General features: G+C 36.3%; 840 protein-coding genes, 43 tRNA genes, 15 rRNA genes, 22 pseudogenes, 8 riboswitches and 1 other annotated feature (1 of these 929 running past the window's edge). Of the genes and pseudogenes, 673 read left to right on the top strand and 247 right to left on the bottom strand.

The window, feature by feature from the left end; all coding sequences use genetic code 11:
* The first annotated feature begins 67 nt into the window (after window positions 1-67).
* Both LPC09_RS01525 and LPC09_RS01530 read left to right on the top strand, forming a co-directional pair.
* A complete protein-coding gene (locus tag LPC09_RS01525; protein ID WP_098798933.1) occupies window positions 68-517 on the top strand; it encodes a tripartite tricarboxylate transporter TctB family protein in 450 nt (149 codons plus the stop codon).
* Between the two features lie 18 nt (window positions 518-535).
* The gene (locus LPC09_RS01530) at window positions 536-2,038 is read left to right on the top strand and encodes a tripartite tricarboxylate transporter permease (RefSeq protein ID WP_098798941.1); all 1,503 of its coding nucleotides are present in this window, start codon (window positions 536-538) and stop codon (window positions 2,036-2,038) included.
* An 84-nt stretch (window positions 2,039-2,122) separates the two neighbouring features.
* Here LPC09_RS01530 and LPC09_RS01535 read toward each other — a convergent pair whose 3' ends face one another.
* The gene (locus LPC09_RS01535) at window positions 2,123-3,301 is read right to left on the bottom strand and encodes a sensor histidine kinase (protein ID WP_231308833.1); all 1,179 of its coding nucleotides are present in this window, start codon (window positions 3,299-3,301) and stop codon (window positions 2,123-2,125) included.
* A gap of 348 nt (window positions 3,302-3,649) precedes the next feature.
* Between LPC09_RS01535 and LPC09_RS01540 the strand changes: the two genes are divergently transcribed.
* The 8 genes from LPC09_RS01540 to rrf (LPC09_RS01575) all read left to right on the top strand — a co-directional run bounded on the left by LPC09_RS01540 (window position 3,650) and on the right by rrf (LPC09_RS01575) (window position 17,084).
* A complete protein-coding gene (locus LPC09_RS01540; RefSeq protein ID WP_098798935.1) occupies window positions 3,650-4,618 on the top strand; it encodes an AAA family ATPase in 969 nt (322 codons plus the stop codon).
* Entirely contained in the window at window positions 4,615-5,829 is a 1,215-nt protein-coding gene (locus tag LPC09_RS01545) for a DUF58 domain-containing protein (protein WP_098798936.1), read from the top strand. The genes LPC09_RS01540 and LPC09_RS01545 overlap by 4 nt, the downstream gene beginning before the upstream one ends.
* Window positions 5,829-8,042, top strand: a complete 2,214-nt coding sequence (locus tag LPC09_RS01550) for a transglutaminase domain-containing protein (RefSeq protein WP_231308834.1) — start codon at window positions 5,829-5,831, stop codon at window positions 8,040-8,042. Before LPC09_RS01545 ends, LPC09_RS01550 begins: the two co-directional genes overlap by 1 nt.
* Before the next feature lie 26 nt (window positions 8,043-8,068).
* A riboswitch (purine riboswitch) is annotated at window positions 8,069-8,170 on the top strand.
* Window positions 8,171-8,383: 213 nt separating this feature from the next.
* Window positions 8,384-9,925, top strand: coding sequence for a glutamine-hydrolyzing GMP synthase (gene guaA, locus LPC09_RS01555; protein ID WP_231308835.1), 1,542 nt, complete (start codon window positions 8,384-8,386; stop codon window positions 9,923-9,925).
* Between the two features lie 85 nt (window positions 9,926-10,010).
* Window positions 10,011-10,112: riboswitch (purine riboswitch) on the top strand.
* A 147-nt stretch (window positions 10,113-10,259) separates the two neighbouring features.
* Window positions 10,260-11,582: an NCS2 family permease gene (locus tag LPC09_RS01560; RefSeq protein ID WP_098798939.1), complete on the top strand. Its 1,323-nt coding sequence runs from the start codon at window positions 10,260-10,262 to the stop codon at window positions 11,580-11,582.
* Between the two features lie 319 nt (window positions 11,583-11,901).
* Window positions 11,902-13,452, top strand: a 16S ribosomal RNA gene (locus LPC09_RS01565).
* A 364-nt stretch (window positions 13,453-13,816) separates the two neighbouring features.
* Window positions 13,817-16,747 (top strand): 23S ribosomal RNA (locus LPC09_RS01570).
* Window positions 16,748-16,968: 221 nt separating this feature from the next.
* Window positions 16,969-17,084: ribosomal RNA gene (gene rrf / locus LPC09_RS01575) — 5S ribosomal RNA — on the top strand.
* The 16S, 23S and 5S rRNA genes sit together here, the layout of an rRNA operon.
* A gap of 699 nt (window positions 17,085-17,783) precedes the next feature.
* Here the strand turns inward: rrf (LPC09_RS01575) and istB (LPC09_RS01580) are convergent.
* Both istB (LPC09_RS01580) and istA (LPC09_RS01585) read right to left on the bottom strand, forming a co-directional pair.
* Window positions 17,784-18,539, bottom strand: coding sequence for an IS21-like element helper ATPase IstB (gene istB, locus LPC09_RS01580; protein ID WP_231308836.1), 756 nt, complete (start codon window positions 18,537-18,539; stop codon window positions 17,784-17,786).
* Window positions 18,532-19,821, bottom strand: coding sequence for an IS21 family transposase (istA, locus tag LPC09_RS01585; protein WP_098798502.1), 1,290 nt, complete (start codon window positions 19,819-19,821; stop codon window positions 18,532-18,534). The genes istB (LPC09_RS01580) and istA (LPC09_RS01585) overlap by 8 nt, the downstream gene beginning before the upstream one ends.
* Before the next feature lie 489 nt (window positions 19,822-20,310).
* Here istA (LPC09_RS01585) and LPC09_RS01590 point away from each other — a divergent pair, with 489 nt between their 5' ends.
* The 10 genes from LPC09_RS01590 to fosM all read left to right on the top strand — a co-directional run bounded on the left by LPC09_RS01590 (window position 20,311) and on the right by fosM (window position 36,594).
* Window positions 20,311-21,984, top strand: coding sequence for a DUF6044 family protein (locus LPC09_RS01590; RefSeq protein ID WP_231308837.1), 1,674 nt, complete (start codon window positions 20,311-20,313; stop codon window positions 21,982-21,984).
* Window positions 21,985-22,005: 21 nt separating this feature from the next.
* Complete coding sequence (locus LPC09_RS01595) at window positions 22,006-23,016, top strand: glycosyltransferase family 2 protein (RefSeq protein WP_231308838.1); 1,011 nt, start codon at window positions 22,006-22,008, stop codon at window positions 23,014-23,016.
* The gene (locus LPC09_RS01600; RefSeq protein WP_098799751.1) at window positions 22,988-23,407 is read left to right on the top strand and encodes a GtrA family protein; all 420 of its coding nucleotides are present in this window, start codon (window positions 22,988-22,990) and stop codon (window positions 23,405-23,407) included. The genes LPC09_RS01595 and LPC09_RS01600 overlap by 29 nt, the downstream gene beginning before the upstream one ends.
* A gap of 283 nt (window positions 23,408-23,690) precedes the next feature.
* Window positions 23,691-25,240 (top strand): 16S ribosomal RNA (locus LPC09_RS01605).
* Window positions 25,241-25,475: 235 nt separating this feature from the next.
* Window positions 25,476-28,405 (top strand): 23S ribosomal RNA (locus tag LPC09_RS01610).
* Between the two features lie 221 nt (window positions 28,406-28,626).
* Window positions 28,627-28,742, top strand: a 5S ribosomal RNA gene (rrf, locus tag LPC09_RS01615).
* A 1,623-nt stretch (window positions 28,743-30,365) separates the two neighbouring features.
* Window positions 30,366-31,916 (top strand): 16S ribosomal RNA (locus tag LPC09_RS01620).
* Between the two features lie 364 nt (window positions 31,917-32,280).
* A 23S ribosomal RNA gene (locus tag LPC09_RS01625) occupies window positions 32,281-35,210 on the top strand.
* A gap of 219 nt (window positions 35,211-35,429) precedes the next feature.
* Window positions 35,430-35,545 (top strand): 5S ribosomal RNA (gene rrf, locus LPC09_RS01630).
* A 629-nt stretch (window positions 35,546-36,174) separates the two neighbouring features.
* Window positions 36,175-36,594 carry a FosM family fosfomycin resistance protein gene (gene fosM, locus LPC09_RS01635; protein WP_098797718.1) on the top strand — a complete coding sequence of 140 codons (420 nt, stop codon included), beginning with the start codon at window positions 36,175-36,177 and terminating at the stop codon, window positions 36,592-36,594.
* A 114-nt stretch (window positions 36,595-36,708) separates the two neighbouring features.
* Here the strand turns inward: fosM and LPC09_RS01640 are convergent, their stop codons facing one another.
* A complete protein-coding gene (locus tag LPC09_RS01640) occupies window positions 36,709-37,467 on the bottom strand; it encodes a CPBP family intramembrane glutamic endopeptidase (RefSeq protein WP_176551101.1) in 759 nt (252 codons plus the stop codon).
* 286 nt (window positions 37,468-37,753) lie between these two features.
* Between LPC09_RS01640 and LPC09_RS01645 the strand changes: the two genes are divergently transcribed.
* The 13 genes from LPC09_RS01645 to purD all read left to right on the top strand — a co-directional run bounded on the left by LPC09_RS01645 (window position 37,754) and on the right by purD (window position 51,305).
* Window positions 37,754-37,954 (top strand): NETI motif-containing protein, encoded by a 201-nt coding sequence (locus tag LPC09_RS01645; protein WP_098797716.1) that lies wholly within the window; start codon window positions 37,754-37,756, stop codon window positions 37,952-37,954.
* A gap of 87 nt (window positions 37,955-38,041) precedes the next feature.
* Window positions 38,042-38,143, top strand: a riboswitch (purine riboswitch).
* A gap of 172 nt (window positions 38,144-38,315) precedes the next feature.
* On the top strand, window positions 38,316-38,804 hold the full coding sequence (purE, locus tag LPC09_RS01650) for a 5-(carboxyamino)imidazole ribonucleotide mutase (RefSeq protein WP_098797715.1): 489 nt from the start codon (window positions 38,316-38,318) through the stop codon (window positions 38,802-38,804).
* Window positions 38,791-39,921 (top strand): 5-(carboxyamino)imidazole ribonucleotide synthase, encoded by a 1,131-nt coding sequence (gene purK, locus LPC09_RS01655; RefSeq protein WP_098797714.1) that lies wholly within the window; start codon window positions 38,791-38,793, stop codon window positions 39,919-39,921. Before purE ends, purK begins: the two co-directional genes overlap by 14 nt.
* A 15-nt stretch (window positions 39,922-39,936) precedes the next feature.
* A complete protein-coding gene (gene purB, locus LPC09_RS01660; protein ID WP_231308839.1) occupies window positions 39,937-41,229 on the top strand; it encodes an adenylosuccinate lyase in 1,293 nt (430 codons plus the stop codon).
* Window positions 41,230-41,353: 124 nt separating this feature from the next.
* Entirely contained in the window at window positions 41,354-42,085 is a 732-nt protein-coding gene (purC, locus tag LPC09_RS01665; protein WP_231308840.1) for a phosphoribosylaminoimidazolesuccinocarboxamide synthase, read from the top strand.
* Window positions 42,073-42,327 (top strand): phosphoribosylformylglycinamidine synthase subunit PurS, encoded by a 255-nt coding sequence (gene purS / locus LPC09_RS01670; protein WP_098797711.1) that lies wholly within the window; start codon window positions 42,073-42,075, stop codon window positions 42,325-42,327. Before purC ends, purS begins: the two co-directional genes overlap by 13 nt.
* On the top strand, window positions 42,324-43,007 hold the full coding sequence (gene purQ / locus LPC09_RS01675) for a phosphoribosylformylglycinamidine synthase subunit PurQ (RefSeq protein ID WP_231308841.1): 684 nt from the start codon (window positions 42,324-42,326) through the stop codon (window positions 43,005-43,007). The genes purS and purQ overlap by 4 nt, the downstream gene beginning before the upstream one ends.
* On the top strand, window positions 42,991-45,219 hold the full coding sequence (purL, locus tag LPC09_RS01680; RefSeq protein WP_098797709.1) for a phosphoribosylformylglycinamidine synthase subunit PurL: 2,229 nt from the start codon (window positions 42,991-42,993) through the stop codon (window positions 45,217-45,219). The genes purQ and purL overlap by 17 nt, the downstream gene beginning before the upstream one ends.
* Window positions 45,195-46,607 (top strand): amidophosphoribosyltransferase, encoded by a 1,413-nt coding sequence (gene purF / locus LPC09_RS01685; RefSeq protein ID WP_098797708.1) that lies wholly within the window; start codon window positions 45,195-45,197, stop codon window positions 46,605-46,607. The genes purL and purF overlap by 25 nt, the downstream gene beginning before the upstream one ends.
* Window positions 46,608-46,721: 114 nt before the next feature.
* Window positions 46,722-47,759 carry a phosphoribosylformylglycinamidine cyclo-ligase gene (purM, locus tag LPC09_RS01690; protein ID WP_098797707.1) on the top strand — a complete coding sequence of 346 codons (1,038 nt, stop codon included), beginning with the start codon at window positions 46,722-46,724 and terminating at the stop codon, window positions 47,757-47,759.
* A complete protein-coding gene (purN, locus tag LPC09_RS01695) occupies window positions 47,759-48,325 on the top strand; it encodes a phosphoribosylglycinamide formyltransferase (RefSeq protein ID WP_098797706.1) in 567 nt (188 codons plus the stop codon). The genes purM and purN overlap by 1 nt, the downstream gene beginning before the upstream one ends.
* A 19-nt stretch (window positions 48,326-48,344) precedes the next feature.
* The gene (gene purH / locus LPC09_RS01700) at window positions 48,345-49,883 is read left to right on the top strand and encodes a bifunctional phosphoribosylaminoimidazolecarboxamide formyltransferase/IMP cyclohydrolase (protein WP_098797705.1); all 1,539 of its coding nucleotides are present in this window, start codon (window positions 48,345-48,347) and stop codon (window positions 49,881-49,883) included.
* Between the two features lie 153 nt (window positions 49,884-50,036).
* Complete coding sequence (gene purD, locus LPC09_RS01705; RefSeq protein WP_231308842.1) at window positions 50,037-51,305, top strand: phosphoribosylamine--glycine ligase; 1,269 nt, start codon at window positions 50,037-50,039, stop codon at window positions 51,303-51,305.
* Here purD and LPC09_RS27485 read toward each other — a convergent pair.
* Entirely contained in the window at window positions 51,286-51,387 is a 102-nt protein-coding gene (locus tag LPC09_RS27485) for an EYxxD motif small membrane protein (protein ID WP_331275793.1), read from the bottom strand. The two genes, purD and LPC09_RS27485, sit on opposite strands and share 20 nt — an antisense overlap.
* 70 nt (window positions 51,388-51,457) lie before the next feature.
* The gene (locus tag LPC09_RS01710; RefSeq protein ID WP_176551100.1) at window positions 51,458-51,736 is read right to left on the bottom strand and encodes a YgaP family membrane protein; all 279 of its coding nucleotides are present in this window, start codon (window positions 51,734-51,736) and stop codon (window positions 51,458-51,460) included.
* A 117-nt stretch (window positions 51,737-51,853) separates the two neighbouring features.
* Here LPC09_RS01710 and LPC09_RS01715 point away from each other — a divergent pair, with 117 nt between their 5' ends.
* The 8 genes from LPC09_RS01715 to pruA all read left to right on the top strand — a co-directional run bounded on the left by LPC09_RS01715 (window position 51,854) and on the right by pruA (window position 63,465).
* Entirely contained in the window at window positions 51,854-53,596 is a 1,743-nt protein-coding gene (locus LPC09_RS01715) for an adenine deaminase C-terminal domain-containing protein (protein WP_231308843.1), read from the top strand.
* Window positions 53,597-53,634: 38 nt separating this feature from the next.
* Window positions 53,635-54,687: a DUF3048 domain-containing protein gene (locus LPC09_RS01720; protein ID WP_231308844.1), complete on the top strand. Its 1,053-nt coding sequence runs from the start codon at window positions 53,635-53,637 to the stop codon at window positions 54,685-54,687.
* Between the two features lie 24 nt (window positions 54,688-54,711).
* The gene (locus tag LPC09_RS01725) at window positions 54,712-55,023 is read left to right on the top strand and encodes a YerC/YecD family TrpR-related protein (protein ID WP_098797700.1); all 312 of its coding nucleotides are present in this window, start codon (window positions 54,712-54,714) and stop codon (window positions 55,021-55,023) included.
* A gap of 388 nt (window positions 55,024-55,411) precedes the next feature.
* Window positions 55,412-56,104, top strand: coding sequence for a heptaprenylglyceryl phosphate synthase (locus tag LPC09_RS01730; RefSeq protein ID WP_098797699.1), 693 nt, complete (start codon window positions 55,412-55,414; stop codon window positions 56,102-56,104).
* Between the two features lie 81 nt (window positions 56,105-56,185).
* Complete coding sequence (gene pcrA / locus LPC09_RS01735; RefSeq protein WP_098797698.1) at window positions 56,186-58,414, top strand: DNA helicase PcrA; 2,229 nt, start codon at window positions 56,186-56,188, stop codon at window positions 58,412-58,414.
* A gap of 55 nt (window positions 58,415-58,469) precedes the next feature.
* Complete coding sequence (ligA, locus tag LPC09_RS01740; protein WP_098797697.1) at window positions 58,470-60,491, top strand: NAD-dependent DNA ligase LigA; 2,022 nt, start codon at window positions 58,470-58,472, stop codon at window positions 60,489-60,491.
* Window positions 60,492-60,537: 46 nt separating this feature from the next.
* On the top strand, window positions 60,538-61,728 hold the full coding sequence (locus LPC09_RS01745) for a CamS family sex pheromone protein (protein WP_231308845.1): 1,191 nt from the start codon (window positions 60,538-60,540) through the stop codon (window positions 61,726-61,728).
* Between the two features lie 189 nt (window positions 61,729-61,917).
* Window positions 61,918-63,465, top strand: a complete 1,548-nt coding sequence (gene pruA / locus LPC09_RS01750) for an L-glutamate gamma-semialdehyde dehydrogenase (protein ID WP_098797696.1) — start codon at window positions 61,918-61,920, stop codon at window positions 63,463-63,465.
* A gap of 53 nt (window positions 63,466-63,518) precedes the next feature.
* On the opposite strand, the gene LPC09_RS01755 is transcribed toward pruA, so the two are convergent.
* Window positions 63,519-63,938 carry a hypothetical protein gene (locus tag LPC09_RS01755; protein WP_098797695.1) on the bottom strand — a complete coding sequence of 140 codons (420 nt, stop codon included), beginning with the start codon at window positions 63,936-63,938 and terminating at the stop codon, window positions 63,519-63,521.
* 559 nt (window positions 63,939-64,497) lie between these two features.
* Here LPC09_RS01755 and putP point away from each other — a divergent pair.
* The 5 genes from putP (at window position 64,498) to gatB (ending at window position 69,974) form a co-directional block, all read left to right on the top strand.
* Window positions 64,498-65,961: a sodium/proline symporter PutP gene (gene putP, locus LPC09_RS01760; RefSeq protein ID WP_098797694.1), complete on the top strand. Its 1,464-nt coding sequence runs from the start codon at window positions 64,498-64,500 to the stop codon at window positions 65,959-65,961.
* 117 nt (window positions 65,962-66,078) lie between these two features.
* Window positions 66,079-66,465 carry an Hsp20/alpha crystallin family protein gene (locus LPC09_RS01765; RefSeq protein ID WP_098797693.1) on the top strand — a complete coding sequence of 129 codons (387 nt, stop codon included), beginning with the start codon at window positions 66,079-66,081 and terminating at the stop codon, window positions 66,463-66,465.
* A 302-nt stretch (window positions 66,466-66,767) separates the two neighbouring features.
* Window positions 66,768-67,058, top strand: a complete 291-nt coding sequence (gene gatC, locus LPC09_RS01770; protein ID WP_098797692.1) for an Asp-tRNA(Asn)/Glu-tRNA(Gln) amidotransferase subunit GatC — start codon at window positions 66,768-66,770, stop codon at window positions 67,056-67,058.
* A gap of 13 nt (window positions 67,059-67,071) precedes the next feature.
* On the top strand, window positions 67,072-68,529 hold the full coding sequence (gatA, locus tag LPC09_RS01775) for an Asp-tRNA(Asn)/Glu-tRNA(Gln) amidotransferase subunit GatA (RefSeq protein ID WP_098797691.1): 1,458 nt from the start codon (window positions 67,072-67,074) through the stop codon (window positions 68,527-68,529).
* Window positions 68,530-68,543: 14 nt separating this feature from the next.
* On the top strand, window positions 68,544-69,974 hold the full coding sequence (gene gatB / locus LPC09_RS01780; RefSeq protein WP_098797690.1) for an Asp-tRNA(Asn)/Glu-tRNA(Gln) amidotransferase subunit GatB: 1,431 nt from the start codon (window positions 68,544-68,546) through the stop codon (window positions 69,972-69,974).
* Between the two features lie 37 nt (window positions 69,975-70,011).
* Here the strand turns inward: gatB and LPC09_RS01785 are convergent, their stop codons facing one another.
* Window positions 70,012-70,773, bottom strand: a complete 762-nt coding sequence (locus LPC09_RS01785; protein WP_098797689.1) for an AAA family ATPase — start codon at window positions 70,771-70,773, stop codon at window positions 70,012-70,014.
* Window positions 70,774-70,996: 223 nt separating this feature from the next.
* Between LPC09_RS01785 and LPC09_RS01790 the strand changes: the two genes are divergently transcribed.
* A complete protein-coding gene (locus tag LPC09_RS01790) occupies window positions 70,997-71,908 on the top strand; it encodes a diacylglycerol kinase (protein WP_098797688.1) in 912 nt (303 codons plus the stop codon).
* A 90-nt stretch (window positions 71,909-71,998) separates the two neighbouring features.
* Entirely contained in the window at window positions 71,999-73,384 is a 1,386-nt protein-coding gene (rlmD, locus tag LPC09_RS01795) for a 23S rRNA (uracil(1939)-C(5))-methyltransferase RlmD (protein WP_231308846.1), read from the top strand.
* Between the two features lie 6 nt (window positions 73,385-73,390).
* On the opposite strand, the gene LPC09_RS01800 is transcribed toward rlmD (LPC09_RS01795), so the two are convergent.
* Together LPC09_RS01800 and LPC09_RS01805 are read right to left on the bottom strand one after the other, a co-directional pair.
* Window positions 73,391-74,881: a recombinase family protein gene (locus LPC09_RS01800; protein WP_231308847.1), complete on the bottom strand. Its 1,491-nt coding sequence runs from the start codon at window positions 74,879-74,881 to the stop codon at window positions 73,391-73,393.
* Window positions 74,878-75,030 (bottom strand): hypothetical protein, encoded by a 153-nt coding sequence (locus LPC09_RS01805; protein WP_180956570.1) that lies wholly within the window; start codon window positions 75,028-75,030, stop codon window positions 74,878-74,880. The genes LPC09_RS01800 and LPC09_RS01805 overlap by 4 nt, the downstream gene beginning before the upstream one ends.
* Before the next feature lie 256 nt (window positions 75,031-75,286).
* Between LPC09_RS01805 and LPC09_RS01810 the strand changes: the two genes are divergently transcribed.
* Together LPC09_RS01810 and LPC09_RS01815 are read left to right on the top strand one after the other, a co-directional pair.
* Window positions 75,287-75,895: a DUF4352 domain-containing protein gene (locus LPC09_RS01810; protein ID WP_231308848.1), complete on the top strand. Its 609-nt coding sequence runs from the start codon at window positions 75,287-75,289 to the stop codon at window positions 75,893-75,895.
* Window positions 75,896-75,956: 61 nt separating this feature from the next.
* Window positions 75,957-76,286 (top strand): hypothetical protein, encoded by a 330-nt coding sequence (locus tag LPC09_RS01815; protein ID WP_019155240.1) that lies wholly within the window; start codon window positions 75,957-75,959, stop codon window positions 76,284-76,286.
* Between the two features lie 337 nt (window positions 76,287-76,623).
* Here the strand turns inward: LPC09_RS01815 and LPC09_RS01820 are convergent, their stop codons facing one another.
* A complete protein-coding gene (locus LPC09_RS01820) occupies window positions 76,624-77,442 on the bottom strand; it encodes a hypothetical protein (protein ID WP_231308849.1) in 819 nt (272 codons plus the stop codon).
* A gap of 198 nt (window positions 77,443-77,640) precedes the next feature.
* On the opposite strand from LPC09_RS01820, the gene LPC09_RS01825 reads away from it, so the two are divergent.
* Entirely contained in the window at window positions 77,641-79,092 is a 1,452-nt protein-coding gene (locus LPC09_RS01825; protein WP_231308850.1) for an IS1182 family transposase, read from the top strand.
* A 138-nt stretch (window positions 79,093-79,230) separates the two neighbouring features.
* Here LPC09_RS01825 and LPC09_RS01830 read toward each other — a convergent pair whose 3' ends face one another.
* Together LPC09_RS01830 and LPC09_RS01835 are read right to left on the bottom strand one after the other, a co-directional pair.
* A complete protein-coding gene (locus LPC09_RS01830) occupies window positions 79,231-79,497 on the bottom strand; it encodes a hypothetical protein (protein WP_231308851.1) in 267 nt (88 codons plus the stop codon).
* Window positions 79,494-79,661, bottom strand: coding sequence for a helix-turn-helix domain-containing protein (locus LPC09_RS01835; protein ID WP_231308852.1), 168 nt, complete (start codon window positions 79,659-79,661; stop codon window positions 79,494-79,496). The genes LPC09_RS01830 and LPC09_RS01835 overlap by 4 nt, the downstream gene beginning before the upstream one ends.
* Window positions 79,662-80,453: 792 nt before the next feature.
* On the opposite strand from LPC09_RS01835, the gene LPC09_RS01840 reads away from it, so the two are divergent.
* Together LPC09_RS01840 and LPC09_RS01845 are read left to right on the top strand one after the other, a co-directional pair.
* Window positions 80,454-81,374: a nuclease-related domain-containing protein gene (locus LPC09_RS01840; protein WP_231308853.1), complete on the top strand. Its 921-nt coding sequence runs from the start codon at window positions 80,454-80,456 to the stop codon at window positions 81,372-81,374.
* An 888-nt stretch (window positions 81,375-82,262) separates the two neighbouring features.
* Entirely contained in the window at window positions 82,263-83,231 is a 969-nt protein-coding gene (locus LPC09_RS01845) for a tRNA dihydrouridine synthase (RefSeq protein ID WP_098797722.1), read from the top strand.
* Between the two features lie 277 nt (window positions 83,232-83,508).
* Here LPC09_RS01845 and LPC09_RS27255 read toward each other — a convergent pair whose 3' ends face one another.
* Both LPC09_RS27255 and LPC09_RS27260 read right to left on the bottom strand, forming a co-directional pair.
* Window positions 83,509-83,964: a formate/nitrite transporter family protein gene (locus LPC09_RS27255; RefSeq protein ID WP_331275804.1), complete on the bottom strand. Its 456-nt coding sequence runs from the start codon at window positions 83,962-83,964 to the stop codon at window positions 83,509-83,511.
* A gap of 1 nt (window position 83,965) precedes the next feature.
* A complete protein-coding gene (locus tag LPC09_RS27260) occupies window positions 83,966-84,364 on the bottom strand; it encodes a formate/nitrite transporter family protein (protein WP_269217414.1) in 399 nt (132 codons plus the stop codon).
* A 248-nt stretch (window positions 84,365-84,612) separates the two neighbouring features.
* Here LPC09_RS27260 and LPC09_RS01855 point away from each other — a divergent pair, with 248 nt between their 5' ends.
* Window positions 84,613-84,918: a hypothetical protein gene (locus LPC09_RS01855; RefSeq protein ID WP_231308854.1), complete on the top strand. Its 306-nt coding sequence runs from the start codon at window positions 84,613-84,615 to the stop codon at window positions 84,916-84,918.
* Window positions 84,919-85,097: 179 nt separating this feature from the next.
* On the opposite strand, the gene katG is transcribed toward LPC09_RS01855, so the two are convergent.
* On the bottom strand, window positions 85,098-87,278 hold the full coding sequence (gene katG / locus LPC09_RS01860) for a catalase/peroxidase HPI (protein WP_231308855.1): 2,181 nt from the start codon (window positions 87,276-87,278) through the stop codon (window positions 85,098-85,100).
* A 486-nt stretch (window positions 87,279-87,764) separates the two neighbouring features.
* On the opposite strand from katG, the gene LPC09_RS01865 reads away from it, so the two are divergent.
* The 3 genes and pseudogenes from LPC09_RS01865 to LPC09_RS01875 all read left to right on the top strand — a co-directional run bounded on the left by LPC09_RS01865 (window position 87,765) and on the right by LPC09_RS01875 (window position 90,900).
* Window positions 87,765-88,262, top strand: coding sequence for a YehS family protein (locus tag LPC09_RS01865; protein ID WP_098797676.1), 498 nt, complete (start codon window positions 87,765-87,767; stop codon window positions 88,260-88,262).
* Window positions 88,263-88,272: 10 nt separating this feature from the next.
* Window positions 88,273-88,983 (top strand): M48 family metallopeptidase, encoded by a 711-nt coding sequence (locus LPC09_RS01870; RefSeq protein WP_098797675.1) that lies wholly within the window; start codon window positions 88,273-88,275, stop codon window positions 88,981-88,983.
* A 396-nt stretch (window positions 88,984-89,379) separates the two neighbouring features.
* Window positions 89,380-90,900 (top strand): annotated as a pseudogene (locus LPC09_RS01875) (glycine betaine uptake BCCT transporter).
* Between the two features lie 57 nt (window positions 90,901-90,957).
* On the opposite strand, the gene LPC09_RS01880 reads toward LPC09_RS01875, so the two are convergent.
* On the bottom strand, window positions 90,958-92,451 hold the full coding sequence (locus LPC09_RS01880; RefSeq protein ID WP_098797674.1) for a peptide MFS transporter: 1,494 nt from the start codon (window positions 92,449-92,451) through the stop codon (window positions 90,958-90,960).
* Between the two features lie 260 nt (window positions 92,452-92,711).
* On the opposite strand from LPC09_RS01880, the gene LPC09_RS01885 reads away from it, so the two are divergent.
* The 6 genes from LPC09_RS01885 (at window position 92,712) to LPC09_RS01910 (ending at window position 100,721) form a co-directional block, all read left to right on the top strand.
* Window positions 92,712-94,259: a glycosyl hydrolase 53 family protein gene (locus tag LPC09_RS01885; protein ID WP_231308856.1), complete on the top strand. Its 1,548-nt coding sequence runs from the start codon at window positions 92,712-92,714 to the stop codon at window positions 94,257-94,259.
* Window positions 94,260-94,579: 320 nt separating this feature from the next.
* A complete protein-coding gene (locus tag LPC09_RS01890) occupies window positions 94,580-95,872 on the top strand; it encodes an ABC transporter substrate-binding protein (protein ID WP_098797672.1) in 1,293 nt (430 codons plus the stop codon).
* Between the two features lie 89 nt (window positions 95,873-95,961).
* Entirely contained in the window at window positions 95,962-96,627 is a 666-nt protein-coding gene (locus LPC09_RS01895) for a carbohydrate ABC transporter permease (RefSeq protein WP_331275794.1), read from the top strand.
* 182 nt (window positions 96,628-96,809) lie between these two features.
* Window positions 96,810-97,652, top strand: a complete 843-nt coding sequence (locus tag LPC09_RS01900) for a carbohydrate ABC transporter permease (protein ID WP_098797670.1) — start codon at window positions 96,810-96,812, stop codon at window positions 97,650-97,652.
* A 42-nt stretch (window positions 97,653-97,694) separates the two neighbouring features.
* Entirely contained in the window at window positions 97,695-99,785 is a 2,091-nt protein-coding gene (locus LPC09_RS01905; RefSeq protein WP_231308857.1) for a beta-galactosidase, read from the top strand.
* A 96-nt stretch (window positions 99,786-99,881) separates the two neighbouring features.
* Entirely contained in the window at window positions 99,882-100,721 is an 840-nt protein-coding gene (locus LPC09_RS01910) for an AraC family transcriptional regulator (protein WP_098797668.1), read from the top strand.
* Window positions 100,722-100,921: 200 nt separating this feature from the next.
* On the opposite strand, the gene LPC09_RS01915 is transcribed toward LPC09_RS01910, so the two are convergent.
* On the bottom strand, window positions 100,922-101,101 hold the full coding sequence (locus LPC09_RS01915; RefSeq protein WP_231308858.1) for a hypothetical protein: 180 nt from the start codon (window positions 101,099-101,101) through the stop codon (window positions 100,922-100,924).
* Window positions 101,102-101,368: 267 nt separating this feature from the next.
* Here LPC09_RS01915 and LPC09_RS01920 point away from each other — a divergent pair, with 267 nt between their 5' ends.
* The 12 genes from LPC09_RS01920 to LPC09_RS01975 all read left to right on the top strand — a co-directional run bounded on the left by LPC09_RS01920 (window position 101,369) and on the right by LPC09_RS01975 (window position 117,827).
* On the top strand, window positions 101,369-103,345 hold the full coding sequence (locus LPC09_RS01920; RefSeq protein ID WP_231308859.1) for a methyl-accepting chemotaxis protein: 1,977 nt from the start codon (window positions 101,369-101,371) through the stop codon (window positions 103,343-103,345).
* A gap of 720 nt (window positions 103,346-104,065) precedes the next feature.
* Window positions 104,066-105,304, top strand: coding sequence for a serine/threonine transporter SstT (sstT, locus tag LPC09_RS01925; protein WP_231308860.1), 1,239 nt, complete (start codon window positions 104,066-104,068; stop codon window positions 105,302-105,304).
* Between the two features lie 180 nt (window positions 105,305-105,484).
* A complete protein-coding gene (locus tag LPC09_RS01930) occupies window positions 105,485-107,848 on the top strand; it encodes a polyprenyl synthetase family protein (protein ID WP_231308861.1) in 2,364 nt (787 codons plus the stop codon).
* An 85-nt stretch (window positions 107,849-107,933) separates the two neighbouring features.
* Complete coding sequence (locus tag LPC09_RS01935; protein WP_231308862.1) at window positions 107,934-109,403, top strand: protein adenylyltransferase SelO; 1,470 nt, start codon at window positions 107,934-107,936, stop codon at window positions 109,401-109,403.
* Window positions 109,404-109,663: 260 nt separating this feature from the next.
* Window positions 109,664-110,230: a TetR/AcrR family transcriptional regulator gene (locus tag LPC09_RS01940; protein ID WP_231308863.1), complete on the top strand. Its 567-nt coding sequence runs from the start codon at window positions 109,664-109,666 to the stop codon at window positions 110,228-110,230.
* 42 nt (window positions 110,231-110,272) lie between these two features.
* Entirely contained in the window at window positions 110,273-111,721 is a 1,449-nt protein-coding gene (locus LPC09_RS01945; RefSeq protein WP_231309712.1) for a DHA2 family efflux MFS transporter permease subunit, read from the top strand.
* Window positions 111,722-111,883: 162 nt separating this feature from the next.
* Window positions 111,884-113,248, top strand: coding sequence for a 23S rRNA (uracil(1939)-C(5))-methyltransferase RlmD (gene rlmD / locus LPC09_RS01950; protein ID WP_231309713.1), 1,365 nt, complete (start codon window positions 111,884-111,886; stop codon window positions 113,246-113,248).
* A gap of 224 nt (window positions 113,249-113,472) precedes the next feature.
* Window positions 113,473-113,802 carry a PadR family transcriptional regulator gene (locus LPC09_RS01955; RefSeq protein WP_098797660.1) on the top strand — a complete coding sequence of 110 codons (330 nt, stop codon included), beginning with the start codon at window positions 113,473-113,475 and terminating at the stop codon, window positions 113,800-113,802.
* Entirely contained in the window at window positions 113,789-114,355 is a 567-nt protein-coding gene (locus LPC09_RS01960; protein WP_176551099.1) for an HAAS signaling domain-containing protein, read from the top strand. Before LPC09_RS01955 ends, LPC09_RS01960 begins: the two co-directional genes overlap by 14 nt.
* The gene (locus LPC09_RS01965) at window positions 114,352-115,245 is read left to right on the top strand and encodes a DUF4097 family beta strand repeat-containing protein (protein WP_098797658.1); all 894 of its coding nucleotides are present in this window, start codon (window positions 114,352-114,354) and stop codon (window positions 115,243-115,245) included. The genes LPC09_RS01960 and LPC09_RS01965 overlap by 4 nt, the downstream gene beginning before the upstream one ends.
* Before the next feature lie 180 nt (window positions 115,246-115,425).
* On the top strand, window positions 115,426-116,433 hold the full coding sequence (gene asnA, locus LPC09_RS01970; protein WP_098797720.1) for an aspartate--ammonia ligase: 1,008 nt from the start codon (window positions 115,426-115,428) through the stop codon (window positions 116,431-116,433).
* A 389-nt stretch (window positions 116,434-116,822) separates the two neighbouring features.
* Window positions 116,823-117,827, top strand: coding sequence for a sensor histidine kinase (locus LPC09_RS01975; RefSeq protein WP_231308864.1), 1,005 nt, complete (start codon window positions 116,823-116,825; stop codon window positions 117,825-117,827).
* Between the two features lie 37 nt (window positions 117,828-117,864).
* Here the strand turns inward: LPC09_RS01975 and LPC09_RS01980 are convergent, their stop codons facing one another.
* Window positions 117,865-119,922: a methyl-accepting chemotaxis protein gene (locus tag LPC09_RS01980; RefSeq protein WP_098797657.1), complete on the bottom strand. Its 2,058-nt coding sequence runs from the start codon at window positions 119,920-119,922 to the stop codon at window positions 117,865-117,867.
* 702 nt (window positions 119,923-120,624) lie between these two features.
* Here LPC09_RS01980 and LPC09_RS01985 point away from each other — a divergent pair.
* A complete protein-coding gene (locus tag LPC09_RS01985) occupies window positions 120,625-121,587 on the top strand; it encodes a calcium/sodium antiporter (protein ID WP_098797656.1) in 963 nt (320 codons plus the stop codon).
* A 34-nt stretch (window positions 121,588-121,621) separates the two neighbouring features.
* On the opposite strand, the gene LPC09_RS01990 is transcribed toward LPC09_RS01985, so the two are convergent.
* Complete coding sequence (locus tag LPC09_RS01990) at window positions 121,622-121,924, bottom strand: DUF5634 family protein (protein WP_231308865.1); 303 nt, start codon at window positions 121,922-121,924, stop codon at window positions 121,622-121,624.
* Between the two features lie 75 nt (window positions 121,925-121,999).
* The gene (locus tag LPC09_RS01995; RefSeq protein ID WP_098797654.1) at window positions 122,000-122,758 is read right to left on the bottom strand and encodes a uracil-DNA glycosylase family protein; all 759 of its coding nucleotides are present in this window, start codon (window positions 122,756-122,758) and stop codon (window positions 122,000-122,002) included.
* 177 nt (window positions 122,759-122,935) lie between these two features.
* On the opposite strand from LPC09_RS01995, the gene LPC09_RS02000 reads away from it, so the two are divergent.
* On the top strand, window positions 122,936-123,547 hold the full coding sequence (locus LPC09_RS02000; protein ID WP_098797653.1) for a flavodoxin family protein: 612 nt from the start codon (window positions 122,936-122,938) through the stop codon (window positions 123,545-123,547).
* On the opposite strand, the gene LPC09_RS02005 is transcribed toward LPC09_RS02000, so the two are convergent.
* The gene (locus tag LPC09_RS02005; RefSeq protein WP_098797652.1) at window positions 123,514-123,717 is read right to left on the bottom strand and encodes a hypothetical protein; all 204 of its coding nucleotides are present in this window, start codon (window positions 123,715-123,717) and stop codon (window positions 123,514-123,516) included. The two genes, LPC09_RS02000 and LPC09_RS02005, sit on opposite strands and share 34 nt — an antisense overlap.
* A 143-nt stretch (window positions 123,718-123,860) precedes the next feature.
* Here LPC09_RS02005 and LPC09_RS02010 point away from each other — a divergent pair, with 143 nt between their 5' ends.
* The 6 genes from LPC09_RS02010 to LPC09_RS02035 all read left to right on the top strand — a co-directional run bounded on the left by LPC09_RS02010 (window position 123,861) and on the right by LPC09_RS02035 (window position 129,090).
* Entirely contained in the window at window positions 123,861-125,213 is a 1,353-nt protein-coding gene (locus LPC09_RS02010; RefSeq protein ID WP_231308866.1) for a nitrate- and nitrite sensing domain-containing protein, read from the top strand.
* Between the two features lie 35 nt (window positions 125,214-125,248).
* Window positions 125,249-125,968, top strand: coding sequence for a methyl-accepting chemotaxis protein (locus LPC09_RS02015; RefSeq protein ID WP_269217436.1), 720 nt, complete (start codon window positions 125,249-125,251; stop codon window positions 125,966-125,968).
* Window positions 125,969-126,081: 113 nt separating this feature from the next.
* A complete protein-coding gene (locus LPC09_RS02020; protein WP_098797649.1) occupies window positions 126,082-126,654 on the top strand; it encodes a TetR/AcrR family transcriptional regulator in 573 nt (190 codons plus the stop codon).
* 48 nt (window positions 126,655-126,702) lie between these two features.
* Window positions 126,703-127,650 carry an SDR family NAD(P)-dependent oxidoreductase gene (locus LPC09_RS02025; protein WP_098797648.1) on the top strand — a complete coding sequence of 316 codons (948 nt, stop codon included), beginning with the start codon at window positions 126,703-126,705 and terminating at the stop codon, window positions 127,648-127,650.
* 209 nt (window positions 127,651-127,859) lie between these two features.
* Window positions 127,860-128,558 (top strand): PAS domain S-box protein, encoded by a 699-nt coding sequence (locus LPC09_RS02030; protein WP_231308867.1) that lies wholly within the window; start codon window positions 127,860-127,862, stop codon window positions 128,556-128,558.
* Window positions 128,545-129,090, top strand: a complete 546-nt coding sequence (locus tag LPC09_RS02035; RefSeq protein WP_231308868.1) for an ATP-binding protein — start codon at window positions 128,545-128,547, stop codon at window positions 129,088-129,090. The genes LPC09_RS02030 and LPC09_RS02035 overlap by 14 nt, the downstream gene beginning before the upstream one ends.
* 54 nt (window positions 129,091-129,144) lie before the next feature.
* Here the strand turns inward: LPC09_RS02035 and LPC09_RS02040 are convergent, their stop codons facing one another.
* Entirely contained in the window at window positions 129,145-129,666 is a 522-nt protein-coding gene (locus tag LPC09_RS02040) for a YpiB family protein (RefSeq protein ID WP_231308869.1), read from the bottom strand.
* Window positions 129,667-129,895: 229 nt separating this feature from the next.
* On the opposite strand from LPC09_RS02040, the gene LPC09_RS02045 reads away from it, so the two are divergent.
* From LPC09_RS02045 to megL, 5 genes are all read left to right on the top strand, one after another.
* A complete protein-coding gene (locus tag LPC09_RS02045; protein WP_098797646.1) occupies window positions 129,896-130,498 on the top strand; it encodes a class I SAM-dependent methyltransferase in 603 nt (200 codons plus the stop codon).
* A gap of 97 nt (window positions 130,499-130,595) precedes the next feature.
* A complete protein-coding gene (locus LPC09_RS02050; RefSeq protein ID WP_231308870.1) occupies window positions 130,596-131,564 on the top strand; it encodes an aromatic acid exporter family protein in 969 nt (322 codons plus the stop codon).
* Window positions 131,565-131,764: 200 nt separating this feature from the next.
* Window positions 131,765-132,574, top strand: coding sequence for a bifunctional DNA-formamidopyrimidine glycosylase/DNA-(apurinic or apyrimidinic site) lyase (mutM, locus tag LPC09_RS02055; RefSeq protein ID WP_098797644.1), 810 nt, complete (start codon window positions 131,765-131,767; stop codon window positions 132,572-132,574).
* 109 nt (window positions 132,575-132,683) lie between these two features.
* Complete coding sequence (locus tag LPC09_RS02060; RefSeq protein ID WP_098797643.1) at window positions 132,684-133,595, top strand: aldo/keto reductase; 912 nt, start codon at window positions 132,684-132,686, stop codon at window positions 133,593-133,595.
* A 165-nt stretch (window positions 133,596-133,760) separates the two neighbouring features.
* Window positions 133,761-134,948 (top strand): methionine gamma-lyase, encoded by a 1,188-nt coding sequence (gene megL / locus LPC09_RS02065; RefSeq protein ID WP_231308871.1) that lies wholly within the window; start codon window positions 133,761-133,763, stop codon window positions 134,946-134,948.
* Between the two features lie 150 nt (window positions 134,949-135,098).
* On the opposite strand, the gene LPC09_RS02070 is transcribed toward megL, so the two are convergent.
* Window positions 135,099-135,269, bottom strand: coding sequence for an aspartyl-phosphate phosphatase Spo0E family protein (locus LPC09_RS02070; protein ID WP_098797641.1), 171 nt, complete (start codon window positions 135,267-135,269; stop codon window positions 135,099-135,101).
* Between the two features lie 253 nt (window positions 135,270-135,522).
* Here LPC09_RS02070 and LPC09_RS02075 point away from each other — a divergent pair, with 253 nt between their 5' ends.
* From LPC09_RS02075 to LPC09_RS02090, 4 genes are read left to right on the top strand one after another with little or no spacing between them, the layout of a single operon-like run.
* Window positions 135,523-135,759, top strand: a complete 237-nt coding sequence (locus tag LPC09_RS02075) for a hypothetical protein (protein WP_231308872.1) — start codon at window positions 135,523-135,525, stop codon at window positions 135,757-135,759.
* 2 nt (window positions 135,760-135,761) lie between these two features.
* Complete coding sequence (locus tag LPC09_RS02080) at window positions 135,762-136,871, top strand: GerAB/ArcD/ProY family transporter (RefSeq protein WP_098797639.1); 1,110 nt, start codon at window positions 135,762-135,764, stop codon at window positions 136,869-136,871.
* Window positions 136,868-138,472, top strand: a complete 1,605-nt coding sequence (locus LPC09_RS02085; RefSeq protein WP_231308873.1) for a spore germination protein — start codon at window positions 136,868-136,870, stop codon at window positions 138,470-138,472. The genes LPC09_RS02080 and LPC09_RS02085 overlap by 4 nt, the downstream gene beginning before the upstream one ends.
* Entirely contained in the window at window positions 138,465-139,688 is a 1,224-nt protein-coding gene (locus LPC09_RS02090; protein WP_231308874.1) for a Ger(x)C family spore germination protein, read from the top strand. Before LPC09_RS02085 ends, LPC09_RS02090 begins: the two co-directional genes overlap by 8 nt.
* A gap of 92 nt (window positions 139,689-139,780) precedes the next feature.
* On the opposite strand, the gene LPC09_RS02095 is transcribed toward LPC09_RS02090, so the two are convergent.
* Together LPC09_RS02095 and LPC09_RS02100 are read right to left on the bottom strand one after the other, a co-directional pair.
* Window positions 139,781-140,644 carry a Cof-type HAD-IIB family hydrolase gene (locus LPC09_RS02095; RefSeq protein WP_231308875.1) on the bottom strand — a complete coding sequence of 288 codons (864 nt, stop codon included), beginning with the start codon at window positions 140,642-140,644 and terminating at the stop codon, window positions 139,781-139,783.
* Entirely contained in the window at window positions 140,637-141,425 is a 789-nt protein-coding gene (locus LPC09_RS02100) for a DeoR/GlpR family DNA-binding transcription regulator (protein WP_098797635.1), read from the bottom strand. Before LPC09_RS02100 ends, LPC09_RS02095 begins: the two co-directional genes overlap by 8 nt.
* A 154-nt stretch (window positions 141,426-141,579) precedes the next feature.
* Between LPC09_RS02100 and dcuS the strand changes: the two genes are divergently transcribed.
* Entirely contained in the window at window positions 141,580-143,244 is a 1,665-nt protein-coding gene (dcuS, locus tag LPC09_RS02105) for a DcuS/MalK family sensor histidine kinase (RefSeq protein WP_098797634.1), read from the top strand.
* On the opposite strand, the pseudogene LPC09_RS02110 reads toward dcuS, so the two are convergent.
* From LPC09_RS02110 to LPC09_RS02145, 8 genes and pseudogenes are all read right to left on the bottom strand, one after another.
* Window positions 143,239-146,113 (bottom strand): annotated as a pseudogene (locus LPC09_RS02110) (Tn3 family transposase). The gene dcuS and the pseudogene LPC09_RS02110 sit on opposite strands and share 6 nt — an antisense overlap.
* A 374-nt stretch (window positions 146,114-146,487) precedes the next feature.
* On the bottom strand, window positions 146,488-147,015 hold the full coding sequence (locus LPC09_RS02115) for a GNAT family N-acetyltransferase (protein WP_098797276.1): 528 nt from the start codon (window positions 147,013-147,015) through the stop codon (window positions 146,488-146,490).
* A gap of 42 nt (window positions 147,016-147,057) precedes the next feature.
* A complete protein-coding gene (locus LPC09_RS02120) occupies window positions 147,058-147,759 on the bottom strand; it encodes an MFS transporter (protein WP_231308876.1) in 702 nt (233 codons plus the stop codon).
* Complete coding sequence (locus tag LPC09_RS02125) at window positions 147,752-148,312, bottom strand: MFS transporter (protein WP_231308877.1); 561 nt, start codon at window positions 148,310-148,312, stop codon at window positions 147,752-147,754. The genes LPC09_RS02120 and LPC09_RS02125 overlap by 8 nt, the downstream gene beginning before the upstream one ends.
* Window positions 148,313-148,367: 55 nt before the next feature.
* A complete protein-coding gene (locus LPC09_RS02130; protein WP_098797278.1) occupies window positions 148,368-150,329 on the bottom strand; it encodes a carbamoyltransferase family protein in 1,962 nt (653 codons plus the stop codon).
* A 2-nt stretch (window positions 150,330-150,331) separates the two neighbouring features.
* A complete protein-coding gene (locus tag LPC09_RS02135; protein ID WP_098797279.1) occupies window positions 150,332-151,045 on the bottom strand; it encodes a 2OG-Fe(II) oxygenase in 714 nt (237 codons plus the stop codon).
* Window positions 151,046-151,107: 62 nt separating this feature from the next.
* Window positions 151,108-151,392: a hypothetical protein gene (locus LPC09_RS02140; protein ID WP_098797280.1), complete on the bottom strand. Its 285-nt coding sequence runs from the start codon at window positions 151,390-151,392 to the stop codon at window positions 151,108-151,110.
* 853 nt (window positions 151,393-152,245) lie between these two features.
* On the bottom strand, window positions 152,246-155,284 hold the full coding sequence (locus LPC09_RS02145; RefSeq protein ID WP_098797281.1) for a Tn3 family transposase: 3,039 nt from the start codon (window positions 155,282-155,284) through the stop codon (window positions 152,246-152,248).
* A 139-nt stretch (window positions 155,285-155,423) separates the two neighbouring features.
* On the opposite strand from LPC09_RS02145, the pseudogene merA reads away from it, so the two are divergent.
* Window positions 155,424-156,577 (top strand): annotated as a pseudogene (gene merA / locus LPC09_RS02150) (mercury(II) reductase); the annotation flags it as partial.
* A 248-nt stretch (window positions 156,578-156,825) separates the two neighbouring features.
* On the opposite strand, the pseudogene LPC09_RS02155 reads toward merA, so the two are convergent.
* Window positions 156,826-158,063 (bottom strand): annotated as a pseudogene (locus LPC09_RS02155) (IS110 family transposase).
* A gap of 526 nt (window positions 158,064-158,589) precedes the next feature.
* Between LPC09_RS02155 and LPC09_RS02160 the strand changes: the two are divergent.
* From LPC09_RS02160 to LPC09_RS02170, 3 genes are all read left to right on the top strand, one after another.
* Complete coding sequence (locus LPC09_RS02160; protein WP_231308878.1) at window positions 158,590-158,772, top strand: helix-turn-helix domain-containing protein; 183 nt, start codon at window positions 158,590-158,592, stop codon at window positions 158,770-158,772.
* A gap of 477 nt (window positions 158,773-159,249) precedes the next feature.
* Window positions 159,250-159,423, top strand: coding sequence for a hypothetical protein (locus LPC09_RS02165; RefSeq protein ID WP_231308879.1), 174 nt, complete (start codon window positions 159,250-159,252; stop codon window positions 159,421-159,423).
* A gap of 252 nt (window positions 159,424-159,675) precedes the next feature.
* Window positions 159,676-160,233 (top strand): recombinase family protein, encoded by a 558-nt coding sequence (locus LPC09_RS02170; protein WP_231308880.1) that lies wholly within the window; start codon window positions 159,676-159,678, stop codon window positions 160,231-160,233.
* Here the strand turns inward: LPC09_RS02170 and LPC09_RS02175 are convergent.
* Together LPC09_RS02175 and LPC09_RS02180 are read right to left on the bottom strand one after the other, a co-directional pair.
* A complete protein-coding gene (locus LPC09_RS02175) occupies window positions 160,167-160,955 on the bottom strand; it encodes an abortive infection system toxin AbiGii family protein (protein ID WP_231308881.1) in 789 nt (262 codons plus the stop codon). The two genes, LPC09_RS02170 and LPC09_RS02175, sit on opposite strands and share 67 nt — an antisense overlap.
* Before the next feature lie 3 nt (window positions 160,956-160,958).
* Window positions 160,959-161,348 (bottom strand): abortive infection system antitoxin AbiGi family protein, encoded by a 390-nt coding sequence (locus LPC09_RS02180; RefSeq protein ID WP_309247716.1) that lies wholly within the window; start codon window positions 161,346-161,348, stop codon window positions 160,959-160,961.
* A 244-nt stretch (window positions 161,349-161,592) separates the two neighbouring features.
* Between LPC09_RS02180 and LPC09_RS02185 the strand changes: the two genes are divergently transcribed.
* From LPC09_RS02185 to LPC09_RS02240, 12 genes are all read left to right on the top strand, one after another.
* Window positions 161,593-162,393: an SDR family oxidoreductase gene (locus LPC09_RS02185; RefSeq protein WP_231308882.1), complete on the top strand. Its 801-nt coding sequence runs from the start codon at window positions 161,593-161,595 to the stop codon at window positions 162,391-162,393.
* A 135-nt stretch (window positions 162,394-162,528) separates the two neighbouring features.
* Window positions 162,529-164,448 (top strand): BglG family transcription antiterminator, encoded by a 1,920-nt coding sequence (locus LPC09_RS02190; RefSeq protein WP_231308883.1) that lies wholly within the window; start codon window positions 162,529-162,531, stop codon window positions 164,446-164,448.
* Window positions 164,449-164,557: 109 nt separating this feature from the next.
* Window positions 164,558-164,983: a transcriptional regulator GutM gene (locus LPC09_RS02195; protein ID WP_231308884.1), complete on the top strand. Its 426-nt coding sequence runs from the start codon at window positions 164,558-164,560 to the stop codon at window positions 164,981-164,983.
* A gap of 15 nt (window positions 164,984-164,998) precedes the next feature.
* On the top strand, window positions 164,999-165,544 hold the full coding sequence (gene srlA, locus LPC09_RS02200) for a PTS glucitol/sorbitol transporter subunit IIC (RefSeq protein ID WP_269217415.1): 546 nt from the start codon (window positions 164,999-165,001) through the stop codon (window positions 165,542-165,544).
* 12 nt (window positions 165,545-165,556) lie between these two features.
* A complete protein-coding gene (srlE, locus tag LPC09_RS02205; protein ID WP_231308885.1) occupies window positions 165,557-166,567 on the top strand; it encodes a PTS glucitol/sorbitol transporter subunit IIB in 1,011 nt (336 codons plus the stop codon).
* A 49-nt stretch (window positions 166,568-166,616) separates the two neighbouring features.
* Window positions 166,617-166,979: a PTS glucitol/sorbitol transporter subunit IIA gene (locus LPC09_RS02210; protein WP_231308886.1), complete on the top strand. Its 363-nt coding sequence runs from the start codon at window positions 166,617-166,619 to the stop codon at window positions 166,977-166,979.
* A 103-nt stretch (window positions 166,980-167,082) separates the two neighbouring features.
* Window positions 167,083-167,766, top strand: a complete 684-nt coding sequence (locus LPC09_RS02215; protein ID WP_231308887.1) for a fructose-6-phosphate aldolase — start codon at window positions 167,083-167,085, stop codon at window positions 167,764-167,766.
* 17 nt (window positions 167,767-167,783) lie between these two features.
* Window positions 167,784-168,443 carry an HAD family hydrolase gene (locus tag LPC09_RS02220; RefSeq protein WP_231309717.1) on the top strand — a complete coding sequence of 220 codons (660 nt, stop codon included), beginning with the start codon at window positions 167,784-167,786 and terminating at the stop codon, window positions 168,441-168,443.
* Between the two features lie 67 nt (window positions 168,444-168,510).
* Window positions 168,511-168,777, top strand: a complete 267-nt coding sequence (locus LPC09_RS02225) for a phosphocarrier protein HPr (protein ID WP_231308888.1) — start codon at window positions 168,511-168,513, stop codon at window positions 168,775-168,777.
* Between the two features lie 1,025 nt (window positions 168,778-169,802).
* Entirely contained in the window at window positions 169,803-170,516 is a 714-nt protein-coding gene (locus LPC09_RS02230; protein WP_098797805.1) for a response regulator, read from the top strand.
* Window positions 170,517-170,791: 275 nt separating this feature from the next.
* Window positions 170,792-172,057: a 2-hydroxycarboxylate transporter family protein gene (locus tag LPC09_RS02235; RefSeq protein ID WP_442920028.1), complete on the top strand. Its 1,266-nt coding sequence runs from the start codon at window positions 170,792-170,794 to the stop codon at window positions 172,055-172,057.
* A gap of 114 nt (window positions 172,058-172,171) precedes the next feature.
* Window positions 172,172-173,074, top strand: a complete 903-nt coding sequence (locus tag LPC09_RS02240; protein ID WP_231308890.1) for an AEC family transporter — start codon at window positions 172,172-172,174, stop codon at window positions 173,072-173,074.
* A 107-nt stretch (window positions 173,075-173,181) separates the two neighbouring features.
* Here LPC09_RS02240 and LPC09_RS02245 read toward each other — a convergent pair whose 3' ends face one another.
* On the bottom strand, window positions 173,182-174,057 hold the full coding sequence (locus LPC09_RS02245; RefSeq protein ID WP_098797802.1) for a sulfite exporter TauE/SafE family protein: 876 nt from the start codon (window positions 174,055-174,057) through the stop codon (window positions 173,182-173,184).
* Between the two features lie 246 nt (window positions 174,058-174,303).
* On the opposite strand from LPC09_RS02245, the gene LPC09_RS02250 reads away from it, so the two are divergent.
* The 4 genes from LPC09_RS02250 to LPC09_RS02265 all read left to right on the top strand — a co-directional run bounded on the left by LPC09_RS02250 (window position 174,304) and on the right by LPC09_RS02265 (window position 178,644).
* Window positions 174,304-174,534, top strand: a complete 231-nt coding sequence (locus LPC09_RS02250) for an excisionase family DNA-binding protein (RefSeq protein ID WP_141549695.1) — start codon at window positions 174,304-174,306, stop codon at window positions 174,532-174,534.
* A 90-nt stretch (window positions 174,535-174,624) separates the two neighbouring features.
* Entirely contained in the window at window positions 174,625-175,587 is a 963-nt protein-coding gene (locus LPC09_RS02255) for an alpha/beta hydrolase (RefSeq protein ID WP_098797800.1), read from the top strand.
* A gap of 233 nt (window positions 175,588-175,820) precedes the next feature.
* A complete protein-coding gene (locus LPC09_RS02260) occupies window positions 175,821-176,822 on the top strand; it encodes a BMP family ABC transporter substrate-binding protein (RefSeq protein WP_231308891.1) in 1,002 nt (333 codons plus the stop codon).
* A gap of 19 nt (window positions 176,823-176,841) precedes the next feature.
* The gene (locus LPC09_RS02265; protein WP_231308892.1) at window positions 176,842-178,644 is read left to right on the top strand and encodes a sensor histidine kinase; all 1,803 of its coding nucleotides are present in this window, start codon (window positions 176,842-176,844) and stop codon (window positions 178,642-178,644) included.
* A 32-nt stretch (window positions 178,645-178,676) separates the two neighbouring features.
* On the opposite strand, the gene LPC09_RS02270 is transcribed toward LPC09_RS02265, so the two are convergent.
* Window positions 178,677-180,353 carry a glutamine--tRNA ligase/YqeY domain fusion protein gene (locus tag LPC09_RS02270; protein WP_098797798.1) on the bottom strand — a complete coding sequence of 559 codons (1,677 nt, stop codon included), beginning with the start codon at window positions 180,351-180,353 and terminating at the stop codon, window positions 178,677-178,679.
* Window positions 180,354-180,574: 221 nt separating this feature from the next.
* Between LPC09_RS02270 and LPC09_RS27265 the strand changes: the two genes are divergently transcribed.
* The 9 genes and pseudogenes from LPC09_RS27265 to LPC09_RS02310 all read left to right on the top strand — a co-directional run bounded on the left by LPC09_RS27265 (window position 180,575) and on the right by LPC09_RS02310 (window position 189,554).
* The gene (locus LPC09_RS27265) at window positions 180,575-180,700 is read left to right on the top strand and encodes a hypothetical protein (RefSeq protein ID WP_255301632.1); all 126 of its coding nucleotides are present in this window, start codon (window positions 180,575-180,577) and stop codon (window positions 180,698-180,700) included.
* 172 nt (window positions 180,701-180,872) lie between these two features.
* Window positions 180,873-181,187, top strand: coding sequence for a hypothetical protein (locus LPC09_RS02275; protein ID WP_231308893.1), 315 nt, complete (start codon window positions 180,873-180,875; stop codon window positions 181,185-181,187).
* A gap of 104 nt (window positions 181,188-181,291) precedes the next feature.
* A riboswitch (SAM riboswitch) is annotated at window positions 181,292-181,397 on the top strand.
* Between the two features lie 115 nt (window positions 181,398-181,512).
* On the top strand, window positions 181,513-182,640 hold the full coding sequence (locus LPC09_RS02280) for a sugar ABC transporter substrate-binding protein (RefSeq protein WP_231308894.1): 1,128 nt from the start codon (window positions 181,513-181,515) through the stop codon (window positions 182,638-182,640).
* A gap of 114 nt (window positions 182,641-182,754) precedes the next feature.
* On the top strand, window positions 182,755-184,260 hold the full coding sequence (locus tag LPC09_RS02285) for a sugar ABC transporter ATP-binding protein (RefSeq protein WP_231308895.1): 1,506 nt from the start codon (window positions 182,755-182,757) through the stop codon (window positions 184,258-184,260).
* Window position 184,261: 1 nt separating this feature from the next.
* A complete protein-coding gene (locus LPC09_RS02290) occupies window positions 184,262-185,260 on the top strand; it encodes an ABC transporter permease (protein ID WP_231308896.1) in 999 nt (332 codons plus the stop codon).
* Window positions 185,261-185,678: 418 nt separating this feature from the next.
* Window positions 185,679-186,505 (top strand): annotated as a pseudogene (locus tag LPC09_RS02295) (basic amino acid ABC transporter substrate-binding protein).
* A gap of 75 nt (window positions 186,506-186,580) precedes the next feature.
* On the top strand, window positions 186,581-187,237 hold the full coding sequence (locus tag LPC09_RS02300) for an amino acid ABC transporter permease (protein WP_212138083.1): 657 nt from the start codon (window positions 186,581-186,583) through the stop codon (window positions 187,235-187,237).
* Entirely contained in the window at window positions 187,234-187,956 is a 723-nt protein-coding gene (locus LPC09_RS02305; RefSeq protein ID WP_231308897.1) for an amino acid ABC transporter ATP-binding protein, read from the top strand. Before LPC09_RS02300 ends, LPC09_RS02305 begins: the two co-directional genes overlap by 4 nt.
* A 236-nt stretch (window positions 187,957-188,192) precedes the next feature.
* Entirely contained in the window at window positions 188,193-189,554 is a 1,362-nt protein-coding gene (locus LPC09_RS02310) for an aspartate kinase (protein WP_231308898.1), read from the top strand.
* Between the two features lie 45 nt (window positions 189,555-189,599).
* Here LPC09_RS02310 and LPC09_RS02315 read toward each other — a convergent pair whose 3' ends face one another.
* A complete protein-coding gene (locus LPC09_RS02315) occupies window positions 189,600-190,619 on the bottom strand; it encodes a DUF3231 family protein (protein WP_231308899.1) in 1,020 nt (339 codons plus the stop codon).
* Window positions 190,620-190,731: 112 nt separating this feature from the next.
* Between LPC09_RS02315 and LPC09_RS02320 the strand changes: the two genes are divergently transcribed.
* Window positions 190,732-191,706 (top strand): carbohydrate kinase family protein, encoded by a 975-nt coding sequence (locus tag LPC09_RS02320; protein ID WP_231308900.1) that lies wholly within the window; start codon window positions 190,732-190,734, stop codon window positions 191,704-191,706.
* A gap of 34 nt (window positions 191,707-191,740) precedes the next feature.
* Here LPC09_RS02320 and LPC09_RS27270 read toward each other — a convergent pair whose 3' ends face one another.
* Window positions 191,741-191,875 (bottom strand): hypothetical protein, encoded by a 135-nt coding sequence (locus tag LPC09_RS27270; RefSeq protein ID WP_255301631.1) that lies wholly within the window; start codon window positions 191,873-191,875, stop codon window positions 191,741-191,743.
* 23 nt (window positions 191,876-191,898) lie between these two features.
* Window positions 191,899-192,117 carry a hypothetical protein gene (locus LPC09_RS02325; protein ID WP_098797787.1) on the bottom strand — a complete coding sequence of 73 codons (219 nt, stop codon included), beginning with the start codon at window positions 192,115-192,117 and terminating at the stop codon, window positions 191,899-191,901.
* Between the two features lie 412 nt (window positions 192,118-192,529).
* On the opposite strand from LPC09_RS02325, the gene LPC09_RS02330 reads away from it, so the two are divergent.
* From LPC09_RS02330 to LPC09_RS02345, 4 genes are all read left to right on the top strand, one after another.
* Complete coding sequence (locus LPC09_RS02330; protein WP_098797786.1) at window positions 192,530-193,228, top strand: Na-translocating system protein MpsC family protein; 699 nt, start codon at window positions 192,530-192,532, stop codon at window positions 193,226-193,228.
* A gap of 251 nt (window positions 193,229-193,479) precedes the next feature.
* A complete protein-coding gene (locus LPC09_RS02335; RefSeq protein WP_231308901.1) occupies window positions 193,480-193,899 on the top strand; it encodes a hypothetical protein in 420 nt (139 codons plus the stop codon).
* 111 nt (window positions 193,900-194,010) lie between these two features.
* A complete protein-coding gene (locus LPC09_RS02340) occupies window positions 194,011-194,751 on the top strand; it encodes a Na-translocating system protein MpsC family protein (protein WP_231308902.1) in 741 nt (246 codons plus the stop codon).
* A 15-nt stretch (window positions 194,752-194,766) separates the two neighbouring features.
* A complete protein-coding gene (locus LPC09_RS02345) occupies window positions 194,767-195,420 on the top strand; it encodes a Na-translocating system protein MpsC family protein (RefSeq protein ID WP_231308903.1) in 654 nt (217 codons plus the stop codon).
* A 60-nt stretch (window positions 195,421-195,480) separates the two neighbouring features.
* Here the strand turns inward: LPC09_RS02345 and LPC09_RS02350 are convergent, their stop codons facing one another.
* Together LPC09_RS02350 and LPC09_RS02355 are read right to left on the bottom strand one after the other, a co-directional pair.
* Window positions 195,481-196,812, bottom strand: coding sequence for a sensor histidine kinase (locus LPC09_RS02350; protein ID WP_231308904.1), 1,332 nt, complete (start codon window positions 196,810-196,812; stop codon window positions 195,481-195,483).
* 359 nt (window positions 196,813-197,171) lie between these two features.
* A complete protein-coding gene (locus LPC09_RS02355) occupies window positions 197,172-198,332 on the bottom strand; it encodes a 3D domain-containing protein (protein ID WP_212138073.1) in 1,161 nt (386 codons plus the stop codon).
* Between the two features lie 351 nt (window positions 198,333-198,683).
* On the opposite strand from LPC09_RS02355, the gene LPC09_RS02360 reads away from it, so the two are divergent.
* On the top strand, window positions 198,684-198,833 hold the full coding sequence (locus LPC09_RS02360) for a hypothetical protein (RefSeq protein WP_231308905.1): 150 nt from the start codon (window positions 198,684-198,686) through the stop codon (window positions 198,831-198,833).
* A gap of 140 nt (window positions 198,834-198,973) precedes the next feature.
* On the opposite strand, the gene LPC09_RS02365 is transcribed toward LPC09_RS02360, so the two are convergent.
* The 3 genes from LPC09_RS02365 to LPC09_RS02375 all read right to left on the bottom strand — a co-directional run bounded on the left by LPC09_RS02365 (window position 198,974) and on the right by LPC09_RS02375 (window position 202,257).
* A complete protein-coding gene (locus LPC09_RS02365; RefSeq protein ID WP_098797781.1) occupies window positions 198,974-200,212 on the bottom strand; it encodes an MFS transporter in 1,239 nt (412 codons plus the stop codon).
* 138 nt (window positions 200,213-200,350) lie between these two features.
* Entirely contained in the window at window positions 200,351-201,517 is a 1,167-nt protein-coding gene (locus tag LPC09_RS02370; protein WP_098797780.1) for an ABC transporter permease, read from the bottom strand.
* On the bottom strand, window positions 201,517-202,257 hold the full coding sequence (locus LPC09_RS02375; RefSeq protein ID WP_212138072.1) for an ATP-binding cassette domain-containing protein: 741 nt from the start codon (window positions 202,255-202,257) through the stop codon (window positions 201,517-201,519). The genes LPC09_RS02370 and LPC09_RS02375 overlap by 1 nt, the downstream gene beginning before the upstream one ends.
* Before the next feature lie 163 nt (window positions 202,258-202,420).
* On the opposite strand from LPC09_RS02375, the gene LPC09_RS02380 reads away from it, so the two are divergent.
* Both LPC09_RS02380 and LPC09_RS02385 read left to right on the top strand, forming a co-directional pair.
* On the top strand, window positions 202,421-203,122 hold the full coding sequence (locus tag LPC09_RS02380) for a LytR/AlgR family response regulator transcription factor (protein ID WP_231308906.1): 702 nt from the start codon (window positions 202,421-202,423) through the stop codon (window positions 203,120-203,122).
* A 10-nt stretch (window positions 203,123-203,132) separates the two neighbouring features.
* Window positions 203,133-204,119 (top strand): sensor histidine kinase, encoded by a 987-nt coding sequence (locus tag LPC09_RS02385; RefSeq protein WP_231308907.1) that lies wholly within the window; start codon window positions 203,133-203,135, stop codon window positions 204,117-204,119.
* 13 nt (window positions 204,120-204,132) lie between these two features.
* On the opposite strand, the gene LPC09_RS02390 is transcribed toward LPC09_RS02385, so the two are convergent.
* Entirely contained in the window at window positions 204,133-204,681 is a 549-nt protein-coding gene (locus LPC09_RS02390; RefSeq protein WP_098797776.1) for a CBO0543 family protein, read from the bottom strand.
* 333 nt (window positions 204,682-205,014) lie between these two features.
* On the opposite strand from LPC09_RS02390, the gene LPC09_RS02395 reads away from it, so the two are divergent.
* The 10 genes from LPC09_RS02395 (at window position 205,015) to LPC09_RS02440 (ending at window position 216,707) form a co-directional block, all read left to right on the top strand.
* Window positions 205,015-206,745, top strand: coding sequence for an ABC transporter ATP-binding protein (locus LPC09_RS02395; RefSeq protein ID WP_098797775.1), 1,731 nt, complete (start codon window positions 205,015-205,017; stop codon window positions 206,743-206,745).
* The gene (locus LPC09_RS02400; protein ID WP_098797774.1) at window positions 206,726-208,561 is read left to right on the top strand and encodes an ABC transporter ATP-binding protein; all 1,836 of its coding nucleotides are present in this window, start codon (window positions 206,726-206,728) and stop codon (window positions 208,559-208,561) included. The genes LPC09_RS02395 and LPC09_RS02400 overlap by 20 nt, the downstream gene beginning before the upstream one ends.
* Window positions 208,562-208,863: 302 nt before the next feature.
* Window positions 208,864-209,460, top strand: a complete 597-nt coding sequence (locus tag LPC09_RS02405) for a glycerol-3-phosphate responsive antiterminator (RefSeq protein WP_098797773.1) — start codon at window positions 208,864-208,866, stop codon at window positions 209,458-209,460.
* Between the two features lie 21 nt (window positions 209,461-209,481).
* Window positions 209,482-210,603, top strand: coding sequence for an ABC transporter ATP-binding protein (locus tag LPC09_RS02410; protein WP_098797772.1), 1,122 nt, complete (start codon window positions 209,482-209,484; stop codon window positions 210,601-210,603).
* Window positions 210,600-211,538 carry a carbohydrate ABC transporter permease gene (locus tag LPC09_RS02415; protein ID WP_098797771.1) on the top strand — a complete coding sequence of 313 codons (939 nt, stop codon included), beginning with the start codon at window positions 210,600-210,602 and terminating at the stop codon, window positions 211,536-211,538. The genes LPC09_RS02410 and LPC09_RS02415 overlap by 4 nt, the downstream gene beginning before the upstream one ends.
* Entirely contained in the window at window positions 211,535-212,347 is an 813-nt protein-coding gene (locus LPC09_RS02420; RefSeq protein WP_098797770.1) for a carbohydrate ABC transporter permease, read from the top strand. Before LPC09_RS02415 ends, LPC09_RS02420 begins: the two co-directional genes overlap by 4 nt.
* 24 nt (window positions 212,348-212,371) lie before the next feature.
* Window positions 212,372-213,751 carry an ABC transporter substrate-binding protein gene (locus LPC09_RS02425; RefSeq protein ID WP_098797769.1) on the top strand — a complete coding sequence of 460 codons (1,380 nt, stop codon included), beginning with the start codon at window positions 212,372-212,374 and terminating at the stop codon, window positions 213,749-213,751.
* 124 nt (window positions 213,752-213,875) lie between these two features.
* Window positions 213,876-214,598 (top strand): glycerophosphodiester phosphodiesterase, encoded by a 723-nt coding sequence (locus LPC09_RS02430; RefSeq protein WP_098797768.1) that lies wholly within the window; start codon window positions 213,876-213,878, stop codon window positions 214,596-214,598.
* A gap of 379 nt (window positions 214,599-214,977) precedes the next feature.
* The gene (locus LPC09_RS02435) at window positions 214,978-216,432 is read left to right on the top strand and encodes an alanine/glycine:cation symporter family protein (RefSeq protein ID WP_231308908.1); all 1,455 of its coding nucleotides are present in this window, start codon (window positions 214,978-214,980) and stop codon (window positions 216,430-216,432) included.
* 119 nt (window positions 216,433-216,551) lie between these two features.
* A complete protein-coding gene (locus tag LPC09_RS02440; RefSeq protein WP_176551215.1) occupies window positions 216,552-216,707 on the top strand; it encodes a hypothetical protein in 156 nt (51 codons plus the stop codon).
* Window positions 216,708-216,759: 52 nt separating this feature from the next.
* Here LPC09_RS02440 and LPC09_RS02445 read toward each other — a convergent pair whose 3' ends face one another.
* The 3 genes from LPC09_RS02445 to LPC09_RS02455 are packed head-to-tail and all read right to left on the bottom strand — an operon-like array spanning window position 216,760 to window position 220,016.
* A complete protein-coding gene (locus tag LPC09_RS02445; RefSeq protein ID WP_231308909.1) occupies window positions 216,760-218,757 on the bottom strand; it encodes a hypothetical protein in 1,998 nt (665 codons plus the stop codon).
* A complete protein-coding gene (locus LPC09_RS02450) occupies window positions 218,732-219,634 on the bottom strand; it encodes an ABC transporter ATP-binding protein (protein ID WP_098799247.1) in 903 nt (300 codons plus the stop codon). The genes LPC09_RS02445 and LPC09_RS02450 overlap by 26 nt, the downstream gene beginning before the upstream one ends.
* Window positions 219,609-220,016 (bottom strand): GntR family transcriptional regulator, encoded by a 408-nt coding sequence (locus LPC09_RS02455; protein WP_098799248.1) that lies wholly within the window; start codon window positions 220,014-220,016, stop codon window positions 219,609-219,611. The genes LPC09_RS02450 and LPC09_RS02455 overlap by 26 nt, the downstream gene beginning before the upstream one ends.
* Before the next feature lie 182 nt (window positions 220,017-220,198).
* Between LPC09_RS02455 and LPC09_RS02460 the strand changes: the two genes are divergently transcribed.
* From LPC09_RS02460 to LPC09_RS02475, 4 genes are all read left to right on the top strand, one after another.
* On the top strand, window positions 220,199-221,467 hold the full coding sequence (locus tag LPC09_RS02460) for a globin-coupled sensor protein (protein ID WP_231308910.1): 1,269 nt from the start codon (window positions 220,199-220,201) through the stop codon (window positions 221,465-221,467).
* A gap of 236 nt (window positions 221,468-221,703) precedes the next feature.
* Window positions 221,704-223,599, top strand: coding sequence for an ABC-F family ATP-binding cassette domain-containing protein (locus LPC09_RS02465; protein ID WP_098799250.1), 1,896 nt, complete (start codon window positions 221,704-221,706; stop codon window positions 223,597-223,599).
* A 389-nt stretch (window positions 223,600-223,988) separates the two neighbouring features.
* Complete coding sequence (locus LPC09_RS02470) at window positions 223,989-224,714, top strand: 5-formyltetrahydrofolate cyclo-ligase (RefSeq protein WP_098799251.1); 726 nt, start codon at window positions 223,989-223,991, stop codon at window positions 224,712-224,714.
* A gap of 85 nt (window positions 224,715-224,799) precedes the next feature.
* Window positions 224,800-225,891 carry a nitric oxide synthase oxygenase gene (locus tag LPC09_RS02475; protein ID WP_231308911.1) on the top strand — a complete coding sequence of 364 codons (1,092 nt, stop codon included), beginning with the start codon at window positions 224,800-224,802 and terminating at the stop codon, window positions 225,889-225,891.
* A 46-nt stretch (window positions 225,892-225,937) separates the two neighbouring features.
* On the opposite strand, the gene LPC09_RS02480 is transcribed toward LPC09_RS02475, so the two are convergent.
* Window positions 225,938-226,069: a YflJ family protein gene (locus tag LPC09_RS02480; protein ID WP_098799252.1), complete on the bottom strand. Its 132-nt coding sequence runs from the start codon at window positions 226,067-226,069 to the stop codon at window positions 225,938-225,940.
* Between the two features lie 349 nt (window positions 226,070-226,418).
* On the opposite strand from LPC09_RS02480, the gene LPC09_RS02485 reads away from it, so the two are divergent.
* Window positions 226,419-227,897, top strand: coding sequence for a methyl-accepting chemotaxis protein (locus LPC09_RS02485; protein ID WP_231308912.1), 1,479 nt, complete (start codon window positions 226,419-226,421; stop codon window positions 227,895-227,897).
* Window positions 227,898-227,950: 53 nt separating this feature from the next.
* Here the strand turns inward: LPC09_RS02485 and LPC09_RS02490 are convergent, their stop codons facing one another.
* Window positions 227,951-229,228 (bottom strand): MDR family MFS transporter, encoded by a 1,278-nt coding sequence (locus LPC09_RS02490; RefSeq protein WP_098799255.1) that lies wholly within the window; start codon window positions 229,226-229,228, stop codon window positions 227,951-227,953.
* Between the two features lie 252 nt (window positions 229,229-229,480).
* Here LPC09_RS02490 and LPC09_RS02495 point away from each other — a divergent pair, with 252 nt between their 5' ends.
* Both LPC09_RS02495 and LPC09_RS02500 read left to right on the top strand, forming a co-directional pair.
* Window positions 229,481-230,146 (top strand): hypothetical protein, encoded by a 666-nt coding sequence (locus LPC09_RS02495; protein WP_231308913.1) that lies wholly within the window; start codon window positions 229,481-229,483, stop codon window positions 230,144-230,146.
* 229 nt (window positions 230,147-230,375) lie between these two features.
* The gene (locus LPC09_RS02500; protein ID WP_231308914.1) at window positions 230,376-231,308 is read left to right on the top strand and encodes an alpha/beta hydrolase; all 933 of its coding nucleotides are present in this window, start codon (window positions 230,376-230,378) and stop codon (window positions 231,306-231,308) included.
* Between the two features lie 180 nt (window positions 231,309-231,488).
* Here the strand turns inward: LPC09_RS02500 and LPC09_RS02505 are convergent, their stop codons facing one another.
* The 6 genes from LPC09_RS02505 to LPC09_RS02530 form a co-directional block, all read right to left on the bottom strand.
* Window positions 231,489-232,292, bottom strand: coding sequence for an ABC transporter ATP-binding protein (locus LPC09_RS02505; RefSeq protein ID WP_231308915.1), 804 nt, complete (start codon window positions 232,290-232,292; stop codon window positions 231,489-231,491).
* Complete coding sequence (locus tag LPC09_RS02510) at window positions 232,282-233,289, bottom strand: ABC transporter ATP-binding protein (protein WP_121664431.1); 1,008 nt, start codon at window positions 233,287-233,289, stop codon at window positions 232,282-232,284. Before LPC09_RS02510 ends, LPC09_RS02505 begins: the two co-directional genes overlap by 11 nt.
* A 4-nt stretch (window positions 233,290-233,293) precedes the next feature.
* Window positions 233,294-234,130, bottom strand: a complete 837-nt coding sequence (locus LPC09_RS02515) for an ABC transporter permease (protein WP_212138046.1) — start codon at window positions 234,128-234,130, stop codon at window positions 233,294-233,296.
* Window position 234,131: 1 nt separating this feature from the next.
* The gene (locus LPC09_RS02520; RefSeq protein ID WP_231308916.1) at window positions 234,132-235,142 is read right to left on the bottom strand and encodes an ABC transporter permease; all 1,011 of its coding nucleotides are present in this window, start codon (window positions 235,140-235,142) and stop codon (window positions 234,132-234,134) included.
* Between the two features lie 100 nt (window positions 235,143-235,242).
* A complete protein-coding gene (locus LPC09_RS02525; RefSeq protein WP_231308917.1) occupies window positions 235,243-237,042 on the bottom strand; it encodes an ABC transporter substrate-binding protein in 1,800 nt (599 codons plus the stop codon).
* A gap of 380 nt (window positions 237,043-237,422) precedes the next feature.
* A complete protein-coding gene (locus tag LPC09_RS02530) occupies window positions 237,423-237,917 on the bottom strand; it encodes a GNAT family N-acetyltransferase (RefSeq protein ID WP_212138043.1) in 495 nt (164 codons plus the stop codon).
* Between the two features lie 132 nt (window positions 237,918-238,049).
* Here LPC09_RS02530 and LPC09_RS02535 point away from each other — a divergent pair, with 132 nt between their 5' ends.
* Window positions 238,050-238,565, top strand: a complete 516-nt coding sequence (locus LPC09_RS02535; protein WP_231308918.1) for a type 1 glutamine amidotransferase domain-containing protein — start codon at window positions 238,050-238,052, stop codon at window positions 238,563-238,565.
* A gap of 59 nt (window positions 238,566-238,624) precedes the next feature.
* On the opposite strand, the gene LPC09_RS02540 is transcribed toward LPC09_RS02535, so the two are convergent.
* Together LPC09_RS02540 and LPC09_RS02545 are read right to left on the bottom strand one after the other, a co-directional pair.
* On the bottom strand, window positions 238,625-238,780 hold the full coding sequence (locus LPC09_RS02540; protein WP_212138041.1) for a hypothetical protein: 156 nt from the start codon (window positions 238,778-238,780) through the stop codon (window positions 238,625-238,627).
* A 58-nt stretch (window positions 238,781-238,838) separates the two neighbouring features.
* Window positions 238,839-239,066, bottom strand: coding sequence for a DUF1128 domain-containing protein (locus tag LPC09_RS02545; protein WP_098799261.1), 228 nt, complete (start codon window positions 239,064-239,066; stop codon window positions 238,839-238,841).
* A gap of 201 nt (window positions 239,067-239,267) precedes the next feature.
* Between LPC09_RS02545 and LPC09_RS02550 the strand changes: the two genes are divergently transcribed.
* From LPC09_RS02550 to LPC09_RS02560, 3 genes are read left to right on the top strand one after another with little or no spacing between them, the layout of a single operon-like run.
* On the top strand, window positions 239,268-239,738 hold the full coding sequence (locus LPC09_RS02550; RefSeq protein ID WP_231308919.1) for a low molecular weight protein-tyrosine-phosphatase: 471 nt from the start codon (window positions 239,268-239,270) through the stop codon (window positions 239,736-239,738).
* A gap of 18 nt (window positions 239,739-239,756) precedes the next feature.
* The gene (locus LPC09_RS02555; protein ID WP_212138039.1) at window positions 239,757-240,089 is read left to right on the top strand and encodes a YtxH domain-containing protein; all 333 of its coding nucleotides are present in this window, start codon (window positions 239,757-239,759) and stop codon (window positions 240,087-240,089) included.
* 9 nt (window positions 240,090-240,098) lie between these two features.
* Window positions 240,099-240,923 carry a YihY/virulence factor BrkB family protein gene (locus tag LPC09_RS02560; protein ID WP_231308920.1) on the top strand — a complete coding sequence of 275 codons (825 nt, stop codon included), beginning with the start codon at window positions 240,099-240,101 and terminating at the stop codon, window positions 240,921-240,923.
* Window positions 240,924-241,173: 250 nt separating this feature from the next.
* On the opposite strand, the gene LPC09_RS02565 is transcribed toward LPC09_RS02560, so the two are convergent.
* Together LPC09_RS02565 and LPC09_RS02570 are read right to left on the bottom strand one after the other, a co-directional pair.
* Window positions 241,174-241,320 (bottom strand): BH0509 family protein, encoded by a 147-nt coding sequence (locus tag LPC09_RS02565; protein WP_121665164.1) that lies wholly within the window; start codon window positions 241,318-241,320, stop codon window positions 241,174-241,176.
* 152 nt (window positions 241,321-241,472) lie between these two features.
* Window positions 241,473-242,669: an MFS transporter gene (locus tag LPC09_RS02570; protein ID WP_231308921.1), complete on the bottom strand. Its 1,197-nt coding sequence runs from the start codon at window positions 242,667-242,669 to the stop codon at window positions 241,473-241,475.
* Between the two features lie 148 nt (window positions 242,670-242,817).
* Between LPC09_RS02570 and LPC09_RS02575 the strand changes: the two genes are divergently transcribed.
* A complete protein-coding gene (locus LPC09_RS02575; protein ID WP_231308922.1) occupies window positions 242,818-243,207 on the top strand; it encodes an OsmC family protein in 390 nt (129 codons plus the stop codon).
* Between the two features lie 44 nt (window positions 243,208-243,251).
* On the opposite strand, the gene LPC09_RS02580 is transcribed toward LPC09_RS02575, so the two are convergent.
* The gene (locus LPC09_RS02580; protein ID WP_212138035.1) at window positions 243,252-243,671 is read right to left on the bottom strand and encodes a pyridoxamine 5'-phosphate oxidase family protein; all 420 of its coding nucleotides are present in this window, start codon (window positions 243,669-243,671) and stop codon (window positions 243,252-243,254) included.
* Between the two features lie 391 nt (window positions 243,672-244,062).
* On the opposite strand from LPC09_RS02580, the gene LPC09_RS02585 reads away from it, so the two are divergent.
* Window positions 244,063-244,668 (top strand): YczE/YyaS/YitT family protein, encoded by a 606-nt coding sequence (locus tag LPC09_RS02585; protein ID WP_231308923.1) that lies wholly within the window; start codon window positions 244,063-244,065, stop codon window positions 244,666-244,668.
* A 112-nt stretch (window positions 244,669-244,780) separates the two neighbouring features.
* Window positions 244,781-245,575, top strand: a complete 795-nt coding sequence (locus LPC09_RS02590) for a YfkD famly protein (protein ID WP_098799269.1) — start codon at window positions 244,781-244,783, stop codon at window positions 245,573-245,575.
* A 23-nt stretch (window positions 245,576-245,598) separates the two neighbouring features.
* Here the strand turns inward: LPC09_RS02590 and LPC09_RS02595 are convergent, their stop codons facing one another.
* Both LPC09_RS02595 and yfkAB read right to left on the bottom strand, forming a co-directional pair.
* Window positions 245,599-246,447: a mechanosensitive ion channel family protein gene (locus LPC09_RS02595; RefSeq protein WP_098799270.1), complete on the bottom strand. Its 849-nt coding sequence runs from the start codon at window positions 246,445-246,447 to the stop codon at window positions 245,599-245,601.
* Between the two features lie 9 nt (window positions 246,448-246,456).
* Window positions 246,457-247,578 carry a radical SAM/CxCxxxxC motif protein YfkAB gene (gene yfkAB / locus LPC09_RS02600; RefSeq protein ID WP_098799271.1) on the bottom strand — a complete coding sequence of 374 codons (1,122 nt, stop codon included), beginning with the start codon at window positions 247,576-247,578 and terminating at the stop codon, window positions 246,457-246,459.
* A 161-nt stretch (window positions 247,579-247,739) separates the two neighbouring features.
* Here yfkAB and LPC09_RS02605 point away from each other — a divergent pair, with 161 nt between their 5' ends.
* From LPC09_RS02605 to LPC09_RS02635, 7 genes are all read left to right on the top strand, one after another.
* Entirely contained in the window at window positions 247,740-247,928 is a 189-nt protein-coding gene (locus tag LPC09_RS02605) for an SE1561 family protein (RefSeq protein WP_098799272.1), read from the top strand.
* 192 nt (window positions 247,929-248,120) lie between these two features.
* Window positions 248,121-249,659, top strand: coding sequence for a fumarate hydratase (locus LPC09_RS02610; protein WP_141549738.1), 1,539 nt, complete (start codon window positions 248,121-248,123; stop codon window positions 249,657-249,659).
* Window positions 249,660-249,886: 227 nt separating this feature from the next.
* A complete protein-coding gene (locus LPC09_RS02615) occupies window positions 249,887-252,928 on the top strand; it encodes an efflux RND transporter permease subunit (RefSeq protein WP_231308924.1) in 3,042 nt (1,013 codons plus the stop codon).
* 111 nt (window positions 252,929-253,039) lie between these two features.
* Complete coding sequence (gene pdaA, locus LPC09_RS02620; RefSeq protein WP_442920011.1) at window positions 253,040-253,840, top strand: delta-lactam-biosynthetic de-N-acetylase; 801 nt, start codon at window positions 253,040-253,042, stop codon at window positions 253,838-253,840.
* Window positions 253,841-253,926: 86 nt separating this feature from the next.
* The gene (locus tag LPC09_RS02625) at window positions 253,927-254,793 is read left to right on the top strand and encodes a DNA-3-methyladenine glycosylase family protein (RefSeq protein ID WP_231308925.1); all 867 of its coding nucleotides are present in this window, start codon (window positions 253,927-253,929) and stop codon (window positions 254,791-254,793) included.
* Between the two features lie 16 nt (window positions 254,794-254,809).
* Window positions 254,810-256,213 carry a 23S rRNA (uracil(1939)-C(5))-methyltransferase RlmD gene (rlmD, locus tag LPC09_RS02630; RefSeq protein WP_098799283.1) on the top strand — a complete coding sequence of 468 codons (1,404 nt, stop codon included), beginning with the start codon at window positions 254,810-254,812 and terminating at the stop codon, window positions 256,211-256,213.
* Window positions 256,214-256,414: 201 nt separating this feature from the next.
* On the top strand, window positions 256,415-257,131 hold the full coding sequence (locus LPC09_RS02635; protein WP_098799277.1) for a response regulator transcription factor: 717 nt from the start codon (window positions 256,415-256,417) through the stop codon (window positions 257,129-257,131).
* 1 nt (window position 257,132) lies between these two features.
* Here the strand turns inward: LPC09_RS02635 and LPC09_RS02640 are convergent, their stop codons facing one another.
* Entirely contained in the window at window positions 257,133-257,267 is a 135-nt protein-coding gene (locus LPC09_RS02640) for an anti-repressor SinI family protein (protein ID WP_098799278.1), read from the bottom strand.
* A 115-nt stretch (window positions 257,268-257,382) separates the two neighbouring features.
* Between LPC09_RS02640 and LPC09_RS02645 the strand changes: the two genes are divergently transcribed.
* The 32 genes from LPC09_RS02645 (at window position 257,383) to LPC09_RS02800 (ending at window position 275,988) form a co-directional block, all read left to right on the top strand.
* A complete protein-coding gene (locus tag LPC09_RS02645; protein WP_231308926.1) occupies window positions 257,383-262,563 on the top strand; it encodes an ATP-binding sensor histidine kinase in 5,181 nt (1,726 codons plus the stop codon).
* Window positions 262,564-263,095: 532 nt separating this feature from the next.
* Window positions 263,096-264,645, top strand: a 16S ribosomal RNA gene (locus LPC09_RS02650).
* A gap of 197 nt (window positions 264,646-264,842) precedes the next feature.
* Window positions 264,843-267,795 (top strand): 23S ribosomal RNA (locus tag LPC09_RS02655).
* Window positions 267,796-267,998: 203 nt separating this feature from the next.
* A 5S ribosomal RNA gene (gene rrf, locus LPC09_RS02660) occupies window positions 267,999-268,114 on the top strand.
* A gap of 29 nt (window positions 268,115-268,143) precedes the next feature.
* Window positions 268,144-268,218: transfer RNA gene (locus tag LPC09_RS02665), tRNA-Glu, on the top strand.
* 63 nt (window positions 268,219-268,281) lie between these two features.
* Window positions 268,282-268,357: transfer RNA gene (locus LPC09_RS02670), tRNA-Val, on the top strand.
* A gap of 182 nt (window positions 268,358-268,539) precedes the next feature.
* A tRNA-Thr gene (locus LPC09_RS02675) sits at window positions 268,540-268,615 on the top strand.
* A gap of 36 nt (window positions 268,616-268,651) precedes the next feature.
* Window positions 268,652-268,727: transfer RNA gene (locus LPC09_RS02680), tRNA-Lys, on the top strand.
* Between the two features lie 12 nt (window positions 268,728-268,739).
* A tRNA-Leu gene (locus tag LPC09_RS02685) sits at window positions 268,740-268,825 on the top strand.
* A 37-nt stretch (window positions 268,826-268,862) separates the two neighbouring features.
* A tRNA-Gly gene (locus LPC09_RS02690) sits at window positions 268,863-268,937 on the top strand.
* A 9-nt stretch (window positions 268,938-268,946) separates the two neighbouring features.
* A tRNA-Leu gene (locus LPC09_RS02695) sits at window positions 268,947-269,035 on the top strand.
* Window positions 269,036-269,094: 59 nt separating this feature from the next.
* Window positions 269,095-269,171, top strand: a tRNA-Arg gene (locus tag LPC09_RS02700).
* A gap of 104 nt (window positions 269,172-269,275) precedes the next feature.
* Window positions 269,276-269,352: transfer RNA gene (locus LPC09_RS02705), tRNA-Pro, on the top strand.
* A gap of 18 nt (window positions 269,353-269,370) precedes the next feature.
* Window positions 269,371-269,443 (top strand) — tRNA-Ala (locus LPC09_RS02710).
* A 156-nt stretch (window positions 269,444-269,599) separates the two neighbouring features.
* Window positions 269,600-269,673, top strand: a tRNA-Met gene (locus tag LPC09_RS02715).
* Window positions 269,674-269,715: 42 nt separating this feature from the next.
* A tRNA-Ile gene (locus LPC09_RS02720) sits at window positions 269,716-269,789 on the top strand.
* 8 nt (window positions 269,790-269,797) lie between these two features.
* A tRNA-Ser gene (locus LPC09_RS02725) sits at window positions 269,798-269,890 on the top strand.
* Window positions 269,891-270,066: 176 nt separating this feature from the next.
* A tRNA-Met gene (locus tag LPC09_RS02730) sits at window positions 270,067-270,143 on the top strand.
* A 56-nt stretch (window positions 270,144-270,199) separates the two neighbouring features.
* Window positions 270,200-270,276, top strand: a tRNA-Asp gene (locus tag LPC09_RS02735).
* 347 nt (window positions 270,277-270,623) lie between these two features.
* Window positions 270,624-270,699: transfer RNA gene (locus LPC09_RS02740), tRNA-Phe, on the top strand.
* An 18-nt stretch (window positions 270,700-270,717) separates the two neighbouring features.
* Window positions 270,718-270,801 (top strand) — tRNA-Tyr (locus LPC09_RS02745).
* Window positions 270,802-270,815: 14 nt separating this feature from the next.
* Window positions 270,816-270,891, top strand: a tRNA-His gene (locus LPC09_RS02750).
* A 299-nt stretch (window positions 270,892-271,190) separates the two neighbouring features.
* Window positions 271,191-271,265 (top strand) — tRNA-Gln (locus LPC09_RS02755).
* A gap of 10 nt (window positions 271,266-271,275) precedes the next feature.
* Window positions 271,276-271,349, top strand: a tRNA-Cys gene (locus LPC09_RS02760).
* A 15-nt stretch (window positions 271,350-271,364) separates the two neighbouring features.
* A tRNA-Gly gene (locus tag LPC09_RS02765) sits at window positions 271,365-271,438 on the top strand.
* A gap of 4 nt (window positions 271,439-271,442) precedes the next feature.
* Window positions 271,443-271,516, top strand: a tRNA-Ile gene (locus tag LPC09_RS02770).
* A gap of 21 nt (window positions 271,517-271,537) precedes the next feature.
* Window positions 271,538-271,612 (top strand) — tRNA-Asn (locus LPC09_RS02775).
* Window positions 271,613-271,624: 12 nt separating this feature from the next.
* A tRNA-Ser gene (locus tag LPC09_RS02780) sits at window positions 271,625-271,715 on the top strand.
* Between the two features lie 18 nt (window positions 271,716-271,733).
* Window positions 271,734-271,807 (top strand) — tRNA-Arg (locus LPC09_RS02785).
* A 438-nt stretch (window positions 271,808-272,245) separates the two neighbouring features.
* Window positions 272,246-273,568 (top strand): cytochrome P450, encoded by a 1,323-nt coding sequence (locus LPC09_RS02790; protein ID WP_098798562.1) that lies wholly within the window; start codon window positions 272,246-272,248, stop codon window positions 273,566-273,568.
* A gap of 16 nt (window positions 273,569-273,584) precedes the next feature.
* Window positions 273,585-274,559, top strand: coding sequence for an NAD(P)/FAD-dependent oxidoreductase (locus tag LPC09_RS02795; protein WP_231308927.1), 975 nt, complete (start codon window positions 273,585-273,587; stop codon window positions 274,557-274,559).
* A gap of 310 nt (window positions 274,560-274,869) precedes the next feature.
* On the top strand, window positions 274,870-275,988 hold the full coding sequence (locus LPC09_RS02800; RefSeq protein WP_231308928.1) for an NAD(P)/FAD-dependent oxidoreductase: 1,119 nt from the start codon (window positions 274,870-274,872) through the stop codon (window positions 275,986-275,988).
* Between the two features lie 37 nt (window positions 275,989-276,025).
* On the opposite strand, the gene LPC09_RS02805 is transcribed toward LPC09_RS02800, so the two are convergent.
* On the bottom strand, window positions 276,026-276,199 hold the full coding sequence (locus tag LPC09_RS02805) for an asparagine synthase (RefSeq protein WP_098798565.1): 174 nt from the start codon (window positions 276,197-276,199) through the stop codon (window positions 276,026-276,028).
* Window positions 276,200-276,628: 429 nt separating this feature from the next.
* Between LPC09_RS02805 and LPC09_RS02810 the strand changes: the two genes are divergently transcribed.
* From LPC09_RS02810 to LPC09_RS02835, 6 genes are all read left to right on the top strand, one after another.
* On the top strand, window positions 276,629-277,663 hold the full coding sequence (locus LPC09_RS02810; protein WP_231308929.1) for a LacI family DNA-binding transcriptional regulator: 1,035 nt from the start codon (window positions 276,629-276,631) through the stop codon (window positions 277,661-277,663).
* A gap of 193 nt (window positions 277,664-277,856) precedes the next feature.
* Complete coding sequence (locus LPC09_RS02815) at window positions 277,857-278,579, top strand: ThuA domain-containing protein (RefSeq protein ID WP_098798567.1); 723 nt, start codon at window positions 277,857-277,859, stop codon at window positions 278,577-278,579.
* 61 nt (window positions 278,580-278,640) lie between these two features.
* On the top strand, window positions 278,641-279,672 hold the full coding sequence (locus LPC09_RS02820; RefSeq protein ID WP_231308930.1) for a Gfo/Idh/MocA family protein: 1,032 nt from the start codon (window positions 278,641-278,643) through the stop codon (window positions 279,670-279,672).
* A gap of 5 nt (window positions 279,673-279,677) precedes the next feature.
* The gene (locus LPC09_RS02825) at window positions 279,678-280,691 is read left to right on the top strand and encodes a Gfo/Idh/MocA family protein (RefSeq protein ID WP_231308931.1); all 1,014 of its coding nucleotides are present in this window, start codon (window positions 279,678-279,680) and stop codon (window positions 280,689-280,691) included.
* 76 nt (window positions 280,692-280,767) lie between these two features.
* Window positions 280,768-281,736 (top strand): sugar phosphate isomerase/epimerase family protein, encoded by a 969-nt coding sequence (locus LPC09_RS02830; protein ID WP_231308932.1) that lies wholly within the window; start codon window positions 280,768-280,770, stop codon window positions 281,734-281,736.
* 106 nt (window positions 281,737-281,842) lie between these two features.
* The gene (locus tag LPC09_RS02835; RefSeq protein WP_231308933.1) at window positions 281,843-283,036 is read left to right on the top strand and encodes a class I SAM-dependent rRNA methyltransferase; all 1,194 of its coding nucleotides are present in this window, start codon (window positions 281,843-281,845) and stop codon (window positions 283,034-283,036) included.
* A 226-nt stretch (window positions 283,037-283,262) separates the two neighbouring features.
* Here LPC09_RS02835 and LPC09_RS02840 read toward each other — a convergent pair whose 3' ends face one another.
* Entirely contained in the window at window positions 283,263-283,460 is a 198-nt protein-coding gene (locus LPC09_RS02840) for a hypothetical protein (RefSeq protein WP_231308934.1), read from the bottom strand.
* 666 nt (window positions 283,461-284,126) lie between these two features.
* Between LPC09_RS02840 and LPC09_RS02845 the strand changes: the two genes are divergently transcribed.
* The gene (locus LPC09_RS02845; RefSeq protein ID WP_231308935.1) at window positions 284,127-285,260 is read left to right on the top strand and encodes a DEAD/DEAH box helicase; all 1,134 of its coding nucleotides are present in this window, start codon (window positions 284,127-284,129) and stop codon (window positions 285,258-285,260) included.
* Between the two features lie 192 nt (window positions 285,261-285,452).
* Here the strand turns inward: LPC09_RS02845 and LPC09_RS02850 are convergent, their stop codons facing one another.
* From LPC09_RS02850 to LPC09_RS02880, 7 genes and pseudogenes are all read right to left on the bottom strand, one after another.
* Window positions 285,453-286,028 (bottom strand): peptidoglycan-binding domain-containing protein, encoded by a 576-nt coding sequence (locus LPC09_RS02850; RefSeq protein WP_231309719.1) that lies wholly within the window; start codon window positions 286,026-286,028, stop codon window positions 285,453-285,455.
* A 35-nt stretch (window positions 286,029-286,063) separates the two neighbouring features.
* Window positions 286,064-286,364, bottom strand: a pseudogene (locus LPC09_RS02855) (N-acetylmuramoyl-L-alanine amidase); the annotation flags it as partial.
* Between the two features lie 214 nt (window positions 286,365-286,578).
* Complete coding sequence (locus LPC09_RS02860) at window positions 286,579-286,770, bottom strand: YfhD family protein (RefSeq protein ID WP_231308936.1); 192 nt, start codon at window positions 286,768-286,770, stop codon at window positions 286,579-286,581.
* A gap of 78 nt (window positions 286,771-286,848) precedes the next feature.
* On the bottom strand, window positions 286,849-286,977 hold the full coding sequence (locus LPC09_RS02865; RefSeq protein WP_098798575.1) for a YfhE family protein: 129 nt from the start codon (window positions 286,975-286,977) through the stop codon (window positions 286,849-286,851).
* Between the two features lie 120 nt (window positions 286,978-287,097).
* Complete coding sequence (locus LPC09_RS02870; protein WP_231308937.1) at window positions 287,098-287,655, bottom strand: GNAT family N-acetyltransferase; 558 nt, start codon at window positions 287,653-287,655, stop codon at window positions 287,098-287,100.
* 525 nt (window positions 287,656-288,180) lie between these two features.
* Window positions 288,181-289,308, bottom strand: coding sequence for an amidohydrolase (locus LPC09_RS02875; protein ID WP_231308938.1), 1,128 nt, complete (start codon window positions 289,306-289,308; stop codon window positions 288,181-288,183).
* Between the two features lie 64 nt (window positions 289,309-289,372).
* A complete protein-coding gene (locus LPC09_RS02880) occupies window positions 289,373-290,275 on the bottom strand; it encodes a TIGR01777 family oxidoreductase (protein ID WP_231308939.1) in 903 nt (300 codons plus the stop codon).
* 122 nt (window positions 290,276-290,397) lie between these two features.
* On the opposite strand from LPC09_RS02880, the gene recX reads away from it, so the two are divergent.
* The 3 genes from recX (at window position 290,398) to LPC09_RS02895 (ending at window position 293,011) form a co-directional block, all read left to right on the top strand.
* Window positions 290,398-291,198: a recombination regulator RecX gene (gene recX / locus LPC09_RS02885; RefSeq protein WP_231308940.1), complete on the top strand. Its 801-nt coding sequence runs from the start codon at window positions 290,398-290,400 to the stop codon at window positions 291,196-291,198.
* Window positions 291,199-291,219: 21 nt separating this feature from the next.
* Window positions 291,220-291,537: a YfhH family protein gene (locus LPC09_RS02890; RefSeq protein ID WP_231308941.1), complete on the top strand. Its 318-nt coding sequence runs from the start codon at window positions 291,220-291,222 to the stop codon at window positions 291,535-291,537.
* A gap of 122 nt (window positions 291,538-291,659) precedes the next feature.
* Window positions 291,660-293,011, top strand: a protein-coding gene (locus LPC09_RS02895) for an IS1182 family transposase (protein ID WP_176551265.1) whose coding sequence is annotated in 2 segments (ribosomal slippage) — window positions 291,660-292,227 and window positions 292,227-293,011 — 1,353 coding nt in all. Because the reading frame shifts where the segments join, the coding sequence is not laid out codon by codon here.
* A gap of 145 nt (window positions 293,012-293,156) precedes the next feature.
* Here the strand turns inward: LPC09_RS02895 and LPC09_RS02900 are convergent.
* Window positions 293,157-293,318 (bottom strand): YpzG family protein, encoded by a 162-nt coding sequence (locus tag LPC09_RS02900; protein ID WP_231308942.1) that lies wholly within the window; start codon window positions 293,316-293,318, stop codon window positions 293,157-293,159.
* Between the two features lie 39 nt (window positions 293,319-293,357).
* Window positions 293,358-293,522, bottom strand: coding sequence for a small, acid-soluble spore protein K (locus LPC09_RS02905; protein WP_231308943.1), 165 nt, complete (start codon window positions 293,520-293,522; stop codon window positions 293,358-293,360).
* Window positions 293,523-293,632: 110 nt separating this feature from the next.
* On the opposite strand from LPC09_RS02905, the gene LPC09_RS02910 reads away from it, so the two are divergent.
* Window positions 293,633-293,902, top strand: coding sequence for a YfhJ family protein (locus LPC09_RS02910; protein ID WP_231308944.1), 270 nt, complete (start codon window positions 293,633-293,635; stop codon window positions 293,900-293,902).
* A gap of 151 nt (window positions 293,903-294,053) precedes the next feature.
* Here the strand turns inward: LPC09_RS02910 and LPC09_RS02915 are convergent, their stop codons facing one another.
* Window positions 294,054-295,034: a metal-dependent hydrolase gene (locus tag LPC09_RS02915; protein ID WP_231308945.1), complete on the bottom strand. Its 981-nt coding sequence runs from the start codon at window positions 295,032-295,034 to the stop codon at window positions 294,054-294,056.
* 246 nt (window positions 295,035-295,280) lie between these two features.
* Here LPC09_RS02915 and mutY point away from each other — a divergent pair, with 246 nt between their 5' ends.
* Window positions 295,281-296,378 carry an A/G-specific adenine glycosylase gene (mutY, locus tag LPC09_RS02920; RefSeq protein ID WP_231309720.1) on the top strand — a complete coding sequence of 366 codons (1,098 nt, stop codon included), beginning with the start codon at window positions 295,281-295,283 and terminating at the stop codon, window positions 296,376-296,378.
* A gap of 15 nt (window positions 296,379-296,393) precedes the next feature.
* Here the strand turns inward: mutY and LPC09_RS02925 are convergent, their stop codons facing one another.
* Entirely contained in the window at window positions 296,394-296,618 is a 225-nt protein-coding gene (locus LPC09_RS02925; protein WP_098798584.1) for a hypothetical protein, read from the bottom strand.
* A 129-nt stretch (window positions 296,619-296,747) separates the two neighbouring features.
* On the opposite strand from LPC09_RS02925, the gene fabL reads away from it, so the two are divergent.
* The 5 genes from fabL (at window position 296,748) to LPC09_RS02950 (ending at window position 301,207) form a co-directional block, all read left to right on the top strand.
* Window positions 296,748-297,503: an enoyl-[acyl-carrier-protein] reductase FabL gene (gene fabL / locus LPC09_RS02930; protein WP_098798585.1), complete on the top strand. Its 756-nt coding sequence runs from the start codon at window positions 296,748-296,750 to the stop codon at window positions 297,501-297,503.
* A gap of 122 nt (window positions 297,504-297,625) precedes the next feature.
* Window positions 297,626-297,826: a gamma-type small acid-soluble spore protein gene (locus LPC09_RS02935; protein ID WP_098798586.1), complete on the top strand. Its 201-nt coding sequence runs from the start codon at window positions 297,626-297,628 to the stop codon at window positions 297,824-297,826.
* 211 nt (window positions 297,827-298,037) lie between these two features.
* Entirely contained in the window at window positions 298,038-298,292 is a 255-nt protein-coding gene (locus tag LPC09_RS02940) for a YgaB family protein (protein ID WP_098798587.1), read from the top strand.
* A gap of 504 nt (window positions 298,293-298,796) precedes the next feature.
* Window positions 298,797-299,327, top strand: a complete 531-nt coding sequence (gene ntdP, locus LPC09_RS02945; protein WP_098798588.1) for a nucleoside tri-diphosphate phosphatase — start codon at window positions 298,797-298,799, stop codon at window positions 299,325-299,327.
* A gap of 161 nt (window positions 299,328-299,488) precedes the next feature.
* Entirely contained in the window at window positions 299,489-301,207 is a 1,719-nt protein-coding gene (locus LPC09_RS02950; RefSeq protein WP_231308946.1) for an ABC transporter ATP-binding protein, read from the top strand.
* Between the two features lie 76 nt (window positions 301,208-301,283).
* Here the strand turns inward: LPC09_RS02950 and LPC09_RS02955 are convergent, their stop codons facing one another.
* Entirely contained in the window at window positions 301,284-302,351 is a 1,068-nt protein-coding gene (locus tag LPC09_RS02955; protein ID WP_098798590.1) for an aromatic acid exporter family protein, read from the bottom strand.
* Window positions 302,352-302,532: 181 nt separating this feature from the next.
* Window positions 302,533-303,822, bottom strand: coding sequence for a glutamate-1-semialdehyde 2,1-aminomutase (locus LPC09_RS02960; RefSeq protein WP_231308947.1), 1,290 nt, complete (start codon window positions 303,820-303,822; stop codon window positions 302,533-302,535).
* 166 nt (window positions 303,823-303,988) lie between these two features.
* Here LPC09_RS02960 and LPC09_RS02965 point away from each other — a divergent pair, with 166 nt between their 5' ends.
* From LPC09_RS02965 to perR, 8 genes are all read left to right on the top strand, one after another.
* The gene (locus tag LPC09_RS02965; RefSeq protein ID WP_231308948.1) at window positions 303,989-305,005 is read left to right on the top strand and encodes an ABC transporter ATP-binding protein; all 1,017 of its coding nucleotides are present in this window, start codon (window positions 303,989-303,991) and stop codon (window positions 305,003-305,005) included.
* Window positions 305,006-305,014: 9 nt separating this feature from the next.
* On the top strand, window positions 305,015-305,806 hold the full coding sequence (locus LPC09_RS02970; RefSeq protein WP_231308949.1) for an ABC transporter permease: 792 nt from the start codon (window positions 305,015-305,017) through the stop codon (window positions 305,804-305,806).
* 4 nt (window positions 305,807-305,810) lie between these two features.
* On the top strand, window positions 305,811-306,596 hold the full coding sequence (locus tag LPC09_RS02975; RefSeq protein ID WP_098798594.1) for an ABC transporter permease: 786 nt from the start codon (window positions 305,811-305,813) through the stop codon (window positions 306,594-306,596).
* 114 nt (window positions 306,597-306,710) lie between these two features.
* Complete coding sequence (locus LPC09_RS02980) at window positions 306,711-307,109, top strand: potassium channel family protein (RefSeq protein WP_098798595.1); 399 nt, start codon at window positions 306,711-306,713, stop codon at window positions 307,107-307,109.
* A gap of 68 nt (window positions 307,110-307,177) precedes the next feature.
* Window positions 307,178-307,648 (top strand): thioredoxin-dependent thiol peroxidase, encoded by a 471-nt coding sequence (gene bcp, locus LPC09_RS02985; protein ID WP_098798596.1) that lies wholly within the window; start codon window positions 307,178-307,180, stop codon window positions 307,646-307,648.
* Between the two features lie 71 nt (window positions 307,649-307,719).
* A complete protein-coding gene (locus LPC09_RS02990; RefSeq protein ID WP_098798597.1) occupies window positions 307,720-308,829 on the top strand; it encodes an aminopeptidase in 1,110 nt (369 codons plus the stop codon).
* Between the two features lie 195 nt (window positions 308,830-309,024).
* Complete coding sequence (locus LPC09_RS02995; protein WP_098798598.1) at window positions 309,025-309,978, top strand: D-2-hydroxyacid dehydrogenase; 954 nt, start codon at window positions 309,025-309,027, stop codon at window positions 309,976-309,978.
* 137 nt (window positions 309,979-310,115) lie between these two features.
* Entirely contained in the window at window positions 310,116-310,553 is a 438-nt protein-coding gene (gene perR, locus LPC09_RS03000; protein ID WP_098798599.1) for a peroxide-responsive transcriptional repressor PerR, read from the top strand.
* Window positions 310,554-311,186: 633 nt separating this feature from the next.
* On the opposite strand, the gene LPC09_RS03005 is transcribed toward perR, so the two are convergent.
* A complete protein-coding gene (locus tag LPC09_RS03005) occupies window positions 311,187-311,543 on the bottom strand; it encodes a YgzB family protein (protein ID WP_098798600.1) in 357 nt (118 codons plus the stop codon).
* Between the two features lie 253 nt (window positions 311,544-311,796).
* Between LPC09_RS03005 and LPC09_RS03010 the strand changes: the two genes are divergently transcribed.
* The 20 genes from LPC09_RS03010 (at window position 311,797) to LPC09_RS03105 (ending at window position 319,994) form a co-directional block, all read left to right on the top strand.
* Entirely contained in the window at window positions 311,797-312,669 is an 873-nt protein-coding gene (locus LPC09_RS03010; RefSeq protein ID WP_098798601.1) for a nucleotidyltransferase-like protein, read from the top strand.
* A 268-nt stretch (window positions 312,670-312,937) separates the two neighbouring features.
* A 16S ribosomal RNA gene (locus LPC09_RS03015) occupies window positions 312,938-314,487 on the top strand.
* Window positions 314,488-314,723: 236 nt separating this feature from the next.
* A 23S ribosomal RNA gene (locus tag LPC09_RS03020) occupies window positions 314,724-317,654 on the top strand.
* A gap of 247 nt (window positions 317,655-317,901) precedes the next feature.
* Window positions 317,902-318,017: ribosomal RNA gene (rrf, locus tag LPC09_RS03025) — 5S ribosomal RNA — on the top strand.
* Window positions 318,018-318,027: 10 nt separating this feature from the next.
* Window positions 318,028-318,102 (top strand) — tRNA-Asn (locus tag LPC09_RS03030).
* Between the two features lie 4 nt (window positions 318,103-318,106).
* Window positions 318,107-318,198, top strand: a tRNA-Ser gene (locus tag LPC09_RS03035).
* 18 nt (window positions 318,199-318,216) lie between these two features.
* Window positions 318,217-318,291: transfer RNA gene (locus LPC09_RS03040), tRNA-Glu, on the top strand.
* A gap of 63 nt (window positions 318,292-318,354) precedes the next feature.
* Window positions 318,355-318,430: transfer RNA gene (locus LPC09_RS03045), tRNA-Val, on the top strand.
* Between the two features lie 10 nt (window positions 318,431-318,440).
* Window positions 318,441-318,517: transfer RNA gene (locus tag LPC09_RS03050), tRNA-Met, on the top strand.
* Window positions 318,518-318,521: 4 nt separating this feature from the next.
* Window positions 318,522-318,598, top strand: a tRNA-Asp gene (locus LPC09_RS03055).
* A gap of 180 nt (window positions 318,599-318,778) precedes the next feature.
* Window positions 318,779-318,851: transfer RNA gene (locus LPC09_RS03060), tRNA-Phe, on the top strand.
* Window positions 318,852-319,026: 175 nt separating this feature from the next.
* Window positions 319,027-319,099 (top strand) — tRNA-Thr (locus LPC09_RS03065).
* A gap of 11 nt (window positions 319,100-319,110) precedes the next feature.
* Window positions 319,111-319,194, top strand: a tRNA-Tyr gene (locus tag LPC09_RS03070).
* A 5-nt stretch (window positions 319,195-319,199) separates the two neighbouring features.
* Window positions 319,200-319,273, top strand: a tRNA-Trp gene (locus LPC09_RS03075).
* A gap of 17 nt (window positions 319,274-319,290) precedes the next feature.
* Window positions 319,291-319,366, top strand: a tRNA-His gene (locus LPC09_RS03080).
* 126 nt (window positions 319,367-319,492) lie between these two features.
* Window positions 319,493-319,567: transfer RNA gene (locus LPC09_RS03085), tRNA-Gln, on the top strand.
* A 60-nt stretch (window positions 319,568-319,627) separates the two neighbouring features.
* Window positions 319,628-319,699, top strand: a tRNA-Gly gene (locus LPC09_RS03090).
* A gap of 14 nt (window positions 319,700-319,713) precedes the next feature.
* A tRNA-Cys gene (locus tag LPC09_RS03095) sits at window positions 319,714-319,787 on the top strand.
* 15 nt (window positions 319,788-319,802) lie between these two features.
* Window positions 319,803-319,891, top strand: a tRNA-Leu gene (locus tag LPC09_RS03100).
* A 21-nt stretch (window positions 319,892-319,912) separates the two neighbouring features.
* Window positions 319,913-319,994, top strand: a tRNA-Leu gene (locus tag LPC09_RS03105).
* A gap of 182 nt (window positions 319,995-320,176) precedes the next feature.
* Here LPC09_RS03105 and LPC09_RS03110 read toward each other — a convergent pair.
* Together LPC09_RS03110 and LPC09_RS03115 are read right to left on the bottom strand one after the other, a co-directional pair.
* Window positions 320,177-320,440: a YrhK family protein gene (locus tag LPC09_RS03110; RefSeq protein WP_231308950.1), complete on the bottom strand. Its 264-nt coding sequence runs from the start codon at window positions 320,438-320,440 to the stop codon at window positions 320,177-320,179.
* A 112-nt stretch (window positions 320,441-320,552) separates the two neighbouring features.
* Window positions 320,553-321,704: an ROK family protein gene (locus LPC09_RS03115; protein WP_231308951.1), complete on the bottom strand. Its 1,152-nt coding sequence runs from the start codon at window positions 321,702-321,704 to the stop codon at window positions 320,553-320,555.
* 210 nt (window positions 321,705-321,914) lie between these two features.
* On the opposite strand from LPC09_RS03115, the gene LPC09_RS03120 reads away from it, so the two are divergent.
* The 12 genes from LPC09_RS03120 (at window position 321,915) to LPC09_RS03175 (ending at window position 336,896) form a co-directional block, all read left to right on the top strand.
* On the top strand, window positions 321,915-324,065 hold the full coding sequence (locus tag LPC09_RS03120; protein WP_231308952.1) for a glycoside hydrolase family 52 protein: 2,151 nt from the start codon (window positions 321,915-321,917) through the stop codon (window positions 324,063-324,065).
* A 230-nt stretch (window positions 324,066-324,295) separates the two neighbouring features.
* A complete protein-coding gene (gene xylA / locus LPC09_RS03125; protein WP_231308953.1) occupies window positions 324,296-325,627 on the top strand; it encodes a xylose isomerase in 1,332 nt (443 codons plus the stop codon).
* 147 nt (window positions 325,628-325,774) lie between these two features.
* Window positions 325,775-327,274, top strand: a complete 1,500-nt coding sequence (gene xylB / locus LPC09_RS03130; protein ID WP_231308954.1) for a xylulokinase — start codon at window positions 325,775-325,777, stop codon at window positions 327,272-327,274.
* Window positions 327,275-327,471: 197 nt separating this feature from the next.
* Window positions 327,472-328,128 carry an SGNH/GDSL hydrolase family protein gene (locus tag LPC09_RS03135; protein ID WP_231308955.1) on the top strand — a complete coding sequence of 219 codons (657 nt, stop codon included), beginning with the start codon at window positions 327,472-327,474 and terminating at the stop codon, window positions 328,126-328,128.
* Between the two features lie 63 nt (window positions 328,129-328,191).
* The gene (locus LPC09_RS03140) at window positions 328,192-328,803 is read left to right on the top strand and encodes a polysaccharide deacetylase family protein (protein ID WP_098798198.1); all 612 of its coding nucleotides are present in this window, start codon (window positions 328,192-328,194) and stop codon (window positions 328,801-328,803) included.
* Window positions 328,804-329,024: 221 nt separating this feature from the next.
* On the top strand, window positions 329,025-330,782 hold the full coding sequence (locus tag LPC09_RS03145; protein ID WP_231308956.1) for a sensor histidine kinase: 1,758 nt from the start codon (window positions 329,025-329,027) through the stop codon (window positions 330,780-330,782).
* Complete coding sequence (locus tag LPC09_RS03150; protein WP_231309721.1) at window positions 330,782-331,567, top strand: response regulator transcription factor; 786 nt, start codon at window positions 330,782-330,784, stop codon at window positions 331,565-331,567. The genes LPC09_RS03145 and LPC09_RS03150 overlap by 1 nt, the downstream gene beginning before the upstream one ends.
* Before the next feature lie 136 nt (window positions 331,568-331,703).
* Window positions 331,704-332,999 carry an extracellular solute-binding protein gene (locus LPC09_RS03155; protein ID WP_231309722.1) on the top strand — a complete coding sequence of 432 codons (1,296 nt, stop codon included), beginning with the start codon at window positions 331,704-331,706 and terminating at the stop codon, window positions 332,997-332,999.
* A 128-nt stretch (window positions 333,000-333,127) separates the two neighbouring features.
* Window positions 333,128-334,003 (top strand): carbohydrate ABC transporter permease, encoded by an 876-nt coding sequence (locus LPC09_RS03160; protein WP_098798176.1) that lies wholly within the window; start codon window positions 333,128-333,130, stop codon window positions 334,001-334,003.
* Between the two features lie 18 nt (window positions 334,004-334,021).
* Window positions 334,022-334,918, top strand: a complete 897-nt coding sequence (locus LPC09_RS03165) for a carbohydrate ABC transporter permease (protein ID WP_098798177.1) — start codon at window positions 334,022-334,024, stop codon at window positions 334,916-334,918.
* A gap of 291 nt (window positions 334,919-335,209) precedes the next feature.
* Window positions 335,210-335,872 carry a hypothetical protein gene (locus tag LPC09_RS03170; protein ID WP_231308957.1) on the top strand — a complete coding sequence of 221 codons (663 nt, stop codon included), beginning with the start codon at window positions 335,210-335,212 and terminating at the stop codon, window positions 335,870-335,872.
* Window positions 335,873-336,059: 187 nt separating this feature from the next.
* Window positions 336,060-336,896 (top strand): STAS domain-containing protein, encoded by an 837-nt coding sequence (locus tag LPC09_RS03175; RefSeq protein WP_098798179.1) that lies wholly within the window; start codon window positions 336,060-336,062, stop codon window positions 336,894-336,896.
* Between the two features lie 63 nt (window positions 336,897-336,959).
* On the opposite strand, the gene LPC09_RS03180 is transcribed toward LPC09_RS03175, so the two are convergent.
* The 3 genes from LPC09_RS03180 to LPC09_RS03190 form a co-directional block, all read right to left on the bottom strand.
* Window positions 336,960-338,564 (bottom strand): MDR family MFS transporter, encoded by a 1,605-nt coding sequence (locus LPC09_RS03180; protein ID WP_231308958.1) that lies wholly within the window; start codon window positions 338,562-338,564, stop codon window positions 336,960-336,962.
* Window positions 338,564-339,460 (bottom strand): TetR/AcrR family transcriptional regulator, encoded by an 897-nt coding sequence (locus tag LPC09_RS03185; RefSeq protein ID WP_176551128.1) that lies wholly within the window; start codon window positions 339,458-339,460, stop codon window positions 338,564-338,566. Before LPC09_RS03185 ends, LPC09_RS03180 begins: the two co-directional genes overlap by 1 nt.
* A gap of 147 nt (window positions 339,461-339,607) precedes the next feature.
* Window positions 339,608-340,849: a two-component system sensor histidine kinase NtrB gene (locus LPC09_RS03190; RefSeq protein ID WP_098798182.1), complete on the bottom strand. Its 1,242-nt coding sequence runs from the start codon at window positions 340,847-340,849 to the stop codon at window positions 339,608-339,610.
* A gap of 190 nt (window positions 340,850-341,039) precedes the next feature.
* Here LPC09_RS03190 and LPC09_RS03195 point away from each other — a divergent pair, with 190 nt between their 5' ends.
* On the top strand, window positions 341,040-341,312 hold the full coding sequence (locus LPC09_RS03195; RefSeq protein ID WP_098798183.1) for a hypothetical protein: 273 nt from the start codon (window positions 341,040-341,042) through the stop codon (window positions 341,310-341,312).
* A 50-nt stretch (window positions 341,313-341,362) separates the two neighbouring features.
* Here the strand turns inward: LPC09_RS03195 and LPC09_RS03200 are convergent, their stop codons facing one another.
* Complete coding sequence (locus LPC09_RS03200; protein WP_176551129.1) at window positions 341,363-341,707, bottom strand: hypothetical protein; 345 nt, start codon at window positions 341,705-341,707, stop codon at window positions 341,363-341,365.
* Window positions 341,708-342,026: 319 nt separating this feature from the next.
* Here LPC09_RS03200 and LPC09_RS03205 point away from each other — a divergent pair.
* Window positions 342,027-342,100, top strand: a tRNA-Gly gene (locus LPC09_RS03205).
* A 124-nt stretch (window positions 342,101-342,224) separates the two neighbouring features.
* Here LPC09_RS03205 and LPC09_RS03210 read toward each other — a convergent pair.
* Window positions 342,225-342,890 carry a B3/B4 domain-containing protein gene (locus tag LPC09_RS03210; protein WP_098798184.1) on the bottom strand — a complete coding sequence of 222 codons (666 nt, stop codon included), beginning with the start codon at window positions 342,888-342,890 and terminating at the stop codon, window positions 342,225-342,227.
* Between the two features lie 94 nt (window positions 342,891-342,984).
* On the opposite strand from LPC09_RS03210, the gene queG reads away from it, so the two are divergent.
* The 18 genes from queG to LPC09_RS03300 all read left to right on the top strand — a co-directional run bounded on the left by queG (window position 342,985) and on the right by LPC09_RS03300 (window position 366,615).
* Window positions 342,985-344,124 (top strand): tRNA epoxyqueuosine(34) reductase QueG, encoded by a 1,140-nt coding sequence (queG, locus tag LPC09_RS03215; RefSeq protein WP_231308959.1) that lies wholly within the window; start codon window positions 342,985-342,987, stop codon window positions 344,122-344,124.
* A gap of 207 nt (window positions 344,125-344,331) precedes the next feature.
* Window positions 344,332-345,234: an amidase domain-containing protein gene (locus LPC09_RS03220; RefSeq protein ID WP_231308960.1), complete on the top strand. Its 903-nt coding sequence runs from the start codon at window positions 344,332-344,334 to the stop codon at window positions 345,232-345,234.
* Window positions 345,235-345,291: 57 nt separating this feature from the next.
* Window positions 345,292-345,789: a tRNA (uridine(34)/cytosine(34)/5-carboxymethylaminomethyluridine(34)-2'-O)-methyltransferase TrmL gene (gene trmL, locus LPC09_RS03225; RefSeq protein WP_098798201.1), complete on the top strand. Its 498-nt coding sequence runs from the start codon at window positions 345,292-345,294 to the stop codon at window positions 345,787-345,789.
* A gap of 423 nt (window positions 345,790-346,212) precedes the next feature.
* Window positions 346,213-348,108, top strand: coding sequence for a PrkA family serine protein kinase (locus tag LPC09_RS03230; RefSeq protein WP_231308961.1), 1,896 nt, complete (start codon window positions 346,213-346,215; stop codon window positions 348,106-348,108).
* 124 nt (window positions 348,109-348,232) lie between these two features.
* Entirely contained in the window at window positions 348,233-348,385 is a 153-nt protein-coding gene (locus LPC09_RS03235; RefSeq protein WP_231308962.1) for a hypothetical protein, read from the top strand.
* 313 nt (window positions 348,386-348,698) lie between these two features.
* Window positions 348,699-349,868, top strand: coding sequence for a sporulation protein YhbH (yhbH, locus tag LPC09_RS03240; RefSeq protein WP_231308963.1), 1,170 nt, complete (start codon window positions 348,699-348,701; stop codon window positions 349,866-349,868).
* Window positions 349,869-349,998: 130 nt separating this feature from the next.
* Window positions 349,999-351,327: a hemolysin family protein gene (locus LPC09_RS03245; RefSeq protein WP_231308964.1), complete on the top strand. Its 1,329-nt coding sequence runs from the start codon at window positions 349,999-350,001 to the stop codon at window positions 351,325-351,327.
* A gap of 255 nt (window positions 351,328-351,582) precedes the next feature.
* Window positions 351,583-352,965, top strand: coding sequence for an ABC transporter substrate-binding protein (locus LPC09_RS03250; RefSeq protein WP_231308965.1), 1,383 nt, complete (start codon window positions 351,583-351,585; stop codon window positions 352,963-352,965).
* 184 nt (window positions 352,966-353,149) lie between these two features.
* Entirely contained in the window at window positions 353,150-354,229 is a 1,080-nt protein-coding gene (locus LPC09_RS03255; protein WP_098798189.1) for a carbohydrate ABC transporter permease, read from the top strand.
* Between the two features lies 1 nt (window position 354,230).
* A complete protein-coding gene (locus LPC09_RS03260; RefSeq protein ID WP_098798190.1) occupies window positions 354,231-355,313 on the top strand; it encodes a carbohydrate ABC transporter permease in 1,083 nt (360 codons plus the stop codon).
* Between the two features lie 93 nt (window positions 355,314-355,406).
* Entirely contained in the window at window positions 355,407-357,686 is a 2,280-nt protein-coding gene (locus tag LPC09_RS03265; protein ID WP_231308966.1) for a glycoside hydrolase family 65 protein, read from the top strand.
* 5 nt (window positions 357,687-357,691) lie between these two features.
* Window positions 357,692-358,363: a beta-phosphoglucomutase gene (gene pgmB / locus LPC09_RS03270; protein ID WP_231309723.1), complete on the top strand. Its 672-nt coding sequence runs from the start codon at window positions 357,692-357,694 to the stop codon at window positions 358,361-358,363.
* Between the two features lie 15 nt (window positions 358,364-358,378).
* Window positions 358,379-359,857, top strand: coding sequence for a glycoside hydrolase family 32 protein (locus tag LPC09_RS03275; RefSeq protein ID WP_231308967.1), 1,479 nt, complete (start codon window positions 358,379-358,381; stop codon window positions 359,855-359,857).
* A 128-nt stretch (window positions 359,858-359,985) separates the two neighbouring features.
* Entirely contained in the window at window positions 359,986-361,194 is a 1,209-nt protein-coding gene (locus LPC09_RS03280) for a multidrug effflux MFS transporter (RefSeq protein WP_231308968.1), read from the top strand.
* 89 nt (window positions 361,195-361,283) lie between these two features.
* A complete protein-coding gene (locus LPC09_RS03285) occupies window positions 361,284-361,673 on the top strand; it encodes a ribbon-helix-helix domain-containing protein (protein ID WP_098798195.1) in 390 nt (129 codons plus the stop codon).
* A 188-nt stretch (window positions 361,674-361,861) separates the two neighbouring features.
* Entirely contained in the window at window positions 361,862-362,569 is a 708-nt protein-coding gene (locus LPC09_RS03290; protein WP_098798196.1) for a hypothetical protein, read from the top strand.
* Window positions 362,570-362,653: 84 nt separating this feature from the next.
* On the top strand, window positions 362,654-363,832 hold the full coding sequence (locus LPC09_RS03295) for an IS256 family transposase (RefSeq protein WP_231308292.1): 1,179 nt from the start codon (window positions 362,654-362,656) through the stop codon (window positions 363,830-363,832).
* Between the two features lie 758 nt (window positions 363,833-364,590).
* Window positions 364,591-366,615, top strand: a complete 2,025-nt coding sequence (locus LPC09_RS03300) for a GAF domain-containing protein (protein WP_231308969.1) — start codon at window positions 364,591-364,593, stop codon at window positions 366,613-366,615.
* 78 nt (window positions 366,616-366,693) lie between these two features.
* Here LPC09_RS03300 and LPC09_RS03305 read toward each other — a convergent pair whose 3' ends face one another.
* A complete protein-coding gene (locus tag LPC09_RS03305) occupies window positions 366,694-366,993 on the bottom strand; it encodes a 4a-hydroxytetrahydrobiopterin dehydratase (RefSeq protein WP_442920012.1) in 300 nt (99 codons plus the stop codon).
* Between the two features lie 295 nt (window positions 366,994-367,288).
* Between LPC09_RS03305 and LPC09_RS03310 the strand changes: the two genes are divergently transcribed.
* Window positions 367,289-369,193, top strand: coding sequence for a CheR family methyltransferase (locus LPC09_RS03310; protein ID WP_231308971.1), 1,905 nt, complete (start codon window positions 367,289-367,291; stop codon window positions 369,191-369,193).
* A gap of 9 nt (window positions 369,194-369,202) precedes the next feature.
* The gene (locus tag LPC09_RS03315) at window positions 369,203-370,861 is read left to right on the top strand and encodes a PAS domain-containing protein (protein ID WP_231308972.1); all 1,659 of its coding nucleotides are present in this window, start codon (window positions 369,203-369,205) and stop codon (window positions 370,859-370,861) included.
* Here the strand turns inward: LPC09_RS03315 and LPC09_RS03320 are convergent.
* Both LPC09_RS03320 and LPC09_RS03325 read right to left on the bottom strand, forming a co-directional pair.
* Window positions 370,844-371,473: a hypothetical protein gene (locus tag LPC09_RS03320; protein WP_231308973.1), complete on the bottom strand. Its 630-nt coding sequence runs from the start codon at window positions 371,471-371,473 to the stop codon at window positions 370,844-370,846. The two genes, LPC09_RS03315 and LPC09_RS03320, sit on opposite strands and share 18 nt — an antisense overlap.
* 25 nt (window positions 371,474-371,498) lie before the next feature.
* Complete coding sequence (locus LPC09_RS03325) at window positions 371,499-372,155, bottom strand: cobalamin B12-binding domain-containing protein (RefSeq protein ID WP_231308974.1); 657 nt, start codon at window positions 372,153-372,155, stop codon at window positions 371,499-371,501.
* A gap of 543 nt (window positions 372,156-372,698) precedes the next feature.
* On the opposite strand from LPC09_RS03325, the gene LPC09_RS03330 reads away from it, so the two are divergent.
* The 6 genes from LPC09_RS03330 to LPC09_RS03355 all read left to right on the top strand — a co-directional run bounded on the left by LPC09_RS03330 (window position 372,699) and on the right by LPC09_RS03355 (window position 378,027).
* The gene (locus LPC09_RS03330; protein ID WP_231308975.1) at window positions 372,699-373,652 is read left to right on the top strand and encodes an ABC transporter permease; all 954 of its coding nucleotides are present in this window, start codon (window positions 372,699-372,701) and stop codon (window positions 373,650-373,652) included.
* A complete protein-coding gene (locus LPC09_RS03335) occupies window positions 373,642-374,595 on the top strand; it encodes an iron chelate uptake ABC transporter family permease subunit (protein WP_231308976.1) in 954 nt (317 codons plus the stop codon). The genes LPC09_RS03330 and LPC09_RS03335 overlap by 11 nt, the downstream gene beginning before the upstream one ends.
* A complete protein-coding gene (locus tag LPC09_RS03340) occupies window positions 374,592-375,359 on the top strand; it encodes an iron ABC transporter ATP-binding protein (RefSeq protein ID WP_231308977.1) in 768 nt (255 codons plus the stop codon). The genes LPC09_RS03335 and LPC09_RS03340 overlap by 4 nt, the downstream gene beginning before the upstream one ends.
* 217 nt (window positions 375,360-375,576) lie before the next feature.
* Window positions 375,577-376,626, top strand: a complete 1,050-nt coding sequence (locus LPC09_RS03345) for a siderophore ABC transporter substrate-binding protein (protein ID WP_231308978.1) — start codon at window positions 375,577-375,579, stop codon at window positions 376,624-376,626.
* A 144-nt stretch (window positions 376,627-376,770) separates the two neighbouring features.
* Window positions 376,771-377,352 carry an NAD(P)H-dependent oxidoreductase gene (locus LPC09_RS03350; RefSeq protein WP_231308979.1) on the top strand — a complete coding sequence of 194 codons (582 nt, stop codon included), beginning with the start codon at window positions 376,771-376,773 and terminating at the stop codon, window positions 377,350-377,352.
* Between the two features lie 93 nt (window positions 377,353-377,445).
* Complete coding sequence (locus LPC09_RS03355; protein WP_379053214.1) at window positions 377,446-378,027, top strand: class D sortase; 582 nt, start codon at window positions 377,446-377,448, stop codon at window positions 378,025-378,027.
* 60 nt (window positions 378,028-378,087) lie between these two features.
* Here the strand turns inward: LPC09_RS03355 and tatC are convergent, their stop codons facing one another.
* The 4 genes from tatC to LPC09_RS03375 form a co-directional block, all read right to left on the bottom strand.
* Window positions 378,088-378,804: a twin-arginine translocase subunit TatC gene (tatC, locus tag LPC09_RS03360; RefSeq protein WP_442920029.1), complete on the bottom strand. Its 717-nt coding sequence runs from the start codon at window positions 378,802-378,804 to the stop codon at window positions 378,088-378,090.
* A 100-nt stretch (window positions 378,805-378,904) separates the two neighbouring features.
* A complete protein-coding gene (locus LPC09_RS03365; protein ID WP_231308981.1) occupies window positions 378,905-379,135 on the bottom strand; it encodes a twin-arginine translocase TatA/TatE family subunit in 231 nt (76 codons plus the stop codon).
* Window positions 379,136-379,155: 20 nt separating this feature from the next.
* Window positions 379,156-380,598, bottom strand: a complete 1,443-nt coding sequence (locus LPC09_RS03370; RefSeq protein ID WP_098798656.1) for an alkaline phosphatase PhoX — start codon at window positions 380,596-380,598, stop codon at window positions 379,156-379,158.
* Window positions 380,599-380,776: 178 nt separating this feature from the next.
* Window positions 380,777-381,676 carry an RluA family pseudouridine synthase gene (locus LPC09_RS03375; protein WP_098798655.1) on the bottom strand — a complete coding sequence of 300 codons (900 nt, stop codon included), beginning with the start codon at window positions 381,674-381,676 and terminating at the stop codon, window positions 380,777-380,779.
* A gap of 168 nt (window positions 381,677-381,844) precedes the next feature.
* Between LPC09_RS03375 and LPC09_RS03380 the strand changes: the two genes are divergently transcribed.
* Window positions 381,845-382,249 carry a DUF5365 family protein gene (locus LPC09_RS03380; protein ID WP_098798654.1) on the top strand — a complete coding sequence of 135 codons (405 nt, stop codon included), beginning with the start codon at window positions 381,845-381,847 and terminating at the stop codon, window positions 382,247-382,249.
* Window positions 382,250-382,315: 66 nt separating this feature from the next.
* Here LPC09_RS03380 and LPC09_RS03385 read toward each other — a convergent pair whose 3' ends face one another.
* Window positions 382,316-382,786: a thioredoxin family protein gene (locus LPC09_RS03385; RefSeq protein WP_231308982.1), complete on the bottom strand. Its 471-nt coding sequence runs from the start codon at window positions 382,784-382,786 to the stop codon at window positions 382,316-382,318.
* Window position 382,787: 1 nt separating this feature from the next.
* Complete coding sequence (locus tag LPC09_RS03390) at window positions 382,788-383,219, bottom strand: disulfide oxidoreductase (RefSeq protein ID WP_231308983.1); 432 nt, start codon at window positions 383,217-383,219, stop codon at window positions 382,788-382,790.
* Between the two features lie 255 nt (window positions 383,220-383,474).
* Between LPC09_RS03390 and LPC09_RS03395 the strand changes: the two genes are divergently transcribed.
* From LPC09_RS03395 to LPC09_RS03420, 6 genes are all read left to right on the top strand, one after another.
* Entirely contained in the window at window positions 383,475-383,879 is a 405-nt protein-coding gene (locus tag LPC09_RS03395) for a CBS domain-containing protein (RefSeq protein ID WP_442920030.1), read from the top strand.
* 182 nt (window positions 383,880-384,061) lie between these two features.
* On the top strand, window positions 384,062-385,600 hold the full coding sequence (locus tag LPC09_RS03400) for a bifunctional GNAT family N-acetyltransferase/carbon-nitrogen hydrolase family protein (RefSeq protein ID WP_231308985.1): 1,539 nt from the start codon (window positions 384,062-384,064) through the stop codon (window positions 385,598-385,600).
* A 287-nt stretch (window positions 385,601-385,887) separates the two neighbouring features.
* Window positions 385,888-387,633 carry a phospho-sugar mutase gene (locus LPC09_RS03405; RefSeq protein WP_231308986.1) on the top strand — a complete coding sequence of 582 codons (1,746 nt, stop codon included), beginning with the start codon at window positions 385,888-385,890 and terminating at the stop codon, window positions 387,631-387,633.
* A gap of 145 nt (window positions 387,634-387,778) precedes the next feature.
* Entirely contained in the window at window positions 387,779-388,903 is a 1,125-nt protein-coding gene (locus LPC09_RS03410) for a GAF domain-containing sensor histidine kinase (RefSeq protein ID WP_231308987.1), read from the top strand.
* Between the two features lie 12 nt (window positions 388,904-388,915).
* Window positions 388,916-389,566, top strand: a complete 651-nt coding sequence (locus LPC09_RS03415; protein WP_098798647.1) for a response regulator — start codon at window positions 388,916-388,918, stop codon at window positions 389,564-389,566.
* 14 nt (window positions 389,567-389,580) lie between these two features.
* Window positions 389,581-390,105 carry an NADPH-dependent FMN reductase gene (locus LPC09_RS03420; RefSeq protein ID WP_098798646.1) on the top strand — a complete coding sequence of 175 codons (525 nt, stop codon included), beginning with the start codon at window positions 389,581-389,583 and terminating at the stop codon, window positions 390,103-390,105.
* Window positions 390,106-390,159: 54 nt separating this feature from the next.
* Here LPC09_RS03420 and LPC09_RS03425 read toward each other — a convergent pair whose 3' ends face one another.
* Window positions 390,160-390,396, bottom strand: coding sequence for a YhdB family protein (locus LPC09_RS03425; RefSeq protein WP_212136016.1), 237 nt, complete (start codon window positions 390,394-390,396; stop codon window positions 390,160-390,162).
* Window positions 390,397-390,557: 161 nt separating this feature from the next.
* Here LPC09_RS03425 and LPC09_RS03430 point away from each other — a divergent pair, with 161 nt between their 5' ends.
* Together LPC09_RS03430 and LPC09_RS03435 are read left to right on the top strand one after the other, a co-directional pair.
* Window positions 390,558-391,532: a M14 family zinc carboxypeptidase gene (locus tag LPC09_RS03430; protein WP_231308988.1), complete on the top strand. Its 975-nt coding sequence runs from the start codon at window positions 390,558-390,560 to the stop codon at window positions 391,530-391,532.
* A gap of 63 nt (window positions 391,533-391,595) precedes the next feature.
* Window positions 391,596-391,946 (top strand): DUF3889 domain-containing protein, encoded by a 351-nt coding sequence (locus tag LPC09_RS03435; protein WP_176551164.1) that lies wholly within the window; start codon window positions 391,596-391,598, stop codon window positions 391,944-391,946.
* A 14-nt stretch (window positions 391,947-391,960) separates the two neighbouring features.
* Here LPC09_RS03435 and LPC09_RS03440 read toward each other — a convergent pair whose 3' ends face one another.
* Window positions 391,961-392,401, bottom strand: a complete 441-nt coding sequence (locus LPC09_RS03440) for an RrF2 family transcriptional regulator (protein WP_098798642.1) — start codon at window positions 392,399-392,401, stop codon at window positions 391,961-391,963.
* A 199-nt stretch (window positions 392,402-392,600) separates the two neighbouring features.
* On the opposite strand from LPC09_RS03440, the gene hmpA reads away from it, so the two are divergent.
* From hmpA to arsC, 13 genes are all read left to right on the top strand, one after another.
* The gene (hmpA, locus tag LPC09_RS03445; RefSeq protein WP_231308989.1) at window positions 392,601-393,821 is read left to right on the top strand and encodes an NO-inducible flavohemoprotein; all 1,221 of its coding nucleotides are present in this window, start codon (window positions 392,601-392,603) and stop codon (window positions 393,819-393,821) included.
* An 81-nt stretch (window positions 393,822-393,902) separates the two neighbouring features.
* The gene (locus LPC09_RS03450) at window positions 393,903-395,321 is read left to right on the top strand and encodes a SpoVR family protein (RefSeq protein ID WP_231308990.1); all 1,419 of its coding nucleotides are present in this window, start codon (window positions 393,903-393,905) and stop codon (window positions 395,319-395,321) included.
* A gap of 239 nt (window positions 395,322-395,560) precedes the next feature.
* A complete protein-coding gene (locus LPC09_RS03455; protein ID WP_098798396.1) occupies window positions 395,561-395,824 on the top strand; it encodes a metal-sensitive transcriptional regulator in 264 nt (87 codons plus the stop codon).
* An 82-nt stretch (window positions 395,825-395,906) separates the two neighbouring features.
* Window positions 395,907-396,134, top strand: coding sequence for a sulfurtransferase TusA family protein (locus LPC09_RS03460; RefSeq protein WP_098798395.1), 228 nt, complete (start codon window positions 395,907-395,909; stop codon window positions 396,132-396,134).
* Between the two features lie 47 nt (window positions 396,135-396,181).
* The gene (locus LPC09_RS03465) at window positions 396,182-396,661 is read left to right on the top strand and encodes a DsrE/DsrF/DrsH-like family protein (RefSeq protein WP_231308991.1); all 480 of its coding nucleotides are present in this window, start codon (window positions 396,182-396,184) and stop codon (window positions 396,659-396,661) included.
* 45 nt (window positions 396,662-396,706) lie between these two features.
* A complete protein-coding gene (locus tag LPC09_RS03470; protein WP_098798393.1) occupies window positions 396,707-397,069 on the top strand; it encodes a rhodanese-like domain-containing protein in 363 nt (120 codons plus the stop codon).
* Window positions 397,070-397,084: 15 nt separating this feature from the next.
* Window positions 397,085-397,381 carry a rhodanese-like domain-containing protein gene (locus tag LPC09_RS03475; protein ID WP_098798392.1) on the top strand — a complete coding sequence of 99 codons (297 nt, stop codon included), beginning with the start codon at window positions 397,085-397,087 and terminating at the stop codon, window positions 397,379-397,381.
* 49 nt (window positions 397,382-397,430) lie between these two features.
* A complete protein-coding gene (locus LPC09_RS03480) occupies window positions 397,431-398,006 on the top strand; it encodes a sulfurtransferase TusA family protein (protein WP_098798391.1) in 576 nt (191 codons plus the stop codon).
* A 239-nt stretch (window positions 398,007-398,245) separates the two neighbouring features.
* Complete coding sequence (locus LPC09_RS03485) at window positions 398,246-399,373, top strand: MBL fold metallo-hydrolase (protein WP_098798390.1); 1,128 nt, start codon at window positions 398,246-398,248, stop codon at window positions 399,371-399,373.
* Window positions 399,374-399,437: 64 nt separating this feature from the next.
* Complete coding sequence (locus tag LPC09_RS03490; RefSeq protein ID WP_231308992.1) at window positions 399,438-400,214, top strand: sulfite exporter TauE/SafE family protein; 777 nt, start codon at window positions 399,438-399,440, stop codon at window positions 400,212-400,214.
* 134 nt (window positions 400,215-400,348) lie between these two features.
* Window positions 400,349-400,720, top strand: a complete 372-nt coding sequence (locus LPC09_RS03495) for an ArsR/SmtB family transcription factor (protein ID WP_442920013.1) — start codon at window positions 400,349-400,351, stop codon at window positions 400,718-400,720.
* Window positions 400,721-400,734: 14 nt separating this feature from the next.
* Window positions 400,735-402,033: an arsenic transporter gene (locus LPC09_RS03500; protein WP_098798387.1), complete on the top strand. Its 1,299-nt coding sequence runs from the start codon at window positions 400,735-400,737 to the stop codon at window positions 402,031-402,033.
* Between the two features lie 24 nt (window positions 402,034-402,057).
* Complete coding sequence (gene arsC, locus LPC09_RS03505) at window positions 402,058-402,477, top strand: arsenate reductase (thioredoxin) (protein ID WP_098798386.1); 420 nt, start codon at window positions 402,058-402,060, stop codon at window positions 402,475-402,477.
* Between the two features lie 57 nt (window positions 402,478-402,534).
* Here the strand turns inward: arsC and LPC09_RS03510 are convergent, their stop codons facing one another.
* Both LPC09_RS03510 and LPC09_RS03515 read right to left on the bottom strand, forming a co-directional pair.
* Entirely contained in the window at window positions 402,535-402,933 is a 399-nt protein-coding gene (locus LPC09_RS03510; RefSeq protein ID WP_141549709.1) for an ArsI/CadI family heavy metal resistance metalloenzyme, read from the bottom strand.
* A 71-nt stretch (window positions 402,934-403,004) separates the two neighbouring features.
* Window positions 403,005-403,325, bottom strand: coding sequence for an ArsR/SmtB family transcription factor (locus LPC09_RS03515; protein ID WP_098798384.1), 321 nt, complete (start codon window positions 403,323-403,325; stop codon window positions 403,005-403,007).
* Window positions 403,326-403,500: 175 nt separating this feature from the next.
* Here LPC09_RS03515 and LPC09_RS03520 point away from each other — a divergent pair, with 175 nt between their 5' ends.
* The 3 genes from LPC09_RS03520 to LPC09_RS03530 all read left to right on the top strand — a co-directional run bounded on the left by LPC09_RS03520 (window position 403,501) and on the right by LPC09_RS03530 (window position 405,356).
* A complete protein-coding gene (locus LPC09_RS03520; protein ID WP_098798383.1) occupies window positions 403,501-404,277 on the top strand; it encodes a hypothetical protein in 777 nt (258 codons plus the stop codon).
* 18 nt (window positions 404,278-404,295) lie between these two features.
* Window positions 404,296-404,769 carry a hypothetical protein gene (locus LPC09_RS03525; protein ID WP_098798382.1) on the top strand — a complete coding sequence of 158 codons (474 nt, stop codon included), beginning with the start codon at window positions 404,296-404,298 and terminating at the stop codon, window positions 404,767-404,769.
* A 101-nt stretch (window positions 404,770-404,870) separates the two neighbouring features.
* On the top strand, window positions 404,871-405,356 hold the full coding sequence (locus LPC09_RS03530; protein WP_098798397.1) for a PCYCGC motif-containing (lipo)protein: 486 nt from the start codon (window positions 404,871-404,873) through the stop codon (window positions 405,354-405,356).
* A gap of 60 nt (window positions 405,357-405,416) precedes the next feature.
* On the opposite strand, the gene LPC09_RS03535 is transcribed toward LPC09_RS03530, so the two are convergent.
* Complete coding sequence (locus tag LPC09_RS03535) at window positions 405,417-406,274, bottom strand: Cof-type HAD-IIB family hydrolase (protein ID WP_098798381.1); 858 nt, start codon at window positions 406,272-406,274, stop codon at window positions 405,417-405,419.
* Between the two features lie 445 nt (window positions 406,275-406,719).
* On the bottom strand, window positions 406,720-408,159 hold the full coding sequence (locus LPC09_RS03540) for a DDE-type integrase/transposase/recombinase (protein ID WP_098795475.1): 1,440 nt from the start codon (window positions 408,157-408,159) through the stop codon (window positions 406,720-406,722).
* Between the two features lie 164 nt (window positions 408,160-408,323).
* Here LPC09_RS03540 and LPC09_RS03545 point away from each other — a divergent pair, with 164 nt between their 5' ends.
* Complete coding sequence (locus LPC09_RS03545; RefSeq protein WP_098795242.1) at window positions 408,324-409,307, top strand: Gfo/Idh/MocA family protein; 984 nt, start codon at window positions 408,324-408,326, stop codon at window positions 409,305-409,307.
* 51 nt (window positions 409,308-409,358) lie between these two features.
* On the opposite strand, the gene LPC09_RS03550 is transcribed toward LPC09_RS03545, so the two are convergent.
* The gene (locus LPC09_RS03550) at window positions 409,359-411,050 is read right to left on the bottom strand and encodes a catalase (protein WP_098795243.1); all 1,692 of its coding nucleotides are present in this window, start codon (window positions 411,048-411,050) and stop codon (window positions 409,359-409,361) included.
* Window positions 411,051-411,251: 201 nt separating this feature from the next.
* Here LPC09_RS03550 and LPC09_RS03555 point away from each other — a divergent pair, with 201 nt between their 5' ends.
* The 6 genes from LPC09_RS03555 (at window position 411,252) to LPC09_RS03575 (ending at window position 416,033) form a co-directional block, all read left to right on the top strand.
* Complete coding sequence (locus LPC09_RS03555) at window positions 411,252-411,812, top strand: RNA polymerase sigma factor (protein WP_098795244.1); 561 nt, start codon at window positions 411,252-411,254, stop codon at window positions 411,810-411,812.
* Window positions 411,809-412,543 carry an anti-sigma factor gene (locus LPC09_RS03560; RefSeq protein WP_098795245.1) on the top strand — a complete coding sequence of 245 codons (735 nt, stop codon included), beginning with the start codon at window positions 411,809-411,811 and terminating at the stop codon, window positions 412,541-412,543. The genes LPC09_RS03555 and LPC09_RS03560 overlap by 4 nt, the downstream gene beginning before the upstream one ends.
* 92 nt (window positions 412,544-412,635) lie before the next feature.
* Window positions 412,636-412,764, top strand: a complete 129-nt coding sequence (locus LPC09_RS27275; protein WP_255301522.1) for a hypothetical protein — start codon at window positions 412,636-412,638, stop codon at window positions 412,762-412,764.
* A gap of 116 nt (window positions 412,765-412,880) precedes the next feature.
* Window positions 412,881-413,837 (top strand): hypothetical protein, encoded by a 957-nt coding sequence (locus tag LPC09_RS03565; RefSeq protein ID WP_231308993.1) that lies wholly within the window; start codon window positions 412,881-412,883, stop codon window positions 413,835-413,837.
* Between the two features lie 135 nt (window positions 413,838-413,972).
* Window positions 413,973-415,328: a copper amine oxidase gene (locus tag LPC09_RS03570; protein ID WP_231308994.1), complete on the top strand. Its 1,356-nt coding sequence runs from the start codon at window positions 413,973-413,975 to the stop codon at window positions 415,326-415,328.
* A gap of 66 nt (window positions 415,329-415,394) precedes the next feature.
* Entirely contained in the window at window positions 415,395-416,033 is a 639-nt protein-coding gene (locus LPC09_RS03575; RefSeq protein WP_231308995.1) for a class F sortase, read from the top strand.
* Window positions 416,034-416,141: 108 nt separating this feature from the next.
* Here the strand turns inward: LPC09_RS03575 and LPC09_RS03580 are convergent, their stop codons facing one another.
* Both LPC09_RS03580 and LPC09_RS03585 read right to left on the bottom strand, forming a co-directional pair.
* On the bottom strand, window positions 416,142-416,885 hold the full coding sequence (locus tag LPC09_RS03580; protein WP_231308996.1) for an STAS domain-containing protein: 744 nt from the start codon (window positions 416,883-416,885) through the stop codon (window positions 416,142-416,144).
* Window positions 416,886-416,890: 5 nt separating this feature from the next.
* Window positions 416,891-417,541 carry a cobalamin B12-binding domain-containing protein gene (locus LPC09_RS03585; RefSeq protein ID WP_231308997.1) on the bottom strand — a complete coding sequence of 217 codons (651 nt, stop codon included), beginning with the start codon at window positions 417,539-417,541 and terminating at the stop codon, window positions 416,891-416,893.
* A 283-nt stretch (window positions 417,542-417,824) separates the two neighbouring features.
* Here LPC09_RS03585 and LPC09_RS03590 point away from each other — a divergent pair, with 283 nt between their 5' ends.
* The 5 genes from LPC09_RS03590 to LPC09_RS03610 all read left to right on the top strand — a co-directional run bounded on the left by LPC09_RS03590 (window position 417,825) and on the right by LPC09_RS03610 (window position 422,297).
* A complete protein-coding gene (locus LPC09_RS03590; protein WP_231308998.1) occupies window positions 417,825-418,721 on the top strand; it encodes a YitT family protein in 897 nt (298 codons plus the stop codon).
* A 131-nt stretch (window positions 418,722-418,852) separates the two neighbouring features.
* On the top strand, window positions 418,853-419,449 hold the full coding sequence (locus LPC09_RS03595) for an undecaprenyl phosphate transporter UptA (RefSeq protein WP_098795250.1): 597 nt from the start codon (window positions 418,853-418,855) through the stop codon (window positions 419,447-419,449).
* A gap of 199 nt (window positions 419,450-419,648) precedes the next feature.
* On the top strand, window positions 419,649-421,277 hold the full coding sequence (locus tag LPC09_RS03600; protein WP_098795251.1) for an MDR family MFS transporter: 1,629 nt from the start codon (window positions 419,649-419,651) through the stop codon (window positions 421,275-421,277).
* An 86-nt stretch (window positions 421,278-421,363) separates the two neighbouring features.
* The gene (locus tag LPC09_RS03605) at window positions 421,364-421,525 is read left to right on the top strand and encodes a transcriptional regulator SplA domain-containing protein (RefSeq protein WP_176550953.1); all 162 of its coding nucleotides are present in this window, start codon (window positions 421,364-421,366) and stop codon (window positions 421,523-421,525) included.
* 100 nt (window positions 421,526-421,625) lie between these two features.
* Window positions 421,626-422,297, top strand: coding sequence for an HAD family hydrolase (locus tag LPC09_RS03610; protein WP_098795252.1), 672 nt, complete (start codon window positions 421,626-421,628; stop codon window positions 422,295-422,297).
* 88 nt (window positions 422,298-422,385) lie between these two features.
* Here the strand turns inward: LPC09_RS03610 and sda are convergent, their stop codons facing one another.
* From sda to LPC09_RS03645, 7 genes are all read right to left on the bottom strand, one after another.
* Window positions 422,386-422,550 carry a sporulation histidine kinase inhibitor Sda gene (gene sda, locus LPC09_RS03615; RefSeq protein ID WP_098795253.1) on the bottom strand — a complete coding sequence of 55 codons (165 nt, stop codon included), beginning with the start codon at window positions 422,548-422,550 and terminating at the stop codon, window positions 422,386-422,388.
* Window positions 422,551-422,732: 182 nt separating this feature from the next.
* Window positions 422,733-423,779 carry a ribonucleotide-diphosphate reductase subunit beta gene (locus LPC09_RS03620; RefSeq protein ID WP_098795254.1) on the bottom strand — a complete coding sequence of 349 codons (1,047 nt, stop codon included), beginning with the start codon at window positions 423,777-423,779 and terminating at the stop codon, window positions 422,733-422,735.
* 63 nt (window positions 423,780-423,842) lie between these two features.
* The gene (locus LPC09_RS03625; RefSeq protein ID WP_231308999.1) at window positions 423,843-426,128 is read right to left on the bottom strand and encodes a ribonucleoside-diphosphate reductase subunit alpha; all 2,286 of its coding nucleotides are present in this window, start codon (window positions 426,126-426,128) and stop codon (window positions 423,843-423,845) included.
* Between the two features lie 126 nt (window positions 426,129-426,254).
* Window positions 426,255-426,434, bottom strand: a riboswitch (cobalamin riboswitch).
* A gap of 178 nt (window positions 426,435-426,612) precedes the next feature.
* Complete coding sequence (gene nhaC, locus LPC09_RS03630) at window positions 426,613-427,980, bottom strand: Na+/H+ antiporter NhaC (protein WP_231309000.1); 1,368 nt, start codon at window positions 427,978-427,980, stop codon at window positions 426,613-426,615.
* A 203-nt stretch (window positions 427,981-428,183) separates the two neighbouring features.
* Complete coding sequence (locus tag LPC09_RS03635) at window positions 428,184-429,494, bottom strand: globin-coupled sensor protein (protein ID WP_231309001.1); 1,311 nt, start codon at window positions 429,492-429,494, stop codon at window positions 428,184-428,186.
* 130 nt (window positions 429,495-429,624) lie between these two features.
* Window positions 429,625-430,149 (bottom strand): universal stress protein, encoded by a 525-nt coding sequence (locus tag LPC09_RS03640; protein WP_176550955.1) that lies wholly within the window; start codon window positions 430,147-430,149, stop codon window positions 429,625-429,627.
* A 159-nt stretch (window positions 430,150-430,308) separates the two neighbouring features.
* The gene (locus LPC09_RS03645; protein WP_098795259.1) at window positions 430,309-430,626 is read right to left on the bottom strand and encodes an HPr family phosphocarrier protein; all 318 of its coding nucleotides are present in this window, start codon (window positions 430,624-430,626) and stop codon (window positions 430,309-430,311) included.
* A gap of 219 nt (window positions 430,627-430,845) precedes the next feature.
* Between LPC09_RS03645 and LPC09_RS03650 the strand changes: the two genes are divergently transcribed.
* The 3 genes from LPC09_RS03650 to LPC09_RS03660 all read left to right on the top strand — a co-directional run bounded on the left by LPC09_RS03650 (window position 430,846) and on the right by LPC09_RS03660 (window position 433,025).
* On the top strand, window positions 430,846-431,049 hold the full coding sequence (locus LPC09_RS03650; RefSeq protein ID WP_231309002.1) for a hypothetical protein: 204 nt from the start codon (window positions 430,846-430,848) through the stop codon (window positions 431,047-431,049).
* The gene (locus LPC09_RS03655) at window positions 431,030-431,347 is read left to right on the top strand and encodes a YbjQ family protein (RefSeq protein WP_098795261.1); all 318 of its coding nucleotides are present in this window, start codon (window positions 431,030-431,032) and stop codon (window positions 431,345-431,347) included. The genes LPC09_RS03650 and LPC09_RS03655 overlap by 20 nt, the downstream gene beginning before the upstream one ends.
* Window positions 431,348-431,858: 511 nt before the next feature.
* A complete protein-coding gene (locus tag LPC09_RS03660; protein WP_098798984.1) occupies window positions 431,859-433,025 on the top strand; it encodes an IS256 family transposase in 1,167 nt (388 codons plus the stop codon).
* Between the two features lie 793 nt (window positions 433,026-433,818).
* On the opposite strand, the gene LPC09_RS03665 is transcribed toward LPC09_RS03660, so the two are convergent.
* Entirely contained in the window at window positions 433,819-434,439 is a 621-nt protein-coding gene (locus tag LPC09_RS03665) for an NAD(P)-dependent oxidoreductase (RefSeq protein ID WP_231309003.1), read from the bottom strand.
* 164 nt (window positions 434,440-434,603) lie between these two features.
* Between LPC09_RS03665 and LPC09_RS03670 the strand changes: the two genes are divergently transcribed.
* Window positions 434,604-436,043 carry a DDE-type integrase/transposase/recombinase gene (locus LPC09_RS03670; protein ID WP_098795475.1) on the top strand — a complete coding sequence of 480 codons (1,440 nt, stop codon included), beginning with the start codon at window positions 434,604-434,606 and terminating at the stop codon, window positions 436,041-436,043.
* A gap of 341 nt (window positions 436,044-436,384) precedes the next feature.
* Here LPC09_RS03670 and LPC09_RS27280 read toward each other — a convergent pair whose 3' ends face one another.
* Complete coding sequence (locus tag LPC09_RS27280) at window positions 436,385-436,507, bottom strand: hypothetical protein (protein ID WP_255301523.1); 123 nt, start codon at window positions 436,505-436,507, stop codon at window positions 436,385-436,387.
* A gap of 166 nt (window positions 436,508-436,673) precedes the next feature.
* A complete protein-coding gene (locus tag LPC09_RS03675; protein ID WP_098795263.1) occupies window positions 436,674-436,892 on the bottom strand; it encodes an alpha/beta-type small acid-soluble spore protein in 219 nt (72 codons plus the stop codon).
* A gap of 395 nt (window positions 436,893-437,287) precedes the next feature.
* Here LPC09_RS03675 and LPC09_RS03680 point away from each other — a divergent pair, with 395 nt between their 5' ends.
* Both LPC09_RS03680 and LPC09_RS03685 read left to right on the top strand, forming a co-directional pair.
* Window positions 437,288-437,530, top strand: coding sequence for a hypothetical protein (locus tag LPC09_RS03680; protein ID WP_098795264.1), 243 nt, complete (start codon window positions 437,288-437,290; stop codon window positions 437,528-437,530).
* A gap of 357 nt (window positions 437,531-437,887) precedes the next feature.
* Window positions 437,888-439,471, top strand: coding sequence for an IS1182 family transposase (locus tag LPC09_RS03685; RefSeq protein ID WP_231307734.1), 1,584 nt, complete (start codon window positions 437,888-437,890; stop codon window positions 439,469-439,471).
* A gap of 130 nt (window positions 439,472-439,601) precedes the next feature.
* Here the strand turns inward: LPC09_RS03685 and LPC09_RS03690 are convergent, their stop codons facing one another.
* The 8 genes from LPC09_RS03690 to LPC09_RS03725 form a co-directional block, all read right to left on the bottom strand.
* Complete coding sequence (locus LPC09_RS03690; RefSeq protein ID WP_098795265.1) at window positions 439,602-440,714, bottom strand: ABC transporter ATP-binding protein; 1,113 nt, start codon at window positions 440,712-440,714, stop codon at window positions 439,602-439,604.
* Between the two features lie 128 nt (window positions 440,715-440,842).
* Entirely contained in the window at window positions 440,843-441,745 is a 903-nt protein-coding gene (locus LPC09_RS03695; RefSeq protein ID WP_231309004.1) for a PucR family transcriptional regulator, read from the bottom strand.
* 163 nt (window positions 441,746-441,908) lie between these two features.
* The gene (locus LPC09_RS03700; protein WP_098795267.1) at window positions 441,909-442,100 is read right to left on the bottom strand and encodes a hypothetical protein; all 192 of its coding nucleotides are present in this window, start codon (window positions 442,098-442,100) and stop codon (window positions 441,909-441,911) included.
* Between the two features lie 58 nt (window positions 442,101-442,158).
* Window positions 442,159-442,368 (bottom strand): YheE family protein, encoded by a 210-nt coding sequence (locus LPC09_RS03705; protein WP_098795268.1) that lies wholly within the window; start codon window positions 442,366-442,368, stop codon window positions 442,159-442,161.
* Between the two features lie 64 nt (window positions 442,369-442,432).
* On the bottom strand, window positions 442,433-443,476 hold the full coding sequence (locus LPC09_RS03710) for a YheC/YheD family endospore coat-associated protein (protein ID WP_231309005.1): 1,044 nt from the start codon (window positions 443,474-443,476) through the stop codon (window positions 442,433-442,435).
* Window positions 443,463-444,836, bottom strand: a complete 1,374-nt coding sequence (locus LPC09_RS03715) for a YheC/YheD family endospore coat-associated protein (RefSeq protein WP_231309006.1) — start codon at window positions 444,834-444,836, stop codon at window positions 443,463-443,465. Before LPC09_RS03715 ends, LPC09_RS03710 begins: the two co-directional genes overlap by 14 nt.
* On the bottom strand, window positions 444,829-445,926 hold the full coding sequence (locus LPC09_RS03720; protein ID WP_098795271.1) for a YheC/YheD family endospore coat-associated protein: 1,098 nt from the start codon (window positions 445,924-445,926) through the stop codon (window positions 444,829-444,831). Before LPC09_RS03720 ends, LPC09_RS03715 begins: the two co-directional genes overlap by 8 nt.
* A 49-nt stretch (window positions 445,927-445,975) precedes the next feature.
* Window positions 445,976-447,331 carry a YheC/YheD family endospore coat-associated protein gene (locus LPC09_RS03725; protein ID WP_231309007.1) on the bottom strand — a complete coding sequence of 452 codons (1,356 nt, stop codon included), beginning with the start codon at window positions 447,329-447,331 and terminating at the stop codon, window positions 445,976-445,978.
* Between the two features lie 119 nt (window positions 447,332-447,450).
* On the opposite strand from LPC09_RS03725, the gene LPC09_RS03730 reads away from it, so the two are divergent.
* The 3 genes from LPC09_RS03730 to LPC09_RS03740 all read left to right on the top strand — a co-directional run bounded on the left by LPC09_RS03730 (window position 447,451) and on the right by LPC09_RS03740 (window position 450,086).
* Entirely contained in the window at window positions 447,451-448,587 is a 1,137-nt protein-coding gene (locus tag LPC09_RS03730) for a DUF445 domain-containing protein (RefSeq protein WP_176550957.1), read from the top strand.
* Window positions 448,588-448,677: 90 nt separating this feature from the next.
* On the top strand, window positions 448,678-449,025 hold the full coding sequence (locus LPC09_RS03735) for a YlbF/YmcA family competence regulator (protein ID WP_098795274.1): 348 nt from the start codon (window positions 448,678-448,680) through the stop codon (window positions 449,023-449,025).
* Window positions 449,026-449,213: 188 nt separating this feature from the next.
* Window positions 449,214-450,086, top strand: coding sequence for a Cof-type HAD-IIB family hydrolase (locus LPC09_RS03740; protein WP_231309008.1), 873 nt, complete (start codon window positions 449,214-449,216; stop codon window positions 450,084-450,086).
* A gap of 36 nt (window positions 450,087-450,122) precedes the next feature.
* Here the strand turns inward: LPC09_RS03740 and LPC09_RS03745 are convergent.
* Window positions 450,123-450,563, bottom strand: a pseudogene (locus LPC09_RS03745) (hypothetical protein).
* Between the two features lie 154 nt (window positions 450,564-450,717).
* On the opposite strand from LPC09_RS03745, the gene LPC09_RS03750 reads away from it, so the two are divergent.
* Window positions 450,718-451,560: a phosphatidate cytidylyltransferase gene (locus tag LPC09_RS03750; protein ID WP_098795306.1), complete on the top strand. Its 843-nt coding sequence runs from the start codon at window positions 450,718-450,720 to the stop codon at window positions 451,558-451,560.
* A gap of 59 nt (window positions 451,561-451,619) precedes the next feature.
* Here LPC09_RS03750 and LPC09_RS03755 read toward each other — a convergent pair whose 3' ends face one another.
* On the bottom strand, window positions 451,620-451,934 hold the full coding sequence (locus LPC09_RS03755; RefSeq protein ID WP_098795277.1) for a hypothetical protein: 315 nt from the start codon (window positions 451,932-451,934) through the stop codon (window positions 451,620-451,622).
* A 199-nt stretch (window positions 451,935-452,133) separates the two neighbouring features.
* Here LPC09_RS03755 and LPC09_RS03760 point away from each other — a divergent pair, with 199 nt between their 5' ends.
* From LPC09_RS03760 to LPC09_RS03775, 4 genes are all read left to right on the top strand, one after another.
* Window positions 452,134-452,598, top strand: coding sequence for an STAS domain-containing protein (locus tag LPC09_RS03760; protein ID WP_098795278.1), 465 nt, complete (start codon window positions 452,134-452,136; stop codon window positions 452,596-452,598).
* Window positions 452,599-452,713: 115 nt separating this feature from the next.
* The gene (locus tag LPC09_RS03765; RefSeq protein WP_098795279.1) at window positions 452,714-454,210 is read left to right on the top strand and encodes a coproporphyrinogen III oxidase; all 1,497 of its coding nucleotides are present in this window, start codon (window positions 452,714-452,716) and stop codon (window positions 454,208-454,210) included.
* A gap of 145 nt (window positions 454,211-454,355) precedes the next feature.
* A complete protein-coding gene (locus LPC09_RS03770; protein WP_231309010.1) occupies window positions 454,356-455,132 on the top strand; it encodes an enoyl-CoA hydratase in 777 nt (258 codons plus the stop codon).
* Between the two features lie 251 nt (window positions 455,133-455,383).
* Window positions 455,384-456,714, top strand: a protein-coding gene (locus LPC09_RS03775; protein WP_231309011.1) for an IS3 family transposase whose coding sequence is annotated in 2 segments (ribosomal slippage) — window positions 455,384-455,756 and window positions 455,756-456,714 — 1,332 coding nt in all. Because the reading frame shifts where the segments join, the coding sequence is not laid out codon by codon here.
* Between the two features lie 60 nt (window positions 456,715-456,774).
* Here LPC09_RS03775 and LPC09_RS03780 read toward each other — a convergent pair.
* Window positions 456,775-456,960 carry a YhzD family protein gene (locus tag LPC09_RS03780; RefSeq protein ID WP_231309012.1) on the bottom strand — a complete coding sequence of 62 codons (186 nt, stop codon included), beginning with the start codon at window positions 456,958-456,960 and terminating at the stop codon, window positions 456,775-456,777.
* Window positions 456,961-457,268: 308 nt separating this feature from the next.
* Here LPC09_RS03780 and LPC09_RS03785 point away from each other — a divergent pair, with 308 nt between their 5' ends.
* The 4 genes from LPC09_RS03785 (at window position 457,269) to LPC09_RS03800 (ending at window position 462,920) form a co-directional block, all read left to right on the top strand.
* Window positions 457,269-458,507 carry a metallophosphoesterase family protein gene (locus LPC09_RS03785; protein ID WP_231309013.1) on the top strand — a complete coding sequence of 413 codons (1,239 nt, stop codon included), beginning with the start codon at window positions 457,269-457,271 and terminating at the stop codon, window positions 458,505-458,507.
* 10 nt (window positions 458,508-458,517) lie between these two features.
* The gene (locus tag LPC09_RS03790; protein WP_231309014.1) at window positions 458,518-461,505 is read left to right on the top strand and encodes an ATP-binding protein; all 2,988 of its coding nucleotides are present in this window, start codon (window positions 458,518-458,520) and stop codon (window positions 461,503-461,505) included.
* A gap of 165 nt (window positions 461,506-461,670) precedes the next feature.
* Window positions 461,671-462,615 (top strand): 3'-5' exoribonuclease YhaM, encoded by a 945-nt coding sequence (yhaM, locus tag LPC09_RS03795; protein WP_098795284.1) that lies wholly within the window; start codon window positions 461,671-461,673, stop codon window positions 462,613-462,615.
* Window positions 462,616-462,701: 86 nt separating this feature from the next.
* A complete protein-coding gene (locus LPC09_RS03800) occupies window positions 462,702-462,920 on the top strand; it encodes a sporulation YhaL family protein (RefSeq protein ID WP_098795285.1) in 219 nt (72 codons plus the stop codon).
* 57 nt (window positions 462,921-462,977) lie between these two features.
* Here LPC09_RS03800 and LPC09_RS03805 read toward each other — a convergent pair whose 3' ends face one another.
* On the bottom strand, window positions 462,978-463,853 hold the full coding sequence (locus LPC09_RS03805; protein ID WP_098795286.1) for a peptidylprolyl isomerase: 876 nt from the start codon (window positions 463,851-463,853) through the stop codon (window positions 462,978-462,980).
* A 348-nt stretch (window positions 463,854-464,201) separates the two neighbouring features.
* Between LPC09_RS03805 and LPC09_RS03810 the strand changes: the two genes are divergently transcribed.
* The 4 genes from LPC09_RS03810 (at window position 464,202) to LPC09_RS03825 (ending at window position 464,807) form a co-directional block, all read left to right on the top strand.
* Complete coding sequence (locus tag LPC09_RS03810) at window positions 464,202-464,285, top strand: YjcZ family sporulation protein (RefSeq protein WP_098795287.1); 84 nt, start codon at window positions 464,202-464,204, stop codon at window positions 464,283-464,285.
* Window positions 464,286-464,384: 99 nt separating this feature from the next.
* Window positions 464,385-464,468, top strand: a complete 84-nt coding sequence (locus LPC09_RS03815; protein ID WP_098795289.1) for a YjcZ family sporulation protein — start codon at window positions 464,385-464,387, stop codon at window positions 464,466-464,468.
* A gap of 117 nt (window positions 464,469-464,585) precedes the next feature.
* The gene (locus LPC09_RS03820) at window positions 464,586-464,669 is read left to right on the top strand and encodes a YjcZ family sporulation protein (RefSeq protein ID WP_098795290.1); all 84 of its coding nucleotides are present in this window, start codon (window positions 464,586-464,588) and stop codon (window positions 464,667-464,669) included.
* A 54-nt stretch (window positions 464,670-464,723) separates the two neighbouring features.
* Window positions 464,724-464,807, top strand: a complete 84-nt coding sequence (locus LPC09_RS03825; protein ID WP_098795291.1) for a YjcZ family sporulation protein — start codon at window positions 464,724-464,726, stop codon at window positions 464,805-464,807.
* 205 nt (window positions 464,808-465,012) lie between these two features.
* Here LPC09_RS03825 and LPC09_RS03830 read toward each other — a convergent pair whose 3' ends face one another.
* Window positions 465,013-465,192: a hypothetical protein gene (locus LPC09_RS03830; protein WP_098795292.1), complete on the bottom strand. Its 180-nt coding sequence runs from the start codon at window positions 465,190-465,192 to the stop codon at window positions 465,013-465,015.
* A 312-nt stretch (window positions 465,193-465,504) separates the two neighbouring features.
* Here LPC09_RS03830 and LPC09_RS03835 point away from each other — a divergent pair.
* A protein-coding gene (locus LPC09_RS03835) for an IS3 family transposase (RefSeq protein ID WP_231307539.1) occupies window positions 465,505-466,835 on the top strand; the annotation gives its coding sequence in 2 pieces (ribosomal slippage) (window positions 465,505-465,877 and window positions 465,877-466,835; 1,332 coding nt in all).
* 57 nt (window positions 466,836-466,892) lie between these two features.
* Here LPC09_RS03835 and LPC09_RS03840 read toward each other — a convergent pair.
* Entirely contained in the window at window positions 466,893-467,432 is a 540-nt protein-coding gene (locus LPC09_RS03840; RefSeq protein WP_231309015.1) for a DUF3267 domain-containing protein, read from the bottom strand.
* 234 nt (window positions 467,433-467,666) lie between these two features.
* On the opposite strand from LPC09_RS03840, the gene LPC09_RS03845 reads away from it, so the two are divergent.
* Complete coding sequence (locus tag LPC09_RS03845; RefSeq protein ID WP_098795294.1) at window positions 467,667-467,996, top strand: DUF1878 family protein; 330 nt, start codon at window positions 467,667-467,669, stop codon at window positions 467,994-467,996.
* Window positions 467,997-468,006: 10 nt separating this feature from the next.
* Here the strand turns inward: LPC09_RS03845 and LPC09_RS03850 are convergent, their stop codons facing one another.
* On the bottom strand, window positions 468,007-468,591 hold the full coding sequence (locus LPC09_RS03850) for an HTH-type transcriptional regulator Hpr (RefSeq protein WP_098795295.1): 585 nt from the start codon (window positions 468,589-468,591) through the stop codon (window positions 468,007-468,009).
* 209 nt (window positions 468,592-468,800) lie between these two features.
* Window positions 468,801-469,154, bottom strand: a complete 354-nt coding sequence (locus LPC09_RS03855; RefSeq protein WP_231309016.1) for a YtxH domain-containing protein — start codon at window positions 469,152-469,154, stop codon at window positions 468,801-468,803.
* Between the two features lie 293 nt (window positions 469,155-469,447).
* Between LPC09_RS03855 and LPC09_RS03860 the strand changes: the two genes are divergently transcribed.
* Window positions 469,448-469,642 carry a membrane protein YhzF gene (locus LPC09_RS03860; RefSeq protein ID WP_231309017.1) on the top strand — a complete coding sequence of 65 codons (195 nt, stop codon included), beginning with the start codon at window positions 469,448-469,450 and terminating at the stop codon, window positions 469,640-469,642.
* A 100-nt stretch (window positions 469,643-469,742) separates the two neighbouring features.
* Here the strand turns inward: LPC09_RS03860 and LPC09_RS03865 are convergent, their stop codons facing one another.
* Both LPC09_RS03865 and serC read right to left on the bottom strand, forming a co-directional pair.
* Window positions 469,743-470,267, bottom strand: a complete 525-nt coding sequence (locus LPC09_RS03865; protein WP_231309018.1) for a tryptophan transporter — start codon at window positions 470,265-470,267, stop codon at window positions 469,743-469,745.
* Between the two features lie 181 nt (window positions 470,268-470,448).
* On the bottom strand, window positions 470,449-471,528 hold the full coding sequence (gene serC, locus LPC09_RS03870; RefSeq protein ID WP_231309019.1) for a 3-phosphoserine/phosphohydroxythreonine transaminase: 1,080 nt from the start codon (window positions 471,526-471,528) through the stop codon (window positions 470,449-470,451).
* A 279-nt stretch (window positions 471,529-471,807) separates the two neighbouring features.
* On the opposite strand from serC, the gene LPC09_RS03875 reads away from it, so the two are divergent.
* Window positions 471,808-473,334: a sensor domain-containing diguanylate cyclase gene (locus LPC09_RS03875; RefSeq protein ID WP_231309020.1), complete on the top strand. Its 1,527-nt coding sequence runs from the start codon at window positions 471,808-471,810 to the stop codon at window positions 473,332-473,334.
* A 27-nt stretch (window positions 473,335-473,361) separates the two neighbouring features.
* Here LPC09_RS03875 and LPC09_RS03880 read toward each other — a convergent pair whose 3' ends face one another.
* Window positions 473,362-473,784, bottom strand: a complete 423-nt coding sequence (locus tag LPC09_RS03880; RefSeq protein ID WP_212136070.1) for an HIT family protein — start codon at window positions 473,782-473,784, stop codon at window positions 473,362-473,364.
* Between the two features lie 924 nt (window positions 473,785-474,708).
* Here LPC09_RS03880 and LPC09_RS03885 point away from each other — a divergent pair.
* The 3 genes from LPC09_RS03885 to LPC09_RS03895 are packed head-to-tail and all read left to right on the top strand — an operon-like array spanning window position 474,709 to window position 477,372.
* On the top strand, window positions 474,709-475,455 hold the full coding sequence (locus LPC09_RS03885; RefSeq protein WP_098795302.1) for an ABC transporter ATP-binding protein: 747 nt from the start codon (window positions 474,709-474,711) through the stop codon (window positions 475,453-475,455).
* Window positions 475,442-476,668: an ABC transporter permease gene (locus tag LPC09_RS03890; protein ID WP_231309021.1), complete on the top strand. Its 1,227-nt coding sequence runs from the start codon at window positions 475,442-475,444 to the stop codon at window positions 476,666-476,668. Before LPC09_RS03885 ends, LPC09_RS03890 begins: the two co-directional genes overlap by 14 nt.
* A gap of 2 nt (window positions 476,669-476,670) precedes the next feature.
* Complete coding sequence (locus LPC09_RS03895; protein WP_231309022.1) at window positions 476,671-477,372, top strand: EcsC family protein; 702 nt, start codon at window positions 476,671-476,673, stop codon at window positions 477,370-477,372.
* An 87-nt stretch (window positions 477,373-477,459) separates the two neighbouring features.
* Here LPC09_RS03895 and LPC09_RS03900 read toward each other — a convergent pair whose 3' ends face one another.
* Entirely contained in the window at window positions 477,460-478,668 is a 1,209-nt protein-coding gene (locus LPC09_RS03900; RefSeq protein WP_231309023.1) for a M20 family metallopeptidase, read from the bottom strand.
* Window positions 478,669-478,846: 178 nt separating this feature from the next.
* On the opposite strand from LPC09_RS03900, the gene LPC09_RS03905 reads away from it, so the two are divergent.
* The gene (locus LPC09_RS03905) at window positions 478,847-479,491 is read left to right on the top strand and encodes a phosphatase PAP2 family protein (protein ID WP_231309024.1); all 645 of its coding nucleotides are present in this window, start codon (window positions 478,847-478,849) and stop codon (window positions 479,489-479,491) included.
* Window positions 479,492-479,565: 74 nt separating this feature from the next.
* On the opposite strand, the gene LPC09_RS03910 is transcribed toward LPC09_RS03905, so the two are convergent.
* The gene (locus tag LPC09_RS03910; protein ID WP_231309025.1) at window positions 479,566-480,120 is read right to left on the bottom strand and encodes a DUF3231 family protein; all 555 of its coding nucleotides are present in this window, start codon (window positions 480,118-480,120) and stop codon (window positions 479,566-479,568) included.
* Between the two features lie 165 nt (window positions 480,121-480,285).
* Here LPC09_RS03910 and LPC09_RS03915 point away from each other — a divergent pair, with 165 nt between their 5' ends.
* Complete coding sequence (locus tag LPC09_RS03915; RefSeq protein WP_098794880.1) at window positions 480,286-481,269, top strand: aldo/keto reductase; 984 nt, start codon at window positions 480,286-480,288, stop codon at window positions 481,267-481,269.
* A gap of 66 nt (window positions 481,270-481,335) precedes the next feature.
* Here the strand turns inward: LPC09_RS03915 and LPC09_RS03920 are convergent, their stop codons facing one another.
* Together LPC09_RS03920 and LPC09_RS03925 are read right to left on the bottom strand one after the other, a co-directional pair.
* Window positions 481,336-482,721 carry a hypothetical protein gene (locus LPC09_RS03920; RefSeq protein WP_231309026.1) on the bottom strand — a complete coding sequence of 462 codons (1,386 nt, stop codon included), beginning with the start codon at window positions 482,719-482,721 and terminating at the stop codon, window positions 481,336-481,338.
* Between the two features lie 246 nt (window positions 482,722-482,967).
* On the bottom strand, window positions 482,968-483,477 hold the full coding sequence (locus LPC09_RS03925; protein WP_231309027.1) for an antibiotic biosynthesis monooxygenase family protein: 510 nt from the start codon (window positions 483,475-483,477) through the stop codon (window positions 482,968-482,970).
* A gap of 130 nt (window positions 483,478-483,607) precedes the next feature.
* On the opposite strand from LPC09_RS03925, the gene LPC09_RS03930 reads away from it, so the two are divergent.
* The 9 genes and pseudogenes from LPC09_RS03930 to LPC09_RS03970 all read left to right on the top strand — a co-directional run bounded on the left by LPC09_RS03930 (window position 483,608) and on the right by LPC09_RS03970 (window position 497,226).
* Complete coding sequence (locus LPC09_RS03930; protein ID WP_231309028.1) at window positions 483,608-485,752, top strand: transglycosylase domain-containing protein; 2,145 nt, start codon at window positions 483,608-483,610, stop codon at window positions 485,750-485,752.
* Between the two features lie 186 nt (window positions 485,753-485,938).
* The gene (gene hemE, locus LPC09_RS03935; RefSeq protein ID WP_098794876.1) at window positions 485,939-486,991 is read left to right on the top strand and encodes a uroporphyrinogen decarboxylase; all 1,053 of its coding nucleotides are present in this window, start codon (window positions 485,939-485,941) and stop codon (window positions 486,989-486,991) included.
* Window positions 486,992-487,029: 38 nt separating this feature from the next.
* The gene (hemH, locus tag LPC09_RS03940; protein ID WP_231309029.1) at window positions 487,030-487,965 is read left to right on the top strand and encodes a ferrochelatase; all 936 of its coding nucleotides are present in this window, start codon (window positions 487,030-487,032) and stop codon (window positions 487,963-487,965) included.
* A 150-nt stretch (window positions 487,966-488,115) separates the two neighbouring features.
* Window positions 488,116-489,587, top strand: a pseudogene (locus LPC09_RS03945) (amidase).
* A gap of 157 nt (window positions 489,588-489,744) precedes the next feature.
* Window positions 489,745-490,365 carry a hypothetical protein gene (locus LPC09_RS03950; RefSeq protein WP_231309030.1) on the top strand — a complete coding sequence of 207 codons (621 nt, stop codon included), beginning with the start codon at window positions 489,745-489,747 and terminating at the stop codon, window positions 490,363-490,365.
* Between the two features lie 92 nt (window positions 490,366-490,457).
* Window positions 490,458-491,030, top strand: coding sequence for a TetR/AcrR family transcriptional regulator (locus LPC09_RS03955; protein ID WP_121664644.1), 573 nt, complete (start codon window positions 490,458-490,460; stop codon window positions 491,028-491,030).
* Window positions 491,031-491,105: 75 nt separating this feature from the next.
* Window positions 491,106-493,334: a YhgE/Pip domain-containing protein gene (locus tag LPC09_RS03960; RefSeq protein WP_231309031.1), complete on the top strand. Its 2,229-nt coding sequence runs from the start codon at window positions 491,106-491,108 to the stop codon at window positions 493,332-493,334.
* Window positions 493,335-493,509: 175 nt separating this feature from the next.
* On the top strand, window positions 493,510-495,795 hold the full coding sequence (gene amt / locus LPC09_RS03965; protein WP_231309032.1) for an ammonium transporter: 2,286 nt from the start codon (window positions 493,510-493,512) through the stop codon (window positions 495,793-495,795).
* Window positions 495,796-496,209: 414 nt separating this feature from the next.
* Window positions 496,210-497,226, top strand: coding sequence for a LacI family DNA-binding transcriptional regulator (locus LPC09_RS03970; RefSeq protein ID WP_121664647.1), 1,017 nt, complete (start codon window positions 496,210-496,212; stop codon window positions 497,224-497,226).
* A 753-nt stretch (window positions 497,227-497,979) separates the two neighbouring features.
* Here LPC09_RS03970 and yhfH read toward each other — a convergent pair.
* Window positions 497,980-498,114 (bottom strand): protein YhfH, encoded by a 135-nt coding sequence (yhfH, locus tag LPC09_RS03975; protein ID WP_098794870.1) that lies wholly within the window; start codon window positions 498,112-498,114, stop codon window positions 497,980-497,982.
* Window positions 498,115-498,343: 229 nt separating this feature from the next.
* On the opposite strand from yhfH, the gene LPC09_RS03980 reads away from it, so the two are divergent.
* The 5 genes from LPC09_RS03980 (at window position 498,344) to LPC09_RS04000 (ending at window position 504,007) form a co-directional block, all read left to right on the top strand.
* Window positions 498,344-499,081: an MBL fold metallo-hydrolase gene (locus tag LPC09_RS03980; protein ID WP_231309033.1), complete on the top strand. Its 738-nt coding sequence runs from the start codon at window positions 498,344-498,346 to the stop codon at window positions 499,079-499,081.
* 347 nt (window positions 499,082-499,428) lie between these two features.
* A complete protein-coding gene (locus tag LPC09_RS03985) occupies window positions 499,429-500,985 on the top strand; it encodes a fatty acid--CoA ligase family protein (protein WP_231309034.1) in 1,557 nt (518 codons plus the stop codon).
* 228 nt (window positions 500,986-501,213) lie between these two features.
* Window positions 501,214-502,230: an ABC transporter substrate-binding protein gene (locus LPC09_RS03990; RefSeq protein WP_121664650.1), complete on the top strand. Its 1,017-nt coding sequence runs from the start codon at window positions 501,214-501,216 to the stop codon at window positions 502,228-502,230.
* Between the two features lie 12 nt (window positions 502,231-502,242).
* Window positions 502,243-503,238, top strand: coding sequence for an ABC transporter permease (locus tag LPC09_RS03995; RefSeq protein ID WP_121664651.1), 996 nt, complete (start codon window positions 502,243-502,245; stop codon window positions 503,236-503,238).
* A complete protein-coding gene (locus LPC09_RS04000; protein ID WP_231309035.1) occupies window positions 503,213-504,007 on the top strand; it encodes an ABC transporter ATP-binding protein in 795 nt (264 codons plus the stop codon). The genes LPC09_RS03995 and LPC09_RS04000 overlap by 26 nt, the downstream gene beginning before the upstream one ends.
* A 61-nt stretch (window positions 504,008-504,068) precedes the next feature.
* On the opposite strand, the gene nagB is transcribed toward LPC09_RS04000, so the two are convergent.
* On the bottom strand, window positions 504,069-504,812 hold the full coding sequence (gene nagB / locus LPC09_RS04005; RefSeq protein WP_231309036.1) for a glucosamine-6-phosphate deaminase: 744 nt from the start codon (window positions 504,810-504,812) through the stop codon (window positions 504,069-504,071).
* Between the two features lie 61 nt (window positions 504,813-504,873).
* Window positions 504,874-506,088 (bottom strand): N-acetylglucosamine-6-phosphate deacetylase, encoded by a 1,215-nt coding sequence (gene nagA, locus LPC09_RS04010; RefSeq protein ID WP_231309037.1) that lies wholly within the window; start codon window positions 506,086-506,088, stop codon window positions 504,874-504,876.
* Window positions 506,089-506,354: 266 nt separating this feature from the next.
* Between nagA and nagE the strand changes: the two genes are divergently transcribed.
* Complete coding sequence (gene nagE, locus LPC09_RS04015; RefSeq protein ID WP_212136093.1) at window positions 506,355-507,800, top strand: N-acetylglucosamine-specific PTS transporter subunit IIBC; 1,446 nt, start codon at window positions 506,355-506,357, stop codon at window positions 507,798-507,800.
* A gap of 240 nt (window positions 507,801-508,040) precedes the next feature.
* On the top strand, window positions 508,041-508,766 hold the full coding sequence (locus LPC09_RS04020; protein ID WP_212136094.1) for a GntR family transcriptional regulator: 726 nt from the start codon (window positions 508,041-508,043) through the stop codon (window positions 508,764-508,766).
* 30 nt (window positions 508,767-508,796) lie between these two features.
* Here LPC09_RS04020 and LPC09_RS04025 read toward each other — a convergent pair whose 3' ends face one another.
* Window positions 508,797-509,546 (bottom strand): SIS domain-containing protein, encoded by a 750-nt coding sequence (locus LPC09_RS04025; RefSeq protein WP_212136095.1) that lies wholly within the window; start codon window positions 509,544-509,546, stop codon window positions 508,797-508,799.
* Between the two features lie 153 nt (window positions 509,547-509,699).
* On the opposite strand from LPC09_RS04025, the gene LPC09_RS04030 reads away from it, so the two are divergent.
* The 6 genes from LPC09_RS04030 to aceA all read left to right on the top strand — a co-directional run bounded on the left by LPC09_RS04030 (window position 509,700) and on the right by aceA (window position 515,835).
* Window positions 509,700-510,251: a helix-turn-helix domain-containing protein gene (locus tag LPC09_RS04030; protein WP_098794863.1), complete on the top strand. Its 552-nt coding sequence runs from the start codon at window positions 509,700-509,702 to the stop codon at window positions 510,249-510,251.
* 32 nt (window positions 510,252-510,283) lie between these two features.
* Window positions 510,284-511,009, top strand: a complete 726-nt coding sequence (locus tag LPC09_RS04035; protein WP_098794862.1) for an AzlC family ABC transporter permease — start codon at window positions 510,284-510,286, stop codon at window positions 511,007-511,009.
* Entirely contained in the window at window positions 511,002-511,310 is a 309-nt protein-coding gene (locus LPC09_RS04040; protein ID WP_098794861.1) for an AzlD domain-containing protein, read from the top strand. Before LPC09_RS04035 ends, LPC09_RS04040 begins: the two co-directional genes overlap by 8 nt.
* Before the next feature lie 102 nt (window positions 511,311-511,412).
* A complete protein-coding gene (locus LPC09_RS04045; RefSeq protein WP_098794860.1) occupies window positions 511,413-512,672 on the top strand; it encodes a M48 family metallopeptidase in 1,260 nt (419 codons plus the stop codon).
* Window positions 512,673-512,931: 259 nt separating this feature from the next.
* Window positions 512,932-514,482: a malate synthase A gene (aceB, locus tag LPC09_RS04050; RefSeq protein WP_218012725.1), complete on the top strand. Its 1,551-nt coding sequence runs from the start codon at window positions 512,932-512,934 to the stop codon at window positions 514,480-514,482.
* A gap of 69 nt (window positions 514,483-514,551) precedes the next feature.
* Window positions 514,552-515,835, top strand: coding sequence for an isocitrate lyase (gene aceA, locus LPC09_RS04055; protein ID WP_098794858.1), 1,284 nt, complete (start codon window positions 514,552-514,554; stop codon window positions 515,833-515,835).
* A gap of 90 nt (window positions 515,836-515,925) precedes the next feature.
* On the opposite strand, the gene LPC09_RS04060 is transcribed toward aceA, so the two are convergent.
* On the bottom strand, window positions 515,926-516,159 hold the full coding sequence (locus LPC09_RS04060; protein WP_098794857.1) for an IDEAL domain-containing protein: 234 nt from the start codon (window positions 516,157-516,159) through the stop codon (window positions 515,926-515,928).
* A gap of 153 nt (window positions 516,160-516,312) precedes the next feature.
* Here LPC09_RS04060 and LPC09_RS27285 point away from each other — a divergent pair, with 153 nt between their 5' ends.
* Both LPC09_RS27285 and LPC09_RS04065 read left to right on the top strand, forming a co-directional pair.
* A complete protein-coding gene (locus tag LPC09_RS27285; RefSeq protein ID WP_255301510.1) occupies window positions 516,313-516,438 on the top strand; it encodes a hypothetical protein in 126 nt (41 codons plus the stop codon).
* A 130-nt stretch (window positions 516,439-516,568) separates the two neighbouring features.
* Window positions 516,569-516,796, top strand: coding sequence for a competence protein ComK (locus tag LPC09_RS04065; RefSeq protein ID WP_231309038.1), 228 nt, complete (start codon window positions 516,569-516,571; stop codon window positions 516,794-516,796).
* Here LPC09_RS04065 and LPC09_RS04070 read toward each other — a convergent pair.
* From LPC09_RS04070 to LPC09_RS04080, 3 genes are all read right to left on the bottom strand, one after another.
* Window positions 516,789-518,222 carry a recombinase family protein gene (locus tag LPC09_RS04070; protein WP_231309039.1) on the bottom strand — a complete coding sequence of 478 codons (1,434 nt, stop codon included), beginning with the start codon at window positions 518,220-518,222 and terminating at the stop codon, window positions 516,789-516,791. The genes LPC09_RS04065 and LPC09_RS04070 overlap by 8 nt on opposite strands.
* Before the next feature lie 311 nt (window positions 518,223-518,533).
* Window positions 518,534-518,905 carry a helix-turn-helix transcriptional regulator gene (locus tag LPC09_RS04075; protein ID WP_231309040.1) on the bottom strand — a complete coding sequence of 124 codons (372 nt, stop codon included), beginning with the start codon at window positions 518,903-518,905 and terminating at the stop codon, window positions 518,534-518,536.
* Window positions 518,889-519,272 carry a helix-turn-helix domain-containing protein gene (locus LPC09_RS04080; RefSeq protein ID WP_231309041.1) on the bottom strand — a complete coding sequence of 128 codons (384 nt, stop codon included), beginning with the start codon at window positions 519,270-519,272 and terminating at the stop codon, window positions 518,889-518,891. Before LPC09_RS04080 ends, LPC09_RS04075 begins: the two co-directional genes overlap by 17 nt.
* Window positions 519,273-519,425: 153 nt before the next feature.
* Here LPC09_RS04080 and LPC09_RS04085 point away from each other — a divergent pair, with 153 nt between their 5' ends.
* The 12 genes from LPC09_RS04085 (at window position 519,426) to LPC09_RS04140 (ending at window position 526,684) form a co-directional block, all read left to right on the top strand.
* Window positions 519,426-519,671 (top strand): helix-turn-helix domain-containing protein, encoded by a 246-nt coding sequence (locus LPC09_RS04085; RefSeq protein ID WP_231309042.1) that lies wholly within the window; start codon window positions 519,426-519,428, stop codon window positions 519,669-519,671.
* 172 nt (window positions 519,672-519,843) lie between these two features.
* Window positions 519,844-520,125, top strand: coding sequence for a hypothetical protein (locus LPC09_RS04090; RefSeq protein ID WP_231309043.1), 282 nt, complete (start codon window positions 519,844-519,846; stop codon window positions 520,123-520,125).
* Window positions 520,126-520,173: 48 nt separating this feature from the next.
* Window positions 520,174-520,344: a hypothetical protein gene (locus LPC09_RS04095; RefSeq protein WP_231309044.1), complete on the top strand. Its 171-nt coding sequence runs from the start codon at window positions 520,174-520,176 to the stop codon at window positions 520,342-520,344.
* A 295-nt stretch (window positions 520,345-520,639) separates the two neighbouring features.
* Window positions 520,640-520,885, top strand: coding sequence for a YqaI family protein (locus LPC09_RS04100; RefSeq protein WP_231309045.1), 246 nt, complete (start codon window positions 520,640-520,642; stop codon window positions 520,883-520,885).
* Between the two features lie 95 nt (window positions 520,886-520,980).
* Window positions 520,981-521,166: a hypothetical protein gene (locus LPC09_RS04105; protein ID WP_231309046.1), complete on the top strand. Its 186-nt coding sequence runs from the start codon at window positions 520,981-520,983 to the stop codon at window positions 521,164-521,166.
* Window positions 521,153-521,719: a host-nuclease inhibitor Gam family protein gene (locus LPC09_RS04110; protein WP_231309047.1), complete on the top strand. Its 567-nt coding sequence runs from the start codon at window positions 521,153-521,155 to the stop codon at window positions 521,717-521,719. The genes LPC09_RS04105 and LPC09_RS04110 overlap by 14 nt, the downstream gene beginning before the upstream one ends.
* A gap of 12 nt (window positions 521,720-521,731) precedes the next feature.
* Window positions 521,732-522,001 carry a hypothetical protein gene (locus tag LPC09_RS04115; RefSeq protein ID WP_231309048.1) on the top strand — a complete coding sequence of 90 codons (270 nt, stop codon included), beginning with the start codon at window positions 521,732-521,734 and terminating at the stop codon, window positions 521,999-522,001.
* Between the two features lie 18 nt (window positions 522,002-522,019).
* Entirely contained in the window at window positions 522,020-522,721 is a 702-nt protein-coding gene (locus tag LPC09_RS04120) for an AAA family ATPase (RefSeq protein WP_231309049.1), read from the top strand.
* A complete protein-coding gene (locus LPC09_RS04125; RefSeq protein WP_231309050.1) occupies window positions 522,721-523,200 on the top strand; it encodes a DUF669 domain-containing protein in 480 nt (159 codons plus the stop codon). Before LPC09_RS04120 ends, LPC09_RS04125 begins: the two co-directional genes overlap by 1 nt.
* A gap of 67 nt (window positions 523,201-523,267) precedes the next feature.
* On the top strand, window positions 523,268-525,607 hold the full coding sequence (locus LPC09_RS04130; protein ID WP_231309051.1) for a phage/plasmid primase, P4 family: 2,340 nt from the start codon (window positions 523,268-523,270) through the stop codon (window positions 525,605-525,607).
* 304 nt (window positions 525,608-525,911) lie between these two features.
* Window positions 525,912-526,340 (top strand): hypothetical protein, encoded by a 429-nt coding sequence (locus LPC09_RS04135; RefSeq protein WP_231309052.1) that lies wholly within the window; start codon window positions 525,912-525,914, stop codon window positions 526,338-526,340.
* Window positions 526,337-526,684, top strand: coding sequence for a hypothetical protein (locus tag LPC09_RS04140; RefSeq protein WP_231309053.1), 348 nt, complete (start codon window positions 526,337-526,339; stop codon window positions 526,682-526,684). The genes LPC09_RS04135 and LPC09_RS04140 overlap by 4 nt, the downstream gene beginning before the upstream one ends.
* A gap of 35 nt (window positions 526,685-526,719) precedes the next feature.
* Here LPC09_RS04140 and LPC09_RS04145 read toward each other — a convergent pair whose 3' ends face one another.
* The gene (locus LPC09_RS04145) at window positions 526,720-526,878 is read right to left on the bottom strand and encodes a ribbon-helix-helix domain-containing protein (protein WP_231309054.1); all 159 of its coding nucleotides are present in this window, start codon (window positions 526,876-526,878) and stop codon (window positions 526,720-526,722) included.
* A gap of 109 nt (window positions 526,879-526,987) precedes the next feature.
* Here LPC09_RS04145 and LPC09_RS27535 point away from each other — a divergent pair, with 109 nt between their 5' ends.
* The 45 genes from LPC09_RS27535 (at window position 526,988) to LPC09_RS04360 (ending at window position 551,878) form a co-directional block, all read left to right on the top strand.
* Window positions 526,988-527,143, top strand: a complete 156-nt coding sequence (locus LPC09_RS27535) for an HNH endonuclease (protein ID WP_442920014.1) — start codon at window positions 526,988-526,990, stop codon at window positions 527,141-527,143.
* 22 nt (window positions 527,144-527,165) lie between these two features.
* Window positions 527,166-527,705: an ERCC4 domain-containing protein gene (locus LPC09_RS04150; RefSeq protein WP_231309055.1), complete on the top strand. Its 540-nt coding sequence runs from the start codon at window positions 527,166-527,168 to the stop codon at window positions 527,703-527,705.
* A gap of 25 nt (window positions 527,706-527,730) precedes the next feature.
* Window positions 527,731-527,886 carry a Fur-regulated basic protein FbpA gene (gene fbpA / locus LPC09_RS04155; protein WP_231309056.1) on the top strand — a complete coding sequence of 52 codons (156 nt, stop codon included), beginning with the start codon at window positions 527,731-527,733 and terminating at the stop codon, window positions 527,884-527,886.
* Window positions 527,887-527,906: 20 nt separating this feature from the next.
* Window positions 527,907-528,260 carry an organic solvent tolerance protein OstA gene (locus LPC09_RS04160; RefSeq protein WP_231309057.1) on the top strand — a complete coding sequence of 118 codons (354 nt, stop codon included), beginning with the start codon at window positions 527,907-527,909 and terminating at the stop codon, window positions 528,258-528,260.
* A 183-nt stretch (window positions 528,261-528,443) separates the two neighbouring features.
* Window positions 528,444-528,701, top strand: a complete 258-nt coding sequence (locus tag LPC09_RS04165; RefSeq protein WP_231309058.1) for a DUF3310 domain-containing protein — start codon at window positions 528,444-528,446, stop codon at window positions 528,699-528,701.
* Window positions 528,694-528,960, top strand: coding sequence for a helix-hairpin-helix domain-containing protein (locus tag LPC09_RS04170; protein ID WP_231309059.1), 267 nt, complete (start codon window positions 528,694-528,696; stop codon window positions 528,958-528,960). The genes LPC09_RS04165 and LPC09_RS04170 overlap by 8 nt, the downstream gene beginning before the upstream one ends.
* Window positions 528,917-529,471 carry a dUTP diphosphatase gene (locus LPC09_RS04175; protein ID WP_231309060.1) on the top strand — a complete coding sequence of 185 codons (555 nt, stop codon included), beginning with the start codon at window positions 528,917-528,919 and terminating at the stop codon, window positions 529,469-529,471. The genes LPC09_RS04170 and LPC09_RS04175 overlap by 44 nt, the downstream gene beginning before the upstream one ends.
* Window positions 529,472-529,486: 15 nt before the next feature.
* Window positions 529,487-529,651: a hypothetical protein gene (locus LPC09_RS04180; protein WP_231309061.1), complete on the top strand. Its 165-nt coding sequence runs from the start codon at window positions 529,487-529,489 to the stop codon at window positions 529,649-529,651.
* Between the two features lie 34 nt (window positions 529,652-529,685).
* A complete protein-coding gene (locus tag LPC09_RS04185) occupies window positions 529,686-529,823 on the top strand; it encodes a hypothetical protein (RefSeq protein ID WP_231309062.1) in 138 nt (45 codons plus the stop codon).
* A gap of 134 nt (window positions 529,824-529,957) precedes the next feature.
* Window positions 529,958-530,728 carry a hypothetical protein gene (locus tag LPC09_RS04190; protein ID WP_231309063.1) on the top strand — a complete coding sequence of 257 codons (771 nt, stop codon included), beginning with the start codon at window positions 529,958-529,960 and terminating at the stop codon, window positions 530,726-530,728.
* Between the two features lie 158 nt (window positions 530,729-530,886).
* Window positions 530,887-531,036, top strand: a complete 150-nt coding sequence (locus tag LPC09_RS04195; RefSeq protein WP_176550969.1) for a hypothetical protein — start codon at window positions 530,887-530,889, stop codon at window positions 531,034-531,036.
* A 32-nt stretch (window positions 531,037-531,068) separates the two neighbouring features.
* Window positions 531,069-531,338, top strand: coding sequence for a hypothetical protein (locus LPC09_RS04200; RefSeq protein WP_231309064.1), 270 nt, complete (start codon window positions 531,069-531,071; stop codon window positions 531,336-531,338).
* An 81-nt stretch (window positions 531,339-531,419) separates the two neighbouring features.
* Window positions 531,420-531,593 (top strand): hypothetical protein, encoded by a 174-nt coding sequence (locus LPC09_RS04205; protein ID WP_176550970.1) that lies wholly within the window; start codon window positions 531,420-531,422, stop codon window positions 531,591-531,593.
* A 17-nt stretch (window positions 531,594-531,610) separates the two neighbouring features.
* Complete coding sequence (locus LPC09_RS04210) at window positions 531,611-531,763, top strand: DUF3983 domain-containing protein (protein ID WP_141549643.1); 153 nt, start codon at window positions 531,611-531,613, stop codon at window positions 531,761-531,763.
* Window positions 531,753-531,938 carry a hypothetical protein gene (locus LPC09_RS04215; protein WP_231309065.1) on the top strand — a complete coding sequence of 62 codons (186 nt, stop codon included), beginning with the start codon at window positions 531,753-531,755 and terminating at the stop codon, window positions 531,936-531,938. The genes LPC09_RS04210 and LPC09_RS04215 overlap by 11 nt, the downstream gene beginning before the upstream one ends.
* A gap of 71 nt (window positions 531,939-532,009) precedes the next feature.
* The gene (locus LPC09_RS04220; RefSeq protein WP_231309066.1) at window positions 532,010-532,468 is read left to right on the top strand and encodes an ArpU family phage packaging/lysis transcriptional regulator; all 459 of its coding nucleotides are present in this window, start codon (window positions 532,010-532,012) and stop codon (window positions 532,466-532,468) included.
* A complete protein-coding gene (locus LPC09_RS27540) occupies window positions 532,465-532,578 on the top strand; it encodes a YuiA family protein (RefSeq protein ID WP_442920015.1) in 114 nt (37 codons plus the stop codon). The genes LPC09_RS04220 and LPC09_RS27540 overlap by 4 nt, the downstream gene beginning before the upstream one ends.
* A gap of 204 nt (window positions 532,579-532,782) precedes the next feature.
* Window positions 532,783-532,971 carry a hypothetical protein gene (locus LPC09_RS04225; RefSeq protein WP_231309067.1) on the top strand — a complete coding sequence of 63 codons (189 nt, stop codon included), beginning with the start codon at window positions 532,783-532,785 and terminating at the stop codon, window positions 532,969-532,971.
* Window positions 532,971-533,363: an HNH endonuclease gene (locus tag LPC09_RS04230; protein ID WP_231309068.1), complete on the top strand. Its 393-nt coding sequence runs from the start codon at window positions 532,971-532,973 to the stop codon at window positions 533,361-533,363. Before LPC09_RS04225 ends, LPC09_RS04230 begins: the two co-directional genes overlap by 1 nt.
* Before the next feature lie 104 nt (window positions 533,364-533,467).
* Window positions 533,468-533,929: a phage terminase small subunit P27 family gene (locus tag LPC09_RS04235; RefSeq protein ID WP_231309069.1), complete on the top strand. Its 462-nt coding sequence runs from the start codon at window positions 533,468-533,470 to the stop codon at window positions 533,927-533,929.
* Window positions 533,926-535,605 (top strand): terminase large subunit, encoded by a 1,680-nt coding sequence (locus LPC09_RS04240; RefSeq protein ID WP_231309070.1) that lies wholly within the window; start codon window positions 533,926-533,928, stop codon window positions 535,603-535,605. Before LPC09_RS04235 ends, LPC09_RS04240 begins: the two co-directional genes overlap by 4 nt.
* Window positions 535,606-535,620: 15 nt before the next feature.
* Window positions 535,621-536,868, top strand: a complete 1,248-nt coding sequence (locus LPC09_RS04245) for a phage portal protein (RefSeq protein ID WP_231309072.1) — start codon at window positions 535,621-535,623, stop codon at window positions 536,866-536,868.
* A complete protein-coding gene (locus LPC09_RS04250; protein ID WP_231309073.1) occupies window positions 536,852-537,457 on the top strand; it encodes an HK97 family phage prohead protease in 606 nt (201 codons plus the stop codon). The genes LPC09_RS04245 and LPC09_RS04250 overlap by 17 nt, the downstream gene beginning before the upstream one ends.
* Before the next feature lie 2 nt (window positions 537,458-537,459).
* Window positions 537,460-538,623 (top strand): phage major capsid protein, encoded by a 1,164-nt coding sequence (locus LPC09_RS04255; RefSeq protein ID WP_231309074.1) that lies wholly within the window; start codon window positions 537,460-537,462, stop codon window positions 538,621-538,623.
* A gap of 45 nt (window positions 538,624-538,668) precedes the next feature.
* Window positions 538,669-538,947, top strand: coding sequence for a hypothetical protein (locus tag LPC09_RS04260; protein ID WP_231309075.1), 279 nt, complete (start codon window positions 538,669-538,671; stop codon window positions 538,945-538,947).
* On the top strand, window positions 538,947-539,234 hold the full coding sequence (locus LPC09_RS04265) for a head-tail connector protein (RefSeq protein ID WP_231309076.1): 288 nt from the start codon (window positions 538,947-538,949) through the stop codon (window positions 539,232-539,234). The genes LPC09_RS04260 and LPC09_RS04265 overlap by 1 nt, the downstream gene beginning before the upstream one ends.
* 12 nt (window positions 539,235-539,246) lie before the next feature.
* On the top strand, window positions 539,247-539,822 hold the full coding sequence (locus tag LPC09_RS04270; RefSeq protein WP_098795508.1) for a phage head closure protein: 576 nt from the start codon (window positions 539,247-539,249) through the stop codon (window positions 539,820-539,822).
* Window positions 539,822-540,247, top strand: coding sequence for an HK97 gp10 family phage protein (locus LPC09_RS04275; protein WP_098795509.1), 426 nt, complete (start codon window positions 539,822-539,824; stop codon window positions 540,245-540,247). Before LPC09_RS04270 ends, LPC09_RS04275 begins: the two co-directional genes overlap by 1 nt.
* Window positions 540,244-540,684 carry a phage tail terminator family protein gene (locus tag LPC09_RS04280; RefSeq protein WP_098795510.1) on the top strand — a complete coding sequence of 147 codons (441 nt, stop codon included), beginning with the start codon at window positions 540,244-540,246 and terminating at the stop codon, window positions 540,682-540,684. Before LPC09_RS04275 ends, LPC09_RS04280 begins: the two co-directional genes overlap by 4 nt.
* On the top strand, window positions 540,666-541,730 hold the full coding sequence (locus LPC09_RS04285; RefSeq protein ID WP_231309077.1) for a phage tail sheath subtilisin-like domain-containing protein: 1,065 nt from the start codon (window positions 540,666-540,668) through the stop codon (window positions 541,728-541,730). The genes LPC09_RS04280 and LPC09_RS04285 overlap by 19 nt, the downstream gene beginning before the upstream one ends.
* A gap of 13 nt (window positions 541,731-541,743) precedes the next feature.
* Window positions 541,744-542,178 (top strand): phage tail tube protein, encoded by a 435-nt coding sequence (locus tag LPC09_RS04290; RefSeq protein ID WP_231309078.1) that lies wholly within the window; start codon window positions 541,744-541,746, stop codon window positions 542,176-542,178.
* 3 nt (window positions 542,179-542,181) lie between these two features.
* Window positions 542,182-542,556 (top strand): phage tail assembly chaperone, encoded by a 375-nt coding sequence (locus tag LPC09_RS04295; protein ID WP_231309079.1) that lies wholly within the window; start codon window positions 542,182-542,184, stop codon window positions 542,554-542,556.
* A gap of 14 nt (window positions 542,557-542,570) precedes the next feature.
* Entirely contained in the window at window positions 542,571-542,714 is a 144-nt protein-coding gene (locus tag LPC09_RS04300; RefSeq protein ID WP_231309080.1) for a hypothetical protein, read from the top strand.
* Window positions 542,715-542,718: 4 nt separating this feature from the next.
* Window positions 542,719-544,416, top strand: coding sequence for a hypothetical protein (locus tag LPC09_RS04305; RefSeq protein WP_231309081.1), 1,698 nt, complete (start codon window positions 542,719-542,721; stop codon window positions 544,414-544,416).
* Complete coding sequence (locus LPC09_RS04310; protein ID WP_231309082.1) at window positions 544,416-545,036, top strand: LysM peptidoglycan-binding domain-containing protein; 621 nt, start codon at window positions 544,416-544,418, stop codon at window positions 545,034-545,036. Before LPC09_RS04305 ends, LPC09_RS04310 begins: the two co-directional genes overlap by 1 nt.
* Window positions 545,033-545,953: an XkdQ/YqbQ family protein gene (locus LPC09_RS04315; RefSeq protein WP_231309083.1), complete on the top strand. Its 921-nt coding sequence runs from the start codon at window positions 545,033-545,035 to the stop codon at window positions 545,951-545,953. The genes LPC09_RS04310 and LPC09_RS04315 overlap by 4 nt, the downstream gene beginning before the upstream one ends.
* The gene (locus tag LPC09_RS04320; RefSeq protein ID WP_231309084.1) at window positions 545,950-546,240 is read left to right on the top strand and encodes a DUF2577 family protein; all 291 of its coding nucleotides are present in this window, start codon (window positions 545,950-545,952) and stop codon (window positions 546,238-546,240) included. Before LPC09_RS04315 ends, LPC09_RS04320 begins: the two co-directional genes overlap by 4 nt.
* Entirely contained in the window at window positions 546,240-546,668 is a 429-nt protein-coding gene (locus LPC09_RS04325; protein WP_098795518.1) for a DUF2634 domain-containing protein, read from the top strand. Before LPC09_RS04320 ends, LPC09_RS04325 begins: the two co-directional genes overlap by 1 nt.
* Window positions 546,658-547,689: a baseplate J/gp47 family protein gene (locus LPC09_RS04330; RefSeq protein WP_231309086.1), complete on the top strand. Its 1,032-nt coding sequence runs from the start codon at window positions 546,658-546,660 to the stop codon at window positions 547,687-547,689. The genes LPC09_RS04325 and LPC09_RS04330 overlap by 11 nt, the downstream gene beginning before the upstream one ends.
* Entirely contained in the window at window positions 547,679-548,212 is a 534-nt protein-coding gene (locus LPC09_RS04335) for a putative phage tail protein (RefSeq protein ID WP_231309087.1), read from the top strand. The genes LPC09_RS04330 and LPC09_RS04335 overlap by 11 nt, the downstream gene beginning before the upstream one ends.
* 1 nt (window position 548,213) lies before the next feature.
* Complete coding sequence (locus LPC09_RS04340) at window positions 548,214-549,887, top strand: hypothetical protein (protein WP_231309088.1); 1,674 nt, start codon at window positions 548,214-548,216, stop codon at window positions 549,885-549,887.
* Window positions 549,888-549,963: 76 nt separating this feature from the next.
* Entirely contained in the window at window positions 549,964-550,227 is a 264-nt protein-coding gene (locus LPC09_RS04345) for a hypothetical protein (RefSeq protein ID WP_231309089.1), read from the top strand.
* A gap of 121 nt (window positions 550,228-550,348) precedes the next feature.
* Window positions 550,349-550,645: a hypothetical protein gene (locus LPC09_RS04350; protein WP_231309090.1), complete on the top strand. Its 297-nt coding sequence runs from the start codon at window positions 550,349-550,351 to the stop codon at window positions 550,643-550,645.
* A gap of 73 nt (window positions 550,646-550,718) precedes the next feature.
* Window positions 550,719-551,126, top strand: coding sequence for a phage holin family protein (locus tag LPC09_RS04355; protein WP_231309091.1), 408 nt, complete (start codon window positions 550,719-550,721; stop codon window positions 551,124-551,126).
* Window positions 551,126-551,878: a peptidoglycan recognition protein family protein gene (locus LPC09_RS04360; RefSeq protein WP_231309092.1), complete on the top strand. Its 753-nt coding sequence runs from the start codon at window positions 551,126-551,128 to the stop codon at window positions 551,876-551,878. Before LPC09_RS04355 ends, LPC09_RS04360 begins: the two co-directional genes overlap by 1 nt.
* Here the strand turns inward: LPC09_RS04360 and LPC09_RS04365 are convergent.
* Window positions 551,788-552,156 carry a YhjD family protein gene (locus LPC09_RS04365; RefSeq protein ID WP_231309093.1) on the bottom strand — a complete coding sequence of 123 codons (369 nt, stop codon included), beginning with the start codon at window positions 552,154-552,156 and terminating at the stop codon, window positions 551,788-551,790. The genes LPC09_RS04360 and LPC09_RS04365 overlap by 91 nt on opposite strands.
* Window positions 552,157-552,553: 397 nt before the next feature.
* On the opposite strand from LPC09_RS04365, the gene LPC09_RS04370 reads away from it, so the two are divergent.
* The 5 genes from LPC09_RS04370 to LPC09_RS04390 all read left to right on the top strand — a co-directional run bounded on the left by LPC09_RS04370 (window position 552,554) and on the right by LPC09_RS04390 (window position 557,151).
* Window positions 552,554-552,826, top strand: coding sequence for a hypothetical protein (locus LPC09_RS04370; RefSeq protein ID WP_231309094.1), 273 nt, complete (start codon window positions 552,554-552,556; stop codon window positions 552,824-552,826).
* Between the two features lie 157 nt (window positions 552,827-552,983).
* A complete protein-coding gene (locus LPC09_RS04375) occupies window positions 552,984-553,343 on the top strand; it encodes a glycosyltransferase (protein WP_231309095.1) in 360 nt (119 codons plus the stop codon).
* Between the two features lie 11 nt (window positions 553,344-553,354).
* Window positions 553,355-554,044 (top strand): M23 family metallopeptidase, encoded by a 690-nt coding sequence (locus LPC09_RS04380; RefSeq protein WP_231309096.1) that lies wholly within the window; start codon window positions 553,355-553,357, stop codon window positions 554,042-554,044.
* Window positions 554,045-554,057: 13 nt separating this feature from the next.
* Complete coding sequence (locus LPC09_RS04385) at window positions 554,058-556,721, top strand: ATP-binding protein (RefSeq protein ID WP_231309097.1); 2,664 nt, start codon at window positions 554,058-554,060, stop codon at window positions 556,719-556,721.
* Window positions 556,714-557,151, top strand: coding sequence for a competence protein ComK (locus tag LPC09_RS04390; RefSeq protein ID WP_231309098.1), 438 nt, complete (start codon window positions 556,714-556,716; stop codon window positions 557,149-557,151). The genes LPC09_RS04385 and LPC09_RS04390 overlap by 8 nt, the downstream gene beginning before the upstream one ends.
* Window positions 557,152-557,548: 397 nt before the next feature.
* On the opposite strand, the gene LPC09_RS04395 is transcribed toward LPC09_RS04390, so the two are convergent.
* On the bottom strand, window positions 557,549-557,947 hold the full coding sequence (locus LPC09_RS04395) for a YhjD family protein (RefSeq protein ID WP_098794854.1): 399 nt from the start codon (window positions 557,945-557,947) through the stop codon (window positions 557,549-557,551).
* Between the two features lie 158 nt (window positions 557,948-558,105).
* Between LPC09_RS04395 and LPC09_RS04400 the strand changes: the two genes are divergently transcribed.
* The 3 genes from LPC09_RS04400 to LPC09_RS04410 all read left to right on the top strand — a co-directional run bounded on the left by LPC09_RS04400 (window position 558,106) and on the right by LPC09_RS04410 (window position 561,202).
* Window positions 558,106-558,723 (top strand): TVP38/TMEM64 family protein, encoded by a 618-nt coding sequence (locus LPC09_RS04400; protein ID WP_098794853.1) that lies wholly within the window; start codon window positions 558,106-558,108, stop codon window positions 558,721-558,723.
* Window positions 558,724-558,738: 15 nt separating this feature from the next.
* Window positions 558,739-559,242, top strand: coding sequence for a signal peptidase I (lepB, locus tag LPC09_RS04405; protein WP_098794852.1), 504 nt, complete (start codon window positions 558,739-558,741; stop codon window positions 559,240-559,242).
* 787 nt (window positions 559,243-560,029) lie between these two features.
* Entirely contained in the window at window positions 560,030-561,202 is a 1,173-nt protein-coding gene (locus LPC09_RS04410) for a thiolase family protein (protein ID WP_098794850.1), read from the top strand.
* A 31-nt stretch (window positions 561,203-561,233) separates the two neighbouring features.
* Here LPC09_RS04410 and LPC09_RS04415 read toward each other — a convergent pair whose 3' ends face one another.
* The gene (locus tag LPC09_RS04415; protein ID WP_218012724.1) at window positions 561,234-562,367 is read right to left on the bottom strand and encodes an MFS transporter; all 1,134 of its coding nucleotides are present in this window, start codon (window positions 562,365-562,367) and stop codon (window positions 561,234-561,236) included.
* Window positions 562,368-562,599: 232 nt separating this feature from the next.
* Here LPC09_RS04415 and addB point away from each other — a divergent pair, with 232 nt between their 5' ends.
* The 7 genes and pseudogenes from addB to LPC09_RS04450 all read left to right on the top strand — a co-directional run bounded on the left by addB (window position 562,600) and on the right by LPC09_RS04450 (window position 577,399).
* On the top strand, window positions 562,600-566,091 hold the full coding sequence (addB, locus tag LPC09_RS04420) for a helicase-exonuclease AddAB subunit AddB (RefSeq protein WP_098794848.1): 3,492 nt from the start codon (window positions 562,600-562,602) through the stop codon (window positions 566,089-566,091).
* Window positions 566,084-567,415, top strand: a pseudogene (locus tag LPC09_RS04425) (UvrD-helicase domain-containing protein); the annotation flags it as partial. The gene addB and the pseudogene LPC09_RS04425, both read left to right, overlap by 8 nt.
* Before the next feature lie 593 nt (window positions 567,416-568,008).
* Window positions 568,009-569,815 (top strand): annotated as a pseudogene (ltrA, locus tag LPC09_RS04430) (group II intron reverse transcriptase/maturase).
* 116 nt (window positions 569,816-569,931) lie between these two features.
* A pseudogene (gene addA, locus LPC09_RS04435) lies at window positions 569,932-572,334 on the top strand (helicase-exonuclease AddAB subunit AddA); the annotation flags it as partial.
* Between the two features lie 78 nt (window positions 572,335-572,412).
* On the top strand, window positions 572,413-573,594 hold the full coding sequence (locus tag LPC09_RS04440) for an exonuclease SbcCD subunit D (RefSeq protein ID WP_231309101.1): 1,182 nt from the start codon (window positions 572,413-572,415) through the stop codon (window positions 573,592-573,594).
* On the top strand, window positions 573,591-576,992 hold the full coding sequence (locus LPC09_RS04445) for an AAA family ATPase (protein ID WP_231309102.1): 3,402 nt from the start codon (window positions 573,591-573,593) through the stop codon (window positions 576,990-576,992). Before LPC09_RS04440 ends, LPC09_RS04445 begins: the two co-directional genes overlap by 4 nt.
* 98 nt (window positions 576,993-577,090) lie before the next feature.
* The gene (locus LPC09_RS04450) at window positions 577,091-577,399 is read left to right on the top strand and encodes an HNH endonuclease (RefSeq protein ID WP_231309103.1); all 309 of its coding nucleotides are present in this window, start codon (window positions 577,091-577,093) and stop codon (window positions 577,397-577,399) included.
* Window positions 577,400-577,521: 122 nt separating this feature from the next.
* On the opposite strand, the gene LPC09_RS04455 is transcribed toward LPC09_RS04450, so the two are convergent.
* The 7 genes from LPC09_RS04455 to LPC09_RS04485 form a co-directional block, all read right to left on the bottom strand.
* Window positions 577,522-577,740, bottom strand: a complete 219-nt coding sequence (locus tag LPC09_RS04455; RefSeq protein ID WP_231309104.1) for a spore germination protein — start codon at window positions 577,738-577,740, stop codon at window positions 577,522-577,524.
* A 107-nt stretch (window positions 577,741-577,847) separates the two neighbouring features.
* The gene (locus LPC09_RS04460; protein ID WP_098794842.1) at window positions 577,848-578,213 is read right to left on the bottom strand and encodes a spore germination protein GerPE; all 366 of its coding nucleotides are present in this window, start codon (window positions 578,211-578,213) and stop codon (window positions 577,848-577,850) included.
* Window positions 578,210-578,386, bottom strand: coding sequence for a spore gernimation protein GerPD (locus tag LPC09_RS04465; protein WP_098794841.1), 177 nt, complete (start codon window positions 578,384-578,386; stop codon window positions 578,210-578,212). Before LPC09_RS04465 ends, LPC09_RS04460 begins: the two co-directional genes overlap by 4 nt.
* Before the next feature lie 14 nt (window positions 578,387-578,400).
* Entirely contained in the window at window positions 578,401-579,003 is a 603-nt protein-coding gene (gene gerPC, locus LPC09_RS04470; RefSeq protein ID WP_231309105.1) for a spore germination protein GerPC, read from the bottom strand.
* An 85-nt stretch (window positions 579,004-579,088) separates the two neighbouring features.
* On the bottom strand, window positions 579,089-579,328 hold the full coding sequence (locus LPC09_RS04475; protein WP_231309106.1) for a spore germination protein GerPB: 240 nt from the start codon (window positions 579,326-579,328) through the stop codon (window positions 579,089-579,091).
* 84 nt (window positions 579,329-579,412) lie between these two features.
* A complete protein-coding gene (locus LPC09_RS04480) occupies window positions 579,413-579,634 on the bottom strand; it encodes a spore germination protein (protein ID WP_231309107.1) in 222 nt (73 codons plus the stop codon).
* Window positions 579,635-579,807: 173 nt separating this feature from the next.
* Window positions 579,808-579,990, bottom strand: coding sequence for an aspartyl-phosphate phosphatase Spo0E family protein (locus tag LPC09_RS04485; RefSeq protein WP_231309108.1), 183 nt, complete (start codon window positions 579,988-579,990; stop codon window positions 579,808-579,810).
* A gap of 226 nt (window positions 579,991-580,216) precedes the next feature.
* Between LPC09_RS04485 and LPC09_RS04490 the strand changes: the two genes are divergently transcribed.
* From LPC09_RS04490 to LPC09_RS04510, 5 genes are all read left to right on the top strand, one after another.
* Window positions 580,217-580,984 carry a TatD family hydrolase gene (locus LPC09_RS04490; RefSeq protein WP_231309109.1) on the top strand — a complete coding sequence of 256 codons (768 nt, stop codon included), beginning with the start codon at window positions 580,217-580,219 and terminating at the stop codon, window positions 580,982-580,984.
* A gap of 23 nt (window positions 580,985-581,007) precedes the next feature.
* A complete protein-coding gene (locus LPC09_RS04495; protein ID WP_231309110.1) occupies window positions 581,008-581,910 on the top strand; it encodes a fumarylacetoacetate hydrolase family protein in 903 nt (300 codons plus the stop codon).
* A 166-nt stretch (window positions 581,911-582,076) separates the two neighbouring features.
* Window positions 582,077-582,436 carry a YisL family protein gene (locus LPC09_RS04500; RefSeq protein WP_231309112.1) on the top strand — a complete coding sequence of 120 codons (360 nt, stop codon included), beginning with the start codon at window positions 582,077-582,079 and terminating at the stop codon, window positions 582,434-582,436.
* 249 nt (window positions 582,437-582,685) lie between these two features.
* Window positions 582,686-582,835, top strand: a complete 150-nt coding sequence (locus tag LPC09_RS04505) for a hypothetical protein (RefSeq protein ID WP_231309113.1) — start codon at window positions 582,686-582,688, stop codon at window positions 582,833-582,835.
* A 6-nt stretch (window positions 582,836-582,841) separates the two neighbouring features.
* Window positions 582,842-583,003, top strand: a complete 162-nt coding sequence (locus LPC09_RS04510; protein WP_231309114.1) for a hypothetical protein — start codon at window positions 582,842-582,844, stop codon at window positions 583,001-583,003.
* A gap of 19 nt (window positions 583,004-583,022) precedes the next feature.
* On the opposite strand, the gene LPC09_RS04515 is transcribed toward LPC09_RS04510, so the two are convergent.
* On the bottom strand, window positions 583,023-583,583 hold the full coding sequence (locus LPC09_RS04515) for a DUF2777 family protein (RefSeq protein WP_098794835.1): 561 nt from the start codon (window positions 583,581-583,583) through the stop codon (window positions 583,023-583,025).
* A 212-nt stretch (window positions 583,584-583,795) separates the two neighbouring features.
* On the opposite strand from LPC09_RS04515, the gene asnB reads away from it, so the two are divergent.
* The 4 genes and pseudogenes from asnB (at window position 583,796) to LPC09_RS04535 (ending at window position 589,668) form a co-directional block, all read left to right on the top strand.
* Entirely contained in the window at window positions 583,796-585,646 is a 1,851-nt protein-coding gene (asnB, locus tag LPC09_RS04520; RefSeq protein WP_098794834.1) for an asparagine synthase (glutamine-hydrolyzing), read from the top strand.
* Between the two features lie 208 nt (window positions 585,647-585,854).
* Window positions 585,855-587,381: pseudogene (locus tag LPC09_RS04525) on the top strand (phytoene desaturase family protein).
* Entirely contained in the window at window positions 587,378-588,844 is a 1,467-nt protein-coding gene (locus LPC09_RS04530) for a phytoene desaturase family protein (protein ID WP_231309116.1), read from the top strand. The pseudogene LPC09_RS04525 and the gene LPC09_RS04530 overlap by 4 nt, the downstream one beginning before the upstream one ends.
* Window positions 588,832-589,668 carry a phytoene/squalene synthase family protein gene (locus LPC09_RS04535; protein ID WP_098794831.1) on the top strand — a complete coding sequence of 279 codons (837 nt, stop codon included), beginning with the start codon at window positions 588,832-588,834 and terminating at the stop codon, window positions 589,666-589,668. Before LPC09_RS04530 ends, LPC09_RS04535 begins: the two co-directional genes overlap by 13 nt.
* Before the next feature lie 129 nt (window positions 589,669-589,797).
* On the opposite strand, the gene LPC09_RS04540 is transcribed toward LPC09_RS04535, so the two are convergent.
* The 3 genes from LPC09_RS04540 to LPC09_RS04550 are packed head-to-tail and all read right to left on the bottom strand — an operon-like array spanning window position 589,798 to window position 592,715.
* Window positions 589,798-591,270 carry a phytoene desaturase family protein gene (locus LPC09_RS04540; RefSeq protein ID WP_098794830.1) on the bottom strand — a complete coding sequence of 491 codons (1,473 nt, stop codon included), beginning with the start codon at window positions 591,268-591,270 and terminating at the stop codon, window positions 589,798-589,800.
* A gap of 19 nt (window positions 591,271-591,289) precedes the next feature.
* Window positions 591,290-591,949 (bottom strand): lysophospholipid acyltransferase family protein, encoded by a 660-nt coding sequence (locus tag LPC09_RS04545; protein WP_098794829.1) that lies wholly within the window; start codon window positions 591,947-591,949, stop codon window positions 591,290-591,292.
* A 10-nt stretch (window positions 591,950-591,959) separates the two neighbouring features.
* On the bottom strand, window positions 591,960-592,715 hold the full coding sequence (locus LPC09_RS04550) for a carotenoid biosynthesis protein (protein WP_231309117.1): 756 nt from the start codon (window positions 592,713-592,715) through the stop codon (window positions 591,960-591,962).
* A gap of 188 nt (window positions 592,716-592,903) precedes the next feature.
* Between LPC09_RS04550 and LPC09_RS04555 the strand changes: the two genes are divergently transcribed.
* Complete coding sequence (locus tag LPC09_RS04555; protein WP_098794827.1) at window positions 592,904-594,472, top strand: histidine kinase N-terminal 7TM domain-containing diguanylate cyclase; 1,569 nt, start codon at window positions 592,904-592,906, stop codon at window positions 594,470-594,472.
* 637 nt (window positions 594,473-595,109) lie between these two features.
* On the opposite strand, the gene LPC09_RS04560 is transcribed toward LPC09_RS04555, so the two are convergent.
* The gene (locus LPC09_RS04560) at window positions 595,110-596,468 is read right to left on the bottom strand and encodes an MATE family efflux transporter (protein WP_231309118.1); all 1,359 of its coding nucleotides are present in this window, start codon (window positions 596,466-596,468) and stop codon (window positions 595,110-595,112) included.
* Between the two features lie 120 nt (window positions 596,469-596,588).
* Between LPC09_RS04560 and LPC09_RS04565 the strand changes: the two genes are divergently transcribed.
* On the top strand, window positions 596,589-597,449 hold the full coding sequence (locus tag LPC09_RS04565; RefSeq protein WP_231309119.1) for a helix-turn-helix transcriptional regulator: 861 nt from the start codon (window positions 596,589-596,591) through the stop codon (window positions 597,447-597,449).
* Window positions 597,450-597,479: 30 nt separating this feature from the next.
* Here LPC09_RS04565 and LPC09_RS04570 read toward each other — a convergent pair whose 3' ends face one another.
* Window positions 597,480-599,231, bottom strand: a complete 1,752-nt coding sequence (locus LPC09_RS04570) for an alpha-glycosidase (protein WP_231309120.1) — start codon at window positions 599,229-599,231, stop codon at window positions 597,480-597,482.
* Window positions 599,232-599,400: 169 nt separating this feature from the next.
* On the opposite strand from LPC09_RS04570, the gene LPC09_RS04575 reads away from it, so the two are divergent.
* Window positions 599,401-600,738, top strand: a complete 1,338-nt coding sequence (locus tag LPC09_RS04575; RefSeq protein ID WP_098797899.1) for an alpha-amylase family glycosyl hydrolase — start codon at window positions 599,401-599,403, stop codon at window positions 600,736-600,738.
* 41 nt (window positions 600,739-600,779) lie between these two features.
* Here LPC09_RS04575 and LPC09_RS04580 read toward each other — a convergent pair whose 3' ends face one another.
* Both LPC09_RS04580 and LPC09_RS04585 read right to left on the bottom strand, forming a co-directional pair.
* The gene (locus LPC09_RS04580; protein WP_098797898.1) at window positions 600,780-601,652 is read right to left on the bottom strand and encodes an SDR family oxidoreductase; all 873 of its coding nucleotides are present in this window, start codon (window positions 601,650-601,652) and stop codon (window positions 600,780-600,782) included.
* Between the two features lie 140 nt (window positions 601,653-601,792).
* On the bottom strand, window positions 601,793-602,218 hold the full coding sequence (locus LPC09_RS04585) for a MarR family winged helix-turn-helix transcriptional regulator (RefSeq protein WP_231309121.1): 426 nt from the start codon (window positions 602,216-602,218) through the stop codon (window positions 601,793-601,795).
* Between the two features lie 154 nt (window positions 602,219-602,372).
* On the opposite strand from LPC09_RS04585, the gene LPC09_RS04590 reads away from it, so the two are divergent.
* On the top strand, window positions 602,373-603,077 hold the full coding sequence (locus LPC09_RS04590) for a DUF3231 family protein (protein ID WP_269217416.1): 705 nt from the start codon (window positions 602,373-602,375) through the stop codon (window positions 603,075-603,077).
* Window positions 603,078-603,088: 11 nt separating this feature from the next.
* Complete coding sequence (locus LPC09_RS27290; RefSeq protein WP_269217417.1) at window positions 603,089-603,376, top strand: DUF3231 family protein; 288 nt, start codon at window positions 603,089-603,091, stop codon at window positions 603,374-603,376.
* 279 nt (window positions 603,377-603,655) lie between these two features.
* Here the strand turns inward: LPC09_RS27290 and LPC09_RS04595 are convergent, their stop codons facing one another.
* From LPC09_RS04595 to LPC09_RS04610, 4 genes are all read right to left on the bottom strand, one after another.
* The gene (locus LPC09_RS04595; protein WP_098797895.1) at window positions 603,656-604,282 is read right to left on the bottom strand and encodes an FMN-dependent NADH-azoreductase; all 627 of its coding nucleotides are present in this window, start codon (window positions 604,280-604,282) and stop codon (window positions 603,656-603,658) included.
* A 370-nt stretch (window positions 604,283-604,652) separates the two neighbouring features.
* A complete protein-coding gene (metH, locus tag LPC09_RS04600) occupies window positions 604,653-608,075 on the bottom strand; it encodes a methionine synthase (protein WP_098797894.1) in 3,423 nt (1,140 codons plus the stop codon).
* Entirely contained in the window at window positions 608,068-609,921 is a 1,854-nt protein-coding gene (locus tag LPC09_RS04605; protein ID WP_098797893.1) for a bifunctional homocysteine S-methyltransferase/methylenetetrahydrofolate reductase, read from the bottom strand. Before LPC09_RS04605 ends, metH begins: the two co-directional genes overlap by 8 nt.
* A 725-nt stretch (window positions 609,922-610,646) precedes the next feature.
* Window positions 610,647-611,138, bottom strand: a complete 492-nt coding sequence (locus LPC09_RS04610; protein ID WP_231309122.1) for a YajQ family cyclic di-GMP-binding protein — start codon at window positions 611,136-611,138, stop codon at window positions 610,647-610,649.
* A gap of 181 nt (window positions 611,139-611,319) precedes the next feature.
* Here LPC09_RS04610 and LPC09_RS04615 point away from each other — a divergent pair, with 181 nt between their 5' ends.
* The 3 genes from LPC09_RS04615 to LPC09_RS04625 all read left to right on the top strand — a co-directional run bounded on the left by LPC09_RS04615 (window position 611,320) and on the right by LPC09_RS04625 (window position 614,952).
* Complete coding sequence (locus LPC09_RS04615) at window positions 611,320-612,183, top strand: CvfB family protein (RefSeq protein WP_098797891.1); 864 nt, start codon at window positions 611,320-611,322, stop codon at window positions 612,181-612,183.
* Between the two features lie 138 nt (window positions 612,184-612,321).
* Window positions 612,322-613,290, top strand: a complete 969-nt coding sequence (locus LPC09_RS04620; RefSeq protein WP_176551111.1) for a BMP family lipoprotein — start codon at window positions 612,322-612,324, stop codon at window positions 613,288-613,290.
* A 9-nt stretch (window positions 613,291-613,299) separates the two neighbouring features.
* Window positions 613,300-614,952: a methyl-accepting chemotaxis protein gene (locus LPC09_RS04625; protein WP_231309123.1), complete on the top strand. Its 1,653-nt coding sequence runs from the start codon at window positions 613,300-613,302 to the stop codon at window positions 614,950-614,952.
* A 71-nt stretch (window positions 614,953-615,023) separates the two neighbouring features.
* Here LPC09_RS04625 and LPC09_RS04630 read toward each other — a convergent pair whose 3' ends face one another.
* The gene (locus LPC09_RS04630; RefSeq protein WP_098797889.1) at window positions 615,024-615,155 is read right to left on the bottom strand and encodes a DUF3941 domain-containing protein; all 132 of its coding nucleotides are present in this window, start codon (window positions 615,153-615,155) and stop codon (window positions 615,024-615,026) included.
* A gap of 61 nt (window positions 615,156-615,216) precedes the next feature.
* Window positions 615,217-616,074 (bottom strand): DegV family protein, encoded by an 858-nt coding sequence (locus LPC09_RS04635; protein ID WP_098797888.1) that lies wholly within the window; start codon window positions 616,072-616,074, stop codon window positions 615,217-615,219.
* A 145-nt stretch (window positions 616,075-616,219) separates the two neighbouring features.
* Between LPC09_RS04635 and LPC09_RS04640 the strand changes: the two genes are divergently transcribed.
* The gene (locus LPC09_RS04640) at window positions 616,220-617,062 is read left to right on the top strand and encodes a YitT family protein (RefSeq protein WP_098797887.1); all 843 of its coding nucleotides are present in this window, start codon (window positions 616,220-616,222) and stop codon (window positions 617,060-617,062) included.
* 4 nt (window positions 617,063-617,066) lie between these two features.
* On the top strand, window positions 617,067-617,549 hold the full coding sequence (locus LPC09_RS04645) for a BsuPI-related putative proteinase inhibitor (protein WP_098797886.1): 483 nt from the start codon (window positions 617,067-617,069) through the stop codon (window positions 617,547-617,549).
* 15 nt (window positions 617,550-617,564) lie between these two features.
* Here LPC09_RS04645 and LPC09_RS04650 read toward each other — a convergent pair whose 3' ends face one another.
* From LPC09_RS04650 to LPC09_RS04660, 3 genes are all read right to left on the bottom strand, one after another.
* The gene (locus tag LPC09_RS04650) at window positions 617,565-617,759 is read right to left on the bottom strand and encodes a DUF3813 domain-containing protein (protein WP_098797885.1); all 195 of its coding nucleotides are present in this window, start codon (window positions 617,757-617,759) and stop codon (window positions 617,565-617,567) included.
* Window positions 617,760-617,909, bottom strand: coding sequence for a hypothetical protein (locus tag LPC09_RS04655; protein ID WP_176551110.1), 150 nt, complete (start codon window positions 617,907-617,909; stop codon window positions 617,760-617,762).
* Between the two features lie 148 nt (window positions 617,910-618,057).
* Window positions 618,058-618,870 carry a Cof-type HAD-IIB family hydrolase gene (locus LPC09_RS04660; RefSeq protein WP_098797884.1) on the bottom strand — a complete coding sequence of 271 codons (813 nt, stop codon included), beginning with the start codon at window positions 618,868-618,870 and terminating at the stop codon, window positions 618,058-618,060.
* A 166-nt stretch (window positions 618,871-619,036) separates the two neighbouring features.
* On the opposite strand from LPC09_RS04660, the gene LPC09_RS04665 reads away from it, so the two are divergent.
* The 11 genes from LPC09_RS04665 (at window position 619,037) to LPC09_RS04715 (ending at window position 633,539) form a co-directional block, all read left to right on the top strand.
* The gene (locus LPC09_RS04665) at window positions 619,037-619,804 is read left to right on the top strand and encodes a prolyl oligopeptidase family serine peptidase (protein ID WP_098797883.1); all 768 of its coding nucleotides are present in this window, start codon (window positions 619,037-619,039) and stop codon (window positions 619,802-619,804) included.
* A 206-nt stretch (window positions 619,805-620,010) separates the two neighbouring features.
* The gene (locus tag LPC09_RS04670; protein WP_098797882.1) at window positions 620,011-620,319 is read left to right on the top strand and encodes a metal-sulfur cluster assembly factor; all 309 of its coding nucleotides are present in this window, start codon (window positions 620,011-620,013) and stop codon (window positions 620,317-620,319) included.
* A gap of 253 nt (window positions 620,320-620,572) precedes the next feature.
* Window positions 620,573-621,610, top strand: coding sequence for an N-acetyl-gamma-glutamyl-phosphate reductase (argC, locus tag LPC09_RS04675; protein ID WP_098797903.1), 1,038 nt, complete (start codon window positions 620,573-620,575; stop codon window positions 621,608-621,610).
* 59 nt (window positions 621,611-621,669) lie between these two features.
* Entirely contained in the window at window positions 621,670-622,902 is a 1,233-nt protein-coding gene (argJ, locus tag LPC09_RS04680) for a bifunctional ornithine acetyltransferase/N-acetylglutamate synthase (protein WP_269217418.1), read from the top strand.
* A gap of 11 nt (window positions 622,903-622,913) precedes the next feature.
* The gene (argB, locus tag LPC09_RS04685) at window positions 622,914-623,696 is read left to right on the top strand and encodes an acetylglutamate kinase (RefSeq protein WP_231309124.1); all 783 of its coding nucleotides are present in this window, start codon (window positions 622,914-622,916) and stop codon (window positions 623,694-623,696) included.
* Complete coding sequence (locus LPC09_RS04690) at window positions 623,693-624,853, top strand: acetylornithine transaminase (protein WP_098797879.1); 1,161 nt, start codon at window positions 623,693-623,695, stop codon at window positions 624,851-624,853. The genes argB and LPC09_RS04690 overlap by 4 nt, the downstream gene beginning before the upstream one ends.
* A gap of 120 nt (window positions 624,854-624,973) precedes the next feature.
* Window positions 624,974-626,044 (top strand): carbamoyl phosphate synthase small subunit, encoded by a 1,071-nt coding sequence (locus LPC09_RS04695; protein ID WP_098797878.1) that lies wholly within the window; start codon window positions 624,974-624,976, stop codon window positions 626,042-626,044.
* Window positions 626,037-629,126, top strand: coding sequence for a carbamoyl-phosphate synthase (glutamine-hydrolyzing) large subunit (locus LPC09_RS04700; protein WP_098797877.1), 3,090 nt, complete (start codon window positions 626,037-626,039; stop codon window positions 629,124-629,126). Before LPC09_RS04695 ends, LPC09_RS04700 begins: the two co-directional genes overlap by 8 nt.
* Before the next feature lie 33 nt (window positions 629,127-629,159).
* The gene (argF, locus tag LPC09_RS04705) at window positions 629,160-630,098 is read left to right on the top strand and encodes an ornithine carbamoyltransferase (protein ID WP_098797876.1); all 939 of its coding nucleotides are present in this window, start codon (window positions 629,160-629,162) and stop codon (window positions 630,096-630,098) included.
* A gap of 436 nt (window positions 630,099-630,534) precedes the next feature.
* Complete coding sequence (locus tag LPC09_RS04710; RefSeq protein ID WP_098798984.1) at window positions 630,535-631,701, top strand: IS256 family transposase; 1,167 nt, start codon at window positions 630,535-630,537, stop codon at window positions 631,699-631,701.
* Between the two features lie 671 nt (window positions 631,702-632,372).
* Window positions 632,373-633,539 (top strand): IS256 family transposase, encoded by a 1,167-nt coding sequence (locus LPC09_RS04715; RefSeq protein WP_098798984.1) that lies wholly within the window; start codon window positions 632,373-632,375, stop codon window positions 633,537-633,539.
* 578 nt (window positions 633,540-634,117) lie between these two features.
* Here LPC09_RS04715 and LPC09_RS04720 read toward each other — a convergent pair.
* Window positions 634,118-634,926, bottom strand: a pseudogene (locus LPC09_RS04720) (undecaprenyl-diphosphate phosphatase).
* 139 nt (window positions 634,927-635,065) lie between these two features.
* On the opposite strand from LPC09_RS04720, the gene LPC09_RS04725 reads away from it, so the two are divergent.
* A complete protein-coding gene (locus tag LPC09_RS04725) occupies window positions 635,066-635,245 on the top strand; it encodes a YjzC family protein (protein ID WP_098798716.1) in 180 nt (59 codons plus the stop codon).
* 69 nt (window positions 635,246-635,314) lie between these two features.
* On the opposite strand, the gene LPC09_RS04730 is transcribed toward LPC09_RS04725, so the two are convergent.
* A complete protein-coding gene (locus LPC09_RS04730) occupies window positions 635,315-635,506 on the bottom strand; it encodes a DUF2929 family protein (protein ID WP_098798715.1) in 192 nt (63 codons plus the stop codon).
* A gap of 261 nt (window positions 635,507-635,767) precedes the next feature.
* On the opposite strand from LPC09_RS04730, the gene LPC09_RS04735 reads away from it, so the two are divergent.
* From LPC09_RS04735 to LPC09_RS04750, 4 genes are all read left to right on the top strand, one after another.
* A complete protein-coding gene (locus LPC09_RS04735) occupies window positions 635,768-636,502 on the top strand; it encodes a hypothetical protein (protein WP_231309125.1) in 735 nt (244 codons plus the stop codon).
* A 124-nt stretch (window positions 636,503-636,626) separates the two neighbouring features.
* A complete protein-coding gene (locus tag LPC09_RS04740) occupies window positions 636,627-637,418 on the top strand; it encodes a hypothetical protein (RefSeq protein ID WP_231309126.1) in 792 nt (263 codons plus the stop codon).
* Between the two features lie 72 nt (window positions 637,419-637,490).
* Window positions 637,491-638,444: a BMP family ABC transporter substrate-binding protein gene (locus LPC09_RS04745; RefSeq protein ID WP_121664720.1), complete on the top strand. Its 954-nt coding sequence runs from the start codon at window positions 637,491-637,493 to the stop codon at window positions 638,442-638,444.
* Between the two features lie 69 nt (window positions 638,445-638,513).
* On the top strand, window positions 638,514-638,696 hold the full coding sequence (locus tag LPC09_RS04750) for a ComZ family protein (protein WP_098798711.1): 183 nt from the start codon (window positions 638,514-638,516) through the stop codon (window positions 638,694-638,696).
* Between the two features lie 36 nt (window positions 638,697-638,732).
* On the opposite strand, the gene LPC09_RS04755 is transcribed toward LPC09_RS04750, so the two are convergent.
* The gene (locus tag LPC09_RS04755) at window positions 638,733-639,044 is read right to left on the bottom strand and encodes a hypothetical protein (RefSeq protein ID WP_231309128.1); all 312 of its coding nucleotides are present in this window, start codon (window positions 639,042-639,044) and stop codon (window positions 638,733-638,735) included.
* Window positions 639,045-639,261: 217 nt separating this feature from the next.
* On the opposite strand from LPC09_RS04755, the gene LPC09_RS04760 reads away from it, so the two are divergent.
* The 4 genes from LPC09_RS04760 to LPC09_RS04775 all read left to right on the top strand — a co-directional run bounded on the left by LPC09_RS04760 (window position 639,262) and on the right by LPC09_RS04775 (window position 643,356).
* On the top strand, window positions 639,262-640,194 hold the full coding sequence (locus tag LPC09_RS04760) for a beta-ketoacyl-ACP synthase III (protein ID WP_231309129.1): 933 nt from the start codon (window positions 639,262-639,264) through the stop codon (window positions 640,192-640,194).
* A gap of 105 nt (window positions 640,195-640,299) precedes the next feature.
* Entirely contained in the window at window positions 640,300-641,541 is a 1,242-nt protein-coding gene (gene fabF, locus LPC09_RS04765) for a beta-ketoacyl-ACP synthase II (RefSeq protein WP_231309130.1), read from the top strand.
* Between the two features lie 126 nt (window positions 641,542-641,667).
* The gene (locus LPC09_RS04770) at window positions 641,668-642,435 is read left to right on the top strand and encodes a DUF2268 domain-containing putative Zn-dependent protease (RefSeq protein ID WP_231309131.1); all 768 of its coding nucleotides are present in this window, start codon (window positions 641,668-641,670) and stop codon (window positions 642,433-642,435) included.
* Between the two features lie 171 nt (window positions 642,436-642,606).
* On the top strand, window positions 642,607-643,356 hold the full coding sequence (locus LPC09_RS04775; RefSeq protein WP_231309132.1) for a YjbA family protein: 750 nt from the start codon (window positions 642,607-642,609) through the stop codon (window positions 643,354-643,356).
* Window positions 643,357-643,433: 77 nt separating this feature from the next.
* Here the strand turns inward: LPC09_RS04775 and trpS are convergent, their stop codons facing one another.
* On the bottom strand, window positions 643,434-644,423 hold the full coding sequence (gene trpS, locus LPC09_RS04780) for a tryptophan--tRNA ligase (RefSeq protein ID WP_231309133.1): 990 nt from the start codon (window positions 644,421-644,423) through the stop codon (window positions 643,434-643,436).
* Window positions 644,424-644,510: 87 nt separating this feature from the next.
* Window positions 644,511-644,714 (bottom strand) — a binding site (T-box leader).
* Between the two features lie 47 nt (window positions 644,715-644,761).
* A complete protein-coding gene (locus LPC09_RS04785; protein WP_231309135.1) occupies window positions 644,762-645,121 on the bottom strand; it encodes a DUF3899 domain-containing protein in 360 nt (119 codons plus the stop codon).
* 402 nt (window positions 645,122-645,523) lie between these two features.
* Between LPC09_RS04785 and LPC09_RS04790 the strand changes: the two genes are divergently transcribed.
* The 7 genes from LPC09_RS04790 to spxA all read left to right on the top strand — a co-directional run bounded on the left by LPC09_RS04790 (window position 645,524) and on the right by spxA (window position 653,067).
* Complete coding sequence (locus LPC09_RS04790) at window positions 645,524-647,212, top strand: peptide ABC transporter substrate-binding protein (protein WP_231309136.1); 1,689 nt, start codon at window positions 645,524-645,526, stop codon at window positions 647,210-647,212.
* A 199-nt stretch (window positions 647,213-647,411) separates the two neighbouring features.
* On the top strand, window positions 647,412-648,341 hold the full coding sequence (opp3b, locus tag LPC09_RS04795) for an oligopeptide ABC transporter permease (RefSeq protein ID WP_231309137.1): 930 nt from the start codon (window positions 647,412-647,414) through the stop codon (window positions 648,339-648,341).
* Window positions 648,341-649,372 (top strand): oligopeptide ABC transporter permease, encoded by a 1,032-nt coding sequence (opp3C, locus tag LPC09_RS04800; RefSeq protein WP_231309138.1) that lies wholly within the window; start codon window positions 648,341-648,343, stop codon window positions 649,370-649,372. The genes opp3b and opp3C overlap by 1 nt, the downstream gene beginning before the upstream one ends.
* A gap of 18 nt (window positions 649,373-649,390) precedes the next feature.
* Entirely contained in the window at window positions 649,391-650,434 is a 1,044-nt protein-coding gene (locus tag LPC09_RS04805) for an ABC transporter ATP-binding protein (RefSeq protein ID WP_231309139.1), read from the top strand.
* Complete coding sequence (locus LPC09_RS04810) at window positions 650,435-651,376, top strand: ABC transporter ATP-binding protein (RefSeq protein ID WP_231309140.1); 942 nt, start codon at window positions 650,435-650,437, stop codon at window positions 651,374-651,376.
* A 470-nt stretch (window positions 651,377-651,846) separates the two neighbouring features.
* Window positions 651,847-652,422, top strand: a complete 576-nt coding sequence (locus LPC09_RS04815) for a GNAT family N-acetyltransferase (protein ID WP_231309141.1) — start codon at window positions 651,847-651,849, stop codon at window positions 652,420-652,422.
* Between the two features lie 249 nt (window positions 652,423-652,671).
* On the top strand, window positions 652,672-653,067 hold the full coding sequence (gene spxA, locus LPC09_RS04820) for a transcriptional regulator SpxA (RefSeq protein WP_098798697.1): 396 nt from the start codon (window positions 652,672-652,674) through the stop codon (window positions 653,065-653,067).
* A gap of 64 nt (window positions 653,068-653,131) precedes the next feature.
* On the opposite strand, the gene LPC09_RS04825 is transcribed toward spxA, so the two are convergent.
* Window positions 653,132-653,812, bottom strand: coding sequence for a TerC family protein (locus LPC09_RS04825; protein ID WP_231309142.1), 681 nt, complete (start codon window positions 653,810-653,812; stop codon window positions 653,132-653,134).
* Window positions 653,813-654,363: 551 nt separating this feature from the next.
* Here LPC09_RS04825 and mecA point away from each other — a divergent pair.
* From mecA to pepF, 5 genes are all read left to right on the top strand, one after another.
* A complete protein-coding gene (mecA, locus tag LPC09_RS04830; protein ID WP_098798695.1) occupies window positions 654,364-655,035 on the top strand; it encodes an adaptor protein MecA in 672 nt (223 codons plus the stop codon).
* A 194-nt stretch (window positions 655,036-655,229) separates the two neighbouring features.
* Window positions 655,230-656,741 carry a cardiolipin synthase gene (gene cls / locus LPC09_RS04835; RefSeq protein WP_098798694.1) on the top strand — a complete coding sequence of 504 codons (1,512 nt, stop codon included), beginning with the start codon at window positions 655,230-655,232 and terminating at the stop codon, window positions 656,739-656,741.
* Window positions 656,742-656,864: 123 nt separating this feature from the next.
* The gene (locus LPC09_RS04840) at window positions 656,865-658,058 is read left to right on the top strand and encodes a competence protein CoiA (RefSeq protein ID WP_176551168.1); all 1,194 of its coding nucleotides are present in this window, start codon (window positions 656,865-656,867) and stop codon (window positions 658,056-658,058) included.
* Between the two features lie 62 nt (window positions 658,059-658,120).
* Entirely contained in the window at window positions 658,121-658,294 is a 174-nt protein-coding gene (locus LPC09_RS04845) for a hypothetical protein (protein ID WP_162987558.1), read from the top strand.
* Between the two features lie 140 nt (window positions 658,295-658,434).
* A complete protein-coding gene (gene pepF / locus LPC09_RS04850) occupies window positions 658,435-660,261 on the top strand; it encodes an oligoendopeptidase F (RefSeq protein WP_098798721.1) in 1,827 nt (608 codons plus the stop codon).
* 52 nt (window positions 660,262-660,313) lie between these two features.
* On the opposite strand, the gene LPC09_RS04855 is transcribed toward pepF, so the two are convergent.
* Complete coding sequence (locus LPC09_RS04855; protein ID WP_098798720.1) at window positions 660,314-660,472, bottom strand: hypothetical protein; 159 nt, start codon at window positions 660,470-660,472, stop codon at window positions 660,314-660,316.
* Between the two features lie 321 nt (window positions 660,473-660,793).
* Between LPC09_RS04855 and LPC09_RS04860 the strand changes: the two genes are divergently transcribed.
* Both LPC09_RS04860 and LPC09_RS04865 read left to right on the top strand, forming a co-directional pair.
* Entirely contained in the window at window positions 660,794-661,024 is a 231-nt protein-coding gene (locus LPC09_RS04860; protein WP_098798691.1) for a hypothetical protein, read from the top strand.
* Window positions 661,025-661,485: 461 nt separating this feature from the next.
* Window positions 661,486-661,923 (top strand): NUDIX domain-containing protein, encoded by a 438-nt coding sequence (locus LPC09_RS04865; protein WP_098798690.1) that lies wholly within the window; start codon window positions 661,486-661,488, stop codon window positions 661,921-661,923.
* A gap of 122 nt (window positions 661,924-662,045) precedes the next feature.
* On the opposite strand, the gene LPC09_RS04870 is transcribed toward LPC09_RS04865, so the two are convergent.
* The 4 genes from LPC09_RS04870 to LPC09_RS04885 all read right to left on the bottom strand — a co-directional run bounded on the left by LPC09_RS04870 (window position 662,046) and on the right by LPC09_RS04885 (window position 664,857).
* Window positions 662,046-662,921 carry a ClpXP adapter SpxH family protein gene (locus tag LPC09_RS04870; protein WP_231309143.1) on the bottom strand — a complete coding sequence of 292 codons (876 nt, stop codon included), beginning with the start codon at window positions 662,919-662,921 and terminating at the stop codon, window positions 662,046-662,048.
* A complete protein-coding gene (locus tag LPC09_RS04875) occupies window positions 662,908-663,318 on the bottom strand; it encodes a globin domain-containing protein (protein ID WP_231309144.1) in 411 nt (136 codons plus the stop codon). Before LPC09_RS04875 ends, LPC09_RS04870 begins: the two co-directional genes overlap by 14 nt.
* 313 nt (window positions 663,319-663,631) lie before the next feature.
* Window positions 663,632-664,261 carry a lytic transglycosylase domain-containing protein gene (locus tag LPC09_RS04880; RefSeq protein WP_442920031.1) on the bottom strand — a complete coding sequence of 210 codons (630 nt, stop codon included), beginning with the start codon at window positions 664,259-664,261 and terminating at the stop codon, window positions 663,632-663,634.
* Between the two features lie 11 nt (window positions 664,262-664,272).
* Window positions 664,273-664,857, bottom strand: a complete 585-nt coding sequence (locus tag LPC09_RS04885; protein ID WP_231309145.1) for a CYTH domain-containing protein — start codon at window positions 664,855-664,857, stop codon at window positions 664,273-664,275.
* 149 nt (window positions 664,858-665,006) lie between these two features.
* On the opposite strand from LPC09_RS04885, the gene LPC09_RS04890 reads away from it, so the two are divergent.
* The 4 genes from LPC09_RS04890 to LPC09_RS04905 all read left to right on the top strand — a co-directional run bounded on the left by LPC09_RS04890 (window position 665,007) and on the right by LPC09_RS04905 (window position 667,886).
* Window positions 665,007-665,384: a UPF0738 family protein gene (locus tag LPC09_RS04890; protein ID WP_231309147.1), complete on the top strand. Its 378-nt coding sequence runs from the start codon at window positions 665,007-665,009 to the stop codon at window positions 665,382-665,384.
* A 118-nt stretch (window positions 665,385-665,502) separates the two neighbouring features.
* Window positions 665,503-666,132 (top strand): GTP diphosphokinase, encoded by a 630-nt coding sequence (locus tag LPC09_RS04895; RefSeq protein ID WP_231309148.1) that lies wholly within the window; start codon window positions 665,503-665,505, stop codon window positions 666,130-666,132.
* A 45-nt stretch (window positions 666,133-666,177) separates the two neighbouring features.
* Complete coding sequence (locus LPC09_RS04900) at window positions 666,178-666,981, top strand: NAD kinase (RefSeq protein ID WP_098798684.1); 804 nt, start codon at window positions 666,178-666,180, stop codon at window positions 666,979-666,981.
* A complete protein-coding gene (locus LPC09_RS04905; RefSeq protein ID WP_231309150.1) occupies window positions 666,981-667,886 on the top strand; it encodes an RluA family pseudouridine synthase in 906 nt (301 codons plus the stop codon). Before LPC09_RS04900 ends, LPC09_RS04905 begins: the two co-directional genes overlap by 1 nt.
* Before the next feature lie 36 nt (window positions 667,887-667,922).
* Here the strand turns inward: LPC09_RS04905 and prpE are convergent, their stop codons facing one another.
* Together prpE and LPC09_RS04915 are read right to left on the bottom strand one after the other, a co-directional pair.
* The gene (gene prpE / locus LPC09_RS04910; protein WP_231309152.1) at window positions 667,923-668,666 is read right to left on the bottom strand and encodes a bis(5'-nucleosyl)-tetraphosphatase PrpE; all 744 of its coding nucleotides are present in this window, start codon (window positions 668,664-668,666) and stop codon (window positions 667,923-667,925) included.
* Between the two features lie 62 nt (window positions 668,667-668,728).
* Window positions 668,729-669,904, bottom strand: coding sequence for an FtsW/RodA/SpoVE family cell cycle protein (locus LPC09_RS04915; protein WP_098798680.1), 1,176 nt, complete (start codon window positions 669,902-669,904; stop codon window positions 668,729-668,731).
* Window positions 669,905-670,264: 360 nt separating this feature from the next.
* Here LPC09_RS04915 and mgtE point away from each other — a divergent pair, with 360 nt between their 5' ends.
* The 10 genes from mgtE (at window position 670,265) to fabI (ending at window position 680,074) form a co-directional block, all read left to right on the top strand.
* On the top strand, window positions 670,265-671,632 hold the full coding sequence (mgtE, locus tag LPC09_RS04920) for a magnesium transporter (protein ID WP_269217419.1): 1,368 nt from the start codon (window positions 670,265-670,267) through the stop codon (window positions 671,630-671,632).
* Between the two features lie 128 nt (window positions 671,633-671,760).
* Complete coding sequence (locus LPC09_RS04925) at window positions 671,761-673,608, top strand: monovalent cation:proton antiporter family protein (protein WP_231309153.1); 1,848 nt, start codon at window positions 671,761-671,763, stop codon at window positions 673,606-673,608.
* A gap of 91 nt (window positions 673,609-673,699) precedes the next feature.
* Window positions 673,700-673,808, top strand: a riboswitch (TPP riboswitch).
* A 43-nt stretch (window positions 673,809-673,851) separates the two neighbouring features.
* On the top strand, window positions 673,852-674,505 hold the full coding sequence (locus LPC09_RS04930) for a thiamine phosphate synthase (RefSeq protein ID WP_231309154.1): 654 nt from the start codon (window positions 673,852-673,854) through the stop codon (window positions 674,503-674,505).
* Window positions 674,489-675,607, top strand: coding sequence for a glycine oxidase ThiO (gene thiO / locus LPC09_RS04935; RefSeq protein ID WP_098798677.1), 1,119 nt, complete (start codon window positions 674,489-674,491; stop codon window positions 675,605-675,607). The genes LPC09_RS04930 and thiO overlap by 17 nt, the downstream gene beginning before the upstream one ends.
* Window positions 675,608-675,611: 4 nt before the next feature.
* The gene (gene thiS, locus LPC09_RS04940) at window positions 675,612-675,815 is read left to right on the top strand and encodes a sulfur carrier protein ThiS (RefSeq protein WP_098798676.1); all 204 of its coding nucleotides are present in this window, start codon (window positions 675,612-675,614) and stop codon (window positions 675,813-675,815) included.
* Between the two features lie 4 nt (window positions 675,816-675,819).
* A complete protein-coding gene (locus LPC09_RS04945) occupies window positions 675,820-676,587 on the top strand; it encodes a thiazole synthase (RefSeq protein ID WP_098798675.1) in 768 nt (255 codons plus the stop codon).
* The gene (locus LPC09_RS04950; protein ID WP_098798674.1) at window positions 676,587-677,603 is read left to right on the top strand and encodes a thiazole biosynthesis adenylyltransferase ThiF; all 1,017 of its coding nucleotides are present in this window, start codon (window positions 676,587-676,589) and stop codon (window positions 677,601-677,603) included. Before LPC09_RS04945 ends, LPC09_RS04950 begins: the two co-directional genes overlap by 1 nt.
* Window positions 677,604-677,618: 15 nt before the next feature.
* Window positions 677,619-678,431 carry a bifunctional hydroxymethylpyrimidine kinase/phosphomethylpyrimidine kinase gene (gene thiD, locus LPC09_RS04955; protein WP_098798673.1) on the top strand — a complete coding sequence of 271 codons (813 nt, stop codon included), beginning with the start codon at window positions 677,619-677,621 and terminating at the stop codon, window positions 678,429-678,431.
* Window positions 678,432-678,561: 130 nt separating this feature from the next.
* Window positions 678,562-679,200 carry a thiamine phosphate synthase gene (gene thiE / locus LPC09_RS04960; protein ID WP_098798672.1) on the top strand — a complete coding sequence of 213 codons (639 nt, stop codon included), beginning with the start codon at window positions 678,562-678,564 and terminating at the stop codon, window positions 679,198-679,200.
* Between the two features lie 103 nt (window positions 679,201-679,303).
* On the top strand, window positions 679,304-680,074 hold the full coding sequence (fabI, locus tag LPC09_RS04965) for an enoyl-ACP reductase FabI (protein ID WP_098798671.1): 771 nt from the start codon (window positions 679,304-679,306) through the stop codon (window positions 680,072-680,074).
* Window positions 680,075-680,135: 61 nt separating this feature from the next.
* Here the strand turns inward: fabI and LPC09_RS04970 are convergent.
* Both LPC09_RS04970 and LPC09_RS04975 read right to left on the bottom strand, forming a co-directional pair.
* A protein-coding gene (locus LPC09_RS04970; RefSeq protein ID WP_231307539.1) for an IS3 family transposase occupies window positions 680,136-681,466 on the bottom strand; the annotation gives its coding sequence in 2 pieces (ribosomal slippage) (window positions 680,136-681,094 and window positions 681,094-681,466; 1,332 coding nt in all).
* 133 nt (window positions 681,467-681,599) lie between these two features.
* On the bottom strand, window positions 681,600-682,562 hold the full coding sequence (locus LPC09_RS04975; protein WP_098799821.1) for an EAL domain-containing protein: 963 nt from the start codon (window positions 682,560-682,562) through the stop codon (window positions 681,600-681,602).
* A gap of 278 nt (window positions 682,563-682,840) precedes the next feature.
* Here LPC09_RS04975 and LPC09_RS04980 point away from each other — a divergent pair, with 278 nt between their 5' ends.
* Window positions 682,841-683,341: a CotO family spore coat protein gene (locus LPC09_RS04980; RefSeq protein WP_098799822.1), complete on the top strand. Its 501-nt coding sequence runs from the start codon at window positions 682,841-682,843 to the stop codon at window positions 683,339-683,341.
* A gap of 712 nt (window positions 683,342-684,053) precedes the next feature.
* On the opposite strand, the gene LPC09_RS04985 is transcribed toward LPC09_RS04980, so the two are convergent.
* The 5 genes from LPC09_RS04985 to LPC09_RS05005 all read right to left on the bottom strand — a co-directional run bounded on the left by LPC09_RS04985 (window position 684,054) and on the right by LPC09_RS05005 (window position 686,725).
* Window positions 684,054-684,455: a CotY/CotZ family spore coat protein gene (locus LPC09_RS04985; RefSeq protein ID WP_231309155.1), complete on the bottom strand. Its 402-nt coding sequence runs from the start codon at window positions 684,453-684,455 to the stop codon at window positions 684,054-684,056.
* 140 nt (window positions 684,456-684,595) lie between these two features.
* Window positions 684,596-685,081, bottom strand: coding sequence for a CotY/CotZ family spore coat protein (locus tag LPC09_RS04990; RefSeq protein WP_121664748.1), 486 nt, complete (start codon window positions 685,079-685,081; stop codon window positions 684,596-684,598).
* 287 nt (window positions 685,082-685,368) lie between these two features.
* Complete coding sequence (locus tag LPC09_RS04995) at window positions 685,369-685,857, bottom strand: spore coat protein (protein ID WP_098799444.1); 489 nt, start codon at window positions 685,855-685,857, stop codon at window positions 685,369-685,371.
* A 93-nt stretch (window positions 685,858-685,950) separates the two neighbouring features.
* Window positions 685,951-686,232 (bottom strand): hypothetical protein, encoded by a 282-nt coding sequence (locus LPC09_RS05000; protein WP_098799445.1) that lies wholly within the window; start codon window positions 686,230-686,232, stop codon window positions 685,951-685,953.
* Window positions 686,233-686,308: 76 nt separating this feature from the next.
* The gene (locus LPC09_RS05005; RefSeq protein ID WP_098799446.1) at window positions 686,309-686,725 is read right to left on the bottom strand and encodes a spore coat protein; all 417 of its coding nucleotides are present in this window, start codon (window positions 686,723-686,725) and stop codon (window positions 686,309-686,311) included.
* A 337-nt stretch (window positions 686,726-687,062) separates the two neighbouring features.
* On the opposite strand from LPC09_RS05005, the gene LPC09_RS05010 reads away from it, so the two are divergent.
* From LPC09_RS05010 to LPC09_RS05030, 6 genes are all read left to right on the top strand, one after another.
* Complete coding sequence (locus LPC09_RS05010) at window positions 687,063-687,413, top strand: DUF1360 domain-containing protein (RefSeq protein ID WP_098799447.1); 351 nt, start codon at window positions 687,063-687,065, stop codon at window positions 687,411-687,413.
* Window positions 687,414-687,604: 191 nt separating this feature from the next.
* Window positions 687,605-687,730 carry a hypothetical protein gene (locus LPC09_RS27295; protein ID WP_255301696.1) on the top strand — a complete coding sequence of 42 codons (126 nt, stop codon included), beginning with the start codon at window positions 687,605-687,607 and terminating at the stop codon, window positions 687,728-687,730.
* 141 nt (window positions 687,731-687,871) lie between these two features.
* Window positions 687,872-688,588, top strand: coding sequence for a DUF421 domain-containing protein (locus LPC09_RS05015; protein ID WP_098799448.1), 717 nt, complete (start codon window positions 687,872-687,874; stop codon window positions 688,586-688,588).
* Window positions 688,575-688,784 carry a hypothetical protein gene (locus tag LPC09_RS05020; protein WP_098799449.1) on the top strand — a complete coding sequence of 70 codons (210 nt, stop codon included), beginning with the start codon at window positions 688,575-688,577 and terminating at the stop codon, window positions 688,782-688,784. The genes LPC09_RS05015 and LPC09_RS05020 overlap by 14 nt, the downstream gene beginning before the upstream one ends.
* 90 nt (window positions 688,785-688,874) lie before the next feature.
* A complete protein-coding gene (locus tag LPC09_RS05025) occupies window positions 688,875-688,994 on the top strand; it encodes a YjcZ family sporulation protein (RefSeq protein ID WP_098799450.1) in 120 nt (39 codons plus the stop codon).
* Window positions 688,995-689,192: 198 nt separating this feature from the next.
* Window positions 689,193-689,447 carry a sporulation-specific transcription regulator SpoVIF gene (locus LPC09_RS05030; protein WP_098799451.1) on the top strand — a complete coding sequence of 85 codons (255 nt, stop codon included), beginning with the start codon at window positions 689,193-689,195 and terminating at the stop codon, window positions 689,445-689,447.
* A 73-nt stretch (window positions 689,448-689,520) separates the two neighbouring features.
* On the opposite strand, the gene LPC09_RS05035 is transcribed toward LPC09_RS05030, so the two are convergent.
* On the bottom strand, window positions 689,521-691,794 hold the full coding sequence (locus tag LPC09_RS05035; RefSeq protein ID WP_098799452.1) for a UvrD-helicase domain-containing protein: 2,274 nt from the start codon (window positions 691,792-691,794) through the stop codon (window positions 689,521-689,523).
* Window positions 691,795-691,973: 179 nt separating this feature from the next.
* Here LPC09_RS05035 and LPC09_RS05040 point away from each other — a divergent pair, with 179 nt between their 5' ends.
* Together LPC09_RS05040 and LPC09_RS05045 are read left to right on the top strand one after the other, a co-directional pair.
* Window positions 691,974-692,216, top strand: coding sequence for a hypothetical protein (locus LPC09_RS05040; protein WP_098799213.1), 243 nt, complete (start codon window positions 691,974-691,976; stop codon window positions 692,214-692,216).
* A gap of 22 nt (window positions 692,217-692,238) precedes the next feature.
* Window positions 692,239-693,150 carry an MBL fold metallo-hydrolase gene (locus LPC09_RS05045; RefSeq protein ID WP_098799214.1) on the top strand — a complete coding sequence of 304 codons (912 nt, stop codon included), beginning with the start codon at window positions 692,239-692,241 and terminating at the stop codon, window positions 693,148-693,150.
* A 26-nt stretch (window positions 693,151-693,176) separates the two neighbouring features.
* Here LPC09_RS05045 and LPC09_RS05050 read toward each other — a convergent pair whose 3' ends face one another.
* Window positions 693,177-693,851, bottom strand: coding sequence for a YetF domain-containing protein (locus LPC09_RS05050; protein ID WP_098799215.1), 675 nt, complete (start codon window positions 693,849-693,851; stop codon window positions 693,177-693,179).
* A 152-nt stretch (window positions 693,852-694,003) separates the two neighbouring features.
* Between LPC09_RS05050 and LPC09_RS05055 the strand changes: the two genes are divergently transcribed.
* Complete coding sequence (locus LPC09_RS05055; RefSeq protein WP_098799216.1) at window positions 694,004-695,023, top strand: DUF3231 family protein; 1,020 nt, start codon at window positions 694,004-694,006, stop codon at window positions 695,021-695,023.
* 422 nt (window positions 695,024-695,445) lie between these two features.
* Here the strand turns inward: LPC09_RS05055 and LPC09_RS05060 are convergent, their stop codons facing one another.
* The 3 genes from LPC09_RS05060 to LPC09_RS05070 all read right to left on the bottom strand — a co-directional run bounded on the left by LPC09_RS05060 (window position 695,446) and on the right by LPC09_RS05070 (window position 697,187).
* Window positions 695,446-695,871, bottom strand: a complete 426-nt coding sequence (locus LPC09_RS05060; protein ID WP_231309156.1) for a GNAT family N-acetyltransferase — start codon at window positions 695,869-695,871, stop codon at window positions 695,446-695,448.
* Window positions 695,872-696,390, bottom strand: a complete 519-nt coding sequence (locus LPC09_RS05065; RefSeq protein WP_231309157.1) for a YjcG family protein — start codon at window positions 696,388-696,390, stop codon at window positions 695,872-695,874. It lies immediately after the preceding gene.
* A gap of 71 nt (window positions 696,391-696,461) precedes the next feature.
* Complete coding sequence (locus tag LPC09_RS05070; RefSeq protein WP_231309158.1) at window positions 696,462-697,187, bottom strand: esterase family protein; 726 nt, start codon at window positions 697,185-697,187, stop codon at window positions 696,462-696,464.
* 172 nt (window positions 697,188-697,359) lie between these two features.
* Here LPC09_RS05070 and LPC09_RS05075 point away from each other — a divergent pair, with 172 nt between their 5' ends.
* The 7 genes from LPC09_RS05075 to metC all read left to right on the top strand — a co-directional run bounded on the left by LPC09_RS05075 (window position 697,360) and on the right by metC (window position 703,864).
* Complete coding sequence (locus LPC09_RS05075; protein ID WP_231309159.1) at window positions 697,360-697,626, top strand: hypothetical protein; 267 nt, start codon at window positions 697,360-697,362, stop codon at window positions 697,624-697,626.
* Window positions 697,627-697,774: 148 nt separating this feature from the next.
* A complete protein-coding gene (locus LPC09_RS05080; RefSeq protein ID WP_231309160.1) occupies window positions 697,775-698,563 on the top strand; it encodes an ABC transporter ATP-binding protein in 789 nt (262 codons plus the stop codon).
* Window positions 698,547-699,302, top strand: coding sequence for an ABC transporter permease (locus LPC09_RS05085; protein WP_231309161.1), 756 nt, complete (start codon window positions 698,547-698,549; stop codon window positions 699,300-699,302). Before LPC09_RS05080 ends, LPC09_RS05085 begins: the two co-directional genes overlap by 17 nt.
* A 142-nt stretch (window positions 699,303-699,444) precedes the next feature.
* Window positions 699,445-700,449, top strand: coding sequence for an aliphatic sulfonate ABC transporter substrate-binding protein (locus LPC09_RS05090; protein WP_231309162.1), 1,005 nt, complete (start codon window positions 699,445-699,447; stop codon window positions 700,447-700,449).
* Window positions 700,450-700,458: 9 nt separating this feature from the next.
* Window positions 700,459-701,031 carry an SCO family protein gene (locus tag LPC09_RS05095; RefSeq protein WP_231309163.1) on the top strand — a complete coding sequence of 191 codons (573 nt, stop codon included), beginning with the start codon at window positions 700,459-700,461 and terminating at the stop codon, window positions 701,029-701,031.
* 69 nt (window positions 701,032-701,100) lie between these two features.
* Window positions 701,101-701,186: riboswitch (SAM riboswitch) on the top strand.
* Between the two features lie 382 nt (window positions 701,187-701,568).
* The gene (locus LPC09_RS05100; RefSeq protein WP_231309164.1) at window positions 701,569-702,693 is read left to right on the top strand and encodes a methionine biosynthesis PLP-dependent protein; all 1,125 of its coding nucleotides are present in this window, start codon (window positions 701,569-701,571) and stop codon (window positions 702,691-702,693) included.
* Entirely contained in the window at window positions 702,680-703,864 is a 1,185-nt protein-coding gene (gene metC / locus LPC09_RS05105) for a cystathionine beta-lyase (protein ID WP_098799226.1), read from the top strand. The genes LPC09_RS05100 and metC overlap by 14 nt, the downstream gene beginning before the upstream one ends.
* Window positions 703,865-703,987: 123 nt before the next feature.
* On the opposite strand, the gene LPC09_RS05110 is transcribed toward metC, so the two are convergent.
* The 5 genes from LPC09_RS05110 to LPC09_RS05130 are packed head-to-tail and all read right to left on the bottom strand — an operon-like array spanning window position 703,988 to window position 706,307.
* Window positions 703,988-704,287, bottom strand: a complete 300-nt coding sequence (locus LPC09_RS05110) for a spore coat protein (RefSeq protein WP_098799227.1) — start codon at window positions 704,285-704,287, stop codon at window positions 703,988-703,990.
* Between the two features lie 17 nt (window positions 704,288-704,304).
* Window positions 704,305-704,505, bottom strand: a complete 201-nt coding sequence (locus LPC09_RS05115) for a hypothetical protein (RefSeq protein ID WP_231309165.1) — start codon at window positions 704,503-704,505, stop codon at window positions 704,305-704,307.
* Window positions 704,506-704,522: 17 nt separating this feature from the next.
* The gene (locus tag LPC09_RS05120; RefSeq protein ID WP_231309166.1) at window positions 704,523-705,659 is read right to left on the bottom strand and encodes a zinc-dependent alcohol dehydrogenase; all 1,137 of its coding nucleotides are present in this window, start codon (window positions 705,657-705,659) and stop codon (window positions 704,523-704,525) included.
* Between the two features lie 17 nt (window positions 705,660-705,676).
* Window positions 705,677-706,045 (bottom strand): spore coat protein, encoded by a 369-nt coding sequence (locus tag LPC09_RS05125; RefSeq protein ID WP_231309167.1) that lies wholly within the window; start codon window positions 706,043-706,045, stop codon window positions 705,677-705,679.
* A 16-nt stretch (window positions 706,046-706,061) separates the two neighbouring features.
* Complete coding sequence (locus LPC09_RS05130; RefSeq protein ID WP_098799231.1) at window positions 706,062-706,307, bottom strand: spore gernimation protein GerQ; 246 nt, start codon at window positions 706,305-706,307, stop codon at window positions 706,062-706,064.
* Between the two features lie 200 nt (window positions 706,308-706,507).
* Here LPC09_RS05130 and ftsZ point away from each other — a divergent pair, with 200 nt between their 5' ends.
* The 3 genes from ftsZ (at window position 706,508) to LPC09_RS05145 (ending at window position 709,154) form a co-directional block, all read left to right on the top strand.
* On the top strand, window positions 706,508-707,665 hold the full coding sequence (gene ftsZ, locus LPC09_RS05135) for a cell division protein FtsZ (protein ID WP_098799232.1): 1,158 nt from the start codon (window positions 706,508-706,510) through the stop codon (window positions 707,663-707,665).
* Between the two features lie 208 nt (window positions 707,666-707,873).
* Window positions 707,874-708,881, top strand: a complete 1,008-nt coding sequence (locus LPC09_RS05140) for a TAXI family TRAP transporter solute-binding subunit (protein ID WP_098799233.1) — start codon at window positions 707,874-707,876, stop codon at window positions 708,879-708,881.
* A gap of 201 nt (window positions 708,882-709,082) precedes the next feature.
* Window positions 709,083-709,154: transfer RNA gene (locus LPC09_RS05145), tRNA-Val, on the top strand.
* Window positions 709,155-709,426: 272 nt separating this feature from the next.
* Here the strand turns inward: LPC09_RS05145 and LPC09_RS05150 are convergent.
* The gene (locus LPC09_RS05150; RefSeq protein WP_176550990.1) at window positions 709,427-709,915 is read right to left on the bottom strand and encodes a CBO0543 family protein; all 489 of its coding nucleotides are present in this window, start codon (window positions 709,913-709,915) and stop codon (window positions 709,427-709,429) included.
* 432 nt (window positions 709,916-710,347) lie between these two features.
* On the opposite strand from LPC09_RS05150, the gene LPC09_RS05155 reads away from it, so the two are divergent.
* The 14 genes from LPC09_RS05155 (at window position 710,348) to LPC09_RS05220 (ending at window position 727,761) form a co-directional block, all read left to right on the top strand.
* The gene (locus LPC09_RS05155) at window positions 710,348-711,898 is read left to right on the top strand and encodes a response regulator (protein ID WP_231309168.1); all 1,551 of its coding nucleotides are present in this window, start codon (window positions 710,348-710,350) and stop codon (window positions 711,896-711,898) included.
* On the top strand, window positions 711,895-713,583 hold the full coding sequence (locus LPC09_RS05160; protein WP_098795779.1) for a cache domain-containing sensor histidine kinase: 1,689 nt from the start codon (window positions 711,895-711,897) through the stop codon (window positions 713,581-713,583). The genes LPC09_RS05155 and LPC09_RS05160 overlap by 4 nt, the downstream gene beginning before the upstream one ends.
* 23 nt (window positions 713,584-713,606) lie before the next feature.
* Complete coding sequence (locus LPC09_RS05165; RefSeq protein WP_098795780.1) at window positions 713,607-714,992, top strand: ABC transporter substrate-binding protein; 1,386 nt, start codon at window positions 713,607-713,609, stop codon at window positions 714,990-714,992.
* Between the two features lie 261 nt (window positions 714,993-715,253).
* A complete protein-coding gene (locus LPC09_RS05170; protein ID WP_098795781.1) occupies window positions 715,254-716,267 on the top strand; it encodes a LacI family DNA-binding transcriptional regulator in 1,014 nt (337 codons plus the stop codon).
* Between the two features lie 284 nt (window positions 716,268-716,551).
* On the top strand, window positions 716,552-717,718 hold the full coding sequence (locus tag LPC09_RS05175) for a substrate-binding domain-containing protein (protein WP_098795782.1): 1,167 nt from the start codon (window positions 716,552-716,554) through the stop codon (window positions 717,716-717,718).
* Between the two features lie 72 nt (window positions 717,719-717,790).
* Window positions 717,791-719,290: a sugar ABC transporter ATP-binding protein gene (locus tag LPC09_RS05180; RefSeq protein WP_098795783.1), complete on the top strand. Its 1,500-nt coding sequence runs from the start codon at window positions 717,791-717,793 to the stop codon at window positions 719,288-719,290.
* Window positions 719,271-720,251 carry an ABC transporter permease gene (locus LPC09_RS05185; RefSeq protein ID WP_098795784.1) on the top strand — a complete coding sequence of 327 codons (981 nt, stop codon included), beginning with the start codon at window positions 719,271-719,273 and terminating at the stop codon, window positions 720,249-720,251. The genes LPC09_RS05180 and LPC09_RS05185 overlap by 20 nt, the downstream gene beginning before the upstream one ends.
* 50 nt (window positions 720,252-720,301) lie before the next feature.
* The gene (locus LPC09_RS05190) at window positions 720,302-721,480 is read left to right on the top strand and encodes a Gfo/Idh/MocA family protein (protein WP_098795785.1); all 1,179 of its coding nucleotides are present in this window, start codon (window positions 720,302-720,304) and stop codon (window positions 721,478-721,480) included.
* Entirely contained in the window at window positions 721,477-722,445 is a 969-nt protein-coding gene (locus LPC09_RS05195) for a sugar phosphate isomerase/epimerase family protein (RefSeq protein WP_098795786.1), read from the top strand. The genes LPC09_RS05190 and LPC09_RS05195 overlap by 4 nt, the downstream gene beginning before the upstream one ends.
* A gap of 37 nt (window positions 722,446-722,482) precedes the next feature.
* The gene (locus LPC09_RS05200; protein WP_098795787.1) at window positions 722,483-723,511 is read left to right on the top strand and encodes a zinc-dependent alcohol dehydrogenase family protein; all 1,029 of its coding nucleotides are present in this window, start codon (window positions 722,483-722,485) and stop codon (window positions 723,509-723,511) included.
* 55 nt (window positions 723,512-723,566) lie between these two features.
* Window positions 723,567-724,409, top strand: coding sequence for a sugar phosphate isomerase/epimerase family protein (locus tag LPC09_RS05205; protein ID WP_098795788.1), 843 nt, complete (start codon window positions 723,567-723,569; stop codon window positions 724,407-724,409).
* A gap of 108 nt (window positions 724,410-724,517) precedes the next feature.
* Window positions 724,518-725,339, top strand: coding sequence for a sugar phosphate isomerase/epimerase family protein (locus tag LPC09_RS05210; RefSeq protein WP_098795789.1), 822 nt, complete (start codon window positions 724,518-724,520; stop codon window positions 725,337-725,339).
* Window positions 725,340-725,367: 28 nt separating this feature from the next.
* On the top strand, window positions 725,368-726,546 hold the full coding sequence (locus LPC09_RS05215) for a substrate-binding domain-containing protein (protein WP_098795790.1): 1,179 nt from the start codon (window positions 725,368-725,370) through the stop codon (window positions 726,544-726,546).
* Between the two features lie 30 nt (window positions 726,547-726,576).
* Complete coding sequence (locus LPC09_RS05220) at window positions 726,577-727,761, top strand: levoglucosan dehydrogenase (protein WP_098795791.1); 1,185 nt, start codon at window positions 726,577-726,579, stop codon at window positions 727,759-727,761.
* Window positions 727,762-727,989: 228 nt separating this feature from the next.
* Here the strand turns inward: LPC09_RS05220 and LPC09_RS05225 are convergent, their stop codons facing one another.
* Window positions 727,990-728,421, bottom strand: a complete 432-nt coding sequence (locus LPC09_RS05225; protein ID WP_231309169.1) for an Rrf2 family transcriptional regulator — start codon at window positions 728,419-728,421, stop codon at window positions 727,990-727,992.
* Between the two features lie 194 nt (window positions 728,422-728,615).
* On the opposite strand from LPC09_RS05225, the gene LPC09_RS05230 reads away from it, so the two are divergent.
* From LPC09_RS05230 to LPC09_RS27550, 4 genes and pseudogenes are all read left to right on the top strand, one after another.
* Complete coding sequence (locus LPC09_RS05230; RefSeq protein WP_098795793.1) at window positions 728,616-729,488, top strand: SDR family oxidoreductase; 873 nt, start codon at window positions 728,616-728,618, stop codon at window positions 729,486-729,488.
* Between the two features lie 534 nt (window positions 729,489-730,022).
* Complete coding sequence (locus LPC09_RS27545; RefSeq protein ID WP_098795794.1) at window positions 730,023-730,163, top strand: transposase; 141 nt, start codon at window positions 730,023-730,025, stop codon at window positions 730,161-730,163.
* Window positions 730,139-730,519, top strand: a complete 381-nt coding sequence (locus LPC09_RS05235) for a helix-turn-helix domain-containing protein (protein ID WP_098795795.1) — start codon at window positions 730,139-730,141, stop codon at window positions 730,517-730,519. Before LPC09_RS27545 ends, LPC09_RS05235 begins: the two co-directional genes overlap by 25 nt.
* 169 nt (window positions 730,520-730,688) lie before the next feature.
* A pseudogene (locus LPC09_RS27550) lies at window positions 730,689-730,805 on the top strand (IS3 family transposase); the annotation flags it as partial.
* Window positions 730,806-730,874: 69 nt separating this feature from the next.
* Here LPC09_RS27550 and LPC09_RS05240 read toward each other — a convergent pair.
* A complete protein-coding gene (locus LPC09_RS05240; RefSeq protein WP_098795797.1) occupies window positions 730,875-731,738 on the bottom strand; it encodes a LysR family transcriptional regulator in 864 nt (287 codons plus the stop codon).
* Window positions 731,739-731,858: 120 nt separating this feature from the next.
* On the opposite strand from LPC09_RS05240, the gene LPC09_RS05245 reads away from it, so the two are divergent.
* The 4 genes from LPC09_RS05245 to LPC09_RS05260 all read left to right on the top strand — a co-directional run bounded on the left by LPC09_RS05245 (window position 731,859) and on the right by LPC09_RS05260 (window position 734,464).
* Window positions 731,859-732,827 carry a cupin domain-containing protein gene (locus LPC09_RS05245; RefSeq protein ID WP_098795798.1) on the top strand — a complete coding sequence of 323 codons (969 nt, stop codon included), beginning with the start codon at window positions 731,859-731,861 and terminating at the stop codon, window positions 732,825-732,827.
* 213 nt (window positions 732,828-733,040) lie between these two features.
* Complete coding sequence (locus LPC09_RS05250; RefSeq protein ID WP_176550993.1) at window positions 733,041-733,283, top strand: DUF1450 domain-containing protein; 243 nt, start codon at window positions 733,041-733,043, stop codon at window positions 733,281-733,283.
* A gap of 117 nt (window positions 733,284-733,400) precedes the next feature.
* Entirely contained in the window at window positions 733,401-733,775 is a 375-nt protein-coding gene (locus tag LPC09_RS05255) for a CidA/LrgA family protein (RefSeq protein WP_212136230.1), read from the top strand.
* Window positions 733,772-734,464: an LrgB family protein gene (locus LPC09_RS05260; RefSeq protein ID WP_098795800.1), complete on the top strand. Its 693-nt coding sequence runs from the start codon at window positions 733,772-733,774 to the stop codon at window positions 734,462-734,464. Before LPC09_RS05255 ends, LPC09_RS05260 begins: the two co-directional genes overlap by 4 nt.
* A 152-nt stretch (window positions 734,465-734,616) precedes the next feature.
* Here the strand turns inward: LPC09_RS05260 and LPC09_RS05265 are convergent, their stop codons facing one another.
* From LPC09_RS05265 to LPC09_RS05280, 4 genes are all read right to left on the bottom strand, one after another.
* Window positions 734,617-735,948: a (Fe-S)-binding protein gene (locus tag LPC09_RS05265; RefSeq protein ID WP_098795801.1), complete on the bottom strand. Its 1,332-nt coding sequence runs from the start codon at window positions 735,946-735,948 to the stop codon at window positions 734,617-734,619.
* The gene (gene glcD / locus LPC09_RS05270) at window positions 735,945-737,357 is read right to left on the bottom strand and encodes a glycolate oxidase subunit GlcD (protein WP_098795802.1); all 1,413 of its coding nucleotides are present in this window, start codon (window positions 737,355-737,357) and stop codon (window positions 735,945-735,947) included. Before glcD ends, LPC09_RS05265 begins: the two co-directional genes overlap by 4 nt.
* Before the next feature lie 111 nt (window positions 737,358-737,468).
* Entirely contained in the window at window positions 737,469-738,602 is a 1,134-nt protein-coding gene (locus tag LPC09_RS05275; RefSeq protein ID WP_098795803.1) for a CdaR family transcriptional regulator, read from the bottom strand.
* A 92-nt stretch (window positions 738,603-738,694) separates the two neighbouring features.
* A complete protein-coding gene (locus tag LPC09_RS05280; RefSeq protein WP_098795804.1) occupies window positions 738,695-740,491 on the bottom strand; it encodes an L-lactate permease in 1,797 nt (598 codons plus the stop codon).
* Between the two features lie 285 nt (window positions 740,492-740,776).
* Here LPC09_RS05280 and LPC09_RS05285 point away from each other — a divergent pair, with 285 nt between their 5' ends.
* The 6 genes from LPC09_RS05285 (at window position 740,777) to ppdK (ending at window position 748,319) form a co-directional block, all read left to right on the top strand.
* On the top strand, window positions 740,777-741,505 hold the full coding sequence (locus LPC09_RS05285; RefSeq protein WP_098795805.1) for a FadR/GntR family transcriptional regulator: 729 nt from the start codon (window positions 740,777-740,779) through the stop codon (window positions 741,503-741,505).
* A gap of 126 nt (window positions 741,506-741,631) precedes the next feature.
* Window positions 741,632-742,348 (top strand): (Fe-S)-binding protein, encoded by a 717-nt coding sequence (locus LPC09_RS05290; RefSeq protein WP_098795806.1) that lies wholly within the window; start codon window positions 741,632-741,634, stop codon window positions 742,346-742,348.
* Window positions 742,349-742,366: 18 nt separating this feature from the next.
* Window positions 742,367-743,797 carry a LutB/LldF family L-lactate oxidation iron-sulfur protein gene (locus LPC09_RS05295; RefSeq protein WP_098795807.1) on the top strand — a complete coding sequence of 477 codons (1,431 nt, stop codon included), beginning with the start codon at window positions 742,367-742,369 and terminating at the stop codon, window positions 743,795-743,797.
* Window positions 743,794-744,516: a LutC/YkgG family protein gene (locus LPC09_RS05300; RefSeq protein ID WP_098795808.1), complete on the top strand. Its 723-nt coding sequence runs from the start codon at window positions 743,794-743,796 to the stop codon at window positions 744,514-744,516. Before LPC09_RS05295 ends, LPC09_RS05300 begins: the two co-directional genes overlap by 4 nt.
* Window positions 744,517-744,820: 304 nt before the next feature.
* Window positions 744,821-745,645, top strand: coding sequence for a pyruvate, water dikinase regulatory protein (locus tag LPC09_RS05305; protein WP_098795809.1), 825 nt, complete (start codon window positions 744,821-744,823; stop codon window positions 745,643-745,645).
* Window positions 745,638-748,319: a pyruvate, phosphate dikinase gene (gene ppdK / locus LPC09_RS05310; RefSeq protein WP_098795810.1), complete on the top strand. Its 2,682-nt coding sequence runs from the start codon at window positions 745,638-745,640 to the stop codon at window positions 748,317-748,319. The genes LPC09_RS05305 and ppdK overlap by 8 nt, the downstream gene beginning before the upstream one ends.
* Window positions 748,320-748,899: 580 nt before the next feature.
* Here the strand turns inward: ppdK and LPC09_RS05315 are convergent.
* The 4 genes from LPC09_RS05315 to rpsN form a co-directional block, all read right to left on the bottom strand.
* On the bottom strand, window positions 748,900-750,051 hold the full coding sequence (locus LPC09_RS05315) for a metal ABC transporter solute-binding protein, Zn/Mn family (protein WP_098795811.1): 1,152 nt from the start codon (window positions 750,049-750,051) through the stop codon (window positions 748,900-748,902).
* A gap of 278 nt (window positions 750,052-750,329) precedes the next feature.
* Window positions 750,330-750,686 carry a Fe-S cluster assembly sulfur transfer protein SufU gene (gene sufU / locus LPC09_RS05320; protein ID WP_231309170.1) on the bottom strand — a complete coding sequence of 119 codons (357 nt, stop codon included), beginning with the start codon at window positions 750,684-750,686 and terminating at the stop codon, window positions 750,330-750,332.
* Between the two features lie 45 nt (window positions 750,687-750,731).
* A complete protein-coding gene (locus tag LPC09_RS05325) occupies window positions 750,732-751,118 on the bottom strand; it encodes a (2Fe-2S) ferredoxin domain-containing protein (RefSeq protein ID WP_231309171.1) in 387 nt (128 codons plus the stop codon).
* A gap of 87 nt (window positions 751,119-751,205) precedes the next feature.
* Window positions 751,206-751,475: a 30S ribosomal protein S14 gene (gene rpsN / locus LPC09_RS05330; RefSeq protein ID WP_098795818.1), complete on the bottom strand. Its 270-nt coding sequence runs from the start codon at window positions 751,473-751,475 to the stop codon at window positions 751,206-751,208.
* Window positions 751,476-751,714: 239 nt separating this feature from the next.
* Here rpsN and LPC09_RS05335 point away from each other — a divergent pair, with 239 nt between their 5' ends.
* The 14 genes and pseudogenes from LPC09_RS05335 (at window position 751,715) to LPC09_RS05400 (ending at window position 767,453) form a co-directional block, all read left to right on the top strand.
* Complete coding sequence (locus LPC09_RS05335; protein WP_098795819.1) at window positions 751,715-752,872, top strand: FAD/NAD(P)-binding protein; 1,158 nt, start codon at window positions 751,715-751,717, stop codon at window positions 752,870-752,872.
* 324 nt (window positions 752,873-753,196) lie between these two features.
* Entirely contained in the window at window positions 753,197-754,819 is a 1,623-nt protein-coding gene (cntA, locus tag LPC09_RS05340; RefSeq protein WP_098795820.1) for a staphylopine-dependent metal ABC transporter substrate-binding lipoprotein, read from the top strand.
* Between the two features lie 80 nt (window positions 754,820-754,899).
* Window positions 754,900-755,832, top strand: coding sequence for a nickel/cobalt ABC transporter permease (gene opp1B / locus LPC09_RS05345; RefSeq protein WP_098795821.1), 933 nt, complete (start codon window positions 754,900-754,902; stop codon window positions 755,830-755,832).
* A complete protein-coding gene (cntC, locus tag LPC09_RS05350; protein WP_098795822.1) occupies window positions 755,833-756,729 on the top strand; it encodes a staphylopine uptake ABC transporter permease subunit CntC in 897 nt (298 codons plus the stop codon). It begins immediately after the preceding gene.
* Window positions 756,730-756,732: 3 nt separating this feature from the next.
* Window positions 756,733-757,542 (top strand): staphylopine uptake ABC transporter ATP-binding protein CntD, encoded by an 810-nt coding sequence (cntD, locus tag LPC09_RS05355; RefSeq protein WP_098795823.1) that lies wholly within the window; start codon window positions 756,733-756,735, stop codon window positions 757,540-757,542.
* A pseudogene (locus LPC09_RS05360) lies at window positions 757,543-758,289 on the top strand (ABC transporter ATP-binding protein).
* Window positions 758,290-758,340: 51 nt separating this feature from the next.
* Window positions 758,341-759,519, top strand: coding sequence for a staphylopine family metallophore export MFS transporter CntE (gene cntE, locus LPC09_RS05365; RefSeq protein WP_098795824.1), 1,179 nt, complete (start codon window positions 758,341-758,343; stop codon window positions 759,517-759,519).
* A 535-nt stretch (window positions 759,520-760,054) separates the two neighbouring features.
* Window positions 760,055-761,254: a GTP-binding protein gene (locus LPC09_RS05370; RefSeq protein ID WP_098795825.1), complete on the top strand. Its 1,200-nt coding sequence runs from the start codon at window positions 760,055-760,057 to the stop codon at window positions 761,252-761,254.
* Window positions 761,255-761,795: 541 nt separating this feature from the next.
* Window positions 761,796-762,551 (top strand): TerC family protein, encoded by a 756-nt coding sequence (locus LPC09_RS05375; RefSeq protein WP_442920032.1) that lies wholly within the window; start codon window positions 761,796-761,798, stop codon window positions 762,549-762,551.
* Window positions 762,552-762,761: 210 nt separating this feature from the next.
* Window positions 762,762-763,142, top strand: coding sequence for a MerR family transcriptional regulator (locus LPC09_RS05380; protein ID WP_442920033.1), 381 nt, complete (start codon window positions 762,762-762,764; stop codon window positions 763,140-763,142).
* Window positions 763,143-763,189: 47 nt separating this feature from the next.
* The gene (locus LPC09_RS05385) at window positions 763,190-764,512 is read left to right on the top strand and encodes a hemolysin family protein (protein ID WP_098795827.1); all 1,323 of its coding nucleotides are present in this window, start codon (window positions 763,190-763,192) and stop codon (window positions 764,510-764,512) included.
* 230 nt (window positions 764,513-764,742) lie between these two features.
* Window positions 764,743-765,357, top strand: coding sequence for a TetR/AcrR family transcriptional regulator (locus LPC09_RS05390; RefSeq protein ID WP_231309173.1), 615 nt, complete (start codon window positions 764,743-764,745; stop codon window positions 765,355-765,357).
* Window positions 765,358-765,595: 238 nt separating this feature from the next.
* A protein-coding gene (locus LPC09_RS05395) for an IS3 family transposase (protein ID WP_231307522.1) occupies window positions 765,596-766,716 on the top strand; the annotation gives its coding sequence in 2 pieces (ribosomal slippage) (window positions 765,596-765,878 and window positions 765,878-766,716; 1,122 coding nt in all).
* Window positions 766,717-766,778: 62 nt separating this feature from the next.
* The gene (locus LPC09_RS05400; RefSeq protein ID WP_098795834.1) at window positions 766,779-767,453 is read left to right on the top strand and encodes a GTP pyrophosphokinase; all 675 of its coding nucleotides are present in this window, start codon (window positions 766,779-766,781) and stop codon (window positions 767,451-767,453) included.
* Between the two features lie 274 nt (window positions 767,454-767,727).
* Here LPC09_RS05400 and LPC09_RS05405 read toward each other — a convergent pair whose 3' ends face one another.
* Window positions 767,728-769,167, bottom strand: a complete 1,440-nt coding sequence (locus LPC09_RS05405; RefSeq protein ID WP_098795475.1) for a DDE-type integrase/transposase/recombinase — start codon at window positions 769,165-769,167, stop codon at window positions 767,728-767,730.
* A gap of 164 nt (window positions 769,168-769,331) precedes the next feature.
* Between LPC09_RS05405 and LPC09_RS05410 the strand changes: the two genes are divergently transcribed.
* The 6 genes and pseudogenes from LPC09_RS05410 to LPC09_RS05435 form a co-directional block, all read left to right on the top strand.
* Window positions 769,332-769,760 carry a DUF5392 family protein gene (locus tag LPC09_RS05410; RefSeq protein WP_098795829.1) on the top strand — a complete coding sequence of 143 codons (429 nt, stop codon included), beginning with the start codon at window positions 769,332-769,334 and terminating at the stop codon, window positions 769,758-769,760.
* A gap of 185 nt (window positions 769,761-769,945) precedes the next feature.
* On the top strand, window positions 769,946-772,588 hold the full coding sequence (locus LPC09_RS05415; RefSeq protein ID WP_098795830.1) for a sensor domain-containing protein: 2,643 nt from the start codon (window positions 769,946-769,948) through the stop codon (window positions 772,586-772,588).
* Between the two features lie 168 nt (window positions 772,589-772,756).
* On the top strand, window positions 772,757-773,515 hold the full coding sequence (locus LPC09_RS05420) for a DeoR/GlpR family DNA-binding transcription regulator (RefSeq protein WP_098795831.1): 759 nt from the start codon (window positions 772,757-772,759) through the stop codon (window positions 773,513-773,515).
* Window positions 773,516-773,673: 158 nt separating this feature from the next.
* Window positions 773,674-775,125, top strand: a complete 1,452-nt coding sequence (locus LPC09_RS05425; RefSeq protein ID WP_231308761.1) for an IS1182 family transposase — start codon at window positions 773,674-773,676, stop codon at window positions 775,123-775,125.
* Window positions 775,126-775,503: 378 nt separating this feature from the next.
* Window positions 775,504-776,337: an FxLYD domain-containing protein gene (locus LPC09_RS05430; protein ID WP_231309174.1), complete on the top strand. Its 834-nt coding sequence runs from the start codon at window positions 775,504-775,506 to the stop codon at window positions 776,335-776,337.
* Between the two features lie 67 nt (window positions 776,338-776,404).
* Window positions 776,405-776,602: pseudogene (locus LPC09_RS05435) on the top strand (6-phospho-beta-glucosidase); the annotation flags it as partial.
* Between the two features lie 63 nt (window positions 776,603-776,665).
* Here the strand turns inward: LPC09_RS05435 and LPC09_RS05440 are convergent.
* Window positions 776,666-776,821 carry a YpzG family protein gene (locus LPC09_RS05440; RefSeq protein ID WP_098799364.1) on the bottom strand — a complete coding sequence of 52 codons (156 nt, stop codon included), beginning with the start codon at window positions 776,819-776,821 and terminating at the stop codon, window positions 776,666-776,668.
* 493 nt (window positions 776,822-777,314) lie between these two features.
* Complete coding sequence (locus tag LPC09_RS05445; RefSeq protein ID WP_176551223.1) at window positions 777,315-777,857, bottom strand: GbsR/MarR family transcriptional regulator; 543 nt, start codon at window positions 777,855-777,857, stop codon at window positions 777,315-777,317.
* A 258-nt stretch (window positions 777,858-778,115) separates the two neighbouring features.
* Here LPC09_RS05445 and proV point away from each other — a divergent pair, with 258 nt between their 5' ends.
* The 4 genes from proV (at window position 778,116) to LPC09_RS05465 (ending at window position 783,071) form a co-directional block, all read left to right on the top strand.
* A complete protein-coding gene (gene proV, locus LPC09_RS05450; RefSeq protein WP_098799363.1) occupies window positions 778,116-779,357 on the top strand; it encodes a glycine betaine/L-proline ABC transporter ATP-binding protein ProV in 1,242 nt (413 codons plus the stop codon).
* A 10-nt stretch (window positions 779,358-779,367) separates the two neighbouring features.
* Window positions 779,368-780,207, top strand: coding sequence for an ABC transporter permease (locus tag LPC09_RS05455; RefSeq protein WP_231309730.1), 840 nt, complete (start codon window positions 779,368-779,370; stop codon window positions 780,205-780,207).
* Complete coding sequence (locus tag LPC09_RS05460) at window positions 780,207-781,118, top strand: glycine betaine ABC transporter substrate-binding protein (RefSeq protein ID WP_098799362.1); 912 nt, start codon at window positions 780,207-780,209, stop codon at window positions 781,116-781,118. The genes LPC09_RS05455 and LPC09_RS05460 overlap by 1 nt, the downstream gene beginning before the upstream one ends.
* Before the next feature lie 318 nt (window positions 781,119-781,436).
* Entirely contained in the window at window positions 781,437-783,071 is a 1,635-nt protein-coding gene (locus LPC09_RS05465; protein ID WP_098799361.1) for a Na/Pi cotransporter family protein, read from the top strand.
* A gap of 111 nt (window positions 783,072-783,182) precedes the next feature.
* On the opposite strand, the gene sleB is transcribed toward LPC09_RS05465, so the two are convergent.
* From sleB to LPC09_RS05485, 4 genes are all read right to left on the bottom strand, one after another.
* A complete protein-coding gene (gene sleB, locus LPC09_RS05470; protein ID WP_098799367.1) occupies window positions 783,183-783,911 on the bottom strand; it encodes a spore cortex-lytic enzyme in 729 nt (242 codons plus the stop codon).
* A gap of 227 nt (window positions 783,912-784,138) precedes the next feature.
* Window positions 784,139-784,423, bottom strand: coding sequence for a hypothetical protein (locus LPC09_RS05475; protein ID WP_098799360.1), 285 nt, complete (start codon window positions 784,421-784,423; stop codon window positions 784,139-784,141).
* A 312-nt stretch (window positions 784,424-784,735) separates the two neighbouring features.
* Window positions 784,736-784,939, bottom strand: coding sequence for a Spo0E family sporulation regulatory protein-aspartic acid phosphatase (locus LPC09_RS05480; protein ID WP_442920016.1), 204 nt, complete (start codon window positions 784,937-784,939; stop codon window positions 784,736-784,738).
* A gap of 176 nt (window positions 784,940-785,115) precedes the next feature.
* Window positions 785,116-785,544, bottom strand: a complete 429-nt coding sequence (locus LPC09_RS05485) for an ASCH domain-containing protein (protein ID WP_098799358.1) — start codon at window positions 785,542-785,544, stop codon at window positions 785,116-785,118.
* 251 nt (window positions 785,545-785,795) lie between these two features.
* On the opposite strand from LPC09_RS05485, the gene LPC09_RS05490 reads away from it, so the two are divergent.
* Window positions 785,796-787,751 carry a lipoteichoic acid synthase gene (locus LPC09_RS05490; RefSeq protein WP_098799357.1) on the top strand — a complete coding sequence of 652 codons (1,956 nt, stop codon included), beginning with the start codon at window positions 785,796-785,798 and terminating at the stop codon, window positions 787,749-787,751.
* Window positions 787,752-787,964: 213 nt separating this feature from the next.
* Entirely contained in the window at window positions 787,965-788,762 is a 798-nt protein-coding gene (locus tag LPC09_RS05495) for a fumarylacetoacetate hydrolase family protein (RefSeq protein WP_098799356.1), read from the top strand.
* A gap of 393 nt (window positions 788,763-789,155) precedes the next feature.
* Here the strand turns inward: LPC09_RS05495 and istB (LPC09_RS05500) are convergent, their stop codons facing one another.
* On the bottom strand, window positions 789,156-789,911 hold the full coding sequence (gene istB / locus LPC09_RS05500) for an IS21-like element helper ATPase IstB (protein WP_098798503.1): 756 nt from the start codon (window positions 789,909-789,911) through the stop codon (window positions 789,156-789,158).
* Entirely contained in the window at window positions 789,904-791,193 is a 1,290-nt protein-coding gene (gene istA / locus LPC09_RS05505) for an IS21 family transposase (protein ID WP_231309175.1), read from the bottom strand. The genes istB (LPC09_RS05500) and istA (LPC09_RS05505) overlap by 8 nt, the downstream gene beginning before the upstream one ends.
* Window positions 791,194-792,160: 967 nt before the next feature.
* On the opposite strand from istA (LPC09_RS05505), the gene LPC09_RS05510 reads away from it, so the two are divergent.
* From LPC09_RS05510 to LPC09_RS05535, 6 genes are all read left to right on the top strand, one after another.
* Window positions 792,161-792,328, top strand: a complete 168-nt coding sequence (locus LPC09_RS05510; protein ID WP_231309176.1) for a glycoside hydrolase family 2 protein — start codon at window positions 792,161-792,163, stop codon at window positions 792,326-792,328.
* 334 nt (window positions 792,329-792,662) lie between these two features.
* Window positions 792,663-794,042 carry a VWA domain-containing protein gene (locus LPC09_RS05515; RefSeq protein WP_098796496.1) on the top strand — a complete coding sequence of 460 codons (1,380 nt, stop codon included), beginning with the start codon at window positions 792,663-792,665 and terminating at the stop codon, window positions 794,040-794,042.
* Between the two features lie 166 nt (window positions 794,043-794,208).
* On the top strand, window positions 794,209-796,134 hold the full coding sequence (locus LPC09_RS05520; RefSeq protein WP_231309177.1) for a BglG family transcription antiterminator: 1,926 nt from the start codon (window positions 794,209-794,211) through the stop codon (window positions 796,132-796,134).
* Window positions 796,135-796,272: 138 nt separating this feature from the next.
* A complete protein-coding gene (locus LPC09_RS05525; RefSeq protein ID WP_098796495.1) occupies window positions 796,273-798,192 on the top strand; it encodes a PTS fructose transporter subunit IIABC in 1,920 nt (639 codons plus the stop codon).
* Between the two features lie 27 nt (window positions 798,193-798,219).
* The gene (manA, locus tag LPC09_RS05530; protein WP_098796494.1) at window positions 798,220-799,176 is read left to right on the top strand and encodes a mannose-6-phosphate isomerase, class I; all 957 of its coding nucleotides are present in this window, start codon (window positions 798,220-798,222) and stop codon (window positions 799,174-799,176) included.
* A gap of 345 nt (window positions 799,177-799,521) precedes the next feature.
* A complete protein-coding gene (locus tag LPC09_RS05535) occupies window positions 799,522-799,680 on the top strand; it encodes a hypothetical protein (protein ID WP_231309178.1) in 159 nt (52 codons plus the stop codon).
* A 150-nt stretch (window positions 799,681-799,830) separates the two neighbouring features.
* On the opposite strand, the gene LPC09_RS05540 is transcribed toward LPC09_RS05535, so the two are convergent.
* The 3 genes and pseudogenes from LPC09_RS05540 to hxlA form a co-directional block, all read right to left on the bottom strand.
* Window positions 799,831-800,547 carry a 3-ketoacyl-ACP reductase gene (locus LPC09_RS05540; RefSeq protein ID WP_098796493.1) on the bottom strand — a complete coding sequence of 239 codons (717 nt, stop codon included), beginning with the start codon at window positions 800,545-800,547 and terminating at the stop codon, window positions 799,831-799,833.
* Between the two features lie 77 nt (window positions 800,548-800,624).
* Window positions 800,625-801,182, bottom strand: a pseudogene (hxlB, locus tag LPC09_RS05545) (6-phospho-3-hexuloisomerase).
* A 7-nt stretch (window positions 801,183-801,189) separates the two neighbouring features.
* A complete protein-coding gene (gene hxlA, locus LPC09_RS05550) occupies window positions 801,190-801,834 on the bottom strand; it encodes a 3-hexulose-6-phosphate synthase (RefSeq protein WP_098796491.1) in 645 nt (214 codons plus the stop codon).
* A 216-nt stretch (window positions 801,835-802,050) separates the two neighbouring features.
* Here hxlA and LPC09_RS05555 point away from each other — a divergent pair, with 216 nt between their 5' ends.
* The 12 genes and pseudogenes from LPC09_RS05555 to LPC09_RS05610 all read left to right on the top strand — a co-directional run bounded on the left by LPC09_RS05555 (window position 802,051) and on the right by LPC09_RS05610 (window position 820,353).
* The gene (locus tag LPC09_RS05555) at window positions 802,051-802,413 is read left to right on the top strand and encodes a transcriptional activator HxlR (protein ID WP_098796490.1); all 363 of its coding nucleotides are present in this window, start codon (window positions 802,051-802,053) and stop codon (window positions 802,411-802,413) included.
* 157 nt (window positions 802,414-802,570) lie between these two features.
* Complete coding sequence (locus LPC09_RS05560) at window positions 802,571-803,473, top strand: acetamidase/formamidase family protein (protein ID WP_098796489.1); 903 nt, start codon at window positions 802,571-802,573, stop codon at window positions 803,471-803,473.
* Between the two features lie 835 nt (window positions 803,474-804,308).
* A complete protein-coding gene (gene ilvA, locus LPC09_RS05565) occupies window positions 804,309-805,568 on the top strand; it encodes a threonine ammonia-lyase (protein ID WP_098796488.1) in 1,260 nt (419 codons plus the stop codon).
* Window positions 805,569-805,690: 122 nt separating this feature from the next.
* Window positions 805,691-807,052, top strand: a complete 1,362-nt coding sequence (locus LPC09_RS05570; RefSeq protein ID WP_231309179.1) for a response regulator transcription factor — start codon at window positions 805,691-805,693, stop codon at window positions 807,050-807,052.
* 119 nt (window positions 807,053-807,171) lie between these two features.
* The gene (locus LPC09_RS05575; RefSeq protein ID WP_098795475.1) at window positions 807,172-808,611 is read left to right on the top strand and encodes a DDE-type integrase/transposase/recombinase; all 1,440 of its coding nucleotides are present in this window, start codon (window positions 807,172-807,174) and stop codon (window positions 808,609-808,611) included.
* A gap of 253 nt (window positions 808,612-808,864) precedes the next feature.
* Window positions 808,865-809,089, top strand: a pseudogene (locus LPC09_RS05580) (helix-turn-helix domain-containing protein); the annotation flags it as partial.
* Window positions 809,090-809,104: 15 nt separating this feature from the next.
* On the top strand, window positions 809,105-810,871 hold the full coding sequence (locus tag LPC09_RS05585) for a sensor histidine kinase (RefSeq protein ID WP_231309180.1): 1,767 nt from the start codon (window positions 809,105-809,107) through the stop codon (window positions 810,869-810,871).
* A gap of 204 nt (window positions 810,872-811,075) precedes the next feature.
* Window positions 811,076-812,368 (top strand): ABC transporter substrate-binding protein, encoded by a 1,293-nt coding sequence (locus LPC09_RS05590; protein WP_098796486.1) that lies wholly within the window; start codon window positions 811,076-811,078, stop codon window positions 812,366-812,368.
* Window positions 812,369-812,495: 127 nt separating this feature from the next.
* The gene (locus LPC09_RS05595) at window positions 812,496-813,419 is read left to right on the top strand and encodes a carbohydrate ABC transporter permease (RefSeq protein WP_098796485.1); all 924 of its coding nucleotides are present in this window, start codon (window positions 812,496-812,498) and stop codon (window positions 813,417-813,419) included.
* On the top strand, window positions 813,412-814,230 hold the full coding sequence (locus LPC09_RS05600; RefSeq protein ID WP_442920017.1) for a carbohydrate ABC transporter permease: 819 nt from the start codon (window positions 813,412-813,414) through the stop codon (window positions 814,228-814,230). Before LPC09_RS05595 ends, LPC09_RS05600 begins: the two co-directional genes overlap by 8 nt.
* Before the next feature lie 18 nt (window positions 814,231-814,248).
* On the top strand, window positions 814,249-817,296 hold the full coding sequence (locus LPC09_RS05605; RefSeq protein ID WP_231309181.1) for a beta-galactosidase, LacZ type: 3,048 nt from the start codon (window positions 814,249-814,251) through the stop codon (window positions 817,294-817,296).
* 828 nt (window positions 817,297-818,124) lie between these two features.
* The gene (locus LPC09_RS05610; RefSeq protein WP_231309182.1) at window positions 818,125-820,353 is read left to right on the top strand and encodes an alpha-galactosidase; all 2,229 of its coding nucleotides are present in this window, start codon (window positions 818,125-818,127) and stop codon (window positions 820,351-820,353) included.
* Window positions 820,354-820,410: 57 nt separating this feature from the next.
* Here LPC09_RS05610 and LPC09_RS05615 read toward each other — a convergent pair whose 3' ends face one another.
* Both LPC09_RS05615 and LPC09_RS05620 read right to left on the bottom strand, forming a co-directional pair.
* Window positions 820,411-820,650, bottom strand: coding sequence for a stage VI sporulation protein F (locus tag LPC09_RS05615; protein WP_231309183.1), 240 nt, complete (start codon window positions 820,648-820,650; stop codon window positions 820,411-820,413).
* A 33-nt stretch (window positions 820,651-820,683) separates the two neighbouring features.
* On the bottom strand, window positions 820,684-821,742 hold the full coding sequence (locus LPC09_RS05620; protein ID WP_098796498.1) for an LLM class flavin-dependent oxidoreductase: 1,059 nt from the start codon (window positions 821,740-821,742) through the stop codon (window positions 820,684-820,686).
* Between the two features lie 189 nt (window positions 821,743-821,931).
* Here LPC09_RS05620 and LPC09_RS05625 point away from each other — a divergent pair, with 189 nt between their 5' ends.
* The 3 genes from LPC09_RS05625 (at window position 821,932) to bglB (ending at window position 824,607) form a co-directional block, all read left to right on the top strand.
* Entirely contained in the window at window positions 821,932-822,255 is a 324-nt protein-coding gene (locus tag LPC09_RS05625) for a hypothetical protein (protein WP_098796481.1), read from the top strand.
* Between the two features lie 319 nt (window positions 822,256-822,574).
* Window positions 822,575-823,132 carry a thioredoxin family protein gene (locus tag LPC09_RS05630; RefSeq protein WP_098796480.1) on the top strand — a complete coding sequence of 186 codons (558 nt, stop codon included), beginning with the start codon at window positions 822,575-822,577 and terminating at the stop codon, window positions 823,130-823,132.
* A 371-nt stretch (window positions 823,133-823,503) separates the two neighbouring features.
* Window positions 823,504-824,607: a beta-galactosidase BglB gene (gene bglB / locus LPC09_RS05635; protein ID WP_098796479.1), complete on the top strand. Its 1,104-nt coding sequence runs from the start codon at window positions 823,504-823,506 to the stop codon at window positions 824,605-824,607.
* A gap of 247 nt (window positions 824,608-824,854) precedes the next feature.
* Here the strand turns inward: bglB and LPC09_RS05640 are convergent, their stop codons facing one another.
* Complete coding sequence (locus LPC09_RS05640; RefSeq protein ID WP_098796478.1) at window positions 824,855-825,736, bottom strand: LysR family transcriptional regulator; 882 nt, start codon at window positions 825,734-825,736, stop codon at window positions 824,855-824,857.
* A gap of 183 nt (window positions 825,737-825,919) precedes the next feature.
* Between LPC09_RS05640 and LPC09_RS05645 the strand changes: the two genes are divergently transcribed.
* The gene (locus LPC09_RS05645) at window positions 825,920-827,641 is read left to right on the top strand and encodes a SulP family inorganic anion transporter (protein WP_098796477.1); all 1,722 of its coding nucleotides are present in this window, start codon (window positions 825,920-825,922) and stop codon (window positions 827,639-827,641) included.
* A gap of 42 nt (window positions 827,642-827,683) precedes the next feature.
* On the opposite strand, the gene LPC09_RS05650 is transcribed toward LPC09_RS05645, so the two are convergent.
* Window positions 827,684-828,907: an AraC family transcriptional regulator gene (locus LPC09_RS05650; protein WP_098796476.1), complete on the bottom strand. Its 1,224-nt coding sequence runs from the start codon at window positions 828,905-828,907 to the stop codon at window positions 827,684-827,686.
* A 165-nt stretch (window positions 828,908-829,072) separates the two neighbouring features.
* Here LPC09_RS05650 and LPC09_RS05655 point away from each other — a divergent pair, with 165 nt between their 5' ends.
* The 7 genes and pseudogenes from LPC09_RS05655 to LPC09_RS05685 all read left to right on the top strand — a co-directional run bounded on the left by LPC09_RS05655 (window position 829,073) and on the right by LPC09_RS05685 (window position 839,526).
* The gene (locus LPC09_RS05655; RefSeq protein WP_098796475.1) at window positions 829,073-831,373 is read left to right on the top strand and encodes a glycoside hydrolase family 3 C-terminal domain-containing protein; all 2,301 of its coding nucleotides are present in this window, start codon (window positions 829,073-829,075) and stop codon (window positions 831,371-831,373) included.
* 788 nt (window positions 831,374-832,161) lie between these two features.
* Window positions 832,162-833,418, top strand: coding sequence for a group II intron reverse transcriptase/maturase (gene ltrA, locus LPC09_RS05660; RefSeq protein ID WP_098796497.1), 1,257 nt, complete (start codon window positions 832,162-832,164; stop codon window positions 833,416-833,418).
* Between the two features lie 107 nt (window positions 833,419-833,525).
* Window positions 833,526-834,224 (top strand): phosphatase PAP2 family protein, encoded by a 699-nt coding sequence (locus tag LPC09_RS05665; protein WP_176551026.1) that lies wholly within the window; start codon window positions 833,526-833,528, stop codon window positions 834,222-834,224.
* Window positions 834,225-834,249: 25 nt separating this feature from the next.
* The gene (locus LPC09_RS05670) at window positions 834,250-834,921 is read left to right on the top strand and encodes a serine/threonine protein kinase (RefSeq protein WP_098796473.1); all 672 of its coding nucleotides are present in this window, start codon (window positions 834,250-834,252) and stop codon (window positions 834,919-834,921) included.
* A gap of 374 nt (window positions 834,922-835,295) precedes the next feature.
* Window positions 835,296-836,649, top strand: a pseudogene (locus LPC09_RS05675) (MFS transporter).
* Between the two features lie 135 nt (window positions 836,650-836,784).
* Window positions 836,785-837,234, top strand: coding sequence for a DUF3237 domain-containing protein (locus LPC09_RS05680; protein ID WP_098796471.1), 450 nt, complete (start codon window positions 836,785-836,787; stop codon window positions 837,232-837,234).
* 90 nt (window positions 837,235-837,324) lie between these two features.
* Window positions 837,325-839,526 (top strand): helix-turn-helix domain-containing protein, encoded by a 2,202-nt coding sequence (locus LPC09_RS05685; protein ID WP_231309184.1) that lies wholly within the window; start codon window positions 837,325-837,327, stop codon window positions 839,524-839,526.
* A gap of 381 nt (window positions 839,527-839,907) precedes the next feature.
* Here LPC09_RS05685 and LPC09_RS05690 read toward each other — a convergent pair whose 3' ends face one another.
* Entirely contained in the window at window positions 839,908-841,308 is a 1,401-nt protein-coding gene (locus LPC09_RS05690; RefSeq protein ID WP_098799487.1) for an IS110 family RNA-guided transposase, read from the bottom strand.
* Between the two features lie 256 nt (window positions 841,309-841,564).
* On the opposite strand from LPC09_RS05690, the gene LPC09_RS05695 reads away from it, so the two are divergent.
* The 10 genes from LPC09_RS05695 (at window position 841,565) to LPC09_RS05740 (ending at window position 852,332) form a co-directional block, all read left to right on the top strand.
* A complete protein-coding gene (locus LPC09_RS05695; protein ID WP_098795372.1) occupies window positions 841,565-842,419 on the top strand; it encodes a 3-hydroxyacyl-CoA dehydrogenase family protein in 855 nt (284 codons plus the stop codon).
* 17 nt (window positions 842,420-842,436) lie between these two features.
* Complete coding sequence (locus LPC09_RS05700) at window positions 842,437-843,216, top strand: enoyl-CoA hydratase-related protein (RefSeq protein ID WP_098795371.1); 780 nt, start codon at window positions 842,437-842,439, stop codon at window positions 843,214-843,216.
* A 34-nt stretch (window positions 843,217-843,250) separates the two neighbouring features.
* On the top strand, window positions 843,251-844,426 hold the full coding sequence (locus LPC09_RS05705; protein ID WP_098795370.1) for an acetyl-CoA C-acetyltransferase: 1,176 nt from the start codon (window positions 843,251-843,253) through the stop codon (window positions 844,424-844,426).
* A gap of 166 nt (window positions 844,427-844,592) precedes the next feature.
* Window positions 844,593-846,149 (top strand): class I adenylate-forming enzyme family protein, encoded by a 1,557-nt coding sequence (locus LPC09_RS05710; RefSeq protein ID WP_231309185.1) that lies wholly within the window; start codon window positions 844,593-844,595, stop codon window positions 846,147-846,149.
* A gap of 20 nt (window positions 846,150-846,169) precedes the next feature.
* Window positions 846,170-846,589, top strand: coding sequence for an acyl-CoA thioesterase (locus LPC09_RS05715; RefSeq protein WP_098795368.1), 420 nt, complete (start codon window positions 846,170-846,172; stop codon window positions 846,587-846,589).
* A 3-nt stretch (window positions 846,590-846,592) separates the two neighbouring features.
* Window positions 846,593-848,290, top strand: coding sequence for an acyl-CoA dehydrogenase family protein (locus LPC09_RS05720; RefSeq protein ID WP_098795367.1), 1,698 nt, complete (start codon window positions 846,593-846,595; stop codon window positions 848,288-848,290).
* A 25-nt stretch (window positions 848,291-848,315) separates the two neighbouring features.
* Entirely contained in the window at window positions 848,316-849,428 is a 1,113-nt protein-coding gene (locus LPC09_RS05725) for a cupin domain-containing protein (protein ID WP_098795366.1), read from the top strand.
* A gap of 25 nt (window positions 849,429-849,453) precedes the next feature.
* Window positions 849,454-850,311, top strand: a complete 858-nt coding sequence (locus LPC09_RS05730; protein WP_098795365.1) for a fumarylacetoacetate hydrolase family protein — start codon at window positions 849,454-849,456, stop codon at window positions 850,309-850,311.
* Window positions 850,312-850,519: 208 nt separating this feature from the next.
* A complete protein-coding gene (locus tag LPC09_RS05735; protein ID WP_231309186.1) occupies window positions 850,520-851,749 on the top strand; it encodes an FAD-dependent monooxygenase in 1,230 nt (409 codons plus the stop codon).
* A gap of 31 nt (window positions 851,750-851,780) precedes the next feature.
* Window positions 851,781-852,332 carry a hypothetical protein gene (locus LPC09_RS05740; RefSeq protein WP_098795363.1) on the top strand — a complete coding sequence of 184 codons (552 nt, stop codon included), beginning with the start codon at window positions 851,781-851,783 and terminating at the stop codon, window positions 852,330-852,332.
* A 37-nt stretch (window positions 852,333-852,369) separates the two neighbouring features.
* Here LPC09_RS05740 and LPC09_RS05745 read toward each other — a convergent pair whose 3' ends face one another.
* Window positions 852,370-853,146 carry an IclR family transcriptional regulator gene (locus tag LPC09_RS05745; RefSeq protein WP_098795362.1) on the bottom strand — a complete coding sequence of 259 codons (777 nt, stop codon included), beginning with the start codon at window positions 853,144-853,146 and terminating at the stop codon, window positions 852,370-852,372.
* A gap of 151 nt (window positions 853,147-853,297) precedes the next feature.
* Here LPC09_RS05745 and LPC09_RS05750 point away from each other — a divergent pair, with 151 nt between their 5' ends.
* The 16 genes from LPC09_RS05750 (at window position 853,298) to LPC09_RS05820 (ending at window position 867,081) form a co-directional block, all read left to right on the top strand.
* Window positions 853,298-854,083 (top strand): IclR family transcriptional regulator, encoded by a 786-nt coding sequence (locus LPC09_RS05750; RefSeq protein WP_231309187.1) that lies wholly within the window; start codon window positions 853,298-853,300, stop codon window positions 854,081-854,083.
* Window positions 854,084-854,222: 139 nt separating this feature from the next.
* On the top strand, window positions 854,223-855,173 hold the full coding sequence (locus LPC09_RS05755; RefSeq protein ID WP_231309188.1) for a fumarylacetoacetate hydrolase family protein: 951 nt from the start codon (window positions 854,223-854,225) through the stop codon (window positions 855,171-855,173).
* Window positions 855,170-855,670 carry a DinB family protein gene (locus tag LPC09_RS05760; RefSeq protein ID WP_231309189.1) on the top strand — a complete coding sequence of 167 codons (501 nt, stop codon included), beginning with the start codon at window positions 855,170-855,172 and terminating at the stop codon, window positions 855,668-855,670. The genes LPC09_RS05755 and LPC09_RS05760 overlap by 4 nt, the downstream gene beginning before the upstream one ends.
* A gap of 11 nt (window positions 855,671-855,681) precedes the next feature.
* A complete protein-coding gene (locus LPC09_RS05765; RefSeq protein ID WP_098795358.1) occupies window positions 855,682-856,794 on the top strand; it encodes a cupin domain-containing protein in 1,113 nt (370 codons plus the stop codon).
* Window positions 856,795-857,078: 284 nt separating this feature from the next.
* On the top strand, window positions 857,079-857,834 hold the full coding sequence (locus LPC09_RS05770) for a sensor histidine kinase (RefSeq protein WP_098795357.1): 756 nt from the start codon (window positions 857,079-857,081) through the stop codon (window positions 857,832-857,834).
* A gap of 1 nt (window position 857,835) precedes the next feature.
* Window positions 857,836-858,420, top strand: coding sequence for a response regulator transcription factor (locus LPC09_RS05775; protein ID WP_231309190.1), 585 nt, complete (start codon window positions 857,836-857,838; stop codon window positions 858,418-858,420).
* A 20-nt stretch (window positions 858,421-858,440) separates the two neighbouring features.
* The gene (locus LPC09_RS27555) at window positions 858,441-858,551 is read left to right on the top strand and encodes a helix-turn-helix domain-containing protein (RefSeq protein WP_442920034.1); all 111 of its coding nucleotides are present in this window, start codon (window positions 858,441-858,443) and stop codon (window positions 858,549-858,551) included.
* Window positions 858,552-858,564: 13 nt separating this feature from the next.
* Entirely contained in the window at window positions 858,565-859,596 is a 1,032-nt protein-coding gene (locus tag LPC09_RS05780) for a hypothetical protein (protein WP_098795355.1), read from the top strand.
* Window positions 859,597-859,678: 82 nt separating this feature from the next.
* Window positions 859,679-861,283 carry an ABC transporter substrate-binding protein gene (locus tag LPC09_RS05785; protein WP_231309191.1) on the top strand — a complete coding sequence of 535 codons (1,605 nt, stop codon included), beginning with the start codon at window positions 859,679-859,681 and terminating at the stop codon, window positions 861,281-861,283.
* 82 nt (window positions 861,284-861,365) lie between these two features.
* The gene (locus tag LPC09_RS05790; RefSeq protein ID WP_098795354.1) at window positions 861,366-862,313 is read left to right on the top strand and encodes an ABC transporter permease; all 948 of its coding nucleotides are present in this window, start codon (window positions 861,366-861,368) and stop codon (window positions 862,311-862,313) included.
* 12 nt (window positions 862,314-862,325) lie between these two features.
* Window positions 862,326-863,237 (top strand): ABC transporter permease, encoded by a 912-nt coding sequence (locus tag LPC09_RS05795; RefSeq protein WP_098795353.1) that lies wholly within the window; start codon window positions 862,326-862,328, stop codon window positions 863,235-863,237.
* A 30-nt stretch (window positions 863,238-863,267) separates the two neighbouring features.
* A complete protein-coding gene (locus LPC09_RS05800; RefSeq protein WP_098795375.1) occupies window positions 863,268-864,152 on the top strand; it encodes a DUF1028 domain-containing protein in 885 nt (294 codons plus the stop codon).
* A gap of 5 nt (window positions 864,153-864,157) precedes the next feature.
* Complete coding sequence (locus LPC09_RS05805; RefSeq protein WP_098795352.1) at window positions 864,158-865,144, top strand: ABC transporter ATP-binding protein; 987 nt, start codon at window positions 864,158-864,160, stop codon at window positions 865,142-865,144.
* Window positions 865,144-866,106 carry an ABC transporter ATP-binding protein gene (locus LPC09_RS05810; protein ID WP_098795351.1) on the top strand — a complete coding sequence of 321 codons (963 nt, stop codon included), beginning with the start codon at window positions 865,144-865,146 and terminating at the stop codon, window positions 866,104-866,106. Before LPC09_RS05805 ends, LPC09_RS05810 begins: the two co-directional genes overlap by 1 nt.
* Before the next feature lie 171 nt (window positions 866,107-866,277).
* The gene (locus tag LPC09_RS05815; protein WP_098795350.1) at window positions 866,278-866,769 is read left to right on the top strand and encodes a DUF2798 domain-containing protein; all 492 of its coding nucleotides are present in this window, start codon (window positions 866,278-866,280) and stop codon (window positions 866,767-866,769) included.
* 114 nt (window positions 866,770-866,883) lie between these two features.
* A complete protein-coding gene (locus tag LPC09_RS05820) occupies window positions 866,884-867,081 on the top strand; it encodes a cupin domain-containing protein (RefSeq protein ID WP_098795349.1) in 198 nt (65 codons plus the stop codon).
* A 101-nt stretch (window positions 867,082-867,182) separates the two neighbouring features.
* On the opposite strand, the gene LPC09_RS05825 is transcribed toward LPC09_RS05820, so the two are convergent.
* The 3 genes from LPC09_RS05825 to LPC09_RS05835 all read right to left on the bottom strand — a co-directional run bounded on the left by LPC09_RS05825 (window position 867,183) and on the right by LPC09_RS05835 (window position 869,561).
* On the bottom strand, window positions 867,183-867,509 hold the full coding sequence (locus tag LPC09_RS05825) for a LysR substrate-binding domain-containing protein (RefSeq protein WP_231309192.1): 327 nt from the start codon (window positions 867,507-867,509) through the stop codon (window positions 867,183-867,185).
* 175 nt (window positions 867,510-867,684) lie between these two features.
* On the bottom strand, window positions 867,685-868,878 hold the full coding sequence (locus LPC09_RS05830) for an ISL3 family transposase (RefSeq protein ID WP_231307480.1): 1,194 nt from the start codon (window positions 868,876-868,878) through the stop codon (window positions 867,685-867,687).
* A gap of 65 nt (window positions 868,879-868,943) precedes the next feature.
* Entirely contained in the window at window positions 868,944-869,561 is a 618-nt protein-coding gene (locus tag LPC09_RS05835; RefSeq protein WP_231309193.1) for a LysR family transcriptional regulator, read from the bottom strand.
* A 140-nt stretch (window positions 869,562-869,701) separates the two neighbouring features.
* On the opposite strand from LPC09_RS05835, the gene LPC09_RS05840 reads away from it, so the two are divergent.
* The 4 genes from LPC09_RS05840 (at window position 869,702) to rpoN (ending at window position 873,953) form a co-directional block, all read left to right on the top strand.
* A complete protein-coding gene (locus LPC09_RS05840; RefSeq protein ID WP_098795347.1) occupies window positions 869,702-870,889 on the top strand; it encodes an acetyl-CoA C-acetyltransferase in 1,188 nt (395 codons plus the stop codon).
* An 18-nt stretch (window positions 870,890-870,907) separates the two neighbouring features.
* Entirely contained in the window at window positions 870,908-871,597 is a 690-nt protein-coding gene (locus LPC09_RS05845) for a CoA transferase subunit A (RefSeq protein WP_098795346.1), read from the top strand.
* A gap of 25 nt (window positions 871,598-871,622) precedes the next feature.
* Complete coding sequence (locus tag LPC09_RS05850; protein ID WP_231309194.1) at window positions 871,623-872,279, top strand: CoA transferase subunit B; 657 nt, start codon at window positions 871,623-871,625, stop codon at window positions 872,277-872,279.
* A 339-nt stretch (window positions 872,280-872,618) separates the two neighbouring features.
* Entirely contained in the window at window positions 872,619-873,953 is a 1,335-nt protein-coding gene (gene rpoN / locus LPC09_RS05855; protein WP_231309195.1) for an RNA polymerase factor sigma-54, read from the top strand.
* Between the two features lie 18 nt (window positions 873,954-873,971).
* On the opposite strand, the gene LPC09_RS05860 is transcribed toward rpoN, so the two are convergent.
* Window positions 873,972-875,390: a sigma-54 interaction domain-containing protein gene (locus LPC09_RS05860; RefSeq protein WP_231309196.1), complete on the bottom strand. Its 1,419-nt coding sequence runs from the start codon at window positions 875,388-875,390 to the stop codon at window positions 873,972-873,974.
* A 206-nt stretch (window positions 875,391-875,596) separates the two neighbouring features.
* On the opposite strand from LPC09_RS05860, the gene LPC09_RS05865 reads away from it, so the two are divergent.
* The 30 genes from LPC09_RS05865 (at window position 875,597) to LPC09_RS06010 (ending at window position 915,661) form a co-directional block, all read left to right on the top strand.
* Window positions 875,597-876,928: an aminotransferase family protein gene (locus tag LPC09_RS05865; RefSeq protein ID WP_231309197.1), complete on the top strand. Its 1,332-nt coding sequence runs from the start codon at window positions 875,597-875,599 to the stop codon at window positions 876,926-876,928.
* Window positions 876,929-876,939: 11 nt separating this feature from the next.
* The gene (locus LPC09_RS05870; RefSeq protein ID WP_231309198.1) at window positions 876,940-878,361 is read left to right on the top strand and encodes an aldehyde dehydrogenase family protein; all 1,422 of its coding nucleotides are present in this window, start codon (window positions 876,940-876,942) and stop codon (window positions 878,359-878,361) included.
* A gap of 131 nt (window positions 878,362-878,492) precedes the next feature.
* Window positions 878,493-879,902, top strand: a complete 1,410-nt coding sequence (locus LPC09_RS05875) for an APC family permease (protein ID WP_231309199.1) — start codon at window positions 878,493-878,495, stop codon at window positions 879,900-879,902.
* A gap of 340 nt (window positions 879,903-880,242) precedes the next feature.
* Window positions 880,243-880,454: riboswitch (cobalamin riboswitch) on the top strand.
* Between the two features lie 187 nt (window positions 880,455-880,641).
* Window positions 880,642-882,198: an ABC transporter substrate-binding protein gene (locus LPC09_RS05880; RefSeq protein WP_231309200.1), complete on the top strand. Its 1,557-nt coding sequence runs from the start codon at window positions 880,642-880,644 to the stop codon at window positions 882,196-882,198.
* A gap of 8 nt (window positions 882,199-882,206) precedes the next feature.
* Entirely contained in the window at window positions 882,207-883,136 is a 930-nt protein-coding gene (gene nikB, locus LPC09_RS05885; RefSeq protein ID WP_231309201.1) for a nickel ABC transporter permease, read from the top strand.
* Between the two features lie 12 nt (window positions 883,137-883,148).
* Window positions 883,149-883,973: a nickel transporter permease gene (nikC, locus tag LPC09_RS05890; RefSeq protein WP_231309202.1), complete on the top strand. Its 825-nt coding sequence runs from the start codon at window positions 883,149-883,151 to the stop codon at window positions 883,971-883,973.
* 1 nt (window position 883,974) lies between these two features.
* Complete coding sequence (locus LPC09_RS05895; RefSeq protein WP_231309203.1) at window positions 883,975-884,697, top strand: ATP-binding cassette domain-containing protein; 723 nt, start codon at window positions 883,975-883,977, stop codon at window positions 884,695-884,697.
* A complete protein-coding gene (locus LPC09_RS05900) occupies window positions 884,694-885,467 on the top strand; it encodes an ABC transporter ATP-binding protein (RefSeq protein ID WP_231309204.1) in 774 nt (257 codons plus the stop codon). Before LPC09_RS05895 ends, LPC09_RS05900 begins: the two co-directional genes overlap by 4 nt.
* A 16-nt stretch (window positions 885,468-885,483) precedes the next feature.
* Window positions 885,484-885,999 carry a GNAT family N-acetyltransferase gene (locus LPC09_RS05905; protein WP_231309205.1) on the top strand — a complete coding sequence of 172 codons (516 nt, stop codon included), beginning with the start codon at window positions 885,484-885,486 and terminating at the stop codon, window positions 885,997-885,999.
* Window positions 886,000-886,184: 185 nt separating this feature from the next.
* Window positions 886,185-887,558: a PepSY-associated TM helix domain-containing protein gene (locus LPC09_RS05910; protein ID WP_231309206.1), complete on the top strand. Its 1,374-nt coding sequence runs from the start codon at window positions 886,185-886,187 to the stop codon at window positions 887,556-887,558.
* Window positions 887,551-888,060 (top strand): FixH family protein, encoded by a 510-nt coding sequence (locus LPC09_RS05915; protein ID WP_231309207.1) that lies wholly within the window; start codon window positions 887,551-887,553, stop codon window positions 888,058-888,060. The genes LPC09_RS05910 and LPC09_RS05915 overlap by 8 nt, the downstream gene beginning before the upstream one ends.
* A gap of 798 nt (window positions 888,061-888,858) precedes the next feature.
* On the top strand, window positions 888,859-892,647 hold the full coding sequence (locus tag LPC09_RS05920) for an S-layer protein (protein ID WP_231309208.1): 3,789 nt from the start codon (window positions 888,859-888,861) through the stop codon (window positions 892,645-892,647).
* A gap of 196 nt (window positions 892,648-892,843) precedes the next feature.
* Complete coding sequence (locus tag LPC09_RS05925; protein ID WP_098796626.1) at window positions 892,844-894,319, top strand: potassium/proton antiporter; 1,476 nt, start codon at window positions 892,844-892,846, stop codon at window positions 894,317-894,319.
* A 169-nt stretch (window positions 894,320-894,488) separates the two neighbouring features.
* Window positions 894,489-895,493 (top strand): LacI family DNA-binding transcriptional regulator, encoded by a 1,005-nt coding sequence (locus LPC09_RS05930; protein WP_231309209.1) that lies wholly within the window; start codon window positions 894,489-894,491, stop codon window positions 895,491-895,493.
* 26 nt (window positions 895,494-895,519) lie between these two features.
* Window positions 895,520-896,470 (top strand): sugar kinase, encoded by a 951-nt coding sequence (locus LPC09_RS05935; RefSeq protein WP_231309210.1) that lies wholly within the window; start codon window positions 895,520-895,522, stop codon window positions 896,468-896,470.
* 66 nt (window positions 896,471-896,536) lie between these two features.
* Complete coding sequence (locus tag LPC09_RS05940; RefSeq protein WP_218012738.1) at window positions 896,537-897,184, top strand: bifunctional 4-hydroxy-2-oxoglutarate aldolase/2-dehydro-3-deoxy-phosphogluconate aldolase; 648 nt, start codon at window positions 896,537-896,539, stop codon at window positions 897,182-897,184.
* 98 nt (window positions 897,185-897,282) lie between these two features.
* Entirely contained in the window at window positions 897,283-898,353 is a 1,071-nt protein-coding gene (uxuA, locus tag LPC09_RS05945; protein ID WP_231309211.1) for a mannonate dehydratase, read from the top strand.
* Window positions 898,354-898,355: 2 nt separating this feature from the next.
* On the top strand, window positions 898,356-899,204 hold the full coding sequence (locus LPC09_RS05950) for an SDR family oxidoreductase (protein ID WP_231309212.1): 849 nt from the start codon (window positions 898,356-898,358) through the stop codon (window positions 899,202-899,204).
* A gap of 1,130 nt (window positions 899,205-900,334) precedes the next feature.
* Window positions 900,335-901,099, top strand: coding sequence for a DeoR/GlpR family DNA-binding transcription regulator (locus LPC09_RS05955; RefSeq protein ID WP_098796603.1), 765 nt, complete (start codon window positions 900,335-900,337; stop codon window positions 901,097-901,099).
* A gap of 127 nt (window positions 901,100-901,226) precedes the next feature.
* On the top strand, window positions 901,227-901,982 hold the full coding sequence (gene kduD, locus LPC09_RS05960; protein WP_098796602.1) for a 2-dehydro-3-deoxy-D-gluconate 5-dehydrogenase KduD: 756 nt from the start codon (window positions 901,227-901,229) through the stop codon (window positions 901,980-901,982).
* Window positions 901,983-902,039: 57 nt separating this feature from the next.
* Complete coding sequence (gene kduI, locus LPC09_RS05965; RefSeq protein WP_098796601.1) at window positions 902,040-902,870, top strand: 5-dehydro-4-deoxy-D-glucuronate isomerase; 831 nt, start codon at window positions 902,040-902,042, stop codon at window positions 902,868-902,870.
* 389 nt (window positions 902,871-903,259) lie between these two features.
* A complete protein-coding gene (locus LPC09_RS05970; protein WP_098796600.1) occupies window positions 903,260-903,880 on the top strand; it encodes a YesL family protein in 621 nt (206 codons plus the stop codon).
* Between the two features lie 108 nt (window positions 903,881-903,988).
* The gene (locus tag LPC09_RS05975) at window positions 903,989-904,927 is read left to right on the top strand and encodes a carbohydrate ABC transporter permease (RefSeq protein WP_098796599.1); all 939 of its coding nucleotides are present in this window, start codon (window positions 903,989-903,991) and stop codon (window positions 904,925-904,927) included.
* Between the two features lie 12 nt (window positions 904,928-904,939).
* Window positions 904,940-905,773: a carbohydrate ABC transporter permease gene (locus LPC09_RS05980; protein ID WP_098796598.1), complete on the top strand. Its 834-nt coding sequence runs from the start codon at window positions 904,940-904,942 to the stop codon at window positions 905,771-905,773.
* Window positions 905,774-905,911: 138 nt separating this feature from the next.
* Window positions 905,912-907,279, top strand: a complete 1,368-nt coding sequence (locus tag LPC09_RS05985; protein ID WP_098796597.1) for an ABC transporter substrate-binding protein — start codon at window positions 905,912-905,914, stop codon at window positions 907,277-907,279.
* A gap of 77 nt (window positions 907,280-907,356) precedes the next feature.
* Window positions 907,357-909,171 (top strand): cache domain-containing sensor histidine kinase, encoded by a 1,815-nt coding sequence (locus tag LPC09_RS05990; protein ID WP_231309213.1) that lies wholly within the window; start codon window positions 907,357-907,359, stop codon window positions 909,169-909,171.
* Window positions 909,171-910,790, top strand: a complete 1,620-nt coding sequence (locus LPC09_RS05995; RefSeq protein ID WP_098796595.1) for a response regulator transcription factor — start codon at window positions 909,171-909,173, stop codon at window positions 910,788-910,790. The genes LPC09_RS05990 and LPC09_RS05995 overlap by 1 nt, the downstream gene beginning before the upstream one ends.
* Window positions 910,791-910,809: 19 nt before the next feature.
* Window positions 910,810-911,949, top strand: a complete 1,140-nt coding sequence (locus LPC09_RS06000; RefSeq protein ID WP_098796637.1) for a glycoside hydrolase family 88 protein — start codon at window positions 910,810-910,812, stop codon at window positions 911,947-911,949.
* Window positions 911,950-911,973: 24 nt separating this feature from the next.
* Window positions 911,974-913,824 (top strand): DUF2264 domain-containing protein, encoded by a 1,851-nt coding sequence (locus tag LPC09_RS06005; protein ID WP_098796594.1) that lies wholly within the window; start codon window positions 911,974-911,976, stop codon window positions 913,822-913,824.
* A gap of 16 nt (window positions 913,825-913,840) precedes the next feature.
* The gene (locus LPC09_RS06010) at window positions 913,841-915,661 is read left to right on the top strand and encodes a heparinase II/III family protein (protein WP_098796593.1); all 1,821 of its coding nucleotides are present in this window, start codon (window positions 913,841-913,843) and stop codon (window positions 915,659-915,661) included.
* 49 nt (window positions 915,662-915,710) lie between these two features.
* Here the strand turns inward: LPC09_RS06010 and LPC09_RS06015 are convergent, their stop codons facing one another.
* The 7 genes and pseudogenes from LPC09_RS06015 to LPC09_RS06045 form a co-directional block, all read right to left on the bottom strand.
* Complete coding sequence (locus LPC09_RS06015; protein ID WP_331275805.1) at window positions 915,711-916,721, bottom strand: HD-GYP domain-containing protein; 1,011 nt, start codon at window positions 916,719-916,721, stop codon at window positions 915,711-915,713.
* Window positions 916,701-917,372: pseudogene (locus LPC09_RS06020) on the bottom strand (DUF4956 domain-containing protein); the annotation flags it as partial. The pseudogene LPC09_RS06020 and the gene LPC09_RS06015, both read right to left, overlap by 21 nt.
* Before the next feature lie 78 nt (window positions 917,373-917,450).
* Window positions 917,451-918,122: pseudogene (locus LPC09_RS06025) on the bottom strand (polyphosphate polymerase domain-containing protein); the annotation flags it as partial.
* 193 nt (window positions 918,123-918,315) lie between these two features.
* Window positions 918,316-918,414 carry a hypothetical protein gene (locus LPC09_RS06030; protein ID WP_331275806.1) on the bottom strand — a complete coding sequence of 33 codons (99 nt, stop codon included), beginning with the start codon at window positions 918,412-918,414 and terminating at the stop codon, window positions 918,316-918,318.
* A gap of 104 nt (window positions 918,415-918,518) precedes the next feature.
* A pseudogene (locus LPC09_RS27490) lies at window positions 918,519-919,343 on the bottom strand (sensor histidine kinase); the annotation flags it as partial.
* Window positions 919,340-919,618: a hypothetical protein gene (locus tag LPC09_RS06040; RefSeq protein WP_231309215.1), complete on the bottom strand. Its 279-nt coding sequence runs from the start codon at window positions 919,616-919,618 to the stop codon at window positions 919,340-919,342. The gene LPC09_RS06040 and the pseudogene LPC09_RS27490, both read right to left, overlap by 4 nt.
* Entirely contained in the window at window positions 919,611-920,297 is a 687-nt protein-coding gene (locus tag LPC09_RS06045) for a response regulator transcription factor (protein ID WP_098796590.1), read from the bottom strand. The genes LPC09_RS06040 and LPC09_RS06045 overlap by 8 nt, the downstream gene beginning before the upstream one ends.
* A 610-nt stretch (window positions 920,298-920,907) precedes the next feature.
* Here LPC09_RS06045 and LPC09_RS06050 point away from each other — a divergent pair.
* Window positions 920,908-922,746: the 5' portion of a carbohydrate-binding domain-containing protein gene (locus tag LPC09_RS06050; protein ID WP_098796589.1), read on the top strand. It continues 258 nt past the right edge of the window; 1,839 of the gene's 2,097 nt are visible here — the first part of the coding sequence; it begins with the start codon at window positions 920,908-920,910; its stop codon lies off the right edge, out of view.

A 922,746-nucleotide genomic window follows, 5' to 3' on the forward strand; every position in this document is an offset into this window, starting at 1 on the left:
GGAAGGTTAACTTTTCATAAGTAAGAATACTTTAGTTAGAAATAAATAGAGAAAGGGGCGAGTTCTAATGAAAATAATTAAAATGGGAATGCCGATCTTTTTGATCCTACTAAGCGTTGTTTTCTTAATCGGATCTTTCAATCTACCAAAAGCAAATTTAGGCAATCCAAATGGTCCTCTTTACTTTCCAATCGGATTAAGTTTTTTATTATTGATTTTTAGTGTTTTATATCTCTTCCAAGAACTTAAAACATTAAATAAAGAAAACAAGAAAATCACACAAATGCTTTCCGGGCGCACTCCTAAACTTATTGGTTTAACCGTTTTATTAGGTGTAGGGTATGCGTTCATTTTTGAGATCATTGGATTTTTATTTTCTACAGTTCTGTTTCTAGGCGCACTATTATTTTTCGTGAATGGCAAACAAAAGTGGAAAGTTAATTTGATTGTAACGGTTTGTTTCTCATTTTTATCCTGGTATGCATTTAGTGTGTTACTAGGTGTTAGCTTACCATAGGAGGTGACTTAAATGGATATGAATAATTATCTCGAAGGATTAATGACATCCTTAGAGCCAATGAATATATTATGGGTTATTGTTGGCGGATTTTTAGGAACAATCGTAGGGATGTTACCAGGGCTTGGGCCAGCAACAGCTGTAGCGGTATTGATACCCATTACTTTTGGAATGGAGCCGATCAGTGCAATCATCTTAATGGCTGCAATTTACTATGGTGCCATGTACGGTGGATCTAGGAGTTCGATTTTATTAAACACACCTGGTGATGGATCAGCTATTGCCGCAACCTTTGATGGATATCCTATGGCTAAAAAGGGTCAAGCGGGTGAAGCAATGGCCATTTCAGCGGTAGCTTCCTTTATTGGTGGAATTATGGCTGTTATAGGATTTGTCTTCCTTGCTGAGCCACTTGCAAATTTTGCTTTGAAATTTGGACCAGCGGAATACTTTCTATTAATGCTTCTGACACTTTCTGCAATCGTATCACTTTCAATTGGCAAAATGATCAAAGGGTTTTTAGCCATGTCACTGGGATTGCTATTAAGTACAGTCGGAATTGATACGCAAACAGGTGTTTACCGTTTTACTTTAGGGATCCCTCATTTCAGTGAAGGAATCGATTTCCTAATTGTGATTATTGGGGTTTATGCAATTGGAGAAGTGTTGTACAATTTTCTCACAATTGATCAGCTTAAGAAAGAGAAGAAAAAGGTAGGGAAAATTTGGTTTAACAAAGAACAATGGAAACGTTCAAAGTGGCCTATTCTAAGATCTGGACCACTTGGTTTTATTATTGGGGTGCTTCCTGGAGCAGGTGGTTCTATTGCGTCCATGATCAGTTATTCCACAGAAAAGCAAATGTCTAAAAAGCCTGAGGAATTTGGTAAGGGTGCTGTTGAAGGACTTGCTGCACCGGAATCTGCCAATAATGCTGCATCTGTAGGTGCGATGATTCCGTTATTAACAATGGGAATTCCGGGGTCTGGAACAACAGCAGTTATGCTTGGGGCACTTATTATGCTAGGAATTAAACCCGGACCACTTCTATTCGAAAATGATCCAACAACTGTTTGGTCTTTAATTAATAGTATGTTTATAGGGAATATTGCCTTAGTAATAATTAATATTTTACTAGTGGGTGTTCTTGTCAAAATTCTTGATACACCAGCGAAGGTGCTTTATCCAATCATCGTGTTACTAGCTTTCATTGGGACCTATACACTAAGTTATAGTGCTATTGACTTCTTTTTATTGCTAGTTTTCGGATTATTCGGACTCATGCTTAAAGTATTGGATTTTCCAATTGCCCCACTTGTTTTAGCTTTAATTGTTGGAGCGGATATGGAGCAAAACTTCCGAAAGGCCGTATTATCATCTAATGGAAGTATCGACATTTTCTTTGCATCACCAATTTCAATTACACTCATTTTCTTAACGATCCTATCAATTAGCTATCCAGCTATTATAAAGTTCTTTCAAAAACGTAAAGAGAGAAAAAATATCAATATAAATATGTAAGGAAAAAGCCAGTGTTATTTTGTATTTAGCAGAATACACTGGTTTTTTAGGCTCCTGTGATCAGGACATAGGAGCCTTTATATCTTATACCCTCACTCTCACTTCAAAGGAAGTCTTTCCATTTAACGACTCAACTATAATTCTCCCATTATATTTCTCAATAATTTGCTTTACAATATAAAGTCCTTGTCCTCTCACTTGAGTATTTTCCCCTGATTTCGTCGAGTATCCTGGTATGAAGATCTTCGTTAATTCTTCTTTAGATATCTCAGATCCTGAGTTTATTACTCTAAAGATATACTCATCATTTCTTTTCTCACAATACACCTCAATTGATCTATTTTCCTTTGATATCTGTTTAGTCGCATCAATTGCGTTATCAATGAGATTCGATAAAATTTTAACTAAATCAGTTGGTTGGATCAACTCAAATGAAGCGTTTGAGTTATGAAATCGAATATTGATGTTATGACTTTGTGCCGATAGAGATTTTGTTTGAAAAAGAACAGATAATGCTGGATTATTGGATTGAATTGGAATTTTATAGAGTAATTGTGCCTCTTCGCGCATTGAGTTGGAATAATCAATCGCTTCCTGCTGCTTTCCTAGCTTTAACAATCCGTTGAGAACTTGAATGTGATTAGCAAAATCATGTCTTAACGAGCGTACAAATTGTATTAATGAATGAATTTCAGAATGATAGGTCTCTTCTGTGTCATCCACTTGTTTTTTTAGCTCATGGTTATACCATTTTTGAATAAGCATGAATGATGATACTAATACGATGATTAACAGTCCACTTAGAATGAAACTTAGAGTGCTATTTTTAACAACAGTATGATCAATTCGGTCCAGCATCGTTGTTTCGATATCAATGCTTAGAAAGCCTATGGTTTCCCCAGTTTTATTTACAATTGGTGCTCCAGCTGAAATATATTCTCCATAATGAGGATCATTAATCTTCCCTGTAAAGTAAGGATGACCAGCATATGCCTCTTTAATTTGATCGAGAGGAACAAGACAATCCATGCCTATATCATAATAGTCGCCATCATCTAATGGAAACCCAGCAATCATTACTTTAGGACGTGAAGTGGGATCCTCAAACGACAAAGTGTACACATATAAAGCAGCGATATGATGCTTTGCTTCATTTAACGATTTTCTTATCTTCCAGTAGTCTGTATTTCTTTCTGGATTTTCAAGGAAACGCTCATAAGCCTCTACATCAATCGATTTAGCGATTGAACTTGCCATTTCCATTGCGTTATTTGCTACGGAAACTTCTGCTGCTTTTTTCGCTGTAAAATATGAAACTAGTATGTTAAGAGTAATTAAGCATAGAAGGATTGTTATCGATAGGAAAATGATAAATTTAATTTTTTTGTTTTGCTTAATAATTGGAACCTCCTATCGTCTATTATACTAATAACGAAATTCTACATAATTATACAAGATACTACAATAGGAAGGTATGAGCACGACAAATTTCATCAAATTTATTAATTATATGTAAAATTAGAACATATTGCTAAATACAAAAGGATTTTGTTAACTTTTTCAGAATACTATAATAGAAGATAAGGAGAAATTCACCCTAGGAGGATAATCATGTCTCAATATGAAGCAATGCATCCAAAACTCGGTCGAGTTATTGAAAATATTGAAAATGTAATGGTAGGAAAACGTGATGTTAGTATTCTAAGTCTTGTGGCCATTCTTGCTGGAGGCCATGTGTTGCTAGAAGATGTTCCAGGTGTCGGAAAAACGATGATGGTTCGTGCTCTTTCAAAATCGATAGGAGCAGAATTTAAGAGAATTCAGTTTACACCAGACTTACTTCCCTCGGATGTGACGGGAGTTTCTATTTATAATCCAAAAGAATTGAAATTTGAGTTCCGTGAAGGACCTATCTTTGGAAATATCATCTTAGCAGATGAAATCAATCGTACTTCTCCAAAAACGCAGTCCGCATTGTTAGAAGGAATGGAAGAAGGAAGCGTTACTGTTGATGGTACAACGAGAATTCTTGCGAAACCATTCTTTGTAATGGCTACACAAAATCCAGTTGATTATGAAGGAACATATCCGCTTCCGGAAGCGCAGTTGGATCGCTTTTTATTCAAGTTGAGGATGGGATACCCAACTAAAGCAGAAGAGTTTGAAGTGTTAACATTAGCAGAAAGAGAAAGACCTATCTATAAAATAGATAGTGTAATCAGCAAAGAAGAATTAGCTGAGTTACAAAATGAAATTCAGTTTGTCTACGTGGATGAAACAATTAAAAGCTATATCATTGAAATAACTGGAAAATCAAGGAAGCATCCATCTGTTTATCTTGGGGCAAGTCCACGTGCATCAATTGCTTTAATGAAGGCAGCACAAGCCTATGCTTTTATTTTAGGTAGAGATTATATTATTCCTGATGATATTCAATACCTTGCTCCATATACGTTAGCACACCGGATTATTTTAAGGTCAGAGGCAAAATTTGAGGGGAAATCTGCTGATGATCTTATACATGAGATTATTTCTAAAACACCAGTGCCGGTTCAAAGGTCTTTAAGTGGTAAATCATGACGTTATTGACGAGACTTAAAGCTGGCTGGAAGGTCTTATCCCTCTTATTTCTTACCTTAGCAGCATTTAGTTATGCGATGTTTCAAGGTGGATTTGTAAGCTGGTTTCTCTTTTATAGCTTTCTACCATTTGCTCTCTATTCTTTCTTATTAATGATCTACCCAATCCGCTCTTTCCAAGTAACCCGGAGGATTAATCAGGAACAATTTTCGGTTGGACAGAGGTTTATTGGTACAATAACGGTTAAAAGATCTTTCCCTTTCCCGTTATTTTATTTACTAGTTGAAGATGAGCTTAATGATAAATTAAAGGTTGCTCAAAAACTTAAAGAGCCTAAAAAACTTTTTTTTCCATGGTTTAAGAAATCGATCTCCTTTAGTTATGCTCTCCTCGAGATGCCACGTGGCGAACACCACTTTAAATCCGTCCGCTTAAGAACAGGGGATTTATTTGGTCTTATTGAAAAGGAAGTCACTTTAGAGGTAGAAAACTATTTTCTTGTTTACCCTTCAACTGTAGATTTAGCCTATCATTCAAATCAAAAACAGTATGAACAAGGATCAGCATCAACATTAACTAAGTATTGGCAGGATTCAACAATGGCTGTCGGTGTAAGGGAATATCAGCCAGGCGATAAATTTGCTTGGATTGATTGGAAAGCTACGGCGAGAAGAGATTCGATTATGACAAAGGAATTTGAACAAATGCAAAGTCATGATGTTGTTGTATTTATTGACCGGTCACAGTCAGAGCTATTTGAATCAATTGTTTCCTATTCCGCATCATTGATTCGCACTATTGTTAAAAGTGGCGCTAGGGTAGGGGTAGTTTCAGTTGGGCAGCAGCAAAAAGTGTTTCCGCTCCAGGCTGATGAGCAACATGTAAGCAGCATCTTTTATCATTTGGCAAAAGTTGATTGTGATAGTCAAACACCTTTTTCTTCTGTTCTTGGAGGGAGCTTTTTAAATACGGAAATGAAACAAGTTACCAGTATTCTTGTTACTTCAACTCTAAACTTAGAGGTCGTAAGAAAGCTCGAGTTTTTATCAGCTCGTCAGCAGACATTTATTTTATATTTTGTTAAAGAGAAGCATCACGGGCTTTCAAAAGAAGAGTCTGTATTAGTTGAAAGATTGAAGCAACGTCAAGTTCATGTAAATGTAGTAATAGAACAGGATGCAAATAAGCGTTTTAAAGAGGTGAATATCTAGTGACAACACCTAAGGACCAAGAAGGGATATCTGTTACTCTTCTATATTATCTGTTTGCATTTATCCTGCTATGGGAATGGTTAAGGCCTCTTGGAGAATTTACTGATACAGCGAACACATTTATTTTCGTGTTTTTTATTGCTGTTAGTTTTGTAATGACATTTTTCAGATTGCGTTGGTTCATCACATTCCCGGTAAAAATGCTCATTATTTTGTTTATGCTTCACGGGTTATATTTTGAAGGAATGTTTTTTAGTTTTCTTTGGGTAAAGGATTTAATTGGTGATATTGCCTTCAATCTTTCGTTAGTACCAAGTGCAGAATGGATGGGGATGACTTCATCTTTTCGTTCATTGTTATTTTTTATTTTGCTTTGGTTACTTGTTTATTTAATTCATTATTGGATTCTTTTTCAAAAGAGAATTTTCTTTTTCTTTGTGTTAACGCTCCTTTATATTACAGTGTTGGATACCTTTACTCCATACGATGCATCCTATGCAATTGTTAGAGTTGTTTTAATAGGTTTCTTTATGCTTGGTCTCCTGTACTTTGATCGATTAAAGAAACTGGAGAATTTAAAAATGAAAAAGCTAGCTTCCCTTAGATGGATAATGCCACTACTTGCTTTTATAATGCTTTCGATGATTCTAGCCATTTTAGCTCCTAAGGCATCACCTCAGTGGCCTGATCCAGTTCCATATATTACAGCTGTTGGGCGAGAAGATGAGGGTGGAACTGGTACGAAAAAAATTGGGTATAGTCCAAATGATGAAAATTTAGGAGGATCATTCGTAGGAGATGATACTGAAGTTTTCACCCATATATCTAGTGATCGACATTATTGGCGAGTGGAATCCAAGGATGTTTATACAGGGAAGGGATGGGAGGCTTCCGACCCTGATGCAGAACGTGAATTAATCACATCAATTCAAGATGAAGTTATTTGGACAGATGAGCGTGTAGAGACAAAAAGTTTGGAATCGACCGTTACAATAAATGAGGAATACCGTTATTTGCATGTTATTTATCCTTTAGGTTTAACAGCTATAAGCACAGAGGTAAATTTACCAATTTACCTAAACCGAAATACAGAGTTAATCTCCCCTTTTCAGAAGCAGGGTGACGGATCTAGAGAGGAATTTCTAACTTATCAGGTTGAGTATGAACTTCCCTCTTATCCATTAAATGAGATGAAAAAAGCACAGGTTTTTGAAAATGTACCTGAAGGGTTTGTTGAAAGATACACACAATTACCTGAAACATTACCTGAACGGGTAAGAGAACTTGCTGTATCTCTTACAGAAACAGAATCTAATCAATATGATAAAGTGAAGGCGATTGAAGACTACTTAGGAAGGCCGGAATTTACGTATGATAAAGAAGATGTGGCCATTCCTGAAGGTGAGCAAGATTATGTAGATCAATTTCTCTTTGAAACATTCAAAGGTTATTGTGATAATTTTTCTACTTCTATGATCGTTTTATTAAGATCACTTGATATTCCTGCAAGATGGGTGAAAGGATATACAGAAGGTGACTTTGTTCAAACTGTAGAGAACAGTAAAAGTGAATATCAAGTTACAAATAATAATGCCCATTCGTGGGTTGAAGTGTATTTCGCTGGAGTAGGATGGGTTCCGTTTGAACCTACTAAAGGCTTTGTAAACCCTTATGATTTGGTAAGTGACTACAAAGATACACCTGGTCAGGAAGAGGTAGAAGAGGAGAAGGAGCCTGTTGAAGAAGAGGAAAAGGAACCTGAAGCAACTCCAGAAAAGCCTGAGCAAACTAACACAGAAACATCTTCTTCTACAAATGATTTCTTCGGTTTCTTTAGTCTGCGTCTAGGAAGTACTGGTTTATATGGTTTTATGATCGTTACAGCAATTCTAGCTTTTGTGATTTTCAAAACTAGGACGAGATGGATACCAAAGCTTATCATTTTAAAATATAAAAACCGTAACGATGACCAAGTATTCTTTCAAGCTTATGAGTCACTACTAAAACAATTTGCCCGCCGTGGTATTAAAAGAAAAGAAGGACAAACCTTGAGGGATTATGCCCGTTATATTGATCGATATTTTCATATGGTCCATATGACAGCTTTAACGGAAAACTATGAAAGGGCATTGTATCGACGCGATGATGCAAAACAAGAATGGAATAAGTCAGTTGAATTGTGGGAAAATTTAATTAAAAGAACATCGTCTTGACCAATTGTATAAGAGATTGATAGAATAGAAAAAATTAATAGACCCTTCATATATCCTCGATAATACGGATCGAGAGTCTCTACCGGGTAACCTTAAAACACCCGACTATGAAGGCAGAATAAGTTCGAAAGTCAGCTGGATTCTGCCTTCTTTTTATATAAGGAAATTAGACTCTTACCTATAATTGGTGATAAGTCCTGTTTCTTTATTGAAGGTGGATTCAGTTTTTTTGCTATATAGACATATTAGTAAGTATTTCCTGGGTTATGATACTTTTTGTATGATCTTGATAGTCTTTATAGCATACTAACAATAGTGCATGAAAATACGATGAGGTGACGATGGTGGCAAACATTCATGAAATGGTAGTAGTTTTAGACTTCGGTAGTCAGTATAATCAATTAATCACAAGACGTATCCGTGAATTTGGTGTATACAGTGAGTTACACCCTCACACATTAACGGCTGAAGAAATTAAACAAATGAATCCTAAAGGAGTGATCCTTTCAGGTGGACCGAACAGTGTTTACGGTGAAAATGCTTTTGATTGTGATGAGGCTATCTTTGATTTAGGTATCCCTGTATTAGGTATTTGTTACGGTATGCAGCTGATGACTCATAAGCTTGGCGGAAAAGTAGAGCCAGCAGATCACCGTGAATACGGTAAAGCAACAATTGATGTTCATGGAAAACCAGCATTATTTGCAGAGTTACCGGAACAACAGGTTGTGTGGATGAGTCACGGTGACTTAGTTAAAGAAATTCCAGCAGGATTCCATGTAGATGCTACGAGTACATCTTGTCCATTTGCTGCAATGAGTAATGAAGACCGTAAGTTTTATGGTGTTCAATTCCATCCAGAGGTACGTCACTCTGAATATGGTAATGACCTTTTGAAAAACTTTGTTTTTAACATCTGTGGTTGTTCTGGTAACTGGTCAATGGAGAATTTCATTGAAATGGAATTAGATAAAATCAAACAAAAAGTAGGCAATAAAAAAGTGCTTTGCGCGTTAAGTGGTGGTGTTGATTCTTCAGTTGTTGCCGTGTTAATTCACAAAGCGATTGGTGATCAACTAACATGTATCTTTGTAGACCATGGACTGTTACGTAAAAACGAAGCTGACAGTGTTATGAAAACATTCACTGAAGGTTTTAATATGAATGTTATTAAAGTTGACGCAAAAGATCGCTTTATGAATAAGTTAAAAGGCGTTTCAGATCCAGAGCAAAAACGTAAAATTATTGGTAATGAGTTCATCTATGTATTTGATGACGAGTCAGCTAAATTAGAAGGAATCGAATTTTTGGCACAAGGTACTCTTTATACAGATATTATTGAGAGCGGAACAGCAACAGCTCAAACGATTAAATCTCACCATAACGTTGGTGGGCTACCAGAAGATATGGAATTCGAACTTATTGAACCTCTAAATACATTATTTAAAGACGAAGTTCGTGCATTAGGAACGGAACTTGGTATTCCAGATGAAATCGTTTGGAGACAACCATTCCCAGGTCCAGGATTGGGAATTCGTGTTCTAGGTGAAATTACGGAAGAAAAACTAGAGATTGTTCGTGAATCAGACTATATTCTACGTAATGAAATTAAAAAAGCTGGATTAGATCGTGATATTTGGCAGTACTTCACGGTCCTACCTGATATTCGTAGTGTTGGTGTAATGGGTGATGCTAGAACTTATGATTACACGATTGGTATTCGTGCAGTTACATCAATCGATGGAATGACTTCGGATTGGGCAAGAATTCCTTGGGATGTACTTGAAGTGATTTCGACAAGAATTGTAAATGAAGTAAAGCACATTAATCGTGTAGTTTATGATATTACAAGTAAACCACCTGCTACTATTGAGTGGGAGTAAAAAACGAACGAAACGAACATTATTTTGAATAATGTTCGTTTTTTGTATTGACGAAAAAACGATACACTGATAAAATAAAAAAGTAATCAATATAGTCGAAATACGTCGTATAATGTCGAGGATATGGCTCGAAAGTTTCTACCAAGCTACCGTAAATGGCTTGACTACGAGGTATTAATAGCAGAGGTAACTACTGTTTGTTACCGGCCATTAATATTTTCAAAGTCAAGCGCTCACGTATAGGTGTGCGCTTTTTTATTTGGAAATATTACTGGGGGACAATGTATTTGGTAGTAAAAGCTTTTGAACTAATACTGAGGAGGAACACCTATTTATGAAGAAGTTTTTTCAGTTTGATGAATTAGGTACAAATTATCGACGTGAAATTATTGGTGGTTTAACAACGTTCTTATCAATGGCTTATATTTTATTTGTTAATCCTAACACATTAGCAATGACTTCAATTCCAGATCTACCTGCAGAAATGCGAATGGATACAGGAGCTATCTTCACAGCAACTGCTATTGCTGCGGCTGTAGGTTCGTTGTTAATGGGTCTTATAGCCAAATATCCAATTGCTTTGGCGCCGGGTATGGGGTTAAATGCATTTTTCTCATTCACAGTTGTCTTAACAATGGGAGTACCTTGGCAAACAGCTTTATCAGGGGTTTTAGTATCAGGACTTATTTTTATTCTTCTTACTTTATCAGGTCTTCGTGAAAAGATAATTAACTCAATTCCAGCTGAACTAAAGTTTGCTGTTGGTGCCGGAATTGGATTATTCATAACATTTGTAGGTTTTCAAGGTGCAGGCATTATTGTTAATAATGATGCTACTTTAGTTGGGTTAGGTGACTTCACTGATCCTCAAACACTTTTAGCTATATTCGGTATTATTGTGACCGTTATTTTAATGGTTCGTGGAGTAAATGGTGGTATCTTCTACGGAATGCTAATTACAGCAATTGTAGGAATGATCTTTAATCAAATTGCTGTTCCGACAGAAATTGTTGGTCAAATACCAAGCTTAGCGCCAACGTTTGGACAAGCATTTATGAACTTAGATCAAATCTTTACTGTTCAAATGTTAGTTGTTATTTTGACATTCTTATTCGTAGATTTCTTTGATACAGCTGGAACACTTGTTGGAGTAGCTAATCAAGCTGGTTTAATGAAAGATAATAAGTTACCTAGAGCAGGAAAAGCATTATTCGCAGATTCAGCTGCAACAGTTGTAGGTTCTATCTTAGGAACATCAACAACAACTTCATATATTGAGTCTTCTGCGGGAGTAGCTGCTGGAGCTCGTTCAGGTTTCGCATCAGTCGTAACTGCGGTACTATTCTTATTGGCTTTATTCTTCTCACCACTTTTAGGAGTTATTACTTCAGCAGTTACTGCACCTGCATTAATAATTGTAGGGGCACTAATGGTTTCGTCTCTAGGACAGATTGACTGGAAACGATTTGAAATTGCTGTACCAGCATTCTTAACGATTATTACAATGCCTTTATCTTATAGTATTGCAACAGGTATTGCGGTTGGATTCATCTTCTATCCAATTACAATGATCATGAAGGGTAGAACAAAAGAAATTCACCCGGTTATGTACGGATTGTTTGTCATCTTTGTACTATATTTTGTATTCTTAGCTTAATAATAGGAAAAAGAAGAGGGGGGACCCTCTTCTTTTTTTGTATAATTTATTTTAATGAAAAATGTTGACTCTAATCTTTTTTGTTGTTATAGTAATAAAAGTCATTCGACGAGGTCATATTAACTTTTAGTCGAATGAAAGTTTTTTAAAAAACATGTTGACTTAAAACGAGTTGATGTGTTAAATTAATAAAGTCGCTTCTGAGAGAGCGGCATTAAATGATCTTTGAAAACTAAACAAAACCGAGCGTGCCAACGTTAATTTCGATTAACAAAACAACGTACTATATAGTACAAACTTTATGAGCTATATCAACTCTTTATTGGAGAGTTTGATCCTGGCTCAGGACGAACGCTGGCGGCGTGCCTAATACATGCAAGTCGAGCGAATCGAAGGGAGCTTGCTCCCGGAGATTAGCGGCGGACGGGTGAGTAACACGTGGGTAACCTGCCTGTAAGATTGGGATAACTCCGGGAAACCGGAGCTAATACCGGATAACATTTCGAACCGCATGGTTCGGAATTGAAAGATGGTTTCGGCTATCACTTACAGATGGACCCGCGGCGCATTAGCTAGTTGGTGAGGTAACGGCTCACCAAGGCGACGATGCGTAGCCGACCTGAGAGGGTGATCGGCCACACTGGGACTGAGACACGGCCCAGACTCCTACGGGAGGCAGCAGTAGGGAATCTTCCGCAATGGACGAAAGTCTGACGGAGCAACGCCGCGTGAACGATGAAGGCCTTCGGGTCGTAAAGTTCTGTTGTTAGGGAAGAACAAGTACCAGAGTAACTGCTGGTACCTTGACGGTACCTAACCAGAAAGCCACGGCTAACTACGTGCCAGCAGCCGCGGTAATACGTAGGTGGCAAGCGTTGTCCGGAATTATTGGGCGTAAAGCGCGCGCAGGCGGTTTCTTAAGTCTGATGTGAAAGCCCACGGCTCAACCGTGGAGGGTCATTGGAAACTGGGGAACTTGAGTGCAGAAGAGGAGAGTGGAATTCCACGTGTAGCGGTGAAATGCGTAGAGATGTGGAGGAACACCAGTGGCGAAGGCGACTCTCTGGTCTGTAACTGACGCTGAGGCGCGAAAGCGTGGGGAGCGAACAGGATTAGATACCCTGGTAGTCCACGCCGTAAACGATGAGTGCTAAGTGTTAGAGGGTTTCCGCCCTTTAGTGCTGCAGCAAACGCATTAAGCACTCCGCCTGGGGAGTACGGTCGCAAGACTGAAACTCAAAGGAATTGACGGGGGCCCGCACAAGCGGTGGAGCATGTGGTTTAATTCGAAGCAACGCGAAGAACCTTACCAGGTCTTGACATCCTTCGCTACTTCTAGAGATAGAAGGTTCCCCTTCGGGGGACGAAGTGACAGGTGGTGCATGGTTGTCGTCAGCTCGTGTCGTGAGATGTTGGGTTAAGTCCCGCAACGAGCGCAACCCTTGATCTTAGTTGCCAGCATTCAGTTGGGCACTCTAAGGTGACTGCCGGTGACAAACCGGAGGAAGGTGGGGATGACGTCAAATCATCATGCCCCTTATGACCTGGGCTACACACGTGCTACAATGGATGGTACAAAGGGCTGCAAGACCGCGAGGTCAAGCCAATCCCATAAAACCATTCTCAGTTCGGATTGCAGGCTGCAACTCGCCTGCATGAAGCCGGAATCGCTAGTAATCGCGGATCAGCATGCCGCGGTGAATACGTTCCCGGGCCTTGTACACACCGCCCGTCACACCACGAGAGTTTGTAACACCCGAAGTCGGTGGGGTAACCTCACTGGAGCCAGCCGCCTAAGGTGGGACAGATGATTGGGGTGAAGTCGTAACAAGGTAGCCGTATCGGAAGGTGCGGCTGGATCACCTCCTTTCTAAGGAAAATGAGGCACGCTTGGTATTTTGTTTAGTTTTGAGAGATCATTAGATCTTTCTATATAAGCAAGACTCAACACATAGGAGTCTAAATGCATCACGCATTTAAATGTCCTGTGTTTTATGTTCCTTGAAAACTAGATAACGAAAACAATTCAAGTAATTCACTGAGTTTAAACGCTTAGTTTAGTGATTCTCTTAATAAATGTTAATCAAGATATTGAGTTTGATCTTATGTCTTGAGACAAAGGAGAAGCGAGAAGTTCGAGGCGACGACCTGATGAGGAGCGGAGTGTACGAGAGTACATGAGCACCGGAAGAAGGGAAGTCAACGAAGAAATTCGAAGCTTATCGTTTGTCGAAGGTTAAGTTGTTAAGGGCGCACGGTGGATGCCTTGGCACTAGGAGCCGATGAAGGACGGTACTAACACCGATATGCTTCGGGGAGCTGTAAGTAAGCTTTGATCCGGAGATTTCCGAATGGGGAAACCCACTACTCGTAATGGAGTAGTATTTTTACCTGAATACATAGGGTATTAAAGGCAGACCCGGGGAACTGAAACATCTAAGTACCCGGAGGAAGAGAAAGCAAACGCGATTTCCCAAGTAGCGGCGAGCGAAACGGAAGAAGCCCAAACCAAGAGGCTTGCCTCTTGGGGTTGTAGGACACTCTATACGGAGTTACAAAGGAACGGAGTAAATGAAGAGGTCTGGAAAGGCCCGTCAAAGAAGGTAACAACCCTGTAGTTGAAACTTCGTTCCCTCCAGAGTGGATCCTGAGTACGGCGGGACACGTGAAATCCCGTCGGAAGCAGGGAGGACCATCTCCCAAGGCTAAATACTCCCTAGTGACCGATAGTGAACCAGTACCGTGAGGGAAAGGTGAAAAGCACCCCGGAAGGGGAGTGAAAGAGATCCTGAAACCGTGTGCCTACAAGTAGTCAAAGCCCGTTAATGGGTAATGGCGTGCCTTTTGTAGAATGAACCGGCGAGTTACGATCCCGTGCAAGGTTAAGTTGATAAGACGGAGCCGCAGCGAAAGCGAGTCTGAATAGGGCGAAAGAGTACGTGGTCGTAGACCCGAAACCAGGTGATCTACCCATGTCCAGGGTGAAGTTCAGGTAACACTGAATGGAGGCCCGAACCCACGCACGTTGAAAAGTGCGGGGATGAGGTGTGGGTAGCGGAGAAATTCCAATCGAACTTGGAGATAGCTGGTTCTCTCCGAAATAGCTTTAGGGCTAGCCTTGAAATGAGAGTCTTGGAGGTAGAGCACTGATTGGACTAGGGGCCCCCATCGGGTTACCGAATTCAGTCAAACTCCGAATGCCAAAGACTTATGTTCAGGAGTCAGACTGCGAGTGATAAGATCCGTAGTCAAGAGGGAAACAGCCCAGACCACCAGCTAAGGTCCCAAAGTATACGTTAAGTGGAAAAGGATGTGGAGTTGCTTAGACAACCAGGATGTTGGCTTAGAAGCAGCCACCATTTAAAGAGTGCGTAATAGCTCACTGGTCGAGTGACTCTGCGCCGAAAATGTACCGGGGCTAAACGTATCACCGAAGCTGTGGACTGTTCTTTTAGAACAGTGGTAGGAGAGCGTTCTAAGGGCTGTGAAGCCAGACCGTAAGGACTGGTGGAGCGCTTAGAAGTGAGAATGCCGGTATGAGTAGCGAAAGAGGGGTGAGAATCCCCTCCACCGAATGCCTAAGGTTTCCTGAGGAAGGCTCGTCCGCTCAGGGTTAGTCGGGACCTAAGCCGAGGCCGAAAGGCGTAGGCGATGGCCAACAGGTTGAAATTCCTGTACCACCTCCTCACCATTTGAGCAATGGGGGGACGCAGAAGGATAGGGTAAGCGCGCTGTTGGATATGCGCGTCCAAGCAGTTAGGCTGACAACGAGGCAAATCCCGTTGTCACATAAGGCTGAGCTGTGATGGCGAGGGAACTATAGTACCGAAGTTCCTGATTCCACACTGCCAAGAAAAGCCTCTAGCGAGGTGAGAGGTGCCCGTACCGCAAACCGACACAGGTAGGCGAGGAGAGAATCCTAAGGTGAGCGAGAGAACTCTCGTTAAGGAACTCGGCAAAATGACCCCGTAACTTCGGGAGAAGGGGTGCTTTTTAGGGTGAATAGCCCGGAAAAGCCGCAGTGAATAGGCCCAGGCGACTGTTTAGCAAAAACACAGGTCTCTGCGAAGCCGCAAGGCGAAGTATAGGGGCTGACGCCTGCCCGGTGCTGGAAGGTTAAGGGGAGAGGTTAGCGCAAGCGAAGCTTTGAACCGAAGCCCCAGTAAACGGCGGCCGTAACTATAACGGTCCTAAGGTAGCGAAATTCCTTGTCGGGTAAGTTCCGACCCGCACGAAAGGCGTAACGATCTGGGCACTGTCTCAACGAGAGACTCGGTGAAATTATAGTACCTGTGAAGATGCAGGTTACCCGCGACAGGACGGAAAGACCCCGTGGAGCTTTACTGTAGCCTGATATTGAATTTTGGTACAGCTTGTACAGGATAGGTAGGAGCCTGAGAAGCCGGAGCGCTAGCTTCGGTGGAGGCGTCGGTGGGATACTACCCTGGCTGTATTGAAATTCTAACCCACAGCCCTGATCGGGCTGGGAGACAGTGTCAGGTGGGCAGTTTGACTGGGGCGGTCGCCTCCTAAAATGTAACGGAGGCGCCCAAAGGTTCCCTCAGAATGGTTGGAAATCATTCGTAGAGTGTAAAGGCACAAGGGAGCTTGACTGCGAGACCTACAAGTCGAGCAGGGACGAAAGTCGGGCTTAGTGATCCGGTGGTTCCGCATGGAAGGGCCATCGCTCAACGGATAAAAGCTACCCCGGGGATAACAGGCTTATCTCCCCCAAGAGTCCACATCGACGGGGAGGTTTGGCACCTCGATGTCGGCTCATCGCATCCTGGGGCTGTAGTCGGTCCCAAGGGTTGGGCTGTTCGCCCATTAAAGCGGTACGCGAGCTGGGTTCAGAACGTCGTGAGACAGTTCGGTCCCTATCCGTCGTGGGCGTAGGAAATTTGAGAGGAGCTGTCCTTAGTACGAGAGGACCGGGATGGACGCACCGCTGGTGTACCAGTTGTCTTGCCAAAGGCATAGCTGGGTAGCTATGTGCGGAAGGGATAAGTGCTGAAAGCATCTAAGCATGAAGCCCCCCTCAAGATGAGATTTCCCATCACATTAGTGAGTAAGATCCCTGAAAGATGATCAGGTTGATAGGTCAGAGGTGGAAGCGCGGTGACGTGTGGAGCTGACTGATACTAATCGATCGAGGACTTAACCTAATAAAAGCGCGTTAGCTTAGTGAATTGAATTGTGATTCGTTATCTAGTTTTGAAGGAATATAATATTCTTGAAAACTTTATACAAAGTGAAAGGGTTTCGAGGAACGAACAGTTCAAGGAATCGATTGAGGAGACACCGGAGCGTACTTCAGTACGTGAGGATGTTGACGAATGAGATGACGCAGAAATGTGAAGTTCATCGGAAGCCGTAAACCACATTATTTGGTGATGATGGCGAAGAGGTCACACCCGTTCCCATGCCGAACACGGAAGTTAAGCTCTTCAGCGCCGATGGTAGTTGGGGGTTTCCCCCTGTGAGAGTAGGACGTCGCCAAGTAAGATGAAGGAAAGATCAGTAGAGATACTGATCTTTTTTTGTGTAGTTATAGGTTGTTAAACCGAAGGTTTGAATATAAGAATTAGAGACAAATTAAAACTACTAGCCTGAGGCTTGGGAGAAGCAAGAAGGTCAAGGAAGCGCAGGGAGTGAAGACCGGAGTGTGCGGTCTTGGCACATGAGGATCTGAACGAACGAGCTGACGCGGAGATTCGCCGCTTATCGCAAGCCGATAGTCCGAACGCGGAAGTTAAGCTCTTGCGCCGATGGTAGTTGGGGGTTTCCCCCTGTGAGAGTAGGACGTCGCCAAGTAAGAAGAGAAAAAGATCAGTAGGGATACTGGTCTTTTTTGTGTCGTTAAAGGTTGTTAAACCGAAGGTTTGAATATAAGAATTAGAGACAAATTAAAACTACTAGCCTGAGGCTTGGGAGAAGCAAGAAGGTCAAGGAAGCGCAGGGAGTGAAGACCGGAGTGTGCGGTCTTGGCACATGAGGATCTGAACGAACAAGCTGACGCGGAGATTCGCCGCTTATCGCAAGCCGATAGTCCGAACACGGAAGTTAAGCTCTTAGCGCCGATGGTAGTTGGGGGTTTCCCCTGTGAGAGTAGGACGTCGCCAAGTAAGAAGAGAAAAAGATCAGTAGGTGTAAATGTCAAGCTAACGATGTACAATTTTGATCGTTTAAGAATGTACAAAATTAATCATCATCTTCTTTTTGTAAATGATCCTTAATTCTATAAGAGGGACCAACAATATTGACAACTGTTGCGTGGTGTAATACACGATCTAATATTGCATTTGCTAATTTAGAATCCTGGAACACCGCATCCCACTCTTTAAAGCTAATGTTTGTAGTTAAGATTGTACTTTTCTTTTCATATCTCAAATCAATTAGCTGAAAGAATAGTTTGGCATCTTCTTTGTCAATTGGAAGGTAACCAATTTCATCAATAATTAGTAATTTATATTTCCCATAGTGCTTTAATCGAGACTCTAAGCGATCTTCTAGCTTTGCCTTTTTCAAGTTTAAGATAAGTTCATTACATTTAATAAAATAGGTACTTGTTCGTTTTTTGGCTGCAGCGATTCCAATCGAAGTCGCTAAGTGAGTTTTGCCAACACCACTAGTTCCCATGAAGATAATATTCTGTTTATCTTCGATAAAACGCAGAGAAAGAAAATCAAGAATTTGTTGTTTATTTATCGTTGGTTGAAAATCAAAGTTAAACTCATTTATCTCACTACGGTGGGGAAAAGCCCCCACCTTAACCATTGAATTTATCATTGTTTTCTCACGAACATCTATTTCATAGTTTGTTAATTTCATCAATGTGTCAACGAGAGATAATTCATTCTTGGTACTAAAATCAATGGTATCGTTAAGATGAGTAATCATCTGTTTTAAGTTTAAATATTCTAAATTACTTACTAATTGTTGATAACTACTATTCAATTTTATACACCTCATCCATTGCCAGTAGATTCTTTTTAGCTAGCTCATCAATATCAGGATAGTCTGGCATTCCCCGTGACAATACGTCTGTATAATGTTCTTCCTTATAATTCAGCACCTTACTACTGATTCGATGTTGAGCGATCAAATCCGTGTTATAATATACATGTATGTGATCGTCATAGACTTGTAAACCAACGGTTTTCCCTTTGTATTCAGCTGGTACTGAATACTGGTTTGATTTGTACGTAATCATGCTCGCAGGGTTAACCTTTACAAGCTTGTGTTTGATCTTATAAGAGTCTCTTATTTCTTTCCTTGGTAGGGGGAGTAAGTGACTCTTTTCTTGTTTTAAAGCAAGTATTGGAATCTTTCTATTTCCTTGATTAAAACTTTGATTATGGCGTTCACAAAGCTTTTGAACAAATTGGTGAAGTCCTTCGTAAGTGAATTTACCCTGATAAGCATGAATCTCATCTAAGAGCTTCATAATACTCTCTACTTTCCCTTTTGTCCTTGGCCTTCCTGCAATACAAGGTTTGATTTCAAATCCACTATCACTGGCAAACTGTTCAAATCGTTCATTAACCACTCCTTTTGAATACTCTGTTCTATGTTCATCCATTACTGTTTTCATATTGTCCGTTAAAATGATCTTTGGTACTCCACCAATTGCTTCAAAGCACTCCATCAAAAAGGACATTAATATACTTTGTGATTTGGACATGGTTAAACCATAAGACTTAAACCTTGAATTTCCTAACACCAACACTCCTACATTAACGTGTATAATCTCCCCATCACACGTTATGTATTTTATGTTCTCCTTCCAGTCGAATTGAGCCTGTTCCCCCGGAGGGGTTTCATAACGAACAACAGATTGTGTTGCTTGAGTTCTTTTACCATCGGTAAAATATGCTTGGAACTCAGGTTTGTTTGATATGTATCGTCGGAAAGATGACTGGGAACAGTTCAAACTATGGTTATCCTTTAAGTACTCCCAAAGAACTCTCTTGTAGTAAAAAGTTTGTATTGAATCCTTTGAGAGTAGGTCTGATATAACACCATATAACTCATCTATTCTAGATTTTCTATTACGGGTTTTACTTGGCCCCTTTCCATTTAAATATCGATCCACAGTCCTCCGATCTACTCCCAATTCTCGCCCTATCTTACTTTTATTTATTTTCATGTTTAAGCTCTCCATTAGAAATTTTAACTTTGGTAAATCTTCTAGACTTTTTACTTCTATCTCTGTCGTTAAATCTAGCTGTACATGCATTCTCTCCACCTCAAACTAAGTATGCATGTACATCACAAAACTGTACATTCTTATGTAATCATCTTTGTTCATTTTTAAATTAGCATTTATAAGTAGGGATACTGGTCTTTTTTGTTTTGTTAAATGGTAGTTAAACCGAAGGTTTGTATGTGAAAATTAGAGACAAAGTAAAAACAAGCTGACGTGGAGATATTCTCACTTTCTCAACACACTTTTATCGTTCATTCCCCTTATGAACGACACTGCACGCCCTTTTCCAACCACTTTTAATGTTCATTCCCCCTGTGTGAGAGTTGGGCATCGCCAAGTAAGATGTTAAAAGAAAGTGTAATGGACTTTAGATATCGACAAATTTCTCCAAATATCGGGTAGTGACAGGCACCAAAAAACAAATTCCCTCACCATAAACATTTTTAGTATTATTATCCTGTTTTAGTAAATCTTAATAAGTACAAATGTAGAAATGCTATTTAGTCAGAGGTGTAAATTTTGTTTTTAGATAGGATTACTAGTGAGAGTAGATTACTTATATTTGCCTTTTTCATCATATGTTTGTACCTTTCTCCTCTCTTTGTGTTAGGTGAGAATGCACATATAAGGGTGCATGATAATCTTGACTCCAATTTAGCATGGTATAAGGTGTTGAGTGAGAGTGGGCAAATGCTTGGTTCAAGCGAAGCGAAGATTCCTCAGGTTATAAATGGATTACCCAGAAATGCATATGGAACAGAATTTAGTCTTATTGTTTGGCTCTATGCTATTTTCCCAACTATGGTTGCTTATGCTTTAAGCCAAACCATAACAAGGGTTTTTGCCTTTATAGGAATGTACTTATTATTAAAGGATCATCTTCTAATGCACAAGGAATATACCCTGATTAATGTTGGAGTGGCATTAGCATTTGCATTAACACCATTCTGGCCCTCGGGGATGCTTAGTACACTAGGTATGCCTTTAGCTTTATGGGCATTTTTACATATAAGAAATGGGAAAAGCACTTGGAAGCAGTTTCTGGTATTAACTTTACTGCCTCTATATTCAAGTATTGTATTAGGGTTTTTCTTTTTTTTATTTGGAATGGGCGTATTTTGGTTAGTTGATTTTATAAGAGGAAAACGCAATTATTATTTTCTGTTAGCTCTTATATATATGACTGGTATGTTCTTGGTTGTTGAGTATAGATTGGTTTATTCATTTTTGTTTGATGATGAGCCTAATAGTAGAGATGAATATTTTCATGCGAGGCTATCGCTATGGAGGGTCATTCGATTAACCTTTAAGAACTTTGTGCTAGGTCACACACACGTAATGACAGTTCATGGGATCTTTATCCTGACAGTAACTCTGATTTCGTTATATATAGTCATAAATAAGAGGTTATGGAAAGAAGAAATGGTGTTTCTCTTTCTCTTTATACTTAATTTTGCATTATCTGCATGGTATGCCTTTTGGTTTTATAAGGGCTGGCTTCCACTAACAGAGAAATTTCATGTTATGGATACTTTTAATTTTGCTAGATTTCACTTCTTGAGACCTCTAGTTATATATGTTGGCTTTGCGCTAGGTCTAAAAATTATTTGGAACCACAGAAAGAGCTGGAAGCCCTATGCTTTTTTCTTCATTATAGCACAGATTGTTTTACTTCTAGGATTTAATGATGAGGTTATTTATCATAAAAAGCCTTCTGTTAAAGAGTTTTATTCTGAGTCACTTTTTAATGAAATTAAATCTTATATAGGATTACCTCAAAAAGACTATAGAATTGCTAGTATTGGTATTCATCCGGCAATTCCGCAATATAACGGTTTTTATACATTAGATACATATAATAATTTTTATCCCTTGAGCTATAAGTATGAATTCAGAAAAATTATCGAAAAAGAACTCGAAAAAAACAAAACAATAAGAACTTATTTTGATGAGTGGGGTGGACGTTGCTATATCTTCACCGATGAACTTGGTAAGCATTATATGTTTAAGAAGAATTCTAAAAAAACGTTAAGAAATCTTGAATTAAATACAGAAGCATTTAAAAACCTAGGAGGTTCATTTATTTTTTCAACTGTTCCAATAGATAATGCAACTGAGAATAATCTAGTACTAGAGAAGACATTTCAAAGTGAATCTTCAGTTTGGAAAATCTATTTATATAAAGCAATGTAAAATCTGGGAGGTATTACATAGATGGAACCAATACTTACAATAGTCGTACCCTGCTATAACGAAGAAGAAGTCTTACCTGAAACTTTAACTGTATTAATTGATAAATTAGATCATCTTATAGAAGTTAGGTTAATATCAGATCAGAGTAATATATTACTTGTAGACGATGGGAGCAAAGATCAAACATGGTCTATTATCTATAAAGAAAGCTTAAAAAATAAAAAAGTACATGGTTTAAAACTAGCAAGAAATGTTGGACACCAAAGTGCGTTATTAGCAGGATTAATTGCAGCTAAAGATTCATCAGATTGTGTTATATCTATTGATGCAGACTTACAAGATGACGTAGATGTTATAAAAGATTTTATCTTAAAATATAATGAGGGCTTTGATATTGTATATGGTGTAAGAGATAAACGAGATACGGATCAACTATTTAAGAAAACAACTGCAGAAGCATTCTACAAAATAATGCAGAAACTAGGTGTCAATTTAATCTATAATCATGCTGATTATCGCTTAATGAGTAAAAGGGCTGTTGAGGAGTTAGAAAAATTTGAAGAAGTAAATTTATTTTTAAGAGGAATAGTTCCTTTGATTGGGTTTCCATCTACAGCTGTTTATTATGATCGAAAAGAAAGATTTGCTGGAGATACCAAATATCCTTTAAAGAAAATGATTTCCTTTGCTTTTGAAGGCATAACCTCTTTTTCAGTAACACCAATAAGGTTTGTTTTACTTCTAGGATTCCTCTCTTTTTTTACTAGTTTGTTGTTTGGATCATATTTTGTAACTTTAAAGTTTATTGGAGAAACAGAGACAGGGTGGACATCATTAATTACATCTATTTGGTTAATTGGCGGACTACAGTTAATAGCCATTGGATTAATTGGAGAGTACATTGGGAAGATTTATAAAGAGTCAAAACGACGACCAAGATATAGTATTGATATAAATACTTTAGGTTTAACAAAACAACTTATTAAAAGGAATATTGAAACTGATGCTTCAGACCATAAAGAATTATTATAATAAGTCAAACACAATTATACGATTTATTGGAGTCGGGCTAATAAATACTATCATTGGAATCTCTTCGATATTCTTGCTATTAAATGTATTTGGTTTTTCTTATTGGGTATCAACTTTTATAGGTAATGGTATAGGAGCTATTATTAGCTATTTTCTTAATCGAAATTTTACGTTTAACAGCAATGTTAATAATAAAAAAGGAATTGCTCTTTTCTTATTTGTCATTTTAGTAAGCTATTATGTTTCTTATAATATAGGGTACAGTTTGATAAATAAGAACGTTTTAAGTACCAATATATATGGAGAAGAGTTATCAATATTGTTGGCTGCACTTATCTATACAGTATTGAACTATTTAGGGCAGAGATATTTGACGTTTAAACAAGTATGAAATTATTACCAGTTGATAGTTATGAATATTATTGGTATGATGTAAATCCAGTCACGAATTATAAGTGATTGAGTAATTCTAACAATCATCTTCTAAAAAACATTTTAAAAATGTTTGACATAATTTTTATTACGTGTTAAGATGATAGTCCAGTCGTTGAGAGATACGAATTGGACAAGATATGATCTTTGAAAACTAAACAAAACCAAGCGTGCCAACGTTAATTTCGATTAACAAAAAAAACGTACTATATAGTACAAACTTTATGAGCTATATCAACTCTTTATTGGAGAGTTTGATCCTGGCTCAGGACGAACGCTGGCGGCGTGCCTAATACATGCAAGTCGAGCGAACCAATGGGAGCTTGCTCCCTGAGGTTAGCGGCGGACGGGTGAGTAACACGTGGGTAACCTGCCTGTAAGATTGGGATAACTCCGGGAAACCGGAGCTAATACCGGATAACATTTCGAACCGCATGGTTCGAAATTGAAAGATGGTTTCGGCTATCACTTACAGATGGACCCGCGGCGCATTAGCTAGTTGGTGAGGTAACGGCTCACCAAGGCGACGATGCGTAGCCGACCTGAGAGGGTGATCGGCCACACTGGGACTGAGACACGGCCCAGACTCCTACGGGAGGCAGCAGTAGGGAATCTTCCGCAATGGACGAAAGTCTGACGGAGCAACGCCGCGTGAACGATGAAGGCCTTCGGGTCGTAAAGTTCTGTTGTTAGGGAAGAACAAGTACCAGAGTAACTGCTGGTACCTTGACGGTACCTAACCAGAAAGCCACGGCTAACTACGTGCCAGCAGCCGCGGTAATACGTAGGTGGCAAGCGTTGTCCGGAATTATTGGGCGTAAAGCGCGCGCAGGCGGTTTCTTAAGTCTGATGTGAAAGCCCACGGCTCAACCGTGGAGGGTCATTGGAAACTGGGGAACTTGAGTGCAGAAGAGGAGAGTGGAATTCCACGTGTAGCGGTGAAATGCGTAGAGATGTGGAGGAACACCAGTGGCGAAGGCGACTCTCTGGTCTGTAACTGACGCTGAGGCGCGAAAGCGTGGGGAGCGAACAGGATTAGATACCCTGGTAGTCCACGCCGTAAACGATGAGTGCTAAGTGTTAGAGGGTTTCCGCCCTTTAGTGCTGCAGCAAACGCATTAAGCACTCCGCCTGGGGAGTACGGTCGCAAGACTGAAACTCAAAGGAATTGACGGGGGCCCGCACAAGCGGTGGAGCATGTGGTTTAATTCGAAGCAACGCGAAGAACCTTACCAGGTCTTGACATCCTTCGCTACTTCTAGAGATAGAAGGTTCCCCTTCGGGGGACGAAGTGACAGGTGGTGCATGGTTGTCGTCAGCTCGTGTCGTGAGATGTTGGGTTAAGTCCCGCAACGAGCGCAACCCTTGATCTTAGTTGCCAGCATTAAGTTGGGCACTCTAAGGTGACTGCCGGTGACAAACCGGAGGAAGGTGGGGATGACGTCAAATCATCATGCCCCTTATGACCTGGGCTACACACGTGCTACAATGGATGGTACAAAGGGCTGCAAGACCGCGAGGTCAAGCCAATCCCATAAAACCATTCTCAGTTCGGATTGCAGGCTGCAACTCGCCTGCATGAAGCCGGAATCGCTAGTAATCGCGGATCAGCATGCCGCGGTGAATACGTTCCCGGGCCTTGTACACACCGCCCGTCACACCACGAGAGTTTGTAACACCCGAAGTCGGTGGGGTAACCGTAAGGAGCCAGCCGCCTAAGGTGGGACAGATGATTGGGGTGAAGTCGTAACAAGGTAGCCGTATCGGAAGGTGCGGCTGGATCACCTCCTTTCTAAGGAAAATGGAGTACGCTTGGTATTTTGTTTAGTTTTGAGAGATCATTAGATCTTTCTATATAAGTAAGACTCAACACATAGGAGTCTAAATGCGTAGAGCATTTGAACATCCTGTGTTTTATGTTCCTTGAAAACTAGATAACGAAAACAATTCAAGTAATTCACTGAGTTTAAACGCTTAGTTTAGTGATTCTCTTAATAATTGATTTAAACGACATCTTCGATGTCAAAGGTTAAGTTGTTAAGGGCGCACGGTGGATGCCTTGGCACTAGGAGCCGATGAAGGACGGTACTAACACCGATATGCTTCGGGGAGCTGTAAGTAAGCTTTGATCCGGAGATTTCCGAATGGGGAAACCCACTGCTCGTAATGGAGTAGTATCTTCACCTGAATACATAGGGTGTTGATGGCAGACCCGGGGAACTGAAACATCTAAGTACCCGGAGGAAGAGAAAGCAAACGTGATTTCCTAAGTAGCGGCGAGCGAAACGGAAGAAGCCCAAACCAAGAGGCTTGCCTCTTGGGGTTGTAGGACACTCTATACGGAGTTACAAAGGAACGGAGTAAATGAAGAGGTCTGGAAAGGCCCGTCAAAGAAGGTAACAACCCTGTAGTTGAAACTTCGTTCCCTCCAGAGTGGATCCTGAGTACGGCGGGACACGTGAAATCCCGTCGGAAGCAGGGAGGACCATCTCCCAAGGCTAAATACTCCCTAGTGACCGATAGTGAACCAGTACCGTGAGGGAAAGGTGAAAAGCACCCCGGAAGGGGAGTGAAAGAGATCCTGAAACCGTGTGCCTACAAGTAGTCAAAGCCCGTTAATGGGTAATGGCGTGCCTTTTGTAGAATGAACCGGCGAGTTACGATCCCGTGCAAGGTTAAGTTGATAAGACGGAGCCGCAGCGAAAGCGAGTCTGAATAGGGCGAATAAGTACGTGGTCGTAGACCCGAAACCAGGTGATCTACCCATGTCCAGGGTGAAGTTCAGGTAACACTGAATGGAGGCCCGAACCCACGCACGTTGAAAAGTGCGGGGATGAGGTGTGGGTAGCGGAGAAATTCCAATCGAACTTGGAGATAGCTGGTTCTCTCCGAAATAGCTTTAGGGCTAGCCTTGAAATGAGAGTCTTGGAGGTAGAGCACTGATTGGACTAGGGGCCCCCATCGGGTTACCGAATTCAGTCAAACTCCGAATGCCAAAGACTTATGTTCAGGAGTCAGACTGCGAGTGATAAGATCCGTAGTCAAGAGGGAAACAGCCCAGACCACCAGCTAAGGTCCCAAAGTATACGTTAAGTGGAAAAGGATGTGGAGTTGCTTAGACAACCAGGATGTTGGCTTAGAAGCAGCCACCATTTAAAGAGTGCGTAATAGCTCACTGGTCGAGTGACTCTGCGCCGAAAATGTACCGGGGCTAAACGTATCACCGAAGCTGTGGACTGTTCTTTTAGAACAGTGGTAGGAGAGCGTTCTAAGGGCTGTGAAGCCAGACCGTAAGGACTGGTGGAGCGCTTAGAAGTGAGAATGCCGGTATGAGTAGCGAAAGAGGGGTGAGAATCCCCTCCACCGAATGCCTAAGGTTTCCTGAGGAAGGCTCGTCCGCTCAGGGTAAGTCGGGACCTAAGCCGAGGCCGAAAGGCGTAGGCGATGGCCAACAGGTTGAAATTCCTGTACCACCTCCTCACCATTTGAGCAATGGGGGGACGCAGAAGGATAGGGTAAGCGCGCTGTTGGATATGCGCGTCCAAGCAGTTAGGCTGACAACGAGGCAAATCCCGTTGTCGCGAAGGCTGAGCTGTGATGGCGAGGGAACTATAGTACCGAAGTTCCTGATTCCACACTGCCAAGAAAAGCCTCTAGCGAGGTGAGAGGTGCCCGTACCGCAAACCGACACAGGTAGGCGAGGAGAGAATCCTAAGGTGAGCGAGAGAACTCTCGTTAAGGAACTCGGCAAAATGACCCCGTAACTTCGGGAGAAGGGGTGCTTTTTAGGGTGAATAGCCCGGAAAAGCCGCAGTGAATAGGCCCAGGCGACTGTTTAGCAAAAACACAGGTCTCTGCGAAGCCGCAAGGCGAAGTATAGGGGCTGACGCCTGCCCGGTGCTGGAAGGTTAAGGGGAGAGGTTAGCGCAAGCGAAGCTTTGAACCGAAGCCCCAGTAAACGGCGGCCGTAACTATAACGGTCCTAAGGTAGCGAAATTCCTTGTCGGGTAAGTTCCGACCCGCACGAAAGGCGTAACGATCTGGGCACTGTCTCAACGAGAGACTCGGTGAAATTATAGTACCTGTGAAGATGCAGGTTACCCGCGACAGGACGGAAAGACCCCGTGGAGCTTTACTGTAGCCTGATATTGAATTTTGGTACAGCTTGTACAGGATAGGTAGGAGCCTGAGAAGCCGGAGCGCTAGCTTCGGTGGAGGCGTCGGTGGGATACTACCCTGGCTGTATTGAAATTCTAACCCACAGCCCTGATCGGGCTGGGAGACAGTGTCAGGTGGGCAGTTTGACTGGGGCGGTCGCCTCCTAAAATGTAACGGAGGCGCCCAAAGGTTCCCTCAGAATGGTTGGAAATCATTCGTAGAGTGTAAAGGCACAAGGGAGCTTGACTGCGAGACCTACAAGTCGAGCAGGGACGAAAGTCGGGCTTAGTGATCCGGTGGTTCCGCATGGAAGGGCCATCGCTCAACGGATAAAAGCTACCCCGGGGATAACAGGCTTATCTCCCCCAAGAGTCCACATCGACGGGGAGGTTTGGCACCTCGATGTCGGCTCATCGCATCCTGGGGCTGTAGTCGGTCCCAAGGGTTGGGCTGTTCGCCCATTAAAGCGGTACGCGAGCTGGGTTCAGAACGTCGTGAGACAGTTCGGTCCCTATCCGTCGTGGGCGTAGGAAATTTGAGAGGAGCTGTCCTTAGTACGAGAGGACCGGGATGGACGCACCGCTGGTGTACCAGTTGTCTTGCCAAAGGCATAGCTGGGTAGCTATGTGCGGAAGGGATAAGTGCTGAAAGCATCTAAGCATGAAGCCCCCCTCAAGATGAGATTTCCCATCACATTAGTGAGTAAGATCCCTGAAAGATGATCAGGTTGATAGGTCAGAGGTGGAAGCGCGGTGACGTGTGGAGCTGACTGATACTAATCGATCGAGGACTTAACCTAATAAAAGCGCGTTAGCTTAGTGAATTGAATTGTGATTCGTTATCTAGTTTTGAAGGAATATAATATTCTTGAAAACTTTATACAAAGTGAAAGGGTTTCGAGGAACGAACAGTTCAAGGAATCGATTGAGGAGACACCGGAGCGTACTTCAGTACGTGAGGATGTTGACGAATGAGATGACGCAGAAATGTGAAGTTCATCGGAAGCCGTAAACCACATTATTTGGTGATGATGGCGAAGAGGTCACACCCGTTCCCATGCCGAACACGGAAGTTAAGCTCTTCAGCGCCGATGGTAGTTGGGGGTTTCCCCCTGTGAGAGTAGGACGTCGCCAAGTAAGATGAAGGAAAGATCAGTAGAGATACTGATCTTTTTTTGTGTAGTTATAGGTTGTTAAACCGAAGGTTTGAAAATAAAAATTAGAGACAAAGTAAAACTACTAGCCTGAGGCTTGGGAGAAGCAAGAAGATCAAGGAAGCGCAGAGAATGAAGACCGGAGTGTGCTTCTTTGCACATGAGGATCTGAATGAACAAGCTGACGCGGAGATTCGCCGCTTATCGCAGGCCGATAGTCCGAACACGGAAGTTAAGCTCTTAGCGCCGATGGTAGTTGGGGGTTTCCCCCTGTGAGAGTAGGACGTCGCCAAGTAAGATGAAGGAAAGATCAGTAGAGATACTGATCTTTTTTTGTGTAGTTATAGGTTGTTAAACCGAAGGTTTGAAAATAAAAATTAGAGACAAAGTAAAACTACTAGCCTGAGGCTTGGGAGAAGCAAGAAGATCAAGGAAGCGCAGAGAATGAAGACCGGAGTGTGCGGTCTTGGCACATGAGGATCTGAATGAACAAGCTGACGCGGAGATTCGCCGCTTATCGCAGGCCGATAGTCCGAACACGGAAGTTAAGCTCTTAGCGCCGATGGTAGTTGGGGGTTTTTTCCCCCTGTGAGAGTAGGACGTCGCCAAGTAAGATGGAAAAGATCAGTAGAAATGCTGATCTTTTTTTGTATCACTCTAGGAACTGAATGCTGATGTTGTAGAATATCAGTTAATATGAATCTTACCAGATTGAAACACCGTTTTTTTATTGCTTTCAAAGTTAGAGGAATACCACCGTCATTTAAATAGGATAGTCATCATTGAGATTGTCTTAAAATAATAGAAAGAATAAATTTCTTATTAATATGTTTCAACATATGGAAGATATAAGATACGTGATGTAATATCTGATTACTTAACCTGACTTTTTAAGTCCTCCAAGTATATATTGTTGTTAATTAGCATCGATCTTTCTTTATTCTGATACTTTCTAGAGACTTGAAAAATGAACTAATCTCCTATAGATGTATATATTGAATTATGGAGGTGTTTGATTTGTCATCAAAGAGAGGGCAAAACCTTAACTGTCCACGGTGTAAAATATTAATGATAGAACTTCATCAAAGAAGCTTTGGTGATATGGGAATATTGTACGAATGCCCTAAGTGTAAGGGTGTTATCCAAAAGTAATGTCTATTAATTTAGGTGATTTTAATAAATAATGTTTTTAAATGACTTCCGCATCCAAAGGATATGGAAGTCATTAATTTGTTGTAACACTTTAGGTGAAAGTCCATAATGTATTATGAGTTGTTTGGCGGTAACGATAGTTAGAATTCGGATATGAATCAAACTTAAGTGTAAATATAGTTGTGAAAAATGTTGTTAATAAGGCTTGACTTTAAATATGATATCCTTTATTATTAACTTCTGCTGTTACAACAGTAATGGAAGTTATCTCGAAATAATTTATTTCAAAAAGGTTGTTGACTTCGTTACTTGTTGATGGTATGATAAATACCTAGTCGTTAATGACTGGTTAAATGATCTTTGAAAACTAAACAAAACCAAGCGTGCCAACGTTAATTTCGATTAACAAAACAATGTACTATATAGTACAAACTTTATGAGCTATATCAACTCTTTATTGGAGAGTTTGATCCTGGCTCAGGACGAACGCTGGCGGCGTGCCTAATACATGCAAGTCGAGCGAACCAATGGGAGCTTGCTCCCTGAGGTTAGCGGCGGACGGGTGAGTAACACGTGGGTAACCTGCCTGTAAGATTGGGATAACTCCGGGAAACCGGAGCTAATACCGGATAACATTTCGAACCGCATGGTTCGAAATTGAAAGATGGTTTCGGCTATCACTTACAGATGGACCCGCGGCGCATTAGCTAGTTGGTGAGGTAACGGCTCACCAAGGCGACGATGCGTAGCCGACCTGAGAGGGTGATCGGCCACACTGGGACTGAGACACGGCCCAGACTCCTACGGGAGGCAGCAGTAGGGAATCTTCCGCAATGGACGAAAGTCTGACGGAGCAACGCCGCGTGAACGATGAAGGCCTTCGGGTCGTAAAGTTCTGTTGTTAGGGAAGAACAAGTACTAGAGTAACTGCTGGTACCTTGACGGTACCTAACCAGAAAGCCACGGCTAACTACGTGCCAGCAGCCGCGGTAATACGTAGGTGGCAAGCGTTGTCCGGAATTATTGGGCGTAAAGCGCGCGCAGGCGGTTTCTTAAGTCTGATGTGAAAGCCCACGGCTCAACCGTGGAGGGTCATTGGAAACTGGGGAACTTGAGTGCAGAAGAGGAGAGTGGAATTCCACGTGTAGCGGTGAAATGCGTAGAGATGTGGAGGAACACCAGTGGCGAAGGCGACTCTCTGGTCTGTAACTGACGCTGAGGCGCGAAAGCGTGGGGAGCGAACAGGATTAGATACCCTGGTAGTCCACGCCGTAAACGATGAGTGCTAAGTGTTAGAGGGTTTCCGCCCTTTAGTGCTGCAGCAAACGCATTAAGCACTCCGCCTGGGGAGTACGGTCGCAAGACTGAAACTCAAAGGAATTGACGGGGGCCCGCACAAGCGGTGGAGCATGTGGTTTAATTCGAAGCAACGCGAAGAACCTTACCAGGTCTTGACATCCTTCGCTACTTCTAGAGATAGAAGGTTCCCCTTCGGGGGACGAAGTGACAGGTGGTGCATGGTTGTCGTCAGCTCGTGTCGTGAGATGTTGGGTTAAGTCCCGCAACGAGCGCAACCCTTGATCTTAGTTGCCAGCATTCAGTTGGGCACTCTAAGGTGACTGCCGGTGACAAACCGGAGGAAGGTGGGGATGACGTCAAATCATCATGCCCCTTATGACCTGGGCTACACACGTGCTACAATGGATGGTACAAAGGGCTGCAAGACCGCGAGGTCAAGCCAATCCCATAAAACCATTCTCAGTTCGGATTGCAGGCTGCAACTCGCCTGCATGAAGCCGGAATCGCTAGTAATCGCGGATCAGCATGCCGCGGTGAATACGTTCCCGGGCCTTGTACACACCGCCCGTCACACCACGAGAGTTTGTAACACCCGAAGTCGGTGGGGTAACCTCACTGGAGCCAGCCGCCTAAGGTGGGACAGATGATTGGGGTGAAGTCGTAACAAGGTAGCCGTATCGGAAGGTGCGGCTGGATCACCTCCTTTCTAAGGAAAATGAGGCACGCTTGGTATTTTGTTTAGTTTTGAGAGATCATTAGATCTTTCTATATAAGCAAGACTCAACACATAGGAGTCTAAATGCATCACGCATTTAAATGTCCTGTGTTTTATGTTCCTTGAAAACTAGATAACGAAAACAATTCAAGTAATTCACTGAGTTTAAACGCTTAGTTTAGTGATTCTCTTAATAAATGTTAATCAAGATATTGAGTTTGATCTTATGTCTTGAGACAAAGGAGAAGCGAGAAGTTCGAGGCGACGACCTGATGAGGAGCGGAGTGTACGAGAGTACATGAGCACCGGAAGAAGGGAAGTCAACGAAGAAATTCGAAGCTTATCGTTTGTCAAAGGTTAAGTTGTTAAGGGCGCACGGTGGATGCCTTGGCACTAGGAGCCGATGAAGGACGGTACTAACACCGATATGCTTCGGGGAGCTGTAAGTAAGCTTTGATCCGGAGATTTCCGAATGGGGAAACCCACTGCTCGTAATGGAGTAGTATCTTCACCTGAATACATAGGGTGTTGATGGCAGACCCGGGGAACTGAAACATCTAAGTACCCGGAGGAAGAGAAAGCAAACGCGATTTCCTAAGTAGCGGCGAGCGAAACGGAAGAAGCCCAAACCAAGAGGCTTGCCTCTTGGGGTTGTAGGACACTCTATACGGAGTTACAAAGGAACGGAGTAAATGAAGAGGTCTGGAAAGGCCCGTCAAAGAAGGTAACAACCCTGTAGTTGAAACTTCGTTCCCTCCAGAGTGGATCCTGAGTACGGCGGGACACGTGAAATCCCGTCGGAAGCAGGGAGGACCATCTCCCAAGGCTAAATACTCCCTAGTGACCGATAGTGAACCAGTACCGTGAGGGAAAGGTGAAAAGCACCCCGGAAGGGGAGTGAAAGAGATCCTGAAACCGTGTGCCTACAAGTAGTCAAAGCCCGTTAATGGGTAATGGCGTGCCTTTTGTAGAATGAACCGGCGAGTTACGATCCCGTGCAAGGTTAAGTTGATAAGACGGAGCCGCAGCGAAAGCGAGTCTGAATAGGGCGAATAAGTACGTGGTCGTAGACCCGAAACCAGGTGATCTACCCATGTCCAGGGTGAAGTTCAGGTAACACTGAATGGAGGCCCGAACCCACGCACGTTGAAAAGTGCGGGGATGAGGTGTGGGTAGCGGAGAAATTCCAATCGAACTTGGAGATAGCTGGTTCTCTCCGAAATAGCTTTAGGGCTAGCCTTGAAATGAGAGTCTTGGAGGTAGAGCACTGATTGGACTAGGGGCCCCCATCGGGTTACCGAATTCAGTCAAACTCCGAATGCCAAAGACTTATGTTCAGGAGTCAGACTGCGAGTGATAAGATCCGTAGTCAAGAGGGAAACAGCCCAGACCACCAGCTAAGGTCCCAAAGTATACGTTAAGTGGAAAAGGATGTGGAGTTGCTTAGACAACCAGGATGTTGGCTTAGAAGCAGCCACCATTTAAAGAGTGCGTAATAGCTCACTGGTCGAGTGACTCTGCGCCGAAAATGTACCGGGGCTAAACGTATCACCGAAGCTGTGGACTGTTCTTTTAGAACAGTGGTAGGAGAGCGTTCTAAGGGCTGTGAAGCCAGACCGTAAGGACTGGTGGAGCGCTTAGAAGTGAGAATGCCGGTATGAGTAGCGAAAGAGGGGTGAGAATCCCCTCCACCGAATGCCTAAGGTTTCCTGAGGAAGGCTCGTCCGCTCAGGGTTAGTCGGGACCTAAGCCGAGGCCGAAAGGCGTAGGCGATGGCCAACAGGTTGAAATTCCTGTACCACCTCCTCACCATTTGAGCAATGGGGGGACGCAGAAGGATAGGGTAAGCGCGCTGTTGGATATGCGCGTCCAAGCAGTTAGGCTGACAACGAGGCAAATCCCGTTGTCGCGAAGGCTGAGCTGTGATGGCGAGGGAACTATAGTACCGAAGTTCCTGATTCCACACTGCCAAGAAAAGCCTCTAGCGAGGTGAGAGGTGCCCGTACCGCAAACCGACACAGGTAGGCGAGGAGAGAATCCTAAGGTGAGCGAGAGAACTCTCGTTAAGGAACTCGGCAAAATGACCCCGTAACTTCGGGAGAAGGGGTGCTTTTTAGGGTGAATAGCCCGGAAAAGCCGCAGTGAATAGGCCCAGGCGACTGTTTAGCAAAAACACAGGTCTCTGCGAAGCCGCAAGGCGAAGTATAGGGGCTGACGCCTGCCCGGTGCTGGAAGGTTAAGGGGAGAGGTTAGCGCAAGCGAAGCTTTGAACCGAAGCCCCAGTAAACGGCGGCCGTAACTATAACGGTCCTAAGGTAGCGAAATTCCTTGTCGGGTAAGTTCCGACCCGCACGAAAGGCGTAACGATCTGGGCACTGTCTCAACGAGAGACTCGGTGAAATTATAGTACCTGTGAAGATGCAGGTTACCCGCGACAGGACGGAAAGACCCCGTGGAGCTTTACTGTAGCCTGATATTGAATTTTGGTACAGCTTGTACAGGATAGGTAGGAGCCTGAGAAGCCGGAGCGCTAGCTTCGGTGGAGGCGTCGGTGGGATACTACCCTGGCTGTATTGAAATTCTAACCCACAGCCCTGATCGGGCTGGGAGACAGTGTCAGGTGGGCAGTTTGACTGGGGCGGTCGCCTCCTAAAATGTAACGGAGGCGCCCAAAGGTTCCCTCAGAATGGTTGGAAATCATTCGTAGAGTGTAAAGGCACAAGGGAGCTTGACTGCGAGACCTACAAGTCGAGCAGGGACGAAAGTCGGGCTTAGTGATCCGGTGGTTCCGCATGGAAGGGCCATCGCTCAACGGATAAAAGCTACCCCGGGGATAACAGGCTTATCTCCCCCAAGAGTCCACATCGACGGGGAGGTTTGGCACCTCGATGTCGGCTCATCGCATCCTGGGGCTGTAGTCGGTCCCAAGGGTTGGGCTGTTCGCCCATTAAAGCGGTACGCGAGCTGGGTTCAGAACGTCGTGAGACAGTTCGGTCCCTATCCGTCGTGGGCGTAGGAAATTTGAGAGGAGCTGTCCTTAGTACGAGAGGACCGGGATGGACGCACCGCTGGTGTACCAGTTGTCTTGCCAAAGGCATAGCTGGGTAGCTATGTGCGGAAGGGATAAGTGCTGAAAGCATCTAAGCATGAAGCCCCCCTCAAGATGAGATTTCCCATCACATTAGTGAGTAAGATCCCTGAAAGATGATCAGGTTGATAGGTCAGAGGTGGAAGCGCGGTGACGTGTGGAGCTGACTGATACTAATCGATCGAGGACTTAACCTAATAAAAGCGTAAGCTTAGTGAATTGAATTGTGATTCGTTATCTAGTTTTGAAGGAATATAATATTCTTGAAAACTTTATACAAAGTGAAAGGGTTTCGAGGAACGAACAGTTCAAGGAATCGATTGAGGAGACACCGGAGCGTACTTCAGTACGTGAGGATGTTGACGAATGAGATGACGCAGAAATGTGAAGTTCATCGGAAGCCGTAAACCACATTATTTGGTGATGATGGCGAAGAGGTCACACCCGTTCCCATGCCGAACACGGAAGTTAAGCTCTTCAGCGCCGATGGTAGTTGGGGGTTTCCCCCTGTGAGAGTAGGACGTCGCCAAGTAAGATGAAGGAAAGATCAGTAGAGATACTGATCTTTTTTTGTGTAGTTATAGGTTGTTAAACCGAAGGTTTGAAAATAAAAATTAGAGACAAAGTAAAACTACTAGCCTGAGGCTTGGGAGAAGCAAGAAGATCAAGGAAGCGCAGAGAATGAAGACCGGAGTGTGCGGTCTTGGCACATGAGGATCTGAATGAACAAGCTGACGCGGAGATTCGCCGCTTATCGCAGGCCGATAGTCCGAACACGGAAGTTAAGCTCTTAGCGCCGATGGTAGTTGGGGGTTTCCCCTGTGAGAGTAGGACGTCGCAAAGTAAGTGAAGAAAAGATCAGAAATGCTGGTCTATTTTTTTGTGTGTAGTTGTAGAAGTTGAATGCATATAATTTTGTAGAATTGCAGATGAAGATCTCAAAATCGTAGATAGGGTATTATGAGTCGAAAATAAACTACCAGAAATCGTAGATAAAAACAATCTAACCCGATTAGATCAGCATTTTGTATCCTCCACTTTTAAATTAAGATGTCTCTATTAAAAGAGGCCCGACAGAAGCCATCTTCTTAATTTTTACATAGATATGATATATTTATCCGGTATGAGACGTTTAAGTCAATAAAGATGGGGGAAATTAGTATGATTAAAGAAATTAATCACTTTCTGTTTTCAGTTTCAGATTTAAATCAATCAATAGAATTTTACCAGAGTGTATTTGGTGCTAAATTATTAGTAAAAGGTCGTAGTACTGCATATTTTGATTTGAATGGTTATTGGGTAGCATTGAATGAGGAGAAGGATATTGCGCGAAATGAAATAGCACATTCTTATACACATATTGCTTTTTCTATAGATGAAAAGGATTATGATCAAGTTTACAACAAATTAAGTGAATTAAATGTAACAATTCTTTCAGGACGTCCAAGAGATGAAAAAGATAAAAAATCGATCTATTTTACTGACCCAGATGGACATAAATTTGAATTTCACACGGGAACATTAAAGGATCGTTTAGACTATTATAAGAAGGAAAAGCTGCATATGGAGTTTTTTTATTAATTATAAAAATTAATCTGAATAGGAGAGATTTTTAAAATATAGAATTATTGAAAAAAACTGATGTGGAAAGCTCAAACCTTTTTATTTAGGTTCTGAGCTTTCTGTTAGAGAGTATCAGATTATAAAACCGCTGAATACCATTCCGATATTAATGATGATATGAAAAACAATACTAGGATAGATGCTGTTCGTTTTAAGTGTGATTAATGCGTAAATTACTCCTGCAATTGAAATTAACAAACTAAGAGAAATGGAAAAACCAATTGCTAGATGAAGAAGTCCAAAACCAACACTTGTAACAAAAATTGCAAAACCTGTAGATGTGTATTTCTTAAGGCTGGAAAGCATGATTCCTCTCCAAATAACTTCCTCAAAAATAGCATTTATTAGTGAGAAAATTAAGGAAAACAATAGAAGCGATTGGATATATTCTATATCTTTTTGAATAATAAAAATTAGATATATAAACCCATTAACGATGATTCCTATTATCCAAAACCAGAATGTATTAACTTTATGGAACGGTAAAATAATGGGATTTTGCCAATCTGGTTTCTTATTGTACCAAGAAATTGTGTTATTGAAGAATACATGGTTTAAAATGATCCCTATTATGATAAAAACAAGGAAAGTCCGATTTAGAATTACTTTTGTTTCCTTTGAGATATTTAACTCTCCAATGAAATCATTAGTAACCATAAATACCACAAAACCAATTAGAAACGATAACAATAGAGATATAATGAACCGTCTTTCTTTATTTGTTATTAACAAAACCAATAATCCAATAAAAACAATTGTAGAGAACATTACTTGCTGATAAGCAATAGAAATAATTCCTAAAAAATACAAAATAGCAGTAGTAATTAACAAAACAAAGACTCCCATTCAAATTTAATTAGGTAAGATAAAACAGATGTAAAATAATTTTACCATAAATAACCAAGGTCTCTTGTAATTTAGAAGTTACATTTTATGAACTGCCACATGCTAGGTACTCAAAATCACACCCTGTTAGTCCCCAGCCTCCTTTTTCTCCTTTTATATGGTATATGTCTTTCAAAATTACCCGGAAATAATAAGTAGAGGTATTAAAAAAGTGGTAAAATGAGAGTACTTTTTTTATGAAATTGGGATTGTACTTTATGGAGGTTGAAGAATGACAAGTAAGCCAAAAAAGAAAAAATTTATAGTAGAAGAAAATGAAACGATTGAAGATTGTTTAGCTAGAATGAGTAAGGAAGGGTACTTTCCTGTTAGAAGAACGGAGCAGCCTATCTTTAAGGAAGAAAAACGAGATAATGTTGTTGAACATGTTCCATGTGGTAGAAGTATTACATTTGAAGGGAAATTAATGTAAAACACGAACATTAATGTGTCAATAAAATAAATCGTTCGATTTTACGTTGACATCGAAAAGCTTCATTGTTAATATAAAACATGTAAATAATTGATGAACGATAAACCTCATATATAATTGGGAATATGGCCCAGAAGTTTCTACCCGATGACCGTAAATCACCGGACTATGAGGGAAAGTCATGTATATACGATTCGGAAATAGACCTATAATCCGAGCTCGATATACTGAACTTTCTCTATGGATTAGAGAGAGTTTAGATATCGAGCTTTTTTAGTATCAGAGTTTATTTAAAATAGGGCTTTCGCCGTTGTACTTAGCGACAAGCCAAGTTTTCTAGTTTTGTAAAGGTGGGGAAAAGATGGAGCCGGTTGTAGGAGTTATCATGGGAAGTACGTCTGACTGGGAAACAATGAAAGCTGCATGTGATATTCTTGATGAGTTGAATGTTCCCTATGAAAAGAAGGTTGTTTCAGCACATCGCACACCAGATTACATGTTTGAGTATGCTGAAAATGCTAGAAAAAGAGGTTTAAAGGTTATTATTGCTGGTGCAGGAGGTGCTGCACATTTACCGGGGATGGTAGCAGCAAAAACATCTTTACCAGTCATTGGAGTTCCAGTACAGTCAAAGGCTCTAAATGGTCTTGATTCATTGTTATCGATTGTTCAAATGCCAGGAGGGGTCCCAGTTGCAACGGTTGCGATAGGAAAAGCAGGAGCAACGAATGCGGGTTTATTAGCTGCTGAGATTCTTTCAACAGGTGATCAATCTCTAGCAGATAAATTAGATACAAGAAGAGAAGAACTTCGACTAAAGGTGTTAGAAAGCAGTGATGAACTTGAGTAACCAAACGATATTGCCAGGAGGAACAATTGGGATAATTGGTGGAGGTCAGCTTGGCAGAATGATGGCCATTGCAGCTAGACAGCTTGGCTATCGTATCGCGGTATTGGATCCAACAGAAGATTGTCCTTGTGGTCAAATTGCAGATATAGAGATTACAGCAGGTTATGAAGATTTAAATGCAATTAAGAGACTTGCTGAAGTTAGTGATGTTATTACCTATGAATTCGAGAACATCGATTACACAGCACTGCGTTGGTTAGAAGAAAATGCGGCATTACCACAGAAAAGCTCATTGCTTCTTTTAACGCAGGATCGTGAAACAGAAAAAGCAGCCATAGAGAAAGCAGGTTGTGAGGTAGCGCCTTATCAAATCATCCATAATGATGAGGAGTTATACAAGGCAGTTGAAAAGCTTGAGTATCCAAGCGTGTTAAAAACATGTAGAGGTGGTTATGACGGTAAAGGACAAAGAGTCCTCCGTAGTGATCAAGATCTTGAGGAAGCGAAACAATTACTTTCTCATGGAACATGTATATTAGAAAAATGGGTACCTTTTGAAAAGGAAATATCCGTTATTGTGACACGATCTGTTAGTGGCGAGACAAAGACATTTCCAGTGGCTGAAAATGTTCATAAAGACAATATTCTTTATCAAAGCATTGTACCTGCAAGAGTGTCAGATGAAGTTATTCAAAAAGCAGAACAGTTAGCTATAAAGCTATCAAATAGCTTTGAGCTTGTAGGAACACTTGCAGTAGAAATGTTTTTAACGAAAAATGGAGATATCTATATTAATGAGCTTGCACCTCGCCCACATAATTCAGGTCATTATACAATCGACTTATGTGAAACAGATCAATTTGAACAACATATCCGGGCTGTCTGTGATCTGCCTTTAGGGAGAACTACATTGCTTCAAAGCGGTATGATGGTGAATCTATTAGGAGAAGATTTATCCATAGTGAGTGATCATCTCTCATTACTAAAAGATGCAAAGCTTCACCTATATGGAAAGAAGGAACCTGCTGCAAAACGCAAAATGGGACATATCACGTTTATTAGTGAAACAATAGAAAAAGACATAGATAAAGTAAATCAAATTTGGGGTTATAAATAGAACGGAGGCAAAAACATGATTGAACGTTATACAAGACCAGAAATGGGCGCGATTTGGACGGAAGAAAATAAATTTAAAGCTTGGTTAGAGGTAGAAATTTTAGCATGTGAAGCATGGGCAGAGCTTGGAGTTATTCCAAAAGAAGATGTTGCACTTCTTCGTAAGAATGCATCATTTGATGTGAACCGCATTAACGAAATTGAATTAGAAACTCGTCATGATGTTGTTGCGTTCACTAGAGCGGTTTCGGAAACTCTTGGTGAAGAACGTAAATGGGTTCATTATGGCTTAACGTCAACTGATGTAGTAGATACTGCTTTATCTTATATACTTAAACAAGCAAACGATATTCTGTTAAAAGATATTGAAAACTTTATTCAAATTTTAAAAGAAAAAGCACAAGAGCATAAATACACAGTCATGATGGGACGTACTCATGGTGTACATGCTGAACCAACAACTTTTGGTTTAAAGCTTGGATTATGGTATGAAGAAATGAAACGTAATTTAGATCGCTTTAAGCGTGCTGCAGAAGGTGTTGAATATGGAAAGATCTCTGGTGCTGTTGGAACTTATGCAAACATTGATCCTTTTGTTGAATCATATGTGTGTGAAAAGCTAGGAACAAAACCTGCTCCAATTTCAACACAAACTTTACAACGTGACCGTCATGCAGATTATATGGCTGCTATTGCATTAGTTGCAACGTCAATTGAGAAGTTCGCTGTAGAAATTCGTGGTCTACAAAAGAGTGAAACACGTGAAGTGGAAGAATCGTTTGCAAAGGGTCAAAAAGGATCTTCAGCAATGCCTCATAAACGTAACCCGATCGGTTCAGAAAATATGACAGGTCTTGCACGTGTTATTCGTGGGTATATGTTAACAGCTTACGAAAATGTTCCTTTATGGCATGAAAGAGATATTTCTCACTCTTCAGCTGAACGTATTATCTTACCAGATGCTACGATTGCTCTTAACTATATGTTAAATCGCTTCGGTAATATTGTGAAAAACTTAACAGTATTCCCTGAAAACATGAAGCGTAATATGGATCGTACACAAGGTCTTATCTACTCTCAACGTGTGTTATTAGCGCTAATTGATACTGGTATGACAAGAGAAGAAGCGTATGACCTTGTTCAACCAAAAGCAATGGAAGCATGGGAAAAACAAGTACCTTTCCGTGGATTAATAGAAGCAGAAGAAAAGATTACTTCTCGTCTTTCAGCTGAAACAATTGCAGACTGCTTCGATTATAATTACCACTTAAAAGGTGTCGATACTATTTTCGAACGTCTAGGATTATAAAAAGCAAATAGCAAGGGCTAAAAAGTCCCTTGCTATCTATTTGATAAAAAAATATGGTTAGAAAATCTAACAAATAGTTTGTATATACTTAAGGTTCCCAATATTCAGTTTAGGAGGGCTTTCATTGAGTACAGAAAAGCTTGAATTACTATATGAAGGTAAAGCAAAAAGAATTTATAAAACAAACGAACCTACTATTTTATGGGTCTCATACAAAGATTCTGCAACAGCCTTTAATGGTGTGAAAAAGGAAGAGATTACAGGTAAAGGTCGTTTAAATAATGAGATTTCTACATTGATTTTTGAAAGGCTAACAGCTAACAACATTGAAAATCATTTTGTTAAAAGACTTTCAGCTACTGAGCAACTTGTCAAAAAGGTAGAAATTATTCCTTTAGAAGTAGTGGTAAGAAATGTTGTGGCAGGCAGCCTTTCTAAACGTATTGGAATTGAAGAGGGAACAGAAATTAAACATCCACTAGTAGAGTTTTATTACAAAGATGATGATTTAGGTGATCCATTAATTACCGAAGATCATATTGCTCTATTAGAAGTTGCAACACCAGAGCAAGTTGAAACATTAAAAACTCTAGCTAAAAAGGTAAATGAAGTGCTTAAAGCTCATTTCCTTTCATGTGATGTTCGTCTGATTGATTTTAAACTTGAGTTTGGATTAACTGAAGATGGAAATATCATTCTTGCAGATGAAGTTTCACCGGATACATGCCGTTTATGGGATATCAATACAAATGAGAAGTTTGATAAAGATGTGTTTCGTCGAGATATTGGTAGTTTAACAGATGCATATGAAGTTATTTTAACTAGACTTGGAGGCCAATCAACATGTACAAAGTAAAAGTTTATGTCACTTTAAGAGAAAGTGTATTAGATCCACAAGGAAGCGCAGTGAAAAGTGCATTACACAGCATGGATTACAAAGAAGTTCAAGATGTTCGTATCGGAAAATATATGGAGCTTACAATTGAAAAATCAGATCGTGATTTAGATGTAGCTGTTCGTGAAATGTGTGAAAAACTACTTGCTAATACAGTGATTGAAGACTTTAGCTATGAGGTACAGGAGGTTGTCACAAAGTGAAATTCGCTGTGATCGTTTTCCCAGGGTCTAACTGTGATGTTGATATGTACCATGCAATTAAAGATGAGCTTGGTGAAGAAGTAGAATATGTTTGGCATGATGAAACGGATTTAAGTGGGTTTGATGGCATTCTTCTACCAGGTGGATTTTCTTACGGAGACTACTTACGCTCAGGTGCGATTGCTCGCTTCTCAAACGTAATGAAAGAAGTTGTAAAAGCAGCTGAAGTTGGTAAGCCTGTCCTTGGTGTATGTAATGGATTCCAGATTTTATTAGAAGTTGGTTTACTGCCAGGTGCAATGAAGAGAAATGAAAATTTAAAGTTTATGTGTCGACCAGTTAATTTAAAGGTTGAGAACAATGAAACAGCCTTTACTTCAGCTTATGAAAAGGATGAGGTTATCTCAATTCCGATTGCACATGGAGAAGGGAACTATTATTGTGATGAGCAAACACTTCAAACGCTTAAAGAAAACAATCAAATCGTGTTTACGTACGAAAAAAATCCAAATGGCAGCTTAGTTGATATTGCAGGCATTACAAACGAGCGCGGAAATGTATTAGGGATGATGCCTCACCCTGAGCGTGCAGTTGATGAATTATTAGGAAGTGCTGACGGATTAAAATTATTTCAATCGATCGTAAAAAACTGGAGGGAATCTCATGTCACTACTGCTTGAACCAACAAACCAGATGATAAAAGATGAAAAAATCTACAGACAAATGGGTGTAAGTGATGACGAGTTTGCCCTGATTGAAAAAATTATTGGACGTCTTCCAAATTACACAGAAATCGGTATTTTTTCGGTTATGTGGTCGGAGCACTGCAGCTACAAAAACTCTAAACCAATTCTAAAGAAGTTTCCTGTTACAGGTGAAAAAGTACTACAAGGTCCTGGTGAGGGAGCTGGGATCGTTGATATTGGAGACAATCAAGCGGTTGTATTCAAGATTGAGAGTCATAACCATCCATCTGCAATTGAGCCTTACCAAGGTGCAGCAACTGGTGTAGGTGGGATCATCCGTGATGTATTCTCTATGGGAGCTAGACCTATTGCGATTTTAAATTCTTTACGTTTTGGAGAACTAAAAACACCTCGTGTGAAATATTTATTTGAAGAGGTTGTTGCAGGGATCGCTGGTTACGGTAATTGTATTGGTATTCCAACTGTAGGTGGAGAAATCCAATTTGATGCTTCTTATGAAGGAAATCCACTTGTTAATGCAATGTGTGTTGGGTTAATTAACCATGAAGATATTAAAAAGGGTCAGGCAAAAGGTGTTGGCAACACAGTCATGTATGTTGGTGCCAAAACTGGCCGTGACGGAATTCATGGTGCAACATTTTCTTCTGAAGAATTAACTGACGATTCTGGTGCAGATCGTTCTGCTGTGCAAGTAGGCGATCCATTCATGGAGAAGCTTTTATTAGAAGCTTGCTTAGAAGTTATTAAGAATGACGCTTTAGTTGGAATTCAAGACATGGGTGCAGCTGGATTAACAAGTTCATCAGCAGAGATGGCAAGTAAAGCTGGTTCTGGTATTGAAATGGACTTAGATCTCATTCCACAACGTGAAACTGGTATGTCAGCTTATGAAATGATGCTTTCTGAATCACAAGAAAGAATGTTGCTTGTTATTGAAAAAGGAAGAGAGCAAGAAATTGTTGATCTTTTTGAGAAATATGATTTAGAAGCTGTTTCAGTTGGTAAAGTAACAGATGATAAAATGCTTCGTCTTTTCCATAAAGGTGAAGTGGTATGTGAGCTTCCAGTTGATGCTTTAGCAGAAGAAGCACCTGTTTACCACAAACCATCTAAAGTACCTGCTTATTATGAAGAGTTCCAACAAATGAACGTAGCACCTCTTCAAGTAGATAACTATAAAGAAACACTTGTGAATCTATTAAAGCAACCAACGATTGCATCTAAAGAATGGGTTTACGATCAATATGATTATATGGTTCGTACAAATACAGTTGTAGCACCAGGTTCTGATGCTGCAGTAGTACGTATTCGTGATACGAAAAAAGCTTTAGCGATGACAACTGACTGTAACTCTCGTTATCTCTATTTAGATCCTGAAGTTGGTGGGAAAATTGCGGTAGCAGAAGCAGCTCGTAACATCGTATGTTCTGGTGCAACTCCACTTGCGATTACAGATAACTTGAACTTCGGTAACCCTGAGAAACCAGAAATTTTCTGGCAAATTGAAAAAGCGGCTGATGGAATTAGTGAAGCTTGCCGTGTATTAAATACACCAGTTATCGGCGGTAACGTGTCTTTATATAACGAAACAAATGGAACAGCGATCTATCCAACACCTGTTATCGGTATGGTTGGATTAATTGAAGATACAGATTATATTACAACTCAAGACTTTAAAGCAGCTGGAGATCTAATCTATCTTGTTGGTGAAACAAAGCCGGAGTTTGGTGGTAGTGAGCTTCAAAAGTTAACACAAGGCGAAATCTTTGGTCAATCACCGGAGCTAGATTTAGAGAAAGAAAGCAACGTTTTAGGACAAATTTCTGCTGCAATTCGTGCGAAGTCAGTAGCATCTGCTCATGATGTATCTGAAGGTGGTGTAGCGGTTGCGTTAGCTGAACCATTATTCGGTGGTGAAGGATTAGGAGCTACTGTTACTCTTCAAGGTGATGCAACGGCAGCATTATTTAGTGAATCTCAAACAAGATTTATCCTTTCTGTGAAAAAAGAAAACAAAGAAACATTTGAAAGTTTAGTAGATGCAGTTTGTATTGGAGAAGTAACAGATTCTGGCAAACTTATCATTTCAAACGAGAAGAACGAAACACTTGTCGATGCATCTGTTAAAGAATTAAAGGATGCATGGAAAGGAGCAATCCCATGCTTGCTGAACTCAAGGGATTAAACGAAGAATGTGGCGTTTTTGGAATTTGGGGTCATCCTGAAGCAGCACAAATCACTTATTATGGTCTGCACAGTCTACAGCATAGAGGTCAAGAAGGTGCTGGGATTGTAACAAGTGATGGCGAGAAGCTTACAGGAATGAAGGGATTAGGCCTCATTAACGAAGTATTTGCGGGCGGAAAATTAAATGAACTATCAGGTAAAGCAGCAATCGGTCACGTTCGTTATGCAACAGCTGGTGGAGGCGGATATGAAAATGTCCAGCCTTTGCTTTTCAAATCACATAGTGGCGGATTAGCTCTTGCTCATAACGGTAACTTAGTAAATGCGACACAGCTTAAGCATCAGCTTGAGAGCCAAGGAAGTATTTTTCAAACAACTTCTGACACAGAGGTGCTTGCCCACCTTATTAGAAGAAGTGGTTATCAAGATTTGAAAGAAGCTGTGAAAAACGCATTAACGATGATTAAAGGAGCGTACGCCTTTTTAATCATGACAGAAACAGAAATGATGGTTGCTTTAGATCCTAATGGCTTACGTCCATTATCGATCGGAGTTATGGGTGATGCCTATGTAATTGCATCTGAAACTTGTGCGTTTGATGTTGTCGGAGCGAAATATGAAAGAGATGTTCAGCCTGGTGAACTGCTTATTATCAATGATGAAGGTATTCGTTCTGAACGTTTTTCAATGAATATTAATCGTTCTATATGCAGTATGGAATATATTTATTTCTCTCGTCCGGATAGTAATATTGATGGAATTAATGTTCATACTGCCCGTAAAAATTTAGGAAAACGATTAGCTGTTGAGTCTGAGGTAGATGCAGATGTTGTAACAGGTGTACCTGATTCAAGTATCTCAGCTGCGATTGGTTTTGCAGAGTTAACGGGTATTCCTTACGAATTAGGGTTAATTAAAAACCGTTATGTAGGTCGTACGTTTATTCAGCCATCTCAATCTCTTCGTGAACAAGGGGTTAAAATGAAGCTTTCTGCTGTACGTGGTGTTGTTGAAGGAAAGCGCGTTGTAATGGTTGATGATTCGATCGTTCGAGGAACAACAAGTCGACGGATTGTTAATATGCTTCGTGAAGCAGGTGCAACTGAGGTTCACGTGCGAATTAGTTCACCACCTATTGCAAATCCATGTTTCTATGGAATTGATACGTCAACACATGAAGAGCTCATTGCCTCTAACCATTCAGTCGAAGAAATCCGTCAAATCATTGGAGCAGACAGCTTAGCATTCCTAAGTGTCGAAGGTTTACTCGAAGGACTGGGCCGCCCATATGAAGGTGAAACAAGAGGTCAATGCTTAGCTTGTTTCACAGGACGCTACCCAACTGAAATTTACGCGGACACGGTACTGCCGCATGAGAAGGCGTAAATAGAAAATGCTGATAGGAATCGAGTGGTCGATTCCTGTCTTGTTTTCGGTACGTGTTTTTGTGGTGCCTGGCACCACCCGAAATTTGTCGAATTAATAAGGAGGATCACACACATGTCTGACGTTTATAAGCAAGCCGGTGTTGATATAGAAGCAGGATATGAAGCTGTTTCAAGAATGAAAAAGCATGTTGCCAAAACAATGCGCACAGGTGTATTAGGTGGCCTTGGTGGCTTTGGTGGGATGTTTGATTTAAGTGAATTAAATTATAAAAAGCCTGTACTTGTTTCAGGTACAGATGGTGTTGGGACAAAATTAAAGCTTGCTTTTATGGCTGATAAGCATGATTCAATTGGAATTGATGCAGTTGCGATGTGTGTGAATGACATCTTAGCTCAAGGAGCTGAGCCTTTATTTTTCTTAGATTATTTAGCTCTTGGAAAAGCAAAGCCTGAAAAAATTGAACAAATTGTAAAAGGGATCGCTGATGGCTGTGAACAATCTGGCTGTGCGTTAGTTGGTGGAGAAACAGCGGAAATGCCTGGACTTTATGAAGAGGATGAATATGATGTTGCTGGTTTCTCAGTAGGTGTTGTTGAAAAAGATAACATTGTAACAGGCGAGAACATTAAACCAGGACATGTGCTAATCGGTCTTGCATCAAGTGGTATTCATAGTAACGGTTTTTCTTTAGTTCGTAAAATACTACTTGATGATCAAAAGCTTAATTTAAATGAGGTATATGCGCCGTTTACACAAAGCTTAGGTGAGGTATTATTAACTCCAACAAAAATTTACGTAAAGCCTGTTCTTGAAGTGATTAAAAAGTATCAAGTTGATGGAATGGCTCATATCACTGGTGGTGGATTCATTGAAAACATTCCTAGAATGCTACCGGAAGAAACAGCTGTTGAAATCGACCTTGGTGCTTGGCCAATGCTTGATATTTTTAACTTCCTGAAGGAAAAAGGACAATTAAGTAGTGACGATATGTATAATGTGTTCAATATGGGAATTGGTTTTGTACTTGCTGTAAAAGAAGAGCTTTTACAAGATGTTATGAAAGAGTTAGAAGCTAACAATGAAAAAGGCTTTTGTATTGGGCGTGTTGTAGAAGGCTCTGGTGTTACGTTTAATGGAGGAGCACGTTAATGAAGAAAATAGCCGTATTTGCGTCAGGGAATGGCAGTAATTTTCAGGCAATCCTTGATCAAGTTAAGCTTGGTGCAGTAGATGCTGAGATTGGTTTTGTTATTTGTGATAAGCTTAAAGCAGGTGTTATTGAGCGTGCAAAATCAGCTAACATTCCTGTTTTTAGTTTTGTACAAAAAGACTTCGAAAACAAAGCACAATTCGAAGAGGAAATTTTAACTCATTTGCGTGATCACCAAATAGATTTCGTTATCCTAGCAGGTTATATGAGATTAATTGGGGATACGTTATTACAGGCTTACGAAAATAAAATTGTGAATATTCATCCATCTTTACTACCAGCTTTTCCAGGTAAAGATGCGATAGGACAAGCTTATCGTGCAGGAGTGAAGGTAACTGGTGTTACCGTACATTATGTGGATGCAGGAATGGATACAGGCCCGATTATTGCTCAACAAGCAGTTGAGGTTGCTTATGGTGATACAGAAGATATGATTGCAGAAAAAATCCATAAAGTTGAACATGTTTTATATCCGAAAGTCATTCAAGAATTAGTATCAAAATAATGTGTAGAGGTGAAAATTGATGGCAGTGAAACGTGCGCTAGTTAGTGTGTCAGATAAAGAGAATCTTGTCCCATTTGTTAAGGAATTAATTGAATTAGGGGTTGAAGTTATTTCAACTGGCGGAACAAAGAAATTACTTGAAGAAAACGGCTTAAATGTTATCGGAATTTCTGAAGTAACAGGATTTCCGGAAATCATGGATGGTCGTGTAAAAACTCTTCATCCAAACATTCATGGGGGTTTACTAGCGGTACGTAATAACCCTAGTCATATGGATCAATTAAAAGAAAATAACATTGATACAATCGATATGGTTGTTGTAAACCTTTATCCTTTTAAAGAAACAGTTTCTAAGCCGGACGTTCAATTCCAAGATGCTATTGAAAATATCGATATTGGCGGACCATCAATGCTTCGTTCTGCAGCAAAAAATCATGAAGATGTAACAGTTCTTGTTGATCCGCAAGATTACAGTACTGTTTTAGAAGAGCTAAAAGCTTCAGGTGAAGTATCACTAGCTCAAAAACAACGTTTAGCTGCAAAAGTTTTCAGACACACAGCTGCTTATGATGCTTTAATTGCAGAATTTTTAACAAAAACAATTGGTGAAGAAGATCCTGAAACAGTTACTTATACATTTGAGAAAAAGCAATCTCTTCGTTATGGGGAAAACCCTCATCAAAGTGCTACTTTCTATCAAAAACCATTCGTTCCAGTAGCATCTATTGCAAACGCGGAGCAGCTTCATGGAAAAGAGCTTTCTTTTAACAATATTAAAGATGCCGATGCAGCTCTTCAAATTGTACGGGAATTTACAGAGCCAGCTGCAGTAGCAGTTAAACATATGAACCCATGTGGAGTAGGGGTAGGTACTTCAACATTAGAAGCATTCACTCGTTGCTTCGAAGCAGATCCAACGTCAATTTTCGGTGGTATTGTTGCACTGAATCATGAAGTTGATGTAGAAACAGCTAAAAAGCTACACGAAATCTTCCTTGAGATTGTCATTGCCCCATCATTCAGTCAAGAGGCATTAGATGTTTTAACAGCAAAGAAAAACCTTCGTTTATTAACAATTGATGTGTCAGCTGCTTCTAAGCCTGAAAAAGTTCTTCAATCTGTTCACGGTGGCTTACTTGTTCAAGGTGAAGACACACTATCTTTAGATGATGTGGAAGTAACAATCCCAACAAAACGTGAACCATCAGAAGATGAATGGAAAGACTTAAAATTAGCTTGGAAAGTTGTTAAACATGTAAAATCAAACGCCATTGTATTAGCAAAAGATGAAATGACAGTTGGAGTTGGTGCAGGGCAAATGAATCGTGTTGGCGCTGCTAAAATTGCAATTGAGCAGGCTGGTGAAAAAGCACAAGGTAGCGCAATGGGCTCTGATGCTTTCTTCCCAATGTCAGACACAGTTGAAGCAGCTGCAAAAGCAGGTGTAACAGCAATCATCCAACCTGGTGGCTCAATCCGTGACGAAGATTCCATCCGCATGGCTGACGAATATGGAATCACAATGGTATTCACAGGAGTACGTCATTTTAAACACTAAAATACTTAATCAAGCAATTGGCAGTTCGCCAATTGCTTCTATTCTCACCTCTAATATCTGACATCTATTAGAACTTAATATTACAAGAGGAGAATAGCTTTTAGCATATAAACGTAATACCAAAGGGAAATAAAATTCAAGTGGGGTGTATTCATGAAGGTACTGATTATCGGACAAGGCGGACGTGAGCATGCGTTAGTTTGGAAGGCAGCACAAAGCAATCTTGTAGAAGAGGTCTTTGTTGCACCTGGCAATGATGGAATGAATGAGTTTGCAACAAGAGTAGCTATTAGTGAAAATGATAATGAAGCACTAGTTGCCTTTGCAAAAGAGCAAAACATCGATTTAACAATCGTAGGCCCAGAAGTTCCATTACTAAACGGAATTGTGAATGAATTTGAACGTGAAGGCTTAAAAATATTTGGTCCAAGAAAAGAAGCTGCACTTATTGAAGGTAGCAAAAATTTCGCGAAAGAACTTATGATTAAATATAGAATTCCAACAGCAGAGTATCAAACGTTTACGAATGTAGATGAGGCAAAATCTTACATTGAACAAAAAGGTGCACCTATTGTTATTAAAGCTGACGGGTTAGCAGCTGGAAAAGGTGTAACTGTTGCTGAAACACTAGATGTTGCTTTAGACAGTGTGACAGATATGCTTGAAAATGCAAAATTTGGTGATGCTTCAAGCTCTGTTGTTATTGAGGAATTTCTTGCTGGGGAAGAATTTTCATTAATGGCATTTGTGAAGGGTGAAAATGTTTATCCAATGGTCATTGCTCAAGATCATAAACGTGCTTATGACAATGATGAAGGGCCAAACACTGGTGGAATGGGTGCATATTCTCCTGTACCACAAATTTCAGATGAAGTAGTAAATACCGCAGTTGAAACAATATTGAAGCCTGCTGCAAAGGCACTTGTAAGTGAAGGTCGTTCATTTACAGGAATTTTATATGCTGGTCTTATTTTAACAAATGATGGCCCTAAAGTAATTGAATTTAATGCTCGCTTTGGTGATCCGGAAACTCAGGTTGTTTTACCAAGGTTGAAATCGGATTTAGTATCATCATTATTATCAATTTTGAATGAAGAACCTGTGGAATTAGAATGGTCAGAAGAAGCTGTTCTTGGTGTTGTACTTGCTTCAAAAGGTTACCCTAATGACTATGAAAAAGGTCTTCCAATTGGACAACTTTCTGAGAAGCATGAAAAAGCAGTCATTTTCCATGCAGGAACAAAGAAAGTTGAAGATCAGTTTGTGGGTAACGGTGGACGTGTGCTTGTTGTCTCTGGATATGGTGAAACAATTAGTGACGCACAAGAGCAAGCATATGCATTAGTTGAAAAGATTTCTGCACCAGCTTTATTCTATCGTAAAGATATTGGTAATAAAGCGATTAAGCACGGCGTTTCTTAATAAAGACGAAAAGTAATGCAACAATCCCGCCGATTAGTGCAATAAGAATAAAAGACATATCTGTTAAATATTCTAAAAACATTTTATACACCTCCTGTTAAATAAGGGACTGGCTACTAATGGCCAGTCCCATTTTTCATTTTTTAAAGTCGTTATGAAGGATTGTACGTAACAGCATCTTCTTCATCGTCAAAGTAATCTTCTTCATCATCATCAAAGAAGAAAGTTGATGATGAATTTTCAAATAAATAGGTGATCGGACAGAAGCGTAAAATACCTTCACCAACCTTCATTGCACCTAGGATGATGGCAATAAGGTAGGAATCTCTCCATGGCTTTTTACAATATTTTGAAGTAGCCCATGATAAAACAGAAAGGCCACATGTTATACGAATTAAAGCATTAACAATACCTATATTTGGTCGTACCATAATAAATCAATACCTCCCATATTTGTCATTAAATTGAAATAAAACTTTAATGCGTTAATAAGTTTCCTGTGTTAACATAGTATTTAAATAGTCTTACAAAAATTGGGGGGATTTTTTATGCCCGAACAAAAATTTCTATGGAAAAACAGTCAAATACGTAAGCAGATAGATGTTTTATCAAACAAATTATCATCTACAACAATTTTGAAAAACGTCACATATCTTAACTCATATTTAAGACAATGGATTAAAGCTAATATCTGGATCTACGATGATCGCATCGTCTATGTGGGAGACAATTTACCTGAACAAACAACAGAAACAGAAGTAATTGATTGCTCTGCTAAAGTGGTAGTACCAGGATATATTGAGCCACACGCTCATCCATTTCAGTTATATAATCCCCACACATTAGCAAAGTATGTGTCACAAACGGGTACAACAACCTTAATAAGTGATAACCTTTTTCTGCTATTACGTTGCAACAAAAAGAAAGCGCTTACTTTTATTGATGATATGGAAAAGTTGCCTTACCATTTTTATTGGTGGGCAAGATTTGATCTACAAACAGAAGTGCATTCTGAAGAAAAAATCTTTTCATATGATTTTGTGAAAAAATGGTTAGAGCATCATTCAGTCTTACAGGGCGGTGAGTTAACGGGCTGGCCTAAGCTTAGAGATGGTGATGATTGGATTCTTTATTGGTTACAGGAAACAAAGCGAAAAGGGAAAAGGCTGGAAGGTCATTTTCCTGGTGCCTCGGAAAATACATTAACAAAGATGAAATTATTTGGTGTTGATAGTGATCATGAATCAATGACCGGAAAGGATGTAATGAACCGGTTAAAAATGGGATACACAGCAGCATTAAGGCAATCATCTATAAGACCAGACTTAAGTAAGTTGATAAAAGAGGTTCAGGATGAGGGTCTTACAACTTACGATCATTTATACTACACAACAGATGGAGCGAACCCTGATTTTTATGAAAAGGGGATGATTAATCGTTGTATAGAAATCGCACTAGATAGCAATGTTCCTGCAATTGATGCTTATAATATGGCGGCCTATAATGTTGCAAAATATTATCAAATAGAAGACAGAATCGGGGTTATTGCTCCAGGAAGGGTGGCAACGCTTAATATTCTTGATTCAATTGATTGCCCTGATCCTATATCGGTTATGACAAAGGGTAGATGGATATTAAAAGATGGAATACCTCAACAAGAAGAACATGAGGTAGATTGGAATCAATATGGTCTTGAACCGGTTGATTTTAAATGGGATTTAACAATGGACGATCTACAATTTTCTATGCCACTAGGTATGAAAATGCGAAATGCGGTCATCATGGAACCATACTCTGTTACAATTGATAGTTCAGCAAATGATTTGTCCGAAAAACATGATGAAAGCTTTTTAGCTTTAATTGACCGTAATGGTGAGTGGCGAATTAATACGGTGATAAAGGGCTTTGCCAACCATGTTCAAGGCTTTGCAAGCTCCTATTCAACAACTGGAGATATTATTATCATTGGAAAACGAAAAACAGAAATGCTTGCTGCTTTTGAAAGAATGAAGGAAATTGGTGGAGGTATTGTCCTAACAGAAAACAATGAAGTGATTTTTGAAATGCCTCTTCAATTAAATGGGGGAGCTTCAAATGAAGAGCTTACACATGTTATTGATAAGCAAGCAAAATTGACCTCTTTATTACAAGAAAGAGGATACAGTTTTGATGATCCTATTCATTCATTGCTATTTCTGTCATCTACTCATTTACCATATATACGAATTACACCAAGAGGGATTTTTGATGTGATGAAAAAAACGGTACTCTTTCCATCTATAATGCGTTAAAATATAAAAGTGTAATAATAAGATAAGGTTGTGTTAGTTTGATTAAGGGTAAGTATTCATTGGTTATCGTATCATTACTTGTTTTCTTAAGCGCATGTAATCATAACGAGGACCAAGCCGAAAGCATTGTTAAAAAAGATGATGTTGTTCAGCAAGAAGATGAACCAGTCGTTGCAGAGGTTGAAGTTGAAGAAAGCGTTATCTATCCTCTAACCGGAATAGCAACAGAAGAGCAGAATATTTCACAACGTCCAGTTGCTGTGATGATTAATAATCATCCTAAAGCGAGACCACAATCAGGATTAACGAAAGCAGATGTTGTATATGAAGTACTTGCAGAAGGGAATATTACAAGGTTTTTAGCTGTATTTCAAAGTGAAGTACCTGATATAATAGGACCGGTTAGAAGTGCTAGGGATTATTATATTGATATAAGCAAAGGATTTCATGCCCTATATATTAGCCATGGATGGAGTCCTTCGGCAAAAGAGAGGCTTGTAAGTAATGAGGTTGATCATATAAACGGCATGTTACACGATGGCACTCTTTTTTGGAGGGCAGATCATCGTAACGCGCCTCATAATTCATATATCTCAAAGGACAATATCTTACAAGGTGCAGAGTTAAAACAATATACGATGACGGAAGATGTGATCCCATTCAATTTTCTTACTGAGGAAGAAATGAAGGAGATAAAGGGAGAGCAGGTAAACAAATTTGTTATAAAATATGACAAATCTGAAACATGGCAAAGCACATACGAGTATAATCAAACTGAACAAACCTATAAAAGATATAGTGGAAATGAAGAAACGGTTGACTTAGAAAGTGGAGATTCTGTAGAGCTTTCAAATATCTTTGTTGTTCAAATGGACCATAAAGTGATTGATAAAGAAGGCAGGCGTGCAATTGATATAACATCAGGAGGAAATGCTCTACTACTGCAAAAGGGTATGATGCAAGAGGTAGAATGGGAGAATCATGATGGCCGGATTGTGCCAGTGAAAGACGGAAAGATCGTAAAACTAGTGCCGGGTAGAACATGGGTGAATGTTGTTCCTTCATTAGATCAATTTCTAATTCAATCGTAATAGTAAAAGGAGAATGAATAGATTATGCAAATAGAAAAGCTTCGTGGAAAAGAATTAGATCAACTTTTTCAATCTATTTTGTCATTAAAAGATTTAGAAGAATGTTATCGCTTTTTCGATGATTTATGTACAGTAAACGAAATCCAATCACTTGCACAGCGACTTGAAGTTGCTAGAATGCTACGTGATGGATATACGTATCATAAAATTGAGACAGAGACTGGAGCGAGTACAGCAACGATTTCTCGTGTTAAACGTTGCTTGAATTATGGAAATGACGCTTATACAATGGCTCTAGAACGTGTTCATGGTGAGAAAGAAATAGAAGAAGAATAAAATGAAAAGCACCGATTATAACGGTGCTTTTTATTTTTTACTATTAAATAAAAAAGACTGAGGCTTTCGCTATTAGGACTTAGCGAAAGCTTTAGTTTTCTAAAAAGGTAAGAAAGTATAAAATTTTGTACGTAGTTTTAGTGTCTAGCTCCAGCAGTCTGACTTTTTGGCAAAAAAGTCAGATGCCTAGCCCCTCGAGGTCATAAGCCAATTTGGAATATAAGGCAAAGAGCGCCTTCTATTCCAAATCGTCTTATGCTTGTCGGGGCTGACCAAGGCGCTTGCGCTTTTCTTATCTTCAAGTATCTTCCTCCCCTTTTAAGTTTTTTGCCATCATGTAATTTGCTATAATAGGGAAATGGATGTTTTTGAATGGAGGAGTCCAGTAATGTATGATATTACCGAGTGGAAACATGTTTTTAAACTCGATCCTGATAAAGATATAAGTGATGAAGATTTAGAAAAAATATGTGAGTCTGGAACAGATGCGATTTTAGTTGGTGGAAGTGATAATATAACAGAAGATAATGTGTTAAACCTAATGTCCCGGGTTCGCCGTTATCTTATTCCTTGTGTGTTGGAGGTTTCCACAACCGAATCTATTATTCCTGGTTTTGATCTATATTTTATTCCAACAGTCTTAAATAGTCGTAAAACGAAATGGATGATGGACCTTCATCAAGAAGCTGTGAAGGAATATGGAGATGTCATGAACTGGGATGAAATTATTGTAGAAGGATATTGCATCCTAAATCAAGACTGTAAGGCTGCAGCTTTAACAGATGCTAATACCGAGCTTTCGATTGAAGATGTAAAAGCTTATGCCCGTGTAGCGGAAAATCTGTTTCATCTTCCAATCTTTTACCTGGAATACAGTGGGATGTTAGGGGACCTTGCTGTTGTTGAAGCAACGAAAAAGGTACTTACCAATACAAAACTATTTTATGGTGGAGGAATTACCTCACCAGAAGAAGCTAAAAACTTTGCTAAATATGCTGATGTAGTAGTCGTAGGGAATGTGATCTATGATGACTTAAAGTCAGCACTAAAAACGGTTGATGCAGTGAAAGAAGCAAAATAAATTTCTCCGTCAGCATTATTGAATGATGATAGAGATGACGATAAAATAGAACATATGTTTTAGAAAAGGGTGGTGGACTGGTTGCAATTTTTATCAAATCAGTTACTTGAAGGTTTGAATGATAGGCAACAACAAGCGGTAAAAACAACAGATGGTCCTTTATTGATTATGGCTGGAGCTGGAAGTGGAAAAACAAGAGTATTAACTCATCGAATTGCTTATTTAATGACAGAAAAGCAAATAGCTCCGTGGAATATACTAGCGATTACGTTTACAAACAAAGCAGCAAGAGAGATGAGAGAGAGAATTCAAGGGATCCTCGGTTCTGGCGGAGATGAAATTTGGATTTCTACTTTTCACTCAATGTGTGTAAGAATTTTACGTCGTGATAGTGACAGAATGGGAATTAATCGTAACTTTTCTATTCTTGATACGACAGATCAATTATCAGTTATTAAAACCATTTTAAAAGAGAAAAACCTTGATCCGAAAAAACATGATCCTAGAAGCTTACTAGGGTCCATTAGTAGTGCCAAAAATGAACTGATTACACCAGAAGAATTTGAGAAACAAGCGGGTAGTCATTATGAACAAATTGTTAGCGATATTTATAAGGATTATCAAAAGAAGCTTCGTAAAAATCAGTCGCTAGATTTTGATGACCTCATTATGACAACCATTCAATTATTTCAACGTGTACCAGAAGTGCTTGAATCTTATCAACGAAAATTTCAATATATACATGTTGATGAGTATCAAGATACGAATAGAGCCCAATATATGCTTGTAAAACTATTAGCTGCTCGTTTTCAAAATTTATGTGTTGTTGGTGACTCGGATCAATCGATTTATCGCTGGCGTGGTGCTGACATTGCTAACATTCTTTCATTTGAAAAAGATTATCCTCAAGCAAATGTGATTTTACTGGAACAAAACTATCGTTCTACACAGTTAATTTTACAAGCGGCGAATGAAGTGATTAAACAAAATTCTAACCGTAAAGCTAAAAATCTATGGACAGAGAATCAGCCGGGCTCCAAAATCACCTATTATCGTGCTGACAGTGAATCAGCCGAAGGGCAGTTTGTTGCCGGAAAGATTAAGCAGTTAGTTGATTCAGGTCAAAGAAAGCTTTCTGACATTGCGATTTTATATCGTACAAATGCTCAATCTCGTATTATTGAGGAAGTTTTGCTGAAGTCGAACTTGAATTATACAATTGTTGGAGGTATTAAGTTCTACGATCGTAAAGAGATTAAAGATTTACTTGCTTACCTTCGATTAATTGCTAATCCAGATGATGATATTAGCTTAGCTCGTGTTATAAATGTGCCAAAACGTGGTGTTGGTTCAACTTCCTTTGATAAAATCGCAAATTATGCAATAGACAATGACTTATCAATCTTTCGGGCTTTAGAGGAAATTGAGCAAATTGGTGTGAGCGCAAGAGTAATCAATGCTCTTACAGATTTCCGTGAATTGATACGAAATCTAGGGAATATGCAGGATTATCTGTCGGTAACAGAGCTTGCTGAAGAAATTATTGAGAAGAGCGGATATAGAGAAATGCTTAAACAGGAAAAAACGTTAGAGGCACAAAGTCGCTTAGAAAATATCGATGAGTTCTTATCTGTTACTCAAACCTTTGAAAAACAAAATGATGATAAGAGTCTTGTTGCCTTTTTAACTGATTTAGCACTTGTTTCAGACATTGATAAACTAGATGAAGAAGAGCAGGAGCAAAGTGATGCACTTGTATTAATGACGCTTCACTCTGCAAAAGGTCTTGAATTCCCTGTTGTCTTTTTAATCGGACTTGAAGAAGGTGTCTTCCCTCATAGTCGTTCCTTAATGGAAGAAGATGAGATGGAGGAGGAGCGCCGTCTTGCCTATGTAGGAATTACGAGAGCAGAGCAGGAACTTTTCCTTTCGAATGCTCAAATGCGTACGTTATTTGGTAAGACGAATATGAATCCAGAATCTCGCTTTATTAGAGAAATTCCAAGTGAATTAATTGAAAATCTGAACGAACAAGCAAAGAAATCTGTTTCATCCTTCAACGCAGCACGTCGTCAAGAACGTCAAGAAAAGCGTCCACCTGTATCTAGACCTGTAGTCACACCTTCATCAACAGGGGGAGAAGCTTTTTCTTGGGCTGTTGGTGATAAAGCTGAACATAAAAAATGGGGAATTGGTACAGTCGTGAGTGTAAAAGGCTCCGGAGAAGGAAAGGAATTAGATATCGCTTTTCCAAGCCCAGTCGGAATAAAACGACTATTAGCTGCATTTGCACCTATTAATCGGGTTTAAAAATAGACGTAGTAATTTACAAACCAATTTTCGGTAGAAAGGATTGGATATCTTAATGGATAAACAATCAGCACAAGAGAGGGCTCATGCTCTTCATGAGTTATTAAACACGTATAATTATGAATATTATATACTTGATCAACCAAGCGTTTCGGATGCAGAATATGATCGGCTTATCCAGGAACTTTCAAAGCTTGAGGCAGATTATCCAGAACTGAAAACACCAGATTCACCTACACAAAGGGTAGGCGGTGGTGTTCTTGACTCTTTTCAAAAGGTTGTGCACAGAACACCAATGCTTAGCCTTGGAAATGCCTTCAATGACCAAGACTTACGTGATTTTGACCGACGAGTAAGACAAGCAGTTGGTGATGATGTTCAATATGTTGTTGAATTAAAAATTGATGGCTTGGCTGTTTCTCTACGCTACGAAAATGGGTTGTTCGTTCAAGGAGCAACGCGTGGAGATGGGACAACTGGTGAGGATATAACGGAAAACTTAAAAACGGTTCGTTCTATTCCACTAAAACTTAAAACAAATGTTTCTCTTGAGGCTCGAGGAGAAGTATTTATGCCTAAGTCCTCCTTTGAGAAATTAAATGAGCTCCGTTTACAGCTTGAAGAAGAGCCGTTTGCCAATCCAAGGAATGCAGCTGCTGGGTCTATAAGGCAGCTCGACCCTAAAATTGCTGCAAAAAGAAATTTGGACATTTTTGTTTACAGCATTGCGGATTTAGGTGGAACAGGTATTGATAGACATAGCGAAGCGTTAGACTTTTTAGAAAAAGAAGGTTTTAAAACAAATAAAGAGCGAAGAAAATGTGATAGCATTGACGAAGTCATCTCTCTAATTGAAAACCTTCAAGAAAAAAGAGCCTCTCTACCCTATGATATTGATGGAATCGTAATAAAGGTGGATTCTCTCGCTCAACAAGATGAATTAGGATTTACAGCAAAAAGTCCTCGGTGGGCTGTTGCCTATAAGTTTCCTGCAGAAGAAGTAACAACGAAGCTGTTAAATATTGAATTAAGTGTAGGAAGAACAGGTGTGATCACACCAACGGCTATTTTAGAGCCAGTTCGAGTAGCGGGGACAACTGTTCAACGTGCTTCTCTTCATAACGAGGATTTGATTAGGGAAAAAGATATTAAAATTGGTGATACAGTTGTTGTGAAAAAAGCTGGTGACATTATTCCTGAGGTTGTTAATGTGTTAGTAGAACAACGTACCGGAGAAGAACAGACTTTTACTATGCCGACGAATTGCCCTGCCTGTGAGAGTGAGCTTGTTCGAATCGAAGGAGAAGTTGCACTACGTTGCATAAACCCTCAATGTCCAGCTCAAATCCAAGAGGGGTTAATTCACTTTGTTTCAAGAAATGCGATGAATATTGATGGCCTTGGAGAACGTGTTGTTGCTCAATTGTTTCAAGAGGGATTAATTAAAGATGTTGCTGATTTATACCGACTAACAAGAGAACAATTGCTTCAACTTGAAAGAATGGGTGAAAAATCAACAGATAACCTATTAAATGCGATTGAACAATCAAAGGGAAATTCCCTTGAGCGACTGCTTTTTGGGTTGGGGATTCGCCATGTTGGAGCGAAAGCAGCGAAAACTTTAGCACAACAATATGAGACGATTGAAAATCTTCAACAAACAACTTTGGAAGAGCTAATTGCCATAAATGAAATTGGTGAAAAAATGGCGGATGCTATTACAACTTACTTCCAAAATCCTGATGTGGAGCATCTTATTAGTGAGCTTCAGTCACTAGGTGTTAATACAGCCTATAAAGGGACGAAGCTAGTTAAGCCTGAGGATAGTGACTCTTATTTTGCTGGAAAAACAATTGTTCTAACAGGAAAGCTAGAGCAATTATCAAGGAATGAAGCAAAAGAAAGAATTGAAGCCTTAGGTGGGAAAGTCACAGGAAGTGTTAGTAAAAGCACAGATCTTGTTATTGCAGGTGAGGCAGCAGGAAGCAAGCTTAAGAAAGCGGAAGACTTAAAGATTGAAGTATGGGATGAAAACAGACTAGTAGAAGAATTAGATAACGAGGGTCAGTCATCATAACAAACAGTCCTAGCGAAATGTATAAAATAAGAGGTGTGGACTTAAATTGAAAAAGAAACTATTCATGGTGTTAACAAGCGTGTTTCTATTAACTGCCTGTGCACCTAATTTTGGAGAGCAAGAGGAAATCGTGCAGGAAACGGAGGATGAATCAAAGGAAACAGCGATCATCCCTAAATATAATATTTCAGATAGTTACTACAGAATGATCTTACCTTTCAAACCAGGGGAAGCGAGAGGACTTGTTTCACAGCAGTTAAACACACGCCTGGATATTGATGAATTTGAAACAGGATTAATGAGAGTGGCGCAAGATACATTCCCAACTGAAAAGGAGTACTTATATCAAGAGGGACAGTACTTAAAAGGTGATGTAATTAACAGCTGGTTAAAAAGAAAGTTAACAGGAAAAAAATTAGAAGAGACCCAGGCCGAAGCCAAAGAAGATGATAAGGAATATATAGAGCTTGGCCTAAATCCAGCACTTCCTGAGGGTACTGACAACCTGGAACAAAAAAATAAAGAAAATCCAATTTACTTAGCTCACATGCTTGAGCATAACTACTTAATTCGTAAAGACGATACAGTGGAATTGGGCGGCGTTGTGATCGGGTTAGCAATGAATTCTGTTTACTATTTTAAACAAGAAGATGGATATGCTAGAGAGCATAAAATTAGTAGAGAAGAAATACTATCTAAAGGGAACGAAATAGCACAGGAAGTTATTAATCGAGTAAGAAAAACAAAAGGATTAGAAAATGTTCCAATTGTAATTGCTTTATATGAGCAAGAAGAAAAATCCTCGATTGTACCCGGTAACTTTATTGCTAAAAACGTAGTAAAACAAGGTAGCAATTCTTTAAGTAAATGGGAAGAAATTGATGAAGAATATTACTTTTTCCCATCAACAGAAGCAACAAGCGTTTATCGTGATGATGCACAAATGTTTAACCGATTTAAGCAGGATATTGAAGAGTTTTTCCCTAATTACACCGGGGTGATCGGAAAAGCATTTTATAAAAATGGTGAATTAAACTACTTGGATATTGAAATTCCAATGCAATTCTATGGAAAAGCTGAGGTTGTTGCTTTTACCCAATTTGTTACAGGAAAGGTAATGGATTACTTCCCAGATTACATTTCGCTTGAAGTGAATATCATGTCCAACTCTGATCAAGAAGCTCTTGTTCTAAAAGAACCAAATCAAGAAACTCCAACAGTTCATATATATAAATAAAAAAACAAGCTAAGATGTGCTCTTAGCTTGTTTTTTTATGCTTGAAAATAGATTTGATGTATTTATCATTTCTATATATATGGCTGCATACGAATGAAGCATGAATGGTTAAAGGCATGGAAATGTTTTTAACTATTCTTTTTTGGTCCGATAACTTTCAGGTTATTTTCTCTTAGGAGGCGAAGGAATATGGTAGTACCTTACAAGCACGAACCGTTTACTGATTTTTCTGTAGAAGAAAATAAACAGGCACTAGAGGACGGCTTTCATGTTGTTAAATCTTATTTAAATAATGATTATGATTTAGTGATTGGTGGAAAGCGCTATTCAACAAAAGATAAAATTGTTTCAGTAAATCCGGCAAATAAGCAGGAAGTGGTAGGTACCGTCTCAAAGGCAACGAAAGAACATGCGGAGCAAGCGATGCAAATTGCTGATCAAACATTTAACACATGGCGTAAAACAAAGCCTGAAATGAGAGCGGACATTTTATTCCGTGCAGCAGCTATTGTTCGCAGACGTAAGCATGAGTTTTCCGCATTATTAATAAAAGAAGTAGGGAAACCTTGGAATGAAGCTGATGCTGATACAGCGGAAGCCATTGATTTCATGGAATATTACGGACGGCAAATGCTAGATTTAAAAGATGGTATTTCTGTAGAAAGTCGCCCAATTGAATACAACCGATTTAATTACATACCACTTGGTGTTGGTATTGTGATTTCTCCATGGAATTTTGCCTTTGCTATTATGGCAGGAATGACAGCCGCAGCTCTTGTGTCTGGTAACACGGTATTGTTGAAGCCTGCAAGTGCAACTCCTGTTGTTGCGGCAAAGTTTATTGAGGTTTTAGAGGAAGCTGGCTTACCTGCTGGTGTTGTTAATTATGTACCTGGAAGTGGTTCGGAAGTTGGTGACTATTTAGTTGATCACCCTCGTACTAGATTTATTAGCTTTACAGGCTCTAGAGATGTAGGTGTGAGAATTTATGAACGAGCGGCCAAAGTACATGAAGGGCAAAAATGGCTCAAGCGTGTGATTGCAGAAATGGGTGGTAAAGATACGATCGTTGTAGACCAGTCAGCTGATTTAGAATTGGCTGCACAATCCATTGTGGCATCTGCCTTTGGCTTCTCTGGACAAAAATGTTCTGCTTGTTCTCGTGCTGTCATTCTCGAAGATGTATACCAACCCGTGTTAGACAGAGTAATTGAACTTACTAAAAATCTTTCAGTCGGAGAAACAAAAGATCGTTCTGTAAATATGGGACCTGTTATTGATCAAGCAGCCTACGATAAGATTATGAGTTATATTGAGATTGGAAAAGAAGAAGGGCGTCTAGTAGCAGGAGGAAAAGGGGATGATTCAAAAGGCTACTTCATTGAGCCGACCGTGTTTGCCGACGTAGATGAAAATGCACGCCTTATGAAGGAAGAAATCTTTGGCCCTGTTGTTGCATTCTGTAAGGCTAAGGATTTTGACCATGCTCTTGAAATTGCTAACAATACTGACTATGGTTTAACAGGTGCAGTGTTAACAAATAATCGGGAGCATATTGAAAAGGCAAGAGAAGATTTCCATGTTGGAAACCTTTATTTTAACCGTGGTTGTACAGGTGCTATTGTTGGTTATCAACCGTTTGGTGGATTTAATATGTCTGGAACAGATTCTAAAGCAGGTGGACCAGATTATTTACTTCTTCATATGCAAGCAAAAACAACATCCGAAATGCTATAAAAGACAAAGGGGCTGTCCATTTCTCTGGACGCCCCTTTTAATTGTCTATATTTTTACCCATTCCAATAAAGGCGTTCTTCACCGTTCTCCTGTTGAGTATAGGGTTCATATTCAACAGCCTCATTTATTTCCTCATTCAACTGTGGCTTTATTTGCTTGTTGTTCGATCTGGTTTCTTCAATAGGGGCTTGTCTTTGTGTTGAAAGAGCTTTAATAAGTTCGGAGGTAAGCTCACTACGCTTTTGGTACTCCATAATAAACGCAGCGAGGGCAATAATTAATCCACCGCCTACTAAACAAGTTAAATATGGTCCAAGAGATCCAATCAATTGTAACAGCATAAATTGAACAGAGCCGCCGTACATCTCTCTTTCTTCCTCTACAGCTTTAAATGCCATGGATACATGATTTATTATACCGCCTGCTCCAAGCAGGATTAATAACCCACCAAAGCCAATTAAAAATTTTTTCAACGATATCACTCCTGACGGAAATTATCCTTGTCCAATTTTATCATGAATGGAGAGTTTCCTCCAGAAATTCAAAAAAACCCCATTCAATAAAAAAGGAAAAAGTGAAAAAAATCCACCTATAAATCTAAATAAATTAGGAACGAGATAGACAATTCTCATCAAAAATCATGTGCAAAACCTCGACTTTTGCGAACTTAATTTTATAAATTTTTATGAATAGATATAATCTATAGTAGGATATTCTGCCTATTTAATGCGCTTTTATGAATATTTATTCATTTCCCATTTTTGTCCCAATCGGAAAATTTGTTCGGTTTGTCAAACTATGTTAACATATTATACGAGTTTTGCCTGTAGTTGTCCTATTAAACTCTTTTTATTCATTCATCATGAAATTGCATAAGCCTGCATAAGGATTTGGTGATAGCTCATTTAGGAGGTGAAGCATTCATGGAACATGCATTATCTGGAGCAACGTGGTTTTGGTTATTTGTCCCAATGTTAGCATTAGTGGCACTATCAATCATTACAAACTTTACAGAAAGGGAGTGAGGAATTAGTGGAAACAGGTGTTTTAGTAACATTTATCATTTATTTAGTAGGTATGTTAGGAATCGGGATCGCTGCATACAGAATGACTAGTAATCTTTCAGATTATGTTTTAGGTGGTAGACGACTTGGACCTGGTGTTGCAGCACTTAGTGCCGGTGCATCGGATATGAGTAGTTGGTTACTGTTAGGTTTACCTGGTGCGGTTTATGCATCTGGTGGTATGAATCAAATTTGGATTGCAGTAGGTTTAGCAATTGGTGCGTATTTAAACTGGCAATTCGTTGCAAAACGTCTTCGTACGTATACAGAAGTTGCTAACGACTCGATTACAATTCCAGATTTCTTTGAAAATCGTTTTAAAGATGGCTCTAAGCTATTACGTGTTATCTCGGCATTAGTTATTTTGTTATTCTTTACGTTCTATACTTCTTCAGGTATGGTTGGGGGAGCGAAGTTGTTTGAAGCTTCATTCGGCCTATCTTATACACAATCACTTTGGATTGGTGCAATTGTTATCATTTCCTACACATTCCTTGGAGGTTTCTTAGCGGTAAGTTGGACTGATTTTATTCAAGGAATTTTAATGTTCTTAGCATTAATTGTTGTACCGATTGTTGCGGTTAACAAGCTTGGTGGCTGGGGTGAAACAGTAAGCTCAGTTGGTGAAATTGATCCAATTTATCTTGATGCATTTTCGGGTATGTCAGCATTAGCGATTATTTCTTTACTTGCATGGGGATTAGGATACTTTGGTCAGCCTCATATTTTAACTCGTTTTATGGCATTACGTTCTAAAAAAGATGTACCAAAAGCACGTATGATCGGTACAATTTGGATGGTATTTGCTTTATTCGGAGCGATCTTCACAGGATTCGCTGGTATCGCTTACTTTGCGGATGCTCCAATTGCGGATGGAGAGCAAGTATTCATTATGTTCACACAAGTTCTATTTGATCCTTGGGTATCTGGTATTCTATTAGCTGCGATCTTAGCTGCTATTATGAGTACAATTGATTCACAGCTATTAGTATCATCAAGTGCTGTAGCAGAGGATTTCTATAAATCTATTTTAAGAAAAGAAGCTTCTGAAAAAGAACTAGTATGGGTTGGTCGTATCTCAGTTGCGGCTATTGCATTGATTGCTATTTTACTAGCTTCAAATCCAGACAGCTCTGTATTAGATTTAGTAAGTTATGCTTGGGCAGGATTTGGCGCTGCATTTGGTCCTGTAATCATTCTCTCCCTTTTCTGGAAACGAATGAATCGTTGGGGAGCATTGGCTGGAATGATCGTAGGAGCAGTTACAGTTGTAGTATGGAAACAATTAACGACTTCAGGGGCTATTTCATTTAGCCTTTATGAAATCGTACCAGGTTTCATCTTAGCATGGATTGCTGTCCTAGTTGTCAGCTTAGCGACAGGAGCTCCTTCTAAAGAAATTGAAGAAGAGTTCGAACAAGCAAAAGCATAAATTTCATGAAAAAGTAGGGGCCTCAGTCAGGCTCCTACTTTTTGTTATTGTTTAATAGGGGCAAATTCCTCAATGCTTCATAAGATATAGTAATGATAATTTGAGGAGGGGTGTGCCATGAGGAATAATGATCCGATGAGGATGATCAATGAGTTTTTTCAAAGTCGTCCAAAGCGTACACTTTTAGATTCCATTGATGATGCGTTTCGTAAAACAGCATCAACAGCAGGTTTTTCAGTTGATGTTAAGGAAACATCTGAACACTTCAATATTCTTGCTGAATTACCTGGTGTGCCGAAAGAAGATATTAATGTAGAAATTCGGGGTGACGATGTGGTAATTGAAGTAAAAGAACAAAGCCATCAAGACAGGAACGTCGGTGGAGTTCAAAGTGTATCATTGCCTCATTATGTATTGAGACGAAATATGAAGGCTAGTTATAAACATGGCTTGCTGAAGATTCAGCTAGATAAAAAGAAGCCGAAGAAGATTGAGATTGAATAATTGAGGAGCCGCTAGCATGGTGCTAGCGGTTTGTTTGTGACGTGGCGATTTTGTCGAAAAACTATTATATTTAGGAATTTGGCTAATAAAAGTACTAAAACAGCAAATAAACTCTTAAGAGACGTCAAATAAAACATTTAAAGAAACAGCAAATAAATCGTGAAAATTGGTAAATAAAAATACGAGGAGACAACTTTGCCCCAACTGTGGTTGCTTTTCTCTACAATTGTTGATTAAATATATGTTCATTTGGTATCATCAGAGTATTGTGATTGTACGATTTTGTGGAGGTGAGAGGAAAGATGTCTAGAATTTCGACAGATCAAGTAAAGCACGTTGCAAATTTAGCTCGTTTAGCCATTACTGAAGATGATGCAGAGCTTTTTGCCAAGCAATTAGATGCCATTATTACGTTTGCTGAGCAGTTAAACGAAGTAGATACAGAAAATGTGAAACCAACATCTCATGTGTTAGACATGAAAAATGTGATGAGAGAAGATGTTCCGAAAAAAGGTTTAGACAATGAAGAAGTTGTTAAAAATGCGCCAGATCATGAAGATGGATATATTCGTGTACCATCTATCTTAGAATAAGGGAGGGACAAGCATGGCACTTTTTGATCACAAAATATCAGAATTAAAAGAACTTTTACATAAAAAAGAAATCACTGTTTCTGATTTAGTTGACGAATCTTATAAACGAATTCAAGAAGTTGACGATAAAGTTGGTGCGTTTCTTGCGTTAAATGAAGATCAAGCACGTACATATGCGAAAGAATTAGATGAAGCATTAGATAGCCGAAATGAATTCGGGTTATTATTTGGTATGCCGATCGGTGTAAAAGATAATATCGTTACGAAAGGTCTACGCACAACATGTGCAAGTAAAATCTTAGAAAACTTTGATCCTATTTATGATGCAACAGTCGTAAAGCATCTTCAAAATGCTGAGGCTGTTACAATTGGAAAATTAAATATGGACGAGTTTGCAATGGGCTCTTCAACAGAAAACTCTAGCATAAAGCCAACACGTAATCCATGGAATCTTGAAACTGTTCCAGGGGGATCAAGTGGTGGTTCTGCGGCGGCGGTTGCAGCAGGAGAGGTTCCGTTCTCATTAGGATCTGATACAGGTGGTTCCATTCGTCAACCTGCAGCATTTTGTGGAGTTGTTGGCTTAAAACCTACATATGGACGTGTGTCTCGTTTTGGTTTGGTAGCATTTGCGTCATCACTAGATCAAATTGGACCTGTAACACGTTCTGTTGAAGACAACGCATTTCTTTTACAAGCCATTTCTGGAGTTGATGAAATGGACTCAACATCAGCAAATGTAGAAGTACCAGATTTTCTGTCTTCTCTAACAGGTGATGTAAAAGGCTTAAAAATCGCTGTGCCGAAAGAATACCTAGGCGAAGGTGTAACCGAAGAAGTAAAGCAATCTGTACTTGATGCTCTTAAAGTATTAGAAGGACTTGGTGCAACATGGGAAGAGGTATCGTTACCACATTCTAAATATGCACTGGCAACTTATTATTTATTATCTTCATCAGAAGCATCTGCCAACTTAGCTCGTTTTGATGGTGTTCGTTATGGCCATCGTTCAGATAACGCAGAGAACTTAATTGAATTATACAAGCAAAGCCGTGCAGAAGGCTTCGGTAATGAAGTAAAACGTCGTATTATGCTTGGAACATATGCATTAAGCTCTGGATACTATGATGCTTATTATAAAAAGGCACAAAAAGTTCGTACATTAATTAAAAAAGACTTTGAAGATGTGTTTGAAAAATATGATGTAATTATTGGACCTACTACTCCAACACCTGCGTTTAAAATTGGTGAAAACGTTAAAGAACCGATGACAATGTATGCAAACGATATTTTAACTATTCCTGTTAACTTAGCAGGTGTGCCAGGAATCTCTGTTCCATGTGGCTTATCAAATGGATTACCACTAGGATTACAAATTATCGGAAAGCATTTTGATGAAAGCACAGTTTACCGCGTTGCACATGCGTTCGAGCAAGCAACAGATCATCATAAAGCAAAACCTGAATTGTAAGGGGTGAGAAAATAATGGAATATGAAACGGTCATAGGACTTGAAGTTCACGTTGAGTTAAAAACAGATTCAAAAATCTTTTCAAGTGCGCCTAACCACTTTGGTGCAGAACCAAATACAAATACAACAGTTGTCGAGCTAGGGTATCCTGGTGTTTTACCTGTTTTAAATAAAAAAGTAGTTGATTTCGCAATGAAGGCTTGTATGGCATTAAACTGTGAGGTTGCGACTGAAACAAAATTTGATCGTAAAAATTACTTTTATCCAGATAACCCAAAAGCTTATCAAATCTCTCAATTTGATAAACCGATCGGTGAAAACGGCTGGATTGATATTGAAGTAAATGGTGAAACGAAACGTATCGGGATTACTCGTATTCATATGGAAGAAGATGCTGGTAAATTGATTCACTCAAATGATGGCTATTCTTTAGTTGACTTAAACCGTCAAGGAACACCACTTATTGAGATCGTATCTGAGCCAGATATCCGTACACCAGAGGAAGCATATGCTTATTTAGAAAAGCTAAAAGCAATCATCCAGTATACGGAGGTTTCTGATTGTAAAATGGAGGAAGGCTCACTTCGTTGTGATGCAAACATTTCTCTTCGTCCTGTTGGTCAGGAAGAATTCGGAACAAAAACGGAGCTTAAAAACCTAAACTCCTTTGCGTTTGTTCAAAAAGGATTAGAATATGAAGAAAAGCGTCAAGAAAAGGTTCTTCGTTCAGGTGGTGTGATTGAACAGGAAACACGCCGTTATGATGAAGCAACAAAGAAAACAATCTTAATGCGTGTAAAAGAAGGTTCTGATGATTACCGTTACTTCCCAGAACCAGATCTTGTTGAGCTTTACATCGATGATGAGTGGAAGGAAAGAATTCGTGTTTCCATTCCTGAGCTTCCAGACGCACGTCGTAAACGTTATATCGATGAGCTGGGGTTACCTGAATATGATGCGCAAGTATTAACGATGACAAAAGAAATGTCCGATTTCTTTGAAGCAACATTGGCCGTTGGTGCTGAAGCAAAACAAGCTTCAAACTGGGTTATGGGTGAAGTTTCTGCCTATCTGAACGCTGAAGGAAAAGAACTAAACGATGTAGCTCTTACACCAGAAGGTTTAGCTGGTATGATTAAACTCATTGAAAATGGGACAATTTCTTCAAAAATTGCGAAGCAGGTTTTCAAGGAGCTAATTGAAAACGGTGGAGATCCGGAACAGATTGTAAAAGATAAAGGCTTAGTACAAATTTCTGATGATGAAACTCTACGTAAATTTGTAAACGAAGCAATCGATGCAAATCCACAATCTGTTGATGACTTCAAAAACGGTAAACAAAAAGCGATTGGTTTCTTAGTTGGTCAAATTATGAAAGCAACTAAAGGTCAAGCTAACCCACCAATGGTAAACAAGCTGTTGATGGAAGAAATTCAAAAAAGATAAGAAAAAAGAGAGATCTGCAACAAAGTAGATCTCTCTTTTAATGGGGATCATCATGAAATAAGTGGTGAAGAAGTCTTTCTTTATTTGTAAAAAATTGCTTCATTATTGAATAATGATTTGTGTTTTCAAGTGTGGTCTCATGGATTCCATCTTCGGTTAATTCAAGAATCTTTGCTGAAGGGTAGGCCATAATCAACGGTGAATGGGTAGCAATAATAAATTGAGATTGATCTTTGACGAGCTCATCAATTCTTGTGATCATTGATAGCTGACGCAATGGGGAAAGGGCCGCTTCTGGTTCATCTAATAAATAAATGCCTTGTCCGCGAAATCGATTCATAAAGGTAGCAAAAAAAGATTCGCCATGTGATTGCTCGTGAAGCGAAACACCACCAAAAGAATCAATAACATGAGGAGCATCACCTTCTCTATCCATTTCTTCTATACTTGAAGCCACGTTATAAAAACTTTCAGCACGAAGGAAGAAGCTATCTTTAGGTTTGACAGTCCCTTTAATTAGTTTAAGGTAGTGATCTAGTTCAGAGTGAGAATCATAAGTTGAAAAGTTAAAGTTAAGCGAACCACCTTCAGCATTAAACCCAATTGCAAGGGCAATAGCTTCTAATAGAGTAGATTTGCCCATTCCATTTTCTCCAACTAAAAAAGTAACATGAGGATGAAGCTCTAACTCATCAAGAGATTTCACACTAGGAAGGTTAAATGGATACTTTCTAAATGAAGGAACTTCCTCTCTTTTTAGTTGAATTCGACGTATATATTGATCATTTAATCCATCCATAGATTTCCCTTCTTTCCGGCTTTAATTGCTTTATATTGTAACAATTTTACAATGATTTAGCATGAAAAACTTTACTTTTTATATAAAACATGGTGATAATGGTAGTTGGGTTATCATGTTTCGTTAGCATAGAAATGGGAGACAATGATAACAGAACATAATCATAATGAATATAAATTATATAAATATCGATACATTTCTTTGAAAATAGGATGATGTGTGAATGAAAAGAGCAAGAATTATTTATAACCCTACCTCAGGGAGAGAGCTGTTTAAAAAACATTTGCCAGAGGTGCTACAAAAATTTGAACAAGCTGGCTATGAAACCTCTTGTCATGCAACAACAGGTGAAGGAGACGCGATACAAGCGGCAAAGGCAGCATCTGAGCGAGGCTTTGACTTAATAGTCGCAGCAGGTGGAGATGGGACAATCAACGAGGTTGTGAATGGGATCGCTGAATTGGAAGAGCGCCCACAGCTTGCTGTTATTCCAGTAGGAACAACAAATGACTTTGCAAGGGCTATTGGTATTCCATTAAATAATGTCATTGCAGCGGTAGATGTGATCTTAGAAGGTGAACCGAAGAAGATTGATATCGGAAAGGTTAATGACCACTATTTTATTAATATTGCAGGTGGAGGTCGTCTTACTGAGCTGACGTACGAGGTGCCGAGTAAGCTGAAAACAATGGTAGGACAGCTAGCTTATTATTTAAAAGGAATGGAAATGTTGCCATCCATACGTCCTGCTGAGGTAGAAATTGAGTATGATGGTAAGCTTTTTCAAGGTGAAATCATGTTATTTCTTGTTTCACTAACAAACTCAGTTGGTGGCTTTGAGAAGCTTGCACCTGATTCAAAATTAGATGATGGGATGTTTGACCTTCTTATTTTGAAAAAGGCTAATCTAGCGGAGTTCATCCGAATTGCAAGCCTAGCGCTAAGAGGCGATCATATAAACGATGAACATATTATCTACACAAAGGCAAATCGAGTGAAGGTAGTAAACAAAGATAAAATGCAGTTGAATTTAGATGGTGAATACGGTGGCATGCTACCGGGTGAATTCGTTAACATGTATCAGCATATTGATGTTATCATGTCAGCTGAAAAAGTAAGACAAATGGAAGAATAGGAACTTGGCAGAACATAATAGCCAAGTTTTTTTTATTGAAATTGTTATGGTAAAATGAATGAAATAATTTGTACGAAAAGGAAGAACAACATGGCAAAAATTCAAGCACCTGTTATGAAAAATGAATATTACGATGTGGTCTTTGAGGACTTAACGCATGAAGGTGCGGGTGTCGCAAAGGTAGAAGGCTTTCCGATCTTTGTTGAAAATGCACTGCCGGATGAACGAGCAAAAATAAAAGTTATCAAAGTAAACAAAGGCTTCGCGTTCGGACGACTAATTGAGCTCCATGAACAAAGTAAAAACCGAATTGATGCGCCTTGCCCAATCTATTCTCAATGTGGGGGCTGCCAGCTTCAGCATCTTAGCTATGAAGGACAGCTTGATTTTAAACGAAAACAAGTGGAGCAGGTCCTTGCTAGAATAGGCAAACTAGATTTAAACAAAGTAACCGTACATCCGACTCTAGGCATGGAGAATCCTTGGAATTACCGAAACAAAGCTCAGGTTCCAGTAGGTGAACGTGAGGGTGGTCTAGTCGCTGGCTTCTATCAAAAAAGAAGCCATGACATCATTGATATGGAAAGATGCCTTATTCAGCAAGCTGAGAACGATGATGTTGTTCAAGCGGTGAAAACCATTTGTGAAAAATATGGCATTCGTGCTTATAACGAAGAAAAGCACAAAGGCTGGCTTCGTCATATTATGGTTCGTTATGGGCTAGTCACGAGCGAGATCATGGTTGTATTTGTGACAAGAACGGCTGACTTTCCACATAAAAGTGAGGTTATCACTGAAATAACAAATCAACTACCACAAGTGAAGTCTGTTGTGCAAAATATTAATAACAAAAAAACAAATGTCATCTTTGGCGATGAAACAAATGTACTTTGGGGAGAAGAGTATATTTACGATAAAATTGGTGACGTAAAGTTCGCAATATCTGCACGCTCTTTTTATCAAGTAAACCCAGAGCAAACAAAGGTGCTATATGACAAAGCTTTAGAATACGCAGAATTAACAGGTGAAGAATCAGTTATTGATGCTTACAGTGGAATTGGGACGATTTCGTTGTTTCTAGCCCAAAAAGCAAAGAAGGTTTTTGGGGTGGAAATAGTTCCAGAAGCAATAGAAGATGCAAAGCGAAATGCAGAGCTGAATGGCATTGCTAATGCAGAGTTTGCCGTTGGTGAAGCGGAGGTTGTCATTCCTGAGTGGTACAAGCAAGGTAATCAGGCAGATGTAATTGTTGTCGACCCTCCACGTAAGGGCTGTGACGAAGCATTATTAAAGACAATCTTGGATATGAAGCCTGGGAAGGTTGTTTATGTTTCGTGTAATCCTGGAACGCTTGCGAGGGATTTGCAGGTGTTGGAGTTAGGTGGATATAAAACGGTTGAGGTGCAGCCGGTGGATATGTTTCCGCATACGACGCATGTGGAGTGCATTTCACAGTTAGTTTTAAAAAATGATTGAGGGGGATTATAACCCCTCAACCTGTGCAAACTTGTAGTAAATCTTAACATCTTTGTTTTCGGTTACTTCGATTTTATCAACGAAACGTAGTAACATCTCGGATGTTAACTTGTTGAACTGTAAAAACCCTTTGAGTTGTTCTATGATGGCAGAGATTTTACTTGTTTCTTGACTTTCTGCCATCTCCTTTTTTATCTCTATTTTTTCTAATTCTAGTTGTTGCAGCTTTTCCTGTACCATACTTACAAAGTCATCATAATCCTGTTTAGATATATCCTCGCTAATAAACTTTTGTAAGGCATTCCGCTTTAGTTCCACTTGTTTCTGAACTTGTTTTTCAATAGACTCTAGTCTAGACTCGTTCTTTTTTGCGGTAGCCTTGACCTTTTTTTCAATCTTATTTTCTAGGTTCGGATGGTCTAAACTATTAGACATGTTTTTGAGGTCATCAAGGATTATTTCAGTTAGTTCTAGTTCCTTAACTGCATGGTTAGTACATGCTTTATTACCATGCTTGGCATAAGTACCACAAATATAACCTTTACGGTTGGCACGATACCACATTCCGTTACCACATTCAGAGCAGTAAGCGATATTAGTGAAAAGGTGCTTTTTCTTTCTAGTACCGCCCCGACCTCTTTTAGCTTTTTGAACAAGTAACTTTTGTACTTGTTCAAACATATCTCTTGAAATGATAGGCTCGTGAGCGTCAGAAATGGTTATCCATTCGCTTTGGTCGTTTACTTTACGTGTCTTATTAGTCACGTTCATAGTGGTTTCCCTGCCCTGTACAAGGTCTCCTACATAGTGGGGGTTCTTTAATATTTTCTTAACAGTAGAACCTTGCCAATATAGACCTGCATTAGCTTTCTCTATTAGTTTGGAAGGTGTCGGAATATCTCTATTTGTGAGATACCTTGCTATTTTGTCATGCCCCCAACCTTCTAAATACTTGTCAAAGATGTCACGTACAATATCTACAGTGTAGTCATCTCTAAGAAGTAACTTATTCTTATGAAGGATGTAACCATATGGGGCAATACTCCCCATGAATTTTCCACTCTTGTATTTCATTCGATAAACAGACTTTATACGGTCACTAATTCGTTGACTTTCACTTTCATAAATCCAAGCATAAAGTCCGAACATTGCTTGTTTTGAGTAGTCTTGTGTATCAACTTTCCCATCTAAAGTAATTAAGCGAACTCCTTTTGTTTCTGCAACTCGCTTTAGTTGATACAATAATTCAACGTTACGACCTAATCTGCTTAGTTCCTTCGCTACAATTACATCAAATTCCTTGTTCTCAGCGTCTTGTATGAGTCTTTTTAACCCCTCACGATTGTCAGTAGTACCTGTTTGAACATCTGTATAGAAGTCTTGTAGGTCAGCTTGATTTTCCGTGATGTAGTCTAAAATCATGTGCTTTTGATTTTCAGGTGACTCTTTTTGACCCTCACTGTTAGTTGAAACTCGAATGTATCCTGCTATTTTCATTTTTGTCGCCCTCCATTATTGATGGCGACTATATCTACTTGTCTATCATTGTAAGCGGCAGATACAATCTTTTCAATCTCTTTCTCTAATTGATGAACGATTAATGATTTAAAATCCTGTGTCCCTGTAAAAACTCGTTGAATATTCATATTATCTCCCCTTTCAACCGTAGCAATCGTTCTATGTTGGGGATTAGTTGCGATAATTTTTTCAGTTTTTGTAATTGATAGAAGTTACTAGAATTAGGTCGAGTTAAGTATTCAACCTCGTATGTTGTCTGATAGTCCCGATGTTGTGTCATATCTTGAAAGTAATTGGTAAAAATGGTGGTTATATTTTCCTAATAGTGGTATAATGGACAAGGATTTTATTACATTAATATTACAAAAATTAGGGGGATTAATGATGGCTGAAAAGGTAAAGAAACCATTTTATAAAAAGTGGTGGGTTTGGTTAATCGCAGTTATTATCGTTATAGCTATTGCAGGTGGCGGTGAAGATACAGCAGAACAAGCAAGTACAGAACCTGCTGACACTGAAACAAGTTCTAATGATACTGCTAAAGAAGAAAACAAGGAAGAACCTAAGGAAGAAGAAAAGAAAGCGTTTGGTATGGGTGAAGAAGTTGCAGTTGAAAGCCTAGCATATACAGTGAACGGTGTAGAAGAACTAACAGAGATTAAAAGAGAGTATATGGACAGTCTTACTACAAGCGGTAAATTTTTAATCGTTGACCTTACTATCAAGAACAGTGATAAGAAAGCGAGATTTATTGATAGTGAGATGTTTAGATTAGTAGACGCTGACGGAACGGAGTTCAGTTCAAACACAGAAGCGGATATGTACATTAACAATGGCGATTTAGGTTTCTTTATGCAAGAAATTAATCCTAAAATGGACATGACAGGTAAGGTAGCTTTTGAAGTACCTGCTGACGCTACTGACTTACAACTACAGGTTTCAAGTGGATTTGGTTGGAGCGGTGGAAAATACGAGGTTATTAATCTTAAATAATCATCTAGGCACTTCTTTTTATAAGGAGTGCCTTTTTAAATTAACATACGAGGTGGTAAAAGTGAAAAGAACTACAGAGTTTGTTTTAGGTTTGCTTGGTGGTATTTTTGGGTTTGGTGGGTCATTTTTTGCTTTGTTTGTAGGGGTATGGTCAGAAGAGATTTCAAATTTAGGAAGTATGGCTTTTCTGTTCTCGATTTTAGCTATTGTAGGTTCTATAGTAGTTAAGTTCAAAGCTAAAATTGGTGGTTGGATGTTGTTAGTAAGTGGAATAGGAATTTTAATCTCAATTAGTTTATTCGGTGTTTTACCTGCATTATTATTAGTTCCAGCAGGACTAATGGGACTTCTTAGGAAGGACAAGAACAATAATATAGAAGTACAAGCATAAGGGTCATTTTTAAATTGGTGTACTTGCCCTCCGCTCCGCTACGGTCAAGGTACACAGGTCACTCGCTACGCTCGTGCCCTAATATAGTTCCGGAGCGACCCTGTTAATTATAGGTGTGTATCCACGTAGCAAAGCGGAGGGGATACTCACAAATTTTAACCCATTGTTTTATAATTTATCTAAGAATAAAGAGTCAGTGTAAAACAGAAAAACCTAGAACCCCTTGTGGCTCTAGGTCTAACAAGCATTTTTACTTAGTCTAATAGGGTCGGTTTTTCCTGTATAGAATGCCTAAAACAGTCGGTTTTCCTCGTACGTACAAAACACTATTTTAGAGTTATTCATCTTTTAAATGTTCCTCAAACATTGCCCTTAAACCGCTTGTATAGTCGTCCTGTCCGTCACTGTCCTTTCTATACATTAGGTCAGGGTGTACATAATACATTAAACTACCACAACTTTCAGTGGTCATAATCAATCCTTTCTTTGTCAGGTTATTGACAATTTTAGTAAGTTCATCAGGGTCATGATTAATAGCTTTAGCTAAATCCCCTCTGTTCATTTTCCTGATGATACTAAAATCTGTTTCATAGGGGTTATGACAAAGAAAGCACTTTTCAAAGTGGAAGTAGGGCAAAATCTTATAAAGAAAACCTAACTGATTAAGTGGCAGCACATCTATAATCGTACTTAACCGCCCCTTTAATAGCTTTGTAAAAGGTTTCCTTAACAATTTCCCCATACAGTGGAAGTCTTCATTAATATAAAAGACTTTAGAACGCCCTTCTTTTATTGGAATTAGTATAGAAAGGTATTCAAGCTTTTTTACTATTAGTTTTGTCTGTGTTGCTCCCCTGCATAGTATTACTTGTAGGTCTTTTTGTAATAAGGGTTTACCTGCTTTAGATAGTTTACCCTTGCCATTTTGCTTTAAATAGTGGAGTAGTTTCATAACCGCTCCACTTTCTATTAATGAAAGATGTTGTGTAACCTCTCTTATAGGGTCATGATAACATGCAACAAACGGAATATTGTTCTTATTCCTATAAGCGGTTTTCCTTTTTCTTTCCTGACTTGCCCTTTTTCCTTCTTCTGTCATATAACTCGCTACATTAACCATTTCACCTGTAAGTGTGTTTATCATTGGAATACTCATTTCAAAAACCTCCTGTAAATTGTCGTAGTCTTTTTAGTAATCGTTTCATGTGTTATAGTAGTTGCGTAAAAAAAACCACCGTCAGGTGGGGAGGCCACTGAAAAAGTCCAAGTAAAAGGTAGAAAGATTCACTTAGGTGAACCTTTCTACCTTTTTTACTTTATAATTAAAATTATAAATATAAGTGGGTGGTTTCCAATGATACAACAACAACAAACAATGATGTTTAGTCCATATGTGGCTCTATATGATATCGTCGTTCCTCAGGATAATATGTTACGAAGAATTAAGGATCTAATTGACTTTTCTTTTATTTACGAAGAATTAAAGGATAAATATTGTCTAGATAATGGGCGGAATGCGATAGATCCTATTCGCATGTTTAAATATTTGTTTTTGAAAACCATTCATGATGTTTCAGATGTTGATATTATCGAGCGTTCAAAATATGATATGTCCTTCAAATATTTTTTGGATATGGCTCCGGAGGAAGCCGTTATTGATTCAAGTTCTTTGACAAAGTTTCGTAAGCTTAGGTTAAAAGACATGAACTTATTAGACATGCTTATCAATAAGACAGTGGAGATTGCCATTGAGAAAGAGATTATTAAAAGCAAGTCCATTATTGTAGATGCCACCCATACAAAGGCGAGATATAATCAAATGACTCCAAAAGAAATACTAATGGAGCGCTCCAAAAACCTCAGAAAAGCAATTTATAAAATTAACGAGAGTATGAAGAAGAAATTCCCCGTAAAGCCAAACAATGATCTACTTGAAGATGAGATTACTTATTCCCAAGAGCTCATTGAAGTGATTGAAAAGGAAGAAAGCCTTTTAGAGTATCCAAAAGTCAAGGAACATCTTAATCTCCTGAAAGAAGCCGTTGCAGATGATATCGAACAGCTACAGTCCATGAATGATCTAGATGCCAAAGTCGGACACAAAGCAGCTGACTCATCATTCTTTGGCTATAAAACTCATCTGGCGATGAGTGAAGAGCGAATTATTACAGCCGCAACGATTACAACCGGAGAAAAAAATGATGGAAAAGAGCTACAGACACTTGTTGAGAAAAGTATAGATGCAGGAATGGAAATTGAAACGGTTATTGGGGATACTGCGTATTCTGAGAAAGACAACATTCAATATAGTAAGGAAAATGGAATTAAACTGGTCTCAAAATTAAATCCTTCCATAACTCAGGGTACCCGAAAAAAAGAGGATGAATTTGAATTCAATAAGGATGCGGGCATGTATGTCTGCAAGGCAGGGCATATGTCTGTACGGAAAGCTAGGCAAGGTAAAAAAGGAGTAGGCAAAAACCAAGTTGATACCTACTATTTTAATGTTGAAAAATGCAAGAGATGTCCTTTCAGAGAAGGGTGCTACAAAGAGGGAGCCAAAAGTAAAACATATTCTGTTTCCCTTAAGTCTGATCAACATTCATCCCAAGCACAATTCCAGAAAAGTGTATATTTTAAGGAAAAGTCTAAAGAGCGTTATAAAATTGAAGCGAAAAATAGTGAATTAAAACACAGACACGGGTATAATGTGGCAAAATCCTCGGGTCTAATTAGCATGGAGTTGCAAGGCGCCATGGCTATATTTACGGTAAACATTAAAAGAATTCTAAAGCTACTAGGGTAAAATTAGAGAAAATATGTGGCTAATGCAAAGAAAGAGCCGACTTTAATTCCTAAAAAAGGAAAAAAAGTCGGCTCTTTTTAAACTCACATGAATAATCTTTAAAATCGTCAGATTTTCAGTGGCCTCTCAGGTGGGGGATTAGATTTCAACGCCATCAGGTAAAGCGTCATTTATGTCGTTATCTGAATAGCCTTTATCTCTCAGGTAATCCACTAAAGAATTAATTAGAACTAGGTAAGGATATCCTGAATATCTTCTGTCCTCATATGGTTTGGAAATGGCGGTTAGTTGGTGTAGTTGTATCTTTGTCTTAACCCCTTCAACCGTGAATACAATGTTAAACTTTCCAAGTGCCCTAGCTACCTGTTCAAGTGTCAAGGTATGAGATAGATTTTTTATAATCATTTAACCTCACCGCCTTTTAAATGGTTTTCTAGTTCTTCTTGAACAACTCTAATTGAACCTCCGATTTTAACTATTGGAATTTCTCCGCTCTTAGCAAGTGCATAGACTTTACATTTTGATAATTTGAGCAGTTCAGCTACTTCGAGTATTGTTAGTATTTTCATATAATCCAACCTTTCTAGTTTTAATTACTCGCTATCAATATAAGAAAAGGTATATAAAAATTTAACAAAGAACGTAAAATAGAATATATGTTACTAATTCTGCTAAAGATTAGAAAAAAAGGACGGTTGTACGTCATAGGGAAATATATTTTAGGCGTTGGGGTAGGACGAACGTAGGTATTTTATAAAGGATAACGGAGGTATCTAAGCATAATTGTTTATAGTTACTAACAGGATAAAAAGGGAAGTCATACAAAAAGTGGAGAGAAGAGAAAAGGGACACCCATTTTAAAGTTTTCATAATGGTATAGTTAGGTGAATAAACGTACAAGATATTTTATAAAAATTTGGTACGGAGGGAACAAGGGTTACAGTTATGGATTAACATAAAAGCAGTTCATTCGTTAGTGGGTGGGGTTAAAAAGGTTTATAGGGGGTTATGTTCTTTTAAAGAGTTAAAATAAATAAGGAGCGGTTTATATTTACCGCCCCCAATAGATTAAGTAGTATAGTCACCATTATTATTAATTTGTCTGTGAAAAGTACACAACACATGTGGAGTGTGTGGCGAAACTTATTTTGAAAGAAGGCAACTAACCCTTGTGGTTGTTGCCTTTTGGTCTTTATAGGTAGTAACAAACTTTAATGAGTTTTGGCGAATTATTGACAAAATTAATCAATCATGAAACTATAAAGACAGCCACATAATGCCTCTATATCTAGATCATTTTCATACACCTCTTTCACAGTAAATTTTTAAAAATAGACTAAGTTTAGAAAGGAATGCTTAAAATGATTCTTAAACCAAGAAAAATTCCCGCGTCCTTACAATTACGGCACTACTTAAGGCATAGAATGTCGTTTACCGATGGAGAATTAAAAAAGTTACAAGCTGATGAAAAGGGCTTCGAAGGTGAGTGCCACTTTGATGAGCTAATCAGTCAATCCCCCGTCTCTACTTATCTTCAGCTAAATGATCTTCTGCTTGAATGGCGAAATACAACTTTTCAAATTGATTCACTTCTAATTTCTCCATATAAAATTTATCTTTTCGATATCAAAAATTATGAAGGAGAATTTTATATCGAAGGTAATCGATGGTATTTATCATCCGGCAATGAGATAAAAAATCCCATCCCCCAAATACATCGCTTAGAATCCTTTCTTAGACCACTAATTCAAACTTTAGGTATTAATCTCCCTATCGAGGCAAGTGTTATTTTTGTTAATCCCGACTTCACACTTTATCAGGCTACTAGACATCTACCAATTATCTTACCTACACAGATTAACTCTTTTATAAAAAGATTAGGTTCGGTTTCTATGAATTCAAGTGGACATTTGATAGATTTAGCAAAAAAATTAGGCTCGCTGCACATTGAAAATTCCCCTTACGATGGTATGTATATCCCTGAATATACCTATGAATCCTTGAATAAGGGTGTTTTATGCTTAAATTGTGGGTTACTCTCGGTTCGATTAAATGGTAGAGGGCTTATGTGTGAGAGATGTGGGGAGAAAGAGGAGCTACATGTTGGTATAATGCGTACTATTAAAGAATATAGGATGCTTTTTCCACAAAGGCAAATCACCGTTTCCGCTGCTAATGATTGGTGCAGGCTTGGTATGACTAGGCTTAGAATGCAAAAAATATTAAAAGAGCAACTTGTGATGGTTAAGGGTGGGAAGTCTACGTATTACTGCTTTAGGTAATAGTTTTGGGTAGGATAAGTGTAGAGTAAAAAGTTAAAAGAGGAATGTGAATGCTTTTATAAAGGTAGGCAGTGTAAAAGCATACGTAAAACCCCAAAAAAAGGGAAAGTTGACCGTGGAAAGGCTAGGAATTGTATAAAATACCCATTTGTGTATTGTTTTTAGCTGAAAAAGTGACAAAAGCATACGTGAAAAAGAAATGTGGATGCTTTTATAAAGGTAGGCAGTATAAAAGCATACACAAAATCCAAAAAAAGTAAAAATGACCATGGAAAGGCTAAAAATTGTATAAAATACCCATTTGTGTATTGTTTTTAGCTGAAAAAGTAACAAAAGCATACGTAAAAAAGAAATGTGAATGCTTTTATAAAGGTAGGCAGTATGAAATCATACAAAAAATCCAAAAAAAGTAAAAATGACCATGGGAATGCTAAAAATTGTATAAGATACCCATTTGTGTATTGTTTTTAAGTGAAAAAGTGACAAAAGCATACGAAAAAAAGAAATGTGAATGCTTTTCTATAGAAAGGAAGTACAAAACCATACGCAAAATTCTATATAAGAGCAAAAAGCCATCCCGACCCCGATTGCGTTAAAATGCTCTAACGATTTCCGGGTCTTATTCCTGTTCCTGTTAACCCTCTATGTCAATGTAGTATTTTCCTGATACTCTTGCTAGTCTTTTTTACCAAAACTTTATTAAACAGGAACAGCTAAACACTAATAGATAGAGTAGATAATAAAGAAGTAAAAATTAACAAGTCAAATCAATTTGATAAAAAGTGCCCAAGCATGGTATAAGTGTTAAAGGAGCAGAACCATTTGCTTTTTTAATTTTGGGATAAGAGGTTAATCTAATATCCCATAATGAGAGGATTTGAGTTTAACATGACCGAAAATTTTTGGCGTGATTTACCACGACCATTTTTTATACTAGCACCAATGGAGGAAGTGACGGATGTTGTTTTTCGCCATGTAGTGAGTGAAGCAGCAAGGCCGGATGTGTTTTTTACAGAGTTTACAAATTCGGAGAGCTATTGTCATCCAGAGGGGAAAAAAAGTGTTCGTGGGCGTCTGACCTTTACAGAGGATGAACAACCAATTGTAGCCCATATATGGGGGGGCAAGCCTGAATACTTCAGGCAAATGAGTATTGGTATGGCGGAACTAGGGTTTAAGGGAATCGATATCAATATGGGTTGTCCTGTGCCTAATGTGACACAACATGGAAAGGGAAGTGGCCTGATTCGTCGTCCAGATGTTGCAGCAGAATTAATACAAGCTGCAAAAGCAGGGGGATTGCCTGTAAGTGTTAAGACAAGGCTTGGATTTTCTGAATTAGAAGAATGGCGCGAGTGGCTGGCACACATTTTGAAACAAGATATTGCCAATCTTTCCATTCATCTGCGTACAAGAGACGAAATGAGCAAAGTGCCTGCTCATTGGGAACTAATCCCGGAAATTAAGAAACTTCGTGACGAGGTGGCTCCAGAGACACTCTTGACGATTAATGGGGATATCCCAGACTATCAAACTGGTTTAAAGCTTGCTCAGGAATATGGTATTGATGGCGTTATGATTGGACGGGGTATATTCCATAATCCCTTTGCCTTTGAAAAAGAGCCGAGAGAACATAGTAGTGAGGAATTGCTGGATCTCTTAAGATTGCATATGGATCTTCATGATAAATATTCAGGTTTAGAGCTTCGTCCGTTCACGGCCCTTCATCGCTTTTTTAAGATCTATGTCAAAGGATTTCGAGGGGCAAGTGAACTAAGAAATCAATTAATGAATACAAAGTCAACAGATGAAGTCCGTGCATTGCTCGATAACTTTGGATTAAAAAATTTTGATTGAGTGATAGATCAATAAAAGTACCGACATGTAGAGTGTATAGCAAAACTAACACAAAAAATGGAACAGTAGATAAATACTGTTCCATTTTTTGTGTAAATAAATTAATAAGAGAAAAGCCTGTTTCTCCTACTGAAACAACCATTTTCCTGTTAAGTTTCTGGTTTCAAAGGAAGTTTGTTTTTGTTAGGTAAACATATTTCAATTAAGAGAAAATATGTATAAAAAGGGAAGGAAGAAACCTAGGAATCTTCTCGTCTCTTTTTGATAAAAGGAACTATTATTTAATCTTATTTTGAATCTCGTCATTATACGCAAATGAGAATAATAATGCGACCATAATCGCTCCACCAATAATGTTTCCAATACTAGCAGGTATTAGGTTATAAAAAAATTGATACCAATCGAATGTGTGATTACTGAAGATTCCAATACTAAAATATCCCATGTTTGCTGCGCTATGTTGAAAATTTCCGGCAACAAATAAGATGACTGGGAGTAGCGTTCCGATAATTTTACCGGTAATATCACGGGCAGCGGTTGTTAGAAAAGCAGCCATACCAATCAGCCAGTTGGCAAGGATACCTGAAATCATAATCTCAAAAAATCCCCATGCTCCATCTGATAAAAAACTCATTTTGTTGTGATTGATGTAGTAGTTTAGATCTTGAAAGAACTCGGGGGAGAGTGATTTCGATAAAACGATAAGTGTTCCAACAAATAACGCCCCTATGATATTACCGAGGTAAGTCGCTAGCCAAAAACTTTATAATCTTTAAGCTCATAAGGGAAGGTTTTTGGAATAAATAACTTGGTAATAAAACGTTAACCTCAGTAAAGAGAATCGCACCTGAAAGAAATACCATTGCATACCCTGTGGCAAATCCTATACCAGCCATCAAATGAGATACTCCCTTTATGTCAATTCCCATTGAAAGCAAGATAGAAAAGGCAGCACCAAAAGCCATAAATGCTCCAGCCTGTAAGGATAATATAAATTGGGAGCTCGTCTTCCGATTAAGGTGGTCACGCCCCTTTTGACTAAAATTATGTACAATTTGAGCTGGGTTAAAGTATTGTCTTGATGGTTCGTGGAACGCTTCATTATCTTGTTTCTTAGTGGTGTTTTCAATCATATTTTGTCGCCCCTTTGTCAAAGGTTGTTTCTACCTTATACCCGTTTGGGCGTTAATCTAACTTAATTTTCTTTTGTGTAATGAAGTTGAAATATAAGATCATCTACACAAAGGACCATAAAGTTAAGTAGTTGTTAAATCAATAAAGAATTTGTAATATGTCTAGGTGTGGAACTTTAATTATTAATCAATGAAAAAAGAACTAAGATATAACAGCCAACTAATATAGTAAAAAGGAAGATATATAAATGGCAAAAAAGAAAAATGATAAAGCTTGGCTAGAGGCTAAAAAACAATGTAGGCTTAATGAAGCTGACATAAGAATGGCGAAGGAGCTGGGGATGTCACCAAAGAGTTTAATTAAAAATATTCCTGCCCCTAATCAAAAATGGAAAACACCTGTTAAAGTTTGGATTCGCGATTTATATGAGGGAAAGTTTGGTAGGGTTCTAACAGTCAAACCTGCTCTCAACAGTAAAGAGAATAGAATACCAACAAAGCAAGAAAAGCCAGTAGCTGAAGATTTTCTAAAAGATGATGATTTACCGTTTTAATGCATTCAAACAGATTTGATATAACTGCCTAACAGGTGTCCTAATTGTAGGACATATGTTTTCTTATTTTGGACAGTGAACCTGTCCCTATGGTATGTTAAAAAAGCACTCAAAAATCCATTGAATAGGAATTTTCGAGTGCTTATTTTATTAACATAAGTCAATTTTGATAATATTGTTTACTTAAGATCAAAACGATCCGCATTCATTACTTTAACCCAAGCAGAAACGAAGTCTTTAACAAATTTCTCTTTGTTATCTTCTTGAGCGTAAACTTCTGAAATCGCAAGTAGAACTGAGTTTGAACCGAATACTAGATCAACTCTAGTTGCTGTTCGTACCACTTCACCAGTGTTGCGGTCACGGCCTTCGTATACGCCTCCGTCTACTGGCTTCCATTCTAATCCAATATCTAGTAGGTTTACGAAGAAGTCATTAGTAAGTGTACCTACACGATCAGTGAATACACCATGCTTTGTGCCGCCGTAGTTTGTACCTAGAGCGCGCATACCACCGATAAGAACAGTCATTTCTGGTGCAGTTAGACCTAATAGTTGAGCTCTATCTACAAGAAGCTCTTCTGGACTAACACTGTACTCTTTCTTTTGATAGTTACGGAAACCGTCAGCAACAGGCTCTAACACGTCAAAGCCCTCTACTTCAGTTTGTTCTTCTGTTGCATCGCCACGTCCTGGAGCGAAAGGAACTGTTACATCAAAGCCTGCATCTTTTGCCGCTTTTTCTACTGCCGCAGTACCACCTAGTACAATTAAGTCAGCTAGGCTAACTTTTTTCTCAAGATGACTTTGGATGTCCTCTAGTACAGAAAGAACTTTTGAAAGCTGTTCAGGTTGGTTTACTTCCCAATCCTTTTGTGGAGCAAGGCGAATACGTGCACCGTTTGCGCCACCACGATTATCAGATCCACGGAATGTGCTTGCTGAAGCCCAAGCAGTTGTAACTAACTCGCTAATTGTAAGTCCTGAGTCTAGGATGAGTACTTTGATTTTTTCTACTTCATCTTCTGTTAATTTATAATCAACAGTTGGTACAGGATCTTGCCAGATAAGATCTTCTGCTGGAACCTCTGGACCAAGATATCTTGATTTAGGACCCATGTCACGGTGTAAAAGTTTGAACCATGCGCGAGCAAATGCATCAGCAAACTCATCAGGGTTTGTGTGGAAACGACGTGCGATTTTCTCGTAGCTTGGGTCATGACGTAATGCTAAATCAGATGTGAACATAACTGTTGGAACTTTCTTAGATGAATCAGCTGCATCTGGTGCAAGATCTTTTTCGTCAGGATCTACAGCCATCCATTGGTATGCTCCAGCTGGACTCTTAGTTAGCCACCATTCATATCCGAATAATAAATCAAAGTATCCATTATCCCATTGTATTGGGTTAGCTGTCCAAGCGCCTTCAAGACCACTAGTGATTGTGTCGCCACCTTTTCCACTTCCGTGTGTGCTTAACCAACCTAAGCCTTGTGCTTCAATTGGAGCTGCTTCTGGTTCTGGACCAACATGTGCTGCATCTCCTGCACCGTGTGCTTTACCGAATGTATGTCCACCTGCAATAAGTGCAACAGTTTCTTCATCATTCATTCCCATACGTCCGAATGTTTCGCGAATGTCGTGTGCACTTTTTAGTGGATCAGGTTTACCGTCTGGACCTTCTGGATTAACGTAAATAAGTCCCATCTGAACAGCAGCAAGCGGATTTTCAAGCTCGCGGTCTTCAGAGTAGCGGTTATTTCCTAGCATTTCAGTTTCAGTACCCCAGTAGATGTCTTCTTCTGGATGCCAAATGTCTGCACGTCCGCCACCGAATCCAAAAGGCTTTAGACCCATTGATTCAAGTGCAACGTTTCCTGTTAGAAGCAATAAGTCAGCCCAAGAGATCTTGTTGCCATATTTTTGCTTAATAGGCCATAGTAATCTACGTGCTTTATCAACGTTCGCGTTGTCAGCCCAGCTATTAAGTGGAGCAAAACGCTGATTACCAGTTGAACCACCGCCACGACCGTCACCAGTACGATATGTACCAGCAGCATGCCATGACATACGGATAAACATTGGACCATAGTGACCATAGTCAGCAGGCCACCAATCTTGGCTGTCTGTCATTAAGTCATGAAGATCCTTTTTAAGAGCTTCATAGTCTAGCTTTTTAAATTCTTCAGCATAATTAAAGTCTTCTCCCATAGGGTTAGATTTTTTGTCATGCTGATGAAGAATATTTAAGTTTAACTGGTTAGGCCACCAGTCTTGATTTGTTGTACCACTAGTTTTAGGACTAGTCGCGCCACCGTGAAACGGGCATTTTCCAGTTCCTGTTGTATCAAAAGATTCCATTTTTCTAATCTCTCCTTTTTGTAAACTAAATATTAGTTAATCATTTATACTAAATTATAATAATTCTTACATTATCATTATAATAACATATTATAAAAAATGAAAGAAATAAATTCTTAGAATACAAATTTTTTTTGAACAAGCCTATTTTAACGGGATTTTCAAAAGAAAATAGTAGAGATGCGACAATTAATAATATATGTTTCTATTTAAATAATAGAAGTCTGACCTTAATGAAAAGGGGAATTAATAATTGAGAAAATATAATAGAATGGTAGAAAAACAATAGGACTTCAAGTTGATAGAAGCTCTACTAACGATAATAATCTTCTATATATTGATGAGCGAATGAGATGGGGTTAGATAGCAAATCCACCCATTTCCCTGATTTAGGCTAAATAATGAATGTAAGGATTTTTATTCTAATAGCCTAATGTGGTATAAATAAGGGTAACTAAAATAACAGATATTATAGGAGCTAATATAATGGATAATAACGATATTTTAATACGGTTAAGGTATGCATTGGAAATCAAAAATAAAGAAATGGCAGAGATGTTTCAACTTGGTGGAGTGGAATTATCAGTACCGGAAGTGGTAAAGGTTTTGACAAAGTCTAACGATGAAGATGAAAATGAAAATGAGGATCAAATAAAGTGTACAAACAGTATGCTAGATTCTTTTCTTAATGGCCTAATTATCTCTAAGAGAGGAAGACAGGAACCTAAACCAGGACAAAACCCAACAGAGTTGTCCTCTACTAAAATTGAGAACGTTAATAATTTACTTTTAAAGAAAGTAAAAATTGCCATGTCATTAACAACAGAGGATATGCTTGATATATTCGAACATGCTGGAATTATGGTAACAAAAGGAGAATTAGGAGCGTTATTACGAAAAGAAGGACATAAAAATTATAAGGAATGTGGAGATAAATTCGCCAGAAACTTTTTGAAAGGCTTAGCCTTTAAGTATAGAAAATGATGGTGATATCATGAAACATACATACTTAGGTAGAACGATACATTTTGAAATTCGTTATAAAAACCGAGCTTCGGTAGGAATTTCAATAGATCGTTATGGAAATATTGAGGTGCTTGCCCCTAAAAGAACACTTGATGAGACGGTGTTTCAGGCATTAGAGGATAAATGGGATCTCATTCAAGATAAAGTAAAAGAAATGCATGATCGGTTGAAGGGACCACAAGATAAGGTTTATCAAAATGGAGAGAGTTTTCTTTACCTAGGAGAAACATATCCAATAGAGATTATACAGGATAATAAAAGTTTATCACAAGATTCAGTTGTTTTTGATAATGGAAAGTTGCTCATCTATGTACAGCAACATGATGCTGAAAAAAATAAAGTAGTATTGAAAAGATTTTATTATCAACAGTGTAAACAATTAGTGGAGCAAAGTGTTTCTTATTATCAACGCTATTTTAAAACCAAGCCGCGTTCTATCCGTATTACGGACAGTAAAACGACATGGGGAACCTGTGATAGTAAGCATCAATTAACCTTTAATTGGAGGCTGGCTATGGCACCTCGTGAAGTGATCGATTATGTAGTTGTTCACGAGATGTGCCATATGGTCCACCTAAATCACGACCGCTCCTTCTGGCGCCTTGTTGGAAAGATTGTACCTGATTTCAAAGAAAAAGAGCGTTGGTTGGCTTTAACAAACTGGAAAATGACTGTTTAATCAATATAAGATGAAATACGAAGAAGCTTAAATTCATGGAGGATTTAGGCTATTTCTGTTCCTTATTAGTGAGACATGATACTTCAGTTTCAGATATTTTAACCAATGAATAAATCATAAGAACAGATAGAACACCTCGTTTGTGTTAAACTGTAGAAGTTGATCATTATTTGTCGATGAATGTAGATGTTTCTTAAAATGTTTTGGTTGGCTATGGAAAGGGTATTTTAACATTACTTTTCTGCTATAAGGTGTTTAAATAAACGAAGGAATTTTCAAAGTTCAGACTTACAAATAAGATGACATAAAGAAAATATTCTAAAAGTATCATAGGTAGAATATGAGATTAATAGGATTTTTCTTTGAATTTAAATTGAATAAAGAAAGGAACATTCGATGAAGAAAATATCAAACGTGTTTTGGATTACTGTGGCAATTGTCCTAGCGGCAGTAATATTTGGTGTTTCAGCACCAGAAAGTTTTGAAAAGGCTGCGGGCAATCTACAGGCATTTTTTACAACAGCCTTTGGATGGTATTATCTAATATTGGTAACGATTATTGTGATTTTTTGTGTTTTTCTTATTTTTAGCCCGGTTGGAGCAATTAAATTGGGTAAACCAGATGAAAAGCCTGAGTTTTCGAAAGGTTCATGGTTTGCCATGTTGTTTAGTGCTGGTATGGGAATCGGTCTTGTATTTTGGGGAGCGGCAGAACCCCTTTCCCACTATATAAATCCTCCATTAGCAGAGGGAGCTACAGCAGTTGCTCATAAAGAAGCAATGAGATACACTTTTTTCCATTGGGGGATCCATGCTTGGGCAATATACGCTATAGTGGCTCTGGCGCTAGCTTATTTTCAATTTCGCAAGGATGAACCAGGACTTATTTCAGCTACTTTAAAACCTGTATTAGGGAAAAGCATGGAAGGGTCTTTAGGGACGGTTGTAGATGTGCTTGCAGTTTTTGCCACAGTAATAGGGGTTGCAACAACTCTTGGGTTCGGGGCAGCGCAGATTAATGGTGGTTTATCTCTTTTATTAGGAGTACCTAATAATTTTACCGTTCAATTTTAAATTATCCTAGCTGTTACAGTTCTTTTTATGATTTCAGCGTGGTCGGGGTTAGGTAAAGGAATAAAATATTTAAGTAACACAAACATGGTTTTAGCCATCGCATTATTTATTTTAATGTTCATAGCAGGACCTACAATTCTTATATTAAACATGTTCACCGATACAATTGGTGGATATATACAAAATATTGTTTCTATGAGTTTTCGAATCGCTCCGCTAAATGAGGAACATCGCTCTTGGATAAATGGTTGGACCATTTTCTATTGGGCATGGTGGATTTCCTGGTCTCCATTCGTTGGGATCTTTATTGCTCGGGTATCAAGGGGTAGAACGATTCGAGAATTTATTATTGGTGTATTATTACTACCCGCACTTGTAAGCTTTTTATGGTTTGCCGTCTTCGGTAGTTCTGCGATTGAAGTTCAAAATGCTGGAAATGTAGATTTAACAAGCTTTGCTACAGAAGAAGTCTTATTTGCGATATTTAATGAAATGCCTTGGTCAACACTTTTATCAATTGTAGCGATAACACTTATTTGTACATTTTTTATCACATCTGCCGATTCAGCGACTTTTGTATTAGGAATGCAAACAACATATGGCTCGCTTACACCTCCAAATTCCGTGAAACTTACTTGGGGAGTTGCTCAGTCTGCTGTAGCGTTGATTCTTTTGTATAGCGGAGGACTACAAGCTCTACAAAATTCATTAATTGCTGCTGCGTTTCCGTTTTCGATTATCATTGTTTTAATGATGGTATCTCTGTACCGTTCATTATCAAAAGAAAAAAAGGAACTTGGTTTATATTTCAAACAAAAGCCGATTAAGAGTAAAAAACTTTAATAGATAGAAAGGGTGCAGTTCATGATGAACTGCACCCTTTTTATCTTTAATTTTTATTTATCTTACACCTTTCATGAAGACCTGAATTTTTGGTGAGAGTAGGAAAAGAATAATCGCAAGAAGAATTGCTACTCCTCCAATCGTCCCAAAGTAAAGGTTCTCAGTTTCTGGTGTGTAGAATCCTACAATTTGTGCATTAATAGCCTGTGCAGCTGCACTAGATAAGAACCATAAACTCATTGTCTGTGCTGAAAAGGCATTAGGTGCTAACTTAGTCGTTGCTGATAATCCTACAGGTGATAAGCATAGCTCACCAAGAACAACAATGAAATAACTTAGAACAAGCCATAGTGGACTAACTAATGCATCTTCTCCAGATAGGTAGCCCGGTACGAGAATAACGATAAAAGATAAACCTGCAAACAGTAACCCAAGTGAAAACTTTTGAGGAACAGATGGTTGGCGGTCCCCAAGTTTTACCCAAAGCCCTGCAAATACTGGTGCTAAGATGATGATAAACAATGGGTTTAATGATTGAAACCAGGCAGGTGAAATTGTAAATCCTAGAAATTCTAGATTAGTTCGTTTATCGGCATAATGGGCAAGGATAGTTGAACCTTGTTCTTGTATAGCCCAAAACATAACAGCAGCGATAAATAACGGAATATAAGCGATAATTCTTGAACGCTCAGTTTCAGTTGTTTTCGGACTACGATACATAACAATGAAATAAATTGTAGGAATTAAAATTCCTAAAATACCTATAAGTGCAATAAATGTCTCAATTGTAAGAATCCCCATTGAGATCGTAACTGCAATTAGTATCGCTAATACAATAGCACTGAAGCCTATTGTAGAAAAAACTTTTTTCTTTTCAGAAGCCGATAATGGGTTTGGGACCACTGTACCAGCAAGACCAAGGTTTTTCTTTTTAGTAAAAATAAATACTAATAATCCAAAAAACATTCCAATAGCCGCGATACTAAAACCTAAGTGGAAGTTATGTTTCAATCCAACTTCTCCAACAATTAGTGGCGATAGAAATGCACCAAAGTTAATGCCCATGTAAAAGATACTAAAACCTGCATCACGGCGGTGATCGCCTTCGCTGTAAATATCACCAACAACGCTTGATACGTTTGGCTTTAGTAAACCTGTACCAATTACAATCAACACCATGGAAACAAAGAACATCGACACACTTCCAGGTATTGCTAATGCAATATGACCAAGCATAATAAATATGCCACCATAAAAAATAGACTTAGATGTACCGAATATCCTGTCAGCAAGCCATCCGCCTATAATTCCTGACATATAAACGAGCGCTCCGTAAATAGACATAATGGCCAAAGCGGTGTTTTCGTCCAGTCCTAATCCGCCTTTTGACACTTCATAGTACATATAGTAAACGAGAATAGCACGCATCCCATAATAAGAAAAACGTTCCCAAAACTCAGTGAAGAAAAGAGTGAACAAGCCTTTAGGGTGTCCAAAAAAACCTTTTTGGGGAACGCTTGCCACAATTTTCTGTTTATTTATATCTGACATTACTATAACCTCCTTATTCTATTAATATAGTATATTTTGTGGTTTTAGTTTGTCAAAAGACAGAAAATTGGAAAATTATCTCGATTTTAACTTGTTTAAATACTTTTCTGGAAAAGTAACTGCCTTGGTGGTGTCCCAGGCTTGGACATCAAAGTACTTCCAAAATCTTATATAGTGCTTTCGGAATATTATATTAGTTTTTTGTTGAAAGCGTTTTACAATAAAGGTGCGGTAAATACTGAAAATATGAGGAGGTACTTATGTTTAAAAAGCATCTTAAAAGATTAATTTTGAATGTATTTTGTTTGTCCCTGGTTTGTTTTAGTTTTGCTTTTTTGGGGTCACAAGAAAGAGTAGAAGCATCATCATTTTCTTACGGAGCAGATATAGGCTGGATGAAACAATTAGAGGATGAAGGTGTAACTTGGGTAGATGATAATGGAAGCCTGGCAGATCCATTACAAATTCTCAAAAATCATGGAATCAACTCTGTGAGATTAAGAGTTTTTGTGAACCCTCCGAGTGACTATTATTGGTTAAAGGATGGAACAACTTGGACTATGCTTGGTTATAGTGATAAAGATGGAGTACTTGCAGCGGCAAAAAGGGCTAAGAATTTAGGTATGAGAGTTATGGTTGATTTTCATTATAGTGATGTTTTTGCAGACCCAGGACATCAGATAAAACCAAAGGCCTGGAGTAGCTACTCGCATACTCAGTTGCAAACAGCTGTATATAACCATACACATGATGTTATGAATGAACTAGCGAAAAATGGTATATATCCTGAATGGGTACAAATTGGAAATGAAATGAACTCTGGTATTATGCATCCAGATGGTAGCACAGATAATTTTAGTAAGTTAACTGCCTACCTTAATAAAGGTTATGATGCAGTTAAGGCTGTAAGTCCATCTTCAAAGGTTGTTAGTCATTTAGCTCATGGGACTGATAACAGTTTATTTAGATGGTGGTTCGATCAGTTTTTTAGCAATGGTGGAAAGACCGATGTAATTGGTGTATCTTTTTATCCATACTGGGATGGTCAACCTTATTGGGAAATTACAGATGAATTGTCCTATAACTTGAATGACATTGCTTCTCGTTACAATAAGGAAGTTATGGTTGTAGAAGTAGGTGGGGATGAGAGCAATCCTAATGATTCTTATTGGACGATTAACGATACAATTAATGTAGTAAAAGGTGTACCGAATGGGAAAGGGATTGGAGTATTTTATTGGGAGCCTCAGTCACACTCAAGTGTTCTCCCTGATGGTTATCCATTAGGTGCAAGCAAAGAGGTAGCAACAAATGTCTTACAATATACTACAGCAATTGATGCTTTTCTTGATGCGGCAACTAGTCAAGGGGTGAACCTTGTTATTAATCCTGGATTTGAAACTGATGGAGCTACACAGACTCCTTCAGGCTGGTCTACTTGGTCAAATTCAAATGATAATGCCAATTATACTGAATTTGGAGGGTATTCTGGAAGCTACAGGCTTTCTCATTGGAAAAGTACTCCTTATCAGGTCAGTACCTATCAGATTAAAGCAGGGTTAATGAACGGGACCTATACAATGAGAGCATGGGTAAAGAGTGGTGGGGGCTTTAACACGAGTCAAATGTATGTAAAGAACTTTGGAGGGACAGAAAAAAATATTGCAATACCCACAACAAATACTTGGACTCAACTTACTATAAATAATATTAATGTTACTAATGGTCAAGCAGAATTTGGATTTTGGACAGATGCTAATGCAAATAATTGGATTAATGTGGATTATGTTGAGTTCTATAAAAATTAATCATGGTATTCGGATATACATTTAAAAGGTAGAGGAGGTGTCGAGATTTTCGGCTCCTCTTTTTTACGATGTAGGGACATGGTACCTGTCCCTATTTATATAAAAAAATGAAAGAATTTCAAAGTAGGCTTATAAGAATATGAAATAGGGAATTACTGCTTTCATATTCTTATATTATTTAAATAGAATCTTATATTTTAATCTAAATGTAACCGTTTTATAATGAGATCAACCTTAATAAACAAGGGGTAATGAAACAGACGTTAGTAAGTTAGTTACCTTAAGTTTTTTATAGTTATAACAAAGAGGGGGAAGAAAGTATGAAAAAATTATCACCATTATTTAGTTTTATTTTAATTGCAATTCTTTTACTTGGTGGTTGTAGCAGTGGGTCTTCAGGATCATCTGAAGAAGGAAAAGGAGAAGGTGCGGAGGCATCTAGTGAAGAGCTTACAATTTGGGCAACAAATATCAATGTGCCAGTATTAGAAAAAGCTGGTGAGTTATATAAAGAAGAACATCCAGACTTTAAATTAAATGTTGTTGAAATGAATAATACGGATATTGATCAAAAATTAAAGATTGGCCTGCAAGCTGGTGGAGAAGGTTTGCCAGATGCAATGTTAAATGTTGATGATGGTTTATCAGGTTTATTTAGTAAGTTTCCAGATTCATTTGTGAACTTATCTGAAAAAGGCTTTGATGAGCATAAAGATCAATTCCCTGAATACAAACTGGGGAGTGTAACTCATGATGGAAGTATCTATGCATTTCCGTTCGATGCTGGCCCAGTTGGATTATTCTACCGCACAGATTTATTTGAAGAAGCTGGTGTAGATGCTAACTCAATTAAGACGTGGGATGACTACATTGAGGCAGGAAAGAAGATTAAAGAAAAAACAGGTGTAAGCATGTTAAGTTATGATGCTAATGAGTCTACAGTTTACACAATTTTATTAAGTCAACAAGGATTAGGTTACTTTGATAATGATGGAAATGTCGTATTAGGTTCTAAAGAATCAGTTAATGCTTCTACATTAATGAAAGATTTAGCAAAAAATGATCTATTACTTGGAACAAATGGTTGGAGCCCATGGGTTGCTTCACTTGCAGATGGACAAACTGCAACAGCAATGGCTGGTGCTTGGTTAATTGGTACGCTACAACAACAAGTTCCTGATTCAGCAGGAAACTGGGGAACGATGGCTCTTCCAACTTTCGGTGAGGGGGGAGCTGGAGCTGCTAACCAAGGTGGTAGTTCATTTACAATTACTTCAAATAGTCCAAATGTTGATTTAGCTTATGATTTTCTAGCATTTTTCACAACTTCATTTGAAGTTCAAGAGCTTGCTATGGAAGGTGGCTTATTCCCAACATACGCACCAGTTTATGAGTCTGAATTATTTAGTCAACCTCTAGAGTACTTTGGTGGTCAAAAGGCATGGGAATTCTTTGCTGGTCAAATGGAAAAAATTCCAACTGTAAATTATACGGAAAATGATGTTGTTGCTCGTGAAGAAGCAATTAAATCCCAGGCAGAAGTTGTTAATGGTTCAGAAGTAAAAGAATCACTTGAAGGTGCAAAACAAAGAGTTGAAACTCGTCTTCAATAGTTTGTTACTAAGTTAGTAAAGAAGTTATCAAAAGAGATATTTTCTTTTGATAACTTCCCTTTTATCTGTACGGTAATGGAGGATCTGATATGTCATCTAATAGGTATACACCTTATTTGTTCTTAGCTCCAGCACTCATATTGTTTCTCGTTTTCACGGCTTATCCTATACTGTCATCTTTATTATTAAGCTTTCAAACTTTAGAAAATGGAACATATGTCTTTGCTGGTCTATCAAACTATGCACGTTTAATGAAAGATACTGTCTTCTTTGAAGCGTTAAAGAACACTTTTATATTTTTAATCATTCAAGTTCCGATTATGTTAGGTTTAGCGTTAATTCTAGCAAATGCTCTGAACAGTAAGCTGCTTAAATTTAGAGGTTTTTTCCGTGTTGGTTTCTTTATGCCTGCTGTAACCTCTTTAGTTGCATACGCTATTTTATTTTCGATCATGCTGCAAGATTCAGGTTTGATTAATCAGTTTTTGTCTTATTTTGGGGTAGACCAAATTAAGTGGTTATCTCACCCGTTTTGGGCAAAGGTTTCTATTATTATGTCCATGACTTGGAGATGGACTGGATATAACATGGTTATTTATTTAGCCGCCATGCAAAACATACCAGATGAGCTTTATGAAGCTGCTTCTTTAGACGGTGCTGGTAAAGTAAGACAATTTATAAATATTACTGTCCCGCAATTAAAACCGGTCATTTACAGCAATCATTTCCACTATTTCAACACTACAGTTATTTGATGAACCATTTAACTTAACAAAAGGTGGACCTGCTGATTCTACCTTAACATTAGGATTGTATATTTATCGCGTAGGTTTTAGTTATTTTGAATTTGGCTACGCATCTGCTGTTGCCTATGTCATTGTATTGATCGTGGCAGCTCTATCAATTTTTCAGCTAAAAGTAATGGGAGATGAATAGAATGGCTGAGAACAACCGTAAAAACAAACAACGATTACAGAAGTTTTTCTTATATTTTTCACTTATCATCTTTCTAATCATATCCATCTTTCCGTTTTATTGGATGTTTGTTGGATCGACAAACCATACGAGTAAGATGTTCACGAACCCTCCGACATTAACAGTTGGTAATGAATTTATGACTAACTTAACAAATTTAAATGATGCTATAGGAATTAGTCGTGTTGTGTTCAATTCCTTGTTCGTATCGTTGGTATTTGTCTTCCTTTCTTTAATTATTAGTACATTAGCTGCATATGCATTATCAAAGTTTTATTTTAAAGGAAGGAATGTCATCTTTTTAGCCTTTATGTTATCAATGATGGTTCCGTATCAAGCAACGATCATTCCTTTGTTTCGAATGATGACACATTTTGAGTTACTTAATACTTATTTTGCTTTGATTGCACCACAATTGTGTTTTCCATTTGCGATTTTCTTAATGAGACAAAACTTTTTGGCTTTCCCAAGCTCATTAATTGAGTCAGCACGTATTGACGGCGCAGGAGAGCTGAGAATTTTTTTAACAGTCGTTTTACCTTCTATGAAACCTGCATTAGCGGCTACGGCCATATATCTATTTATGATGCAATGGAATAACTTTATGTGGCCGTTAGTTGCAACAACATCTGAAGAAATGTACACCATCCCGGTTGCATTATCGAGTTTAATAGGTATTTCTATGATTGACTATGGACAGATTATGGTAGGAATTACAATTGCGACAATACCAATCATAATCTTTTTCTTGTTGCTGCAAAAACAGTTTATTTCTGGAATGCTTGGTAGTGCGGTGAAGGAGTAGTGCTTAACTTAATACTGAATTTTTAGCATGAGGAGACTTAATATGGTAAATAGATATCCAACCATCCATGAGCGAGTAAAAGGTTTTATGCATGGTGGTGATTATAATCCTGATCAATGGCTGCGATATCCTGAAATCATTCAGGAAGACTATCGATTAATGAAACTTGCAAATTGTAATACTTTTTCTTTAAATATTTTTGGATGGAGTGCTATCGAACCAGAAGAAGGTGTCTATAACTTTGTATGGCTTGATCGAATTATGAATGATTTGGCAGAGCGAGGCTCCAATGTAATATTGGCAACTCCTAGTGGAGCACGACCAGCCTGGTTGTCACAGCAGTATCCAGAAGTGTTGCGTGTTGAAAAAAATCGCAAGCGAAATTTACATGGGTTAAGGCATAATCATTGTATAACATCACCCGTTTACAGAGAGAAAACACAGCAATTAAATAGACTATTAGCGGAGAGGTATAAAGATCATCCTGCCCTTGTGATGTGGCATGTATCCAATGAGTATGGTGGGGAGTGTCACTGTGATATGTGTCAGGAGGCATTTAGAGATTGGCTTAAGAAACAGTATAATCATGATTTAGATGAACTAAATCATGCATGGTGGGCAGGCTTTTGGAGTCATGCTTTTAATGATTGGTCACAAATTGAGTCACCTGCTCCGCATGGAGAAAATCAAGTACATGGACACAATTTAGACTGGAAACGGTTTGTCACTGATCAAACGATTGATTTTTACAAAAATGAAATTATACCACTAAGAGAGATCACTCCCAATATTTTAGTTACTACTAACTTTATGGGGAATTATCCGGATATGGGGCCATATCTCGGTTTGGATTATAATAAATTTGCAAAAGAAGTTGATGTTGTTACATGGGATAGTTACCCTGCTTGGCATGGAGATTATCAAGAAACATGGGAGCTTGCAGCAGACGTTGGTTTTGTTCATGATATTTTTCGTTCTTTGAAAAATGGAAAGCCATTTCTAATTATGGAATCTACGCCAAGTTTAGTGAATTGGCATGAGGTGAACAAAGCTAAGCGACCTGGCATGCATTTGTTATCATCTTTGCAATCAGTTGCTCATGGTGCAGACTCCATTTTATATTTTCAATGGAGAAAAGGTCGAGGTGGATCTGAAAAATTTCATGGAGCGGTTGTAGACCACCTTGGAAATGAGAATAATCGAGTATTCCGTGAAGTAGCTGAGCTAGGAGATCATTTATCTCGAATACAAGAAGTGGTAGGAACATCTGTAAAGTCGGAGGTAGCAATTGTTTTTGATTGGGAAAATCAATGGGCTATAGATGATGCGCAGGCTTTAAGAAAAGCGAGCAAAAAATATATTAAAACTTGTCAATCTCATTACCAATCCTTCTGGAAAAAGGGGATACCTGTAGATGTGATCTCGATGGATAAAGATTTTTCTCAGTATAAACTATTAATCGCCCCAATGTTATACATGGTTAAGCCAGGTGTTGCAGAACGAATTGAAGAATTTGTATCAAATGGTGGGATATTTGTAGCAACGTACTGGAGTGGCATAGTCAATGAAAACGATCTTTGTTTCTTAGGTGGCTTCCCAGGTCCTCTTAGAAATGTACTTGGGATCTGGTCTGAAGAAATTGATACACTATACGAAAATGATTATAATGAAATTACATTCTTTTCTGATAACACTCTTGGTTTACATGGTACCTATCGAGCTAAAGATTACTGTGAAGTGATTCATACGGAAGGGGCTCAAGTTTTAGCTGAATATGAGCATGACTTTTATGTTGATACACCAGCTGTTACAGTGAATCAATTTGGTAACGGTCAAGCTTACTATCTGGCATCAAGAAATCAAAGTGATTTTTATGATGCATTCTACGGGAAGTTAGTAGATCAACTAGGAATAAATTCAATAGTCGGTGAAGATCTTCCAAATGGTGTAAGTGTACAAGTGCGAACGGATGGAAGCGAAGCTTATATTTTTGTTATGAATTTTAACAATACAGTTAAAAAGCTTACTTTAGTAGATGATCATAAATATTATGATTTACTAACACAAAAATATATAAATACAACTTTTGAAATTAAACCATATGGTGTTTATGTTTTAAAGAAAAATAATTAGAGATTATTAAAAAGTAAGAACTTCTATGAACTAAGCTTCCTATTAGTTCTTGCTTTTTGTTTATTTTGTAATCGGTTACTTTTGGGAGGGGCTATTATGAAGCAAGGTAAAATACGCTATACATTCTCTTCCTTTGACAAATCATTACCTTTATTTATTGAGAGTATTGGCTATAATCCACAAGAAGAAGATTTTGCTCGACCAGAAGGATATCCATATTTTCATTGGTTGCAAACAGTAAGAGGGGAAGGGACTTTTTCATTTTTAGGGGAAAGACATTTATTGACACCCGGAAGAGGCATTTTATTAACACCTTTCACTCCTCATTCTTATTACTCCACGCACACAGAGTGGTCAACTTTATATATAACATTTGGAGGCGCTTCAGCTGAGTCTATATTAAATTCTTTGGACATAAATTTTAATGCGTTATATTCAGAATCAAAAGAATTACCGTTTTCTAAACAGGTTGAAGGGATATTAAAAAATGTCGAAAGAGATACAGAATTTTCGAAGCTGGATCTATCAAGTGATTTATATAGTTTTATTATTATGCTAAAGAAATATGGAAAACTTAAGAATCAACAATCATTATCAAATAATTATGATAAGGTAAGGCCGGTTGTTGAGTGGTTAGAGCATGTTTATCAAGAAAATATCGGGCTTAATGAGATGGCTAAAAAAGCAAATATGAGTCCGCAAAATTTAAGTGCTTTATTTAGGAGTACATTCGGTACAAGCCCATATTCTTTTCTTATTAACCTTAGAATTCGTGAAGCAAAGAAGAAATTAGTATCTAATTCAGAACAGTCACTAAAGGAAATTGCCAGTTCAATTGGTTTTAACGATGTTAGTCATTTTGTGGCAACGTTTAGAAGAGTAGAAGGAATAACCCCGAAGAAATATCGAAACTTATACAATGAAAAGCTAATGTAAAAGAACATAATAAAGGAGGAAAGGAATTTAAGGCCTTTCCTCCTTTTATGTTTGGAGGATTCGTTTCATCTGTACAATTTTTGTGCTTGTAATATCATTGCATTTTGGTAAATATCGCTTTAAGAATGGTAGAATAGCGTTTACATATTCTTCAACATTTTTATTTTGATGATCCTCTGGAATGTATAAACAGAACTTTGCTAGTACATTTGTTTCAAGAGCTTGATTTTTCGATTTATCTGTGGATCAGAAATGGAGACAATTTTTTCTGTGATAATTTCGTTTGAAAGATTCATCAACATGTTTGTTACCAATTGTTCATAATTTTCTTTTATGTTTAATCGTAGAACACACTCTGCATAGGTAATTACTTCAATCATCAAGATCCCCTCCGACACTTTGTCTACTGCTTATTATACTATATATTGAAGCATTTTCTAACAAAAAAGAAAAAAGTGATAACGTTTCTCACCTCTTTTTTATTTGTTGGTAATTATCGGGAAAATATATAGGTATGCCACTAAGCAGTGAAAAATATTATCTCTAGTATGTATACAATATATTAAAATAGCAGGTTAATTATCCGATATAATAAATAGATTTATATGAGCTTACTTATAAATTATGAAGACTAGGAGAGTACATCTGTGAGATTAGCAATAAAAAATACAATCGTTATTAGTGTGTTAATTACAATTTCAATGATTAGCATCTCGGTATTTGGCTATATGAAGGCAAAGGATATCATTTATGATAGATTTGAAGACCAAGCATATAGTCAGCTTGAGTCAGTTAAAGCAAATATTGATATTTGGATTAAAGGGAAGCAGGAAACGATGCAGTACATAGCCGAAGCAGGTGGATTAAAAGTGGGAAATGTGGAAGAAGCTGACTCGCTAGGTACTAGAATCGCAGAAAGATTGGATAATCCAGATGCATTTGCCTTTATGGATGCTGCAGGATTTCTTTATCTTGGAGGAGCGAAAATCCCTGTTTCAGATTATGAACATTATAAAGGTGGAATGAGTGAGCTTACAAAAACTTATAATCCAGTTCCATCTCAAACACCGAGCTTAAATGGAGCTCCAATTGTTTTATCATCATCACCAATATACGGAAATGACGGAAAGGTTGTTGGGGTTGCTTCGGGTGGCCATCAAATTGAAAGTTTAATGAATATTATTTCGAACGTGTCTTTAGGTGAAAGTGGATATGTCACGATTTTCACAAAGGATGGAACGATTGTTGCGGGGCAAAATAAAGAAGATGTTCTTAATAAAAAAATGGCAGACTATAAAAATAGTGACTTGGACAAGTTAGTTGATACAAGTATGAATGGTGAAACTGGTGTAATCGAGACTGATATTAACGGTGAAAACAGTTTGGTTTTCTACAGTAAGGCATCAGAAATGGACTGGGGGATCATGATTTCAGTACCAACAAAAGAAGCTTACGCTGATGCGCAGTCACTGTTGAATTATTTCATTGCTATTACTGTTATTTTTATCTTAATAAGTGCTGTTATTAATTATTTTATTAATAATAATTCGTTAAAGCCGATAAAAGAGGTTAATGAGAAAATTGAAGAGCTTGCTAATAATGAGGGAGACTTAACGCAAAGATTAAATATAAATAGAAGAGATGAAGTAGGTAAATTAGCAACTAACTTTAATGCATTATTAGATAGTTTACAAGATTTAATGGGTGGAATTCTTAACAAGGGCAAAGTTGTTTCAGAAAGTACGCTCATTTTATCAGAGAGCGCGGAAGAGATGGTGCAAACAACTGGTATTGTTACAGAAAATGTGCAACAAGCAGCAGAGCTTTCTACCGAACAAGAAAGAGGAAACAAAAAGAATCTGGAATCTATAAATGATATCACAAAAGGTGTGTCAGACATTAAAGACCACTCTTCTGTTGTTTCAGTTAAAACAAAGAATGCATATAAAGAAGTTGAGGAGGCAAATGAACAAATAAAAACATTGATGCATCAGATGACTGATATTCAAAAGTCTGTTCAAAGTTCATCTATGATTGTCAAGAAGTTAGGTAACAGATCTTCTGAAATTGGCAATATTGTTGAGATGATTACTGATATTACAGCCCAAACCAATTTACTCGCCCTAAATGCTTCAATCGAGGCTGCTAGAGCAGGTGAACATGGAAAAGGCTTCGCAGTTGTGGCAAATGAAGTGAAAAAACTAGCAGAGCAATCTGCTCAATCAGCTAATCAAATTTCTGAGTTAGTAAATGAAATATTAGCTGAAACTTCACATGCTGTTGTGCAAATAGAATCGAGTACAGATCAGTTTGGAACAGGAATGCAAAAGTTAGAAGGAGTAAATGACCGCTTACAGCTTGTGCATCAATCCTCTGAAGAGAGTTCATATGAAGTTGACAAGATTTTCATTGAAATTGAAAATCTGCTTTCGAAAGTTAAAGATGTGGAACATGTTATTAAAGACAATTCTCAGAAATCAATGGAGTCATCAAACTATATTCGCGAAGTTGCTGCTTCTTCAGAAGAACAGCTACTATCTATTCAAGATATTACGACTTCTATTGAAAAGACAGCCCAATTTGGCGAAGAATTAAGAGAGTTACTGAATCGATTTAAGATATGATGTTTTAATGACAGGGTGAGAAGAGATGAAGGCTATCATTGAGTTCAACAGTGGCGAAGATGGTCTTCAGAGGGGAGATGAAGACTATTATTGAGTGCGAAAGTGGCGAAGATGGTCTTCATGAGAGAGATGAAGACCATTATTGAGTGCGAAAGTGGTGAGAGATGAAGACCATTATTGAGTGCGAAAGTGGTGGAGATGGTCTTCATGAGAGAGATGAAGACCATTATTGAGTGCGAAAGTGGTGGAGATGGTCTTCATGAGAGAGATGAAGACCATTATTGAGTGCGAAAGTGGTGGAGATGGTCTTCATGAGAGAGATGAAGACCATTATTGGGTGCGAATGTGTTGGGAATGGTCTTCATAAGAGTAATGAAGCCCATTATTGGATCTAACAACAAAAAAGATCTTCATAAAGGTACTTGCATATTTGCAGGTGCTTTTTTGTTACTATGAATACTTTCCTCATATATTAATCGCTTACATAAATTAATAAAATGAGTAATTATATAACGTGTATAATAATTAGAATATTTAAATATTTAAGACTTTTTAAAATTAAACAAAAAGTATTGTAATATATCAAAAAACTCACTATAATACTACTTATCGAAAAGACAGTTGTCTTTGTGCAGTGGAATATATTTCTGGAAGTCCATTTTAAGAATAACAAGGTAATAGATTTTAAAAGGATTTTCAATTTTATAGTGGGGGATTATTGTGAAAAATTTATTGGAAAACTGGAATCGGTTGAGTCTAGTTAAACAAATCATTGTCGTCTTACTCATTGGAATTATCTTGGCTGTTACAATTCCAGATGTAGCACAGCCTGTTGTTATTTTAGGTTCTTTATTTGTAGGTGCTTTAAAGGCGATCGCACCTGTTTTAGTTCTTTTCTTAGTTATGTCTGCGATCACTCAGCATAAAAGTGGTCAGCAAACAAATATGAAATCGATCGTAGTACTGTATCTTGTTGGAACGTTTTTAGCAGGATTAGTGGCAGTTATTGCAAGTTTCATCTTCCCGGTCGGCTTAACACTAGCGAATAGTCCTGAGGGTTTCACAGCTCCAGGTGGTGTGTCAGAAGTTCTTAAAACGTTGCTTTTAAACATAGTGGATAATCCGGTTAATGCTATTGCCAATTCAAACTATATTGGGATCTTAACGTGGGCTATTCTAGTCGGTTTAGCATTAAGAAGTGCACCTGAAACGACAAAAACAATGATCTCTAACTTCTCTGAGGCAGTATCTAAAATTGTAACTTGGGTGATTAAGTTCGCTCCGTTAGGTATCATGGGTCTAGTATTTGAATCAATTTCAACAAATGGAATTGACTCATTATTAAGCTATGGAAAATTACTTGCTGTTTTACTAGGATGTATGGCTTTTGTTGCATTAGTTGTTAATCCAATTATTGTGTTTTTAGCTATAAGACAAAATCCGTATCCACTAGTTTTGAAATGTATAAAGGAAAGTGGAATTACAGCTTTCTTTACTCGTAGTTCTGCAGCAAATATCCCTGTTAATATGAAATTGTGTGAAAACCTTGGCTTAAATAAGGATAGTTATTCAGTATCGATCCCACTAGGAGCAACAATCAATATGGCTGGGGCAGCAGTAACAATTTCCGTATTAACATTAGCGGCAGTTCATACTTTAGGTATTGAAGTAGATTTTGCTACAGCCTTAATTCTTAGTGTATTGTCAGCTGTATGTGCTTGTGGAGCGTCCGGAGTTGCTGGTGGATCTCTATTACTCATTCCTCTTGCATGTAGTTTGTTCGGAATTCCGGCAGAAATTGCGATGCAAGTGGTTGGTGTAGGCTTTATCATTGGTGTTTTACAAGATTCTTTTGAAACTGCTCTTAACTCATCAACTGACGCCATTTTTACAGCAGCTGCTGAATTCAAGGAATGGCGTAAAGAAGGCAAGAAAATAGATATTTCAAAAGTAGCATAAAAATAGAAAGCACTTCATTGTAGCAAAAGAGCTAGCAGTGAGGTGCTTTTTTAATTGGGGTTCCTTTTACCTCTGTGCGACGGTCATAAAGATCATACATTTAGCTTATATTTAAATATACTGATAGTATGATAGATAATAACTGAATCGAAAATGAGTTTAAACTGAGGGAATGAATACATGAATGAAAAAATAATGTTTGATACTGATAAAACTTATCAGAAGGCGGAACGAAAGGCTTTAGATTATTACCAATCTCTTTATGAGCAAATCACCCGCAAAACCTATATTCCTGCTTTAACAAAAGATTTTCAAACCTGGAAGCAAAACCATGTTTACCGAAAATCACTATTCTCTGTTTTTACACGTAAAAATAACAAGCCAGAGGCACAGGATTATGACATTTATATTCAATGGCTCAAATATACAGGCAAGCTAACTCCCTACCTAGAACGCAGCATTTCTTACCTTTTTTTGCGTGATCTAGGAAAAGACTTAAGTTCAACTAAAACACAGGAAAGAGTTAACCGAGTAGTTAAAAGTTTAACAAAACATCTAACGAAAAAAACAGATAAGACAGATACGTTCAACATGGCTGGATTATACCGAATAGCTCAAAAGGAAAGCATTGAAACGACCATGATCTGGCTCGTCAATAAGTTAAAGACAGTAACATCAAATATTCCTGAGGAAATTGACCCTGAGCAAGCACGGAGAAAGTTAATAAAAATCATTGCAGGGGTTGTCATGCATGTTGTGGAAGAAATGGATGATGGGGTTGAACCTACTGAACGTGCTCAGAAACTCGATCAAGCCATTCGCTTAGGGTATTGTTATGGTTTAACTTATCCTTTTGTTGATGATTTGCTTGATGTAAATCTTTTATCGCTTGAGGAAAAGAAGAGATATTCAAACTTGATACGAACAACACTTATCACTGGTTCTGTGCCAGAACTAGGGCAATGGGACGGAAATAATGCAGGGTTACTACAATATATTCATTCAGAACTACGAGAAGCCTTTGAATATATTAAAGGAAATCAGCAATCGGAAAATGTGCAGTCATTTTTGGAGCAAGCATATATATTTTTTCAATCACAGGAAGTGGACCGTGTAAAGGACCTTTCTAACCCAGATTACACAAATGAAGACCTTTATATTCCAGTTATTCTAAAATCCGCATCTTCGCGATTAATTGTTCGTTCTGTTCTTAGTGCCTCTGAAGACGAGGGTTTCAATGATCGAACATATTATTATGGAATTTACAATCAGCTTGCTGATGATTTCGCTGACATGTTTGATGACTTAGAGGCAGGTGCTGTTACTCCTTATACGTATTATTTGAAATATCATGTTCAACGTCCCGACCTTATTAATCCGTTTGAATTATATTGGACGGTTATATCAAACTTGATTCACAATGTGTACAAATCAGATTCGAAAACACGCGAGGTTATCCTTAATCGAGCAATAAATGGGTTAAAACGATATAAAAGTAAATTGGGAACTGAAAAATATAATGAAGTGATGGAGTTATTTTCACCTGATTCTTCAAGTTTTACACAGCTTATTCAGAAGATGGTGAAAAAAGCAGATGATGTAGATTTCTTTGATAAGCTGCTACGCGACCATATGTTGAATAATATGAGAAATGAGCGGAATGAACAGGAAGAATTTTTAGAAACAATTAAATTTGTTCGTAATCAACTAAATGATACATTACATGTTTCTCAGAGTGATGAAGAGGTGAATAGTTCCATTGTTGAGGCTGCAAACTATAGTCTTGAAGGTGATGGAAAGCGATTGAGGCCTATTGTTACTTGGGTAATGGCAATTAAGGTATACGGTTTAGATCAATCTGTGATCATGCCATTACTTAAATCATTAGAATACATGCATACAGCGTCTTTAATCTTTGACGATCTTCCATCACAGGATAATGCATCGATTCGAAGGGGGCGTCAAACACTGCATCAGGCTTATAATACTGCTATTGCCGAACTAACCGGTCTTTTTTTAACCCAGAAAGCGACCTGGGAACAAGCATCACTTAAAAAATTTGATCCAAATACTGTCCTGAAATTAATACAATATTCCTCATATATGACAGCCGAGATGTGCAAGGGACAGGCAATGGACTTAGAATCGAAAGGCAAGCCGTTATCTCTAGATCAATTAAATCTAATGTGCTTTTATAAAACTGGAATGGCATTCGAAGCATCTATTATTATGCCAGCGATCCTAGCACATGCTGATGAGACAGAAATAGAGGTGTTAAAGAAATATGCGTATCATGCGGGTATTGCTTTTCAGATTAAGGATGATTTACTCGACTTTGAAGGAGATCCTGCACTGCTTGGAAAAACAGTTGGAAAAGATAGAGAAAATCAAAGTTCAACATTTGTGTCAATCTTGGGCCAAGAAGAAGCTAGAAAAAAGATGTGGGAACATTACTGTCAAGCAATCGAAGTTCTACAGAAAATACCACGAGACATTCCTTTTCTAAAGCATTTTTTGAATTATATAATCAACCGAGATCATTGAGGATAATAACGTCTATAAAAGCAGACAATATGGATATGTGTGAACAACGAAAAGAAAAATATATATAAGGTAAAAAGGAGATCACATGACAAAGGAACAAGACTTAAAAACAGGTTGGAAAATAGACAATAGCTATGCGCGCCTGCCAAAAAAGTTTTTTACTGAACAAAAGCCAACTCCTGTTAGCAATCCTGAGTTAATCATACAGAATGATCAGCTAGCATCATCGCTAGGTCTGAATGTCGAAGAGTTACGAAGTCATGAACAAGTAGAGGTTTTTGCAGGTAACCGAATTCCAGAAGGTTCAACACCTCTAGCACAAGCATATGCGGGACATCAATTCGGTCATTTAAACATGTTGGGAGATGGTCGTGCAGTTCTGCTTGGGGAACAATTAACACCTCAAGATGAGCGGGTTGATATCCAACTTAAAGGCTCAGGAAGAACACCTTATTCACGAGGTGGAGATGGAAGGGCTGCGCTTGGCCCAATGCTTCGAGAATACATTATTAGTGAAGCGATGTATGCCTTAGGAATACCGACTACGAGAAGTTTAGCTGTAATAACAACTGGTGAGAATATTCTCCGAGAAACAGAACTTCCCGGTGCCATTTTAACTCGTGTTGCTGCAAGTCATATTCGTGTTGGAACGTTCCAATTTGCTGCACAATTGGGAACAGATGAGGAGCTTCAAGCTCTCGCTGATTATACAATAGAGCGACATTATCCGGATATTGAAAGAGATGATAACAGGTATCTTTCATTGCTTCAACAAATGATACAAAGGCAAGCTTCATTAATTGCAAAGTGGCAACTTGTTGGTTTTATCCATGGAGTAATGAACACTGATAATATGACAGTTAGTGGAGAAACGATTGATTATGGTCCTTGTGCCTTTATGGATACGTATGATCCTGAAACTGTTTTTAGCTCAATTGATGTTCAGGGCCGTTATGCCTATGGTAACCAACCATTCATAGGTGGATGGAATTTAGCACGATTTGCCGAATCTCTTATCCCGCTAATTCATGAAGATCAAGATAAAGCAGTTGAAATAGCTCAGGAAGAAATATCTAAATATATGGACATTTATGAAACAAATTGGCTTAGAGGAATGAGAGCTAAGTTAGGTCTTTTTTCTGAAGAAAAAGACGATAAAACATTAATTGAAGACCTTCTTACCTTAATGCAGAAGCATAAGGCGGATTATACAAATACCTTTGTTGCTTTAACGTTCGACAAACTGGACGGAATGGAGCTTTTCCGTTCTTCTGAATTTGAACAGTGGAAAGAGCGTTGGCATGAAAGATTAAGTAAGCAAAAAGAACCTAAAGTAGAATCACAAAAGTTAATGAGGGATCATAATCCTGCAGTAATTCCTCGTAACCATCGTGTGGAAGAAGCACTGGAAGCTGCGGTAAAACATGGGGATTATACTGTAATGGAAAGATTATTAGATGCTCTTACCAAACCTTTTGCACACACTACTCAACAGGAAAAATACTGCAGTCTGCCTCCTTCAGGTCAGCCTTACCGGACTTATTGTGGGACTTGAGCGGTGAGAGTAGAGGAATTGATAGGGAGCTTGTCATTCAGATGATTATGAACGACAAAAGTGAAATAGAAGATAGAAGAAATGTCGTTCATCGAGCTTATGAACGACATTTTCAATGTAGATAGCTTTTAAAAGGAGTTTAAGTTATCCTATCAAATTATATTTCAACTAAATAAGCAAAAAGATTTGACATTACCAATGCTACTCTAATAATATTATCTAGACCGGTTGTTATAATTTTGTGAGGTGCAAACGTAAAAATGGCAAAAAAGGAGAGTACAAAGGAAATTATCCTTAAAACAGCAACATGCTTATTTCAGCGCCAAGGCTATCATGGAACTGGATTGAATCAAATCATTGAGGAAAGCGGGGCACCAAAAGGCTCCATCTATTATCACTTTCCAAATGGTAAAGAGGAAATTGCCTTGGAGGCTATTCATCAAATGAAACGGGATATATTGGAGCGGGCACAGGAAGATTTGAGTGGGGGAGAAACAGCTGCTGAAGCATTTCAATTTTATATTAATAAGATTGCGTCTATTTTTGATCACCCTAAAACAATGGAAGGATTATCAATAGGTCTTATTGCTTCAGAAATATCATCAACACACGAAAATCTACGGTTAGCATGTGAAGCTGCTTTTATGGATTGGCAAGCTTTGTATGTTAATAAGCTTAAAGCATATGGTATGGAAACAGAGAAAGCAGAAGAATTAGGCTTAACAATAACTGCATTGATTGAAGGAGCCTGCACACTATCTGCTACGCACAAAAATGGGGACCCTCTACGTGTAATTGGAAAACAATTGCCGTTATTGTTGTCATAAAGAGAGAAGAAAGAAACCTAGTAGGAGGAAACAAATATGGAAATGAATGCACAAGCAAATGGTAAGGGAGTAACTGATACGAGTGAGTTGAAAGTTGTTCCGATTATCATTTCTTTTGTTGTTGCTGGTTTTATTGGTTTGTTTAGTGAAACAGCCTTAAACATGGCATTGAATAATTTGATTACAGGCTTTGGTATTAAAGAAACCACTGCTCAGTGGTTAACGACAGGTTATTTGCTTACACTTGGAATTTTGGTTCCAGTTTCAGGACTTATTTTACAATGGTTTACGACGAGGCAGTTGTTTATTACATCTCTTATTGCTTCTATAATTGGTACGTTCATTGCGGCAGTTGCCCCAACCTTTAGTGTTCTGATGATTGCCCGAGTTGTTCAAGCGGTAGGAACAGCATTACTGCTTCCATTAATGTTTAATACAATTTTATTAATTATCCCTCCGCATAAACGTGGTAAAGTTATGGGGATTATTGGGCTAGTGATTATGTTTGCTCCTGCGGTAGGACCTACTATTTCAGGATTAATACTTAAGACACTATCATGGCATTGGATCTTTTGGATTTCATTACCATTACTCATTGCAGCACTTATTTATGGTATTATTTTTATGCAGGATGTAACAAAGCCAACCAAACCTAAAATTGATATCTTATCAATTATCTTATCTACTATAGGATTTGGTGGTATTGTATTTGGATTTAGTAATGCAGGAGAAGGTGGCGGTTGGGGAAGTCCAACTGTTATAGTTTCAATGGTTGCTGGAGGAATAGCCTTAGTCTTATTCACTATTCGACAATTAACAATGAAGCAACCTATTCTAAATTTACGAGCTTTTAAATATCCGATGTTTACAGTTGGCTTACTAATGGTTGTTGTATGTATGATGGCCATTCTTTCTTCAATGATTTTATTGCCACTTTATTTACAAACATCGTTGGCTCTAAGTACGTTTGCAGCTGGTCTTCTATTACTTCCTGGTGGAATCATTAATGGAATATTATCACCTGTAATGGGAGGACTATTTGATCGTTTTGGTCCTAAATGGCTAACGATTATAGGAATGACCATAGTAACAGGCTCAATGTTTGGTTTTTCTACCATATCAATGGAAACATCTTCATCCCTTATTATAGGACTTCATATTGTCATGATGGTTGGAATTTCTATGGTTATGATGCCTGCGCAGACGAATGGATTAAATCAATTACCACCTGAGCTTTATCCAGATGGAACGGCTATAATGAACACACTACAGCAAGTAGCCGGAGCAATTGGAACAGCTGTTGCAATTTCAATCCTATCATCTGGAACAAGTAACTTTATGGAAACAGTAGAAGATAAACAAAATCCATTAAACCAAGTACTTGCCTTCACTGAAGGTGTCCAAGACGCTTTTGTATTTGCGATTATCTTATCAGTTGTTGGTTTGGTTATTTCGTTGTTTATTAAGCGAGTGAATGTAGAGCAAGTTTAATGGTGCCTGTCACCACCCGAATTTTCTTGTTTCACATGTGAAACGGTGTAATCAAACTGCTACTCAGAATTTGGGTAGCAGTTTTCGAGTTGAATAGGGTTAAGAGAAAACTAGAGTAATAAATAAAGGGAGGAAATTTTTACCTTGACTAAAGCAGAAACAATGATTGCTGAAATACGTCATTTAGATGACAGGGGTTCAGGACAAGCTGTTATTTGGCGGGAAAACGAACTTGGTAATCCGAAGAAATTAAAACTAACTATTCCACAAACGCTTCCAGGGGAGAAGGTACGTGTAACGGTTGATCAACCAGAAAGAAGAAGAAGAAAGGTTCTACCTGAGGAGATCTTAGAAGCTCATTCTGATAGATTGGCACCACCATGTCCTCATTTTGATAAATGTGGTGGATGTGTGTGGCAGCATTGGCAATACACAGCCCAATTAAAACAAAAAACTGAGCATGTAAAACATGCAATCGAGGAACAAGGATTTAATCCTGTGCTAGTTAAAGAAACAATTGGGATGGATCAGCCTTGGCACTATCGCAATAAAATGGAGTTTACATTTGCTCCTGATGGTTCTCTTGGGTTACATGAGCAAGGGAATTTCCGTAAAGTAATCTCGCTTGAATCATGCTTAATTGCAAGTAAAGAAATGGTCGAGGCTGCTATGGAAGTAGCAGTTTGGGTAAAAGATTATCAATTAAAAGGCTACAATAAAGATACCCACGAAGGATTGCTTCGTCATTTAATGGTTCGACAATCTTTCGCAACTGGAGAAATGATGCTAGGGCTTTTTGCAACAGAAGGACCAAATGATACCCTTCAAAAGGCTGTGGAAGATTTGGTTTCGAGAATTGAGGCAAAGTATCCACAAGTAAAAAGCTTGTTATGGCTTGAAAATACACAATGGGCAGATCGTACACAGTCTGAAAAAAGTCATACATTAGCAGGACGAGATTTCATTTATGATGAAATGGATGGCTACCGTTTTCGTCTTTGGTTTGATACATTCTTCCAAACAAATCCGACTCAAGCTCAAAAATTAGTTGATTTAGCAGTTGAAATGGGTCAACCGAAAAAATCAGAAAGCATGATTGACCTTTTCTGTGGAGTTGGGACATTCTCGCTCCCATTTGCAAATAGAGTCGGAAAGCTTGCGGGTATTGAAATTGTAGAGAGTTCTATTGAATCAGCTAAAAGAAATGCAAGTGATAACGGGATATCTAACACGTATTTTCTAGCTAAGGATGCTAGAAAAGGAATTGATTCAGTATTAGAAACGTTTGGTAGCCCTGAACTGCTTCTTTTGGATCCTCCTAGATCAGGTGCTGGCGGAAAAGTCATGAGAAGAATTGGACGTTCTAAACCAGAAAGAATTGTGTATGTATCTTGTAATCCTGATACATTTGCGACAGATATTAAAGAACTTGAACAATTTGACTATGAGTTAAAAATAGTACAACCTGTTGATCTATTTCCTCATACAGTTCATGTGGAATGTGTAGCATTATTAGAGCTAAAATAAGAATCTGTTTTGTTTTTAAGGTGGATACCCATAGCGGGTTGTCTGCCTTTTTTGTGGTGCCTGTCACCACCCGAAATTTGTAGAATCATGTCGTTTGTTAAATAATATTATCCAGTACCTTGCATTGTTCACTAGGATGGTATATTATGTTAATTGTAGTTATTGAATAATGTCTACTACCTTATAATGTTCAGTACCGGGTTATACTGCTTAGGAGGAATATAATGAATGTGCAATTTAAAAAAGGAGCATTGGAGCTATGTGTGTTAATTCTAATTTGTAGAAAAGATCAATACGGTTATGAATTGGCTCAAAATATATCGAGTAAAATTCAAGTGGCAGAAGGAACGCTATACCCTTTATTAAGAAGATTAACAAAAGAAGAATATGTGACAACGTATCTAGCCGAATCATCAGAGGGACCTCCAAGAAAATACTATTCACTAACTGATAAAGGTAAGGGGTATATGAATATTCTTATTGAAGAGTGGACTCAATTTTCAAATGCTGTGAATGAATTTATTTTGGAGGGTACCAAAAGTGAAGAAAAATAACTTTATGAGGAAATTAGAGGAGCTTTTATCAAGTGTTCCAGAGGTAGATCGAAAAGAGATGCTCTATGATTATGAAGAGCATTTTACTGTAGGCCTAGAGGATGGCAGAACAGAGGCTGAGATTGTCAATGAATTAGGTGATCCACATTCTATTGCTAGGGATTTGCTTTCGGAATACAAGTTAACAAGATTGGATCATCAAAAACAAGGAACGAATACATTAAATGTCATTTTAACGGCAATTATGATGGGCTTTTTAAACCTGGTTTTTGTTTTAGGGCCTGCGTTGGGTATTTTTGGAGCATATATTGGTTTAGTTGCAGCATCATTCATACTTATTATTTCACCTTTAGCTATTATAGGATCAGTTATATTTAATGGACTTGAAGATCTTGCAATTGTTTTCTTTTTATCTATGATTACATGCGGATTAGGTATTTTACTAGGGATTGGCATGTTGAAAACAGGGAAGTTCCTATTAAAAGCATTCCTTAAGTATATGAACTTTAATAAAAAAGTAATTTACGGAGGAAAAGGGGTAAAAGCGGCATGAAAAAAGCGGTGATGTTTGCATTTTTCTTAATTGTTGTTGGTATTGCAGGTTCTGTTGTTACGGCAGCTACGACCGATGTATTTTCACTTGAAAAGAGAGAGATTGTTCAACAGGAAGAGGTAAAAGGGACTGAAATTCAGCAAATAGAGGTTGGTACATCTTCAACAAACATAAAAATGGTTCCTTCAAAGGGAGATTCTATCGAAGTAAAATTAACTGGGAAAGTTAGTGAGAAGCTTAAAGATAAATATAAGCTGGTTATTACAGAAGAAGGAGATAAAGTAAACATTCATGTGAAAAATCAGGATTTATACTTCTATGTTGGTTTTTCCTTTATCGAACTGAATTTAGAGATTGAAGTACCTGAAAAGGATTACCAGTCCTTAGTTGTTGAAAGCTCTTCAGGAGATATAGACATTTCTCAGCTTAAGGTTGAAGAATTTAGTGCAGAAGCTAGCTCTGGTGATATTACGATTGATCAAATGTCAGTTAGCACTAATAATAAAATGGAAGCAAGCAGTGGAACAATAAATGTGAAAAATTCATCAGCAAAAGCTTTTGATGTAGGAGCTAGCAGCGGAGACATTATTCTCCGGAACGTTGACGGTCATGTTGAAGCTGAAACCTCTTCAGGTAGTATTGAGATGAACAATAAACAGGTTACTGGTAATATAAATGCAGTGGCATCAAGTGGAGATGTTATTATAGGTTTTGATGAATCTCCTAAGTCGCTTTCTGTTGACTTTAGGGGAAGCTCAGGAGATGGAATCATTGAGCTGGAAGGCTTCAGTTATGAAGACAAATCAGAGAATAGTATTAACGGGAAGATTGGTAGCGGGGAATATGAGCTTAAGGTAAGAACATCATCCGGTGATTTTCAATTGAAGTAAGGTATTTTTTATAAAGGGGTGCTACTATGCGTGGCATCCTTTTTGGGTCATGTATCACTTAAAATAGGCTATTATTTAGTTCACAATCATACTGGACTTTCATACTTTAAATTAGTTATTACCCTAGGGATTAAAAAGCAAAGAACAGCGCTGTTTCTTTTAAATGTTGGAGGCCTATTAATGAGTAAAACGTATGCTTCATCGAGATATTGTTCGTTACTAAGTTTAGTAGAAACAGAAGAGGCAATAAGGAAGCTTAAGGATTTTTTTGTTATGAACCTTTCCCAATCGTTAAATATCATGAAAGTTTCTGCCCCGATCATGGTTAAATCGGGAAATGGAATAAATGATAATTTAAATGGAATAGAACGTGTCGTTTCCTTTGATGCCTTAGATTCTGACAGCAGCATTGAAATTGTGCAATCTTTAGCAAAGTGGAAAAGGATGGCAGTAACTCGCTATGGCTTTCAAAATGATGAAGGCTTATATACGGATATGAATGCGATTAGAAGAGATGAAACCTTGGATAACACTCATTCTCTATACGTTGATCAGTGGGATTGGGAAAAAGTAATCTCAGAGGGACAGCGGAATGAACAAAAATTAAAGGAAGAAGTCCAAAAAATTTATGAATCAATTAAGATAACTGAACAATATATGTTCGGTTTATATCCAAAGCTTACTCCGACTCTACCAAACAATATTGCGTTTATTACAGCTCAGGAGCTTGAACAACTATATCCTCAAATCTCCCCGAAAGAAAGGGAGGATGAGATTGCTAGAAAATATGGGGCTGTATTTATTATGGGCATTGGTGGAGATTTGCCTTCAGGTGAAAAGCATGATGGGAGATCACCAGATTATGATGATTGGACTTTAAATGGCGACATTATCCTTTGGAATCCTGTATTAGAAAGAGCGTTTGAGGTATCTTCTATGGGGATTAGAGTTGATCGGCATGCACTTTTAAAGCAATTAAAAGAATCTAACTGTGAAGAACGTAAATCACTAGACTATCATAAAGCCATCTTGAATGAAGAACTTCCTTCTACAATTGGAGGAGGAATTGGGCAATCAAGATTATGTATGTTCTTATTGAAAAAAGTTCATATTGGCGAGGTGCAAGCTTCTGTTTGGAGTGAACAAATAATAAAAGAATGTGAGGATAACAATATTCCATTACTATAAATTAAATGAACGTGCCTTAATAGGTACGTTCATTTAATTATTAACTTTTAACGGAGCAAGGGATATAATAATGTATTGAACGTCTTTGTGAAAATTAACTAGACGATCAAATTATGTGTTAGTTAACCTCTTTAAGGAAATACTTAATGAGGTCAAATAATCAAAAAGGTGTTTTTATGAAGAAGTTAAAATTACATATCAATAAAACTTTATACTATATTTCAATTCTAATAATTATTCTAGTTATGGTTACGGGGCTGATGGTCGGAAACACTCATCTTGATACTTTTAACTCTGGGATACTGTTACATATAATTCTTGTTACTATGTTTTCAATTTGCTTGATACTCTACCCGAGCTTTGAAACACACTATTTTAGAATGGTGATCATGCTAACAGCTTCTGCATATTTCTATGGTCTCTTTTTCATATACCCGGAAACCTGGTCAACATTTGTGTTTATTTGTTTAATTCCAGCAATCTCAATTTTATTTTTTGATGCAAGACTTTTTTATTTCTCACTTTTTTTAAATGTAGTGCTAACATCAGCAACATTTGCTTATATTATTTTTATTGATCAAGGTAAATTATATCCTCATATAAAACTTGATATTGTAGGAAATGTTATTAATTTTGTTGGTATACAGGCAGTTCTCTATCTACTTTTTTACATTTCCTATTTTAGAATTAAGCAATTAAAAGGCTATTACGAGCAAGTTCAGCAGTCTGAACGGTTAAAGACGGCGGGTCAACTTGCTGCTGCGGTAGCCCATGAAATTAGAAACCCTTTGACCGTTGTAAAAGGGTTTCTACAGTTGTATAAAAAAGAGGAATCATTCGATGAACAGGTAAAGAGAAATTTTTCTTTAATGATTGATGAATTGGATGCTGCTGAGCATGTTATTTCTCATTTTTTAACGATAGCTAAACCAGACAAAGAGGTTAAATTAGAGAAAATAGATGTAAGGGATGCCCTTCAAAGTGTGGCTGATTTACTAAATTCCTATGGCCTTTTGAATGATAACAAAATTGAGTTGCATGTAGAAGACAACTGTTATATTGCTATTAATTTAATAGAATTTAAACAGTTAACAATCAATTTAATGAAAAATGCAATAGAAGCCTCCAGTCATGGTTCCAAGATTTCTGTAGTAGGCAAAAAGGTAAAGAATTCAGTTGAAATAAGGATTGTTGATGGAGGGATAGGTATGTCTGAGTCAGAAATTAAGAATCTCGGCACACCTTTTTATTCGTTAAAAACGAAGGGTACTGGATTAGGGTTGATGATATGCTTTAACATAGTTGAGAAGTATAACGGAACAATTGAGTTTGTGAGTGTTGAAGGGGACGGAACAACTGTTATCATTCGTTTTCCTTTCGTTCGTATAAATTAAAAAGGAGGGTGAAGACAATCACCCTCTTACCTTGACATTAAATTTGGAATCGTCGAATTTGTTCTGAGAGTTGATCAGATATCTGTGATAATTCACCCGCTCTATTTGATACTTCTTCCATTGAGCTTGTGGATTGCTGTGAAGAAGCTGCTGTTTGTTCAATACCTGCCGCTGCTTCTTCTGAGACAGAGGCAATTTCTTCAATAGAATTGTTCATTTCACGGCTGCTATCAACAATTATTTTTAAATTAGTCGAGATGTGTTTAATATTTGTGACCATTTCTAATACAGATTGAGAAATGGTTTCAAATGTTTTACCTGTTAACTCAATTTGTCTAGAACCCTCATCAACCTCTTTATATCCTACCTGAAGTGATTGTACAACATGAGAAGATTCATTTTGAATTTTATTTACGATGTTTGTAATATCAACGATAGATGCTTTTACTTGCTCTGCTAGTTTTCTTACTTCATCGGCTACAACGGCAAATCCCTTTCCGTGTTCACCTGCTCTGGCTGCTTCAATCGCAGCATTTAGAGACAATAGATTTGTTTGTTCTGCAATTTCTTGAATGACTAGAACTAATTTTGAAATTTCTTTTGATTGTTGATCTAGACCTTGTACTTTATTGACAGCATCCTTAACAATACTGTCAATTGTCCCCATTTGATCAACAGACTGACTCATTAATAGGCTTCCTTCCTTTGTCATAGACAGAACTTCATTTGATGTTTCAGAAACATTTTCACCACTTATGTTTGCTTCTTGTATTTTTCCAACGAAAGTTTCCATCATTTCTAATAAGTTTGTTGAGCTTGTAGCTTGGGATTCTGCTCCAAATGAAAGCTCTTGCATTGTTGTAGCAATTTGCTCGCTTCCCTCTTTTACTTCATTTGCTGAGTGGGTTAGCTCAATACTTTGATTGGATAAATTCTCTGTCACATGTGTAACGCTCTCAATCATTTCCTTTAAGCTTCTTTGCATTTCATTTAAAGCAATAGCCAATTGGCCAATCTCTGTTTTAGGATTGAAATTTAATTCATTGTTCGTTAAATTTCCATTAGCTATCTCTTGGATATGTTTCAGGATCTTCTTAATCGGCTCAGTAATGGAACGACTAGTAAAGATTCCGAATAAAATAAGAGCAACTGTTATCACTAGTAAAACAACAATGTACGTAATTAACTCAGCTTTTGCACTGCTTTGAAGGTTATTGGATTGATCTGTAAGGGATTCGGCAATCGCATCTTCAACCTCTTTGAAAAGATTGATTTTAGTTGTCATTTGTGTGTACCAATTCTCACTATCAACATTAAAATTTTCAGAAGTATTAAATGCTTTTTCCCTCATCTGTTTAACATCTTCTACTACTTGATTGCTTAAATGCTGTTCAAGCAAAGATAATACTTTGTTATTGGTTTCAGCATTTTGAAACAAGGATAAATATGTATCCTGTTGAGCAATAAGTGAGATAAACTTTTGATATTCCCCGCTTGAAAATGAATCTCTTGCAAAAACATTACTCATTAGAGCACGTTCAATACCTGTTTTTTCCTTAGCATTCATAAATAACACATAAGCATTTACTGATTTTGCAAGATCAGCATTAGGTGAAATTTTAGAAATATAGCTCATAACACTAAGCATTTTTTCGTTATGATGAGTGTAGTAGCTAATCCCTATCGAATCCTCAATTTGTTGATTACTTACATTTTCCCTGTGCTCGGACAATTGATCTTTAATTTTTATCGCTTCTTGTAGTTCTTTTGTAAAATCTTCACCATATGGTTTTGGATCAAAGCTACCGAGGAATTTATTAAGATCATTTAGTTTTGTATCTGTTACTTTTCGCTGTTGGGCTACCTCTGAACTGAATTTCTGACCATCACTACCCATGAATACCCCGGTAGCACCTCGTTCTTTTTGCATTTCATGAACAAATGCACTGATTGTTGTTGAAAGGTTGATTAACTCACCTAACTGTGATGCTTCTTTGACTGTTTTACTTCGTTCAATTGTACTAATACCTGCTAGTGCTAATATAACAAGTAGAGGTATCGTAATAAGAATAAATAACTTTCTGCTGATTTTCATTGACTTTCCCCACTTATCGTAATGATATATGCATATTATAAATGCAATAAAATCATATCTGATTTATGTGTAAAAAGTAACGGGAATAGATTCCTATTATGAGGGTTAACTAGTAATAAGGTACTATTAATTCTTTAGGTGCATCAATAAAATTAGCAGAATAGCTGCTGCAGTTTCCGAATACAAAAAACGAAATCAGCACACTTAAGTTTTTGTCAGCATAAAAATTCGCAAACTCACTGTTATTCCAATTGGGTGCTAAAAATAATATCTAACTACCAGAGGGTGGGTTATGATTCTGAGAGGCGGATAAATAAAGCAACCTTCTTGAATTAAGTAACCATTATATAAATAAGCGGAATTTTTCTGGTTAGACTGAAGGATAGAACCGATTTTTGGGATATAAGCGGAGTTCTTCCGGTTAAGCAAAGGAAAATGGTCCATTTTCATCTTTTTTGATTAAATAGGCGGAATCTTTCCGTCTATTTAATCTGTTTTTCATGATATTTCCTCAATAAAAGGAATTTCTCCACTTATTTTCTGGAGATTGATGAAGGTTTGCAAATTGCTTTCTTTTTAATTTTAGTACGAAGAAAAGCAATGTAAATTCGATTTTTGTACTTCATCATTGAACCTATTAGTGGCAAATACGACTGTTTTACTAATACAATATTAGTAATAAATAGAAAAGGAGTTGAATAAATGTCCTATCTTTTATTAATCGTAGGTATTGCTTTACTTATTAAGGGGGCAGATTTTTTCGTTGATGGGGCATCAAGTATTGCTCGTGCTTTACATGTGTCGCCATTACTAATTGGGTTGACGATCGTTGCTTTTGGAACTAGTTCACCGGAAGCAACTGTAAGTATCATTGCTGCATTAGAGGAAAATGCAGGAGTTGCAATAGGGAATGTAGTGGGAAGTAATATTTTGAATATCACCTTTGTTGTTGGGGTAACAGCACTTATAAACCCCTTAAAGGTAGAAAATGAAACAATTAGAAAGGAAATTCCTTTTACATTATTAGCGAGTGTGGCCCTCCTTATTTTAGTAAGTGATGTGACGCTTCAATCCTTAGAAGCTAATTTCATTACAAGAAGTGACGGATTAATATTCTTGTTATTTTTTGCAGTGTTTTTATATTACATTTTTGAGGTAGCGAGAAATAGTCGGGAAAAGATAAAAGAAGAAGCTTCAGTATCTAAAACAAGTCCACCTTCATGGGGGAAAAATAGTATTTACACAATAGGTGGCTTAGTAGCTATTATTATCGGGGGAGACTTGGTCGTTGATCATGCCACTGTTATTGCTTATTCATTTGGGATGAGTGAAACATTAGTCGGTTTAACGATTGTAGCGATTGGTACATCATTGCCTGAGTTAATAACTTCAATTACGGCTGCTATTAAAAAAGAAGGAGATATTGCACTTGGTAACATTGTTGGAAGTAATATTTTTAACATATTATTTGTCCTTGGTGCAGCCTCTGTTATTTCTCCATTAGCCGTGGATAGCAAGATATTTGTTGATCTTATCCTTATGATTGTCTTAACGCTTATTTTACTTGTGTTCTCAAGAACAAGCTTCAGAGTCGGCCGTCGTGAAGGGACATTTCTTGTAGTGGCATATATTCTCTATATGATTTATATCATAATTAGAAATTAAAAATTCAAAGAGGGGATTGATCCCCTCTTTGAACCTAAATTGAACGTAAAGCGTCATCTAAATTATCAAACCCGCTAACATCGTCAGTGTTTGCCTCATCTGTTTCAACAGTCCAGAGATCTCTACCAGGAGCTAATTGTCCTTCTTCGTTCTTAAGATACGGGGTATGTATCATATACGTTTTTCCTTCTTTTCGTATTGTGTAGCCCATATGATAAATATCTTTCTGTCCTTGCTCTTCAAACACACCAATATCCTCTATCCCATATTTAGTCATAAGAGGCTGAAAAGAATGCTGTAACTCTCTAACTACATCGTCTCGATTAGTATATTCCATCATCATTGCTCCTTTCATCTAGCTATTCTTAATATGTCTGACAAGCCTTGATTTCATAATGAAAACTTAGGTGTTTTAAGAAAAAAGAGTTGCCCATTCCAACACAGTTGATATAAAAGATTGCTTGTTTTCTGTGAATTGTTTTATTCTATGTCCATTTGCACCAGATGGATGGGGAAAATTAAATAAATAAATATGATCATTAAGCTTATTATTTTTTATTAGGTTTTTCAAAACCTCTTCCACCATTTTGCCTAAGGGAATGACTAATGCAGGTGCTTTTATCTGTGATAGCTCCTTGGGAAACATTTCATATGCGTAAGAAGTTAATAGTGAAGAATGGTTAATTTTGGGTCGATGTCCAGTATAGTTTCTCCCTTGATAGAAAACAGGGTATTTTATGATTGATGTTGTATGGAGAAAGTCGCGATTTTTGCTAAACAAATAAGAAGAGCTTTTTATTTGAAAAACATTTTGAATTCCACAATGATCGAGCATGTTGATTAAATTCTTCCTCATAGCTCCTGAAAAGCTTGCAGCTATTTTAGCTTTTTTTAGTGTCTGTTCGAGTGTGGAAGACTCTGAAATAGGTAAGCAGTCAATAACTTGTTCAAAGGCTGCCTTCATTTGAGTCCAACCTGGTGTAATTCCTATTATGACAATCTTAGCTTGATGGTTGATGTATTCATTATGTGGTGAATAGTACATGGTCAACTCGTTATCTCGGTCGTGATCAATCAAAAATGACGTTGTTAATAAATCTTGTTTTTTTAGTGGTTTAATAAGATTTGATGATTGGATAACAGGTAAGAAGGATTGTAGCTTGGATTCCATGATTTCTCTCCCATTTGTTATTGAAGTCTTATTTTATGTACTTTTCTAAAAGACATACATCCAAGGAATCTGGGGGAATTTGCTGTAGGGTTATTTCTGAAATTGTCGAAAAAAGGTTTTAATATAGGCTCGATGTGGAATGAAAGAAACAACACCCATAATAAAGGAGCTGTTGATATGAAAGCATTGTATTTAAATACATCATTAAAAAAGAGTAATCAGGAATCTAACACAAGTGCACTTATGAAAGAGTCAAGATATTGGTTGGAAAATAAAGGTGTTACAACCGAGGAATTAAGATTAGCAGATTATCAGATTGCATACGGTATGGAATCCGATATGGGTGAGGGAGACCAATGGCCTGAGGTATTAGAAAAAGTAAAAGAAGCAAATATTGTTGTCATTGGGACACCGATTTGGTTAGGTGAAAAAAGTAGTATTGCCACTTTATTAATGGAAAGATTATATGCTTCAAGTATGGAAAAAAATGATAAAGGGCAGAGTATTTTTTATAATAAAATTGGTGGAGCAGTTGTAACGGGAAATGAGGATGGTGCAAAGGAGTCTGCAAAATCACTTCTGTACGGACTTCAGCACATTGGTTTTACTGTTCCGCCAAATGTTGACGCCTATTGGGTAGGAGAGGCAGGTCCAGGTCCCTCATATATAGAAGAAGGAAGAGGTAATGACTTCACGAACGGAAAGGTCAAAACATTATCTTATAACCTTGTTCATTTTGCAAAGCTACTAGTGAATCATCCTATTCCAGCTGAGGGTAATACACTATAAATGAATTTTAAAAGGCTTCCGAATATATGGAAGCCTTTTAAAATTGAATAGAAGTTAGCGGTTAAAGTGGAAAGACAGTAAGAGTCCTTTACCCTCGTAAACAAAGCACTACCCCTCATTAAAGCTTCTTGTGCTTCTTGTAATTTTTCTTCTGCTTGTTGCTCATTCATTCCCAACCCACCATTTTTTAAATTAGTATAAAATTCCACCAATGAAATGCAGTGATAAACATCACTGTTTATATTATTGATTTATAGTAAAAAAGTATTAAGTGATAAATAAACCATTAGAATCATCAAGAGGAGAACATAATATGAAGAAATTACTGACACCTGCTATTGCCTTATTAAATCGATTTTCATTCTCAAAAAAGTTCCTACTACTGTTTGTTATTATCTTCTCGATAGTAGGCGTATTAGTTGGAAGTGTGGTTGTGAAAATTAATAGTGAGCTCTCATTCGTAAAACAAGAGCAAGTTGGTACCAAGGTGTTGTCGGAATTATATCCATTAATTCAACTAACACAGCAGCATAGGGGATTAACAGTTAATGTGATCTCAGGAGATCAATCAGCAGAGTCCAAGCTACAAGAGGTTCGAGGGAAAATCACAACACAAATGGATTCTTTTCAAGCAGCTTTGTCTAAAGAAACTTCTATGGAAAAAGTAAGTGATGATGTTAAAGGTGTTGTTCAAGAATGGGAAAAAACTAAAGATACAACACTTACTATGAGTGTTGGAGATTCAGTTGCACAGCACAATCAGTTGATTTCATTAATGCTCCAAATGCTTCTGGATATTGCAGACGAAACAAATCTTACTCTGGATTCAGATCTTGTTAATAACCATATGAATAATTTATTAGTTCAAACTCTACCACAAATAACAGAATTCATGGGGAAATCAAGGGCTGTTGGAGTTGGAGTTGCAACTAAGCAAACGATGACAGAGGATGAGCGAATTCAACTAATTTATTTAATGAGGATGATGGATGAATACATCATTACAGCAGACAGGACTTATCAAAGAATCTTTGAACTAGATCCTTCCATAAAAGACTCAATGGGACCGTATGTAACAGAGTCAATTACAAATGCAAAAGAAATTGTTGAGATTATTAATAAAGATATACTAGAAGCATCAAAGATTACAATAGAACCGAATGTTTATTTTGAAAAAACAACGATGACGATTAATAAGATTTATGAGTTATTATCGTATCAAACTGATGGATTAGATAAAGTTTTAGATGAAAAAGTAATTTCACTTAGTACTGAGCGTTTCGTGACAATTGGTGCGGCAATCTTTGTGTTACTTATCCTAATTTACTTAGTTACTGGTTTTTATTTTGGAATAAAAGATTCGGTGCGAAAAATACAGCATGCGACAAACAAAATTGCTCACAAGGATTTGTCTGCAACACTTGATATTACCTCAAAAGATGAATTTGGGATGATTTCAACTTCTCTAAATTCAATGATTGTTGCTGTAAGAGAAGTTATTCAGAATAGCCAGCAGGTTTCTCAAGAAGTTGCCTCAGCAAGTCAAGAGCTGCTTTCTATAACAGAGGAAACAACTCAGGCGACAAATACAATTACATCTTCTGTTGAAGAAGTTGCGATGATTGTTGAGCAGCAGTCCACTCATCTAAGGATAATGTTGAATTAGTTCAAAACCTTTCAGAGAAACTAAACTCAATTTCTATTGTTACATCTGAAGTATCATCTTCCTCTACTACTTCAGCGGAAGAAGCAGAAAAAGGGAATCGTAATGTAAATGAGACGATTACACAGATGAAGGTCATTCAAGACGCAGTAAAAAGAACGTCTGATGTTATTCAGAGATTGGGAGAAAGATCAAATGAAATTGGTTCCATTTTAGACGCGATTACATCAATTGCCCAACAAACAAATCTATTAAGCTTAAATGCAGCAATTGAAGCAGCCAGAGCTGGGGAACATGGAAAAGGATTTGCGGTGGTTGCAGGAGAAGTGAAAAAACTAGCAGATGAATCATCACAATCTGCAAATAAAATCCGTCAAATTATTAGTGAAATACAAGCTGATACAAAGGATACCATGGGAGCAATGGAAAGTGTGGCTGCAGAAACAAATGAAGGAATGAACTTAGTAGAATTAACTGGTACTTCATTCTCGCATATCTTTGAAAGTACAAAAAAGGTAGCAAAAGAGATCGAAGAAATAGCAAATTCAGCAAACGGGATGCTAAACAGGGTAGATCAATTATCTTCATCAATACGAGAGTCAGCGAAACAAACAGAAATAACAGAAGAGAGTACACAAATGGTAGCTGCATCTACAGAAGAGCAGCTAGCATCAATGGAGGAAATTACTTCCTCAGCTAATGAATTAAGTACAAGAGCTCAACATTTACATGATATTGTTGAGGAATTTAAATTATAAAGGTGGGTGTCCAGAATTAGAAAACTAATTCTGGATTTTTTAATATTGACATGTGGTAAATTATGGTATATTATTTTATTGAACAGTGGTTAATAAAGAGTGAGGAGAGTAAAATGTCACCTAGAAAATCAGTGGATAAAGAATTATCAAGAGAAATGATCCTAGACGTAGCCAGAATTCTTTTCGTAAAAGATGGATATGAACATGTTTCAATGAGAAAGATTGCAAAAGAACTTGGGTATAGCCATGGAGCACTTTATTATCATTTTAAAAACAAGGCAGAGTTATTTTATGCACTAGTCGCGGATGGTTTTTTCTTGTTAGATCAAAAGTTAGAAGAAGTCATGGCAAAGGAGCTTTCAAAAGAAGATAAACTAAAAGAAGTATTTCTAGCTTATATTCACTTTGGAATAACCAATCCGAGTCATTATGAAACGATGTTTCTTACAAAAGACCAAGAATTAAAGAGCTTTTTACAAGAAGAGCCTAATAACAGTTTTGAAAACTTTGCACAGGCAGTTCATTCTTTAGTGAACACAAAAATTACACCGAAGGATATTTATTCAATCTTTTTGTCTCTCCACGGCTTTGTTACACATTTCATTTTTAAGGGTCAGGAATATGAGGATAGTAAAGATCTTGCAGAATCGCATATCCAATTAATTTTGCGTTCGATAGAGTCATAATTTTTTTTGGTATTAATTGAACAGTGGTTAATTAAAGGAGGATGAATAATGAAAAAAGCATTAGTACTTGGTGCATCTGGTGGTATGGGGAGTGCTATTACATTTGAGTTAATCTCTCGGGGAATTAAAGTAATTGCTTTTGCTCGGAATATAAAAAAGCTAAAAGCATTATATGAAGGAAACAACCTTGTAGAAATCAAAGAGGGAGATGTTTTTAACTATTCTCAATTAAAGGATGCAGCAAAGGGTGCAGAGTGTATTTATCATGCAGTAAATTTACCTTATCAGGAGTGGCAAACAAAACAAGAACCGATGATAAACAATATTTTACAAGTGTCAGAGAATGTTGGGGCTAAACTTGCAGTTGTTGACAATATTTACTCTTATGCTGAAAGTACAGGAGAAAAAGCATCTGAGGAGTATGAGAAAAATCCACAAACGAAAAAAGGGAAAATTCGTTTGAAAATTGGGAAGAAGGTAATGGACTCAAAGGTTCAAGCATTTATAGCGCATTTTCCTGATTTTTATGGACCATATGCTGAAAGTACAGTTCTCCACTATTTCCTTCAGTCAATAATCGATCATAAAAAGGCAATGTTTGTTGGGGATAAAAAAGTACCAAGAGAGTATATTTATACTCCAGATGGAGCGAAAGCACTGGTAGAGCTTTCTTTACATGAAAAAGCTTACGGACAATGCTGGAATATTCCTGGTACAGGAGTGATAACAGGTGAAGAAATCATTAAGATCATACAGGGAATAACAGGCTATTCAAGGAAGGTTTCAACAGTAACAAAAAATATGGTGCGTTTTATCGGGATTTTTGACCCTAGCATGAAAGAGTATGTAGAGATGTATGATCTGACTCAAAAACCGCTAATTTTAAATGGAGAAAAATTAGAATGTTTAATAGGACCAATTCAAAAAACCTCTTATAAAGAGGGTTTAGAAGGAACATTAAATACCATGAAGGAAAAAGGTCTAATTACTATATAATTCTGGAATAAAAAAGATGTCTTGAAATTTTGACATCTTTTTTAATTACATTGTTAGAATATCTTTCATTTTACTAGATACTGAGAGAAACATATTATAAGATTTTATATACATCATTAAAATTGTGTAAATTTTCCTAATTTTTTCACTAGTAAAGTACATATAGTGCTATTATATAAGTAAAATTCTGACAAAAATGAGGATAATTCATGAATAAGATTGGGCAAATTTCTCTAGTAATGATATCAATATTGTATACAGGAATTGAAAAGATTTTATACAATGAGGCATTTTTTTCATTGGATTTTTTCGTTTTTACTATTATTGCCTGGGTATGTGGAAGGCAATATGATGTAGCAAGATATTATACAAAAAAGGCACGTGCAAGTGAAGAGAGTTATAAACAATTGATTGACTCTTTACCTGAATCTATTATTATTCATCAAAACCAAAAGATTATCTATATAAACAATGCAGCTGCTCAGATGGTAGGAGCTAAAATTAAAACTGATGTTATTGGTAAATCCCTTTTTGACTTCATCACACCCAGATATCAGGAACGTGTATATGAGCGTATGAAATTGATTAATAAAGAAAAACAGCCATTAAGTAATATTGAATATGAAGTTCAACGTTTAGATGGAGTGAGGTTTTTCTTTGATGGTACATCTATGTCGATCACATTTGGTGAAAGAGATGCAGTGTTGACGATTGGAAAAGATATTACGGAGAAAAAAGAACATACAGAACGCTTGCTATTAAAATCAGAAAAGCTTGCCTTACTAGGTCAAATGGCTGCAGGAATTGCCCATGAGATAAGAAATCCCCTTACATCAATAAAGGGGTTTATTCAGTTATTTAAATCAAATCAGTTAGAAGAAACGTATTATAATATTGTTTTATCTTGACCGAATCAATTCAATCGTTGGAGAGTTTCTTGTTCTTGCTAAACCAAGTGCTTCTATTTTTGTAGAAAAAGATATAAAAGAGTTAATAAAAGACGTTATAACATTAATGAACACTCAATCAATTATCAATAACATTCAAATCTTTTCAGAGTTTGATCCTGATCTACCTAAGATATGCTGTGAAGAAGCTCAACTAAAGCAGGTATTTCTAAATTTATTTAAAAATGCAATTGAAGCGATGCCAAATGGAGGTCAAATTGAATTAAAAGTTAAGCTGATAGAAGCTGGAACAATATCTGTTCAACTTATTGATCAGGGGGTAGGTATTTCACCAGAAAGATTACCGACCCTTGGTGAGCCCTTTTATACCACGAAGGAAAAGGGCACAGGTTTGGGACTAATGACTTGTTATAAGATTATAGAATCACATAAAGGCGGTATGACTATTCAAAGTGAAGTGAATAAGGGCACAACCATTCAACTTACTTTACCGACTATGACTCAGTCCTTATTAAAAAGGGAATTTGTATAGGAAATGAGATAATAAAATAACAGAGGGTTACTTAAAGGCCCTCTGTTATTTTATTTATTTCTGAATTTCTTTTAATTGATTAACCAACTCATGAAACAGTTCTTCGTCTCGGTCATCCAATGCCTTATTGATCCTGCTTTTCAATAAAGCAATTTCAACAACTGAATCTGTTGCTTTTGCATCTTTTTCTGATTGTTCGTATTGTTTAATAGAATGAATTCGATGTGTTTCAACAAGCTGTGTATAGCGGTGATCAGAATGTTTACCAAAGTAGTGGAGGATGAGATAAACTTTTTCAGAAGGGCTGCTCATTAGTGAACCAAAAGCCCGTGAAACATCTTCTGTCTTATGACCATTAGTGTAAAAGAGAAACCCAGATTCATCAGAATTAATACTTGAAACAACAATCGTACGGTCTTTTGAATGAACATAATCAGTAAAAGATAAGTTCTTAAGAATATGATGGTTTTTCTGAATATATTCTATAAGTCTCCGAGCTTCTTTATTTTTTAACTGATGGTTGTTCAAAAACCATTTTAGAAATTCGTCTTTCTTACTAGTTGAGATCCAGTTCATAATATCCTCCTTTCTAGCACTCTTTACTTCTATCATAACAGATCTATTATAGTAAATTACATACTTATCATGATAAAGGTATAATTTTTAACATGATGATGGTAAGTTTCCTTACATAAGTTGATTAATAACAGAATAGTGATCTTTGCAATTATATATCGGTTAGTTAATTATGTTATGATCGGGTAAAAGACAATCATTATAATCAGGCTTTAAAAGGGAGAAAAGAATGGAAGAGAAGGATTATGAACACTTGCTTAATATTTGTACGTCAGGAGATCAGAAGGGGTTTCACAAGTCCTTTCATTATCATCGTTATGAACCTACTCCTTATAATGGATTAAAGCAGTTATTTTCTCAATATCAGTTGCAAAGTAATGACCGAATCGTTGACTTTGGATGCGGTAAGGGCAGGTTGCCATTTTACGTTCACTACTTATTTGGGTCTTCTGTAGCCGGAGTCGAGATGAACAAGGACTTTTATGAAATGGCAGTAAAAAATCGTTCCTGTTATTTTAAAAAAACGAAAAAGAATGGTAACAATATTATTTTTCACAATTGCCTTGCCGAACACTACCCAGTTAAACAGGCTGACAATATTTTTTATTTTTTTAATCCATTCTCTATTCAAATCTTTATGAAGGTTATGAATAACATTATGTACTCCTTTGAGAAATGTGAACGACACCTTGAGTTGATCTTATATTATGCGGCTGAAGAATACATTTATTACTTAGAAAATCAGACTGCTTTTTCCCTTAAACAAGAGATTAAGATCAATGGACTATATGAACTAAATCAGAATGAGAGATTTTTAATATATGAACTGTAACTAAGATCGTCCTTTAAACTTGAACGTATTTAGAGATTTCTACTTGATACGTTATAATCAGTATATAACTGTTTATTTTAAGGGTTGAAGAAGCGTTATGGATACCATTAGAAAAGCAAAGTATTTGGTTGGCGGAAGGATCATCAAAACAGGAATAGCAGTTTTTCTGACTGTTATGATATGTGAATGGTTAAATTGGCCGGCAATGTTTGCTGCCATTACGGCTATAATTACAATTGAACCAACTGCCGCTAATTCAATAAAAAAAGCATTTGTACGTTTTCCAGCAGCAGCGATAGGAGCGGCATATTCAATTGCATTTAATGTTGTGCTTGGGGATCACTCATATACTTATGCATTAGTAGCAATAGCAACAATTATGACATGTCATAAGCTACGTTTAAACGAGGGAACACTTGTAGCAACTCTTACAGGTGTCGCGATGATCTCAACAGTCCATGATCACTTTATTGCTTCTTTTTTCATTAGATTAGGTGCAACAAGCATTGGTTTGCTCGTTTCTACATTAGTAAACCTGTTTGTTATGAGTCCAAATTATTCTCCAGCCATTCTTAATAAAATACGTAATCTCTTTTTAGAAACAGGAGATTTTATTGAAAGTCGTGGATTAGAGTTAGTGGACTTACATTCGAAAACAAATAGGAATGAGTCGAGAAGTTGGTTTCAAAAATTAATGAAGAATATTGAAGCAATTGAGGTGCTTTGTCGCTATCAAAAGGAAGAATGGAAATATCACCGTTTTAGCCGTCAGGATATGAGAACGTTTCATTATGAGTATAAAAAGCTAAATATTCTACGGCAAATCCTTTACCACGCAGGAAACTTACTTACGAATTCAAATCAAAAGGTTAAGGTAAGTGAAAAAAATAAAGATCTTGTGGTAGCAATCGTTTGCTCAATAAAGGATATTCTTCATCATCCACAATATGAAATAGAGACCTCACATTTTGAGAAAATAAATCGGGTCACAGAGTTATTTTGGGATAGGAAACCTGATCATTATGATAGTCATCATTGTTTTGCGCCGGAAACTGTTATTTTTTAGGAACTCATTTCGATTTCTGATTTATTAGAGGAGTTACATCATATCCAATCGTTAGAGCTTCGTCACCAAAAATTATATCAAAATGAATGATCTTATTAGGCTTGCCAAGTGGTGAGCCTTTTTTGATTTCTTCCTACATGATTGGTCATTTTTTTAGCAATACTAACTTACAATATTATGTTCAAGGAAGGGTGTACATATTGCCTGAGTTACCTGAAATGGAAAATTATAAACGTATTTTTGACCAAAAGCTTGTTGGTAGAACAATTGAAGCGGTTGAAGTTACAAGAGAGAAATCAATCAATAAGCCTGTTTTAGAATTTGTTGATGCTGTTCAGGGGAAAACATTAGTAGCAGTGGAACGACGGGCAAAGCATTTGATATTCAAGCTGAATTCTGGAGAAAATCTATTATTACATTTGATGCTTGGAGGTCTCATGTACATTGGAAGTGACCAGGATAGTCCAGATCGCACAAAGCAGGTCACCATTTCTTTCGGAAATGATTTATTATTTTTTATCGGGCTGCGTTTAGGATATCTTCATCTATTATCAAACGAAGAATTGGAAAAGGATTTTCATGATTTGGGACCTGAGCCACTTAGTCCAGACTTCACGCTTGAAGCTTTTGATCAAAGTATACAGAAGAAAAGAGGTGCTTTAAAAACAACCTTAGTCAATCAAAGTTTCATTGCAGGTATTGGAAATCTTTATTCCGATGAAATTTGCTTTGAAGCGAAGCTGTTACCATCTAGAAAAGGAAATGAGCTATCAGTACAGGAACGCTCTGCACTTTTTCATGCCATACAAACAATTTTAAATAGAGGTCTTACGTATGGTGGATATATTGATATGCCTGTATTTAAAACAGACAATTTAACAGGAAGTTATGATCATCACTGTTACGTCTATAATAGAGAAGGGGAGCCTTGCCCTAGATGTCAATCTTCTATCATTCGAGATGAGATATCATCAAGAAAAACGTTCTACTGCGTACAATGCCAAAAATAGAAGTGTTCTTTCATTGAGAGCTATATTCTTGAATTAATCATGGTTCTTAGATATGATAGATTAAGGGAATGAAACCGGTTTCCTAATTGTGGATAATGGGGTGTTTTAAATGAAATACAGACGTTTAGGAAGTACTGATTTAAAGGTTTCTGTAGTAGGGGTAGGAACATGGCAGTTTGGAGGAGATTGGGGAAAAGACTTTTCTCAAGCTGAAGTTGATGCGATTCTTTCACATGCAAAAGGTTTAGGAATTAATTTGATTGATACAGCGGAATGTTACGGACCGCATCATATGTCTGAAAAATTCATAGGTGATTTTCTCTCTAGAGATCGTCGTGAGGACTGGGTACTTGCCTCGAAATTTGGTCATAAATGGCATGACAATTGGGAGCATGCATGGAGTGCAGAGGCAGTGCAAGTACAATTAGAGGAATCGCTTAAAGCATTAAAGACAGATTATATTGATCTATATCAATTTCACTCAGGTCCTGATGACGTTTTTAATAATGATGATTTATGGACAATGCTTGATAAGCAGGTTCAAGCGGGTAAAATCCGTAATTTAGGAATTTCTATTGGTGCAAATGACAATATCTATCAAACATCAAAAGCTAGTGAGTTAAATGCTAAAGCAATACAGGTTGTTTATAACCGAATTGATCAAGTACCTGAAGAAGAAGTATTTCCTTCGTGTATAGAGCAGGATTTAGGTGTATTAGCAAGAGTACCATTAGCAAGCGGATATTTGAGTGGGAAATATAACCCTGGTGCAACATTTAGTGACAATGTCAGAAAAAATCATGAACAACAAGAAATCGATGAAAAGCTGAAACTAGTTGCAAAGATAAAGGAGCAAGAAGTGCCAGAAGGAGTAAACATGGCAACTTGGGCTTTAGCATGGTGTCTTCAGCATCCTGCAGTCACAACTGTTATTCCTGGATGCAAAAGCCCAGAGCAAGTGGAAGCAAATGCAAAGGCTGCAGATTTAATCACGGAAAACCATCCATCAGATATAAAGTAATACCGAGAAGGTAGGGGGATTCCCTATCTTTTTTGTTTTCAAAAACAATGATAAGGAAGGTATTCAATATATAAAGGAACCTGACAAACTTGGTTTAAATAGTCTATATAAAGGAGCCTAGGATAGTGTACAGGTGCTCTTTACAAAGTTTGAAGGGGGAGTACTATGGATCGAAACATTCATCATCAGTTTTCTACAAAAGCAATTCATGGTGGATATGACCCGAAGGAACATAAAGATAGCTTAACACCACCAATTTATCAAACATCCACCTTTACATTTCCTACATTAGAGCAGGGAGCAAAGCGGTTTGCTGGAGATGAAGAAGGGTATATCTATTCCAGGCTTTCAAATCCTACAGTTACGGTGTTAGAAGAGAGAATAGCTCAGTTAGAAGACGGGGAAGCGGCTCTTGCCTTTTCATCAGGAATGGCAGCAGTTTCTGCCGCTCTTATTGGTTTAACAAAAAATAATGACCATATTTTATGCTCAAAAGGAATATATGGATGCACCTTTGGACTACTCCAATTGTTGAAAAATAAATATCAGATCGAGTATTCGTTCTCAGATCTATCTACGACTGAAGAGATATGTTCGCAAATAAAAGAAAATACAGCGTGTATTTATATTGAAACACCAATAAATCCTACAATGAGATTAATTGATTTAGAAAAGGTAACTGCAATTGCAAATGAAAAGGGAGTCAAAGTGATAGTAGACAACACTTTTTCAACTCCTTATTTGCAAAAGCCCATTTCTTCAGGATGTGACCTTGTTATTCATAGCGGCACGAAATATATTGGTGGTCATAGGGATGTTGTAGCGGGTGTAGTTGTTGGCAGTCACGATCTGATTAAGACTTTAAAGAGTACGGTACAAAAGGATATAGGCGGCGTTATTGCACCGTTTGATGCTTGGCTGTTGTTAAGAGGAATAAAAACATTAGCTGTTAGAATGGATCGACATAGTGAAAATGCCGAGAAAATTGCTTTAAGCCTTAAGAAACACTCTAAAATTAAGAATGTCTATTATCCTGGAGATTTAGATCATCCTGACTATCACATTATGAAAAAACAGATGAGAAATGGTGGAGGATTACTTTCTTTTGAAATTAAAGGCACATACGAAGATACGGTGAGATTTGTTAATCATCTTAAGCTTATCCCAATAGCAGTAAGCTTAGGTGATGCGGAAACACTTATTCAGCATCCTGCATCGATGACACATTCTGTCATACCTGATGAAGTGAGGATTAAAATGGGTATAACAAATCAGCTATTAAGACTATCTGTTGGTCTGGAGGCTTGGGAGGATATTTGGGAAGACATAAATACTGCCTTAAAGGCTATTTAAAGACTAGTAGTGATAAGCTGCTAGTTTTTTATTAATGATATCTCACGGTTTTGTGGTATCACATTCAGCCAAGAAAACACAAGAGTTAGGCTAGTAAAAAGGACAGGTAATTTCTAGATTGGATACACATGTAGCTACTGTCCTTTTTACCTAGCTGCAGGATTTTAGTAGTAATTGTGTTTCGAAAATTAGACGATCCAATTCTTGGCTATATTTAATTGTTTCAGGACTATTTATTCCTTTTGTTTGTGCCGAAGCAATCATCAACTTTCTTACTAAGTCAATTTTATGGCCGAGTTCTGGATTTATCGTATCATTCATTATGCATAACCCCTATACTAAACAAATCTTATATTTCTATTATTATAGATAATTGCTAATTATGGATTGCCTTCGACAATCAATCTATGTATCAGACAAAATTTTTATTTCTTTTGACAAAATTTTAACACCCAACTTCTTGTCTAGTTCTATTTATTCAACTAAAAACTTAACTAGATCATACTAAAAAATTCTCTTTTGACCATAATAATCCATATATCCAAATACAAATATGGATGTAGGATGTGTTGTGATGAGAACTCTAATGTTATTTACAATTTTTACAATCTTAAGTATATTAGTCGCACAAATTGACGCAGTGCTCTATAAAACAGATCTTTGGACGGAGCTTAAAACATTGTTAGGAATAGATCCAGGATCTAATAAATGGATGGTTTATGCTTTTTTACTGATAGGATTTATCTATTCTATCGCAAATGGAATAAAAGAAAAGCTTCAAAAACTCAAGAAAATTGGAAGTTTTAAATAGGTATGAAACAAAATGTAGAAAAAATCTCACTTTGGCAGTTATATATCCTTATCATTTGTTTTCAAATTGGAAGTGCAGCACTTGTTAGTATTGGAGATGAGGCAAGGCAGGATGCTTGGATTGCGATTATATTAGCTACTGTTATTGGAGTTGGTCTCATTTTTTATTATTTCTTTTTGCTTTCAAGATTACCGGGAAAGAACTTATTTGAGATATTTCACTTTTGTTTTGGGAAATGGATTGGAAAGTTTTTGACTTTGTTGTACGTTATTTATTTTTTTTATATTTCCGCAAGGGTTTTACGTGATTTTGGTGAGCTTCTTGTTTCAACGATTTTTGAAGTAACACCATTGGAAGTCATCTCGATCACGATGATGTTGGTGATCATTTATATGCTTCAACATGGACTGGAAGTGCTTGGTAGAACGAGTGAGGTTTTTTTTCCTTATGTTGTAACGTTTATATTAGTAACCGGTATTGCTATTTGGCTTTCAGGGGGCATAGAAATTAATAATTTAAAGCCAGTGTTGGGGGATGGATTTCAACCGATTATGAAAGCATTATTTCCACAATTAATAACTTTTCCATTTGGTGAAGTTATTACATTTATGATTGTTGGAGCTTATATAGGTACTAAGAAGGGTGTAGGGAAAGTTAGTGCTGCTGCTGTTATAACTAGTGGACTTATTCTTACATACGGTTCATTTATTCAAATTGCCACATTAGGAGCAGATTTAAAGGAAAGAGCAACATTTCCTTTATTAAGTGCATCAAGGGAGATTTCATTACTTAACTTTATAGAAAGAGTGGACTTAATTATTGTCTTCTTTGTCATGTTCGGAATTATTGTAAAGGTAAGTTTGTTTTTTTATGGGGGACTAAAAGGGCTTGAGTACATCATTAATAAACCGTATCGAAGTATGACGTTACCGATGGGGGCATTAGTTGCTTTTATATCTGTGGTGATTAGTCACAATTTTATTGAGCATATAGAAGAGGGATTAGTATTTGTCCCCTTTTATTTACATCTTCCATTTCAGTTTGGAATCCCGATTCTCATTCTTCCTATTTTGTTGTGGAAAACAAAGAAAAAGGAGACGACTAGCTTATGAGTATACTTTCGACACTATTTAGAAGAAAAGTTAATAAAAATAGTGGGAAAACATCAGAGAAGGAACTCTATGATAAAGAAGGTATACCAAAGCAATATGATTTTTCACTAGAGAAGAATAAGAAAAGTATAAAAGAAATATTTAATTCAACGTCCGATTATGAGGTAATTAACATAAAGGTTGGAAACCTTGAGGGGTGTGTTTGTTACTTAGGAACGACTTTAAGTAAGAGTGATTTGAATTCTCTAGTCTTAGAACCACTGAGGTCTGCCTTTCAAAAGAATGAGGAAACTTATCAAGATATGAATTCATTAAGAGAAGCATATTTTCCAGCAGTATCTTATGAATTTGCAGAAACACTGCACCAGCTTATTTGGCATATGCTGAATGGTTTTGCAATTGTGATGGTTAACCAACATACGAAAGCTTTAGCTTTAAATATTGGTGGTACCGAGAAGAGGTCAATAGTAGAACCGAGCACACAGACAATTATCCGTGGCCCTAAGGATGGCTTTGTTGAGGATCTTCAAACAAATATTGGACTGGTCCGTAGAAGAATTAAAAATCCCAGATTGATATTTGAAGAGTTCAATGTAGGAAGAGATTCTAATACACAATTGGTCATTGGCTACATGAAGGGAATTGTGAACGAGGATATTCTGAGCGAGGTAAAGCAAAGAATTAATAAGATTAATGCTTCTGGTTTATTGGACACAGGAAATGTAGAGGAGTTTATAACAGATCAAACTTTTACCTTTTTTCCACTAGTTTTTAATACAGAAAGACCAGATAGCATAAGCGGGAATATCCTTGAGGGGAAAATTGCTATCTTTTTAGATGGAACACCCTTTGTCTTAGTTGTTCCCAGTGTCTTTACTGATTTTTTTCAGTCTACTGAGGATTATTATCAGCCGTTTTTCATGACAAGCTTTATCAGAGTAATTCGTTATATTGCGTTTATGATTACACTAACATTTCCTTCTTTATATGTTGCCATTACAACTTTTCACCATGAATTACTTCCCACACCCTTATTGATAAGTGTGCAAAGTCAAAGAGAAGGAGTTCCATTTCCAGCTGTTATTGAGATTTTACTTATGGAGCTTACATTTGAAGTGTTAAGAGAGGCTGGTGTTCGAATGCCTCGTGCTGTTGGTCAAACATTATCAATTGTTGGTGCTTTAGTTATTGGGCAAGCTGCTGTTGAAGCTGGCCTCGTTTCTAATGTGTTAGTCGTTGTTGTTGCATTTTCTGCCATTGCAAGCTTTGTTACACCAATCTATAATTTTTCAATTGCGGCGCGGCTAATTCGATTTATCTTAATATTAATGGCTGCTTCTTTAGGGTTATATGGTATTTTCTTATCACTCATTGTAATGGTTATCCACTTGGTAAGTTTACGAACGTTTGGAATTCCTTATTTAACACCAGTGGCTCCATTTAAATTGAGAGATCAAACAGATGTGTTTTTTCGTATTCCTTTATGGGCAGATAAATTTAGGCCATCTTATTTAATGTCGAAATCACCAGTGAAAATAAAGGATACTAGGAAGCCGTCACCTCCTAAACAACAATCAGAAGGGGAAAAGGAAAATGAATAAGAAATGGATATATTTATTTCTCATTCTGTCTTTTTTTATGACAGGTTGTTGGGATCGTGAAGAATTGGATGAAATATCAATTGTGTCAGGTATTGCAGTAGATCCAGGGGAAGAAAAAAAGTATCGCTTGACAGTAGAAGCTATTATCTCGTCTGAATTTGGAAAACAAAGTGCTCAAGGTAATACACCGGTCGTTACGTATACTATGGAGGGGAATTCTCTTTCGGAGCTATCAAATAAAATGAATAAGGGACTAACTCGTAAGATGGTTTATTCCCATACAAGGGTATTATACATAAGTGAGGAGGTTGCGAGGGAAGGTCTATTTGGTTTCCTAGACTTTTTGGATCGCAGTGGACAATTCCGAAATGATTTTAACATTATGATCACAAAAGGAAGCCCTGCTTCTGAGTTCACAAAAATTACCTATCCAACACAGAAAAGTCCTTCCCTAAAGGTTAATTCTCAAGCGGAGACATTTACTGAGGAGTGGGGAGGAGATCCTAATGTTAAGTTATATGATTTTATATCTACAATTATTTCAAAAGGAAAGAGTCCAGTTGCTGCATCGCTCTCAATAAAAGGTAATGCAGAATCAGGAAAAACAGTTGAGAATAATAAGTCTCTAGATCCTGAAGCGCTAGTTGTTATGGACGGTATGGTAGTTTTTGATGATGAGAAGATGATTGGTGAGTTATCTCTAGAAGAAACAAGGAACTATTTATGGACTCAAGATCTAATGCAAACCAGTCTAAGTATCCCATGTGGAGAAAATTCTGAAGAAGCTAAAGGTTATTTTTTAGATGCGCGAATAACAATGTCTAAGTCAAGTCTAGAAGCTGATTATAAGAATGGTTACCCACATATTAAAGTAAATATAAATGGTGAAGCAAGAATTCAAGGGCTACATTGTCCTCAGGATTTAACAAAGTTAGCTGTTTTTACAGATTACGAAGAGAGAATTGAAGATTATATAAAGAAAGAAATGAGCTCTCTCATAACGAAAGTACAGGAAGAATATGGAGTTGACATATTTGGGTTTGGTGATGCTCTAAATCGTCAGAACCACAAGAAATTTCTAGAAGTACAAAATCAATGGGATGAAGAGTTTGCCAAAGCTGAACTGGATGTATATGTTGATATGCATCTCATGAGATCTGGAATAAAAAATAAAAGTTTTAATGAGGATATTGAAAAAAAAGAAAAAGAAAAATAAATAGAAAAGCCAACCCCTTCGTCACGCCACAAATGAAAGTGTTACGCCGAAGAAGGTTGGCTTATTAAAATTGTATCATGTTTTCATTGCATTTATACCTTGCTTAAAACAGATTGAATAAAGTGAGCAACACCATTTTCATCATTTGTTACTGTCACCAAATCGGCTGCTTCTTTAATAGAATTTTTTGCATTCCCCATAGCTATACCTATTCCTGCACGAGATAGCATGGATAGGTCATTCATGCTATCACCAATTGCTGCAGTATGTTCTAGAGCAATACCTAGTTTTTCAGATAGTAATTCAAGAGCAATTCCTTTTGATGCATGCTGATGCTCTAATTCAAAGTTATGATTGGCTGAAGATACAATCGTAAGACCCTCAATTTGACCATATTTTGACCAGCCTTCTTTTAATCTCTCTTCAAAAAAGGAAAACGCAAGAATGTTATAAACGGGTGTGCCAGCTTCTTTAATATCTTTGTAAGAATCAATAAATGTAAATCCCGTTTGACTAAATTGCTTTGATAAGGCTTCCTCCAAATTTTGAATAGAAACATCAGGATTAGCACTTTGGATGCGATCTATTTCAATTTGTAATAGCTTTCGCCCGCTAGTAGGAGTATAAATACATGAAGAACTAAAAACCTCATAATAAAAGCCGTCCTGTTCTAATGCATGTAGCACTTTATATGCAGTTGAAGGATCAATTGGTTGATGGTGATAAAGATTACCTTCCGGATCATAGATTGTTGCTCCGTTCGCTGCAATGATCCATGTTTTTATGTCTGTATCCTTAAAAATTGCCTGAACATCGAAATGGGCACGACCTGTTGCGATAACAATCTCAATACCAGCATTTTGCGCTTCTTTTATCGCTTGGATATTTTCAATGCTGATTTCATTCTTACTACTTAGCAATGTTCCATCAAGGTCAATAGCTATAAGCTTAGTCATTAAGTATTTCCCCTTCCTCATTATGAGATGTAATGAATATTTCAACTCCATGAGAATCTAATAAATCTTGAAATTCCTTATTGGGCTCTCGATCAGTGATAAGTAAATCAATCTCGTTAAGTTCCGCACATCGAAAATACCCCGTAATACCGATTTTTGTATGATCTGCTAGTAAAATAACCTGCTCAGCTTGCTGAATCATTTTTTGCATCACTTTCCCATCTTCCTCATGAGCTACTGTGACACCTTTCTCGGATATTCCGGCGCAACCTACAAAGGCCTTATCAACATGGTAATAAGATAGTTTTTCGATCACAGAACTTCCATATAAATAGCGGTGTTCTTTATGGAGTTCTCCTCCAAGCAGTTGAATATGTGCTTGTGAATTTTTAATTAGTATGTCTGCCAGATTAATTGAGTTTGTAATAATCGTACATTTTACATCTTCCATCTGCTCCGCACATGCCTGAACAGTTGTTGAAGTGTCAAGAATAATGTAATCACCAGGATGAATAATAGATGCTGCTTTTTTGCCAATTTGTCTTTTTTCTTCTGATACCATGCTTAAACGATTAACGTAATCTTTGATTTCATGTTTAGGTGAAGGAAGGATGGCACCACCCCGAGTACGGATAATAGCTTTATCTTCTTCTAATTTCACAAGATCTCTTCTGGCTGTATCTCTAGATACGTCAAACAACTCGCATATTTCTTCAATTGAAATGCGCTTGGATGTTTTTAGGTGTGCAAGGATTGATCTTAATCGTTCTTCTTGGAACATTATGTTACCCCTTCTTTAAGTGTTTATAAGTATTTGTAAGTTATTATAAGTTATTGTAAGTGGATTTTCAATTACTTATTTCATCTCTAAGTATTTTCGTGTTTATATTAAGAGGTATATTGTCTGTTATAATAAATTTCTGGGAGGTGAAGACATGATAAAGCAAAAATATAAGCTAAGTACAATCATTATTTTGTTCGTTTGTTTAGTCGTGCTTCTTTCGCTGCTCCTGACTGATTTGTTAATAAGTCATACAGTAAGCAAGACCATACGAGAAAATCAAGAAGAAAAGGCAAAGATTGTCTCAAGAACAGTTGCGAAGTCTGTGATTGTAAAAAATGGACTAGAAAATAACCAACCTTATTCGAGTGAGATTCAAGATTATACTGTTGACATTCAAAAAGCAGCAGATGTTATGTTTGTCGTTGTAATGGATATGAAAGCAGTAAGAAAATCACACCCTAACACTGATTTAATTGGAAAAAAATTTAAAGGGGGAGATGAGGAAGCTGTTCTTAACGGTAAAGAGCATGTTTCGGTTTCAGAAGGGACGTTAGGACAATCATTAAGAGCTTTTACACCTATATATAATCATGAACAAGAACAGATAGGGGCAGTTGCTGTTGGTATTTCATTGAATAATGTGGAACAAGCATTAGAAAGAGGGCATCGTACCATCATAATTGCCTCTATTATTGGTGTTTTAGTTGGGATCTTAGGTGCAATATTATTAGCTCGATATATAAAAAAGATTTTATTTGGTCTTGAACCATTTGCCATTGCTAAAATACATGAAGAAAGAAATACGATGCTGCAATCTGTTCATGAGGGTATTATTGCGGTTGATAATGAGGCGAATATTACTCTAGTAAATAGATCGGCTTTACACATTTTTAAAAATACTGGACTACCAGCACAGCCTATTGGGATGAAGATAACAGAGTATTTACCATCTTCAAACTTGGATCGTGTACTTAAAACAGGAAAAGCAGAGCAAGATGTTGAGTTAACGATTAATGGGGTTTCAATATTGGTTAATCGAGCACCTCTAATAGTCAACGATCAAATTGTTGGAGCTATTTCCACCTTTAGAGATAAAACAGAGATGAATCAATTAGCTGAACAATTAACAGGGGTTCGTACCTATGCAGATGCATTACGAGCTCAATCTCATGAATTTATGAACAGACTTCATGTTATTTTAGGTATGATTAAAATGGAAAGCTATGAAGAGCTAAGGAAGTTCATTGCTCAGGTTGTTAATCATGGTGCACATGAGGTTGGACAAGTGACAAAAAATATTAAAGATCCAGCACTAGCAGGCTTTTTACTTGGGAAGCTTAGCTTTGCAAGGGAAAATAAAGTAGAAATGATCATTGATTGTGATACGCTTATTCCTGAACCGGTTGATCCAAGAATTACCCATGAATTAATTACGGTTATTGGCAATTTAGTAGATAATGCGATTGAAGCGATGGCTCAATATGATAATAAAGTCTTGCAAGTCAAATTTCATTATGAAGACTCTTCTTTACAAATAAAAGTTAGGGATTCAGGTCCTGGACTTCATAAGGATCAATTTCCACATCTATTTACCAAGGGGTATTCCACAAAGGGAGATAATCGTGGGTTTGGATTATATTTAGTCAACAAAAGTATGGAACATATAGAAGGAACACTTCAAATTAATTTAAGTATCAAAACAGGAGCAGAATTTATTGTTCAAGTTCCTTATAAAGGGGGTACCGTCAGGAAAATGCGGATTTACAACGCTAAGCCTATTTTTCTGACGATTCCCACGTTTTTAACAACGTTATGAAAGTTTTAGTGGTCTTAAAGAATCTAATGAGACCATTTTCTCCGAATTAAAATGGTATTCTCCTAGTAAATTAATATGTTCCCAGCCTAAAGGTGACATATGGTGTAATAAGTCCTCATTAAAACTACCTGCCTGTTTTTGATATTCAACTGCTTTGGTCAGATGTAGAGTATTCCAGATACTGATGGCATTGATAATTATGTTTAAAGCACTGGCTCTTTGAAGCTGATGCTGTATGGTTCGTTCCCTAAGCTCTCCTTGTTTTCCGAAGAAAATAGCTCTTGCCAGTCCATTCATGGCTTCTCCTTTATTCAATCCTTTTTGTATTTTTCTTCTTAATGATTCATCCGAAATATAATTCAAAATAAAGATCGTTTTTTCTATTCGGCCCATCTCACGTAAGGCTGTAGCCAAGCTGTTTTGTCTTGAATAAGAACCTAGTTTCCCCATAATAAGGGATGCTGAAACTTTTCCTTCCTTTATAGAATGAGCTAATCGCAAAACATCCTGATAATTTTCTTTAATGACCTTTGTATTTATTTGTCCACGTAAAATGGCTTCTAATTTTGGATATTCACTTGCTTTATCTATTGTAAATAATTTCGAGTCTGATAAATCTCGTATTCTTGGAGCAAATTTAAATCCTAATAAATGAGTCAGCCCGAATATTTGGTCTGTGTAACCAGCAGTGTCTGTATAATGCTCTTCTATATTTAGATCCGTCTCATGGTGCAACAATCCATCCAAAACATGAATCGCATCCCTTGAATTTGTATGAATAATCTTTGTGTAATAAGAAGAGAATTGATCACTAGTAAAACGGTAGATGGTGGTTCCTTTTCCAGTCCCGTAATGTGGGTTTGCATCTGCATGCAGTGATGAAACACCTATCTGCATTCTCATACCATCTGACGAGGATGTTGTACCGTCGCCCCAATAGGAGTTTATGATGGAAATTTACTAATATGGCTTGGGCCTTATTCATTGCATCTTCATACAGGCGCCATTGAGATACATTGGCTAGTTGCTTATATGTAAGTCCGGGTGTGGCTTCGGCCATCTTGCTTAAGCCAATATTCATTCCCATTCCTAAAAGGGCAGCCATGATAATGATTGTTTCCTCCTTATCTGGTTTTCGAGTATTGGAAGCATGAGTGAATTGCTCATGAAATCCTGTTATATGAGCAACATCCATAAGTAAATCAGTTAATTTTATTCTTGGTAGCATTTGATAAAGGCTTGCACTAAATTTTTTTGCTTCTTCTGGAACATCTTTTTCTAAGCGTGCAAGTGACAGTTTTCCTTTTTCAAGAGAAACCCCATCTAACTTGTTGGAATTGGCAGCTAACCATTTTAACCTTTCATTAAGGCTACTGGTTCTCTCTGTTATATAATCTTCGAATGATAAACTAACTGATAATCTCGTATTCCCCTTCGATTGATTCCATATATCTTCCGAAAACAAATATTCCTCAAAATCCCTATATTGTCTGCTGCCAACAATAGAAACATCTCCTGCCCGAACATGCTCCCGAAGTTCTGTTAAAACAGCCATTTCATAGTAATGACGATTAATTGTTGTACCATCATCCTGGTATAAATGCTTTTTCCATCGTTTTGAAATAAAATCCACAGGTGAGTCATCAGGCACTTTTCGCTTTCCGGATTCGTTCATTCCTCGAATAATCTCAACAGCCTGTAAAAGTGGCTCATTTGCCTTTGTAGAATGGAATTCCAATACTCTTAATAGCGTTGGCGTATATTTTCTTAGTGAATAAAACCGTTTTTGCAGTAAGTCCAAATAATCATAGTCGGCAGGACGTGCAAGCTCCTGAGCCTCTTCTACTGAAGAGACAAAGGTATTCCATTCAATAATCGATTCTAAAACCTTAAAAACGTCTAATTTTTCCTCTCTTGCTTTAATTAATGCTTGTCCGATGTTCGTAAAGTGTATAACTTTCTCATTTAGTTTTTTACCGTTTTGTTTCTGGATTTCCTCTTGAGCCTTACGACCTTTTGATAACAAACTAAGTATTTGCCTATCATGAATTTCAAACGCATTATCTGTTAGCTCCTGAGTAAGTTGTAATAAATAGACGGTTAATATCGAATAACGTTTATTTTCTTGAAAGTCACGGAATGCATACGGCTCGTATCTTGAACCTAAGCGAGATAGCTGTAACAGACGATTGCGATGCAAATGGCTAATTTGTACCGTTTCTAATTCTATTTCTCGTATGTATTCAAGTCGTTCTATTACTTTTAGAAATGTTTCGGGCGAAGGATGACCCGGTGGTTCCTTTAACCAACCCAATATCGTTTTATTGGATTCGGATGGATGCTGCGAAGTAATGATCTCTTCAAGCTTTTCTTTTTGTTCATTTGTAAGAGATTTACTTACCGTATTAAATAGCTTCTTTTCAGCCATTGCCCTTGCTTCCCACACCATTCTTTCAAGTGTAGTGATAGCAGGGAGTATGATTTTGTTTTTTCTTAGAAAATCTATGCATTCATGCAGTAGATGAATGGCATCACCATTTTCCAAAGCTAATTGATGAAGGCGCTTAAATGTCATTCGATATTCACTCAGGGTAAAAGTTACAAAGTCGTATTCACTTCGAATTTCTTTCAAATGATCCCAAAGTGTATTTTCCCTTTGAGGATAATAGCTAAGCGAGGATGGACTAGCACTGATTTGTTTCGATATATATTGTATAACCGAATCTGGGATGCTTTTAATATGAGTGTATGGCCAACCGGGATACCGAAGAACAGCAAATTGAACGGCAAACCCTAAACGGTTTTCTTCCCTCCTTCGCTTATTAATTATTTCTAAATCACGTTTGGAAAAGGTGAAGTAGGTCCCCAATATCCATTCATCTTCAGGGATTTGCATAAAAGCCTGTCTCTGTTCCGGTGTAAGCAATTCTCTACCTCTCGCAATTTTCATTCAGTATCATCCCATTTCTGTATTTTTCAATTTATTAGCTCAATTATATATCAATAGAGTGTACCCTATTGATAATAAAAAAATAGACTAATCGGTTCTTACCGTTCAGTCTATTTTTTACTATCTTACTCCAGACAAGCACGCGCCCTGTTATTGAATAACATTAAAGCTTCTAATGGCTACCATTACAGTGGTCCATCACATGTAAAAAGGCACCACTCTTGTTCAGAAAGACGTCTGAATTATTTTTCACCTATTTTGATCTCAAGATCCTAAATAGGAAATATGTGTATTTATTTATTCCATTCCTCTGTTTTCAAGGCAAATATATATTCGTCGCTGGTAGAACCTTTAAAAAAATCCGCATTCTTTTCAAATCCAATTTTTTTAAATCCTAGCCTTTCAACTAATTTAATTGATTTAATGTTCCTTGTATCAATATATGCATGAAACATCTTTATTTTATAATTTGAAATTAGTATATTAATCATCTCTGTTACTGCTTGTTGTGCATATCCCTTTCCCCAGTACTTAGAAGGTAAGACATATGCTATTGAAGCTTTTAAATCTTTACTATAAATAGTTGCTTGAACCGTTCCAATATATTCCTTTAAATTTTTATTATAGATTGCAAAATTTAACCAGATTTGCGAAAGGTGAATTGGTGCACCTTCTGCCAACCTTTCGAATTTTTCAGACAATTCACCTGAACTCTCAGGAGGATTTTCAGGGATATAGGTATATATTTTTTCATCTTTTAAAACTGAAAATAACTCCTCAGCATGATACTTGTTTAATGGTTCTAGATTCATATTAGTCATTTTATAACTCCCCGAAAGCCATATATTTTTTATTATAATAGTTTAACCATTACTATTAGATATCGAACTTTTATCTACATTGTTATTAATTTTGTTTTTATTGAAGTAACTTTTTGTAAAGTAATATAAACCTATTAATGTAATTATTAACCCACTAATTCCAAAAAGAATTCGAACATTCTCGTTTGATTGTATTAGACCCCCGATAAAAAGGCCAGGAATAGAAAAAATACCTATTATCATCTGGAATGATCCAAAAACACTTGCCCTACTTGATGCTTCTGTGGTTTTTTGTAGAATTGAATTTGATAATATTGATATTTGAGCTCCAACTGTACCGGTTAGTAACCCTAAGAATAAAAATGAGAACATAGAATCTATTGAATAATGTAAACCAATACATATTCCATCCACAATTGTACATAAACTCAAAAGAGGTAGATAACCTAATTTATTTTGAAGATGTTTAACAATAAGACTACCTATGAATAATCCTACAGCTTCTATAACCATTAAAACGGAATAAAAGGATTCCTCCATACCTAATACTTCTGTTACAAAAACAAGATATAGTACGTTTATAATTCCACTGACACCTGAGATAACCCCTACCAGAATAGTTACTCTTAGAGCATCCTTAACATCTATCAATTTTACAAAGCCCTTTATTAAATTCCCTAAAAGATTCTTTTTATCAGTATTTATGCTACTTTCTTCTTCATTTATGGTAGATGGTTTAGTCAAGATAGTTAAAAACGAAGCTATAAAAATACAAATAGCATAGATCAAGAAACCATACTGCATCTAATTTAGCCACTACAAGTCCAGAAATAAGCATTCCAATGATTGTTGTTATAGACGTCCCTGATTGGAGGCGAGAGTTAGCAGTTAAAATGTAATTTTCCTCGACTATTTCCGGTATATAACTTCCTCGACTTGGACCAGATAATATTCTAATTGAGGATACAAGGAAACTTAGAAAGTATATATAAGTAGTAAAAGGAAACAAGAACATAAATAAAGCAAAAATACCAATTAAGATATTAGAGATAGTAATTACGAGCTTCTTAGGAATCTTGTCACCTATTACTCCTCCAAAAGGTGGTAAGATGATTGAGGGAAGTAATAATACAATCATAAAAAAAGCAATAGACTTTGGATCATTATTTGATTCATTATAAACATAGACAGTTGCTGCAATTTCAAAGAGTGAACTTCCTAATGCATTTAAACTAGTTGCTGGTAAGTAAAATGAAAAAGAGCGATTGATAAATAACTCTTTAAAAAAAGGAGACAAAATATCCCTCCTAAAATGTAATTAACATACACTCGTAAAGGAGTGTATGTTTTTATTAAGTAGTAATTGTATGCTTTTCAAAAGTGAAATTTAAATAGTTTAGTTGTTCAAATGCCTCACACAATTTAAGGTGTTTTTCTAATTGAAATTCTGAATCAACTAACTCATTTAATGTCTTTTGTCCGTTATTTAAAAGGAGTGTCCTAGCTACTTCAAACTCTTCATGTTTTAAAGGAGTGATCTTTTTCCCATTTGATATTCCGAGCAATTGGTATCCTTGTGATTCCTCAGAAATAAGGGTAATAGAAGGGCGAAAAACCGGGTACGAATTGACTTTTGATTGCCTGTCTAATTCTTTCTTTGTAATAATCCAATTTTCAATAACTAAAACATCTATATCAGTTGATAAAAAGCAATTTATAGCATCCTCTGGTGTTTCTACTATAGGTTCACCCATAACATTAAAAGACGTGTTTAGAAGAACTGGAATACTTGTTAATTCTCCAAATTTATGTAGTAACTTATGTAATCTAGGGTGTTCTTTTTCATGTAACGTTTGTAACCTAGTAGAATTATCTACATGTGTTATTGCGGGAAGTGATTCCCTATAATCACTTTTAACATCAAAACTTAATAACATGAATGGACTTTCTCTGTTTACTTCAAAATAGGAGTCAGCACATTCCACTGGACAAACTGGTGCAAACGGACGAAAAGATTCTCTATGCTTAACTCTTTCGTTAAGTTTTGATTTCATATTCGATAACATTGGGTTGCATATTATACTTCTATGTCCAAGTGAGCGAGGGCCAAATTCAGAACCACCCTCAAACCATGCAACTATTTCACCTTTTTCTAAACGTTTAGCTACTTCATTAATTAATTGATCATTTGGAGTTCGCTCTTTATTTACAACTAAATAATTACTAAGAACATTACTTACTTCCTGCGAGGTATATTTCTTTCCTAAATAATCATGTGTTTGTTTATAATGTGCATTTTGTTTCTTTAAAAAACTATATCCATAGTAGGCACAGCCAATAGCTATACCAGCATCATTAGCAGCTGGCTGGATAAATAGTTCATTCGCATACTTACTTAACACTTTTCCATTTGCTACACAATTAAGTGCAACTCCACCTGCATAACAAATATTTCTAGTGGTAGTTTTCTTAAATATGCTTTTAATTCTTGCCTCAAGTGCATTTTCAAGATCTCTTTGCATGATTGCTGCTAAATGTTTTTGATCTTCGTGGAACCCAGGTTTATTAAAGTTTAATTGCCAGTTATTATTGAATATAACCTTATCTTCATTTGAAGACATGATATTTACACCCCTATGGAAATTACAATCTCCGTAAGGTGCAAGTCCCATTACCTTTCCACTTTCAAGGGGATCATCAAAGATGTAATTTGAAACAATTGCATATGCCATACCTATCCCGCCAGTGTATATCATCTCCGATGAATGGCTTGGTAAATAAAATCTATCTAACAATTTATATGAGTTATTAGTAAATAAATAGTATGACTCTGCCTCACTCTTAAATTCTCCTTTTGGAGTAGGTCCTAGTAAATATTTCTTCATTTCCGGACCTGCCATTACATAATCTTTTCCTTCTGGCGAAGAAGAACCCGCAGCATCAATAACCATTACTATTGATTCTGATTGCCCTGAAGGTGAAAATGCACTATAGGCATGTGCTAAGTGGTGAGATATAAAAAGATGTTTTTCTGAAAAAGGATCAAAAAGGGAAAAATCTTTTTGAAGGGGAGTGGTTAATCCCACCCCTCCATATGACAAAGATTGAACGTTTGAAACAATTAAATCTACTTCATCAATGGAGATTCCCCTAGCATCTAGACAATATTGAATCATTCGTTCATCAGAAATTGTCCTTTCTAAATCATGTTTACGACGGGTAAGTCTTTCTTTTTGAATAGCTGCTACAACCTTGCCATCTTCTACTAAACATGCTGCAGCATCATGACTATAATTAATTCCAAGTACAAACATGTTTAACCTCTTCTAAGCCCTACTGTAAGTATAGATACCTTTTCTCCTTCAACAACTGGTTCTCGTTCATGAACAGAACCACCAGCTAATAAAAGAACTAACTCACCTGGTTTCAATAAAATTCTTTTTGGTTTTCCATCATTAGAATAAACAACTAATGAGGATGGATTTTCTACATGGTCCCCCATCTCATGTGATAAACCAATAATGCAGTTAATTGAAAACACGTCTGAATCAACATGTGCGGGGATTCCATCGCCTGGTTCCTCATAATATAAATATGAGCTTATTTCATTAGGAATAACCTTATAACCAAGGGCATCGTTTACATATTGAACTAATTCATTGCTTAATGCTAGTTCCTCAGCTACTTTTCCAGCAGGAGATAAGTAGTGCTTACCCGGTCTTACAGCAATTTTTCGTACTTCTTTAGATTCTTTTATTAAAGCATTTAGTAATTCATTAGTCATAAATGAAGGTCTTTCATATTTTACTAGCCCTGCATCTCTAAACTGTGTCATAAGTTCCACAGCTATATTGAAAGCGTTCTCTGAAATTTCATCAGATCCCTTGTTGTTGTTTGGTGCAAGCCCACCAACAGCAAGAGATAGCAATAATTGCATATTTATTTTTTCAGCCATATCCATGCCTGTAATTAACTCATTTATATCACTTAATAATTCGTTTTTAGATTTTTGTAAGGTATCTAAACTCATATCTAAATCTCCTTTTTTAAACAACCCATAAGAGTGTAGTTCTTATGGGTTGCTATGATCTTTTAGTTTGCTGGCATCTCGACAACGTTAATTAGGTCGTTAAATTTAAGCTTTAATTTTAACTGATCATGTGTTGACATCGGCTTATAGTAGCGTGCTAAATGGTTTGCCCCCTCATTATTAGCCTCTGTTTCTTGATTCTGTTTTACAGCTGTACTGATGATTCTGTTAAGTAATTCTTTTTTTTCGCCCTTAGAATTATCAGAGAGCACTTTAAGCTTTGCTTGTAACTTATCGAGACCACTTTCTAACTCTTTTGCTCTACTACCATTAATAATCATTGACAAGTTAACCATCTCCCCTTTGGAAATTTTGTTACAATAATATAATACTACTAATTTTTGGATATTACAAAGAATTTTTCCATAATTTTATTTATTTAGTATTTTTAGTTAATGTTTGTAATGTATATTTTTATACAGGTTCAATATTTGATGCTTATTAACAAAACTTCTCTTTAAGTAGATACTCTTATAAAATTTAAAAGTTATCTTTTTCAACAATATTTTTTAAAAATATCTTTTTATGAAGGACTAGTTTTTTTGTTCTTTGTTTTGTTATAAAGACAGATAGGGAAGAAACTCACTATAATTCTTTAAAACCTAGTAATTTCTCATATTTTTTAAAAACATGGAAGTATTCATTTCTCCATCGATTTTAAAAAGATTTTAAAAAAGAAAGAATATCGCCTTAAAATAAATAAGCACATTTCAAAGTATGAAATGGCCTAATGTTGGAATATCTTTATTGAAATGAATGTCCTGAGTTAACAGTTAAAGTGTAACCTTTACACTCTATATGTTATTAAGTGGACTTGTCCAATCGGACAGAACGCTGATTGAGCCATAAATAAATTTTTGTTAATCAACAGCTTCTTCTTTTTTATTGACTTTGAACTCTCTATTTGACTCTTGCAAACTTTCTTTCTCATAGATTTTCGATCGCCAAAATAGTGCATTAAATCATTAAGTCCCTATTCAATAGTCTTTATCTCTTATGTTGAACAGATGTTTAAAAAGTGCATTGTATCTTAAATATCATTATGAAGTTTAGTATAAATCACCCACGTATCTTCTTCCTACCATCTTGAAACTCTTCGGTTCATCATCTAGCGAATTTAATAGCATTCAGGTCACTCCTTTACTTTATTAAAAGTATATTTTTTTCTCTTGCTACAGACACCTCAAACGGAAGTTTAGGAGGTTTACGGTTTAGATCAATGCGGTATTTTCCAAACCGATTGACATGAGCTGTAACATAGGGGCTTAAATAGGAAATCAGCTCTTCATCATAATCATTTCCGTCTTGCATGTAGTCATGGAGAATACGAGACAAAGAGAACACATTATAAAAGATAAGACAATTGGCCACTAAGTGGTTATATTTAATAACCTTACGCTGTTTTTCCCGGTCATTTTCAGCGATAATCCCTTCACCACCAAAGAATAGCCACTTGGTAAACCCATTAAAAGCTTCACTTTTATTGGTAGCTGCTTGAATCGTTCTTCTTAGTTCCTCGTCAGCCATATATTTTAATAAAAACATCGTTCGTATTACTCTTCCAAGCTCGCGAAACGCCTGATACAACTTATTCTTTTTGCTGTATGTCCCTAGTTTATTAAGAATGGTAGAAGGAGTAATTTTACCTGACTGGATCGACATAGCAACTCTAATCATGTCTGGATAATGAGTTTCAATGAGCTCCCAATCGATTTCCCCTGAAAAAAGTTCATCAATATGCTCGTAGATTTCTTCATTACAGGGACGGAATAATTTTAAGTCTTTCCAATTCCGTATTCTAGGCATCAGCTGAATACCTAGTAAAGAGGAAAGTCCAAAAACTGTTGTACTTTGCCCTTGAGTATCTGAATGAAGAATTTCAGGTTGAATTTCGGCTTTATCATTCATCAAAATGTCTAAAATATGTATCCCTTCCCATACGCCACAAGGAATAAAATTGCTGAATAAAGCAATATAGGTATCCGAAACATGATAATATCCAATCCCACCATATCCACCATAACGAATATGATTTTCGGATAAAAGATTCTGCTCATATAAATCCCATTTCGTTCCGTCAGCTGAAGCTCTTTTCCCATCGCCCCAATGTTTTGGAAGATCAAATTGGTTATAGGTATTTATAATATATTGAATCGCTTTGTCTAAATTTTCAATGGTCACATGACGTTGATTAATCCAAGCTATTTGTTTTCGGTCTAAACTTCCTATTGATCGGGCAGTTTGAGTTGGTCCTAAATTACATCCATAGCAAAAGGCATTCGTTATGTATCGTTCAACTGCGTTGTCTAATTTCGCCTCATGCCCTGAAATAGGACCAAAAAAACGAGTCCAATTTAACCAGTATTCGGTATCAGCAAGCATATCCAGTACATTAATGGGCTCTAAATTTCCAGCTATATATTCTTCAAGTTTCTTTAAACCAGGAGGGATTTTTTTCTTCTTTAACTGTCCAATCACCACTTCACCGTTTTCAATCCGCACTTGTTCATTTCGAGGAAAGGATTGATCTGTTTGGCTCGTGATTTGTTTAAAATCTTGCTGTGTCTTTCTAACGAAATCGACTCCGGAAATAGGCAAATTCACATGCTTGCAAAAATCAGCTAAATTCTTTTCATAGTCCTCCCATGTAATGAGTTGCTTTCGATAGTCTGCATATTTTTCGCTTCCTTCTATATATAGGTCACTTGCCTTAAGCTCTAACATAATCTGCGAAAGGACACATACTTCAAAGTGTCGGCGATTGATTTCATCAGGCATTTTTTCTTTCTTCTTTTTAGGACTGATCCAACGCCACCAGGAATCTGGTACCCAAGACAGATCTAACAAAGGAGTAATTTCCCAATCCTTTCGCCACTTTCCGTTCTTTTCGATGTGAACGACTGGTATGAATTCCTTTTTTGTATATTGATGTGTAAGGAGAAAAGAAATCGCCTCTTCCAGTGCTTTATCTTGTGTAGTTGAACGGAGTGGAACGGATTTAAGAATTTTAAACAATGTAGCACGATGACTTTTATAAAATTGCCATAAGAATAAATAGTAGTTGTCTCCACTAAAAGCTAAATGGTTTTCGCAATCTTGTATAACCTGTGCTTCTTGTTCTTTGAGTACCTTTTGCATGGCCTGAATTCTTTCTTCAGGATTCCCTTCAGTTTGATAAGCAAGCAGTAATTCATGGAAAGTTGATATTAACGAATCCGTGCGTTTTTGCGTCTTTTCTTTATGATCTTTTAAACGTTGACGGCCTTTTTTATGAATGCTCATCATTCTTTTAATGAGCATTTCTCCAATATCATCTAAAATTTTAGACAATTGCATAGATACAAAGGCAAGTGTAAGCGCATATCTTTTTTTAGATTCCATTTCTAACATACGAAAAGCGCCCAACGTTTTGGCTTCAGCTGCCATTTGTTTCACTTTGATGTAAGGAACGTCCTGAAGCAAATCGGTAGGAATTTGATGGTTTATTAACCAATTACGGCGTACAATTAAATCGTTTAGATGTGATAAAGTGGCTCTTTTCGCGTCCTCTTTTATTTCATTCCAAGGACTGTAGGTAGCGCCTTCAGGTATCTGAAAAAGTTGATCTATGTTCTTTTTTTGTTCATCATTTAGTGCATGGTCTATCTGATGATAGATGGCACGATATGATTTATTTCGAACATCGTTTGCTGCATCTTTTAAGGTATTATAAACAGGTAATTCGTATCGTTGTCGTATTAATTCTTCAATTGCAGCATTGACTAAGTCGGCAGGATCATCTTTGCTAAATGCTAATTTATTCATTGTATTGGTTAAAATATGATGGGCCTCATGATCAAATGGTCGAAGCTGAAGATAATCCCGAACAAAGCGAAAATGGCGTTTAGCAGTTCTCGTTTCACTGTACGTTTTCCACTCTTCTTTGGTAGGCAAAGGCAAGTGTGCCTTTTTCGCAATATGTATAACAATCGCTTCTGGAACTTCAACAATATGTATAAAAAACCCAAGCTTCTGTACGGTTTTGGTTAAAACAAGTAATGCTAATTGTTGTAAGGTACCTTTAGACTTAGCTTCTGCCCATTCTATTTCATTTATTTTTGGTGTATATACTTCTTCCAAGTCTTTCTCTGTCAGATTACTCTTAAACCTGGGGTAAATGGTATCCTGAATACTTGGCAATTTCTATCCCTTCTTTATCTAATAATTTCTACAATTCTATATTTATAATAAAATAAAAACCTATCATTTTGATAGGTTCGGTCGCTAATACCATATTTTCCCACAATGGCCCCTCAATCTGCGAATCGTTTCCGTACCCCTAGTAAAGCAAAAAGATGAGTTAGTCAGCGAACTTCGGAATCAAAAATATGTCAATTTAATTGATGAATATGGCTTTGATTTAATTGAAGGTGAAGCAAAATTTGTTGATGAAAATACAGTTGAAGTTAATGGGAAGAAACTTTCTGCAAAGCGTTTTTTAATTGCAACGGGTGCTTCTCCTTCTTTACCGCCGATTTCAGGACTTGAAGAAGTGGATTATCTAACAAGTACAACACTACTTGAATTAAAAAAGGTGCCAAAGCGATTAACGGTTATTGGTTCGGGATATATCGGAATGGAACTTGGGCAATTGTTTCATAATTTAGGTTCAGAAGTAACACTTATGCAAAGAAGTGAGCGACTTTTAAAAGAATATGATCCCGAAATTTCAGAAGCCGTAGAAAAAGCGTTAATTGAACAAGGGATTAACCTTGTCAAAGGGGCAGCTTTTGAGCGTGTAGAACAAGATGGAGAGATAAAAAAGGTTCATGTAACAGTAGATGGTAAGAAAAAAGTGGTGGAATCAGAGCAGTTACTTGTTGCAACAGGAAGAAAACCAAATACAGATGCTTTGAATTTAAGTGCCGCAGGGGTTGAAGTTGGAAAACGAAAAGAAATCCTGATAAATGACTACGCTAGGACAAGTAATGAAAAGATTTATGCAGCAGGCGATGTAACATTAGGACCTCAATTCGTTTATGTAGCAGCATCTGAAGGTGGAATTGTTGCCGATAATGCGATTGGCGGATTAAATAAAAAATTAGATTTATCCGTTGTTCCTGGCGTAACTTTTACAAATCCTTCGATTGCAACGGTTGGTTTAACAGAAGAACAAGCAAAAGAAAAAGGCTATGAAGTAAAAAATCTGTATTGCCTTTAGATGCAGTTCCAAGAGCAATAGTAAACCGTGAAACAACAGGCGTTTTTAAGCTTGTTGCCGATGCAAAAACTTTAAAAGTACTAGGGGTTCATATCGTATCTGAAAATGCAGGAGATGTGATATATGCGGCGACATTAGCCGTTAAGTTTGGATTAACAGTCGAGAATTTAAAAGACAGCCTTGCACCATATTTAACAATGGCAGAAGGATTAAAATTAGCTGCTCTTACCTTTGATAAAGATGTTTCGAAATTATCTTGTTGTGCAGGATGATGGAAGAGGTTCCCAATAGGGAGCCTTTTTAAGTCTGGGGAAAAAGTTAAAGAAAATGACTCTAGTTATTACGTAGTACAAAAATACTGTTCAACAAAAAAATATATTCAACAAAACCAGCTAATAGTTGTCAACATTTTTCAATAAAAAAATTAAAATAATGATGATATACTAAAAATGAGTATGCTAAATAGCCTTCCTTATCTTAGTATTTGGAAGGTTTTGTTTTATTTTGATAAATATAGTCTCTAAGCTAATTCTTGGAAAGTAGTTTTGTTCTTTAAAAGTGCGTAAATCAAGTGTAAAAGCTTATTAACACAAGCGATAATTGCTACTCTATAGGGTTTACCTTCATTGCGTTTTTTATCGTAAAACTCTCTTAATTTTCTATTCCTAGGAATAACAGTGTCACTCGTCTTTTGCTTTCGGGCATCTCGAATTCCACAGTATACAGCCATAAATAATGCTTGCCTTAGCCTTCTGGATCCTCTTTTCGTTATCCGATTTTGGGTTGCCGTAAATCGTCCAGAAGAGTAAACGCTTGGATCAACTCCTGCAAAGGCAACTAATTTTTTAGGGTGATTAAACCGATCTATTTCTCCAATTTCGGATATGATTGTTGCCGCAATCTTTCCTCCGATACCAGGGATAGACTGGATAATCTTATATTCTTCCATTTCTTTAGCGAGGGCATCTATTTCTGCTTCAAGTTGTGATAGGTGCTCTTGGTATTGAAGAACAATGGTAATTAACATCTTTAAGTTAAAAATAAGGCTTTCATACAAGTTGCTTTGAAATGGATTTCGTAATGCTGCCTCAATAAGCTTTTGTGCTTTTTCTTTTGCCCACTTTTCAGAACGTCTTGTACATAACGATACAATCTTTTCGGTTAAAACAGATTCTGTAGTTTTTAGTACATGTTCAGAAGTAGGGAACAAGGAAAGAGTCTGTAAAGATACTTTCGAATATAAATCACCAAAGACCCCTCTATACTCAGGAAATACCTGATCTAGTACTGTTAGAAGCTGTATCTTGGTTTGAGAAGAGATACTTGAAATGGTCTCTTGTTGCCTTGTAAGATTACGAAGGTTTAAGAGTTGGATACCTCTTTTCTTATACGGTTCAATTTCTTCTTTATAGAATAATTCACATAAAAGATAGGCATCGACAGCGTCTGTTTTAACCTTTCTTAAACTTGCACTCCTTGCTCGATAAGAGATTAGGGGATTCACAATAATATAAATAATTGATGTTCCTCCAAAAATTGAATGACTGGAGATTGATAATGTCCTGTCGATTCTAAGATAACCGAAGGTTGTTTACCAGCAGCTACTTTTTCAACCTCTTTTAAGAATACTAATAGACCCTCGAAACCATCCACTGTATGTTTTACACTAAAGCTTTTACGAAAAGGTTGTCCCTTATCCAAGAATGCTTGTACCTGACTTTCTCCTTTCGAAACATCCAGACCTATTACTGGATTCATCAATCATCTCCTCCTTAGAATTTAAGATTAGTCGGTTGTCCCTAGAGCTGCTTGTACTGTCATAGGTTCGCTTGTTAAACGGGATCCATGTCCCAACCAGCCTGAAACATGATTATACAAGTAGGGAGTGAACAGTTTTGCTGACGGGATCCATGTCCCACAAGCGCTTCGTTCTACTCCGACTACCGCTATAATAAAACTAAATAAAAAAAGTTCAACCAGTAAAATCTGGTTAAACTTATATTACGATCAGGCGCTTTAATTGAGAAATGAAAAAAGCCTAATTTCTTCACAGTTAATTGAGAAATTAGGCTTTTTAATATTGAAATTTCCTTAACGTTGTAAATCCGCATTTTCCTGACGCTACCCGGGTCTCGCCAACATTTCGGAAATTTTGTACGGTAAGCAGATAAAACTATAAAAATTGCCTATTATGTGTACGTTAAGACCCTAATCTATTGAGATACTCTTGATAATCATTGATATAAAGGTGTTTTTCCCCTTATCGTTGTAAATCCGCATAATCTTGACGCTACCCCTTATAGGAGTTGATGAAGCTTCTAAACTTTGGGGGCTTTCTCCTGGAACAATAAAAAATTATTGTGCAGATGGGAAAATTATTTCTAAAAAAATCGGTAAAACGTGGGTTATTTATAGAAAACAAGATAATCCAAGTAAATTAAAGAAATTTAATGACAGATGTCATTAATCGTGTCACTGGCTAACGCTGCACTCCTAAAAAAGGAATAAGAAATCAAGGGCAATTTCAAACAGGTATCGAACCTGTTTGAAATTGCGTGAATTAAGCTTCGCACTAATTCACTAAGCCCTAGTCAATCCCCTGTTCAAAATAACAGGGAATGACTAGGGCTTTTCTTTTTGGTGTAGTGGATTTCTTTCTTTGTTCTCCTCAGTGTAACTTTTCGCTCATTACAGTGTGAAGGGCTAGCGTGGCTCGAAAGAAATTTGAACGGCTAGGCTAAGCAAGACTAAGTTTGCACACTACGCAAACTAACTCTCGCTAAGTCATTGGGCCGATCTAAATTTCTAACGCCATGTTGCGTATAGCATGCAACATGGCTACTCGCCACTGGCAAGTGCGCTACTTCGCAAGCGCACCCTTCACACCGTTTTCGCTACAAGTTGTGGTTCAGCCGAACAAAAAATAAAACTTGGAGGGAATATCATGACCATTTCAATTATCTTATCAATCATTCTTTTAGGCGCAGCGTTCGTTTTATTTTTCTATACAGCTGACAAGTATACAGCCAGCTTGATTAAAACTATAGCGTTAGTAATTTATGGCGTTGTCGCAATTGGTGCTTTAGTAAATATCATTGTTCAAGCTCTTTCATTTTAAGTACATAGGGGAAGGTTAACCTTCCCTTTTCTTATTTAAATAAATTTTGGAGGATTAAATATGACAAAATTTAAATATGTATCCATATTTAATTCAATCATAAACGATGGTTTTTGATACAAAACGAAATGATGATAAAATCCCCTTTAAATTTAATATTATTTATATCAAAACTCATTTCAAAATCTATATATCTAAAAGGTGCATTTTTGATAAAATAAAAGAGATGAAATACTTAAAGGGGAAATTTTTATGATAATTGGGTACGCAAGGGTCAGCACAATTGATCAATCATTGGATTTGCAACTAGATGCGCTGAATGAATTTGGTTGCAATGAAATTTTTAAAGAAAAGGTATCCGGTGCTAAAGATGACCGTGAAGAATTAAAGCAGGCATTAAGGATGTTGCGCCCGGGAGATAAATTTGTCGTCTACAAATTAGATCGGCTAGCCAGGTCAACTAAACGATTAATTGAAATTGCGGATGAACTTCGTGAAAAACAGGTCGAGTTTGTTAGTATCCAAGATAATATTGACACCGGTACAGCTGCAGGTAAAGCTATGTTTGGAATGCTGTCAGTACTAGCAGAGTTTGAACGAGATATTATTCGTGAACGAACCATGGCTGGCCTGAAGGCAGCCAGAGCTAGAGGTCGTAAAGGTGGAAGACCTAAAGTCAATCAACAAAAATTAAACCAAGCTATTGCCTTGTATCATTCTAAGAGGATGTCTGTGAAGGAAATTCAGGAAGCGACAGGAGTTTCTGCCGCAACATTATATAGAGCATTAAAAAAAGAGCAAACCCAGTGAAGAGGTTTGCTCCATACAATATTTATAACTTTTATCTTCAATTTATTTTCTGTTGATTTGAGTTTAACATCTCCTTTTATACAAGAGAGATAAAGCTTAAACACTTCAATAACTTCTTTAATACTCCTTGCTCTTTCAACATTTAATTTAAAGTTCAACTGCAGATTATATTCTATTTCATCTATAATATATGAAATTTCAAGAGCATTGTTATCAATAGTTTTAAACAGGCTCTTACTCATATCCGCATAGGGTTGCCTTTGAATGGAGAATTTCTTTGCTATTCCGTTATCCTCTAAAATAATCTCAAATGGTGGCTGAAAAGGTTGTGGTACCATACTAATTTCAAACTCACCTAGTTTAATATCCTGTAAGGGAAAATCGATAAATTCATCCATTTTAAAACGTGTTCCATTTATAGTTATACAATTATCTTGATCTGGTTTAAGTTTTATCTTACTTTGTGTTCTATACATAAACTCCGTCAATTCATTTATTGTAGAAGGTTTAAAATTTCCAGGTAAATCGTCCGGCAACTCTACACTGAGCCCCTGCAACTGCATTTCTGATGACTGGGGAGTTATCCCAACTGCCTCTTGACCTACATTAGTATAAACAAAACCATCAGGTAATTTCTCACTCAAAGAGTTTAGTATTTCTTCAGGTATCTTTTTGTCCATTTTATTTTTTTTAAAGAAAGCCTTCTCAAAATTAGCGAACATTTTTCACCAATCCTCCCCCAGTTCATTAAATACTAAAATTTTCGATAAAAGTATATATCTGTCATGCTCGCTTTCTCCAATTTGATTTTCAATTAGAAATTCTATAAGTTCTTTTCTATCGCTTTGATCACTAACAATAATATACTTAATTGCATCAAAATCGAACTTTAGCCACAATTCCGGTCGTCGACTAATCCCCTGTGAATAAGCATTATAGCTCTTAGGATTCATTTGTTCTTGATCAATGACCATTGGTAAATCCGTTTCTATATTGTTAAAATCAGGTATAAACCTCCACTCTCTTTCATCATGGAAGTTTCGCTTTTCATATTTATAAATTGATACATTTTCTTCTAGAAATAAGATGCATTTTATTTCGGATAGTCGTCTTATATCAAAAAATAATAATACCTAACAGTAAGCAAGTTATTCATCTTTCCCTTTCCACCGAATTGATTGCTCTAGAAATTCTCTTATTTCAAGGATGTACAATTATAATCGTTCACATTCTTTCTAAATCATTCACACCTTTTCATTTTTATGTGAAAAAGTATGTATTAATCTTCAACTCTATAATTCCTATAATAACAACAGAGATGAAAATGCTTTCACAAAAAAGGAACAGGAGGAAACAGACATGAGTAATTCTTGGCTAGGTTTAGAAGGAAAAGTAGCAATTGTTACCGGTGGAGCTTCTGGCATCGGATTAAATATTTGCAATGAACTAAAAAGTAATGGGGTAAAAGTTGTTGTTGCTGACCTAAATGGTGAGGAAGGACAACAAGCAGATGGTTCTTATTTCATAAAATGTGATGTAACCAAAAAAGAAAGCGTAGATCGTGCAGTGGCACAAACAGTAGAATTGTTTGGTACTATTGATATCTTAGTCAACAACGCTGGTGTAAATTTACCAAGATTATTAGTTGATGATCGAGGAGAAAGACCAGAATATGAATTAAGTGAAAAAGATTTCGACTTTATGGTAGCGGTAAACCAAAAGGGACCTTACCTTTTTGCACAAGCATCTGCTAAAGAAATGATAAAGAAAAACAAAGGTGTTATTATAAATGTTTCGTCCGAAGCAGGACAAGAAGGATCTGCTGGACAAAGCTGCTATTCGGCAACGAAAGGTGCGGTAATTGCCTTTACACGTGCTTGGGCAAAAGAACTTGGTAAATTCAATATTCGAGTTGCTGCTATTGCACCTGGAATTATTGAAACAACTGGACTTAGAACAGATGCTTATAATGAAGCGCTAGCTTATACTCGTGGAGTGACAGTAGATGGTCTTTCAACAGACTATAGTAAATCAATCCCTCTTGGCCGAGAAGGGAAACTAACTGAAGTAGGCGATCTTGTATCTTACCTTTCTTCCGATCGTGCTAGTTATATAACTGGAACAACGTTGAATATTTCTGGTGGAAAGTCACGAGGATAAAGATACACGTATAGGAATGGGAGACAGATCATGCCTTATGAATGTCGAAGAAACAGGGAACTCTGTTAAGTAAACATTCGCTTCTCTTTTCGCTTCATTTTTAATGACATTCTTTTTGAATAAAGAGGTGATGATATGTCTGATTTAATAATGGATGAAAAGCTTTTTGAAATTATTGAAATAGCTCGAAAGCAGCCGTACAGCTCCCTTGATTATCTAGCAGAATCACTGGGAGTTAGTACAAGGACCATTCGAAATTATGTAAAACAGATAAATAGTGGTTTAGCTGATATTGCATCTTTAGTGAAGGAAAAAGGTAAAGGCTACAAACTTGAAATTATAGATGGGCATTCGTTTCAACTTTTTCTTGAAAAAAACCGCTCGGATACAGAATTGCTTGATACGCCAAAACGTAGAATTGCATTTATTATCGACCGATTAATAAACAGTGAAGTAGCCTATACATTAGATGACTTAGCATTTGAGATGAATATTGGTCGGACCACGCTAGTAAATGAGTTGAAAAAAGTGTCGGTTTCTTTAGAGACATATAATCTAAAGATTCACGGAAAACAAAATGTAGGAATGGCACTAAGTGGCAAAGAGTTGGATATGAGGCTGTTTATCTTAGATAACATCTATGATGTATTGTATCAATCGTACCCTCTTGATGAAGATATTATAGAGGAACTCGTAAAAATCTTTCATTCGCATGATTTGGAATCAACTACACAGACGAAACTAATGGAATTTATCATTATTATGTTAGATCGACTATTGAAAGGTCATGGGATTGATGAGATACAAAATAAGTATAATCAGCTATTAAATACACAAGATTATCAAATTGCCAAAGAAATTGTTAAAGCTTTAGAGAATCAGTTGCCAATTGAGATTCCTGAAACAGAGGCATTATTTATTACGATTCCAATAGCAGGGCGACGTACACCTACAAATAATCGGACAATGACGGATATCACGATTACAGATGATGTCAAAAAGCTGTTAGAACAAATTGTTGAGCAATTAGGTTTTAATAAAGAAATCATTAACAATAATGATCAACTTTTTGTTGATTTACAATTTCATCTCACATTTATGCTTAACCGTTTACTATTTGGATTAAGATTAAAAAACCCATTACTAGTCGATGTAAAAAGAAAATATCCGGTGGCCTATAAAATGGCTGAAATTGCTGGTCAGGTTATTGAAAATAAATATGATATTAAAGTGAGTGAAGATGAATTAGGGTATTTAGCCTTTTATTTTGGGGTCTTCATCACCAAGAGCGATGATAAGGTAAAACGGTTTCAAAGGGTTGCTGTTGTGTGTGGAACTGGAAGAGGCACTGCAAAGCTCATAGCCATACAATTGGAACGAATTCTCAAACAAGAGACGAAAATTGATTTATATTCCGATGTTGATGTGACAGCAGAAGTATTAAATAATTATGACCTTATCTTTTCTACTGTAAAACTATCTTATGATACAAATAAACCATTCATCATGATTAATGAAATATTTGATGAAAGTAATGTGAAAAGAGAAATTGAGAAAACACTTTATATGCAGAAAAGTAAAGCGAACCGTGACAATGTTCATTTATCCGTTATAGCAGAACATATTACAGAGGAAAGCTTCTTTATCTTAGATCATTCAAAAGACTATCACGAAAATGTAAATAGTATGGTTGCTTCTTTAATTAAAAGTGGATACCTGGATAGTGGTTTTACAGCAAGGTTAAAGGAGAGAGAAACAAAGGGATCAATGGTTTTTGATAATTTTGTAGCCTTACCGCATACATTTAATAAACTTTCAGATCAGATTGTTCTTGCGCTTGGCATCTTCCCTGAAACAGTCAATGCAGATGGTAAGGAACTGAAACTAGTATTCCTTATGGGACTACCGGAACAGCAAACAGATAATAATGAGTATTTTATTGTGAAAATATATGATGAAATTATCCGAATTGCCAATGATAAACAGTTAATACAAAAAATATCTAAATCAGAGGACTACCGTGATATTATTCAGCTTCTTGAAAATGGACTTTAATTTATGATTGGAGTTTCTATTTTTTAGAGGAAATCATGCTGATCTATTTGCACAACTCTGAGTCATGGATTAATCCATAAATAATACAACATAGAAAAGGGATGAAGAGATGATTTGGTACTTGATCGTTTTAATAGGTGCAGCATGGTTGGTCCAAAGTATACTTGGCTTTTTGCAAATTAAACATTTCAATAAAAAATATGCAGAAATGCGATCTTTAGGAAGAGTGGCAATTGGTAAAAAGACGGGCATGTTTCGTGCAGGTACTGTTGTCATGTTGTGTATAGATAAACGGAATAAAATTGTAAAGGCTGCAAAGATGCAAGGAGTTACAGTTTTCTCTCGTGTGAGAGAATTAAAGGGCTTTGAAGGAAAGTATTTGTTGAAAATCTCTACCGAAGACCTTAATAGTGTGGATAAATTAACTAGATTAGCCATTGCTGATGCCTTGAGAAGCTACGACATTATTTCAAATGGCGGAGAGCTAAAGGTTAAAAAAGGTTGGATTGATTATTTAATTCCTAGTAAGAAATAAGAAAAGGGTGAAATCATGGATATCATTATTAAAGGTGCAGAAAAGTTTATGGATTTGTTCCGCCATGGCGGAGACGTATTTATAGATCTTGTGACAGGAATCGTTCCATTATTAATTATGTTATTAGTTGCCATGAATGCTATTATTCGTCTAGTTGGTGAAGAGAGAGTAGAAAGAATTGCAAAAAAATCAGGTAAAAATCCTTTTACGAGATATCTTGTATTGCCGGTAATTGGTACATTTGTTTTTGCAAATCCAATGACATTATCACTTGGAAGGTTTTTACCAGAAAAATACAAACCAAGCTATTATGCTGCAGCTTCATACTCATGTCATACACATAATGGATTATTTCCACACGTTAACCCAGGTGAATTATTTGTGTTTCTTGGAATTGCCGCGGGTATTACAACATTAGGTCATGATACAACAGAATTAGCCCTTCGTTATTTCCTTGTCGGTATAGTAACAAACTTTTTAAGAGGTTGGGTTACAGATTTAACGACAGCATATGTAGCGAAACAACAAAAAGTAAAATTAAGAGATACAGTTCAATTATAGGTGGTGGAAAATATGACCAAATTTAATTCTATTAAAATTTCAAAAGGATCTGGTGGTTTTGGTGGTCCATTAGTAATAACACCAACAGCAGAGAAAAATAAAGTTGTTTATATTACAGGTGGACAAAGACCTGACATTGCAGATAAAATTGCTGAGTTAACTGGTTGTGAACTAGTTGATGGTTTCAAGACTTCTGTTCCAGAGAATGAAATGGCATGTGTGATTATCGATTGTGGTGGGACATTACGTTGTGGATTATATCCTCAAAAAAGAATACCAACTATCAATATCATGCCTACAGGACAAAGTGGTCCATTGGCAAAACATATTACAGAAGATATCTATGTATCAGGTGTAAAGGTTGAAAACATTCAATTAAGTGATGTAGCAGCTTCAAACGAAACAACTACTGTTGAAACTGCCGTTAAGGAAGATGAACCACAAGAAGGTAAATATAGTACGAAAAAGAAAATCAGTGAACAAACGGCTCCAAAAGGATTGTTAGCTAGAGTAGGTATGGCATTAGGCTCTGTTACAAGTATATTCTACCAAGCTGGTCGTGATGCCATTGATACAGTAATTAAGACAATTCTTCCATTTATGGCTTTTGTGGCTCTGTTAATCGGTGTCATTATTGAATCAGGTATTGGTGATGTTTTTGCCACAATCTTATCACCATTTGCAGGTAATGTTTGGGGATTAATGCTCATCGCACTAGTATGTTCATTCCCTTTACTATCACCATTCTTAGGACCTGGTGCTGTTATCGCTCAAGTAGTTGGTACATTAATTGGTGTTGAAATTGGAAAAGGTAATATCCCAGCTCATTTAGCATTACCAGCGTTATTTGCTATCAATGCTCAAGCAGCAGCCGACTTTGTTCCAGTAGGTTTAGGGCTTGCAGAAGCTGAAGTAGAAACTGTAGAGGTAGGAGTTCCATCTGTTCTTTATTCAAGGTTCCTGACCGGGGCACCAACCGTCTTTATTGCATGGCTGGCTAGTTTTGGATTATATGATAGTTAATCTTAAGAAACAACATGTTTACTAAAAGAAAGAAAAGGAGATTTTCTCTATGCAAACAAAATACAAAACACAAATTAATAAAATTGGCCCTTCAGTAGAAGAATTTCTTGGAGAAAAAATGTTGATTTTATTTGGAGAGAATGCACCTGCTGAATTGGCAGAGTATTGCTTGTTAATTGATGTAAATAATGTAGAAGGTGAAATTGTATCTGGTGACACCCTTCAACTCGGCGAAAATAATTATAAAGTGACAGCTGTAGGTGATGCGGTAAAGAAAAATTTATCCTCTCTAGGACACATCACATTAAAATTCGATGGCTCTGTATCTCCAGAGTTACCTGGGACATTGTATCTTGAAAACAGTGAAATCGTTTTACCGAAATCAGGGGACCTTATTCAATTAACACAATAATTACGAACAAACGATTCGCTTAACTTTTCTTAGGTAAGCCTTATGTATGTAAGGAGTAGCAAGAGTTAAGCGATCGTTTTTTCTTTTTAAGGAGTGAGAATATATGAAGTTAGTAGTTGATTCTGCAAATGTTGAAGCCATTAAGAATTTACATGAGTTTTTACCTCTTGATGGTGTTACGACAAATCCTAGTATCATCGTTAAAGAAAACAAGGAGTTTTTTCCACTTTTAAGAGACATACGAAACGTTATCGGTGATGAAAAAGAGCTATTTGTTCAAACGATATCAGAAAAAGCTGAGGAAATCGTAAAGGAAGCCAATTATATTTGTAATACGCTAACAGGCAGTATTTTAATAAAGGTTCCGGTTACATTTGAGGGAATAAAGGCGATAAAAATGTTGAAACAAGATGGGATACGAACGTTAGCTACTACTGTTTATACTCCAATGAGTGCTTTAATGGCTGCAAAAGCAGGTGCTGAATATGTTGCTCCGTATGTTAATCGAATTGATAATTTAACAGGTAATGGAGTGAAAGTTGTTTCTGACATTATACAAATTTTCTTAGCTCATAATCTACCTTGCAAAGTATTAGCCGCAAGCTTTAAAAATGTACAACAACTACAAAATGTAATTCTATCTGGTACACATGGAATTACAGCTCCATCAGAGTTAATGAAGGAAGTGTTTAATAATCCTTCAGTGGAGAGAGATGTCAAAAGCTTTAGGGAAGAATGGTTGAGTCAATATGGAAAAGAAAGCAAAAGCTTGATTTTAACAAAATAAAGAAGGTGTAATAAATGATTAAGGCAGTTGTTTTTGATTTTGACGGATTAATTATAGATACTGAACTTGCACTATATGAAGCATTTCGGAAGATATTACAACTTGATACTAATGAATTTCCTATAGCTGATTATGCTTCCTACATTGGAACTGATTCTGAAGCTCTTTATGACTATATTTTGGAAAAAACAAATGGACAAATGACTCTAGAAGAAATTATTGAAAAATCCTCGTCACTACATAAAGAGAACCTTAAAAGCCCTGTGGCACGGGATGGCGTTGAAGATTATTTGAAAGAGGCAAAAAATGTAGGGTTGAAAATTGGGTTAGCATCTAGTTCAGATCGAAATTGGGTTACCTTTTTTCTCAAAGAATTAAACCTATTAGAATACTTTGATATCATTCAAACAAGGGATGATGTGGAAAACGTAAAGCCAGACCCCTCTTTATATCAGAATGTTATTAACTTTTTTGGGATAGAACCATCCGATGCAATTGCCTTTGAGGACTCTGTAAATGGTTCTAAGGCTGCATTAGCTGCAGGATTAAAATGTGTTATCGTTCCAAATAAAGTTACAGAGAATCTTCCCTTTGAGAATATCCACTTAAGATTAGATAGTATGAAAGATAAAGCATTTTCTGATGTTATTAAAGTGATCGAAACACTTTATGTATAGTACTGATACTGGATTAAACTAATTTAGATTTTCTAGATAAATTTAATAGTCAAAGGAGAAAGAAAACATGGTTGAACAAACATTTATTGTATTAGAGAAAACAGGAATCCATGCACGTCCAGCAACTACAATGGTACAAGTGGCAGGTAAATTCAACTCAGATATCAATCTTGAGTACAACGGAAAAAGTGTTAACTTAAAGTCAATTATGGGTGTCATGTCTTTAGGAATACCAGTAGACGCTGAATTAAAAATAGTTGCTTCGGGGGAAGATGAGAAAGAAGCAATTGAAGCTCTAGCTGAAGAAATAACAAAACATGGGCTGTGTAAATAATTTTAACATAGTGGTAGTATCAGAGTGCTGATCCAATAATAATTTGCATGCGCATTTATTATAAGAGGGGGGCCATCCTTATATGTAAAAAATCCGAGTACGAACTAAGTGAAAAAGATTTTGATTTCATGGTCGCTGCCGACTAAAACGTACTTATCCTTGCCCCTCGTTGCAGGATTTTTTCACCAATACCAGTGATAGTCTGGAGAGTCTTATTTACTTCAATCCCTTGTGCAAGAGCACCTACTCAGTGGAATTTTGAATAGGTGCTCTTAGTATTTAAGAACAATATCTATTAAAATATTGAGATTAAAAACACGGCTATCATACATATTTTTTTGAAATGGATTTTGTTTGGTTGCTTCTCTTAGTTTCACAGCTAACTTCTGCATTGCTCTTGTTGCCTTATAAGGTTAGGTTTAAGAGTTTTATTCCTCACTTTTTATAAGGTTCTAATCCTATAAACAAATAATATCATGCTCAACACTAAAGATCCTACATAGGCTTTTCTTTATCTAAAAATGCTTTTAAGTGACTTTCTACTTTTGCTCCAGCCAGACCAAAGGCTGGATTCTTACTTAAATCTCTTCCTTAATAATTAAATAAGTCAGTAGCCCCAAAAAATCATAGAATGTCCTAGTTCGCTTGTAAAACAGATCTATTTGTCCCAACTAGTCTGACATAAGTTTATACATGTAGGGCGAGAGCGGTGTAGCTGAGGGACCATCTCTTGGGTACTAGGTTCTACCTACCGTTATAATAAGATCATATGTAAAAAGATTAATCAGAAATATTTGGATAACCGTATATTACGATCGGGGCTTATGTTTTAAGAAGAACAACTAACAAATCAAAGTCATTTGCTGCACAGTACAACGATACTGTTCAACAAAAAAATTATATTCAACAATCAGGCGCTTTAATTGAGAAATTAGGCTTCTTGATATTGAAATTTCCTTAACGTTGTAAATCCGCATTTTCCTGACGCTACCCTGACGCTACCCCTAAAGGAAGGGAATCAACAAGTGATTAATGTTTTAATAGTTGAAGATGATCCAATGGTTGCAGAATTTAACAAGCGATATTTAGAGCAAGTAGATGGTTTTTTATTAGTGAATATTGCAGATAGTGTGAAGGAAGCTTTAGATGTTATTGAGGAAAAAAATGTGGACCTTCTCCTTTTAGATGTTTTTATGCCGGGAGAAAATGGTTTATCTTTACTCAGAAAAGTTAGAGAGGAAAAACAAGATATTGATGCCATACTTATTACAGCTGCTTCTGATGTTGAGAAAATTCAGGAGGCTCTTAGAAATGGTGCGGTCGATTACTTGATTAAGCCTTTTGAATTTGACCGATTTGAACAGGCCCTAAGGACATACCGAGATCAATATGTTTATTTAAAAAGGCAAAAAACAATTAATCAAGAGGATCTTGATCAGCTTTTACTAGTAAAAGAAGAGAATAATGATCAAGGTATTTTAAAGCCTCTACCAAAAGGGTTATCGAGAAAAACTCTTGTTACGGTTCTTGAAGCGGTAAAACAACAAGGGAAAGCACCCTTTTCTACTGATGTTATCGCAGAGGTGACGGAGATATCGAGAGTATCTGTTAGGAAATATTTAAAGTTCCTAAATGATATTGGAGTTATTGATGAGACATTAACATACGGCATTGGGAGACCTCTATATTCCTATATATATAATACTGACAAACAATATTTGCTTGATGGATATGAATAATGAAAAAGCAGCTAACGCTGCTTTTTTTAATTTCAAAAAGCTATCATTAGTTTCAAAATATATAAAATGTCTGAATATTTCAGTAAACTTAAAACAGATTATGAAAGCGATTACTCAATTTGAATGGGAAACGACTAATGGAAATCATATTAATAGTGTAGGTTAACAAGAATGCAGGAAGAAGAGCATTTATGGGCTAGATGTAATTTTTTAAGGAGGGAATAAGAATGGAATCAACAGCTAAGAGGCTATCATTTGATGAAAATAGTGAAGAAATGAAAGCGAGACCAAAATTAAAAATAATTAATACACCAATTTTATGGTTTGTTTTATTTGGTGTGATTACGTTGATAAGTATGTATACAGGTAGTTTACCAGGAGGTATGATTGGTAGTTTGCTTGTTATGATTATATTAGGTGAAGCTTTCGGATGGTTAGGTGATCGTACACCGATCGTTAAAACATTTCTTGGTGGAGGAGCGATTGTCGCAATCTTTGGTTCTGCGTATATGGTCTACAGCGGCCTTCTACCAGAAACCATTACAACTTCGGTAACTGATTTTATGAAAACAGGTGGATTTTTAGACTTCTATATAGCTGCATTAATTACAGGTAGTATTTTAGGAATGAATTCTAAGATACTAGTCAAGGTTGGATTACGTTATTTCTTACCGATCTTTGGGGCTGTAATTGGGGCAATTATTATTGCAGGATTGTTTGGCTCGCTTGTTGGTTTTTCACTTCAAGATGCTATTCTAGTTATAACAATGCCAATTATGGGAGGCGGAATGGGTGCAGGTGCTGTTCCAATGAGTCAAATTTACTCCGAAATGTTAGGGAATGAACCAAGCTATTACATTTCAATGCTTGTACCAGCACTTGCCTTAGGAAATGTGTTTGCGATAGTACTTGCTAGTGTGCTAGATATGGTGGGGCGAAGATTTCCGTCTTTATCAGGAAATGGTCAATTAATTAAAGGATTTACGTATGAAAAAACAAAGCGAAAATATGATATTGAAGTAATGGGTGTTGGACTATTAGCAGCTTTAACATTCTTCACGCTCGGAAATGTTTTGGGAGACTTTGTTCCTTTACATCCTTATGCCATTATGATTATTTTAGTAGCTGCTGCAAAAGTGGCTAATATTATCCCGAAAATTGTTCTTGATGGAGCTAGTCAATGGTATCAATTTGTGGCTAGTAACTGGACTTTTGCTCTATTATTCGGTATTGGTGTGGCCTACACAGATTTAAACACTGTACTTGAAGCTTTATCATTCCAATACATCTTAACAGTTTTTGGTGTTGTTTTAGGGGCGATTATTGGGGCTGGTCTTTTAGGTAAATTAGTTGGGTTCTATCCAATCGAAGCTGCAATTACAGCTGGATTATGTATGGCAAATATGGGTGGAACAGGTGATGTGGCCGTATTGTCTGCAGCAAAACGTATGGAATTAATGCCGTTTGCACAAATCTCATCTAGATTAGGTGGGGCTTTGATATTATTACTTTCTGGCCTAATTATTCCACTTCTTGTATAGTAGAATAATAGAATCTAAAGCATTGGGACGTTCTCCCAATGCTTTCTATTTTTAAAAACGACTGATGTTCAAGGTATTAAAATAGATACTGTATAAAGTATGGTGAAGATTTATATGGAGTTTATCTTGGTTGTGTTGCCGGCCTTTATTATTCTAGCAATAGGATATATTGGGCAAAAAAAGATAAAAATTGACCGCAAGTCTGTTTCGGTTACTGCCCTCTATTTAATGTACCCTTTTCTAGCATTTCGAACATTTTATACAAATGAGCTAACAATGGAATACCTTTATATTCTCTTGTTTTGTCTTTCGCTTTGCTTTAGTTTGTTACTTATAGTATTAACCGTATCGAGGCTAAGAAAGTTAGGACAAACGAAAACGTCTGCTGTGATTTTATCAGGTGTATTTATGAATAGCGGGAACTATGGAACACCGATCATTTTGTTTGCTTTTGGAAGTGTAGGCTTTGATTATGCCGTTATTATGATGGTTATTCAATCGATATTGATGAATACAATTGGCCTCTACTATGCTGCGAAAGGCAGTGTGGAAACAAGTGGTATGAAGGATTCATTGATGAGAATTGTTAAGATGCCGATTCTTTATGGAGCACTAATAGGGATAATTGTACAACTAAGTACTATTAAGGTTCCTGAATTCCTAATGAGATCTGTTGATATGATAGCAGATGCAACTATTCCAACCATTATGCTCGTATTGGGTATGCAGTTAGCATCGCTAAGCCGCTCAGCTGTCAAATTAAAAAGTATTAGTGGGATTATTATCTTGAGAGTTGTGATATCGCCTATATTGGCCTGTATTATTGTAATGTTCCTTCCAATAGAAGGACAATTAGAGAAGATATTAATTGTACTTTCTGCCATGCCTACTGCTGCGAATACAACTATGTTCGCTTTACAATTTAATACTGATCCGGATTTTGTGTCATTTAGTACAATGGTGACAACTGTATTAAGCATTATAACAGTTCCTTTAATGCTTTTGCTTGTATCTTAGAGTATATTTTTCACTATCTAAATTAAAGTTGGGTTGATTTAAATTGAAATCGACCCGACTTTAATTACAGGTGAAAATGCCTTTTAGATTTTATTTAAGAGTAAATTCTAAGTTACTTTGTGTAATTTTTCTAAATGACTATTTCTTTGAAAACTCCGCACGATAGCTACTATCCAAGCAATGAAAAGAATCGAATAAATGACAAGCTTTAGGTTACCTGAAGTGCCAAATATATCTAATACAGTATTGAGATTTGTTAGGACGATAAACCCACCTACAACCACTCCTAGTAAGTATGCAGGGATAATACGGACTAGCCAGGCTGCAATAGGTGCAGCGATCACACCTCCAATTACAAAAGCAGCAACCCACACATAGTTAAATTGCTCCCAGCCTAGAAAAATGATAAAACCCAAAGTGGATGCAGTAGTAACAGCAAATTCACTAGTATCTACAGTCCCGATCACTTTGCTTGGAATGGCTCCTTTTCTAGATAATAATGCGGGGGTGTTTATTGGACCCCAACCGCCACCTCCTACAGAATCAAAGAAGCCAGCAATAGCACCAAGAGGAATTAAATACCACGCAGAGGTTTTTTGCTTCTCCTGTTTTGGGTTCCACTTGAATAGAAATCGACTTAATACATAAATCCCCATAATCATTAAGAAGATTGAAATATAAGGTTTGATTAAATGACCCGGAAGGCTACTTAAAAATGCAGCACCGATAAAAGCACTGATTGCTCCTGGAATCATTAAAGTTATGACCATTTTTTTATCTACATTTCCAAACTTATAATGAGATATACCTGAAACAGCAGTTGTAGCGATTTCAGACATATGAATGGATGCTGATGCCACTGCAGGAGCAACCCCAAAAGCTAATAAAAGTGAAGTTGATGTTAGTCCATAAGCCATTCCAAGAGCACCATCAATTAATTGTGCAAAAAAACCGACGATCGCAAAGATAAGTAGTTTTCTCATTATTTACCCTCCAGTTCTAAAATAAATATATATTAATCACATGAGTTTAGTCGGAATTATAGCGTGAGTTTATGTAAAGTGAAAGACTATCTATATTTTTCTGAGTATTTGCATATGATTAATCGTATTTTATGTGATGATGATCATTTTGTCTATAGATAATAAATAAAAATTATTTATATTGAATAGTTGATAATAATTCTTTAAGATTGTATCAACTATAAATGAATGAGGATGAATGATTATATGTACCTAACATTAAAGGAAACAGCTGAGTATCTCTCATTGCCTGAAGATCAAATTGAAAATCTGATAGCTGAAAAGAAGGTAAGAGCCCTTTTTGATGGTGAACAATATTTAATTAATAAAGATCAATTTAAAACACATTTTGAGCAGTTGGAAAAATATAAAGCTCTAATTGAAGAATACTTAAAAGAGCCAATACCGGAAGATATAGATGTAAAAGATGAGGATTAAAAATATAGAAAAATAAGGGAGACTTTTTATCGAATTAATGTTATCATTATTAATAATAAAAACAAAAAGGGTTAAGGGAGCGAAAAGAAGATGCTTTCTATATATGAGGAAAATTTTAATGTTACAACTGATGTTACTTTAAGAGGTACTTTAGCTATTCCAGAATCAAGTGAAGAGAAATATCCAGCGATCGTAATAATAAATGGTTCTGGAGGAGCTGATCGTGATGGAAACATGAAAAAGCCTGCAATAGAATCAAATTTATATAAAGAATTGGCACATTATTTAACACATCTAGGATTTATTTCACTAAGATATGATAAAAGATCTGTTGGTGAAAGTGATGGAGATCCAATTAAGTCAGGAATGATGGATTTAGTTAAAGATGTGAGAGGGATGGTTCAATTCTTAAAAGCACATCCAAAAGTTGATCCAACAAAAATAATTTTGCTCGGACACAGTGAAGGGTGTATTTTAGCAACAATTGCACAGCAAGAAGTCCCCGTTGGTGGAATGGTATTAATAGCAGGGGCTGCTTCCAGTTTAAAAGAGCCAATGTTGTATCAAAATCTTATCATTCTTGATGAAATACAAAAGTTAAAAGGTTTAAAAGGAATGATGTTAAGGTTTTTATTAACTGAAGAAAAATTAAGAAAACAGTTAGATGATCTATTTCAGAAAATGACGATGTCAGAAGGAGATACAATAAGATATAAACTGAAAAAAACTCCTGCTAGGTGGTTTAGAGAGCATTTTTCATATTCAAGTGAAGAAATAGTGGAAATGTTAGGCGAGTGTGAGTATCCAATCTTAGCCATAACTGGTGATAAAGATGTTCAGGCGGACTACAATGATTTAAACAGAATGAAACAACTTGAAAAACCTAATACAAGGGCCGTTGTGATAAAGAATATGGATCATATGCTAAAGGAGTTTAAAGGGGAAAAAACTGTTTTAAACCTAATGAAGCAATACAAGCAGGAAGCAAAAGACCCTATTCATTCACAATTAAAAGTAGAGTTGGGTAATTGGTTAACAGAGCAATTTTTATAAAATAAGAAAGCCTCAGTGGATATCCAGCACTGAGGTTTTCTTGTTCTTATTAAAGAATACACTAGTGGACAAGCTCTTCAAAAAATAAAAGGTTTAGTGAAAGTAATACTAGTAGATAGGAGATAAAGAATTTTGTCGAAATATGTAGATTTTTTAGATAAATTTCTAGCGTATAACACAAATGTTCGCTATAATGATATATTGAGAATGTATCTTTAGGGGAGAGGTATACAATGCAACAATCGAAACAGCTAAGGATGATAGGCATAATAACATTGATTGTTGGAATCGTCATTATAGGGACTATTTTATATAAAACAAAGGGAATTATTTCTGACGCTGCTGCAAATTATTTTGTTGGCAATACAAAAGTAACCATTATAACATCGGATGTTCTCGTAGACCAAAGTTGGGGAAGTTTGGCGTATAAAGGAAAGCTGAAGATTGAAGAGATGTTTCCTGTTGATGTAACACTTTATAGTGAGATAGATACAGAAAAAAGCATGAAAAAAACGATTAAAACAGCAACAAAAGAGGGATCAAAGCTAATTATCGGACATGGTCGTGAGTTTTCAGATGTTTTTACGGAGGTTGCTGAACAAAATCCAGACATCCACTTTATAACGATACATGGAGATTCAAAATATCCTAATCAATCTGTCTATACTTTTGACCAGGGAGAAATTGAATATTTTGCTGCTTTAGCTTCTAGTGTAGTCACAAAAAATAACAAAATTGCTTTAATAGATGCTTTTGATGCTAGAGAAAAAAACCCTGAGTTTGAAACTGGATTAAAGTATTACAAGCCAGAAGCAACGTTTTACTATCGATATGTGGATAGCCGTGATGACGGAAAAAAAGCAGTGCAAATCTTTCGTGAGTTAATTAATGAGGGTGTGGACGTGGTCTACAGCAAAGGAAACTCTTATAATAGAGAAATTATAAATTTGGCTAAAAAAGAAGATATCCATGTGATAGGTTATCTTGATGATCAATCATATATGGGGAAAGATCATGTCGTAACGAGTGTTTTGAATGATGTTTCACAAGCGTATGTTGCGATTATGGAAGATTATTTCAGTGAAGATGGAATACCACATGGCAAAGTGATGTTAGGGGCAAATCATGGTGTATATGGCCTAGCTCCCTTTGGGCCGATGTTGACTGAAGAAGAAAAAGAAATGATTAAAAAAGAGATGGAAAAGTATGAGAAAGGAAAGTTGGTTTTTCCTTAAAAGTCTGAGGGGAGGGGTTGTGTTGAAGAAACTTTTAAAAAATATGTCTTTTCGCACAAAAATTCTCTCAACCCTTCTCATCTTAACCTTTGTGTTAAGTGGCTTTTCACTAATTCTTGTTCAATCTATAGATAAGGTAAATCAAGTTAGCAACAAAATAAAACAGAAGAATATCCCTGAGCTGTATTGGCTTTCAAAGTGGGATGAAGAGTTAAGTGTTAAAGGAATAGTGGTCAACGATTTCCTGGAAGAAAGCAAGTGTTGTGAGCTTTCTGCTAAGTATCAATCTGTTGAAGATACACAAGAAAGTGAATCTGGTTATAGCTCTCCAAAAATCCCGAGTTCTCTTAATAATATAAATAAGAGAATGGAATTACTGGATTTTATGATTGTTAATAATGTACAAGGTTTGTTAGATTATCATGATCAAAATGGAGCAAAGGAATTTATTGAATCTAACTATTTACCACAATACAATTTATTAAAAGAAGAGATTAAGAAAGCTAAGGAAAACACTTATTCTAAGTTAGATGGCCATTCAAATGAGTTTTCAGCCATTATAAAAAACTCACTATGGTTACTAATCTTTGTTACGATAATAGCTATTGGCTTATCTATTTTTGCTGCTTATCGAATAAGTGCAAACCTGACAAAGCCTGTAGAATCAATGATAAACAAAGTAGATCGGATTGCCAATGGTCAATATGGGCTAACTTTGAACTCTTCAGAACAAGCTGAATTTGAACAGCTTACAAATTCGATTAATCAAATGTCTATAAAGTTGAAGGATTCCTTTAACACAATTCTTAATGACAAATTGTACAGGGAGCAAATACTAAATTCATTACCTGTTGGAATTATTACAATAAATGATACTTCTACTGAAATATCAGTCAATAAGACTGCAACGAAAATATTAGGTATGGATGAGCAACAGCTTAAACAGCTTTTTATCACACAAGGTGATAGGAAAAATGAATTTTTTTGGGAGATACTATCTTCAAAAACGGTTTATAAACATACGAAGGTTCCTTTTATTACGAGTGAAGGAACTAAGCTGCTTCTTGTTTCACAAGCAGAAGTGCTGAACCAACAACAAAAAGTTATAGGCAGAGTTAAAAATTTCGTTGATATTACTGAAACTGAAGAGTTGGAAAAAAGAATGAATCAATCTGAAAAATTAGCTGCAGTAGGAGAAATTGCTGCTGGTGCTGCACATGAAATTCGAAATCCTTTAACGGTTGTACATGGATTTTTATCATTAATGAACCAGTCGTTTTCGGAAAAGGTGAAAGATCAGTATCATATGTCGCTAATTATGAAAGAAATAGAACGAATAAACAGTATTATTGAGGAAATGCTTCTTCTTTCTAAGCCAGGTGCACCAATAAGAAAAAACATTTATCTTCAACATATTATGGAAGAATTTTTACCTCTTATCATCCAATCTTCTGAAGATATTGAATTTATCATTGATTTACATCCAATTCAATTATCCGTTGATCCAAAACAGATTAAGCAGGTTTTTCATAATCTTATTCGGAACAGTATTGAAGCAATGTGTGGTAAAGGTGTTATTCATATATACTCGGAGCTAACAGAAAGTTCATATCGAATATATCTAAAGGATAGTGGATCTGGAATTCCATTGGATATGCAAAAAACAATATTTGAGCCGTTTGTAAGCTCAAAAGATAATGGAACAGGTCTAGGATTGATGATTGTTAAGAGAATTGTGGAAAATCATCAGGGTATGATCTTTATTCAGGAGAGTTCTGCGGATGGAACGATCTTTGTATTAGATCTTCCTTTAAATAAATAAAAAGGCTGACTTTAGGGGTCAGCCTTTTTATTTTACTTTAACTTAAATGAACTCTTTAAAGAAACAATTCGGTTAAACACAGCTTTTTCTTCGGAAGTATGTTTCGGATCCACATTAAAATAGCCGTGACGGAAGAACTGAAACTTATCATGTGGTTGAACATCTTTCATATTGGGCTCTATGAACCCTTGTAGCACCTCAAGAGATTGTTGATTCACATAATCGAGGAATGTTTTTTCCTCTGACGGATCTTCTTGAACCTCAGTTTCTTCTTTATCCTTATCAAGGATAAGTGGTTCGTATAAGCGAAACTCGGCCGGTAATGAATGCTTTGCATCCACCCAGTGAAGAGTTCCTTTTACTTTACGACCTGTAAACCCAGTTCCACTCTTTGTTTCAGGATCGTAGGTACAATGGATTTCTACAATGTTACCATCCTCATCTTTGATAACATCTTCACATTTAATAAAGTAGGCATGCTTAAGGCGAACTTCATTGCCTGGGAACAAGCGGAAATATTTTTTTGGAGGATCCTCCATAAAATCTTCTTGTTCAATATAAATTTCACGAGAAAATGGGATTTGTCTTGTTCCCATTTCAGGGACCTCAGGATTAATTTCTGCATCAAGCATTTCTACTTGATCTTCAGGGTAGTTAGTAATGACCACCTTTAGTGGCTTTAAAACACCCATTGTACGTGGTGACTGTAGTTTTAAATCTTCTCGAACAAAATGTTCAAGCATCGCCTCATCAACCGTTGCAACACCTTTTGAAACACCCGTTTCTTTTACAAATTCACGGATTGCTTTAGGAGTGTAGCCTTTTCTACGTAGGCCAGAAATCGTTGGCATACGAGGATCATCCCAACCATCAACAAATTTTTCGTCAACTAGCTGCTTTAATTTACGCTTACTCATCACAGTATTTGTAATGCCAAGGCGGCCAAATTCGATCTGCTGTGGCTTATGCTCCATTTCACACTCTTCAATAACCCAGTTATAAAGAGGGCGTTGATCTTCAAATTCAGTTGTACAAAGTGAGTGTGTAATTCCTTCGATAGCATCTTCTAATGGATGAGCAAAAGCATACATCGGATAGATACACCAAGCATCACCAGTATTATGATGTGTAGCATGTGACACACGATAAATAACAGGATCACGCAAATTAATATTTGGTGAAGACATATCAATCTTGGCGCGAAGTACTTTTTCACCGTTGCCAAACTCACCCTTGCGCATGCGGTCAAATAAATCTAAATTTTCTTCAATCGAGCGATTGCGGTAAGGACTTTCCTTACCAGGTGCCGTTAATGTTCCACGATATTCTCTTATTTCATCTGCAGTTAAGTCATCAACGTATGCTTTACCTTTGTTAATAAGAAGAACAGCACGATTGTACATTTCCTCAAAATAATCTGAAGCAAAAAACATGCCGTCCCATTCATAGCCAAGCCATGCAACATCTTCTTTTATGGATTCAACGAATTCTGTATCTTCTTTTAAAGGGTTCGTATCGTCAAAACGCAAATTTGTTTTCCCGTTAAATTCATCTGCCAATCCAAAATTTATGACAATTGACTTCGCGTGACCAATATGTAGATATCCATTCGGTTCTGGTGGGAAGCGAGTGTATACATAGTCGCGTTTTCCCGTTTCAAGATCCTCTTTAATAATGCTCTTAATAAAGTTTGAGGAGTTTTGTTCCAAATCAGATCAAACCTTTCTTTTATATGTATAAATAAGTCCTATTTGTCATTATACCAATAGAATTGAAAAAGGTTAATTTACTTGGTCATTTTTCCGGTAATAGTATATATCATGACAAATTTTCTCAGTCTGTATACAAACTTCATGATGAAACAATGTTCAAGCGAATAGATCGCCCTTTTTTGTATAAAATAACGAAGTCTGCAGGAGGTGAAAGGAATATGCCAAATTTAAATGATAATAAATTTAGAAAGATTCAATCAGAAAGCCAAAAACAAGGAAAGTCACAAGAGGAATATGCGGCAGAATTGGAAAACAACAAAATGAAGGCACAGAAAAGAAAATAGTTTTTTTGAGGTAAGCTTAGCAGATGCTTACCTTTTTCTAAATTTGATCCAAAATAATAGTTTTGTCGATAAAGTGTAGACTATGTCTGAATTTTACGAAGGAAAAATGTTTATTTTAGAATCCTCTTGTTTTTATAATGATAACAGGTATAAAAATAAGGAGAATAGTAGAATGGCATTATCTAAAGAGGATTGGAAAGTCATTAATTTTTTTACATATGAAAGAGTTTTAATTGATTATACAGCCAGAACAATTTCTAGGAGAGAAGATTATAAATTAGAAGAATTAGATACAAAATATCTTGTTGAATTAATTAAGGGAATCGGAGAGTATATACAAAAAACCTCAGATGGAATTAGAAGCTCTGAAAATACGAAACTGCTTATTGATAGTGGCATTTTTGACTATTTAGCAACAAAAGTAACATTTGAATCAGAAATTAATAAACGCTTAAGACACTTGCAAGTATCAAATGTATATAATTGATTTTTTATAATAACTATTAGAAATATTCAATTAATGATTGACATCTATCCTGTAGAGTATTAAAGTATATTTATTGTTTATTTTACTTAATCGCATAAAAAGATCTCTTATCAAGAGTGGCAGAGGGACTGGCCCGATGACGCCCGGCAACCGTTCAATTAGAATTGGTGCTAAATCCTGCAAAGCTTTTAAAGCTTTGAAAGATAAGAGAGGAGACTCCTAAAATTGTGGTGAAACCTCTCTATCTTTAGAGAGGTTTTTTTGTTGCCTAGTATTACTAGACATAGTTAAAAAGTTTTAAAGAAAATAAGGGGGCAATGCAACGATGAAAAACAGATTTTTTAATGCAGCATTTCTTTTGACTATTGTGCTGACGTTAATTGTGACAGGTTGTTCTTCAAATAGTGGAGAAACAGCTGAATCAACTCAAGCTAAAGGAGATCCAGAAGTATCATTAGATAATGTACCTGAACGTTTTGCAAATGGTGAAGGTGCTAAAATCAAAGTTATCCGTAAAATCGGTGGAGATGATCATACAGCTCAATTTTTAGCAGGAGCTAAAGAAGAAGGAGAAGCGTTAGGATTTACAGTTGATGTATTTACCGCAAACGGTGACACAGCTAAATTCCATGATGCAATTGCCCAGGGCTTAGAGGAAGACTATGACGGTTTTATCATTTCACATGGGGATGATGAAGCAACTGTTGATGCTGTTCAAAAGCTTGTTGATGCAGGAAAAAGTGTTGTTACATTTGATTCAAATGAAGGGTTAGCTGAAATTGGTGGGGTAACATTAACTTCACAAGATGATGAGGCGTTAGCAAAGCTCGCGTTAGATCAATTAGTTCAAGATACAAACGGGGAAGCAAACATTGTTTATCTATGGGTTGACGGGTTCCCACCAATGGTGAGAAGAAACGCAGTGTACCAAGATATTCTTGCTAACAATTCAGGTATTAAAGAAGTAGAACGCTTTGGAGTTGCAGCAGCAGATACATCTGTTCAAACACAAAATGCTGTGGCGGCAATGTTGAACAAACATCCAAAAGGTGAAATTGATGCTATTTTTGCAACATGGGATGCTTTTGCAATAGGTGCAGCGCGTGCGATTAAAGAAGCTGGAAGAGATGAAATTAAGATTTATGGAATTGATGTTTCAAATGCAGATCTTCAAGAAATGCAAAATGAAAAAAGTTCTTGGAAGTACACAGCAGCTGTTGATCCGAAGTTAATTGGTGCAATTGATATGAGATTGTTAGCGAAAAAGCTTGCAGGTGAAGAAACACCAGAAGCGTATAATCTTGAAGCTTCTCTTATTTCACAGGAAGCATTGTTACAGTCAAGTGAGCCAATTAATATGGTGAATTTAGCAGATACTGTGGAAGGCTGGGGCCAATCTACTGAATTTGAAGAAGAGTGGATGAAAACGTTAAAAGAATATTATAAGAAATAATGCTTTAGACTTTACGAACACTCTCTAAGGTTAAGAGAGTGTTCGTTTTCCTCTGATTACCTCACATACATTAAATCCCATAGAAGTGTAAATTAGTAGAAAGGAGGCAAATTGATGAATCACTCAGTATTAGAAATGAAAAAAATTTCAATTGAATTTCCTGGTGTAAAAGCATTAGATGAGGTTGACTTTATTATGACAAGTGGAACAACACATGCTTTAATTGGTGCGAACGGTGCTGGAAAATCAACATTAATGAAGGTGCTATCAGGTGCTTATACTCACTATACCGGGGAAATCTTAATTGACCAGACCAAAACGATCATCAAGTCACCTAAAGATGCACAAAAAAATGGTATACAAATTGTTCATCAAGAAGTCGACACTGCCCTTATCCCTTATTTAACAGTTGGAGAAAATATTATGCTTACAAAGACTGTGAATGAAATGGGAAAGAGACAATTTATTCAATGGAAAAAGCTGCATGAGCATGCAACAACAATATTAAACAGCTTGAATATAAAAGTATCTTCCACAAAACTTGTTAGTGAATTAACTTTGGCTGAGAAGCAAATGGTTCTAATTGCAAGAACAGTTTCTTCGGATTGCAAATTTTTAATTTTAGATGAACCAACTGCACCATTAAGTCACTCTGAAACAGTGGAATTGTTCCGTATTGTTCGTGAACTGAAAGAAAAGAATGTTGGGATTATCTTTATATCACATCGTCTTCCTGAAATCTTTGAAATATGTGATGACATTACAATTATGAGAAATGGAAAACTTGTAACTCACGAAAAGATAAGTGAAACAACACCTAACCGAGTAGTGGAAAGCATGCTAGGAAAAGAGTTAGAGGAGCAATTTCCTCTAAAAGCAATTCATCCAGGAGAATTGCTCTTTGAAGTAAATAATTTAAGTGATTCTGAAAAGTTGAGTTCTGTTTCATTACAGATTCGTCAAGGTGAGATTGTAGGGATCGCAGGTCTTGTAGGTGCAGGGAAGACAGAATTATGCAAGGCATTGTTTGGAGAGACAAAGGTAAAATCTGGTGAGTTAAAACTTAATGGTAAAAAATTGTCAATTTCCAACCCATACCAGGCTGTAAAATCTGGGATTGCCTTGGTGCCAGAGGAAAGGCGAAAAGAAGGCATTCTTGTTCAAGAGTCTGTTGTGACCAATTTAACTGCAGCAAATCTAGGAGCATTTACCAAGCCTTTTAGCTTTTTGAATCGAAAAGCAGAAAAGCAAAAGGCGGTTGAGTTAATAAAAAGTTTAGGGATAAAAACACCTTCTGAGGAAACGAAAGTACAAAATTTATCTGGAGGTAATCAACAAAAAATCGCAATAGGTAAATGGCTGATAACCGATGCGGATGTCTATATTTTTGATGAACCAACTAAGGGTGTTGATGTTGGTGCTAAAAAAGATATCTTTGACCTGATCAGTGAGCTTGCGAGTAGAGGAAAAGCAATTATTTATGCATCTTCTGAATTGGCTGAGATTATAGGTATTACAAACAGATTATATGTCCTATATGATGGTCAAATCGCTAAGGAATTAGAAACAGATGCAACGAATGAAGAAGAACTATTATATTATTCAACAGGAGGCAACTAGGATGGCAGATGTAAATCCTGTACAATCAACCAATTCAAAGAAATCATTTGATCTTTTTCAAATTTTATATAAGTATGGAACCATTTTAACAATATTTATCTTAATAGCTGTTTTTGCTGCATCCAATCCAGCATTTATTCAAGGAAATAACATAATTAATATCTTAAGGTCCATATCCATTGTGACAATCATTGCTATTGGTATCACGATTTCTCTTTCTGTAAATGGGTTTGATTTATCTGTGGGATCTGTTGCTTCTTTATCAAATGCAATAGTCATTTCAATGTTTGTTTGGTTTTCACAGAACACAGTTATTGCCATACTTTCTGCTATTATTGCATCATTATTAGTTGGTATTTTAAACTCATTTATTATCGTAAAAATAAAGGTACCAGATATGCTACTTACGCTGGCCACTATGTTTATTATTCAAGGTATTGCACTAACGTATACAAAGGGTGCGACTGTGTCGCAAAACATGGTTATGCCTGATGGGACCTTTGCTACAGGTATGATCAGTCCTGTTTTTGAAAAGATTGGACAAGTACCATGGATTATTATCATTATGGTCATTGTAGTTGTTGTGGTACATGTATTTCTTACCTATACAAAACATGGCCGCTATATGTATGTGATTGGCGGAAATATTGAAGCTGCGAGATTGTCAGGAATACCTGTTAACAAATATAAAGTTGTAGCCTATCTTCTTTCAGCTCTTTTTGCAGCAATTGGTGGTATTGTTTTGGCTTCAAGAGTCATGACTGCTGAAATAAATGCGGGTGCTCCCTACTTAATGGACTCTGTTGCGGCAGCATTTATCGGGTTCTCCGTTTTAGGAGCAGGAAAGCCAAATGCATTTGGGACATTTGTCGGAGCTGTTTTAATTGGAATCCTCCAAAATGGTCTAGTGATGATGTCAGTTCCTTATTTTGCGATGGATATTGTAAAGGGAACCGTTCTTGCATTTGCCCTTGGACTAACTTACTATAAACTAAAATAAGAATGTAAAAAGGTTACTGGAGCTTTCAGTAACCTTTTTGTTATTGGCACTGAACTTCTTCAATCGACATCCTTCTACAAATATCGGGTGGTGACAGGCACCCTTTTAACTGTATAATTATAAGTGAATTTATAAATAGTTTTTCGTAAACCTGATATCTTTTTTTGTCATACTATCTCACAAAGGAATTGACATTATTTTATTTGATCTTAAAATTAAAGGGAGAAATAGTAGTTTGTTATAAGAATTTTGAAAATAGAACCTATTCTAATAAAAGATTTTTATACGAAGTATTGTATTTAAATACATATACTGATATACTTCATACATGCATATATATTATAAATGCTACAAAACTATGTATCTTACATAGCCATTTAAATAGTTAAGAGATTAAGAGAAATAAGGGGGAGCTAAAATGAAAAAAGGGTTATTTGTATCTGTCCTTATGCTTTCATTTATGTTTTTGTTAGCAGCTTGTGGGACTAGTCAGGAAACAACTAGTGGTGAAGGAAGCGAAGCTGGTGAAACGGAAGAAAAGAAAACGTTAAGAGTTGTTACTGATGCTGCATATGCACCATTTGAGTATCAAGATAAAGGTGAAATTGTTGGATTTGATGTTGATTTTATTGAAGCAGTAGCTGAAGAAGCAGGTTATCAAATAGAAATTGAACATGTTGGCTGGGATCCTTTATTCGTTGAGATTAAAGATGAAATTGCAGATTTAGGTATTTCTGCTATTACAATAAACGATGATCGTAAACAAACATATGACTTCTCTGTACCGTACTTTTTATCAACAAATAAAATCTTAGTTCCTGAAGGTAGTGACATTGCATCTGTGCAGACTTAGAAGGTAAAGTGGTTGCTGTTCAAGCAGGAACAACTGGTCAAGAAGCAGTTGAAGGAATTATGGGGAAAAACAATAAAAATATGAAACAATTTGAAAATAATAACTTAGCGATTATGGAGCTTACTAGCGGTGGTGCTGACGCAGTAGTTGCAGATAACACAGTTGTTGAGGAGTATGTTAAAAATAACCCAGACCAAAAACTAACAGTTGTTGAAGATACAGATAGCTTTGCTTCTGAATACTATGGGTTAATGTTCCCAAAAGGTAGTGAACTTAAAGCTGAATTTGATGAAGCCATTAACAAAGTGTTAGACAGTGGGAAATATGCTGAAATCTATAACGAATGGTTCGGTTCAGATCCTGATATTGAAAACTTAAAGGCACAGCAATAAAGGTCAAAAATTGTTGCGTACCACCTTATAAAAGGTGATACGCAATTTTTGCCTTTATAGGGGAGGAAGAAAAATATGGATTTTCGTTTTGATATAATCGCTGAATATGGTCCATTTTTATTAAAGGGAACATTGTTAACTATTGGCTTGTCTTTAGCTGGTATTCTCCTGGGAACTGTTCTTGGACTTGCGATTGGCTTAGGTAAAATGCTGAATAACAAATTGCTAGCGCTTCCTTTTAAATGGTACATTACCTTTTTCCGTGGAACGCCACTTTTTGTTCAAATACTATTAGTTCATTTTGGGGTAGTACCATTTTTTACGGGTGAAACAAATGGAATTGCTGCTGCAATTATTGCACTATCATTAAATGCTGCTGCATATATTGCTGAAATTTTTAGAGGTGGAATTCAATCCATTGATCGAGGACAGATGGAGGCAGCACGTTCATTAGGAATGAATCATGTTCAAGCCATGAGACACGTTATTCTGCCGCAGGCTTTTAAGCGAATGATTCCTCCGTTTGGAAATGAATTTATTGTGTTAATCAAAGAATCATCTCTTGCAGCAGTTGTTGCTGCCCCTGAGATTATGTATTGGGGTCGGGCAATGTCATCTCAATATTATCGTGTATGGGAACCATACTTAACAGTGGCTGTTATTTATTTAATTTTAACTTTAACTCTTAGCTTCTTATTAAATATACTTGAAAGAAGGTTGACGACAGAATGATTACTGTAAAAAAATTAAAGAAATCATTTGGCGCAAACCATGTACTGAAAGATATTAATGTCACAATTAAGCCTCAAGAAGTGGTTGTTGTAATAGGTCCTTCTGGTTCAGGAAAATCTACCTTCTTACGATGCCTTAACTTGCTCGAATCGGTTTCAGGCGGACAAGTTATGATAGATGGTATTGATTTAACGGATAAAAAGACAGATATAAATAAGGTTCGTGAAGATGTAGGAATGGTTTTTCAACAATTCAATCTTTTTCCCCACAAAACAGTTATGGAAAATATTACAATGGCACCAATAAGAGTGAAAAAAATGAAGGAGGAGTTAGCAAAAGAAAAGGCATTACAGCTCCTTCAAAAGGTAGGGTTAGCTGAAAAAGCAAATGCTTATCCAAATTCTTTGTCAGGTGGTCAAAAACAACGTGTAGCGATTGCTAGGGCATTGGCGATGGAGCCGAAAATTATGTTGTTTGATGAGCCAACTTCTGCCCTAGATCCAGAAATGGTTGGAGAGGTTCTTGAGGTTATGAAACAATTAGCTCGAGAAGGAATGACAATGGTTGTTGTTACTCATGAAATGGGGTTTGCAAAAGAGGTTGGTGATCGTGTGATTTTCATGGACGGTGGTTATATTATAGAAGAAAATATGCCAGAGTCATTATTTAATGATCCACAGCATGACAGAACGAAAGCTTTCTTAAGTAAGGTATTGTAATCTTGCATGATAATAGTATAAATGTATACTCTAGAAAATAGAGTAAAGGGAGACGTGTTTGGTCTCCTTTTTGTGTTGAGCCCCCAAGTAATTTAGTGTGAGAGAGAGGTAATTGTGTGTTTGTTGGAAAGACAATTGTCCTTATAAGGAAGAAAACTCTTGATTATTTAGATAAAAAAAGAGATAATAGGAAAATAAAATTTGACTGAAAATTTTAAGTAGTAGGAGTTGTGGAAATGAAGGTTGTTAAGTTTGGTGGTTCTTCCTTAGCATCAGGTGAACAGCTAAAAAAAGTATTAGATATTGTCGTATCAGATCCTGAGCGTAAGGTGGTTGTTGTATCTGCACCTGGAAAACGTTATTCAGATGACATTAAAGTAACAGATTTACTTATTGAATGCGCAGAAAAGCATTTAGCAAATGAAAATGCAGACTCCGTCTTTCAAACAATTATTGAAAGATATGAAAGCATCGTAAAAGAATTATCGATTTCTTCTGACATTATCAATACGATTTCAGGTGACTTGAAGAATTTACTTGATGGAGATAAAAGTAAGCCGGATAGCTATCTAGATGCAGTAAAGGCAAGTGGTGAGGATAACAACGCAAAGCTAATTGCTGCCTATTTCCAACATACTGGTTTAAATGCACAATACGTAAATCCGAAAGATGCAGGATTGCTTGTATCGGATGAACCAGGTAATGCGCAAGTATTACCTGAATCATATGAGAATTTATATAAGCTTCGTGAAAGAGAAGGAATTATCGTATTCCCAGGCTTTTTCGGATACAGCAAAACTGGAGAGGTGCTAACATTCTCAAGAAGTGGCTCAGATATTACAGGCTCGATTCTTGCTAATGGAATTAAAGCAGATTTATATGAAAACTTTACAGATGTTGATGCCGTGTATTCTGTTAATCCGAACATTGTCCAAAATCCAAAGGAAATAAGTGAACTTACTTACCGAGAAATGCGTGAGCTATCATATGCTGGTTTTTCTGTTTTCCATGATGAGGCACTAATTCCGGCATTTAGAGCTGGTATTCCAGTAAACGTTAAAAATACTAATAACCCTTCTGCTCCTGGTACTAAGATTGTGAATGAAAGATCTAACACTAACGGACCTGTTATTGGTATCGCAAGTGATAAAGGCTTTTGCAGTATTTATGTTAGTAAATACTTAATGAATCGTGAAATCGGGTTTGGCCGCAAACTTCTACAAATTCTTGAGGACTATGGTTTAACTTATGAGCATGTACCTTCTGGTATTGATGATGTAACAGTTATTTTAAGGCAAGGTCAAATGGATGAAGTGCTTGAAGAAAAGATCACTGAACGAATTATGACTGAATTGCATGCGGATGAGGTTATTATTGAACATGATCTTGTATTGATTATGGTCGTAGGTGAAGGTATGCGCCACAATGTTGGTACAACTGCCCGAGCGTCAAAAGCTCTTGCAGATGCAGGGGTAAATATTGAAATGATTAACCAAGGATCTTCTGAGGTAAGTATGATGTTTGGTGTGAAACAACCACAAGAAAAGCGTGCTGTGCAAGCATTGTATAATGAGTTTTTTATTGCTGTACCGGTATAAAAAAAGGCGTTGGGTTATTCCAACGCCTTTTTCTATATAAGGATGTTAATGAATATTATCACCTAGCTGTGTTCGATCAGGTGCTCCTGGTGGTTTTTCCAACCATTTATTTTTAATCATAATATCAACCCCATCCTTAGCAAATTGGGCGATCTCGACTGATAAGCGCTCGTAATTTAGAATGAGATCACTCCGTTGACTGGCCGATGCAGCAGTAGCATAGTTACCGAGTCCAGCTGATGATAGAAGAGACATTGTGTTCATCATTAACTTTTCAGAAAAAACGTTTGTTGTTGCATCAGTTACGGCATGATCAGCGGATATCGGTGCTTGTATATCGTCATTCATGAGTGTATCTGACAGAACCTTTATCTGTTTTTTAGAAATTTCTTTTCCTTTTTTCATATAATCTTTTACTTCTTTGGACTTAGCAGTCTGCATGAAGGCAGATGAAAGCATAACCCCGATTTGATTTGTTTCGATATTCAAGCTAAGGTGAGAAATTTCGATGGCATTTAGTATTCTTTGTTTAAATTTAGTTAAAGGGTTTAATCCACTTAAGTAGCTTTTATCATGAATGAAATCAATTTCTTTTGGATAAGGAATGTAAGGTCTTCTTAAATAAAGACCTTTTTTTAATGCTACATCAGATGCTAGTTGGTATAAGGACTGTACACGCGATAAGCAATCACCAAAATAAGCGCGAATATCAGCTCTTGCAGCTAATGATAAACTTGCCGAATGGGTAAGCATCCCTACTCTTCCAATGTGTAAGATATATGTTAATTTAAATGTATCTGTAAATAAATCAGGTGCTTCCATGGATACATCTTTATCTGTAAATCCATATGGAATAGGCAGGTTTTCCTTCTGATGAATTTGTTCAAGTTCTTCTACATGGAGAGAAGATATACGATAAGCTTCCTCAGCGACAGGGGCTATATCTGTGTCTAGCACTTTATGTTTCATGAATTTAAGAAATGGAAGTGTCATGGTATCATATATGTAAGATGTCCAAAGGATACCGATTTCCGCTGCTGTTAAAGAAACATTATTTTGATTCATGGTGTGAAACTCCTTTTTTTATTAATCGAGCATACCTAACTTATTATTAGAATAATCACTATGGTATATACTTAAACAGTTGGCACTAATACATATTAAAGAAGGTGAAAAAATGGGTAGATTATTTTCTATTGGAGAAGTACTAATTGATTTTATTCCCGAGCAAAAAGGTATTGCATTAAAAGATGTTGTGTCATTTGAAAGAGCACCAGGAGGAGCACCTGCTAATGTTGCAGCAGCTGTTGCAAAGTCAGGTGGAAGCGCTGCAATGATTACGAAGCTAGGTGTTGATGCTTTTGGTGATTTTCTTGTTGAAACTTTAAACAATGTTGGCGTAAATACGGAACATGTTCTTAGAACAAATGAAGCAAACACTGCCTTAGCATTTGTATCTCTTAAGGAAGATGGAGAAAGAGATTTTTCCTTTTACCGCAATCCTTCAGCTGATCTGTTACTGACTGAAGATGAGATTAGTGAAGATATTTTTAATGAAGGAGATATCCTTCATTTTTGCTCAGTTGACTTAGTAGAAAGCCCTATGAAAAAAGCTCATACTAAAGCAATTCATTCTGCTAAGAAAAAAGGTGCTGTGATCAGCTTTGATCCAAATGTACGTCTACCATTATGGGATGATCCTCAAGACTGTAGAAGAACAATTTTGAACTTTCTCCCTGAAGCACATCTTGTAAAGATTTCAGATGAGGAATTAGAGTTTATTACAGGAGTGAAAGATGTCGAAGAGGCGATTCAATCATTATTTATTGGAGATGTGAAAGCTGTTATCTACACAAAAGGATCAGAAGGAGCTGACCTTTATGTTAATGGGGAATTTTGCATTCATTCACCTGGATACAATGTTTCTGTTCAAGATACAACAGGGGCGGGAGATGCCTTTATTGGGGGTTTTCTTTATAAGCTACTTGAGAAGAATGTGATTGTATCTCAAATAGGTACTCTCCTAAAAGAAGAAAGTGAAGAAATCCTTGCTTATGCCAATGCAAGTGGTGCTATAACTACAACTGGCAAAGGAGCAATTTCAGCTATTCCAACTCAAGAGCAAATTTATGCATTTATAAAAGCACAATAAACAGCTTGAGGGGCTAAACAGCCTCTCAAGCTTATTATTTGTCGTTAGATGAATTTCTAGAAGAGTTTGATCTATATTTGTTTTGTTTCGTTAATGTTAAATTACGAGCTCGAAGTCTAGTAGCAGGTGTATTATTATTTGGAGCTGCTTGTTCATTCCAATCAGACATATAAACTTAACCTCCTTTTATTCTTAAACTTTCTTCCCTCTCATTAGTTTTTCAAATGTATCCATGGAAGGATCTCGTTTTATTTCATGATCAAAAGGGTTTTTTTCTTGGGAAAATTCAGGATCAGCATCAAGTCTTATCCCCATCTGAGAACCTTCTGTTGATAACGGATCATTTATAATTGATTCCCTCTCTCCATCTTGATGGGGAGTCACCTCTGAATTCTGATTTCGCCTATTCATCTTATCACCTCAAAATTTAACTTTGGTTTTAAGATATCAAAGGAAGGGAGATTCTATTCAAAAACTTTTATTTATGATCATTTAAGATTTTAGTACAGTACCGAAGATAGAGTAGGTATAAGAATTGAATAGATAGAAACTGTTGCAATGTATAGGAAATAGTGATAATCTTTATTAGACTAATTTCTTGCTGTTATTAGTTTTGATTAAAGGATTCATTACAAACTTACATACAATTATATAAATGAACCTTAAATGGTAAATGGGAGAATCTATCTCACAATAGCTGTCTGTCCATGGCCTAACTTCTATATCGAAGTTAGGCCTTTTTATGTTTATATGGAATAAATTGTATAAAATGTTTAAAGCTGCTTGTTGTGCATTGATTAAATATAACTAAGGAGGACATAAAATGAAAAATGTTGATAATTACTACCAAGAAGACCTCCTTCTTCTTAGTAGTACATTAAGTAAACTGCTAAAGCAAAGGTTTGGAAAAGGACCTGAAACATGTTACGTTACATTGCATTCAAACAGATTAGTCATCTTTATAAAAAAATATATAACTCCTGCTGAAGCCGTTTTGTTGAAGAATAACAATGTAAGCTTATTACAGAAATTCAGGTCCGCTGTTATGGAAGAAGTATTCACTGAGTTTGGCAAAGAAGCACATGATTGCCTTGGTATTTCTTTTGATTCTTATTATGATGATTGGAATTTTAAAAGAAACACGGGAATAATGATTTTGGAGAATAGTGGATCTAAAGAATGGCTCGAAACAACAGTACCTCCTACAATCAGGGAGAATCTTTTTAACGGAATAATTTCGGTTAGTGAGGAAATATATAAAGTACCAAGTAGAGTAGAAATCATTAGAATGAATCAAAATATGTATGCTGTAGAATGCAGAGAACCTTTAATTCAAATTGAAAAAGTTTTGTATCGCAAAGGACATATAGAGTTGCTACAAGAGCGTTCCAATGATATTAAGAACTCCTTTATTAAACAAAAAGAGGTTTTTGAATCAATTTTCACTACAGTTGTAGAAGATATATTTATGATTTGGGACTACAAAAATGATAGGAGCTATATTTTCTTTTATTTACAATAGAAGAGATTATTTACTTTCATTTGAATATTTTATATTATTAAATTAAGAAGAAAAGATAATAATGCTTTTTCTTTTAAATGAAGCTAAGTGCTATATTTATCAACTAGAAATAAACTAATTTAAATACTTGGTAGAAATGATTTAGAAAAATAAGCTAAACATAAGCCAAAATAGCAAAAAGAATATTTCTTTTTGCTATTTTGGCTTTTTTATGTTTGTTAGTTTTTGAAGGAATAGGAGCTCGTTACAACATGATAAAGCAGGATCAACAGCATACTTTCGAATATTTACAATCTTTAAAAGTCATTAACAAAATCACAACTGTTATGTTATATGAAGTAACTCAGCTTATTGGAGATATGAAGCAGATTGTGTGTCAACAGGAGAAAGAACTTTCTAATGTTATACTTCCTATAGCAAATACTCATTCAGATATTATTAATGTTATGAAGCAAACATCAGTCTTGATGAAACTGGAACCTATTGAAAAACAGTTATTTATTAATATGGTTGCATCACTCACGGAGTTAATCTGTGAAATGCTGAAGAATATTGAGAATGCCAAAATTTTTCTGGAGAGAATGGATGCCACTCACTCTTTTAGATTACAATTAAAATATCAATTAGATTATTTAAGTTGCTTACTGACAGAACTTATTATTGTAAATTGAGACATACTGTGGAAAACACAGTATGTTTTTTTATAAGGTGTATTCTTATTGAAAAAGAAATAATCGTTCATACTAGATATTAAATAAAGAAGGAGAGAGGAGTCTAATATAATGGATGATAATGCGATATTAAGCCTTCAAAAGGATATAAGCGGCTATGTTGGTAAGATGTTTCGAGAGAGCTTTGGTAAGGGACCACAATCTGTGTATACTTCAGTAGGGTACACATTTATCACGATTTACTTAAGGAACTTTCTTACCCCCTCTGAGCGTGTTTTGTTGGAACAAGACCAGATCATGACAATCATGCAAATGAGAGATAAACTAATGGATACACTTATTCCTGAACTGAGGGCTTTTATTGAGATATCTACTAGTAAAAAAATTCAGGAAGTTTATTATGACTGGAATTTACACAATAAATCTGGGATGGTTACTTGTGTTAGTTCTGAACCGTTTACACCTAAAGAGGTATTAGTTGAGGAGTATATTGGCAAGGAAAAGGTTGATAACGAGGTTATTCAAATTAGTAAGCAAGCACAGAAGATACCTGAAGAGATCTATTCCTGTGAAATTAATGAAAGAACTCTAGTAATTATTCGTAATGGAATCCTCGTGAGAATTGAAAAGGAACTCATTCGACTTGGTCATGGTGATCTTTTAAAACGAGTTAAGCAGAATTTGGAGAAAGGGTATTTGCATAACAACAGCCAATTAGAAGCTACCCTCAACAAACAAATTATCGAAATGTTTGTGGATTGGGATTTTGACTTAGATAAAAGTGTCATTCTTTTTATGTTAAATCCTACAGAGCCAAAAAAGCATAATTACAGACAAGTTGATATTGAATAGAAGAGAGGTGAGGGTATGGATCAAGAAACTTTAAATATGATTAGTAGCTTTACAAGTAAGTTACTAAGAAAGAATTTTGGCAAGGGGCCACAATCCTGTCAATCAACACTGTGTGGTAAATATTTAGTTACATATATCCGTGGTTTTATTTCACCAATGGAAGAGATCCTTATACAACAAGGACAAAATAATCAGGTTGACAAGGCTAGAACCGTGATCATTAACCATATTATTGAAGAATTAAAGGATGTTGAGGAAAGTTATCATGATTGGAATTTTCCCAATAACTCTGGAGTGATTATATTTGTTATGGATGATGAAGTAGAAAAGTGTGCATCAGACCAAAATGTTGATTTCAAGAGGCTAGAAACAGAGGTTGCTCGACTGAGTCAATTGGTGCAAAAAATTCCAGATCAAATTTATGTGTATCCTCTTTCATCTTCTCTTTATTTAATCGAGAGGAAAGGAATTCTTATTCCAATTGAAAAATCACTAATCAAGAAAGGGTTTGCAGAGGAGCTTAAGATTACAAAGGATGAATTAGAGAAAACTTATTTCCATAGATATGGAAAATTTGATAATATATTCAATACTACTATCAAGGATATCTTTATTGATTGGAACTTTAAAGAAGATAAGTCATTTGTTGCTTTTATCTTAGGATCTTAAGGTGTATATAAAAAAGTTCACAAGATTTATGTGAACTTTTTTATGCTTTATTTCATTTCATTAAGCAGTATACGGCTTCTTAGAAGCATTTTGTTCTTTGGAGCTTTTCCTAACGCCTTTAAATTTGATGTTAACTATAGTCCCCTTACCAGGTTCACTTTCAAATTTTAACGTTCCACCCATAGCCTCAATCAATCGGATCGTCACCATTAATCCTAAACCTGTTCCATTTTCTTTTGTTGTGTGATATGGCTTACCGATTCCTTGGAGTTGCTCTACTGTCATTCCTAAGCCGGTATCTATTACTTGAATGGAGATTACCTGGCTTTTTTCACAAAAGATCACAGTAATCTTCACACTTCCACTATCTGTTGCTTCAATTGCATTCTTTACCAAATTTAAGATCGCTTGTTTAAATTTAAACGGATCTACCTTAATGTATAAATCTTTTTCTATTTGGTGTTCGAGTCTAATTCCTTTTATATTAGCATAGGATTGCATAAGGAGAATAATTTCTTTTAGTGACTTACCAACCCTAATTTCCTCAGTTTTCATGTCTTGTTGTGGTTTTGCAAAATTCAAATAATCCGAAATGATTGACTCAGCCCGATCTAGTTCATCAATAGCGGTGTCCATATAATGATGGAGTTCTTTATCAACTTTCACTTTTGTTAGTTGAATAAATCCTCTTACCACTGTTAATGGATTACGTACTTCATGGGCAATTGAGGCTGCAAGCTCACTTACAATATTAAGCTTTTCAGCATCATGAATTTGTTCTGATAGCTTAAGGTTAGATCGTACACTTTCTGTAAGATAAGCGTAGATCATTATACCAATTACATAGGAAGCACCCATTTGTAAGTAAAGATGACTTCCTAGTTGATATAAAAACTCCAACTGATTTAAGTATAGAAAGTGTAATAAAATGGAAGAAATAACTACAAAAAAAGTTAGAATTGAAGTAAAGAGTGTAATAAGAATTTTGCTAACTTTACGTAATTCATGATATTTTTTCTTGATCAAAATAATAAGTATATAAAGTATGAGTGCAACAACTAGTACATTAACTGATGCAAGAAAACCGCCTAATGTAAAACGATATCCTACTAATAACAATCCACAGATAATGGTGGATACTTTCCCCATGTAGAGTGCACAAACAACAAACGGAACCCAACGTAAATCCCATAGGAAGCCGCCGTTTAATTCACCTGAAAGAATAGGGAAATACATACTTAAAATGGACGCAAAACCAAAAACTAGTCCTGCAAAAAGATCAGTTCTTTTTTTAGTAGAATGGGAAAAAATCAATTGATAAAAATAGATTGGTGATAGCACGATCAGCAGGTTGAATAACACCTGACCAATACTACTTGATGATGTTAACAAAGACCTTCACATCCTTATTTTTTTCATTTTTTAATATCGTTTGTCTAGTAGATGGGGAACTCATATTGGTGTTATCTAATGAAATGTTTAAACTGGCTATAAAAAAGAAAAAGCCAAAATAAGAGTAGTGTGTTTTCACTACATCTTACTTTGGCTTTAAATTTTAGCTATTAACTAAAAGGCGTAACCTATATTAAGTTGATATCGGTTCATTTTAAAATAGAACTGGGCATCTCTCCCTGTTCCCAATATTAATAATAAAATTTTTTAACATTTTTTTCAACTGAGAAATGCACAAAGAGATAGATAAGCCAGAAAGCATCTGGTTTATCTATCTCTTCGTTAATTGTTATAATTTCTTAGTCAAGAATAACAATTTTCACTGTCTTTCGGCCCCATTGCAATGCTTTTGCACTTGATGGCATGAGAACATCAATTTTATGACCTATAATCGCACCACCTGTGTCACCAGCGATTGCAACACCATATCCTTCAACCCACACTTTTGAACCAAGTGGGATAACGCCTGGGTCTACAGCAATTAATTTCATGTTTGGATTCTTCTTTATGTTATATCCTAAATAAGTAACATCGTTTTTAGTATCTTCATGGCTATAAGCTGTTGCGGAAACATACATTTCTTTTCCGGAAACAGTAGAAGTGTCTTTGTTATTTGTTGGAGGAGCAACAGTTTGCTGAGCTTGTGCTTCTTCTTGAGCTTTTTTCGCCTTTGCTAATTCAACAGCTCTTGCTTTAGCAGCGGCTTGCTCTTTTTCTAACTTATCTGAAATAGAGGTAATTTGTGATTGTATAGTTGATTTTTCTTTTTCAGCGAGATTAATTTCTTCTGAAAGCTTTTGATATTTTTCCTGCATAACAGCTAATGCTTCGTTTCTTTTTACACGGTTTTCTTCTAGTTCAGCTTTCTTAGCTTCAAGATCACTTTGTTGTGTATGAAGAAGTTGTTGTTGACGATCAATTTCTTTTTTATCTTCTTCAATCTGCTTTAAATCAGCTTCTTGTTGATCTATTATTTTTTGATCTGCGTCTAGTAAAGTGGCAACTGCACCAACTCGTTCAAAGAAATTACCAATGCTTTCTGAATTAATGAGGGTTTCAATCACAACTGTCGTTCGGTCACTATGTTGAAGAGCGACTAAACGCTTTTCCATAATTCCTTCACGAGCATATACTTTATCAAGTAAAAGCACTATTTCCTCTTTTTTCTGTGCAATTATTTTCTGAGTTTCTGATATTTTTGCTTCTACTTCAGCTAAACTTTTCTCGTTAGTAGAAATCTGATTTTCTAAGGCTTGTACGTTTTCTTGAATGTCTTTTACTTCTTCATTTATCGCTTGTTGCTCTTTTTCTTTTTGAAGAATGGTTTGTTGACTCTGCTCTAGCTGTTCATTGGCACGATCTAAAGATGCCTTTGTTGATTCTGCGTTTGCCACGTAAGAAATAGGTAAGGATAATAAAAGGATACCAATTGTGGCAATAGTTTGCTTAAAAGCTCGCATATAGCAACCCCTTTCTCGTCTATCTAGTTATAACATAGAAATAGATTTCGTAGGTTACAATTAGATTAAAAGTTCAGGGAATTACTTCCACTCAATCTAGTATTATCTTATATTTTTAAGTTGGAATTGGCTATGTGAAGGGGATGAAGACCAAAACGGTATAGGGAAATAAGGGAAATGGTCTTCATAAGGGGGATGAAGACCAAAGCGGCATAGGGAAAAGAGGGAAATGGTCTTCATAAGGGGGATGAAGACCAAAACGGCAAAGGAAAAAGAGGGAAATGGTCTTCATAAGGGGGATGAAGACCAAAGCGGCATAGGGAAAAGAGGGAAATGGTCTTCATAAGGGGGATGAAGACCAAAGCAGCAATGGAAAAAGGGGAAATGGTATTCATAAGGAGGATGAAGACCAAAAAAGCAAAGGAAGAAGAGGGAAATGGTCTTCATAAGGGGGATGAAGACCAAAGCAGCAAAGGAAAAAGAGGGAAATGTTCTTCATAAGGGGGATGAAGACCAAAGCGGCAAAGGAAAAAGAGGGAAGTGGTCTTCACCAAAGAAAGAACATGAAACATGTCCTTCAATAGAGAGCAAAAAAGAAGAACATCCCGAATGTTCTTCTTTTTTAGGTCTTGAAGTATTAATTATTGTTGCTGCCATTCTTGTAATTTACGATCTGAGGGGAGCAAGAAAGCTAAAATACCTAATACAGGTAGTAAAGCCACTCCAATCATTGTTGTTGTTAATCCTAATTTATCAATAATTGCGCCTAAAGCAACTGATCCAATTGCTCCCATACCAAATGCTAACCCAACAGTTAAACCTGACATTGTTCCGATTTTCCCAGGAACAAGTTCTTGAGCATACACAACGGTAACTGAGAAGCTTGACATTAAGATAATTCCGATGCAACCAAGCAGGATCAGAGAAGCAGTAGGACCAACAAATGGTAGCAATAATGTAAACGGCACTGTAGCTAGTAAAGAAACAAGGATCACATTACGTTTACCGAAGCGGTCTGCTAGTGGACCACCAAGAAATGTTCCAACTGCACCCATCACAAGGAAAGTAAAAATGTATAGCTGTGAGGTAGCAATCGTTAAGTCGTATTTTTCAATGGCGTAAAAGGCGTAGAAGTTAGAGATAGCACTTCCATACCAAGAACGAGCAAAAATGATGAAAATAATGATAATGAGAGCATTACGAATTGCCTTTGATAATGATTTACTTTTATGTTCTACTTGTTGCTTCGCTTTTCTTTCAGCGTTCATAATTGATAGCTTAGTAGAATACCATTTTGCAATATAGATTAGAAAGCATACGGCTAGAGCAGCAACAACTGTAAACCAAATAGCGCCAAACTGACCTAATGGGACTAGAATTAATGCTGTAATAACTGGTGCAAGTGCCTGACCGCTATTTCCACCAACCTGGTAGATAGATTGAGCCAATCCTCTGCGATTTCCGGCTGCCATATAAGCAACCCTCGAACCTTCAGGATGAAAAATAGCTGAACCGAGACCTATAAAAATAACAGATAGAAGGATTGTGATAAACGAAGGAGCAAAAGCTAATCCAAGAACACCGAGCATACTACTTGTCAATCCAATCGGTAATGCATAGGGCATTGGGCGTTTATCTGTATAAAATCCTACAACTGGCTGCATAACAGACGATACCATATTTAATGAAAAAGCAATAAGACCTAGTTGAGTAAATGTAAGCCCCATCGATTTCTCCAAAATGGGGAACATTGCCGGAATAACCGATTGAATACTATCATTTAGAAGATGGCAGAGACCAATGATAAATAAAATGTTATAAACAGTTCCTGTATCACTTTGATAAGAAGCAGGCTTTTTGGGAATCGAAGCAGTAGACATGATTTTTTCTCCCTTACATAAATTGTTTCGAAGTACGAAAAGACTCTAATAGTCATATTATTGTCATCACTTGGAAAAAATTCAAGGGAAAAATAAAAGGGCACTTCAAATTTTTGAAGTACCCAATAAAAAGGTGGTTTATGATTTACCAAGCACCCATTTGCTTTTCATGAACATGGCATATGCTATAAAGAATGTTAAACAAATGAATGCTGCTGAGCTTCCAGCTACTAATAATATGCTTGTTGTATCATAAATACCGTAGATTAACTGTTTAATTAATGCGTAGATATTGAGAAATGGAATAAGAAAATGCATGGTTGATAATTCATTAGCTGAGACACCAATTAAGATGAAGTATGGAACCATCGCCAGAGTTGTAATCGGTGAGATATAATTTTGTGCTTCTTTTAAGTTGTTTGCCATTAAGCTGATTAGCATTTGTAAACTTGAGATTAATAATGCAAAGAAGATAATACCGACTAATAAGCTGATTGTAAAAAATCCTATATTTTCATCCAATTGTAATGCATCAGCAAGTTTTTCTGTAAAAACATTCACCCCAATAATGAAGGTAATGACAGAGAAAATTCCACTCACCATACTTAATGTGCTTATGGCTAGCCATTTACCAATGATAATATGAAGACGATTAACTGGAGTCATTAGTAAAGCTTCCATTGTTTTACGTTCTTTCTCTCCTGCAAATAAATCGTTTGCTGCGGGTAGTCCTCCCATTAAAACGGCTAATACGATAATGAGTTGAGCAAAGATTGAGATTAAATACAGTGACGTATCATCTCCTTCACTCATGCTTTTGATGTTGATTTTAAAAGGCTCTAAAGAAGTTGGATCAATATTACTCTCAACTAGATATTGCTGAATATACTCTTGTTGTTTTAATGCTAGCGTATTTGCAATTAAATCCTGGGTGCTTCCCCCTTTTGTGCTAGTTGGATCAGCTTGAACAATTACTTCAGGCATTTCATTGTTTTCTAACTTCAGACTGAAATTTTCATCGGCAGAAACTGCAACTAATGCTTCGCCCTCTTCTACTAAGTGAACAGGGTCATCTGTAGACACGATTTCGATTTCGTCTAATTCCTCCAGCCAATCCAAAACGAGTTTATCTGTATTCTGCTCCACTGCAACGTTTACTTGTTCAACAGAATCATCCATAATGATCTTTTCCATAAAAAACAATAATCCAATGTTAAATAATATAGGTAACATAACGCTGAGCATAATGGTTTTACGATCTCTTATAGAATCTTTCAGTTCTTTTATAAAAACATGCCAAGTCATTATTCATTCCCCCTAATAATCCGAGACATAAAGATATAGTTTAAATCATCACTTTCTTCTTGCTTGTATAGGTCCTCGGTAGATCCGTTATATATCATTTCTCCTTTATGAATCATAATAATAGATTGGCAAAGCTGTTTTACCTCTTCCATAATGTGACTAGAGAAAATAATTGTTTTCCCCTCACGTCTAAGCTGATGAATGAGCTCTCGAAACATATTTGCTGAGGTAATATCTAATCCTGTTGTGGGTTCGTCTAATAAAATGATCTCCGGGTTGTGGATAAGGGTCCTAGCTATCGTTACTTTTTGACGCATGCCTTTTGAAAAGCCCCCAACCTTTCGATCCATATATTCCTTCATGCCAAATCGAACAGCAAGCTGATTGATTCGATTTTCGGTTTCATTTTTACTTAACCCGTGCAGCTTTGCGAAATAGTTAAGATTTTCACGGGCTGATAAACGATCATAAAGTCCAGTCTCACTTCCGAATAGAACACCAATCCGACCTTTAATTTTCATAGGTTCTTTATGAATATCAATTCCGTCAATCATAATGCTACCTTCTGTTGGCTCTAACATAGTCGATATCATCCTAAGGAGAGTGGTTTTTCCTGCACCGTTCTCCCCAAGTAAACCAACAACATCTCCTTTACGAATTTCACACGTAATATTATTTACTGCCTGGATGGTTTTCTTTTTATCTTTAAAGGACCTTGAAACATGATTTATCTTAATCATCCTTTTTCCTCCTTGATTCCCTTAATCTATTACAATCATAAGAGTTCAGCATATTAAAAACAGCCATTCTGTCGTGAAACTTCCTTTTTTTGTCGTGAAAATGCCAATTTCCTTCATGAACATGATAAAATGTTGGTAAAAAATTCTATGAAAGAGTGCGAATATGATAAAAGTTGGTTTAGTTGATGACCAAAAATATGATTTAGAGAAACTGCAGATAACGCTTTCGAAAGAGGCTAATATTGATATTGTCTTTTCTACGAATAACTCAGAGGAAGCCTATAAATTAATTAAAAGTGCGGATATTGATTTACTTATTACTGACATTGAGATGCCAGAATTATCAGGATATGAATTAGCTGATTTTATACATAGCTATGCAATGGACATAAAGGTGATATTTGTAACTGGTCATAGTGGATATGCGGTTCATGCTTTTGAATTAGATGTTTTGGATTATATTATGAAGCCATTTTCTAAAGATAGATTGCTTAGAGGAATTAATCGATTAGAAAAGAAAAAGGAAGTAAGCGATAAAACAAAATTGGTGCTAAAGAATAAATCCGAAATCTATTTCATTGATAAAAAAGGGATTATTTATATTGAAAGGACGGGTAGATCGACAACAATTTATACACTTGAAGGGGAGTTTTCTACCTATCAAACATTAAATGATTTGGAAGAAGAGCTAGCGGGTTCACATTTTGTTCGTTCGCACAGGGGGTTTATTATTAATATTCATTATGTGAAAAACTTCTCGTTATACACAAAGAACTCTTATACTGTTCATTTTCAAAAAACTAAGAATACAGCTATTATTACAAAATCAAGTCTAGATAAGCTTCAGGATCAATTTTATAACTAGGGGTAAGCTGGTGAATTCTATTTTATATATCATCTTCATATGCAGTATGTATTTAATGGCATATTTTAAACTACTCATAGATCAACATCAACTAGTGGTGATGCTTTTGGTGGGGATTCATGTTGCCATTATCATATTACATCGTAAAGAAATGATAATGATTTCTTCATCTTTATCAACTTTATCTTTCAAAAAAACTAGTTTCTTTTTAGTGCTTCAAGCAATATTTTTAGCAGTTATCGTAACAACAATACAGGAAAGTTCCCAAATCATTTCTTTAATTGGAATGTTTGTTTGTGAAATAGTTAGGCTAAGAAAGCTGCCGCTAGAAGTAAAAGAACAACATGAGGTTCAACAGTTGTCTAAGAAGTTGGAAGAGATGAATGAACATTTTTTAACGGTAAGATCACAACGACATGATTTTCTAAAGCATGTTAGTACATTAGAATTTCTAATAGAACATGAAACGAATCACAAAGCCAAGGAATACTTTCGTTTATTGCTTGGTGAATATAATATGGTCAACCAGGCAATAAAAGGAGAAGAATCTCATATCTCTTCCATTCTATTAAAATATAAAAAGTTAGCTGAACAAACAGGAACAGGTATTGAATATAGCTTTAATGTACCAGTCTCGTCACTGCCTATGAAGCCAATTCATCAGGTTCAATTGATCGCAAATCTCTTAGAGAATGCCGTTGAGGCTTCACAGAGTTATCATGAAATTTATCATCAGTCCGCCCTTGCTGTAAAAACAGAAATTCATGGCGGCATTTATATTCTTGAAATCATAAACAATGCTATATTTACCGGTAAAAACGAAATAGATTATTTGTTTGAAAAGTTCGGTGCAACTTCAAAGGGGAAAGGTCATCAAGGTTTAGGTACCTTTATCATCTCTAATTTAGTAAAGTCATATAATGGACGATTATCTTTTCAATATATTGAAAATACAATAAATATAAAGATAAAAATTCCACTTATAGTTAAAGGCTGATTCGAAAGATGAGTCAGCCTTTTGTAAGGTTATTTATTTTAATTAACTTCTCAACCATCCATTTAATGCTGATTGCTAAAAGGATATAAATAGGAAATGAGTAAAAATGGGACCAACTTATCTGTAGATAAATTCCTAATAATATAGCTATCGGTTCAAAAATAAATGAAAAGATAGCAGATAGGATGATGGAGGCGAAAATATATGATCTCCATTTTGTGAAAAATTGATAAAGTAACATAAAATAAATGGAAATCATTAGATCGATACATAAAATCCTTGGGCCCCAAGGTAGAATCATTTTAGGATATTCCCAAACTTGCAGCTCCCCTCCGAGAGTGTCCAAAAAGGTTACGATATTTAATGTGATAAATCCAAACAAAAGAATCGTCAACAGTCTGCTTTTGTCTAGTAAACGAATCCATACAATAAACAAAATAACGAACGTAATAATAAGGAACCACCATTGATAGCTAAAAATAATATCATCTCGCCAATATTCCCAACGAATTTTTGATAATTTCGCTTGAGTTTCCATAATATCAATTAGGCTCGGATTCATCGCATACCTCACAATGTAAAATGTTGTTACTTATTATGGGTATTTTATTAAATATTATGAGTGTATGTTGAAAGAATGGGATTTCAAGTAAGTAAAGTTTCTATAGTCGTCATATTATTGTTTTTCATGTAATCTAGATTCAATGTCAAGTTATCGCATGCGCATTTAAACATACTTAACGAAAGTGATTATTATTCTAATAAATAGTAGTGGAGAAACATAAGATGATACGAAGCATAGTGCTTGGTATCCAAAACGTTCATTTGTAGACTATATACTTAGTGTAAGTTACTTTATTGTATCTCTTACTATTACCTGGGGGCCCTATTTAGAATGTTAAAATTAAGATCATTTCTACATCCATACAAAATACCGATGGTGGTTGCATTGCTATTAATGTTAACTGAATTGGCAGTGGAACTATTACAACCTTTATTAATGGCAAAAATTATTGATGATGGAATACTAAAAGAGAACTATTCGATCGTTACTTTTTGGGGCGCAGTGATGTTGGGTTTGTCTCTCCTCGCATTTGCTTCAGGTATTATTAATTCTTTCTATGCTGCACATGTTAGTCAGGGCTTTGGTTTTGAAATAAGAAAACAATTATTTACAAAGGTTCAATCCTTTACCTTTGAGAAACTAAGTAAGTTTCCTGCATCATCTCTTATTACAAGAATGACCAATGACATTACCCAGCTACAAAATACGCTGTTTATGGGTCTTCGAATTATGTTAAGAGCCCCGCTTCTTGTTATTGGCTCAGTTATCATGTCATTTTTTGTGAATGCTGCTTTAGCAACAGTGTTTGCGTTTGTTATTCCTGTTGTTATCATTCTTCTTATTTGGATTATGAAAAAAGGTAGTGGTTTATTCAAAAAGGTTCAAGCGAAATTAGATGCAGTGAATGACGTATTAAGAGAAAATCTGATGGGGATGAGGTTAATTAAGGCTTATGTACGTAGAGGTCATGAAATTGAACGCTTTACAAAAGCCACTAATTCATTAAGGAATTCAACAACAAAAACATTGCGAATGATTGAAATGGCAATGCCGATCTTGCTTCTTATTATGAATATCGGCATTATCTACATTCTGTGGAATGGTCAAGTACAGGTTGCAAATGGAAATATTCAGGTAGGTGAAGTGGTTGCAATTGTCAACTATGGTCTAAGAACAACAGCAGCTTTATCAATGTTTTCCTTTATTGTTATGTTTCTTTCACGCTCTCGTGCTTCGGCTTCACGTGTGATGGAGGTTTTAGAAACAGATGGATCGGAAGAGTCTGTGGGGGAACAGGTATTACTCCAAGACGGAAGTATCAAATTTAATAATGTTACATTTGTTTATCCTGGAACTAGTGAAAGAGTATTAAAAGATATTTCTTTTCATGTGAAAGCAGGTGACACAGTTGCTGTAATGGGTGGCACAGGATCAGGGAAGTCATCTCTTTTTCAGTTAATTCCAAGACTATATGGAGTTAACTCGGGAAAGATCTTAATTGACGATGTTTCAGTTGAGAGCATGAACATCGAGTATTTGCGGAATCAAATAGGTTTAGTTCCTCAGGAAGCCGTGTTATTCTCTGGATCAATAAAGGACAATATTGCGTGGGGGAAGGAGCATGCTTCAAATGAAGAGATCATTGAAGCGGCAAAAGCAGCGCAAATTCACGAAACGATTATAAAGCTTCCTAATCAGTATGAAACAAAAATAGGACAAAAAGGGGTTAATCTTTCAGGTGGACAAAAGCAAAGATTGTCTGTTGCAAGAGCCTTTGTCCGCAGACCGAAAATACTCTTGTTAGATGATAGCACTAGTGCTCTTGATGTCAAAACAGAAAAGAAATTACTGAATGCATTAAAAAACTATACATGCACGACGTTACTTATTACTCAAAAAATTAGCACAGCACAAGAGTCAGATCACATTTTATTGTTGGATGAAGGGAAGGTAGTAGCTTATGGACAACATCATAGGTTATTAGAAACATCCCTTCTCTATCAAAAAATCTATCAATCTCAAATGATGGAGGGGGTGTCCAATGTTAAAGCATCTAACTAGCCCGTTTAAGTATGAAAGAATTTCTATGGACAACCGAAATCAGCTAAAGAAAAAACAAAAAGTAGGGTTTAAAGAGGGGCTGCAAACGGTCCTTAGGATTTGGAGGTATTTATCCGAAAAAAAAGGTCAGTTTTTCCTTGTGCTGGTTATGGTTATTTTAAGCTCAGGCTTAGGATTGTTAGGGCCATATTTAATTGGAAAAACAATTGATGAACATATTGTTACATTAGCGACCGATGGCTTGGCTTTCATGGTTATTGGGCTGATAGCCGTCTTTATATTCCATTCAATATCATTATTCTTACAAAATTATTGGATGATTGGTATTTCGCAATATACAGTAAATAAAATGAGGTTTAATTTGTTTAATCATCTACATTTCCTTCCTATTTCATTTTTTGATAAAAGACAGCATGGAGAACTAATGAGCCGTGTGACAAATGATATTGAAAATGTCAGCTCAACCTTAAATAGCTCAGTTATTCAAATCTTTTCAAGTATATTGACCTTAATCGGTACAGTGACAGTTATGTTATGGCTAAGCCCTTTATTAACCCTTATTACTTTAATGATTATCCCTCTTATGATTATCGGTATGAAGTGGATTACTAGACGTACCGGGAGTCTTTTTAAACAGCAACAACAACGTTTAGGTGAACTCAACGGTTATATTGAGGAAGTAATATCGGGGCAGAAAATGATTAAAGCCTATTCGCAAGAACAAAAGGTGATTGAAAGCTTTATTGACAAAAGTAATAACTTAAGAAAATCAGGGTTTTGGGCTCAAACGATTTCAGGTTTTATTCCTAAGGTTATGAATATGCTGAATAACCTTAGCTTTGCTATCATTGCAGGGATTGGGGGGCTATTTGCTCTTAATGGAATGATTACAATAGGTACGATTGTAATTTTTGCGGAATACGCAAGACAATTCACTCGCCCGCTAAATGACTTAGCAAATCAATTTAATACGTTGTTATCGGCAATAGCTGGAGCTGAAAGAGTGTTTGATATTCTAGATGAAGAAAGAGAAAAGGATGTAAGCTCTCCAATGGCTATTACCGAATTAAATGGAGAGGTTCGTTTTAAAGACGTTTGCTTTTCTTACGAACAAGGAGATGATAAGCAAACGATAGAGGGTGTAGATTTCCTAGCACGACCTGGTGAAACCGTTGCTTTAGTAGGTCCAACAGGTGCTGGGAAGACAACTGTTATTAATTTAATATCTCGTTTTTATGATGCTGATCAAGGTTCAATTTACATTGATGGAAAAAATATAAACAGAATAAGCAGGGACAGCTTACGAAATCAAATGGCCTTCGTGCTGCAGGATACCTTTCTTTTTAAAGGCACAATTTTAGATAACATTAGGTATGGAAGAATGAATGCATCTGATGAGGAAGTTATCGAAGCAGCAAAGCTTGCAAATGCAGAATCATTTATTCATAAGCTACCTGAGCAATATCATTCACTCATTCAACATGATGGAAATGGAATTAGTCATGGTCAGAAACAGCTACTGGCTATCGCTAGAGCAATGCTTGCGGACCCTAAGATTTTAATTCTAGATGAAGCGACGAGCAGTATTGATACGATCACAGAACTAAGAATTCAAGAGGCATTATCGAGATTGATGAAGGGAAGAACAACCTTTGTCATTGCTCATCGATTAAATACGATCAAGATGGCTGATCAAATTATTGTTTTAAAAGATGGAAAAATCATTGAAAAAGGAACACATAAACAATTACTTGAAGAACGAGGATTTTACTTTGATATGCAATGTCAAAGTGAAATGCTTCAATATGAATCTTAATGGGATGTATTGCAGAACCTTCTTACTTAATTAAGAAGGTTTTTTCTTTTGACTGTTGTTGACACTAGGAAATATTTACACAAAATCAATACTCTATTTACAAAAATATACATTATCTTTAAACCAACTTTATAATTCGTTGATACTATAAAGCTGTGAAGGACAAGTGAATAGATTAGGTTGTGAAAATGAGAAACCATAAAAAGAAATAGGAGAATTACGTTATCGTAACCCCTGTGTTTTTTTATGGTTTCTTTATTTTACTATTCAACCTTCAAGTTAATTATGAAGGAGTGGGTAGGATGGACATGCTACAGGAATTTGCAAAAAGATTGAAAGAAGATCAGGTTATTGCATCTATTAAAGATCCCAAAAGCTTGGATCAGTTTTTAAACACAAATATACAATCAGCCTTTTTATTAACAGGAAACATTAGTGTGATTAAAAGATATGTTGACTTACTAAAGAAAAACAATAGATTTGTGTTTTTGCATATAGAAAAAATCCCGGGCATCAGTTATGACCGTGAAGGATTGAAATTTATAGCAAAGTATGTAAAGCCAACTGGAATTATAACAACGAAAAGCTCGCTTATCCAATTAGCAAAAAAAGAAGGTTTGTTAACAATTCAAAGGCTCTTTTTAGTTGATACAGATGCAGTGAAAAACGGCTTACAAACAGTCAACGATATTCAACCAGATGCTCTTGAGATTATGCCTGCGCTTATTCCAGATATGATTAGCAAGTTAAGAAGAGAAACAAATCTTCCTATTATTACAGGTGGACTTATTCAAAATCAATTACAAATTGAAGCGGCATTAGAGAGTGGAGCTGTAGCTGTTTCGACTGGGAGACCTTGGCTTTGGAAGACCTGTAAAGAGGAAAAGCATCGTATATAAATACATGAGGAGGTTTACGGAATGAAGCGTGTACAGTTAAAAAAAGTGACAAAGTCCTATGATGGGAAATCTGATGTGATAAAAGAAATTGATGTCACAATTGAACCAGGTGAATTTTTTGTATTAGTAGGTCCTTCTGGATGTGGAAAAAGCACAATGCTTCGAATGATTGCTGGGCTTGAGGGTATATCAAAAGGAGAATTATTTATTGGTGATATCCTTTCCAATCAACTACCACCAAGTCAGCGGAACCTATCAATGGTGTTTCAAAACTATGCATTATATCCACATCTAAGTGTTGAACAAAACATTACCTTTGGCTTACATACAAAGAAAATCTCAAAATCAGAGCAAAAGAAACGATGCCTAGAGACTGCTGAAATGTTGGGGTTGTCCGAATTGTTAGATCGTAAACCGAGACAATTGTCAGGTGGTCAACGACAAAGGGTAGCATTAGCACGTGCGATTGTTACACATGCACCGATTTGTTTAATGGACGAGCCTTTATCTAATTTAGATGCAAAGCTAAGAGCAAAAATGAGATCTGAAATCAGGCAGATTCAAAGAAAACTAGGTATTACGATGGTCTATGTTACACATGATCAAACGGAAGCAATGACAATGGCTGACCGTATGATGATTTTGCATAACGGTAAAATACAGCAAATTGGCCGACCTATTGATATCTATAATAGCCCTGCGAATACATTTGTAGCATCTTTCATCGGAGCACCTCCGATGAATCTCTCAGTAGTATCAGTAAGAGATAATCGTTTACTTCTTGATGATAACCGTTCAATTTTACTAGCTAATGAGGTTGCTAGTCTTCTGCCTAAAGATAAGAAGCTAATGGTAGGAGTCCGTTCTGAGGCTGTAAAGCTTGCTAAAGAAGGTAAGATGAGCTTTTTCGCTGAGGCTGTAAATGTGGAGGTGCTTGGTACAGAAACTCTCATTACATTTGAGGTTGGTCATAAACAGTGGATTGCAAAATGGAACGGACAATGGAACGTTGATATCGGGGAAAGAATTCCGTTATACGTTACACCTTCAGAAATTTATATGTTTGATGCTGACAGTGGGGAGTGTTTATGGCATCAATCTAATAGATTTGATCAACACACTCTTAAGGAGGCAGTTTTATGAGTAGCTTGCCTGATGTTTCATCACCTTCGCTTGATATACAAACAAGTTCAAAAGTCAAAAAAAGAGAGGTACCCAACTTTTTAATAGGATTACTTTATCTGGCACCATCTATTATTCTGTTTGGATTATTTCTTTTTTATCCAATGTTACGCACGTTATATTTAAGCTTTTTTTTAACAGATGGACAAGGAGTGCCGATTACGTTTGTTGGCTTTGAAAACTTCACTTATCTTTTACAGTCTAAGAGTTTTCAGCAAAGTCTAAAAGCAACAATACTATTTGTCTTGTACACAGTTCCTTTAGGAGTGGTGATTGCATTATTTTTAGCAGTTATTGCAAATGAAAAGGTGAAGGGAATAGGCTTTTTTCGAACGATATATTCGTCCACGATGGGAATGAGTGTCGCGGCTTCTTCGGTTATTTGGATGTTTATGTATAACCCTGCAATAGGAATATTAAATAAGTTGGTCACAGCTGTTGGTGGATCGGAAATTCAATGGTTATTAGACCCGAAGTTTGCTCTGTTCTCTGTTGCGATATCAACAATTTGGATGAATACAGGATTTGCTTTTCTTATTTTGTTAGGAGGATTGCAAAATATTGATGATTATTTGTACGAGAATGCTGAGATAGCAGGAGTGAGCTATTGGTATAAACTCAGGAAAATTACAATCCCGATGTTATCTCCGACACTATTCTTTATTATTACAGTTTCCTTAATCAATGCATTTCAAACCTTTGGACAGATCGATATTTTAACAAAGGGAGGACCAGTGGAGTCGACAAATGTCATTGTCTATTCCATCTATAAAGATGCATTTGTAAACTATAATGTTGGGTCTGCAAGCGCTCAAGCAACAATTCTTTTCTTCTGTATCTTATTTATTACCATTCTTCAATTTAAGCTTGGGGAACGGAAGGTGCATTATCAATGAGGAGTTTTAAAAAGATTGTATTATATACGCTGTTAATTGTCTCAGTTATTTTTATGGTGTTTCCAATTTTTTATGCATTCATGATCAGTTTTATGCAAGGAGGAGAGGTGCTCAAAGGTAATCTAATCCCTAATAGTCTTACCTTAGAAAACTATAAATCCGCTTTTGAAAAGGTCCCGCTACTTCAATATCTATGGAATAGTTTTTATGTGTCAACCGTTGTTATGGTAGGTCAATTAATAGTGTCTAGCTTGGCAGCATTTGCCTTTGTATTTATATCCTTTAAAGGAAGAGAACTTATTTTCTTCTTATTTATTTCAACGATGATGATTCCTTGGGAAGCAACAATGGTTCCGAATTTCATGACGATTCAAAAGCTTGGATGGCTGAATTCCTATTCTAGTCTTACCATTCCATTTTTCGCATTAGCCTTCGGAACGTTTTTGTTAAGACAACAATTTAAAACAATCCCTAAGGAATTGTATGAAGCTTCACAGGTTGCTGGAATAAGTCATTTTCGCTTCTTTTGGAACGTTGTTTTACCAGTTTCAAAAACAAGCTTAATAACATTAGGAATCTATAGCTTTTTAACAACCTGGAATATGTACCTATGGCCGTTGCTTGTAACAAACAACGAAAGTGTTCGAACGGTACAAATTGGTTTAAAACAGCTGCAATCACAAGAAATTTCTACCGAATGGGGGGTGGTGATGGCGGCAGTCGTTGTAGTTATTCTTCCTACACTCATTTTATTGTTTATCGGTCAAAGACGTCTTCAAAGTGGACTTACACAAGGCGCAATTAAGTAATGCAAAAATAAGGAGGACTCATTCATGAAGAAAAAATTATTAATTATTCTATCTGCTTTGTTTTTATTGTTATTAGGAGCTTGTTCAAGTTCAAACACGAATTCTTCAGGTGCAAAATCAGAAGCTGAAGGTACGAAAGGGACAGACACAGAGGAAACTGCAGGAAAACAAGAAGTAGTTTTTTGGCACGCAATGAGTGGTGATCTTGAAACAGTATTAAACAATATTGTATCTGATTTTAATGAATCTCAAGATAATATTGAAGTTAAACCGGTTTTCCAAGGTACATATGAAGAGGCACTAACAAAGTTCAACACTGTTGCTGGTACAGCAGATGCTCCAACAATTATGCAGACATTTGAAGTTGGAACGAAGTATATGATTGATAGTGGTCACGTTCAGCCTGTACAAAAATTTATTGATGAGGATAATTATGACACATCACAATGGGAGAAAAACATTTCAAATTACTATACAGTTGATGGTGAGCAATATTCAATGCCGTTCAATTCATCAACACCTGTATTAATTTATAATAAAGATGCGTTTAAAGAAGCTGGATTAGATCCTGAGAAAGCTCCGATGACATACAGTGAGCTAAAAGATGCTGGGAAAAAATTAACAATATCAGATGGCGGAGAAACAAGTCAGTATGGATTCTCTATTTTAAATTATGGTTGGTTCTTTGAAGAGATGCTAGCAGAACAGGGTGGTCATTACGTTGATAATGAAAACGGTCGTTCTGGAAATGCAACAAAGGCTACTTTTAATGATGAATTAGGATTAAATGTATTTAACTTAATTTCAGATATGTATAACGAAGGAACATTTTATAATGTAGGACAAAACTGGGATGATATGCGTGCAGCATTTCAATCAGGTAAAATGACGATGTATTTAGATTCCTCAGCTGGTGTGAAAACAATTGTAGATAATGCTGATTTTGAAGTTGGCGTTTCATATCTTCCAATTCCCGATGATGCTGAAAGAAATGGTGTCATTATTGGTGGAGCATCAGTTTGGATGTCAAGTGGTATTGATGAAGCAAAGCAAAAGGCTGCTTGGGAATTCATGAAATATTTAACTACTCCTGAAGTTCAAGCGGATTGGCATGTGAAAACAGGTTACTTCGCAATCAATCCTGCTGCATATGAACAGGACGTTGTAAAACAGGAATGGGAAAAATACCCACAACTTAAAGTGACAGTTGATCAATTACGCGATACAAAGGCTAACACAGCTACACAAGGAGCGCTGATTTCTGTATTCCCTGAATCAAGACAAAAAGTTGTTACAGCAATGGAGAACTTATATCAAGGAATGGATCCCAAGGAAGCTCTTGATCAAGCAGCTGAAGAAACGAATCGTGCATTAGAGGTTGCGAATAAAAAGCAAGGAAACTAATGAGCTTTAGGCATTTTGAAGTGAGAGTAGATTGTTATTTACCACATCTACTTTGACCCTTGAAGGATATTCTCTTCAAAGGGTCTTTTTGTTTTAGAGATAACTAAAGTATAGGAGAGCCGATATGAGTAATAATGTAGAAATTTTTGCACACCGTGGTTTAAGTGGGTTTTATCCGGAAAATACAATGGCGGCATTTAAAGCGGCAGTTGAAGTAGGGGCACATGGTATTGAATTAGATGTGCAAATGTCAAAGGAGGGAGAGCTTGTCGTAATCCATGATGAAAAATTAGAACGAACAACAAATGGAGTAGGATATGTAAAGGATTTAACATTAAATCAATTAAAACAATACGATGCAGGAAGCTGGTTTCATGCTGACTTCGAAAATGAAAAGATTCCTACACTAAATGAAGTGTTAGAGTGGGTGAAATTACTTCCAAAGAAGCTAATTGTTAACATAGAATTGAAAAATGATAGAATTGAATATGAAAATCTTGAGAAAAAGGTATTACGTTTAATTTATGAGCTAAATCTCCAGCAACAATGTATCTTATCTTCGTTTAATAGAGATAGCTTAAAAAAGATATATGAGCTTGATCATAATATAGAAACAGCTCTACTATTTCAAGGTGTACCAACGGACGTGTTAAATTTGGCAAAAAATCTTCATGTTCAAGCTCTTCATAGTGAAGCGGTATTTGCGCAATCCATTTTAGGAAGAAAAGCGAATCTAGCAGGTTATCCAATTAGGGTCTTTACAATAAATACGTTAGTGGATTTTAATTCGCTAAAGAATACAAATACTTCTGTTGTTATGACTGATTTCCCTCAGTTGTTTCTCTAATTCATGGGTAGGGTATTCTTGTAGTTTATTACTATTGTGAGTAATTTATTACAAAAATATAATTATTTTTATCTTTATGGAAAGAAAAGTAAAATTATTATTTTTATATATCTATTTACTCGGTCATTCTCAATAGTTTATTGAGAATTACATATGTTAAACTAGTTGATGGGTTTTTTGAACATGCTATTTTAATAGTGTTTATAATTGAATATTCTCTTACTTAACTTAATGTTGGAATTCATAGTGTTTTAAATTATTTTATTATAATAAAATAAAATGTGAGATTACCTAACATTGCTATTGTGTTATATAGAGATATTGATTATAATTTTAAAAGATAGAAAATTCAGCTTTTTATAAAAAAGGGGGTTTGTTTATGGAGGGATTTGTTTCTGCCTTAAACAGTGTCTTGTGGAGCACACCAGTAATTTATATTTTACTAGGTGTGGGATTGTTGTTTTCCATTTTAACTCGTTTTCTACAGGTAAGACACATTAAGGAAATGATTAAGCTTATGTTTCAAGGTAAAAGCTCAGAAGCTGGGGTATCCTCATTCCAGGCACTTGCAATCGCACTTTCTGGACGTGTAGGAACAGGAAATATTGCTGGGGTAGCTACAGCAATTGCTTTTGGTGGTCCTGGAGCAGTATTTTGGATGTGGGCAATTGCTTTTATCGGAGCTTCTAGTGCTTTTATTGAGTCAACACTAGCTCAGATTTACAAAGTGAAACAAGATGGTCAATACCGTGGGGGTCCTGCCTATTTCATTGAAAAAGGAATTGGCTGGAAATGGTTTGCTGTTCTTTTTGCATTTGCAGCATTAATTGCAATGGCGATTTTAATGCCGGGTGTACAATCTAACTCAATCGCACTTGGTATGGAAAATGCATTTGGAATTCCTAAAGCAGTTACTGGTCTTGCAGTTGTTGTACTTCTAGCTGTTATTATCTTCGGTGGAGTTAAAAGAATTGCCACTGCAGCTCAATTAATTGTGCCATTTATGGCAATTGGTTATATCGTTTTATCACTTATTATCATTCTTATGAATATTACAGAGTTACCTGCAGTTATTTCTCTTATTTTCCGAAGCGCATTTGCGTTAGATTCTGCTTTTGGTGGACTAATTGGTATGGCAATTTCTTGGGGAGTAAAACGTGGTATTTACTCTAATGAAGCTGGTCAAGGTACTGGTCCTCACATGGCAGCTGCTGCAGAGGTTTCACACCCTGCTAAGCAAGGTTTAGTTCAAGCTTTTTCTGTATATATTGACACGTTATTTGTATGTTCAGCAACAGCATTTATGATTTTATTCACTGGTATGTATAATACAGAAGCTCCTGATGGTTCATTTATCGTTAACAATCTTGAAGGAGTTGAAGCGGGTCCTGGTTATACTCAAGCAGCAATTGATAGTGTTATTCCAGGATTTGGTGCAGGATTTGTAGCGATTGCATTATTCTTCTTTGCTTTTACAACGATCATGGCTTACTACTATATTGCTGAAACAAATATTGCTTACCTTATTCGTGGTAAGAGTGGTAAAATTCCAATGCTACTTTTAAAAGTTATTCTTTTAGGAGTAACATTCTACGGAGCTGTTAAAACGGCAGGTTTAGCATGGGCACTAGGTGATGTTGGATTAGGAATTATGGTATGGCTAAACGTTATTGCTATATTAATTCTTGCCAAACCGGCATTACTAGCTCTTAAAGATTATGAGCAACAGAAAAAACAAGGAAAAGACCCTGTCTTTGATCCGAAAGCATTAGGAATCAAAAATGCTGATTATTGGGAAACTGAGTACAAGAAGGATCAAGATCAAGCGTCGTGAGGAAAAGGCTAACCATTTGGTTAGCCTTTTTTGGTGCCTGTCACTACCCGGTTTTTGTCGAATTAAAATAACTTATTTGTACATATTAAAAATGATATTGCTGTAAGGAGGGGTCATTTATGTCTAAAGAAGGCAGACAAAATTCGGAGCAATCAACTAAGCAGATGGCAAAGCAACAAGGCAAAAATGATATTGAATTTGGTACAGATGTTCAAATAGGAAATAGTCAGCATCAGAGCCAAAAGAAGAGCGGTAGACAGATGAATAAAAAGTAAGTTGAACTAATAAAGAAGCAGCTAAAAAGTTATTAGCTGCTTTCTTTCATTTCTATTTTATCTGCTCTTTCATCTGATCTGTCATATACTTATCAGGTATAGAACCATACCATTCATTTCCGTCCTTTAGAATGAGTTTCACATAATAAGTATGATCTGATGAATACTCAGTAAAGTGGCGGATAAGTGTTGTTAGAGACTCTTTATCAGTTATTGTCGCATGCTTTTGACCAGTTTGATAATACTCTTCTGGTGAGAACATATCTTCAGCTTGATTTTGAGGGTTTACAATTGTCAATTCAGCTTCCTTAATATCATGAACATCAATCCGATCATCCTCTAAATAACCATGTTCATCTAACCACTTCGTAACATTGTCATAAGACTTTTTCCAATCAATTGAATAGCCGTCAAAAAAATGTTCCTCGTTATTACTACGCTTGAATTCAATGTCAATATAAGCCCAAGGAGTTGCTGGACTGACAATATCTTCTATAGATTGAGAGAGTATATCTTTTTCTAATACTCTTCTAAATTCTTCAATTTCTTTTTTATCTGAAATCGTAATCGTATTAGTGTGATGCCCAGGACCAACTGGATGAATTCTCATATTTAAAATATCTTCTCTTTGTAACTGGAAGAATTCAGGTTTGTTAACAATATAACCCTCTGATTCCATTACAGGTGTAAGATTTTTTTGGAAGGCTTCAGCAGGTAATTGATACTCGCGTGTAAATTGTTTACCGTCCTTCAGTCGGTATGTAATGAATCCTTGTACTTTGTTTATATCTGAATGCTGCTGTGATTCAATAAAATCTTTTTGATTGATAATTTCTTCATGGAGGTTTCTTACGTCTTGGATATAAAGCTTATTATCGGAAAATGGGTCAATATCGTTTCTAATTAACTCTTGCATATCATACTTATTACCGAAGTAAACTTCTTCGATTTGATCCATTCTAGGTAGATTAGCTTCATAATTGATTAAGTCTGTTTTAATACCTAATAGTACAGCGATAAATATAACACTGTAAATGATAAATCCTGTAAAGAAATGGAGGCGAAGGATACGCCATGTTTTGAGTAAAACCATTTCAGCTACTGTATAACCAATTAACGCTCCAATGATATAGCCAAATATAATCCAATTCCAATTAAGATCACCTGTAGCAGAAAAATAACTGCCACCTAAAATCATACTGCAAAAAGTTACACCATATTTAAAAATCGGTCTTAAGAAAGGAAAGGCAATAACATCAGTTGCTCGTTCTAGCTGTCTTAATTTATATAAAACTAAACCAATAACAAAAAAGAACACAGTAAAAAGAATATAGATCATTATTTCAAGGATTGAATATGGTTGAGGTCCTTCCCAGCTTCCAACGAATCGTAGAAATGGAGATAGATACATAAGTTCTTCTTCTATAAAGGCAGTCGTAAACCCAAAGAGAAGAAAAGAGAGATTATATGTAACCATCGTAACCATACCAATAGGTAAAAAAAGAAGTATATAAGTTAAAATTGCCTGTACAGTTGACATCCCTGTAATAAAACCAACTGCAATGGAAAAAGAAAACATCATGCACGTTAATAAAGTAACAATACCTATCCAAGAAAAAAGATCTGAAATTGTTAGAATATTAGAAAACCCTTCAATTGTATTTGTCACAAAGAATGTAATAATGGCCGTTATAATGATCGGTACAATTAATAGAAGTAGACCACTAATTACATGACTGACATATAATGTTTTTCTTTTAATAGGAAGGCTATGGATCATATCTACTGAAGCTTCATTTTGTATGTAGCGGAACAGTAATAATCCTGCAGCAACTGGGACTGCAAAGTATAGAACGATTTGTATCTCTGGATTCACCATTAAATAATTCTTATAATCTGAAAAAATGACATATTTTCTAGATGCGATTTGAAGGAGGCCAAGTGGTAATGTAAATAAAAGACTAACTAAATAGACAAGGCTAATCCATCCAAATTGTCTGAAGTCTTGCTTGATGACAGCATTTTTATAGAAGGATTTTCTCGATTTCATAACCCACATCCTCCATTTCATAAATAAATATTTCTTCTAATGTTAAAGGTAATAGATCATAAAGCAAAACATCTGTTGAATGAATGATTTTACTAATTTTTTCTTCACTACCTCGAACAATTAAAAGAGAAACACTTCCTCGTTTTTCATAATGTAAAATATGCAGCTGATTTAATAGATGCTCCTCGTGTGTAGGATCAGCTAAAGCTAGTTGAACCTTATGGGTATCAGATTTTAAGTCATCTATTTCTTTTTCAATCATGATTTTTCCCTTATGCATAATCCCAACATGATCGCATAAGTCCTCGATTTCTCGAAGATTGTGAGAAGATATAATAATTGTCATTTCTCTTTCAGCTACATCTTGAAATAATAGATTTTTAATTTTTTGCCTCATAACAGGATCAAGACCGTCGATTGGTTCATCGAGGATCATGACATCTGGCATCGCTGATAAAGCAAGCCAAAAGGCCACTTGTCGCTTCATGCCTTTAGATAGTCTATGTACCTTTTTATTTAAGCCAATATTAAAGGCTGAACTAAGCTGCTCAAAACGTTTTTGGTTCCATTTTGGATAATACTCTCTGTATTGAGATGCCATTTGAGCTACTGTCGCTTGCGGGAAAAAATAAAGAACATCTGGAATAAATATAACCCGTTCTTTTATTTGTACATTTTCGTAAGAGGGTATGCCATCAATCAAAATCGTTCCCTTATCAGCTCGATTAATGCCTGCGATTATTTTTAAAAGTGAGGTTTTTCCAGCCCCATTAGAGCCTAATAATCCATAGATTGATCCTTTCTTAACATGAAGGGTAAGGTCATCTACAGCAAGGTGATCGTTATATTTTTTATTTACGGAATTTACCTGAATCATTGTATTTTACCCCCTTTGTTTGGTGATGTGCTTCATCAAATAATACGTATAAATCTTCTTTTGTTAACCCTAAATAGATCGCTTCGGCAATTAGTTTTTTTATGTCGCTTTTTAGATCATCCAATTGTTCATTGCTTGGCATATGTTCTATTGCAGAAACAAAGTTTCCCTTCCCTTTAATGGAGTAGATATATCCTTGATTTTCAAGCTCACGATAAGCTCTTTGAATCGTATTTGGATTAATCGTTAACTGACTTGAGAGCATTCGAACAGAAGGTAATTGCTCATCAGGCTTAAGAATCCGGTTGATGATAAGCTCTTTTATTTTGTCGACTAATTGCTCATATATGGGCTTTCTGCTTCTTACATCTAATTGAAACATTTGTAACCCCCTTCGTCTTAACTGTATTAATATACTTAATACAGTTAATGGTAAAGTTTTATGGAAGATAATGCAATATAAAATTTAGATATTTTAAGTTATTTTGTAGGTGTAAAGATATACAAATGTAGTACAAATATTATACAATAATGAAAACGTGAAACTGAGAGGATGGAAGACAGATGTTTGGATTAAAGAAAAAACCAATAGAGGATTATACATTTCAACCAAAAATTAATTTTCCAGAAGACCATGAAATTGCGGTTGTTTCTGATAAAGAAATTTCTTTAAGACTTCAGTATATGGGCTTTAAAAAAGAATATCTTGAAATACTACAACAATCACAACCTTTTTTATTAGATATCATCGACGAGGTACTGCAAAATGTTCTAAATCACCTTTTCAAACAACCACTACTACAAAAGATAGCCACAGAAAATACGACTAGAGATCGGTTATACAAAGTGTTTGTACATTATTTTAAAAGTATCCTTAGTGGAAATCTTGATGAAGAATATTTTCAAATGAGAAAAAGAATTGGAAGTACACACAATGGTGCTAGTTTACCAGCGTCATGGTTTATTGCTACTTATTCTGCATTGAACACCTTGTTAATTCCTCAAATTGTAAAAAAGTTTGAAAAGGATCCAGAAATGCTATCAAAGGTTCTTTTGGCTGTAACACATGTGACAAATCTTGATTCACAATTAGTAATTGAAAACTATATTGGATCAAGAATGAATGAGCTGGAGCAACTAAATGCGTCCAAAGAGTCTCTACAGAAGGAATTAGTAGCTATTAGTCAAGAAGTTGCAGCTTCAGTAGAAGAAACGGAAGCAACGATCTATGAAACAAGTACAAAAGCTGACCAAATACGAAAGGAAATAGAATTAACTCAGAAAAGTAGTCAAAATCTAGTTAGCTTAACAAATGAAAATGAATCACAAATGGGATCAATGATTGGTACCTTTAATGATGTTATTGGCGGGATGGACAAGTCAATCAAGGGAATTATTGATTTGAAAAATACTTCAGAAATGATACTGGCTATGACAAGAAGCATCGAAGAAATTGCTGATCAAACAAATCTATTAGCATTAAATGCCTCAATTGAAGCGGCTAGAGCTGGTGAAGAAGGAAAAGGCTTTGCCGTTGTGGCATCAGAAGTAAGAAAACTCGCAGAAAACTCTAAAAAGATGAGTAATGAGATCAAAACATTAGTTGAAAAAAATAATAACTCTACTAAACATTTAGTTGATAATATGAAAGCGATGAATGACTCAACTCAAGCATCACAAGATAAAATTCAGCAGGTAAAAGGTGGATTACTTACAGTAAAGATGGAAATGGTAAACTATTTATCAATGTTTGATCGCAATAAACATGATCTTGATTCTATTGTTCAATCTATTAAAGAGATTAATCATACAACGAGCAGTTTATCTGATTAGCTAACTCTTTATTAGAGAAAGCTGAGGATGGTCAACAGTAGATTAGGAGATGCCGCGTAATGCGGCTTTTTGTGTTTGGTGCTTACGCAGCTATTTTTGTCGAATGATAGATTATATGGCAAAATTGATAGATAAAAAAGGAAGTCCTTAATTTTGCCTCTATTGCTCCCACTTTTCTTACTATTAACTACCTGTTATGCTATACAATAGATAAAATTGTTGAAGGATTGGATAAAATGAGCATATTACAGGTAGAAAATCTATATAAAACATATGGTGAAAAGACATTATTTGACCATATATCATTTACCATTGCAGCAAAGCAGAGGATTGGATTAATAGGAGTTAATGGAACGGGAAAATCAACACTATTAAAGGTGATTGCGGGCATAGAGTCAGCTGATTCAGGTGAGATAACTCATTCAAATACAATAAGAATTGAATATTTATCACAGCAGCCAGAATTAACTGAGAACTTAACAATTTTAGAGCAAATCTATTACGGTGATGCCCCGATCATGCAGGTAATGAGAGAATATGAACTTGCTCAAAGTGAACTTGAACGGGACCCAGAAAATGAAACAAAGCTCAAGCATCTCATGAATGTGCAGGCGAAAATGGATCAGCACGATGCTTGGGAAGCAAATACTGTAGCAAAAACAATATTAACGAAACTAGGAATTACCGACTTTCAAAAGCCGGTCAACCATTTATCAGGTGGTCAAAAGAAACGGGTTGCTATTGCTAAAGCCTTAATTCAGCCTGCAGACATACTCATTCTCGATGAGCCGACGAACCATCTTGATAATGAGACAATTGAATGGCTTGAAGGCTTTCTAGCACAATATAAAGGTTCTATTGTTCTTATCACTCATGATCGTTACTTTTTAAACCGTGTAACAAATCAAATATTTGAATTAGATCAGGGCCAGCTTTATACATATTCAGGTAACTATGAGGTTTTCCTAGAGAAAAAAGCTGAGAGGGAAATGAACGCAGAGCTAGCTGAAGAAAAACGTCAGAACTTGTTAAGACGCGAATTAGCCTGGCTTAGACGAGGTGCAAAGGCACGAACTACTAAACAAAAGGCACGAATTGGTAGAGCGGAGGAACTTCAGGAACAAAAAGGACCTGCAGCAAAGCAAGATTTAGATTTTTCGATTGGTTCCACTCGACTAGGGAAAAAGGTGTTAGAGCTTGAACATATTTCTAAAGCTTATGATGGCAGAAGCCTTATAAATGATTTTAGTTATTTAATTACTCCAGGTGAAAGGCTTGGAATTATCGGTCCAAATGGAACAGGAAAGTCGACACTTTTAAATATTATGGCAGGGCGTATTAAAGCTGATCAGGGAACAATTGATGTAGGAACAACGGTTAAAATTGGTTTTTATACACAAGAGCATGAAGAAATGGATGAAAACCTTCGTGTTATTGAATATATTAAAGAAACAGCTGAAGTAGTCTATACGATTGATAATCAAGTCATAACAGCTGAGCAGATGCTTGAACGCTTTTTGTTCCCTCGCTCAGCTCAATGGACCTACATTCGTAAGCTCTCAGGTGGAGAAAGAAGAAGGCTCTACTTATTAAAAGTTTTAATGGAGGAGCCAAATGTTCTTTTTCTAGATGAGCCAACAAATGACCTTGATACACAAACATTAAGTGTGTTAGAAGATTATTTGGATCAATTTCCGGGAGTTGTGTTAACTGTATCCCATGATCGCTATTTTCTTGATCGTGTAGTCGATCATCTGATCGTTTTTGAAAGCAATGGAAATATTACTCGATTCCAAGGCAGTTATTCAGATTTCATGGAAGAGAAAAAACTACAGGAAATGAATTCAGTAAAAGAAGAAACAGCTACCGATAAAACCTCATACAAAAAGGATAAGAAAAAACGCCTTTCCTATAAAGAACAGCAGGAATGGGAAGGAATTGAGGATAAAATTGCCGAGTTGGAAGAACGAAAAGAGCAACTAGAACAGGAGATTGCTGCAGCAGGAAGTGACCTTGGAAAAGTACAAGAGCTTTATAAAGAGCAAGAGAAAGTCGAGCAAACCTTGGACGAAACCATGGAACGTTGGGAAGAATTATCTCTTCTAGTTGAAGAAATTGAACAGAGTAAATAATGGAAGAAGACTTAGTGCACCCTATGAAGTGTATTAAGTCTTTTTAGCTTTTTGATAGGTAAGTTATCTTGTGGAAGAGCACGATCTATAAATTTAATTAAACATTTGTTCAAACTTACATTGAGGAATTACATGGGTTGTGTTGTCTGTAGTCAGGTCAAACCGGCTTCTGATCAAGTCAAAATCATAAGACGTTAAGTCAAAACAAGGATTGGTCACGTCTAAATCCGGTAGTCACGTCAAAAGGTTCTCCGTTCTCAAAATGCAGTCAATCCATTCGAACTATCCGAATTGAAACATACACTTCATATAATCCTCATACGTGTGTATCCTTTTCACTTTGTTTATAATACAGGTAACAAACGTAATAGAATGGAGTTTAGTTTTATATGAAAACAAAGGATGAAATTAGACATAAGGTTTGGAATCAGCTTACTGAGGAGAAGAACGGGCGCTTTCCTTTTCCTCTAGTAAATCGGATTCTTAACTTTAAAGGATCGGAAATTGCTGCAGCTCATATTACAACATTGCCGGAATATAAAGAAGCAAAAGTGATTAAAGTAAATCCTGATGCTCCACAGCTTCCGTTGCGTAAACAAATTCTTTTAGATGGGAAGGTATTACTTGTCCCTACTCCACGTCTTAAGGCTGGTTTTATTTTGGTAAAACCGGAGTGGGTTCCTGCTGGGGAGGAACGTAAAGCCGCAAGCTTAAGTCACATTAAATCATATGGAAAAGAAATTCCTTTAACAGAAATACCGCCCATTGATTTAATGGTCGTTGGTTCGGTTGCAATTCATTCGGACGGGAGAAGACTGGGGAAAGGGGAGGGCTATGCTGATCGTGAATATGCAATTATCCGTGAGTTGGGTAACCCACCTGTTCCAATTGTTACGACTATTCATAGTACCCAATTAGTTGGTGATGATATTCCTAGAGATACATTCGATTTAACGGTAGATTGGATTGCAACTGAAAATGGACTTACAAAAACTAATTCTCCATATGAAAAACCTAATGGTGTTGAGTGGAACCATGTTTCAGAGGAAGAAATGATCGAAATGCCGGTATTAAAACAGCTTTGGGACCTAAAGTATTCTAAGAAAGAAATTTAATCAACGAGAGTTTAGAATAGACGCAAGGAACGGACAGGAAGTAAGATATAAGAAAATATGTAAGAACTTTTAAGAGGTGACCAGATTGGTTGCAAACGTGCAGCTAGAACATGAAGCAATTGAATTTATAAAAATCGCTTATAAAGAACTTGGGAAATCAAGCGACCAAATAGATGAACGAATAAAAGAAGTTAAATCTCAAATAGAATACAAAGGCTATTACGACCATACCTTTGAAGAGCTCGAGCATGGAGCGAAAATGGCATGGCGAAACAGTAATAAATGTATTGGGAGATTATTTTGGAATTCATTAACTGTATTTGATCAACGCCATACACAATCAGAAGAAGAGGTTTTTCAAGCGTTGCAAAATCATATTTCCTTTGCTACAAACGCTGGTAAGATTAGGCCGGCTATCACTATTTTTAAGCCTTCATTAGGGAAAGAAAATGATGTTAGAATATGGAATCATCAATTAATTCGCTATGCAGGATATGAAACAGAGCACGGAATTTTAGGAGATCCGGCTTCTATCTTGTTTACAAAGCAATGTGAGAAACTAGGCTGGCGGGGAGAGGGAACGAATTTTGATGTGCTTCCACTCATTATTCAGGTTAATAATCAACATCCTAAGTTGTTTGCAATACCAGAAGATAAAGTATTAGAGGTGTCTATCGTCCACCCAGAAATAAAAGCTATAGCAGATCTTCATTTAAGATGGTATGGTGTTCCAATCATTTCCGATATGAAGCTGGAGATTGGTGGGATTGAGTATACAGCAGCCCCATTTAACGGTTGGTATATGGAAACTGAAATTGGTGCAAGAAATTTAGCTGATTCGTTTCGCTACAATCTTCTACCTAAAATAGCTTCGATTATGAATTTAGATACAAGAAGTCATGCAAATCTATGGAAAGATAGAGCGCTTATCGAACTGAATGCTGCAGTTCTTCATTCCTTTAAAAATGCAGGTGTAAGTATTGTTGATCACCATACTGCTGCTCAGCAATTCAAACGGTTTGAACAAAACGAACGTGAAAATTCCAGAGACATTACTGGTGACTGGACGTGGTTGATTCCTCCTGTATCACCTACAACAACACATGTTTTTCATCAAAGCTATGAAAATAAAGTGATAAAACCAAATTATTTTTATCAAGCATTACCATATGACTAATTAGGGGCACACATTATGGTGTGCCTCTAATTCTTTTAAGAGAAAATTATTTGCTATGTTTCTCAAGAAGGTTAGCTAGAAAATGTTTTTTGTAGCTTTCGAGTTTTCTCTCTTCATGACGGCGAACACCTAATTTCTTAAGTTCTTCAACATACCATCCTTTGCTTCCGTAATGCATTGAAATCACCCTTTCAGCTGAATTTTTTAGAATAAATAGAGCATCGTTCAATAGAACGTAACAAAAATAGCCTCTATTCCGATAAGAATAGAAGCCATTTTAAGTTTTGTGGTGTCATTGTAACATCTATAAAACTGTGTGAAAAGGGGGGATTTTCAACTTTTTTCTTAAAAAACTGCCGTAGAGCGATTTTAAAGAACAGAAAAATTTTATGATAAAAAACATTAGAAATTGACAAATGCTTTGTTTTTTAGAGAAAACTCGAATTATTTTGCAAATTATAATGGGATATTTTGCCCATTCATGATATATTTTCTTTATAAAAGGGGTACACATAAGGGGGATATGTATGAATGCGATAGAAAAAATGGTTAATACTGATATGACGAAAAAAAATACATTAATGTTTATTAGTTTCTCCATTTCCTTGATAATGGCTATGGCTAAAACAATAGCAGTTCAGGATATGTCCAAGGGGATTTTTTATGGAGGACAATTGTTAGCGTTTACATTGCTGTATCTTATCTTTCAAAAGCTATTAAATAAACCAGTATTTTTCCCGTACACTAGTATTTTTACAATCTATGTATTTTTGATTTCTGCTCTTTTTATATGGGGGCCGAATGCTGAAATTATTATTATTATTTTATTTTTAACCTTAATTTCCTCTATCCATATGAAGAGGGATATCTTTGCTTTAGGCTATACACTAGGGTTCATCGCTTTTACTTTATCATTTATTTTGAGACAAGAAGATAACTTAGCTTTATCAACTATTTTTGCTTCAGCAGGAATTGTCTATGTATTATCAGGGTTAGTCCTTGGAATTGTTATTCAATTAAATGCACGACAATTCCGTCAGCTACAGAATTTTCTTGATCAGGCTGAAAGTGAAGCGAGTGAGAAAGAGAAACAGAAGCAACATCTTGAAATAAATGTATCTGGAATTGTGGAAGCCATTTCGATTGTTAATAAGCAAGTTCAAGATAGTTTAGAAGCGCAACAAGAAATGAAACAGGCGATTACGGAAGTATCAGCCGGCAGTCAAAATCAATCAGACCAAATTAATGATATATCGGAAAATGCAAAGTTAACGATGAAATCAATGGAGAAGCTTCATTCTATTTCAAATGATCTAAAAGAAGATTCCACTCGTGCAAGTAACATTATTCTTGAAGGGAATCAGCAGGTATATGAATTAAATTCAGATATGCACCAGTTAAAAGCTATGATTACTGAGTTAGATCATACGTTTAAGTTACTAACAAACACAATTACAGAAATGAATCAATTAACAAATTCAATAAAGGAAATCACTGACCAAACTGGTTTACTTGCCTTAAATGCGTCTATTGAAGCTGCCCGAGCCGGTGAATCTGGCAAGGGGTTTTCAGTTGTTGCTTCAGAGATTAGAAAGTTAGCAGATGTGACAAGGGCTACAACAGAAAAAATAAATGAAAATCTTCAAACTTTAAATGAAAGTAATGCAGCTGCTGTTTCAAAGATGGAGGACAGTTATTCTTTTATTGATCGAAGTGTAAAGTCAACGGACAAGGTAAGTACATCGATCGATCATGTGAAGAAAACATTAGAAAACCTATCTTCGCAATTTGAACAATTTACACAGTTTGCTAATCTTGTGAAAGGTCAGTCACGTGATGTACAGCTATCCACAAATGAGCTGGCAGCTATTATTGAACAATCTTCAGCAAGTCTTCAGGAAATGAGTGCAACTGTTGAAAACTTAACAGAGGATAACAAGACAATTGCACAATTAATGGGAGAAACGTCTATAAAAGCTGAAAATTTGAGACATACAAATTTATGACATTCATACAAAAAAGCTGTAAAACGAGATACTTCTTCGTTTTACAGCTTTTTTTAACTAGCTTCTATATGTTTAACCTGTTTTAATTCTGCTTTTTGAAACATCACATAATATAAGAATCCACTTAATACTGCTAGTGCTCCAAGAATCACAAAAGTAATTTGATAACCAAACCATAATGACATTGGGATGGCGATTGGTGCAATCGTACGCCCAATTGTATATCGCAGGCTAGCAGCGGCAAAATATTGACCACGCATATGATCAGGGGCAAGTTTTGAAACAAACGTTTGTTGGATTCCGGCTGTCATAAGTTCTGCAAATGTAAAGATTGCCATAGCTAGGATGTAGAGCCAAAGAGAGCTCGTAAAACCGAAAACAACCATTGAGATTCCATAGATGAAAGAAGAAAGGACAAAAACATTCCTCTCTTTGAATGTCCCCATCCATTTTGTTATGAAAATTGTAAATAGAGCCACAAGTAAACCATTTTCTGAAAGAATCAAGCCAAATGCTTGCTCACCGTTTAATGTTAAGGACCAATCACCAAAGCGGAACATTTCTTGCTGTTGAATCATGTCTGTCATATAAACAGGAATAATCATATCTAGCTGCATAAAGGTAAGTGCAACGAGAACACCTGCAATTATATAAAGTAAAAACGTTTGGTCACGGAAGATAATTCGATAATCTTGGATTTGTTGTAGTATGGGACTATACCATCTCCGGGCCTCATCAGCTGAACTTGCTTTGTAGGGAGGTGCAGTTTCTCTTGTTTGCTTTGCTAATAAAAGAGAAAGCAACATACAAATGAATCCTGCAACTAATAATACTTCAAATGGATACTGAACATAAAAAATTGCACCTAAAATAGGTCCGATGACAACAGCAATATTAATAGATGTATAAAAAATAGCAAAAACGCTACTACGATGCTTTTCTTCAACTACGTCGGCAACCATTGCTTGAGAGGCTGGCCAGTAAAAAGAACCAAATACTCCTGCGAACGCAAAACAAATAAAGCCGAGAATAGGCATTTCGAGCCAAGGAGAATTTGATAATGCAAATATCATAAAGGATAAACCTTGACCACATGAAGCCATTACCATCATGGTTTTTCTTCCGAATCGATCAGCACAATATCCACCCATTAAATTGGCAAGAACTGAAAAAACTTGCGATATAATAAGGAATAAGCCGGCCTGTGCTTTACCGAATTCATCAGCGAAATAAATCGTTAAAAAGGGGAAGAACATCCAAAATGTTATGTTCATCAAGGCTTCACCAAATAATCGTATCTTAAGATTTGTATCCCAATCTCTTATTTTCATTTTGAATACCTCGATTCTAAAAATCTACGTTCCTCATCATACTCTTTCGGGTTACGAAATACAATAGAGTTTTGAAAAACTTTACTTAAACGTAATGTGTTTTTTTTGTATTTAAAGTTTGATTTATACCTAACTCACATACATGAAGAGTTTCGCAAATGTTGTTTTCTTGTTCATAATTAGGGAATTTATAATTTTAAAGGAAGTTGTACAAAATGAAATAAATAAAACATTCATTCGAGGAGGGATAGAGTGAAAAAATCTTATCTTCTATTTCTTATTATTTTACTCTTAACAGGTTGTGTGCAAAATACAGAAGAGCAAGGAGATCAACCTGTAGAAGAAGATAATGTAACAGAAGAAGAAACAATAGATACCGAAACAAATGAGGAAGAAGCAGCTGAGTCTCCAAAAGGTGAGAAGGAGCTCGTATTAGAAAATGCTGAAAAAGTAATAGGTTACTTAAAGGATCAAAACTTTAAAGAACTTTCTACCTATGTTCATTCGGATAAGGGTGTGTTGTTTTCGCCATACGCTTTTATAGAGGACGATGCTGTTACATTCAAGCAAGAGGACATCTTGCATTTCTTCCATTTCGAAGAAGAGTATACATGGGGGGTAAGAGATGGAAGTGGTGAGCCAATTAAGTTAATTCCAAGTGAATATTATGATGAATTTATTTATGATGCGAGCTACCATCAGGCCGATGAGGTCGTTTATAATCCAGAACAAGCACGAGGGAATAGTATTAAAAATATCAGAGACAAATTTCCTGATTCTCAAGTCGTTGAGTATTACGTAAAAGGAACAGAGGAAAATGGCAATATGGATTGGAAGGCATTAAACCTTGTTTTTGAAAAAAATGCTAAGGATGAATGGAAGCTTGTTGCGATTGTTCATGATCAGTGGACGATATAACGTGATTAATCCTGTATACCTGTGAGTTTAAGCATCATGGGTGTACAGGATTTTTTTGTTTGCTTCATAATTGTCTTATCAATATGATAACAACTATCGTTCCTGTTCCCAGAAAGACACCATCACCTTAAATTCAAATCGGAAGGTTTTTAATCCTGTTCCGTTTCTTGTCACACCTTCTTGTGCATTTCAATAAAATATTAAAAAGCCTAGAAGGGAAGAGAAGTGAATGTGGCAATGGACCATAGGTTTAGTTCTTGTTTTGATGATTGTCTGCTCAATAGGTATTTATTTGTTAAGCCGTCTTCTTCTTTCGCCGACAAGAGTTCCTTATGACAAAACGTATAAGCTTGGTATTCAAAAGGGAGAAATTGATGCCAACATCTTTCGCACGATAGAAAAAGAAGAATTATATATCCCGTCTTACCATGGATATAAGCTACATGGAATGCTTTTTCCGGTGAAAAACAGTAAAAAAGTAATTATAATTGCTCATGGAATTCGCTGGTCTTTGTTTGGAAGTTTTAAATATGTGGATATGTTTCAGAAAAGGGGATTTCACGTTTTGCTATGTGATCATCGGTTTCATGGATTAAGCGGAGGAAATTATACCTCTTTTGGTTACTATGAAAAAGATGATTTAAGAGCGTGGATTGACTACTTATCAGTGCGAATGGGAGATCGTGCATTTATAGGTTTGTTGGGCGAATCACTTGGAGCTGCCTCGGCATTAGAGGTAAGCAAACGAGACAACAGAGTGCAGTTTTGTATTGCTGACTGCTCATTTAGCGATTTTTCAAGCTTATTAAAATTAAGATTGAGGCTTGATTTAAGGCTGCATTTTTATCCTCTTATTGATGTTGTAAGTCTTATAATTAAGTTACGTCATGGGTGGAGTTTCCCTGAAATTTCACCAATAAAAGGGTTAGAAAAAACAAAAACCCCCATTCTATTTATTCATGGTAAAGAAGATACGTTTATTCCTTTGCAAATGACGTTAGACATGTTTAAACGAAAAAAGGGAAATAAAAAGCTCTATTTAGTTCCTGAAGCAGGTCATGCAGAAGCATATAATACAGATCCGAAGGGCTATGAAAAGAAAGTAAGTGACTTTATAAAGGAAATTGAAAGTGGGTTAAGAGAAGAGGCCAACTTATGTTAGTCGGCCTTCTTTGTAAAGAGGTAAGAAAGAAAGTTTAAAATTTTGTACGTAGTTTTAGTGTCTAGCGCAAGCACCTAGCCCCTCGAGGTCATAAGCTAATTTGCCATTGAAGGCCAAGAACGCCTTCCATGGCAAATCATCTTATTGCCCGAGGCTGGTCAAGGCGCTTGCGCTTTTCTATTATCCCAAATCCCACGCTTCATGCAGCTTAGGTACGTCAGAAATGAGCTGCTGTGTGTATGGATGCTGAGGGTTCATTAAGACATTATCGGCACTCCCTTGTTCAACAATTTTTCCTTTTTCCATGATATAAAGTGTATCACTTACATAATAGGCAAGACCGACGTCATGAGTAATGAAGATAATCGTCATATTGTTTTCTTCTCTTAGCTTTAGTAACATATCTAAAATAGTAGAGCGAGAGCAGGCATCAACCATTGAGGTTGGTTCATCTGCTAGTAATACCTTTGGATGAAGAAGAAAAATTCTAGCAATCATCAAACGTTGCATTTGTCCACCTGAGAGCTCAAAAGGATATTTATTATAAAGTTCTTCAAATTTCAGGTTAACAAACGTACATGCTTCTTTCATTTTCTCAAAGCGTTCTTCCTTAGAAAGCTTTAAGCCTTGTAGTTCAATACAGTCATTTAATAGTTTTTCGACTTTATGAAACAAGTTAAAAGAAGAGAATGGGTCCTGAAAAATAGCTTGAATATCCTGCCAGTATGCTTTTCGATCACGATGACTTTTTAGTTTGCGTGACTTTCCTTTATACTCGATATCTCCACTTGTTTCCTTTAGTAGCCCCATGACCATTTTAGCGAGTGTTGTTTTCCCACTCCCACTTTCACCAACGATTGAAATAATTTCTCCTCGGTGGAAGTTAAAGTTTACTTGGTCAACGGCTGTGTTTTTATTTTTCCCATAACCGAAAACTTTTGTTATGTTTTTCCCGCTAATTAAAACCTCTTGATCAGGCTTCATTTGCATACCACTCCTTTAGCGTCTCATTGTCAATTCGACAACGATACAAACGTTCACCTAGATGTTGAGTTGTAATTTTTCCGGTACGGCATTCATCTGTTGCATAGGAACATCGTTCAGCAAATCGGCAGCCATCTATTTTCTTTTTTAAATTAGGTGGTGCTCCTGGAATCGCAGCTAGTTTATGTTCCTTCATGCCAGATTCAGGGACAATAATGGAGCCCATTAGCTTTTTGGTATAAGGATGAATGGGATTAAATATAACGTCTTCGGCTTTTCCTCTTTCGACGATTTCTCCTGCGTACATCACCATAATTTCGTCTGTTACATGATAGAGAAGAGGAAGTTCATGTGTAATGAATACTAGTGAACGGATGAATTTTTTATCTAATAAATCTTTTAATAATTTAATGACAACTTTTTGGGAAGTCACATCGAGTGCAGAGGTTGGTTCATCAGCGATTAATACTTTTGGATTTAAAATGGTTGAAATAGCAATAACCGTTCTTTGTTTCATCCCTCCAGAAAGTTCATTCGGATAAGAATTTAACACTTTAGGTGAAAGATTTAATGTTTCAAATCTTTCAGCAGCCATTTCATAGACTTGTTTTTTCGACAGTTCTGGTTGATGTTCCTTCATAATGTCTTCAATAAACTTAATAATCTTAATGGTTGGATTTAAGGCATTCATTGCCGCTTGTGGAATATAGGCAATTTCTCTGCCTAACACTTGTTTTCTAAGCTTTTCTTTTTCGAGCTTCATAATATCTACACCATTGATATTAATAGAACCGCTACCAAAGTGAAGTGGAGGAAAGTAGAATCCCATTAAGCTTAAGGCTAAAGTCGATTTACCACATCCTGATTCTCCGGCAATACCAATTGTTTTTCCATCTTCAAGGTGAAAATCCACACCATCAACAGCATAGACCTTTTCTTTTAATCTGGTTTTATAGTAAGTTTTTAATTCTTTAACATCAAGAATATGTTTACTCATATCATTAACTCCTTATCTTAGGGTTAAAAATTTCATCCATCCCAGTATTCATTAAATAGAGAGAAAATGTAATGATCGCAATAGCTATTGCTGCAGGTATAAACGCCCACCACGCACCGGATACAGGAGCTTCAAAGATTAAAGCCCAGTTCATAATAATACCAAGAGAAATTGTATTGTATGGTCCAAGTCCCAGCATAGAGATTGATGCCTCTGAAAGAATACCTGATGCTGTTTGCAGAACAAATGCCATTACAACATAAGACATGATGTAAGGTAAAATCTCAAAAATAATGATTCTTGGTGTGCTATGACCAGATATTTTTGCGATATTAACGTGATCTCTGTTTCGTAGAGAGGATGTTTGAGCGCGGACGGCACGTGCTGTCCATGGCCAACTTGTTATGCCAATTACAATCGCTGTAATTAACGAACTTCTTGAATCTATACTGACTGAGATCAGAATTAAGACAATGAAAGATGGAATAACGATAAAGATATTGGTGATGGCAGATAAAATTTCATCAAAAATTCCTCCGATATAACCGGCGGATAACCCGATGATTAACCCAATAATCGTTGCACTTAAGCCGGCAATTAATCCTACAAAAATGGAGGTCTTGATTCCATAAATAAGTTCAAGAAATAAATCTCTTCCAAAGTTGTCGGAGCCTAACCATAACTCAGCACTTGGTGGCTGAAAGGCGAGTGCAACCATTTCAGTTGGATCAGCAGTATTAATTAAGGGATAGATCGTTACAAATGCGAGCATCAACAAAAATGAAATGGAACCGATAAGAAATTTTGGGGAGCGAATTAATATTTGTAAAGAACTGTTCATATCATTCTTCCTCCATTTGCGAAGCTTTGATTCTAGGGTCAACCAACCCATAAATAATTTCAATGGTGAAATTAGCTAATAGAACGGATATGGCAATAAGAAGAGTAGCACCAGATATGAGTGGATAATCTAGTTGACGTATTGCAGTAAATAGCCATGTTCCGATACCAGGATAGCTAAAAACAATTTCAGTAATTAATGACCCGCCGATCATCGTACCGATTGATAAAGCCAAACCTGTAATCTGTGGTAACATTGCATTTTTAAATACATATCTAGAAATTGTAGAATCTTTAATACCAAGTAATTTGCTATATAAAACATAATCTGTGTTTAATTCGTAAATCGACATTTCTCTCATTCCGATAGCTTGACCACCAATTGTAACCAAGACAATCGAAATAAAAGGGAGGAAGTGGTGACTAATTACAGATCCAATAAACTCAAAGCTTAAATTTGGTGTCATCTGATAATTGTAGCCGCCGGATGTTGGGAACCAATTAAGAGTTAGCCCAAAGATATAGAGCATAATAATCGCCAAAATAAAAAATGGGATGGAGTTGATAAATAAAAATGTAGGGAAAAGCACTTTATCAAATACACCTTTTTTATAAGCAGCAATAGCTCCAAGGGCATTTCCTACGATCCAACCTACAAGGATAGCAGGCAGTTGGAGAGCTAATGTCCAAGGAACAGCTGAGGCAAGAATAGAAGTAACAGACATAGGATAGAGTCCGAATGACGTTCCTAAATCACCCTTCAATAAATTTCCTAAGTAAATAAAAAATTGTTCCCATAACGGCTTATCAATACCAAACTCTGCAGCAAACGTATCGTATACCTTCTTGATTGAATCACTGTCTGTCATCCCTTGAGTCATTTGGTTGGCAATCACACTTACTGGATTTCCTTCTATTAACCTTGGTAGAAGGAAGTTAAGCGCGACTGCAATAAACAAGGTCACAATATACCAGAGGGATTTTTTTAAGAAAAACTTCCGATAGGCATTCATGACTTCACAGCACCCCCATTATTAGGACTTTTAGTTTTGGAAAGGAGTAGTTGGGATAACCAGCATTAATAATCCCAACTACCTCTATCTATCTTTCAATCTATTTATTTGTGATTTGATACAAGTCTTTTACACCTGCTCCGTCAATAGAAATTTGTGGTGGAATGTTATTGCCATCTCCTTCAACTGCAAAGCCTTTCCAAACCGATTCATTCACTGTATGGAATACCCAAGGTCTATACATAAGTGGGATTGATGGAATGTCTTCTAAATAAATTTTTGTAAGTTCTGTGTACATTTCTTTTAATTTCGCTTCATCTGTAATTGTTGGAATTTCCTTAATTAACTCATCAGCTCTTTCATTTTTATATCTTCCCCAGTTCCAGAACGCCATTTCACCAACTGGAGCTACACCTTCTGAATACATGATTGTTCTCGCTCTATCCCAAGGCTGACTCGGACTAACTGCACCCGCAGGCGTATTCATAATGATGTCAAATTTCCCTGTTTGTAAATCATTTGTCCAAACAGGAGCTTCAGGGAAGTTCGTTCTAATTTCAATTCCAATGGCTTTAGCGTTTTGTGCGACAATTTCTAGGGCAGCATTCCAATCAGACCAACCATATGGACATTCAATTTCCCATGGTCCAAGTCTTACCCCATTGAGAACACGAATACCATCTGCTCCTTTTTTCGCTCCAATACTATCAAGCAGCTTATTGGCTGCATCAACATCTGTTGTCCATTGAAGTGATTTAATGGCATCTTGATCTACATACTTTGTTTCAGAAGGAGTATCTAATGTAATAGATGGTTTCATTTCACCAGAATATCCACTCATTGCTAACTCTGAAATTTTGTCATAATCAATTGCCATCGCAATTGCTCTTCTAACATCTGGATTATTTAATCCATCTTTTGTCATATTAAAGAAAATAGAAGGCATTGAACCAGGTAAGTAGTATGGTTTGTCTTGCACATATGTTTTGATAGGTGCACCATCTTCCCACATTTTCCAAACCTGAGGAATAAATTGTTGTGAAACGTCAACTTCTCCTTTTTTAAATGCTAGAGAACCTGCAGCATTATCCTTATAAATTACATGACTTACATACTTCGGAGCCGGTAAGCCACCAAATAGAGATTGTCCCCAGTAGTTATCATCTCTAATTAAGGTGATCTTTTGGTTATCATATGTGTGCATTTTGTATGGGCCAGTACCAACAGGATCTGGATTCACTTCTTCACGAATCTTGGCAATATCGTTCCCACTTTTAGCTTCAATTTCTTCCCAAACATGCTTAGGCATCATCGGAACTAATTGAAGACTATCTAAAACTGTGAGTCGATTAGGATTATCTTGTTTTAAGCGGATATTAACGGCGTTATCACCGTCTGCTTCTACCGCATCAATTGCTTCCCAGAAGTTGCTCCAAGAGATAGAGTATTTACTTCCTAGTTCATAGGAGTACACAACGTCTTCAGAAGTGAATGCTTCTCCGTCATTCCACTTTGCATCAGGATTTAATTCAATGTGAAGTGTCGTGTCATCAGTCCATTCATAACTTGTACCAAGTAATGGCTCTAACGCACCATCAAGCATATTAATCATGAAAAGATTTTCATAGATTAGTGTTCTCGAGTTCGCATAAGCAATTGGAAAGGATGGATTTCCCCCTAATGGACTAAAGGTTGAAGGCGGTCCCCATTGTAAACCATTTACATACAATGTTTCATTTCTTGGTGTTGTTCCGGATGAATTTTGTTCTGAATCATTTCCTTCTTCACTTGGAGTTGGTTCATTTGTTGTTGGTGGCTTTACCTCATTGTTACAAGCAGCTAGTAGTCCAATTACCATGATTAGACTGAAAAATAAACTTAAAACGCTTTTTAACCTCATTAACCAGTTCCCCCCTCTGATTCCAATAAAGTAAACGCTTTCAAGTAAAATATATTATTTGTTTTGAAAACAAGAACTAATAATTTAAAAATTTCAGAATTATTTTTTGAATTTTTTGAAATTTAGGGATGGAGGACTATCTTTAGCGTGGTCTAGAGATTGTATTTGGGATTAGAAAGGGATGGGCTATGGGCTTCGGAGAAGGGAGGGGATGAACGACAAAACGGGAATAGTTCGTAGCCGGACTGTCGTTCATAAGTGTGATGAACGACAAAAAGGGAATTGTTCGTAGCCACACTGTCGTTCACCAAGAAAATGAACGACAAAACAAAACTCCACAGGAAGAATATGTTCTTCATCACCAAGCTACTTTATACATTTTACTGCTCTCCTAATTTAGCAACCATATCCCAAGAAGTCCCATCAATACCAGTTTTCTTGAATCCAAATCTTTCATATAAACGTAGAGCAGGATTGGAGGGATCCACACTAAGTGAAATTCTTAGAAATCCTTTTGATGCTGCTTGTGATTTTATTTCTTTTAGCAATTCTGATCCAATGCCTTTTCCTCTGAATTTTGGAAGAATGGCCATGCTTAGGATTGGTGTTTCCTCATCAATATAACCATATGTTTTAGACAAATCGTCAAAGAGGCGGATCCAAACAGCTCCAAGTTTATTTCCGTTTGAATCAACAGCAAGTAGTGCTAGATCTCCGTTTCTTCCCCAGTCTTTGACGTAACTAGCCATCTTCGGTGTTTCAATAATACTGCGTGGAGGTTTTTCTGAATGTTCATCCACATATACTGCTTCGTATAGCATATCCCAAAGAAAATGTACATCGTCTTTTGTTGCTTCTATAACTTTAATTGTCATTTATATCAACTCGCTTTTTTTTTAGTTAATATTCGCTACTATTTGAAAAAACTCCTTTTTAAGCAAAAAAGTTTATAGTGAGACAAGCACGGGTAATAAAGAAATGTATTCAAAAAGAGGAGGTTATACAATATGTCTAAGCATATTGCTGTTGTCTTAACTGATTACTTTGAGGATATTGAATATACTGATCCTGCTAAAGCATTTAAAGAACAAGGTCATTCTTTAACTACAATTGAAAAGGTTAAAGGGAAAACAGTGACAGGAAAACAAGGTGAAGCAAGAGTTGAAATCGATGCTTCTATCGATGAGGTAGATTCTAGTCAATTTGATGCCTTGTTTATACCGGGGGGATTTTCTCCAGATCAATTAAGAGCGGACGAGAGATATATTCGTTTTGCAAAAGAGTTCATGGAAGATCAAAAACCTGTTTTTGCGATATGTCATGGACCACAATTGCTTATCTCTGCCGAAGCATTAAATAATCGTGATGTAACTGGTTATCAATCCATTATGATTGATTTGAAAAATGCTGGTGCAAATGTACATGATAAAGAAGTTGTAGTTTGCGGCAACCAACTCGTAACAAGTAGAAAACCTGATGATTTACCTGCTTTTACTAGAGAATCATTAAAATTAATTTCTTAAAACAAACGTTTGTTTAAGATGCAATTGTAAAGACCCCCCTAACCAAAAGGGGGGTTTACTTATTTTTTATTCTTTGAATGATCTTCAGTTGGCAAAGGGTCAACACGATAGGAATCTTCAGCATTAATAGCAGCTTTTAACCCATAAAGAACAAGGATAATTGAGATTATGAGGAATCCACATAAACTGATTGTAGCTAACCACCAATTTAACATAAAAAAATCCCCCTCCTTTTTACATTCATATGTAAGTAGGGAAGGAGTCAGAATTAGATTATTGTCCTTTGCGTAGATTTCCTAATTCTTCTGCAATAGCTTGCATTTCATTAGGGCTGAAGGAATTTCTCTTCATAACATGCTCGTAAATATCCTTCAATTCTTCGTACATTTCTTCATCAAAATGAGAAGGTTTAATAGCACCTAGATTTAGAACTCTGAGTTTTTCCTTGATTTGCTCAATCATATACTCAACATTTTCAACTGACTTTTCAGTAAGGTTCATTCCCTTCAGTCCTTTCGCGAAATCGGTAATCATTATGGTTATTGTAACATGAAATACTAGCACACATTCAAAAACTTGTTACTTAGTCCTAATTAAGTATATAACGACGAATTGTATTTGAATAAGGAAAAATATTATCATAATAAGTAGAAATAATTGTTTTTAAAAGAAAACTATTGGGAAAAAGGTAAGGAGGATATAATGGTTAACATTTTATTTGTTTGTTTGGGGAATATATGCCGTTCACCAATGGCTGAAGCTGTTATGAGAGATTTAGTTAAGAAGGAAGGGTTAGATGAAGCCATTCAAATTGATTCAGCTGGAACAGGAAACTGGCATACAGGGAAACCCCCACATGAAGGAACTCGTCGCATTTTAGATCATTACAACATCTCTTATGAAGGACAAAAGGCAAGGCAGCTTACAAAAGAAGATCTATCTCAATATGATTATTTGATTGGGATGGATAATGAAAATATTGGGAATATTAGACGTTTAGCTGGATATCATTCAACAGGGAAAATTCAACGATTATTAGATTATGTAGAAGAGTCGGACATATTAGATGTTCCTGACCCATATTATACAGGTAACTTTGATGAAGTTTTTGAGATGGTCCATAAAAGCTGTAGCAACTTATTAAAAGAAATTAAATCTTTACATAAACTTTAATGATAGGAGGTATGTTAGGTGGCAAATGAAAATAAGTTAGTTAGAGGTATTGTAATCGGTGCCCTTGTTGGAGCAGCTGTTTCATTATTGGACAAACATACTCGTGAAGACGTTATACAAGCTGGTAAAAATGTATCCTCAAAAATTAAAGGCTATGTTGATGAACCTACTACATTAACGAGCGAAGTTAAGCAAAAGATAGATAATGTGAAGGATAAAGTACAAGAAGTATCAGAAGATCTTTCCTTTCTAAATGAAAAGGTGAAGGAGCTTAGGGAAACAACACCACAAGTTGTAGGCTTAGTACAAGAAACAAAAGAAAGGTTCATTCCGAAACGAGACCAATCGTGAGGTGAATGCATGTTTAAAGAAGGTTCGTTCCTAAAAGAATTAGTCAAAAGATTTACAAGTGATGAGGTACCAGGCCTTTCAGCTCAGCTTTCTTATTTCTTTTTATTGTCGTTATTTCCTTTTCTCATTTTTTTAATCACCTTGCTTGGGTATTTACCGATTTCTCAAGAGGATGTATTAAACACAATAAAACAGTTTGCTCCTGGAGAATCAATGCAATTAATAAATGATACGTTAAATCAAATTTTAAATGATAAAAATGGTAAGCTTTTATCATTTGGTATTATTGCAACCCTTTGGTCAGCATCCAATGGAATTAATGCTATTGTTCGAGCTTTTAATAAGGCGTATGATGTCGAGGAAAGCCGCTCGTTCTTTGTTTCAAGAGGGATGGCAATTCTACTTACAATTGCAATGGTTTTTGTCATTATAGTAGCTCTTTTATTACCCGTGTTTGGAAAAGAAATTGGCCTTTTTATTTTTTCTCATTTTGGTGTGTCAGCACAGTTTTTAACGATTTGGAATACGATGCGCTGGCTTGTAAGTGGAGTAATACTTTTCATTGTGTTTACAGCCCTATATTTTGTTGCACCTAATAAGCGTTTGCATCTTAAGGACGGAATACCAGGTGCGATTGCCGCAACAATCGGCTGGATTGCTGTATCACTTGCGTTTTCTTATTATGTTGGTAATTTTGCCAACTATAGTGCCACATATGGAAGTATTGGAGGAATTATTGTTTTAATGGTGTGGCTTTATTTATCAGGAATGATCATTATTCTTGGTGGGGAATTTAATGCACTGTTATATAAACGGAAGCATGCCTTAAAGTGAATTACCAAATGTTTTAGTTCATATTGCATCCCTTAAAGTGAAATAGTAAGTAAGAAGACAAAAGTCTTTATTTTTATGAAAAGTGGGGGATTAAACAATGGCAAAACATACAAAAAAAGGTGGAAGCCATAACAAGCAAAACTCGAAGCAGAGTCCGAAGCATAAAACAAGCGGAAGTGCAAACGGTCAAAACGGTTATCATTAAATAAGAAAGGGCTGGCTAGGTTTAAAACCTAGTCAGCCTTTTTCTTTACTCAGCATGCTCCAAACAGCTGTTATAAACGGTGCTGTAGATATGTTCAATATCAGCATCTGTCATATAAAGTAAAGAGTCTTTGTCAATTTCCTTCATTCTTTCAATAAATTCAATCATGTTTTTACGTTCCTGTCTGTTCATCATTTTCCCATCTCCCTTTGTAGTTGTTATGATACAGTTTATTGTTGTTAGTTGTATTATATAACAGATTATTTAAAATGTTCAAACCTTTTTTGAAAATTTTTTAAAAGAGGCGCCAGCAGGCTCTGAAAATGAAAAAAGCTGACAAGATGTCAGCTTGAAAAATGATCCATGGAGGGATTAGTGGATTTTTCTGTTGTTAAAATTGGTTTATAGAGAGTAACAGCTATAAATATAAGTAACAACATACTACTAATGATGAAGAAATAGCTAATATCATTGGTGTACTTGATAAAAATACCACCTAGATAAGGGCCAGCTAGACTGCCAACACTAAAGGCAACTCCACATAGGAGATTTCCGGTTGGGAGCAGGTTTTTTGGCATTAGGTCAGTCATGTAACTGATTCCTAGTGAGAAGGTAGAGCCTACAACCGTTCCAGATATGAATAAGCAAATAATCAGAGCAGTTGGAGAATGTTCAACAAAACTGGCTATTGTAAAGCTCAAAAAGCCTGTGAATAAAATAAACATTAACACAGTTCTTCTTCCAAATTTGTCACTTAAAATGCCAAGCGGAAGTTGAAATGTGATTGCTCCTATTGCAAAAGAAAACAGTAAAATAGAAATATTCGTTACATCAAGACCAATTCGGAGTGCGTAAACAGGAAAGCTACCGTTTAATGAGGATTCTAAAAATCCATATCCTAAAGGAGGTAAAAATGCAACCCATCCGTATTTCCATGCACTTCTAAATCGTTTCATTGTTTCTTTCATTGAATTAACCTCAATGGTTTGCTCAGGAAAGTCGTTTTTTAGAAGAAACAATAGAGCCCAGCCTATAAAACAAAGAACAGATGAAATAATAAAAGGCAATGCTTCGTTTATGTTAACGAGTGATGCAAGTAATGGACCTGCTGCAAAACCAACGCCAAAAAATAGGCCGTACAGTGAAATGTTTCTTCCTCTTTTATCCTCAGACGAAAATGAGGTAATCCATGTTTGTGTACCAAAATGCAGGGCATGGTCACCAATTCCAATCAAAAGTCGCAGGCCAAACCAAAACCAAAAGGATTTCCATAACGGAAATAATGCAAGAGAGGAAGCTACGACTAAGCCGCCGAGGATAATAATTGGTTTATAGCCAAACCGTTTTAATGGATATTCCATAAAGGGAGATACTAAAAGAATACCAATGTATAGAGCTGTTGCGTTTAAGCCATTTAGGTCTGAAGATACCCCACTATTTTCAAAAATAATTGCAATTAGTGGTAGAAGCATTCCTTGGCTAAACCCTGATATCCCGACAATAGAAACCAATATCCAAAAACGAACTCGTTGAGTATTCATGTAAGCACCTCTCATGATTTTAAAAATAATTCTTAAATGCCAGTAATACTTTAAACCGAATAACAAAATTATACAAGAAAAATAAGATAACATTCTTTTGTAATCGTCGTTTTTTAGATACAATAACTTAAAAACTGAGGTGAAGATAATGGAATTTAAAATGAAGAAAGAAGTTGGCTTTACAACAACAACAGAATATGGAGAATTGCATATAGCAGGCGATGAAGCCTACGGGTATAGACCTTATCAACTAATGGTCGCATCAATTGCTGTTTGTAGTGGTGGTGTATTGCGGAAGATTTTAGCTAAGAAAAGAATAGAGATAGAGGATTTAACTATATCTACTGATGTAGAACGTAATGAGGCTGAAGCAAATAAGATCGAAAAGATACATATTCACTACAAAATTAAAGGTCATAATTTAAACGAAAACAAAATTCATCAATCAATTTTATTAGCTAGTAAAAATTGTCCAATGGCTCAGTCAGTTAAAGGTAGTATTGAAATAGAGGAAACATTTGAATTGATCCAAAAGTAATAAATGAAAAAGCCAGATGAATGATTCACCTGGCTTTTCCGAGTTTATAATGACAATGTTTCAGGTTCACTTGAAGACTTTTCGAAATAACGATAAGAAGAAGGTGAAATTTTTAAAAGCATATAGTTAGGATCATCTGCACTTGGAATCCAACTTTTTAAGTGCTCATTCCAGAATTTTTCTTTAAGTTCCTTAGATTCCTCTACCATAACTGTTCCTTCCACCTCCACATATGGGTCGTCCCATCCTTTACAATCATTTCCTAATAAAATATGAACATTAGGGTTTGCGTTGATATCCTCAACCTTGTGGGTGTCTTTATTGGTGGCTGTATATAAAACTAAATCCTCATTAAAAAACAGCATGAATCGAGAGAAAGGCTTGTTTTGACTGATAGTTGCTAATGTACCTACTTTATGATTTTGTACGACTTCAAGTAATTTATTTTTCAAATCCTCACTCATTGGATAAGCTCCTTTCTTTCCTCATACAATATAGTTGCGTATGTAAAAAGCTTCACACTATATTAATGTGCAATAAAACGATGGATTTCATTCATCTTTAGTGTAAAGGAAGTTAAAGAGTTGAGAATTGGTGTTTAATTACTTAAACAAAAAGAGACTCTGTGTATAAATACACAGAGTCTTATAGTTTGTGTAGGACGAAACAGATAACTAGAGAAATTGGTAACGCTTGCAAAAAAGCGTTAAATTCCTAGGGACACTTTATCGTGTACCTATATGATACTATAATCTTTAAGGATTGTAAATATTCTGTTTATTAATTTTACTATTTGTTTTAAAGTAATGTTTGTCCTCATATTTATTAGCATCTACTTAGAAAGGAACTAAAAGGATGAAGATTAGAATTTTATTTTATTTAATTGGCCTCTTCTTAATGGGTTTTGGTGTCACACTGACAATAAAAGCTGACTTAGGAGCTGGAGCATGGGATGCCTTAAACGTTGGTCTGTCAAATGTTGTTGGGTTAACAGTAGGAAGTTGGGTTATTATCATTGGGGTAATCTTAATATTTATTAACGCCTTAATCGTTAGAGGTAAACCTAAATTACTAGCTGTGGTTACAATTTTATTAATAGGTTTTTCAGTTGATTTTTGGCTAATAGTAGTTATGAACAACGTTCATTTAAGTACATTATTATTACAGGTAATATCTCTTATCGCCGGGATAATACTTATTGCCATTGGCGTAGCCATGTATTTGCAAACAAAATTTCCTGCTAATCCAATTGATCAACTGATGATCTCATTGCATGAAAGGTTTCAATTGAACTTTATGATCGCTAAAACAATTGGAGAGGTTACCGCACTAATCTTAGCGTTTATTTTGCAAGGACCCATTGGTGTAGGGACAATCATCATTACCTTTTTAATTGGGCCAATGATTCAATGGATAAATAAGCCTATGACGAAGAGGTATGAGTTATTGCTAAAGAGATAGTAGAGAAATCGTCATGCTTAAGAACTTTATAGAAGTACTGATTAAAAATTTTGGATAAACCATTTCCCGATTGAAAACAATAATGATAAGCATGTTGAAAGGAGTAAAAACCATGAAAAGAAGATTGCTCATTTCTTTAGTTTTGCTTTTATCATTTAGTTTTTCAAGTGCTGTATTAGCAGAAGGGAAAACACAAAAGCCGAAGATGCCTGGATCGGTAATGGATATATCAAAAGAAAACACATATCCAAACCCTACTCAGGATTTACCCTATTTACAGCCAAGTGAGCTAACTCAGCAACTGATTGACACATCAGAAGTTCCAATTGAGAATCCTGATTTGATTCGGATTTTAAATGAATCCACCATTTCTGATGCACCACTTGCCTTCGGATATCGTGCCACCATTTATTTAGGTCAGTGGGCACTTAATTATGAATCAACTGAAACAGCAACAAATTGGGAGTATCAAAAAATAAACACAAATTATCAAGATAATCGTGGTGGAAAATCACAAATTCAAATGCATTATCGCCAGGAGGCGCAAAAATCTGTAAAAGGTGGCTTAACCGCAAAAGTCCCTGAAGCAGAGCATGTTAAAAAAATGATGTTGTTAGAGGCAATGAAGAAAACAAGTTTACCATTAGCGTTTGAAACAATCATTGGGGCAGGAACAAAGAAGGATCAGGTGTATAATGTACCACCTAAAAAATTAGGCTACTTATATGCTTATGCTCCTGCAGTTAATGAAAAAGGAAAAGTAACGTATGGTGAAGTTTATTTGGTATTAAAAGGTAATAAGAAAAGCATTGTTGTAAAGAATATAACATCACAAGGAATTGGCGCATGGATTCCATTACAAGATCATGCATCATTTGGATTTGTTACATCTGATCAACCTAGATAACCATAAAAAATCAGTACCTTGTGTTAGGTACTGATTTTTTCATTTTGGTTTAATGAAACTCTTTCTTCTGCCAACTGAATATTTTCATCGAATAGAGCTTTAGCAATGATTTTTCTAGCTTCCTTCGCCGCATTCCAATAATGTTGGTCATCAACTAAACCGATTATTGCATATTCGTAGCCCCGATAATTAGCATTTAAAGAGGTAATCCCGAATAAGTGAAAGGGCTCGATAATTGTGTCAGATAAATCTCTTTTTAAGTAGTCTCCCAATTCCTGGTTTACTTTTTCACAGGTGTGTTCTAGTACTGTCCACACTTTATCTGGATCTTCTCTAAAGCTTGTCACAACACGCTCAATAACCCTCATCCGGTCTATGTTATAGTTATGAATTTGCTTTATTTCACCGTTACTAATCGTTAATAATTTTCCGCTCCATTCTCGTACCTTTAAAGAGCGGAGTCCGATTTCTTCAACAGTGCCATTAAATGTGTTGTTGATTGTAATGAAATCACCTTGATGAAGCTGTTTTTCATAAATTAAAAACATTCCCGCTAAAATGTCCTTTATTAAGCTTTGTGCTCCAAACCCGATTACAATACCTGCCACACCGGCACCTGCTAAGATGGATCCGAAATTTTCAACAAATAAAGAAATAATGTATAGGATGAAACCTATAGTTGCCGCGTATCTTGTAACAGATCGAATCAAACTTTCAATTGTTTTTTCTTTTCGTTCTTCTATAAAATCTGTTCGTTGGAAGAACTTTCTAATAAAGAAATTAATGATAAAAACACTTAATGCTAAAAGAATTGCAACTATAATCACTTTTAATAACTCATATTCTTTTAAAAACGCTAGTGCCTGATCCATCTTCTCACCTTATATATTCGATTTTCTTTTTGTAAAATCTATATCTTGGTAATAACTATTTTTAACAAGTACGTTAGGTCCTAGACATTGAACTGATGGGCAGTGACAATTTAGTGATTTAGCAAGTTTAGTGTTCATCCAGTTTGAATATGCTGATTGTAAAGTGTTATGTTGTATATTTCCTAGTGGCGGAGTATCGCCGAAGTCAGTCACAATAATATCTCCATTAAAGATATTTACATTAAGTCTTGAACGGCCATCAGGATCATTTCGTACCGTAACACTTTTACTTTCACGTAAACGTTTGATGAGTTCTAAATCCTCTTCATTTTGACTGCAAGCATAAAAGGGCAAAGTTCCAAACAACATCCATACACTTTCATCCCGAAAATCTAATAACTGATGAATTACTTTTCTCATTTCTGGAAGAGAAAGAGTTTCTAAGGCACTTGCAAAATCACTTGGATACATTGGGTGAATTTCATGACGCTGACAAAGCATTTCTTCAACAATTTGCTTATGTATTTTCTCTATATAAGGAAGTGTTCGTTTATTAAGCATCGTTTCAGCAGATACAATCACACCCGCTTTTACTAGAGCTCTGCTATTCTCAATCATTCGATCAAACAAAGCAGCTCTTTGTTTGTAAGTTGGCTTTCGCTCCATAACAGCAAACCCGACCTCGACGAATTCATCAATCGTACCCCAATTATGAGATATATGTAAAACGTCGAGGTAAGGTATAATTTTTTCGTAACGCTTTAAATCCAAGGTTAAATTAGAATTAATTTGTGTACGAACACCGCGTTCGTGGGCATACTTAAGAAGAGGTACCACATACTGTTCAACAGATTTTAATGAAAGCATCGGCTCCCCACCTGTAATACTTATAGAACGTAAAGTTGGTACTTCATCTAACCTTTTTAACAGGAGATCAATAGGAAGTGCTTTTGGATCTTTAGGTTGTAAGGTATAACCAACTGCACAATGCTCACATCGCATGTTACAAAGAGTTGTTGTGGTAAATTCAATATTCGTTAACGTCATTTCGCCATACTGCTCAATATCTAAATAGGCTTCCCACGGATCATATGAGGTTGTAATTGTTTTTAATGGTTTTAGTGCATTCATAATGTTTGCTCCTTTTTAAAAGGGTGAAAATGAAATATATAATATACATTCGCTTATTTTAACAGAAACCTTAAGGGAGAACATCCATTAATTCTGATGATTATACTTGTCAAAGAATTATTAATCATCTACGATACATGTATCTGAAAGGAGAGGAAATAATGGGTAACGCAGTACACGATAAGGATTCTCAACTATCCTATTTAAAAAATCGCTTAAATATGTTTTTAGAAGTCATTGATTCGATGGATCCAGAATCTACAGATGTAGACGATGTTGATCGTTTAATACAAATGCTTGATGATCTTGAATTAAAGCATAATCAGTTTAAAAAAGACTGGAAAGAATGAGCTGGCACAAATTGTGTCGGCTTTTTTTGATAATGCAGCATACCAAAAGAACCCTGAAAACGCTTCTTTTCAATAAATCGCTTGAGGAGTATAATGAAAATTGTGGGAAAAGACCGAAAGTTTATAAATTAGTAGTGATTAGTGTAGGCACATGCTTAGTTGCTGAGCTTTCACACGAGGGGGAGAATCGAGATGGAGAACTTTTATGAAAGCATGTATCAATTAATAGTAGAAACTTCAACTAACTTACCAAAAGATGTAAGAAGAGCAATTGCAGCAGCAAAATTAAAAGAAAATGCTGGAACACGCTCAGCTATGTCTCTTGCAACGATTACAAATAATATTAAAATGGCTGATGATAATGTTTCTCCAATTTGCCAGGATACAGGCTTACCTACCTTTAAAATAAAAGTGCCGGTATCTGCTAATCAGATTGAGATGAAAAAGCAAATTAAACGCGCAATCGAACAAGCTACGAAAGACGGAAAATTAAGACCAAATTCTGTTGACTCTATTTCTGGTGATAATAGTGGGGACAACCTTGGAGAAGGAACACCTGTTATTAAATTTGAACAATGGGAAAACGATTATATTGATGCCCGCCTCATTCTAAAAGGAGGAGGTTGTGAAAATAAGAATATCCAGTACAGTCTTCCTTGTGAGCTTGAAGAGTTAGGAAAAGCAGGCCGTGACTTAGATGGAATTCGTAAGTGTATTATGCATTCTGTATATCAAGCACAAGGACAAGGCTGTAGTGCCGGCTTCATCGGTGTTGGGATTGGTGGAGATCGTACAAGCGGTTATGAGTTGGCGAAGGAACAGCTGTTTAGAAGAGTTGATGATGTGAATGAACGTGAGGAGTTGCGTCAGCTTGAAGAATATGTTATGGAAAATGCCAATGAGTTAGGAATTGGAACAATGGGCTTTGGTGGTGAAACAACGTTACTGGGTTGTAAGGTTGGAGTTATTAACCGTATTCCAGCTAGTTTCTTTGTTTCAGTTGCCTACAATTGTTGGGCATATCGCCGTTTAGGTGTATACATTGATCCAAAAACAGGTTCAATTAATGAGTGGTTATATCAAGATGGAGAAGAAGTTGACTTTTCACAAGATGAAGTTGCGGCAACTCATGAGCAAAGCGAACAAACAAGAGAAGTAGTCCTTGAAGCTCCTATTACAGAAGAAAAAATAAGAGAGCTAAAGGTAGGGGATGTTGTTCGTATTAACGGAATGATGTATACAGGTCGTGATGCTATTCATAAATACCTTTCAGAAAATGATTCTCCTGTTGACTTGAATGGTCAAATTATTTATCATTGTGGCCCTGTTATGTTAAAAGATGAAAATGGAAACTATCATGTGAAAGCTGCTGGTCCTACAACTAGTATTCGTGAAGAGCCTTATCAAGGTGATATTATGAAACGTTTCGGTATTCGTGCGGTTATCGGAAAAGGCGGAATGGGACCGAAAACATTAAAAGCACTAGGAGAGCATGGTGGTGTTTACTTAAACGCAATTGGTGGAGCAGCACAATACTACGCTGATTGTATCAAATCAGTTGAAGGTGTTGATCTTATGCAATTTGGAATACCTGAAGCTATGTGGCATTTAAAAGTAGAAGGCTTTACTGCTGTTGTTACAATGGATTCTCATGGTAATAGCCTACATGCAGATGTAGATAAAAGCTCACTTGAAAAACTAGCTCAATTTAAAGAGCCTGTATTTAAATAAACGTTTAATTAGAGAAGACCTGGGTATGTTGCCATGGTCTTCTTTTAATTTATGTTGGATTAAAAGAAGAAATATTATGAACATTAATGGAATGTTTCATTGTAAAAAATCTGTAAAAAAGGAAGATTTTTCCTTTACATTCATTTATAATCAATCCTTGGGTGCTTACGTTACTATAGGCACACTATTCTATAGGGAAATAGGTTTAGTGAACGGGGGGGAAAGCTTTGCTTAAGTTTATTATAAAGCGAAAGATTTTAGTAAGTTTAGTTACGGTTTTAGTGTTAATCGTAGGAAGCTATTCATTACTGAAGCTGGACAAAGAATTAATGCCACCCATTAATTTTGATGGTGCGTATGTGGATGTGAGTGCTGGTGAAATGTCTGCAATTGAGGTGGAGAGGACCATCACGAATCCACTAGAACAAAGCATTCAAGGTATTGATGGAGTTGAAGAGGTTAGCTCTACAACTTCAATCGGAAGAAGCGCTTTAAATATTACAATAGAAACAGGGCGGGGTGATGAAGTTTCAAAAGAAATAGAATCTGTCGTCCAAGCAACAACTGCAGATATTAGCGGTATTAATGAGGTCGTTACAGATCAAATAGGAACAAGTTCTACTTATGAGTTCTATATGGATGTTTCAAATGGTGAAATGGAAGAGATGACGGCTTTTGCTGAAGAAGTTTTAGAGCCACGACTTGAGGAACTTCCGGAAGTAAGAGATGTTTCTTTGGCTGGAATTCAAGAACATGAAATGAATATTGAGTTTGATCGCGAGAACGTTCAGGAAAAAGGTTTGGATCTCTCACAAATTAGTACTGTAATAGGGCAGGCAAATAGTGAGGCAACATTAGGAGAATTAAGTGAAGACCAGGATGCGCCTTCTTTACGTTGGAATACAAAGTTAGAATCTGTTGAGGACATAGAGAACATTCAAATTATGACTCAAACAGGTGCTATTAAATTGAAAGAGATTGCTGATGTATCGATAGATCCAAAGGGAAATTCATCATTTGTATGGAAAAACGGTACAAAAGATTTTGTATTTGTCCAAATCGGACGAGTGGCAGATGTTACTCAAATTGAAATGGCTGAAGCAATAAGGGCAGAAATCAAAGAAATTAAAGACGAAGGATTAGTTAAAGATTTTGAATTAAATGAGATGGTTGCACAGGCTGACTATGTTAAGGAATCGATTGATGGAGTTTCAAGTAATATCATTATCGGGGGCGTAATAGCAGTTATTATTTTATTATTATTTTTACGCAACGTGAGAGCCACGATTATTGTCGGACTCTCCATTCCAACCTCGATCTTACTTACGTTTTTAGCAATGTGGGCATTAGACTATAGCTTAAATATGTTAACTCTAATTGGATTAGGCTTAGGAATTGGAATGATGGTTGACTCATCTATTGTTATCCTTGAATCTATTTATAGGAAAAAAGAACAAGGACTGAAACCATTAGAGTCTGTTGTGGAGGGGACAAAAGAAGTTGCCTCAGCTGTATTTGCGTCGATGCTAACAACAATTGTTGTTTTCCTACCAATTGGTTTGTTAGGCGGAGAAATGGGGCGATTTATGATCCTTCTATCCGTGGTTGTCTCTGCTACATTAATTAGTTCTGTTATTGTTTCTTTTACCCTTATCCCGAGTTTATCTGAGAACTTTTTAAAGCTAGGGAAGAAACAGGTGAAAAAGGAAGGACGATTGTTAAAAGGTTATAGCCGTTTTGTATCATGGGTTATTACGAAGAAACGAAACAGCTTTATCATGGTCGGAATTTTCTTTATGATGTTTGTTGGTTCGTTTTTCTTAGTGTCAAAAATTTCGATGACCATTATGCCTGATGTTTATAACCGATATTCAGAGTTGATGGTTGATCTGGAAACAGGTGTGTCTGTCGAGGACAAAGAAAAAATTGTTGAACAAATTAACGAAAGTCTCTCTAAGATTGAGGATGTTGAACAAAATTATGTAATGGATAATGGCTCTATGCTTTACACTATTATTAATATGACCAAAGGTAATGACATCGTAAAAGGACAAAAAGAAGTCAATGAGGAAATATTGAGCTCCTTACGAAAGATCCAAGAGGATTACCCTATTGAAGGCATTCAAACAGCTGCTTCAACAGGTGGAGGTTACCCTGTTCAAGTGTTAATTAAAGGTGAAAGTTTTGATGAGCTAAAAACAATTGCAGATAATTTCTCTAGTGAATTAGAAAAAATCGAAGGTATTGTGGCTGTGAAAAATTCTATTGAGCGTACTTCTGTTGAAGAAGTTGTGCAGTTAAAAGAGGATGCAATTGAAGATGCGGGATTATCTTCATCACAGGTTAGACAATTTATTGAGCAGGCCTTTTTAAATATGCCACTGGGCGAGGTTACGGTCGAGGAAGAAAATATTCCCCTTATAATGAAGTGGAATGAAAGTACAAATAATAAGGATGCGCTGTTAAAATTAAAAATTCCTACAAATGATGGAGAAAAGAGTCTTTCAAGCTTTATTGAACTAGTAAGTGTTGATACTCCAAATGAAATTTCTCATGATGAAGGAGATCGTTTTATTACGGTTTCGGCAGATATTAAGGAGACAGATTTAGGAACAATCAATCGAGAAGTTCAATCTTTAATAGAAGATTTTGAAACACCGACTGGTTACAATGTATCGGTTGCGGGTGATTTGGAACAGCAACAAGAACTTATCCAAGATATGATTCTAATCCTAGCTATATCAATATTCTTAGTTTACCTTGTTATGGCTGTTCAGTTTAATAATTTGGCTCATCCTCTAGTTGTGATGTCTATTATACCTATGACTATTGTGGGCGTTATAGCAGGACTATTCATTACACAACGTGAGTTAAGTATTATGTCAGGAATGGGGATTGTCATGTTAATAGGAATCGTTCTAAACAATGCAATCCTGCTTATTGATCGTACAAATCAATTACGCAAAGAAGGATATAATGTGACTGAAGCTATCGTCGCAGCAGGAAAAGATCGAATCCGACCGATTTTTATGACAACTTTAACAACAGCAGGAGGAATGCTTCCACTTGCATTAGCATCAGGTACATCTGGAAACTATCAGGCTCCAATGGCTACAGCGATTATCTCTGGATTATTATTTGCAACATTTATTACATTAGTACTTATTCCAGCTGTTTATCGTATTTTTAACAGTATTGGCAATGGTTTTAATCGTTTTTCTAAGAAAAAGAATAAAAAAGAAAAGATTATTGAGGAAATCGCAAGCTGATGATTGAAACCCTTCATTTATTTGAAGGGTTTCTTTATGGTAGTTTTTTTCAGTATTTAAATTCTCTCTTTAACAACACTATAAATAATAACAAGAATGAGGAGAGAGTTTATGAAAAAATTGACCGTTGTTTTAACGCTTTTTTGCTTATGTTTTATTTCAATGAATTCTGTTTCAGCAATTTCGAATAAGCCTATTCATTGGGGATTTAAAAAGAGTCGAAATCATGAACCTGCAACTGCTGGGGAGGAATTAGATGCATTGCTTTCAAAATATGGCGGCTTTTATATAGGTGATACAACGAAAAAAGATATTTACCTTACATTTGACAATGGTTACGAAAATGGGTATACACCTAAAGTTCTTGATGTTCTTAAAAAGCAAAAGGTGCCTGCAACATTTTTTGTGACCGGACATTATCTTGATTCTGAGCCTGAACTAGTAAAACGAATGGTTAATGAAGGGCATATTGTCGGTAATCACTCATGGTATCATCCGGATTTAACAACTCAAAGTGATGAAGAATTTAAGAAAGAATTAGAATCTGTTCGTATCAAAGTAGAAGAACTGACAAGTCAACAAGGCATGAGCTATCTTAGACCTCCAAGAGGGATTTTTAGTGAAAAGGTGCTTGCTAAAGCTGAAGAGCTTGGATATACTTCTGTTTTTTGGTCACTTGCGTTTGTTGACTGGAAAGTAGACTCTCAAAAAGGCTGGAAGTACTCATATGATAATATTATGAAGCAAATTCATCCCGGTTCTATTATTTTGCTTCATACTGTATCAAAAGATAATGCCGAGGCATTGGATCATGCGATTGAAGAATTAAGAAAACAAGGCTATACCTTCAAAAGCCTAGATGATTTGATGATAAATAAAATGATGGATCATCCATATTTACTTTCCCTTTGATACGATCAAAGGGTTTTTTCCTTTTCCGTAGGTTCCTTATTCTAAAATGATATAATAAAAATAAAAGAAGAAGAGGAAGAAAAAGCATGCGGATGGAAATCATAACATGTAAAGGTCCATATCATTTTGATTCAGTTCTAGATCGTCTATCATTGGATCCTATCATACATATTAATAAGGATGAACAATTGGTCAAAGTCCCTTTCGTTATAGAAGGAAAGTCATATGTACTTAATGTAAGAGCAATTGGAACAGTAAAAGAACCTGCTTTTGAAATAAGTGGCGCTGATAAAACGATTAAGGAAGAGGCTATAAGGCGAATTAGAAGGATATTTCAGTTTGACTTTTCTTTAGATGAAGTTATGAGTCATTTTCATCAAACAAATCTTTCTAGAATCTTTCAGCAACATGAAGGAACACCAATTGTGTTAGAATTTGATTTTTATAGCTGTTTAATGAAGTGTATTATCCATCAACAGTTAAATTTAGCTTTTGCTCATACATTAACATCTAGATTTGTGAAAGAGTTTGGATATCAAATAGAGGGTGTTTGGTTTTATCCTACACCTGAGACAGTAGCCGGGTTGGAGTATGATGACTTAAGGGCATTACAATTTAGCGGTAGAAAAGCAGAGTATGTAATTGATACCTCAAGACTTATTGTAGACGGAAAGCTCAATCTAATGGAGTTGGACTTGCTCCCAGAGGAAGAATTGATGAAGGAACTAGTGAAAATACGTGGTATTGGTCCATGGACGGTGCAAAACTTCATGCTTTCTGGTCTTGGGCGTCCAAACCTATTTCCCAAAGCTGATATTGGTATACAAAAAGCAATTCAAAAGCATTTTAACCTTGAGAAAAAACCAACTAGTGATGAAATGGACGAATATAGCAAAGGGTGGTCTCCTTATTTAAGTTATGCCACATTATATTTATGGAGAAGCATTGAGTAGAAACGGAGCGTTAAATATGAAAGAAAAGAAACAGGTGCAAACTAGCCAAATTAAAATTTCAAAGGGACAAACTTTCCCGTTAACAATAAAGCGTTTAGGGATTAATGGAGAAGGTGTAGGCTATTTTAAACGACAAGTTGTCTTTGTCCCTGGAGCACTGCCTGGTGAAGAAATATTAGTAGAAGCGACTAACATTCAATCAAAGTTTGCGGAGGGAAAAGTAAAAGCAATACGAAAGAAATCCCCATTCCGTGTTAAGCCGCCTTGTCCAATTTATGAGGAATGTGGTGGCTGTCAGCTTCAACATTTAGCCTATGATCAGCAGCTGAAGGAAAAGCGTGATATTGTTGTTCAGTCTATGGAAAGACATACAAAATTAAAAATCTCCTCCTTGGATATTCGTCAGACTATCGGTATGGAAGACCCGTGGAACTATCGGAACAAAAGTCAGTTTCAAGTGGGGCAGCAAAAGGGGAAAGTAATTGCAGGCCTATATGGATTGGAATCACACCGCCTTATTCCTATTCAGAATTGTATGGTTCAGCATCCTCTAACAAATAAGGTAACTGAAGGGGTAAAGCAAATTCTCGAAGATTTCCAGGTGCCGATTTACGATGAACGAAAGAGAAAAGGGATCGTAAGAACAATCGTTACACGTGCCGGTTTTCAAACAGGAGAAGTACAGGTCGTTTTAATTACGACTCAAAAAGAAGTACCTCGTAAAAAGTTAATCATGGCTGAAATACAAAAAAGGTTTCCTGAAGTAAAATCTCTTGTTCAGAATATAAATGGAAACAAAACATCGCTTATTTTTGGTGAAAAAACATTACATCTAAGTGGTGAAGAAGTTATCCAGGAAACGTTAGGAGACTTGAGCTTCGAACTTTCAGCAAGAGCATTCTTTCAACTGAATCCTGTTCAAACTGTAAAGCTGTATGATGAAGTAAAGAATGCAGCAAGTCTTACCGGCAATGAAAAAATTGCTGATGCATATTGCGGAGTAGGAACAATTGGCTTATGGTTAGCGAAGGATGCAAGTGAAGTGCGCGGAATGGATACAATTGAAGCAGCTGTTATTGATGCACAAGAAAATGCTCGTAGACACGATATAGAAAATGCAACCTATGTAACAGGCACTGCAGAGCACTGGCTGCCAAAATGGGTAGAGGAAGGCTGGCGACCAGACGTTGTTGTGGTGGATCCCCCACGTACGGGCTGTGATCGGAAGTTATTAGATGCGATTAGAAAAGTGAAGCCGAAGAAATTTGTTTATGTATCGTGTAATCCTTCCACACTTGCGAAGGATATTGATTATTTAAGTAAAGATTATAAAGTCGAGTATATTCAGCCAGTGGATATGTTTCCGCATACGGCGCACGTGGAGTGTGTTTCAAAGCTTGTATTAAGAAATGATAACTAATATCTTTTGGCCGTTTTCACCAGGTAGAACTCAAAGAGTTCCTACCTGGTTTTTTATTCGTTAATAAAGTAATTAATATTGATGTAGGATGTTAGAAATGTGTCGGTATGATCCTCCATACCCAAAAGATTGGATAATATAGGTAGTTGATGGTATATTATGAAATAGTTGTATTTTGATAGATATTGGTAGGTGAGTTAGATGCTCAAGGAAAAAGTGATGCTGGTAGAAGATGATCATGATATACGTGAAGTTTTGCAATTATACCTATTAAAGGAAGGGTATTCTGTCATTCATGCTGAAGATGGCCTAACGGCATTACAATTAGTAGAAACGGAAAAGCCTGATATCATCGTTTTGGACGTAGTACTTCCGCGGATGGATGGGTTTGAGGTATGTCGTTTACTTCGTCAAAAAACAAATATTCCTATCTTGTTTTTGAGCTCAAAAGAAGATGAATTTGATAAGATATTGGGGCACAAAATTGGTGGGGATGATTACATTACTAAACCCTTTAGTCCAGCTCTTGTAACAGTGAAAATTCAAGCCCATCTACGTCGGCATCATAATATTGATCACCAATTAAGGCCTGTGAAGGAGCAGTTTTTGAAAAAAATAGAATATCCAGGATTAATTATAGATAAAGTAAGCTGTGTTGTAAAAGTGAATGGTGCAACTGTCCCCTTGTCTACAAAGGAATATCAACTCCTTTGTTTATTAGCAGAACATCCTAATCGTGTTTATAGTGTTGAAGATTTATTTGAACTAATCTGGGGGGGAGAAAGCCTAGGTGACCACCGTACAGTTATGGTTCATATAAGTAATTTACGCAAAAAAATTGAACCTATACCAGCCGATCCCATGTATATTGTTACAGTTAGAGGGATGGGGTATAAATTCATTGCTTCTCAGGAGTGAGTTAGTTATTTTTAAAAAAGTTGTGTATTTCTTCGGGAGTCATGCCAAGGTTTTTTGCTTCCAAGATGAGCTGTACCCATTCCTGGTCTATCTCTTGATCATCATTACTGCAATTCAATAGATTCGTTTTTTCCATCTCCAAACCTCCATGAACATTCCTACATAAATATAATAATGTTAAAACTATAAGGTCTGTTTAAGATTACTTAAAGTTTAGTTAAAGAATTGGAAATTCCTAAAGGATGACAATAATGAACAGAATGCCGATATTAAATAACTATAAAATAATTAATATTGAAGTTGAAAATAGTAAATCAATTATCTATAAAGGATATTCTTTACAAGAAAAAAAGCTTGTTCTATTGAAGACCATGAAACAGTCTACCCCACCCCCGCACGAAACTGCATCCAGCATACATGAATTTTACATAACAAAAGAAATGAATATGGATGAAATTATCCGTCCAGTCAAAATAGAAAGTTATTTAAATGAACCAATCCTAGTGTTGGAATATTTCTCTGGTGTTACCATGAGAGACTTTCTTAAAACTCAAAGGAAGGATATTTTAGAATTTCTTTCTATTGCAGTTAAACTAGCATCTGCTTTAATAAATGTACATCAACATCAGATCATCCACAAAAATATAAATCCTGAAAACATAATTCTTAATACATCAAATGGTCAAATGAAGATTACGGGATTTAATCATGCAACAAAACTAAAAAAGGAAAACCAGAGTAATAGTTTAACTCCGTATGAACTTGAAGGTCATCTTGCTTATATTTCTCCTGAGCAAACTGGTAGAATGAACCGATCTGTAGATTATCGAGCAGATTTATATTCTCTTGGTGTTTTATTTTATGAAATGTTCACAGGAATTCAGCCTTTTACTAGTAATGAATCAATTGAGTTAGTACACGCGCACTTGGCAAAAACTCCTCAGAATCCAATTTCACTAAACGATAATATTCCAGAAAGTATTTCTAATATTATTATGAAGCTTTTAGCAAAAATTCCAGAAGATAGATATAAGAGTGCATTTGGGCTACGAGAAGACTTAAAAAAGTGTATGGATCAACTTCGGCTATTCGGTGAGATAGAAGTATTTCAGCTTGGACAGGATGATCCACTTAATGTCTTTGAGGTAGATGGTAAGCTATATGGAAGAAACGTAGAAATTGAAAAATTAAAATTGGCATTTAATAAGGTGAGTACAGGACATTCTGAGTTAGTGTTAATTCAAGGACATTCGGGTATAGGAAAAACTGCGCTTGTAAATGAAATTCAAATTCCGCTTGTTAGAGAAAAAGGCTACTTTATATCTGGTAAGTTTGATTTACTCCAAAGACAGAAGCCATACTCACCAATACTTTCTGCATTTAAATTATTAATAAGGAAATTATTGACTGAAGGGGATACAAGAATACAGAACTGGAAAACAGCCATTGAACGTGAACTATTAGGTAGTGTTTCGATTATTACATCACTGATCCCGGAATTAAAATGGATAGTAGGGAGCAATTCGCAGGAAGAGGAGTTCTCAGTGAAGGATGCGCATCTACGATTTCATTTGATCTTCCAAAAATTCGTGAATGTATTCGCTACAAAGGACCACCCGTTAGTTCTATTTCTTGATGATCTTCAGTGGGCAGATACAGCCTCATTGGCATTGATTGAATATTTACTAACACACATAGATTGTCGTTACTTTTTATTAATAGGGGCTTATCGCGATAATGAGGTTGGAATTGAACACCCATTCACGGAAACCATTCATAATCTCGAAAAGAAGAAAGTTGCAATCTCAACAATTTCTTTAACTCCATTAAAGGAAAGTGTTGTTTGTCATTGGGTGGAAGAAACAATTATGAATGATGAAAAAGAGGCTAGAAAACTAGCTGAACTAATGTTCAGAATTACTCAAGGGAATCCGTTTTTTATAAAACAGCTTTTTCAATCTTTTTATGAAGATGAAACAATTTTCTTTAATGCGAATTTAGGGAAATGGTCTATTCAGTTTGATATGGTGATGAAAGTCTTAGAAAAAGAAACGATAGTCGACTTAATGGTTAAAAGGATAGAGCAACTTCCAATGGAAACTCAGGCTATACTAAAACTAGCTTCGTGCATAGGTAATGAATTCGATTTAAAAACATTATCAATTATTTGTGAAGAAGAATATGATAGGATCGGAAAACAACTATGGTCGGCTCTTGAAGTAGGGTTAATTTTACCAGAAGATTCAACTTATAAATGGATATATCCGGAAGGTCTCAAACAATTTATAGATAATCAACCACCTGCATATCGATTCTTACATGATAGGGTTCAGCAAGCTATTCATTCTATGATTGTTAAAGAAGAGCGAGAAAAGACACACCTTAAAATAGGTAGACTCTTAATCAGGTTTGGAGCAGGTAATGATTCTTTATTCGAAATTGTTAATCATTTAAATATCGGAAGAAAGTACCTAAATAAGAATGAACTCATATCTTTAGTTGAGAAAAATGTAAAAGCTGGTGAACAAGCAAAAGCATCAGCTGCATTTAAGGAGTCACTTGAATATTATAAAATAGCACACGAGTTACTTGGTGAAGCATGGGAAACAAATTATGATTTAACAATCAGGTTAATGACGGGTCTTGGTGAATGTCAATATTTAAACAGTCAATTTGATGAATCTGAATCTACATTTAACCAAGTGTTGGAACGTGTTAAGACAAAACATGAAAAGTTAGAAATTTATAACCTTAAAGTTGTCCTTTATACACATGTTCATCGTGTACAAGAGGCTGTAGAATCTGGGATTGCTGGATTAAGACTATTTGGATGGAATATTAATCGCAATCCAAATAAGAGGTTAGTTGCAAAAGAGTTTCTTTTCGTTAAAGCAGCACTGTGGGGGAAAAGTGCAGAAGATTTAATGAAGCTTCCTGAACTAATAGATCAAGAAAAACGATTATTATTAAATACGATGATAACGATGAATGCACCATCTTTTCACGTTGATCAAAATTTAGCAACTATTTTAATGCTAAGAGCATTACGTTTTTCTCTAAAAAACGGAATCACTGATATCACATCTTTAGTAGTTAATAATTACGCACTTATTTTAAGTGCTGGTTTTAGTGACTATGATCATAGCTATGAGTTTGGTAAGCTTGCAATTGAACTTGCTGAAGGTTCTGGTGATCCAGGGTTAAAAGGAAGAGTGTATTTTGTTTATGGTAGCTTTATTAATCATTGGAAGCACCACATTAAAGATAATTTACAATACTTGAAATGGTCGCAGCACTTTTGTATAGAGGCGGGAAATATTCACCTTGCTGGAGCGAATAGTTCTTTTATCGCGATTACACTGTTTATGATGGGAGATCACTTAAAGGATGTACTTGCTGGTATTAAGAATCAACGCATATTTATAGATCGAATCGGATATGTCATTTCGAAAGGATTTTTAAATGAACTGATACAATGGGTCGACATTTTAATGAACGAAAAAGCAAAAACAAGTTGGGATTTTGAACAAGTTTTAGATGATGATTCAGCCAAAATCATTCATTATACATTAAGGTTACAGTTGTCTTATTTGTTTAATGAAGAGAATTTTGCGAGTAATTTAATCAATCATTTAGATAAATTAGTAAGTAATCGATTAACTCTAGTTATTATATCTGAGTATTATTTTTATGATTCTCTTTGGGCTTCACGATTATATGATAAGGCAGACTCATCAAATAAAAAGTTACTTTATAAAAGAATCAAAAAAAATATCAAGAAACTCGGAAGATGGGCAAAGCTTTGTCCGGAAAATTATCTTCATAAATGGAAACTATTAAAAGCTGAATTAGCAAAAATAGATCATAATCATTCCATTGCAAGGAATGAATATGATGCAGCTATTCAGTTGGCAAAGGAAAATAACTTTGTTCAAGATGTTGCTATTAGTAATGAAGCTGCAGGTTATTATTATTTTTCAAGAGGTCTTGAAAGCTTAGCTGGCGCTTATTTGACAGAAGCATACCGTACGTATATGAAATGGGGTGCGTATGCAAAAGCCCTTAAATTACAAAAGGAATTTGATAGCTTCATTATTAATGTAGAAAAAAGCGGTCCTGATTTTCAGATTTCTCAATTTGATTTTGATGCTTCATTAAAAGCCTCTCAAGCGATATCGAGTGAGATTATCCAAGAAAATCTGGTGAAGAAGTTAATGGATATTACAATGCGAAATGCTGGTGCAGAGCGCGGAATTCTTCTGCTTAATAGGGAAAAACAATTAACTGTAGCAGCTGCAGCCAATATTGATAGCGAAATAGATGAAGAGTTATCCTTTCATATAGTAGAAGAAAACAAAGTATACCCTGAAATGGTTATTCAATATGTAGTTAATAGCAGGGAGGCTGTTGTATTAAATGATGCAACAGTAGAAGGTATGTTTACAGGTGATCCATATGTGATTGCCGAAAAGCCAAAGTCTATTTTATGTCTACCAACAATTTATAAAGGAAATGTAAATAGTGTTTTATATCTTGAGAATAATCAAACAACATATGCATTTACTCAAGAAAGAATAAAGTTTTTAACTTTTCTTTCTACACAAGCGGCAATATCTATAGAAAATGCAGAACTTTATGGAAATCTTGAAGGAAAAGTAAAAGAGCGTACAAAAGAGTTTGAAAAAGTCAACAAACACCTCGAACAAGCAAATAGCGAACTTGCTAGAGCAGAACAAGAACGTAGGCATTTGTTATCGAATATATCACATGATTTAAGAGCCCCTATTACAACAGTAAGGGGGTATGTTGAGGCGATATTGGATGGATTAGTAGAAACAGAAGACCAAAGGGATGCGTATTTGAGGAGATGTATTGAAAGAATAGACGGGTTGAATGTAATGATTAATGATTTATTTGAACTTGCCCAATTAGAATCTCGACAAATCAATTTTTCGTTTGACATTGTCCCAATTGATCAATTGATAAAACGTTTATGTAGTCAATATGAATATGATATAAAAAGTAAGGGTTTTTTCTTTAACGTAATAATTGAAGAAATCAATGAAGAAACATATCCAATGGTTTCGGTGGATGTAAAAAGATTTAATCAAGTTTTTTCAAATATACTTATAAATGCTACGAATCATATAAAAACAGGGGGGATCTCAATTTCTTTAAAATTTGATAAAGATCTTGGTGATGCCTTTATTACAATAGAAGATAGCGGGGAAGGTATTTTGGAGGAAGATCTTCCTTATATATTTGATCGGAACTTTACGAGATCAAGAAAAGGAAATGGACTCGGATTAGCAATCTGTAGAGAAATTATTCTTTTGCACAAGGGGCGTATATGGGCAGAAAGCATACACGGTGAAGGCTCAATATTTTGTATTCAATTACCGGTCTTTCAGGTAGATCAACTAATAAGGTGAATAAAAAAATGTACTGACCACCTGGAAGTGTGTTATTACGGCTATGTGGTCAGTTTTTAACTTGCTACTCGGCGAGCTTTCTTTATGAATAATCTTTTAGAGAAATTATAAGGAGTAGAAACGTTTCGGAGTGGGCTTAATCATAGAACTTTGATGTATTTTTAAAGAACAGAAAAAAATGATTTAAACACTTGACTTCTACGAATCATGATGATAAGATATCACTTGTCGCTAATTAGAGGCGAAAAGAGCTTGATTCTAAATCAGTTAGTTGGTGCATTATATTTCGAAAAAACATCTATTAGTTATTGACTTCTACGAAGTGTTGTGATAAACTAATTTATGTAGTCGAGACGTGTTAAAGATAAACAAAATGATATATTATCGACTAAAACTTCTTCTTAGAAGTTGCGAAGTGAGAAGTTGTTTGGTATGATATTGCTTGTCCTTGAAATAGTAGTTCTTTGAAAACTAAACAAAACAGAAACGTCAACGTTTTAAAAAAGATTTAATTATGAGCTTTATCAACTCTTTATTGGAGAGTTTGATCCTGGCTCAGGACGAACGCTGGCGGCGTGCCTAATACATGCAAGTCGAGCGGACTGATGGGAGCTTGCTCCCTGAAGTTAGCGGCGGACGGGTGAGTAACACGTGGGTAACCTGCCTGTAAGATTGGGATAACTCCGGGAAACCGGAGCTAATACCGGATAATATTTTGAACCGCATGGTTCGAAATTGAAAGATGGTTTCGGCTATCACTTACAGATGGACCCGCGGCGCATTAGCTAGTTGGTGAGGTAACGGCTCACCAAGGCAACGATGCGTAGCCGACCTGAGAGGGTGATCGGCCACACTGGGACTGAGACACGGCCCAGACTCCTACGGGAGGCAGCAGTAGGGAATCTTCCGCAATGGATGAAAGTCTGACGGAGCAACGCCGCGTGAACGATGAAGGCCTTCGGGTCGTAAAGTTCTGTTGTTAGGGAAGAACAAGTACCAGAGTAACTGCTGGTACCTTGACGGTACCTAACCAGAAAGCCACGGCTAACTACGTGCCAGCAGCCGCGGTAATACGTAGGTGGCAAGCGTTGTCCGGAATTATTGGGCGTAAAGCGCTCGCAGGTGGTTTCTTAAGTCTGATGTGAAAGCCCACGGCTCAACCGTGGAGGGTCATTGGAAACTGGGGAACTTGAGTGCAGAAGAGGAGAGTGGAATTCCACGTGTAGCGGTGAAATGCGTAGAGATGTGGAGGAACACCAGTGGCGAAGGCGACTCTCTGGTCTGTAACTGACGCTGAGGAGCGAAAGCGTGGGGAGCGAACAGGATTAGATACCCTGGTAGTCCACGCCGTAAACGATGAGTGCTAAGTGTTAGAGGGTTTCCGCCCTTTAGTGCTGCAGCAAACGCATTAAGCACTCCGCCTGGGGAGTACGGTCGCAAGACTGAAACTCAAAGGAATTGACGGGGGCCCGCACAAGCGGTGGAGCATGTGGTTTAATTCGAAGCAACGCGAAGAACCTTACCAGGTCTTGACATCCTTCGCTACTTCTAGAGATAGAAGGTTCCCCTTCGGGGGACGAAGTGACAGGTGGTGCATGGTTGTCGTCAGCTCGTGTCGTGAGATGTTGGGTTAAGTCCCGCAACGAGCGCAACCCTTGATCTTAGTTGCCAGCATTCAGTTGGGCACTCTAAGGTGACTGCCGGTGACAAACCGGAGGAAGGTGGGGATGACGTCAAATCATCATGCCCCTTATGACCTGGGCTACACACGTGCTACAATGGATGGTACAAAGGGCTGCAAGACCGCGAGGTCAAGCCAATCCCATAAAACCATTCTCAGTTCGGATTGCAGGCTGCAACTCGCCTGCATGAAGCCGGAATCGCTAGTAATCGCGGATCAGCATGCCGCGGTGAATACGTTCCCGGGCCTTGTACACACCGCCCGTCACACCACGAGAGTTTGTAACACCCGAAGTCGGTGGGGTAACCGCAAGGAGCCAGCCGCCTAAGGTGGGACAGATGATTGGGGTGAAGTCGTAACAAGGTAGCCGTATCGGAAGGTGCGGCTGGATCACCTCCTTTCTAAGGAAAAATGAAGGATTAGCTCCTTCATAAAAAGACGTTTCTGATTTTGTTTAGTTTTGAGAGAACTATGATCTCTCGATATCATGTTCCTTGAAAACTAGATAACGAAAACAATTCAAGTAATTCACTGAGTTTAAACGCTTAGTTTAGTGATTCTCTTAATAATTGATTTAAACGACATCTTCGATGTCAAAGGTTAAGTTGTTAAGGGCGCACGGTGGATGCCTTGGCACTAGGAGCCGATGAAGGACGGTACTAACACCGATATGCTTCGGGGAGCTGTAAGTAAGCTTTGATCCGGAGATTTCCGAATGGGGAAACCCACTGCTCGTAATGGAGTAGTATTTTTACCTGAATACATAGGGTATTAAAGGCAGACCCGGGGAACTGAAACATCTAAGTACCCGGAGGAAGAGAAAGCAAACGCGATTTCCTGAGTAGCGGCGAGCGAAACGGAAGAAGCCCAAACCAAGAGGCTTGCCTCTTGGGGTTGTAGGACACTCATGTACGGAGTTACAAAGGAACGGAGTAAATGAAGAGGTCTGGAAAGGCCCGTCAAAGAAGGTAACAACCCTGTAGTTGAAACTTCGTTCCCTCCAGAGTGGATCCTGAGTACGGCGGGACACGTGAAATCCCGTCGGAAGCAGGGAGGACCATCTCCCAAGGCTAAATACTCCCTAGTGACCGATAGTGAACCAGTACCGTGAGGGAAAGGTGAAAAGCACCCCGGAAGGGGAGTGAAAGAGATCCTGAAACCGTGTGCCTACAAGTAGTCAAAGCCCTGTTGATCTTTCCTTTTGGAAAATCACGGGTAATGGCGTGCCTTTTGTAGAATGAACCGGCGAGTTACGATCCCGTGCAAGGTTAAGTTGATAAGACGGAGCCGCAGCGAAAGCGAGTCTGAATAGGGCGTGCATAGTACGTGGTCGTAGACCCGAAACCAGGTGATCTACCCATGTCCAGGGTGAAGTTCAGGTAACACTGAATGGAGGCCCGAACCCACGCACGTTGAAAAGTGCGGGGATGAGGTGTGGGTAGCGGAGAAATTCCAATCGAACTTGGAGATAGCTGGTTCTCTCCGAAATAGCTTTAGGGCTAGCCTTGAAATGAGAGTCTTGGAGGTAGAGCACTGATTGGACTAGGGGCCCCCATCGGGTTACCGAATTCAGTCAAACTCCGAATGCCAAAGACTTATGTTCAGGAGTCAGACTGCGAGTGATAAGATCCGTAGTCAAGAGGGAAACAGCCCAGACCACCAGCTAAGGTCCCAAAGTATACGTTAAGTGGAAAAGGATGTGGAGTTGCTTAGACAACCAGGATGTTGGCTTAGAAGCAGCCACCATTTAAAGAGTGCGTAATAGCTCACTGGTCGAGTGACTCTGCGCCGAAAATGTACCGGGGCTAAACGTATCACCGAAGCTGTGGACTGTTCTTTTAGAACAGTGGTAGGAGAGCGTTCTAAGGGCTGTGAAGCCAGACCGTAAGGACTGGTGGAGCGCTTAGAAGTGAGAATGCCGGTATGAGTAGCGAAAGAGGGGTGAGAATCCCCTCCACCGAATGCCTAAGGTTTCCTGAGGAAGGCTCGTCCGCTCAGGGTTAGTCGGGACCTAAGCCGAGGCCGAAAGGCGTAGGCGATGGCCAACAGGTTGAAATTCCTGTACCACCTCCTCACCATTTGAGCAATGGGGGGACGCAGAAGGATAGGGTAAGCGCGCTGTTGGATATGCGCGTCCAAGCAGTTAGGCTGACAACGAGGCAAATCCCGTTGTCGCGAAGGCTGAGCTGTGATGGCGAGGGAACTATAGTACCGAAGTTCCTGATTCCACACTGCCAAGAAAAGCCTCTAGCGAGGTGAGAGGTGCCCGTACCGCAAACCGACACAGGTAGGCGAGGAGAGAATCCTAAGGTGAGCGAGAGAACTCTCGTTAAGGAACTCGGCAAAATGACCCCGTAACTTCGGGAGAAGGGGTGCTTTTTAGGGTGAATAGCCCGGAAAAGCCGCAGTGAATAGGCCCAGGCGACTGTTTAGCAAAAACACAGGTCTCTGCGAAGCCGCAAGGCGAAGTATAGGGGCTGACGCCTGCCCGGTGCTGGAAGGTTAAGGGGAGAGGTTAGCGCAAGCGAAGCTTTGAACCGAAGCCCCAGTAAACGGCGGCCGTAACTATAACGGTCCTAAGGTAGCGAAATTCCTTGTCGGGTAAGTTCCGACCCGCACGAAAGGCGTAACGATCTGGGCACTGTCTCAACGAGAGACTCGGTGAAATTATAGTACCTGTGAAGATGCAGGTTACCCGCGACAGGACGGAAAGACCCCGTGGAGCTTTACTGTAGCCTGATATTGAATTTTGGTACAGCTTGTACAGGATAGGTAGGAGCCTGAGAAGCCGGAGCGCTAGCTTCGGTGGAGGCGTCGGTGGGATACTACCCTGGCTGTATTGAAATTCTAACCCACAGCCCTGATCGGGCTGGGAGACAGTGTCAGGTGGGCAGTTTGACTGGGGCGGTCGCCTCCTAAAATGTAACGGAGGCGCCCAAAGGTTCCCTCAGAATGGTTGGAAATCATTCGTAGAGTGTAAAGGCACAAGGGAGCTTGACTGCGAGACCTACAAGTCGAGCAGGGACGAAAGTCGGGCTTAGTGATCCGGTGGTTCCGCATGGAAGGGCCATCGCTCAACGGATAAAAGCTACCCCGGGGATAACAGGCTTATCTCCCCCAAGAGTCCACATCGACGGGGAGGTTTGGCACCTCGATGTCGGCTCATCGCATCCTGGGGCTGTAGTCGGTCCCAAGGGTTGGGCTGTTCGCCCATTAAAGCGGTACGCGAGCTGGGTTCAGAACGTCGTGAGACAGTTCGGTCCCTATCCGTCGTGGGCGTAGGAAATTTGAGAGGAGCTGTCCTTAGTACGAGAGGACCGGGATGGACGCACCGCTGGTGTACCAGTTGTCTTGCCAAAGGCATAGCTGGGTAGCTATGTGCGGAAGGGATAAGTGCTGAAAGCATCTAAGCATGAAGCCCCCCTCAAGATGAGATTTCCCATCACATTAGTGAGTAAGATCCCTGAAAGATGATCAGGTTGATAGGTCAGAGGTGGAAGCGCGGTGACGTGTGGAGCTGACTGATACTAATCGATCGAGGACTTAACCTAAATAGAAAAGCGGAAGAAGCTCGTTCAAATCCATAGGGAATTTGAGTGATCGAGATGAAGTCGTTCTTTGACTTCTTCGAGAGAGTGAAATTACCGTAGGATTTAGCTTCTGGAGCTGGACATGTAAGAACGTTAAACTCAGTAGTGAATTGAATTGTGAATCGTTATCTAGTTTTGAAGGAATATCCTTCAACTTAATTTTGTCTGGTAATGATGGCGAAGAGGCCACACCCGTTCCCATGCCGAACACGGAAGTTAAGCTCTTCAGCGCCGATGGTAGTTGGGGGTTTCCCCCTGTGAGAGTAGGACATTGCCAGGCAAACCTTTATAGGTTTAATTTTATTATATGGCCCATTGGTCAAGCGGTTAAGACACCGCCCTTTCACGGCGGTAACACGGGTTCGAATCCCGTATGGGTCACCATAGTTTTTTCGCGATAGCGAAAATAACTTACCTTAATGAAATTCATAAATTATATGTTATTTTGGAGGATTAGCTCAGCTGGGAGAGCACCTGCCTTACAAGCAGGGGGTCGGCGGTTCGATCCCGTCATCCTCCACCATAGTTTTTTCGTGCCAACGAAAATAACTTACCATATGCCGGTGTAGCTCAACTGGTAGAGCACGATCGAATATGCTTCGAAGCTCTTGCTTCAGCACACAAATCGAGCTGCTACTTGAATAATCTCTCTGAGATTTGGGTGACTGGTAAGTAAGATAGAACTTTATTTACATCTATAATAATGCCGGTGTAGCTCAACTGGTAGAGCAACTGACTTGTAATCAGTAGGTTGGGGGTTCAAGTCCTCTCGCCGGCACCACTCATTTTATTAATAATATATAACTCATTATAAAATGAGCCATTAGCTCAGTTGGTAGAGCATCTGACTTTTAATCAGAGGGTCGAAGGTTCGAGTCCTTCATGGCTCACCATTTTCACACCTTGCGGGTGTGGCGGAATTGGCAGACGCGCTAGACTTAGGATCTAGTGTCTTTATGACGTGGGGGTTCAAGTCCCTTCACCCGCACCAAAGTTTTTTCGCGTTAGCGAAAATAACTAACAATAATGCGGAAGTAGTTCAGTGGTAGAACACCACCTTGCCAAGGTGGGGGTCGCGGGTTCGAATCCCGTCTTCCGCTCCAATAATTAGTGCCGGGGTGGCGGAACTGGCAGACGCACAGGACTTAAAATCCTGCGGTAGGTGACTACCGTACCGGTTCGATTCCGGTCCTCGGCACCATAGTTTTTCGCGCTAGCAAAAAGCTTACCTTAATTTTTATAGATTAATTTAGATTATTTGCGCCCGTAGCTCAATTGGATAGAGCGTTTGACTACGGATCAAAAGGTTAGGGGTTCGACTCCTCTCGGGCGCGCCAATCTTAAATGATAGAAATAGGAAGTCAGAAGTGAGATTTTATGCTACGCTTCAGGTAAATATAAAATCTTTGACCCTCTTACATCCCACATGTGATATTTAGAACGGGAAGTAGCTCAGCTTGGTAGAGCACTTGGTTTGGGACCAAGGGGTCGCAGGTTCGAATCCTGTCTTCCCGACCATTCATTTATTATGATTATGGGGCCTTAGCTCAGCTGGGAGAGCGCCTGCTTTGCACGCAGGAGGTCAGCGGTTCGATCCCGCTAGGCTCCACTTGTAATTTTATATTTTAGTTTTTGGCGGTGTAGCTCAGCTGGCTAGAGCGAGCCGTAAACATCCTGAATTAGCTTCATTGTAGGCTTGCGAGGAATGTGTCTGACAAGAGACATGACGAGCATGGTTTTTAAACAGTGAGCGTTTTGTAATTAGGGCGGTGTAGCTCAGCTGGCTAGAGCGTACGGTTCATACCCGTGAGGTCGTGGGTTCGATTCCCTCCGCCGCTATTAAAGAATAATGATTAAAATAAATGAGTAAAATCATTTATTGGACCCTTAGCTCAGCTGGTTAGAGCAGACGGCTCATAACCGTCCGGTCGTAGGTTCGAGTCCTACAGGGTCCATTTATTACGGAGGAATACCCAAGTCCGGCTGAAGGGATCGGTCTTGAAAACCGACAGGGGTGTCAAAGCCCGCAGGGGTTCGAATCCCCTTTCCTCCTCCATATTTCTAAAACTTTTTTTATATTTATCATCGCGGGGTGGAGCACGTGAATAAGCTTCATTGAATTACATCAGCGTACCGATTGAGCAACATCTTGAATATTCTTTCTGAAATCGGGACGGTCCGTACAAGATAATAAACAAAGTTCATGGGTAACACAATCTATATATTTATCATCGCGGGGTGGAGCAGTCTGGTAGCTCGTCGGGCTCATAACCCGAAGGTCGCAGGTTCAAATCCTGTCCCCGCAACCAAATATAGTAGAAATATTATATTAAGGTTGATTATTTTCACTACGTGAAAAAACTTTGGTCCGGTAGTTCAGTTGGTTAGAATGCCTGCCTGTCACGCAGGAGGTCGCGGGTTCGAGTCCCGTCCGGACCGCCATTTTTTATTAGTTATATAAATGTTAACTCAAGCTCTAAGTAAAGAGTAAAAGGGTTTCGATAAGCGAGAAGGTCGAGGAAGCAAGTGAACGAGCTGACGCAGAGATTTGAAGCTTAGTGGAAGCCGTAAAACTAATTTGGCTCGGTAGCTCAGTTGGTAGAGCACGTTCGAATATGCTTCTCTGAATAAACTTCAGCGTACTCATCGAGTTGCTTCTTGAATAATCCCTCTGAGATGAGGACGATTCACTAATTAAAAACCTTAAAATACTAACAATTTATAGGAACAAATAAAAAATACGTAAAGAGCAATCCTGTATCTTATTTGTTAATACTAACTAATTATATGGCTCGGTAGCTCAGTTGGTAGAGCAATGGACTGAAAATCCATGTGTCGGCGGTTCGATTCCGTCCCGAGCCACCACTTGTAATTGAATATTTTGGAGGGGTAGCGAAGTGGCTAAACGCGGCGGACTGTAAATCCGCTCCTTAGGGTTCGGCAGTTCGAATCTGCCCCCCTCCACCATTTCCCTTTTAGTGGCGGTTGTGGCGAAGTGGTTAACGCATCGGATTGTGGTTCCGACATTCGTGGGTTCGATTCCCATCAGCCGCCCCAATTGTATATTCAGACATCGTTGCTTAGTATCTTGTTACTTAGTAATTTTAGATGCTTAAAAGCACTTAGTTGTCGACGATATTCCCTTTAGAATATCCTCTTGCTGGTGTAGAGCACGAGACTTTTATTTTTGTGTAGAAAGTTTGGAATATGAAGTGATCGACACCGATTAAGGTTGAAAGTATACCTAGTAGTCGACGATATTCCGTGATATTTCCTGCAGAAATACCCCAGAATATCCTCTTGCGATGAGGATTCATGTAGCAGATTCGAAGAAGCTGCACATGAAGCAACTTCAGTGGGCTATAGCCAAGCGGTAAGGCATCGCACTTTGACTGCGACATGCGTTGGTTCGAATCCAGCTAGCCCAGCCATTTATTTTAAGGCATCATAGCCAAGTGGTAAGGCCGAGGTCTGCAAAACCTCTATCCCCGGTTCAAATCCGGGTGGTGCCTCCAGGACACTTTTTATTTGCGGGTGTAGTTTAGTGGTAAAACCTCAGCCTTCCAAGCTGATGATGAGGGTTCGATTCCCTTCACCCGCTCCATTATGGGCCTATAGCTCAGCTGGTTAGAGCGCACGCCTGATAAGCGTGAGGTCGATGGTTCGAGTCCATTTAGGCCCATCATAAGTACAATATAGTTGTTCCGCAGTAGCTCAGTGGTAGAGCAATCGGCTGTTAACCGATCGGTCGTAGGTTCGAGTCCTACCTGCGGAGCCATTTTTATTATGTGGGGAAATACTCAAGAGGCTGAAGAGGCGCCCCTGCTAAGGGTGTAGGTCGTGTAAGCGGCGCGAGGGTTCAAATCCCTCTTTCTCCGCCAGAAATACATATATATAATGCGCCTTTAGCTCAGCAGGATAGAGCAACGGCCTTCTAAGCCGTCGGTCAGAGGTTCGAATCCTCTAAGGCGCGTAATCTCGGAACTAACCCAAAATAGGGTTAGTTTTTTTGTGTTTATAAAATTTAAAGGTTTAAAAAATATTACTTCGTTCTTCAATATTTAACTTAATTTTCTCTCCTCAAAATTCCTTAGTACTATTGGTAACAAGTTCTGGAGTATCTATGTAAAGTGCAAAATTTTCGGATTCAATGATTGGTTGGACAATTTGATAATGAAATATATTAAGGTTTGGGGCATTGCCTAAAAGGGAAATCCATTTTTGTGATTTTAAAAAACTCATAGGATTCTGCATGTAGCCATCCTTTAAAATAAATTGTTACTATAGCTTGTTCTATGAATACCTATTTGTTCTGGAAGTTGATGACAATATCATAACACATTGTCGCTTATTCTTTATCCATAAATTAGATACAATAATAAGAAACCGTTTATCTAAGGAGAATTCTCATATGAGTAGAGTAAAGGACATTACAACTCCACGACTTCAAAACTTTGTTCAATTTCAGAAAGACCCTCTTGCTTTCTTTTTAAACATGATCGATAAGGGTGAGGTTGTTTCGCTGCGAACAGGATTTAAACCATCTTATATTGTAAATTCACCTGATTTTGTTAAGGAGATATTAGTGACAAAGGATTCTTATTTTCGAAAGGGACGGACAACAAAAGTACTAAGGCGAACGATTGGTGATGGACTTCTTACTACTGAAAAGGAAGAGCATCGAAGACAAAAAAACTATTACCAGCCGATTTTCTATAAAGAACGTTTAAATCATTATGCGATGACAATGGTTGAGGAAACGAAGAAGCTTGTAGAAACTCTTCAGCACAGGAAGAATTGCAACCTAAGCGATGAAATGATGCAGTTAACATTAGTAATTATTTCAAAAGTTATGTTTGCAACAGATTTAGAAAAAAGCAAAGAGATGCTAGCGGAAGCTGTTAGTGAAACGATTGAGCAGACAGCTCACACCTTATTATCACCTGTTATTTTACCGTTAAATGTTCCAACGAAAAGACATAAAATACATAAACAGGCGATTTCTAAGCTTGAAAACATGATTTATGAAATTATCAAGCAAGCGAAGGAAAATCCGGAAAACTACCAAAAGACAATGGTTGGGATGATGTTAGATACAACATTTGCTACTGGTGAAAGAATATCTGATGAAGAAATACGGAATCAAATGATGACAATGCTCCTTGCAGGTCATGAAACATCAGCCAATTTACTAACGTGGATTTTTTATGCTCTAAGTCAAAATCCTGAGGTAGAACGGAAATTTCATGAAGAAATTGATGCTATTTCATTATTGGAAGAATCACCATTTGAAGTTTATAGTAAGCTAGCATATACTCAGCAAATGATGAAAGAAGCTCTTCGCCTGTTTCCACCTGCTTGGCTTATATACAGAGAGGCAGATAAAGATGTGGAGTTATTAGGGGAGACGTTTAAAGAAGGAAGCACTTTTATGATTTGTTCTTATGCCATTCATCGTAATCATGAGATGTTTCCACATCCAGAGGAGTTTCAGCCAGATCGGTTTGCGAGTGGTTCTAATGAGACACTTCCTCCATTTGCTTATTTTCCCTTTGGAGGGGGCTCCCGAAGCTGCATCGGATATAAGTTTGCCGTTATGGAAACGGTTTTAATATTAGCGATTATAGGGAGAAAATATAAATTTCAACATATTGAAGGTGAACAGGCTATACCTGATCCACTTGTTTCACTTCGAATAAAAGGTGGTCTTAAGATGGAGATCATAGAAAGGTAACTAAGGGGGGAAAAGTGTGATAAGAGATGTAGTAATTATTGGCGGTGGTCTTACAGGGGTAATGGCTGCAAGAACTCTAAATGAAAATGGTGTAGAAGATGTGTTGGTCATTGATAAAGGAAAAAGTCTAGGAGGAAGAATGGCAACAAGACTGATTGGAGAAGGAAGGGTTGATCATGGAGCTCAATTCTTTACAGTGCGAACAAAGTTATTCCAATCCTTTGTGGAAGAGTGGGAGCAAAATGGTTATGTAAGCAAATGGTTTGGTAAAACCTACTCACGCTATAAAAGTAATGATGGTATGAACAATTTAGTCAAAAAACTTGGTGAAAACCTGCAAGTTATGTTAAATACAAAAATCATTAACATTCATAAAGCAGAAGACCATTACTTATTATTAACTGAATGTAATACAAGAATTTCTTCAAAAGCGGTAATTTTAACTGCTCCAGTACCACAATCAACAGACCTGATTAAAAATCTAAAAATAGATCACACTTTAGATGGGATGCTAGCAAGGATTACGTATAATCCTTGCTTTGTGTTATTGGCTTCCTTAACTAATTCATCTCATCTCCCAGAGACAGGATTTCTTAATGAAAACTTGCCTGATGGAGTTGATCGAATTGTTGATCATAAGAAAAAGGGTATTTCAAATTTTACAATCCTTAGCATATACACAACAGGAAAATGGGCAAAAGATCATAATCACTTAGAAGATCATGAAATTGAAACACTTCTTTTAGATAAATTAACATCCTCCTTACAGAAACAAAATATAGTAGAGCTGCAGCTTAAGAGGTGGAGATACTCAGAAGCGGTTTCAACGATAAAACAGCCTTACTTAGATCTTGAACAAATATTTCCCTTATTTTTGGCTGGTGATGTATTTTTACATAAAGACGATCGTAGTGGGAAAACAAGGATTGAGAGTGCATTTCTTTCAGGGGTTACAGTAGGAGAAGAGATGGCAAGACGTTTGAAAGATTAAATTTATAATTTTCTGAATTTTATCGTTACATTTTATAACATGAATGTGGAATACATCTTTTACCTTTTGTATATTGAAGATAACAAAACAAAAGGTAAAGGAGCTGGCAAAATGATCAAAAATCAAGTAGGCTTTTTCACTTTCATTATTTTAACTGTAAGGATTGTATTAACTTATTGATATAGAGTCTAGACTAGGTAGGTGTGTATCGAATAAACACCTTTTAAAATGCTTTTAAACTAACTCGAATTGAGTCATCCGATAAACTTAGGTAAAATAGTAAAAAAGGATGCAGAAAAAGGTGTTTTAATTGAAGAAATATATCGTGGTTGGAGCGGGGATTCTCGGTGCATCAGCTGCTTACCATTTAGCTAAAGCTGGTGCTCAAGTAACCGTTATAGATAGAAAAGATAAGGGACAGGCAACAGATGCTGCCGCTGGAATAGTCTGTCCATGGTTGTCTCAGCGTCGAAACAAAGCATGGTATCAAATGGTCAAAGGTGGAGCTCGCTATTATCCGGAATTAATAAAGAAATTAGAAGATGATGGTGAAACAGAAACAGGTTATAGCAAAGTTGGAGCAATTAGTCTTCATAAAGACCCAGAAAAGCTTGAAAAAATGGCAGAACGAGCTGCTAAGCGAAGAGAAGATGCACCGGAAATTGGTGAAATTAACATATTATCACCCGAAGAAACACAGTCTTTATTTCCACCACTATCCTCAGAATACGGTTCTGTTCATGTAAGTGGGGGAGCACGGGTCAATGGAAGAGCAATTCGTTTAGCATTAGTCAGGGCAGCAAAAAAGAACGGTACCACTTTTATTGAAGAAAATGCAGTTTCATTAGTTCAAGATAAAAAACGTATTACTGGTGTTCATGTTAATAAACAAGTTATTGAGGCTAATCAAGTCATTATAACCGGAGGGGCTTGGTCAGAGGAGTTATTAAGTCCATTAGGGATTAAGTTTATCGTTAAGCCACAAAAAGCACAAATTATTCATCTTCATCTCGAGAACACAGATACAAGCTCTTGGCCAGTCGTGATGCCACCTAACAATCAATATATTCTTTCTTTTGAAGAAGGTAGAGTTGTTGTAGGTGCAACACATGAGGATGATGTTGGTTTTGACCTTCGTGTAACAGCAGGTGGAGTTCATGAAATATTAAGTAAAGCTCTCGAGGTAGCACCAGGATTAGATGAAAGCACTATGGTTGAAACAAGAGTGGGATTCCGTCCATTTACACCTGGATTTCTTCCAGTTATTGGTCCTATACAAGGATATGAAGGTTTAATCGTAGCAAATGGATTGGGGGCTTCGGGATTAACGAGTGGTCCATTTCTTGGTTTAGAGCTTGCTAATCTTGCTATGGGAAAAGAAACTGAATTAGAGCTTCAATTATATAGCCCTGAAAATGCAATGGAATAGGAAAAAGGTGAGCCGTCATTTAGCTCACCTTTTTTTGTTAACGTCGATGTTGGACAAGGTCAATGGCACCTAATACTACGTGGGCAAGACCAAAACCAAAAACAGTATTTGCGACCATTTTATTAGAACCGCGTCTTTGTTTTAATGCATATCCAGTAGCAGTAACAGCTGAACCTAATGCAGTTGGTATTAATCCTTCACGAATATTCATGTCATTTTCCCCCACATCGTTGTTATTGGTGTAATAAACACCACGATTAGTGTGTGCATTACAAGGGGATTTATGTAAGGGATCATTTTAATTTAAATGGTATAAACCATTACTTTTAAAGTGAAAATACTTAGTTGATATAAAAAGTAAACACTAAAGCCTACAAAGGTAAAAAAGATTAGCAAAACAGCCGGTAAGAATTTTTTTATCATGTTTATTTCCTCGCAATCTAGTAAGTTAATAGTATCATCTTTGCCATTTTTGCTCTTTTTATACATGATAGATTTAAGATTTTTAATGGAAGAATTTGTATTGAATAAGTACATAATTTTAGACAACTAGAATAAAAATTTTTATATACCCCTTGATCTTTTTTCACCCAACATTATATAATGACATCATAAGTTAACCGTTTAACCGGGAGGCAATATGAATCAAAAAATTACAATACGTGATGTAGCTAAACATGCTGGAGTTTCGGCCGCTACTGTGTCATACGTACTCAATGGAGTAAACAAGGTATCGGATGAAACGAAAGATCGTGTGTTACAGGCTATTGAACAATTAAACTATCAACCGGATTTTACAGCTATAAGTTTATCGAAAAGAAAGTCCAAGATGATTGGTGTGATTATGCCATTAGTTGAAGATACCTTAGCACCGATTTTAAAGGAAAATCCATATGTTAGCGAATTGTTAAGTGGTGTTGAATATACTTGCCGGAAAAATGGATATGATTTTGTTATCTCCGGTATATCTAAAGCGGAGGAATGCAAAAACTGGATCATGAAGCGAAACTTAGATGCCCTTTTGGTTTTAGGGAAGTTTCCTGTTAATGTATTCGAAAAAATGAAACCGCTATCTATTCCGCTGGTGTTTGTCGATTCGTTTGAGGAGTATGCTAATGCATATCATAATATTCGCATCAATGACGAGCTAGGTGGATATTTGGGCACAAAGCATTTAATCGATATTGGTCACACTCAAATCTGCTTTGTACCAAATGGAAAAATAGATAGTGCGGTCGACGGTCAACGTTTTTTAGGTTTTAAACGGGCTCTTAAGGAAGCTGGTATTCCTTTTAAAAAAGAGATGGTTGTTGAAGGAAAATTAAACACCTTTGAAAATGGATATTCAATTGGATTAGAGTTAATGAAAAAACAAGATATAACAGGTATTTTTACCTCTTCTGATATTACTGCATTAGGAATCATTAAATCACTAAATGATCATAAAAAAAGAATTCCTGGAGACTATGCAATTGTTGGATTCGATGACTTGATGATTAGTAAATTTTCTTCACCGAGCTTAACGACAATACGTCAGGATGTTTTTCGAAAAGGATCAATTGCAGCAGAAACATGTATCACTGTGATTGAAAGTGAGGATGTACACCCAGAGCAGATCATGCTCCCTGTTGAACTTGTTGTCAGGGATTCAACTAAAGAAAAGTCAGACATTTAAGGAGGTGAACTCATCTAATCGAAATAATTTGTTTGGTTTGTTAACCGGTTCACTAACTCCATTACTTTAGATGTAATAAATGGAGTGGTATTCAAGAGATAAGTTTAACAGATAACTAGTAAAAATTTGTATATGATAAATGATATAACTATGACATCATGATAAAAAATACGAATAGATTAGGATGAATACAATGACTAAAGTTACAGTATGGAATGAAAACAGACATGAAAAGAAAAATCCCGTAGTTAGTGAGATTTATCCAAAAGGAATTCACGGTGCTATTGCTGATTTTCTACAACAAGACAACAATGAAGTGAAAACGGCTACATTAGATGAGCCTCAGCACGGACTTACAGATGAGGTTTTAGAAAATACTGATGTACTCGTTTGGTGGGGGCATCTTGCACATGATGAAGTAGAAGACTCAATCGTCGAAAAGGTTGCGCAAAGAGTGTTAGATGGAATGGGACTTATTGTGTTGCATTCAGGACATTTTTCTAAGGTTTTCAAAAAGTTAATGGGAACAAGCTGTGATTTAAAATGGCGTGAAGCTGATGATAAAGAACGAATTTGGGTTGTAGATCCTAGTCATCCAATTGCAGAAGGAATTGGAGAGTATATTGAACTTGAAAAAGAAGAAATGTATGGTGAGCACTTCGACATTCCTACACCGGATGAGTTGATCTTTACAAGCTGGTTTGAGGGTGGAGAGATCTTTAGAAGTGGATGTACTTTTAAACGTGGTAATGGCAAGATATTCTACTTCCGTCCAGGTCATGAAACATACCCAACATACCATAACGAGCAAGTACAAACTGTAATAAAAAATGCTGTTAAATATGTAAAGCCTGTTAACCGTAAACGTCCTGTTTATGGAAATGCGAAGCCTTTAGAAACAATCTCAGCTAAGTAAGATAATACCTACTTTATAAAAAATAAGAAAAATTCATTTAACATATTAGGAGGAATTATTAATGGGAAAATTAAGAGTTGGTGTAATCGGTTGTGGAAGTATTGCTCAGTATCGTCACTTACCTGAATATGCGTCAAATCAACATGTAGAGCTAGTGGCTGTGTGTGATATTGTAGAAGATCGTGTGAAAGAAATTGCGAATAAATATGGTGCAAAAGCATTTACTGATTATAAAGAGCTGATCCATAGTGGAGAGGTCGATGTTGTTAGTGTATGTACACCTAACTACTTGCATGCACCTGTAACAATTGAAGCTCTAAATAATGGTCTTCATGTATTATGTGAAAAGCCAATGGCAACTTCTCAAGAAGAAGCAGATGCAATGATTGAAGCTGCTAAGAAAAATGGTAAAAAGCTAATGATTGCTCATAATCAGCGTTTTGTACGCTCACATCAAATTGCTCGAGAATTAATTGAAAGCGGTTCTATTGGGAAGATTTACAGCTTTAGAACAGCTTTCGGACATCCTGGTCCAGAAGGCTGGAGCCAAGATGGTAGAGATAGCTGGTTCTTTGAAAAGGAAAAAGCATATATCGGAGCAATGGGTGACTTAGGTGTTCATAAAACAGACTTAATGCGCTATTTACTTGGAGAAGAAATTGTTGAGGTTGGAGCATTCATTGAAACATCTGCTAAAGACTTTGCTGATGTTGACGACACGGCTGTTTGTGCCCTTAAAACGGAAAGTGGAATTATTGGAACACTTGCAGCAAGCTGGTCTTACACTGCAAAAGAAGATAACTCAACGATTATCTATGGTGAGAAGGCAATTATTCGTTTAGAGGATAATCCAGCTTATTCACTAGTTGTTCAATATACAAACGGTGAAGTAGTTAAATATGAGCTTGGAAAAATTCAATCAAACGATGAAGGCGGTCAAAACTCTTCACATGTTATTGATCACTTTATTTCAAGTGTTGTCGAAGATAAAGAACCTCTAATTACTGGAGAAGAAGGTATGAAATCGTTAGCTGTTATCATTGCTGCACTTAAATCAAACGAAACAAAAACAATTGCAAAAGTATTTGAGTGATGAGAATGAGTGATCTAAAAATTGGAATAATCGGAGTCGGTGGTATTGCACAAGGCCGACATATCCCAGCTTTTCAAGGCTTTGAGGATTGTGTAATATCAGCTGTAAGTGACGTTAACAAAGACAGAGCACAGGAAGCAGCAGAGAAATTTAAAATTGAGATGGTATTTGAAAACTATCAGGATATGTTTCAACATGTTGATGCTGTCGTTATTTGTACACCGAATAAATTTCACGCGGAAATTACGATTGCAGCATTAGAAGCAGGAGTACATGTTCTATGTGAAAAGCCAATGGCACTTACAGCAGAAGAATGTGAAGCAATGCTTGAAGCTTCGAATCGTACAAATAAAGTATTAGCGATTGCTTATCATTATCGTTTTATGAAAAATTCACAGGCAGCAAAGAAAATGATGAGAGATGTAGGTACTCCACTTGTAACAAGAGTAAGAGCCTTGAGACGAAGAAAGGTGCCTGGCTGGGGTGTGTTTACAAATAAATCACTCCAAGGTGGAGGCAGCTTAATTGACTATGGATGTCACCTGCTAGATTTGGCTATTTGGTTAATGGGAAGTCCAAAGTACGTTGAGGTAAATGGAAGTACGTACAATGCATTAAGTAAACAACCTAATTCAGTTAATCAATGGGGTAGTTTTGACCATGAAACATTTAATGTAGACGACCATGTAACAGCATACATTAAGTTTGAAAATGGGGCGTCTTTATTACTAGAAACGTCATGGGCTGCAAATATATTGGATGATGAAGAGCACGTAAGTATATCAGGCGTTGATGGTGGATTAAGTGTTTTCCCTCTGGAGTTTTATGCGGCGAAAGATGACATGCTTATAAACAGTCAAGCTGCATGGATTTCTGGTGAGGATGATCCTAGTCTATCTCAGGCTAGGAACTTTCTTGATGCATGTCTAGGAAGAGCTGAGCTTGTTGTAAAACCAGAAGAAGCTTTGCAGGTTTCTCAAATTATTGATGAAATCTATCAATCAGCAGAGTCAAAATAATGAAGAAGTAAACTCATGAATGTCTAGAATCCTCTGGATATTCATGAGTAAAGATAATACTAAAGGAGGACTTTCGATGAAATTAGGTGTTTTTACAGTTCTATTTAATGATAAATCTTTTGAGGAAATGTTAGATCGAGTAAAAGCTTCCGGTTTGCAGGCAGTTGAAATTGGAACTGGTGGTTATCCAGGTGGATCTCATTGTGACTTGGATGCATTACTTGAGAGTGAAGAAAAACGTAATGAGTACTTAGGAAAAATACAAGAGCGGGATTTAGTTATTAGTGCATTCAGTTGTCATAGTAATCCAATTTCACCAGATAAGGAATTTGCTCAAGATTCTCAAGAAACACTAAAGAAAACAATCAAACTTGCATCGTTAATGAATGTACCTGTTGTTAATACATTTTCAGGAACTGCTGGTGACCATGAGGGAGCAAAATATCCGAACTGGCCTGTTACTCCTTGGCCAAACGAATATGGCGATGTGCTAAAGTGGCAATGGGAAGAGAAGTTAATTCCATATTGGAAAGAAGTAGGACAGTATGCGAAAGAGCATAATGTAAAAATTGGTTTAGAGTTACATGGTGGATTTTTAGTACATACGCCATATACAATGTTAAAGCTTCGTGAAGCGACATGTGATGCAATTGGTGCGAACCTAGATCCAAGTCATCTTTGGTGGCAAGGAATTGATCCGGTTGCAGCGATTAAAATTTTAGGTAAAGCTAATGCTATTCATCATTTCCATGCAAAAGATACTTATATTGACCAAGATAATGTCAATATGTATGGATTAACTGATATGCAGCCATATGGTGAAGTTCAAACAAGAGCTTGGACGTTCAGATCAGTTGGCTGTGGTCACAGTCTAACAGAGTGGAATGACATGATGAGTGCGCTACGTACTTATGGTTATGATTATGTTGTAAGTATTGAACATGAAGATCCAATCATGTCTATTGATGAAGGCTTTGAGCGTGCTGTTACTAATTTAAAATCTGTATTAATTAATGAGCAGCCATCACAAATGTGGTGGGTATAAAGGCATTTTCCAGCCCCTCTATCAAAGAGGGGTTTTCTTTTTTGTAAAAAGATCGGTATGATGGAATAGATTCGTAATACGGAAATAAAAAAATAGGTGTGAGTAGATGAATAAAACAGTTAAACTTCAAATCAAATCTAATTTTGTTAATCAATTTCGATCAGGATATCCACTAATCAATAAAGAAGCAATAAAAAATATAAATGCTTTAAAAGAAGAGGGCTCATTTCTCGATTTGTTTGATGAAAACAATCATTTCCTTGGTAAAGGATACTATGGAATACAAAACAAAGGGAGAGGATGGATTTTAACTAATAATCAACATGAAGTAATTGATCAATCTTTTTTTGAGAAAAAACTAAAAATAGCAATAAATGATCGCTCATCATTTTATATAGATAAAAACACAACAGCTTTTCGGGTTTTTAATGGCGAAGGTGATGGAATTGGTGGATTGACGATTGATCATTATGATGGTTATTACGTAATCACCTGGTATAGTGAAGGAATTTATTACTTTAAAAAAGACATAATGGAAGCACTGAGAAAAATTGTGGATTTCAAAGGTGTTTATGAGAAGAAGAGATTCGATGTTAAAGGGACATACATTGAGGATGACGACTTTGTCCTTGGAGAAAGGGCAAATTTCCCGCTTATTGTGAAAGAAAATGGAATTAAGTTTGCTGTTTATTTAAATGATGGAGCAATGGTTGGAGTATTTTTGGATCAGAAAGATGTTCGAAAAGCAATACGTGACAAGTATGCAAAAGGGAAGCATGTACTGAACACCTTCTCTTACACAGGTGCTTTCTCTGTTGCTGCTGCAATCGGAGGTGCTGTAAAAACAACTAGTGTTGACCTTGCTAACCGAAGCAAAGCAAAAACAATAGAACAATTCAGTGTAAATGAAATTGATTATGAGGCACAAGATATAATTGTGGAGGATGTATTTAATTTCTTTAAATATGCTGTTAGAAAGAATTTGAAGTACGATATGGTCATTCTGGATCCACCTAGCTTTGCCCGGTCAAAAAAACATACATTTAGTGCAGGTAAGGATTATCCTGACTTATTAAAGCAAGCGATCCAAATTACCTCTAAAAAGGGGATTATCGTTGCGTCATCCAATTGTAGCTCATTTAGTATGAAGAAATTTAAAGGGTTTATTGAAAAGGCTTTTGAAGAAAGTAGAGAAGCTTATACGATTCTTGAAGAATTTAGTTTACCATCTGATTTTAAGACACGTCGGGAATTTAAAGAAGGAAATTACTTAAAAGTAGTTATTTTAAGTAAGAATTAACTTGAGTGAGGCTAACAAGAACACGTTCTTGTTAGCCTCGTATAGTAAGTAATAAGTGTATTTATTATGTTTAGTTGAATCAATTTCATAATGTATCATTCGTTACCAAAAAACGTATGAATCTCACCTTTAATAGTGTTTTTACCCGTGTATTGTTTAATATTCAGTTCAGGATGTATAAAAATGTTTCGTTTTTTGATTTAAGACTCATCTTTATGAAATTAACTCAGTTAATAATAAGATATGATTTGTATTCTTTTATGATATCTTCACGTTTACCGAGAAGTGAGCGATATTCTTTTAATAGTTTTGAATTACCTCGATCATGAAACCATTCCGAGAAAGCACGTTCACATTCATTTGAAATAGCTGCTAATTCGTCGTTAATTTCATTCATTTTTTTAATTTGAATTTCCTTAACCATTGGAAAAACCACCTTTTCTTAATTCATAATCAAATTCATATATAAATGCTCAATCGAACACTGATAGTATGGAGTTTTTGTTGATGCTAGTGGGGTATTACCCTAATTTGATGTGATGTAAACATAAAATGCGAAAAAAATAAAGAAGGTGTCATTTTGGAAAGAAACATGGTTAAGGGATGTCTGTAAATCGACATTTGGTAGGAAGGAATTCTCATCAATTATAAAGACTTAAAATCTAGTATAAAATGTAACAAATTTTATAAGAATTAAATAAAAATAGATGTTCAGAGGTAAAAGGAAAAAAACCTCCATCAGGAGGCTTTTTCAATATATAGTAAAGGGGGGATGTACGATTACTATTCCCTTATTAAGAGATTTCTATACATAAAAAGATAAGAAAAAGTTAGAAAGATAATGTATTAATTTGATAAAAAGAAAATCTTGTAGAAATTAAATTATTTCTGGGGAAATATGACGAATAGTTATTTCTCTTCAGGGAAAAAAAGCTATACTAATGATACTGACTTTTTAAATGATAGCTAAAAAGGGAATAATACTATTATTATGACTTTTTAAATGAGTGAGAACAACTGAATGTGTGTGCACAAACAGTCTAATCATAATAGTTACATAAAGCGGTAAAAGTAAAGGAGAGTTACAATTATGACACTAGAGAATTTTTTACAAGAGCTTGAGCCATTTATTCAATCTAATTGGTCAAAAGCAGAATTTATGAATCCTACGGCGATTCAAGTTAAAGCTATTCCACAAATACTTGAAGGAAAAGATGTGATTGCCGAATCCCCAACTGGAACAGGGAAAACATTAGCGTATGTGCTACCATTATTAAATAAAATAGCTGTAAATAGAAAAGCAGCACAAGTGGTTATCCTTGCTCCTTCAAGAGAGCTTGTTATGCAAATTTTCGACGAAGTAAAGAAATGGTCAGAAGGTAGTGGAATTACAAGTGCATCATTTATCGGAGGAGCAAATGTAAAAAGACAGATAGATAAGCTGAAAAAAAGTCCACAAATCATCCTTGGTACACCAGGAAGAATTTATGAATTAATTAAAATGAAAAAATTAAAAATGCATGAAGTAAAGACTATTGTTCTTGACGAAGGAGATCAGCTTTTAATCCCTGAACACAAAAAAACAATACATGATATTGTGAAAACAACTCTTAATGAAAGACAAGTAGTACTTTTTTCAGCAACTTTAAATGAAAGTACTGAATCGAAAGCAAGAGATCTAATGAAAAAGGATCCTGAGATAATAAAGGTTGGAAAGGAAGAAGTACCAACTGGAAAAGTTGATCATGTTTATCTTGTTTGTGAACAAAGAGAAAAAGCACTCATTATGGAAAAACTCGTGAAGAATATTCCTATGAAAGCATTAGGATTTGTTAAGGATATTGGAAATTTAAGTGTATTAGGAGAGAAGCTCGATTACAAAGGAGTGGATGTATATCTATTGCATAGTGACACCAAAAAAGAGGAAAGAGAAGCTGCGTTAAAAAGTCTTCGAACAGAAAAGCAAGGACTTTTACTTGCAACAGATGTTGCTGCAAGAGGTTTAGATATAGCAGAACTTACACATGTTATTCATTATGACTTACCATCTACAAGCTCTCAATATGTACATAGATCTGGTAGAACAGGAAGACAAGGTGCTTCAGGGACTGTTGTATCGATCGTGACGGAACGGGAAGAAAGGGAGTTAAAGAAGCTTGCAAAGGAGTTAAATATTAATGTAAGAAAGAATGAGCTATATCGAGGAGAATTGGCTGAAGTATAACATTAGTAAGAAGATCTAACACTTTGTTGTTAGATCTTCTTTGATTTTAAGGAAGCAGTAAGATACCGGGATCTACTTAAAAAAACACGCCACTCTATATGAGCGACGTGCTTTCTTAAGATCCTGTTGTTTATTCTGTGATGTAGTATTAATTTATGTTCTGATCTGGTTTGTTATTCATATTTTAATGAACTAATCTTCTAATTCCATACGAATATACTTTCTTGTGTTTGGACCGTATATTCCATCATCTGCAAGAGCTGCGTACATCTGTTGAAATCTTCTCACTGCATTTTCTGTTCTAGGACCATATATACCATCAATTGAACCTGGATCAAAGTTGATTTGCTTTAAAGCACGTTGAACTTGCCTAACTCCTTCTCCTTCACTTCCACGTCGTAGAATTCCTGATGGTAGTGGGAAGTCTGGTGCTGATATTCTTTGTTGATTTACTTGTTGTAATTTGGAAAGTGTATTTGGGCCTACTAATCCATCAACAGCTAAATTAAAGTTTCTTTGAAATCTCATTACTGCATTTTCTGTTTCTTCACCAAAAACTCCATCTGCTCCGTAGCGAGGTAAACGGTAACCTGCTCTGATCAGTTGTTGTTGAATATCTCGAACAAAAGAGCCGGAGTCACCTTCACCAATCGGCAAGGTAACAGAAGTTCCTTTTACCACTGGAGTAGGAGGTGTTTCATTTTGTTCAGTTGGTGTTGCTGCCCCATTAAAATTACTTAATGCTTCGGATACATCATCAATAAACATGGACCAAGAAATACCGTTACTACGTAATATCCCGATTGGGTCAGTTCTTCTTGTTGGATCAAGTGTGGCATGTGCAACTATATCTGCACTAGGATCTAAATTAAATCTGTCACAAAGATAGGCATGATACCATATATAGCGATTATATGCTTCTTGGAAATTGATTGTACCTCCATGACATAACTCCACTCCAATTGCTGCACTATTGGCATTTGCACCATATAGCCTGTTATCAGTTGTTACATTTGATCGAACATGGTAAGCAATTTCAGTTAAAGGAATGATTTCTAAAATATATTTATCATCAATAAAGGTATGGGCAGAAGCGGAAGGTTGTTAACACAATTAATTATTCACATTATCCACATTATAAACAGCAGCTATTATTTATAATATAAACAGTTAATTGTGGATAATAAGATACTATAAACAAAGATACTAACATGTTTATCCACATTATCCACAATTATCATGTTGAAATATCCACAAATTATCCACGGGAAATAAAAAGGAAGTGGGGATTCCCACTTCCTTATCCACATACATATTATTAATTTCTATTTGCGCGTTGTCTTTGATCAGCTGCTTTTGCTCTTGCCTGAGCCTCAATATCGTTTTGGTCGGCTAGTTCCCTTGAAAATTCCTCGTCAATACCATCTCTTTTTAAATTTTTTGGTGTTTGTGGAAGTGATGAAGAGTTTTTATCTCGTGCTTTATGATTATGTTTATGACCTCTACCCATAAAAAAAGCCCCCCTAAAAAATTTTGAACAACTTGTTCAAACTTAGGATGGCTTTTTTTCATCATTTCATGTTGGAAGTTAGTGTCTTTGTTTACTTATGTATCCACCAGCTCGATCAGCATTCTTAAACTCACGGGAATAGGTTACTTCTTGCATGCTTGAAAGAGTACTTTTAGATTTATCTCTTTTCTTTTTTTCTGATGCCATCATAATCATCCTTCCAAAATGTAGTATCATGATTAGTTTTGACATCATAAAGTTTATTCATACAGATGTAGGAAAAAAACAAAACAGGTGAAATTCATTGGAATTTCACCTGTGGTTAAATTAAGCTTCTTTAAGATGTTGTTCGTCAGTTTCAGAAGCATTGTGATATGTGTAGATTGTATATTGATCTCTTGAAATTTCAAATAGGTTAAAAATATCTTCGCCGTTGTTTATTTGTTCAAGTAAGTGTGCTCTTGTTTCATTCGCATATACTACATAAGGAAGCTTCTCTGCAGCCTTTGTTGAGCGAATATTTTGTTTTCGAATTCTTAAGAAAATTGTTTCAATATCTAATTCATAAAAAAGTTCATTGAAAAACGCATCTTTTGCAAGTTTGTTGTAGCCCTTACCATGATATGGCTTTCCAATCCAAGTTCCAAGGAACCCCGCTTTATCCTGAATATCAAACAAACTGATTGTACCGATTGGAGATCCCCATTCATCTAAAATGGTACGTGAAATCAATTCACCTCGTTCTTCAGCCTCAACCGTTTGTTTTGTTAAAAATAAATATTCTTCAAAAGAATTTGCTTTATGACGCACAAAAGGGAAGACTTCAGGGTGAATCATGTGTTCATAAAGTGTTTGACTATCATAAATATCACGTTTTTTTAGCATCTGGATCCCTCCAACCTGAGGGCAGACTCCACGTGATATGGTCGTCTCCACCCTCGAAATTTTTTATGTTGCCTTACATTCAAAAAATTTCGGGGTGGGAATCGAACCCACTAGAACCAGAATAGCTGGTGGCGCACCATTTGCCTTCCCATTACTAGATTTAGTTGTTTATATTAGCTTTTAATCAAAGTGAAGACAATGGTGAATTCACTTTTAATGTTACTTCCATGGAGTATAATACGGCATTTTATTTGAAAAAGATACTCCTTTTTTGTCGAATTTAAAAATTTTTTTTTATATCGTAAAATAGTTGTTAATATACGTGCATTTTAAAAGTTTTGGTAAAATATTCTGACAACAATGCGTAGTAATTAACACGGTTTAACCCTTTACTAGGAAGCAGTGAAAATAAATAGGTTATCACAAGGGAATGAGGAAAAAACAATATCGGTATAATATTTATTTGTCATATTTTATCTGTGAGTTTTAAGGGATTTATTCTTCTTTCAAGACTAGTCAAGCTTACTAGTTTTCTCTAAAGACAATATCCCCATCGATCATGGTTAGCTCAGGTTTTGCTAAATAATGAAAAGGGTGATAATTCCAAACCACCAAGTCAGCATCTTTACCAATTTCAATACTGCCTACTTTATCTGCAACTCTTAAATTACGTGCAGCTGTAATGGTAATTCCTTCTAATGCCTTTTGCTCGTTAAATCCTTCTCTAACAGCTAATGAAGCACAAAGATTAAGGTATTGAATTGGCGTATAAGGATGATCAGTTGTTATGGAAACCTCTACGCCTCTTTGAGAAAGTTCCTGATATGTTGACCAACTTTTGTTTTTTAATTCAATCTTAGATTTTCTTGTTAAAGTAGGTCCAACACATACTTTTGCTCCTTTACCTATTAATTCTTCAGCAATTAAATGCCCTTCTGTACAATGTTCAATTCGATAGTCTAGATTAAATTCTTCCGCGAATCTAATCGCACTCATAATGTCATCTGCACGATGAGCATGGATACGAACTGGTATTTCACGTTGCAATGCTTTTTTTATTGGAATAGAGCGGAAGTCCTCTTTTTCATCACAATGTTTTGCTTTGTAAAATGCTTCACGAAGCATTCCCATAATTCCCATTCGGGTAATGGACTCCTTGTTTCCGTGGCTATGCATACGCTTCGGATTTTCTCCAAGAGCAATCTTTAAGCCGGCAGTTTCTTGAATAACCATTTTAGAAATGTTCATTCCAAACGTCTTAATAACAGAGGTTGTACCACCTATAACGTTTGCACTGCCAGGCATAACATGCGCTGTTGTTATGCCATACTTTATTGCATCTTTAAAGGCGGGATCTAATGGATGTACTCCATCTAATGCTCTTATATGTGGTGTAAGAGGCTCAATTGTCTCATTAGCATCATTTCCTGCCCAGCCAGTACCTTCATCATATAGACCTAAATGTGTATGCACATCAATAAATCCAGGGAAAAGAAACTTGTCTTTACATATAATGATCTCTGCTTCTGCATTCGGTTCTAGGTTTTTACCAATCGCAACAATTTTACCATCTTCAACTAAAACATCGGCTTCATACAAAACAGGTGAAACAACAGGATAAACTGTTGCTTGTTTAAAAAGTGTAGATTTCATAGCTGGCTTCATTCTCTTTCTTTTTAAAATGAATTTTTATCACATGGAACCTTTAGGCAAGGCATTATTGAGATTTTAATATGTCACCTAAAGCTTTATCAAGAGAGGGGTATATGAATTCATAATGACTAATTAACGCTTTTTCAGGTAACACGCGTTGACCCTTCAATATTAAGAGACTCATTTCACCTAACACAGCTTTTAATGCAAACGAAGGAGCCGGCAACCAATGTGGACGTTGTAGTTTTTTTGCAATTGTTTTTCCGAACTGATTCATTTGAACTGGGTTCGGAGCCACTGCATTTACAGGACCTGTAATCTTAGGGGTGTGAATAATATGATGAATAAGATGAACAAGGTCATCAATATGAATCCAAGACACCCACTGTTGGCCAGAACCTAGAGGACCGCCTGCAAAAAGTTTATAAGGTAAAATCATCTTTGGTAGTGCTCCTTCTTCTCCAAGAACAATCCCAAATCTTGTTAATACTGTTCTTACACCAAGTTCATTCATTTTGTTAGCTTCCTTTTCCCAAACCTCAACTGTTTTTGCTAGAAAATCTGTTCCTTTGTGATTAGATGTTTCGGTGAAAGTTTGCTCTGCAGATGTACCGTATATTCCAATCGCACTTGCGTTTATAAAAACAGACGGCTTTTTTTTAAGGCTATTTATTATAGAATATATGGCTTTAGTAGATTCGACGCGACTGTCTACAATCTCTTTTTTTGCTTTTTCTGTCCATCTGGTATTAATGGTTTTTCCAGCTAAATTAATTACTACGTCTACATCTTCTAAGCTTGTGATTGGATTTGAGTTTTCTGATAACCACTGAACGTAATGCAGATTATTTTCTGAAGAAGTTTTTTTACTTCGTGTTAAAATATAAACAGAATAACCTTTGCTTATAAAATATCGGGTAAGATGCTTCCCGACAAAGCCGGTTCCACCTGAAATGGCAATTTTCATAAATTTAACTCCTTTTTGATGAATAGTTATGTTAAATTGGTGTATCTCTTTCATTTATACCCTTTCTTTTAAAAATAACCTCATTTGAATGTGCTATAACAAGTTATGAGTAGGTGATTAACATGGCAATTATTACAAAAATTACAACACAAAAGCAATCTGATGATCGGTATAATATTTTTCTCGATGATGGTACAGGGGAAAAGTTTGCTTTTAGCGTTGATCAAGACATTCTAATAAAACATAATCTTCAAAAAGGCAAGGAACTAGATGAATTTGATATCGTTGAGATAAAATATGGAGATGATAGAAAGAAAGCTTATAATAAAGCATTAGAGTTCCTAAGTTATCGTATGCGATCAGTTAAAGAAGTAGAGGATTATTTGGCGAAAAAAGAATATCATGAATCGGTAATAAAGGAAGTTATCCTTAAATTAAAAGAATATAACTATGTAGATGATTTGGAATTTGCACTAGCCTATGTCCGGACTCAGAAGCAAACCAATGGGAAAGGTCCTACTATACTAACCCGTGAATTGGTTATGAAAGGAATTGGACAATCTATAATTGAACAGGTCTTGGAAGAATATGATCAAGGTGAGCAGCTTGAAGAAGCCATTGCTCATGCTGAAAAGCTCTTGAAAAAAAATAATAAGCTTTCAACCATTCAGCTTAAGCAGAAAATAGAGCAGCATCTACTAAGAAAAGGATTTCCCTATAACATCATTTCGATTGCGTTAGAGGAAGTCGATTATGAGCAAGATGAATCTGAAGAGTGGTTAGCATTAGTTAAGCATGCTGAAAAAGGCAAGAAAAAATATCAAACTGAAGATCCTTATCAATACAAAATGAAAATGAAACAGTTTTTATACAGAAAAGGTTTCGCGATAGATCTAATTGAAAAGTTTTTAAATGAAGATTAATTTAAGCAAGGGGAAATGGTTGTGAATACTAAGCGTTATAGTGAAATGACTGAGTATGAATTGAAAAGTGAAATCGCAGCATTAAAGGAAAAAGCACGAAAAGCTGAGCAATTAGGAATTGTAAATGAGTTTGCTGTTTTAGAACGGAAAATGACGATGGCAAAATCGTATCTTCTTGATCCAAATGAATTTAAGTCTGAAGATGTTTATGAAATTGATGGAGCACCCGGTGAGTTCTTTAAAATAAATTATATGAATGGGATCTTTGCATGGGGATATCGATTATCTTCACCAGATCATGAAGAAGCATTGCCAATTGCGATGTTAATAAAAGGCTGACAATAATGTCAGCCCCAGGCTGTCGAGAAACCTCGGCAGCCTATTATTTTGTCTGATTACTTTTACTTTTCACCGCGTTAATTTGGTATAATATATATAACAAATTGGGGATGGTGATATTTATGTTCAATACAAGAGAAAACACACAAAATGAAGTTGAATTTATAGTAATAGATGACCTTGTTCCTGAAAATCATCTGCTTCGAAAAATAGATAAATATATAGATTTTTCATTCATTCTTGAAAAGGTAAAACCTTATTATTGTGAGGATAATGGACGCCCTTCAATTGATCCTTTAGTTCTTTTTAAAATGATGTTTGTTGGCTATTTATATGGAATTCGCTCTGAGAGACAATTAGAAGAAGAAATTAAAATGAATATTGCTTATAGATGGTTTTTAGGATTGAAATTATCTGATCGAGTTCCTCATCATTCTACAATAAGTTGGAATCGTAGAACTCGTTATAAAGAAACAAATATATTCCAAGAAATCTTTGATGAGATTGTCTTTCAGGCAATGGAACATCGTATGGTAGGAGGAAGAGTTCTCTTTACAGATTCTACTCATTTAAAAGCTAATGCGAATAAACACAAATTCACTAGAGAAACGGTTGAGGTTGAGACTAGAGATTATATTGAAGACTTAAATAAAGCTATTGAACAAGATCGTAAAGAACATGGAAAAAAGCTCTGAAAGAAAGAGAGGAGGTGAAGGAAACTAAGGAAATACGTGTAAGTTCAACAGATCCTGAAAGTGGATTTATGTCTAGAGATAACAAACAGGAAATGTTCTGTTACCTAGATCATCGAACGACAGACTTTAAATTCAATATTATAACTGATGCGTATGTTACACCAGGTAATGTCCATGATTCTGTTCCTTATTTATCAAGACTTGACCGTCAAATCGAGCGATTTGGTTTTAAAGTAGAAGCTTCAGCTTTGGATTCAGGATATCTAACTAGTGCTGTTTGTAAGGGATTATCGGATAGAAACATATTTGGAGTAATTGCTCATAGAAGATTTAAACCAACCAAAGGTTTGTTTCCTAAATGGAAATTTACATATGATAGAGAGAATGATCTATATATTTGTCCAAATAAGGATGAGTTAACTTATCGAACAACTACAAGAGAGGGATATCGAGAATATAAATCTGATCCCAAGAAATGTGCAACATGTCCTCTACTCTCACAGTGTACAAGGTCGAAAAACAACCAAAAAGTAGTAACTCGACATGTTTGGGAAGATCATAAAGATCAAGTTAGATTAAATCGCCTTTCCCCATCTGGGAAAGAACTATATAAATTTAGAAAAGAAAAGGTAGAGCGAAGCTTTGCAGATTCAAAAGAATTGCATGGGCTTCGCTACTGCCGGTTACGGGGATTAAGGAATGCAAGTGAGCAGGTGCTTCTCACCGCTGCTTGCCAGAATATGAAAAAGATTGCCACACACCTAGCTAAGTTAAGCTAGGTGTGTGAGAAGCTTTTTCTTTTGGTTGGCTTAAGAAAATTATTACTATTTATAAAAACATTTTTAGAAAATAAAAAAGCCTGTAGAGAAAAACACCCACTTTCTCTACAAGCTGAGGCTGACAATAATGTCAGCCCCATTCAAGTTATGATCTTTTTCGGGTTTGTCTTTCTAGAATGATGAGGTCTTGGGTTTGTTGTGTTTCTCCATTAACTTGAGCATGCGAATGTTTTGGGTTAGCCCATGGTTGACTAAATGCATTAGAATACAAATTATCATAGAATTTTTTCTTTCGATTTGTACCCATATTACGTAGCACCTCCGCAAGTATTGTTAATGAGTTTTTTTATGAATAAGGATTTTCGCGTTGACCAGATGCTCTCATCCGTTCTTGTGGATGAGTATTTATTGTGCCATTTGCTCGTTTAGATGCAAATTCAGCTTTTGCTCTTGGCTCGCCTTCAAACTTGTTGTTACTCATATTTGGAAATCCTTTTTCTTTGTTACGCAACACAATCCCCTCCATGTCATCATCAATAGCTTCATTAATTTAAGCGTATTTATAGTATGGACCTTGAATGTTTAATTATTAGTAGCGAATCCTACCTAGAGGTGATAATTATGGAAGAATATTTTGAACGGTTAACAAATGAGTTATTAAGTAAAAACAATAGCCTTTCTTATGCACAAGCAAGAACATGGGTGGAACTGTTGTGGGAAGATTTTGAATCCACCCAAGCAAAGGCAGGAAGAACTTACAAAGGAAAAGAGATGACGGAACAGGTTGTTAGACAGTTAATTACTCATTACGGTGACAAACTTCATGATTTTGTAGCAACTAATCCAAAATATAGTCACTTATTGAACAATGATGACTATTTAAAGCATTAATTAAATCATCATTTTCATTTTCGTAGAGTTTGTAATTATATTATTGTACAGTATGTTAAAAATGTTCGTTTTGATCTAGATGTTAAAAATTTACTCAATTAAACGTTTGTTTAAATTAGAAAGGCTGACACGAAATCAGCCTTTCAAGCATTTATTCAGGTATAAGCTCCAATTTTTTTCGTAATTTTTCTTCACTAAAAATCCAGCCTGTATAGGAGCTCACGATATTTAAGTTTGTATCAAGTTGAACGATCGCAACAAAGGGATAATATCCTTTACTTCGATAGCGTAGATCAATAAATCTTACCTCATAATGATCTGTAAATTCGTCAACCTCCCAACGATAAACAGGAGAAAAAGATAAAAAAGCTGAAATATTATCATCTTCTTCCGCAGCCTTTATCACTTCAGTTTGCGGAACAGGTACACGTTCAAATTCGTCTAAAATAATGATTTCTTCATTAACAGATCTGGCAACATGAAAGTGTTTATCTGTCATAATCGCAATATGCCACTGTCTGAACCTCATCGTGGGAGAAATAATGATTTGTTCTATATTCGGAATGAGTTTATGCAAACGATGGATAATATTTCTTTGCATGATAAAGCGGACTAAATAATAACCAATCAATATGCCATAAACAGTAAGAAAGGTGTAACCTGGATGACCACCTAACACCCAAATAATAATTCCAACTACATGTGTAAAAAAGATAAAAGGATCAAATGTATTGATAATGCCAAGCGCAATCCACTTTTTTGAAAATGGACGGAGTGCTTGTGTTCCGTACGCATTAAAAATATCCACAAAAACGTGCAGAACAATAGCAAGTAAAGTCCAAAGGTACAAATGAAGTAAATTACTTTCAGGTATAAAAATTGTTAATATTCCTGTAATTAAAAATGACCATAGAACAATAGCAGGAATAGAGTGGGTAATTCCTCTATGATTTCTTATATATTTTGCATTGTTCCTTAGCTTTAATATTGTATCAAGATCAGGAGCTTGTGATCCGATAATTGTTCCGAACATAACAGCTTGTGCAGTTGGATTATCAATGCCAACTGCGGGATCAAGAGTGGCTAAACCACCTAATGCTATTCCCATAACCACATGTGTTCCTGTATCCAAAGTCATGTACCTCCTTGTTATGGCTCAAGAGGAAAATCTCTTTTGGGAGAAGAATCCTTAAAGATTTCATTGAATTTATATGTGAAAATATTGTCCAATGTGAATAAATCTCTTGATTTTTTAAATTGTTATATAATAATAAGTCGTGTCCTACTTTTAGAGATGAGTGTCTCTAATTAAATGATATCTTAATATTATCTTTTCCCGATTAACCTGTAATTTAACATCCGGAGGAAAAATCTAATGATAAATGAACTAAATAATAAATTGATCGATTTTTCAATTCAAGATTTCCAACAAGATTTAATTGCCTGGTATTTAGCTGAAAAAAGGGATTTACCTTGGCGTAAAGACCAGGATCCATATAAAATTTGGGTGTCCGAGATTATGCTTCAGCAAACAAGAGTTGATACTGTTATTCCATATTTTAATGCATTTGTAGATAAATTTCCCACAATAGAAGCATTAGCTGCTGCAAATGAGGAAGAAGTATTAAAAGCCTGGGAAGGACTTGGATACTATTCAAGGGTTAGAAATCTTCATGCAGCTGTTAAAGAAGTGAATGAATCTTATTCGGGTATTGTCCCTAATACTCCTGAAGAAATTTCTAAGCTGAAGGGAGTAGGTCCTTATACAAAAGGAGCGATTCTTAGTATTGCTTATAATATTCCGGAACCAGCTGTCGACGGTAATGTGATGAGGGTTTTCTCGAGAATTTTATCCATTTGGGATGATATTGCAAAACCGAAAACAAGGAAGATTTTTGAAGAGACAACTTATCAGATAATATCAAAGGAAGATCCCTCATCATTCAACCAAGCAGTGATGGAGCTGGGTGCACTAATCTGCACACCTACTTCCCCTTCATGTCTTTTATGTCCTGTTAGGGAACATTGCTCTGCTTTTGAAGAAGGGGTTCAAGCTGAGCTCCCGATTAAAAGTAAGAAAAAGAAACCAAAACCGCTTCAAATGGCGGCAGCTGTTTTATATGATCAGGATAGAAGATTGTATATTCATAAAAGACCATCTACAGGCTTGTTAGCCAACCTTTGGGAATATCCTAATATGGAAGTTCAACAAGAAGCAGGTAACACTTATAGGAAGCAGCTCCAAGAGTTTTTACTTTCAACTTATGGTGCAGATGTTGAACTTTTAGAGTTATCCGGTACTGTAGAACATGTTTTTTCACATTTAATTTGGAATATATCTATTTTTATTGGTGAAGTAAACAACATTCCAAATGATCAACTTATTGCTGTAACAGAAAAAGAGCTAGAAAAGTACGCCTTTCCTGTATCACATCAAAAAATATATAAAATATACCTTGGGTCTGACAAATCTTAGTCAGACCCAAAGGTTTTAATCATATTGAACTCTAGTTCCATGAGTATAATCAGCTTCATTTCTTTTTAAGCCGCCACGAGCTTCAATTTCTTCAATAATTTCACGGTGAATGGTTTGTCCTTCAACATTAAGATAAGGAACCATTTGTTGAAGAGAGTGGTGGAAGTGGGCAAGTTCTTCTTTTTTCCACTCTTTCTTTGACATCATCGATAATTCAGTCATATCACGACCAACATACATAAAACATCCTCCTCTAAATGACGAGATGTGTTCTTTTTCATCAAGACTTCTATCTCATAGAAGTTTCATTATATTATCTGATACAATAATAACATCTATTCGATTGTTTAATTTTAAGGAGTTGACAAAATGACCCAAGAAAATAAAGTAGCACTTATTACAGGTAGTAGTAGAGGAATTGGAAAAGCAGTTGCCATTCGTTTGGCAGAAAAAGGTTATAACATTGTTGTGAACTATGCACGAAGCAAAACGGCTGCATTAGAGGTAGTTGAACAAATTGAAAAATTGGGCGTAAGAGCTATTGCGGTTAAGGCTAATGTAGGAAAGCCGGAAAAAATAAAAGAGTTATTTTCACAAATTGATGAGGAGTTTGGCAGACTTGATGTGTTTGTAAATAATGCAGCATCAGGTGTTCAAAAGCCTGCAATGGAATTAGAAGAAAGTCATTGGGATTGGACAATGAACATTAATAGTAAAGCTCTTCTTTTCTGTGCACAAGAAGCGGCAAAACTAATGGAGAGAAATGGAGGGGGCTTCATTGTTAGTACAAGCTCACTTGGCTCGATTAGATATTTAGAAAACTACACAACAGTTGGTGTTTCTAAAGCAGCATTAGAAGCTCTTACAAGATACTTAGCTGTAGAATTATCCCCGAAAAACATTATTGTAAATGCCGTTTCAGGTGGAGCTGTTGACACGGATGCTTTAAAGCATTTCCCGAACCGTAATGAGCTATTGGAGGATGCAAGGAAGAATACTCCAGCAGGAAGAATGGTTGAAATAGAAGATATGGTTAATGCTATTGAGTTTTTATTAACGGACAAAGCGTCAATGATCAGAGGTCAAACGCTTATTGTTGATGGGGGCCGTTCTTTGCTCGTTTAGGCTGAAACGTGAGCACTAAAGGCTTAGAGTCTCAATAAAAATTTAATTTAAATTTTTTTTAAAATATGTTGGATATTAAATTCACCTCTAGGACAATCTATATTTCGTGGAGGTGATATCGAATGGCACAGAACAATTTCCAAACTGGTAAAACAGCATCAGGGACTAACATCCAACATGTAAAACAACAAAACGCTCAAAGTGCTCAAGGTAGCCAAGCTGGTGCAGGTCAATTTGGTACTGAATTTGCGAGCGAAACTAACGTACAACAAGTTAAACAACAAAACCAACAAGCTGAAGCTAACAAAAACCAAAATTCTTAATTAGCTAAAGCTCTAAGACACCTTTCCCACAGCGTGGAGAGGTGTCTTTTCTTTTGTGCTTAAGCTTGGGCGGTTTCGAATCATCGGAGATATTTTTCTAAAACGACAAAAGTTTCGGTTCCTCTACATAACTAGTCAAAGGATCAAAAAAATTTATGAAGAATTTAATATACAAAAGTGATTATGAATCTCTATTGAAAGGAGAATAAACATGAATTTTGATCAACTAGTAGGTGAGCAATTAAAAACCATGGATAAATTATTATACCTACAGTCAGAAATTGAAAGATGTCAGGATATAAAAACTCAACTGGCTGCCCTACAAGACGAAGCTAAACTCCAATCCATTCATGATGAAATCGCACAAATGAAAGAAGAATTAAATAAAATTCAACAAGTCTTTGAAAGACAAACAGAAGAGGTTATTCAGTCTTACGAAGATCAGAAGTTTGAGACTGTTTCATGAAACATTTTCAATAAAATAATTAACTCCGATTCCGGCATTTATTTATGCTGGATTTTTTATTGCTTCTGGAGAAAAGTAAGTTCAATAGCAGGAGTGGAGCGGAGTGTTTAGATGTTAGGGTGAATGAGTGACAATATGAAGACAAAAAGAAAGTGGAATGTCGTTCATCGGTGTATGAACGACAAAACGAAGGAGGAAAAGAAAGAGGAATGTCGTTCATTGGGTGTATGAACGACAAAACGAAGGAGGAAAAGAAGTGGAATGTCGTTCATCAAGTATATGAACAACAAAACCCTCGAATATGAACTAGCCTTATTATAAAAAATAGCTTCCCAATCGCCCTTATCATATAATTCTAACCTGCAAAACAGTATATAACCTTACAGTTATAACACTTTTATTTTCTTTTTTCCCTGACAAACGTTATAATGAAAGGAACTATATAAGGTGAAGACGTTGTGAAATAGATTTCACGAAGCAACCAATCGAAAGAAGGGGAGAAAAGTGGGCTTTCCCAGGGAAGGAGACAAAATTCAAATTCATAGTTATAAACATAATGGCTACATTCATAGAGTCTGGGAAGAATCAACTGTATTGAAGGGTTCTCAGCACTGTATTATTGGTGGGAACGACAGAACTATTGTTACGGAATCAGACGGTAGAACATGGGTGACAAGAGAGCCGGCGATCTGCTATTTTCATGCCAGACATTGGTTTAATATTATAGGTATGCTTAGAGAAGATGGAGTATATTATTACTGTAATATTAGTTCGCCTTTTGTATGGGATGATGAAGCATTAAAGTATATTGACTATGATCTTGATGTGAAGGTTTATCCAGATATGACATATACAATTTTGGATGAAGATGAATATGAGCTGCATAGTAAGCTAATGAATTATCCAGAAGTTATTGATCTCATCTTAAGAAAAAACCTCGAAACATTACTTCGTTGGATTCGACAGAAAAAAGGTCCATTTGCACCTGAATTTATTGACGAGTGGTATGAACGATATTTAACATACGTAAAATAGTAAATGTAATAAGGGTGACTCATGGGGTCAGCCTTTTTAATTATTGTAAAACGATTCATATTGAGCTGGACGAAAGAGTATCAATGCAAGTAAGACTTACTATGACCAGCTTTAGTTCGTGAACCGAATGTTTGGCGTTAGATTAGAAACGGGGGATTTTTTTGGGGGTAGTTAAACGATACTTGGCTTTTGTAAAGCCTTATCGTCTACAAATTATAGGGACGATTATTATTGGAGTTATTAAGTTTTCTATTCCGTTATTATTGCCGCTGTTAATTAGGCATGTTGTGGATAATATCATTGGCGGAAACGGCACAGAAGCAGAAAAAACAAAAGAATTATTAACCATTATGGGCTTTATGTTTGTTTTATTTGTTGTCATTCGTCCACCTGTCGAGTACTATCGGCAATACTTTGCACAATGGACAGCAAGTAAAATTTTGTATGATATAAGAGATCAACTTTTCACTCATCTACAAAAATTAAGCTTGCGATATTATGCCAATACAAGAGCTGGAGAAATTATCTCACGTGTTATAAATGATGTAGAACAAACAAAGAATTTCGTCATAACAGGTCTGATGAATGTTTGGCTTGATGTTGTGACGATCATTATTGCCGTTGGGATTATGTTTTCAATGAATGTAAAACTTACATTAGTTTCAATTGTTCTTTTTCCACTTTATGGTTTGTCTGTTAAATACTTTTACGGAAGATTACGACACTTAACAAGAGTTCGCTCACAGGCTCTTGCAGAAGTTCAGGGTATGCCTGTTATTCGCAGCTTTGCTACGGAGGAATTTGAGCAGAAGCAGTTCGCGAAGGAAAATGCAAATTTTCTAGAAAAAGCTCTTACCCATACTAGCTGGAATGCCAAAACCTTTTCCGTAGTTAACACGTTAACTGATATTGCACCGTTAATTGTTATCACTTTTGCCGGGTATCAAGTTATTCAAGGGCAATTAACAATAGGTACAATGGTTGCGTTTATCGCTTATATTGAACAACTATATAATCCGTTGCGTAGACTAATTAATTCTTCAACCACTTTAACACAGGCCTTTGCCTCTATGGATCGCGTGTTTGAATTTATTGATGTTCCATATGAAGTGGTAGATAAACCAGATGCTAAAAAGGCTGATGGAGTTAAAGGAGAAATTGAGTTTCAGGACATATCCTTCCGCTATCAGGAGGATGAAGCGCTTATTATCGAAGGGTTATCTTTGAAGGTGAAAAAAGGTGAAACTCTTGCACTAGTTGGGATGAGTGGAGGAGGTAAATCAACTCTTGTTAGCTTACTTCCACGTTTTTATGATGTTACAGGTGGAAGAATTTTACTTGATGGAATTGATATTAGAGATTATGAAGCGCAAAGTCTCAGAGAACAAATTGGGATGGTGCTTCAAGATACATTCTTGTTTAGTAATACTGTGAGAGAGAATATTCTTATCGGTAAGCCTGGGGCATCTGAAGAGGAGATCGTTGCAGCAGCGAAAGCAGCCAATGCACATGACTTTATTACAAAGTTACCAAAAGGATATGATACTAAAGTTGGTGAAAGAGGAGTTAAATTATCAGGTGGACAAAAACAGAGGGTATCCATTGCGAGGGTGTTTTTGAAAAATCCACCAATACTTATTTTAGATGAAGCTACCTCAGCGCTTGATTTAGAAAGTGAGCATCTTATTCAAGAAGCACTTGAGAACCTTGCAAAAGAACGCACAACCTTTATTGTCGCTCATCGCCTGTCAACAATCACTCATTCTGACAAAATTGTCGTGATTGAGGATGGTAACGTGTTAGAAGAAGGAACACATCAAGAGTTGATGGATAAGCAAAGTCATTACTATAAATTATTTCAAATACAGCAATTAGATTAGTGAAAGCACAATCTTCTTATGGAGATTGTGCTTTTATATTTTCATAACAAAAAATAGGGTCAGCATCTGCTAAACCCTACTCTTCTGATAATTTAATTTCATTGTCTTGCTTATGATAGCTGTGGAAGCTGTAGATGAGCGTATCTAAGTGTTCAAGCTGTTCGCTATAATCAATGATCGTCGAAACGAGTGGTAATAGATGAAAAAAGTAAGTAGAATTTTGATCTTGTTGAAGTTCCATATAAGCATCCATTAAATGTTGTTTATTAAATTTATCTTCTTCTAACAACTCAGTTGATTGAATTGTTTTTGTTTTTCCGATAAAACGAAGTAATGCTTCTTCGTGAACATACAACAAATGATCCAATTCTTTAACAAGGACCTTTTGAAAGTGCTCGGGCATATGATGGAGATCATTTTCAAAACGGTGTAGTTTCTTCAAGGTATCTAAAGCTCTATTTGTTGTGACAATCATCTGGCGGAATAGCACAAGCTTTCTTGATTTAGAGTAGGTTTCTCTTTTAAAATAGTTTCGCTCTTCTTTATAATTTAAATAAAGCTGATCAAGCTTTATCATTTGCTCTTTAAATTTTTCGATATCGTCTTTTAGTACATTATGTTCTGAAGCATGACGTAAATTCACTCTAATCCATTTAATGATGTCCTCTGTATTAGATGTGACAAGGTTGTAAAGCTTTGTTTCATATTTAGGCGGAATAAATACTAGATTCACAATAAAAGCAGCCAATACTCCGAGCATTACAGTAAAAAAGCGAATGGATGCTATTTCAATGAAATCTTCACCAGGGCTTTCTAAAATCGCGATAACAGTAACAAGAGAAACAGGTATTGTGCTTTCAATCTTTAGTTTTAAATTTATTGCGATAACAATGATTGCTGTTAGTCCGATAACAAATGGATGGGAACCAAAAATTAAACCGAATCCAATTGCTAACGCTGCGCCGATAACATTTGCTTGAACTTGCTCAATAATAGATAAATAAGAACGATAAATTGTCGGCTGTATCGCGAATATAGCGGAAATACCGGCAAAGGCCGGAGATGGCAACTGTAGGACAGTTGCTAAAAATAATGCAAGTGTAATAGCGATCCCTGTTTTTAGGATACGGGCACCTAGTTTCATGTATGTTTAGTGACATTCCTTTCTTGAACTTAATCAATATCGTACTATACAGCGATTTAGTGCTATTTACAAGATGCACTTTCCCTTTTTTACATAAATTTAAAACGTTCATCTATTCTGAAAAATGGTAAAAAGAAAAGTGAAGACAGGGTACTCATGTACTCTGTCTTTCACGTTTATTTTATGATAGCTTGCTGAACGCAACCTCTACCGCTTTTAAAGTTTCTTCTATATCTTCTTTTGTATGTGCAGTTGTTAAGAACCATGCTTCATATTTAGAAGGTGCAAGGTTAATTCCCTGCTGAAGCATAAGTTTGAAGAACTTGGCAAACATTTCACCATCTGTGTTTTCTGCCTGCTCATAATTCGTTACCTTTTCCTCTGTGAAATAAATCGTTAATGCACCCTTTAAACGATTTATTGTTATCGGGATATTATATGTACGAGCATGAGCTAATATACCTTTTTCAAGAATGGCACCTAATTCATCAAGGTTTTCATAAACATTTTGTTGCTTAAGTACTTCTAAACAAGCAATACCAGATAGAATTGATGCTGGGTTACCAGCCATTGTGCCGGCTTGATAGGCTGGCCCTAACGGAGCGACTTGTTCCATAATTTCTTTCTTCCCACCATAAGCTCCGATTGGAAGCCCACCACCGATGATTTTACCTAGAGCGGTTAAGTCAGGATATACACCTAAAAAGTCTTGTGCTCCACCATACATAAAACGAAAAGCGGTGATCACTTCATCATATATAACAAGCGCACCTGCGTTGTGAACTAGCTCATTCACTTCTTTTAAGAACCCAGGTTTAGGCTCAACAATTCCGAAGTTACCTACAATTGGCTCAACTAAAATTGCAGCAACTTGATCTCCCCATTTGTTCAATGCTTCTTTTAAAGGTTCGATTTCATTAAATGGAACCGTAATAACCTCTGAAGCGATACTTTTTGGTACACCAGCAGAGTCGGGAGTTCCTAATGTCGAAGGACCTGAGCCAGCGGCAACAAGTACAAGATCAGAATGTCCGTGGTAACAGCCTGCGAATTTGATAATTTTATCTCGACCAGTATAAGCACGTGCAACTCGAATTGTCGTCATAACAGCCTCAGTACCTGAGTTTACAAACCGCACTTTATCCATAGCAGGCATAGCTTCCTTAAGCATTTTGGCAAATGTAATCTCATGAGGAGTTGGTGTTCCGTATAAAACCCCATTTTCTGCCGCTTTTTGAATGGCTTTTGTAATATGTGGATGAGCGTGTCCTGTAATAATTGGCCCGTATGCAGCTAAATAATCAATATACTTGTTGCCGTCAACATCCCAAAAGTAGGCTCCGTTTGCTTTTTCCATGACAACTGGAGAGCCGCCACCAACTGCTTTATAAGAACGTGAAGGAGAGTTAACTCCTCCAACAATATGTTTTAGTGCTTCTTCATGTAATTTATGTGACTTAGTAAATTCCATTTTATCCTCCTATGATGTATCAAACTTGGAACAATGTTTATTCTATCATGAATACAGTCTACATTGAAAAATGTCAGATTATAATAGATTCCAATGCATACCATTTGTTGAAATGGCTGTTTTTAGATAGACTAATAAGTTGTGGTCAAATTTGGAGGGACGTAAAATGACAAATATTATTGAGGTAAACCAATTACGTAAAGAATTTAAATCGTACTCTAGCCGTCAAGGTTTAAAGGGTGCGTTTCGTGATTTATTAAATAGACAATATAAAACAATTCCAGCTGTTAATGATGTTACGTTTACTGTTGGTCAGGGTGAGATGGTTGGTTATATCGGTGAAAACGGTGCAGGTAAATCAACATCTATTAAAATGTTAACGGGCATTTTAACACCAACTTCTGGTCAGGTTCTTGTGAATGGGATGAATCCGCATAAAGAACGCGAACAGTTTGTACAGTCAATTGGGGTTGTTTTTGGGCAACGATCACAGCTTTGGTGGGATATTGCGGTTCAAGAATCGTTTCGCCTGCTAAAGAAAGTGTACAAGGTATCAGATAAAGATTATAACGAGCATATGGAGCATGTTATTGAAACATTAGATATAGGGCCATTACTAGATAAACCTGTACGTAAGCTATCGCTAGGGCAGAGAATGCGATGTGAATTAGCAGCTGCACTTATCCATAATCCACCACTTTTGTTTTTAGATGAACCAACAATCGGTCTTGATGTTCTTGTTAAATTGAAAATCCGTCAGTTTTTAAAAGAAATGAATGAAAAATATAAAACAACAATTCTTCTTACTACACATGATTTATCCGATATTGAAGCGTTATGTGAACGAGTCATTATGCTTGATGAAGGTAGTGTTATTTATGACGGAGCTTTAGCTAAGTTAAGGTCTCACTGGGGAGAAGGAAAACAAATAGAATTTCAGTTTGCGGAAGAAATTGTACAGGAACAATTAACTTTTATCACTCAGGACCTTGATGTTCAATGGCAAAAAGGAGATAAACTAAATGTTTGGACTGCGTTTGTAAGCGATAAGGAAGCACAAATGTCAGAACTTATCGGTCGGGTTGTTGGTACACATCAGATTAAAGATCTAAGTGTAAAAGAAATCTCAACAGAAGAAGTCATTCGAAACATTTATGAAAAGGGAGAGGCTCTTTCAAGCTGAGGTGACATAATGGATAAATATATTGAAATGATAAGAATTCGGTTTTTAATGATGCTTGCTTATCGCACAAATTATTACAGTGGGATTTTAATTTATAGTATTAATATAGGTGCTTATTATTTTTTATGGACTGCGATTTACGGTGGTAAAGAGTCAATTGAGGGATTATCTGCGGTTCAAATGACTACTTATGTTGCAGTTTCTTGGATGGCAAGAGCTTTTTATTTTAATAATATTGATCGTGAGATTGCGCTTGAAATAAAGGAAGGTAAGGTGGCTGTGGAGCTTATCAGGCCGTATAATTATCTTGGCATGAAAACAATGCAGGCATTTGGTGAGGGTGTCTTTCGGTTATTTTTCTTTTCTGTACCAGGAATGGTCATTGTTGCACTTGTTTTCCCATTGGAGCTTTCATCAAATGGAACAACATGGCTTTTATTTGCGAGCTCACTAATCTTTAGTTTTATTGTGAATACCCAAATTAGCTTAATAACAGGTATGCTAACCTTTTTCCTTTTTAATAATGATGGATTAATGAGAGCGAAGCGGGTTATTATTGATCTGTTTTCGGGACTTTTACTACCTATAAGCTTTTATCCGATGTGGGCTCAAGACATTATGGTGTATTTTCCGTTTCAAGCAATAAGTTATATTCCGAGTATGATCTTTACGGAAGGTATTACAGGAAATGAAGTATGGCAGTCAATATTGTTACAAGGGTTTTGGGCACTTGTGTTACTTCTTCCAATTCAAATTCTCTGGATATTAGCAAAAAAACGAATGATCATACAGGGAGGTTGAGGGAATGTTTTACTTTTCAATGTTCACACAATACATTGGACAATATATGAAAACAAGGCTGCAATACCGAGCTGACATGGTTGTTGAGCTATTATCTGATATGCTTTTTCAAGTAACAAACTTGGTCTTTATCCTTGTAGTATTTGGTCATACTCAATTTTTAAGTGGGTGGACCAGGGATGAAATTATCTTTATATATGGGTTTTTCCTAGTTCCTTTTGCAGTGTTTGGTGCATTTTTTAATATTTGGGACTTTAATGAAAGATATATTGTAAAAGGTGAGATGGACAGGATATTAACTAGACCAATTCATAGTCTTTTTCAGGTTATTCTTGAGAGAATGGAGCTTGAGTCACTGTTTGGAGCAATCACAGGAATTATTATTATGGGATATGCGTCTGTACAGCTTGGATTAAGCTTTGAGTGGTACGATTTTATCTTGTTTATTATATTTGTGATTAGTGGTGCACTCGTTTATGCAGGTATTTTTGTTTCATTAGCGAGTATTGGATTTTGGTCAGATGCACGAACATCTCTTATGCCGATGATGTACAATATCGGGAACTATGGTCGTTACCCTGTTGATATTTATAATGCCGTTATTCGGTTTGTGTTAACGTGGATTTTACCTTTTGCTTTTGTAGGGGTTTATCCTGCAGCTTTTTTCCTAGGAAAAGATGAGTGGTATGTGTACTCTTTTCTTACTCCTGTCATGGGGATTGTCTTTTTTTGTCTTTCTGTTTTTCTTTGGAACGCAGGAGTTAAAAGATATAGAGGTGCTGGAAACTAAATATATTTGAAGGGTCAGACAACAGTTTGTCTGGCCCTTTTCGTTTTCTCTCATAACCTCCTTTAAGCTTGTATATATTGTACAAAGTGTGTTCTTGAGTAGGGTGGGAGCAATGTGGGACTTATATTTTGTATATGTATTGCTGTTTGTATATTCATGAGCTTTAAAAGTGTTGTTATCATTTGCTTTCAAAGAAATTTTCTCTCTTTTGAGACAATCATTATGATTACATATCTTTATCTTTCTTTACTAATTGGATTTGGAATGATTTATTTGATTTGTATTCAAAGCAATATTCCGGTTCTTCATGAAGCTGGAATACCAATTTCTGATGGTTACTTTGATAATCTTTTAACCTCTTTGTACTTTAGTGCGGTTACGTTATTTTCCGTTGGTTATGGTGATGTTGTTCCTGTAGGAGTGGGACGTTTTCTAGCTGTCCTTGAGGCATTAATAGGCTATATCCTGCCAGCTGTTTTTTTAGCTCGTACAGTTATAGGGAACGAAAAATAGTTAATAGTTGTACGAAAGGCTAAAGTTGGTTACGCTTAGTGTAACAAACACTTCTTGGAGGGATAAATATGACAATAGAGGTTGGAAACACTGCACCGAATATTGAGTTAGTAGCTGATAACGGAGAAAAGGTTAAGTTATCTGATTATCAAGGAAAGTACGTTGTATTATATTTTTATCCAAAGGACATGACACCAGGATGTACAACAGAGGCTTGTGATTTTAGAGATCAACATCAAAGCTTTTCAGATTTGAATGCTGTCATCTTGGGAGTAAGTCCAGATCCACAGGAAAGACATCTAAAGTTTAAAGAAAAACATGATCTTCCTTTTCAACTATTAGTTGACGATGAAAACAAACTAGCTGAAGCTTTTGGAGTTTGGAAGTTAAAGAAGAACTTTGGTAAAGAATATATGGGAATTGAGCGCTCCACTTTTATTATAGATCCTGAAGGGAAAATCATTAAAGAATGGAGAAAAGTCAAGGTAAAGGATCATGTTGAAGAAGCCTTGAATTACATAAAGGAAGTTAAAGCTTAAGATTGGTAAACATGGATATTAATCAGAGCTGAAAATACATAACGAAAAATTTAAAAGTAGAAGGTGTCCATATGAGAGACGAAAGAATAACAAACTTAGCATCTGTGCTTCTGAATCACTCGGTAAAAGTGAAAAAAGGTGAAAAGGTATTAATACGTGGTCATCTAAACACAAAGCCTTTAATAACAGAGTTGATTGATCAAGCGTATTCATTAGGAGCATATCCTTATGTTGATCTTTTTGATGATGAAATTTCATTACATTTAGCTAAAAATTATCAAAGAGAGCAATTAGTAACACAAGCTAGCTGGCAAATGCAAGTTTACAAAGATGTTGATGCAGTCATTATTATTATTGGCGAGGAAAATGATGCTGAAATGGCAGATATTCCAATGGAAAAGCATAGGTTACGCGGTGAAATCATGAAGCCGGTATCAGAATTCTATGTGAACAATCGTAAATGGGTTCTATTAAACTATCCTACTAAAGGGTTGGCGCAAAAAGCGGGAATGAGTACAAGAGCATTTGAGGACTACTTATTTGAGGTTTGTACAGTAGACTATGAGAAAATGGCAAGTGCCGTTGCACCATTAAAGAAGTTAATGGAAAATACTGACCGTGTACGTCTAACAGGTCCAGGAACTGATTTAAGCTTCTCTATTAAAGGAATTCCAGTTGTACCTTGTACAGGTGAAGCGAATGTTCCAGATGGAGAGATCTTTACAGCTCCAATTAGGGACTCAGTAAATGGAACAATCTCCTTTAACACACCGTGTCCATATCATGGCACAACGTTCCGAGATGTGAAGCTGACCTTTGAAAATGGAAAAATCATTGAAGCTGTTGCAGATCAAACAAAAAAGCTTAATGAAATATTAGATACAGACGAAGGGTCAAGATATATAGGAGAATTTGCAATTGGGTTTCATCCTATTATTGAGGAGCCGATGGGAGATATTTTATTTGATGAAAAGATATGTGGAAGCCTGCATTTTACTCCGGGGGAAGCATATGAAGAAGCGGATAATGGAAATAAATCTGCCATTCATTGGGATATGGTGTTAATACAAAGACCTGAATACGGTGGAGGAGAGATTTATTTTGACGATGTGTTAATCCGAAAAGATGGTCAATTTGTGTTACCTGAACTCGAGGGATTAAACCAGGAGAATCTTAAGTAAAAAGTATGAGCCTATTTTAAAAAGGTAAGGCAAACGTCCAGCCAAAATAGGAATTAGAGCGTAATGTATTAGGGAAGGCATTACCTCCTCAAATGTTAGCGCCGGATTGAAGTGCGGACCCGTGTTCCGCACTCTTTTTATGTTATTAGGAAACACGAGCCATAACAGTTTTAATACATAAAGGGGGATTTCATTGTGCAAATATTATCAACTGTGAAATTACCAGATTATTTAAAAGAAGAACTTTCTCAGAGTTTTCCGGATATCACGTTTCATCATGATAAAAAGATAAATGAAGCAAAGGATCTTATACCAGAAGCAGAAGTGATCTTAACCTATGGAGAGGATTTGACTGAGGAGCATATTAAAGCGGCTGATAATCTAAAATGGATTATGGTTGCTTCCGCTGGGATTGACCGACTTCCGTTCGCTATTCTTGAGGAGCGAAATATTACTGTAACAAACTCTAAAGGGGTACATGCTATACCGATGGCCGAATATTGTATATCCATGATGCTACAGGTTTCAAGGCAAGCTGAGGTGTTAATTGAAAATCAAAAGCAACATAACTGGAATAGACGAGTTAGGATGGAAGAGCTATACGGAAAAACTGTTTTAATTATAGGTACCGGTGCGATTGGGATTCAAACGGCTAAGCTATGTGAAGCGTTCGGGATGAAAGTTTTAGGTGTCAACAGTGATGGAAGAAAAGTAGAGCATTTTGACCGTGCCTATAGTATGGATGGAATTTCAATTCCTCTAGCAGAAGCAGATTTTGTGATTTCTGTTCTTCCAAGCACTGTAAAAACAAAAGGGCTTTTAAATAAAGACTTTTTCTATAAAATGAAGCAAGATTCTGTTTTTATTAATATCGGAAGAGGAGATGTAGTTGTTGAGAATGACCTCATTCCATTACTTAACGAAAACAAAATTAAACATGCAGTGCTAGATGTGTTTGAAAAAGAACCTTTAGCTGAGGACCATCCATTTTGGGAGATGGACAATGTTACGGTTACGCCTCATCTCTCAGGGATTACAAAGAATTATCTGCCTAGAGTAATGGTGATCTTTCATAGAAACCTTCAGTACTATTGTCATCATCAATTAACAAGTATGGAAAATATCATAGCATTAGAGAAAAGATATTAGATCAAAGAGAATGAATGAAAGCTGTTGGTAAATAATACTCTTATATAAAGAAAGTTTGACAAAAGAGATTCTCACAATGTACACTAATTATAAAGATTATAAAGTAAGAATGTTTTTAGAAGTGAGGTGCATGGCGAATGTCTGAACATCAATTAAAAGATGCGTTGGATGCCTTAAAACAAACAGGAGTACGTATTACACCTCAACGTCATGCTATACTTGAATTCTTAGTCGATTCCATGACACACCCTACAGCCGATGATATATATAAAGCGTTAGAAGGAAAATTCCCTAATATGAGTGTTGCCACAGTTTATAACAACTTAAGGGTATTTCGTGAAGTTGGACTTGTAAAGGAATTAACGTATGGCGATGCATCAAGTCGTTTTGATTTTGTAACGTCAGACCACTATCACGTAATTTGTGAGAAATGTGGAAAGATTGTTGATTTCTCTTACCCAGGACTTGATGAAGTTGAGGCGTTAGCTGCACATGTAACGGGATTTAATGTAAGTCACCATCGAATGGAGATTTACGGTGTGTGCAGTAGTTGTGAAAAGAAAGAAACACATTAAACAAGCTGGTCTTTTGGACAGCTTGTTTTTTTGTTGTAACAGTCAGTCGTATTGGAGAAATGGGCTTTGCTTACGTTCGCGAGATATGAAATAACCCTATTAAAGGAAAGTGGGCCACATTTGTATTGTATTTAAGTAAAAAGGGATGAAAAGCATACGCAAACAAGAATGTGAATGTTTTTGTATAGATAGGTGAATGAAATCATACGTAAAATACAGAAAAAGGGGAAAATGATAAAAAAAGTGGTAGGGAATGTGATAATTATCCATTTGCGTATTGTTTTGAAGTAAAAAGGGGTAAAAAGCATACGCAAAAGAGGAATGTGAATGCTTTTATATAGGATAGGTGGTATGAAACCATACGCATAATACAAAAAAAGGGAAAAATGATATTAAAAGTGATCAAAAATGCAAGAATTATCCATTTGTGTATTGTTTAAAAGTGAAATGGGGTAAAAAGCATACGCAAAAAAGGAATGTGCATGCTTTTACATAGATAAGCAGAATGAAATCATACGCATATTTTTTGAAGAGGAAACTCTTTATATAAATAAAAATGACCATCAATGCAGTGTGTGCAATTTGATGGTCATTTCTTGTCTTTTAATTCATTAATATTTAAGCCGTTCTTCTTTATTTGTTTAAACTCTTTTTATTATAACTTTCATCAAATTCTTTTCCTTCAAGATCCTTGTCCAATGTTAAAGGTTCCTTACAATACATACACATGTCTACCCGACCAAGTATCTTTGTCGGTTTCCCACATGATGGACAAGTAACCTGTACGGCTTTTGTCGAGAGCATACCGATCCAGAAATAAACAACGGTGCTTGCGATAATCGAAAGCATTCCTAACATCATAAAGATCGTCATAACCCACATGTTTGTTCGGAAAAATACCCCAATATACATAATAATAAACCCTATAAATATTAAGCTTAAAGCAAAGGTTCTTATTTTATTTATTTTACTAGTATATTTACGAGCCATTTTGACCTCCTAGAATAGATAAATTTTAAGTTCGTTTGCAATTGTCACCTTTAAAGTGAAAGATATAAGTAACAAGCTTCTTTTGGTCATAAGATACTTGCGCTTTTTTAAATATAGCACAGGTTATATAATAGATAAATTGTTTACTAAATTTACATAAAAACTTGTTTTTTTAAAGTGACTCTGAAAGTAAAGGGTTTTGACAATGAGATGTAGAAACATTTAGTAAAGCCCATATAAGGGAGGAAGATTGATGGAAAATATTCTCCGTCCTATTTATCAAGAACGAGCAAGTCATACCAATACTTTAGCCATTATCATGATTGAAAAGCGGAACCAAACCTCCCCTTTAACTGATAATTTAGATGTAGCTTTACTGGTTATTGTAAACGAAGCTGAGCAGGCTTTATTTGTTAAACATTATGAATATGAAGATAAAAAAGCATCTTTAACGGTGATGACGAATGGTGATCTGAACGAGTCCATCCTGTTAGGTACAAATAGAAGGATTGTAGATTGGATCCTGAATGGGAAAATTCTTTTTGATCGTAATGAATACATAATAGAACTAATTGACCGATTAAAAACATTTCCTTTTAGTGAAAGGAAAATGAAAATTGGCATTGAATTTGCAAAGCTGGTTCGAAGGTACTTAGAGGGTAAGGAGTTCTTCGAATCAAGGCAATTGTTAGATACTTATAATCATGTTGTTCACGCGTTACATCATCTAGCAAGACTTGAAGTGATTGACAGGGGCTACTATCCTGAGGTAACGGTATGGAACCAGGTAAAACAAATAGAGCCGCAAATTTATAAATTGTATAAAGAATTAGTGGAGAGTGAAGAATCACTAGAGAAAAGATTAGAATTACTTTTCTTAGCAAGTGATTTCCTAATTCATTCTAAGACAGAAATTGGGGCAGCACACATACTAACTGTTATGTCTGAAAAAGATTCATGGTACTTCGATGAGTTATATCAACATCCAGAGTTAAAATACTACTCTGTAGACTTAAGTGTCCTTTTAGAATTTTTAGTTGAGAAGCAATACATATCTATAGAAAGAAAACAAACAAAAGGTAAAGGGATCTATCATCGTATATATTTTCTTGAGAAAAAATATTGACTTTAATTTTTGTAGGTGATATATTATTAAACGTCGCTGTTACTTAAGTGTTAGCAGCGTCGCTTATTTTCTTCTTAAACGGTAAAAAAACTTTTTTGAAAAAGAGTTGACGTTCTAGGTTGAAGATGTTATATTAATAAAGTCGCTTCTGAGAGAACGACATTAAATGATCTTTGAAAACTAAACAAAACCAAGCGTGCCAACGTTAATTTCGATTAACAAAAACAACGTACTATATAGTACAAACTTTATGAGCTATATCAACTCTTTATTGGAGAGTTTGATCCTGGCTCAGGACGAACGCTGGCGGCGTGCCTAATACATGCAAGTCGAGCGAACCAATGGGAGCTTGCTCCCTGAGGTTAGCGGCGGACGGGTGAGTAACACGTGGGTAACCTGCCTGTAAGATTGGGATAACTCCGGGAAACCGGAGCTAATACCGGATAACATTTCGAACCGCATGGTTCGAAATTGAAAGATGGTTTCGGCTATCACTTACAGATGGACCCGCGGCGCATTAGCTAGTTGGTGAGGTAACGGCTCACCAAGGCGACGATGCGTAGCCGACCTGAGAGGGTGATCGGCCACACTGGGACTGAGACACGGCCCAGACTCCTACGGGAGGCAGCAGTAGGGAATCTTCCGCAATGGACGAAAGTCTGACGGAGCAACGCCGCGTGAACGATGAAGGCCTTCGGGTCGTAAAGTTCTGTTGTTAGGGAAGAACAAGTACCAGAGTAACTGCTGGTACCTTGACGGTACCTAACCAGAAAGCCACGGCTAACTACGTGCCAGCAGCCGCGGTAATACGTAGGTGGCAAGCGTTGTCCGGAATTATTGGGCGTAAAGCGCGCGCAGGCGGTTTCTTAAGTCTGATGTGAAAGCCCACGGCTCAACCGTGGAGGGTCATTGGAAACTGGGGAACTTGAGTGCAGAAGAGGAGAGTGGAATTCCACGTGTAGCGGTGAAATGCGTAGAGATGTGGAGGAACACCAGTGGCGAAGGCGACTCTCTGGTCTGTAACTGACGCTGAGGCGCGAAAGCGTGGGGAGCGAACAGGATTAGATACCCTGGTAGTCCACGCCGTAAACGATGAGTGCTAAGTGTTAGAGGGTTTCCGCCCTTTAGTGCTGCAGCAAACGCATTAAGCACTCCGCCTGGGGAGTACGGTCGCAAGACTGAAACTCAAAGGAATTGACGGGGGCCCGCACAAGCGGTGGAGCATGTGGTTTAATTCGAAGCAACGCGAAGAACCTTACCAGGTCTTGACATCCTTCGCTACTTCTAGAGATAGAAGGTTCCCCTTCGGGGGACGAAGTGACAGGTGGTGCATGGTTGTCGTCAGCTCGTGTCGTGAGATGTTGGGTTAAGTCCCGCAACGAGCGCAACCCTTGATCTTAGTTGCCAGCATTAAGTTGGGCACTCTAAGGTGACTGCCGGTGACAAACCGGAGGAAGGTGGGGATGACGTCAAATCATCATGCCCCTTATGACCTGGGCTACACACGTGCTACAATGGATGGTACAAAGGGCTGCAAGACCGCGAGGTCAAGCCAATCCCATAAAACCATTCTCAGTTCGGATTGCAGGCTGCAACTCGCCTGCATGAAGCCGGAATCGCTAGTAATCGCGGATCAGCATGCCGCGGTGAATACGTTCCCGGGCCTTGTACACACCGCCCGTCACACCACGAGAGTTTGTAACACCCGAAGTCGGTGGGGTAACCGTAAGGAGCCAGCCGCCTAAGGTGGGACAGATGATTGGGGTGAAGTCGTAACAAGGTAGCCGTATCGGAAGGTGCGGCTGGATCACCTCCTTTCTAAGGAAAATGAGGCACGCTTGGTATTTTGTTTAGTTTTGAGAGATCATTCTGATCTTTCTATATAAGTAAGACTCAATACATAGGAGTCTAAATGCAAAGTGCATTTGAACATCCTGTGTTTTATGTTCCTTGAAAACTAGATAACGAAAACAATTCAAGTAATTCACTGAGTTTAAACGCTTAGTTTAGTGATTCTCTTAATAATTGATTTAAACGACATCTTCGATGTCAAAGGTTAAGTTGTTAAGGGCGCACGGTGGATGCCTTGGCACTAGGAGCCGATGAAGGACGGTACTAACACCGATATGCTTCGGGGAGCTGTAAGTAAGCTTTGATCCGGAGATTTCCGAATGGGGAAACCCACTGCTCGTAATGGAGTAGTATCTTCACCTGAATACATAGGGTGTTGATGGCAGACCCGGGGAACTGAAACATCTAAGTACCCGGAGGAAGAGAAAGCAAACGCGATTTCCTGAGTAGCGGCGAGCGAAACGGAAGAAGCCCAAACCAAGAGGCTTGCCTCTTGGGGTTGTAGGACACTCATGTACGGAGTTACAAAGGAACGGAGTAAATGAAGAGGTCTGGAAAGGCCCGTCAAAGAAGGTAACAACCCTGTAGTTGAAACTTCGTTCCCTCCAGAGTGGATCCTGAGTACGGCGGGACACGTGAAATCCCGTCGGAAGCAGGGAGGACCATCTCCCAAGGCTAAATACTCCCTAGTGACCGATAGTGAACCAGTACCGTGAGGGAAAGGTGAAAAGCACCCCGGAAGGGGAGTGAAAGAGATCCTGAAACCGTGTGCCTACAAGTAGTCAAAGCCCGTTAATGGGTAATGGCGTGCCTTTTGTAGAATGAACCGGCGAGTTACGATCCCGTGCAAGGTTAAGTTGATAAGACGGAGCCGCAGCGAAAGCGAGTCTGAATAGGGCGAATAAGTACGTGGTCGTAGACCCGAAACCAGGTGATCTACCCATGTCCAGGGTGAAGTTCAGGTAACACTGAATGGAGGCCCGAACCCACGCACGTTGAAAAGTGCGGGGATGAGGTGTGGGTAGCGGAGAAATTCCAATCGAACTTGGAGATAGCTGGTTCTCTCCGAAATAGCTTTAGGGCTAGCCTTGAAATGAGAGTCTTGGAGGTAGAGCACTGATTGGACTAGGGGCCCCCATCGGGTTACCGAATTCAGTCAAACTCCGAATGCCAAAGACTTATGTTCAGGAGTCAGACTGCGAGTGATAAGATCCGTAGTCAAGAGGGAAACAGCCCAGACCACCAGCTAAGGTCCCAAAGTATACGTTAAGTGGAAAAGGATGTGGAGTTGCTTAGACAACCAGGATGTTGGCTTAGAAGCAGCCACCATTTAAAGAGTGCGTAATAGCTCACTGGTCGAGTGACTCTGCGCCGAAAATGTACCGGGGCTAAACGTATCACCGAAGCTGTGGACTGTTCTTTTAGAACAGTGGTAGGAGAGCGTTCTAAGGGCTGTGAAGCCAGACCGTAAGGACTGGTGGAGCGCTTAGAAGTGAGAATGCCGGTATGAGTAGCGAAAGAGGGGTGAGAATCCCCTCCACCGAATGCCTAAGGTTTCCTGAGGAAGGCTCGTCCGCTCAGGGTTAGTCGGGACCTAAGCCGAGGCCGAAAGGCGTAGGCGATGGCCAACAGGTTGAAATTCCTGTACCACCTCCTCACCATTTGAGCAATGGGGGGACGCAGAAGGATAGGGTAAGCGCGCTGTTGGATATGCGCGTCCAAGCAGTTAGGCTGACAACGAGGCAAATCCCGTTGTCGCGAAGGCTGAGCTGTGATGGCGAGGGAACTATAGTACCGAAGTTCCTGATTCCACACTGCCAAGAAAAGCCTCTAGCGAGGTGAGAGGTGCCCGTACCGCAAACCGACACAGGTAGGCGAGGAGAGAATCCTAAGGTGAGCGAGAGAACTCTCGTTAAGGAACTCGGCAAAATGACCCCGTAACTTCGGGAGAAGGGGTGCTTTTTAGGGTGAATAGCCCGGAAAAGCCGCAGTGAATAGGCCCAGGCGACTGTTTAGCAAAAACACAGGTCTCTGCGAAGCCGCAAGGCGAAGTATAGGGGCTGACGCCTGCCCGGTGCTGGAAGGTTAAGGGGAGAGGTTAGCGCAAGCGAAGCTTTGAACCGAAGCCCCAGTAAACGGCGGCCGTAACTATAACGGTCCTAAGGTAGCGAAATTCCTTGTCGGGTAAGTTCCGACCCGCACGAAAGGCGTAACGATCTGGGCACTGTCTCAACGAGAGACTCGGTGAAATTATAGTACCTGTGAAGATGCAGGTTACCCGCGACAGGACGGAAAGACCCCGTGGAGCTTTACTGTAGCCTGATATTGAATTTTGGTACAGCTTGTACAGGATAGGTAGGAGCCTGAGAAGCCGGAGCGCTAGCTTCGGTGGAGGCGTCGGTGGGATACTACCCTGGCTGTATTGAAATTCTAACCCACAGCCCTGATCGGGCTGGGAGACAGTGTCAGGTGGGCAGTTTGACTGGGGCGGTCGCCTCCTAAAATGTAACGGAGGCGCCCAAAGGTTCCCTCAGAATGGTTGGAAATCATTCGTAGAGTGTAAAGGCACAAGGGAGCTTGACTGCGAGACCTACAAGTCGAGCAGGGACGAAAGTCGGGCTTAGTGATCCGGTGGTTCCGCATGGAAGGGCCATCGCTCAACGGATAAAAGCTACCCCGGGGATAACAGGCTTATCTCCCCCAAGAGTCCACATCGACGGGGAGGTTTGGCACCTCGATGTCGGCTCATCGCATCCTGGGGCTGTAGTCGGTCCCAAGGGTTGGGCTGTTCGCCCATTAAAGCGGTACGCGAGCTGGGTTCAGAACGTCGTGAGACAGTTCGGTCCCTATCCGTCGTGGGCGTAGGAAATTTGAGAGGAGCTGTCCTTAGTACGAGAGGACCGGGATGGACGCACCGCTGGTGTACCAGTTGTCTTGCCAAAGGCATAGCTGGGTAGCTATGTGCGGAAGGGATAAGTGCTGAAAGCATCTAAGCATGAAGCCCCCCTCAAGATGAGATTTCCCATCACATTAGTGAGTAAGATCCCTGAAAGATGATCAGGTTGATAGGTCAGAGGTGGAAGCGCGGTGACGTGTGGAGCTGACTGATACTAATCGATCGAGGACTTAACCTAAATAGAAAAACGGAAGAAGCTCGTTCAAATCCATAGGGAATTGGAGCGATCGAGATGAAGTCGTTCTTTGACTTCTTCGAGAGAGTGAAATTACCGTAGGATTTAGCTTCTGGAGCTGGACATGTAAGAACGTTAAACTCAGTAGTGAATTGAATTGTGAATCGTTATCTAGTTTTGAAGGAATATGAAAGTGAAAAAAACACTTGAAATCTTCTTCTAATTTAGTATAATAGTTTTTGTCACATTGTCTGGTAATGATGGCGAAGAGGTCACACCCGTTCCCATGCCGAACACGGAAGTTAAGCTCTTCAGCGCCGATGGTAGTTGGGGGTTTCCCCCTGTGAGAGTAGGACGTTGCCAGGCTTTGGATTATTCCGCAGTAGCTCAGTGGTAGAGCTATCGGCTGTTAACCGATCGGTCGTAGGTTCGAGTCCTACCTGCGGAGCCATTTTGGAGAGCTGTCCGAGTGGCCGAAGGAGCACGATTGGAAATCGTGTAGGCGGTGTAAGCTGTCTCAAGGGTTCAAATCCCTTGCTCTCCGCCACTATTTTAAATATAATATGGCCCATTGGTCAAGCGGTTAAGACACCGCCCTTTCACGGCGGTAACACGGGTTCGAATCCCGTATGGGTCACCATAGTTTTTTCGCTCTAGCGAAAATAACTAACCTTAATGAAATTCATAAATTATGTATTATTTTGGAGGATTAGCTCAGCTGGGAGAGCACCTGCCTTACAAGCAGGGGGTCGGCGGTTCGATCCCGTCATCCTCCACCATATTTATTATCGCGGGGTGGAGCAGTCTGGTAGCTCGTCGGGCTCATAACCCGAAGGTCGCAGGTTCAAATCCTGTCCCCGCAACCAAAATGGTCCGGTAGTTCAGTTGGTTAGAATGCCTGCCTGTCACGCAGGAGGTCGCGGGTTCGAGTCCCGTCCGGACCGCCATTATTTTATTAGTTAGATTAATATTTGCTCTATCTCTAAGTATAGAGTAAAAGGGTTTCGATAAGCGAGAAGGTCGAGGAAGCAAGTGAACGAGCACTGGAGCGTATGACTATACGTGAGGATGTGAGTGAGAGAGCTGACGAAGAGATTCGAAGCTTAGCGGAAGCCGTAAACTATATTGGCTCGGTAGCTCAGTTGGTAGAGCAATGGACTGAAAATCCATGTGTCGGCGGTTCGATTCCGTCCCGAGCCACCTTTTATTTATTTTAAATTAAATTTAACGCCGGTGTAGCTCAATTGGTAGAGCACGATCGAATATGCTTCGAAGCTTTTGCTTCAGCACACAAATCGAGCTGCTACTTGAATAATCTCTCTGAGATTTGGGTGACTGGTAAGTAAGATTGAACTTAATATACATCTATAATGACGCCGGTGTAGCTCAATTGGTAGAGCAACTGACTTGTAATCAGTAGGTTGGGGGTTCAAGTCCTCTCGCCGGCACTCTCATATATGGAGGGGTAGCGAAGTGGCTAAACGCGGCGGACTGTAAATCCGCTCCTTAGGGTTCGGCAGTTCGAATCTGCCCCCCTCCACCATTTATAGGGGCATAGTTTAACGGTAGAATAGAGGTCTCCAAAACCTTTGGTGTGGGTTCGATTCCTACTGCCCCTGCCAATTATAAAAACTTGATGGCGATTGTGGCGAAGTGGTTAACGCATCGGATTGTGGTTCCGACATTCGTGGGTTCGATTCCCATCAGTCGCCCCATTTATATATATCAGACATGATTGCTTAGTAATTATAAATGCAGAAAAGCACATGGATGTCGACGATATTTCGCGATTATGATTTATGTAGCATATTCAAGGAAGCCTATTCTTGAAGCTAATTCAGTGGGCTATAGCCAAGCGGTAAGGCATCGCACTTTGACTGCGACATGCGTTGGTTCGAATCCAGCTAGCCCAGCCACTTTTTATTAACACTTTTTAGTTCTATTGCATAGGCTAAACCATATAGATAAAGTAAGATGCGGAAGTAGTTCAGTGGTAGAACACCACCTTGCCAAGGTGGGGGTCGCGGGTTCGAATCCCGTCTTCCGCTTTAGTTTTAGTGATGGCGGCATAGCCAAGTGGTAAGGCAGAGGTCTGCAAAACCTTTATCACCGGTTCAAATCCGGTTGCCGCCTCCATTTTTTAACACCCTTGCCGGGGTGGCGGAACTGGCAGACGCACAGGACTTAAAATCCTGCGGTAGGTGACTACCGTACCGGTTCGATTCCGGTCCTCGGCACCATTATTGTGGACTTAATCCTTTGCCAGTGTGGCGGAATTGGCAGACGCGCACGACTCAAAATCGTGTTCCTTCGGGAGTGTCGGTTCGACCCCGACCACTGGTATCAAAACACAATCATTACTTAATACAATAGTAAAAGACAAGACAATGAATAACGTCTTGTCTTTTTTGTGCTGTTAAAGAGGGAACAAGATTGTCAAAGAACAATAACCAAACATAGCTGCTTCCATCCAAATATGTTAATGATCATTACAAAATATAATGATCTAGTCCTATAACTAATACTCAGTTATTACGAACCTTTTTCAAGTGAAATCGTTTGATGAATTTAATCATAGGTCTAATTAAGAATAGTCCACTACCCACGATAAACATCCAAATAGCATATGTTTCAAAGGAATCCCAAAGAAAGAGCACACTTCCAACCAGAAAGCATAGGGCGATAAACACATCATTAAGGTTATAGAAAAATTCATAGCGTTCGTTAATTATAATTTCATGATGGCCAAATTGTATATCAATGTAGTTAGGCTTATGATCTACTTTCATTTTATCATCTCCCTCCTAGTAATATTCCCGATGTGAAGTTCATAAAACACTTGCTCTGACAAAAATAATCTCCCCATTTTCCAAAGAAAACAGGGAGATTATTTTTACTATTCTATAAAACTTTGCTATCCTCTTTAATAAAATTCTCAACCGCAAATGCAGAGACTCCAAGTACAGTAGAGTACTGTTCAAGCTTTGAAAAGTCTAGCTGTAGCTCATTTTGATGATGGGTAAGTGTATGGTTTTCAATTGTGGTCTTGATAGGTTCTTCTATCCATTCTCTAGCTAAAGCTAATCTGTTTCCGATAATAACCTGATCCGGGTTGAAGGTATTGATGATATTGTTAATTCCAATGCCAAGGTATTTACCGACTTCCTTAAAAAGGCCTTGGGCAGTTTGATCATGATTTTTGGCTAGTTCTAAGACTGCTTCGATGCTGCTTCCAGCTTGTTCTAGTAGTGCATGTTCTGATGCGTATGCTTCCCAACAACCTTGGCTGCCGCAGTTGCATGGCTTACCGTTCATGTCTATAATCATATGGCCCATTTCACCAGAGAATCCGTTTTTACCTTGATATAGCTCTCTATTTAAGAAGATACCTACACCGATACCGATACCTGCACTTATATAGACCATATTTTCGTAGTCTTTTCCAGCTCCGAATTTTTGCTCACAGAATGCTCCAGCGTTGGCTTCATTTTCGACTATTACAGGCACTTCGAATAACTCTTCTAAGTCTTGTTTTAAATCGGAGTTTTTCCAACCTAAGTTAGGTGCAAGAAGGACTATTCCCTCTTTGTTTACAATTCCTGGAACACCTACACCTATGCCTACAACACCATATCGACTTTGAGGCATATTAGTCATTAGTGACTGAATCATACTTTTTACAAGATTCATAATAGTAGGGTAGGGAGTTTGGGTGACTGTGTGATTATTTTCATGAACTATGTTGCCTTTTAAGTCAGTTAGTACAGATAATACATAATTTGCACCGATATCAATTCCAATCGCATAACCTGCTACTTTATTAAAATGTAGAATAACAGGACGTCGTCCACCACTGGATTCTCCTGGTCCAGATTCGTAGATCAGTTCTTCTTCTAATAATTCATTCACTAATGATGAAACGGTTGCTTTGTGTAGACCGGATATTTGGGCAATATCGGCTCTTGAAATAGGTTCTCTGTGCATAATAAGTTGTAATACGAGAGCTTTATTATTTTTTTTCACAAGATGCTGATTCCATGTAATCGTTTCCACTTTTAAAAACTCCTTATCTGATCTTTATTTATTTTAACACTAAACTTAGTTTGTTGGATATACAAACTTTAAATTTGGTGTTATAATGACCACAGATATGAGGGAGCTTATGATATAGAAAAATGTAATCGCTTTAATAAGTACATAAGCCATGATCTTTGTTAGTAGCTTGTATTTATTTACTAAATATTTGGGGAGTTGGGGAACAAAATGCCAAAAAACATGTTTTTTAATGCACATCATTCACCAATTGGAGCCTTTTCAAGTTTTACACTTGGATTCTATGGAAACGGGGGAGGTTTGGATTTAGAACTTGGCCGCTCACCGAAGAAGAATGTTTATGTAGGTGTTGAAACGATTGATCAGGAAGGGATGTACCAAGCACTTCCTTTTTTTGAAGTAGGAGATGACGAAAGTAAGCGCTATGATATAGAAAATATGGATCCAGATCCAGATAAACCACGAATCATTGTTCCTTATTCAAAAGAAGAAATCCAACGTGACTTTCAATTAGGAACAGACACTTGGAAGGCTGGAGACTTATCCTTTACCGTCTATACCCAAGCTCAATCTGTACCCGAACCATCTTCTGTAGCAGATGATGAGCTGAAGAAAACAATTATTCCAGCTGTATGGGCTGAATTAACAGTAGATAATACAAAAGGAACTAAGAGTCGCCGAGCTTTCTTTGGGTATCAAGGAAGTGATCCTTATAGCTCCATGCGTCGATTAGATGACACATGTGACGGGATCGCGGGAATTGGTCAGGGGCGCTTAACAGCAATTACATCAGATAATCCTGAAGTAAAGTCTGCTCTTCACTTTAGTATAGAAAATATATTAACAACTCCATATAAAGAGAACTGGACTTTTGGTTTAGGACCTGTTGGTGCACTAGTAATGGATGTTCCTGCTGGAGAAAAAAGAACATATAAATTTGCAGTTTGTTTCCACCGTTCTGGCTATGTAACAGCTGGAATGGATGCATCTTACTACTACACACGTTATTTTACCAATATTGAATCTGTCGCAACTTTTGCATTAGAAAATTTTGATGAGTTTGCTAGTCGTGCAAAAGAGGCTAATAGATTGGTAAGTGATTCTGAATTATCTGAAGACCAAAAGTTCATGATGATTCATTCGATTCGAAGCTACTATGGCTCAACTCAATTATTGGATGCTGATGGAGAAGCATTCTGGGTTGTGAACGAGGGTGAGTATCGAATGATGAATACATTCGACTTAACAGTAGACCAAATCTTTTTTGAATTAAAAATGAATCCATGGACAGTTAAAAATGAGTTAGATATGTTTGTGAAACGCTTCAGTTATGAAGATAAAGTTCGCTTTCCAGGTGATAAAACTGAATATCCGGGCGGAATCAGTTTTACACATGATATGGGAGTAGCAAATACAATTTCTAGACCACACTATTCTTCTTATGAGCTATATGGTTTAGATGGGTGCTTCTCACATATGACCTATGAACAACTGGTTAACTGGGTACTATGTGCATCAGTTTATGTGGAACAAACGGGAGACAAAAAGTGGTTAAATGATAACTTAAATATTTTTGTTCAGTGCTTTGAAAGTATGTTGAATCGTGACCATCCTGAATCTGATAAACGAGATGGGATAATGGGACTTGATTCAACACGTGTTATGGGTGGAGCCGAGATTACAACTTATGATAGTTTGGATGTTTCACTTGGTCAGGCTAGAAATAATATATATCTAGCTGGAAAAACATGGGCATCATATGTAGCACTTGAGAAACTGTTTAGAGAAAATGATCTAACAGATCTATCGAAAGTAGCTGGTGATCAAGCTGAAAAATGTGCAGCTACAATTGTTTCTCATGTTACACCTAACGGATATATACCAGCTGTCATTAAAGAAGGTAATGATTCTAAAATCATCCCGGCCATTGAAGGGCTAATCTTCCCATATTATACAAATAACCATGATGCATTGGATCCTAATGGACGATTTGGAGAGTATATTCAAGCTTTACAAACTCATTTGGAAACAGTGTTAACAGAAGGGATCTGCTTGTTTGAAGATGGAGGTTGGAAAATCTCATCTACAAGTAACAACTCTTGGCTAAGTAAGATTTATCTATCTCAGTTTATCACTCGTGAGATTCTTGGTTGGGAATGGGATGAAACAGGGAAGAGAGCAGATGCAGCCCATGTAGCATGGTTAACTCATCCAACTCTATCAGTTTGGAGTTGGAGCGATCAAATCATCTCAGGTGAAATTGCTGGAAGTAAGTACTATCCACGTGGAGTTACTAGTATCCTATGGCTAGAGGAATCGAAAAAATCTGCTTCATTAGTAAAGACAACACAAGAAGCTTAATAGAAATGTGCCGGTCTCTTGAGCACTTATAAGAGGGGTCGGTACAAAATTTTAATAAGGTGAAAAAAAATTCAAATATCTTAGTTTATCGAATAGACAAACTAAGTATAGAGTGATATAATCTGATTAAAGAAAGGTTACAGATTAATAGATTTAAGAAAATCTATTGTAAGCATTTACATGATTACGTGTAACCGATTACTAAACCAACTACTAGGAGGAATAACCCAATGGCTTATTTCGAAACAGTTAACAAAATTCAGTATGAAGGTGCAAGATCTACAAATCCATTTGCATTTAAGTATTATAATCCTGAAGAAAAAATTAACGGTAAAACAATGGAGGAAATCCTTCGTTTCTCAGTTGCATACTGGCATACATTTACTGCTGATGGATCTGATCCATTTGGTGTAGGTACAGCAGTCCGCCCTTGGAACCATTTAACCGGCTTAGATTTAGCAAAAGCACGTGTTGAAGCAGCTTTTGAACTTTTTGAAAAATTAGATGTTCCATTCTTTGCTTTTCATGATGTTGATATTGCTCCAGAAGGTAGCACATTAAAGGAAACAAATGAAAATCAAGATGTTATCGTAGCAATGATTAAAGAATATATGAAAACAAGTAAAGCTAAATTGCTTTGGAATACAGCTAACATGTTCACAAATGCAAGATACGTTCATGGTGCAGCAACTTCTCCAAATGCAGATGTGTTTGCTTACTCTGCAGCAAAAGTTAAAAAGGGTCTTGAAGTAGCGAAAGAGCTTGGTGCAGAGAACTACGTATTCTGGGGTGGTCGTGAAGGATACGAAACACTACTTAATACAAATATGAAGCTTGAGCAAGATAACTTAGCACGCTTTTTCCACATGGCAGTAGATTATGCAAAAGAAATTGGTTTAGAAGTTCCTTTCTTAATTGAACCAAAACCAAAAGAGCCAACAAAACATCAGTATGATTTCGATGTTGCGACTGGATTAGCATTCTTACAGAAATATGATTTAACAGACCATTTCAAATTTAACATCGAAGCTAACCATGCTACATTAGCTGGACACACATTTGAGCATGAATTAAGAACAGCACGTATCAACGGAATGCTTGGCTCAGTTGATGCAAACCAAGGTGATACACTTCTTGGCTGGGATACAGATGAATTCCCAACAGATCTATACACAAATACATTAGCTATGTATGAAATCCTGAAAAATGGTGGCCTAGGTAAAGGTGGATTAAACTTCGATGCGAAGGTAAGACGTGGATCATTCGAAGCTGACGATCTTTTCCATGCTCACATTGCAGGTATGGATGCATTTGCAATCGGATTAAAAGTTGCAAACAAATTAATCGAAGATAAAGTTCTTGATAGCTTTGTTGACGAACGTTACAGCAGCTTCACTAAAGGAATTGGATTAGAGATCGTTGAAGGAAAAACAAACTTCAATGAGTTAGAAAAATATGCTCTTCAATTAACAGAAATTAAGAACACTTCTGGTAGAACAGAGCGTCTTAAAGCATTAGTTAATCAATATATTCTTGAAACTCTTTCTGGAGTAACTGTTTAATAAGTAATTTAATGATGAAAAAATGAGGATGTCTCACTAACAGTATAAGACCCTACAAACACATATAAGGCTTAATATTTAGCCTTATATGTGGGTGGTCAGGTACTTATGAGCCATCCTCATTTTTATAGAAAAGGATGATACTGGATGAAATACGTTATTGGTGTTGATCTTGGAACAAGTGCAGTTAAAATTTTACTAGTAAATCAGAATGGTGAAGTTTGCCAAGAGGTATCAAAGTCATATCCTCTTATTATTGAAAAATCCGGTTATAGTGAACAAGATCCTGAGGAATGGGTGGATAAAACAAGAGCTGGTTTAGCTGAACTGATCAATCAATTTGATGGGGATGTAAATGATATCGAGGGAATCAGCTTTTCAGGACAAATGCATGGTCTTGTTTTGCTTGATAAGGAAAATCAAGTGGTTCGTAACGCTATTTTATGGAACGATACACGAACAACGAAACAATGCCAAGAGATTTATGAAGCTGTTGGGACAGAACGTTTATTAGAAGTAACAAAAAATCCTGCGTTAGAGGGCTTCACTTTACCGAAGATTCTTTGGGTTAAAGAGAATGAACCAGAGAACTTTGAACGTTCTAGTGTATTTTTATTACCGAAAGATTATCTCCGTTTCCGTATGACAGGGGCTTTACATATGGAATACTCTGATGCTGCAGGAACATTATTGTTAAATGTAGCAGAACGAAGTTGGAGCAGCGAAGTATTAGACAAATTTAACCTTTCTGCCGACTTCTGTCCTCCGTTAGTGGAATCTCATGCTCTTGTTGGTACTGTAACAGCAGAATATGCACAACAAACAGGACTAGCTGATACAACAAAGGTTTTTGCTGGCGGTGCAGATAATGCTTGTGGTGCAATTGGATCTGGGATTTTATCAGAAGGAAAAACATTGTGTAGCATCGGAACATCTGGTGTAGTGCTTTCTTATGAAGAGAGAAATGATCTGGACTTTGAAGGAAAGGTTCATTACTTTAATCACGGTGAGGAAAATGCCTATTATACCATGGGAGTTACCCTTGCAGCAGGGTATAGTTTAAGCTGGTTTAAAGATACATTTGCAAAGGATGAAGCATTTGAACAATTTTTAGAAGCAATTGATGAAGTACCAGCAGGAAGTAATGGACTGTTGTTTACTCCATATATCGTTGGTGAAAGAACTCCTCATGCTGACTCAACGATTCGTGGGAGCTTTATTGGAGCCGATGCTGCTCATGAACGTAAACATTTTGTTCGTGCTGTGCTTGAGGGAATCACGTTTTCATTAAATGAATCTATTGAAATTTTTAGAAGCAGTGGAAAGAATATTGATTCGATCATTTCCATCGGCGGTGGAGCGAAAAATGATACATGGTTACAAATGCAAGCTGATATTTTCAATGCGAAAATTGAAAAGTTAACAAGTGAACAAGGTCCAGGAATGGGGGCAGCCATGCTTGCAGCATATGGTTGTGGTTGGTACTCATCCCTAAAAGAATGTGCAGAAGAGTTTATTCAACCATTAAAAACATATCAGCCTATTCCTGAAAATGTAGAAGTCTATCAGAAATTATTTAAAGTGTATCAACAAGTTTATACTCAAACTAAGGGAATGAACGAGCAATTAAGAGAGTTTAGAAAGTGATATGTTCTGAGATGGAACATACCAAATCGTACTGTTGAAAGAACAGTACTGATTACTTTCTTTTTTAACATACTAGCCTTAAGTGGTCATTACAAAATATGGTTTCCTGAAAAATAACAGATGAAAAGCCACTCAAGTTTTTACTTGAAGGCTTTTCTTATTTTACATTCATAGGAAATATCTAGGAGGGGAAAACATTGAAGCTTAAGCAAAATCAAAAACTTCTATTTATTGGAGATTCCATAACAGATTGTGAACGTGTGAAGCCTGAAGGTGAGGGATTGTTTAATGCACTTGGAAAAGGCTATGTATCGTATATTGATGGGCTACTTCAGGCTGTCTATCCGGAGTTAGGTATCCGAGTCGTTAACAAAGGAATTAGCGGAAATACAGTAAGAGATCTGAAAAACAGATGGCAGGAGGATGTACTTGAACAAAAGCCTGATTGGTTAGTTATCATGATTGGGATTAATGATGTATGGCGTCAGCTTGATACACCGTTTATTAAGGAAGGTCATGTGTATCTTGATGAATATGGAGATACGCTTAGGAAACTTGTAACAGAAACCAAGGCTCACGTAAATGACATTGTCCTTATGACACCTTTTTATATAGAAAATAATGAGCAAGATCAAATGAGGCACATGATGGATCAATACGGTCTTGTTGTAAAGGCAATTGCTGAGGAAACAAACTGTCTATTTGTTAATACCCAGGAGGCTTTTCAGGTTGTGTTAAAAGAGCTTTATCCAGCAGCACTGGCTTGGGATCGAGTTCATCCTTCTGCTGCAGGTCATATGGTTCTTACCCGTGCATTTTTAAAAGCAATAGATTTTGATTGGAACCAACATTAGTAGCTGTATTTATAACAATAGCTTACAAATAAAAAGGAGGGGACGTAATTGACTGAAAAATTAATGATTAACGAGGTATCTACATCGGAAAAGCAAATTGCTATTACATTTGACGATGGACCAAACCCATTCTTTACTCCACAAGTATTAGATATTTTTTTGGAAGTAGATGGGAAAGCAACCTTCTTTATGATTGGCGAACAAATAGAGAAGTGTCCAGAACTTGTGAAGAAGGCTTTTGAACTTGGACATGAAATAGGAAACCATACATACACACATCCTAAATTATCACAATTAAGTCGGGAGGATTGCTTTGAGGAGATTGAACGGACCAATAAATTAATAAAGGATTTAGTTGGGCATAAGCCTGTTGTTTTTCGGCCTCCTTACCTGGATTTCAATGATGAAACTGTATCTGTTTTAAATCAAATGGGATATCCAATAATTGGAGCTTTAAATATGGAAGCGAAAGATTGGGAGATGCCCGGTGTAGACTTTATTTTAGAGAAAACAAGGTATTGTGTGAAAAATGGTAGTATTCTTATTTTTCATGATGGCTACGGGGATCGCTCACAAACGGTCGAAGCGGTACGTATACTTGTTTCTGAACTAACGTCTCAGGGATATAAGCTTGTTACGGTTAGTAAGTTATTAAACCACTCATATGCAGAGTAAAAAAGAAATCAATTCCCTTTCGGCTACTATCCATTTTTGTAATATAGTGAACATAGCAACTTTTACAGAGCGAAAATATTTACTATAGTATAGAAAAAGCAAGAAGTAATTCAGGTAATCGAATAAAACTAATATATAATTTTAGTATTTTAATATGTTAACGTTTTCATAAAAATGAGTTATAGTTAGTAAAATGATCTAAAACAAAGGACGATTCAATTATGTTCACAAAGTTAAAAAAATGGAATACGTTACGAAATCAAATATTAGTTGTCTTTTTAGCAGTTATGGCTGTGGTGTTATTGATTGTTAGTCTTTTAACATTTAATCAGGTTTCCACTTTATTAAAAAATAATGCTGATAAACAAATTCACCAAACAGTATCTGAGGCAAATGGGAGATTAGAATCTTTATATAAACAGATAAGTACAGCCTCTAAATTTGTTATGACAAATTATAATATACAGAGGATTTTGACGAAGAGTTTTGAAGGGGAAGAAATTTCTTTTACTGAGCGGCAACAAGTAGAAGGAATTGTTAACACGATTCAAGCAAATACAGATGGGATATTTTCTTTTGAACTATATACAAGTGACTTAAAAAGTTTATTACCAATACCAAAAGATAATGCAACTTTATTTTCTAGAATTGATGCAAGATGGATAAATCAAGCAAATGATGCTAACGGGGGATTAGTATGGATAGGTGATGACCCAAGTAATTCTGATAATATTCTCGCTCTAAGAAGAGTGAATCTAATGGGAAAAGACTATGCAAATGGTGGTTATTTACTCATTAGTATTTATCGGGATTATTTTGAATTTGCTAATCAAGAAGAGTCAAATCAATCCAATCAATACTCAATTCTATTAGATCAAGCCTTAAAGCCTATTCTTTCAAACTACCAACATTCTATTAATCCGATTATAAAGAATAACGATCCAACGATCACTTTAGAAAACCAGGAATATATGGTAACAAAGCAGACATCTAATGAAACTGGCTGGACACTAGTTATTTTAACACCTATTAAAGCTTTAACTGAGGGTATCAGTGTGTTGCGCACAGGGATTATCATTTCTGGGGTGATTGGATTTATTATCTTTTTTATCAGCTCCTTATTTCTATCAACGTTTATTACAAGTCCTATTATTAAACTAACAAAAACCATGCAGCAGGCAAGCTCAGGATCTCTGACGATGAATCCTAGTGTAACGACCGTAAATGAAATAAATGAACTAAATAGTACGTATAATCAACTTGTTAAAGAAACAAATCATCTTATAAAAATGGTTTATCAAAAAGAAATTACCCGAAGTCGAAGCGAATTAAAGGCATTACAAGCCCAAATAAATCCACATTTTCTTTTCAATACTTTGGATGCTCTGAAGTGGGAGCTTGAGGATAAAGAGCAGGAAGATTTGGCTGAGTTTGTTGTTGCTATGTCTGAGTTGTTTCGATATACCATCACAAAACAAACAGATGGAGATTGGGTAACAATGAAAGAAGAACTTCAGCATATTGAAAACTATATGGAAATTATGAAAATGCGCTTTGGAGACCATGTAAAGTGGATTTTGACAATCCCGAAAGAGCTTGAGCAGGTGAAAATACCAAAGCTATTGATTCAACCTTTAGTTGAGAACGCTGTGTTACATGGGGCAGGAAATAAGCTAGATCCTTGTACGATATCGGTTTCTGTACAACCAATGGAGGACAAGGAATACCTTCAAATTCTTGTGGAGGATGATGGTTCGGGAATAAACAAAGAAAACCTGGCTGCCATTAGACGTACCATGCAATTAGGAGGGGTTTCTTCGATAAAAAAGGGGACTGGAATTGCTATTTCCAATGTACACAAACGCCTTGAATTATATTATCAAGATCGTTTAAAAAGTGGACTTACCATAACGAGTGAGGAAGATACTGGGACAAGGGTTTCATTTATCATACCTGTTAACGGGGAGGAAGTACGATGATTCATTCAAAAACAATTCTAATTGTGGATGACGAACCTAGAACACGTCTTGGGCTACAGAAAAATTTAAATGCTTGGGCAAATGGAAACTATCATGTGTTAACAGCTTCTAACGGGGAAGAGGCAATTGGGATTATGGCAAATCAACGGGTTCATATTCTTATTACCGATATCCAAATGCCAGAAATAACAGGCTTAGAATTACTTCAAATCGCAAAAGAACAAGATATCCATCCTGTTATTATTGTGATTTCAGCGTATTCTGAATTTAAATATGCCCAGGAAGCTCTTCGTTTAGGGGTTATTAATTATCTGCTAAAACCAATTAGTAAAAAAGCTTTAATTGAGGCTGTTGAGGATGCTGTACAGACAGTTGAAAAACAGGAGCGAGCAGGAATGATTGAAAAAGTAGTGGATAAAAAGCTTGTTACTGCGGATACTCAAAACTCAACAAATCCTGAAGCAATTAGGGAGGCAATTGAGTATATCAATCAAAACTTGAAAAATGAATTATCTCAAAAGGAAGTAGCGGATCATGTTCATTTAAATCCAAGCTATTTGAGTGTTTTGTTTAAAGAGCATGTTAAGTTCACATTTAGTGAATATGTCACGAGAAGAAGAATTCAACGAGCAAAGGAATTATTAATTTCTACCAATTTACCTATCTATGATATTGCAGAAGAATCTGGGTATAAAACCCCAAAATACTTTATTAAGATATTCAAGGAACTTGAAGGTATGACACCCAGTGCATACCGAAAAAACAACAATGAAAGGGCTTTCTAAAAATAGTGGTATTTTTCCTAATCGTTGTGACCTATTTTTCAGAAGAATCTGACTGTACACTATAAATGTAAGTTAAATAAAACTAAAGTCATAGGGGGTAATTAGTTTGTTTAAAAAGAAAGCGGTTGCAGTTGTTATGTCTGTTCTCATGCTTGTTTCTTTAGCACTTGCAGGTTGTTCTTCCTCAAGTTCTTCAGAAGAAGGTGGTAGTGGTAGTGCAGATGAAAAGAAAGTGATTAAATTTATGCATTTATGGCCAGAAGGAAGTTCAAATGCTCAGTTTTCAATTGTAAAAGATATTATTACTGAATATGAAAGTGAACATGACGTTAAAATTGAAACAGAAATTTTAAATCCTGATCAATACAGAGAAAAGCTTAAAGTTCTTGCTTCATCAAATGAGTTACCAGATATCGGTATGACTTGGTCTGATGGATTCATTCAACCTTATGTTGAAGGTGATATGTTAGCTCCACTAGACGATATCGTTGAAAGCAGCAATCTTAAAGATGCTTTTATCCCAGGTGTAAAGGAATCATACGCAGTTGACGGAAAAACTTATGGTCTTCCTTTAGAATTAAATATTTCATATGTTTTCTATAACAAGGAAATCTTTGAAAAATACAACCTAGAAGTTCCAAAAACTTTCGAAGAATACAAGAATGTTGTAAAAACATTAGCTGATAATGGAGTTACTCCTACTACTGTAGGTGCAAAAGATGGTTGGCCAGCATCATTCTGGTTTATGTATATGGCAGACCGCATTGGTGGATCTACAATCTTAACTGATGTTATTGATGGAAAAGCGAAATTTGATGATCCTTCAATTGTTAAAGCAGCAGAAGAAATTCAAAATCTTGTAGATATGGGTGGATTCGTAAAAGGTGCTAGTGCGTTATCAAATGATGATGCAAAAGGTTATTTCATGAACGAACAAGCAGCAATGTTCTTAACAGCTACTTGGGAATTACCAAACTATACAACTAGCCCAGATGTAACACAAGAGTTTAAAGATAAGATCGGTTACTTCAAGTTCCCAACTTATGAAGGCGGTAAAGGAACTGAAATTAATAGCTATGTAGGTGGTCCTGGTGTTGGATTATTCGTAGCAAAAGATTCAAAGGTTCAAGAAGAAGCTAAAGATTTCACTGCATTCTTAGTTGAAAAATGGGGAGAAAAGGCTGTTACAGATGCTGGTGTTATCCCTGCAACAAAAGTTGACACATCTAGTTTAGATCTTGCACCAATGTACATTGATATTTTAAAAGATTTAGGCGAAGCATCAAATGTTACAACTTATTTTGATACTCAATCAAGTCCAGCTGTTTCTGAATTACACCATGATTTAGTAACTGCTCTATTTGGAAAACAAGTAACTCCGGAAGAATTTGTTAAACAACATGCGGATGAGCTTGCAAAAGAGCAAAAATAATACGAATCATTGAATTGAAGTAGAGGGCATGTGAATTGCCCTCTATACTGTTTTGAAACTATCTTTACAAACCCTCGAACCTATTGAAAATACTTAGTCTACATTTGATTAAGAAGGGAGTATAAGAAATGAAAAATGTAATGTCGAACAAATTAGTAATCAGCCTTTATGTACTTCCTGCTTTGCTGCTTATTCTTCTATTAATTTATATCCCAATTGTTTTAACTGGCTATTATGGTCTTATGGACTGGAACGGCATAGGTGGAATGACATTTATTGGTTTAGACAACTATATTGAATTAGTAAAAGATAAAATGTTCTGGCAAAGTACCTGGCATTCTATTTTACTAGGGCTCTTCTCTACTATTAGCCTTGTTGGTTATTTAATTTTATCGCTTATTTTAGCAAGTAAAATTAAAGGTGCTAACTTTTTAAGAAAGATCTACCTTATTCCAATGTTGTTATCTTCTGTAGCAATTGGACAATTATGGGCAAAGATGTTTGATCCAACAAATGGAATGATTAATAGATTATTAGTCATGATAGGTGTGGATAATCCACCAATATGGTTAGCGGATGCGAACATTGTTTTATATGCACTCTTTATTCCAATCGTTTGGCAATATGCAGGATTTTATATCATTATCTTCTACGCAGCATTGAAAAACGTTCCAGAGGAACTTATTGAGGCAGCTAAAATTGATGGAGCTACACCAATTCAAATTGCTTATAAAATCAAAGTGCCATTAATTTCAGGTGTTATTAAGGTAATGGTCATTTTAGCAATCGTTGGTTCTTTAAAATACTTTGATTTAATCTTTGTATTAACTGGCGGTGGACCAAACGGTGCCAGTGAGGTTATGGCATCCTATATGTATAAGGAAGCATTTAGTAAATATAACTTTGGCTACGGAAGTGCGATTGGATTTGGTTTATTAATTATCTGTCTTGTGATGACATGGTTGATTCAAAAATTAATTTCTTCAAAAGAAGATATATACTAGGAAAGGGGAGTAATAACAATGTCAAATGTTTTAAATGAAACACAAAAAAATACGACCCTATCTGCTAATTATAAAACAAATAAATCACTTGGAAGAAGAATTGGGTATGGAATTCTTTACTTAATTCTAGGGATCATTGCAATAGTCCAAGTCTATCCGTTAGTCTGGTTATTTATGTTTTCACTAAAAACAAATCAAGAGGTATTTGGAATGTCCCCATTTGCACTGCCACAAGATCCACAATGGGGAAACTATGCGAAGGCTTGGACAACAGGTAATATTGATGTTTACTTTTTTAATAGTGTACTATACACCGTTTTAGCCGTTATTATCACTGTTATTCTTGCTAGCTTTGTAACATTCGCTATTACAAGAATGTATTGGAAATTAAGTGGATTAGTGCTTGGTTTGTTTATGGCTGGATATATGATTCCGCTACATTCAACATTAATTCCACTGTTTAATATCTTTAAATCAGTCAATCTAATTGATAACCCAGTTTCAATTATCTTGTCGTATGTTGCATTTAATTTACCAATTACGATCATGATCTTAACAGGTTTTTATAGATCAATTCCTAGGGAGATTGAAGAAGCAGCTGTTATGGATGGATGTTCTATTCATAGAATCTTCTTCCAAATTACACTACCAATGACGGTGCCTGTTCTTTCAACAACTGTCATTATTAACATGATTTATAACTGGAACGAATTTGTATTCGTAAATACATTCTTAAGCTCAGATAAATGGAAAACCATTACAGTTGGAGTAAACAACTTTGTTGGGCAATATTTAACAGATTGGGGAGCAATTGGTGCAACATTAATGATCAGTATCATCCCAGTATTAATTGCTTATTTCATTCTAAGTGATCGAATTGTCGAAGGAATTGCTGCAGGATCTGTAAAGGGTTAATAGTTGGGCTAACTCGCAACAAGAGTTGGCCTTTTTTTACCCAGAGTAAATCAATGAAAGATTTCACTAAGGCTTCAACAGAAATGTTGAGGTCTTTTTTCATGAAGTTAAAAGAATTCTACGTTCTTGGGGCAGGTCATTTAAAAGCAATGGAGAACTATTATGGACATGATGTACTATACATATAGGTTTAATGTATAATTGGAAAATATTAGACTGCTACAAAATTATGTATTATTTTCCCTATAAATATATTACGATATACGAAGAGTCATAGAAAGGAAGTTTAAATTGAAGAAGAAAAGGTTATATATTTTAATTGGTATTTTCATTATTGGAATAAGTATTTTCCTTTTAAATTATATTGAATCTAATAGAAATGATCGTGTCAGTGGTTCTTTTTCAAGCAGTTCAGTTGAGGAGAAAAAATCAACTGATACAGATGAAACCGAAAAAAATAGTGAATTTGATCAAAAGGCTAGAGAATTAGTTGAAAATCAATTTTCTTATTTTCAATCAATTGTTAATGGTCATTTTTTTGTTCAGTCTAGACAAAATGGCCCTAAAGATCAGTATTCGGAAGATTGGGTTACAGAGAGTGTTAAGAATGAACTACAAGAACGAGTTTCAGAAATTGATGAATTATTGCCTGAACAATTAGATTCCAGTAATGCTGTTGCTCAAGATTTGCTACAAGTATTAATTCGAATAAATCAGGCATATAGTCAATCTGAAAGTCAGAAAAATATATACCACGTTTATAGGATTTTATATGAGCTAAATGGTGAATTAAATGATTATAAACTGGAAGAAGGTATGTTTGATCCAGAAAATGATTGGTCACAGGTATTTAGCGAAGTGGAAGAAGAGCAGAAGGAAGTAAAAAGTGAAGCAGAATTACAGGTAGAAATCGAATCAGCGTTAGAGGCCGAGGATGAACAAACTACAGAGTAATACGTATTAAAGACTCTTATAAACAAACAACAGCTAATAAAGAAAATAAAGCTTCATGGTCGGGATTGAAGCTTTATTTTTTACTCTTCTTTTGTAAGGGGTTTAATCATAAACTTTGTATTTGAAAGTATGACATTCATTATAGATATGTGCAGAAAAAACTAAGTTTTTAAGGAGATCTAAAGTCATGAAGGAAGAATTAAAATACATTGGGCAAAAAATTGTTGAGAATGACTTAGAACTTGCTAAAAAAGTTGTGTTTCAAAAGGATTCCATTCTGATGAAGCAGATTGAATTATCGAAGTTGCCAATAGCAGAACGTATTAAGTATAGAGCCATTCTCATTCGTTATTTTGGTAAGGCTCTTTATGGTAACCTTGATGAGATAAGAGAAAAGGTGATCTGTTGGGGAAGAGAGGCTGCACAAATTGCGATAAGGGATAATATTTCTTTAAGCAGCACATTAAGAGGGATTTATTTATATCGAACTGTAATCTGGGATGCTTTTACTGAAGAGTTGAATAAAAGGGAATTTGCTCCAATTACAATGCTTGATGTTTCTAAAATTATTGATCCGTTATTAGATTTAGTCTGCGAAATTATTGGTGAGGAATTTGAGAAACATAACCAGAAGTTAATGGAGGTGGCTTATACAGCACTTGAGGAACTCTCTGTACCTGTAGTTCCTATTGTAAAAGGTATTGTAGTGCTTCCTATAGTTGGGGCAGTAGATACACATCGTGCAAAATTGATTATGGATATCTCATTACATGAATCTGCTAGATTAGGTGTGTCTTATCTGATTTTAGATGTGTCTGGTGTGCCGATTATTGATACAATGGTTGCCAATCAATTATTTCAAGTTGTAAAAGCATTACAATTAACAGGTGTAGAAGTTATCATAACGGGAATTCGCCCGGAAATTGCTCAAACTGTTGTAAAGCTTGGTATTCATTTTGGAGATATTAAGACTAGGGCCACAATGATGCAGGCACTATATGAACTTGGTATTACAAAATCCTGAAATGATAAGAAAGAGGATGAGCAATTAAGCTCATCCTCTAATTAGACCATATTTCAATTTGTATTAATGATTAGCCGCAAATTCTTTCTTTTGATCTTCTGTTTCATCATCGTTATTTGTTGTTCTCAATGGAATCTCTTTTAGGAAAAGAGTGACAATGAATGCCAATGAAACAATACCAGCAGATACGATAAATACAGTTGTTAAAGAAGTATTTAAAGCTTCTTTTAATAATTGGATAAACTGGTCAAAGAAAGGCGTCATTTCTGCAGGTAATTCTGAGCGAATGGCTTCTAATTGTTCTGTATCCATTAATACTTGTGGATTTTGTAATTGTGCCATGTTTTCAGCCATTTCAGGGGGTGGGGCAGGAACACCTTCTCCTTGAGTACTCGCTAACTCATCTGCCATTTTGTTTCCCATAACAGATCCTAACATAGCAACCCCAATTGTACCCCCTATTTGTCTGAATGTCTGCATCGCTGATGTTGCAACACCAAGGTACTTATGACTTACAGCATTCTGTACAGTGATATTAAACACAGGCATATTGACGCCAAGTCCAATTCCTACAACAATCAATTGAAGAATTAATCGTGTGAGAGTTGATTCAACTTCCAGTGTAGAATTTAACACAAGTCCTACTGCCATGATTATTAATCCAAGAAGGGCAAAAATCTTATATTTTCCTGTCTTCGTAATTAAGTTACCTACAATAATACTCGAGGTAACCATTGAAATGGTCATGACCATTTCAACTAATCCAGAGACTGTCGCTGACTCCCCTTGAACTCCTTGAACGTAGAATGGAACATACATAATTGTACCGAACATTCCCATTCCCATGAGCATTCCCGCTATATTAGATACAGAGAAAACACTGTTTTTAAACAAGTAAAGAGGAAGAACAGGGCTTTTAACTCTTAGTTCAATCATGATAAAGGCAATTAGAGATAGAATTGTAAGCGAAAATAAGCCAATTATTTCAAATGAAGCCCATTCATACTTATCTCCTGCCCAGGTAAACCCTAGTAATAATGAAACAATTGTAATTGTTAATGTAATCGAACCAAGAAAGTCGATTGATTCTCTCTCTTTTGCTTTTTGAGATGGATATAATTTAAATATTAAAGCAAAGGCAAAAAATCCGATCGGGAGGAATACCCAGAAAATCCAGTGCCAGTCAAAGTTATCAACAATATATCCACCGAGTGTTGGACCGAATAAACTTGAAAGTCCGAATACGCCACCAAGAAGTCCTTGCCATCTCCCGCGTTCACGAGGGGCGAACAAATCTCCAACAGTTGTGAATGCACAAGACATAATCATCCCGCCACCAAAGCCTTGAAGCCCGCGGTATAAGATTAATTGAACAATATCATCTGCAGTTCCGCATAAAAAAGCACCAATCATAAAGATGGTTATACCAATTAGTATAAATATTTTTCTACCGTATATATCAGACAATTTACCAACTAACATAGCAGTAATTGTAGATGTTAACATATAGACGGTAAATACCCAGTCAAAGTATTCCATTCCGCCTATTTGAGAGACGATTTTTGGTAAAGCAGTACCTACGATTGTCATGTTAACTGCAGCAAAAAACATAGCTGACATAATGGCAATCATAATCATAACTTTTTGTTTGTTTTCTAAGTGTTCCATTAGTTACCTCCTGTATACAACTCAGTTATAAGTGAGCGAAGCTTTATTGTGGTTTGAGTTAGACCTACTTCCTTTTCAAAGTAATGTAAAAGAACATCAATTAAAAAGCTTCGAGGCTTTTGGGCCTTTAATTCATCTTTTAACAGATTAAGAGATGAAGAAAGATTATTTTTTATTTCTTCATTGTTATAGTTACTTATGTATTGTTCGATAATCAAAAATTGTTTGGCAATCTCATCCGTTTTAGAGATAGAGGAACTATTAGTAAGGTTTAAAAAGTGTAAAATTCTTTCCTCTGTTAAAAGTGGATCAGGTCTAGTTGTTAACAAATCATTTACTATTGAATCTAAACGATCAACTATATAGGTTGATATAGCTAAAACGTTAACTTTTTCATTTTTATTGGCAAGGATGGAGAGAAATTCCTTTATTAATCCTTGTAAAGTTATAGTTAGGTCCCAGCAATATAGATTAATATGATTCCCATATGCCTGAACAAGGCACTCCTTTTGCCACTGTGTAATTCTGAATCTCATCTTTTGCATTAATAATCTAAAGTCACTGTTTTCAGAAAGTGGCACATCCTTTAACTGCATGAGGATAAAATCTTTTCGCTCAATAAAGTCTTCAATTTGTGTACTTAATTGCTTGAGTAAGAGTTCTCTTGGTGATAATGATTCATCAGTGGAATAACGAAATGCTTTTTTAAACATCATATTTTGGTGATACTCAAACACCTCTATAAATAATTCTTCTTTAGATGAAAACATCTTATATAAAGATGCTTTTGACATTGAGCATTGTTCCGCAATTTCTTGAACTGATGTTGAAAAATATCCTTTTTTAGAAAAAATTTTAGTTGCAGCATCGATTAATAGCTTCCTCTTTTCGTCCAATATCTACTCACATCCTTTTAGAGAAAACTGAATGGTTTATATAGAAAACTAATGAGTTCATGGTGAATTTTAGAGCAGAGACAAGCTTAAGTCAAGAATAAATATGAAATTATTGATTGCTAATAAAAAAACAGCGAATTCTCGCTGTTATGTTGCCAATGAAAAAGGAAAACTGATAATAAATATTGACCCTGTTTCGTCACTTGTTACTTTCATTGATCCACCGTGACTTTCAATAATTTTCTTTGAAACAGATAAGCCTAATCCAGTGCCATCATCCTTTGTAGAGAAAAATGGATCAAATATATGAGGTAAAAGAGAAGGTGGGATGCCTTTACCATTATCACGAAACAAAATCTGAATATGATGATCAACAACAATAGTTTGAATCGTTATAATTAGAGGTTGATCAGATCTAGCTTGAATAGCATTTATGAATAAATTCATAAACACTTGAAGTAATTCCTCCCGATCTCCTTTAATCATCACTTTTCTGGTTAATGGATCAAGGGTGTAATCCAGCTTTGTGTTATATAGTAATGCCTCACTTTCTAGAAATTTCCCTAAATATTCTTTGAGAAACTGATGCAGGTTGATCATTTGTTTAGTGCTAACTGAAGGCTTTGCAATACTCAAGAAGTCACTAATTATTTTATTTGCTCGATCTATCTCAGGAATGAGAATATCAGAGAATAGTTGTGACACTTCTATGTTGGTTTTATCTTTTAGCAATTGTAAATACCCTCTGACTGTTGTAAGGGGATTTCTAATTTCATGTGCTATGCCAGCAGCAATTCTTCCGGCAAGCGCTTGCTTCTCAGCTTCTTTTATGACGTTAAGAAAATAAAAAGTACCTAATACTCGTTTAATCGACCCGTCTGTATTCCATAAAATACGAGTATTAATAAGCCCGTAATTTACATCTAATACTTCTTTATCTTTCATTTCAATTCCTGTTCGTAACGTTTCAAGTAGTTCGATTTGTTCGTCTGGAAGTTGTAGGAGCTCTCTTATATGTTTACCAATTATTTTATCCCGGTCTACACCTAGATCTTTAGCAGTTTGGAGATTACATAACGTTATGAGTCCATCACCATCAACAAAAACAATATGGTGCGGAACAAAATCAAAAATAGAGGAAAGGAAGAGTTCAGTTTCTGCAAACTGATCGTAAGTGGTTGAAATAATAAATTCATCACGGGTATGTGAATTAGTATTTGCTTTTTGAATAAGTATTTGTTTGGAGTTAACTTTTTTAGCAACTAACTTGCTATGTTGTTTATTTACATATGTAAACGAAAAAGGAAGTTCACTTAGCAGTTCTTTTAGTAAAGCATTTTCGTTTTTTAATTTTTCAATTTCGAGGTCACGCTTATGCTTATCTACCATTTTTTTTCTCCTTGTATGACTCATTTACAATCATTATAAGGTTAGTATAACCTATTGATTTTTTCAATTGTTAGTTATTGCCCATAGCGAATACCATTATCATGGGATTAAACAATTGCATTAACACCCATTCGAACTGACTGTTTGCTGAATAGGATAATAAGGAAACTTTCTAAAGGTGGTCATACAAATGGGAGAGGTTGAGGAGAAGGTACATGAGCTTGAGATGAAAATTCATGAGCTAGAACAACAAATAGAGCATATAGAAGAATTTCATTCGAATTCTTTAGATGAGAATGATGTAAGAGCTGTTGTTGATGGTCTATTAGCTGAAAAAAATATTGCGACACAAGAAGAAATTGAACGTCAACTCAACAAAAGTCATTTATCATTAATTAAATGGATTCTTGGTACCGGATTAAGTGTCGGAGCGTTAGTTGTAAGTATCGTCCGGTTTTTTTAATAGATGAATTGAAAAAAGGGCAACATTTTAGTTGCCCTTTACTATCTATTTTAGTAATGATAATATCCTCTGCCGAAAGGACCGTCATCAAGGACAGCTCCACCTAGAAGCCCTGCACCAAGACCTAGAAGTCCAGTAGTAAGTGGTCCTACACCACCAGCGCCATAACCACCGAATCCAGGACCATATCCAGCACCGTATCCGTATCCGGCACCAGGGTAACCTCCGAAACCAGTGCCATAACCTCCATATCCAGCACCAGGATAACCACCGAATCCAGGACCTGCACCATAACCGCCGTAACCAGGACCTGCACCATAACCACCTGTGAAACTGCCAAATCCACCTGGATAACCAAAGCGTCCATCTGTAAATCTTGCATCTCTATGTCTCATTTCATTTCATCCTTCCCAAATGTTATTTCAGTTTCTCTGTACTATATGTGTTTACCTAGCCACTTGGGAATATGTTTAGCAAGAATGGGCGATTGTCTATTGAATTGAAGTATGAATGTACTCTCTCATATTAGGTTTAATTCGGCACACACGTAAAGAATTACTAAAACATCTGGGGAAAATATAAAAGGCCTTGATTATCATAATAAAAGATTATATAATGTTAAAGTGAATTATGAAGAATGTTCGACATGCTTCGACATTATTTTTAAAAAAGGTATTGCATCACGTAAATACTATTGTTATAATATATTTATTCGCGGGTGTAGTTTAGTGGTAAAACCTCAGCCTTCCAAGCTGATGATGAGGGTTCGATTCCCTTCACCCGCTCCATACATAATAATTGGTTACAACGCAGTGTCTCGTTTCTTAGATAAACGATGCATTGCGTTTTTTATTATGTCCTTGAATTTGCTCTAGAATAATTGAAAGTAACTCGAAGGATATATCCTTCGAGCTACTTGATGATCTTATATGTTGCGTCTCCGCCATGTATTTGTGTAAACATACTTGATAATGCTTGTAACAGTTCTAAAGATTTTTCTTCAGAAAGAGACGGGTTTAAATAAACAATATGTAGAGCTTCTGTTGTGTTAGATGTTACAGCGGTTCTCTTTGAATCAACATAAGGACTGCCAAATGGACCCTGATGATCCTCTGAAACTAATTTGTTATGAAAAGAAACTTCACGTTCATTGATGGCAAGATAGATATCCTCTTCACTACCTATCTTGATTTTAACATCCCCAGTAAGCTTATCTTTATCATAAATCCCTAGGGGAATTTGATATTGAAGAGATAGAAAGTTATTTAAGTCTACTGCAGAGTTGAAGGGTTGAAGATATTGCTGTTTCTGAACTCGTCGATATAATGCTTCACTTGAAGGGCGGTATCGGTTAGGGTCTGTTCCTATTGTTTTAAATAGTTGTCGCCATTCTTGGATGGCTTGGATATCTGTTACTTTCTTATCAACATAATCAAAATAAAGCGATTCTTGGAAAAGCTGTAATCTTCCTTTAAGCATTTGAGGAGAATCACCAACATGAATATCCTGATATTCTACAATACCAATTTTAAAGTCTTTGTTAAGTTGGTTAAGCTGACCTTGAACGGTAATTTCCATTAATTCATACCTCCACAAACATTGAATGTGGTGTTATTTTACCATAATAGAAGAAAAAACTTAGAATATGTGACCTTTAAAGGAGGGAAGAGCAATGAATATTGAAGAATTTAAGAGGGAAGTTATTGAATACAGTAAAACAATTGGCATTGATAAGATTGGATTTACAAGCGCGAATATGTTTGAAGAGCTAAAGCAAAGGTTGATTACACAAAAGGAACTTGGCTATCAATCTGGCTTTGAGGAGTCAGATATTGAGAAACGTGTTGCACCTATTAAACTTTTGCCTAAAGCAAGTTCAATCATTTCCATTGCTCTTGCTTATCCTTCAAAAATGAAAAATGCTCCAAAAAGTACAAAAGAAGAAAGACGTGGTATTTTTTGTCGTGCCTCCTGGGGGCAGGATTACCACGATGTGTTGCGTGATAGGTTAAATAAATTAGAAATGTTTTTAAAAGAAAAAGTACCTGATATTCAAGTAAAATCGATGGTTGATACAGGTGAGCTTTCTGATCGTGCAGTTGCTGAACGGGCAGGTATTGGATGGAGTGGGAAAAACTGCTCTGTTATCACGCCTGAGTTTGGTTCTTACGTTTATTTAGGTGAAATGATTACAAACTTTCCATTTCCACCAGATACTCCAATGGAAGATCAATGTGGTTCATGTACAAAATGCCTCGACGTTTGTCCAACAGGTGCTTTAGTACAAGGTGGTCAGCTTGATTCATCTAAATGTATTGCTTTTTTAACACAAACAAAAGGTTTTCTGCCTGACGAATACCGTACGAAAATTGGAAATCGCATCTATGGTTGTGATACTTGTCAAACAGTTTGTCCTGTTAATAAAGGAATAGATTTTCACCTTCATCCAGAAATGGAGCCGGATCCTGAAATCGCAAAACCAAAATTAAAGCCGTTATTAACAATAAGTAATCGCGACTTCAAAGAAAAATTTGGACATATATCTGGTTCATGGAGAGGCAAAAAGCCTCTTCAAAGAAATGCGATCCTGGCTCTTGCGCATTTTAAAGATACAACCGCGTTAGATGATTTAATAAAAGTGATGCACGAAGATTCAAGGCCTGTGATTAGAGGTACCGCAGCATGGGCAATAGGAAAAATAGGGGAAGTTTCAGCAGCACACGAGCTACAAAAAGCATATGAAAAAGAAGAAGATTCACAAGTGAAAGAAGAAATCACGAAAGGCTTGTCCTTTCTTCTTACAAAAAAATAAGAGGATGTTTTAAGGCGGTATTCTATTCTCCGCCTTTTTATATTTTCTTTCCTCGATTTGATTATTTTAAAGAATCCGTGGCCAATGAAACAAATCATTATTTGTTAATTGGCTTTACATAAAATCATAGATAAAAACGAAATAACATGACTAAATCTTAACACCTTCTACATACGTTTTAATAAATACGTTATGGTGGTGATAATCGTGAAGCAGCTAATTTCTGAGTTAAATGAAGCCAAACTTCAAATGCTGATAAATGCTAAATATATAAAAAACGAAAGAAATGATACTGAACTACAGGCAATACAACGGAAACTTGAATTTTCTGGAAAGAGGAATACAGAAATCGTTAAGGGCAGTACAAAAATAAATATTACGAATATTGATACAAGAACAGAAGATCTGAAAGAGGCAATGTATACATGTCATTCGAAGTGGCTTAATAAACAAAATGACTTTTTTTATCTTGAAGAAAGAATTGAGTACCGAAAGGCTAGTATCTATAAAGATGAAATTGTTGAAGATCTATTGTTGAATCACGAAGGAGACAATGACAGATCCAGTATTCAAATCATGCATGATAATGATAAAAGGAATAAAGATTCTTCGTATCGTTACGACCGAATGGCGGCTGTTCAATATGCTGAACGTTGGTGGGATAGTACGAATCCTAAATATAAAAACTTTGATGTTAATTGCACGAACTTTATTTCACAATGCTTGCATGCAGGTGGTGCCCAGATGAGGGGATATCCTAACCGTTCTTCAGGGTGGTGGATGCAAAACAATAACTGGAGTTACAGCTGGTCTGTTGCGAATGCAATGAATAATTTCTTATCTCAATCCAAAACTGGTTTAAGAGCAGAGCGAGTAAAATCACCGGATAAATTAATGCCTGGGGATGTTATTTGCTATGATTTTCAAGGAGATGGTCGTTTTGATCATACAACGTTTGTTGTAGCCAAGGACGATGAGAATATGCCTTTAGTAAATGCACAAACTTATAACAGCCGCATGCGTTATTGGGCATATGAAGACTCGACTGCATACACACCAAATATAAAGTATGCTTTTTTTCGAATACTTGATGATACTAGTTCAAAGTAACAATGGTATAATGGCTATTGAAAATAAATGTTAGTATTTTTCATAGAAACAGATGAGGTGAAAAAATTGGCTTTACATGTTGTACTTTATCAACCAGAGATTCCTGCAAATACAGGGAATATTGCACGTTCATGCGCAGCAACCAACACAACTCTACATTTAATTCGTCCATTAGGATTTTCTACAGATGATAAAATGCTGAAAAGAGCTGGTCTGGATTATTGGGAGTTTGTAAATGTTGTCTATCATGACTCTCTTGATGAATTATTTGAAAAATATAAATCAGGAGAATTTTTCTTTTTAACAAAATTTGGCCAGCAGCCGCATACTACGTTTGATTACAGTGATCTTAACAAAGACTATTTCTTTGTATTTGGTCGTGAAACAACCGGCTTGCCAAAGGATTTAATTCAATCCAATATGGATAAATGCTTACGTCTACCAATGACAGAGCATGTGCGTTCATTGAATTTATCTAACACTGCAGCTATTCTTATTTATGAAGCATTAAGACAGCAGAATTATCCTGGTCTAATGCTGGACTTTCATAACTAAAGGCTAAGCGCAGGAGTTAAACAACAAATAAAAAGGGTGACTCAAACGGTATAGATCTTATCAAAAGGTCTATATCATTTGGGTCACCCTCTTTTTTATTCAACTTACTTTTTTACGCCTGGCTTGCCTTCGTATCCAGCTGTAAAAATAGCTGTTAAGAATGCTAAGCTAACACCGAGAATTAAAATAAAACCCATCGTTTTACCTCCTCTACTTATCAACAGAGAATGAAGGATCTATGTATAGTTTCCCTCTTATAGCTAGTATTATTATAACTTAATTAAGATGTGATGTGAATGAGGAACAAAGAAAAAGATTCTAGCTTTTTCTTAACAAGAACGAATGTTAAAGGACATCCTCGCATAAAGTGTATTAAACTGCACGAATTAGAAACAAGTACGACCAATGATGAAGGAGGTCCTTATGGATATCTTAAAGAAGATTGAAAAGTACAGGGAAGATGAGCAGCGCTTAAAGTGGGAAGGAACCTTCGTAGAATATTTGGAGATTGTCAAAGAGAAACCGTGGGTTGCCCAATCAGCACATTCCAGGGTTTACAATATGATTAAAGATGCTGGGATTGAAGAAGTTGATGGAAAAAGAAAGTATAAGTTTTTTGATCACCAACTATATGGTTTAGAAGACGCGCTTGAACGTCTTGTTGAGGAGTATTTCCATCCTGCTGCTAAGCGCTTAGATGTTAGAAAACGGATTTTATTATTAATGGGACCTGTAAGTGGAGGTAAATCAACTCTTGTAACGATGCTGAAAAGAGGATTAGAAGCCTATTCTTTAACAGATCGTGGTGCAGTTTACGCAATTAAAGGCTGTCCGATGCATGAGGACCCTCTTCACCTTATTCCACACCATCTACGAGAAGATTTTTATGATGAATATGGAATTCGTATTGAAGGGAACTTGTCTCCATTAAATGTGATGAGACTAGAGCAAGAATATGGTGGTCGAATTGAGGACGTAAGAGTTGAACGTGTCTTCTTATCAGAAGATAAACGTACTGGTATTGGGACATTTAGTCCTTCCGATCCAAAATCACAGGATATTGCAGATCTAACAGGTAGCATTGACTTCTCTACAATTGCTGAATATGGTTCTGAATCAGATCCACGTGCCTACCGTTTTGATGGAGAATTGAACAAAGCAAACCGTGGTATGATGGAGTTCCAAGAGATGCTAAAATGTGATGAGAAATTTTTATGGCATTTGCTATCATTAACACAAGAAGGTAATTTTAAAGCTGGTCGTTTTGCTCTAATTTCTGCAGATGAGTTAATTGTTGCCCATACAAACGAAACAGAATACCGTTCCTTTATTTCGAACAAAAAGAACGAAGCCCTTCACTCACGAATTATTGTCATGCCTGTTCCGTATAACCTAAAGGTTACAGAAGAAGAGAGAATTTATGAAAAAATGATCTCTGAAAGTGATGTATCTGATGTTCATATTGCCCCACATACATTAAAGGTTGCTGCTATGTTTACAATTTTAACTCGCCTAAAAGAACCGAAACGCGGAGATATTGATTTAGTTAAAAAGATGAGATTATATGATGGAGAAAGTGTTGAAGGCTTTAACTCTGTTGATGTTAATGAGCTAAGAAAGGAATATAACGATGAGGGTATGTCCGGTATTGACCCGCGTTATGTGATCAATAGAATTTCATCTACAATTATTCGTAAAGAAGTGCCATCCATTAACGCTTTAGATGTATTAAGAGCGTTAAAAGAAGGTCTTGACCAACACGCTTCTATTTCAAATGAAGATCGTGAAAAATATTTAAACTTCATTTCTGTTGCTCGCCAGCTATATGACGACATGGCGAAAAAAGAAGTTCAAAAAGCATTTGTTTATTCGTATGAGGAATCAGCTAAAACCCTTATGGATAACTACCTAGACAATGTGGAGGCATACTGTAATAAAAACAAGCTTCGTGATCCATTGACAGGTGAAGAAATGAACCCAGATGAAAAACTTATGCGTTCAATTGAAGAGCAGATTGGTATTTCTGAAAACGCGAAAAAAGCCTTCCGTGAAGAGATTCTTATCCGCATTTCAGCTTATGCACGTAAAGGGAAGCGTTTTGATTATAATTCACACGAACGTTTACGTGAAGCTATTCAAAAGAAACTTTTTGCTGACTTAAAAGATGTGGTGAAAATTACGACTTCATCCAAAACACCTGATGAGCAGCAGCTTAAGAAGATTAATGAAGTGGTGGCACGTCTTATTGATGAACACGGCTATAACTCAACTTCTGCGAATGAATTATTACGTTATGTAGGAAGCTTATTAAACAGATAAATCTGAAATGCTTACGGCTGGCTGACATCTAAATTGTCAGCTTTTTTTATTATCATCTAGAGTACGTGGTTTTACTCAAATAATGGACGGGTATTAATACCCTATAACAATTGAGGTGAATCCAATGAAAAAATCGTTAAACACAATGATTCGTAACATGGATGATTTAAAGCAGCAATCAAAGATTATGGAGAATATGAAAACCAATAAAGAAATCAAGCAAGAGGGGAAAAGTCCAGATCCCATACAATATGTAAAAAAGAATACTAGGAATTAGAGGGGCATCCAACTTTTGGTGTCTTTTTTATATTAAAGATACAAAAGAAAATTGAAATGGGAACTTGTCTTATTTTTAATGAGAACATGGTAATTTTCTAAATTATTTGTCAATAAATCAATTCTTTCGCATAGGATAGAGTAATCCACAGAATTCAAAACGGAATTGAAAAACGAAAGTATTCATCCACGTTAATGTATGCTGAGGATTAAAAATGTGTGACACTTTTTTACAACTAAATTTGAAATTTTTGATGAAATGTATGACAGATGATGAAAGAAACTAAAAAATTATCGGAGGGGGAACTGTAAATATGTCAAATCAAGATCAGAATTATGTTATTTCACAAGAAGATTGGACCCTCCATCGCAAAGGCCATGATGATCAAACACGCCACCAAGAGAAAGTACAGGAAGCTATTCGCAACAATCTTCCAGATCTTATCACAGAAGAAAGCATTGTAATGTCCAATGGAAAAGATGTAGTTAAAATTCCAATTCGGTCGCTGGACGAATACAAAATTCGTTATAACTATGATAAGAATAAGCATGTTGGCCAAGGTGATGGAGAGAGTCAGGTCGGTGATGTCGTAGCAAGAGATGGATCACAAGCAGATGCAAAGGGTCCTGGCAAGGGCCAGGGAGCAGGGGACCAAGCAGGAGAAGATTATTATGAAGCTGAAGTATCTATTTTAGAATTAGAAGCCGCATTATTTAAAGAATTAGAGCTTCCCAATTTAAAACAAAAAGAACGTGATGATATTGTTATTGAAAACATTGAGTTTAATGATATAAGAAGAACGGGCTTAATGGGAAATGTTGATAAGAAAAGAACGATGTTATCGGCATATAAACGTAATGCCATGGCAGGGAAATCAAAATTTCATCCTATTTATCCAGAAGACTTAAAGTTTAAAACTTGGAATGAAGTTGTAAAGCCTGAATCAAAAGCAGTTGTTATTGCTATGATGGATACGAGTGGTTCAATGGGACTCTGGGAAAAGTATATGGCTCGAAGCTTTTTCTTTTGGATGACAAGATTTCTCAGAACTAAGTATGAGAAGGTAGATATCGAATTTATCGCTCATCATACCGAAGCAAAAGTTGTTTCAGAGGAAGACTTCTTCTCAAAAGGAGAAAGTGGAGGAACAATTTGTTCATCTGCATATCGTAAAGCTCTTGAAGTCATAGAGGAGAAATACCAACCAGCAAGATATAATATCTATCCTTTCCATTTTTCGGATGGTGATAATTTAACATCAGACAATGCCAGATGTGTAAAGTTAGTAGGAGAGCTTATGAAGGTTTCCAACATCTTTGGCTATGGAGAAGTCAATCAGTATAATCGTCATTCAACCCTAATGTCCGCATATAAGAATATCAATGATGAGAAATTCCGCTATTATATCCTCAAACAAAAAGCAGATGTTTTCCAAGCAATGAAGAGTTTCTTCAATAAAGATGAAGATAAAAAGTATGCGTAAATCCTTGCCCCAATAGCTTATTGGGGCTTCCTTATTTGGAGAAAGATTTACAAACAATATCTTCCTTACAAACATTTATTTATTTAGGACAAGCTAAAATTTATAGATCTTCGTTCGGAGGTTGATGTACTTGGTAACTGAGATATTAATTTTAGCGGTTCTAATTATATTAAACGCCTTTTTTGCAGCTTCTGAGATTGCCTTAATTTCATTAAATGATAATAAAGTAAAGCTAATGGCAGAAAATGGTGATAAGAAGGCTGTATTGTTGAATAATTTATTGTCCAACCCTAGCAGTTTCTTAGCTACGATTCAAATTGGGATAACACTCGCTGGGTTTTTAGCAAGTGCTTTTGCTGCGGAGAGCTTTGCAGGAAGACTTGCAAAAGCATTACATGATATGGGAGTGCCAGTATCTGAAAGGTTATTAGGTACGATTTCTGTTATCGTTATTACGCTTTTATTATCATACTTTACTTTAGTTTTAGGTGAACTAGTCCCTAAACGACTTGCTCTTCAAAAGGCTGAAGCTATTTCTATGTTTGCTGTTTGGCCTTTAACCATCTTATCAAAAGTCTCCTCACCCTTTGTGAAGTTGTTAACTGCGTCAACTAACTTCATTGTCCGTCTATTCGGTGTTGATCCTGATGCGGATGATGAAAATGTAACGGAAGAAGAAATCCGAATGATGGTTGATGTTGGTAAAGAAAGAGGAACAATTCAAGAAACCGAAAAGATTATGATTAATAATATCTTTGAATTTGATAACAAGTCTGTTTCTGAAATTATGACACATCGAACAAATATTGTTGCGATTCCCCTGCATTTTACACTTAAGGAAACTGTTCGATTAGTGAATGAAGAAAAGTATACACGCTTTCCAGTGTTTGAAGAAAACATTGATCATATAGTAGGAATATTACATGTAAAGGATCTCATCCAATTTGTTGAAAATTGTGATGAAAATTCATTCAATTTGAAGGAATTACTTCGCGATCCTTATTTTATACTTGAATCCAAGCCAATAGATGATTTATTTAAAGAGATGCAAATGAATAATATTCATATGGCTATCTCGATTGATGAATATGGTGGAACAGATGGAGTCGTTACAATAGAAGATGTTATTGAGGAAATAGTGGGGAATATTTTTGATGAATATGATGAAATTGGGCTTGATTATGAAGAAATTATCGAGCTTGATGATAAAGCTTACTTAATTCCAGGAACTACAAACCTATATGTTGTTGAAGATCTTCTAGATATTGAAATATCTAATGAGGATTTTGACACATTAAGCGGGTTTGTCATCGGTCAGCTCGGTTATATACCAGATGAAAATGAAAAGCCTAAAGTAGAATATAACAATATTTTGTTTGCAGTCGAAGAAATGCATGATAAGCGTATATTTAAAGTAAGAGTCACTCTGTTAGAAGAGCAAGTACAGGTAGAGGAATAATGTTAGCCAATTTCTATTTTGAAATTGGCTTTTTTCTATAGGAAAAGTGTATTTCATCCTTAACTCGAGATTTAATCAAACGTTTGTTTAAAAGTCCATAAAGGTAATTTTTCTTATAGCAGTTGTGTTTTAAGAAACGTTCTATTTTTTTTGTATAATCGCAAGAAGTTTTCGCAAACTACATATGTCAATAGGATTAATTTACATATAGTAGATTTTACTATGTGAAATAACACAGAGAAGGGGGCAATTCAATTGGTAACATCAATTAAGAGAAAGCTGTTTACGTTAACGAGCGTATTTGTTGTTTTTGCATCTATATTATCTGGTTGTAATACAGCTGAAGAAGCACCGGAAGATACTGCAGAAAACGGTGGCGGTGGAGCTGCAACGGAAGGTGAAGGTACTTATTTAGAAAGAGCTTATGCAGGTGAATTTGATGGAACTAAGGTTACAATGTTTGGTCCTTTCACAGATGCAGACCAAGTAAAATTTGAAGATAGCATTAAAGAGTTTGAGGAAAAAACAGGAATTGATATTCAATATGAAGGATCAAAAGAGTTTGAAGCTACAATCTCAATTCGTGTAGAAGGCGGAAATCCACCAGATATTGCCGACTTCCCTCAGCCTGGACTATTATCTACATTTGCTAAGCAAGGTAATGTAATTGATGTTTCAACATTTATGGATCAAGAAAAATTAAAAGAAAATTACAATCAAAGCTGGCTCGATATGGCAACAATGGAAGGTCCAGAGGGCGATGTTATGGCTGGAATCTGGAATCGTAGTAATGTGAAAAGCTTAGTATGGTATCCAAAGGCTGAGTTTGAGGCTGCAGGATATGAGGTGCCTGAGACTTGGGATGAAATGATCGCGTTGTCAGAGCAAATTGTGAAAGATGGCGATAATCCTTGGGCAATTGGTATTGAAAGTGGAGCAGCAACAGGCTGGGTGGCAACTGACTGGATGGAGGATATTATGCTTCGTACAACATCACCTGAAAACTATGATAAATGGGTCAATGGTGAGCTTCCATTCTCTTCTCCTGAAGTGAAAAATGCGGCTGAAAAAATGTCTGAAATTTGGTTAAATGAAGATTTTGTTTATGGTGGAAGAAAATCAATTGTGACAACAAACTTTGGGGATGCTCCAAAGCCAATGTTTGATGAACCACCTAAAACATGGTTACACCGACAAGGAAGCTTTATCACGAGCTTCTTCCCAGAAGGTACTGTAGCGGGTGAGGATTACGATTGGTTCTACTTACCTCCTATTGACGAACAATATGGTAAGCCTGTTCTTGTTGCTGGTGATATTTATGCAATGTTTAATGATCGTGATGAAGTTCGTGCAGTCATGGAATTCTTTACAACAGGTGAGTCAATTAAATCATGGATTCAATCAGGTGGAGTTGTAGCACCTATGAATGATGCTGACCCTGAATGGTATACAACTGATGTTGAGCGTCGAATGGCAGAATTAATTCAAGAAGCAGATACTCTTCGTTTTGATGGATCGGATTTAATGCCAGGAGCAGTTGGCGCAGGAAGCTTCTGGAAAGGAATGACTGATTACATTAGTGGTACGGTGGAACTTGATCAAGCGCTTAAAGAAATAGATGCAGGTTGGCCGAAATAAAGAATTTTTTCCTTATACTTTAGGCACTATCAGTAGGCATAAGGTTTTTTAGAAATAAGCCAAGTTTTCAAAAAAAAATTGTGCATTCTAAGGACTGGACATCATGTCTGGTCCTTCATTATTAAATTGATTTCATTTGAGAACGTGGTAAGGATTTTTACCTTAAGGAGGTAACCCGAGTGATATGGAAAAACAAACATCACCTTCAGTAGCAAAGCTTGTTTTATTAACAATTGCTGTATTTGCAGGGAACTTACTCATTCATTATGGTATATTTCTTTTTCTACGTGATACAGAGATGCCGGCCCTGCTTTATGCAATCTTGGCTATCATTTGGGGAGTATTCGGAGTTTATACCATTTACTACACACTTAACTGGGTTGTTGAACAATATCCTGTGAAACAAAGGCGTATTGTCCAGCCGTATGTATTCGTTGGTCCTGCCGTTCTTTTGTTAGGATGGCTGATGTTTATACCAACTCTTCGTACATTATATTTAAGTTTTTTTGGCCCAAACTCAGACAGTTTCGTAGGCTTATCAAATTATTTGGCGGTGTTTACGGACCGTCTTTTGTTAACAGCCTTGCGTAATAATTTGTTGTGGGTCCTATTTGGGGCAACACTTTGTATCGTGCTAGGGTTATTGATTGCTGTTTTAGCTGATAGAAGCAGCTATGAAAAAATTGCGAAGGCTATTATTTTCATGCCAATGGCTATATCGATGGTAGCTGCTGGGGTAATATGGAAATTCATTTACTATTACCAGCCAGGAGATCAGCAAATAGGTTTGTTAAACGCAATTGTTGTGGCGATTGGTGGAGAACCTCAAGCGTGGACAAGTATGAATCAGCCTTGGAACAATATGTTTTTAATTGTGATTTTAATTTGGATGCAAACTGGCTTTGCGATGGTCCTATTTTCAGCAGCGTTGAAGGGAATTCCAAATGAGTTACTTGAGGCTGCACGTGTAGACGGAGCAACAGAGGTTACAATCTTTTTCAAAATTATTATTCCATACATTTCAGGTACGATCTTAACTGTTTCAACAACCATTATTGTGTTTACATTAAAAATCTTCGATATCATCATGGTTATGACAGGTGGTCAATACGAAACAGATGTAGTTGCCACGCAGTTTTACCGCCAATTCTTTATGTACAGAAACTTTGGATATGGCTCAACGTTAGCGATTGTTTTATTGATTACAGTCATTCCAGTTATCATCATCAATCTAAAACAATTTCGCAGGCAGGGGGGATTTTAGGATGAAATCAAACAAAGGGTCAAAGTGGCTCGTCAATTTAGTGTTAGCCGTCATTTGTCTGATTTGGCTGATTCCAACGGCGGGACTATTTATTTCCTCCTTTAGACCAGCGGCCGATATATTAGATTCAGGATGGTGGACTGTATTTCCTCATAGAGACTGGGTAACAGAGGATCAACTCACACTCGATCCTGATACAGATTTAAGCAAGCCGATTGCGGTAGAAGGTAAAACCTATACAAATGATGAACTAGCTAGTGGTGTTGTTTTAGATGGTAAAAGACTTATTTGGGAAAACAAACGTAAAAGACTTCTTAATGTTCAAACGAAACAATGGACAATGAATGCAGATTTTACGTTAGAGAATTATCAAACGGTTCTTGGCGGTAAGCAGTATGTGATCACCCTTCCCGGTGGTGGAACAAAAACAGAAAAAGGAAGTAATTTAACACAGTCATTTATTAATACATTTACGGTTTCCATTCCAGCTACCATTATCCCGCTGTTAATTGCTACCTTTGCTGCGTATTCCTTTGCGTGGCTGAAATTTAGAGGCAGCAGAGCGATGTTTGTTGTTGTCATTGCGTTGCTTGTTGTTCCATTACAGGTTGCGCTCATTCCTATATTGAAGGATTATACAAATATTGGTTTAAATGGTAGTTATTTAGGAATATGGCTTGCACACACCACATTTGGATTACCGTTAACAACCTACTTTCTTTATAACTATATTAGTCAGTTGCCACGGGATATTTTTGAGTCAGCCTTTATAGATGGTGCGAGTAATTTTACGATTTTTACAAAATTGATTCTTCCATTATCTGTTCCTGCTTTAGCATCGATCGGAATCTTTCAGTTCTTGTGGGTATGGAATGATTATTTAGTTGCATTGGTGTTCTTAGGAAGTCAGCCAGATGTTCAAGTTCTCTCAATGAGAATTGCAGACATGGTCGGATCACGTGGAGATGATTGGCACTTACTAACAGCAGCAGCCTTTGTTTCAATGATCATGCCGCTTACAGTTTTCTTCTTATTACAACGTTTCTTTGTAAGAGGATTATTAGGTGGCTCTGTAAAAGGATAAAACTAAGTGCAGGAATAAAGCCAGTAATGATGAGATGTTCATACTGGCTTTAAGCCTGTCTATTTTTTATTGATGAAATGGAGTTGAAAATGCGTGACATGGAAAATTGAACGAAATAATCTATCACAGCAGGAACTATTAAATCTAGAAAGTTTATTCTCTTTGGCAAATGGCTACATCGGTATCCGCGGGAATTTTGAGGAAGGGTATTCGGAAGAATTCGTTTCGATACGTGGAACATACTTAAATGCCTTTCATGATATAACAGAGATTACATATGGTGAAAAGCTTTATGCTTTTCCAGAAACTCAGCAAAAGCTGGTGAATAACATTGATGCTCAAACAATTGATATCTTTATAGACAAAGAGCACTTCTCACTATTTGAAGGTGAAGTACTTTCATATAAGCGGATGTTGCATTTAGATCAAGGCTATACAGAACGATTACTTCATTACAGAACTCCTAGTGGAAAGGAAGTAAAATTGCAGTTTCGCAGGATCGTATCGTTCTCTGTAAAAGAACTTTTTGCAATTGAAGTGAAAATTGAGCCGGTAAATTTTAATGGAGAAGTAAGGATTGTATCAAAAGTAGATGGAGATGTTTCGAACTATGTTAATAGAAATGATCCGCGTGTTGCTGCTGGACATGCAAATTTACTCTCAGTAGAGAATATTGGGGAGAAAGATGACATCGTTTTTGTTGAAGACAAAACGACAAATTCTGATCTTAAGGCCGCTTGCACGACAAAACATATCTTAAATGTTCAAGGAAATAAGAGTACTCAAATTCAAGATAAAAGAGTAGAAGTTACCTATACTTTCGATCTTGACCAACCTGTTGAATTTGTAAAATATAACGTTTATACAGATACATTAAGGCACAAACGTGATTTGGTTGAAAAGGGTATAGAGATTCATGGCAATCTTTCAAATCAATCTTTTGACCAGCTCATTCAATCTCAAGGCAACTATCTTGATGAATTCTGGAATGTGGCAGATATAAAAATTGAAGGTGAGGAAAAGCTTCAGGAGGGCATTCGCTTTAACCTTTATCAACTTTTACAATCTGCTGGAAGAGATAAGTACAGTAATATTGCTGCAAAAGGTCTTTCAGGTGAAGGATATGAGGGACATTATTTCTGGGATACCGAAATTTATATGATTCCTGTTTTTTTACTAACAAAGCCTGAGTTAGCAAAACAATTACTGATTTATCGATATTCAATCTTGAATGGAGCAAGACAAAGGGCCAAAGAGATGGGGCATTCTAAAGGAGCCTTATTCCCATGGAGGACCATTTCAGGATCAGAGTGCTCGGCGTATTTCCCAGCTGGAACAGCGCAATATCACATAATTGCTGATATTGCCTATAGCTTTATTCAATATTATTTAGCAACAAAAGATATCAATTTTATGGTGGAATATGGTGCAGAAGTTTTAAGTGAAACAGCAAGATTGTGGATGGATACAGGTCATTTTTATCAAGATGAATTTAGAATTGACGATGTAACAGGTCCTGACGAATATACATGTCTTGTGAACAATAATTATTATACAAATGTGATGGCAAAGCATAATTTAAAGTGGGCTTACTCCATTTACAATCAGGTGAGAAAAGAAGATCCAACTTCTTTTAAAGAGTTATCGCAACGCTTAGATCTCACTGAAGAAGAAGCACGAGACTGGAATCAAGCTGCTGAAAAAATGTATTTACCTTATGATGAAGAATTAGGGATTAATCCTCAGGATGATACATTCTTAAAAAAAGCTGTTTGGGATTTTGAACATACACCAAAAGAAAAGTATCCATTGCTTTTACATTATCACCCACTAACACTATATCGCTATCAAGTATGTAAGCAAGCTGACACTGTACTTGCTCATTTTTTATTGGAGGACGAGCAGTCGTTCGAAACAATAAAAGCATCTTACGATTATTATGAAAAAATTACAACCCATGATTCATCTCTATCCTCTGCTATCTTTAGTATTATGGCTGCGAAAGTAGGTTATCACGAGAAGGCCTACGACTATTTTATGGAATCTGCGCGTCTTGATCTTGATAATACTCACGGTAACACCAAGGATGGCCTACATATGGCCAATATGGGTGGAACATGGATGTCAATTATTCACGGTTTTGGAGGAGTTCGTGTGAAAGAAAGTGGGCTTTCCATTCATCCTGTTTTACCAAAGCAATGGACACAATATGAATTTACGTTACATTATTTGCAGCGCCAACTTCGTTTGAAAGTAGAACGTGAGCAAATGACGGTTTTCCTTGAAATGGGCGATCGTCTTAACCTTACTGTTTACGGAAAAAACATAACATTAGAGAAAGGAAAACAATACACAGAGGAAACTTCCAATTAGGAGTGATACAGTTGAGAGAATTAAAGGCTTTTATTTTCGACTTAGATGGTGTTATAACAGATACAGCTGAATATCATTTTCTTGCATGGAAGGCTTTGGCTGAAGATCTAAACATTTCTTTTACAAGAGAATTAAATGAAGAGTTAAAAGGAATTTCGAGAATGGATTCCCTTGAGAAGATCCTTCAATTCGGTGGAAAAGAGCAAGAATTTTTAGAGCAAGAAAAGCTAGAGTTAGCAACAAAGAAAAACGAACATTATGTTGAGTTAATCAATAAGATCACTCCTTCAGATATATTACCGGGAATTGAAAAGTTACTAAGAGATATTAAACAAGCTAACTTAGGAATCGCGCTAGCATCAGCAAGTAAAAATGCCAATATGGTATTAGAAGCATTGAAGCTCAAGGATCAATTTGATTATATTGTTGATGTAACAAAAATTAAAAAAGGAAAGCCTGATCCAGAAATTTTTCTAAAGGCAGCAGAACTACTAAAGATTGATCCTTCATCATGTGTGGGCGTAGAAGATGCCATTGCCGGTGTAGAAGCAATAAAAAGTGCAGATATGTATGCGGTCGCAGTTGGACCGAAAAGTTCCTTCCAAAAAGCTGACCTTGTTTATGAAACAACGGATGCTCTGTCATTTAAGGAGATTAAAGAAAGATTTGAAGAGTGAAAAAAGGAGAAACCAATGATTGAAAAACAAAGAATTAATGAAGCAGAGAAAGCAGTAAGGGTGTTGCAAGAGGAAGTTTATCAACATGAATGGCGCTTGCATTATCATGTTGCTCCAGTAGCAAATTGGATGAATGACCCTAATGGTTTTTGCTATTTTAAAGGTGAATATCATCTGTTTTATCAGCATCATCCTTTTGCTCCAAAATGGGATTCTATGTATTGGGGACATGTGAAAAGTAAAGATCTTGTCAATTGGGAGCATCTTCCGCCTGCTTTGGCTCCAGGTGAAACATATGATAAAGATGGCTGCTTTTCAGGAAGTGCGATTGAAAAGGATGATAAGCTCTATTTAATGTACACAGGTAATGTGTGGACAGGTGAAAATTATGATGAGGAGCTAAAGCAAGTTCAAGCGCTGGCTATAAGTGAGGATGGAATTCATTTTGAAAAGCTGTCAGAAAACCCAGTTATTACAGAGGCTCCAAAAGGTGACATCCATCCATTTCATTTTCGTGACCCAAAGGTATGGAAGCATGATGATCTTTATTATGTTGTGTTAGGTTCAAAAACACTGCAAAATACGGGACAAGTATTAATGTATCGTTCCAAAGATTTGATACATTGGGAATTCGTTAATATTTTGGCTAAAGGTGAGGGTAACTTCGGGTACATGTGGGAATGTCCTGATTTATTTACTTTAAATAATAAAGAAGTTCTCGTGATGTCTCCACAGGGAGTAAAACCTGAAGGGAATTTATATCATAATTTACATCAAGCTGGCTATGTTATTGGTGAGGTGGACTATGAAAAAGGAATTCTTTCTCATGGTGACTTTCAATTGTTGGATTATGGCTTTGATTATTATGCCCCTCAAACAATGGTTGACCCAGAAGGCAGAAGAATTGCTATTGCGTGGATGGATATGTGGGAAAGTGAGATACCGACCCAAGCACACGGGTACACTGGTGCTATGACATTACCTCGTGAGTTGGAACTAAGAGGTGATAAAATCTATTGTCATCCAGTAAAGGAAATTGAAAAGCTCAGACAAGCTGAAGTAATACACAAACAAATTACGTTTTCCGGAGAAACCTCACTTGAAGGTATTGCAGGCGATTGCATAGAGCTAGACCTTTCACTTCGAGTCCACCATTCATCAGCATGCGGAATTCGTCTTCGTGTAGATGAAGATGCTGGTGAAGAAACAGTCATCACCTACTATGGTGACAAAGGAATTCTCGAACTGGACCGTAATGAATCAGGGAAAGGGCCAGGTGGGGTTAGGAAAACACATCTACAATTACAGGATCACATGCTTCACTTAAGAATTTTCATTGATAAATCCTCCGTAGAAGTTTTTGTGAATAATGGTGAGCAAGTACTAACTGCTAGAATATATCCATCTGAAAATAGTACGAACATTCGCTTATTTTCAGATGAAGAAATTGAAATTGTTCAATTAAAAAAGTGGGATTTAAAGCGGTCTATATAATAGTAAAAAACCTTTCAACATTAGTTGAAAGGTTTTTTATTTTTAGAAGTAAGCATAATTTGTCAATTTCGACATAAACATTTATTATTTTTGTAGAACAAAAATAAAATGTTGAGGAGAAATACACAATGGAACTTGAACAACAAAAAGTTCAACAACAAAACAAAGCATTTATCGTGTTTATTTTAGGGACACTTGCGGCATTTGCTCCTTTGTCGATTGATATGCATTTACCAGCGTTTCCAATCTTAACAAATGAATTTCATACTAGTGCATCAATGATTCAGCTAAGTTTAACGTTCTTTTTACTTGGAGCTTCTTTAGGTCAACTTTTTACAGGGCCTTTAAGTGATGTGTTTGGAAGAAGGAAGCCACTGTTAATCGGTTTATCGATCTACGCAGTCACTTCTCTTTTATGTGTTTTTACTGATTCTATTGAACTATTTATTCTTTTGAGGTTGATACAAGGATTAGCAGGATCTGCAGGAATGGTTATTTCAAGAGCCATTGTCAGAGATCATTATTCCGGTAAAGAAATGACGAAATTCTTTTCATTATTGGCTTTAGTGAATGGAATGGCACCTATTCTTGCTCCTGTCATTGGAGCACAACTTCTAAAGTTTTTTCCATGGCAGGCTGTATTCATAACCCTGACAATGATTGGTGCTGTGATCTTTGCCTTTGTTCTTTGGGGATTAAAGGAAACCTTGCCTGTTGAAGAAAGAAGCCAAGGTGGCTTCCTGCAAACACTTAACACGTTCCGCCAACTACTTACAAATCTTCATTTTATGGGGTATGTTCTTTCATTTGGATTTGTAGCTGCAGCAATGTTCGCTTACATCTCAGGGTCATCCTTTGTTATTCAGTACGTATACGGAGCTTCTGCGGATACATTCAGTATTGTCTTTGCTATTAACGGCATTGGGATTGTCATTGCCAGCCAAGTAACAGGAAAGCTTTCAGAATGGATTGAAGAAAAGAAGCTTCTTTTAGCAGGTGTGTTTATGTCATTTACTGGTGGTCTTAGTTTATTACTTCTCATTTTATTAAAGGTAGAATTGATGTTCATCCTTCCATCACTGTTTTTAACAGTCTCTAGTGTAGGTGTTGTTAATACAACTAGCTTTTCTTTAGCTTTGCAGAATAATAGAAACATAGCAGGCAGTGCCTCTGCATTATTAGGTGTTATGTCATTGCTAGTAGGTGCTATTGTTGCTCCCCTTGTAGGAGTTGCTGGTGAAGATACGGCAGTGCCGATGGGAATTGTTATATTTATATCCAGTTTAGGAGCGGTTCTATCCTATTTCTTTCTCGTAAGATCAAGAAAACTAGCTTAGGTCTATTAAAAAACCAATTTACAAGAAACGAGAGAAAAGGTTATCATTTTCTTGGATAGAAAATTGCAAATGAGTATGGGAGAGAATAAATGAAGGAATTAACGTTTACATCTTATAACCAGTTTCAGCAATTTATTGAACACAAAGCGATGGAAAAAGCGATTATGAAAGGTCTTCATGGGGAAGAATTAGAAACATTTAAAGAGGATTTCCTACAAAGAGCTGATACAATGTGGAAAGACAACGATTGTGATCATTGGGTTGAAAAGCATGGTTATGTTGTAATAAATGTGTGGAAAGACGGTGTAGGCAAGCGTAAAATGACGAGGGGAAGACCGAAGAAACTCGATTCTGAGAAGTACCTTCATTCCATTCATGTTCGTTTGGATGAAGAGGCATACCGTAAGCTCAATCAATACTGTGAAGACAACAACATAGATGTGTCAGAAACAATCAGGAAGTTAATAAAGTCGCTTTAGAATTCTGGAGTTACAATAATATTTAGGTAAGAAAAGCAGTGGTCTTAATTGAGATCACTGCTTTTTGATACCAAAAGTATCACATTGTTAGGGGAGGGAAGAGGTAGATTGGAAGGCGTAGGGGGGATAAGCTCTTAGCTTGATATTGAATCTGCAGGGACTTTTGATGGTTTGATAATAGGAGGTTTGTGGCAGATCTGTTTGAGGAGATTGGTGTCTCGGTACTAAGGGAATTGGGACAGAAAGGTCTTCCGTCAGAAAGATGTGCCTCGAAACAGAGAGAATCGGGACAGAAAAGGTCTTCCAGCAGAAAGATGTGTCTCGATACAGGTGGAATCGGGACAGAAAAGGTCCTCCAGCAGGAATATGTGTCTCGATACAGGGAGAATCGAGACAGAAAAGATCCTCCAGCAGAAAGAAGTGTCTCGATACAGGTGGAATCGGGACAGAAAAGGTCCTCCAACAGGAAGATGTGTGTCGATACAGGAGGAATCGGGACAGAAAAGGTCCTCCGTCAGAAAGAAGTGTCTCGATACAGTGGGAATCGGGACAGAAAAGATCCTCCAGCAGAAAGATGTGTCTCGATACAGGTGGAATCGGGACAGAAAAGGTCTTCCAGCAGAAAGATGTGTCTCGATACAGGTGGAATCGGGACAGAAAAGGTCCTCCAGCAGAAAGATGTGTCTCGATACAGGTGGAATCGGGACAGAAAAGGTCTTCCAGCAGAAAGAAGTGTCCCGATACAGGAGGAATCGGGACAGAAAAGGTCTTCCGGAAGAAAGATGTGTCTCGATACAGTGGGAATCGGGACAGAAAAGGTCTTCCGTCAGAAAGGTGTGTCCCGATACAGGTGGAATCGGGACAGAAAAGGTCCTCCAGCGATTAAGTCCGTATAATTGTGTAAAAACAAAAAGAGTCAAATTAATTCCTTTTGGTCACAATGGTTATCAGCGACGAAAAACCTTGTGGAGGAATTAATTTTGACTCAATTTCAGTTTAACCTAAATCTTGACAATTTAAAAGAATCTGTAATGAATTCTGATATTGATGCTGTCATCAAAGCTTCAATCGTCCTTGTGTTAAATTCTGTGATGGAGAAAGAACGAGATGACCACTTACAGGTTGGAGCTTATGAACGTTCTTCTGAACGTTTTGATTCTCGAAATGGCTACTATGATCGTGACCTTATTCTAAGTATTGGTAGAGTAAGTTTAAAAGTTCCTCGTACACGTAAAGGAGACTTTTCACCATCCGTCTTTGAAAAATATGCACGGTGTGACCAGGCGTTTGTCCTTTCTATGCTTGAAATGGTTGTAAATGGAGTTTCTACTCGAAAAGTAAAGAATGTTGTTCAGCAGCTTTGTGGAGAAAGTGTTTCAAAATCGTTTGTATCTTCCCTCACAGAAAAGCTAGATCCAATCGTACAGGCATGGGCAAATCGCCCGTTAAATACAATCTATTATCCTTATATCTTCGCGGACGCCATGTATATCAAAGTTCGTGAACATAATCGTGTTGTGCCTAAAGCTGTTTATATCGCGACTGCCATAACGGGAGATAACCAACGAGAAGTACTAGGTATAAGAGTAGATCATGTGGAAAGTTATGATGCATGGAAGGCATTTCTTCTACACCTTCAATCACGAGGTGTTCAATCCCCTAAACTATTCATAACCGATGCACACGCTGGCCTAAAGAAGGCTCTAAAAGAGGTGTTTGTTGGAACTGTTTGGCAACGCTGTACAGTCCATCTAAAGCGAAACATCTTTAATGTGATGCCAAAGAAAGGGATTGAAGAAGAAAAACTAGGGTTAAAGAGAATCTTTGAGGCTGTCAGTGTTGAAGATGCACGACAATTTAAAGATGAATTTATTGAACGTTTTGGAGAAAATCCTAAGATCGAGAAAGCCATTCAAACATTAGAGGATGGCTTCGAAGATGCCGTTCAATACTTAAATGAACCAGTTAGGTTTCAACAATTTATAAGAAGTACTAATTCATTGGAACGCCTCAATCAAGAGGTTCGAAGAAGAGAACAAGTTATCCGTATATTTCCGAATACTCAATCTGCATTTAGATTGATAGGAGCTGTTCTTATGCAAGTCAATGAGGAACAAGCAAAGAAGCAAATTACAAGAGGGAAACCAAGAAAAATGTAGGCCAAAACCACTATCAAAATCTAGTGGTAATTCCTAATTTCGAATTGACATTGAGCCTCCAGCGGGCATGATGTTAAGCCAGGAAGCCAGGAGTTTTACAACCCCTGGCTTGCCCTCCAGGCTATCATGCCCGCCCCTCAATGTAAATTCGAAATAATTCTTGCTTACTATACACGTTTTAAATAAGTTGAAAACCATTGTTGACACTTTTACACAAGAATATGGACTTGACTCCTCCAGCAGAAAGATGTGTCCCGATACAGGGAGAATCGGGACAGAAAAGGTCTTCCAGCAGAAAGATGTGTCCCGATACAGGGAGAATCGGGACAGAAAAGGTCTTCCAGCAGAAAGATGTGTCCCGATACAGGGGGAATCGGGACAGAAAGGGTCCTCCAGCAGAAAGATGTGTCCCGATACAGGGGGAATCGGGACAGAAAGGGTCCTCGGTCAGAAAGAAGTGTCTCGATACAGAGAGAATCGGGACCGATCCGGGAGAAATGATCAGCAAAGAGTCTCGATATAAGGGAATCCAGATTGGAGCTGGTGTTAATACTCGAATCACCTATCGAAAAACGCATGAACTTCTGAATATCACACCCTATAGGTACTCTAACACTAGGTATCTCGAAAACACACATTGGTTCAAATTATAATAAACTCTACTATTAAAAAATACGAACTATTGTTCCGCTAAATAATCCCATATGATATAATTGAAAAAAACGCTTGGAGTGATTTCTATTTTTAAGCTGGAGGAAATGTTTGAAGGCGTTAGCTCCTCTTCTTTAGAAAGAGAAAAGAGGAGATTAACAGAATTATATAAACTGAACCTCATCAATACTCCAAATGAAGAGTCATTTGATCGCATTACAAGGTTAGCCAGCAGGATCTTTCAAGTTCCTGTTTCATTAATAACCTTATTAACCGAGGACAAGCAATGGTTTAAATCATGCGTTGGTCTCACTGGAAGCCTTTTAGAAGAACGCTCAACAGAAAGAGAGGCTGCCTTCTGTCAGTATGTTGTATTAGATGGTAAGCCATTGGTGATTGAAGATGCACTGGAAGACCACCGCTTTAAACATAATCAATTAGTAAAAGAACATCAAATCCGTTTCTATGCGGGTGTACCAATTATGACAAAACAAAACAATATACTTGGTTCTTTATGTATTATTGATGAAAAACCAAGATCGATTAGCGAAGATGAACTTAATAAATTAATAGATTTGAGTTATTGGGTAAAGGCAGAAATTGAGTTAAGATCAGACATTATTGAAAGAACAATGAGTGAACAATCTATTAGATGTTTATACGAAATAACAAGCAATAAAGAGCTAAGCTTTGAGCAGAAATTAAAGAAGTTATTAAGTTTAGGTTGTGAACGCTTCCAGCTATCGGATGGAAATGTTTCAAGAATAATGGGAGATAATTATGAGGTAATTCAAACAACTCATTCAACTGAAATGGTAAATGTTGGAGAAGTTATTTCTCTAGAACAAACATGTGCTTGGATGGTTAAAGAACGTTTAACACCGGTTCATATAAGTCAGTCTGTGCCACTCCATAATCAATCGATGATAAGAGAATATGTTGGTGCACCTATATTTGTTCATGAGCAATTTTACGGTACATTTTGCTTTTATGATGATCATCAGCAGTTTCGTGCAATATCTAATTCAGACATAGAATTTCTCCAGTTGATGGCACAGTGGGTTGGCAATGAACTGGAACGTCGAATTGCTAAGAAAAAGTTAAAGGAAACTCAAGAAAGATTCGAGCAAATCGCTAATAACATTAAAGAAGCCTTTTGGATATTTGATATTCAAGAGAAACAGCTACTATATATGAGTTCTGCATGGCAAGAAATCTCAGGAAGAACAGGTGAAGAATATAATTTGGATGATACTCTCTGGGAAAGGTCCATTCATCCGGATGATCGTGAATATACTTTAGAAAGATTTATGAATATACATGAAAGAGTAGAGTTTGATTATAGATTAACTCACACGGACGGCACAATTCGTTGGGTGAGGAACCGAATTGTACCCATATATAATCAAAAAGGTCATGTTTATCGAATTGCAGGAGTCGCTGAGGATATTACTGAGAAGAAACAAAATCAAGATATCATGAGAAAATCGGATAAGCTAACAGCGGTCGGGCAATTAGCAGCGAGTATTGCTCATGAAATCCGAAACCCTTTGACCAGTATAAAAGGGTTTATGCAGCTAAAAGATGGCTATTCCTATCCATACAAGGAATTGATTTTGACTGAGCTTTTACAGATGGAAGAGTTTGTGAACGAAATTCTTATTCTTGCAAACTCTCATCTTGGAACTAAGCGTGAACAAAATAACATTATAGACCTTCTTCAAGAGGTTTTACGTACAAATGAGGAATTAAGCAGAATGCTTAATATTACATTTTGTATCAAATGTCATGCTAGCCAATCTATACCCTGTGATTTAAATCAAGTTAAGCTTGTTTTTCAAAATCTAATAAGTAATGCAATCGAATCAATGCCAAAAGGCGGCATGATTCATATTGAGATTGGGATAGAGGATGAACAATATTTATATATTGCTGTGGCTGATGAAGGTGTAGGCATTTCACAGGAACGAATTCCTACGCTTGGAGAGCCTTTTTATTCTAATAAGGAAAAGGGTAGTGGACTTGGGCTGATGATAAGCTATAGAATCATCCAAAATCATAAGGGGAAAATCTTTTTTACTAGTGAACTTGGTAAAGGAACAACAGTTAAAATATTATTACCTTTAGAATAAAGAACAGGAGCGGAAACCCGCTCCTGTTCTTTATTTTTCTTTCTTTTCGGAGTTCTTTCATAAGAAATACTTAAAAATCTAAGTTGAAGAGCTATTACTAAATAGTTGATCAATTTTTTGAGCTAATTCGAAATCTAATTTTGTTAAACCTTTTGCAGCCCATGATGTGTATGTAATAAAAACGGCTTTATACTGAATCTCAATAAAAGGGTGATGATTTGCTTCCTCAGCGAGATGTCCTACCTTTGAAACGAAATATATTCCGGCTAGATAATCCTTAAATACATATTTTCTAACAATAGAACGCTGATCTTTTAGCTTCCATTTAGGTAATGAAGAAAGCAGTTCTTCAATTTCATGGTCTGTCAATTGCCTCAAGTCCATACCTCCTTTTCATCATGTAATACTATTTTCTCTAAACATATGACAATCCCTTCTTAAAGATATAACTAGATATTTGGTCATAGTATAATATAGATAGAAAAAGGAAATAGAAATACATAATTGTATATCCTACCCTCTATAACTGTTATGATAGTAGAATGATAAAGTGGTAAAGTACTAAATTATGAAATGAATTTAACTTAATTAAGTATTTTTCTTTGTTAGTCAACAGGATATCAATTTATTGTTGTCGAATTGGTTATGGGGAATTGTTTAAGGAGGATACTACATGTCAAATGCATCAAATGGGCAATTAGAAAAGGAACATGAAAAGGGTGAACTTGATACACCTTATGTTGTAGGAATTGGAGCCTCAGCTGGAGGTCTTGAAGCCATTGAGCAATTTTTCCAAAGTATGAAATCTAACATAGATGCAGCATTTGTTGTTGTCCAACATTTATCTTCTAAGTATAAAAGCTTTATGCCGGAACTACTCGCAAAATATACAAATATGCAAGTTTTTGAGGCTAAGCAAGGATTGCAGGTTAAGCCTAGAACCGTGTATTTATGCCCACCTAATCACTATATTACTATAAATAATCAAGGGCAGATATATTTAGAAACATACCATGAAAGTCAAGTAGTGAATTATCCTATAGATACGTTCTTAACATCTATTTCTTTATACGCAAAAAAGAAAGCAATTGGTGTGATCTTGTCTGGTAAAGGGACAGATGGAACAAAAGGGTTAAATGATATTCATGAAAGGAACGGACTTTGCATTGTTCAGAATGAAACAGCAAAGTATATGGATATGCCCGAAAGCGCAATCAAATCAGGGGTTGGAGACTACGTCATTAATCCTTCAGTCATGCCTGAGCATATTCAAAATTATATAGAAACAAAACCCGTGGAATTTAAAGAAACTATACTAAAACAAGTGTTAATGATGATTCATAAAAAAAGTGGTATTGATTTTACCATGTATAAGAAAAACACTGTTATCCGAAGAATTGAGCGTAGAATGAGTTTATTGGAGGAATCTTTCCTTAATCTTGAAGATTATAAAAATTATTTATTGGAAAACCCAAGGGAAATTCGCTATCTTCAAGAAGATTTACTTATCGGTGTGACTCACTTTTTTAGGGATACTGATGCTTTTTACTATATGCAGCAGACACTTATTCCATCAATGGTTGATGAGAACTTACAGCGTGGTCGAAATAAGATGAGAATATGGGTAGCAGGATGCTCATCAGGTCAAGAAGCATATTCTTTAGCAATTTTATTTAATGAAGAGTTAGAAAAACGAGAAAGTGATATGGATTTGCAAGTGTTCGCAACAGATATTGACCGTGATGCTGTTAAATTCGCAAGTCAGGGCTGCTATTCAGAGCAAATCGTATCAATGATCCCAAAACATCTGCTAATTAAGTATTTTGATAAACAAGGCAGCGATTATCAGGTGAAAAGAGAAATTAGGCAAAAGATTGTATTTGCACCTCATAATATGACGAAGGATTCTCCATTTGTTAATTTAGACATGATAAGTTGTAGAAATGTCATGATCTATTTTCAAACGGAGCTACAGCAAAGGGTGTTGTCATTGTTTCACTTTGCACTAAAGGAGAAGGGCTATTTATTTTTAGGTCCAAGTGAAACAATCGGCAAACTCTCAAATCTTTTCTCCTCTGTTAATAGCAAGTGGAAAGTTTTTAGTAATCAGGTTTCTGATAACCAACATTTTTCCCAAGCATTACTAGCGCCTAAAGAGGTTTCTGGAGATAGTGAGAGAAGAGGTACGGAACATTTACGTGACACAAACAGGTTTCAACATCCTGATGAACTATATTATTCACTTATGGACGATTTGTTACCTCCGTGTATTGTAATTAATGAGCATAATGAAGTGATTCTTTCTTCCGGAAATGCAGGGGATTATTTAAACCTGCCAAAGGGAAAAGTTAATTATAATATTTTTAATATGGTTCCAACAAACCTATCTGTAGCCATTGGAACAGCCATAAAAAAGGTTCGTGAGGAATTAAGAGAAATTAAATATAAGAACCTTTTAATCAACAAAAATGAAAGCAAACAGGTAAAACTAGTTGTTAAACCTTTAGAAAATGTTAGAAAAGGCTATGTTGCATTATTTATAAAAGATCATATGCCTGACTCTACTACAATAATTTAAGCTGATTCTATGACATTTGATCAGGATTCTGCCTATAATCAAAGGATTTTTGACTTAGAGCAGGAGCTTTACTATACGAAGCAAAGTCTTCAGACAACGATTGAAGAATTAGAAACATCAAATGAAGAGCTACAGTCAACAAATGAAGAGTTAATTGCTGCGAATGAAGAGCTCCAAAGTACAAATGAAGAAATGCAATCCGTTAATGAAGAATTAATTACAGTTAATTCTCAGTATGAAAAGAAAATTATTGAACTTACCGATCTTAACAATGATATGGACAACCTGTTGATTAGTACCAATATTGCAACCATTTTCTTAGATAAGAAATTAAATATTAAACTTTATACTCCTGAAGTGATGAAACTTTTCCATGTGATTGATCGTGATATTGGACGTCCGATTTTTCATATATCACATCGACTGGAATGTGATACATTAATGGATGATATCCAAGATGTGTTAATGACAACAAAGTCAATTATAAAAGATTTACCTGCGAAAGATGGAAAGTGGTATAGTGTCAAAATCATGCCTTACCGCACTAGTGACAATATCGTTGATGGAATTGTGATGACATTTATTGATATCACTAAAATTAAGAAGGTAAATCGAGAGCTGCAATTAAGTATGCAAGCTATTGAACTTAGCCCGGCAAATACAGTTTTTACAGACTTTCAAGGGAAAATAGAGTATGCGAATCATAAATTTGCAGAACAGCTCGGGTTAGAGGTAAAGGACCTAATCGGACGTAAGTTAAAAGATATCTATGCAGAATATTATATAGATAGTGATTTTGATACGCATTGGAAAAAGGTGCGTGCTGGTGAAAAATGGTCTGGTGAAATATCTTATACAGCTCGCGATGGAAAACAATATTGGGAAAATCTCGCATTAATACCTGTTGAAAATGACGATCATGATGTTGTTCAAATTTTAAGGGTAGGAGAAGATATAACCAATAGAAAAAGCTCTGAGCAAATGTTGATAAAGTCTGAAATGCTCTCAGCAATTGGACAGTTGGCAGCTGGCATTGCGCATGAAATAAGAAATCCTCTCACTTCTTTAAGAGGCTTCTTACAGCTAATGATCCAAACCAACACATATCGTAAGGAATACGCTGAAGTAATGATGACTGAGTTTATCAGGCTAGAAGAGATCATTAACGAATTTTTAGTCCTATCCCGACCAAAGGCAGCGGCTTTTCAGGATGTTAATATTAATAAAATCATTCAAGATGTTTCGAAAATTTGGGAAACTCAAGCCATTCTTAATGACGTTACAATCGAAACATATAATGATCCATTTATTTTTACCATCCAAGGAATTGAAAATGAGTTAAAGCAGGTTTTTATTAATATTGTAAAAAATGGAATCGAGTCGATGGAAGGACGCCCAGGAAATTTAAAGATTGAGACACGTAAACTGGATAGTGGAGAGGTACTTATCCGCTTTGAAGATAAAGGAAAAGGAATTCCAAAGGAACAGCTTGAAAAAATGGGACAGCCTTTCTACACAACCAAGGAAAAAGGAACAGGGTTAGGTTTAATGGTTAGTTTTAAGATTATTGAGAGTCATAATGGGAAAATAGTCTTTTCAAGTGAATTAGATAAAGGCACAACAGTTGAAATTACGTTACCTTTATCTAACTCAGTCGAAGCGGTCTAAAAGAGGCATTAAAGTTAAATAAAAATCTATCGAAGAGCGCAGCTCATTTAATTCATCAATAATGACTTCAAAGTGAGCACTTTTACCACTTTCAATAATATCGGGGCGAATGAGGCTGAGTAAATCCTGTATTTTCTCAAGCTTCCTTGGAAGGTTCTTCATATTATCAGATGAACTTATTAAATTATATATATCTGAATCTGTTAAAAACGGCTGAAACAATGAAATAATTTCTTTTCGATGATGCTGTTCTAATTGATTTTGGTCAGTCACTGTTAATTGTTCTCGAAGCATATTAACCTGGTGGCTGACTTTTTTTAGATTTTCTCTTAAAGGAATACTTACCACATATAGTAAACCTTCATGATTTTGTTTAATATATAGTTCGAATAATTCTAATGAATTTTCGATTGTGATCATATTAGCTTCAAATTTTTCCTTCTCCTTTGTGGATAGGAAGTATTCGACTTTGTTTCGGCTTTCTTGATCAACAAGGTCAAGAAAGTTTTTCGATTTAGAGAAAATTTGATGTGACATTGAAGAGGAATCTATCACATCAAGCTGTGAATTTAAAATAAAAACAGGTACAGGTACGTTTTCAAGAGCGTACATTAGCACACCACACATTCTTAAAAAGTTAAGCTTCAATCCCGATAAGTTGGCCATTAATAAATGCAGTTAAGTTTTCCAAATTAGGAACTATAATTGTTTGTTTTGATATGAACTTTGATAAATCATATTTTTCTGCTAGTCTACTTCCGAGTATAATCGTTGGCTTATGATCTAACATCTCAAGTGTTTGAATGTATTCTGGTAGATTTTTTAGATGATGTGAAACTGTTACTGATAAGCAAATCAAATCAGGCTTAGATTTATTTGCATAGTAAATGGCATGTTGTAACGGTAAATTAGGACCTAAATATTTTACATTCCAAGAGTTTTGTTTGAAAATTGATGCTGCCATCTTTATCCCAACATAGTGCTCTTCACCTTCAATACAGAATAGCATAACCTGCTTTTGACTTCTTATCACTTGCTCATCATTCTGGTCTAAGTGAAAATCGAGCTTTGTTAAAACATAATCAGCTGTTCCTGTAGCTAAATGCTCATCAGCAACACCTATTTCATCAATTTCCCATAAGTAACCTATATAATATAATGCTTCTTTAATAACATTTTCATAGATGTAGAGGGAGGTAAATCCTTCATGTAAAAGCTTCTCAATTAATTTAAATGAATTTACAGTATCACCAAGTAAAAGAAATTGAGAAAACTTTTTTGTTAAATCAGTCATGTTTGTCAGTCCTTTCTGATTTAATCTACCTCCTATTATACTCTTTCCTTCATTGTTCTTCATCTTTTAATAGGAAGAAAATAATGGTGGGTTTCGTTATATTTTTGTAAAGTTATAAGACACATTAGGTTACAGAAGACATTTATTCTTTCCCTATTTTCGAGTCTCTTAAACTAATTTTTATAAAAAAGAGCATGTCCGATTCTCCTCCCAATACCTAAACTAAAACTTATCTATTTTAATTTGTGGCGAAAATGTGGACGTATTTAGATAAATTCCATAATTTGAACTATACATCTTTTCTCAATTGTTTTTTTGTGATACATTAATTATTGTAGTTGATAATCAATCTCAACAGGGGTGAATCATAGATAAATGAACGTTCTTTTTTTTATCATTTAATGATAATGATTATCATATGTTAATTAAGTGTGAAAAGGCTCTTGGTTTGTCATACTTTTATTTACATATTTACTAGATTCAACTTGGAATAATAATTGGTTAATTGTTGTACTAAGAATAAATAAGTTATGAGGGTTTCAAATGAGATTATGGATGCTAGGAATTGCAGCTATCGTCCTGTCTTTTATTTCGCTATTCATCGGAGCAATTGATATTACACCAATGGATTTGCTTAATTGGGATTCAGACGAAACACATATTTTCCTAATAAGCCGAGTTCCACGGTTAATTGCCATTATATTAGCGGGGGCAGGGATGAGTATTGCCGGCTTAATTATGCAGTCTTTAAGTCGAAATAAATTTGTATCACCAACAACTGCTGGGACATTAGACGCAGCAAGGCTAGGTATTTTAATATCAATGCTATTTTTTACGAATGTAACATACACCCAGCAAGTTATTTTTAGTTTTGCTTTTGCATTAGCTGGAACATTCGTATTTATGCAGATTTTGGATCGTATAAAATTTAAAGATGTTATTTTTGTTCCATTAATCGGGATTATGTATGGGAATATACTATCTTCCATTACAACTTTTTTAGGGTATGAAGCTGATCTGCTTCAAAACCTCTCTTCCTGGCTCATGGGGAGCTTTACTTTGATTATTTCTGGTCGCTATGAACTTTTATATGTTAGTATTCCAGCTATTATATTAGCTTACATTTATGCAAATAAATTTACAGTAGCCGGAATGGGAGAAGATTTTGCGAAAAATCTAGGCTTAAGTTATAAGCTGATTCTAAATATTGGTCTTATTCTTGTTGCAATTATTTCGACAACAGTTGTTCTCACTGTGGGGGTTATTCCATTTTTGGGACTAATTGTACCAAATATTGTTTCTCTTTATTTAGGTGATAACTTACGCAAAACAATACCACATACCGCGGTATTAGGGGTTGTTTTCCTATTAATATGTGATATTTTAGGGCGGATCATTATTCACCCTTATGAGATTCCAGTTAATGTAACAGTGGCAGTGATAGGCAGTGCGATCTTCTTAACGATGCTACTTAGGGGGAGAGCATATGCGAAATAGGACAAAACTGATTTTATTAGTAGCTATTGCTATTGTATGTATCTTGTTTTACGGCTTTTACGATATAAAAGGTGGCTTTGACTATGCTTTTCCAAAGCGTATGCTCCGAGTTTCAGCGATGATTGTAACAGGTGTTGCCATCTCTTATTCAACTGTTGTGTTCCAGACAATCACACATAATCGGATCTTAACACCGTCTGTTATGGGACTTGATTCGATGTATCAAGTCGTACAAACATTAATTTACTTCTTTGCGGGCTCTATGTCAGTTTGGGTGTTAAATAAATACATAAACTTTGGCGCAGCAATTCTTGCAATGGTAGTATTTGCAATGCTTTTATATCGTTTTTTGTTTAGAGCTGATAAGCATCCAATCTATTTTCTTCTACTAATAGGGATGATTATAGGTACACTTCTTGGAAGTTTGGTAACATTTCTACAGGTATTGATTGATCCAGTTGAATATTTAAGTCTTCAAAGCCGTTTGTTTGCAACCTTTACAAATGTAAAGGCTGAGTTATTGTTTGTCTCAATTGGTATTCTATTCTTTGCGTTTCTTTATGGCTACCTTATTATGGGGAAGCTGGATGTTATGTCTCTTGGCCGGGAAAATGCTATGAACCTTGGGATTAACTATGACAGTATGGTTATGAGAATTTTAATTTTATCTTCTGTTTTAATCGCAACATCTACAGCGCTTGTTGGACCAATTACATTTTTTGGATTAATTGTTGCGAATCTTTCCTATCAATATTTGGTCACATATAAACATTCTGTTCACATAATAGGTGCGAGTTTAATCAGTATTATTGCACTCGTTGGTGGGCAATTCCTTGTGGAGCATATCTTTGAATTACGCACAACATTGAGTGTCATTATCAACTTTATCGGTGGTATTTACTTTATTTATCTATTACTTAAGGAAAGTAGGGCAGCAGGATGATTGAAATCAAAGGATTAACAAAGAAATTTGGTAAAAAGCCTGTTGTAGAGGATGTTTCAGTTACGATCCAGCCGGGAACCATTACATCGTTTATAGGGCCGAATGGTGCTGGTAAATCAACTCTTCTTTCTATGGTGAGTCGTTTGTTAGAAGCAGATACAGGTGAAGTACTACTAGATCAGAACAATGTGAAAAAGTGGAAGTCTTCAGAATTTGCAAAGAGAGTATCTATTTTAAGGCAAGCAAACCACCTAAATGTACGATTAACAGTTCGTGAGCTCGTTGCGTTTGGACGCTATCCGTATTCAAAGGGGCGTTTAACAGCTGAAGATGAAACATTTGTTGATCAAGCAATTGATTATATGAATTTAGCAGATATGCAAGACAAATTTTTAGATGAATTATCAGGTGGTCAGAAACAACGGGCATTTATTGCAATGGTCATTGCTCAGGATACGGATTACGTCCTGCTTGATGAGCCTCTAAATAATTTAGATATGAAGCATTCCGTTCAAATTATGAAAATTTTACGCAGATTAGTGGATGAACTTGGAAAAACAGTTGTTATTGTTTTGCATGACATTAACTTTGCATCTGTTTATTCAGATCGTATCGTTGCATTGAAAAATGGTAGGCTGATGAAAAACGGGCTGACTCATGAAATCATAAATTCTGATGCTCTACGTGAAATTTATGATATGGATATTCCTGTTCAAGAGCAGAATGGATGCAGGATTTGTGTTTATTTCAATTCACATACGTAAGACATACAATTAATAATACGCTACCTAGAGAAATCAATTAGATTTCTTTGGGTATTACTTCGGGATTTTTGCTATATTATTGAAATTTTAGAAAAAAATCCAAAATAAATCATGAAAAGTAGTTGACTTAAAAGAATTAATAGATCATAATGATAATCGTTATCAGTGATAATGATTATCATTAACAATATAAATTATAAGAGGGAGAGATATACAAATGAAAAAGACAAATTTATTCATCGCATTGTTAGCAGCTATGGTATTAATGTTAGCTGCATGTGGTTCTAACGAAGAAGCTTCAACAGAACCAGCGAAAAAAGAATCAACTGAAACAGCTGCGGCTGATGATCAAGCAGAAGAAACTACAACTGGGGAAGAAGGTACTACTTATCCATTGACTGTATCTCCAACAGTTGCATCAGTTGAAGGTGAAGAGTCAGGTTCAATTAACTTTGAAGATGTAGAATTTGAAAGTATGCCTGAAAAAATTGCTGTATTCGATTATGGTTTCTTAGATACGTTAGATGCATTAGGTGTTGAAGGAATTGTTGGGGTTGCGAAAGATTCTACCCTACCGGCTCACCTTGAAAAATATGCTTCTGATGAATATAAAAGTGTTGGTGGTTTAAAAGAGCCTTTACTTGAAGATATCGCTGAAATGGCTCCTGATGTTATCTTTATCTCAGGCCGTCAGTCAGCTTATTATGAAGAACTAAAAGAAATTGCTCCAGTTGTATTTGTCGGTACTTCTCAGGATGACTACTGGAACACATTCTTATCATCAGTTGATTTAGCAGCAAAAATGTTTGGTAAGGAAGCAGAAGCTGAAGAATACCTTGCAAAATTTGATTCAGCTTTAGAAGAAATAAAAGCTTTAGCCGGAAACTATGAAACTTCACTAGTAACGATGTATAACGAAGGTAAATTAGCTGGATTCGCAACAAACTCACGTTATGGTTACATTTATGACATTTATGGATTTAAACCAGTAACAGAGGATATCGAATCTTCTTCTCATGGTTCTAATTTCGGATTTGAGGCAATCTTAGAATTCAATCCACAAGTATTATTTGTTATTGACCGTACAGCAGCTGTTGGAGGAGAGTCTAATATTGATGCTGATATGGAAAATGATATTGTAAAGAAAACAGAAGCTTATAAAAATGAAAAAATTGTTTACTTAGATGGTCCACTATGGTACCTGAGTGGTGGAGGCTTACAATCTGAGCTTGCAAAAATTGATGAAGTGTTAGCTGAATTAAAATAATAATTGATAATGAAAAGGATTGTCTTAAATGGTAGTGAAAGCTACCTATAGACAGTCCTTTTTAGTTTTTCCTAAATTAATTAAACGTTTGTTTAATATATCCTTGGTAATATCATACTAGTAGAAAATACAATGGAGGCTTCAATGAAAACACTTATTATTTTAGCACACCCTAGTAAGAATAGTTTTAATGCTTCCATTTCTTATGAGGTGGAAATGCACTTAACCAATAAAGGTCATGAGGTAAGAGTTCGTGATCTATATGCATTAAAGTTTAATCCTGTTTTAGAGGAAGATAACCACACTAATTTTTCACAAAATAAAATAACAGAAGAAATGATAGAAGAACAAAAGAAAATTTTGTGGGCAGAAAACCTTGTGTTTATTTATCCAACGTGGTGGTGTGGTATGCCAGCAATATTAAAGGGATATTTCGATCGAGTGTTTACAAATGGATTTGCATTCAGATATGAGCATTTAAAGGGTGCTGAAGGTTTACTCAAAGAAAAAAAATGTGTTGTGTTTCAAACAACAAGTCAGACGGAGGATTTTATGAAGCCAAACCAGCTTATCTCATCAATGGAAACTTCTATGGATGTGGGAATTCTAGATTATTGTGGAATAAATGTTATTACACACAAATTTTTTTATTCTGTTCCAAATGTAGACAAGGAAGCAAGAGAAAAAATGCTTAAGGAAGTAAAAAGTATTGTAGATATTTTATAATTTATTAATTTTATCCAATCTACTAAGTCGCTTATTATAGCTATGCTTAACTATGTTATAATTTTTATAACATTAAAGGAAAGCGTGGTAGTAATCGTGAAAAAGCTATCATATCTATTAATCGTTATAGGATTAGGAATCGTAGGCTATGCAGGATGGGAGATTTTTGATACTAAAATGCAAACATCGAACTCATTAGCTGAAGCGAAGTCTATTGTAGAATCACCGCCTGACAAAGAAATATATAAAGAAGAAGATGGTACCTTTAAACCGCCAATAGGTGAGGCGATTGGAATCCTGCATATCCCAAGATTAAATGCAGATTTACCTATCGTAGAAGGAACAGATCCTGATGATCTCGAAAAAGGCGTCGGCCATTATAAGGGAAGCTATTATCCTGATGAAAATGGACAAATTGTTTTGTCTGGACATAGAGATACCGTGTTTCGTAAAGCCGGTGAGTTAGAAGTTGGCGATACATTTGAAGTTATAGTACCATATGGAAACTTTGAGTACGAAATTACCGAAACAAAAATCGTTGAAGCCGACGATTTAAGTATTATTACTCTTCAAAATGAGTATGAAGAGCTTTTAGTGACGACTTGCTATCCTTTTAGCTATGTTGGGAATGCTCCACAACGTTATATTATTTATGCAAAAAAGAAAGAAGTATAAGAAGAAACGATTTAGTATGTCATGCTGACTGTGCTAAATCGTTTTTTTATTGTAGGTGTTTTATGGTGCCAATTGCTCTGATTCAAGGATTAGTTTTTTTCGGTACACTATTTTTGATAATGTAACACTAAATTCATATAGAAGAACTAACGGTACAATAACCAGAATATCTGAAATGAAGTCTGGGGGGGTAATAAGTACCGAAACAACAATTAAGAAAAAATAAGAGATTTTTCTTGATTTTGCAAGCCTCTGTGGATTAATGATCCCAAGTCTCGTTAAAAACATAATAATAGCAGGCATTTCAAATAAAAAGCCAAAAGGGACGGTTAGATTAATCATGAATCTAAAATATTTATCCACTGTGAAAAAGGTTTCGAACTGATCTCCTGCAAGTGATTGGAGAAAGGATAAGACAATTGGAAACAGCAGAAAATACCCAAATGCAATTCCTGAAATAAACAAAATGAAGATACCAGGTATAAAAGCTAATGTTACTTTTTGCTCTTCTTTTCTAAGACCTGGCTTAACAAAAAGCCAAATTTGAAATGCAGCAATAGGAATTGTAAATGTAATTGCACTGATTCCTGCAATAGCCATGTAGATCCATAAAATATCACCAGGACCTAAGATTGCTAGTTTATCATTTAGATCTTTTACTAAGAAATGATGAATATCTTGAACGAATAAGAAAGAGATGATGAGAAAAAGAAGAAATGAAGCTAAAGTAATAATTACCCTTTTTCTTAATTCACTTAAATGATCAACAACGTTCATTTCAGTAAGATCCACTTTTTACAACCTCCTTCAGAAGCCTGTATTTAACGAATGATAAAGAAGTAAGCAGGTATGTGACCTGCCTTACTTCTACTGTTTATTAACTACCGGTTTTACTATTAGGTCGCTCAACAGCTTGTAGCTTTGAGTTTTCATCCGCTTTATCATCTTCTTTGTTATCGCCATTAACTAGATCATTTGTGGCTTTTTTAAATTCCTTAAGAGTTGAACCAAAAGCTCGTCCAATTTCAGGAAGCTTTGAAGGCCCAAAAATAATTAGTGCAATGACTAGAATAAGAATTAATCCGGGAATACCAATATTTTGTAGCATCTATCTTCCTCCAATTATCATTAGCTCAATTTTATTCCGTGGCGTTCAAATGCTGCTGCTTCTAGAACAGACATACCTTGTGCCTCGGCAGCCTTGGCAATTGTTTCTGAAAGCTTCGGTGCAAGGTTCGCAGGAGCAGCATAGGACATTTCTCTTGCGCGTGCTGCGTTTCTGCGTTGGAATGGTCCCCAAATAGCAAAGGTCATACCAGGATCTTGAATATTGACAAAAAGTGTGTTTCCATCTGGTGAGAAGATTGGTCCGGCAAATTCAGCATCATTGAAACGGTTTGCTGCAAAAGGATAAACCTTGCCTTCTGGAGTAATTCCCATAATGCGATCTTGTCCACTTCCATCTTCTACGAACCAAAGATCACCCCAAGGAGTACAGCAGATATTATCTGGATATTCCATTTTTTGTGCATCATTTCCTTCATAGAAAAGCTCCAATGTATTAGTATGAGGAACGTAACGGTAAACACGTCCAAGTTTCTTATCACCAGCAGAGGTATCATCAAACCAGAAAACACCCTCTTGGAAGAAAGCACCCTCAAGTCTACTGAATTCGATGCAGTTTTGTTCCTTAGCTTCCTCGCGGCACCAATGAGGATCTACTTCCTTCCATACAAGCTTAAATGTTTGTCCTGTTTTAAAGCTGCTTGCTGATGGATCAGTTACAGCTTCAATTGCTGCTGCATATAGGGTACCGCCTTTTTGTAATGATCCTGGTTTTTGGCTTAAGTCATTAGGTATAAAACGATAGAGGTAGCTTGGGCTTGCATCTTCGGTTAAGTAAACATATCCTGTTGAAGGGTCGATCGCACAAGCTTCGTGAGAAAAGCGACCCATTTCCTTGATTGGCGTTTTGGATAAGTCGTTTTCTGGTTGAAGTGGGTCAACCTCAAATACATATCCGTGGCCTTCGGAACGGTTTTCTTCACATGTTAACCAAGTGCCCCAAGGCGTCGCTCCTCCTGCACAGTTTCGGATTGTTCCTGAAGATGTAACATATTCCTTCCTAACTTCGCGATTTGGACCTACAACGAGAGCTGATGTCCCACCTTGAGCGATAGGGTCATAAGGATTTTTCCCAAATGCTGGACCTCCCGATAACTCATGATTTCGAACAAGAATTGTTGTATTGTTCGGACCTTCAAATGCAGCCATTCCATCGAATTTTCCAGGAATAACTGTTCCGTCTGTCATTAACTCGCCTTGTCTGGAAATAATTTTGTAATGAAAACCTCTTGGTAAATCAAGAATTCCATTTGGATCTGGAAGTAAATCTCCATAACCACCAAATCCGGATGTAGGGTTTCCTTTTCCTTTTCCTTTAGCTTGGGTTGTTGTAGCACCTACAGATAGTAACCCAGTAGTTCCTAGAGACAATGCAACTGTACTCATTCCTCCAACCTTTAGAAAATCGCGACGATTCATACTTTTAAATTCTTTGTTTTCGGTCATCTGAGATTCCCTCCCCATAATTTTGGAGTCAGTTCATTGTTGTGTGTCTATGTACAAACTATCAGTCTTACGTAAACGGAATGTGAAAATTATGTAAATAATTGATGAATTCTGAAAAATGGTAAAAAAGAACCGTATCTATACAAGTGTGTTAATAGTCATAGATACGGCGGCCTATTTATTTAGGTAATAAAGAGAGGATATCTTGTGGAAACGTAGCTTCTACTTTAATAGATTTGTGTGAGATAGGATGAGTTAAAGATATCATTGCAGCATGCAAAGCCTGTCGTTGTAAGAGTTTTTTGTCTCCACCATAAAGGGTATCTCCAATGATTGGATGACCTATTGAACTTAAATGAACGCGGATTTGATGAGTTCTTCCAGTTTCAAGTTGCAGTGATACAACGGACAAGTTTTTCTTTTGGTCATAATGTTCTGTGTGATAGTGTGTTACAGCACTTTGTCCCTTTGGTGAAACTCTTCTTCGAGTAGGATGATGGCGATCCTTGCCAATAGGCTTTTTGATCACACCATTTGGTGGAGATAATCTCCCATTTACAATAGAAATATATGTGCGTTTAATCTTTTTAGTCTGAAGCTCTTGATCTAATAGAGAATGGGCTAAGTCATTCTTAGCAAATACAACTGCACCAGAGGTATCTCTGTCAAGACGATGAATATGTCTTACTCTTATTTTGAGTCCACATGTTTGATAATAGTAAGCTACCCCATTCGCCAAAGTGCCCCTTTGATTTGCCTCATTGGGATGTGTATCAATTCCAGCGGGTTTATTAACAATCAGTAGGTGATCATCTTCATAAAGAACCTTTATTGCATGATCCTCTGGTATGACCCCGTAATCTTCTTCCTTAAATATATGTAAGCATAATTGATCATCTTGGATGAGTTGATGATTCACATCTGCTTTATGATTATTTTTCATAATAGCTGATGTGTTGTTCCACTTTTGAATCAGAGCTTTTGAAGCACCAAGCTTTTGCGTTAATATGTGGAAAACAGTATTGTTTGCCCAGTCTACTGGGATGTTTATTTCGAGCCATTCACCGACACGTTTCATGAAGGTCACCATTCCTTTATTGCATGTTTTGTGTAAAGAAAAGTATACAGAACAATGAATGGATGTACAATCTAGTTCCGGTAACACTTACCTCTAAAATGTTGTTATAGACTATGGTATGCTTATTACAGCTAATAAAAGGTTAATAGGAGAAAAAGGGTGATATAAGTGAAGGTTGTTGTGGCGTCAACGGACGAGCAAGAAAACCACATAGCGGAGTTAGTTGAACAACTGTATACCGAAATTTTTCCGAGGTTCTTTCCAGATGATGAAATTTTCGAGTTAAAAAAACTAAAAGTGCTTCAGCCGCAAGCATCTGATCAGGTATACAATGGGACATTAAAGGATGCATTTCAAATTATTTCAAGCCTTCAAGCATTGATTGCCGTTCTTGACTTAATTAATGATTGTAAAGATGAAAAAGAATATGAAGAAATGTTTGAGCGGAATAGCCAGAACTTAAATGAATATGGTTATTTCTTTCCTTTGTCCTTTTCTCAATTTAAACATGCTGAGAGTAGGGAAGGGAAATTTAGTCAATTCATTAAGCCGGCTAATCACTTCATGATTTAGTTAGTTCTAGTCTAGTTGAAAAAAAGCACGGAATCACATTTGATGTGTGATTTCGTGCTTTTTTTATTACTCAGCTTTCCAATCATTTAATAATGAACGAAATGCTTCTTCTGTATTTGATCCTTCTGAACGTGCTACTTCTTTACCATCTTGATAATGAACAAGAGTAGGTGTTCCAGTTATATTGTATTGTTGCCATGCGTCTTCAAATTCTAATAAATTCAGTTGGTTGATCTCGACACCAACTTCGTCTGCAACTGGCATTAATACAGGGGTTGTTGCTTTACAATGTTCACATAATGGGCTGAAAAAGTAGACAACTGTATCTTCTTTGTTTTCTAACTTCTTTTCCAATTCATCTGGAAGAATTATGTTTTGATAATTAGGGTCATCAAGCTGATCAATTGTTGCTGGATCAAGATCACTCTTTCCATACACATTTCCTTCAGCTTTTTGATTGTTTTGATATGTTGTTACAAAGGCTAGTCCACCAAAAAGAATTAAAATTACTGCACCAAAAATAAGAATCTTTTTCATCTTATCTACCTGCTTTCTTTAGAATTAATAAGCTTGTTATAAAAACGATTGAAAATCCAAATAGCGCTAAAAGAGGAATGGTAATAAAACCTAACCAATTGATGTACTCGCCAGTACAAGGGACTATACCGCATGATACAGAATTTTCTCCTAAAAATGAAACCTTTTGGACTCCGTAATGATAAAGAGAAATACACCCTCCAATTGCAGATAATATAAGTGTATAAAGAGCAATACCTGCATCCTTCTTATAAACACCGATTCCAAGAATAATGACTAAAGGATACATGAAAATTCGTTGATACCAACAAAGCTCACATGGAGTGTATTTTAATATTTCAGAGAAGTAAAGACTTCCTAATGTAGCAATAAATGATGCCATCCATGCTATTGATAATAAATTTTCTACTTGTTTTTTAGTAGAGCTCGACATATCATCCCTCATTCACTAATTTATGTACCATTAAATTATAAATGCTTAGGTAATAGACTGTAAAAGATTACAATAGAAAAAATGGAAGTAACAGGTTAATTTTGAAATTTCTTTGAATTCGAGGTATTTTTGTACTATTTTTTGATCTTTTTCAGATAGGTATTCACTAAAAAAACTTCTAATTATAATTCCTCTTATCTAATCCATACTAACTTTGAAAGGGAGGGATAAGCCTTGAATACAATTCAAGAGTGTATGACAACCAGTGTTGCAACTGTTTCTTCTAATCAAACGATTAAAGAAGCAGCAGAGTTAATGAGTCAAAATAATGTTGGTTCTATTCCTGTGGTTGATAATGGTCAATTAAGAGGAATAATTACTGACCGTGATATTACTCTTCGCTCAACTGCTGAGGGACTTGATAGCAATACATTAGTATCTCAAGTTATGTCAACAAACCTTGTATCAGGTCACACGAGCATGTCAACTGAAGAAGCAGCAAAGGTAATGGCTCAACATCAAATTCGTCGACTTCCAATTGTTGAAAACAATCAATTAGTTGGGATTGTGGCATTAGGTGATTTGGCAACAAATCAAATGTCCGACGAAGCAGCTGGACATGCCTTAACGAATATCTCTGAACAGAATAAAACAAATTAAGACAAAAAGGCCGACTTTGTTGGCCTTTTTTTAATAAGTTTATGAAAAAGGTCATCATATTTTGAATGAAGTATAAAATATTAAACATAAGCTAAGGGAATTAATTATGTTTTTAGAAAGAAAATAAAGGGTAATAGCTAATATTAGGTATGTTCATGCAAATATGAAAAAGGAGTAACAATATGTCCGAAAAGTTAGATTTATCCAAATTCGAAAAAAAGATGATAATACGAAATATTGAGGAAAGTGACATTGATGCGATTATTAAGCTTCAATCGAAGTGCTTTCCTGGAATGGAGCCTTGGAAAAGAGAACATTTAGAAAGTCATCTTGATCATTTTCCGGAAGGGCAATTTTGTGCTGAATTTGAAGGGAAAATCATTGGCTCTTGCTCGAGTTTATTATTGAATTTTGATGAATATGATGACCGACATACATGGGATGACATAACTGATAATGGTTATATTACGAACCATGATCCTGACGGCTATAATATGTATGGAATTGAAGTAATGGTACATCCTGATTACCGACGTATGAAAATTGGTCACCGTTTATATGAGGCAAGAAAAGATCTTGCAAGGAGATTAAATTTAAAAAGTATTATTATTGGCGGTAGAATTCCTAATTATTATAAATATGCTGACGAACTTTCGCCGAGGGAATATGTTCAGCAGGTTTCTTTACATAAAATTTACGATCCTGTTTTGTCTTTTCAATTATTAAATGAATTTACACTTATGAGGATTAACCCAAATTACTTATCAGATGATTTGGCTTCCTATCAATATGCAACTTTAATGGAATGGAATAATGTTGATTATCAACCAAATACAAAACGTTTTTATAAAACGTCAAATCCTGTTCGTATCTGTGTTGTTCAATATATGATGAAGCAAATTAATTCTTTTGAAGAATTCGCTAAGCAAGTAGAATATTACACAGATGTAGCATCAGATGCTGGCTCAGATTTTGCTGTGTTCCCTGAAATTTTTACTACTCAGCTTATGTCTTTCTTAAATGAACGATCACCTAGTAAAGCGATTCAACGGTTAACTGAATTTACAGAAGAGTATATTGAATTGTTCACAGAACTGGCTGTAAGGTACAATATAAACATTATTGGTGGATCACATGTAGTTGAAGAAGAAGGGCAGATTTATAATATAGCTTATCTTTTTAGACGAGATGGAACAATTGAAAAGCAATATAAGCTTCATATTACCCCTAATGAAAGAAAATGGTGGGGTATTAGTCGGGGTGATCAGGTAAAAGTTTTCAACACAGATTGTGGAAAAATTGCCATACAAATTTGTTATGATATTGAATTCCCAGAGTTAGCGAGAATTGCCACAGACAAAGGGGCGAAAATTATATTTACCCCTTTCTGTACAGAAGATCGTCAAGGCTACTTACGAGTTCGATACTGTGCTCAAGCACGTGCAGTAGAAAATCAAATTTATACCGTGATTGCAGGTACAGTAGGAAATCTTCCGCAAACTGAGAACATGGATATTCAATATGCACAATCTGCCATCTTCGCACCTTCTGATTTTGAATTTGCTCGTGATGGAATTGTTGGTGAATGTAACCCGAATATTGAAATGGTTATCATCGGTGACGTAGATCTTGAGATTTTAAGACGCCAACGCCAATCAGGGACAGTTAATCAATTAAAAGATAGAAGGAAAGATATTTATTCAATTAATTATAAGAAGTAATTTAGGAAAAGCCAACTCACTTGGGTTGGCTTTTTGGTATAGGCTTACTTAAATATTATTAGACAAGATCTGTCACAATAGAGGTATCGTAACAAAATAATAAATATGATAATCCTTAAAGTTTGTTAATTCTGACTCAATTGAAAAGTGTTTTAATATAACTCTTAAAGAAACTTTAAAGGAAATCCTCGGAATTTGTAGAAATTCAATTATAACTAACGTATTTTTATATGCTAAAATATAATTGATTTTTACTAAATTTTGAAAAAAACTCCTAGGAGGTAAAAATGAGCTGGGAACAGAACTATCAACGTTGGAATAATAAACAAGACTTAGATTCAGAGCTGAAAAATCTTTTAATTAGTATGGAAGGTAATGAAAAGGCTTTAGAAGATTGCTTTTATAAAGATTTAGAGTTTGGAACAGGCGGTATGCGTGGTGAAATTGGACCAGGTACAAACCGTATGAACATATATACAGTGCGTAAAGCATCCGAAGGTTTAGCAACTTACATAGAAACATTTGGTGAAGATGCAAAAAAAAGAGGTGTTGCGATTGCATACGACTCTCGTCATAAATCTCCTGAGTTTGCAATGGAAGCTGCAAAAACATTATCTTCTCATGGTATTCAAACCTATGTATTTGAAGAGTTGCGCCCAACTCCTGAGCTTTCATTTGCAGTTCGCCATTTAAATGCTTTTTCTGGAATCGTTGTTACAGCTAGCCATAACCCTCCAGAGTATAACGGATATAAAGTGTATGGAGAAGATGGGGGACAATTGCCGCCTGCTGCAGCTGATACGGTTATTTCATATGTTAATAAAGTGAAAGATGAGTTATTAATAAATGTAAAAGATGAAGCTGAATTAAAAGCACAGGGTTTGATCAAAATGCTTGGTGAAGAGATTGATCAAGCTTATACAGAAAAATTAACGACTATTTCTGTAAATCCACAACTTTCAAAAGAAGTAGATGTGAAGGTTGTTTTCACACCTTTACATGGAACTGCAAATAAGCCAGTTAGAAGAGGCTTGGAAGCACTAGGGTATCAAAATGTGACAGTCGTAAAAGAACAAGAATTACCTGATCCAAATTTCTCGACTGTAAAATCTCCGAATCCAGAGGAGCATGATGCCTTTATTTTAGCAATAAGAGACGGAGAAGCCATTAATGCTGATGTTTTAATTGGGACAGACCCGGATGCTGACCGCCTTGGTGTTGCTGTGAAAAATAATGATGGAGAATATGTTGTGCTTACTGGAAATCAAACAGGTGCATTGCTTCTTCATTATTTACTCTCTCAGAAAAAAGGCAATGGAACACTTCCGAGTAATGGGGTTGTGTTAAAAACAATTGTAACTTCAGAAATTGGTCGTGATATCGCGACATCTTTCGGTCTTGACACAATTGATACATTGACTGGTTTCAAATTCATTGGGGAAAAAATCAATGAATATGAACGAACAGGTCAATATGAATTTCAATTCGGATATGAAGAAAGCTATGGCTATTTAATTGGGGATTTTGCACGTGATAAAGATGCAGTACAGGCAGCATTATTATCGGTTGAAGTAGCTGCTTTCTATAAGAAAAAAGGTCTCACTTTGTATCAAGGTCTACTAGAAATCTTCAAGGAGTATGGCTATTACAAAGAAGGCTTACAATCACTTACATTAAAAGGAAAAGAAGGAGCAGAGCAGATTCAAAGTATCCTTCAATCGTTTAGATCAAATCCTCCAACTGAAGTTGCTGGTAAGAAAATTGTTACCATTGAGGATTATAAATCAAGTGAACGTCAAAATGTTACTGCTAATGCAACCGAAAAAATTAATTTACCAGGCTCAAATGTATTAAAGTACATTCTTGATGATAATTCATGGTTCTGTGTTCGACCATCTGGTACTGAGCCAAAAGCTAAATTCTACTTTGGGGTTAAGTGTGAAACACTTGAGCAAAGTGAACAGCAATTAGCCGCTTTAGAAGCTGGTGTAATGGAAAAAGTAAATGATTTAATTGCTACTCTAAGTAAATAGTCAGCAGGCGGACAACATTAGTTGTCCGCTTTCTTTCGTTTTTTATACTCCGAAGGTCGTAGAAAAATTCATACAGATAGAGAAGGTCGTAGCAGCTAAGATGTTGCTATAATAAAATTAAGAAAAGGATTACGGGAGAAGAGATATGAGGGGAAAAGATAATCGAATCCATGAGTTAAATACATTAAAAACAATAGCTGAGAAACTAAACGAAGCAACAGATGTTGAGGAAATGTTGAGCGACGTGTTAAGAGAGTTACTCGATGTGACAGAGCTACCGACTGGGTGGATATTTTTAATAGATGAAAAAGGTCATTATGAATTAGCAGCTGATTATGCTTTACCTGCTGCATTGATGAGGGAGCAAAAGAGACCGATGTGTCAGGGAGGCTGCTGGTGTCTTGATCAGTATCAGGATGGAAGGTTGAAGAAAGCTGTTAATATCATCTCATGTAAACGTATTGAAGAAGCAATCGAACACAAATGGGGAAATACAATGGGAATTACACATCATGCAACAGTGCCTTTACGGGCAGGAAACGAAAAATTTGGTGTTCTAAATGTAGCCTCTCCTCATAAAAAGAAGTTTACAGAAGAAGAGTTGGCGTTGTTGGAGTCAGTTGCTTTTCAAATTGGGACAGCGATGAAGCGGATACAGCTTGTTGAGAAAGAAAGATCTCATGCATTAACTGAGGAGAGAAATAGACTTGCTCAAGATTTACATGATTCAGTTAATCAACTATTATTTTCGATTATGTTAACAGCACGCGGAACAAAGGAGATGACGGAGCAAGAAGATGTGAAAGAAATGTTGACCTATATGCAGGAGCTCTCTCAAGAAGCTTTAACTGAAATGAAAGGCCTCATCTGGCAACTTAGGCCACAGGGGTTAGAAAATGGTATTACGGCTGCATTATGCAATTATGCAAATGTATTAGGATTAAAGCTTGAATGCAATATTGAAGGTGTATGTACACTTCCAAATCATATAGAAGAAGAGTTATGGAAGATCGGGCAAGAGGCATTAAATAACTGTAAAAAGCATGCTGAAACAAATGAAATCAGCTTTGAGCTAAGTAAAACAGAATCTACTGTGATGATGGTAGTTGAGGATAACGGAAGAGGTTTTCATTACGATGAGAGCACTTCAATTCCCTCTTTAGGGCTAAAAGGGATGAGAGAAAGAGTAACAAAATTAAAAGGGCGATTCTCATTACAAAGCACACTAGGCATTGGCACGAAGATTGAAATTAACATTCCGTTAAAATGAGAGGTTTAGAAAATGACGAAAATAAAAGTGGTTATTGCAGATGATCATCATATGGTACGAAGAGGATTGCTCTTTTTTCTTAAAACGCAACAAGATATAGAGGTAATAGGTGAGGCGAAAAATGGTCAGGAAGCGGTGGAAATGGTTTCAAAGCTAAATCCTGATGTTGTATTAATGGATCTATCGATGCCGGTTATGGATGGAGTGATGGCAACAAAAGCAATAAGAGAAGCCGGTCATGCAGTTAAAATTATCATCCTAACTAGCTATGCAGATCAAGATCATGTCATTCCCGCAATTCGTGCTGGAGCATCTGGTTATCAATTAAAAGATATTGAGCCGGATGAACTTGTCCAAACAATACGAGATGTATTAAAGGGAGAAAGTAAGTTGCATCAAAAGGTAACGTCACATGTCATAACACATCTCTCCGGGTTAAATTCAAGTCAACAAACAAAGCTGGATGAATTAACAAGACGAGAGAAGGAAGTTTTGAACGAGCTCGCAAAAGGGAAAAGCAATAAAGAAATAGCAAGTGCATTGTATATTACCGAAAAAACAGTTAAAACGCATATATCAAATATTCTCTCAAAATTACAGCTTTCTGATCGGACTCAAGCAGCTATTTATGCTGTGAAAAATGGATACTTAGAAAAAGATTAAAGGAGTAGATTAACATGGATTTGTTAGTGTTGAATGGTGGGCCAAGAAAAACTGGAAGAACGAAAATGGCCGCATCTTTTATAGAGAAAACATACAATGCCAATACGTTTGATTTAAGTGAAAAAGAACTGCCACTATTTAATGGAGACGAATCTCGTGCTCAGCTTCAAGTGATTCAGGAATTAAAAAAAGCTGTCTCTGACGCAGATGCTGTTGTTCTACTATCACCAGAGTATCATAACGGAATGAGCGGAGCTTTAAAGAATGCCCTAGATTTTTTAAGTAGTGAACAGTTTTCCAATAAGCCTGTTGCAATCATATCAGTAGCAGGTGGTGGCAAGGGAGGAATCAACGCTTTAAATAACATGAGAACAGTCATGAGAGGTGTATATGCACATGTGATTCCAAAACAAGTGGTCCTCGATCCTCATTGTTTTAATTATGATCAAAAAGGCTTGGTCGAGGAATCAGCTACACTTGTTCACTCATTAATAAAAGAATTAATGTTATACACAGAAGCATTTCAAAAAATTAGTTAATAAAAAAGACTGACTAAGGATTGTATAGACGATACTATCCTAGTCAGTCTTTTTTTACTGTAAAAATTCTAATTCAGGTTCTTCCTCGACAGCGTGATCGATATATCTTAACAATGAATAAAGCTGTTTTTCAACTTCTGTATAGTCATGTTCAAAATTATAGGCATGTAGAAAATGCTCAATTTTTTTTGACAAAAAATCATCTTTAGTACGGACCATAAGAATAAGCAAGTTATCCCATTGTGAACGATGTGTGTAATATAATGCTTTATCATAATCTACACTGTTCATTTTTTATAATCCCTCCTTCTTAAGGAGATAAGATTATTGTATGTGATAAGAGCTTTTTTTTACTGTGTAAAACTTGGTGTTGTTGTCATAGAGCCTATGGAAGTCATTACCCTTATAAAAAGAAATTAAAGAGGAAACCTAAGGCGAAAAAGGGGGTAAAAATGGTAAAGAAAGTAATAGTCTTTTTGGTTATTTTCCTCTTCGTACAGAATGTGAAAGCCGAAGAGACTGAAATGTATACATATAAATCAATGAAAACTGAGATGTTAGAACTTTCTAAACGATATGGGCTAGAAGTAAAAGAATTTGGACATTCAGAATTTGGGCGAGACCTCCTTGCTATAAAAGTTGGTAAAGGAAAGAGGTCTATCTTAATAACAGGAAGTCATCATGGTCGAGAGTGGCTCTCAACACATATCATTATGGCAATGATTAAGGAATATGCAATTGCTTATAAGCAAAAGCAAACATTTCTTGGGCATAATCTGAATATATTAGATGATGTATCGATATGGTTTGTCCCGATGGTTAATCCAGATGGAGTGACCATACAGCAGCAGGGGATTGATCACTTTCCGTTTCTTCTTCAGGAAATATTCGTTGATATGAACGAAGGTGAAAGAAATTTTTTAAGATGGAAAGCCAACGCACTTGGAGTGGACTTAAATAGACAATATCCTGCTGGGTGGGAGAATATTAAAGGTGATACAGGTTATGCTTCTTATTCTCACTACAAAGGGAAAAAAACTTTTGAAGCAAAAGAGACTAGGGCGCTAGTGGATTTTACCGAGGAAATCCAGCCTCTTACATCAGCTGCATATCATACTTCAGGACGTGAGCTTTATTGGTACTATTATAATGAGTTAAGCAATCTTCAAAGAGATCATGAATTAGTTGATAAAATTGCAAAAAAAACAGGATATGAAGTTTCTTACCCACCTTTTAATGCAATCGGGGGTGGGTATACAGATTGGTTTATTCAAACATATCAAAGACCTGCACTCACGATTGAGCTCAGTTATCTAGTTAAAGAAACAAACCCTCCATTATCAGTGTTTTTAGAGGAATGGAAGAGAAACAAAGAAGTTGCATTAATTATGTGTGAGTTTGCAAAAGAAGAATTAGTCGAAAAATAATAACCTGCGAATATGAAAAGTGAAAAAGGGGACATTAATAAAAAATGTTCTATGGAGGAAAAAATGAAGAAAAATTCTCTGTCTAAACTCTTAATTACATTTGTAGCATTATTTATAGTACTAACAGCAGGAATGAAAGCATATGGAGAACCAAATCCGGATGAAACTGACTACAAAAAATGGAGTCAAATTGCAGTTTCCTCTGTAAAAGAAAAATACCCCGATGCTGAACTAACTGATTATAAATATGTGGGGCGTAAGGAAGTTAACGAAAATGAAACAAGGGATACATTTCATATTAAATGTACTCAAAAAAACAGATCATTTATTGTAAAAGCTGATGTTGTGTTCAATCCAACAAACGGAAAGCTTATTACTGTTAATATAGAAGAACTTAGAGAAGGTGGACTTTAATCGTCACCTTCTCCTTATTTATTTAATGAAAAGTAACTTAACAGAGCAGACTGATTTTTGGAAACATCTGCTAAAGTATATTGATCTAAGACTTCCAAGTATGCTTGAAGTGCCTTATTTAAAACATGTTTAAGTCCGCATGCCGGTGAAATAACACATTGATTATTTTCCTTATCAAAGCATTCAACAAGATGAAAGTCTTCCTCAGTTTTGCGTACAATTTCACCTATATTTATTTCCTCAGGTAATTTTGCTAATCGAATTCCACCATTTCTACCGCGGATCGTTTCAATTACATTCATTTTTCCAAGCTCATATGTTACCTTCATTAAATGGTTTTTAGAAATATTATAAATCTCTGCAATTTCTTTGATGTTAGAGAGTTCTTCCTTTGGTTTTGTTGCTAAATATACTAGGACTCTTAATGAGTAATCTGTATAAAGAGTTAAGCGCATTTATATAACCTCACAGTTTTTAATGTAGAACCAAGTTATGTTGATTATATTGCTATATTATCACAACTTTATTTCTGCGCACGAAATATGTTCGAAAATGTGACAGCTTTTTAAAAGATGCATCTAAAATATTGCTTTAAGAGAGGGAGGTAACCTATGATAAAGATGTATTTAAAATACTACTTTAGAGGTGGATAAAATGTTATCCAATAAAACAATTGAAATTGTCAAATCAACAGCAACTGTTCTAGCTGATCGAGGAACAGAGATTACAACTCATTTTTATAACAGTTTATTTAATGATTACCCAGAGCTATTAAATATTTTTAACCACGCAAATCAAAAGCAAGGAAGACAACAAGCAGCTCTTGCAAACACAGTTTATGCAGCAGCTACATATATCGATCAATTAGAAGTACTTTTACCAGCTGTAAAGCAAATTGCTCATAAACATAGAAGCTTAAATGTAAAGAAGGAACATTATCCAATCGTAGGAGAATATTTATTAAAGGCAATCAAAGAGGTGTTAGGAGATGTGGCTACACCAGAAATCATTGAGGCATGGGGAGAAGCTTATCATGTGATTGCTCAAGTATTTATTGATGTGGAGCAGGAAATGTATGTTCAAGCAAAAGAAGAAGCATGGGATGAATTCAGACCATTCCGTGTAGTAAATAAAGTAAAAGAAAGCTCACTTATTACCTCTTTTTATTTAGAGCCGGTTGATGGTTCAAAAGTTCCGAATTTTATTCCAGGACAATTTGTGACAGTCCGCCTTGCTATCCCAGGTGAAAAATATCTTTTTAACAGACAATACAGCTTATCTGATGCACCTGGTAAAAATAGATTCAGAATCTCTGTTAAAAGAGAAAGAGACCATGTCAAAGAAGATGGAACGGTATCTAACTATTTGCATGATTTCATAAACATAAATGACGAAATTGAATTAACAGCTCCAGCCGGTGATTTTGTACTAGAAGATCAAAAGAATCAAACAGTTTATTTAATAAGTGGTGGTGTTGGGGTTACACCAATGATGAGTATGCTAAACTATTTGGCTGATTCTCAATCTGAAAGAGAAGTAACATTTATACATGCAGCAAAAGATGGAGAAGTTCATGCTTTCGCCGAGGAAACACAAAAAAGCATTCAGTCTTTAGCAAATGCGAAGGAATATATAATATACGAAACGCCGAATGAGCAAGATCTTAAGAATCAAAACTTTGTAGCAAAAGGGTATATTAATGCAGAGCTTCTGAATAAATTAATAGATAAAAAGGGAGCTTTTTATATCTGTGGTCCGGTAGCTTTCATGAAAAATGTGATTGGATATCTAGAAAATATTGGCGTTGAAACAGAAAATATTCATTATGAATTTTTTGGTCCATCGGTTAGTTTGAAGGATTATCAGAATGTTTGAAATGTGAAATAAAACAAACCTTTTCATGTTTTCCCTCTTAAGTACATACATTTAAGATAACAAAAGCTTAGGGGGGAGACTATGAAAGAAACTGATCAAAAGGCCCTGGAATATGCAATTTCAGAAATTACCGAGGTTGCTAAAGGCTTTGGACTTGATTTTTATCCAATGAGATATGAGATTTGCCCTGCTGATATTATTTATACATTCGGTGCTTATGGTATGCCAACAAGATTTTCACACTGGAGCTTTGGGAAGCAATTTCATAAAATGAAGCTTCAATATGATTTAGGTTTAAGTAAAATTTATGAACTTGTCATAAACTCAGACCCATGCTATGCCTTCCTATTAGATACGAACTCCCTTATTCAGAACAAATTAATTGTTGCCCACGTTTTAGCTCATTGTGACTTCTTTAAAAATAATTCTCGATTCAGCAATACAAAAAGGGAAATGGTTGAGAGTATGTCAGCCACTGCAGAACGAATTAAGCATTATGAAATCCTATACGGTAGACATGAAGTTGAGACATTCTTGGATGCAGTCCTTTCCATTCAAGAGCATATTGATCCATCACTTGTTCGACCAAAACTTTCTTGGTCCATTGATGATATTGAATTTGATGAGACTGAAGAGGAAAAAGCAGCAACACCTTATGATGACTTATGGAATCTTGATAAAAAGCAAGAAAAAAAGATTGTCTCCAAAAAGAAAAGAAAGAAGCTTCCGCCATCTCCCGAAAAAGACATTCTTTTATTCATTGAAGAATATAGCCGGGAGTTAGAAGATTGGCAGCGTGATATTTTAACAATGATGCGTGAAGAAATGCTTTATTTTTGGCCTCAATTAGAAACGAAGATCATGAACGAAGGCTGGGCTTCGTATTGGCATCAACGTATTATCCGAGAGCTGGATCTTACTTCTGATGAAGCAGTAGAGTTCGCAAAGCTGAATGCTGGTGTTGTACAGCCATCAAAAACGAGTATTAATCCATATTATCTTGGCTTGAAAATCTTTGAAGATATAGAAGAACGCTATAATAATCCAACAGAAGAAATGAAAATGTTTGGAGCGAAGCCAGGATCCGGTCGAGAAAAAATGTTTGAGGTTCGTGAAGTAGAATCAGATATCTCATTTATCCGCAATTATTTAACAAAGGATCTCGTGTTAAGAGAAGATATGTATCTTTTCCAAAAGCAAGGACGCGATTATAAAATTGTTGATAAAGAGTGGGAAGGGGTTCGTGATCAACTGGTTAGTATGCGGGTGAACGGTGGATTCCCTTATATTACAGTTAACGATGGAGATTACTTAAAAAACAACGAACTTTACCTAAAGCATTGGTTTGAGGATATTGAGCTTGATTTAAAGTATTTAGAGAAAGTTCTTCCATACGTGTATCAGCTTTGGGGGAGACCAGTGCACATGGAGAGTGTTTTAGAAGGAAAAGCTGTATTGTTTTCTTATGATGGGAAGAGTGTGTCGAGGAAGTATTTATAGTATAAAGAGCCACTGGTGAAGTGGCTCTTTATTTTTTGAAAAATAAATTGTCGCCTTTGACAATTTAAGCTTATTAATTGTACGAGAATTACTTTACTGTTTAAAAGATATTTTATAAGTTGACATTATACCCCTAGTGGTATAAGATTTAATTTGTAAGTAATAGTTACTAACGAGGTAGCTTACCAGAATGTATCTTTGATTTATATAAAAGAAATTTAGGTAAAGGAGGTATTGAGATGGAATATAATGATCAAATGAAAAATAGAGTAAAGCGAATTGAAGGTCAACTTAGAGGTATTTTACGTATGATGGAAGAAGGAAAAGATTGTAAGGAAGTTATTACGCAGTTGTCTGCAACAAGAACAGCGATTGATCGAACAATCGGGGTTGTTGTTAGTTCAAACTTAGTTGAATGTGTTCGTCATGCTGAAGAAACTGGAGAACACAGTACAGAAGAATTAGTGAAAGAAGCTGTAAATTTACTTGTAAAAAGTCGCTAAATAATAGGTTGACACTCTTTTTTATTTATACTATTATATACCCGTAGGGGTAAAGGTAATTAAAATTTAGGAGGATTACTCAATGAATATAGATAAAGTTTTAGATGCAAAAGGTTTAGCTTGTCCAATGCCAATCGTAAAAACAAAAAAGGCTATGAATGAATTAGAATCTGGTCAAGTATTAGAGATTCATGTAACAGATAAAGGAGCAAAAAATGATTTAACTGCTTGGGCTAAGTCTGGTGGTCATGAGTTTTTAAAGCATGTGGAAGAGGATCAAGTATTGAAATTTTGGATTAAAAAAGGATAAAAAATTTTAAAGAATTATATACCCTTAGGGGTAGAGGGGGAACGACTGTGACAGAAAAGAAAAAAACAACGATTGTATTATTCAGTGGTGATTATGACAAAGCAATGGCCGCCTATATTATTGCGAACGGTGCGGCTGCCTATGATCATGAAGTAACAATCTTTCATACATTTTGGGGATTAAATGCTTTACGTAAAGATGAAAATATACAAGTGAAGAAAAGTCTTATGGAAAAGATGTTTGGCAAGATGATGCCTAGAGGCGCAGAAAAAATGGGATTGTCTAAAATGAACTTTGCTGGCTTCGGTCCAAAAATGATCAAAGATGTGATGAAGAAGCACAATGCAATGCCTCTTTCAAATTTAATTGAAATGGCACAAGAACAAGAGGTGAACCTAGTAGCTTGCACGATGACTATGGATTTACTAGGCCTTAAAGAAGAAGAACTGTTAGACAATATTGATTATGCTGGTGTTGCAGCATACTTAGCAGATGCAGAAGAAGGAAATGTGAATTTATTTATCTAATTAATATAGGGGATACTCCCCTAAGTATGTAGGGAGGAAAATAAGGTGGAATACATCAACTATATCGTCATTGCCCTTTTCGTACTTTTTATCTTGAACAGGATTATCCCTGCTAAAGGAGTAAAACATATCTCGACAGTTGAATTGAAAAATGAATTAAAAGATAAAAATAAGCAGTTTGTTGATGTGAGAACACGTGGTGAATTTTCTGGGAATCGCATTAAAGAATTTAAAAATATCCCTCTTCATGAACTCAGTCAAAAAGCCAGGAATGAATTATCTAAAGACAAAGAAGTTATTGTGATCTGTCAAAGTGGTATGCGAAGTCAAAAGGCTAGTAAAATGTTGAAAAAATTAGGATTCACCAATGTAACAAATGTAAAAGGCGGTATGAGCGCTTGGAGATAAAAGGAGGCTATTAAAATGAAACAATTTAAGGCAAAAGAAGTAGAAAATATGTTAACTCAAGGTCAAAGTGTAAACATCATTGACGTGAGAGAAGTGGAAGAGGTGGAAGCTGGGAAAATTCCTGGTTCTATTCATATTCCATTAGGGTTATTAGAATTTCGTATGAATGAACTGGATAAGTCAAAAGAATATATATTGGTTTGTCGATCAGGCGGTAGAAGTGGTCGTGCATATCAGTTCTTAGAAAACCAAGGATTTAATGTGACTAATATGACCGGTGGAATGCTTGACTGGGAAGGCGAGACAAACTAATTTTTTTCGCAAAAAAATACCCTGTTGGGTAAAGGGAGGATCTTTATTTATGAACTCGTTAAAAACAGATTTCTTAGTAGATGCAAAAGGGTTAGCGTGTCCAATGCCAATAGTAAGAACAAAAAAAGCAATGAATGAAATCGAAGCAGGGCAGGTCTTAGAGGTTCAAGCTACAGATAAAGGATCAAAGGCTGATATCCAAGCATGGGCAAAAAGCTCCGGTCATCAATATCTTGGTACTCTTGTAGAAGGGGATGTTCTAAAACATTACCTACGGAAATCTTCAAATGACGATACGATTGAAAAAAAACATCCACATGTAACAAGTAATGAAGAACTAGAGAAAAAGCTAGAAGCAAGAGAAAACATTGTAGTGTTAGATGTAAGAGAATCAGCTGAATATGCATTTAACCATATTCCTAACGCAATTTCTATTCCGTTAGGTGAATTGGAAAAGCGTGTAAGCGAGTTGAATCAAGATGATGAAATCTATGTTGTGTGTCGTACTGGAAGTCGCAGTGATCTCGCATCTCAAAAATTAGCTGAAAAAGGTTTCGCTAAGGTTAATAATGTAGTGCCTGGTATGAATGAATGGTCTGGAATTACTTCCAACTTAACTAAGTAAAAAGAATAATTAATTTATTATGTTATTGAGTTAATTTCATAATTATGACTCTTTAATCAAAAAACGAACATTTTCCTTCACCTTGAACATGTTAATAATCAACAACACGGATAAAAACATTAATATATGTGAAATTCATACGTTTTTTGGTAACAAATGATACATTATGAAATTGATTCTATTAAAAGAATATAAGATAAATTTTTTTGAACTATAACATACCTATGGGGGTAATTTGGATGGCGGTTAAAGCGATGACTTCAAAAGAAGTAACAAAAAAGGTTTTTAATAAAGAGGCATTATTTATTCTTGACGTTCGTAATAAAGGTGATTTTCAAGATTGGAAGATTGAAGGAGAAAACTTTGATTATCTTAACATTCCATATTTCGATTTACTAGATGGTGTAGAAGAAATTTTAGAAAGTATTCCTTCAGATAAAGATGTAATAGTTGTGTGTGCGAAAGAAGGATCTTCGATTATGGTAGCAGAAATGCTTTCCGAAGAAGGTCTAGATGCTTCTTACTTGGCTGGCGGTATGAAAGCTTGGAGCGAACACTTAGAGCCTGTGAAAATAGGAGAGTTAAAAGATGGCGGCGAAATTTATCAGTTTGTTCGTATTGGAAAAGGATGTTTATCATATATGGTTGTTTCAGATGGAGAAGCGGCAATAATTGATGCGACTCGTATGACTTCTACCTATCTGAACTTTGCAAAAGAAATTAATGCAACGATTACTCATGTATTTGACACTCATCTTCACGCGGATCACATTTCAGGTGGTCGAGTAATCGCGGAGAATACTGGTGCAACATACTGGTTGCCACCAAAGGATGCGACAGATGTAACATTCGAGTATAGCCCATTACATGGCGGCAATACAGTGACAATCGGAAATACTGCCATTGATATTCATGCCTTATATTCTCCAGGCCACACAATTGGCTCAACATCATTCGTTGTGGATTCATCCTACTTGTTATCAGGAGATATTCTTTTTATTGATTCAATTGGCAGACCAGATTTAGCAGGAATGGCTGAAGATTGGGTGGCAGATTTAAGAGAAAGCTTATATTCTCGCTATCGTGAACTTTCAGAGGATTTAATTGTATTACCTGCGCATTTCATGATCATCGACGAACTAAATGATGATGGAAGTGTGACAGAAAAATTAGGAACTTTATTTGCGCAAAACCATGGTTTAAATATTGAAGATGAAAATGAGTTTAGGAGGCTAGTAACTGAGAACTTACCGCCACAACCGAATGCGTATCAAGAAATACGCGAAATAAATATGGGGAAAATCACTCCAGATGAACAAACACAACGTGAAATGGAAATTGGACCTAATCGTTGTGCGGTTCGTTAAAGACCTAAGCACATAAAGGGAACCTTTAAGGAAGGTTCCCTTTTCTAAATGGGAGGTAACAAGCATGGATATCGCTTTTATTATAACGATCTTTTTAATCGGTTTTGTAGGTTCTTATATTTCAGGTATGCTAGGAATTGGTGGTTCTATTATTAAATATCCAATGCTATTATACATTCCACCTTTATTCGGTTTGGCAGCTTTTAGCGCTCATGAAGTCTCGGGTATTAGTGCTGTTCAAGTATTTTTTGCGACCATTGGTGGTGTTTGGGCATACCGTAAAGGTGGATATTTAAACAAAACACTCATTATTTATATGGGAACAAGTATTTTAGTAGGTAGTTTTATAGGTGGATATGGGTCAAAACTAATGTCAGAAGGTGGCATTAATCTTATATACGGTATTCTAGCTTTAATCGCAGCAGTGATGATGTTGATTCCTAAAAAGGGGATTGACGACACTCCGTTGAAACAGGTGAAATTTAACAAGTGGCTTGCAGCAATCCTAGCCTTAATCGTTGGTGTTGGAGCAGGGATTGTTGGTGCAGCTGGAGCATTTTTATTAGTACCAATCATGTTAGTTGTCCTAAAAATTCCAACTAGAATGACGATCGCCTCTTCCCTTGCTATTACTTTTATATCATCTATTGGAGTAACTGTAGGAAAAGTTACCACTGGGCAAGTAGATTACGGTCCAGCTGCTATTATGGTAATTGCAAGCTTAATTTCATCACCATTAGGAGCTATGGCAGGGAAAAAGGTAAACACAAAAGTTCTCCAAGTTATTTTGGCTTTATTAATCTTTGCAACGGCTATTAAAATTTGGATAGACATTATTTAGAAAAAGTAAACCCGACGGTACGGTTCAAAACGAATTTGAACCGTATTTTTATGGGCTATTATGTAAACATAAAATGACTTAGTAGGGAACGAGTTCTTTTTGTTGATTATATAAGTAAATTATTATATATTAATATGCGGATAAAGTTTAGGGGGGAATGGTTGTTGGAAACTACAATTGAATTAGAGAAAACAGCATCAATTCTGAAACTATTAGGTGATAAAACACGACTAACAATGGTAAAAATGTTAGATTCAAATGACTGCTGTGTTTGTGAATTTGTTGCTATTTTTAAAACTAGTCAGCCGGCTATTAGTCAACATCTACGAAAATTAAAAGATGTTAGCATTGTGAAAGAGTTGAGAAGAGGTCAGTGGATTATCTATTCTCTGAATAAAGATAGTGACTATTATCCAGTCGTTCAAAGCCTGCTTCAACACCTTCCGAATCAAGATTACCGTATTAAAGAATTAGAAGATCAAGGACTACGCATCACATGTGAATGAATGGAGGATGACGAATGACATCAGTATTTCTCGCATCCATTATCTTTTTAATCACACTTACCCTAGTTATATGGCAGCCTAAAGGACTATCTATTGGTTGGTCTGCATGCGGTGGTGCTGTTTTAGCACTACTTGTGGGTGTTGTAGATTTTAAAGATGTGTTGGATGTAACATCTATTGTCTGGAACGCAACTTTAGCTTTTATTGCTATTATCATTATTTCTCTTATATTAGATGAAATTGGTTTCTTTGAGTGGTCAGCTTTACATATGGCAAGGGCGGCTCGTGGAAACGGGGTAAAGATGTTTATTTATGTAAGTATTTTAGGTGCAATTGTTGCAGCATTTTTTGCAAACGATGGAGCTGCCTTAATTTTGACACCAATTGTTCTAGCTATGGTCAGAAATTTAAATTTTAGTGAAAAAATGGTCTTTCCATTTATCATTGCTAGTGGCTTTATTGCTGATACAACATCGCTTCCATTAGTCGTTAGTAATTTAGTAAACATTGTATCAGCTGACTTTTTCGGAATTGGATTTGTTGAATTTGCATCTCGAATGATTATTCCTAACTTTTTCTCATTAGGTGCAAGTATTTTAGTATTATTTCTATTCTTCCGGAACAGTATTCCGAGAGACTATGACCTATCACAATTGAAAAAGCCTGTAGATGCCATTAGAGATGAACAAATGTTCAAGTTATCTTGGCTTGTTTTGGGAATATTACTTGTTGGGTATTTTGCAAGTGAATTTATTGGAATTCCTGTATCTATTATTGCTGGTATAATAGCGATTTTCTTTTTAATTATGGCTAAAAAAAGTCCTGCAGTTAACACAAAAAACGTTATCAAAGGTGCCCCTTGGGCAATTGTATTCTTCTCAATTGGTATGTATGTAGTTGTTTACAGCTTACGAAATGTTGGATTAACAGATGTTTTAGCAGACTTAATTCAAGCTACAGCCGACCAAGGATTATTTGCTGCAACAATAGGCATGGGATTTATTGCGGCAATCTTATCTTCTATTATGAATAACATGCCTACTGTTATGATTGATGCCTTAGCTATTTCAGATACGAATACATCAGGTGTCATAAGAGAAGCACTTATCTATGCCAATGTCATTGGTTCTGACTTAGGTCCTAAGATTACGCCAATTGGATCACTTGCTACTTTATTATGGTTGCATGTTTTATCATTAAAAGGTGTAAAAATCTCTTGGGGGACATACTTCAAAACAGGAATACTCTTAACCATTCCAACATTGTTTATTACACTTGTTGGCTTATATATCTGGTTACTTATCATTCATTAATCTACTTAAAAAGGAGCAACTATCATGTCTAAAAAAACAATTTACTTCTTATGTACTGGAAACTCTTGCAGAAGCCAAATGGCAGAAGGATGGGCAAAAAAACACTTAGGTGATGAGTGGGAAGTGAAAAGTGCAGGTTTAGAAGCACATGGCCTAAACCCCAACGCAGTGAAAGCAATGAATGAGGCAGGAATTGATATTTCAACTCAAACATCTGATGTAATTGATCCTGAAATTTTAAATAATGCTGATTTAGTTGTTACATTATGTGGTCATGCGGCAGATAATTGCCCTGTAACTCCTCCGCATATTAAACGTGTACACTGGGGATTTGATGACCCAGCAAAAGCCGAGGGGACAGATGAGGAGAAGTGGGCATTTTTCCAGCGTGTTCGAGATGAAATTAGTGAAAGAATTGAGAGGTTTGCAAAAACAGGAGAATAATTGTTCATTCTAATAAAGAAAAAGCCGTGAGAAATTCTCGGCTTTTTCTTTAATATATTAACCACAACAAGTATGAACGGTGTCTACTTCAGTGTCTTCTTTCGTTAAGAAAAATTCCCATTCGTGTCCATCGGGATCAGTGATCCAAAATTTATCCTGCCTTGCATAACAACAAGTTGTATTGTTTTCACTACGTGAGAAGAATCCTTCCTTTTCTAATCTTTCTTTATGTTGATTTAACTCATCTGTACTGTATATTTGGAAACCAAAGTGATTTATATGATTACCCTCAATACGATCTACTTGTCGTAACGTAAAGTTTAGGCCTGGATCTTCCAATAAAAACTTCACATAATCTTGTTTTACCTTTACAGGTTTTGTACCAAAGATCTTAGAATAAAAGACAAGGGAAGCGTCTAAATTTGTTACATTTAAACCAATATGAATTTTCATTATTAAACCTCCTGTAACAAAATAATTTGATTAATTTATCAAAAAAAATTGATTTATAGTACAAAAAATTTTTATCAGCAAGTAGGTCTAAATAGGCAACAGAGCTCTGCTGATAAAAGGTGGTTTACTTCTTCTAGATTAAGTTTGTAAAAGTTAAATGTACCTCTTGTTTCTTTTAAGATGAGGTTGGCATCTAAAAGTATTTTTAAATGGTATGACAGCTTTGATTGTGTCATGTTTACCATTGGTGCAAGATCATTAACGTTAATTTCACCTTTTTGTGTAAGAAGGTTCATGATTTGTAGTCTCTTTTTATCAGCAATTGCTTTAAATTTTCCCTCGTACATTTCAAAGGTTTTTTCTAAAGAAACTTGTAAGTTTATTTCTTCTTTCATGGAAACACCTTTTCTTAATCAATTTTTTTTGATGGTTTAATCATATATCCAAAAATTACAACTGTCAATATAATTCATCAAAAAAAATTGATGTTTAAGAAATAAGAGAGATATCTTTGTGTGTAATATATTTCTTATTTAAGGAAACAAATAATAAAAAAAGTCGAGGTTGAAGATGCAAAAGGATTATTTAAAAAACAAATCAAAGCGCCATGTCATGACCTATATTGATTCATTTACTATTAATTTTCTACACCCCCGGAATCCATGGGTAAATGCTTGGTGGACTGCTGCATTTCCGGGCTTGGGACATCTTATGTTATGTAAATATCTTGTGGGCTTTAATTTGTTATTTTGGGAAGTATTTATTAATAATAAAGCAAAAATTAATACAGCTATTTATTATTCCATGATTGGTGAATTTAACACGGCCTCAGCCGTTCTTAATCAAAAATGGTTTTTAATGTACATCACTGTCTATGTGTTTACTATTTGGGACAGCTACACAAGAACGGTCCAGTTAAACAAAAGGTATACCCTTGGCATGAGGAAGGATTATGATTTAGTGGCAACAAATATCTCGGGACTCGAGCTGAACATTTTGGTTAAAAGGCAACCAATACATGCTTATGTTTGGTCATTTTTAGCACCAGGATTCGGGCATCTCTATATTAATCGTATAGTAACATCTATCATTTTTATTGTAGGTTTTGTCATTATTACCTATTTTTCTAATTTACTACCGGCGATTCAAAACACGATGATATTCGATTTTGAAGCTGCAAAGAAATGCTTGGATGTTCAATGGTTTTTATATATTCCTTCATTGTATGCTTTTGTGTCTTACGACGCCTATGTGAATACAATTGAATATAATAAAATCTATGAGCGGGAGCAGGCAGGTTATTTTAAGAGTGATTATCAAAGCAAGCGCTTTAAGTTTCCAATTTAATTTGAGGTGGAATAAAGTATGTATGTTGTAGCTTCGTTTGAGTTTTCTGATGGTTTGGAAATAGCTGTTGCTGATCTAGAAAATGAAGGAATCAAAAAAGAAGAAATATTAGTTATACCATTAGATAAAAGAACTGAAAATACGAGGCTATTTGATTCTATTTACAGCTCTGATGGGAAGAGTTTAGTTGATTTTGCGGCTATCTTGGGAGCGATATTTATGCTAATAGGCGGGATTTACGGGTTTGTATTACCGATAGGGCCAATTTTTTGTGCACTTATAGGTTTAGTAGGAGGCTTATTAATCGGTTTTCTATTTGATTTGTTATATACAAGGCACAAGACGAAAAATGTTTTAACAAAAACGAATCTTACCGAAGTTTTTGTTATGGTTCATTGTCAGGACGCTCAAGTTGATAAAGTTAAAAAGGTGTTATGGGATCAATTTGCATTAGGAATTGCTACGTTAGATAGAGAAGAGAACATAGAATGATTTCCTCAAGTTACCTACAAAATTTTTTATCCGCTTTGTCTCTGATTATAAAAATCATGTTAAAATTAGCTTGGCAAAGACAATATTCGGAGGCAAATGATATGAATAGATATAACAAGATATTAATGATAATGTTAATAGGTAGTCTTATAACAGGCTGTGCAAACACTGATCTTGAAGAAAATCATGAAGATCATGAACAACACGGCACAATATCTGATATTCGTGAGGAAACGGCAAGTATTGATGTTTTACCAGCCTTTTTAGCCGATAAGTCTGAAGATATGCAGACAATCTATAAAGCATCAGCAGCACATCGAGAATTACTTGAAAACATTCCTTGTTACTGTGGATGTGGTGAAACAGCAAATCATAAAAATAACTATGATTGTTTTGTGTTTGAAAATAAGGAAGACGGTGCAGTTGTTTGGGATGATCATGGAACAAAGTGCGGAGTATGTTTAGAAATAGCTGCTCAATCCATTGTTGACTATCAAAATGGAAATACAGTAAAAGAGATACGAGCAAAAATAGATAATATGTATAAAGAAGGTTACGCAAAGCCAACTCCTACACCTGAAGTATGATCATAAGATAATAATCAAAAGAGCTAACAAGTAGTTAAATTTGTTAGCTCTTTTGTATGATTAAGCTTCAAGTACAAATTTTTTGATAGCATGGGCAACACCATTTTCATTGTTCGTAAGTGTTACAACATCAGCCATTTCTTTAACAGTTGGATCGCCGTTCCCCATAGCAATTGATAAGCCTGCTGTTTCAAGCATAGGAACATCGTTGAAGTTATCTCCAATTGCCACTGTGTTTTCGATTGGGATGTTAAAGTATTCAGCCATTACTCGTATTCCGTTCCCTTTATGTCCGTTTGTATCCATAATTTCAATGTTAAACGGACCAGACGTTGTAATCGAAATTCCTTCAAACTTTTCTAATGAAGAAATGAGCTCTTCTTTCCCAGAGATGGTTGGGATAAAGAATTTTTGAATAGTAAGATCCTCAATCGCTAACACCGGTTCTAACTCATCAAATATTTTAATACTATCCGTTTCCTTTGGTTGCTCCGTCATAAGCTTATATTCTTTAGGTGTTAAATGATTTAAGATTTCTTGATTTTTTTCAAGGAATGAAAGCATTCGTTCAGACCATGTAGAAGCAACAAAAATCCCTTTATTACTATAAATTTTAAATGGATATTCTTTTTGGTTAAGGACTTCTGCTACATTTTTGACAATATCTTTGTTTATTGAGATTTGACTTAATAGTTTTCCGTCCGCGATAACCATTGTGCCATTACTTCCGGCAACAGGGCATTGTAGTGGAGTTTTATCAATTACCGTCTTAATATCTTCTGGTGCTCGACCTGAACAAATCATAACAATGTGACCTTCTTGTTGAGCAGTTTGAATGGCTTGAATGTTTTCAGCTGAAATATCAATATTAGACGATAATAATGTCCCATCTAGATCAATTGCGATTAATTTTTTCATCTCGTTTCTCCTTTGCTTTATATTCAATATGTATGTAGGATCTAGTATTCACTCAATTATTTATTATGACATATTTTCATTGAAATCATTAGAAAAACGTTTGAAAAGATAATAAAATTTAAAATATCTATTGATTTCTTTTTCTTTTTATTGAAAAAAAGATATACTTGCACTTAGAAGAAAGTACATGGTAGTGTCAAAAGATTTATGAAAACTACCTAAAGGGTTAGCTTCTCTCCTATTTACTGGATGGAGATGCGCCGCAATCTCTCTTGACAAACACGCCAATGGTTTGTGGATTGTTTAACAAGGGCGAAGGGAACAAAAGAAGGCATACCAAATAAGCCCTTGGTTGTTTCCATTTTAAACCATTGGCAAGTTCGGTTTGTCAAGAGTTCGCTCCGCCGATTGCTGAATTAGCTTAAGGGCTCAGCTAAACAAAAAGTTAGGCTTGTCTTTGTTCTACTATCCATTGTTGTGCTAATCCAATGAGCTTTGTCCAACGTGCTGGCATTGTTGGAAGCCCCTTGAGTTCTGGATTCACTACGGGCACTTTTCCTTCTAAGGCGGCATGCGGACGCAAAAAGTTAAAGTAGGCCGTAAATAAGGTGACGTATGAAATGGAACCATGTTCAGAGCCGAATCCATGAGTGGAGCGATAATTGCCCTTAAAGGTGCGGTTAAGTCTCTCAATTATTTGTTTCATTGGTCTATATTCGGTTGAAACAGGGTCCTCATTGGTTAATCCAATGACCTGCTTCACATCGAATAAAATCTCATGTTGAGCGAAGAAATGTTGGGCTAAAAGATAGATTGGATTCCCGTCTACCACAAAGGTCAGATTTTCTGGAATCTCTTTCATCTTGATTAAGACCTCATCAATTGCTCGAATGGCTGTTGCTGTGTCTCGATTAGGCGACACCGGATACGAAAGAATAATCTTTTTCACGGCGTCAAAAAAGAAAAATAAATAATGCCATCGACCGTTTACTCTGATATACGTTTCATCACCGCAGAATTGGTCTGAAAGTTCATAGGGATAGTGATCCACATAAGGTTTAAGTAATAAAGCTACGCTATTTTCGTAGTTCAATACAGTCTGATGTGAAATCATCACTCCGTGTACGTCCTGCATAATCGCAGCTGTTTTACGGGCCGAAAGGCCATAGTTTACATGATAGGTTAGGATCAATCCTAATGTATGTGGGGATGCATAAATCTTTGATAAGTCCACGGCCGGCAGTTCTGGTGATTCCTTAGATAACGGCTGGAAATCGATATAAAACTGACGGAAAATGTATCTCAATTTAAATGCTTGAGGGTCCTTTTTGAACCTTTTCTTTTCTTTTGAAGTCATCCCATTGAGCTTCTTTTGATAATAAGAACAGTCATTGTTCTTGCACTTAAACACGTGAAAATCTTTTCTTTCTTTTATTTTCTCGAGAGTCTTGGAACAATGAGGACACTTCAGGATGGCCTCCTTAGAGTAACGGTTCTTTTCACTGAAAAGTTCTGTACACACCTTGCATTGATACTGACCTTTATCTCCATTGTTGGCATAAAGATAATCCGATGGAGCACCACACTTTGGACAGTTCATGGCTTTAGGTACGGAAACTTTTGCATTCTTACGCCTTTGAACAGGTTTGAGAGCTTTCCCGTTCTTCTCTAGATATTCACTAAGAAGAACTCGATAATCAAGCTGTTCTAGAACTTCAATGACCGGAAGGTCATCCACTTGAAGTTTTCGATAAGGTTTATTTACGGGCTGTTCAGTAGGTTTATCGAACATGCTTTTACCAATCAATAAAGTAAGCAATGTTCGAATGAGTTGTTCTTGATAGTTTATAAAAGTTAATAAATAGGTTATAATTTGAGGGTACAAATTGTCACTTCCATTCTTGGTTGTTGGGTGTGTGGTAACCTCAATTATCCAAAGAATTTAGGGGGTGGCAATTTTTTTGCCTATAAAGCCCTCTATGGAGATATTTTATAACCTATTTCTTATAGAAGTTTTGACAATACGAAGTACATATTGGAGGGGTAAGTATGGTTCGATTCGGTATTATCGGAACAAATTGGATTACAGAAAGTTTTATCCAAGCTGCAAAAAAAGTAGAAGGTTTTTCTTTAACAGCTGTATACTCAAGAACAACTGAAAAAGCAAGGGAGTTTGCAGACAAACACCTTGCTGAGCATATATATACAGAATTAGAGGAATTCGCAAGCAGCGATAAATTTGATGCGGTGTACATTGCAAGTCCAAACTCATTGCATGCTTCTCAAGCGATTCTTTGTATGGAAAAAGGTAAGCATGTATTGTGTGAAAAACCTATAGCTTCTAATGAAAATGAAGTAAGTGAAATGATTAAGGCTGCAAATAAGTATAATGTTGTCTTAATGGAAGCATTAAAAACGACTCTATTACCAAATTTCTTAGCTATAAAAGAAAACTTACATAAGATTGGAAAAGTAAGACGTTATTTTGCAAGCTACTGCCAATATTCTTCACGCTATGACAAATATAAAGAAGGTACTGTATTAAATGCCTTTAAGCCGGAGTTTTCAAATGGCTCTGTAATGGATATCGGAATTTATTGTATATATCCTGCAATTACTTTATTCGGAGAACCAAAGGAAGTCAAATCCTCAAGCTATATGCTTGAGTCAGGTGTTGATGGAGAAGGAAGTATCCTACTCACATATGATGAGATGGATGCGGTTATCATGTATTCAAAAATTACGAATTCATATGTTCCTTCGGAAATACAAGGTGAAAATGGTAGTATCATTATTGATAAAATACATACACCTGAGAGTGTGAAGATTCAATATAAAGATGGAACAGTAGAGGATCTGACGCAGTCTCAGGATACTGAAAGCATGTATTATGAAGCTAAAGAATTTATTGAACTTGTTACTCAAGGTAAGCATCAATCAGAAATAAATTCTCATCAAAACTCTTTAATAACAGCTACAGTAATTGAAGCTGCTCGTAAGCAAATTGGCTTAGTTTATCCAGCTGATAAATAAGAAATGGGCCGGTTCCCAACAGAGGGAACTGACCCATTTTTTCATTTAGTCTTAATAAGGATCTGCTTCGTGACTTTTCTTTACAGCGTCTTTTGTAGCTTCATTTGCAGCTAATGAACCTAGTCCACCTTGGCCATATTTTGACGTGCCTGATTCACGACCTGGGACTTCACCCATACTCATTTCTTTCATTTCTTTTATTTTCATTTCAATGCCTTCCTTCACACGACGCCCATAATCTTCATCAGCTTGTGTAAAGTGTTCAATCATCGCATCTTGAATTTTTTTATTACATGCTGCAAGTGCTTCAGAAAGGTTTTTTATTAATTCATCGCGCTCCCATTCTTCAAAACTGCGGTATGTGTCACCAGCTTGACCGTAGTTGTTAGGTCGATCAATTGGTGCACTCATTGCTGCAGCATTATATGTTGGCTGATGTGGTGCACGACCTTCTCTACTTGCTTCCTTAAAACCGCCGAGCATTGATGGCTCATAGTTAATATGAGGATTATCTCCGGACTCTTTCGGGTCACGCACATCCATTTGTCCACGTTGCTGATTTGTGCGAACAGGTGCTTTAGGTGCGTTCACAGGTAATTTCAGATAGTTTGCTCCAACACGATAGCGTTGTGTATCTGAGTATGAGAAGGTACGACCTTGTAACATTTTATCATCTGAAAAGTCCATACCATCAACAAGAACTCCTGTACCAAAAGCTGCTTGTTCAATTTCAGCATGAAAATCCACTGGATTACGATCTAACACCATACGTCCTACAGGTAGCCATGGGAACTTATCCTCTGGCCAAAGTTTCGTATCATCAAGAGGATCAAAATCGAGTTCAGAATGGTAATCATCCTCCATGATCTGAACAAAAAGCTCCCATTCAGGATAATCTCCGCTCTCAATGGCCTCATATAAATCTTGTGTTGCATGCCCAACATTTTTTGCTTGAATTGAGTCAGCTTCTTCTTGAGTTAAATTTCGAATACCTTGCTTAGGCTCCCAGTGATATTTCACCAACACTGCCTTGCCCTCTGCATTAACCCATTTATATGTATTTACACCAGATCCCTGCATATGGCGGTATGTAGCTGGAATGCCCCATGGTGAGAAAAGGAATGTGATCATATGTGTTGCCTCAGGTGTACGGGAAACAAAATCAAACATACGCTCTGGATTTGGAACGTTTGAAGCTGGATCTGCTTTAAAAGCATGAATCATATCAGGAAACTTCATTGCATCACGAATAAAGAAAATTTTAAGGTTGTTCCCAACAAGATCCCAGTTTCCTTCTTCAGTGTACATTTTAACCGCAAAGCCGCGTGGGTCACGTGCTGTTTCAGGAGAATCCTTAGCTCCTGCTACTGTAGAGAAACGAACCATTAATGGTGTTTTCTTCCCAGCTCCAGAAAATACTTTTGCGCGCGTATACTTTTCTACAGGCTCATCGCCAACTTTTCCATAGGTTTCAAAATATCCAAATGCACCAGATCCTCGTGCATGTACAACACGCTCTGGTACCTCTTCACGATCAAAATGTGAAATTTTTTCAATGAAGTGATAATTTTCAAGTGTGGCAGGACCACGGTCACCGATCGTACGGATATTTTGATTATCCATAACAGGATGCCCTTGGCGGGTTGTTAATGTATCATCTTGCTCATTTCCAGATTTACTATTATCTAATGATTCATCATTAGAAGCTCCAAACTCTTCATTATATGAATGATCCTTTTTCAATGGTCAGCCTCCTATATAGTAAATAAATCAACATAATCATTTATTTGCTAAAGGTACCAAAAATATACAAGAGTTATTAAAATTTGTATGATCTAAATCAATAGAGTAATCGTTCTCTTATTAAGATCATAAAAGCACAATATCTATTAAGCTAATCTGATAATATGCTATTCTTAGAAAAACAACATAAAGGAGATTCATATGATCGAGAAGGATGATGCATCGTTATATGCTAAAGCTGCCAATAAAGATCGCATTGCTTTTGAACAGTTATATGATCGTTACGAAAAACTTGTTTATTCTTTTGCTTATCGAATAACGAAGGATACGACCTTGTCAGAGGAGATTATCCAGGATGTTTTTATGAAGCTGTGGAATGGAACAAATCTTTATGATGAGAAAAAAGGGAAATTCTCTTCATGGCTTCTAACGATCACAAGAAATAAAGCAATTGACGAAATTAGAAAACGCCAGAGACATACGCATGAAAAAGTAATTGAGAAAGACTCATTAGTTGTAGATGAAGCTTCTACAGAGCAAAAGATAGAACAGAAAGAACAACGAGAAAAAATTCAACAGGCCATGTTAAATCTTAAAATAGAACAGCAGCAAATTATTGAATTATTTTACTTTAAAGGATTAAGTCAGCAAAAGATAGCGGATCAGTGTGAGATTCCGCTTGGAACTGTTAAGGGCAGGATTTGGATTGCATTAAAACACTTAAAAAACATGCTAGGTAAGGAAGGGAGGGACATCACATGACAAATGAACAGTGTATCTCTTTAATTGATTATTACAATCGAACATTATCAGATGAAGAATTAGAGGAATTTGAATCCCATTTAGAAAGTTGTTCGACTTGTAAGCAAGAGTTGGAAGAGTTAATGAGTTTAACGGAAGAATTACCTTACCTTTCTGAACAAATTGATGTTCCAAAAGGAATGAAAGCAAGAGTTCTTGAGAATATATATGCCGAAAGTACGGTAATTGAAGATAGTCATGAAAAAGTTTCAGAACTTCAAGTAGTAGAACTGAAAAAGAAAAGCGGAAGATCGAGATTTTTAATTCCAACATTTGCTGCTGCTTTATTATTATCACTAGCCACAAATGTTTATTTATATAGGGAAGTGACCCAAAATTCCAAAAGTGAGGAGTTCTTGCCAACATCTCAGGTAACGTTACTACCTCCAGATGGTCAAGGGGATGGCATCGCAATTGCCTCTCTTTTATCAGCAGCTGGTCAGAAGTCGATTCTCCTACAAGCATCTAACTTACCAAAGCTCCAGGATGATGAAGTTTATCAACTATGGGTTCTTGAAGGAGGGCAGCCATATCCTGCCGGGGCCTTTCAAACGAACGATTCCGGTCAAGGTACATTAACATATTCATTAGAGGGACTTGAAGGAGACTGGGATACAATAGCCATTACAGTGGAACAAGAGCCAGATTTACCAACCCCACAAGGAGAGATTGTTTTAGCTGGCGGTATTTAGGTAGATGAATTCTCTTTTTACTAAAGGTATCTTTTCTCATTTTTTAGCAAACAATAATTGTTGAAAAATGCTTTGTAAAGGGGGATTTTAGAATGGCTAAAAGAGACAGTCATAAAAATCAGCAAGAGAAAATGAAAAAAGCAAGTGATGCGATTAACACCGATAAAGACTTTGGAAATGATCTGGCTGAAAGAAATCACAACGAAAAAAGATCTAAATAATGAAGAAGGAGACTGTCCCGGATATATAGGGACAGTCTTTTTATAGGGAGTGTCTCTGAAGAGAATATTGTCTCAATACAGGGGGAATCGGGACAGAAAAGGTCCTGGAGAGGTGGGTGTGTCTCGATACAGGGAGGGATTGGGACATAAGAGGTGTTCCGGCAGAAAGATGTGTCTCGATACAGGGGGAATCGGGACAGAAAAGGTCTTCAGCAGGAAAATGTGTCTCGATACAGAGAGAATCGGGACAGAAAAGGTCTTCCGGCAGAAAGATGTGTCTCGATACAGGTAGGGATTGGGACATAAGAGGTGTTCCGGCAGAAAGATGTGTCTCGATACAGGGGGAATCGGGACAGAAAAGGTCTTCAGCAGGAAAATGTGTCTCGATACAGAGAGAATCGAGACAGAAAAGGTCCTTCAGCAGGAAGATGTGTCTCGATACAGGCAGAATCGAGACAGAAAAGATCCTCCGGCAGAAAGATGTGTCTCGATACAGGGGGAATCGAGACAGAAAAGGTCTTCCGGCAGAAAGATGTGTCTCGATACAGGCAGAATCGAGACAGAAAAGATCCTCCGGCAGAAAGATGTGTCTCGATACAGGCAGAATCGGGACAGAAAAGGTCTTCCGGCAGAAAGATGTGTCTCGATACAGGGGGAATCGGGACAGAAAAGGTCCTCCGGCAGAAAGATGTGTCTCGATACAGGGGGAATCGAGACAGAAAAGGTCTTCCCGCAGAAAGTTGTGTCTCGATAAAGGCAGAATCGGGACAGAAAAGGTCTTCCGGCAGAAAGTTGTGTCTCGATACAGGGGGAATCGGGACAGAAAAGGTCCTCCGGCAGAAAGATGTGTCTCGATACAGGGGGAATCGGGACAGAAAAGGTCCTTCAGCAGGAAAATGTGTCTCGATACAGAGAGAATCGAGACAGAAAAGGTCCTTCAGCAGGAAGATGTGTCTCGATACGGAGAGAATCGGGACAGAAAAGGTCCTCCAAAGAAAGATGTATCCCAATACAGAGAAAATCAGGACAGAAAAGGTCTCCACAAGAAAAACCTCATCATACACATGTCATAATTGAGAATCAAAACCTTAAATGATCTATAAATTCTGCCCTTTACCAAAAAACTTAAAACTTTTTTTAAAAAAAGTGATCCATTTCAAATTCCCTTTCGTTAGCTTAATAGAAAACCAGAAAGGGGAAATTTAAAAATGAATCTTAAAAAAACACTTCTATCAGTACCATTAAGTTTATCATTATTAGTACCAGTTCAAGGAGCTTTTGCGCAGGATCATTCTAATCATTCCGCAATGACAGCTCCATCAGTAGAAACTCCAGCAGTGGAACTAAGAACAACCTTGGGCCACTTGCTTAGTGAGCATGCATATCTCGCGGTAGAGGTAATGAGAAATGGTGCCTTAGGAACAAAGGACTTTGAAGCATCAGTCGGGGCATTAAATGCAAATACTGAGGATTTATCGAAAGCAATTACATCTGTGTATGGAGATGAAGCAGGTCAGCAGTTTAAACAAATGTGGGAAGAACATATCGGCTTCTTTGTTGATTATGTAACAGCTACTGGAGAAAATGATGAAGCGAAAAAAGAAGAAGCTTTAAAGAATTTAGATACTTACCGTGAAAAATTCTCTCAATTTCTTGAAACAGCAACCGGTGAACGACTAGAGGCAGGTAGTTTGGCAGATGGATTACAAATGCATGTTAATCAGCTTGTAGGTGCATTTGATCGTTACTTAGCAAAAGATTATGAGAAAGCTTATGAATATGAAAGAGAAGCAATTAATCATATGCATATGGTTGCAAAAGGTCTATCAAATGCCATAGCAGATCAATATCCAGATAAATTTGAGGAAACAAAGGCAGTAACACCTGCAGCAGATCTTAGAGCATCTTTAAATCATCTATTAACGGAGCATGCAGGATTGGCTGTCGTCGCTATGCAACAAGGAGCAGACGGTGCTGATGATTTTGAAGCAGCTGCAAATGCCTTAAATGCAAATACAGAAGATTTAACCGCAGCTATCTCATCTGTTTATGGAGCTGAAGCAGGAGAACAGTTCAAGAAAATGTGGTCAGATCATATCGGCTTCTTTGTTGAATATGTAAAAGCAACAGGTGCTGGTGATGAGGAAGCGAAAGCACAGGCTTTGGAAAAACTAGATGGTTATAGAGGGGAATTTTCAAAATTCTTAGAAACAGCAACCGAAGGACGTTTACAATCTGACGCTCTTGCAGATGGATTACAAATGCATGTTAATCAGCTTATTGCTGCATTTGATTCATATGTAGCTGGAGATTATGAGAAAGCATATGAAGATGTTCGCTGGGCATATGCACATATGCTAAATCCTGCAAAAGGTTTATCGGCTGCATTTGTTGATCAATTCCCTGATAAATTTAAGTCCATGATGCCTGAAGAAATGCCTAAAACAGGTATGGGTGGAACAGCAAACAGCATGAACGCCGCAGACTTTGCTGCATATGGGCTAGTGCTTGCTGTTATAGTTAGTCTTGGTCTTGTTATTCGAAAAAGATTTGCGAAGAATTAAAAGGAAATTTACACGGTTTCACAATTTGCGAAACCGTAATTTTTTTAAAAAATTGAGGTGTATGCAATGAAACGCATTTACCTATTTGCCTTCCTCAGTATATTCATTGTTGGCTGCCAAGGAGCTCAGAGTGTTAATGAAGAAATGGGATCACACATTGAAACGATACAGACAACTGCAGAATCAGAACAGAAAATAACCCATCAGTACCAAAACGACGAGATTGATAGTCCAATTATTAAAGACAATAGAGAAGGAATCGTACCATTCAAAGTTAGTATACCTTCTATTGATGTGAGTGCCGACATTGAAAAGGTAGGCTTACTTGAAAATGGACAAATGGGTGTTCCAGAAAAATTTGAACAGGTTGGATGGTATAAAGAAGGCATATTACCAGGTGAGCAAGGTAATGCCGTTTTAGCAGGTCATGTGGATAGTAAAACAGGTCCGGCCATTTTTTATCATCTTCATAAACTAGAAGTTGGAGATGAAGTTCATGTCATGAATGAAGATGGAGAGAAATTTACTTTTATTGTTTACGATAAGAAGAGTTTTGACACTGAATCTGCACCTGTAGATAAAATATTTGGTTTTTCTTACCGAAGTAATTTAAATCTAATTACATGTACAGGTGATTTTAATCGGGAAAAAGGGACACATGAGGAAAGGTTAGTCGTATATACGGAATTAGTTGAAGTAGATTAGGAATAATAAACGGCATAGGGTAACATAAAAAGATCTAACCAAAATGGTTAGATCTTTATTTATAAGAATTCTAATTGGTGTCTGAGCTTAAATCCTCTTCTATCTAATTTACACAATAAACGTTTTAATAGCTTCATGTAGATCTTTCATATACGAAGTACCTGCTTTAATACCTAATTGATTAATTAATCTTGCATGTGAAGGGGATAAACCAATCATGTAAGAATCTGTTCCCATTAATTTTAACTCAGTTACTAGTGTTTTGAATGTTTGAATACCCTCTTTCTTTATCTCCCCGATTCCATGAAAATCGAATAAAACACGTTCTACTTGATTTTGGGAAACCTCGGATAACAAACGATAATGATTTAATCTAATCATATTCTCATTTAATTCGCCAAACAACGGTACAAGAACAAGCCCTTTTGTTAGACATATAAAAGGTGCCGATAATTCGACGATTTTTGTAAGAGATTGTTCAAGCTGCTCTTTCTTTTCTAGCAATTCGAAGTTCGTTTCAGAAAGTCGCCTTCGATGAAGTTCAACGGTGTCTATAAGAGTTTGAATTCGATTGTCTTGTTCTATACAAATTAAATGACCTTGATTGTATTCCCAGTTCACCTTAATTTGAAAAAGAGCATAAGGTGATTCTTGAGTTTTCATAACAATCTCTGTTGTGAGGACCTTCTCTGAAAGTAAAGATTGGGCTTTTCTCTTGCTTTCAATATCAACAATATCTAAGAAGTTTAATGCCTCACCAAAGATATCGCAAGCAAAGTCAGAGGCTTCAAGTATATTAAACTCTTGATCAATAGTGAAATAAGGAAGCGGGATGTGTTTGATTGTAAGCATGAAAGTTACACTCCTTGTATTGAATGTTGCGCGAGCCATCCTTGAAGTTCTGTTAGAGATGGAAATAATTTTGTTTTGCTAGAGCAGTGCGAGGTAAAGTCATATGTTGATAATAGACGACCTCCAACGATAACAGTAGGCTTATGTGGAAGGTCCTCTAAAACTTTTATATAAGTTTTAAGAATTTCTGCATGATACCAAATCGAAAAAGAAAGTCCAATCACACTTGGTTGCCATTTGTCAGCTGCCTTTACGGCATACTCTAAAGGTAAATTTGCACCAAGTAATTTTGTTTTCCAGCCATATTCTTCAAACAGTTGTGCGACCATTTTGAGTCCAATATCATGTTGTTCGTTTTCTAGGCATAAAAACATTGCTTTCTTTGGTTTCAAGTGCAAAAATTGATTGTTTTTTGTATAGTAGTTAAACCTTGCGAGTATGTATTCACAAGTCGATGTAGCAAGATGTTCATCAGCGACAGTTATTTGATTTGATTCCCAAAGATCACCAATATATTGCATAGCTTTTGTAATGAGTTCCTCAAATACTTCTTTACGAGTGTTCTCCTCATTAACTTCGTGAATCAAGATTTCCCATGCTGCATCTTGATTTCCTTCAAGAAGGAAACGGGCAAATTCATGAACCCTCCATGCCATGATCTCACCTCATTTTTGAAAGGGTCTGATAAAGCTTTCATTCATTAGATAGGTAAATTTTTGCTTCGTTATTATCTTATCATATTTTTCCTATAGCTTTCAGACATGATGTTTATTAAACTAGGATTCTTGGATATCAGGACATGAACAATACGATTCAATAATAGAAGAGGAGCGTATTAATCCACTTATACCCTATTCTAGGGTATAATATAGAGATATGATAAGAAGTCAAAAACATTTATATAAAATTACAATGTACAAGTAATAAAGGGGGAATTTGATGGCAGAAATACCGATGGAAGTCCAGAAACAAATGAAAAAGCATCAAGGTTTGTCTAAATCCAAAATTATTAAAAGAGCACTTTTTATATTTATAGGTGCTGTTTTAATGGCAGTCGGCTTGGAAATCTTTCTAGTGCCTAATAAGGTTATTGATGGTGGTATAGTAGGGATTTCGATTATATTATCGCATTTGCTTGGTATGAAGCTTGGACTATTTATTTTCCTTTTAAATATACCTTTTTTCTTTATAGGATATAAACAAATAGGGAAAACTTTTGCCCTTTCTACAGTATTTGGCATATCTGTTTTATCAGTAGCAACGGCTTTATTGCACCCTGTTCCTGCTTTTACAGAGGATGTTCTTCTAGCAACAGTATTTGGTGGAATCATTCTTGGTATAGGAGTAGGAATTGTTCTAAGGTACGGTGGATCTCTGGATGGTACGGAAATATTGGCTGTTCTTTTCAATAAAAAACTACCATTTTCAGTTGGAGAAATTATTATGTTCTTCAATATTTTTATTCTTGGTAGTGCTGGATTTGTGTTCGGATGGAACAGAGCAATGTATTCTTTAATCGCCTATTTTATAGCGTTTAAAACGATTGATATCGTACTTGAAGGTTTGGATGAATCAAAATCAGCATGGATCATTAGTGATAATTATCAAGAAATTGGTGATGCAATACTAGCTCGTTTAGGTCGTGGTGTTACATTTTTAAACGGTGAAGGTGCATACACTGGTGATAACAAAAAAGTGATTTTCTGTGTGATTACGCGGTTGGAGGAAGCCAAATTAAAATCAATCGTTGAAGATTTAGACGAGTCCGCCTTTTTGGCTGTCGCAAATATTGCTGAAGTAAGAGGTGGCCGATTTAAAAAGAAAGATATTCATTAAATATAGAAACTCTATAGTTGCTGACTATAGAGTTTTTGTTTTGAGCAAAATTTTCATTTCAAATTAGACTATTTCATTACTTCCTTTCATACCCATAATTAATGGACAAGAATAGGTAAGGGTGGGAGAGAATGGAGGATTTAATTCTTAATGTATTGGACTGGCTTACAAGTTTTGGATATTTAGGCATTGCAATTGGTCTTATGCTTGAGGTTATTCCTAGTGAGATTGTACTTGGTTATGGTGGGTACATGATCGTGCTGGGAAAAATTGGCTTCATTGGAGCTATTGTAGCTGGAGTGGTGGGAGGAACGATTGCTCAACTTTTCTTATATTGGCTTGGTAGCTTAGGTGGGAGGCCTTTTCTTGAAAAGTATGGGAAATACTTACTGATTAATAAACACCATTTAGAATTATCAGAAGAATGGTTTGAAAAATACGGTTCAGGTGTTATTTTTGGAGCTAGGTTTATTCCAGTTGTGAGACATGCAATTAGTATTCCAGCGGGAATATCAAAGATGTCATTATGGAAGTTTACATTTTACACAGTAGCAGCTATGATTCCTTGGACAATTTTCTTTCTATATTTAGGTGTGAAATTAGGAAATAACTGGATGTATATTAAAGAAACAGCAAAACCATATTTTCTTCCACTTACATGCTTCGTTATATTAATGGCGGTTGTATATTTCCTTGTGAAAAAGTTTAAAAATCCTCATACAAATTAAAAGTTATCCAACTGGATAGCTTTTTTAGTTGCTAAAGTATTGCTTTTTTAAAAATAGCGGAATATAATAATTCATGCAATCAGTTAAATATTATTCAAGTTAAGTATTATGTAGTGATAAGAGTAATCACTGCTTTTTATTTTCTTAAATACTTAATCTAGTTAAATATTAATTAAATATAATAAATTGAGGTGTAAATATGGAGCACTTAAGTCATAAGGAAAAAGTTACAATTATGATCGCCATTATTGGTGCAATGTTCTTTGCTGCAGTTAACCAAACGATAGTGGGAAATGCGCTGCCGAAGATTATTGCTGATTTAGGTGGATTGGATTACTATAGTTGGGTGTTTACCATTTATATGCTAACTTCAGCGATTACGACGATTTTAGTTGGGAAATTATCCGACATATATGGACGCAAGCCGTTTATTTTAACTGGTATTTTTATTTTTATGATTGGTGCCTTCTTATCAGGATTATCTAAGGATATCATTCAGTTGATTATTTATCGAGGAATCCAAGGATTTGGTGCAGGTATGATTATGTCAACAGCCTTTACAGCTGTAGGAGACTTGTTTGCACCCCGTGAAAGAGGTCGCTGGCAGGGGGCAATGGGTGCTGTATTCGGAATTTCAAGTGTATTCGGTCCGACTTTAGGTGGCTACATTGTTGATAATCTTGAGTGGAAATGGGTTTTCTGGGTGTTCCTACCATTAGGGATTGTAGCGGCTATTCTTATCTGGAGGTTGTTTCCTAAAATGGAGAAAAAGGAAGGGGAGTCTGTTGATTATCTTGGTTCAATTTTTCTAACTGGGACAATTGTTCCCGCCTTATTGGCTTTCTCTTGGGCAGGAACAAGATATGATTGGAATTCCTCACAAATTATTGGTTTATTTGCAGGAGCAATTGTGTCTTTCGTTATCTTTGTTTTAGTGGAGAAAAAAGCAAAAAGTCCAATTTTACCTTTATATTTGTTTAAAAACAGTATTTTTACGATTTCAAATGTGATTGGATTTGCAATTGGTGTTGCCATGTTTGGAGGTGTTATGTATATCCCATACTTTGTGCAGGGGGTATTAGGATTTACTGCAACTCACTCAAGCTTTATAACAATGACCATGACGTTAGGTTTAGTGTTTGCAAGTAGTGTTGGAGGACAAATCATTTCTAAGACAGGGAAATACAAACTTCAAGCAATTATTGGCCTAATTGTAACAACTGTAGGGATGTTCTTGTTCACAACAATGGACGCTGAAACATCACAATGGACGTTAATCTCTTATCTTGTTTTAGTAGGAATAGGTATTGGAGTAGGAATGACAGTATTTACGCTAACTGTTCAAAATGCAGTTGAGCAAAAATTTTTAGGAGTTGCAACAGCAACATCACAATTATTCCGTTCAATTGGTGGTACTGTTGGGGTTGCTTTGATGGGAACAGTTTTAAATCAACGTATGAGCGATAATATGGCTGAATCATTAAAAGGGGTTCAACAGCAAGCTGCTTCTGTTCCTCCGGAGATGCAGGAAAACTTACAAGCATTGCAAAATCCACAGTTACTATTAGATCATGAAAAGCTATCACAAATTCAGCAAAGTATGCCGGCTGAAATGGTAAGTTTATTTGAGAAGTTCGTTACTATGCTTCAAGACTCATTAAGCTTTGCTCTGTCGGGCGTATTCATGACGGCAACAATAGTCATGATTGCTGCAGTAGTTCTTACTTTCTTCTTAAAAGAAATCCCTTTAAGAAGCTCAAGTACACCAAAAACAGAGCAGCAAAAAGAAATTCAAGCAAAACAATCATTAACAAAGCAACCTGTATAAAGAGAGGATAACCTCTCTTTTTTGTTACATAAAGAAAAGTATTAGTGGAAGAATGGTAGTGATTGAAAGAATGGAGGTGAATACGAATGGATCAAAAAGAACAAGAATTTTATGATAATGAAGTATTTGCTCAAGCTCAAGTTGTTCAGCATCCTAAGGAAAAAAATCATACGGCTTTAGTTCTAGATCAATCATTTCACCTGCTGTCGGGTAGTGATTTAACATCTGATGATTCTGTGAATGAATAAAAAACCAAAGGCTCAAATGAGATGATCATTTGAGCCTTTATTTTAGTTCAAGTGGTATAATTTTACACTATAGAGAGAATTCACTTTGGGAGAGGATCGTATGATAAGAGCTGTATTGTTTGACTTAGATGGTACATTGTTAAACCGTAATTTATCGCTTCGAAAGTTTATTGAGGATCAGCACATACGCCTAAATTTAAAGCATATACCAATCGACCAATACATTAGTCGTTTTATAAAACTAGATCAACACGGATATGTATGGAAAGATAAAGTGTATGCTAAATTAATTGAAGAGTTGAAAATAAAGGATCTAACAGCCTCTCAATTACTTAAGGATTACCTTTCGTTTTTCCCAAGGCATTGTACTCCATTTGATAATCTAGAAAAAATGTTAGTCACAATAAAGCAACAAAATATTAAACTTGGTATGATTTCAAATGGATTTAGTCAATTTCAGATGGACAATATTAAAGCGTTAAAAATTGATCATTATTTTGATACTATACTGATCTCTGAATACGAGGGAATAAAAAAGCCTGATCGCGAGATTTTTATGAGAGGGTTATCTAAGTTGGGAGTATCTCCAAAGGAAAGTATCTTCGTAGGGGATCATCCAGTAAATGATATTGAAGCTGCAAAAAAAGCGGGGATGAAAACTATCTGGAAGAAAAATACCCATTTTAGCCATGCTCCTGCTGCTGATTATTGTGTTACGGATTTATTTGAGATCATTGATATCATTGAGAGAGAGAAAGGTAAAGAAGTATAAAGTTTGTTGCAACCTTCCTCAAGTTCCATCATCAAAAAAAAGTATCGACAAAACAGGCTGTCCCATTGAATGGGGCAGCCTATGAATATTAATTAATTTTTTTAAATTGTTTTTTTAGGATATTTGGCTTGTTAAGTCCTCTTTCGGTAATCTCTTTTTCTAGCAGCTTAATAAAATCTGGACTTAAATGTAATTCACTAGCTTCTTGAAAACTATTTAATAAAGTTTTATCTGATAGTTTTGAAAACCTCATAGTATCATCCTTTACTTTATCGCTCTCTATTTATTTACCACATAGAGTATACTGTTAAACGACTTTATGTAAAAAGATGTAGAAATTTTGTTTAAGGTTTTTATAAGATATGTGATAAGTAAAGCTGTAATGAGGTAGATAACAGTTAAATAAACGTTTGTTTAAACTTTATACCTTGGTCATTACAGGTCATCAAAGCCGTTATCAGCATGATTTACCTTCGTATATTGTCGTGATTTTTGTTCGAAGAAATCTGATTTACCAAGATCTACTTCTTCATATGCTTTGATCCACTTTAAAGGGTTTGAGCGATATCCCTCAAATGGGCGTTCATATCCCAACTGATTGCAACGGACATTTGCATAAAATTTAATATAGTCCTCAACATCTTGAATATTAATTCCATCCATTTTGTTGCCTATAATAAAACGTCCCCATTCAATTTCTAGCTCAGCAGCAGTAATGAACGTTTCTTTGACAAACGACGCAAGCTCTTCGTTATCATACTCAGGATATTGTTTTAATACTTCTTTAAAAATTTGAACAAATAAATCAACATGAATTTGCTCATCACGGTTTATGTAGTTAATCATAGTGCTAGTTGCTACCATTTTTTGATTGCGTGCTAAATTATAGAAGAAGGCAAAACCCGAGTAGAAGAAAAGACCTTCTAATATCACATCATAAACAATTGATTTTAGAAGGTGCTCAACAGTTGGCTGTTCAGCAAATGATTGATATCCGTTTGTGACAAACTCATTACGCTTTCTTAATATTGGTTCATTTCGCCAGTATTCAAAAACTTCATCTTGCTTTTGTTTTGATACTAAGCTAGATAATACATAAGAATACGAGTGATTATGAATAACTTCCTGTTGTGCTAGCATGATCATTAATGCGTTAATACTTGAATCAGTAATGTAATCTGATACTTTTCCCGCATAATCAGTTTGAATACTATCTAAAAGGGCAAGAAGACCAATAATTTTTAAAAATGCATCCTGCTCATCATTTGTTAAGCTTGGATATTGTTTAATATCTTGAGCCATATTGATCTCAAATGGCGTCCAGAAGTTTGCAAGCATTTTTTTATAACGAGGATATGCCCAAGGAAACGCAACGTCATCCCAGTTTAAAACGTTTGAGCTTTCTCCATTAATAATAGCTGTTGAGCGATTGGGAGCATTTGCATCCATAATTTTGCGTTTCGATAATGTGGTGTTCTGCATACTTATTACTCCTTTATTTGAAAAAAGTTTATAGAGCGTCTCAAAACTAAAGACGCTCTCTTGTTAACTAGCGCATGAGTCACATTCTTCAATTGTGCTGGAAGTTGAACGTAAGTAATACGTAGTTTTTAATCCTTCTCTCCATGCTGTTATGTGTAAATCAAGTAAATCCTTAGCTTTAATCGTGTTTTGCACATATATATTAAATGAAATGGATTGATCAATATGATGCTGTCTAGCAGCATTTTGTTTGATGCTCCATTTTTGGTCAATAAAATAGGCCGATTTATAATACCAAGTTGTTTCAGGATTCAAATCAGGAACAGTAACCGGAATCTTATAATCTTTCTTTTCTTCTGAGTAAACCTTTTGGAATATTGGGTCAATACTAGCCGTGCTGCCTGCAATAATTGAAGTTGATGCATTAGGCGCAACTGCCATTAAATAACTGTTACGAATTCCATGACTTTGAACATCTTTCTTGAGAGAATCCCAATCAATATCACTTTCGTTTGAGGAATAACCTCTTTTTTCGAAGTAGGAGCCTGTTTCCCAGTCAGAGCCTTTAAATACAGGATAAGCACCTTTTTCTTTTGAAAGCTCCATGCTAGCTTGAATTGTTAGATAAGAAATTCTTTCATATAGCTTGTCCGCGTAGGTAACAGCTTCCTCGTTTTCCCATTTTAATTGCTTCAGGGCAAGAAGGTGATGCCATCCGAATGTTCCTAAACCGATTGCTCTATATTTTTCATTTGTTAATCTAGCTTGAAGAACAGGAATTGTATTAAGGTCAATAACATTGTCCAGCATTCTTACCTGGATAGGAATAAGTGTTTCTAAAACATCATCTGTAACAGCTTTTGCAAGGTTAATAGAGGAAAGGTTACATACAACAAAATCACCTGGTGTTTTTACTGTAATGATTTTTCCATCCTCAGTGAATTGCTCTTCAACTGTTGTCGGACTTTGATTTTGTGTGATTTCTGTGCACAAATTGCTGCAATAAATCATTCCTTGGTGTGAGTTGGCATTATTGCGGTTTACCTCATCTCGATAGAACATATATGGAGTACCAGCTTCTAACTGACTGATCATAATTCGTTTCATAATATCAATCGCAGGGACTTTTTCCTTAGATAACTGTTCATTTTGAACACAGTCCCAATAGCGCTCTCTGAAGCTTCCTTGACCTTTTTGTTCATCATAATAATCTTCGATGCTAAAGCCCATTACTTTACGAACTTCATGTGGATCAAATAAGTACCAATCACCACGTGCTTCAACCTGCTCCATAAATACATCAGGAATACACACACCGGTAAATAAGTCATGTGTCCGCATTCTTTCATCACCATTGTTCAACTTCGAATCAAGAAATGAAAAGATATCTTTATGCCACACATCTAAGTAAACAGCGATGGCTCCTTTACGTTGACCTAATTGATCAACGCTTACAGCAGTGTTGTTAAGCTGCTTCATCCATGGAATAACACCAGAAGACACCCCTTTGAATCCACGGATATCACTACCACGGCTTCGAATTTTCCCAAGATATGCACCAACACCTCCACCAGATTTTGAAAGATTGGCAATATCAGTGTTACTATCAAAAATTCCTTGTAAACTATCATCGATTGTATCAATAAAACAACTCGATAATTGACCAACAGGTTTTCCTGCATTTGATAAAGTAGGTGTTGCAACGGTCATATAAAGGTTGCTCATTGCCCAATACGCTTGTTTTACAAGCTCAAGACGATGATCTTTGTTTTCATTTGCCATTAATGTCATTGCAATAATGACAAAACGCTCTTGAGGCAGTTCATATGTTTGTTTACTAAAGTCACGTGTTAAATAACGGTCTGCTAATGTTCTTAGTCCAATATATGTAAAGAGGTTGTCATTTTCCGGCTTAATAAAGGAACCAATTTGTGAAAGTTCACTTTGAGAATATTGGTCAAGAAGCTTTGAGCTGTAAAGTCCCTTTGAGACGAGAGTGTTTACTAAATCATAAAAATCTCCATATTTTTGCTTTTTGTCATAACCTCTGTTTTCTGCAGCTTCTTTATACAATTTTGATAAGTAGATTTGCGCACAAAAATATGTCCATTCCGGCTCTTGTTCATTTATATTTGATAATCCTTCTAGAATGAGTAAATTAGTAAGTTGATCCGTAGTATAAGACTCTCTTTGTACGATCGTGTTTTGGATTCGTGTTAAGTAGTCATCTATATGTAGAGAAGGGAAGTTTTGATGAATGCTTTCAATGTATGAAGTTAATTTAGATATGTCAAATGCTTCCTGGTTGTTTTTGTTGTTATAAATAATAGGGGATGTTGCGATGCTCATAAATATTCCTCCATCTGTTGAATTAGTAACTCAGGGGGAGAGATAAAACGACAGAGGAGAGTTCAAGGCAAAAAAAGCTTGAATGATCAGCTATCGTCTCACCTTCTCAGTCCCCGAAGAAATTGAAACTTCCACAAGATGCAGGTAGGTCTCCTGACTTATGCTCGTCCTACTATGAGTCCTTCCCATACCTAATATGTACAGTGGATTTCTCAATTCGTCACATTTACAGTTGCGGGGACAGTTCTGGAATTGCACCAGATTCCCTTTTCAGCCTTAATTGGCACCTGAATCTCGTAAAATACAATATATAGTTTTTTGTTTTGGTTAATAAATCAATATATAGTTATAATTAGATATATTTCCATGATATAGCACATATACAAAATAATCAACCAATTGTTTTCGTTTGTCGAAAATTATCTAGATTGATAGAAACTTGTAAAGGAAAGAGGGCTGTCAAAATAAATGACAGCCCCTTTCTTTATACACGTTTACTTAAAAATCCATATATAACTGTGAATATTGGTGATAGGTATAAAAAGAACGCAAATGGTAAAAACGCTAAAACGGGTACACCAAGTGTTTGAGCGAAGAAAGCTCCGCTAACTCCCCATGGAATTAAGGGATTAAGTAATGTTCCGGCATCTTCAAGTGTTCGTGATAAATATTTGCGATCTAGCTTGATTTTATCGTAAAGACCTTTAAACGTTTGACCTGGGATAAGAATTGATAAGTATTGTTCACCGGTTAATAGGTTTACGCCAAACGATGAAGCGGCAGTTGATAGTATAAGCTGTCCCTTTGACTGTATACGTTCAATTAATCCATTTAATAGTGTAGGGATAATGCTTAATGTATTAAGTAATCCACCAAAGGCAAAGGCAATTAAGATAAGTGAGATGGACCACATCATTGATTGTAGGCCGCCACGGTTTAGCATATTACTAACCTGTTCATTTTCTATAGAATAAGAAGTTCCATTTTGTAAAACTGTTAGAAATTCATTCAGCATTAACCCTTGAAAAACGATGGCTGTTATTCCTGCTGTTATAATACCAATCACTAAAGATGGGATAACCGCGACTCTTTTTATAGCCAGAATAATAACTATAAGAGGTGAAAACAATGTGATAAAGCTAATGTTAACTTGAGATTCAATAATAGAAATCATGTTTTTCATGTCATCGATTGACGTAAAGTCAATAGGAGTAATTCGACCTAAAATAAAAAAGATCAGGGCTGCAATTAAAATGCTTGGTAAAGTAGTGAATGTCATATGTTTAATATGAGTAAACAAATCTACAGATGAAACACCAGAAGCGAAGTTTGTTGTATCGGACATTGGAGACATTTTATCACCAAAGCATGCGCCTGAAATAATTGCCCCAGCAACCCATTCAATTGGTAAGCCTGCTGCCATACCTGCTCCCATTAAAGCAACACCAATTGTGCTAACTGTTGTAAAGGAGCTTCCTACTAAACTTGAAATGACCATACATGAAAAAAGGGAAGTCATTAATAAGTATTCTGGATTAATAACAGTTAAAGCATAAACCATAACTGTCGGAATTGTCCCGCTACTCATCCAAGCACCAATTAATACACCTATAAGTGCCAATATAATAATAGGTTGAATTCCATTTTGAATTCCTTGGACAATACCTGTTTCTAATGCTTTCCATTTGAATTTATTAAGTAAGCCAATGATTGAGATTAGAACTAAACAAATAAGTAAGGCAATATGTGGTTCTGTTTTTAATACAAATAAACTGGCAAATATCGTTGCTAATACCAGTAACAAGATTAGTAACGATTGTTGAAAAGTAAAGTTTTTTATTTGATCATTCATGGTATACTCCTTTATAGCTTGAACGCTTTTGTGCTTTTTCGTACAAAAGTATTATACCAATCTAGTTTTTTCTGTCAATCGAAAATAGAAAATGATTAATATATAAAGATATTATGTGTTTTGTTTTATTGATATACTATTCTTTTTTGAAATTGAAGTGCATAAAAAAGACCAATGAAATTCCATTGGTCTTAAACAAAACTCTATATTGTTCTAGCCATTACTTTTAGATTTTCGGAAGTTTCAGCAATTGATTTTACGTTATTTGAAACATCGTTAATAACATTTGTAAAGTTCATTAAATCTGTTTTAGATTGTTCGCTTTGCTGTTTGTTTTTATTCATGATTTCAAGAATGTTATCAAAGAATGAGTTCATGTCATTCATTTGGTCAGTTCCTTTAGTTGTTAGCTCAGCAACATGATTAATAGAACCGGAAATACTATCAATTTGGTTATGAATATTTGTAATTAAGCTTGATACACCTTGGACTGAATTTTTTGTTTCTTCAGCAAGCTTACGAACTTCACTCGCAACAACGGCGAAACCTTTACCATATTCACCTGCACGTGCTGATTCAATAGCAGCATTTAGAGCCAGCAAATTCGTTTGTTCTGCAATAGCGGTTACAATTGAAACGACTTGATTAATTTTTTCAGACGTTTGTTCTAGCGACTTCATTTGTTGTAGAATTTCAACTGTACTTTTCTCGATAGAAGACATAAGGTCATTTTGTTTTTCTAGGTCATTTTTTCCGTTGTGTGCTTGTCCTTCTGCAGTTGAAGCTGCTTCATAGCGGTCTGCTGAATAAGAAGCAATTTCTTGCGATTGAGCAAGAATTTCCTGAATAAATGCATTTGTATTTTCACTTGCTTCAGCAAGCTGGGTTGCAAGTTGGTTTACTTCGGCACGTATTTGCTCCTTGGCAGCTTCTGCTTCATCGCGAACTTTAGCATATTCATTATCATATGCTTCTAAAACAATTTGCTGTTCCAAATTAAAGAGTTTGCTAATACTTTGAACAACGGTAATGATTTCTTTCTTTGTATTAAAATGTGGCTCCACTGTATCAATGATTGAATTAAGTAGTTGCTGAAAAGCAGCCATATACCACTTTGCTTCAAGACCGATCTTTACGTGAATATGAGCAATTTTTCTCATTCGTTTTACATCTTCATCATCAAGATTACCGTTAAACATTTTCATAATATGTGTTTTTAAGGTTTGCTGTAAACGATCTACTGAGCTATGTTCATTAATAATGCCCATAAGACCACTATCTGCTTCAAATGAAGAGTAAAATGCGCGAACAATTTCCTCAATATTTTCTTCAATATATGGTTGTATTGATAAAGCAGTTACCAAATCATCTTTTGTTAAATCGATCATTCCAATCTGCTTTTTTACTTCAACTTCTGATATATTTAAAACAACTGCAGAAACGTGTTGATTCCTAATGCTGTCACTTAGTGCCGATGTTGTTGTTTTTTTCTCTTTTTTAAACAAAATTCCCATCAATCCATTCCCCATTTCAAAATTTATACTTATTAGGTATATCGGCATGTTTAAGGTAAATATGAAGTGATTTGACAGAAATTTAAAAATTAAAATAGTGGAAGAGTATCTCTTCCACCAATGTGTATGATTATTTAGCTATTAATACTGGGATGGAAGCACGTTGTGATACTTTTTCACTAACGCTTCCAAAGATTAATTTTTTTAGGCCGCTCATGTCTCGACTACCAACGACAATTAAATCTCCATTGTTTTCTTTTGCATAAGTAACAATTCCTTCAGAAGGTTCACCATATGAAACGGCAACGTCTGCTTGTACATGATGACGATCTAAAATTTGCTTGGCTTCATTTTCTAATGCCATTATATGCTGACTATTTTTTTTGTTTACAACCGTTTCTCTATCGCTACTGTGTTCCTTAGGTATTGGGACAACAGGAATATTTCCTACTCCGCCAACAGGGTACGAGTGTACAGGCGATAACAATGGAGTGCTAGCTTGATCAACACCTTCTGTAAACAAGTTCTCTTTATGAATATAAATAACAGAAAGGTTGGAGTCCATTTTCTTACTCATACGAATTCCTAATTCTAGTGCTTCTTTACTATCATCTGTTCCATCAAAAGCAACAACTACATGTTTTAATGAATTCAACTCAATCATCCTTTCTTATTTGTTCTTTACCCTATTTGTATATATCTAATCAAGCTTTATCTGTTAAAAAATTAAATTAAGTAAAAAGCCAATAACGACAATGGCTCCAACAATCATAAACAAAGTTCTGATCATAGTGACATCCTCCATTCCATAAAATTAAAGTTTCACTTTCATCGCTGGTTGAATGATACGCTGCCTTTTCTGTGCAGTATTTGTAGAACATATTTCTTTAAAGTCATTTACTTTTAAGTGAGGATAAGGTCCATCAATCGCTATATTTATTTCTTGTCCATTTTTAATCATTAATAAATAAGTGAGTAAAGCTGGAAGATTTGCTGTATTGATTACATGTTTGTTTTTAGTAACTAAGTAGATTTTTCCTTCATATGATTTCGCCAGTTGAGTGATCTTCATAACCTGATCAATACGAATTTGTTCTTCGACTTTTAAGCTAAAAGTAATTAATTTATTCATATGAATTCCTCCATAGAAAGAATGTGTTGGTTATTTTACGGATACATACCTCCATAATTAAATTTAGAAACCTAACAACATAAAAATCCTACTATAGTCCTTATTGGAATACGCTGTTGCTAAGATGGTAAAAAAACAATTAAAAAAGCCATGGAAAACATTCATCTTTATTAGGAAAAACGGTATATTATAGGTAGTGGAAGAGAAAGGAAGTTGGGGATGGAAAAAGTAAAATACATAAGCATGCTTTCTGCAGTCTTCACACAGATCGCGGGTATTATCTTTTTATTTATAAACATAACGATCGCAGTTGGACTATTTTTAGCTTATTTTATTTCATTGATTGTTTTAGTCGTTGCGTTTATAAAAATAAGACTAGATGAAAAAAAGGAGGATGACAAAAATGATTATCGTGACTACTGAAACTGTACCAGGTAAGGAAACAAAGGAATATAAGGGCTTTGTAAGGGGAAGTACTGTTCAATCTAAGCACATTGGAAAAGATTTAATGGCGGGACTAAAAACCATTGTCGGTGGAGAACTCAAGGAGTACACAGAAATGATGGAAGAAGCCCGACAAAAAGCAATCGGTCGTATGGTTGATGATGCAAAAGCAAAAGGAGCTAACGCGATTGTTTGTATGAGGTTAGAATCCTCAGCTGTTATGCAAAATGCTTCAGAAATAATTGCATATGGTACAGCTGTAACAGTAGAAGAGTAGAGCGATGATCATGGATAATAACCCCAGTTGCATAGTGACTGGGGTTTATTGTATTTGTTTAGGATTATAGCGTATTTATGTTAACTCGCTGGTAGTAAGTTGTGTAGAGTTTTGTGATAGTAAGAGAATCGGGACAGATGAAGGTGTGTGGATTGCGAATGTGTCCCGATAGAGGGAGAATCGGGACAGAGAAAGATGAGTGAGTAACGGTTGTGTCCTGATAGAGGGGGAATCGGTACAGAGAAAGGTGTGTGCATAGCGTTTGTGTCCCGATAGTGGGGGAATCGGTACAGAGGAAGGTGTGTGCATAGCGTTTGTGTCCCGATAGAGGGAGAATCGGTACAGAGAAAGGTGTATGCATAGCGTTTGTGTCCCGATAGTGGGGGAATCGAGACAGAGAAAGGCGTGTGAGGATTAAGTCCGTATAATTGTGTAAAAAGAAAAAGGGTTCATTTTATTCACTCTTGGCTACAATGTTTTCAGCTACGATAAACATGAAAAGAGGAATAAGATGACCCAGTTACAGTTTAACCTAGATTTGGAAGTTTTAAAAGATTCTGTATTAAATTCTGATATTGATGCAGTAGTTAAATCAGCAATTGTTTTGGTCTTAAATGAGTTTATGGAAAAAGAGAGAGATGATTATCTACATGCTGCTTCTTATGAACGCTCTGCAGCCCGTCGTGACTATCGCAACGGCTACTATGAACGTGAATTAATTATGAGTATCGGCAAGATACAACTCAAGGTGCCGAGAACTCGTGATGGTGAGTTTTCGACTACAGTTTTTGAAAAATATGCTAGATGTGATCAAGCTTTAGTGATCTCCATGTTGGAAATGGTTATTAATGGGGTCTCAACACGCAAGGTAACACAAATAGTTGAACAGCTATGTGGTAAATCTGTCTCAAAATCGTTTGTTTCTTCATTGACCTTGAAATTAGATCCAATCGTAAATGATTGGGCAAAGCGTCCTTTAAACGTCAAATATTATCCCTATCTTTTTGTAGATGCCATGTATATCAAAGTGAGAGAACACCATAAGGTGGTCTCAAAGGCTGTTTATATTGCCACAGCTATTACAGATAAGGGCCAGCGTGAAATACTTGGTCTAAGTATTGATCATGCAGAGAATTACGAGAGTTGGAGTCGCTTCCTTCAACAGCTAAAATCACGAGGACTTCAGTCTCCGAAACTAGTGATATCAGATGCTCACCAAGGCTTACAAAAAGCCATACAACGTGAATTTTTAGGTACTAGCTGGCAAAGGTGTAATGTTCATTTTAAAAGGAACATTATTGAAAAGTTGCCCAAAAAGGATTCAGCTGATATTCGTATGATGATCAAGCGTGTGTTTGAGGCAATCACTGTTGAAGATATCAGAACCTTTAAGAATGAACTGATGACTCAATTTGGAAATAATCCAAAGTACGAAAAGGCTCTTACTATTTTCGATGAAGGGTTCGAAGATACCATTCAATATATGAATCATCCAGTGAATATGCGCCCTCATATACGAAGTACGAACTCTCTTGAACGATTAAATCAAGAAGTACGAAGAAGAGAAAGAGTTATTCGTATCTTCCCAAACACACAATCTGCTTTTCGTTTAGTAGGAGCTGTTTTAATGGAATACCAAGAATCTGTTTACTCTACAAAATCTATAAGAAGATGCTAATTTTTTCGTAGCTTCCATTATGGAATGATCACATATCCAGGAAAGACTGTCAAAGTGAGGAACCTTTGACAGCCTTCCCTGGATATGTAAGTGAAAGCCCATGGAATTTACGCAAAAAAAAATGTAGGGGATAATACACATATCCAAATGTAGTAGTTGAAAACATTGTATTAAATTTACACAATATTCTGGACTTGACTTGTGTGAGTAACGGTTGTGTCCCGATAGAGGGAGAATCGAGACAGAGAAAGGTGTGTGAGTAACGGTTGTGTCCCGATAGAGGGAGAATCGGTACAGAGAAAGGTGTATGCATAGCGTTTGTGTCCCGATAGTGGGGGAATCGAGACAAAGAAAGGTGTGTGAGTAACGTTTGTGTCCCGATAGTGGGGCAATCGAGACAAAGAAAGGTGTATGAGTAACGGTTGTGTCCTGATAGTGGGGGAATCGAGACAGAGAAAGGCGTGTGAGTAACGGTTGTGTCCCGATAGAGGGAGAATCGGGACAAAGAAAGGTGTGTGAGTAACGGTTGTGTCCCGATTGTGGGAGAATCGAGACAGAGAAAGGTGGTTTGTGTCCCGATAGTGGGGGAATCGGTACAGAGGAAGGTGTGTGCATAGCGGTTGTGTCCCGAGCAAAAAAAGAGATCATGCCTCAATAAAACAAAAAAGCCAGTTTCAGCCATTACCTTCACAAATCCTCGCATCCCCGTAAATTCTCCCCAATAACCTTAATTGCTTTGTCTAAACACCCTATTAAATTACAACAATCTTTCCGAAAAAGCTTATCTTAATCACTAATAACAAATGCCTACCCGTTTATAAACAAACTCTTCTTTAAATAGTTGATCATATGTAAAATGAGCAGTATCTTCAACAGAAATTTCTTTTCCGTCTAGTGGTAAAAAATCAGTGGAGTAACGATATTGTTTTGTTAATTTTCCATCAGGAAGGTAAGTTGGACAGATGATTGTCCATTTTAAAGGGCTGCTTTTCAACATATTAAATGCTGCTAAATGCTCTTCTGCTGCTCTTGTAGTTCTGCGACGTGATTCAGTTGATTGAAAACGAAAAAGCTCCGTTTGTAGACTTGATTGCAAGATTCCTGCAGTACCAATTGTGATGATTCGTGTAATGTTTTTAGCTACCATTGCTTCAATCATATTTGGGGTGGCAAGAGAAAGAGTTTGTTGAGCATCAGTGTTCAATGCGCTCACAACTGCGTCACTGTCGCTTATAGCCAGCTCTACATCTTTAAAGTTCGTTGCATCACCTTTTATGATCCTTAAATTAGGGGAGGTGATTATTTTTTCAGGAGATCGGACAAGAGCTGTTACAGAATAACCATCTGATAAAAGAAAATTCAATATTTCCTTTCCAACACGGCCAGTTGCTCCAAATAAGGTAATCTTCTTCATATTTTCACCCCTTTCCATTTGTTCGTATTGTCAAAACTTCTATAAGAAATAGGTTATAAAATATCTCCATAGAGGGCTTTATAGGCAAAAAAATTGCCACCCCCTAAATTCTTTGGATAATTGAGGTTACCACACACCCAACAACCAAGAATGGAAGTGACAATTTGTACCCTCAAATTATAACCTATTTATTAACTTTTATAAACTATCAAGAACAACTCATTCGAACATTGCTTACTTTATTGATTGGTAAAAGCATGTTCGATAAACCTACTGAACAGCCCGTAAATAAACCTTATCGAAAACTTCAAGTGGATGACCTTCCGGTCATTGAAGTTCTAGAACAGCTTGATTATCGAGTTCTTCTTAGTGAATATCTAGAGAAGAACGGGAAAGCTCTCAAACCTGTTCAAAGGCGTAAGAATGCAAAAGTTTCCGTACCTAAAGCCATGAACTGTCCAAAGTGTGGTGCTCCATCGGATTATCTTTATGCCAACAATGGAGATAAAGGTCAGTATCAATGCAAGGTGTGTACAGAACTTTTCAGTGAAAAGAACCGTTACTCTAAGGAGGCCATCCTGAAGTGTCCTCATTGTTCCAAGACTCTCGAGAAAATAAAAGAAAGAAAAGATTTTCACGTGTTTAAGTGCAAGAACAATGACTGTTCTTATTATCAAAAGAAGCTCAATGGGATGACTTCAAAAGAAAAGAAAAGGTTCAAAAAGGACCCTCAAGCATTTAAATTGAGATACATTTTCCGTCAGTTTTATATCGATTTCCAGCCGTTATCTAAGGAATCACCAGAACTGCCGGCCGTGGACTTATCAAAGATTTATGCATCCCCACATACATTAGGATTGATCCTAACCTATCATGTAAACTATGGCCTTTCGGCCCGTAAAACAGCTGCGATTATGCAGGACGTACACGGAGTGATGATTTCACATCAGACTGTATTGAACTACGAAAATAGCGTAGCTTTATTACTTAAACCTTATGTGGATCACTATCCCTATGAACTTTCAGACCAATTCTGCGGTGATGAAACGTATATCAGAGTAAACGGTCGATGGCATTATTTATTTTTCTTTTTTGACGCCGTGAAAAAGATTATTCTTTCGTATCCGGTGTCGCCTAATCGAGACACAGCAACAGCCATTCGAGCAATTGATGAGGTCTTAATCAAGATGAAAGAGATTCCAGAAAATCTGACCTTTGTGGTAGACGGGAATCCAATCTATCTTTTAGCCCAACATTTCTTCGCTCAACATGAGATTTTATTCGATGTGAAGCAGGTCATTGGATTAACCAATGAGGACCCTGTTTCAACCGAATATAGACCAATGAAACAAATAATTGAGAGACTTAACCGCACCTTTAAGGGCAATTATCGCTCCACTCATGGATTCGGCTCTGAACATGGTTCCATTTCATACGTCACCTTATTTACGGCCTACTTTAACTTTTTGCGTCCGCATGCCGCCTTAGAAGGAAAAGTGCCCGTAGTGAATCCAGAACTCAAGGGGCTTCCAACAATGCCAGCACGTTGGACAAAGCTCATTGGATTAGCACAACAATGGATAGTAGAACAAAGACAAGCCTAACTTTTTGTTTAGCTGAGCCCTTAAGCTAATTCAGCAATCGGCGGAGCGAACTCTTGACAAACCGAACTTGCCAATGGTTTAAAATGGAAACAACCAAGGGCTTATTTGGTATGCCTTCTTTTGTTCCCTTCGCCCTTGTTAAACAATCCACAAACCATTGGCGTGTTTGTCAAGAGAGATTGCGGCGCATCTCCATCCAGTAAATAGGAGAGAAGCTAACCCTTTAGGTAGTTTTCATAAATCTTTTGACACTACCCATTTGTTAATACTATACCGAACTTTTTATATTTAGGAAAATATCCTGTATACATTAAAAAGCTGACATACTAAATGTCAGCTGATTAAAGCTTCTTTTTTGCTTGTTCCCAATAGTGAATTTGGGGAAATCGTATATGAACAATATATTCATGAAATAAAGTGTATCCAACAAATCCAACTTGTTTCCAATCAATCGCATCAAACATGGATCTTCAACTCCTTTTTGTATATTTCAGGAGAGTTTAATGTGTGAAAAATCTGCGTATAAAGATGATGTTTATATACTATATGGTTTTAATGACTTGTTTGATACATACAAAAGAAAGAGGCCGGCACGATTGTGCCGACCTCTTAGCCAATTATATGAAATTGTTATTGTTGAGTATAACCGCTCATAGATTGTTGAGCCATTGATACTAAACGCTTAGTGATTTCTCCACCTACAGAACCGTTAGCACGTGAAGTAGTTTCTCCACCAAGGTTAACTCCGAATTCAGAAGCGATCTCATACTTCATTTGATCGATAGCTTGAGAAGCTCCAGGTACTAAAAGTTGATTTGACGAATTGCTGTTGTTTGAGTTTTGTGACATTTCTATTCATCTCCTCATAGGTTTTTTTGGTTGGGTTAGTTGGAGTTGCACCAACGTATGAAGAAAGCTTGTCCTTCATAGCCTTGCTCGGCGTAACCCATTAATTTAAGTTGATGTGTTGTTTGTGTTTGTTTGTTGTTACTAAGTATTATGGATCTTTTTTTTTATTATATACATTTTTTTTTTTGAGAAATTTTCAGTTGCTGCTTTTGCTAAATAATTTGAACTGAAATTTTCTTGGTTGATTGTTTAGTATTATGAGCGGCTTTCTTTGAAAGTATGCAAAAATATAAAAAAGAATTTTAAAAAGTTATAAACTTAACTGAAAGAAGCTACATAAAAGCTTCTTTGTTGAGAGATTCTAGACATATGAGATTGATAAAGGGGCTGAAATGATGCATTTGTGTCCTTTATGTAATGGACTTGAGGAAAGGATCATTCAATGTCCAAATTGTAAAACAGTTATGGAAGACAAGGGGAAGGTAACGGATTATTTTGATGATTATAGCGCATATATGGATATTGATATGATGAAGATGTATGACGGGCAATTAACATCTCTAGAAGATCATTTGTGTTTGCATTACTTTTATTGTCCTAGTTGTCAGCATCAAGAAACAAATATTATTCAGGAATAGAAAACGGGGCTGACCCAAAAGTCTAGATTTTAGACCTTTGGGTTAGCCTTTTTTTAAAAGTGTTTTTAATAAAGTTAAATATAAAAACTGGTTCGTTACATTGCGCTCCAGACACTTGCTTTCCGCGGGGAGGAAGCTGAGCCTCCTCGCCTTCGCCTGCGGGGTCTCAGCCTTTCCTCTACCTCCCGCAGGAGTCAAGTGTCTTCCGCTCCATTCCACTATCCATTTAAAATAATATTTATCTGCATCAATCTACGAAAACAGCTTTTTAAAAGACAAAATTAAAACAAAAAAATCGTCCAATTTTGTATAATGAAGTTACCACACCACCTTATACAAGAAAGGAACGATTTTTTTATGAAATATGATCATATCTCTTTCGTTAATTATAACATGAATCAGTTAGTTCTTCCATTAGACCTTGAAATTCTCATCCCTCAAAATCATTTATCTATCATTGTTCACGAAGCTGTAGAAAAGCTAGACGATACTTTGTTGGTTCAACCCTACAAAGGTGGTGGACGCCCATCCTATCACCCAAAAATGTTACTTAAAGTCATCATATATGCTTATACACAAAAAGTTTATTCAGGAAGACAAATGGAAAAGTTACTAACCGAAAATATCTACTTTATGTGGTTAAGCGGTAGTCAAACTCCTGATTTTCGTACGATCAATCGGTTTCGATCAGAGCGAATGAAAGACATTATCTATCAAGTCTTCTTCTCAATTGTAGAGTTACTACGTGAAAAAGGATTAGTCAAGCTGGAGCACTATTTTGTAGATGGGACTAAGATTGAAGCAAATGCAAATCAGTATACTTTTGTTTGGCGGAAAGCGACAGAGAAATATGAAAAAAGTTTAGATGATAAATATCGTCAACTCGCTTTACAAATTGAGCACATCCTTGAAAATGAGGAAAAGACGGCCCCTTCCATGGGGCTAGAAGAAAAGCTGAAAGAAACTCCTATTACTTCAGAACAGATTGAAGAAAGTATTAAAAAGTTAGAAAAGCATTTAGAGACAGAACCTAAAAATAAAGAGGCAAAAAAAGCTGTTCGATTATTAAAGAAAGACTATCTTCCTCGAAAAATGAAATATGAAGAACAAAATCAACTTTTCAATGGAAGAAACAGTTTCTCGAAAACAGATAATGATGCAACCTTTATGAGAATGAAGGAAGATCATATGCGAAATGGGCAGTTAAAACCAGGATATAATGTACAAACAGGAACAGAAGGTCAATTTATTACAGGTTTCTCTCTACATCAAAGAGCAGGTGATCCAGGCTGCTTGATCCCTCATCTTCAACACCTGGAGGAGCACGGAGTGAAACCAGAAAAAATAGTTGCCGATTCTGGTTATGGTAGTGAGGAAAACTATGACTTTTTAGAAAGAGAAGGACGAACAGCGTACATAAAATATAATACATTTGATCAAGAACAAAAAAGAAACTGGAAAAAGAAAATCGAACGTGTAGAAAATATGGAGTACGATGAGGAACTAGATGAGTTTATATGTGCAAACAAGCAAAGCCTTGTTTTCCAGTATGAAACCTCAAAAACTTCTGAAAATGAATATGTTTCAATTAAAAGAAAATATTCATGTTTTGAATGTGCCGGCTGCCCTTTCCAAAAAACTTGTGCCAAAGGAAAAGAACAAAAAACAATTACAATATCTCTAGAAAATCAAAGACAACGAAAAGAGATTCGTGAACGTCTTCAGAGTGAAGAAGGAAGAAAATTATATAGTCAACGAAAATGTGATGTGGAAAGTGTATTTGGACAAATAAAACATAATCAGCAGTTCAGACGCTTTTCGATGCGTGGCCTCCAAAAAAATACAATTGAATGGGGGCTTCTTTGCGTTGCGCATAACTGTAAAAAAATGCAGAAAGCAATAAAAAGAAATAAAGTAAAAGAGGAAATTGGATGCCAATAAGGGGGAGGAATACCCCTTTTTCATTAAAAAATCCTACTTATTTGGTTTCTATGCAAAAAATAAAGAAAGGGTGCTCAAAAGGTCGTTATTTAACAACCTTTTGAGTCACCCTCGTTTTTTCTATCAGATATTATTTTTCGCCAGCAGGACGAATACGTACTTCTGTTTCTGTGTCAAAGAAGTGAGCTTTGTTCATGTCTAATGCTAAGTCGAGTGATTGACCTGGCTTTACATCTGTACGAGAGTCAACACGAGCTACGAAAGATTGACCATCGATTTCAGAATAAAGCATTGTTTCAGCACCCATTAACTCTGCTACTTCAATTTTAGCTGTGATTTTAGTTCCTTGAGATGATTCGATGAATACAGGCTCATCATGGATTTCTTCTGGACGAACACCCATTAGAATTTCTTTGTTTACATAGCCTTGCTCACGAAGGTACTTCATTTTACCTTCTGGTACAGCTACTGAAGTAGTACCGAAAGAGAATTTACCATCTGTAAGAGTTCCTTTAAAGAAGTTCATTGCAGGTGATCCGATGAATCCGCCAACGAATGCATTTTCAGGCTTGTCATAAACTTCTTTAGGTGAACCTACTTGTTGGATGATACCATCTTTTAATACAACTAGGCGAGTAGCCATTGTCATCGCTTCAGTTTGGTCATGTGTTACATAGATTGTTGTTGTTTGTAAGCGTTGGTGTAATTTTGTAATTTCCGCACGCATTGCTACACGAAGCTTAGCATCAAGGTTTGATAACGGCTCATCCATTAAGAATACTTTTGCATCACGAACGATCGCACGACCTAATGCAACACGCTGACGTTGACCACCAGATAACGCTTTTGGTTTACGTTGTAGGTATTGTTCAAGACCTAGGATTTTCGCAGCTTCAGTTACACGACGCTCGATTTCATCTTTAGGTAACTTACGAAGTTTTAAACCAAATGCCATGTTATCATATACGTTCATATGTGGATATAAAGCGTAGTTTTGGAATACCATTGCGATGTCACGATCTTTTGGTGCAACATCATTCATACGTTTTCCATCAATGAAGAAATCACCTTTTGAAATCTCTTCTAATCCTGCAACCATACGAAGTGTAGTAGATTTACCACAACCAGATGGACCAACGAATACGATAAACTCTTTATCTTGAATGTGAAGATTGAAATCTTCTACAGCAGTTACTTTATTATCATAAATTTTATAAATATTGTTTAATTGTAATTCAGCCATTACTAATTCCTCCCTTAATTTGAAAGCGTTTTAACTTGTTTTCATTGTAAGGGATTTCAGTTTAAGAAGTAAACGTACAAGTTGCACGAAAATAGGAAGGGGCTTTTGTGCAACTTGTAAACGTTATCTTAATTTTCATGCTGTGCTAAAATAATGGCAAGAAAAATAAAGGCTGCATTTGAAAAAATGCGAATGTCCAACCCGGTTTTTTCAAGTAGTTTTTCCAAGCGATATTGCAGACTGTTACGGTGAATAAATAGCCTTTTAGCAGTTGAAGAAGCATTTAAATTTGAATGAAAAAACGCCTCAATTGTGTGGTGGAGCTCTTTATCTTCTATAATTTCTAAAAAATGATTTGATAATATTTCTTTTTTTAACATAGAAGGGGCTCTCAAGATAAAGATAGGTAACACATCATAAAAGCTAAGTACTTTTTCTTTGTTACTGGAACGATGAATGCTTTGAAAGCAGGCATGTTCAAGTGAAAATTTTTCTTTTAGAGAATGATCGTTTTTTTGCAATTGGCCTATGTAAATAAACGGTTCTACATAAAAATCAGTTGTAAGTGTATCACTTAAGTCCTTTAGTGAATCAATCTCTAATATGTGGTTAGGCTTTTCCTCGATCATAATTCCATGTGAAAGATTTAACCAGATAACAAGATCTGTGTTCATAATTCCTTTAACGGCTTCTTCGAAATTTTGTTTATCATCAATTGGCTGCTTAAGGAAAAAATAATAAAAGCGTAAAGAAGTAGTATGATCACTAGAAAGTGGGGATTCGCGATGTTCATGATCACTGAATAGAAAATCATACCATTTCCGCTGATTGATTGTATATTGATCTTCATCAATAACTTTTATTGATTGAAAGAGTGAGGATAATAAGTTTATCTCTTCAGAACTTAATTCGGATTTTAAAATTCCAAAAGGTTTACCAAGATCTGTCTGAAACCATTCGAAATTTGTATCATGTCGATTATAGTTTGTTGTTAGCGCCTCTCCATAGTGCTTCTTTAAATTTTCTAACATACAAGGGCTCCTTCTTGGTCTAGATCTGTGTTGATTTTTTTTCTGAAAAATCGATTTTATATAAATTAAATGGTAAAAGATTACACCTTTATAAACAAGTAAAAGGATTTGAAATATATCATACTGTTTTAGAGCAAATAAAAAAAGCTGCAAGTAGCAGCTTTTAATCATCAATGGTATTTGGTGGCTCTTCTTCAACAAGTTTTCTTGCTTCTTCAATATTTGTTGAATCCTCTCTCATATGAACAGATCCACCTGATAAGCCTTCATTGATCATTCGATCAATATCGAGATAGGCTTTATCTTTTCCTTCATAATTTATATCCTGTTTAACAGCTTCATCTCTATCTTTCATAGCAGTACCAACCTCCTTGTACACTATTTTGTGTCCAAGAGGAAATGATCATTCATGTTTACTCATAAACGTGAAATAGCATTAATTCATGAATTTGAGTTTGTAGCTTTGTTTCATCTTCTTTTTGGGGTGTTACTGATCCCCATTCAATTTGTCCATTTTTATGATAAATCCCATCATAATGTGAACCTCTAAAATAAAACGAAATACGCCAGCCAGGTAACTTTGCTTGTTTGAACAATGGTTTGTATTGAAAATGTGTAATCAAGCTTATCGCTCCCTTCCTAACCATTATAGAAATAATACGGCGAAAATGGGAGAATTCCTTCTACCTATTTATGGTATTTTTCTAATTCAATAAATAATTGTACTAGCTCAGTGATCCGTTGCTTCTGAATCTCTTGCTCATCAAAAATCATTGGTTTTGAATTCACTTCAAAAAGATAAGGCCAGCCTTCTGGAGTTAGACCGATGTCCAACGAAAATTCACCAACAAAGCCAAATGCTTTTGTTATAAGTGTCCCAACTTTGTTTGCGAGCCAGTTGACTTGTTTGATTGAGCATCGCCCCCTAACCTTTTCAAATGGAATGATTTCGCCACCATTTGGGACATGTGTTATTATCGAGTTTTTTGATGCCTTCCGTACACCGATTCCTACAGGTTTGTATTCGTTGTCTCGATATAAACAAATAACGCGTAAATCATATTTACAGTCTTCGATCTTATCCGTCATAATTTCTTCTTGAAGAAGGTATTTTTCTTTATGTAAATGGCTGCTAACCCATGTCCTAAAGTTTTCTTCATTGTATGTAATGGTGGTTGTATTTGATTGGACCGTGTAATGATCTTCTTTTCGTGACAGCTGATAAATGCCAGATCCTTTATGGCCATTTTGGGGTTTAGCATAAAGAGAGTAATAAGAATTAAGAAGGTCGGATATATGTACTATATCAGTATGTAGCCATGTTTTTGGTATATAAGATTGCATTTCTCTATCCTGAGACAGAGCAGAGTACGTTTCCCATTTGTTGAAAAAAACATAGTTGAAAAAAGGTTTTCCTTGCTGTTCATATAATGCTTTTAGGGCTACAACCTCATCTGAAATTTCTTCACTTCGAGACGAGATTTTATTATAAATGATATCAGGAAAAGGGAAAGAAATCTTTCCCCATTTCTTCTCTTCAAAAAAATAAACATAGCCAGTAACACCATTTTCTTCAACACCATCTGTTGTAAAGACAAAGGATAACCCACCGAATTTAGAAAGTTCACTTTGAATATTTTTGAAAACTGTAGCATTACCACGGAAAATATGGTTTTTGCCACCTTTGCTTGCTAGAATTCCTACAAGAGGAACATAATCAGCTTTCTTCATGAACTAATTCCTCTGGATGAAATATTGCTTTTTTCGATAAGTAAACACCATATTGAAGGGATGCTTTTCTTGTTGTAAGGTCAGCGTCTTTAAGTTCAGGATGTGAAAAAATGGATCTTCCAGGCTTTGAGTTGGCCTCAAACATCCAAACTCGACCGTCTTGATCTACCCCAAAATCAAAACCTATTTCTCCGATAAAGCCTTTAATGTGCTGATCAATTTTTTTACTTAGTGTAATAGCTGCCTCGGTTAAGTTATGAAATGTTTTCATTCTCTCCTGAGGGTCATCATAAATTTCTTCAAGTGTTTTAACAACTCCACCATTATTTAAATGGGTAGTTACACTGCCACGACCAGCAACCTTTGCAGCTAGTGCGGTAACCTTCCAGCTCCCGTAATCATCTTTATTTGTATGAATTCGAAAATCGATTGCTTTACCATCAAATCGAATAAGCTTAATTCCTTGCTGTGCAAGATAACTTGATAGAAGTCTGTCTTTAAAAGAAGCTTTTAAGAAGCTTTCAAGAGATGAATATCTTCTAAGTCTATTAATATCTTTATCATCTCGGTAACGTGAATAATATGTATTCTCTTCACGTGAATACATAAGCTGAAACACTCCTAATCCTAAGCTTCCATTTGCAGGCTTTAAATAAATGCTTTGATACGATGAAAGCATTTCCTCCATCCTACTTATAGAAGGGTTGTGAATGGTTTCAGGTAAGTAATGTGAAGCCTCAGTATCTTGGATAAGAAGCTGATGAATGGACCATTTATTAAAAAAGCCTGGATTATACCATGGAATTGTATACTCTTCTGTTAACCGTTTTTTTACAAGCTTAAGTGCTTGATGGTTTTCAATTCTTCTATTTGGTAGTCGGTCATATACAGCATTAGGAAAAGGAAAGGTTCCTCTTTTCCAACCGTTTTTTCCATATGTGTAACCTTCAATTGTACCTTCTTCCCAGTTTATATGATGAGCACCAAACACAAAGGAGTAGATGCCGAGTGACTGATCAATGGATAAAAACTTAGCAAAGAATAGAGAACGCTCACCAATTGGGCGTAATGAGGACTCTGTAAAGCCTGCAGTAAAAATGCCAACCAAAGGACCTAGGTGTAATGTATAGTCATGAATGATAAGGTGAGTCTTTCCTAAGGTAGGAAGCAGCAGCTGTTCTGATAATTCTTTTGGTATTACAATGTTATCAATAAGTGTCTCATCATACATTACATCACATGGTAGGGTAATCGTACCGAAAGAAACGAATCCAATCTTACCGAAATGTTGTGCAGTTATAGGTAAAGAAATGGTTAATTTCTCTGTATCTCTTATTTGAATGGAATAGATTTTATTCATTGACTTCAGCTCCTTTGTTATTTCTTTGGTTCATTAAATAATGACAATATGCTAATGGAGACTCATAGAGAATATCTTTTAAATGTGGCTTTGTTTCAACAAAGGTTTTTCGGCCCGGCTTTGAATTAATATCAAGTATCCATGTGGATCCATCCTGTGCATAACCTATATCAATTCCTATTTCAAACAATCTATTAAACTTCATATCAAGCAGCTTAGGCAAATGGGTAATAATCGTAGAAAGCTCATCTTCAAGTAAAAATTTTTGTTTCATTGTTAAAGACTTTGACCATTCTTCATATGTGATCGGAGCACCACCACTGTTTAAGTTTGATAAAAACGATCCTTGATACCCTTTCCGTACCCCTTTCTCTACAAGAATCCACTCTCCATTTCGATTCTTTTGAAGAAGTAAGCGAATATCGAACGGATAACCTTCCTGATCTGTAAGGGAAAGAATAGGTTGAAGAAGATAGCTTTGCTGCTTTAGAAGTCTTTCACACCAATCTGAAAATTGCTGTAATGAATGAAATGATTGTGTCTTTTTATCGTGACCTTTATGATAAGTGATGTTTACTTCGTTTGAAGTTTGCCTAACAGCAATAATTCCATTTCCTCTAGATCCAGATGTAGGTTTTAAAATGCAACTAGAATTAGTTCTGATGTGTTTTATAATTTGTGCAGATGTTGTTAGTTTTTCGGTTTCAGGTAAGTAGGAATTGATGGGCTCACTAGCTTTTATGGCTGAATAAATCTGCCATTTATCAGGCAATCCAAACCCTAAAAATGTAGTTGAAGGGTTTTGCTTTAACCATTCAACAATTGGCTTGCTTTTTTTTGATGCTTGTTGATTGTTATAAAAGCAGCGGTCATAAATAAAAGTAGGAATTGAAAAGGAAGCAATCTTCCATGTTTGAGTTATTGAATCATATTTTTCACCGTTAATGGTTAATGTAGAAGGATCAATGGAGGTAGGTTCAAAACGAACGCACTCGATATTAAATGAAGCACTTCGTTTGGCAATTTCTGTTGCATATCCATTTTCATGATGTAAATGTACAGCTAAAAAACCTAATGTAATTTGGTGCAATTTAAGTCACTTCCTTTTCGTTTCCTTTCATTTTGTAAAGCAGGTAGATTTATTTTTGATCATATAAAAACTGACAATAGTTTATAACTGATTTAGCAGATGGACGAACTTTGCTTTTTTTCGGATCATCTTCTGATTTAGAAGGCTTTGTATTCACTTCGATGATCCAAGGGTGTCCATCATCGTCCAGTGCTAAATCAATGCCAAACTCTCCGAATTCTCCACCTGCTTGAATACATACAACATCAACAATTTCTAAAGAAAGCTCTGATAATAGCTTCTTTAAATGAAGTCCTTCTTTTTCTCCAAATAATTCATTAAGCAAGCTTTTTATTTTAAAGATTTCTCCGCCACTTGCTAAATTAGCAACAAATTGCTGATCTCCTGACACTCTGGCAACAGCAGAAGAAACTTTCCAATGATGCAGGTCTTTTTTATGACATAAAAACCGAAAATCTAATGTTCGGTTTTGATATTGTTTTAAATTGATCGTTTCTTGAAGGAGAAACCCTTCTTTTTTTAAGCGAGGGTAAAGAGCGGTGAATAATTGATCAAAGCTATCATATTCTTTTTTGATTTCACCGGAAAAAGTAGTAAAATCAAGAGAGTAGGAGCTGTCTTCATGTTCTATTACTCTAAAAATTCTTTTCCCCTGGCTTCCGTTAATAGGTTTAATGAAAAGATCTTTTTTTTCGTTAAGCATATCTTCCAAATTAGATTTAGACTCTAAGAGCATGCTTTCAGGTAAATAAGGAATAAGATGTTCACTTGCAGATAGAATTTGGTGAATTTCCCATTTATTTAGAAAACGATCATTGAAATATGGTATTTTATTTTCAATAAAGTCAGTTGTTATATCTAAGAAGTTTTTTGATTTTTCAAGTTTTCTAGAGTGTATACGGTTATGAACAACATCAGGATATGGCAATGTAGCTTTTACCCACTGATCGTTTCTTAAGTAGTAGCCACTCATTTTTTCCTTATTGTAAGTTGAAAAAGAAAACACATAGAAGAAGCAGCCATTACTTTCAGAAAATAATGCAAGTTCTTTGCAAAAATCATGAATGGAGCCAAAATGGACACCTTGATCCTTTTTCTTTATCTCAGTTATCAGGCCAATTACCGGCCCAAGCTTTAGTTGATTACGGTTCTTGAGTTCTCCATGAAGAGATAATGTTTTGTCTGGCAGATGTAGCAATTCATACGTTTCCTTCGAAACGGACAAACTAAAGTTCTCCTCATCTATAAATACGATTGGACAGGACACAGTATGCATTCCACAACTAATTTTCAGGGAATGAACTAATTTAGGGAGACCTAAATGAACACGGAGCCCTTCACTCATTTCACATATATTTGATCTAAAAGTTGATGGTAACTGTTTTATTTCAATCATACTTTGCATCATAGAAACCCCTTATTTGCTCGCCTAACAGACAAGCTCTATAATGTTCTTAGGCAGATGTTGATATAACATCGTATGTTTTTGAAAAAAAAAGGTGATGTTGTGGAAGGTAGATGGTAATGAAAGATGTAATTATGGCAGTGATAATGATTGTAATCGGTGCGGCTATTGGGGGAGTTACGAACTCATTGGCAATTAAAATGCTTTTTCGTCCTTATAAACCTCTTTATTTTTTAGGGAAAAGAGTTCCTTTTACACCGGGACTGATTCCGAAGCGGAGAGAGGAGCTTGCTGAACAGTTAGGAAAAATGGTTGTTCAGCATTTGTTAACAGCAGAAGGGATGAAACGGAAATTTTTACAATCACAATTTAGAGACCAGGTTATTACTTGGGGAGAAGCACAGATTAGAAAGCTTGTGATTTCTGAAAAAACTCCATCACAACTTATGATTTCATTAAATATTAATGAACCTGAGAAAGTAGTAAATGATACCGTAAGAAATTTTCTTTCTAGAAAACTCGAAAAAGTGGTAAAGGAAAACTCCCAAAAGCCGTTAAATGAGGTACTTTCTAAAAATGTTCTAGATGATGTTTATGTTGTTATTCCAAAGGTGGCTCAATTTATTGTTGATAAAGGCATTTCATATTTTGAAAGCAAGGAAGGTAAACAAAAGCTTGGCAAAATGATTGAAGATTTTCTTGCAACTAGAGGAATGCTTGGTAATATGATTGGGATGTTTTTAGGAAACGAAAGCCTGGTTGATAAAGTACAGCCAGAAGTTATTAAGTTTTTGAAAAACGACGAAACGAAAGTTTTAGTTACAACGTTAATTGGGCGTGAATGGAATTCTATTCAAGACATAACCTTTGATGAGCTTGATCAAAAATGGGGTATTGTTGAAAAAGGATCCCGCATTCTTGATGCTGTTATTGATACATTGAATGTTGATGAACTTCTATCCAAGCCAATCTCAACTTACTTAAAACCAAATGAAGAGAGAATTTTAAAAGAATGGCTTCCGATGGTAGTTGATGTTTCAACTAAATACCTTATATCTCATTTAGATGATATTTTACAACAGTTGAAGCTTGAAGATGTTGTGCGGGAACAAGTTGAATCTTTTGCAGTAGAGAGACTAGAGGACATTATTCTTTCAATATCAAGGAAAGAATTTAAAATGATTACCTATCTTGGAGCGCTACTTGGAGGGATCATTGGGGGATTACAAGCTATAATTGTCATGCTCATTCAATAAAATAGCTGGTTTTCTATGCAGAGATGAAAATAGTTTGTTATAGTGGAGAAGGAGCCTACATAGGTTAATACTAGAAAGGAGGCTCATCATATGCCTGAAAACTTATATGATGTTGCATACAATTTAGAAAAAGCTCTACGTGAAAGTGATGATTTCAAAGCGTTAAAAAATCTTTACGATGAAGTGAACGCAGATGAATCAGCAAGTAAGATGTTCGAAAACTTCCGTAACATTCAACTAAATCTTCAACAGAAGCAAATGTCTGGGCAGGAAATTACGCAAGAAGAAATTGAACAGGCGCAAAAATCTGTTCAACTTGTTCAACAACATGAAAAAATTGCCCAACTGATGGCGGCAGAACAACGCTTGAGCATGGTTGTTACAGAACTAAATAAAATTATTATGAAACCACTTGAGGAAATGTACGGAAGCTTATAAGACATACATAAAAATGTTCGTTCTTTAGCAGAATGGGAAAACCATTCTGCTTTTTTATGTTTGTATACGATCGAAACACACACAAATCCCAAACATTTCATCACAACACCACCACTCTTGTTCTATTTTTCGAAAGAGGGACATAACCTCATAATAGGTTTTAGACATCTGTAGAAGGGGGACTCGCTGTGACTTTTTACCGATTACTTGCATTGAATATCGATGGAACTTTGCTTCGTTCAAATGGTCGTCTTCAAGCGTCGACGAAGGAAGCAATTGATTTTGTGAAAGAAAAAGAGGTCTACGTGACTCTTGTAACAAATAGGCATTTTCAATCTGCCAAAAAGCTTGCGAAAGCATTAAAACTAGATTCATTTTTAGTCACTCATGGTGGAGCATTTATTTCCGAAAATCTAGATGAGCCTTTTTATGAGAAGCGACTATCTGAAGATTTAACGTTTAATCTTGTTCAAGTGTTGGAGAATTTTAATTGCAATATTCGTCTTACACATGAACGCTTTTCAATTGGAAATCGAAAAAAAATTGCTTCCAATTTACTTAGTAAGTCAATCCTTAATACATCAGATTCCATGTTTTATCCGGTTCAATTTGTGGATTCCTTAGGAGACACTCTTAGAGATGAGCAGGTTTCTGCCACGAAAATCGATGTTCATTTCAAATATGATGAAGAAAAAGAAGAGGCAGAAAAATTAATACAAGAGGCTTTTGATGAGGTTAATCTAAAAACCAACAGCAAATCTAAAAGTTTTGAGATTGTTAGAAAAGGGGTTTCAAAGGAAAACGGCTTGCGTGCCCTTGCTAGCCATTTGAAGATACCACTGCATGAAACTGTGGCTATTGGTGATTCAGATGATGATATTGAAATGATTAAGTTAGCAGGCTTGGGGGTAGCAATGTGGAATGCACCGTTTGAAGTGAAGCATGCAGCTGACTGGGTAACACGTTCTAATAATCAGCAAGGTGTTGCTTATATGGTAAAAGAGCATTTTCGCAAGCAGCAAAGACAGGATTTCTTACGGAAAATTAAAATTGATAAATAACAAGAAGGGAGAGAGCAGACTCTCCCTTCTTGTTATTTAAGAATGGTTTCTTTTAATAGCAGGGTATTCTGTTAATTTTCCCTCATAAACAAGCTGCAACTCATCGCTTTTTCGGAAATCGTCAGGAGTAATTAATGCTGGGAGTTTATCCCATAATTTAATTCCTGAGCGTTAAAGAATTTCAGCCACAAATTGTGAGCAAAAATCAACATCACGATTTGACACTTCAAGCTTATAAATAACACAGGTTGTATCAGGGTACTTACTGTAAGTTCCTGTATAAACATCTTCTTTTACAAATCCACCGTTAATTGGATTACTGGGGTTTTTCCTACCAAAGCTGTACATTTCTTTTAATGTTGGATCAAAGGCTATGGAGGCATGATTGTATGGAGCCTTTGTATATTTTTTGATAGATTTTGTAAATAACGTCCCAGTATCAGTGAGCAATATATAAACATATGTTTTGGCTGTCATATTATTACTTCCCTCTTTTATATCTTCCCGAAATATTCTATCCTTAATTATACAATAATTCATTTTTTTGGTGGGTGAAAACTTGATTACAACGCTTTGGACTTTATCGATCTTTTTACTTGTATTAAGTAGTGTGAGCATTGTTTTTATATTCATGAGCAAGAGGGAGCCAGAGAAGGATTTTACCGCTGTATTTTTAAGAGTAAAAACTTGGTGGGGAATGTTTGCGGTATTTTGTATGGCTACTTTATTTAATCCTGTTGTTTCATTGCTTTCATTAATGGTTTTATGTTTTTTTGCTCTAAAAGAGTATTTTTCTATGATGAAAACGAGAAAAGCTGATCGACGTTTATTTCTTTGGTCTTATTTAGCGATTCCTTTACAGTTTTATTGGATTTATATCGGATGGTATGGAATGTTTATTGTGTTTATTCCTGTCTATGTTTTCTTGTTTTTACCTCTACCAAGGCTATTAGGTAAAGGTACAAGTGGCTTTTTGCGTTCAGTAAGCTCAACACAGTGGGGATTAATGTTAATGGTGTTTGGGTTAAGTCATTTAGCGTATTATCAATTCGCAACACCTGAATACGGAGCAAATTTAGTTCTTTTTCTAGTTGTGTTAACACAAGTGAATGATGTTGTTCATTATTTGATTTCGATCTATATAGGAAAAAGAAAGGTAGTACCCTCAGCGAATCCTACCATTACATGGGAAGGGTATGTAGGTGCAACCATCGTCACAACAACAATTGCATACTTTATTTATCCTTACTTAACGCCTCTCGACTTAAAGTTTGGTATCATATCAGGTGTTTTGATTAGCTTAAGTGGATTTTTTGGAAGTTTAACCATTTCAGTTTTAAAACGTGACTTGCTTATAGGGGACCGTGAAAAATTACAGAACGTACAAAAAAGTTATTTAACACGTGTTGATAGTTTAACATATACCTCACCAGTATTTTTCCATGTTATCCGTTATTTTTATGAGTTTATGTAACCAAAGGGGCTGTCTAAATGGACAGTCCCATTTTTTCTTGTTATAGAACCTACTCTTTATTACTCCTTATATCGTAAATAATGGTAATTCTCCGTCGGAATTCGTTCTATAACATTTCCTTGCTCGTCCTTATAAACCTCATACTCTTGATATACTTCTACAGCATATCCATCCTCTTCTTTCAAATCGACTAGCCTGTTTTCAAATTCAGGTAAAGCAACAGACTCTTCTGTTTCAGTTGTAGCAGTTTCAGCATCATCAGCTGGTACTGGAATACTGACAATGGCTTGTTCCTTCTCAAAAAATTGTGGAGAATCTAGATAACCTATCATAGCAACTACTGCAACAATGATAACTGGAGCAATTTTTTTCAACAGCGATTGCCTCCTATATTTATATTCTTATTATTATTCTATGACCTTACTGGTGGATAATATTATCAATATTTATTTTTCCTAATATCGCTTGTTACTGTACATGAGTAATTGTTACTATTACTAGTGGAAAGAAATTATTCATTCTCATTCAAATAGCAAGTAGATATATATAAATGTTAAAATGAAGGGGCAAAATATGAACAAAGAATATGTAGAGAAGCTAGAAACAAAAATCAAAGAATATGAAGAAGTCATCTTAGAAATGTCAGCACCAATTATTCCATCAATTGTACCAGATACAATCTTAGTGCCGATTACAGGCATTCTCCTTGAAGAAAGATTTGAAAAAATTCGAATTAAGATTTTATCGTATATCCAAACACATGATATTGAGACGGCTATTATTGATATGACAGATATTACATTAGATAAAATTGAACAAATTGGTATGCGAGAATTAGGAAACGAAATCCATCAATTAACAGATGCGATCTTTTTAATGGGGGTCGAGCCTTACTATGTTGGTCTTTCTCCACAGCTTATTAAGGAGATTGTCTCGACTGGTGTGCAGATAAAAGCAGAGTCTTTTTCTACATTTCAATCAGCATTAAAACATTTAATGAAAAAGAAAGGCTTTGTCCTACAAAAGGCTTCTGTATAAAGATAACATTGACCGAGACACTTGTTTTTTGTACTATCAGAAAGTATAAGTTTTTCATGGATGATAGTATTAGAAACTAAAATGAGTTTTGAAAAAGATATAGGGTGATTATGAAATGAAAATATATATAAAAGGTATTGAAGATGAACGTTTCCATCGTCCGCTCACATTAATCGGAAATTTATTTTTTGAAGAAACAGAGCTCTGCTTTATAGAAGATGATCATACTCTTGAAGCAGAGTTTTTTATTCAAGAAGATGATGAGCGTGTTTCAATCACAGGAAATTTATTAACAGAGGATGGCAAGCGATACGAGGCAAACAAGGAGAAGCAAATTCCTGTTCATGTAGAAGGGAAGGAACGATTAAGACAAGTGAAAAACACTCTTTCGTTTGTTTATTTAACTCTTCTTCAGGATTACACAGGTATGATTCAAAAATGGGGAATTTTAACCGGAATACGTCCTACGAAGCTTTACCATAAAAAGCGGCAAGAAGGAATGTTAACAGAAAACATCCACAAAATGTTTAAGGAAGAATACTTGTTGTCAGATGAAAAAATTCATCTTATGAAGCAGATCGTTGAACGACAGCTAGAAGTCATTCCGGATTTAGATTCCCTTTCTAATGAGGTGAGTATCTATGTTGGCATCCCTTTTTGTCCAACAAAGTGTGCTTATTGTACGTTTCCAGCGTATGCAATCAATGGTAGACAAGGATCGGTTACTTCTTTCCTAGGTGGCCTTCATTATGAAATGAGAGAAATCGGTCGTTGGTTAAAGGAAAAGAACATTAAAATTACAACTGTTTATTATGGTGGGGGTACACCGACAAGTATTACAGCAGAAGAGATGGATATGTTGTATGAAGAAATGGCCGAATCGTTCCCGCATCTAGAAAATATTAGAGAAATTACAGTAGAAGCAGGCAGACCGGACACTATAACAAAGGAAAAGCTTGATATTTTAAATAAGTGGAAAATCGATCGTATTAGTATTAATCCTCAATCCTATACACAGGCAACATTAAAGGCGATTGGACGCCATCATACTGTTGAAGAAACAATAGAGAAGTTTCATTTAGCCAGAAGTATGGGGATGAATAATATTAATATGGATTTAATTATCGGCTTACCTGGTGAAGGTGTTGACGAATTTGATTATTCTCTTGCAGAGTCAGCAAAGTTGATGCCGGAGTCATTGACGGTTCACACACTTTCTTTTAAGCGTGCATCAGAAATGACGCAAAACAAACATAAGTATAAAGTGGCAAGCCGTGAAGAAATTACAACGATGATGGACCATGCAGTTTCTTGGACAAAGGATCATGGATATACCCCATATTATTTATACCGTCAAAAAAACATCCTCGGAAATTTAGAGAATGTTGGTTATGCCTTAAAAGGGCAGGATAGTCTTTATAACATCATGATTATGGAAGAACAGCAAACGATTATTGGGATTGGATGCGGAGCTGCAAGTAAGTTTGTTCATCCTGTGACAAGGAAAATTACTCACTTTGCCAATCCAAAGGATCCAAAATCATATAATGATGGTTTTAAACATTATACAAATGAAAAAATCTCTATTCTAGAAGAGTTGTTCTCTAAATAAAGAATGTAAACAGCAAGGTTTTGTATATGCCTTGTTGTTTTTTCTTTCCGCCTAAAATTATCAAGATACTAATACGTTAACAAGCAGGATATCAACCAGCTTTCTTGAATTAATATATTGAAATACATTTTAGGGGTGGATGAGAATGACATATCAAACGATTGAGCTAGTCAAAGAGGGGAATTTTGCTACATTATATCTAAACAGAGTGAACTCATTAAACGCAATGGACGTAGAAATGCTTCAGGAATTAGCTGAGTGCTTAGCTGATGTTGCTGCTTCAAATGTAAAGCTTTTGTTTGTTACTGGAAGAGGTCGTGCCTTTTCAGCTGGCGGTGATTTAAAAACGATGCTATCTAATGCAGATGAATCTGGCTTTCAAACCGTGATGAACAATATCAAAAATATTATTGTCAGCTTATACACGATGCCTGCGGTAACAGTAAGCTTTCTTAACGGGGCTGCAGCTGGCTTAGGACTAAGTTTTGCTTTAGCATGTGATCAAGTATTTGCGGAAAAAAATGCGAAGATTGCCATGAATTTTATTAATATTGGTCTTATTCCAGATGGTGGAGGGCATTTCTTTTTAAAGAAAAGATTAGGAGAACACAAAGCTAAGCAAGTAATCTGGGAAGGTAAATCATTGACCTCCGATGAAGCATTAAAGGCAGGGATTGTTGACATGGCTTATGAAGGAGATACAGAAGAACAGCTTGAATTGGTAAAAAGAAAATTGGAAGCGCGTCCATTGAAGGCAATGATCTCTTCAAAAATGATATATAGTGAACAAGAAAAACAGCTCTTGCTTGAAACATTAGACCTTGAAACTGAAAAACAATTAGAAATGAGAAGAACACAAGATCATCGTGAAGGGGTTGCTGCGTTTTTAGAAAAACGCCCGGCTCATTTTATCGGAAATTAATTAAATTGGAGGACTTATCTCCGATTCCTTTCCAGGAGGTTTATCTTCGATTATAAGAATTTATCAACGATTCCTGAAGGTTTTTCTACGATTAGTCAAAAAACGGACAAACTACCCAAATTAAAAAGGAACTGCCTCACTTAAAATGTACCCTATAGAGTAGACACTTAAAAAAAGTGCTCTCTCTATAGGGTGCTTTTTTGTATAATGTAAGCATCACAACTACAGACATAACTTGGAGACGGAGAATCATGAGTAAAAAGCTATTTACAGAAAAAGAAATCAAACTATTATCTAAAAACCCATATGTGAAATCGGTCAGTTCAAAGGGAATTACTTACTCGGATGAGTTTAAACAACATTTTGTATCTGAATTCAGTAAGGGGAAGCTTTCAAGACAAATCTTTGAAGAAGCTGGATTTGATGTTGAAATTATTGGCATGCAAAGAATTAAATCTTCTTCAGAGCGTTGGAGAAACACTTATAAAACTGAAGGCTTGTTGGGGCTTAAAGACACTAGGAAAAATAATTCTGGAAGACCGCGAGTAAAAGAACTGTCCCTTGAGGAGAAGTATGCAAGATTAGAAGCTAAGATGAATCTTGTAAAGGCAGAAAATGAACTCCTAAAAAAGATTCGTATGTTAGAAAGGGGGCTGAAGAAGTAAGGCTTCCTTCTAGTCAGAGGTACATTCTTATTCGTGAGGTTATTGAAAAATACAACCTAAAACACATGGTGAAATTCCTTTGTGACGTTGCCGGGGTGTCACGAAGTGGTTACTATAATTATTTCTCAGCTAAGTCCGAAGAACAAAGGAAACGTCAGGAAGTGAGGGATGAAGAAGCTAAAGCATTAATTTTAAAAGCCTTCCACTTTAAAGGTCGAAAGAAAGGGGCACGCCAAATTAAGATGACATTGGCGGGTCAATTTCAGTGTGTCTTTAATTTGAAACGTGTTCGCAGAATTATGAAGAAATACAATATTTTCTGTCCTATTAGAAAAGCTAACCCATATAAAAGAATGATGAAGGCAACCCAAGAACATCGCGTTGTGCCAAACATATTAAACCGCCAATTTAAGCAAGGGATTCCATATAACGTACTTCTTACTGACATCACTTATATGCATTACCATAATGGCCAAAGAGCTTATTTATCAGTAATTAAAGATGGATCAACAGGTGAAATTCTAGCTTATCATCTATCGGATCGTATCACCATGGAGTTAGCTACAAACACCTTGCACAAGTTAAAGAAGAACCGAAACTATAAGAAAGCTAAAGACGCTCTCATTCATTCAGATCAAGGAACTCACTACACCCATCCAGGATTCCAAAAGCTTGTGAAGAAAATGGGATTACGGCAATCTATGTCTAGACGGGGAAACTGTTGGGATAACGCACCAATAGAATCATTCTTTGGCCACCTTAAAGACGAAGCAAATATTAAGCCATGTAAAACTTTGGACGAACTAAAACGCGAAATGGACAAATACATCACTTACTATAACCATCATAGATATCAATGGAACCTAAAAAAGATGACCCCTGTAAAATACAGAGATCATCTTCTTCAGGCTGCTTAATGCCTTTTTTTAAAACTGTCCTTTACAAAGGGTACATTTTAACTAAGGCAGTTCCTCAATTTATCTTCCAAATAACACGAGCTTCCCAGCTGAAGATGTACAGCGGTGTGTTTTATCTGTATAATTTTGTTCTTCTAATTTACGTTGTCCAATTTCTTTTGCTTCATTTTCAGATTGAGCTTCAAAGCTCTCATCTAAAAGTTTTTCCCCATTTTTTTCAAAAACCGTTAAATAGTAAGTCCCCATCTTCATTTCCTCCCCTTGTTGTAAACATTATAATTATATAATTCTTACTTCTATTATACTTTTCCTGCAGAAATATGAAACATTCTTTTGCCAAATTGGAAGTGTTAGGATGCAGATACGAGTTTATTTTCGAGGCCATAGAACAATAATGATTTCCAATTTTCATCTGTTTTTCTCATACATAGGAGAACGATAAGTTTCATGTACGAAAATTAATCTTCACAGAACGTGCATTCGTATTTTAGAGATGATAATATATAAGTAGGGAATATTAATTGTTTACGTGGTTTATAAAGGATGGGACATATATGAGTTCAATCAAGTTTATACATGCAGCTGATCTCCATTTGGACAGCCCGTTTATCGGATTAAAGCATATGCCTTCTAATCTTTTTGAAAGAGTGAGAGAAAGTACGTTCTTAGCATTTTCTAGAATGATATCACTTGCGATTAAAAGAAAAGTGGATTTTTTATTACTTTCAGGTGATTTGTACGATGAAGATGAGAGAAGTTTAAAGGCCCAGTTAAAGCTAAAAAGAGAATTTGAGCGATTAGAACAAGCGGGAATCCAAGTTTATATTATACATGGAAATCATGATCATATGAGTGGGAAGTGGATTGATCTTAAGTGGCCTGAAAATGTTCATGTTTTTTCAAGTCATTCTGTTGAAATGAAGGAATATCGTAAAAATGATATACCGCTCGCCTATATTTATGGTTATAGTTATCCAACCCGATCTCTTCAGGAAAATATAACCTCTCAATATATAAAAAAGGAAAATCCTTCTGTGTATCATATTGGTATGCTACATGGGTCGATAGAGGGCAGTCAAGAGCATGATGTGTATTGTCCGTTTAAGCTTCATGAGCTAATTGACAAAGAATTTAACTATTGGGCTCTAGGACACATTCATAAGCGTCAGATTTTATATGAAAATCATCAAGTGGTTGCTTATTCAGGAAACATACAAGGACGACATCGTAAGGAAACTGGAGAAAAGGGCTGTTATTTAGTTGAATTGGAAGAAGGAGAAACGAAAAGTACGTTTGTTTCTACTGAAGAAATCTTGTGGGAAGACGTTGAAATATCAATTGATGGACTTCATCACTTTTCAGAATTACTGAACAAATGTGAGACAGCCATTGAATACATTCAAAAGAAAGCTCAGCCAACATGTTTAACAATCGCTTTAACAGGGGCAGGTTCTTTAGCCAATACTCTGCAGCAACAGGACATTGCTCAGGATATTATAGATATTTTTAATGAACGTGCTGAGGAGCAGGAAAACTTTGTTTGGATTGTGAAACTTATTAATAAAACATATAAAAAGAGGATTGATGCTCCTAAGCTTTCCACTTTCTATACTGATTTGCAAAAAACAGTAGATGACTATCATTCATTTGAAGAAGTGATAAACCCACTTATTAAGCACCCAGTATATCGGAAATATTTTAAAGAATACACCTTAGAAGAACAAAAGCAGCTACTGAAGAAAGCGGAGAAATTATTGCAAAACGAACTTTTACAACAAGGTGAAATAAAGTGAGGTGAACTCTTTGAAAATTGAAGAATTACATATTTATGGTTACGGTAAATTCGAAAATCAGCATTTTTATTTAGGCAAATCCAACCTACTTGTATTTTATGGGGAAAACGAAGCCGGAAAATCTACAATTATGTCATTTATACATAGCGTTTTATTTGGCTTTCCCACTAAACAACAAGCAGAAAATCGTTATGAGCCTAAACGAGCAACAAGCTATGGAGGTTATTTAATTTTAAGAAGTGAAGAGAACAGGCGACTTAAAATAGAAAGAGTACCAGGAAAATTTGGTGGGCAGGTCACAATTGAGATGGAGGATGGAACAACAAGAGATGAAGAATATTTAGGTGAATTATTATCTGGTTTAGATAAAGAAACGTATCGATCTATCTTCTCGTTTGATGTTCATGGCCTACAGCAAATTCATAAAATGAGTTCAGACCAAGTTGGGAAATTTTTATTTTTATCAAGCATTTATGGTGCCGATGCATTATTTACGATTGAGGACAAATTAACAAAGCAACAGGAACTCATTTATAAGCCGAATGGTAAGAAACCAACATTAAATGAAGAGCTAGTAGTATTAAAGGATAGCGCTGCTAAGATGTTAGAAGCTAAAAGAAAAAATAGTGACTACGAGCAATTATTAAAAGCAAAAGAATCCTTAAAGGAAAAGCTATCTCAAGTAGTAGTTGCAAAAAAAGAAAATATGTCTTTACAGAGAGAGTTAGAAAGAATAAAATCTGTTATTCCCCTCATTAAGGAAAGAAACTGGTGCTTAGAACAATTGAAATCCTTGCCTGACACAGAGCATTTTCCGGAGGATGCCATTCAGCAGCTAGATCAGTTTAATATGTCTATTCAGCCAATTGAGATCAAATTAAATTCTTCAAAAAGTAACTATGAGCAAGTGAACAAAGAGCTGGAAGATTTACTAATAAATGAAGCATATATTCAAAATAAAAAAGCGATTCATGAAGCACGTGAACAATTTGCTCTTTTTGATGAAAAGCAAAAGAAACAATCTCATTTAGTAAAGAGAATTGAACAATTACAGTATGAAATTGAACTTCTTAAACAAAGACTCTATCCACATATTAGTGATGAGGAAATATTGGAAATACATGCAACCATTCCGATGAAGGAAGCAATAAAGAAGATTATACTTGAGGATCAGCAGGCTCAGCAAAGAAAGCAGATGTTGGATGAGCAGTTTGAGCAATCAAGAAATTCAATTGAAGAAACTGAATGGAAAATAAATGAGTTGCATAAAGAAGAGCTACCTGATGATGAAAGAAAGAATTTGGAACAGAAGGTCGAAGAATATAAAAATTTTAATACGAATCAACTTCAACAAGAACGAGAGAGACTTTTAAATGAATTAACTAGGCGTAAGAAAGAGCATAAACAGGAGAAAAAGCAAGGATCGATGTTAATTTATTTCTTAGTGATACTTTCCCAAATTGGAACGATATGGTCCTTCATCCAGCAGCATTGGATACTTTTACTAGTGTGTATCGCAATAGGTGTTAGTTTCATTCTTCAAGTGAAAAATAAAAAAACGAAAAAAGATCCACTTCTTCTGCATTTAACAATGGAGCTTGAGAAAATTGAAGTGTATTTAAAAAAGGGAATGGCATATGAATCATCCTCTTCTCAATCGCTACCAGAATTAATTCATCTTCTTAATCATGACCAAAAAATAAAACAAATGCTCCACCATGAGCAACTACTTTTTCAGCAACAAGAGAGAAACTACGAAAGAATTGTCAAGCAATATGAGGAGTGGGAAAAAACTCAGTTTCAATTAAAACAAAAGCAAGCTCATTTAGCTAAGTTGTTGAAGATTGATGAACATGCATCATCAGAGGCACTTTTAGAAGCATTTGAGTTATTGCAACAACTTCAGCATCTTATCCTTGAAAAGAACAAATTTATTGCTGAGGAAAAGTTGATAAAACAGGAATTGTTGAAGTATGAACAAATGGTTAGTGAGATCATAAAGGCTTGTGATATTGAAGGAAATTCAATCGAACAAACTGTTCATGAGTTGTTTAAGCAATTGAGCATAGAAGGAACAAAGAAGGAAAAACAAAAACAGTTATTAGAAAAAAGAAGAGAGTTGGATGAAGAACTTAGTGAATATGTTCAAAGCACTACATTTTTAAAACAGCAAAAAGAAGATTTTATCAAAAGTAGTGGATGTGAAACAGAAGATGAGTTCCGCAAACAAGCAAAATTGCATGAACAACGAGAAGCAGTAAGAAAGCAAAAGCAATGGATTGATAAACAGTTAGCTACAGAAAAAGACATTGATATTGAAACACTTTCCAACACAAAAATTGACGATATTGAGGTAAGGTTACAAGAGATAGAGGAGGAAATAAACGTACTTGAAGCAAGTGAAAGGGAACTCCAACAAGAACAATCCAGTACTCTCATTAAATTAGAAGAGATGGAACAGAGCGGAACATATTCAAATCTAAGGCATTCTTTTGAAAATAAAAAGGCTATTGTTAAAGAGGAAGCAGAAAAATGGATGGTTAGAGCACTTGCTAAAGATTTGCTACAAAAAACAGTTCAGCGACACAGAGAAGAAAAATTACCTGAGTTACTGACATCCATAACTTACTTTTTTACAAGACTTACATCTAAGATGTATCACAATGTATATTTACCAAGTGATAAGCAGTCATTTATAGTGGAACGACATGATGGAACAAAGTTTTTTGCTGAAGAGTTAAGTCAAGCAACCTCGGAACAACTGTATTTATCGATACGACTAGCGATTATAAAAAATATTAACAAGCAAGTGAATTTGCCAATTATTATGGATGATAGCTTTGTACATTTTGATCATCGCAGAACATCAAACACCATTTCTTTATTAAATGGACTTAAAGAAGAGAATCAAGTGATTTATTTTACATGTCACGAGCATATCGCAAATACCTATCAGTCTCAGAATATGGTTAACCTATCACAAATAAATGTTAGTTAGTTTGGGTTAATGAAAGTGTTTTGCAGCCGAAAGAATAAAGGAACTATGCTATACTAGCCATACGATTATAAATTGATGATGTTTGAAAGATTGGCGATCACAGCAATGCCAAAAATGTAAGAAGCGAAATAATAAAGAAGATCCAACCGAGAGGAGCATATATAAATGGGAAAAGGGATTTTGCATTATGACGTTGGAGAACAAGTTGAAGTACACCTACTAATCAAAACTTCCACTAAAGGAATTGCAAGCAATGGTAAAGCTTTTTTAACTTTAATTTTACAAGACACATCAGGGGAAATAGAAGCAAAGCTTTGGGATGCATCACAGGATGATGAAGTCCTCTATTCCCCGCAAAGCATTGTCAAAGTATTAGGAGATATTCATCATTATCGTGGACGAAATCAGTTGAAAATTCGCAAGATCCGTCCGAAGCATGACGAAGAGCAAATTGAGATTTCAGATCTTCTCGAAACTGCACCTATAGCAAAAGAAGTGATGAATGAGAAGATTACACAATACATTTTTGAAATGAAAAACTCAAATATCCAACGTATTACAAGATATTTATTGAAAAAGCACGGTGCTGCTTTTATTGAATATCCAGCAGCGACAAAAAACCACCACGAGTTTGTATCTGGTTTAGCCTATCATGTTGTTTCAATGCTTGATTTGGCAAAATCAATAGCTGCTTTATATCCTAGTCTAGATACAGATCTTCTTTATGCTGGAGTTATTCTACATGATTTAGGAAAGGTTACTGAATTGTCTGGACCAGTTAGCACAACTTATACAGTTGAAGGAAACCTTATAGGTCATATATCCATTATGGTAAATGAAATTGCTAAAGCAGCTGAACACCTTCAAATCGAAGGGGAAGAAGTAGTAGTCCTACAGCACCTCGTTTTAAGTCATCATGGAAAGGCTGAATGGGGTAGTCCAAAACCACCTATGATCAAAGAAGCAGAAATTTTACATTATATTGATAATCTTGATGCAAAAATGAATATGATGGATCGTGCCCTTGAACGAGTTAAGCCAGGGGAATACACAGAAAGAGTATTTGCTCTTGATAACCGTTCCTTTTATAAGCCAACATTTCATAAATAAATAGGAATAAAATCGCTATTTCGTTCATATTCTCCTACAAAAGAGCTTGTTCAAGTGTACAAGTCTTTAAAAGGGGAGGAAGTATAATGTTTGTTATGCCGTGGTGGATTTATTTATGTATTATAGGGATTCTTGTAAGTGGATATATGGCGTTTAAAACAGCACGACAAGATAAACAAATTGATGATACGTTCATTGAACAGGAGGGTCAAGTGTATCTTGACCGTATTGAAAAGGAACGTCAGAAAAAAAGAGATCTATTAACACAGCAACCGGAGCTACAAGACGATCAAACAGCAAGCTAAGATATTTCTACAAACAAAGGCTCTCGTCAAAACGACGAGAGCCTTTAATTATTGGAATTATTCTTTTGTTTCTTCTTCTTTTTCTGCTGGTTCTTCTGCTGCTTTAAAAGTATCCTTTAAATCTTCATCCTTCACTTCTACATTTGATTCTTCAATTGCTTTGTCTAACGCATTTTGAATTGTATCAGGTTGTTGGATTTTTTGGTTGCGTACTTCTTCTTTTAAGGATTCTTTCATTTCTTCAAGTGGTTTCACTGTTTCTGTTACTTTGATGATGTGGAAACCATAATCTGACTTAACAGGTGCACTTACTTCACCTTCTTTTAATTTAAAGGCTGCATCCTGGAATTCTTTAACCATTGCACCTTCACCAAACCATCCAAGATCTCCACCGTTTTGAGCTGAACCAGGATCTGTAGAGTATTCTTTTGCAAGATCTTCAAATGATTCACCCGCATCTAATTTTTCCTTTACTTCTTTTGCCGTTGCTTCATCTGCAACTAAAATATGGCTTGCTCTAATTTGACCTTCCAGTGTATCGTAGTAAGCCTTAATATCTTCATCTGTAACTTCGGCTTCAGCTTCAGCTGCTTTCTTTCTAAGCAGATCCACTTTGACCATTTGTTTTACAACATCTTCACCTTGAGTTTGGACAACACTTTCAAATTGAGCACCGTATTGTGTTTTTAAGTTATCAAATTCACTTTGAACTTCTTCATCCGTTACTTCATATTTTTCACTTAATACTTTTTCATGAACGAGCTCTGTTAACACATCTGCACCGAAACGAGCCTTCATTGCATCGTAGAATTCGTCCTTCGTAATATTACCAGCTTTTGTTTCTACAACAACTTCAGAGTCAGCATTATTGTTGCAAGCACTTAGTGCAAGTATGCTAGTTGCTGCTGCTAATACAATTGCGATCTTTTTCATCTTTACTACAACTCCTAGTTATGAAATTTAAACAGTATCTAGCTTGCTATGTATTCCAGGGTAGTACAAGAAATACTATACCATATTGTGACAAGTTCAAAAAGTTTTTTCAGATTAAGCGTGCTATTGGAGAATGGTTACCATTAAGTATCTTCTCCAAATATGAAGAAGGCTAAAATCATGTAATAAAGAAAACTCATTAACAGTGTTGCTGTATAGATGAAATTACAATCTTAAAATAACCTTTTACAAAAAATAAGCTAATTCCTCAAATCTGGGCAAACGTCCAAACAAAAAGCAAAAATTTATATAGAATATAAGTGTAAAGAGAAAAGGAGGTAATTAGTTATGAGCTTTGGTTATTCAAATAGCTTTGCTTTGATTGTTGTACTGTTCATTTTGTTAATCATCGTTGGAGCTTCTTACCTTTAATAGACATTAAGATAAAAAAATGAAGGAATTGGGCAAACGTCCAATCATCTCAAGTCAAATGACCATAGAATAAAGTATAAAGATAAAGGAGGATTCATTATGAGCTTTGGATTTTCAAATAACTTTGCTTTGATTGTTGTATTGTTCATTCTGTTGATCATCATTGGAGCTTCTTATCTTTAAATCATACAATGTCTTTATCAGACATTAAGAAAAAATGAAGGAATTGGGCAACAGTCCAATCACATTAGTACAAATGACCATATGATATAGGGAAATAGATAAAGGAGGTAATTAATTATGAGCCACGGTTTTACAGGAAACTTTGCTTTGATCGTTGTATTGTTCATCCTATTAATTATTATTGGAGCTTCTTACCTTTAATAAACTCAAATAAATAAAGATGTATTTGTATCACCTTGAAAAGGGGGTGTAATAATGAGCGGTGCATATACAGGTGGATTCGCGTTAATCGTTGTATTGTTCATCTTGTTAATCATTGTTGGTGCAGCATGGTTATAAGATAAAAATTAAGAAAAGCTAACAGGGTGTCCCTGTTAGCTTTTTTACTTTTAGGTATGTATGGTTTTCTTATTTTTCATTATGAATTTCGAGCCCCGAAGAAAACAAAGACATGCGATATGATAAGACACTCATAATTAATGGTTACAAGATTGGAGCATGAGATTATTTTAACCGAGGCTACTAAGAAGATAAAACATATTAATTAGGTATACAGAATTTCAATATATGAAGAGATTAACAAAATGGTAATAAGAACATTTATTGTTCTAAAAACTTTTGTTTGGCGGTCTTCAGGAATCTCGCGAACTAAGCATAAAGCATTTGTAAGCTTGTTTATATAAAACAAGATAAAGACTGCAAACAAGATAAAGAAGATTATCATTTTGAGATCCCCCTTCCCTCATTATACATATTAGATTACCAGACTATTGGAGAAAAAGATAGCATTGACAACTATTACATTTCAAATATATGTAAAGATAACACTGCACAGGCAAGCCTTAGTAGAAATTCCAGACCCATAGTTGCTCTTATTTTAGCCTAAGTTAAAGCTTTATAACAAATAAAAAAGTGACAAGCCGGAGTAAAATGTACCCTATAGAGTAGACACTTAAAAAAAGTGCTCTCTCTATAGGGTGCTTTTTTGTATAATGTAAGCATCACAACTACAGACATAACTTGGAGACGGAGAATCATGAGTAAAAAGCTATTTACAGAAAAAGAAATCAAACTATTATCTAAAAACCCATATGTGAAATCGGTCAGTTCAAAGGGAATTACTTACTCGGATGAGTTTAAACAACATTTTGTATCTGAATTCAGTAAGGGGAAGCTTTCAAGACAAATCTTTGAAGAAGCTGGATTTGATGTTGAAATTATTGGCATGCAAAGAATTAAATCTTCTTCAGAGCGTTGGAGAAACACTTATAAAACTGAAGGCTTGTTGGGGCTTAAAGACACTAGGAAAAATAATTCTGGAAGACCGCGAGTAAAAGAACTGTCCCTTGAGGAGAAGTATGCAAGATTAGAAGCTAAGATGAATCTTGTAAAGGCAGAAAATGAACTCCTAAAAAAGATTCGTATGTTAGAAAGGGGGCTGAAGAAGTAAGGCTTCCTTCTAGTCAGAGGTACATTCTTATTCGTGAGGTTATTGAAAAATACAACCTAAAACACATGGTGAAATTCCTTTGTGACGTTGCCGGGGTGTCACGAAGTGGTTACTATAATTATTTCTCAGCTAAGTCCGAAGAACAAAGGAAACGTCAGGAAGTGAGGGATGAAGAAGCTAAAGCATTAATTTTAAAAGCCTTCCACTTTAAAGGTCGAAAGAAAGGGGCACGCCAAATTAAGATGACATTGGCGGGTCAATTTCAGTGTGTCTTTAATTTGAAACGTGTTCGCAGAATTATGAAGAAATACAATATTTTCTGTCCTATTAGAAAAGCTAACCCATATAAAAGAATGATGAAGGCAACCCAAGAACATCGCGTTGTGCCAAACATATTAAACCGCCAATTTAAGCAAGGGATTCCATATAACGTACTTCTTACTGACATCACTTATATGCATTACCATAATGGCCAAAGAGCTTATTTATCAGTAATTAAAGATGGATCAACAGGTGAAATTCTAGCTTATCATCTATCGGATCGTATCACCATGGAGTTAGCTACAAACACCTTGCACAAGTTAAAGAAGAACCGAAACTATAAGAAAGCTAAAGACGCTCTCATTCATTCAGATCAAGGAACTCACTACACCCATCCAGGATTCCAAAAGCTTGTGAAGAAAATGGGATTACGGCAATCTATGTCTAGACGGGGAAACTGTTGGGATAACGCACCAATAGAATCATTCTTTGGCCACCTTAAAGACGAAGCAAATATTAAGCCATGTAAAACTTTGGACGAACTAAAACGCGAAATAGACAAATACATCACTTACTATAACCATCATAGATATCAATGGAACCTAAAAAAGATGACCCCTGTAAAATACAGAGATCATCTTCTTCAGGCTGCTTAATGCCTTTTTTTAAAACTGTCCTTTACAAAGGGTACATTTTAGAGCTTATCACTTTTTCTATTTATTTTGAACAAGAACTTCGTAACCATCCTCAAATTCTTCGATAAAACATAGCCTAGGAGCAAAGAGTAGATGTTTTAAAAGGAGAAAATCCGGAACACAAAGTCCAATATGAAATGCCATTGCAATGCTAAAATAATGCATGTAGGTAGGCAAATATATACTCCCAAGTATAAAAAGAATGGAGCAAGCGACAAAAGGTGTTAGAAGTGAAGCAATCATTTCATTTTTTTTCATTCCCTGACATGCTTTTAATTGAATTGTGGGGAATAAATAAAAAAGTTTAATCTTCACTGAAACTCTGCAGCCACAAAGAATTAAAGGAATAATGTGAAGCAGTTTATGAAAAGGAAGCATGCTAATTAATAACAGGACAAACATTAAGAAATGCCCGTCTTTGAGATGTACTTTTGAATAAAGAAGATTAATAGGTAAGTAGGTTAAAATAAACGAAAGAATCATCGTTAATAACGATATTAATATGATTCTGTATAGTCCAATATCTTTTGTAAGATTGATGGTTTTCCAGCAGCTCATCGTCTCACCGTCCACATTTGCTAAAACTAAGTACTACCATACTGTACGACGGTGCAATGAAAAAATCAATATGGATTTTGAAATAGGATCCATTTTAGATAAAAAGTATCAATTTAGATGTTGCTTCATACTTGTTGTTTCATTTTCAATAACAAAAGTATTCGTTAAAACTTTCTTAAAATTCGCTAATACTATAAAATAAAGGACAATAATGTACGAGAAAGAGGGTAACAAATGGATTCTATAGAGAAGCGTTTGGAGACATTGGAATATTATCAAACGTTATTCATTAAAATGCTTGAGCCGGAAAAATTTCCTTTTTATCATATGGTGATGAGTAAAGGATTATCGAAGGAAGAAATTGAAGAAATACATACCGTTTGCCATGAACTTAGTGAAAACCATAATGAACAAAAAGCGCAAGGGTTAGTGATCTTTACAGACCTCCTTACGCAATTTGCCGGCCAATTAAATGCAAAGCTGGATTTATATGAAACAATCCGTGCTTTGCATAAGCAAAAATTATACAGACCTCTTATGGATGATTTTTTGGAATTAATGTAGTGAACGTTCATTAAGTTGATGAAATTAATTGTTCAGACTTAGACTCTTTTTCTTTTCCTTGGGTATCATTGAATGCATCCTCTATACTGTGGAATGACTGTTCAAAGATTTCCATAAAGTCTTCGCCATAGATGTTACGAATAATACACATCATTTCCATCATTTCTGGAAACTTCCCATATAAATTTTGAAGTGGTAAAGCACCTTTTAATACAGAGTTTCTGTCTGGACTAAAGTCTTCTAAAAGCTTTGAAAGTATTTCCTCACCTTGTTTTGTTAGTTTAATATACGTGTTGCGCTTATCATTGGCTTTTTTGGAAAACTCTAAGTAGCCTCTTTCCTCAAGTTTTTTTGAGAAGTTAAAGGCAGTAGAAACGTGCATAACCCCGAATTTAGCAATCTCTGAAATTGAAGCTCCGTTTAAATGATCGGCAATCCATAAAATATGGTGCTCGTTAATATTTAAATCGTATGGCTTTATCCATTGTTGCCAATCCTTTTCAATTGTTTTCCATAATGCTTTACTAAGCTGTGCAACGCGTTGACTAAATAACAAGGCTTCTTTTACCGTAAATTCCCTTTCATTATGTTTCATCAGCCGTCACCCCTGATCTCCCTATTATTATTCTCTATTATGCCAATAAAATAAAGATTAATAAAGATATAAATTTACGAAATTTAAAAAAATTTTGTAAACCCTTTAATATCAATGGTTTAACAATGAAAAAAAGTGTGAAGACAATGCTTGTCCATCACACTTTTCGATGAAATAGAAAAATAATTCATATGTTAAGAGGATTTGTTTTATTTTAAGGTTTGTACAAGTTGTTTTATTTTCATTTCAATTTCTTCAATTTCATTCATCAAATCATTTTTATGTGGTTCAATTTCTTGCTGAAATTGTTCTACTGTTTTTTTAAAGTCAGAGGACACCTCTTTCATGACTACTGAGCCATCCTTTACTGTTTTTATGACTTGTTCTTTCAATGCTTTACTTTCGTTTTTAAGTTGGTGTAAAAGCTCTTCGAGTTGCTTTCGATTTAGGTTTAATTGTCCGCGTAGTTCTTTTCCTGAAGAAGGAGTTGAAAGTAATGTGGCAATGCTGCCGATCACTCCTCCAACAACGAGACCAACTAGTAAAGAATTTTTATTTGCCATTCTTTATCCCTCCATATTTTATGTAGATAATTAAAACATTCGTACAACCTCTTATCAACATACCCAAAGGTGTCTTCAATAAACATTATACATAGATACATGAGAGTTAGCATAAATATTTAGAAAGTCCTTCATTAGTTCCTACTGCTACCCACTTCGGTTCGTGCTTCAATGGACAGGTTTTCGTACATTTGGGCTCTATTAAAGATTTTACTTCAGGGTAGGCAAAACATAATAAGTTGTCACCAAGCTGGCAATTTCAAAAATGCATTAAGATTGAAGGGAGGATGAGCATGTCAGGTGTTATCTTTTTATTTTTTGTCATAAGCTTATTACTATTTATTGGTGCTTTTCATTATTTTAAACTTCTACAACAATCAACATCTTATCCACCTAAAAAGGTAGTTAAACAAAAGGTGTCTGTACTTGCTTCTGGAGGAGTCATCATGCTGTTAATTGGTGTTATTTTAATGGTTTTTAATCAGTAATGGAGATCCGAATGAAAGGTGGACAATGTGGATCTTCGTACTTGAAATAATGAAAGAAAAACCCCGATCATCTGTGATCGGGGTTTTTCTTTATACGTTCTTAAGCAACTGTTAAGTTTTTTGAGCGTTTGAAAATACTTTGAACAATTGGCAGGATAATAATCATGGCTGCTCCATTAAATAAAGTGGCAGGAAGAACAACAGTTAGAAATAATGTTGTAAATGCGACACCACCTGGTAATCCAACAATTAATAAGGCAGCAGTTAAAAAGATTGTTCCTGAAACAATTGTACCAATAACAGCGAGTACAGTAGCTGTGGCAACTTTATTGGCAATTTTCTTTACAACTAAGAATAAGCCGTAAAATACAAATGCTGTAATGATTTTGTCAATGATGTTTGGTAGAAATCCACCAGGGAATGTTGATGTTAACGCAGACAAAAATCCAGTTACAATACCGAGTAATGTAACATGTTTCATACTTGGAAACATAATAATTCCAATAAACATCATCAATAGAATCATGTCAGGCTTCATCCCATTATAGAATGGAGGCATCACCATATGCAAAACAGCCCCAATTGCCGCAAATAAAGATAAAATAACTAATACTCTCGTGTTCATTTTCTCATCTCTCCTCTTCTAATCTCATAAACTAATCTCCCCAATAGTGAACTCATTTCCTATTGCGAGAGCTTATCGTTATTATAGCAACAATTACTTATTCCGTACAGGTTTTTTCTTTGAGTGTTAATACCAAAAAAAGGGGCTGTCCTCCAAATAAGGAATAGCCCCTTACATCTTATTAACTGTTTTGATTTCTAAATTCTGTCATGAATTTCGCTAATGCTTCACATGCTTCCTTAGGTACAGCATTGTAGGTTGAAGCACGGCATCCACCTACAGAGCGGTGACCTGCGAGACCGATAAATTGACGCTCTTTTGCTTCCTGAAGGAATTTTTTTGTAAGTTCCTCGTTCTGAAGTGTGAAGGTAATATTCATTAAAGAACGGCTGTCTTTTTCAGCATGTCCTTTGTAAAAACCATTACTTTCATCAATAGCAGAGTAGATGTAGCCAGCTTTTTCTTCATTGATCTGTTGAATTTGTTTTATTCCACCTTGATCTTTTACCCACTCAAGTACTAAAGAAAGCATGTAAATAGCAAAGGTAGGAGGTGTGTTATATAATGAATTATTTTTAGAGTGAGTTGAATACTTTAAGATGGTTGGAACATCTTCTTTTGCTGTTTCTAGAAACTCTTTCTTCACAATAACAACAGTAACACCAGACGGTCCTAGGTTTTTCTGAGCTCCTGCGTAAATAAGATCAAATTTCTCTACATCAATTTCAGTACAAAGAATATCGCTAGACATATCAGCAATTAATGGAATAGGGCTTTCAGGGTATTCCTTCCACTGAGTACCAAAAATTGTGTTGTTTGATGTAATGTGAAGATAGGCACCATTTTCAACATCAGTTAATGAATAATTTTTTGGGATGTGTGTGTAATTGTCTTCCTTACTTGAAGCTAAAATACGAGTTTCTCCAAATGTTTTTGCTTCTTTTAACGCTTTTTCTGACCATGAGCCAGTTGTAATAAAATGAGCTGTTTGACCTGATTTTAGGAAGTTCATTGGAATCATAGTGAACTGTAGGCTTGCTCCACCTTGTAGGAAAAGGACTTCGTAATTGTCAGGAATTCCTAGAAGCTCTCTTAATAATGAATTTGCACGATTATGCACTTCTTCATAGTCTTTACTACGGTGACTAAGCTCCATAACAGACATACCTGTGTTATTAAAATTCACTAATTCTTTTTGGGCCCGCTCTAGTACGGGTAATGGAATTGCCGCTGGTCCAGCATTAAAATTATATGCTCTCAATGTATTGCCCTCCTTGATATGAACGTAAAATAATACTCATATCCTATCATGAATAGAGAAGGAAATGTAGACTGAAAATTTTCATCTTTGTGAATGTTGGTGCAGAAAACGTTTACATTTCCTTCGAAAAACATTTCTTAATGACTTAGTGTTTGATAAACTACTAAAATAGTAAAGAAAAAATCACATTCTATTCTTTCATGGAAGTTTATGTTTGTATAAACACTTCCAAATACTAAAATGATACAATGAGTAACTGCACACAAAAAGGAGGTTTTCATGACTCTAAGAAAAAAGCTACTAATTGCTTCAATCAGTATTATTTCTATATTTATGTTAATGATCGTTCTATTGGTTGGAATAATCACGAGTCGAATTCATCATATATACGAGCAAGAGCAGGTTACAACGCAAGTTAACCAAACACGTAATTTATTAAATAATGAATTAAAATCTTTGGATCGTTTAAATTTAGACTATGCTGCATGGGATGACACTTTTTCTTTTATTGAAAACAAAAACGATCTTTATATTCAATCGAATCTTACCTCTGAGACATTTCTACAAAACAATATTGATCATATGGTCTTCATAAACAATAGGGGAAAGATTGTTCTTGTTAGACAAATTGATGCTGAAGGAAAACTTAATGAAAATTATATTGATAGTAATTGGCTAGATAGATATAAACTTAAAAAAGTTCTTCATACAAATGAAAAGATAAACGGTTTAATTAAAACTCCTGAAGGAATCATGCTATTATCCGCTCGCCCGATCTTAAACAGTCAATATGAAGGACCTTCAAATGGAACACTTATTTTTACTAGAAAGTTAGATCAAGAACTTGTTAGTGAATTAGGCAATATCATTGAGCTTGATCTTTCGTTTTTTCAAGACGCACCTAAGAAATTGTCTAAACAAGAGATGGAGCAATTAGAAAATGAAAATTTATATATTGACGAGGTAAGTGATACTACAATAGCAGGCTACAGTGTTCTAACGGATCTGAAAGGTGATCCACTTTCTTATATTGAAGTGAAAAGTGAAAGAACCATTTATAAAAATGGTAGGATGTTAATTCTATTAAATCTACTTTCATTTCTAGCCCTTGTAACAATTATTTGTACTTTACTTTATTTTACTTTTGATAAGATATTCGTTTCGCGAATCTTATCGTTAAAGCAAAGTATTGCCAACATTCGTTCCTACAACAATAATGTAAATAGCGTTGGTAGTCACGGCGATGATGAGATTGGCCACTTAGCAATGCAAATAAACGATATGCTTACAACACTTGAAAAATATAATAACAAATGGAAGAAAAGAGCAAATTTTGATTCCCTTACTAATCTCCCTAACAGAGGATATCTAACAAAAAAAATGAATGATTTAATTTCAGCTGAAGAAGAATTTGCTGTATTTTTTATGGATTTAGATGGTTTTAAGGAAGTGAATGATTCTTATGGTCATGAAACAGGTGATAGTTTATTACAGCTTGTAGCTGAACGGCTTAAACATATCGTTCGTGAGGGTGACACAGTATCAAGGCTTGGTGGAGATGAATTCGTTTTGCTTGTAAATATGAAGAGGGACGAAGATCAATTAAGAATATTAGCTGACAGAGTGATCAAGAAACTGAATGAACCTTATAAAATCAATAAGATTGTGATCACTGTATCGGCAAGTATTGGGATAGCACAATCGCCTAAACATGGGACAGATTATCATTCCCTTATTAAGATGGCAGATGAAGCCATGTATATAGCAAAGAAGGCAGGAAAAAACAATTTTTATTTATTGTCATGAAAAAACAAAAGGGCCGTCATGGCCCTTTTATTTAATTCCTTCTTTAATTGTGTTAGCAATTTCTTGGAGATCTTCTGGTGTATACTGATCTGCATGTGACTTCCATACAGCACCAAATCCGTCTCCCTTGCCGTATCTTGGCAGAATATGCATATGATAATGAAAAACAGATTGTCCGGCCTTTTCTCCATTATTGTTAAGTAAATTTAGGCCAACAGGCTGAAATTCCTCTTTTATGGAGTTGGCAATTTGAGGAACAACCTCAAATAATTTACTCGCAATTTCAGGTGTTAATTCATAAATGTTTTCTCTATGTACTTTTGGAACAACCAGCGTATGTCCTTTCGTTACCTGGCTAATGTCTAGAAAGGCAATCACATGTTCATTTTCAAATACTTTTGCACTTGGAATTTCTCCCTTAACAATTTTACAAAAAATACAGTCACTCATTTTTTTCACTTCCTTCAAAAAAATTCTTATTCAACAGCTTTCAACATTATTTGTAAAGCAAGTATGTTATGTTTAACTACTAGAAATCCATCTCATTTTCGAAACAACTATATTTTACCATAAGAGAAAAGAAAAAGAACAGAGTGAAACGAATGTTCACCCTGTTCCCGAGGAAGGAAAAAAACTCATATTATGGGAAAATGTCTTTGATAAACACCTCATTTAACATTTAGATTTAAATGCTATCTGATGTGTGAAGACCATTGTTCAATGCAATCATCCCCTTGTTACAAAATAAACGTTCTAACATTTCGGAAACTGTATTTTGACAAACACCTCATTTATAAAATGATGCTAATACAGAGCGTTTATTTTCAGAAAATAGCGGCCCGTAGACACCTCATTTCGTGAGTGTTCTATCATCAATGGGTAAAAACAATATAATTGTCTTTGACAAACACCTCATTTAACATTTATTTAAATGCTATCTGATGTGTGATGACCATTGTTCAATACAATCATCCCCTTGTTAGTTGTTTATATAACATAACAAAAAGTAGAATTGTCTTTGACAAACACCTCATTTACAAAATGATGTTTCATTCAGGCTTCTAATTCAAAAGAATAGCGGCCCGTAAACACCTCATTTCGCGAGTGTTTTTTTTCAATGGTTAAGCAATGATCCCTTGAGTTTAAAGAAATTGTCTGGGACAAACACCTCATTAAAAGGTTTTTGTTTAAACAATTAACCCTTCCTCACTAATTATGATGTCCCGTAAATACAAGATTATGCGAAAAAGTTTTCTAAGTTTAGGCAAGTGATTTAAATTTTGATACTATAAAAAGGAAGGTAGCGAAAAAAGTCTTAAATTTTTTTTGCAAAACTAAATCAACAAATTAAAAAATAAAAGGAGAAACGTGAACATGACGCTTCTAAAGGTTGAACATTTAACAGGCGGGTATACTAGAAAACCGGTCTTAAAGGATATTTCATTTGAGGTGGAAAAAGGTAATATTGTTGGCCTCATCGGTCTAAATGGTGCCGGTAAAAGTACAACAATCAAACATATTATTGGCACAATGGAGGCTCATAAAGGACAAGTCTCCATTAACGGAAATACATTTGCTTTAGATTCTGCAGCCTATCGTTCACAATTTAGCTTTATACCAGAAACACCGATTTTATATGATGAGTTAACACTATATGAACATTTAGAGCTAACAGCGATGGCATATGGAATTGATAAGGACACTTTCGAAAAACGACTTCAGCCCTTATTAAAGGAATTTCGGATGGAAAAGAGGTTAAAGTGGTTTCCAGCTCACTTCTCAAAGGGTATGAAGCAAAAGGTCATGATAATGTGTGCCTTCTTAGTTGAACCTGAGCTTTATATTATTGATGAGCCTTTTGTTGGATTAGACCCATTAGCTATAAATTCATTATTGGAAATGATGGATCAAGCGAAAAAACAAGGCTCAGGTATTCTTATGTCAACACACATACTAGCAACAGCGGAAAGATATTGTGATTCTTTTATTATTTTACATAACGGAGAAGTTCGCGCAAAAGGAACATTACTTCAATTAAGGGAACAGTTTGGGATGAGAGACGCGACTTTAGATGATCTTTATATTCAGTTAACAAAGGAAGATCAAGATGAAGAGCGTTAATGAGATATGGCAAACACGAGTAAATCAACATATAAATGAAACTAGAATGTACTTGAAGTATATGTTAAATGACCACCTTCTTTTTGTTTTTATTTTTTTAGGAGCAGGTGGAGCTTTAACTTATCAAAGATGGCTTGAAACATTATCTCCTGATTTTCCAGCTATCGTAATTATGACATTCACCTTTGCGTTTATCGTCATAACGTCAAGTGTTCGAACATTGTTGAAAGAAGCTGACATTGTTTTTTTACTACCGATGGAATTTAAACTAAGAGGTTATTTTCAAAAAGCTTTTAGATACAGTTTTATGACACAAAGCTTTCTCGTTATTGTTCCTTTAATATTATTTACACCCTTGTATTTTAAGGTAACAGATGCAAACGGAAGGACCTTACTTATTTGCTTGGGACTCTTACTACTCGTCAAGTTTTGGAATTTAAGGGTAAGCTGGGCGATGAGTTTTTATACAGAAGCTTCAGCAAAATGGAGTGATCTGATTGTTCGATTTGTATTAAATGTATCTGTTATTTATTTTATTCTCTCTCAGGATTACCTTTTCTTAATTGTTCTGTTTGTTATTATGACAGGGTATGTTTTATATTTTTCAAACAATGTGAAACAAAAGGCATTAAAATGGGAGCAGCTTATTAAAAGAGAAGAAGGAAAGAAGCAATCTTTTTATAAGCTTGCAAACTTATTTACAGATGTGCCTAAGCTTAAGAAACAGGCTAAGCGTCGGGCTTATCTTGATTGGATGGTCAAGCAAGTAAAGTATCATCAGGAAAATGTATATGAGTATTTGTATGTGCGTGCATTAATTCGATCAGGCGATTATTTGGGCATTATTGTTCGGCTAACAATCATCGGAAGCATTATCTTGTCATTCTTAAATGAACAGTTAACAGGCTACATCGTTGTATCAATTCTATTTATTTTTTTAACCGGCATTCAGATCATGAGTTTATATAAACACTTTGAATTATTAGAGCTGACTAACTTATATCCGCATGCTGAAAAGAAAAGATTATCAAGCTTCTTAAAAATAATGTTTACAATATTTTTGGTTCAAACAGTGATTTATTCACTCATCACATTCCTTTTTGCAACTGTTTCTATTTTTGTCGGAACCCTTATTGCAACAGCTTTATTTTCCTATCTTTTTGTTTTTATTTATATGAAAAATAGAATAAAGAAAAATGAAAAGGATGTTTAGGTATGAGCTACGAATTACAAGCTGCTGAAGAAGCGAAAATGTGGAAACAGAAGCTATTGAGAAAAGCATCGTTTTGGGAGCGTTCATCTAAGAAAGCACAAAACAAAATGAACGGAATGATTCCAGAAAAAGTACACCATACTGTTACCGAGAGTATTAAAAAGATGGTCGAGGCAACATTACTAGGATCTAATATCACAACATTTCCTAAAAATGTTGAGGACCTAACATTTGAGCAACGAGAAAACTTGGTGAGAAAATCAATTGGAATGTATAAAAAAACAGCTGCAATTGAAGGGGCTTCAACGGGAGCAGGTGGTCTTCTTTTAGGCTTAGCAGATTTTCCGTTATTTCTTAGTATTAAAATGAAGTTTCTTTTTGAAGTTGCAAACCATTACGGATACAGTACGAAGGAATATGAGGAAAGATTATTTTTGCTTTATGTGTTTCAACTAGCCTTCTCTAGTGAAACACATAAAGAAGACACTCTTGCAATCATTGAAAATTGGGAAACAAAAAAAGTAGAAATCAAAGACTTAGATTGGCGTATCTTTCAACAAGAATATCGAGACTATATAGATCTTGTAAAACTAATGCAAATACTTCCAGGAATCGGCGCTGTTGTTGGTGGTGTAGCCAATTATCATCTCGTACAACAGCTTGGGGAATGTGCAATGAATAGTTATCGGTTGAGGGTGTTTTGAGTGCCTGTCACTTCCCGAAGGTTGTCGAATGAATACAATAGTATACACAACAAAGGCAGGGCTAACACAGCTCCTGCCTTTTTATTGTTATCCTTGTTCTATAGCGGATGGATTTTTGACGTGATCAATTTGGTATTGAATAGCAGCTTTACAAAGTGTTTTAGCAGCAATAAGTAGAGCTTTCTCATCAATATCAAATTTGGGATGGTGATGAGGATATACATTTTCCGCGTTCACAGGCTTTGCTCCAGTAAAGAAAAAAGTTCCTTTCATATTTTGTAGATAATAGGAAAAATCTTCCCCACCCATTTGAAGTGGGCTTTCCTCAACTTCATAAACACCTGGCACGCTTGGTGCAATTTGTTTTAAAAACTCTGTTTCTTCCTCATGATTAACAACCGCTGGGTATCCTCTAAAATATTCATACTCATAATCTGCATCGCTCATAAGACAAGTTCCTTTTACAACCTTTTCAATTTCACGTTCAATTTGTGTACGAACATCTTCATCAAAGGTCCTGGCTGTGCCAATAAGCTTTGCTGAATTTGCAATAATGTTAAAGGCATTTTCTGCAACAAATGAACCAACTGTTACTACAGCCGATTGAATTGGATCTACTCTGCGGCTGACAATTTGTTGTAAACTTGTTACCACTTGAGATCCTATTAAGATTGCATCCTTTGTTTTATGAGGTTGTGCACCATGTCCGCCTTTTCCACGAATAGTAATTTCAAAGCGGTCTGCAGCAGCCATTAAGGGACCAACACGATACTGAATTGTACCGACAGGTTCAGTAGCCCATAAATGTGTACCAAAGATTACATCAACACCGTCTAAGCAGCCGTTTTGAATCATGGATCTCGCTCCACCTGGTGCGTATTCTTCTGCATGTTGGTGAATTAGGACAATATTTCCGTTAAGCTGATGTCGATTTTCATGAAGGGTTTTTGCTAACACAAGTAATGTTGCTGTGTGCCCATCATGTCCACATGCGTGCATCACGCCAGGAACAGTTGATTTGTATTCAACATCTTTTTCATCTTGAATGGGCAGGGCATCAAAATCGGCTCTTAGCGCAACAGTAGGACCTGGGAGATCACCTTTAATTGTTGCAACAACCCCGTTACCACCAACATTCCCACGTACGTTTACACCAAGTTTTTTATAATAATTTAAAATATATGCAGATGTTTTTTCTTCTTTAAAAGAAAGCTCTGGATGCATATGTAAATATCTGCGAATGGTAACCATTTCTGAAAAATAACTGTCTAGAGTAGACCAGAGATAATCAAGCATCGTATTCCCCCTTAATAGAGATTATTAGTATCTATGAGTTTTCTCATATAAAAAGCCATGTGAAATCATATGTTTACAAAGTAAAATGTATTAAAATAGATTCGTATTAATATTAGATAGATTGTATTGAAAAATTTTGAAAATTTCAAGAAAATAATTTGGAGAAGGAGGGATAATCGTGAAAACAAAAAATATAGTTATTTTATTAACGATATTATTTATAGGATTAATTACTTTAGTAATGTTGAATGCTACAAATAAGTTCGAAACGATAATTGGAGAAACGTTATATTCTTTTCATGATCATGGTATAGCCGCAATATTTGAAGCAATAGGCATGCTTGGATCAACCACCGGAATTATTGTGTCATTATTTATTTTTATGATTGTATTTGCCGTTGTTGAAAAAGGTTTGATTACTTCATCGCTTCTATTTGTTGCTGTTCTATTTGGGAATATTATAAATAAAGCATTGAAGGCTGCCATTGGGAGAGAGCGCCCAACATTTCCCCAACATATTGAAGAAGGATATAGCTTTCCTAGTGGTCATGTAATGGTTGGACTTCTTCTGTTTGGAACAATAACTTATAAACTATTGAAAAAAACAAATGATAAGAAAATGAAACAAATTATTTTAGTTTGTACAAGTTTAATAGTCCTTGTAATTGGGTTGAGCCGACTGTTGGAAGGAGAGCATTTTTTAACAGATGTAATTGGGGGAATGATTGCTGGTTCTCTTTTGCTAATTGGAATTATACATTTAGATTTATATTTACATAAAATAGTCATTACCAGAAAATCAAAAGGCGATATTTCTATTTAAAATTCAGTATAATGAATAAATAAAAAGTAAAATAAGAAACCAACTCCAGCGTATTATTGAGTTGGTTTTTTATTTTATTGAACAGGTGAACCAGGCGGGTAATAATAAGGAGGAACTTTAATCCAACCACGCTTACGCATTAACGTTTTTAATGTTGTTCCAAAAGCTACCCATTCTGTATAGAAATTTAGCCAGAGTAAGCCAACATCATTACGGATAGCATCAGCTTGTCCTTTTGCACATGCTTGCATACACAGGACTAACTTAAATGCAATTCCATTTGTAAGTTCATCGTCTGTCAGCTTAACACCTAAAGGAACTTCCTTTGGGTTTGACTCTGGTTTGGCAGATGTGACATCTGGTAAAGGTACACCTTCTTTTTTCATAAAGCCACTTAACCTTTTTACATGAGATTCACACAATTTGACCGCATCAACAAGTATTTCTCTTACCTCATCATCTGAGGTAGTGTTTAATCCAACTTCTTCATAACGAATAAACTCTTCTAGCATCGTTAAATACTTCCAAAGGTCACCAACCTCAATGACATGTAGAGGAGAGTGAGGTTCGTCTATTTTATCAATCGTTGTTTTTAATGTATTCCATACAGCTTCAAATGGATTAGGCAACTTCTTCACCTCCTATTGTTTTTTAGTATGACTTTATAATTTACAAAAGATGTAAAAGAATTTGATTTTTTAATAGTTTCTTTTCTACGGTAGTTATTTAAAGGGATAAACTTATTGCATCTAGAATATTAGATAGACAGAACTAAAAACGAGGGGAGAAAGATAATGAAGTATAAAACACTAGGGAAAAGTGGCTTATTAGTTTCTGAGTTATGCTTAGGCGCCATGACATTTGGAAAAGAAGTAACAGAAGAGGATTCTATTCGTATGATTCACAACTTTCTTGATCAGGGTGGTAACTTTATTGATACTGCAGATGTTTATGTTGGTGGGGAATCAGAAAAAATAGTTGGTCATGCCATTAAAGAACGCCGTTCGGAGGTTGTCTTAGCTACAAAAGTTAGAATGAGGGTTGGTCCACATCCTAATGACTTTGGATATTCAAGACGTAGAATTCTTGAAGGTGTAGATCAAAGTTTAAAAAGGTTGAATACGGACTATATTGATCTTTATCAACTTCATGTTTGGGATAACCTAACACCAATTGAAGAAACAATTCGAACATTGGATGACCTTGTTAGTTCTGGCAAGGTGAGATACATAGGCTGTTCAAACTTTCTTGCATGGCAAATGATGAAAGCTTTATCATATAGTGATTTTCATAATATGGTCAGATTCATTTCCATTCAGCCACAGTATAGTTTGATTAACCGGGAAATGGACCGTGAAATCTTACCTCTTTGCAGAGAGGAAAATGTTGGGGTAATTCCTTGGGCACCGATTGGTGGAGGATTTTTAACAGGCAAATATAAACAAGGAGAGTCTCCTACAACCGGCAGGCTCTCTAAAGGTGTGGGTGAGTCTAGCTGGGAGAACCGAGATAATGACAAGAACTTTAAGATTTTACAAACAGTCGAAGAGATCGCTCAAGCAGTTGATAAAACACCTGCACAGGTTTCCCTAAAGTGGCTTTTACAAAAAGAAGAAATCACATCACCTATTTTTGGTGCCAGCAGCCTGGAGCAGTTTAATGAAAATATGGGAAGTGTTGATTGGGAGTTAACAGCTGGACAATGGAATCAACTAGATGAGGTAAGCAAGATTCCTAGCGAATATCCGACAAGATTTCTTGAGAAATTCCAAAGATAACAAGAAAGATCCTGTTAAACAGTTTTGTTTACAGGATCTTTTCTATTTTTTACTAAAGTCTTTAATCTACAATAAAAACATAGCTACAATAGTCGTTGCGACTAAACCAATCGAAACAGGAAGAAGATTTCTTCGAGCTAATTCAAACGGATCCACTCCACAAATCGCCGCTGCTGGAATGAGGGCCCATGGAATAATGGTTCCTCCTCCAACCCAAATAGCTGTTACTTGACCTAATGCTGTTAATGTAGCAGTACTAACTCCGATTGCCGTTGAAAAAAGTTGTGCAATTGAACCAGCGAGAGAAATACCTGAAAAGCCTGAACCATCAAGTCCTGTTAATATTCCTACACCTGTTAGCGTGACAGCTCCAACTTCCGGTGTTAAAGGAACAATATTTGCTAGAGCAACACCTAAATCATTGACGATTCCTTCTGAAGTCTCTGGAAGATAATTACCGACAATGTCGTAATATCCCGCATCACCCAAGTAAAAGAATGCAGCAATTGGAATAACTGGCCCAAACACTTTAAATCCAAATTGAAAGCCTTCTATTAAATAATTTGTTGACTCCTCAAGTCCCCTTTTTTTATGAGCTAAACAGGTTGTGAGAATTAAAATAAGTAAGGCTGTGCCACCGATTAATGCTGTAGCATCTCCACCTTGTAGATTTAATGTAATCATTAAAATAACATCAATTACAAAAATGATTGGGATCATAATGGCAAGCCATTTTTTTGTTGTTGTTGATAACAAGCTGTGATCTGTTTCTTCAGTAGGAGATGATGTTGAAACGGTTGGAAAATCTTTACCTAGTCTTATGTCTCTTTTTAAAAGAAAAAAAGCAGAGATTGTCGTTACAAGTCCCATTGTAATAACAAGTGGGATACTTGCTTCAATCACATCTCCAACTGGAATTCCGGCTGCTTCAGCGGTAAGCTTAGGAGCTGCCTGAATAATAAAGTCCCCAGAAAGAGCAATTCCATGACCGAACAAATTTATTGCTATTGCCACACCGAGTGCGGGTAATCCGGCCCGAATGGCCACTGGTAACAATACAGCACCTATTAATGCAACTGCTGGTGAAGGCCAAAAGAAAAAGGAAATGATCATCATTAAAATTCCAATTGTCCAAAAGGCAGTTGTTGGATTTTTAATGATTTTTGAGAATGGTAAGATCATAACTTCATTAATGCCTGAAATGGTCAAAATCTTACTCATTGCGACAATAATTGAAATAACGAGTATTGTCGGTAACAGTTGTGTGATAGCAAAGGTAAAGCTATTAAATAGACTTGTTATCGAATCACTAACAGAAAGTGTTGAAAAAGCAGCTAATGAGAGTATACCTACTATACAAACAATTGTTGTATCACGTCGGAAAAGCATAAAGCCGATAATCCCAACTATAAACAGTAGATAAACCCAGTGAATGAGTGTTGTTTCTACCAAATTATGATCACTCCTCAGCAAAAGCCTAAATGGTTTCTTTACACTTTATGAGGAATAAGGATAAGATGTGAGAGGGAAATCAAGGGATGAGTTATATATTTATTTGATTGTAGATGTAGAAATTTAGGATCATCTGTGTAGAAATAAGATGTCATTTCCAAGGAAATATTGTCAAAATGACACAGGAATTGAATAAGTTATAGGACAAGAGGCTGACCTGCTACTTTGGTCAGCCTCCTTAAATGTTTATTCGTCGTTATTAACAATTGAATAGGTCGTTACATATGAAGGGCGTGGGAAAATGGATTGTCGGTCAATTCCTTCTTCTGAACCTCTTTTTTTATGTGCGTGCTCGTATGCTTTGGAGTTCTGCCAATTCTTAAAGTGTTTCTCACTTTCCCATAATGTTAAGATAATATAAGTATCACTGCTTTTTGGTCGCAACACACGGATAGCGGAGAAGCCTGGCTCATTTTCAATCATCCGGGCTCTTTCGCTGAACCGTTTTTCAAATAGTGGCCTTCCTTCATCTGAGACAGGAATATTGTTTAAAACAGCAAATGAACCATTTTTAATGTTACCAGTTGAATCTAATACCTCATAAGTTTTTGGTTCCTTAAAAATCGTTTCAGCATCTGATTCGTGAAAAAGTACTCCAGTGTCCTGGTTAGCCATGAGTAGAAGGGTATGGTCGGCGTGGCTTTTTTCTAATTTTGCTAAATAATCAACAGTGCCATATGTGATGTATAGCTTCAATTCGTTTCACCTCAAGTAAAGTTTAATTAGTTATATTATATCAACTGTTTTTTATATATTTCCATTTTTAGTGTTTTCAACACATATACCTTCCTATTATTAACAATACTAAGCTAAAAGGGGTGATGATATGAAAAAGAAACTTCTTTTATCAAGCATTGCATTAGTTAGCGTCGTAATCTTTGCTCTATTAGGTTATCTTTTTATTATCTTTATGGGGAATTATGTCATCGATGAAGAAAAATTAGTAATGAATACAGCGTCAAAGCTTGTTGATGTTGAGGGAAACGAAATTACAAAGCTTTACATTGAAAATAGAGAGCTTGTCAATATTTCTGAGGTTCCTGAATATGTTCAAAAAGCTTTCATTTCAGTTGAGGATCAGAGGTTTTATGAGCATCATGGAATTGATGCTAGAGCCATAACACGTGCCCTTTATAAAGATATTTTGGCTGGGGGAAAAGTAGAAGGTGGTAGTACAATTACTCAACAACTAGCCAAAAATATTTTTTTAACAAATGATAAAACACTTCTAAGAAAAACAAAGGAAGCGATCATTGCAGTTAACTTAGAAAAAAGGTATAGCAAAACCAAATTACTAGAAATGTATTTAAATCAAGTATATTTTGGACATGGAGCATACGGGATAAAGGCTGCAGCAAAGTTATATTTTGATAAAGATGTTTCAGAATTGAGTCTTGAAGAAGGGGCGTTACTCGCAGGAATTCCAAAAGCGCCCTCAACATACTCACCGATCGCAAATCCAGAAAAAAGTAAGCAAAGACGGAATGTTATTTTAAGTTTAATGGGAGATCAACGCTACATCACATATGATGAAGTTGTTAGGACTCAGGGTAAAACGGTTAAGCTTAATGTAAATAAAAAACAAGAAAGTCCATGGCTTACTACTTATGTTGATATGGTTTTTGATGAAGCGAAAGAAATGTATGCCATCTCGAATGAAGAGTTGTTAAGAGGTGGATATACGATTAAGGTACCTTTACAACTTAGCTTGCAAAAATCTGCGTATGATTTATTTCAGGATAAGGAGTATTTTCCTGGAACAGATGATTTTGCACAAGGAGCTTTTATTTTACTTGATAACAAAACAGGTGGAGTTATAGCAGCAATAGGTGGTCGTGATTATGTACCAAAAGGATTAAATCGACTTAATGCGAAACGGCAGCCTGGCTCAACATTTAAACCAGTTGCTGTTTATGCCCCGTCAATAGAAACAAAATTATTTAAACCATACTCGTTACTAAAAGATGAACAGTTAACATATGGTGATTATTCCCCTAAAAACTATGATAATCAGTATGAAGGAGAGGTATCTATGTTCGATGCCCTTGTTTCATCAAAAAATGCTGCTGCTGTTTGGACGTTATCAGAATTAGGGATAAAAACTAGTAAAGAATACTTAAAGTCTCTCGGAATGGGGATTAAAGATGATGGCCTTGCAATTGCCCTTGGTGGACTGTCTGAAGGGGTAACACCTATTCAAATGGTGAATGCATATCGAACCTTTGCTACAAATGGCAGCTACAGTGAACATCACTTTATACAAGAAATAAAAAATAGAGATGGCAAAGTAATAGCAGAGCATCATTCAAAAACGAAAGATGTGTTTTCACCACAAACAGCTTGGGATATGACACGTATGCTGCAGCATGTTGTTACAGAAGGAACAGCACAAAATGGTCATTTTAAAGGAGAGTTAGCAGGTAAAACAGGAACAACTTCTTATCCAAATGTTCCTGGAGCCTCAAAGGATGCCTGGTTTGTTGGATACACGGAAAATGTAGTTGGAGCTCTTTGGATGGGCTATGATCAAACAGATACAGAACATTATTTAACACATGGAAGCTCTTATCCAACTAAGCTTTTTAAAGACATTCTAAATGATGCTAAATGGGATCAAGATGTAGCCTTTGCTATGCCTGAAGGTGTACAGGACCTAGAAAGCCCTATAAGAATAAAAGAGATTGACCAAGTTGAAGCGAGATATACGTTCAAACCACTAGGGTTAATTACATTAACGCTTGAGTGGGAGCCTTTAAAAGATGAACGGGTAGAATACCGAATCTATGAGCATTCAGATGGGAATTCAACAGAGTTAATAGGTACGGTTAAGGGGGCAGGTGTCTATGAGATACCATTTGCTAATGTGTTTTCAGATTCCTCTTATTCGGTTGCTCCTTTTAACACGCAAACGAATGAAGAAGGAATTCAAACGAAATCACGGAAACCTACTTTATTTAGTTCAAATAATTGAGTTAAAGGAAAGCTAAACTGATTTCGTCTTTTTTTTGACATTTGCATATCTAAGCTATACAACAGGAAATGAAACCGTTATAGTTGAAAGGGCAGAGAGTTTAATATAGAATAAATATTATTTTATAATTAATATTATTTAATAAAGGGGTTAGCCCCTTCTACATAGAAAGGTGGACTTTTTTGGATGGCTGAAAAAAAGATCAATGATACGTTTCTAAAAGCGTGTCGTGGAGAAAAAACGGACTATGTTCCAGTTTGGTATATGAGGCAGGCAGGGAGATCACAACCTGAATACCGGGCAATTAAGGAAAAATACAGCCTGTTTGAGATTACGCATCAACCGGAACTTTGTGCTTATGTAACGAGATTACCGGTAGAACAGTACGATGTTGATGCTGCCATTCTATATAAAGACATCATGACTCCACTTCCAGCTATAGGAGTAAATGTTGAAATTAAATCAGGAATTGGTCCTGTTATTGATGACCCGATCCGATCAATGAGAGATATCGAGAAATTGGGAGAAATAGATCCGGAAAGCGATGTTCCTTATGTATTGGATACTATTAAATTGCTTACTGAAGAGCAATTAACTGTTCCGCTTATCGGATTTACCGGAGCTCCTTTTACCCTAGCTAGTTATATGATCGAAGGTGGCCCATCTCGAAATTACAATAAAACAAAAGCATTTATGTACTCAGAGCCACATGCATGGTTTGCATTAATGGATAAGCTAGCTGAAATGAGTATTACATATGTAAAAGCACAAATTCGCGCAGGTGCTAAAGCTATTCAAGTTTTTGATTCATGGGTAGGGGCTTTAAATGTTGCAGATTATCGTACATTTATTAAGCCTACGATGGAGAGAATTTTCAGTGAGCTTAAGGATGAGAATGTACCTCTTATCATGTTCGGTGTTGGAGCTAGCCACCTTGCTAAAGAATGGCATGATCTGCCACTTGATGTAGTTGGCCTTGACTGGAGATTACCTGTTTCTGAGGCACGTTCCATGGGATTGACAAAAACTTTACAAGGAAACCTTGATCCAGCAATCTTACTTTCTCCGTGGGAAGTAATTGAAGAAAGAGCAAAAGCTATTTTAGATCAGGGAATGCAGCAAGACGGATATATTTTCAATCTAGGTCATGGTGTTTTTCCGCAGGTAAATCCAGAGTCACTAAAAAAATTAACTTCTTTTGTGCATGATTATTCCAAAAAGGCAAAGGTAAGCAACTAAGGCATAATAAAAGATAGTACTTTATTGAGGTGAATAATATGAGTGAGAAAAAAATGGGATTACTAGTCATGGCGTATGGTACGCCTTATAAAGAGGAAGACATTGAGCGCTACTATACTCATATCCGTCATGGTCGTAAGCCGGCTCCTGAGATGCTACAGGATTTAAAGGATCGTTATGAAGCAATCGGTGGAATTTCTCCATTAGCTAAAATTACATTAGAGCAAGCGGAAAAGCTTGAACAACATCTAAATAGCATACAAGATGAAATTGAATTTAAAATGTACCTTGGCTTAAAGCATATCGAGCCATTCGTTGAGGACGCTGTAAAACAAATGCATGAGGATGGAATTACAGAAGCTGTGAGTATTGTATTAGCACCTCACTTCTCAACATTTAGTGTAAAGTCGTATAATGGACGAGCTAAGGAAGAGGCTGAAAAGCTTGGTGGATTAACCATTACATCAGTTGAAAGCTGGTATAAAGAGCCTAAATTTATCAGCTATTGGGCAGATCAACTTAAAGAAACATACAGCGGCATGACTGAAGAAGAAAGAAACTCTTCTGTTCTTGTCGTTTCTGCACACAGTCTCCCAGAAAAGATTATTGCAAATGGAGATCCATATCCACAGCAACTTCAAGAAACAGCTGATTTAATTGCGGAAGCTGCTGGTATCAAAAAATACGTAACAGGCTGGCAAAGTGCTGGTAACACTCCGGAGCCTTGGTTAGGTCCAGATGTTCAAGATCTTACTAGAGATTTATACGAAGAAGGCTACAAAACCTTTGTTTATATACCAGTAGGGTTTGTAGCTGACCATCTCGAAGTTCTTTATGATAATGACTATGAGTGTAAAGTAATCACAGACGAACTTGGTGCAAGTTACTACCGCCCTGAAATGCCAAACGCAAAACCAGAATTTATTGATTGTTTATCAACAGTTGTACTAAAGCATTTAAACGAGTCAAACTAAAGAATATTTTCTAGAGCAGTGAATTCATTTGAGTTTACTGCTTTTTTGTTTTGCTCTAGTTAATAGGTTATATTTACCTAAAATGGTAATAAAAAGAAAATAAAAGTAAACTATATATAAAGTGAAAAATGGACAAGGAAGGAACCTAACATGCAGAATGAAAAGCTTGAACAACTAAAAAATGAATGGCTTGTTGAAGTAACAATTGATGAAATTCAAGAAAAGCTAAATAATCATGAAATAACATCAAGAGAATTAGTGCTGATGTACTTATCAAGAATCGCAAAGATTGATCAAGATGGACCAAAAATAAATTCCATAATTGAAGTGAATCCCGAAGCATTACATATTGCCGACTCATTAGATTACGAACGGAAAACTAACGGCAGCCGCGGACCATTGCACGGGATTCCTGTTGTCATAAAAGATAATATCGATACAGCTGACAAGATGCATACAAGTGCAGGCTCTCTTGTGCTGGCGGAATCTTATGCTCATGAAGATGCAACACTTGTTAAACAGCTGCGTGACGCTGGGGCTATTATTCTTGGTAAAACCAATTTAACCGAATGGGCCAATTTTATTGCTGAGGATATGCCAACTGGGTATAGCTCAAGAGGAGGCCAGGTCTTAAACCCTTACGGTACAGACTTTATTGTAGGAGGATCAAGTGCAGGGTCAGGAGCGGCAATTGCTGCAAATTTAGCAGTAGTAGCAGTTGGTACAGAAACATCAGGCTCTATTTTAAGTCCTGCCAGTCAAAATTCACTTGTGGGGATCAAGCCGACTGTTGGTCTTATTAGCAGAAAAGGAATTATTCCGATTTCACATACACAAGATACGGCAGGTCCAATGACGAGAACTGTTAGGGATGCTGCGATATTGTTAAATGTACTAACAGCAAAAGACCCAAAAGACCCTATCACTTTAACGAATGAGCTTGCTGATATAGATTTTACCAACATCTTGTGAAAGATGGGCTAAAGGGGAAGAAAATTGGGATTGCGCGAGAAACATATTTTGATGAGTTAAATGAATCACAGTTAACAGTTATGAACAACGCGATTAATAAGTTGAAGGAGCTTGGTGTGGAAGTTGTTGATCCAATCACCATACCTTCAACAAATGAAGAATGGGATATAAATGTTCTTTTATATGAATTTAAAACGGATCTTAATGCTTACCTAAAAACGATTGACTCTACTGTCGGAGTACGAACTCTAACTGATGTGATAAAAGCAAATGAAGAAATTGGTGAGAAGGCACTGAAATTTGGTCAAAAACTATTTCTTGATGCAAATGCAACAAGCGGCAATCTTATTGAGCCAGAATATCTAGAAAGCTTAGAAAAAGATGATACTTTATCCAAAACAAAAGGAATTGATAGTGTCATGCAGGAGCAAGGATTGGATGCAATTGTATTCCCGAACAACTTTGGGGCAATGATTCCAGCGAAGGCAGGATATCCATCCATTACTGTACCGGCTGGTTACACAAATGAAGGTGAACCTGTAGGAATTACCTTTACAGCTAAAGCATATATGGAACCAACTTTGTTGGAAATTGCTTATTCATATGAGCAAGCAACGAAACATCGAGTTGCTCCCTTTCAAGCGAAATAAACTACTATCAAAAACTGGTCGGCTCATTCGATCAGTTTTTTCTATTTAAAAGAAGGTGGAAATTTTACCCTTTTTATGAAACTTAATGGTAACTTATTCGTATTATTTATTGAAAGAGTAGTACTTAGTGGATTAAGAGGAGAAAGGAGGAAGTGAAATGATTGATATCATTTTTATTATTATCTTTATTACTTGTATTGCTTACATCATTCAATACAGAATGAATATTAAGAAAGCAGCTGAAATGTCAACTCAGGCTCTATTTCCTAGAACAGAGAGAGAGTTTAATAGTATTCTTATACCTGCTGAGTGGAAAGAAATGCAGCCTATATCAAAACATTCAAGATCTTATCAATACGTAAAATGGGCCACATTAGCTGCACTTATTTTATTATTTATTTTACTAGTTGTTGTACTAACAACGGATTGGATAGAATCCTCTTTATTTAGCTCTGCTTATTTGTTTTATATATTAATTAAATCTGTACAACACAAGGGATGTCTTTTTATTCTGTCAAAAGGGGTTATCATTAATGGGAAGTTCTATCATCCAAGTCAAATTTCTTCCTATCAAACAGAAAAGATCATACGTTGGCATGAGCTTTATGGTTATAGTACGAGAGTTGATAATGGATATAAGCTAACATTATTCCGTAAGAAATCATGGTTGAGCCCATCAAGCTATGTGGTTGTTGAAAATGAGGAACATCTTAAAAAGATAACTTCCTTCTTAGATCAACATGGAATAGTGGGAAACCATAAAGAACAAACTACATAGAACTTGTAAAAGAAATCTAAACATGATATATTACTTACACACTAAATGACCAAATTATTCATTTGGTCATTTTTGATGCAGGAGTGAATATAATGAGCATAGATAGGAAGCAGCAAATAGTAGAGGCTGCCACAAAAGCATTCACGCAATTTGGCTATAAGGGAACAACAATGGATTTGGTATCAAAGCTAGCGAATGTTGGTAAAGGAACAATTTATACTTTTTATACAAATAAAGAAGAATTGTTTTCAGAAATTATTGATCGATTATTGGCAGATATGAGGACTGCTGCAGATGCGGCATTTGATACAAGCCATCCTTTTGTTGATCGTGTTCACTTAGCCTTATATAGTATTCTTGAATTCAGAAAAACTCATCAATTAACAATAAAAATCTTTCAAGAGAGTCAAGAACTAGGCACACCAACCGTAAATGAAGGTGTTCATAAGGTAGAAGAAATGGTCTTACTTTATATAAAACAAAAAATGATTGATGCAATAGAAAACCAAGATATCAAAAAATGTGATCCTGAGCTTACTGCGTTTATTATTTTAAAATTGTATGTTGCACTTATTTTTGATTGGGAAAAACATCATCAACCCCTAGGGAAAGAAAAGATTGCTGAAATCTTTGAGGGCTATTTACTTAAAGGATTGTCACTATGATAATCCTCTCTTTTTGATAGAAAATGACTAAATGAACATTTTGGTCAAATAGTTATTGTTGGAGGAGATATAAAAGTGTCTTTAATAAAAGCAGAATGGAAAGCACTCTTACAAAATAGAAAAGTATTGATCGCTGTTATTGGAGTATTGTTTATACCGTTAATGTACAGCGGTGGATATCTTAGCGCATTTTGGGATCCTTATGGACAGCTCGATCAATTACCTGTTGCAGTTGTTAATCAAGATGAAGGGGCAATATTTGAAGGTGAACCTTTAGATGTTGGTAGCGAGTTAATCGAAACACTTAAGGAAGACTCTACATTTAATTGGCATTACGTAGAAAAAGATGAAGCTGAAAAAGGTTTAAAAAATCATGATTATTACATGATTATCGAAATTCCTAAAAACTTTTCAGAAAATGCTACAACATTATTAGATGATCGTCCGCAAAATCTTGAGTTATCTTTTAAAACAAATAAAGGATATAACTTTATTTCAGGTCAAATAGGTGAGAGTGCCGTTGAGAAAATAAAAGAAGAGGTTTCTCATTCATTAACAAAAACATATGCAGAAGGGTTATTTGAAAATATCAAGCTTATGGCTGATGGGATCAGTGAGGCAAATGATGGTTCTCAAAAAATCAATGATGGTGTAAATGAACTGAAGGAAGGCTCAAGCACACTAAATGATAACCTTAAGCAATTAGTTACCAAATCAATTACCTTTAAAGAGGGACTTAATGAAGCTGAAAAAGGTACAGTGAAATTATCAGATGGAATGAGTGAAGTAGAAAATGGCTTAACTGCCATGCTTCAAGGGCAAAACGATCTTTACAATGGCTCTGTTGAAACGGAAAGTGGATCAACTCAACTGGTAGCAGGTTTAAAAAGCTCCTTGGAAGGAATTCAAGAACTTGAGAAATCCTTACCAGATCTAACAACTGGAACCCAACAATTAAACACATCAGCTCCTGAGTTGGTTACAGGAACGGAGCAATTGGCAGAAGGAAGTCTCACAGCTAGTGAAGGAGCTGCTTATTTATCCGAAAATCTCTCTGGTGTAACCAACAAAGTGAATGAAATGGTGACAAAGCTTGAAGGAGCATCTATACCTGAGGAGCAAAAGGCAGAATTAATGGCTTTAGCTGAAGCATTAAACAGTATTAATAAAGGGCAGCAAGAACTTGCAACTAATTTAACTGAATTAACAGCAGGTGCTGAAAAGTTACATGAAAAAGTAGTGGACTTACCGGAAAAAAGTACTCAGCTTTATGAAGGTACCGTTGCTGTTCAAGAGGCAATCGATCAGATTGGGACTGGACAAGAGAAACTTTATAGCGGTGCTCTTCATGTTAGTGGTGGTCAATCACAAATAACGTCTGGCTTAGCTACTTTTGGCGAAAGAATCAATCAAATGAAAACAGGAGTATCTAGGTTAACAAATGGTGGAGTGAAGCTTGAAAGTGGTATACATGAATTAGCGAATGGGGCGGTGGCATTACAAGATGGATCTGTTCAACTTGCAGATGGTTCCACTAAAATTGACAATGGATTAACAGAGTTATCCGATGGTACAAACGAGCTCTCATCAAAACTAGCGGAGGCAACAGAAGATACAAAAGATGTTAAAGGAACAGAAGATCAATATGACATGATAGCTGAGCCAGTTCAACTGTCTAAAGAAGAAATAAATAAAGTATCAAATTATGGCACAGGACTTGCTCCATACTTTCTTTCCTTAGCATTATTTGTAGGAACACTTTTATTTACGGTTGTTTTTCCATTACGGAAACCAGCTGGAGAACCAAGCTCTGGAATGACATGGTTTATTAGTAAATTTAGTATTTTATTCGTTGTTTCAATTTTCCAAGCAGTTTTAGCTGATATACTCCTTTTATATGGATTGGGCCTGGAAGTAAAAAATATTGGTTTGTTTTTCTTGTTTAGTATTTTAACGAGTTTAACCTTTATGGCTATTGTGCAATTTTTTGTAACAACAATGGCTGATCCAGGGCGGTTTATCGCAATCATTATATTAATTCTGCAGTTAACCACAAGTGCAGGAACCTTCCCGCTTGAATTACTTCCTGATGTTTTTCAAGTGATTAATCATTGGTTACCGATGACATACTCAGTGGCAGGGTTAAGAGCGATTATTTCCACTGGAGATTTTACTGAAATGTGGAATCAAGCATATGTATTGATTGGCTTTTTTGCAATGTTTATTATCGGGACGATCATCTATTTTTCATTAAAGGTGAAAAAGTCCAGTGTGCAAGAAGACGTAGGTCAAATAGAAGGATAAGAAAGGTCTGATCCGAGTTCGGGTCAGACCTTTTGTTTTGCAGTAGGATTGACCTTATAAAAATGACAAAATAAAACAAATTTATATATTTTTTTCAGAAAATTCCCCCTTTTTACCTAATGTGTTATAAAATATAACATTATATGTAACTATTAATATCATTTGGAGGTAGGAAATGGAGACGATCGAACTAAATATGAATGTTTTATGGATTGTTATTGCCACCTTTCTAGTCTTTTTTATGCAGGCTGGTTTCACTTTGCTTGAGGCTGGGGTAGTAAGAGCAAAAAATTCAATTAATGTAGCAATGAAAAATGTTATTGATTTACTCATTACAACAATTGTGTTTGCTCTGGTTGGTTTTGCCTTAATGTTTGGCAGTTCAGCTTCTGGGTGGATAGGGCTAGATGGATTTTTTTTACGAGGCCTTGGGGAAGATCCTTATAATTGGGCATTTTTATTATTTCAAATTGTTTTTGCCGGAACAGCTGCAACGATCGTTTCCGGTGCTATTGCTGAACGTGTGAAATTTGGTGCGTATATTATCGGGACGATCATGATAAGTGCAATCATTTATCCAATCTTTGGACATTGGGCTTGGGGAAGCTTATGGAATGGAGATAGTCAAGGATGGCTTGAGTCTCTAGGTTTTATAGATTTTGCTGGTTCCACTGTTGTTCATTCCATTGGGGGATGGGTTGCATTGGCGGCTGCGATTATAGTAGGACCTCGAATTGGAAAATATACTTCTACAGGTGAAAGTAGAAAATTCACTATGTCGAATGCAGTTTTAGCTGTAACTGGTGTATTTATTTTATGGCTTGGTTGGTTTGGGTTTAATGCAGGATCTACTGGAGTAGCAGATGTAAGCATTGCATTAATATCTTTAAACACTCATTTTGGTGCGGTAAGTGGTGGAACAGCTGCATTAATCATTAGTTGGATGCTTGATAAAAGACCGAGAGTAGAAGATATATTAAACGGAATTCTCGCAGGTCTTGTTTCTGTAACAGCAGGTGCTAATATATTAACTCCGGAGTTTGCTTTGATAAGCGGGGCAATTGGTGGAGTTCTAGTTATTTTCTCTTTAAGGTTAATAGACTCTGTCTTTAAGATTGATGATGCCATTGGAGCGATTGCTGTTCATGGTGTATGTGGAGCATGGGGAACGTTGGCTTTAGCTTTATTTGCACCACTTGAAAGTCTTGTGCGTGAAACTAGAATAGAACAAATTGGTGTTCAGCTTTTAGGAATTGGAGCGGCTTTTGTCTGGGCTTTTGGGATGGGATTGATCATTTACGGAACTATGAAATTTACAATGAAAATAAGAGTAGAAAAAGAAGAGGAAGAAGCAGGCTTAAATGTTAGTGAGCATGGTGCTTCAATATCTGTATTAGACACAATTGTCGCGATGAATGAGATTGCTGCCGCAAAGGGTGATTTAACGAAAAAAATCCGATATGAGGCTGGGGAGGACATGGCCGAGCTTAATGAAGCATTTAATACGGTGCTATCAACGTTAAATGATCTTGTGCATCAAGTAAAAACACAAACAGCTAATGTGCTTTCCACAACAGGCAATGTATTATCCCTAAGTGAGGATTCAAAACAGAGTGCCAGTCTTCAAATGACTGAAATAGAGGAAACTTATTCATACGTAACACAATCAGAAAAGTGGTTGGAGAAAGAAATAGAAGTCGAAAATCAAGTCATTGCTGAGATTCAGCAGGCATTCTCATCGATTGAACAAATTGGAAATCAATTAAATTGGATTCAAAAGGAAATATCGGACATATCAAGCTTTGTTCATAATGTAGGAGAGCTCAACGATGATGTTCATCAAAAGATGACATTGTTTAACGAGAATATCTCTAAGATTACCAACTATGCAAATGAAAGTGGACAGATGATTGACATTATTACGGACGTTTCTGAACAAATAAACTTATTATCCCTCAACGCTAGCATTGAGGCAGCAAGAGCTGGGGAATCAGGAAGAGGCTTTACAATAGTAGCGAATGAGATTAAAAAGCTTGCTCTAAAATCTAAAAGTTCTACTGAAGATATTCGAAAGATGATTCAGCAAACAACACAAGAAACCACTGCCGGTTTTTCAGAGGTAATAGAGCTTTCTAAAAAAATAGACCTACTTAGCACGGAATTATCAAAAATGCCTAAACGATTCAGTACAATTGATGAAAAAGTTTTTCAAGTAAGTCATTTTATGAACAGCTTTCTTGTTACGTTAGAACGAGTTAATCAAGATACCGTAACAATCCAAGGAAGAAGATATGAACAACAAGACAGCTTTAAGAAAATGACAGTCAGAATGGAGCAAGTATATCAAAATATGAAAGCCAATCTAGATCTTACCTTTGACATGGTAGAAAAAATAAAAAATATGAAAGAACAAAATGAAGAACTACAACACTCAGTCAGTCAATTTGTCACGGCTAAGTAACTCTGTATCTATCTAATTTAATCAACAAGAATAAGGTCAGTGGGCTTTATTCTTGTTTTTTGTTTTAGGGTTATTTTTCGTTAAGATTGTAGAATTAAAGTGATTTTATTAAAGCAATAGTGAAATGGAGCGGAAGACACTTGACTCCTGTGGGAGCAGCGGGACAGGTGAGAACCGCAGGCAAAAGCCCAGGAGGCTCAGCGCACGCCCCACGGAAAGAAAGTGTCTGCAGAGCAATGGAACAGCCTAATTCGATAGCCCCCTTTATAAAGTAACATCCTATTCTCTATGAAAATAGGAACAATTTTGAAAAAAAGATTGAATTACAAAAGATATTTTCATATAATTAAACCTGAAAACGTTTCCAAAGGTCAAACAAGGTGGGCAACATAGAGCCTATGGGGAGGGAGAAATTTGTCTACCATTGAAGATGTCGCGAAACTAGCGGGTTTATCTAGAACAACTGTATCTCGAGTCTTAAATGATCATCCGTATGTTTCTGATGAGAAAAAGAAGCTTGTACAGAAAGCAATGGAACAATTGGGGTATGTTCCTAATTCTGCAGCAAGAAGCTTAAGAAATCAAAAAACCGGGATTATTGCTGTTTTGATACCTAGAATATCAAATCCATTTTTTAGTCAATTGATTGAAATCTTAGAGATGGAAGCTTCTTCTAAAGGGTATCAATTAATTATTTGCCAGACACAATTTTCAAAACAAAAAGAATGCCGTTATTTAAATCTCTTGAAAACCAAGCAGGTAGATGGGGTCATTATGACATCAGTTGAAAATGATTGGTCAGTTATTGACACTTATTTGAACTTCGGTCCGGTCATTCTTTGTAATGAAAATGTAGATTGTGCTCAAGTACCAAAGGTGTATATAAATCAGGCAGAAAGTGGCTACATGGTTGCAAAGTATCTGCTTGAAAGGGGTCATACACGTATTGCGTACTGTTCTAGTGGGATGAGTAAAAACGGAACACAGTCGAGACTGGAAGGATTTATGTCTGCTTTACAAGAAGCAAATATACATGATTATGATCAGTACTTTTTTGAAAGGGTTTCCACAGTGGACGATGGTCAGCAAATTTTTCGAAAGCTTGAAAATATGAAGGCTGCACCAACTGCACTAATTGCTGGTGAAGATGCTGTGGCAGCGGGCGTTATCTCTGAGGCTAAGAAGTTAGGCTGGAATATTCCTGGAGATTTGACGGTTGTTGGATACGACAATATGGCAATGACAAAATTAATCGATCCAATGATTGCAACCGTCTTACAACCAGTAGAAATCATGGCTAAAAAATCAATTGAAGTCATTTGTGAAAAAATACATAAAAAACAATTCCGTGTTTTTGAGAACCATGAATTCTCTTCAAAACTAGTATTTCGTGAATCATTGAACAATAGAAATCTAGTTGCGACATCTTAAAGAAGAAGGAGATACTAATCTTCTTCTTTTTTATTTTAGTGAATGAAAAAGAAACTAGAGGTAAAGTTCCTAACGGGTTCGGTTTTGAAGTACAAAATTAGAAATATCCGTACTATTTGAACGGTCATTCTCGCTTAAATGAACAGATAATTTGATTAGCAAAAATGCTTGGAACATTTTACTGTCTCCAAGCATTTTTTGCACTCTATAGTTGTGTTAATTAAAAAATAAACGGAAAAATTCCTTTTAAATTGGGAAATACCAACATTTCCTACAAAATAAGGGGAGTTTTTCTGCTTATACGAACCTATTCTTTAGATTTAGTTGAAAATATGGAAGTTAACCGGAATATATCCGCTTATATCGGCTTCTTAAGCACCTACTATATACGTTAACCGGAATTTCTCCGCCTATCAGTTCTATACTAAATAACATCAGAGTCTTTTCTTTCTACACTATTTTCTAACTGGAATATCCAAAAACCTACCACTTTCAGTCCATCAATCCCCAATTAATTTAGCAAACAAACTCATCCTGTTGAAAGGAATGAGAATTAGGGTGCTAAAATACCCTTACACTTATGAAGATTCTTGATAAGCAACAAAAAATGCAGTCCAATTCAATTGCGAATTGGACTGCTAATTAAGTTTTGTACTCGAAAACCAAACTACTTAGTAAAGCTTCTATTTTTGTTCTGTATCAGATACAAAAACATAAAACTGTTATTGAACAGATTAGGCGCAAGTAAACGACTTAGATTTCAGTAACATGCAAGCATTCATTGCAAGTGTTGCCATAGCATTCATGTTGCTCTTCAATTTCGTTTCCACACTCTTTACATTGTTTTTTAGGTAAGTTTCTGAAAAATTCAGTTATTTTCATTATCATTTGGAATCCCCTCCGTTTGATTTTATTACACTCATTGTATTATAACAGATTAAAAAGTGTCAACAACTGTTTTGTAACAATTTTCGAGTAGAAAGGTAAAAGTTGTTGATTTGTAGGAGTTTTACCAACTAAAAATAGGTATTAGCCAATTTATGGTATAAAGAATTTCAATTTTATGAATCCTAATATTGGTTTATAATGGAAAGGTCTAAAAGGAGGGGAATTAGAGATGGAAGTAACCGTTATTGGCTTTTGGGGTGGCTTTCCAAAAGTAAATGAAGCGACATCAGGGTATTTAGTGGAATCAGATGGATTTAAACTACTAGTGGATTGTGGTAGTGCAGTGCTATCAAAACTACAAGAGTACTTAACGATTGATGAATTGGATGCCGTTATTTTATCCCACTATCATCACGATCATATAGCTGATGTTGGTCCCCTGCAATATGCTCGCTATGTTACAACGATCATTAATGGAAAAGGTAAGACGCTGCCAATTTATGGTCATAAATTAGATAAGGGAGGCTTCCAGAAACTAACATATAAAGATGCAACAAAAGGCATCGAGTATACATCAGATCAGGTGGTTTCTGTTGGACCCTTTACCATCTCTTTTTTAGAAACATCTCATCCGGCACCATGCTTTGCAATGAAAATAACAGATCATAAATCAACTGTCATTTATACGGCTGATTCTAGCTATAAGCATGAGTTTATACCTTTTTCAAATAAAGCAGATCTCCTTATCGCTGAGTGCAGTCTTTATTCACATCAAGATGGTGCGAAGATGGGACATATGAATAGTCGGGAAGTTGGAGAAATAGCTCAAAAAGCAGGAGTGAACCAACTGCTTATTACTCATTTGCCTCATTTTGGAGATCATAATGATTTAAAAAGAGATGCGGAGAATATCTTCTCAGGTAAAGTACTTCTTGCCAAGAGTGGTCTGAAGATTAATTGTTCGTAAAGGGTTACTATATACTAGTGACCCTTTATCTGTAAAAATATTTTGCCCTCAAAATTAATACAGTAATAAAATTAGGCTTAAGTTCATTTAAATCCTGTAATAACTTCAGAGAAGTTCCTATAAAACTATAAAATATAAGATGAAATCCATTCCATGTGATTGTATAATTTTTCTACTTTCAATATAATAAAGATAGAATATTTTAAAAGTTGGCGATATAAGTAATTTATACAGCCTATATGAAAAATCGAATATTCTAGTGTAGCCGTTGTCTCATGGAAAGCAAGGGAGTATTTTCAAAAACATAAAATGAATGGTTACTCATTCATTTTTAAAGGGGTGGGAGAATGAATTTATCTTTACGGTTTTCAGAAACTGTAAAAGAACATGGAACAAAGCCGGCATTTATTTTTGAAGGTAATGAAACTTCTTATTTGCAGTTAGAGGGAGCAATTAATCAATTTGCAAGCAGCTTAACAGACATGGGAATAAACAAAGGGGATCATGTCGCAGTTGTTTTAGGAAATTCACCTTATTTTGTTATCTCTTTATACGGAGCTTTAAGAGCTGGAGCAACCGTTATTCCGATCAATCCTATCTACACACCTGATGAAATTGCTTATATTATTAATAACGGAGATGTTAAGTCGGTCATTACGTTAGATTTGTTAATACCGTTATTTGAAAAAATGAATGAAAAGCTGCCTAAGCTTGAACACATTATTACGTGTGAAACACCACCTACTGATAGCAAAACCGATGTAGATGTAACGAAGCTATCTATTTACACAAAAATGAAAGGGTTTACAAAGATGCTTTCAACAGGTAACCCGAGGTTTGTTGGTCCGGAGTTATCAGATGATGATGTTGCTGTTATTCTCTATACGTCTGGTACAACTGGTAAACCAAAGGGTGCGATGTTGACGCATAAAAACTTATATAGCAATGCAATTGATACGGCAAATTATTTAAAGATGACAAGTGATGATATTGTTGTGACAACATTGCCGATGTTTCATGTATTTTGCTTAACAGTTTCTTTAAATGCACCTTTAATGAATGGAGCCACATTACTTATTGTTCCGAGATTCAGTCCTGAAGTTATTTTTCAATTGGTTAAGAGCTATCAGGCAACAGTTTTTGCTGGAGTTCCAACTATGTATAACTTCTTACTTCAGTATGACAAAGCACAGCCTGATGATTTAAAGTCATTGCGCATTTGTATTTCGGGTGGGGCATCGATGCCTGTAGCATTATTAAAAGGATTTGAACAAAAATTCAAGGTTATTGTTTCAGAGGGCTATGGTTTATCCGAAGCATCTCCGGTTACTTGCTTTAATCCACTTGACCGCCCAAGAAAGGCTGGTTCAATTGGGACAAATATTGTGAACGTTGAAAATAAGGTTGTAAATGAGCTTGGAGAGGAATTACCACCAAATCATGTAGGAGAGCTTATCGTTAGAGGTCCTAATGTTATGAAGGGCTATTATAAAATGCCAGAAGAAACGGCACATACATTACGAGACGGCTGGCTTTATACAGGTGATTTGGCAAGACAGGATGAAGAAGGGTATTTCTATATTGTTGATCGAAAGAAAGATATGATTATTGTAGGTGGTTATAATGTATATCCACGTGAAGTGGAGGAGGTACTTTATAATCATGAAGAAGTTGTAGAGGTTGCTGTTTTAGGCGTTCCTGACCCAAATTTTGGCGAAGCAGTCAAATGCTTTGTCGTCGTCAAGGATGACAAAATGACAGAGGATGACCTTTTGGAGTACTGTAAACAGCACCTTGCTAAGTACAAAGTACCTAGTTCAATTGAATTCTTAGAAGAGCTACCAAAGAATACTACTGGAAAAATATTAAGGAGAGCTCTTAAAGATCAAGTTTTACAAAAATAGTATTTTGCTAGAATGAAATGAATGGTATTTTTTTCATGAACAAAAACACAGATATCCTTATGATATCTGTGTTTTTTCGCTTTAAAGTAAGGAAGTATAGGCTGAAATATAGAAAAAAACATTATTAAATTTTCGAAAAATATTGAACTATTTGATTTCTCCTGTATAATTTAATCAATAAAAGCATAAAAGCATAAAAGGGAACAATCATTAAAGGGGGACTTTTGTATGAAAAAAGGTTGGAAAATTGGTACAGGTTTAATGCTTGCTAGCTTTCTAGCATTATCGGGTTGTGGAGGCAGTGAAGGAACGTCTGAAAGTAGCAGCGGAGACTCTGGTTCAGATGCTGGTAGCGGAGAAAAGACCTATACAATTGGTGTAAACCAAATCGTTGAGCATCCATCACTTGATGCAGCCTTAGAAGGATTTAAAGCAGCATTAAAAGAAAAAGGCTTGGAAGTTGAATATGATGTTCAAATTGCACAAGGAGATCAAAATAATAGCCAAACGATTGCTAATAACTTTGTTGGTGATGGAGTTGACTTAATTTTCGCTAACTCAACACCAAGCGCTCAGAGTGCTTTAAATGCAACAACAGATATTCCAATTATCTTTACTTCTGTAACAGATCCAGTTGGAGGCGGCTTAGTAAAAAGCTTTGAAGAACCTGGTGCAAACATAACAGGAACAACCGATACTCATCCGGATGCAATTCCTAATACAGTGAAGTTTATTGATGAAAACATCGATGGAACTAAAGTTGGGATGATCTATAACTCTGGAGAACAGAACTCTGTTGCTCAAATTGATCTTGTTAAGAAAGCAATGGAAGGAACAGATTTAGAGGTTGTTGAAGCATCTGTGTCAACATCAGCAGAAGTAAAACAAGCAGCAGAATCTTTAGTTGGTAAAGTTGATTCCTTATACGTTATCACAGATAACACAGTAGTTTCTGCATTAGAAAGTGTAATTGGTGTTGCTAGTGATAATGACCTACCATTATTTGTTGGTGAATTAGATTCTGTAGAACGTGGTGGCTTCGCAGCTTATGGTTTTGATTACTATGATATTGGCTTTGAAGCTGGAGAAATGGCAGTTAGCATATTAAATGGTGAGAAAAAAGCAAGTGAAATTCCAGTACAATATCCACAAAAACTTAAACTACAAATCAACGCAAAATCAGCTGAGGATATGGGAATTGAAATAAAAGAAGAATGGAAAGAAGAAGCAGAAATTCTTGAATAAAGGTGAGAAATTATGTTTACAGCCCTATTTGGATCAGTAGAGTCAGGCTTAATTTATGCGATTATGGCTCTAGGAGTATACCTATCATTTAGAATATTAGACTTCCCTGATTTAACAGTAGACGGCAGCTTTGTAACTGGCGCAGCAGTGAGTGCCGTATTAATTGTTAACGGTGTGAATCCTTTCATGGCCACATTAGTCGCATTGATTGTAGGCTTTCTGGCTGGCTGTATCACAGGGGTGCTGCATACTAAAGGGAATATTAACCCTCTGCTTTCGGGGATATTAATGATGATCGCCCTGTATTCTATTAATCTTAGAATTATGGGGAAATCAAATGTTCCGTTATTACAGGAAGAAACAGTTTTCACACAATTATTAGAAGGCTGGAACAAGCTTGGGATTGATGCTGGCCTTCAGAGTCTCTTTATTTCACTTGGCCTGGAAGGGTTTGTCCCGAAAACATGGTCAGTCGTTATTACGATGTTAATCATGATTTTAGTAATTAAATATCTTTTAGACTATTTCTTGAAAACAGAGCTTGGTCTAGCGATTAGAGCTGTTGGTGATAATCAAAATATGATAACAAGTTTTTCTGCAAATACAGATATGTTAAAAATTGTAGGACTTGGTTTATCAAATGCACTTGTTGCATTTTCTGGTGCATTTATAGCTCAATACAACGGCTTTAGTGATGTTGGAATGGGTATCGGGATGATTATCATTGGTTTAGCATCTGTTATTATTGGTGAGGCATTAGTCGGTACAAAAACAATTGTGCGCGCAACGATAGCTGTTATTATCGGGGCAATTGTATATCGAATTATTGTTGCGATGGCACTTCGAGTAAACTTTTTCGAAACAGGAGATATGAAGCTGATTACAGCATGTATTGTTATAGGAGCACTTGTTATTCCGCAAATCATTGATAAGCAAAAAGATAAACGGAAGAAAAGCTTACGAAGAAAGCGGGGTGCGAACATTGCTACAACTAAAGCAAATATATAAAGTTTTCAATGAAGGGTCCCTTGATGAGAAAATCGCCTTAAACCATTTATCATTGTCTTTAGAAGAAGGAGACTTTGTTACGGTTATTGGAAGTAATGGTGCAGGAAAGTCTACGCTGTTAAATGTTATTGCCGGACGAATCACTCCAGATGATGGTGATGTTCGAATTAAGGACCAATCCATGCTTGATGTAAGAGAGTACAAACGCTCACGATACATTGGACGGGTTTTCCAAGATCCGATGGCAGGAACGGCGCCAACTTTAACGATTGAAGAAAACCTAGCAATTGCTTATTCCAGAGTTCATAATCGAAGCCTGAAGCCTGGTGTAACAGCGAAACGACGTGTGTTTTTCAAAGAGCAGCTTGAAATGTTAGGTCTTGGTCTTGAAAATCGTTTGTCTGCTAAAGTTGGATTACTTTCTGGTGGAGAACGACAGGCTTTATCTCTATTAATGGCCACATTTACAAAGCCTGATATTCTGTTGCTTGATGAGCATACGGCTGCACTTGACCCTTCAAGAGCAGAGTTGATTACGAACTTAACGAAGAAGCTTGTTGAAAAGGGGAATTTAACGACGTTAATGATTACCCATAATATGCAGCAGGCGGTAGATCTCGGAAATCGACTGATCATGATGGATAAGGGGCAAATTGTTTTTCAGGCTGAGGGAGACCAAAAACAGGGATTAACGGTAAATTCATTATTAGAAGAGTTCTCAAAAATTAAGTCAGATAGCTCATTATCTGATAAAGCACTACTTATTTAAGGATTAGCTAGTAATAGAAAAGGTACATGTTCCAGTGCGGAGCATGTACCTTTTTCTATTACTAGGATATACTTATTTCTTTAACACGAAACAAGGCTTCTTCATCTGCAATTATTAGTGCTTTAGGATGATTGTTTAAAATGGAAGCAGGAAACTCTTCTGTAATTTCACCACTTAGTAGTTTCACCATCGCATCTTGTTTTGATTTTCCAGAAGCTAATAATAAAATTTCCTTACTTTGATAAATTGTCTGAATACCCATTGTAATGGCTTGGGTTGGGACTTCATCTAGACTATGAAAGAAGCGGGCATTCGCTTTTCTTGTGGACTGGGCAAGATCAACAACATGTGTTTTTGAATGAAAGGAGGTGCCAGGCTCATTGAAGCCGATGTGCCCATTTGCTCCTATACCCAGAATCTGTAGATCAATTCCTCCAGCTTCGATAATCAAGCTTTCATACTTTCTACATTCAGCTTCATTGTCATCATTCAAACCTGAAGGAATATGAGTATTTTCGTTTAGAATATTTAAATGTTGAAATAAGTTTTCATTCATATAGTGATGATAACTGTTAGAATCTTCTTTTGAAAGTCCAATATACTCATCTAAATTAAATGTTTTTACTTGCTTATATGATGTGTGATTTTGTTGATGATCTTCAATTAGTTTGTTATAGACACCTTTAGGAGTTCCGCCTGTTGCTAAACCTAGATTCAAGTTTAGATTATTTTTAACCCTATTAATAATATATTCAGCAGCTTTTAAACTCATTTCATCATAATTTTTTACTTCAATGATATTCAAGTGATGTCATCTCCTTAACAGAACAAGCATAAAATAGATCTTGCAATAGCTGCTTTCAAAACTACTCCTCTACTATTTTATGACTATGTTCTTGATTTGTATAAGCGATTTTTCCATTACAAATAGTCATAAAAATGTTCATCTCTTCATCAAGTATGACAAGATCTGCATCTTTTCCGATTGATATGCTACCCTTACGATCAAACACATTTAATTGTTTTGCTGGATTTTCCGAAGCCATCTTAATAGCACTTTTAATGGAACAACCAGTAAAGCGCTGGATGTTTTTAAATGCATCAATCATTTTAAGGACACTACCAGCCAAAGTGTTTTTTTCTAGTAGGGCTTTCCCTTCCTTCACAGTAACCATTTGTCCACCTAAATCATATTTTCCGTCAACAAGCCATTTTGCTCTCATAGCGTCAGAGATTAAGATTAATCTCTCATCTGTTATTTGATCATAGGCTAGTTTCACAACTTCAGGACAAACATGAATACCGTCGGCAATCAGCTCTACCTTTAGTTCATTTTTTAGAAATGCTGCTCCAACAATTCCAGGGTCACGATGGTGCAAGCCTGTCATTTGGTTGAATAAGTGTGTAACATGTGAAAGACCATTTTCAATTGCAACCAATACCTGCTTATATGTTGCTTGAGAATGAGCAATGGAAGAAATAATTCCTTGATCTTTTAAATATTGTAGAAATTCGGTCCCCCCTGGAAGCTCTGGGGCAAGGGTAACTAGCTTAATATTGTTATTAGCTATTGATTGCCATGTTTTAAAGAGTTCCAAGTCAGGGGTTAAAATGTGTTGAATTGGTTGTGCGCCAGCTTTATCTTTATGAATAAAGGGACCTTCTAAATGAATCCCTAATACCTCTGAATTACCTTCTGATTGTAAGGAGTGAATATACTCACTTCCATTTACTAGACATTTTTCTATCACTTTTATATCTTCTGTTATTGTGGTTGCTAAGAAACTTGTTGTCCCTTCCATTGGAAGAGTAGAAGCCATCACATCCAATGCCTCTTTTGTTGCATCCATAGTATCTGCCCCATTTGCACCATGGATATGAAGGTCGATCATGCCAGGTATAACAGTAAAAGTATCTGGTATCTTGATGATTGTGTAATCAGAGTGATTTGTTGTGAAATGAGACAAACTAATATCACTAACTTTTCCCTCATCTATCTTTAGAAAGCCGCTCTTAATGACTTGGTTTTCAGAGTAAATCGTTCCATTCTGAATGATCAGCTTATTTGAAAATGAGCTCATTTTAAATGTACTCCTTTTATAAGAATTCATATTTAAAGCATAGCATCTCAATATATAGTTGTCTATACCGGTTGAAAAAACCATGTATGAAAATATAACAGGAATTATGACAAACTATCGATTCTGATTTATAAAATTGGTATAGACATCTATATCTAATGGTGATAAGATATTTGTGTAAAAACGCTTCCAAGTAACAAGAAACAACATATTGTAATGCCATTTTATATTTATTGTTATTCAACTTTGGATAAGGGGGAAGTCATATGATGAAATACTTACAAAATATTGGCCGCTCTTTAATGCTTCCAGTAGCAGTATTACCAGCCGCTGCAATTTTAATGGGCATAGGATATTGGATTGATCCATCTGGCTGGGGAGCAGGTAATCCAATTGCGGCATTCTTAATTAAAGCTGGATCTTCTATTATCGACAACATGTCCATTCTTTTTGCAGTTGGTGTGGCTTTAGGAATGTCTAAAACCAAAGATGGTTCCGCAGCACTTAGTGGCTTAGTTGCATTTCTTGTTGTAACAACCCTATTATCAACTAACTCCGTTGCTTTGCTGCAAGGTGTAGATCCAGAAGCAGTTAACCCGGCATTTGCTAAGATTGAAAACCAGTTTGTCGGAATCCTTTCAGGTATTGTTGCTTCTATGATGTACAACCGCTTTAGTGAGGTGCAATTACCTGCAGCTTTAGCCTTCTTTAGTGGTAAGCGTCTAGTACCAATTATGACAGCTGTTTCTATGCTAGTTGTCTCAGTTGTTTTATTCTTTGCATGGCCAGTTATTTTTACAGGATTAGTTTCATTCGGAACTGCTATTAGTAAATTAGAGTTTATAGGCGCTGGTTTATATGGATTTTTTAACCGATTACTCATTCCAACTGGTTTACATCATGCATTAAACTCAGTATTTTGGTTTGACGTTGCAGGAATTAATGATATCGGTAATTTCTGGGCAGGTACTGGTACGAAGGGTATTACTGGAATGTACCAAGCTGGTTTCTTCCCGATTATGATGTTCGGTTTACCAGCAGCAGCTTTAGCGATGTATCATACAGCTAAGACAAAAAGAAAGAAACAAGCAGCATCTTTAATGTTAGCAGCAGGCTTTGCGTCATTCTTTACTGGTGTAACAGAACCACTTGAATTTTCATTCATGTTTTTAGCACCTGCACTATATGTTGTTCATGCAGCATTAACAGGTATATCTTTAGCCATTGCTTCATTATTTCACTGGACAGCAGGCTTTGGGTTTAGTGCAGGATTAGTCGACTTCGTCTTAAGTTCAAGATTACCGTTAGCTAATCAGCCGTATATGTTGTTAATTCAAGGGTTAGTTTTTGCGATGATCTATTATGTATTGTTCCGTTTCTTAATAACTAAATTCAACCTAGCTACTCCAGGTAGAGAAGCTGATACAGATGCAAATGTACAAGAAGAGGGCACGGACTCAGCTGATAATAAGTTCGCTATTATGGCGAAGAAGATATATGAAGGTTTAGGTGGAGATGAAAATGTTACATCTGTAGATAACTGTGTGACTAGATTGAGGGTTGAAGTAAAAGATATGAATGCCGTTGATCAAGAAAAAATTAAATCAACAAACATTCCAGGGATAAATATTGTTGGTCCACAAAGCATACAAGTCATCATAGGGACACAAGTTCAATTTGTGGCTGATGAAATTGAAAAAATTAGAAAATAAAAAGAAGAAGACTACCTGATCGCTGAAACAGGTAGTTTTCTATTTTGTACGATCAGAAAGCATAAAATTTTATGGATGGTATATATGGGGAAAGCTAAGGCTTTCACCATTAGGGCTTGGCGACAAGCCATGCCTTTCCAAACGTATGTCGGTCATACGATGAATTTCTTTAAATAATTGTAAAAACCTAGCATTATTTAATATAATGAATAAGTAGTGATATCGAAAGGAGATCTTTATGTGATTGACAAACATTCTCCTCTTCCTTTGTATTATCAGTTAGAAGAGCAAATTAAAAAATCAATAATTTCTGAAGAGCTACAGCCTGGTGATGTATTGCCGTCAGAGAGAGAACTCTCAGAAAACTATCAAATAAGTCGAATGACGGTTCGACAAGCCATAACGAATTTAGTTAATAAGGGATATCTTTATAGAGAAAAAGGGAAGGGAACTTTTGTATCGAGTCAAAAGTTTGAACAAAATTTACAAGGACTCACAAGTTTTACAGAAGATATGAAGGCTCGAAACCTAGTACCAGGGAGTAAGCTGTTACACTTCGAGGTCTCCCCTGCTATAGAAGAAATAAAAGAGTGGCTTTCCCTTGAAGAAGAAGAACTTATTTATAAAATAAAAAGATTACGTTTAGCAAATGATGAACCGATTGCAGTTGAAACTAGTTATCTTCCAGTAAAGTTAATTCCGGGGCTAACACCTGATATTTTGGGAAATTCCTTATACAAGTATATTGAGGATGACCTACAGCTGAGTATTGGTCATGCAGCTCAAACGGTTGAAGCCGCTATTGTTAGAGATGAAGATATAAAACATTTGAATGTTAACAAAAATGTTCCTGTGTTGCTCATCCAACGAGAAACTTATTTAGAAGATGGTACACCACTTGAGATTGTTAAGTCTTCCTATCGTGCGGACCGATATAAATTTAAGATTAATATAGAACGAAAATAAATAAGCTTTACCTGCAAATGTAGGTAAAGCTTATTTATTTTCAATTTGGGTTAATAATGGGATTCTTCCACGGTATTTATGAATTAGCTGTTGATTATGAAAATCTGCTCCTTCAATATTTCCGCTCCGAAAAATTGGAGGTTCAAAATCATTATTTATCATAATCTTTATGGCCTCAGCAAAAATCCCATTTAGCATAGATGCTCCAACAACAGTAGAGGTAGGTCCGAAGGGAACACCGAAATTTCCATATGTAATGGTTGCATCACCTGTATTCGCATGATTATTTAAAGCAAAATCAACAACTTGTGATAGATACTTTCCAGTTCTATGTCTAGAAGGTTGAGAATGAATATATTGAAATGAACTAATTCCAACAACATCTGCACCTTTATCTTTAGCATGAAGGGCAACGTCAATAGGTACTGGATTAAGTCCTGAAGTTGAAATTACTATTACAAGGTCATGAGGTTGTATATCCTGATGCTTTAAAAACTCTTCTGCATAGTGGTTTTGTCTTTCAAGTTGAGAAGATCTAACAGCATCTTCGTGAAGCATTAAAGATTCGATGAATATGGGTTTTATAGGTGCTAGTCCACCTGCTCGATAAAACACTTCCTCTGTTAGGATATGAGAGTGTCCACATCCAAATAATTGGATAATACCATTACACATTATTGTTTGAGCCACTTTTGCTGCAACCTTCTCCATTCCTTCTTGTTCGCTTTGCATGACTAAACTCAATTTTTCTTGTATTTTTTCAAAATAGGCATCAAGCAAGTTATCCCACCTTTAAGAAATAAAAGTTACTTTTAATGTACCTTATGGTGTGAAGAAATGGAAGGAGATAACGTGAGAAAAGATAAAAGTATTGTATGTTAAAAGGTACGATTGTATAATATATTATACAATAACAGAAAATGGGAGAAATATATGAATTCAATTCAAACTCAAATTGCGGAGAATCTAAAAAATATACGTAAGCTTAGAGGGTATAGTTATGATCAGCTTGCTCAATTAACTGGTGTAAGCAAGGGGATGCTTTCACAAATCGAAAAAGGAGAGTCAAGTCCAACGGTAAACACTCTTTGGAAGATTGCAAACGGTCTTCAAGTGTCATTTTCTTCATTAGTGGAGGAGAAAGAACCTACTGTTACAGTTGTGAGACTACACGAAAAAACAGCAGTAACAGAAAATGACGAACAATTACAAGTATATCCTTATTTTCCTTTTGATTCATCTAAAAAGTTTGAGGTGTATTTTCTTGAACTAATGCCAGGTTGTGTTCATGAATCGGAAAGACATCATGGAAGTGTGGAGGAATATATTTTAGTTTGTGATGGAGAAGCAACGATTTCCATTCAAGATGTTAAATATGTTCTGAAAAAAGGGGATTCTATGCGTTTTCAGGCAAGTCAGTCCCATACGTATGCAAATCTTACAGATCAAAAAACGAGTTTTTATCTACTAATGTATTATTCATAAATCATGATAAGCACTAAAAAGGAGGTATTATATTGTCTACAACCACTTTAGCGAAAAAGCAATCTGATTTTCTTCAAGGAACACAAGGTGGGATTAGCATTGCGATTGGGTATTTACCTGTTGCTTTAACATTTGGCTTACTGTCAAAATCTACTGGACTTTCACTTTCTGAGACAGTGTTAATGAGTTTAATTGTGTTTGCCGGTGCTTCACAATATATATGTTTAAGTTTACTAGCTGTTGGAACTGGAATTATCGAAATTATTTTCACAACATTTATCGTTAATATTCGCCATTTTTTAATGTCTGCTTCACTAAGTGAGAAGGTTGAAAATGACTCATTGTGGAAAAAGGCTCTGTATTCCTTTGGATTAACGGATGAAACGTTTACGGTGGCATCAACGAGGAATGGTAACGTCAATGCTGGATATTTATTTGGACTTATGCTTATTTCTTATGCAAGTTGGGTCATTAACTCAGGAATAGGATATGTTATTGGGGCAAGCTTGCCGACAACAGTTCAAGAAAGTATGGGAATTGCGTTGTATGCCATGTTTATTGGCTTATTAATCCCGTCACTTAAGAAGCATCGAAAAGTGATGTATTTGGCAGTGGTTGCTGCGATTTTGAATTCACTTTGTTATGCATCTCAAATGATTTCAACAGGCTGGGCAATTGTTTTATCAACCTTGCTTTCAGCAATAATCGTAGAATTTTTCTATTCTAAACAAACAAATGAGGTGGAACAACGTGGATAAAACAATTTTGTTGATGATTATTGGGATGGGATTAGTAACATATTTACCAAGAATGATTCCTTTAGTTGCATTAGGTCAGTTAAAATTGCCCGTATTTGTCCAAAATGTATTAAAGAATGTACCATATGCAACATTAGGAGCTTTAATTGTCCCAGGGATTTTTCTGATTAGTGATGATATAGTTTTCGGATTAGTAGGTGCGGCTGCAGCAACTCTAATAGCTTTTACAGGAGCAAATGTAATTGTTGTTGTAATGGGTTCAATTGGTACCCTTGTTTTATATAGCATGTTTTTTTCATAGGTTGAGAGGGAGCAAAGACTTAAAAGCCTTCCCTTTTCAGTTCTAATGAAACGAGCTTAGCACTACACTAGAAATAAGAGCTTGTTCAAGGGGGAATGGCAGATGAGGAAATGGTTAACGCGATCAATTTTACTTTATTTTGTATATGGATTAGCAGTGTACTGGTATTTATTTATCTTTTCCGGATCAGGCGTGCCGGCCCCTTATGAGGGAACATCAGCTGATCCTGCAACCTTTATGACAGGAAGAGAATTGATCTTATCACAGGAATATTCGACCATTCGAAACTTCTTGTACTTTGTCACGATTCCGTTTGAATGGTTTTTACTATTTGTGTTTATGATAACTGGTTTTTCTCGTAAAATGCAGGACTGGTCAAATTCGACTTCGAAAATTTTTAGCTTGCAATCAGCTATATACTTTTTTTGGTTATCATTATTTATTAGTATTCTCTCCTTTCCTGTTGATATGATTGGTTTTCAATTATCAAAAATGTATCATATTACAACGCAATCCTTTTTTGCTTGGATGAAGGACCAACTCATTGATTTTTGGGTTAATTACTTGTTGATGACAGTCATCATTCTTGTTCTTTACTGGCTTATTAAACGTTTTGAAAAAAGATGGTGGCTTTACGCATGGTTTTTATCGATTCCTTTCTCGTTATTTCTTATGTTTTTTCAACCAGTAGTCATTGATCCTCTTTATAATGATTTCTATCCGTTACAAAACAAAGAACTAGAGGAAAAGATACTAGAGCTAGCTGATAAAGCTGATATTCCTGCTGAGCATGTATATGAAGTAAATATGTCTGAAAAAACAAATGCACTGAATGCTTATGTTACTGGAATAGGCTCTAACTCCAGAATTGTATTGTGGGATACCACGTTAACTCGCTTAAGTGAAGAAGAAATTTTATTTATTATGGCTCATGAAATGGGACATTACGTGATGAATCATATTTACGTAGGTATTGCAGGTTATTTATTATTAAGCTTAGTTGGCTTATTTTTAATTGATAAATTAATGAGATTGTTTATTAAGCGCAACGGTAAGTTTTTAAAGATCAGGTCAATGAAAGAGTTAACTTCCTTTCCGTTATTTTTATTGCTTTTAGGCGTGCTAACCTTTGCTTCAAGTCCACTTTCAAATACAGTAGCAAGATATCAGGAAAAGTCAGCAGATATGTATGCGATAGAAATGACAGGTAACCATGAGGCTGCTATACAATCTTTCCAAGAGTTATCTAGAGCAGGCTTAAGTCAAGTTAATCCTCCAACATTGGTAAAGGTTTTCCGGTATACGCATCCTACGATGTTAGAAAGAATTTTATATTTAGAAGAACATAAAAAAACAGAATGAGGTTGAAACTGTTTTATAACAAAAAGGGATTTGGTGTTGAAAACGCCAAGTCCCTTTTTTGTTGTTATATCAAGGGTTTCAATGAAAATTAAAAGCTTGTCAAAAACTTTTTTGAATTTTTTTCAAGAAAATTGTTCCATTTTTATTTAATCTGTTATATATTAGTTTTAGTTAAAACAAACTGTATTATAACAATTTGAAGAGGGGTGTTTTTTCAAAAATGGCAACACAAATGACTGGTTGTAAAATTGTTGGAAACATGAACCCAGAATTTCAGCAAGTATTAACACCTGAGGCGTTGAGGTTTGTTGAAAAGCTAGAACGAAATTTTGGAGATCGCAGACGAGAGCTGTTACAACGAAGAGAGGATAGACAAAAAGAAATTGATAATGGCAAACTGCCCGGTTTCTTAGCGGAAACAGAGCATATTCGTAATGGAGATTGGATGGTAGCTCCAATTCCACAGGATCTTCAAGATCGACGGGTAGAAATAACAGGACCTGTTGATCGCAAGATGGTAATTAACGCTTTGAATTCAGGTGCAAAAGTATTTATGGCTGATTTTGAGGATGCAACATCACCAAGCTGGGAAAATGTGATGAACGGCCAAATCAACCTCAAAGATGCTGTCCGCCGAACAATCTCCTTTGAAAATGAAGGCGGTAAGACGTATCAGTTGAATGAGGAAACAGCAACTTTAAAGGTAAGACCAAGAGGCTGGCATCTTGAGGAAAAACATATAGAGCTTGATGGTAAACGAATGTCTGCCAGCTTAGTAGATTTTGGAATATTCTTTTTTCATAATGCAAAGGAGTTAATTGAACGCGGAAGTGGCCCCTATTTTTATTTACCTAAAATGGAAAGTCATCTTGAAGCAAGATTATGGAATGATGTATTTTGTTTTGCACAAGATGAATTAAATATTTCACGCGGAACCATTAAAGCAACTGTATTAATTGAAACAATCATGGCAGCCTTTGAAATGGATGAAATCCTTTATGAACTGAAGGAGCACTCAGCGGGATTAAATTGTGGCAGATGGGACTATATTTTTAGTTATCTTAAGAAGCTTAGAAACTGTGAGTCTGTTATTCTACCAGATCGTGCGCAAGTAACAATGACTGTTCACTTTATGAGGTCATACTCTTTACTCGCTATCCAAACTTGTCATAAGCGCAATGCCCATGCAATGGGAGGAATGGCGGCACAAATTCCAGTGAAAAACAATCCAGTAGCTAATGAGCGAGCGTTTGAAAAGGTTCGTGCAGATAAAGAAAGAGAAGCAACATACGGCCATGATGGTACATGGGTTGCCCATCCTGCACTTGTTCCAGTGGCGAAGGATGTATTTGATAAACATATGAAAACACCTAATCAGATTCACCGTAAACGAGAAGATGTAAACGTAACCGTAGAAGATTTGTTAGAGGTTCCGGATGGAATCATTACAGAAGAAGGGGTTAGAACAAATATCGATGTTGGGATCCGTTATATCGCTTCATGGCTTTGTGGCAGGGGCGCTGCGCCAATTCACAATTTAATGGAAGATGCAGCTACAGCAGAGATATCAAGAGCTCAAGTATGGCAATGGATTCGCCATCCAAGAGGAATTCTTGAAGATGGTCGTAAATTAACATTCGAGCTTTATGATTTATTAAGGAATGAAGAAGTTCAAAAGATAAGAGAATCAGTGGGGGAAATAGCTTTTCAGAAAGGTCATTTTGAAGAAGCGGTTTTTGTTTTCGATGAACTGGTAAAACGCGAAGAGTTTATTGATTTCTTAACGATACCTAGCTATGAAAAGCTTTAAACAAAATGTAGTAAGGACAACAAAGGGGAAGTAAGAAAAAAATTTATTTATAAAAATGGGGGAATAAAAATGAACGGTCAAACAAGAGTAGAAGCATTACAAGAAAGCTGGGAGTTAGATAAACGTTGGGAAGGCATTACACGTCCTTACAGCGCGGAAGAGGTTATTCGTTTAAGGGGTTCAATCGATATCGAGCATACGTTGGCAAGACGAGGAGCAGAAAAGCTTTGGAATTATCTTCACAATGAGGACTACATTCATGCACTTGGTGCACTTACAGGGAATCAAGCTGTTCAGCAAGTAAAAGCTGGCTTAAAAGCAATTTACTTAAGTGGTTGGCAGGTAGCAGCAGATGCGAACCTTTCAGGTAATATGTATCCAGATCAAAGCTTATATCCTGCAAACAGTGTTCCACATGTTGTAAAGCGTATTAATCAAGCCCTACAACGTGCTGATCAAATACAGCATCTTGAAGGAGAAGGAAAAATTGACTGGTTTGCTCCAATCGTTGCGGATGCAGAGGCTGGCTTTGGCGGGCAATTAAATGTTTTTGAATTAATGAAATCAATGATTGAATCGGGTGCTGCAGGGGTTCATTTTGAAGATCAATTATCATCAGAGAAAAAATGTGGTCATTTAGGTGGAAAGGTATTATTACCAACTCAGACTGCTGTGAAAAATCTTATTTCAGCTCGATTAGCAGCTGATGTTATGGGAACACCAACGATTATTATTGCTCGAACAGATGCAGATGCAGCAGATCTTATTACAAGTGACGTTGACCCTGCTGATCATGAGTTTATTACAGGTGAGCGCACAGTAGAAGGGTTTTTCCGAACTCGTTCCGGAATTGATCAAGCAATTAGCAGAGGACTTTCATATGCACCATATGCAGATTTAATCTGGTGTGAAACATCTGAGCCTAATTTAGAGCAGGCACAAAAATTTGCTGATGCTATTCATGAGAAGTTTCCTGGAAAACTATTAGCTTACAACTGTTCACCTTCTTTTAACTGGAAGAAAAAGCTGGATGATGAGACAATTGCAAACTTCCAAAAAGAAATTGCAAAAATGGGTTATAAGTTCCAATTTGTTACACTTGCAGGTTTCCATGCTCTAAATCACAGCATGTTTGAGCTTGCACGAGGTTATCGTGATCGTGGTATGGCTGCTTATTCTGAGCTTCAACAAAATGAATTTTCTAGCGAAGTACATGGATATACAGCTACTAGACATCAGCGCGAGGTTGGAACAGGTTACTTTGATGAGGTAGCTCAAACTATTTCTGGTGGAACATCTTCAACAACAGCATTGAAGGGATCAACGGAAGCAGAGCAGTTTACAAAAGCATAATAAAAGAAGAACGGCCAAGGACTACATCCTTGACCGTTCTTTTATGTCATATTGGATAATCACAGAAATAAAGACTGCACATGGCAGCCTTTATCCTAGCTTACGCAATCCTTTGTATTCTTTTGATAGTTTCATAAATACTGTCTTGTTCTGTGTGTCAAGTGCATCATTGATACGCTCTTCTAGCAATTCTTTTTTCCTGTTAAACAACGCTTCATCCAAAATCATTTGAATATACATGTCTAATACAGGTTGCTCGGATGGAACGTTTTTCGTGTTACGGGACTTCATGATTTCAGTGTACGACGACTTTTTATTTTTCATGAAAGATCACCCCTGATGCCTTTTTTATATTGTATGGAATTTTAAGGAGAAAATCAACCGAATTGTTAAAATTTTTAAAAAATTTAACAGGAATATTTTTGAAATGTATGAAAATCTTACAATAGGAAAAGATATTCCAAAGGATGTGATGTCATGAATAAAGAAGAAGAAACAGAATTATTACCAACTGCTTTAAATCCACTAGTTGGAATTGAAATGGAAGATAGAGACAGTCTGAGAGGCCCATTTGATGATTCAGCAGCTCAGAATAATGAATGACTTCATTACAAATATGTAACAGAAGTCATTTTTTTATGGAGTTTTTGTAAATTTATAGAATTTTTAAAAAAGACATGCTAGATTATTTATGGGATATTTTACCTAATAATTTAGTAAGAGGTGCAAAACAGTGATTGATACAAACAAAATGGTAGTGGAAGATTATCTTATTAACCGATTTACTATGGCCATTCTCCCTGGTGAAAATAGGTATATCACTGAGGTACTGGAGCTTGAGCAAGATCTTACTGTTGGGAAACGCCCAATGGATGTGATTGACCAAAGTTGCAGATATTTTGGGAGCAGTTATAATGGTTTAAAGGTTATAGGAATACTAAAAGAGTGTAGACCTATATAAAGTCTACACTCGTCACTTTCGTTTTACCATTTTCATCAAACTTATAATGAATTTTTTCTACAATTTGACCTACAAGATTTTTCTTTTCGCTTATCTCTAATAAGTTCCAATTTCTTTTTATATCTAAAACCAAAGAAAGGATTTCCTCATGATTAATCGATTCTTCATCTTCATTAATTAAAGAATCTAACTCCTCTTTTATTTGTTGTTCTTCCTTTTGAGCTTCTTCCATACGTTTTTTAAAATCTTCATAAGAAATAGCATCATCAGTCCAAGCATATTGCCATTTCTTTTTTCGTTGTTCAATCTTTTCTAATTGCCTTTCTAGCGACTTTGCATCTACCTTATCATTTAGTTGGATATTTTTTTTACTTTCTAAGTCAACTCGATCTAAAGCTTCTGAGTAATCAAATTTATTTAAGTAGTCTATAAACGATTCTTCAAGCTGCCTTTCTGATAAAGAGCGTGATCCTTTACATTCACCTGTTTTCTTTTTTAAACATCTATATTGTGGGTACTTCACTTTTTCTCCTGAAGCTAAAGTTGCATTAACATAATAACCAGTCATAGCATTGCCGCACTTTAAGCATTTTAGTTTACCAGAGAAAATATATCGACTTGCTAAATTTCTAGGTTCATTATTAAATCTAGATTTTATTGTTTCTTGAACTGTATCAAATATCTCTCTTGCAATTATTGGCTCATGAGCATTTTCTATAATTTCGTCATTCCATCGAATTGCTCCATAATATAGAGGATTTTTTAATATCTGCATTAAAGGTTTGTCATTCCAATTGTTTCCTGCTTTTGTTCTAATGTTATTTTCATTAAGATATCGGCATAAACGATTTGCACTATAACCTTGCAAATACATATCAAAAATTAATCTAATTGTTTTAGCTTCTGCTTTATTGATTGTAAGTTTACTGGTTTTTAGATCCAAGTCATATCCTATAGGTCGGAAATTTAAAGGGTATTTACCTTGCCTTGCTTTTTCAGCAAAACCGAATGCAATACGTTCTCCGGTGTTTTCCCTTTCCCATTGAGCAAGAGCTGCAACAATCGTTATAAACATTCTACCCATTGCTGTAGTTGTATCGTAAACTTCTGTAGCAGATTTAAACTTACAATTGTGTTTATCGAAAATATCCAACAGTTTGTACAAATCCAGAACAGAACGTGTTAAACGATCCAGACGATATACTAACACACATTCTATTTTTTCATCCTCAATATCCTTTATCATTTGTTGGAGTTGTGGTCTGTTCATATCTTTTGCGGATATTCCCTCATCTACATAGAGTCCTTCAACCTGCCATCCTTGAGAAATACAAAATGCCTTGAGTTTCTGTTTTTGAGCAGATATTGAATAACCTTCTTTTGCTTGTTCTTCTGTTGATACACGAGCATAAATAGCTGTCTTCAAATTTTCTTTACTCCTTTTTTAAAAATTTATAAATAATTATAGAACATCTGTTCTTATTATGATAACATATTACTATAAATGGAAATGAATTTTTTGTCGTAATTTGTATGTCGAAAGTTGTTAACTGTATCTAAATACCTATGATATAGTTATTTAAATAAAAGTAATCGAAAGTGATTACTTTTTTATAAAAAAAGTGTGATGTATATCACAACTTATATTGAGTGGTTGTGTCATAGTAAATAAAAAAAGTAATCATTAACGATTACTCATGTCGGTGAGTAGATAAAAATCTACTCCTTATAGTCCACTTACCTCTTTTTATCTGGAATCCATTCATATAAATCTTCCATTGAACAATTAAGTAAATATGAAATCTCACGAGCTTTTTTATAAGACATTTGCTGTTTGTTATTCACATATTTATTAACTTGTTGTTTTGGAATATTCAACTTTAACGCTAATTCTTGTTGTGTCATTCCAGCTTTTCGCAAAAGGTCGGCAAGTAGACATCTACCGACACTATGTGGCAAAATGACACCTCGCTTTTTCTTTATGGGGGGAAGATTAAATGAAACAATCTGTCGATCTAAAAGAAATAATAGAAATAATAAAAAAAGAACAACTATTGGTAAGTGGGGAGAAGAAAATGGCTTAAATTTAAGCCTATTTTTTTTGCTCACCTGTTATTATCCTGTTAGCTTTAATCCACGCCATGATTCCTTTTAATTCTTCATCTGATAAAGGCTCACCTTCATAAGATATATTGTATTTCTCTCTAACTTCCCTAATTGATAAATCCACATCATTTATAAAATCATCTTGTTCTTTAGTACGATATTGAAAATCTGTAACACCTATTAAATAATCTGTGGTGACTTCGTAAAATTGGGCTAATTTAGCAAGTATTTCAGAACTTGGCTCTCGATCTCCAGCTTCATAACCGGAGAGCGTATTGTTTTTAACACCGATTTTTTCAGCAACAAACTTTTGGGATAAACCTTTTTTATCTCTTAAATATCTTAAACGTTTCCCCATAATATCGCTCATTAATTACACCTCACAATAAGATGATTTTACAGTAATTTCGCATATATTGAAATTATATTCACAAAAAGAGAAAAAATGTTTGACATTCGAGAATTGCGAATTTATACTTAGGTTAAGTTATTCGCATTACTCGAAATAAGGTGGTGATACTATTTGAAGTATACTGTTGGTCAAATAGCAAGATTTATAAGAATTCAAAAAGGTATTAAACAATCATTCGTATCTGATAAATTAGGCTTTAAATCACCTTCAAGCTATTCTGAAATTGAAAAAGGTGTCCGTCATTTATCTGCTGATAAAATCCCAATTCTTGCCGATGCGTTAGACGTAAGTATTGAAGAACTTTTTTTTGAAGATAAAATTCGCAAAATGAGAAATGATAATGATGTTATTGCTTAGTTAGTATCTGCTTAATCAGTAAATATATTGGAGGTGTTAATAGGAAATGTCTAAGGAGATTAAGGAAAAGATACTTTTGTTTTTTATGAATACAAGTACACCTCGTATCAAGGAGGAAGAAAGAAAAAATAAGAATGCTCAAAAGTCAGCATCATAAAGGAGATAATTTCAAATGTTTTCCTTATCTGAACACATTAAAGAAACAATTGACCGTGTGGATGGCTATCTTACTGGAACACTAATTGTAGATCTAGAAGCTAATACAGTTGAACTAGAAGTTACTAACCAAGATAAAACATCTTATATTCCTCTAACTGATTCTGATGATATTCAAGTAAGAAATGGAAATGAATATATTACGGTAACGATTGAACAGGCACTATCCACAAAAGAAAAATATATGGGTTGTTCTTTATTTGCTGGAATGTATGCACGAGTTAAGAAAGGCTCCTAAGGGGGCTTTTACAGAAGGACAAGCTTAATAGAATAGGAGATTGGTAAAGTGAATGATTTATATAGTTTGTTGTTGAGGAGAGAAGCGAAGTTAATTATGGAAATTGAAATACAAGAACGTCAGGGTAATTTTAGAGCAGCTCAAGAAGCCAGGGAATATAAAGAAATCATTACATCAAGAAGGTTACATATGGAAGGGCACATAAAGGAGAGTGCTTAATAATGATAGGAATATACGCGGGGTGTTTTGTGGGATTTCTATTCCTTTCGATGATCGTTTTCATCAAGTTAGAAAAAACAAAATAAGCAGTGTGCTGGTAACACAACTGCTCATACGAAATATTGGTTGAATTTCATTTTATCATCTGTGGAGATGATACGGCAATTAATTCTTGCCGTTAGAGTAAAGAGTCTTGTTGGAATTTCTAGATGATGTTTCTTTGCTCTAACAGTGAGAATTAGCACTCACTAAATCATTGTTAATTTATCTTATGCAGAAAGGAGGACAAGTATTCATGTCAGCGATATTAAAATGTCCAAAATGTAAAAAATCTTTTGCTGTTCCAGAAGACGAACGAGAAGATCATGATTGCCCTAATGGTTGTAACAATCAACCTGAGCACTTTGGTGTAGATTATTTCGGTAATGAAATTCTCAAAGGTGATTCAATCGTTATTGCAAACGGAGAAATAATCTTAGAAGAAAGTTTAGAAGATTATTTAATGGATGTTTTAGGTTTTGAGTATAAGAAAGCAAAATAGAGACCCGTGCTGGTAACACGAGTCAATAGTGATTCCATGTATATGAACAACTACATTTTAATGGATTCACTTCAAATAATCAATTGGAGGTTGAAATGAAAACTGTTGAAATCCCATTTAGTCGATCAAGGGAAGATCAAGTTAATTTAGGTCTCTCAGGTGGATATATCACGATTAAGCCAGATAACGAAATTGTTTTTCAGTTTGATACTCAAGAGCAATATCAAAAATATCTTGAGTTAAAAAATAAAAAAGGTGGTGCTACATATGGGATTAGTTAATCCATTACAAGAAATTGAATTGATGGATATTGAAGATATTAATTCTTTTTCAACAGAAGAAAACAGATTTGAAATCACTGACATTAACAGTTTGAATTGGGTTTTTCGCAAGGTTGCAGCATTAAAAACCAAAGAGAAAGAAATCCAGCAATTAGCAGATGTTGAACGTCAACGAATTGCAGATTGGGAAAAAGGTGAACTTTCCACTATTAATAACAGCCTTGAGTTCTTTGAAAATATGGTTACTCGATACCATGCAAAACAGTTAGCTGAAGATCCTAAAGCGAAAACACTTACTACTCCTTACGGTAAGTCAAAATCACGTAAGACAAAGGAAACTCCAGAAAAAGAAGATGAAGGTTTAATCCTTGATTATGTTCTTGAAAATGAAATGTTCGATTTCATCAAAAACAGTGTTAAGTGGGCCGAGTTTAAAAAGTCACTTCGTATTGCTGAAATTAGTGGAGAAAAAGTTGTTGTTGATCAGAACGGACAATTAGTAAAAGGTGTAACAGTAAAGCCTGAGTCAATCTCATTTAGCTTGGAAGTTTAGGAGGTTAATAGAATGAATGCAATTGAAGCGAAAGAAAAAGCAAAATCGAATCTTCCTAAGTTTGTTGATTCATATGTGAAAAAGGCAGTTGTTTCTATAAATAATAACATCAAAACATCAGTTGATTGTGGGCAATTTTCAACAAGAACAACATTGGCATTACCTGAGATAGTAAAAGAAGCTGTGATCCAAGAATTAGAAACACATTATCAAGACCTAGGTTATGAAGTAGTATCACATGGTTTGGTTAACTTTAAAATAATTGATATTTCATGGGCTTAAGAAAGTAGGGGTTAAATATTGGAAACTACAAATGCTGCTGAAATAACAACAGATAATTCAACGTATTTGATTTATGGAAATCCTGGTATGCGTAAAACGTCAACGGCAAATTATTTAGAAGGTAAAACACTTTATATTCCAATCGATAAGACACAAGCCCCATTAGCAGGGAATTCAAATATAGATATTGTTAAATTCGATACTTATGAAGCTTGGACGAATTGGAATAATCTTATGAAAGATCTGGCTACAGCTGATTTATCAAAATACGACACTATCTTTTTTGATAACATTTCGGAACTCACGAGATCTATGTTAGCTAATTTAGGTCGAGAAGGTAATAACAATCGTGTACCTTCACAAGGTAATTATCAACAAATTGATTTTTTCATCATTGATAGTGTTCGTTTTATTCAAACCTTAGGGAAACGTGTTGTATTCACGGCATGGGAAATGACAGATAAATGGGAATTACCTAGTGGACAAGCAGTCAATCGAGCTTATCCGGATATTCGGATTAAAATAATAAACAATTTTATGGGGCTATGCCAAGTAGTTGCGAAATCAGTTATCAACGAAGAAACAAAAAACTACGGTTTTATTTTAGAGCCATCACCTTACATTGCTGCCAAAAACCAACTAGATAAACGTAAGGCTTGTGCTCATGAAGATATATTCAAAATTGGTTACACACCAGAAAAACAAGGGGGAAATAATTAATGTCATTCTTTAAATTTGATGAAGAAAATGCAAGTACAGGATTCGAGTTAGTAGCAGAAGGTAAATATGAAGCTGTGATTGTTAATGCAGAAGCTGGGGTTACACAAGCGAAAAAACCTAAATTATCTGTAGACTTTGAGATTCGTAGTGATGTACCACAGAACCACCAAGGAGCCAAAGTACTTTACAATACTTTCACTTTTGAACATGAGGTTTCAGTTCGAATCGTCAATTCACTTTTAAAAGCTTGTGGTTTTGCTAACAATCATGCATTCAGTTCAGCTGATGATATGGCTAAGCAATTAATTAATAAAAACTTGAAAATAACTGTAAAACACGAGGAATATGACAAATTAGTTGATGGAGTTAAACAAAAACGGACTGCAGCAAAGGCTAAATATTATGATGTTTCAGATGTAGATCCAGTGTCGCAAAATGGTGGTTCAATTAACATCAGTGATGATGATCTCCCGTTTTAAAGAACTAAATAGGTATTGTACTAGCTTCTCTTTTTTATAGATAAATATAAAAAAATCGGAGGGCGAAATGAAAGAAAATCCATATAACTTTAACGAAATCCCTGCCGAATTAAAAGCCCTTCCTCAATGGATTTTGTGGAGATCTGAAAAACGTAATGGTAAGCCTACAAAGGTACCTTATCAAGTGGACGGAGAAATGGCTCAAGCAAACAACCGTCGTACATGGAGTACCTTTGCAACAGCAGTCAAATTTTATTTACAAGGTAACTATGACGGAATTGGATTTGTTTTTAGTCGCCAAGACAATTACATCGGTATTGATATTGATAAGTGTGTTGTGGACGGAAAAACAAATACGTTTGCAACAGAAATTATAGACACATTAGATAGTTACACTGAATTTTCTCCATCGGGAACAGGTATTCACATCATTGTAAAAGGTAACCTTCCACAATCTGTTTTAGGTACCGGAAGGAAAAACACTAAACATGGGTTAGAGATTTACTCCTATGGTCGTTATTTTAGCTTCACAGGGATTCGTGAAAACTCGAATGACGTTTATGAAAGAACAGATGAACTAGCTGAAATATTTGAAAAGTATTTTGACGATAGTGATATTCAAGGTCGGGTTAACTTAGCAGAGTTTGAAAAAGATGAAATTAAAATTTCAAATGATGTTTTGTGGGAAAGAATGTTCAGAAGTAAAAACGGTGATGAGATCCGGTCATTGTATAACGGTAATTTAATAAAAAATGATCATTCTGCCAGTGACTTGGCTCTTTGTAATCATCTAGCTTTTTGGACAGGTAAATCTGCAACTCGAATGGATACGATGTTTCGTGAGACTGCTCTTATGAGAGATAAATGGGACGTTATCCATTTTAGAGAAACTAATGAAACATACGGTGAGAGAACAATAGGAACTGCAATTTCATCAACTGCTACAACAATTCTAGATAACAAAGAGCAATTCCAAGAGTTTTCTTTTGAATTCAGTACTGGAGATGCAGAAGAAGAAGTTGAAGTGAAACCTAAGAAAAAGTTCCGGTTAACCGAGTTAGGGAATGCTGAAAGAATTGCTTATGAATATGGTCATGTAATCAAATATGTTTCAGACATTGGTTGGTTCATATGGGACGGCAAGCGATGGAAACTAGATACAAAAAAAGAGATTGAACGAATTACAGCTAAGGTTTTAAGGAGTCTGTATCAATCAGAAGAAGAATCAGAAACAAAGTGGGCCAGAATGTGCGAGCGAAGAAACATAAGGATGAATAGCATTAAAGATTTAATGCCTTTAGTTCCAGCAGAACGTGAAGATTTTGATCGTCATAAGTATTTACTCAATGTTGAAAATGGAATCGTTGATCTTAGGACAGGTAAGTTACAACTGCATGATCGAGACCTTAGGATAACAAAAATCACCAATGTTGAATTTGATGCAAATGCTAAACATCCAACATGGTCAGTCTTTTTAGATCAAATTTTCAAGGGTGATGAGGAATTGATCGAATATATGCAACGTCTGGTTGGTTACTCTTTAACTGGAGATATTTCAGAGCAATCGATGTATTTCTTGGTTGGTGGTGGCTCAAACGGTAAATCTACATTTGTAAATACAATTAAGAAACTATTAGGGGATTATGGAGCTCAAACTAAATCAGATACCTTCATTAAGAAAAAGGATACAGGCGCAAATAACGATATTGCAAGATTAGTAAATTCGAGATTTGTTTCAGCAGTTGAGTCGGAAGAGGGAGAAAAGTTACAGGAGTCACTTGTTAAGACGATTACTGGCGGTGAACCGATTTTGGCTAGATTCTTAAGACAAGAGTATTTTGAATTTACTCCTGAATTTAAAGTGTTCTTTACAACAAATCATAAGCCAATTATTGGTGGAGTAGATGATGGTATATGGAGAAGGGTAAAAATCATTCCTTTCACTTTAAACTTAAAACCTCATGAACGTGATAAGAAACTTGAAGAAAAATTGTCTATTGAAATGCCAGGTATTCTAAATTGGGCTATACAAGGTTGTTTAAAGTGGCAGCAGTCAGGTCTAAAAGAACCAAAAATTGTATTAGATGCTACTGGGAATTACAAAGAGGAAATGGACATTTTAGCACCTTTCTTAGGTGAGATATGTTATATCGATGATCCCAAAAATGAAGCGATAAAGATTGAAGCTAAGGAACTTTATAACATTTACGACAGTTGGTGCTTCAAGTCAGGTGAACGATCACTTGGTAATAGATCATTCTACAGAATGTTAGAAACAAAAGGCTTTGGAAAAATGAAAGGTGCAGGAAATAAAACATTTTTAACAGGAATAACCATAAAAGAACGGATGCCAGTTACTAAAAGTGTTACCGGAAACGATAAAACTAGCCATTTTAAGGTTACTTAATAACCATTTTATTAGTTTAGTAACTTTTAATAACTTTCATTAAATCCAGTCATAACAAGGGTTTAAGTTAACTTTTATTATTATTTAGTTATTTTAGTTATTGGGTTTTATATTAATTAAAAAAATAAAAAAATAAATATATATATATTAGGAGCAGTAATACCTAAATCCCGATAACAATAATAACTTTTAAGCTTAATCCCTTGGGGCTGTAAGGTTCGACAGAGTTATCTTTAATAACTTTTCGTTAACGAGGTCTGTTTTTAACGTTTTTAAGTAACTGTTAAATACGAGGTGATCGATTTTGCAGGTGTTAAATATTTTAAGCCAAATATGGAAATCAGGTGCAAACATTTATCTGGATAAAAAAGATGATCGAATAGCAATAAAAGATCAACATTTGATACCGTCAGAAGTTATGCAAGCAGCTGAAGAAAATTTCCAAGCTATCGATGATTGGTTTAAATCTTGGAAGGACGAAAGTGCGGAAAAAATCACACTCCAAAAAATGATTTATCAAATCTGTGGATGGCAAAAGAACGATAGATTAAATGATTGGTATGTTGCGGATGAAGATTCTCTCATGATGTTTATTGATTGGACCGTTGTTCTTGCTAAGAATGGCTGGAAGGATCTTTATGAAGATCATCGGCAATATGAGAATGGTGAATCTAATGAAATGGCTCGTGAGTTGTATAAACGTGCTGTTATATATGCGAAGAAAGGAGCATGATTATGAATTTGGAATATGAAGAAAAAGTCATTCGTGCAAAAAAACGAATTGAATTTTTACGGAAAATACACGGATTAAGAAAAAAAGATATTTATACTGCTATGGGTTTTAGCAGACAACATTATCATGAAAAATATCAAAGTAGTCCTGCTTTAAGTGTTAAATCATTAATCGGAATTACTAATTTATTTGGAATATCAGAATATGACTTATTACACTCAACTGACGAAGAATTTGAAGAAATACCAATTGTAAAGGCTTATTTCGATTATTCAAAAGCCTTAGTAGCGTATGAAAAAAATAAAATTGGTATTTGGGAATGCGAACCATTTGTTCAGAATTAGTTGGTTGGAAAAAGGAGTATAAAAAAGAGAAGGTTTTATCCCTTCTCTAATCCTTTAGTAATCAATGTTCGAATAGCTTCACTTCTGTTTTTAATACGATTATCAAATTGATAATCCTCAATGAGTTTAAGCATGTCATGTGAAATAGTAACTAATACTTGTGTGTTCTTATCTTTGTCGATTTTACCGCCCAAAAAAAATCACTCCTTTATAAGCATTATAAAGCCATATTGCTTATATATCAAACGTACATATATGTTATAATAGTTATATAGCTTATATAAGTTTACTGAGGTGATTTTAATGATTGAAGGTAATAGACACCTTTGGGATGATGAATTTAAAGCACATATAGACCACATAATACCCATTTCTAAGGGTGGGGATTCAAGTCCAGATAATCTGCAAGTATTGTGTAGAACTTGTAATCTCAGCAAGAAAGACAAGATATCATTCTAGCAATCTAGGAGTGAATGATTAAATGATTCATTACAAATATACAGATAGTGAAATAGAAAAAATTTTAAAAACGCTCACGATTGTAATAGACAGTCGTGAGCAAGTAAATCAACACATCTTGAATTACTTACACCAAAAAGATATCTCAGTTAGAATCCATAAGCTTGATCATGGCGATTATGGTTGTTGTATTCCGCAGAATTCAGATTTAGGAATACAAAGGGATATTTATTTAAACAGTTTTATAGAAAGGAAGGCTCATATTGACGAAATAACTGGAAACTTGCAAAAAGATACAAGACAAGCTTTCCAAAATGAATTAATAAGAGCGCAAAACAGTAGGTTTGTTCTTCTTGTGGAGGATAAGGACGGATATGAAAAAATGATTTGTGGCAAATATCGGTCTAAATATAATCCTCTTGCATTATTAGGAACGTTAAATAGCTTCAAGGCAAAATACAATTTTGAAATTGTTTATTTAGATCAAAGATTCAGTGGTAACTGGATATACCATCATTTTTATTACCAAGCAAAACATTATCTGAGAACTGGTGTCTTTTAATTCTTATGTTGAGGGGAGGACAAGTATGCGACTTATTCAACATATGGAAGATTATTATCGAAGTGAATTGCTTAATATGGGTTATTTTAAAACTCCTGATGGCCGTCAATTATATGAGTTAGAAATAGAAGAATTAAGAAGAATTTATGATATCGAAAAATTTAAAGTTTCAGAAAAATAATATGAAATGGGGATTAATCAATGGCAAAAGTTCAACTAAATCAAAAGGAACAACATTACGCAGACACTCGTGAAGAAGCAGAAGAAATTGTAACTGATGCAAAAGCAAATGATTCACTCATTATGAATAAAATCAGTGAAAAATATAACAAATATGGTCAGTATTTCTTAGTTGATTTAACGTACCAAGAAAATACACCTAAAGAAGTAATGGAGAGTAAACGAAAGAATGATTCTCCAGAAGGTCAATTAAGCATTGAAGATCATGAAGGCATTGAGTATACGGTTGATGAATCCGGAAGCGTTGAAGTAAGTAAAGATCAAACGAACATCGATGATGAAGAAAGTGAAGCACAACTCCAAAGGGTTAAATAATGAGTAAGGTCATCATTGCTGATGATCGGCCGGATTGGGTGAAGAAAGAAGATAGGGTTGCAGCGTGTCAAATTCGTTGCTCCCTTTTCAAAAGATGTTCATCAAGGATAGGTATTGATTGCAAACATCTTGGTGGGTCCGAGATACCCAAAATAAATAATAACAGGAAAGGAAAGGTGAAAAATGCCAGAAGTAATTAAATCTCAAAATATTAATTTTGAAGATACACCTATTAAACCTAATCACTATCAAACTGGTGGAATTGAAGTATTTGATTACATGAAAGCAAAAATGACTGAGGAACAATTTGAAGGTTTTTGTATCGGTAATGTAATTAAATATACTTCTCGTTATCACCATAAGAACGGAATTGAAGATTTAAAGAAAGCACAGCGTTATTTAGATGTTCTTATCGATTTTAAGGTGAGCAGCAATGGCTAAGACTAAAAATCCTGTATTAATAAAAGCGCGTCAAGAAGGATATAACAATGGTTTTAAAGTCGGTTTTGATCAAGGTGTTGTTACTGGAAGAAATGCAGCTACTCATATATTAGCAGCTAAATTTGATGGATTAAGCAAAGTGCCTGGTATAGGTCCTAAGTTAATGGATAAGATCGTGGGTCATTTTGGAAAAGAATATTTTCAGGAGGTACCAGATGAATATAAAGAAATTGTTCGAGATGCAGAAGGTTCTAGATAACCATATTTTAAGAGAACAGAATTTGAATGTAGCTCCTTTTGATAAACGTTGTTTGGCATTAGTGGTAGAACTTGGAGAATGTGCGAATGAGGAAAAGTCTTTTAAATATTGGAAAGTTCCTGAGAAAAGAAAGCCAAACGTTAAAGCTTTAAGAAATCCAGCCATGATGTCAGAGGATCAAGAGTGGTACAACCCTCTACTTGATGAGTATGTGGATTGTCTACATTTCGTAGTTTCTTTAGGTATCTCGATTGGTGTTGATCCAGAAAAGGTTAAGCCTGTAAGAATCAATTGGGAAGAGATTCCTGAAAAAGATTTAACAAATCATATCCTAGCTTTAACTCGTAAAGTGATCAATCTGAATTACACAAGATCAAAGCCTGTATGGTTTAAAGTCTACAATGATTTTTACACTTTTGGTATCATGCTTGGATTTACTTCAGAAGAGATTGAACAAGCTTACATGGAAAAAAATCAAATAAATCATGAACGGCAAGAATCTGGTTACTAATGAGAGGTGTAATAAATGGCAAGTAGAGCACTAAAAGATCTTACAGTTTCTGATTATTGGAAAATGAAAGAAAGACTTAAATACGATCATTTTATTGCTGCTGAGTTATATATTCACATTAATACTTTAGATAAGTGGAAGCGTGCTAAGGGAATCTATATTTACAGAAAATCTAAGTGAACAATCGACACAAATAGCGAAGGAGGAATTAAAAATGAAATGTGATAAATGTGGTGGAAGAATGGTTTATTCAAGTGAGTATATAGTTATGTTTGACGGTGTGGAAGTTGAGTTATTAAAATGCAAAAACTGTGGAATTGAGAAGCCAGTTAAAGAAAAGCTTAATGCGTAGTTCGCTTAAGGGGTATATGAATGGAATTGAAAAAGTGTCCTAAATGCAAAGAAAGAATTATTCTGATGGATTCGGAGTGTTGCTCTAACTGTAAACGCAAGACCTAAATAGCGTAATAAGGAAGGATGTTGAAAATGAACGATTTATTAAAACGTATTGAACAGTTAGAAAAGGAGAATAAAGTCCTTCAAACAATGCTTGAAAGCAGTCAAGGAAACACAAAGGCTTGGGTTAAGAAATACGAGGAAGTAGCAGGAAAACTGGAAACATTTAAGTGTGGGTCTTGTGGTGTAATTCACAAAACAACAAGAGGTAAGATGACTGAAAAAAAACAGAAGGAGGGATTTTTTGTGGATGAGGTCCAAAAGTTCATCGCTAACAACCAACATCAATTCGGATACATTATGCAAGAAGCAAGTAGACAATGGATTGAGAAAGATCCTGTAGGTGCCTTAACAGTAGGTGAATGTAACTTTGTTATTCAAAAATATGGGTCATACCATGAGATCCTAAAGAATGTTCAAGCTGTAGATACTCTCAACGAAACTAGACGTAAGCGTGATGAAGTAAAAGGTAAATTAGAAGTTGCTCTAAAAAAAGCTTCTCATTGGAAAAAAGCATTTGAAAATGAAAACCGGATTGCTGGTAAGTTGCAAAAGAAAGTCGAACGGTATGAAATGATGTATGAAAATACAGGCGCCATTTTTAATCGTCCGAATATGAAACAACAAGTTGAAGATTTGACAAAGGTAATAGCTAGAAATCTTGTTGCTTGGGATACCTCAAAAGATAAACGTGAAGGGTTATTACCAGAAGTGTATTTGACTAATAAATATTGGTACAAGCAGTTGACTGGAGAAGAATATTTTGAGCACAAGGCGGTTAAGAAATTCAATATTGATTAATACGCAGTCCAAGGAGTGGAGGCAAAAGTGGATTATACATTTATATTTTTACTTGGTTGGCTTATAGGTGTAGTTACAGGTCTTTGTGAGAGGTTTTCAAAGAAAAGTTAATGCGTAATCCAAGGATTTAGCGCAGTAATAAGAAGGGAGTCAATTCAATGATTGTAATGTTTCAAATCCTGTTAATGGCAGTTATTTTGATAACCGCTCTTGGTGCAGTCGCAGAGAAGGATAAAGAGGCTAGAACAAACTTAACATCTATTGTATTTGCTTCTATTGCTGCATGCCTTATCACATTTGCAATATAGAGGTGTAAACCAATCGTAAGAGGAGGTAACATATGAATATCCTTGTTGGAGATAAATATAAAATCACATCGGATAAACTAAATATAACGGTAAATGAAAGCTACGAAAAATTAAATGATGAGAAAGAACCTACAGGAGAAATTGACTTCAAACCAATCGGACATTTCGGTAATTTAGTACAAGCTTGTAACTTTCTTCTAGATAGAGATATAAAAATAGGTGATGCCGAAAACCTTTCAGAATTATTTAAAGAAATACACGCAGCTAAGAAACGAATTTGTGAATCAATAAGTAACAAATAAGCGTTGTTATCCACAACTTACTGTTAATAAACTTAATAACTGTGTATATAATCATATATTCACATAAGAGGAGCGGACCAAATGAACAAAGATTACATTTTCTTTTGTCAGAATTGTGGACTGCCTCAAAGAATAACAAACTATGTGATTAAGAAATATTTTATCTCTTATGGAGTAAAAGGATTTTATTGTTCAAACTGCTGTGCTTATAACAAATTTACAGATGAAGAAAAGCAAGTGCTCTTGAATGATTGAATTAGGGGTGGAGTGAATTGGTAGCTAATAAAAGAAAGCACAAAAAACGATTGGGTAAGTTAATAAACAAAAGAATTAAAGAAGCGGATAAACAGAGAGTTGAGAGCAACTGGAGAAATATATTCGTAAAGAAAGGAATTCTAAAGGAGGAGATTCTTAATGATAAGTAAGGTTCATACTTGGAAAATGACTGAGGAAGAACGTCTTGCTTATATTGAAAAACATCCAATTATTCCAACAGAGAAGCCTAAAGGTTCAAGCTATTCAGGTGTATATGATATTCCAGCATACCGTAAGAAACAGGAAGAGAGAAGATTACGTGGGATTGAAAACAGTAAAAAGTAAAATAAAAAAGAGCCAAGGATTTCTCCTTAACTCAATGCACAAATTGATTATATCATAGGAGGGATCCAAAGGTGGGAAAACAAATATCTTTCAAACTTCCTGAAATTGATCGAAAAGAAACTCAACTTAATGTTGAAACGGCTATAGAAACATATCGTATGTACTTACTTACTATTCCAGAAGAAAAACTTCCCAAGGTGACGGCATCTTATTCACTTATCCCTCCTTCAAATACAAACGGATTTCATTCGACAACTGAAGATATTGCGATTGATCGTGTGGATTATGAACGTGAAAGAGAAGAATATATTGAGCGTTTCCGAAAAGCTGTAAATCGATTATCTAAAAGAGAACGGGAAGCAGTAATACTTAGATACTTAGGTGAAGAAGAATTATTCGATTATGAGGTTTATAACCAAATGGGTATGAGTGAATCTTATTACCATCAAAATTTTAAACCAAGGATATTTTATAAATTGGCATTAGCTTTAAGATTAGAAGTTTATAAGAAAAAGGAGGGTGAATCATGATATGTATAAGTTGTGGTGGTGACGGATACTTAGTATTCAGTAACGGTAGAACAAAAGAGTGTTATAGATGTAATGGTACTGGCGAAATAAATGATGAAGAAGAGGAATAGTTTTCATAACGATACAAAAACGTTTTTAAAACGAATAAAGAATGAGCATTAGGTTATAAAGGTGCTAATATGGTATTAACGAAATATATCAAAGAGGGACACTTACATTTAATTGTGAGTGTCTTTTTGTTTATCTAATGTATTTACACTTAAATAGATTGAAAGTGTCTTAGAATCGAATCTGATAAGCGAGAAGGTGATTGGATGAAGTTAGCTGACCATTTAGATGATGAACAAAAGAATAAACTTAATCAGTTAAAGAAACCTAAACCATCCAAGAAGAAACAATCACCTAAGAAAAAGAAAATAGAAGAACGTGTTGATTGGGTAGATATTATGGGTATGAATCGTGATACTTACAAACGTAACCGAGGAGCAATAAGGAGGAAGTAATGCTAAAGAGTTGTAAGCATTGTGGAAGGATCCATGAAAGATCATTCCAGTGTCCAAGTAAACCTAAAAGAACAAACTACAAAGTAACACACGTTGATAAATTTAGATGGACTGCAGCATGGCAAAAGAAACGTAAACACATCAATCAACGTGATAAATACTTGTGTCAGATCTGCATTAGAGAATTATATAACACTCAACAAAGATATAACTTTACTAACATAGAAGTCCATCACATCGTACCGATTGTGGAAGACTGGAACAAAAGATTAAAAGATAATAATTTAATTTGTTTGTGCAAGTATCATCATGAGATGGCTGAGAGTGGAGAGATAAGTAGAGAAGAATTGTTGGAGATCGTTAAGGTTCAAGAGATGAAACATGCATTTTAGGTCCCCCCGGGGGTCTTTTAGGCTTTTTTCGATTTTTCCTACACCACGCTGCCCAGTACGGTCAAAAAAAATTCCCGAAATGAAAAATTCTAGGAGGTGAGGAAATGGCGAGACCTACCAAGAGTGTAAAAACTATGAGTAAGAATTTAACGAAAGAGGAAATTCAAACTCGTACAGATACGGAGACTAAACTTAGAGGTGCAGCTGACAGTATTTCCCCTCCAGAACATCTTAATGCTAAACAGGTGAAAATATTTTCATATATTGTGGAAGAGTTAGAAGCAAGTGGTATCCTTGGTAATTTAGATGTTCATATATTGGGAATCTGCGCTACTGCAATCGATCGAATTCAGCAGATTGAGATTATAATAAACAAAGATTTTGATAAGATTTTTGACAAATCACTTATGAGTGCAAAGGATAAATATACAAAAGAATTCTTTCGCTGTTGTAATGAATTAAGTTTATCTCCACAAAGTCGCGCTAAGTTAGGGACAATAAACTTTCAAGTAAAGCAAAAAGAAGATGATCCTTTGTTGCAAGTGTTGGCTGGTGGTAAGAAATGATATTTGAAAAAGCTATAGCATATGCAGAAAAAGTTGTCTCTGGTGAGGAAATAACAACAAAAGAGGTCAAAATTCAATGTGACTGGTTCCTGAAAGAACTAGAAGAACAAGAGAATGATGATTTTCCTTACTATTTTGATGAAGAGGAAATTGTTAAAGTGGAAGGAATTCTTTCTCTTCTAAACTTTGCTACTGGGTTAGGGGTAACTGGTAAGACAATCTTAGAAGGTTTAGAAGGGTTTCAAGCATTTTTTCTCGTAAATATTTTCGGATGGAGATTCAAAGAGGATAGTGAAAAGTACCGTTATCGAGATGTTACTTTATTTATACCTCGCAAAAATGCAAAAACTTTTATATGCGCTTTAATCATAATCATCCTAATGCTAACTGAGGATGATTTTTCTGAGTTTTATTCAATCTGTTTGGATCGAGAATTAGCCGGTGAAGTAAAAAAGGCAATGACTCAAATCATACAAGCAAGTCCAAACATTAGTAAGTATTTTGTTATTCCAAAAACACTAAGCTCACGAATAATTTGTAAGCTTACAAATAGTTTTTATCAGGCCCGTACAGCAGAAGCGAATAAGAACAACTCGATTCGTCCATCTGCATTTATTGCCGATGAAGTTGGGGCTTTTAAAGAATATAAAAACATTAATGCAATGAAATCAGGACAACTAAATGTAAAAAACCCTCTAATGTTTAAATTAACCACGGCATATGCAGAAGATAAATCAATCATGTTAGAGGAAATTAGCTATATTCAGAAGGTTTTTAATGGCCTTATTGATGATGATAGAATGTTTGCACTGTTGTATTATGCAGAACCTGAGAATCTTTGGAATGAGACTGGATTGTACCAAGCAAATCCTCTAAGGATTGAAGAAAATTATAATGAAATCCGAGATAGTCGTAAAAAGGCTATAGAGAAGCCGGCAGAGCGTGAAGAGTACCTTTGTAAGCATATGAATCATTTTCTCCCTTCGAACAGTGGAGAAGCTTATATAAGACTTGATGATCTTCAAAAATGTAAGATTGATAGCTTTGATTGGTCTGGGAGACAAGTTTGGTTAGGCTTGGATTTAGCAATGACTAATGACAACTGCTCTTATTCTATGGTGACTGAAGAAGATGAAAAAATTTATGGTGAATCTTTTGCTTTTGTACCAACTGAAAGAATACCTGAGAAAAACAAATTTGAAAAAATAAATTACTACGATTTCATAAAAGAAGGTGTTTGTTTTTCATGTGGTGATATGACGGTTGATTATGGATTTATTGAAGAAATTATCTTGTCTGTGGAAGAAAAACATAATGTAATCGTTATGGGAATAGCCTATGACCGATATAACTGTTTATCAACTGCCCAAAGGTTAGAGCGTGAAGGATATAAGACGGTAGAAGTAAAGCAACATTCAAGTGTTCTTCATCCAGCAACTAAGTTACTTCAAGAAAAAATTCTAAACAGAGAATTTCATTATACAGAAAACAAGTTACTGGAAATTAACTTTCAAAATGCCAAAGTTACAGAAGATAACAACAAAAATAAATATGTAAATAAGAAGAAATCCAATGGGAAAGTGGACATGGTAGTAAGTTTAATTAATGCCATCTACTTATTACAACAAGATGTTATATTCAATCCTGACTCTGATTGGGGTGCTCAAGTTATTTAGAGGAGGTGAAAAATGATGGGGATAATGAAACAATGGAAAGAATTCAGGCAGTACCAGGAACAAAGAGAAAGTATGACTATGGAAGAATTACTTTTAAGTGTTGGAATAACCACAGAAGTGATATCAAAAGACCAAGCTTTGAATATTCCTGCTGTTAGTGCTTGTCTTGGTGTTATTTCTGATACTGTTGCAGCATTACCAATTGTCCTTTACAAGGAAGATAAAGGAAAAGTAAATGTAGTAAATGATGATGTAAGGATAAACCTCTTAAACGATGATACGTACGATACACTTGATGGATTTCAGTTTAAAAAAGCATTGGTTGAGGATTATCTCTTGTGTGGTGCTGGATATGCATATATAAATCGTGAGAGAAACAATGTAAAAAGCCTTCACTATGTGGACAATGTAAATCTATCGGTAAATATTAATGCAGATCCGATATTTAAGAAATACGATATTCTTGTTAATGGTGCAAATTATAGAGATTTTGAATTTATAAAGCTTACTAGGAAATCAAAAGATGGTGTAACTGGTAAGGGAATTATTGATGAAAATAATAAAATGTTGTCAGTGGCATACAATTCTCTAGTTTTTGAGGATTTACTTGTGAAAACTGGGGGGAATAAAAAAGGATTCTTAAAAAGTCAAGGGCGGTTATCACCTGAAGCTATTAAAGAATTAAAAAATGCCTGGAACAACCTTTACAAAAATAACAGTGAAAATGTTGTTATTTTAAATAATGGCCTAGATTTCCAAGAAGCATCAAATACTTCTGTTGAAATGCAGTTGAATGAGAATAAGAAAACAAACTCTATTGAAATCTGTAAATTATTTGTTGTTCCTCCCTCAATTTTAGAAGGATCTGCAAGTGATGATGAATATAACAACTGGATAAAGGTATGTATACTACCTATATTAGCTGCGATGCAGACAGCTTTGAACAAGGACCTTTTACTTCCGAGTGAAAAAGGTTCTTTTTATTTTTCCTTTGATACTAAAGAACTCCTAAAAGGTGATATGGAAAAGCGGTTTAAAGCATATGAAATTGCGGCCAAAAATGGAATATTTCAAATCGATGAAATTCGATATAAGGAAGATTTACCTCCATTAGGTTTAGATTTTATCAAATTAGGATTACAAGATGTCCTCTATAATCCGAAAACGAAAGAAATTTATACACCTAACACAAACCAATCAACAAATATTGATAATCCTACAAAGCAATTGGGAGGAGGTGAAGAAAATGAGAATAGAAATTAGAGGAAATCAAGTTTTACTCGATGGCTATGTTAATGCTGTGGGGCGTGAAAGCAGAATTTTACCATCACCTAGAGGGAGATTTAGAGAACAAATTGTTCCAAAGACTTTCGAAAAAGCATTATTAAAGGCAGAGGATGTTGAGTTGCGTTTTAACCATGATAAGCATCGTAAGCTAGGATCTACTAAAGAAGGTAACTTGGAATTGCGTGAAGACAATATTGGACTAAGGGCAATTGCAACAGTTACAGATGAAGAAGTGATTCAAAAGGCAAAAAAAGGTGAGTTAAGAGGCTGGTCCTTTGGTTTTATTGATAATAAGCCTAATTGGATTGACGGAGAAGATGGCATCCAGAAGAGATTTTTAGAGGATATTGATCTTTTGGAAGTATCCATCTTGGACAAAACCCCTGCTTATATTGCAACGTCAATAGAAGCTCGCGGAGAAGACAGTGTTGTATCTGAACAAAGAAGTGATGATTTTAAAGCGGAAATTGAAGATCTAAGTCCAGAAATGAATGAGCAAAGGGATTTAGACTATTCCCTTTATGATAAAGAATTAGAATTCCTTAAATTGAAAGGTGGAAATTAATAATGACATTTCAAAATGTATTAGCAAAACCAGAAATCGAGTATCGTTCAATGCCGTCCCTTTTGGAACAACGTAATAACCTATTAGACGAGATGGATGGGTTACTTAAGAAAGCTAAAGAGGAAACAAGAGCATTTTCTGACGAGGAAACAAAACGTTTTGATGATATCAAAAGTGAAGTTGCAAAGATTGATAAAACGTTAGCTGCCGAAGAAGAAGCTCGTTCATTCGAGAAAAAAGAAGTTAAAAAACCTTCTGGAGAAGAAGAACAACGTGCGCTTGATGAAGCAAACTTCCTTAAATTTGTACGAGGTGAAGAACGTGCATTGGATGTTGCCTCTAATGGTGGAGTAATTCCTACTCATATTGCTAACAAGATCATTGAAAAAGTAAAAGAATTATCTCCAATCTATTCTATGGCTACAATTTACAATGTTGGCGGAGATTTAGTTTTCCCTGTATATGATGAAGCAACTTCTTCAATTAGTGCAACGTATGTTGATGATCTAACGGAACTTACTGAAGGTACTGGTAAATTTACAACAGTTAAACTACAAAACTTTATTGTTGGTTGCTTAGCTAAGATTTCAAAATCTTTAATGAACCGTACCGATTTTGATTTACTTTCATTTGTTATCACTAAAGTAGCAAAGGCTATTGCTGAGTTCTTAGAGAAGGAATTAATTGTGGGTACTGCAACTAAAATGACAGGTGTTTTATCATCTACAAATGTGGTAACTACTGCAAGTGGTGCTGCAATTGTTGCAGACGAACTAATTGATTTACAAATGACAGTTCCAGAAGTTTACCAAGGTAATGCATCTTGGATATTAAACAAGTCCACATTCAAAGCAATCCGTAAGTTAAAAGATGGTGATGGAAATTATCTATTAAATAAAGATGCAACAAATGGATTTGGTTGGACATTACTCGGAAAACCTGTTCATATTACTGAAAGCATGCCTGAGATTGCATTAAATGCAAAAGTTATTGCTTACGGTGATTTCAGTGGTTTATATGTTAAGCTTGCTCAAAATGTTGAACTTCAAGTTCTTAATGAAAAATATGCAACTCAACACGCTATCGGAGTAGTAGGATATGTGGAAGTGGACTCTAAGATTGTTGAACCACAAAAACTCGCTTTATTGAAAATGGCTGCTGCATAATTCGAAGGTGGTTAATTCCACCTTCTTTTTTAGGAGGTGAAACAAATGAAAGTAAAAGCTTTGGTTAGTTTCGCAGGTATAGTTACAATGGGAAAAAATGAAGTTAGAGAAATTAAGGATAATGACGTACGTGAGAGTCTTATTCGTGTTGGATACGTTGAAGAAATTATACAACCTGACCTAGTTATTACAGGAATAAAAACAGATGATAATACTGCTGAAAATGAAGATAAAGTTGAAAGTGAAAAAGTACCTGAAACTGATAAAAATGATGAAGTTGAAGAAAAGCCTAAAAATCAGTCTAAAAAGAAGGGTGAAAACTAATGAAAATTAGTGAAGTAACCACAAATGACTTGATCGAATATGCTCGAGAAACTGCTGATTCAGAAGTAACAAAAACATTTGGTACTATTTTGCTTGCTGCTAAGTCTTATATTAGAAATTACACAGGTCTTACTGTTGAACAGATGGATGCTAAAGAGGATTTAACCATTGCTCTGATGGTTTTAGCTAATGAAATGTATGAAAACCGAGTATTTACTGTTCAAGATAACAAAGTAAACGTGGTAATTAAATCAATTCTGGATATGCACTCCATCAATCTTTTATAAGGGGTGATCTAAATGAATCCAGGGCTTCTTGATAAACGTTTATCTTTTTCTTTTGGGTCAATTTGGGCTAAAAGAATAGTTAAGTCAAAGAGAAGTGAGAACGAACAAAATGAGGAAGAGTATGAGTTTATTATTCGAAAGAATAATGAAATTGATTCGTATTTAACTTTTACCTCGGACGGTGTAAAATACCTCGTACTCACAGTTGATAATTATGAAAAAGAAAAAGGTTACATGGTATTAAAGTGTGAGAAAGCAAAGATTCATACTTTTTATGATACATGTACTATAAAAAGATATGTAGAAAGTGAATCAGTTAGTGGTGAAACAATATCTAATTTTCTACCTGTTTATACAAATGTAGCTTGTGAATTAGTAAGGTTGGAAACTGCCACAACTAATGAAACTGAGCAACAAACTGATATGAACCATAGGTATGAACTATACGTTGAGAATGAAACAGATATAAAAATTGGGGATAAATTAGAGGTTGCTCACAAAGGTGACCTTTATAATGTGGAAGTGAGAGATTATTTTAAATCACATACACATCAGGTTGTAACGATAGAACTTGAAGGTGAAGCATAATGATAAAAATGCAGTTTAAGAACTTTAAAAAGTTTGAGGAACATCTTCAGGAACTACAAAAAAACTTCCCTGAAGAACTTGAACAGTTTCTTTTAGATGTTGCAAAATCACTTAATCGTTCTGTTTTAAAACGTACCCCTGTACTGACGGGTGAATTGAAAAATAGTTGGAAGATAAGCAGCGTTACAAGATCCGGTGATTCAATTTATATCACAATTTTTAATGATGCCACGACTGAATATGAAGGTAGGCAAGTTCCTTTGGCTCCTTTTGTTGAATTTGGGCACAAAGTAGTTAATAAAAGTGGTGAAGTTGTAGGTAAGGCCGATGGCTACTACATGTTAACAACCTCTATAAAAGCAACTAACAAACAGATTCCAAGAAGGTTAAGAAAGATATTTGATAAGTTGGTGGCAAGCCTATGATCTTGGATATTCGTGAAAATATAATAAAAACTCTAAAGACTAATTTTCAAAATCATAAAATATATGGTGAAAAGAAAACCCAAGGCTTAACAAGGCCTTGTTTTTTTGTGGACATTTTACCGATAGATGCTCAAAAAATCACTCCGAATATGCAAGAGAAGTCTTATATTGTAGACGTCCAATACATGTCTTTAGAGGATACAAAGTTAAAGAACCTAGAAATGTCAGAAAAAATTTCGCAGTTATTTACACATGTTATTGGAACTGGTGGTAAGAGAATATCAGTTACAAATGAACGATTTGAAATCATCGATGGTATTTTACATTACCTTTTTGACATTGATTTCATTTTAATTGGTAAACAAACTGATGAACATGAACTAATGAAAAACATTAACCTTAATAGGGAGGTATTCACTTGGGACTTCCACGAGTAAATATATTATTTGAACAATTGGCGGCAAGTGCTATTCAGCGTGGTGAGCGTGGAATTGTAGCTTTGCTTCTAAAAGATGCAGCAGCACAAGGCACTCATGAAATTATTATGGATACAGATATTCCTACTGGTTTATCTGATGCTAACAAAAAGCAGATTAAATTAGCTTTAATCGGGGGAGTAAATGCCCCACTAAAAGTTATTGTACGTGTTGGTGATCCTGTTACAGAAACAGATTGGTCATTAGGATTAGCTTGGTTGGAAACAGTTAAATTTGATTATCTGGTTATTCCTGAGATTGTAACGGCAGAACTTTCAACAGTAACATCATGGGTTGGTAGTCAGCGAACCAACAGAAAAATGATAAAGGCTATTCTGCCAGATCATGCAGCTGATAAAGAATACATTATTAATTTCACAACTGATTCAATTGTAGTAGGTGAAGAAACATACACTAGCGCACAATTTTGCTCTAGAATTGCAGGATTAATTGCTGGAACGCCATTGAACATTGCTACAACATTTCAATCATTGCCTGAAATATCTTCGGTCCAATCTTATACTAAAACACAACTTGATACTGCAATAGATAATGGGGAATTTGTAATTTATCATGATGGAGAAAAAGTAAAGGTCGCCCGGGGTGTTACATCTTTTGTTACTACTACACAAACAAAGGGTGAAAGTTTTAAAAAGATTAAAATAGTGGAAATTCTAGATCTGTATTATACCGATATCACTAAGACTATTTCAGATAACTATATTGGTAAATATCCAAATAGTTATGATAATAAGGTTCTTTTAATTACAGCGATTCAAGCTTACCACAGACAGTTAGAAGCTGATCAACTGCTTGATGTGAATGTTAATGTAGTCGGAATAGATCTTGATGCTCATCGCGAGTATTTAACAAATAACGGTGTTGATATAACAAGTATGACTGATGAAGAAATTAAAACTGCAAATACAGGCGATGACGTCTTTATCGGGTCTAGAATTAAACCTCTAGACGCAATGGAGGATATCTCTGTGAAAGCTTATTTATAGGGGGTAATGTTAGATGTTTAATCCTGATCATGCTATATCTGGTACTCATGGAGAAGCTTGGGTTGATGGTGAAAAATTTGCTGAAGTATACGGACTACAAGCAAAAATAGATTTATTAAAAGAAGATGTGCCAATGTGCGGAACTAATAACGGCACAGGTAAAAAGTTGATGGGATGGGAAGGTAAAGGTTCCATTAGATTTAATAAGATCAATTCGAAAATCTTAAAAAGACAGTTAGATGCTCTGAAAGAAGGGAAAGAACTAAGGGTTACGATTGTATCAAAGTTAGCTGATCCGGCTTCATTGGGGGCAGAGCGTGTTTCAATACCTAACTGTACATTTGATGATATTACTCTTGCTGATTGGGAATCCAAGACAATTTTACAAGAAGAAAAACCATTCACTTTCAGCGATATGCCAGTATTAATCGATTCGATTGGAGTGTAGTAAATGAGTAACTTTCTATTAAACATTGATCCTAAAAAATTTGAACTTCCCTCTAAGCAGGTTAAAATTAAACGTTTAGGTGAAGATGCTGTTTTTACTCTTAAAGGTTTAGATAATCCTAGAATAGAAGAAATAAGAGAAATGGCAACTAATAAAGATGGCGAATTAAATATTGCAGAATTTCAAGCGGAAACCATCCTATCTGCAGTAATTGAGCCTAACTTAAGGAATGGAGAGTATTTAAAACACTTTGGTGTTGCTACTCCGTATGATTTAGTTGATAAGCTATTTTTGCCAGGGGAAAGACAATATATCTATGGTACTATTCAAGATCTAAGTGGTTTTGCAGATGATGCAATTGAAGAAGTAAAAAACTAGTGAAGAGGGACGGAATGACTGCAATGATGTATCACTATTGGGTACATGGTCGTTTGCGTCCCTCTTTCTTTTCAGAGATGAGTCAAAATGAATTAACGATAATACGAGCATTTTTTGAATTAGAAGTTGAAGAGATAAACCAATTGGGGGAGGTGTGAGAACATGGCTAGAAAAGAAGAACTTTTAAAAGCTACCGTATCAGTAGATGATAAAGCAAGTAAGCAATTCGATAAAATTACTAAAAGTATGAACAAACAAAATAATGAGTTGCTTAGGCTAAAAGCTTCAATGGAAAAAGTAAGAGCACAGTCGAGAAAGAAAAATGATTTTCAAGTTGAAACTAAAAAGGCAGTTAATGAAGTAAACAGATTGGAAAAAGCATTTAAAAATCTACAAACTGCTGCTAATAGAACAAGGACTGCAATTGAAAAGATACGTGGTATTGGTTCAATGATGATGCCTAATGGTCTTTCTTTAGCTGCTGGTGTAGCTGCAGGTGGTTATTTCGGAAAACAAATATTTGACAGTACGTTTTTAAAAGCTGCTGAGTATGAGGTAAGTGAAAAAACCATTCAAGCAATGTTTAATAACCAAAAACAAGCCCAAGAATACATGAAGAGTATAGAAGCAATGGCCATTAGTTCACCATTATTAAACTCAGCTGATATGTTTAATAACTCAGGTATGTTTATCTCTTTAACGAAAAATCAGAAGCAATTAGAAAAGATATGGGATTTAACAGAACGACTAACAGCCCGTAATCCTAATGAAGCACTTGGTGGCGGTGTATTTGGTGCTTCTTATGCATTAAGTTCTGCATTTAGTGGTGATCTTGTATCACTTAAGGAGCGTTTTAACTTAAATACTAAGGAGTTAGATGGTTTAGGTAAATTAAAACTAGATGATCAACTAAAAGAGTTAGATAAGTATTTTAGCAAGTTAGGAATGACAGAGGAACTTGTTAATGAAGTAGGAGATACAACACTTGGTATTTGGAATCAAATTGGAGAAACAATGAGCAAAGCTAATCGTCAAATAGGTGAGCCAGCTGTAAAAATTATAAAGCCATTTCTTGATGACATAAATAATGCTTTGCAATCCGGAAAAGTAAATAAATATGTTAAATTTGGTCAGGATATGGCAGCAGGAATTGCACAAGGTTTTGTAAGTGGGGCTAGAAATCTCGGTTCATGGATTGATGGAATAGCAAGTGACCCGAATTTTCAAAAGCTAACTAGCTTAGAAGCCAAAGTTGGATTTGTTTTCGATGACATTTATCAGAGGTTTACTGAGTGGTTAAATACTGGTGGAACAGAAAAGATTCAAGACTCTACTGATAAATTGACTGCAATGGTAGTTAACTCTATACAAGCCTCTCTTCCTAAAATTTTGCCTATCGCAACAGAGGTTGGTATTTCAATCGGTAATGGTATATTAGACGGTATTAAAAGTGCTTTAGATGATTTTAAAATTACACCACGGGAACTTTATTCAGAGAATGTCTTACCATCAGCTACACCTAAGAAGAAAAGTAGTAAAACTAGTAAGAAATCAACCTCTTCTACCAAACCGAAACCTAGTTATGCTCCAACGGTGTCTTTACGACCAACAGGAAATAAAGCACACGCATTTGGAATTCAACGTGTTCCAAGGGATAATTACCCGGCCTTACTTCATGAGGGGGAAAGAGTACAGACTAAGCAAGAAGCTAATCAAAATAAAGGAAATGGTGAACCTTCCGTTTCAATTACTATTCAGAATATGACAGTTCGTGAAGAAGCTGATATTCAGAAGATCGCAAAAGAATTTGTTCGTGAATGGAAAAAGGAACGTTTAAATGTAGGAGGTGTTCCTCAATAATGGAATTTTGGCTTATTGACGGAAATGGAAGACAAAAACTCCGTCTTCCTGTGCCTCCACCAAACTATCTAAACGAAACTGGACAAGATGTTTATATTCAGGAGATTAATGATCTAGGAGAGCATTCCACAAAAGGTGATGCTAAATTAGACAGGACCACCTTAAAATCATTTTTTCCATCAGTATATTATCCTTTCTGCCAATATAAAAATTTCCCGAAACCTTACGAATTCGTAGAAATAATTAATGTGTGGGTTCATAATGATTTACCTATGAGATTATTAATTACTGAAACCAACATTAACAAATTATTTTTTATAGAGGATTTTTCGTATGGTGAAAGAGCAGGAAGTCGAGACGTTGAGTTTGAATTGAGTCTTATTGAGTATAGGTCTATACCTAAAAAGAAATCTAACTCATCTGGCACTACTACAACATCCTCTAGATCTGAAAAAACTCCAAGTAAACCTAAGACGCATACTGTAGTTAAGGGTGATACTTTATGGGCTATAGCAAGAAATTATTATAATGATCCTTATAAATGGGATGAAATCGCAAAGGCAAACGATGTAAAAGATCCTAGGAAGCTTCAAATCGGAAAGGTGTTAAGGTTACCATGAGGTTAGTTATTGATAAACAAGAAATAAGGTTTCTTGATCTAACCTGGAGTGGGTCTAAATATAATGCTGCAAGACAAGTTTCTTTTACTTATCCAAGTAAGATTGGATATGCAATAAGTCCTGGTAGCATCTTAACACTGCACGAAGGTAATCGAACATTGTTTGAGGGAATTGTATTTAGTAAACAGATTTCAAATAAGTCTCATGAAATGAATGTGGTAGCCTATGATAGACTAATATATTTTCTTAAAAGTGAAGGTTCTTATAACTTCAAGACAACTACAGTGGGGAATGTCATTAAAAAGGTTGCAGCTGATGTTGGTGTTCCTGTTGGTAGTATTGCAGATTCAGAAACGTCAATTAAGCTCGATTCAATGATTAGTATGAATCTATATGAAGTGATTCTTCAAGCTTACCGTGAGGTTAAAAATAAGACTAAAATTGTTTATATGCCTGTTATTAATAGTGGGAAATTAAGCATTATAAAAGCAGGTGAAACTGTAAGTGATTTTTCGTTAGAAAATGGAATAAATCTTCTCGACAGTTCATTTGGTGAGAGTATTGAAAATGTGAAAAATAAGATTCTTATTGTTGATGATAAGGGTAACCGTGTAGGTGAGGTTAAAGGTGATGGGTTATCTCAGTGGGGAACATTTCAAGGTGTATATCAAAAAGAAGAAGGAAAAAACTCTAATACAGAAGCGAAATCACTGTTGCATGGTATGGATCTAGAAGCAAGTGTTGAAGCACTTGGAAATATAAACTGTATATCTGGAAAGGCCGTTACTGTATTGGACCCTACGACTAAACTAAAGGGTCTTTTTTATATAGATGAAGATACACACTATTGGAATCGAGGGCAGCATACAATGTCTCTTCAATTAAACTTTAAGAATATGGTAGATGATGAGTTATGAGTTTTGCTGAATTTACTCAAATGGTTAGAGAAGAGGGTAAACATTTTAATGATAAATCACTATATATTGGTGAGGTCGTATCTGTAAATCCGATAAGGGTGAAAACCAATGGGGTGATTTTAGATTCAGATCAATTAAAGGTGGCGACGTATTTATCACAGGTTACTTCTTCAGATGGTGTAATTGAGAGTAAAAAGTTAAAAGAAACCTTGGGAATATCCGACGAGCTACTTCTAATGAGAAGTGGTTCGTATTTTATTATTACTTGTAAATTGGAGGGGATTTAATGAGCATATTCCCTTTTATCAATTCCGATGAACAAACAAATGCAGAAACACCAATACCGATGGCTCGGGAGTGGGCTTGGGATATTGAAAAAGGTGATTTTAAGTTACAGAATGGAAAGCCGTATATTGTGGAAGGGATCGATGCAGTTAAGATTTGGGTTTACAAATCCCTAAAAACAAATCGATTTAAACACAGTTTTTATTCTTGGGATTACGGATCAGAATTAAATAGTTTAGTTGGCTCTGGATTTACAAAAGGAGCAGCAGAGTTAGAAGCAAAGCGTATGATTGAGGAATGTTTAATAGATAATCCTTATATTGAGGGAATTGATTCTTTATCTGTAGTGTTTGAAGATGATACTTTATCTATTTCATATTCTTTATCCACTTTATACGGTAGTACGGAGGTGGTAACCAATGCCTACTAAAAAAGAAATAATGAATAAGATGTTTAGTGCAATACCTAACAACTATGATAAATCAGAAGGATCAATTATCTATGATGCAGTTGTTGGTGTGGCCATCGCATTAGAAGATGGATACATTGAAATGGATTCTATGATTGATAACTTGTTCGCTGAAACGGCTACAAGTGAGTATTTAGAAAAGATTACAGCTGAGCTTGGTGTATTTAAAAAGCCTGCAACAAAGGCAACAACCTATATTGAAGCAACGGGTACAGAAGGAACAGTTATTCCTATAGGTGCTCGTTTTTTTGTAGATACAATTTACTTTGTATCCATTGAAAGTAAAAGCGTTAGTGGTGGAAAGGCTAGTTTATTAGTCGAGTGTGAACAAGAGGGTTCAGTGGGGAATGTACCAGCACACACAATTGTAAACTTTGAACCTATTTCCGGTATAAATGCTGTAACAAACCCAAATGCAGTTACTAATGGATCAGACGAAGAACCAGATGAAGAATTAAGAGAAAGGTATTTTGAGAGGGTTCAAACTCCAGCAACGAGTGGTAATCCTCAGGATTACATTAATTGGTGTAAAGAGGTAGTTGGTGTAGGTGATGCCAAAGTAATTCCTCTTTGGAATGGAAATGGAACAGTAAAATGTGTAGTAATTAATAGCAATAAACGTGCGGTTGATCAAACAACACTTAATGCGGTTGTTACAAATATAGACGATAATAAACCAATTGGACCTACAGTCACTGTAATAAGTGCATCGGAGTTACCTATAAACATATCTGTTGATGTTGATCTGAATACAGGATATGACCTAACAACAGTGACAACATCGATTTCAAATGCTTTAACAAACCATTTTAAAGACATAGCTTTTAAATCTGATTACGTGTCTTATGCATTAGTTGGGTCAACCATCTTAAGTGTGGATGGAGTAATCGATTATAGAAATTTAACACTAAATACTGGTACTTCAAACGTAACAATTGGAAGTGAACAGGTCGCGGTGGTGGGAACAGTCGATGTTACGTGATAAAATGCCTTCTTTTTATAGTGAAAGTGGAATGATGCTTCAGTTATTTGAAGTTGAGGATACAGAGATACAAGATCTTGAAAAATCAATTCAAAATACTTTTGATGAATTTTTTATAGATACTGCTAAAGCAACAATCGATAGATGGGAAAAGGAAGTTGGAGTTCCAAAGTCTTCTCTTCCAATTGAACAACGTAGAGCAACGGTTAAATCAAAGCTAAGAGGTTATGGGACAGTCACTGTAGATCACATTAAAACAATTTGTGATTCCTATACAAATGGTGATGTAAATATTATAGAAAAACCATCCACATATGAGTTTGAAGTGAAGTTTAATAGTGTGCGAGGAATACCACCTAATATTAAGGATTTACAAAATATTATAAATCAAATTAAGCCGGCTCATTTGGGTGTCACTTATATTTACCTGTACACAACATGGGATCGTTTTGATTCCTTCAATTATACTTGGGATGAGTTTGATTCTTTAAATAAAACATGGGATGAATTAGAGGTGATGTAAAGTGCCAACAAATACACCAAGGTTAGGTATTCCTAAACCATTAGGTAATGAATATTTTAACCGGACAAAGTTTAATGAAATATTAGATACGATTGATACGGGAGCTGCAAAGGACAGTGATCTTACTGCGCATAAGGCAGAAGGAGTGTCACAAGGAGAAGTCCACGGCTTACGTGCCACAAACGGTAAACTAGAATACTTTGACGGCATAGAATGGAAAACAGTTAGCGGAGGCTTACCAGTTGGAAGTGTATCGAGTTTTACCACTACACCAGGCAACGCGAAAGCAACTCTCACATGGACTGATCCAGAGGATGTTATCTTAAATAGCGCTACCATTGCGGCATGGGCTGGAACCAAAATCCTACGCAAGACAGGTAGTTACCCTGTAAACGAAAAAGACGGTGTATTAGTCGTTGATAGCGGCGTGCGTAACCAATATACAACAAGTGGTTTCGTGGATACAGGGCTCACAAACGACACAACTTATTACTACTCTGCTTTCCCCTATACGGACGAAGATATATTTGATAAAAAGTCAGATGCACAAGCTACACCACGAGCTGTACAGATTTACGGCGTGAAAATAGACACGACTAACAGCAACCCTGCTACAGCATTAACATACACAGATAATGCTATAGGATTTACACCTGCTAACGGAAACAATGGAGCGTTTAGCTATGGTTCATGGGCTGATAAATTCCCATTTAATCAAATTAAACCGTGTGTATTGAAGTCGAATTTGACGGTCAACTACTACCTAAATCCAAATGACTACACTAAAAAGTTAGACGGCTCTGTTGCTGATATTACGAGTGGCGCAGCAGGTGACGTGATGGTAGAGTTCCCGAAATTATGGTGGAAATTAGAAAAAATCGGAACTGATTTATACGTTAGGTATGCAGATGCTCAAATTGATTCGTCTTGGAAATGTTTGGCTCACAAAAGAGGAGTAACCGATAAAGACAAAGTTTATCTTTCCGCATATATGGGCACCACCATTTCTTCTAAACTTCGTTCGTTGAGTGGAAAAACACCAACAACCACTCAAACGATTGGAGCGTTTAGAACACAAGCTCAAGCAAACGGTGCAGGATTCGACCAAATGGCTTATTACCAATTATTAATGTTGCAAGTCCTGTTTGTCATCATGTTCAAAAGCAGAGATTCTCAGGCTGCTCTGGGCAGAGGGTATGTTGATGGAAATACCGCAGCTATTGCAACAGGTGGAGCAAATACCAAAGGGTTATTCTACGGCGAAACAACAGGAAAATTTCAAAACAAATTCTGCGGTATCGAAGATTTTTGGGGGAACTCGTACTACTGGGTTGACGGATTTTATTCAGATGCTAGCCGAAACATGCTGATTGGCACGCAAAACTTTAACGACACAGGAAGTGGATATACAAATTACGGACAGGGAGCAACTGCTGACATTGGAGGATATATTTCCGATGTGCAAGGTGGTACCGAAACAGGCTTCGTCATTAAGGCTTCCGCAGGAAGCGCGAGTACGCACTACCCGGATTACGGGAATCTGAGTGCCTCCCGGCTGCCGTGTTTCGGTGGGTATTGGCCGGATGCGTCTTATGCTGGCGCTTTCCAGCTGGATGTGAAGTATTCGGCTGCGGATTCGAGTTCGTATATCGGCGGTCGCTTGCTCGCTTTGTAATTTTTTTAAAAGGTTTATAGCATCGAGCCGTTAGGGTTTTATGCAAAACAATACTATAACGAGGTGATTAAAAATCATGAAAATCAGAGGGACGCAAGACCAGGTGAACAACATCGAAGTTAATACCGATACTGTTTATATTCGGTCTGACATTCAGAGGGTCGAGACGAAGGAATTCAACGGATGGGAGTATGAAGAAAAACAATACAACAAGGATGAATACATCAGTCAATTGACTTCCAATCAAGACACAGAAGGCGTGGCTTTTATGCTTACACTCATGATGTCTGAAATCGATATGTTGAGAATGGAAATAGTGGCATTGAAAGGAGGGGTATAAGATGGGTGAAGTTATGTTAAGTATGTGGGCATATGCGGTAGAAAGCGGTAGGATCACAATAGAATTTGTGCCTATTATGTACAGAAATAAAGTGAAAGAGATTATTGGGGTTGGAGTGTAATTGAAACGATTTTCGGATTTTGCATCTGATGACGCTATTCTTACTGGCGACAAAATGAAACTAAATGATATTTTAGGCAAAGAGTTAATTGTCAAAGGGTATAAGGTGGCGGACAGTAAGTATAAACGCGGTAACGGAGCCGATAGAGTTCTAACGCTCCAGTTTGAACTAGGTGGAGTAGATCATATAACTTTCACAGGTTCGAATGTTTTGATCGACCAAGTAGAAAAATATAAAGATGAAATGCCTTTTGTTTCTAAAATAGAAAAAGTGAACAATTTTTATAGTTTTTCTTGAACATCAGGGAATTTATGCGCAACAAACGGAGTCACCAAACGGTGGCTCTTTTTATTATGAGAGGGTGGGAAAGATGGACGGGAATAAGATTGTTTTGTTCATTAAAAGTATATTTACAGCACTTGGTACAGTGTGGTCATTTATTGTTGGAACTATGGGTTGGGCATTTCCTACGTTACTAGTAATGATGGCAGCTGACTTTATAACCGGTATGATGGCTGGTTCGAAGAATGAGGGCCTAAGTAGTTCCCGAGGAAGAGAAGGGTTTAAAAAGAAAGTTTATATTTTAATCCTAATCGGTGCTGTTTATTTATTGGAACGTTCAATATTTGGTACACAACATCTTGGGGATGGTGTAACAATTGCATACATCATTATTGAATTTATTAGTTTAGCAGAGAATGGTGGAAAGCTTGGAGTAAACATTGGTCCTGTGAAGAACATTATTGCGGTGTTGAAGGAAAAAGGGGATGGTAAGTAGTGAGGATTGAAGATACAGGTCTTAAGTGGAAATATGCTTTAACACCTATTAAAAGCTATAGAAAGGTTGTTGTTCATCATCCAGCACACCCAACATGGGATATTAACGATATCCATAAAGCGCATCAAAACAAAGGTTGGAATGGAATGGGTTACAACTATTTCATAACAAAAGAAGGTCGCATTCAACTAGGTAGGGGTATGAATGTAGGTGCTCATTGTGAAGGGCATAACTCGAACACTTTAGGAGTGAGCTTTCAAGGAAACTTTGAAACTCAAATACCCACTGAAGCACAATATAAAGCAGGTGCTCAATTAATCGCAAAACTGTTAAAAGATGCAGGATTAAGCATAACTGATGTCATTGGTCATAGAGATTTAGCTGCAACTGTATGTCCTGGTAAAAACTTTGATATGAGTAAATTGAAACATTACATTCTTGAAGAATTAAATCCTAAAAAAGGAGTGGTTCAAGTGGTAAATAGACCATTAACAGACAGAGAGAAAAAGATACAAGCTGAAGCAATGGAATTAGGTATTACAGACGGTAAAAATCCATTTGAGCCTGTGGATCGTTTTTATTTATGGAGTGCTATGATTCCTTTAGCAAAGCGAGTACGTGAACTTGAACAAAAAAAAAAAAATAAAATAAAAAGCCCTTCCTACTGGAGGGGCTTTCCTTTAAAATACTTTTCTAATAATTTTGTACCATGCATCTTTAATGCTGCATCCCAGTACCTCATATGTCCTTGATATCCATGTGCAAAGTATTCATATTGTACAAAATCCTCATTAACTTCCTTCTGTTCGTACACCTTAATCTTTAATTCATTCATTTTCACTTTCATATCTCGAATATCAATTCTAACCTTTTTTAAAACATCTTCCACAAGATGTAGGTAGGGGTCGTGTAACTTAAATGCAGCTGCTTTAATTGTTTCTATATCGCTTTCTAATACATCGAGTAGATAAGTTCTCATAATGTATTCGTGAACAAGATCTTCTTCATGTTGTGGTATTGGTGCTTTCAATTGTTTTCACTCACTTTTTTTGAAACTTATTTAAAGGTAAAACGTACCATCTATAGAATAGAATTATTATAGAAGAATTACAAGGAGTGAATATATATGGAAAATGTATTTGATTGTGCTGTTGCAACAATTACTGTGACACCTGAAATTGTAACAATTCAACGTCTGTCAAACTATTTTCGTACTCTTTATATTTTCACAAAAACATATTTTTAATGTACTTGCATTTTCTGGTAACCTACCGGCATATGCTAGTAGCATAAGCGCAAGCATGCGTACATAGCATTTCCCACCTTGAACAGGTGGGATTTTTTTATTTTATTTACTTGGACAATGTATCAATTACTCATAGTACTCATAGTATTAAGTATGGGCAATTACCTAAGGAGTTGGTTTTATGGGGAAAGATAAATTTGTAAAGTCTGTTCATTTCAATTTAAAAAATGAAAATGATTCTAAGATCAACAAGCACATAGCAAGGAGAAATTTTTCTGGTTATGTAAAGAAATTAATACTTGAGGACATCAAAAAGAAAGAAGTGGAGAAAGGAGCGATAAAGCAAGCTGAAAGTAAAAAAGAAAATATAAACATAAAACAACCTAAGCCGATTCAGAAGAAACAAACTAAACAAAACATCAATTCTCCACTTATTAATTTGCCGAAAAAATAATTTTTTTGAACCAAAGTAATCTAAAACGATTACTTTTAACTAAAAATTTTTTCAATAATATTAACAACAGTACCACCGGCAGCTCCTATTAAAAACCATAGCCACATTTTTATCACCTCTTAAATTTTAGAATTACCATTACAGGGAGGTTTTATGCATGAGAAAGGTCCAAACAATTAATTTTAAGGAATTTGTTAATGGTCAGTATAAGCAAAAGCAGAATAGAAATAAGGCCCTTTATATGACAATCATTACAGCTACTGGGGCGTACCTGACCATTGGTTTACCAAAAGGTGCATTAGCTGCAACTGAAGCAAGCTCAGGAGCTTTTGACCGTTTGTACGAAGCTGCAATGAGACTGTTTGATGGTGCTGTTGTAGTTATGATCGTTATCTGTGGTGCAATGTGGGGATTCGGACATAGATCACAAGCAATAGAAAGATTAATCGGAGTAGGTGCTGGATATATCTTAGCCAGGCATGCACATGACATTAAAGACTTCTTTAAATCAATTTAAGGAGTGATTATGTGGAAGTAGTAGGTAACACAATCAAGTTTAAAATAACATCACCTTATGGAGCGCGGGAGTCATTTAGAACACATCCACATACTGGGATGGATGTTAATTTTCCATCAGGCACGGGGATTCATTCAGTGCATTCAGGGGTTGTGGAAAAGGTAGTTAATTATGGAGATGAAAACTTAGGTAAAGGAATATTCGTTAAAGGTGAAAATGGAGAAACAACAATATATGGACATATGAGAGATATATCTATTAGCGAAGGTCAAAGAGTTAGTGAAGGTACTATGATCGGTCATAGTGGTTCAACAGGTCATTCCACCGGACCGCACTTGCATTTTGCCGAGAAAAATGCAGAAGGTAATTTCGTTGACCCTACACATCATTTTGAACAATTAACTGCTATGAGTGCTAATAGTGTAACAGATCAGTCAAATTGGTTCTTAGATAGTGTGAATAGCTTCAGTGATTACATTATAAATAAAGAAGTTGAGTTTATTTTTAAACCGATCGGAATAGGCATAAAAAACATGGCAATCGATTTGTTTTGGTATATTCAAACAAACATTCCTGAGATCATGGGATCAATCACATTATTAGCTGCCGCATTAATTATTCTTGGTTTTCGAATTCCAAAAGTAACATCGATTTATGGAGTCTCATTAATTATTGCTGCTTTTTGGAGATCAGCAACTTAAGGAGTGATTACTAGTGATTCAAGGGGACAATTTTACTGTAGATGTAGAGAATAGAAACTTACCTGTACTTTATAACGGTGGATTGCCAGCTGAAATCCAAGAGAAAAAGTTAAGAAAACCTTTTTTCAACAGGAAGATAAAAGCTATAAAATGGAATGATTTCTTTGAAGTAGAGAAGAATAAAATGAAGGTGTTTCGGATCATCCCACATCTGAATTGTTCTAACAATCAGAATCGACATTTGTGGAACACCTTGCACAAAGCTTATGAGCTTTACCATTCAGTGAATTCGAGAACTACATTAAAAGTAACAAATGGGATAAAAGTTACTCACAGGGAGAAGGACCTGATCTGGTTTGACATCCTCTTTAAAACCGAAGGAGAAGAAAAGAAGATTGAATTTTATTTTTCAACAAGTGAAACCATGGCGAAGAAATTTAAGTCTATCTTGGAAAACAGGCTCAACATAACGTGTAAAGATGCAGAGGTGGTTGATCTGCATGTTCCTGAAGAAAATACAATCGTACATGAACTTAGATACGTAAAACATGATATTTTTTCACTTGATACGAATCATACGACTCAAACTTCTCCGATCGGAAGCATACTTAACACTATTGATGAGATGGACTCAGGTGATTTTGCTAGAATAAGTATTTGTAATGAAAGAGAAGACCGAAAGAAATGGTTTAACAATGCTGTGTGGGCATCAAAAAAGCTGAAGAAAGGAAATGTACCTCAAAGAGCAAACATAAACGGAAAAAGAATTGTAGGTGCATCTAAGCCAGTTGTAATAGGATTTATAAATGAACTAAACTCATTGGTAACCGATACACTACAAGCAGTTAGTAACGTGTTCACCAAATCAGATAATCAGTTTGAAAAGAAGAATATAATAAAAGAAACTGGAACAAGTTTTGACTACGCATCGATGAAGATCAGAGACAAAGAGAGTCAATCAACTTGGAAAACTCACATAAGAACCGCAGTTCACTCTCCAGTAAAATTCAACCGCGATAACATATCTAATTCGATTACTAGCTCTTTTACAGAACTTTCAAAGGATAACGAACTAAATAACAAGAAAATAGTTGATACGATCGACATTAAAGTCGGTTCTTTACATTTGAAAATAAAAGGAAGAAAACATGAAGTGCTAAATGAGTTAAATAATTTGCAACTTTCCAAGAAAACAAAGATGGATCCTAATGTTAATATCATGAGTTCAGATGAGCTAGGTAAACTTCAGCAATTTCCTACTGCAGAACTTCAACGTAAGTTTGAAAACAGTCTATCAGTTAACAAAAAAGTAGAAACAGAAATACCTAAATTGTTTACAAAAGACGGTATTCTAATAGGTGTAGCCCAACTTAAAGATGTACAGATACCAATTTATATTCCTACAACTAATCCAAATGATTTATATAGAGCATTTGTAGCGATGGGAGGCATGGGATCAGGAAAAGATACTTATATTCAAAACTTCGTTACGGAAGCAAATCTGAAGAACAAAATAAGTTTTGTTGTAATCGACCAGGTGAACAAAGAAGGCAAACAGGGGATGGCCAACGGTATAAGAGATAGTCTTCCTCCAGAAAATATTGTGGATATTGATTTATCAAATGACGATTTTTTACCTCCCTTAGATTTAACAGAAGTTATTGAGAAACTAGGTCGTAAGGGTGCAGATCGCTTTGCTAATGAACTTATTGAATTCATGAATGTGGATGACATGGGGCAGAGTAGAAAAATCCTAAGGAATTTTGCTAAGGCATGCAGAGGTTCATTGTATCAGTTAAAAGAACTTCTAGAAAATGAAGAATTTAGAGTTAATCGTATTAAAGAATTAAAAAAAGAGGGTTTAGGTCGTGTAGCTGATGAGTTGGATAAATTCTCGACAACTTATAAAGAGAATGCTAAGGGAGAGGTTGTAATAGATAAAGATGGACAGAAATCACTTGATTCAAAAGCATCTGCAATTTTAAACAGATTAGATGAACTTTTAGGTGACGAAACACTATACTCTATTTTCGCACAACCACCAAATAAGGAATTTAGCTTAGGGAAATTGATGAAAGAAGGAAAGGTCATAATATTCCGTGTTCCTGATCGTATCCTCTCAACTGTTGCAGTAAGAACCCTGGTCCACTGGATCACGTTACAAACGCTAATGACTAGATTATTGATGTCTAATGAAGATCAAGCAAATGGGTGCTTTGTTGTATATAACGAGCCACAAACATACTTGAGTAACAACAAGGGGTTAGCTGAACTAATGAAAAGAATAGCTGTTCAAGGAAGAAAAGAACGTCTAGGATCAATCTTTGCCTGTCATCATATTGGGCAAATTTCAGAAATAAGTGACGATTTAATTTCAGGTGGTGTCCACTGGTTATTGTTCAAAAATGATAACAAGAAGACGTTTGACAGCTTAAGTGAATTTTTAAAACCAACTTTTGAGGTAGAAACAGCTCTAAACATCCCTAATACGACTAAAACAAGACACGCAATATGTATTTTTGATTTTGATGGAGAGAAACAACCGGCCTTCTTAACAAGAACGCTGATTCCGTCTTATGAGCGATACAAGGAATATGACAATAGCTATTTAACTAAAAGACACTCCAGAATGTACGGAAGGTCAATTGAAGAGATTGAGGAAATGTTGAGTGCTTAACCTTTCTGTGTCTTTAATTAGTACTTCTATAACTTTTGAAGGCAGGAAGGAAGGGACTAAAGACTTAATGGGAATTACACATAAACCACCAATTGTAATTGACCCGACAAACTCAATTTACTTCTTCCCAACAACATCCTCCACACGGCCGCATTGTGCATGGCTTTCACATAGCTTTGTGAAAGAATATGTAGGAACGAAAGAAGACAATACTTGCATTACGTTTACAAATGGTAAAGTTATAACGTTACCAATGTCAGTAGGTTCCTTTGAAAATCAACTTTTCCGCACAGCACAGTTAAGAACGATTATTTCTTCAAGAATTGAACAAGAACAAAGAAAAATAAATATGCTTCTTTTTCCAAAAGGAGAGAAGGAAGTTAGTTCATTTTATGAACAAATGATAAGAGAAATGAATCGATTTCAATAATTTAACTTCATTGTGAATAAGATAGAATGAGACGAAGCTATCCGATTTGTGGGTAGCTTTTTCAGGGTCTACTTAATGCATAAGGACTTTACCTAATTATGTAACATTTAGACACGTTAATCCGTATTACTGCTAAGACATTATGATGATAAGGAGAATATGATGTCATTTAAAAAGAGAAGAGAAAAACATTTAAAAAAACGAAGAGCCAAAAGCAAGCATGATACTTATTCCTTATTCGATTTCTTTGCGGATGTTGTCTTTTATTTTCCTGAACTTATTTTTTTACCGTTTCGGATACTGTGGTATGGATTAAGAGTCATATTTAGATTTTTTGATTGGACCTAGTGTTGAAGCGCATTAGTTATTGAACTTATTTTCCTTTATTTTGGAAGTACTAATATTTGGGTTGATTTTGTGTGCTTTTCCCATGATTTATTTTTTCTGGTTTAAATAAATATAGTTCCATAATTTCAGATACTTTGTTTCGAATTCTCGGATTAAAATAATTATGTTTTTCTTCATATCCGTTGTAAATAAAGGAATATAGAGTGAATGCTTCGTCTCGTTCAACCTGATGAACTTTAATGTTTCGTTTTTGAAGTTCTCGCTTAACGTCAGCCAAATCCTTTTGTACGAGTTTTAATGACTCTTCGACAATAGATAAATATGGACGATGTAATTTAAATGGACTTTGTTGAATAACTGCTAAATCTCTATTAAAAATTGAAACAGCCATCGGTAAATAAATTGCTTGTTCGATCATGTCTCGAACGTCACTTGGTATTCTTGTCACAGAAATGCCCCCTATCGGTTCAGAACATTTGTTCGTATTTAATTATAATCGAATCTTAATAAATTCGCAAGTATGACAAACTTAGTAAGTACCTGTATCTTTTAAGTTTTAACATAAGTGTGTACAATAGATACAAAGGAATTTACAAGGAGTATAAGATGAACTTTGAGACGTTACAGGACATATTTACATTAGAATATTTAATGGAACTATTTGAGACCTATCGTTCATTTGGTCCATTTTTCGCGATATTATTACCAATGTTAGAAGCCTTTTTTCCATTTTTACCTCTAGTTGTCTTTATTGTTGCCAATGTAAATTCATTTGGACTATGGATGGGATTTTTTTTATCTTGGATTGGGGCTTGTTTAGGTGCTATTATTGTATTCGTTATAATGAGGAAACTTGGCGAATGGAGAGTTTTTAAGAGCCTGAAACAAAAAAAGGGAATTAAAAAGCTGTTAACCTGGATTGAAAGAAGAGGATTTAGTCCGCTTTTTCTTATTCTTTGTTTTCCGTTTACTCCGTCGGCAGCGATTAATGTTGTTGCAGGTTTGTCCAGAATTAGTTACTGGCAGTTTATATTAGCCGTTCTATCGGGGAAACTAGTTATGATTTTCTTGGTAAGTTTTATTGGGCAGGATCTGCACGCTCTTATAACAAAGCCAATTCGATCTGTTATAGCAGGAGTTGTAATCTTTTTACTGTGGTTCATTGGAAAAAGAGTGGAAAAAAGATTAAATACTACCATGACGGTTGAGAAAAAAGAACACTAACCTTTAGGAGGTTATATGAAAAAGCGTAAAATTGCTTTTACGGCAGTAGGAGTATGTTTAACGGCTATTATTGTGAAAAACTTGATCTTTGTTGAATATAAGGTAGAGGGAGTTTCCATGCAGCCAACATATGAGGAAGGAAGATTGCTGTCTATTAACAAGTTAAGCTTATATTTTTCCTCGTTAAAGAGATTTGATGTAGTTGTATTTCAACTCCCAAATAGTGACGACATTTATGTGAAAAGAGTGATTGGTCTTCCGGGTGATGAACTTCATTATAAGGACGATCAGCTTTATGTAAATGGAAAGGCTGTAAATGAACCTTTTCTTTCTCCAGAAGATCTAGATGTTACGAAGCAGACAGGAAACTTTACACTCGAGGATATTATAGATAAGGGAACAATACCAAAAGGTTATATATTTGTTATAGGTGACAACCGTATTCAAAGCCGGGACAGTCGTCATTTTGGTTTAGTGAAAATGGATGATGTCATAGGAATTGTAGGTAATGAAGAATAATGCTAACTCAACTTGTTTATAACTTGTGGAGTTAGCATTTTTTTGATGATAAAGGGAGGGGGTGTGCTGTTGTTCATTGGGTGGATGAATGACAAAAGTGGGCGGAGTGGAAGAGCGAGTGGTGTCGTTCATAGGGGGGATGAACGACAAACCCCAGATAGAACCAGTCGCAGATGGTCATCATAAGCCGAATGAAGACCAAACCCCAGATAGAATCAGTCGCAGATGGTCTTCATAAGCGGAATGAAGACCAAACCCCAGATAGAATCAGTCGCAGATGGTCATCATAAGCCGGATGAAGACCAAACCCCAGATAGAACCAGTCGCAGATGGTCATCATAAGCCGAATGAAGACCAAACCCCAGATAGAATCAGTCGCAGATGGTCTTCATAAGCCGAATGAAGACCAAACCCCAGATAGAATCAGTCGCATGTGGTCTTCATAGGCGGAATGAAGACCAAACTCCAGATAGAACCAGTCGCAGATGGTCATCATAAGCCGAATGAAGACCAAACCCCAGATAGAACCAGTCGCAGATGGTCATCATAAGCGGAATGAAGACCAAAATCCAAATAGAATCCCGCCCAGATGGTCTTCAAAAGCCTGGATGATGAAACCCACCCCAATAGAACCCCCACAAACCTTCTTCAGAACCCCCAATCAATCAAAATATAAAAAATCAAACATACACAAAGAAGAAAAAATTCCCTAATATTTCTATTAAACTATATTATAATGAAAGTAATGAGCGATGCCTCAGAAATATAAAATTAGGGGGATGGAGAAATGCGGGAGGTAGTGATTACTTCAGCTGTGCGAACACCTATCGGTTCTTTTGGAGGCGCTTTCAAAGATCTGCTGCCTACACAATTAGGTGTACCTGTTTTAGACGAGGTTGTAAAAAGAAGTAAGCTTCAAAAGCAGGATGTGGAAGAAGTGATTTTAGGTCATTGTATCCAAAGGACAGATGAACCTAATACAGCTAGGACAGCGGCTCTATTAGCTGAATTTCCTTATGCAACAACAGGTTATACGATCCAGCGACAGTGTGCATCAGGGTTGCAGGCTATATTATCTGCGGCTATGCAAATTCAAACTGGACATTCGAATATTGTGATAGCAGGCGGAGTGGAGGTAATGAGCTCAAGTCCATACTTACTTAAGCAGCATCGATGGGGGTCACGTCTTCAGCATGGTCAGGTAACAGACAGTGTATGGGAAATTTTAGAGGATCCCATTCATCACATTATGATGGGAGAAACAGCTGAAAATGTGGCAGAGGAATATGGTATTACAAGAAAAGAGCAGGATGAACTTGCATTATCAAGTCATAATCGTGCTTTAGCAGCAATTGAAAGTGGGAAGTTTGCAGAAGAAATCTTGCCAATAAGTGTGAAAACACGTAAAGGAGAAAATATTGTTTCTCAAGATGAGGGGCCACGACAGGTTACAAGTGAAAAGCTTGCGGCTTTAGCACCGATTTTTAGGGAGAACGGAACGGTAACAGCCGGGAATGCCTCTTCGTTGAATGACGGTGCAGCTGCACTTGTTTTAATGTCAAGGGAAGAAGCGGAAAAAAGAGGCTTAGCTATTTTAGCGAAAATATCACACTATACTGTAGCAGGGGTAGATCCAAAAGTGATGGGAATCGGTCCTGTTCCAGCCATTCAAAAGGGGTTAGCATCATTAAATTGGTCTGTTCAGGATCTAGATGTTGTTGAAATAAATGAAGCTTTTGCTGCTCAATATCTTGCTGTAGAGAAACAGCTGGAACTGGATAGAGAAAAAGTCAATGTTAATGGAAGTGGAATTAGTTTGGGTCATCCAATAGGCTGTACAGGTTCTCGTGTTGTTGTTAGCCTTTTACATGAAATGCAACGAAGAGAGGCACAAAAAGGTCTTGCTTCATTATGTGTAGGCGGTGGCATAGGGGTAGCGTTGTTTATAGAAAGAGACTAAGAAATGGTCAGAGACTGAGATTTTTCAGTCTCTACTTTTTGTTTAGGGTCAATTTGTTATAACTTAGTAAAAAAATAAATGCCATTCCAAACAAAACAATAAATAAAAGTAATACATATTGAAAAGGTAATAGGTTTGCAACAAGTGGCCCTATGCTAGCACCTGTTAATAATGTAAATGAATACAAAGAAATGGCTGTTGCGCGTTTATCTCCGGCCGATTCGCCGATAAATGTAATGAGTGAAGGAATAAAAATAGCGACAGCAGAGACAAAGAATAGTGATAAGATGGTGATTACGATTAGTTGTTTAGTTAATATCATGAGTGCAAAGGAAGAGATGATGATTGCTATGCAAGTAAGCAAAATGTTGATGAGAGAGTATTTTTTAATCCAAAAGCTGCTAAATAAAGAAAGCGGCGTACCAAGCAATGCAATACATCTACTGTAAAACAGTTCTTTTTCAAGCTCAACATAGTACTGAGCAAATTCTTCATAAATAGAAACAAATGACATCAAAGTAATGAAGGTTATGCTAAGTCCTAAAATGATTGGAGCTTGAAAAAGTTTACCTGTAGTGAAGGTGTCAGCAGAATTCCTTTTCTTTTGAATTGAGACATTACGAAGAACAAAGAAGGCACATAGAGATAAACATAAATAACTCAACCCGAAGAAATAAAAAACAGCGCGCCAATCTAACATATTTACAGTTAGTGAACTAATTAGTTGTCCGATAATACCAGCCATTAAAAATCCTGTATTAATGATTGCGATAATGAATGTTCTTCTTTTTACTTGAAACGCATCAAAGCAATATGCATAAGCAACAGGGGCAAAGCTTCCTAACACAAATCCTTGAAGTCCTCTAGAAAGGTAAAAGCTTGTGAGTGAAGTGGAAAAGGTGATAATCAGGGTTAAGCAACATGAGGCAATCATACCGAAAAATAATACATTTCTTTTTGAAAATGCAGCTGAGATAGGACCAAAGCATAGTAGTCCCGTTGCGTAACAAAATGTGAAGATTGTACTTGAAAAAACAGCTTCATCATATGTAATCGACAGCCCTTCTGCAAGTTCACTATAAATCGGAATAAGTAAATAAATATTACTAGCCACACAAACAGCCGCAAGCAAGAAAAACAGTTCCACGATACGATCCTTCATCATCACATACCTCCCTAATGATAACGTATGTTTTGAGAGTAATAGAGGTGTATTCCTCATACAAAAGTTGGTAGAGAGGAAAAATGGAATTTGCCTGTAAAGTAAAGTAAAATAGTAAGAGATAGCTAGAACGAAAATTAATACTAACAAACTACCACGCTACTTTAGTTGTGGTAGTTGTTTTTTCATATAACAACTTAGTAATAACACTCTAAAGCGTTAGTGGGGAATAAACATGAGTATTCAATTTATTTTAGGTCGCTCTGGAACCGGGAAAACAGAGACGATTTTAAATGAAATAAGAGACAGGCTGTTTCAAAAGCCAATTGGCCGACCGATTATTTATCTCGTACCAGACCAAATGACGTTTGGGGCAGAATATGAGTTAATACGTACACCAAACTTAGGTGGGATGATTCGTGCACAAACATTTAGCTTTAGTCGTTTAGCTTGGAGAGTATTACAAGAAACAGGGGGGATGACTCGTCATCATTTATCCAGTACCGGAATTCAAATGCTCCTCCGAAAACTCGTAGAAGAGTATAAACAAGATTTTAAGGTATTTGCCAAAGCTAGTGATAAAAATGGCTTTATTGAACAGTTAGAAGTGATGTTAACAGAATTTAAACGGTATTGCTTATCACCTCAAGAGTTAGAGGATTTTGTAGCAAGCGCTCAAACTGAGTATGATCGAAAATCTTTAACTGATAAGCTTCATGATATGGCTATTCTCTATAAACAAATGGAAATTCAGTTAAGTCATAAATACGTGGATTCTGAGGATTATTTAAAGCTATTGGCTGAAAAAGTTGAAAGCTCAAGTTATTTACAATCTGCTGATATTTATATTGATGGCTTTCATAGCTTTACGCCACAAGAATATGAAGTAGTTGCTGCCTTAATGAAGCATGCACAAAATGTGAAAATTGCTCTTACTGCAGATAAGGCATATGAAGATTTTCTCCCACATGAATTACACTTATTTCAAATGACAGGGAAAACGTATAATAACATTCTTAAGCTGGCTACTGAAGCAGGTAAACAAGTGGAAGAACCGATACTTCTTAAAGAACAGCATCGCTATGCTGGTAGTAGGTCGTTACAACATTTAGAAGCATTTTATGATATAAGACCAACAACCGTTTTCGATCAAGAGCCAGATGTGACGATTTATCAGGCTGCAAATCGCCGCTCTGAGGTTGAAGGAATCGCTAGGGAAATTCAATCACTTATTAGGAATGGTCAATATCGTTATCGTGACCTTGCTCTGCTCATACGAAATTCCAATGATTATCGCGATGTAATTGAACAGGTATTCCGTGATTATGAAGTCCCGTTTTTTATTGATCAAAAGCGTTCTATGCTCAATCATCCATTAGTAGAGTTAATCCGCTCCACAATTGAAATTATTAATGGATATTGGCGATATGAAGCGGTATTTCGTGCAGTGAAAACAGAGCTCCTGTTTCCAATTGAACAAGACAAATATATTATGCGCGAAGATATGGACTTGTTAGAAAATTATGTTCTGTCTTATGGCATTCAGGGATCAAAGTGGACAAACGGAGACCGTTTTCGATACCGCCGTTTCTATTCTCTTGATGATGAATTTGTTGTCACAGATGATGAAAAGGAAATGGAGGACAAGCTAAATCAGTTACGAGAGCTTATTGTTCAACCAATTCAAACTTTGCATAAAAGGTTAAAGCGAAGTCAAAATGGTCAAGAGATGGCAGAAGCTTTGTTTCTTTATTTAGAAGAATTGCATATTCCCAAAAAGCTTGAAGCACTTCGGATTACAGCAGAAGAAAAAGGTCTGTTATTAGAAGCGAGGGAGCATGATCAAGTTTGGCAGGCAGTTATAAATTTATTAGACGAGTTCGTTGAAATGATGGCTGAAGAGCCTGTGTCTTTAAAGCTTTTCTCAGAGATGCTTGAAACGGGTCTTGAGTCAATGAAATTCTCGTTAGTGCCACCAGCTATTGACCAGGTACTGATTGCAGATCTTGAAAAATCCAGGTTTTTCAACGTGAAGTGCTCATTTATTGTTGGAGTAAATGATGGGGTTATTCCTGCCAGACCAAAGGAAGAAGGCATATTAACAGAAGACGATCGAGAGGCTCTTCATTATCAGGGTGTTGATCTTGCTCCAACTGCTAGACAACAGCTTCTTGATGAAAACTTTATCATTTATATGGCATTGTCTAGTTCATCTGAAAAATTATACCTTTCCTATGCGATGGCGGATGAAGAAGGAAAGGCATTGTTGCCGTCTGTCATCATTAAACGAATGGAAGAAATGTTCCCAACAATAAAGCAGCAGCGATTATTGAATGAACCTGAGCAGCTTTCAACAACAGAGCAGCTATCGTTCATCGTAAATCAGCATGTAACACTTTCTTACGTTACATCACAGCTGCAATCGTGGAAAAGAGGATATCCGATTCACTTATTATGGTGGGATGCTTATAACTATTTTGTATCATCCGACAATCAACAATTGACTCAAAAGGTGTTAAGCAGTTTAACTTATGAAAACAAACCAGAGCAGCTAGAAACCAGTGTTAGTCGTGAACTATATGGTGAACATATTCAAGGAAGTGTGTCGCGGATGGAGAAATTCAATAGCTGTCCATTCTCTCATTTTGCTTCACATGGTTTAAAGTTAAGAGAAAGACAGTTTTTCAAGCTTGAGGCACCTGATATAGGGCAAATGTTCCACTCTGCCTTGAAACTGATTTCCGATCGCTTACATCAATTAAAGTTAGATTGGAAAGAGTTAACGAAGGATCAATGTGAGCGACTTTCTAATGATGCAGTTGAGCAGCTTGCACCAAGATTACAAAAAGAAATCCTATTAAGTTCAAATCGTTATCATTATATTAAGCGAAAGCTACAAAAAATTCTTGCACGGGCTTCATCCATTCTTAGTGAACACGCAAAGGCGAGTGGCTTTGCACCAGTCGGCCTAGAGCTTGGGTTTGGTAAAGGTGGGGAACTACCACCAATTCGTTTTACATTGCCAAATGGCTGTACGATGGAGGTTGCAGGTAGAATTGATAGGGTTGATAAAGCAACAGGTTCAAATGGTGTATTGTTACGAATCGTTGATTATAAATCGAGTGATAAAAATGTTCAACTTTCTGAGGTTTATTATGGTTTAGCGCTACAAATGCTAACCTATTTAGATGTTATTATCTCGAACTCAAAGCTGTGGCTAGGAATTGAAGCTACTCCGGCTGGGGTATTATATTTCCATGTTCATGATCCGATGATTCAGGCTTCATCTCTTTTACCGGAAGAAAAGCTAGATGATGAAATTTTTAAGAAGTTTAAAATGAAAGGACTTTTACTCGGTGATGAGGAAGCAGTGAAATTGATGGATCATTCTCTTACCGAAGGAAGCAGTTCAAACATTATTGCAGCCGGTTTGAAAAAGGATGGAGGATTCCGCTCCACATCATCTATAGCGAGTGAATCTGAATTTGAGTTATTACGCCATCATGTGCGATCCACGTTCAAGAAAATTGGAACGAATATCACAGATGGAATAATCGATATAAGCCCCTATAAGCTTAAGGATAAAATGCCATGTACGTATTGTGAGTATAAGTCTGTGTGTCAATTTGATGAATCGTTAGAAGAAAATAACTACCGCATCTTAAAAAGTGAAAAAAATGATGAGGTGTTAAAACGAATGAGAGAGGAGGCTGGAGTTGATGAGTGAAATCATAGCAAAGCCTGAGAACAGCCAATGGACGGATGATCAATGGAAGGCGATTGTTGCGAGTGGCCAGGACATATTAGTTGCCGCTGCTGCTGGATCGGGAAAAACAGCCGTTTTAGTTGAACGAATTATTCGTAAAATTCTTTCGAAAGAAAATCCTGTAGACGTAGATTCATTATTGGTTGTTACGTTTACAAATGCTTCTGCAGCTGAGATGAGGCATCGTATTGGTGAGGCACTTGAAAAAGCACTAAAAGAAAATCCATCTTCACTACACTTACGCAGACAGCTTACTTTACTCAATAAAGCGTCCATTTCAACTCTACACTCGTTCTGTTTACAGGTTGTACGAAAATATTATTATTTAATTAATATTGATCCTAGCTTCCGTATTGCTGATTCAACAGAAGGTCAGCTCTTAATTGATGAAGTTCTTGATGAACTATTTGAAGAAGAATACAGTCGTGAAGATAACGAAGAATTTTTTGATTTAGTTGATCGTTATACATCTGATCGAAGTGATCTTGAGCTACAATCTTTAATTCGAGAGCTTTACTTTTTTTCAAGGTCACATCCAACACCAAGTATTTGGCTAGAGCAGCTTGCGGCAATGTATGATCTTGACGATGACTTTGATATGAATTCTTTACCGTTTATGAACTATTTAATGCAGGATATTGAAATGCAGTTATCAGGTGCTCGGGAGCAGCTTCTTCAAGCAATGGAGCTTACGAAAAGACCAGCTGGACCTGCTCCACGTGCAGAAAACCTAGAGGATGACTTAAAGCAGCTTACAGATATTCTCGCACATAAGGAATCTTGGGACGGACTTGGCGAGCAACTAAAAAAGTTTAAAATGTCACGTGCGAAGATCGTCAAAGGTGATCAATATGATAAGAGTTTAACAGACCAAGTAACAGCTTTACGTAACGCGGTTAAAAAACAAATAGAGCAATTACGTGATGAATTGTTTTCTCGTTCACTTCAGCATTATATGCAGGATTTTGTTCATTTAAAGCCTGTTGTCAAAAAGCTTGTTGAACTTGTACAGCAGTTTGCCCATCGCTATGAAGGCATGAAAAAAGAAAAAGGAATTGTCGATTTTGCTGATCTAGAGCATTATTGCTTACAAATTCTGCAAACGGATGGAGATAAACCAAGTGAAGCGTCTCTTTATTATAAACAACAGTTTGTAGAGGTTCTTGTTGATGAGTATCAAGATACGAATCTTGTTCAAGAATCGATTTTAAAGCTAGTCACAAAAGACGAAGAAGCAACAGGAAATCTCTTTATGGTTGGAGATGTAAAGCAATCCATCGTGCGCCCATAAGGGTATTGTGTATTTCACCATTTGGCGGTGAATAAACTACAGAAACGGTTTATATATCAGCCGACTTATCTTGGCGGGAAACCAAAAAGGGAGTGTAGCATGTCGGTTAAAGTCATAAGTTAACCTAAACGGAAAGGTTACGACTGAATGGCGAGATATAAAAGATTCGTATAAGGAAGAAGGCTAAACTGCTTGAAGAACAATCCGAGCGGGGCTATGCTAACCGTCTAGGAAACCGTTTGAAACCTAGAATCCATTCTTACTTTATCCTATAAATGGAGGGATGAAGTATGGGAGAGTGTACTAAATTGATGCACAAACCTAGTTTCTGAATTAATAAAGAATGGACGCGTCTCAAGATTGAGTAAAAGGATGAGTGTTCCTTCCGACAACGAATCACAGCCTGTATACAATATACTAAATGGGGATTACCTAAGTTGGAACGCCAATTGGCTATGTACAAAGGTACTGAAAATCCAATAAGGTAACGGAGCTTCCGTAGTAGTCCGAAATAGGGAAAGCCTATTACATGGCGAAGGGGAGCAGCTTACAACGTATAAACAATGAAGAAGGGAGCGAAATGCTCTATGCAAAGTTCAGATATTGTATTATACAATCTATCGAAGCAGGCAACGAAAGAAAATTATCAATATGACCGCTTATACCGAAATCTTTACAATGAAGATTTCTATCTAAAAGCTTATTCTAAGATATACAAAAATAAAGGCAGTGCAACAAAAGGAATCGATGATGAAACAGCTGATGGATTCGGTGAGGAAAAGGTACAAGAAATTATTGCTTTACTAAAAGATGAGAGTTATCAACCGAAGCCAGTCCGTAGAATAAATATCCCAAAGAAAAACGGTAAGACAAGACCATTAGGAATCCCAACATTTACAGATCGAATAGTTCAAGAAGTTTGTCGCATGATTTTAGAAGCTATCTACGAGCCAACATTCTCACAACACTCACATGGGTTTCGGGAAAAAAGAAGTTGTCACACCGCTTTAATCGAAGTTAAAAATACGTTTTCGGGCGTGAACTGGTTCATAGAAGGCGATATTAAAGGATTCTTTGACAACATTAATCATCAAGCGCTTATCAACATTTTGAGAAAGCGAATTAACGATGAAAAATTCATTCGGCTTATGTGGAAATTTCTAAAAGCAGGTTTCGTAGAAAATTGGAGATTCCAAAGCACCTATAGTGGAACACCACAAGGCGGGATCATTAGCCCCTTACTAGCGAATATCTATTTGAACGAATTTGATTCGTATATTGAAAAAGAATTGAAACCATCTTTTGATATCGGAACTGCTAAGAAACGTAAACGAAATCCAGAATACCGAAAATATGATATGCGTAATCAACGATTAAAGAAGAAAATTAAGGAGACCACCGAAGAAATACTTCGCGAGACTCTAATTAAAGAGTACAAAGAGAACAAAAAGCTTCTTTTAACCTTACCCTATTACGAGCCTAGTAATGAAGGCTATAAGAGCATGAAATACGTGAGGTACGCTGATGATTTTATTATCGGTGTCAATGGCAGTAAAGAAGATTGTGAGCAACTAAAAAAATGTGCAGGGAAATTTCTAAAAGAACACCTTCAGCTAGAAATGTCTGATGAAAAAACGCTTATTACACATAGTACAAATCCAGCAAGATTTTTGGGCTATGACATTTTAATTAGCCATGACCTAAGCGCAGCAAAAGATAAAAATGGTGTGGTCAAGCGAAAGTATCGAGGCTATGTACAATTGCGAATTCCAAATGGAACGATTGAAAAAGTAATTATTAGTCGAAAAATGGTCAAAGATATAGATTCGAAGCAATGGGATATGCTTCACAGACCAGCATTAATTGGTCTATCAGATTTAGAAATCATCGAAACGTATAACGCCGAACTCCGTGGATTATATAATTTTTATTGCCTAGCGGAAAACGTCAATCAAAAAATGTGGCAATTACGATACGTCATGGAATACAGTTGTTTAAAAACACTTGCGAATAAATACAAGTCCACAGTTGCTAAGATGAAAGTGAAATACAGCCAAGGTAAGGACTGGGGAGTAAAGTACGAAACAAAGCATGGTGAAAAAATAGCGTATTTCTATAAGGACGGATTCGATAAAAAGTAGAGTGCTACAAATTTGATATTGATGAAAAACCTAACCTTTATGTATATCAAGGAAGAAACGACTTAGAAAAACGGTTGGTGCAAAACAATGTGAACTATGTGGAGAAAATCATCCCGACACAAAATTTGAGATTCATCATGTCAACAAAGTGAAGAATCTTAAAGGAAAGAAATACTGGGAATGGGCGATGATTGCAAAACAACGAAAAACATTGGTTGTATGTAAAAAATGTCATATTGAAATTCATAAATAAAGATAGATATTTGTAAGTGGAGAGCCGTATACTCTGAGAGGAGTACGTACGGTTCGGGGGGGAGTTTCTAGAAACCTACTGCAGAAATGTAGCAAGGCGCTGGATTCTTACCCTACTATCGCTTCCGTCTTGCAGAGCCGTTTCTATTTTTAAGCAAGTATAAGCGATTTACACAAGCAGCTGAGTCTACAGGAATGCGCATTGATTTATCAAAAAACTTCCGAAGCCGCTCAGAAGTGTTAGATGGAACGAACTATTTATTTAAACAAATTATGGGCGAAACAGTTGGGGAAATTGTGTACGATGATGACGCAGAATTAAAGCTTGGCGCCGCGTATCCGGAAAATGATCAAATGAATACAGAGCTTTTACTAATCGAACGAGGTGGCGTAGAGGAACAAGATAAAGAGGGTGAAACAGAAACCGAGGGTGTGTTTGATGAACAAGAGTTGGAGACAGTTCAGCTTGAAGCAAGATTAATGGCGCGTAAGATTAAGACATTAATAGACGAGCAATTTCCTGTGTATGATCGCGGTATTGGTGGGACACGTCCTGTTAGTTATCGAGATGTTGTCATTCTTCTACGTTCTATGCCATGGGCGCCACAAATTATGGAAGAATTTAAGCAAGCTGGAATTCCGGTGTATGCCAACTTATCAGATGGTTATTTTGAAGCAACTGAAGTAGCAATCATGCTATCCGTTCTAAAGATCATTGACAATCCCTATCAAGATATACCGTTAGCTGCAGTACTTCGTTCACCAGTCGTTGGGTTATCCGAAAATGAATTGGCCATTATTCGTACGTTTGATCATAAAGGAATGTTTTATGATGCAGTAAAAGCCTTTTTGGCTTCTAACGATACAAGGTATGAAGAGCTTTATAAAAAACTACACCCTTTCATTGATCTCTTGCAGGGCTGGCGAGATATAGCAAGACAAGGGTCGGTTTCTGATTTAATATGGCAGCTTTACCGTGATACAAAGTTTTTTGATTTTGTTGGAGGAATGCCTGGTGGAAAACAGCGTCAAGCAAATCTCCGTGCTCTATATGATCGTGCCCGTCAATATGAAGCAACGTCATTTAGAGGGTTATTCCGCTTTTTACGTTTTATTGAACGTATGCAGGATCGCGGCGATGATCTAGGAGCAGCGCGTGCGCTTGGAGAGCAAGAGGATGTCGTAAGGCTAATGACAATTCACAGCAGTAAAGGGTTAGAGTTTCCGATCGTGTTTGTTGCAGGGCTTTCCAAGCAATTTAATATGATGGATTTAAATAAAAAGTATTTGCTTGATAAAGAGCTTGGATTTGGGACAAAGCTGATTAACCCTAAGTTGCGAGTAAGCTACCCAACACTGCCTTATATTGCCCTAAAGAAAAAAATGAGAATGGAGCTTCTTGCTGAAGAAATGCGAGTGCTTTATGTTGCGTTAACTCGTGCAAAAGAGAAGCTATATTTATTAGGAACATTAAAGGACCCGGACAAAACGATTACAAACTGGAGAAATCACATGGCACATCAAGAGTGGCTATTACCTGATTTTGAACGCGCTAAAGCGAAAAGCTACCTTGATTGGGTTGGTCCTGCCTTAATCCGCCACAGGGATTGTATTGTGTTAGGTGATGGACAAATTTGTTTATCAGAAGAAATATCAAGTCACCCATCGCGATGGACAATTCAACAAGTAAAAGGTGAAGAGCTTGTTGAATCATTCAAGGCGGATCAAGAACGAAATGATGAATTGCTCACTTCTATTCAAAAAGGTGAAGCAGTGATGCTAGAAAGTGAGCAGAAACAAGTGGTGATCGATCAGCTTTCTTGGTCGTATCCATTCCAACAAGCAACAAAAAGCCGTTCAAAGCAATCTGTTACAGAGTTAAAAAGACAACGGGAGGTTACAGATGAGTATAGTGATCAGCAATTCATTATGAAGCAAACCTCTCAATCTTTGCTATATAATCGACCAAGCTTTATGCAAAGCAAGTCGATATCACCTGCTGAGCGAGGAACTGCCATGCATGCTGTGATGCAGCACATTCCTTTAACTGAAAAAGTAACTAAAGCTGAAGTTACAAAGAAAGTTGAAGAGCTTGTTACTAAGGAAATTCTTACAGAAGATTTGGCTAAAGTGATAAACATCGAGCAAATTGTTGCTTTTTTCTCATCAGATATCGGTCTAAGATTGCAAAATGCAAACAATGTTTATCGTGAGATTCCATTTAGTTATGCGTTAGAGGCAGATCATCTTGATGAGAATTTGAAGGATGAACCAATTTTAGTTCAAGGGGTAATCGATTGTTTATTTGAAGATGAACAAGGTACTGTTTTGTTAGATTACAAAACTGATACAATACAAGGTCGAATAACAGCTGAAAAAGATGAGCTTGAAAACATATTAAGTGATCGATATCGTGTTCAAATTGATTTATATACAAAAGCAATTGAAAACATAATTCACCGTCCTTTACAGGAAAAATATTTATTTTTCTTTGATGGAGGACATCTCATAAAAATGTAAAAAGATGCAATCGGTGATTCTTCATCGATTGCATTCTATTGACTATGTGTAAGTGAGCTAAGAAAGGATGATGAAAAGATGCGTATTTTGCATACGGCAGATTGGCACCTTGGACGAGCACTAGAAGGTCGTAGTCGATTAGCTGAACAGGCAGATTTTATTGATGAGCTTGTACGAATTGTAGAAGAAGAAAAAGTAGACGCCATATTAATGGCTGGTGATGCATTTGATACGGTCAACCCACCGGCTGCAGCGGAGCAACTGTTTTACGAAGGCCTTTCTAGATTATCAGATCATGGTAAACGTCCAATCGTTGTGATTGCAGGAAATCATGACAATCCTGATCGCTTATCTGCAGCATCACCTTTAGCTGGAAATCATTCGATTCATTTAATTGGTTATCCAACAACTGAATTGATTAAATTAGATATCCCTAGTGCTGGTGAGCAAATGATGGTGGCTGCACTAGCATATCCTTCAGAAGCAAGACTTGAACAAGTATTATCACAGGAGCATGATGAAGTGCTGCTTCGAAATAAATATGATGAACGTATACGTGATCTATTTTCGATTATGAGCAATCAATTTCAAAAGAATACAGTAAATATCGCGATGAGTCATATTCATGTTGCTGGAGGAAGCTCCACAGATTCTGAGCGTCCAATTGAAGTTGGTGGAGCTTATACAGTTGCAGCAACAAGTATGCCGGAAGCTGCTCAGTATGTTGCATTGGGACATTTGCACCGACCACAAAATATTAAGCGTGCGAGCACATTAACCAGATATTCAGGCTCACCGCTTGCGTATAGCTTTTCAGAAATCGGTTATGCAAAATCTGTCACGATTTTAGATGCTGAACCAAATCAACCTGTTGTGATGAAGGAGATTCCATTATCTTCTGGTAAACCTTTGGTGAAATGGAAAGCAACAGAGGGAATTAATCAGGTTCATAGCTGGCTTGATGAAGGAAAAGATCATAATGCATGGATAGATTTAGAGATTCATTTAACTAGTACTCTCTCAATAGAGGAAATTCATCGCCTCCGTAAATGGCATCCAGGCTTCATCCATATCCGTCCTGTTTTCCAAGCTGAGCTGGAGGTTGCGGCAACAAGACAATCAAACCTTCCGATTGACCAACTATTTTCACAGTTTTACGAAAAACAAACAGGGGGAGCTAAGCCTGAGGATGAGCTTGTTCGATTATTTTTAGAGCTTGTTCAACAGGATGAAGAACAAGGGGAAGGTGATGATGCATGAAGCCTATTACTTTAACTGTGTCTGGATTGCATAGCTTCAGAGAAAAACAGACGATTAACTTTGACGCCCTTTGTGATGGCGGGATTTTTGGGATCTTTGGGCCAACTGGAAGCGGGAAGTCGTCAATTCTGGATGCTATGACTCTTGCTTTATATGGAAAAGTAGAGCGTGCCATGAATAACACACATGGAATATTAAATCATGCTGAAGATCAACTCTCTGTTTCGTTTACTTTTGAACTTGAAAATGCCTCTTCAAAGAAAAGGTATGTTGTGGAACGGGTGTTTAAACGAACAGACGATATTAGGGTGAAAACAGCGATCTGTCGTTTAATTGAGGAAGGAGAAGAGCATGTTGTCTTAGCGGATAAAGCAGTTGATGTAAATGACAAAATCTATGGATTATTAGGTCTTACAATCGATGACTTTACCCGTGCTGTAGTTCTTCCACAAGGGAAATTTGCTGAATTTCTTTCTTTAAAAGGTGCAGAAAGAAGACAAATGCTACAACGTTTATTTCACTTAGAGCAATACGGTGATCAGCTCTTGAAGAAGCTCAAGCGACGTTTAGTAACTGCAAGAATTACTCGTAATGAATTAGAAGCAGAGAAAACTGGTTTAGGTGATGCATCGGCAGAAGCTGTTAAAGAAGCGAAGAAGCAAGTAAAAGAAGCAGAAGTTTTACTTGAAAAGCGTCAAAAAGAGCTTGAAAGTGTAACAAAGGACTATGAACGAAAACAAGCAACTTGGCAATTACAACAGCAAAGGCTAGAACTAGAAAAGGAAAAAGCATCAGTCAAAAAAGATGAAGAACAGATTCAATCTTTACAACAACAGGTGAAAACGGCTGAGGAAGCAGAAGCCTTAAGACCGTATGCAGAGGCTTTACAAGCTCGTAAACAAGAAAAAGTTCAGGCAGAAGGTAATCTTGAGGCTGCGAAGAAAAATGTAGAGAAAATGAAGCAGCAATATGAAACGAGCAGCCGAGCTTACGAGGCAATTCGAAAGGAAAAATCTGAACAAGAACCAGCTTTAGTAGCAAAGCGTGAAAAGCTATTACAATTGCAAAAGGTTGAAGAAGAGCTTAAACGAGATCAAACAATACTTCACGAACTTAAACAGAAAAAAGAAGAGTTACAAAAGCAGCAGGAGCACCATCAATCACTATTAACAAAAGCACAGCAATTAGTTGAAAAAGCAGCAGTAAAGCAACAAACTTTACAAGAAGAGCAGAAAACAAAAACCGTTTCTGCTAAAGAAAGAGATCAGGTTCGTGCCGCTTTAGAAGCAAAACAACATGTTCAACAAAGTAAACAGCAGTTCGAAGAAACGAATGAATTGCTAAAGAAAAAAAACAACGCATTAATTAGTGAAAAGAAAAAATACGATTCTCTTACAGATCAATTGTCCGTTAATAAAAAACATCTTGAAAATAAATTTAATGAACTAACCTCCCTATATTTTCTGATTTCGGAAAGGGAAACGGAATATAAGCACTTTCTTTCTGGAGCTAAACACAAGTTAGAAGAAAAAGTAGCAGAAGAGGAAAAGGCAAAAAATCAGAAGTTGGCTTTTGCGCTCGTCAAGGAGCTAAAAGAGGGAGCACCTTGTCCTGTTTGTGGATCGTGTTACCACCCGAGCCCTGTACATGCTGATTTAGATCATGATGAAGAAGTCGAAAAGCAATTAGATGTGATGAAGCAACAGTTTGAACAGCTTCAGTCATTAAATCAGGAGCCACATTCACTTAAAATAAAGGCAGAGGGTTTATCTGAGCAGCTTACTTCTGATTTTTTATTTTTACAAGATAAAAAGCTAATAGAAGAAGTTACAGTAGAGCAACTGATTGCACCAAATACGAATATTTCATTAGAACAAGGTTTTCAAACGTTTCAATTAGCGTTTAAAAATCTAAATCAAGATTATATATTATTACGTCAATCTCTTGAAATGAACGTAAAACAGTTGCGAGAATTGCAGCAGGAGGGAGTAAGAAGTAAAGATAGTATTTCCTCTGCAAATAATGATGTCCAGGAATGGATAAATAAACTCAATGAATACAAACAAAAGTACGAGAAAAGCTTAAAACATTACTCTGAGACCTTCTCTCAAATTCCAATTGAAAATGTTGAACAGTTACAAAGAGAAATCTCTGAAAAAGATGAAGCACTCGAGCAGTTAAATGAACGAATTCAAAAGAGTTTTTCTTTCATAGAAGAACAAGAAGAAATCGTGAAAAAACAGGAAGAATTCAATCGTCATATAAAAGAACAACAGATTGAGCTTCAAGCCTTATTAAAGAATCGTGATTTTTCTATAAAAGAAAAACAGGAAAAGCTAAAAGAAGTTGGTTTGGAAAAATCAATTTCTACTGTAATCACGGAAACAAATGCGATGATTAAACAATTAGCTGAAAAAGAAAATGAGCTGTATCAAGGATGGCAAAAAGAATCTAATATGCTTCATCAATTGCAAAGTGAGCTTGCAGCACATGAAAGATCATATGAGCAAGCAAAACACCAAGTTCAAGAATCAGAACAAAAATGGTCCCAAGTAAAAGAAAATACTTCGTTTAAAACCATTGAAGAAACACTAGCATCCCTACTAGGTGCAGAAAAAAGGCAACAACTAAAGGCTGAAATTGAAGCTTTCTTGGATAAAATGAAGCAGCTTAACACAGACTTAAATCGAATTGAAGAAAAACTGGGGAATCAGCAGATTTCTCAAGAAGAATGGAATACTATTCAACAAATCAAAGTAGAGATGAAGCAGCAGGTTGAGGATGCTGTTGCCAGCAAGGGGGCGGCTACAAATGGCCTGCAGGTGCTTTTAGAGAAGCACGAGCGCTTCGTAGTCATAGAAAACCAACAAAAAGAACTTGATGATTTGTTGGGAAAACTAGAAAAACTTCAATCTGTTTTTAAAGGAAACAGCTTTGTTGAATATGTTGCAGAGGAGCAGCTGCAGCAAGTAAGTCGTGATGCATCTGAAAGACTTTCAATGTTAACGCGTGGTCGCTATGCGATTGAAGTTGATTCACAAGGTGGATTTATTATGAGAGATGATGCAAACGGTGGAGTAAGAAGACCTGTTTCCACATTATCAGGAGGGGAAACGTTCTTAACCTCACTTGCACTTGCCTTATCGCTATCAACACAAATTCAACTTCGTGGTGAATACCCGCTTCAATTTTTCTTCTTAGATGAAGGGTTCGGAACGTTAGACATTGAGCTGCTCGATACAGTCATAACGGCTCTAGAAAAATTGCAATCACAAAATTTATCAGTTGGAGTTATTAGCCACGTGCAAGAGCTAAGAGCAAGACTGCCACGGAAACTAATTGTAGAGCCTGCTGAACCATCTGGTAAAGGAACGTCTGTTTATTTAGAATCGCTTTAATAGTTTGGGTGTGGAGTGTTGAATATGTCTCGTTTAACTAATGAACACATAAGAAATCACATTTCACAGAGCCAATATGATAACAAAGGGATGTCGCGATGGGAAAGAAAAAAGAAATTGGGACATGTGAATTGTGTGAAAGAGAAGAAGTTGAAACAACCATTCATCATCTTACACCTAAGGAAATGGGTGGAACCTTCTTGCCTACTGCCAAGCTTTGTATAGCATGTCACAAGCAAATTCATGCTTTATATACAAATGAAGAATTAGCAGCTAGGCTTTCAACCATTGAGGACTTAAAACAGGATGATAAAATCAAAAGTTTTATTAAATGGATAAGAAAGCAACCTTCTAGTAAGTTAGTTCCTACGAGAAAATCCAATGAACGAAAGCAGAAGGGGCGTTAGAAAGAGAAGACTGTCCGGGAATATGGGCAGTCTTTTTTTGTGGAATTTTCGATTAATACATAAAGAAAACAACAGGACGCAATAATGAAAAGGCGGAAAAAGTGTTTTTTTCCGCCTTACTATTAATTATTCGCCAACATGTTTTGATCTGTTACATCTGGATCAATTAAATTGGTACCACTTATTCCATTATTAATAATGTGGAAATCTCCTGTGCTTCCTCCGCCAGAGCCTGAGGCACTCTTTGACTGGCTTTTTGGGGCAAGATAAAACGTATCCCCAAAGTTAACGACTCCGCCGCCTACTTCATTAATCTTAATTGGACCGACAATAGCTGGCATATAAAACATCCTTTTTAAAGTTTCCTATTACTTTAGTTTATGCAACTGAATACTAAGGTGTTAATCGTTTATCAAAGTTAGTGAGTAGGAGTTGGCTATTTTTATTGTTAACTCTTTAATTGGCGAATATGCTTTGTTCGTGACACTGCCCGAATATCCCTTGTAGAGCCAATCTGAAATACTGCTGAAGAGGACAGGGCTGTAACATCCACATGTTGAACAAATATTACGGGCTTTTCATGAAAAAAGTTTGTTATGATAGTTTCATAAAAAATAGGCTGAGGAATTTCTTCTTCAAAGATTGGATACTCAGATAAGTCTCCTTCTGAACCAAAAAATCGTTCTTCCTCCCGCTGAACAGCAAGTGCTTTTACATTTGGTGTTATTTCAACAGAATCACCGATTTGAAAAACAGAGCTGATCCCGACTGAGTTAACATAGGCACTTACAACGTTACTATTACGACTGATCATTGAGGCGCCAACGGCACTAATGGGCCGATAATTAAAGACTCAGGTGGGGTATCAAAGACAGAAGAAAGAGCAATGGTTTGAGTATCACCTATTAAAAAAACAGATGAGCTAGATACCCCAATAACTTTAATAGCTCCCACCTGGATATCTTTATTAACTACAGTAAAATTCATCGTTCTTCACTCCTTTATGGAGAATTTTTTGGCAAATGTTGCAGGAAATGCATAATAGAATTCTCGACATCCTTCTTCACCAATTGAAAAATTTCCTGTTTTTTATTTAGTAATGAATCTTGTTCAGTAAGAGGCTGAGCATTAATGTAGTACTGAATTCTGCTATCAATTTGTTTTCTAATGTCTTCAATAATATGTCTGCGGTGAGGGTCATCGAGAGTTAATTCATATTGTTTTTCTGCTTGCTGTATATAATGAATACATTCTTGATTTAGAAAATGGTTAATATCTTGGCTGCATTGCTTCATAAGCTGATCTCGAAGTTGTTGTTGAACACCATTTACGTTCATCCCTTGTTGTTGAACCTCAAAGTTATCTATCTGCTCAGGATCGGTCGGATTGAGACCAATATTAAGGGTCCCATCTAACTGTTCAACCTTTAGTTGATCAAATTTATACTCAATTCTTTCAATATTTGTGTAAGGTTGTTTTTTTAAGGAGTCCACATCGGTCCGTAAATCATTTATTAGGTTAGTAAGTTGTTGGATTTTTTTATCCTGCTGCTGAACATAGTTATGAAGCTGCTGGAGGTATTTAGTCATATCATGATAGTACAAAGCTATTCACCCACCTTTTGTTCGCTCAAAAGTTGTTACTAACAATCTATGCAATAAAATAAAATGGGTGATAGCCTATAAAAAATTATGAGCTTGCTGTTGGAGTAGCGAGAGGCACAAGAGGTCCCGGAGAAGACTCTGTTGCAACACCAGTTGGAGCCTCGGTTAAAATTTGGGGTGCTTCTTGAAAAAATCCACCAGTATTATAAAGGTTTGATAGGGGCTTTATCATTCCAGCACTCCCGATTTGCAGAACAGAAGAGTTGTTTACAGAGCCCACCCGCAGGTAATTTATGCAGATGGTTTGGTTAATATAGAAATTCACCTTTCACATCCCCCTTTTGTGTGTTTATAAAAGGAAAAAGGCAGGAATAAGTGAGTCGAGAAGAACATCCCCTACCTCCAAAATTTATAAGTTTCCTGCCATTGGCTGGTCAATAACATCATTATCATACGTGTTGGTAACAGAATTTTGATTGTAAATGTTAAGACCATCACCTGTGTTAAAGGAACCAGCACCAGCAAATGTTTTAACCTCGCTGTAAGGAGAAATAGTAATAACATCTCCAACATGAATAATGCTACTTGTTCCTACACTATTTACTTTAAAGGCACCTACAATAGCTGGCATAGTCAAACATCCTTTGTTAGTGTTATAAAACAAAGCAACGACAATTGGCTTTTTCTATACATTATGTTAGAAATGCGAAAAAGTGTGATAAACGCGGAAAAAACAAAGCTTGGATTTAAAGAGTATTGAGGGAAATGATAAGTAGAGTAAGTGAGGAGAATCGAGTTTTAAGTTTATAAGTACTCTTTCACTTGTTTATCATCTTTAATTAGGTGTTTATTACTCCCGAGGATTTCTTGTAATAAAAGCATATCAAGCTCTTGGCTGCATTGAATTGTTTGATCAGAATTAATTCCATATTTTTTGGCTGTTTTAATCAAGTGCTTTCTTTTTATTTCAATTTCATTCGTGAACATATTTTTCTCCATCCTAGATTTAAGATTTGTCGAGCAAAATGTAACCAAGTGTCGTTTAGGACATGCTTATTATACAACGGATTATCTTATAAAACTTAGATTCGCTAAAATAACAAAAAAGAATACAAAATTCTACAAGAAGCAACAGATTTATCTCTAAATTTTGTTTCTTTTAATAGAAGGTTGTACAATAAAAGTAGTATTATGCCAGAAGGAAGGGAACATTATGATTGATGCCCATCTCCATCTTGATCAATATGATCTAAATAAGCTAGAATTTCATATTGATATGTGGAGAAATCATGGAATTAAAGGAGTTGTAGCGGTTGCTACAAATTTACAATCAAGCTATAAAACATTAGAGCTAAAGCTTAAATACCCTACATTTATACGTGCTGCGATTGGCCATCATCCAGAAGCCCCTCCATCAACTAGTAAAGATCTAGCTGAACTTCTGAACTTAATAAAAAAGGAGAAAAACCACTTGTCAGGTATTGGTGAGATTGGTGTTCCAACCTATCAAAAAGAATCTTTATATGAAGTGTATGGTGAAGAACCATTTTTCGAACAATTAGAAGCGCTTTTAGAAATAGCAAAATCAGTAGATCTTCCCGTTGCTTTACATGCTGTTCATGAAGAGTCAGAGAAGGTGCTTTTACTATTGAAAAAGCATGAAATAAAGAAGGCACATTTTCATTGGTTAAAAGCTTCGAATCAAATTGTTCAAGATATAATTTCTTGTGGTTATTATGTTTCTGTTACACCAGAGGTTTGCTATAGGGAACGGGACCAGCGTCTTGCCAAAATGATTCCAATGGATCAATTATTAATCGAAACGGATGGACCTTGGAAGCATAGTGGACACTTTCAGCATCAAGACACAACTCCTCTCTTTTTAAAGGATATCGTGGACTCCTTATCGAATATATTTTCACTATCAACTGTAAACATAAATGAAATACTAATGGCAAATACTAAAAGGCTTTATGATTGATTCTATAGTAGTGGAGGATTTGTATGAAATTTGTATTAGCTACAATACATAGCGAACCTTTTATTGGATTGTTATATGGAGATAAAATTATTGATTTAAACAAAGCGGAACAAGAAATTTTTGAAATTACTTCATTCCCAAGATCACTATTGGAATGCGTAACTTTGGGCGAAAAGTTTGTTCAAGACGTACTCCAAATAGTTGATAAAATAAAGAATGCTGATGGACATGAAGGGTATGTATATTCTTTTTCGGATGTTAAAATACAAGCACCTATTCCAAGGCCAACAAAAAATATTTTTTGTGTTGGAAAGAACTATAGAGAACACGCGATTGAAATGGGAAGTGAAGAGGACATACCAAAGCATCTTATGATGTTTTCAAAAGCGCCAACATCTGTAATTGGTCATGAAGATGAAATTGATCCGCATCTACATATTACAAGAGAACTCGATTATGAAGGTGAGCTTGCAGTGGTCATTGGTAAAAAAGGAAAACAAATCTCAGAAGAAGAAGCAATGAATTATGTGTTTGGCTATACAATTATAAACGACATTACAGCTCGAAATCTTCAATCACAGCACAAACAATTTTTAATTGGCAAAAGTTTAGACACTTCTTGTCCAATGGGGCCTTATTTAGTTCATAAATCAGCTATAAAAGATCCTTATGATTTAAGTATTAAAACAAAAGTAAATAATGAAGTGAGACAAGACGGACATACAAAAGATATGATTTTTTCAATCGAGCATATTATTTCAACTCTTTCTCAAGGAACAACACTTGAGCCAGGGGATATCATTGCAACTGGAACCCCAGCTGGTGTGGGAAAAGGATTTAAGCCGCCGAAGTTTCTGAAGCCAGGAGATGTAGTTGAAATTGAAGTTGAAGGTATTGGAGTCTTGAGAAATAATATCATAGGATAATACATGGAAAGGGAACCAATCAAGGGCTTCTTTTTTTGTAGATTTTTTTTGGACAACAGCGTTTTCAAAAAAAAGACACAAGATAATGAATGTTTACAGCTCTTTCTTTAATATTCGTCTTAAATCATGCTAAAATAAGGTTGTCTTTAACTAAGGAGGAAAAATGATGACACATGCACACATTACTACATGGGTTGTAGCGATTATTCTTTTCTTTGTTGCACATTCTTTATTTAAGTCTGGAAAAGAAAAGCCATCAAAAATTGTTCATATGGTTTTACGCTTGTTTTACATTTTAATTGTGATTACAGGTGTTATTCTTGTTACTGGTGTGTATCAGTTAGATGGGGAATACATAGCGAAAATTGTTTTAGGAATCTGGACAATCGGTGCAATGGAGATGGTTCTGGTTAGATTGAAAAAGGGAAAACCAACAAGAGTTTTCTGGATTCAATTTGTAATTGTTCTACTTTTAACAATTGTATTAGGACTGCGTCTGCCTTTAGGAATTTGGAGTTTTTCTTAAAGAGTAGAGGGATAGAAGGCTGTAGATAGACTCGAGTGACAATCGAGTTTGTCTGCAGTTTTTTTGTTTGTTAAGAAATTAAAACCAATATAAGGGCAGGAGTATTAAGAAATGGTCATGGGCTTCATACAAGAGATGAAGACCAAAGCAAGGGTGAAATTCAGAAGAAATGGTCTTCATACAAGAGATGAAGACTATTGCAAGTGCAAAATTGAGAAGAAATGGTCTTCATACAGGAGATGAAGACCAATGCAAGCGCGAAAATCAGAAGAAATGGTCTTCATACAGGAGATGAAGACCAATGCAAGTGCGAAAATCAGAAGAAATGGTCTTCATACAGGAGATGAAGACCAAAGTAAGGTCAAAAATCAGAAGAAATGGTCTTCATACAAGAGATGAAGACCAATGCAAGTGCGAAAATCAGAAGAAATGGTCTTCATACAGGAGATGAAGACCATTGCAAGTGCAAAATTCACAAGAAGTGGTCTTCATCCAAGCAATGAAGACCATCACAAGGGCAAAAATCAGAAGAAATGGTCTTCATTGCTGCAAAAAGTGCCCCTCTAACAAAAGTGACCAACTTCACCTAAAACTTACTACAAACAAGCCGTCTTTCACCCAAACTTGTTGTTATTTCAAATCGATCCCCTGAATGGATGCCTCTTTCAAAGTGGTGTTGAATGGCGCAGATGGAATCTTCGTTATCAAATTGAAAGAAAGAAACCCCTTTTTTATTCACGCGATTTTCCATAAATAATAATTGATTATACGAATAAATACAGTCGTAAGGTGAAAAGCCAAGGGAGTTTAATTGTTTAATCAATCTGACAAATGTTTCATCTTGAAGTTCCTTTAACATTTCATCTAATGCTAAAGGTAATTTTTTTCTTATCCGCACTGTATCACCGTGATTTAATGATAGCGTTCCCATGTCAGTCTTGATCTTACCTAAGCCTATCCACCTACCTGTTGTCCATCCGGACGGATTTAAAATTTCTAGATGAGAATTTTGAATCTCATCTAATAAATGAAGCTCATCACTCATATCATCATAAATGACATACTGATCATTTGTAATTTCGATCAGTCCAGTTAAATACGAACGTTTTTGATTTAATAGTAAGTCTGTTCGTTTAATTGGAAACATAGCATTTTACCTCCAAATCGTGTTTACACTTGTTGTATTGAAAAACGTTGATATCATCGTTTTTGACAAAAATGAGGAAGTTTATGCATTTCTGCATTTTACTTGGGACAATTCAACATTTGAAGAATTGGGCATACAATGTCTACACCTATTAAGGTCACAGACGTTGGTGTGTATGAGATCATAATATAGATGAGGGAGATGAAGCTTTCATGTGCGGAATAACAGGCTGGGTAAACTTTAAAGGAAATATACGCACTGAGCAAGAAACGATTAAGAAAATGGCAGAAACGTTAGCAAAACGAGGACCAGATGACACGAACATTTGGGGAGAAGATCATGTGCAATTTGGTCATAAACGTTTAGTGGTAGTTGACCCTGCCGGTGGTATTCAACCAATGACGCGGACTAAAGAAGGAAACTCTTATACGATTTGCTATAACGGTGAGCTTTACAATACTGAGGACATTAGAAAAGAACTTCTTTCAAGAGGATATACCTTTAAAGGGCATTCTGATACAGAAGTTCTGCTTCAATCTTATATTGAATGGGAAGAAGAATGCGTACATCGTTTAAACGGAATATTTGCTTTTGCGGTTTGGGATTCAAAGAAAGAAAAATTATTTATTGGTAGAGATCGCCTAGGAGTTAAACCTTTATTTTATAAAGAAGAGAACGGATCTATCCTATTTGCGTCAGAGCTTAAAGCAATTCTAGCTCATCCTTCTGTTTCGGCTAAACTTGATAAAACAGGTCTTTCTGAAATATTTGGGGTTGGACCTTCGAGGACTCCGGGTGTTGGCGTTTTTAAAGGAATTGATGAACTGCGTCCTGCTCATGCCTTAGTTTATACAAAAAATGGCTTAAAGAAGTGGCGTTATTGGGATGTAGAAAGCAAACCACATGAGGATTCTGTTGAAGAAACAGCTGATAAGGTTAGATTTTTATTTACAGATGCTGTTAAACGTCAATTAGTATCAGATGTTCCATTATGTACGTTCCTTTCAGGCGGAGTTGACTCGAGTGCGATTACAGCTGTTGCTGCAGAGCATTATAAACAGGAAGGAAAAGGGCAACTTCATACTTATTCCATTGATTATGAAGATAATGATAAATTCTTTAAAGCTAATGAGTTTCAACCAAACTCAGATGGGCCTTGGATTGAGAAAATGAGTGAAACATTTAACACACACCACCATCGCTGTGTGATTACACAACAGGAATTAGTTGATCATCTTATTGAAGCAACTTCTGTTCGTGACTTGCCTGGTATGGCAGATGTGGATTCATCTTTATTGTGGTTCTGCCGTGAAATAAAAAAAGACTTTGTGGTTGGTTTGTCAGGTGAATGTGCGGATGAAATTTTTGGAGGGTATCCTTGGTTCCATCGCCCTGAGGATTTAGCAAGTTCAGCATTTCCATGGATGCGTTCAACAGATGAGCGAGTTTCTTTATTAAAGCCTGAATGGCAGGATAAATTAAAACTACATGATTATGTGCAAGCTCGCTATCAAGAAACAGTTGACGAGACACCACTGCTTGAAGGTGAATCAGAGATTGAAGCCCAAAGACGTCAGCTATTCTACTTAAATATGCATTGGTTTATGGCGAATCTCTTAGACCGTAAAGATCGAATGAGTATGGGTGCTAGCTTAGAGGTTCGTGTTCCATTTGCTGATCATCGTCTTGTTGAGTATGTGTGGAATATTCCTTGGGAAGTAAAAATGCATGGCGATCGTGAAAAAGGGATTTTACGAAAAGCGTTGGAGGGACTTCTTCCTAATGAGGTTCTATATCGTAAGAAAAGTCCTTATCCAAAAACACATAATCCAGAGTATACAAGATTAGTAACAAACTGGCTGAAATCTTTAGTAAGTCAAAAAGATTCGATTTTACATGAGTTGTTAAATAAACAAAAGCTCAATGATATTATCGAAACAGAGGGGAAAGCATTCCAAGTCCCTTGGTTCGGCCAATTAATGTCAGGTCCACAGCTTCTTGCACATTTAGCACAAATTCATGTTTGGTTTGACAGCTATTCAATTGATATTGATGAAAGATAGGAACGTAAGAGGAACTGCTCGGTAAGGGGCAGTTCCTTTTGTTTTATTTAAATATAAGATTTTTATGAATCATCATATAGGAGAGGGCTTAGAATAATCCAAGCTTCTCTAAATCTTTAAAATTGCAGAGCATTCTAATTTGAGTTTCATATTTTAAGTGTGTATAATTTTTGTATAATAAATGTACATTTAAATAGGAGGCGTCATCATGACGAAAATGGTTGTTATTGGAGCTGGACCTGGTGGATTAGCATCAGCCATGCTTCTGGCAAGCAAGGGGCATGAAGTTCATTTGTATGAAAAACAATCGTATATAGGTGGTCGAAACTCTTCAATCCAAGAAAAAGGCTATACATTTGATATGGGCCCTACATTTTTAAGCATGGTTCATATCGCGGAAGAAATTTTTCAAACGGTAGGAAAAAACCTTCATGACTATGTTGAACTTATTGAACTAAAGGAAATGTATCAACTAATTTTCGATGATGCCACAATTAATATGACAAGAAATCAAGATGAAATGATAAAGAGGCTAAATCAACTTTCTCAAGGTGAAGGAAATGGCTACCTAAAATTTATGAATGAAACAAGAAATAAAATGAATGCCCTCACACCTATCTTACAAAGTAAAATGGATAGATTTTAACATTATTTTAGATGGCGTGTCATTAAGGCGTTGCCTCAGCTCACTGTCTCTAAAAGTTTATATGAAGTCCTTTCAAAATATTTTAAAGATGAACGTGTAAAGCTTGCATTTACTTTTCAATCTAAATATCTAGGCATGTCACCATGGGAATGCCCCGGAGCTTTTTCCATTCTTTCATATATGGAGCATGAGTATGGAATTTACCACCCAAAGGGAGGAGTGAATCAGCTTTCAAAGGCAATGGCAAAGGCATTTGAAGAGCTTGGGGGGCAAATTCACTTAAACAAGGGAGTGCAGAAGTTAGTATTGGACGGAAAAACAGTAAAAGGCGTTCAGCTTGAGGATGGACGAAAAGTTTTTGCTGATGAAGTGATCATTAACGGTGATTTTGCCCATGTAATGACAAACTTGGTGGATGAAGGTGTATTGAAAAAGTATTCAAAGAAAAAACTTCAGAAAAAGAAATTTTCATGTTCAACATTCATGATCTATCTTGGCATAAACAAGCAATACGATCTCCCACATCATACGATTGTGTTTGCTCAGGATTATAAGAAAAATGTTGAAGAAATTACGAAAACACACTTAATGCCTGAAGATCCATCCATTTATGTTCAGAATGCTAGTGTCACAGATCCAACTCTTGCTCCGGAGGGACATTCAGCACTATATATCCTGGCTCCGGTACCAAGTAATTTTAGTCAACTAGATTGGGAGAAAGAAAAACATAGATTCAGAGATCTTGTATTAAAAACATTACAAGAAAAAACAATGTTTAAAAACATAGAAGAACATATTGAAGTTGAAAAAATCATCACTCCTAAGAATTGGGAAGAAGACCTATTTGTCTATAAAGGGGCAACATTTAACTTAGGACATCAACTTTCTCAAATGATGGTCTTGCGGCCACATAATGAATTTGAAGAGTTAAAAAATTGCTGGTTAGTTGGGGGAGGTACCCATCCTGGTAGTGGGCTTCCGACGATTCTCGAATCAGCACGTATCACGACGAAGGCAATAAACAACCAATATAAGAAACAGCCGAATTCGATCTATCTACAAACAGGAGAAGTGAGGGATGTAAGATGAAAACCGTTATTGTTGGTGGAGGAATTGGCGGCTTACTATCCGCTCTGCTTTTGCATCAAAATGGAATTGACGTAATGATCGTTGAAAAACGAGATCGTCTAGGTGGCAGGTTGGCTTTTATTGAGCAAGATGACTACAAAATTGATGAGGGACCAACGATTGTACTGCTGCCTGAGATGATAACAGAGTTGTTAAACGAAGCGGGTATTACTAGTGATGATTATGAATTAGTTAGGATTGATCCCTTATACAAAATTCATTTTCACGATGGAGCAACGTATGAAAAATATTCAGATCAGACTAAGCAGCTTAATGAACTAAGAAGATTATACTCAGAGGAACAAGCTGGGTACCTAAACTTTATGAAAGATATGGATGTACATTTCAAACTAGGAATGGACCGTTTCATCAAACGTTCCTTTGTCCAGAAAAAGGATTTTTGGTCAAAACAAAATATAAAAACATTATTAAAACTTAAAGCATATCGCTCTGTTTATCAATCTCTTAAAACATACTTTAAAGAAGAAAATCTGAGATTGGCGTATTCTTTGCAATCACTTTATATAGGCGGAAATCCATACGAATCACCGGCTCTTTATTCGCTTATTTCATATAGTGAGCATAAACATGGAATTTATTATTTAAAAGGCGGTTATGCGAGTTTAGTAGATGTATTGAATAGAGAAATTGAGAAGAGTGGAATAAAGGTTTTCTTAAATTCTGAGGTAGCGTCTCTTACATTTACCAGAAATCGGGCAACAGGGGTGAATGTGAACGGGCAGTGGATAAAAGCAGATTCGGTTATCTTAAACGGAGATTATCCTGTTATATCAACACTACTCGATCCTTCTAAGTCTGCTCAAAGAAGCTATACTCCTTCATCAAGCTGTTTATTGCTTTATTTTGGATTAGATAAAATCTATGAAAATACACCCGTCCATCAGTTTTTTATGGGGAAAGACTTTTCAAACCATATGAGTGAAGTGTTCGAACAAAAAGTTGTACCTACTGACCCCGCATTCTATACTTTTCATCCTTCAGTAATTGATACTACTCTTGCTCCAGAAGGAAAAGGGGTGTTGTATGTTTTAGTTCCAGTACCAGCGGGTTCTCATATTGAATGGTCTACTAAACAATCGTTTATTGAGGGAATTATTGATTCATTAGAAAAAAGAGGGTATCCAAATTTACGACAGCATATTGTTTGGAAAAAGGTGCGAACACCAAATGATGCAGAAAGTGAAGGGATTTTTCAAGGGGGAAGCTTTGGCATTGCACCACTTCTTTTTCAATCAGGTGTGTTTCGCCCTCAGGCAAGACCTTCTAAATATGAAAATGTATATGCCGTTGGAGCATCCGTTCATCCGGGTGGAGGCATACCAATTGTGATGCAAGGTGCAAAGCTTATGGTTGATCAATTATTACATGACGCGGAACGGAGGGAGAAAGAATGGACAATTTAGAGATTGCGTATAGGCAATGTGAGGAGATGATTAGGCAACACTCAAAAACGTTTTATAAGGCATTTTCTTTGCTTCCTGAAAAAAAGCGGAAAGCGGTGTGGGCTGTTTATGCGTTCTGTCGGCTTGTTGATGATATCGTTGATGAAGGAAGTTCTCCACATGAGGAACTGGAAAATTTTGAACAAGAGTTTACATTGTTTTTAAATGGAGTATTGCCGCTGAATCATCAATTTATGTGGATGGCTCTAAAAGATGCTTTCTCCCAGTATCAACTAGATGAAAAACCGTTTTTCGACATGCTGAAGGGACAGGGAATGGATTTAATCAAAACACGCTATGAAACGATGGATGAGGTGCTTGATTATTCCTATCATGTTGCTAGTACAGTAGGGCTCATGCTGTTACCCATTTTGGCTCCAAAAGAAAAAGTAGCACTGAAAGATGGTGCCATTTCACTTGGCTTAGGTATGCAAATTACCAATATTCTACGTGACATTGGAGAAGATTTACAACGTGACCGTGTTTATATCCCGAAGGAATTATTGCTGAAATATCACTATTCCCATCTTGAACTTCAGCATGGGATTATTAATTCAGATTTTATTCAGTTGTGGGAGCATATGGCGCAGGAAGCTGAGATATACTATTCTAAGGCACTAGAAACAATGCATCTTTACCCAATTGCCTCTCGTACTCCAGTTAAAGCATCGGCACTACTTTATCGTGAGATTTTAAATAAAGTTAGAGATCACGGATATCGAGTCTTTTCGGAGAAACAATTTGTCACGAATAAAGAAAAAACCACTATTCTTTCGGGGATATAAGGGTAATAGAGAGAGGGCAGCGCTAGAAATAGGCTGTCCCTTATTAAATTTGGTCTATTTTGGGGGTATTCTATCTACTTGGCCTTGTCCTCTATCAACCCACACGTTTTGCCGAATTTCAATATCAATTTACAACCTCTTTGCCAAAACTTCAGCTACATTTAACCCACTAATTACAACCATCGGAGACCCTCCTCCAGGATGGGTACTACCGCCAACAAAGGATAAATTACGAATATCTTTTGAAAAATTGCTAGGTCTTAAAAAAGCATCTTTCCGTTTATTACTTGATAGCCCATATAATGACCCGCGGTAGGCACCAAACTTAGTTGAAATGTCTTTTGGTGTGATAATCTGCTCTTGTACAAGATGTTTTTTAATAGAAAGGCCCTTTTCCTCCAATTGGGAATAGATATGTTCTTTATATTCATGTGGATTCATTCCTATTTCTCCATTTCTGCCTAATGCAGGGGCGTTGACTAAGATAAATAAATTATCTCCGTCTGGTGATCGTTCAGGGTCTGTATACGAGCTGTTACTTATATAAATAGATGGGTTTTTACTATACTTTTGTCCTTTAAACAGCTCTTGAAACTCCTCTTTATATTGATTTGAAAAAAAGACATTGTGATGAAGAAGCTGTGAATGCCGAATGGATAAGCCTGCTAAAATAACAAATGCCGAAATAGATGGCTCATAGCGATTCCGTTTCAATTCTGAAAAGTTTGGACGATATTGCTTCTCTACTAATTCAGGATAAGCCTTTAAAAGATCTGCATTCATGATCACTTCATCAGCGGAAATGGCTTCACTGTCTGCTAATAGAATAGAAGTCACTTTATTATTCTCAACGTTTAACTTTGTTACAGTTGTATTTAAGGTGATTTCAACTCCTAGCTTCTTAGCGAGTTGTTCATAGCTTTCAGCTAATTGAACATTGCCACCTTGAATAAAATAAACACCTTGCACAAGCTCCAAATAGGCAATCATGGCAAACGTTGCTGGACTCTCATATGGTGAGGAGCCAATATAAGTTGCGTATCGAGAAAATGCTTCAATCACTTCATTTTTCCTAAAATAACGACTGAAAAAGTGGTGAAGTGACTCGAACGGCCGCACTCTTAATAGAGCAGAAGCAAGTGTTGGAGACACATAATCTGACCATGATTGAAATGTTCTATAAAAGAAGTGCTTCTCTGATAATGAGTAAAGTCTAGTTATTTCTTTAATAAATGAATGATAGTGTTGTGCACCAAAGAGATCAATCTGAGCTAGCTGCTCCTTCATATGTGTATGATCATGGGTAAAGTCTAATATTTGTCCGTTGCTTAAAACATTACGAGTATGAATCGGAAGTTTTTGAAAGGTAAGGTAATTTTCCGATTTCTCACCAGCTATTTCAAAAACACGTTTAAATATATGGGGCATGGTGATTGTATTTGGCCCAAAGTCAAACTGATGTGAGCCTAGTTTATAAGGCAGTAATTTTCCGCCACAATGATTGTTTTTTTCTATAATTTGTACTTTATGTCCTTTTGCGGCTAAAGAAATGCTAGCAGCTAATCCCCCTAAACCTGCTCCAATGATGACGACTTTCTTCATAGCATAATCACAATCCTATCTACAGTATCTGACGAAAGAAGCTCGTTTGTTCATGTACGACCTTGTTTTTTAGTAAATTCAGTTGTGATGTGAATCTATCTTCAAACTCCTTATTTCTCTCTTTACGTGTTTTTCCAGTAAGAGCTAAAGAATGGATAGGTTCTCCTATTACAATATAAATCTCCTGCTTTTTTGAATGTCCAAATGAGTAGTAAAAGCTTATTGGCAGGATTGGAACTGAAGGTCGCTTATCTTGTAACGCAATTGCTCCTGGTAGGAAGGTGAGCGGTCTTGTTTCTAAATGAAACTCATCACCCTGTGGGAAAAGGCCGACAGTTTTTCCTTGGTCTAGCAGTGTTTCACTGTATTTCAAACTGTAGAGAATATCTTTTGGGTGATCCCGGTTAACTGAGAAAGCACCAAGCTTACGAAAAAAGGGATATTGCCTTATCCCTTTTTCGTGCATCATCACATAGAGATCAGTTTTAAGGTAAGTACGGTTTAAATGAAATAAAACAAGCGCATCCCACCATGAGCTATGATTTAGACAAATGATAGCTGGTGTAGGAAAAGAAAGACTAGAAGAAACATATATTCCTTTAAAATATCTTCTAAGAAGCTGTTGATTATAAAGGTGAAACATTGCTTGAAACCAAGCCTTTTTATTTGCCTTAATCATTCTTTTTTCCTCATTTCAATTCGCTTCTTTTTCTCATGTAAAACATAAATGTTAGATAAGAAAGAAGACTTGTTAAAATGACTCCGAGCCATAGACCATGAATCAAAGCAAGAAAGACAAACATGCCTATAACAAGGAAAAAAACTAGTACAATTCTTGAGTGCCATTCCGATATGGATAGCTTTGATTTTATGGTGATGATAAAAATAATAGAGTGAAGAAGAAATGCTACAACAAACCATCCGATAAAATTTGAGATGGGGATATTGTAATAAAAGCTTTCAGCATTCCATACCCAATATTGCTTCACTTCAAATGCAACAGGGTCAATAATTAAATCAATTAAAACAGCCAGCAATGAACCAATTAGAGTATAAGAGATAAATTGATTTGTACCTGTTAAGACAATAGAAATAGCATGTGATCCAGCAATGACCATTAACCATGCAAATCCTATGGCAATTGGAACACCAAGTAATTGTGGTCCAAAGTCACTAGTATAATAATAGTCACCAAATAGAAGTCCATACTCGACCCCAAGATGCTCCGCAAATATGGATAATCCGACAACTAGTAGACTGATCGTTAGTCCGGTTAGTGTACCAAATGTTTTAATAAAATAAATTCCTCCAATAACTCCCGCTAACACAAGGAAAACAACATTTGCCCATTCTAAATAAGAAGGAATAAGGTCAAAGCTTAATAGCACAATTCCAATAAAATACCAAATGAGAAAAACCTTATATGTTAACTCATCTGCTTTCACACTAATCCCCCATTTCTATCCACGATTATAGTGGATGTAAATTTCTTTGTACAACTTGTGTATGCTGGACAAGAGAGGAATATGCATTTTCGCATTTGTAAGCATTTACTTTATTTAAAAGCTAGTTTAGTAGGAATATTCTTTATATAATGAAAAAATACAATGAAGAACAGACGAGGTAGAAGTCAATGAACCAGGAATTGGTCATGTACATCCTGATTAGTGTATTGGGTGGCTCAATAAGTATTTTTTTATGTGGTTATGGTTTAGTGAAAATAAAGGATGCTCCGGGTGGAAGATATTATGTTTTAGCAACGTTTATGTGTGCTATTTTTGCTTTTGGCTATGCTTTCGAGCTAGCGAGTACTTCTTTGGAGCAAATGAGAATTTGGTTGAAAGTGGAGTATTTGGCTTTGCCGTTTATTCCAGTATTTATTTTACTTATGTGTTTTGACTATGTAGGAAAAAAGCTTAAGCAATGGGCTTACATTCTTTTATTTGGTATCCCAATTTTAACGATTACAATGCATTATACCAATGAATTTCATCATATTTATTACACATCTATGGATGTAAGAACAGATACTCCTTTTCCGGTATTACAACTTGAAGGTGGCCCCTGGTTCTATATTCATTCTATCTTTTTATATATTTGTATTGTTATTAGTGTTGGTATACTTCTAATCCAGTTTCGGAAAGTAACCCATAAGTTTCGTTTGCAAACGAGCTTGATGATTGCAGGATTATTAGTTCCTGTAATGGGAAGTGTTTTTTATATTACGGATATGAGCCCAAGTGGTATTGATCTTGGACCAGTTTCAATGAGTATCACGTTTATTCTCCATGGTTTTGCATTATTATCCTTTCAGATGTTTAACGTTGTACCAATCGCGAGAGAAACAGTGTTTGAAAGCATTGAAGAAGGAGTGATTGTGTTAAATCAACATGATGTGATTGTTGATTATAACTCAGCCATTATTCCGGTTCTTCCATCGTTTGGTTCTCATGCAATTGGAAAAGCTGTTAGAGATATTCTGCACGATCACCCACTACTTTTGGATATCATTTTTGAGAAGCAGGAAGGAGATTATCAGTTAAAAATTAATGATGTAAAGAACTATTTTTATGTTAAATTTTCTCCGGTCATAACGAAACAAAACAATTTAATCGGCAAAATTATCACCTTAGTAAATGTGACGGAAAGAGTAAATATGGAGCAAAAGTTAAAAGTGCTAGCAAGTATAGATGGACTAACAAAGATTTATAATCGAACTTATTTCTTAGATAAAACAGGTGCTATTATACAGGATTTGTCTGTTAGCGGTGGCTGCTTATCTATTGTTATGTTTGACATAGATCATTTCAAAAAGGTAAATGATCAATACGGACATGATGCTGGTGATCGAATTTTAATGGATGTTTCTGCATTAACAAAGGATTATTTAAGGGATCAGGATCTTTTTGCACGCTACGGTGGAGAAGAGTTTATCATCTGCATGCCGAATACGACAGCCGCTGAAGCATATGAGAAGATTGATAACTTGCGAAAGAAAGTGTCGGAGTCTTTTTCAATAGTCAGTAATAATAAAATTCATATAACCTCCAGTTATGGAAGTTCAACTTTTTATTTTAATTCGGAGGATGTGGATCTTACTATTCAAGAGCTAATGAGACAAGCTGACCAAGCTTTATATGCAGCAAAAAGGAACGGTAGAAATTGTGTGCAGTTGTATGAGAAGGAAGCGCAGTATGTATAATAGAATACTAATTTTGAAATGCTCAGTGCTGTTTTAGGCTGGGTATTTTTTGGCTTGCTGGTTGGATGGACGACAAAAGGTTTAAGAGAAAAAGCGTGTAGTTTCGTTCATCAGGTGAATGAAGACCAAAACATGTATGGGAGCCCGCGCAAATGGTCTTCATAAGGCGAATGAAGACCAAAACATGTATGGAAGCCCGCGCAAATGGTCTTCATAAGGTGAATGAAGACCAAAACATGGATGGAAGCCTGTGCAAATGGTCTTCATAAGGCGAATGAAGACCAAAACATGTATGGAAGCCTGTGCAAATGGACTTCATAAGGTGAATGAAGACCAAAACATGTATGGAAGCCCGCGCAAATGGTCTTCATAAGGTGAATGAAGACCAAAACATGGATGGAAGCCCGCACAAATGGTCTTCATAAGGTGAATGAAGACCAAAACATGGATGGAAGCCTGTGCAAATGGTCTTCATAAGGCGAATGAAGACCAAAACACAGATAGAAGCACGTCCCAACATTCTTCATAAACCTGATAAATGACAAGCATTACTTGAAAGTGGTCAAACTTTCATAAATTCAAATAAGACAAAAAAAGCAGCCCAAATTGGACTGCAATTCCACATTATTGACTTACCTCATGAAACAGCAGCATGTTGAGAAAAGCGTTTCGTCATCCATGCTCTGGATTTCCAGCGATAGAACATAATAATACCTCTTACCCATTCGTCAGCAATAAAGGCGATCCAGATACCGATTAGTCCTAGATCAAAATGAATGCCAAGGATATAAGCGATTGGTACGCTGACTCCCCACATCGATAGTATCCCTACATAGGTTGGGAAGCGGATATCACCTGCAGCACGTAGTGAACCAATAATAACCATATTAAAGGCTCTGCCTGGTTCAAGAATAATGGTAAGAAGGATAAGGATCCCACCGACTTCAAGTATTCGTTCATTTGATGTGAAAATACCTAGTAAAGAATCCGAGAAGAGCGAGAAAATCACGGCCATAAGCGTAGAGATAATGATTCCAGAATATAGACTTTGTAAGCATCTTTTATATGCAGATTCATAATCTTTTGCCCCAATCATGTACCCAACTAGAATTTGTGTACCTTGGCTAACGGCTAAGCTAAATAATAGAATAAGCATCATTAGATTTTGAGCATAGACCTTTGTGGTTAAAGCTTCGGTCCCAATCATTGTTATAAAGACTGTAATAACCATTTGCGACGTATTGTAAGAAAGTTGCTCACCAGCTGTAGGTACCCCGATATGAAGCAGGTTTTTAAGATGGTGTACCGGAAGCTTAAAGAGCTCTTTAAAGTTAAGGGTAAAGTGAACACGCTTCTTTAAAATATAGAGGATGACAAAAAGACCGATAATCCTTGATACAACTGTGGATATGGCAACCCCTTGAACACCGAGTACCGGAAACCCGAATGGACCAAAAATAAAGAAATAGTTCCCGATAATATTAAGCAGGTTCATGCCGATTGTTAAATACATAGTGTCTTTTGTATAGCCATAGCTCTTCAGTATAGCTCCTGATGTCATGATTAATGCTTGCACAAAGGAAAAGCCTCCTACAAGCTGTAAATAAATCGTAGCATCCGGCATTAGTTCTGGTGGTAAGTTCATCAATTGTAGGATGTCTTCACTTGCGATGACAATGACAACACTAATCAGAATACTAAATAATAGATTGGCAGAAAGTGAAACCGTTGATACCTCTTTGGCATCTTTATAATTAGTACCACCTATATATTGAGCAACCAGTATAGTTGTACCTGTTGCAATAAATCCAAACATGACGATTAATAGAAATAAAATTTGGTTGGAGACTCCAACAGCTGCTACTGAGTTATCAGAGTATTGACTAAGCATCAATGTATCAGCATTTCCCATTAACATATGCAGAAGAGTTTCAATAAAAATTGGCCATGTTAGTGCAAATAATGTGATTTTACGACCTTGTCTTTCAAACGCCATTTTGTTCAACTCCTTTACATTGCTTTGATAATACTTAATAAGTTTACAAACATTGCAGTATAATAGAAAGAGAGAATAGCGATATATTTTGGATAAATACGACTTAAAGGAGAATTTGTGATGTTTCATATTGAGTTTTTTGCACCGCCTTCTCCCACTTTTATTCAGGGGGGAATTGCTATTTTTGAAAAAGGTACAAAGCATTTTCGAAGGGTTTTTACTGTGTTTGATTTGATTTATGTAAAATCTGGTGAACTATTTATAACAGAAGCTGAAATTCCATACACAGTAAGAAAAGGACAATATATCCTTTTAGTTCCCGGTTTTGAACATTATGGACATAAAGGCAGCTCAATGAGGACAGAGTACTATTGGCTGCATTTTGCGATTCCAACTCATTATGAGCTTGTGGAAGAGGGGATTACGAATTGGGCGGACATCCACATTTCAAAGGGTGATCATGAAACACCACCAACTTATAAATTCTCCATACCCTGCCTAGGGAAAATTGAGAATACGAACTTTATAGAAACGATATTTCTTAACATTTTAAATGTTGATCATCAAACACCGGATTATCAACTAAGACAGCAGCTGCACTTCCATGAATTTTTATTATATTTACAAAAAGAAGCATGCAAAATTCCAACAGCAGCTGAGAAAGTTGTGGAGGGAGCTGTTAATTATATACAAGAGCATTATAAAGAAGAGGTGAAAATGGAGGACATCGCCGCTGCTCTTCACTTTCACCCTGATTATGTAACACGTTGTATGCAAAAAATCGTCGGTGAAACTCCGAATATGTATTTAAACAAATACCGAATGAATCAAGCAAAAAAACTATTAGCAACAACTGATGATAAAATTGCCAACATAGCACAAGAAGTAGGAATTGAGGATTCCACTTATTTTTCAAAGCTTTTCAAAAGGATGGAGGGAACCAGTCCAATTGAGTACAGAAAAATGATTCTTAGAAGGTAAAGAGGAAAGGGGAAAACTAATTTCCCTTTTCTACTCGATTAGCAATAGGGCAAACTCATTAGCATTGAGTGTTACTGATAACTCGTTTGAATGGGCGGCATATTCTTCTTCGTTCCATAGATCATGAATGGTGCGATCCTTCAATTTAACAGGCAATGGAAATGCTTGTTTTTGTGATGAAAGATTTATGATGATTATAACTAACTGCTTATTATTTTCTCTTTGATAACAAAGAACATTAGTTGATTCGTCGGCCATTAATATCGAAAATGCTCCGTCATTTGCAAGGACAGGATAAGAGTTACGGAGCTTGATGAGTTTCTTCATAAATGAAAGCATATCACTGTCTTGTTGATCTTCCTGCCATACCATACAACCTCTGCATCCTGGATCCTGTTCACCTGATAGGCCAATTTCATCTCCATAGTAAATAGACGGAGAACCGTAAAAGCTAAATTGAAAAACGCTTAATAATTTGACTCGTTGTTTGTTCATGCTCGCAAGATTTAAGATTCGCGGAGTATCATGACTTCCAACCATATTAAAGGAGAACTGATAAACAGGTTGTGGATATTGATGTAAATACCTTTGTAGCTCATCTGAAAATTGCTTTGCATTTAGATCATCATAGGCAAAAAAACGATGCAGCAAATTTGAGAACGGATAGTTCATTACAGCATCAAACATATCTCCTTCAAGCCATGGCATCGCATCATGCCACACTTCTCCAACAAGATAAACGTCTTTATTGATTGACTTTATCGCGTGGCGAAAATCTCTCCAGAACTGATGGTCAATTTCGTTTGCAACATCTAATCTCCATCCGTCGATATTACATTCTTTTATCCAATACTGACCAACTTCTATTAAGTATTTTTTCACTTCCGGGTGTTGTGTGTTTAATTTTGGCATCGACCTTTCAAAAGAAAAGGTTTCATAATGAATCTCCCCAGAATCTTTAATAGATAAATGAAACCAATCCTTGTATGGAGAGTTTTGGCCATTTCGAAGCACATCCAGAAATGGTGGAAAGTTTTTTCCGCAATGATTAAACACAGCATCAAGCATGACCTTTATGCCTTTATCGTGACAAGAAGTAACTAGCCTTTTAAGTATTTTTTTATCTCCGAATTGTGGATCAATTTCAAAATAATCAATCGTGTCGTATTTATGATTAGAATGTGCCTTAAAAATAGGCGTAAAGTAAATTCCGGTTATGCCTAACTCAACTAGGTAATCTAAGTGTTCTATGACTCCTTCTAAATCTCCACCGAATAGAGTAGTTGGTGTAGGTTCAGTGCTATTCCATGGAAGCGTACCTTCTGGATCATTATGAACATTTCCGTTCGCAAACCGGTCAGGAAAAATTTGATACCAAACAGTATTTTTTACCCAATCAGGTGCTGCAAACACGTCGGATTGATGAAAATAAGGAAGGCAAAAATAGGCTGAAAAGTCTTCATGAACAGTTTCGTAAATTCCTTTCTCTGTAAAAAATAGCTCTTCGTCACTGCCTTTAATATGAAACGCATATCGTAATCGCTGTTGTGGAGGAGAGATGCTAATGAACCAATAATCAAAAAAGCCATCACTTCCACTAATACTCATCTCCTTAGTTGTGTGAACCCAATTGTTTTCATGAAACTCAAAGGGATCTCCATAAACAACAGTTACAGAGCTTATATCTTGTGCTTTCGTTCGGAGCTGAATATGAAAAGTTCCATCAAAATTAGGATAAGCATATTGATCTCTTGAACGATGATAAATGGCTTCTTTTTGCATGGATACCTCCTTAGTAGATTTTGTATTACTAAGCTTCTTCAAAACACATAAACGATATTCACTGAACTATCATTTTTAAGGAGAAGATCATTTACATTTGACGGTCGGTTGCCTGAAGCGATATTCTTAAGAACGTAGTGATATAAGAATGTAGGAGGAACGGAACAAAATGCGTAGACAAGCTTTAAAACTTTTCCTCATTCCGTTACTTCTTTTTTATGCCTTCCCTGTGAGCGCAGCTGAAAAAGAAGAAAAGGCATGGCAGGAAGAGATTGCCTATTATGTAGTTGTTGATCGCTTTAATAATGCAGACCCGAATAATGATGGAGACCAGAATTTTGAGGATCCTGCAGCATACCATGGCGGCGATATTGAAGGAATTCTAACAAAAATAGATTATCTTCATGAAATGGGATTTACCACCCTGATTTTATCTCCAGTGTTTAAAGAAACTGAGAACTCAGAGGTAAAGCAGATTGATGAGCATGCTGGAACAGTTGAAGATGTAAAGAGACTCGTTGATGAAGCTCATAAACTTAACATGAAAATTATGCTAGATTATGGACAGAAAAATGAAGATATGATTTCAACTGCAACATCATGGATGCAAGAAACAGGGATAGATGGGTATTACATAAAACAAGCTGATGAAGTGAATCAGGAAGTTTGGCAGGAATTTCATCAAAAACTAAAAGAAATTAATGAGGATTATTATTTAGTAGGAACTGTAAAAGAGCATGATCCAGATGTGATCTCTGCTTATATGGAATCCGGTTTTGATTCGTTGCTGAATATTCCTTTTTATGAAGCAGCTACCCAAGCATTTACGAATGTTGATCAATCATTAAAACCTGTTACGGAAGTTGCAGAACAATCATCACCTTTACTTAGCACATATGTTGATAGCGATGAAACGGTTCGTTTTACAAGGCACGCCATTCAAAATAACCAACATCCTGGTGTAAGGTTGAAGATGGCTTTTGCTTATATGTATTCCATTCCAGGAACACCAATTGTGTACTATGGCTCTGAGATTGCTGTTGACGGAGGAGAACCGCCTACGAACCGACCGTTGATGAACTTCCAATCTGATGAAGAATTGATTGATTATCTTGAAAAGCTTGCGATCGTCAGAAAAACTCTACCTTCTTTAACAAAAGGTGACTATGAGTTGCTGTATGAAAAAGATGGGATGATTATTTTTAAGAGAACGTATGAAGAAGAAACGGTCGTAGTTGCTATTAATAATTCAACGAAATCACAGAAAGTAAAAATTTCTGATGATAAAATAGCAGAGGATAAAAAACTTCAAGGACTTCTAACTGGAGATACGTTTGAAGAGGAAAACAATGAATATGAGTTTATCATTGATAGAGAGATTGCCGAAATATATGAAATAAAAGAAAAAACCGGTTTAAATATTCCGTTTATTAGTGTGTTTATTATTGTACCAACACTATTTATCATCTTTTTAATATTGGCTAAAAAGCGTGGAAAGAAGAAGTAAGAGGAAGGCTGCCGTAATTATTCGGCAGCCTTTTTGATTAACTAGCCATTAACAATTTTCCCACCATTAACATGGATCATTTGACCAGACATGTAGGAAGAATCGTCACTTGCTAAAAATACATATGCAGGAGCAAGCTCCTCTGGTTGGCCTGGTCGCTTCATTGGTACGTTTGAGCCAAATGTTGCAACCTGATCAGCAGGGAAGGTTGAAGGAATAAGTGGCGTCCAAATAGGACCTGGTGCAACACCGTTTACTCTAATTCCTTTTCCCGCAAGTGAGAGTGCTAGTGATCTTGTAAAGGTCGTAATTGCACCTTTTGTAGCAGAATAATCCAGAAGCTGCTCATTTCCTGCGTATGCCGTTACAGAAGAGGTGTTAACAATTGCACTGCCTTTCTTTAAATGAGGAAGAGCTGCTTTTGTTAAATAGAAAAACGAGAAAATATTTGTTTTAAATGTTCTTTCTAATTGTTCGCTTGTTATATCTTCAATACTTTTCTGCGGATGTTGTTCAGCTGCATTATTAACAACAATGTCGAGTTGACCAAATGCATCAATAGTTTTTGACACAATTTGCTGACAAACAGACTCATCTCCAATATCACCGGCTACAAGTAAGCATTTTTGACCTTGTGCTTCAACATGCTTTTGCGTTTCTTCTGCATCTTTTTGTTCATTTAAGTAAGAAATCACAACATTTGCACCTTCTTTTGCAAAAAACAACGCAACAGCTCGTCCAATTCCACTATCTCCACCAGTGATGATCGCTACTTTATTTTTCAGTTTGCCAATTCCTGTATAAGAAGTATCATCAAATTTTGGTTGTGGATTCATCATATCCTCATGACCAGGTTGTACATCTTGATGCTGTGGTGGCATTGTTTGTTTTTGTTGATTTTGATTATTGCTCAAAGAAACTACCTCCTCATTTTTTATCCTGTCATATTATGTGAAATAAACTGAAAAGTATGTTCTTGAAGTGGTATTGATATTCCCGATTAGAAAAGAAGGTAAACAAAATAAAAAGAAACCTTCATCAGGTTTCTAAAGTGTCATGTTAAATTTGCCCGCATTTTTAAAAGGATTTTTCTAAGCTGATTGAGCTCTTCGGTGGTGATATTTTGACATACTAGAGTGTTAAACTGTTCAGCAATTGGAATAATATGCTTTTTAAGCTTTAGTCCACTTTCAGTTAAATATAACCGTTGAACCCGGCGGTCATTTGGACACATTCTTCTTTTTATAAAGCCTTTTTGTTCAAGGCCGTATGACATTCTTGCAATGTTGGTTTTATCTTTATTCAACTTGGCTGCAATTTCATTTTGACTACGTCCATCATGTTCCCAAAGTAACATCATAATTAAGTTTTGCTCGGGGGCAATATTAAAGGGTGATAATTTATTTTTAACATAACTGGTTAATTCCAAGTCTGTTTGATGAATGAAAATACTAATATAGTCGTTTAAAGAAAGTGTCATTTATTACGGCTCCTATAATTTACTAAATATGTCTATTCATAAGTTTAGAGTTATAGCATGATCTTGTCAATTTGATGTGGGAAATGATCAACTACGGAAGATAATGTATTAAAAATAACCACTTAACAAATAATCTGAGGTAAAGGAGGTTACTATGACTCAAAATGTTCGATTAACTGGACCTGAGATTACTGCACTTTGGGGTCAATATATGAATGATAGTATGTCGGTTTGTGTTTTAACTTATTTTATTAAGACGGTAAAGGATGACGAAGTAAAATCAATCCTAGAATTTGCGTTGAACTTATCTAAAACACATGTTGAAAAAGTGAAGGAATTATTAAAAAAGGAAGAGTATCCTCCTCCAAAAGGGTTTACAGAAGAAGACATTAATCTTAATGCACCACCATTGTTTTCAGATAACTTCATGATGCAATATCTCTATGTGATGACCCTTCATGGTATGAATAGCTATTCACTAGCGGTTGGAACATCAGTGAGAGCCGACCAAAGAGAATATTTTATAAAATGTAATCAAGAGGCTACAACTTTATATGATAAAATGCTTGACTTAATGCTACATAAAGGTGTATTTAGTAGACCGCCATACATAAATGCTCCGCATGAAACGGATATTGTTGATAAGCAAGATTATTTGGGCGGCTGGTTTACAAAAAAGAGGCCTTTAAATGGAATCGAAGTGGGAAACATCTATTACAATATGCAAAAAACGATTGCAAAAATTGATTTAGAAATTGGTTTTAGCCAAGTTTGTCACTCAAAAGAAGTAAGAGAATATTTTCAAAGAGGGGCAAATATTTGCAAAAAGCATAATGATATTTTTACACAATTATTTTAACAGAAGATAATTTGCCATCACCAAGAAATTGGACATCTGAAGTATCTAATAGCACGGTCTCACCATTTTCAGACAAACTTATGCTGTTCCATATCGTGTCATTAGTTTCAGTAACAGTAGGCTATTATGGCACCGCCTTATCAACTTGTCAAAGAAAAGACGTTATTTTAAAATACATGAGATTACTTGCTGAAATAGGAATTTATGCTGAAGATGGGGCGAATATATTAATAAAAAACGGCTGGTTTGAACAACCACCAACAGTAGATGACCGAGCTGCTTTAGCTAGGAAAAAATAAATAAAAAAAGCGAGCAGTAATGTGCTCGCTTTTTTTGCATATGCATGGGTTTTTCTTATTTATTCTTAAATGAAGGAAGGTACATTCATTCTGTATGTTAGTTTTGAAACTTCTCTACTAATCGTGAATAGCCCTCTATAAAACCTAATTAATAAGTTTATGATCATGCTAAGAATCGTCAAAGAAATCCCTCCGCACTGCAGTTTTGTGTTACTTATCTAACACTTATTTAGTATTTATCTTTTTCAAGTGTTATATTCCATATCAAGAAAGTCTTGATTAAAATTGAGTAGCAACAGATGCAGCTTTTTGAATACCAGCTTCAATAATTTCGTTCGTACGGTCAGGGAATTGGTTATGACCTTCAACTATTACGTCTGTTGTTTCTTTAATACCAAAGAAATCTAAAAGTGTTTTTACATAGTTAACCGACATTTCTTTTGATGCAGCAGGACCTTCAGAATAAACGCCACCACGTGCATTTAAAAGGACAACTTTTTTATCAGCTAATAATCCTACAGGACCTTCTGCTGTATATTTGAATGTTGTTCCTGCTTGACATAGGTAATCCATGTACGTGTGAAGAACAGCAGGAACTGAGAAGTTCCAAAGTGGGAAGGCGAAAACAACTTTATCTGCTGCAAGGAATTGATCCAAATATTTTTGAACTGTATTTGCTGCATGTTCTTCTTCTGATGTTAATTCCATTCCTTTACCACGTTTGAACATTCCGTTAATACTGTCTACTCCATAGTAAGGTAAGTTTTCTTGGAAAAGATCAAGCTCTGTAATTGTATCTTCAGGATGAGATTCTTTATAGCTTTGTAAAAAAGCCTCATATAATTGAACACTTACAGCCTGTTCAGTAGGGCGTGAATTTGCTTTAATAAATAATACGTTTGACATAATAATTCCTCCTAATACATTTACGTAAAGATGTTGCTATAGCAACTTTTTTGTGATAGATATCAACCATTTCTTAGGTATTTACTAATATAAGAATAGTTGTTGCGCATACTAAATAATATAGTTGATTCTAATCAATTAAGAAAGATGTGTCAAATAATAAGTTTTTTATAAAGATATCTTATTTGAGTTAAGTTAAGAAGCCTTGCAAGTTGTCGCTTCGACAGTAACTTTTTATATAGACCTAGTATATCTTTTTTAGCAATTAATTGTGGTCGGTCAAAAGGATGAGTTTTTCTAGCAAAAAAGACTTAAACTGTAGCAAAAAGAGGCCCTAAAACAACTTCGTTTCAGGGCTTTATATTTCAAATTACATAACATTAAAATATTTCGCTTCCGGATGAGACACGACAATTGCGGTAACAGAAGCCTCTGGTTCCATCATGAAGCCGTCTGTTAATTGAATTCCGATGTCTTCAGGTCGGAGCGCTTTGAATAGCTTTTCTTGGTCTTCAAGGTCTGGGCAAGCTGGATATCCAAATGAAAAGCGTTGACCTTGATATTTAGCTGAAAAACGATGATCCATTGTAAAGTCAGGTGCATCAGGGAAGCCCCAACGGTCACGAATTAATTGGTGAGTTCGTTCAGCTAATCCCTCTGCAAGCTCAAGAGCAAGGGCTTGAACTGCATGGCTCTTTAAATAGTCGCCTTGTTCTTTAAAGCCTTGTGCTAGTTCACGAATTTGACTGCCTGCTGTTACAGCAAACATGGCTACATAGTCAAACCCATTATCCTGCTTAGGACGCACATAGTCAGAAATACAACGATGTGGGAGCTTTTCCTGTCTTGGAAAATCATACGTTTGTAAAATAGAATCGGTATTGTCCGGATTCAAAATGTGTAGCTTGTTTCCTTCACTATAGGAAGGGAAGAACTGATACACAGCAGCTGGCTTAAACCATTTTTGCTTTGCACCATCCTTAAGGAGCTCCTGGATGAGCTCAACAAGCTCAAGTGCTTTTGGATCTTTTTTCTTCACTAATTCTTTAATTTTTCCTTTTAAACCAAGGTGATGACCAATTAGCATCTGCATATTCACATAAGGAATGATATGCGATAAGTCAATGTCTCTAATAATATGTCGTTTCGTATCATTAGGAGTGAAAATTGGCGCTTCACTTAGATTTCCGCGTTTGATTAATAAATCAGTCACAGCCTGAGACGGAGCAGCTTTCGTTTTTGTTTCTTCTGCAACTGCTGCTTCTTTTTGAGCAAATAATTCAGGTGAAGTTCGTAATTGATTTGCAAGTGATAATCCATCCATGGCGTCTTTTGCGTAAACAACAGGACCGTTGTATTCAGGAGCTATCTTCATTCTTGTAAACTTTCTAGAAAGAGCTGCTCCACCAACTAAAATCGGAAGGTCACAGTTTGCTTTATGCAGATCTTGTGCTGTAATGACCATTTGCTGAGCTGATTTAACAAGTAAACCAGATAAACCAATTAGATCCGGTTTTTCATCTTTCACAGCTTGAATAAGGGTTTGAGGTGTTACTTTAATTCCAAGATCGACTACTCTAAAACCGTTATTACTTAAAATAATATCCACAAGGTTTTTTCCGATATCATGAACATCACCCTTAACAGTGGCAAGAAGGATTTTTCCTTTTCCGCTGTCATCACGTTTTTCCATGAACTGCTCTAGGTAGGAAACAGAGGCCTTCATCACTTCGGCGCTTTGTAATACCTCGGCAACAATTAGCTGATTATCGTTAAAAAGTACACCAACCTCGGCCATACCCGTCATTAAAGGTCCATTAATAATATCAAGAGGTTCTGGAAATTTCTTAAGAGCCAACTCTAAGTCAGGAATAAGTCCTTCTTTTGTTCCTTCTACTATATAGTTTGCTAGTCTTTCTTCTAATGAAAGATTTTGGACAGGCTTTTTGTCTTCTTTTTTCTTTCCACGATAAAAGGCAGTGAATTTCGCAAGCGATTCATCCGTTGTTCTAAATAAAAGATCTTCCGCCATTTGAATTTCCTCTTTAGGAATTGAAGCAAAACGTTCTAGCTTTTCTGTATTAACGATCGCATAATCTAGACCTGCTTGTGTACAGTGATAGAGGTAAACAGCGTTTAATACTTCACGACCAACAGGAGGAAGACCAAAGGAAACGTTACTTACTCCAAGAATCGTTAAACATTCAGGTAGTTTTTCTTTAATGAGCTGAATGCCTCGCACTGTTTCACTGGCGGAACCAATGTACTGCTCATCACCAGTTCCAACAGGGAAGACGAGCGGGTCAAAAATTAAGTCACTTGCTTTTAGGCCATGCTTTTTCACTAATAGATCATGAGAGCGAACAGCCACTTCTAGTTTTTTTTCAGCTGTTAATGCCATTCCAATTTCATCTATTGTTCCAACAACTAATGAACCACCGTACTTCTTGATAAGAGGGACGATTGCATCAAAACGCTCTTCACCATCTTCAAGGTTAATCGAATTGATGATGGCTTTTCCTTGCGAATATTTTAACGCTCTTTCAATAACTTTTTCATCTGTTGAGTCGATAACAAGAGGAGCTTTAACCTTTTTTACAACCTCTTGGATGAATACCTCCATATCCTCAAGCTCGTCTCTGTCTGGATCAGCTAAGCAAATATCGATAACATGTGCACCGTTTTTAACTTGAGCTCTCGCAATTTCAGATGCTTCTTCAATCTTGCCTTCAGCAATAAGGCGTTTGAATTTTCTTGAACCAATAACGTTTGTCCGTTCACCAACAAATAGAGGACGCATTCCTTCTTCATAAATAAGGGCATCGATACCAGAAACGGTGTGACCGTTTGAGATTTCTTCCATTTTACGAGGAGAGATTGTTGAAACAGCTTCAGTAATAGCACGAATATGATCAGGTGTAGTCCCACAGCATCCACCAACAACGTTAAGCCAGCCTTGCTCTGCAAAGGCAACCAATTTCTTTGCTAATGATTCTGGTGATTCATGATAATTTCCTTCTTCATCAGGTAATCCTGCGTTTGGATAACAGCTAACTGCAGTGTTTGCTAAGCCTGATAATGTACGGATATGGTCTGTCATGAATTCTGGGCCTGTGGCACAGTTTAAACCAACCGAAATTGGTTTCATATGCTCAAGTGAAACATAAAAAGCCTCAATATCCTGACCTGCTAAGGTTGTACCCATAGGTTCAATTGTTCCTGAGACCATAAGAGGTACTTCTTTACCAGTGTTTTCAAACGCTTGCTGAATGCCAAGGAACCCAGCTTTTACGTTTAGCATATCTTGACTTGTTTCTAGAAGAAGCAAATCAGCTCCTCCTAGAATTAACCCTCTTGCTTGTTCTTCATAATTTTCAACTAATGTGTCAAACGTTGTTCCACCAGTAACAGATAGAGTTTTTGTTGTAGGTCCCATTGCTCCTGCAACATATCGTGGTTTTTCATCTGTTGAAAATTTCTCAGTGGCACGTTTTGCAATTTTTGCAGATTCAATGTTAACTTCTAATGCTAGATGACCAAGGTCATATTCGTCTAGAACAAGGCTTGTAGCACCAAACGTATTTGTTGAGATAATGTCCGAACCTGCTTCTAGATAAGCTTCATGAATGTCTTGAATTGTTTTAGGTGAAGTGAGTGTTAAGTATTCATTACATCCATCATATTCTTCGCCACCAAAGTCTTCAGCTGTTAGGTTTGCAGCTTGAATCATTGTACCCATAGCGCCATCGAGTACAAGTATTCGTTTTTTTAGTTCTTTTTTTATGCTAGACATGGGTAATCTTCCTTTCAGCTCGCTGTTTTTCCTTTTCATGGATGTAATTTGTTAACTCCACTGTCAGGTCATATTGTAAAAATGGGGTAATTAAGTAAATTCCATTAAATAAGTCAAATGCTGTATCAATTAAATCCTTCGCAATGGCCAGGCCTTCTTGACGAGCTTTTTCTTTGTCATTTCCAGCAGCCGCCATTTTTTCACGAATAGAATCAGAAAGCTTAATGCCTGGAATTTCATTGTGAATGAACTCTGCATTACGGCTAGATGTTAATGGCATAATGCCGATATAAATTGGAGCTTGTAAATTTCTTGTTTCATTATACACATCGATAATTTGTTGACTTGAGTATAATGGCTGTGAAATAAAGTAATCCGCACCATGAGCAATTTTCTTTTCAAGTCTTAAAACAGCCTTATCAAGATGGCGTACGTTAGGGTTAAAAGCAGCTGCTACAGAGAAATTCGTTTTCTGACCAAGTGGTTTCCCTGAATAAGAAACACCTTCGTTGAATTGTTTAATTAAGCTGATTAAATCAAATGACGAAACATCATAAACAGATGTAGCTCCAGGGAAATCGCCAATTTTAGATGGATCCCCGGTGATAGCTAAAACGTCACTCATCCCAAGTGAATGTAACCCCATTAAATGAGATTGTAAGCCAATTAAATTGCGGTCACGACAAGTAATATGAATTAATGTTCTTGCACCTGTTTTTTCCTTTGCTAAAATTCCTGCTGCTAGATTACTAATACGAGGTGATGCTAATGAATTATCGGCTAGTGTTAATGCATCAATTCCTGCATCATGCAGTGCTTGTGCTCCTTCTAAAAACTTCTCCATTCCAAGCTTTTTCGGAGGATCTAGCTCAACAATAACCGAGCGCTTTTCTCTCACAATTTCCTCAAGTGGTGGAAGGGAGTTTACCTGTTGATCTTGAACTTCAATCGTCGATTTTTTTGCGACTTTTACTTGCTTTGTTTGTACAGGCGCTAAATTAGCTACAGCCCCTGCCATTGCTTTAATATGGTTTGGTGTTGTCCCACAGCATCCGCCTATTAATCTTACACCTTGTTCTCTAAATTTTAGGGCGCTTTCCTTAAAGTAAGTTTCATCAGATTCATAGACAAGACGTCCCTCATTTAATGCAGGTAAGCTACTATTAGGGAAAACAGAAAGAAAAGCCTTCTCAGGAATAGGCACCTCTTCTAGAGATTGAATCATATGATGTGGACCTAGGCGGCAGTTTAAGCCAATTACGTTTGCTCCAAGTTCTTCTAAGATAGAAAATCCGTCTGTTAATGAAGTACCGTCCTGTAATACACCAGCTTCATGCAGTGATACATTTGCAATGATCGGTTTATTTGTTTCTTTTCGAGCAATTGAAAGGACAGTTTTCATTTCTTCTAAGTCATAGAATGTTTCAAGAAGTAGACCGTCCACATTTTCATTTAGCAAAAGATAGAGTTGCTCTCTAAAATTTCGTTTAATTTCTTCGATACTATGGGCACTCTTTTTAAAGGTACGGATGCCGCCGATTGTTCCAAAAACATAGGTTGACTCTTTTGCAGCTTTTTTTGCAATTTCGATAGCTTTTTTATTGATTTGTCTAATGTCGTCCTCTAACCCGTAACGAGACAATTTGATATCGTTTGCCCCATATGTATTCGTTTGGATGAGGTTAGCGCCTGCTTCAATATAGGCTTGGTGTACTGCAAGCACATCATCAGGCTTAGATAGGTTTAATTCTTCAAAGCAGCGATCTACTCCGTGAGAGTAAAGCATTGTTCCCATTGCGCCGTCAGCAATTAAAATTTTACTTTTTAAGTCTTCTAAAAAATTCATCAATAAGAGCCCCCGATCTATTTGAGTTTTGATTATATTTATACTAATAAAAAAAGCCTTCTTGTTGAGAAGGCTGTATAATTATAAGCTTCCCTTATCTTCCAAGCATGTTGAATATGCTTGCTGGAATTAGCACCTTGGCACTCGCATAAGTCTTGGTGGGTGGTTTGAAATTGATTGACGGGTTTAGCTAGAGACGCTCTAAGATTAGAGATTCTACCTTTGTGTTGGGTGTTTTCTTTTAGCACGGCAAGCTTTCGCTTGTAGCGGCTTGCTTGGCAAGCCTTGGAAAAATAAATAAAAATGCTTCGAACAAACAAAAGCGCTTTGTTCGAGTCATTTTTATTTATTTTTCTGTGCTAAAAGAAAATGACTCAATAGTAGTCAATCAAGTAAACCAGACTTCACTCGTTATGGACCGGTTGCTGAAGCTTCATCGGGCCAGTCCCTCAGCTTCTCTTGATAAGATATGAAATTTTCTTAATAACTTTAACGTATTAAAAGGATTACAACTAATTTATCTAATATTGCGAAAAATATCAATAGTAAAATGATGATTTGTCTAAATTAAATAGTCTGTTATGCTTTTTTTAGATGGAAGTTTTGGTGAGTGTTTCCAAACGATGACAGTTAGAGCATATGATGAGATCGTGAGAATATGCGCATGATATAAGAAAAGTCAGGCTTTTGAAGGATGCCTGACTTTGTATGTATGATGTAGTTAGTTAGCGGTAGTTGATGAACTGAACATCAATTGGTAAATCAGCACCTTTGATGGCTGAGATAATTTGCTGAAGATAATCACGGTTTTTTCCGGTTACACGGATTTGGTCGTCTTGAATTTGAGATTTTACTTTTAGACCAGTGTTTTTAATAATGGTGTTAATTTTCTTTGCATTATCTTTATCAATTCCTGAAACCAACTCAGCTTTTTGACGAACAGTACCACCAGAAGCATTTTCAATTTTTTTATAAGAAATGTTTTTTATCGGTACATCTCTTTTTATTAGCTTTGAAAGAAGAACATCTTTTAATTGCTCTAGTTTATACTCATCGTCTGAAACTAAAACAAGTTCTTCTTTTTCTAATGTAAGATTACTTTTACTACCTTTAAAGTCATATCTTGTTGCAATTTCTTTCATTGCGATATTGATTGCATTTGTAACCTCTGGAAACTCAACTTTTGATACAATATCAAATGAACTATCTTTCGCCATAATTATCCTCCATTGCGTATATAATATAGGTTGATTATAGTAAAATAAAACAATGATCACAACTTTTACCTAAAAAGTGTGAAGCAATTGTCGAGAAGACTCTTCGGGACTACCCGCGGATCTACTTACAATATAAACGGAAATGTATAAAACATATGATGAAAGGCAGGACATATTATTTATGATCCCAGGAACTTTTGCAACATTAACAATAGATGAGCAGGTGGATTACGGATATTTTTTAACAGATGGGAAGGACCGTGTTCTTTTACATAATAATGAAGTGATCGGAGAAGTTGAAGAAGGAGAAAAAGTGGAGGTTTTCTTTGGTGTTGACGCACAAGATCGCCTTTATGCAACAATGAAAAAGCCGTTCATTACCCAAGATACTTATGGCTGGGTTGAAGTGGTGGACATCGTTGAGGATATGGGAGCTTTTGTGGATATTGGTTTAAGTAAGGACGGATTAGTAGCTAAAGATCATCTTCCATATTTACGTGAAGTGTGGCCAAATGTAGGGGACAAGCTTTATTGTACGTTAAAGGTTTCGAAAAACGGCCGATTTTTTGTTCGACTAGCAACAGAAGAAATTGTAGAGCCGTTTTTTAAGAATGCTGATCGAGCTTTATTTAATAAGGAAATAACAGGAACTGTTTACCGAATGATCGTTGCGGGATCGTTCATTCTTACAGAAGAAGGATACAAAGGGTTTATTCATTCCTCACAACGTGAAGTTGAACCAAGATTAGGTGAGACTGTTACCGGCAGGGTCATTGATGTAAAAGAAGATGGAACAATAAATGTTTCGTTATTACCACGAAAGCATGAAGCACAAGGCAGTGATGCGGAAAGAATCTATGCCTATATGCAGGATAGAAACGGTGCTATGCCATTTACAGATAAAAGTGATCCTGATGATATAAAAGAACGCTTTAATCTTAGTAAGGGGGCATTTAAACGAGCTTTAGGGTTATTAATGAAAAACAATCGAGTTTATCAAAAGGATGGCTGGACTTACTTTAAAGAAGAAGAAAATAATAAATAATCGAGTTAAAAAAGCTTTCAATCTTAAATCAATATGAGTGAAAGCTTTTTTTATAGAAAAATACCTAAATAGAGTGGAAAAATGACAGAATTTGTCGATATAAGAAATGATATAAAATTGATAAAGTGAGGTTTTAACATGTTCATCAAGAATGTAACAGCCTTGTTTGCTTTCGTTTTTGTGATCATCATCGCTGGTTGTTCGCAGCAAGAGACCGTGAGCTCAGTTGATGACAAGGTGAAAATTGGTATTATGTTGTCTGACGTCGGACTAGGTGATCAATCTTTTAGTGACTCGGCATTTAATGGATTAACAAAAGCAAGAGACGAGCTTGGAATTTTATTTGATTATAGAGAACTTAAGGAATCAGAAACGTATGAAAAAGGTTTAACAGAGTTAGTTGAAGAAGATCATGATATTGTTGTTGGGTTAGGTTTTATGGTGCAAACCGACCTTGAGAAAGTGGCTAAAAAATATCCTGATCAACACTTTATTTTAATTGATGCAGTTTCTGAACTTGAAAATGTAACATCTATTACATTTAAAGAAGATGAAGGTAGCTTTTTAACAGGTGTAGTGGCAGCATTAGCGACAAAAACAAATAAATTAGGTTTTATTGGTGGAGACGATGTTCCACTAATTAATAAGTTTGAAGATGGCTTTATTGAAGGAGCAAAATCTGTAAATCCTTCTATCACAGTGGAGGTTAAATATGCGGGAGACTTCGGAAACGACCAGCTTGGAGCGCAGCTTGCACGTGAAATGATTCAAAAAGATGTGGATGTATTATATGCGGCAGCTGGTTTTACTGGTGTTGGTATGTTAAAGGAGGCCCAAGCAAACAAAGTATTGGCCATCGGTGTTGATACTGATCAATATTTTTATGCTGAGAAAGCTGTTGTTACATCAATGCTGAAAAAGGTTGATACAGCTATGTATCAGTTAGCAGAGCAGTTAATAAAAGATGGAAAAATTTCTGAAGGTCACATTGAATTAGGAATTAAAGATAAAGGAATCGACTTGGCTCCACTTAGAGTCGTACCATTCAGTAAAGAACAACAACAAACGATTGATGAGTGGAAAGAAAAGCTCACAAGTGGCAGCTAGGAGGATAACATGACAATAAAGAAAAAGCTATTAATTAATTCAATAAGTGTACTACTGTTAGCGTTGTTTATGATTGCTTTTATCATTTATAATATGCTGTCTATACAATCATCTATTCAAGATGAAGTACCCAATTTATTAAACATTGAGAAATTACAAGCTGAATTGAATACATCAAAGCAAGGGTTAAATAACTTTTCCGTAACAGCAACAGACGCTCAAAAAGAAGAAGTGTTGCTCAGTATAGCAAAAAGTGACGAATTAATAGCTGATTTAAAAAAGGGGATCACTCACAAAAACAGTGTCGAGACGCTCGAAAAGGCAGTTGCAAAATATGAGCTGTGGAAAGTAGAAGCAAATACGGCGCTTGAGGATAAGATTGGTCCTGAAGCAAAACGTCAATCGGTTCGGATAGACGGAATCTTAAATGACATACATCTACTAAATGAATATGCAAATGAGCAATATACTATTTTACAACAAAATCTACAAAAGCAAATTTCCTTTGTCATTGTTTCAGCAGTAATCGGAAGTATCATTTTAGTGGTACTCAGCTTATTTATTGCGCTTAGAATGACAAATTCAATTACCCGCCCGTTAAAGGCATTATCAAGGAATGCGGAGGAAATTGCAGCAGGAAACCTTGTTATAGAGTCGATTACGTATAAAGGCAAAGATGAGCTTGGTGCTTTAAATACATCTTTTGAGCAAATGGTTGATCAGTTAAGAAGCTTACTAGTTTCTGTTGAAACAGTGAGTAAGGATGTTGAAGGCTTTGCTAAAGATTTAGAAACAGAAAATAAGGGCTTAACTGCTATTACAAATCAAGTGGCAGTTTCCACAAATGAAATGTCAATTGGTACACAGTCTATTTCAAATGATTTGCAGGATGCTGTTTCTTTAATTGAAAGCATGGATAAAGGGTTTAAGGATAACGTGACCCAATCTGAAGAATCTGTTACCTTAGGGACCGAAGCTGTTTCAGCCATTACTTCTGGTCAAGAAGCCATTGAAACTCAGCGTTCATTAATGATGAAAAATCAAGATACAACTCGAAAAATTGATGAAGCAACAATAACGTTTACGAATTATGCAGCTCAAATTGAAGATATGGCAAAAACAGTTTCAGGTATCGCAGATCAAACTAATTTACTAGCTTTAAATGCTGCCATAGAGGCTGCACGAGCAGGTGAGGCTGGAAAAGGATTCGCTGTTGTAGCTGATGAGGTGAGAAAGCTCGCAGAGGAATCAACAAACTCAACAAAACATATTTTTGAGATGGTTGCAAAAATAAAAGAAGGCATTTCTGAAATCACACAATTTGTTCAAGCGGATGTGTTTATTGCTGAAGAACAAAAAAGCTCAATGGATACGACAACAGACGCTTTTGATAACATCGGTGTTCGTGTGGATGAAATGATGACACGTTTGACATCATTGGTTGAGGGAATGAATTCTTCGAAGCAATTTGGTGAAAAGGTACTTAACAGCGTTGAGAGCATTAGTGCAGTTGTTGAGGAAACGGCAGCAGGTAATGAAGAAATTTCGGCGTCAACAACTGAACAATTGTCTGCTTTTGAGAAAATTGTAAGTAAAGTTGTTACAATGAGAGAATTAACGGATGATTTAAATGAAACAATTGGCAAATTTAAGTTGAAATAAGGAAGAGCCCCTTACATATACGTGAGGGGCTTCCTTTTTATATGTTAAGTTACCATTATGGCAACTATAACTTACAAATGATCTGTTTTTTTAGAGTATTGGCGTTCGCCTTTTTGACGGTTTTTTTCACGCATCATATTTTTTTCATGACGTTTTGCGTTATTGTCTTTTGCTTTTTTATCATTATCACTAGTGTGTGGCATGATGATGCTCCTTTCAAACGAGTGTAAGCTTATCATTCCCACATGCTATAGCGAGTATGTGTTAAAGCTCGTCATTTAAAAAGAAAATCGCTAGTGTCCCTGGTCCTGAATGGGCACCAATAACAGCACCTACATAGTTTATATAAATATCCTTAGGTTGAAATTCATCTTGAATCAAAGCCTTTATTTCATTTGCGGATTCCTCATCATCACCGTGACTTATCGCGATTGTTTGATTTTGAAGATTTACTCCACGTTCTTTCATGATTTCAATAATTCGTTTAAATACTTTTTTACGTCCTCGTATTTTCTCAAGAGGGATAAGCTTCCCATCTTCAACATGTAATAATGGCTTAATATTTAATAGTCCGCCAACAAATGCTGAAGCTTTACTAATTCGTCCGCCACGGGCTAAGTATTCAAGATTGTCAACGGTGAAGATATGCTCAACTTTTTGACAATAGGTTTTTACAGCGTTTTCAATTTCTTCCAACGTTTTTCCGCTCTTTGCAAGCTCAACAGCATACTTAACGGCAAGGCCACAGCCAAGAGATGCGCATTTTGAATCAATAATCATCAACCTGAAATCGGGATACTCTTCTAACACTTCATTTCGCATCATCATGGCTGTTTGGTATGTACCTGAGAGTTCTGATGAAAAAGCAACATATAAACAAGGCGTTCCTTTTTTGGCAAGCTCAGTAAAAACATCCTTAAATAATGATGGAGAAATTTGTGATGTTTTAATTAGGGTACCTTGTCGCATTTCTTCATAAATTTGTTTCGGCTTTATTTCTCTTTGATCCTCCAGTTGTTTCCCGTTTAGTTCAACACTTAAAGGAAGAAAAGTAATTGAATTTTCCTGGAAATATTCAATAGGTAAATCAGAAGCACTATCAGCTAAAATGTGAACATTCATTTTAACACCTCATTTAACTTATAATAAGTTCTTTACAATAATTTTAGTTTATCACTCCGGAGCTAAATTACAATCTTTGTGTTCAATTCTTATGAAGATGGGAAAAACTAGACTAAAGAGCCTGAACGACAGGAGGAAAAAATGAATGTTGAAAACAGAAACCATGAAAATCATAGTTGTCATTCTCGGTGCATTATTAAATGCAGTCGGTTTAAATTTCTTTTTAATACCTGCAAATGTTTATTCAAGCGGTTTTACTGGTATTGCTATGCTGATATCGAGGGTACTGGAAGATTACACTCCTTTTTTTATCTCAACGGGAATACTGCTTTTACTTTTAAACATACCTGTTGCCATTTTAGGATGGTTAAAAGTAGGGAAATCGTTTACGTTATATAGTTTTTTTAGTGTAGCTGCAACAACATTTTTTTTAGAGCTTGTGCCCTTATATTCTTTTTCAGAGGATATATTATTAAATGCTGTTTTTGGTGGTGTTATTATGGCCATTGGAGTTGGAATTACGTTAAAGTACGGTGCCTCGACAGGTGGACTAGATATTATTGCGATGGTACTATCACGAATGAAGGACAAGCCTGTCGGAACCTATTTTTTTCTGTTTAATAGCATCATCATCTTGGCTGCTGGATTACTTTTTGGTTGGGAAAAAGCATTATACACATTAGTTTCACTCTATGTTTCCACGCGTGTTATTGATGCTATTCATACAAGACATGAAAAATTAACAGCTATGGTCATTACGAAAAAAGCGGATGTATTAAAAAAAGCGATTCATTCAAAGTTAGTTCGGGGAATAACAATGATTCCTGCTAAAGGTGCGTTTACAAATGAAACGAAGGATATGTTAATCATTGTTATCACAAGATATGAGTTATACGACCTTGAAAAAATTATAAAAGAAGAAGATCCACAAGCATTTACAAACATTGTTCAAACGGCAGGTATCTTCGGCTTTTTTAGAAAGGAGTAATGAAATGAGGATAGCATTTTTCATCTTGGTGATCTTCTTCTTAACGGGTTGTTCTTTAGAAGATAGAAGTGAAGCAGAAAGCATTGTGCCTGAAACAGAGGTAAAAGAAGTGAAGAATGGAGAACTGGATTTGAATGTCTCCATATTTCCAGAGAAACAAACAATAAAATTTATTATTACGTTAATGAACAATACCAATGAAATGAAGAAGATTGAATTTCCTACGAGTCAAAAATATGAAATTGTTATAAAAAATAAAAAGAGTGAAGAAGTGTATCGTTATTCAAAAGGTAAAATGTTTACACAAGCAATTGAAACTGCCTTAATTAAATCAGGTGAAAGTATGGAGTGGGAAGAAATATGGGAATATTCGACACTTTCACCAGGAGTATATACAGCAGAAATCACCATTTTAGCTCCTGAGACAGTAAAGTTAAAAAAAGAAGAGAGTTTTCAAATTAGTGAAGAAGAAAGCGAACCAAAATAGGTTCGCTTTGCTTTGTTACATGCTAGTAAGTGTTTGCTGTAACTCTCGAAGTTGAGCACGTTCAGCATCTGTACAGTTTGCAAAAGCAGAAGATAAGGCATTTTTTGCCTTCATAACTGCTTCCTGTTGATCTCCCTGCTCAGAACCTGTGGATATAGAGTTTGCATAGGCAACTGCTTCACGAGCTTGCTGAAATAATGGATTTGTCACTTATATCCCTCCAAGTGGAGTATCATCTGTTTTACTTTTATGTGCTTCTGATTCAGATAATGTTGAGTGGTAAGGGAACCTCTCATCGTGCTTAGTAACGATATCTTTGCCTTGTTGAACAAAACGTTTTGATTTGTTACGTTTACCCATTGAAAAAGCCCCCCTTTATAATGATGACGCTCTCGTTCGTTGCGTCAAGATTATTGTGTGCGAAAAAGTTGATTATATTAATGGCAATTACTATCTAGATTACAAAAGACTGTTGTCAAAAAATACATAAAACTACCTGTTTAAAGGCTTATAAGCCAAGTGTGTTTTTTAAATAATGGGCAACTCCGTCTTCTTCATTCGTTTTAGTTTCCTTGTTAGCAACACCTTTAAGCTTTGTGATGGCATTTCCCATCGCTACACCTTGTCCTGCGTATGTGAGCATTTCTAAATCATTATCTTCATCTCCGAATGCAATGATACGTTCAGAAGGGATATTATAATAAGAAGAGATTCTTTCCAAACCGATTGCTTTATTCATTCCTGCTCGAATAATTTCAATAACATGCCACGGTGCTGCCCATCTGCGATGATCAACAACTTCAGCATGTACATCTGATAAGTAATTTCTAATTTTTTCAACATCTTCTTCAGCTGCATGAATAAGGATACTCGTTACATCATTCCCTAAATTTTGACGTAAATCACCGATTTTAATATCCGGATTTCCCATACTAAAAACATCGATCATTTTTTCATCATGATAATGAAAATACACATCATCAATAATTTCAGCTAAAACATTATGTAAGTGATGCTCTTCAGCGACATCAATGATTTGCTTTACAACTTCCAAATCTAAAGTGGTATGATAGGTTCCCCAACTATCGTCCTTTGGATGATGAACATATGCACCATTAAAATTGACAATCGGTGTATCTAGGTTTAATTCATCATAATATATGGAGCTTGATCGAAATGGTCTACCTGTTGCGATGCAGACAATATGGCCTGCTGCTTTTGCTTTGCTGATTATTTCCTTAGAGTAAGGTGATATTGTTTTATCATCTTTTAAAAGAGTCCCATCTAAGTCTAAAGCAATTAAAAAAGGTTTCGTTTCCATACAGTCTCCTTTACCATATATGTTTTTTAGGTGATATCCGGTTTATGTAGGCACAATTGCTACTTATAGGGTACACCTATTCAATAACAGTGTATCTTTTTTCCAACTTTAATGTCTACATGTTACACTAACAAAGTGGGAAAATTACTCAGGAGGCGCATAATCATTGATTATTGTTGAAAAATTACATATAGAAAACATTCCAGCCTTACACATCGTTAAACAGTCGCTTCAGGACACAAAAACACCTTTCGTGATTTTTGTACATGGTTTTACAAGTGCCAAAGAAAACAACCTCCACTATGCTTATTATTTAGCCGAAAAAGGTATGAGAGTCATCTTACCTGAGGCTTTATACCATGGAGAGAGAAGCGAGAATTATGACACTAAAGAATTAAGCTTAAATTTTTGGAAGATTGTATTGAATGAAATAAAAGAAGTGAACATAATAAAAGAATACTTTGAACAAAAGCAGCTAATTGATTCAGAACGTATTGGACTAGCAGGTACCTCTATGGGGGGAATTACAACGTTAGGGGCTCTTACTCAATATGAATGGATAAAAGCAGCAGTCAGTCTAATGGGAAGCCCATGTTATACAACGCTTCTAAAAGGGCAACTGTATTCTTTACAACAAAGCGGAGTGGAGGTTCCACTGTCAAATGAAGAAATAGAGGAACAACTAACACATTTACAGCCATTTGACTTGAGCCTGCAAAAAGAAAAGCTTCAAAATCGACCACTTCTCTTTTGGCATGGTGAACGAGATAATGTTGTTCCATTTGCTCCAACCTATCAATTTTACAAAGAAATCATACCAATGTATGAGGCACAACCAGAAAAGCTGAGGTTCATTGCTGACCCATTAGCTGACCACAAAGTTTCCCGAGAAGGCACATTGGCGTTAGTTGAATGGTTTGAGAGGTATCTATAGGTGAATATGAAAAGGTAGTTGCTTTTTAAAATTAGGTTTATCTTTATAGTGGAGCGTAATAGAACGAACTAATTTGAAAGTGCCAATATTCGATTACTTCCTAAATATAAAGTTTACTTAAACAGAAAGAAAGCAGAATTCTTTCTTTCTACTTTCGCTTTTACTATACTCAAAGTACCACGATCTTAAAAGGAGTGCTTACCGAGATGGATGAATCACTAAAAGAAAATATTTATGGTGCGTTAGAAACAGTTGTCGATCCAGAGCTAGGTGTCGATATTGTCAACCTTGGACTTGTTTATGACATTGAAATGGATGAAGAAGGGAAAACAATCGTAACAATGACACTTACCTCAATGGGCTGCCCATTAGCAGGAACGATTGTTGAACAAATCAAAATTGCACTTGATGATATCCCAGAAGTTAAGAGCACAGAAGTAAATATTGTTTGGAATCCACCATGGACAAAAGATAAAATGTCCAGAATTGCAAAAATTGCTCTGGGAATTCAATAAACATAAGAAAACATCAATTTACTCATATGAGTTAGATTGATGTTTTTTTATACACTTTTTTCGTTTCTTTTATGCATATTGATGTATATATATAAATGATGTCATTTCCAACATAAACTGACACAGTCTCAATATGCATAAGAATTAGTTTTAAAATTTAAAAAAATATTATTTATACACTTGATTTTATTTTTATACAAACTTATAATTGAGAAATAATTTAGAAAACGAACTTACTAGAGGGTGTGATTTGGTGAAAGTCGGAATTATCGGGGCCACAGGATATGGTGGAGTCGAATTATATCGTATATTATCCAATCATCCACATGTAGAAGAATGTATCCTTTATTCATCTTCAGAAATGGATGTTCCATACAGTAACACATTTCCACATCTACATGATTTGAGTGATCACATATTAAAAAATATTGATGTGGAAGACATCAAAAAGAATATACATGTATTGTTTTTAGCAACACCTCCTGGGGTTTCAAGGAATTTATCACCACAATTTCTTGACTCAGATGTAAAGATTATTGATTTGTCCGGTGATTTGAGATTGAAGGACCGTAACGAGTATGAGCATTGGTATAAACGTCCTTGTGTAGAAGATGAGGTTCTAGAAAAAACAGTGTACGGGTTGTCTGAATTAAATAAAGAAGAAATTAAGAAGGCAAAACTGCTTGCAAATCCAGGATGTTTTCCAACAGCTACGATATTGGGCTTAGCACCAGTTGTACAGAACAGGATTATTCATGAACAATCGATTATAGTGGACGCGAAAACAGGAGTTTCTGGAGCAGGCCGTAATATCTCACAAGCTACTCATTTTTCTGAAACAAATGAAAATATAAAAATTTATAAAGTTCATGAACATCAACATATACCTGAGGTGGAGCAAGCACTTTTTGCATTAAATGATGAGATAACAGCTATCTCATTTAATACACACCTCATTCCAATGACAAGAGGAATTATGGCGACGATTTATGCTAGTTTACAAGAGTCATATACAACAGAGAGCTTATTAGATTTATATAAAGACTTTTATGCTGCATCACCATTTGTGCGTGTTCGTAAACAAGGTGAGTTTCCTTCAACAAAGGAGGTTTACGGCTCAAATTTTTGTGACATCGGTCTAAAAGTAGATGAACGAACAGGAAGAGTAACGATTGTTGCGGTAATTGACAACTTAATGAAGGGTGCAGCAGGTCAGGCGGTACAAAACTTCAACCTAATGAACGGCTATGAAGAAACAACGGGCTTGTACTTTGCACCTATATATCCATAAGACGATTTGTAAGTGATGAAGAGAATTAGATCATCATGACAACCAGGGAGGAAATAAACGTGCTACAAGCAAAAGAAACATCTAGCATCAAAAAAATTGAGAACGGGTCAATCGTTTCAGCAAAAGGTTTCTCTGCTGACGGTGTTCATGCTGGTTTACGATATTCGAAAAATGATTTAGGTGTTATTTATAGTGAAGTACCGGCGAGTTGTGCTGCTGTATACACTCAAAGTCATTTCCAAGCTGCACCATTAAAGGTAACACAAGAAAGTGTAGCAAAAGAAAACTTATTACAAGCGATTATTGTTAACAGCGCAAACGCTAATGCATGTACAGGTGAACAAGGGTTAAAAGATGCATTTGAAATGAGAGAGCGCTGTGCAAGCCTGTTTAATATCCAGCCTCATTACGTAGCGGTTGCTTCAACAGGTGTTATTGGTGAATTTTTGAAGATGGATAAAATTCGTGCCGGAATTCAGGAGTTAAATCCTCAATGTAGTCAAGAAGCATCAGAGGCATTTCAAACAGCGATCTTAACAACAGATTTGGTTATGAAAAACTCTTGCTACGAAGTAGAAATTGATGGGAAAACAGTAACAATTGGTGGAGCAGCCAAAGGATCTGGAATGATTCATCCAAATATGGCAACAATGCTTTCATTTGTTACAACAGATGCGAATATTGATTCTGCATCCTTGCAAGCACTATTAAGCGAAGTAACTGATAAAACATACAACCAAATTACTGTTGATGGTGATACATCAACAAATGACATGGTTTTAGTCATGGCAAATGGCAAGGCAGATAATCATTCGCTAAATCCAAATCATCCTCAATGGAATGACTTTAAAGCAGCATTTCAATTAGTAAGTGAAGAGTTAGCAAAGCAAATTGCCAAGGATGGTGAAGGAGCAACAAAGCTGATTGAAGTAGAAGTAACAGGTGCTAAAACAAAGCAGGAAGCAAATGTTGTTGCCAAAAAAATCGTTGGTTCAAGCTTAGTGAAAACTGCGGTTTATGGGGCAGATGCGAACTGGGGAAGAATTATTTGTGCCGTTGGATATAGTGAGGCACAGGTTGAACCGGAAAAGATTGATATTTTCCTAGGAGATTTATGCTTGTTCACAAATAACAGTCCACAATCATTTTCCGAAGAATCTGCATCAAACTATTTAAAACAAGATTCAGTGAAAATAACAGTTAACCTGGGAGTTGGGGATCAAGCCGGTAAAGCCTGGGGCTGTGATTTAACATATGATTACGTGAAGATTAACGCAAGCTACAGAACATAAGGGAGATCGTTATGTCAAAAACAGTCGTATTAAAATGTGGTGGCAGTACCGTTCATCAATTATCAGAAACATTCTTCCAAAGTTTAAAAGATCTGGTTTCATCAAATTGGCGCGTCATGATTGTCCATGGTGGTGGTCCAGATATTACAAAGATGCTAAAAGCTCTGGAAATAGAAACTGAGTTCTATAACGGTCAACGAAAGACAACAGATGACGTATTAGAAATTGCTGAAATGGTGCTAGCTGGTAAAATTAATAAACATCTGACAAATCTTCTTCAGCAAAAAGGGTTCAATTCGATCGGAGTATCAGGTACTGACGGTGGACTTTTACAAGCGGAATATTTAGATAAAGAGAATCTGGGATTGGTAGGAAAAGTAACCTCAGTTCAAACATCAGTTGTATCTTTATTAATGGATCATGGTTATATACCGGTTGTTGCACCACTGGCACGCACTGTGGCAAACGAGACACTTAATGTGAATGCAGATTTAGCTGCAGCAGCTATTGCAAATGGTGTAGGAGCTGAGAAGTTTTTATTTGTAACAGATGTACCTGGAATTATGGATCAAAATAAGCAGGTTATTGAAACCATTACACCTCAAGAAATTACTGAATTGATTGCAAAAGAGGTCATTACAGGGGGAATGATTCCAAAGGTCGAATCAGCCGTATCGACTTTATCTGACATTTGTCAAGAGGTTATGATTGTAAGTGGAAGCGAGGCCTTTGTTGAGAACGGTATTTTCAAAGGAACAAAAATTGTAAGTGAAGGGGAGGTTTTGCAATCATGAGTTATTTATTCCCTACCTACGCGAGATGGGATGTAACGATGAAAGAAGCAAAGGGCTCATGGGTTACTGATGAGAATGATAAAAAGTATTTAGATTTTATCTCCGGTATTGCTGTTTGTAACTTAGGGCATGCAAATGAGGATGTGACGGCTGCTGTTGCAGAGCAGTTAACAAAGTATTGGCATATGTCTAATTTATTTCATCAGCCAATTCAAGAAGAAGTAGCAAAGCTCTTAGTTGACTCAACTGAAGGAGATGCTGTTTTTTTCTGTAACAGTGGAGCAGAAGCGAACGAAGCTGCAATTAAACTAGCACGCAAGCACACTGGAAAAACAAAGATTGTAACCTTTCTACAATCGTTTCATGGCAGAACGTTCGCAACCATGTCAGCAACAGGTCAGGAAAAAATTCAACAAGGCTTCGGACCCTTGCTTGAAACATTTCAATATTTGCCATACAACGATTCTAATTCGTTAGATGAGCTTGAAGACGATGTAGCAGCAATTATGCTAGAAGTTGTCCAAGGTGAAGGTGGAGTTGTTCCAGCACAACAAGAATTTCTTCAAAAAGTAACGGAAACGTGCAAACGTATCGGAGCATTATTAATCATTGATGAAGTTCAAACAGGTATTGGTCGTACAGGAAAGCCATTTGGCTATCAACATTACGAAATCTCACCTGATATTATCACTTCTGCAAAAGGGCTCGGCAGTGGATTACCAGTCGGAGCAATGATCGGAAAGCAGTCACTAATTGATACGTTCGGGGCAGGAAGCCACGGATCTACTTTTGGTGGTAATCCAATTGCAATGGCTGCTGCAAAAGCAACACTTACCCAAATCTTTGAAGAAAATTTTCTTAAAGAAGTGGAAGAAAAAAGTAACTATCTGCTTGGCAAGTTGAATACTGTAATAGGATCTCATTACCTGGTTAAAGAGATTCGCGGTAAAGGCTTATTACTAGGAATAGAATGTAAGGAACAAGTTGGAGAGATTATTAATCAGCTTAGAGAAAAACAATTACTTGTTTTGCCAGCTGGACCAAATGTGGTCCGATTACTTCCTCCATTAACAGTATCATACGACGAGATCGATTTAGCGATTGAAACAATAGCAGGTGTGTTTTCAACTATCGAGCAATCTGTAGGTGCTCAATAAGATCAGTATTTTTTTTACATGTAATTGAATAAAAATACTAAGTGTTTAATAATTATCCACATGCTAATAGGTGGACGTTTCCACTATTAGAAGAACTATAGACAAACGAGGTGTAAGCAGATGAAAGGATATCTCCATTTAGAGGATGGATCAGTGTATAACGGGATACTTGAACATAGCTCCTCGGAGGACATTAACGGAGAAATTGTATTTTTCACAGGAATGACGGGTTATCAGGAAGTATTAACAGATCCTTCCTATAAAAATCAGATTGTTGTATTTACGTATCCTCTTATTGGAAATTACGGGATTAACATAAGTGATGATGAAAGTAAAAAGCCGCAAGTAAAAGCGGTAGTTATCTATGAAAATACGACAAATTATTCACACTATGAAGCGCAATACAGCTTTAAGGAGTATCTAGAAAAGTGGAATATTCCAATCATTCACCACGTTGACACACGTGCTGTTGTGAAGAAAATTAGAAACCATGGATCAATGGCGGCAACGATCTCAACAACCTTAAACCAAGAAGAACAGCCTTGTGCAATCTTCGAAGATGGAGTTTTTGAGGTTGTGTCCGATCAGCTTGAAACTTATGGTGAAGGTGAAAAACATATTGCTTTAGTTGATTTCGGCTATAAGAAATCAATTTTAACAGCCCTTTTAAATAGAGGTTGTAAGGTAACAACCGTTCCTTTTAAAATGATCGACAAAGTTGCTGATCTTAAACCTAACGGAGTCCTTTTATCAAATGGACCAGGAGATCCAGAGCAACTAGTAAACTATTTTTCACAAATTAAGAAAGTTGTTGCTGCTCACCCAACATTAGGTATCTGCTTAGGTCATCAGTTAATTGCCCTGTCATTTGGTGCAAAAACGAAAAAGCTGCTGTTTGGACATAGAGGGGCTAACCAGCCAGTATATGATGTGAAAACAAACAAAGTGTTTATGACCTCGCAAAATCACAGCTACGTTGTGATTAAAGATAGCTTAAAAGAAACAGAGTTAGATATGCGTTTTTATCATATTAATGATGATTCAATCGAAGGATTATCACACAAGAACTTACCAATTATTACAGCACAATTTCATCCAGAGGCACATCCAGGACCTTCAGATAGTGAATGGATTTTTGATGAATTTTTAGATTTAGTCGCTGCTGCAAAAGGAGATATACTTTATGTCTAAAAACCAATCAATAAAGAAAATCATCGTAATCGGTTCTGGCCCAATTGTGATCGGTCAGGCGGCAGAATTTGATTATGCAGGAACACAAGGATGCTTAGCGTTAAAGGAAGAAGGCTATCAAGTTGTCCTTGTTAATAACAATCCGGCAACAATTATGACAGATGAGGAATTCTCAGATGTTCTGTATTTTGAACCTTTAACAGTTGAAAGCCTAACTAACATTATAAAAAAAGAAAAACCAGATGGTTTACTTGCTTCATTAGGTGGTCAAACAGGACTAAACTTAGCGATGGAACTTCACGAAGCAGGCGTTCTTGAAAAATATGGAGTGCAATTACTAGGTACTTCAATTGAATCAATCCGCAAAGGTGAAGATCGTAACGAATTTCGCCAGTTAATGTACGATTTAAACGAGCCAATACCTGAGAGCTCAATTGTCACCACTCTTGATGAAGCTCTTGAGTTTTCTGGAAAAATTGGCTTCCCAATTATCATTCGTCCAGCTTACACACTTGGAGGAAAAGGTGGCGGAATTGCTTCAAATCTAGAAGAATTTAAGAAGCTTGTAAAAAGTGGATTACATGCAAGCCCTATAACACAATGCTTAATTGAAAAAAGCATTGCAGGCTTTAAAGAAGTAGAGTATGAAATGATACGAGATCATAAAGGTACATGTATTTCTGTATGTAATATGGAAAACATTGACCCAGTTGGTGTTCATACAGGGGACTCAATTGTTGTTGCGCCATCTCAAACGTTAACAGATCAGGATTACCATATGCTAAGAAGCGCAGCAGTTAAGATCGTTTCAGCACTAGGTGTGGTCGGTGGATGTAACATTCAATTAGCTTTAGATCCAAAAAGTAAGCAATACTATGTGATTGAAGTTAATCCACGGGTCAGCAGATCATCTGCTCTAGCATCAAAGGCTACTGGTTATCCAATTGCAAAAATCGCTGCAAAGCTTGCAGTTGGTTATACACTAGAAGAATTAAAAAATCCATTAACAATGAGCACATATGCAAGCTTTGAACCAGCACTTGATTATGTTGTTGTTAAATTCCCAAGATGGCCGTTTGATAAGTTTAACAAAGCGGACCGTAAGCTTGGTACGAAAATGAAAGCAACCGGCGAGGTTATGGCCATTGAACGTAATCTTGAGGCTGCTCTTCAAAAAGCTTGTGATTCATTAGAATTAGATAACATCGGAACACATCTTCCGGAGTTAGTGACATTATCAACTGATGAAATCATTAACTTAATGAAAAAGACTGATGATCGTAGATTCTTTGCTGTAATGGAGCTGATTAGAAGAGGAACCACAATTGAGGAAATTCACGAAATGACAGAAATGGATCTTTATTTCCTTTCATCTTTCAAAAAGATTGTTGATCTTGAGAACCAGCTTAAAGGAAAGTCTCTTGAAACACTAGAAGCTGATTTAATAGCTGAAGTAAAAGAAAAAGGTTTCTCAGACCGTACAATCGCATCACTTTTAAATGCTCCTGAGGCAAATGTTCGCAAGCTTCGTCTTGAAGCAGGAGTGAAGGCTTCTTATAAATATGTTGATACATGTGCAGCAGAATTTGAAGCACGTACAAACTATTTTTACTCCACGTATTTTGGAGAAAACGAACAGCCTGAACTGTCAGATAAGAAAAAAATCTTAATTATCGGTTCCGGTCCAATTCGTATCGGTCAAGGAATCGAATTTGATTATAGCGCAGTACATGGAATTAAGGCTCTTAAGCAATTAGGTTATGAAGCAGTCATGATCAATAATAACCCAGAAACAGTAAGTACAGATTTTGAAACAGCTGATCGCCTGTACTTTGAACCAATAACCCTTGAGCACGTGTTAAACATTGTGGATTCAGAAGGGATCGATTCTGTTATTGTTCAATATGGTGGGCAAACAGCGATTAACCTTGCTGAGCAGTTAGAAACGGCAGGAGTTCAATTATTGGGTACTGACACGGAAACTCTTGATTGGTTAGAGGATCGTGATAAGTTTTATCAAATATTAGATAACCTATCCATTCCACATGCTGCTGGTTTAACAGCAAACAATGCAGAAGAAGCATTAAAGGGCGCTAGTGAAATTGGCTTCCCGCTTTTATTAAGACCTTCTTATGTTATTGGTGGAAAAGGAATGGTTGTTGTTCATAACGAAGCAACATTAGCTAAGCTTCTTTCGGAAAATACAAATATGATTTATCCCGTATTGATCGATCAATTTGTTCAAGGCCTTGAAGGTGAAATAGACCTGATTTCTGACGGTGAAGAAGCATTTATTCCAACATATATTGAGCATGTTGAGCCAGCGGGCGTTCACTCAGGTGACAGCTTAGCCATTTTACCATCTCAAAATTTAACGGATAAGAATAAACAGGTGATTGCGGATTATGCTAATGCCCTTGTAAAAAAGCTTAACTATCGCGGCATTATGAATATTCAATTTTTAGTAAATGGTGAAAACATTTACGTGCTTGAGGTAAACCCGCGTGCAAGCAGAACTGCACCAGTTATTAGTAAAGTAACAGGTATTCCAGTAATTAAGCATGCAACACATTTATTGTGTGGAAAAAAATTAAAAGAACTGCAAATTCAGTCATCAGAACAGTCGAATATGGTAGCTGTTAAGTACCCAGTCTTCTCAAGTCATGCTCTTCATGATGTTGATATCACATTAGGACCTGAAATGAAAGCAACAGGTGAAGGAATGTGTGTGGGCAAAGATATAAAGAGTGTTTACCGTAAAATTTTCAAAAAAGAGCTTGAAAATGTGACAAGTGTTTACTTTGATATAGAAAATGAAAAGGCGATTAAGATTGCAAAAGAAGCAGGTCTTAACGTAGTAACAAGTGATTATCAAACATGGGTTGAGGGAGAAAAGGGGATTTTTGTATCCCTAGTTGATAGTGAAGAAGCAAAGCTAGAACGACAGCAAGCTTTAGAAAAAGGAATGATTCTATTTACAAACCTTGCTACGTACTATGCTTGTATTAATAGCCTCTTTGCATTGGATGAGGATGTATCTTCTATTCAACAACTCACGAAGCCATTAGTAAAGAACTCATAAAGAGCAAGTGGAAATGAAAGGAAGTGGGCAAGAGTGAGTTTAAAGCTAAAAGAAAAAACGATACAAAAAAGAGATTTTTTAACTTTACTTGATTATAGCCAGCAGGAAATTCTAGACTTAATTGAAGATGCTTTTAAGTTAGAAGAAAATCCGCTTCAGCCAGTGTTACAAGGTAAAACACTAGCAATGATTTTTGAGAAATCGTCAACAAGAACTCGTGTGTCGTTTGAAACAGGAATGCTTCAATTAGGAGGTCATGCTTTATTTTTAAGCAGCCAAGACCTTCAACTAGGCAGAGGAGAGCCTGTATCAGACACAGCAAAAGTATTGTCAGGATATGTAGATGCCATCATGATTCGTACATTTGGTCATGATAAAATTGAAGAATTAGCTAAGCATGCAAGCATTCCAGTTATCAATGGATTAACAGACCTTTTCCATCCTTGTCAGGCACTTGCTGATTTAAAAACGATTTACCGTCTGAAAGAGAAATTCGTTGGCGTAAAAACAGCTTACTTAGGTGATGGAAACAATGTTGCACACTCTCTTATGATTGCTGCTGCTAAAGTAGGAATGGACTTTTCCTTAGGTTGTCCAAAAGGATATGAACCAAACCAAGCTGTGGTGGAAAAAGCTCAGGCACTTGCTGCTGAGACAGGTGCAAAAATTACAATCACAAATGACCCGGTTGAAGCGGTGAAAGATGCCGATATCATTTATACAGATGTATGGGCGAGTATGGGGCAAGAAAGTGAACAACAAGAACGTCTTGTTGCATTTAAAGACTTCCAAGTAAATGATGAACTCGTAAAGCATGCAAAGAAGGACTACAACTTCCTGCACTGCTTACCAGCACATCGTGAAGAAGAAGTAACAGCATCCATTATCGACGGCGAGCATTCAGCTGTATTCGAACAAGCAGAAAACCGTCTACATGTTCAAAAGGCATTGTTGGTAAAATTGTTGGGGTAATACTTATATAAAAAGGCGTGTTAACTTGTTTTAGTTAACACGCCTTTTTTGGGGATTTGGGAGTAGATGTTGAGAGCAGAGAAAGGTGTTTTAATAATAGTGTGAATCTGACAAGAAAAGGGATTGAAAGGAGAGATGTGTCTCAATACTGTGGAATCGGGACAGAAACAGGGAGGGATGAGAGGAATGAGTCTCGATACTGAGGGGATCGGGACAGAAAAAGGGAGGGGGCAGAGGGATGAGTCTCGATACTGAGGGAATCGGGACAGAAACAGGTAGGGAGCAGAGGGATGAGTCTCGATACTGAGGGAATCGGGACAGAAACAGGTAGGGAGCAGATTAAGTCCGTATAATTGTGTAAAAAGAAAAAGGGTTCATTTTATTCACTCTTGGCTACAATGTTTTCAGCTACGATAAACATGAAAAGAGGAATAAGATGACCCAGTTACAGTTTAACCTAGATTTGGAAGTTTTAAAAGATTCTGTATTAAATTCTGATATTGATGCAGTAGTTAAATCAGCAATTGTTTTGGTCTTAAATGAGTTTATGGAAAAAGAGAGAGATGATTATCTACATGCTGCTTCTTATGAACGCTCTGCAGCCCGTCGTGACTATCGCAACGGCTACTATGAACGTGAATTAATTATGAGTATCGGCAAGATACAACTCAAGGTGCCGAGAACTCGTGATGGTGAGTTTTCGACTACAGTTTTTGAAAAATATGCTAGATGTGATCAAGCTTTAGTGATCTCCATGTTGGAAATGGTTATTAATGGGGTCTCAACACGCAAGGTAACACAAATAGTTGAACAGCTATGTGGTAAATCTGTCTCAAAATCGTTTGTTTCTTCATTGACCTTGAAATTAGATCCAATCGTAAATGATTGGGCAAAGCGTCCTTTAAACGTCAAATATTATCCCTATCTTTTTGTAGATGCCATGTATATCAAAGTGAGAGAACACCATAAGGTGGTCTCAAAGGCTGTTTATATTGCCACAGCTATTACAGATAAGGGCCAGCGTGAAATACTTGGTCTAAGTATTGATCATGCAGAGAATTACGAGAGTTGGAGTCGCTTCCTTCAACAGCTAAAATCACGAGGACTTCAGTCTCCGAAACTAGTGATATCAGATGCTCACCAAGGCTTACAAAAAGCCATACAACGTGAATTTTTAGGTACTAGCTGGCAAAGGTGTAATGTTCATTTTAAAAGGAACATTATTGAAAAGTTGCCCAAAAAGGATTCAGCTGATATTCGTATGATGATCAAGCGTGTGTTTGAGGCAATCACTGTTGAAGATATCAGAACCTTTAAGAATGAACTGATGACTCAATTTGGAAATAATCCAAAGTACGAAAAGGCTCTTACTATTTTCGATGAAGGGTTCGAAGATACCATTCAATATATGAATCATCCAGTGAATATGCGCCCTCATATACGAAGTACGAACTCTCTTGAACGATTAAATCAAGAAGTACGAAGAAGAGAAAGAGTTATTCGTATCTTCCCAAACACACAATCTGCTTTTCGTTTAGTAGGAGCTGTTTTAATGGAATACCAAGAATCTGTTTACTCTACAAAATCTATAAGAAGATGCTAATTTTTTCGTAGCTTCCATTATGGAATGATCACATATCCAGGAAAGACTGTCAAAGTGAGGAACCTTTGACAGCCTTCCCTGGATATGTAAGTGAAAGCCCATGGAATTTACGCAAAAAAAAATGTAGGGGATAATACACATATCCAAATGTAGTAGTTGAAAACATTGTATTAAATTTACACAATATTCTGGACTTGACTTAGGGAGCAGAGGGATGAGTCTCGATACTGCGGGAATCGGGACAGAAAAAGGGAGGGATGAGAGGGATGAGTCTCGATACTGAGGGAATCGGGACAGAAACAGGTAGGGGGCAGAGGAATGAGTCTCGATACTGCGAGAATCGGGACAGAAAAAGGGAGGGATGAGAGGAATGAGTCTCGATACTGCGAGAATCGGGACAGAAACAGGTAGGGAGCAGAGAAATAAGTCTCGATACTGCGAGAATCGGGACAGAAACAGGTAGGGGGCAGAGGAATGAGTCTCAATACTGCGAGAATCGGGACAGAAACAGGTAGGGGGCAGAGGAATGAGTCTCGATACTGCGAGAATCGGGACAGAAACAGGGAGGGATGGATTAAGTCCGTATAATTGTGTAAAAAGAAAAAGGGTTCATTTTATTCACTCTTGGCTACAATGTTTTCAGCTACGATAAACATGAAAAGAGGAATAAGATGACCCAGTTACAGTTTAACCTAGATTTGGAAGTTTTAAAAGATTCTGTATTAAATTCTGATATTGATGCAGTAGTTAAATCAGCAATTGTTTTGGTCTTAAATGAGTTTATGGAAAAAGAGAGAGATGATTATCTACATGCTGCTTCTTATGAACGCTCTGCAGCCCGTCGTGACTATCGCAACGGCTACTATGAACGTGAATTAATTATGAGTATCGGCAAGATACAACTCAAGGTGCCGAGAACTCGTGATGGTGAGTTTTCGACTACAGTTTTTGAAAAATATGCTAGATGTGATCAAGCTTTAGTGATCTCCATGTTGGAAATGGTTATTAATGGGGTCTCAACACGCAAGGTAACACAAATAGTTGAACAGCTATGTGGTAAATCTGTCTCAAAATCGTTTGTTTCTTCATTGACCTTGAAATTAGATCCAATCGTAAATGATTGGGCAAAGCGTCCTTTAAACGTCAAATATTATCCCTATCTTTTTGTAGATGCCATGTATATCAAAGTGAGAGAACACCATAAGGTGGTCTCAAAGGCTGTTTATATTGCCACAGCTATTACAGATAAGGGCCAGCGTGAAATACTTGGTCTAAGTATTGATCATGCAGAGAATTACGAGAGTTGGAGTCGCTTCCTTCAACAGCTAAAATCACGAGGACTTCAGTCTCCGAAACTAGTGATATCAGATGCTCACCAAGGCTTACAAAAAGCCATACAACGTGAATTTTTAGGTACTAGCTGGCAAAGGTGTAATGTTCATTTTAAAAGGAACATTATTGAAAAGTTGCCCAAAAAGGATTCAGCTGATATTCGTATGATGATCAAGCGTGTGTTTGAGGCAATCACTGTTGAAGATATCAGAACCTTTAAGAATGAACTGATGACTCAATTTGGAAATAATCCAAAGTACGAAAAGGCTCTTACTATTTTCGATGAAGGGTTCGAAGATACCATTCAATATATGAATCATCCAGTGAATATGCGCCCTCATATACGAAGTACGAACTCTCTTGAACGATTAAATCAAGAAGTACGAAGAAGAGAAAGAGTTATTCGTATCTTCCCAAACACACAATCTGCTTTTCGTTTAGTAGGAGCTGTTTTAATGGAATACCAAGAATCTGTTTACTCTACAAAATCTATAAGAAGATGCTAATTTTTTCGTAGCTTCCATTATGGAATGATCACATATCCAGGAAAGACTGTCAAAGTGAGGAACCTTTGACAGCCTTCCCTGGATATGTAAGTGAAAGCCCATGGAATTTACGCAAAAAAAAATGTAGGGGATAATACACATATCCAAATGTAGTAGTTGAAAACATTGTATTAAATTTACACAATATTCTGGACTTGACTGAGGGATGAGAGGAATGAGTCTCGATACTGCGAGAATCGGGACAGAAACAGGTAGGGAGCAGAGAAATAAGTCTCGATACTGCGAGAATCGGGACAGAAACAGGTAGGGGCAGAGGAATGAGTCTCAATACTGCGAGAATCGGGACAGAAACAGGTAGGGAGCAGAGAAATGAGTCTCGATACTGCGAGAATCGGGACAGAAAAAGGAAGAAAGCAGAGAAATGAGTCTCGATACTGCACAAAATCGGGCCTCACAAGCAAAGACTATCCCAACTCGCTTTAAATGCCGCCTTGTCCAGGTTCGGTACAACTATAATTACAACTCCTATAATGAAAACAAAAAAAGCGCAAGGTCGCCCTCCACGCTTTTAAATCTCTCTATGCAAACAATAAAACCGCAATCCCAACCACAAAACAATAAAAAGAAAAGTATTTTAAATTTCCTTTAGCCATAATATTCATAAACCATTTCAGTGAGAAATAAGAAGTAATAAGCGCTGCAATAAACGCAATAATATAAGGGATAAGTAAGGTGTCTAAATTTGGATCATCCATTAAATCCGTGATACTTAAAATCATTCCCCCGAAGCTAACTGGGATAAAAAGTAGGAAAGAAAACTTTAAAGCTGTTTCCTGCTTCATACCCAAAGCATCGCTGCAACAATTGTAGCACCTGATCGACTAATTCCAGGAATTAGCGCAATTGCTTGAGCAAATCCCACAATAAGAGCATCTTTAAAAGTAAGATCTCCATCATTTTTTCTCCCGCGTAGGTTACGAATTGTCCATAATGCAATTCCTGTGATAATCAGGGTAATGGCTGTTATTTGAATGTGTTTTAGGTGCTTTGAAATCACATCATCAAATAGGATACCAATGACTCCTGCTGGGATCGTTGCGATTATAAGATAAATGATAAATTGAAAGTCATTTTTGCTATGCTTGTCTTTTGTTGATATGTATTTTAACCCATTTACAGTTAATCTTACTAAATCTTCACGGTATATCATTAAAACAGCTATTAAAGAAGCTGCGTTAACTAACAATTCAAATGATAATCCTTCAATTTCAAGGCCAAGAAAATGCTGGGCAAAGACTAAATGTCCACTTGAAGAAATGGGGATTGGTTCCGTAAAACCTTGAAATACCCCTAATAAGAAGTATTTTATGATTAAAAATAGATCCAATTTAACATCCTCCGTTCATAAGATTTACAATCCTTTACCATTTAACTACAGGTTTGGAATCCTGTAAAGAACTTTTCTGAACTCATGAAATTTGGTCCTAGTGGAGATACTATGAGTAAGCAAGGGAGGAGGAGTTAAAATGGGCCAACAACATCGTTTTAGAGCTGGTCAAAAAGCACCTAACAATGGAATGTATGTAGAAATAGGTGAATCAGGGGACAACGTAAAAAACCCTGGTCAAATTAAATTAAAAGCGGGAGATCGTTTCCCAGAAACAGCCAACCATAATCGTCAATGGACATATAAAAGAAAGCCTTAAGGATTTAGCTTTCAATGAAACAAAAAACCCTACTTCTAAGTAGGGTTTTTTGTCTTTTAGTCGAATCATTTAATGATGGTCATGGTTTGGAACTGGCTCGCTAGGAATTAATTCCGCAATGACAAAGATGACAACGGTTGCAATCACAGCAAGTACCGTTGCAACCATAAAGTCATAATGACCACCTGTCATAGAGTTAACTACATATGACGCCATATGTATTAATAAAAAAGTCCAAAAAAATGTCCAAAAGAAACGCATATCGTTCACCTCTATTTCCAGACGAATTCTTACTATATATTATCACAATATCTTTCAATAATAAAAGAACCTTTTTTAATTGTTCATAAACTCTACAAATCCTGCATGAAATAATAAAACAAATTACTTATAAAAAGGTTGAAGAGGGTTGGAATCGTCTATATTTACACGAATAGTGATACAGTCCCATTCTTTTTGTATGTTAAGACATACATTATAAAGAATAGAAAAGTCACAAAAGAGAAAGGTGGTGGGCAAGTGATGAGTATATCGGAGCGTTTTTTTCAAATTGAAACGGAATGGAATGTAATCCATTTACCAACAAAGCCGAATGGGTTTGGAATATTTATCATCGGTGATCGATCAGATTTTGTTGATGGAACATCGAGTTTTTGGCATCAGCATTATGGACGTAATCAATTAATTTCCGAGTTGATGAACAAAGGATATACCCTTTTTCACTCTAATTTATTTGGAAACCATTGGGGAAGTCCTAGGTCAGTTACTATGGCAAAACAGCTTTATCATCTTGTAATGAAGAAAGAAATTTTAAATCAACGTATCCATCTGTTAGTCGACGGTATGGGTGGGTTAACTGGATTGCAATTAATGAATGAAATACCAGATAAGATTCGCTCTGTAGCCATGATGAATCCTTGCCTTGACCTCCAAGCCCATTTAGAAAATGAAAAAGAGCATAAGTTTTTTTATAAAAGATTAATAAAAGAAATTGCTGAAGCTTATGGGGCTGACCAGAAGAAGGTCCCTAGACTTGATTTACCAAATCTTACTACTATAAATTCACAAGTTCCAGTAAGAATTTGGCAAAGAATGAATAGCAGTACTTATGTTCATCATCATCATAGTAAACGGTTTGAAGAATTAAGGAAAGAGGCAGGTTCTCCAATTCAATTAATTTACCATTTAGGTGATAATCCTTATCGAACGAATCAATCGATCATTCGGTTTTACAAAGAAAATGAGAGGATCTTATGATGAAATATTTAAAGCGTCTTTAAGAGGCGCTTTTTTTTAGCAAGGCATCTTAAATTGATTTAAAGTACTAGTAACCGGTTCTCTCGCATATTTTGGTTATAACGCCTACTAAGGAGGTCATGTTATGGTTAATTCTGTTATGGTATTTGGAGCACATTCTTATATTGGTTTTTCACTGATTGAAAAGTTTCTTGAAGAAGGGGTAGAAGTAACAGGAATATTCACTGAACCAAGTAGAGATGATCAAAAAAACTTACTAAACGAACGACTTATGTTAATTGGAAGAAACGCTTATTTTCAAGCGAAGTTCTCTTCTCGTCATTTAACAGAAGAAAATCAAGCTGATGTTATAATGTTTTGCTTTGACATGGAAGAAAAGGATCTTAAAGAGGAAGAATTTAAAAAAGCCATACAATTAGCTAAGAAACATAAAACTCAATTTCTTCTTATAGGGTCAAATGTTATTCATCCTAATAAAGATAGAAACCCTTTCATTGAAACAGGGCTAAGCTACCTGTCTGAGCAGCTTGATCATTATTCTGTTTTGTTTTTTCCAAGTCTTTATGGTCCCTTTCAGCCTCCGGAAGAAAAAATTCATCAGCACTTGTTAGCTTATATAGACAATAAACAAACGTCCTTAAATATTGAGGAGCCCATTATGTATATAGAAGATGCAACAAATGCAGTTTGGGCCTATATGGATGAACTTGAATTGGGAAAGATGTATTCCTTTCTAAGTGAACTGAATGATGAAACTAACTCCTTTTCAGTTGAGTTAAAAATGAATGCAACCTTTTCAGAGGTGGATGAAGTATTTGAGAAACAAGTTTTACATTCTTCTACGTCAATTGAAAAAGGTCTAGAGAAACAGCTTGATACTATTATAAGATTTCAAGATATTTATAAACTGAAATAGAATGTTATTGTACAATTAAATATGGAAGATATAAAATAAAGGCAGTAAACTAGAAATAAGGGAGGGGTTGCCATGTACATAAAGTTTGGTTTAGTCCTTATCCTTCTTTTTTCGCTTTTTGGTTGTGGACAACCCGTAGCTTCAGGAAAACTGGAGAAAGTAGGTTTACTTGTACCCGATACAATAGATGATAAAGTATGGGGAACAAAAGGGTACAAGGGGCTGCTGAAGATTCAGTCTGAACTAGGCGTGGATGTTTTTTATAAAGAAGGAATGAATGATGAATTTAGTATTCGTTCTGCTATTGACGAATTTCAAGAAAAGGATGTTAATCTGATTTTTGGTCATGGTAGTGAATATGCGGCTTTTTTCAATACGATTTGTAAAGATTATCCTGATATTCATTTCGTTTTATTCAATGGGGAAGCTTCTGGAGAAAATGTCACAAGCTTAAACTTTGAATCACATGCAATGGGCTTTTTTGGTGGAATGGTTGCTGGTGAAATGACGAATAATGATAAGGTTGGTGTATTAGCCGCATTTGAATGGCAGCCTGAAATTGATGGTTTTTTTGAAGGGGCATATTTCCAAAATGAAAATGTAAATGTTGATATTCAATATGTACAAGATTGGAATGATGTCACGACAGCTATGACCCTGTTGGATGCAATGATTGCTGAAGGAGTAGACATTGTTTATGTTGCAGGAGATGGTTATAATATTTCCGTCATTGAGCGTCTAAAGGAAGAGGGCTTGTATGCAATTGGATTTGTATCCGATCAATCTGATTTAGGGAAAGGAACAGTTCTCACAAGTACAGTTCAACATGTGGATGTTTTATATGAGCTTGTTGCAAAAAGTTTTGATAGCGGAGAACTAGAAAGTGGAGAATTATTTTATGATTTCCAAGATGGTGTTATTTCACTGGGGAAATTTAGCCCCTTAGTGGAAAAAAACTTTCAAACAGATCTTCAAGAATCCATTGAGGAATATAAGGAAAGTGGGCTTTTACCTAATCAATTGTAAGCATGTTTCTATACATACAAGATCATGCATTATATGATAATACCAGAGAATATGAAGGAGTGATGATGAATGGAACAACATCCAAAAACGATGGAATTTATGCAGATTGCAATGAAATATTTACCTGAAGCTAAGCAAAAATTGGAAGGTTCAGGGATTGACTTATCTATGGAAACAATTCAACCTATGCTTGAGTTATTTACAAAGGTTATGGGAGAAGCGTACGAATTAGGAAAAAAGGATGCACAATAAAAGCTGCCATTGGCAGCTTTTTCTTGTTTGGGGAAATCATTTCTTCTTTTTTAAAAAATCCATAATAGGGGATAATTCCTTTAAAACTGGTTTAAGGTTTTCGAGAGAAACCATAATATCATCGATTTGCCCCATTAAAGTAAAATAGTTTACATCTTCTTTTTTGTTTTCTTGCTCTTCTTCTTGGTGCGAGGAATGTTGAAGTCTTTTTGGAACTCTATTTCCGAACATGAGTTGAGTGAATTTATCTGTTGAAACGGTGGTCTTCTCTTTATTTTCATCGTTTTTGGTTATTGGATCATTTAAATTATGAGAGTTTTCTTCAGAAATTGTTTCGTTATATTCCATCTTAACACCTCCTTAAAGAGATTAGTGTCAGGGTCCAGGTAATAATATTTTATGAATGTGATCAAGACGGGTTCTAGACTCGTGAACCAAAACATTCATATTGAAAAAAATTTTTGAATAAGATAAAATTAGTACCAAGTCATAACATTTGATATAAATTTAGATAAAATAAATTCACTTGTTTACTATTTATTAAAAAGATAAAGGGGCTGCACAAATGAACGCAGGGATCATTGGTATCGGACGATACACACCTGAAAAAGTTGTTACAAATGCTGATTTAGAGAAAATCATGGATACATCAGATGAATGGATTAGATCGAGAACGGGAATTGAGGAACGTCGCATTGCTGATGATTCAGTTGATACTTCTCATATGGCTAAGTTTGCTGCAGAGAAAGCACTAAAGGATGCTGGAATTGCAGCTGAAGATTTAGATTTAATTTTGGTTGCGACAGTAACACCAGATCAACCATTTCCATCTGTTGCATGTATGCTACAGGAATCATTAGGTGCAACTAAAGCTGCGGCAATGGATATTAGTGCAGCTTGTGCTGGTTTCATGTATGGAATGGTTACAGCTAAACAGTTTATTGAATCCGGAGCTTATAAGCATGTATTAGTTGTAGGTGTTGAGAAGCTTTCGAAAATTACAGATTGGGATGATCGTAATACAGCGGTACTTTTCGGGGATGGAGCTGGAGCGGCTGTTATTGGACCTGTTAGTGAAGGAAAAGGAATATTATCCTTTGAGCTTGGGGCTGACGGAACAGGTGGAAAGCACTTATATCAAGATGAATATATCATCATGAATGGCCGTGAAGTGTTTAAGTTTGCTGTAAGGCAAATGGGCGAGTCAAGTGTTAACGTTTTGGAAAAAGCAGGATTAACAAAAGAAGATGTTGATTTCTTAATCCCGCACCAAGCAAATATCCGTATCATGGAAGCTGCTCGTGAACGACTTGAGTTACCTGTAGAAAAAATGTCTAAAACAGTTAACAAATATGGCAACACTTCTGCTGCATCTATCCCTATTTCTCTAGTAGAAGAACTAGAAGCAGGAAAGATTAAAGACGGAGACCTAATTGTCATGGTAGGCTTCGGCGGTGGACTAACATGGGGAGCAATTGCTCTTCGTTGGGGTAAGTAGGTGCTAAGGTGGGGGATGGCGTGCCTGTCACTCCCCGAAATATGTCGAACAACAATATAAACTACTAAATAAAATAAATTCTCTCAAAGGTGAGGTGTCATCATTATGGAAAAAAAGCGAGTGGTGGTAACTGGGTTAGGAGCTTTAACTCCAATTGGGAATGATGTGCAAACGTCGTGGCAAAATGCGATCAATGGAGTATCAGGAGTTAGTCCGATAACAAGAATTGATTCTGAACCATATTCGGCTAAAGTTGCTGCAGAATTGAAGGATTTTGATGTTGAGCAATTTATGGATAAAAAAGAAGCTCGTAAAATGGATCGTTTCACACAATATGCTGTTGCAGCATCATTTATGGCTGTAAAGGATGCCAATTTAGAAATAACAGACGAAATCGCTCCACGTGTTGGAGTTTGGATTGGTTCTGGTATTGGCGGAATGGAAACATTTGAACAGCAATATAGAACGTTATTAGAAAAGGGACCAAGACGTGTTAGTCCATTTTTCGTACCAATGCTAATACCTGATATGGCTACAGGTCAGGTTTCAATTGCATTAGGTGCAAAAGGATTTAACTCTTGTACAGTTACAGCTTGTGCAACCGGAACAAATTCTATTGGAGATGCTTACCGAGTTATCGAGCGTGGAGAAGCAGATGTGATGATTACTGGTGGGGCAGAGGCTCCGTTAACTGAAATGTCATTTGCAGGTTTTACTGCAAACAAGGCATTATCAACAAATCCAGACCCTAAAACAGCTAGTCGTCCATTTGATAAAGATCGAGATGGCTTTGTTATGGGTGAAGGAGCTGGAATTATTGTTCTTGAAGAATTAGAGCATGCGCTAGCACGTGGTGCAACTATTTATGCTGAAATAGTTGGGTATGGCGCAACAGGTGATGCTTATCATATCACAGCACCTGCTCCAAACGGTGAAGGTGGTTCAAGAGCAATGAAAATGGCAATTGAACGCAGTGGTCTTAACGCTAATGAAATTGATTATATTAATGCACATGGTACAAGTACTCCCTATAATGATAAGTTTGAAACATTAGCGATTAAAGAAGTATTCGGTGAGCACGCTAATAAGCTTGCAATTAGTTCAACTAAGTCAATGACAGGACATCTTTTAGGTGCTGCTGGTGGTGTAGAAGCTATTTTTAGTATTCTAGCTATTAAAGAAGGAATTCTTCCACCAACAATCAATTTGCAAACTCCAGATCCTGATTGTGACCTGGACTATGTTCCAAATGAAGCACGTAAACAAGAAATTAATACAGCATTGAGCAACTCACTAGGTTTCGGTGGTCACAATGCTACGATCATCTTTAAAAAATATCATGCATAACACAAAAAAGCCAAATCAAAATTGATTTGGCTTTTTGCTTTTATTAATTTCCCACGTAATCTCCAAAAGTAAGAACAGTCCTTCCTTCGATTCATAAACTAAAGAGGGAAGGAGTGATTAAACAAAATGAGTGTGATAAACACAACAGAGTGGCTAGAAACATCCCCAGACCAATATGAAATTTGTGAGAAACTAACACCTTACTTCTCTAAAATGAATGCACGTGACATTTCAAACTATCTCCATTCTTTTGGTATGTATAAACGATCTCCAGCTAGCCAGGATTGGATTGATGTTATAAAGGATAAACGACTATTGCATTTCATCAATGATGAAAAAAAGAAGTTAAAAAGTGAATGGAACGGACCAAGTGTCCCTATTTTTGTGTTTCCAGTAGATGTTTATAACAGGAAAATAGAGATGGAGTATAGAGGCCGATCTGGATTAGCATTTCATGATAAGTTATTTTTATTTTTATCACAAGATGTGAAAAAAGAAGATATAAAGTCCTTGCTAACTCATGAATATCATCATGTGTGTCGTTTGGCATCTATCACAAAACCAGAAAAGGATTTTACTATTATAGATACAATGGTAATGGAAGGATTGGCGGAAAATGCCGTTCGTGAAAAACTCGGAGAAGAGGCCGTAGCAGAATGGACGAAGCTTTATCATCCTCATCAATGCGATCGTTTCTTAGAAAGAATAATTTTGCCCCAGAAAAAAACGACTAGGCAAGATCCAAAGTTTACCCAGCTTATGTTTGGTACAGGTTTTTATCCCAAAATGCTTGGTTATTCAGTAGGTTATCATCTTGTGAAGAATTATATGGAGAAAACGAACAAGGGGACAAAAGCACTTTTAGGAATGGAAGCAGAGGATTTTATTCAATAATTAAACCCTTTAATGTTGTGAAAAGTAACATTCTCTTACAATTCACAACATATATTTTAAGTAGGACAACCTTGCATAATAAAATCAAGCATATTCTTCATTGATTGGAATAATTTATCTAAAATTTGCCTATACTGTTTGACAAATGGTACTGAAGTGAGGGGTCAAATAATGTTATTTCTTCATGATGTTTGGGTAAATTGGTTTGAAGGTGAAGAGAACGGGTACAACGTCTGTCATTTTCATGAATGGAGAAAGGATGACAGTGTTGAACTTCTTGATCAGGTTCCCCTATTAAAGGTTAATTCCTTACTTTTTGACTACATAGAAAACAACTTAGCGGAGTTACCACCTGGTCTACTAAAAGATATTTTCCAAAAGGCTTATATTCGTAAAAATCATGAAAGAATACAGTTGGATTATTGTTTTGTTGTTACAGATGGAATTGGTATTCTCGCAGTTGACACAATTGGTTATACAATTCCTATTCGCAAAAGCCGAATCATTCCAAGACAGGAGCAACTAGTATTCGAAATGGTAAAGGATATTGAGCCTGAAGAGTATTCAATTGAATTGTTAAGTGAAGAAGAAAAAGAATATCATATTTTATCGTTAGCACCTCAACATATGAGAGGGTTAACAAGAAAAGAGCGCCAATTAAAGCAATTATTATTTATGGCACTTGATCAGTTACAAGCAACTAAAAATGCCGCAGAGGTAAAGTATTGGTATACTGAATGGAATCCAACGAAATATGAGGATATCCAGCAACGAGAGTTTGATGAAGTATGGAGACAATTATATGAAGAAACTATACATGGATGGTCTCCAAAGCATATCCAGTTATGTGAGCGATTAATTAAGGGACAACCTTTCTTTGAGAAGCTTTGGGATATGGAGCATGAATCAAAAGTTAATTAAAGTGGACGAGCTACATATAAAAAAAACGATGTGAGAATGTAACGAAAACATTTACACATCGTTTTTTCATTTATCCTTTATTTTCGCTTACGACCAAGTCCCATTGCATTCTCCATCTTCTTAATCATTTTGCTTGCAACAGCATTTGCCTTTTCTGCACCTCTGTCTAAAATTTCATCTAATTCTTCTGACTCCATTAATTGATGATATTTTTCTTGAATTGGTGTAAGTGTATTAATTACTACGTTTGCAACATCCGCTTTAAAATCTCCATATCCTTTTCCTTCGTAACGAGCTTCAATTTCTTCAATTGATTCATTAGTAAAGATGGAATAAATCGAAAGTAAGTTAGAAATACCTGGTTTATTTTCTTTATCATATTTAACTATACCTTCTGAATCAGTTACTGCACTTTTAATTTTTTTCTCAATTTGTTTTGGGTCGTCTAATAATGTGATAAAAGCTTTTTGATTTGGATCTGATTTACTCATTTTCTTTGTAGGATCTGCAAGTGACATAACACGCGCACCTACTTTTGGAATACGAACTTCAGGTATAGTGAAAATATCGTTATATTTCTTATTAAAGCGCTCTGCTATATCTCTCGTTAATTCAAGATGCTGCTTTTGATCTTCTCCAACTGGTACAAGATCTGTATTATATAAAAGAATATCTCCTGCCATTAATGGTGGATATGTGAGCAATCCTGCAACAACTGCTTCTTTCCCGTGAGATTTGTCCTTGAATTGAGTCATTCTTTCAAGCTCGCCAATATAGGCAACACATTGTAACATCCACCCGGCTTGTGCATGTGCTGGAACCTCAGATTGAATAAATAATGTTACTTTTTCTGGATCGATCCCAACAGCAAGGTAAAGTGCTGCGAGACTTCGAATGTTTTTACGAAGAGCTAATCGATCCTGGGGAACAGTGATTGCATGTTGATCAACTATACAAAAATAACAATTGTATTCATCCTGTAAATCAACAAATTGTCGTAATGCCCCAATGTAATTTCCTAACGTTACTGAGCCGCTAGGTTGAATTCCTGAAAAAATTGTTTTCATTTGTTTTCCTCCTAAATGGTGAAACTTGTATTTGATAAGCTGGTCACACTTCTTTTGAAACATACAAAAAGGCCCACTCGTCCCATTGATAGGGACGATGGACCGCGGTGCCACCCTACTTATTTCTATAGTAGAAATCACTTAATCTTTAACGCAGAAAACGTCTGTACGTACTAACTTTCTGTACAGAAGCTCAAAAGTCCATTCCATATCGGTCATTACCTGTTTCCACCAGCCACAGGCTCTCTTTAAATGCTCCTAATATGTACTACTCTTTTTCATAGCCGATTATTTTTTTTCTAATTATAAGGAAAGATTTTCTTCTTTGCAAATGGTTTCTATAAATAATAAAGGATTGTTGCAAGGGTCATAATTACAGTTACTATAATCCCACTGATTAAAAACGGGGAGTGGTTAAATGTGAGTAGCTCTGAAACTGGAGTCATTTCTTCTACCTCTTGCTTTGATAATTCTTTTCCTTTTGATACAAACATTCTTCTAAATCCATATGTTATCCCATCAAAGAATCCCCCTTTAACAGTGAGTGTTAAGAATGCAATGAAAAGCAAGCCAGCTCCAAAGAAGAAAGAAATATTAATAAATGAAAGCAGCGTTAATTTTTGGTAAATAAAAAACGATAGTAAGATTGACAAAATTAATGACACAATAACAAGCGTAAACGATTTTTTATCGGGCATGTTCTTCACTCTTTTCTACAATTTCATAACGATTATTATAACAGAAGAAAGGGGGAAGGGAAAAAGTCGAGAAATTATTATAGTAGACAAAGTATTAGTAGAAATTTTTATAAAAAATGAAATAGTTGAGTTGAAAAATTTACATATTCTCCAAGAAAAGTTTGTGAGATTATATAACCCTTTACAAGTCAACGCGTTAAAGTGTTGTTACAAAAAGTGTTAAAAAGATTAAGAAAATTCTTATGAAATACATAGGTATATATACCTATTTTTTATTCAATTTTCTTTACTATTATTGCATTTCTGTAAACTTTATTAAAAAAGTAAATGCACAATTGTTTGAATACTTGTATAATAATCTCTGTAAAGCAAACTTGTATTAAAAAAAGGGAGGTCAAATTTGTGAAAAAGTCGAAATTATTTCTACTTTTAGCATTATCGCTAGTACTTAGCATGTTCTTAGCAGCATGTAACGGCGGTGGTGACACAGCTACTGAGACTGAAGGCGATAAAGAAAACGCTGCAGAATCAGTTCCGCAAGAATTAAAGGTTTTAGAAATATCTGAAATTCCTTCTATGGATAGTGTAATGGCAAAAGATGCTGCGAGTTTTACAGCATTAGCTAATACTATGGAAGGTTTATATCGTTTAGACCAAGAACAAAATGCTGTTCCTGGTATGGCTGATGGTGAGCCGGAAGTTAGTGAAGATGGTCTTGTTTACACAGTAAAATTAAAAGAAGCTAAATGGTCAAACGGAGATCCTGTAACTGCAGATGACTTCGTATTTGCATGGCAACGTGCGATTGACCCAGCAACTGCTTCTCCTTATGGTCCTTACATGATGGAAGGGAAAATCAAAGGAGCAAAAGAAATCACTGCTGCGGCAGCTGAGAAAAAAGAATATGATCTTAACACTTTAGGTATTAAAGCAATTGACGAAAAAACTCTTGAAATCACTTTAGAAAAACCAGTTCCATATTTTGAATCTTTAATGGCGTTTGGTTCTTTCTATCCACAAAACAGAAAGTTTGTTGAGGAGCAAGGCGATAAATATGCAACTTCTCATGATACTTTACTTTATAATGGTCCATTTGTTATGACGAACTGGGGCGGTACAACTGCTACTGATTGGACAATGGGCAAAAATGCTGAGTATTGGGACGCTGAAACAGTTTCTTTAGAAACAATCCAATACAACGTGTTAAAAGATCCACAAGCTGCTGCTAACGCTTACGAAACTGGTGAAGCTGATATCACTGGTAAATTAGCATCAGATATCGTACCACAATACGAAGGTGACCCTAACCTTGTTAAATGGTTAGAGCCAACAATCTTCTGGATCAAAATGAACCAACAAAACGAAGCATTAGCAAACGAAAACATTCGTCGTGCGATTGCAACTGCATTTAACAAAGAAGATTTAACAACAAGCATTTTAAATAACGGTTCTGTACCTGCAAACTATGCAGTTCCAGCTGGTTTCGTTAATCACCCTGACACTGGTGAAGATTTCCGTGAAGCAAATGGCGATCTTTTAACTTACAATGTTGAAGAAGCTAAAAAGCTTTGGGAGCAAGGTTTAAAAGAACTTGGTACTGACTCTGTTGAATTAGTATACCTTGGTGGAGACACTGAAACTTCTAAGAAAACAGATGCTTACATTAAAGATCAATTAGAGAAAAACCTTCCAGGTTTAACTATTGATGTTCAATCTGTTCCATTCAGCGTACGTTTAGACCGTGACGTGAAAATGGATTATGATTTACAATTTGCTGGATGGGGTCCAGACTATCAAGATGCGATTTCTTTCTCTGATTTATGGATCACTGATGGTGGAAACAACAAAATGGCATATTCTAACGAGCAATACGACAAATTGTTAGAAGATGCACAATACACTTATGCTACTGAGCCAGCTAAGCGCTTTGAAGCACTTCAACAAGCAGAGAAAGTTGTACTTGAAGAAGATGCAGCACTTGCACCGGTTTACCAACGTTCATCTAACGTTCTTGTAGCAGATAAAGTAGAAGGCTTCACATATCACTTTATTGGTCCTGAGTACAGCTATAAGTGGGTTAAAATTAAATAATTTTATCCAGTAATACTATACTTCTTTCTTAATGGGTGAAAATACCACTGGGAAGTCGGTGTCTTATAGTTTACGAAAAGACCTAAAGTCGGTATAATTTAACGGGTTGAAGAGAGTATAGGTGATATACTCTCTTTTTCCCTGTATAAGAATTGTCGAAAAATGTTGAAAATTAAGTTTTCTTAGGAGGTGCTTATTGATGGTTAAGTATATTTCCCAGCGTGTATTTTATATGCTCGTTACCCTGATTTTAATTGCCACATTTACTTTTTTCCTCATGAAATTAATCCCTGGTACTCCCTTTACTAATGCAGGTAAGTTATCAGAAGCACAGTTAACAATCATGAAAGACAAGTATGGATTGGATGAGCCTGTGCCGGTACAGTACTTAACGTATATGGCAAATTTAGCAAAAGGTGATTTGGGTGTTTCTTTCCAATTCAATAATGCCAATGTTACTGATATTTTAATGGATCGTATTGGACCTTCTGCTTTACTAGGTTTCCAGGCAATGGTATTTGGAACGATTATTGGTATTATTCTTGGAGTAATTGGGGCACTCCGCCAAAATACATGGGTTGATTATAGCGCTACATTTATAGCCGTTATAGGTAAGTCAATTCCTTCATTTGTATTTGCCGGTTTACTTCAATATTATATTGGAGTTCAATTAGGATGGTTTCCTGTAGCTTTCTGGCGAGGACCAGAATATACAGTTCTACCTACAATTGCTTTATCCATGTTCCCGATTTCAATTGCTGCTCGTTTCATGAGAACAGAAATGATTGAGGTTTTAGGTTCTGATTATATTACGCTTGCTAAAGCAAAAGGAGCTTCCGCTTTCGAAGTTGCCTTTAAACATGGATTACGTAATGCGTTAATTCCTGTTATTACAGTATTAGGGCCACTAACAGTAAGTTTAATGACAGGATCATTAGTAATTGAACAGATCTTTGGTATTCCTGGATTAGGTGAACAATTTGTTAAATCAGTTAACGTTAATGACTACCCAGTTATTATGGGAACAACCATTTTATTTGCTGCATTGTTTATTGTCGTTATCTTAGTTGTTGACTTATTGTACGGTCTAATTGATCCACGAATTCGTTTAGCGGGAGGTAAGAAGTAATGTCACAGCATGAAAAAGAAATTTCAAAAGAATTGTTTCAACCCGCTAATATTGATGCTTCAGCTAGTGAAGAAATTTCAAAGCCCAGTCTAACTTATTGGCAGGATGCATGGTTACGTGTTAGAAAAAATACTGCCGCTATTATAAGCTTGGTTGTACTTATCTTGTTAACCATTCTTTCTTTAGTTGGACCTTTCTTAAATGATTATGACTACAGTACTCAAACTGCAACACATGCAAACTTACCACCAAGAGTACAAGGCCTAGAAGATATTAGCTGGCTTCCTTTTGATGGTACACTTACAAAAAAGAATGGCGAAGAATACAACGCATATGAATTGAAAAATGCAACAGAAGAATATTATTGGTTTGGTACAGATAGCCTTGGGCGTGATATTTTCACACGTGTTTGGAAGGGTACCCAAGTATCATTATATATAGCTATATTAGCTGCAGTGATTGATATGATTATCGGTGTTGCTTATGGTGCCATTTCGGGTTACTTTGGCGGCAAAGTTGATACTGTTATGCAACGTATAATTGAGATCTTAGTAGGTATTCCGAACCTTGTTGTTGTTATATTGATGATCATAGTGCTCGAACCCGGTATAGTATCGATTACAATTGCCTTGACCATTACAGGTTGGGTAGGTATGGCAAGGGTTGTCCGTGGTCAAGTTCTTAAGTTTAAAAATCAAGAGTTCGTTCTAGCATCACGTACATTAGGTGCCGGTCATTCAAAAATTATTTTAAAACATTTACTTCCTAACTTAGTGGGAGTCATTATTATCAATACAATGTTTACGATTCCAAGTGCAATCTTTTTTGAAGCATTCTTAAGCTTTATTGGATTAGGATTACAAGATCCTTTAGCATCTTTAGGGACATTAATTGATTCTGGTTTTAGAACACTACGTTTATATCCTTATCAAATGTTGTTCCCAGCGATTGTAATCAGTTTAATTATGGTATGTTTCAACATGATTGCTGATGGACTACGTGATGCATTAGATCCAAAAATGCGCGACTAAAAGGTAGGTGAATAGTTCATGGAAAAAATATTAGAAGTGAAGGATCTACACATTTCCTTCCACACATTTGGAGGAGAGGTTCAGGCGATTCGAGGGGTAAACTTTGACCTATTCAAAGGGGAAACTCTTGCAATCGTTGGTGAATCCGGATCAGGAAAATCAGTTACAACAAAATCAATTATGCGCCTTTTACCTGAATCTAATTCAGAAATTAAAAAAGGTGAAATTTTATTTGATGGAAAAGATTTAGCAAAGCTTCCTAATAAAGCAATGCAAAAAATTCGTGGTAAAGATATCTCAATGATCTTTCAAGATCCAATGACATCGTTAAATCCAACGATGAAGGTTGGAAAACAAATTGTGGAGCCTATTACAAAGCACCAAAACTTAAGTAAATCGGCTGCAAGAGAACGTGCAATCGATTTATTACGTTTAGTAGGAATTCCGCAACCAGAAGAGCGTTTCAATCAATATCCTCACCAATTTTCAGGTGGTATGAGACAAAGGGTAGTCATTGCAATTGCTCTAGCTTGTAATCCAAAGGTTTTGATTGCCGATGAGCCTACAACTGCTCTAGATGTGACAATTCAAGCTCAAATTCTTGAATTAATGAAGGATCTTCAAAAGAAAATTGATACGTCCATTGTTTTCATCACTCATGACCTTGGTGTAGTAGCAAATGTAGCGGACCGAGTGGCTGTTATGTATGGAGGAAAAATTGTGGAGATTGGAACAGTGGATGAAGTATTTTATAATCCACAGCATCCATACACATGGGGACTTATCAGTTCAATGCCAAGTCTGGATTCAGAAGATGCAGAATTATATGCAATCCCAGGTACACCACCTGACCTTTTAAATCCACCTTTAGGTGATGCATTTGCTGCTCGAAATGAATATGCTATGCAAATTGATTTAGAACAACAGCCACCGATGTATCAAGTATCACCTACACATTACGCTGCAACATGGTTGTTGCACCCAGATGCGCCTAAAGTTGAACCGCCTATAGCTGTTCAACGCCGTAGACGTCAGTTCCCTGGAAACAAGGAGGGAAAATAAATGGCAGAAAAGAAATTACTTGAAATTAAAAATCTGAAGCAGTATTTCAATGTTGGCAAGCCGAATGAAGTTAAGGCTGTTGATAATATTTCATTTGATATTTATAAAGGAGAAACACTTGGTCTTGTAGGGGAATCCGGTTGTGGAAAATCTACAACAGGTCGTACAATTATTCGATTGTACGATGCGACTGGTGGAGAGGTTCTTTATGATGGCGTCAACGTTCATGGAAACAAATCAAAAGAAGAATTAAAAGCTTTTAACCGTAAAATGCAGATGATTTTCCAAGATCCATATGCATCGTTAAATCCACGTATGAAAGTTTCTGATGTTATTGCTGAAGGAATTGACATTCATGGTCTTGCTAAAACGAAAAAAGAGCGTATGGATAAGGTTTATGAGCTTTTAGAAACGGTTGGTTTAAACCGTGAGCATGCTAACCGTTATCCCCATGAATTTAGTGGTGGACAACGTCAGCGTATCGGAATTGCTCGTGCTTTAGCAGTTGATCCTGATTTCATCATTGCCGATGAGCCGATCTCTGCTTTGGACGTATCTATTCAAGCTCAGGTTGTAAACCTAATGAAAAAGCTTCAAAAAGACAAAGGTTTAACTTACTTATTTATTGCCCATGACTTATCAATGGTTAAATATATAAGTGATCGTATTGGAGTTATGTACTTCGGTAGACTAGTTGAGCTAGCAACAGCTGAGGAGCTATATAATAACCCAATTCATCCTTACACACAGTCTCTATTATCAGCAATTCCATTACCGGATCCAGATTATGAACGCACTCGTGTGAGAAAAACCTATGACCCAAGTCAGCACAATTATAAACCTGACGAAGAAGTTGAATTCAGAGAAGTAAAACCAGGACACTTTGTTATGTGTTCACAAGCTGAATTTGAAAAATATCAAAAAGAACATGGTAATAAATAATAATATCAAGTGACTGCCTAGATAGGTTATGTTATCTAGCGTAAACAATATAATAAAAAAGACCATCAAATTGTAAACTGATTGATGGTCTTTTTTGTTGATATAAAGATCTTCATCACATTTCCCTTATAACGATCATTATTAAATGTAAAATGGGTGAAACTATTTAAAGTTGATTGTAGCGAAAGGTGCGAGACTCCTGCGGGAGCAGCGGGACAGGTGAGACCCCGCAGGCGTGAAACGCTGAGGAGGCTCACCGCACGCCCCGCGGAAAGCGAGCAACCTGTAGCGGAAATCAACCAACACAATGCCCCGTAACAAAGGGTTTTCTTATATTTAATTCCATCTTAACGCATACAATAACTGAGGGGACAAAAAAATCAGGTTCTTTTATTTACATGTTTAATAAAAAAAAAGAAGGGTATAGATAATTATGGGAGAATTTATTAAATGGTGATAGGAGCAGAAAAATGAACTGGTATGAAAAGTTAAATCAGTATTTTCCCATCGAAGAGATGAAGTCTAAAGATCACATCGAGGCCTTACTAGAAGAAAAAGGTGACATTTACCATAAAGATGAAGGAAAAAAGCATGTCCTGATGTATGCCGAGCTAGATGATTTTATCTTCATTGACTACCTATTTGTATCAAAGGATGCAAGGGGAGAAGGCTTAGGCAGCAAACTAATTGATAAATTAAAGAAAAAAAACAAACCAATTATCCTCGAAGTTGAACCAGTAAATTATGAAGATACCGATACAGCAAAAAGACTAAAGTTTTATCAAAGACAAGGGTTTAAACATGCTAATACAATCGGATATGAAAGAAGATCTCTTGCAACAAATGAAGTAAACAAATTAGAAATTCTTTACTGGGCTCCAAATGATGAATCAGAAGAAACAATCTTTCAGGCAATGCAAAAAACATATAAACTTATTCATACATTTAAAGATAAGGAATTATATGGTGAATCTTATCAACCTGTTCATGAAGTATTATCGATGGATGAGGAAAATAAACATAACATTTTCGATGAGTTAAGTTAATTGAGAATGAGTTTACTGACTTATATGGATGGATATAATTACAACTTATCCATATTAAGTCACTACATATCAAGAGTTTTCCTAGTTTTTTTAAGGATTGTAATCGTTTTGTCATACTTTTAACGTAATATCTATATCCATACTTACTTTTTTATAGTATAATCAATTTAGTAATTCTTATTTAAAGTAATTTTAATTATATAGACGTTTTAGTTTTAACTCATTCTATATTTAGAGGAGTGAATGTTCATGGTTACATTGTATACATCACCAAGTTGTACTTCATGTAGAAAAGCAAAAGCATGGTTAGAAGAGCACGAAATTGCATATGTTGAAAGAAATATTTTTTCTGAGCCTCTAAGCATTCAAGAAATTAAAGAAATTTTAAGAATGACAGAGGATGGAACGGATGAGATTATTTCTACTCGTTCTAAAATCTTTCAAAAGCTAAATATCAACTTAGAAACTATGCCTTTACAAGATTTATATAATTTAATTCAAGAAAATCCAGGACTTCTTCGCCGTCCGATTATAATCGATGAGAAGAGATTACAAGTTGGATATAATGAAGATGAAATCCGTCGTTTTCTTCCACGCCGTGTTCGCACATATCAACTACAAGAAGCACAGCGCTTAGTTAATTAAATATGAAAACTGAAGAGGCAAATAATTTGCCTCTTTGTTTGTTATGTTTTTTAGTAAAGCTTTGTTAATCCCTGCGTGCAGTCTGAAAGTTGATCATTTGGTGGTACAGAACACCTGCTAATATAATAAATGAGGCTGTAATATAAGGTATGCTCATTTCAAGCATTGGGTGTGAATAGAAGATTCCCTGTAGTTTAGGTTCTTCTACAATCATTTTCCCTGAAGTAAAGGCAAGCAGACCGCCACCAATATAAACAAGGAATGGATACTTTGTTAATAGGACGAGGATTATTTTACTTCCCCAAATAATAATAGGTATTGAAATAAATAACCCCATTGCTACTAGTACCATATGACCCTGTGCTGCTCCAGCAACTGCTAAAACATTATCAAATCCCATTAATAAATCAGCAATGACGATTGTTTTGATGGCTCTCCATAGTGATGGATGACTTTTTATTTTGCTTGTGTCATCTTCTTTACCTGCAATTAAGTTGTAGGCAATATAAAGTAGGAAAACCCCACCAACTAATTGTAAAAAAGGAATTTTCAACAAATAAACAGCTATTAAAGTAATGAAAATTCGAAATACAATTGCGAGCATGGTTCCTAAAATGATTGCTTTATTTCGTTGCAAAACGGGTAAATTACGACAGGCTAAAGCAATGACTACAGCGTTGTCAGCACCAAGTACTAGATCGATGCCTATGATCATGAGAAGTGATAAAAGAAAATCTTGTTCCATAGTTAATACCCTCTTTTCAGCAGAAAAAGTATAGAAGTTTGTAATTTTTTTTGGTGTCTAGCTTCAGGCGCCATCGTCGAAGCACAGGACGTGCAAGTGCAGTCATTGCGATTGACATCGCGTTTTTGACTGCCTCGAGGTCATAAGTCAAATAGGAATTGAAGGCAGAGAACACCTTCCATTCCTATTCCCCTTATGCTTGTCGCCGAAAACTTAGCGCCTTTCGCTTTTCTAATGCTCGTACAATTATATGAAAACATTCATAAGATATGCTTGTAGAATCATATAGGTAAAATAACTGTTTTTGAAAATTCGGAGTTTTTTTATTTCATTTAAGTACTTTTTATCATAAAATAGGAGTACAAGATTCTTTCATAATTGAAGGTTCTAAAGCACTAGTGTGAAGATTTTCTAGCTTTTTTTGGAGGATATTTACACTTTCCCTTTACCCACGGTTAAATAGTTGAAAATTTGGGTAAAGTGTAGTAAAGTACAACTACCCTGAGGGGGGTTGTCCCTTCAACATCTTATATAGAAGGGAAGGTTGAGTAATGGAGATTGAACGTATAAACGAGAATACTGTAAAGTTTTATATCTCATATTTAGATATAGAAGAGCGTGGTTTTGATCGCGATGAAATCTGGTATAACCGTGATCGAAGTGAGGAACTTTTCTGGGAAATGATGGATGAAGTTCATGAAGAAGAAGAATTTATGGTTGAAGGTCCACTTTGGATCCAAGTTCAAGCACTAGATAAAGGGCTTGAGGTAATCGTAACGAAAGCTCAAGTGTCTAAAGACGGACAAAAGCTAGAGCTTCCTATTTCTGACGATAAACTTAAAGAAATCCCGGTGGATGAAAATATAGAATCATTGTTAGATCATCATTTTAATAAGTCGAATGATTCACAGGAAGATCAAATTGAAGAATTGGAACAACAGCTTCAGTTTGTCTTAAAGTTTAATGATTTAGAAAATATTATTTCTTTGTCTAAGTATTCATCTCTTTCAGGAATGACGAATCACTTATTCTCACTCGACCAAAATTACTATTTATTTGTTGAGTTTGAAGACGAAGTGAGTGATGAGGAAATTGAGAATACATTGAGTATTCTACTTGAATATGGACAAGAATCAAGAGTAACCATTCATCGACTTGAGGAATATGGTAACTTAATTGCAAAAGACTATGCATTAAATGTGATAAGAAAACATTTTTCATAATAGATCAAAGTTGGGAGAGACCGATTTCATGTAAATCGGTTTTTTTTATTCATTGTAAAAAATATGTTCTTTTCTTGGGTAAAAACAAGGCCGAAGTAACAAAATAGTGAGACATGTGAAGACAAAAGGATGACTCAATGTTTCGTTTTTTTGAATGAAGGGAAGTAAGACTAAAAATAAGTCAGGTGAAACTAATGAAGTTTACATTCAGAATACTATTATTTGTCACATTAATTGCTTCCATTATCTTAATAACGAAAAGTCTTTGGGGAGATTGGATTGTTGGTTCTGTAAGTGTTCTTTTTACACTCTCAATTATCTTTATATGTGTTGTGATCTTCCTTGAAAATAGACATCCGTCTCATACTATTACATGGTTGGTTGTTTTAGGTGGTTTTCCATTAGTTGGATTTTTCTTTTATTTATTTTTTGGAAGAAATATAAGGAAAAGACGTCTATTTGATAAAAAAGCGCTGTTGGATGAAAAAGCATTTTTAGAAATTGAGGGTAACCATCATTCATATCAAGATAAAATCAATCGAATGGGTAATCATCAGCAATTATTGTTTAAACTAGCCCATCGTTTAGGACATAGTCCTATATCATTTGCTACAAAAACAAAGGCTTTAACAGATGGTATTGAAACATTTGATCATATCTTTCGTGAGTTGAAAAAAGCCAAGCATCATATTCATCTTGAGTATTATATTGTCCGTCATGATCAGGTCGGAAATGAATTGAAAAACCTTTTAATTGAAAAAGCTCGAGAGGGTGTTGAAGTTAGGTTTTTATATGATGCGGTTGGAAGTTGGAAGCTTTCCAAGGAATACATTAGAAGTATGGGGAAAGCTGGGATTGAAATGGTTCCTTTTCTGCCTGTTCGGATTCCTTTTTTGAATAATAAAATTAATTTTCGTAACCATCGAAAAATTATTGTTATAGATGGGGAAGTGGGTTTTGTCGGTGGTTTAAATGTTGGCGATGAATACTTAGGTAAGGATACTTACTTTGGATATTGGCGTGACACCCACCTTTTAATTAAGGGTGAAGCTGTTCGAACTCTACAAATGATCTTTTTGCAGGATTGGTATTATATGACAGACAAAAAGCTGTTGTTTCAATCTTACTTAAGCTCTAACTCTGATGATTTGGAAGAAACGGGTGGAGTTCAGTTAATTGCCGGTGGTCCTGATAATAAGTGGGATGTTATTAAAAATTTATTCTTCTCGATGATTATTTCTGCCAAAGAGTCAATCTGGATCGCATCTCCATATTTTATTCCTGATGAAGATATTCTAACGGCTTTAAAGGTGGCTGCACTGAGCGGAATTGACGTAAGACTGCTAGTACCTGAACGTCCCGATAAAAAGATTGTTTACCATGCTTCAAGATCTTATTTCCCAGAGCTACTAGATGCAGGTGTTAAAGTATACGAGTATAAAAAAGGATTTTTACACAGTAAAATTGTTATTGTTGACTATGAACTTGCATCCATTGGAACAGCGAACATGGACATGAGAAGCTTTCACTTGAATTTCGAGGTAAATGCATTTCTATATAGAACTGGAAGTACACAAAAACTTGTAGATGCCTATATGAATGATATTGATCTATCGAGAGAAATCATTATGGAAGAGTTTGCGAAGCGGTCTTTTGCTATAAAGCTTTTTGAATCAGCGGCACGCCTTATGTCGCCATTATTATAGTTAGAAAGAAGTGCTGCCTAATTGGTCAGCGCTTTTTCTTTTTTTATGATCTAAAATTTAATTTTCACGATTTGTCCTATTTCTCTTTATGTGGATAATAAAAAGAAAAAGGAGAGGAAGCTTTTGTTTGTAGCAAATGATCAAAGAGGTAATCAACTTAATGTAGCAGAGAAAAAGTGGACAATTGAAAGGTTAAGAAAGATAAGAGAAAACAGCACTTTTATTTGCCCTCAATGTCAGAACGAATTAGATTTAAAAATTGGTTCAATCATATCAGCACACTTTGCTCATAAAAAGCACTCTGACTGTCCGTCTAGTAAGGGAGGACCTGAAAGTCAGTATCATATGAGAGGAAAGCTTGAATTATATGATTGGCTTCAAATAGATGAAAATGTTATACATGTGGAACTAGAACCTTTTATAACGGATATTAAGCAGCGTCCAGACCTTTTAATCAACGATCATCAACAAACCCTAGCAATAGAGTATCAATGCTCACCAATTGACTTAAACATACTTCAAAAGAGATCTGTTATGTATAAAAAAGCAAATATTCCTTTTCTATGGATTCTAGGTGGGAAGTTACTCAAAAGAACAGGAGAAAGATCATTTCAACTCTCACAGTTTCAATGGCGTTTTACAAGTAAAATGGAAGATGGCTCACTTATGATCTATGCCTATTGTTCTAATATAAAAGCGTTTATCATTATAAGAACTATCATCCCATTTTCTTCTCAAGTTGTTTTTGCCAACCAGTCAATTATTCCTAAAGAAACAATATCGTTTACGCAGTTAATAAAACCGCAGTTTTGTCCCATAAATTTTTATGAAAATTGGTTTCATAAAGTTAGAACTTTTCGCTTAAAGCCTTTTCCATTTACTACGAAGCAAGCCAGTACTCTAAATCAATTCCTATATCAAACAAAGCACACTTCTCTTCTTTATCTTCCATCACACGCATTTCTACCCCTTAAATTCAACTACTTAATAGAATCACCTGTCTTTGTATGGCAAGGATGGGTGATGACGTTTATTGATGAAGTACCTTTAAACTCTACCTTTACCTTTCATTATATTTATGAAAGAACCAAAAAAAAGGTAAAAGATCGATTACTCTCGGTTCGGGTTCTGCCACAAATAAATGTACACTATTCCCAAGTTATTTATGAATACCTTGAAAAGCTCTCAGAGTTATCTTTTATCACTAAGGTAGAACACCATATATATATAAAACAGCAGACAACTAATTGGGTAATAACTATTGATGAATTACTAAACCAGGATGAAGAGTTAATGAAAGAGCTAAAACGAGGATGATGTATAGCAATTATTTTTTTGAACACATTAAAAGGGAGATATTAACAACAAGAGGTGATCATATGTTTAATAAAAAGCGTAAACGTAATCCAGTTTTATTTATGGCATCTATGCTTGGAGTAGGTGCAGCTGCTTACTATTTGACAAAAGAAGCTACACAGGGTGAAGATAGAGGTAGTAACAATCAAACATATCCATCTGAAAATCCTTTCGATTATATTGGGAAAGATTTTTAATTGGCTCATGCGGAGAAAAAACTTCGGGAGGGATGGGTATGAACAAGAAAAAAATGCTATCAATTATGACGGCATTAACACTCATGAGCTCAATGAATACAAGCTCCGCATACGCCATTAATTTAAAAGGGGGAAATGGTATGTCAGAACAAGCGGCAGTGAAAAAATTACCTTCTAGAAATGAAATAAAAACAGAAGACACGTGGAGACTTGAGGACATTTTTGAAACAGATGAAGCTTGGGAAAAAGAGTACAAAGAAATACAAGCAGCTTTACCTAAGTTGGCTGAATTCAAAGGAAAACTAAGTGAAAGTGCCAATACACTCTATGAAGCACTTTCTTATCAAGATGGTGTAATGGAGCGTTTAGGAAAGCTTTATACATACGCACATATGAGATACGACCAGGACACAACAAACTCCAAATACCAGGCACTAGATGATCGTGCAAAAAGCTTATATACACAGGCTTCTAGTTTAAGCTCTTACATTGTTCCTGAAATTCTTTCAATTGATGAAGAGAAGATAAAGCAATTTTTAGAAGAAAAAGAAGAACTGAAGCTGTATGAACATGCTCTTGATGAAATCAATCGCCAACGTCCACATGTTCTTTCTGCTGAAAAAGAAGAGCTATTAGCAGAAGCATCAGATGTCTTAGGCGCTGCAAGTAATACATTCGGAATGCTGAACAATGCCGATTTAACATTCCCGACAATTAAAGATGAAAACGGAGAAGAGGTTGAAATTACTCATGGCCGCTATATCCGCTTTTTAGAAAGCGAAGACCGTAGAGTACGTGAAGAGGCATTTAAAGCCGTATATAAAACGTATGGTGATTTTAAGAATACATTTGCTAGTACATTAAGTGGAACCGTTAAGAAAGATAATTTCAGTGCAAAGGTAAGAAATTATGAATCTGCAAGACAAGCTGCATTAAGCAGTGATAACATACCTGAATCTGTTTATGAAAACCTAGTTAGTACTATTCATGATCATTTAGATCTTCTTCAGCGCTATGTGAAGCTTCGTAAAGAGGTACTAAACCTTGATGAAGTTCATATGTATGATCTTTATACACCTCTTATTAAGGACGTCAAAATGGACGTTACCTATGATGAAGCAAAAGATTATATTCTAAAAGGACTTCAGCCACTTGGTGATGAATATATCTCGATTTTAGAAGAAGGCTTTGAAAACCGCTGGGTTGATGTTCATGAAAATAAAGGAAAAAGAAGCGGTGCCTACTCATCAGGAGCATATGGAACAAATCCATACATCCTCATGAATTGGCAGGACAATGTAAATAATTTATTTACACTTGCGCATGAGTTTGGACATTCTGTTCACAGCTACTATACGCGCAAAGAGCAACCATATACATATGGAAATTACTCCATTTTCGTAGCGGAGGTTGCATCAACGGCTAATGAAGCTTTATTAAATCACTACCTTTTAAATACAATTGATGATGAGAAAAAACGTTTGTACTTACTAAACCACTTCCTTGAAGGATTTAGAGGAACTGTTTTCCGTCAAACAATGTTTGCTGAGTTTGAGCATATTATTCATCAAAAGGCACAAGAAGGTGAGTCGTTAACACCTGAATTACTAACTAAAACATATTATGATCTTAACAAAAAGTATTTTGGTGATGACATTGTTGTAGATGAAGAAATCGGCTTAGAGTGGGCTAGAATTCCACATTTCTACTACAATTATTATGTGTATCAATATGCTACAGGCTACAGTGCTGCAACAGCTCTAAGTAACCAGATTTTAGAAGAAGGTCAACCTGCAGTTGATCGTTACTTAGAATTCCTAAAAGCAGGAAGCTCAGATTACCCGATTGAAGTTTTAAAGAAAGCCGGTGTTGATATGACATCTTCAGCACCAATTGAAGAAGCATGTAAAGTGTTTGAAGAGAAATTAAATGAAATGGAAGAGCTATTGGCTAAGGTTAAACAATAATTAAGCTACATGAAAAAGGAATGTGCCATTTATGTGCACATTCCTTTTTCCATTAAAAGCCTCTAAACGTTTTCCTATGATTAATAAAATAAAGTGTAACAAAAATTGAGATCAATAATAATGGAGATGTGATATAAAGAGGGACAAGATTCATGAACCCTAATACATTAATGAAGAATAACACAATCGTAAGCACTGTGAGCAATACAATCCATCTTAGCTTCACATATATCCTCCTTGTCTATTTTCTATTTATTATTGTATATGTTTTTATCTTCTACATTATCCATTAAGTTGAGACGAGTTCTTTTTAAGCACAAAACAATATAAGTAGAAATTATTCTAAGATAATAGGTTTTGTGACATTTTTGTGAAAAAGAAGTATCGCACTTGTCAATAGTCGACATATTTTGATATATTATAGATGTGAAATTAATCACAAACAAACATTTACCCCTTTGTTTGACCGTGAAAAATTTCTCCCATCCCCTTTGTTGTCGTTAAGACATAAAAAGAAGACCCTTTACTTTGTATGGGGTCTTTTTATTTTGCCTCGAAAATAAGAATCGGAGATAAACCGTTTGAAATCGAAGATAAAGGTTCAGGAATCGAAGATAAATTGTTTAAAATCGTAGATAAAGTTTCAGGAATCGGAGATAAACCGTTTAAAATCGAAGATAAAGGTTCAGGAATCGAAGATAAACCGTTTAAAATCGAAGATAGCGGTTCAAGAATCGGAGATAACATTCACAATCGAAGATAAAAGTCTAAGAATCGAAGATAAACCGTCCAAAATCGAAGATAAAGGTTCAAGAATCGGAGATAACATTCGCAATCGAAGATAAAAGTCTAAGAATCGGAGATAAACCGTCCCAAATCGAAGATAAAAGTTCAAGAATCGAAGATAAACCACTCGAAATCGAAGATAAACCACTCGAAACCGAAGATAAGACCTCAAGACCCGCGGATAAACCTATTAAAATTGCGGTTAAGACCCAAAACAATCAACTAATTAGAGGGAAATCACTTATATTTTAATAGAAATAAACCCTATATCGTAAACAAATCCATGAAATACATAAAAACATGAGCATTCTCCTTATAAAGTAACGGCCTCCTTGCACACCCTCCCCCTCATTTCATCCTCGCCAGCTCTCTTATAACTCTGCTATTCTAGTAGTATCAAATCAAATCAGGTTTTAAGAGGGAAGGGAGCTCGTAACAATGGAAGTAACAAGTATACATCCTGCAGTTGCTGTGATTATTTTTGACGAAGAAGGTCGAGTGCTTTTGCAAAAACGACGAGATGTTGGGTTATGGGGAATTCCTTCGGGTCATGTAGAGCCTGGTGAGACGGTGGAGGCTGCTGCGAAACGCGAAGTACTTGAGGAAACAGGCTTACATATTGAAGTTGATAAGCTCATTGGCGTTTATTCTGATCCAGCTTCACAGGTTTTTCACTATCCAGATGGGCGAGTGGTTCATTTTATCACCACCTATTTTTCAGCGGCTATATCTGGTGGTGAGCTTGAAGTAAACGAGTCAGAATCCTTAGAAATAAAGTTCTTTCCACCTTCTAATTTGCCAAACGAATTACTAAATATGCACCCTAACTGGTTAATAGATGCTCTGGAAAAACAGGAGGCTGCATTCATTAGATAATCCCGGGCTCAATTCTCTTACGCAGAAGCGTCATTTCACCAATTGTTTGCCCCTGTAAAAGTTCAGCTCCATCAACAACAGACGCAAAAAAAGGAATGGCGTCATACCATTCCTTTTTATTATTACCCTATATATCTCCAGAAAGTACCGTGTTTTGCTTGTACCTTTTCAACAGTTTGAGATAGAACTAATTTTTTTAATGTTTTTTCAACATCAGCTATTGTCATATTATATACCGATGCTATTTCAGCAGTGGCAACAAATTGGTAGTGAGCTAGGAATGCTTCTAATGGAGGGGTGTGGGAAGGCTTAATATCATCGCCCACCATTTCTTTTAAGACTTGAACATATAAATCATACGTATAAATGCCTGTTATTTTTAAGCCTTCTCTTTCTACCTCTTCACTGAAAAAAGCAAGTGTAGGGATTTCCTGGACATCCATTTCAGAAGTGATTTTCAAGTCACATTGCAAAGCTTTTGCTGAGCTTTCTGAATGAAGGTCTTTTCTGAATTCATTGACGTCAAGTCCGACATCTTTTGCGATTTCAACTAAAATTTCTTCATCTGAAACATTTTGACTTTCAATAAATAGTACTTCCTGCAGCTTTCTCATAAATTTAAGAGCTGCTTTTCGTCCTTGAAGTTCAGCTGATTTTATTGCTAGTGAAGCTGTGTATGGACTTGATAATGGATTTTTTAGCCACACATTTCCATCACATGACATTCCAGTACGACTGCCTGTTTTTTCCCAGGCCTGTGCAAGCTTTTCAGGTTTTTTTCTTTTTGAAACGTTTAGTGTTGCAAGACGGCCGCTGATAATATATTTTAGCGTGAAAAGTCGTCCGTATTCTATTTGTAATTTTTTTATGATTGGTTCCAAGGCCCAGCATTCAGGGCATAAAGGGTCAACAAACATATAGATTTCCAATGGCTTATCAGGGTGACCGTTACAGTGTGAGAAAAAGAGGGAGATGTTTTTATTCTCATGATGTCCCATCAAGATATCCCTCTTTACTGTCTGGTGAATTCACCATATGTTCAGCAGTAAGTTTTAAGCGGTGCAATAGAAAGTCCTTTACTTCCCCCTCGAGTTGAACTTCCTTCATTGCTTTCTCCATACAAGCAATCCATGCTTTTGCTCTTGAAGGTGTGATTTCAAAAGGAAGATGTCTTGCTCTGAGCATCGGATGGCCGTGTTCCTCGGTGTATTCTTGAGGGCCACCTAAGTACTGTGTGAGAAATTGCTTTTGCTTTCGTGCTGTTTCAGTTAAATCATCTGGAAAAATGGGAGACAATAACGGATGTTTTTGTACGTTTCCATAAAAGGTATCAACAAGCTGCGAAAGAGTTTCTGCTCCTATCGCCTCATAGGGTGTTAGATTTTGATTCGTCACGTTGATATCTCCTTTTCAAATTGCTAATGTTATTCTAATAAACGCAAAGTTTGTTATTGGAAAATGAATAGAAGAATGTTTATATATCAAAGAGTTTCACATCTATTAGGATAATATGACTACTTCAGCTTGCGTTATGTAAATTCATTTTAACAAGCACTTCTATATATCTCAAACAAACCGCTCTCATAATAGGATATTTACCATTATTGTATGTTATTGGAGTTATTGTATGTGTTTCTTTAAAGGGGTATAGAACAATTCTTTAAACAAAAAAAGAGCCTCAAAAAAAGAGCCTCTTTTAAACAGTCAATTATACATTATAAGTAGAAGTGATTTTACGAACGTAATTTTGTGTTTCTTTAAAAGGAGGTATACCGCCATACTTATCAACGTTTCCAGGTCCTGCATTATAGGCAGCTAGTGCAAGTTTTACATCTCCGTTATATCTCGATAGCATCTGTTTTAAATATTTTGTTCCACCTTCAACGTTTTGCGCCGCATCGTAAGGATCGTTTACACCAAGAGAGCGGGCAGTAGCCGGCATTAATTGCATAAGTCCCATTGCACCAGCGTAGCTTTTGGCAGTAGGATTAAATCCGGATTCCTGCTTGATAACTGCACGAATTAATTTCTCATCTACTCCGTACTTGGTGGCAGCCTGACGAATAATCTCGTCGATAGAGCCAGATGCAATCGGCCCTGATGTTTCTTTAACAGAAGTTGTTTTTGTTACAACTGGTGAGTTTAAGATCATTCTAGGTAAATCTGCTAAAACAGATGAATTATTTGTTGTTGCACTTGAAGTTGAGGGATTAATAAAAGATTTTAATAAATCCTGAAAAGTTGTATCAAAGGTTGAATCTTTTGTTTGGGTTGGTGTTGTATTGAAATTTTGCAATGCCTGTAGTTCAAGCATTGTTTTATAATATCTTGCTTTAATATCCAAGATTCTTACCCCATCTCACTATATTTTTGTTCATAAAAACGGCGAATCTTATTTTTTGTTAGTCTAATTGGAATGTGAAGGTCATGTAGAAGTTGATGGAAGACCTTTTTTCCGATTTCTTCATCTTTTGCTTCATATTCAAGCTCATAATCCTCTACTGTTAAATATCGGCTATGATCTAAAACTATTAAACCGTTTTGATAATTTTTTTCTGCACGGCGTGTTGATAAAGAGCCAAAATAAGTTATTTTGTTAACATCGATGTCTAATTGAAGCAGACGATCAACAACTTCGCCATTTACGAGTTCACCAGTTTTCATCATGCTATCAGCCATTTCGTCTGATAACGTTTGATGTGTTTCGAGTAAGCCAACTGTAGCAGGTTCTTTTAAAGTCATAACAAATTTATTTTGCTTTCTTCTTATTCGCAAAGCTGCTCCGAGTGCCTTTAACGAAAAATCAGGTGTATCAAAATAATGATTTTCCTGCTCGAAAAAATCATGTTCCTCTATTTTAAATGTTTCTTTTATTTTGGAATATTCATCTTTTGTTAAAAGATTCTTAAATTCTATTTCAATTTCTTGTGACATACAGGATAGACCTCTCTTATCAAATTGTTTAGGGTAAGACAAAAAACGATCTCTTTCTATTATCTCTTGAATTTAAATAGACCGCAATGTTATCAAGTGACTTTTTAATATGGTAAAATAATCTTGGATTGTAATGGAAGGAGATAGTTATGAATACTAGAATCGAATTAAATAAAGCAACATTAGAAAACAACATACTTTTATTAGAAGCAACAGAAATAAAAACTCAACTACAGGATGTAGAAGCGAAGGGACAAATGCTTGTTGATTCGGATCATCTAGCGTTTATTTACATATTAGAGTCTGGTGATGAATTTGTCTATGCTAGTTTACCTGACAGTATTTGGCCTCACTTAAAGGAAGCATTGGATAAAGAGATAAAAATTGAACTAAAATTAAACAATGAGCAGATTGAGCTAGTTAACCTTATAGATGAATTAAGTTATTTGTTAGAGAACATCAAAGATAATGCAAACTATGGTGAAGAAATGGAAAACAAAGTTGTTGAAATCTTTGCCTTAGCTTAGTCCAGGGTTTGCACTGGTGAGGCTATTAGGCTTTATTTCAATAACTTTGTTTCACAGCTTTAATGATATGAACATGTCTATTGGAACAGCAACAGGTGGTCGTGTTAGGGGGATGCATATGGAAGGTGAACAATGGAAGTCATTTTTGGCTCCTTATAACCAAGCAGTTGAGGAATTAAAGGTGAAATTACGAGGGATTCGCTCGCAATATGAACTTGAACATTCACATTCACCAATTGAATTTGTAACTGGTCGCGTGAAGCCGATTGCCAGTATTTTAGATAAAGCGAAGCGGAAAAACATTAGCCTTGATAACATAGAGGAAGGTTTACAAGATATCGCGGGTATTAGAATGATGTGTCAATTTGTTGATGATATTCGTTTTGTTGTTAATATGTTAAAAAGCAGAAATGATTTGGAGATCATTGAGGAACGAGATTATATTACATCTCAAAAAGATAGTGGATATCGTTCCTATCATCTAGTTGCTAAATACCCGGTACAAACAATATCTGGTGAAAAGAAATTACTTGTTGAAATCCAAATTAGAACATTATCAATGAACTTTTGGGCGACAATTGAGCACTCATTAAATTATAAATATAGCGGAAATATTCCTGATAATATTAAAGTAAGATTAAAAAGGGCAGCGGAAGCAGCATATTCACTTGATGAGGAGATGTCCCAAATTAGAGGGGAAATTCAAGAAGCCCAAGCTGTTTTCTCACGAAAGACGGACAAAAAATAAAATCGAACAGAGATTTTAAATTTAAACGATAAAGGGGTCATTTTTATGAAATTTGCCATATCATCCAAGGGAGATCCGGTTTCTAATTCAATTATGCAAAAAATGAAAACCTACCTATTGGATTTTCAACTAGATTACGATGAAGATCAGCCGGATATTGTTATTTCTGTAGGTGGTGATGGTACCCTTTTATACGCCTTTCATCGCTATCGAAGCAGATTAGACAAAACTGCCTTTATTGGGGTGCATACAGGGCATCTTGGGTTTTATGCTGATTGGGTTCCAGAAGAAATTGAAAAGCTTGTGATTGCTATTGCTAAAACGCCGTATCAAATTGTTGAATACCCGATTTTAGAGGTTATTATTCGTCATAATGACGGGGGAAGAGAGGCTAGGTATCTAGCCCTTAATGAATGTACAGTGAAAAGTATCGAAGGCACACTTGTCATGAACGTTGAGATTAAAGGGCAAATGTTTGAAACATTCCGTGGTGATGGCTTGTGCATTTCTACACCATCAGGCAGTACAGCCTACAATAAAGCACTAGGTGGGGCAATTTTACATCCTTCTTTACGTGCCATTCAATTGGCGGAAATGGCTTCTATTAACAATCGTGTTTTCCGTACAATTGGTTCGCCGTTAATCTTGCCTGAACATCATACATGCATGCTGAAACCTGTTAATGATGTTGATTTTCAGATTACAATTGATCATCTTACTTTGTTACATAAAGATGTGAAATCAATTCAATGTCGTGTAGCAAATGAAAACGTACGTTTTGCCCGCTTTAAGCCATTTCCTTTCTGGAAAAGAGTTCGTGACTCTTTTGTTGGGGATACAGATCGTTAATGGAGTCAACATTTCAATTAGAGTGGAAAATTACATCAAAAGATGATGGCAAGCTCGTTTTAGATTTTGTGAAAGAGAAAAAAATATCAAAGCGAGCTTTAACGGATATAAAATTTCATGGCGGAGATATTCTCGTGAATAATCGTCATGTGACAGTTCGATATCAGTTAAAAAAAGATGATCTTTTAACCGTGATTTTCCCAAAGGAAGAAAAAGGATCAGTTCTTGAGGCAGATCAAGTTCCCTTTAGCATCGTCTATGAAGATTCTCATTGTTTAGTTATTAATAAACCTCCTTTTGTACCATCAATTCCTTCGAGAGAGCATGTAAGGGGAACATTAGCAAATGGATTAATTCACTATTATGAGGAGCATCATATTCCTTCTACCATTCACATTGTGAATCGTTTGGATAAAGATACTTCCGGGTTGATGTTAGTTGCGAAGCATCGTTTTGCTCATTCGTTGTTTTCAGATATGCAAAAGAGTAAAAGTATTCATCGTTCGTACGAGGCTTTTGTACATGGAGTGATGAAGGAGCAAAAAGGAACAATATCCAGTCCTATTGGACGAAAAAAAGACAGTATTATTGAGAGAGAAGTATGTGACGATGGCCAGAGTGCTGTCACACATTTTCAAGTGGTTCAACCCTACAAAGATATAACACATGTAAAGTTAGTGTTAGAAACGGGGAGAACTCATCAAATTCGCGTTCACCTTTCATCGATAGGACATCCCTTATGTGGAGACACGTTATACGGTGGAAATCAACTGGATATTAATAGGCAAGCCTTACATAGCTCCGAGCTATCATTTTGGCATCCCTTGTTAGAAAAAGATCTTTGTTTTCAAGCGAAACTTCCGGAAGATATGGAGAGATTAGAGAAAAGGACTCATCTTAATTGATGTGAGTCCTTTTTTTGTAAAATAGTTGATTGCCCTTCATCCATCTTCCTTTTCCCGAAAACGTGACTCATCATAAGGAAGGCTTGATTCAACAGTGATCACTTCATCTTCAGGGTAACGATATGCTGTAAGCTTGTTACCAAACACCGCTCCAGTGTCGATATTAATCGTTCGATTGGCTCGTTTAGGTTCTTTTATTGGAGTATGACCATAAACAATCATTGCCTTTCCTTGATAATGCTGAGCCCAGTCACGTCGTTCAGGAGTTCCATCAGGGTTCTTTTTACCAGTAATATCTCCATATAAAACAAAGGTTTTAACGGCATTGGAATTTTTTCCGATATAATCTTCCCTAATTCCAGCATGAGCCACAATTAGCTTTCCGTTATCAAGAATTTGATAAAGTGGTGCTACTTCATAAAGAAACATAAACTGTTTTTTTACTTCCGCTTTCTTTTTAGGTGGTAATTCCTCGTATTCTGCTACTGTTGTTTCAAGACCGTGAGTGATTTGAACTTTGTTTCCAAGAAAGTAGCGGTACAGCTTATTGCAGTGATTGCCTGGTGAATAATGTGCACCTTCTTTTTGAACAAGCTGGTAGACAGCCTCAATTATTTTTATAGATTCAGGACCGCGATCGGTCAAATCTCCAACAAATGCAAGCTTTCTATCATCAGGATGAATGGGAATTCCAGTTGTCCAGTTATAGCCCATTTTTTTTGTTAGCTCTTCAAATTCACGAAAACATCCATGAATATCGCCAATAACATCAATTTTCATATGTATCGCCTCTTTGTCAAAGTGTAAAAAAAAGTACCCTATTTATAAGGGTACCACTTCGATTAGTCAAACATGTATTTTCTTGTTCGTGAGCGCACATTTAGAACAATTCCGATAGCAACCATATAAGTGGCAAGAGAGCTTCCTCCATAGCTGACAAATGGCAATGGCAGACCCGTAATTGGGAGTAGCCCAATCGTCATGCCTACATTTTGGAAAACCTGAAATGTAATCATACCGATAACACCTGTGCATAGAAAGCTGCCAAATGGATCATTGCTTTCTAGAGAGATATGAATCATGCGATAAATAAGTAAGAAAAACAGTGAAACAACAATACTACCGCCAATAAATCCAAATTGCTCTGAAATAATCGCAAAGATAAAGTCAGTATGTGCCTCAGGTAAATAAACTTCCAGGTTTTGATAGCCTTTTCCACGTAATTCACCCGATCCAATAGCTAGCAAAGATTTAACAAGCTGAAATCCTTGCTCACCAGAATATTCCCAAGGATTAAGCCATCCGTAAAATCGATCTAGCTGATATTCTTCTCCGCGTAAAATATATTTTAAGAAAAAATCAGGATATTTAATAAAGATGAAAATAAACGTTCCGGCTCCGATTAAAAAAGTAGAGGCTGCTGTAACAATAATTCGCCATTGAATTCCTGAGATTAGAATAAGCGATCCGATTATCGCACAAAAGACCATTGTCATTCCCATATCCGGCTGTCTTATTAAAAGAAGGACAGGCGGAGCTGCAGCTGCAGCAATTTTTCCAATTAAGAGAAAATCATCTGCTAATGTATTTTTAGGGTATTTTTCACGATGATCTGTAATAATCTTACTCAAGACAATGATAATAATAATTTTCATTAATTCCGAAGGCTGAAAATTTCCTAATGGACCAATTCTATACCAGCTTGTTGCTCCTTTAATTGTTTGAACAATACCTTGTGGTAAAACTTCTAGACCTAGTAAAAGGAGTAAACCAAAGCCGTATAAATACCAGGCTAGCTGCTTAAATCGGTCATAATCAATCAGCATAGTAACGACAACAGCAAATGCTCCGATAATATACCATTGAATTTGTTTCATTGAAAAATTTATACCCTTTAGTGTTTCTGGAAGGGTGGATTCAGCACTGTTTATCGCAAATGAACTCACGATAGCTAATAAAAACATGATAAAAATTAATGTGTAATCTATTTGTTGTTGTGGGGATTTTTCGTTTGTCATAGTCGATCCCTTTCTAAATCGTTAAACTTGAAATTTTCTATATAGTCATTGTATCATTAACCATCTTAATGGATTGTGAACGATTTGCAAAGGATCCATTTCATAATGGCTGTATTCTTAGGGTGAATTTTAGATGATAGTTAACTTCTGGTCCAGAATATAAAACAATTGATGGAAGAAAACTCTCTAAAAGGAAATGTTTTATTTTTGTAAATAATGTTCATCTTATTGCTTCAATAAATGCATATAGAATATTATAGTTATTATAATATGAATCGCAATATGTAGAAATACTCAAGTATTTGTCGGAAATTCGTTTGTTTTCCTTAATATATTTGGCAAAGAGAGGAGGAACAGACTTTGTCAGAAGAAAGAGAACAAGTTGAGCTTGAAGAAGGAACGCTGCTTACAGCACTTACTCAGAAAAATATGGATGATTTTCGTTCCGTGTTTTTAGAGCAGCATCCTTACGACCAGGCCAGCTTTTTTATTAAGCTTGACCCAGAAGATCGCCAGACTGTTTATCATTTTCTTTCTCCAGAAGAAATGGCAGCGGTCTTTGAAAATATTGAAGATGAAGATGGTCTGTATCAAACTTACTTATCAGAAATGGATCCAACGTTTGCTGCTCAAATGCTTGCACAGATGTATGCAGATGATGCCGTTGACGTTTTAAATGAGCTTGATAAAGATCAGGTTGCAAGTTATTTAACAATAATGGACGATGAAGCAGCTGAAGAAATACGAGAGTTGCTTCATTATGAAGAATATACAGCCGGGAGTATCATGACAACGGAGTATATCTCCATTCATGCTCATCAAACGGTTCATTCTGCCATGCAAATATTAAAGAAAGAAGCTCCGAACGCTGAAACAATTTATTATGTATTCGTTGTGGATGAAGATGAAAAGCTTGCTGGTGTTATTTCGTTAAGAGATTTAATTATTAGTGAGCCTGACACGATGATTTCAGATATTATGAATGAACGTGTTTACTCGGTAAGTGTTGCGGAAGATCAAGAAGAAGTTGCAAGAAAAATGAAAGACTATAACTTCCTTGCACTCCCAGTCGTTGATTTTCAAGGACATCTGCTAGGAATTATCACTGTTGATGATATCGTCGATGTTATTGATGAAGAAGCAAGTGATGACTATTCAAAGCTTGCTGCGGTATCTGACGTTGACTCCACTGATAGAGGACCGTTTTCTGCTGCCAAAAAAAGATTGCCATGGTTAATTATATTATTATTTCTTGGAATGTTTACAGCAAGTTTAATTGGTCGATTTGAAGCAACATTAGAGAAAGTTGCTATTTTAGCCGTGTTTATCCCTTTAATTGCCGGTATGGCAGGAAACACAGGAACACAGGCTTTAGCCGTTGCTGTTAGAAGAATTTCACTTGGTGATACTGAAGATCAAAATCTTAGTAAGATGATCGTTCGGGAGGCAGGTACAGGTTTAATAACAGGGGCCATTTGTGGTGCGGTTGTGACTGTTGTTGTTTTTGTATGGCAAGGGGATCTATTTTTAGGTGCACTAGTAGGTATCTCAATTTTGGCTACACTAACTGTAGCGACGATTTCTGGTGCCTTTATTCCATTAATTATGCATAAATTGAAGGTGGATCCGGCTGTTGCATCTGGTCCTTTTATTACAACTATAAATGATATTATTAGTATTTTAATTTATTTTGGTATGGCGACATTGTTTATGCAATATTTAATTTAACTAGTTTCCAGCTTTAGAGCATATTGTTACAAGTTATGTTCTAGGTTGTATATGATAGAAGGTATACATTCTTCGCTGGAATTACTAACTTTTATATGTTCATGAATTTAAGATAAAGGAGGGATACGATGCATGGAGCATCTGTAACTTCATTAGTTATTGTTATTCTCGCAGCATTTCTAACCCCTATTTTGCTACATCGACTAAAGCTAAACTTTATGCCAGTCGTCGTAGCCGAAATTATCGTTGGGTTAATTATTGGAAAAAGTGGTTTTGATGTTGTCCACCAGGATATGTGGCTTGAGACATTATCAATGCTTGGATTTATTTTCTTAATGTTTCTTAGTGGTCTTGAAATAGACTTTACAGCTTTTGCAGGAGGAAAGAAAAAGGAAAAGCTTCCTTCAGGTAAGGATGCACCTAATGCGTTTTTTGTTTCACTTATCATATTTGTTGGGATTTTTGCTCTATCCTTATTATTATCCTACATCTTTGTATGGATTGGGTTAATGGATAACGCGTTTTTAATGACCTTAATTATTTCGACTATTTCTCTAGGGGTAGTAGTTCCTACATTAAAAGATGCAGGAATTATGAAATCAAATATTGGTCAAATTATTTTACTTGTGGCTGTTATAGCTGACTTAGTCACAATGGTGCTTCTTGCTGTTTTTGCTTCCATTTATGGTGGTGGAGACAACAATACCTGGTTGTTATTAGTTCTATTTGGAGCAGGTGTTGGGCTCTATTTCTTAGGAAAAACATTTATGAATCGTTCATTCATCGAAACAATGTCAAAAGGGACGATTCAAATTGGAACACGAGCTGTTTTTACCTTAATTATTTTATTAGTGGCCATTTCCGAAACAATTGGTGCCGAAAATATTTTAGGAGCTTTTTTAGCAGGTGTGCTAGTTTCGCTATTATCTCCTAACAAAGAAATGGTTCAAAAGCTTGATTCTTTCGGATATGGATTTCTTATTCCGATTTTCTTTGTAATGGTTGGAGTTGATTTAGATATTTGGGCATTGTTTAAAGACCCTAAAATCTTCCTGCTTATTCCATTATTATTTATCGCACTTCTGATTTCTAAGGTTTTGCCTGTTTATTATTTGAAAAGATGGTATGATGGCAAAACAACACTTGCAGCTGGTTTTCTCTTAACATCAACGCTTTCTCTAGTGATTGCTGCTGCTACGATTGGGGAAAGAATGGAGATTATCACAGCTGAAATGTCAGGTGCACTTATTTTAGTTGCTGTTATTACAAGTATAGTAACTCCGATTTTCTTTAAAAAGCTCTTCCCAAAAAGCGATGGCAAGCCAACAAAAATCAAGGTTGCCTTTATTGGTGCCAATCAAATGTCACTGCCTGTTACGAGAGAGCTAAACCAAGATCTTTATGAAACAACGGTTTATCATATTCAACAAGATAAAATTGATAAACAAATCTCTGAATCATTGTTTGAAATTAGAGAAATTGATAATTTTCAGGTTGAAACATTAAAAGAACAAAACGCATTTGATGTAGACTTAATCGTTGTGGCTACTGGTGATGAACAACGAAATGCCGATATAGCCTTATCTGCAAAAAATGAGCAAGTTGACCGAGTGATTGCCAGTGTGGCTTCACCTGATTTAGCAAGTCAATTAAAGGATGAAGGTATTGATATTTTCTCTACACTTCTTTCAACAAAAACGATGCTTCGTGCTTTAATTGAAGCGCCAAGTGTCATGAGAATCTTAACAAATCAGGAAACAACTCTATATCAAATTAACTTAAATAATGCAAAATACGATAACATCCTGCTACGAAACTTTCCGTTTACAGGAGACATTATTTTTGTCCGTATTTTCAGAGGCAAAGATTCGATTGTTCCACATGGAGATACAGACCTGAAATTAGGAGACCGTCTAATTGTGACGGGCTCTAGAGAATATGTAAATGAACTTAAACATGAGTTGGAATTGATATAATTTTTATCAATTAAAAAACATCAGGGTATCTTACTCTTGAAAGTTTCCAAACATTTGGTATGATAGAAATAAGTAAATACGAGAGAAACAAAACAACCGCTAGGGGAGCCTTAAATAGAGGCTGAGATTAAAGTGTGACTTTAAGACCCTTATAACCTGATCTGGATGATACCAGCGTAGGGAAGTGGCTACAGCATGGTTATTTGTGTATGTAAACCACTTTCCCTATTGGAAAGTGGTTTTTTGCGTCTTATAAAACTTTACTATCTAAGAATTAAGGTGAAAAAAGTGGAATTTCATGTCATTACAGATGGCAAGCAAACGGTAAATGAATTAACAGTGAAACTTACGATGCTCCATCAAGATGTGGATTATATTCATATCCGGGAAAAACAAAAAACGGCTTCAGACATCATGTTACTTGTGTCAAATTTGCTTCAGCGGGGTGTACCGAAGGAAAAACTTGTGATCAATGATCGACTTGATGTTGCTTTATTACATAATATCCCTAATGTTCATTTACCAGGACACGGCCTTCCTGTTGAAGTAGTAAGAGCTTTTGATTCACACGTAAGAATTGGACGGTCCGTCCATTCGCTAGAAGAAGCTTTACGATGTGAGGAAGCGGGAGCTGATTACCTGTTATTTGGTCACATCTTTGAAACAAATTCAAAAGCAGCATTACCTCCAAGGGGTGTAGAACAATTAGCTGAAATTTGTGAGCACATTACCATTCCAGTTATTGCGATTGGAGGCATTACTCCTAATACAATTAAGTTGCTTAACAACGTAAGCGTTGATGGTGTTGCTGTTATGTCCTATGTTATGGGGACCAGTGATCCAATCGGAGCTTTAACCACTTTAAAAGAGGGGGGTTACCATGCAAAAACAATATGATGTAGGAATTGTTGGCGGTGGTATTATTGGACAGTCAATTGCTTATCAGCTTGCAAAAGAGGGAATCTCCGTTCTTGTATTAGATAGCCATAAAGGTGGTACAGGTGCTACATGTGCAGCTGCAGGCATGCTTGGTGCAAATTCTGAATTGGAAAACAATGATGCTTTTTTTCAGTTTGCGAAAGAAAGCCAAAGACACTATCACATTTTGCGTGATGAACTTTCAGAATTGTCACAGATAGATATTCAGCTAGTTGACAAAGGAATGTATAAGCTAGCAATGACAGAAAATGAAGCGAAAGTTTTGAAGAAAGCTGTTGATACCTACGAAACATTAGAATGGCACACGAAAGAAACAGTTTTACAAAATGAACCACATGTTTCTGATTCGATCGTAGGAGCGCTCTATATACCAGAAGATGGTCATGTTTCTCCTATACATGTATGTGCGGCATTTACGAAATCTGCTAGTTTACTAGGAGCAACCTTTAAAGAAAATACACCTGTTCATTCTATTAAGAAAACAGCTACGAATGAATACACGCTATCAACACCACAAGGAGATTATCTTTGTAGCAAAGTAGTCATAGCGAATGGAGTATGGAGTGGTCACTTTTTTAAACAATTAGGACTTGATGTCAGTATGAAGCCAGTTAAGGGTGAATGTCTTTCTGTTCAAGGAGACCACTTAGATCTGAAAAAGACTCTTTTCTATGATCATTGTTACATCGTTCCGAAGGGTAATGGAAGGTTTGTGGTAGGGGCCACAATGGTTGAGAATGATTGGAGTACAACTCCATCTCTTGGTGGAATTCAGTCTTTAATCGAAAAAATTACTCCGATGATGCCAAGTATTACTTCTGCTAAATTGATAGATACTTGGGCTGGATTAAGGCCGCAATCAGATGATGGAAAGCCTTATATTGGACAGCATCCTCTTGATGAGAACATCTACTTTGCAGCAGGACATTATCGAAATGGAATTTTGCTTGCCCCTAAAACAGGAACAATGATTAGAGATCTTATTTTAAAAAGAAAGCAAAACGAAGAGTATGTTCATGCTTTTTCTTTAACGAGAAAGCTTACTCAAACAGCGAGGTGATTTCATGAGTATTAAATTGAATGGTGAACTTGTTGATTTAAAGCAAGATGTTAAAACAATTCAACATCTACTGGCGTTTTACAAGCTAGAAGATCGACTTGTTATTGTCGAGCATAACCGCGAAATCGTTTTAAAAGATCAATACGAAAACACAACCATTTCAAATGGTGATGAAATTGAATTAGTTCATTTTGTAGGAGGAGGATGATGTTATGTTAAAAATTGCAGATAAAACATTTCAATCAAGATTATTATTAGGTACAGGAAAATACCCTTCATTTGAAGTTCAAAAGGAAGCAGTTGCACAATCAGAAGCTGAGATCTTAACGTTTGCGGTACGCCGTATGAATATTTTTGAAGAATCACAGCCTAACTTTTTAGAACAATTAGATGTTTCAAAATATACACTGCTACCAAATACAGCAGGAGCTAAAACAGCTGAAGAAGCAGTGAGAATTGCTAAGCTAGCAAAAGCATCAGGCTTATGTGACATGATTAAAGTTGAGGTTATTGGCTGTGATCGTTCATTACTACCTGACCCAGTTGAAACATTAAAAGCAAGTGAAATGCTTTTAGAAGAGGGCTTTATCGTTTTACCATACACATCAGATGATGTTGTGCTTGCTAGAAGATTAGAAGAGCTAGGTGTTCACGCTATTATGCCGGGAGCATCTCCAATTGGCTCTGGTCAGGGACTTTTAAATCCTCTTAATTTATCATTTATTATTGAGCAATCTAAAGTGCCTGTCATTATTGACGCAGGAATTGGTTCACCAGCGGATGCAGCATTAGCAATGGAGCTTGGTGCAGATGGAGTTCTATTAAACACAGCTGTTTCGGCTGCTAAAGATCCAGTGAAAATGGCGGTTGCGATGAAGCTAGCGATTGAAGCTGGAAGACTAGGGTATGAAGCTGGTAGAATAGCTAAAAAAGACTATGCTATTGCAAGTAGTCCAACAGAAGGAATGATTACGACTTAATGGAACGCTATTCAAGACAAATGCTATTTACTCCAATTGGAGAAAAGGGTCAAGATAATATACGAAAAAAACATGTATTGATTGTTGGAGCAGGTGCATTAGGAACGGCTAGTGCTGAAATGATTGCACGTGCGGGTATTGGAAAATTAACAATTGTTGACCGAGATTATGTTGAATGGAGCAATTTGCAAAGACAACAGCTTTATATAGAAGATGATGCGATAAATCGGATTCCTAAAGCTGTTGCAGCAAAGCAGCATCTTGAAAAAATAAATTCAGAGGTTGAGGTTATTTCATATGTAGAAGATGTAACATCTGCAAACATAGAGGAATTTGCCGAAGGTGTAGATGTAATCATTGATGCAACAGATAACTTTGAAACAAGATTATTGATTAATGATCTTTCAATAAAAAATAATATTCCGTGGGTTTACGGTGGGTGTGTTGGAAGCTATGGTTTATCTTTCACCATTATTCCTAACGAAACACCTTGTTTACATTGCTTACTAAAGCATATCCCATTTGATGGAATGACCTGTGACACAGTCGGGGTGATCTCACCAATTGTTAGTATGGTTGCTTCACATCAAGCAGCAGAAGCACTAAAAATACTCGTAGCTGATATGGAAAACTTGCGCGGTAAGCTTGTATCATTTGATTTATGGAAAAATCAATATTCTTCGATTAATATGGATCGATTGAAAAATGATGCATGCCCAACTTGTGGTAGTGATCCAGTCTTTCCTTACTTAACAGCTGAAATGGAAACAAAGGCAGCTGTGCTTTGCGGAAGAGATACTGTGCAAATTAGACCGAGTTCAGGTAAACAATTTTCTTTTGAGCAAATTGCCGAGCGTATAAAGCCGATCGCAGATGCTTTTTTAGAAAATCCATTTCTTATGTCATTTACGTTTGGTGAACACAGAATCGTTCTATTTAAGGACGGTCGTGCCCTGATTCACGGAACAAAAGATATTTCTGAAGCGAAGAAGATTTATCATCGCTACATAGGGTAGCAAGGAGGATATAAAATGACGGTATCTCGTGCTTTAACAATTGCGGGATCGGACTCTGGAGGAGGAGCAGGCATCCAAGCGGACTTAAAAACATTTCAAGAGCTTGGAGTATTTGGTATGACAGCAATCACTGCTGTTACAGCTCAAAATACACTTGGTGTCCAAGGAGTTTATCCTTTAACAATAGAAGCGTTAAAAACTCAAATTGATTCAGTTGCCGTAGATTTACAACCAAATGCTGTCAAAACTGGCATGCTTTTTAATGCTGAAATGATTCAGCTTGTTGCTGAGCGAATTCGTTATTATAATTGGGAAAATATCATTGTTGATCCTGTTATGATCGCAAAAGGCGGGCAATCATTATTACAAGAAGAAGCTGTAGAGGCTTTGATTACCTCCTTATTGCCGTTGGCTAAAGTGATTACCCCAAATATCCCTGAAGCGGAAGTGTTAACAGGTATGAAGATTGAAACGTTTGAGCAAAAAAAAGAGGCAGCTAAAAAGCTGTTTGATCTTGGTGCAACGTTCGTCATGATTAAAGGTGGTCATGATCCTAACGGTGAAGTGGTTATTGACCTGTTATATGATGGACAGAGTTTTGATACGTTCGAAGGTGTACGAAAAGAAACAAAACATACTCATGGTACCGGCTGTACATTTGCAGCTGCAATCACTGCTGAAATTAGTAAAGGGAAGAGTGTACGTGAAGCTGTGAAAACCGCAAAAGCCTTTATTCAAGCCGCAATTGAAGATCAATTAGGCATTGGTGGGGGACACGGTCCAACCAATCATTGGGCTTTCAAGAAAAACAACATAACAACCGTATAAATGAAGATTATGGACTGACTCACAGATGAGAAATGACAGGTAGCAACTGTTATAGCTCGAGTCAGTCCTTTTGGGTTTAATCGACAAAATTCGGGTGGTGCCAGGCACCACCAAAAAAGGAGCGCAAAAAATGAACGTATCTCAAGCGCTAAAAGTATATTTTGTAATGGGATCTGTGAATTGTCTTAACTTTGATCCGGAAAAAACATTGTCTGAGGCCATAAAGGGTGGCATTACTATGTTTCAATATAGAGAGAAGGGCGAAGGAGCTTTAGTAGGTGAAGGACAAGTTTATTTAGGAAAAAAATTAAAAATGCTATGTGAAAAGAATAGAATTCCATTTATTGTGAATGATGATATTGACTTAGCATTGGAACTTAATGCAGATGGAATTCATATTGGACAAGATGATAGTGATCCTTTCTACACAAGAAAAAGGATAGGATCAACCAAATGGATTGGAATTTCAACACATTCTGTTCAGGAGGCGAAAAAGGCAGTAGCTGAAGGAGCCGATTATATCGGAGTCGGCCCAATGTTCTCAACGAAAACAAAAAAAGATGCACATGATGTAGTAGGGCCATTCCTTATTACGCAAATAAGAGAAGCTGGCTTTATTCATTTGCCGATTGTAGGAATTGGTGGAATTACATTAGAAAATGCCAGTGAGGTTTACCATTCAGGTGCAAATGGGGTGGCAATCATCAGTGCGATCAGCCAGGCTATGTCACCAAAAGATGCCACACAAGCATTTTGTTCGATACAATAGAAAAAGTCTTAACAATGGAAATTATGAAATAGCGCTTTTGTGATATCAATGCTATAATTATAACCAGGTACTAATAACATGTATTAATTTAAGGAGGATGTACATGGATTTATCACTTAAAGGACGTAATATCGTCGTAATGGGAGTAGCAAATAAACGTAGTATTGCATGGGGAATTGCCCGTTCTTTACATAATGCTGGAGCAAGATTAATTTTTACATATGCTGGTGAACGTCTAGAGAAGTCAGTTCGTGACCTTGCTGAGTCTTTAGAAGGCGAATCCCTTGTAATACCTTGTGATATTACAAATGATGAAGAAATCAAAACATGTTTCTCAACAATTAAAGAGCAAGTTGGTGTGATTCACGGTATTGCTCATTGTATCGCATTTGCGAACAAAGAAGAGCTTCAAGGTGAGTATTTAAACACAACTCGTGAAGGTTTCTTACTATCGCAAAACATCAGCTCTTATTCATTAACAGCTGTGGCTAAAGAGGCAAGAGGTCTTCTAACAGAAGGCGGAAGCATTGTAACATTAACATACCTAGGTGGAGAAAGAGTCCTACCAAACTATAACGTGATGGGTGTGGCAAAAGCTTCCCTTGAAGCAAGTGTTAGATATTTAGCAAGCGACCTAGGAAAAGATGGGATTCGTGTTAACTCAATCTCAGCTGGACCAATACGTACACTTTCTGCCAAAGGAATCAGTGACTTCAACTCAATCTTAAAAGACATTGAAGAACGTTCACCACTTCGTCGTACAACAACACCAGAAGAAGTGGGAGATACAGCACTATTCTTATTCAGTGACTTATCAAGAGGAATGACTGGTGAAAACCTACATGTTGATTCCGGATATCATATTCTAGCTTAATTAAAAAGGGCGACTCAATTTAAAATGTACCCTTTGTAAAGGACAGTTTTAAAAAAAGGCATTAAGCAGCCTGAAGAAGATGATCTCTGTATTTTACAGGGGTCATCTTTTTTAGGTTCCATTGATATCTATGATGGTTATAGTAAGTGATGTATTTGTCTATTTCGCGTTTTAGTTCGTCCAAAGTTTTACATGGCTTAATATTTGCTTCGTCTTTAAGGTGGCCAAAGAATGATTCTATTGGTGCGTTATCCCAACAGTTTCCCCGTCTAGACATAGATTGCCGTAATCCCATTTTCTTCACAAGCTTTTGGAATCCTGGATGGGTGTAGTGAGTTCCTTGATCTGAATGAATGAGAGCGTCTTTAGCTTTCTTATAGTTTCGGTTCTTCTTTAACTTGTGCAAGGTGTTTGTAGCTAACTCCATGGTGATACGATCCGATAGATGATAAGCTAGAATTTCACCTGTTGATCCATCTTTAATTACTGATAAATAAGCTCTTTGGCCATTATGGTAATGCATATAAGTGATGTCAGTAAGAAGTACGTTATATGGAATCCCTTGCTTAAATTGGCGGTTTAATATGTTTGGCACAACGCGATGTTCTTGGGTTGCCTTCATCATTCTTTTATATGGGTTAGCTTTTCTAATAGGACAGAAAATATTGTATTTCTTCATAATTCTGCGAACACGTTTCAAATTAAAGACACACTGAAATTGACCCGCCAATGTCATCTTAATTTGGCGTGCCCCTTTCTTTCGACCTTTAAAGTGGAAGGCTTTTAAAATTAATGCTTTAGCTTCTTCATCCCTCACTTCCTGACGTTTCCTTTGTTCTTCGGACTTAGCTGAGAAATAATTATAGTAACCACTTCGTGACACCCCGGCAACGTCACAAAGGAATTTCACCATGTGTTTTAGGTTGTATTTTTCAATAACCTCACGAATAAGAATGTACCTCTGACTAGAAGGAAGCCTTACTTCTTCAGCCCCCTTTCTAACATACGAATCTTTTTTAGGAGTTCATTTTCTGCCTTTACAAGATTCATCTTAGCTTCTAATCTTGCATACTTCTCCTCAAGGGACAGTTCTTTTACTCGCGGTCTTCCAGAATTATTTTTCCTAGTGTCTTTAAGCCCCAACAAGCCTTCAGTTTTATAAGTGTTTCTCCAACGCTCTGAAGAAGATTTAATTCTTTGCATGCCAATAATTTCAACATCAAATCCAGCTTCTTCAAAGATTTGTCTTGAAAGCTTCCCCTTACTGAATTCAGATACAAAATGTTGTTTAAACTCATCCGAGTAAGTAATTCCCTTTGAACTGACCGATTTCACATATGGGTTTTTAGATAATAGTTTGATTTCTTTTTCTGTAAATAGCTTTTTACTCATGATTCTCCGTCTCCAAGTTATGTCTGTAGTTGTGATGCTTACATTATACAAAAAAGCACCCTATAGAGAGAGCACTTTTTTTAAGTGTCTACTCTATAGGGTACATTTTAATTGTGAGTCGCCCTTTTTATCGTTAATTTTTATAACATTGTATCGAATTTGAAACATGTTTCTCTAGAAGGCTGTCCCCATGTAATAAGGTTCGTGCAGGTTGACGTTTGAGAATAGTTCCGTTTTTAACGAGAATAATTTCATCTCCAACATCAACGATCACAGATTTTCTATTTTTATAAGGATTAGCCAATTCAATGCATTCTTTAGCGTAATGATTGATTTGTGGAAATGGGTGATCTGGCTTTGCGAGAAAGAAACCTTGACCAAATTGAATGCCAAGATTCATGACTCGTTGTAACTCAGCTTCCGTTTCAATTCCCTCTCCGATAATTTGACTATTCATTTTCTTGGCAAAGGTTACGAAAGCTTCAAGAATATTTGATTTGACCTCATTGTGATCCACACCGCTTATAAGAGAACGGTCTACTTTAATATAATCCGGCATCAATTCCGAAATGGATTGAAGCGACGAGTAGCCTGCTCCCGCATCATCAATAGCAATCTTAAATCCCTGCTCACGATAGTGATTCAAAGCATTTCGAAACGCTTTAAAATCGTTAATGGCATTTCTTTCTGTAATTTCAAACACAACATTTTTTGGTTCAATACCATAATGCTTTAGTACCGATATTGTATGACCTGCGTTGAATTCTTTATCATAAATAACCTGTGAATTTAAGTTAATAAACAACTTTTGATTGCCAATGGTATCTTTACTTAACTCAAATGCACGTTCTCTTGCTAATTTTTCTAATGAATATAATAAACCCTCTTTTTCTGCATAGGGAAATAAAGCATCCGGGCGATAAAAGGGACTAGAAACTGGTCCACGTGATAAAGCTTCGAATCCATAAACTGTATTACTATGAAAATGAACAATTGGCTGGAAATGAACAGTAAGCTGCCGCTGATCAAGGATCTCAAGAAAGTGATTCTTTAATTGTTTAGCTTGATCGGGCGTTTCTTGACAGAAATTGTTCATACTACTACTCCTTTAAAGGTCGTACTTAGACGATCTGATATCTACTTTTCCTACGTAATTCGACAATAACAGTTTATTGTTAAGGAGATGTAAATCTATTGTAAAATTTACATTATTTTGGAGATGGATGTGTTTTTGGGCATGGAAGTTGTATGGAGATAGCTTTTTTTAGATAAAATTGCATCTTCTTATCACAACCTCAAAGAAATAGGCACATTACCCAGTTCGCAAGCATAACATGTTGAATGTGTAGACTTACCTTTATAGGAGGGATATGAGTGTCAAATAAGCAAAATTACAAAATGAAGCCCCTTATGTATATTGTTTCACCCGAACATCAAGATATAGATGTAAATATGCAATCATTTGTTGTAAAAAAATCAAAACAACAAAAAGTTGATCAACTTAAAGAAACGAATTCTCAAATTCAAACGGTAGTGAAGGAAGACGAGGAAGTAACGGAAGAAAAACAACCAGAAAAAGCTGTTACGGTTGTTGAGGAAGAAGAACAACCTGAGGAAGAAACATCTGTCAAACAATATCGAAAACAAAGAAAACCAATTACACAAATGAATATTGCCGAGAAAGTAGAGTTCTTCACAAACTTACCAAAAAATATGCCAAGAACACTATGTCAAATTGAAACAACTGAGGAAACATACCGCGGTGTTATTATGACAGAAGAAGATAATATTGTGACGATCCGTTCACTAACACATGCAAAGCCGATCGACTTGGAGCTTGGTGAGATTAAAGCGATTAACTTATTAGGTTTTTAATTGTACTTAAAAAAGTTAGGCACTGGTGTGTCTAACTTTTTCTTTGTGTTGCATTTGGACATGGTGGTTTAGATAAGGATAGAGGTAGAGGTGTTGTGTATGGATATGAAGAGGAATTGAGACAGAAAAGAGGTAAGGAGAAGAGGTTGTGTCTGGATACAAGGAGAATCGAGACAGAAATGAGGTAAGGAGAAGATCTTATGTCTCGATACAAGGAGAATCGAGACAGAAAAGAGGTAAAGAGAAGAGCATATGTCTCGATACAAGGAGAATCGAGACATAAAACGTGTTGGGAGAAGAGCATATGTCCCGATACAAGGAGAATCGGGACATAAACCAGGTAAAGAGAAGAGTTTCTGTCTCGATACAAGGAGAATCGAGACAGAAATGAGGTAAGGAGAAGATCTTATGTCCCGATACAAGGAGAATCGAGACAGAAACCATGCACAGAGAAGCGTATATGTCCCGATACAAGGAGAATCGAGACAGAAACCATGCACACAGAAGCGTATATGTCCCGATACAAAGAGAATCAAGACACAAAACGTGTTCGGAGAAGATATTCTGTCTCAATACAAAGTCAAAGTAAATCAAGACAAGAATCAGACACAGAAGCAGGATCTCATACCTCATACAAAAACAAAAGAGACATAGTTTCAGGCGTGGAGCCAAACTATGTCTCAGGTAGGAGCAAAATTTTTATGAAAAAGTCTTATCCAGCAATTAAGCGAGGTGATAAACATTGAATCGCACAGAAGCAAGAAAGGTCGACCTCTACGCAGTTTCTAGTTTTCACTAATTCTTTCACGTCACAAATTTCTTTTGCAAGGTGGCCATGGCAATCAAGTGGAAGTAAGAGTCTTAGTGTTGCACAGCAATCATGAATACCTTCTACACGAAAGAAATTCGTTTCAAAGCAATTTTCGCCGACATTACCAAAGGCTTGAAATGGCTGACCCTTTTCATTTAAAAGAAGAAAAGGAATTGTATCTCCAAGTGTTTTGACAGGGTTTAGAAGATTGCTATAACAGCTTGTAGGGCATTTTTCGTCCTCAACGGCTTTTTGTTGATTTAAGATATTTTCAACTGCATCACATACACATTGATCTTTCATTATCTTCCCTCCTGTTATTCGTTCTTATTGATAGTATAAGAAAATAGGTACAAGAACGTTCTAGGGAAAGCGCCTATTTATGTAGTAGGGACATAAAAAAGAAAAGACTGCTGATAAAACAGCAGTCTATCTATCTACATTTATTTGTGGTATTTTTTTCTGTCTTCAGCAACACGGTCAACTAATTCTGGTGATAGGCATTGAATTGCACAGAAGCAATCAAGGTCTACTTCGATACAGAAATCAGTTTTTTCAAGACCGAAGAAGTCTTCGTCACAAGGATTACATACGCTTAGCGTATTGCCATCAACGTCTACTGGGCGAAGTAATGATAATGTTGCACAGCAATCTTCTACACTTTCAACGCGGAAGAAGATTGTTTGGAAACAAGTCATGTCTCCAGTGAATCCACCAACATTACCGAATGCTTTAAAGAGTTCACCTTTTTTTCCATAAAGGATGAAAGGAATTGTATCTCTTTGTGGACCAGCGACAGGGCCTAGTAAATTGCTGTAGCAGCTTGTAGGGCAAGTAATTTCTTCTACTGCTTCTTGTTCAGCTAAAATTTGTTCTACCGCATCACATACGCAATTGTTATCTCTGTCTCTTTTATCTTTGCAACCCATTAATAGTCATCTCCTTAATTTTATTTATTGACTTTAGTCCTTAACAGACTATGTGGGTAATGACTAGTTGGTGTGGGTAATCGTCTAGTTTGAGATGAATTCATTGGGAAAGAATTTAGGTGAATGGTATGTATGGTTTGTCTATATTCGGTACAAGAGCCATATTTATAATAGAAGAAAGTTATGTCAGGGATTTAGGGTGAATTGCAGGTCAAAAAAATGTTGGATGTCTTATTTTCTCCTCAATCAAACAAAAAAGCAGGGGGTGTCCCCTGCTTCTTAGCTCATTAGAAAATGTCGATGTTTACAACTAATGCAATTAAGATTTGTAGAAGTACTTGTAGAGAAATTGCTACATCTGTGTCAGTAGTTGTTACTTTAACATCTTTAGAGTTTTCAATAACTAATTTTTGTTTGTTTAATTGTTTCATATCAGCTTGTTGGATTAATTGTTGAGTTACTTGTTCTGCACGGTTGCTGTCAGCGATTGTTAAGTTGATAACTAATGCGATTGCTACTTGAAGTGCAACTTGTAAAGAAACCGCTACTTGAGTGTCTGTTGATGAAATATCAATATCACAAGAATCTCTTACAATGATTGTTTCAGAAGAAATTTGTTCTGTTTCGCTTACTTGTGCAGCATTTTGTGAAACTGTTGCATCGTCGTCGAAGAAGTTGCCAACGTTAGCTCCAGCCACCTCATTTTTAGAATGACAATCTGTTGGATGACAAGAATGACGGTCTAGTGCTACCCATTCATATGGTCTTGCTTGCATTTTCTAATTCCTCCTTTCGATTTACTATTATTAAATGTCTAGAATTCATTTTTGTATAAGACAAACATCTTGGTGTTTTTACCCATTTTTAGTTTATTTGTCTTTTTTTCTGTTTTTCATCATGTCACGTAATGTTGTGTTTTTCGGTGCTTCTTCTGCTGCAGGCTTTTCCTCTTTCTTTTCTTTGGAATTTTTCACAAATTCATCTACTTGTGCCTGAAGATCTGCCACTACTTTTCTTAGCTTTTCTTTTTGATCTTCAGATAACGTTTTTTTGTTTTCTTCTGAAATATTGTTCTTATTAAAAACATCTTGAACAAATAGTTGCATCATAGAAGAAGAAATATCCTGTAGGTTTAATTTTTCGTTAGACAATGTGTTCACCTCCAATTTTGTAATGGTTAAGGGATATATCCCTATGCCCAAAACAGCTCTTCCTCATTCAGATTGATTAAAGGATGTCAATTTGTACTAGCAATGCTAGTAAAATTTGAATAAGAACCTGGAGAGAAATTGCAACATCTGTATCAGTTGTTGTGATTTTTACATCGCGAGAGTTTTCAATAATGAGTTTTTGTTTGTTTGCTTGCTTAATAACAGAGCTTTGTAGCAATTGTTGAGTTACTTGCTCAGCACGGTTGCTATCAGCAATTGTTAGATTAATAACCAAGGCAATTGCTACTTGAATTGCAGCTTGTAAAGAAACAGCAACCTGAGTGTCAGTTGAAGTCACTTCAATATTGCAAGAGTCTTTAATGAAAATATATTCTTCTGAAGCTTGAATGGTTTCGTTCACTTGAACAGCATCTTGTGTTGTATCTTCGTGTTTGCATTTGCAGTCATCTAATGCAGACCATCTAGTTGTCATTAAAACTCACTCCTTTCATCAATAAGAGGTTAAAAGGAAACCACGACCTTTAACCTTAACGATAAGGACGCCGAGGGAAGGATCATAAATCGTGTGTTAAGCCGTGATTTCCTTTTAATTGTATTTAATGCAGATGCACTGCCTTTTGTATGAGTCAAACATACAGGTTTGAACCCATTTTTCAGATAAAAGCTGATGGACAAATATATTGAGTTGTTAAATCATCAACGGACAAATGCTCGTGTCAGAAAAAAATTCGATGGGTAACTTGTACACATACATAAATGAAAAATACTTTCATAATTTATAAAGATTATCGTTTGAGAGGTGGGGGGAAATGACAACCTGGCTACAATTCATCATCTTGGCTTTTGCAGCTTTTCGACTAACTAGATTAATTGTGTTTGACAAAATTACTGCTTTTATTCGTAATCCTTTCCATCGTGAAGTTGAAGAGATGAATGATAATGGTGAATATGAGGTTTATATTGAAATAAAAGGATCAGGATTACGGGCGTGGATTGGGGAGCTTTTAAGTTGTTATTGGTGCACAGGTGTTTGGTGTACGGGATTTTTATACGGAATTTGGTGGATTTGGCCTCAAGGAGCAGAGCCACTCCTAATGATTTTAGCCGTTGCTGGAGTTGCGGGAATTATTGAATCAATTGTCAGTAGAATAGTAGATTAGGCAATACCCTTAGAAACAAATAGAAATTAACACATAAAATGAGATATAGAAGCTGAAAAATTCTAGGAAATTATGCTCTATTTTACGAAGTAACCCTCCTTAACAAGCTGTAATCAATTTTCAATCAGCTAATGAATAGTGAAGGTTTGCTCCTAAGATAAAGAATTTTTTAAAGGAAGGTGGGATATAACATGAAAAAGGCTAACTTGAATCCTTCCGGAAGACCAACTAATTCCAACCAATCTGTATCTGTTTCTAAACCAAAAAAAGTTAAAAAAAGCGGCTGCGGTTGCGGAAAGAAAAAGAAACGCGTCTAACTGTTCCGATTCAGCTTCTTTTTCAGTTTTATAACAAGGGAGTACTTGATTTTTCGAGTACTCCTTTTATATTACATATTTTTACAGTGTCAGATGCATAATAATGAGGCTTTTATATGATTTTATGAGGAGAAAAACAACATGCCAAGCTGGACAGAAGTTATCATACGATCAGTACTCATTATCTTAGGGCTTTTTTTTATTACAAAATTACTCGGGAAAAAGCAACTATCAGCTTTATCGTTTTTTGAATACATTGTTGGTATAACAGTTGGTGATATTGCGGGAACCATTACGATGGATGTTGAATTAAATGTTGTAAATGGACTTATATCAATTTTAATTTGGTCTTTATTTCCTATTATTATTTCTACTATGTCACTTAAAAGTAAAAAATTTAGAGACATAGTGGAGGGGCAGGCAACTATTTTTATACAAGATGGAAAGATTTTAGAGAAAAACATGAAGAGAGAAAAATATAGTACGGATGACTTACTTGAACAACTTAGGAAAAAGGATATTTTTCAAGTTTCAGATGTAGAGTTTGCGGTTTTGGAAACATGTGGACAATTAAGTGTATTGCTAAAAAAGGAAAAACAACCTACAAAATGGGAAGATTTTTTCGGAAAAGGACCAGAAGTGGTAAAACCTCTTACGGTTATCATGGATGGAAAGTTCTTATCAGAAACCATTTATTCTGCTGGTTATAGCATTGCCTGGATCAAATCAAAACTACAATCCGAAAATAGTCATGTAGAAAATATTTACCTCGCACAAATTAGTTCAGATGGACAGTTATATGTTGATTATTTTGATGACCATCTTGAGAAAGAAGGAGAGAAAAATGGAGATTCTTGAACAACTCTTTGAACGTTGGATGGAATCCAATTTAAGAAAGCATGATTCTATTCAGAGGAATGAAGACAATAGATATGATAACGTTGATCACCAATTAACTAATTTAGACAATACAGCTGATGAATTTGAGCAAAAGATGGAAATGGTTGCATCCCAGATGGAAAAATGGATGAGCGGAAAAGTAGGGGCGAAATAATTAAACTTTTCAATTATGTATATTAGTCCAACCAAAAGTATTTCCTTTACATATGATGTAGAGAAGTCAGGTAAAGGAGGTGCTTAGCGCATGGGTTACGGCTATGGTTACGGATACGGCGGTGGCGGCTACGGTGGTGGTAGCACTTTCGTATTAATCGTTGTATTGTTCATCCTTTTAATTATTGTTGGTGCTTCTTATTACAACTAATCTTAAAAAGATGTAAAGATAAAAGTATGAGCACTCTTGCTCGTACTTTTGTCATTTTTTGGAGTGTATTTTTTCGATGACGGGGTCCAAGGCGAGGATACTGTTGGAAAAATCACAGTAGCCCAAAAGAAAATTGAAATTTAATCACATTTTCAAATTAAGTCCATAGTATATATCATGAATTAAGGAGGCGGGAAAATGGATAGCAAATTCTTTAAAAACCTTGAAGGTAAAACTGGCGTAAACATGAATGATATCTTTTCTTTAGCTAACTCTTTACAAGGAGCAAACTTTAAAGACGAAAAAACAGTTCGCGGTGTCATCCAACAAGTATCTAGGATTGCAAATAAACCAGTAAATAAAGAAATGGAAGATAAAATTGTTAATTCCATTGTAAATGGTAAAGAAAAGCTAGACTTTAACACAATTGCAAAAATGATGAATAAAAAATAACATAGCTAGGTTTGGAGATTCATAGTTACAAAGTAAAACCACACTTTTAATGTAAAGTGTGGTTTTACGTTTTTTATTTTAGCAACCCCTTAATAAACCGCGAAGGTGCGGCTTTTCGTCCTCGGCGATAGGATGGAACAGATAGGTAAAGGTGTTCCTTTGCTCTTGTCATCGCGACATATAGCAAGCGTCTTTCTTCTTCAAGAAATTCATATTTTTCTTTTCTGGCTGATTCAAGGGCGAAGTCATGTGGTAGTGCTCCATCCACAATGCCCAATACGTAAACATATTTAAATTCCAATCCCTTGGAGCGGTGAATCGTCATCAGTTGAACTCCAGAATTGTCTTTATTTCCTTTAAGTGCTTGCTGAGTTACGGTCATGTGATCGATATGTTGAAGAAAATCTGGGATGGTTAAAAATTTCTTTGCGACAACTTTTAGGTCGTTCATGTCGTCTGAGCCCTTTTCCATCGTATTTCCTTCGTTTCCTTGCTTTTTAAGATAATCAGTAAAGCCCAGTTCCTTTTCGATAATCGTCAGTGCTGTCACCGGCTTCTCATTTTTTAGAGAGCTGATTCTTGGGATGATCTTTTTAAGCTTTGATTTTTGAAAGTTTGGCAAACCATTCACGTGCAACAATGCTTCAACAAGGGAACAATCATGTAAAATGCTCAAAGCCTTTACATCGTTCACAACGGATTGCTTTAAAAATAGTGCCCGAATAAGTTCGGCAATAGCTGTTGAATCATCTGCATTCATACTTAATCGCAAATAGGAAAGCATACTACGAACCATTTTTCTTTCATAAAAAGAAGATTGTCCATTTTCCATCGTAAAAGGAATGCTTGATTGCACGAAGCGTTCAAACACAGCTCGTCCACCGGTATGAGTTCGGTATAAAATGGCAAACTCATCAGGAGCTGCTCCTTCTTCAATTTTTTCCTTCATATCTTGTAGAATCATCGTTGCCTCTTCTTCCTCATCATATGGAAAAAAGGTAACAGGTGATTGCTCTGATTGATACTGAGCAATCATGCTCTTACTTAAGCGATGTTTGTTTTTTGAAATAACCTCATTGGCTGTTGATACGATCTCGTGATCTGATCGGTAGTTAGAGGATAGGTGAATCACTTTGGCATCAGGATATTCCTGCTTGAAGTCCAAAATAAAAGAAGGCTGACTTCCTCTAAAACTATAAATCGTTTGATCATCATCGCCAACTCCACATAAATTTCTTGTGTGGTTTGAGAGGAGTTGAATGAGCTTATATTGAATAGGATTGATATCTTGAAACTCATCAATAAGAAAATACTGAAAACGATTTTGATAAGCTTTAAGAATTTCGGGATTTTCCTTTAGTAGTTGGTAGCAATGAACCAGCATGTCATCAAAATCAAATTGACCTCGTTGTAGCTTTTGATCCTCGTATGCAAGGTAAAGAGTTAATGCTGTTTGTTCCCATTCATCAGCTGGGTGAATATCATTCACTGACTTCATTGTGTTTTTCCAAAAACCAATTTGTTGAATGGCTTGGTCGAATGGAAAATCCTTCTCATCAATACCTAGCTCTCTACATGAATTTTTTAAATAAACTTCTTTTTGCCAATCCCATTTTAAAAGGTTTTTGCCGTTCCACTTATCGCGATTGTGATGAAGTAGGATTTTATAGAATATGCTATGAAAAGTACCAATCACGAGCTGATTCAATTGACCAACATGTAGTGATGAAGAAGCGGCGAGACGCTCATGCATCTCTCGTGCGGCTTTTGCTGTAAACGTAACAAGCATGATCGAAGTTGGTTGGATTTTTTTTTCTTCAATCATATAAAGAGCTCTTGTGGTAAGCACTCGGGTTTTACCACTACCAGCACCAGCTAAAATAAGCAGTGGTCCTTCAATTGTTGTCACAGCTTCTTTTTGTTCAATATCAAGAGGAATACCTACTATTGAAGAAGGTGTTTTCACTTTTAATGTAAACGGTGTTCTTCCTTTAATGTATTTAGGCTGACGCCACTCCACTACCTGTGGCTTTTCAACTGTTGCAACACTTCGGGATTTTGGGATGCGGAATCCGTTTTTTTCTTCATATAATAGTTCAGGCTCTTTTACCTGAACAGGCTGCTCAGAGTGATACTGTTGAAACTGCTGCTGACAAGTTTCATTTCGTTTTTGATTGGAATGATAAAAATATGGAGATTTGCTAATTCCTAGATAAAATCGAACAGGCTGCCCACAACATAGGCAAATAACTTCTTCTTTTAAACAAGACTCATAGATTCGTTGATAATCTTCTCGAGGTAATTGAAGCAAGGAGATTGTAACTTCTTTCAACTTTGCAGAATTCATAGTGACCCTCCTCCCATAAAATAGGATGCTAAATCGTATGTATTTATAAAATAATAAAAAACAAACTTTCATAAGCGACAAAGTCTATCTTAACAGAATGACAACCGAACGAAAAGGTAAAAATACATGGTTTAACTTAACAAAGATAAGGGAATTTATGTAAGGGAGAGGTGACGAAGATGGGTTATATTTTACCAATTCAGCAAGATACATACACACAATACGCAAATCGATCAATCTCTGTACAACAACATTATTCACAAATCTTACCAACATCTGCTATTAAGCTGAATCAAAATAATGCACAAGAAAATTCACAACAGCAGCAGAAATTTGCAGATATCTTAGAAGAAAAATTGAAGAAAAATAAATATTCATCTTCATTTACAGGAAAAGGTAAGCTCTTTAACGAATATGTGTAAAAAAACGTTTAAGAGGTAAAAAATGAATTTTATTCAACTTAACAATAGTTGTTACTATTTTCAAGGTGCAGTTAATATTGGGTATTTACGCAATGGAGAAAACGGCTTACTAATTGATGCCGGAATTGACAAACAAACGATGAAAAAGGTGTTAAAAAGATTACAGGGCGACAATTTACCTGTAACTCATCTATTTGTTACACATGCTCATGCTGACCACTACGGTGGGGCAGAGCATTTACAATCTACTGTAGACGTTTATACGTACGCACCGAAACTCGAAGCGGCTATGCTTAGACATCCAATTATTGAACCACTCTATCTTTTTCAAGGAAATAAGCCATTGCCTGAAATGAGAAATAAATTTTTAGAAGGTAAGCCAATAAGGGTTGATGAAGAAATTGAGCAAGCAACCTATCCTTTTGGCGACATCTTTTTTCAATGCTATTCCTTGCCAGGGCACAGCATCAATCAGCATGGCTTACTTATTGATAAAATCCTATACGCTGCTGATGCTTATTTTGCAGAAGAGCAGTTACATAAACATAAAATCCCATTCATTATTGATGCAAAAGATACATTGGAATCTCTTCACAAACTTAAAAAAATAGATTGTGTTGGAGCTGTTCCTGGACATGGATTGTTTGAAGAGGATTTTGTCAAAACAGTCGATGTGAACATTTCTTATCATCTTAAGTTAATGAATTCCATAAAGAGTGTTATACAAGAGGATGAAGCTGGTATTTATCATGATGAATTAGTAGCCGACATTTGTACAAAGTGGGATATAGGAGACCTAAATATTCCTTCATGGATGCTGTTTCGTACAGCAGTTACAGCTTATGTTACCATGCTTGTACAAGATAATACGGCTGAACTTCTAATTCATAATCACCGGTTAATGATACGAGAGAACAAGAAAAACTCCCACTAATTTAGTAGTGGGAGTTTGTTTTCTATTTAGAAGGATTGAACATGTAAACCAGAACCCTCGAGCCACTCAGCATATAAAACTTCTTCTGTTCTGAATATGTTTTGCTGTTTTAACTGTTGCTCCAGCCAATTGTAATTAAAGCCTGCTTCAACTAAATTTTGTTTAATCACTTTTCCATCACTTATGATGGTAATGGGGATATATACTTTTTGCAGATTCACCTGGAGATCAGGTTTCGTTGGGTTCTCATATTCTGCCTTTTTTAGAATACTGACCGTACCATCTGTTTCTAGAACAGCATATTCTAGTTCTCTTATTGAGAAAACGCCTTTTGCCCGAATCAAGTGTTGCAGCTGGTTGATATCTAGTTTACATTTCTTTAAGCTTTCTCTTAATATTTTGCCTTCTTGAATAATAATCGTTGGTTTTCCTTCAAGAAGTCCACGCGATTTACTCCACTTTTGCGTAATCAATTCCAGAATGAAAATTAATAATCCCCATATAACGACTGCATAAATAATCCGTGAGATTCCAACTTCATCATCAAAAATGGCATTTCCAACAAGTTCACCAAGTACAAGTGCAGAGATAAAGTCAAACGTTGTAATTTGGGTAATTTGTGTTTTACCTAATATTTTTGTAATGATGAAAAGTGCAATAAAGCCAAAAACTAACTCAATTGTAATTTGTCCAAACTCCATGCTAGATACCCCCGTTCACGATCCATATGATTAGGATTATCGTACATGTCGTTTTTATACAAAATCAATGAGATAGTATGTGATTAAAATAAAATAGTGAGTTTTTGTTAACACTATTGGATAATAATTACTCTATTAAAGGGGGTACACAGATGTCTCACGATTCAACTAAGCTTACCTCAACAGAGATTGCTTCTCTTTGGACATCCTATATGAATGACACAATGGTGGCAACGATGTTAACACATATGCTTCAGTACATAGAAGATCCTGAAATAAAAGCAGGGGTAGAGCATGCATATAATATGGCTGTGAAAAATATTCATTTTCTAAAAGAACTGTTTCAACAAGAACAATTTGCCACACCGAATGGCTTTACTGAGGATGATGTTAATACTAGCGCACCTCGTTTGTATTCTGATACATTTTCTTTAACATATGTAAATCATATGGCTAAAGTTGGGATGCTCGCTTACGGTGGATTTTTATCAATGAGTGTTCGATCAGATGTAAGGGAATTCTTTACGAATGCAATAAATGAAACAGCGACATTATATAACTCTACTCTCGAAACAGCTGTTTCAAAAGGATTCTTTGTAAGAGCCCCTTATATTGGCGTTCCGGAAGAAACAGACTATGTGGATACAAAAAAATATTTAAGCGGGTTAAATCCATTTACCGGTAAACGACCTTTAAATGCAATTGAAATTTCTCATCTATATATGAATATTCAAACAAACTCTATTGGAGCTAAACTTTGCTTGAGCTTTGGTCAAACCTCCCAAAGTAAAGAAATACAAGAGTATATGCTACGAGGAAGCGAAATTTCCAAAAAGCATGTGAAGCTCTTTACAGAGGCATTAGCTGAAAGTGACTTGATTGCACCTGGCTCTCCTGATGTATGTGTTAGCTATTCCACAACCCAAACATACTCAGATAAAATCATGATGTTTCATATGTCTTTACTTAGTGCGGCAGGAACAGGGAACTATGCTACTGCCGCGGCCGCAAGTCAGAGAACAGATTTAGCTGTGAATTATGAAAGATTGTCTGCTGAAATTGCTCAATTTGCAAAAAGTGGAGCAGATATTATGATCAAAAATAACTGGTTGGAGCAGCCGCCAGGGTTAAAGGATCGGGAGAAATTGGTGAAGAAAGAAGGAATGAGCTAATCTTCTGATTTTGTTTTAAAGAGTAAAAACACAGAGAATTTTTTATGTAGTTCATTTTTTTTTCATAGGCGGAGAAATTCCGGTTAAGTTAGATAGTAGGTGCTTAAAATCCGATATAAGCGGAAATATTCCGGTTAACTTCTCTATATTTAACTAAATCCAAAGATTATGTTCATATAAGCGGAAAAACTGCCCTTATTTTGTGGGGAATGTTGGTATTTTCCAATTTAAGCGGAATTTTTACGTTTATTTATCATGTTGTTTAGCGAAAGCACAACTATAGAGTGCAAAATAATGTAAAAAAATGCTTGGAAACACAATGTTCCAAGCATTTTTTTTTACTATTAAGTGTGATAGTACGGTTATTTCTAATTTGATACTTCAAAACCGAATCCAATAAGAATTTCTCTCTGTGGGTCTTCCTATTGCTGTTTAATCATCGTTACATGAGGAATACCTGCATCCATAAATTCATCTGATACAACCTCATAGCCTAACTTTTCGTAAAATGGTATCGCATGTGTTTGCGCGTTCAGTTTAAATTTATTAACTCCTTGTTCTGACGCAATGTTTTCTAATTTAGATACAATTTTACGGCCTGCACCAGTTCCACGAGTTGTTGATAGCACACAAATTCTTTCAATTTTACCTAAACCATCAAGCACACGTACTCGACCTGCACCTGCTGGCTTTTCTTGATCATCATATAAAACAACATGTGTTGCTTCATCTTCATACTGATCAATTTCCTCTTCTTCAGGGACGTTTTGTTCATCTACGAACACAATTTTTCTTACTGTGAATGCATCTTCTAGTTCATCTCTTGTTGCTACTTGTTTTATTTCCAATTATTCGCTTTCCTTTCCGAGTAAAAATGTTTCATGAACAGTCCAAGAACCGTTCTCTAGTTGATATAAAAGGTGGAAGCGGTCAATAACTTCCTCGTGGTGAATATCGAGCATTTTAATGCTGCCGAGAACATCTGAGTGTTCATCATCTGAAAGATTTTGTCCAAGTGTAATATGAGGGACAAAAGCATATTCAGGCTGACTGCTTAAGGAACCTGTATGTAAATTTTCATGAAGAGCTTGTAGCTCATCAGTTGGATCTACTTTTAAATAAATCACGTTGTTTACAGGTGAAAAAGAGCTAACCTTTTTAATTGAGATTTTGATTGGTTCACTTGTTTCAGCTACTTTACGAAGTTCCTTCGCGATAACCTTTATTTCATCGTCTTCTGCTTCAAAAGCCGTTTTTAATGTAACATGTGGTGGCACTAATGCGTAGTGAGTATCGTACCGTTTGCGATAAGAATTCACTAAGTCCTGCAATTTTTTTGATGGAAAAAGGGCGATTCCGTATTTCATGATATTCCCTCCTAAACTGTTCATTATAGTTTTAGTATAGCAAATTTTTAAAAATAAACATATGTACGATGTTATTCAAACATAAGTTTAAAAATTGGTGTTAAAGCCGGTTGCCAATACTTCCAAGTATGATCTCCATCAAACTCTTCATACGTATATGAAAAACCCTTTTCAGACATCAATTGGGACAGCTGTCGATTTGGAGTAAGAAAGTCTTGAATGATACCATCAGTAGTCTTTACCTCTGTTTCTTTCTTGCCAATTTGATGATAAATCATCGGTTTGGAGGAAGAATCAAACTCTTTAACAGCATTCATGACATCTTCATTTACAAGAGGTGATTGGAGTATGAGCTTTCCGAAAGTATTAGGATACGATAAGCCTGTTAATAAGGAAACAGTTGCTCCTAAGGAATCACCAATTAACGCACGACCAAAGCCGATTTGGTATGTTGGAAATTCGAAATCGAGATATGGTACTAATTCATGCGCAAGAAAACGCACATACTGCTTAAACTTACTACCATTCGGATGGTATTTTTCTTTTCTGTCATGAACATCTTTATAAGGAATGCCAATAACAATAACATCTTCTATTTCTTCATCTTTAACTAAAGCCTCGACCTGTCTACCAACACGACCGAGTTTAAAGTAATCTTGACCATCTTGTGCAATCAATAAACTATACTTATATAATGGAGAAAAATTCTCTGGAAGATAAATTAGCAATGTTAATTCTTCCTGAAGTGCTTCTGAATAAAAGGAGTGCTCCTTAATAATACCTGTTTGTTTACTCATGGTTACCCCTCCTAAAACATGAATGAAACCCCTTTTATTTTAACACGCAACAATTCATTCATCCTTAAAAAAGCATATTTATTATGTTTTCCGAGAAAAAAATGTTTAAAAATGTCGGACAAGGGTATTTTCCAAGTAAGACCTATTAATAAAAGTGAGAGGAGAATCACAAATGAAAAAATCAAGCAAAGTGGTTTTATCCGGTGTTGCACTATCCACAATAGGGGTTACATCTTATTTATTAAAGGAAGAAAAAAGAAAGAACAAATTCATCTCTTCCATGCAAATGATGAAGAATAAAGCCATTAATTCTATAAATAAAGACAAGCAGGTTATGGAGAAATCTGGACACCCGGATCCACATGATATTGAAGATAATACGATGGTAGCTGAAGGTTCTATGTATGCTGTTAATTATTATGATGAAAAGAAAAAATAACGTGAACAAGGCCGACTTACATGTCGGTCTTTTTTATTTTGGTGAGAATTAGGGAAATACTAATTTTACCATTGACTTATTTCCTAAACCTACTATAATAAGTAAATCCGATAAAACAGATATGAATTAAGAAAAGTAGGTGATATCAGTGTTTTTATCTATAAATAATGTTAATAAACAATTCAAAAACCGTGATAACAAAGAAGAAACAGTTTTAACAAATATAGATTTACAAGTGAAAGAAGGAGAATTTGTTTCGATCCTAGGTCCTTCAGGATGTGGAAAATCAACTTTGCTTTCCATCGTTGCAGGCTTAACACAGGCAACTTCTGGTGAGCTTATTCTACAAGGGAAACAACTAAAAGGACCTGGTAAAGAACGTGGCATGGTATTTCAGCAAGCTGCATTATTTCCATGGTTAACTGTTGAAGAAAATGTAATGTTTCCTCTTCGCAAGGAGCTTTCCAAGAAAGAAGCACAGAAAAGAGCTCATAAATTTTTATCTCTTGTGCAATTAAGTCCATATGCCAAGCATTCTCCGCATGAGCTTTCAGGCGGGATGCAGCAGCGTGTCTCCATTGCGAGAGCATTAGCGATGGATCCAGCTCTATTATTAATGGATGAGCCATTCGGTGCGCTTGATGAGCAAACACGTTCAAGACTTCATGAAGTGTTAGAAGAAGTATTTTTAGAGACGAAAAAAACGATTCTTTTCGTTACACATAGTATTCATGAAGCATTAAAGCTTTCTGATAGAATTGTCGTCATGGGAACACAGCCAGGACGAATTGTTGATATTATCGAGCTTGACTTTCCTAGACCACGTGAGCAAGCACGTGAAGAGCTAATAGCTTATGAAGAACGAATTAAAAAATTACTAAAATCAGAAATTGATAAAGTAATAGAAAAGGAGCAGCAATATGCAGCCAGTCGTTAAACGAATCCTTTTTTACGTTATTCTTTTAACTGTATGGCAGGTAACGGTAAAACTTATTGATGTTTCCGTAGCAATATTCCCTGCCCCTACAGATGTTTTCAAATCATTGTATACAGGCTTTTTAGATTTAACACTTGTCTATGACTTAGTCGCAAGCTTTAAAAGACTTGCAATTGGATTAGTCATTGCATTAATCTTAGGACTTATTTTAGGAGTAGCTTTAGCTAAATCTAAAACACTTGATGAAACATTAGGTTCATTAATTATCGCTTTACAGTCTGTACCAAGTATTGTTTGGTTACCTTTAGCGATCATGTGGTTCGGGTTAAATGAAGCAGCTGTTACGTTTATTGTCGTTTTAGGTGCAACACTTGTGATGACGATTAACATGAGAACAGGGATTAAAAATGTGCCACCACTTTATATAAAAGCAGCACAAACGATGGATTATAAAGGCTTGAGCCTGTTCTGGAAGGTCATGATTCCAGCATCTATCCCTTATGTTGTAACAGGAATAAGACTTGCTTGGGCATTTGCATGGAGAGCATTAATGGCCGGTGAATTATTAAGTACAGGTCCTGGTCTTGGATATAAATTAAAATTTGCATCAGATTTTGGTGATATGAGCTTAGTACTCGCCATTATGATCATGATTATGGTCATTGGTGTTATTGTCGATTTACTCTTTTTCCAACGTATTGAGAAAAACGTAATGAAAAAATGGGGATTAGATAGTTGAGGATTTTTTTAATAAAAGCAATTGGTATGTCACCAATTGCTTCAAATCTCACCTCTGACTTCTGACTTCAAGCGTAAAATAAGGTATCAAAGTAAAAGGTTATTTTTAACTTACAATCATTATTCAAAATGGAGGTTACATCATGAAAAAAGGACTTTTATTTGCAATTATTTCAATTTTATTAGTAGGTGTCCTTGCAGCTTGTGGAACTGGTGAATCATCAAATACAAGCGGTAGCGGGAGCACAGAAGAGGTTGTGATTGGATATTTCCCAAACATTGACCACGTACCAGCTATGATTTCTAGAGAAAAAGGTTATTATGAAGAAGCTCTTGGAGAAAACGTAAAAGTAACATACAAAACGTTCCCTGACGGAGCAGCGTTTATGACGGCTTTAAAAACAGGTGAAATACAAGCAGGACTAGTAGGACCAGGTCCAGTTATGAACAACTATGCAAATGGAGCAGACGTGAAAATTATTGCAGGTGCATCTTCAGGTGGTACTGTTGTTGTTGCATCAGCAAAAAGTGGTGTTCAATCAGTTGAGGATGTTTCAGGTAAAACGTTCATCACACCTGGTGTAGGTTGCACACATGATGTTCAAATGGAAACATTTCTTAAAGATTTAGGAATTACATCAGCACGTATTGGTGGAACTCTTAAACATGTAACTGGTAACCCAGCTCAATACGGTGCAATGTTCGAATCAGGTAAAGTAGATCTTGCTGCTGTTCCAGAGCCGTGGGCATCACAATTAGTAAATGACGGTGCAAAAGTAATCGTTGATACAGATGAAATCTCATATGGTACAACATTACCTAACACAGTGTTAGTAACAAGTGGAAAACTAATTGAAGAAAATAAAGAGCTAGTAGCTAATATCGTAAAAGCACATGAGCAAGGCGTTAACTTTATTAACGAAAATCCAGAAGAAGCACGTGATATTGCAATTAAAGCTATCAAAGACATCACAGATCAAGAATTAGACCCAGCGATCGTTGACAGCGCGTGGGAGCGTGTAACATACACTACAGAAGTAAACGCAGATGTTGTTCAAGAATTTGCAAATTCTTCTTATGAATTAAAATTCCTAAAGGAAAAACCAGAATTCAGTGATCTAATCGACACTTCATTCTTAACGAAGTAGGAATCTACCGTGAAAAAAATACTATCAATTGTAATTGCTGTTCTAGCGTTGGTAGGCTGTTCTCAGTCTATCAACCTGGAAGAGCATTTTTCATTAAATGGAACTGTAGAGCCACTGGAAGCCGTGAATCAAAACGGAGAAGCTGTAAGAATGTCTGACTACGAAGACAAAGTTTGGATAGCTACGTTTATTTTTACAAATTGTGATACTGTCTGCTCGCCAATGACTGCTCACATTGCTACACTTCAAGAGCAGTTAAAAGATGAAAAAGCAGAAGCAGAGTTAGTTTCCTTCAGTATTGATCCAGAACATGATACACCTGAAGTGTTAAAAAAGTTTGGAAATCAATTCGGTGCTGATTATGAAACTTGGAACTTTCTAACAGGCTATGATCAAGCAGAAATTGAATCTTTTTCTAATATAAGTTTCTTAGCTCCTGCTGCAAAACTTGAAGGCTCAACTCAATATGTGCACAGTACCTCGATCTTTCTTATGAAAGGTAGTCAAATCCTTGAGCAATACGATGGAGTATCTGACGTACCATTCGAAAAAATTATCGAAGATATCAAACTATTACAATAATTCTATTGCATTCTCCACTTGAATAAGGTACAGTAATAAAAAGTTAAACATTTTAAAAATTTCATATATTTCTTATCAAGAGAGGCAGAGGGACTGGCCCTATGAAGCCTCAGCAACCGGTTCATAACGAGTGAAGATCTGGTGGTTGATGATAGATAAACTCTAAGTAAGTTTTTTACAGCACCGACAGGAAATGAAAAATGAATGGAACAAAGCGCCCTTGTTTGTTACAGGCATTTTTCATTTTCTGTCGAGGCTTGCAGAGCAAGCCGCAAGCACTTGCGTGCTGTGAAAAACTACACAACACTAATTATATGAGTTTACTTATTTAACAACACCATACCAAGACTTCTGCGAGTGCCAAGGTGCTAAATCCAGCAAGCCACACCAGCTTTATGCTTGAGAGATAAGAAGAAGCGCACTTTAACGACACAGTCTTCTTCTTAACGGGGAAGACTTTTTATTTTGCTTTTTTAAGACATGTACACTTTCTCTCATGTACATAATCATTAAATTTATATCTTAGGAGTGACAAACATGAGTAAACGTATCGAAACAAAATTAGCACAAATCGGCAACCGCAGTGAAAATGTAACAGGTACAGTTAACCCGCCAATTTATTTATCAACAGCCTATCGTCACGCAGGTATCGGTGAATCAACTGGATTTGATTATATCCGAACAGGAAACCCTACAAGACTATTAGTCGAAAAAGCGATTGCAGACCTTGAGCATGGCGACCGCGGCTTTGCCTTCAGCTCAGGAATGGCTGCCATCCAAACAATCATGGCCCTCTTCCAAAGTGGAGACGAACTGATCGTTTCTTCGGACCTTTACGGTGGAACATACCGTCTTTTTGAAAGAGAATGGAGAAAATACGGATTATCATTTCAATATGATGATTTCACAAATCCAGCTGAAACGGAAAAATTGATCAATGAAAACACAAAAGCTCTATTCATTGAAACGCCAACAAATCCATTAATGCAGGAAGCGGATATTAAAGAGCTAGTAGGAGTTGCGAAAAAGCATAACATACTCGTGATTGTTGATAACACTTTCTATACACCAGTTCTTCAAACGCCAATCTTAGATGGAGCGGACATTGTCATCCATAGTGCAACAAAATACTTAGGAGGGCACAACGATGTTCTTGCAGGCTTAGTTGTTACGAAGGGGCAGGAACTAAGTGAAGAATTCTTCCAACACCAAAACGCAATTGGTGCTGTTTTATCACCATTTGATTCTTGGTTGTTAATGAGAGGGATGAAAACTTTATCACTTCGTATGAGACAGCATCAGGAAAATGCTCAAAAGGTAGCGGCATTTTTAGAAGAGCATTCTGATGTACTTGATGTCTTATATCCAGGAAAAGGTGGAATGCTTTCATTCCGTTTACAAGATGAAGAATGGATTAATCCGTTTTTGAAAAATCTTAACACGATTTGCTTCGCAGAAAGCTTAGGTGGCATCGAAAGCTTCATCACGTACCCAGCAACACAAACACATATGGATATTCCAGAAGATATTCGAATCGCAAATGGTGTCTGTAATAAGCTGCTACGTTTTTCAGTTGGTGTTGAGCATGCAGAAGATATTATTGAGGATCTAACACAGGCATTTAAAGCAATGAAAGGAGTGGAAGCAGTTGAGCAATCATGATTGGTCATTTCAAACAAAGCTACTTCATAACGAGTCAAAGGTGGACCGCGGCACAGGATCGGTAAGTGTGCCGATTCACCATTCCTCTACTTTTCATCAATTTGATATCGATGAATTTGGGAAATATGATTATGCACGTTCAGGCAACCCTACGCGAGAAGCATTGGAGAGTGCCATTGCAGAATTAGAAGGCGGATCACGTGGATTGGCGTTCTCCTCTGGTATGGCAGCTATTTCTACCGCGTTTTTGCTGTTATCACAAGGAGATCATGTACTTGTAACAGAGGACGTGTATGGGGGGACTTTTCGTATTATCACAGATGTATTAACTCGATTTGGAATTGAGCATACATTTGTAGATATGACAGATCTTCATCAGGTTGCGTCTGAAATTCGTCCTAATACGAAGGTAATTTATATGGAGACACCTTCGAATCCATTGTTAAAAGTAACGGATATTAAGGGGATTGTGAATCTAGCGAAGGCGAATAACTGCTTAACTTTCTTAGATAATACGTTCTTAACACCAGAGTTACAGCGACCTTTAGAGTTAGGCGTTGATGTAGTGTTGCACAGTGCAACGAAGTTTTTAGCGGGGCATAGTGATGTGCTTGCAGGTCTTGCTGTTGTGAAGGATCCTAATTTAGGCGATCGTTTGTATAAATTACAAAATGCATTTGGTGCCGTTCTTGGTGTGCAGGACGCATGGCTAGTTCTTCGTGGATTAAAGACATTGCATGTACGCCTACAGCAGTCTCAAGCATCTGCCTTAAAAATAGCTGAGTTTTTAGCGGAGCACCCGAAGGTAGAAGAGGTATATTACCCAGGCTTGAGCTATCACCCAGGTCATGAAACACAAAACTATCAAGCGGATGGTCCTGGAGCAGTGTTGTCATTTAAATTAGCTGACGCAGCGGCAGTTAAGACTTTGGTTGAAAATGTGGAGCTTCCGGTGTTTGCGGTTAGTTTAGGTGCAGTGGAATCTATATTATCGTATCCTGCTAAAATGTCACATGCGGCAATGCCTCCGGAAGAGCGTGAAAAGCGTGGCATTTCAGATGGACTGTTAAGATTAAGCGTTGGACTTGAGAAGGTTGAGGATTTAATTAAAGACTTTGCTGCAGCTTTGGAGAAGGTGCCTGCTGATGCAAAGAAGAATGTGAATGTGTAAATTTTGAGCTGACTCTTTGTGGAGTCAGTTTTTTTATGGGTGAGGTATTTATTTGATAATAAAAATCCCTTCTCTAAAAGAGGAACAGTTTGTTTTGTTCCTCTATTTGAGAATAAGAGATGCTTAAAGAGTAGGTAATTTCATTGCTGTATCCATATTTTTTAAATTCAGCTGTATTTGTTCATGGGTATCAAATGCATGATACCAGCCTTTTTCCACCATATAACTTGAGATTCTTTCATGCATATCCAGTGCTTCCTCTAAATGACGAGTGAGAGTATGTTTAATTTCTGGAGTGCCTGATTCAGTGAGGGCAATTGCATAGTTTCTTACTCCACTTTTTGCAGAAATTAATAAGTCCATTGCAACAACTTGATCGGTTAATGCTTTCATACCAGTTAAACTTTCAATGATTGAGTTCATGTTCCTTCATCTCCTAACTAATACTTTGGTTTTGCTTTAGAAAGAATGGAGGAGTACTCCTCTAACTGACGGGTTGATATTGTAATATCTTGCTGCATGATGTCTTTTAGTTCTGGATCAGATACAAGTGCTCTCATCGTTTTGGACTTTGTTAAACAAGTTGTCTTAAATGCCGCAATTTCCTGAACTTCAAGAACTTCGTGTAATGCGTAATCCATGACTCTCCTCCTTTTTTTTAAGGTTTTAATACTACTTTGATACAATTATCCGTTCTTGTATCAAAAATTTCATACCCACGTTTTGCTTCACTTAGTGGGAGTACGTGACTAACAACATCACCTGGATCAATTTTTCCAGTAGAAACGAGTTCAAACATGTAAGGCATTAGGTGAATCATTGGAGCTTGCCCAGTGCGGATATTTACGTTTCGTTGCATAATATCTCCTAATGGAAAACCGTTATATCGGCCACCATACACGCCAGTAATTTGGATGGTTCCGCATTTTCGAACAGCTTGAGAAGCCATTACGAGTGCACTCATTGCCCCACCTTGAAGTCTTAAACCGGTCGCTAGGAATTCCATGTCAGTCATTTTTCCGTCCATACCAACTGCGTCGATGACAACATCTGCTCCGCCTTTTGTAATTTCTTTCAGATAACTTCCCACATTTTCATGTTCCTCAAAGTTAACGGTTTCCACTTTGTTTGTTCTTTTTGCATGCTCTAAACGATAGGGAATATAGTCAACAGCAATTACTCTTTTTGCTCCTTTTAACCAACAAAACTTTTGAGCAAAAAGGCCAACTGGGCCACAGCCTAGAACAATGACAGTATCGCCAGCTTTGACACCAGCATTTTCAACACTCCAATAGCCTGTTGACATGGCATCAGCAATGACACTTAACTTCTCATCAGGTTCTTCACAGCTTTCAGGTATTTTAAAGTGAGTAAAATTGGCAAAAGGAACTCTTAAGTATTCAGCTTGTCCACCTGGATAGCCACCAGTGTTACCTGAATAGCCAAAGTATGCACCCATTTCTCCGTTATCATTTGAGTTATCACATTGACTCTCAAGATTGCTTTTACAATATTGACATTCACCACATGCGATATTAAAAGGAATAATTACACGATCCCCTTTTTTTACCTTCGTAACTTCAGGGCCCACCTCTTCTACGATACCCATTGGCTCATGGCCGATCACATAGTCTTCTTGCATATTTGGTATCATTCCGTGGATTAAATGCAAATCAGATCCACAGATGGCTGTACTTGTTACTTTGATAATCATGTCATCTGGCTTTTGGATTTTTGGATCTTCTACTTCTTTTACTTCAACATTTTTGATGCCTTGATAGGTTACGGCCTTCATTCAACTAACCTCCAATGTTAATGTTCATCAGGTGTACGATCAAACATCCCTTTTCGATTGGTTTCAACAGGGAATAGATTCATGTTTCCAACCATAATTGTGTTTTTGGCGGATAGCTGATCTAATTTATATTGTTCTTGTAGATCATGAGGATGAAACCATTTTTTCTCGACCATAAGCTCAGTAATTTCTTGATGCATGGTGATGCTCTGCATTAATTGCTTACGCAGCATGGCTCTTAAGTCAGGTGATGCGGTTTCAGTTAATGCCGTAGCTGTATTTCGTACCGCATCTTTTGCTCGCATAAGAAAATCCATGGCAAACGTGGTATCTGCTAACTCAGGAACATGTAAGGAATTAATTGGATCTAAATGATCGTTATTCAATGCTACTACCTTCCTTTCAATTGATTATTGGTGTTGGACGGCTTTCAGGTACTGGCGCTTCAAAAGGAGCACGTTGATAAATCGCTTGTAACTCGGTTAATGCCTGAATCGATTGATCAACATCTTTTTGCATTAAATTTTTTAGATCTTGATCAAAAACTAGTCCTTGCATAAGCTTTGATTTAGCCACACATAAAGTTTTGAAGTTTATCATTTCATGTAAGTCTATAGATTCATGAGCTGCTAATTTTTGTGAATCCATTATTTGTTAACCTCCCTATTTTGATACGCTTCAGTATTTTCCCCGAATTATGGTCATTCATAATTTGTAAAAAATGACTGCGATTTGATTTCTCAGTTAGTGAACATACAGAAAAAGTTGGAAAACTTCGAATCATATAAGGAGGTACTACGTACGTCTACGTTGAAGTAAGACCTATGGATGAATAAGGAGGAAAGATGATGTTGGATTTTGATATGAATATAGATCAATTCGCCAAAATTAAAGTGATCGGTGTTGGCGGAGGTGGTAATAATGCGGTTAACCGAATGATAGAAGATGGAGTTGAGGGTGTTGAATTTATTGCAGCAAACACAGATGCACAGGCTTTAAATCAATCAAAAGCTGAAATTCGGATGCAAATCGGTGCATCATTAACAAGAGGTTTAGGAGCAGGGGCAAATCCTGAAATTGGTCGAAAAGCAGTGGAAGAAAGTAAAGAGCAGCTTAAAGAAGTATTACAAGGAGCAGATATGGTCTTCGTTACAGCTGGAATGGGTGGTGGAACAGGAACAGGGGCAGCACCTGCTATAGCGGAAATTGCCCGTAATCTTGGTGCTCTAACAATTGGAGTTGTCACACGTCCTTTTAAATTTGAAGGCTCAAAGCGTTCAAAAAATGCTGCAAGCGGTATTGAGGCCATGAAGGAATCAGTTGATACCTTAATTATTATTCCAAATGATCGCTTATTAGAAATTGTTGATAAAAAAACAAATATAATGGATGCTTTCCGTGAAGCAGACAGTGTTCTTCGTCAAGGGGTGCAGGGGATTTCTGACTTAATTGCTGTACCAGGTTTAATTAACCTTGACTTTGCTGATGTGAAAACAGTTATGTCTCATAAAGGAACAGCACTAATGGGCATTGGAATTGCGAAGGGAGAAGACCGGGCTGCGGTCGCTGCACAAAAAGCCATCAATAGTCCGTTACTTGAAACGTCCATTAATGGTGCTCAAGGTGTAATCATGAACATCACTGGTGGTACAAACCTAAGTCTTTTCGAAGTTCAAGAAGCAGCTGATATGGTATCTAATGCATCTCATGAGGATTTGAATATGATCTTTGGTTCAGTGATTAATGATCACTTAAAGGATGAAATTATCGTAACGGTCATTGCAACTGGTTTCATTGAGCAAGAGGAGGCACCACCATTGATCCAAACAAATTCACAGCCACAAAGAGAAAGAGTAGAAAATACGAATCAATATGAAAATCAGCGTATACAACGGGATGTTGGTTACCGTGAAGAACCGGTTCAAAATTTTAGTCGCCATAATGAACAACAGGAAGATTCACTGGATATCCCAACGTTTTTAAGAAATAGGCAAAATCGTAGATAAAACTGTGGAATGAGTACATAGATATAAACTGAGTATAGTAAGGGGAAAGAGATTGGGAACTATATAAAGTGTCCAATCTCTTTTTTTATTTTCTTTATGTAATCGGGCTTAATAAACCTTTCATATTTTTCATGCATGTACCCAAATGTTTCCTCATATATAAAAGGGAGCTACCGCTTTACACAATTTTACAAAAGGGGGAACAAGCGTGAAAAAAATGCGTAATAGCTTGTTGTTTGTTATGATGCTTGCTTTTATGATGGTGGTCGCTGCATGTAGCGGGGAAACAGAATCGGAGAGCTCTAGTGAAGAAAAAGAGGAAACAACAGAAAGCACATCAGAAGAAAAACAAGACTTAAGCTTACTTACTGGCGGAACTGGTGGTACATATTATCCGCTAGGCGGGCAAATTGGTAAGATCATGACAGACAATACAAACGCAAATATTACACCACAAACATCAGGTGCTTCTGCTGAAAACATGGAAACGTTAAGAGCTGGTGAGGCTGAACTAGCATTTACACAAACAGATATCGCGGCATATGCGCTTGAAGGAAAAGAAATGTTTGAAGGAAATGCAATTGATACTATTCAAGCAATTGGATCACTTTATCCGGAAACCATTCAACTAGTCACGACCAAGGATAGTGGAATACAATCAGTAGAAGACCTTAAGGGGAAAGCTGTTTCTGTTGGAGCTCCGGGTTCAGGTGCTTATATTAACGCTATGCAAGTTTTAGAGGTTCATGGTTTAACAGCAGAAGATATTAAACCGCAAAATCTATCATTTGATGAGTCAACGGATGGTATCCAGGCTGGAACAATTGATGCTGCGTTCATTACTGCTGGAACACCAACAGGAGCTGTTGAAGCACTATCAGCTCAAGCAGACATTGTCATTGTTCCAATTGCAGACGACAAAGTTCAAGAGCTAATGGATCAATTTCCATACTACTCAAAAGACACAGTTGCAGCTGGAACATATAATATTGAAGAAGATGTAAACACAGTAGCAGTAAAAGCAATGCTTGTCGTCACAAAGGATCTAGACGAAGAATTAGTCTATGAAATGACAAAAGCATTGTTTGAAAATACAGATTCAATAACACATGCAAAAGGTGAATTCATCACACCTGAATCAGCACTTGAAGGTGTGGGAAATTTAGAATTCCATCCAGGTGCAGCTAAGTATTTTAAAGAAAAGGGCCTTCAATAAGAATAGGATAGTAGGGAAATAAGAGAAGAATGCTGTCTAAATGGGGCAAGAATGTAGGGATTAATGCCCCTTTTGACAGCATTCAAATATTTTCTGGGAAATAAGTCGAATAGTGAAGTTGGACGAGATGTATTGACTTGAATAGTTCTTCAGAATATAATAGAATATGTAGCTTTAAGAGCTATTATACAACTAAATAACGATCCGATAGTTCAGTGGGAGAACACTACCTTGACAGGGTAGGGGTCGGGGGTTCGAATCCCTCTCGGATCATCAGATGTGAGCTTCAGTTCCTTGGTTTAAAGGGTGGAGCTTCTTTGTTTTTTTCCTAAGTAGAGAACCCCTATGAAAATTAAAGATTAGGAATGTTATTCAATGCTATACCTTATTTCGCGAGTAGTAGACAATATATGTGTAGTGAAAAATGATGAGTAATCAGTGGGAAATAAAATAGTAGCAATGAAATCTTCGCCAAATTTAAGCAATTGCAATCTTTCCTACACCAAAAAGTTAATAAATACTATACATTAACATCAAATGCCCATCTATGATAACTCGTACTTATTATTGAAAATTCTTCTTATAACAGACATTGTAAATCTAACCATTAAAAAGGAAAATGAGAGAGAATAAAAAGTGGTTTTCCAGTTCCATCCATTTTTATATTTAACAAGTTGTGTATTTTTTTCTAGCCATAGCTCGGCAATAGTCATTGGTACACTGAAAAACAGAACTTTTATAAGGCACTTAATAAGGCGAGAATCTTTAGTATGTTGATTATAAAAGACACAAGTAATTGGGAAAAGTAAGTAATCGAACAACACACTTGTTTTAACTTGTTTTGGAAATCGGGTCGGATATTGAACATAGCCTTTATTTACAACCAGATTATCGACCAATGATGCATAGTAACTTTTTATAAAGAAAGTAAGGAGCCAGTCCTTTGCAAGTGGTTTTTTTATTAAATATATAAAAGAGCTAATACCAAAAAAATAAAGGAATTTTATAAGATTTATTTCAAATTTTTGACCCATTGTCTAGCACCTCCACAAAGATAGGTTATCCTTCATGCAGGGGGTTATACAAAGGACATTGCAAAATTAGATAAGTCCGTAATGTATAAACAAGGCTCTATTCTGATCAATTATATTGTGAACCGTTTCACTTAATCTATTGGGAGCTTATGTTGAAGTGACGCCAGTTTTTTAAGTGGATCTCAGGTATTATACTTACATCTGTTCCTGACCATCTAGTATTCTGTAGGAAACCAAGGCTTTTTGAATAAGCCTTGGTTCTTCTTTATAAGGACTACCCCCCTGTGTTACTCTTATCTAAATCAATGAATTGTTTCATCCAAATTTCCCCATAAATTCATCAATTCTAGAACATATTTATATTTTAATTGACCACTAAAACTTGTTCTGGTTAATATAATTATAATTTCCCACTGAATGGAGGGTAAAAGATTGAGGTTATTATTAATTGAAGATGAGCCAGATTCCTTAATAGGTATGAAAATGGCTATTGATTCTCTATATAATGTTGAAGTAGAATTGCTTACCTCAAATAATGCGGAAGATGCAAGAGAGGTAATCTTTAAACACTATCCTGAATTAATTATTACTGATATTATGCTTCCTGGTATATCTGGTCTTGATTTAGTTGAAGAAGTTGTAAATAATGACTACCAACCAAAGGTTATAGTTGTAAGCGGTTTCGATGATTTTGATTATGCAAGGAGAAGTATACGCTTTGGTGCGGTTGATTATTTATTGAAACCATATAGCACAGAGGAGTTTATAGAAAAGGTAAACAGGACTCTTTCAATGATAAAAGAGGAAAAAGAACAACTTCAGTATACTGAGCAGCAGAAATCATTTGCAGAGATTGGAACACGTTCCATGAGGGACAACTATTTAATCGAGTTTTGTTTAAAAAGAACACCTCTTGAAGAACATCTCTATCATAGACTGTGTTTATGGGATATTGATTGGTTAGCGAATAAATCCTTTTCACTCCTTATTTTTGATGTAAAGGGCTATCCTGACGGAAAACCTTTTACAGAAGAAAATCAATTAAAGACTTTTGTTATAGGAAATATTATGCAGGATGTTATCCGAGATCAAATGCACTCACTCCTTTTTAAAGATCCTAAAAATCGATGTGTATTATTAACCACTATTGACGATACCGAGGAAATGGCTAGATCCATTCAAAAAAAGTTAAAGGAATATCAAAAAATCGAGTTAGCAATAGGCATTAGCACAAAGGTATCATCATTTGAGGAAATGCATGCAGCTTACAGCTCTACACTAAAAGAATTTCAAATAAGCTCTCTAACAAATCGCGAGGAATATGTAAAATCTGATCATCTAATGTCTACAGACCTTACCACTGCTAACCATTTAGCATCTTTAGTTATAAATAAGGATGAAGAAAGCATTCGTCAGGTGGTAAAAGTTTTTTTTCAACAGGTCATATTACTCGATGGACTTGAATCAAGAGACGATATCACGCGAAAAACATTAAACTACTTGTCACAAATCCTTGCAAGTATAAGTGAACAAACCTCAAAGGAACTTAAAGAAATCCCAATGAGTGTATGGGAAAAGGTGGATGAATGCACTACATTAGAAGAATATGAAAAGGTCTTATCTGAGTATTTAACGAGTGTTAGTTATGAGGTTTCAACACATGCTACCAATTCAATCATTGAAAGAGCCATTCAAATAATTCATTCTAGTTACATGGAGGATTTGAGCTTACAAATGATCGCAGACGAGCTATCCTTACATCCAGTCTGGCTAAGTCAGTTGTTTAAAAAAGAAACTGGACAAACATATATGGATTTTTTAACAGAGACGCGGATTAAAAAAGCGAAAACACTTCTAAGAGAAACAAGCATGAAAGTGTATGAGATAGCGGAAGCTGTAGGTTATCAAAATTTACAGCATTTCGGTACTATTTTTAAAAAAAGAACAAGTCAAACACCCAAAGAGTATAGGTACGGAAAATGAAAGTTAGAAAGGTAAGAATAGAAGATAATTTATTTAACAAAATGTTTGTCTTTATTACCTTATCCATTATTATTCCATTAGCATTATTAGGTTATTTATCATATGATCGATCTAAGTCTCAGTTAGAAAAGGTTACCTCTCAGCTTCTTCAAGACAATTTAGAATTGAATAAAAAGCAGGTTAATCGTTTATTAAAAGATGCAGAAAATGAATCAGAAAAAATGGTGACATCTATACAGTTACAAAAGCTCTTGCAAAGTCATCCGCCAACATCTTATGAAGAAGAAAAGGCTTTTATCAATCGGATCAGTCAACTTATTGCCCAATTAAAAGGGACGTACGGAGTATATGTCTTTCCAAAACAAATGAAATATTACCCGAATTATTTGGAGCTAATTAATGGGAGTGATTTTAAGCCAAGCACTGAATTGATGTTAAAAGCCTTTAATTTGAAAGAAAAAGGGGTTTGGTACCATTATTGGGATGAAACTTCAAAGAAGCCAGTTTTAACTTATATAAGAGCGGTTCGTTCATCCTATTATTACGAACCACTAGGTGTTATTGTTCTTAAGATTCCTGATTCACTTGTACGAGAGGAATTATCCTTCCCTTCTTCTTTTAAAAACTACAAAACAATGATTGTTGATCAAGATAAGAACATTATTTCAAGTGAAAACTCTTTGCTTTATAATGAAAAATTTATACCAGAAGGGGATTGGAATACAGCTGAAACTCAATTAAATGATCAGGGATGGAATTTAATTACTGCTCTGCCAAACAAAGAAGTGACAGGCAATATTGAACAAATAAAAAATTTTACTATGTGGATTGTCATAATCAGTATAGTGGTTGTTACGATCTATCTTGCTATTATTGTTCGTAATTTTACGATACCAATTAAAGCACTCGTCACACATATGGAAAAAGTTCGAAGTGGAGTATTAAAGCATTTCCATATGGACAGGTCTAAAAAAGATGAGATTGGGCAACTAGTTGGTGGGTTTAACCAAATGATTACAGGAATGTCTGAACTTATTGAACAAACAAAAAAGATGGAATCAGACAAGCGAAAATTTGAGCTTCAGACATTAAATCATCAAATAAATCCACATTTTTTTTATAATACATTAGATGCGATTAAGTGGAGAGCAGAAAAGGTAGATGAAAAAAATATCGCTTTAATGGTAACGAAATTAGCCAACTTACTTCGATTCAGTTTAAATAATAATAACGAGTGGACAACGGTTGAAAGAGAAATTGAGCATGCTAAGAATTATTTAGACATAGAAAAGCTCAGAAGTAATCGTTTATTTAAAGTATTTGTTCAGGTAGATCCAACGATTTTGAAATTAGAGGTCATCAAGCTAATCCTTCAACCAATCGTAGAAAATTGCATCAAGCATGGAATTAGTAACTTGCCAGAAGGTAAGGGGAAAATTCTGTTAACCGTTAAACGCATTGAACAGGATATTATCTTTATTATTGAAGATAATGGTCCAGGGCTGAATAGTAACCTAGTGGATAAAGAAAGAAATTCAAATCATGTGCATCATGGAATTGGGTTGAAAAATGTTCATAAACGACTTCAACTTCATTTTGGAACTGAGTATGGAATAATAGTTGATGAAGATCATCATGAAGGCTTTAGAGTGATCTTGCGGCATCCGGTTCATGAGGAAGAATAATGAGCTAAAAGGGGGGGAGATAATTGACTAAGCACTATACTCTCTTGATTTTTATTATTGTGAGTTCTATTATTTTAACGGCTTGCAGTCAACAATTAAGAAAGCGAGAAGAGGCTAAAGAAGAAAATAAAGAAGTCGAAGTGAAAGAACAGATATCCTTAAATGGTGTTTTTCTTAATACGACATGGGGAGAGGTAACCCAAAAGTTAGCGGAAGAATATGAGAACGAAACAGGAGTATCTGTCAATATTGAGTTAGTAGGACGTGACATGATTTTTCAAAAATTAGCTCTTTCGATCGCTGGTAATGCTAATTATGACCTTTTTAATGTTGATTACAACTGGGTGCCTGAACTTGTCTCTACAAATAGCTTACTACCCTTAGAAACCTATATAGAAAAAAACATAGTAGATATGGAAGGTTTTTTGCCTAGAGCACTAGCTCTTACACAATGGAATGGAGAAAACGGTGGATATGGTGAGGGCGGCAATATATATGGATTGCCACAGACGATACACCCTCATATCCTTTGGTACCGATCTGATTTATTTGAGCATGAAAAACTGAAATCAGAGTTTAAAGCCATATACGGGTATGACTTATCTCCGCCCAAAAAAATGCAGCAATTTCGTGATATGGCTAAATTTTTTAATGGGAAAATGGTGAACGGGAAAAAAATTTATGGCTGGGCTGGACAAGCTAGTGAAGGATTCGGCAATGTGCATACATGGTTAACATTTGTCTACTCTAACGGCGGAGATGTTATTGATTGGAATAAGATGACATCATCATTATCAACTCCAGAAGTCATAGAGGCGACAAAGACGTGGATTGACCTACTCCAATTCTCTCCTCCAGGTATAAATGATTATACCTTTTCAGAAGTATCAGCTGATGCTGCAGAAGGAAATGTTGCAATGGCTATACACTGGTCTTGGGCCGCTGATAAGGTAGACGATCGGGCATATTCTAATACTGTTGGTCAATGGGAATTTGTCCAAACACCTGCAATGAAATCATCTGTCCCACACCTTGCTGGCTGGTCAATTGTTATTCCTAGAACGTCAAAGTATCCTGAAGAAGCGTTTAAATTTATGGTTTGGTTAGAAAGTAAACAAAATGATGTTAGACAAGCTCAGATGGGCGGGGGAGATCCAGTCCGACTCTCTTCCTATTTAGTCCCAACTCTTAAGCAGTTGAAAGTTGAGGGAACTGATGTTAACAAATTTCGCCGATACGAAGCAGTAAATGAAGCAATGAAGACAGCAAAAGCTCGTCCATTTTTCCCACAGGAAGAACAATGGGAAAGTGTTGTAACCGGTTATTTACACGATGCCCAGCTAGGGAAAATGTCAGTTGAAGAAGCATTAATGAAGGCTGATGAAGCTGTAAATAATTTGTTGAGATAATTTAAAATTTTCCTCGATCCTCAGATTTCTGAGGTTTTTTTGTTGTTGAAAACCTATAATTTCCAACAGAGAAAGCGTAATCACTCATCTCTACATCTACACTAAAAATGCATGGTGAAAAATTAAATTAACCATGTTTTTTCGATTTTCAATAACCGGTAAGATAAAACTAAGAAATAAACAAGCAATACATTTTATCTAAACGAAAATGATTGCGATTACAATTTTACATTAATAAGTTCATAGAAAAGAGAGTCTTAGATGGTTAGAATCGTAGATGTTGCAAAGAAGGCAAATGTTTCCACTGCTACAGTCTCTAGAGTCATAAGTAAGCCTGATACTGTAAGAGAGGAAACAATTAACAAAGTATTAAGAGCCATTAAAGAATTAAACTATCATCCAAATGTTTTAGCACGTCAGCTAAGGACTTCAGAAACTAAAACAGTGATTGTTGTGATTCCGGATATATCTAATCCTTTCTTTTCGAAGGTTCTACGAGGAATAGAAAATCTTGCATCAGCTAATGGATATCAAGTTTTACTTGGTGATGCTGGGAATGATAGTGAACAGGAAAGTCGGTATTTAGATATGCTCCGTCAAAAAAAAGCAGACGGAATGATCTTATTAACAGCAAAGATGAAAGCAGAGCTTGTCGAAGAAATGGCAAATGAATTTCCTGTAGTACTTGCCTGTGAATATATTGAAGGCTCTTCTATTCCAACCATTTCAATCGACAATGTTAGCAGTGCTAGAAAAGCAACAGAATATTTAATTCAGTTAGGACACCGAAGAATAGGAACTATTTCTGGGCCACTTGATAGTGTATTAGGACAGGATCGATTAAAGGGTTTTTACCAGGCGATGGCAAGGTATAGCTTATCAATAGATCCAGTACTAGTACAAGAAGGCCAATTTAATTATGAAAGCGGATTTAATTTAATGAAGAAGTTTTTAGCGCTCAATAGAATCCCAACCGGAGTATTTGCAGCGAATGATGAAATGGCTTTGGGTGCCATTAGAGCCATAAGAACAATGAACCTTAGAGTACCTGAAGACATCTCGGTTATTGGATTCGATGATATTCATTTTTCTTCTATTTTCGAGCCTGCTTTGACCACAATCTCACAACCAGCTTTTGAAATAGGGTCTAAAGCGATGGAACTATTAATTATGCTAATGGATAAAAAGAGAATCGAGAAAAATCAATATATTTTAGATGACAGTCTTGTCATAAGAGAATCGTGCTCAAAAATCAATAAATCATTACAAGATTAATGTAATCGGTTACAACTATCAGTTCACTCATAACTTTTAAACCTAGTAAACAGGGGTGAAAAGTTTATTTTAATAAAGAAAATGTAATGGATTACAAAATAAAGAAATTAGATTTTCATTCATTTTCTCTAAAAGTTAAGAAAGCGATAATTTATAGCTTTGTATTGCAGTTGATTTGTAAACGATTACAAATTCCTGCCAATTGAACTTTAAAGGAGGTGGTTGTAAACGTTAGTTAAACCATACAAAAGATTAAACTACATGAAAAACATGGGGGTTATGAAATGAAAAAGAATCTATTAATTTCCGTATTAATGCTACTCGTTTTTAGCGTAATAATCGGATGTGGAAATAAGGAAGAAGCACAGACAACAGAAGGAAGCACAGAAAAAAATGAAAATTACCTCTCTGAATCAGGGCCACTAACAATAAACCCTGAGATTCCAGATATAGAAGTTCTAGATAAAGGACCAAATGGAGAACAAGCAGTTTCTGCAAAGTCTTTACAGTTAACTGAAGAAGAGCTTCAAAAAATTAAGGATGGAAATTATAAAGCAGCCATTGTTATGCACTATTCAGGTACAGATTATATGAATGCGGCAGTTGGAGCGATGCAAGATACATTTGAAAAAATGGGAATTGAAGTTGTAGCTGTTACAGATGCACAATTTAAGGCTGAGAAACAGGTAAACGACATTGAAACGGTTTTAGCAAAAAAACCAGATATTATGATTTCGGTTCCGGTTGACGCAGTATCAACTGCACCAGCTTATAAAAAAGCAGTAGAACAAGGCGTTAAGCTAGTATTCATGGATGGAGCAGCAGAAGGTCTTGAAGCAGGTAAGGATTATATCAGTATTGTTTCCGGTGACAACTATGGAAACGGTGCTCTAGCAGCGGACATTATGGCAGAAAAAATTGGTGGCAAAGGGAAAGTAGGTATCGTTTATCACGATGTTAACTTCTTCGTAACCAAAAACCGCTCAGATGCTTTTGAAGCAACAATCAAAGAGAAATATCCTGACATTGAAATCGTAGCACAAGGTGGAATTACAGACCCGAATAAAGGAGAAGAAGTTGCTTCAGCAATGCTGACAAGAAACCCAGACATTGATGGTATTTTCGCTCCTTGGGATGTACCCGCAGAAGGTGTAATGGCAGCAGCTCGTACAGCCGGAAGAGATGACTTAGTTGTGACAACAGTTGATTTAGGTACAAATGTAGCGATTTCAATCGCATCTGATGGAATCGTTCAAGGACTAGGTGCTCAATTACCTTATGATCAAGGTGTAGCACAGGGCATTCTTTCAGGATATGCGATATTAGGTAAAGAAGCTCCTCCTTATGTTGCTTCTCCTGCCATTGAAGTAACAAAAGAAAATGTTCTTGATTCTTGGAAATTAATTTATGGGGTTGAAGCTCCTTCAACTGTTAAAGATGCATTGAAATAAGAGACTAGTAACAAGTGTATAGAGGCTATCAATTTCTTAAAGCCTCTATAACCAAAGGAAGGTGAACAAACAATGGATCAACCTATTCTTGAAATGAAGAATATAAATAAAGCGTTTAATGGTATTACGGTTCTAGACCAGGTTAACTTTTCAGTGAAAAAAGGAGAAGTACATGCCTTAATGGGTGGAAATGGTGCAGGAAAATCTACATTAATGAAAATTCTTACAGGCGTTTATACTGCAGACAGTGGAGACATTTTAATTGAAGGAAAACCTGTAAGCATTAAAAGCTTTGATGACGCAAAGGCAAATAAGATCTCAATGATCTTCCAAGAGTTTAGCTTAGTACCAACCCTTACAGTTGCCCAAAATATCTTTTTAACGAGAGAAGATAAGACATCACTTGGGCTTTTAAATGATAAAGAATGTGAAAAGAAAACAGAGGTTCTATTAAAGGAACTTGGGGTTGATATCAGCCCATCTGATGTTGTTCAAAATCTAGGAGTTGGCTATTGGCAAATGACTGAGATTGCAAAAGCACTATCTCAGGAAGCGAAAATATTGATAATGGATGAGCCAACCTCTTCGTTAACTCAAACGGAAACGGAAGTATTATTCAAGTTTATCAATCAATTAAAAGCAAAGGGTTATGCGATTATTTATATATCTCACAGAATGGATGAGATTTTCGAAATTTGTGATCGCATCACGATCTTGCGTGATGGTCAATATATTACAACCGAGGATTGTAGTGAAACTGATCTTGATACAGTTATTCAGCATATTGTAGGACAAGAATTTGACCAAGCCTTTGAATATCAAGAGAGGGAATACTCGAAAGAAGCACCGCCGATTTTTGAGGTAAAAAATGTAAGCGCTGGAGATAAGGTTCAAAATATTAATCTTAAAATACAACCTGGAGAAATAGTAGGAATTGCTGGATTGATGGGGAGTGGCCGAACGGAATTAGTTCGTTGCTTATTTGGAATTGACTCAATAGAAAGTGGTGAAATTTACGTTGATGGTCAAAAACGTTCAATTAATTCGGCTAAGGATGCAATAGACTCAGGGATTGCATTAATTCCCGAGGATCGACGTGTGCAAGGATTGGTTCTAGAACATAGTGTGAAAGACAATATGATTCTACCAATCTTATCTAAAGTGAATAAAGGATTGTTTATTGATAACAAAAAAGCAAATGAAATAAGCAATCAACTTGTCAAAAAGTTAAATGTTAAAACTGATGATATCTTTAAAAAATCAGGCCTATTGTCAGGTGGAAATCAGCAAAAAATTGTTCTTGCAAAATGGTTAGCAAATAACCCAACCGTTTTATTGCTTGATGAACCAACAATTGGTGTAGACATTGGAGCAAAAACAGAAATTATCGACATTATTAGAGAATTAGCTATTAGCGGCAAGGCCATACTTGTCATTTCATCAGAAATCCCTGAACTTCTTGCTATGAGTGATCGTGTTCTTGTGATGCATCAAGGCAAGATAAAAAAGGAACTACAACGAACTGAGATTAAATCAGAGGAGGATCTACAATATGCAATCCAAGGTTTCTAAAGTGGAAAAACCAGCATTACCTATGTTTAAGAAATTTGAATGGCGTAACTATATCGTCTATTTTGCCTTCGTAGGAGTGTTAATCTACTTTTCTATCAATTTATATGATGAAGGGTTTTTATCTTCAAGCAATCTATTAAACATTGTGAGACAAACAGCAACCATTTCTTTAATGGCACTTGCAATGACATTTGTTATCAGTACAGGTGAAATTGATCTTTCTGTTGGTTCGATAGCCGCTTTATCTTCATTAGTTGGAGCATTAGCACTACAGGCAGGCTACGGTATCATTGGCGGATTAATCGGTGGTGTTGGTACAGGTATTGTTGTTGGCCTAATTAACGGTTTACTCGTTACAAAAGTAGCAATTCCATCCTTCCTAGTAACACTAGGGACAATGGGAGCGATAAAAGGTGTTGCGATGTGGGTAACAGATACAGCTCCAGTTCCAATTGTTAACTCAAATTTCAACTTTATCTTTGGTTCTGGTGATATTGGGCCAATTCCGGTATTACTTTTATGGACGGTTGTCTTTACAATCATTGCTCATGTTTTACTACGTAAGACGTCTTTTGGAAGACAAGTATTAGCAACTGGTGGTAATGAAAGCGCTGCACGTTTCTCAGGTGTAAAGACGATGAAAATTAAGTTGCTCGTTTTCTTAGGAACAGGTGCAATGGCTGGTTTAGCGGGATTACTTTATGCAGGCCGTATGAACGCAGGAAGATTTTCATTCGGTGAAGGAGATGAGCTTTCTGTTATTGCTGCTGTCATTTTAGGTGGAACAAGTCTTTTTGGTGGAGTCGGGACAATTATTGGAACACTCGTAGGATCTTTAATGATTGGGACAATTAATAATGGACTTATCATTATGGGGCTGGATGTTAGTCAGCAAATGATTATAAAAGGAATCATCATCATTTTAGCTGTAGCTTTCGGTAAAAAAGCAATTAAGAGATAAATAGAGAAAAGGAATCATCAAGAAGAAATGACAGAGCAGGAGGATGAAACATGGATAAAATAAAGGTCGGGATTATTGGTACAGGTTTTATTGGGCCAACTCATATCGAAGCAATTAGAAGACTTGGATTTGTAGAAGTGGTTGCTTTAGCAGAAACAAGCCAGGAGCAAGCGGAAACAAAAGCTGCTGAACTTGGTATTCCACTTGCTTATGGAGATTACCGCGAAATGCTTAAAAATGATGAGATCGAGGTTGTGCATAACTGTACGCCAAATCATGTTCACTTTGCGATAAATAAGGACATCATTTTAGCCGGTAAACATGTGATATCTGAAAAGCCGTTAGCAATGAACAGTGAAGAGTCAGCAGAATTGTTGACTCTAGCTAAAACAAAAGATGTTGTTCATGGTGTGAATTTCAATTATAGACAGCATGCAAGTGTCCAAAATTTACATGCGATGATTTCAAGAGGAGATCTAGGAAAAGTCAACTTGGTGCATGGGAGCTATCTACAAGATTGGTTGTTATATGAAACGGATTTTAACTGGAGATTAGCCCCAGAGGTAGGGGGGAAATCCCGTGCTATTGCAGATATTGGCTCACATTGGTGTGATACGGTTCAATATGTAACAGGGAAAAAAATCGTAGAAGTTTTCGCTGATCTTGCCACGGTTATCCCTGTAAGAAAGAAAGCAATATCTGGCAGTAATACGTTCAGCGCGGTCAATCATGAGGAGCAGGAGTATGAGGATGTTGCCATCAATACAGAGGATTATGCATCAGTACTGGTTCGTTTTGAGGATGGCTCAAGAGGTGTTTTCACCGTTTCACAAGTAAGTGCAGGAAGAAAAAATAGACTGAGTTTTGAAATAGATGCTAGTAAGAGTTCAGTATTTTGGAATCAAGAGGAACCGGAGAAATTGTGGATTGGCCACCGCGATAAACCAAACGAAATTCTATTAGCAGATCCGAGCTTATTCTCGGCAGAAGCAAAATCGGCCATTCATCATCCGGGTGGACATAATGAAGGCTGGCCAGATGCATTAAAAAATATGATGCTAAATTTCTATACGTTTGTTAGAGAAGAAAAAAGTCTTAAAACAGATAAACCTAACTTTGCCACGTTTGAAGATGGTCACTTATCAATGTGTATTACTGATGCTATCTTAGAAAGTCACCAACAGCAGAAATGGGTGAAGGTCAAGCAAGAAAAGGAGGTCTATTCATGAAACTAGGTGTTTTTACACCACTTTATCAAAACCTCCCATTTGAAACGATGCTAGATAAAGTGAAGGAAATGGGATTAGAAACGGTTGAACTTGGGACAGGAAATTATCCTGGTAACCATCACTGTGATCCAGATGAATTACTTCAATCACCTGAAAAAGCAAAGGCGTTCATGAGAGCGATTGAAAGCAGAGGATTATCCATTAGTGGGCTTAGTTTCCATGGGAATCCTTTGCACCCTAATAAAAAGTTAGCAGATGATTCTCATGAGGTGTGGAGAAAAACAGTTCTTCTAGCTGAAAAATTAGAAATACCTGTTGTAAATGGATTCTCCGGATGTCCTGGAGATCATAATGAAGCAAAAAATCCAAACTGGGTAACATGCTCGTGGCCGCCAGAATTTACAGAAGTTTTAAATTGGCAGTGGAATGAAGTAGTGATTCCTTACTGGAAGGAAGAAGCGAAGTTTGCCAGATCACGTGGTATTCAAGTTGCGTTTGAAATGCATCCTGGATTTGTCGTTTATAACCCTGAAACATTGCTAAAGTTACGAGAACATGCAGGAGATAACATCGGAGCAAATTTTGATCCAAGTCATTTAGTTTGGCAAGGAATCGATCCAATTGCAGCGATTAAAAAGCTTGGACGTGAAAATGCGATCTTCCATTTCCATGCAAAGGACACCTATTTGGATAAAGAAAACATAAAAGTAAACGGTGTTTTAGATACGAAGCACTACAGTGAGATTTTAGACCGATCATGGACATTTCGATCAGTTGGATATGGACATGAAGAGAAATTATGGAAAGACATGATTAGTTCATTGCGAGCAGTTGGTTATGATTATGTGATCTCAATTGAACATGAAGATATGCTGGCTTCGACTGATGAAGGACTAAAAAAAGCAATCTCTCTATTAAAAGGAGCCATGTTTAAAGAAGAGCTAACTGAAATGTGGTGGGCTTAATAAAAGCAAACAATTCAACAATGGAGGCGAAACAACAATGTCAATGAAGGCTGTTTTTTTCCCAGGAGATAAAAAAGTAGAAATTCGTGAGGTAGACATTCCAACTCCTGGTCAGGGAGAAGTGTTAATTCAGTTAAAAGCATCCGCTATATGCCGTAGTGATATGAGCTTATACCATGGTACGTCTGTATTTGAAGGGACAAAAACAGGTTGTACGGTTCCAGGTCACGAGCCGGCAGGTGTGATTACAGGTGTAGGTCCAGGAGTGACAAAATTCCAAGATGGAGATCGCGTAGCTGTTTATTTAGCACTAGGCTGTGGTGAATGTGCACATTGTAAGAGTGGCTACAAAATGTTCTGTAAGGAATTTAAATGTATTGGCTTTGACTCTCATGGTGGTGACGCAGATTATATGGTAGTTCCAGCTGAAAATTGCATGAGATTACCTGATAGTATGAGTTTTGTTACAGCTGCTGTATCGACGGATGCAGTTGGTACTCTCTACCATGCTCAAAGAAGAATGAACATATCTGGAAAAGATACGCTCGTTATTTTTGGAATGGGTCCTATGGGTGGGGCTGGCGTTATGATTGCAAAAGGCTTAGGCGCAACTGTTATTGCCGTTGATATGCTTGATGAACGCCTAGAATTAGCAAAAGATCTAGCTGCTGATTACACAATTAATGGAAAAGAATTTAACGTACAAGAAGAGATTAATCGCATTACAAATGGAGCAGGTGCTGATGCAGCAATCGATTGCTCTGGAAGTCCTTATGCTGAAAATGATGCGCTAGATTGTGTGAAAGCTCATGGAAGAGTTGCGTTCATCGGTGAAAGCAAAGAAACAACCATTAAACCAAGTCAGCAATTAATTCGTAAACAAATTACTGTTATGGGCTCCTGGTATTTCCCGATTCAAGAATTTGATGAAATTACAGAATTTATTGTGAGAAAAAATCTACCTGTTGAAAAACTAGTTACACATACGTTCAAACTTGAAGAAGCAGCAGATGCATTCCGTATGTTCGATGAAAGAAAAACAGAAAAAGCTGTGTTTGTTTGGTGATAACAGAGAAGATAGTTACTTACTACGATTCTCAAAAAATAGGAGTTGATGTTGTATGTTAAAGGGCATTTCTTTCAATACATGGGTTTATAGCAGTTTTCCAGCTTGGGTACCTTCTTATCCTCTAGAGGAAGTAATTAACCGTTTATCATCATTTGGATACGATGCAATTGAAATTGGCTGCGCAAGTCCTCATGCTTGGCCAGATTATTTATCACCAGAGAGAAGACAAGAAATATTTAATCTATTAAAAGAAAAGAACTTAAAAGTTTCAGCTATGCTACCAGCTCCAGGTGGTGGTCCTGGTATGAATCCAAGCTCACCAATTAAAGAGGAAAGAGAATTTACGATTCAGCATTATAAAGATGTTGTTAGATTAGCACATGATTGGGAATGTCCAACTGTTATGTGGATTGCTGGATGGGTACCATTTGGAACATCACAGCAGGATGCTTGGAATTATAGCTTAGAAGGTTTAAGAGAAGTTGCAAATTATGCAAAAGATTTTGGCATCACGTTAGTTGTTGAACCTACTCCTGCTGATAGTAATTTAATAGAAACTGCTGATGATGCACTTCTTTTAGCCGAGGAATCAGAAATGGATAATGTGAAAGTAATGTTTGATACATTCCATGCACTTTATCGAAATGAAGTACCTAGTGATTATGTTTATCGCATGAAGGAAAAATTACACCATGTTCATATTTCGGATAATGATCGCCTTCCTCCAGGAGAAGGAAGATGTGACTTCGATGCGGTGTTAAAAGCTTTAAAGGACATTAATTATGATGGATATCTTTCAATGGAAGTTGGTTTCCATTCTAGACAATCAGAACCAGATTGGTACGCAAAAACATCAATTGAATTCTTAAAACAAAAGATATCTGAAATCTACTAAGAACTAAGGTGTGGATTCTATAATGGTTAGAATCCACCGTAAGTCTACAGTTTCATTTCTTGGCCGGGAGTATTGTTCAATATCATCATTTGAATTAGGAGGAACATAATGAAGTTAGGTTATCAAACGAACACTTGGGGAGGCGTAGTTGGCCATCCTGCAGGTGTAACGTCAGTAAAAGATGCATACTATCTTGCAAATGGCTCAACGGAGGAAGCGTTGGAAGATATTGCTGCAGCAGGCTATCAGGGCTTTGAGCTTTTTGATGGAAATCTAATGCAATATAAAGGAAAAGAAGAAGAGTTTAAGAGACTCGTTGAAAAAAATTCGTTAGACTTTATCGGAGTTTATACTGGTGGGAACTTTATCTTTCCGGACATTTTAGAAGATGAATTAGTGAAAATTGAAGAAGTTGCTGCTCTAGCATCTACTCTAGGAGCAGAGCACCTAGTTGTTGGTGGAGGAGCCGTTCGAGCTAAAGGTATTTTAGAGAGCGATTACAAAGATTTAGGTGAAGCATTAGATAAAGTCAGTCATATTGCGGAAAAATATGGTCTCATTGCTAGCTACCATCCACACTTAGGTACTTGTGTTCAGTCACCGGAACAATTAGAAAAATTAATGCCTCTAACCATGATTAACTTATGCCCAGACACAGCTCATATTGAAGCGGGTGGAGGAGATCCAGTGGAGGTCATGAGAAAATACATCGATCGTATTAAATATGTTCATCTTAAAGATTATCAAAACGGAGAGTTTTTACCATTAGGGGATGGAGATCAAGTCTTTGATGCAATGCTTAAAGTATTAGACGAAGCTCAATATGATGGGTGGATAACAGTTGAACTTGATAGCTACCAAGATCCAAAGGTTGGTGCAGAAATTAGTCGTAAATATCTTTCAAAATATGAATCTTTGACATCAAATTAAAGATTGTCCAAAACAAGGGGGACTCGATATGAAAAAGTTACTTTCTATTTTATCTATGGTTTTGTTAGCAACAATGCTAGGTCTTGTAGGATGCAGTCAAGGAAGTTCTACTACCTCTGAAACAAGTGATCAAGATCAAGGTTCAGAAGAACAAGACACAACAGAAGCATATGGTCCTATCGTCATTAACCAGGAAATTCCTGATCAAGAAATCTTAAGTAAAGGGCCTGATGGAGAGTCGGCTGTCTCCGCAAAAACACTTGAGCTAACAGAAGAGGAAGTTCAAAAGATTAAAGATGGTAACTATAAGGCAGCTATTGTCATGCACTATGCTGGAAATGACTGGGCTACAGCACAAATTGAAGGGTTGAAAGCAACATTTTCCAAAATGGGAATTGAGATAGTAGCAGTAACAGACGCGCAATTTAAAGCAGAAAAACAAGTATCAGATATTGAAACAGTATTAGCTAAAGATCCAGATATCATCGTTGGGATCCCTGTTGACCCTGTGTCTACAGCATCGGCATTTAAGAAAGCGGCTGATGCGGGTGTCAAAGTAGTCTTTATGGATAATAAGCCAAATAATTTAGAAGCTGGTAAAGATTATGTCAGTGTTGTATCTGCTGATAACTATGGCAATGGAGTTCAAGCAGCTGAAATCATGGCAGAAGAATTAGGTGGAAAAGGAAATATCGGTGTTGTTTATCATGATGCAGATTATTTTGTTACAAAGCAACGTGTTGAAGCATTTGAGAAAACAATAACAGAAAAATATCCTGACATAAAGATCGTAGAGCGTGGAGGAATTGTGGCACCTAACGATGGAGAGAAGGTTGCTTCAGGTATGTTAACAAAAAATCCAGATCTTGATGGAATGTTCGTCGTTTGGGATGTTCCTGCTGAAGGGGCATTAGCAGCAGCACGTACCGCTGGAAGGAATGACCTAGTAATCACAACAATTGACTTAGGAACAACAGTTGCCATTGATATTGCATCAGATGGAATGATTAAAGGCTTAGGCGCACAACTTCCATATGATCAAGGAATCTCAGAAGCGATCTTAGCTGGATATGGTTTGCTTGGAAAAGAAGCACCTGCATATGTAGCAGTTCCCGCATTAAAAGTAACACCGGATAATGTATTAGATTCCTGGAAACTTGTATATTCAAAAGAAGCTCCAAATACGATTCAAGAAGCTGCAAAATAATAGAAGACTAAATAATTGGAGGGAATAAATATGAAAAAATTAAACGTAGGAATGATTGGCGGAGGATTTATGGGAAAGGCACATGCTCTTGCTTACGCGGGAATGCCAATGTTTTTTTGGCCGGCACCTGCTGTCCCGCATCGTCACACGCTTGTTGACGTGACAGATGAAATTGCAAAAGAAGCAGCAGCGAAATTAGGTTTTGATAACTACTCATCTAACTGGAGAGAGGTAGTTGAAAATCCAGAGATCGACATTATTGATATAGTGACACCAAATAATTCACATGCTGAAATTGCCATTGCTGCAGCAAAAGCTGGTAAACATGTAATCTGTGAAAAACCTTTAGCTAGAGATGCTGACGAAACAAAAACAATGTTAGATGCAGTAGAAGCAGCAGGTGTAAAGCATATGGTCGCTTTTAACTACAGAAGAACACCAGCTGTTGCACTTGCGAAAAAATATATTGAAGAAGGTAGAATTGGAAACATTTTAAACTTCCGTGGAACATATCTTCAAGATTGGTCTGCAGATCCTAACTCACCATTATCATGGCGCTTCCAAAAGGAAATTGCCGGATCAGGTGCACTAGGTGACATTGGTACACATGTTATTGATTTTGCCCGCTACTTAGTTGGGGAAATCACAGATGTCAATGCCGTATCAAAAACGTGGATCCCAGAAAGACCAGTTCAATCAGGCGGCGCAGACAAATTAGGTACAGTAAAAAGTGCAGGAGATGTTCCTAAAGGTAAAGTAGACGTAGATGATGAAATCACAACATTAGTCAAATTTGAAAATGGTGCAGTTGGAAGCATTGAAGCAACTCGTAATGCATGGGGACGCAATAACTTCCTAACATTTGAAATCCACGGTGATAAGGGTTCTATCTATTTTAACTATGAGCGTCGTGATGAGCTCCAAGTATGCTTCTCAGACGATCCAGGAGATGCAAAAGGGTTCAGAACAGTTTACACTGGACCAGCTCATCCATACGGTGAAGGCTTATGGCCAATTCCTGCATTAGGGATTGGTTACGGTGAAACAAAGATTATTGAAGCGTATGACTTTATTAAATCAATTGTGGATGATACAACAGTTTCTCCTAACTTTGACGATGGATATCGAATTGCTGTTATTAGTGATGCGATTCTTGAATCAGCTGAAAAAGGTCAGTGGGTGAATCTTGAAAAATCACCTGTAAAAACAAATTAAGTTTTTACATCGAAGACCGCCAGGGATTAATTTCTGGCGGTTTTTTTAATGCTATTTCTGGGCTTTATATTGTACTAAAATAAGGATTAGTTGAGGTTTATTATATGCAAAAGAGTGATATCATGGATGCCAAACTAGGTGGGTGCGGGGAATATTTCAAGTATTCTTACTCAATATAGGTCAAACTCTCTGCTAAAAAAGACATCCCATTTTTGGAATGCCTTTTTACTAGTTATTCTCATTCGTAGCAATATCCTTCACAACATCCTCTAGTGTTACGCTCCTCAACATCTTCTCCATAGCTAACTGAGCTGATGTGAACAATGGTTCGATTGTATTCTGAATGTTCCTACCTACAGGACATTTTGGATTTGGGTTTTCATGGATGCTAAATAGCTCTTTTTCCTGTACTACATTCACTGCTTTATAAACGTCAAACAGTGTAATATCATATAATTCTTTTGAGAGTTTAGCCCCTGCAATACCTGGTTTTACCTCGATTAAACCAGCGTTTTTTAACATTCCCATGAGTTTTCTGATCACTGCTGAGTTTGTGTTCACACTGGATGCTAAAAATTCAGAAGACGTTATCCCTTCTTTATTTAATTCAATTAAAGCTAATATATGAATGCCGACAGCGAATCTGCTGCTGATGGACATGTTCAGTCACCACCCTTGCGAACAAATCTGTTTACTAATTTTAAGTGTAATTAATTTGATTACAAGTTTATTATACCAAATTACGAAGAAAATAATATATGGAACCTTACCTGTTGACAAAATGATTACATGTAACTAAAATAAATACATGTAATCAAATTTGTTACAAGTGAGACCGAACTGGAGGAATATAAATGAAAATATTAGTTACAGGAGCTACTGGAAAATTAGGATCTAAGGTTGTGGAGACATTATTAACATCCATACCTGCGAGTGAGCTGGCGGTGAGTGTTCGAGATCCTGAGAAAGCAGAAGGACTTCGAGCTCGTGGAGTAGAGGTTCGAAAAGGTGATTTTGACCATCCAGAAACATTAGATGATGCTTTTAAAGGGATTGATCGTTTATTAATTATTTCTGCAGATGGTGATAATGATACAAGAATTCGTCAACATACAAATGCAGTGAAAGCAGCTGAACGTGCAGGGATAAAATTTATTGCATACACGAGTATCGCAAATGCAACAGAAAGCAAAAATTTAATGGCTCCACCTCATGTTGCGACAGAAGCAGCCATCATGAAGTCAGGTATTCCGTATTCTTTCTTGCGTAATAATTGGTATTTGGAAAACGAAATTGGTAGCATTCAAGGTGTTATGGCAGGAGCTCCATGGATAACTTCTGCTGGAGCTGGTAAAGTTGGTTGGGCACTACAACAAGATTATGCAGATGCAGCGGCAGCAGTTCTTTTAGGTGAAGGGAACGAAAATACAGTTTATGAACTTTCTGGCCCTCTTTTAACTCAAGAAGAATTAGTAAAAGCTATTGGTGCTGTATTAGGCAAAGAAATACCGGTACAACAAGTTGGTGACGAAGAATATGCCGAAATGATGAAAGGCTTAGGTTTACCTGAATTTGTCATTCCGATTGTAGTAGGAATTCAAGAAAGCATTCGAAATGGTTCACTTGAAATTGAAAGCAATGATTTTGAAAAAGTTCTTGGTCGCCCAATTACGCCAATCAAAGAGGCACTTACACAAATTGTAAATGAAAACGCTCAATCAAAATAAAATAGATAATTCCAAAAATTAATCATGTAGATAAACCGACCTTCGAACGAGAAAAGGTCGGTTTTTTAATTAAGGAGGTATAAAAAGTTGATACGGAGTTTTGTTGAATAACAACTACAACAAATTAGGGCTTACCTGGAAATATAAAAAATTTAACCGGTAAAACTAGTCAAACCTAATAATAAGACCGTTTTATTCTAATAACTATATTAATATTGCGCTATTTGATAATGTTAAGTAGTTGACCACATACTCCTAATTGCACAGAATTTATTACTTTAATTTTTATTAACTTATTTTCTATAAAAAGTCGAAAACGTTGATTTTTCATTAGTTTAATCCATATTTATCGCTACCCAATTTTAAAAGAGGAGGGGCCAAACTAAACGGATATAAATGAAACGTCTAAAATCATTTTTATGCAAGGGTTTGAGGCGTTTTTTTGCCGACCATCCTATAGAGGGACATAGGGACAGTTACCTGAAGTGCACCCCAATTGTTTGATACACTTAACAATTGGAGGTGCTTTTTTTCATGAAGAAATATCCCTTAGAAATAATACTAGCAGCTGTTACTACCTACCTTGAAGGTGTAGAATCTATAAGGAAAATAGCTAAAAAGTACAACGTTAGTAAATCCATGTTGCATAGGTGGGTAGTGAAATTCATGGCGTAGCTGGCTTACAAGAATCCTATACAAATTATTCTGTTAAGTTTAAAATGAACGTACTTAACTACATGAACGAGATGGGAGCGTCCATCGAAGAAGCTACCGCAGTATTTAATGTTTCTTCCTCTTCTGCCGTGTACCGGTGGAAGGTTTTATTTGAAACACAGGGAATTGACGCTCTTCAACAAAAGGAAAAGGAGCGTTCAACATCTATGTGGAAAAAATCTAATAATAAACCAGTAGAGGGATCAGAAGAAGCACTACGTGCTGAAATAGAAAAGCTTAAGATGGAAAATGCATATTTAAAAAAGTTACAAGCCTTAATAAAGAAAAACTTACAGATAAAGACAAAGCGCAAGTGATCTATGAATTAAGGCATGAATATAAAATTATTGAATTAATAAAAATCGCTGATATTCCACGTAGCACATATTATTATTATTGGATAAAACAAATAGATGTCCAGATAAATATAGTGAAGTAAAGAAAGAAATTCAAAAGATTTATGAAGAAAATTAAGGGCGATATGGCTATCGTCGTATTACGTTGGCATTACGTAATCAGAAAATCATCCTAAATCATAAAACAGTCCGTCGCTTAATGAATTTGGGATTAAAGTGTTTAGTTCGGATGAAAAAATACCGTTAGTATCGGGGAGCAATAGGTAAAATTGCACCTAATATTTTAAATTGTACAAAACTAGGAATATACAATATTTCACCCCATTTCCTTCGCCATCTTAATAAAGGTTTTCACTAAAGGTGATTGATCGTTTCGTCGCCAAGAAACACCCATGGAAGCAACAGGTAATTGATCTTTGAGATCCATGTATACAACATCTTGAGTATGCAAGTTTATTGCCGATTTTGGAACCACTGCGATTCCTAAACCAGCTGCAACTAAACCAATGACGGTTTGGAACTCGAGGGCTTCTTGGTGAATGACAGGGTTACATAATTTCAGAATGTCGTTATAGAGTCCGTCCCATGTTTTCCGAGATAGCATGACAAATGGGTAGTGATTAAGATCTGAAAGGGAAATGGTTTTCTTCTCCAATAATGGGTGTTGTTTAGGAACCGCCAACACGCAAGGGGAAGTGGATACAATTTCAGTACGTATTATATCGTAATTAACAGGAGGACGTACAAAACCTACATCAATTTCCTCCTGTCGTAATGCCTCAATTTGGACGGGTGTGGCCATTTCATGAAGCTGTACTTGGACATCTGGATACAAACTTCGAAATTCTCGTAGAACATAAGGAAGGATGTCATAGGTTGCAGATCCAACAAAGCCTATTCTGAGTTTTCCGGTTTCTCCGCGATGTGTACGTTGGGCAATCTCCACAGCATGATCAATATGGTCGATTATTTTGCGAACTTCTTCTGAAAATATTTTCCCAGCATCAGTTAACTCTACATGTCGGTTATTTCGATAAAAAAGGTCAATCCCTAGCTCTTTTTCTAAATTTTGGATTTGTAAGCTTAAGGGCGGTTGTGTGATACGAAGACGTTCAGCCGCGCGGCTAAAATTTAATTCTTCAGCTACAGTAAGAAAATAATGCAGTTGGCGGAGCTCCATTGATTATCACCTGCTTTACAGTTATATGTTTTTTATATCATTGTAATATAAATTATATATTTTACAAATATATTCTACCGGGATAAAATTAAAGCATAAAGGTGATGAGGAGGATTACATATGACTACAAATAAACAACCTGGACAATTTTCTGTTGGAACGATCAATGAAAACTGGACTGGTGATGCTCGTTTTTATGAATATACGACAGCTGCTGATCCGGTTGGAAGCAGTATCATTAGTCCGATCCCAGCTAAGGAGTTTGGACCTCAAATATATAACTCAGGTGAAACACGTATCATTCAATTGGATCTATCTAGTGATTTACGAACAAAATACCCAGCAACAAGTCCATCACTTCTAGCAAACTTTATTCGAATTAATGCTGGAGATTCCATCAAAACACAACCGAATGCAACTAGTGAATTATATTATATTATTTCTGGTGCAGGCACAACAGAGGTAAATGGAGAATCAATTGACTGGAAGGAAGGAGATTTCGTAACTCTTCCATCTGGTTCAGTAAGTACTCACACAGCGATGCAAGATACAACGATTTACTATATTTTAGATACTCCACTTCTTGATTATTTAGGGGTAAAAGCTACAGATGCACGTTTTAAGCCAACGGTATTTACCGCTGAACAAGCGAAGGAAAAATTGAATGAAGTTGCGAATGCACCAGATGCTCATTTGAAAAATCGTATTTCTATCCTATTAAACAACCAAAAATTTGATCAAACATTAACGATTACACATGTATTATGGGCAATGTTTGGTATTGTGCCTGTCGGATCCAATCAAGCTCCTCATAGCCATAAGTCGGTAGCTCTTGATTTTGTTGCTTATGCTGCACCGGGAACTTATACATTAGTTGGAGATAAGATTGATCCTGTTACAAAACAAATTATTGACCCTATTCGTATCGAGTGGGAAACAGGAAAGGCGTTTGTTACTCCGCCGGGATTATGGCACTCTCATCACAATGAATCCGGGGAGCCTGCCTACATTATCCCAATCCAAGATGCAGGTCTGCAAACATATCTTCGTACGTTGGATATCCAATTTACTCACTATGATCAAGGATAAAGACACCAAAAACACCCTTTAGGGTGTTTTTTTAGAGAGGTAAGAAAGTATATAATTTTCAACTTAGTTTTGGTGTCTAGCTCCAGGCGCCATCGACTCTAGGTCTAGTCAAATAGGAATTGAAGGTAAATTTGAGCACCTTTTATTCCTATTCGGCTTATGCTTGTCGACGATTAGGGGCGCCTTGCGCTTTTCTAAAGAGGAGGAATGAAAATGAAAGTAGCTAAGTTTTGTGAACGCAATATTGAAGTAACTGATGCTGGTAAAGTAAAAGATATTCTTCGGCGTGATTATCAAGACGAAGTAGATGTCGTCGTCGTCGATTGCTTTAGGCGTTGTTTGGAATGCAGGGTGAAACCGTTTTGTCGGATCCAATTAACAACAATTGAAGCAAATGATGGGGATATCTTGGTAACTAAAATAATACAAAGTGTACGTAGAGAAACTTTTAGCTAGGCATAATAGGCTGGAAACATTCCGTTTCTTTAAACGGCTTTTTCAACCCATTATGCCTTTAAAGAAAATGTTGTTATAGAGTCAAAATTATTACATTTATATTGGGAGGAGAACGGGTTGATACGGAATATTGGAGGCATTATTTTTCAACTTGTTATATTGTGGGGAATTAATCAACTCGGCTATTTCATAGTAAGTTGGACTAAGCTTCCATTACCAGGAAATGTGATGGGGATGCTTATTCTAATTATCTTGTTAGGGACTGGTATTTTCCCGTTATCACTTATAGAAAAAGCAGCAACTTTTCTAATCAAACATTTAGCTTTCTTTTTTATCCCAATAGCAGTTGGATTAATCCAATTTGGTGATTTATTTTTAGAGTACGGTATTTTGTTGGGGATTGCCATTACGATAAGTGCATTGGTTGGAATATATGTAACAGGTTTTGTTACTCAATTTTTATCTAAAAGGAAGGGGGAGAAAAGTTTATGATGATGATTGTAACCCCAATTTTTATTACTATTACTATAGGGGTCTACCTACTTTCAAGAATAATTGCAAGAAAATATCCACTACCTTTTACAACACCTGTTTTCTTTAGTGCATCGACGATTATTTTGCTTCTGCTTACTACAGGAATCCCATATGAACAATATGAACCGGCAAAGAAGGTTATTACATACCTTTTAGGACCCGCAACAGTCGCTTTAGCTGTTCCATTATATAAAAATCGAAAATTGATCATACGATATAGCCTTGCAGCTGGTGCTGGGCTTGTACTTGGAACTGTCGCGACGATTTTATCAATTGTGTGGATTGCCAAACAATTTCAGTTGACGGATACGATCATTGCATCTCTTAGTGTAAAGTCAGCAACTGTTCCAATTGCCATTGAAGTAGCGAATATGATATATGGAGATTTATCCTTGACTGCAGCCTTTGTTGTTGCGACTGGAATCATCGGTGGAATGATTGGGCCATGGTTTTTAGATGCAACGAAAATTACAGATCCATTATCACGTGGATTGTCTATGGGAGCGATTGCTCATGGACAAGGAACAGCAGAAATTGCCAGGGAAGGACAGTTACAAGGCGCTGTTGCAGGTATGGCAATGGTATTAGCGGCGATTTTCACATCTATTTTTGCTCCAGTGTTATTTTCATTTTTGTTAAGTCTCTAAATAATTTTGATGGGGAACACTCACTTAAGACAGGAAATCAAGATGTTTCATTTTATCTATAGATGTTTAACAGAATTCTTTATTTAGTTCTGGCGCAAATGATCTATCAATTCTATGTTTTCATTACACCAGAACTAAATATGACATCTTTCTTATCTGACAGAAGACTGCTCGGCTTCAAGCAGCAGGTCCGCAATATGGACGGCACGCACTTTACCTGTAAGGCCTTCTCGTTCAATACCGAGTTTCATTTGCAGTAAACATCCGGGATTTGCGGTGACGATTGTCGCTGCTTCTGTTTGTTTAGTTGCTTTCATTTTAGAGTCAAGAATCTTCATCGACATTTCAGATTCAACAATATTATAGATTCCAGCTGAACCACAGCACTGATCAGCGTTCTGCATTTCACGATATTCAATATTATTTATAGATTTTAATAGGGTACGAGGTTGTGATGATGTTTTCATCACATTCCTTAAATGGCATGAATCTTGATAAGTAATCACCTGTGAAGGTAGACTTAAATTCCGCTTATGGAACTCTAAGTCAACTAAAATACTTGAAATATCTTTTAGCTTACTTGAAAATTGTTTAGCCCGTTCTGCCCACTCTGTTTCGTCTTTTAGAAGGTGACCATAATCTATTAAAAATGCGCCGCAGCCGCCGGCATTCGTAATAATGTAATCAACATTCAACTCTTCAAAGGCAGTAATATTACGTTTTGCAAGCTCCTTTGCTGTGTTTTTTTCCCCGCTATGTCCGTGCAAGGCTCCGCAGCATGCCTGTTCTGTAGGTATGACAATTTCACAACCTACTAACTGTAAAAGCTTCATTGTAGAATCATTTGTTCTCATAAACATTGTATCCATTAAGCAGCCAGAGAAAAAGGCAACACGCTTTTTTACAGATGCTTGAGCTGGAAGGTAAGAAGGACGATTCTTCATCTCTTTTATAGTTGGAATTTCCGGTAGAACCTTTTCCATTGATGACAAGCTATCGGGTAATACCTTCATCATTCCGCTAGTCCGGACAACACGCTGTAAGCCAGAGCGCTGATAGAAGCCGATTAGTCCTGTTAATGTACGCATACGGTTTGGAAAAGGAAAAAGTCCTTCAAATACTGCTTTGCGAATCGTTCTGACCGGTAAAGAGTGTTTTTTGTTTTGATTAATAATATCGCGCGCTTCTTCAAGTAAATGGCCGTAGTTTACTCCTGATGGACAAACCGGTTCACAAGCTCTACAGCCTAAACACATGTTAAGTGAACGTTCTACATCTTCATCAGGTTCGATGATCCCATCTACAACTGCTTTCATTACAGCAATACGTCCCCTCGGTGAATGTGACTCTTGATAACCCGATTCAATATAAGTAGGGCAAGTAGGTAAACAAAAGCCGCAACGCATGCAATTTAGAAGGTCGTCTTCATTCATTCTCTCTTTGAATTGTTGTTGAATGTTTTCGCGTTCTTTTACTGTTGTCATCTTGTAACCACCACTCGTTTTCTTGTGTCTTTTGCAAATACTTTACCAGGATTCATAATATTATTAGGATCAAAGGAATCTTTAATTGCCCTCATTGCTGCAATGCCAGTCTCACCAAGCTTTAATTCTAAGTATGGTGCTTTCATCACCCCGACACCGTGTTCACCTGTAATCGTTCCTCCGAGCTCAATAGCTTTTTGGAAAATTTCCTCAAATGCTTTTTCAACACGTTCAATTTCTTCATGATTACGAACATCTGTTAAACATGTAGGATGGAGGTTTCCGTCACCAGCATGACCAAAGGTACAGATGTTGACGTTGTACTTTTCAGCAATTTCATTTGTAGCTTTTACCATTTTTGCAATTTCAGAGCGTGGAACCGTTGCATCCTCTAAAATGGTTGTTGGCTTCAGCCTTGCTAAAGCAGAAAGTGCAGATCGACGTGCTGTTCTAAGACCGTCAGCTTCTGCTTCAGATTCAGCTATTTTTACAGATACAGCATTTTCGTGTTCACATATAGTCGCCATTCTTTCCATATCACGTTTCACAACTTCGATTGGACCATCTTGTTCCATTAAGAGGACAGCTTTTACATCTGTCGGTAGGCCAATTTGAGCGTGCGCCTCGACTACCTCCAGTGTTGGCTGATCTAGGAATTCAAGTGTTGTTGGTATGATTTTACTTGCAATAATCTTTGAGACTGTTTTTGCTGCAGCTTCAAGATCTTGATAAAGTGCAAGCATCGTCATCTTAGCTTCAGGCATTGGGATTAGTTTAAGTGTTGCTTCCGTAATAATCCCAAGAGTACCTTCTGACCCTACAAATAGACGGGTTAAGTCATAACCAGCAACATCTTTTGCAAGCTTACCTCCAGTTTTGATGATCTCTCCGTTTGCTAATACAATTTCTAACGCCATCACATAGTCGCGTGTTACACCATATTTAAGACCACGAAGCCCTCCAGAATTTTCATTAATGTTGCCGCCAATCGTTGATATTTTCATAGAGCTAGGATCAGGCGGGTAAAATAAGCCTTTTTCTTCAACTGCATGAATCATATCTAACGTTATGACCCCGGGTTGTACTGTTACAGTAAGGTTTTCCTCATCTATTTCTACAATTGAATTCATATGTTTAAAAAGGATGACAATTCCACCCTCTGTTGGACAAGTACCTGCACAAAGATTTGTTCCCGATCCTCTTGGGACAATAGGAATGCTATTTTCGTTGCATATTCTAACAATCTCAGAAACTTCATGAGTATTCCGAGGGGCAATTACCGCGTCAGGCATTGACTGAAATTGTGGAGTAGCATCATAGGAATAAACGAGTCTGCCTACTTTTGAGTCATCATAGTTTTCGGAACCTACTATTTTACATAGTTTTAACTTTATTTCATTTGTTATCAAAAAAACCAATCCTTCCGGTAGTAAAGTGAAGAAATTACGACTTTTTCTCAAATAGCTTAATTAAATCATAAAAGAAAAAAGTATAATTAAATATAGTTAATCCTCTTAAATTTAAACGTTTTCAAAACTTATTTTTGGATGATTATCCAAAAATATAGTAGCAAGGTATAATGTTGTCATATCATGGAAATCTCTCGGGTTTAGATTTGTTATTTGTTCAATTCTTTTTAATCTGTAGTGAAGGGTGTTGATATGAATATGAAGCTCATCCGCCGTATTTTTAAACGATTGATTCTTGACGATGAAAGTTTTGAGCGTATCTAATAACTCACTGTCTTCTACGATCGTTCCAATTGTACGGTTAACAAATTCAATACGCGTTTGCTCTTTAATATCTTGTATGCACATTTCTAATCGCAGATCATCATCAAAAACAATGCCAGTTGTTCGCTTAGCAACAGCTAAGGCTCTTTCAGCCTGCTCAAATGATTGATAAACATAACTTGCTGAGACAACATGACCAATTCCGATTGAAATAGATTGGTTATATTTTTCTTTGAAAAATGTTTTTAGTTGTTGAGTGTAATAAAGGATTTTTTCTTTTTTTTCTTTTCCTGTTACTCCATGTAATAAAATAAATCGTTCATTGCCCCATCGTACAAAGACATCCTTGCTGTCCGTCATAAATGTCTGCATGACATCCTGCCAGACATTTCGCTGGATTAAGTTTTCATTATCATGCAAATAATGACCCATAATTACTTGTCTATCGATACTTAAATCCACCCCAAGTAATTCTGCTTGATCTTTAAAAGCTTTTGACCATTCTTTTTGTTGAATCCAATCAAAAACAAAAGCTTCAAGTGTGCGTGACTGCCATTCTATTTGTTCTGAATAGTAACTTTCTTTAATGAGTAACTCTGTCATTTTTCTTAGAACTTCACCATACTGTGAAACTTTTTTCGGATTTCCTGTAATTCCTATTACACCGACAATTTGTTGCTGAAAGAAAACAGGTAAATTGATACCAGCCTTAACGCCCTTTAAAATACTTTGATCTTTTTCTGTTATAATCACTTTATTTCGTTCACGATAAGAGGCAAGGGCCCCCTCATGAAATGAACCGATTCTGCTTTCATCAGTACTAGCAATAATAATGCCATTTATATCAACAACTATTAAATCTTCATCTAGTAACCTTCTTACTTCTGAAATTATGTTTTTGGCTAATGAAGGTCGTAACATTGTTCACTCTCCATATCTATTAAATATTGCTTTTTAATAATAAAAAACGATATATAGGTGTGTCCTATATATCGTTTTTATTTATTTTTTTTCTACGCCGTGAATGACTTCGGACTTTTTGCATCTTTTGTACGTTTTCCTTTATTTGAGATCATTAGAAGAATAAAACCAATTACGACTGCTCCGTAGATAAAGAACCAGAAGCTGAAGCCTCCTGCAATCACCGCCATACCCAGTGTTCCAGCCGCCAATACATAGTATGTCATTGGAATCAGTGCTTTTCGAATTAGTGCCCCTTCTTGACCGACTAAACCAACTGTTGCAGATGCAGCTACTACATTGTGAACGCAAATCATATTTCCTGCTGCACCGCCAATTGCTTGAAGGGCAACCACATAGCTTGCCCCATCAGCGGATAGGCCAATGCTCTCAGCAGTTCCAAACTGAAATAATGAGAACATCATATTACTAAAGGTATTACTTCCTGCTATGAAAGCTCCAAGTGCCCCTATTGTTGGAGCGAATACAGGCCATAATGAACCGGTTAAATTCGATACACCTTCCGCTAAAACAAGTGGCATACTTGCTAATTCCTCTGTTTGTGTATTAATAAAGATTTTAATCATTGGTACAGCAAAGATTAAGGCCGCTCCAGCAGTTACAACTGTTTTAAACGAATCTGACCATGCTTTCATATAATCTTTTGCTTTCATACCGTGTAAGAAATATGTAATGATAGATACGACGATAAAAATAGCACCCGGTAAATATAGCGGAGTAGATTTAATTGCAATTCCTGAACCAAATACATCTTCAATTAAAATCGTTACATTAGTATGTGTAATTAAAGCTTTTACTTCTTCGATAACCCTTGTCATAACTAATAAAACGGCAACTAACAAATATGGAACCCAAGCCATTACTAACGAAATCTTTTTATTACCTTCTATGACTTTTGGTTGTTCATGGTTTAATTTACCAATCCAATCCTTTTCCCATTGACTACGATCTTCAAAATCAAAAATCTCTTCCTTCTTTGGCATAAATAAACCAGCTTTTGCCGATGGAATGACGATTAATAATCCAATTAATGCCCCTATTAGAGAGGGAAACTCTGGACCAAGGAATAGGGCAATAAAATAATATGGAGCCGTAAAAGCGATTCCAGCAAATAAAGCAAACTTCCATACCTTTAAGCCTTCCGTAAACGAACGGGTTTTACTGAAGAAACGAGTTAACATTCCAACCATAATAAGTGGAATTAAAAATCCTACAATGGCATGAAAAAGTCCTACATTAGCGACAATTTGTAATAAATATTCACTATATTCCATTGAACCAATTGATGCTAATACTGTGGGTTGATCAATTAGACCACCGTTAACACCGACAAGAAGCGGTGTTCCAATTGCTCCAAAAGACACCGGTGTACTTTGGATGATTAAAGCAACTAAAACAGCTGCCATAGCTGGAAACCCAATGGCTACTAGTAGAGGGGCTGCAATAGCTGCAGGTGTACCAAAACCTGCTGCACCTTCGATGAATGCCCCGAACAACCAAGCGATAATGATTGCTTGAATTCTTCTGTCGGGAGAGATCGTAATAAATCCTTGGCGGATTGTAGAAATGGCTCCACTTTCCTTTACTGTGTTTAATAAAAGAACGGCACCGAATACAATAAACATGACATCTATCGCGGTACCAACACCATTAAGAGCTGCTCCGGCTACAACATTTGCTTTTGTTCCCCAGAAAAACACAGCTGTTAAAGCGGTTACAATAAGTGAAATAGGCATTGCGCGAGTTGCTGGCCATTTCAAAATAACCAGAAATAAAAAAATCGAAAAAATAGGTACTAAAGCAATTAAAGATAAAATTCCAACGTTCATCCATCTTACCTCCTTTAATCTTACCTTGATTTAAAATCTGTTAGGTCAAAAATGTAATAAGATAATTATCGTTATGTAAATAACTGATCATAGAGTCATCGGATGACTTAATATTAATGTAAGCGTAACCGAAAATCAACAAAAATTTTTAAAAATAATGATAGTGTAAACTTATCGTAGTTATTGAATAGGTAAAATTTTTTCTCATATTATTAATTTGAGTAACAATTTAATAGTATAATTTAAATAGTTGGTATAATTGTGGATTTTAACAGGGGTGAAGTAATGGAATATAAACAAATTAAACCTAGAAAGATAAATGAAGAAGTTGCAGAAGCTCTTTTAGAAATGATCAAAAATGGAGAGCTAAAACCTGGAGATAAATTGAATTCTGTTCAACAGTTGGCTGAAAGCTTTAATGTGGGACGGTCAGCAGTTCGTGAGGCACTTAGTGCATTACGAGCGATGGGTTTAGTTGAAATGAAGCAAGGGGAAGGCACATATATTCGAGAGTTTGATCCGATGATGCTAACGTTGCCTTTATCAACGGCAGTTCTAATGAATGAAACAGATATCGTTCATTTATTAGAGGTTCGTAAAATTTTAGAGGTTGGTGCAGCGGGTTCAGCAGCTATAAATCGGAAAGAAGAAGATTTGAAAATAATGTCTGAGCTAATAGAAGTAATGAGAGAAGGACTCAGTGATGAGGAACTCGGTGAAAAAGCGGACCTTAAGTTTCATCTTGCCATAGCAGATGCAACGCATAATCCAATATTAAAAGGATTAATGAGCAATGTTTCTGGAATGATGGTTGAATCTATGAGGGAGACGCGTCGATTGTGGCTTTTTTCAAAGCAAGCAACGACTGAACGGCTGTATCAAGACCATTCGAGAATTTATCAAGCCATTAAGGATCAGGATGCAATTCAAGCTCAAAAGCTTATCATTGAGCACTTAGAAAATGTTGAAAACGTGTTGAAAAAATATTATCAAGACAAAAAAGGAAGTTCCTAATTGTAGAGGAGCTTCTTATTTTTTTGTACTGAAATTTCAGGTCATCAGATGACCGGTTGACATATCATTATCAATATATTAAATTGATTAATAGAAAGCGTTTTCTATTTTGGTGAGGTGATAATCATGAAAGTGACATTATTTGTTACTTGTTTAGTAGATATGTTTGAAACATCGGTTGGAAGAGCAACCGTTGAACTGCTTGAGAGATTAGGCTGTGAGGTTGATTTTCCAGAAAAACAAATATGCTGCGGACAACCGGCATATAACAGTGGGTATGTAAAAGATTCGAAGGAAGCGATGAAGCGAATGATACAAACCTTTGAGAATTCGGAGTATGTTGTAACCCCTTCTGGATCATGTGCAACAATGTTTCGTGAATACCCACATGTTTTTGCAGGGGATGCTTTGTGGGAGGAACGAGCCATCAAACTTGCTAATAGAACGTATGAGCTGACACAGTTTATTGTTGATGTACTGAAAGTAGAAAATGTTGGGGCAAAGCTCAAGGGGAAAGCAACATTGCACAAATCATGTCATATGACTCGTTTATTAGGAGTAAGGGAAGCACCTACTAAACTTTTAGAAAATGTAGAAGGCTTAGAATACATACCACTAAGTAATAGTCATGATTGCTGTGGGTTTGGTGGTACCTTTTCAGTGAAAATGGGTAATATCTCTGAGCAAATGGTTGATGAGAAGGTTAAAAAGGTTGAGGAGACTGAAGCAGACTATTTAATTGGCGCAGATTGCGGGTGTTTGCTGAACATCGGCGGACGAATTGAACGACAAGGCAAGCCAATTAAGGTAATGCATATCGCAGAAGTTTTGAATAGCAAATAAGAAGGGAGATGGAAGTTAATGGCGATGAAAATCGGAACAGGCGAGTTTAAAGAACGTGTTGAGAATGGCATTAATAATACGTTTATGCGCGGGGCAGTCTCTGGTGCACAAGAACGCCTTAGCACAAGACGAATTGAAGCGGCAAAAGAACTCGGTAACTGGGAAGAGTGGCGGGCACTTGGTGAAGAAATTCGCCAACATACGCTCGATAATCTTGATTACTATTTAAAGCAATTTAGTGAAAAGGTTGCTGAACGTGGAGGACATGTCTTTTTTGCAGAAACTCCTGATGAAGCAAATCAATATATAAAAGATGTTATTAAGAAAAAGAATGGTAAAAAGATTGTTAAATCCAAATCAATGGTAACGGAAGAAATTAATATGAATCAATGTTTAGAAGAAGAGGGATGTGAAGTCATTGAGACAGACCTAGGAGAGTATATTTTACAGGTGGATGACCATGATCCGCCTTCCCATATAGTTACTCCTGCACTACATAAAAACAAAGAACAAATCCGTGATGTATTTAAAGAAAAATTAGCCTATACAAAAACAGAAAAGCCTGAGGAGCTTGCATTACATGCACGTGAAATGTTAAGAAAAGAATTTTTATCAGCTGATATCGGTGTGACTGGTTGTAACTTTGCGATAGCGGAATCAGGTTCGATAAGTCTTGTGACAAATGAAGGTAATGCAAGACTAGTCTCAGCCCTTCCTAAGACACAAATTACTGTTATGGGAATGGAGCGGATTGTACCAACTTTTGCTGAATTTGAAGTTTTAGTGAGCTTGTTAACCAGAAGTGCTGTAGGGCAGAAATTGACAAGTTATGTAACCGCATTAACAGGTCCGAAGCAAGCTGGAGATGTAGACGGACCTGAAGATTTTCACGTTGTCATTGTGGATAATGGTCGCTCAAAAATATTAGGAACAGAATTCCAATCTATTTTACAATGCATCCGTTGTGCTGCATGTGTGAATGTTTGTCCGGTTTACCGTCATGTCGGAGGGCATTCCTATGGTTCAATTTATTCAGGACCAATTGGAGCGGTTCTTTCACCGCTACTCGGTGGCTACGAAGAGTATAAGGAGCTTCCATATGCATCTACACTTTGCGGAGCCTGTACAGAAGTTTGTCCAGTCAAGATTCCATTGCACGAATTACTCCACAAACATCGTCAGGTTATTGTTGAAAGAGAAGGGAAAGCACCGATTTCTGAAAAATTTGCGATGAAGGCTTTTGGACTAGGTTCTGCGTCAACTCCTCTTTACAATTTAGGTTCAAGACTAGCACCTACTGCAATGAGCCCTTTTGCAGTGAATGCAAAAATTTCGAAAGGTCCTGGTCCACTAAAGGCGTGGACTGAGATTCGGGATTTTCCGGCTCCTGAAAATAAGAGATTCCGTGACTGGTTTAAGAACCGTGATAAGGAGGGGGGCGAGCAATGACAGGAGGATCAATTCAAAATCAAGAAACTTTTTTAAATAAGATTGCCTCACAGCTTGGACGAGAGCAAAGAACGGAAGGTGTAACGCTACCAGAATGGAAGCATCAACCGCAATGGGATGTTTTACAAGGTTTGTCACAAGATCAGCTTGTTGATGTTTTAAAGGAGCAGTGCCGGCGGATCCAAACTCAATTTGTTGAAACAACGTCAGTAGATTTAGTAACCGTTTTAAAAAACGTTGTTAAAGAATTTGGAGGAGGTCCTATTATAACGTGGAATGACGATCGGTTTACTGAATTTGGGCTGACTCATTTACTACATGAGGAGTGGCCAAGTGAAGATGTCGATGTTAGTTTATGGAATCCATCGCTTGGAAAGAAAAATATCGAGTTAGCAGAACAAGCAAACGTGGGGATTACCTTCAGTGATAAAACACTTGCAGAATCAGGAACCGTTGTCCTATTTAGCGACACTGGGAAGGGTCGTTCCGTAAGCCTGTTACCGGCTACGTACATTGCAATCATACCGAAGAGTACGATTGTGCCAAGAATAACTCAAGTTTCCCAAGAAATTCATGAGAACATTAACAAGGGGGAAGAAATTGCTTCTTGCGTAAATTTCATAACAGGACCAAGTAACTCAGCTGATATTGAAATGAACTTAGTAGTGGGCGTTCATGGGCCAATTAAAGCAACGTATATTTTAGTTAACGATAAATAACGGCGAGATTGGTTATGAAAATTTATATGGTAGCTTTTGAGGTTTTACATTTCATAATAAAACAAAAATAGTAACAACAATAAGCGACCTTGTTATTTGTATTAGCATCTCAATGTCGCTTATTTACTTCTTTTATTACTTGAAAAATAATTATGAATTTTCTTAGTTAGAATGAAAGAAAAGGATTGTAACTTATTATTTTTAATGGTAGAATACTATTTAATCAAATGGTATGACATATTTATTTATTAGTATAACACATTTGTTCTGTTAAACAATTAAAAGAGTGAATAGGAGGTCGGATGTGAATAAAAAGGAAATAGTTTATGTAGTATCTGATTCTGTTGGCGAAACAGCTGAGCTGATGGTAAAAGCAGTTGCATCTCAATTTAATAGTGTAGAAGTTGAAATCAAGCATATTTCTTATGTTGAAGATATGAAAGATCTTGATAATATCATTATTGCCGCCAAATATAATCACTCCATTATTGCCTATACAATTGTCATTCCATCTTTGAAGCAGTATCTTGATGAGCGAGCAAGGGAAGCAGGAATTCGTGCTATTGATTTAATGAATCCGCTAATGGATGCATTTATAAAAAATTTAAATACAGACCCAGTACATCAACCAAGACTAATGAGGAAATTAGATGAAAACTATTTTCGTAGAGTAGAAGCAGTTGAGTTCGCAGTTAGATATGATGATGGTCAGGATGTTAGAGGAATTAGGCATGCAGATATTGTCTTAATTGGCGTTTCTAGAACATCAAAGACACCGCTTTCAATGTATTTGGCCCATAAGCGGTTTAAGGTGGCAAATGTACCTTTAGTTCCAGAAGTAGCACCTCCTGATGAACTTTTTGATATTCCCAAGAACAAATGTGTTGGGTTAATCATAACACCAGATAAACTGAATGAAATTCGCATGGAGCGATTAAAAAATATAGGATTAACAACCCAAGCGAATTATGCGAATTATGACCGGATTCTTACAGAATTAGAATATGCAGAAAAAATTATGAAAAAAATCGGTTGTCCCGTTATTAATGTTTCAAACAAAGCAATCGAAGAGACGGCTGATTTGATATTAGAGATGTTAAAAAAGAAAGGGGCTGTATTTCATGGGTAAGTTTGTGTATATGTTTGATGAAGGGGATAGTGGAAAAAGGGAACTACTAGGAGGAAAGGGAGCAAATCTAGCTGAAATGACAAAGATTGGTTTACCTGTTCCTTATGGGTTTACCATTACAACAGAGACCTGCAATACTTACTATGAAGCTGGAAAATCAATTTCATCAGAGATTGATTTTCAAATTTTACAAGCGCTTACAACCCTTGAAGGAAAAACCGGTAAAAAGTTCGGAGATCCAGCAAATCCGTTGCTAGTTTCTGTAAGATCTGGAGCCGTTCATTCGATGCCGGGAATGATGGATACGATTTTAAATCTTGGAATAAATGACGAAACGGTCGTGGGACTGGCAAATCTGACGAATAACCCGCGCTTTGCGTATGATTCTTACCGTCGATTTATCCAAATGTTTAGTGATGTTGTCCTAAAAGTTGATAGCTTTTATTTTGAACAATTCTTGGATGAAGTTAGGGAAGAAAAAGGATATCACTCAGATCCTGAAATGTCTGCAGAAGATTGGAAAGAGGTCATTACAGGATACAAGAGAATTGTTGCTAAGCATTCGAAAAGGGCCTTTCCTGAGAATCCAAAAGAGCAGTTATTCCTTTCCATTCGTGCTGTTTTTGATTCTTGGAATAATCAACGTGCTATTGTATATCGCCGTCTTCAGAATATTCCCGGTCATCTTGGAACTGCAGTGAACATTCAAAGTATGGTTTTCGGAAATATGGGCAGCAATTCTGGCACTGGAGTAGCTTTTACACGTAATCCATCTACAGGGGAAGCAAAGCTTTACGGTGAATATTTGATCAATGCTCAAGGTGAGGACGTAGTTGCCGGAATTCGTACACCTCAACCAATTATTTCTCTTCAAGAAGAGATGCCAAACGTATATCAGCAGTTTACCCAAACATGTCACCTCCTTGAAAACCATTATGAAGACATGCAGGATATTGAGTTTACTGTGGAACGGGGAGAACTTTTTATTCTACAAACACGTACCGGAAAAAGAACAGCTCAAGCAGGAATTAGAATAGCTGTTGAATTAGTAAAAGAACAAATCATTAGCAAGCAGGAAGCGATTCTACGTGTAGATCCTGATCAGCTTGATCAACTTCTCCATCGTCGCATCGATGATTCATATGTACGAAAGCAATTAGCGAAAGGTTTACCAGCTTCCCCTGGTGCAGCAACTGGAGAAGTCGTATTTGATGCAGATGAAGCTGAGAAAATGGCGAAAGATGAGAAAAAGAAGGTCATTCTTGTTCGTCCAGAAACAACACCTGATGATATTCATGGAATTGTTGCAGCCGAAGCCACTGTTACTAGCCGCGGAGGAATGACAAGCCATGCAGCCGTTGTGGCAAGAGGTATGGGAAAAGCATGCATTTGTGGATGTGAATCATTAAAGATTGATTTAAAGTCAAAGCAATTTAAAGTAGGAGAAACGATTGTAAAACAAGGTGATATCATTACAATTGATGGTTCAACAGGTGAAATCATGTTAGGAGAAATTCCGATGATCGAACCACAGCTTTCAGATGAATTTCAATTGTTGCTTTCATGGGCAGATCAGGAACGAAAACTTGGTGTTAGAGCAAATGCGGACAATCCAGTTGATGCCAAAAAAGCTCTTGAATTTGGAGCAGGTGGAATTGGATTATGCCGAACAGAGCATATGTTTATGGATGCTAGTCGAATCCCAATTGTCCAAGAAATGATTCTTGCAGAAACTAATCAGGAACGCGAACATGCATTAGACAAGTTATTACCAATGCAACAAGAGGACTTTGAGGGAATTTTTGAAGCGATGCAAGGAAATCCTGTCACCATTCGTTTATTAGATCCGCCTCTTCACGAATTTTTACCTGATAAGGAAGAACTGTTAGTTGAGGTTACCAAACTTCAATTAACCAATTCAAGTTCAAGGGAGTTAAAAGAAAAAGAACAGTTATTAAGAAAAGTACGACAATTGGATGAATTTAATCCGATGCTAGGTCATCGTGGATGCCGATTAGGAATGATTTTTCCGGAAATTTACGTGATGCAAGCAAAAGCGATATTTTATGCCATTGCGAACGTAATGGATAAAGGAATCGATGTAAAACCAGAAATCATGATTCCATTAGTTGGTCATGTGAATGAGTTAAAAGAAATGAGGCAATTAGTGGTCAATGCTGGAGTGCAAGTTGAGGAAGAAAAGGGGCTAACATTTAGCTACTTAATCGGTACGATGGTAGAAGTACCACGTGCAGCCTTAACTGCAGACCAAATTGCTGAAGAAGCAGACTTTTTCTCATTCGGAACAAATGACCTAACGCAAACAACATTTGGATACAGTCGTGATGACGCAGAGGGAAAATTCTTACAAACTTATATTGAAAACAAGGTACTTCCAGCAAATCCATTCGTTTCCCTTGACCAAGAAGGAGTAGGAAAACTAGTTGAAACGGGTGTTAAGCTAGGAAGGGGAAAGAAGCTGGAATTAAAAACAGGTATTTGCGGAGAACATGGAGGAGAAAAGAAATCAATTCAATTCTGCCATGATGTAGGCTTGGATTATGTAAGCTGTTCACCATATCGTGTACCGCTTGCACGCCTAGCAGCGGCTCAGGCTAAGATTAGACATGAACAAAAACAGAATGAACTTCATGAACTTCAAGTTCAAGTATGAAAATGGAAAAGGCTGCCTATTTTGGGCAGCTTCTTCATTTTTATATTAAATATTTTTACTAAGTTTTTGAGGAAGTTACTGTGTTTTTATATGAATTGAATATTTTTGTCTATCTATAAGTAGTTTGTGTTGTAAAGAGTGCTCCCAATTATGCAAGGCGCTTCGCTTATATGCTAGTAGATAAATTTGAGCTCTGACCACATACTCCAAATTGCACAAAAATTGCACAGACTTATTTTATTTCATTGATTTTAATTAATTTATTTTATAACCACCAGCCAAAACGTTGATATATCAATACTTATTTAACTAAGTTTTACTACATTTAACTCTATTAATTCCCCACCCAATTTTGACAGGGTAGGGGCGGGGGTTCGAATCCCTCTCGAATCATCAGAGTGAGAAGCTTTAGTTCCTTGGTATGTAAGGAACTAAAGCTTTTTTAAGTTATTAGAAATATACAGTTCACTAATTTAACAATTAAATCTCCCATTCTTGAATAGGATAATAGTGACTTATATAAACATGGATAATAAATAAATATTGTATCTAGGCATAATTTTAATAATTCATCACTTTATTAATTTAACACTGTTTCAAGTATTTCAACATTTTTCTCCATAATACTAAAATAATCTTCCTTATTTATTATGTTTTCTTCTGTAACGGATTCAAGATTATGAAGGGTAAGCGACTTAGCACCGATTTCATCTTGGATGACTTTTGCTACGTTAGATTGTACATTCTGTTCAAATAAAACGTATTTTAGACCATGTTCTTCGGATTCTGTAATAATTTCCGTAAGTTGTTGTTGACTAGGTTCTTGGGAAGGAGAAAGACCAGCTATTGCAATTTGTTCAAGGCCATATCGATCCTGCCAATATCCGTAAGCAGCATGAGAAACTAAAATGTATTTTGTTTTTGAATTTTCGAGAGTTTCATGGAATGTTTGATCTAGAGCAGTTAAATCGGCTTTTAGTTTTGTGAAATTTTCCTCAAATGTTTCCTTTGATTCTGGCTTTATTTCTATTAGTGCATTTTTAATGTTTTCTGCTAGTTTAATAGAGCGCATTGGATCAAGCCAAACATGTGGATCTTGATCTCCGTGATGGTGATGCTCTTCATCATGAGTGGCATCCTCTTCATGTGCATGCTCTTCATCATGAGCGGCATCCTCTTCATGTGCATGTTTTTCATCATGAGCAGCATCCTCTTCATGTGCATGTTTTTCATCATGAGCGGCATCCTCTTCATGTGAATGTTCTTCCTCATGAGCAGCTTCATTTTCATGTGAATGTTCTTCCTCATGAGTAGCGTTATCTTCATGTGAGTGTTCAGTTGTTTTAAGTAGTTCAATACCCTCGGCTGCTTTTAATATGAGAACGTCCTCTTTCTGTAACGCCTCTTCAGCTTGTTCGACAAAACCTTCTACACCAGCACCTGTATAGACAAATAGATCAGAGTCAGCGATGTTTTTCATTGTTTTAACTGTTGGCTCATATATATGAGCATCAACATTTGGAGGGTAAACACTAGTGACTGTAATCTCATCCCCACCAATTTTTTTCGTGAAATCCTCTAATGGGAAAATGGTTGTGTATACTTCAATTTTATTACTGTTATCATCGTTGCTTTCTGTAGCGTTTGTTAATTGATTTTCTTGATTGCCGCATCCTGTTAATAGAAGACCTACTGTCAGCATCGAGGTTAATAAATAAGGTTTTGTATGCATGGTTAAAACTCCTAACATTTGGTTTTGTAAAATAATTTGGTTTATATGTCTTGGATAACATACTAGCTTTCAAAAATTGAAGAATTGATAGCTACTTCACAGTTAATAGTTTATTTAATGTTTGTAAATAGTAATGATTACGATTTGTATTCTACACTCAAAATTCGGTTATGTAAACAATATAAGTATGATTCATTTTCTCACTGCTATAAAAAACAGAACCTTAAGTGTGTAGTGAATGTAGTTATGACATTGTCACGGGAGCTGGAACTTTACAACTAAGGACATTTGACTTTAGGATCGCATGGTATTATATCAATTTGTTCATTTGTCAACTTTCCAGTACGAATCAACCCTTCAAATTCTCTTCTTATTAAGGTAATCTCTCTTATTGATTTGTTTTGAATCAACTCTGTCATCATAGAAGAAGATGCCATACTTATGCTGCACCCTTCACCAAGGAAGGTTACATTTTTTATAAAGTACTGTTCGATTTCAATAAACAGGGTGATCACATCCCCACAAGTTGGGTTTTTATAATGCACTTTAAGAACATTTTCACTTAATAATTCTTTGAAATTGCGTTTTTGTCGATAATGATCTAAGATAACCTGTCGATACATTTGGTCGAGCATGAAAAGTCTTCACCTTCTTCCTGATAACGATTCATATTCTTTCTGTTATTTTGACATTTTGTTTACTTTTTCCCGATCTTTAGAAATACCGGTCACTACTTCCGGTGAACGGTCAAATCCTTGACCATTATAAGAATGACTAATTTTTCCTGTATAATCCTCATTATAAAGCAGGGAGTCAATAAACAAAGGAGCATCATCTGGTAGCAAGTCCTTATACCAATGTCCATGAGGGTAGTTAATAACAACACACTTATCGTGGCATCTCCCATTACATCTAGTTCGTGTTGTGTGAATTCTATCATCTAAGCCTCTTTCAGAAATTTCTCTTCGTATTTCCTGGGTTAGGTCCTCAGCGCCAACATGAGTGCAACTGCTACCATTACAAATAAGAACATGATGAATAGTGTTGTTTAAATTCCATGTTGCCATAAATATATACCTCCATAACAGTAGCTGTTAGTACGAATTTTAGAATGTTTCTAATAGAGTTATTAATTAAATTCTTTTTAATTGATGTTACCAGCTTGATTTTTTGATGCCAGGTAGGTGACCTTTATGAGCTAATTCCCGAAAAGCAATTCGAGACATCTTAAATTTACGAAGATAACCTCTAGGTCTTCCGGTAATTTCACATCTGTTATGCAATCGGGAAGGGGCTGAGTCTCTTGGTAACTTTTTTAATGCTTCATAGTCGCCCTTTTCTTTTAACTCTTTTCGTATTTCTGCATATTTTTTAACCATGTCTTGCCGTTTTCTTTCTTTTGCAATTTTCGACTTTTTTGCCATTAGTAAACAACTCCTTATACAACTTATTAAAACGTAATGATTACGATTTGAGTTTTATCTTATTCTATCTTTGAACAAAATGCAAATATAACATTTCGTACCTCAAGAATAGGAATCAACAGAGCCAATTTTTTATAGACATCGTTTAGGAGTTGATGATAAAAATTTGCTCTTATCTTAACAAATATAGTACAATTCAAAACGTAATGATTACGGTTTAAATTTAAAGGAGAATTATTATGTATGAGTGGATAATTATAGGTGGAGGAATTCATGGTTGTACAATTGGGAATTACTTAATTAAAAATAAAAAAACAACAATTGAAAAACTTCTTATCATTGATCCTCATCAAGAGCCGATGGAGAAATGGAGGACAAATACTCGAAAAATTGGTATGGAGTATTTGCGTTCACCATCTGTCCATCATATTGATGTTCCTGTATTTAGTCTGCAACATTTTAAGAAACCAAATGACTATAGAGCTTTTTATGGTCAATATAAACGGCCTTCACTTCATTTATTTGATGAACATTGTGATATGGTTTTTCAGGAAGTTCAGTTAAAAAAAGCTTGGAAGCAAGGAAGGGTGATTTCTGTTTATCGAGATTCTGATAACTGGATCGTTCAAACAGATGATGGTGAATCATTTATGACGAAAAATCTTGTTCTTAGTGTGAGCGTGAATGAAAAATTGCATATGCCTGAGTGGGCAAAAGCATCATCGAATGACGTTCTACATATTTTTAGTGAGGAACTTAAGAACCTAAGTGAATTAACACCATCTATCGTTGTAGTGGGTGGAGGAATTACAGCAGCACACACAGTTATTAGTCTTTGTAGCATGTTTCCAGGAAAAGTTACACTTCTTAGCAGGCATAATATACGTGTTCACGGTTTTGATAGTGATCCGGGATGGTTAGGTCCAAAGTATATGAATTCATTTTTAAAGATAACTGACTATGGTTTGCGTAGAGAACATATTAGGCATGCTCGTAACAGAGGCTCCATGCCAAATGATGTTTATCAAAAAATAATCAGACTAGAAAAAGAAGGGGTATTACAAGTGATGTATGATGAAGTGCTAACGACTAGTTCCCAGGAGCAGACTAGTGTTTTACACCTTAAAAGCGGTACTCAGCTCGCTGCTCAAACAGTCTTACTAGCCACGGGATTCGATTCCAATCTTCCGGAAGAAGGCTGGTTAAAATCATTGATTGAAACAGAAAATTTGAAATGTGCTACTTGTGGGTATCCAATTGTCAATCAAAAGCTCGAATGGTGTTCTCATCTATTTGTCTCAGGACCATTAGCAGAACTGGAAATTGGCCCGGTATCAAGAAATATTTCAGGAGCAAGAAAAGCAGCAGAACGAATTGTTAATGAGTTTATAGTTTAGAAAATTTACCGGTCATGGAATATCCCTTTAAATGTTATAAATGGTAAAAGTAACAAAAAGTAGTTGACGTATTTTTTATTCATTAGTACCATTTTTAATAGTAATCATTACGATTTATTCTGTAGATTACCTATGATAATTATCGATCTTTATAAGGTAAATCGTAATGATTTTGGTTTAAGGAATGAAAAGGAGGGCTATGAAAGGAATAATAAGTAGGTTAAAGATGTAATTGCTACTTAATAAAGGTGAATGGGTTCTTACTAGTGTAAATTTTTTAGTGATCACTCTAAAGCTTGCCACGATAAAAGGGAGAGAAGTATATTGAGAGTTAAAAAATTAAAGATTGCATCCATAATAGTATTGTTTTTTTCTAATCTAGTTGCCTGCTCTGCACAAAATTCTTCTAGTGAGAAAGAGGAAGGTGTTAAGGATGATAATAGCTTAGCAGAACTAGTCTATGCTTCTGCAAAAGATGTTAACGATATGAACCCACATTTGTACACTGGTTCAATGCCTGCTCAAGGAAAGGTCTATGAATCATTGGTTGAAAATACAGAAGACGGGATCAAACCATTGCTGGCTGAATCTTGGGAGATTTCAGATGATGGAAAAACATACACATTCCATTTAAGAGAAGATGTCACATTTCATGATGGCGAACCGTTTAACGCAGAGGCAGTGAAGAAAAATTTCGATGCTGTACAAAATAATGCAGAAAAACATGCTTGGATAAAGTTATCTACAAAAATTGAACGTGTGAATGTGGTAGATGAGTATACAGTTGAACTTGTTCTAACTGAATCTTATTACCCTACTTTGGTCGAATTATCAATGACAAGGCCTTATGTATTTATATCCCCTAAAGATTTCATTAATGATGGAACGAAAGATGGGGTAAGTGGTTTTAACGGTACAGGACCATACATTCTAGCTGAACATAAAACAGATGAGTATGCAACATTTAAAGCAAATGAACAGTACTGGGGTGGAGCACCAAAAATAAAGACGATCACATCTAAAGTTCTTCCAGCAGGGGAAACGACGTTTTTAGCCTTGAAAAAAGGAGAAGTCAACTTTGCTTTTACGGATGATCGGGGTGCAGATAGCCTTGATGTTGAAGCTATGAATCAATTAGTTGATTCAGGTGATTACCAACTTGTTAGAAGTGAACCAATGAATACGAAAATGATTGTAGCCAATAGTAGTAAAAAGGATCATCCTGTTACGGAAAAAGCTGTTCGTGAAGCAATTTGGTATTCAATTGATAGAGAAACCATTGCAAAGGATATATTGAGTGGTACTGAAACGGTAGCCAATACATTATTTTCTAAGAACGTCAATTATGCTGATGTTGATTTAAAGAAACGAGACTATGATGTAGAAAAAGCGAAAACGATTCTCGAAGATACTGGATGGAAAATAGAAAATGGTGGTGTTGTTCGAACAAAAGCTGGCAAAAAGTTAGTGATGAACCTCTATTATGATAGCAATTCGTCTTCTCAAAAAACTCAGGCTGAATTTATCCAAGCTTCATTACAAGAAATTGGTGTTGGATTGGAGATTATTGGTGAGGAGTCAACCTCGATTGCGAATAGAAGGGCAACGGGTGACTATGATTTATTATTCAATCAGACGTGGGGACTAGCTTACGATCCGCAAAGTACAATTGCTGCTTTTACATCTCCTTCTTCCTACTTACATACGACCAAAGGTATGGAAAATGCAGACGAACTGTATAGGAAAATTGATGAAGTAATGGTGTCAACAGATGAGGAAACAAGAAAATCATTGTATGCTGATATTTTTAAAATGGTACATGAAGAAGCTGTTTTTATTCCTATTTCAAATGGAAGTGTGACCGTAGTTGCTCCAAAAAGCTTACATGGACTATCATTCAAACAAACTCAATATGAGCTGCCGTTTGAGTTAATGGAGTTTAAATAGAAAGGGGGGGAATTCCCCTCTCTATATTTAGAAAACGAATACATTTAAATGTTGAGATTTAATGGAAAAGGAGGTTGTCTATGGGAAGTTATATTATAAAAAGGTTACTCATGTCTGTACCTTTACTTTTTATCATCTCGTTTTTGACGTTTGTATTAATGAATCTTTCTCCTTTAGATCCTGCTGAAGTTGTATTACAAGCTCAAGGTGTGCCACAGATAACAGATAAATTATTAGAGCAAACGAGAGAAGAGTTTGGGATGAATAAGCCATTTATCCTTCAATATTTTGATTGGCTTTTTGCTTCCTTACAGTTGGATTTTGGAGATTCATATATTAATGGTGAATCAGTGTGGTCATTAATAGGTCCTGCATTTTTAAACACGTTAAAATTAACAATCGTATCATCGTCTTTAATCATTTTTATTTCTATTCTATTAGGTGTTACATGTGCATTGAAAGAAGGGGAAATGATTGACAAATCGATCAGAGGATTCTCATTTTTTTTAACCGCAATGCCTTCATATTTGTTAGCATCCATTCTGATTTGGTGTGTTTCAGTCAAATTAGACTTATTGCCAACAAATGGAATGGATTCTTATAAAAGTTATATCTTACCAGTGTCTGTCATCACCATTAGTTATGCGGGTATTTACTTTAGAAATATAAGAACCTCTATGCTGAGCAATTTAAATGAGGACTATGTTTTGTATGGAAGGGCATCAGGGCTATCAGAGAAGAAAATCACGAGTCATATTCTTAGGAATTCATTGCAAGTAACCATTTCTATATTTGGTATGGCCATACCTATTATATTAGGAAGTACCGTTGTTGTAGAAAATGTTTTTGCCTGGCCGGGATTAGGAACGTTGAGTGTGAATGCCATTCTAAGCAGGGACTTCCCTATTATTCAGGCGTATGTTCTCATTCTAGCGGCATCTTTTGTTTTGTTTAATACACTTTCCGACATTATCAATGTTGCAATGAATCCTAAGCTAAGGAATGATGTGTAAATGAGAATATTGAAAAACATTCGTAAGGATAAGGTAGCTTTCCTATCCTTAATTGTTATTTTGATGACCATTATTGTTGGTATTTTTGCCCCGGTATTTGCTCCGCATGATCCTAATGAAGTCAAGATGAGCTTGCGCTATGCATCTCCTTCGTGGGAATATTTGTTTGGAAATGACCACCTAGGCAGGTGTGTCCTGTCCAGAATAATCTATGGTATTCGGCCAAGTGTAATAGGGGTTTTGGTTGTTCTCTTTATATCCGTATTAATCGGAGCAATCTTAGGTTTTGTTGCTGGATATTTTAGAGGGAAAGTTGATGGTATCATTATGAGATTATGTGATATCATGCTTTCTTTTCCAGGTTATGTTATGGCGCTGGCTGTTATTGGTATTTTAGGAGTAGGTCTTGAAAACATCCTTATTGCATTTGCATTAATCAAATGGGCTTGGTTTGCTCGTATTATTAGAACCTCTGTTATGCAATATTCAGAATTAAATTATATCAAATTTGCCAAAGCATCAGGTTTAAGTGAAATCAACATTATCTACAGACATATTATTCCGGTTACTTTTTCTGATATCGCTGTGATTTCTAGTGGATCTATGGGATCGATGATTTTGCAAATTTCCGGCTTTTCATTCTTGGGGTTAGGAATTCAAGCCCCTCATGCTGAATGGGGTATGATGTTAAATGAGGCCAGAGAAGTAATGTTTACTAGACCAGAATTAATGATAGCCCCAGGTTTAGCTATTATAATTGTCGTATCTGTGTTTAATTTCTTTTCTGATGCACTTCAAGTTGTTTTAGATCCGAAATTAGTAAACTCTAAAAACACTAATAAACATAAATTGCGGTTATCTAAGATGAATGTTCAAGAAAAAAAGGTGGCTAATTAGATCATGGATATTTTAGAGGTAAACAACTTGAAAGTATGGGACGCTCATTCTGGTAAAAAGATTATCCAAGATAGCTCATTCCACTTGAAGCGCGGAAACTGCCTGGCAATTGTAGGAGAAAGTGGGAGCGGAAAGTCTATTACTTGTCGAGCTATCATGAGATTAAATAGGCCCACTATCCACCAATCAGGAGACATCCTGTTAAATGGCGAAAACATCAGTCAGCTTTCTGAAAAAGAGATGAGAAAGAAAAGGGGAAGAAACCTCTGCATGATTTTACAAAATGGAATGAGTGCATTTGATCCCTCCTGTGTGATTGGTGTTCATCTAAGAGAAACCTTAACAGAACATTTCGGTTGGAGTAGAAAAGTAATAGAAGAAAACATAACAGCTGCTATGAAGAGTGTGATGTTGAAAAATCCAACAGATATTATGAACAAATATCCACATCAATTATCAGGTGGAATGCTGCAACGCATCATGATCGCATTAGCTATTTGCTTGGAGCCTGATATTATTATTGCTGATGAACCAACAACAGCACTTGATACAATTTCACAATTTGAAGTAGTTGAGCAATTGATGAAATTGCGGGAAAGAATGGGTTGTTCAATGATATTTATTTCCCATGATTTGGGTGTTGTAAGGAAAATCGCGGATGACATGCTAGTCATGAGGAATGGAGAAATTGTAGAAAGAGGTAAAACCGAGGCTTTATTTGTTCAACCCGAACATGAATATACGAAATATTTGATATCTACAAGAGTGTCTCTAAGCAATCACTTTAAGAAGATAATGGGGGAGGCGTTATAGTTGCTCAGAGTTGATTCTGTTGAGAAATCCTATAAAAAGGGTGGATTGTTTTCTGTAAAAAGGCAAAATGTTTTAAAGAATGTCAGCTTTGAATGCTACAGTGGCGAATGTCTTGGTATTATCGGAGAAAGTGGAAGCGGAAAATCAACATTAGGGCGCTTGATCATGGGAATTGAAAGGTCTGATCGTGGACATGTTTTTTAAAATGAAAAAAATGTAGTAGAAAGAAGAGCAAGATCAGGTTATATAAGTGCTGTCTTTCAAGACTACAAATCTTCTATTAATCCATTCTTTACTGTTGAAGAGGCCATAATGGAGCCGATGAAAATTCAAAACAAGAGTAGACAAGAGATGAGAGAAAAAGTTATTAATCTACTAAAGCAAGTTGGGTTGCCTTCGTCTTATCGAGACAAATACCCCCATGAACTATCAGGAGGAGAGGTTCAAAGGGTATGTATTGCTAGAGCCATCTCAACAGTACCAGCCTGCATTTTATTAGATGAGTCAATCAGTTCTCTGGATGTATCAGTTCAAATACAAGTTCTTGACTTACTAAAGGATTTAAAAAGAATATATAACATGAGCTACATTTTTATAACGCATGATATACAGGCTGCTGCCTACATTTGTGATAGAGTCATCATTTTTAAGGATGGTCAGATTGAAGAAATAATTAAAACTGAACATTTAAAGGATGTTAAGTCAGCGTATGCAAAAAAACTAGTACAATCCATTATAACGATTTAATTGTGGCAACTGTCTAGTCTGAGTTGGTATAGAACCGGAGGGGAACCAATTGTGAATGGAGCATTATCTTGGCCTTTTTTAAGATTGTATATATTGGTGCTTCTTTATTTTAGTGCAAATTCTCTATTAAATGTCCTTATTCCTTTAAAAGGAGAATCATTAGGAGCTACTAATACAACAATCGGGCTGATTATGGGAGCTTATATGTTTACGACCATGTTTTTTAGACCATGGGCAGGTCATATTATTCAAAAGCATGGATCGATAAAAATATTACGAATTATACTGATTATCAATGGTTTAGCTTTAATCTTATATACGATAACTGGACTAGGTGGATATTTGGTCGCACGTATGTTGCAAGGTGTTTCAACAGCTTTTTTTTCAATGGCATTACAGGTAGGGATTATTGATGCATTGCCGGAAGAAGATCGCTCTCAGGGAATTTCCCTTTATTCTTTATTTTCCTATATACCGGGGATTATTGGCCCTCTACTTGCATTGGGGATTTGGCACGGGGGAATGGGATACTTTCCAATAGTGATGGTATCAATTGCGGTCTTTACTGGGGTTGTGGGCTATAGTACAAAAATAGATAAAGCCAAGACAGAAACGAAAAAAGAAGATCCTGTTCATGGCGTTAACATGTTCAGTTCATTTGGTCAGTTAGTGAAAAATCCTTATTTATTAAAATGTAGTGTTCTGATGTTAGTAGGTTCTATTGTATTTGGAGCAATAACTACCTTTATACCTTTATATGCTGCACAACTAAAAAGCAGTAGCGCTGGTGTTTTTTTAATGCTTATGGCTGGAACTGTTGTCATTTCCCGTTTTACTTTAAGAAAAAAAATCCCCTCTGATGGGAAATGGCATTCATCTTTTATCATGGGAAATATGCTTCTATTAGTAATAGCGTCACTGTGTGTGGGATTAGCTTTAAATGGAGGAACTATTCTTTTTTATGTAGGTGCTTGTTTAATGGGGATTGCTCAGGCTCTTTTGTATCCTACGTTAACCACGTATTTAAGCTTTGTATTACCTCATAATAATCGAAATGTGTTATTGGGGTTATTTATTGCGATGGCAGACCTAGGTGTATCATTAGGCAGTTTCATAATGGGACCGATAGCTGATATATACTCTTATTCATTTATGTACATGATTTGTGCCGGCTTAGGTGTGATGATGATTTTTTTTGCGTATGATCGTAGAAAAATATTTGTGGGTTAGGAATGAGGATAAAGAGTACAGGTTATTTCTGTCTTAAAGCTGGTAAATAAATAGTATAAACTTTTAATAAAATGAGAATAAATGATTTCTTCGCATGCTTTTTCTTGTGATTCCCCTTCAAATAAATCGATTTCTCAACTGTCAGGTAAGGTATGGAAGTATCATAAATAGCTAAAAAGAGTTGCCAAAGTGTAAGTCAATAGAAGCAGGAGTCATGCGAAATGTTTTTCCAATTAAACTATTAATTTTTTTTTAGTAGTTTGATTGGAAGAATCATTTTATAAGTAGCTCCGGGATAATGAAAGAGAGTAAATACTCATCGGTTTTAAAACGTAATTATAACGATTTGTAAAGGTAAAGGTAAATCTACTATTTATTTAAGGAAAGAAACGTCTCTACATGACGTAACAAGATAGGTTTGAAGAGTTGCTTTTTTTATCTTGATATATATTCAAAACTTGAGTGAAACAAACTTAAGGAGAGATTTTTTCTTGCAGAGGAGATTGTTTATAAAAATATTTAGGAGGTTACATACATGAAAAAAATTCCTGTAACAGTCTTAAGTGGTTATTTAGGAGCCGGAAAGACAACTGTACTAAATCACATTCTTCAAAATCGTGAAGGCTTGAAAGTAGCTGTTATCGTAAATGATATGAGTGAAGTAAATATTGATGCGGAAACCATCAAGCAAGGCGGAGGATTAAAAAGAACAGAAGAGAAATTGGTGGAAATGTCAAATGGTTGTATCTGCTGTACCCTCAGAGAAGACTTGCTTGTAGAGGTTGAAAAACTGGCGTTAGAGGGGAACATCGATTACATCGTGATCGAGTCAACAGGGATAAGCGAGCCTGTTCCTGTTGCTCAAACCTTTTCATACATAGATGAGGAACTGGGTATTGATCTGACCCGTTTTTGTAAGCTTGATACGATGGTCACTGTTGTTGATGCGAACCGCTTTTGGAAGGATTTTAGATCAGGAGAAAGTCTGCTTGATAGAAAAGAAGCACTGAGTGCAGCAGACGATCGTGAAATTGCAGATTTACTGCTGGATCAAATTGAATTTTGTGATGTTCTGATTATCAATAAATGTGATCTTGTAAATGAAGAAGAATTAACACATCTAGAAAAGGTACTACGCAAACTTCAACCTGAAGCAAGAATGATTAGAACAAATAAAGGCAAAATTCAATTAACAGATATCCTTCATACAAATCTTTTTGATTTTGAAAAAGCAAGTGAATCCGCAGGGTGGATAAAAGAGCTTACAATTGGACACAAAGAGCATCAACCGGAAACCGAAGAGTATGGAATTACATCCTTTGTTTATAAAAGAAGACTTCCTTTTCATAGTGAACGATTTTATCAGCTCATGCATTCACTTTCTGACAATATTGTTAGGGTAAAGGGAATTGCCTGGTGTGCTACAAGAAATAAATTCGCTCTTTCCGTCTCACAAGCTGGCCCTTCTATCGTAATAGAACCAGTGGCTTATTGGGTGGCCGCTATGGCAGCTGGTGAGCAAGAGCTTATTTTAAATGAAAATCCTCACATTAAAGCTGAATGGGATCCAGAATTCGGTGATCGTATGACTCAATTGGTTATTATAGGAACAAATATGAATAAAAAAGAGGTATTAAAACAATTAGATGCATGTCTACTAACTAGAGATGAATTTGATACTGAGTGGACGTTGTTTAAGGATCCGTTTCATTGGGATATTCCGGAAAGGGCTTAGTTTGTATTTTGGAAGTAGAAGAGGTGGATGTCAATGGAATATAAAGTAGCTATAGTAGGAGGAGGTCCTTCAGGTATAGGTGCGTTTAACATGAATATTTAAATGCAACAAGTTTTAGAGTTGAAAAATGAATTTTTAAAAGCTTTATGAAAAGTAGTTGACAAAAACCAATAATTTATTTATAGTTTGATTAACTAAATAGTTTCTCCTAAAGGGGAGTAGCTTTTACAGCAAAGTCGTCATTTCGGAGATTTCGTATCTCTCGGCTTTGTTGGCAACGTTCGGTTGTTAGCAAGACCTTTACCAATTGGTAAAGGTCTTTTACTTTTTATTAAAACCTTTACCGTTTACGGTAGAGGTTTTTTCTTTTTTCCGGAGACTAAAAAACTTTTTATGGAAAATTCACATTACAAAAGGAGTGAGTCAAAATATTGGTTCGTAAGAGCTAAAAGTAACCTTCAAGATTGAAAGTTTACTGAGTGTGAGATTTATAAATTAAGGGTTAATAAGGAGGAGAAATTATTTGGAACTTTCAATTTTAATGGAGTATGGTTGGGTGTTGATCTTATTAGTTGCACTGGAGGGCTTGTTAGCAGCAGATAATGCACTTGTTTTAGCAATCATGGTTAAGCATTTACCGGAAGAGGAAAGAAAAAGAGCTCTCTTTTATGGTTTAGCGGGAGCCTTTGTGTTCCGATTTGGTTCACTCTTTGCGATTTCGTTCCTAGTGGATGTGTGGCAGGTGCAAGCGATAGGTGCTCTATACCTATTATTTATTGCTATAAATCATATAGTAAGAAAGCTTGTATTCAAAAAGAAAGAGGGAACAAATGAAGAAGAAAACAAAAAGGGAAAATCTGGTTTTTGGGGAACTGTTTTAAAGGTTGAATTAGCTGATATTGCATTTGCAGTTGACTCAATTTTAGCTGCTGTAGCCCTTGCTATGACACTGCCAAACACAAACCTTCCACAAATTGGTGGAATGGACGGCGGTAAGTTTCTTGTCATTTTTGCCGGTGGAATTATTGGATTAATTATCATGCGTTTTGCAGCTAACCTTTTTGTTAAGTTACTTCATTCAAGACCAGGTCTTGAAATAGCGGCTTTTGCAATTGTTGGATGGGTAGGAGTGAAGCTTGCTGTGTTAACATTAGGGCATCCTGATGTTGGTGTACTTTCTTATGAATTTGCCCATTCCACTGGATGGAAGCTGTTCTTCTATACTGTATTAATTGGAATTGCTGCTGCAGGGTGGTTCTTAACGAAAGAAAAGAAAGAAGAGAAGCAAGCTGCATAGTGGATTATAATTAAAAAGCTGCTCTTCGTAGAGCAGCTTTTTAAATACGTTCTTACGCTATTGGGTTAAGAAAAATAAGCTTGTTGTAAACAAATTGTGAAATATTTATTAATAATCAGTTTATTAGTTGTAAATTCTACGTTTGGTAAATATAATCAAACTATCACGTTATGGTTTGGAGGGTTATCCTTTGGGACTGAAAAGTTAAAAATCGGTGAACTGGCTGAAAGAACAGGTGTTACAAAAAGAACAATAGATTACTATACTAATTTAGGACTTCTTAAAGCAGAACGTTCCCCTTCGAATTATCGTTATTACGATATTTCTGCTGTTGAACAGTTAAATGATATTGAGAAGTGTAAAGAACAAGGAATGTCGTTAGACGACATAAAGAAAAGAATGATTGACAAAAACGCAGAAGAAATTGACGTGTTGGAGTTACGTCTTAAAATAAAAGGATTAGAAAAAGATGTAGCAGAGGTTTTATCTCAACTTGAAAACAGCAACCTAAAAAATCATGAGTTTATAAAAAAGAATGTTTCTCAAGAAAGTCTGTCTTTGATTCAATCATTGTTATTACTGCTCAACTAATTAATATCATTACCAGGAGGTGTACGTCTTACTTATAAGACGACTCATTGACAACCATTAATTTACTTTTAATTTTAGTATTAATAGCATTAACAGCATTCTTCGTGGCAACTGAATTTGCCATTGTGAAAGTACGTGTTTCAAAAATTGATCAGTTAATTTCAGAAGGAAATAAAGGTGCAGTAGCTGCTAAAAAAGTTGTAACACATTTAGACGAATATCTATCAGCCTGTCAATTGGGAATTACAATTACAGCATTAGGACTTGGTTGGTTAGGGGAACCGACTGTGGAGAAACTATTACATCCTCTTTTTGAACATTTTGCTTTGAATGAATCCGTTACACATATTCTATCGTTTGGTATTGCGTTTGCTTTGGTTACGTTCCTTCATGTTGTAGTAGGTGAACTTGCCCCTAAAACAGTTGCGATTCAAAAAGCAGAGGCTGTAACATTACTGTTTGCCCACCCCATTATTTGGTTTTACCGTTTAATGTATCCATTTATCTGGTTCTTAAATGGTTCTGCACGTGTGTTGGTAGGTTTATTTGGATTAAAACCTGCATCAGAACATGAATTAGCTCATTCAGAAGAGGAGCTTCGTATGCTTTTGTCTGAAAGCTATAAGAGCGGAGAAATTAATAAGAATGAGTTAAAGTACGTAAACAATATCTTTGAATTTGACGAAAGAATTGCAAAAGAGATTATGGTTCCTCGTACTGAGATTGTTTCTATAGATATTGATACAAGTTATGAAGAAATTGTAGAGATTATTAAGAATGAACGATATACAAGATACCCAGTTATAGATGGAGATAAAGACAATATTGTTGGTTTTCTTAATATAAAGGAACTGTTAACTTCCCATTTTACTGATGGGGGTAATGCTAAAAAGTTCAATATAAATACATTTATTAATCCGGTTATTCAAGTAATTGAAACAATAGCAATACATGATTTATTGTTAAAAATGCAAAAAGATCGAACGCATTTAGCTATATTAATTGATGAGTATGGTGGCACATCTGGATTGGTAACAGTTGAAGACATTCTTGAAGAGATTGTTGGGGAAATACGAGATGAATTTGATGAAGATGAGGTTCCCGAAATTCGAAAAATCAATGATGATCATTATATTCTAGATGGAAAATTATTGATAGATGATGTTAATAATCTTCTAAATACAGATTTTCCTAATGAAGATATTGATACAATTGGTGGATGGTTTCTTACACAAAACTTCAACGCAACTGTTGGTGTAGAGGTAGAAAATGACGGTTACCTCTTTAAAGTACATGAAAGTGACGGACACCATATTCAATATTTAGAAGTTACCAAAGTGAAAAATAATGTTATACCTATACACCAATAGGAAATTGTATAAAATGTGAAAGTCGCGCTCATTAATTGATGGGCGTTTTTTTTATAAATAAACTTAGGTTACCTTAGATTTAGAAGGGGAATCATTAGTCTATAGTTGCTTTATATGACATTTATGTGACAGCTTGTCACTTTGAATTGACTTGTGACAAGGTGTCACATATGATTGGGGTATAGGAATTGTGACACCTTGTCATTCACCCCGAATAGGAGATAAAAATCATGCCAAAACAAACGTTTTATCACTTACCAAAAGAGAAGAAGGATACGTTAATATTATCGGCAAAAGAAGAATTCTCACGGGTTCCCCTTCATGAGGCATCAATTGCCAATATAATAAAAAGTGCAGGGATACCAAGGGGAAGCTTTTATCAATACTTTGATGATAAAGAGGATTTGTACTTTTATTTGTTAGATGAATTTACACAAAACACAAATAGAAGAGTAATGACCATTCTAAGAAGAAAACAAGGGAATTTGACAGAAACCTTGATTGATCTTTTTCAACATATTGTTCATAACCGGCACAATCAGGATAATAAAGCTTATTTAAAAAATGTATTTTTAAATATGTATTTTAAAATTGAAAATACGTTGGCAAGAAGTATGTATGAAGAAAATCAAAAATCTCATTACCAAAGTCTACTAAAATTAGTGAAAACAGATCATTTGAATATTAAATCTGAACAAGAGCTGAATGACATGATTGAAATAATGGTCTCAGTTACTATTCATAATTTAGTTCGTGTATTTGTACTAAACTTAACTGAAGAAGAAGCACTAACCAAATATATCAATCAAATTGAATTACTAAAAAAGGGATTTCAAAAGGAGTAAAACTGTGGGAACTGATCTTGTAAAGAGTAAGATTGATTTTAAAAGCATAGTAAAGAAACTACAAAAACAAGGCATTAATGCTCAATTAATCAGAAGACCTACAAAAACAATTCAATTAAAATAGTAGTCTAAACACTATCTTGTTTTAAATAAAGGAGTACTGAATCGGCTACACTTAACTAGACAGAAAAATTAAGGTCAAGTAGACTACAGATAATATTATCGAGGAGAATCTACAATGACTAAAAGAGAACGCCGAACATTTACTGAGGAATTTAAACAACAGATTGTGCAGCTTTACAACAGCGGCAAACCTAGAAAAGAGATTATTCAAGAATATGATCTTACTCCTTCGTCTTTAGATAAATGGGTGAGTCAGAATCAAACTTCTGGTTCTTTCAAGGAAAAAGACAATTTAACACCGGAACAAAAGGAACTAGCTGAGCTTAGAAAGCGAAATAAGCAATTAGAAATGGAGAATGACATTTTAAAGCAAGCCGCGCTGATACTAGGACGAAAGTAAATGTGATTAAGAATAACCAGCACAAATACTCGATATCAGCAATGTGCAAGGTCCTACAAATACCTAGAAGTACTTATTATTATGAAGCAAAAGAACGTCAGGCTGAAGACGACATCACTTCAGATATTATTGAGATTTTTCATGAGAGTTTCCAAAATTACGGGACTCGTAAAATCAAAAAGGAACTAGCTAAGCGTGGAAAGGTTGTGTCTAGACGTCGAATCGGACGAATAATGAAAGAACAAGGCCTGGTGTCTTCATATACTCTAGCGCAATTCAAGCCACATGCCAGTGGGACAAACGAATCGGAACAGAAAAATGAGCTTGATCGTCAGTTTACACAAGACGAAGCATTATCAGTCGTAGTAAGTGATTTAACATATGTGAGAGTCAATAAAAAATGGCAATACATATGTATATTTGTTGATCTTTTTAACCGTGAAATTATTGGATATAGTATCGGTCGTCATAAAAATGCTTTATTAGTTTATCGTGCGTTAGCGTCAATCAAAACAGATTTACGTAAGATTAAGCTGTTTCATACAGATCGAGGAAGTGAGTTTAAGAATAAGCTCATTGACGAGGCATTAGCGACTTTTAATATCCAGCGATCGCTAAGCATGAAAGGATGCCCATATGATAATGCAGTAGCAGAAGCTACATTTAAAATCATTAAAACTGAGTTTGTCAAGGGACGTCATTTTGATAGTCTTGAAGAATTAGAGAACGAACTACAACAGTATATCCATTGGTTTAATCACAAACGAATCCATGGAACATTAGGCTATCTTAGCCCAATTGAATTTAAACTTGGACACCTTAAAAATGTTGTCTAGTTTAGTGTTGACTATCCAGTACTAACAATTTGGATACAATAAGTTTAAGAGATAATAACAAAATGGATCCATTAGAACTTGTAAAGTTTATTATGACCTATAAATTTGCTGTTAATGAAATCACCACAAAGCTTAATATTTTGAATGAGGAATTTAAGTATGTTCACGACTATAATCCAATTGAGAATATAAGTTCAAGAGTGAAAACACCAGAAAGTATTTTGCAAAAAGTTAAAAGGAAGAATTGTGATTTATCTATCATGTCAATAAAGGAAAATATTAAAGATATAGCAGGTGTTCGAATAACATGTTCTTTTATTTCTGATGTATATAAAGTGTATGAGATGCTTCAAAAGCAAAAAGATATAGATGTGGTTCAATGTAAGGATTATATTAAGTCCCCAAAACCTAATGGGTACCAAAGTCTTCACCTTATTATTAGAATACCAGTTTTCCTGTCTGATCGAGTAGAAGACACTTATGTTGAGATTCAAATTAGAACAAAAGCAATGGATTTTTGGGCAAGCTTGGAACATAAGATCTATTACAAATTTGGGAAAGAAATTCCTGATAATTTAACAAGTGAATTAAAAGAAGCAGCTTTATCTGCTATTGAGCTAGACAAGAAAATGGAGAGGCTTCATGAAGAGGTAAAACTCATAAAAAATATTGAAAATGATAACGAGCCGGTCATTAACATACAGGTGAATGGATCGAAACTAAGCCAATTATTATAAGAGATGGATCCTATTTGTGGTAGTGTCAAAAGATTTATGAAAACTACCTAAAGGGTTAGCTTCTCTCCTATTTACTGGATGGAGATGCGCCGCAATCTCTCTTGACAAACACGCCAATGGTTTGTGGATTGTTTAACAAGGGCGAAGGGAACAAAAGAAGGCATACCAAATAAGCCCTTGGTTGTTTCCATTTTAAACCATTGGCAAGTTCGGTTTGTCAAGAGTTCGCTCCGCCGATTGCTGAATTAGCTTAAGGGCTCAGCTAAACAAAAAGTTAGGCTTGTCTTTGTTCTACTATCCATTGTTGTGCTAATCCAATGAGCTTTGTCCAACGTGCTGGCATTGTTGGAAGCCCCTTGAGTTCTGGATTCACTACGGGCACTTTTCCTTCTAAGGCGGCATGCGGACGCAAAAAGTTAAAGTAGGCCGTAAATAAGGTGACGTATGAAATGGAACCATGTTCAGAGCCGAATCCATGAGTGGAGCGATAATTGCCCTTAAAGGTGCGGTTAAGTCTCTCAATTATTTGTTTCATTGGTCTATATTCGGTTGAAACAGGGTCCTCATTGGTTAATCCAATGACCTGCTTCACATCGAATAAAATCTCATGTTGAGCGAAGAAATGTTGGGCTAAAAGATAGATTGGATTCCCGTCTACCACAAAGGTCAGATTTTCTGGAATCTCTTTCATCTTGATTAAGACCTCATCAATTGCTCGAATGGCTGTTGCTGTGTCTCGATTAGGCGACACCGGATACGAAAGAATAATCTTTTTCACGGCGTCAAAAAAGAAAAATAAATAATGCCATCGACCGTTTACTCTGATATACGTTTCATCACCGCAGAATTGGTCTGAAAGTTCATAGGGATAGTGATCCACATAAGGTTTAAGTAATAAAGCTACGCTATTTTCGTAGTTCAATACAGTCTGATGTGAAATCATCACTCCGTGTACGTCCTGCATAATCGCAGCTGTTTTACGGGCCGAAAGGCCATAGTTTACATGATAGGTTAGGATCAATCCTAATGTATGTGGGGATGCATAAATCTTTGATAAGTCCACGGCCGGCAGTTCTGGTGATTCCTTAGATAACGGCTGGAAATCGATATAAAACTGACGGAAAATGTATCTCAATTTAAATGCTTGAGGGTCCTTTTTGAACCTTTTCTTTTCTTTTGAAGTCATCCCATTGAGCTTCTTTTGATAATAAGAACAGTCATTGTTCTTGCACTTAAACACGTGAAAATCTTTTCTTTCTTTTATTTTCTCGAGAGTCTTGGAACAATGAGGACACTTCAGGATGGCCTCCTTAGAGTAACGGTTCTTTTCACTGAAAAGTTCTGTACACACCTTGCATTGATACTGACCTTTATCTCCATTGTTGGCATAAAGATAATCCGATGGAGCACCACACTTTGGACAGTTCATGGCTTTAGGTACGGAAACTTTTGCATTCTTACGCCTTTGAACAGGTTTGAGAGCTTTCCCGTTCTTCTCTAGATATTCACTAAGAAGAACTCGATAATCAAGCTGTTCTAGAACTTCAATGACCGGAAGGTCATCCACTTGAAGTTTTCGATAAGGTTTATTTACGGGCTGTTCAGTAGGTTTATCGAACATGCTTTTACCAATCAATAAAGTAAGCAATGTTCGAATGAGTTGTTCTTGATAGTTTATAAAAGTTAATAAATAGGTTATAATTTGAGGGTACAAATTGTCACTTCCATTCTTGGTTGTTGGGTGTGTGGTAACCTCAATTATCCAAAGAATTTAGGGGGTGGCAATTTTTTTGCCTATAAAGCCCTCTATGGAGATATTTTATAACCTATTTCTTATAGAAGTTTTGACAATACGCTATTTGTTAGGGGGATAATTATATGAAACTTATTAATTTGGATTTGCCGAATTTTGCAAAGAAAGAAATTGAGAAATTACAAGAAGTGATCGCTCCATTTGCAAAAAAAGCATCTCGGTATATTTTTTGGTCCTTCCCTTTAATTGTTTTATCTATCATTAATATAGTTACTATGTTATTTGGAGCTGGTTTTAACGAATCAATAACACCTTCTTTAGTAGTGTATGCGATAATGGGAGCGCTAGGCATGGCTCTTTCAAAAGAAGCAAAACTTCAACAGGCAGAGATACAGAAAGTAAGTATGGACTATATAGTTGAACGAATAAAGAAAAGTGAGGTTGTATCGGACCGTGTTAAAGAGAAATATATCTCTTTAGTAAAAGAAAGACCGTTACAGACTTTGAACCATTTTGTGAATTTTTTAGAAGTAGAGAATAGAGTAATGAATTGAAAGTAGAGTGTTTTAAAGGTTGAGATAGCCTTTAAGCACTCTTTTTTATTAAGCCTGGTTAAAGTTATGTACCCCAATAACACTTTCTAATGATGAGTTGACAACCATTTTCCCCCCCTTCATAATAGAAAAAATATAATTCGCTTTGAATTTATTAATTTAAATCTTAAGATGAGGGTTTTATTATGCGACTGTTTACTATCTTTTCATACTTAATCTTATTTTTTTATCTTCTCGTTGTTTATTCTCTTATCTTTTTAGATAAAGAAGTCATCTTTAATCTATTGCAAGAATTCCATATCCAACTCTGGTTAAGTCAAATAGTTTTTGTTGTTTTGTGCCTATCGCCCTTATACTTCATTTTAGATTATGTAAGAAAACAACAAAAAAGATATTCTACTTCTCAAATGGAAACCGAAAAGTATCAAGTAACTCTTGAAAATTCTTCAATAGCCGCCTTTATATATAAAGATGATGCTTTCCTCTATGTCAGTCCTGCTTTTGCTCAATTATTTGGATATACTCGTGAAGAAATATATGAGACTCCTTTAAGTGCTAATCATTTATTGGCCGAGGAATATCAAGACATTTTGGCTAAACATATTGAAGGACTGCTAAATTCGAATACTATTCGTAGTAATTTTCAAGCTAAAGGCAAAAGAAAAGATAACACAGAACTCGATCTAGATATATACCCTTCTAGACAAATCTTTTATGGTCAGGAAGTAATGGTAGGAAGTGTGGTTAACTTCACAGAAAAACGACACATTCTAAATGAGTTAGAAAAGCGGGAAAAAGTTTTATCACAGGCTCAAAAGATTGCTGGAATACTATATTGGGAATATGACAATGTAAACAATATTCTAAGTTGGAGTGAGCAAATTTATGCTCTTTTTGGGTTATCGTTAGACCAACAGCCAACGTTTGAATTTTTATTATCAAAGGTACATCCTGATGATCGGGAAACATTAAGTAACAGTAGGGAAAAGGAAATAACAGGAGAATCCATTCTTAATATCTATCGTATTCTATTAGAAGATGGAACAGAAAGGACATTACATTCAATCTCACAAAGCATTTTTAATGAAGATGGACAACCTATACAAACCATAGGAACTATGCAGGACATTACAGACCGTCTTGTAGAAGAAAAAAAACTGGAACTATCAGAGAATCGCTATAAATCGTTGTTTGATAATAACTTAGATAGTGTGTTCTCACTAGATCTTAAAGGAAGTATTCTTTCGGTTAACGAAATGGCGATCAAAACGTTTGGCTATTCAAAGGAAGAATTTATCCATCAAAATCCACGTGATTTCATTATCACTGAGTTCAAAGAAGAGGTATCTGAGCTGTTTAAAAACGTACTTTCTGGTGAAGCAAGAAGAATATCTATCCAAGGGCTTCATAAAGACAGCTCAAGGGTTGATCTAGATGTAACGGTGATGCCTATTATTGTAAAATCACAAGTAACAGGGGTGTTCTGTCTTGCAAAAGACGTTACGAAAGAAAGAGAACATGTAAAAACGATCGAGAAATTGGCTTATCATGACCATTTAACAGGTTTACCGAATCGAAGAAATTTAATGATTCTGACGGATAACTATATACAAAAAGCTAAAAAACAAGACTTTATGATCGGGGTTTTATACATTGACTTAGACCGATTAAAATTCGTAAATGATTATTTGGGACATGAATATGGAGATGAAATGATCATTGAAGCAAGTAATAGGATACTAGGATGTATTCAAAATACAGATACTCTTGCACGAGTTGGAGGGGACGAATTTATCTTAATTCTTCCAGAAATAAGTGGTGTTGATCAGACGATTGAGGTCGCAGAGAAAATATTAGAGGCATTTAATCAAGGGTTTTATCTCAAAAATAAATTATTTAAAACAACTGCTAGTATAGGAATTAGCATCTATCCTTTGAATGGAGAAGATATCACTCAATTATTCAGTAAAGCGGATAAGGCCATGTATTTTGTTAAAACACATGGTAAAAACTCTTATAAATTTTTTGAAAATACCCTGGAGGAGAAAGAAGAAAGGAAATTTTTAATTGAAAATGCCTTAGAGACTTCTTTAAATGACGGAGATTTTTTTCTTATGTATCAACCTAGATTAGATGTGGAAACAGGTGAGATTTCTACCTTTGAATCACTGCTTAGATGGAAACATCCTGAATTGGGAATGGTCAGTCCGGGAGAATTTATCCCTGTGGCCGAAGAAACAGGAGACATTGTTATAATTGGTGAATGGGTGTTAAAAGAGTCTGTAAAAACTCTTAAGGAACTCCAAGCAAAAATAAACACGGATGTTCGAGTATCAGTTAATGTGTCTGTTAGACAGCTCTATCAATCAAATTTGGATCACTTGATAAATACCCTATTACGCGAGTATAATCTTTCTCCTCATTTACTGGAACTAGAAGTAACGGAAAGTACCTTAATTAATGACGATCCTGCCATACTAGATACTTTGAAAAATATTAGAGAGTTAGGTGTTCATTTGGCCATTGACGACTTTGGAACAGGAAATTCATCTATTACCTATCTAAAACGCTTGGAAGTGGATATTATTAAAATTGATCGTTCCTTTGTATCGGGCGTACCTCATGCAAAAGAAAATGCTGCTATTACCTCAGCTATGATTGATATGGCACACGACCTCAATATTAAAGTAGCCTGTGAGGGAGTTGAAACAGAAGAAGAACTTCAATACATTAAGGATAAAGGCTCAGATGAAATTCAAGGTTACTATATTTCTTATCCACTGATTAAAAAAGACCTCTTTACATTTTTACAAAGAGGTTGTAATTAAACTACAAGGAGTTGTCGATGAGGTAGCTCCTTCACTGAGGCCATTTGTTAAGCATCCTTTTTTATAAGGACTTTTTAAATGCAAGATTCTAGTGAATTTTATATACTGAAAAAAAGTAACGATAATTGAAATCTTATAATTTGGATTTCTTTTTCAGGAGGAAACATTTTGCTTATAACGGAAAGGCATCGCCTAATATTAGATCTTTTAAAAGAAAAAGAGAATGTTAAAATCCAAGAGCTTGTTGAGCTTACTTCTACTTCAGAATCTACCTTAAGACGTGACTTAGATCAATTAGAAAAAATGAACTATTTAAAGCGAGTGCATGGTGGTGCTTCGTTGTTACAGCGTAAGAGAGACGAACCTAGTGTTATAGAAAGAACAACTCAAAATCTAAAAGAAAAAGAAACTATAGCCAATTATGCCGCGGGTCTGATTACAAATGGAGAGTGCATATACCTTGATGCTGGAACAACCACCTATCAAATGATAAGGCATTTACAGGAGAAGGATGTTGTTGTTGTAACTAACGGGACAGACCATTTAAACACATTGTTAGAAGCGAATATTTGTACATATTTTATCGGTGGCTTTGTAAAAAAGGTGACAAAAGCAACAATAGGACGCGATGCCTATGAAAGTATTAAAAATTATCGTTTTGATAAATGTTTTATGGGCGCAAATGCCATTCATCATGAACTGGGGCTAACAACACCAGATCCAGAAGAAGCACAAATAAAAGAAAGAGCCATTTCCTTATCAAGAGAAACTTACATTTTAGCAGATCATACCAAAATTGGAGAAGTCTCCTTTTCCAATTTTGCAGACCTTAATCAAGTGAAAATTATTACAAATAAAGTCGATTATGTAGATTTAGAAAAATATAAAAAATTAACAGATATTATTGAAGTTAAAGAAACACAATGAATTTTTTAAAAAATATACTTGGTTGGTTTAAGAAACTCGCTCATGTTTGAGAGGCCACTGAAAAAGTCCAAGTAAAAGGTAGAAAGATTCACTTAGGTGAACTTTTCTACCTTTTTTACTTTATAATTAAAATTATAAATATAAGTGGGTGGTTTCCAATGATACAAAAACAACAAACAATGATGTTTAGTCCATATGTGGCTCTATATGATATCGTCGTTCCTCAGGATAATATGTTACGAAGAATTAAGGATCTAATTGACTTTTCTTTTATTTACGAAGAATTAAAGGATAAATATTGTCTAGATAATGGGCGGAATGCGATAGATCCTATTCGCATGTTTAAATATTTGTTTTTGAAAACCATTCATGATGTTTCAGATGTTGATATTATCGAGCGTTCAAAATATGATATGTCCTTCAAATATTTTTTGGATATGGCTCCGGAGGAAGCCGTTATTGATTCAAGTTCTTTGACAAAGTTTCGTAAGCTTAGGTTAAAAGACATGAACTTATTAGACATGCTTATCAATAAGACAGTGGAGATTGCCATTGAGAAAGAGATTATTAAAAGCAAGTCCATTATTGTAGATGCCACCCATACAAAGGCGAGATATAATCAAATGACTCCAAAAGAAATACTAATGGAGCGCTCCAAAAACCTCAGAAAAGCAATTTATAAAATTAACGAGAGTATGAAGAAGAAATTCCCCGTAAAGCCAAACAATGATCTACTTGAAGATGAGATTACTTATTCCCAAGAGCTCATTGAAGTGATTGAAAAGGAAGAAAGCCTTTTAGAGTATCCAAAAGTCAAGGAACATCTTAATCTCCTGAAAGAAGCCGTTGCAGATGATATCGAACAGCTACAGTCCATGAATGATCTAGATGCCAAAGTCGGACACAAAGCAGCTGACTCATCATTCTTTGGCTATAAAACTCATCTGGCGATGAGTGAAGAGCGAATTATTACAGCCGCAACGATTACAACCGGAGAAAAAAATGATGGAAAAGAGCTACAGACACTTGTTGAGAAAAGTATAGATGCAGGAATGGAAATTGAAACGGTTATTGGGGATACTGCGTATTCTGAGAAAGACAACATTCAATATAGTAAGGAAAATGGAATTAAACTGGTCTCAAAATTAAATCCTTCCATAACTCAGGGTACCCGAAAAAAAGAGGATGAATTTGAATTCAATAAGGATGCGGGCATGTATGTCTGCAAGGCAGGGCATATGGCTGTACGGAAAGCTAGGCAAGGTAAAAAAGGAGTAGGCAAAAACCAAGTTGATACCTACTATTTTAATGTTGAAAAATGCAAGAGATGTCCTTTCAGAGAAGGGTGCTACAAAGAGGGAGCCAAAAGTAAAACATATTCTGTTTCCCTTAAGTCTGATCAACATTCATCCCAAGCACAATTCCAGAAAAGTGTATATTTTAAGGAAAAGTCTAAAGAGCGTTATAAAATTGAAGCGAAAAATAGTGAATTAAAACACAGACACGGGTATAATGTGGCAAAATCCTCGGGTCTAATTAGCATGGAGTTGCAAGGCGCCATGGCTATATTTACGGTAAACATTAAAAGAATTCTAAAGCTACTAGGGTAAAATTAGAGAAAATATGTGGCTAATGCAAAGAAAGAGCCGACTTTTTTTCCTTTTTTAGGAATTAAAGTCGGCTCTTTTTAAACTCACATGAATAATCTTTAAAATCGTCAGATTTTCAGTGGCCTCCATTTCATGGGTGGCTTTTTTCGTATAGTTGATAGCATTGTAATTGCTTGTGGGTTGCCCTGTTTTCTAAAGAAAATAGTATGCTTTCGAATCAACATTTCATACCAAAACCTGAATATAATAAAAAGGATCTCTTTTAGGCGTACAAAAATAATATGATATTAGACTCAGTACAAACATGCGGACATTTAGATAAAATAAAGATTAATAGACTAATTTTTTACAATAAGAAAATAAAGGGGGCTATGTTCAATGAAAAGCATTGAACATATAAGAGAAGAAATTCAACAATTTTCAAAGGCAAATGAATACCTTTCCTATCGTGAAGTCGAAGAATTACAACATATTTTACATGAAGATGAAATGATAATGAATGTTACAACCGGCGAGATTGAGGGATATAAGGGTCTATTTTTTGCAACAGACTATAGAGTGTTGTTTGTTTATTATAATGAAATTAACCAATCAAAAGTATTGGAGGTCGCATATGAAAAGCTGGACTATTTTCATGTAAAACAGGTTAGTTATTATGTGGCAATGGAATTGTTTTTTTCTGGATCAAAAATTGAAATCACTGATTTACCACCCGATGATGCAGATTCATTTAAAGAGATTTTAGATGGTATTATTGGCTTTAATAAAACGTTAGAAAATAATCGTAGGGCCCCGAAAAAGAAGTTTGGTTTTATTCGTTTATTACTTTTTATTGGTATTGCTGTTTTAACAGGTTATCTAGTTGGACCACAGTTTCAGGTAGTTGAGGTATATGATGAAGTGATAACAAATGCTCTGTCTAAAGAAGAAGGAGAAAAAACCTATCAAATCGATTTATCCAATCTAGAGCTTGAGCAGAATGAATATGAAACGACAGTTAAAGGGGAAATAATAAATAATTCGGATAAGGAATACCGTTACATAAGTATTGATGTACAATTTTATGATAAAAAGGGATCAATCGTGGACAGTCAAATTGAATATATTTATGACTTAAAGCCCGGTGGATCATGGAATTTAGAAACATACTCGATCAGTGAGTATGCAGACAGCTATAAAGTTGTCGGTGTTTATGCAGAAGCAGCAGAGTAAGTAATTTGTGACATTCGTGGATGAAAAATAGCTCTGAGTACTAAATAATGAGCTATTAGCAGTAAAAATCTCAGTCCAGCAAATTAAATCATTTGAACGAGTAGCAGCTTAGGCAGTAGTTACAGGTAATTAAGATACTGCTTTACTGGCCATGACAGTATATCCCCTTGTTCCATCTGATAAAGTGGGGAAACTAATCTTGGATGAGATGCATGAAGCGCATAAGGGGCACTTATCACAGTTTTTTCAAATAACAGTTGTATAAGAAAAGGCCTATGCCGAGTAGCATAGGCCCTTTAAATATCCCTATAGTAGATTGTCATTTATCCTAAAACATGCGATGTGCCTTTGCATTTCCTCTTGCTCTAATGGTATTTTGTGTTACTTGAGTTTCACCATTTACTTGAGAATTTAAATGCTTACGACTTGTCCATCTATGGTGAAATAACTGAGATTGTTGATCTAATTGATCTTTGTAGCTCATTATTTTATCACCTCGTGTTAGGATAATGATATTCAAGGGAATATCACTATTTATCCTTTGCGATAAGGATAGAAATTATGTATGGGTTTTAGGTTTATTACCTTTAAAACGAAATGCTGAGTAAAGCAAGAAATAAAGTTTATAATATAAATAATCGAACCTACATAATGGTATTGCGAAATGTGTAGAATTTTGCAGAATCGCGGATGAAATGAAATAATCGCAGATAAAACTCTAAAATCGCGGATAAAGTGTTCAGAATCGCAGATAAACCCTTCAAAATCGCAGATAAATTTATAATTAACATAAAACGGTCTGAATTTTTCTCAGTAGTGCATTTAAAATGACCTGATTTCATGTTAATAATAAGAAAAAACATCAATTCTTGGAGAAGTTGATGTTTTTTCTTTCATATATATAATAACTTTTTTGTATGATGATATTTTGAAGTTGCATATTGTCCTTATGAAGTATGCATAGCAGGTGATTAGTTTTACTCCTTGTCTTTTTTTATAGGAATAAAATCTAGAATTTCCTTTGTCTCAAAACTGTCAATGAGTCTGTTTTGCCATTCGTAATATTCCATTCTCTCCTCGAGCTTTTTGATATCTTTTTGGGCATGCTCTCGAATTTCTTCGGATGTATCCGGATTATCAACGAGCTCTTGCAAATGTGCTATTGATTTTTCCATCGCACTGCTATTCGTGGTAATGGCTGTCCTCCATTTAATCGAGAAAAAGTCAAAAAAGCATTGATACCAATCTTCTTTGATTGTGTACAAATCTTTTCTTTCACCTTTTATCCAAACCTTTTCCACCATATTTAAATCAAGTAAGCTTCTAACCGAATTACTCATACTTGTTTTACTCATTCCAAGCTCTTCTTTCATATCATCAAGTGTAAGCGGTTTATCAGAAAAAAATAGGAGTCCGTATAACCGTCCAGCAGAGGGTGTGAGACCATAAAGGTTCATATTTTGAGCAATTGCATCTATAACCACATTTCTGGTTCTGTCTAATGTTTCGTTGTCTTTCAAATAAATTCACATCCTAAAATGTTTTTATCTTTATTTTAATTCTACACTACCCATTTATAAATTAAATGTAAAGGACTCCTTTACAGAAGAATAGCGAGTATTTAGGAGTATTTATAAGTAATCCTTATGTATAGTACGTACAGTTATTTCTGTACGTACTATACATACAATAAACATAATATACACTGTTTGAACTATATTGAATTATCTGTTTATAATTAAGAAGTCCTAAAGAGACAGATAAAAAGAGGTGAAAGAATGGAAGAAAATCATATAAAGATTAAGGTTAATGAGGTTACTAAGATCTTTGGAAAATCTTCAAAAAAGGCTTTGCAATTAGTAAAAGAAGGAAAATCAAAGGAACAAATTTTAAAGGAAACAGGCTCAACAGTTGGGGTTAACCGAGCATCCTTTGAAGTTAAGTCAGGTGAAATCTTCGTGATTATGGGTTTGTCCGGAAGTGGTAAATCTACATTAGTTCGATTGCTTAATCGTCTGATTGAACCAACATTAGGGCAAGTTCAAATTGACGGAAAAGATGTTGTCAAAATGAATAAGGAAGAACTAAGAGAAGTACGAAGAAAGAAAATAAGTATGGTTTTTCAAAAGTTTGCTTTATTTCCACATAAAACAGTCCTTGAGAACACGGAATATGGATTAGAAATTCAAGGTGTAGTTAAGGAAGAAAGAAGTAAAAAAGCCTTAGAGGCACTTGAATTAGTTGGATTAAAGGGCTATGAAAATCAATACCCTAGTCAGCTAAGTGGTGGAATGCAGCAACGTGTTGGACTGGCGAGAGCACTGGCAAATGATCCTGATGTGCTTTTAATGGATGAAGCTTTTAGCGCATTGGATCCATTGATTCGAAAAGACATGCAGGATGAGTTGCTAGAGTTACAATCTAATATGGAAAAGACGATCGTCTTTATTACCCATGATTTAGATGAGGCCCTTCGTATCGGAGACAGAATTGCCCTTATGAAGGATGGTAACATCGTACAGATAGGAACACCTGAAGAAATCTTAATGAGTCCTTCTAATGAATATGTTGAAAGATTCGTAGAAGACGTTGATCTTTCTAAGGTACTAACAGCACAACATGTTATGAAGCGGGCGGAAACTGTTCAAATTGATAAGGGTCCACGTGTAGCCCTTAAATTAATGAAGACTTTAGGTATTTCATCTATATATGTTGTAGATAAACAACAGAAGCTTCTTGGTGTGATTACGGCAAAAGATGCATCAAAAGCTGCTGAACAAAATCAGTCATTAGAATCTTTCATAGAAAAAGATATAACAGTTGTTGGAGCGGAAACGTTATTAATTGATTTATTTGAAAAAGTGTCTTCTGCAAGTATTCCCGTTGCGGTTACAGATGAAAAAAATCGCTTAAAGGGAATCTTGATTAAGGGTGCTGTAATTGGCGCACTTACGGGTAACGAACAATATATCAATGAGGTTGCCGAACCTGAAGCACCCCATGCTAAGGAGGTGATGTAAGGTGGAAGGAATGTTACCGAAGCTCCCCTTAGCTGATTGGATTGATGCTTTAGTTGATTGGATGACCAATACCTTTGGTGGTTTATTTGATGGTATTTCTACTGGAGTGGACTTTTTTGTTGAAGGAATTGTTGCTGGTTTAGGCTTTATCCCTTCTATTATATTAATTATTCTTTTAAGTTTACTAGCTTGGAAGGTTTGTAATATAAGAATTGCACTATTTGCATTATTAGGCTTATTTCTTATTGACAATTTAGGTTATTGGGAAGAAATGTTAGAAACACTCGCTCTTGTTTTGACGGCAGTGTTGATTTCGGTTGTGATTGGAATTCCAGTTGGTATATGGGCATCACAAAGTGAAAGAGTAAGACAATTTGTTACACCGGTCCTTGATTTAATGCAAACAATGCCGGCATTCGTTTACTTACTACCAGCCATCTTTTTCTTCAGTATAGGAGTAGTACCAGGAGTTGTAGCATCTGTCATTTTTGCGATGCCACCAACCATCCGTTTAACAGTACTCGGAATCAAACAGGTACCAGCAGATTTAATTGAGGCAACAGAAGCCTTTGGTTCTACAACGAAGCAAAGACTATTAAAAGTGCAACTGCCATTGGCTATGCCAACAATCATGGCAGGAATTAACCAAAGTATCATGTTAGCTTTATCAATGGTTGTGGTCGCATCCATGGTTGGAGCTCCTGGGCTTGGTACAGAGGTTTATCGTGCTGTTACTCAAATAAAAACAGGTGTAGGGTTTGAAGCTGGTTTGGCAATAGTTGTTATTGCTATTTTGCTAGACCGCATCACTCAAAATATAGGAAAGAAAAAAGAAGGGGGAACAATTTAATGCTTAAAAAATTACTAGGAGTCACTTCAGCATTAACACTAACATTAGGTTTAGCAGCGTGTGGAGGAAATGAAACAAGTGGATCAGAATCATCAGAGTCAGAAGGTTCAACAGCATCTGTAGGGGAACAAGTAGACTATGAAATTGTGGGTATCGATCCAGGTGCTGGACTAATGAAATTGACTATTAATGAAGTATTACCTGAATACGGCCTAGATGATTGGGAAGTAGTAGAAGGTTCAGGTGCGGCTATGACTGCAGCTTTGAAAAAAGCATACGATAATGAGGAGCCAATTATCGTTACAGGCTGGAGCCCACACTGGAAATTTGCAAGCTATGACTTAAAATACCTTGAAGATCCAAAGGGAATCTATGGTGGAGCAGAAGATGTTAACACAATTGTTCGTTTAGGATTAAAAGAAGACCAACCTGACGCTTATAGGCTTCTTGATCAATTTAACTGGGAACCAGAACATATCGAAACAGTGATGAATTTAATTCAAGAAGGCAATGAGCCTGCTGAAGCAGCAGCACAGTGGGTAAGTGAAAATGAAGAATTAGTTAGCTCTTGGACGGAAGGTGTTAACGAGGTTGACGGTGAAGAGTTAAAGCTTCTTTATGTAGCATGGGATGATGTAATTGCAAGCTCACATGTTGTAGAGAATGTGCTTGAAAGTGTTGGATACGAAGTAGATTTAGTTCAGGTTGATGCAGGTCCAATGTGGGCTGGTATTGCTGACGGAAGCGGTGATGCAATGGTAGGTGCATGGCTACCAACAACACACGCTGATTATTATGCTGAATACGAAGGGAAGTTTGAAGACCTAGGTGCAAACCTTACTGGAACGAAGCTAGGACTAGTTGTACCAGCATATATGGACATTGATTCAATTGAAGATTTAAAAGAATAAATAGGTAAAGTAATAATAATATCAGTTTAAGAAGGAAGCACTCATATTTTGGGTGCTTCTTTTTCATTTGAACGTATTTCTATTCTAAGAGAAAGTTAAGATATAAGTGGTTGAAAAGTCAAGATAATATGGAATTTTTTAAAATATTTGGAAATAGTAAGAAGAGATGCTATTACTTAATAAGTCTTTTGTAAATTTAATGTAAAGATTTAATTAATATATTGTAAATTTAATGTTAAGTTGTTTTCAACTCATATTTACATTGTTACTATATATGAGTATTTTTATTAATATTTACTATTTAGGAGTGACATCACATTGGAGATTAACTATCAGGAAATGCTCTTTCAGTTTTTAGGAGGACTTGGAATTTTCCTTTTCGGAATAAAATACATGGGAGACGGCTTGCAGTCAGCTGCAGGAGATCGTTTAAAAGATATACTTGACCGTTTCACGACAAACCCTTTTATGGGTGTGTTAGCTGGTTTACTTGTAACAGTTTTAATCCAATCTAGTTCTGGAACAACGGCTTTAACGGTTGGACTAGTAAGTGCTGGATTTATGACATTAAGACAAGCAATAGGTGTCATAATGGGGGCAAATATCGGGACGACTGTAACAGCCTTTATCATCGGTATAGATGTTGGCGCCTATGCTTTGCCTATCATTGCGCTTGGTGCGTTTTGTATTTTCTTCTTTAAAAAGAAGGCAATCACTTCATTTGGACAAGTTGCTTTTGGCTTTGGATCACTCTTCTTTGGTTTAGAATTGATGAGTGGAGGCATGAAACCATTAAGGTCACTAGAAGCTTTTCATGATTTAACAGTAAGTATGGCTAGTAATCCAATTTTAGGTGTTTTAGTTGGTACCATCTTTACGGTTATTGTTCAAAGTTCAAGTGCAACAATCGGTATTTTACAGGAATTATTCTCACAGGATGCAATTAGTTTAAATGCTGCTTTACCTGTTTTATTTGGAGATAATATTGGGACTACGATCACAGCAGTACTTGCATCTCTTGGGGCTTCAATTGCTGCGAGAAGAGCTGCATTTGTGCACGTTTTATTCAACCTGATAGGAACTGTAATCTTTTTAATTCTATTAATTCCTTTCACATATTTAATTACTTATTTACAAGATACATTAAGTTTAAATCCAGCGATGACAATTGCTTTTGCTCATGGGACATTTAATATTACGAATACCATTATTCAGTTTCCATTCATTTTTGCTTTAGCATGGTTAGTGACAAAACTAATTCCTGGTGAAGATAAATATATTGATACGAAGCCGCAACATTTAAACCCAACATTGATTGAGCATTCACCATCAATCGCTTTAGGACAAGCTAAAGAAGAGCTGAAAAGAATGGGAGAATTTACAGTCGATGGTCTTAATGAGGCATTTCAATATTTAAATCTAGGCGAGAAAAAACATGCTGAGAATGCACTTCAATATGAAACAGGAATCAACAATCTAGATAAAAAAATCACAAATTATTTACTTGAAATATCAGCAAAACCACTTTCAGTAAAAGAAAGAGATGAGTTTTCAAACATAGCCGATTCTATTAGAGATATGGAACGCATTGGTGATCACATGGAAAACATCGTTGAACTTGTTGATTTTAAAATTAACAAAAAAGTTAACCTATCTAACGATGCAACAAATGAATTAAAGGAAATGTATGAATTCACGTTAACTACATTAAAAACGGCTTATTCTGCCTTCTTTGAAAATGATGTAGAAAAAGCTAAAGAGGTGTTATCTCGTGAAAATGAGATAGACAAGATGGAGAGAGTTCTTAGAAAAAAACACATCATGAGATTAAACGAAAGACAATGCTCTGGTGATGCCGGAATAGTGTTCGTTGATATAATAAGCAACTTAGAAAGAATTGCGGATCATTCAGTTAATATAGCTGAGACTATATTAACTGTTGAATCGAACTAAATAACAATTCATTCACTCAAATAGGCTGATTCAAACTGAATCAGCCTATTTTGTGTTTGAGAAAAATAAATAAAGTTTGCAAAGAAAGTATATGTAACCATTATCTGCGGATTATTTACAGAAAATATGTTTCCCAATTCGTTTTATTTGTGGCCTACCCCAAATCCAGCTACTTGTTGCTGTATCAGGATTAAAATAATAAACCGCATTTCCTGTAGGATCCCAACCGTTAATGGCATCAAGTACAGCTTTTTTTGATGTTTCATTAGGAGTTAGCCAAATCTGCCCATCAGCTACGGCGGTAAAAGCTAACGGTTCAAAGATGACACCTGAAACAGTATTAGGAAATGTCTGGCTCTCAACACGGTTTAAAATAACAGCTGCCACCGCAACTTGTCCAATATATGGTTCTCCGCGTGCTTCTCCATGAACAGCGTTTGCCATAAGTTGAATATCATTTTGGGAATATCCTGATGGTACATTTATAGCTGTTGATTTTTGAGCTTGTCCTTGTCCTGCTCCTTTAGAGTAATCATATTTTGTTACTTTAACAAGTTTTTGCCTCGTTTTCAAACCTGCTATCCCATCAACATTGAGTCCGAATTCAGACTGAAAATTTCGAAGCGCCCAGTAGGTTCCCCAACCAAAAGCACCATCAATTTCTCCTTTGTAAAATCCAATATATTTTAGACGAGATTGCAATTCAATAACATCATCGCCCACTGCTCCCCGCTGAATTGCTTGATTTGTAAAGGCATTAGTATTGCTTTCCTGAAGTGTTAAAATCATTGTACTTATAAGAAAAACTAAAAGAATAGATGTTTGTTTCTTCTTTTTCATATTGCTCATATTTTCCTCCTGATCACCAACATATTGTTATTTTTTGTTTGGAGTAAATTTTTATACTAAATAAGGATCAAGCAGCTATAAAAAGTGAGCAATCGTAAATTAATACCAGTTATAATAGTAATAGTCCATTTTGGGTAGAAATATATGTGTGATTTTTCCACAACAAAAAAGAGGAACTCATTTGTGAGTCCCCCTTTGTTTCAAACTAGATTGTTCCATTATTTAATTGATAGAGCTATGTTTTTTAAGTTTTCAATGATTGATGGTTTACTTTCACCACAATAGAAGGATGTGACCAATTCATAGCACGTATCTTTGTCTATTAAGTAACAACGGTGTGTTCCCATGTCATAGACAAAATGAAATTGCTCTGCACCTTTCTTTCCATCAAAGACTTTATATTGTTCTAGTCCAAACAACTCACGAGCCCCATCTTGAGCCAAGACAAGAAACTCGTCTCTCGTTACTTCTCTAATTGCCACTAATCCAATCGCTTCATTCATATATATAAAACCTCCAATATCTAAAAAAATTAGTCACAAAAAAGTATTTCTTTTATTACCAACTATATAGGTTGTTACATCATATTATGCATGATAGTACTTGCTTTAAAATTTTATCATAAATTACTTTTGAATGAAACTTATTTTATAATAATTATAAAATAAGATTATTTTTAGATATGGTTGACTTTGAATATGTTAAATGAGGAAATGCAAAAATAAATATGTATTTAATGTAGAAAAAAATATTTTTGTATTTCAAATGTAGAATTTAAGAAAAGTGGCGATACGTAATGAGGGTATATTTAAGAGCTATTGGTCGCTTGTTTCATTATCAATACCCATTAATTTTTGATATTGAAGGATCAATTTATCAAGCTTTTGACTCTGAGAAATAGTTAAAGGATGATTTAAGCCTTTGGCTAAACCTATAGCAATTAGTTCATTTTTGTGGGAGCTAATTCTATTAATTAATTCAGTTTTTTCATTAGAGTATCTAGAGATTGAACTATTCAACAGTATAACTCCTTTAATTAAAAATAAATGGTATCGAAATATTATTTTACAAATAAATACTAAAATTGTAAATTACTATATGACTGAATAATAGAAATTAATTTCCTCTAACTTCAAAAAAAAGAATTATTATAGAAGAAAACGACATTCATGTAAGAAAATATCGTCATCATGTTTTATTTTATATCATATTCCCATAATCCAAGCTGTCCTTTAGCTGGGATAGATTGGTCCAACATTTTTATATTCTGAACAATCCAAGCATAATTTCCCTCTCTATAATCGCCTAATAAATAGTCATTGCCTGATACAATTGTCCCATCTTCTAAAATGGCCCAAGACTGATTATTTTCAGTTACTTTTATACAATTTTCAAGCATACAGACAGCAATAATTGAGCCAGTTGGAAGAAGATCATTTGTTAATCCATGCTTACTCAGCAATGTCCTAATTGTATCTTGGTTAGTTGCTGTTTTATCTATTTTTTTGCTTGTATGAATGGCTAGGGGACCACGATATTTCGTGTTCCATGACCTTGTTTCATATTGGATCTCTCCGAGAGTAAAAAGACTAGCCCAAGGCTGAATCATTGATAGAACTTTCACTTTTACTACCTCCAACCTTTTTTACTTTTGTTATGCCAAAAGATACCTATAATATGTACTGCTTATTTCAGTTTCATTGGTCATTCTAATAATGGAAGTTACATCTTTGTGAAAAAATAGACGAATTTGGTTTACAATAAATCCAAAGTTACTTTACTTTCTTTACAATGTTTTATAGAATAGTTGAATGTTAAGCAAACCCAAAAACATTTATTTTAAGAAAAGTAGACAACCGTGAGGTGAAAGTAAAGATGTTTAATAAAATTCAAAAAAGTCATCTGAGTCTTTTCTTTTTAGCTGTTGTCTTATTATGGATTAAAACATATATAGTACAACAAACAGAATTTAAATTAGGCTTAGATAATAGTTTGCAAGAGTTTCTTTTATTTTTAAATCCACTAGGCTCAGTCCTTTTATTCTTAGGTTTATCTCTATTGTCAACGAAAAGAAAATTTTTATGGCTCGTTGTTTTTGATTTTATTTTGAGCTTTTTGTTATTTGCTAATGTTGTGTATTATCGATTCTTTAGTGACTTTATTACAATTCCAACATTAACGCAGACGCAAAATTTTGGTGATGTTAGTGGTAGTGTATCCTCACTTTTAAAGCCTTATGATATCTTATTATTCTTGGACACACTAATTGTTCTAGCCCTAGGATTATATGGTAAAAAGAAGGGGATTACCGCTGTAAATATAAAACGCAGAAGTGTGGCAACTGTATTTATAGCAGCCATCTTAATCATTTCAGTTAACCTTGGATTAGCTGAAAAAGATCGTCCGCAATTATTAACAAGAACGTTCGATCGTAACTACATTGTTAAATATCTTGGGATGTATAACTATACAATTTATGATGCTGTACTCAGTGCCAATGTATCAGCAAAGCGTGCGATGGCAGATTCAGATGATGTTACTGAAGTACTGAATTATAAAAGCACAAATTACGCAGCTCCTAACCCAGAATATTTCGGTGCTGCAAAAGGAATGAACGTTGTTTACTTCCACCTTGAATCAATTCAGAATTTCTTAATTGATTATAAGCTTCATGGTGAAGAAGTAACTCCATTCCTGAACTCTTTAACTAGAAGTGAAAATATCCTGTATTTTGATAATTTCTTTCATCAAACAGCTCAAGGGAAAACAGCTGATGCTGAATTTATGTTAGAAAATTCCTTGTTCGGATTACCACAAGGATCTGCATTTTCATTAAAAGGCATGAACACGTATCAAGCTGCTCCTGCTATTTTAGGTCAGCATGGTTACACATCAGCTGTGTTCCACGGAAATAAAGGATCGTTCTGGAATCGTGATGAAATTTATAAATCATTCGGCTATGACAAATTCTTTGATTCAAGTTATTATTCATTGAATTCAGAGGATCTTGCAGAGTATGGATTAATGGATAAGCCGTTTTTAAAACAATCACAGCCTTTGCTTGAATCATTGCCACAGCCATTTTATACAAAGTTTATAACAGTAACTCACCATTTCCCTTATAAGATGAATCAAGAACTAGCAACAATTGAACAGCATACAACTGGTGATGCGTCTGTTGATCAGTATTTCCAGACAGCACGTTATGCTGATGAGGCTTTAAAAGAGTTCTTTGATTATTTGAAGGAATCTGGTCTATATGACAACACTGTTGTTATCATGTACGGTGATCATTATGGTATTTCAGAAAATCATAATGATGCGATGTCAAAAGTATTAAATAAAGAAATTACACCATTTGAAAGTACTGGACTGCAACGGGTACCTTTATTAATTCATGTACCTGGTACAGAAGGCGGTACAATGCATCAATATGGCGGTCAAATAGACTTACTTCCAACTTTAATGCACTTACTGGGAATTGAATCAAAACCATATATGCAATTTGGTACTGACTTATTATCAAAAGACCATGATGAGCTTGTACCATTTAGAAATGGAGATTTCGTAGGTCCAGAAATCACTTACACTGGTGGTAAATATTATGACTCAACTACTGGTACTGAGATTGAAGCAACTGAAGAAGCAAAACAACTGAAGGAAATCATTGAAACGAAACTAGGTTATTCTGATAAAGTTGTAGAAGGTGATCTTTTACGCTTCTACACTCCTGAAGGTTTTGTCCCTGTTGATCGTTCACAGTATGATTATATTAATAGAAATCCGGTTATTACTGAACAGGATAGTATTACTGAAGCGGAGACTGAATAATATACTAATAAGCTCGGTGGAGTAAATAAAAGAGTATTAATCCAAGAAAGGATTAATACTCTTTTTTATTGAATAATACATTGTACATAGAGTTATTCAGAGAATATCATTACATAATAAGCTTATTCAGATTTTTGACAAATTTCTTCTAACAAGAGATATAGAACTAATTTAGTTTAGCAAGTACATTTTACAACTGGAGCTGGTACAAGAATGAAGCTAGGGCAAAAAACACAAACAATCGTACGTTATCTTAGTCCTGATGAGAAGGTATATTATGGGATCATTGAAGATGGAGAGATCTTACAATTAACTAATTCATTCACTGAAATAATAAATGATGAAATAACATTTGATGGTGTAAGACTTAACATTGGTGATGTGAAAATTTTAGAGCCGGTTGTACCACAAAAAGTGGTTAATTTCGGCTGGACATATACAGAACATGCAAAAGAAACTGGAGGACAAGCTAACCTCAAAGAACCTTTTTTGTTCTTAAAACCTGCGTCTTCCTTAATTCCTAACGGCGGAGATATCATACTTCCTTCTAACAAATTAACAAAACAAGTAGAACTGGAAGGCGAAGTTGCTCTTATCATTGGAAAACGTGGGAAAAACATAAAAGAAGAAGAAGCATTGGATTATGTTTTCGGCTGTACTATTTTTAATGATGTTACCGCAAGAGATCTTACAAAAACAGATCCGCAATTTACACGTGCAAAAGGCTTTGATACATTTGGCCCTTTAGGTCCGTGGATTGTGACAGGTTTAGATCCAACTAATTTGCAAATCGTTACAACATTAAACGATCAGGTTGTACAAAATGGCAACACAAATCAAATGTCATTCTCCATACCATTTCTTATTAGCTGGATTTCACAGGTCATGACATTAGAGCCAGGTGATGTTTTAGCTACAGGCTCTCCATCAGGGAGTTGTCCTATGAAATCAGGAGATGTAGTGACTGTGGAGGTAGAGAAGATTGGTAAGCTTTGTAATTATGTGAAGTAGATCCACTTTTTAGATTTTAACGGCGGTCCATCATATTGTGTTCATAGCAGGTTGGTGTGTGAAATAGTAGGAGCAAATTTTAGTCTCGATCCAAGTGGAATCGGGACACAACCGGTGTTATGAGCAAAGTTATGTCCCGATTCAAGTGGAATCGGGACATAACTTGGTGGTAGGAGTACGCTTCTGTCTCGATACAAGGAGAATCGGGACAAACCTCGGCGTTATGAGCAAGCGTCAGTCCCGATACAAGGGTAATCGGGACAAACCACGGTGTTATGAGCAAGCTTCTGTCTCGATACAAGGGTAATCGGGACAAACCTCGGTAGTTTGAGCAAGCTTCTGTAAATGTCAAGCTAACGATGTACAATTTTGATCGTTTAAGAATGTACAAAATTAATCATCATCTTCTTTTTGTAAATGATCCTTAATTCTATAAGAGGGACCAACAATATTGACAACTGTTGCGTGGTGTAATACACGATCTAATATTGCATTCGCTAATTTAGAATCCTGGAACACCGCATCCCACTCTTTAAAGCTAATGTTTGTAGTTAAGATTGTACTTTTCTTTTCATATCTCAAATCAATTAGCTGAAAGAATAGTTTGGCATCTTCTTTGTCAATTGGAAGGTAACCAATTTCATCAATAATTAGTAATTTATATTTCCCATAGTGCTTTAATCGAGACTCTAAGCGATTTTCTAGCTTTGCCTTTTTCAAGTTTAAGATAAGTTCATTACATTTAATAAAATAGGTACTTGTTCGTTTTTTGGCTGCAGCGATTCCAATCGAAGTCGCTAAGTGAGTTTTGCCAACACCACTAGTTCCCATGAAGATAATATTCTGTTTATCTTCGATAAAACGCAGAGAAAGAAAATCAAGAATTTGTTGTTTATTTATCGTTGGTTGAAAATCAAAGTTAAACTCATTTATCTCTTTACGGTGGGGAAAAGCCCCCACCTTAACCATTGAATTTATCATTGTTTTCTCACGAACATCTATTTCATAGTTCGTTAATTTCATCAATGTGTCAACGAGAGATAATTCATTCTTGGTACTAAAATCAATGGTATCGTTAAGATGAGTAATCATCTGTTTTAAGTTTAAATATTCTAAATTACTTACTAATTGTTGATAACTACTATTCAATTTTATACACCTCATCCATTGCCAGTAGATTCTTTTTAGCTAGCTCATCAATATCAGGATAGTCTGGCATTCCCCGTGACAATACGTCTGTATAATGTTCTTCCTTATAATTCAACACCTTATTACTGATTCGATGTTGAGCGATCAAATCCGTGTTATAATATACATGTATGTGATCGTCATAGACTTGTAAACCAACGGTTTTCCCTTTGTATTCAGCTGGTACTGAATACTGGTTTGATTTGTACGTAATCATGCTCGCAGGGTTAACCTTTACAAGCTTGTGTTTGATCTTATAAGAGTCTCTTATTTCTTTCCTTGGTAGGGGGAGTAAGTGACTCTTTTCTTGTTTTAAAGCAAGTATTGGAATCTTTCTATTTCCTTGATTAAAACTTTGATTATGGCGTTCACAAAGCTTTTGTACAAATTGGTGAAGTCCTTCGTAAGTGAATTTCCCCTGATAAGCATGAATCTCATCTAAGAGCTTCATAATACTCTCTACTTTCCCTTTTGTCCTTGGCCTTCCTGCAATACAAGGTTTGATTTCAAATCCACTATCACTGGCAAACTGTTCAAATCGTTCATTAACCACTCCTTTTGAATACTCTGTTCTATGTTCATCCATTACTGTTTTCATATTGTCCGTTAAAATGATCTTTGGTACTCCACCAATTGCTTCAAAGCACTCCATTAAAAAGGACATTAATATACTTTGTGATTTGGATATGGTTAAACCATAAGACTTAAACCTTGAATTTCCTAACACCAACACTCCTACATTAACGTGTATAATCTCCCCATCACACGTTATGTATTTTATGTTCTCCTTCCAGTCGAATTGAGCCTGTTCCCCCGGAGGGGTTTCATAACGAACAACAGATTGTGCAGCTTGAGTTCTTTTACCATCGGTAAAATATGCTTGGAACTCAGGTTTGTTTGATATGTATCGTCGGAAAGATGACTGGGAACAGTTCAAACTATGGTTATCCTTTAAGTACTCCCAAAGAACTCTCTTGTAGTAAAAAGTTTGTATTGAATCCTTTGAGAGTAAGTCTGATATAACTTCATATAACTCATCTATTCTAGATTTTCTATTACGGGTTTTACTTGGCCCCTTTCCATTTAAATATCGATCCACAGTCCTCCGATCTACTCCCAATTCTCGCCCTATCTTACTTTTATTTATTTTCATGTTTAAGCTCTCCATTAGAAATTTTAACTTTGGTAAATCTTCTAGACTTTTTACTTCTATCTCTGTCGTTAAATCTAGCTGTACATGCATTCTCTCCACCTCAAACTAAGTATGCATGTACATCACAAAACTGTACATTTTTATGTAATCATCTTTGTTCATTATTAAATTAGCATTTATAGCTTCTGTCCCGATACAAGGGTAATCGGGACAGAACTTGGTAGTACGAGAAAGTTTCTGTCCCGATACAAGGGTAATCGGGACAAACCACGGTGTTATGAGCAAGCTTCAGTCCTGATACAAGGGTAATCGGGACATAACTTGGTAGTATGAGCAAGCTTCAGTCCCGATACAAGGAGAATCGGGACAAACCTCGGCGTTATGAGCAAGCTTCAGTCCCGATACAAGGGTAATCGGGACATAACTTGGTAGTATGAGCAAGCTTCTGTCTCGATACAAGGAGAATCGGGACAAACCTCGGCGTTATGAGCAAGCTTCAGTCCCGATACAAGGAGAATCGGGACAAACCACGGCGTTATGAGCAAGCTTCAGTCCCGATACAAGGAGAATCGGGACAAACCACGGTGTTATGAGCAAGCTTCTGTCTCGATACAAGGGTAATCGGGACAAACCACGGTGTTATGAGCAAGCTTCAGTCCCGATACAAGGGTAATCGGGACAAACCTCGGCGTTATGAGCAAGCCTCAGTCCCGATACAAGGGTAATCGGGACATAACTTGGTAGTACGAGCAAGTTTCTGTCCCGATACAAGGGTAATCGGGACAAACCACGGTGTTATGAGCAAGCTTCAGTCCCGATACAAGGGTAATCGGGACAAACCACGGTGTTATGAGCAAGCTTCAGTCCCGATACAAGGGTAATCGGGACAAACCACGGTGTTACGAGCAAACTTCAGTCCCGATACAAGGGTAATCGGGACAAACCACGGCGTTATGAGCAAGCTTCAGTCCCGATACAAGGATAATCGGGACAAACCACGGTGTTATGAGCAAGCTTCAGTCCCGATACAAGGGTAATCGGGACAAACCTCGGTGAATTGGATTTAGTATCTGTAGACTGCAAATTTAATGGTAATTATTTTGACTTATCAGCTGGAGAAATCAGGAAAATCGCTGTTAAAAAAGAAAGTTTAAGTGAACACCTTAGACTTGATTCTTTTAAAGTGCAGTTAACATTAAGGGGTGTTTACGACATTTCATCTTAACTTACTTACAAGCTCAATTAGGATAGACGGCTTACATATGAATTTAGCCGGTAATATGCTAATGGCTATCACTTGGGTTAAGCATGTTCGTTTAAAGTGATGAATTAGTTGAAGCACAGCCACAATCTCTTGGGAATTAAGAGGTTGTGGCTGTTTTCTGTTTTTTAAAAAAGCAAAATGAAGGAAATGATTTCTTAAGACCTAATCCTAATTACCTAAAAAATTATCTATCATACTTATTTCCTCTTTTTCTAAAGATAGGAAAATTCCACCGAAAAATACAGTAATATGTAATCATTGTTATTTTGTTACAGGGTGGAAGGAGAGAGAGTAAATGAAGAGGCTATTGATTGGTTTAGCGATATTATCGTTCATGCTGACAGCTTGTTCTTCTGGTGATGGTAGCCAGTCGGCACAAACAGATGCTGAACCAAAGGAAACAGAACAAAAAAATGACAGTGAAAAAGAAGAAACATATACACCTAAGGAAGCAAGCTATTATGAAATGGAAGATTTAGATCGTGAGCTAACAGACGTAGAAAAGGAAATGCTTCGAAAACCTGGAGTTTTTAGTGGTGAACAATATGATGAAGCGAAAGTGAAGGAAGCGCTCGATCAATTACCTGATAATCTCACAGAAGAGCAATATATGGAGGAGCTTTTATATTTATTTGCTGAAGATTATCATGAAGAAATGCAAACAATGCTTACTTTTGATTCAACGGTTGATGTTTCAATTGAACGTCCAGATGAAACTGTGGATAATCCTACTTTGAAAACAGCTCATTATGCTATTTTAGTAGATGCAAGTGGAAGTATGGCAGCAAAAGTGGGAGGTAAAACGAGAATGGATGCTGCAAAGGAAGCTGTTTTGGAATTTGCTAAGCAAGTACCGGAGAATGCAACCATTTCGTTACGTGTATACGGTCATGCAGGATCAAATAGTGAAGCTGATAAAAAAGCTTCGTGTAGTAGTTCTGGCAACTTATATAATGCCAGTTTTGATGAAAATGCCTTTCAAAAGGCACTAAGTCAGGTAAAGCCTGTTGGTTGGACACCGATTGCACTTGGGTTACAATCTGTAAAGTCTGATATCCCTGAAAATGCTGATGATGTAGTTGTATACGTTGTGAGTGATGGAATTGAAACATGTAATGGAGATCCAGTGCAAGAAGCTAAAAACCTAGTTTCAGCAGATATTCAAACAGTTGTTAATATTATTGGGTTCGATGTTGATAATGAAGGTCAAACTCTTTTAAAAGAAGTGGCAGCTGCAGGGAATGGTGAGTTCACATATGTTAATTCAGAGCAGGAACTGAAGAAATATATGAGGGCTCAGTATGAAGAAATCCAGAAAAAATGGCTGGAGTGGAAAGAAGCTGGTAAAGAGCAGGCATTCAAATTGAAGGAAGAAAAAAAGAAGCTAGCTTTTGACACAAAAGAGAGTATGAAAGAAAAGAGCATACGTGAGAAAGAGCGTTTGAAGGAAGCACAAGCTTATTTAAAAGAGAGATTCGATGATTATGATCACCCTGCATCAAAAATGTTTTCAACGATTGTAGATTATGGAAATGAAAAATGGCGTTATGCTGTGGATACAGGAAATAGACTGTATAGGGAAAGTGTAGATAGTGGAAATCAGGAATATCGTGAATATGTTGACGAAGGAAATGAAAAAATTAGAGAAACAATTGATAAGAAGAATGGAAACTAATAGATTCTTTTATTCTTAGCACATGTTCACTATAAGATCAAAGAGTTGCTTTTCATATTTTGAAGGCAACTCTTTTGGTTTTCATTTTTTTCCGAGTTTACGAATGATTGAATTATAGGTCGCAATAAGCTACACTACTGATTGAATATCTGAGCGAGGTGCAACCATGAACGTGAATGATCGACAAAAGGAATTACTAAGAACTTTATTAGTACAAAACGGACAAACTTTAAATATAGTAGATTTGTCAGGTCAATTAAGATGTTCGGAAAAAACGGTTCGTAATGACTTGAGCATAATCGAAGATCTTCTTGCTGAATACCCTAATACTTTTATAAAACGGCAACCAGGTATAGGGATTACACTTGAGACACAAGACCACGATATGTCTGAAATTTTTCAAAAGCTACTATCTACTGAACCGAAAACTCAGGAAGATCGTTTTATCGAAATGGCCTATCATTTATTGGTAAGTAATAAAGCTATTACATTGCAGGAACTATCTAAGAAGTATTATGTTCCCAAAGTAACCATAAAAAAAGAATTAGATACCATTGCTGATTGGCTTACAAACTATCAATTAGAGCTCATCTCTAAACCAAGACTAGGTAATATTGTTCAAGGATCTGAACTGCAAAAACGTAGTGCTTTGGCGCATTTAACAGAACTTCTTTCTTCCTTATCGGATCATAAAAATTACGTTCTTGAGCTTTTTTTACCCTATGAGATAGCAACCGTTAAAAATGCCCTAAATGAATTACAGCATAAATATTCGATTGCTTTTACCGATGCTGCGATGGAGAGTTTACTTGTTCATGCACTTATAATGATGAAAAGAACAAGGCAGAAATCTCCTGTAACTGTTCCTAATAAGGAAAAGGAGGCTGTATATTCTTACAAAGAATACAAATATGCGTTATCCTTTTTTGAACAATTAGAAGCTGTTTTTCGAATTAAATTTCCTGAAGATGAGCGAATCTACTTTACATGGCATTTGATTAGTGGGAAAAGAAAAAATGATATTATAGAGGATCCCTTTATTAAAAATGAACTTTTATTAAATATTATTTCTGACTTAACAACAAAGCTTAGTAGTATTACGTTATTTCCCTTTGAAAAGGATGAGATCTTAAAAAGTGGATTAATCGTCCATGTGCATTCGGTTATTAACCGAATTAAGTACGGCTTTCCTATTACAAATCCACTACTCCCGAATATCAAAAAAATGTATCCTTATTTATTTAATATGGTTTTGCTAGCTTTGAATGAAATAAAAGAAACCTATGAATTGGAAGTTCCTGAGGATGAGGCAGCTTACTTGGTTCTTCATTTTCAAGCTTCAATCGAGCGATTAAAAGAAAGTCGAGAGAAACAACGAAGAACATTAATTGTTTGTCATATGGGTGTTGGGATGTCTCATTTATTGCAGGCTAAAATTGAGCAACATTACCAGGATATACAAGTTTCTGCTTGTATTGGAAAAGCTGAATTACGTGATTATTTGCAGAATCATAAAGTTGATTTCATCATTTCTACAGTAGAGTTAGAAAAGGTGGATATTCCTTATATCACAATTTCTCCTTTATTAGAAGGAAAGGATAAGGACAAGCTAAATCAATTTTTAACTGAAATGGAAAATCACCAGCAAGCGGGAAGTAAAGAAAAAGTTCTAACACAATTAGTTAGAGGTGATTTAGTTCATTTACATGTGGATAAGGAACATCCTTTTCAAGTTATTGAAATGCTAGGAAATGTACTATATGAGAAAGGTTTCGTTCATAAAGAGTTTATACATAGTGCGCTTCTAAGAGAAAGAAAATCTACAACATCCATTGGTGGATCTATAGCTATTCCACATGGTAGTCCAACAATGGTTAATAGATCAGCTATAGCCATTGCTCTTCTAAAAGAGCCTTTAGATTGGGGAAGTGAACAAGTTTCCATCGTGTTCATGCTAGCCATTACAACTGGGGATCCAAAACTAAATCGCCATGCTGTTGGACAAATTGTAGGTTATAGTGAGACTCCGTCGCTTATCCAATCTCTAAAAGAATCAAAGAATGTAAAAGAGTTCTTGGAGAAGTTAAAATAAACAACTTTCTTTAATAAACTTCTGGTAATAATTTATTTTTACCGGAAGTTGTGGTAAAAACAAAAATCAATTCATGACTGAATTCCCATTACAATGAATGTAAGCAATTACAAAAAACATTCTTAGGAGGAAAGGTACATGAAGATCTTAGCTGTCACAGCATGCCCAGTCGGTATTGCTCATACATATATGGCTGCTGAAAATCTACAAAAAGCAGGCGAAGAATTAGGTGTTGATATTAAAGTTGAAACACAAGGATCAATTGGTGTTGAAAATGCCTTAACTGATCAAGATATTGCAGAAGCAGACGGAATTATTATTGCTGCTGATAAAGAGGTATCAAAGGATCGCTTTGTTGGTAAAAAAGTAATCGTTACAGGCGTACAGGATGGGATTCGTAAGCCAAAAGAATTAATTGAAAAAATTCAAAGTGGTGATGTGCCACTATACAGACCCGACTTAAAGTCTGCAGAAGAAATCAAGCAAAAGAGTAAGCAAAAAGAAAATCCGATTTATAAGCATTTAATGAACGGTGTATCGTATATGGTTCCATTCATCGTTGTAGGGGGACTGTTGATTGCATTAGCTTTAACTCTAGGTGGTCAACAAACACCAGGTGGAATTGTGATTCCTGAAGATTCCATTTGGAAGCAAATTGAAACACTTGGTGCAACATCATTTATGTTCATGATTCCAATATTAGCTGGTTTTATAGCTGTTAGTATAGCTGACCGTCCAGGTTTAGTTCCAGGTATGATTGGTGGGTATATTGCAGCGAATGGTAGCTTTTATGGAAGTGAAGCTGGTGCTGGTTTTATCGGAGGAATTATCGCAGGTTTCTTAGCAGGTTATCTTGCACTCGCTATTAAGAAAATCAAGGTTCCAAAAGCGGTACAGCCAGTTATGCCGATCATATTTATTCCGATCTTCTCATCTGTTATCGTTGGACTTTTATTTATTTTCGTGATCGGTGCCCCAGTGGCGCAAATCTTTGAAGGTTTAACATCAATGCTTGCTGGAATGCAAGGAGCTAGTTCTATTTTATTGGCAGTCATCCTTGGTGCGATGATTGCAGTTGATATGGGTGGACCATTTAATAAAGTAGCATTCTTATTCGGCTCTGCCATGATTGCTGAAGGAAACTATGAAATTATGGGACCAATTGCAGTAGCAATTTGTATTCCACCAATTGGGATGGGTCTTGCAACATTAATGAATAAGAAAAAATACCTTCCTAACGAAAGGGAAGCTGGTAAAGCATCATTTACAATGGGCCTTTTTGGTATTACAGAAGGGGCAATTCCTTTTGCAGCGCAAGATCCACTTCGTGTTATTCCTAGTATTGTTGCAGGTTCAGTTGTTGGATCTGTTATTGCGATGCTTGGTAATGTTGGTGACAAAGTAGCACACGGTGGTCCTATCGTTGCGGTTTTAGGAGCAGTAGATAATGTTGTAATGTTCTTTATCGCAGCCATTGTAGGTGTTCTTGTTACTGCATTTATGGTTAACTTTTTGAAAAAAGATGTAGAAAGTGCAACTAGTGGTAAGGGGAAAATGGAAAGTGCTCCAACACCACCTGAAAAAGCTGAGGAACTAGTAATAAAAAAATTGGTGGATATTACAAGTGAAGATTTAATTCATATAAATCTTGCTGGAACAACTCGTGATGATGTTATTGATGAATTAATCGAAACATTCAATTCACAAGGTATCTTAGATTCTAAGGAAGATTTTAAACAAGCAATTTTAAATCGTGAAGCTCAAAGCTCAACAGGTCTTGGAATGAATATTGCGATTCCACATGGTAAGTCAAATGCAGTAAAACGACCTGCTGTTGCTTTTGGAATCAAGCGTGAGGGTGTTGATTGGAGAAGCCTTGACGGTACGGACGCAAAACTTATTTTTATGATAGCTGTACCTGAAGAAAATGCTGGAGACGCACATCTGAAAATTTTACAAATGCTTTCTCGTAAGTTAATGGATGAAGAGTTTAGAAATCAACTATTAAAAGTAGCTTCTAAGAACGAAGCAATAGCGGTATTAGAAGAAATAAAATAAAGTAGAGTACCATATTGGAGGTAGTGTATGTATAAAGAGCCAATATTTTTAGAGCCTGTTTTTCAAGAAAGAATTTGGGGTGGCCAAAAGCTGCAAACTGAATTTGGGTATAAAATTCCCAATGAAAAAACTGGGGAAGCTTGGGTAATCTCTGCACATCCAAATGGTCCAAGTGTTATCAAGAATGGACCTTTAGCAGGAAAAACATTAGAGGAAGCTTGGGAAGAACACGGAGAGCTATTTAATAAAAATGCATCTAATAATGAAGAATATCCTTTGCTTGTTAAAATTTTAGATGCGAATGCAGATTTATCTGTTCAGGTTCATCCAGATGATCATTATGCACGAGAAGTAGAAGGTGTTCCTTATGGAAAAACAGAGTGCTGGTATGTTCTCAGTGCAGAGGAAGGTGCCGAGCTTGTTTTAGGACACCATGCAAAATCAAAAAAAGAGCTTGAAAAGATGCTTCAAAATCAAGAATGGGATTCATTTTTACGTCGTAAAAAAGTAAAAGCGGGTGATTTTGTTTATGTACCAAGTGGCACCATTCATGCAATCGGTAAAGGAATTGTCATTTTAGAAACACAGCAAAGCTCTGATATTACTTATCGCGTTTATGATTATGATCGCACTGATGCTAATGGTCAAAAGCGTGACCTACATTTAGATCGTTCAATAGAAGTGACGACAGTCCCTCACCAGGATTATGAAACAGCGCAAAGTGAAAGGATTGTAGGTGATCTTACCGAGAAGAAATTAGTAGAGGCCGAATATTTCACAGTCTATCATTGGAAGTTGAGTGGCGAGGCATCATTGACACTTCAGCATGATTTCTTACAGGTTAGTGTAACGGCAGGAAAAGGAACAATTACAGTAGATGATCATGTTTTCTTAATTGAAAAAGGAACACATTTTGTTCTTCCACATGGAGTTGGAGAATACCAGCTGTCTGGTGAAGCAGAGTTTGTTGTATCACACGTTTAATATGGGAAAGGCCAAATCATTTTGATTTGGCTTTTCATATTAAAAGACACCGCGGTTTCAACTATCTTACTTGGAGATGGTCTTCACTGGCGGAATGAAGACCACGGTTGCAGTAAATTTACTCGGAAATGGTCATCATGGGAGTAATGAAGACCAACGTGGCAGAAATTTTGCTTTGAAATGGTCATCATGAGAGTAATGAAGACCAACGTGGCAGATATTTTATTCGGAAATGGTCATCATGGGAGTAATGAAGACCATCATAGCAGAAAATTTGTTCGGAAATGGTCATCATGGGAGTAATGAAGACCAACGTGGCAGAAATTTTGCTTTGAAATGGTCATCATGAGAGTAATGAAGACCAACGTGGCAGATATTTTATTCGGAAATGGTCATCATGGGAGTAATAAGACCATCATAGCAGAAAATTTGTTCGGAAATGGTCATCATGGGAGTAATGAAGACCAACGTGGCAGAAATTTTGCTTTGAAATGGTCATCATGAGAGTAATGAAGACAAACGTGGCAGTAAATTTACTTGGAAATGGCCTTCATGACCTTCAATATATTTTTCAAAAACGAATTAATTCCCAATAATATGTAAAGGATCTATTTCCATTTAGAAATAGATCCTTTTTCGTTTAACTTCCTATTTTTAAGGGTTAGTCGACCACAATCCCGCACCCTTAAGAACAACTCTTGGATTAAGCTTTAATCCAGCTACAAGTAGTTCTGCCAGATCTTCAGGCTGCATTACATTCTCTGGATTTCCACTTATTAAATTTGTTTCTACTGCTAAGTCTGTTGCAACAGTACTTGGTGTTAAAGCTGTTACACGAATGTTTTTCTTTCTTACTTCAAGCATGAGTGATTCTGTTAACCCTAACACAGCAAATTTAGATGCACTGTATGCACTTGTTACAGGAGCTCCTTTTTGGCCAGCTGTTGAAGAAATATTAACAATATCTCCGGAGTTTTTCTCAAGCATATCAGGTAACACAGCTCTTGTTACATTATAAACACCCATTAAATTAACTCGAATAATGTTTTCCCACTCTTCAGGAGATAAGTCAAGGAAGCCACCAAATTTAGCAATACCAGCATTGTTCACTAATATATCAATAGAACCTAGTTCCGATTTGATATGCTCTACAGCATGAGTAACTGCTTCAAGGTCAGAAACATCAGCTGTTGCAGCAGAAATTGTGATATCGTATTGCTCTAATTCAGTTGTAAGTTTTTCAAGATTTGACATAGTTAATCCGATTAATCCAAGATTAACTCCTTCTTTTGCTAAAGCAATGGCAGTTGCTCGTCCAATTCCTCTGCCTGCTCCTGTAATTACAGCATTTTTCCCTTTTAATGAAGTCATATCATCATTCCTTATACAAATTTTTATGTAGTCATACTGAAGACCGCAAGTAAAAGATTGCGGTCTTCACATACCTATTATTCAAGATTGGCATGTTTGCCATACATCTTATTTGTATCATACCCCTTTTTCTCCATGAACCTCAAGATAATAGCATCATAGAAAAGTAACAAAGTTTGTTCAAAAAGGGATCCCATAGGTTGAATCGTTTGATAATCGCCTTCAGATTGGTCTTTCGGCGATCCAGGCATTTTGATTGTAAAATCAGCTAATTGTCCAATTGTAGATTCTGGGATTATCGTGACAGCAGCAATTTTACCGCCTATGTTGTGGGCTTTTTAAGCCATCGAAACTAAGCTTTTCGTTTCTCCTGAGCCAGACCCGATGATTAAAATATCATCTTTTTCAAAATTAGGTGTGGTGGTTTCACCAGGAACATATGCATCAATTCCCATATGCATCATTCGCATTGCAAAGGATTTTCCCATGAATCCTGACCTACCAGCTCCTGCAACAAAAACCTTCTTGGCTCCTAAAATCCCATTAACCAATTTTTCAGCATCTTCATCTAAAATAAGGCTTGAAGATTGCTGAAGTTCATTTAGAATTTTAGTTAGATATTGGGTCGTTTGCATTCCTGCGTTACCCTACTGATACATTTTCTTTAATCATTTGTTGCATTTTTGCCGCTGCAGCCTTTTTATCTTCTTGACCAGTAATACCGCCACCAACAATAACAAGATCTGGTTGTACGTTAATTACTTCAGCAAGAGTATCTAATTTAATTCCGCCTGCGATAGCAGTTTTTGCGTTCTTTACAACACTTTTAATTGTTTGAAGATCTTCAAATGAATTTTTACCAACTGCTTGAAGGTCATAACCTGTGTGTACACAAATATAGTCAACGCCTAAAGCGTCTACTTCCTTTGCACGGCCAGCAAGATCTTTTACAGCAATCATATCAACAAGAATCTTTTTCCCTTGCTTTTTCGCTTCTTCAACCGCACCTTTAATTGACATATCTTCAGCTGCACCAAGAATTGTTACAATATCTGCTCCTGCTTCAGAAGCTTTCATCACTTCATAACCAGCTGCATCCATAATTTTAAGGTCAGCTAGAACCTTTAAGTTAGGGTATGCTGCTTTAACTTCCTTCACAGCACGAAGGCCCTCATTGATCACAACTGGTGTTCCAATTTCAACGATATCAATATGATCCTCAACTTCTTTTATCAATTCAATTGCTTCTGGGATATTGACTAAATCAAGTGCTAATTGTAATTCCATTTATATTCCCACTCCCTTATTTAAAATTAAGCTTACCGTACTAATGTTTCCAACGGTTTATGTAAATCTACCGGTAACTTCACCCATGATTCCATTAATAGCGGTACAACATTAGTGTAATATGTATATTAAACTTTATAAAGTACGCACTTTTTTCTTACATAGTGACAAAAAGTATACTATGTGCTATTCTATGTAAAAATTGGAGGTGGTTAAGTGTCACGTATGAATGATAAGACGTTTAACTGTGAAAAAGAATTAACCCTTTCGGTTATCGGTGGTAAATGGAAAATGCTTATTTTATGGCACTTAGGCAAAGAGGGAACAAAGCGTTTTGGGGAGCTAAAAGCACTTATGCCAGGCATTACTCAAAGAATGCTTGTTAATCAATTACGCGAGTTAGAAGAAGACCTTATTGTAGAGAGAAAAGTGTACCCTGTTGTGCCTCCGAAGGTTGAATATTCATTGACAAAACAAGGAGAAACACTAATGCCAATTCTCGATTCTATGTACGAATGGGGAAAGAATTATATGAATAATGTTATTGATCCTGAAGATAAAAATGTATCGGTAAAATAACAATAAAACCCCAAGTGGCAGTGTACTACTACTTGGGGTTTTTACGTGAGAAAAGAACTTTTTCAGCATTTAGGAAGGAATCTCTGGAGGCTTTGTTTAAATTAAAGAGGAATAAACGGGCTTAGATCGAAAGAAGAAGGAAAGTAGGGAGGATATCATGTCTCACATTATTAACCGTTCACAGCCAATATATGCTTTTAGTAAAGAGCATGCTCCAATTTTGAATATGAAATCTGGAGAAACAGTGATCATTGAAACCTATGATTGCTTTGAAAACCAAATCACTTCAAATAATTCTACATATGAAAGTTTGGACTGGAGTAAGGTCAATCCCGCGACAGGTCCTGTTTATGTGGAAGGTGCAGAAGTGGGAGATGTTCTAGAAGTGACAATTGATGATATAAAATTAGAAGACCAAGGTGTGATGGCAGTTAGTCCAGGAATGGGCGTTTTAGGTGAAAAGATCACTAAATTTGAAGCTAAGCTTATTCCAATTGAAAACGGGAAAGCTATTTTTAATGAAAACATCCACATTCCATTAAATCCAATGATTGGTGTAATTGGAGTTGCTCCACAAGATGAACCAATCTCTTGCGGCACACCAGGCTCTCACGGTGGAAATATGGATAATAAAATGATTACAAAAGGAACAACCCTTTATTTCCCAGTGTTTCAACAAGGTGCGCTCTTTGCATTAGGAGATCTTCATGCTGCAATGGGCGATGGTGAGGTTTGTGTAACTGGTATTGAAATAGCTGGACAGGTTACTGTTACTATAAAGATGATTAAAGGAAAATCACTAAGTAATCCAGTTTTAGAAACAGAAGAATTTATCGGGACAATTGCATCAGCAAAAACAATTGATGAAGCAGTTAAGATGTCTGTAGAAGATATGGTTGAATTACTTCAGGATCAAACAAGCTTACCACTTAGTGAATTAACGATGCTATTAAGTGCTGTAGGACAAACTCAAATTTGTCAGGTCGTTGATCCACTAATGACAACGAGATTCTTAGTTCCAAAATGGGTTTTGGAAAAGAGCAATGTCTCCTTATTTTAATAAGGGGGTGTTGTTCTTTTTTGCATTCAGGTACAACCTATGATTCATTGATGAATTTATGAAGGATGTTCTTAAGTTGAAAGATGTTTACTTAGGTGAATATGTTTTCTTGAAAAAGTAGTTGTTTTTGTTAGTGTTAATTTTAGAATAAGAGCATTGGGAAACGCATTGTTCACTGGAATGGAAATAGCTAGTATGTATTTCCTGATTAGATCAGAAGCGAGACAAGATGAGGTAGAGAATTCGATAACCTGGGAATCGAGACAGGAATGAGGAAGAAGTGTGAAATCTTGTCCCAATAGTCGGGGAATCGAGACACACCGGAGAAAGAAAAGCGAAAATGTGTCTCGATACTAGAAGAATCGGGACAAGATCAAGCAAGAAAAGTGTAATTGTGTCCCAATAACTGGAGAATCGGGACACAGCAGCGGAAGAAGTGTGAAATCGTGTCCCGATAGCCGGGGAATCGAGACACACCAGGGTAAGAAAAGCGAAAATGTGTCTCGATACCAGGAGAATCGGGAAAAGATCAAGCAAGAAAAGCAAAATCATGTCCCGATAGCCAGAGGATCGAGACAAGACCGAGTAAGAAAAGCGAAATCATGTCTCGATAACCTTAGAATCGAGACATGATCAAGCAAGTAAAGCCAAACCATGTCCCAATACAGCTGCATGAAATACAGCAAAATATCCATATAAACAAATCAGATATTCCTCTCAATAACTAAACCACAACTAACCGACCCCTTAAACCAGAAAACTACTCTATAAAAAACATACTTCCCTCAACGAAAGAGCACCCTAGATGTAACAGTAAATATAGGAGGAGTTATGTTTGAACTTAAGTGATTTTTTCAATGCCAGGGAAAAGTTTAAAGGAATTGTTCACACCACTCCGTTAGATCATTCGAAAACTTTTAGTCATCTTGCACAAAATGATGTGTATTTAAAACTTGAGAATCTACAAAAAACAGGTTCCTTTAAAGTAAGGGGGTCTTATAATAAGCTTATTTCTCTTACAAAAGAAGAACTAAATAAAGGGGTCGTTGCAGCATCAGCTGGGAATCATGCTCAAGGTGTTGCGTATTCAAGTCAAATGCTTGGGATTCCTTGTACGATCGTAATGCCAAAGGGAGCGCCGTTAAGTAAAGTGCTAGCAACAAAGCAATATGGTGCAAAGGTCATTTTAGAAGGAGCTGTCTTTGATGAGGCTCTTGCTTATGCATTAGAATATTGTGATTCAATTGGAGGTACATTTATTCATGCTTTTGACGATGAAGAGGTTATCATCGGACAAGGAACAGTTGGAATTGAGATTATGGAACAGCTTCCAGACGTGGATGCCATTGTTTGCCCAGTTGGTGGGGGAGGGCTTATTGCGGGTGTTGCTAAGGCCGTGAAAGAAAGTAATCCAAATGTTTCAGTTTATGGTGTTCAAACTCTTGCCTGTCCAAGCATGAAGCAGTCACTTTTGGAAAAAAAACCGGTAATGGTTGAAGCGACCCCAACAATGGCAGATGGAATTGCTGTTAAAAAACCAGGACTGAAGACGTTTGATATTATTAAAGAGTATGTTGATGATATTGTTTGTGTGGATGAAATGGAAATTGCACGTACAATGCTAATGGTTTTAGAGAGAAGTAAACTGTTAGTCGAAGGCTCTGGTGCTAGTTCGTTAGCAGCACTTCTTTATCAAAAACTTGGATTGAAGGATAAAAAAGTAATAGCGGTATTAAGTGGTGGAAATGTGGATGTTAATTTTATTGCGAGAATTATTGAGCGGGGGTTAGTTGAATCAGGTAGGTATGCTCATTTTTCCATAACGCTAAAAGATAAACCAGGTGAGCTTCAGAAAGTATTAAGCGAGATAACCGATTTAAATGCAAATGTTCAATATGTTAATCTCCAGCATATAGGAAAACATATTTATCCAGGATTTGCTCAGCTCGAAATGTCAGTTGAAACAAAAAACCATAATCATATTGAAGAGCTTCATAAGGTGTTAAAAGATAAAGGCTATAATGTTCAGATGGATGAAACACTTTTCGATCAGTATCCTGCGGGATTTGGAACACCTTTAGAGTACCGTGTATGATTGTTTAGCCCCCAAACAAACGGGGGCTTTTTGACAAACCGATGTTAATAAAATTATTCAAGTGTATAATGAAAGAAAAAGATAAAATAATCGTTAAGTCTACAAAGCCTGGGGGGATTTTGTTGAGATCTAGTGAAGGGTGTAGAGTAGTCATTGTTGATGATGAGCAGTTAATCAGGCAAGGAATTAAGCATTATATGCAGTGGGAGCAGGAAGGGTTTCAAATTGTCGGGGAAGCTTCAAATGGTCAGGAGGCTCTAGAGTTAATAGAAAAAACGAAGCCTCATATTGTGTTAACAGATATTGTGATGCCAATTATGGATGGTGAAGAGTTAACTCGAATTGTTAAAAGTAAATATCCACATATTGAAATTATTATTTTAAGTAGCTATGGTGATTTTGAATATGTAAGATCTACTTTTCAAAATGGGGCAGTTGACTATATTTTAAAGCCTAAGCTTGATACAGAATCATTGCTTACCGTGTTAAAAACGGCAGTAAGCCGAATTCCTTCGTTACAAGGTGGAAAAGATGAATCGACTGTTGATGTGAATATTGGACATATTATTGAAAAGTTTATTTCAGGCTATGACACACAATACGATGAAAATCTCATTTTAGAGGTATTTCCTTATTCTAACTTTCGTTTGGTTGCAATTGATTATAGATTAATAGAAGATAAGAGTTTAGAGGATATTTCTGCGATTAATTCTGAAATCGAAGTACTTATCACTTCATTTGAGAAGGATGTGAAACTAGAAATCTTCAAAATAGAAGAAGATGTAAGCGTATTCCTAGTTAATGGTAGTGAAGATTTTTCAACTTTAATTTTAGAGCTCCCTCCTAAAATATTGGAGCATCATTCTCAACTTTCCATACTAATCTCTGAGACTTTTACAAGCTTTTCACAAATTTGGTTAAAATACAACGAAGTGATTAAAAAGATGCTTCAATATCGGTTTTATTTTCCCGAAACCAATATAGTAATAGAAAAGAATCTTCTAAAAGAAACTCCAAAGATCGTTTCTTTTAACCTTGATAAATTTACGAATGACTTTAAACATGAACGGTTTGATTTGGCATTTTCTTATTTAGACGAACATGTAACTGCGTTGTCTTCAAGCTTTACGACAGATATTTTTGAGTACAAATCATTCTTCGGAAATGTTATTTTTACGATTTCCGTTTTGTTAAGCAATTTAGATTTTGATGTGAAAAATTTAGAAAATGAAAAATTTAGTTTTTTTAATAAAATTGATAGTGCAAAAACAGCAAATGGTGTTGTTCAGCAGTTACAACTATTTATTACAAAAGCAAAAGAAGTGATTACTACAAAGAAAGCTCAACTAGGTTTTTCCAATTTTCAACTCATCCTTGATTATATAGAAGAACATTATGCCGAACCGCTTAGTTTGAGCGATGTTGCTAATACTTTTCATTTTAATCCCTCTTATCTATCAAGCGTATTGTCAAAACTTCTATAAGAAATAGGTTATAAAATATCTCCATAGAGGGCTTTATAGGCAAAAAAATTGCCACCCCCTAAATTCTTTGGATAATTGAGGTTACCACACACCCAACAACCAAGAATGGAAGTGACAATTTGTACCCTCAAATTATAACCTATTTATTAACTTTTATAAACTATCAAGAACAACTCATTCGAACATTGCTTACTTTATTGATTGGTAAAAGCATGTTCGATAAACCTACTGAACAGCCCGTAAATAAACCTTATCGAAAACTTCAAGTGGATGACCTTCCGGTCATTGAAGTTCTAGAACAGCTTGATTATCGAGTTCTTCTTAGTGAATATCTAGAGAAGAACGGGAAAGCTCTCAAACCTGTTCAAAGGCGTAAGAATGCAAAAGTTTCCGTACCTAAAGCCATGAACTGTCCAAAGTGTGGTGCTCCATCGGATTATCTTTATGCCAACAATGGAGATAAAGGTCAGTATCAATGCAAGGTGTGTACAGAACTTTTCAGTGAAAAGAACCGTTACTCTAAGGAGGCCATCCTGAAGTGTCCTCATTGTTCCAAGACTCTCGAGAAAATAAAAGAAAGAAAAGATTTTCACGTGTTTAAGTGCAAGAACAATGACTGTTCTTATTATCAAAAGAAGCTCAATGGGATGACTTCAAAAGAAAAGAAAAGGTTCAAAAAGGACCCTCAAGCATTTAAATTGAGATACATTTTCCGTCAGTTTTATATCGATTTCCAGCCGTTATCTAAGGAATCACCAGAACTGCCGGCCGTGGACTTATCAAAGATTTATGCATCCCCACATACATTAGGATTGATCCTAACCTATCATGTAAACTATGGCCTTTCGGCCCGTAAAACAGCTGCGATTATGCAGGACGTACACGGAGTGATGATTTCACATCAGACTGTATTGAACTACGAAAATAGCGTAGCTTTATTACTTAAACCTTATGTGGATCACTATCCCTATGAACTTTCAGACCAATTCTGCGGTGATGAAACGTATATCAGAGTAAACGGTCGATGGCATTATTTATTTTTCTTTTTTGACGCCGTGAAAAAGATTATTCTTTCGTATCCGGTGTCGCCTAATCGAGACACAGCAACAGCCATTCGAGCAATTGATGAGGTCTTAATCAAGATGAAAGAGATTCCAGAAAATCTGACCTTTGTGGTAGACGGGAATCCAATCTATCTTTTAGCCCAACATTTCTTCGCTCAACATGAGATTTTATTCGATGTGAAGCAGGTCATTGGATTAACCAATGAGGACCCTGTTTCAACCGAATATAGACCAATGAAACAAATAATTGAGAGACTTAACCGCACCTTTAAGGGCAATTATCGCTCCACTCATGGATTCGGCTCTGAACATGGTTCCATTTCATACGTCACCTTATTTACGGCCTACTTTAACTTTTTGCGTCCGCATGCCGCCTTAGAAGGAAAAGTGCCCGTAGTGAATCCAGAACTCAAGGGGCTTCCAACAATGCCAGCACGTTGGACAAAGCTCATTGGATTAGCACAACAATGGATAGTAGAACAAAGACAAGCCTAACTTTTTGTTTAGCTGAGCCCTTAAGCTAATTCAGCAATCGGCGGAGCGAACTCTTGACAAACCGAACTTGCCAATGGTTTAAAATGGAAACAACCAAGGGCTTATTTGGTATGCCTTCTTTTGTTCCCTTCGCCCTTGTTAAACAATCCACAAACCATTGGCGTGTTTGTCAAGAGAGATTGCGGCGCATCTCCATCCAGTAAATAGGAGAGAAGCTAACCCTTTAGGTAGTTTTCATAAATCTTTTGACACTACCCTATCAAGCTATTTTGCAACGCATAATAAAGAAGGGTTTAATGAATATTTGAACAAAATTCGAATTGAGGAAGCTGTAAAGCTGTTAATCAATACAAACACACCGATCTCGGAGATTAGTGGACTTGTAGGATATTCTGATCATAGTTATTTTTGTAAGGTTTTTAAGAAACAAAAGGGTCTGTCACCAAGTCAATATCGTAGAAATCAAAAATTGAAATAAGTGATGGTATTCAATATGAATGTTTTTCAAAAATATTTTAAACATAACGGTTTATTTGTCATTATGTTTTCGATAAGTGTTATTAGCATTATAAGTGTTTCAATTATTATTACGTGGACAACGTTCCGTATGTCTGAGCAGTTTTTTATTGATAAATTCAGTATTACAAATGCAAAAGTAATGGATCAAATTAAGGACAGCTTTGAATCTTATAATTATTCGATTGTTCTTGCATCAAATAATATTTTGCAAAGCGGAACAATTAGAAGGATTATGACCGAAGAGCAATCAAATCGTCAGAAAATGAATTCATTTTATCAAATGAGTGAGCAAATGAAGCGAATAAAATCAAATGTTGATGCCTATGAAACGGAAATTATTGTTACAGGTATTAATGGGATGAGTTATGCAACAAATCGTCCTTATTGGATGATTTCTGATGAAGATTTGAAAACTCATAACATAACAAATGTTTCGTTACAAAACCCTAAAAGATTGATTTATCAACATGATCGACGAATGAAAGAAACAAAAAACAAAGAAGATGAACAATACATTATTGCGACGAAGCCACTAATGGAAAGAATCTCAGGAACGATATATGGAATGATGTATTTCCCTATTCATGAAAGTGAGTTCAGAAAATTCTATAACAACTATACGAGCACAGGTAATGATGTGTATGTTCTTGATAAAACTGGAAGAATTATTTCTAGTAATAAAACGGATTTAATTGGTGAGAAAGCAGAAGAACTTTTGCAATATATTAAGGAAAACAATGATAAAGGTGAAAACTACATTGTGAAAGAGTTTAAGGGGACAGATTCTATTATCTTTTGGGAATACATCCCTTCTCTTGATATGTATTTATTCAATTTAATTGACCAAAAAACAGCGATTGGTGATTTAATTAATAAAAAGCAAATTGCGCTTATGTTATTTTTTATCGTGGTTATTGCTCTTATTATTGTGTTTTTTATTTCAAGAAGAATGACAAATTCACTTTCAACATTGGTTAAGCAAATTTCTGATGCATCTAAATATGATTTTGATCAATATGTTTTAGTAAGCGGAACGTATGAAACAAGGCAAATTGGCAAGGCATTTAATAGTATGTTAGATGAATTGCAAGATTATTTGGAGAAGCTCGTTCTTTATCAAAAGCAAAAGCGTAACGCGGAGCTAGCGGCGTTGCAACAGCAGATTAATCCACATTTTCTTTATAACACACTTACTTCTATTAAATTTATGATTCAGCAGGGTGGAAAAGGGGAAGCAGAGGAAACGATTAATTCTCTCATTTCTTTGCTTCAAAATACGATTGGCAATGTATGTGAAACGATTACTGTGGAGCAGGAAATAAATAATCTTAAAAACTATGTTCTTATTAATCAAAAACGCTATGGAGATCGAATTAAAGTGAATTATTTAGTTTCACCTGATTGCTTACAACATCGAATTCCTAAGCTTATTTTACAGCCATTTATAGAAAATTCATTTTTCCATGGTTTTAATAACAAAACATCAGGCTTTATTAATGTAATGGTTTGGCAGGAACGAGACACGCTTATTTGTGAAGTGATGGATAACGGTGATGGCATGGAGATTACATCGAATAAACTGCCAGCCACCAAGAGTAAGAAGCAGCATTTTACTGGAATTGGTGTAAAGAATGTTCATGAACGAATTCAAATATTATATGGTCATCAATATGGTGTTACCATATCAAGTGAAGTTGGACAAGGGACGAGAATAAAAATTACCCTTCCAATTGTTTCATAATAAGCAATGAATTCATCACCTAAAAAAATTACTAGAATCTAAAAAAAATACAATTCCACATGTTTTGTAAGCGGATACATCATATAAAAAAATCACAAATTTATAAAAATATAGTCCTAAAGAAAAAGAGAATAAAGATGCTAACATGATAGGTGTAAGGGAGAGATAACGCTTACAAAAAACAAAAAACATGGGGGTATTTTTATGAAAAAGCTACTCGTTTTAATGATGGCTTGCATGATGATCTTGGCTGCATGTTCTTCTGGATCAAAAGAAACAGTAGATTCAGAGTCAAGTGAATCATCAGGTTCAAACGAAATCACAATTTGGGCATGGGATCCTAACTTTAATATTAAAGCTTTGAATATTGCAAAAGAGTATTATCAAAAAGAAAATCCTGATGTTGAAATCAAGATTGTTGAAAATGCTCAAGCTGATATTATTCAAAAATTAAATACAAGCTTAAGCTCTGGTACAACAAAGGGATTACCAAATATCGTGTTAATTGAAGATTATCGTGCGCAAAGCTTTCTTCAGGCATATCCAGATTCTTTTCACGAAATTACTGGATCGTTCAATACCGAAGATTTTGCGTCTTATAAACTAGCACCAACAAGTCTTGATGATAAAAACTATGGTTTACCATTTGATACTGGTGTAACAGGTTTATATGTAAGAACAGACTACTTAGAACAAGCTGGTTACACAGTTGATGATTTAAAAGGAATTGACTGGAACGAATATATTGAAATTGGGAAAAAGGTTAAGGAAGCAACTGGAAAGAACATGATTACGCTTGATCCAAATGATCAAGGGATTATCCGTATGATGATGCAATCTGCTGGTGCTTGGTATTTGAAAGAAGATGGTGTAACACCATTTATTGCTGGAAATGAAGCACTTAAAAAGTCATTTGAAATGTACAAAGCAATGCTTGACGCTGATATTGTGAAACCAAACTCTGATTGGAGTCAATTCTTAGCGGCATTTAATAGTGGTGAAGTAGCATCTGTTCCGACTGGAAACTGGATCACTCCTTCTGTTAAAGCTGAAGCATCTCAATCAGGCAAATGGGCAGTTGTACCACAACCAAAGCTTCCTGATGTTGAATCAGTGAATGCTTCGAACTTAGGTGGAAGCTCATGGTATGTGTTAAATGTTGATGGGAAAGAAGATGCTACTGATTTCTTAGCAAAAACATTTGGTTCAAATGTTGATTTTTATCAAGATTTAGTAACAGAGATTGGAGCAATTGGAACATACATTCCTGCATCAAATGGAGAAGCATATAAAGCAGCTGATGAGTTCTTTGCGGGTCAAACGATTATTTCTGACTTCTCAACTTGGTTAGAAGAAATTCCACAAGTGAATTATGGATTACACACATATGCCATTGACGACATCTTAATTGTTGAAATGCAAAACTACCTTAACGGTAAGGATATTGATCAAGTGCTTGAGGACGCTCAACAGCAAGCTGATGCACAATTACAGTAATAATCCTGCCAACTTTTCCTCACATCTGAAGTGAGGAACGAAGCCTTGAAATTTTAATCTGCTAGAGATGCAGAGGAGATTTTCAAGGCTTCAATTCTATTGATTAAGTTAAGGAGTTGACTTTGAAATGATATCAGCAAAACCAAGTACAAACACATCCGTTTCCTATTCAACCAAGAAGCGGTTTAATAAAACAACCCTCATCGGTTGGTCTTTTATCACATTAGCTTCTGTATTAATCTGCATTTTTTACTTTTATCCAATGGTTCATGCGTTAATCATGTCTTTCCAATCAGGATCAGGGACGAATTTGAAATTTACAGGGCTTGATAACTATGCACGATTATTAAAAGATCCGACGTTTATTACAGCCGTAAAAAATACCGTTATATACCTAATTATTCAAGTGCCGGTCATGATATTTCTAGCTCTATTTTTATCAGTGCTATTAAATGATAAAAATTTAAAGTTTAAAGGATTTTTCCGTACCGCGATTTTTTTACCATGTGTAACATCGCTTGTAGCTTATTCAGTTATTTTTAAGTATTTATTTAGTGTCGATGGCATTATTAACATGATGTTAATGAAGCTTTCCTTTGTTTCAGAGCCCATTCAATGGCTAACAGATCCTTTCTGGGCAAAAATCACAATAGTAATTGCGATTACTTGGCGTTGGACTGGATATAATATGATTTTTTATTTATCATCACTGCAAAACATTGATTCTTCCATCTATGAAGCGGCAAAAATTGATGGAGCATCTCCCATTCAACAATTTTTTAAGATTACAATCCCAATGTTAAAGCCAATTATTCTTTTTACATCGATTACTTCAACAATCGGAACTTTGCAGCTATTTGATGAGGTTATGAATATTACAAAAGGTGGTCCTGGTAATGCAACAATGACAATCTCTCAATATATTTATAATCTTTCGTTTAAATATACGCCAGACTTTGGTTATGCAGCGACCGTGTCGTATGCGATTGTCATTATGATTGTGATTTTCTCGATTATTCAGTTTAAAGTGGCAGGTGATCGAAATGCTTAAGAAAGTATTTAGTTACGGAGTTTTAATTGTTGCGACGATTGTATCGGTTTTTCCGTTTTTATGGATGGTTGTTTCGGCAACAAATAAGTCAGTTGATGTGACGCAAGGAAGATTATTGCCAGGTGCACATTTTGTGGAGAATTTTAAAAATCTATTAGCTACAGTCGATATTGTTCCTGCTTTGATTAATTCTGCTAAGGTATCAATTTCAACAACAATTCTATCGCTATTAATTGCGTCACTAGCAGGGTATGGATTTGAGATTTTTAAAAGTAAATCAAAAGATGTTGTGTTTAATATTTTACTTCTATCTATGATGATTCCATTCGCTGCGTTAATGGTTCCGTTATTCCGTATGTTTGGTACGATTTCACAAACAGCCCCTTTTTTAGGGATTGATACATTAACAGCTGCGGTATTACCAACACTTACAACTGCTTTCTTAATCTTTTTCTTTCGTCAAAGTACGAAAATGTTTCCAAAGGATATTCTTGAAGCAGGTCGAATTGATGGATTAAGTGAGTTAGGTGTATTTTTTAGAATTTATGTCCCAACAATGAAAACAACGTACGCAGCAGCAGCGATTATTACGTTTATGGCGAGCTGGAATAACTATTTATGGCCTCTTGTTGTGTTGCAATCTCCTGAAAAGCAAACGATTCCATTGCTTATCTCAACATTAGGCTCAAGCTATGCCCCAGATTTTGGCGTTATTATGACAGCGATTGTTATTGCAACATTGCCTGCTGCGCTTATATTCTTCATCATGCAAAAGCACTTTGTTGCAGGTATGATGGGATCAGTAAAATAAAGAGAGAGGAAGTTGGAAATGAGGACGAATCCAGATATAAATTGGTTAACAGATGTAAATACGTTTGCCGTAAATCGACTACCGGCACACTCTAGTCATGTGTATTACGAAACAATGGAAGAGGCGAAGGGGTCTGTTCCAATGGCGATGAGAAAAAGTTTAAATGGAAATTGGAAGTTTCATTATGCGATCAATCCAAGCACACGTCCTGAACGGTTCTATCATGCTAATTTTGACTGTAGGAGCTGGAGTGATATTAAGGTTCCAGGTCATATTCAATTACAAGGCTATGGTAAACCGCAATATGTTAATACGATGTACCCTTGGGACGGAATCAATGAGATACGCCCACCTGAAATTCCGATGGATAAAAATGCAGTTGGAAGCTATGTTAAGACTTTTCATGTACCTGACAATATGAAAGGAAGCCCTGTTTTTATCTCGTTTCAAGGTGTTGAATCTGCTTTTTATGTTTGGCTAAATGGCGATTTTATCGGATACAGCGAAGACAGCTTTACACCTGCTGAGTTTGAATTAACTCCTTTTTTACAGGAAGGGGAAAATAAGCTTGCGGTTGAGGTGTACCAAAGAAGTACAGGAAGCTGGCTTGAGGATCAGGATTTCTGGCGGTTTTCGGGAATTTTCCGTGAGGTCTACTTGTACACTGTGCCGAAAATGCATGTATATGATGCCTATGTTCATGCAGATCTTGATGAAACCTATACAAAGGGAACGCTGAAGGTTGATCTTCAATTAAGTTCACCTGCTGCTGCTGGTTCAAAGGTTTTCGCTGAATTAGTGGATAAAAAGGGAGAATTTGTTGGATCAACTAGTGTTGATTTAAATGGAGAAAAACTGACGTTTACGATGAATGTTGAGTCACCAGAATTGTGGAGTGCAGAAAATCCTTATTTGTATAAGCTTTATATTCAACTTATTGATGAAACAGGAGAGATCGTTGAAGTTGTTCCGCAAAAGCTTGGCTTTAGACGATTTGAACTTGTTGATAAAGTGATGAAGCTAAATGGTAAGCGTATTGTTTTTAAAGGAGTAAACCGCCATGAGTTTCATCATCGAACAGGACGTGCTATTACAAAGGAAGATATGCTTTGGGATATAAAAACATTAAAGCAAAATAACATCAATGCAGTCCGCACATCACATTATCCAAACCAAAGCTACTGGTATGAATTATGTGATGAATATGGTGTTTACGTGATTGATGAAATGAACTTGGAAACACATGGTTCATGGCAAAAGATGGGTGCTGTTGAACCTTCCTGGAATATCCCGGGAAATAAACCAGAATGGCAGGACATTGTGTTAGATCGGGCAATATCAATGTTCCAACGAGATAAAAATCATCCTTCTATCCTTATCTGGTCATGTGGAAATGAGTCATATGCAGGTGAAGTGATTCTGAATGTAACGAAATACTTTAAATCTGTTGATTCTAGTAGACTCGTTCACTATGAAGGTGTGTTCTACGACCGTACTTACAATGATACTAGTGACATGGAAAGCCGCATGTATGCAAAGCCGGCAGATATCGAGGAGTATTTAACAAACAACCCAGAAAAACCGTATATAAGCTGCGAATATATGCATGCGATGGGAAATTCTTTAGGCGGTATGAATTACTACACAGAATTAGAGGATAAATACCCGATGTATCAAGGTGGATTCATTTGGGATTATATGGACCAATCTCTTGTCCAAAAAGATCGTTATGGAAATGAGTTTTTAGCTTATGGCGGAGACTTTGGAGACCGCCCAACAGATTACGGCTTCTGTACGAATGGAATTGTTTATGCTGATAGAAAGCTTTCTCCTAAGATGCAGGAAGTTAAATTTTTATATCAAAATATTAAGCTTGAAGCAGATGAAACAGGTGTAACGATTAAGAATAAGAATGTGTTTAAAGATACCTCAGATTATTTGTTAAAGTACACTCTTTTTCTTGAGGGGGAGAAGGTGTGTGAAAAAACAGATGAGGTGAACGTATTACAGCAAAGTGAACAGCGATTGAATATTGCTTGGTGTGATGAGAATCTTGTGAACAAATTTGGTGAGTATTATGTTCAAGTTGCTTTTCTATTAAAAGAAAAAACAGATTGGGCAGAAGCGGGGCACGAGGTGGCATTCGGGAAATATGTTTTTGATAAAAAAGGTGATGATACCCTTCCGACCCAATCTGATGAGACTGTTAGATTGGTAGAAGGTGACGTTAACATCGGTGTTCATGGTAGAGATTTTAGCATCATTTTCTCAAAGCAAGTTGGGAGCTTAGTGTCTATTACTTATTCAGGTAAAGAAATGATTGCCTTCCCCCCTGCACCATTATTCTGGCGGGCAACCACAGACAATGATAGAGGGTATGCTCAAGCTTTTGTTTCAGGCTGCTGGTTATCGGCAAGTATGGCACGGAGATGTACAAAGGTTGAGCTATCAACTCATGAAAATACCGTTGTGGTCGCATTTACTTATAAGTTTTCCATTCATACAGATATTGAAGTAAACACGATTTATACGGTAAGTCCTAATGGAAGCATTCATGTAAAGTCATCGTACAAAGGAGTAGAAGGGTTACCACAGATGCCGATCTTTGCCTTATCCTTTAAGGTTCCAGCTCGCTATGATCACTTAGAATGGTATGCAATGGGACCGGAAGAAAACTATTCCGATCGAGCTCAAGGGGCAAGACTTGGTGTGTTTAAGAACACAGTAAAAGATAATATGGCTGCGTATTTGAAACCACAAGAATCTGGAAATCGTACAGGAGTCAGAAGAGTTCGGATAACAAATGAGGATGGCGAAGGACTGATGATCGCCGCAAAGGACACTCCAATTGAGTGCAATGTCTCACCGTATACAGCTTTTGAGCTTGAAAATGCACAGCATCATTATGAACTACCTAATGTACATTACACTGTGATCACCGTTGCCGGGAAGCAAATGGGTGTTGGTGGAGATGATAGCTGGGGTGCTCCTGTCCATGAGGAACATGTGATAAAAGCAAATAGAGATATGGAATTTGAATTTGTGATTCAGCGTGAAGGGATTTAACAGGGGTGAGCTTGAAATTCTTTTCAAGCTCACTTCGGTTTCGAAATAGGTGGGATTGGGACAGGAACCGGTAGATAGAATAGGCTACAGTCTCGATACAGGTAGAATCGGGACATAAACCGGTGGAAAGATCAGGGTATTGTCTCGATACAAGTAGAATCGGGACATAAACCGTCGGCTAGAACAGGCTACTGTCCCGATACAAGTAGAATCGGGACATAAACCGGTGGAAAGATCAGGGTATTGTCTCGATACAAGTAGAATCGGGACATAAACCGGTGGCTAGAACAGGCTACTGTCCCGATACAAGTAGAATCGGGACATAAACCGGTGGAAAGATCAGGGTATTGTCTCGATACAAGTAGAATCGGGACATAAACCGGTAGAAAGATCAGGGTATTGTCTCGATACAAGTAGAATCGGGACATAAACCGTCGGCTAGAACAGGCTACTGTCCCGATACAAGTAGAATCGGGACATAAACCGGTAGAAAGATCAGACTACAGTCTCGATACAGGCAGAATCGGGACAGAAACTGGTGGAAAGATCAAGCCATAGTCTCGATACAGGCAGAATCGGGACAGAAACTGGTGGAAAGATCAAGCCACAGTCTCGATACAGGCAGAATCGGGACAGAAACTGGTGGAAAGATCAAGCCACAGTCTTGATACAGGCAGAATCGGGACAGAACCCGTTGGAAAGATCAGAATACTGTCTCGAACTAGGCAAAACCAAAACCGGGACAGAAACTGTTCCCGAGACCAAAATCCATTCCCGATAACAAAGGTAATCAACCAATGAAAGACTGTCAATCAAAGGAGTTGAAACATGAACATTCATATAAACGATCAACTGCAACAATTTCACTTAACAAATGGTCAAATTAGTTATATTTTTCAAGTGTTAAAGAATGGTAGTCTGGGGCAGCTTTATTTTGGAAAGGCCCTTCGTCATCGTGAGGATTTTTCACATTTTCAGCGAAATGATCTTCCTACAGCCGCAAGCTGTCATTTTTATCAGGATGACCCAGCTTTTTCTCTTGAAACAACACGTCAAGAATTTCCGGTACCAGGTAAAGGGGATTTTCGGGAGGCTGCAATTGAGGTTGTTGATTCTGAAGGCAGACTTGGAAATTTATTTGCATACCAAGGATATGAGATAGTAAAAGGAAAGCCAAAATTAACAGGACTACCTGCTACATATGCTGGAGAAGAAGAAGCTACGACACTTATTGTGACACTAGAAGATCACCGGGTAAGCGCAAGTCTTCAATTATTTTATACCGTTTTTCATCATTTGCCGGTTATTACCCGCACTGTAAAAATTGAGAATATAGGAGAACATACACTTTCATTAAATAAGCTCATGAGTTCATCTATTGATCTTCCAGACTCAGACTTTAAAATGGTGCATCTATCTGGAACATGGTCTAGAGAGCGACATATAAAAGAAAGAGAACTTGTACAAGGCATTTCTTCCGTCTCCAGTATTAGAGGAGCTAGCTCACATCATGATAACCCTTTTATTGCCTTAAAACGAGAAAATACAACAGAGTATCATAATGAAGTGTATGGATTTAATTTTGTGTATAGCAGTAATTTTCTAGCACAGGTTCAGGTTGATCATTATGAAACATCAAGAGTGATGTTGGGGATTCACCCACATCAATTTCAGTGGAATTTGAAGGAAAATGAAAGCTTTCAGGCGCCAGAAGTAGTGATTGTTTACTCTCATGAAGGGTTAAACGGGATGAGTCAGGCTTTTCATCAATTATATCGTCAGCATTTAATTCGCGATCCATGGAAACAAGGAGAAAGACCTGTTTTAATCAACAATTGGGAAGCAACTTATTTTGATTTTAATGAAGAAAAGTTAGTTCATATTGCGAAAAGTGCTAAGGATTTAGGAATTGAGTTATTTGTTTTAGATGATGGCTGGTTTGGAAAACGAAACGATGATACATCATCACTTGGAGATTGGTATGAGGATGAAGACAAACTTCCGAATGGCTTGGAGTCATTAGCAAGCAAGTTAAAGGAGTTGGATCTGAAGTTTGGTTTATGGTTTGAGCCAGAAATGATTAATCCGGTTAGTAAGCTGTATAAGGAACATCCTGATTGGATAGTAGGAAGACCCGGGGAGCACCTTGTCTTCGGAAGAAATCAACTTGTGTTGGATTTTTCAAGATCTGAAGTAGTGAACTATTTATATGAAAAAATGGCGGGTATCATCCGCAAAACAAAGCTTTCTTATATTAAATGGGATATGAATCGAAATATAACAGATGCCTACTCATCGGCCCTTAACCAAGAACAACAGGGTGAATTTTTCCATCGCTATATTTTAGGTGTTTATGATTTGTATGAAAGACTAACAACTGAATTTCCTGATGTTTTATTCGAATCTTGTGCGGGTGGTGGAGGCAGATTTGATCCAGGTATGCTTTATTACGCTCCACAAGCTTGGACAAGTGATGATACCGATGCAGTGGAACGTCTTAAAATTCAATACGGAACATCACTTGCCTATCCTATTTATAGTATGGGTTCACACGTTTCGGCTGTTCCAAATCATCAAACATTAAGAAAAACACCGATCGATACTAGAGCAAATACTGCCTATTTTGGTACATTTGGTTATGAGTTAAATCCACTTGAACTAAAAGAGGAAGAGCGGGAAATCATCAAAACTCAAGTTCAATTTTACAAAAATCATCGTAAACTGATTCGAGATGGAGACTTTTATCGACTTCAAAGTCCGTTTGAAGAAAACGAAACAGCATGGATGATCGTTTCAAAAGATAGGAAGGAAGCGTTGGTTGGATGGTATAAAGTCCTTGCGACGGCGAATCCAAAGAAGCAACAGGTGCTGCCTTTAAAAGGACTTGATGTTAACTTGTTGTATGAAGTGAATGGAGAAAAAGCCTATTATGGTGATGAACTAGTTTATCGAGGTTTACCTTTGCCTATTGAATTTAATGGCGTAAACGGAAAATTGGCTGAACGGGGCGGAGATTATCAGTCAGCAGTGTTTTATTTAAATGGAAGGGAGAAATAAAACGAAATAAGTGACCCCTTCACACAGAATAAACAAGGAAGCAGAAAGAAGAAGTTCCTATGAATTTCTTCTTTTTCTGCTGTTATACATCTTTGAATCGTTCTGAAAAGATTCATAGGTTTGAATAATCAAGTTTTCCGTTTTCTTTGATATCGGTTTTTTGGCAGTCTGAGATACTTTTCGAATAAAGGTTCGAAGCTCTTGTTCCTTTTGGAAATCCGTTTGTTTGAAAAATTCCATCATTTTAACAAGATCGTTCACCGTTAATCCTGTTCTTTTTTCAATTTCATCAAACATGAGCATACCTCCTGACAATTCCTTGATACCATTCTATTTCTTTGTTTCCCTTCTTATTACAGGTGCTACTTCAGTGGCTAAGCGTTCAATGTTTTCAACCACAGTTTTAAAAGGCATTCCTCCAATATCAATTTGCGCCATAAAACGCTGATGTCCAAAAAGTTCATATTGATGTAAAATTTTTTCGATAATTTGTTGTGAGCTTCCCACAAATAGTGATCCTTTCTCACTGGTTATCTTTTCAAAATCATTTCTTAGCCATTCCTGATTTGAATTCATTGATCTCCAATAGCTTGAATGATAGGGAAAGAATTCTTTTTTTGCTTTTTCAGCTGTTTGTGAAAGGTAGGCGTGTCCGCTAACTGCTACTTTAATCTCTGTAGGAGACACTCCATATTTATCTGCTTCTTTTCGATAGATATCTACAAGCTCTTTATAGACCCGATAATCTTTTCCAAAGGTAACGACAACTAATCCGGTACCTAATCTTCCCGCACGTGCAGCACTTTGCGGTGTACTACCAACACCAACCCATAACGGAAGTTTATCTTGAAATGACCGTGGAACAATATCTGCATGTTGCAGAGGAGAGCGGAACTTCCCCTCCCACGTTACATTTTTTTCTTTATTCAACTTTTGGAATAGGATAATATTTTCCTCGAATAATTCATCATAATTTTTTATATCATATCCAAAGAGAGGAAATGATTCCAAGTAGGCTCCTCGACCGGCAATGATTTCGGCACGGCCGTTTGATAAAAGATCAAGTGTTGAAAAATCTTCATATAAACGAACAGGATCGTTGGTATTAAAGACTGTGGTTGCGGTTGTTAGTTTTATTCTCTTGGTTACGCGAGAAATCGAAGACAATACAACAGAAGGAGATGACACTGCATAATCAAATCGATGGTGCTCACCTAAACCAAAAACTTCAAGTCCTGCCTCATCTGCAAGCTTTGCGGCTTCAATGATTTCTTCGATTCGCTGCTTAGCACTGATCGTTACTCCTGTATAGGGATTAGGACGTAAATCTGCTAAAGAATAAATTCCAAGTTCCATTCCATGAGAGTGAACAGTTTCATCATCCTTCATAATTCTCCCTCCAACATTTTCATACATAAGCTTCGTGCACTCCTTGTTTAGTTTATGTACAAATGTCATAAGTTGTAATTTGATTTATTATAAATAATCAATTGCCTATGTCTAGAAATCTTTTTTATCCCTTATTAATATATAGGGTGGTATAATCAGTTTAAGAACATAGGAAAGGAGGAGAGGAATATGGAAGAGATTTTAAGGCAAATGTTAAACGAAATAAAAGAAATGCGTGTAGATATAAATGAATTGAGAAAAGACACAAATGAATTGAAGAAAGATACCAGAGAGTTAAGAAAAGATACAAATGAATTAAAGAAAGATACTTATGAATTGCGGGAAGGTCAGAAAAGACTAGAAGCTGGCCAAGAAAAGTTGCAAAAAAACCTTGTTGATAGTTTAGGCCTATATACTGATAAGATTGTTGATTATGTTGATGATCGAACAGAAGTATTAAACAAAAGAGTCTATAAAGTAGAATCTGAAATAGAAAAAATGAGTAGACAGTAATAGTAAAAATCTTCACTTGTGAATCGATATGCCGTTCTATTTACGAATCACAATTCTACAACTTCTACGTATACCCTCATGAATAATTCCCTAGAAATAGATGCTTCATCTAAATCACTAATTGAATTTTAACTATAACAGGACACCCGAAAAGATTTTCAGGGCTTGTTTTTTGGCTTATTCTTAGTACGCAGTCCAGCCCGCGTCAGCTGCGATCACTTGACCATTTATGAAACTTTGGATAAATTCGCACCAATTTTTGCATTTAAAATAATTCGGGCTTAATATGATGATATAAAGACGTAAAAGAGGTGTTTTCATGAAAACAGAAGAACAGTATTTTAGAGAAGGCAAGTCAATTCAACAATATATGGAGGATATGGGCAATTTAAGAGAGGAAAGCTTCAATGTTTATCAATCCTTCCAACTACCAGAAGATGGGTTTGGCAACGAATTAGCAAAGCATTCACTACACTTTTTAATTATTACAGAAGATTGGTGTGGTGATGCTATGATGATTAATCCTGTGATACGAAAGCTGGCTGAGGCTTCAGATATTGAGGTTCGTGTTACATTAAGAGATGCTGATACAGAACTTATTGACCGACATTTAACAAATGGTGGACGAGCGATACCGATTGTTTTAATTTTGAATGATGAAGGTACACTAATTGGAAAATGGGGTCCTCGTGCACCAGAAGTTCAGCAGATTGTAGATGATCTCAGAGCTACACTTCCAGCAAAGGATGATCCTTCTTTTCCGGAAAAACAAAAAGAAATGATTTCATCATTACAAAGACGGTATAAAGAGGAACAAGCACTTTGGCTGTATGTTTATCAAAGTTTTAAGAAAACCCTATTATCAGTTTTAAATTAAAGTACAATTCTTTTTATTACATATAAAACTTACAAATAACTACCAAAGTAATTTTGGTAGTTATTTTTTTATTTTCCTAAAAATATAAAAATGTTGATGTTGTTGTGATAAAACTGGTTTCAGCGTTTTTTAGTAATCTAGCAAAACATAATAAAAGAAACCCTATTGACCACAAGTCATTAATTTTTTATAATGAAAGTGGAAATAAACGAACAAAAGTGGCACTAAATAAACATAATAAATAAAAAAGAAACGTTGAATAACAGAGAAACAAAAGGTTATGACCAATCAAAGAGAACTTTAAATGAAATTGAAAACGTTTTATCTTTTTGAGATTTAAAGCTATTACAATAATTTTTGGAGGGATTACAATGACTCAAAAACAAGCTTTTCTAGAGAAAACTGAGATTATTAACTACATAGATGTATTGATGGATAATCTTTCACAAATAAAAGATAATACAGGTGAATTTTTATTAAACTTTGATGGTTTAGTTGTTGATGATAAGAGCTGGAATGTTTGGAACTGGCCGCAAGGTGTTGGGTTGTATGGAATCTTTAAATATTGGAAACTAACAAATAGTCAGAAGGCATTAACTATAATGACCGATTGGTTTCAAGCTAGATTTGAAGAAGGGGTACCACCAAAAAATGTGAATACAATGGCTCCTCTATTAACGCTAGCGTTTCTATATGAAGAAACGAAGGATCAGACATTTGTTCCTTATTTAGAAAATTGGGCAGAGTGGGTTATGCATGATATGCCACGAACTGAGGAAAACGGTCTTCAACATATGACATACGGCCCTGAAAATAAAAATCAGCTATGGGATGACACCTTGATGATGACGGTTTTGCCTTTGGCCAAGATCGGAAGACTTTTCAATAAACAAGAATATATTGAAGAAGCGAAAAGACAATTTTTAATTCATATAAAGTATTTAAGTGATCGTAAAACAGGATTATGGTTTCACGGCTGGACTTTTGAAGAAAACCATCATTATGCAGAAGCATTATGGGGAAGAGGGAACTGCTGGATTACCATTGCCATTCCGGAATTTATCGAAATTCTTGATTTAAAAGAGGGAGATTTCTTAAGAGAATATCTTCTTGATACATTAAAAAGACAAATTGAAGCATTAGCTGAATATCAAGATGAAAGCGGATTATGGCATACATTAATCAATGACAAAACATCTTATTTAGAAGCTTCTGCAACAGCTGGCTTTGCTTATGGCATTTTGAAGTCTGTTCATAAACGATATATTGGTCAAGAATATAGAGAAACAGCTTACAAAGCAATTCGTGGAATTGTGAAGGAAATTAATGATGAAGGTGCTTTGCAAAAGGTATCAGTTGGAACAGGTATGGGTGATACATTAGAGTTTTATAAAGAAATCAAAACGACAACAATGCCATACGGACAATCGTTAGCTGTTTTAAGTTTATCTCAATTTTTATATGAATTTTTCTAAAAAGTTTACTCTTTGAATAATAGATTTGGCTAGTGGCGGAGTAAGCGGCTTTCAGCACAAAAGATGATAACTAGTTTAGACAGCTTTTAAGATAAGCTTGTTTTTGCCTAATTTGTTTGGGTTGTAGAAGCAATAAAAAGGCAACAAATCTATTATCAGATTTGTTGCCTTTTTATTGCTTACAAGAAATTATGTATTACAGAGATTGTGGATTGTACTTTGACATCCAGCTCCAGTACTTTTGTTCTTAATGCTGAATAAACTCTACAAATTGAGAAACACCTTCTCGATGAAACCGCTGCGGCTTTTTAACGAGCCATAAGCTTCTTTCAATATGTACATCTTTAATTTTTATTTCTTGTAAATAGCCTTGTTCTAATTCTCTGGCAACAGTTAGTTTAGAAAGTATGCTAATTCCAAGACCTGACTCAACGGCACTTTTTATGGCTTGTGTGCTACCGATTTCCATATAACTATTTATCTTTTCCAAAATTCCATACTCTTTCAGGGCATTTTCTGCGATGAGTCTTGTTCCAGAAATTGATTCACGCCAAATCATTTTTTCATTTGCTAATTCCTCAATTTGAATTTCAGATCGGTCCTTCCATGGGTGATCAGGTGAGCAAACGAGGATGAGTTCATCATTGGCAAATTTCTCAACAATTAGATGTTTATCTTCAACAATTCCTTCAACTAATGCAATATCTATCACATCGTTCGTTAAATCCTCTAACACACTTGGTGTGTTTCGAATCGTTAAGGTTACTTTTATTTCTGGTGCATGTTTTTTAAATCGACCAAGTAAACTTGGTAATAGAAACTCACCAATTGTCAGAGAAGCACCTACCCTAAGATTTGAATTATACTCTCCGGTAGCCTGAAGGATCACTTCTTTAGATCTATCAAAATCATTAATAATGGCTTTGGCAAAAGGATAGAGCATTTTCCCTGTTTCTGTAACTATAAGCTTTCCTTCTGTCCGATCAAATAATAAAGTACCATAAAAATTCTCTAATTGGCGGATTTGTCTTGTCACAGCCGGCTGAGACACAAAGCTTAATCTTGCTGCTTGACTAATGCTTCCTTCATCAACGACTAAGCAAAACATTTTCAGGTTTTCTATATTCATACATACCCTCCCAATTAGACATTTTTATCTTATCTTTATATAATACCCTAGGTCGGCTTATCAGGAAAATAAACTAGCTATAACAATCTGTTATATGCTATGCATTTGTTGCAATATGCCTCCGTGAAAAAGCGTGTTATCGTATAGATAAGAAGAACTTTAAAAGTAAAGGAAATGGTAAAGATGACCATTAAAAAATATATACCACCAGGCTTAGAACAACCATATAACAAAAGTCTAATGATGAAAGATTTGATTGCAGGCTTAACCTTATTTGTGATGCTCGTTCCTCAAGGTATGGCATATGCGATGTTAGCTGGTTTACCACCCGTTATGGGGTTATATGCTTCAACCATTCCTTTAATTATTTATGCATTATTTGCCTCTTCAAGGCATTTATCGGTTGGACCAACAGCCATAACTTCTTTACTTGTTTTTTCAGGAATATCAAGCATAAGTGAGCCAGGGTCACAGGATTATATCACGCTTGTTATTTTATTGGCACTTATGGTGGGGACGATTCAATGTTTACTAGGAGTATTACGACTGGGTTTTATTGTGAAATTTATCTCACCATCTGTGCTGGGTGGCTATACTTCAGCCGCAGCTATCATCATTGGTCTAAGTCAGTTAAAGCATCTGATTGGAATCGATCTTGGTACGTATTTTCAAGCCCATCATTTACTAATTGGAATAGGTAGGGAATTGACGAACTTACATGGGATGACTGTTCTCTTAGGAGTAAGTAGTATCATTTTCTTAGTTATTCTCAAAAAAATAAACTCTCGTTTTCCAGCTGCTCTTGTCTTAATTCTGTTGTCTTCACTTAGTGTGTACATTTTTTCATTACAAGAAAAAGGTGTTCAGATTGTTGGTACGGTGCCAAATGGATTTCCGTCTCTTTCATTGCCAACGATTTCATTAGAAAGTGTGAAGCAATTAATTATACCAGCAGTCATCATTGCTTTGCTTGGCTTTATGGAGTCATTGGCAATAGGAAAAACAATTGCGGATAAAGAAAAATATAAACTTAACCCAAATCGCGAGTTAAAGGCATTAGGTTTAGCTAATATGCTAGGTTCGTTGTTTCAGATTTTCCCTGTTAATGGAAGCTTTTCAAGAAGTGCAGTGAATCATCAAAGTGGTGGCGTTACGCAATTAGTGTCAATTTTCACTAGTTTGTTTATGATCATTACATTGATGTTATTTACCTCTTATTTTTATTATTTGCCGAGTGCAGTTCTAGCTGCGATTATTATCGTTGCCGTCTATAAATTAATTGATATTGAACAAGCAAAATTCTTGTTCAATGTAAGATCAATAGATGGATGGAGCTGGATTGTCACCTTTTTTGTCACCTTATTTGTTGGAATTCAGTGGGGAATTTTAGTTGGTGCTATTTTTAATTTCTGTTTGTTGTTAGCAAGAATAACAAGGCCAAATATTATTGAAATGGGATATCTTGAAAAGGAACAAATATTTCGTGATATAAAGAGATTTCCTCAAGCGACAACACTTGAAGATTTAATTATGATTCGAGTTGATTCTTCCATTCACTTTGCAAACATTTCTTATTTGGAAGAAAAGATCAGGGAGTTTCTTTATTTAAAGCCTCTGGCTAACATGATTATTATCGATTTTTCTGGAGTTAATGATATGGACACTCCATCGTTTGAGGTAATAGAAGACTTGAAGGAACAACTAAAAAAGGAAAAAGATATTAGCATGTTCTTTGTCGGAATGAAGGGGACTGTTAGAGAAACAGCAAATAAATTAGGCTGGGATCGTAAATTTAATGAAGAAATGAATTATTATACGATTGAAAAATTACTTGAAAATAAGAAAATAAAGGTATCAACTTCTTCTGATAAAAACCATCAAACGCCGTATATGTATTATATTTAAAAGGTGAGTAGCAAAATGTATTATTTGCTACTCACCTTTTTCTTATGTTAAAGTTTTGTACTTCTTAGGTGTTATACCGGTATATTTCTTAAACACCTTTGTGAAATAACTTTGATCATGAAAGTTTAAGATTGTCGAAATTTTTAAAAGTGAATAGTCCGTAAAAGTTAACAATGTTTTGGCTTCATCGATTTTCGTTTTATGAATATATTCCGCAATTGATATTCCTACTTCTTTTTTAAAAAGAGAAGATACATAATTTGGGTGCATATCTACTAGTTCCGCAAGTTGTGTTAGGGTCAATTCTTCGTAAAGATGTGTATAAATATAATTCATACACTTGTTTATTGGCTTAGAGTAGCTTTGTTGTTTCTGCTTACGTACATGATCGGCAAATTCACTTAATGCTTGTTCTATAAAAGGATCAATCAATGAACAATCTGTTAATTCCTCTAAGCTTTGGATATACAAATCGCTAAGTGTATAAGCAATTTCATAATGAAGACCACCTTCAATTGCGGCGCGTGTTGCTAAAGTAATCGCAGTAATACCAAGGTTTTTACTATGACGTAACTGACTTTTTTTAGAAAGAATTCCAACCTTACCGTTTTCGGGACTTATTTTAAATATCTTTAAGAATTCTTCCTTCCTACCTTCTTTAATGAATTGAAATAGCCTTTTCTCATACATAAAATCATGATGAAATGAGACATTTTCCCGTTGTTGCGAAATGGTTACTTGGGGATCTTCAATTTTGAATGGAAGATCTCCAACTTTACTATTTTTTAAAATGATTTCTGCCGGGTCCAGTGTTTCCTGGTAAAGCATATAGTATATTTGCATGCTAATATTCATTAATTTCATATGAGAAAGTCGGGGAAGGGTTTCAAAATAATAAACGAGTTTTTCACCTAGACTCTTTTGAACATTCATATCATTTATGAGTGCTGTTAGTCTATCATTTGTTAGCTCGGGTGCAAGAGTTGGACCGACAATGATCATTCCTTTATACTCATTTTCCTGTCTAATTTGAATGAAAAAAAATTCTTCATAGTGTTCTGTTTTGACGAACAGTGGGAATAGAAATGTTTCTTTTCTAAAGTTAAATTGCTTGAATATGTTGTGGTGAAACGAGCTGTTAGGATTTTTAAAACTAAGAGAAGACTGTTCAAATTTAACCATATCGTTGTGATCTATGAAGGTAATAGGAATGTTAAAGGATTCATAAATCAGTTTGCAAATATAATCTACGTCCTTAAGTATCATCTTTGTCTCCTCACATTTTATTTGAATGATACCATACAGAATATAATATTAAAATATAGCTAAAAATACTAAAATAATACCAAAAATATATAGGCTTGTTATTTATAATAAAACATATAGTTTACTAGAAAGCGTTTACTTTATCTATTTTATGGAGGGATTATGGTGGCAAAAGACATTAAAGCTCTTATTTCTCAGATGACATTAGAAGAAAAAGCCGGGCTATGTTCCGGTAAAGATTTCTGGAACCTAAAAGGAATTGAACGATTAGGAATTCCATCAATTATGGTAACAGACGGCCCACACGGATTACGAAAACAAAGAATGGGGGCTGACCACTTAGGGTTATTCGACAGTGTACCAGCGACATGCTTTCCATCTGCTGCAGGAATGGCGAGCTCATGGGATCGTAATCTAATCCAGCAAGTTGGGGTTGCGTTAGGAAAAGAATGTCAGGCTGAGGATGTAGCTGTTCTTCTTGGACCTGGTGCAAACATTAAGCGTTCGCCTTTATGTGGTCGTAACTTTGAGTATTTCTCTGAAGATCCGTACCTTTCATCAGAAATGGCAGCAAATCATATTATAGGTGTTCAAAGTCAAGGTGTTGGAACATCACTAAAGCATTTCGCAGCGAATAATCAGGAGCACCGCAGAATGTCAACGGATGCGATTGTTGATGAAAGAACATTCCGTGAAATCTATCTAGCTAGCTTTGAAGGAGCAGTAAAACAATCACAGCCATGGACAGTGATGTGCTCTTACAATAAAATTAACGGTGAGTTTGCTTCTGAAAATAACTATTTATTAAATGATATCTTGAAAGATGAGTGGGGCTTTGAAGGCTTTGTTGTTTCTGACTGGGGAGCAGTAAATGAGCGTGATGTTGCCTTGGCTAATGGGTTAGAGCTAGAAATGCCGGCTTCAAAAGGAATCGGTGAAAATAAAGTGATCGAAGCGGTTCAAAATGGTACTTTACCTGAAGAAAAGCTTGATGCTGCTGTGGAACGTATTCTCCGTATTATTTTTAAAGCAGTTGAAGAAAAGAAAGAAAATGCAACATATGATCAAGAAGCGCATCATCAGTTAGCTAGAGTAACTGCGAGAGAAAGCATGGTGCTATTAAAAAATGAAAACAGCATTCTACCACTTAAAAAAGAAGGTAGTATCGCAGTAATTGGAGAATTTGCCAAAGCACCAAGATATCAAGGTGGAGGAAGCTCTCATATTAAGCCAACAAAGCTTGAAAACATTGTAGAGGAAATTGAAAAGTCTGCTGGACCAGAAGCAAGTGTTACTTATGCCCAAGGATACTATCGTGATAAAGATGAGATTGATGAAGCATTAATCCATGAAGCAAAAGAAGTGGCAGCACAAGCAGAAACAGTTGTCTTGTTTGCAGGTTTACCAGATCGTTACGAATCTGAAGGCTATGATCGTGTACACTTACACATTCCTGAAAATCAAAAGCGTTTACTTGATGCCGTTGCTGAAGTGAACTCGGATATTATTGTTGTGTTAAGCAACGGTGCACCAATTGAAATGCCATGGTTAGATAAAGTAAAAGGATTACTTGAGGGTTATCTTGGAGGTCAAGCACTTGGCGGAGCCATTGCAGATATTCTTTTTGGTGATGAAAACCCTAGCGGGAAACTTGCTGAAACATTCCCAAAAAGATTAAGTGACAATCCTTCTTATTTATTCTTCCCAGGTGAGGGAGATCGAGTGGAGTATCGCGAAGGAATTTTCGTTGGTTACCGCTATTATGATACAAAAAATGTAGAAACTTTATTCCCATTTGGATTTGGACTTAGCTATACAACATTTGAATATAGCAATCTATCAGTAAGCTCAAACCAACTAAAAGATACAGAAACACTTACTGTTACAGTAAATGTGAAAAATACAGGTGCTATTGCTGGTAAGGAAGTTGTTCAACTTTATGTAAAAGATGTAGAAAGCAGTGTAAGCAGACCTGAGAAGGAATTAAAAGGGTTTGAAAAAGTAGAATTACAACCTGGCGAGGAAAAAGCCGTTAAATTTACGTTAGATAAACGTGCTTTTGCTTACTACAATACAGAGTTAAAAGATTGGCATGTAGAAAGTGGAGAGTTCAAACTATTAGTAGGAAAAAGCTCAAAAGAGATTGTTTTATCAGAAAAGGTAAACGTTGAATCTTCATTAGAGCTTCCATTAGTTGTTCATCGTAATACAACAATTGGAGATCTGCTTGCAAACCTTAAAGTTGCACCACTAGCGAAAGAAATGTTAGCAAGAGCTCAAGAAGGAAGTCCGTTTGCAGCAGCTGCTGATGACGAAGGGGAAGGTACAGAAATGATGGCAGCGATGATGAAATATATGCCATTACGTGCTTTATCTAATTTTAGTGATGGAAAGTTTACAGAAGAGATGCTGCAGGGAATGATTCATCAGTTAAATGAGGTACAGAAGAATCCTGTTGTGAAATAGATGATAAAAAGTCACCACTCATTCTTTGAGATGAATTCCCAGCTATTAATGATTGACCATTATCACATATTTTGCTAGAATTAGCTCAACTAAATGATCGTATTCCTCAAAGGGGAGTAGCTGTTAAACAAAGTCGTCATTTCGGGATATTATTGCCCCGGCTTTGTTGGCAATTTATATTGTTAGCGAGACCTTTGCCAATTTTATTAATTGGTGAAGGTCTTTTTTTAGACCTTTACTAAATAGTAAGGGTCTTTTTTTGTGTGCCAGGCATGTTCATCAACTAGACGGTGAAAGTCCGTTATGGGCGTTGGGATAGCGAACCATTAGTCGAAGGCAAGGGTGTCCATGGCGACATGGAATCTGAAGGAAGCCCTAGGCAAATCCTTGGTCTGAGGTATACGAATCACATTAGAGGTCGTTATTTTAGGACGAGTTTGCAAAACAAAACAAAGTCCAAAATATCCTCGGTAGAATAGCGATAAATGTGGCAGATATATGAGGAGAAAGTGGATGAACTTACCCTGGGAGATCTCTTAGACACCCTTTAAAATAGGAACTTACATAGTGATATGTAACTGAACTAAGAGAAGTCAGCTGAAGTCATAGTACCATCTAACGATGGGAAGGACGGAACGAAAGGAGGAACCCTGTTAGAGTAACATGACAAGGAAACAAAGACACAGCCAATCATTAGATGACTAAAGATAGAGGTGATACTCGGAAAGTAAGAGTCTATCTTTAGAGTGGAGTTATCCTTGTGCAATCTCAAGAACATGGGAGCCAATATGAAATCAGATAAAACATTAATTGAACAAATTCTCGATAGAGATAATCTAAACTCAGCCTTCAAGAAGGTTAAGAAGAACAAAGGAGCAGCAGGTGTCGATGCGAAAGATGTAGAAGCTACTCGCCTTTATCTGAAGGAAAACGGGCTAGAGATTATCCACTTAGCGAGAGAAGGAAAATACAAGCCTCAACCAGTTAGAAGGGTAGAGATACCAAAACCTAATGGCGGAAAAAGAAAACTAGGAATCCCTACTGTGACGGACCGAGTGATCCAACAAGCAATCGTTCAAAAGTTAACTCCTATCTTTGAAAAGCAATTCAGTGAATATAGTTATGGTTTCCGTCCTAATAGAAGTGCCCATCAAGCAATTGGACAGGCAAGAAGTTATATTGAGGAAGGTTATAGGTATGTGGTGGATATCGACTTGGAGAAATTCTTTGACAAAGTGCAACACGACAAACTAATGGCACTAATCGCAAAGACGATTGATGACAAGCCAACCTTGAAACTGATTCGAAGATTTCTACAAGCTGGAATCATGGAAAACGGTGTGGTAACAGTAAATAGAGAAGGAACACCACAAGGTGGTCCATTAAGTCCACTTCTTAGTAACATTATTCTAAATGAATTGGATAAGGAACTTGAGAAACGAGGACACAGATTCGTCCGGTATGCGGACGACTGTAACATCTATGTTAAAAGCATAAAAGCTGGAGAACGAGTCAAGGTTGGGGTAACTCAATTTATTGAAAGAAAGCTTAAACTACGGGTAAATGAGGAAAAGAGTGCAGTGGGAAAGCCGAACGCACGTGTATTCTTAGGGGTGAGCTTCTACCGAAAGAAAACGAGAGTATACGTGCCAATAAAGTCGAAGGAAAGATTCGAAATTAAATTAAAGAAGCTAACGAATCGTAATTGGGGAGTAAGTATGGAATTTCGGATTATGAAGATAAATCAACTCATTCAAGGCTGGGGCAACTATTTTAAAGTGGGGGACATAAAGAAATATGCAGAAAAGATAGATGCCCATACAAGACGCAGATTAAGAGCTTGTAGATGGAAAGAGTGGAAGAAACCGAAAACAAGATACAAAAACCTAATTAAACTTGGTGTCTCAAAAGACAAGGCAAAAAGATGCGCCAATTCAAGGAAGAAATATTGGCGCATCTCCAAAAGCCCTCAACTAGATTTTGCCTTAAACAATGAATATTGGCAAAAGTTAGGCTTAAAATCTTTGTATAATGTGATTTCATAAACTTTCGAACCGCCGTATACGGATCCGTACGTACGGTGGTGTGAGAGGTCGGCGCCGTGAGGCGCCTCCTACTCGATTATTGAAAAATGAATGAATGGAGAATGTGGATGAAATCTGTTCTGAAACATGAGATTAAGAGAAAACACCTTAATATGTCAAAGATATGGTTATTAACAATACTTTTTGGACTAGCTATGAATGTAGTTGTTTTTTTTCAATTGTCACTTACCTTATTGGAGAAAAATTCATTTTCATTTGATTCAGTGTTGATACGTGCTGTTAGATCCTACTCTTCTCAGTTATTGGATCCAGTGATGGTGTTTATTACTCATCTTGGCTCTAGTACAATGCTCGGATCCTTACTTATTGTTGGAATGGTATGGTTTTACTTAAAATACAAAGATTTATTAGCTACTCTATGCTTTTTGATTGTTGTGGCAGGAGGAGGATTACTTAATTCACTATTAAAGATCTATTTCAATCGAGATCGTCCTGATGATAATAGATTGATTGATGTTGATGGTTTGAGTTTTCCAAGTGGACATTCAATGGGAAGTATGTTGCTTTATGGATTCTTAGTTTATTTGTCTCTTCGATATGATGGAAGTAAGATTCGTAAAGTTGTCGTCGTGGCTGCGCTCATTTGTCTTATCTTATTAATTGGAATCAGTCGTATTTATTTGGGAGTACATTATCCATCTGATGTTTTCGCAGGTTTTCTTGCAGGGTTTGTTTGGCTTGGTGGGTGGGTCATAGCCCTAGAACTAGCATATATATGGAATAACAAGAAACGTATAGAATACTAAAGTACTCAAGAAAAAGGGTGAAGCTATGGAAAAGGAATGGTTAGTTGTTGATAAGCTGTTGTCTAAAATTAAAATCACATCAAATCCAAATAATAAGCCTGTAACAATTCACGGCAGCTTGGATGATTTAAGATGCATTGGTGTTGGGACGGATGCTGCTGTGTTTCAATATGCACATAAACCACAATACGCCTTTAAGCTTTATGCAGAGGATAAAAAGGAAAAAATTCAAACAGAAGCAGAGGTATATCAAAGGTTAAAGAATTCACCATTTTTCGCTACTTGTTATGCTGTTCATGAACGTTACTTAGTTTTAAGCTTTGAAGAGGGTATTACTTTATACGACTGCATTTTGCAAGGAATTCATATTCCACATCAAGTTATTTTGGACGTTGAAGATGCTAGGGATTTTGCAAAAGAACAGGGACTGAACCCACGAGATATTCATTTGAAAAATATCTTGCTTCAACAAGGGAAAGCGAAGGTTATTGACGTATCTGAATATAGTAAGGATGGAAACGATCTTCGGTGGGAGCACCTGAAAAACGCATATTATCAGTATTACGATCTAATTGACGGTAAAGCCATTCCATTTTGGTTAATGCAGACTGTTCAAAAGTGGTATAATCAGAAGAATTTCGGGACGTTTGATGAGTTTATGAAGGATGTTTTGAGGTTAACGTTTTTTAGGAAGTGATACTCGTTGGATAATTACTATTATTAAATCTCCATTCATAGAGTTATTCTCTATCTATAAGCTAGCTACTATTCTTGTTGTCAAAGGAGCATAATAAAGCAATTTTTTAATAAGTGTATAGTTATTTGAGTAGAAAAGATATGAAAGAGTTTTAAATAAAATACTTTATAACATAGCTTCAGTCCAAATGGGATTGAAGTTTTTTTATTCAACTCTTTCCACAAATTTAACGAAACAAATTTCCTTTTTTCCTACATAAAGTAGCTAACTATTCTTTTCTTATTCTATTACAATATGGATAAGAAAACTGAATATTTGAAAAGGGAGGTAAAATTGAAAGCGTTTACTAAAATATCTAATAGGGGGCTAACAAAATGAAAGTGATTAACCCGATGAATGTTATTGATAATAGTAAAATTTCTTCGTTTCATGTATGGCTGATAACTTGGTTGTTTTTGGTTATTGCTTTTGATGGTTATGATGTTGTCGTTTATGGTGCGTCTGTTCCATCATTAATTCAGGAGTGGGGAATTTCAGACGTAACGGCTGGTGCAATAGGCAGTTACACTGTTATCGGAACCGCTTTGGGGGCAGTTATTTTTGGGATGCTGTCTGATAAAATAGGTCGTAAAAAAATTATTTTGCTAACAACGTTCTTATTTAGTTTCTTTACCATGATATCAGGTTTTGCAACAGGTCCAATTTTATTTGCTATATTTAGAATCATTGCCGGAATTGGTTTGGGTGGGGTAATGCCGAATGTTATTGCTCTTGCTACTGAGTTTTCTCCAAAACGAGTTCGATCTGCTATTATTTCTTTCATTTTCTGTGGATATTCTATTGGAGCACTTACAGCAGCACTTACTAGCCGTTCTCTATTACCAACAGTTGGATGGGAGCCTGTTTATTGGTTAGCGGGTATTCCACTTTTGTTTATTCCATTTTTAAAGTATCCCTGAGTCGGTAGGGTTTCTTATTGAAAAAGGCAATGAAGAGGAAGCTAGAAAAACATTAATGAAAATTGATCCAAGCTTAAGAACTGGTGGGGAGTTTGAATTTGTAAAGCCACCGGCAAAAGAACCAGGTTCACCAGTTGTGAAGCTATTTGAAGATAAACGTGCGTTAAGTACCATTATGTTCTGGATATCTTGCTTTAGTGCATTTGTTTTAATTTATTCTATGAACACATGGTTACCTCGACTTATGATGCAATCAGGTTATGACCTTAGCTCAAGTCTAGCATTTACGGCTGTCATGCAAATTGGGGCAATTGCAGGTACGATTATTTTTGGTCGTTTGGTTGATAAAATTGGATTTAAAAAGGTTCTTGTTCCTTTATTCTTCTGCGGTGCTATAGCGCTATCCTTTATCGGATTAACAAATAGTATGGCAATTGCTTTCGTATTAATTGCGATCATTGGTGCAGCTTCAGTTGGATTACAGAACATCTCCAATGCATTTGTTTCTCAATACTATCCTTCTAGCATGCGTTCCACTGCACTTGGAAGCACAATGGCATTTGGTCGTATTGGAGGAATTGTTGCACCAACCTTTGTTGGGTTCCTATTAGCAATGAATCTATTACCGCAGTTTAATTTTGTTGCAATCGGAGGAGCTGCATTACTCGGAGGAATCGCGATGCTGTTTGTCCAAGAAAAACATGGAGATTATTACGAAGCAAAAGAAGAGATTAAACCAGCAAATCGCCCAGTGAATGTAGCAAAATAAATTTGTCAGGTTTTAGCTTCAAATGGGTTAACTTCGCTACTATTCTTTAAGAAATTTAAGAATGGTAGAAGGTTGCCCATTTTCTATTTTTGTTTAAGTGTCTAAAAATTTTCAGCAAAGAAAGGGATTTTATAGATGGAAACGACATTTGTTTTTAAGGCAAATATTCAGGTAGCTAACCCAATTGAAGTTGGGGATGTTGGAACAGGCATAAGGAGAGTTATTCCGATTATTGGCGGTACTTTTGAAGGTAATGGTATAAAAGGCAAAGTCCTTTCAGGAGGCGCAGATTACCAGATGATAAGATATGATGGTGTAACAGAAGCTCTTGCTCACTATGTAATTGAAACGGACGATGGTGTACCCATTTATGTGATTAATAAAGGATACAGACATGGTCCTAAAGAAATCATAGATAAAATTATTCGTGGTGAGCAGGTTCCTGATGGTTCTTATTATTTCAAAACTACTCCGTCTTTTGAAACGAGCAGTGAAAAATACTCTTATTTGAACCGAATGATTTTCATTGGTGAAGGAATTAGAAGACCAAATGATGTTCAAATTTCATTTTATCAAGTTGATTAATCGTTTAAACGATCACGATTACCTTTTCAATTAAGTTTTTCTTCTTTTATACTATTAGTATCAAGAAAAACGGAAATAGGGGGTTATTGTGTGTCAAACAGTAAGAGAGAAATACTAATGAAAAAAGTAGAGCATCATCTACGAACCACATCCCGGCAGCTAATTAAAATTAATACAGAAGATGAAGTGCTTCAATATTTAGCTGATTCGTTCCGTTCTGAATTATATTGTGATTTTGTTGGAGTCGTTTTGAGTGAGGGAGATTCTTTTATTCCTAAGGCATGGAGTGGAAATATTCCTTCAGTCCTTAAGCATTTCCCTCTTTTAGCGGCAAGCTGTTCCTCCAAACTTCTTCGTCAAAGCTTAACATATAAAGCTTCTGCAACAAATGATTCTTGCAGGTTAACAGAGATACTTAAGGAAGAAAATGTGAAAACATGGTTTACTGTTCCGTTAAATGATGACATTCAACACTTTGGTTTTTGTATCGTAGGCTTTTTAAGTTATGTTCCACTTCTAGAGTTGGAAAGTCATTTTGAGGAATTTGGAAAAGATATGGCCGTCGCTCTATCTGTGGCTAGACAAAAGGAAAATCAGTTGAAAAAGCTAGAGGGAATTGAATGGATTAGCAAAAATCAGTCTCTTGATTCTTCTCTAGACCAGCATTTTTTAGAAGTAACACACAGAGCTGGGAATTCAACAAATGCTGATTTTGCTTGTATGTATTTATATAATGAGAAAGAGAATTGCTTTGACTTACAAAAGCCTGTTTATGGTGAAATGGAATATCCCGATATAATGATGATTGAGGATAACTATGCACTTAAGGAATACTTTCCATTTCTTGAGGAAATTGGATGCGCCCAAATGACAGTACCACTTTTAATTGATCTTAAGCCAATTGGTGTGCTTCATGTTCAGAATAAATACGAAAGACCTTTTTCTGAAGAAGACTTAAAAATATTAGAAATGCTATCAACACATGTTGCGACTCTCTTAGAGAATGCACGATTATATAAAAGTGAAAAAGATAATAAAAACCGTCTTCACTTTTTACTAGATTTTCAACAATCACTGGTGAAAAAAACAGTTGAAGATGATGATTTTGAAGGAATTACATTAAAGCTCTCAGATCTATTTCAAGAAACAGTTATTTTATATGATCGATTTATGAGGCCGATTGCTTTTAATTTCCGAAATTGTGATAACGATTACAATTTACCTGATAACCTTGCACTACAAGCGAAAAGGTTAAGGCAAAATCTGAAAAAACAAGAGAAGTTTACTGTCGTACACCCTGAAAGAGACGACTGTGTGTTTTCTTTTTGGGTGATAAACGGCGGAGGCAATTTATTAGGATATCTTGCTGTTTGCAATACAGCAAGCGAGATGAATGAATTTGACCAGCTAACGGTTGAGATGGCACGAAATATATGCTCGATTCAGTTTATTAAGCAAAAGCTTGTTCTCGATACAAAAGAGCAGGTTAAGGATAGCTTTATTAGTAAATTGTTGGTGGGAAAAATCGAAGATCAAGAGAGCATCATTCAATATGCTAACCTGTTTCAATGGGATATTTTTAAATGTCATCGTGTCGCGGTATTGACGATTTCATTAAATGAAGATGATCTTTTAGAACAGCAAGCAAAAAAAGTCCTCGTATGGGATGCAATTAAGTCACATCTTGCAAAGTTTGATTCTCGGATATTAACTGTTTCACATGATGAAAACTATATCCTGCTAATTCCAGTGGATGATGATGTTCAAAGTAAAAAGTATTGGAAAAACCTTTATGACAATATTGATAAATGGTCACTAGAAGTGTTTTCTGGTTGTAAGATTTTATTGGGGATTGGTACATCAACAAGCAATATGAAAGATTATTATGTAAGTTACCAACAGGCACTTTTAGCATTAAATGTTATGAATATTAGGATGAAGCATATCTCTTTTTCACTATATGAAGATCTTGGAGCTTATACAATTCTCCACCATCTCGATCAATCTAATGCGGTTAACTTGTTTATAAAAAGTCAGCTGGATCCTTTATTAACTTATACAGAAAATAAAAACATAGATTTATATCATACTTTATACGTTTTTCTACAAAATAACGGAAATATTAAAAGTACTTCAGATGAGCTTTTCATCCACCGGAGTTCCCTGTTATACAGACTTGAAAAAATTGAATCACTACTAAATGTTGATTTGAATGATGCTGAAATCAGGTTTAATTTAATGATGGCTTTCAAGCTGCATGATATGCATGGGGAGCGATTGAAGAAGAGCTAGATTAGTAGTAGAAGCAGTCCAACTTGTGTAAGTTGGGCTGTTTTTTCGACAAATTCCGGGAAGTGACAGCGTACTATGTCAATAAGAATTTTAAAGTTTTTGAACAACTTAAATACACTAAACGTATTTCTGTAAAAAAAATACAGTAAACAACCGACAGAAAACACTATATTGGAATCTCACTCTTCTAAGATCTGAATAATAGCCTTACTTCGCTTCAATTCTGTAGGGATGCAACCTGGTTAGTACAAGTCATAGTTAACGTACAATTCGCATTTACAGGACGAAGTAAATCATGCTGTCACTCGAGGTCATATTTGCCTCCGGCACTTAAGTCGATTTTCCTTCGATCCTAGAAGAGGAGACTCCATTTTTTACGATTTAAGCTGCTAATACTATTTTTAAAAACTCTTCTGTTTTTGTGTAGTTGAGTTTCTTTTTAATTTCTGATAAATAACTGTATTGTGGCTGTTTAGACTGATAAGGCTTCTTGTGTTGTAACATTGAAAAGGCTATTTTGATAAATTTATTCCCTAAAGCTATATAGGCTTTTCTTGCATGTTTTCCTCTTTCCCTCAGTCTATCAAAGAAAGGTCGTAAGTCTTTATTGTGTTGTGCCAACGATTTACCTACGGTATAAACGATGAATCGTAAGTGCTTGTTTCCCTGCTTAGAGATCTTACCGTAGAATCCTTGTGTTCCACCAGACTGAATAATAATTGGATTTGTACCAGCTTTTTTTATAAGTTGGCCGGCATTCTCGTAATGAGAAACTTCACCTAATTCGCTAAAGAACTCTGCCGCGGTAATTACCCCTATTCCTGGGACTGTTAATAGAAGTCTACCTTCTGTTTGGAGTAATACCCGTTCTATTTCTTTTTCGAGAATGATGATTGTTTCGTTTAATTGCCTTAAATCCCTAAGTGCTAGTTGAAGTAAAAGTAATTCTGCAGACAGATCTTCCTTTGGTTTAACAATAGAATTCTCGGCTACGGAGAGTAGGGTATTCATGGTATCTTCTCTCATTCTTAATTTTTGTAATCGCGAGATTTCCCTAATACCATTAAGTCCAAGAGATAAAACATCTGAAGGATGGGGGTAATGTTCCATGAAAATCAACGAGGACTTTCCCCAGAAATCACTAAAAATCAATTTTTTCCTTGGCACATTACCTTTCACTTCAATATATCCTTGAAACTCTCTCCAGATATGATCCATCAAAGTCCGTATTTTCACACGAGTTTTTGAGCGCTTTTGAACCTCAGTTCTTCTTGCACGAGTAAGTGTCATTAATTTACGAAAATTACCTTCTGGTAATTTGTTTTCCATACCTTTATTTTGCATTAAGGCATGAGCGATAGCGTAAAGATCGAGGTCATCTGTTTTACTCCAATTTAGAGCGCTAGCTCTTTCCTCATGAGTTGTCGCTGCATTTATTAAAGTCACATGATATCCAAACTTACTTAATTCTTTTACAATGTCCTCGTAATAATGACCAGTAACTTCCACTCCAATCAACAGTTTTTCTGCCTGGAGTTCTTTTTCCGCCCTTTTAATCCTCGAGCATATATCCTTTATTCCTACCTCGTTTATCCCAAAGAAAAATGGTTTTTCTATAACATCACCGAAGTAATTACAGATAAGGGCCTTTTGAAAATACTTTGCCGCATCAATCGCTACAATTAAAACTTTTTCTAAATTTAGTCCTCTAAGTTGTGAACTGAATTGACTACCTTTTCTTCCTTGTATATTATTAATATAGTTTTTGTTTTTTAACCCCATGTGTTTCTCCTCCGTGTTGGTTGATAGAATGAGGTTCCCTGTCAGGTACTTTAATCTTACAACATGGAGAACACTGGGGTCTTTTTTTATTTAAAGACTATTCGACATTATTATCTAATACACCAGTGCACTGCCCTTCCTACAAAACATAGGAAGTTATATATTTTTTTTCCTACATTGTGTAGGTACAATCCCCTTCGAGTGACGGCTATAATGAACGTATAGAAGTTGATAAAGAGATTGGGGATGAGATGAGATGGCGATTTCAACAATTGGTGTGGTTGGTGCTGGATCGATGGGAGCAGGTATTGCGAATCTAGCAGCTATGAATAAGTTTAACGTTATTTTAAATGATATTGAGGAGCGTTTTTTAGATGGTGCTCTTAAACGTATTGATAAGTTTATGAGCAAAAGTGTGGAAAGAGGAAAAATGACTGAAGAGCAAAAGCAAGAAGCATTTGCCCGAATTCAAACAACTACTAGCTTAGAAGAAATGAGTGGAGCAGATGTTGTGATTGAGGCAGTTTTAGAGGATCTCTCATTAAAGAAAGAAGTATTTTCAAAGCTTGATAGCATTGTGAACGAAAATTGTATTTTAGCTACAAATACTTCGTCCATGTCTATTACAGAAATTGCTTCTGCAACGAAACGTCCAGAACGTGTGGCAGGGATGCATTTCTTTAATCCAGCACAACTCATGAAGCTTGTTGAAGTAGTTCGTGGCTATAAAACAAGTGATGAAACCATCGAAGAATTGAAAGCGTTATCTAAACAGCTTTCGAAAGAGCCAGTAGAAGTAAAGAAAGATTCTCCTGGATTTATCGTAAATAGAATTATGATTCCACAATTTATTGAAGCGATTAAGCTATTAGAGGAAGGCGTTGCTTCAGCTGAAGATATCGATAAGGCTGTAACGCTTGGATTGAACTATCCAATGGGACCTTTCACTCTTCAAGATTATGCAGGAGTTGAGATTGGTTACCATGTGATGGAGTATTTTAAAGAAGAATTTAATGATAACCATTTTGCACCACCACAATTATTAAAGCAGCTAGTGAGAGCAGGACGTCACGGTAAGAAAACAGGTGCAGGATTTTACGATTACGAATAATGAAGGGGGACTTAATAATGACTTATGAATTTTTATTATGTGAAATTGAAGAAAATGTAGCGGTGGTAACGATTAATAGACCACCGGTTAACCCGTTGAACACCGTTGTTTTTCAAGAACTTTCAACCTTATTTGATGTATTAGATGCAGACGATGAAGTCCGTGCCATCATTCTTACTGGTAGCGGTGAGAAAGCATTCGTGGCAGGAGCTGACATCAATGAAATGGCCAGTCTTGATCTTGTTGGTGTTAATAAGATGAACAAAGTATCTAGAACCGTCTTTTCTAAAATTGAACAAACGACAAAGCCTGTTATTGCGGCACTTAATGGTTTAGCACTTGGTGGAGGCTTAGAGCTTGCTCTAGCATGTGATCTGCGAATTAGCTCAGATCGAGCAAAATTTGCTTTTCCAGAGGTAGGTTTAGGAATCATCCCTGGTGGTGGGGGAACACAGCGATTACAAAAAATTGTTGGTCAAGGAATAGCTAAGGAACTTCTTTACTTCGGTGATATGTTTGATGCGAATAGAGCACTAGAATTAAGGATTGTTAACAAAGTAGTTCCTGCTGAAGAGGTTCTTGGTGCAGCAAAGGAATGGGCAAAGAAATTGGCTCAAAAACCACCAGTTGCACTTCAAATGGTAAAAACAGCAGTAAACGTTGGTGGAAATACGGACTTAGAATCAGGACTTATCATTGAAAGTACTTGCTTTGGGAATGCTTTTTCAACTCAAGACAGAGTCGAGGGACTTCAAGCTTTTGTGGAGAAAAGAAAACCTGTTTATACAGGGAGATAAGAAGCACCATCACTAAAAAATGAGGTGAAATACCATGAAAGATATTGTGATTTTAGAAGGAGCAAGAACACCATTTGCCGAGATTTCCGGATCATTTCGTGAGATTACCGCAACTGACTTAGGCGCAATTGCAGCGAAAGAAGCCCTGCATAGAGCGAAAATTACTGGTGAGGATGTTGATCAGGTTGTATTTGGAAATGTTCAGCAATCAAGTAAAGACGCTCATCTTCTAGCAAGACATGTTGGGTTAAAGGCAGGGACACCGATTGATGTTCCTGCTCTAACCATTAATCGCTTATGTGGCACTGGTCTGGAATCAGTTTTAACGGCAGCACGCTATATTTTAACAAATGAAGCAAATGTAGTATTAGCTGGTGGAACAGAAAGCATGAGTCAGGTGCCTCACGTTATTCGTGGAATGAGATGGGGTAGTCAGCTTGGTGCACCAGTTGTTGAGGATTGGGTATGGGATGGTCTTTATGATACTTATGGAGATTGCACAATGGGAGAAACAGCCGAAAATCTTGCGGCAAAATACAATGTAACAAGAGAAGAAGTAGATCAACATGCACTCTCAAGTCATGAACGTGCATTGGCAGCAAGAGAAAAGGGCTATTTACAGGAAGAAATTGTTCCGGTGACAGTCAAGGGACGAAAAGGCGATAAAGTGATTTCAGAGGATGAACATGTTCGACACACAAGTTTGGAACAGCTTGCTAAATTAAAGGCACGATTTGTTGAAAATGGTGTGGTTACACCTGGGAATGCAAGTGGAATGGTGGATGGAGCTGCTGCAATAGTTGTTGCATCGGGTGACTATGCGGCTGAGCGTGGCTTAAAACCAATTGCACGTTTAGTATCTTGGGAAGTAGTCGGTGTTGAGCCTAAGTATATGGGAATTGGACCGGTTCCAGCTATTCAAGGTGCATTGAAAAAAGCAAATATGACAATAGAAGATCTAGATTTAATTGAAATTAACGAGGCCTTTTCGGCACAATATCTTGCTTGCCAAAAGGTGTTAGGATTTGACTTAGAAATCGGCAATGTAAATGGTGGAGCTGTTGCAATTGGACACCCATTAGCTGCAAGTGGAACAAGAATTTCAACGTCCCTTATTTATGAATTAAGAAGAAGAAACAAAAAATACGGGGCTTCCGCAGTATGTATCGGAGGCGGTCAAGGAATTGCAGCTGTTTGGGAAGCATTATAATTGTTTTCCGGAATAAATATTTAGAATTTTCAAGGAAATGAAAGCGTTGTATCGAATGTTATTAATATGAAATCAGATCGATTTTAGGAAATATACCCTTATAAATATACTAATTTCAATATCTATCACTTGTTAAGAATAGAAACAAGGGAGAGGGATGCTAGGTATGAATCATAAAGAAGATCAAATGACCTTGTATGGTTTACTGAAAAGGACAGCTACCAAGTATGGAGAAAAAGAAGCCATATACGACTTATCGAAACGTGTTTCATACTCTGAGTTTTTTAAAGATGTGAATCGTATTGCAGCAGGGTTAAGGGCTAAGGGGATAAAGAAAGGTGATCGAATTGCTGTAGCATTACCTAATTTTTATGAAACGGCTATTATCTTCTTTGCTGTCGCTAAACTTGGGGGTGTTCTTGTTCCTTTTAACCCAAAGTATAAAAAACATGAAGTGAATTTTATTCTAAATAACTCTGAACCTAAAATTCTTTTCGCTACGAAAGAATTTGAAGAAAACATTGGATTCAAAGAAGTTCTTTATGTTGTACCTGAAGTGATCACGGTCAAATGCAAGCTGGATGGTCTTCCATCGTATGATGAATTACTTGTAAATCATGAAAATGAAGTAGAAGAAGCAGAAATTGATACAACTAACGATATTAATTGTATTCTATATACCTCTGGAACGACAGGAATACCAAAAGGAGTCATGATCACACATCGAAGTGTTGTGCAATCAGCAAACACAATTAAAAGACAACTATATTGTACAGATCAAGATGTATTTGTGATTGCTGCTCCGTTTTTTCATATTTTTGGTATGGCGATTAATCTCTATTGTGCAATATCCTCAGGAGCGCGGATGGTGCTGCAAGAAAAATTCCATCCACAGCAAATGTTAGAGTTGATACAACAAGAAAAGGTGACGATCAAACAAGGTGTTCCAACGATGTTTATTAAAGTGTTGGAAACGGAAAATTTTGATCAGTATGATCTGTCTTCCTTAAGAGCAGGAATCGTAGGAGCATCTGCAATTTCACCAGCAAAAATGAAGGAAATTAGAGAGCGAATGGGAATTAACCTTTGCCAGTCCTACGGAATTACAGAAACAGTATCAGTGACAATGACGCCATACGATGATGATGAAAAAAATATTTGTGAAACAGTCGGCAAGCCAATTCCTGGTGTGCAATTAAAAATTGTAGATGATCAAAGAGAAGAAGTCCCACCTGGTGATATTGGTGAGATTTCTATTAAAAGTTTTGGGATGATGAAGGGCTATTACAAGCTGCCTGAGCAAACGGCTCATGTATTGGATGATGAAGGATGGTTTTATACAGGTGATTTAGGAAAATTAAATGAACAAGGTTACTTAACGTTTGTTGGTAGAAAAAAAGAAATGATTATTCGAGGAGGCTTTAATATTTACCCTCAAGAAATTGAAGGTGTTTTAATGAAGCATCCGAAAATTGCTGAAGCAGCTGTAGTTGGACTTCCAGACGAAACACTAGGTGAAATTGTTTGTGCTGTCATTCGGTTAAAAGATGGAAGAACAAGCACGGAAGAGGAACTGAAAGACTATCTAAAGGAACAGCTTGCTATCTATAAATTGCCTGGGAAAGTAATTTTCACAAAGAACTTTCCAGTAACAGCTAGTGGGAAAATTCAAAAGCTAAAGCTGCGAGATCAATTGGCAGGGGAAATAAGTCGCCCTGTCTAAAGTGAAAGAGGGGCCTTTATATGAAAAACAACTATGATTTTAAGGTGAGATGGGGAGATACAGATGCTGCAGGTATCGTATTTTATCCCAATTTTTATAAATGGATGGATGAAGCAACACATGAATATTTATCAGCTATTGGCTATCCATCTTCCAAGTTATTTCAAGAACAGCAAATAGGCTGTCCGATACTTGAGGCAAATTGTCAATTCAAGCAACCACTTTTATTTGAAGATTCTGTTAGAGTTCAAAGCATAGTTCAGGAAATTCAAAATAAAGTGTTTAAAATTAGTCATGTGTTTTTAAGAGGAGAAAAAGAAATAGCAAAAGGATATGAAGTTCGTGCTTGGACTTCTTTTAAAGAAGAGCCAAAAGCACAGCCAATTCCCGAAGAAGTTCGAGCAAAAATGTTACAGCCTAATCAGCATGTGGAGGTTTAAAACATGCTCAGGGAAAAAAAGAAACAGCATTATCTAACGAATGATGTTGAACTTGATGAAGTATTTATCCCGGAGGATTTTAATCAGGAACATGAAATGATTAAAAACTTAGTTGAGAAGTTTGTTGTGAAAGATGTAAGACCATCACTAGATAAAATAGAAAATCAGCAATTTGATGAAACGGTACGACTGATGAAAGAGGCTGGTGAGCTCGGATTAATCAGTGCAGATATCCCAGAGGCTGTTGGAGGTCTAGGTCTTGGTAAAGTCTCCGCAACGATACTTTCAGAAAAGATGGCACTTGCTCGTTCTTTTGCGATAACATTTGGCGGGCAAACTGGGATTGGTGCTCTTCCGATTGCCTATTTTGGAACAGAGAAGCAAAAAGAAAAGTACTTACCAGAAATTTTAACGGGTGATCTTATTACAGCTTATGCATTAACAGAGCCTGGAGCTGGAACAGATGCTATGAATATAAAAACAACAGCAGTTCCTTCCGAATGTAGTCGTTTTTATATTTTGAATGGTGAAAAGCAGTGGATTTCAAACGCTGGTTTTGCTGGTCTTTTTATCGTGTTTGCAAAAGTGGAGGGAGATAGGTTTACTGCCTTTATTATAGAAAAAAACTTCGATGGAGTATCGATTGGTCCAGAGGAAAAGAAGATGGGGCTAAAGGGATCTTCTACTTGTTCGATACTTTTAGACAATGTGAAGGTTCCTAAGGAAAATATCATTGGTGAAATTGGAAGAGGACATATCATCGCACTTAATGTCTTAAATCTAGGACGACATAAAATAGCTGCCACATCACTTGGAACAGCCAAGCATGCGATTGAGCTAGCGGTCGGTTATGCCAATCAGCGAAAACAATTTGGCCAGCCACTCTCTAGCTTTCATTTAATTAAAGATAAAATTGCCGATATGGCGATCAAAACATATGTAAATGAAAGTTCTATTTATCGAACAGCAGGATTGTTAGAAAAGTCATTTAACCAAATAGCCGATCAAGACGATGTTGCATCAGCAATCAGCAATTTGGCAGTTGAATGCTCTATCAATAAGGTGATGTCTACAGAAACACTAGATTTTGTTGTAGATGAAGCCCTTCAAATGCATGGAGGCTACGGATACATGGCCGAATACGAAATTGAAACATTATATCGTGATTCCAGAATCACTCGTATTTTTGAAGGGACAAACGAAATTAATCGATTAAATATAGCCTTAACATTACTAAAAACGTATGAAAAACCATTTGAGAAAACAAGAGCACAAGATGGAATTCTTATAGAAGAAAGGCAAACTCTTCATCTATTAAAAAATTTGTATCATGCTATGATTTTTTCCATACAAAAATATGATTTGGTTAAGTTAAACGAAGAACAAGAAGTTGCAGCATTCCTTGCTGACCTTGTTTCAAGTATCTATGCAATTGAGAGTGCGATATTAAGAACAGAAAAGGTGATTAAATTATCTGGCTTCGATAGAAACCAACAAAAGCTCGATTACACGATATTGTACACACATGAACAATCACAGCAAGTAGCGATAAGAGCATTAAACCTTCTGCCGCATTTAGGTGATGAAGAATCGTTATCCCAACTTGCATGCCGACTCGTGAGGAGTAGTCAGAAGGACTTTGTAAAGATAAAACGCAGGATTGCTGACATCATTATAAAAGAAGAAAAATATAGATCGTGATCCTAAATAGGGAGAGTGAGTGAAGATGGCAAAAAACGATGTGTTTGTTAAAGAAGAAATGGATCAGTATTACGATGGCATGAAGAAGCAACATTTAGGACCACTTTGGTATGACCTTGGACATATGGTTACAAAGGAGCCCGTTCATGATGTTGAACCATATTTGTGGAAATGGAAAACAATCCGAGAATATGTGTTAAAAGCCGGCGAATTACTTGAACCAGGTAAAGATGCTGAGCGACGCGTTGTTTATTTACAAAATCCAAGTTTATTAAAACGAGGTCTTGTGGGTTACGGTACTCATACTCTTTACGCTGGTATTCAATTGCTTTTACCAGGTGAAAGTGCACCATCACACCACCATTCACAGTCAGCAATTCGCTTTGTTATTGAAGGAGACGGAGCATATACAGCCGTTAATGGTGAGAAAACATATATGGAGCGCGGAGATATGATTTTAACTCCAGCATGGACGTGGCATGAACATAAACACGAAGGAACGGAGCCGATGTTTTGGCTTGATGGACTAGATGTTGGACTAGTGAAAACAATGGCTGCCTCGTTTTTTGAACCATATGAAGAAGAAACCTATCCGATGGAAGCGCCTGAAAATTATTCAACAAAGCAATTTTCAATGGGAGCTTTTAAGAAGCTTAATGAATCAAAGGAGCCTGGTTATCCTTCACCAATCTTTGGATATAAGTTTGATCGAGTGAAGTATTTATTAGATGAAATGACAGAAGCAGATAACGATCCTTATGATGGCTATGCGATTGAGTATATTAACCCAACAACAGGAGGCTCTGCAGATTCGCGAATTGGAACGATGATGCAAAAGCTAAAATCTGGTCAACAAACAAAAGCACATCGACATGTGCATAGTGCCATCTTCCACGTTCTTGAGGGCTCAGGATATACGGTCATTAATGGGGAGAAGTTTGAGTGGGAAAAAGGTGACTTTTTTATCTTACCGCCTTGGAGTTTGCATGAACATGTGAACACTGGAGAGAGTGATGTGTTTCTGTTTTCGTTTAATGATAAACCTGTTATGGAAAAATTAGATCTTGAGTACAGTGAAGTATACGAAGATAACGCTGGTCATCAAATTGTAGAAAAAGTGTTTGTACCGGAAAACTAGCGTTAAGATAAGGAGGTAGCCTTGGATGAAAATCGCAATTTTTAATGAGAATTTACTTGGAATTGTTCAAGGAAATCAAATCATTGACGTATCAAATGCAGTGGAATGGAAGCCGTCTAATCCAGGTGAATCTTTTCAACATCTTATTGAAAACTTTGATGTGTTGAAAGGAAGAATAGAAGATGCTTTAGCAACGAGTACATCATATCCTTTATCTAGTGTAAAACTTCAATCACCTGTACCTTCTACAAAGAAAATTTGGGCTGCACCAGTTAACTATAAAAACCATCAAATTGAAATGAATAAAATGTTTAATAATGCCCCGAGAACAATTGAAGATTTGGCATTATTTCTAAAATCTCCTGAATCACTATCAGGACCGACCGACCCGATTATTCTTCCTTTTAAAGACCGTCGAACAGATCATGAAGCAGAGCTTGGCTATATTGTTGGTAAAAGAGCGAAAAATGTAAAAGCAGAAGATGCGAAAAACTATATTTTTGGTTATTTTGCTCTGCTAGATATATCAATTAGAGGAAATGAAGAGAGAACATGGAGAAAGTCGTTTGATACGTTTACACCAATTGGTCCGTGGATTGTCACTGCTGATGAAATTGAAGATCCTAATGATTTAAACATGACTTTGTGGGTAAATGATGAAATACGTCAGGATGGCAGTACAAAGCATTTAATTTATGATTGCTATAAGTGCTTTGAGGTGGCTTGTAACAATATGACACTAAATGCTGGAGATATTATCGCAACAGGTACTCCAGAAGGCGTTGGTCCAATTGAGCATGGAGATAAGGTAAAGATCGAAATAGAACAAATTGGTGGATTTGAAGTAAATGTTTGTCACGCAGTTGAAAAAATAGAATGCTAGTTTTGAGGACTCATTGTAGAAAGATTTTCTGCCATGAGTCTTTTTGTATGGATGTTAGTAGAGTAACTTTGTTTAGTAAAATTTTAATAGAGTTTTAGAAAAAAACTATTTTTTTGTTCCGTATAGAAGAACAACAGGATAAGAATATCCACTTTAATTTCTTATAATCAAGACAAGAAGAAACATTTTAATTAAAGGGGAGAAGAATATGTCAAATAGAAAGAAATGTGATGTAATCGTTGTCGGTGCTGGTCCGGTTGGACTTGTAGCAGGTCTTGCTTTGCAAAAAAAGGGAATTTCATCTGTTGTGATCGAAGCTGAACCATTTGGACGTGCCCGCCCAGGGAGTCGTGCTATTTATCTGCATAGTGCCACGTTAAAGCTCTTAGAAGAAACATCAAAAGGACTGGGTTTTACTCTAGCAAGAAACGGAATTATATGGCCAGTAAAAAGAACTTTGTACAAAGGTAAAGAAGTGTATGTACGTAATTATGGAATAACTAATAACAAGGATCCTCATAAACTACCGCATTTTACAGCACTTCATCAAGATGAAATTGAGAAACATATTTATGAAGAATGCTTGGAAGCTGGTGTGGAGTTTTCCTGGAATTCAGCTGTAGACAAATTAGTTATTGAAAAAGATCATGTTATTTTAACGACGAAATCTGGTGAAGAATGGGAAGCTAAATACATTATTGGTAGTGATGGAGCTCGTTCTGTAGTGCGGGAACAAGCTGGCTTAAAATTTGAGGGTCCGAGAACAAATGATACTTTTCTTGTCGTCGATGTGAAAGAAGACGCGGAAAACCCTCTACCTCTTGAGAGAACATTCCATTATCAGCACCCTGCAATGGGAGGACGAAATGTGATGTTTGTTCCTTTTAAAGGCGGATGGCGTGTGGACCTTCAACTGTTAGAAAACGATAATCCAGAAGAGTTTTCTGATCTTGAAGGAGTGAAAAAATGGCTACCGAAAGTAATGGATTCAAAATACGCGGAAAGGATTACATGGGTATCAACATATCGTTTTCATCAGGTTGTTGCTAACTCGTTTACAGATGAAAAACACAGAGTTCTTCTTGCGGGGGAAGCAGCTCATTTATTCGCTCCATTTGGTGCTCGCGGTCTAAACTCTGGAGTTCCTGATGCACTGTTAGCTGTTCGTGGAATCGAAAAAGCCCTAAAAGCTAATTCAGAAGAAGAGCGAACAGAAGCCATTGAAGCGGTGGCAAATGAACGAAGAATTGCAGCGCTGTGGAACCGTGACGGCTCTAGCACAGCCCTACATCATTTACAAGGAAATGCTCCTGATATGAATATGAAGCGTGAACTAGCTGCATCACTTGTATCTATTGTTCCTAGATTAGGACGTTGGTTAGATGAAGGTCCTTATGGTCCTAAATTTGGACCACCTGAATTAACAACAAAATATTAACATAAAACCAATCGAAGGGAGCGGAAGATACATGTCTGAGAATATTAATGTTGCAGAAGTTGATTGGCAGACAAAATCTATTGACGCAATGGTGAATAGAATACAAGCTATTCATTGGGGGAAGAAGGCTGGACAGCAAAACCTAGAGGCAGAGGAAAAAGTCATTGAATTTATGGATAATCTTAATGTGAATTCATATGAAATAAAGTGGTTATCAAAAGAAGAAGTACCTGAAACGATTAGCCGTCTTACTTTTGAGGGAAGTGAAATGTGGGAATCTTTAAAAGAAATTCCAGAAGAGTTAAGCCGCAAAATCAAGGAGGCTGGTCATGAAAAGTACCTTTTGGATTTAGGTGATCGCGTGCCGGAACGCATCTTTCATGGTGCTTACTCGCATCTGTTTCAGCAATTTGAAGAAAAGAAAACCGTAGAATATCTAGTTGGTTTAGCCATGTACGTGAGTGTGATGTCATGCACAGCGGAGCTAGCCGAGGGGAAAAATATTTTTATATCAATAGTTGATTTAATTGAGGCTGGTCACTTACCGATAGGACCTGAGGGAAATACGTTTTATCTAATATAGTATTGAAAAACCATCCAGTGTTCTGTTGCTGGATGGTTTATTTAAAGTATCCCAACATTTCAGAAATCTGACTGCCTGCTGCTTTTATTTTATCAATGAAAAGTGGGTACCTATCCTCTGTTATTCGTGATGTTGAACTAATAATTGATACAGAAGCAACTACGTTTTCTGTATAATCATAGATAGGGGCAGCGATCCCGACAAAGCCTTTGTAAAAATGGTCGGGTGTAATGGCATAGCCTTTTTTTCGAATTGTACTCATTTCATCTCTTAATTCTTTTGGATCTGTTAGTGTGAACTCAGTGTAAGAGTAAAAAGTATTCTTTAAAAAGCTGTTGATCCTCTTTTGTTTTTGAAACGCCATAATAGCTAACCCTTCACTTGTACAATGGATAGGATTTTTCCTGCCCATATAGGTTAGGAGTCTTTCAGGCTGATCACATTCTTTTCGAAACAAATAAACAACTTCATGATCCTCGAGAAGGCATATATGAGCGGTTTCTCCTAACTCATCTACAAGGTTGTCTACAATAGGTTGTGCTTCGAGAAAGAGATCTCTATGACTAAACACAACACCACCTAATGTTAGAAGAGATAGTCCTAAGCGATAGTGATTTGTTTTCGGATTTTTAGATAAAAACCCTTCATCAACTAGCCCCGAAATTAATCGATGTGTGGTGCTTTTAGGCAAATCAATGAGTCTGGTAATCTCTGTGACACTTAATTCTTCCTGTCCCATTTTGAACAAACGTAATATTCTCATAGCATTCTTAACAGAAGATAAGATCGCTTTTGCAGGGGGATCATTATTCATTGAGCTTCATTTCACCTCTTTTTAAGAAATTCTTCTTCTATTATACTAAAAGAAGTGTGTTTCCTCTATTTAACAAAGGAGATGTTATGCCTTTAGTGAATTGTTTGATAAGAGTAAAAATGTAAGAGTCTAAAAGAGTGGAGTGAGTGTATTGAAGGAGAAAAGAGACTCATCTCTAGCAAATGCTTTGAGTATTTTGAAAGGCTTTACAATGGATCATCCTGAACAAGGTGTAACAGATGTTGCGAAACATTTAGGGTTAAGCAAGAGCACCGTTCACAGGCTGCTTGCATCTATGGCAAGTGAAGGCTTTGTTTATAAAAATCCCCGTACAAATCGTTACAGCTTAGGAACCTCTGTTTTAACATTAACGAATCTTGTGAGTTCACAGCTACCAATTTTAAATGAATCAGTTCCTGTTTTAAATATGTTAACAGAAAGAACAGGTGAAACCTCACATCTTGGAATTCTTGAGGATCAACATATGATTTATCTTCAAAAGGTTGAGTGTGATAACCCAACTTCACTGTTTACACATATTGGAAAAAGACATCCTATCCATGCAACAAGTATTGGTCAAGCTATTCTAGCCTTTCAGGAGCAGGATGAAAGACACCAACTTTTACCGGAAACGTTGGAATCCTATGCAAACCACACAATAACCTCCCATAAGAGATTATCTGAAAAGATGGATCTAATTAAAGCAGAAAAATATGTTATATGTGACCGAGAACTACAGGAAGACGTGATGGCGATTGCAGCACCAATCTATAATGAGAAGGGCAAAGTGCTGGCAGCCATTAATATTGTCGGACCAGCAAATCGGATAAAAAGTAAGCTGAAAAGTCATCGATTAGTTGAAGAGGTCGTTCGTTCAGGAGAGAAAATAACGGAATTAGTAAGGATGCGAAAATTAAAAAATCGTTACAAAAGCTGAGTATGACATGCTCAGCTTTATTTTTATGATTTTTTCTTATTTGTTCCATATAGAAGAACGATAGAATGTAAGCTCACTATTCATCTCGATATAATATTTAGCAAGAGTAAAACAATTTTACGATTTGGAGGGAATGAGATTGAAACTAGTGATGTTTACGAAAGATGGGATAACACGTTTAGGAGCAATAGAGAATGAAAATGTAATTGATTTAAACGCTGCCTATTGTTCGTTACTTGAGTCAGAAGGGAAGATACGTGCTGAAAAAATTGCTGATGCATTTGTTCCAGGAGAAATGACGGAATTTCTACAAGGTGGATCAGAAAGCATTGAGGAGGCAAAAAAGGCAGTTGCTTATGCGATCAATCATGCTGAAGTAAAGGGACGTAGACTTGTATTTTCCGTTTCTGATGTGAAAATAGAGGCACCTGTTCCTGCTCCTGGCAAAATGATTTGCGTTGGCCATAATTATCGTGAGCATATTTTAGAAATGAAACGTGAACTGCCTCCACATCCGGTTGTCTTTGCGAAATTTGCCAATACAGTTGTTGGACCGCAGGATGATATTCCGTTTCATCCGATTTCAGAGCAGTTAGATTATGAAGCAGAATTTGCCTTTGTTATTGGACAACGTGCACGCAATGTTTCACAAGATGAGGCCCTTAAATATGTAGCAGGATATACGATTGTGAACGATGTTACGTATCGTGATTTACAACGTCGAACATTACAGTGGCTCCAAGGCAAGGCAGTAGATGGAAGCGCTCCAATGGGGCCTTGGTTAGTAACAGCAGATGAATTAGCAGATCCATCTGGCTTAGATATTGTTTTAACGGTGAATGGCGAAGAGCGTCAACGTTCTAATACTGCGAATCTAGTTTTCTCAGTGCCATATCTTGTTGAATTTTTATCGAATATTATGACGCTTGAGCCAGGCGATATTATTCTTACTGGTACACCTGGAGGAGTAGGTGTTGCTCGAGATCCACAGGTGTTTTTAAAAGATGGAGACGTGGTTCGTATTGAGGTTGATCAGGTTGGAGTTCTTGAAAATAAAGTGAAACAAACAGCGGAGGTGCCGGTATCATGACCAAAACATTACAAACGAGCGCCAGTGAATCTGTTCAACAATCTATTCAGAACATCATTCATGTAGTAAAGGGACTATCAGAGAAGGAAATTAGATGGAATCCATCTACGGAAGAATGGTCTATTATGCAAATTATTACTCATGTTGCCGAAGCTATTCCTTATTGGGTGAGGGAAATTCAACAGATAAAAGAACATCCTGATCAAACATGGGGTCGAGGCTTAACGGATGAAACAAGACTGAAAACGGTGTCGGAAGCAAATGTGAACAGTTTGCTGGTTGAAGATGTATTAGACCAACTTGCCTCAGTACCATCTTTTGTTAAAGAAACGCTTCAAGCTCTTTCAAGTGAAGATTTAGAAATAATTGCTCCAAGCCGTAACCCACGCTTTGATGGGAAACCAGTTGAGTTTATCGTAAACCATTTGATCGTGGAGCATGTTGAAAAGCACTATCATCAAATTCAACGTAATTTATCAAAGTATAATCAAGAATAGGGGGAGAAGACATGGCTGAAAAAAATGAATTTTTTAACAGTACGATTGTTCAGGATTTTAATCGAGACATAGAGCAATACCATCTTGGTCCTTTATGGAATGCGATTCCGGATTTAATGAAGCATACACCTGAACCACATGCACAGGCATACTTATGGAAAAGTGAATTGTTAATGAAAAAGCTACAGGAAGCTACACAAATTTTCACTCCAGATCGTGGGGGAGAAAGAAGAGCGATTTACTTACAAAATCCAGGTCTAAATTATAGAAAGCCTTGGGGCTGGGCATCAACGACTCAAACATTATACGCAGCTGTTCAATTAATACAGCCTGGTGAAACAGCACCATCTCATCGACATGTGCAAAACGCACTTCGTTTTGTCATGGAAGGAGAAGGGGCATACTCCATTGTTCAAGGTGAAAGAATCTTTATGGAAAGAGGAGACTTCTTAACAACACCAAACGGCCTTTGGCACGGTCACGGACATGAAGGTGATAAACCGATGATCTGGATGGACTGTCTTGATATTCCAACAATTTATTATCTTGGTGGAACATTCTTTGAACCATATCCAGATCGTATCGAGCAGCCTAGTCTTCCAGATAACTATAGTTCACAACGCTACCAAGGTGGAATGGTTCGTCCGATTTCGGACCGCTATTCAAAAAAAGCTCCTCTTGGGTCTTATAAATGGCAAGGAACAGAGGCAGCAATCAACGGCTTAAGCCGATTTGAGCCAGATCCGTATGATGGCTATGCAGTTGAATACATTAATCCTTCAAATGGAGACACAGCTTGTCCTACCATTGCAGCCTGGATGCAAAAGCTCCCTGCTGGATTTAGAGGGAAAGCACATCGTCATACTCATGCATCCATCTATCATGTACATGAAGGGGAAGGGTATACTATTATCAACGGCGTTCGATTTGATTGGTCAAAAGGAGATTTCTTTGTTGTACCAAACTGGGCGTTACACGAGCACGTTGCTTCAAGTGATAGTTATTTATTTTCAACAAACGATTTACCAATCTTAGAGAAATTCGGGTTGGAGCGTAAACAAGAGTATGATAAAAATAATGGATATCAGACGATAACTGGTGAGTTTACTCCGGTTTTAGGGTAGGTTTATATTGTTGGAATATAGAAGAGAATTGAGGCTTACATTAAAAATGTAAGCCTTTTATTATAGCCTGCTTGAAAAGGAAAAGTATTTACTACTTCATTATATTGGAAGTCCGAAGACAAAGGTATACATCTTTATTGAAAGTGTTTTTTATACACATAAAAATTACAATGGCATATTTTCTTCCAACTTCATTGAAATATTTATCATATTTTCCAATACTAGCATTATGCTAGGAAAATATAGTATGATAATAAATAAAATTCAGATAATTGGTGAAAGTGATGATTACTTATGAAAGTTTCTTTCTTATTATTCTCTTTAGTATAATTGGCCCTGTTTTTGGGTTTCTTGCATTGATTTTTTATAATTTATATGAAAAACAAGTTAGTCTCCTACAGGTTGAGAACAGGCAGATTACCTTGGAAAAAGAGTTAGAAACTAGTCGCTATATGCAATTAAATCAACAAATTCAACCTCATTTTTTATTCAATTCATTAAATTCCCTCTACAGTTTACTTCGATTACAAAAGTATGACAAACTTTCAAAGTCATTTGAGCATATGGTCCTGTTTCTACGTTCAAAATATCAGGAAAAAGATTCTTTGTATCCTTTGCAGGAAGAGATTTCTTACACAGAACATTATCTAGAAATTCAAAAAATCCGATTCGGAGATAGACTTTCTATAAATTGGGAAATAGATTCTGCAAGTGAAAGGGCTTTAATTATTCCTTACCTCCTGCAAACATTAGTAGAAAACGCATTTAAGCATGGACTTGAAGTGATAGAAGGTGAATTGGTGTTAACCATTTTAATTGAGAAAACAAATGCTCAATCAATTTTACTTCATGTAAAAGATAATGGACCAGGTTTCAGAAAGGAATCAGCACCTGTTTCAGGAATTGGGTTAAGCAACATAGAGAAACGACTGAGCCTACTTTTTGGAAATGAGGGACAAATACATATAACTTATGAAAATTATGGACATATTTCCGTAGAATGGCCATACATAGAGAAAACAGAAGAAGGGGTTGGTTAGGGTGAGATGTTTATTACTGGATGATGAGCCTTTAGAAATAGAACAATTAGAATTACTAATTCAGCGTCATTTTCCAAACTGGCAAATAGAAAAAGCTTATAATGGCACACAAGCCATGAAAATTATTGAAAAGCTTGAAAAACATGGGGCAACCCTAGAATTGGCTTTAGTAGATATTAAAATATCAGGGAAAAATGGTCTAGATATTGCTGAGAGTATAAAGGAGAGAATGCCTGACCTAAATGTTGTAGTTATCTCAGCTTTTCAAGAATTCGAGTATGCAAGAAAATCACTTTCCTTAAAAGCAATTGATTATTTAGTAAAACCAGTCATAGAAAGTGAATTTGTTAAAATCCTTACCAGCCTTGTCGAGGAAAATCCCGAGTATGGAATTTCTTCAGAAATTGTGCAAAAAGTTATGACGATTGTAAAAGAACAATACCATCAGCCTTTAAAGCTTGCAGAGCTGTCAAAGGGGCTGCATATTAATGCAAATTATTTAAGTCGTATTTTTAACGAAGAGGTTGGCATGGCATTTTCTGATTATTTACTTCATTTTAGAATCGAACAGGCAAAAATTTACTAAGGAAGCAACGTCATTGGAGTATTCAACGTGTTGCAGAGGAATGTGGATTTAATAGCCAGCATTATTTTAGTACTTCATTTAAAAAAATAATGAGTACAACACCTTTAAAATTCCGAAATTCAGCTGGATAATAGGAGAAACTTTATGGAACATCATAAACCAAAAAGCATTACGTTTTTAATTGGTGGTGGGGCCTCGGTTAGTCTTATTTTTCTAACAGGAGAAATGGTAATAAGCTATGGAGCTTTAGTCGGTTTAAGTTTAGTATCAGCATTTATTATTATTTGCACGTTATTTATTCCATTTTTAAAAAAGCAAGAAATAAGAGAGTCTTGGTTAAGAAGAGTTATTCACTCTTTCCATTTTATTGAAATTTTGTTATTGCATATTTTTATTGCTTCTACTATTCTAGTTTCTGTATTTCATTTTCATGTTCTTATAGCCATTATCACTAGTCTTCTGTTAACTACATTGTTAGTCATTTTAACAAGGTATTCTTCGTACATGCCGTCTATTTTCATGATCATTAATTTAACTTTTTTATTCAGTTTAGCCATCTTCTTAACAAATTATATTTATCTACAAGAAGGTCTAGAGACGGTCTATCATAATTTACTTCATTATCATCCAGAGGTTTTACATATCTATTATGATAATCAAAGTCTTGTTTATTGGTTAACTTTACTTGTCATTTTTACGAAATTATATATTCAATTACCAACCTTTGAACAGTTTTCAAAGTCAATAGTTGGGAATGGGATAAGTCGTTTATTTGTTGGCGCAATTATTTATGTGACTCTTATTTTATCCTTTTCTACAATGACAATTGTCGCAATCACCCAAAATTTGCCCTCAGAGAATGTAAACGAGCTTCTTATCCTTTTAATTGAAGAAAAATCTGATTCATTTATTTTTCTAACTATTATGTTGACATTTTATATGCTTTCACTCATATCGAATGCAATAAAGTATAACGAGTATAAAGAAAAGTATGGAGAAGCTAAGAAATTAACTTTTATTATTTTGGGAGTTGCAACTATCTTAGTAGTCTATTTATTATTTCAGTACCAAATAAGTTTTCTATTGTTTTATGTCTACTCTTCATTGTTTATCTTTGTTCTTATCCTGTTAAAAGGTTGTACTTCAATTATTTTTAAAATAAGTAACAATATTTAAAAAAGTCAGAAAAATATTGAAAAAATATTTTTCTGACTTTTTTTATAATGAAATTGTACCAATATTAAAGGGGGTTAAAATATTGATAAACAAAAGAAATAGTATTCTCGCTTTGTTGTTAGTATGTGTGCTTATGATTAGTGCATGTTCTTCACAAACAACAAACGAGGAAGGCGAAGCAACAAATGAGGGTGGAAGTAAGTCGATTGTTGTTGGATTAGAGGCAGAGCCAACAACACTGGATGCCCATCAAATGTCAGACTATAACTCTAGTAGAACTGCGATGGAAATTTATGACCAACTTGTTCAATTTAAAGATGAAAGCACTGAGCTTGAACCAGATCTAGCTGAGAAATGGGATGTGTCAGATGATGGATTGGAATATACGTTTTACCTAAAACAAGACGTAAAATTCCATGATGGCACACCATTTAATGCTGAAGCTGTTAAGTTCAGTTTTGAAAGACAAATTGATCCAAACCATCCGTTCCATAATACAGGGCAATATGCGTATGCAGAATTTACGTTTGGAACAGTTGATAAAATTGAAGTGGTAGATGAATTTACAGTAAAACTTACATTAAAAGAACCATTTGCTCCATTTTTAAGCAACTTAGCTATGCATGCAGCTAGTATTGTAAGTCCAACAGCTGTTGAGAAATATGGTGCTGATTTCACAAAAAATCCGGTTGGTACAGGTCCATTTAAATTTGTAAGCTGGGATCCAGGTATTGAAGTAGTTTTAGAGAAAAATACGGATTATTTTAAAGGTGAACCAAATGTAGATCAGTTAATTTTTAAACCGATAACTGAAGCACAAACTCGTTTGGCAGAGCTTGAAGCAGGAAACATTGATATGATTGTGAACGTTCCGCCGGATGATTTAGAGCGTCTTAAGAGTGATGAAAACTTACAAGTTATCGAGCAAGCAGGCATGCATACTTGGTGGACAGCGTTTAATACACAAAAAGAACCATTTAATAATGTGAAAGTTCGTCAAGCTGTTAACTATGCAATTAACAAAGAAGCGATTGTGGATGGAATTCTTCAAGGAACAGGTGAATTAGCTAATACACCGTTACCACCGACAATCTGGGGTCATAATCCGAATGTAGAAAATTATGAATACGATCCTGAGAAAGCAAAAGAACTATTAGCTGAAGCTGGCTATGCAGATGGATTTGACGTAACATACTGGGTTCCTGAATCTGGTTCTGGTATGCAACAACCTCAAGCGATGGCAGCTGCTATCCAAGCGGACCTTAAAGAAGTAGGCATTAATGTTGAAATTCAAACATTAGAGTGGGGAGCTTATTTAGATAAGGTTTTCCTTCCACCTGATCAAAATGATATGGATATGCATCAAATGTCATGGGTTGGAGATAATGGAGATCCTGATAACTTCTTATACATTCTTTTAAGTAGTGAACAATGGCCAACAGCCGGCTTTAACGATTCCTACTACAAAAATGATAAAGTAGATGAATTGTTGGCAAAAGCACGTGTAACGAAGGATAAAGGTGAACGTACAACAATGTATGAAGAAGCACAAAAACTGATTATGGAAGATGCTCCATTAGTTGTGTTAGATCATGAAAAACAAATCATTGTTGCGAACAACAGAGTAAAAGACTTTGCTCTTCACCCAACAGGTGTGTTCCGCTTTTCAGGAGTAAAGGTGGAGTAGATAGTACGTCTAAAGGGGAGCTTGTCTCCTCTTTGGTTTTTGAATGGATGAATAAAGAAGTGTTTTGAAAGAGGTGGTTAACATGGCTTCATATATCATTAAAAGGTTGGTTAGTTTAGTGCCGGTTCTGATTGGTGTGACGATTTTAGTATTTTCGATCATGCATCTATCACCAGGGGATCCAGCGAAAATCATGTTAGGTCCAAAAGCAACGGAGGAATCAATTAAAGCACTAAATGCTCAATTAGGTCTCGATCAGCCTTTATATGTTCAATACTTTTCTTGGATCGGAAATGTGTTAACTGGTGATTGGGGAAGATCATTGCAAATGAAGATGGAAGTACTACCACTTGTCATGGATCGCTTCAATGCTACGTTGATTCTCACATTTTTTAGTGCCATTTTAGCAGCTGTCATTGGAATTGGTGTAGGTATTGTATCTGCTTACAGAAAATATTCGTGGATTGACAGAGGTCTTATGTTGTTTGTTTTATTCGGGTTCTGTTTACCTGTGTTTTGGCTTGGACTTATCTTACAAATTATCTTTGGCCTCAAATTAAATATCCTTCCAATGTCCGGCATGTACTCTCCGGGTACAACAGGATTTGCTGATCTTTTCATGCATATTATCCTACCATCTTTAGCGTTATCAGCGGGGGCAGGTGCAGTCATAGCTAGGATGACTCGTTCAAGCATGTTAGAGGTGTTTGAGCAGGACTATATCCGAACTGCCCGTTCAAAAGGAATTACAGAAAGAAAAGTCGTGTATGTTCATGCCTTGAAAAATGCTTTTATTCCAGTGTTAACAGTCTTAGGTATGCAAATCGGCTATTTATTAGCTGGAGCTGTATTGGTCGAGATGGTTTTCTCGTGGCCGGGAATAGGGACATTAATGATTAATGGAATTTTAGCACGAGACTTTCCTTTAGTTCAGGGGATTATCCTTTTTGTGGCATCAACTTATGTGTTAATTAACTTAATTGTCGATATTTTATATGCATTATTAGACCCAAGGATTTCTTATCGTTAGGTGGTGTGAAAGATGGAACCAGTAGTTAATCACGAACAACTTCCTCCTTATCAAAAGATAGAAGAGGAAAAGTCAAAAAAGGCTAAGGGGCCTTGGCAGATTGCAATCAAAAAACTATCAAGAGATAAGGCTGCGGTAACAGGGTTAATAATATTAGCTGTTATTGCAATACTTCTACTTGCAGCCCCGATTCTTCCTATTCAAGATCCTGATGAGGTGAACTTAGGTAATCGTCTCCAGCCGATAGGGACGGCAGGAAATATTTTAGGAACAGATGATTTAGGAAGGGACTTGTTAAGCCGATTAATTTGGGGAGGAAGAGTATCGGTCGCAATTGGATTTATTGCTGTTGCGATTGCTTTGTTCTTTGGAACAATTCTAGGCTTAATTGCAGGATATTTTCAACGTTTTTTTGATGGGGTCATTATGAGGTTTATGGATATCTTAATGGCATTTCCTTATGTTTTATTGGCTATTGCAATTATTGCAGCTTTAGGACCTGGTTTATTAAATACGATGATTGCCGTTAGTATCGTAGGTATTCCTTATTACGCGCGAATCGTTAGAGGGAGTGCCCTTATGTATCGAAATATGGAATTTGTGTTAGTAGAACGTGCGTTAGGAGCAGGGCATGGTCATATTATTTTTCATCATATCTTACCGAACTGTCTGCCACCATTAATTGTTGCAGCTAGCTTAGATATAGGATGGATGATTCTCGCTGCTTCAGGTATGAGCTTTTTAGGATTAGGTGCACAGCCGCCTATGTCTGAATGGGGAGTTATGCTAAGTGAGGGTCAAAAATTTATTCGTGTTGCCCCACATGTGAGCTTGCTACCGGGATTCGCGATATTTTTAGTTGTTCTTTCACTTAATTTAGTCGGAGATGGATTACGTGATGCACTTGATCCAAAATCAAAATAAGAAAAAAAGGATGATGATGACATGAAAAAGATGAATAAAATTCCACGTGATTTTGTAAATACATTTTCTATTGTAGGATATGATCCGGCTACAAAAGAACATGGCGTAGCCGTTGCTTCAAAGTTTCTTTCTGTTGGATCATTAGCTCCTTATGCCAAAGCTGGAGTTGGGGCAGTTGCCACTCAATCGTGGGTAAATGTGGATTATGGAATAAAAGGACTTCAGTTAATGGAAAGTGGATTAAGTGCAGAAGAAGCATTACATGTAGTAACAAAAGGTGATGAAAAGTTAAGCGTTAGACAGGTAGGGTTTGTTGATGCTAATGGGAAAAGTGCAACATTCACAGGTGAAGAATGCTTTAATTGGGCAGGCGGGATTGCTGGAGAGAACTTTGCATGTCAAGGAAACATATTAGTTGATGAGAATACAGTAAAGGCAATGAGTGAAACATTTCAGAAAACAGAAGGGACACTTGCAACTAGGCTAGTAAAAGCTTTGCTTGCTGGAGAAGAAGCAGGCGGTGACAGTCGTGGTAAACAATCAGCATCACTATTAGTTGTAAAAGAAAATGGCGGATATGGTGGTTATACTGATCGTTATATAGATTTACGTGTTGATGATCATCAGGAGCCTGTTGTAGAACTGCAAAGACAATTACAGTTACATCAATTATATTTTGAAAGAACGTTAGCTGAGGATGTTGTACCTGTAGAAGGTGAGCTTAAGAAACAACTTGCTGTAAAATTGTGTAAACTTGACTATTTAAAATCAGATGATGCTACCGAGGAGGAGCTATTTGAGGCCCTTTATTCCTTCCATCTTATTGAAAACTTTGATGAAAGAGTGCAGGAAAAAGGATTTGTCGATTTAAAAGTAGTTGAGTTTATTAATGAATTCGCGGAGCGAGAGGACTGATAGAAATGACAGCTCTCTTAGAGGTAAAAGATTTAGAAGTCCGTTTTAAAAAGGACCGCAAATATGTGTCAACGATTAATGGAGTCAGCTTCAATGTAATGCTGGGTGAAACTGTTGGGATTGTTGGAGAATCAGGATGCGGTAAAAGTGTTACTTCTCTTTCAGTGATGGGTTTATTACCAAAGGAATATAGTCAATTGGGTGAAAATAGCAGCATCGAATTTAATGGAAAAAGAATAAATGGGATTTCTGATTTAGACTATCAACGAATAAGAGGAAATGAAATCGCGATGATTTTTCAAGACCCAATGTCTTCTTTGAACCCGGTACTAACAATTGGCTATCAAATGGTCGAAATGATTCGCAACCATACAGATTTAAATAAGAAACAAGCAAAAGCTAGAGCGGCAGAAATGCTTGAAAAGGTTGGGATTCCAAGAGCAAATCAAATCTTAAATGAGTATCCGCATCAGCTTTCTGGTGGGATGAGACAGCGGGTTATGATTGCGATGGCTCTTTCTTGTAATCCAAAATTACTTATCGCAGATGAACCAACAACGGCCCTTGATGTAACTATACAGGCGCAAATTCTCGACTTAATGAAAACACTTCAAAAGGAATTTAGTACAGCAATCATGCTTATTACGCATGATTTAGGGGTTGTAGCAGAAGTGTGTGATAGAGTCATTGTTATGTATGCTGGTAGAGTTGTTGAGGAAGCAACAGTGGCTGAAATCTTTAATAACCCAAAGCATCCTTATACGAAAGGACTATTAGAGTCAATTCCTAGTTTATCGGATGAAAAAGACCGTTTACATGCAATTCCAGGTTCTGTCCCATTGCCTGAAGAAATGCCAGCAGGCTGTCGATTTGCGCCAAGATGTGTACATGCAACAGAGTCTTGTTATCAGTTGATTCCACCAAGACTAAAAATATCTGACAATCAATATACAAGTTGTTGGCTTTACAGTGAGGATGGTGGCGTAGGATAATGGAAGAGTTATTAACAGTAAAAAATCTAAAAAAATACTTTCCTATTAAAAAAGGAATTTTTAGTAGAGAAGCTGGCAGTGTAAAGGCTGTTGATGATGTAACCTTCTCATTATTTGAGGGTGAAACATTAGGTCTTGTAGGGGAAAGTGGGTGCGGCAAGTCTACATTAGGTAGAACTGTTCTTCAATTGTTTAAGCCTACCGAGGGAGAGGTTCTTTATAAAGGTAATAACATATCAAACATGTCTTTTAAAGAATTAAGACCATACAGAAAAGATATGCAAATGATCTTTCAAGATCCTTATTCTTCTTTAAATTCACGAAAAACAATCAAAAGTATTTTGATGGAACCATACCAAATCCATTCATTGTATACAAATAAAGATCGTGAAGAAAGGGCAGATGAAATGCTAGAGAAGGTTGGCTTAAATCGATTGTTTGCCAATCGATATCCACATGAATTTAGTGGTGGTCAGCGTCAGCGGATAGGGATTGCAAGAGCCTTAATGCTAGAGCCGGATCTAATTATTGCAGATGAACCTGTTTCAGCATTAGATGTTTCTGTTCAGGCACAGGTATTAAACTTAATGCGTGACCTTCAAGAGGAGTTTAAGTTGACCTATTTATTTATTGCTCATGATCTAAGTGTTGTAAAGCATTTTAGTACAAGAGTTGGGGTCATGTATCTTGGCAGAATGGTAGAGCTATCCGATAAAGAAAACTTATATAAAGAACCTCTGCATCCTTATACCCAGGCTTTGTTATCAGCAGTTCCTGTCCCTAAAGTAGGTGGAGCAAGAGAGAGAATTATTTTAAAGGGTGACGTTCCTAGTCCAGATAATCCGCCGAGTGGCTGTGCTTTTCATACAAGATGTGCACAGTGTATGCAAGTTTGTAAGGAAGAACGACCACTACTGAAGGAAGTGGCAAAGGGAAGGTATGTGGCTTGTCATCTTTATTAAATAAATTCTTCAAATATTAAGTAAAAAGGCTTCAATTCCAACTAGGGGTTGAAGCCTTTTTATTTCTTTTGTGCTCAAAATAAATTTTATTATTCACAAAATGTTCACTTACGAGGAAATTTTATAATCGATATACTTACAAAAGCACAAACAACAGGAAGGATGAGTAATTTGCCAACAACAAAAAAAGAAGGTATTTATTTTGGTTTGATGATGTGTACCGGTATGGTCATTGTGATGGGGTTTTATAATATGATTCTTACTGGAATGCTTGGAGAAATTACATTTATTGAAGGACTTGTTCAACTTTTAAGTGCATTTATTGTAGCATTATTGCTTGATTTATTTTTAGTTGGTCCTTATGCGAAAAAGATTGCCCTATCATTACCATTTGATAAGTCTAAGAAAGTTTATATGATCCTGTCTATTTCATTCTTTATGGTGCTAGGTATGGTCATTTTTATGTCACTTTATGGAGTCATTGCTGCTTACTTATCTAATGGGCTATCAACAGATTCTTTTTTACAAAGTTACCTGTCTACAGCAGCTAAAAACTTTGCTTTAGCATTTCCACTACAGCTTATTGTAATGGGGCCACTTGTTCGATTTTTGTTTATGAAGTTTGTTAAAGGTGAAACAAGAAACATAGTGGAGTCAGTGTAAATTAAATGGCTCATAAAACAGGTTGCGCATGAAAGAGCTCCTGTTTTTATGTTTAAGGTCAAATGATCTGATATGATTATTGTGATAAAATTAGTGTTTTTAGAGGTGTATCATATGAACCATGACCAGTTAGATCAATATCTTCGCAAGCTTGATGAGATTGAAAAAATTCAAATTCTAACGAATGAAAACATTAACGACTTTGATGGCAGGGAGGAGCTAGTGGTCAAAGATGGTCAATCGATTCCACGTTTGGATGAAAAGTATTTTTTTGATAAAGGTCCTATTTTAATAAGTAAACACCATCGATAAGCCGACCTGCCTTTACATATGCCACATTTATTGAAATGAATTATGTGTAATCTGGTGAGTGCCACAGGAAGAGGGAGATCCAAAATCCCAAAGGTACCCTTCTATGAATCAGCTAATAAATCTTCAGTGATAAACTCCAAAAGCGCCCTCACAGCATACGACTGATACCGATCTATTTTCGTAATAATCCCAAGCTCCCACATTGGTGGAGAGGCTAAGGGAATCATCTTAATAGCCTGCTGATCCATTTTTTCATAAATGGATTTTGGTAGAAGTGTAATACCTAATTCAGCTCCAACGAGTTCTGTGATTAAGTCCCATTGCGAGCTTTCATAAACGATATTTGGATGAAAGCCAGTTTCCTTGCAATGTTTAATAATGAGCTCATGTAATGCAAATTCTCTATTAAATAAAAGTCTCTTCACCATTTTCTGTGATAAACACCTATCCCAGAAATAAGTTAGCTTGATTGTGTCGCAATCAAACTATCTCCTTCTTCAGCTTGTAGACTACTTAGTTAGTAACTTGGATGCGGTCAAGTGCTTTCCTTGACGGCATCCAAGTTACTAACTACCATACTGATAGCTGAAGAATAAAAGAGAGTTATGCTACTTGTTTTTTATAAGTGTTTCCTGTACATTCCAGAAATACACGTAATCTAAACCGTTCTAAATTTCTATAACCATAGGCTCTTCTTTTAATGTTTTTAACCTTATGGTTAGTACCTTCGGTCCTTCCGTTTGTATATCTTGACAAGAAATATTGAAGAATTTCAGCTTTCCAATTTTCAAGGGTTTTAGCTACCTCATGAAAAGAAGGATATGGACTACTCCATGCAAGTTGAATCCATTCTTCAAACGATTCTTCTGCATCATTATAATTATCAAGTTTATACATTTCTCTGAAGGTTTCCTTAAGGTAATAAGCTGAAGCAAGTAAAGGATATTCTTCTAATAACTCATCTAATCGGACTTTTTGTTGTTCAGATAACTTTTCATACCCTTTTAACAATAGGAATCTGGCTTTCTTTAACTTAGGGTATTTCTTTCTGACTTTATCTAGAGCTTGTGTAACTTTTTGAACAACATGATACTTATCAATCACTATCGAAGCCAAAGGAAATAAAGATTTAATTGCTTTGTGAAACGGATCCCACATATCAACTACAACCGTTTTTACAGCTTGAGATGATGAAATGTAATTTGTTAACAACTGAGAGGTAGACTCATAACTACGTTGATGAATCATACCTAGAATGCATCCTAGCTTTGCATCAAGAAGTACCGTTTCATATCGATGACCCTTTCTAACGGCTACCTCATCTAGGCTTAAGACAAGGTCATCTTTGTCAGTAGCGTGTGTAATTGCCTCTTTGTGAATAAGTGCTTTTTCATGAGCCACTGAGTAATAGATCCTTTCTAAAGTGGTATATGGAATATGGTATTTCTCACTAACATGTTTAATGGTTGTATCTTGGCAAAGTTGATACAGGTGTTCACGGAGACGATTAGTTTGATGTTTACCAGGTTCTATTGAATCGTAACACTCTGAAAATACTTCAGAGCAATTTAAACATCTATACCGTTTTACCTTAATAAGCAGATATACTTGCTTATTTAATATATCAAGATCTCTTACTTTTCTTGTCCTTCTATCATGGACAAAAGAAGAAAGAAAACCACAAAAAGAACAACGTTCTTTTACTGAATTCTTTTGAACAACAACAACATAACTGGAAGTCAAATCTTCCTGTTTAACAACTTCAAATTCTGGCAAATCTAGTGATACGGAAAGCACTTTTGGATCCTCCTAATGTGTAGTTTGGTCGCTAACATTATTGCCAGGATTTCAAAAGTGTTTTCTTATTTTTTTCTTATCACAAAATTTGGTGATGAATCAAATAAAATAAAGTTTTCTTCGGCTAATTGGTGAAGTTTAACTTCATTTGAGTTTGCCAATGTGTGAGATTGGTTGGTATAGAGCATAAATTCTTCATTAATAAACGGTGTGATATTGAACTTACGATCTTCTGTTGGTAGGACGATCATTCCCACATCAACTTGTCCTTCATCGACTAAGTGTTCAATTCTTTTTGCGCCGAGTTCAATTAATTCTAAAGATACCTCAGGATAGAGCTCTCTGAATTTCTTTGCAATAGTAGGAAAGAAGAGAGTTCCGATTAATGGAGGAATTCCTATTTTTATTTGTCCAGTTGGCAGATTCATTAAATCATCTAATAATCTAGAAAGCTCGTCTGTGCTTCCTAAAATTTTAAGAGCTTGTTTATAAACAATTTCCCCAGCATCAGTTAGCATCAGCTTACGAGTTGACCGTTCAAATAATTCTACCTTTAGTTCTGATTCCAGTTTTTTGATAGATTTACTTAAGGTAGGTTGTGAAATATAGGTGTTTACCGCTGCTTTGGTAAAGCTTCCGTAGTTTGCGACTTCTGTAAAATAACGAAGATCTTTTAATTCCAAACGTATCACCTTTTTATTCTGATTTGTAATAAATTTTATAACTATTATTCATTTTACTCATAAGTGAGATTGCTGTAAATTAATAAGTAAATATAGAACAAAGCTTCAGAATAAACTCTTATTAAGGGAGGAACTTGAAGATGAGTCAAGATGAGGTTGTGATTGTAAGCGCTTTAAGAACGCCGATTGGGCAGTTTGGCGGTAGCTTAAAAAACATAAGTGCTGTTCAATTAGGTTCCATTGTTATTAAAGCGGTGATGGAAAGAGCAGGAATTAAAGGAGATATGTTAGATGAAGTGATCATGGGGAATGTGCTTCAAGCCGGACTTGGTCAAAATCCAGCTAGGCAAGCTGCGATAGGAGCAGGGTTGCCACAACATGTTTCCAGTTTCACGATTAATAAAGTGTGTGGCTCGGGATTAAAGGCCGTTCACTTGGCCTCACAGGCAATTTTGACAGGAGACGCCGAAATCGTCATTGCAGGTGGAATGGAAAATATGAGCCAAGCGCCTTACCTTACAATGGGAGCAAGAGAAGGATACAAAATGGGTGATCAAAAGCTGATCGATAGTATGATTCATGATGGATTATGGTGTGCATTTAACGACTATCATATGGGAATGACAGCAGAAAATATTTGTGATCAATACGAATTAACACGTCAGGAACAAGATGAATTTGCTGCATGGAGTCAGGAAAAAGCAGAAAAGGCTTTGAATGAAGGAAAATTTAAAGATGAAATCGTGCCGGTTACGATCCCGCAACGCAAAGGGGAACCCCTTCTATTTGATAAGGATGAATATGTTAAGCCTGGGACAACTGTTGAAAAGCTGGAGAAGTTAAGGCCTGCATTTAAAAAGGATGGCAGAGTAACAGCTGGTAATGCTTCAGGAATTAATGATGGTGCTGCTGCAGTTCTAATGATGAGTGCGCGCAAGGCTGAAGAGCTTGGTATAAAGCCTTTAGCAGCGATTAAAGCAAATGCGAGCGCTGCTGTTGATCCAAGTATTATGGGAATTGGTCCCGTTCCAGCAACAAAGAAAGCATTGGAGAAAGCTAGATTAAGTGTTGAAGATTTAGATCTTATTGAAGCAAATGAAGCCTTTGCAGCACAATCGTTAGCAGTAGGAAAAGATCTTCAATTTTCAAAAGATATATTAAATGTAAATGGAGGAGCCATTGCATTAGGGCATCCAATTGGAGCAAGTGGAACAAGAGTATTAACTACACTTATTCACGAATTGAAGCGTCGCAATGCTAGATATGGATTAGCAACATTATGTATTGGTGGCGGTCAAGGCGTTTCAACGATTATTGAAGCCTATTAAGAGAGAGGGGTATGGAAGATGAAGAAAATATTTACAAGCTTTGAAGAAGCTGTTGCAGAAATTAAGGATGGAATGACATTAATGGTCGGTGGTTTTGGATTAGTTGGAATTCCTGAAAATCTTATTAAAGCTCTTCGTGATAAAAATGTAAAAGATTTAACGGTCATTTCAAATAACTGTGGTGTAGATGATTGGGGACTAGGTTTACTACTAAATAATAAACAAATTAAAAAGATGGTATCTTCTTATGTTGGAGAAAATAAAGAGTTTGAAAGACAAGTATTAAGCGGAGAATTAGAAGTTCAACTTACCCCTCAAGGATCGTTAGCAGAGAAAATTCGTGCAGGTGGAGCAGGAATCCCAGCATTCTATACTCCAGCTGGTGTAGGAACACCGATTGCAGAAGGAAGAGAAACGAGAGAATTTAATGGGAAAGAATATTTATTAGAAGAGGCTCTTACTGCTGACTTTAGTTTAATAAAAGCTTGGAAAGCTGATAAATTAGGAAATGTTATTTACCGAAAAACGGCCCAAAACTTTAATCCAATTATGGCTGCTGCAGGAAAAGTAACCATTGTAGAGGTCGAAGAAATTGTTGAAGTAGGTGAGCTTGATCCAGATGCTATCCATACGCCAAGTATTTATGTTCAAGGACTTATTGTTGGAAAACATGAAAAACGAATTGAGCGTTTAACTGTTCGATCTTAATAGAATAATAGAGGAGGGGAATAGTATGACAAATGTACGTGTGAAAATTGCACAAAGAGCTGAAAAAGAAATTCAAGACGGTTTTTATGTGAATTTAGGAATAGGAATGCCAACAATGGTTGCGAACTATCTTTCTGAAAATAAAAATGTTGTCCTTCAATCTGAAAATGGATTATTAGGGATTGGACCATACCCAACTGAAGAAGAGGTAGATCCGGATTTAATCAATGCGGGAAAAGAAACTGTTACAGCCATTAAAGGGGCTAGCTTCTTCAGTAATGCAGAGTCATTCGCGATGATTCGTGGAGGCCATATTGATGTTGCTATTTTAGGTGGAATGGAAGTATCTGAAAATGGTGATCTAGCAAACTGGATGATTCCAGGCAAAATGATTAAAGGCATGGGCGGTGCAATGGATTTAGTTCATGGTGCTAAAAAGATTATCGTTATTATGGAGCATGTGAACAAAGCCGGCCAACCTAAAATTTTAAAAAAGTGTACTTTGCCGTTAACAGGGCAAGGTGTTGTTGATCGAATTATCACAGATCGGGCTGTTATTGATGTAAAAGAGGATGGCTTACATTTAATTGAAGTTGCAAAAGGATATAGTGTTCAAGACATAATTGATTCGACTGAAGCGGAGTTAAAGATTTCTGAGAATGTTTTGTGTGATGGTTTTTGATTAATAAAATTATATATGTCAATACCTCGAATAGAAGGTTACTATTCGGGGTATTTGCATCTAGAGGCTTTCATTTATTTAACACGGTACATACTAGTATCAGTGATACAAATATGTATCACGTCTAGTTAGGTCAGTAAAATAGCAATATATCTAAACAAGCTATGATTTTTTGATACATGATGGTATCGGTTAATCAAAAATTAAAATAAAAGAACTTGATATGTAGTAAGGTATTTATAAAAAACATGTTAGATGTTCTAACAATATCCCTGTTTTTTCCTGTAAGGATCGTTACAATGAACTCATCTTAAAGTAAAACAGGTGAGTATAATGCAAATGAGTACAGGACTATTTCAACAGCAAGTAACTAGCTTAACGATGACTCAAGGGCTGGCACAAGCAATTTCATTGCTGCAATTCTCGACAGCGGAGCTAACAGACTTTATTCAAGAAAAGTCATTGGAGAACCCCTTACTTGAAATGGAAGATCACTACTCGAAGGATATTTTTGTAGATCGAGATTTTAAAAGAAACACGACGATTCCATATGAGCAAGATAAACAAATATCTCCTCTGGATTTTCTGTCTGGGAAGGGAGAGAGCCTTCAGGAGCATCTCATTAGTCAAATAAGCCTTCTGAATCTAAGTGAGCATATGAAGAAGCAGATACAATATTTTATTTATCATGTAAATGAAAGTGGCTATTTGACAGAAGATGTGGAGGAGCTTTGTTTAGACTTAAAGATAACTTCAACAGAGGGGGGACAAATTTTATCTCTGCTTCATAGCTTAGAGCCTGCTGGTGTGGGAGCACGTAATCTTCAGGAATGTTTATTGTTGCAACTAAAAAGAAGTCCGGAAAAAAATGAACTTGCTGAAATGATTGTTGCCGAATACTTGGAGGCATTTGCTGATAAAAGATGGAAGATCATTTCGAACAAACTATCAATCTCTTTGGAAGAGATCCAAAAAGTTCATGATGTTATTCAACAATTACAGCCAAGACCAGGAAGTTCTTTTAGCCACGATATCCCAGAGTATATTGCTGCTGATGTTTCAGTGATTGAGGTGGGTTGCGAGTTAGTAGTTGCGGTAAATGATGAGCTGATTCCAAAGATACAATTTCAAGAACAATATAAACCTTTGTTAAAAGATAAAGAAATAAATTCATATATAAAAGAAAAATATCATGAGCTGCAATGGCTAATTAAAAGTGTTAATCACAGACAGTTAACACTGTACCGTGTTGCTAAAGCAATTGTTGAAAAACAAAGAGATTTCTTTTATAAAGGTTCAGAAGCCCTAAAGCCCCTAAGTTTAAAAGACATTGCTGAGGAATTGGAAGTTCATGAATCAACGGTAAGTCGAATTACATCCAATAAATATATGGAAACACCACAAGGAATTTTTGAATTAAAACATTTCTTCACACATTCACTTTATAATAGCTCGACTGCTGGTAGTACAACTGCTTCACATATTAAGAAGGTGATGAAGCAAGTGATTGATCAAGAAAATAAATTAAAGCCGTTATCAGATCAAAAGATTGTACACATTCTTGCAGATGAACATTCTATTGAGCTTTCGAGAAGAGTGATTGCTAAATATCGAGATGAACTAAATATTCCTTCCTCGTCTAAACGAAAGAGATTTGTTGAAGGAGTTGGATAATGAAGAAGAACGAAGGAATTATTTCTTTCGTTCGTCTTTCATATTTATAGAGTATTGTTTTAATTTCCGAACAATGGAAGGCTGACTGATGCCAAGATATTCGGCCATTTCATAGGTTGTTTTACAGCGTTCCATCGCCTTATATAGCAATCTTTTTTCAACTTGTTCCACAGCTTTTTTTAAGTTATGCTCTTCATCGATATGGTGATCAATAAATGGTAGTGCCACTGATTCGGATAGATGTTCTTTTTTTATATTAGCTGGTAAATGTTCCGGGTAAATGATTTCTTCATCAGTTGTAAGCATAACCCGTTCTAATATATTTTCCAACTCACGAACATTTCCCGGCCAATCATATTGGGTAAATAAGTCGTACGTTGTTGAATGTAGTTTCTTTGATAGTTGGTATTTTTCATTAATACTTTTAACATAATGTTGAAGTAAAATCGGTATATCTTCTTTTCTCTCACGTAAAGGAGGAATATGAAGCGGAATAATATTAACTCGATAAAATAAGTCTAAACGGAATTCTCCTTTTTCAACCATGGACTCAATGTCTTGGTTTGTCGCCGCAATTAAGCGGAAATTAATGTGTCTCTCCTCTTTTCCTCCAATTCTCATCACTTTTTTCTCTTGCAGAACACGTAGGAGCTTTGCTTGGACACTTAAAGGCAATTCTCCAATTTCGTCTAAGAAAAGTGTGCCATCCTTTGCTTGCTCGATCAGTCCTTGTTTTCCTTGTTTATTTGCACCTGTAAAAGAGCCGGACTCATAGCCGAACATTTCTGATTCGAACAATGTTTCGGGAATTGTGCTGCAGTTTACCTCAATAAATGGTTCATCTTTTCTAGCACTGTTTGCATGCAGCATCCTAGCAAACGTACTTTTTCCTACACCTGAAGGTCCTAAAAGAAGAACAGTTGCATCTGTTTTTGATACACGATAAATGGTTTTGACAATTTGCTCAATGGATTGACTGCGAAATAAAATTCCATATTGCTCAGCATCTTTTTCACGAAGCTCCTCGACTTCTGTTTTATAACTAACGAGCTTTCTTTGTAATCTCTCATATTCTTCCTGCAGATTCATTATTTCGGTTTGATCTTGGCTATAGCTAATCACGCAAATGATGTTACCTTGATCATTGAAAATAGGGAAGCCAGTAGCCATAACCACTTTGCCCGTTTTCGTATGTTGTAAAATTTGACAAGTTTTCTTGTTTTCTAAAACCATTGCATGAATAGAAGGAGATAAAATGCCTTCTTTTTGTAGCTGATAAACAGATTTTCCTAGGTATTGGTTAGCCTCAATTCCATAGATTGACCAATGATTTGGATTTGACCGTAGAATAACTCCTTGATGATCTGTAATCGTAATATTGTTGTTAGATGTTTCGATAATTTTATCTAACACCAAATTGAGTATGTGGTTTTCCATATATCCTCCCGGTAATCTGTGTAAGACATCGATTCATTTATGAATTAAAATGTTTAGTTGATTTAAATATAAATCAATTTTAGCATATTTGATTTGAAAATGAATCAAACCTATTGAACTAACCTTATGAATCAATGAAAAAAAGTTGGCATGAAACTTGCAATGTAGAAAGCAAATAATAGATTTTATTAGAGGAGTTGTTATTCGTGATTGATACTAACAAAATTGAAGAGTTAACAGAATTAGATAAGAAGCATTTTCTTCATCCAACCTCACCGATTGGACAGCAGCAAAAAGAAGGTCCATCGTTTATTTTTACAGAAGGTAACGGAGTTTTTTTAACAGATATGAAGGGAAACAAGTTAATAGATGGAATGTCTTCTTTATGGAATGTTAATATCGGTCACGGACGTGAGGAAATTAGTGATGTTGCGAAGGAGCAAATGAAAAAATTAGCTTTTAGCTCTTGTTTTGCAACATTCAGTAATGAGCCGGCAATTCGTCTAGCAGCAAAACTAGCTGAGATTGCACCAGGAGATTTATCAACAACATTTTTTACATCAGGTGGATCGGAATCAAATGATACGGCTTATAAGCTTGCTCGTCATTATTGGGTCTTAAAAGGAAAGCCGAATAAACAAAAAATTATTTCTAGAACAAAGTCATACCATGGAGTATCAATGGGAGCTACAAGTGCTACAGGTCTAAAACCGTTTCGTGATTTTACAACATCAATTGCTCCAGATTTTCATTATGCCGATCATTTTTCAACAGAATCATTGCGAAATGTCATTGAACAAGAAGGACCTGAAACAGTTGCAGCATTTATCGCTGAGCCTGTTCAGGGAGCTGGGGGAGTCCACATTGCTCCTGATGGATACTTCCAAGAGGTTCGTGAAATTTGCGATGAATACGACATTCTATTTATAACAGATGAAGTTATTACTGGATTTGGGCGAACAGGAACATATTTTGGAATCGATCATTATGGTGTATCGCCTGACATGATGTGTTTCGCAAAAGGGGTAACAAGCGGATATGCACAATTAGGTGGGGTGATGATCTCAGAGACGTTACACAAAGAATTTAAAGAACTATCTACTGGAACATTGCTTCATGGTTATACGTACAGCGGTCACGCAATGGCTTGTGCGGTCGCACTGAAAAATATAGAAATCATTGAGCGTGAGAATTTAATCGAAAATGCGGCACTTATGGGTCAAGAAATGCTTCAAGGCTTTCAATCATTACAGGAAAAACATAGCGTTATAGGTGAAGTTCGTGGGCTAGGCTTAATGGGGGCAATTGAAATTGTAAAAGATAAGCAAACAAACGAACATTTTGAGTCACCGTTAGCACCTCAACTTGTTAATGAAGCAGCGAAAAGAGGACTCATTCTTCGATCTGTTGTGTTTGATGGTCAAGATACACTTGTTTTTGCCCCACCGCTAATCATGACAAAAGCTGATATTGATTCATTAATTTCCATCCTTGATGACGCGCTTACTTCAGTTTCAAAGGATGCTGTAAAAGGATAAGGAGGATATAAATGAAAAAACAATTATTTATTAATGGAGAATGGGTTGGAACAGAGTCTTATAAAGATTTACTTTCACCTTACAGCAATGAAAAAATTGCAGAAATTGCTTCCGCAACAGAGGAAGATGTAGATAAAGCAATTGCTGCAGCTTATCAAACGAACGAAACCATGGCTGAAATGCCAGCACATCAGCGGGCTTCTATTTTAGAAAAGGTGGCAAATCTTATTGAAGCACGTGCAGAAGAAGCGGCTAAAATCATTTCTGCAGAAGCTGCCAAACCATATAAAACAGCTCTTGGTGAAGTGAGTCGTACGGTTGCAACCTATAAGTTTTCAGCAGAGGAAGCGAAACGTATTCATGGAGAAACGATACCACTTGATGCTGCTGTTGGTGGAGAAAACAGGATCGCTTATACAGTTCGTGAGCCGATCGGTGTGATTGGTGCGATTACACCATTTAATTTTCCAATGAATTTGGTTGCACATAAAGTCGGTCCAGCGATTGCATCAGGAAACACAGTGGTGTTAAAACCAGCTGAACAAACCCCGTTATCTTCCTTATTTTTAGCAGATATTTTTAAAGAAGCTGGATTACCTGATGGTGCTTTAAATATTGTCACTGGTAAGGGTTCTGTTGTTGGAGAAAAAATTGTCAAAGACGATCGGGTGAAAAAAATATCGTTCACTGGAAGTCCAGAGGTTGGAATTGGTATCCGTAATAAAGCAGGCTTAAAACGAGTGACATTGGAGCTTGGTTCAAATGCAGCTGTAATTATTGACCAAGGTGTTAATCTTGATAAAATCATTGATCGTTGTGTGATGGGAGCTTTTTCCTTCCAAGGTCAGATTTGTATTTCGTTGCAACGTGTTTATATTCATGAATCATTGTATGAGCAATTTGTATCGAAAATGGTGCAGGCAACGAAACAACTCAAATTAGGTGATCCGCTTGATCCCCAAATAGATGTCTCAGCATTAATAAGTCCTCGTGATGTTGATCGTGCTCTAGCTTGGATTGAAGAAGCGAAGCAAGGGGGAGCAAAGGTATTAACTGGCGGAGTTGCTGAAGGGAATGTATTGCAGCCAACGATTCTAACAGATGTTGATGCTAAGCTGAAAGTCTCGTGTCAAGAGGTGTTTGCTCCAATTGTCCTTATTAACAAGGTAAGCTCTGTTAAGGAGGCCATAAACTATGTGAACGATTCACGATACGGGTTACAGGCAGGAATATATACAGACAATATCCATACCGCTCTCATGGCAACGAAAAAATTACATGTTGGTGGAGTTATGGTCAATGATATCCCAACATTCCGTGTTGATCATATGCCATATGGTGGTGTAAAAGAAAGCGGAGTTGGGCGCGAAGGAGTAAAATATACGATCGAAGAAATGACTGAGCAGAAGTTAGTTGTGTTTAATCAAGCATAAAAGTTATGACAAAGCTTAATGCCCGTTGGAGTTCGGGCATTAAGCCATACATAAGAGAAGCTAGATTCTGAGATACTGCAAAATACCACTTTTATATGCAGCAAAGTACAAAGAACGAGAGGATGAAGGAGATGAAACAAGAAAAAGAGCTGAAAAAGGTCTTAACAAAGGCTGATGTGTTATTTTTAGCCATTGGTGCTATGCTCGGTTGGGGATGGGTTGTACTCTCAGGAAATTGGATTGTATCAGCAGGTTCCGTAGGAGCAATTATTGCCTTCGTTATAGGGGGATTACTCGTTACTTTTGTTGGTTTGACTTATGCTGAACTAGCATCTGCAATGCCTGCAGTAGGTGGAGAGCATCATTATGTTGAGCGGGCAATGGGAAGCAAAGCTGCGTTTATTGCGTCTTGGGCGATCACATTAGGATATGTATCAGTCGTAACGTTTGAAGCTGTTGCCCTTCCAACTGTTATAGATTATTTACTTCCTAACTATCAGGTTGGTTACTTATGGACAATAGGTGGATGGGATGTTTATCTTACATGGGTGTTAATTGGCTCTGTTGGGGCGATATTGCTTACGGCGCTTAATTATTTTGGATTAAAGCCAGCAGCGTTTATGCAGGTTGTTTTAACTGTTTTTATTGTTGGAATCGGGATATTGCTTATATTTGGAGCAGGGACAAATGGAGATCCACAAAATCTTCAGCCGCTTTTCACTGGTGGAGTTGGAGGGATCATGACTGTGCTCATCATGGTACCATTTCTTTTTGTTGGATTTGATGTTATTCCACAAGTTGCTGAAGAAGCGAATATTCCAGCAAAAGATATTGGGAAGATTCTTATTTTTTCAGTAGGGTGTGCGGTTGTTTTTTACTTGGCTATTGCTTTTGGCGTGTCTATGGCGCTTGATCAAGAGGCGTTAAGTATCACACAATTAGCGACTGCTGACGCAATGGCAGCTGTATTTGGGTCTAAAATATTCGCAAATATCTTAATATTCGGAGGAATATGCGGAATCGTTACCAGCTGGAATGCATTTATAATTGGAGGCAGCCGTATTATTTATGCCATGGCAAATTCGGGAATGCTGCCTAATTGGTTTGGATATTTGCATCCGAAATATAAAACACCTTCTAATGCAGTCATATTTCTGGGTGCTTTAGCAACATTAGCACCATTATTAGGAAGACCAGCACTCGTTTGGATTGTTGATGCTGGGGGACTTGGTATCGTTGTTGCCTACTTTTTAGTAGCTTTATCCTTTATTATTTTGCGTAAAAAAGAGCCGAACATGGACCGACCGTTTAAGGCTGGAAAGCAAAATGCTGTGGGTTGGATTGCTCTCATTTTAAGTTTAGGATTCATTTTGTTATACATGCCGGGAATGCCTGCTGCACTAGTTTGGCCATATGAATGGGTGATGGTAGCTGGTTGGATTTTAATAGGAGCGTATTTCTATTATCATATGAATAAGGGGAAATATGAGGTATCTATACCACATAATAAAGATAGTAAAGTACATAAAAATGAGCTATAAGGAGATACAATAATTTAATTAACTTTAACTTCTATTTAGAGTATAAAGTCTCTATGATTATATTTTCGGGAACAAGCATTACCTCAATCATAGAGAATTTATACTCTTTTTATTTAGAAGTAGGATTAACTGTAGTATAGGTCATGGAGCTTTTATATTAATATGAAAATCATTCTAAAGTCTTGTTCAATAAAATATTAAATAGAAATTACTATATTGACTTTCGTAAGGTTTAACTCTATATTGGTAGTAATTTCACTTAGCAAGCCATGTCTTATATTAAAGTCGAGAATCGGGACAAAAACTTTTGCTAATTTAATATAAAAAGTTATAAAAAACTTTATATTCTTTGGAAATAGGTGCTAGTAAAGTAGTAATTTTGCTTTATAAGCTTAAAAGGGAAGTCGGTTAGATGCCGACACGGACCCGCCACTGTATTGGGTTTCACACTAAATGTGAAATAACGTTCTACATAAACCACTGGGTGTTCACCTGGGAAGGTTTGATCGTTATGCCCTAAGTCAGGAGACCTGCCTATTTTTACATCGCCGATAGACCTACGGGAATTCTAGGGAGGTGGTTAGGGTGCTCATAGATTGATAACCTATTTTCATAAACATTTTGTTATGGAGATTTTTCTGTATTTTTCTGTGTTTAATAACAAGCATTTCTGACCGCTTAAGCTGGTTGGAGATGCTTTTTTTATTTATATATACAAAATGGAGGTTTTAAATTTATTATGGTAAAAAATATTCAACGAAAGCAGACTATCCTATTTTTGATCGTAATTGGTAGTTTACTACTTTTATTGTCAGGTTGTTCTGATGAGAAAAAGACAGCAACATCAAACTCGGATTTAGCTTCTGAAAAGCATGTAACTCTTGCTTTTCCATGGAGTCCTCAAAGTCTTGATCCACATGGTATTGATAGCTGGGAGGTAATGCGTTCAGGTACAGCAGAAACATTAGTTAAGTTAGATGAGGAACTACAAACTACACCTTGGCTTGCAAAAGAGTGGAAGCAAGAAAATGACACAACATGGGTATTTACGCTAGAAGAAAATGTAACCTTTCATAATGGCGAGAAAATGGATGCAGCGAGTGTAAAAGACTCTTTGCTTCGTTCGATCGAGAAGGATCAAAAGGTAAAAGATTTGCTTCAAGTTGAATCAATAGAGGTTGTTTCTGATCTAGAACTAAAGATTATAACAAAACAACCAAATGCTGCGTTGGTCTCTCATTTGGCAGATCCTTCAACGATTATTGTTGATGTGGCAACGCTTGATAAAGAGGATAGCTACCCTGCACTAACAGGAGCATTCTCAATTAAACAATTTAATAAAGATGAATCTCTTATTGTTGAGAAATATGAAGATTATTGGGGAGAGAAAGCGTTACTGTCTGAAGTAATCATTAGTTTTATTCCAGATGGAAATTCTCGATTAATGGCTCTTCAATCAGGAGATGTTGATGGTGCAACAGATATCCCTGTTGATAACATGAAAGTGTTGGATAAAGATAAGAGATTTGAGGTTTCCACTGCACCATCACTACGCACACACATGTTGATGTTTAATATGAATTCTCCAATGTTTCAGGATGTAACACTACGAAAAGTGGTTGATTTATCAATTCCACGTGAAGAAATTGTTCATTCCATTATGTTAGAGGCTGGAACTGAAGCGAAAAGTCCATTTCCAGAAGTATTATCATTTGGTCAAGTTGAGAAGCAAGCTTCATCAGAATCGATTGATCAATTATTAGAGCAAGATGGCTGGAAGAAAAATAGTGATGGTATGTGGGAAAAGCAAGGAAGTATTTTTGAAGTTACCATGTTAACCTTTCCACAACGACCGGAATTAACTGTTATGGCAGAAGCGATTCAAGCTGAATTACTAAACGAAGGGATAAAAGTGAATATTCGTCAAGTGGAGAATATTGATGAGGCTTTAGTGAATGAAGATTGGGATTTATCAATGTACAGTATGTTAACTGCTCATACTGGGGACCCACAATACTTTTTAAATATTTTCTATCAATCTGCTAGTGAGTCAAATGTGAGTCACTATGAATCATCTACAGTAGATCGTATGATTGATGAATTAAACCAAACGAGTGATACAACTAAGCGTAATGAACTGGCTATCGAAGTTCAGGAAGTAATTAATCAAGATCTTCCACAGTCATTTATTGTACATCCAAAAACAGTATTTAGTACTAGAAATGGAGTAGTAGGATTTACACCTCATCCGATTGAATATTATTATATTCATCCAGAGCTTGATGTGAGCGAGTGAGGAAGACGATGATACGTTTTGGCATAGAGCGAATCGTTCAACTGTTTCTTGTCATCTTTTTTGTTTCGACTCTTACTTTTTTTCTACTAAGATTTGCTCCGGGAGATCCTGCTTATATTTTGCTAACTAAACATAATGTACCGGCTTCTGAAGAAGCGCTAAATCGTTTAAGAGAAGAGCTCGGATTAACAGATACTTTTTGGAGTCAATATATTCAATGGATTAAGGACGCTTTTACATGGCAGTGGGGAACATCTTTTGTCTCCAAAGAGCCTGTTGTTGAAGAATTATTAAATAGATTACCTGCAACACTTGAGCTTGCAGCAGCAGGAATAATTGTGATGATTTTCATCACAATTATTCTAGGGGTGTCTACGGCGATTTATTCAAATGGACTTTTAGATGGAATTGGAAGAATGTTAGCCATTATTGGTTCTTCCATCCCAGCCTTTTGGCTGGGATTTCTATTTATCTATTTTTTTTCGGTTCAGTATGGATGGCTTCCTTCAATAGGGAGGGGAACATTTGTGCATCTGATTTTACCAGGCCTAACTCTCGGCTTAGGTGTTGGAACTGTTTATGCGCGTATTCTTCGAACGAATATGCTTGAGCTGACACATCAACCGTTTGTAAAAGCAGCAAGAGTAAGAGGTCTTTCAAACACATATATTTTCATTTTTCATCTTTTTAAACATGCATTTTTGCCGATTGTCACAATGCTAGGTACTAGTTTTGCTTATATGTTAGGTGGGAGTGTGATAGTTGAATCGATTTATTCCTGGCCAGGTTTAGGAAAATATATAGTTGAATCGATTAATATGCGTGATTATCCTGTTATCCAAGGTTATGTTGTGTTCACTTCATTCCTATTTGTATCTCTTCATATAGTAGTGGATCTTATTTACGCTGCACTTGATCCAAGGATAAAAATTCGCTAGGAGGCTTAAGGGATGAAAAAAATGGATCTTTCATTAGACAAGAGCATTGTTGTGGGGAGCAGCCTATTACTTTTCATTATTATTCTTGGCTTCTTAGCACCATTGCTCGCTCCTCATGATCCATTAGAAGTGAATCTCTCGAAAAGATTAGTATCACCTAACGAGATATATCCGTTTGGAACTGATCATCTAGGACGCTGTATTTTATCTCGAATTATTTATGGTATAAGAGTTAGTGTTGCATTTGCATTTATTATTATGGTTTGTACATTACTTATTAGTTTGCCGATTGGTTTTTTTACAGGCTATTTACGAGGAAGAATAGACCAGATTTTTATGAGATTCATTGATGGAATACTTGCAATTCCCGATATTGTTCTAACTATTACGGTTTTAGGAGTCTTAGGAACTGGTCTTGTTAATATGATCATTGCCATTTTAATCATTCGTTGGACAAATTATGTTCGCTTTGTTCGAAGTCTTGTTATAAAAGCTAGTGAGGAGGACTATATTTTGTCTGCAAAGATGAGTGGAAATTCGCATTTTCGAATAATGAGACGTTATATATTTCCTGACATTTTTCCAAGTCTTGTTGTTTTTGGAGCATTAGATATGGGGAAAATTGTTCTTTTAATTGCAGGTCTTTCTTTTCTCGGATTAGGTACTCAGCCTCCAACACCTGAGTGGGGCAGTATGCTTCATGATGCAGCAGCTTATTTCCAAGTTGCTCCTCATGTCATGATTTTTCCTGGTTTAGCTATCTTTCTATTTGTTTTTGCCTGTCAATTAATTAGTGATCGTTTTAAAAAATATCGTAATCCTTTAAATGAGGTGTAATATGTCAGCTCATGTAAAGCCACTTTTATGTGTAGAGCAGCTTGAAATATCTTATTTTGATAAAAAGCTGATAAACCCAATCATTCGTAATGTGAATTTTCAATTATATCCAGGTGAAATGGTTGCATTGAAGGGACCAAGTGGATGTGGAAAAAGTGTCACAGCACATGCACTTGTTGGTATGCTTGATGCAAAATGGGTGATAACGAATGGACATATTTACTATCAAGATCAGCCTATTGAAAAATTAAATGAAAAGAAATGGCAGCAGTTAAGACGTCATGAAATATCGTTGCTTATTCAACATTCATTAAATGGTTTGAATCCAATTCGTACGGTGAGAAAACAAATGGTAGAAACATTACAAGAAAAGAAGCAGTGGAGTAAGAAGGATGTCGAGCAATATCTTCATTCACTATTGGAAACGGTTGGTTTTTTAGAACCAGACCATATTTTAACTTCCTATCCATTTGAATTAAGTGGAGGTATGCGTCAACGAATTCTACTGGCTATGATGGTGAGTTTAAGGCCGAAGATATTAATCGCAGATGAACCAACAACGGCTCTTGATGTGATAAATAGGGAAAAGGTGCTGTCATTATTAAAGAAATTGCAAAAACAATACAATCTAGCAATTTTACTAATTTCTCATGATGAACAAAGTATTACCAAATATGCTGATCGAGTTATTCAAATGCATCCCGGAGGAGTTACTGCTCAATGATAGTAGAATTACGGCAAGTTACTAAAGAGTATCCAAAAAGAAATAAATCACTTTTCCGTACAAAAGAATACATGAAAGCTGTTAACAATGTAAACTTGCAAATAGGAAAAGGGGACAGTATTGGTTTGGTTGGTGAAAGCGGATGTGGGAAAAGTACAATAGCTAAATTAATAACAAGATTAGAAACAGTAACTTCGGGACAAATTCTTTTAAAAGGCAAGCCTATCCACGGTAAGAAGATATCAAATAGAGAGCTATACAAACAGATACAATTAGTTTTACAAGACTCATCTTCATCCTTACATCCTAAAATGCAAATAAAAGATATCTTGCTAGAGCCTTTACAACATTATTTCCCATCTGAAAAATCTACTTGGGAGGAGAGTTGTAAGACTCTTTTAAAATTAGTAGATCTAGACGAAGCTTTCTTATTAAGATATCCTTATCAATTAAGTGGTGGACAAAAACAACGAGTTTGTATCGCAAAGTCCTTGGCGGCTCAGCCTGATATTATTATATTTGATGAATCGATCGCAAGCTTGGATGAGGAATCACAACAGTCTATGATCCGTACGTTAAAAAAAATAAAAAAGCAGTATGAATTAACTTATTTATTTATTACACATGATTTAAGATCAACTAGAGAACTATGTGATCGCATCGTTGTTATGTATCAAGGAGAATTTGTGGAAACTTTTCGTCATCATGATTATGAAAAGTTAAAACATCCTTATTCACGAATATTGTTTCAAACACTTAATAACGAGTAACAAGGAGCTACCATAAATGCATAATCATTTTCCTTACACTATTCATAGGCTACAACAAGGTGAATACTCTCATATCATTGAGTTTGTCATGAAAATGCGTCAAGAACTGTTTCCGATGTTAAAAGGTGAAGAACTTCCTCAAGATTTACTCAATTTTGAGAAAAGCTATATTCAGACAAAGAATGCTGCATTTTTTTATGTTGTTTCAGAGGATGGAGAAATAATCGGTTCGGTCGGTGTAACACCATATGATGGTCGCTTTCAGCAGTTAAAAGATGTCTATCACCTTTCGAATTCAGCCGAAATTGTCAAATGCTATATTGATTCTAATTATCGAAGATTAGGAATTGGAACAGCTTTATCGAAAATGGCGACTAGTTATAGTAAGAAAAGTGGATACCGTTCTCTATACCTACATACTCACCCGTTTCTACCCGGTGCGATTCCTTTTTGGAAATCTCAAGGTTACAAAGAGATATTAGCTGAAGATGATCCTGTATGGCAGACACTTCATATGGTAAAAACAGTTTAAGTTTTTGAGAAAAGCTTTTCTAATACTATCACCCAATGAAAAAGGAGTTGTTGTAGCAACTCCTTTTTCTTTGGAGAAAAATAGATGCAAAAAAATATAAAAACTTCATTCTTTCCACACAATTTGCCGTTATTCTTCTTTCTATAGACTAAAGAATAATCAAAAATAAGAAGGAGATCATTTGTATGGAAACAGTCCCAATTAAAACAAAGAAGCAAAAGATAAAGAAAACTAATCCATCCCTATATAAAACTGTTTGGCGTTGGCATTTTTATGCGGGGATTATTTTTGCCCCTTTTCTAATGATTCTTGCGGTTACAGGTGCAGTTTATTTATTTAAACCTCAAATTGAACAGATGCTTTATCAGGAATATTACGAGGTAAATCCACAAGGCGAGAAAATATCAGCAACACAGCAAATTGAGACAGTGAAAAATGAGTATCCTGATGCTGTTGTGAGTAAATATCGTCCAGGTGAAAGTGATTTAAGATCAAGTGAAGTAACGATTTCATCTAATAATGAAACTTTGACAGTGTTTGTTAATCCGTACACTGCAGAGGTAATCGGAGAGTTAAATAGTGAAGACAGGATTATGAATAGAATTGAGGAAATTCATGGTGAGTTAATGGCTGGGACAGTAGGTGACCGAATAGTTGAGTTAGCTGCTTGCTGGGCAATTGTTCTTATTGTAACTGGACTTTATTTATGGTTTCCAAAAAAGAAACAAGATTTAGCTGGTGTATTGATACCTAGATTTAATAAGGGAAAAAAGATTTTCCGAAGAGATTTACATGCTGTTCCAGCTTTTTGGGTAACAGCAGGCATGTTATTTTTAATTTTAACAGGCTTACCTTGGTCAGGATTCTGGGGTACTAATTTCCAAACCATTGCAACAAATGCTGGGACGGGTTATCCACCTTCTGTTTGGGTAGGGAGTGCTCCAACATCAACCATCCAAACAAAGGATGTAGCAGATGTACCGTGGGCAGCTGAAACCATGGATGTACCAAAATCAGATCTGCAAGGCTTTATTCCACTTTCGATCGACGATGTTGTGGACATTGCAAGTCGAGAAGGAATGCATCCAACTTATACAATTAACATTCCAAGTGATAAAGAAGGGGTATATACGTTGTCGGCCTATCCTCCGAAAGCGCAGGATGAAGCTACGATTCATATTGATCAATACTCAGGAGCAGTTCTAGCAGATTATCGCTATGATCACTATGGTTTTGTCGGTAAGATGGTTGCACTGGGAATTACCTTGCATAAAGGGACTCAATTTGGGTTTCTTAACCAACTTTTAAGTCTTTTCATTTGTTTAGGCATTATCCTTGTTGTGGCTAGCGGGTTTTACTTATGGCTGAAGAGAAAGCCTAAAAAGGAAATGGGTGCACCAAAGTCACCAAGAATGTTCAAGATGGGACCATTTTTTGTGTTAATCATTGGATTAAGTATTTTGTTCCCACTTGTTGGTTTGTCCATAATCGCTGTATGGATCATTGACCTGCTTATCATTCAAAGAATACCTGTTGTGAAGAGGTTTTTAAATGCATAATTTGACAAGTAAGGGTGTTGTGACCGTGAAAAAATTTAAAGCTATCCTGTTGCTTCCTTTTATGATGTTAATACTCAGTGCATGTTCACTGGAGCTAAAACAAGATGTTGCGAAGCAGTATAAAGAAGAAGAGCCAATGGTAGCAGATATTATCATTCCAGATTCTCTTTCAACAAATAGTGATACAACATTTCAAGTTGTTCTTACTCAGGGTGAAGAAAAAGTAGTTTCAGCAGACTATGTTCACTTTGAAATATGGAAGCAAGATGGATCTGTTAAATTTGAAATGGAGCAAGCTGAAGAAGTAGGAAATGGAACTTATCAGTTAAGTAAAAAATTAGATAGTGAAGGGCTGTATTTTATTAAAGTTCATGCGAGTAGCAATGATTCAATCATTATGCCTCAAAAACAGTTTATTGTTGGGGAACTTTCGGAAAGTGAGCTAGAGTTTCTTCAGAAAGGTGCTGTAGTAGAGGATGGTGGTGGGGAGCATCATCATTAGGTAGTTATAAAAAAGCTTTAATTCCTGGGTAGGGAGTTGAAGCTTTTTTGTTTGTTTTTTTGAATGAAGACTATTAGGTGGTTGGTTTAGTGGTGAGATGGTTGTCATAGAGGGAATGAAGACCGTTATGTGGTTGAATTTGTAGAGAGATGGTCTTCATAGAGGGAATGAAGACGGTTATGTGGTTGAATTTGTATAGAGATGGTCTTCATAGAGGGAATGAAGACGGTTATGTGGTTGAATTCGTATAGAGATGGTCTTCATAAAGGGAATGAAGACCGTTATGTGTTTGAATTCGTAGAGAGATGGTCTTCATAGAGGGAATGAAGACCGTTGTGTGGTTGAATTTGTAGAGAGATGGTCTTCATAATCACTGACCTAGAGACAATCATCAAAGCAAGAAAGCTATCTATGGTGTTGCACTTATAAATAATGTAAAAATAACACTAAATCAAGTAAAGATAGTGTCATTAAAAACAATCAATTATGTGAAATAATGAAAACGCTAACATAATAAAACACTACTCCTAATCTGACTTTCTAAAACAGGTTAGAACTGATATTGGAAACCAAACCCCAATACAGCTAACATATCCATCTCACATAAAAGGAGGGATCAAAAAAGGTTTCATAATAGTTAGTCCATCATATCTCCCACTATTACCTCTACTAATCTCTACTAGTGAAGCCATACATAAACAGCTTCGATGGTCTATAAAAAATGAAACTATTTTTCTACTAAAGAAGGAGAGACTAAATTTATTACTCCCATTCATTTTCAGAAAGGAGTCATGCATTTTGAAGAGAAAAACATTTAAGAAACTTATTGGGATATCTTGTGTCGCCTCTATGCTTTTGGGTTCAGGTGTATTTATGAATACTAATGAAGCTAAAGCAGAAGTCATCACTAAAACAATTACAATCGATGGAACAAAGGTAGATGAACATAACCGATTCAAAGGATTTGGAGCAGTTACAGCAAATAATACATCTCGTTTAATGTTAGATTACAAGGAAGAACATCCTAAAGAATACTGGGAAATAATGAATAAACTTTTTAATAAAAACACAGGAGCTGGTTTAGCGCATGTGAAGGTAGAGTTAGGTGGAGATGTGAACTCTTCATCCGGAACTGAGCCTGCGACTATGAGATATGAGGATGAGCCTGCTAATGTACTGAGAGGGGCAGGATTTCAATTTGCTGCTGATGCAAAATCGATTAACGAAGATATTACAGTTGAAATTTTGCGTTGGGGGGAGCCACGATTTTCTTGGAACGGTGCTTCAGCAGGAAATTACGAGAATCGATATCAATGGTATAAACAAACGATTGATGCTGTGTATGAAGAGTATGGCTTCAAGCTGGATTATGTTGGTATCTCCCAAAATGAACGTGCACAAAATAACAATGGAAAAATTGAACTTGAGTGGCTTAAATACTTTACTTCAAAAATGAAAGAAGAGCCGAATTACGAAAGTGATTATAAACATATTAAACTAGTTGCTGCTGATGGTTATCGTGATACATCGACAATTAGTCGTACATTGCTTGAACATCCAGATTTGATTGATGAAATTGATGTGATTAGTTCTCATTATGGTTTAACAGGCTCAAATGAACTAACACAATTGCAAAATAAACTGATTAATGATGGAAAGAAACCTAAGGAAGTTTGGGTATCAGAGGGAATTGCCCCAATGATTAATGCCCGTTATCGTGAAAATATGGAGCCAAACTACAAAGGACTTGGAGGAAAGGCTGGAATCATTGATGTTACATCGCGAATTATTTCGGTCTATTCATGGACAGGAGCAACGAATAACCCACTAAACGCTGTTTCATTTGATTTTCAACCTTCTGTTGCAGCATTTTATGAAGGCTCTCAGTATAATCCAAAGCATCTTATTAGTGCATATGATCCGTGGTCAGGCTTCTATGAAATTGATGGAGGATTACAAGGAGTCCGTCATGTTATGAATTTTGTAGGTTATGATGACCATTCTACACCTGAAAACGAGCGGTGGATGTATGTGAAAGATGCGTCATTTAGTGACGGTAACTTTTTTGATGGTGGAGTAGACGTTGACACTAGTACTCATAACTATTTAACGTTAAAAGATCCAGAATCAGCTGATTATACAACAGTGTTTGCCAATAACACGAAAGAAACTCGCAAATATAAAATAAAAGCCCAAAACCTAAATGGAAAAGAAGATGCACCGATTTATGTTTGGGAAACACGAGGAGCAGACAATGGACAAAGTTATGATGCTAATTGGTTTAAGCATATCAATACTGTCACACCAAAGGACGGAGAATATGAAATTGAAGTGAAGCCTTATTCTATCGTAACGATTTCAACTTTAGATAGAGAATCTGAAGTAAAAGATTTTGAATATGAATCAGAGCCTGTTGATGTTTCAAAAGACACGATTTTACCTTTACCTTACAAGGATGATTTTGAATATAAAAACTATCCTGTTGATGAAAAAGGCAGAAATTATGTTGAGCGTCGTGGAGGAACACCAAGATATACAACAGATCAAATTGGAGCTTTTGAAGTTGTTCAGAATGCAACAAAACAGAAAACGAGTGGAAGTGCCGAACGTGTTGAATTGAATATTCCAGACAGCAAAAAACATGGTAATATGCTGCAACAGATGATGACACCTGATACCATCGGAGCAGATTGGGCCGTTTGGGGTGGTAGAGACGGTTCAGCATCAACTAGTAATCCTAATACGACGATAGGTGATCATCGTTGGGTTAACTATAAGGTTTCTTATGACTTTTTACTAGATACTCATACACCTGAAGTAGAAGGTAGAAGTAATTATGCGCTTATAGGTGTGCGTCAAGTAAAAGCTGGTGGAGCAGATTCACATGCCCCATACAATGCACGAGTATTTTCTGATGGTCGGTATGAAATCCTGAAGCTTGGTAAAGTTGAAAAAAGTGGAACAATTAAAGGTTTCAATAATAAAGAGTGGCATAACCTAGCGTTTGAAGCAAAAGAAAACGAGTTTACACTTTATTTAGATGGTGCTGATATTGACTCGTTTACGGATGAAGATTCAACTGTAATGGCTGGTAGAGTAGCATTAGGTTCTGGTTATTACGAAACTTTAATCGATAATTTACGTGTTGATCCAATAAAAGGTTATACGTATCAATCAGACAAATATGACAGTGCACAAGGTAAGAAATATGATACAGAGGAAGAAGCTTTTAAAAATTCTGATTCATTGAACCCGATTGGATATGTTGGTGACTGGAACTATACTCAAGCTGGTTACGCTCATTTTAACCGTACACAAATGACAGCGAGTACAGATATTCCGGTTTGGAATGGGGTAACAGTAGGTTTCAGAGATTCGACAAGTGTTCAAGGGACGTTAAACAAGGTGTTTTATTCAGGTAGCTGGTCATCAAACGGTTCTAACACTTGGGGATCAGAAGGTGATTCTTTTGAAATAGCATTTAAAGGGACTGAAATAAGGTTATTTGGTGAGACAAATCCATCAAATGGAACAGCAGATATTTACCTTGATGGAGAGCTAGTAGGAGAGGCAAATTACTTAAATAACAGTTCGATAACTCAAATGGTTTGGTCTGCAGAAAATCTTGAGGATAAAGAACACACACTTAAAGTCGTTTCTAAAGAAAAGTATACTAGCTTCACGAAAGCTGAAATTACAACAACTGATCCGGTATTAGCAGTTAAGAATATGGGACCAAGAGATATGGTTAAAATATCTGATGAAGCAGAAATAGGGAATAACGAAAACACTGTTTATGCATTTAGAAAAAACAATGCTTGGGGATCTAACAATACGAATGCATGGGCGAATTTCGATGATGATCCTTATATCTTAATCAATTTTACAGGATCAGGCATTGACTATCTTGCAGGAACTGGAGAGAAGTCACTTTATAATTTCGAGCTTGATGGAGTAGATGTAGGTGACTTTGCTGTCGATCCTAAAACAGGCGTAAGGTATTCTGTAAGAGGACTTGAAGAAAAACCACACACATTGAAAGTATCATTAAAAGATAATGAACGCAAAGAGACGTTTATGGATTACAGAGGAGTGAACATTTATAGTACTCCTGAAGCGAATAGCGCTAAGAGTAGCATGATCTTTCATTTTGAAGGGTCCGGCTTTAACTTATTTGGTGCTACTCCAGATGCTTTAATCGATGTTTATATTGATGATCTTCTGATTGAAGAAGATTTCAGAATTTATGCAAAGGGAGACAGACTAAACTCTTATCACATTAGAGGCCTTAAAGATACAAAGCATACAGCAAAAATTGTTGTTAAAGGCGGTACATTTACTTTAGATGGTATTGATGTTATTAAAGGTAAAAATAAAGTGGAAGTAAATAAGGAAGAATTGCAGAAACTGTATGATACACATAAAGATAAAAACCATAAAGATTACACAAACGAAAGCTGGAAAGTATTTCATAAGGCATTACAAACTGCCAAAGAAGCATTGAAAAACCCACAATCTACACTAGAAAAAGTAGTTGCAGCACAGCTTGGTCTAGAAGCGGCAGTAGAGGAATTAGTTGAACAATAAATAGTAGAATATAAAAAAGCCTGGAATAATGAGATATTTTCTCCAACTATTCCAGGCTTTTTCATGTCTATGCTAATTTGTTTTACAATAAACAGCGTCATTCATGTTTTTTGTGGGGCAAAATATTATAATAAAGGTATTGTACTTAAATTAAAAACAATTAGATGTATTTCACACCAAAGAGAGGAGTTAGGTTTTGGAGCATATAAATATAGAATATTTTATTTTTTTCACAGCGGTGCTATTAATTCTAGGAGTACTAACGACTAAATTTTCAACAAGATTGGGTGTTCCTGCTCTTGTTCTATTCTTAATGGTCGGAATGATTATGGGTAGTGATGGGTTAGGTCTAATTCATTTTGATAATCCTGAGCTAACACAATTAATCGGGATATTTGCTTTAGTTGTCATTCTGTTTGAAGGTGGATTACAAACAAAATGGTCATCAGTTAAAGCTGTGACAGTTCCCTCGTTATCTCTTGCAACAATTGGGGTTTTGCTTACGACAATTGTTGTTGCAATAGCGGCAAAACTAATCTTTGATGTAAGCTGGCTTGAAGGATTTTTATTTGGAGCAATTGTTGGTTCAACAGATGCTGCGGCGATATTTGCCGTATTAAAGGGACAAAATATACGTGATAGATTAAGTTCAACACTTGAAGCGGAATCTGGAACAAATGATCCAATGGCAATGTTTCTTACATTATCTATTATTGAGTTAATGACGGTGGATAATTCTTCATACTTGTTGTTAATAGGTTCATTTATTTGGCAAATGGGTGCTGGATTAGTGATGGGTCTTCTTTTTGGTAAGTTTGCAGGGTTTGCAATCAATAAAATCAATTTAGATTCAAGTGGTCTTTATCCGATCTTTGCCTTAGCCTTTTCACTATTAACATATAGCTTAACTGACATTATTGGTGCAAGTGGGCTGTTAGCTGTTTATATTGCAGCACTTGTGATAGGAAACGGAGATTTAACTTACCGTCACTCAATCTTCAGGTTTAACGAAGGCTTTGCGTGGATGATGCAAATTTTAATGTTTATCATTTTAGGATTGTTAGTGTTTCCATCACAGTTTTTAAATACTTATATTATTTTTAAAGGTCTTTTATTGGCAATTATTTTAATTTTTATTGCTCGACCAGTAGCAGTTTTTCTCTCGACAATAAAATTAGGATTTACGAATAAGGAGAAAGTATTTCTGTCTTGGGCAGGCTTAAAAGGTGCAGTTCCAATTGTGCTTGCAACGTTTCCGATGACGATGGGTCTGGAAAACAGTCAGCTAATTTTTAATGTTGTCTTCTTTGTTGTGTTAACATCTGCCTTAATACAAGGCTCTACGATTTCGTTGATAGCAAATAAGTTAGGGCTGAATGGTCCTAAAAAAGTAGAGGCACCACATTCATTGGAACTTGTTTCAATTGGTAAAGCTAATGCAGAAATTGTTGAATTTGAAGTAAGTGAAACGTCTATTATTACAAATAAGCTGTTAAAGGATATAAAGTTTCCTAAAGAGGTACTTATCAATGCCATCATCAGGAATGGAGACTTGGTAACACCTCATGGGGAGACAAAAATTCAGTCAGGTGACTTTCTTTATATTCTGGTTTCAAAGAGAAGGGAAAAAGAATTAACAAGTTTCTTAAATAGTAGTGTGGTAAATGATTAGGTATGAAAAGGTGTAGGCTATAAAAGCTACACCTTTTTTGAACAAAACAATAAAAATCAATTCTTGATGGTTACATATAAATGTCGTATAATTCAAAGTAGTTAAAAACTAAACCGGTTTAGTAAATCGGTTTATAATTAGGTAATTCGATTTTGTATTGGAGAGAAAAATGAAAGCGATCACGATTTCTGATGTTGCCAAACAAGCAAATGTATCAAAAAGTACCGTCTCACAATATTTAAACAAACGCTATGATTATATGAGCGAAAAAACGAAAGGGCGAATAAGTCAAGCAATTGAAGAATTAGGCTATCAGCCGAACATTGTTGCTAGAAGCTTAAAGCAAAAGTCCACCTCAACAATAGGGGTGATCGTGGCAAATATTTTGCATGCGTTTTCAACTCAAGTTATACGGGCAATTGAAGATATATGTAATGAACAGGGATTTCATATCATTGTTTGCAATGCCGATGATGAACCAGAAAAGGAAAAAAACTACATTGAAATGCTAATTGCAAAGCAGGTGGATGGTCTAATCATTTTCCCAACTGGCGGAAATATTGATCTTTATAAAAGTTTGATGAAAAGAAAGTACCCACTTGTGTTTTTTGATCGAGTTGTAGAAGAAATTTCAGCATCCACAATTATGCTAAATAATGAAAAGGCTATCAAAATGGCTGTTGATCATTTAGTCGACAAAGGTTATGAACAAATAGGGATCATGACAACATCTATCTCAAGGCATGTTACACCACGTATTGAGCGAATCAATGGATACAAAAAAGCATTACAAGAAAACAATTTAGATTTTAATGAAGAATATATTAGTACTCTTGATCTTCATCAAATTCAACAAGGCTTAAAGGAAATGCTTTCTCTGGATTGTCCTCCACAAGCAATTATTGCCGGGAATGACCTAACTCTCATGGAGATCTTAAAGTTTACAAAAGCAAATAATGTATCTATTCCAGAAGATTTAGCCATTATCGGAATTGATGATGTTTCATTTGCTAGTTTTTTCACCCCCCAATTAACAACAATTGCCCAACCAACCTTTGACATGGGGAAAAGAGCTGCAGAGTTACTATTAAATAAAATTAAGGATCCTGAATATCAAGAGAAAACAACAGTATATCGTTTTGAACCTGAACTTGTGATTAGAAATTCTTGTTAATCAAAATCAAAGGAGTGAATAGTGTAATGAAAGATATCATTACAATCGGTGATGCGATGATTACGATGAATCCAAGTGCAAAGGGGCCAATGCGTTTTGTTCATACATTTGAACGAAATGTTGGAGGAGCCGAACTAAACTTCGCAATTGGTTGTGCAAGACTTGGCTTACAGGCAGGATGGATCAGTCGATTAGGTAATGACGAGTTTGGTCGCTATATTCAACACTTTGTTCGTGGAGAAGGAATTGATACTTCACAAGTAAAACTAGTTGATGGTTATCCAACATCCGTTAATTTTAAAGAGGTGCTGGAGGATGGAACAGGGAGAACGTTTTATTACCGTATGAAGTCTCCAACTTTAACGTTAACACCTGAAAGTTTAACAGATTCATATTTTGAGAATACAAAGGTTCTTCATATCACTGGAGTATTTCCGGCAATTGATGAGAAAAACGTGGAAATTATAAAACGTTCGATTACTTTAGCTAAACAACATAATTTACTTATATCATTTGATCCAAATATTCGCTTAAAGCTTTGGAGTAAAGAAAGAGCAAAAGAGGTTTTAACAGAGATTCTTCCATTTGTTGATATTTTCTTAACAGGTGTTGAAGAAGCTGACCTATTGTTAGGAACTACAGATGAAAATGAAATTATTGAAAAAGCAATAAATATGGGTATTTCATATGTTGCGATTAAAAAAGGTGATCAAGGTTCAATTGGCTATCATAATGGAAAAACAGTAGAATCTCCTCCTGTTCCACCAAAAAAGGTTGTTGATACAGTAGGTGCTGGTGATGGTTTTGATGCAGGCTTTGTTTATGGTGTTCTGCAAAATTGGTCATTAGAAAAAATTCTTCACTTTGCAAATACAATTGGATCAATGGTTGTTGGTGTTTCAGGAGATAATGAAGGGCTTCCTTATTTGGAAGATATTCAAATTAGATTAGGTGAAAGGGATTTTATTGAGAGGTAACTATGCAAGAATAAAATATAAATAAGTTAGGAGGAAGTTACGATACACTCGTAACAAAAACATATGATAAAAAAACTTGATATTTTAAATAGAATTGTAGAATCGGGCGTTGTTGCTGTTGTTCGTGCAGAAGATGAAACAGAAGCAGTAAGCATTTCAAATGCATGTATTGAAGGTGGCATTAAAGCAATTGAAGTAACATTAACTGTGCCAGGTGCAACTGAAGTAATTCAATCGTTAAAAGAAAAATTTCATTCAGATGAATTAATTCTTGGTGCAGGAAGTGTGCTTGATAGTGAGACTGCTCGAATTGCTATTTTGGCGGGTGCTGAGTATATTGTCAGTCCATGTTTTGATAAAGATACAGCCATGCTTTGTAATAGATATCAAATTCCATACATGCCTGGTTGTATGACAATTACTGAAATAAAAACAGCTATGGAATATGGAGCAGATGTTGTGAAGCTATTCCCAGGAAATACATTTGATCCTTCAATTATTAAATCAATTAAGGGACCTATTCCCCAAGCCTCTGTTATGCCAACTGGTGGGGTAAACCTTCAAAATGCAGATCAATGGATTAAAAATGGGGCGGTTGCGATTGGTATCGGTAGTGATTTATCAAAGCCTGCTAAAACAGGAAACTTTGATGAAGTAACAAAACTAGCAAAGCAATATTGTGAGATTGTAAAAGAAGCTAGAAATAGTATCTAACTAGAGTTTACCGTTTGAAGAAATAAATGAAACAGCTCATGGAACACAAACATTTTCCTTGCTTGAAATCTCTCAGGCAATCTAGGAGGTTAGTTAATGTGAGAATGACATTTAGGTGGTATGGTGAGGGAAATGACAGCATTACCCTTAAGCAGATCAAGCAAATTCCTGGGGTGGAAGGAATTGTGTGGGCACTTCATGATGTTCCGGCTGGTGAAGAATGGCCGATGGACAAAATCAACGAAGTGAAAAAACAAGCAGATGAATATGGATTGAATATAGATGTTGTTGAAAGTGTTAATGTTCATGAAGATATTAAACTAGGATTTCCTACGAGAGATAAATATATTGAAAGCTATAAAAGAACAATAGAGAAGTTAGCATCAGTTGGTGTAAAAGTGATATGCTACAACTTCATGCCTGTTTTTGATTGGACGAGAACAGAATTATTTAAGGAAATGGAAGATGGTTCAACAGCTCTTTTCTATGAAAAAGCAAAAGTTGTTGATATGGATCCAAATGAATTAGTCGAAGATATTTCTAAAAACTCAACATTTACATTGCCAGGCTGGGAGCCAGAAAGATTATCACGATTAAAGGACCTTTTTGAAGCTTACAAGGGCGTTACACAAGAAGATTTATTTCAAAATCTAGCATATTTTCTAAAAGAAGTAATTCCTTGTGCAGAGAAAAACGGAATAAGAATGGGGATACATCCAGATGATCCGCCATGGCCTATTTTCGGATTACCAAGAATTGTGTGTAATAAAGAAAATATTAGAAGGATTTTAGACGTTGTAGATAGTAAATCGAACGGTGTAACACTTTGTAGTGGATCACTTGGAGCAAATCCTTCTAATAATATTGCGGAGATGGTACGCGAATTTGCAGAGCGCATTCCGTTTGCACATATTCGAAATGTAAAAGTCTATGAAAATGGTGACTTTATTGAAACATCTCATCGAACATCTGATGGTTCTGTAGATATTTATGAAATTATTAAAACATACCACGAAATAGGCTTTAATGGTTATGCTAGACCAGATCATGGTAGACATATTTGGGATGAAAAATGTAGACCAGGCTATGGCTTGTATGACAGGTCATTAGGTATCATGTACCTTTGGGGAATTTGGGATTCATTAGAAAGAGCACACGGGAGGAACTAATGATGCTACCGATACATGATCAATTAAAAGGCCGAGTAGCTGTTGTCACAGGCGGAAATGGTGTTTTATGTCGCTCAATGGCAAAAGAACTTGCGAGGCAAGGAGTTAAAGTGGCCATTCTTAACAGAACTGCTGAAAAAGGTGAAAGAGTAGCTCACGAAATTAGAGAACTCGGTGGAGAAGCGATTTCTATTTCATGTAATGTACTTGATGTTGAGAGCGTGAAACAAGCGGAAGAAATCGTATCAAAAGAACTTGGTATTTGTGACATCCTAATAAATGGAGCAGGGGGAAACCATCCAAGCGGCACGACCACAAACGAAACATTAAACCCTGATGACATTAATAAGGAAGGTCTGCAAACTTTCTTTGATTTAACAAAAGAGGGCTTTGGCTTTGTTTTTGATTTAAACATGGTTGGAACATTACTTCCGACACAAATTTTTGCAAAGAAGATGGTGAATCGTAAAGGTGCAATTATCATCAATATGTCATCAATGAGCGCTCCATCACCGATGACTAAAGTTCCAGCATACAGCGCTGCAAAAGCAGCAATTGACAATTTTACCCAATGGCTTGCAGTACATATGGCTGATGCTGGTATTCGTGTGAATGCAATAGCACCCGGATTTTTCCTTACTGAACAAAATAAAAATCTACTGAAAAATGAAGATGGCAGCTTAACAGATCGTTCTGAGAAAATTATTGCACATACCCCAATGCGAAGATTTGGTAAACCAGAAGACTTACTAGGAACACTGCTTTGGTTAGTAGATGAAACCACTGCAGGCTTTGTAACAGGTATTACAGTTCCTGTTGATGGTGGATTTATGTCATATTCGGGTGTTTAGATGTAATTGTTAAAAGCTTCTATTATTAAAATAACTAATATGAAAGCGCTTTCCTATAATCGTAAGTAGTTCGGTTTTCGAGTACAAAAACTTATTCATCAGACAAAAAAGATGCAGCCAAATTCGCAACTGAATTGGGCTGTATCTTTTTTGTTGCTTATCAAGGCTTTTCATAAATGACGCTAATTGGCATTGCTTACAACAGGTCACAAAGATAGTGGAAGTGACGAGTTTGTTTTGCTAAATTAATTGGGGTGAAAGTGGTGGGTTTTTGGATATTCAAGTTAGATAAAACTTTTTCGTGGAGGTATAGGAATTGATAGGCGGAGAAGTTCCGGTTAAGTTATATACTAGATGCTTAAGAAGCCGATATAAGCGGATATATTCCGGTTAATTTCTCTATATATAACTAAATTTAAAGATTATGTTCAAATAAGCGGAAAAACTCACCTTATTTTGCGGATAATATTGATATTTCACGATTTAAACGGAATTTTTCCGTTTATTTTTTTTTCTAATTTAATGAAAACACAACTATAGAGTGCAAAATACTGTAATAATACATGGAGACAATCTTCCAAGCATTTTTGCTAATCAAATTATTGGTTAATATAAGTGCGATTACCGTTCGATTAGTACGGTTATTTCTAATTATGTACTTCAAAACTGAACTCGTTAGTTTAAGAAAACGTCATTTATTATAGTTGTTTTTTAAGGTTGTTATTTTGTAACTTTTTTCAAAACGATAGTGTAATGGAGCGGAAGACACTCGACTCCTGCGGGAGGTAGAGGAAAGGCTGAGACCCCGCAGGCGAAGGCGAGGAGGCTCAGCTTCCTCCCCGCGGAAAGCGAGTGTCTGTAGCGCAATGGAACGAACATGTTCTGATCTGTATCAATAAAGTATGCTAAGACACCACTAATATATTTAAAATTACAAAAAAGTCTAGAGAAATAACCAATGAAATAATATACGATATTTACGAAATGAAACATTAAAGATAAAATTAATACAATAACGAACAACAGGAGAGTTTCTAAATAAAGAAAACTACACCTTTTATACTAGGTTTGTTTTTGTTCAATCCTGTCCTATAATAGTAAAATAAAGAAAATAACGGGGGACATATATAATGCTTGCAGTGGAACGGCATGAACGTATTTTAGATCAACTAGATAAAAATAAGATTGTAAAAGTATCTGAGCTTAGTAAGCTGTTAGATGTAACAGAGAAGACGATTCGCGGTGATTTGGAATTGTTAGAAAAAAGAGGTCTTCTAAATCGAATTCACGGTGGGGCGGTATTGGCAGAGGATGAAGGAAGAATGCTACCTATTGCTGAACGACAATCGGGTTATAGTGATGTAAAATCTGCGATTGCAAAAGAGGCCGTCAAACTCATTGAACCGAATGAAACGATCTTAATGGACGGAGGCAGTACGACGATTGCTATTGCAGAGTTACTTGGGGAATTTCCTATCACCGTCATTACAAATGATTTAAAAATAGCCAATGTTTTACTTACAAAAAGCAATGTTCAATTAATGGTTTTAGGTGGAACAAGAATTGATAAATCTTCTTCTTTAATGGGGGCCCAAGCAACCGAGATGCTAAAACGAATGAGAGTGAATCGTTTATTTTTCGGTACAACAGGAATCTCAATCGAACATGGATTAACAGTTTTTAATAGCATACATGCTGATTGGAAAAAGCAAATCATATCATGTGCTGATCATATTACATTGTTAGCTGATTCATCAAAATTTGAGAAGGTTGCTCTAATACAATTTGCAAAATTTGATGAAGTAAATGAAATTGTAACAGATACAAATCTCGACCCACAGATAAAAGAAACATTAGAACATAGTCATGTGCGATTACATCTTGTGAATGTATAAAGATTAGAAGAAAAGATGGCAAAACGAACAATTAATCGTTGTCATCTTTTTTATTTATGTTATAATCAAACTATAATGAACTTAAACAAACAATAAAGAACATATTGGTACAAGAGGAGGTTCGAAAATGGGTTCACTTTTTTCGCTAGAAGGAAAAGTTGCTCTATTAACAGGAGCAAGTCGAGGACTAGGACAGGGAATGGCTGTTGGTCTAGCAGAAGCAGGAGCAACTGTTATTGGAGCCGGTATGAGTGATATGTCTGAAACAAAAGAAAAAATTGAAGCGGTTGGTGGCGTATTTCATGGTCTGAACATTGATTTATCAGTAGATCACGCTGCTGGACAATTAGTGTCAGAGGCTCTCAAACTAACAAAGAAGATTGATATTTTAGTTAATAACGCAGGAATTATTAGAAGATCTGATGCAGAAAATTTTTCCGATGATGATTGGTTTGAAGTAATTAAAGTCAATCAACACTCTGTTTTTCAATTATGCAGAGAAGTTGGTAAACATATGCTTGAAAATGGCTCAGGTAAAATTGTGAATGTTGCCTCCATGCTTTCATTTCAAGGGGGATTAAGAGTACCAGCATATACAGCGAGTAAACATGCTGTTGCTGGATTAACAAAATCTCTTGCGAATGAATGGTCAAGTAGAGGTGTGAATGTAAACGCTATCGCACCAGGATATATGGAAACAGATAACACAGCACAGCTTCGTGCAAACAAAGATCGAAATGAGTATATTACTTCTAGAATTCCACAAGGTCGCTGGGGTACACCTGAAGACCTAAAGGGTGCTGTTGTCTTTTTAGCATCAGATGCTTCAAGTTATGTGAACGGTCATATTTTATGTGTTGATGGTGGATGGATGAGTTCATAAACACTTTAGTGTTCTTATATTAGGAAGTAAAAAGCAAATTCGAAAGGGGAATTTATAATGGAAATCAGACACGCTACAAATCCAACAGACTTTAAATCATATACAACGGAAAGATTAAGAAATGATTTTTTAATTGATTCACTTTTTGTTCAAGGTGAAATTAACATGACATACTCTCACTATGATCGTGTTGTAACTGGTGGGGCAATTCCAACTAGCCAATCTCTTAAGTTAGAGGATCAAGAAACATTAAAAACAGACTATTTCTTAGAAAGACGCGAAGTTGGAATTATTAACATTGGCGCTGAAGGTACAGTTTTAGTTGATGGGCAAGCTTATACTTTAAATAAAAGAGACTGCTTATATGTTGGTATGGGGAACAAGGAAGTGCTATTTGAAAGCAGCAATGCTTCTGATCCTGCAAAGTTTTACATTGTTTCTACTACAGCACATAAGCAATATCCTACAAAAAAGGCACCAATCGAAGATGCAGAACCAACTCATTTAGGTTCTGATAGTGAATCAAATAAGCGTACAATCTATAAATATATTCATGCAGACGGTATTCAAAGCTGTCAACTAATGATGGGAATGACGTTATTAGAGCCAAACAACATGTGGAATACAATGCCTGCTCATTTACATGACCGTCGTATGGAAGTTTACCTCTACTTTGATATGGATGAAAATTCAAGGGTTTTCCACTTCATGGGTGAGCCTAAAGAAACTCGTCATCTTCTTGTGAAAAATGAACAAGCGGTCCTTTCACCACCATGGTCTATTCATTCAGGTGTTGGAACAAGTAATTACACATTCATTTGGGCAATGGCGGGAGAAAATTATACGTTCACAGATATGGATGCTGTGAAGATGGAAGATTTAAAGTAAATAAACAATTTAGATAAAAGTAACGAAAACTAACAAGAAAAATAGTGCATGACTCTTTTTAAAGAGGTGCACTATTTTTTATTGTTAGGAAAAGTTGTCACTGCATTAATTGGGGACAATGCTTTGACATTCAGCTCCAGCAGTCTGACTTTTGGTCAAAAAAGTCAGATGCCTAGCACCTCGAGGTCATAAGCCAATTTAGAATATAGGGCAAAGAATGCCTTCTATTCTAAATCGTCTTATGCTTGTCGGTGCTGAACGAGGCGCTTGCGCTTTTGTCATGAAAAAGTAAAAAATTTATAAAAAGTAGTAAAAAATATGCTACATCACTTAAAATCATTCACTCTATTATTAAACGTAATACTTCAACATGAAATGGAGGAGACGTTGTGGAATCGTCTAGCTGGATGGGAGGCTTGTTACGAGCTTGTGATTGGATTAGTAAGTTAGCGTATCTTAATTTACTTTGGTTGGGCTTTACAGTAGTTGGATTTGGTGTTTTTGGTTTTGCACCTGCGACCGTGGCTATGTTCACAATTTTACGTAAGTGGATAATGGGGGAAAGTAGTCACGCAATCTTTCCTTTATTTTTGTCAGTTTACAAAAGTGAATTTAAGAAGGCGAATATATTATGGAGTTGCCTTTTAGTTTCAGCCTTATTTATGTATGTTGATTTGGTGTTAATTAACTCAATGCAGGGAATTTTACATTATATGTTTTTGACTTTCTTTGTTATAGCTTTCATTACAATGCTAATGATCACAATGTATATATTTCCAGTTTATGTTCATTTCAAAGGTTCGGTCCTTCACTACTTTAAATCTGCTATCCTACTAGGTGCTTCGTTTCCAGGTCGAACTATTTTAATGATGCTATCAGTAGGAACTGGGGGTTTCGTTAGTATACTTTTTCCTGGTGTTGGTATTTTGTTTTTTGGAAGTGGAATTAGCTTTGCATTAATGTACTTCTCTTTTTCAATTTTTAAGACGAAGCTAGAAAATACAAAATAGTTTAAGTTAGAAAGTAAAAATTATTATAACTTTCATCAAAATACTGTTAAGTAATTGAAATTTTTCTTCCTTATAATAAATGTATATTACAAAGAGAGGTGATACCCGATGAGTACAAAAACAGAAGTATCAACATCCTCAGATGTTTCGCTAAGTAAGAAAAGAGGATCAGTTAAAAGAACGGAAAGTTTAGCAGGGTTTTTATTTGTATCACCAATGCTAATCGGTGTTTCGATTTTAGTGTTACTGCCAATTTTTGCGACTTTTATTCTTAGTTTTGCAGATTGGAAGTTTATTCAAAGTATTGATCAGTTAAAGTGGGTAGGCTTTAATAACTTTATAGATTTGATGGACGATAAGGTTTTTTTAAAGTCTCTATTAAATAATGCACTCTTCATCTTTACTGTCCCTATTTGTATGGCATTTTCATTATTATTAGCTGTGGTTATTGATAAAAGCGTTTACATGAAGAGTTATTTTAAAGTCGCATTTTTCATGCCATATATTTCAAGTGTTGTAGCTATTGCGGTTGTCTGGCAGGTGTTATTCCATCCTTCTGCAGGACCGATTAACCAAACATTGATGGCAATAGGAATTACCGATCCACCAAAGTGGATTGCCGATCCAAATTTTGCATTAATTTCGGTTATGTTAATTCAGATTTGGATATCAATTGGCTTTAACTTGATTATCTATATTGCAGGCTTACAATCGATTCCACAAGAACTATACGAAGCAGCTGATATGGATGGAGCAAATTCTTGGGTGAAATTCCGTCATATCACGTTTCCGATGGTATCACCAACATCCTTTTTCTTATTAATTACAGGTATTATTTCGACGTTTAAAGTATTTGACCTGATCGCTGTATTAACAAAAGGTGGTCCTCTACATTCAACAAGTATGCTTGTATGGCACTTATATGATACAGCTTTTGTTAATCTAGATATAGGTTATTCCTCAGCAATTGCTGTGATATTATTTTTGATTGTTTTCTTAATTACAATCTTTCAATGGATTGGTCAGAAAAAATGGGTTAATTACTAAAGGGGGGATAATATGAAAAGCCGTTTAAATGTTCAAAAAGTAATCATCACCATCATCATATTCATCGTTAGTATCATGTTTTTACTGCCGTTTGTTTGGATGCTTTCAACCTCGTTTAAGATAGAAGCAGATGTATTTAAGTTTCCGATTCAATGGATACCAGAAAGATGGAATGGCTTTAATAACTACGAACAAGTATGGTTTGGTGAATTTCCGTTTTATCTTTATTATTGGAACTCTATTAAAGTAGCTGTTCTCACAACACTTGTATCATGTACGGTTTCAGCTTTAGCAGCTTATGGATTTTCTAAAGTTGATTTTCCTGCTGGGAAATGGTTATTTCTTATTGTATTAGCGACTTACATGGTTCCACCTCAAGCAAGCTTGGTGCCACAATTTATTTTATATCGAAATATAGGGTTGTTTGATAGCCATTTAGGGCTTATATTGTTAGGAAGCTTTAGTGTTCTAGGAACGTTTATGTTACGTCAATTTTTTATGGGAATTCATAATGAATATATAGATGCAGCGAAAATAGATGGCGCAGGTCATTGGCGAATTTTCTGGTCTATTGCTTTACCAATTGTCCGTCCCGCAGTTGCTACTTATGCGATCTTAAGATTCATATGGACCTGGAATGATTACCAAAATCCATTAATTTTTCTACGTACAGATGCCTTATACACGATTCAATTGGCAATGCAAAAGTTTACGACAATTAATGGAGAATTTTATTCTCTTATCATGGCTGCAGCTGTATCGGCAATTCTACCATTATTAATCGTATTTATTATTGGTCAAAAGCAAGTTATTGAAGGTATTGCACTTGGTGGGGTAAAAGGATAATCAACATAAAAGTCAAATTATTCTTAATAGTAGTAAAATTATTTACATTTGATGATGAGTACCCTTTGCTATAATTCGTGTTGTAAGGGCTTTTCAATAAAATGAAAGCGATTAATAAATGAATAAGGGGGATGTAAGATGAAGAAAAAGTTTTGGTCAACAGTGTTTGCATCTACAATGCTTGTTGGTGCCTTAGCAGGCTGTTCTGGTGGTGGGGGAGAAAGTGCTTCTGGATCGGAAGAAGAAAAAGATACAAATACATCCGAAGAAGCAGTTACAATCAAATTTCATACTCACGGTAATGAAACTAGCTACAATTGGGAGAAAACAATTTCTGCTTTTGAAGAGGAGTATCCTAATATTGACGTTGATTTAGTTATTCTTAGTGAAAAAGGTGACACTCAAGAAGCAACGCAAAAGCTTGATTTAGCTGCTGCATCTGGTGAACAGCTGGATGTTCTTATGTTTAGTGATCCAGCAAGCTATGCCCAGCGTGTTGCTTTAGGGATGGTAGCACCGATAGATGAGTTTATTGAAGAAGAAGGATATACATTAAGTGAAGATTATAAAGTTGACACCAAAATTGACGATAGCTACTATGCTTTACCAGGTAAATTTAATCCATGGTATGTTCTAATGAATAAAAATCATTTAGATGAAGCAGGTTTAGAAGTACCAACGGATTGGACTTGGGATGAGTATATGGAATATGCGAAAAAGCTAACAACTGATGATCATTATGGAACATATTTCCATGGTCCACAGGGTGGTGGCTGGATGGAATTTATGAAATTAGCTCTTGCTAGTGAAGAAGATAATACAGAGTTCGTTAAAGCTGACGGAACATCAAACTTTGATAGTCCTTTATTCAAGAAAACGTTAGAAATGCGTGCTCAAATGGAATTAGAAGATAAGTCATCAGTTCCTTATACAGATATTATCTCTCAAAAGCTTCATTATCGTAATCAATTCTTTGGTCAAGATGCAAGCACGATTTTAATTGGAAGCTGGATGAATACAGAGCTTGGTGGAACAGATCAATTCCCACTTGATTTTAATGTAGCTGTAGCACCTTATCCGAAAAATGAATCAGGAGATGAAGGCGGCTATACACCTGTTACAACTGACTTTATGTCTGTTGCTGCAAATTCAGAGCTCAAAAAAGAAGCATATACATTTATTCGCTGGTATACAACTGAAGGACAACTTGTACAAGGAAAAAATGTTCCTTCATGGAACGGTGTAAGTGATGATGAGCTAGGCTCTATAATCGATGGAATTTTAGCTGGTACAGCAACACCGGATAAGGTAGATCGTGATTCACTTGTTAGCGTTCTGAAAAATGCTAAATCATCTAAAATCATTCCGCCTGTAGCTTATCAAGCAGAGCTATATAAGGTGGTTAATGAAGAATATGAAAAACTAATTCTAGGTGAACAAGATATTGATGCAACATTAAAAGCAACGCAAGAACGTGCACAAGAAATAATCGACAATAATCAATAGTCGTTTGATAAAATAATATTTAGGGGCGTAAAAGCCGTTTCCGCCCTCAAACTTTTTCTTAATGAGGAGGATTGGTTATGTGGAATCGGATACAGCAAAAGCTGACGCCCCATTCTTTTCGTTATAAAGTCATTTTAACTTCCATTATTTGCATCGTGATTCCTGCTATTATAACGTTGTTTATCTACAGTTATTTAACAAAAGATGCCATGAAGGAGCAAGCATTATCAAATGCAAATAGAGAACTTATCTTAGCCAGTGAATATGTAACAAAATTACTTGATGATATGCTGTATGTTGCTAATTTTGTTCAAATAGATTCAGAGATTAACAGCATATTAAAAAAACATGCTAAAGAAGATAAAAACCAAGTTGTACAACAAAATGAATACTACGAAAATTATATGGAATACAGCAAAGTGGCAAAAACAATTGAAAACATTACATTGCTTGGTGAGAAGTCATATGTAACCATTCTCCTGAAAAACGGAAAACATTACACCAATTACTCTTTGAGTGAATATAATCCTGAACAGCTCTTCCAAGAACCATGGTTCAAAGAACTAGATGGAGTTTTTGGGTATGAAGCTGTGTGGATCGGTAGTCAGCCAACAGTATTTCAATCTGAACAAAAATCGAACCCCTATCAAATATCTGTCGCAAGAACGCTAAGAGATTCAAATCTAAAAATTTACGGATATGTAGTCGTGACAATCATGGAAAACAAAGTAAAACAAGCATTTGAGAGCATGCCTGGTAAAGAAGAAATGATGTTAGTTGATTCTTCTAATAAGATATTATCACATGCTGATAATGGAAAAATTGGAACATCATTTCCTTATCTAGAGCAAGTGAAAAAGAAAGACTTCTCAAATATAATAACGTTTTCAAATCAAGATTACCTCTACGCAGACCACAAGATTTCTTATACAGGATGGAAATTAGTATCAATAAATCCATATAAACAAGCAACCTTTAAAATTAACTCGATTTTTAATAAAGTTTTTTTGGCTCAATTGATCTCATTTATTATCTTTTTTCTTCTATTAACTTATGTTATTCAAACCATTACAAAACCACTTGTTCACTTAGGCGATGTCGCATCATCTGTACAAAGTGGAAATTTAAATGTTCGTTCACATATTCACAGCAAAGACGAAATAGGAAGACTTTCAACTTCGTTTGATTCAATGCTTGATCGAATTAATGAAATGATTCGAGAAATCACTGAAACTCAAGTAAGAAAACGAAGAGCAGAATTTGCTATGTTACAGGCTCAAATTAATCCACATTTTCTATTTAATGTCTTAAATTCTATTCGGATGAAAGTCATGAAAAAAGGTGATTATGAAAGTGCTGAAATGATTAGCTCTTTATCTAAGCTATTGCGAATGACTATTGATAAAGATAAGGGAATGATATCGTTTAAAGAAGAGGTAGACATTGTTAAAGATTATGTCACTTTAATGAATATGCGCCAAAAAGAAGCGGTGAAATTTGAAATTAGTGTTTCAGCAGCTGCTTATTTGGAAGCGATACCAAGATTCATTCTACAACCTATTATTGAAAATTCCATTATACATGGACTAAACCAAAGTGCCGGGGAAATTTTGTTACATGCTTATGTTAAAGGAAATGATTTTTTAATTACGATTGAGGACAATGGTGAAGGTATGGATGAAGAGTCATTAAAAAACCTTCGAAATAAGCTTCGTCTAAATTCGGATTCAATAACTGTGCAAAACAAGAGTGGTTTCTCAAGTCTTGGAATCTCAAATGTATATGAACGGATGAGAATGACATTCGGTGATACTTTTCATATGGAAATTGATAGCGAAAAAGGAAAGGGAACAAAGGTAGTGATGTCTGTTTCTAGAGGGGGGAGAAGATAGTGTATAAAGTAATGCTAGTAGATGACGACTATCCTGTTTTGGAGCTATTATCTGAAATAATCGATTGGGAACAGTTAGGGTTAACACTTCAAAGTACTCATGAAAATGGAGCGAATGCACTCCAGCATGCCTTAAATGAAATGCCGGATATCCTAATTACCGATATTGGGATGCCAAAAATGAATGGAATAGAGTTAACACAAAAATTAAAGGAATTAAACCCTAATATAAAAGTGTGTATGTTAACTTGCCACAACGAGTTTGAATATGCACATAAAGCATTAAAACTAAATGTTCAGGATTATCTTCTAAAAGATACACTTAACCCAAAAGATTTAGATGTCTTATTAGACAAAATAAAAAAAAATCTTGATGAAGAAAACAGTAAAAAACGAAAAGAATCTCAATTAGAAAATATAGTAGAAAGAAATCGTGAGTCTATGAAACGTGATTTTCTGCGGAAATCAATCTATCAACAAATTTATAACCATAAAGATTGGTATGATGAAGCATATTCTCTTGGGTTAAATTTGAAAAGCTCTACTTACATTCCTGTACTATGTTTTGTTCAAGAATATCAAGCAGCTAAAGAGTCTTTTCAATCAGAAGACACATTAGTGTTTTCTATTCAAAATGTTATAGGTGAAGTACTTAATCATCATGATGATGGAGCGATTCACTTTACATTAGGAAGCAAAGAATCGTTCCTATTTTTCTCCTATCATTCAACCTTAAAAGCAGACAGTTATGGAAGAGCGTATGAATGCATAAGAAAGATTCAAAATCATGTTTCTAAAACATTAAATATTTCTCTTTCATTTTTAATTGGTGAATTAATAGATGATCAATCATCCTTTCAAATAAAGAGTAAAAGTTTACTAGAAAGTACACAGCAACGTTTTTATATGGAGAAAGCTACAGTCGAAAAAAAGCGTCATGAAGAAAGCTCAAGAGAAAGTTTATTTGAATGGTATGATGAAGCATCCTTTGAAATAAGGCAGCTAATTATTGCTAAAGATGTTTCAAAAGTAAAGCCGGTAGTCACAAAATGGATAGATGTATTCCGAGAAAAACAATATTCCGCAGAAATTGTGAAGGATTGGGTATTGAAGCTTTTACTAGATCTTAAAGTGAAATTGAAGGCTCTTCAGTTTTTTGGAACGAAATCCTCAGATGAAGTGCTACATGAAGAAATTCTAAGTATTGATTCATTATCTGATTTAAGAATTTGGCTTATCAAGTATTTTGAAATGCTTCTTTTGGCGGTTAATGATGTTAGTACCCAATCACGACGTAAGGAAGTAATTGAGGCATGTAAATATGTAGAAGTTCATTTAGAGAAGAAGATAACACTTGATGAAGTTGCGAATGTTTTGTATTTAAATCCGAGTTATTTTAGTAGACTTTTCAAAAAAGAAGTTGGAGAGACATTTGTAGAGTATGTAACGAAGGCAAAGATGACGAGGGCAAAGGAATTACTCGAGCAAACTACTGATTCAGTCGGCAAAATTTGTGAAAGACTTGGGTATGATAACCAAAGTTACTTTATTAAGGTATTCAAAAACTATGTAGGAACTACGCCTATAGAGTTTAGAGGAGAAAAAAAACAGGCGAACTAAAATGAGAAAGGGAGATTTGATGGTTAGTAATCAAACATGGGTAAACGAAGCATGGGAAAAGACTACTATAAAAGTTAAGAGAACAAGTGAGAAAATTGGAGCAAATTTTCCACATGCAAGTGTAGATGGTTCTTATCAATTAGAAGCACCTTCTTGGTGGACAGCGGGATTTTGGCCTGGACTTCTATGGCTAATGTATCGTGAAACGAAGGAGAACTCTTTTAAGGAAATAGCTGAACAATGCGAAGAGAAACTGGATAGTGTTATCACAGACTATTATAAGCTTGATCATGATATGGGATTTATGTGGACGTTAACAAGTGTGGCAAGATATAAGCTTTTAGGTGAAGAAGACTCTAAAAGACGTGCTCTTTTGGTGGCGAACTTATTAATGGGAAGGTTTAACTCTGAAGGTAATTATATTCGTGCCTGGAATCCGTGGCATGAAGGTGAAGACAATTCGGGGTGGGCGATTATCGATTGTTTAATGAATCTTTCTCTATTATTTTGGGCCTCAGAGGTAACGGGAGATCCACGTTATCAGCATGTTGCTAAAAAGCATGGCGAAACAGTTTTGGAAAACTTTATTCGAAAAGATGGTTCCGTTCACCATATCATTCGGTTTGATCCGGAAACTGGTGAACGAGTTGAAGCAATTGGAGGCCAAGGTTTTTCTAAAGATTCTGCGTGGTCCAGAGGAACTTCGTGGGCTGTATATGGGTTAACGTTACTTTATAAACACACACAAGAAGAGAAATATCTTCAAGCTGCTAAAAATGTATCACACTTTTTTATTGCCAATCTACCAGATGATTACGTGCCATATTGGGATTTTAGATTACCAGACAACATAACAAAGCACCGTGATTCATCTGCAGGAGCAATTGCTGCTTGTGGATTACTTCTTTTAAGCAGTTTAGTAGACCCTACTGAGCAAAGAATATATAAAGAAGCAGGCACTAACATTTTAAAATCTCTTTTTGAAAATTACGGAGCTTGGGAAGACGTTAATGAAGACGGGCTAATCCTTGAAGGAACAAGTCATTATCCTGAAGGAAAAAATATAGATGTTCCACTTATTTATGGCGATTACTACTTTGTTGAAGGGCTTGCAATGTTAAGGGGACATAAACAGTTATTTTGGTCTGTTGATAAATAACTTCGAGAGGAAATGAGGGATAATATGCTTACCAAAAAAAGGTCATTAATAGGCAATCCTCTTAAAACTAAGCAAGATGTTGCGGATGCATTCAAAGAATTGTGTGATCCATTAAAACAATATTACAGTAAAGGGTTTGCTAGATTAACACTTGGTAACACGAGTGCAGCTTATGCTGATTCCACTGCAGGCCTAGAAGGATTCTCACGGGTATTATGGGGATTAGCTCCCTTGCTTGCGGGAGAAGAAATGGAAGATGAGTTATGGGAGATGCATCTGCAAGGCATAAAAAATGGAACAAACCCTCGTCATGAGGAATATTGGGGCGAAATATCAGACTATGATCAAAGAATAGTAGAGATGGCTGCTTTTGGTCTTGCTTTGATTCTGATTCCGAATAAAATATGGAACCCTCTTAGTGAGGAAGAAAAGAGAAATTTTAGCAGTTGGTTAAGTCAAGTTAATCAATTTCAAGCTCATGATTGCAATTGGCTCTTCTTTTCTGTTCTTGTTAATTTAGGCTTTCAGAGTGTTGGTCTGCCGTATGAGTCAAAAAAGGTAGAGGAAAATTTAGATAGAATTGATACATTTTACTTATCAAATGGCTGGTACTCAGATGGTACCGACGGTCATGTTGATTATTATGTTCCTTTTGCTATTCATTTTTATAGTCTGATTTACGCGAAGGTTATGGAAGATAAAGATCCGATTCGTTCGCAGAAATATAAGGAACGAGCAGAAGTATTTGCAAAAGAGTTTATCACTTGGTTTTCTGCAGATGGTTCGTCTCTTCCTTATGGTAGAAGCTTAACATACAGATTTGCTCAATCATCGTTTTGGAGTGCTGCTGTTTATGCAGGGATAGAGCCTTTTTCATTAGGTGTTATGAAAGGGATTCTTCTGAGAAATCTAAGATGGTGGTTTCAGCAACCTATCTTCAATGATGCGGGTGTGTTAACTATTGGTTATTCGTATTCTAATCTAGTAATGGGTGAAAATTATAATTCACCAGGCTCTCCATATTGGGCGTTAAAATCATTCTTGCCTTTAGCACTACACAAGGAACATCCTTTTTGGAAAGTAGAAGAAGAACCACTACCTGAGATCGATAAGAAGGTTGTTCAAAAAGAACCACATATGATTATTTGTAGAAATGAAAAGAGTGATCATGTTTTAGCTTTTAATTCGGGTCATCTTTCAACAAATGAACATACACATACTTCAGCAAAATATGAAAAATTTGTTTATTCAACTTCATTTGGCTTTAGTGTACCACGTGCAGAATGGGGGCTTTCCCAGGGGGCTTTTGATTCTATGCTAGCCTTAAGTGAAGGAGATAATCTTTACCGAGTAAAAAGACATTGTGAAACCTATAAAGTGGATGATGACTATATTTATAGTAAGTGGAAGCCTTGGCATGATGTAGAGGTGGAGACGTGGCTTGTCCCAGGTACTCCTTGGCATATTCGTGTTCATCGAATTAATACTAATAGATTACTAGATACCGCAGATGGTGGCTTTGCTTTAGGAATTGAGGATCAAAAAGTAAATTCAGATTTAGTCACAAACCAAGCTGATAAAGCTTGTATTGCTTCAATGTCTTGGGGAGCTAGCGGAATTCTGACACTCATTGGAGGAGGAGATGCAGAATTAATTTATCCTAACTCCAACACGAATATTCTTCATTCACGTACGGTTATTCCGACCATTAAAACGAGAATAAACCCAGGTACTAGCATTTTAGTTAGTGCGGTTTTTGGTGAAACAGAAGAGAGCTATTACAAAACGTGGGAAGAGGCGCCTGTTGTAGAGGTGGATGCCAACCGAATATCAATAAAAGCTTTGAACGAAAAAGCTATTGAGATCCATATTTAGTGAGGTGGCTTATAATTTGACAGTATCAGCTGAGCAACTAAGTAGTTTTATAGATACTAATAAACCATTGCTACTGTTTTCATCAAAAGAGGAGCAGTATCAATGGTTTAAATCTATAAAAAGCAAACAGTCATTTCAGTCATTGCTTGATGAGATAAAAGTTGAAGCTGAAATGTTAGGGAAAGAGCCACTTAGGGAATTGTCGTTTTTTGACTTTACTCGTTTCAGAGATACAGGTTCAAGACTAGAGTACGAAAAACACTACTTCAACAAAAGAAAAAGATTAAATACGTTTGCTATTATGTGCCTTCTTGAACCTGACAAATCAGAATATTTAAAAGAGCTTCATGAAGTGATTTGGAGTATTTGTAATGAATATAGTTGGTGTTTACCTGCCCATTTAAAAGATCGTCCGGAGATGTTAGAGGAAATTGATTTCTTAAAATTAACTGAACAGCAAGGCTATACGATTGATTTGTTTTCTGCTGAAACAGCTTTTGCTCTTAGTGAAATTTATCGGCTAACAGAAGATGTGCTTGATCCACTAATCAAAAAAAGAATTCTACAGGAAGTACACAACAGAATCTTTACACCTTTTCAACTTCAGGCTTATTTCTGGGAAACATCTACACATAACTGGGCTGCAGTTTGTGCTGGTTCAATTGGCGCAGCTGCTTTACATCTGTTAAATGATCAGCAGCTATTAGCAGATATTTTAGAGCGTGTCATGAATAGCCTTCAATATTATTTAAAAGGATTTAATGATGATGGTGGATGTTTAGAAGGGTACGGATATTGGCAATACGGGTTTGGTTTTTATGTTTATTTTGCAGATTTACTAAAGGTAAAAACAGCAGGTAACGTAGATTTATTTAATAATGAAAAAGTCCATCGAATTGCCCTCTTTCAACAAAAATGTTTTATAAATAAAAAGAAAGTAGTGAACTTTTCTGATTCAACCGAAGAAGCGACGGTTTTTCTTGGACTTAGTCATTATTTAAATAACCTATATCCAGATATAGAATTGCCTAAATCTGAACTTCGAGCTTCATATGTTGAAGACCATTGCAGCAGATGGGCGCCAGCTATTCGCAATTTGCTTTGGTTTGATGAAAGTAAGAGAGGGCAGGAATGGAAGGATGCAACCTATTATTTAAACGATTCTCATTGGCTTATTTCGAGGGATAAGGGCTTTGTTTTTGCCTGTAAAGGTGGTCACAATGACGAACCTCATAATCATAATGATATCGGTCACTTTATACTACAAGCTAAAGGAGAAACCTTCCTGAAAGATTTAGGAAGTGGCATGTATTGTGAAGCCTATTTTAGCGAAAAGAGATATGAGTTTTTATGTAACGGTTCGCAAGGACATTCGGTACCAATTATTAATAATCAATTGCAAAAAGACGGACCTAAATATTGTGCGAGAATACTAGATCAGCTTCAGCAGGATGAAGAAGATATGTTAGAAATGGACTTGGCAAAGGCATATGAAGTTCCGGAGTTAAATAGCTTGGTAAGGAGGTTTGTTTGGAAGAAAGTGAATAAACCTGAGTTAGTGTTAACAGACACATATACTTTTTCTTCAACACCAGATTCAGTTGTAGAACGATTCATCACTCCTGTTTTATCCTTATCTTATGAATCTGATGGAATTGTATTATCTGGTGACCAAAGATTGAAAATATCATATGACTCTAGCCAACTTGACTTAACAGTGCACGAAAAAGATTTTCTTAATCATTTTGGTGAAAAGGAAGCGTTTTATCAGCTGGATTTTTCTGTGAAGAGTCTGAGTCAATTGTGTCGGGTGGAGTTTGAATTCTTCTTTTTATAATTGAAAAACAGCATTAGGAACCAGCCATAAAAGGTTGGTTCCTATCTTCTTACAAAACAACACTTTCTAATATATGATTATTCAGTTCTTTCTCTCGATCGTTTTTTAAATCAAATCCCTGTTTTTTCACTGATTGTAAAAATGCCGTAACAACCTCCGGATCAAATTGAGTTCCTTTGTTTTTGCGAATTTCCTCTACAGCATCTTCTAACTTAACTATGTGTTTTCTATATACACGTCTGGATGTCATTGCGTCGAATGAATCTGCAACAGCCATGATTCTTGCTTCTAATGGTATTTCCATTCCTTTTAAGCCGTGCGGATACCCTTTTCCATCATATCGTTCATGGTGGTATAGTATCATATGTAAAATCCCGCTTTGTTCAAAGCGTTTTATATGTTTAACAAGCTGAAAACCAGCTTCTGGATGCGCCTTTATATGTTTAAATTCTCCGTCAGTTAATCTTGAAGGCTTATTTAAAATGGACTCCGGTACACCTATTTTACCGATATCATGGAGGAGGCCACCATAGTAAATATTTTCACAAACACTTTTAGGTAGCTTCATTTCCTCAGCAATTTTCTTGGAATAATAAGCAACATTTTGAGAATGAAAAGCGGTGTAATGATCTCTTGAATCTAAAAATTTTGCTAGAGTTGTTATAAGATCAATATTATTTCTTTTCTCATTAAAGTATTTTTCGATGACTAAAACCAAGACTGTACAAATAATAAAAGCAGTAAACCAATGAAAAAGAAACATATGGAGATTAAACTTTTCGTGATTCACCTCTCCATATCCAGAAAGTAAGCCGCTGTATAAAAGATGAATGACCATTTTTCTAAATGCTAACGCACCAATCGCAATTGTAAGCAGATAGCATAGAAAAGTTATCTCACTTTGAGGTAAATAGTGTTCACAATAAAGGTAAGAGGAAATCATGATAAGAAGTAGCCATCGAAAGAACAACGTTTTTTCTAATAAACTTGACCAGATAGATTTCAAAGAAAACACACCTTTCTTACTCTTTAAAAAAGAATTGCCATCATAACTTAGCATGACTGCTGATTTAACAGATTCCATCTCAGAAATATTATTAATAAATCCTAAATCAGAATCTTTCACACGAATTTCGTACGTAATTTCAAAGTCATCACCAGGCATAACAGATTTAGACTTAACTGTATGCTTTTGTGAGCTTTCTGCCACAACATGTTCAATTGAATTTTCAATCGAAATATCATTATATTTCACGATTAAAAGATAAGGATTTTCAATTTTGATTTTATTAACAAAGATAAGTAATACAGCTCCAATTAAGATCGAACCAATAATAACTAATGGAATAAAGCCTGCTCCACATAAGATACCAGAAACAATTGCCCAGAAAATATACACAATATCCATAGGATCTTTAATAGGTGTTCTAAAACGTACAATCGATAACGCACCAACCATACCAAGAGATAACAGAACGTTAGATGAAATACCCATGATAATTAAAGCTGTTGCCATTGACATAACAATTAACGAAATATTAAATGTGTGTGAGTAAATAACACCTGAGAATGTTTTTTTATACACCCAATAAATAAAGAGTCCTACAGCAAATGCAACAAGTAACCCAATTAGTGAATCTACTACTGAGAAACTACTCGTTTTTTCTAAAATGCTAGATTTAAAAATATCATTAAAATTTAAGTTTTCCATTTTATATTTCCTCCAAGGTCCAATTCTTTTTAATTTGTTTGTTAGTGTCTAGCTTCGGGCGCCCTAAGCTTTTCTATATTAGCCGTACATTCTACTAATTTGATATTTCGAGTAAGCACCGGCTCTTAAGTTGCTTACTTGAAGCAAATGTTTAATCATGCTTGGCAAATATTCATCAAATTTGACTTCGAGAACGACAATATCAGGATTTGTATCGATCATCGCCAAATCTGGGTTAAGAACATCATTATTTCGAAAGCTCGTTCGAATAGAGCTATCAAAGGTAATGCGAACATTTCCGTATTTATAAATGAACACCTCCCTTTCATAATCAACAACGGTTACTGGTTTTAACTGAAACAAATTCATTTGATGAAATAATTCTTGTATAAGTGTTCTTGAATCATGTTCCATCCAACTAATGTTTCCAAACCGTATTTGTTCATATTCCTCAGCCGTTATTCGGCATTTTTGTTTGAAAGTGAGGTTGTTTCGTTTGCTCTTTTTTTCTAAATTCAAATAGCTTGTATTAAAGTCATATAATCTAACGCGAAATTTATCACGTTCGTAGTAACCTTCTTTTTTCTGATTTAATACTTTATTTTCGAAGTTATCGAAATAAACACTTCGTATTAAATATTTACCATCACGATTAGCGTGAGGATCTACTTCCATATAATGTTTTAGTTTATTCCGAAGCAGGTAGCATTCCATTTGGGTCATTTCATGCTTTAATTCTCTTCGGCCTTGAAACCCATTATTAAGGACGAACCTTAAACCAACCTTAAAAGTTTTAAGTTTTAGGAAAAATTGTTTTTAAATATAGGAATTTTGAAATTCAAAATGGGGATAGAAAGGTGATAGAGCGATTCTAAAAGCTATCTACTAGATTTTAGAAAAATAAAAAAGCTATCAAAAAAATGATAGCCTGTAAAAATTCTATTTATTTTTTAGGTAATTTCACGGTAAAAGTTGTTCCTTTATGTTGATTTTCACTAACACTAATTGAGCCGTTATGCTGTGTGACAATCCATTGAGCAATGGAAAGACCAAGTCCGGAGCCGCCAGTTTCCCTCGAGCGTGCTCTTCTTCACGATAAAAGCGATCAAAGATATATTTCATGTTGTGTTTGTCAATTCCGATTCCTGTGTCAGTAACCTCAATTACTACTTTGTAATCTTCGTTATAGGTTTTTACTCCAATGCTATCCCGCTCAACTGTGTATTTTAATGCATTATCAAGCAAGATGACTAATAGCTGATGAAGACGCTGCTCATCTGCTTCTATCTCAATTTTACTATTTAACTTTAACCAAACAAGTTTTTCTTGAGACTCGGCAATGTCTATATAAGGATTGCAGACCTTGTTAATAAAGTTGTCTATACTAACAGGTTGCTTATTTAGCTGTGATTCTGCTGAATCAGCTCTTGCTAATGTTAAAAGATCAGATGTTAGCTTCGATAATCTTCTAGTTTCAGATAGACTAAGGGCAATGTTTTCGAACTTATTCATAATTTTTTCTTGAGGTGCAGTAAGCAATAGCTCTAGTTTGTTTTGGATAATAGTAAGAGGTGTTCGTAATTCATGTGATGCATTCTCGACAAACTCTGTTTGCTTGTTCCAGGACTTTATTATGGGCTTCATCATTCTTTTTGAAAGAATATAGCTAGCTGAGATTGATAGAATGATGAAAATCGAAGAACAAATAATAATTAACTTCCCAAAGTTAGCTAGAATGGTTTGTTCAGGATCTGTATTAATTAAGAGCTGTACATATTCAACCTCGTCACCTTCAGTCTGATCTTCAAAAACAATGTAACGGAAGTTATAAAGGTCATTAATGGTCATATTTGTAATAACATTTACATTTTCTTTATCTAGCTCATAATTCTGAAAATAACTTTCATAAATGGTTGTTCCAATTTCATTTTGATTTACGATCTCACCTTCATTATTCCAATGTAGCATCATAATTCTTGGGTTTGGATTATTAGGGCCTTTTCTTTCATTAGGATTTTGCGGACATCATCATCGTCAAAGCGAGGGGGACGTGCTTCTTCATCTGGAATAACATCGCTCACTTTCTCTTTAAAGGAAAATAGTTCCTCGTCTGTTTGGGTAAAAAGAGTGCTCTTCACCTGACTAAAAATAATAACACCAAAAATAGTGAAAATTACCGTGAAAGAAATGAAGCTAAAGATCATGAACTTTAGCTGTTCTTTTCTAAAAACCTTTTGTTTAACCATGATCATTACCACTATCGGTTAGCATGTAGCCTAATCCGCGAAAAGTTTTAATATACGAATCATAGTTGAATTTCTTTAATGTTTTTCTTAAATTGCTTGCATACACCTCAACAACTGTAGTTGAAGTATCGGATTCAAAGCCCCAAATTCGGTCGAAAATTTGTTCTTTTGTTAAAATCGTGTTCTTATTATTAATGAAGTATTCAAGTAAATCAAACTGTTTGCCGTTTAATTTTACATGCTCTTCACGTATATAAGCTGTTTTATTTTTCAGGTTCATTTTTAATTCTTTGAAGGAAATGACATTCTCTTTTAAATCTGCGCCAGATCTTCTAACAATAGCTTCTAATCTTAAAAGCAGCTCTTCCCGATGAAATGGTTTTACAAGGTAATCATCTGCTCCAACCTTAAAGCCCTTAATTTTATCATCTATGCCATCTTTAGCTGTAAGCATAATAACAGGTGTGGTAATTTGCTTTTTCCTTAATTCTTGTAAAACTTCGTACCCGTTCATATTTGGCATCATAATATCTAAAATAATGCAGTCAAAAATGTTTTGCTCTGCGAGAAACAATCCTTCTTCACCATCAAAGGCTTGTTCTGTTTCAAACATTTCCTGTGTTGTTTCTTTTATTGTTTCAGATAAGAAACGATCGTCTTCTATAATTAGTAACTTCATTATTTGTGTTCACCTTCTTTGATTTTTCTTTAATGATATCTTTGAATAGATTTGATTATAGAGGTAATGAATGAAAATGCAAATTGTTTTTTATGCTCTCCTACATTTGGCAGGTGGATCTGCAGGGCAAAACTAAGTGGATCCATTTGATGAACGACAAACCAAGCAGGAAACAGAAGGGTAAATGTCGTTCATAGCGTTGATGAACGACAAACCAAGTAAGAAACAGAATGGAAATGTCGTTCATAGCGTTGATGAACGACAAACCAAGTAAGAAACAGAATGGAAATGTCGTTCATAGCGTTGATGAACGACAAACCAAGTAAGAAACAGAAGGTGAATGTCGTTCATAGCGTTGATGAACGACAAACCAAGCAGGAAACAGAATGGAAATGTCGTTCATACGTAAAAAATTCATACTCGAATGAGGTCAATTAACATTTTGACCATACCCAATCTATAATCAAAATTAATAAATTAGAAAATGTAAATATTATTAAGTTTTTTAAGGTTTTGTTAAGGTTCATGAAAGATAATGTAAATCACCGGGAAAACAGACCCTGTTTTAGCCCATTTGAAAATCTTAACAAAAGAAAAAGGAGATATAAATATGAAGCTTTTAAAAGTAGCCTCACTTCTAATGTCATCAACACTATTATTTGCATGTGCAAATAATTCAACAACAGGCACAACTAATAGCACAACAACAGAAACAGCAAGTTCAGACATAGGAGAACTTAACACTTTAATTAGTGAATCTGTTTCCTATAAAGACGATGACTACTATACGAACTATGAAGAAGAAAATCCAACATACATTGAATTAAAAGGCTCTGATGTAAGCTTTGATTCAAATGCATCGGTTCTCTATTCAGTTAATACCTTAACAATTAAAACAGGTGGTACTTATGTGTTAAGCGGAAATTTGGAAAACGGTCAAATCGTTGTAGATGCGGAAGATAAAAATACAGTAAGGCTTGTGTTAAACGGAGTTACGATCGGTTCCTCAACAAGCTCAGCCATATATGTTCTTAACGCTGAAAAAACAACCATTTCTCTAGTTGAAGGAACAGAAAATGTCATAAATGATGCATCTGAATATGTTTATGAAAATTCATCTGAAGACGAGCCTAACTCAGCCATTTATAGTAAAGACGATTTTACGATAAATGGAACAGGTAAACTTATCGTTCATGGAAATTATAATAATGGAATTTCTAGTAACGATAAACTAAAGATTACAGGTGGAGATATACAGATTGATGCTGTTGATGATGGCATAATTGGACGAGACCTTGTTGCAGTAAAAGAAGGAACAGTAACAATTGATGCAGGAGGAGATGGAATAAGGTCTACTAATGATGAAGATGAATCAAAAGGTTCTATTGTCATTGAAGGGGGCACTTACGATATTGCATCAGAAAATGATGGAGTACAATCTGTTGCTTCATTATTAATATCAGAAGGTACTTTTAACATTACGTCTGGTGGCGGAAGTCCTGAAACAATAACAGTTGCTAACGATATGATGGGTAAAATGCGTGGACAAGGTGAAGCGACAACAACTACAACAACTACAACAACTACTACCACTGAATCCGAAAGTTATAAGGGATTAAAAGCTGTTACAGATATAGTGGTTGGTGGAGGAACATTTACAATTGATTCAAAAGATGATGCTGTACACAGTAACAATACAATAACCCTAGCTGGCGGGGACTTAACGATAGCCTCTGGGGATGATGGAATTCATGCAGACACTTCGCTTGTCACATCAGGTGGAAATATTGAAGTTACGAAAAGTTATGAAGGCATGGAAAGTCAGCTAATCACAATCAATGGTGGAGACATAAACCTCACAACAAGTGATGACGGCATTAATGTCGGTGGAGGGAATGATGGTTCTGGTATGGATATACACTCAGCCTCTGAAAATAACCTGTTACAAATTAATGGTGGTCATATTGTTGTGAATGCTGAAGGTGATGGCCTCGATTCAAATGGATATATTGAAATGACAGATGGAACGGTTCTTGTAAATGGTCCTACAGGAAATGGGAATGGATCGCTTGATTATGGTGGAAGTTTTACGATGAGCGGTGGATTTTTAGTAGCAGCTGGAAGTTCTGGCATGCTGCAAGCTATTGCAGAAGATTCTACACAAAATGGAATTTTAATGACATATCCAGAAGCGCAAGTAGCTGGAACGATCATTCACCTGGAAGATAGTGAAGGGAACAATATCCTAAATTTTGCTCCGGCTAAAGACTATCAAGCAGTATTCATTAGTTCACCACAATTAACGAAGGAAAGCTCATATTCTCTTTATTCAGGAGGAACAGCTATTGGAGAAGAAGTAGATGGACTATACACAAATGGTGAATATGAAGCAGGAACCAAAATAGTTGATTTCACGATTGCTGATACTGTAACTTGGTTAAATGAATCG

This window comes from Metabacillus sp. B2-18 (genome assembly GCF_021117275.1).
Lineage (GTDB): Bacteria > Bacillota > Bacilli > Bacillales > Bacillaceae > Metabacillus.

Bases quoted from the DNA above. Each gene is read 5' to 3' on its own strand.
- megL (WP_231308871.1), top strand. From the start codon at position 133,761: ATGGATCGAAACATTCATCATCAGTTTTCTACAAAAGCAATTCATGGT.
- LPC09_RS02805 (WP_098798565.1), bottom strand. From the start codon at position 276,199: ATGAATATTCGTGAAGGATTAATACCAACTGCATTAGGTTCAGCTGTT.
- LPC09_RS05250 (WP_176550993.1), top strand. From the start codon at position 733,041: ATGAAAGTAGCTAAGTTTTGTGAACGCAATATTGAAGTAACTGATGCT.
- LPC09_RS04585 (WP_231309121.1), bottom strand. From the start codon at position 602,218: ATGACACTTTCTTTAAACGACTATATTAGTATTTTCATTCATCAAACA.
- cntD (WP_098795823.1), top strand. From the start codon at position 756,733: ATGGATATTTTAGAGGTAAACAACTTGAAAGTATGGGACGCTCATTCT.
- LPC09_RS05980 (WP_098796598.1), top strand. From the start codon at position 904,940: ATGAAAAGCCGTTTAAATGTTCAAAAAGTAATCATCACCATCATCATA.
- LPC09_RS04455 (WP_231309104.1), bottom strand. From the start codon at position 577,740: ATGCCAGCTATTGTCGGTCCAATTAAGATTAATGAAGTAGGCGGCGGA.
- LPC09_RS03440 (WP_098798642.1), bottom strand. From the start codon at position 392,401: ATGCGCTTAACTCTTTATACAGATTACTCATTAAGAGTCCTAGTATAT.
- LPC09_RS03955 (WP_121664644.1), top strand. From the start codon at position 490,458: ATGAGCATAGATAGGAAGCAGCAAATAGTAGAGGCTGCCACAAAAGCA.
- LPC09_RS02870 (WP_231308937.1), bottom strand. From the start codon at position 287,655: ATGCTAAAAAAACGTGATATTTATGATAGTCAAACACTTTATGAACAC.
- LPC09_RS03685 (WP_231307734.1), top strand. From the start codon at position 437,888: ATGAAATATGATCATATCTCTTTCGTTAATTATAACATGAATCAGTTA.
- LPC09_RS04615 (WP_098797891.1), top strand. From the start codon at position 611,320: ATGATCCCAGGAACTTTTGCAACATTAACAATAGATGAGCAGGTGGAT.
- LPC09_RS03155 (WP_231309722.1), top strand. From the start codon at position 331,704: ATGTCTGTTCTCATGCTTGTTTCTTTAGCACTTGCAGGTTGTTCTTCC.
- LPC09_RS03530 (WP_098798397.1), top strand. From the start codon at position 404,871: ATGAATAGATATAACAAGATATTAATGATAATGTTAATAGGTAGTCTT.
- LPC09_RS03865 (WP_231309018.1), bottom strand. From the start codon at position 470,267: ATGAACACGAGAGTATTAGTTATTTTATCTTTATTTGCGGCAATTGGG.
- rlmD (WP_231309713.1), top strand. From the start codon at position 111,884: ATGATTGCTGAAATACGTCATTTAGATGACAGGGGTTCAGGACAAGCT.
- gatB (WP_098797690.1), top strand. From the start codon at position 68,544: ATGGAATATGAAACGGTCATAGGACTTGAAGTTCACGTTGAGTTAAAA.
- LPC09_RS04195 (WP_176550969.1), top strand. From the start codon at position 530,887: ATGATTGTAATGTTTCAAATCCTGTTAATGGCAGTTATTTTGATAACC.
- LPC09_RS05390 (WP_231309173.1), top strand. From the start codon at position 764,743: ATGCCAAAACAAACGTTTTATCACTTACCAAAAGAGAAGAAGGATACG.
- LPC09_RS01955 (WP_098797660.1), top strand. From the start codon at position 113,473: ATGAATGTGCAATTTAAAAAAGGAGCATTGGAGCTATGTGTGTTAATT.
- LPC09_RS03725 (WP_231309007.1), bottom strand. From the start codon at position 447,331: ATGCAAAGTATGATTGAAATAAAACAGTTACCATCAACTTTTAGATCA.
- LPC09_RS05905 (WP_231309205.1), top strand. From the start codon at position 885,484: ATGCATAATCATTTTCCTTACACTATTCATAGGCTACAACAAGGTGAA.
- LPC09_RS05910 (WP_231309206.1), top strand. From the start codon at position 886,185: ATGGAAACAGTCCCAATTAAAACAAAGAAGCAAAAGATAAAGAAAACT.
- LPC09_RS05090 (WP_231309162.1), top strand. From the start codon at position 699,445: ATGAAAAAAGGACTTTTATTTGCAATTATTTCAATTTTATTAGTAGGT.
- LPC09_RS04490 (WP_231309109.1), top strand. From the start codon at position 580,217: ATGATTGATGCCCATCTCCATCTTGATCAATATGATCTAAATAAGCTA.
- LPC09_RS04260 (WP_231309075.1), top strand. From the start codon at position 538,669: ATGAAAGTAAAAGCTTTGGTTAGTTTCGCAGGTATAGTTACAATGGGA.
- LPC09_RS05065 (WP_231309157.1), bottom strand. From the start codon at position 696,390: ATGAAATACGGAATCGCCCTTTTTCCATCAAAAAAATTGCAGGACTTA.
- LPC09_RS05115 (WP_231309165.1), bottom strand. From the start codon at position 704,505: ATGGATTACGCATTACACGAAGTTCTTGAAGTTCAGGAAATTGCGGCA.
- LPC09_RS04620 (WP_176551111.1), top strand. From the start codon at position 612,322: ATGTTCATCAAGAATGTAACAGCCTTGTTTGCTTTCGTTTTTGTGATC.
- LPC09_RS05075 (WP_231309159.1), top strand. From the start codon at position 697,360: ATGAAAAAATCAAGCAAAGTGGTTTTATCCGGTGTTGCACTATCCACA.
- LPC09_RS04770 (WP_231309131.1), top strand. From the start codon at position 641,668: ATGAGTGTGATAAACACAACAGAGTGGCTAGAAACATCCCCAGACCAA.
- LPC09_RS04590 (WP_269217416.1), top strand. From the start codon at position 602,373: ATGACTCAAAATGTTCGATTAACTGGACCTGAGATTACTGCACTTTGG.
- LPC09_RS04480 (WP_231309107.1), bottom strand. From the start codon at position 579,634: ATGCCAGCTATTGTAGGTGCCTTTAAAGTAAATAGTGTAGGAACAAGT.
- LPC09_RS03800 (WP_098795285.1), top strand. From the start codon at position 462,702: ATGTTTGTTATGCCGTGGTGGATTTATTTATGTATTATAGGGATTCTT.
- purS (WP_098797711.1), top strand. From the start codon at position 42,073: ATGTACAAAGTAAAAGTTTATGTCACTTTAAGAGAAAGTGTATTAGAT.
- LPC09_RS02050 (WP_231308870.1), top strand. From the start codon at position 130,596: ATGGATACCATTAGAAAAGCAAAGTATTTGGTTGGCGGAAGGATCATC.
- LPC09_RS02240 (WP_231308890.1), top strand. From the start codon at position 172,172: ATGGAGTTTATCTTGGTTGTGTTGCCGGCCTTTATTATTCTAGCAATA.
- LPC09_RS03930 (WP_231309028.1), top strand. From the start codon at position 483,608: ATGAAAAAGAAACTTCTTTTATCAAGCATTGCATTAGTTAGCGTCGTA.
- LPC09_RS01980 (WP_098797657.1), bottom strand. From the start codon at position 119,922: ATGAAAATCAGCAGAAAGTTATTTATTCTTATTACGATACCTCTACTT.
- LPC09_RS02535 (WP_231308918.1), top strand. From the start codon at position 238,050: ATGTCTAAGCATATTGCTGTTGTCTTAACTGATTACTTTGAGGATATT.
- LPC09_RS02365 (WP_098797781.1), bottom strand. From the start codon at position 200,212: ATGTCTACTGCTTCGATTCCCAAAAAGCCTGCTTCTTATCAAAGTGAT.
- LPC09_RS02455 (WP_098799248.1), bottom strand. From the start codon at position 220,016: ATGTTTCAATTAGATGTAAGAAGCAGAAAGCCCATATATGAGCAATTA.
- LPC09_RS02070 (WP_098797641.1), bottom strand. From the start codon at position 135,269: ATGAATGATACGATAAATCCAGAACTCGGCCATAAAATTGACTTAGTA.
- LPC09_RS04660 (WP_098797884.1), bottom strand. From the start codon at position 618,870: ATGGAAACGAAACCTTTTTTAATTGCTTTAGACTTAGATGGGACTCTT.
- LPC09_RS02400 (WP_098797774.1), top strand. From the start codon at position 206,726: ATGTTAAAGCATCTAACTAGCCCGTTTAAGTATGAAAGAATTTCTATG.
- LPC09_RS02585 (WP_231308923.1), top strand. From the start codon at position 244,063: ATGAAGATTAGAATTTTATTTTATTTAATTGGCCTCTTCTTAATGGGT.
- LPC09_RS03625 (WP_231308999.1), bottom strand. From the start codon at position 426,128: ATGAGCATCGCAACATCCCCTATTATTTATAACAACAAAAACAACCAG.
- LPC09_RS02285 (WP_231308895.1), top strand. From the start codon at position 182,755: ATGAATCACTCAGTATTAGAAATGAAAAAAATTTCAATTGAATTTCCT.
- LPC09_RS04865 (WP_098798690.1), top strand. From the start codon at position 661,486: ATGGAAGTAACAAGTATACATCCTGCAGTTGCTGTGATTATTTTTGAC.
- LPC09_RS05495 (WP_098799356.1), top strand. From the start codon at position 787,965: ATGAAGCTAGGGCAAAAAACACAAACAATCGTACGTTATCTTAGTCCT.
- LPC09_RS05185 (WP_098795784.1), top strand. From the start codon at position 719,271: ATGCAATCCAAGGTTTCTAAAGTGGAAAAACCAGCATTACCTATGTTT.
- rpoN (WP_231309195.1), top strand. From the start codon at position 872,619: ATGAGTACAGGACTATTTCAACAGCAAGTAACTAGCTTAACGATGACT.
- LPC09_RS05715 (WP_098795368.1), top strand. From the start codon at position 846,170: ATGAAAAACAACTATGATTTTAAGGTGAGATGGGGAGATACAGATGCT.
- LPC09_RS03455 (WP_098798396.1), top strand. From the start codon at position 395,561: ATGGAATATAATGATCAAATGAAAAATAGAGTAAAGCGAATTGAAGGT.
- LPC09_RS02470 (WP_098799251.1), top strand. From the start codon at position 223,989: ATGAAAACAAAGGATGAAATTAGACATAAGGTTTGGAATCAGCTTACT.
- LPC09_RS04655 (WP_176551110.1), bottom strand. From the start codon at position 617,909: ATGGGTAAACGTAACAAATCAAAACGTTTTGTTCAACAAGGCAAAGAT.
- LPC09_RS03430 (WP_231308988.1), top strand. From the start codon at position 390,558: ATGGTAAAGAAAGTAATAGTCTTTTTGGTTATTTTCCTCTTCGTACAG.
- LPC09_RS06005 (WP_098796594.1), top strand. From the start codon at position 911,974: ATGCTTACCAAAAAAAGGTCATTAATAGGCAATCCTCTTAAAACTAAG.
- LPC09_RS04175 (WP_231309060.1), top strand. From the start codon at position 528,917: ATGAATATAAAGAAATTGTTCGAGATGCAGAAGGTTCTAGATAACCAT.
- LPC09_RS02290 (WP_231308896.1), top strand. From the start codon at position 184,262: ATGGCAGATGTAAATCCTGTACAATCAACCAATTCAAAGAAATCATTT.
- LPC09_RS05540 (WP_098796493.1), bottom strand. From the start codon at position 800,547: ATGACTTCATTAAAAGGGAAAAATGCTGTAATTACAGGAGCAGGCAGA.
- opp3C (WP_231309138.1), top strand. From the start codon at position 648,341: ATGTCACAGCATGAAAAAGAAATTTCAAAAGAATTGTTTCAACCCGCT.
- LPC09_RS05615 (WP_231309183.1), bottom strand. From the start codon at position 820,650: ATGTTTGATGAAATTGAAAAAAGAACAGGATTAACGGTGAACGATCTT.
- hemE (WP_098794876.1), top strand. From the start codon at position 485,939: ATGGCTGAAAAAAAGATCAATGATACGTTTCTAAAAGCGTGTCGTGGA.
- katG (WP_231308855.1), bottom strand. From the start codon at position 87,278: ATGGAATCTTTTGATACAACAGGAACTGGAAAATGCCCGTTTCACGGT.
- LPC09_RS03275 (WP_231308967.1), top strand. From the start codon at position 358,379: ATGATTGAAAAACAAAGAATTAATGAAGCAGAGAAAGCAGTAAGGGTG.
- LPC09_RS02465 (WP_098799250.1), top strand. From the start codon at position 221,704: ATGAGCATATTACAGGTAGAAAATCTATATAAAACATATGGTGAAAAG.
- LPC09_RS03855 (WP_231309016.1), bottom strand. From the start codon at position 469,154: ATGGCAAATAAAAATTCTTTACTAGTTGGTCTCGTTGTTGGAGGAGTG.
- LPC09_RS06040 (WP_231309215.1), bottom strand. From the start codon at position 919,618: ATGGTTAAACAAAAGGTTTTTAGAAAAGAACAGCTAAAGTTCATGATC.
- amt (WP_231309032.1), top strand. From the start codon at position 493,510: ATGGAGACGATCGAACTAAATATGAATGTTTTATGGATTGTTATTGCC.
- LPC09_RS03490 (WP_231308992.1), top strand. From the start codon at position 399,438: ATGGATATCGCTTTTATTATAACGATCTTTTTAATCGGTTTTGTAGGT.
- LPC09_RS02080 (WP_098797639.1), top strand. From the start codon at position 135,762: ATGAAACAAAATGTAGAAAAAATCTCACTTTGGCAGTTATATATCCTT.
- LPC09_RS05055 (WP_098799216.1), top strand. From the start codon at position 694,004: ATGTCTCACGATTCAACTAAGCTTACCTCAACAGAGATTGCTTCTCTT.
- LPC09_RS01895 (WP_331275794.1), top strand. From the start codon at position 95,962: ATGTCATCTAATAGGTATACACCTTATTTGTTCTTAGCTCCAGCACTC.
- LPC09_RS03525 (WP_098798382.1), top strand. From the start codon at position 404,296: ATGTATGTTGTAGCTTCGTTTGAGTTTTCTGATGGTTTGGAAATAGCT.
- LPC09_RS02990 (WP_098798597.1), top strand. From the start codon at position 307,720: ATGAGAGACGAAAGAATAACAAACTTAGCATCTGTGCTTCTGAATCAC.
- LPC09_RS03280 (WP_231308968.1), top strand. From the start codon at position 359,986: ATGGAACTTGAACAACAAAAAGTTCAACAACAAAACAAAGCATTTATC.
- fbpA (WP_231309056.1), top strand. From the start codon at position 527,731: ATGCGACTTATTCAACATATGGAAGATTATTATCGAAGTGAATTGCTT.
- LPC09_RS02045 (WP_098797646.1), top strand. From the start codon at position 129,896: ATGGAAGAGAAGGATTATGAACACTTGCTTAATATTTGTACGTCAGGA.
- purM (WP_098797707.1), top strand. From the start codon at position 46,722: ATGTCTGACGTTTATAAGCAAGCCGGTGTTGATATAGAAGCAGGATAT.
- LPC09_RS04295 (WP_231309079.1), top strand. From the start codon at position 542,182: ATGAGTAACTTTCTATTAAACATTGATCCTAAAAAATTTGAACTTCCC.
- LPC09_RS02530 (WP_212138043.1), bottom strand. From the start codon at position 237,917: ATGACAATTAAAGTTATAGAAGCAACAAAAGACGATGTACATTTTCTT.
- LPC09_RS04465 (WP_098794841.1), bottom strand. From the start codon at position 578,386: ATGAATTTTACTGTAGTTAATAAAGATATCCAGGTGGGAGCTATTAAA.
- LPC09_RS05700 (WP_098795371.1), top strand. From the start codon at position 842,437: ATGACTTATGAATTTTTATTATGTGAAATTGAAGAAAATGTAGCGGTG.
- LPC09_RS05430 (WP_231309174.1), top strand. From the start codon at position 775,504: ATGAAAAGCATTGAACATATAAGAGAAGAAATTCAACAATTTTCAAAG.
- LPC09_RS02645 (WP_231308926.1), top strand. From the start codon at position 257,383: ATGAACAGAATGCCGATATTAAATAACTATAAAATAATTAATATTGAA.
- LPC09_RS04290 (WP_231309078.1), top strand. From the start codon at position 541,744: ATGTTTAATCCTGATCATGCTATATCTGGTACTCATGGAGAAGCTTGG.
- LPC09_RS02525 (WP_231308917.1), bottom strand. From the start codon at position 237,042: ATGAGGTTAAAAAGCGTTTTAAGTTTATTTTTCAGTCTAATCATGGTA.
- LPC09_RS04625 (WP_231309123.1), top strand. From the start codon at position 613,300: ATGACAATAAAGAAAAAGCTATTAATTAATTCAATAAGTGTACTACTG.
- LPC09_RS02510 (WP_121664431.1), bottom strand. From the start codon at position 233,289: ATGAGTAAACATATTCTTGATGTTAAAGAATTAAAAACTTACTATAAA.
- LPC09_RS04275 (WP_098795509.1), top strand. From the start codon at position 539,822: ATGATAAAAATGCAGTTTAAGAACTTTAAAAAGTTTGAGGAACATCTT.
- LPC09_RS02170 (WP_231308880.1), top strand. From the start codon at position 159,676: ATGATAATTGGGTACGCAAGGGTCAGCACAATTGATCAATCATTGGAT.
- LPC09_RS03300 (WP_231308969.1), top strand. From the start codon at position 364,591: ATGTTTGAAGGCGTTAGCTCCTCTTCTTTAGAAAGAGAAAAGAGGAGA.
- xylB (WP_231308954.1), top strand. From the start codon at position 325,775: ATGAAATACGTTATTGGTGTTGATCTTGGAACAAGTGCAGTTAAAATT.
- LPC09_RS05520 (WP_231309177.1), top strand. From the start codon at position 794,209: ATGAACGTGAATGATCGACAAAAGGAATTACTAAGAACTTTATTAGTA.
- LPC09_RS04355 (WP_231309091.1), top strand. From the start codon at position 550,719: ATGGACGGGAATAAGATTGTTTTGTTCATTAAAAGTATATTTACAGCA.
- LPC09_RS02210 (WP_231308886.1), top strand. From the start codon at position 166,617: ATGCAAACAAAATACAAAACACAAATTAATAAAATTGGCCCTTCAGTA.
- LPC09_RS03900 (WP_231309023.1), bottom strand. From the start codon at position 478,668: ATGCTTGATTATCTCTGGTCTACTCTAGACAGTTATTTTTCAGAAATG.
- LPC09_RS03880 (WP_212136070.1), bottom strand. From the start codon at position 473,784: ATGAGTGACTGTATTTTTTGTAAAATTGTTAAGGGAGAAATTCCAAGT.
- kduI (WP_098796601.1), top strand. From the start codon at position 902,040: ATGGAAATCAGACACGCTACAAATCCAACAGACTTTAAATCATATACA.
- LPC09_RS03435 (WP_176551164.1), top strand. From the start codon at position 391,596: ATGAAGAAAAATTCTCTGTCTAAACTCTTAATTACATTTGTAGCATTA.
- LPC09_RS05050 (WP_098799215.1), bottom strand. From the start codon at position 693,851: ATGGAGTTTGGACAAATTACAATTGAGTTAGTTTTTGGCTTTATTGCA.
- LPC09_RS03390 (WP_231308983.1), bottom strand. From the start codon at position 383,219: ATGTCGAGCTCTACTAAAAAACAAGTAGAAAATTTATTATCAATAGCA.
- LPC09_RS04110 (WP_231309047.1), top strand. From the start codon at position 521,153: ATGGGATTAGTTAATCCATTACAAGAAATTGAATTGATGGATATTGAA.
- LPC09_RS02060 (WP_098797643.1), top strand. From the start codon at position 132,684: ATGAAATACAGACGTTTAGGAAGTACTGATTTAAAGGTTTCTGTAGTA.
- LPC09_RS27270 (WP_255301631.1), bottom strand. From the start codon at position 191,875: ATGTCTGATTGGAATGAACAAGCAGCTCCAAATAATAATACACCTGCT.
- LPC09_RS05410 (WP_098795829.1), top strand. From the start codon at position 769,332: ATGAAACTTATTAATTTGGATTTGCCGAATTTTGCAAAGAAAGAAATT.
- LPC09_RS05195 (WP_098795786.1), top strand. From the start codon at position 721,477: ATGAAACTAGGTGTTTTTACACCACTTTATCAAAACCTCCCATTTGAA.
- LPC09_RS03180 (WP_231308958.1), bottom strand. From the start codon at position 338,564: ATGGAACACTTAGAAAACAAACAAAAAGTTATGATTATGATTGCCATT.
- LPC09_RS02540 (WP_212138041.1), bottom strand. From the start codon at position 238,780: ATGTTAAATTGGTGGTTAGCTACAATCAGTTTATGTGGATTCCTCATA.
- LPC09_RS02390 (WP_098797776.1), bottom strand. From the start codon at position 204,681: ATGAATCCGAGCCTAATTGATATTATGGAAACTCAAGCGAAATTATCA.
- LPC09_RS03140 (WP_098798198.1), top strand. From the start codon at position 328,192: ATGATTAACGAGGTATCTACATCGGAAAAGCAAATTGCTATTACATTT.
- LPC09_RS05100 (WP_231309164.1), top strand. From the start codon at position 701,569: ATGAGTAAACGTATCGAAACAAAATTAGCACAAATCGGCAACCGCAGT.
- LPC09_RS01990 (WP_231308865.1), bottom strand. From the start codon at position 121,924: ATGGAATATACTAATCGAGACGATGTAGTTAGAGAGTTACAGCATTCT.
- LPC09_RS27485 (WP_331275793.1), bottom strand. From the start codon at position 51,387: ATGTTTTTAGAATATTTAACAGATATGTCTTTTATTCTTATTGCACTA.
- LPC09_RS03575 (WP_231308995.1), top strand. From the start codon at position 415,395: ATGAAACGCATTTACCTATTTGCCTTCCTCAGTATATTCATTGTTGGC.
- LPC09_RS04610 (WP_231309122.1), bottom strand. From the start codon at position 611,138: ATGGCGAAAGATAGTTCATTTGATATTGTATCAAAAGTTGAGTTTCCA.
- LPC09_RS02865 (WP_098798575.1), bottom strand. From the start codon at position 286,977: ATGGCATCAGAAAAAAAGAAAAGAGATAAATCTAAAAGTACTCTTTCA.
- LPC09_RS02000 (WP_098797653.1), top strand. From the start codon at position 122,936: ATGAAAGCATTGTATTTAAATACATCATTAAAAAAGAGTAATCAGGAA.
- LPC09_RS05825 (WP_231309192.1), bottom strand. From the start codon at position 867,509: ATGGTGAAGAGACTTTTATTTAATAGAGAATTTGCATTACATGAGCTC.
- LPC09_RS01915 (WP_231308858.1), bottom strand. From the start codon at position 101,101: ATGATTGAAGTAATTACCTATGCAGAGTGTGTTCTACGATTAAACATA.
- queG (WP_231308959.1), top strand. From the start codon at position 342,985: ATGAATATTGAAGAATTTAAGAGGGAAGTTATTGAATACAGTAAAACA.
- LPC09_RS05805 (WP_098795352.1), top strand. From the start codon at position 864,158: ATGACAGCTCTCTTAGAGGTAAAAGATTTAGAAGTCCGTTTTAAAAAG.
- LPC09_RS05760 (WP_231309189.1), top strand. From the start codon at position 855,170: ATGACCAAAACATTACAAACGAGCGCCAGTGAATCTGTTCAACAATCT.
- LPC09_RS27295 (WP_255301696.1), top strand. From the start codon at position 687,605: ATGAAAAAGGCTAACTTGAATCCTTCCGGAAGACCAACTAATTCCAAC.
- LPC09_RS03665 (WP_231309003.1), bottom strand. From the start codon at position 434,439: ATGAAGAAGATTACCTTATTTGGAGCAACTGGCCGTGTTGGAAAGGAA.
- LPC09_RS04540 (WP_098794830.1), bottom strand. From the start codon at position 591,270: ATGAAGAAAGTCGTCATCATTGGAGCAGGTTTAGGGGGATTAGCTGCT.
- LPC09_RS02515 (WP_212138046.1), bottom strand. From the start codon at position 234,130: ATGAACAGTTCTTTACAAATATTAATTCGCTCCCCAAAATTTCTTATC.
- LPC09_RS04140 (WP_231309053.1), top strand. From the start codon at position 526,337: ATGATTATGAATTTGGAATATGAAGAAAAAGTCATTCGTGCAAAAAAA.
- LPC09_RS02580 (WP_212138035.1), bottom strand. From the start codon at position 243,671: ATGAGTGAGGATTTGAAAAATAAATTACTTGAAGTCGTACAAAATCAT.
- LPC09_RS05880 (WP_231309200.1), top strand. From the start codon at position 880,642: ATGGTAAAAAATATTCAACGAAAGCAGACTATCCTATTTTTGATCGTA.
- LPC09_RS05850 (WP_231309194.1), top strand. From the start codon at position 871,623: ATGACAAATGTACGTGTGAAAATTGCACAAAGAGCTGAAAAAGAAATT.
- LPC09_RS02410 (WP_098797772.1), top strand. From the start codon at position 209,482: ATGAAGCGTGTACAGTTAAAAAAAGTGACAAAGTCCTATGATGGGAAA.
- LPC09_RS03515 (WP_098798384.1), bottom strand. From the start codon at position 403,325: ATGAAAGAAGAAATAAACTTACAAGTTTCTTTAGAAAAAACCTTTGAA.
- perR (WP_098798599.1), top strand. From the start codon at position 310,116: ATGTCTGAACATCAATTAAAAGATGCGTTGGATGCCTTAAAACAAACA.
- LPC09_RS03840 (WP_231309015.1), bottom strand. From the start codon at position 467,432: ATGAGCTGCTGGAAAACCATCAATCTTACAAAAGATATTGGACTATAC.
- LPC09_RS03120 (WP_231308952.1), top strand. From the start codon at position 321,915: ATGCCAAAAAACATGTTTTTTAATGCACATCATTCACCAATTGGAGCC.
- LPC09_RS04885 (WP_231309145.1), bottom strand. From the start codon at position 664,857: ATGTCACAAGAAATTGAAATAGAATTTAAGAATCTTTTAACAAAAGAT.
- LPC09_RS02575 (WP_231308922.1), top strand. From the start codon at position 242,818: ATGGAATTTAAAATGAAGAAAGAAGTTGGCTTTACAACAACAACAGAA.
- LPC09_RS04560 (WP_231309118.1), bottom strand. From the start codon at position 596,468: ATGGCGTTTGAAAGACAAGGTCGTAAAATCACATTATTTGCACTAACA.
- LPC09_RS01560 (WP_098798939.1), top strand. From the start codon at position 10,260: ATGAAGAAGTTTTTTCAGTTTGATGAATTAGGTACAAATTATCGACGT.
- LPC09_RS03995 (WP_121664651.1), top strand. From the start codon at position 502,243: ATGTTTACAGCCCTATTTGGATCAGTAGAGTCAGGCTTAATTTATGCG.
- LPC09_RS02830 (WP_231308932.1), top strand. From the start codon at position 280,768: ATGAAATTAGGTGTTTTTACAGTTCTATTTAATGATAAATCTTTTGAG.
- LPC09_RS01800 (WP_231308847.1), bottom strand. From the start codon at position 74,881: ATGAAAATAGCAGGATACATTCGAGTTTCAACTAACAGTGAGGGTCAA.
- LPC09_RS03485 (WP_098798390.1), top strand. From the start codon at position 398,246: ATGGCGGTTAAAGCGATGACTTCAAAAGAAGTAACAAAAAAGGTTTTT.
- mecA (WP_098798695.1), top strand. From the start codon at position 654,364: ATGGAGATTGAACGTATAAACGAGAATACTGTAAAGTTTTATATCTCA.
- LPC09_RS05640 (WP_098796478.1), bottom strand. From the start codon at position 825,736: ATGAATATAGAAAACCTGAAAATGTTTTGCTTAGTCGTTGATGAAGGA.
- LPC09_RS02415 (WP_098797771.1), top strand. From the start codon at position 210,600: ATGAGTAGCTTGCCTGATGTTTCATCACCTTCGCTTGATATACAAACA.
- LPC09_RS05110 (WP_098799227.1), bottom strand. From the start codon at position 704,287: ATGAACTCAATCATTGAAAGTTTAACTGGTATGAAAGCATTAACCGAT.
- LPC09_RS02245 (WP_098797802.1), bottom strand. From the start codon at position 174,057: ATGAGAAAACTACTTATCTTTGCGATCGTCGGTTTTTTTGCACAATTA.
- LPC09_RS02255 (WP_098797800.1), top strand. From the start codon at position 174,625: ATGCTTTCTATATATGAGGAAAATTTTAATGTTACAACTGATGTTACT.
- LPC09_RS03345 (WP_231308978.1), top strand. From the start codon at position 375,577: ATGAAAAAGACAAATTTATTCATCGCATTGTTAGCAGCTATGGTATTA.
- LPC09_RS05130 (WP_098799231.1), bottom strand. From the start codon at position 706,307: ATGGATTCACAAAAATTAGCAGCTCATGAATCTATAGACTTACATGAA.
- LPC09_RS05005 (WP_098799446.1), bottom strand. From the start codon at position 686,725: ATGACAACTAGATGGTCTGCATTAGATGACTGCAAATGCAAACACGAA.
- pdaA (WP_442920011.1), top strand. From the start codon at position 253,040: ATGAAAAAATTGACCGTTGTTTTAACGCTTTTTTGCTTATGTTTTATT.
- LPC09_RS05975 (WP_098796599.1), top strand. From the start codon at position 903,989: ATGAGTACAAAAACAGAAGTATCAACATCCTCAGATGTTTCGCTAAGT.
- LPC09_RS05720 (WP_098795367.1), top strand. From the start codon at position 846,593: ATGCTCAGGGAAAAAAAGAAACAGCATTATCTAACGAATGATGTTGAA.
- LPC09_RS04945 (WP_098798675.1), top strand. From the start codon at position 675,820: ATGTTAAAAATTGCAGATAAAACATTTCAATCAAGATTATTATTAGGT.
- metH (WP_098797894.1), bottom strand. From the start codon at position 608,075: ATGTCTAGCATAAAAAAAGAACTAAAAAAACGAATACTTGTACTCGAT.
- LPC09_RS03145 (WP_231308956.1), top strand. From the start codon at position 329,025: ATGTTCACAAAGTTAAAAAAATGGAATACGTTACGAAATCAAATATTA.
- LPC09_RS01940 (WP_231308863.1), top strand. From the start codon at position 109,664: ATGGCAAAAAAGGAGAGTACAAAGGAAATTATCCTTAAAACAGCAACA.
- LPC09_RS03760 (WP_098795278.1), top strand. From the start codon at position 452,134: ATGAACAAAGAATATGTAGAGAAGCTAGAAACAAAAATCAAAGAATAT.
- aceA (WP_098794858.1), top strand. From the start codon at position 514,552: ATGAACGGTCAAACAAGAGTAGAAGCATTACAAGAAAGCTGGGAGTTA.
- fabF (WP_231309130.1), top strand. From the start codon at position 640,300: ATGGAAAAAAAGCGAGTGGTGGTAACTGGGTTAGGAGCTTTAACTCCA.
- LPC09_RS05370 (WP_098795825.1), top strand. From the start codon at position 760,055: ATGAAAAAAATTCCTGTAACAGTCTTAAGTGGTTATTTAGGAGCCGGA.
- LPC09_RS03620 (WP_098795254.1), bottom strand. From the start codon at position 423,779: ATGCAGAACACCACATTATCGAAACGCAAAATTATGGATGCAAATGCT.
- LPC09_RS03605 (WP_176550953.1), top strand. From the start codon at position 421,364: ATGGATCAAAAAGAACAAGAATTTTATGATAATGAAGTATTTGCTCAA.
- LPC09_RS03195 (WP_098798183.1), top strand. From the start codon at position 341,040: ATGGGAGAGGTTGAGGAGAAGGTACATGAGCTTGAGATGAAAATTCAT.
- LPC09_RS03735 (WP_098795274.1), top strand. From the start codon at position 448,678: ATGCCTGAAAACTTATATGATGTTGCATACAATTTAGAAAAAGCTCTA.
- LPC09_RS05245 (WP_098795798.1), top strand. From the start codon at position 731,859: ATGACTACAAATAAACAACCTGGACAATTTTCTGTTGGAACGATCAAT.
- LPC09_RS04555 (WP_098794827.1), top strand. From the start codon at position 592,904: ATGAACCAGGAATTGGTCATGTACATCCTGATTAGTGTATTGGGTGGC.
- sleB (WP_098799367.1), bottom strand. From the start codon at position 783,911: ATGAAAAAGAAGAAACAAACATCTATTCTTTTAGTTTTTCTTATAAGT.
- LPC09_RS05770 (WP_098795357.1), top strand. From the start codon at position 857,079: ATGATTACTTATGAAAGTTTCTTTCTTATTATTCTCTTTAGTATAATT.
- LPC09_RS03200 (WP_176551129.1), bottom strand. From the start codon at position 341,707: ATGAGACATAGAGATGCAAGATTTACAGATGGACGCTTTGGTTATCCA.
- LPC09_RS02340 (WP_231308902.1), top strand. From the start codon at position 194,011: ATGGATGATAATGCGATATTAAGCCTTCAAAAGGATATAAGCGGCTAT.
- LPC09_RS02850 (WP_231309719.1), bottom strand. From the start codon at position 286,028: ATGTTTATTGATGATGTATCCGAAGCATTAAGTAATTTTAATGGGGCA.
- LPC09_RS04310 (WP_231309082.1), top strand. From the start codon at position 544,416: ATGGAATTTTGGCTTATTGACGGAAATGGAAGACAAAAACTCCGTCTT.
- ppdK (WP_098795810.1), top strand. From the start codon at position 745,638: ATGGGTAAGTTTGTGTATATGTTTGATGAAGGGGATAGTGGAAAAAGG.
- LPC09_RS03325 (WP_231308974.1), bottom strand. From the start codon at position 372,155: ATGACTGATTTAACAAAAAAGTTTTCTCAATTTCTTTTACTTGGTGAT.
- LPC09_RS04170 (WP_231309059.1), top strand. From the start codon at position 528,694: ATGGCTAAGACTAAAAATCCTGTATTAATAAAAGCGCGTCAAGAAGGA.
- LPC09_RS04995 (WP_098799444.1), bottom strand. From the start codon at position 685,857: ATGCAAGCAAGACCATATGAATGGGTAGCACTAGACCGTCATTCTTGT.
- LPC09_RS01595 (WP_231308838.1), top strand. From the start codon at position 22,006: ATGGAACCAATACTTACAATAGTCGTACCCTGCTATAACGAAGAAGAA.
- LPC09_RS04605 (WP_098797893.1), bottom strand. From the start codon at position 609,921: ATGAATTTTTTAGAAGACTTAAAAAGTAAAATTTTAATTGCTGACGGC.
- LPC09_RS04690 (WP_098797879.1), top strand. From the start codon at position 623,693: ATGAGTTATTTATTCCCTACCTACGCGAGATGGGATGTAACGATGAAA.
- fosM (WP_098797718.1), top strand. From the start codon at position 36,175: ATGATTAAAGAAATTAATCACTTTCTGTTTTCAGTTTCAGATTTAAAT.
- LPC09_RS05990 (WP_231309213.1), top strand. From the start codon at position 907,357: ATGTGGAATCGGATACAGCAAAAGCTGACGCCCCATTCTTTTCGTTAT.
- LPC09_RS04495 (WP_231309110.1), top strand. From the start codon at position 581,008: ATGAAATTTGTATTAGCTACAATACATAGCGAACCTTTTATTGGATTG.
- LPC09_RS03655 (WP_098795261.1), top strand. From the start codon at position 431,030: ATGATTATCGTGACTACTGAAACTGTACCAGGTAAGGAAACAAAGGAA.
- LPC09_RS03695 (WP_231309004.1), bottom strand. From the start codon at position 441,745: ATGTTAGAAAATTTAAAGAAGCACTATGGAGAGGCGCTAACAACAAAC.
- LPC09_RS04250 (WP_231309073.1), top strand. From the start codon at position 536,852: ATGAGAATAGAAATTAGAGGAAATCAAGTTTTACTCGATGGCTATGTT.
- lepB (WP_098794852.1), top strand. From the start codon at position 558,739: ATGAAAAAGCGTAAAATTGCTTTTACGGCAGTAGGAGTATGTTTAACG.
- LPC09_RS05315 (WP_098795811.1), bottom strand. From the start codon at position 750,051: ATGCATACAAAACCTTATTTATTAACCTCGATGCTGACAGTAGGTCTT.
- LPC09_RS04245 (WP_231309072.1), top strand. From the start codon at position 535,621: ATGGGGATAATGAAACAATGGAAAGAATTCAGGCAGTACCAGGAACAA.
- LPC09_RS02235 (WP_442920028.1), top strand. From the start codon at position 170,792: ATGAAAGCGAGACCAAAATTAAAAATAATTAATACACCAATTTTATGG.
- LPC09_RS06015 (WP_331275805.1), bottom strand. From the start codon at position 916,721: ATGCTAAGTTATGATGGCAATTCTTTTTTAAAGAGTAAGAAAGGTGTG.
- LPC09_RS05010 (WP_098799447.1), top strand. From the start codon at position 687,063: ATGACAACCTGGCTACAATTCATCATCTTGGCTTTTGCAGCTTTTCGA.
- LPC09_RS04815 (WP_231309141.1), top strand. From the start codon at position 651,847: ATGAACTGGTATGAAAAGTTAAATCAGTATTTTCCCATCGAAGAGATG.
- srlA (WP_269217415.1), top strand. From the start codon at position 164,999: ATGGATATCATTATTAAAGGTGCAGAAAAGTTTATGGATTTGTTCCGC.
- LPC09_RS04975 (WP_098799821.1), bottom strand. From the start codon at position 682,562: ATGAACAATTTCTGTCAAGAAACGCCCGATCAAGCTAAACAATTAAAG.
- opp1B (WP_098795821.1), top strand. From the start codon at position 754,900: ATGGGAAGTTATATTATAAAAAGGTTACTCATGTCTGTACCTTTACTT.
- LPC09_RS03370 (WP_098798656.1), bottom strand. From the start codon at position 380,598: ATGACCGAAAACAAAGAATTTAAAAGTATGAATCGTCGCGATTTTCTA.
- LPC09_RS04150 (WP_231309055.1), top strand. From the start codon at position 527,166: ATGATTCATTACAAATATACAGATAGTGAAATAGAAAAAATTTTAAAA.
- LPC09_RS05025 (WP_098799450.1), top strand. From the start codon at position 688,875: ATGGGTTACGGCTATGGTTACGGATACGGCGGTGGCGGCTACGGTGGT.
- LPC09_RS05045 (WP_098799214.1), top strand. From the start codon at position 692,239: ATGAATTTTATTCAACTTAACAATAGTTGTTACTATTTTCAAGGTGCA.
- LPC09_RS01885 (WP_231308856.1), top strand. From the start codon at position 92,712: ATGTTTAAAAAGCATCTTAAAAGATTAATTTTGAATGTATTTTGTTTG.
- arsC (WP_098798386.1), top strand. From the start codon at position 402,058: ATGTCTAAAAAAACAATTTACTTCTTATGTACTGGAAACTCTTGCAGA.
- LPC09_RS05460 (WP_098799362.1), top strand. From the start codon at position 780,207: ATGCTTAAAAAATTACTAGGAGTCACTTCAGCATTAACACTAACATTA.
- LPC09_RS05730 (WP_098795365.1), top strand. From the start codon at position 849,454: ATGAAAATCGCAATTTTTAATGAGAATTTACTTGGAATTGTTCAAGGA.
- LPC09_RS03915 (WP_098794880.1), top strand. From the start codon at position 480,286: ATGAAGTATAAAACACTAGGGAAAAGTGGCTTATTAGTTTCTGAGTTA.
- LPC09_RS03680 (WP_098795264.1), top strand. From the start codon at position 437,288: ATGCATTTGTGTCCTTTATGTAATGGACTTGAGGAAAGGATCATTCAA.
- LPC09_RS05795 (WP_098795353.1), top strand. From the start codon at position 862,326: ATGGAACCAGTAGTTAATCACGAACAACTTCCTCCTTATCAAAAGATA.
- LPC09_RS02820 (WP_231308930.1), top strand. From the start codon at position 278,641: ATGGGAAAATTAAGAGTTGGTGTAATCGGTTGTGGAAGTATTGCTCAG.
- LPC09_RS05475 (WP_098799360.1), bottom strand. From the start codon at position 784,423: ATGAATGAAGCGATTGGATTAGTGGCAATTAGAGAAGTAACGAGAGAC.
- LPC09_RS04740 (WP_231309126.1), top strand. From the start codon at position 636,627: ATGGTTAATTCTGTTATGGTATTTGGAGCACATTCTTATATTGGTTTT.
- LPC09_RS05150 (WP_176550990.1), bottom strand. From the start codon at position 709,915: ATGGGTCAAAAATTTGAAATAAATCTTATAAAATTCCTTTATTTTTTT.
- LPC09_RS04745 (WP_121664720.1), top strand. From the start codon at position 637,491: ATGTACATAAAGTTTGGTTTAGTCCTTATCCTTCTTTTTTCGCTTTTT.
- LPC09_RS05680 (WP_098796471.1), top strand. From the start codon at position 836,785: ATGGAAACGACATTTGTTTTTAAGGCAAATATTCAGGTAGCTAACCCA.
- LPC09_RS03320 (WP_231308973.1), bottom strand. From the start codon at position 371,473: ATGTACGCTCTTGAAAACGTACCTGTACCTGTTTTTATTTTAAATTCA.
- LPC09_RS03235 (WP_231308962.1), top strand. From the start codon at position 348,233: ATGAAAAAATCGTTAAACACAATGATTCGTAACATGGATGATTTAAAG.
- LPC09_RS02305 (WP_231308897.1), top strand. From the start codon at position 187,234: ATGATTACTGTAAAAAAATTAAAGAAATCATTTGGCGCAAACCATGTA.
- LPC09_RS02320 (WP_231308900.1), top strand. From the start codon at position 190,732: ATGGGTAGATTATTTTCTATTGGAGAAGTACTAATTGATTTTATTCCC.
- rlmD (WP_231308846.1), top strand. From the start codon at position 71,999: ATGGCAAAAATTCAAGCACCTGTTATGAAAAATGAATATTACGATGTG.
- LPC09_RS02610 (WP_141549738.1), top strand. From the start codon at position 248,121: ATGGAGAACTTTTATGAAAGCATGTATCAATTAATAGTAGAAACTTCA.
- LPC09_RS04265 (WP_231309076.1), top strand. From the start codon at position 538,947: ATGAAAATTAGTGAAGTAACCACAAATGACTTGATCGAATATGCTCGA.
- LPC09_RS05695 (WP_098795372.1), top strand. From the start codon at position 841,565: ATGGCGATTTCAACAATTGGTGTGGTTGGTGCTGGATCGATGGGAGCA.
- LPC09_RS02810 (WP_231308929.1), top strand. From the start codon at position 276,629: ATGAATCAAAAAATTACAATACGTGATGTAGCTAAACATGCTGGAGTT.
- LPC09_RS03210 (WP_098798184.1), bottom strand. From the start codon at position 342,890: ATGGAAATTACCGTTCAAGGTCAGCTTAACCAACTTAACAAAGACTTT.
- LPC09_RS01710 (WP_176551100.1), bottom strand. From the start codon at position 51,736: ATGGTACGACCAAATATAGGTATTGTTAATGCTTTAATTCGTATAACA.
- LPC09_RS04570 (WP_231309120.1), bottom strand. From the start codon at position 599,231: ATGCAAAAAGAAGCCATTTATCATCGTTCAAGAGATCAATATGCTTAT.
- LPC09_RS01530 (WP_098798941.1), top strand. From the start codon at position 536: ATGAATAATTATCTCGAAGGATTAATGACATCCTTAGAGCCAATGAAT.
- LPC09_RS01870 (WP_098797675.1), top strand. From the start codon at position 88,273: ATGAAACATACATACTTAGGTAGAACGATACATTTTGAAATTCGTTAT.
- LPC09_RS05595 (WP_098796485.1), top strand. From the start codon at position 812,496: ATGATATCAGCAAAACCAAGTACAAACACATCCGTTTCCTATTCAACC.
- LPC09_RS05690 (WP_098799487.1), bottom strand. From the start codon at position 841,308: ATGGGGTTAAAAAACAAAAACTATATTAATAATATACAAGGAAGAAAA.
- LPC09_RS03285 (WP_098798195.1), top strand. From the start codon at position 361,284: ATGAAGGAATTAACGTTTACATCTTATAACCAGTTTCAGCAATTTATT.
- sufU (WP_231309170.1), bottom strand. From the start codon at position 750,686: ATGCTCGACCAAATGTATCGACAGGTTATCTTAGATCATTATCGACAA.
- LPC09_RS04695 (WP_098797878.1), top strand. From the start codon at position 624,974: ATGAAAGGATATCTCCATTTAGAGGATGGATCAGTGTATAACGGGATA.
- LPC09_RS04230 (WP_231309068.1), top strand. From the start codon at position 532,971: ATGCTAAAGAGTTGTAAGCATTGTGGAAGGATCCATGAAAGATCATTC.
- LPC09_RS04330 (WP_231309086.1), top strand. From the start codon at position 546,658: ATGCCTACTAAAAAAGAAATAATGAATAAGATGTTTAGTGCAATACCT.
- spxA (WP_098798697.1), top strand. From the start codon at position 652,672: ATGGTTACATTGTATACATCACCAAGTTGTACTTCATGTAGAAAAGCA.
- LPC09_RS02275 (WP_231308893.1), top strand. From the start codon at position 180,873: ATGGCATTATCTAAAGAGGATTGGAAAGTCATTAATTTTTTTACATAT.
- LPC09_RS05790 (WP_098795354.1), top strand. From the start codon at position 861,366: ATGGCTTCATATATCATTAAAAGGTTGGTTAGTTTAGTGCCGGTTCTG.
- LPC09_RS02085 (WP_231308873.1), top strand. From the start codon at position 136,868: ATGAGTATACTTTCGACACTATTTAGAAGAAAAGTTAATAAAAATAGT.
- LPC09_RS05335 (WP_098795819.1), top strand. From the start codon at position 751,715: ATGTATGAGTGGATAATTATAGGTGGAGGAATTCATGGTTGTACAATT.
- LPC09_RS02550 (WP_231308919.1), top strand. From the start codon at position 239,268: ATGGTTAACATTTTATTTGTTTGTTTGGGGAATATATGCCGTTCACCA.
- LPC09_RS01930 (WP_231308861.1), top strand. From the start codon at position 105,485: ATGAATGAAAAAATAATGTTTGATACTGATAAAACTTATCAGAAGGCG.
- yhfH (WP_098794870.1), bottom strand. From the start codon at position 498,114: ATGATAATGAAAATAACTGAATTTTTCAGAAACTTACCTAAAAAACAA.
- LPC09_RS04925 (WP_231309153.1), top strand. From the start codon at position 671,761: ATGCATGGAGCATCTGTAACTTCATTAGTTATTGTTATTCTCGCAGCA.
- LPC09_RS04410 (WP_098794850.1), top strand. From the start codon at position 560,030: ATGCGGGAGGTAGTGATTACTTCAGCTGTGCGAACACCTATCGGTTCT.
- LPC09_RS02090 (WP_231308874.1), top strand. From the start codon at position 138,465: ATGAATAAGAAATGGATATATTTATTTCTCATTCTGTCTTTTTTTATG.
- LPC09_RS02370 (WP_098797780.1), bottom strand. From the start codon at position 201,517: ATGACTTGGCATGTTTTTATAAAAGAACTGAAAGATTCTATAAGAGAT.
- LPC09_RS03425 (WP_212136016.1), bottom strand. From the start codon at position 390,396: ATGAACAGTGTAGATTATGATAAAGCATTATATTACACACATCGTTCA.
- LPC09_RS05170 (WP_098795781.1), top strand. From the start codon at position 715,254: ATGGTTAGAATCGTAGATGTTGCAAAGAAGGCAAATGTTTCCACTGCT.
- LPC09_RS01995 (WP_098797654.1), bottom strand. From the start codon at position 122,758: ATGGAATCCAAGCTACAATCCTTCTTACCTGTTATCCAATCATCAAAT.
- LPC09_RS04870 (WP_231309143.1), bottom strand. From the start codon at position 662,921: ATGGGACATCATGAGAATAAAAACATCTCCCTCTTTTTCTCACACTGT.
- gatC (WP_098797692.1), top strand. From the start codon at position 66,768: ATGTCTAGAATTTCGACAGATCAAGTAAAGCACGTTGCAAATTTAGCT.
- LPC09_RS04985 (WP_231309155.1), bottom strand. From the start codon at position 684,455: ATGAAAGATCAATGTGTATGTGATGCAGTTGAAAATATCTTAAATCAA.
- LPC09_RS04575 (WP_098797899.1), top strand. From the start codon at position 599,401: ATGCGTAGACAAGCTTTAAAACTTTTCCTCATTCCGTTACTTCTTTTT.
- ftsZ (WP_098799232.1), top strand. From the start codon at position 706,508: ATGTTGGATTTTGATATGAATATAGATCAATTCGCCAAAATTAAAGTG.
- LPC09_RS03985 (WP_231309034.1), top strand. From the start codon at position 499,429: ATGAATTTATCTTTACGGTTTTCAGAAACTGTAAAAGAACATGGAACA.
- pruA (WP_098797696.1), top strand. From the start codon at position 61,918: ATGGTAGTACCTTACAAGCACGAACCGTTTACTGATTTTTCTGTAGAA.
- LPC09_RS03375 (WP_098798655.1), bottom strand. From the start codon at position 381,676: ATGAAACGTGTCGGTGAATGGCTCGAAATAAACATCCCAGTAGACTGG.
- LPC09_RS05895 (WP_231309203.1), top strand. From the start codon at position 883,975: ATGTCAGCTCATGTAAAGCCACTTTTATGTGTAGAGCAGCTTGAAATA.
- LPC09_RS03165 (WP_098798177.1), top strand. From the start codon at position 334,022: ATGTCAAATGTTTTAAATGAAACACAAAAAAATACGACCCTATCTGCT.
- LPC09_RS05600 (WP_442920017.1), top strand. From the start codon at position 813,412: ATGCTTAAGAAAGTATTTAGTTACGGAGTTTTAATTGTTGCGACGATT.
- LPC09_RS04700 (WP_098797877.1), top strand. From the start codon at position 626,037: ATGTCTAAAAACCAATCAATAAAGAAAATCATCGTAATCGGTTCTGGC.
- LPC09_RS05870 (WP_231309198.1), top strand. From the start codon at position 876,940: ATGAAAAAACAATTATTTATTAATGGAGAATGGGTTGGAACAGAGTCT.
- LPC09_RS05295 (WP_098795807.1), top strand. From the start codon at position 742,367: ATGGCGATGAAAATCGGAACAGGCGAGTTTAAAGAACGTGTTGAGAAT.
- LPC09_RS03860 (WP_231309017.1), top strand. From the start codon at position 469,448: ATGTCAGGTGTTATCTTTTTATTTTTTGTCATAAGCTTATTACTATTT.
- LPC09_RS05015 (WP_098799448.1), top strand. From the start codon at position 687,872: ATGCCAAGCTGGACAGAAGTTATCATACGATCAGTACTCATTATCTTA.
- LPC09_RS02375 (WP_212138072.1), bottom strand. From the start codon at position 202,257: ATGATTAAGATAAATCATGTTTCAAGGTCCTTTAAAGATAAAAAGAAA.
- LPC09_RS02225 (WP_231308888.1), top strand. From the start codon at position 168,511: ATGGTTGAACAAACATTTATTGTATTAGAGAAAACAGGAATCCATGCA.
- recX (WP_231308940.1), top strand. From the start codon at position 290,398: ATGGCAATTATTACAAAAATTACAACACAAAAGCAATCTGATGATCGG.
- LPC09_RS01600 (WP_098799751.1), top strand. From the start codon at position 22,988: ATGCTTCAGACCATAAAGAATTATTATAATAAGTCAAACACAATTATA.
- LPC09_RS03330 (WP_231308975.1), top strand. From the start codon at position 372,699: ATGAGATTATGGATGCTAGGAATTGCAGCTATCGTCCTGTCTTTTATT.
- srlE (WP_231308885.1), top strand. From the start codon at position 165,557: ATGACCAAATTTAATTCTATTAAAATTTCAAAAGGATCTGGTGGTTTT.
- LPC09_RS02190 (WP_231308883.1), top strand. From the start codon at position 162,529: ATGTCTGATTTAATAATGGATGAAAAGCTTTTTGAAATTATTGAAATA.
- cntC (WP_098795822.1), top strand. From the start codon at position 755,833: ATGAGAATATTGAAAAACATTCGTAAGGATAAGGTAGCTTTCCTATCC.
- LPC09_RS27275 (WP_255301522.1), top strand. From the start codon at position 412,636: ATGGCTAAAAGAGACAGTCATAAAAATCAGCAAGAGAAAATGAAAAAA.
- LPC09_RS27540 (WP_442920015.1), top strand. From the start codon at position 532,465: ATGATATGTATAAGTTGTGGTGGTGACGGATACTTAGTATTCAGTAAC.
- gatA (WP_098797691.1), top strand. From the start codon at position 67,072: ATGGCACTTTTTGATCACAAAATATCAGAATTAAAAGAACTTTTACAT.
- LPC09_RS02935 (WP_098798586.1), top strand. From the start codon at position 297,626: ATGGCACAGAACAATTTCCAAACTGGTAAAACAGCATCAGGGACTAAC.
- LPC09_RS05280 (WP_098795804.1), bottom strand. From the start codon at position 740,491: ATGAACGTTGGAATTTTATCTTTAATTGCTTTAGTACCTATTTTTTCG.
- purK (WP_098797714.1), top strand. From the start codon at position 38,791: ATGAACTTGAGTAACCAAACGATATTGCCAGGAGGAACAATTGGGATA.
- istA (WP_231309175.1), bottom strand. From the start codon at position 791,193: ATGCATGTACAGCTAGATTTAACGACAGAGATAGAAGTAAAAAGTCTA.
- LPC09_RS03475 (WP_098798392.1), top strand. From the start codon at position 397,085: ATGAAACAATTTAAGGCAAAAGAAGTAGAAAATATGTTAACTCAAGGT.
- LPC09_RS01525 (WP_098798933.1), top strand. From the start codon at position 68: ATGAAAATAATTAAAATGGGAATGCCGATCTTTTTGATCCTACTAAGC.
- LPC09_RS04640 (WP_098797887.1), top strand. From the start codon at position 616,220: ATGTTGAAAACAGAAACCATGAAAATCATAGTTGTCATTCTCGGTGCA.
- hemH (WP_231309029.1), top strand. From the start codon at position 487,030: ATGAGTGAGAAAAAAATGGGATTACTAGTCATGGCGTATGGTACGCCT.
- tatC (WP_442920029.1), bottom strand. From the start codon at position 378,804: ATGAACGTTGTTGATCATTTAAGTGAATTAAGAAAAAGGGTAATTATT.
- LPC09_RS05745 (WP_098795362.1), bottom strand. From the start codon at position 853,146: ATGAATAATGATCCCCCTGCAAAAGCGATCTTATCTTCTGTTAAGAAT.
- dcuS (WP_098797634.1), top strand. From the start codon at position 141,580: ATGATAAAGCAAAAATATAAGCTAAGTACAATCATTATTTTGTTCGTT.
- LPC09_RS03110 (WP_231308950.1), bottom strand. From the start codon at position 320,440: ATGAAAGTAGATCATAAGCCTAACTACATTGATATACAATTTGGCCAT.
- LPC09_RS05620 (WP_098796498.1), bottom strand. From the start codon at position 821,742: ATGAAGGATGATGAAACTGTTCACTCTCATGGAATGGAACTTGGAATT.
- LPC09_RS05630 (WP_098796480.1), top strand. From the start codon at position 822,575: ATGAAAACAGAAGAACAGTATTTTAGAGAAGGCAAGTCAATTCAACAA.
- LPC09_RS05585 (WP_231309180.1), top strand. From the start codon at position 809,105: ATGAATGTTTTTCAAAAATATTTTAAACATAACGGTTTATTTGTCATT.
- LPC09_RS03850 (WP_098795295.1), bottom strand. From the start codon at position 468,591: ATGAAACATAATGAAAGGGAATTTACGGTAAAAGAAGCCTTGTTATTT.
- LPC09_RS27280 (WP_255301523.1), bottom strand. From the start codon at position 436,507: ATGTTTGATGCGATTGATTGGAAACAAGTTGGATTTGTTGGATACACT.
- LPC09_RS03580 (WP_231308996.1), bottom strand. From the start codon at position 416,885: ATGCTTACAATCAAACACATCCCGCTTCCTTATTTCACTATTGATCAA.
- LPC09_RS01830 (WP_231308851.1), bottom strand. From the start codon at position 79,497: ATGATTATAAAAAATCTATCTCATACCTTGACACTTGAACAGGTAGCT.
- ltrA (WP_098796497.1), top strand. From the start codon at position 832,162: ATGAAATCAGATAAAACATTAATTGAACAAATTCTCGATAGAGATAAT.
- LPC09_RS02100 (WP_098797635.1), bottom strand. From the start codon at position 141,425: ATGTTCCAAGAAGAACGATTAAGATCAATCCTTGCACACCTAAAAACA.
- sda (WP_098795253.1), bottom strand. From the start codon at position 422,550: ATGAGGTTTTCAAAACTATCAGATAAAACTTTATTAAATAGTTTTCAA.
- LPC09_RS02025 (WP_098797648.1), top strand. From the start codon at position 126,703: ATGAAAAAAGCATTAGTACTTGGTGCATCTGGTGGTATGGGGAGTGCT.
- LPC09_RS02360 (WP_231308905.1), top strand. From the start codon at position 198,684: ATGAAGACCAAAGCAGCAATGGAAAAAGGGGAAATGGTATTCATAAGG.
- argB (WP_231309124.1), top strand. From the start codon at position 622,914: ATGTCAAAAACAGTCGTATTAAAATGTGGTGGCAGTACCGTTCATCAA.
- LPC09_RS05240 (WP_098795797.1), bottom strand. From the start codon at position 731,738: ATGGAGCTCCGCCAACTGCATTATTTTCTTACTGTAGCTGAAGAATTA.
- LPC09_RS05610 (WP_231309182.1), top strand. From the start codon at position 818,125: ATGAACATTCATATAAACGATCAACTGCAACAATTTCACTTAACAAAT.
- LPC09_RS02900 (WP_231308942.1), bottom strand. From the start codon at position 293,318: ATGGGTACAAATCGAAAGAAAAAATTCTATGATAATTTGTATTCTAAT.
- LPC09_RS02590 (WP_098799269.1), top strand. From the start codon at position 244,781: ATGAAAAGAAGATTGCTCATTTCTTTAGTTTTGCTTTTATCATTTAGT.
- LPC09_RS02425 (WP_098797769.1), top strand. From the start codon at position 212,372: ATGAAGAAAAAATTATTAATTATTCTATCTGCTTTGTTTTTATTGTTA.
- LPC09_RS05035 (WP_098799452.1), bottom strand. From the start codon at position 691,794: ATGAATTCTGCAAAGTTGAAAGAAGTTACAATCTCCTTGCTTCAATTA.
- LPC09_RS05415 (WP_098795830.1), top strand. From the start codon at position 769,946: ATGCGACTGTTTACTATCTTTTCATACTTAATCTTATTTTTTTATCTT.
- nhaC (WP_231309000.1), bottom strand. From the start codon at position 427,980: ATGAATGATCAAATAAAAAACTTTACTTTTCAACAATCGTTACTAATC.
- LPC09_RS04235 (WP_231309069.1), top strand. From the start codon at position 533,468: ATGGCGAGACCTACCAAGAGTGTAAAAACTATGAGTAAGAATTTAACG.
- istA (WP_098798502.1), bottom strand. From the start codon at position 19,821: ATGCATGTACAGCTAGATTTAACGACAGAGATAGAAGTAAAAAGTCTA.
- LPC09_RS05955 (WP_098796603.1), top strand. From the start codon at position 900,335: ATGCTTGCAGTGGAACGGCATGAACGTATTTTAGATCAACTAGATAAA.
- LPC09_RS02520 (WP_231308916.1), bottom strand. From the start codon at position 235,142: ATGAATGCCTATCGGAAGTTTTTCTTAAAAAAATCCCTCTGGTATATT.
- LPC09_RS05290 (WP_098795806.1), top strand. From the start codon at position 741,632: ATGAAAGTGACATTATTTGTTACTTGTTTAGTAGATATGTTTGAAACA.
- nikB (WP_231309201.1), top strand. From the start codon at position 882,207: ATGATACGTTTTGGCATAGAGCGAATCGTTCAACTGTTTCTTGTCATC.
- LPC09_RS04345 (WP_231309089.1), top strand. From the start codon at position 549,964: ATGAAAATCAGAGGGACGCAAGACCAGGTGAACAACATCGAAGTTAAT.
- LPC09_RS27285 (WP_255301510.1), top strand. From the start codon at position 516,313: ATGAATAAAGAAGAAGAAACAGAATTATTACCAACTGCTTTAAATCCA.
- pepF (WP_098798721.1), top strand. From the start codon at position 658,435: ATGTCAGAACAAGCGGCAGTGAAAAAATTACCTTCTAGAAATGAAATA.
- LPC09_RS04115 (WP_231309048.1), top strand. From the start codon at position 521,732: ATGAATGCAATTGAAGCGAAAGAAAAAGCAAAATCGAATCTTCCTAAG.
- LPC09_RS01835 (WP_231308852.1), bottom strand. From the start codon at position 79,661: ATGAAAATACTAACAATACTCGAAGTAGCTGAACTGCTCAAATTATCA.
- LPC09_RS01855 (WP_231308854.1), top strand. From the start codon at position 84,613: ATGGCAAAAAAGAAAAATGATAAAGCTTGGCTAGAGGCTAAAAAACAA.
- LPC09_RS02460 (WP_231308910.1), top strand. From the start codon at position 220,199: ATGTTTGGATTAAAGAAAAAACCAATAGAGGATTATACATTTCAACCA.
- LPC09_RS05625 (WP_098796481.1), top strand. From the start codon at position 821,932: ATGGAAGAGATTTTAAGGCAAATGTTAAACGAAATAAAAGAAATGCGT.
- LPC09_RS02165 (WP_231308879.1), top strand. From the start codon at position 159,250: ATGACCATTTCAATTATCTTATCAATCATTCTTTTAGGCGCAGCGTTC.
- LPC09_RS03260 (WP_098798190.1), top strand. From the start codon at position 354,231: ATGAAATCAAACAAAGGGTCAAAGTGGCTCGTCAATTTAGTGTTAGCC.
- LPC09_RS03845 (WP_098795294.1), top strand. From the start codon at position 467,667: ATGGATTCTATAGAGAAGCGTTTGGAGACATTGGAATATTATCAAACG.
- LPC09_RS04100 (WP_231309045.1), top strand. From the start codon at position 520,640: ATGTCAGCGATATTAAAATGTCCAAAATGTAAAAAATCTTTTGCTGTT.
- LPC09_RS05780 (WP_098795355.1), top strand. From the start codon at position 858,565: ATGGAACATCATAAACCAAAAAGCATTACGTTTTTAATTGGTGGTGGG.
- LPC09_RS02315 (WP_231308899.1), bottom strand. From the start codon at position 190,619: ATGAATCAAAATAATGTTTCTTTAACAGCAGCGGAAATCGGTATCCTT.
- LPC09_RS05820 (WP_098795349.1), top strand. From the start codon at position 866,884: ATGAACCATGACCAGTTAGATCAATATCTTCGCAAGCTTGATGAGATT.
- LPC09_RS03335 (WP_231308976.1), top strand. From the start codon at position 373,642: ATGCGAAATAGGACAAAACTGATTTTATTAGTAGCTATTGCTATTGTA.
- LPC09_RS05200 (WP_098795787.1), top strand. From the start codon at position 722,483: ATGTCAATGAAGGCTGTTTTTTTCCCAGGAGATAAAAAAGTAGAAATT.
- LPC09_RS04060 (WP_098794857.1), bottom strand. From the start codon at position 516,159: ATGAAAAATAAAAAGTCGTCGTACACTGAAATCATGAAGTCCCGTAAC.
- LPC09_RS05930 (WP_231309209.1), top strand. From the start codon at position 894,489: ATGAAAGCGATCACGATTTCTGATGTTGCCAAACAAGCAAATGTATCA.
- LPC09_RS02440 (WP_176551215.1), top strand. From the start codon at position 216,552: ATGTCTAAAGAAGGCAGACAAAATTCGGAGCAATCAACTAAGCAGATG.
- LPC09_RS06000 (WP_098796637.1), top strand. From the start codon at position 910,810: ATGGTTAGTAATCAAACATGGGTAAACGAAGCATGGGAAAAGACTACT.
- LPC09_RS02115 (WP_098797276.1), bottom strand. From the start codon at position 147,015: ATGACTAATATGAATCTAGAACCATTAAACAAGTATCATGCTGAGGAG.
- LPC09_RS04670 (WP_098797882.1), top strand. From the start codon at position 620,011: ATGGATGAATCACTAAAAGAAAATATTTATGGTGCGTTAGAAACAGTT.
- LPC09_RS03715 (WP_231309006.1), bottom strand. From the start codon at position 444,836: ATGAATAAAATCTATTCCATTCAAATAAGAGATACAGAGAAATTAACC.
- LPC09_RS04090 (WP_231309043.1), top strand. From the start codon at position 519,844: ATGTTTTCCTTATCTGAACACATTAAAGAAACAATTGACCGTGTGGAT.
- LPC09_RS02435 (WP_231308908.1), top strand. From the start codon at position 214,978: ATGGAGGGATTTGTTTCTGCCTTAAACAGTGTCTTGTGGAGCACACCA.
- LPC09_RS05560 (WP_098796489.1), top strand. From the start codon at position 802,571: ATGTCTCACATTATTAACCGTTCACAGCCAATATATGCTTTTAGTAAA.
- LPC09_RS02075 (WP_231308872.1), top strand. From the start codon at position 135,523: ATGAGAACTCTAATGTTATTTACAATTTTTACAATCTTAAGTATATTA.
- LPC09_RS02910 (WP_231308944.1), top strand. From the start codon at position 293,633: ATGGAAGAATATTTTGAACGGTTAACAAATGAGTTATTAAGTAAAAAC.
- LPC09_RS05935 (WP_231309210.1), top strand. From the start codon at position 895,520: ATGAAAGATATCATTACAATCGGTGATGCGATGATTACGATGAATCCA.
- kduD (WP_098796602.1), top strand. From the start codon at position 901,227: ATGGGTTCACTTTTTTCGCTAGAAGGAAAAGTTGCTCTATTAACAGGA.
- LPC09_RS03600 (WP_098795251.1), top strand. From the start codon at position 419,649: ATGGAGCACTTAAGTCATAAGGAAAAAGTTACAATTATGATCGCCATT.
- LPC09_RS01880 (WP_098797674.1), bottom strand. From the start codon at position 92,451: ATGTCAGATATAAATAAACAGAAAATTGTGGCAAGCGTTCCCCAAAAA.
- LPC09_RS05860 (WP_231309196.1), bottom strand. From the start codon at position 875,390: ATGGAAAACCACATACTCAATTTGGTGTTAGATAAAATTATCGAAACA.
- LPC09_RS04630 (WP_098797889.1), bottom strand. From the start codon at position 615,155: ATGCCACACACTAGTGATAATGATAAAAAAGCAAAAGACAATAACGCA.
- LPC09_RS04735 (WP_231309125.1), top strand. From the start codon at position 635,768: ATGAGTATATCGGAGCGTTTTTTTCAAATTGAAACGGAATGGAATGTA.
- LPC09_RS03365 (WP_231308981.1), bottom strand. From the start codon at position 379,135: ATGCTACAAAATATTGGTATTCCCGGATTAATTCTTATTCTAGTCATT.
- LPC09_RS03810 (WP_098795287.1), top strand. From the start codon at position 464,202: ATGAGCTTTGGTTATTCAAATAGCTTTGCTTTGATTGTTGTACTGTTC.
- LPC09_RS04545 (WP_098794829.1), bottom strand. From the start codon at position 591,949: ATGATTAAGGCAAATAAAAAGGCTTGGTTTCAAGCAATGTTTCACCTT.
- LPC09_RS05085 (WP_231309161.1), top strand. From the start codon at position 698,547: ATGCAGCCAGTCGTTAAACGAATCCTTTTTTACGTTATTCTTTTAACT.
- LPC09_RS03980 (WP_231309033.1), top strand. From the start codon at position 498,344: ATGGAAGTAACCGTTATTGGCTTTTGGGGTGGCTTTCCAAAAGTAAAT.
- fabI (WP_098798671.1), top strand. From the start codon at position 679,304: ATGGATTTATCACTTAAAGGACGTAATATCGTCGTAATGGGAGTAGCA.
- LPC09_RS03950 (WP_231309030.1), top strand. From the start codon at position 489,745: ATGATTGATATCATTTTTATTATTATCTTTATTACTTGTATTGCTTAC.
- LPC09_RS04500 (WP_231309112.1), top strand. From the start codon at position 582,077: ATGACACATGCACACATTACTACATGGGTTGTAGCGATTATTCTTTTC.
- LPC09_RS04045 (WP_098794860.1), top strand. From the start codon at position 511,413: ATGAGGAAATGGTTAACGCGATCAATTTTACTTTATTTTGTATATGGA.
- LPC09_RS27265 (WP_255301632.1), top strand. From the start codon at position 180,575: ATGCCAAATTTAAATGATAATAAATTTAGAAAGATTCAATCAGAAAGC.
- LPC09_RS01790 (WP_098797688.1), top strand. From the start codon at position 70,997: ATGAAAAGAGCAAGAATTATTTATAACCCTACCTCAGGGAGAGAGCTG.
- nikC (WP_231309202.1), top strand. From the start codon at position 883,149: ATGAAAAAAATGGATCTTTCATTAGACAAGAGCATTGTTGTGGGGAGC.
- LPC09_RS02175 (WP_231308881.1), bottom strand. From the start codon at position 160,955: ATGTTCGCTAATTTTGAGAAGGCTTTCTTTAAAAAAAATAAAATGGAC.
- LPC09_RS05490 (WP_098799357.1), top strand. From the start codon at position 785,796: ATGTTTAATAAAATTCAAAAAAGTCATCTGAGTCTTTTCTTTTTAGCT.
- LPC09_RS02420 (WP_098797770.1), top strand. From the start codon at position 211,535: ATGAGGAGTTTTAAAAAGATTGTATTATATACGCTGTTAATTGTCTCA.
- LPC09_RS01845 (WP_098797722.1), top strand. From the start codon at position 82,263: ATGACCGAAAATTTTTGGCGTGATTTACCACGACCATTTTTTATACTA.
- LPC09_RS02260 (WP_231308891.1), top strand. From the start codon at position 175,821: ATGCAACAATCGAAACAGCTAAGGATGATAGGCATAATAACATTGATT.
- LPC09_RS03825 (WP_098795291.1), top strand. From the start codon at position 464,724: ATGAGCGGTGCATATACAGGTGGATTCGCGTTAATCGTTGTATTGTTC.
- LPC09_RS05735 (WP_231309186.1), top strand. From the start codon at position 850,520: ATGTCAAATAGAAAGAAATGTGATGTAATCGTTGTCGGTGCTGGTCCG.
- LPC09_RS05725 (WP_098795366.1), top strand. From the start codon at position 848,316: ATGGCAAAAAACGATGTGTTTGTTAAAGAAGAAATGGATCAGTATTAC.
- LPC09_RS04105 (WP_231309046.1), top strand. From the start codon at position 520,981: ATGAAAACTGTTGAAATCCCATTTAGTCGATCAAGGGAAGATCAAGTT.
- LPC09_RS05710 (WP_231309185.1), top strand. From the start codon at position 844,593: ATGAATCATAAAGAAGATCAAATGACCTTGTATGGTTTACTGAAAAGG.
- LPC09_RS02490 (WP_098799255.1), bottom strand. From the start codon at position 229,228: ATGAAAATAAGAGATTGGGATACAAATCTTAAGATACGATTATTTGGT.
- LPC09_RS05440 (WP_098799364.1), bottom strand. From the start codon at position 776,821: ATGAGCTACAAAGATCAATTAGATCAACAATCTCAGTTATTTCACCAT.
- LPC09_RS01730 (WP_098797699.1), top strand. From the start codon at position 55,412: ATGTATGATATTACCGAGTGGAAACATGTTTTTAAACTCGATCCTGAT.
- LPC09_RS02625 (WP_231308925.1), top strand. From the start codon at position 253,927: ATGCGGATGGAAATCATAACATGTAAAGGTCCATATCATTTTGATTCA.
- LPC09_RS04805 (WP_231309139.1), top strand. From the start codon at position 649,391: ATGGAAAAAATATTAGAAGTGAAGGATCTACACATTTCCTTCCACACA.
- LPC09_RS01840 (WP_231308853.1), top strand. From the start codon at position 80,454: ATGATTCTTAAACCAAGAAAAATTCCCGCGTCCTTACAATTACGGCAC.
- LPC09_RS05665 (WP_176551026.1), top strand. From the start codon at position 833,526: ATGAAATCTGTTCTGAAACATGAGATTAAGAGAAAACACCTTAATATG.
- LPC09_RS01825 (WP_231308850.1), top strand. From the start codon at position 77,641: ATGATACAACAACAACAAACAATGATGTTTAGTCCATATGTGGCTCTA.
- LPC09_RS04900 (WP_098798684.1), top strand. From the start codon at position 666,178: ATGAAATTTGCCATATCATCCAAGGGAGATCCGGTTTCTAATTCAATT.
- LPC09_RS05425 (WP_231308761.1), top strand. From the start codon at position 773,674: ATGATACAAAAACAACAAACAATGATGTTTAGTCCATATGTGGCTCTA.
- LPC09_RS04890 (WP_231309147.1), top strand. From the start codon at position 665,007: ATGAATACTAGAATCGAATTAAATAAAGCAACATTAGAAAACAACATA.
- LPC09_RS02595 (WP_098799270.1), bottom strand. From the start codon at position 246,447: ATGGATCAGGCACTAGCGTTTTTAAAAGAATATGAGTTATTAAAAGTG.
- rlmD (WP_098799283.1), top strand. From the start codon at position 254,810: ATGAAAGAAAAGAAACAGGTGCAAACTAGCCAAATTAAAATTTCAAAG.
- LPC09_RS03190 (WP_098798182.1), bottom strand. From the start codon at position 340,849: ATGGTAGATAAGCATAAGCGTGACCTCGAAATTGAAAAATTAAAAAAC.
- LPC09_RS04825 (WP_231309142.1), bottom strand. From the start codon at position 653,812: ATGGAACAAGATTTTCTTTTATCACTTCTCATGATCATAGGCATCGAT.
- LPC09_RS01965 (WP_098797658.1), top strand. From the start codon at position 114,352: ATGAAAAAAGCGGTGATGTTTGCATTTTTCTTAATTGTTGTTGGTATT.
- LPC09_RS03175 (WP_098798179.1), top strand. From the start codon at position 336,060: ATGAAGGAAGAATTAAAATACATTGGGCAAAAAATTGTTGAGAATGAC.
- LPC09_RS03660 (WP_098798984.1), top strand. From the start codon at position 431,859: ATGACCCAGTTACAGTTTAACCTAGATTTGGAAGTTTTAAAAGATTCT.
- LPC09_RS02335 (WP_231308901.1), top strand. From the start codon at position 193,480: ATGATAAAGCAGGATCAACAGCATACTTTCGAATATTTACAATCTTTA.
- LPC09_RS05225 (WP_231309169.1), bottom strand. From the start codon at position 728,421: ATGTCCATCAGCAGCAGATTCGCTGTCGGCATTCATATATTAGCTTTA.
- LPC09_RS04595 (WP_098797895.1), bottom strand. From the start codon at position 604,282: ATGTCAAACGTATTATTTATTAAAGCAAATTCACGCCCTACTGAACAG.
- aceB (WP_218012725.1), top strand. From the start codon at position 512,932: ATGAACCCAGAATTTCAGCAAGTATTAACACCTGAGGCGTTGAGGTTT.
- LPC09_RS05590 (WP_098796486.1), top strand. From the start codon at position 811,076: ATGAAAAAGCTACTCGTTTTAATGATGGCTTGCATGATGATCTTGGCT.
- LPC09_RS03765 (WP_098795279.1), top strand. From the start codon at position 452,714: ATGAAAATATATATAAAAGGTATTGAAGATGAACGTTTCCATCGTCCG.
- LPC09_RS04320 (WP_231309084.1), top strand. From the start codon at position 545,950: ATGAGTTTTGCTGAATTTACTCAAATGGTTAGAGAAGAGGGTAAACAT.
- LPC09_RS02135 (WP_098797279.1), bottom strand. From the start codon at position 151,045: ATGAGTTTAGATACCTTACAAAAATCTAAAAACGAATTATTAAGTGAT.
- guaA (WP_231308835.1), top strand. From the start codon at position 8,384: ATGGTGGCAAACATTCATGAAATGGTAGTAGTTTTAGACTTCGGTAGT.
- LPC09_RS02280 (WP_231308894.1), top strand. From the start codon at position 181,513: ATGAAAAACAGATTTTTTAATGCAGCATTTCTTTTGACTATTGTGCTG.
- purB (WP_231308839.1), top strand. From the start codon at position 39,937: ATGATTGAACGTTATACAAGACCAGAAATGGGCGCGATTTGGACGGAA.
- LPC09_RS02790 (WP_098798562.1), top strand. From the start codon at position 272,246: ATGAGTAGAGTAAAGGACATTACAACTCCACGACTTCAAAACTTTGTT.
- LPC09_RS03460 (WP_098798395.1), top strand. From the start codon at position 395,907: ATGAATATAGATAAAGTTTTAGATGCAAAAGGTTTAGCTTGTCCAATG.
- LPC09_RS01535 (WP_231308833.1), bottom strand. From the start codon at position 3,301: ATGGAAATGGCAAGTTCAATCGCTAAATCGATTGATGTAGAGGCTTAT.
- LPC09_RS04165 (WP_231309058.1), top strand. From the start codon at position 528,444: ATGCCAGAAGTAATTAAATCTCAAAATATTAATTTTGAAGATACACCT.
- LPC09_RS04505 (WP_231309113.1), top strand. From the start codon at position 582,686: ATGCAAGCGCGAAAATCAGAAGAAATGGTCTTCATACAGGAGATGAAG.
- LPC09_RS04240 (WP_231309070.1), top strand. From the start codon at position 533,926: ATGATATTTGAAAAAGCTATAGCATATGCAGAAAAAGTTGTCTCTGGT.
- LPC09_RS05285 (WP_098795805.1), top strand. From the start codon at position 740,777: ATGGAATATAAACAAATTAAACCTAGAAAGATAAATGAAGAAGTTGCA.
- LPC09_RS02330 (WP_098797786.1), top strand. From the start codon at position 192,530: ATGAAAAATGTTGATAATTACTACCAAGAAGACCTCCTTCTTCTTAGT.
- LPC09_RS02560 (WP_231308920.1), top strand. From the start codon at position 240,099: ATGTTTAAAGAAGGTTCGTTCCTAAAAGAATTAGTCAAAAGATTTACA.
- LPC09_RS03895 (WP_231309022.1), top strand. From the start codon at position 476,671: ATGAGCTACGAATTACAAGCTGCTGAAGAAGCGAAAATGTGGAAACAG.
- yfkAB (WP_098799271.1), bottom strand. From the start codon at position 247,578: ATGAATGCACTAAAACCATTAAAAACAATTACAACCTCATATGATCCG.
- LPC09_RS01975 (WP_231308864.1), top strand. From the start codon at position 116,823: ATGCTAACAGCTTCTGCATATTTCTATGGTCTCTTTTTCATATACCCG.
- LPC09_RS04375 (WP_231309095.1), top strand. From the start codon at position 552,984: ATGAGAAAGGTCCAAACAATTAATTTTAAGGAATTTGTTAATGGTCAG.
- LPC09_RS04130 (WP_231309051.1), top strand. From the start codon at position 523,268: ATGAAAGAAAATCCATATAACTTTAACGAAATCCCTGCCGAATTAAAA.
- LPC09_RS04200 (WP_231309064.1), top strand. From the start codon at position 531,069: ATGAATATCCTTGTTGGAGATAAATATAAAATCACATCGGATAAACTA.
- addB (WP_098794848.1), top strand. From the start codon at position 562,600: ATGAGTATTCAATTTATTTTAGGTCGCTCTGGAACCGGGAAAACAGAG.
- yhaM (WP_098795284.1), top strand. From the start codon at position 461,671: ATGGGAAAAGGGATTTTGCATTATGACGTTGGAGAACAAGTTGAAGTA.
- LPC09_RS03405 (WP_231308986.1), top strand. From the start codon at position 385,888: ATGAGCTGGGAACAGAACTATCAACGTTGGAATAATAAACAAGACTTA.
- LPC09_RS01785 (WP_098797689.1), bottom strand. From the start codon at position 70,773: ATGGATGGATTAAATGATCAATATATACGTCGAATTCAACTAAAAAGA.
- LPC09_RS04565 (WP_231309119.1), top strand. From the start codon at position 596,589: ATGTTTCATATTGAGTTTTTTGCACCGCCTTCTCCCACTTTTATTCAG.
- LPC09_RS03595 (WP_098795250.1), top strand. From the start codon at position 418,853: ATGGAGGATTTAATTCTTAATGTATTGGACTGGCTTACAAGTTTTGGA.
- LPC09_RS05120 (WP_231309166.1), bottom strand. From the start codon at position 705,659: ATGAAGGCCGTAACCTATCAAGGCATCAAAAATGTTGAAGTAAAAGAA.
- hxlA (WP_098796491.1), bottom strand. From the start codon at position 801,834: ATGGAATTACAATTAGCACTTGATTTAGTCAATATCCCAGAAGCAATT.
- LPC09_RS02815 (WP_098798567.1), top strand. From the start codon at position 277,857: ATGACTAAAGTTACAGTATGGAATGAAAACAGACATGAAAAGAAAAAT.
- LPC09_RS03395 (WP_442920030.1), top strand. From the start codon at position 383,475: ATGACAACCAGTGTTGCAACTGTTTCTTCTAATCAAACGATTAAAGAA.
- LPC09_RS03770 (WP_231309010.1), top strand. From the start codon at position 454,356: ATGACATATCAAACGATTGAGCTAGTCAAAGAGGGGAATTTTGCTACA.
- LPC09_RS03415 (WP_098798647.1), top strand. From the start codon at position 388,916: ATGACGAAAATAAAAGTGGTTATTGCAGATGATCATCATATGGTACGA.
- LPC09_RS01945 (WP_231309712.1), top strand. From the start codon at position 110,273: ATGAATGCACAAGCAAATGGTAAGGGAGTAACTGATACGAGTGAGTTG.
- LPC09_RS04080 (WP_231309041.1), bottom strand. From the start codon at position 519,272: ATGAGCGATATTATGGGGAAACGTTTAAGATATTTAAGAGATAAAAAA.
- LPC09_RS03555 (WP_098795244.1), top strand. From the start codon at position 411,252: ATGATCGAGAAGGATGATGCATCGTTATATGCTAAAGCTGCCAATAAA.
- LPC09_RS04185 (WP_231309062.1), top strand. From the start codon at position 529,686: ATGAAATGTGATAAATGTGGTGGAAGAATGGTTTATTCAAGTGAGTAT.
- LPC09_RS01820 (WP_231308849.1), bottom strand. From the start codon at position 77,442: ATGAGTATTCCAATGATAAACACACTTACAGGTGAAATGGTTAATGTA.
- thiO (WP_098798677.1), top strand. From the start codon at position 674,489: ATGCAAAAACAATATGATGTAGGAATTGTTGGCGGTGGTATTATTGGA.
- LPC09_RS27545 (WP_098795794.1), top strand. From the start codon at position 730,023: ATGAAGAAATATCCCTTAGAAATAATACTAGCAGCTGTTACTACCTAC.
- LPC09_RS04785 (WP_231309135.1), bottom strand. From the start codon at position 645,121: ATGCCCGATAAAAAATCGTTTACGCTTGTTATTGTGTCATTAATTTTG.
- thiS (WP_098798676.1), top strand. From the start codon at position 675,612: ATGAGTATTAAATTGAATGGTGAACTTGTTGATTTAAAGCAAGATGTT.
- LPC09_RS03650 (WP_231309002.1), top strand. From the start codon at position 430,846: ATGGAAAAAGTAAAATACATAAGCATGCTTTCTGCAGTCTTCACACAG.
- LPC09_RS02860 (WP_231308936.1), bottom strand. From the start codon at position 286,770: ATGGGTAGAGGTCATAAACATAATCATAAAGCACGAGATAAAAACTCT.
- opp3b (WP_231309137.1), top strand. From the start codon at position 647,412: ATGGTTAAGTATATTTCCCAGCGTGTATTTTATATGCTCGTTACCCTG.
- LPC09_RS03990 (WP_121664650.1), top strand. From the start codon at position 501,214: ATGAAAAAAGGTTGGAAAATTGGTACAGGTTTAATGCTTGCTAGCTTT.
- LPC09_RS03875 (WP_231309020.1), top strand. From the start codon at position 471,808: ATGACTCTAAGAAAAAAGCTACTAATTGCTTCAATCAGTATTATTTCT.
- LPC09_RS05810 (WP_098795351.1), top strand. From the start codon at position 865,144: ATGGAAGAGTTATTAACAGTAAAAAATCTAAAAAAATACTTTCCTATT.
- LPC09_RS02215 (WP_231308887.1), top strand. From the start codon at position 167,083: ATGAAGTTAGTAGTTGATTCTGCAAATGTTGAAGCCATTAAGAATTTA.
- LPC09_RS01805 (WP_180956570.1), bottom strand. From the start codon at position 75,030: ATGAATATTCAACGAGTTTTTACAGGGACACAGGATTTTAAATCATTA.
- LPC09_RS04460 (WP_098794842.1), bottom strand. From the start codon at position 578,213: ATGATCAGTCGTAATAGTAACGTTGTAAGTGCCTATGTTAACTCAGTC.
- LPC09_RS03500 (WP_098798387.1), top strand. From the start codon at position 400,735: ATGACATCAGTATTTCTCGCATCCATTATCTTTTTAATCACACTTACC.
- purL (WP_098797709.1), top strand. From the start codon at position 42,991: ATGTCACTACTGCTTGAACCAACAAACCAGATGATAAAAGATGAAAAA.
- LPC09_RS03010 (WP_098798601.1), top strand. From the start codon at position 311,797: ATGGAAAATATTCTCCGTCCTATTTATCAAGAACGAGCAAGTCATACC.
- LPC09_RS04315 (WP_231309083.1), top strand. From the start codon at position 545,033: ATGAGGTTAGTTATTGATAAACAAGAAATAAGGTTTCTTGATCTAACC.
- LPC09_RS02095 (WP_231308875.1), bottom strand. From the start codon at position 140,644: ATGACTAAGCTTATAGCTATTGACCTTGATGGAACATTGCTAAGTAGT.
- LPC09_RS05950 (WP_231309212.1), top strand. From the start codon at position 898,356: ATGCTACCGATACATGATCAATTAAAAGGCCGAGTAGCTGTTGTCACA.
- LPC09_RS05275 (WP_098795803.1), bottom strand. From the start codon at position 738,602: ATGTTACGACCTTCATTAGCCAAAAACATAATTTCAGAAGTAAGAAGG.
- LPC09_RS03350 (WP_231308979.1), top strand. From the start codon at position 376,771: ATGAAAACACTTATTATTTTAGCACACCCTAGTAAGAATAGTTTTAAT.
- LPC09_RS05650 (WP_098796476.1), bottom strand. From the start codon at position 828,907: ATGATACTTAAGGACGTAGATTATATTTGCAAACTGATTTATGAATCC.
- LPC09_RS02130 (WP_098797278.1), bottom strand. From the start codon at position 150,329: ATGTTTGTACTTGGAATTAATTATAGTCATGATGCTGCAGCATGTTTA.
- LPC09_RS04325 (WP_098795518.1), top strand. From the start codon at position 546,240: ATGAGCATATTCCCTTTTATCAATTCCGATGAACAAACAAATGCAGAA.
- LPC09_RS05645 (WP_098796477.1), top strand. From the start codon at position 825,920: ATGACCATTAAAAAATATATACCACCAGGCTTAGAACAACCATATAAC.
- LPC09_RS03645 (WP_098795259.1), bottom strand. From the start codon at position 430,626: ATGAATAAATTAATTACTTTTAGCTTAAAAGTCGAAGAACAAATTCGT.
- LPC09_RS03590 (WP_231308998.1), top strand. From the start codon at position 417,825: ATGGCAGAAATACCGATGGAAGTCCAGAAACAAATGAAAAAGCATCAA.
- LPC09_RS05670 (WP_098796473.1), top strand. From the start codon at position 834,250: ATGGAAAAGGAATGGTTAGTTGTTGATAAGCTGTTGTCTAAAATTAAA.
- purH (WP_098797705.1), top strand. From the start codon at position 48,345: ATGGCAGTGAAACGTGCGCTAGTTAGTGTGTCAGATAAAGAGAATCTT.
- LPC09_RS05230 (WP_098795793.1), top strand. From the start codon at position 728,616: ATGAAAATATTAGTTACAGGAGCTACTGGAAAATTAGGATCTAAGGTT.
- LPC09_RS03750 (WP_098795306.1), top strand. From the start codon at position 450,718: ATGAGCAAGAGGGAGCCAGAGAAGGATTTTACCGCTGTATTTTTAAGA.
- LPC09_RS04715 (WP_098798984.1), top strand. From the start codon at position 632,373: ATGACCCAGTTACAGTTTAACCTAGATTTGGAAGTTTTAAAAGATTCT.
- LPC09_RS03675 (WP_098795263.1), bottom strand. From the start codon at position 436,892: ATGTCACAAAACTCAAACAACAGCAATTCGTCAAATCAACTTTTAGTA.
- LPC09_RS02565 (WP_121665164.1), bottom strand. From the start codon at position 241,320: ATGAACAGACAGGAACGTAAAAACATGATTGAATTTATTGAAAGAATG.
- LPC09_RS04445 (WP_231309102.1), top strand. From the start codon at position 573,591: ATGAAGCCTATTACTTTAACTGTGTCTGGATTGCATAGCTTCAGAGAA.
- LPC09_RS01935 (WP_231308862.1), top strand. From the start codon at position 107,934: ATGACAAAGGAACAAGACTTAAAAACAGGTTGGAAAATAGACAATAGC.
- LPC09_RS02300 (WP_212138083.1), top strand. From the start codon at position 186,581: ATGGATTTTCGTTTTGATATAATCGCTGAATATGGTCCATTTTTATTA.
- LPC09_RS02500 (WP_231308914.1), top strand. From the start codon at position 230,376: ATGTGGCAATGGACCATAGGTTTAGTTCTTGTTTTGATGATTGTCTGC.
- LPC09_RS03160 (WP_098798176.1), top strand. From the start codon at position 333,128: ATGAAAAATGTAATGTCGAACAAATTAGTAATCAGCCTTTATGTACTT.
- LPC09_RS02195 (WP_231308884.1), top strand. From the start codon at position 164,558: ATGATTTGGTACTTGATCGTTTTAATAGGTGCAGCATGGTTGGTCCAA.
- LPC09_RS05765 (WP_098795358.1), top strand. From the start codon at position 855,682: ATGGCTGAAAAAAATGAATTTTTTAACAGTACGATTGTTCAGGATTTT.
- LPC09_RS01985 (WP_098797656.1), top strand. From the start codon at position 120,625: ATGTCCTATCTTTTATTAATCGTAGGTATTGCTTTACTTATTAAGGGG.
- LPC09_RS04255 (WP_231309074.1), top strand. From the start codon at position 537,460: ATGACATTTCAAAATGTATTAGCAAAACCAGAAATCGAGTATCGTTCA.
- LPC09_RS03410 (WP_231308987.1), top strand. From the start codon at position 387,779: ATGAGGGGAAAAGATAATCGAATCCATGAGTTAAATACATTAAAAACA.
- LPC09_RS02405 (WP_098797773.1), top strand. From the start codon at position 208,864: ATGGACATGCTACAGGAATTTGCAAAAAGATTGAAAGAAGATCAGGTT.
- LPC09_RS02430 (WP_098797768.1), top strand. From the start codon at position 213,876: ATGAGTAATAATGTAGAAATTTTTGCACACCGTGGTTTAAGTGGGTTT.
- LPC09_RS05915 (WP_231309207.1), top strand. From the start codon at position 887,551: ATGCATAATTTGACAAGTAAGGGTGTTGTGACCGTGAAAAAATTTAAA.
- LPC09_RS02480 (WP_098799252.1), bottom strand. From the start codon at position 226,069: ATGCATTACGGAAGCAAAGGATGGTATGTTGAAGAACTTAAGAAATTA.
- LPC09_RS02355 (WP_212138073.1), bottom strand. From the start codon at position 198,332: ATGCGAGCTTTTAAGCAAACTATTGCCACAATTGGTATCCTTTTATTA.
- LPC09_RS05875 (WP_231309199.1), top strand. From the start codon at position 878,493: ATGAAACAAGAAAAAGAGCTGAAAAAGGTCTTAACAAAGGCTGATGTG.
- LPC09_RS04510 (WP_231309114.1), top strand. From the start codon at position 582,842: ATGCAAGTGCGAAAATCAGAAGAAATGGTCTTCATACAGGAGATGAAG.
- LPC09_RS05175 (WP_098795782.1), top strand. From the start codon at position 716,552: ATGAAAAAGAATCTATTAATTTCCGTATTAATGCTACTCGTTTTTAGC.
- LPC09_RS05260 (WP_098795800.1), top strand. From the start codon at position 733,772: ATGATGATGATTGTAACCCCAATTTTTATTACTATTACTATAGGGGTC.
- LPC09_RS04635 (WP_098797888.1), bottom strand. From the start codon at position 616,074: ATGAATGTTCACATTTTAGCTGATAGTGCTTCTGATTTACCTATTGAA.
- LPC09_RS02005 (WP_098797652.1), bottom strand. From the start codon at position 123,717: ATGAATGAGCAACAAGCAGAAGAAAAATTACAAGAAGCACAAGAAGCT.
- LPC09_RS01905 (WP_231308857.1), top strand. From the start codon at position 97,695: ATGGTAAATAGATATCCAACCATCCATGAGCGAGTAAAAGGTTTTATG.
- asnB (WP_098794834.1), top strand. From the start codon at position 583,796: ATGTGCGGAATAACAGGCTGGGTAAACTTTAAAGGAAATATACGCACT.
- LPC09_RS02485 (WP_231308912.1), top strand. From the start codon at position 226,419: ATGAATGCGATAGAAAAAATGGTTAATACTGATATGACGAAAAAAAAT.
- manA (WP_098796494.1), top strand. From the start codon at position 798,220: ATGTATAAAGAGCCAATATTTTTAGAGCCTGTTTTTCAAGAAAGAATT.
- purN (WP_098797706.1), top strand. From the start codon at position 47,759: ATGAAGAAAATAGCCGTATTTGCGTCAGGGAATGGCAGTAATTTTCAG.
- LPC09_RS04845 (WP_162987558.1), top strand. From the start codon at position 658,121: ATGTTTAATAAAAAGCGTAAACGTAATCCAGTTTTATTTATGGCATCT.
- LPC09_RS02965 (WP_231308948.1), top strand. From the start codon at position 303,989: ATGACAAATATTATTGAGGTAAACCAATTACGTAAAGAATTTAAATCG.
- LPC09_RS03820 (WP_098795290.1), top strand. From the start codon at position 464,586: ATGAGCCACGGTTTTACAGGAAACTTTGCTTTGATCGTTGTATTGTTC.
- fabL (WP_098798585.1), top strand. From the start codon at position 296,748: ATGACCCAAGAAAATAAAGTAGCACTTATTACAGGTAGTAGTAGAGGA.
- LPC09_RS04990 (WP_121664748.1), bottom strand. From the start codon at position 685,081: ATGGGTTGCAAAGATAAAAGAGACAGAGATAACAATTGCGTATGTGAT.
- LPC09_RS01540 (WP_098798935.1), top strand. From the start codon at position 3,650: ATGTCTCAATATGAAGCAATGCATCCAAAACTCGGTCGAGTTATTGAA.
- LPC09_RS03400 (WP_231308985.1), top strand. From the start codon at position 384,062: ATGTCCGAAAAGTTAGATTTATCCAAATTCGAAAAAAAGATGATAATA.
- LPC09_RS01545 (WP_098798936.1), top strand. From the start codon at position 4,615: ATGACGTTATTGACGAGACTTAAAGCTGGCTGGAAGGTCTTATCCCTC.
- LPC09_RS04190 (WP_231309063.1), top strand. From the start codon at position 529,958: ATGAACGATTTATTAAAACGTATTGAACAGTTAGAAAAGGAGAATAAA.
- asnA (WP_098797720.1), top strand. From the start codon at position 115,426: ATGAGTAAAACGTATGCTTCATCGAGATATTGTTCGTTACTAAGTTTA.
- LPC09_RS02345 (WP_231308903.1), top strand. From the start codon at position 194,767: ATGGATCAAGAAACTTTAAATATGATTAGTAGCTTTACAAGTAAGTTA.
- trpS (WP_231309133.1), bottom strand. From the start codon at position 644,423: ATGAAAACAATTTTTTCAGGAATTCAACCTAGCGGCTCAGTAACGTTA.
- LPC09_RS03495 (WP_442920013.1), top strand. From the start codon at position 400,349: ATGCGGATAAAGTTTAGGGGGGAATGGTTGTTGGAAACTACAATTGAA.
- LPC09_RS03805 (WP_098795286.1), bottom strand. From the start codon at position 463,853: ATGAAAAAGATCGCAATTGTATTAGCAGCAGCAACTAGCATACTTGCA.
- LPC09_RS02880 (WP_231308939.1), bottom strand. From the start codon at position 290,275: ATGAAAATTGCCATTTCAGGTGGAACCGGCTTTGTCGGGAAGCATCTT.
- LPC09_RS05705 (WP_098795370.1), top strand. From the start codon at position 843,251: ATGAAAGATATTGTGATTTTAGAAGGAGCAAGAACACCATTTGCCGAG.
- LPC09_RS04450 (WP_231309103.1), top strand. From the start codon at position 577,091: ATGGGAAAGAAAAAAGAAATTGGGACATGTGAATTGTGTGAAAGAGAA.
- LPC09_RS01810 (WP_231308848.1), top strand. From the start codon at position 75,287: ATGGCTGAAAAGGTAAAGAAACCATTTTATAAAAAGTGGTGGGTTTGG.
- LPC09_RS03730 (WP_176550957.1), top strand. From the start codon at position 447,451: ATGAAAGATGTAATTATGGCAGTGATAATGATTGTAATCGGTGCGGCT.
- LPC09_RS04270 (WP_098795508.1), top strand. From the start codon at position 539,247: ATGAATCCAGGGCTTCTTGATAAACGTTTATCTTTTTCTTTTGGGTCA.
- LPC09_RS03610 (WP_098795252.1), top strand. From the start codon at position 421,626: ATGATAAGAGCTGTATTGTTTGACTTAGATGGTACATTGTTAAACCGT.
- LPC09_RS04895 (WP_231309148.1), top strand. From the start codon at position 665,503: ATGGAAGGTGAACAATGGAAGTCATTTTTGGCTCCTTATAACCAAGCA.
- LPC09_RS02030 (WP_231308867.1), top strand. From the start codon at position 127,860: ATGAATAAGATTGGGCAAATTTCTCTAGTAATGATATCAATATTGTAT.
- rpsN (WP_098795818.1), bottom strand. From the start codon at position 751,475: ATGGCAAAAAAGTCGAAAATTGCAAAAGAAAGAAAACGGCAAGACATG.
- LPC09_RS05180 (WP_098795783.1), top strand. From the start codon at position 717,791: ATGGATCAACCTATTCTTGAAATGAAGAATATAAATAAAGCGTTTAAT.
- LPC09_RS04760 (WP_231309129.1), top strand. From the start codon at position 639,262: ATGAACGCAGGGATCATTGGTATCGGACGATACACACCTGAAAAAGTT.
- LPC09_RS02185 (WP_231308882.1), top strand. From the start codon at position 161,593: ATGAGTAATTCTTGGCTAGGTTTAGAAGGAAAAGTAGCAATTGTTACC.
- LPC09_RS03480 (WP_098798391.1), top strand. From the start codon at position 397,431: ATGAACTCGTTAAAAACAGATTTCTTAGTAGATGCAAAAGGGTTAGCG.
- LPC09_RS03585 (WP_231308997.1), bottom strand. From the start codon at position 417,541: ATGGCATGGAGGGTTCATGAATTTGCCCGTTTCCTTCTTGAAGGAAAT.
- LPC09_RS03230 (WP_231308961.1), top strand. From the start codon at position 346,213: ATGGATATCTTAAAGAAGATTGAAAAGTACAGGGAAGATGAGCAGCGC.
- LPC09_RS02960 (WP_231308947.1), bottom strand. From the start codon at position 303,822: ATGGAATTTACTAAGTCACATAAATTACATGAAGAAGCACTAAAACAT.
- LPC09_RS02940 (WP_098798587.1), top strand. From the start codon at position 298,038: ATGAATTTTGATCAACTAGTAGGTGAGCAATTAAAAACCATGGATAAA.
- thiD (WP_098798673.1), top strand. From the start codon at position 677,619: ATGACGGTATCTCGTGCTTTAACAATTGCGGGATCGGACTCTGGAGGA.
- LPC09_RS04530 (WP_231309116.1), top strand. From the start codon at position 587,378: ATGAAAACCGTTATTGTTGGTGGAGGAATTGGCGGCTTACTATCCGCT.
- LPC09_RS05160 (WP_098795779.1), top strand. From the start codon at position 711,895: ATGAAAGTTAGAAAGGTAAGAATAGAAGATAATTTATTTAACAAAATG.
- LPC09_RS01865 (WP_098797676.1), top strand. From the start codon at position 87,765: ATGGATAATAACGATATTTTAATACGGTTAAGGTATGCATTGGAAATC.
- LPC09_RS04775 (WP_231309132.1), top strand. From the start codon at position 642,607: ATGTTATTTCTTCATGATGTTTGGGTAAATTGGTTTGAAGGTGAAGAG.
- LPC09_RS02845 (WP_231308935.1), top strand. From the start codon at position 284,127: ATGACACTAGAGAATTTTTTACAAGAGCTTGAGCCATTTATTCAATCT.
- LPC09_RS03315 (WP_231308972.1), top strand. From the start codon at position 369,203: ATGACATTTGATCAGGATTCTGCCTATAATCAAAGGATTTTTGACTTA.
- hmpA (WP_231308989.1), top strand. From the start codon at position 392,601: ATGTTATCCAATAAAACAATTGAAATTGTCAAATCAACAGCAACTGTT.
- LPC09_RS02395 (WP_098797775.1), top strand. From the start codon at position 205,015: ATGTTAAAATTAAGATCATTTCTACATCCATACAAAATACCGATGGTG.
- LPC09_RS03255 (WP_098798189.1), top strand. From the start codon at position 353,150: ATGGAAAAACAAACATCACCTTCAGTAGCAAAGCTTGTTTTATTAACA.
- LPC09_RS01725 (WP_098797700.1), top strand. From the start codon at position 54,712: ATGCAAATAGAAAAGCTTCGTGGAAAAGAATTAGATCAACTTTTTCAA.
- LPC09_RS03890 (WP_231309021.1), top strand. From the start codon at position 475,442: ATGAAGAGCGTTAATGAGATATGGCAAACACGAGTAAATCAACATATA.
- LPC09_RS04415 (WP_218012724.1), bottom strand. From the start codon at position 562,367: ATGATGAAGGATCGTATCGTGGAACTGTTTTTCTTGCTTGCGGCTGTT.
- LPC09_RS03310 (WP_231308971.1), top strand. From the start codon at position 367,289: ATGTCAAATGCATCAAATGGGCAATTAGAAAAGGAACATGAAAAGGGT.
- LPC09_RS05375 (WP_442920032.1), top strand. From the start codon at position 761,796: ATGGAGTATGGTTGGGTGTTGATCTTATTAGTTGCACTGGAGGGCTTG.
- LPC09_RS02840 (WP_231308934.1), bottom strand. From the start codon at position 283,460: ATGGTTAAGGAAATTCAAATTAAAAAAATGAATGAAATTAACGACGAA.
- LPC09_RS02925 (WP_098798584.1), bottom strand. From the start codon at position 296,618: ATGTATGTTGGTCGTGATATGACTGAATTATCGATGATGTCAAAGAAA.
- LPC09_RS02545 (WP_098799261.1), bottom strand. From the start codon at position 239,066: ATGAACCTTACTGAAAAGTCAGTTGAAAATGTTGAGTATATGATTGAG.
- LPC09_RS04515 (WP_098794835.1), bottom strand. From the start codon at position 583,583: ATGTTTCCAATTAAACGAACAGACTTACTATTAAATCAAAAACGTTCG.
- LPC09_RS02325 (WP_098797787.1), bottom strand. From the start codon at position 192,117: ATGAATAGGCGAAATCAGAATTCAGAGGTGACTCCCCATCAAGATGGA.
- LPC09_RS03420 (WP_098798646.1), top strand. From the start codon at position 389,581: ATGGATTTGTTAGTGTTGAATGGTGGGCCAAGAAAAACTGGAAGAACG.
- LPC09_RS04030 (WP_098794863.1), top strand. From the start codon at position 509,700: ATGAATTCAATTCAAACTCAAATTGCGGAGAATCTAAAAAATATACGT.
- LPC09_RS27535 (WP_442920014.1), top strand. From the start codon at position 526,988: ATGATTGAAGGTAATAGACACCTTTGGGATGATGAATTTAAAGCACAT.
- LPC09_RS06045 (WP_098796590.1), bottom strand. From the start codon at position 920,297: ATGAAGTTACTAATTATAGAAGACGATCGTTTCTTATCTGAAACAATA.
- LPC09_RS04160 (WP_231309057.1), top strand. From the start codon at position 527,907: ATGGCAAAAGTTCAACTAAATCAAAAGGAACAACATTACGCAGACACT.
- LPC09_RS02635 (WP_098799277.1), top strand. From the start codon at position 256,415: ATGCTCAAGGAAAAAGTGATGCTGGTAGAAGATGATCATGATATACGT.
- LPC09_RS05985 (WP_098796597.1), top strand. From the start codon at position 905,912: ATGAAGAAAAAGTTTTGGTCAACAGTGTTTGCATCTACAATGCTTGTT.
- thiE (WP_098798672.1), top strand. From the start codon at position 678,562: ATGAACGTATCTCAAGCGCTAAAAGTATATTTTGTAATGGGATCTGTG.
- LPC09_RS03545 (WP_098795242.1), top strand. From the start codon at position 408,324: ATGGTTCGATTCGGTATTATCGGAACAAATTGGATTACAGAAAGTTTT.
- LPC09_RS05190 (WP_098795785.1), top strand. From the start codon at position 720,302: ATGGATAAAATAAAGGTCGGGATTATTGGTACAGGTTTTATTGGGCCA.
- LPC09_RS02010 (WP_231308866.1), top strand. From the start codon at position 123,861: ATGAAGAAATTACTGACACCTGCTATTGCCTTATTAAATCGATTTTCA.
- LPC09_RS02875 (WP_231308938.1), bottom strand. From the start codon at position 289,308: ATGAAATCTACACTTTTTAAACAAGCAACAGTTTATCCTGTTGTTTCA.
- LPC09_RS05020 (WP_098799449.1), top strand. From the start codon at position 688,575: ATGGAGATTCTTGAACAACTCTTTGAACGTTGGATGGAATCCAATTTA.
- LPC09_RS02450 (WP_098799247.1), bottom strand. From the start codon at position 219,634: ATGATTCAGGTAAATTCCGTAAATAAAAAATATAACGATCACCTTGCT.
- LPC09_RS03830 (WP_098795292.1), bottom strand. From the start codon at position 465,192: ATGATAATCTTCTTTATCTTGTTTGCAGTCTTTATCTTGTTTTATATA.
- bcp (WP_098798596.1), top strand. From the start codon at position 307,178: ATGACAATAGAGGTTGGAAACACTGCACCGAATATTGAGTTAGTAGCT.
- LPC09_RS04300 (WP_231309080.1), top strand. From the start codon at position 542,571: ATGACTGCAATGATGTATCACTATTGGGTACATGGTCGTTTGCGTCCC.
- LPC09_RS05325 (WP_231309171.1), bottom strand. From the start codon at position 751,118: ATGGCAACATGGAATTTAAACAACACTATTCATCATGTTCTTATTTGT.
- LPC09_RS02825 (WP_231308931.1), top strand. From the start codon at position 279,678: ATGAGTGATCTAAAAATTGGAATAATCGGAGTCGGTGGTATTGCACAA.
- LPC09_RS02570 (WP_231308921.1), bottom strand. From the start codon at position 242,669: ATGAATACTCAACGAGTTCGTTTTTGGATATTGGTTTCTATTGTCGGG.
- xylA (WP_231308953.1), top strand. From the start codon at position 324,296: ATGGCTTATTTCGAAACAGTTAACAAAATTCAGTATGAAGGTGCAAGA.
- LPC09_RS04305 (WP_231309081.1), top strand. From the start codon at position 542,719: ATGGCTAGAAAAGAAGAACTTTTAAAAGCTACCGTATCAGTAGATGAT.
- LPC09_RS04335 (WP_231309087.1), top strand. From the start codon at position 547,679: ATGTTACGTGATAAAATGCCTTCTTTTTATAGTGAAAGTGGAATGATG.
- LPC09_RS04730 (WP_098798715.1), bottom strand. From the start codon at position 635,506: ATGCGTTTCTTTTGGACATTTTTTTGGACTTTTTTATTAATACATATG.
- LPC09_RS02020 (WP_098797649.1), top strand. From the start codon at position 126,082: ATGTCACCTAGAAAATCAGTGGATAAAGAATTATCAAGAGAAATGATC.
- LPC09_RS05535 (WP_231309178.1), top strand. From the start codon at position 799,522: ATGAGAGTAATGAAGACCAACGTGGCAGATATTTTATTCGGAAATGGT.
- LPC09_RS05400 (WP_098795834.1), top strand. From the start codon at position 766,779: ATGGATCCATTAGAACTTGTAAAGTTTATTATGACCTATAAATTTGCT.
- LPC09_RS05265 (WP_098795801.1), bottom strand. From the start codon at position 735,948: ATGACAACAGTAAAAGAACGCGAAAACATTCAACAACAATTCAAAGAG.
- LPC09_RS01765 (WP_098797693.1), top strand. From the start codon at position 66,079: ATGAGGAATAATGATCCGATGAGGATGATCAATGAGTTTTTTCAAAGT.
- LPC09_RS05840 (WP_098795347.1), top strand. From the start codon at position 869,702: ATGAGTCAAGATGAGGTTGTGATTGTAAGCGCTTTAAGAACGCCGATT.
- LPC09_RS04205 (WP_176550970.1), top strand. From the start codon at position 531,420: ATGAACAAAGATTACATTTTCTTTTGTCAGAATTGTGGACTGCCTCAA.
- LPC09_RS02380 (WP_231308906.1), top strand. From the start codon at position 202,421: ATGATAAAAGTTGGTTTAGTTGATGACCAAAAATATGATTTAGAGAAA.
- LPC09_RS05030 (WP_098799451.1), top strand. From the start codon at position 689,193: ATGGATAGCAAATTCTTTAAAAACCTTGAAGGTAAAACTGGCGTAAAC.
- purE (WP_098797715.1), top strand. From the start codon at position 38,316: ATGGAGCCGGTTGTAGGAGTTATCATGGGAAGTACGTCTGACTGGGAA.
- LPC09_RS02310 (WP_231308898.1), top strand. From the start codon at position 188,193: ATGAAGGTTGTTAAGTTTGGTGGTTCTTCCTTAGCATCAGGTGAACAG.
- LPC09_RS03005 (WP_098798600.1), bottom strand. From the start codon at position 311,543: ATGGCTCGTAAATATACTAGTAAAATAAATAAAATAAGAACCTTTGCT.
- LPC09_RS03885 (WP_098795302.1), top strand. From the start codon at position 474,709: ATGACGCTTCTAAAGGTTGAACATTTAACAGGCGGGTATACTAGAAAA.
- LPC09_RS05455 (WP_231309730.1), top strand. From the start codon at position 779,368: ATGTTACCGAAGCTCCCCTTAGCTGATTGGATTGATGCTTTAGTTGAT.
- LPC09_RS03700 (WP_098795267.1), bottom strand. From the start codon at position 442,100: ATGAAAGATAGAGATGAAGCTGTTAAACAGGATATAAATTATGAAGGA.
- LPC09_RS01645 (WP_098797716.1), top strand. From the start codon at position 37,754: ATGACAAGTAAGCCAAAAAAGAAAAAATTTATAGTAGAAGAAAATGAA.
- LPC09_RS04370 (WP_231309094.1), top strand. From the start codon at position 552,554: ATGGGGAAAGATAAATTTGTAAAGTCTGTTCATTTCAATTTAAAAAAT.
- LPC09_RS03450 (WP_231308990.1), top strand. From the start codon at position 393,903: ATGAAAGAAACTGATCAAAAGGCCCTGGAATATGCAATTTCAGAAATT.
- LPC09_RS04400 (WP_098794853.1), top strand. From the start codon at position 558,106: ATGAACTTTGAGACGTTACAGGACATATTTACATTAGAATATTTAATG.
- nagE (WP_212136093.1), top strand. From the start codon at position 506,355: ATGATGAAATACTTACAAAATATTGGCCGCTCTTTAATGCTTCCAGTA.
- LPC09_RS03710 (WP_231309005.1), bottom strand. From the start codon at position 443,476: ATGAAGAAAGCTGATTATGTTCCTCTTGTAGGAATTCTAGCAAGCAAA.
- LPC09_RS02445 (WP_231308909.1), bottom strand. From the start codon at position 218,757: ATGAAATCGAGAAAATCCTTCTATAAAAATGCTGTCATCAAGCAAGAC.
- ligA (WP_098797697.1), top strand. From the start codon at position 58,470: ATGGATAAACAATCAGCACAAGAGAGGGCTCATGCTCTTCATGAGTTA.
- LPC09_RS03815 (WP_098795289.1), top strand. From the start codon at position 464,385: ATGAGCTTTGGATTTTCAAATAACTTTGCTTTGATTGTTGTATTGTTC.
- LPC09_RS04810 (WP_231309140.1), top strand. From the start codon at position 650,435: ATGGCAGAAAAGAAATTACTTGAAATTAAAAATCTGAAGCAGTATTTC.
- LPC09_RS01715 (WP_231308843.1), top strand. From the start codon at position 51,854: ATGCCCGAACAAAAATTTCTATGGAAAAACAGTCAAATACGTAAGCAG.
- LPC09_RS03560 (WP_098795245.1), top strand. From the start codon at position 411,809: ATGACAAATGAACAGTGTATCTCTTTAATTGATTATTACAATCGAACA.
- LPC09_RS04860 (WP_098798691.1), top strand. From the start codon at position 660,794: ATGGGGTCTTTTTATTTTGCCTCGAAAATAAGAATCGGAGATAAACCG.
- LPC09_RS03780 (WP_231309012.1), bottom strand. From the start codon at position 456,960: ATGGGGACTTACTATTTAACGGTTTTTGAAAAAAATGGGGAAAAACTT.
- LPC09_RS02040 (WP_231308869.1), bottom strand. From the start codon at position 129,666: ATGAACTGGATCTCAACTAGTAAGAAAGACGAATTTCTAAAATGGTTT.
- cls (WP_098798694.1), top strand. From the start codon at position 655,230: ATGAAGTTTACATTCAGAATACTATTATTTGTCACATTAATTGCTTCC.
- LPC09_RS02250 (WP_141549695.1), top strand. From the start codon at position 174,304: ATGTACCTAACATTAAAGGAAACAGCTGAGTATCTCTCATTGCCTGAA.
- LPC09_RS02975 (WP_098798594.1), top strand. From the start codon at position 305,811: ATGTTTTACTTTTCAATGTTCACACAATACATTGGACAATATATGAAA.
- purF (WP_098797708.1), top strand. From the start codon at position 45,195: ATGCTTGCTGAACTCAAGGGATTAAACGAAGAATGTGGCGTTTTTGGA.
- LPC09_RS02605 (WP_098799272.1), top strand. From the start codon at position 247,740: ATGGGTAACGCAGTACACGATAAGGATTCTCAACTATCCTATTTAAAA.
- LPC09_RS05900 (WP_231309204.1), top strand. From the start codon at position 884,694: ATGATAGTAGAATTACGGCAAGTTACTAAAGAGTATCCAAAAAGAAAT.
- LPC09_RS05605 (WP_231309181.1), top strand. From the start codon at position 814,249: ATGAGGACGAATCCAGATATAAATTGGTTAACAGATGTAAATACGTTT.
- LPC09_RS02835 (WP_231308933.1), top strand. From the start codon at position 281,843: ATGAATAAAACAGTTAAACTTCAAATCAAATCTAATTTTGTTAATCAA.
- LPC09_RS05800 (WP_098795375.1), top strand. From the start codon at position 863,268: ATGAATAAAATTCCACGTGATTTTGTAAATACATTTTCTATTGTAGGA.
- LPC09_RS04225 (WP_231309067.1), top strand. From the start codon at position 532,783: ATGAAGTTAGCTGACCATTTAGATGATGAACAAAAGAATAAACTTAAT.
- LPC09_RS03785 (WP_231309013.1), top strand. From the start codon at position 457,269: ATGAGTTCAATCAAGTTTATACATGCAGCTGATCTCCATTTGGACAGC.
- LPC09_RS03570 (WP_231308994.1), top strand. From the start codon at position 413,973: ATGAATCTTAAAAAAACACTTCTATCAGTACCATTAAGTTTATCATTA.
- LPC09_RS02970 (WP_231308949.1), top strand. From the start codon at position 305,015: ATGGATAAATATATTGAAATGATAAGAATTCGGTTTTTAATGATGCTT.
- bglB (WP_098796479.1), top strand. From the start codon at position 823,504: ATGACTCAAAAACAAGCTTTTCTAGAGAAAACTGAGATTATTAACTAC.
- yhbH (WP_231308963.1), top strand. From the start codon at position 348,699: ATGTCAAATCAAGATCAGAATTATGTTATTTCACAAGAAGATTGGACC.
- LPC09_RS04710 (WP_098798984.1), top strand. From the start codon at position 630,535: ATGACCCAGTTACAGTTTAACCTAGATTTGGAAGTTTTAAAAGATTCT.
- purD (WP_231308842.1), top strand. From the start codon at position 50,037: ATGAAGGTACTGATTATCGGACAAGGCGGACGTGAGCATGCGTTAGTT.
- LPC09_RS03520 (WP_098798383.1), top strand. From the start codon at position 403,501: ATGCAAAAGGATTATTTAAAAAACAAATCAAAGCGCCATGTCATGACC.
- LPC09_RS04750 (WP_098798711.1), top strand. From the start codon at position 638,514: ATGGAACAACATCCAAAAACGATGGAATTTATGCAGATTGCAATGAAA.
- LPC09_RS04905 (WP_231309150.1), top strand. From the start codon at position 666,981: ATGGAGTCAACATTTCAATTAGAGTGGAAAATTACATCAAAAGATGAT.
- prpE (WP_231309152.1), bottom strand. From the start codon at position 668,666: ATGAAAATTGATGTTATTGGCGATATTCATGGATGTTTTCGTGAATTT.
- LPC09_RS04440 (WP_231309101.1), top strand. From the start codon at position 572,413: ATGCGTATTTTGCATACGGCAGATTGGCACCTTGGACGAGCACTAGAA.
- LPC09_RS05215 (WP_098795790.1), top strand. From the start codon at position 725,368: ATGAAAAAGTTACTTTCTATTTTATCTATGGTTTTGTTAGCAACAATG.
- LPC09_RS03340 (WP_231308977.1), top strand. From the start codon at position 374,592: ATGATTGAAATCAAAGGATTAACAAAGAAATTTGGTAAAAAGCCTGTT.
- LPC09_RS04180 (WP_231309061.1), top strand. From the start codon at position 529,487: ATGGCAAGTAGAGCACTAAAAGATCTTACAGTTTCTGATTATTGGAAA.
- LPC09_RS04535 (WP_098794831.1), top strand. From the start codon at position 588,832: ATGGACAATTTAGAGATTGCGTATAGGCAATGTGAGGAGATGATTAGG.
- LPC09_RS05205 (WP_098795788.1), top strand. From the start codon at position 723,567: ATGTTAAAGGGCATTTCTTTCAATACATGGGTTTATAGCAGTTTTCCA.
- proV (WP_098799363.1), top strand. From the start codon at position 778,116: ATGGAAGAAAATCATATAAAGATTAAGGTTAATGAGGTTACTAAGATC.
- LPC09_RS04645 (WP_098797886.1), top strand. From the start codon at position 617,067: ATGAGGATAGCATTTTTCATCTTGGTGATCTTCTTCTTAACGGGTTGT.
- LPC09_RS05070 (WP_231309158.1), bottom strand. From the start codon at position 697,187: ATGAGTAAACAAACAGGTATTATTAAGGAGCACTCCTTTTATTCAGAA.
- LPC09_RS04125 (WP_231309050.1), top strand. From the start codon at position 522,721: ATGTCATTCTTTAAATTTGATGAAGAAAATGCAAGTACAGGATTCGAG.
- LPC09_RS05740 (WP_098795363.1), top strand. From the start codon at position 851,781: ATGTCTGAGAATATTAATGTTGCAGAAGTTGATTGGCAGACAAAATCT.
- LPC09_RS05210 (WP_098795789.1), top strand. From the start codon at position 724,518: ATGAAGTTAGGTTATCAAACGAACACTTGGGGAGGCGTAGTTGGCCAT.
- LPC09_RS01900 (WP_098797670.1), top strand. From the start codon at position 96,810: ATGGCTGAGAACAACCGTAAAAACAAACAACGATTACAGAAGTTTTTC.
- LPC09_RS27260 (WP_269217414.1), bottom strand. From the start codon at position 84,364: ATGATTGAAAACACCACTAAGAAACAAGATAATGAAGCGTTCCACGAA.
- LPC09_RS03690 (WP_098795265.1), bottom strand. From the start codon at position 440,714: ATGGCTGAATTACAATTAAACAATATTTATAAAATTTATGATAATAAA.
- LPC09_RS02955 (WP_098798590.1), bottom strand. From the start codon at position 302,351: ATGAAACTAGGTGCCCGTATCCTAAAAACAGGGATCGCTATTACACTT.
- LPC09_RS04755 (WP_231309128.1), bottom strand. From the start codon at position 639,044: ATGGAATATAACGAAACAATTTCTGAAGAAAACTCTCATAATTTAAAT.
- LPC09_RS02640 (WP_098799278.1), bottom strand. From the start codon at position 257,267: ATGGAAAAAACGAATCTATTGAATTGCAGTAATGATGATCAAGAGATA.
- LPC09_RS03385 (WP_231308982.1), bottom strand. From the start codon at position 382,786: ATGAAAAAGATTCTTATTTTTGGTGCAGTAATTTTAATTCTTTTTGGT.
- LPC09_RS01890 (WP_098797672.1), top strand. From the start codon at position 94,580: ATGAAAAAATTATCACCATTATTTAGTTTTATTTTAATTGCAATTCTT.
- LPC09_RS05845 (WP_098795346.1), top strand. From the start codon at position 870,908: ATGAAGAAAATATTTACAAGCTTTGAAGAAGCTGTTGCAGAAATTAAG.
- LPC09_RS04725 (WP_098798716.1), top strand. From the start codon at position 635,066: ATGGGCCAACAACATCGTTTTAGAGCTGGTCAAAAAGCACCTAACAAT.
- LPC09_RS03535 (WP_098798381.1), bottom strand. From the start codon at position 406,274: ATGAAAAAATTAATCGCAATTGATCTAGATGGGACATTATTATCGTCT.
- LPC09_RS04950 (WP_098798674.1), top strand. From the start codon at position 676,587: ATGGAACGCTATTCAAGACAAATGCTATTTACTCCAATTGGAGAAAAG.
- LPC09_RS04280 (WP_098795510.1), top strand. From the start codon at position 540,244: ATGATCTTGGATATTCGTGAAAATATAATAAAAACTCTAAAGACTAAT.
- LPC09_RS05220 (WP_098795791.1), top strand. From the start codon at position 726,577: ATGAAAAAATTAAACGTAGGAATGATTGGCGGAGGATTTATGGGAAAG.
- nagA (WP_231309037.1), bottom strand. From the start codon at position 506,088: ATGAGCTCATTTTCAAATAAGCTGATCATTCAGAATGGAACGATTTAC.
- LPC09_RS05515 (WP_098796496.1), top strand. From the start codon at position 792,663: ATGAAGAGGCTATTGATTGGTTTAGCGATATTATCGTTCATGCTGACA.
- LPC09_RS05040 (WP_098799213.1), top strand. From the start codon at position 691,974: ATGGGTTATATTTTACCAATTCAGCAAGATACATACACACAATACGCA.
- LPC09_RS02505 (WP_231308915.1), bottom strand. From the start codon at position 232,292: ATGAAGCCTGATCAAGAGGTTTTAATTAGCGGGAAAAACATAACAAAA.
- LPC09_RS04915 (WP_098798680.1), bottom strand. From the start codon at position 669,904: ATGACAAACGAAAAATCCCCACAACAACAAATAGATTACACATTAATT.
- LPC09_RS04485 (WP_231309108.1), bottom strand. From the start codon at position 579,990: ATGTTCACGAATGAAATTGAAATAAAAAGAAAGCACTTGATTAAAACA.
- LPC09_RS05525 (WP_098796495.1), top strand. From the start codon at position 796,273: ATGAAGATCTTAGCTGTCACAGCATGCCCAGTCGGTATTGCTCATACA.
- LPC09_RS01910 (WP_098797668.1), top strand. From the start codon at position 99,882: ATGAAGCAAGGTAAAATACGCTATACATTCTCTTCCTTTGACAAATCA.
- LPC09_RS05300 (WP_098795808.1), top strand. From the start codon at position 743,794: ATGACAGGAGGATCAATTCAAAATCAAGAAACTTTTTTAAATAAGATT.
- LPC09_RS03635 (WP_231309001.1), bottom strand. From the start codon at position 429,494: ATGGGAATTTTGTTTAAAAAAGAGAAAAAAACAACAACATCGGCACTA.
- LPC09_RS04215 (WP_231309065.1), top strand. From the start codon at position 531,753: ATGATAAGTAAGGTTCATACTTGGAAAATGACTGAGGAAGAACGTCTT.